582 protein-coding genes, 12 tRNA genes, 12 rRNA genes, 29 pseudogenes, 1 riboswitch and 1 other annotated feature are annotated in these 663690 nt (G+C 56.2%); of the genes and pseudogenes, 286 read left to right on the top strand and 349 right to left on the bottom strand.

All coding sequences use genetic code 11. From position 1 onward, the window contains the following. Position 1: 1 nt before the first annotated feature. From treB to KTH07_RS23395, 3 genes and pseudogenes are all read left to right on the top strand, one after another. Positions 2 to 1420: a PTS trehalose transporter subunit IIBC gene (treB, locus tag KTH07_RS23405; RefSeq protein WP_020480548.1), complete on the top strand. Its 1419-nt coding sequence runs from the start codon at positions 2 to 4 to the stop codon at positions 1418 to 1420. 51 nt (positions 1421 to 1471) lie between these two features. After that, positions 1472 to 3126: pseudogene (gene treC, locus KTH07_RS23400) on the top strand (alpha,alpha-phosphotrehalase). A 134-nt stretch (positions 3127 to 3260) separates the two neighbouring features. After that, positions 3261 to 3743: pseudogene (locus tag KTH07_RS23395) on the top strand (oligogalacturonate-specific porin KdgM family protein); the annotation flags it as partial. Here KTH07_RS23395 and KTH07_RS23630 read toward each other — a convergent pair. Further along, positions 3726 to 4259: pseudogene (locus KTH07_RS23630) on the bottom strand (MurR/RpiR family transcriptional regulator); the annotation flags it as partial. The pseudogenes KTH07_RS23395 and KTH07_RS23630 sit on opposite strands and share 18 nt — an antisense overlap. Positions 4260 to 4438: 179 nt before the next feature. On the opposite strand from KTH07_RS23630, the gene KTH07_RS23385 reads away from it, so the two are divergent. The 5 genes and pseudogenes from KTH07_RS23385 (at position 4439) to nrdG (ending at position 12081) form a co-directional block, all read left to right on the top strand. After that, positions 4439 to 5836, top strand: coding sequence for a PTS fructose transporter subunit IIC (locus tag KTH07_RS23385; RefSeq protein ID WP_071842881.1), 1398 nt, complete (start codon positions 4439 to 4441; stop codon positions 5834 to 5836). 10 nt (positions 5837 to 5846) lie between these two features. Then, a pseudogene (locus tag KTH07_RS23380) lies at positions 5847 to 8430 on the top strand (glycoside hydrolase family 38 C-terminal domain-containing protein). 12 nt (positions 8431 to 8442) lie between these two features. After that, positions 8443 to 9013: pseudogene (locus KTH07_RS23375) on the top strand (PTS sugar transporter subunit IIA). A 433-nt stretch (positions 9014 to 9446) separates the two neighbouring features. Then, a pseudogene (nrdD, locus tag KTH07_RS23370) lies at positions 9447 to 11512 on the top strand (anaerobic ribonucleoside-triphosphate reductase). 104 nt (positions 11513 to 11616) lie between these two features. Then, complete coding sequence (nrdG, locus tag KTH07_RS23365) at positions 11617 to 12081, top strand: anaerobic ribonucleoside-triphosphate reductase-activating protein (RefSeq protein WP_023302982.1); 465 nt, start codon at positions 11617 to 11619, stop codon at positions 12079 to 12081. A gap of 32 nt (positions 12082 to 12113) precedes the next feature. Here the strand turns inward: nrdG and KTH07_RS23360 are convergent. From KTH07_RS23360 to KTH07_RS23315, 10 genes and pseudogenes are all read right to left on the bottom strand, one after another. Next, a pseudogene (locus KTH07_RS23360) lies at positions 12114 to 14019 on the bottom strand (transcription antiterminator). A gap of 19 nt (positions 14020 to 14038) precedes the next feature. Continuing rightward, positions 14039 to 15173 (bottom strand): annotated as a pseudogene (locus tag KTH07_RS23355) (lactonase family protein). A 107-nt stretch (positions 15174 to 15280) separates the two neighbouring features. After that, on the bottom strand, positions 15281 to 16021 hold the full coding sequence (locus KTH07_RS23350; RefSeq protein WP_017694646.1) for a KDGP aldolase family protein: 741 nt from the start codon (positions 16019 to 16021) through the stop codon (positions 15281 to 15283). After that, positions 16018 to 17135: pseudogene (locus KTH07_RS23345) on the bottom strand (DgaE family pyridoxal phosphate-dependent ammonia lyase). The gene KTH07_RS23350 and the pseudogene KTH07_RS23345 overlap by 4 nt, the downstream one beginning before the upstream one ends. Beyond that, positions 17119 to 18251 (bottom strand): annotated as a pseudogene (locus KTH07_RS23340) (amidohydrolase/deacetylase family metallohydrolase). The pseudogenes KTH07_RS23345 and KTH07_RS23340 overlap by 17 nt, the downstream one beginning before the upstream one ends. 42 nt (positions 18252 to 18293) lie before the next feature. Then, complete coding sequence (locus KTH07_RS23335) at positions 18294 to 18935, bottom strand: DUF4310 family protein (RefSeq protein ID WP_015572508.1); 642 nt, start codon at positions 18933 to 18935, stop codon at positions 18294 to 18296. Positions 18936 to 18948: 13 nt separating this feature from the next. Continuing rightward, positions 18949 to 19725 (bottom strand): DUF4311 domain-containing protein, encoded by a 777-nt coding sequence (locus KTH07_RS23330; RefSeq protein WP_006810337.1) that lies wholly within the window; start codon positions 19723 to 19725, stop codon positions 18949 to 18951. A gap of 22 nt (positions 19726 to 19747) precedes the next feature. Next, positions 19748 to 20047 carry a DUF4312 family protein gene (locus KTH07_RS23325; protein ID WP_023302978.1) on the bottom strand — a complete coding sequence of 100 codons (300 nt, stop codon included), beginning with the start codon at positions 20045 to 20047 and terminating at the stop codon, positions 19748 to 19750. A gap of 2 nt (positions 20048 to 20049) precedes the next feature. Continuing rightward, entirely contained in the window at positions 20050 to 20412 is a 363-nt protein-coding gene (locus tag KTH07_RS23320; RefSeq protein ID WP_006810339.1) for an SFCGS family glycine-rich protein, read from the bottom strand. A 10-nt stretch (positions 20413 to 20422) separates the two neighbouring features. Further along, a complete protein-coding gene (locus KTH07_RS23315; protein ID WP_026080657.1) occupies positions 20423 to 20761 on the bottom strand; it encodes a PRD domain-containing protein in 339 nt (112 codons plus the stop codon). Positions 20762 to 21174: 413 nt separating this feature from the next. Between KTH07_RS23315 and KTH07_RS23310 the strand changes: the two genes are divergently transcribed. Further along, on the top strand, positions 21175 to 21330 hold the full coding sequence (locus KTH07_RS23310; protein WP_017383916.1) for a Hok/Gef family protein: 156 nt from the start codon (positions 21175 to 21177) through the stop codon (positions 21328 to 21330). A 68-nt stretch (positions 21331 to 21398) separates the two neighbouring features. Here the strand turns inward: KTH07_RS23310 and cybC are convergent, their stop codons facing one another. Continuing rightward, a complete protein-coding gene (cybC, locus tag KTH07_RS23305; RefSeq protein WP_217310860.1) occupies positions 21399 to 21785 on the bottom strand; it encodes a cytochrome b562 in 387 nt (128 codons plus the stop codon). 43 nt (positions 21786 to 21828) lie between these two features. Then, positions 21829 to 23180 (bottom strand): annotated as a pseudogene (gene pmbA, locus KTH07_RS23300) (metalloprotease PmbA). A gap of 93 nt (positions 23181 to 23273) precedes the next feature. On the opposite strand from pmbA, the pseudogene yjgA reads away from it, so the two are divergent. Then, positions 23274 to 23824: pseudogene (yjgA, locus tag KTH07_RS23295) on the top strand (ribosome biogenesis factor YjgA). Positions 23825 to 23926: 102 nt separating this feature from the next. On the opposite strand, the pseudogene mpl reads toward yjgA, so the two are convergent. Then, positions 23927 to 25298 (bottom strand): annotated as a pseudogene (gene mpl / locus KTH07_RS23290) (UDP-N-acetylmuramate:L-alanyl-gamma-D-glutamyl-meso-diaminopimelate ligase). A gap of 179 nt (positions 25299 to 25477) precedes the next feature. Between mpl and fbp the strand changes: the two are divergent. After that, entirely contained in the window at positions 25478 to 26476 is a 999-nt protein-coding gene (gene fbp / locus KTH07_RS23285; RefSeq protein WP_003856070.1) for a class 1 fructose-bisphosphatase, read from the top strand. A gap of 36 nt (positions 26477 to 26512) precedes the next feature. Here fbp and KTH07_RS23280 read toward each other — a convergent pair whose 3' ends face one another. From KTH07_RS23280 to ytfQ, 5 genes and pseudogenes are all read right to left on the bottom strand, one after another. Continuing rightward, the gene (locus tag KTH07_RS23280; RefSeq protein ID WP_023302977.1) at positions 26513 to 28081 is read right to left on the bottom strand and encodes a methyl-accepting chemotaxis protein; all 1569 of its coding nucleotides are present in this window, start codon (positions 28079 to 28081) and stop codon (positions 26513 to 26515) included. A 93-nt stretch (positions 28082 to 28174) separates the two neighbouring features. Continuing rightward, positions 28175 to 29174 (bottom strand): annotated as a pseudogene (yjfF, locus tag KTH07_RS23275) (galactofuranose ABC transporter, permease protein YjfF). Continuing rightward, on the bottom strand, positions 29161 to 30186 hold the full coding sequence (gene ytfT / locus KTH07_RS23270; protein ID WP_017383922.1) for a galactofuranose ABC transporter, ATP-binding protein YtfT: 1026 nt from the start codon (positions 30184 to 30186) through the stop codon (positions 29161 to 29163). The pseudogene yjfF and the gene ytfT overlap by 14 nt, the downstream one beginning before the upstream one ends. Positions 30187 to 30196: 10 nt before the next feature. Then, the gene (gene ytfR / locus KTH07_RS23265; protein WP_017383923.1) at positions 30197 to 31699 is read right to left on the bottom strand and encodes a galactofuranose ABC transporter, ATP-binding protein YtfR; all 1503 of its coding nucleotides are present in this window, start codon (positions 31697 to 31699) and stop codon (positions 30197 to 30199) included. 103 nt (positions 31700 to 31802) lie between these two features. Then, on the bottom strand, positions 31803 to 32759 hold the full coding sequence (gene ytfQ / locus KTH07_RS23260) for a galactofuranose ABC transporter substrate-binding protein YtfQ (RefSeq protein ID WP_032620837.1): 957 nt from the start codon (positions 32757 to 32759) through the stop codon (positions 31803 to 31805). A gap of 309 nt (positions 32760 to 33068) precedes the next feature. Between ytfQ and ppa the strand changes: the two genes are divergently transcribed. Then, positions 33069 to 33599, top strand: coding sequence for an inorganic diphosphatase (gene ppa / locus KTH07_RS23255; protein ID WP_006810347.1), 531 nt, complete (start codon positions 33069 to 33071; stop codon positions 33597 to 33599). 157 nt (positions 33600 to 33756) lie between these two features. Here ppa and KTH07_RS23250 read toward each other — a convergent pair whose 3' ends face one another. Genes KTH07_RS23250 through tamA form a run of 3 tightly spaced genes read right to left on the bottom strand, consistent with a single transcriptional unit; the run spans position 33757 to position 39610 of the window. Continuing rightward, positions 33757 to 34101 carry a gamma-glutamylcyclotransferase gene (locus tag KTH07_RS23250; RefSeq protein WP_017383925.1) on the bottom strand — a complete coding sequence of 115 codons (345 nt, stop codon included), beginning with the start codon at positions 34099 to 34101 and terminating at the stop codon, positions 33757 to 33759. A 2-nt stretch (positions 34102 to 34103) separates the two neighbouring features. Continuing rightward, entirely contained in the window at positions 34104 to 37880 is a 3777-nt protein-coding gene (gene tamB / locus KTH07_RS23245; protein WP_032620836.1) for an autotransporter assembly complex protein TamB, read from the bottom strand. Further along, on the bottom strand, positions 37877 to 39610 hold the full coding sequence (gene tamA / locus KTH07_RS23240) for an autotransporter assembly complex protein TamA (RefSeq protein ID WP_017694656.1): 1734 nt from the start codon (positions 39608 to 39610) through the stop codon (positions 37877 to 37879). The genes tamB and tamA overlap by 4 nt, the downstream gene beginning before the upstream one ends. Before the next feature lie 224 nt (positions 39611 to 39834). On the opposite strand from tamA, the gene msrA reads away from it, so the two are divergent. Beyond that, positions 39835 to 40476, top strand: a complete 642-nt coding sequence (gene msrA / locus KTH07_RS23235; protein ID WP_006810351.1) for a peptide-methionine (S)-S-oxide reductase MsrA — start codon at positions 39835 to 39837, stop codon at positions 40474 to 40476. On the opposite strand, the gene KTH07_RS23230 is transcribed toward msrA, so the two are convergent. Then, on the bottom strand, positions 40477 to 41535 hold the full coding sequence (locus tag KTH07_RS23230; RefSeq protein WP_023302973.1) for a LacI family DNA-binding transcriptional regulator: 1059 nt from the start codon (positions 41533 to 41535) through the stop codon (positions 40477 to 40479). A 192-nt stretch (positions 41536 to 41727) separates the two neighbouring features. On the opposite strand from KTH07_RS23230, the gene KTH07_RS23225 reads away from it, so the two are divergent. The 6 genes from KTH07_RS23225 (at position 41728) to KTH07_RS23200 (ending at position 49320) form a co-directional block, all read left to right on the top strand. Then, the gene (locus KTH07_RS23225; protein ID WP_023302972.1) at positions 41728 to 42879 is read left to right on the top strand and encodes a Gfo/Idh/MocA family protein; all 1152 of its coding nucleotides are present in this window, start codon (positions 41728 to 41730) and stop codon (positions 42877 to 42879) included. Positions 42880 to 42894: 15 nt separating this feature from the next. Further along, positions 42895 to 44073, top strand: coding sequence for a Gfo/Idh/MocA family protein (locus tag KTH07_RS23220; protein WP_023302971.1), 1179 nt, complete (start codon positions 42895 to 42897; stop codon positions 44071 to 44073). A gap of 2 nt (positions 44074 to 44075) precedes the next feature. Then, the gene (locus tag KTH07_RS23215; RefSeq protein WP_023302970.1) at positions 44076 to 45143 is read left to right on the top strand and encodes a Gfo/Idh/MocA family protein; all 1068 of its coding nucleotides are present in this window, start codon (positions 44076 to 44078) and stop codon (positions 45141 to 45143) included. Between the two features lie 9 nt (positions 45144 to 45152). Continuing rightward, a complete protein-coding gene (locus KTH07_RS23210; RefSeq protein WP_023302969.1) occupies positions 45153 to 46175 on the top strand; it encodes a Gfo/Idh/MocA family protein in 1023 nt (340 codons plus the stop codon). Between the two features lie 69 nt (positions 46176 to 46244). Then, positions 46245 to 47789 (top strand): MFS transporter, encoded by a 1545-nt coding sequence (locus KTH07_RS23205; RefSeq protein WP_023302968.1) that lies wholly within the window; start codon positions 46245 to 46247, stop codon positions 47787 to 47789. Positions 47790 to 47982: 193 nt separating this feature from the next. Next, positions 47983 to 49320 (top strand): hemolysin family protein, encoded by a 1338-nt coding sequence (locus tag KTH07_RS23200; protein ID WP_006810357.1) that lies wholly within the window; start codon positions 47983 to 47985, stop codon positions 49318 to 49320. Positions 49321 to 49396: 76 nt separating this feature from the next. Here the strand turns inward: KTH07_RS23200 and KTH07_RS23195 are convergent, their stop codons facing one another. After that, positions 49397 to 49603: a DUF1107 domain-containing protein gene (locus KTH07_RS23195; protein WP_003856054.1), complete on the bottom strand. Its 207-nt coding sequence runs from the start codon at positions 49601 to 49603 to the stop codon at positions 49397 to 49399. Between the two features lie 324 nt (positions 49604 to 49927). Here KTH07_RS23195 and KTH07_RS23190 point away from each other — a divergent pair, with 324 nt between their 5' ends. After that, the gene (locus KTH07_RS23190; protein ID WP_017383934.1) at positions 49928 to 50485 is read left to right on the top strand and encodes a YtfJ family protein; all 558 of its coding nucleotides are present in this window, start codon (positions 49928 to 49930) and stop codon (positions 50483 to 50485) included. Here KTH07_RS23190 and cysQ read toward each other — a convergent pair. Then, entirely contained in the window at positions 50479 to 51219 is a 741-nt protein-coding gene (gene cysQ / locus KTH07_RS23185) for a 3'(2'),5'-bisphosphate nucleotidase CysQ (RefSeq protein WP_015572488.1), read from the bottom strand. The two genes, KTH07_RS23190 and cysQ, sit on opposite strands and share 7 nt — an antisense overlap. A gap of 190 nt (positions 51220 to 51409) precedes the next feature. On the opposite strand from cysQ, the gene KTH07_RS23180 reads away from it, so the two are divergent. After that, the gene (locus KTH07_RS23180; RefSeq protein WP_023302967.1) at positions 51410 to 53353 is read left to right on the top strand and encodes a bifunctional 2',3'-cyclic-nucleotide 2'-phosphodiesterase/3'-nucleotidase; all 1944 of its coding nucleotides are present in this window, start codon (positions 51410 to 51412) and stop codon (positions 53351 to 53353) included. A gap of 93 nt (positions 53354 to 53446) precedes the next feature. Here KTH07_RS23180 and KTH07_RS23175 read toward each other — a convergent pair whose 3' ends face one another. Beyond that, positions 53447 to 53833 (bottom strand): helix-turn-helix domain-containing protein, encoded by a 387-nt coding sequence (locus KTH07_RS23175; protein ID WP_023302966.1) that lies wholly within the window; start codon positions 53831 to 53833, stop codon positions 53447 to 53449. A gap of 84 nt (positions 53834 to 53917) precedes the next feature. On the opposite strand from KTH07_RS23175, the gene KTH07_RS23170 reads away from it, so the two are divergent. The 3 genes from KTH07_RS23170 (at position 53918) to KTH07_RS23160 (ending at position 56713) form a co-directional block, all read left to right on the top strand. Continuing rightward, on the top strand, positions 53918 to 54766 hold the full coding sequence (locus tag KTH07_RS23170) for an SDR family oxidoreductase (protein WP_032620834.1): 849 nt from the start codon (positions 53918 to 53920) through the stop codon (positions 54764 to 54766). A gap of 81 nt (positions 54767 to 54847) precedes the next feature. After that, on the top strand, positions 54848 to 55672 hold the full coding sequence (locus KTH07_RS23165) for an AraC family transcriptional regulator (protein WP_017694662.1): 825 nt from the start codon (positions 54848 to 54850) through the stop codon (positions 55670 to 55672). A gap of 75 nt (positions 55673 to 55747) precedes the next feature. Further along, positions 55748 to 56713, top strand: a complete 966-nt coding sequence (locus tag KTH07_RS23160; RefSeq protein WP_017383939.1) for a DMT family transporter — start codon at positions 55748 to 55750, stop codon at positions 56711 to 56713. A 79-nt stretch (positions 56714 to 56792) separates the two neighbouring features. Here KTH07_RS23160 and KTH07_RS23155 read toward each other — a convergent pair whose 3' ends face one another. After that, positions 56793 to 58442, bottom strand: a complete 1650-nt coding sequence (locus tag KTH07_RS23155) for a methyl-accepting chemotaxis protein (RefSeq protein ID WP_015572485.1) — start codon at positions 58440 to 58442, stop codon at positions 56793 to 56795. 245 nt (positions 58443 to 58687) lie between these two features. On the opposite strand from KTH07_RS23155, the gene ytfE reads away from it, so the two are divergent. Then, positions 58688 to 59350, top strand: coding sequence for an iron-sulfur cluster repair protein YtfE (gene ytfE, locus KTH07_RS23150; RefSeq protein ID WP_015572484.1), 663 nt, complete (start codon positions 58688 to 58690; stop codon positions 59348 to 59350). Positions 59351 to 59436: 86 nt separating this feature from the next. Here ytfE and cycA read toward each other — a convergent pair whose 3' ends face one another. Further along, positions 59437 to 60846, bottom strand: a complete 1410-nt coding sequence (cycA, locus tag KTH07_RS23145) for a D-serine/D-alanine/glycine transporter (protein WP_015572483.1) — start codon at positions 60844 to 60846, stop codon at positions 59437 to 59439. Positions 60847 to 61160: 314 nt separating this feature from the next. Continuing rightward, on the bottom strand, positions 61161 to 61781 hold the full coding sequence (gene fklB, locus KTH07_RS23140) for an FKBP-type peptidyl-prolyl cis-trans isomerase (RefSeq protein ID WP_008502892.1): 621 nt from the start codon (positions 61779 to 61781) through the stop codon (positions 61161 to 61163). Between the two features lie 231 nt (positions 61782 to 62012). On the opposite strand from fklB, the gene KTH07_RS23135 reads away from it, so the two are divergent. After that, positions 62013 to 62651, top strand: coding sequence for an OapA family protein (locus tag KTH07_RS23135; protein ID WP_017694664.1), 639 nt, complete (start codon positions 62013 to 62015; stop codon positions 62649 to 62651). A gap of 46 nt (positions 62652 to 62697) precedes the next feature. Here KTH07_RS23135 and KTH07_RS23130 read toward each other — a convergent pair whose 3' ends face one another. From KTH07_RS23130 to rpsF, 5 genes are all read right to left on the bottom strand, one after another. Then, positions 62698 to 63627, bottom strand: coding sequence for a DMT family transporter (locus tag KTH07_RS23130; protein ID WP_063162001.1), 930 nt, complete (start codon positions 63625 to 63627; stop codon positions 62698 to 62700). A 152-nt stretch (positions 63628 to 63779) separates the two neighbouring features. After that, positions 63780 to 64229, bottom strand: a complete 450-nt coding sequence (rplI, locus tag KTH07_RS23125) for a 50S ribosomal protein L9 (RefSeq protein WP_006810372.1) — start codon at positions 64227 to 64229, stop codon at positions 63780 to 63782. Positions 64230 to 64270: 41 nt separating this feature from the next. Then, positions 64271 to 64498, bottom strand: coding sequence for a 30S ribosomal protein S18 (rpsR, locus tag KTH07_RS23120; protein WP_000135199.1), 228 nt, complete (start codon positions 64496 to 64498; stop codon positions 64271 to 64273). A 4-nt stretch (positions 64499 to 64502) separates the two neighbouring features. Beyond that, positions 64503 to 64817, bottom strand: a complete 315-nt coding sequence (gene priB, locus KTH07_RS23115; RefSeq protein ID WP_003856035.1) for a primosomal replication protein N — start codon at positions 64815 to 64817, stop codon at positions 64503 to 64505. A 6-nt stretch (positions 64818 to 64823) separates the two neighbouring features. After that, on the bottom strand, positions 64824 to 65219 hold the full coding sequence (gene rpsF, locus KTH07_RS23110; protein ID WP_003856034.1) for a 30S ribosomal protein S6: 396 nt from the start codon (positions 65217 to 65219) through the stop codon (positions 64824 to 64826). A 340-nt stretch (positions 65220 to 65559) separates the two neighbouring features. Between rpsF and yjfY the strand changes: the two genes are divergently transcribed. Beyond that, on the top strand, positions 65560 to 65835 hold the full coding sequence (gene yjfY, locus KTH07_RS23105; protein WP_017383944.1) for a DUF1471 family protein YjfY: 276 nt from the start codon (positions 65560 to 65562) through the stop codon (positions 65833 to 65835). 134 nt (positions 65836 to 65969) lie between these two features. Here the strand turns inward: yjfY and KTH07_RS23100 are convergent, their stop codons facing one another. Genes KTH07_RS23100 through ulaA form a run of 6 tightly spaced genes read right to left on the bottom strand, consistent with a single transcriptional unit; the run spans position 65970 to position 70377 of the window. Further along, the gene (locus tag KTH07_RS23100) at positions 65970 to 66656 is read right to left on the bottom strand and encodes an L-ribulose-5-phosphate 4-epimerase (RefSeq protein ID WP_032620832.1); all 687 of its coding nucleotides are present in this window, start codon (positions 66654 to 66656) and stop codon (positions 65970 to 65972) included. Further along, complete coding sequence (locus KTH07_RS23095) at positions 66649 to 67509, bottom strand: L-ribulose-5-phosphate 3-epimerase (protein ID WP_015572478.1); 861 nt, start codon at positions 67507 to 67509, stop codon at positions 66649 to 66651. Before KTH07_RS23095 ends, KTH07_RS23100 begins: the two co-directional genes overlap by 8 nt. A 9-nt stretch (positions 67510 to 67518) precedes the next feature. Next, the gene (ulaD, locus tag KTH07_RS23090; RefSeq protein WP_017383946.1) at positions 67519 to 68169 is read right to left on the bottom strand and encodes a 3-keto-L-gulonate-6-phosphate decarboxylase UlaD; all 651 of its coding nucleotides are present in this window, start codon (positions 68167 to 68169) and stop codon (positions 67519 to 67521) included. Positions 68170 to 68181: 12 nt separating this feature from the next. Next, positions 68182 to 68649, bottom strand: a complete 468-nt coding sequence (gene ulaC, locus KTH07_RS23085; protein WP_032620829.1) for a PTS ascorbate transporter subunit IIA — start codon at positions 68647 to 68649, stop codon at positions 68182 to 68184. 9 nt (positions 68650 to 68658) lie between these two features. Continuing rightward, entirely contained in the window at positions 68659 to 68964 is a 306-nt protein-coding gene (gene ulaB, locus KTH07_RS23080; protein ID WP_003856022.1) for a PTS ascorbate transporter subunit IIB, read from the bottom strand. Positions 68965 to 68976: 12 nt separating this feature from the next. Next, positions 68977 to 70377, bottom strand: a complete 1401-nt coding sequence (gene ulaA, locus KTH07_RS23075; RefSeq protein ID WP_015572475.1) for a PTS ascorbate transporter subunit IIC — start codon at positions 70375 to 70377, stop codon at positions 68977 to 68979. A gap of 359 nt (positions 70378 to 70736) precedes the next feature. Here ulaA and ulaG point away from each other — a divergent pair, with 359 nt between their 5' ends. Together ulaG and ulaR are read left to right on the top strand one after the other, a co-directional pair. Then, the gene (gene ulaG, locus KTH07_RS23070; protein ID WP_006810379.1) at positions 70737 to 71801 is read left to right on the top strand and encodes an L-ascorbate 6-phosphate lactonase; all 1065 of its coding nucleotides are present in this window, start codon (positions 70737 to 70739) and stop codon (positions 71799 to 71801) included. A gap of 110 nt (positions 71802 to 71911) precedes the next feature. Then, positions 71912 to 72667 carry an HTH-type transcriptional regulator UlaR gene (gene ulaR, locus KTH07_RS23065; protein WP_003856014.1) on the top strand — a complete coding sequence of 252 codons (756 nt, stop codon included), beginning with the start codon at positions 71912 to 71914 and terminating at the stop codon, positions 72665 to 72667. Here the strand turns inward: ulaR and yjfP are convergent. After that, on the bottom strand, positions 72664 to 73386 hold the full coding sequence (gene yjfP / locus KTH07_RS23060; protein WP_023302960.1) for an esterase: 723 nt from the start codon (positions 73384 to 73386) through the stop codon (positions 72664 to 72666). The genes ulaR and yjfP overlap by 4 nt on opposite strands. Before the next feature lie 137 nt (positions 73387 to 73523). On the opposite strand from yjfP, the gene bsmA reads away from it, so the two are divergent. The 3 genes from bsmA to KTH07_RS23045 all read left to right on the top strand — a co-directional run bounded on the left by bsmA (position 73524) and on the right by KTH07_RS23045 (position 76379). Next, on the top strand, positions 73524 to 73853 hold the full coding sequence (gene bsmA / locus KTH07_RS23055; RefSeq protein ID WP_032620827.1) for a biofilm peroxide resistance protein BsmA: 330 nt from the start codon (positions 73524 to 73526) through the stop codon (positions 73851 to 73853). A gap of 148 nt (positions 73854 to 74001) precedes the next feature. After that, complete coding sequence (gene yjfN, locus KTH07_RS23050; RefSeq protein ID WP_017694671.1) at positions 74002 to 74277, top strand: DUF1471 family protease activator YjfN; 276 nt, start codon at positions 74002 to 74004, stop codon at positions 74275 to 74277. 170 nt (positions 74278 to 74447) lie between these two features. Continuing rightward, a complete protein-coding gene (locus KTH07_RS23045; RefSeq protein ID WP_023302959.1) occupies positions 74448 to 76379 on the top strand; it encodes a methyl-accepting chemotaxis protein in 1932 nt (643 codons plus the stop codon). On the opposite strand, the gene KTH07_RS23040 is transcribed toward KTH07_RS23045, so the two are convergent. Then, entirely contained in the window at positions 76376 to 77998 is a 1623-nt protein-coding gene (locus KTH07_RS23040; protein WP_023302958.1) for an isovaleryl-CoA dehydrogenase, read from the bottom strand. The genes KTH07_RS23045 and KTH07_RS23040 overlap by 4 nt on opposite strands. A 195-nt stretch (positions 77999 to 78193) precedes the next feature. Between KTH07_RS23040 and KTH07_RS23035 the strand changes: the two genes are divergently transcribed. After that, positions 78194 to 79468 (top strand): MFS transporter, encoded by a 1275-nt coding sequence (locus KTH07_RS23035; protein ID WP_015572471.1) that lies wholly within the window; start codon positions 78194 to 78196, stop codon positions 79466 to 79468. A 91-nt stretch (positions 79469 to 79559) separates the two neighbouring features. Here KTH07_RS23035 and rlmB read toward each other — a convergent pair whose 3' ends face one another. The 14 genes and pseudogenes from rlmB to nnr form a co-directional block, all read right to left on the bottom strand. Next, positions 79560 to 80291, bottom strand: a complete 732-nt coding sequence (rlmB, locus tag KTH07_RS23030) for a 23S rRNA (guanosine(2251)-2'-O)-methyltransferase RlmB (protein ID WP_015572470.1) — start codon at positions 80289 to 80291, stop codon at positions 79560 to 79562. Between the two features lie 63 nt (positions 80292 to 80354). After that, a complete protein-coding gene (rnr, locus tag KTH07_RS23025; protein ID WP_023295804.1) occupies positions 80355 to 82796 on the bottom strand; it encodes a ribonuclease R in 2442 nt (813 codons plus the stop codon). A gap of 38 nt (positions 82797 to 82834) precedes the next feature. Continuing rightward, positions 82835 to 83260, bottom strand: a complete 426-nt coding sequence (gene nsrR, locus KTH07_RS23020) for a nitric oxide-sensing transcriptional repressor NsrR (protein WP_003855998.1) — start codon at positions 83258 to 83260, stop codon at positions 82835 to 82837. Between the two features lie 192 nt (positions 83261 to 83452). Further along, positions 83453 to 84751: an adenylosuccinate synthase gene (locus KTH07_RS23015; protein WP_003855997.1), complete on the bottom strand. Its 1299-nt coding sequence runs from the start codon at positions 84749 to 84751 to the stop codon at positions 83453 to 83455. 103 nt (positions 84752 to 84854) lie between these two features. After that, a pseudogene (locus KTH07_RS23010) lies at positions 84855 to 85051 on the bottom strand (DUF2065 domain-containing protein). Positions 85052 to 85122: 71 nt separating this feature from the next. Further along, positions 85123 to 86127 (bottom strand): protease modulator HflC, encoded by a 1005-nt coding sequence (gene hflC / locus KTH07_RS23005; protein ID WP_003855994.1) that lies wholly within the window; start codon positions 86125 to 86127, stop codon positions 85123 to 85125. Positions 86128 to 86129: 2 nt separating this feature from the next. Next, a complete protein-coding gene (hflK, locus tag KTH07_RS23000; protein ID WP_003855992.1) occupies positions 86130 to 87389 on the bottom strand; it encodes an FtsH protease activity modulator HflK in 1260 nt (419 codons plus the stop codon). A gap of 56 nt (positions 87390 to 87445) precedes the next feature. Continuing rightward, positions 87446 to 88726, bottom strand: a complete 1281-nt coding sequence (gene hflX, locus KTH07_RS22995; protein ID WP_003855991.1) for a ribosome rescue GTPase HflX — start codon at positions 88724 to 88726, stop codon at positions 87446 to 87448. A 74-nt stretch (positions 88727 to 88800) separates the two neighbouring features. Continuing rightward, the gene (hfq, locus tag KTH07_RS22990) at positions 88801 to 89112 is read right to left on the bottom strand and encodes an RNA chaperone Hfq (protein ID WP_003855990.1); all 312 of its coding nucleotides are present in this window, start codon (positions 89110 to 89112) and stop codon (positions 88801 to 88803) included. 85 nt (positions 89113 to 89197) lie between these two features. Beyond that, positions 89198 to 90148, bottom strand: a complete 951-nt coding sequence (gene miaA / locus KTH07_RS22985) for a tRNA (adenosine(37)-N6)-dimethylallyltransferase MiaA (protein ID WP_023302956.1) — start codon at positions 90146 to 90148, stop codon at positions 89198 to 89200. Continuing rightward, entirely contained in the window at positions 90141 to 91985 is a 1845-nt protein-coding gene (gene mutL, locus KTH07_RS22980; protein WP_022650252.1) for a DNA mismatch repair endonuclease MutL, read from the bottom strand. The genes miaA and mutL overlap by 8 nt, the downstream gene beginning before the upstream one ends. A gap of 9 nt (positions 91986 to 91994) precedes the next feature. Beyond that, positions 91995 to 93332 carry an N-acetylmuramoyl-L-alanine amidase AmiB gene (gene amiB, locus KTH07_RS22975; RefSeq protein WP_015572465.1) on the bottom strand — a complete coding sequence of 446 codons (1338 nt, stop codon included), beginning with the start codon at positions 93330 to 93332 and terminating at the stop codon, positions 91995 to 91997. Positions 93333 to 93348: 16 nt separating this feature from the next. Further along, a complete protein-coding gene (gene tsaE / locus KTH07_RS22970; RefSeq protein ID WP_003855970.1) occupies positions 93349 to 93810 on the bottom strand; it encodes a tRNA (adenosine(37)-N6)-threonylcarbamoyltransferase complex ATPase subunit type 1 TsaE in 462 nt (153 codons plus the stop codon). After that, positions 93803 to 95326, bottom strand: coding sequence for a bifunctional ADP-dependent NAD(P)H-hydrate dehydratase/NAD(P)H-hydrate epimerase (gene nnr / locus KTH07_RS22965; RefSeq protein WP_032620824.1), 1524 nt, complete (start codon positions 95324 to 95326; stop codon positions 93803 to 93805). Before nnr ends, tsaE begins: the two co-directional genes overlap by 8 nt. On the opposite strand from nnr, the gene queG reads away from it, so the two are divergent. Beyond that, a complete protein-coding gene (gene queG, locus KTH07_RS22960) occupies positions 95325 to 96464 on the top strand; it encodes a tRNA epoxyqueuosine(34) reductase QueG (protein WP_015572463.1) in 1140 nt (379 codons plus the stop codon). The two genes, nnr and queG, sit on opposite strands and share 2 nt — an antisense overlap. Positions 96465 to 96734: 270 nt before the next feature. On the opposite strand, the gene KTH07_RS22955 is transcribed toward queG, so the two are convergent. The 4 genes from KTH07_RS22955 to orn form a co-directional block, all read right to left on the bottom strand. Further along, positions 96735 to 96810, bottom strand: a tRNA-Gly gene (locus KTH07_RS22955). Positions 96811 to 96855: 45 nt separating this feature from the next. Beyond that, a tRNA-Gly gene (locus KTH07_RS22950) sits at positions 96856 to 96931 on the bottom strand. Between the two features lie 45 nt (positions 96932 to 96976). After that, a tRNA-Gly gene (locus KTH07_RS22945) sits at positions 96977 to 97052 on the bottom strand. Positions 97053 to 97248: 196 nt separating this feature from the next. Next, positions 97249 to 97794, bottom strand: a complete 546-nt coding sequence (gene orn / locus KTH07_RS22940) for an oligoribonuclease (RefSeq protein ID WP_003855965.1) — start codon at positions 97792 to 97794, stop codon at positions 97249 to 97251. Positions 97795 to 97901: 107 nt separating this feature from the next. On the opposite strand from orn, the gene rsgA reads away from it, so the two are divergent. The 3 genes from rsgA (at position 97902) to mscM (ending at position 103363) form a co-directional block, all read left to right on the top strand. After that, the gene (gene rsgA, locus KTH07_RS22935) at positions 97902 to 98954 is read left to right on the top strand and encodes a small ribosomal subunit biogenesis GTPase RsgA (RefSeq protein WP_003855964.1); all 1053 of its coding nucleotides are present in this window, start codon (positions 97902 to 97904) and stop codon (positions 98952 to 98954) included. 97 nt (positions 98955 to 99051) lie between these two features. Then, positions 99052 to 100020: an archaetidylserine decarboxylase gene (gene asd, locus KTH07_RS22930; RefSeq protein WP_026080660.1), complete on the top strand. Its 969-nt coding sequence runs from the start codon at positions 99052 to 99054 to the stop codon at positions 100018 to 100020. 19 nt (positions 100021 to 100039) lie between these two features. Further along, positions 100040 to 103363: a miniconductance mechanosensitive channel MscM gene (mscM, locus tag KTH07_RS22925; RefSeq protein WP_017694680.1), complete on the top strand. Its 3324-nt coding sequence runs from the start codon at positions 100040 to 100042 to the stop codon at positions 103361 to 103363. A gap of 36 nt (positions 103364 to 103399) precedes the next feature. Here mscM and yjeM read toward each other — a convergent pair whose 3' ends face one another. Both yjeM and epmA read right to left on the bottom strand, forming a co-directional pair. Then, complete coding sequence (yjeM, locus tag KTH07_RS22920) at positions 103400 to 104899, bottom strand: glutamate/gamma-aminobutyrate family transporter YjeM (RefSeq protein WP_063162205.1); 1500 nt, start codon at positions 104897 to 104899, stop codon at positions 103400 to 103402. Between the two features lie 177 nt (positions 104900 to 105076). Then, positions 105077 to 106054, bottom strand: coding sequence for an elongation factor P--(R)-beta-lysine ligase (gene epmA, locus KTH07_RS22915; protein WP_032620820.1), 978 nt, complete (start codon positions 106052 to 106054; stop codon positions 105077 to 105079). Positions 106055 to 106364: 310 nt separating this feature from the next. On the opposite strand from epmA, the gene frdA reads away from it, so the two are divergent. Genes frdA through frdD form a run of 4 tightly spaced genes read left to right on the top strand, consistent with a single transcriptional unit; the run spans position 106365 to position 109658 of the window. Continuing rightward, complete coding sequence (gene frdA, locus KTH07_RS22910) at positions 106365 to 108155, top strand: fumarate reductase (quinol) flavoprotein subunit (protein WP_006810402.1); 1791 nt, start codon at positions 106365 to 106367, stop codon at positions 108153 to 108155. Then, positions 108148 to 108882 (top strand): fumarate reductase iron-sulfur protein, encoded by a 735-nt coding sequence (frdB, locus tag KTH07_RS22905; protein WP_032620819.1) that lies wholly within the window; start codon positions 108148 to 108150, stop codon positions 108880 to 108882. The genes frdA and frdB overlap by 8 nt, the downstream gene beginning before the upstream one ends. A gap of 10 nt (positions 108883 to 108892) precedes the next feature. After that, complete coding sequence (gene frdC / locus KTH07_RS22900) at positions 108893 to 109288, top strand: fumarate reductase subunit FrdC (RefSeq protein WP_017383964.1); 396 nt, start codon at positions 108893 to 108895, stop codon at positions 109286 to 109288. A 10-nt stretch (positions 109289 to 109298) separates the two neighbouring features. After that, on the top strand, positions 109299 to 109658 hold the full coding sequence (gene frdD, locus KTH07_RS22895; RefSeq protein ID WP_000609653.1) for a fumarate reductase subunit FrdD: 360 nt from the start codon (positions 109299 to 109301) through the stop codon (positions 109656 to 109658). 29 nt (positions 109659 to 109687) lie between these two features. Here the strand turns inward: frdD and ampR are convergent, their stop codons facing one another. Continuing rightward, positions 109688 to 110563: a LysR family transcriptional regulator AmpR gene (gene ampR / locus KTH07_RS22890; RefSeq protein ID WP_032620817.1), complete on the bottom strand. Its 876-nt coding sequence runs from the start codon at positions 110561 to 110563 to the stop codon at positions 109688 to 109690. Between the two features lie 132 nt (positions 110564 to 110695). On the opposite strand from ampR, the gene KTH07_RS22885 reads away from it, so the two are divergent. Next, positions 110696 to 111841 (top strand): cephalosporin-hydrolyzing class C beta-lactamase ACT-17, encoded by a 1146-nt coding sequence (locus KTH07_RS22885; RefSeq protein ID WP_017694683.1) that lies wholly within the window; start codon positions 110696 to 110698, stop codon positions 111839 to 111841. 158 nt (positions 111842 to 111999) lie between these two features. After that, complete coding sequence (locus tag KTH07_RS22880) at positions 112000 to 112530, top strand: lipocalin family protein (RefSeq protein ID WP_023295791.1); 531 nt, start codon at positions 112000 to 112002, stop codon at positions 112528 to 112530. Here KTH07_RS22880 and sugE read toward each other — a convergent pair. Beyond that, positions 112527 to 112844 (bottom strand): quaternary ammonium compound efflux SMR transporter SugE, encoded by a 318-nt coding sequence (sugE, locus tag KTH07_RS22875; RefSeq protein WP_015572453.1) that lies wholly within the window; start codon positions 112842 to 112844, stop codon positions 112527 to 112529. The genes KTH07_RS22880 and sugE overlap by 4 nt on opposite strands. A 262-nt stretch (positions 112845 to 113106) precedes the next feature. Here sugE and KTH07_RS22870 point away from each other — a divergent pair, with 262 nt between their 5' ends. Further along, the gene (locus tag KTH07_RS22870; RefSeq protein WP_015572452.1) at positions 113107 to 113706 is read left to right on the top strand and encodes a LuxR C-terminal-related transcriptional regulator; all 600 of its coding nucleotides are present in this window, start codon (positions 113107 to 113109) and stop codon (positions 113704 to 113706) included. Positions 113707 to 113743: 37 nt separating this feature from the next. Here the strand turns inward: KTH07_RS22870 and ecnB are convergent, their stop codons facing one another. The 3 genes from ecnB to efp all read right to left on the bottom strand — a co-directional run bounded on the left by ecnB (position 113744) and on the right by efp (position 114754). Then, positions 113744 to 113890: a lipoprotein toxin entericidin B gene (gene ecnB, locus KTH07_RS22865; RefSeq protein ID WP_003855942.1), complete on the bottom strand. Its 147-nt coding sequence runs from the start codon at positions 113888 to 113890 to the stop codon at positions 113744 to 113746. Between the two features lie 108 nt (positions 113891 to 113998). Further along, entirely contained in the window at positions 113999 to 114130 is a 132-nt protein-coding gene (locus KTH07_RS22860; protein ID WP_015572451.1) for an entericidin A/B family lipoprotein, read from the bottom strand. Positions 114131 to 114187: 57 nt separating this feature from the next. Beyond that, entirely contained in the window at positions 114188 to 114754 is a 567-nt protein-coding gene (gene efp, locus KTH07_RS22855) for an elongation factor P (protein WP_003855940.1), read from the bottom strand. Between the two features lie 40 nt (positions 114755 to 114794). Between efp and epmB the strand changes: the two genes are divergently transcribed. Beyond that, complete coding sequence (gene epmB / locus KTH07_RS22850) at positions 114795 to 115823, top strand: EF-P beta-lysylation protein EpmB (protein WP_015572450.1); 1029 nt, start codon at positions 114795 to 114797, stop codon at positions 115821 to 115823. Positions 115824 to 115888: 65 nt separating this feature from the next. Here epmB and KTH07_RS22845 read toward each other — a convergent pair whose 3' ends face one another. Continuing rightward, a complete protein-coding gene (locus tag KTH07_RS22845; protein ID WP_003855938.1) occupies positions 115889 to 116242 on the bottom strand; it encodes a DUF4156 domain-containing protein in 354 nt (117 codons plus the stop codon). A 233-nt stretch (positions 116243 to 116475) separates the two neighbouring features. Between KTH07_RS22845 and KTH07_RS22840 the strand changes: the two genes are divergently transcribed. The 3 genes from KTH07_RS22840 to iadA are packed head-to-tail and all read left to right on the top strand — an operon-like array spanning position 116476 to position 118755. Next, positions 116476 to 117123 (top strand): nucleoside recognition domain-containing protein, encoded by a 648-nt coding sequence (locus KTH07_RS22840; RefSeq protein ID WP_015572449.1) that lies wholly within the window; start codon positions 116476 to 116478, stop codon positions 117121 to 117123. Further along, complete coding sequence (locus KTH07_RS22835; RefSeq protein WP_015572448.1) at positions 117120 to 117581, top strand: YjiG family protein; 462 nt, start codon at positions 117120 to 117122, stop codon at positions 117579 to 117581. Before KTH07_RS22840 ends, KTH07_RS22835 begins: the two co-directional genes overlap by 4 nt. A gap of 10 nt (positions 117582 to 117591) precedes the next feature. After that, positions 117592 to 118755, top strand: coding sequence for a beta-aspartyl-peptidase (iadA, locus tag KTH07_RS22830; protein ID WP_032620815.1), 1164 nt, complete (start codon positions 117592 to 117594; stop codon positions 118753 to 118755). 65 nt (positions 118756 to 118820) lie between these two features. Here the strand turns inward: iadA and groL are convergent, their stop codons facing one another. Together groL and KTH07_RS22820 are read right to left on the bottom strand one after the other, a co-directional pair. Continuing rightward, positions 118821 to 120467 carry a chaperonin GroEL gene (gene groL, locus KTH07_RS22825; protein ID WP_015572446.1) on the bottom strand — a complete coding sequence of 549 codons (1647 nt, stop codon included), beginning with the start codon at positions 120465 to 120467 and terminating at the stop codon, positions 118821 to 118823. A 39-nt stretch (positions 120468 to 120506) separates the two neighbouring features. Then, on the bottom strand, positions 120507 to 120800 hold the full coding sequence (locus KTH07_RS22820; RefSeq protein ID WP_003855929.1) for a co-chaperone GroES: 294 nt from the start codon (positions 120798 to 120800) through the stop codon (positions 120507 to 120509). Positions 120801 to 120978: 178 nt separating this feature from the next. On the opposite strand from KTH07_RS22820, the gene yjeH reads away from it, so the two are divergent. Next, positions 120979 to 122226, top strand: a complete 1248-nt coding sequence (gene yjeH, locus KTH07_RS22815; protein ID WP_017383970.1) for an L-methionine/branched-chain amino acid transporter — start codon at positions 120979 to 120981, stop codon at positions 122224 to 122226. 23 nt (positions 122227 to 122249) lie between these two features. On the opposite strand, the gene KTH07_RS22810 is transcribed toward yjeH, so the two are convergent. Continuing rightward, positions 122250 to 122714 (bottom strand): FxsA family protein, encoded by a 465-nt coding sequence (locus tag KTH07_RS22810; RefSeq protein WP_003855925.1) that lies wholly within the window; start codon positions 122712 to 122714, stop codon positions 122250 to 122252. Between the two features lie 335 nt (positions 122715 to 123049). Here KTH07_RS22810 and aspA point away from each other — a divergent pair, with 335 nt between their 5' ends. The 5 genes from aspA (at position 123050) to KTH07_RS22785 (ending at position 128642) form a co-directional block, all read left to right on the top strand. After that, the gene (aspA, locus tag KTH07_RS22805; protein ID WP_015572444.1) at positions 123050 to 124486 is read left to right on the top strand and encodes an aspartate ammonia-lyase; all 1437 of its coding nucleotides are present in this window, start codon (positions 123050 to 123052) and stop codon (positions 124484 to 124486) included. 116 nt (positions 124487 to 124602) lie between these two features. After that, positions 124603 to 125904: an anaerobic C4-dicarboxylate transporter gene (locus KTH07_RS22800; protein WP_063162203.1), complete on the top strand. Its 1302-nt coding sequence runs from the start codon at positions 124603 to 124605 to the stop codon at positions 125902 to 125904. Between the two features lie 113 nt (positions 125905 to 126017). Further along, positions 126018 to 126341, top strand: coding sequence for a divalent cation tolerance protein CutA (gene cutA, locus KTH07_RS22795; protein WP_003855908.1), 324 nt, complete (start codon positions 126018 to 126020; stop codon positions 126339 to 126341). Beyond that, positions 126317 to 128017, top strand: a complete 1701-nt coding sequence (locus KTH07_RS22790) for a protein-disulfide reductase DsbD (protein WP_217310857.1) — start codon at positions 126317 to 126319, stop codon at positions 128015 to 128017. Before cutA ends, KTH07_RS22790 begins: the two co-directional genes overlap by 25 nt. Before the next feature lie 49 nt (positions 128018 to 128066). Further along, positions 128067 to 128642, top strand: coding sequence for a transcriptional regulator (locus tag KTH07_RS22785; protein ID WP_017383972.1), 576 nt, complete (start codon positions 128067 to 128069; stop codon positions 128640 to 128642). Here the strand turns inward: KTH07_RS22785 and KTH07_RS22780 are convergent. Both KTH07_RS22780 and KTH07_RS22775 read right to left on the bottom strand, forming a co-directional pair. Beyond that, positions 128639 to 129229, bottom strand: coding sequence for a LysE family translocator (locus KTH07_RS22780; protein ID WP_063162202.1), 591 nt, complete (start codon positions 129227 to 129229; stop codon positions 128639 to 128641). The genes KTH07_RS22785 and KTH07_RS22780 overlap by 4 nt on opposite strands. 37 nt (positions 129230 to 129266) lie before the next feature. After that, entirely contained in the window at positions 129267 to 130112 is an 846-nt protein-coding gene (locus tag KTH07_RS22775) for an AraC family transcriptional regulator (protein ID WP_023302948.1), read from the bottom strand. A 169-nt stretch (positions 130113 to 130281) separates the two neighbouring features. On the opposite strand from KTH07_RS22775, the gene KTH07_RS22770 reads away from it, so the two are divergent. Both KTH07_RS22770 and KTH07_RS22765 read left to right on the top strand, forming a co-directional pair. Then, positions 130282 to 130357: transfer RNA gene (locus KTH07_RS22770), tRNA-Phe, on the top strand. Positions 130358 to 130470: 113 nt separating this feature from the next. After that, positions 130471 to 131088 carry a DUF2238 domain-containing protein gene (locus KTH07_RS22765; RefSeq protein WP_026094410.1) on the top strand — a complete coding sequence of 206 codons (618 nt, stop codon included), beginning with the start codon at positions 130471 to 130473 and terminating at the stop codon, positions 131086 to 131088. 107 nt (positions 131089 to 131195) lie between these two features. Here KTH07_RS22765 and rrf (KTH07_RS22760) read toward each other — a convergent pair. From rrf (KTH07_RS22760) to KTH07_RS22745, 4 genes are all read right to left on the bottom strand, one after another. Beyond that, positions 131196 to 131311: ribosomal RNA gene (gene rrf / locus KTH07_RS22760) — 5S ribosomal RNA — on the bottom strand. Positions 131312 to 131382: 71 nt separating this feature from the next. Then, positions 131383 to 134282 (bottom strand): 23S ribosomal RNA (locus KTH07_RS22755). Between the two features lie 182 nt (positions 134283 to 134464). Next, positions 134465 to 134541: transfer RNA gene (locus tag KTH07_RS22750), tRNA-Glu, on the bottom strand. Positions 134542 to 134625: 84 nt separating this feature from the next. After that, positions 134626 to 136164: ribosomal RNA gene (locus KTH07_RS22745) — 16S ribosomal RNA — on the bottom strand. Together the 16S, 23S and 5S rRNA genes with 1 tRNA gene alongside form the textbook arrangement of a ribosomal RNA operon. 477 nt (positions 136165 to 136641) lie before the next feature. Here KTH07_RS22745 and KTH07_RS22740 point away from each other — a divergent pair. Continuing rightward, positions 136642 to 137196, top strand: a complete 555-nt coding sequence (locus KTH07_RS22740) for a gamma carbonic anhydrase family protein (RefSeq protein WP_023295516.1) — start codon at positions 136642 to 136644, stop codon at positions 137194 to 137196. Here KTH07_RS22740 and KTH07_RS22735 read toward each other — a convergent pair. The 6 genes and pseudogenes from KTH07_RS22735 to dprA all read right to left on the bottom strand — a co-directional run bounded on the left by KTH07_RS22735 (position 137172) and on the right by dprA (position 140971). Continuing rightward, entirely contained in the window at positions 137172 to 137420 is a 249-nt protein-coding gene (locus tag KTH07_RS22735; RefSeq protein ID WP_015571398.1) for a DUF1488 domain-containing protein, read from the bottom strand. The genes KTH07_RS22740 and KTH07_RS22735 overlap by 25 nt on opposite strands. Continuing rightward, positions 137417 to 138235, bottom strand: a complete 819-nt coding sequence (gene aroE, locus KTH07_RS22730; protein WP_023295517.1) for a shikimate dehydrogenase — start codon at positions 138233 to 138235, stop codon at positions 137417 to 137419. Before aroE ends, KTH07_RS22735 begins: the two co-directional genes overlap by 4 nt. Before the next feature lie 4 nt (positions 138236 to 138239). Beyond that, positions 138240 to 138812, bottom strand: a complete 573-nt coding sequence (tsaC, locus tag KTH07_RS22725; protein WP_017383724.1) for an L-threonylcarbamoyladenylate synthase type 1 TsaC — start codon at positions 138810 to 138812, stop codon at positions 138240 to 138242. Then, positions 138805 to 139359, bottom strand: coding sequence for a type I DNA topoisomerase (locus tag KTH07_RS22720; protein WP_017383725.1), 555 nt, complete (start codon positions 139357 to 139359; stop codon positions 138805 to 138807). Before KTH07_RS22720 ends, tsaC begins: the two co-directional genes overlap by 8 nt. Before the next feature lie 26 nt (positions 139360 to 139385). Beyond that, positions 139386 to 139859 (bottom strand): DUF494 family protein Smg, encoded by a 474-nt coding sequence (gene smg / locus KTH07_RS22715; protein ID WP_000460665.1) that lies wholly within the window; start codon positions 139857 to 139859, stop codon positions 139386 to 139388. After that, a pseudogene (dprA, locus tag KTH07_RS22710) lies at positions 139831 to 140971 on the bottom strand (DNA-protecting protein DprA). Before dprA ends, smg begins: the two are co-directional and overlap by 29 nt. A gap of 127 nt (positions 140972 to 141098) precedes the next feature. On the opposite strand from dprA, the gene def reads away from it, so the two are divergent. The 5 genes from def (at position 141099) to mscL (ending at position 145878) form a co-directional block, all read left to right on the top strand. Further along, complete coding sequence (gene def / locus KTH07_RS22705) at positions 141099 to 141608, top strand: peptide deformylase (protein ID WP_006812188.1); 510 nt, start codon at positions 141099 to 141101, stop codon at positions 141606 to 141608. A gap of 24 nt (positions 141609 to 141632) precedes the next feature. Then, positions 141633 to 142580, top strand: a complete 948-nt coding sequence (fmt, locus tag KTH07_RS22700) for a methionyl-tRNA formyltransferase (RefSeq protein WP_217310855.1) — start codon at positions 141633 to 141635, stop codon at positions 142578 to 142580. A 52-nt stretch (positions 142581 to 142632) separates the two neighbouring features. Beyond that, positions 142633 to 143919 (top strand): 16S rRNA (cytosine(967)-C(5))-methyltransferase RsmB, encoded by a 1287-nt coding sequence (gene rsmB, locus KTH07_RS22695; RefSeq protein WP_032621001.1) that lies wholly within the window; start codon positions 142633 to 142635, stop codon positions 143917 to 143919. Between the two features lie 22 nt (positions 143920 to 143941). Beyond that, positions 143942 to 145318 (top strand): Trk system potassium transporter TrkA, encoded by a 1377-nt coding sequence (gene trkA / locus KTH07_RS22690; RefSeq protein ID WP_003863337.1) that lies wholly within the window; start codon positions 143942 to 143944, stop codon positions 145316 to 145318. 146 nt (positions 145319 to 145464) lie between these two features. Further along, on the top strand, positions 145465 to 145878 hold the full coding sequence (gene mscL / locus KTH07_RS22685) for a large-conductance mechanosensitive channel protein MscL (RefSeq protein ID WP_003863335.1): 414 nt from the start codon (positions 145465 to 145467) through the stop codon (positions 145876 to 145878). Here mscL and KTH07_RS22680 read toward each other — a convergent pair whose 3' ends face one another. The 31 genes from KTH07_RS22680 to rpsJ all read right to left on the bottom strand — a co-directional run bounded on the left by KTH07_RS22680 (position 145879) and on the right by rpsJ (position 160708). Further along, complete coding sequence (locus KTH07_RS22680) at positions 145879 to 146094, bottom strand: alternative ribosome-rescue factor A (RefSeq protein ID WP_017383729.1); 216 nt, start codon at positions 146092 to 146094, stop codon at positions 145879 to 145881. A 57-nt stretch (positions 146095 to 146151) separates the two neighbouring features. Then, positions 146152 to 146577 (bottom strand): Zn(2+)-responsive transcriptional regulator, encoded by a 426-nt coding sequence (zntR, locus tag KTH07_RS22675; RefSeq protein WP_003863328.1) that lies wholly within the window; start codon positions 146575 to 146577, stop codon positions 146152 to 146154. A 2-nt stretch (positions 146578 to 146579) separates the two neighbouring features. After that, positions 146580 to 146948, bottom strand: coding sequence for a DUF1992 domain-containing protein (locus KTH07_RS22670; protein ID WP_023295520.1), 369 nt, complete (start codon positions 146946 to 146948; stop codon positions 146580 to 146582). Positions 146949 to 147055: 107 nt separating this feature from the next. Next, positions 147056 to 147439, bottom strand: coding sequence for a 50S ribosomal protein L17 (gene rplQ / locus KTH07_RS22665; protein WP_001216368.1), 384 nt, complete (start codon positions 147437 to 147439; stop codon positions 147056 to 147058). A 40-nt stretch (positions 147440 to 147479) separates the two neighbouring features. Then, positions 147480 to 148469 carry a DNA-directed RNA polymerase subunit alpha gene (gene rpoA, locus KTH07_RS22660; RefSeq protein ID WP_002919219.1) on the bottom strand — a complete coding sequence of 330 codons (990 nt, stop codon included), beginning with the start codon at positions 148467 to 148469 and terminating at the stop codon, positions 147480 to 147482. A 25-nt stretch (positions 148470 to 148494) separates the two neighbouring features. Next, positions 148495 to 149115 (bottom strand): 30S ribosomal protein S4, encoded by a 621-nt coding sequence (gene rpsD / locus KTH07_RS22655; protein WP_003863314.1) that lies wholly within the window; start codon positions 149113 to 149115, stop codon positions 148495 to 148497. Between the two features lie 32 nt (positions 149116 to 149147). Continuing rightward, positions 149148 to 149537 (bottom strand): 30S ribosomal protein S11, encoded by a 390-nt coding sequence (gene rpsK, locus KTH07_RS22650; RefSeq protein ID WP_003863312.1) that lies wholly within the window; start codon positions 149535 to 149537, stop codon positions 149148 to 149150. Positions 149538 to 149553: 16 nt separating this feature from the next. After that, on the bottom strand, positions 149554 to 149910 hold the full coding sequence (gene rpsM / locus KTH07_RS22645; protein ID WP_003863308.1) for a 30S ribosomal protein S13: 357 nt from the start codon (positions 149908 to 149910) through the stop codon (positions 149554 to 149556). Between the two features lie 146 nt (positions 149911 to 150056). Beyond that, positions 150057 to 150173 carry a 50S ribosomal protein L36 gene (rpmJ, locus tag KTH07_RS22640; RefSeq protein ID WP_000868187.1) on the bottom strand — a complete coding sequence of 39 codons (117 nt, stop codon included), beginning with the start codon at positions 150171 to 150173 and terminating at the stop codon, positions 150057 to 150059. A 31-nt stretch (positions 150174 to 150204) separates the two neighbouring features. Next, entirely contained in the window at positions 150205 to 151536 is a 1332-nt protein-coding gene (gene secY, locus KTH07_RS22635) for a preprotein translocase subunit SecY (RefSeq protein WP_003863305.1), read from the bottom strand. Between the two features lie 7 nt (positions 151537 to 151543). Beyond that, positions 151544 to 151978 (bottom strand): 50S ribosomal protein L15, encoded by a 435-nt coding sequence (rplO, locus tag KTH07_RS22630; protein WP_003863304.1) that lies wholly within the window; start codon positions 151976 to 151978, stop codon positions 151544 to 151546. A 3-nt stretch (positions 151979 to 151981) separates the two neighbouring features. Next, on the bottom strand, positions 151982 to 152161 hold the full coding sequence (gene rpmD, locus KTH07_RS22625) for a 50S ribosomal protein L30 (RefSeq protein ID WP_003863301.1): 180 nt from the start codon (positions 152159 to 152161) through the stop codon (positions 151982 to 151984). Positions 152162 to 152167: 6 nt separating this feature from the next. Next, positions 152168 to 152668 (bottom strand): 30S ribosomal protein S5, encoded by a 501-nt coding sequence (gene rpsE, locus KTH07_RS22620; protein ID WP_003863299.1) that lies wholly within the window; start codon positions 152666 to 152668, stop codon positions 152168 to 152170. A gap of 14 nt (positions 152669 to 152682) precedes the next feature. Beyond that, entirely contained in the window at positions 152683 to 153036 is a 354-nt protein-coding gene (gene rplR / locus KTH07_RS22615; RefSeq protein WP_003863297.1) for a 50S ribosomal protein L18, read from the bottom strand. A gap of 9 nt (positions 153037 to 153045) precedes the next feature. Then, complete coding sequence (gene rplF, locus KTH07_RS22610; protein ID WP_006178917.1) at positions 153046 to 153579, bottom strand: 50S ribosomal protein L6; 534 nt, start codon at positions 153577 to 153579, stop codon at positions 153046 to 153048. Positions 153580 to 153591: 12 nt separating this feature from the next. Next, positions 153592 to 153984, bottom strand: a complete 393-nt coding sequence (rpsH, locus tag KTH07_RS22605) for a 30S ribosomal protein S8 (RefSeq protein WP_006178918.1) — start codon at positions 153982 to 153984, stop codon at positions 153592 to 153594. Between the two features lie 30 nt (positions 153985 to 154014). Next, complete coding sequence (gene rpsN, locus KTH07_RS22600; RefSeq protein WP_003863291.1) at positions 154015 to 154320, bottom strand: 30S ribosomal protein S14; 306 nt, start codon at positions 154318 to 154320, stop codon at positions 154015 to 154017. Positions 154321 to 154334: 14 nt separating this feature from the next. Next, positions 154335 to 154874 carry a 50S ribosomal protein L5 gene (rplE, locus tag KTH07_RS22595; RefSeq protein WP_003863290.1) on the bottom strand — a complete coding sequence of 180 codons (540 nt, stop codon included), beginning with the start codon at positions 154872 to 154874 and terminating at the stop codon, positions 154335 to 154337. Positions 154875 to 154888: 14 nt separating this feature from the next. Next, a complete protein-coding gene (gene rplX / locus KTH07_RS22590; RefSeq protein WP_003863287.1) occupies positions 154889 to 155203 on the bottom strand; it encodes a 50S ribosomal protein L24 in 315 nt (104 codons plus the stop codon). Between the two features lie 10 nt (positions 155204 to 155213). Further along, positions 155214 to 155585: a 50S ribosomal protein L14 gene (rplN, locus tag KTH07_RS22585; RefSeq protein WP_002919748.1), complete on the bottom strand. Its 372-nt coding sequence runs from the start codon at positions 155583 to 155585 to the stop codon at positions 155214 to 155216. A 166-nt stretch (positions 155586 to 155751) separates the two neighbouring features. Next, positions 155752 to 156006 (bottom strand): 30S ribosomal protein S17, encoded by a 255-nt coding sequence (gene rpsQ / locus KTH07_RS22580; RefSeq protein ID WP_002438707.1) that lies wholly within the window; start codon positions 156004 to 156006, stop codon positions 155752 to 155754. Next, positions 156006 to 156197 carry a 50S ribosomal protein L29 gene (gene rpmC, locus KTH07_RS22575; protein ID WP_003863282.1) on the bottom strand — a complete coding sequence of 64 codons (192 nt, stop codon included), beginning with the start codon at positions 156195 to 156197 and terminating at the stop codon, positions 156006 to 156008. Before rpmC ends, rpsQ begins: the two co-directional genes overlap by 1 nt. Beyond that, positions 156197 to 156607 carry a 50S ribosomal protein L16 gene (gene rplP / locus KTH07_RS22570; protein ID WP_002919759.1) on the bottom strand — a complete coding sequence of 137 codons (411 nt, stop codon included), beginning with the start codon at positions 156605 to 156607 and terminating at the stop codon, positions 156197 to 156199. The genes rpmC and rplP overlap by 1 nt, the downstream gene beginning before the upstream one ends. A gap of 12 nt (positions 156608 to 156619) precedes the next feature. Then, positions 156620 to 157321 carry a 30S ribosomal protein S3 gene (gene rpsC / locus KTH07_RS22565; protein WP_000529945.1) on the bottom strand — a complete coding sequence of 234 codons (702 nt, stop codon included), beginning with the start codon at positions 157319 to 157321 and terminating at the stop codon, positions 156620 to 156622. Positions 157322 to 157338: 17 nt separating this feature from the next. Further along, entirely contained in the window at positions 157339 to 157671 is a 333-nt protein-coding gene (gene rplV, locus KTH07_RS22560) for a 50S ribosomal protein L22 (RefSeq protein ID WP_002919773.1), read from the bottom strand. Between the two features lie 14 nt (positions 157672 to 157685). After that, positions 157686 to 157964 (bottom strand): 30S ribosomal protein S19, encoded by a 279-nt coding sequence (rpsS, locus tag KTH07_RS22555; protein ID WP_001138117.1) that lies wholly within the window; start codon positions 157962 to 157964, stop codon positions 157686 to 157688. A gap of 16 nt (positions 157965 to 157980) precedes the next feature. After that, on the bottom strand, positions 157981 to 158802 hold the full coding sequence (rplB, locus tag KTH07_RS22550) for a 50S ribosomal protein L2 (RefSeq protein WP_000301859.1): 822 nt from the start codon (positions 158800 to 158802) through the stop codon (positions 157981 to 157983). A 17-nt stretch (positions 158803 to 158819) separates the two neighbouring features. Continuing rightward, positions 158820 to 159122: a 50S ribosomal protein L23 gene (gene rplW / locus KTH07_RS22545; RefSeq protein ID WP_000617546.1), complete on the bottom strand. Its 303-nt coding sequence runs from the start codon at positions 159120 to 159122 to the stop codon at positions 158820 to 158822. Beyond that, entirely contained in the window at positions 159119 to 159724 is a 606-nt protein-coding gene (gene rplD / locus KTH07_RS22540; protein WP_000424395.1) for a 50S ribosomal protein L4, read from the bottom strand. The genes rplW and rplD overlap by 4 nt, the downstream gene beginning before the upstream one ends. 10 nt (positions 159725 to 159734) lie before the next feature. Then, on the bottom strand, positions 159735 to 160364 hold the full coding sequence (rplC, locus tag KTH07_RS22535; RefSeq protein WP_003863274.1) for a 50S ribosomal protein L3: 630 nt from the start codon (positions 160362 to 160364) through the stop codon (positions 159735 to 159737). Between the two features lie 32 nt (positions 160365 to 160396). Beyond that, a complete protein-coding gene (gene rpsJ / locus KTH07_RS22530; protein ID WP_001181005.1) occupies positions 160397 to 160708 on the bottom strand; it encodes a 30S ribosomal protein S10 in 312 nt (103 codons plus the stop codon). Positions 160709 to 161088: 380 nt separating this feature from the next. Here rpsJ and KTH07_RS22525 point away from each other — a divergent pair, with 380 nt between their 5' ends. Beyond that, positions 161089 to 161562: an A24 family peptidase gene (locus KTH07_RS22525; RefSeq protein ID WP_017383731.1), complete on the top strand. Its 474-nt coding sequence runs from the start codon at positions 161089 to 161091 to the stop codon at positions 161560 to 161562. On the opposite strand, the gene bfr is transcribed toward KTH07_RS22525, so the two are convergent. From bfr to fkpA, 11 genes are all read right to left on the bottom strand, one after another. Beyond that, complete coding sequence (gene bfr, locus KTH07_RS22520) at positions 161546 to 162022, bottom strand: bacterioferritin (protein WP_003863270.1); 477 nt, start codon at positions 162020 to 162022, stop codon at positions 161546 to 161548. The two genes, KTH07_RS22525 and bfr, sit on opposite strands and share 17 nt — an antisense overlap. 72 nt (positions 162023 to 162094) lie before the next feature. Further along, positions 162095 to 162289, bottom strand: a complete 195-nt coding sequence (bfd, locus tag KTH07_RS22515; protein WP_003863268.1) for a bacterioferritin-associated ferredoxin — start codon at positions 162287 to 162289, stop codon at positions 162095 to 162097. A 178-nt stretch (positions 162290 to 162467) separates the two neighbouring features. Next, positions 162468 to 163652 (bottom strand): elongation factor Tu, encoded by a 1185-nt coding sequence (gene tuf, locus KTH07_RS22510; protein ID WP_017693880.1) that lies wholly within the window; start codon positions 163650 to 163652, stop codon positions 162468 to 162470. A 69-nt stretch (positions 163653 to 163721) separates the two neighbouring features. Further along, complete coding sequence (gene fusA, locus KTH07_RS22505; protein WP_006812195.1) at positions 163722 to 165836, bottom strand: elongation factor G; 2115 nt, start codon at positions 165834 to 165836, stop codon at positions 163722 to 163724. A 96-nt stretch (positions 165837 to 165932) separates the two neighbouring features. Beyond that, positions 165933 to 166403: a 30S ribosomal protein S7 gene (gene rpsG, locus KTH07_RS22500; RefSeq protein WP_003861706.1), complete on the bottom strand. Its 471-nt coding sequence runs from the start codon at positions 166401 to 166403 to the stop codon at positions 165933 to 165935. A 96-nt stretch (positions 166404 to 166499) separates the two neighbouring features. Continuing rightward, complete coding sequence (gene rpsL, locus KTH07_RS22495; RefSeq protein ID WP_000246815.1) at positions 166500 to 166874, bottom strand: 30S ribosomal protein S12; 375 nt, start codon at positions 166872 to 166874, stop codon at positions 166500 to 166502. Positions 166875 to 166998: 124 nt separating this feature from the next. After that, the gene (tusB, locus tag KTH07_RS22490) at positions 166999 to 167286 is read right to left on the bottom strand and encodes a sulfurtransferase complex subunit TusB (RefSeq protein ID WP_015571409.1); all 288 of its coding nucleotides are present in this window, start codon (positions 167284 to 167286) and stop codon (positions 166999 to 167001) included. Between the two features lie 7 nt (positions 167287 to 167293). Continuing rightward, the gene (gene tusC / locus KTH07_RS22485; protein WP_003861700.1) at positions 167294 to 167653 is read right to left on the bottom strand and encodes a sulfurtransferase complex subunit TusC; all 360 of its coding nucleotides are present in this window, start codon (positions 167651 to 167653) and stop codon (positions 167294 to 167296) included. Next, positions 167653 to 168039, bottom strand: coding sequence for a sulfurtransferase complex subunit TusD (tusD, locus tag KTH07_RS22480; RefSeq protein WP_015571410.1), 387 nt, complete (start codon positions 168037 to 168039; stop codon positions 167653 to 167655). The genes tusC and tusD overlap by 1 nt, the downstream gene beginning before the upstream one ends. Further along, positions 168039 to 168761 (bottom strand): transcriptional regulator, encoded by a 723-nt coding sequence (locus KTH07_RS22475; protein ID WP_003861697.1) that lies wholly within the window; start codon positions 168759 to 168761, stop codon positions 168039 to 168041. Before KTH07_RS22475 ends, tusD begins: the two co-directional genes overlap by 1 nt. A 167-nt stretch (positions 168762 to 168928) precedes the next feature. Beyond that, on the bottom strand, positions 168929 to 169747 hold the full coding sequence (gene fkpA, locus KTH07_RS22470) for an FKBP-type peptidyl-prolyl cis-trans isomerase (protein ID WP_003861695.1): 819 nt from the start codon (positions 169745 to 169747) through the stop codon (positions 168929 to 168931). A gap of 238 nt (positions 169748 to 169985) precedes the next feature. Between fkpA and KTH07_RS22465 the strand changes: the two genes are divergently transcribed. Then, complete coding sequence (locus KTH07_RS22465; RefSeq protein WP_003861693.1) at positions 169986 to 170204, top strand: protein SlyX; 219 nt, start codon at positions 169986 to 169988, stop codon at positions 170202 to 170204. 51 nt (positions 170205 to 170255) lie between these two features. Here the strand turns inward: KTH07_RS22465 and slyD are convergent, their stop codons facing one another. From slyD to kefG, 4 genes are all read right to left on the bottom strand, one after another. After that, the gene (gene slyD, locus KTH07_RS22460) at positions 170256 to 170846 is read right to left on the bottom strand and encodes a peptidylprolyl isomerase (protein ID WP_003861691.1); all 591 of its coding nucleotides are present in this window, start codon (positions 170844 to 170846) and stop codon (positions 170256 to 170258) included. Between the two features lie 94 nt (positions 170847 to 170940). Further along, a complete protein-coding gene (locus KTH07_RS22455) occupies positions 170941 to 171141 on the bottom strand; it encodes a YheV family putative zinc ribbon protein (protein WP_003861689.1) in 201 nt (66 codons plus the stop codon). 13 nt (positions 171142 to 171154) lie between these two features. Then, on the bottom strand, positions 171155 to 172960 hold the full coding sequence (gene kefB, locus KTH07_RS22450) for a glutathione-regulated potassium-efflux system protein KefB (protein WP_217310854.1): 1806 nt from the start codon (positions 172958 to 172960) through the stop codon (positions 171155 to 171157). Continuing rightward, positions 172960 to 173511 carry a glutathione-regulated potassium-efflux system ancillary protein KefG gene (gene kefG / locus KTH07_RS22445; RefSeq protein WP_003861686.1) on the bottom strand — a complete coding sequence of 184 codons (552 nt, stop codon included), beginning with the start codon at positions 173509 to 173511 and terminating at the stop codon, positions 172960 to 172962. Before kefG ends, kefB begins: the two co-directional genes overlap by 1 nt. A gap of 132 nt (positions 173512 to 173643) precedes the next feature. On the opposite strand from kefG, the gene KTH07_RS22440 reads away from it, so the two are divergent. Further along, positions 173644 to 175548, top strand: coding sequence for an ABC transporter ATP-binding protein (locus tag KTH07_RS22440; RefSeq protein WP_017384172.1), 1905 nt, complete (start codon positions 173644 to 173646; stop codon positions 175546 to 175548). 15 nt (positions 175549 to 175563) lie between these two features. Continuing rightward, positions 175564 to 176496 carry a LysR substrate-binding domain-containing protein gene (locus KTH07_RS22435; protein WP_017384171.1) on the top strand — a complete coding sequence of 311 codons (933 nt, stop codon included), beginning with the start codon at positions 175564 to 175566 and terminating at the stop codon, positions 176494 to 176496. An 84-nt stretch (positions 176497 to 176580) separates the two neighbouring features. Here KTH07_RS22435 and mdcH read toward each other — a convergent pair whose 3' ends face one another. From mdcH to mdcA, 8 genes are all read right to left on the bottom strand, one after another. Then, the gene (mdcH, locus tag KTH07_RS22430) at positions 176581 to 177477 is read right to left on the bottom strand and encodes a malonate decarboxylase subunit epsilon (RefSeq protein WP_023304540.1); all 897 of its coding nucleotides are present in this window, start codon (positions 177475 to 177477) and stop codon (positions 176581 to 176583) included. After that, positions 177477 to 178094, bottom strand: coding sequence for a malonate decarboxylase holo-ACP synthase (locus tag KTH07_RS22425; RefSeq protein WP_017693876.1), 618 nt, complete (start codon positions 178092 to 178094; stop codon positions 177477 to 177479). Before KTH07_RS22425 ends, mdcH begins: the two co-directional genes overlap by 1 nt. 2 nt (positions 178095 to 178096) lie before the next feature. Continuing rightward, entirely contained in the window at positions 178097 to 179056 is a 960-nt protein-coding gene (locus tag KTH07_RS22420) for an AEC family transporter (RefSeq protein WP_000222846.1), read from the bottom strand. Between the two features lie 123 nt (positions 179057 to 179179). Continuing rightward, positions 179180 to 179980 carry a biotin-independent malonate decarboxylase subunit gamma gene (mdcE, locus tag KTH07_RS22415; protein WP_032620995.1) on the bottom strand — a complete coding sequence of 267 codons (801 nt, stop codon included), beginning with the start codon at positions 179978 to 179980 and terminating at the stop codon, positions 179180 to 179182. Then, positions 179980 to 180813, bottom strand: coding sequence for a biotin-independent malonate decarboxylase subunit beta (locus KTH07_RS22410; protein WP_017384167.1), 834 nt, complete (start codon positions 180811 to 180813; stop codon positions 179980 to 179982). The genes mdcE and KTH07_RS22410 overlap by 1 nt, the downstream gene beginning before the upstream one ends. Continuing rightward, positions 180806 to 181105 carry a malonate decarboxylase acyl carrier protein gene (gene mdcC / locus KTH07_RS22405; RefSeq protein ID WP_000411786.1) on the bottom strand — a complete coding sequence of 100 codons (300 nt, stop codon included), beginning with the start codon at positions 181103 to 181105 and terminating at the stop codon, positions 180806 to 180808. Before mdcC ends, KTH07_RS22410 begins: the two co-directional genes overlap by 8 nt. Before the next feature lie 9 nt (positions 181106 to 181114). Continuing rightward, a complete protein-coding gene (locus tag KTH07_RS22400) occupies positions 181115 to 181972 on the bottom strand; it encodes a triphosphoribosyl-dephospho-CoA synthase (protein ID WP_017384166.1) in 858 nt (285 codons plus the stop codon). Continuing rightward, positions 181972 to 183627 (bottom strand): malonate decarboxylase subunit alpha, encoded by a 1656-nt coding sequence (gene mdcA, locus KTH07_RS22395; RefSeq protein WP_015571421.1) that lies wholly within the window; start codon positions 183625 to 183627, stop codon positions 181972 to 181974. The genes KTH07_RS22400 and mdcA overlap by 1 nt, the downstream gene beginning before the upstream one ends. A 228-nt stretch (positions 183628 to 183855) precedes the next feature. On the opposite strand from mdcA, the gene KTH07_RS22390 reads away from it, so the two are divergent. Genes KTH07_RS22390 through KTH07_RS22380 form a run of 3 tightly spaced genes read left to right on the top strand, consistent with a single transcriptional unit; the run spans position 183856 to position 185993 of the window. Beyond that, on the top strand, positions 183856 to 184875 hold the full coding sequence (locus KTH07_RS22390; RefSeq protein WP_023304542.1) for a hydrolase: 1020 nt from the start codon (positions 183856 to 183858) through the stop codon (positions 184873 to 184875). Next, the gene (locus KTH07_RS22385; RefSeq protein ID WP_014171926.1) at positions 184875 to 185093 is read left to right on the top strand and encodes a YheU family protein; all 219 of its coding nucleotides are present in this window, start codon (positions 184875 to 184877) and stop codon (positions 185091 to 185093) included. Before KTH07_RS22390 ends, KTH07_RS22385 begins: the two co-directional genes overlap by 1 nt. Before the next feature lie 30 nt (positions 185094 to 185123). Next, positions 185124 to 185993, top strand: coding sequence for a phosphoribulokinase (locus tag KTH07_RS22380; protein ID WP_003861663.1), 870 nt, complete (start codon positions 185124 to 185126; stop codon positions 185991 to 185993). A 94-nt stretch (positions 185994 to 186087) separates the two neighbouring features. Here the strand turns inward: KTH07_RS22380 and KTH07_RS22375 are convergent, their stop codons facing one another. Beyond that, a complete protein-coding gene (locus tag KTH07_RS22375; protein ID WP_015571423.1) occupies positions 186088 to 186492 on the bottom strand; it encodes an OsmC family protein in 405 nt (134 codons plus the stop codon). A 310-nt stretch (positions 186493 to 186802) separates the two neighbouring features. On the opposite strand from KTH07_RS22375, the gene crp reads away from it, so the two are divergent. Together crp and KTH07_RS22365 are read left to right on the top strand one after the other, a co-directional pair. Next, positions 186803 to 187435 carry a cAMP-activated global transcriptional regulator CRP gene (gene crp / locus KTH07_RS22370; RefSeq protein WP_000242758.1) on the top strand — a complete coding sequence of 211 codons (633 nt, stop codon included), beginning with the start codon at positions 186803 to 186805 and terminating at the stop codon, positions 187433 to 187435. A gap of 57 nt (positions 187436 to 187492) precedes the next feature. Continuing rightward, positions 187493 to 189580, top strand: a complete 2088-nt coding sequence (locus tag KTH07_RS22365) for a YccS/YhfK family putative transporter (protein WP_006812214.1) — start codon at positions 187493 to 187495, stop codon at positions 189578 to 189580. Here the strand turns inward: KTH07_RS22365 and KTH07_RS22360 are convergent. The 4 genes from KTH07_RS22360 to ppiA all read right to left on the bottom strand — a co-directional run bounded on the left by KTH07_RS22360 (position 189577) and on the right by ppiA (position 192741). Beyond that, on the bottom strand, positions 189577 to 190797 hold the full coding sequence (locus tag KTH07_RS22360) for an aspartate aminotransferase family protein (RefSeq protein WP_174570153.1): 1221 nt from the start codon (positions 190795 to 190797) through the stop codon (positions 189577 to 189579). The genes KTH07_RS22365 and KTH07_RS22360 overlap by 4 nt on opposite strands. A gap of 87 nt (positions 190798 to 190884) precedes the next feature. After that, positions 190885 to 191448 carry an aminodeoxychorismate synthase component 2 gene (gene pabA, locus KTH07_RS22355; protein WP_017693873.1) on the bottom strand — a complete coding sequence of 188 codons (564 nt, stop codon included), beginning with the start codon at positions 191446 to 191448 and terminating at the stop codon, positions 190885 to 190887. Positions 191449 to 191478: 30 nt separating this feature from the next. After that, positions 191479 to 192063: a putative adenosine monophosphate-protein transferase Fic gene (locus KTH07_RS22350; protein WP_032620993.1), complete on the bottom strand. Its 585-nt coding sequence runs from the start codon at positions 192061 to 192063 to the stop codon at positions 191479 to 191481. Positions 192064 to 192168: 105 nt separating this feature from the next. Beyond that, positions 192169 to 192741, bottom strand: coding sequence for a peptidylprolyl isomerase A (ppiA, locus tag KTH07_RS22345; RefSeq protein ID WP_003861649.1), 573 nt, complete (start codon positions 192739 to 192741; stop codon positions 192169 to 192171). Positions 192742 to 193019: 278 nt separating this feature from the next. Here ppiA and tsgA point away from each other — a divergent pair, with 278 nt between their 5' ends. The 5 genes from tsgA (at position 193020) to KTH07_RS22320 (ending at position 199151) form a co-directional block, all read left to right on the top strand. Continuing rightward, complete coding sequence (gene tsgA, locus KTH07_RS22340; RefSeq protein ID WP_015571426.1) at positions 193020 to 194204, top strand: MFS transporter TsgA; 1185 nt, start codon at positions 193020 to 193022, stop codon at positions 194202 to 194204. Positions 194205 to 194463: 259 nt separating this feature from the next. Further along, positions 194464 to 197007, top strand: coding sequence for a nitrite reductase large subunit NirB (gene nirB / locus KTH07_RS22335; protein ID WP_017384160.1), 2544 nt, complete (start codon positions 194464 to 194466; stop codon positions 197005 to 197007). Further along, positions 197004 to 197330, top strand: a complete 327-nt coding sequence (gene nirD, locus KTH07_RS22330; protein ID WP_015571429.1) for a nitrite reductase small subunit NirD — start codon at positions 197004 to 197006, stop codon at positions 197328 to 197330. Before nirB ends, nirD begins: the two co-directional genes overlap by 4 nt. Positions 197331 to 197464: 134 nt before the next feature. Continuing rightward, the gene (gene cysG, locus KTH07_RS22325; RefSeq protein WP_075606910.1) at positions 197465 to 198838 is read left to right on the top strand and encodes a siroheme synthase CysG; all 1374 of its coding nucleotides are present in this window, start codon (positions 197465 to 197467) and stop codon (positions 198836 to 198838) included. Positions 198839 to 198980: 142 nt separating this feature from the next. Continuing rightward, positions 198981 to 199151, top strand: a complete 171-nt coding sequence (locus tag KTH07_RS22320) for a YhfL family protein (RefSeq protein ID WP_008503029.1) — start codon at positions 198981 to 198983, stop codon at positions 199149 to 199151. A gap of 137 nt (positions 199152 to 199288) precedes the next feature. On the opposite strand, the gene trpS is transcribed toward KTH07_RS22320, so the two are convergent. The 12 genes from trpS to pilM form a co-directional block, all read right to left on the bottom strand. Then, positions 199289 to 200293, bottom strand: a complete 1005-nt coding sequence (gene trpS / locus KTH07_RS22315) for a tryptophan--tRNA ligase (RefSeq protein WP_015571430.1) — start codon at positions 200291 to 200293, stop codon at positions 199289 to 199291. Beyond that, positions 200286 to 201047: a phosphoglycolate phosphatase gene (gph, locus tag KTH07_RS22310; RefSeq protein WP_015571431.1), complete on the bottom strand. Its 762-nt coding sequence runs from the start codon at positions 201045 to 201047 to the stop codon at positions 200286 to 200288. The genes trpS and gph overlap by 8 nt, the downstream gene beginning before the upstream one ends. Then, complete coding sequence (gene rpe / locus KTH07_RS22305; RefSeq protein ID WP_003861634.1) at positions 201040 to 201717, bottom strand: ribulose-phosphate 3-epimerase; 678 nt, start codon at positions 201715 to 201717, stop codon at positions 201040 to 201042. Before rpe ends, gph begins: the two co-directional genes overlap by 8 nt. Positions 201718 to 201756: 39 nt before the next feature. Then, entirely contained in the window at positions 201757 to 202569 is an 813-nt protein-coding gene (gene dam / locus KTH07_RS22300) for an adenine-specific DNA-methyltransferase (RefSeq protein WP_015571432.1), read from the bottom strand. 67 nt (positions 202570 to 202636) lie between these two features. Beyond that, the gene (gene damX / locus KTH07_RS22295) at positions 202637 to 203941 is read right to left on the bottom strand and encodes a cell division protein DamX (protein WP_017693869.1); all 1305 of its coding nucleotides are present in this window, start codon (positions 203939 to 203941) and stop codon (positions 202637 to 202639) included. Between the two features lie 92 nt (positions 203942 to 204033). Next, on the bottom strand, positions 204034 to 205122 hold the full coding sequence (gene aroB, locus KTH07_RS22290) for a 3-dehydroquinate synthase (protein WP_003861631.1): 1089 nt from the start codon (positions 205120 to 205122) through the stop codon (positions 204034 to 204036). Between the two features lie 57 nt (positions 205123 to 205179). Then, complete coding sequence (aroK, locus tag KTH07_RS22285) at positions 205180 to 205701, bottom strand: shikimate kinase AroK (protein WP_003861630.1); 522 nt, start codon at positions 205699 to 205701, stop codon at positions 205180 to 205182. Positions 205702 to 205987: 286 nt separating this feature from the next. Next, complete coding sequence (hofQ, locus tag KTH07_RS22280) at positions 205988 to 207226, bottom strand: DNA uptake porin HofQ (RefSeq protein WP_063162057.1); 1239 nt, start codon at positions 207224 to 207226, stop codon at positions 205988 to 205990. Beyond that, positions 207138 to 207542 (bottom strand): HofP DNA utilization family protein, encoded by a 405-nt coding sequence (locus KTH07_RS22275; protein WP_032620992.1) that lies wholly within the window; start codon positions 207540 to 207542, stop codon positions 207138 to 207140. Before KTH07_RS22275 ends, hofQ begins: the two co-directional genes overlap by 89 nt. Continuing rightward, on the bottom strand, positions 207532 to 207984 hold the full coding sequence (locus KTH07_RS22270; RefSeq protein ID WP_023304547.1) for a hypothetical protein: 453 nt from the start codon (positions 207982 to 207984) through the stop codon (positions 207532 to 207534). The genes KTH07_RS22275 and KTH07_RS22270 overlap by 11 nt, the downstream gene beginning before the upstream one ends. Before the next feature lie 3 nt (positions 207985 to 207987). Next, positions 207988 to 208479: a PilN domain-containing protein gene (locus tag KTH07_RS22265; protein WP_023304548.1), complete on the bottom strand. Its 492-nt coding sequence runs from the start codon at positions 208477 to 208479 to the stop codon at positions 207988 to 207990. Then, positions 208479 to 209252: a pilus assembly protein PilM gene (gene pilM, locus KTH07_RS22260; protein WP_023304549.1), complete on the bottom strand. Its 774-nt coding sequence runs from the start codon at positions 209250 to 209252 to the stop codon at positions 208479 to 208481. The genes KTH07_RS22265 and pilM overlap by 1 nt, the downstream gene beginning before the upstream one ends. 120 nt (positions 209253 to 209372) lie before the next feature. On the opposite strand from pilM, the gene mrcA reads away from it, so the two are divergent. Then, the gene (gene mrcA / locus KTH07_RS22255; protein WP_017384152.1) at positions 209373 to 211925 is read left to right on the top strand and encodes a peptidoglycan glycosyltransferase/peptidoglycan DD-transpeptidase MrcA; all 2553 of its coding nucleotides are present in this window, start codon (positions 209373 to 209375) and stop codon (positions 211923 to 211925) included. Between the two features lie 94 nt (positions 211926 to 212019). On the opposite strand, the gene nudE is transcribed toward mrcA, so the two are convergent. Beyond that, positions 212020 to 212580, bottom strand: a complete 561-nt coding sequence (nudE, locus tag KTH07_RS22250; protein WP_003861622.1) for an ADP compounds hydrolase NudE — start codon at positions 212578 to 212580, stop codon at positions 212020 to 212022. 327 nt (positions 212581 to 212907) lie between these two features. Here nudE and KTH07_RS22245 point away from each other — a divergent pair, with 327 nt between their 5' ends. The 5 genes from KTH07_RS22245 (at position 212908) to pckA (ending at position 219092) form a co-directional block, all read left to right on the top strand. Continuing rightward, the gene (locus KTH07_RS22245; RefSeq protein WP_017384151.1) at positions 212908 to 215046 is read left to right on the top strand and encodes an intracellular growth attenuator family protein; all 2139 of its coding nucleotides are present in this window, start codon (positions 212908 to 212910) and stop codon (positions 215044 to 215046) included. Between the two features lie 64 nt (positions 215047 to 215110). Then, positions 215111 to 215794: a GMP/IMP nucleotidase gene (yrfG, locus tag KTH07_RS22240; protein ID WP_000550486.1), complete on the top strand. Its 684-nt coding sequence runs from the start codon at positions 215111 to 215113 to the stop codon at positions 215792 to 215794. Then, positions 215791 to 216192 carry a ribosome-associated heat shock protein Hsp15 gene (gene hslR / locus KTH07_RS22235; RefSeq protein WP_003861618.1) on the top strand — a complete coding sequence of 134 codons (402 nt, stop codon included), beginning with the start codon at positions 215791 to 215793 and terminating at the stop codon, positions 216190 to 216192. The genes yrfG and hslR overlap by 4 nt, the downstream gene beginning before the upstream one ends. Positions 216193 to 216216: 24 nt before the next feature. Then, the gene (gene hslO, locus KTH07_RS22230) at positions 216217 to 217095 is read left to right on the top strand and encodes an Hsp33 family molecular chaperone HslO (protein WP_023304550.1); all 879 of its coding nucleotides are present in this window, start codon (positions 216217 to 216219) and stop codon (positions 217093 to 217095) included. A gap of 380 nt (positions 217096 to 217475) precedes the next feature. Continuing rightward, complete coding sequence (gene pckA, locus KTH07_RS22225) at positions 217476 to 219092, top strand: phosphoenolpyruvate carboxykinase (ATP) (RefSeq protein WP_015571439.1); 1617 nt, start codon at positions 217476 to 217478, stop codon at positions 219090 to 219092. Between the two features lie 92 nt (positions 219093 to 219184). Here pckA and envZ read toward each other — a convergent pair. Together envZ and ompR are read right to left on the bottom strand one after the other, a co-directional pair. Next, positions 219185 to 220532 (bottom strand): annotated as a pseudogene (gene envZ, locus KTH07_RS22220) (two-component system sensor histidine kinase EnvZ). After that, a complete protein-coding gene (ompR, locus tag KTH07_RS22215) occupies positions 220529 to 221248 on the bottom strand; it encodes a two-component system response regulator OmpR (RefSeq protein ID WP_001157751.1) in 720 nt (239 codons plus the stop codon). Before ompR ends, envZ begins: the two are co-directional and overlap by 4 nt. A 228-nt stretch (positions 221249 to 221476) precedes the next feature. On the opposite strand from ompR, the gene greB reads away from it, so the two are divergent. The 5 genes from greB (at position 221477) to feoC (ending at position 227512) form a co-directional block, all read left to right on the top strand. After that, a complete protein-coding gene (gene greB / locus KTH07_RS22210; RefSeq protein WP_017384149.1) occupies positions 221477 to 221950 on the top strand; it encodes a transcription elongation factor GreB in 474 nt (157 codons plus the stop codon). An 87-nt stretch (positions 221951 to 222037) separates the two neighbouring features. Next, positions 222038 to 224368, top strand: a complete 2331-nt coding sequence (locus tag KTH07_RS22205; protein WP_015571440.1) for a Tex family protein — start codon at positions 222038 to 222040, stop codon at positions 224366 to 224368. 319 nt (positions 224369 to 224687) lie between these two features. Continuing rightward, positions 224688 to 224915, top strand: a complete 228-nt coding sequence (feoA, locus tag KTH07_RS22200) for a ferrous iron transporter A (protein ID WP_015571441.1) — start codon at positions 224688 to 224690, stop codon at positions 224913 to 224915. Positions 224916 to 224945: 30 nt separating this feature from the next. After that, positions 224946 to 227264, top strand: a complete 2319-nt coding sequence (gene feoB / locus KTH07_RS22195; RefSeq protein ID WP_032620991.1) for a Fe(2+) transporter permease subunit FeoB — start codon at positions 224946 to 224948, stop codon at positions 227262 to 227264. A gap of 11 nt (positions 227265 to 227275) precedes the next feature. Continuing rightward, positions 227276 to 227512 (top strand): [Fe-S]-dependent transcriptional repressor FeoC, encoded by a 237-nt coding sequence (gene feoC, locus KTH07_RS22190; protein WP_017384148.1) that lies wholly within the window; start codon positions 227276 to 227278, stop codon positions 227510 to 227512. On the opposite strand, the gene bioH is transcribed toward feoC, so the two are convergent. Continuing rightward, positions 227487 to 228269, bottom strand: a complete 783-nt coding sequence (gene bioH, locus KTH07_RS22185; protein WP_017693858.1) for a pimeloyl-ACP methyl ester esterase BioH — start codon at positions 228267 to 228269, stop codon at positions 227487 to 227489. The two genes, feoC and bioH, sit on opposite strands and share 26 nt — an antisense overlap. Before the next feature lie 36 nt (positions 228270 to 228305). On the opposite strand from bioH, the gene gntX reads away from it, so the two are divergent. The 3 genes from gntX to gntT all read left to right on the top strand — a co-directional run bounded on the left by gntX (position 228306) and on the right by gntT (position 231245). Next, positions 228306 to 228986: a DNA utilization protein GntX gene (gene gntX, locus KTH07_RS22180; RefSeq protein WP_023304553.1), complete on the top strand. Its 681-nt coding sequence runs from the start codon at positions 228306 to 228308 to the stop codon at positions 228984 to 228986. A 61-nt stretch (positions 228987 to 229047) separates the two neighbouring features. Next, the gene (gene nfuA, locus KTH07_RS22175; protein ID WP_003861601.1) at positions 229048 to 229623 is read left to right on the top strand and encodes a Fe-S biogenesis protein NfuA; all 576 of its coding nucleotides are present in this window, start codon (positions 229048 to 229050) and stop codon (positions 229621 to 229623) included. Positions 229624 to 229928: 305 nt separating this feature from the next. Continuing rightward, positions 229929 to 231245, top strand: coding sequence for a gluconate transporter (gene gntT, locus KTH07_RS22170; protein ID WP_017384145.1), 1317 nt, complete (start codon positions 229929 to 229931; stop codon positions 231243 to 231245). A gap of 111 nt (positions 231246 to 231356) precedes the next feature. Here the strand turns inward: gntT and malQ are convergent, their stop codons facing one another. Both malQ and malP read right to left on the bottom strand, forming a co-directional pair. Then, positions 231357 to 233435 (bottom strand): 4-alpha-glucanotransferase, encoded by a 2079-nt coding sequence (malQ, locus tag KTH07_RS22165; RefSeq protein ID WP_017384144.1) that lies wholly within the window; start codon positions 233433 to 233435, stop codon positions 231357 to 231359. Between the two features lie 9 nt (positions 233436 to 233444). Beyond that, positions 233445 to 235838 carry a maltodextrin phosphorylase gene (malP, locus tag KTH07_RS22160; RefSeq protein WP_015571448.1) on the bottom strand — a complete coding sequence of 798 codons (2394 nt, stop codon included), beginning with the start codon at positions 235836 to 235838 and terminating at the stop codon, positions 233445 to 233447. 571 nt (positions 235839 to 236409) lie between these two features. On the opposite strand from malP, the gene malT reads away from it, so the two are divergent. Next, positions 236410 to 239115, top strand: coding sequence for an HTH-type transcriptional regulator MalT (gene malT / locus KTH07_RS22155; RefSeq protein WP_032620989.1), 2706 nt, complete (start codon positions 236410 to 236412; stop codon positions 239113 to 239115). A 98-nt stretch (positions 239116 to 239213) separates the two neighbouring features. Here the strand turns inward: malT and KTH07_RS22150 are convergent, their stop codons facing one another. Genes KTH07_RS22150 through glpE form a run of 3 tightly spaced genes read right to left on the bottom strand, consistent with a single transcriptional unit; the run spans position 239214 to position 241199 of the window. Further along, positions 239214 to 239972, bottom strand: a complete 759-nt coding sequence (locus KTH07_RS22150) for a DeoR/GlpR family transcriptional regulator (RefSeq protein ID WP_017384141.1) — start codon at positions 239970 to 239972, stop codon at positions 239214 to 239216. Positions 239973 to 239988: 16 nt separating this feature from the next. Beyond that, positions 239989 to 240819, bottom strand: coding sequence for a rhomboid family intramembrane serine protease GlpG (glpG, locus tag KTH07_RS22145; RefSeq protein ID WP_015571451.1), 831 nt, complete (start codon positions 240817 to 240819; stop codon positions 239989 to 239991). 47 nt (positions 240820 to 240866) lie between these two features. After that, entirely contained in the window at positions 240867 to 241199 is a 333-nt protein-coding gene (gene glpE / locus KTH07_RS22140) for a thiosulfate sulfurtransferase GlpE (RefSeq protein WP_015571452.1), read from the bottom strand. Positions 241200 to 241484: 285 nt separating this feature from the next. Between glpE and glpD the strand changes: the two genes are divergently transcribed. After that, on the top strand, positions 241485 to 242993 hold the full coding sequence (gene glpD / locus KTH07_RS22135; protein WP_015571453.1) for a glycerol-3-phosphate dehydrogenase: 1509 nt from the start codon (positions 241485 to 241487) through the stop codon (positions 242991 to 242993). An 87-nt stretch (positions 242994 to 243080) separates the two neighbouring features. Here glpD and glgP read toward each other — a convergent pair whose 3' ends face one another. The 6 genes from glgP to asd (KTH07_RS22105) all read right to left on the bottom strand — a co-directional run bounded on the left by glgP (position 243081) and on the right by asd (KTH07_RS22105) (position 253792). Beyond that, complete coding sequence (glgP, locus tag KTH07_RS22130; protein ID WP_015571454.1) at positions 243081 to 245528, bottom strand: glycogen phosphorylase; 2448 nt, start codon at positions 245526 to 245528, stop codon at positions 243081 to 243083. A gap of 18 nt (positions 245529 to 245546) precedes the next feature. Continuing rightward, positions 245547 to 246980 (bottom strand): glycogen synthase GlgA, encoded by a 1434-nt coding sequence (gene glgA / locus KTH07_RS22125; protein WP_017384140.1) that lies wholly within the window; start codon positions 246978 to 246980, stop codon positions 245547 to 245549. Further along, a complete protein-coding gene (glgC, locus tag KTH07_RS22120; protein ID WP_017384139.1) occupies positions 246980 to 248275 on the bottom strand; it encodes a glucose-1-phosphate adenylyltransferase in 1296 nt (431 codons plus the stop codon). Before glgC ends, glgA begins: the two co-directional genes overlap by 1 nt. Before the next feature lie 17 nt (positions 248276 to 248292). After that, positions 248293 to 250266 (bottom strand): glycogen debranching protein GlgX, encoded by a 1974-nt coding sequence (glgX, locus tag KTH07_RS22115; protein WP_063162056.1) that lies wholly within the window; start codon positions 250264 to 250266, stop codon positions 248293 to 248295. Further along, the gene (gene glgB / locus KTH07_RS22110; protein WP_023304556.1) at positions 250263 to 252449 is read right to left on the bottom strand and encodes a 1,4-alpha-glucan branching enzyme; all 2187 of its coding nucleotides are present in this window, start codon (positions 252447 to 252449) and stop codon (positions 250263 to 250265) included. Before glgB ends, glgX begins: the two co-directional genes overlap by 4 nt. A gap of 239 nt (positions 252450 to 252688) precedes the next feature. Next, positions 252689 to 253792 carry an aspartate-semialdehyde dehydrogenase gene (asd, locus tag KTH07_RS22105; protein WP_023304557.1) on the bottom strand — a complete coding sequence of 368 codons (1104 nt, stop codon included), beginning with the start codon at positions 253790 to 253792 and terminating at the stop codon, positions 252689 to 252691. A gap of 178 nt (positions 253793 to 253970) precedes the next feature. On the opposite strand from asd (KTH07_RS22105), the gene yhgN reads away from it, so the two are divergent. Then, positions 253971 to 254564 (top strand): NAAT family transporter YhgN, encoded by a 594-nt coding sequence (gene yhgN / locus KTH07_RS22100; RefSeq protein ID WP_003861574.1) that lies wholly within the window; start codon positions 253971 to 253973, stop codon positions 254562 to 254564. 161 nt (positions 254565 to 254725) lie between these two features. On the opposite strand, the gene gntU is transcribed toward yhgN, so the two are convergent. From gntU to KTH07_RS22075, 5 genes are all read right to left on the bottom strand, one after another. Then, on the bottom strand, positions 254726 to 256066 hold the full coding sequence (gntU, locus tag KTH07_RS22095; protein ID WP_003861572.1) for a gluconate transporter: 1341 nt from the start codon (positions 256064 to 256066) through the stop codon (positions 254726 to 254728). Positions 256067 to 256069: 3 nt separating this feature from the next. Next, positions 256070 to 256597 carry a gluconokinase gene (gene gntK, locus KTH07_RS22090; protein WP_003861569.1) on the bottom strand — a complete coding sequence of 176 codons (528 nt, stop codon included), beginning with the start codon at positions 256595 to 256597 and terminating at the stop codon, positions 256070 to 256072. A gap of 126 nt (positions 256598 to 256723) precedes the next feature. Next, positions 256724 to 257719, bottom strand: a complete 996-nt coding sequence (gene gntR, locus KTH07_RS22085; RefSeq protein WP_003861567.1) for a gluconate operon transcriptional repressor GntR — start codon at positions 257717 to 257719, stop codon at positions 256724 to 256726. A gap of 91 nt (positions 257720 to 257810) precedes the next feature. Further along, positions 257811 to 258506 (bottom strand): pirin family protein, encoded by a 696-nt coding sequence (locus KTH07_RS22080; RefSeq protein WP_003861565.1) that lies wholly within the window; start codon positions 258504 to 258506, stop codon positions 257811 to 257813. Between the two features lie 123 nt (positions 258507 to 258629). After that, a complete protein-coding gene (locus KTH07_RS22075) occupies positions 258630 to 259667 on the bottom strand; it encodes an oxidoreductase (protein ID WP_023304559.1) in 1038 nt (345 codons plus the stop codon). A 309-nt stretch (positions 259668 to 259976) separates the two neighbouring features. Here KTH07_RS22075 and yhhY point away from each other — a divergent pair, with 309 nt between their 5' ends. Next, the gene (gene yhhY / locus KTH07_RS22070) at positions 259977 to 260465 is read left to right on the top strand and encodes an N-acetyltransferase (RefSeq protein WP_023304560.1); all 489 of its coding nucleotides are present in this window, start codon (positions 259977 to 259979) and stop codon (positions 260463 to 260465) included. Positions 260466 to 260552: 87 nt separating this feature from the next. On the opposite strand, the gene ggt is transcribed toward yhhY, so the two are convergent. Next, positions 260553 to 262298 carry a gamma-glutamyltransferase gene (gene ggt / locus KTH07_RS22065; RefSeq protein WP_217310849.1) on the bottom strand — a complete coding sequence of 582 codons (1746 nt, stop codon included), beginning with the start codon at positions 262296 to 262298 and terminating at the stop codon, positions 260553 to 260555. A 122-nt stretch (positions 262299 to 262420) separates the two neighbouring features. On the opposite strand from ggt, the gene KTH07_RS22060 reads away from it, so the two are divergent. Then, on the top strand, positions 262421 to 262792 hold the full coding sequence (locus KTH07_RS22060; protein ID WP_023304562.1) for a DUF2756 family protein: 372 nt from the start codon (positions 262421 to 262423) through the stop codon (positions 262790 to 262792). On the opposite strand, the gene ugpQ is transcribed toward KTH07_RS22060, so the two are convergent. The 10 genes and pseudogenes from ugpQ to livK all read right to left on the bottom strand — a co-directional run bounded on the left by ugpQ (position 262782) and on the right by livK (position 272876). Then, positions 262782 to 263522 carry a glycerophosphodiester phosphodiesterase gene (gene ugpQ / locus KTH07_RS22055; RefSeq protein WP_023304563.1) on the bottom strand — a complete coding sequence of 247 codons (741 nt, stop codon included), beginning with the start codon at positions 263520 to 263522 and terminating at the stop codon, positions 262782 to 262784. The genes KTH07_RS22060 and ugpQ overlap by 11 nt on opposite strands. Continuing rightward, entirely contained in the window at positions 263519 to 264589 is a 1071-nt protein-coding gene (locus KTH07_RS22050; protein ID WP_022649656.1) for a sn-glycerol-3-phosphate import ATP-binding protein UgpC, read from the bottom strand. The genes ugpQ and KTH07_RS22050 overlap by 4 nt, the downstream gene beginning before the upstream one ends. A 1-nt stretch (position 264590) precedes the next feature. Continuing rightward, positions 264591 to 265436 carry a sn-glycerol-3-phosphate ABC transporter permease UgpE gene (gene ugpE / locus KTH07_RS22045; protein ID WP_015571468.1) on the bottom strand — a complete coding sequence of 282 codons (846 nt, stop codon included), beginning with the start codon at positions 265434 to 265436 and terminating at the stop codon, positions 264591 to 264593. Continuing rightward, positions 265433 to 266321 (bottom strand): annotated as a pseudogene (ugpA, locus tag KTH07_RS22040) (sn-glycerol-3-phosphate ABC transporter permease UgpA). Before ugpA ends, ugpE begins: the two are co-directional and overlap by 4 nt. A gap of 158 nt (positions 266322 to 266479) precedes the next feature. Next, entirely contained in the window at positions 266480 to 267796 is a 1317-nt protein-coding gene (ugpB, locus tag KTH07_RS22035; protein WP_023304564.1) for a sn-glycerol-3-phosphate ABC transporter substrate-binding protein UgpB, read from the bottom strand. 247 nt (positions 267797 to 268043) lie between these two features. Next, the gene (gene livF / locus KTH07_RS22030; RefSeq protein ID WP_015571469.1) at positions 268044 to 268757 is read right to left on the bottom strand and encodes a high-affinity branched-chain amino acid ABC transporter ATP-binding protein LivF; all 714 of its coding nucleotides are present in this window, start codon (positions 268755 to 268757) and stop codon (positions 268044 to 268046) included. Between the two features lies 1 nt (position 268758). Continuing rightward, positions 268759 to 269523, bottom strand: a complete 765-nt coding sequence (gene livG, locus KTH07_RS22025) for a high-affinity branched-chain amino acid ABC transporter ATP-binding protein LivG (RefSeq protein WP_003861544.1) — start codon at positions 269521 to 269523, stop codon at positions 268759 to 268761. Further along, the gene (locus tag KTH07_RS22020) at positions 269520 to 270797 is read right to left on the bottom strand and encodes a high-affinity branched-chain amino acid ABC transporter permease LivM (protein ID WP_003861542.1); all 1278 of its coding nucleotides are present in this window, start codon (positions 270795 to 270797) and stop codon (positions 269520 to 269522) included. Before KTH07_RS22020 ends, livG begins: the two co-directional genes overlap by 4 nt. Next, positions 270794 to 271720, bottom strand: coding sequence for a high-affinity branched-chain amino acid ABC transporter permease LivH (livH, locus tag KTH07_RS22015; protein WP_023304565.1), 927 nt, complete (start codon positions 271718 to 271720; stop codon positions 270794 to 270796). The genes KTH07_RS22020 and livH overlap by 4 nt, the downstream gene beginning before the upstream one ends. Positions 271721 to 271766: 46 nt before the next feature. Next, the gene (livK, locus tag KTH07_RS22010; protein WP_023295547.1) at positions 271767 to 272876 is read right to left on the bottom strand and encodes a high-affinity branched-chain amino acid ABC transporter substrate-binding protein LivK; all 1110 of its coding nucleotides are present in this window, start codon (positions 272874 to 272876) and stop codon (positions 271767 to 271769) included. A 424-nt stretch (positions 272877 to 273300) separates the two neighbouring features. Between livK and panM the strand changes: the two genes are divergently transcribed. Beyond that, the gene (gene panM, locus KTH07_RS22005) at positions 273301 to 273684 is read left to right on the top strand and encodes an aspartate 1-decarboxylase autocleavage activator PanM (RefSeq protein WP_015571473.1); all 384 of its coding nucleotides are present in this window, start codon (positions 273301 to 273303) and stop codon (positions 273682 to 273684) included. Positions 273685 to 273846: 162 nt separating this feature from the next. Here the strand turns inward: panM and livJ are convergent, their stop codons facing one another. From livJ to ftsY, 6 genes are all read right to left on the bottom strand, one after another. After that, entirely contained in the window at positions 273847 to 274947 is a 1101-nt protein-coding gene (gene livJ, locus KTH07_RS22000) for a branched chain amino acid ABC transporter substrate-binding protein LivJ (protein ID WP_015571474.1), read from the bottom strand. Positions 274948 to 275144: 197 nt separating this feature from the next. After that, on the bottom strand, positions 275145 to 276410 hold the full coding sequence (locus tag KTH07_RS21995; RefSeq protein ID WP_017693844.1) for a 4-aminobutyrate--2-oxoglutarate transaminase: 1266 nt from the start codon (positions 276408 to 276410) through the stop codon (positions 275145 to 275147). 136 nt (positions 276411 to 276546) lie between these two features. Further along, positions 276547 to 277404 carry an RNA polymerase sigma factor RpoH gene (gene rpoH / locus KTH07_RS21990; protein ID WP_000159624.1) on the bottom strand — a complete coding sequence of 286 codons (858 nt, stop codon included), beginning with the start codon at positions 277402 to 277404 and terminating at the stop codon, positions 276547 to 276549. A gap of 250 nt (positions 277405 to 277654) precedes the next feature. Then, positions 277655 to 278710, bottom strand: coding sequence for a permease-like cell division protein FtsX (ftsX, locus tag KTH07_RS21985; RefSeq protein ID WP_017384126.1), 1056 nt, complete (start codon positions 278708 to 278710; stop codon positions 277655 to 277657). Then, positions 278703 to 279368, bottom strand: a complete 666-nt coding sequence (gene ftsE / locus KTH07_RS21980; protein WP_006812284.1) for a cell division ATP-binding protein FtsE — start codon at positions 279366 to 279368, stop codon at positions 278703 to 278705. Before ftsE ends, ftsX begins: the two co-directional genes overlap by 8 nt. 2 nt (positions 279369 to 279370) lie before the next feature. Continuing rightward, the gene (ftsY, locus tag KTH07_RS21975) at positions 279371 to 280831 is read right to left on the bottom strand and encodes a signal recognition particle-docking protein FtsY (protein WP_032620985.1); all 1461 of its coding nucleotides are present in this window, start codon (positions 280829 to 280831) and stop codon (positions 279371 to 279373) included. A gap of 127 nt (positions 280832 to 280958) precedes the next feature. Between ftsY and rsmD the strand changes: the two genes are divergently transcribed. Together rsmD and KTH07_RS21965 are read left to right on the top strand one after the other, a co-directional pair. Further along, positions 280959 to 281561, top strand: a complete 603-nt coding sequence (rsmD, locus tag KTH07_RS21970) for a 16S rRNA (guanine(966)-N(2))-methyltransferase (RefSeq protein ID WP_015571477.1) — start codon at positions 280959 to 280961, stop codon at positions 281559 to 281561. Further along, positions 281545 to 281826, top strand: a complete 282-nt coding sequence (locus KTH07_RS21965; RefSeq protein ID WP_015571478.1) for a DUF1145 family protein — start codon at positions 281545 to 281547, stop codon at positions 281824 to 281826. The genes rsmD and KTH07_RS21965 overlap by 17 nt, the downstream gene beginning before the upstream one ends. Before the next feature lie 80 nt (positions 281827 to 281906). On the opposite strand, the gene KTH07_RS21960 is transcribed toward KTH07_RS21965, so the two are convergent. Beyond that, complete coding sequence (locus tag KTH07_RS21960) at positions 281907 to 282266, bottom strand: DUF2500 domain-containing protein (RefSeq protein WP_032620984.1); 360 nt, start codon at positions 282264 to 282266, stop codon at positions 281907 to 281909. A gap of 129 nt (positions 282267 to 282395) precedes the next feature. On the opposite strand from KTH07_RS21960, the gene KTH07_RS21955 reads away from it, so the two are divergent. Continuing rightward, on the top strand, positions 282396 to 283022 hold the full coding sequence (locus KTH07_RS21955; protein ID WP_003861515.1) for a lysoplasmalogenase: 627 nt from the start codon (positions 282396 to 282398) through the stop codon (positions 283020 to 283022). 76 nt (positions 283023 to 283098) lie between these two features. Further along, positions 283099 to 285271 (top strand): annotated as a pseudogene (gene zntA / locus KTH07_RS21950) (Zn(II)/Cd(II)/Pb(II) translocating P-type ATPase ZntA). A gap of 121 nt (positions 285272 to 285392) precedes the next feature. Here zntA and KTH07_RS21945 read toward each other — a convergent pair. The 4 genes and pseudogenes from KTH07_RS21945 to tusA all read right to left on the bottom strand — a co-directional run. Further along, a pseudogene (locus tag KTH07_RS21945) lies at positions 285393 to 286658 on the bottom strand (TRAP transporter large permease); the annotation flags it as partial. 10 nt (positions 286659 to 286668) lie between these two features. Continuing rightward, positions 286669 to 287178, bottom strand: a complete 510-nt coding sequence (locus tag KTH07_RS21940; RefSeq protein WP_015571482.1) for a TRAP transporter small permease — start codon at positions 287176 to 287178, stop codon at positions 286669 to 286671. 12 nt (positions 287179 to 287190) lie between these two features. Next, positions 287191 to 288162: a TRAP transporter substrate-binding protein gene (locus KTH07_RS21935; RefSeq protein WP_032620982.1), complete on the bottom strand. Its 972-nt coding sequence runs from the start codon at positions 288160 to 288162 to the stop codon at positions 287191 to 287193. A gap of 233 nt (positions 288163 to 288395) precedes the next feature. After that, positions 288396 to 288638, bottom strand: a complete 243-nt coding sequence (gene tusA / locus KTH07_RS21930; protein ID WP_017693840.1) for a sulfurtransferase TusA — start codon at positions 288636 to 288638, stop codon at positions 288396 to 288398. A gap of 169 nt (positions 288639 to 288807) precedes the next feature. Between tusA and KTH07_RS21925 the strand changes: the two genes are divergently transcribed. From KTH07_RS21925 to acpT, 20 genes are all read left to right on the top strand, one after another. Next, on the top strand, positions 288808 to 289473 hold the full coding sequence (locus KTH07_RS21925) for a 7-cyano-7-deazaguanine/7-aminomethyl-7-deazaguanine transporter (protein ID WP_032620981.1): 666 nt from the start codon (positions 288808 to 288810) through the stop codon (positions 289471 to 289473). 72 nt (positions 289474 to 289545) lie between these two features. Further along, positions 289546 to 290103 (top strand): DcrB family lipoprotein, encoded by a 558-nt coding sequence (locus tag KTH07_RS21920; protein ID WP_032620980.1) that lies wholly within the window; start codon positions 289546 to 289548, stop codon positions 290101 to 290103. A gap of 135 nt (positions 290104 to 290238) precedes the next feature. Further along, positions 290239 to 291288 (top strand): AI-2E family transporter, encoded by a 1050-nt coding sequence (locus KTH07_RS21915; protein ID WP_003861270.1) that lies wholly within the window; start codon positions 290239 to 290241, stop codon positions 291286 to 291288. 125 nt (positions 291289 to 291413) lie between these two features. Continuing rightward, the gene (locus tag KTH07_RS21910) at positions 291414 to 292136 is read left to right on the top strand and encodes a beta-ketoacyl synthase chain length factor (protein WP_017384119.1); all 723 of its coding nucleotides are present in this window, start codon (positions 291414 to 291416) and stop codon (positions 292134 to 292136) included. After that, entirely contained in the window at positions 292133 to 292948 is an 816-nt protein-coding gene (locus KTH07_RS21905) for a 1-acyl-sn-glycerol-3-phosphate acyltransferase (protein WP_032620978.1), read from the top strand. Before KTH07_RS21910 ends, KTH07_RS21905 begins: the two co-directional genes overlap by 4 nt. Then, complete coding sequence (locus KTH07_RS21900) at positions 292929 to 293186, top strand: phosphopantetheine-binding protein (RefSeq protein WP_003861263.1); 258 nt, start codon at positions 292929 to 292931, stop codon at positions 293184 to 293186. Before KTH07_RS21905 ends, KTH07_RS21900 begins: the two co-directional genes overlap by 20 nt. Before the next feature lie 11 nt (positions 293187 to 293197). Further along, positions 293198 to 293449: an acyl carrier protein gene (locus tag KTH07_RS21895; RefSeq protein ID WP_003861262.1), complete on the top strand. Its 252-nt coding sequence runs from the start codon at positions 293198 to 293200 to the stop codon at positions 293447 to 293449. Beyond that, a complete protein-coding gene (locus KTH07_RS21890; protein ID WP_023304569.1) occupies positions 293421 to 294020 on the top strand; it encodes a hypothetical protein in 600 nt (199 codons plus the stop codon). Before KTH07_RS21895 ends, KTH07_RS21890 begins: the two co-directional genes overlap by 29 nt. Further along, positions 294013 to 295359 (top strand): AMP-binding protein, encoded by a 1347-nt coding sequence (locus KTH07_RS21885; RefSeq protein ID WP_023295554.1) that lies wholly within the window; start codon positions 294013 to 294015, stop codon positions 295357 to 295359. Before KTH07_RS21890 ends, KTH07_RS21885 begins: the two co-directional genes overlap by 8 nt. Next, positions 295346 to 295696 (top strand): hydroxymyristoyl-ACP dehydratase, encoded by a 351-nt coding sequence (locus KTH07_RS21880; protein ID WP_017693835.1) that lies wholly within the window; start codon positions 295346 to 295348, stop codon positions 295694 to 295696. Before KTH07_RS21885 ends, KTH07_RS21880 begins: the two co-directional genes overlap by 14 nt. Then, entirely contained in the window at positions 295687 to 297378 is a 1692-nt protein-coding gene (locus KTH07_RS21875) for a glycosyltransferase (protein WP_023304570.1), read from the top strand. The genes KTH07_RS21880 and KTH07_RS21875 overlap by 10 nt, the downstream gene beginning before the upstream one ends. A 3-nt stretch (positions 297379 to 297381) precedes the next feature. Then, positions 297382 to 297804, top strand: coding sequence for a thioesterase family protein (locus KTH07_RS21870; RefSeq protein WP_006812302.1), 423 nt, complete (start codon positions 297382 to 297384; stop codon positions 297802 to 297804). Then, positions 297801 to 298406, top strand: a complete 606-nt coding sequence (locus KTH07_RS21865) for an outer membrane lipoprotein carrier protein LolA (RefSeq protein WP_015571489.1) — start codon at positions 297801 to 297803, stop codon at positions 298404 to 298406. The genes KTH07_RS21870 and KTH07_RS21865 overlap by 4 nt, the downstream gene beginning before the upstream one ends. Beyond that, a complete protein-coding gene (locus KTH07_RS21860; protein ID WP_023304571.1) occupies positions 298375 to 300696 on the top strand; it encodes an MMPL family transporter in 2322 nt (773 codons plus the stop codon). The genes KTH07_RS21865 and KTH07_RS21860 overlap by 32 nt, the downstream gene beginning before the upstream one ends. Beyond that, the gene (locus tag KTH07_RS21855) at positions 300693 to 301271 is read left to right on the top strand and encodes a DUF3261 domain-containing protein (protein ID WP_032620976.1); all 579 of its coding nucleotides are present in this window, start codon (positions 300693 to 300695) and stop codon (positions 301269 to 301271) included. The genes KTH07_RS21860 and KTH07_RS21855 overlap by 4 nt, the downstream gene beginning before the upstream one ends. Position 301272: 1 nt before the next feature. Next, entirely contained in the window at positions 301273 to 302439 is a 1167-nt protein-coding gene (locus KTH07_RS21850) for a beta-ketoacyl-[acyl-carrier-protein] synthase family protein (protein WP_023304573.1), read from the top strand. After that, a complete protein-coding gene (locus tag KTH07_RS21845; protein ID WP_094314641.1) occupies positions 302436 to 302912 on the top strand; it encodes a 3-hydroxy-fatty acyl-ACP dehydratase in 477 nt (158 codons plus the stop codon). The genes KTH07_RS21850 and KTH07_RS21845 overlap by 4 nt, the downstream gene beginning before the upstream one ends. After that, entirely contained in the window at positions 302906 to 303637 is a 732-nt protein-coding gene (locus tag KTH07_RS21840; protein WP_032620974.1) for a 3-ketoacyl-ACP reductase FabG2, read from the top strand. Before KTH07_RS21845 ends, KTH07_RS21840 begins: the two co-directional genes overlap by 7 nt. After that, on the top strand, positions 303634 to 304863 hold the full coding sequence (locus tag KTH07_RS21835; protein WP_015571495.1) for a beta-ketoacyl-ACP synthase: 1230 nt from the start codon (positions 303634 to 303636) through the stop codon (positions 304861 to 304863). Before KTH07_RS21840 ends, KTH07_RS21835 begins: the two co-directional genes overlap by 4 nt. 2 nt (positions 304864 to 304865) lie before the next feature. After that, positions 304866 to 305459, top strand: coding sequence for a 4'-phosphopantetheinyl transferase AcpT (gene acpT / locus KTH07_RS21830; RefSeq protein ID WP_015571496.1), 594 nt, complete (start codon positions 304866 to 304868; stop codon positions 305457 to 305459). Here the strand turns inward: acpT and arnF are convergent. From arnF to KTH07_RS21790, 8 genes are all read right to left on the bottom strand, one after another. Further along, positions 305431 to 305814: a 4-amino-4-deoxy-L-arabinose-phosphoundecaprenol flippase subunit ArnF gene (arnF, locus tag KTH07_RS21825; RefSeq protein WP_017693827.1), complete on the bottom strand. Its 384-nt coding sequence runs from the start codon at positions 305812 to 305814 to the stop codon at positions 305431 to 305433. The genes acpT and arnF overlap by 29 nt on opposite strands. Further along, a complete protein-coding gene (gene arnE, locus KTH07_RS21820) occupies positions 305811 to 306134 on the bottom strand; it encodes a 4-amino-4-deoxy-L-arabinose-phosphoundecaprenol flippase subunit ArnE (RefSeq protein ID WP_015571497.1) in 324 nt (107 codons plus the stop codon). Before arnE ends, arnF begins: the two co-directional genes overlap by 4 nt. Further along, entirely contained in the window at positions 306134 to 307777 is a 1644-nt protein-coding gene (gene arnT, locus KTH07_RS21815; protein WP_032634189.1) for a lipid IV(A) 4-amino-4-deoxy-L-arabinosyltransferase, read from the bottom strand. The genes arnE and arnT overlap by 1 nt, the downstream gene beginning before the upstream one ends. After that, positions 307774 to 308676 carry a 4-deoxy-4-formamido-L-arabinose-phosphoundecaprenol deformylase gene (arnD, locus tag KTH07_RS21810; protein WP_032620972.1) on the bottom strand — a complete coding sequence of 301 codons (903 nt, stop codon included), beginning with the start codon at positions 308674 to 308676 and terminating at the stop codon, positions 307774 to 307776. The genes arnT and arnD overlap by 4 nt, the downstream gene beginning before the upstream one ends. Next, positions 308673 to 310655 (bottom strand): bifunctional UDP-4-amino-4-deoxy-L-arabinose formyltransferase/UDP-glucuronic acid oxidase ArnA, encoded by a 1983-nt coding sequence (gene arnA / locus KTH07_RS21805; RefSeq protein ID WP_015571500.1) that lies wholly within the window; start codon positions 310653 to 310655, stop codon positions 308673 to 308675. Before arnA ends, arnD begins: the two co-directional genes overlap by 4 nt. Beyond that, entirely contained in the window at positions 310652 to 311635 is a 984-nt protein-coding gene (arnC, locus tag KTH07_RS21800) for an undecaprenyl-phosphate 4-deoxy-4-formamido-L-arabinose transferase (RefSeq protein ID WP_017693824.1), read from the bottom strand. Before arnC ends, arnA begins: the two co-directional genes overlap by 4 nt. Before the next feature lies 1 nt (position 311636). Beyond that, positions 311637 to 312776, bottom strand: a complete 1140-nt coding sequence (gene arnB / locus KTH07_RS21795; protein ID WP_023304576.1) for a UDP-4-amino-4-deoxy-L-arabinose aminotransferase — start codon at positions 312774 to 312776, stop codon at positions 311637 to 311639. A gap of 324 nt (positions 312777 to 313100) precedes the next feature. Beyond that, positions 313101 to 313607, bottom strand: coding sequence for a phenolic acid decarboxylase (locus tag KTH07_RS21790; protein WP_017384099.1), 507 nt, complete (start codon positions 313605 to 313607; stop codon positions 313101 to 313103). Positions 313608 to 313706: 99 nt separating this feature from the next. Between KTH07_RS21790 and KTH07_RS21785 the strand changes: the two genes are divergently transcribed. The 3 genes from KTH07_RS21785 (at position 313707) to KTH07_RS21775 (ending at position 316184) form a co-directional block, all read left to right on the top strand. Further along, positions 313707 to 314588: a LysR family transcriptional regulator gene (locus tag KTH07_RS21785; protein WP_032620971.1), complete on the top strand. Its 882-nt coding sequence runs from the start codon at positions 313707 to 313709 to the stop codon at positions 314586 to 314588. Between the two features lie 32 nt (positions 314589 to 314620). Then, a complete protein-coding gene (locus tag KTH07_RS21780) occupies positions 314621 to 315415 on the top strand; it encodes an SDR family NAD(P)-dependent oxidoreductase (RefSeq protein WP_017384097.1) in 795 nt (264 codons plus the stop codon). Between the two features lie 106 nt (positions 315416 to 315521). Next, positions 315522 to 316184: an HAD family hydrolase gene (locus KTH07_RS21775; RefSeq protein ID WP_003861228.1), complete on the top strand. Its 663-nt coding sequence runs from the start codon at positions 315522 to 315524 to the stop codon at positions 316182 to 316184. A 61-nt stretch (positions 316185 to 316245) separates the two neighbouring features. Here KTH07_RS21775 and KTH07_RS21770 read toward each other — a convergent pair. Continuing rightward, a pseudogene (locus tag KTH07_RS21770) lies at positions 316246 to 317272 on the bottom strand (TerC/Alx family metal homeostasis membrane protein). Positions 317273 to 317359: 87 nt separating this feature from the next. Then, the gene (locus KTH07_RS21765; RefSeq protein ID WP_003861226.1) at positions 317360 to 318559 is read right to left on the bottom strand and encodes an NAD(P)/FAD-dependent oxidoreductase; all 1200 of its coding nucleotides are present in this window, start codon (positions 318557 to 318559) and stop codon (positions 317360 to 317362) included. Between the two features lie 228 nt (positions 318560 to 318787). Between KTH07_RS21765 and pitA the strand changes: the two genes are divergently transcribed. After that, positions 318788 to 320287 (top strand): inorganic phosphate transporter PitA, encoded by a 1500-nt coding sequence (gene pitA, locus KTH07_RS21760; RefSeq protein ID WP_003861225.1) that lies wholly within the window; start codon positions 318788 to 318790, stop codon positions 320285 to 320287. Between the two features lie 54 nt (positions 320288 to 320341). On the opposite strand, the gene uspB is transcribed toward pitA, so the two are convergent. Continuing rightward, a complete protein-coding gene (uspB, locus tag KTH07_RS21755) occupies positions 320342 to 320677 on the bottom strand; it encodes a universal stress protein UspB (protein ID WP_003861224.1) in 336 nt (111 codons plus the stop codon). Between the two features lie 283 nt (positions 320678 to 320960). Here uspB and uspA point away from each other — a divergent pair, with 283 nt between their 5' ends. Continuing rightward, positions 320961 to 321398, top strand: a complete 438-nt coding sequence (gene uspA, locus KTH07_RS21750; protein WP_003861223.1) for a universal stress protein UspA — start codon at positions 320961 to 320963, stop codon at positions 321396 to 321398. A 91-nt stretch (positions 321399 to 321489) separates the two neighbouring features. Here the strand turns inward: uspA and rsmJ are convergent, their stop codons facing one another. Both rsmJ and prlC read right to left on the bottom strand, forming a co-directional pair. Next, complete coding sequence (rsmJ, locus tag KTH07_RS21745) at positions 321490 to 322242, bottom strand: 16S rRNA (guanine(1516)-N(2))-methyltransferase RsmJ (protein WP_017693818.1); 753 nt, start codon at positions 322240 to 322242, stop codon at positions 321490 to 321492. Positions 322243 to 322249: 7 nt separating this feature from the next. After that, the gene (prlC, locus tag KTH07_RS21740) at positions 322250 to 324292 is read right to left on the bottom strand and encodes an oligopeptidase A (protein ID WP_017693817.1); all 2043 of its coding nucleotides are present in this window, start codon (positions 324290 to 324292) and stop codon (positions 322250 to 322252) included. Positions 324293 to 324500: 208 nt separating this feature from the next. Between prlC and KTH07_RS21735 the strand changes: the two genes are divergently transcribed. The 4 genes from KTH07_RS21735 to KTH07_RS21720 all read left to right on the top strand — a co-directional run bounded on the left by KTH07_RS21735 (position 324501) and on the right by KTH07_RS21720 (position 329116). Continuing rightward, positions 324501 to 325343 (top strand): 23S rRNA (adenine(2030)-N(6))-methyltransferase RlmJ, encoded by an 843-nt coding sequence (locus KTH07_RS21735; RefSeq protein ID WP_006808562.1) that lies wholly within the window; start codon positions 324501 to 324503, stop codon positions 325341 to 325343. A gap of 70 nt (positions 325344 to 325413) precedes the next feature. Further along, positions 325414 to 326766: a glutathione-disulfide reductase gene (gene gorA / locus KTH07_RS21730; RefSeq protein ID WP_017384179.1), complete on the top strand. Its 1353-nt coding sequence runs from the start codon at positions 325414 to 325416 to the stop codon at positions 326764 to 326766. Positions 326767 to 326937: 171 nt separating this feature from the next. Further along, complete coding sequence (locus tag KTH07_RS21725; protein ID WP_015571509.1) at positions 326938 to 327225, top strand: hypothetical protein; 288 nt, start codon at positions 326938 to 326940, stop codon at positions 327223 to 327225. Between the two features lie 241 nt (positions 327226 to 327466). Further along, positions 327467 to 329116 carry an alpha,alpha-trehalase gene (locus KTH07_RS21720; RefSeq protein ID WP_023304590.1) on the top strand — a complete coding sequence of 550 codons (1650 nt, stop codon included), beginning with the start codon at positions 327467 to 327469 and terminating at the stop codon, positions 329114 to 329116. Positions 329117 to 329173: 57 nt separating this feature from the next. Here the strand turns inward: KTH07_RS21720 and KTH07_RS21715 are convergent, their stop codons facing one another. Next, the gene (locus KTH07_RS21715; protein WP_023304591.1) at positions 329174 to 330760 is read right to left on the bottom strand and encodes an STY4199 family HEPN domain-containing protein; all 1587 of its coding nucleotides are present in this window, start codon (positions 330758 to 330760) and stop codon (positions 329174 to 329176) included. Positions 330761 to 330906: 146 nt separating this feature from the next. Between KTH07_RS21715 and KTH07_RS21710 the strand changes: the two genes are divergently transcribed. Together KTH07_RS21710 and KTH07_RS21705 are read left to right on the top strand one after the other, a co-directional pair. Beyond that, positions 330907 to 331440, top strand: coding sequence for a GNAT family N-acetyltransferase (locus KTH07_RS21710; RefSeq protein WP_017693814.1), 534 nt, complete (start codon positions 330907 to 330909; stop codon positions 331438 to 331440). Positions 331441 to 331517: 77 nt separating this feature from the next. Next, on the top strand, positions 331518 to 331856 hold the full coding sequence (locus KTH07_RS21705; RefSeq protein ID WP_015571514.1) for a lysozyme: 339 nt from the start codon (positions 331518 to 331520) through the stop codon (positions 331854 to 331856). Here the strand turns inward: KTH07_RS21705 and KTH07_RS21700 are convergent. After that, complete coding sequence (locus KTH07_RS21700) at positions 331835 to 332437, bottom strand: response regulator transcription factor (protein ID WP_023304592.1); 603 nt, start codon at positions 332435 to 332437, stop codon at positions 331835 to 331837. The genes KTH07_RS21705 and KTH07_RS21700 overlap by 22 nt on opposite strands. 174 nt (positions 332438 to 332611) lie before the next feature. Continuing rightward, positions 332612 to 333370, bottom strand: a complete 759-nt coding sequence (locus KTH07_RS21695; RefSeq protein ID WP_063162055.1) for an SDR family NAD(P)-dependent oxidoreductase — start codon at positions 333368 to 333370, stop codon at positions 332612 to 332614. Positions 333371 to 333489: 119 nt separating this feature from the next. Here KTH07_RS21695 and KTH07_RS21690 point away from each other — a divergent pair, with 119 nt between their 5' ends. From KTH07_RS21690 to KTH07_RS21680, 3 genes are all read left to right on the top strand, one after another. Further along, complete coding sequence (locus KTH07_RS21690) at positions 333490 to 334389, top strand: LysR family transcriptional regulator (RefSeq protein ID WP_017384184.1); 900 nt, start codon at positions 333490 to 333492, stop codon at positions 334387 to 334389. A gap of 50 nt (positions 334390 to 334439) precedes the next feature. Continuing rightward, positions 334440 to 335465, top strand: a complete 1026-nt coding sequence (gene yhjD, locus KTH07_RS21685) for an inner membrane protein YhjD (RefSeq protein WP_023295574.1) — start codon at positions 334440 to 334442, stop codon at positions 335463 to 335465. A gap of 260 nt (positions 335466 to 335725) precedes the next feature. Then, on the top strand, positions 335726 to 337048 hold the full coding sequence (locus tag KTH07_RS21680) for an MFS transporter (protein WP_015571519.1): 1323 nt from the start codon (positions 335726 to 335728) through the stop codon (positions 337046 to 337048). Positions 337049 to 337558: 510 nt separating this feature from the next. Here KTH07_RS21680 and KTH07_RS21675 read toward each other — a convergent pair. Both KTH07_RS21675 and pdeH read right to left on the bottom strand, forming a co-directional pair. Then, positions 337559 to 339601, bottom strand: coding sequence for an AsmA family protein (locus KTH07_RS21675; protein WP_063162054.1), 2043 nt, complete (start codon positions 339599 to 339601; stop codon positions 337559 to 337561). Between the two features lie 65 nt (positions 339602 to 339666). Then, positions 339667 to 340440 (bottom strand): cyclic-guanylate-specific phosphodiesterase, encoded by a 774-nt coding sequence (gene pdeH, locus KTH07_RS21670; protein ID WP_015571521.1) that lies wholly within the window; start codon positions 340438 to 340440, stop codon positions 339667 to 339669. A 230-nt stretch (positions 340441 to 340670) separates the two neighbouring features. Here pdeH and KTH07_RS21665 point away from each other — a divergent pair, with 230 nt between their 5' ends. Continuing rightward, positions 340671 to 341600 carry a sugar kinase gene (locus tag KTH07_RS21665; RefSeq protein ID WP_017384186.1) on the top strand — a complete coding sequence of 310 codons (930 nt, stop codon included), beginning with the start codon at positions 340671 to 340673 and terminating at the stop codon, positions 341598 to 341600. Positions 341601 to 341662: 62 nt separating this feature from the next. On the opposite strand, the gene KTH07_RS21660 is transcribed toward KTH07_RS21665, so the two are convergent. The 9 genes and pseudogenes from KTH07_RS21660 to bcsR all read right to left on the bottom strand — a co-directional run bounded on the left by KTH07_RS21660 (position 341663) and on the right by bcsR (position 357524). Beyond that, positions 341663 to 343153, bottom strand: coding sequence for a pitrilysin family protein (locus tag KTH07_RS21660; RefSeq protein ID WP_023295577.1), 1491 nt, complete (start codon positions 343151 to 343153; stop codon positions 341663 to 341665). A 222-nt stretch (positions 343154 to 343375) separates the two neighbouring features. Beyond that, positions 343376 to 344662 (bottom strand): C4-dicarboxylate transporter DctC, encoded by a 1287-nt coding sequence (gene dctA / locus KTH07_RS21655; protein WP_015571524.1) that lies wholly within the window; start codon positions 344660 to 344662, stop codon positions 343376 to 343378. A gap of 159 nt (positions 344663 to 344821) precedes the next feature. Beyond that, positions 344822 to 346828, bottom strand: coding sequence for a biofilm formation regulator HmsP (hmsP, locus tag KTH07_RS21650; RefSeq protein ID WP_023295578.1), 2007 nt, complete (start codon positions 346826 to 346828; stop codon positions 344822 to 344824). A 120-nt stretch (positions 346829 to 346948) separates the two neighbouring features. Beyond that, positions 346949 to 350431, bottom strand: coding sequence for a cellulose synthase complex outer membrane protein BcsC (bcsC, locus tag KTH07_RS21645; protein WP_032634197.1), 3483 nt, complete (start codon positions 350429 to 350431; stop codon positions 346949 to 346951). Next, positions 350413 to 351519 (bottom strand): cellulose synthase complex periplasmic endoglucanase BcsZ, encoded by a 1107-nt coding sequence (bcsZ, locus tag KTH07_RS21640; RefSeq protein ID WP_063162053.1) that lies wholly within the window; start codon positions 351517 to 351519, stop codon positions 350413 to 350415. Before bcsZ ends, bcsC begins: the two co-directional genes overlap by 19 nt. A gap of 6 nt (positions 351520 to 351525) precedes the next feature. Beyond that, a complete protein-coding gene (gene bcsB, locus KTH07_RS21635; RefSeq protein WP_071591748.1) occupies positions 351526 to 353949 on the bottom strand; it encodes a cellulose biosynthesis cyclic di-GMP-binding regulatory protein BcsB in 2424 nt (807 codons plus the stop codon). Between the two features lie 10 nt (positions 353950 to 353959). Continuing rightward, a pseudogene (gene bcsA, locus KTH07_RS21630) lies at positions 353960 to 356575 on the bottom strand (UDP-forming cellulose synthase catalytic subunit). Next, positions 356572 to 357324 carry a cellulose biosynthesis protein BcsQ gene (bcsQ, locus tag KTH07_RS21625; RefSeq protein WP_003861177.1) on the bottom strand — a complete coding sequence of 251 codons (753 nt, stop codon included), beginning with the start codon at positions 357322 to 357324 and terminating at the stop codon, positions 356572 to 356574. The pseudogene bcsA and the gene bcsQ overlap by 4 nt, the downstream one beginning before the upstream one ends. Before the next feature lie 11 nt (positions 357325 to 357335). Continuing rightward, on the bottom strand, positions 357336 to 357524 hold the full coding sequence (gene bcsR / locus KTH07_RS21620) for a cellulose biosynthesis protein BcsR (protein WP_003861175.1): 189 nt from the start codon (positions 357522 to 357524) through the stop codon (positions 357336 to 357338). 173 nt (positions 357525 to 357697) lie between these two features. On the opposite strand from bcsR, the gene bcsE reads away from it, so the two are divergent. Genes bcsE through bcsG form a run of 3 tightly spaced genes read left to right on the top strand, consistent with a single transcriptional unit; the run spans position 357698 to position 361123 of the window. Then, on the top strand, positions 357698 to 359260 hold the full coding sequence (gene bcsE / locus KTH07_RS21615; RefSeq protein WP_032620964.1) for a cellulose biosynthesis c-di-GMP-binding protein BcsE: 1563 nt from the start codon (positions 357698 to 357700) through the stop codon (positions 359258 to 359260). After that, positions 359257 to 359451, top strand: coding sequence for a cellulose biosynthesis protein BcsF (gene bcsF, locus KTH07_RS21610; protein ID WP_017384193.1), 195 nt, complete (start codon positions 359257 to 359259; stop codon positions 359449 to 359451). The genes bcsE and bcsF overlap by 4 nt, the downstream gene beginning before the upstream one ends. Further along, on the top strand, positions 359444 to 361123 hold the full coding sequence (bcsG, locus tag KTH07_RS21605; protein ID WP_017693804.1) for a cellulose biosynthesis protein BcsG: 1680 nt from the start codon (positions 359444 to 359446) through the stop codon (positions 361121 to 361123). The genes bcsF and bcsG overlap by 8 nt, the downstream gene beginning before the upstream one ends. Positions 361124 to 361158: 35 nt before the next feature. Here bcsG and birA read toward each other — a convergent pair whose 3' ends face one another. The 11 genes from birA to pepQ all read right to left on the bottom strand — a co-directional run bounded on the left by birA (position 361159) and on the right by pepQ (position 372768). Then, on the bottom strand, positions 361159 to 362121 hold the full coding sequence (gene birA / locus KTH07_RS21600; protein ID WP_017384195.1) for a bifunctional biotin--[acetyl-CoA-carboxylase] ligase/biotin operon repressor BirA: 963 nt from the start codon (positions 362119 to 362121) through the stop codon (positions 361159 to 361161). After that, positions 362118 to 363146, bottom strand: coding sequence for a UDP-N-acetylmuramate dehydrogenase (gene murB / locus KTH07_RS21595; RefSeq protein ID WP_017384196.1), 1029 nt, complete (start codon positions 363144 to 363146; stop codon positions 362118 to 362120). Before murB ends, birA begins: the two co-directional genes overlap by 4 nt. A 134-nt stretch (positions 363147 to 363280) precedes the next feature. Next, a 5S ribosomal RNA gene (gene rrf / locus KTH07_RS21590) occupies positions 363281 to 363396 on the bottom strand. Between the two features lie 72 nt (positions 363397 to 363468). After that, positions 363469 to 366373: ribosomal RNA gene (locus tag KTH07_RS21585) — 23S ribosomal RNA — on the bottom strand. 179 nt (positions 366374 to 366552) lie between these two features. Then, positions 366553 to 366628: transfer RNA gene (locus KTH07_RS21580), tRNA-Ala, on the bottom strand. A gap of 105 nt (positions 366629 to 366733) precedes the next feature. Further along, positions 366734 to 366810, bottom strand: a tRNA-Ile gene (locus KTH07_RS21575). A gap of 70 nt (positions 366811 to 366880) precedes the next feature. Beyond that, a 16S ribosomal RNA gene (locus KTH07_RS21570) occupies positions 366881 to 368418 on the bottom strand. A gap of 355 nt (positions 368419 to 368773) precedes the next feature. After that, the gene (hemG, locus tag KTH07_RS21565) at positions 368774 to 369319 is read right to left on the bottom strand and encodes a menaquinone-dependent protoporphyrinogen IX dehydrogenase (protein ID WP_017382603.1); all 546 of its coding nucleotides are present in this window, start codon (positions 369317 to 369319) and stop codon (positions 368774 to 368776) included. Between the two features lie 10 nt (positions 369320 to 369329). Further along, positions 369330 to 370781 carry a Trk system potassium transporter TrkH gene (gene trkH / locus KTH07_RS21560; RefSeq protein WP_006808591.1) on the bottom strand — a complete coding sequence of 484 codons (1452 nt, stop codon included), beginning with the start codon at positions 370779 to 370781 and terminating at the stop codon, positions 369330 to 369332. 41 nt (positions 370782 to 370822) lie between these two features. Further along, complete coding sequence (locus tag KTH07_RS21555; protein WP_015572737.1) at positions 370823 to 371437, bottom strand: IMPACT family protein; 615 nt, start codon at positions 371435 to 371437, stop codon at positions 370823 to 370825. After that, positions 371437 to 372768, bottom strand: coding sequence for a Xaa-Pro dipeptidase (pepQ, locus tag KTH07_RS21550; RefSeq protein ID WP_023304604.1), 1332 nt, complete (start codon positions 372766 to 372768; stop codon positions 371437 to 371439). The genes KTH07_RS21555 and pepQ overlap by 1 nt, the downstream gene beginning before the upstream one ends. Before the next feature lie 190 nt (positions 372769 to 372958). Between pepQ and fadB the strand changes: the two genes are divergently transcribed. Together fadB and fadA are read left to right on the top strand one after the other, a co-directional pair. Next, complete coding sequence (fadB, locus tag KTH07_RS21545; RefSeq protein WP_023304605.1) at positions 372959 to 375148, top strand: fatty acid oxidation complex subunit alpha FadB; 2190 nt, start codon at positions 372959 to 372961, stop codon at positions 375146 to 375148. A 9-nt stretch (positions 375149 to 375157) separates the two neighbouring features. Then, the gene (gene fadA / locus KTH07_RS21540) at positions 375158 to 376321 is read left to right on the top strand and encodes an acetyl-CoA C-acyltransferase FadA (RefSeq protein ID WP_000416981.1); all 1164 of its coding nucleotides are present in this window, start codon (positions 375158 to 375160) and stop codon (positions 376319 to 376321) included. A 142-nt stretch (positions 376322 to 376463) separates the two neighbouring features. Here the strand turns inward: fadA and glyS are convergent, their stop codons facing one another. The 3 genes from glyS to KTH07_RS21525 form a co-directional block, all read right to left on the bottom strand. Beyond that, complete coding sequence (gene glyS / locus KTH07_RS21535; protein WP_032620459.1) at positions 376464 to 378533, bottom strand: glycine--tRNA ligase subunit beta; 2070 nt, start codon at positions 378531 to 378533, stop codon at positions 376464 to 376466. A gap of 9 nt (positions 378534 to 378542) precedes the next feature. Beyond that, the gene (gene glyQ, locus KTH07_RS21530; RefSeq protein ID WP_003860141.1) at positions 378543 to 379454 is read right to left on the bottom strand and encodes a glycine--tRNA ligase subunit alpha; all 912 of its coding nucleotides are present in this window, start codon (positions 379452 to 379454) and stop codon (positions 378543 to 378545) included. Between the two features lie 160 nt (positions 379455 to 379614). Further along, positions 379615 to 379920, bottom strand: a complete 306-nt coding sequence (locus tag KTH07_RS21525) for a YsaB family lipoprotein (RefSeq protein WP_017693801.1) — start codon at positions 379918 to 379920, stop codon at positions 379615 to 379617. A 184-nt stretch (positions 379921 to 380104) separates the two neighbouring features. Between KTH07_RS21525 and KTH07_RS21520 the strand changes: the two genes are divergently transcribed. Then, a complete protein-coding gene (locus tag KTH07_RS21520) occupies positions 380105 to 381100 on the top strand; it encodes an acyltransferase (RefSeq protein ID WP_023304607.1) in 996 nt (331 codons plus the stop codon). A gap of 52 nt (positions 381101 to 381152) precedes the next feature. On the opposite strand, the gene xylB is transcribed toward KTH07_RS21520, so the two are convergent. Next, the gene (gene xylB / locus KTH07_RS21515; RefSeq protein WP_063162180.1) at positions 381153 to 382607 is read right to left on the bottom strand and encodes a xylulokinase; all 1455 of its coding nucleotides are present in this window, start codon (positions 382605 to 382607) and stop codon (positions 381153 to 381155) included. 59 nt (positions 382608 to 382666) lie between these two features. After that, entirely contained in the window at positions 382667 to 383989 is a 1323-nt protein-coding gene (gene xylA / locus KTH07_RS21510) for a xylose isomerase (protein WP_026080557.1), read from the bottom strand. Between the two features lie 371 nt (positions 383990 to 384360). On the opposite strand from xylA, the gene xylF reads away from it, so the two are divergent. From xylF to xylR, 4 genes are all read left to right on the top strand, one after another. Next, positions 384361 to 385353, top strand: coding sequence for a D-xylose ABC transporter substrate-binding protein (gene xylF, locus KTH07_RS21505; protein WP_023304608.1), 993 nt, complete (start codon positions 384361 to 384363; stop codon positions 385351 to 385353). Between the two features lie 72 nt (positions 385354 to 385425). After that, the gene (locus tag KTH07_RS21500) at positions 385426 to 386967 is read left to right on the top strand and encodes a xylose ABC transporter ATP-binding protein (protein WP_015572746.1); all 1542 of its coding nucleotides are present in this window, start codon (positions 385426 to 385428) and stop codon (positions 386965 to 386967) included. Next, positions 386945 to 388126 carry a xylose ABC transporter permease XylH gene (gene xylH / locus KTH07_RS21495; protein WP_003860151.1) on the top strand — a complete coding sequence of 394 codons (1182 nt, stop codon included), beginning with the start codon at positions 386945 to 386947 and terminating at the stop codon, positions 388124 to 388126. The genes KTH07_RS21500 and xylH overlap by 23 nt, the downstream gene beginning before the upstream one ends. 33 nt (positions 388127 to 388159) lie before the next feature. Further along, positions 388160 to 389338 (top strand): D-xylose utilization transcriptional activator XylR, encoded by a 1179-nt coding sequence (gene xylR / locus KTH07_RS21490; RefSeq protein ID WP_032620462.1) that lies wholly within the window; start codon positions 388160 to 388162, stop codon positions 389336 to 389338. A 35-nt stretch (positions 389339 to 389373) separates the two neighbouring features. Here the strand turns inward: xylR and KTH07_RS21485 are convergent, their stop codons facing one another. Next, positions 389374 to 390198: a protein bax gene (locus KTH07_RS21485; protein WP_023295596.1), complete on the bottom strand. Its 825-nt coding sequence runs from the start codon at positions 390196 to 390198 to the stop codon at positions 389374 to 389376. Between the two features lie 314 nt (positions 390199 to 390512). On the opposite strand from KTH07_RS21485, the gene KTH07_RS21480 reads away from it, so the two are divergent. Both KTH07_RS21480 and avtA read left to right on the top strand, forming a co-directional pair. Beyond that, positions 390513 to 392543, top strand: coding sequence for an alpha-amylase (locus KTH07_RS21480; RefSeq protein ID WP_015572748.1), 2031 nt, complete (start codon positions 390513 to 390515; stop codon positions 392541 to 392543). A 624-nt stretch (positions 392544 to 393167) separates the two neighbouring features. After that, positions 393168 to 394421 (top strand): valine--pyruvate transaminase, encoded by a 1254-nt coding sequence (gene avtA / locus KTH07_RS21475; protein WP_015572749.1) that lies wholly within the window; start codon positions 393168 to 393170, stop codon positions 394419 to 394421. Positions 394422 to 394428: 7 nt separating this feature from the next. Here the strand turns inward: avtA and KTH07_RS21470 are convergent, their stop codons facing one another. Next, positions 394429 to 394884, bottom strand: a complete 456-nt coding sequence (locus KTH07_RS21470; protein WP_032620465.1) for a 4Fe-4S dicluster domain-containing protein — start codon at positions 394882 to 394884, stop codon at positions 394429 to 394431. Positions 394885 to 394887: 3 nt separating this feature from the next. Further along, positions 394888 to 395706 carry an IclR family transcriptional regulator YiaJ gene (gene yiaJ / locus KTH07_RS21465; protein WP_015572751.1) on the bottom strand — a complete coding sequence of 273 codons (819 nt, stop codon included), beginning with the start codon at positions 395704 to 395706 and terminating at the stop codon, positions 394888 to 394890. Positions 395707 to 395930: 224 nt separating this feature from the next. Here yiaJ and yiaK point away from each other — a divergent pair, with 224 nt between their 5' ends. The 8 genes from yiaK (at position 395931) to araD (ending at position 403509) form a co-directional block, all read left to right on the top strand. Then, complete coding sequence (gene yiaK / locus KTH07_RS21460) at positions 395931 to 396929, top strand: 3-dehydro-L-gulonate 2-dehydrogenase (protein ID WP_015572752.1); 999 nt, start codon at positions 395931 to 395933, stop codon at positions 396927 to 396929. Between the two features lie 10 nt (positions 396930 to 396939). Then, positions 396940 to 397407, top strand: coding sequence for a YhcH/YjgK/YiaL family protein (locus tag KTH07_RS21455; protein ID WP_032620466.1), 468 nt, complete (start codon positions 396940 to 396942; stop codon positions 397405 to 397407). A gap of 26 nt (positions 397408 to 397433) precedes the next feature. Next, positions 397434 to 398360: a DUF4862 family protein gene (locus KTH07_RS21450; protein WP_015572754.1), complete on the top strand. Its 927-nt coding sequence runs from the start codon at positions 397434 to 397436 to the stop codon at positions 398358 to 398360. A gap of 45 nt (positions 398361 to 398405) precedes the next feature. Then, complete coding sequence (locus tag KTH07_RS21445; protein ID WP_017693796.1) at positions 398406 to 399725, top strand: MFS transporter; 1320 nt, start codon at positions 398406 to 398408, stop codon at positions 399723 to 399725. 76 nt (positions 399726 to 399801) lie between these two features. Beyond that, the gene (locus tag KTH07_RS21440; protein WP_032620468.1) at positions 399802 to 401307 is read left to right on the top strand and encodes an FGGY-family carbohydrate kinase; all 1506 of its coding nucleotides are present in this window, start codon (positions 399802 to 399804) and stop codon (positions 401305 to 401307) included. Further along, on the top strand, positions 401304 to 401957 hold the full coding sequence (ulaD, locus tag KTH07_RS21435; protein ID WP_017693795.1) for a 3-keto-L-gulonate-6-phosphate decarboxylase UlaD: 654 nt from the start codon (positions 401304 to 401306) through the stop codon (positions 401955 to 401957). Before KTH07_RS21440 ends, ulaD (KTH07_RS21435) begins: the two co-directional genes overlap by 4 nt. 2 nt (positions 401958 to 401959) lie before the next feature. Continuing rightward, positions 401960 to 402820 carry an L-ribulose-5-phosphate 3-epimerase gene (locus KTH07_RS21430; protein WP_017693794.1) on the top strand — a complete coding sequence of 287 codons (861 nt, stop codon included), beginning with the start codon at positions 401960 to 401962 and terminating at the stop codon, positions 402818 to 402820. Beyond that, positions 402814 to 403509: an L-ribulose-5-phosphate 4-epimerase gene (gene araD / locus KTH07_RS21425; RefSeq protein ID WP_023304611.1), complete on the top strand. Its 696-nt coding sequence runs from the start codon at positions 402814 to 402816 to the stop codon at positions 403507 to 403509. Before KTH07_RS21430 ends, araD begins: the two co-directional genes overlap by 7 nt. Here araD and KTH07_RS21420 read toward each other — a convergent pair whose 3' ends face one another. Continuing rightward, positions 403510 to 404328: a helix-turn-helix domain-containing protein gene (locus KTH07_RS21420; protein WP_032620470.1), complete on the bottom strand. Its 819-nt coding sequence runs from the start codon at positions 404326 to 404328 to the stop codon at positions 403510 to 403512. Between the two features lie 225 nt (positions 404329 to 404553). Between KTH07_RS21420 and KTH07_RS21415 the strand changes: the two genes are divergently transcribed. Both KTH07_RS21415 and KTH07_RS21410 read left to right on the top strand, forming a co-directional pair. Continuing rightward, positions 404554 to 405954, top strand: a complete 1401-nt coding sequence (locus KTH07_RS21415; protein WP_023304613.1) for an MFS transporter — start codon at positions 404554 to 404556, stop codon at positions 405952 to 405954. A 10-nt stretch (positions 405955 to 405964) separates the two neighbouring features. Next, positions 405965 to 407914 (top strand): annotated as a pseudogene (locus tag KTH07_RS21410) (glycoside hydrolase family 127 protein). A 137-nt stretch (positions 407915 to 408051) separates the two neighbouring features. Here KTH07_RS21410 and aldB read toward each other — a convergent pair. Continuing rightward, positions 408052 to 409590: an aldehyde dehydrogenase AldB gene (aldB, locus tag KTH07_RS21405; protein WP_006808612.1), complete on the bottom strand. Its 1539-nt coding sequence runs from the start codon at positions 409588 to 409590 to the stop codon at positions 408052 to 408054. Between the two features lie 166 nt (positions 409591 to 409756). Here aldB and KTH07_RS21400 point away from each other — a divergent pair, with 166 nt between their 5' ends. Continuing rightward, on the top strand, positions 409757 to 410641 hold the full coding sequence (locus KTH07_RS21400) for an ROK family protein (RefSeq protein WP_015572761.1): 885 nt from the start codon (positions 409757 to 409759) through the stop codon (positions 410639 to 410641). A gap of 3 nt (positions 410642 to 410644) precedes the next feature. On the opposite strand, the gene selB is transcribed toward KTH07_RS21400, so the two are convergent. The 3 genes from selB to KTH07_RS21385 form a co-directional block, all read right to left on the bottom strand. Then, positions 410645 to 412483, bottom strand: a complete 1839-nt coding sequence (gene selB, locus KTH07_RS21395; RefSeq protein ID WP_023304615.1) for a selenocysteine-specific translation elongation factor — start codon at positions 412481 to 412483, stop codon at positions 410645 to 410647. Next, positions 412480 to 413865, bottom strand: coding sequence for an L-seryl-tRNA(Sec) selenium transferase (gene selA, locus KTH07_RS21390; RefSeq protein ID WP_023304616.1), 1386 nt, complete (start codon positions 413863 to 413865; stop codon positions 412480 to 412482). Before selA ends, selB begins: the two co-directional genes overlap by 4 nt. Before the next feature lie 103 nt (positions 413866 to 413968). After that, positions 413969 to 414577, bottom strand: coding sequence for a glutathione S-transferase (locus KTH07_RS21385; RefSeq protein ID WP_015572763.1), 609 nt, complete (start codon positions 414575 to 414577; stop codon positions 413969 to 413971). A 436-nt stretch (positions 414578 to 415013) separates the two neighbouring features. On the opposite strand from KTH07_RS21385, the gene KTH07_RS21380 reads away from it, so the two are divergent. The 4 genes from KTH07_RS21380 to KTH07_RS21365 all read left to right on the top strand — a co-directional run bounded on the left by KTH07_RS21380 (position 415014) and on the right by KTH07_RS21365 (position 419179). After that, complete coding sequence (locus tag KTH07_RS21380; protein WP_015572764.1) at positions 415014 to 416921, top strand: PTS mannitol transporter subunit IICBA; 1908 nt, start codon at positions 415014 to 415016, stop codon at positions 416919 to 416921. A 101-nt stretch (positions 416922 to 417022) separates the two neighbouring features. Further along, positions 417023 to 418171, top strand: a complete 1149-nt coding sequence (mtlD, locus tag KTH07_RS21375) for a mannitol-1-phosphate 5-dehydrogenase (protein WP_023304617.1) — start codon at positions 417023 to 417025, stop codon at positions 418169 to 418171. Beyond that, positions 418168 to 418758, top strand: coding sequence for a mannitol operon repressor MtlR (mtlR, locus tag KTH07_RS21370; RefSeq protein WP_023304618.1), 591 nt, complete (start codon positions 418168 to 418170; stop codon positions 418756 to 418758). The genes mtlD and mtlR overlap by 4 nt, the downstream gene beginning before the upstream one ends. A gap of 58 nt (positions 418759 to 418816) precedes the next feature. After that, positions 418817 to 419179 carry a YibL family ribosome-associated protein gene (locus KTH07_RS21365; protein ID WP_015572767.1) on the top strand — a complete coding sequence of 121 codons (363 nt, stop codon included), beginning with the start codon at positions 418817 to 418819 and terminating at the stop codon, positions 419177 to 419179. A gap of 32 nt (positions 419180 to 419211) precedes the next feature. On the opposite strand, the gene KTH07_RS21360 is transcribed toward KTH07_RS21365, so the two are convergent. From KTH07_RS21360 to KTH07_RS21345, 4 genes are read right to left on the bottom strand one after another with little or no spacing between them, the layout of a single operon-like run. Beyond that, complete coding sequence (locus tag KTH07_RS21360) at positions 419212 to 420306, bottom strand: fimbrial protein (RefSeq protein WP_063162179.1); 1095 nt, start codon at positions 420304 to 420306, stop codon at positions 419212 to 419214. A gap of 9 nt (positions 420307 to 420315) precedes the next feature. After that, entirely contained in the window at positions 420316 to 422796 is a 2481-nt protein-coding gene (locus KTH07_RS21355) for a fimbria/pilus outer membrane usher protein (RefSeq protein WP_023304620.1), read from the bottom strand. Between the two features lie 4 nt (positions 422797 to 422800). Continuing rightward, positions 422801 to 423475, bottom strand: coding sequence for a molecular chaperone (locus tag KTH07_RS21350; RefSeq protein WP_023295610.1), 675 nt, complete (start codon positions 423473 to 423475; stop codon positions 422801 to 422803). Positions 423476 to 423505: 30 nt separating this feature from the next. Beyond that, entirely contained in the window at positions 423506 to 424087 is a 582-nt protein-coding gene (locus KTH07_RS21345; RefSeq protein ID WP_015572771.1) for a fimbrial protein, read from the bottom strand. 1098 nt (positions 424088 to 425185) lie between these two features. On the opposite strand from KTH07_RS21345, the gene lldP reads away from it, so the two are divergent. From lldP to trmL, 5 genes are all read left to right on the top strand, one after another. After that, the gene (lldP, locus tag KTH07_RS21340) at positions 425186 to 426841 is read left to right on the top strand and encodes an L-lactate permease (protein WP_003860175.1); all 1656 of its coding nucleotides are present in this window, start codon (positions 425186 to 425188) and stop codon (positions 426839 to 426841) included. Next, complete coding sequence (gene lldR, locus KTH07_RS21335) at positions 426838 to 427611, top strand: transcriptional regulator LldR (RefSeq protein WP_006808630.1); 774 nt, start codon at positions 426838 to 426840, stop codon at positions 427609 to 427611. Before lldP ends, lldR begins: the two co-directional genes overlap by 4 nt. Next, positions 427608 to 428795 (top strand): FMN-dependent L-lactate dehydrogenase LldD, encoded by a 1188-nt coding sequence (lldD, locus tag KTH07_RS21330; protein ID WP_217310848.1) that lies wholly within the window; start codon positions 427608 to 427610, stop codon positions 428793 to 428795. The genes lldR and lldD overlap by 4 nt, the downstream gene beginning before the upstream one ends. A 180-nt stretch (positions 428796 to 428975) precedes the next feature. Next, entirely contained in the window at positions 428976 to 430316 is a 1341-nt protein-coding gene (locus KTH07_RS21325) for an aromatic acid/H+ symport family MFS transporter (RefSeq protein ID WP_023295614.1), read from the top strand. Between the two features lie 45 nt (positions 430317 to 430361). After that, on the top strand, positions 430362 to 430835 hold the full coding sequence (gene trmL, locus KTH07_RS21320; protein WP_032620475.1) for a tRNA (uridine(34)/cytosine(34)/5-carboxymethylaminomethyluridine(34)-2'-O)-methyltransferase TrmL: 474 nt from the start codon (positions 430362 to 430364) through the stop codon (positions 430833 to 430835). Positions 430836 to 430873: 38 nt separating this feature from the next. Here the strand turns inward: trmL and ilvC are convergent, their stop codons facing one another. Then, entirely contained in the window at positions 430874 to 432349 is a 1476-nt protein-coding gene (ilvC, locus tag KTH07_RS21315; RefSeq protein ID WP_006808634.1) for a ketol-acid reductoisomerase, read from the bottom strand. Positions 432350 to 432501: 152 nt separating this feature from the next. Between ilvC and ilvY the strand changes: the two genes are divergently transcribed. Beyond that, positions 432502 to 433392: an HTH-type transcriptional activator IlvY gene (ilvY, locus tag KTH07_RS21310; RefSeq protein WP_017693777.1), complete on the top strand. Its 891-nt coding sequence runs from the start codon at positions 432502 to 432504 to the stop codon at positions 433390 to 433392. Positions 433393 to 433489: 97 nt separating this feature from the next. Here ilvY and ilvA read toward each other — a convergent pair whose 3' ends face one another. The 7 genes from ilvA to ilvL form a co-directional block, all read right to left on the bottom strand. Next, positions 433490 to 435034 carry a threonine ammonia-lyase, biosynthetic gene (gene ilvA, locus KTH07_RS21305; protein WP_086524719.1) on the bottom strand — a complete coding sequence of 515 codons (1545 nt, stop codon included), beginning with the start codon at positions 435032 to 435034 and terminating at the stop codon, positions 433490 to 433492. 2 nt (positions 435035 to 435036) lie between these two features. Next, entirely contained in the window at positions 435037 to 436887 is a 1851-nt protein-coding gene (gene ilvD / locus KTH07_RS21300) for a dihydroxy-acid dehydratase (RefSeq protein WP_032620477.1), read from the bottom strand. 60 nt (positions 436888 to 436947) lie between these two features. Continuing rightward, positions 436948 to 437877: a branched-chain-amino-acid transaminase gene (ilvE, locus tag KTH07_RS21295; RefSeq protein WP_015572775.1), complete on the bottom strand. Its 930-nt coding sequence runs from the start codon at positions 437875 to 437877 to the stop codon at positions 436948 to 436950. Between the two features lie 18 nt (positions 437878 to 437895). Next, complete coding sequence (gene ilvM / locus KTH07_RS21290; protein WP_003860184.1) at positions 437896 to 438159, bottom strand: acetolactate synthase 2 small subunit; 264 nt, start codon at positions 438157 to 438159, stop codon at positions 437896 to 437898. After that, the gene (gene ilvG / locus KTH07_RS21285; RefSeq protein ID WP_023304625.1) at positions 438156 to 439802 is read right to left on the bottom strand and encodes an acetolactate synthase 2 catalytic subunit; all 1647 of its coding nucleotides are present in this window, start codon (positions 439800 to 439802) and stop codon (positions 438156 to 438158) included. The genes ilvM and ilvG overlap by 4 nt, the downstream gene beginning before the upstream one ends. Positions 439803 to 439804: 2 nt before the next feature. After that, a complete protein-coding gene (gene ilvX, locus KTH07_RS21280; protein ID WP_166792073.1) occupies positions 439805 to 439855 on the bottom strand; it encodes a peptide IlvX in 51 nt (16 codons plus the stop codon). 86 nt (positions 439856 to 439941) lie between these two features. Continuing rightward, positions 439942 to 440040 carry an ilv operon leader peptide gene (gene ilvL / locus KTH07_RS21275; RefSeq protein WP_001311244.1) on the bottom strand — a complete coding sequence of 33 codons (99 nt, stop codon included), beginning with the start codon at positions 440038 to 440040 and terminating at the stop codon, positions 439942 to 439944. Positions 440041 to 440380: 340 nt separating this feature from the next. On the opposite strand from ilvL, the gene KTH07_RS21270 reads away from it, so the two are divergent. Next, positions 440381 to 441901, top strand: coding sequence for a YifB family Mg chelatase-like AAA ATPase (locus KTH07_RS21270; protein WP_032620478.1), 1521 nt, complete (start codon positions 440381 to 440383; stop codon positions 441899 to 441901). A gap of 27 nt (positions 441902 to 441928) precedes the next feature. On the opposite strand, the gene KTH07_RS21265 is transcribed toward KTH07_RS21270, so the two are convergent. Continuing rightward, positions 441929 to 442267, bottom strand: a complete 339-nt coding sequence (locus KTH07_RS21265) for a DUF413 domain-containing protein (protein ID WP_006808641.1) — start codon at positions 442265 to 442267, stop codon at positions 441929 to 441931. Between the two features lie 118 nt (positions 442268 to 442385). Here KTH07_RS21265 and hdfR point away from each other — a divergent pair, with 118 nt between their 5' ends. After that, the gene (gene hdfR / locus KTH07_RS21260) at positions 442386 to 443207 is read left to right on the top strand and encodes an HTH-type transcriptional regulator HdfR (protein ID WP_023304628.1); all 822 of its coding nucleotides are present in this window, start codon (positions 442386 to 442388) and stop codon (positions 443205 to 443207) included. A gap of 100 nt (positions 443208 to 443307) precedes the next feature. On the opposite strand, the gene KTH07_RS21255 is transcribed toward hdfR, so the two are convergent. The 9 genes from KTH07_RS21255 to btuB all read right to left on the bottom strand — a co-directional run bounded on the left by KTH07_RS21255 (position 443308) and on the right by btuB (position 451715). Next, positions 443308 to 443383: transfer RNA gene (locus tag KTH07_RS21255), tRNA-Trp, on the bottom strand. Positions 443384 to 443435: 52 nt separating this feature from the next. Then, positions 443436 to 443512, bottom strand: a tRNA-Asp gene (locus tag KTH07_RS21250). A gap of 55 nt (positions 443513 to 443567) precedes the next feature. Further along, a 5S ribosomal RNA gene (gene rrf / locus KTH07_RS21245) occupies positions 443568 to 443683 on the bottom strand. A 67-nt stretch (positions 443684 to 443750) separates the two neighbouring features. Beyond that, a 23S ribosomal RNA gene (locus tag KTH07_RS21240) occupies positions 443751 to 446643 on the bottom strand. Between the two features lie 170 nt (positions 446644 to 446813). Then, positions 446814 to 446889 (bottom strand) — tRNA-Ala (locus KTH07_RS21235). A 105-nt stretch (positions 446890 to 446994) separates the two neighbouring features. Then, a tRNA-Ile gene (locus KTH07_RS21230) sits at positions 446995 to 447071 on the bottom strand. Positions 447072 to 447141: 70 nt separating this feature from the next. Further along, positions 447142 to 448682 (bottom strand): 16S ribosomal RNA (locus KTH07_RS21225). Between the two features lie 386 nt (positions 448683 to 449068). Beyond that, positions 449069 to 449920 carry a glutamate racemase gene (gene murI / locus KTH07_RS21220; RefSeq protein WP_003862067.1) on the bottom strand — a complete coding sequence of 284 codons (852 nt, stop codon included), beginning with the start codon at positions 449918 to 449920 and terminating at the stop codon, positions 449069 to 449071. After that, positions 449865 to 451715, bottom strand: a complete 1851-nt coding sequence (gene btuB, locus KTH07_RS21215; protein ID WP_023304629.1) for a TonB-dependent vitamin B12 receptor BtuB — start codon at positions 451713 to 451715, stop codon at positions 449865 to 449867. Before btuB ends, murI begins: the two co-directional genes overlap by 56 nt. Positions 451716 to 451780: 65 nt before the next feature. Further along, positions 451781 to 451957, bottom strand: a riboswitch (cobalamin riboswitch). A 104-nt stretch (positions 451958 to 452061) separates the two neighbouring features. Here btuB and trmA point away from each other — a divergent pair. Further along, entirely contained in the window at positions 452062 to 453162 is a 1101-nt protein-coding gene (gene trmA, locus KTH07_RS21210; RefSeq protein WP_023304630.1) for a tRNA (uridine(54)-C5)-methyltransferase TrmA, read from the top strand. A gap of 80 nt (positions 453163 to 453242) precedes the next feature. On the opposite strand, the gene KTH07_RS21205 is transcribed toward trmA, so the two are convergent. Continuing rightward, positions 453243 to 453602, bottom strand: a complete 360-nt coding sequence (locus KTH07_RS21205; protein ID WP_017383113.1) for a YijD family membrane protein — start codon at positions 453600 to 453602, stop codon at positions 453243 to 453245. A 9-nt stretch (positions 453603 to 453611) separates the two neighbouring features. Then, the gene (gene fabR, locus KTH07_RS21200; protein ID WP_003862059.1) at positions 453612 to 454250 is read right to left on the bottom strand and encodes an HTH-type transcriptional repressor FabR; all 639 of its coding nucleotides are present in this window, start codon (positions 454248 to 454250) and stop codon (positions 453612 to 453614) included. Positions 454251 to 454446: 196 nt separating this feature from the next. Between fabR and sthA the strand changes: the two genes are divergently transcribed. After that, positions 454447 to 455847, top strand: a complete 1401-nt coding sequence (sthA, locus tag KTH07_RS21195; protein ID WP_003862057.1) for a Si-specific NAD(P)(+) transhydrogenase — start codon at positions 454447 to 454449, stop codon at positions 455845 to 455847. On the opposite strand, the gene oxyR is transcribed toward sthA, so the two are convergent. The 4 genes from oxyR to argC form a co-directional block, all read right to left on the bottom strand. Continuing rightward, a complete protein-coding gene (gene oxyR, locus KTH07_RS21190) occupies positions 455830 to 456747 on the bottom strand; it encodes a DNA-binding transcriptional regulator OxyR (protein ID WP_003862055.1) in 918 nt (305 codons plus the stop codon). The genes sthA and oxyR overlap by 18 nt on opposite strands. Positions 456748 to 457098: 351 nt before the next feature. Then, the gene (gene argH, locus KTH07_RS21185) at positions 457099 to 458472 is read right to left on the bottom strand and encodes an argininosuccinate lyase (protein ID WP_023304631.1); all 1374 of its coding nucleotides are present in this window, start codon (positions 458470 to 458472) and stop codon (positions 457099 to 457101) included. A 105-nt stretch (positions 458473 to 458577) separates the two neighbouring features. Then, positions 458578 to 459354, bottom strand: a complete 777-nt coding sequence (argB, locus tag KTH07_RS21180; protein WP_015569958.1) for an acetylglutamate kinase — start codon at positions 459352 to 459354, stop codon at positions 458578 to 458580. A 6-nt stretch (positions 459355 to 459360) separates the two neighbouring features. Beyond that, on the bottom strand, positions 459361 to 460365 hold the full coding sequence (gene argC, locus KTH07_RS21175) for an N-acetyl-gamma-glutamyl-phosphate reductase (RefSeq protein ID WP_032620479.1): 1005 nt from the start codon (positions 460363 to 460365) through the stop codon (positions 459361 to 459363). Between the two features lie 88 nt (positions 460366 to 460453). Between argC and argE the strand changes: the two genes are divergently transcribed. From argE to KTH07_RS21160, 3 genes and pseudogenes are all read left to right on the top strand, one after another. Then, positions 460454 to 461605, top strand: coding sequence for an acetylornithine deacetylase (gene argE / locus KTH07_RS21170; RefSeq protein WP_015569956.1), 1152 nt, complete (start codon positions 460454 to 460456; stop codon positions 461603 to 461605). A gap of 272 nt (positions 461606 to 461877) precedes the next feature. Next, positions 461878 to 464530: pseudogene (ppc, locus tag KTH07_RS21165) on the top strand (phosphoenolpyruvate carboxylase). A 206-nt stretch (positions 464531 to 464736) separates the two neighbouring features. Next, positions 464737 to 465840, top strand: coding sequence for a glycerol dehydrogenase (locus KTH07_RS21160; RefSeq protein ID WP_003862047.1), 1104 nt, complete (start codon positions 464737 to 464739; stop codon positions 465838 to 465840). Between the two features lie 92 nt (positions 465841 to 465932). On the opposite strand, the gene katG is transcribed toward KTH07_RS21160, so the two are convergent. The 4 genes and pseudogenes from katG to metB all read right to left on the bottom strand — a co-directional run bounded on the left by katG (position 465933) and on the right by metB (position 472961). Continuing rightward, positions 465933 to 468113: a catalase/peroxidase HPI gene (gene katG / locus KTH07_RS21155; RefSeq protein WP_032620481.1), complete on the bottom strand. Its 2181-nt coding sequence runs from the start codon at positions 468111 to 468113 to the stop codon at positions 465933 to 465935. A 145-nt stretch (positions 468114 to 468258) separates the two neighbouring features. Beyond that, complete coding sequence (gene metF / locus KTH07_RS21150; RefSeq protein ID WP_003862045.1) at positions 468259 to 469149, bottom strand: methylenetetrahydrofolate reductase; 891 nt, start codon at positions 469147 to 469149, stop codon at positions 468259 to 468261. Positions 469150 to 469362: 213 nt separating this feature from the next. Further along, positions 469363 to 471796 (bottom strand): annotated as a pseudogene (locus KTH07_RS21145) (bifunctional aspartate kinase/homoserine dehydrogenase II). 2 nt (positions 471797 to 471798) lie between these two features. Next, positions 471799 to 472961 (bottom strand): annotated as a pseudogene (metB, locus tag KTH07_RS21140) (cystathionine gamma-synthase). 275 nt (positions 472962 to 473236) lie between these two features. On the opposite strand from metB, the gene metJ reads away from it, so the two are divergent. Beyond that, positions 473237 to 473554, top strand: coding sequence for a met regulon transcriptional regulator MetJ (metJ, locus tag KTH07_RS21135; RefSeq protein WP_006179183.1), 318 nt, complete (start codon positions 473237 to 473239; stop codon positions 473552 to 473554). A 48-nt stretch (positions 473555 to 473602) separates the two neighbouring features. Here metJ and rpmE read toward each other — a convergent pair whose 3' ends face one another. After that, on the bottom strand, positions 473603 to 473815 hold the full coding sequence (gene rpmE / locus KTH07_RS21130; protein WP_003862040.1) for a 50S ribosomal protein L31: 213 nt from the start codon (positions 473813 to 473815) through the stop codon (positions 473603 to 473605). 200 nt (positions 473816 to 474015) lie between these two features. Here rpmE and priA point away from each other — a divergent pair, with 200 nt between their 5' ends. From priA to rraA, 7 genes are all read left to right on the top strand, one after another. Continuing rightward, entirely contained in the window at positions 474016 to 476211 is a 2196-nt protein-coding gene (priA, locus tag KTH07_RS21125) for a primosomal protein N' (protein ID WP_023304634.1), read from the top strand. Positions 476212 to 476330: 119 nt separating this feature from the next. After that, positions 476331 to 477356, top strand: coding sequence for a DNA-binding transcriptional regulator CytR (gene cytR, locus KTH07_RS21120; protein WP_017383100.1), 1026 nt, complete (start codon positions 476331 to 476333; stop codon positions 477354 to 477356). A gap of 92 nt (positions 477357 to 477448) precedes the next feature. Next, the gene (gene ftsN / locus KTH07_RS21115) at positions 477449 to 478417 is read left to right on the top strand and encodes a cell division protein FtsN (RefSeq protein WP_017383099.1); all 969 of its coding nucleotides are present in this window, start codon (positions 477449 to 477451) and stop codon (positions 478415 to 478417) included. Positions 478418 to 478511: 94 nt separating this feature from the next. Next, the gene (hslV, locus tag KTH07_RS21110) at positions 478512 to 479042 is read left to right on the top strand and encodes an ATP-dependent protease subunit HslV (protein ID WP_003862036.1); all 531 of its coding nucleotides are present in this window, start codon (positions 478512 to 478514) and stop codon (positions 479040 to 479042) included. A gap of 9 nt (positions 479043 to 479051) precedes the next feature. Next, positions 479052 to 480383: an HslU--HslV peptidase ATPase subunit gene (gene hslU, locus KTH07_RS21105; RefSeq protein ID WP_015569947.1), complete on the top strand. Its 1332-nt coding sequence runs from the start codon at positions 479052 to 479054 to the stop codon at positions 480381 to 480383. Positions 480384 to 480445: 62 nt separating this feature from the next. Then, positions 480446 to 481372, top strand: a complete 927-nt coding sequence (menA, locus tag KTH07_RS21100; protein ID WP_085929678.1) for a 1,4-dihydroxy-2-naphthoate polyprenyltransferase — start codon at positions 480446 to 480448, stop codon at positions 481370 to 481372. 92 nt (positions 481373 to 481464) lie between these two features. Further along, positions 481465 to 481950, top strand: coding sequence for a ribonuclease E activity regulator RraA (gene rraA, locus KTH07_RS21095; RefSeq protein ID WP_023304635.1), 486 nt, complete (start codon positions 481465 to 481467; stop codon positions 481948 to 481950). 585 nt (positions 481951 to 482535) lie between these two features. Here the strand turns inward: rraA and zapB are convergent. Further along, positions 482536 to 482775: a septal ring assembly protein ZapB gene (gene zapB / locus KTH07_RS21090; RefSeq protein WP_003862031.1), complete on the bottom strand. Its 240-nt coding sequence runs from the start codon at positions 482773 to 482775 to the stop codon at positions 482536 to 482538. 399 nt (positions 482776 to 483174) lie between these two features. On the opposite strand from zapB, the gene KTH07_RS21085 reads away from it, so the two are divergent. From KTH07_RS21085 to fpr, 4 genes are all read left to right on the top strand, one after another. After that, entirely contained in the window at positions 483175 to 484020 is an 846-nt protein-coding gene (locus KTH07_RS21085) for an MIP/aquaporin family protein (RefSeq protein WP_015569943.1), read from the top strand. A gap of 21 nt (positions 484021 to 484041) precedes the next feature. Then, entirely contained in the window at positions 484042 to 485550 is a 1509-nt protein-coding gene (gene glpK / locus KTH07_RS21080) for a glycerol kinase GlpK (RefSeq protein ID WP_006808669.1), read from the top strand. A gap of 122 nt (positions 485551 to 485672) precedes the next feature. After that, on the top strand, positions 485673 to 486683 hold the full coding sequence (gene glpX, locus KTH07_RS21075) for a class II fructose-bisphosphatase (RefSeq protein ID WP_015569942.1): 1011 nt from the start codon (positions 485673 to 485675) through the stop codon (positions 486681 to 486683). A gap of 96 nt (positions 486684 to 486779) precedes the next feature. Beyond that, positions 486780 to 487526: a ferredoxin--NADP(+) reductase gene (gene fpr, locus KTH07_RS21070; RefSeq protein ID WP_003862024.1), complete on the top strand. Its 747-nt coding sequence runs from the start codon at positions 486780 to 486782 to the stop codon at positions 487524 to 487526. Here the strand turns inward: fpr and KTH07_RS21065 are convergent, their stop codons facing one another. Continuing rightward, the gene (locus KTH07_RS21065) at positions 487527 to 487946 is read right to left on the bottom strand and encodes a DUF805 domain-containing protein (RefSeq protein ID WP_006808672.1); all 420 of its coding nucleotides are present in this window, start codon (positions 487944 to 487946) and stop codon (positions 487527 to 487529) included. A gap of 112 nt (positions 487947 to 488058) precedes the next feature. Between KTH07_RS21065 and KTH07_RS21060 the strand changes: the two genes are divergently transcribed. Then, on the top strand, positions 488059 to 488655 hold the full coding sequence (locus tag KTH07_RS21060; protein WP_017383094.1) for a DUF1454 family protein: 597 nt from the start codon (positions 488059 to 488061) through the stop codon (positions 488653 to 488655). A gap of 111 nt (positions 488656 to 488766) precedes the next feature. Then, positions 488767 to 489534 carry a triose-phosphate isomerase gene (gene tpiA / locus KTH07_RS21055; RefSeq protein ID WP_003862019.1) on the top strand — a complete coding sequence of 256 codons (768 nt, stop codon included), beginning with the start codon at positions 488767 to 488769 and terminating at the stop codon, positions 489532 to 489534. 36 nt (positions 489535 to 489570) lie between these two features. Here the strand turns inward: tpiA and KTH07_RS21050 are convergent, their stop codons facing one another. The 6 genes from KTH07_RS21050 to cpxP all read right to left on the bottom strand — a co-directional run bounded on the left by KTH07_RS21050 (position 489571) and on the right by cpxP (position 495716). Beyond that, complete coding sequence (locus KTH07_RS21050; protein WP_023304636.1) at positions 489571 to 490875, bottom strand: SLC13 family permease; 1305 nt, start codon at positions 490873 to 490875, stop codon at positions 489571 to 489573. Positions 490876 to 490948: 73 nt separating this feature from the next. Then, positions 490949 to 491692, bottom strand: a complete 744-nt coding sequence (locus tag KTH07_RS21045; protein WP_023304637.1) for a CDP-diacylglycerol diphosphatase — start codon at positions 491690 to 491692, stop codon at positions 490949 to 490951. Between the two features lie 111 nt (positions 491693 to 491803). Continuing rightward, positions 491804 to 492793, bottom strand: coding sequence for a sulfate ABC transporter substrate-binding protein (locus KTH07_RS21040; RefSeq protein WP_003862012.1), 990 nt, complete (start codon positions 492791 to 492793; stop codon positions 491804 to 491806). 231 nt (positions 492794 to 493024) lie between these two features. Then, the gene (pfkA, locus tag KTH07_RS21035) at positions 493025 to 493987 is read right to left on the bottom strand and encodes a 6-phosphofructokinase (protein ID WP_003862009.1); all 963 of its coding nucleotides are present in this window, start codon (positions 493985 to 493987) and stop codon (positions 493025 to 493027) included. Positions 493988 to 494171: 184 nt separating this feature from the next. Then, a complete protein-coding gene (fieF, locus tag KTH07_RS21030) occupies positions 494172 to 495056 on the bottom strand; it encodes a CDF family cation-efflux transporter FieF (RefSeq protein WP_023304638.1) in 885 nt (294 codons plus the stop codon). A 153-nt stretch (positions 495057 to 495209) separates the two neighbouring features. After that, the gene (gene cpxP / locus KTH07_RS21025) at positions 495210 to 495716 is read right to left on the bottom strand and encodes a cell-envelope stress modulator CpxP (protein ID WP_003862006.1); all 507 of its coding nucleotides are present in this window, start codon (positions 495714 to 495716) and stop codon (positions 495210 to 495212) included. Between the two features lie 150 nt (positions 495717 to 495866). Here cpxP and cpxR point away from each other — a divergent pair, with 150 nt between their 5' ends. Together cpxR and cpxA are read left to right on the top strand one after the other, a co-directional pair. Continuing rightward, positions 495867 to 496565 (top strand): envelope stress response regulator transcription factor CpxR, encoded by a 699-nt coding sequence (cpxR, locus tag KTH07_RS21020; RefSeq protein ID WP_003862004.1) that lies wholly within the window; start codon positions 495867 to 495869, stop codon positions 496563 to 496565. Further along, positions 496562 to 497935, top strand: coding sequence for an envelope stress sensor histidine kinase CpxA (gene cpxA / locus KTH07_RS21015; protein WP_015569937.1), 1374 nt, complete (start codon positions 496562 to 496564; stop codon positions 497933 to 497935). Before cpxR ends, cpxA begins: the two co-directional genes overlap by 4 nt. 43 nt (positions 497936 to 497978) lie before the next feature. Here cpxA and yiiM read toward each other — a convergent pair whose 3' ends face one another. Together yiiM and sodA are read right to left on the bottom strand one after the other, a co-directional pair. Continuing rightward, a complete protein-coding gene (gene yiiM / locus KTH07_RS21010; protein ID WP_023304640.1) occupies positions 497979 to 498662 on the bottom strand; it encodes a 6-hydroxyaminopurine reductase in 684 nt (227 codons plus the stop codon). A 66-nt stretch (positions 498663 to 498728) separates the two neighbouring features. Beyond that, positions 498729 to 499349, bottom strand: a complete 621-nt coding sequence (sodA, locus tag KTH07_RS21005) for a superoxide dismutase [Mn] (protein WP_003861999.1) — start codon at positions 499347 to 499349, stop codon at positions 498729 to 498731. Positions 499350 to 499637: 288 nt separating this feature from the next. Between sodA and rhaT the strand changes: the two genes are divergently transcribed. Then, positions 499638 to 500672: an L-rhamnose/proton symporter RhaT gene (gene rhaT, locus KTH07_RS21000; protein WP_017694058.1), complete on the top strand. Its 1035-nt coding sequence runs from the start codon at positions 499638 to 499640 to the stop codon at positions 500670 to 500672. Here rhaT and rhaR read toward each other — a convergent pair whose 3' ends face one another. Next, entirely contained in the window at positions 500673 to 501521 is an 849-nt protein-coding gene (gene rhaR, locus KTH07_RS20995; RefSeq protein ID WP_017382695.1) for an HTH-type transcriptional activator RhaR, read from the bottom strand. Between the two features lie 73 nt (positions 501522 to 501594). After that, the gene (gene rhaS, locus KTH07_RS20990; protein WP_015569934.1) at positions 501595 to 502431 is read right to left on the bottom strand and encodes an HTH-type transcriptional activator RhaS; all 837 of its coding nucleotides are present in this window, start codon (positions 502429 to 502431) and stop codon (positions 501595 to 501597) included. 301 nt (positions 502432 to 502732) lie between these two features. Here rhaS (KTH07_RS20990) and rhaB point away from each other — a divergent pair, with 301 nt between their 5' ends. The 9 genes from rhaB (at position 502733) to rhaM (ending at position 512618) form a co-directional block, all read left to right on the top strand. Then, a complete protein-coding gene (rhaB, locus tag KTH07_RS20985) occupies positions 502733 to 504202 on the top strand; it encodes a rhamnulokinase (protein WP_023304642.1) in 1470 nt (489 codons plus the stop codon). Next, positions 504199 to 505458: an L-rhamnose isomerase gene (gene rhaA / locus KTH07_RS20980; RefSeq protein WP_023304643.1), complete on the top strand. Its 1260-nt coding sequence runs from the start codon at positions 504199 to 504201 to the stop codon at positions 505456 to 505458. The genes rhaB and rhaA overlap by 4 nt, the downstream gene beginning before the upstream one ends. 95 nt (positions 505459 to 505553) lie before the next feature. Then, the gene (rhaD, locus tag KTH07_RS20975; protein ID WP_032620488.1) at positions 505554 to 506384 is read left to right on the top strand and encodes a rhamnulose-1-phosphate aldolase; all 831 of its coding nucleotides are present in this window, start codon (positions 505554 to 505556) and stop codon (positions 506382 to 506384) included. Between the two features lie 82 nt (positions 506385 to 506466). Continuing rightward, positions 506467 to 507453 carry a rhamnose ABC transporter substrate-binding protein gene (gene rhaS / locus KTH07_RS20970; RefSeq protein ID WP_015569929.1) on the top strand — a complete coding sequence of 329 codons (987 nt, stop codon included), beginning with the start codon at positions 506467 to 506469 and terminating at the stop codon, positions 507451 to 507453. A 99-nt stretch (positions 507454 to 507552) separates the two neighbouring features. Further along, on the top strand, positions 507553 to 509055 hold the full coding sequence (locus KTH07_RS20965) for a sugar ABC transporter ATP-binding protein (RefSeq protein ID WP_023304644.1): 1503 nt from the start codon (positions 507553 to 507555) through the stop codon (positions 509053 to 509055). After that, positions 509056 to 510060: an ABC transporter permease gene (locus tag KTH07_RS20960; protein WP_063162050.1), complete on the top strand. Its 1005-nt coding sequence runs from the start codon at positions 509056 to 509058 to the stop codon at positions 510058 to 510060. It abuts the gene before it with no gap. Further along, complete coding sequence (locus tag KTH07_RS20955; RefSeq protein WP_032620490.1) at positions 510057 to 511061, top strand: ABC transporter permease; 1005 nt, start codon at positions 510057 to 510059, stop codon at positions 511059 to 511061. Before KTH07_RS20960 ends, KTH07_RS20955 begins: the two co-directional genes overlap by 4 nt. Before the next feature lie 97 nt (positions 511062 to 511158). Next, positions 511159 to 512307 (top strand): lactaldehyde reductase, encoded by a 1149-nt coding sequence (gene fucO, locus KTH07_RS20950; RefSeq protein WP_003861980.1) that lies wholly within the window; start codon positions 511159 to 511161, stop codon positions 512305 to 512307. Next, positions 512304 to 512618: an L-rhamnose mutarotase gene (gene rhaM, locus KTH07_RS20945; RefSeq protein ID WP_015569925.1), complete on the top strand. Its 315-nt coding sequence runs from the start codon at positions 512304 to 512306 to the stop codon at positions 512616 to 512618. The genes fucO and rhaM overlap by 4 nt, the downstream gene beginning before the upstream one ends. On the opposite strand, the gene KTH07_RS20940 is transcribed toward rhaM, so the two are convergent. From KTH07_RS20940 to KTH07_RS20925, 4 genes are all read right to left on the bottom strand, one after another. Further along, a complete protein-coding gene (locus KTH07_RS20940; RefSeq protein WP_015569924.1) occupies positions 512606 to 513883 on the bottom strand; it encodes an MFS transporter in 1278 nt (425 codons plus the stop codon). The genes rhaM and KTH07_RS20940 overlap by 13 nt on opposite strands. 44 nt (positions 513884 to 513927) lie before the next feature. Beyond that, positions 513928 to 516051, bottom strand: a complete 2124-nt coding sequence (locus tag KTH07_RS20935; RefSeq protein WP_023304647.1) for an alpha-galactosidase — start codon at positions 516049 to 516051, stop codon at positions 513928 to 513930. 105 nt (positions 516052 to 516156) lie between these two features. Beyond that, entirely contained in the window at positions 516157 to 517152 is a 996-nt protein-coding gene (locus tag KTH07_RS20930; RefSeq protein WP_003861974.1) for a LacI family DNA-binding transcriptional regulator, read from the bottom strand. Between the two features lie 17 nt (positions 517153 to 517169). Continuing rightward, on the bottom strand, positions 517170 to 517718 hold the full coding sequence (locus tag KTH07_RS20925) for a helix-turn-helix domain-containing protein (RefSeq protein ID WP_003861973.1): 549 nt from the start codon (positions 517716 to 517718) through the stop codon (positions 517170 to 517172). A 103-nt stretch (positions 517719 to 517821) separates the two neighbouring features. On the opposite strand from KTH07_RS20925, the gene KTH07_RS20920 reads away from it, so the two are divergent. Then, entirely contained in the window at positions 517822 to 518481 is a 660-nt protein-coding gene (locus tag KTH07_RS20920; protein WP_015569922.1) for an AzlC family ABC transporter permease, read from the top strand. After that, on the top strand, positions 518481 to 518804 hold the full coding sequence (locus KTH07_RS20915; protein WP_015569921.1) for an AzlD domain-containing protein: 324 nt from the start codon (positions 518481 to 518483) through the stop codon (positions 518802 to 518804). Before KTH07_RS20920 ends, KTH07_RS20915 begins: the two co-directional genes overlap by 1 nt. Positions 518805 to 518846: 42 nt before the next feature. On the opposite strand, the gene KTH07_RS20910 is transcribed toward KTH07_RS20915, so the two are convergent. From KTH07_RS20910 to fdhD, 6 genes are all read right to left on the bottom strand, one after another. Further along, positions 518847 to 519446, bottom strand: coding sequence for a hypothetical protein (locus KTH07_RS20910; RefSeq protein WP_023304648.1), 600 nt, complete (start codon positions 519444 to 519446; stop codon positions 518847 to 518849). After that, positions 519437 to 521860 carry a fimbrial biogenesis usher protein gene (locus KTH07_RS20905; RefSeq protein WP_017382679.1) on the bottom strand — a complete coding sequence of 808 codons (2424 nt, stop codon included), beginning with the start codon at positions 521858 to 521860 and terminating at the stop codon, positions 519437 to 519439. The genes KTH07_RS20910 and KTH07_RS20905 overlap by 10 nt, the downstream gene beginning before the upstream one ends. A 26-nt stretch (positions 521861 to 521886) precedes the next feature. Continuing rightward, positions 521887 to 522573: a fimbria/pilus chaperone family protein gene (locus KTH07_RS20900; protein WP_017382678.1), complete on the bottom strand. Its 687-nt coding sequence runs from the start codon at positions 522571 to 522573 to the stop codon at positions 521887 to 521889. Between the two features lie 77 nt (positions 522574 to 522650). Next, complete coding sequence (locus KTH07_RS20895) at positions 522651 to 523364, bottom strand: DUF1120 domain-containing protein (protein ID WP_023304651.1); 714 nt, start codon at positions 523362 to 523364, stop codon at positions 522651 to 522653. Positions 523365 to 523850: 486 nt separating this feature from the next. Next, positions 523851 to 524063, bottom strand: coding sequence for a DUF1471 domain-containing protein (locus KTH07_RS20890; protein WP_015569916.1), 213 nt, complete (start codon positions 524061 to 524063; stop codon positions 523851 to 523853). 114 nt (positions 524064 to 524177) lie between these two features. Further along, positions 524178 to 525014 carry a formate dehydrogenase accessory sulfurtransferase FdhD gene (gene fdhD, locus KTH07_RS20885; protein ID WP_017382677.1) on the bottom strand — a complete coding sequence of 279 codons (837 nt, stop codon included), beginning with the start codon at positions 525012 to 525014 and terminating at the stop codon, positions 524178 to 524180. A 371-nt stretch (positions 525015 to 525385) separates the two neighbouring features. Here fdhD and fdnG point away from each other — a divergent pair, with 371 nt between their 5' ends. From fdnG to fdhE, 4 genes are read left to right on the top strand one after another with little or no spacing between them, the layout of a single operon-like run. Beyond that, positions 525386 to 528436 carry a formate dehydrogenase-N subunit alpha gene (fdnG, locus tag KTH07_RS20880; RefSeq protein ID WP_085929672.1) on the top strand — a complete coding sequence of 1017 codons (3051 nt, stop codon included), beginning with the start codon at positions 525386 to 525388 and terminating at the stop codon, positions 528434 to 528436. A 12-nt stretch (positions 528437 to 528448) separates the two neighbouring features. Next, positions 528449 to 529351, top strand: coding sequence for a formate dehydrogenase subunit beta (gene fdxH / locus KTH07_RS20875; protein WP_014072386.1), 903 nt, complete (start codon positions 528449 to 528451; stop codon positions 529349 to 529351). Continuing rightward, on the top strand, positions 529348 to 529983 hold the full coding sequence (fdoI, locus tag KTH07_RS20870; RefSeq protein ID WP_015569914.1) for a formate dehydrogenase cytochrome b556 subunit: 636 nt from the start codon (positions 529348 to 529350) through the stop codon (positions 529981 to 529983). Before fdxH ends, fdoI begins: the two co-directional genes overlap by 4 nt. Next, positions 529980 to 530909: a formate dehydrogenase accessory protein FdhE gene (fdhE, locus tag KTH07_RS20865; RefSeq protein ID WP_003861956.1), complete on the top strand. Its 930-nt coding sequence runs from the start codon at positions 529980 to 529982 to the stop codon at positions 530907 to 530909. The genes fdoI and fdhE overlap by 4 nt, the downstream gene beginning before the upstream one ends. Positions 530910 to 530948: 39 nt before the next feature. Here fdhE and KTH07_RS20860 read toward each other — a convergent pair whose 3' ends face one another. Together KTH07_RS20860 and KTH07_RS20855 are read right to left on the bottom strand one after the other, a co-directional pair. Continuing rightward, positions 530949 to 531320, bottom strand: coding sequence for a PIN domain-containing protein (locus KTH07_RS20860; protein WP_015569913.1), 372 nt, complete (start codon positions 531318 to 531320; stop codon positions 530949 to 530951). A 2-nt stretch (positions 531321 to 531322) separates the two neighbouring features. Continuing rightward, positions 531323 to 531565 (bottom strand): ribbon-helix-helix domain-containing protein, encoded by a 243-nt coding sequence (locus tag KTH07_RS20855; protein WP_015569912.1) that lies wholly within the window; start codon positions 531563 to 531565, stop codon positions 531323 to 531325. Between the two features lie 198 nt (positions 531566 to 531763). On the opposite strand from KTH07_RS20855, the gene KTH07_RS20850 reads away from it, so the two are divergent. After that, positions 531764 to 532684: an alpha/beta hydrolase gene (locus KTH07_RS20850; protein ID WP_015569911.1), complete on the top strand. Its 921-nt coding sequence runs from the start codon at positions 531764 to 531766 to the stop codon at positions 532682 to 532684. A gap of 8 nt (positions 532685 to 532692) precedes the next feature. Here KTH07_RS20850 and fabY read toward each other — a convergent pair whose 3' ends face one another. The 6 genes from fabY to KTH07_RS20820 form a co-directional block, all read right to left on the bottom strand. Further along, a complete protein-coding gene (fabY, locus tag KTH07_RS20845; RefSeq protein ID WP_015569910.1) occupies positions 532693 to 533634 on the bottom strand; it encodes a fatty acid biosynthesis protein FabY in 942 nt (313 codons plus the stop codon). Positions 533635 to 533678: 44 nt separating this feature from the next. Beyond that, positions 533679 to 534116 (bottom strand): D-aminoacyl-tRNA deacylase, encoded by a 438-nt coding sequence (dtd, locus tag KTH07_RS20840; RefSeq protein WP_015569909.1) that lies wholly within the window; start codon positions 534114 to 534116, stop codon positions 533679 to 533681. Continuing rightward, positions 534113 to 534994 (bottom strand): virulence factor BrkB family protein, encoded by an 882-nt coding sequence (locus KTH07_RS20835; RefSeq protein ID WP_003861949.1) that lies wholly within the window; start codon positions 534992 to 534994, stop codon positions 534113 to 534115. Before KTH07_RS20835 ends, dtd begins: the two co-directional genes overlap by 4 nt. Further along, on the bottom strand, positions 534988 to 535587 hold the full coding sequence (gene yihX, locus KTH07_RS20830) for a glucose-1-phosphatase (protein ID WP_003861947.1): 600 nt from the start codon (positions 535585 to 535587) through the stop codon (positions 534988 to 534990). Before yihX ends, KTH07_RS20835 begins: the two co-directional genes overlap by 7 nt. 118 nt (positions 535588 to 535705) lie before the next feature. Then, the gene (locus tag KTH07_RS20825; RefSeq protein WP_003861944.1) at positions 535706 to 536506 is read right to left on the bottom strand and encodes a DeoR/GlpR family DNA-binding transcription regulator; all 801 of its coding nucleotides are present in this window, start codon (positions 536504 to 536506) and stop codon (positions 535706 to 535708) included. A gap of 34 nt (positions 536507 to 536540) precedes the next feature. Continuing rightward, positions 536541 to 537437 (bottom strand): sugar kinase, encoded by an 897-nt coding sequence (locus KTH07_RS20820; RefSeq protein ID WP_023304652.1) that lies wholly within the window; start codon positions 537435 to 537437, stop codon positions 536541 to 536543. 155 nt (positions 537438 to 537592) lie between these two features. Between KTH07_RS20820 and yihU the strand changes: the two genes are divergently transcribed. From yihU to ompL, 7 genes are all read left to right on the top strand, one after another. Then, positions 537593 to 538483, top strand: a complete 891-nt coding sequence (yihU, locus tag KTH07_RS20815) for a sulfolactaldehyde 3-reductase (protein ID WP_015569906.1) — start codon at positions 537593 to 537595, stop codon at positions 538481 to 538483. A 17-nt stretch (positions 538484 to 538500) separates the two neighbouring features. After that, positions 538501 to 539376 carry a sulfofructosephosphate aldolase gene (gene yihT, locus KTH07_RS20810; RefSeq protein ID WP_015569905.1) on the top strand — a complete coding sequence of 292 codons (876 nt, stop codon included), beginning with the start codon at positions 538501 to 538503 and terminating at the stop codon, positions 539374 to 539376. 14 nt (positions 539377 to 539390) lie between these two features. Next, positions 539391 to 540632 (top strand): sulfoquinovose isomerase, encoded by a 1242-nt coding sequence (yihS, locus tag KTH07_RS20805; RefSeq protein ID WP_023304653.1) that lies wholly within the window; start codon positions 539391 to 539393, stop codon positions 540630 to 540632. 16 nt (positions 540633 to 540648) lie between these two features. Then, positions 540649 to 542673 carry an alpha-glucosidase gene (locus KTH07_RS20800; RefSeq protein WP_032620495.1) on the top strand — a complete coding sequence of 675 codons (2025 nt, stop codon included), beginning with the start codon at positions 540649 to 540651 and terminating at the stop codon, positions 542671 to 542673. A gap of 45 nt (positions 542674 to 542718) precedes the next feature. Beyond that, positions 542719 to 544101, top strand: a complete 1383-nt coding sequence (locus KTH07_RS20795) for an MFS transporter (protein ID WP_006808723.1) — start codon at positions 542719 to 542721, stop codon at positions 544099 to 544101. A 43-nt stretch (positions 544102 to 544144) separates the two neighbouring features. Next, positions 544145 to 545569, top strand: coding sequence for an MFS transporter (locus tag KTH07_RS20790; protein ID WP_032634215.1), 1425 nt, complete (start codon positions 544145 to 544147; stop codon positions 545567 to 545569). 74 nt (positions 545570 to 545643) lie between these two features. Continuing rightward, positions 545644 to 546330 carry a porin OmpL gene (gene ompL, locus KTH07_RS20785; protein ID WP_003861929.1) on the top strand — a complete coding sequence of 229 codons (687 nt, stop codon included), beginning with the start codon at positions 545644 to 545646 and terminating at the stop codon, positions 546328 to 546330. 80 nt (positions 546331 to 546410) lie between these two features. On the opposite strand, the gene typA is transcribed toward ompL, so the two are convergent. Beyond that, complete coding sequence (gene typA / locus KTH07_RS20780) at positions 546411 to 548234, bottom strand: ribosome-dependent GTPase TypA (RefSeq protein WP_006808726.1); 1824 nt, start codon at positions 548232 to 548234, stop codon at positions 546411 to 546413. Between the two features lie 377 nt (positions 548235 to 548611). Between typA and glnA the strand changes: the two genes are divergently transcribed. From glnA to KTH07_RS20760, 4 genes are all read left to right on the top strand, one after another. Further along, on the top strand, positions 548612 to 550021 hold the full coding sequence (gene glnA / locus KTH07_RS20775) for a glutamate--ammonia ligase (RefSeq protein ID WP_003861925.1): 1410 nt from the start codon (positions 548612 to 548614) through the stop codon (positions 550019 to 550021). A 167-nt stretch (positions 550022 to 550188) separates the two neighbouring features. Then, complete coding sequence (gene glnL / locus KTH07_RS20770; protein ID WP_003861923.1) at positions 550189 to 551238, top strand: nitrogen regulation protein NR(II); 1050 nt, start codon at positions 550189 to 550191, stop codon at positions 551236 to 551238. Positions 551239 to 551249: 11 nt separating this feature from the next. After that, the gene (gene glnG / locus KTH07_RS20765) at positions 551250 to 552662 is read left to right on the top strand and encodes a nitrogen regulation protein NR(I) (protein ID WP_003861919.1); all 1413 of its coding nucleotides are present in this window, start codon (positions 551250 to 551252) and stop codon (positions 552660 to 552662) included. 110 nt (positions 552663 to 552772) lie between these two features. Further along, positions 552773 to 552883 (top strand): YshB family small membrane protein, encoded by a 111-nt coding sequence (locus tag KTH07_RS20760; RefSeq protein ID WP_017382667.1) that lies wholly within the window; start codon positions 552773 to 552775, stop codon positions 552881 to 552883. 98 nt (positions 552884 to 552981) lie between these two features. Here KTH07_RS20760 and hemN read toward each other — a convergent pair whose 3' ends face one another. Both hemN and yihI read right to left on the bottom strand, forming a co-directional pair. Then, entirely contained in the window at positions 552982 to 554355 is a 1374-nt protein-coding gene (hemN, locus tag KTH07_RS20755; protein ID WP_015569899.1) for an oxygen-independent coproporphyrinogen III oxidase, read from the bottom strand. Positions 554356 to 554543: 188 nt separating this feature from the next. Then, entirely contained in the window at positions 554544 to 555059 is a 516-nt protein-coding gene (yihI, locus tag KTH07_RS20750; protein ID WP_015569898.1) for a Der GTPase-activating protein YihI, read from the bottom strand. A gap of 579 nt (positions 555060 to 555638) precedes the next feature. On the opposite strand from yihI, the gene yihA reads away from it, so the two are divergent. Continuing rightward, a complete protein-coding gene (yihA, locus tag KTH07_RS20745; RefSeq protein WP_003861913.1) occupies positions 555639 to 556268 on the top strand; it encodes a ribosome biogenesis GTP-binding protein YihA/YsxC in 630 nt (209 codons plus the stop codon). A gap of 312 nt (positions 556269 to 556580) precedes the next feature. On the opposite strand, the gene polA is transcribed toward yihA, so the two are convergent. After that, the gene (gene polA / locus KTH07_RS20740) at positions 556581 to 559373 is read right to left on the bottom strand and encodes a DNA polymerase I (protein WP_023304655.1); all 2793 of its coding nucleotides are present in this window, start codon (positions 559371 to 559373) and stop codon (positions 556581 to 556583) included. Positions 559374 to 559812: 439 nt separating this feature from the next. On the opposite strand from polA, the gene KTH07_RS20735 reads away from it, so the two are divergent. Further along, on the top strand, positions 559813 to 560721 hold the full coding sequence (locus KTH07_RS20735) for an acyltransferase (protein ID WP_032620765.1): 909 nt from the start codon (positions 559813 to 559815) through the stop codon (positions 560719 to 560721). Positions 560722 to 560743: 22 nt separating this feature from the next. Here the strand turns inward: KTH07_RS20735 and dsbA are convergent, their stop codons facing one another. The 3 genes from dsbA to KTH07_RS20720 form a co-directional block, all read right to left on the bottom strand. Further along, entirely contained in the window at positions 560744 to 561367 is a 624-nt protein-coding gene (gene dsbA, locus KTH07_RS20730) for a thiol:disulfide interchange protein DsbA (protein ID WP_023304657.1), read from the bottom strand. A gap of 27 nt (positions 561368 to 561394) precedes the next feature. Next, positions 561395 to 562381: a serine/threonine protein kinase gene (locus KTH07_RS20725; protein ID WP_023304658.1), complete on the bottom strand. Its 987-nt coding sequence runs from the start codon at positions 562379 to 562381 to the stop codon at positions 561395 to 561397. A 75-nt stretch (positions 562382 to 562456) separates the two neighbouring features. Next, positions 562457 to 562726, bottom strand: coding sequence for a YihD family protein (locus KTH07_RS20720; protein WP_003861904.1), 270 nt, complete (start codon positions 562724 to 562726; stop codon positions 562457 to 562459). 68 nt (positions 562727 to 562794) lie between these two features. On the opposite strand from KTH07_RS20720, the gene mobA reads away from it, so the two are divergent. Next, the gene (gene mobA, locus KTH07_RS20715; RefSeq protein ID WP_017694040.1) at positions 562795 to 563379 is read left to right on the top strand and encodes a molybdenum cofactor guanylyltransferase MobA; all 585 of its coding nucleotides are present in this window, start codon (positions 562795 to 562797) and stop codon (positions 563377 to 563379) included. Further along, positions 563376 to 563879 carry a molybdopterin-guanine dinucleotide biosynthesis protein MobB gene (gene mobB, locus KTH07_RS20710; protein WP_017694039.1) on the top strand — a complete coding sequence of 168 codons (504 nt, stop codon included), beginning with the start codon at positions 563376 to 563378 and terminating at the stop codon, positions 563877 to 563879. Before mobA ends, mobB begins: the two co-directional genes overlap by 4 nt. A 99-nt stretch (positions 563880 to 563978) precedes the next feature. Here the strand turns inward: mobB and rrf (KTH07_RS20705) are convergent. From rrf (KTH07_RS20705) to KTH07_RS20690, 4 genes are all read right to left on the bottom strand, one after another. Continuing rightward, positions 563979 to 564094 (bottom strand): 5S ribosomal RNA (rrf, locus tag KTH07_RS20705). 68 nt (positions 564095 to 564162) lie between these two features. Continuing rightward, positions 564163 to 567060: ribosomal RNA gene (locus KTH07_RS20700) — 23S ribosomal RNA — on the bottom strand. A 182-nt stretch (positions 567061 to 567242) separates the two neighbouring features. After that, positions 567243 to 567314: transfer RNA gene (locus tag KTH07_RS20695), tRNA-Glu, on the bottom strand. A gap of 84 nt (positions 567315 to 567398) precedes the next feature. Further along, positions 567399 to 568934, bottom strand: a 16S ribosomal RNA gene (locus KTH07_RS20690). A gap of 455 nt (positions 568935 to 569389) precedes the next feature. Here KTH07_RS20690 and KTH07_RS20685 point away from each other — a divergent pair. Then, positions 569390 to 570097: a FadR/GntR family transcriptional regulator gene (locus KTH07_RS20685; protein ID WP_003862405.1), complete on the top strand. Its 708-nt coding sequence runs from the start codon at positions 569390 to 569392 to the stop codon at positions 570095 to 570097. Then, the gene (mdtD, locus tag KTH07_RS20680) at positions 570094 to 571527 is read left to right on the top strand and encodes a multidrug transporter subunit MdtD (protein ID WP_015570156.1); all 1434 of its coding nucleotides are present in this window, start codon (positions 570094 to 570096) and stop codon (positions 571525 to 571527) included. The genes KTH07_RS20685 and mdtD overlap by 4 nt, the downstream gene beginning before the upstream one ends. Here the strand turns inward: mdtD and rbsR are convergent. The 7 genes from rbsR to kup all read right to left on the bottom strand — a co-directional run bounded on the left by rbsR (position 571493) and on the right by kup (position 579430). Then, complete coding sequence (gene rbsR / locus KTH07_RS20675; protein WP_017694038.1) at positions 571493 to 572485, bottom strand: ribose operon transcriptional repressor RbsR; 993 nt, start codon at positions 572483 to 572485, stop codon at positions 571493 to 571495. The two genes, mdtD and rbsR, sit on opposite strands and share 35 nt — an antisense overlap. 3 nt (positions 572486 to 572488) lie before the next feature. Then, positions 572489 to 573418 (bottom strand): ribokinase, encoded by a 930-nt coding sequence (gene rbsK / locus KTH07_RS20670; protein WP_015570155.1) that lies wholly within the window; start codon positions 573416 to 573418, stop codon positions 572489 to 572491. Between the two features lie 108 nt (positions 573419 to 573526). Continuing rightward, positions 573527 to 574417: a ribose ABC transporter substrate-binding protein RbsB gene (gene rbsB, locus KTH07_RS20665; RefSeq protein WP_003862397.1), complete on the bottom strand. Its 891-nt coding sequence runs from the start codon at positions 574415 to 574417 to the stop codon at positions 573527 to 573529. A gap of 27 nt (positions 574418 to 574444) precedes the next feature. Continuing rightward, a complete protein-coding gene (gene rbsC, locus KTH07_RS20660; RefSeq protein ID WP_003862395.1) occupies positions 574445 to 575410 on the bottom strand; it encodes a ribose ABC transporter permease in 966 nt (321 codons plus the stop codon). Between the two features lie 4 nt (positions 575411 to 575414). Beyond that, entirely contained in the window at positions 575415 to 576920 is a 1506-nt protein-coding gene (rbsA, locus tag KTH07_RS20655; RefSeq protein ID WP_017383711.1) for a ribose ABC transporter ATP-binding protein RbsA, read from the bottom strand. 7 nt (positions 576921 to 576927) lie between these two features. Beyond that, positions 576928 to 577347 (bottom strand): D-ribose pyranase, encoded by a 420-nt coding sequence (gene rbsD / locus KTH07_RS20650; protein WP_003862392.1) that lies wholly within the window; start codon positions 577345 to 577347, stop codon positions 576928 to 576930. A gap of 214 nt (positions 577348 to 577561) precedes the next feature. After that, positions 577562 to 579430, bottom strand: a complete 1869-nt coding sequence (gene kup / locus KTH07_RS20645; RefSeq protein WP_006808744.1) for a low affinity potassium transporter Kup — start codon at positions 579428 to 579430, stop codon at positions 577562 to 577564. A gap of 222 nt (positions 579431 to 579652) precedes the next feature. Here kup and ravA point away from each other — a divergent pair, with 222 nt between their 5' ends. Together ravA and viaA are read left to right on the top strand one after the other, a co-directional pair. Beyond that, on the top strand, positions 579653 to 581149 hold the full coding sequence (ravA, locus tag KTH07_RS20640) for an ATPase RavA (protein ID WP_063162099.1): 1497 nt from the start codon (positions 579653 to 579655) through the stop codon (positions 581147 to 581149). Next, positions 581143 to 582594, top strand: coding sequence for an ATPase RavA stimulator ViaA (gene viaA / locus KTH07_RS20635; RefSeq protein WP_015570153.1), 1452 nt, complete (start codon positions 581143 to 581145; stop codon positions 582592 to 582594). The genes ravA and viaA overlap by 7 nt, the downstream gene beginning before the upstream one ends. Here the strand turns inward: viaA and asnA are convergent, their stop codons facing one another. Then, entirely contained in the window at positions 582595 to 583587 is a 993-nt protein-coding gene (gene asnA / locus KTH07_RS20630; RefSeq protein ID WP_003862385.1) for an aspartate--ammonia ligase, read from the bottom strand. A gap of 151 nt (positions 583588 to 583738) precedes the next feature. Between asnA and asnC the strand changes: the two genes are divergently transcribed. The 20 genes from asnC to phoU all read left to right on the top strand — a co-directional run bounded on the left by asnC (position 583739) and on the right by phoU (position 603664). Next, positions 583739 to 584197: a transcriptional regulator AsnC gene (asnC, locus tag KTH07_RS20625; RefSeq protein WP_003862383.1), complete on the top strand. Its 459-nt coding sequence runs from the start codon at positions 583739 to 583741 to the stop codon at positions 584195 to 584197. A 90-nt stretch (positions 584198 to 584287) separates the two neighbouring features. Further along, a complete protein-coding gene (mioC, locus tag KTH07_RS20620; protein WP_003862381.1) occupies positions 584288 to 584737 on the top strand; it encodes an FMN-binding protein MioC in 450 nt (149 codons plus the stop codon). A gap of 374 nt (positions 584738 to 585111) precedes the next feature. After that, positions 585112 to 587001, top strand: coding sequence for a tRNA uridine-5-carboxymethylaminomethyl(34) synthesis enzyme MnmG (mnmG, locus tag KTH07_RS20615; RefSeq protein WP_003862379.1), 1890 nt, complete (start codon positions 585112 to 585114; stop codon positions 586999 to 587001). A gap of 107 nt (positions 587002 to 587108) precedes the next feature. Beyond that, positions 587109 to 587732, top strand: coding sequence for a 16S rRNA (guanine(527)-N(7))-methyltransferase RsmG (rsmG, locus tag KTH07_RS20610; protein WP_017694037.1), 624 nt, complete (start codon positions 587109 to 587111; stop codon positions 587730 to 587732). Positions 587733 to 588347: 615 nt separating this feature from the next. Continuing rightward, positions 588348 to 588728 carry a F0F1 ATP synthase subunit I gene (gene atpI / locus KTH07_RS20605; protein WP_003862375.1) on the top strand — a complete coding sequence of 127 codons (381 nt, stop codon included), beginning with the start codon at positions 588348 to 588350 and terminating at the stop codon, positions 588726 to 588728. An 8-nt stretch (positions 588729 to 588736) separates the two neighbouring features. Next, positions 588737 to 589552: a F0F1 ATP synthase subunit A gene (gene atpB / locus KTH07_RS20600; protein ID WP_003862373.1), complete on the top strand. Its 816-nt coding sequence runs from the start codon at positions 588737 to 588739 to the stop codon at positions 589550 to 589552. 49 nt (positions 589553 to 589601) lie between these two features. After that, positions 589602 to 589841: a F0F1 ATP synthase subunit C gene (gene atpE / locus KTH07_RS20595; RefSeq protein ID WP_000429386.1), complete on the top strand. Its 240-nt coding sequence runs from the start codon at positions 589602 to 589604 to the stop codon at positions 589839 to 589841. Positions 589842 to 589889: 48 nt separating this feature from the next. Next, the gene (gene atpF / locus KTH07_RS20590) at positions 589890 to 590360 is read left to right on the top strand and encodes a F0F1 ATP synthase subunit B (RefSeq protein WP_003862370.1); all 471 of its coding nucleotides are present in this window, start codon (positions 589890 to 589892) and stop codon (positions 590358 to 590360) included. Positions 590361 to 590374: 14 nt separating this feature from the next. Next, entirely contained in the window at positions 590375 to 590908 is a 534-nt protein-coding gene (gene atpH / locus KTH07_RS20585) for a F0F1 ATP synthase subunit delta (RefSeq protein WP_015570151.1), read from the top strand. 12 nt (positions 590909 to 590920) lie between these two features. After that, positions 590921 to 592462 (top strand): F0F1 ATP synthase subunit alpha, encoded by a 1542-nt coding sequence (gene atpA, locus KTH07_RS20580; protein ID WP_003862367.1) that lies wholly within the window; start codon positions 590921 to 590923, stop codon positions 592460 to 592462. A 51-nt stretch (positions 592463 to 592513) separates the two neighbouring features. Further along, on the top strand, positions 592514 to 593377 hold the full coding sequence (gene atpG, locus KTH07_RS20575) for a F0F1 ATP synthase subunit gamma (RefSeq protein ID WP_003862364.1): 864 nt from the start codon (positions 592514 to 592516) through the stop codon (positions 593375 to 593377). A 31-nt stretch (positions 593378 to 593408) separates the two neighbouring features. Next, a complete protein-coding gene (gene atpD, locus KTH07_RS20570; RefSeq protein WP_015570150.1) occupies positions 593409 to 594791 on the top strand; it encodes a F0F1 ATP synthase subunit beta in 1383 nt (460 codons plus the stop codon). A gap of 20 nt (positions 594792 to 594811) precedes the next feature. Beyond that, positions 594812 to 595231 (top strand): F0F1 ATP synthase subunit epsilon, encoded by a 420-nt coding sequence (locus tag KTH07_RS20565; protein WP_006177560.1) that lies wholly within the window; start codon positions 594812 to 594814, stop codon positions 595229 to 595231. Positions 595232 to 595369: 138 nt separating this feature from the next. Further along, positions 595370 to 596740 carry a bifunctional UDP-N-acetylglucosamine diphosphorylase/glucosamine-1-phosphate N-acetyltransferase GlmU gene (gene glmU, locus KTH07_RS20560; RefSeq protein WP_023302808.1) on the top strand — a complete coding sequence of 457 codons (1371 nt, stop codon included), beginning with the start codon at positions 595370 to 595372 and terminating at the stop codon, positions 596738 to 596740. 225 nt (positions 596741 to 596965) lie between these two features. Beyond that, complete coding sequence (gene glmS / locus KTH07_RS20555; RefSeq protein WP_015570148.1) at positions 596966 to 598795, top strand: glutamine--fructose-6-phosphate transaminase (isomerizing); 1830 nt, start codon at positions 596966 to 596968, stop codon at positions 598793 to 598795. A 277-nt stretch (positions 598796 to 599072) separates the two neighbouring features. Next, on the top strand, positions 599073 to 600113 hold the full coding sequence (gene pstS, locus KTH07_RS20550) for a phosphate ABC transporter substrate-binding protein PstS (protein ID WP_017383706.1): 1041 nt from the start codon (positions 599073 to 599075) through the stop codon (positions 600111 to 600113). A gap of 128 nt (positions 600114 to 600241) precedes the next feature. Next, positions 600242 to 601201 (top strand): phosphate ABC transporter permease PstC, encoded by a 960-nt coding sequence (gene pstC / locus KTH07_RS20545; RefSeq protein WP_015570141.1) that lies wholly within the window; start codon positions 600242 to 600244, stop codon positions 601199 to 601201. Further along, a complete protein-coding gene (gene pstA, locus KTH07_RS20540) occupies positions 601201 to 602091 on the top strand; it encodes a phosphate ABC transporter permease PstA (protein WP_003861156.1) in 891 nt (296 codons plus the stop codon). The genes pstC and pstA overlap by 1 nt, the downstream gene beginning before the upstream one ends. Before the next feature lie 47 nt (positions 602092 to 602138). Continuing rightward, the gene (gene pstB, locus KTH07_RS20535) at positions 602139 to 602912 is read left to right on the top strand and encodes a phosphate ABC transporter ATP-binding protein PstB (protein ID WP_003861154.1); all 774 of its coding nucleotides are present in this window, start codon (positions 602139 to 602141) and stop codon (positions 602910 to 602912) included. A 26-nt stretch (positions 602913 to 602938) separates the two neighbouring features. After that, positions 602939 to 603664 (top strand): phosphate signaling complex protein PhoU, encoded by a 726-nt coding sequence (gene phoU, locus KTH07_RS20530; protein WP_003861153.1) that lies wholly within the window; start codon positions 602939 to 602941, stop codon positions 603662 to 603664. A 44-nt stretch (positions 603665 to 603708) separates the two neighbouring features. On the opposite strand, the gene yieH is transcribed toward phoU, so the two are convergent. Next, positions 603709 to 604374: a 6-phosphogluconate phosphatase gene (gene yieH, locus KTH07_RS20525; protein ID WP_017383705.1), complete on the bottom strand. Its 666-nt coding sequence runs from the start codon at positions 604372 to 604374 to the stop codon at positions 603709 to 603711. A gap of 165 nt (positions 604375 to 604539) precedes the next feature. Between yieH and adeP the strand changes: the two genes are divergently transcribed. Beyond that, positions 604540 to 605877 (top strand): adenine permease AdeP, encoded by a 1338-nt coding sequence (gene adeP, locus KTH07_RS20520; protein WP_139152767.1) that lies wholly within the window; start codon positions 604540 to 604542, stop codon positions 605875 to 605877. A gap of 91 nt (positions 605878 to 605968) precedes the next feature. Here the strand turns inward: adeP and KTH07_RS20515 are convergent, their stop codons facing one another. From KTH07_RS20515 to rpmH, 9 genes are all read right to left on the bottom strand, one after another. Continuing rightward, positions 605969 to 606535, bottom strand: a complete 567-nt coding sequence (locus KTH07_RS20515; RefSeq protein ID WP_003861147.1) for an NADPH-dependent FMN reductase — start codon at positions 606533 to 606535, stop codon at positions 605969 to 605971. Positions 606536 to 606571: 36 nt separating this feature from the next. Beyond that, positions 606572 to 607318, bottom strand: coding sequence for a 4'-phosphopantetheinyl transferase superfamily protein (locus KTH07_RS20510; protein ID WP_017694032.1), 747 nt, complete (start codon positions 607316 to 607318; stop codon positions 606572 to 606574). A gap of 122 nt (positions 607319 to 607440) precedes the next feature. Continuing rightward, the gene (gene yidZ, locus KTH07_RS20505) at positions 607441 to 608412 is read right to left on the bottom strand and encodes an HTH-type transcriptional regulator YidZ (RefSeq protein WP_032620511.1); all 972 of its coding nucleotides are present in this window, start codon (positions 608410 to 608412) and stop codon (positions 607441 to 607443) included. Beyond that, on the bottom strand, positions 608381 to 609556 hold the full coding sequence (locus tag KTH07_RS20500; protein ID WP_023302811.1) for an MFS transporter: 1176 nt from the start codon (positions 609554 to 609556) through the stop codon (positions 608381 to 608383). The genes yidZ and KTH07_RS20500 overlap by 32 nt, the downstream gene beginning before the upstream one ends. A gap of 111 nt (positions 609557 to 609667) precedes the next feature. After that, positions 609668 to 611032: a tRNA uridine-5-carboxymethylaminomethyl(34) synthesis GTPase MnmE gene (gene mnmE, locus KTH07_RS20495; RefSeq protein WP_015570136.1), complete on the bottom strand. Its 1365-nt coding sequence runs from the start codon at positions 611030 to 611032 to the stop codon at positions 609668 to 609670. A 72-nt stretch (positions 611033 to 611104) separates the two neighbouring features. Then, entirely contained in the window at positions 611105 to 612748 is a 1644-nt protein-coding gene (yidC, locus tag KTH07_RS20490) for a membrane protein insertase YidC (RefSeq protein ID WP_003861138.1), read from the bottom strand. Between the two features lie 2 nt (positions 612749 to 612750). Beyond that, complete coding sequence (gene yidD, locus KTH07_RS20485; RefSeq protein WP_001307474.1) at positions 612751 to 613008, bottom strand: membrane protein insertion efficiency factor YidD; 258 nt, start codon at positions 613006 to 613008, stop codon at positions 612751 to 612753. Continuing rightward, positions 612972 to 613331 (bottom strand): ribonuclease P protein component, encoded by a 360-nt coding sequence (rnpA, locus tag KTH07_RS20480; protein ID WP_006808764.1) that lies wholly within the window; start codon positions 613329 to 613331, stop codon positions 612972 to 612974. The genes yidD and rnpA overlap by 37 nt, the downstream gene beginning before the upstream one ends. 16 nt (positions 613332 to 613347) lie before the next feature. After that, positions 613348 to 613488, bottom strand: a complete 141-nt coding sequence (gene rpmH / locus KTH07_RS20475) for a 50S ribosomal protein L34 (protein ID WP_000831330.1) — start codon at positions 613486 to 613488, stop codon at positions 613348 to 613350. A gap of 638 nt (positions 613489 to 614126) precedes the next feature. Here rpmH and dnaA point away from each other — a divergent pair. The 5 genes from dnaA to KTH07_RS20450 all read left to right on the top strand — a co-directional run bounded on the left by dnaA (position 614127) and on the right by KTH07_RS20450 (position 620977). Next, complete coding sequence (gene dnaA / locus KTH07_RS20470) at positions 614127 to 615521, top strand: chromosomal replication initiator protein DnaA (RefSeq protein ID WP_017383700.1); 1395 nt, start codon at positions 614127 to 614129, stop codon at positions 615519 to 615521. Positions 615522 to 615525: 4 nt separating this feature from the next. Beyond that, positions 615526 to 616626 carry a DNA polymerase III subunit beta gene (dnaN, locus tag KTH07_RS20465; protein WP_015570134.1) on the top strand — a complete coding sequence of 367 codons (1101 nt, stop codon included), beginning with the start codon at positions 615526 to 615528 and terminating at the stop codon, positions 616624 to 616626. Then, positions 616626 to 617699, top strand: coding sequence for a DNA replication/repair protein RecF (recF, locus tag KTH07_RS20460; protein ID WP_000060091.1), 1074 nt, complete (start codon positions 616626 to 616628; stop codon positions 617697 to 617699). The genes dnaN and recF overlap by 1 nt, the downstream gene beginning before the upstream one ends. A gap of 28 nt (positions 617700 to 617727) precedes the next feature. Continuing rightward, a complete protein-coding gene (gene gyrB / locus KTH07_RS20455) occupies positions 617728 to 620139 on the top strand; it encodes a DNA topoisomerase (ATP-hydrolyzing) subunit B (RefSeq protein ID WP_032620515.1) in 2412 nt (803 codons plus the stop codon). An 88-nt stretch (positions 620140 to 620227) separates the two neighbouring features. After that, the gene (locus KTH07_RS20450; RefSeq protein ID WP_006808767.1) at positions 620228 to 620977 is read left to right on the top strand and encodes a FadR/GntR family transcriptional regulator; all 750 of its coding nucleotides are present in this window, start codon (positions 620228 to 620230) and stop codon (positions 620975 to 620977) included. A 41-nt stretch (positions 620978 to 621018) separates the two neighbouring features. Here KTH07_RS20450 and KTH07_RS20445 read toward each other — a convergent pair whose 3' ends face one another. Next, positions 621019 to 622107 (bottom strand): mandelate racemase/muconate lactonizing enzyme family protein, encoded by a 1089-nt coding sequence (locus tag KTH07_RS20445; RefSeq protein ID WP_032634309.1) that lies wholly within the window; start codon positions 622105 to 622107, stop codon positions 621019 to 621021. Between the two features lie 405 nt (positions 622108 to 622512). Between KTH07_RS20445 and KTH07_RS20440 the strand changes: the two genes are divergently transcribed. From KTH07_RS20440 to KTH07_RS20390, 11 genes and pseudogenes are all read left to right on the top strand, one after another. Next, positions 622513 to 623952 carry a mannitol dehydrogenase family protein gene (locus KTH07_RS20440; protein WP_044488928.1) on the top strand — a complete coding sequence of 480 codons (1440 nt, stop codon included), beginning with the start codon at positions 622513 to 622515 and terminating at the stop codon, positions 623950 to 623952. Next, positions 623949 to 624965 (top strand): zinc-binding alcohol dehydrogenase family protein, encoded by a 1017-nt coding sequence (locus KTH07_RS20435; protein WP_032620518.1) that lies wholly within the window; start codon positions 623949 to 623951, stop codon positions 624963 to 624965. Before KTH07_RS20440 ends, KTH07_RS20435 begins: the two co-directional genes overlap by 4 nt. A 9-nt stretch (positions 624966 to 624974) precedes the next feature. Then, complete coding sequence (locus tag KTH07_RS20430) at positions 624975 to 625985, top strand: Ldh family oxidoreductase (RefSeq protein WP_032620521.1); 1011 nt, start codon at positions 624975 to 624977, stop codon at positions 625983 to 625985. Between the two features lie 95 nt (positions 625986 to 626080). Continuing rightward, positions 626081 to 627313: an MFS transporter gene (locus KTH07_RS20425; RefSeq protein ID WP_023302818.1), complete on the top strand. Its 1233-nt coding sequence runs from the start codon at positions 626081 to 626083 to the stop codon at positions 627311 to 627313. Between the two features lie 158 nt (positions 627314 to 627471). Then, positions 627472 to 628284, top strand: coding sequence for a sugar-phosphatase (yidA, locus tag KTH07_RS20420; protein ID WP_017383697.1), 813 nt, complete (start codon positions 627472 to 627474; stop codon positions 628282 to 628284). Positions 628285 to 628510: 226 nt separating this feature from the next. Further along, positions 628511 to 629200 (top strand): D-galactonate utilization transcriptional regulator DgoR, encoded by a 690-nt coding sequence (gene dgoR, locus KTH07_RS20415; protein ID WP_032620525.1) that lies wholly within the window; start codon positions 628511 to 628513, stop codon positions 629198 to 629200. Next, a complete protein-coding gene (locus KTH07_RS20410; RefSeq protein WP_063162100.1) occupies positions 629197 to 630075 on the top strand; it encodes a 2-dehydro-3-deoxygalactonokinase in 879 nt (292 codons plus the stop codon). The genes dgoR and KTH07_RS20410 overlap by 4 nt, the downstream gene beginning before the upstream one ends. Further along, positions 630059 to 630676, top strand: a complete 618-nt coding sequence (locus KTH07_RS20405; protein ID WP_023295663.1) for a 2-dehydro-3-deoxy-6-phosphogalactonate aldolase — start codon at positions 630059 to 630061, stop codon at positions 630674 to 630676. The genes KTH07_RS20410 and KTH07_RS20405 overlap by 17 nt, the downstream gene beginning before the upstream one ends. Continuing rightward, on the top strand, positions 630673 to 631821 hold the full coding sequence (gene dgoD / locus KTH07_RS20400; RefSeq protein ID WP_003861103.1) for a galactonate dehydratase: 1149 nt from the start codon (positions 630673 to 630675) through the stop codon (positions 631819 to 631821). Before KTH07_RS20405 ends, dgoD begins: the two co-directional genes overlap by 4 nt. Before the next feature lie 117 nt (positions 631822 to 631938). Further along, a complete protein-coding gene (locus KTH07_RS20395) occupies positions 631939 to 633276 on the top strand; it encodes an MFS transporter (protein ID WP_015570129.1) in 1338 nt (445 codons plus the stop codon). Between the two features lie 51 nt (positions 633277 to 633327). After that, positions 633328 to 634559, top strand: a pseudogene (locus tag KTH07_RS20390) (DUF3748 domain-containing protein). On the opposite strand, the gene KTH07_RS20385 reads toward KTH07_RS20390, so the two are convergent. After that, complete coding sequence (locus KTH07_RS20385; RefSeq protein WP_017383693.1) at positions 634556 to 634888, bottom strand: YceK/YidQ family lipoprotein; 333 nt, start codon at positions 634886 to 634888, stop codon at positions 634556 to 634558. The pseudogene KTH07_RS20390 and the gene KTH07_RS20385 sit on opposite strands and share 4 nt — an antisense overlap. 247 nt (positions 634889 to 635135) lie before the next feature. Then, positions 635136 to 635210: a sequence feature (ROSE (Repression Of Heat Shock gene Expression) occurs in the 5'-region of heat shock genes and acts as an RNA thermometer to modulate expression.), on the top strand. Here KTH07_RS20385 and ibpA point away from each other — a divergent pair. The 3 genes from ibpA to KTH07_RS20370 all read left to right on the top strand — a co-directional run bounded on the left by ibpA (position 635204) and on the right by KTH07_RS20370 (position 638032). Continuing rightward, positions 635204 to 635614, top strand: coding sequence for a small heat shock chaperone IbpA (gene ibpA, locus KTH07_RS20380; RefSeq protein ID WP_006177605.1), 411 nt, complete (start codon positions 635204 to 635206; stop codon positions 635612 to 635614). (Overlaps the previous feature by 7 nt.) Before the next feature lie 136 nt (positions 635615 to 635750). Beyond that, positions 635751 to 636179, top strand: coding sequence for a small heat shock chaperone IbpB (gene ibpB / locus KTH07_RS20375; RefSeq protein WP_015570126.1), 429 nt, complete (start codon positions 635751 to 635753; stop codon positions 636177 to 636179). A gap of 191 nt (positions 636180 to 636370) precedes the next feature. Further along, positions 636371 to 638032: a putative transporter gene (locus KTH07_RS20370; protein WP_017694020.1), complete on the top strand. Its 1662-nt coding sequence runs from the start codon at positions 636371 to 636373 to the stop codon at positions 638030 to 638032. Here the strand turns inward: KTH07_RS20370 and KTH07_RS20365 are convergent. After that, on the bottom strand, positions 638000 to 638746 hold the full coding sequence (locus KTH07_RS20365; RefSeq protein ID WP_017383690.1) for a GntR family transcriptional regulator: 747 nt from the start codon (positions 638744 to 638746) through the stop codon (positions 638000 to 638002). The genes KTH07_RS20370 and KTH07_RS20365 overlap by 33 nt on opposite strands. A gap of 222 nt (positions 638747 to 638968) precedes the next feature. Here KTH07_RS20365 and KTH07_RS20360 point away from each other — a divergent pair, with 222 nt between their 5' ends. The 4 genes and pseudogenes from KTH07_RS20360 (at position 638969) to KTH07_RS20345 (ending at position 642689) form a co-directional block, all read left to right on the top strand. Then, a complete protein-coding gene (locus tag KTH07_RS20360) occupies positions 638969 to 640591 on the top strand; it encodes an alpha-glucoside-specific PTS transporter subunit IIBC (protein ID WP_023302822.1) in 1623 nt (540 codons plus the stop codon). After that, positions 640588 to 641910: a 6-phospho-alpha-glucosidase gene (locus KTH07_RS20355; RefSeq protein ID WP_015570123.1), complete on the top strand. Its 1323-nt coding sequence runs from the start codon at positions 640588 to 640590 to the stop codon at positions 641908 to 641910. Before KTH07_RS20360 ends, KTH07_RS20355 begins: the two co-directional genes overlap by 4 nt. 92 nt (positions 641911 to 642002) lie before the next feature. Beyond that, positions 642003 to 642350, top strand: coding sequence for a YidH family protein (locus tag KTH07_RS20350; RefSeq protein WP_003861080.1), 348 nt, complete (start codon positions 642003 to 642005; stop codon positions 642348 to 642350). Then, positions 642340 to 642689, top strand: a pseudogene (locus KTH07_RS20345) (DUF202 domain-containing protein). Before KTH07_RS20350 ends, KTH07_RS20345 begins: the two are co-directional and overlap by 11 nt. 82 nt (positions 642690 to 642771) lie before the next feature. On the opposite strand, the gene dsdA reads toward KTH07_RS20345, so the two are convergent. Both dsdA and dsdX read right to left on the bottom strand, forming a co-directional pair. Next, entirely contained in the window at positions 642772 to 644058 is a 1287-nt protein-coding gene (gene dsdA / locus KTH07_RS20340; RefSeq protein WP_023295667.1) for a D-serine ammonia-lyase, read from the bottom strand. A 17-nt stretch (positions 644059 to 644075) separates the two neighbouring features. Beyond that, positions 644076 to 645413, bottom strand: coding sequence for a D-serine transporter DsdX (gene dsdX, locus KTH07_RS20335; RefSeq protein WP_023295668.1), 1338 nt, complete (start codon positions 645411 to 645413; stop codon positions 644076 to 644078). A 204-nt stretch (positions 645414 to 645617) separates the two neighbouring features. On the opposite strand from dsdX, the gene dsdC reads away from it, so the two are divergent. Then, on the top strand, positions 645618 to 646544 hold the full coding sequence (gene dsdC, locus KTH07_RS20330) for a DNA-binding transcriptional regulator DsdC (RefSeq protein ID WP_023302824.1): 927 nt from the start codon (positions 645618 to 645620) through the stop codon (positions 646542 to 646544). An 84-nt stretch (positions 646545 to 646628) separates the two neighbouring features. Beyond that, positions 646629 to 647714: pseudogene (locus KTH07_RS20325) on the top strand (cellulase family glycosylhydrolase); the annotation flags it as partial. On the opposite strand, the gene emrD reads toward KTH07_RS20325, so the two are convergent. The 4 genes from emrD to tisB all read right to left on the bottom strand — a co-directional run bounded on the left by emrD (position 647620) and on the right by tisB (position 650476). Then, positions 647620 to 648804 carry a multidrug efflux MFS transporter EmrD gene (gene emrD / locus KTH07_RS20320; protein WP_015570118.1) on the bottom strand — a complete coding sequence of 395 codons (1185 nt, stop codon included), beginning with the start codon at positions 648802 to 648804 and terminating at the stop codon, positions 647620 to 647622. The pseudogene KTH07_RS20325 and the gene emrD overlap by 95 nt on opposite strands. 175 nt (positions 648805 to 648979) lie before the next feature. Continuing rightward, complete coding sequence (locus tag KTH07_RS20315; protein WP_015570117.1) at positions 648980 to 649813, bottom strand: DMT family transporter; 834 nt, start codon at positions 649811 to 649813, stop codon at positions 648980 to 648982. A 62-nt stretch (positions 649814 to 649875) separates the two neighbouring features. Continuing rightward, on the bottom strand, positions 649876 to 650322 hold the full coding sequence (locus tag KTH07_RS20310) for a GNAT family N-acetyltransferase (protein ID WP_003861064.1): 447 nt from the start codon (positions 650320 to 650322) through the stop codon (positions 649876 to 649878). A 64-nt stretch (positions 650323 to 650386) separates the two neighbouring features. Beyond that, on the bottom strand, positions 650387 to 650476 hold the full coding sequence (tisB, locus tag KTH07_RS20305; protein WP_017383683.1) for a type I toxin-antitoxin system toxin TisB: 90 nt from the start codon (positions 650474 to 650476) through the stop codon (positions 650387 to 650389). A 486-nt stretch (positions 650477 to 650962) separates the two neighbouring features. On the opposite strand from tisB, the gene KTH07_RS20300 reads away from it, so the two are divergent. From KTH07_RS20300 to KTH07_RS20255, 10 genes are all read left to right on the top strand, one after another. After that, positions 650963 to 651277 (top strand): type II toxin-antitoxin system HigB family toxin, encoded by a 315-nt coding sequence (locus tag KTH07_RS20300; protein ID WP_023302825.1) that lies wholly within the window; start codon positions 650963 to 650965, stop codon positions 651275 to 651277. Then, positions 651274 to 651693 carry a type II toxin-antitoxin system HigA family antitoxin gene (locus KTH07_RS20295; protein WP_023302826.1) on the top strand — a complete coding sequence of 140 codons (420 nt, stop codon included), beginning with the start codon at positions 651274 to 651276 and terminating at the stop codon, positions 651691 to 651693. The genes KTH07_RS20300 and KTH07_RS20295 overlap by 4 nt, the downstream gene beginning before the upstream one ends. A gap of 146 nt (positions 651694 to 651839) precedes the next feature. Continuing rightward, the gene (ivbL, locus tag KTH07_RS20290) at positions 651840 to 651938 is read left to right on the top strand and encodes an ilvB operon leader peptide IvbL (protein ID WP_057979964.1); all 99 of its coding nucleotides are present in this window, start codon (positions 651840 to 651842) and stop codon (positions 651936 to 651938) included. A 106-nt stretch (positions 651939 to 652044) separates the two neighbouring features. Further along, a complete protein-coding gene (gene ilvB / locus KTH07_RS20285; RefSeq protein ID WP_023302827.1) occupies positions 652045 to 653733 on the top strand; it encodes an acetolactate synthase large subunit in 1689 nt (562 codons plus the stop codon). Between the two features lie 3 nt (positions 653734 to 653736). Then, on the top strand, positions 653737 to 654024 hold the full coding sequence (gene ilvN / locus KTH07_RS20280; protein WP_015570113.1) for an acetolactate synthase small subunit: 288 nt from the start codon (positions 653737 to 653739) through the stop codon (positions 654022 to 654024). Positions 654025 to 654149: 125 nt separating this feature from the next. Further along, positions 654150 to 654743, top strand: coding sequence for a transcriptional regulator UhpA (uhpA, locus tag KTH07_RS20275; RefSeq protein ID WP_003861054.1), 594 nt, complete (start codon positions 654150 to 654152; stop codon positions 654741 to 654743). Continuing rightward, positions 654740 to 656245, top strand: coding sequence for a signal transduction histidine-protein kinase/phosphatase UhpB (gene uhpB, locus KTH07_RS20270; RefSeq protein ID WP_017694010.1), 1506 nt, complete (start codon positions 654740 to 654742; stop codon positions 656243 to 656245). Before uhpA ends, uhpB begins: the two co-directional genes overlap by 4 nt. Beyond that, positions 656238 to 657548, top strand: a complete 1311-nt coding sequence (locus tag KTH07_RS20265; RefSeq protein ID WP_017383677.1) for an MFS transporter — start codon at positions 656238 to 656240, stop codon at positions 657546 to 657548. Before uhpB ends, KTH07_RS20265 begins: the two co-directional genes overlap by 8 nt. Positions 657549 to 657680: 132 nt before the next feature. Continuing rightward, positions 657681 to 659072, top strand: coding sequence for a hexose-6-phosphate:phosphate antiporter (gene uhpT, locus KTH07_RS20260; protein WP_006808805.1), 1392 nt, complete (start codon positions 657681 to 657683; stop codon positions 659070 to 659072). Positions 659073 to 659241: 169 nt separating this feature from the next. Continuing rightward, positions 659242 to 660246, top strand: a complete 1005-nt coding sequence (locus KTH07_RS20255) for an alpha/beta fold hydrolase (protein ID WP_023302828.1) — start codon at positions 659242 to 659244, stop codon at positions 660244 to 660246. Here the strand turns inward: KTH07_RS20255 and KTH07_RS20250 are convergent. After that, positions 660234 to 661136 (bottom strand): LysR family transcriptional regulator, encoded by a 903-nt coding sequence (locus KTH07_RS20250; protein ID WP_015570111.1) that lies wholly within the window; start codon positions 661134 to 661136, stop codon positions 660234 to 660236. The genes KTH07_RS20255 and KTH07_RS20250 overlap by 13 nt on opposite strands. A gap of 99 nt (positions 661137 to 661235) precedes the next feature. On the opposite strand from KTH07_RS20250, the gene KTH07_RS20245 reads away from it, so the two are divergent. The 3 genes from KTH07_RS20245 to nepI all read left to right on the top strand — a co-directional run bounded on the left by KTH07_RS20245 (position 661236) and on the right by nepI (position 663664). Next, positions 661236 to 661688 carry a DUF1198 domain-containing protein gene (locus KTH07_RS20245; protein ID WP_032620537.1) on the top strand — a complete coding sequence of 151 codons (453 nt, stop codon included), beginning with the start codon at positions 661236 to 661238 and terminating at the stop codon, positions 661686 to 661688. A gap of 97 nt (positions 661689 to 661785) precedes the next feature. Beyond that, a complete protein-coding gene (locus KTH07_RS20240) occupies positions 661786 to 662304 on the top strand; it encodes an SRPBCC domain-containing protein (RefSeq protein ID WP_023302829.1) in 519 nt (172 codons plus the stop codon). Between the two features lie 169 nt (positions 662305 to 662473). Continuing rightward, the gene (gene nepI / locus KTH07_RS20235; RefSeq protein WP_023302830.1) at positions 662474 to 663664 is read left to right on the top strand and encodes a purine ribonucleoside efflux pump NepI; all 1191 of its coding nucleotides are present in this window, start codon (positions 662474 to 662476) and stop codon (positions 663662 to 663664) included. Positions 663665 to 663690 lie beyond the last annotated feature (26 nt).

The raw sequence follows: 663690 nt of genomic DNA, 5'->3' as shown, positions 1-663690 counted from the left end.
GATGAGTAAAGTCAAACAAACAGATATCGATCAGCTGATCGTCCTGGTCGGCGGACGCGATAACATCGCCACCGTCAGCCATTGCATTACCCGCCTGCGCTTCGTGCTGAACGATCCGGCCAAAGCCAACCCGAAGGCCATTGAAGAGCTTTCTATGGTTAAAGGCTGCTTCACCAACGCCGGGCAGTTTCAGGTGGTGATTGGTACCGAAGTGGGCGATTACTATCAGGCTCTGCTGGCGACTACCGGGCACTCTTCCGCCGATAAAGAGCAGGCGAAGAAGGCCGCGCGCCAGAATATGAAATGGCATGAGCAGCTGATTTCCCATTTTGCGGAGATCTTCTTCCCGCTGCTGCCAGCGCTGATCAGCGGGGGCTTAATTCTGGGCTTCCGTAACGTCATCGGCGATGTGCCAATGAGCGACGGCAAAACCCTGGCGCAGATGTACCCGGCGCTGCAAAGCATCTATGACTTCCTGTGGCTGATTGGCGAAGCGATCTTCTTCTATCTGCCAGTCGGGATCTGCTGGTCCGCGGTGCGCAAGATGGGCGGAACGCCAATTCTCGGTATCGTGCTCGGCGTGACGCTGGTCTCTCCGCAGTTAATGAACGCTTACTTACTTGGTCAGCAAACGCCAGAGGTGTGGAACTTCGGCCTGTTTACCATCGCCAAAGTCGGCTATCAGGCGCAGGTGATCCCGGCATTGCTGGCGGGCCTGGCGCTGGGCTTTATTGAGACGCGCCTGAAGCGCATCGTGCCGGATTACCTCTATCTAGTGGTGGTCCCGGTCTGCTCGCTGATCCTGGCGGTGTTCCTGGCGCACGCCTTTATCGGTCCGTTTGGCCGCATGATTGGCGACGGCGTGGCCTTCGCGGTCCGTCACCTGATGACCGGCAGCTTCGCGCCAATCGGTGCCGCGCTGTTTGGCTTCCTCTACGCTCCGCTGGTGATCACCGGCGTGCACCAGACCACGCTGGCGATTGATATGCAGATGATCCAGAGCCTCGGCGGTACGCCTGTCTGGCCGATCATCGCCCTGTCTAACATTGCGCAGGCCTCGGCGGTAACCGGCATCATCATCGTCAGCCGTAAGCACAACGAGCGAGAGATCTCCGTTCCGGCTGCCATCTCCGCTTACCTCGGCGTCACTGAACCGGCGATGTACGGTATCAACCTGAAATACCGCTTCCCGATGCTCTGCGCGATGATCGGCTCCGGTCTGGCGGGCTTGCTGTGCGGCCTGAACAGCGTGATGGCGAACGGGATTGGCGTCGGCGGCCTGCCGGGTATCCTCTCCATTCAGCCCGCGTTCTGGCAGGTATTTGCGCTGGCGATGGCGGTGGCGATTATCATCCCAATGGCGCTGACTACTGTGGTTTACCAGCGTAAGTTCCGTCAGGGCACGTTGCAGATTGTTTAATTCTCTCTTTCGGGGCGCAGTTGCGCCCCTTCGCATTTGCAGGAACGTACTATGAATACCCTTCCTCACTGGTGGCAGAACGGCGTCATCTATCAGATTTACCCAAAGAGTTTCCAGGACACCACCGGCAGCGGCACGGGCGATCTGCGCGGCGTGACGCAGCGCCTGGACTACCTGAAAACCCTCGGCATTGACGCCATCTGGCTGACGCCGTTTTATATCTCCCCGCAGGTGGATAACGGTTACGACGTGGCGAACTACACTGCCATCGATCCGACCTACGGCACGCTGGACGACTTTGACGAGCTGGTTGCCCGGGCGCATGAACGCGGCATCCGCATCGTGCTGGATATGGTCTTTAACCACACGTCCACGCAGCACGCCTGGTTCCGTGAGTCGCTGGATAAAGCGAGTCCGTACCGCCAGTTCTATATCTGGCGCGACGGTACGCCGGATACGCTTCCCAACAACTGGCGCTCCAAATTTGGCGGCAACGCCTGGCGCTGGCACGCCGAAAGCGAGCAGTATTATCTGCACCTGTTCGCACCGGAGCAGGCGGATCTCAACTGGGAAAACCCGGCGGTGCGCGCCGAGCTGAAAAAAGTGTGCGAGTTCTGGGCCGATCGCGGCGTGGACGGCTTGCGTCTGGACGTGATTAACCTGATTTCAAAAGATCAGGATTTCCCGGACGATACCCTCGGCGACGGTCGCCGCTTCTACACTGACGGGCCGCGCATCCACGAATATCTTCAGGAGATGAGCCGCGACGTCTTTACGCCGCGTAATCTGATGACGGTGGGCGAGATGTCCTCCACCTCGCTGGAGAACTGCCAACAGTACGCGTCTCTTGACGGCCGCGAGCTGTCGATGACCTTTAACTTCCACCACCTCAAGGTAGACTACCCCGGCGGCGAAAAATGGACGAAGGCGAAGCCGGACTTCGTGGCGCTAAAAACCCTTTTCCGCCACTGGCAGCAGGGGATGCACAACAAAGCCTGGAACGCGCTGTTCTGGTGTAACCATGACCAGCCGCGCATCGTGTCGCGCTTTGGTGACGAAGGGGAACACCGCGTGGCGGCGGCGAAAATGCTCGGCATGGTGCTGCACGGGATGCAGGGCACGCCGTATATCTACCAGGGTGAAGAACTGGGTATGACCAACCCGCATTTCAGCCGTATCACCGACTACCGCGACGTGGAAAGCCTGAACATGTTCGCCGAACAGCGGGCTAACGGTCGCGATACGGATGAACTACTGGCGATTCTGGCGAGTAAGTCACGCGATAATGGCCGCACGCCGATGCAGTGGGACGCCTCGCATAATGCGGGCTTTACCGAGGCCGAGCCGTGGATTGGCGTCTGCGACAACTACGAAACCGTGAACGCCCGCGCGGCGCTGGACGACCCCAATTCGGTGTTTTACACCTATCAGTCGCTGATTCGCCTGCGCAAAACCTTGTCGGTACTGACGTGGGGGGATTATGAGGATCTCCTGCCTGACCACCCTTCCCTGTGGTGCTACCGCCGCCAGTGGCAGGGACAAACGCTGATGGTGGTGGCGAACCTGAGCCACGCGCGCCAGCAGTGGCAGCCCGTCCCCGTAGAGGGAGCATGGCGGGTGGCACTCAGCAACTATGAAGAGGTTCCTTCCGACCCGATACGTTGCTATTGCGCCCGTTTGAAGCTATCTGGTGGGTGCAGGAATAAACCTCAGGAGATACAGCATGCTGTATCTCTTTTTTTATGTTTAGCGATACGCTAAATGTACGACGATAACTTTTACAATATGGCGCACTCAAAATAAAAATAGCCTGCCAATTAAATAACCTCGGCAGGATATTATGAAAAAGATAATTATTAAAGCAACGTGTATTAGCGCATTATTATTGAGCACGCAGGGATGGTGCGGAAATACGTCCGTCGATCTTCGCTTTGGTCATAATACACGCTCAGACGTAAATGATTCACGCATTAAGGTCATGCATCAGGCGAATAACGGTTTTTACTTCTCCGTTGAAGCCGCTCAAAACCATAACGATACGTTTTTTGGTGATACCGACAGATATAACCCAGACGACAAAGGGTTAACGGAAGCGGCACAGGAAATCGAAACGCGCTGGCGTTTCGATCTGGGAAATGGTTTCGCCGTTGCGCCTGGCATGGTGACGGTTTTCACCGCCAGCAATACGCATTACCGCCCCTTCATTCAGGGCTGGAAAGCCTTCGATAACGGTCTGAATCTCTCCGCCCGTTACCGCTATAACACCGTCAATGACGCGCACAGCGATAAAGAACTCGACGGCAGCGGTTATACTCGCCGCCAGTGTCGACCCCTGACGGGTAATCGCAATAATCTTCAACCCTTTGCGCAGCGCGTTACGCGCCATTTCAATCAGCGACTGCGTCTCCCCGGATTTACTGATCAACACCAGCGTCCCCTTCGATACGCGTGTCAACTGGTGCATGTCATTCAAAATAAGGTGCGGCAGGCTCGCCAGCGACAAAAAGCGCGACAGGTAGTTGAGGCTGGTGAGCGAGGCCCCGTGCGTAAAGATAGATATGGCTGGAATGCGTAAGCAACCTGGACACGTCTGTCACAATATCATCCGGCTGCGGCCCCACGTCGGGTGTAGCAGGTGCAGGTGTAAAATGGTCGCGTAAAAAACGGTACCGAAGCTCGGTATAGCTTTTATAGCCCATTTTTTTACATACACGATTAACGGATGTTGTCGTGGTAAAGGTATCACGGGCAATCTCTTTGCCGATATATTAGAAATATTACACGCATGATGCTGAATGTATTCAAATATCAAACGTTCACTTCCCTGGAATGAATTCATCTATTACGCCCCGTTTAATCCCGAGATGATATTAACACAACAGAGAAATAGTCTCTGGAAGGCGCTTCACACATTGAATTTACGCGTATCACGATACGTAATTAGTATTAGCAAACATTAAAAACTGTTTTAGGTTCTCTTTATACTTCCCCTGTTTTCACATCCAGGGAATTATGACAATGACGAAACAAAAAGTTGTCGCGGTAACGGCCTGCCCGACAGGTATCGCACACACCTTTATGGCGGCGAATAAAATTATTGCATGGGCTAACGAGCACAATATCGAGGTAAAGGTCGAAACGCAGGGCAGCGACGGCGTTAAAAACCGCTTAACAAAACAGGATATCGCCTCCGCCACGGCCATTATTCTGGCAACCGACGTTCCCATTCAGGATGCCGAGCGTTTTGAAAACATTCCTCACCTTCAAACCCGCACACAAGAGCTGATCAAACATACCGATCGCTATCTGCGTCAGGCGCTGGCAAAGGAAAAAAACGTCACCACTGTCGCACAAGAAGACGATCTTCAGCGTTCGGCTTACCAGATTTTTATTGGCCATATTATGGCGGCCATCAGCTATATGCTGCCGGTGGTGGTGATGGGTGGGCTGATGATGGCGACGGCCAAAATAACCGGGCAGTTTATTAACATCGAACATTCGCCGTTCAGCGTGCTGGATAAAGTGGGCTTTATGACCATTAAGTTCATGTATCCCGTTTTTGCAATGTATCTGGCGTTTTCCATTGCCGGTAAACCGGCACTCATCCCCGGTCTTATTGGCGGCATCATGTCAGACGAAGTCTATAAGCGCTTCTTTGATATCGAAGGCTTTATGCCATCCGGCTTTTTCGGCGCCATTGGTATCGGCTTTTTTGTGGGCTATCTGGTGCGCTGGCTCAATGATTCGATTCACGTCCGCCAGCAGCTCACCACCATTAAAACCATGCTGCTCGTCCCGCTGATCACCGGCATTACGCTGGTGATGGTCATGGAATATTTGATTAACCCGATTTTTGGCTCGCTTAACCAGCTGATGGTGGTCTTTTTTACCTCGGCAGGTGACACCGGGCGCGGGTTCTATTCCGCGATGATCGCCGCGGGCACCGCGTTCGACCTGGGCGGTCCGGTCAACAAGGCGGCAGGCTCGGTCGCGCTCGGCCTGAACGGCATGAGCGAGACGTTTGATTTAACCGCCCGCGAACTCTCCATCGTGATCCCCTCCATTGGCGTCGGCTTTGCTGCGTTCCTCAACGGCCGCTTTGGATTACCGGATGTCTTTAGCCAGGAAGAGAAAACCGTCGGTAGCACCTCGTTGTTGCTGGGCGTGATTGGGATCTCCGAAGGCGCGATCCCGTTCATCCTGAAAAACCCACGTCTGATCCCGGTGTTCATGACCGGTGCCGTCGCCGGCGCGCTGGTCGCCATTACCCTTGGCGTGAAGCAGACGCTGCCTCTGCCAGCCGTCTGGGGCTGGCCGCTGGCAACCAACGTGGCGGGCTACCTGGCGAGCGTCTTTATTGGCGCACTGATTTGCGCCCTGGGCGTGCTCTATGTCAGCCCAAAGAACGCCAGATAAGGGGAACGTCATGAATCAGATCCACGTCATTGCCCATACGCACTGGGATCAGGAGTGGTATTTCACCCGTCAGGACAGCATGGTGCTGGCGTCATATAATTTTGCGGACGTCATCAACACGCTGGAGCAGGACTCCGCTTACACCTGCTATCACCTTGACGGACAGATGGCGGTAGTGGAGGACTTTCTCGCCATCAATCCTGATTATCGCGCCAGGCTGGAAAAGCTGGTCAGAGAAAAAAGGATCTTCGTAGGGCCATGGTATACCCAGACGGACACCTATAACGTGCATGGCGAATCGATTATCCGCAACCTGAAGTACGGCATTTTTTCTGCCCGGACGCTGGGGCATGCGATGCAGGTTGGGTATCTTCCGGATACCTTTGGCCACAATGCGCAAATGCCCACGATCTTGCAGGGCTGCAATATCGACAATATCGTCTTCTGGCGCGGTATCGATCACGACAGGCACGCCAAAAGCAGCCAGTTCCTCTGGCGCGCACCCTCAGGTGCGACCGTCATCGCCTGTGCGATGGCGCTCGGTTATGGCGCGGCTAAAAACATGCGTTCGGAAGCCTCCCATCTCCGGGGAAAAATCTACCCGATGACCACACTTTTGCGTTCACGGGCCGGTCTAAACGACCTGCTCCTGCCCTGCGGCGGCGATCAGGTCAGCATCGACCCGGCGCTGCCGAAAATTCTGGAGGTCGCCAGCGCACAGTCCCCGGATCAGGACCGTTACTTCATCAGCTCTCTGGAGCGTTATGTAGAAACCCTTCGCGCGCAGCGTGAACAGTTTGAGCTCCTGGAAGGAGAGCTGAAATCGCCGCGCTACACCCGCATCCATAAAACGATCGGCTCCGTGCGCTACGACATCAAAAAGAAAAACGATGAGGTTGAACAATTCATCCTGCGACAGCTGGAGCCGACAATCGCAATGGCGCGTCACCAGGGGATTCCGGTCAACCTCGCGGTAGTCGACACCCTCTGGAAAAAGCTGTTGCGAAACCATGCCCACGATTCCATTGGCGGCTGTAATAGCGATGCCACCAACCGCGACATTCTGCATCGTATGGAACAAACCGAACAGCTGTGCCATAGCCTGTGGAATCTGGTGGTGAAAACCCTGGCCGCCGCCTGCGTTCAGGATGGCGACCTGCTGATTTTTAACTCGCTGGCTACCCCAACGCAGCGCGTGGTGATAGCCACACTGTATAGCCGGGCGGATAATATCGCCCTGACGCATCAGGGGCAGCCCATCCCTTTCGACGTCCTGGAAAGAGACATTCTGCCCGGCGGAACGGCGATCTCCCTTACCGCCGAGGGCGAGTGCGAGACGCCCCTTCTCCCTTATTACCGCTGGCACGTTGCGGTAAAGACACCGGTTCTGCCGCCGATCGGCTATCTCACCGTTAACGTTGAAGAAGACCCTGCGCCTTTCCTGGCGTCTGAAAAGATAAAGGGCAGCGAGATTGAGAATGCGCATTATCGACTGTCGCTGGATGCCGGAACGCTTACCCTGCATGACAAACGCAGCGGCAGACGTATCCCCTCTTTCTTTACCTTTGAAGACTGCGCGGACGCGGGCGACAGCTACGATTTCTCACCGCTTGCGGGCGACGCGCCGACGCGCTGTTCGCATTTTACGCTCGTCGACGGCGTAAAAACGCCGCTTGTCGAAAAGCTGACCGTCGAGGCCACAATGCGTCTTCCGCAGGATCTCGCCAGCCGTCAGGATACGGCCCGAACGCCGTTATCCATTCGTCTGGTCTGCGAATTACGCCACGACGATCCGAATCTGTATGTCGAGGCTTCGCTGGAAAACAGCCACTGCGATCACCGGCTACGTTTACTGATCGGCAGCGATGTTCACACCCGTCACGCTATCGCCTCACAGCCCTTCGCAATCATCCAGCGCGAAACGGGATATGACGGTGAACACTGGCAAGAACGCTATCGCGAGAAGCCCGTGGATATCGAAACCAGCGAGGGCATTATCGCTGTCACGGAACCGGGTAAAGCGCTGGTTGTGACTAGCCGTGGCATGAAAGAATTTCAGATTATCGGCAGCGAACCCGCTGCTATTGCCCTGACGATGTTTAAATCGACGGGCGTGCTCGGACGCAGCGATCTCGAATGGCGACCGGGTCGGCCTCCGGCATCAATAATACGGTGGTTGAGACTCCTGATGCCCAGTTGCTGAAACCGTTGCGCTTTTCATTCACCGTCGCGCTGGCCGACAACGCCGACCACCTCACGCTGCGCCAGCTGGAAAATCAGGCGGCTGGACAGCCCTTCACCTACCAACGGCAAACGCTACACACGCTCGATCACCGTCTTGAGCGCTTTTCGTTGCGTCTGCCCGAGCGCAGGCTTCCGGCAGAGTTCTCGCTACTGACCGTGCCGGAGCCGCTCATCCTTTCCGCTCTGCCCCATGCGCAGCTGCTGCATGGCACCGTCTTACGCGTATTTAACGCCGGGACACAACCGGCTCCCGTCCCGGAAAGTCTGGCAGTGTTACGGCAGATCAACTATCTGGAAGAGCCGATGCAACCGGTAACGGCGATCCTCCCTCCGCAACCTGCGATTTTTGATTGAGGCTTAATATGAACTTGCTGGCATTGACGCATCCCGATCTGGTGTTTATCAACCCGCCCCAACGTACGCCGGAAGCAGTGATCCGTTGGCTCACCGAGCCGCTCGCCAGGCGGAAGGTCATCAACGATCGAGAGGCATTTATCGAAAGCGTTTTACAACGTGAAAGTGAAGGCCCTACCGCGCTGGGTGAAGCGCTCGCCGTCCCGCACGGTAAAACCGAGGCGGTGCAACAGGCGGCATTTTGTCTGGCGCTCTTTGACGATCCGATATGCTGGCCGGGGCTGGAGGGTGATGAAGAGGTGAGGATGGTTTTCCTGCTCGCCATTCCGCCAGCGGAAGCAGGCAGTACGCATATGCACCTGCTGACGACGCTGACCAGCAGACTCACGGATGAGCGGGTGCGTGAGCAATTGCTGGCGGCGCGTACGCGGGAAGAGGCGATGTCTGCGCTGAGTAATGAAGGTTCTCAAAAACAGGACGATGCCCCCGAAAGCTCTCTTCTCATCCCGTTGGTACTGGGCTGCATCGTTACCGTAGCCTTTGCAGGCAGGGTTGAGCTGGGCCTGCGGGGTGAGTTAATCGAGCAGCGCTCAGCACAGGCTCTGCTGAGCGCTTGTTTTTGTTGAATAATTAATCAGATTTTTCCTTCGAGTCTTTACAATTGCCCCAGCGCCCGCCGTATGTACTCGTCTTTTACTTTGTTCTGCATCAAAAAATCGCAAACTTGTTTGATGCAAATCACTATATGTAGCACTTAAAATGCACGCCGACCCAACATCTTGTATTTATCGTCTACTATTCCAACAACAAGACGGCGCGAACGCTGGCCGGAATTGTGGATAACACGAGCTGGGCACGCGGGAAGTCTTTGCCGCGGCGAGGAATACGTCCGGTGAATACTTCTCCACCTTTGTGGATAACCTGTTTTTAAAATGGAGTGATCATGACACCGCATGTGATGAAACGTGATGGCTGTAAAGTGCCGTTTAAATCAGAGCGCATCAAAGAAGCCATTCTGCGTGCAGCTAAAGCAGCGGGAGTCGATGACGCAGATTACTGCGCCACCGTCGCAGAAGTCGTTAGCAGCCAGATGCATGAACGCAGCCAGGTGGATATCAACGAGATCCAGACCGCGGTTGAAAACCAGCTGATGTCTGGTCCGTACAAGCAGCTGGCGCGCGCCTACATTGAGTATCGTCACGACCGTGACGTCCAGCGTGAGAAACGCGGTCGCCTGAACCAGGAGATCCGCGGCCTGGTAGAGCAAACCAACTCGTCGCTGCTCAATGAAAATGCCAACAAAGACAGCAAAGTGATCCCAACCCAGCGCGACCTGCTGGCCGGTATCGTCGCCAAGCACTATGCCCGCCAGCACCTGCTGCCGCGCGACGTGGTGTCTGCGCACGAGCGCGGTGAGATCCACTATCACGATCTCGACTACTCGCCGTTCTTCCCGATGTTTAACTGCATGCTGATCGACCTGAAAGGCATGCTGACCCACGGTTTTAAAATGGGTAACGCCGAGATTGAGCCGCCGAAATCCATCTCCACCGCGACGGCGGTCACGGCGCAGATCATCGCCCAGGTGGCAAGCCACATCTATGGCGGCACCACCATTAACCGCATCGATGAAGTGCTGGCCCCGTTCGTGGCCGAGAGCTTCAACAAACACCGTAAAACGGCGGAAGAGTGGCAGATCCCGGATGCCGACGGTTACGCCCGTTCCCGCACCGAGAAAGAGTGCTACGACGCGTTCCAGTCGCTGGAATATGAGGTAAACACGCTGCACACCGCCAACGGCCAGACGCCGTTTGTGACCTTCGGGTTTGGCCTCGGCACCAGCTGGGAATCACGCCTGCTCCAGCAGTCTATTCTGCGCAACCGCATCTCCGGCCTCGGTAAAAACCGTAAAACGGCGGTGTTCCCGAAACTGGTGTTCGCCATTCGTGACGGCCTGAACCACAAGTTTGGCGATCCGAACTATGACATCAAGCAGCTGGCGCTGGAGTGCGCGAGCAAGCGTATGTACCCGGACATCCTCAACTACGACCAGGTGGTGAAAGTCACCGGTTCGTTTAAAACGCCAATGGCTGCCGCAGCTTCCTCGGCGTGTACGAAGATGAGAACGGCGAGCAGATCCACGACGGGCGCAACAACCTGGGCGTCATCAGCCTGAACCTGCCGCGCATCGCGCTGGAAGCTAAAGGGAATGAAGCGGCCTTCTGGACGCTGCTGGATGAACGTTTACAGCTGGCACGTAAGGCGCTTATGACCCGCATCGCCCGTCTTGAAGGGGTGAAAGCCCGCGTCGCGCCAATTCTCTATATGGAAGGAGCCTGCGGCGTGCGCCTGAAGGCGGACGATGATGTGTCGGAGATCTTCAAAACGGTCGCGCATCGATCTCTTGGCTATATCGGCATTCACGAAACGATTAACGCGCTGTTTGGCGACAAGCACATCTATGACAACGACGCCCTGCGTGAGAAAGGTATCGCGATTGTGCAGCGCCTGCGCGATGCGGTAGACCAGTGGAAAGAGGAAACTGGCTACGGTTTCAGCCTGTACAGCACGCCGAGCGAAAACCTCTGCGATCGCTTCTGCCGTCTGGACACCGCCGAGTTCGGCATCGTGGAAGGCGTGACCGACAAAGGTTACTACACCAACAGCTTCCACCTCGATGTGGAGAAGAAGGTGAACCCGTACGACAAGATCGACTTTGAAGCGGCCTATCCGCCCATTGCGAACGGCGGTTTTATCTGCTACGGCGAGTACCCGAACATTCAGCACAACCTGAAGGCGCTGGAAGACGTGTGGGATTACAGCTATCAGCACGTGCCGTACTACGGAACCAACACGCCAATTGACGAGTGCTACGAGTGCGGCTTTACCGGTGAGTTCGAATGCACCAGCAAAGGCTTCACCTGCCCGAAATGCGGTAACCACGACGCAGCCCGCGTCTCCGTGACCCGCCGCGTGTGCGGCTACCTCGGCAGCCCGGATGCCCGTCCGTTTAACGCCGGTAAGCAGGAAGAGGTGAAGCGCAGGGTGAAACATCTGGGGAATGGGCAGATCGGGTAATCCGCTGCCACGTTAATGCCCGGTGGCGCTGCGCTTACCGGGCCTACGGACCGCTCTCTTTGTAGGCCGGGTAAGCGCAGCGCCACCCGGCGTGGTTATTCGCGATGAACTATCACCAGTACTACCCCGTCGACATCGTCAACGGCCCCGGCACCCGCTGTACCCTGTTTGTATCAGGCTGCGTTCACGAGTGCCCCGGCTGCTACAACAAAAGCACCTGGCGCCTGAACTCGGGTATGCCGTTTACCGCTGAGATGGAAGACCGCATCATCAACGACCTGAACGACACGCGCATCAAACGCCAGGGGATCTCGCTCTCCGGCGGCGACCCGCTCCATCCGCAAAACGTGCCGGCGATCCTGAAGCTGGTAAAACGCATCCGCCGCGAGTGCGCAGGAAAAGACATCTGGGTCTGGACGGGCTATAAGCTGGATGAACTGAATGCGCAGCAGATGGAAGTGGTGGATCTGATTAACGTCCTGGTCGACGGCAAGTTCGTGCAGGATCTAAAAGATCCTATGCTTATCTGGCGCGGCAGCAGCAACCAGGTTGTGCATCATCTGCGTTGAATGAAGGCGGATATCCTCTGTCCGCCTGAACGTCAAAACCGACTCAAACTCTCCATCGCCTCAGCCTTAAACGCCGCAAAATTCTCGCACTGGCACAGGCGCGCCATCGCGCGTTCACGCAGGAAGGTGACAAAGATGTCGTAAATCGCCATTGCCTCTTCGTACTCGCTTTTGCTGATGGCGAGCAGGAAGATGACATGAGCGGTTTCATCTCCCCACTGAATGCCCTGCGGCGCCAGCACGGTGTAGACCACCGTTTTTTGCGCCAGCAGCCCGAGGGAGTGCGGCAGCGCGATGCCGTCGCCGAGCATGGTGCTGACGATGGCTTCACGCTCGATAACCGATTCCAGAAACTCCGCGCCGACAAAACCTTCCTTCAAGCTGCCCGCACAGTTCGCGGAACAGCGTTTGCTGGTCGACAGGCTTGTCGAGAATGCGGAAATGGGCCGCGTCGAAGTATTTTTCCAGCATCCACGTGCGGGTGCGATCCACCAGCACCAGCTTGCCGATCTGCTCTAACTGATAATCGGTCGGGAACGGGGCGATCATCACCACCGGTTTGGATTTTTCGCTCACGCGGGCGGTGGAGATCACGAAGTCTTCGCCAATGGCATCGGCAAGCTCGTACTCACGAAGGGTGAGCGTGCGCGTCACCTCAATCTGCGGATATTTACGCTGAAGTACCGCCTCGATCATGCGCACCATCGCGTTACCGGCGTCGCACACCAGCAGCACCTGCGGCTGGCGCTGGTAGCCGATATTGTAATGGCGCTCCAGCCCGACGCCGATATGCAGCACCAGAAAACCAATTTCGTTTTCGCTGATCACATACGGGGTGTATTTGCCCCAGCTCGACACCGCCGCGAGGGTCATATCCCACGCCATCGGGTAGTGCTGCTTGATGTTATCCAGCAGCGGATTGGGGATCATGATTTGATACCGCACGCGGGTAATCATGGTTTTGATGTGCGTGAGCAGATCTGCATGCAGTTGCTCATCGCTCAGCAGGTTGTAGTTATAGTGGGTGTTGATGTAGCGCAGAATGTAGTTGACCAGGGCTTCGTCGTCGTCGGCGTTAATCGCGCTGGGGGCGATCTCCTGGATCTGCCGCGCCGCAATGTGCACACACAGCCAGCTCTCTTCTGACGGCGAAAGCGCTTTGCCCGCCAGCTCCTGGATAGCCACCGCGATATCTTTCGCCGCCTCACGCACGTTCTCTTCCACGTCCTCCGCGTGGAATTCCGGCAGCGGATACCCTCGCTGATGCGCCGCACCGACACCGCGCAGTACAGGCGCAGGAACAGCTCGCCTTCATCGGTCAGGCGAATGTGATGGCGCGTCAGCGCATCGTGCAGCACCGGCACCATCTTTTCCGCCACCCCCGCATTCAGCGCCACGTCGGTCACCAGCGGGTTCAGGCTGTCCTGCTGCGCCAGCTCCCACAGGAGGTCGGTCAGGCAGGCGCGGATCGCCATCTCGCTGCCAAACAGCTTCATCCCGTGGCGCGGGCGGGTTTCCAGCGTCAGGTTATAACGGTGAAACCACTCGCGCACTTCCACCATGTCGCTCTGCAACGTAGCCCGGCTGACGAACCACTCATCGGCCAGATCCTCCAGCTTGAGGGAAAAGGCTGACGTCAGAAAACGCACCACCAGATAGTGCACGCGCTCCGGTCCGGTTCGCGGAATACGCAGCGCGCGGGTGGGACGCCTGCAATTGTTGATAGCGCACCACATCATTAATTTTGAGCTGATAGCCGTTGCCCCGGCTCAAAATGAACTGCGCGCCGTGGCTGGCCAGCAGCGCGTTCAGGGCGGTGATATCCGCCCGGACGGTTCGCGTGGAGACCGACAGCCGCTGCGCCAGCTCGTCCTGTGGCAGCGTCTCGTTTTGCAACAGATCGAAAAGTTGCGCTAAACGTTGGTTCGGAAATCGCACGTCGTTGTCCTCTTACTGCTCAGGGTGAAATGACCATCTGGGATGGGCTGCCGACCGGGGTATAGTCTGGCTCGGCGCTCAGCTTGCCGTCCGGCGCCACGCGGAAACGGGTAATGTTGTCGCTGCGCTGGTTCATGACGTACAGCCAGCGACCCTGCTTATCGAGCGTCAGGGTGCGCGGATAGTCGCCGCGCGTCCAGACATCATCCTGATGCGTCAGCGTACCCTCCGCCGTTACGGTAAAGTGCCCGATGCTGTTATGCAAACGGTTAGCGACATACAGCTGTTTCCCGTCGGCGCTTAGCGCCAGCCCGGCAGCAAAACTGGTGCCTTTATAACCGTCCGGCAGGGCTGAAACCGTTTTACCCTCTTTCAGCCTGCCATTACTGTCCAGCGCATAATGGGTGAGCGTAGACGCCTCTTCGTTAATCAGCCACAGGGCATCGCCTTTCGGCGTAAAGACGAAGTGGCGCGGCCCGGCCCCTTTTGAGGAGGCGCTGATAAATGGCGGATCGTTAGGAGTCAGCTTCCCGGTTTGATCGTCAAAACGGTACTGATAGATGCGATCCAGCCCCAGATCGGTGGAAAAAACGTATTTCCCGTCCGGATCGGCGGCGATCATGTGCGCATGTGGGCCGTTATGATCGCTGATGGCGAAACTGCCCTCGACGGCAGCTTCCGGCTTCGCCGCGCCCGGTTCGCCTTTGTCCTGATGGGTGTCCGTAGCATCGCCCAGGCTGCCGTCTGCGTTAACGGGCAGCACCGCGACAGTTCCGCTGACGTAGTTTGCCACCAGCAGATGTTTGCCGTTCGGCGTCAGGGAAAGATACACCGGCCCCGCGCCGCCGGAGGACACCTGATTCAGCTCGCTCAGCGCGCCGTTATCACCGATGCGCAGCGCCTGCACCACGCCCTGCTCCACTTCGCTTGCCAGATACAGCGTTTTGCCGTCGTGTGAGACGGTTAACTGCGCGGCGTTCGGCAGTTTGCTCACCAGTGTTTTATCGTTCAGCGCACCGGTTTGCGGATCGACGGTAAAGCGGTACAGCCCTTCACCGTTCGGATTATAGGTACCCACCAGGCGTACTGGTTTGAGCGATTGCAGAGGTAGCAAGTAAAGAGAGTGAAGCGACAAGCAGGGTACGGGTGTGCATGGTGGCTCCTTCGGGTGTGTGTTTGTTTCCTCACCCAGCCCTCTCCCAAAGGGAGAGGGGTAAGGTTCCCTCTCCCGGTGGGAGAGGGTTAGGGTGAGGGGCAGGTTCTACTTAACCAGCTTCTTCGTCATCGCCAGCAGCGTACGCACATCTTCCGGACGCGTATCACCGCTGGCTTTATCGATAATCGAGCTGTAGATATGCGGGATGATTTTGCTCACGCCCGCATCCAGGGCGATCTGCAAGATCGCCTCGAAGTTCTCCAGATCGATTCCCCCGGTCGGCTCCAGCCAGAAGTCGTGACGGGCGCAGGCTTCCGCCACCGCCTGGTATTCGTCACGGCATTTCAGGCCGCCCATCGGGAAGTACTTGATGGAGCTGCCGCCGAAATCTTTCAGCAGGGCGATAGCGGTTTCAACCGGCACTATGCCGTCCGGCGCTTTGCTGCTCAGCGGGCCGGTGGAGATTTTCACCATGCCGACGGTGCCGGTCGGGGAGACCAGACCGTTGACCACGGACTCATTCTGCCCCAGCAGCGCGCGGCTGGTGGCCACGCCGGTAAAGACCTGGTTAACGTGCTGCGGCTGCACCTGGCGGGAGATTTCACTCACCATCGCTGACTGGTTCGGGTCGCCCGCGCCCAGCCCCACGGAGAGCGCATTATCAATCAGGGCTGCGTATTCGCGCATGTCCGCAACCGCGCTCGCCACGTCCGGGTAATTTTTGGAGAGCACGCCCACCAGCACATGACCTTCCGCCGCCTCGTAAATGGCGCTGGCGTTGGCCTTTGAGCCTGCCAGCACGTTCAGGCAGACGCGGTCACGGTAAAAGTTGGGGGTCAGTTTCATGCTTTTTTCTCCTGTCCTAATACTTCGCTAATGCGGCGGTACACGATGTTCAGCTGGTCAGCATTCACGCTGCGCACGTCCGCCTCGATAATCCCTTCGTTGGCCTTATAGCCACGGAAGTAAATGGCGTATTCGCCCTGTTTCAGCGCGTTCACCAGTTCACCGGTGCCGACGCCGGTGGTGGCTTCGTCAAACTTAATCTCGGTGCGGGCGATGTCACGCCCGGCGCTGTCCCAGACCACGCGCGCGGTCACGCCGTTCAGGGTGTTCAACGCGTCGATAAACGGCGTCATCTTCGCCACCATCTCGGCCCCGCTCTCTTTGGTCGCCGTCAGGTAGTGTTCGATGGCGCAGGTCAGCCCAGGATACCCTCTTTGCCCACTTTCATCGCGCGACCAATGCCCGCCGTCTGGCGCTTCACCCACTCAACGTACTGGGTTTTGCCGATCACCAGCCCGCTGGTTGGCCCTTCGATCGCCTTCGCGCCGCTGTAGATCACCAGATCGGCACCGGAGCGGTAGTAGGCGTGCAGATCTTCTTCCGCCGCCGCATCGACGATCAGCGGGAGATCGTGCTTGCGCGCCACGACCGCCGCCTGCTCGACGCTGAGCATGCTTTTCTGCACGCAGTGGTGCGATTTGATGTAGAGGATCGCCGCCGTGCGCGGAGTGATCGCCGCCGCCAGCTGATCGGCAGAGCATTCGTTGGCGTAGCCCGCCTCCACCAGCTTGCCGCCGCCCAGCGCCACCATGGTGCCCACCGGCGCGCCAAAGTTCACGTTGTGGCCTTTCGGCAGGACGATTTCGTTGTTTTCAATCGGTGTGACGTGCAGGTTTTCCAGCAGCCAGTCGCTGTCTTTCACCAGCACCGCCGCCACGGACTGGGCAATGCCCGCCGACGCGCAGGAGACCACCGTCGCCCCTTCCACCTCCAGCAGCTTCGCGATGTATTCCCCGGTTTTATTGACCAGATCCTTCATCTCGAAATAGTGATTCATGCCGTCCATCGCCGCCTGCACCACTTCCGGGCGCGGCGTGGAGACACCCAGCGCCGTCATGCGGCCAGAGGTGTTGATAACCTGCTTTAAGTTGTACTTCTCATAAATCGAAGGCATGTTCCGTGCTCCCTTGTTCGGTCATGTAGCCCTTGCCCGCGCGGATCGCGGCAAGCGGCATCAGAATGTGTTCAGCCTGTAGGCTGTCGTTTTCGGCATCCGTCAGCACCGTCGGCTGGCGCTTGAGCGTAAACAGCGTCAGATCGGCGTCGAGGCCAGGCTGAATGCGGCCTTTGCGCGTCAGGCGCAGGCCGTCGGCGGCGTTGGCCGTGACACAGTCAATCACCTGCGGCAATGACATGCCGATGGCGAGGAATTTCGACATCACGCTCGCCAGCGAGCCGACCGGGCCGTTGATGCGGTTGCGGCAGTAAATATCCGAGCTGATGGTATGCGGCAGAATGCCCATCGCAATGGCGCGCTTCGCCACTTCAAAGCTGAAGCTCGCCGTGCCGTGGCCGACGTCCAGGCGCACGCCGCGCTTCAGCGCAGACGTAATGGAGGCGCGCAGCTCGCCGGAGGGCGTCAGAATGCGGTTAGGCTTGCCGTTGTAGCAGTGGGTGATGATGTCGCCGGAGCTCAGCAGTTCGGCAATCTCATCGAGGTTCGGCGGGTTGTTGCCGATGTGCACCATCAGCGGCAGGTCGCCGTTCTCTTTCTGAATCGCTTTCGCGCGCTCCAGCGGGGTGATGCCGTTTTCACCGACCACGCTGCTGCTCATGCGCGCCTTCAGGCCAACGATAAAATCCGGGTGGCGCGTCACCGCCTGCTTCACCGCATCGGCGTCAATATTCGCCATGTTGGCCAGCTCGTTCTGGGCGATCAGCCCCACGCGGGAGATGTTCAGCAGGGCAAACACCTCGGTGGAGGCTTTGCGGGTGATGGCGTAAAATCGTCCACGTCGTCGGCTCCGGTACTGCCCGCGTCCACCACGGTGGTGACGCCGGTGGCAATGCCCACGCTGTCCGGCTCGTCGTGGTAAATCGGGGAGTTCGGGTAGCAGTGGACGTGGGAGTCAATCCAGCCCGCGCTGACGAACACGTCGCCGTTCAGCTCAACCGTTTTGCGGGCGGGAGCGTCAATGTCGCCTGTCGCGGCAATCTTCCCGTCCTGGATGGCGATATCGGTCAGGGTATCGTCGGCGAGGCGCGCACGGCGCAGGAGTAAATCAAACATGAGGATCTCCTGATAAAGCGGGCACCGAAGCGCCCGCGGGTATTAAAGGGCGACCGGGAACAGCCAGCCCAAAATCATTGCGCCGAGGATGGCGCCACCGGTAATCGGCTTCTGCCAGATGTAGAACAGCAGCGCGCCTACCAGGGAACCGACGCCGATTGGAATGGAGGCGGTCATGGCGCTGAGGATAATCAACGGCCCGAGGAAGCGGCCGGAGGCGTTACCCGCGCCCATCATCACGTCTGCGCCGTAGGTGGAGTTGCTCTGATTGATGGTGAACTTACGCGCCAGGATGATGACGTAGCCAATCGCCAGGCCAATCACCAGGCCGGTAATCAGCGCGGCAATGAAGTTGGTCACCGGGAACATGATCCCCGCGCCCAGCAGCAGCGCCGGAACGCCGAGGCCCACGCCGGTCTGGATCGCACCGCCGATATCGAGAATACCCACTAGCGAGCCTTCGATAATACGGGCGAACAGGAAGCTAGCACCGAACGCCGCCACCGCGCCGTAGACGCCGGTATCGATTCCCGCTTTCAGCATCGCCACGAAGGCCACTTCGTTAAACGCGCCGATGCCGTAGAGGTAGTACATGTGCGTCCCGGCGAAGACGCCGGAGGAGAGCAGGCCAACGAAGATCGGGAACGACCAGTCGGCATACCAAAAACCTTTATTCTGTTCCATTTAGAGGCTCCTGTTATTTACCGCTGAGCGAGTTGTGGATCATGTCGAGCCAGTTCGGCACGGTCAGATGGAAGGATTCGATCATCTTCATGTCGAAGCCGCGGAAGAAGCCGCTCAGCACGAAGAGCAGAACGATCGCCGCCATCATCACTTTGGTGACGTGGTTCCAGCCACTCTCTTCAACACCTTTACCAATCAGAATACCCAGTACCAGACCCGGTACGGCGTTACCCATGATCAGCTGTGCCGCGCCGCCAAAGATGGTGGCCCAGAAGCCCGATTTTTTACCCGCGTCGATGGCCGCCAGCCAGAAGATCACCGGCATCACGGTGTTGACCAGCAGGTTCGCCGCCGGTACCAGCACCTTCACGGCGGTCACCTGAAGCGCTGCCGGAACGGAGGAGGCGGTCAGGTTAAGGAAGGTCACAACAATCATGCCGATGATGCCGCAGGCAATCGCCATTTTGCGCGGGTCATGCAGCGTTTCACCGACGTTACGGTTTTTAATCATCAGTGCAGCAGCACCCCAGTTCGGGATGATGCGGTGGTCAACGTCCTGTGTGAAGGCACCTGCGGCCACGGAAGAGGCCCAGGCGTTAAAGAAGAAACCTAACCCAAAGGAGAAGTGGGACGCCGGATCCCCTTCGCAGGAGTTCAGTTCCCCCAACGTACGAAACGCGCCCATACCCTGAGTGGTAGGCGCATGAAACATGCGTGCAGCCCCGGCGCCAACACCGACGCCAACCAGGCCGCCAATGATGAGCGATTTTATTAATATAATTAAGAACATCAGTCTGCCCTTTTATGAATAATCAGCGTTGCGTGACGAACTCCACCTGGTCGAGATTGATGGCGGTCACGTTGACGGTCACATCCAGCTCCACGCTGTAGGTGCGTCTTTCCCGGCGCAAAAAGAAGAACAGAAACGCTTCTTTTCGCACCGCTTCTTGCGCCTGAACAACCTGCACATCCTGTGGCTCAATACGCAGTAAGATATGCGGTGAGGCTTTCATCACCGCAGCCTGAACGTGGTTGAGGGCGTCGGCAAAGGCGCGCGCTTTGGCGTCGCCCTTCCCCTTCACTCTCACCGTGGTTGTGAACTGTTCTTTCATGCTTACGCGCCGTATTTCTTCTGCCACGCCTGTACCAGACGCTCGCCCAGCTCTTCTTTATCCATAAAGCCAAAGCCCAGCACGTTGCAGCCTTCGTTGATGGCGGTCACCCCCTCATCCACGGAGCGCATGCCGTATTTGGCCTTGTAGCCATATTTGGTCTGAGCGGTGATGGCGCCCGCGCCGCCGCTGCCGCAGAAGGAGATCCCGAAGGTGGCGTTTTCTGCTTTCATCACGTCACCGAGCTTCATATCCGCTGCCATGCCCGGTACGACAACCGCGCGTCCGCCGGCTTTTTCCACACCCGCAGCCACTTTCTGACCTTTACCCAGGCGATCGCCAATCACGACTGTAATCTGTTCCATGTGTTGCTCCTTAAAGGTTGTCTTTCGCGACTTCGAAGTGAACGGAGAGCAGCCAGGCCTCTTCATCAGGAAGGTTGCCGAACTGCGCTACCACTTCACGGGCGAGTTGCATTGAATCTGGTGAAATTTCGTCGAACAGCTCTGCTTCAACCTCCGGCAGCGGCTCGCCGGTCACGGACCGGTGCGCCATTGCGCGAACGTGGGAGGTCAGCATCTGCTCCTGTACCGCGTTGGGAATGATGTTGTGCCGGGCCAGCAGGGCGTAGACCTGCTGAAGCATGGTGTTCGCGAGCTGTTCTGTTTGCACCGCCTGTTCCCCAACGTCGTTCATTACCGCTCCGTTAATCACTCGTCTTACCCCGTTAATGGCTCTGGAATAAAACTAACGTCGAGGGGGAATTGTTTGTAGCGAGTTGTTTTCCACTTCGAAGTGGAAAGGCGAGCAGCGGCAGTGATCTGTGCCACATAAATGCGGTGAATCTGTATAAATCGCTGGATTTACGTGATGAATATCACGCTATTACGCGGCATTAGACTGGTAAGCGGAGTGGAAAAGATTACGAGCAGGCTCGTAGAAATGTGACGTGGATAAGGTTTTCTTATGGGGATCCGCTAGAGTGGCGGCGGGTGCTTGAGACTGACCGTCTCAGGCATGGGACGGAGTGGGAAGCCCCGCCTGATAAAAATCAGGGCGGGGGCTCGAAACGACACGTCACACCGTGGAGTTCGCTACCTCGCCCGCTTTAAAGCAAGGAGGCATCCATGAAACGCAGAAACCCAAGTATCGGGGTTTTGATGATTATTTCTTTGACAATAATCATCTTAACGCTGGTGACGAGGAAAACACTGTGCGAGATCCGTTTTCGTAACGGCTCGCTTGAAGTGACAGCGCGGATGGATTGTCGCTCCGGCAAGTAGGGAGCAACGATGCGGGGCGCATAATGCGCCTCCGCATACGGGAGAGGACGTACAGCTCAGGCACCCAATTAACGATACTTTTTGTGGTACGTGTTGCGGGTCGCGACAAACTGATCGGCTGCCGCCTGGGCTTCTTTCACTTTGCCTTCGTTCGCCAGCTTCAGCGCGCCGTCAATCTGGCCGACCAGCACGTCAAAACCGTGGCGGTAGTCTTTCATCTCGGCGCTGTCTGCCGCTTTGCTTTCCAGCTTCGGCGGCGTCGCTTTTTGCGCATCCAGCGCGGCTTCACGCATTTTAGTCAATGCGTCTTTCATGTCCGCCGCATTGTCCGTTTTCTGCACCACCTTCAGGTTTTCACTGAGGATGTCCATGTTGTCTTCGAGATCGGCAGCAAACGCAGACGGGCCAAGAACCAGCGTTGAAGCCGCGACGATCGCTAACAGGTGTTTACGCATTGCTCACTTCCTTTTTTTATTATTAATCAATCTTTTACGGGGATTATTGCCCGGCGATTTTCATCTCCGGCAGTAATACAGAACCACACTGAATATTGCTGCGTGTTTCAATATCGTTACCGACCGTAACAATATTGCGCCACATGTCCTTCAGGTTGCCGGCGATGGTGATTTCGCTCACCGGATACTGAATTTCACCGTTTTCGACCCAGAAGCCCGCTGCACCGCGAGAGTAGTCGCCGGTAATACCGCTCACGCCCTGCCCCATCAGCTCGGTGACCACCAGGCCGGTGCCCATCTCTTTCAGCATCTGTTCAAAATTCAGGCCCTGTCCGGCAATGCGCCAGTTATGAATGCCGCCCGCGTGCCCGGTGCTTTTCAGCCCCAGCTTACGCGCGGAGTAGTTGGTCAGCAGCCACTGGGTCAGAATGCCGTCTTTCACGATATCACGACGTTCCGTGCGCACGCCTTCGCTGTCGAACGGCGTAGAGGCCAGCCCTTTCAGCAGGTGTGGGTGCTCTTCGATGGTCAGCCATTCCGGCAGGATCTGCTTGCCCAGCGAGTCGAGCAGGAAGGTCGATTTACGGTACACCGAACCGCCCGCAATCGCTCCCACCAGATGACCAAACAGGCCGGTTGCCACTTCGTTGGCAAAAATGACCGGCGCTTTCATGGTGGAGAGTTTACGCGGCGAAAGGCGTGACAGCGTGCGTTCGGCGCACGCTTTTCCCACCCACCCGGAGACTGCAAATCTCCCAGCGCGCGGCCAATGGTATACGCGTAATCACGCTCCATATCGCCGTTTTCTTCGGCGATGACGCAGCTGGAAAGCGAGTGGCGGGTTGAGCAGTACCCCTGCAACATGCCATGGGAGTTACCAAACACTTTAATGCCGTAGTGGCTGTTAAAGCTGCCGCCTTCGGTATTGGTGATGCGTTTGTCAGCCTGCAAAGAGGCCTGCTCGGCTCGCGCGGCCAGCTCAATGGCTTCATCCGGCGTCACTTCCGCGGGATGGAACAGATCGAGATCCGGCGCGTCAAACGCCAGCAGCTCTTTATCGGCCACGCCAGCGTAAGGGTCCGGGGAGGTGTAACGCGCGATATCCAGCGCCGCCTGCACCGTACGGGCGATGGCATCCGGGCTCAGATCGGTAGACGACGCGCTGCCTTTACGATTCTGGTGATACACCGTGATCCCCAGCGCGCCATCGCTGTTAAATTCTACATTCTCCACTTCGCCATAGCGGGTGCTCACGCTAATGCCGGTGGTTTTGCTGACCGCCACTTCGGCGCCATCTGATTTACCTGAAGCGAGCGTCAGCGCGGTGGAGACGGCTTCTTCCAGGATCTTACGCTGCGCTTCAACTTGTGAGGTTACTTTCATCGCAAATGCCATACTGTAAGAGAGAGTTAAGTGAAGTCTAACAGAGAACCGTTTTTCAGTGCGCGTCTTAACTGGTAACATTAGCCTCTTTTTAAGGAGCCTGACATGACTAAGCAGCCCGAAGACTGGCTCGACGACGTTCCCGGTGATGACATCGAAGACGAAGATGATGAGATCATCTGGGTCAGTAAAAGTGAAATTAAACGTGACGCCGAAGAGTTAAAACAGCTTGGCGCAGAAATGGTAGAACTGGGTAAAAACGCGCTGGATAAGATCCCGCTCGACCAGATCTGCGTGATGCCATTGAACTGGCACAGAAAATCAAGAAAGAAGGGCGTCGCCGCCAGCTTCAGCTTATCGGTAAACTGCTGCGTCAGCGCGACGTGGAGCCGATCCGTCAGGCGCTGGACAAACTGAAAAACCGCCACAACCAGCAGGTTGCGCTGTTCCATAAGCTGGAGCAGATCCGCGATCGTTTGATCGAGCAGGGTGATGACGCGGTACCTGAAGTGCTGAACCTGTGGCCGAATGCCGACCGCCAGCAGCTGCGATCGCTGATCCGCAACGCGAAGAAAGAGAAAGAAGGGAATAAGCCCCCGAAGTCTGCGCGCCTGATTTTCCAGTATCTGCGCGAGCTGTCTGAGAACGAAGAGTAATCTGTGCGGGTTTGCGCCGGATGGCGGCGTAAACGCCTTATCCGGCCTACAAGGTCGTGCGAAAATGTAGGCCCGGTAAGCGCTAGCGCCACCGGGCTTTTTTTACTCTGCGGCCGCGGCTTTCTTCGCCAGACCGTCCAGCAGCTTCTGATGGATCCCACCAAACCCACCGTTGCTCATCACCAGAATGTGATCGCCAGGCTGTGCGGCTTTCACCACCATATCCGCTAAGACATCCACGTCCGCACTCCAGTGCGCCGGCTGAATGCAGGCGTCTGCCACTTCGGCCACCTGCCACGGAATATGCTGCGGTTGCAGCAGGAAGACCTCGTCGGCACGCCCTAAGGACGGTGCGAGATCGTCTTTGCAAATACCCATTTTCATGGTGTTCGAACGCGGTTCCAGCACGGCCAGAATGCGCGCGGTGCCGCCAACTTTGCCACGCAATGCGGCAAGCGTCGCCAGAATGGCCGTTGTGGTGCGCGAAATCGTCATAAACGGTAACGCCGTGGGCTTCACCGCGCAGCTCCAGACGGCGACGGGCGTTGATAAACGAGCCCAGCGCATTGGCGGCATCCGCAGGCAGTACGCCCACGTGACGCGCCGCGGCGATCGCCATCAGGCCGTTGTGCATGTTGTGCTCGCCCACCAGGCCCCACTTCACCTCGCCCACTTTCTCACCGTCGAGCAGCACTTCCCATTCGGAGGCATCCGCGTTGAGCTTTTTCGCCTGCCAGTGCCCCTGCTCGCCAACCAGCTCCTGCTCGCTCCAGCACCCCATCGCCATAGTCTGCTTCAGGTTGATGTCGTTCTCCGGCAGGATAATGCGGCCCTGACCCGGAACAATGCGCACCAGATGGTGGAACTGTTTCTGAATCGCTTTCAGGTCGTCAAAGATATCCGCGTGATCGAACTCAAGGTTGTTGAGGATCAGCGTGCGTGGGCAGTAATGCACGAACTTGGAGCGCTTGTCGAAGAACGCGCAGTCGTATTCATCCGCTTCAATCACAAAGAACGGGCTGTCGCCCAGACGCGCGGAGACGTCGAAATTCCCCGGTACGCCGCCGATCACGAAGCCCGGCTTGTAGCCGCAGGCTTCGAGGATCCAGGTCGCCATACCGGCGGTGGTGGTTTTGCCGTGCGTCCCGGCAACGGCGACAACCCAGCGGTCGCGCAGGACAAAATCATGCAGCCACTGCGGGCCAGACATGTACGGGATATTGCGTTCCAGCACCGCTTCAACGCATGGATTCCCACGGGTCATGGCGTTACCCACGATCACCAGATCCGGCTGCGGCTCCAGCTGGCTGGCGTCATATCCCTGAATCAGAGAAATTCCCTGCTTCTCGAGCAGCGTGCTCATCGGCGGATACACATTGGCGTCCGAACCTGTCACTTCATGGCCCAGCGAGCGCGCCAGCATTGCCAGTCCGCCCATGAAAGTGCCACAAATCCCCAATATATGAATGCGCATACGTCACTATCCTTCTTCAATGTGGCGCACATTTTACTCACATGTCAGCGGCTGTGAAACGCATTTCAGGTAAATCCGTATTTTGCTGGCGCGATTCACCTCTGCGCTAATATTTGAATGTTTGTTAAGATTGTTGGACATCAACCGCTTTACTCAACATAAGATGCAGGGAAAGTGTTATGAAAACGTTAGGTGAATTTATTGTCGAGAAGCAGCACGAGTTCTCTCATGCTACGGGTGAGCTCACTGCTTTGCTGTCGGCAATAAAGCTGGGCGCTAAGATCATCCACCGCGATATCAACAAGGCCGGTCTGGTCGATATCCTGGGTGCCAGCGGTGCCGAGAACGTTCAGGGTGAGGTTCAGCAGAAACTCGACCTGTTCGCCAATGAAAAACTGAAAGCTGCACTGCGCGCGCGCGACATCGTTGCGGGTATCGCCTCTGAAGAAGAAGATGAGATCGTCGTATTCGAAGGGTGTGAACACGCGAAATACGTTGTTCTGATGGATCCGCTGGACGGCTCCTCCAACATCGACGTTAACGTTTCTGTCGGTACCATTTTCTCCATCTACCGTCGCGTCACGCCGGTTGGCACACCGGTGACGGAAGAAGACTTCCTGCAACCGGGCAGTAAACAGGTTGCTGCCGGTTATGTGGTGTATGGCTCGTCCACCATGCTGGTGTACACCACCGGCTGCGGCGTACACGCCTTTACCTACGATCCGTCCCTGGGCGTGTTCTGCCTGTGCCAGGAGCGTATGCGCTTCCCGGAGAAGGGCAACACCTACTCCATCAACGAAGGCAACTACATCAAATTCCCGAACGGCGTGAAGAAGTACATCAAATTCTGCCAGGAAGAGGATAAAGCCACCCAGCGCCCATACACCTCGCGTTACATCGGCTCGCTGGTGGCGGATTTCCACCGTAACCTGCTGAAGGGCGGTATTTACCTCTACCCAAGCACCGCCAGCCACCCGGACGGAAAACTGCGTCTGCTGTACGAGTGCAACCCGATGGCGTTCCTGGCCGAACAGGCAGGCGGCAAGGCGAGCGACGGTAAAGAGCGTATTCTGGATATCGTGCCGGAAAGCCTGCACCAGCGCCGTTCATTCTTCGTCGGCAACCGCCATATGGTGGATGACGTTGAACGCATGATCCGCGAATTCCCGGACGCGTAACGCACGAAAAGGGGAGCCAGGCAGGCTCCCTTTTTTTCAGGCCGTTTGCATCGTCAGCTTGAAGGAGGCCATCGCTTCCATCAGCTCGCGCGACTGTTCCTCCAGGGAACGAGTTGCCGCAGATGATTGCTGGACCAGCGCCGCATTTTGCTGCGCCGTTTCATCCATCTGATTGACGGCGATATTCACCTGCTCAATACCGCGGCTCTGCTCCTGGGACGCCGTCGCAATTTCACGCATCAGTTTGGTCATACGCAGCACTTCGGTAGCGATCTCGTCCATCGTCTCACCGGCCTGCTGCGCCAGCTCGCTGCCCTCGTTCACGTGGGTTTGCGAATCGCTGATAAGCGAGCGGATCTCTTTCGCCGCATCAGCACTGCGGCTGGCGAGATTACGCACCTCACCCGCCACGACCGCAAAACCTCGCCCCTGCTCACCCGCACGCGCCGCTTCAACGGAGGCGTTCAGCGCCAGAATATTGGTCTGGAAGGCAATGCCGTCGATGACGCTCAGGATATCGGCGATGCGCGCCGAGCTGCCGGAGATGTCGCGCATCTTCTCAATGACATAACAGACCATTTCACTGCCGTGATCGGCGGTATCGGAGACCGACTTCGCCAGCTGGTGCGCCTGCTCGGCGTTATCGGCGTTAAGTTTCACCGTGGCGGTGATCTCTTCCATGCTGGCGGCCGTCTGCTCCAGCGAGGTGGCGGTGGATTCCGTGCGCTGGGCCAGGTTCATATTCCCGGCCGTCAGCTCGCGGCTGCCGGTATCAATCTGCGAGCTGGCGTCACGCACCCGCAGAACCGAGTCCATCAGCGACTGGCGCATCCCTTCGATCGCCGCGTTAAGGCGATTAAATTCCTGGCTCGCCGGCGCGTTCAGGGTATGGGTTAAATCCCCGGCCGCCACATGTTCCAGCTGGGCAATCGAGGCTGAAAGCGGCTTGAGCAGCATATGGCGCAGCACCAGCCAGGCCAGCACGATAATGCCAGCCGTCAGCAGCGCCGCGACGATAATCAGGATCAGCACGCGGGTTTTACTCGCCTGCACGGCGCTCACCTCCGCTTTACCGCGCGCCTCGCTCCATGCCTGGAACGCCTGCATATCGTTATCAAACTGCTTCGCCACCGGGACCAGCTTGTTTTCCAGCAGATCGTAATAGCTGTCCGCGCTTTGCTCGTTCAGGGCTTTCAGCATCGGGCTGATGCCCTGCTGGTTGTACACCGCCAGGCTCGCGGCGACGTTATCCAGAAGCATTTGCCCCTGCTCATCCGCCACGCCGCTGCCGATCACGTCCTTCAGCGTTTTCTGTGCCAGCGCCACTTCCTGGTTAATGGTTTTGACCGCCCTGACCGCATCGTCCAGCAGGCCGACCTCCATCATGCGGACGGCCTGCCCCGCTTCGTTACGCGCGCGCAGGATCAGCGTATAGCCGGCATTCAGCTGCACCATCTGTTCACCCTGAAGATGATTGATGCGCTGGAGAGAAGCGGAACTTTGTGTAAGGGCATAAATGCCGATGCCGCTGACAATCAGCAGCAGAAGGGTCATAACGGCCAGTAAAGAGAGCAAGCCGGTACGAATCGATAGCGTTTTAAGCATGATGTTATTTCCGGTAGCGAGATATTTCTGGGCATAAAAAAAGAGTATCGGCCGCTACCGGAAAATGTTTAGAGTTTAAGCAATTTCAGCATGTTATCGCCCTGTTACAGAGGTATTCACCCGGGTAACAGGCGAGCTCTGGCGGTTCTCCCACAGCACCGTCAGGCCGCGCTGAAGCGCGATGAAAATAAACAGCAGAATGCCGATGGCGATTTTGGTCCACCAGAGCTGAGCGTGCCGTCGAAGTTGATATAGGTCTGAATCAGCCCTGGATCGCCACGCCAAATAGCGTGCCGAGCACCGTCCCCACTCCGCCACTGAGCAGCGTACCGCCAATCACCACCGAGGCAATGGCATCCAGCTCAACGCCCACCCCCGCCAGGGCATAGCCTGCCTGGGTATAAACCGAGAAGACAATCCCCGCGAGCGTGGCCAGCCCGGTCGAAAGCATGTAGATGCGGATAGTGGTGCTGCGCGTGGAAATTCCCATCAGGTTCGCGGACGTGGCGCTGCCGCCAATGGCATAAACCTGGTTACCAAACCGGGTACGGTGGGCGAGGAAGATCCCGATCACCACCACGCCCAGCATCAGCAGCCCCATTGCGCTCAGGCGTCCCCCGCCGGGGATTTTCCACGCCAGGCTGGAGAGCGTGTCGTAGATCGGGTGGTTAATTGGAATTGACTCCTCCGACACCAGATAGCTCACGCCGCGCAGGAAGAACATCCCGGCGAGGGTGATGATAAACGCCGGGATTTTCAGCGCATCGATCAAAAGCCCCATAAAGGCGCCGAACGCGCAGCCCATAACCAGCACCAGCGGAAAAGCCAGCAGCGGCGAAATCCCCCAAAAGCCAATCGCCTTGGCAAGGAACACGCCGGTAAAGGCGATCACCGACCCAACGGAGAGATCGATCCCGCCGGAGAGGATCACAAACGTCATACCGACGGCGATAATGCCTAAAAAGGCGTTGTCGGTCAGAATGTTGCAAATCACCCGCGTGGAGGCGAAGCCCGGGAACTGGGTCAGGCAGTAAAGGTATCCCAGCACGAACACACCCAGCGTGATCATTAACGGCAAATTACGTTTTATCATGACCGCGGTTCCCCTTAATGAGAGTGATAAAGCGCGGCGACTGCACGATAAGTACGATAAGCACCACGACCGCTTTGACGACCTGATTCAGCTCCGGCTGGAACCCGGAGAGCAAAATACCGGTATTCATACCCTGAATAATCAACGCCCCCACCACCGAGAGCAGCAGATTAAAACGTCCGCCCATCAGCGATCCACCGCCGATAACCACCGCGAGGATCGCATCCAGCTCGAGCCAGAGTCCGGCGTTATTGGCATCCGCTCCGCGAATATCGGCGGCCACGATCACCCCGGCAATCGCAGCACAGACGCCGCTCAGCACGTAAGTCAGCATCACCATCAGCCGCGTATTTACCCCGGCGTTTTTCGCGGCCCGAATGTTAATCCCCACCGCTTCGATGAACATCCCGAGCGCCGTTTTGCGGGTGAAAAGCCAGAACACCACCAGCGTCACCAGCGCGACGATCACCGGCGTCGGGAAGAACAGAAAATTACCGCTGCCGATCCACGCCAGGCTCGGGGAGTTAAAGGTGACGATTTGACCGGAGGTGATAAGCTGCGCCACACCGCGCCCGGCCACCATCAAAATCAACGTCGCGACAAACGGCTGGATCTTGAGCACTGCGACCAGAATGCCGTTCCATAGCCCGGCTAATACACCGGAGCCCAGCGCGGCCAGCAGAACCACCGGCAGGCTGTGCCCGGCGACGGTCATCGAGGCGGCGGTGGCGCCCGCAATCGCCATTACCGCACCGACGGAGAGGTCGATCCCGCCGGTGGCAATGACCAGCGTCATACCAATCGCCAGCAGCGCCACTGGCGCGGCACGGTTTAAGATGTCGATCGGGCTACCAAACAGGCGGCCATCCTGCACGACGATCTGGAAAAAATGCGGAGCCACCAGGCTATCCACCAGCAGCACCAGCAGCAGCGCCACGATTTGCGGCGTGCCGGTCGGCCAGGTGAAGCGGCGCTTCGCTTCGCCAGTTTGCGAAAGAGAACGGGACATCACATTTGACTCCTTACGCCGCGATGGCATTCATGATCGCCGGTACCGACAGTTTATCCAGCGGGATCTCTGCCACCTGCCTGCGATCGCGCATGATGATGACGCGATCGGCATAGCCGACCAGCTCCTCCAGCTCGGACGAGATCACCAGCAGCGCCAGACCGTCGGCGCAGAGCGTTTCGATAAGCCGGATGATTTCGGCGTGCGCGCCCACGTCGATACCGCGCGTGGGCTCGTCGAGGATCAGGAATTGCGGTTTGGTGAGCAGCCAGCGCGAGAGGAGAACCTTCTGCTGGTTACCGCCCGAGAGGAACTCGATGGGCTGTTCCGCGCTCGGGGTACGTATACCGAGCTGGCGGATGAAGCGCTCGGCAATCGCGTTCTGCTCGCGCTTAGGGATCGGACGCAGCCAGCCGCGCTGGGCCTGTAGCGCCAGAATGATGTTTTCCCGCACCGAGGCGGCGGCAATAATCCCGTCCGTTTTCCTGTCCTCCGGGCAGAAGCCCACGCCGAGGCACGACGCCTGATGCGGTGAACGTAGCGTTTGTGGTTTGCCTTTGATCAGCGCCGTTCCGCTGTCGGCAGGTTTGATCCCGAAGATGACTTCGGCGGTTTCGGTGCGCCCGGAGCCTAACAGCCCCGCCAGACCCACAATTTCACCGGGGCGTACCTCGAGGTTAAACGGCGCGATGGTCCCTTTTCTGCCGTAATCGTGAAACGCGGCGATCGGTTTTTCGCTCAGCAGCGTACGGCCCGCGCGCTGAAGCGCGTTGGTCTCGAGCTCGCGGCCCAGCATCATTTTGACCAGCTCTATCTGCGGCAGCTCGCGGGTTTCCCGGCAGCCGACAAAGCTGCCGTTGCGCAGCACCGTTATACGGTCGCTCACCTCGTAAACCTGATCGAGGAAATGCGTCACGAAAATCAGGCTGACGCCCTGATTACGCAGCTGGCGCATCAGGGTAAAAAGCATCTCCACTTCCTGGGTATCGAGGCTGGCGGTGGGTTCATCGAGGATCAGCACTTTCGCCGAGAGATCGATAGCGCGACAGATCGCGACGATTTGCTGCATCGCTACGGAAAAACGGTTCAGCGGTTCGCGCACGTCGAGAGAGAAGCCATACGATTCCATCAGCTTCGCGGCGCGCGCTTCCATCTCTTTGCGGCGCAGCAGGCCAAAACGTCTGGGTTCGCGGCCAATAAACAGGTTATCCGCTACCGACATGTTTGGCAGCAGGTTCACTTCCTGGTAGACCGTGCCGATCCCCAGTTGCTGGGCATGCGCGGTGTTTTTGGGCGAAATGGCGTTACCTTCCAGCCAGATAGCGCCGCGATCGGCGTGATAGACCCCGGTCAGGGTTTTAATCAGCGTCGACTTCCCCGCCCCGTTTTCGCCGAGCAACGCCATGATCTCCCCACGCCGCAGGCTGAAATCAACGTTATCCAGCGCCTTAACGCCAGGGAAAAATTTACTCAGGCCCTCTGTGCGGAGGATTTCCTGGTGTTGTTCGGTGGTCATGGTTTCCCCCTGCATCAGGCCGGATGACGCTACGCTTATCCGGCCTACAAAAGAGCGTATCGTAGGCCGGGTAAGCGCAGCGCCACCCGGCAATTTCACTGGATCAGTAGCCCATATTTTTCTTCTTCTCTAACTCTTCTTTCGCCGTGTCCGGCAGGTAGAGCGTGGATTTGGTGATGGTCAACTTCTCAGGCTGGGTGCCGTCTTTCTTGAATTTCTCCAGCGCATCGAATGCCGGGCCCGCCATATTTGGCGTCAGCTCCACGCTGGCGTTCGCTTCGCCGTCAATCATCGCTTTGTAGATGTCCGGTACGCCGTCGATCGAGCCGGTGAGGATATCTTTGCCCGGCTTCAGGCCCGCTTCTTTGATGGCCTGGATGGCGCCGATCACCATGTCGTCGTTGTGGGCGTAAACCATGCAGATATTTTTGCCGTTATTTTCTGCCTTGATGAAGCTTTCCATGACCTCTTTACCCTTGCTGCGGGTGAAGTCGCCGGACTGAGAACGGATGATTTTGATGTTTGATGCTTTAGCGATGGCCTCCGCGAAACCTTTCTTACGGTCGATAGCCACGCTCGCCCCGACGGTGCCCTGCAACTCAACCACGTTACACGGCTTGCCATCCACCTGCTTCACCAGCCAGTCACCAATCAGTTTGCCTTCCAGCACGTTATCGGCGGTGACGGTGGTCATATAGAGAGATTTGTCTTTTACGTCGATGGAACGGTCGAGCAGGAAGACCGGAATTTCAGCATCTTTGGCTTCCTTCAGTACCGGCTCCCAGCCCGTGGCGACAACCGGGGCAATAAAGATGGCATCCACGCCCTGAGCGATAAACGAGCGCACCGCTTTAATCTGGTTCTCTTGCTTTTGCTGACCATCGGCGATTTTCAGCGTAATACCGCGCTTTTCGGCCTCACTTTTCGCCACATTCGTTTCAGCGGCGCGCCAGCCAGATTCAGATCCGACCTGCGAAAATCCAACGGTTAAGGGTGCGGCCATCGCCATAGACGACATGGCTGCCGAAACTGCTGTAACAAGAAGTAAGCGCTTCCACATATGAACGTCCTCGTAGGGTAGGTTATTGTTGGTTAAAAGATGTTCCGCGGATGAACTATAGCCAATGGAATATGTTACGGATTGCGTTACATCACACTTCAGAAAAGTGAATAAAACGTTAATCACAAGTTTGTAATCGCTTTCATTTCAACATTTAAAATGCGGCTGAGTTTATGGATTATCCTGTCATGGAAACGGTCTGAAAAGTGAAGGCGCGAGGGAGAGAAGACGAAAACAGGCGGAGACTTTCAGCGCCAGTTGGCTATAATACCTGCCACTTGTTTACCATCCATTTTAAAGGACACCGACATGAGCTTACTCAACGTCCCTGCGGGTAAAGAACTGCCAGAAGACATCTACGTTGTGATCGAAATCCCGGCCAACGCAGATCCAATCAAATACGAAATCGACAAAGACACCGGTGCGCTGTTCGTTGACCGTTTCATGTCTACCGCCATGTTCTATCCGTGCAACTACGGCTACATCAACCACACTCTGTCTCTGGACGGTGACCCGGTTGACGTACTGGTCCCAACGCCATATCCATTGCAGCCAGGCTCCGTCATTCGCTGCCGTCCTGTTGGCGTGCTGAAAATGACTGACGAAGCGGGTGAAGATGCGAAACTGGTTGCCGTACCGCACACCAAGCTGAGCAAAGAGTACGATCACATTAAAGATGTGAACGACCTGCCAGAGCTGCTGAAAGCGCAGATCGCCCACTTCTTCGAGCACTACAAAGATCTCGAAAAAGGCAAATGGGTTAAAGTTGAAGGCTGGGATAACGCAGAAGCGGCGAAAGCAGAAATCATCGCCTCTTTCGAACGTGCTGCTAAGAAGTAATTCTTACTGCTGAGACTAAGCCCCGCGCGTCGGGGCTTTTTTGTGCCTGTCGCTCCAGGTAACCCGTGCGATTGAGGAGTATCGCCCGGCGGCGCTACGCTTGCACGGGCCTACGGCGCAAAACGACAACGCCACCTTACGGTGGCGTTGTCGTTTTTCAGAACTGGTCTCTGTCTAACCAGTTACCGCTTTCAATCAACGTTAACCCGTCGACCGAACGTTGGTACACGTACATCCATGCACTGCCGTAAGGCGTCTGGATCAACTGGCGAGCGTATTCACCGCCCCTGGTGCGCAAGGCATCAAGTTCGGCCAGCGTGGCATTATCAATACGATAAACCTCACCCTGTACCGTTCCGTTCCCCGGAACCGCGCCTGGATAGTGGCCCAGACTGTACAACTGGTAGTTTTCGATTGTGTAATTTCCCAGCAACTGGGCGTTGGTCATCCAGTGGCTGTTGCCTTGCCTGGTTCGTAAACTGCCGTAAACAAATATTCGCATTGCTAAAACTCAAACTGATAGAGCAGATCAAGTGCCTGGTCTACGCCGGACACTGCTTCCAGATATAGCTTAGGCATCAGGCGATAACGTAACGTGAGTGTAGCCAGTGAGTCAAAGATCCCCACGCCATATTTTACCTGTAGACCCGGCAGTACATAGCCGCTGACCACTACCTGCGAAGAGTCACCCACGCCCTGAGTGTCCAGCGCCAGATTGCTTACGCCAAACGTCTCGCCGATTTTACCCACAACCTGACCACTTTGTGCAACCCCCAGACCAACTAACATTGATGTCATTGCCGCACCATCGCCCTGTTGGCTATCCAGACCCTGGCCGCGCAGCAGGTAAGAGAGCGCTTCCTGTTGCGACATGGCCGGGTCAGAGAAGATCTCTGCCTTAGGTTCATCGGCGGAGCCCGTCACGCGCACGCCTGCAATCACATCATCTTCGGTGGCTTCCGGGTTACGGATCGCTTCGATATTGAGTACCGGCTGATCCGGTGGACCGGAGAACAGCAGCTCGCCTTTACGCACAATCAAATCCTGCCCGTAGGCATGGAAGCGCCCTTCAGGAATATTGATTTGTCCATTGAGGCCAAGTCCCTGTTGATCCTGCGCCACTTTCAGGTCACCCGTGAGTCTCGCCTTTAGCCCAAACGCGTCCAAACGCACGTTATTCCCCACGTGCACGATAAGATTACTATTGATCGGTATGCCAGCGCTCTTCTGTTCAACAGGTTTCAGATTTTCATTGAGCATAACTTCGTCACTGGAGACGCCAACCGCGCTTTCCGGCACCTCGTGAACCACGATGCGCGCCCACGGTACGTCAACACGGCCGTCCAGGGTGAAGAGACTCGGCGTTGCCTCAAAGACCACGTCTGGCGACACGTCCAGGCGCACCATCGGCGGTACCGTGATACGCACCCTGCTGCCCTTGGCCGCAATACGGGCGCGCCAGTTGTCGAGCTGGCTCCAGTCTGCGTCACCGCTCAGGTTGATTTGTCCCTGCTGCGTCAACACTGAGCCACTGAGGGTTGAGCTTTGGCCGTTAAAGTTCATCGTCAGCTGGCTTGGCTGCATATCGAACGGCATAAAGTTACCGTCAATGTCCACACCGTTTAACCGCATCTGGCCAAACAGCTGTGGGCTTTGCGCATCCCCCGCCAGACGCAGGTTGGCGCTGAGCATCCCCGCCGCCTTTTCTCCCCGCGAGAAGATCGGATTCACCATCGCCAGGTTGAAGTTACGAATATTGACGTTGCCGCCGAGATTGCGCCGCCCTTGCGGATCGGTAATTTGCACCTGTCCGTCAAACTGACCGTTGTTGGTCAGGCGGATCAGCCATCCCAGTTCCGCACGATTGTTACGCAGGTTAGCGTTCACATTCAGGGTGTCGAACGCCACCGGCAGTGGCGCGTCATTGACCTCCTGCGTCACCTTCACGTTACGCCCGGAGAGGGTAACGCTGCCCTGCGGCAGTCCCTCTTTGGTGGTGTCCCACGCGACGTCCGCTTTACCGCTGAAGACCCCGCTGGCCTGGGTGGTTTCCGGCATAAACGGTTTCAGCATCGCCAGGTCGAAACGGTTGAGGTTGATCTGCGCGCGTCCTTCCGCGCCTGCATCAATGGTCTGCGGCACGCACAGCTCAGCATTCGGGTTGGTCCAGCAGTGTGGCCCAATGCTGATCTTTTGCTCCGCGTTGCGGTAATCCAGCGCGACAGACCGCGACAGCACCAGCGGGCCGACCGGCGTGCTGAAGCGGGTGTTATCCAGCACGCCTTTCCAGCGCGTCGCCTGGCGGTCAAAACTGCCCGTCAGGTGCAGCTGCCCGGAGACCGGCTCGCCCTGCACGCGTAGCTGGAGATCGTGCTGCTTTTCGTTACCTTTTGCCGCCAGCGTGACCAGACTGATGTTCACGTCCGGCTGAGAGATACGCTCCACGCGCAGATTCAGGTTTCCGCCGATCTGATCGGTGGATTTCACGTCTCCCTCGACACGTACGCGGGCAATAGAAAGTTCCTGCCAGCGCAGGTTATTGGCGGTGATGTCCGCCAGCAGCTGCGGCGCCTCCACCGTACCGCGAACCTTCACTAACCCCTTCGCCGTGCCGCCAAGACCCGGCAGGGCGTTATCGAGATTTGGCGCGTCGATGGTGGCATCCAGATTGAGGTCTTTCACGCCCAGCTCGCCTTTGATATCCGCCGTGTTGCGACCCAGCGCCACGTGCAGGCCCGGGATCACCCACTGGAGATAGCTGTTGCCCTTAAGCGAGCCCTCTACGTTGACTTTGTTCTGCTTCACGTTGCCGGTGAGCTTGAGTTCCGGCACGTCCATCTGCCAGGTGCCACCGTACAGGCTACCGCGGGTTTTGATCAGGCCATCCAGTTTTGACGGCCAGTCCGGGACCTCTTTAGCGGTGTTGATCCCGGTCAGCTTCAGCTCGCCGCGCCAGCTGATCGCCTGCTGCCAGTCGAGCAGCGCGGTCAGCTCGGTTTTTCCTTCCAGCGCCGCCACGGTCAGCTTGTCGAGGTTAACCTGCAACTCGTTACCCTTCGCATCCAGGGTAATATCGGCGGGCGGTACCCCCTGCCCCTTCACTGCCGTGCGGAACGACAGCGTGTAGTCGGTCATTTTGCCACTCAGCTTCAGCTTCAGATCGTCAGCCTGGAACTGTTTTTCGCCGGTGAACGGCCAGTAAAGCTGCTTGCTGACAACCTCAAGGTTGAGCGGTAAACCGGCCTCTGCCAGCTGGGTTTGCCCGCGCAGCACCATATCCACCGGTCCGGAGAGGTTCACGCCGAACTCCAGCTTCTCGCGCAGCGCGCCGCCGACTTTCACCTTCACCTTTTCGCCTTTCAGCGGATCGATGTTCAGGGCGCTATTCAACGTAATATCTACCGGCCAGTTGTCGCGCAGCAGCGCATTGCCTGAGGCGTTGACCGACCCCTGGTTAGTATCAATATCCAGCGCGTCGAGCTTCATGTTGCCGTCGATACTGCTGACTTTAAGCAGCATGTTGAAGACCGTCAGATCGGTATCGCCGGTCAGACGCAACTGCTCGCCCTTAAACTCTTCGATATTGAGGTTCAGCGGCAGATGCACGTCGGTCATCTCCGGCAGAACCGGTTTCGAGAAGAGATCTTTCAGCGTTTCGCCCAGCGGTTTTTCTTCCGGCTGCGGGTTCTGGATCTTCGGCTCGACGATCTCTTCCTGCGCCACGTCGGCCACCTTCGGTAGCGCAATCAGCAGCCCTTGCAGGGAGGTTGGGGTCAGGGTGAGGTTTTTCTCCTGCCAGCGCAGACCGGAGGTGAAATCCATCACGGATACCGTCGTGTCGTCGATTTTGATATTCACGTTATCCAGTGCGACCCGGTAAAGCGCAATCGGGTACGGCGTGGAGAGGTTCAGCGGGCCGCTGTCCTCTTCTTCGACAGGCTCGGACTTCGGCATTTTTTTGGAATCTATCGCCACGTTAACGTCTTTTAGCGACAGATCGTTTACGCACAGCTGGCTGTCCCGCAGGCAGCCGAGCTTGACCGCCAGATGAAACTCGCCCGCGTTCACCGCCACGCCGGGCTGTTCATAACGGATATTTTTCAGGCGCAGATCGCGCCAGCCGCCCGTTACCTGGCCGATTTCCAGCCCTGGCACCCAGCGGTTCGCGGCGTTAAACAGCAAATGCAGGCCCGTGGTGGTGCCCACCAGAAACGCCACCGTACCGAGCAGTAATACGATAAAAATCAGCACCCCGAGGCTTATCTTCTTCCATAAACTCATAATTCAGGCCCCAGACCGATGTAAAACTGTAAACCGTGTTCGTCTTTGTCGCCCACCGGAACGGCGAAATCGAGCTTGATGGGCCCGACCGGTGACTGCCAGCGCACGCCTACGCCCGCGCCGGTTTTGAAATCGCTGCGGCGGATATCGTTCACCGCTTCACCGCCGTCAACGAACATCGCTCCCCACCACTTGCCGCTGACGTTGTACTGGTACTCCAGCGAGCCAGTCGCCAGTTTTGACGCCCCGGTCAACTGGCCTTTGTCGTTTTCAGGTGAGATCGATTTATACTTATACCCGCGAATGCTGCGGTCGCCCCCGGCGAAGAAGCGCAGATCCGGCGGGACGCGTTCGAAGTCACCGGTTTCGATCCAGCCGAGATTACCGCGCATCACAAAGCGGTGTTTGTCGTACAGCGTGCGGATCCAGACGTTTTGCGCCTGAAAGACGGAGAAGTCTACGTCGGAGCCCCAGGCGGTGTTGGAGTAATCGATGGAGTAGCGCTGAGAATCGCCCCAGGTCGGCATCAGGCCACCGCGCGAGCGGGTACGGCTGATCATCACGCCCGGATAAAGCAGCATGGTGGTGTTGGTGACGTTTGCCTGGGTAAAGTGGTCGAGGCTCCAGCGCAGGTTAATGGCGCGCTGCCAGCCGCTGGAGAGATCCCAGAAGCGTGATACCGCAAGCGTCGTCGAGTCCTGCTCGGTATCGTTCAAATCGGTACGCTTAAAGCCGCCCTGCACGAGGTAGTATTGCTCAAGCGGATTTTTCAGCAGCGGCATTTTATAGCTGAAGTCCAGCTGCTGTTCAGGCGCAGACAGGCTGACGCTGGTGGTCAGGCTGTGGCCGTAGGAGTTCATCCACGGTTTTTTCCACGAGGCTTTCACGCGCGGGCCGACGTCCGTGGAGTAGCCGACACCGGTCTCAATGGTGTTCTCGGTGCGCGGAGAGACCACGCCATGCAGCGGTAACACTTTCGTTTTACGGGATTTATCAAATTCCGGCGCTACCACCACGGAGTTAAACCAGCCCGTCGCGGACAAACGACGGTTCAGCTCGCCCAGGTCGCTGGACTGGTAGTAGTCGCCCTTTTTAAACGGCACCAGATTTTGCAGATACTCGTCACGGATTTGCGATCCTTCGAAGGTCACATCGCCAAACCGGTAGCGCTCGCCGCTGTCGTAATCGATATCCCAGAATGCCTGACGTCGCTCAAGCGCAACGCCCAGCTGGCTTTTGTTGAACCGGCTGTCGAAGTAGCCTTTGCGCAGCGAAACGCTGGTTAAGGATTTTTTAAAACGATCGTAATCCCCGTGATTGAGCACGGTGCCCACTTTCGGACGGGTGCTGAGCAGATCCAGGTAGTCCCGATCGGTGCGCGCACCGCCGCGCAGCACCACGTTCGTGCCGCCAATCAGGACGGGTTCGCCCGGCGAGACGCGGGCAATCAACACCTGGCGTCCTTTCGCCGGCGGCGGGCGTAAATCGAAATCGATGGTGGGTTCGTAGTACCCCAACGCCTTTAAGCCTTCGCGGATGGCGTCATCCACGCGCGCGCGAAAACGCCGATCCGGCGTGACCTCATCGCTCTGGATGGTAGAAAGCTGCGCACGCACGTTTTTTTCCAGCGCCCCGGATAACCCCTCAACCTGCAAACGGACATTCGCCGCGCTGGCAATCCCGCTGGTCAGCATTAAACTGACTAAACATAACTGGCGGATCTTTGTCACGTTTTCTCCTGAATATCCCTGTTTCCACCCTGGAAGCAAATGCAGTGCCGCTCCGCGGCAAAATACGGCCTGAAAGCCAAAAACCCAAATTACGGGTTGAAAAAGGGTGTAACACCCAAATATTTCTTATGATTAAATCTAGACTCATTCATCGCATTTATTGTGTTCAATTAAACGCTTCGTGACAACCTTAACCGAAACAACGCTACCCGGGAGGCCCCACCGTGAGTTTATTCGATAAAAAGCATCTGGTATCACAAGCCGATGCGTTACCGGGACGCAACACCCCTATGCCAGTGGCAACATTACACGCCGTAAACAACCATTCAATGACAAACGTTCCTGATGGAATGGAGATCGCCCTGTTTGCCATGGGCTGCTTCTGGGGCGTAGAACGCCTGTTCTGGCAACTGCCGGGCGTGTACAGCACCGCTGCGGGCTACACCGGAGGATATACGCCTAACCCAACCTACCGCGAAGTCTGTTCCGGTGAGACCGGTCATGCTGAAGCGGTGCGTGTGGTGTATGACCCGAGCGTCATTAGCTATGAACAGCTGCTCCAGGTGTTCTGGGAAAACCATGACCCGGCACAGGGCATGCGTCAGGGTAACGATCACGGCACCCAATACCGTTCGGCCATCTACCCGCTCACCCCAGAGCAGGAGGCCGCCGCCCACGCCAGCCTGACGCGTTTCCAGGAAGCGATGCAGGCGGCCGGTGATAAACGTCAGGTCACGACGGAAATCGCTACCGCGAAACCGTTCTACTATGCCGAAGACGACCACCAGCAGTACCTGCATAAAAATCCGTACGGCTACTGCGGTATCGGCGGCATTGGCGTTTGCCTGCCTCCCCAGCAGGCCTGATTACTGCATCAGCGCCACGCGAGCCGCGTGGCGCGTGGCATTACTCACCGAACCGTAATCAATGACTTTCCCCTGCAACAACAGGTTAAACACTGGCGCCTGTGGTCGGTTGAGCCGCGTTTGCAGCAAATGCACCGCTTCTATACCCAAATCCCGACAGGGCACCGTGATCCCCGTAATGGGCTTTTCAAGCCGGTTTGCTAAATTCCACGCAAAATCGGTGGTGATGATGGAGATGTCTTCCGGCACGCGCAGCCCATGCCGCTGTAACGCCTTCAGCACACCCTCGGTCATGCTGGTGCTGTTGGGAAAAATGACCTCAGGCCACTGCGCTCTGTCGTGACGTAACAGCCACGCATCCAGCTCGCGCTCAGCCTCTTCAGCGGTAAACCACTCCGTGACCAGTAAATCCCGCTGCGGCTCAAACGCCACATGAAAATGCCGGTACGCTTCTTTAATTCCATCCAGCCGGGCATAGAGCGTGTCCCGGCGTAAACAGGTGATGGTCAGCACCCGGCGATGCCCCTGCTCGAAAAGATATTGCATCGTGGTAAAGCCGATTGCGCGATGATCGGGGGAAACCGAATCCAGCACCCGGTCCCGGTCAACGGAATTAATTAATACACAGGGTTTATTCAGCGTGCTGGCCAGCTTAAATATGGTGGAATCATCCGTACCAATGATAATTATTGCGTTAATATTTTTATGGCTTGCCTTTTCCATAAATAATTTCACGTCCGCATTTTGTTCCTCTAATCCGCAATAACTGATCCAGACATTATGTGGCGCGCTGGCTTCCGCAATGCCTTTGGTCACTTCCAGATAAAAAATATCCCCACGCCCCTGAAACGTTCTTTCAGGCGCAAATACAGCGATTCCGTTAATTAAAAGCCGTCCGCTCGCCATCGACTCCAGCACGCCAAGCTCCCGTGCGATGCGGACAATGGCTTCCCGGGCCTTATCGCTGGTATAAGACTTGCCGCTCAAGACCCTGGAAACCGTGCTCACGGAATATCCCGTCAGGGATGCGATCTCCTCCATTTTTAACTTGCCCGGCATAGTGTGACCTCGCTCTCAATCAGTTTTTGCAAATATTTGCAGAAACAGCGCTTTGATTTTAAAACCAAATTTCAAAATGGTTGGAGTTTACTTATTCACCTTGCGAGTATTCTCACAAAAACACATTGTCGCTACGTCTCGCCTTTCCTATTTTTCGGTCATCACGCTTTTTGACTGAAATTAAGGTGAGAAATGGAGAAGGTACGTTTTGGCATTATTGGTATAGGTAATATCGGTACGGTCCACGCACGCTATTTACTGGCCGGAACCGTCAGCGACGCCTGCCTTACGGCGGTGTGCGATAACGCGCCGGAAAAGCATCCGGCCATTCGGCAGCTGGTTGGTGGCATTCCGCTGTTCAGTGATGCGCAGGAAATGCTCCAGAGCGGGCTTATCGATGCGGTCATTGTCGCCACGCCGCATTACGATCACCCGCACCTGTCGATGCTGGCGATGCGCCACGGCATTCATACCCTGTGTGAGAAGCCAGCAGGCGTCTACACCGCGCAGGTCCAGGAGATGAACGCCTGCGCCCGGGAGTGCGACGTGGTGTTCGGCATCATGTATAACCAGCGGCCCAACCCGCTGTATCAGAAAGTGAAAGATCTGATCGACAGCGGCGAGCTGGGCGAGATCCGCCGCTCCAACTGGATCATCACCAACTGGTATCGCTCGCAGAGTTACTACAACTCCGGCGGCTGGCGCGCCACCTGGAAAGGGGAAGGCGGCGGCGTGCTGCTCAACCAGGACCCGCACCAGCTCGATCTCTGGCAGTGGCTGGTGGGCATGCCGGTTCGTCTGCGCGCGTTTTGCCAGTTCGGTAAGCATCGCGATATCGAAGTGGAAGACGAGGTGACAGCCTACGCCGAATATGCCAGTGGCGCGACCGGCGTGTTCATCACCACCGTCGCGGAAACACCGGGTACCAACCGCCTGGAGATTGTCGGCGATCGCGGCAAAGTGGTCGTCGACGAGGGCAAACTGCGCTACTGGCGGCTGCGCGAATCGGAAACCGAGTTTAACGCTCGCTGGCAGAATGGCTTCGGTGAGCCGGAATGCTGGGAGGTTTCTGTCCCTGTTGCCCCGGAATACAGCGAGCACCACGTCATCACCGCCAACTTCTGCGCCGCCGTGCTGCGCGGCGAGCCGTTGATTGCACCGGGTCTGGACGGCATTCGCGGTTTAACCCTCTCTAACGCCATGCACCTCTCCACCTGGACGGAAGACTGGGTTGAGCTACCGCTGAACGAAAAGCAATACCTGCGCCTGCTTCAGCAGCGCATCAGCACCTCTGTAGATAAAGGGGCCACCAGCATCACGCTGGATGCCGCGGGTACCTGGTAACACCGGAGAAAATCGATGTTAAATGTCGCCATTGTGGGAACAGGAAATATCTCCCATAACCATATTCAGGGTTATTTGCAGTTTGGACAGCGCTGCCGGATCGTTGCGCTGGTTGATATCTATCCGGAGAAAGCGGAAGAGAAAAAGGCGCGTTACGGCCTGACGGACGCCCGCGTGTACGCCAGCCACCGGCAGCTGCTGGAGGATGCGCTTCCCATCGATATCGTTGACGTCTGCACCCCGCCCTATGTCCATGCGGAGATCAGCATTGATGCGCTTCATGCCGGCTGCCATGTGCTGTGTGAAAAACCGATGGCCGCCTCGCTGGAGGAGTGTGATGCGATGATCGCCGCCCAGCAGGCCAGCGGAAAAACGCTCTCCATTATTGCCCAGAACCGCTTTACCGATGCCTTCTGGCGCTTAAAAGCGGCGCTGGATTCCGGCCTCGCCGGAAAAATATGCCATGCGCAGGTGGATTCCTTCTGGTGGCGCGGACATTGCTACTACGACCTGTGGTGGCGCGGCACGTGGGAAAAGGAAGGGGGCGGCTGCACGCTGAACCACGCGGTGCACCATATTGACGCCATTCAGTGGATGCTCGGCTTCCCGTCTGAGGTGGTGGCGATGATGACTAACGTGGCCCATGACAACGCCGAAGTGGAAGACCTTAGCGCCGCGATATTCAAATACCCCAGCGGCGCACTCACCCAGCTTACCGCCTCGGTAGTACACCACGGGGAAGATCAGAAGATCATTATCCAGGGTGATAAAGCGCGCATCTCCGCCCCATGGCAGGCTTATGCCAGCGTGAGTGCTGACAACGGCTTCCCGCAGGAGACCAATGATATTGAGCGAGAAGCCCTGCTTGATGCCGTTTTCCAGGCGACGCCCAGGCTCGAATGGACTCTGCACACCGGGCAGATTAACGACCTGCTTCAGAGCATTGAGCGCGGTACGGCCCCGCTGGTGGACGGCGTGCAGGGTAAGCGCTCGCTGGAGCTGATTACTGCGATGTATAAATCAGCCATTACCCGCAGTGTCGTTTCCCTGCCTGTTAGCCGCGATGATCCGTTTTACCGTACCGGCGGGACGAACGCTCTCGCCCCCCGTTTTTATGAAAAATCCGCAAGCGTCGCCAACTTCAGCGAAGTGGGCGCTATCCCTCTGGGTAAAGATCTGGATCGAGGACTGTAACCATGAACAAGAATGACGGAATGAACTACGCGCCGGTGGGCAAACCGCAGCCGGTGGTGCAGGCGGGTGAATTTGTATTTGCCGCCGCCGCGCTCGACCACGGCCATATCTACGGAATGTGTAATGGCCTGATTGAAGCAGGTGCCACGCTGAAGTGGGTTTACGATCCCGATCCGGCGAAAGTGGACACGTTTGTTCAGCAGTACCCGCAGGTGAAGGTGGCTGATTCCCTGGACGTTATTCTCGCCGATGACGACGTGCGCCTGGTGGCCGGGGCGGCCATCCCCTCCGAACGCTGTGCGCTGGGGCTGAAGGCGATGACGGCTGGCAAAGACTACTTCACGGACAAAGCGCCGCTCACCACCCTTGAACAGCTGGCAGACGCCAAAGCGATGGTGGAGAAAACCGGGAAAAAATACGCGGTCTACTACAGCGAGCGTCTGCACGTGGAAAGCGCGGTCTTTGCCGGGCAGCTGGTACAGCAAGGCGCCATTGGTCGCGTGGTGCAAACCCTGGGCATGGGGCCGCACCGGGAAGGGACTGGCCGCCCGGACTGGTTCTACGATCGTCGCTATTTCGGCGGCATCCTGTGCGACATCGGCAGCCACCAGATCGAGCAGTTTCTGTTTTATACCGGCAACCGCGACGCCACCGTGGTCGCCAGCCAGGTGCGCAACGTTAACCACCCGCAGTATCCCGCATTCGAAGATTTTGGCGACGCCATGCTCAAAGGAGAAAACGGCGCCAGCGGCTATTTCCGTTGTGACTGGTTCACTCCTGACGGGCTCTCCACCTGGGGCGATGGTCGCCTGACGCTGCTCGGTACCGAAGGGTATATCGAGATCCGTAAATATGTCGATCTCACCCGGGGTGAGCAGGATGTCGTCTACCTCGTCAATAACGAGGGCGAGTTCCGCTATCCTGTGGCCGGGCAGGTTGGGTTCCCGTACTTTGGCGAACTGATCCTCGACTGCCTGCACCGCACCGAAAATGCCATGACTCAGGCGCATGCTTTCAAAGCTGCCGAACTGTGCGTGAAAGCACAAATGCTCGCAAACGCAGCTGACTAAGGGGACGACATGAACATCCTGAACACGGCGATTATCGGTGCCGGGGCTATTCACAGTTGCCATGTGAATGCCCTGAGGCAAATCCCCAATGTCGCGCTGCGCGCGCTGGTCGATATCGACAGCGTCAAAGGACTGAAGCTGGCGATGAACTATCAGTGCCGCTTTTATCAGGATTACCGGGAAATGCTGCTGGATGACAGCATCAACGTGGTGCATATCTGCACGCCCCACTTCGAGCACAAAAACATGATTCTGGCGGCGCTGGCCGCCGGGAAACATGTCTTTTGCGAAAAACCGGTGGGCATGAACAGCAGCGAGCTTGCCGACATTGCCTCTGCCGCCGCGCAGGCACCCGGCAGGCTCGGCGTCTGCTACCAGAACCGGCTCAATCCGACCAGCCTGCGCATTCGCAAGGAGCTGGCGGAAGGCGTACTGGGAAAGATGTTAAGTATCAAAGCTGTGCTGACCTGGTCCCGCTCGGGGGCGTATTACACGGAAAGCCCGTGGCGCGGGCAGCTGGCAACGGAAGGTGGAAGCCTGCTAATCAACCAGGCGATCCATACCCTCGATCTGATGCAGTGGTTTGCGGGTGGCGTCACGCGGCTGAAGGGGGTAGTCGACAGCGGGGAACTGGCTGACGTCACGCAAGGGGAAGACAGCGCGATGGCCACGCTTCACTTTACCAACGGTGCGCGCGGTCTGTTTTATGCCAGCAACTGCCACACCACGGATTCCCCCCTCTGTCTGGAGATCCACTGCGAGCGCGGCTCACTGCTGCTCAACGACAACACGCTCTGGCGCATAACGCCCGGCGAACGATTTCGCCTGGAAAGCGATGCCTCTCCCGATGGCACCGCAAAAAGTTACTGGGGATTAGGACACCAGCAGGCGATCCGCCGTTTTTATCACGCTATTCATCACCCGGAGAGTACGGATTTTACCGATATTTGTACCGCCGGAAAATCACTCAAGATTGTGGAGGCTTTTTATCGGTCATCTCAGTTAAGACAATGGATAGATATTAATAATTAGAACGTCACGTGTAGTCCAGCAGTGCAATAAAAATACAACCTCTACATCTACCCTACACTGGATATTATTATGGTTAAACCAACTGAACGCAGAGTGGGTTATGGCGTGGCGCTTGGCTACGGCATAACCGACCTCTTTGGCGGAGGCGCTTTCGCCATTATCGGCACCTGGCTGTTATTTTTTTACACCACCTATTGCGGATTATCCGTCGTGGAAGCCGGCTCTATATTTGCTATTGCCCGCGTCATTGACGCGGTATTAAGCCCGATAATGGGTTACATCACCGACAATTTCGGCGACACCTGGCTTGGGCGTAAATTTGGCCGTCGCCGTTTCTTCTTATTACTCAGCTCTCCCTTAATGTTCCTCTATGCTCTGCTGTGGCTGACGGACATGGGTTACTGGTATTACCTGGGCACCTATCTTTCCATCGAACTGCTTTCAGCGATGGTGCTGGTGCCGTGGGAAACCCTCGCCGCGGAGATGACCAACCGCTATGAAGAGCGCAGCCGCCTGTCGGGCGTACGGATGATCTGCTCGCAATTGGGCGGTTTTCTTGCGGTGTCGGTTCCGGGCGTGATTATGCAATTTACCGGCAAAGATAATTCCTTTACCTACACGCTAACCGGACTGATATTTTCCTGCGTCTTTTGCATCGCGGTATTTATTACCTGGTACAGCACCTGGGAAGCAAAAGATGTGCATCAGGAGTATGACTTCAAAGTTGATACCCAGCGCAGCAGCGGAGTAATTAATCACCTCAAATATCTGGTGCTGGATCTCTTCTCTTCATTTCGTATTCGCGCGTTCCGCCTGCATATTCTTATTTATATTTTCTCCTTCACCGCGATGGACGTATTTGGTTCAGTTTTTACCTATTACGTGGTGTATTGCCTGAGTCAGGATGCGGCAGCAGTGTCCGGCTGGCTAAGTATTGCGGCGTTTGCCTCCGTGCCGGGCACGTACGGATTTATGCTGTTACTCAACAGGCTGAACATGACCCCTTCCGCCGCACTGCGCCTTTCGTATAGCTGCATTTTCCTGGTGCTGGCATTCCTGTTTACGGTTTATCTCACCAAAACAGAGGTGCCAACGCTGCTGTTCTCCGCCGTCTTCGTCCTGCTGGGTGCAGCCCGTTCCGGCCTCTATTACATTCCGTGGAATATTTATAGCTTTATTCCGGATATCGACGAGATCGTCACGCAGCAGCGCCGGGAAGGCATTTTCGCTGGCGTAATGGTGTTGACCCGCAAAAGCACCGTCGCCATTGCGATTATGATTATCGGCCTGGTGTTGCAGGAGTCCGGTTTTGTGAAAGGCAGTGGCGCACAGCCTGAAAGCGCGCTGGGAGCAATAATTGGCCTGATGATTTTTGCCACCGCCGCGCTGCTGGCAGTGAGCTTCTTCGCGACCTACAAATTTAAGCTGACCCGCGAGACGCATAAGGTGCTGCTCAAGGAGATCGCGCGTCGGAAGCTCGGTGGCGACTATCGCGACTGCGACGCCAGCACCCGCGTGGTCATCAAACAGCTGACAGGCTATGAGTACGATCAGGTCTGGGGCGGCGATGCCACACGCCTGGCTGTGGGCGAAAACTTATCCACCGTGAAATAGCCCTTCCCGCCGGATCGGCCCCATGTCGGTCCGGCTTTTTTTGCCGAAAACGTGACCTCTGGCAGGTTTACACGTCTTTACGCTATACTACCGCTGAAATAATCGGCTCAACGCTACGAGCTGAGTTCAATGTGTCTTCACACGAATGGTATCAACTCCCCTTCTGAGGATCTGGCGAGAAGCCGGATAAACTATGTTAAACAGTATTTTAGTAATACTTTGTCTTATTGCCGTCAGTGCATTTTTCTCGATATCGGAGATCTCGCTGGCTGCCTCCCGTAAAATCAAACTGAAGCTGCTTGCCGACGAGGGCAACATCAACGCATCACGCATTCTGAAAATGCAGGAAAACCCCGGCATGTTTTTTACCGTGGTGCAGATTGGCCTGAACGCGGTCGCCATCCTTGGCGGTATCGTGGGCGATGCAGCGTTTTCTCCGGCGTTTTATAGCCTCTTTGTTAAGTACATGTCCGTAGAGCTGGCCGAGCAGTTGAGCTTCATCCTCTCCTTCTCCCTGGTCACCGGCTTGTTCATTTTATTCGCGGACCTGACCCCGAAACGCATCGGTATGATTGCGCCAGAAGCTGTGGCTTTGCGTATCATCAACCCGATGCGCTTCTGCCTGTATGTCTTCCGTCCGCTGGTGTGGTTCTTTAACGGCCTGGCGAACGTCATTTTCCGCATCTTCAAGCTGCCGATGGTGCGTAAAGACGACATCACCTCCGACGATATTTATGCGGTGGTGGAAGCCGGGGCGCTGGCAGGCGTGCTGCGTAAGCAGGAGCACGAGCTGATTGAGAACGTTTTCGAACTGGAATCCCGTACCGTGCCGTCCTCCATGACCGGCCGTGAAAACATCATCTGGTTCGATCTGCATGAAGACGAGCAGAGCCTGAAGACCAAAGTGGCGCAGCATCCGCACTCCAAGTTCCTGGTCTGTAACGAAGATATCGACCATATCATCGGCTATGTGGACTCCAAAGACCTGCTGAACCGCGTGCTGGCAAACCAGAGCCTGGCGCTGAACAGCGGCGTGCAGATCCGCAACACCCTGATAGTGCCGGACACCCTGACGCTCTCCGAAGCGCTGGAAAGTTTCAAAACCGCCGGGGAAGACTTCGCGGTGATCATGAACGAATACGCGCTGGTGGTGGGCATTATCACCCTCAACGACGTTATGACGACCCTGATGGGCGACCTGGTCGGCCAGGGGCTGGAAGAGCAGATTGTTCAGCGTGACGAAAATTCATGGCTCATCGATGGCGGTACGCCGATTGAAGACGTCATGCGCGTACTCGACATTGACGAGTTCCCGCAGTCCGGCAACTACGAGACCATCGGCGGCTTTATGATGTTTATGCTGCGTAAAATCCCGAAACGTACCGACTCGGTGAAGTTCTCCGGCTTCAAGTTTGAAGTGGTGGATATTGATAACTACCGCATCGACCAGCTGCTGGTAACGCGTATTGATAGCAAACCGACCGTGCTGGTGCCAAAACTGCCGGATGCGGAAGAGAAGGTGTCGGCGTAATCCTTTGTATGTCCCACAAACATCAACGGCTCCCATCGGGAGCCGTCTTTTTAACTACTACTGCATAGCACGTTGGTTAAGCCATCTCAGTTTGCAGACGCATAACCTGACGGTTGACTTCGGACATCACAGACAAGTGCTGTTTGTCCTTCACTTTTGGGATAAGGATTTTGCCCTTATCGAACTCAAAAGCGCCAACATCCTTGATGTACAACCGTCCACGGAACAGGATCTTCACGTACTTCGCCACCTGAAGCGGGTTGTAGCGTTGGAAAATTTTCATTCTTGTATCTCCTGCGAATCATACGCTCTTGCGGTGCCACAATCGGCCCGACTGTCCTGAGCGCAAATTTTGATGCCCAATGACTATAGACCAGAACCTCGTACTTACCCAGTGTGCATAAGTTTATTTACCGTTTGATTACAATTATTCAGAATAATCTTTGCAAAGCGTGATACAGCGCAGTATATGCCGTCGTTTTTGCATGGATATGTGCGTTCGCCCGCAAACTGGCATCGGGATTGCGGGAAAAGCCTATTGATCGCACTTATGATTAAAAGCGCATGACCAAGTGGTCGGATCACCTGCTAACAATAAGGAAACATCATGACCCTACGTAACCTCCTGGCAGCAGCTTGCCTGTTGCTGCCGCTGATGGCTTCCGCACACAACATTGAAAAAGGACAACGTGTCCCGCCGGTCGGGATTGCTGACCGGGGAGAATTGATTCTCGACAATGATAAGTTTAGCTATAAAGCCTGGAATAGCGCGCAGCTTGCGGGCAAAGTGAGAGTTGTACAACATATTGCCGGACGTACATCCGCTAAAGAGAAAAATGCCACCCTCGTGGAAGCGATCAAAGCCGCAAAACTCCCGCACGATCGCTACCAGACCACCACCATCGTGAACACCGACGACGCGATTCCCGGCTCCGGGATGTTTGTGCGCTCAAGCCTTGAGAGCAATAAGAAGCTCTATCCCTGGTCGCAGTTTATTGTCGACAGCAACGGCGTGACGCGTAAGGCGTGGCAGCTGGAAGAAGAGAGTTCAGCGATTGTCGTGCTGGACAAAAACGGTCGCGTACAGTGGGTTAAAGACGGCGCGCTGACGCAGGATGAGGTGCAGCAGGTGGTTGCCCTGCTGCATAAGCTACTGACTCAGTAAAGTGATACCCGGAAGCCCGGATTCAGGAATGACTCGCGCGGGGTGTAGTCCAGTGGCTTACCCTGCCAGTCATGCACATGCGCGCCAGCGGCCGCCGCCACCGCATGCCCTGCCGCCGTATCCCAGACGTTCGTCGGCCCGAAACGGGGGTACAGCTGCGCCTGCCCTTCCGCCACCAGACAGAACTTCAGCGACGAGCCAATCGATGTCGTCTGGTGTTCACCCAGCTGTTGCAGATACTCCTCCAGCTCGCTGTCACTGTGCGAGCGGCTGATCACCACCAGCGGAGGACGGGCATCACGCACCTGGATCTGCTTACGCACGCCGCACTCTTCCTTCCAGGCTTTACCTTCCGCCGCGCTGTACATTACTTTCATCACCGGGGCGTAAACCACGCCAAGCACCGCTTTTCCTTTTTCAATCAGGGCGATGTTGACGGTGAATTCACCGTTACGCTTGATAAACTCTTTCGTGCCATCCAGCGGGTCGACAAGCCAGTAACGCTGCCAGTGCTGACGTTCATCCCAGCTCTGGGGCGCTTCTTCAGAAAGGACCGGAATATCCGGCGTCAGGGCCTGCAAACCTTTCAGGATCACCGCATGCGCCGCGATATCCGCCGCCGTCACCGGGGAGTCATCCGCTTTGCTGACAACATCCATCGGTTTCGCACCGTCGTACACCTGCATAATGGCATCACCCGCATCCCGTGCGAGCTGACAAATTTTATCTAACATTCTCCACCTCTTCGTTAACGCAGTGGGCATAACTTATTGTTTTAGTTATATCGTAATGTGAACAATTCCGCTATCTGTGAAGCAATTCTGGTTTCAGCGCCCTTTTTTCTGGCAGCATTCACACTTCTGTAAGCAACAAATACTACATACATATTCTTTTGTGGCTTGGATCGAAAAAAGGACTCCTCAGATGATTAAGTTTAGCGCAACGCTCCTGGCAACGCTGATTGCGGCAAGCGTTCAGGCAGCGACGGTGGATCTCCGTATTCTGGAAACCACCGATCTGCACAGCAATATGATGGACTTCGATTACTACAAAGATACCCCTACGGAAAAATTCGGACTGGTACGCACGGCAAGTTTGATCAACGCCGCCCGCGGTGAAGTGAAAAACAGCGTGCTGGTCGATAACGGGGACTTAATTCAGGGCAGCCCGCTCGGAGACTACATGGCGGCGAAGGGGCTGAAAAAAGGCGAGATCCATCCTGTTTATAAGGCAATGAATACGCTGGACTATGCCGTCGGCAACCTGGGCAACCACGAATTTAACTACGGCCTGAAATACCTGCACGACGCGCTGGCAGGAGCGAAATTCCCGTACGTTAACGCCAATATCATCGACGTTAAGACGAAGAAGCCGCTCTTCACCCCTTATCTGATTAAAGAGACCGAGGTTGTCGACCAGGACGGTAAAAAACAGACGCTGAAAATCGGCTATATCGGTTTTGTGCCGCCGCAGATCATGACGTGGGATAAAGCCAACCTCGACGGGAAAGTGACCGTCAACGACATTACCGAAACCGCGTGCAAATACGTGCCGGAGATGCGGGCGAAAGGGGCGGATGTGGTCGTCGTCGTGGCGCACTCTGGCCTCTCGGCCGACCCGTATCAGGTGATGGCTGAGAACTCCGTGTACTATCTCAGCCAGGTGCCGGGCGTGGATGCGATCCTGTTCGGCCACGCCCACGCCGTCTTCCCGGGCAAAGATTTCGCTGATATCAAAGGCGCGGACATCGAAAAAGGGACGCTCAACGGTGTGCCATCGGTGATGCCGGGCATGTGGGGCGACCACCTTGGCGTGGTGGATCTGGTGCTGAATAACGACAGCGGAAGCTGGAAAGTCACGCAGTCGAAAGCGGAAGCGCGTCCGATCTACGACGCAGCGGCCAAAAAATCTCTGGCAGGGGAAGATAAAAAGCTGGTCGACATCCTGAAGCATGACCACGACGCGACGCGTGAATTTGTCAGCAAGCCGATCGGTAAATCGGCTGATAACATGTACAGCTTCCTCGCGCTGGTACAGGATGACCCGACCGTGCAGGTAGTCAACATGGCGCAGAAAGCCTATGCGGAGCACTATATTCAGGGCGATCCGGATCTTGCAAATCTGCCGGTACTGTCTGCCGCGGCGCCATTCAAAGTGGGCGGGCGGAAGAACGATCCGGCCAGCTACGTTGAGGTGGAAAAAGGCCAGCTGACCTTCCGTAATGCCGCCGATCTCTACCTCTATCCCAACACCCTCGTGGTGGTGAAAGCCACCGGGAAAGAGGTGAAGGATTGGCTGGAGTGCTCTGCCGGGCAGTTCAACCAGATCGATCCGCACAGCAGCAAACCGCAGTCGCTGATTAACTGGGACGGTTTCCGCACCTACAACTTCGACGTGATCGACGGCGTGGAATATCAGATTGACGTTACCCAGCCCGCGAAATATGACGGCGAATGTCAGGCCATTAATCCGCAGGCAGAACGTATCAAAAACCTGACCTTCAACGGCAAAGCGATTGATCCGAATACCACTTTCCTGGTGGTGACCAACAACTACCGCGCCTATGGCGGCAAGTTTGCCGGTACGGGTGACAGCCACATCGCCTTTGCCTCGCCGGATGAGAACCGTTCGGTGCTGGCGGCGTGGATCAGCGCGGAGTCGAAAAAGACGGGTGAAATTCATCCGGCGGTGGATAACAACTGGCGACTTGCGCCGATCCACAGCGACACTAAGCTGGATATTCGCTTTGAGACATCTCCGTCCGATAAAGCAGCCGCGTTTATCAAGGATAAGGCGCAGTATCCGATGCAAAAGGTCGCGACGGATGATATTGGGTTCGCGATTTATCAGGTGGATTTGAGCAGGTAGCGATGATTGTGCCGGGTGGCGGCTTCGCCTTACCCGGCCTACGCGCAATCCTCGATCCCGTAGGCCGGGTAAGCGCAAGCGCCACCCGGCATTTCACGCCGCACGCTCGTCCCTATTCGCCATCACCTGCGGCGTATTGACCTCAATCCAGTCGGCCAGCGCGGCCACCTTCTCGCTTACCTCCTGCCCCATCGGCGTCAGGCTATACTCCACATGCGGCGGCACGACCGGATACGACACGCGATCGACAAACCCGTCATGCTCCAGCGCCTGTAAAGACTGAGCCAGCATCTTCTCGCTGACGCCGCCCATCTTGCGGCGCAGATCGCTGAAGCGATGCGTCCCCTGACGTAACGCCACCAGGATCAGCACGCCCCAGCGGCTGGTTACGTGTTTGAGCACCTCCCGTGACGGGCACTGTTCCGCAAAGAGGTTGCCATCGCGCATTTGCTCGCTGAGCGTTGGTATTGTTGTTTTCATACTTACCTTTTTGTACGTACTTACTAAAAGTTAGTTATGGTGATAGTGTGCCACAACACCAGACAAACACGAAGGAGATTCATCATGATCGCGATTACCGGCGCAACTGGCCAGCTTGGCCAACACGTTATTGAAGAACTGCTGAAAACCGTTCCGGCCAGCCAGATCGTGGCTATTGCGCGTAACCCGGCGAAAGCCGAAGCGTTGCGTCAGCAAGGGGTCGTTGTGCGTCAGGCGGATTACACCGATGAAGCCGCATTTACCACCGCGCTGAACGGCGTGGATAAACTGCTGCTCATCTCCTCCAGCGAAGTGGGCCGGCGTGCCGTACAGCACCAGAACGTGATAAACGCCGCCAAAGCCGCCGGGGTGAAATTCATCGCCTATACCAGCCTGCTGCATGCTGACAAATCTCCGCTGGGTCTGCACGTTGAGCACGTCGAAACCGAAAATGCCCTGGCGGCCTCCGGCGTGCCTTACGCCCTGCTGCGCAACGGCTGGTACACCGAAAACTACCTGGCAAGCGCGCCGCCAGCGCTGGAACACGGCGTATTTATGGGTGCCGCAGGCGAAGGCAAAATTGCCTCTGCGACCCGTGCGGATTACGCGGCGGCGGCAGCGAAAGTGATTTCTGAAGAGGGTCATGCCGGCAAGGTGTATGAACTGGCGGGTGATAATGCCTGGACGCTGAGCGAACTGGCTGCGGAACTGAGCAAGCAGAGCGGTAAGCCGGTAACGTATCAGAACCTCAGCGAAGCCGATTTCGCCGCTGCGCTGAAGGGCGTTGGTTTGCCTGCCGGGCTGGCGGAGATGCTGGCGGACTCCGACACCGGCGCGTCCAAAGGCGGCCTGTTCGACGACAGCCGTACCCTGAGCAAACTGATCGGCCGCCCAACCACATCACTGGCGGAAAGCGTCAAAGCCATCCTGTAGTTGTTAAAAATTGGTTATTTTTTGTGGCATCCCCTCGGGTCATCTCTGATAATGAAGCGATGACCCACAAGGAGGCTCACCGTGCAAGGCGTACCGGAACAGTTCACTGATGAGAGAGACAGCGCGCGCTTTCGCCATCTGGCGCAGCTGCCGGGCCTGGAGCTTTATCACGCCCATATCTCTGACTACGCCTTTGAGCCTCACACTCATGAAGCCTTCGGTATCGGCACCATCGAAACCGGTGCCGAACGCTTCCGCTATCGCGGTACCCAGCATCTTGCCGCGGAAAAATCCGTCGTGACCATGAACCCGGACGAGATCCACACAGGGGAATCCGCCACCGAAGGCGGCTGGCGCTACCGGATGGTCTACATCGAACCAGACCTGCTGGAAGAGGTCACCGGCCTGCGTCACTGGTGGTTTAATGACGTCACGCGCCACGACCCTTTGCGCTCGCAGCAGATTGGCCGGTTAATTTACGGCTTGTGGCACACCAACGATCCGCTGGCGCAGAAGGGGCTGCTACTGGATTTGATTCAGACTTTTCAGCCGCTGGCCCACCATGCGCCGGTGGTGCAGGAGGCCGCGCACCGCTTCGAACGCGTTCGCGACTATCTGCACGACAACTATATGCGCTCGCTGACCCTGGACGAGCTGGCTAACGTTGTCTCGCTCAGCCCGTACCATTTTCAGCGCCAGTTCAAAGCCCATTTCCACGTTACGCCCCACCAGATGCTGATGGCCATCCGGCTGTGGCGCGCAAAAGCATTCCTCACCCACGGCATGCCTGCCGCCGAGGTGGCCGCCGCGACCGGGCTGACCGATCAGTCGCATTTAACCCGCGCCTTCACCCGTCGCTACGGCATCACGCCCGTGCGCTACCAGAAACAGGTTATGCCGCGCTAATGCGCAACCTAATACAATACGCGCGCGTTTTGCCCTCCTACACTGATCGCAAAGTGAATCAAGATGGATGGAAAAATGATTAGCGGCGTGTTGTATGCCCTGCTTGCGGGTTTGATGTGGGGGCTGATTTTTGTCGGCCCGCTGATTGTGCCGGAGTACCCGGCAATATTGCAGTCGACCGGACGTTACCTGGCGCTGGGGCTGATTGCCGTGCCGCTGGCATGGCTGGGGCGCGCGCGTCTGCGTCAGTTGGGCCGCCAGGACTGGCTCACCGCGCTGGCGCTGACCATGATGGGTAATCTGATCTACTACGTCTGTCTGGCGAGCGCCATTCAGCGCACCGGTGCGCCGGTGTCGACCATGATTATCGGCACGCTGCCGGTGGTCATCCCGGTTTTCGCGAACCTGCTTTACAGCCAGCGTGACGGCAAACTGGCGTGGTCAAAAATGGCGCCCGCTCTGGTCTGCATCGCCGTGGGGCTGGTGTGCGTGAATATTGCCGAGCTTCGCCACGGCCTTGAAAACTTCAGCTTATGGCGTTACGGCTCAGGGATCTTTCTGGCGTTTATTTCGGTTGTCTGTTGGGCCTGGTATGCCCTGCGCAATGCACGCTGGCTGCGGGAAAACCCGGATAAACATCCGATGATGTGGGCGACGGCGCAGGCGCTGGTCACCCTCCCTGTCTCGTTGCTGGGCTATGTGGGCGCGTGTGTCTGGCTGGGTAGCCAGCAACCGGCATTTACCCTGCCCTTCGGACCGCGCCCGTGGGTATTCGTCGGGTTAATGGTCGCCATTGCCGTGCTCTGTTCGTGGGTGGGCGCGCTGTGCTGGAACATTGCCAGCCAGAAGCTGCCGACGGTGATACTGGGGCCGCTGATTGTCTTTGAGACGCTGGCAGGGCTGCTCTATACCTTCCTGATGCGTCAGAGCGTGCCGCCGCTGCTAACGGCCTGCGGGATCGCGCTGCTGGTCGTTGGGGTGGTGATTGCGGTGAGAGCGAAGCCGGAAAAACCGATGGTCGTTCCGGCGTCGGAGGGGTGAGCTTTTCGCCCAGCGGCGCTTCGCTTGCAGGGCCTACAAACCGTAGGCCGGGTAAGCGTCAGCGCCACCCGGCACAGTATCAGAACGTTTCCCAGTTCGCTTCAGACGCCGCCGCGACGGGCTGCGCTTTAGGTGCATAGGTCTTTACCGGCGCGGCTTTCACCGCCTGGTTACGGGTGATCTTAAACACCGCCACCGCGTCGTTCAGGCGTGCAGCCTGATCTTCCAGCGCCGCCGCTGCCGCCGCAGACTCTTCCACCAGCGAGGCGTTCTGCTGGGTGACGCGATCCATCTCCGCCACCGCCTGACCCACCTGGTCGATACCGCGGCTCTGTTCGTCGGAGGCCGACGCAATCTCACCCATGATGTCCGTCACGCGCGTAACCGCATTGACGATCTCCGCCATCGTCGCGCCCGCTTCATTTACCAGCTGAGAACCCGCGTTGACGCGTTCGCCGGAATCATCGATCAGCGCTTTGATCTCTTTCGCCGCCTGTGCGCTGCGCTGGGCAAGGGTACGCACCTCGCCCGCGACAACCGCGAAGCCACGTCCCTGCTCGCCCGCGCGCGCCGCTTCTACCGCCGCGTTCAGCGCCAGAATATTGGTCTGGAAAGCAATGCCGTCGATCACGTTAGTAATTTGCGCGATTTTGCTGGAACTGGTGGCGATTTCGTCCATGGTGCGCACAACGCCCTCGACCACGTTACCGCCCTTCTTCGCGGTGGAGGAGGCGTCCAGCGCCAGACGCGACGCCTGACGCGCGTTATCGGCGTTTTGCTTCACGGTGGCGGTTAACTGTTCCATGCTGGCTGCCGTCTCTTCCAGAGAAGCGGCCTGTTGCTCGGTACGAGAGGAGAGATCGTTGCTGCCCGCCGAGATTTCACCCGCGCCGGTGTAGATGGTATCTGCGCCTTCACGCACCACGCCCACCGTGTTGGCCAGCGCAGTCTGCATCTCCTGAACGTTGCGCGCCAGGATCGCCATTTCATTTTTACCCTCAGCCTGAATCGGCTGGGTTAAATCCCCTGCGGCAATGGCGCGGATATGGTTGATCACCTCTTCCAGCGGCAGCAGCAGCACGCGGCGCATCGCAATCCAGCTGGAAATAATCACCGCGATCACCAGCAGCATCACCGCAGAAAGGATCCACAGAATGCGTTTGTAGTCGCTTTCATTGTCCCGGATCCCTTTGGCGGTCAGCGCGGCCTGCGCCTCACGCCACTCGCGATAAACCTTTTGCATCGCGGTCTGCTTCTGTTCGGCATTTTGTTTGAACATATCTTCCAGATTGCCCTGCCCCAGCAGAACGTTCATTTGCGTCAGCGTGGCGGAGTAGACGCGGTATTGCTCTTCCAGACGATCGGCCAGGTGCTCGTCCATACCCGGCGTTTCCGGCAGCGCGTAGTATTTATCGTAATGGATCTGGGCATCGGCCAGCAGGTTTTTCGCGGTATTGACCAGCTCGTTCAGCTGTCCGCCGTTAATCTGCGACGCCATGCTGCTTTGCAGGCGCAACATGCCGCGGTTGAGAGTGACGCGCGCCTGGTTCAGGCTGATCCAGGCGTCGGTAAACTCCGCGACGTTCTGGCTGGAAAGCTGAGAAACGGTGAAGTTCTCTTTATCGTTATTGAGTGCGTTAATGAAAATGCCAGCGGAGATCAGCTGCATGATGCCGAGCACAAGCAGCACCGAAATCAAAAGAGTAATGACTTTTATACGTTTAAACATGCGTTGCCTTTTTTATATACAGGTATTGTCTGACCTGTATCTATCGGCACGCGCGGCAGGTTGTTTACTGTTTCTCCACCTTTAAAAACTTTCGAAAGCCCTTTTCTGCATTCAATCAGCAAGTTAAAAGCACGCTTTTTTTGTGATCCCCTTCTCATTTTCACCCTTGCCTCTAAAGGGTTATAGTATCCACATAAAGATGTATTTAAAATACATCTTATATTCCTGATGATGAGGTAACTGCTATGGCCTTCCGCGACCAACCCTTAGGCGAGCTGGCGCTCTCCATCCCTCGCGCTTCTGCGCTGTTCCGTAAATACGATATGGATTACTGCTGCGGTGGTAAGCAAACGCTGGCGCGCGCAGCGTCGCGTAAAGAGCTGGATGTGGAGGCTATCGAAGCGGAGCTGGCTCAACTGGCTGAACAGCCTGTCGACAAAGACTGGCGCACCGCGCCGCTGGCTGAAATCATCGACCACATCATTGTGCGTTACCACGACCGTCACCGCGAGCAGCTGCCGGAGCTGATTTTACAGGCGACCAAAGTTGAACGCGTTCATGCCGATAAACCTTCCGTACCGCGCGGCCTGGCGAAATACCTGACCATGCTGCACGAAGAACTTTCCAGCCACATGATGAAAGAGGAGCAGATCCTCTTCCCGATGATCAAACAGGGCATGGGCAGCCAGGCTATGGGGCCCATCAGCGTGATGGAAAGCGAACATGATGACGCCGGCGAACTGCTGGAAGTGATCAAACACACCACCAACAACGTCACACCGCCGCCAGAAGCGTGCACCACCTGGAAAGCCATGTACAACGGCATTAACGAGATGATCGACGATCTGATGGAACACATTAGTCTTGAGAATAACGTTCTGTTCCCGCGTGCATTATCGGGTAAATAAAAAAGCCCGGTGGCGCTAGCGCTTACCGGGCCTACAACATCCGCGAACCTAGGCCGGGTAAGCGTCAGCGCCACCCGGCAACATGCTTAGCGCATGCCCGCCATACGTTTCTTACCGATAAACAGCCAGCCCAGCCCCAGCGCGATAAACCACAGCGGCGTGACCATCAGCGCCTGTCGGGTATCTTCTTCCAGCGTCAGCAGCACCAGCACGAAGACGAAGAACGCCATGCACACCCAGCACATCAGCTTGCCCAGCGGCATCTTGTAGATCGACTTCTCGTGCAGGTGTGGACGCTGCTTGCGGTACACCAGGTACGAGCAGAGGATGATGGTCCAGACGAACATAAACAGGATCGCCGACACCGTGGTGATCATGGTGAACGCGCCGATTACGCTCGGGTTGACGTAGAGCATCACCACACCGCCCAGCAGACAGATGCAGGAGAAGGTCAGCCCTTTCGCTGGTACCGCGCGTTTAGACAGTTTGGCAAACGCGCTCGGAGCAACGCCCTCCTGCGCCAGGCCGAACAGCATACGGCTGGTGGAGAAGACGCCGCTGTTCGCGGAAGAGGCCGCAGAAGTCAGCACCACGAAGTTAATCAGGCTCGCGGCAGCAGGCAGCCCCACCAGCACGAACAGCTCGACGAACGGGCTCTTGGTTGGCACCACCGAGCTCCATGGCGTCACGGACATAATGACGATCAGCGCGAACACGTAGAACATGATGATACGCAGCGGAATGGAGTTGATCGCACGCGGCAGGGATTTCTCCGGATCTTTGGTTTCCGCCGCCGTGGTACCGACCAGCTCAATCCCGACAAACGCAAACACCGCAATCTGGAAGCCGGCAAAGAAGCCGCTGATACCTTTCGGGAACCAGCCGCCGTCATTCCACAGATGGGCAAACGAGGCCTGTACGCCGGTTGGCGACTGGAAGTGCGTCAGCACCATCACCAGCCCGACGACAATCAGCGCGATGATGGCGACGATTTTGATCATCGCGAACCAGAACTCCATCTCACCGAACATTTTAACGGTGGCGAGGTTCAGGCTCAGCAGCAGAACAATCACCGCCAGCGAAGCCACCCAGTCCGACAGGCCGGGGAACCAGAATTGGGCGTAGGCCGTAATAGCGACAACATCCGCCATGCCGGTAACCACCCAGCAGAACCAGTAGGTCCAGCCGGTAAAATAGCCCGCCCACGGGCCGAGCAGGTCTGACGCGAAGTCGCTGAAAGATTTGTATTCGAGATTCGACAGCAGCAATTCACCCATTGCACGCATCACGAAAAAGAGCATAAAACCGATGATCATATAAACGAAGATGATCGACGGGCCGGCAAGACTGATGGTTTTGCCCGAGCCCATAAACAGCCCGGTGCCGATGGCTCCACCAATGGCAATAAGCTGAATGTGACGGTTCGTGAGATTTCGCCGTAGCGACTGTTCAGACGTCGCCTCTTCTGCGGCGGCGACTTTGACCTGATCTACCATGTGATATTTTCCTGTTTATGCCTGTCTGTGTTGTTAAGGCTCTTCTGGCCTTTATATACGCCAAATAAATGACGGACCCTGTGTAAGGACTAATCGATAGTAGGTAAGAATCGGCGGGATGAATACTATGATTTGAATATTATGTTAATAATATGTTGAAAGTGAGTGTCATATCACTCATACAGCGCGAAACAGCTCACAAAAATACACGTAACAGTTTCGTTTGCAATACAAAATGTTGATTTCGTCGTAACTCCGGGTTTTATCGCTATTTTCCTCTCCCCGATCGGAGAGAGGAAAATAAGAAAAACCGATTACAGGATTTCCAGCAGCTCGACTTCAAACACCAGGGTGCTGAATGGCGGAATGGACGCGCCAGCGCCACGCTCGCCGTAAGCCAGGTTGTGCGGGATAGTGAGTTCCCATTTGGAACCTACTGGCATCAGGGTCAGGGCTTCGATCCAGCCTGCGATAACGCCGTTGACCGGGAATTCAGCCGGTTCGCCACGCGCGACGGAGCTGTCGAACACGGTACCGTCGATCAGCTTACCGGTGTAGTGTACGCGAACGTGGTCGGTACGCGCCGGGATTGCGCCATCACCCTGATTGATTACGCGGAACTGCAAGCCGGACTCGGTGCTGTTCACGCCTTCACGCTCACGGTTCTCTTCCAGATATTTCACGCCTTCTGCCGCCATCTCTTCGAAACGCGCGCGACGTACGGCGTCAGCACGTTCGTGGATTTCACGCAGCGCACGGTGCACAACGTCAACCGGCACAGCGGGCTGCTTGCCTTCCAGCGCGTCAGCGATACCCGCCACCAGCGCTTCCGGTAACAGACCTTCCAGGCCGGATTCGCTCAGCTGCTGTCCTACCTGCAAGCCGATGCCGTAGCTTGCCTGCGCTTCGATAGTGTCAAAAGTCGGGGTGGTCATGGGTTTTCCTTCCATCACATTTAAAGTAGCGGGCAGCATATCAGCCATGCCCTTATGGGTAAAACTTTGTCTTAAGTAAAGGTGACAAACTGCGACGAAACGGAAACAATAGTAGCCGTCAGGATTTTCCCTAATATATGTCACGAAAGCTGGCTTTGTTACGCCCATCAGGCAGTTAGCAAACTACACTTCTCAGGACAGGATAAAAAGACGCGGAGCAGGAGGAGAGCCATGCCCGGGCGATTTGAACTGAAACCTACCCTGGCGAAAATCTGGCATGCGCCGGATAACTTTCGCATCATGGACCCGCTGCCGCCTTTGCACCGCAGAGGCATTATTATCGGCGCGTTGCTGATCGTCATCGGCTTCCTGCTTCCTTCCGGCAGTGACAACGTTGATACCGCGCCGGTCAGCCGGAATGCTGTGCTGGATATCCAGTCGCAAAGCCAGCCGCAGCCTGATTCACAGCCGATGCAGACGCAGCTGGTCACACCGTCTAACGATCCGGGCCAGGTTGCACCGGTTGAACCTGAACCGGTTCAGGAAGATCAGGAGCAGGCCGCCGCCCCTTCAGAGCCACAGGCGCAACAGCCCACCGGCATTGAGCAGCAGTGGCGTTCGTATCGCGTAGAGCCTGGGAAAACTCTTGCCCAGCTGTTCCGCGACCACAATCTGCCAGCAACGGATGTGTATGCCATGGCGCAAGTCGAGGGGGCAGGCAAACCGCTCAGCAACCTGCAAAATGGTCAGATGGTGCAGATCCGCCAGAATGCCAGCGGGGTGGTGACCGGGCTAACGATCGATACCGGAAACGGGCAGCAGGTACTGTTTACCCGCCAGCCGGACGGCAGTTTCATCAGAGCACGTTAATGACCCAGGCCGGGTAAGGCGAAGCCGCCGCCCGGCACTTGTGTTCTCAGGCACGCCGTTTATTCACCCACCAGATCCCCGAGCAGACCAGCACCAGCGCAATCGCGTATTTGATGTCCAGAATGTTTTCGCCGAGGAAGATGGCCGAGAGCACCGTCCCTGCTACAGGTATGACAAAGTTGAACGGGGCAATCATACTCACGCGGTTTACTTTCAGCAGCGCGCTCCACAGGGCGAACGCCACGGATGAGAGCAGCGTCAGATACCCCAGCACGGCGACGGCTTTCATGCTGTGCACCTCCAGCGCCCCGCCCGTGGCATAGCCTCCCGCAACCAGTGCCGCCCCGCCTATCCCCAGCTGCCAGCCAGTCATCACCGTCGGGTCAACGGTCTGGGAAATGCGCTTCCCGTAAAGCGTGGCCGCAGAGAGAATAAAGGCGGCCAGCACCACAAATCCGTCACCTTTCCAGACAAACTGGAACTCACTTAACCCGCTGTGGAAGTTCACCAGCATAACCCCGGCAAAGCCCAGAACACATCCCAGCGTTTTGTTATAGCTGAGTTTGTCGTTGTGGTAGATAAAGTGCGCCAGCAGCACGCTGAAGAAGGTCCCGGTGGCATTCATGATGGAGCCGTTCACCCCGGTCGTGTAGGCCAGGCCGATATAAAAGAAGGTGTACTGGAGGGAGGTCTGCGTCAGTCCGAGGATCGTGAGCTGGCCAAACTGCGTGGGCGTGAGCCTGCCAATCGGCTTTCGCTGGGCCAGGGCAAAAAGCAGCAGCAACGCGCCGGCAAACAGAAAACGGTATCCGGCAAAGACGACTTTGGAGGGGATATCATCGGTCGCGATCTGAAAGAGTTCGTAGCCACTTTTAATGGCCGGGTACGAGCTTCCCCAAAGCAGACAGCAGAGCGTGGCGCAGGCATAGGCCACATTGCGACGGGCAAAGACGGGCGTGGGCAGAGCAGTATCCATGACAAATCTCATAAATAAAATTGCGTTTCAATTTATTATCAGAGAATGCGTCAGGAATAGCGACCTTACAAGAGCAAAAGATGACGCAGGGTCACGCTAAAAAGCAAAACGCCGGCACAAGGCCGGCGCTTCGACGCGAGCAGAGTAAAAAATTACTCAGCTACTACGTTAACAACCAGTTTAGCGAACACTTCGCTGTGAACCTGGAAGTCAACTTCGTGCTCACCAGTGGTACGCAGAACGCCGTTCGGCATACGAACTTCGCTCTTAGCCACTTTAACGCCTGCCGCAGTAACTGCATCAGCGATATCGCGGGTACCGATGGAACCGAACAGTTTACCTTCGTCGCCAGCTTTAGACGCGATAGTAACGGTGCCCAGTGCGTTGATTGCTTCAGCGCGAGCGTTAGCAGCCGCCAGAACGTCAGCCAGTTTGGCTTCCAGTTCAGCACGACGTGCTTCGAAAAACTCTACGTTTTTCTTAGTAGCTGGAACAGCTTTACCCTGTGGAACCAGGAAGTTACGAGCGTAACCCGCTTTAACGTTTACCTGATCACCCAGGCTGCCCAGGTTTGCTACTTTATCAAGCAGAATAACTTGCATTACCTTATCCTCTTAAAGTCGTATTAATGGACCGTGCCCGATTACTGATGACGATCAGTGTACGGCAGCAGAGACAGGTAGCGAGCGCGTTTGATAGCGCGAGCCAGCTGACGCTGATATTTTGCACGAGTACCGGTGATACGGCTTGGGACAATCTTACCGCTTTCGGTGATGTAGTTTTTCAGCGTTGCGATATCTTTATAGTCGATCTCTTGAACGCCTTCCGCGGTGAAACGGCAGAACTTGCGACGACGGAAATAACGTGCCATATGGCTAGTCTCCAGAATCTATCAAATCAATCTGCTCGGCATGCAGAACCATTTTGCTCAGGCCGTTCTTTGCCTTGTGGCAAGAAATGAACCCCTGAACGATTACTGCGCTACCGACCGTTAAACTGTGAGTAATGGCCTGGTTTTCGTGTCCGCTAATAATTACGGGCATTTGGCACCACGCCTGCCGGTGAAACCCGGCTTCCTCTTGCACAGAACGATGCTCAAGCACGAACTGGCAATGCGGAATTCCTGATGGGCTGACCTTTCGAAGGGGGGTCCTGCACACGGTGCCGGACAACACCAGACGGTTGGTCATCAGAAATTACTCTTCAGAATCCCCAGCATCAGAATCATCTGCGGTTTCGTTTGCGAAATCATCGCGACGCTCACGGCGCTCGTCTTTCGCTTTAACCATCGGAGATGCTTCGGTCACTGCGTGTTTGGTACGCATAACCATGCTGCGGATAACGGCATCGTTGAAGCGGAAGGTAGTTTCCAGCTCATCGATCACTTCCTGCGGAGCTTCAACGTTCATCAGAACGTAGTGTGCTTTGTGCAGTTTGTTGATCGGGTAAGCCAGCTGACGGCGGCCCCAGTCTTCCAGACGGTGGATCGTGCCTTCTGCACCAGTGATGGCAGCAGAGTAACGCTCGATCATGCCCGGAACCTGTTCGCTCTGGTCAGGGTGGACCATAAAAACGATTTCGTAATGACGCATCGAATTGCTCCTTACGGATTATTCAGCCTCCTGTCTGGGTCAGCCGAGGCCCGGGGAGGCAAGGAACGTGTTAAAGGTCGGCTGAAAAATTGACGCGTCATAATACTTGCGCCCCCCAGGAAACTCAAGCTGATTGCACAAATAATTCGCACAAAGGGTAAAGCTGTTCTAAGTGGGTGATTTAAAATCGCACTCATCAGAAGCGCTGTTTTTTTGAACAACACCATCAGAAATGGTCACCCATCGCAATCCGGGTAGCGATTACACTTTAATCAGAGACACGGAACAGAGAAGGAGAACATTACCCCGTATCACAGCACGCAGTCGTGGAGCGCATATCATGAAAAGAATCGCAATCGCCATTTTGGCTGCGCTTTTGCTCAGTGCAAACGCGATGGCAGCCATCAGAATAGACAGCCAACAGGCCAGAAACATGGATGATGTGCAGAGCTTAGGCGTTATTTACATCAATCATAACTTCGCCACTGAAAGTGAAGCAGATCAGGCGCTTAATGAAGAAACCGATGCGCAGGGCGCAAAATACTATCACGTCATGCTGACACGTGAGCCCGGCAGCAACGGTAATATGCACGCCAGTGCAGATATTTACCAGTAACGCTTTATCGCTAGCACCAGGAAAGCCAACGAAAATCAAAGCCATATATAATTTGCCCCCTGCCCGGGGCCTTTTTTATGAATGGCTCCGGAATACCACCGGTTACAACTGTTTCGGTATTCCAGAGCACTTATTCACTTCTGCCCGTAATAAGCATTCGGGCCATGCTTACGCATGAAATGCTTGTTCATCAGGTAATCATCAATGCCCTGAAGCTGTGGGTTAATGCCGCGCGCAATCCACGCCATTCTGGCCACCTCTTCCATCACCACCGCGTTATGCACGGCGTCATGCGCATCTTTACCCCAGGAGAACGGACCATGCTGGTACACCACAATACCCGGCGTATGCAGTGGTTCCGTCTCACCCAGCGTTTCGATAATGACCCTGCCGGTGTTAAGTTCGTACTCGCCTTCGACCTCAGCCTGCGTTAACGCTCGCGTGCAGGGAATATCGCCGAAGAAGTAATCTGCGTGCGTCGTACCCAAAGCAGGGATCGCCAGCCCGGCCTGTGCCCAGGCGGTGGCGTGCGTGGAATGGGTATGCACAACGCCCCCCAGAGACGGGTAACGCTGATACAGCGCCAGGTGGGTTGCCGTATCAGAAGAAGGGCGCCATTTGCCTTCAACGACGTGTCCTTCCAGGTCAACCACCACCATATCGTCCGCTTTCATGGCGTCATAGGCCACGCCGCTCGGCTTAATCACCACCAGCCCCTGCTCGCGATCGATGGCGCTTACGTTGCCCCAGGTAAACGTCACCAGTCCACAGCGCGGGAGATCCATATTGGCTTCATAGACCTGCTGTTTCAGCTTAAGCATGTTCCGCCTCCATCAGCCCTGCCCGCGCCATGCGCTCGCGCACCCAGTCCCGGGCTTTCGCCACTTCTGCCGCCGGGTCGTCCGCGGTTTCGCTCCACATCTCAATCAGGTAAGGCCCGCAATAACCTGTCTGTTTGAGCGTCTGGAAGCACCGTTCGAAATCCACCACCCCGGTGCCGAACGGTACGTTTTTAAACACGCCAGGACGGGTATCTTTAACGTGCACCGCCACGATATGCCCGATGCCCGCCTGAAGCTCCATCTGTACGTCGTTATCCCATGCCGACAGGTTTCCGATATCCGGATAAAGCTGGAACCATGGGTTGTTCAGATAGTGCGCATAGCCCAGCGCCTTGCTGATGGAGTTCATCAACGGATAATCCATGATCTCCATCGCCAGCGTCACCTGCGCACGGCTTGCCATCTCAACGCTCTCTTTCAGGCCCTCCCGGAAACGACGGCGCGTTTCATCGTTGGCTTCCTGATAGTAAACATCGTAACCCGCCAGTTGGATCACGCGGATGCCGACATCCTGTGCAAAGCGAATGGCTTTACGCATGATCTCCAGCCCTTCGGCGCGTACAGCATCATCTTCGCTGCCAAGCGGAAAACGACGATGAGCGCTCAGGCACATGGATGGCACGCGCACGCCGGTTTCGGCAATGGCGCTCACCAGCGCCAGACGCTGGTCGCGACGCCAGTCCAGGCGAGAAAGACGCTCGTCCGTCTCATCCACCGACATTTCGACAAAATCGAAACCCAGCTGCTTCGCCAGCTGCAACCGCTCCAGCCAGCACTCCCCCGCAGGGAGTGCCTTTTCATAGATGCCAAGCGGGACCTGTTTTGACAACATACCCGCTCCTTAACCCCAAAGCTGAGCGATTGAGCGTTTGAACTGACGCGCCGCTTCCACCGGAGACGCAGCATCACGAATGCTACGACCGGCAATAAAGACGTGAATCGGGATACCCTGGAACAGCGGCAGATCCTCCAGCGCCAGGCCACCGGTGACGGTCACTTTGAAGCCCATATCGGCCAGACGTTTGATCGCGCTGATATCGGCTTCGCCCCACGCCACGCCTGCGGCCTGCGCATCACGGCTACGGTGATAAACCACCTGCTGGATACCCGCTTCGCGCCACTCCTGCGCCTGCTCCCAGGTCCAGAAACCAGTCAGTTCAATCTGCACGTCGCCGTTGAACTCTTTCGCCACGTCCAGCGCGCCTTTCGCGGTGTTGATATCCGCACAGCAGATCACGGTGACCCAGTCGGCGTTGGCTTCAAAGCACATGCGAGAGAGGATTTTGCCCGCGTCGGCGATTTTGGCATCCGCCAGCACGATTTTATGCGGATAGAGCGCCTTCAGGTCACTAACCGCACGAACGCCTTCGCCCACGCACAGAATGGTGCCGACTTCGATGATGTCCACTTCTTCCGCAATCAGACGGGTGGTTTCGTAAGCGTGAGACAGAGTCTGGTTATCCAGCGCGACCTGCAACATTGGTAATGACATTTTCAATTCCTCTTAAACGGCCGCCGCAGTGGCGTTATCAATTAAATCCAGCACGTCCTGCGCGGTACGACAGGCGCGTAAACGGTCAAAATTAGCTTCATCATCAAACAGATTGACGATCTGCATGATCCCCACCTCCTGGTGGGTGTTGGCATTGACAGCCGCCATGGTGATCAGAATGTCGACCGGGTCGTTATCTTCGTGGTTGAACACCAGTGGTTTTTTCAACGTCACCAGCGCAAAACCGGTTTTCTTGACGCCCTCTTCGGGACGGCCATGCGGCATTGCCAGCCCCGGGGCAATCACAAAATAGGGTCCAAACTGCGCCACGCCATCCAGAATGGCCTGGTAATAACGCGGCTCGACAACGTCCGCCTTAACCAGCAGGTCCACGCCCAGCTTCACCGCTTCCTGCCAGGTGCTGGCTTCGGCCTGTAAAAGGATGGAGTTATTCTCTGCCAGCGAATCACGTAGTTTCATGTGGCATCCTTACTTCACGTCTTGTGGGAAGTGTTCTTTGATCACTTCCAGCAGCTTTGGCCCGAAATCCGCAGGCGACAGCATGTTGCGTACGCCTACCACGTATTTGTTGCCCGACACGCTAATCTCGCCGGCAATGTGCGTTGAGGCGATGATGATGTCCGCGCCGTTCAGTTCACTTTTGTATTCACCCACTGCGCAGCTGTTCACCGTGTGGTCAATGTTTGACTGGGTTAAAAACTGGTCCACTTTCATCTTCATGATCATGGAGCTACCTTGCCCATTGCCACACACAGCCAGGATACGTACGGTCATAATCGAAACTCCTTAATGAGCAGACACTTCTGCTGTTTGTTTTTCTGCATCTTCTTCAGCCCGCAGCGAACGGCCAGCGAAGAACATATAAGCCAGGGCAATCAGGATGATGACGGCCATAAAGACCAGCCCGACGGACGCAAAGCCCTGCATCATCGGCGGCGCCAGAATTGACCAGTCCGCCATGCCCATCCAGGCGCTCATGCCAGTGAGCTTGACCGCCCACACGCACCCGAAGATTTCAACCATGCCCATCACCAGGCAGATCTTGAGCGCTGCGCGCCATCCGCCGAAGTGGTTAGCAAACACGCCGATAGTGGCGTTGGAGAAGAACATCGGGATAAAGCCAGGAATAATCAGGATTGAGGAGCCACAGCCCACCAGGATGCCGACCGCAATCAGCTGGCCGATGGTGCCCCACATAAAGCCCCAGACGACGGCGTTTGGCGCAAAGCTATAGATAGCCGCACAGTCAATCGCCAGCACCGCGCCAGGGATCAGGCGCTGGGAGATGCCGTTAAACGCTTCCGACAGTTCGGCGACGAACATACGCACGCCCTGGGTGATGATGAAAATGGCCACCGCGAAGGAGAAACCGGTTTGCAGGATATAGACCGTCCAGTGGGTTTTACCCGCCATCGCCTGCACCACGTCAATGCCAAAGGAGAGCAGGATGGCACCGAAGAAGATGGTCATCACAATTGCCGTGGAGACGATGTTGTCGTGGAAGATATTCAGCCAGCCAGGCAATTTGAGGTCTTCAACACTCTCCTCTTTTTTGCCCAGGTACGGCGCAACTTTGTAAGCAATCCAGGAGGCGAACTGCTGCTGGTGACCGATGGAGAAGCCGCAGCCGTCCGTAACGTCCTGCGTTGGCTTATACATCATGTTGGAGGTGATGCCCCAGTAAAGCGAGACCAGTATTGCCGTGCAGATGACGGTGGTCCACATTGGGTAGCCGAAGATATAGAGAGAAACCGCAATCAGCCCCGCCTGCTGGAACATGATGTGCCCGGTGAGCATGATGGTGCGAATACCGGTGATGCGGCGCAGGAGCACGTAAATGATGTTCAGCGCCAGCGCGAGCAGTACCGCATACCCAACCCAGCTGTACGCATCCCCCATACGATCGATGGTGGCCATCATGGACGCGTAAGTGTCAGAGATGGCGCCGTTAATGCCGTACACCTCTGACATTTTGGCAACAACCGGCTTAAACGTGCTGGTCAGAATGCCAGACCCCGCCTGCAACAGCATAAAACCAATGATGGTTTTGATGGTGCCTTTGATAATCACGCTGACGCTTTTGCGCAGCAGGATGTACCCCAGGCACGTCACGATACCCAGCAACAGCGGGGCGTTGGTCATTACCTGATTAAAGAACACGGTAAAGACGTTGTAGAGGATCTCCATAACTCTCTCCAGAAAATGAGAACACGAGGGGCAATCCCTGTGTGGTTGGTGTCATCACTCTATTAATCACAAATAATCATCACAAGATTGCATTTGATTATTTGTGACGGATCACGCAATTTATTTCCATGGTATTAGTAATGATTTTCACTACCAATCCAAACAAATAAATAAATTCTTAAATTTCAATACATTAATCATTTATAATGGTTATCTTAACAACGTCATGAAGTTTTTTCTGTGAGGTGGCGAGGGGAATTTTCCGCAAATCAGCCATTGCAAATCGATTAAAACAGTGCCAGCATTAATCACAACAAGTCATATAGTGATTACTTTTGATTAAAACCAGGAGTCAAACGATGAGTAAAGTGAAAACCATCACCCGTGAATCATGGATTCTGAGTACCTTTCCGGAGTGGGGTAGCTGGCTGAACGAAGAGATCGAGCAGGAACAGGTTGCTCCTGGCACATTTGCGATGTGGTGGCTGGGCTGCACCGGGATCTGGCTGAAATCAGAAGGCGGCGCCAACATTTGTGTTGATTTCTGGTGCGGCACCGGCAAACAGAGCCACGGCAATCCACTGATGAAAAAAGGCCACCAGATGCAGCGTATGGCCGGCGTTGAAAAGCTCCAGCCGAACCTGCGCACCACGCCTTTCGTGCTGGATCCTTTTGCCATTCGTCAGATCGACGCCGTACTCTCTACCCACGATCACAACGATCATATCGACGTGAACGTGGCGGCAGCGGTAATGCAAAACTGCGCGGACGACGTACCGTTTATTGGGCCGCAGACCTGCGTGGATTTGTGGATTGGCTGGGGCGTGCCAAAAGAGCGCTGCATCGTGATGAAGCCGGGCGACGTAGTGAAAATCAAAGACATTGAAATTCACGCGCTGGATGCCTTTGACCGTACCGCGCTGATCACCCTGCCTGCCGACCAGAAAGCCGCAGGCGTACTGCCAGACGGGATGGATGAGCGCGCGGTGAACTACCTGTTCAAAACGCCCGGCGGTTCCCTGTATCACAGCGGTGACTCCCACTACTCCAACTATTACGCGAAGCACGGTAACGAGCATCAGATTGACGTGGCGCTTGGCTCTTACGGTGAAAACCCGCGCGGGATCACCGACAAAATGACCAGCGCAGACATGCTGCGTATGGCCGAAGCGCTGAACACCAAAGTGGTGATCCCGTTCCACCACGATATCTGGTCAAACTTCCAGGCCGATCCGCAAGAGATCCGCGTCCTGTGGGAGATGAAAAAAGACCGCCTCAAGTATGGCTTCAAGCCGTTCATCTGGCAGGTTGGCGGCAAGTTCACCTGGCCGCTGGATAAAGACAATCTTGAGTACCACTACCCGCGTGGTTTCGATGATTGCTTTACGATTGAACCCGATCTGCCGTTCAAATCCTTCCTCTGATTCTGAGGCCCAATCGCCAGACCTTGCGTCTGGCGATGTCATATTTATCTTAGTAATTTCACGCTATTTCAAATATCATCTTTTCAAATCAATTCTTATCGGAATAGCTCATGACGGAAGCGCAACGGCATCAAATTTTACTGGAACTCCTGGCGCAAACAGGGTTTATCACCGTCGAGAAAGTGATCGAACGTTTAGGGATCTCCCCCGCTACCGCGCGGCGGGACATTAACAAGCTGGATGAGAGCGGCAAGCTGAAAAAAGTCCGCAACGGTGCAGAGGCCATCAGCCAGCAGCGTCCACGCTGGACGCCGATGAACATCCACCAGGCGCAGAATCACGATGAAAAGGTGCGGATTGCCAGAGCGGCATCACAGCTGGTAAATCCTGGAGAAAGCGTGGTGATCAACTGCGGTTCGACGGCGTTTCTGCTGGGCCGTGAGATGTGCGGCAAGCCGGTGCAAATCATCACCAACTATTTGCCGCTGGCCAACTATCTCATTGACCAGGAACATGAAAGCGTGGTGATCATGGGCGGCCAGTATAACAAGAGCCAGTCCATCACCCTTAGCCCGCAGGACAGTGAAAACAGCCTCTACGCCGGGCACTGGATGTTTACCAGCGGCAAAGGTCTGACGGCGGATGGCCTGTATAAAACCGATATGCTCACCGCAATGGCAGAACAGAACATGCTTAACGTAGTGGGCAAACTGGTGGTGCTGGTCGACAGCAGCAAGGTCGGTGAACGCGCCGGCATGCTTTTCAGCCGCGCCGAGCAAATCAGCATGGTGATCACCGGCAAAAACGCCAACCCCGAGATCCTCAGCAAGCTGGAGGATCAGGGTGTCACAGTGCTGCGCGTTTAAAGGTGCTGACGGAAGAATTCCACGGTTGACTCCAGCGCGGCCGGGGTAATACGGTGCCGGACACCTGCTCCCCACAGGCAGGTCAGATTGCTGTCCAGCCCTTCACGCTGTAGCGCCTGTTGCAGGCGGAACGTTTCACCGGGCGGTACGACGTCATCGGCGTCCCCATGCCACAGAAGCAGCGGACGATCGGCCAGCTGCGAAAGCGCATGGCTGACGTCCCATTCAGACAACAGGGCCTCAATCTCCTGAGGGGCCTGAGGCGGGAACAGCGTCTTTGCCAGTGACGTAAAGTAGCCCGATCCCATCAGGCAAGCCACGGACGTCACCTCCGGATGCCTGGCCATGATCCCCAGCGCCGTCATTCCGCCCATTGATGCGCCTGCGACCGCCAGCCGTTTCCCCTCCACCAGCCCGGCCTGCAAGAGCGCGTCACGCAGCCCGGCGAACTCGGTCAGATTGCCGTGCAGCGTTTGCCAGAACAGCCCCAGCCGCGCCTGCTCATCGCCCGTAAAGCGTGCCCCATGATTCGGCGCATCAGGCATGACCACCCGGAAACCGGCCTGCGCCAGCGCGACGGCAAAATAGCTGTAGACCAGCTTCGAGGAGAGAAAGCCATGATAGAAAACTACCGTCGGCAGCGGCTGTTCACCTTTACCAGCCGAAAAAGCATGGATGATTTCATGCCCACTCAGCTGGCGAGTTTCAATTTCAATCATTGTCGATCCTGTGCTGATGAATGATTCATAATGTTGAGAGCTGGATTACGGTTTCACGATATTTTCATTCGAAATCTACGTCCCAGATAACACTTCGGGAACATTCCCCCAAAACTAAATTCGCAGACAACTACACTATGGCTATCAGGAAAAGAGACAGGTTTATGCGCAGGCTTACGGCTTTATTGCTGGTCTCACTGCTCAGCGGATGTTCCATATTGCAGGGTACGCCAGAACCGGCGCCGCCGGTTACCGATCATCCTCAGGAAATTCGTCGTAATCAGACGGAAGGATTACAACGCCTGGATACCGTATCCGCGATGGTTCGTGGTTCCCCGGATGATGCAGAAGACGCAATTGAAGCACAGGCAGTTGCCGCAAAAGCAGATTATTACGTCATCACGATGATTGATGAAACCATTATTACGGGACAGTGGTACGCCCAGGGAATTTTGTACCGTAAGTAAGCATCATCATTTGAACGACTTTTACACTGCTTTGCGTCCGTAGACATTTTCCTGTCCACAATAAACTCCATGCCAGCAACAATGGAAATGAGTTTATTCGCGAAGGATTGCCCGGCGGATACCGGAGACACGTGAAAAGGAGCTGACGATGAAACGAACCCTTGCTTTAACGACGCTATTGCTTTCAGCGGGCCTGCTGAGCACCACGGCGCAGTCGGCCGAATTTGCCAGCGCGGATTGCGTCACGGGCCTGAACGAGATTGGTCAGATCTCCGTCAATAATATCACGGGAAGTCCGCAAGACGTTGAACGTGTCGTCGCCCTGAAGGCCGATGAACAGGGCGCATCCTGGTATCGCATCGTCCAGATGCAGGAAGATAACCATGTTAATCACTGGCGCGTGCAGGCCATTCTTTATGCATAATCCCTTCCGATAAAAGCCACTTAATTTTAGTGGCTTTTCACTTTTGCAAATTTTTTATCCCTCCCGAAACTTAATAAAAACAAATAGGTAACATTCAGTTACATTAAACAGATAAACGTTCTCTTCGCTCTGCCGTTGAACAGCCATCACTTTTCAATAATGAGCAATTTATGATCACCTTTTTCCGCCGGGCAGGTCTGGGCACGAAGCTATCGCTGCTAACAGGTGCAAGTGTCGCCACGCTTTTTTTGCTGTTCACTTTTCTGTTGAGCCACAACGCCAGCCAGCAGCTTGAAGATCTTGCGGTTGAAGACCTGCATAACCAGTCCACCGGCATGGTGGATATGGTAGAGATGTTCAACACCAGCCTGAGCGAAGAGGTTGAAAGCTATACCCGTCTGTTCACCACCTTTTTGCCACAGCCGCTGAACAGCGACAGCAGCCAGAGCCGGACCATAAACGGGCTTACCGTTCCTCTGCTGAAAGGCGGCGAAACGGAGTTGCATGAAAACAATACGCTTTCTGATGACTTCCTGAGCCGAACGGGCGCCATCTCGACGCTGTTTGTCCGCAGCGGTAACGATTTTATCCGCGTGGCCACGTCGCTGCGCAAAGAGAATGGCGACCGCGCCATCGGAACCGTTCTTGATACCACCAGCCCGGCATTTGCGGCTGTCACCAAAGGGGAGGTCTATCGTGGCCTCGCGCTGCTGTTCGGCAAGCGCTATATCACGCAGTACCAGCCTGTTAAAAATGCGGAAGGCCAGGTTATCGGGATTATCTTTGTCGGCGTGGACATCACCCATTCGTGGAACGTCATGCGCGAGAAAATCCTTAACCGTCGTCTGGGCGAGAGCGGCCACTTCTTTGTACTGGATCGCAGCAGCGGCAAAACGCGCGGACAGTATCTGTTCCATGCCAGCGATGAGGGCAAACTGCCCAACTGGGACACGGCGACACAGCAGCAGCTTCTGAGTGATAAAGCCGGCACGCTGGAGCGCGTGAGCGCAGATGGCCGTACGCTCAAAGTTGCCTACACGCCGCTGCCGGGCTGGAACTGGACCATCGTGGGTGAAGTGGATAAAGCCGTACTGCTTTCAAGCGTCACCACGCTGCGCGATCGCTTCCTGATCGCGGGCGTGGTGCTATCCGCGCTCTTCGCGGGCCTGTTCGTTATCCTCATTCGCCGGATGCTAACCCGCCCACTGCGCGCAGTGATCGCGCTTGCACGGCAGTATGCCGCAGGCGATCTGCGCGCCAGCCTGCCGGTAACCCGCCAGGATGAGGTCGGCCAGCTGATTGATGCCATCAACGGGATCGGGGGCGGCCTGCAAAAAATTGTGTTGCAGGTCCGCGAGGCCGCAAGCGAAATCCATCTGGGGACTAACGCGCTGGCTTCAGATACCGGCGAGATCTCTGAACAGATCAACAAGCAGGCCAGCAGCGTTGAGGAGACCTCCGCCAGCATGGAGCAATTAGCCGCCACCGTGCAGCAAAATGCCGCCAACATGGAGCAAACGCAGCAGCTGGTGGGTGAAACCTCGCGCGCGGTGCATCAGGGTGGAGAGACGGTGACCCACGCAGTCTCCACCATGGATGATATTCGTGATGCATCGAAACGCATTGAAGACATCACCCGCGTGATTGAGTCCATCGCTTTCCAGACCAATATCCTGGCGCTCAATGCGGCGGTTGAAGCGGCGCGGGCGGGCGAGCACGGGAAAGGTTTCGCAGTGGTGGCGCAAGAGGTGCGCGCCCTGGCCGCACGCAGCGCCAATGCGGTAAAAGAGATTGAACAGTTGATTGGCGACACGCTGAACAAGGTGAGCGAAGGCCATGCGCTGTCTGAGCAGACGCGTCTGGCGATGGATGCCATCATTGTTCATATCGATAACATCAGCCAGCTTGTCACCGAGATCAACCACGCCTCCCGCGAGCAGTCTGCGGGGATTGGTCAGGTGAATCTGGCGATGACGCACATCGGTGAGGCATCGCACATCAATGCCGATCGCATCTCACGCAGCGAGCAGACGGCACAGACGCTGCGCGAGAAGGGTTCACATCTCACCCGGCTGGTGAGCCTGTTCCAGCTGAAAGCTTAACCGACCCGGCCCGTGGCACGCAGCAGCAGGTCGGTTTGCACTTGTTCGCTCATCAGCGTGCCGCCTCGGGTATCCAGCATCATGCGGCACCACGCCTGCGCCACGGGCGGCGATGCGTGCCGCAGCATCTGACTTCCGGCCCCGAGTAAAAAGAGCTGCCGCGCGATCTCCCTGCCCTGCGCTTCCTGCGGTTTACGCAGCTTCTGCTGTAGCTGCCGCCAGCTGCGATCGAAATGCCTGTCCTGGCCTTTGACCTGCGCGAAATCATCGGCGAGCAGGTCGAGAATACCCGACTGCTTCGCCAGCACGCGCAGTACATCCAGGCACATAATATTGCCAGAGCCTTCCCAGATGCTGTTGACGGGCATTTCACGGTACAACCGCGGAAGTTCACTCTCTTCGCAATAGCCTGCGCCGCCCAGCACCTCCATTGCCTCTGCCACAAACGGTATGCCCGCTTTGCAGACGCTGTATTTTGCCGCCGGAGTGAAAAGCCGCGCCCATGCGACCTCCTGCGGGTCGGTGCGGTTGTCCCACGCCCGGGCGAGTCGGAACAGCAGTGCCGTGTGTCCCTCCAGCACCAGCGCCATACGGCTTAGCACGTCGCGCATTAACGGCTGGTCGATCAGATTTTTGCCGAAGGTCTGCCGCTGATGGGCATGATAAAGCGCCACCGAGAGCGCACGGCGCATCAATCCGTGGCTGCCAAGCGCACAGTCAAAGCGCGTCAGCCCGCCCATCTTCAGAATTTGCCGGACACCTTCACCCTCTTCGCCCAGCAGCCAGCCGTAAGCATCAAGGAACTCAGCCTCACTGCTGGCATTTGAACGGTTACCGAGCTTGTCCTTCAGACGCTCAAGGCGCACGGCATTACGTTGCCCGTCGGGTAAAAAACGCGGAACAAAAAAGCAGGAAAGCCCGCCCTTCGCCTGCGCCAGCACCAGATGCGCATCGCTCTGCGGCACGGAGAAAAACCATTTGTGCCCCACCAGCCGGTAACTGCCATCACTGCATTTCTCTGCTTTGGTGGTATTACTGAGTACGTCCGAACCGCCCTGCTTTTCCGTCATCCCCATGCCGATCAGCAGGCCGCGCTTTTGCGCCCCCGGTGCGAGATGGGGATCGTAGCGATCGCTCATCAGCGGCGTTAACCAGTCGTGAAACGGTTTGGGCAGCGACTGTAGCAACAGCGGCGTGGCGGCGAAGGTCATGGTCACCGGGCATAGCGTTCCCGCCTCCACCTGTGCATGAAGCACAAAACGCGCGGCCCGGGCGACGAACGATCCTTTCCGCGCCTCCTCCTCCCACGCCAGGTTGTGCACCCGGTTGGCGCAAAGCCCCTGCATCAGAAGATGCCATGCCGGATGAAAGCGGACGTCATCCAGCCTCGCTCCCGTGGCGTCATAACGCAGCAGTTCCGGCGGATTAACGTTCGCCAGCCTGCCCAGCTCCAGCGACTCCGCCGTACCCAACTGCTGTCCGATGCTGGCAAGAAGATCCACATCCCACTCAGCCCCTTCGCGCGCTACCGCATCGCGCAGGGCGCAATCAGAGAGAAAAAGGTTGCTGTTCGATAGCGGTGCAGGTTGATTAAAAACGGTATGTGTCTGCCAGTGCATGCTGTCTCCCTCCTTTCATTGGCAATAAAGGTAAGTATGGACAGAGGGCATGCACGCTGCATGGGAGGGGGGTCACACGATGACGATCGTGTTGATATCATTCGTGAAATAGCTCACAGAACATAAGAATAAACTATTTCATTACTTCACCAATGCTGAATAATTTATTCTTACCCCGTTTATGTGAGGATCGTTATGCAACAGGATGCGCACAAGCGTGCATTAATTGCAGGCTCCATCGGTAATTTCATCGAGTGGTATGAATTTGCGGTCTACGGTTTTCTGGCAACGGTGATTGCCAGAAACTTCTTCCAGCTTGAGGGGGAAGCGGAGCTCACCAGCCTGATCCTCACCTGGGCCTCGTTCGCCATCGCTTTCTTCTTCCGTCCGCTGGGTGCGGTGGTCTTTGGCCGCATTGGCGACAGGATTGGCCGCAAACCGACGCTGATTATAGTGCTGGTATTGATGACGCTCGCCACCGCTGCCATCGGTATTGTGCCGGTCTACGCCAGTATCGGGATTGCCGCGCCGCTGATCGTTACGCTCCTGCGTATTCTGCAAGGACTGTTCGCGGGCGGTGAGTATGGCGGTGCGGTCTCATTGATGACGGAGTTCGCCCCGCGCGGCAAGCGCGGTCTTTACGGGGCATGGCAGTCCTTTACCGTGGCGCTCGGGCTGTTAGCGGGCGCAGGCATTGTCGCGTTGCTCTCTGCCCTGCTCTCCCCTGAAGCCTTGCACGACTGGGGCTGGCGCATTCCGTTCTTCCTGGCGCTGCCGATGGGTGCGGTCGCGCTATGGCTGCGGGTGAGCATGGAAGAGACGCCGAGCTTTGTGCAGCAACGGGAAAAACCGGTTGTTACTCAGGCCAGCACCGCCGCCACGTTCAAAACCATCCTGATGGGCATTGGCCGCGTGATGGTCTGGTCTGCGGCGGGTTATACCTATCTGGTGATTATGCCGACCTATCTGCAATCTGCGCTGCACACCGGTTTTAACCAGGCGTTACTGATTGCGGTGATTTCTAACATTGGGTTTGCGCTCACGATCATTCCGTCGGGCATGCTGAGCGACAGGATCGGGCGGCGCACGGTGATGATTATCGCCACCGTGCTCCTGCTGATCCTCGCCCTGCCGCTGCTGAAAATTTTGCAGGCGGAATCCAGTACGCTGGCAGTCAAAGCGATTGTGGTGCTGATTGCGGGGGGTCTGGTTGGGATGCTGGCAGGGCCGGGGCCGGCAATGCTGTCTGAGATGTTCCCGACGCGCGTGCGTTATACCGGGCTGGGGCTGGCCTATTCTCTGTCGAATGCGATCTTCTCGGGCTGTGCGGGGCTGATCATTACCGGGCTGATTAAAGAGACGGGCAATCTGGATATTCCGGCGTACTACGTGATGGCAACGGCGGTGGTGAGTATTTTCGCGCTGATGACGCTGAGAAAGGATGACCATTTACGGTCGTTAGAGGAGTGAGATTGTTGCCCGGTGGCGCTACGCTTACCGGGCCTACGGTACCATGCTTTTGTAGGCCGGGTAAGGCGAAGCCGCCACCCGGCACAACAGGCTACCCGCGCTGACGCACCGCTTCAAACAGGCAGATACCCGTCGCAACGGAAACGTTCAGGGACGATACGCTGCCCGCCATTGGGATGCTGATCAGCTCATCGCAGTGCTCGCGCGTCAGACGACGCATACCTTCGCCTTCCGCTCCCATCACCAGCGCCATACGGCCGGTCATTTTGCTCTGGTACAGGGTGTGATCCGCTTCACCGGCTGTTCCTACGATCCAGATATTTTCTTCCTGCAACAGACGCATGGTGCGCGCCAGGTTAGTCACGCGGATTAACGGGACGTTTTCCGCCGCGCCGCAGGCGACTTTTTTAGCGGTAGCGTTAAGCTGCGCGGAGCGATCTTTTGGCACAATCACCGCATGCACGCCTGCTGCATCGGCGCTACGCAGGCACGCGCCCAGGTTATGTGGGTCGGTTACGCCATCGAGGATCAGGAAGAACGGGTTCTCCAGCCCGGCGATCAGATCCGGCAGATCGTTCTCCTGATACTGACGGCCTGGCTTCACGCGCGCGATAATACCCTGGTGTACAGCACCTTCGCTTTTTTCATCCAGATACTGGCGGTTCGCCAGCTGGATCACTACGCCCTGCGCTTCCAGCGCGTGGATCAGCGGCATCAGACGTTTATCTTCACGCCCTTTCAGAATAAAAACTTCCTGAAAACGCTCCGGCGCGCGCTCCAGCAGGGCCTGCACCGCGTGGATGCCGTAAATCATTTCACTCATTGATGGTTCTCGTAATAAATATTTTCCCTCTCCCGTTGGGGAGAGGGTCAGGGTGAGGGGAAATTACTCCGCCTGCTGTTTCTTCGCCGCGCGCTTCGCTTTGGTCGCGGCCGCTATTTTTTGGGTCTTGGTCGACGGTTTTTTCGCTTTACGAGCGTCTTTTTTCGCCGCCTTGGGCTTCTGTTTCTTCTCGCCACGGAAAGCACTGTCTGGCTCAAAGTTTACTCTTTTACCTGCCTGACGTCGCTTACCGCCCGCTTTACCGTTACCGCCTTTTTTCGCTTTCTCACGCTCGGTTTTGCCGACGTTACGCGGAGCACGCTCGCTGGAGATGAGGCTGAAGTCGATTTTACGGTCGTCCATATTCACGGCTTCAACCTTCACTTCCACCCGATCGCCCAGACGGTAGGTCTGGCCGCCGGATTCGCCGATCAGACGTTGTCCGACCTGGTCGAAGCGGTAGTAATCGTTATCGAGGCTGGAAACGTGCACCAGACCGTCGATAAACAGCTCATCCAGACGCACGAAGAAGCCAAAGCCGGTGACGCTGGCAATCACGCCTTTAAAGACGTTACCCACCTGATCCAGCATAAAGTCACACTTCAGCCAGTCCGCCACGTCGCGCGTCGCTTCATCCGCACGACGCTCGGTCATGGAACAATGCTGGCCCAGTTGCAACATCTCGTCCATGGAGTAGTGATACCCTCCGGTTTCGGTCGTGTTGCCTTTATGACCCTGCTCGTGCGCCAGCAGATACTTGATCGCACGGTGCAGGGACAGATCCGGATAACGGCGGATCGGCGAGGTAAAGTGCGCGTACGACTGTAACGCCAGACCAAAGTGGCCCCGGTTTTCAGGATCGTAAATCGCCTGCTTCATGGAGCGCAGCAGCATGGTTTGCAGCATTTCCGCGTCAGGACGATCGCTGATGGATTCCAGCAGCTCGGCGTAATCGCGTGGCTCAGGCTTATTACCGCCAGGCAGCTCCAGGCCGAGTTCAGCCAGCACGGAGCGGAACGAGGTTACGGCCTCCGTGGTTGGCTTGTCGTGAATACGGAACAGCGCAGGCTCTTTGGCTTTCTCAACGAAACGTGCCGCCGAGATGTTCGCCAGGATCATACACTCTTCAATCAGCTTGTGCGCATCGTTACGCTGAGTCTGTTCGATACGCTCGATACGACGCTCAGCGTTAAAGATAAACTTCGCCTCTTCACTCTCAAACGAGATCCCACCGCGCTCTTCGCGCGCCTGATCCAGCGTTTTGTAGAGGTTGTGCAGCTCTTCGATGTGTTTGACCAGCGGCGCGTACTGTTCGCGAAGATCCTGATCGCCCTGCAACATATGCCAGACCTTGGTATAGGTCAGGCGCGCATGAGAACTCATCACCGCTTCGTAGAACTTATAGCCCGTCAGACGTCCCTTGCTGGAGATGGTCATTTCGCAGACCATACACAGGCGGTCCACCTGCGGGTTGAGGGAACACAGGCCGTTGGAGAGCACTTCTGGCAGCATCGGTACAACCTGCGACGGGAAGTAGACCGACGTACCGCGGCTGCGCGCTTCGTTATCCAGCGGCGTGTGCGGACGCACGTAATAGCTCACATCCGCGATAGCCACCCACAGACGCCAGCCGCCACCGCGTTTTTTCTCGCAATATACGGCATCATCGAAGTCACGGGCGTCTTCACCATCAATGGTGACCAGCGGCAGATCGCGCAGATCCACGCGGCCTGCTTTGGACTCTTCCGGCACTTCTTCACGCAGGTTTTCAATCTGATCTTCAACCGCTTTCGGCCAGACATACGGAATTTCATGGGTACGCAGCGCCATATCGACGGCCATGCCGGTGCCCATGTTATCGCCCAGCACTTCGACGATTTTACCCACCGCTTTGGTGCGACGGGTTGGGCGCTGGGTGAGTTCCACCACCACCACAAAGCCCATGCGTGCGCCCATCACCTCTTCAGGCGGGATGAGAATGTCGAAGCTCAGACGGCTGTCATCCGGCACCACAAAGCCTACGCCCGCATCGGTAAAGTAACGGCCCACAATCTGGCTGGTTTTCGGCACCAGCACGCGGACCACGCGCGCTTCGCGGCGGCCTTTACGGTCTGCACCCAGCGGCTGCGCCAGGATCTGGTCGCCGTGAATACACATCTTCATCTGTTCGGATGAGAGGTACAGGTCGTCTTTACGGCCTTCCACGCGCAGGAAGCCGAAGCCATCGCGATGACCAATAACGGTGCCTTTCAGCAGGTCGAGGCGTTCTGGCAGCGCGTAGCACTGGCGACGAGTAAAGACAAGTTGCCCGTCACGTTCCATGGCGCGCAGGCGGCGGCGAAGGGCTTCAATTTGCTCTTCACCTTCAATGTTCAGTTCAACGGCAAGTTCTTCACGATTGGCGGGTTTTTCGCGTTTTGTTAAGTGTTCAATGATGAACTCGCGGCTGGGGATAGGATTCGCGTATTTTTCGGCTTCGCGTTCCTGGAAAGGATCTTGTGACATGTCGGTTCCTCCGTTGTCAGCTCCGGTGGAAATTTTCTTCATTCCACCAGCAATAATTTATAAAGCGGTTGATTCTCTTCAACCAAATCGGCCAGCGTGTAGTTATCCAGTTCCTTGAGAAAACTTTGCACGGCCTTTGAAAGCGCCTGTTTCAGGCGGCAAGCGGGCGTAATGTGGCAGAACGCGCTGCTACAGTTCACCAGAGAGAGCGGCTCCAGTTCACGTACCACATCGCCAATACGGATACTCTGCGCCGGTTTACCGAGACGGATCCCTCCATTCTTCCCGCGGACGGCAGCAACGTATCCGGCACGACTAAGTTGATTGATTATTTTGACCATATGATTACGGGACACACCGTACACCTCTGTGACTTCAGAGATGCTGGTCATCTTCCCATCGGGTAACGACGCCATGTAAATCAGCGCGCGTAAGCCGTAATCGGTGAAACTTGTTAACTGCACATCAACCTCAGGAAAAAGGGAAAACGCGGTCAAACCGCAGAGATATTCATTAATGATGATAAACCAGCCAGATAGTTAGCGGCTAATTTATTTGACAGACGGGGCGAAAAAGCGGAGATCCAGGAGCGGTCGCCGGATGGCGCTGCGCTTATCCGGCCTACGGGTTTCCCCGCAGGCCAGCAGTCACGAAGATTATGCGTCGAACGGGTCGCGCAGGATCATCGTTTCAGTACGATCCGGGCCGGTAGAAATAATATCGATCGGCACTTCGGTCAGTTCTTCAATGCGCTTGATGTAGTCCAGCGCGGCTTTTGGCAGGCCACTACGCTCTTTCACACCAAATGTGGTCTCAGACCAGCCCGGCATAGTTTCGTAGATTGGCTCAATGCCTTCCCAGTCGTCAGCAGCCAGCGGAGTGGTGGTCACCTCGCGGCCATCAGGCATACGGTAGCCTACGCAGATTTTTACTTCTTTCAGGCCGTCCAGTACGTCCAGCTTGGTCAGGCAGAAGCCAGACAGGGAGTTGATCTGCACTGCACGACGCACTGCGACCGCATCCAGCCAGCCGGTACGACGACGACGACCGGTGGTCGCGCCAAACTCGTTACCCTGCTTGCACAGGAACTCGCCAGTTTCATCAAACAGTTCGGTCGGGAACGGACCCGCACCCACGCGAGTGGAGTACGCTTTGATGATACCCAGAACGTAATCCACATAACGCGGGCCCAGACCGGAGCCGGTTGCCACGCCACCCGCGGTGGTGTTAGAGGACGTTACGTACGGATAGGTACCGTGGTCGATGTCCAGCAGCGTACCCTGCGCACCTTCAAACATGACGAAATCGCCACGCTTGCGCGCCTGGTCCAGCAGATCGGACACATCAACAACCATACCGGTCAGAATATCAGCAATCGCCATGACGTCATCCAGCACTTTCTGGTAGTCAACGGCTTCGGCTTTGTAGAAGTTCACCAGCTGGAAGTTGTGATATTCCATCACTTCTTTCAGTTTTTCAGCGAAGGTCGCTTTGTCGAAGAGGTCACCCACGCGCAGACCGCGACGAGCCACTTTATCTTCGTAAGCGGGGCCGATACCACGACCGGTGGTGCCGATCGCTTTCGCGCCACGCGCTTTTTCACGCGCCACGTCCAGCGCCACATGATAATCCAGGATCAGCGGGCAGGCTTCGGAGAGCAGCAGACGCTCACGAACAGGGATACCACGGTCTTCCAGACCTTTCATCTCTTTCATCAGCGCAGCGGGAGACAGCACAACGCCGTTACCGATGATGCTGGTGACGTTTTCGCGAAGAATGCCTGATGGAATAAGATGGAGGACGGTTTTTTCACCGTTGATTACGAGAGTATGGCCCGCGTTGTGACCGCCCTGGTAGCGTACAACATATTTGGCCCGTTCAGTCAGAAGATCAACAATCTTCCCTTTACCTTCGTCACCCCATTGGGTGCCCAGTACGACGACGTTGTTACCCATTTTTTCAAAATCACCGTTTGCTTAAAAATGGATTCTACCATCGCTTTTTCAGATATACAGCACTTTTTGACCCTAAAATATGCCAATTGCGGTTAGTTTTTGATCAGCCAATCGTTTTCCTCAACATGTAGTAGATAACGATACCGGCAACCACAAGACCACCGCCAAAACGACGCAAAATATTGTCCGGGAGTTGGCTCATTGTCGCGATCATCCGGCGCCATGCGCGCGGATAGAGCATCGGGCCGAGGCCTTCCAGCACCAAACAAGGGCCAGTGCGAGCCAGATCGTGGAGTTCATTTTTCATCCTTATAAAAGAAAACCACCGCTCCGTGAAGAGCGGTGGTTTGAATACTCAAACGAGCCTGAGTTTATCGCGTTGCGTTGGTCGGCGTCTTCATATAACGGAAGAAATCGCTGTCCGGGCTGAGCACCATCACATCCTGGTTGCTCTTGAAGCTATTCTCGTAAGCGCGAAGGCTACGGATGAAGGCATAGAAGTCTGGATCCTGGCTGAATGCATCAGCAAACAGTTTCGCCGCTTCGGCATCACCTTCACCGCGCAGGATACGACCCTGGCGCTCAGATTCCGCCAGCGTCTTGGTGACTTCATAGTCCGCTGCCGCGCGCAGTTTTTCCGCTTCTTCCTGACCCTGTGAACGGTGACGACGGGCTACCGCTTCACGCTCGGCGCGCATACGGTTGTAGATCGCCTCGGACACTTCCGCTGGCAGGTTGATCTGCTTGATGCGCACGTCAACCACTTCGATGCCCAGTGCCGCCATACTGTTCGGGTTGATCACCGGCACTTTACCGTTGGTTTCAGCCTGAACACGTTCAGCCGCTTTGGCAATCGCATCGTCTGCCGCCGGGGTTTCAACTTCATCTTCGGTGCCCGCAGAGCCGGAGTTCAGCGCATCACGCACTTCCAGCGTCAGACGACCACGGGAGTCGGTCACGATGTCTTTCACATCCAGACGACCAATTTCGGAACGCAGACGGTCAGAGAACTTACGTTTCAGCAGCACTTCTGCCTGAGAAACGTCGCCACCCCCGGTTGCCAGGAAGTAGCGGCTGAAATCGCTGATGCGCCATTTGATATAGGAATCAACGATCAGGTCTTTCTTCTCTTTGGTCACGAAACGATCGGCCTGGTTATCCATGGTCTGGATACGCGCATCGAGCGTTTTCACTGACTGAATGAACGGGATCTTAAAGTGCAGACCCGGCTCATAAATCACCGGACGCTTGTCGCCGTCACGCACGACGCTGCTGAACTGGAACTTGATCCCACGTTCGCCCTCTTTCACCACAAAGATGGAGGTGTAGAGCACGACCAGTACGATGATGATGATCGCAATAACTGACTTACGCATCCTTATTCCCCCTGACGCTGGTAGTCGTTACGCTGCGCGTTAGCACGGCGTTGGTCCATAATGTCACCATCGTTCGAAGAAGGCGTTGTGTTCGCGCTGGCGCTGCCAGACGAGGCCGGTGGCAGACGCAGCAGGTTGTTCGCACCGCTGTTGTCTTTTGCTGCCGGTGCAGAACCGCCTTTCAGCATCTGATCCAGCGGCAGGACCATCAGGTTTCCGCCTTTGTTGTCGTTAACCAGCACTTTACGCGTATGGCTCAGCACTTTTTCCATGGTCTCGATATAGAGACGCTCACGGGTAATTTCCGGCGCGGCTTTATATTCCGGCAGGATCTTCGCGAAGCGAGCCACTTCACCCTGTGCTTCCAGGATGGTCTGGGTCTTATACGCACGCGCTTCTTCCAGAATACGCTGCGCCTGACCGTTTGCACGCGGCTGAACTTCGTTGGTGTACGCTTCCGCTTCACGGATGTACTGCTGTTCGTTTTCACGCGCGGCAATCGCATCGTCAAACGCGGCTTTCACCTCTTCCGGCGGACGTGCAGCCTGGAAGTTGACGTCCAGCAGGGTGATACCCATGTTGTACGGACGGATGGTCTCTTCCAGCTCACGCTGGGTATCGCTACGAATAACGGTACGACCTTCGGTCAGAATACGGTCCATGGTGTATTTACCGATCACGCCACGCAGGGCGCTGTCGGTCGCCTGACGCAGGCTGTCATCGGCGCTGGTCACGCTAAACAGATAACGTTCCGGATCGGTCACGCGGTACTGTACGTTCATCTCAACGCGCACCACGTTCTCGTCAGAGGTCAACATCACGCCAGAGGCGGCCAGTTCACGGACGGACTCCACGTTAACCGCGGTCACGTCATCAATGAAGGTCGGCTTCCAGTTCAGGCCCGGTTCAACCAGATGGCTGAACTTACCGAAACGGGTGACCACGCCGCGTTCTGCTTCTTTAATGGTGTAGAACCCGCTGGCTGCCCAGATGATTACCACCGCAGCGGCGACAATGCCCACCACGCGGCCACCCATTGGCGGGCGCGGACTCTGAGTGGAATTGCCACCCGAGCCAGAACCTTTTCCTCCGCCAAGGCCACCAAGCTTTTTGCTCAGTTTGCGGAAGATATCATCCAGATCCGGCGGCCCCTGCTCGCGACCACCTTTGTTGCCATTTCCCCCAGAGTTGCCGCCTTGATTATTGCTGCTTCCCCACGGGTCGCGGTCTTGTCCGTTATTACCGGGCTGATTCCACGCCATGTATATGCTCCATATTTGTTATGCAAGGGCGAATTTTTCAGGCTTCCCCTTTCTGATCAGACGATATAGTCCGCCAGCGCAGGTTCTTGTTTACAGAGGCGACGCCAGTCAACGATCGGCATACGCACCTGCATCCCCACGCTGCCGTCATCCTCCATCCACTCTTTTTCTATCGCCTGAAGCTGATAAAACCGGCTGCGCAGCCTGCCTTCCTGTGGCGGCAGTCGCAGCGTGTGCTGAGCTACCTCACCGGAAAGACGTTCTGTCAAAGCCTGGAAAAGCAGTGGCACACCAATCCCGGCCTGAGCAGACAGCCAGACCCGAATCGGTTTGTTCTCTTCGTCTCGGTCGATACGCGGTTCGAAATCGTCCAGCATATCGATCTTGTTCATCACCAACAGGGTGGGAATTTCGTGGGCGTCGATCTCTTCGAGCACCACGTTCACCGCGTCGATGTTCTCCTGCACGCGTACGTCAGCCGCATCAATCACATGCAGCAGCAGGGTCGCCTGACGCGTCTCCTGCAACGTCGCTTTAAACGCCGCGACCAGATCGTGCGGCAGATGGCGGATAAACCCTACGGTATCCGCCAGCACCGTTTCACCCACGTCTGCGACGTCAATACGGCGCAGGGTTGGGTCCAGGGTCGCAAACAGCTGGTCTGCGGCATACACCTGGGCCTCGGTTATCTGGTTAAACAGGGTGGATTTACCGGCGTTGGTATAACCCACCAGCGACACCGTTGGGATATCGGCTTTCGTTCGCGCCCGACGCCCCTGTTCGCGCTGTTTCTCTACACGTTCCAGACGTGAAAGGATCTGGGTTATACGCCCACGCAGCAAACGGCGGTCGGTTTCGAGCTGGGTTTCACCCGGGCCGCGCAAACCAATCCCGCCTTTTTGTCTTTCAAGGTGTGTCCAGCCACGCACCAGACGCGTCGCCAGATGGCGCAACTGCGCCAGCTCAACCTGCAACTTACCCTCGTGGGTACGCGCACGCTGAGCAAAAATATCTAAGATCAACCCCGTGCGATCGATTACACGGCATTCGCAGAGAGCTTCCAGGTTACGTTCCTGAGCCGGAGACAGCGCATGATCAAACAGCACAACGGATGCGCCGGTTGCTTTTACGGCATCCGCAATTTCAACTGCTTTACCTTCACCAACAAAGTACTTCGGGTGCGGCGCTTTACGGCTACCGGTAATCACCTGCATTGCTTCGACACCGGCGGAAGAGACCAGAGATTCAAACTCCTGGAGGTCTTCCATATCTTTGTCTTGCGAAAAATAGATGTGTACCAGCACCGCCTGCTCACCGGCGTCATAACGGTCAAACAAGCGTAAACCTCTCTAAAAAGATCAGCGGGGAACGCAGGATCCCTGGCTCCCCGTGTGGATAACAGCCCAAAACCTTATTCGGTTTCTTCGCTGTCCTGCGCTGGTGTTGAAGAACCCTGCGCGTTGCTGCCGTGATGGTAGTTACTGCCAGTGCCGCCGCCAGCGTTATTGCTGTGATGAGATACCGGACGGGACGGAACAACAGTAGAAATCGCGTGCTTATAGACCATCTGGCTGACCGTGTTTTTCAACAGGATCACGAACTGATCGAAAGACTCAATCTGACCTTGCAGCTTAATACCATTCACCAAATAAATAGAAACTGGAACACGCTCCCGACGCAATGCGTTCAGGAACGGATCTTGTAAAGATTGCCCCTTAGCCATTCTATCTTTTCCTTATATGCTTGTTTTGTACTTAGAACCTTGCGATTCTGAAAAATTGCGCACGATACGGCTTAATTGTACACATTCAGTCAGCGATATCACCAATAACCTCAATCACTTCGTTTAACGCCTGTTGTGGTTTTTCACTGTCTAACCAGTGAACACCCTCCCAACCGCGTAACCAGGTGATCTGGCGCTTCGCTAACTGTCTCGTGGCGCAAACACCTCGATAAACCATTTCATCGTATGAAATCTCACCTTCAAGATACGACCACATCTGGCGGTATCCCACACAACGAATGGAAGGCATGTCCGTATGCAAATCTCCACGGGCAAAAAGCGCCCGCACTTCTGCTTCAAAATCTGAAGCCAACATCTGATGAAAACGCTGCTCAATTCGTTGATGGAGCAGTTCACGGCTCGCCGGGGCGATGGCGAACTGATGCACCTGATACGGCAGAGCGTCTCCTGACGTTTGCGTCAGTTCCGTTAAAGTTTTACCCGAAATGAAAAAAACTTCCAGTGCCCGGGAAAGCCTTTGCGGATCGTTTGGGTGGATCCGCGCTGCGGCAACCGGGTCAATCTCTTCCAGTTGCCTGTGCAAAGCGTCCCACCCCTGCTCTGCCGCCTGCCGCTCAATCTTCGCTCTCACTTCCGGATCGGCCGATGGCAGAGGCGATAACCCCTCCAGCAGCGCCTTAAAGTAGAGCATCGTGCCGCCAACTAACAGCGGTATGCGTCCCGCGGCGGTAATCTCGGCCATCTCGGCTAAGGCGTCGCGGCGAAAATCTGCCGCGGAGTAAGCCTGTGCCGGGTCGAGAATATCCAGTAAACGGTGCGGTGCCGCACGCAGTTCGTCTGCGTTGGGCTTCGCCGTGCCGATGTCCATCCCTCGGTAAATGAGGGCTGAATCAACGCTAATCAACTCTACTGGCAAAACTTTACGTAACTCAATGGCTAACGCCGTTTTGCCGGAGGCCGTTGGCCCCATTAAAAAAATCGCCTTTGGCAGGCTCGCCTTACTTACTTCAGTCATGTTTCAGGGCGGTCATCGCCGTTTGTAAATCAACAGGTTGTAACAAACCACCTGGAGGCGCTTTCACCAGCTGTGGACAGAGGCGCTCCACCTCCGCCAGAACGGTAATCGCCTGCGCCATACTCCACGGTGCATGCTCGCTGGCCAGATGGCGGGCGATCCACTGCGCGGTATCGGCGGCATCAAACGTCGTTTGCTGCGCCAGGTAGCCTATCAGTTCAGGAATCAAGTTTTGTAAATTTTGTTGGCGTAAGGGTAAAGGCACTGCGCGAATTGTCACATGCTGCGCGTCCAGTACGATTTCAATCCCCATTTCGGCCAGTTGCGTCTGCACGCGCCGCAAAACCCCTGTTTCTTCAGGGGATATTTTCAGGCGAACGGGGATCAACAGCGGCTGCGCGCAGGCGGCATTCACCCCCGGAGTTAACTGCGCCTGTTTGAGCCAGCGCTCCGCCACGGAAAGCGCCAGCAACAGGAGTTTACCTTCGCGTTCAAGCAATGCCATGTCGGGGGCAATAATGGTCAATACCCGACCAAAACTCTGGCTATGCCCATCCAGAGAAGGGGTTGAAACCGTGATGTGCTCTTTATGCTCCACCGCCGGCGTATCCAGCAGTTTGCGGTACAGCGCCCCCTGCTGTTTGTGATAGCCCGGCTGAGCGTTGGGATAGTTGGCGCCGGTTGGTCGCGGCGCGTTGCCCGCCGGGGATAAACGTGGAGCAGCCGGCTCGCGCGCGACCGCCGGTTCGGCAAAATGGTTACGCCCGGCCGCCACGCGGTTTTCCGGCAGTGGGCGCGGCGCGGGCTCTTCTTTTGCCAGCGGCAACTCTGGCTCTGCCTGCTGCTGCAATACAGCGGCAACGCCCTGGTAGATGAAATCATGCACCAGGCGCGACTGGTGGAAACGCACCTCGTGCTTGGCAGGGTGCACGTTAACGTCAACCTGGTGCGGGTCGATCTCCAGATAAAGCACAAAGGCGGGCTGTTGATCGGCGCCGAGCTTATCTTCGCAGGCCTGTCGAATAGCGTGGTTAATCAGGCGGTCGCGCATCATGCGGCCGTTGACGTAGCAATACTGAATTTCTGCGAACGCGGCGCTGCTGGCGTTCGGATCGGCAACCCAGCCGCGCAGGGCCAGATCGCCATGCTGCCACTCAATGGCCAGCGCTTTTTCCAGAAACGGTGTGCCGCAGATGGCGCCCAACCGACGCTCCTTTTGTCCACCCTCCGCCACTGCGCGGTACTGGCGCATCACCTTACCGTTATGGCTGAGGTTGAGGGTGACATCAAAGCGCGCCAGCGCGATGCGGCGGATGATCTCGTCGATATGTCCGAATTCGGTCTTCTCGGTTCGCATAAACTTGCGCCGGGCGGGCGTGTTATAGAAGAGATCCAGCACTTCAAGCGTGGTGCCTACCGGGTGCGCCGCAGGTTTAACCGTGACGTCCATATCACGCCCTTCGGCGTAGGCCTGCCAGGCTTCCTGCTGGTCGGCCGTGCGGGAGGTCAACGTTAAGCGGGAAACGGAGCTGATACTGGCCAGCGCTTCGCCGCGAAAACCCAGGCTGATAATCGCTTCCAGATCGTCAAGTGAGGCAATTTTACTGGTGGCATGACGCGCCAGCGCCAGCGCCAGCTCGTCCTTTTTGATGCCACAGCCGTTATCACGAATGCGGATAAGCTTTGCGCCCCCGCGTTCGATATCAATATCAATGCGGGTCGCCCCTGCATCGAGGCTGTTTTCCACCAGTTCCTTCACCACCGACGCAGGGCGTTCCACCACCTCACCGGCGGCGATTTGGTTCGCGAGCTGCGGCGGTAGAACCTGAATCGGCATGAACTCTCCTTAATTAGTCGCGGTCATCTCACCCGGCAGCGCGGCGCTTGCCGTCTGGGCGGCCCCGCCCTGCGGCGCAGACTGAAGCGGATGCGCGTCAAAGTATTTACGCAGGCCGTTATAAATCGCTTCGGCAATTTGCTGCTGATAGCTGTCGCTGCCCAACAGGCGCTCTTCGCCGTTGTTACTGATAAAGCCCGTCTCTACCAGAATCGACGGAATATCCGGCGAACGCAGGACACCGAGGCTTGCATGCTCAGGGCGACGCTTATGCAGCGATCCAATGCTTTGCAGCTGGCTCAGTACGTTAGTGGCGACATCATACCCGACGCGCTGAGAATGACCGAACTGTAAATCCAGCACCGCCTGGCTGAGATACGGATCGGCCTGGCTGTTTGCCAGCACATCGCCTGCCCCGCCTAACAGTTCAGACTGCTTCTCGTGCTCTTCAAGCCAGTTCGCCATTTCACTGTTGGCGCGACGGTTCGACAGCACCCATACCGACGCGCCGGTGGCGTTACGGTTCGGCGCAGCATCCGCGTGAATCGACACCAGGAAGTTGGCGTTTTGCTTACGCGCCACATCCGAGCGTCCCATCACTGAAATAAAGTAATCTCCGTCGCGGGTCATGACCCCTTTAAACATCGGATCGTCATTCAGAAGCGCACGCAGCTTACGGGCAATGGCGATAGTGACGTTTTTCTCCCGCGTGCCGCCCGGGCCAATCGCGCCAGGATCTTGCCCGCCGTGTCCGGCGTCGATGGCGATAATCACTTTGTCGCCACTGACCGGCGTTCGCCGCGCGCTGACCGCCGGACGCGTCACCGTATTGCTGCTGGTCACGGCGGTAAGTCGGTCATTTTGTGATTTAAACGGATTACGGGCTGGCTCAGACGGCCTTGGGGTATAAACCGGCGCCTCCACGCGTTTTGCTACAACAGGTGCAGGCGGTGGCGGCGGAACATCAGCATTAATGGTAAAGACCACCGTATAATTGGCGCCGTTTTGCTGCTTAACCGCCTTCGTCTTGCCCTTTTCGGTGAGATCGACCACCAGACGCAGAGACTGCGCATCCTTCGGCGTCCCCGAACGGATGCTTTTCACCAGATTGTTGCCGCTGAACTGGAGCGGCAGCCCCTGGATCACCCCGGTCTGTTTAATATCGAGCGCCACGCTGCGGCTGTCGATTTGTGAGAAAGCATATTCAGGATCGCCCATAAAGCTGAACGTAATACGGGCCTGGCTATCGCCATTCGACACCTGAATATCCGAGAGGCTGGCCGCCCCGGCCTGCGCGCACAGCAGGACCGTGGCAGCCAGCACCCAACCTTTAACGCGATTAATCATCCCGTTATCCCTACGCTCAACCGGCTAAACGCGCCAGTAAGGAACAGCCTGATGAGGAAACCGCACTGATGCGCGCCTCACGCCCTTGTGCCTGGTAATCTAAGTGAATTTCGACATCCGGGTCAGGCAGCACACCCGCACCTTGTTGCGGCCACTCCACCAGGCAGATGGCGTCGTTGGCAAAGTAATCGCGGATCCCCATAAATTCCAGCTCCTCAGGATCCGCAAGACGATATAAATCAAAGTGGTACACCATGATATTTTCAAGCGTGTACGGTTCTACCAGCGTGTAGGTCGGGCTTTTTACGTTCCCGTTATGGCCTAACGCCTGCAAAAAGCCACGGCTGAAGGTTGTTTTACCCGCGCCTAAATCACCATACAGATAAATGACGGTCGCCCCCTGACAGGCCTGCGCCACGCGCTTGCCGAGATCTAAAGTGGCTTGTTCATCAGGTAAAGGAATCGCTCGATTAGTCATTTTCTACGTCAATCACATCCGGGTTAACAACACGCCGCAGCGTGCAAAAAAGATCGGTGGCCAGCATACCGCGCGTTCCGTAACAAGCAGCCAGCCTGTCAGCCGCCGCACCGTGGGCCACGCAGCCGGCACAGGCTGCATCATAAAGGGGAAGTTTCTGTCCGAGCAATGCGCCAATGATGCCAGAGAGCACATCGCCCATGCCGCCGCTCGCCATGCCTGCATTACCGGCATCAACGATGCCCATCGCACCATCGCTGGCGATAACGGTCCCCGCCCCTTTCAAAACGGCAACACCTCCGTAACGTTTTACCAGACGTTGGGCTGAAAGTAAGCGATCGCTTTCAATTTCTGCCACGCTACAGTTAAGCAGCCGTGCGGCTTCGCCGGGGTGCGGCGTCAGAATGCGATTGTGACGCTTATCCGGGTTTATTGCCAGAAGGTTAAGCGCGTCGGCATCCCAGAGCATCGGTTTACGAAAATTCTCGGCCTTTTGCAGGGCCTGTTTACCCCACTCCTGCTGACCCAGGCCCGGACCAATGACCACCACGTCCGCCCACTCAAGACCCTCTTCAATCGCCTGCGGGGTAAGCTCATGGACCATCAGCTCCGGCCGCGCGGTAATAATGGGCGGGATGTTTTCGCTACGGGTCAGCACGCGTATTAATCCGGCGCCGCTGCGCAACGCGGCCTCTCCGGTCATACGAATCGCACCTGCCGTGCCGCGATCGCCGCCGATAATCAGCAGTCGGCCATGGTCGCCCTTATGGGACGTGGGACGGCGCGGCGGCAGCCACTGTGCAAGCAGGGAGGCATCAAAGCGGGTGATGTGGGTATCCTGTCCGGCCAGCCAGTTTTCCAGCCCCAGGGCGTTGTGGTGTAACGTGCCCACGACATCCCGCGCTTTACCGGTCAGTAAACCCGGCTTCAGGGCGATAAAGGTCACGGTGCGCGCCGCCTCAATCGACACGCCCGGCGTCACGCCGGTTTGCGCCATCAGGCCGGAGGGAATATCCAGCGCTACCACCGGGGCGGGGTGCGCATTAGCGCGCGTAATCAGCGCGGCGACGTCATCGCGAGGCGCGCGCATCAGTCCCGTCCCCAGCAGACCGTCAACAATCACGTCGACATCCTCGGGCCAGACGATATCAGGCGCATGAATAATGCCCCCCGCATTCAGCCAGGCCTCTCTCGCCATGCCCGCTTCTTCCGGTAACGGCTTGTCGCTCTCCAGCGCCAGCAGGGTGACGCGCAGCCCCGCCGCCACCGCAAGACGAGCCACCACAAAACCATCGCCACCGTTATTGCCGTGCCCGCACAGGATCAGATAGTGCGAAGCCTCCGGATAAGCCGTACGCGCCACGTTAAACGCCGCCTCGCCCGCGCGCTGCATCAGTTCGTAAAGGGTAATGCCCAGGCTATCTGCGGCCTCTTTCTCGGCCCGACGGAGGTCATCCGCATGCCAGATGGAATGTGGTATACTTGCGGGGTTTTTCTTCACAGTATGGTCCGTCATGTCACAGCCCCTCGATCTCAATGAATTAGCGCAAAAAATAAAACAGTGGGGTGCTGAACTGGGCTTCCAGAAGGTCGGTATTACTGACACCGACCTCTCTGCCAGCGAGCCTAAGCTCCAGGCATGGCTGGATAAACAATACCACGGCGAGATGGAGTGGATGGCGCGTCACGGTATGATGCGTGCCCGCCCCCACGAGCTGTTGCCGGGTACGCTGCGCGTTATTAGCGTACGCATGAACTATCTGCCTGCTAACGCGGCCTTTGCGCGCACGCTAAAAAATCCTTCGCTGGGTTACGTCAGCCGATACGCTCTGGGACGTGACTACCATAAACTTCTGCGCAACCGTCTAAAAAAGCTCGGGGAAACCATTCAGCAGCACTGTGTTTCGCTGAATTTTAGACCCTTTGTCGATTCTGCGCCTATTCTTGAGCGCCCGATCGCCGAAAAAGCCGGGCTCGGCTGGACAGGTAAGCACTCACTTATCTTAAGCCGCGACGCGGGCTCATTCTTTTTCCTGGGTGAACTGCTGATTGATTTACCCCTGCCGGTAGACGGTCCGGTGGAAGAAGGCTGTGGTCGCTGTGTGGCCTGTATGACCATCTGCCCAACGGGCGCTATTGTCGAACCGTATACCGTTGATGCGCGCCGCTGTATCTCTTATCTCACTATCGAGCTGGAAGGCGCCATTCCAGAGGAATTTCGTCCGCTTATCGGCAACCGCATCTACGGCTGTGATGACTGTCAGCTGATTTGTCCGTGGAACCGTTATTCACAGTTGACGGACGAAGAAGACTTCAGTCCGCGCAAGGCGTTACATGCCCCGCAGTTGATCGAACTGTTCGCCTGGAGCGAAGCCTGGTTCCTGAAGGTGACGGAAGGTTCCGCCATACGTCGTATCGGCCACCTGCGCTGGCTGCGTAATGTGGCCGTTGCGCTGGGGAATGCCCCGTGGGATGAAGCAAATCTTCAGGCGCTCGAAAGCCGTAGAGGTGAGCACCCACTTCTTGATGAGCACATAGAATGGGCGATTGCGCAGCAAATTGAGAAGCGAAATGCCGGCGTGGTTGAAGTGCAGTTACCGAAGAAACAGCGCCTGGTCAGGGTGATTGAAAAAGGGCTGCCGCGGGATGTGTGATATATTCACAGGCTGTGAATAAAAATAAGAATTCAGGCGCCATCAGCTCTGGCAAACAGGTCAAGTGATCTCAATAACATTTTGAAATCAAATTTTCTTCATAAATTACAGGGAATTACGAAGATATTATTCACCCTGCTAACATTTCGTACAGACTGGTTTTAACACGGTTTCTGTGGATAACTCTGTTCACAAGAGTATTTCAGACATAATAGAAAACGTCCCCAACGAAGCACTTCGCTGTGGATAATCTGGAGATGAAGAAGAATTTGGAGCGGGAAACGAGACTCGAACTCGCGACCCCGACCTTGGCAAGGTCGTGCTCTACCAACTGAGCTATTCCCGCTTGGGTGTTCTGGTGCTATGCGTATCTTGCGATACTTTCAAATTTTGGAGCGGGAAACGAGACTCGAACTCGCGACCCCGACCTTGGCAAGGTCGTGCTCTACCAACTGAGCTATTCCCGCTTGGGTGTTCTGGTGCTGGCGTATCTTGCGATACTTTTCAAATTTTGGAGCGGGAAACGAGACTCGAACTCGCGACCCCGACCTTGGCAAGGTCGTGCTCTACCAACTGAGCTATTCCCGCAAATCTGTACTGCTTTTGTTGCTGTCGTAACGTGTAATTCTCTGTCGTTACGGGAGGCGCATTATACGAGAAATCCGTTTAGCTGCAACCCCCCTCAAAGCGATTTTTTTGAAATTCAGTTCAAGTGCTTATTTAATCGGCAAGCTGAACAATTTAGCGACAAAAACCCGGCCACGCAAGGCGCCGGATCGCAAAATCAGAGCTTAATAAAGTTTTCGCGATAGTACGCCAGCTCCGCAACAGACTCACGGATGTCGTCCATCGCCTGGTGCGTCCCCTGCTTTGTGAAGCCGTCGAGAATTTCCGGTTTCCATCGGCGGGCCAGCTCTTTCAGGGTGCTCACATCCAGATAGCGGTAGTGGAAGTAGGACTCCAGCTCCGGCATGTACTTAAACAGGAAACGACGATCCTGACCAATGCTGTTGCCACAGATAGGCGATTTTCCTGCTGGCACCCACTGCTTCAGAAATTCAAGCGTCGCCAGCTCCGCTTCGCGGTCGCCCAGGGTGCTGGCCTTCACGCGTTCCACCAGCCCGCTGCCGGTATGGGTACGCACGTTCCACTCATCCATCAGCGCAAGCTGGTCATCGGACTGGTGCACGGCAATCGTTGGGCCTTCCGCCAGAATATTGAGATTGGCATCGGTGACCAGTGTGGCGATCTCAATAATGCGATCGCGCTCGGGATCCAGGCCGGTCATCTCCAGATCGATCCAAATCAGGTTGTTTTCGTCCGCGCTCATGTTATTTTCCACCCTTCTCGCATAACCGGCAGTAGCAGGTTAACTAGTATTAATTAGAGTGTATCATAGAGGTTTTGCCCGCTACGGGCGACCAGGAGCCAGCGCGATTGAGTAAAAATAAACTCTCCAAAGGGCAGCAGCGCCGCGTGAATGCAAATCACCAGCGCCGTCTTAAAACCACTACGGAGAAGCCCGATTACGACGACAACCTGTTTGGCGAAGCGACAGAAGGCGTTGTGATTAGCCGCTTCGGCATGCACGCCGATGTCGAATCCGCCGACGGGGATATCCACCGTTGCAATATCCGTCGCACCATCCGTTCCCTGGTGACCGGTGACCGCGTGGTCTGGCGTCCAGGCAAAGAGGCGGCGGAAGGGGTAACGGTTAAAGGTATCGTTGAAGCCGTGCATGAACGCACGTCGGTTCTGACCCGTCCGGATTTCTACGACGGCGTGAAGCCTATTGCCGCCAACATCAACCAGATAGTGATCGTTTCAGCGATTTTGCCTGAGCTTTCGCTCAATATTATTGACCGTTATCTGGTGGCCTGCGAAACGCTACAGGTTGAGCCGCTCATCGTGCTGAATAAAATCGATCTGCTGGATGACGAGGCCATGGCCTTTGTAAATGAGCAGATGGATATTTACCGCAACATTGGCTATCGCGTGTTGATGGTTTCCAGCCGCACCAAAGATGGCCTGAAGCCGTTAGAAGATGCGCTGACCGACCGCATCAGCATCTTTGCGGGGCAGTCCGGCGTAGGTAAATCGAGCCTGCTTAACAACCTGCTCGGCCTTCAGCAGGAGATCCTGACCAACGATGTGTCTGACGTCTCGGGCCTGGGCCAGCACACCACCACCGCCTCACGTCTCTATCACTTCCCGCACGGTGGCGACGTAATTGACTCCCCGGGCGTGCGTGAATTTGGTCTCTGGCACCTCGAGCCGGAACAAATCTTTAACGGATTTGTCGAATTCCATGACTATTTAGGCGCTTGCAAATACCGCGACTGTAAACATGACAACGATCCGGGCTGCGCTATCCGCGAAGCGGTAGAGAACGGAGAAATTGCGGAAACCCGTTTCGAAAATTACCACCGTATTCTCGAAAGCATGGACCAGGTAAAAACGCGTAAAAACTTTTCTGATTCTGATAACTGACAACTAAGCTAAGCGTCGCTAAAATCGTCCCCTTTTTTCAGGTTCCGGCAGCGTAATGCCGGATCAGGAACGACAAAACAATGGCCTGGAGGCTACCTTGTTAAACTCATTTAAACTTTCGCTTCAATACATTCTGCCGAAACTGTGGCTCACTCGCCTGGCGGGCTGGGGCGCGAGCAAACGAGCGGGCTGGCTGACCAAACTGGTCATCGACCTGTTCGTGAAATACTACAAGGTCGACATGAAAGAAGCGCAGAAGCCGGATACGGCAAGCTACCGCACCTTCAACGAATTTTTTGTGCGTCCGCTGCGCGACGAAGTGCGCCCGCTGAATACCGACCCGAACGTGCTGGTGATGCCAGCGGACGGCGTGATCAGCCAGCTGGGTAAAATTGAAGACGACAAAATTTTGCAGGCGAAAGGCCATAACTACAGCCTTGAAGCGCTGCTGGCCGGTAACTACATAATGGCCGATCTGTTCCGTAACGGGACTTTCGCGACCACCTATCTCTCCCCACGCGACTACCACCGCGTGCATATGCCGTGTAACGGTATTCTGCGCGAGATGATCTACGTGCCGGGGGATCTGTTCTCCGTAAACCACCTGACGGCGCAAAACGTTCCTAACCTGTTTGCCCGTAACGAGCGCGTCATCTGCCTGTTTGATACTGAATTTGGCCCAATGGCGCAGATTCTGGTGGGTGCTACCATTGTAGGCAGCATCGAAACCGTCTGGGCGGGCACCATTACGCCGCCGCGCGAAGGCGTGATCAAGCGCTGGACCTGGCCTGCCGGCGAAGAAGAAGGTTCTGTGGCCCTGCTGAAAGGTCAGGAAATGGGCCGCTTCAAGCTGGGCTCAACGGTCATCAACCTGTTCGCACCGGGCAAAGTTAACCTGGTCGACGAGCTGGAAAGCCTGTCCGTGACCAAACTCGGCCAGCCTCTGGCAGTATCGACGGAGGTCTTTGTGACGCCAGAGGTTGCGCCTGCCCCGTTGCCGGAAGAAGAGATCAAAGCCGAGCACGACGCCAGCCCGCTGGTTGACGACAAAAAAGACGAAGGCTAACAACAGAAGGATCGCTGACGTGCGCCCGATTATCGTATTACTGATGGCCTGGTGCCTCAGCATGGGGGCGTACGCAGCGACGGCCCCCGACGCCAAACAGATAACCCAGGAGCTGGAGCAGGCAAAAGCGGCGAAACCCGCTCAGCCGGAGACCGTTGAGTCACTCCAGTCTGCACTGAACGCGCTTGAGGAACGAAAGGGTTCCCTTGAGCGCGCGCAGCAGTATCAGCAGGTTATCGACAACTTCCCCAAACTCTCTCAGACCCTGCGCTCGCAGCTAAACAACCTGCGCGATGAACCACGCCAGGTCCCCGCGGGGATGACGTCCGAGGCGCTTAATCAGGAGATCCTGCAAGTCAGCAGCCAGCTGCTGGAAAAAAGCCGTCTGGCGCAGCAGGAGCAGGAACGGGCGCGTGAAATTGCCGATTCCCTCAGCCAGCTTCCACAGCAGCAAACCGATGCCCGCCGTCAGTTAAATGAGGTGGAACGCCGCATCGGGACGCAGACAGGCAGCACACCGCAGAATCAGGCGCAAAATCTTGGGTTGCAGGCGGAATCCGCCAGACTAAAAGCGCTGGTTGATGAACTGGAGCTGGCGCAGCTTTCCGCTAACAACCGCCAGGAGCTGTCGCGGATGCGTTCCGAGCTGGCGCAGAAGCAGAGCCAGCAGCTGGATGCATATCTCCAGGCGCTGAGAAATCAACTCAACAGCCAGCGTCAGCGTGAAGCTGAACGTGCGCTGGAAAGCACCGAGTTACTGGCCGAAAACAGTGCTAACCTGCCCGACAGCATCGTCGCCCAGTTTAAGGTTAACCGCGAGCTTTCTGCCGCGCTGAATCAGCAGGCGCAGCGCATGGATTTGGTGGCCTCGCAGCAGCGTCAGGCCACCAATCAAACCCTCCAGGTTCGTCAGGCGCTCAACACTCTGCGTGAACAGTCCCAGTGGCTTGGCTCGTCTAACCTGTTGGGCGAAGCGTTACGCGCGCAGGTGGCTCGTCTGCCAGAGATGCCAAAACCGCAGCAGCTTGATACGGAGATGGCGCAGCTACGCGTTCAGCGTCTTCATTATGAAGATCTCCTCAACAAGCAGCCGCAAATCCGCCAGATCCGTCAGGCTGACGGACAGCCGCTCACCGGCGAGCAAAGTCGTATTCTGGAAGCGCAGCTGCGCACCCAACGCGAACTGCTCAATTCCCTGTTGCAGGGAGGCGATACGCTGATCCTTGAGCTGACCAAGCTGAAAGTCTCGAATAGCCAGCTGGAGGATGCGCTGAAAGAGGTCAACGAAGCCACGCACCGTTACCTTTTCTGGACGTCCGACGTACGGCCGATGACCTTCGCCTGGCCGATTGAGATTGTGCAGGATCTGCGCCGCCTCATTTCATTGGACACCTTCAGCCAGCTGGGCCTCGCCAGCGTAATGATGATAACCAGCAAGGAGACCATCTTCCCGCTGCTGGGGGCGCTGATTCTGGTGGGCTTCAGTATTTATTCCCGTCGTCACTTTACCCGTTTCCTTGAGCGCTCCAGCGCCCGAGTGGGAAAAGTAACCCAGGATCACTTCTGGCTGACGTTGCGTACGGTGTTCTGGTCAATTCTGGTCGCGTCTCCACTGCCGGTGCTGTGGATGACGCTCGGATACGGCCTGCGTGAAGCCTGGCCCTACCCGCTTGCCGTCGCGATTGGCGATGGCGTGACCGCCACCGTTCCGCTGCTGTGGGTGGTGATGATTTGCGCCACGTTTGCGCGGCCAAATGGTCTGTTCATCGCTCACTTTGGCTGGCCGCGTAATCGCGTTGCGCGGGCGATGCGTTACTACCTGATGAGTATCGGGCTGATTGTGCCGCTGATTATGGCGTTGATCATGTTCGATAATCTCAATGACCGGGAGTTCTCCGGCTCGCTGGGACGGCTGTGCTTTATGCTGATCTGCGGGGCGTTAGCGGTAGTGACGCTCAGCCTGAAACGCGCCGGGATCCCGCTCTATCTCGACAAGACCGGCAGTGGCGATAACATGTTTAACCGTCTGCTGTGGAACCTGCTGCTCAGCGCGCCGCTGGCGGCGATGCTGGCGGCAGCGGTCGGTTATCTCGCCACGGCGCAGGCGCTGCTCGCCCGACTGGAAACGTCGGTGGCTATCTGGTTCCTGCTGCTGGTGGTCTACCATGTTATTCGCCGCGGCATGCTGATCCAGCGTCGTCGTCTGGCGTTTGACCGTGCCAAACACCGTCGCGCAGAAATTCTGGCCCAGCGCGCTCGGGGTGAAGAAGAGCCGAACCACGTCAACAGCACCGAAGGGACCACAGACGCCGATGACGTCGAACTGGATCTGGATGCGATCAGTACCCAGTCCCTGCGGCTGGTACGCTCAATTCTGATGCTGGTTGCCCTGCTGTCGGTGATCTTCCTGTGGTCGGAAATCCACTCCGCGTTTGGCTTCCTGGAGAACATCTCTTTATGGGATGTGACGTCCACGGTGCAGGGGGTCGAAAGCCTGGAGCCCATCACCTTAGGGGCCGTGCTGATTGCGATTCTGGTGCTGATCATCACCACGCAGCTGATCCGTAACTTCCCTGCCCTGCTGGAGCTGGCGCTGTTGCAGCATCTGGATTTAACCCCCGGCACGGGCTATGCGATCACCACTATCACCAAGTATTTAATCATGCTGTTTGGTGGGCTGGTTGGCTTCTCGATGATTGGTATCGAATGGTCAAAACTGCAATGGCTGGTTGCCGCCCTGACCGTAGGCCTGGGCTTTGGTTTACAGGAGATTTTTGCCAACTTCGTTTCTGGTCTGATCATTCTGTTTGAAAAGCCGATTCGAATTGGCGATACGGTGACCATCCGCGATCTCACCGGCAGCGTCACCAGGATCAACACCCGCGCCACCACCATCAGCGACTGGGACCGTAAAGAGATCATCGTCCCGAACAAGGCGTTTATCACCGAGCAGTTTATCAACTGGTCGCTGTCCGACTCCGTCACGCGTGTGGTGCTGACCGTACCCGCTCCGTCGGATGCCAACAGCGAAGAGGTGACGCAGATCCTCTATACGGCTGCTGAACGCTGTTCGCTGGTAATCGACAACCCGCCGCCGGAAGTGTTCCTGGTTGATTTGCAGCAGGGGATCCAGATTTTCGAGCTGCGTATCTACGCCGCCGAGATGGGACACCGTATGCCGCTGCGCCATGAGATCCACCAGTTGATTCTGGCTGGCTTCCGCGAGCACGGAATTGATATGCCGTTCCCACCGTTCCAGATGCGTCTGGAAACGCTGGACGGACGTAAGACGGGAAGAACGTTGACGTCAGCGGCGCGTACGCGCCCGGCGGGAAGTTTGTAATCCTTTCCCCCTCCCCGTCGGGAGGGGGTCAATCCTTTACGCCACTTCTGCTACACAGGCCGTCGAGCGACGACGGTAATGCTCATAAATCCCCATTGCCAGCAGCGAGAAGAAGATCGGTCCGCCAACCATCCACAGCGTGCTGTTCCAGTCATTTGCCTCAACCACGGGCTGAATGACGGTAAAGATATTGGCGAACGCGACGACCAGCACCACAACAGTGGTCGCCAGCAGCGTCGCCGCGCGGGTTTTGAAGATCACAAACGGCCGCTCCAGATCCCGCTTCGCCTTAAAGAACGGGAACGCCAGGGTCAGGAACAGATACGGAAGCGTCATCGATACGTTCGCCATCAGGGTCAGCTTGTTATAGAACGCCGACGCGGTATCACCGCCGAAGGACACCAGCAGAATGAACACGCACACCAGCAGGCACTGCATCCACATCGCGTTGGCAGGCATACCGGCAGCGTTCAGCTGCGTCATACGTGCGGGCCACAGCGCCTTTGGCGTCCCCTGAATAATCGCTTTCAGCGGCGAGTAGATCAGCGTGAAGAATGCGCCAGTATAGGCGAGGAACATCGGCAAGCCGGTAATCCGCGCAAACCAGATCCCCAGGGTGGCCGACGTTTCCGGCGCGAGATCCATGGCGTTGCCCAGCGTCACCCCCAGGCTTTTCATCAGCACGTAGGTAATGTTGCCGAGGTTGGTGGTGTTATTGCTCAACACCTGCTGCCAGTTGGTGCTGACGCCCCAGAGGAAAATCGCCAGTGAGTAGCCAATGGAAATGACGATGGCGGCAAAGATAATGCCTTTGGCGAAGTTCTTTTCCGGATTTTCGGTTTTGTCGACCAGCCCGCCCACGGCTTCAATTCCACCGTAAGCAAAGATGGCAAACACCACGAAGGAGAGCATGGCCAGCCCGGACTGGTAACCCGGATTAGGCGATGAAACGAAGTTGACTTCCTGTGCGAAATGCCCGCCGTTCAGGCACAGAATGGCGATGCTGACCAGCAGCAGCACTAGGTTCAGGCACATCACGGAAATACCGCCAACGGCAGTGATACGGGCAATTTTGTTGATGCCTTTCGAGGCCACCAGGGTGACCATCACCATCCAGCACACTGCCAGAATACCGACCACCTGCGTGGAGCTCAGCCCCGCCAGAGACCAGACCTGCGTTTTATCCGCACCGAAGAGAAACGTTGAGAACGGCACCCAGACCTTGGCCGCCGTGCTGACCATCCAGACGACGTAGGATGAAAACCACATGAACGTACCGATAAATGCATAACGGGGGCCGACGCTGTTGTTCATCCACGAATAGACGCCGCCCTCTTCTTTCCGGTACGCCGAGCCCATCTCCGCCATCATCAGCGCAAACGGGATAAAGAAGAACAGAGCGGAAACGATATAAAACGGCGTCGCGCTGTACCCCATCAGATAAAACGCGGACGGGCTGTTGGCAAAGCCAAAGACTGACGTAAAAATCATCAGGATGAGCCCGGTAAGGGTCATTTTTTTGAGTGAGTGAGGCATATAACCATCCGAAACGGAATTAAACTGCGCGGATGGTAGCAGATGACCAGACAAACAATGTGGCTATCCGAGTCAAATTAAGAAAAAGACCCGTATAGAGAGAAATGAGCAGTTTTTAATGTGGCAGAGTTAAATGACCGAGTAGGCCGGGTAAGCGCAGCGCCACCCGGCATTTTTTCAGGCGCGATCGACCGTAAAGGCAATCACATCGCCCAGCTGCTCGGCGCCCAGCGCCAGCATGACCAGACGATCCACGCCCAGCGCCACGCCGGAACAGTCCGGCAGACCGGCCTTTAACGCTTCCAGCAGGTTGTTATCAATTGGCTGCTGCGGCAGACCGCGCGCGTTGCGCTTGCGGTTATCCTGCTCGAAACGCTGCTGCTGTTCGCGCGCGTCGGTCAGCTCGTGGAAACCGTTCGCCAGCTCGATGCCTTTGAAATACACCTCAAAACGCTCCGCCACGCGGTGATCTTCGGTGCTGATCTGCGCCAGTGAGGCCTGGCTGGCCGGGAAGTGATAGACAAACGTCGGACGATCTTTGCCAATCTGCGGTTCAACACCAAAGGTGAACAGCAGTTGCAGCAGCGTGTCGCGATCCTCTTCGCTATCCGCCACGTTGCTCAGATCCAGTTTTGCCGCCACTTCACGCAGCTGTGTTTTATCAGCCGACAGCGGATCGATTTCCAGATGGCGCTGGAAGGCCTGCTGATAGGAGAGCGTTTCAGCTTCCGCGCAATCCAGCACCTGTTGCAGCAGATCGTCAACTTCGTTCATCAGACGATACATGTCGTAGTGCGGGCGGTACCACTCCAGCATGGTGAATTCCGGATTATGGTGTCGGCCCATCTCTTCATTACGGAAGCTACGGCACAGCTGATAGACCGGACCACACCCGGCCGCCAGCAGACGCTTCATATGGTATTCCGGGCTGGTCATCAGATACAGATTCATGCCCTGAGAGTGGCCTGGGCCAACAAAACGGGTTTCAAACGGGACCAGATGAATATCCGTGACCGTCGCCTGACTCATGCACGGCGTTTCCACCTCCAGGACGCCGCGATCGGCAAAGAAACGGCGGATCTCAGCCATAATTGCTGCGCGCTTTAGCAGGTTTGGAATGGATGCGCTCGGCTGCCAGGTGGCCGTTTCGCTCATGAGTTATTTCTCCGTTTTCAGACAAGGGCACGAAGTCTACTCGTAAGCCGGGGCAGAGACAAATTTTGCACAGTAAAAGTCCTTTTTCATTGCACAGAGAAATACTGTGACGCCATTCATTAATCACGATGATAAATCACCGCACAGAACAGCAAAAAAATCGAACACGTCAAATTTCCCTCACTTCTACGCGGTTATACTGTTTTACCCATAAAGGAGCAGTGGAATCGCTTCCGCAATCGCCCGTTCGGGCAGGTGAACGTCCTTTAGTTCATCCCGTTGCGGGAAAACAAAAATCTGGAGGAATGTCGTGCAAACTTTTCAAGCCGATCTTGCCGTAATAGGCGCTGGCGGGGCTGGATTACGCGCTGCAATTGCTGCGGCACAAGCCAATCCGAACGCTAAAATCGCATTGATTTCAAAAGTCTATCCGATGCGCAGCCACACGGTAGCCGCAGAAGGAGGATCCGCCGCCGTCGCGCAGGATCATGACAGCTTCGAATACCATTTCCACGACACGGTTGCAGGGGGCGACTGGCTTTGCGAACAGGATGTCGTTGATTACTTCGTGCACCATTGCCCAACGGAAATGACCCAGCTGGAACAGTGGGGATGCCCGTGGAGCCGCCGTCCGGACGGGAGCGTCAACGTCCGCCGCTTCGGTGGCATGAAGATCGAACGCACCTGGTTTGCCGCCGATAAGACCGGCTTCCACATGCTGCACACCCTGTTCCAGACCTCCCTCCAGTTCCCACAAATCCAGCGCTTTGACGAACATTTCGTTCTCGACATTCTGGTCGACGACGGTCATGCGCGCGGACTGGTGGCGATGAACATGATGGAAGGCACGCTTGTCCAGATCCGCGCGAATGCGGTGGTGATGGCAACGGGCGGCGCGGGTCGCGTATACCGCTACAACACCAACGGCGGCATCGTCACCGGTGACGGTATGGGCATGGCGCTCAGCCACGGCGTCCCGCTGCGTGATATGGAGTTCGTCCAGTATCACCCAACCGGCCTGCCGGGCTCCGGTATTCTGATGACGGAAGGCTGCCGCGGTGAAGGCGGTATTCTGGTCAACAAAAACGGCTATCGCTATTTGCAGGATTACGGCATGGGTCCGGAAACCCCGCTTGGCGAGCCGAAAAACAAATACATGGAACTCGGCCCACGCGACAAAGTCTCTCAGGCTTTCTGGCACGAGTGGCGCAAAGGCAACACCATCTCAACGCCGCGCGGCGACGTGGTGCATCTCGACCTGCGTCATCTCGGCGAGAAGAAACTGCTGGAGCGTCTGCCGTTTATCTGCGAGCTGGCGAAAGCGTATGTGGGCGTCGACCCGGTGAAAGAGCCGATCCCGGTGCGTCCAACCGCGCACTACACCATGGGTGGTATCGAAACCGACCAGCAGTGCGAAACCCGCATCAAAGGGCTGTTTGCGGTGGGCGAGTGTTCCTCCGTCGGTCTGCACGGCGCAAACCGTCTGGGCTCGAACTCGCTGGCTGAGCTGGTGGTCTTTGGTCGCATGGCGGGCGAACGTGCGATGGAGCGTGCCGCAACGGCAGGTGAAGCTAACAGCGCGGCGCTGGATGCGCAGGTTGCAGACGTCGAAAAACGCCTGAAAGACCTGGTGAACCAGGAAGGTAATGAAAACTGGTCGAAGATCCGCGACGAAATGGGGCTGTCGATGGAAGAAGGCTGCGGGATCTACCGTACGCCAGAGCTGATGCAGAAAACCGTCGACAAGCTGGCGGAACTCCAGGAACGCTTCAAACGCGTGCGCATCACCGACACTTCCAGCGTCTTCAATACCGATCTGCTTTATACCATTGAACTGGGCCATGGCCTGAACGTCGCAGAGTGTATGGCCCATTCCGCCCTGGCGCGTAAAGAGTCCCGCGGCGCGCACCAGCGTCTGGATGAGGGCTGCACCGAACGTGACGACGTCAATTTCCTTAAACACACTCTCGCCTGGCGCGATGCGGATGGCACTACGCGACTGGACTACAGCGACGTGAAAATCACCACGCTGCCACCGGCGAAACGCGTGTACGGTGCAGAAGCAGAAGCCGCCGATAAGAAGGAGAAGGCGAATGGCTGAGATGCAAAAACTGAAAATTGAAGTGGTGCGCTACAATCCGGAAGTGGACGCCGCGCCGCACAGCGCTTTCTATGAAGTCCCTTACGACGAGCAAACCTCCCTGCTGGATGCGCTCGGCTATATCAAAGATAACCTGGCCCCAGACCTGAGCTACCGCTGGTCCTGCCGCATGGCAATTTGCGGCTCCTGCGGCATGATGGTCAACAAGGTGCCAAAGCTGGCGTGTAAAACCTTCCTGCGTGATTACACCAAAGGTATCAAGGTTGAAGCGCTGGGCAACTTCCCGATTGAGCGCGATCTGGTGGTCGACATGACCCACTTTATCGAAAGCCTCGAAGCGATTAAGCCGTACATCATCGGCAACCCGCGCACGCCGGATCAGGGGCCAAACACCCAGACGCCCGCGCAGATGGCGAAATACCATCAGTTCTCCGGCTGCATCAACTGCGGCCTGTGCTATGCCGCCTGTCCGCAGTTTGGCCTGAACCCTGAGTTCATCGGCCCGGCCGCCATTACCCTGGCGCACCGCTATAACGAAGACAGCCGGGACCACGGTAAAAAAGAACGTATGGCGCAGCTTAACAGCCAGAACGGCGTCTGGAGCTGCACATTCGTGGGCTACTGCTCCGAAGTGTGTCCGAAGCACGTCGACCCGGCCGCCGCTATTCAGCAGGGGAAAGTGGAAAGCTCGAAAGACTTTCTTATCGCTACCCTGAAACCACGCTAAGGAGTGCATGATGACGACTAAACGCAAAGCCTACGTGCGACCAATGCCGTCCACCTGGTGGAAAAAACTGCCGTTTTATCGCTTCTATATGCTGCGTGAAGGCACGGCTGTTCCCGCGGTCTGGTTCAGCCTCGAACTGCTGTACGGGGTTTATGCCCTCAAGCACGGCCCGGAAGCCTGGGCCAGTTTTGTGGGCTTCCTGCAAAACCCAATCATCGTTGTGCTGAACCTGATTGTGCTCGCCGCCGCGCTGCTTCATACCAAAACCTGGTTTGAACTGGCGCCAAAAGCAGCGAACATCATTGTAAAAGGCGAAAAAATGGGGCCAGAGCCGGTCATTAAAGGGCTCTGGGCAGTGACGGCAGTTGTCTCTGTGGTCATTCTGTTTGTCGCACTGTTCTGGTAAGGAGACTACTGTGATCAATCCAAATCCAAAACGTTCAGACGAGCCGGTCTTCTGGGGGCTGTTTGGCGCAGGCGGCATGTGGAGCGCCATTATTGCCCCGGTCATTATCCTGCTGGTCGGGATAATGCTGCCGCTGGGGCTGTTCCCGGGCGATGCGCTGAGCTATGAGCGCGTACTGGCCTTTGCGAGCAGCTTTATTGGCCGCGTGTTCATCTTCCTGATGATCGTCCTGCCGCTGTGGTGTGGTCTGCACCGTATCCACCATGCGATGCACGATCTGAAAATCCATGTGCCAAGCGGTAAATGGGTCTTCTACGGTCTGGCGACCATTCTGACGGTCGTCACGTTGATTGCCGTGGTCACCATCTGACTGAACAGGCCCGCCATCCGGCGGGCTTTTTACTTTTTCATCTTCTCCACCAGCCACCGGGAAAATTCGCGCATGGCTGGCGTTTCTGCCCGGGACTGCAATCGGGTCAGCCAGTAGCTGCCAAGCTCAATCTGCGTCGCAAAGGGCTGCACAATGCGCTCGCTGGCTAACAGATGGGTAAACATATCGACAGGCGCAATAGCAATACCCACCCCTGCCTGAGCGGCCTCCAGCATGGTCACGGACGAATCAAATACCATCACGCGGTGCGTTGGCGAAGGGGGATGCTCGCCGGCCGCCTGCATCCACGCGGTCCACTCGTCGCGTCGGTAGGAGCGCAGCAGCGTAAACCTGAGGATGTCGGCCGGACTGTGCAGACTGGCGGCAATATCAGGCGTACACAGCGGCGCGAGCGGCGCATGACAAAGAAATTCAGCCTCGGTACCGTGCCACGCCCCGCCACCGTAGCGGATCGTATAGTCAAGCCCTTCGGCAGCCGAATCAACGCGGTTGTTATGGGTGGAAAGCTGAAGATCGATATGCGGATAGCCACGGCGAAAATCCTCCAGCTGCGAGAATAAGACCCCGGTGGCAAACGTACCCACCACGCCGATTTTCAGCTTCTCCTGCGCACGATGGTTAGCGAAGCGATCCAGCATTCCGGCTATACGATCGAACGAATCATTCAGCACCGGCAGTAAATTTTCGCCCTCGGTAGTCAACATCAGCCCGCGCGACACGCGAATGAACAGCTGACAGTTCAGGTGCTGCTCCAGCGTTTTCACATGCTGGCTAATAGCCGAATGCGTCACGTTCAGTTCAATGGCCGCATGCGTAAAACTGAGATGTCTTGCGGCAGCCTCAAAAGCCCGAAGCGAATTGAGGGGTAGATAGCTTCGCGTCATGGTCGCTTCCGTTAGAAAAATTAACAGCTAATGCTAAATTTAACCGTTTGTCAGGCACAGTCAAATCCAACAGACTACGCCTGTCTGACGGGCCCGGACATCCCCTTGACTCGCTATTACGGAAGATTACTGATGATGAAAAAATCCCTTTGCTGCGCCCTGCTGCTCGGCATCTCTTGCTCTGCTCTCGCCACGCCAGTGTCAGAAAAACAGCTGGCGGAGGTGGTAGCGAATACGGTTACCCCGCTGATGAAAGCCCAGTCTGTTCCAGGCATGGCGGTGGCCGTTATTTATCAGGGAAAACCGCACTATTACACGTTTGGCAAGGCCGATATCGCGGCGAATAAACCCGTTACGCCTCAGACCCTGTTCGAGCTGGGTTCTATAAGTAAAACCTTCACCGGCGTGTTAGGTGGGGATGCCATTGCTCGCGGTGAAATTTCGCTGGACGATCCGGTGACCAGATACTGGCCACAGCTGACGGGCAAGCAGTGGCAGGGTATTCGTATGCTGGATCTCGCCACCTACACCGCTGGCGGCCTGCCGCTACAGGTACCGGATGAGGTCACGGATAACGCCTCCCTGCTGCGCTTTTATCAAAACTGGCAGCCGCAGTGGAAGCCTGGCACAACGCGTCTTTACGCCAACGCCAGCATCGGTCTTTTTGGTGCGCTGGCGGTCAAACCTTCTGGCATGCCCTATGAGCAGGCCATGACGACGCGGGTCCTTAAGCCGCTCAAGCTGGACCATACCTGGATTAACGTGCCGAAAGCGGAAGAGGCGCATTACGCCTGGGGCTATCGTGACGGTAAAGCGGTGCGCGTTTCGCCGGGTATGCTGGATGCACAAGCCTATGGCGTGAAAACCAACGTGCAGGATATGGCGAACTGGGTCATGGCAAACATGGCACCGGAGAACGTTGCTGATGCCTCACTTAAACAGGGCATCGCGCTGGCGCAGTCGCGCTACTGGCGTATCGGGTCAATGTATCAGGGTCTGGGCTGGGAGATGCTCAACTGGCCCGTGGAGGCCAACACGGTGGTCGAGGGCAGCGACAGTAAGGTAGCGCTGGCGCCGTTGCCCGTGGCAGAAGTGAATCCACCGGCTCCCCCGGTCAAAGCGTCCTGGGTCCATAAAACGGGCTCTACTGGCGGGTTTGGCAGCTACGTGGCCTTTATTCCTGAAAAGCAGATCGGTATTGTGATGCTCGCGAATACAAGCTATCCGAACCCGGCACGCGTTGAGGCGGCATACCATATCCTCGAGGCGCTACAGTAAAACATTGCCGGGTGGCGCTGCGCTTACCCGGCCTACACAATACGTGAACTTTGTAGGCCGGGTAAGGCGAAGCCGCCACCCGGCAAAACACCCTGCACAATCTCCCGCATTTTCCTTGCTGTCATCTACACTTAACAAAAAACAGTAAGGAAACTCCTATGCGCATTCTGCCTGTTATTGCCGCAGTAACAGCCGCGTTTTTAGTGGTTGCTTGCAGTTCCCCTACTCCTCCGCCTGGCGTCACGGTAGTCAGTAATTTCGACGCACAGCGCTTCCTCGGCACCTGGTATGAAATCGCCCGAATGGACCATCAGTTCGAACGGGGCTTAGAAAAAGTCACGGTCAGCTACAGCGCGATGGATGACGGCGGGATCCGGGTCATTAACCGCGGCTATAACCCGGATCGCCAGATGTGGCAGCAGTCAGTTGGTCAGGCCTATTTCACCGGCGCGTCTAACCGCGCGGCCATGAAAGTCTCTTTCATCGGCCCATTCTACGGCGGGTATAACGTCATTGCGCTGGACAGAGAGTACCGCCATGCGCTGGTGTGTGGGCCGGATCGCAACTATCTGTGGCTCCTCTCCCGCACGCCAACGATCTCGACGGAAATGAAACAGCAGATGCTGGACATAGCGACCCGGCAAGGGTTTGACGTGACGAAATTAATCTGGGTAAAACAGCTGCATTAGTGCGTACTGAGTTTTAACCCGATGATACCCGCGACGATTAACGCGAGGCTGGCGATGCGCGCCAGACTCGCAGACTCCCCCAGCAGCAGAATGCCGGTAATGGCAGCCCCTACCGCGCCAATTCCAGTCCAGACAGCGTAAGCCGTTCCGACTGGCAAGGTTCGCATCGCCCATGACAGCATGACGATACTGACAATCATTGCGGCGATAGTGATGACGCTGGGCGTCAGGCGGGTAAAACCGTGGGTATATTTCAGGCCAATTGCCCATACCACTTCGAGCAAACCGGCAATAACAAGAACGATCCAGGACATATCAGGCTCCTTAACTTAACGACAAGTTGGGGCCGTCCCCGATGAATGAAGCGCTTACGGGTCGTCCCGCAAGGCTGAGGTTGCGCCTTATATTTTGGTTAGCATGGAATTTTTTTTCAAACTTTTTCTGCTGAACACGTTAAGGCAAGAAATAGCCTCAGTAAGGCACGGAGTTCAGGCATTTATGACTCATCCGACTTCTCTATGATGATAGGCTTTCTGATGGCAGGAAGCCAAACCACTAGCCGACTGCGAAAATTATATGTTCAAAATTCTTTTGATTGACCGTTGTCACTTCACCCGCACGGGATTTGAAGCCTGGCTCAATCATTCAGACCTGTTTTCGGGTCATTTCGTCGTAACCGGGGTAAATAATCTTTTCCTCGCCAGAGAGCATATCCTGCAATGGAAACCTGCGCTGGTCATCGCTGATTTATCGGGCTTCCGGCAGGATTTACACCATTTTCAGCAGCTATCTTCCCTGCTTATTGCCAGCGAAACATTGCCTTTTATTATGCTGCAATCGGGGCAGGAGCAGGAGATGACAGATTATCTGGCGCAGTTCCCGATATGGTCTTCACTTTCCAAAAATACCGATCTGGAAAAACTGGCGGCGGTGATAAACGACGCGCTAACGACATGCGCAAGCGCGGAGCTTCCGGAAATGGCGGCACCGTTACTGACGCGTCAGGAAGAGAGAGTACTGACCCTGTGGATGGATGGTGCGAGCAACCAGAAAATTGCCAGCAATCTGCGCATTAACGGAAAAACGGTGTATACGTACAAACGCAATATCCGCATGAAGCTTCATATGGATACGCGTTACTCCCCGTTTTTATCGCTACAGGAAGTGGAGAATTGACGGTACGGTGAAGTTAGCTGCCGTACCGTCGCTTTCATTAGTTCTGAGCTTTAGTTGCTGCGCCAGAAATCGCGTTACCACCGTCGGAGATATCTTCCCCTACGCCACGGGTGGTGTTACATGCAGTCAGTACCGAAGAAAGCACCAGAACAGAAAAGATCGCTGCAATTGTTTTCTTAACCATAATATCTTCCTTTTATAGCCAAAGTTATTTTGTGTATAGCAACTTAAGAATAGACAAGATCTTGTCGTTTGACGGAAAAGGAAGAATTTTTAGGAAAATTAAACGGAATTAGCTGGCCGCATGGGAAATGATATGGCCGAGATCCTGAATATCTTCGCCCACGCCACGCGCGGTGTTGCAACCGGAGAGAATTGCGCTGGAGAACGCTAACAGAAGCAGAATTTTAACGGTACGTTTCATCTTCCCTGCCTGCAAAATCAGGCGCAGCGGGCGCTGCGCCTTTAATCATGACGTAAATTACTTCACGCGGGATACGTATTCGCCGGAGCGGGTATCCACTTTGATCACTTCACCGATCTGTACGAACAGTGGCACTTTAACCACCGCGCCGGTAGACAGGGTGGCAGGCTTGCCGCCAGTACCTGCGGTATCACCTTTCAGACCTGGATCGGTTTCAACGATTTCCAGCTCAACGAAGTTCGGAGGCGTAACCGCGATAGGCTGACCGTTCCACAGGGTAACGATGCACTCAGCCTGATCCAGCAGCCACTTGGCGTTGTCGCCAATCGCTTTCGCGTCCGCAGACAGCTGCTCGAAGGTTTCGTTGTTCATGAAGTGCCAGAACTCACCGTCGTTGTACAGGTAAGTCAGGTTCATATCGACAACATCAGCGCCTTCAGCGGAGTCAGTAGATTTGAAGGTTTTCTCAACACGGGTACCGGTCAGCAGGCGGCGCAGCTTAACGCGTGCGAATGCCTGGCCTTTACCTGGTTTAACGAATTCGCTGGCTTCAACCGCGTACGGTTCGCCGTCCATCATGATTTTAAGACCAGCACGAAAATCGTTGCTATAGTACGTTGCCATAAGGCCCTCTAAATTTGTTAACTGGTAGCTAAGCCACAAAATGGCGCATATTGTAACCCTAAACACCCCGTCCAGAGAAGATTGGTTATCGCAACTTGCCGATGTAATCACCAGTCCTGATGAATTGCTGCGTCTTTTAGACCTCGAACAGCACGAAGCGTTGCGTGCAGGTCGTGAGGCGAAGCGCCTTTTCGCCCTGCGCGTTCCCCGCGCGTTTGTTGCCCGAATGGAAAAGGGTAACCCTGGTGATCCATTATTAAAACAGACGCTTACCTCTCAGGATGAGTTTATTACCGCCCCCGGATACAGCACCGATCCGCTGGAAGAGCAAAACAGTGTCGTACCGGGTTTGCTGCATAAATACCGTAATCGCGCCCTGCTGCTGGTTAAGGGCGGTTGCGCGGTAAATTGCCGCTATTGCTTCCGTCGCCACTTCCCGTACGCCGAAAATCAGGGCAATAAACGCAACTGGCAGGTGGCACTGGACTACATCGCGGCGCACCCGGAGCTGGATGAAATCATCTTTTCCGGCGGCGACCCGCTGATGGCAAAAGATCATGAGCTGGACTGGCTGCTGACTCAGCTTGAGACCATCCCGCACATTAAGCGTCTGCGCATTCACAGCCGTTTACCGATCGTCATCCCGGCGCGTATCACCGACGCCCTGGTCACGCGCCTGGAGCAGTCCCGTTTGCAGGTGCTGCTGGTGAACCATATCAACCACGCAAATGAAATTGACGCGGACTTTCGTGCGGCGATGGCGCGTATGCGAAAGGCAGGCGTGACGCTGCTCAACCAGAGCGTATTACTGCGCGGCGTGAACGACAGCGCCCGCGTGCTGGCCGATCTCAGCAATGCCTTATTTGATGCGGGCGTAATGCCCTATTACCTGCATGTTCTGGATCGCGTCCAGGGCGCGGCGCACTTCATGGTGACAGATGAAGAGGCCCGGAAGATTATGCGCGAGCTGTTAACGCTGGTTTCGGGTTATATGGTGCCGAAGCTGGCACGTGAGATTGGCGGAGAGCCGAGTAAGACGCCGCTGGATTTGCAGCTGCGGCAGCAGTAAAAAGGCAGGTAGCGCTACGCTTACCTGCCCTGGAGATAAAGCGGCAGCGCCATCAAAAAGTTATATCAGTTCGGGCACTTATAGACCTGGCCGTTCATCTGGCTGGCGGTTGGCACAAAGCTGGACAGCATCCCCTGCGTCGGGCTGCTCACCCCGTAAATCACATTGCCGCCCATTGCCGCAGCCTGATTACGCAGGGCATTGGCCGCACCGCGCATAGAGCCGCCCTCTTCGCCGTGCTGCCCCGACATCCAGTTGCTTTGCTCGCCAGTGGCGGTGCCTAACAGCTGGCATTCGCTGCCCGGCTTATCTTCCACAAAGCGAACGCTCTGGCCCGCTGCCGTCAGCTCATTGCTGGTGCTACAACCCGCCAGCAGCAATGCTGCACCTACAATCCCTGCACAGACTTTTATGCGCATGTTATTCCTCGTTTTCAATAAGCTGGACAGTAGTTGTCCGCGTGTAAACCTTATACTAAAAAGATGACCAAAAGAAAAATGCTGAGCATTTCTGCGAGCCAGATTCCGCTCGCACTCCTCCGACATCTTAAATGAATTCTGATAATAACCTTTGGGATATCGTGTTTTAGCCCCCGATCGTTTTTAGTGATGCGACGTACAACTTTTGTACGCGACTCAAAAAAGGGGGTTTCATGAGTGCATCATCCTCAGGAGAGGAAAAAGTAACCTGGGTGGGCTATCTGGCGTTCGTGCTCACCATCGTATTTTTCTCAGGTTTTTTCGCCAAAAGTACCGAATGGTGGCGCGTGCTGGATTTTACCGTGCTGAACGGCAGCTTTGGACCGGTGAACGGCGCGCTAACGTTTCGCGGTGAGGGCGGCACAGGAGCGAAAGATGGGTTTTTGTTTGCCCTTGAACTGGCGCCCTCGGTCATTTTATCGCTCGGGATCATTGCCGTTACCGAGGGGCTGGGCGGGCTGCGCGCCGCACAACAGCTCATGACGCCCATTCTGCGCCCGCTGCTCGGCGTGCCGGGCATCTGCTCTCTGGCGCTTATCGCCAACCTGCAAAATACCGATGCAGCCGCAGGGATGACCAAAGAGTTGACTGACGAAGGGGCGATTACTGACCATGAACGCGCCATTTTCGCCACCTTCCAGACCAGCGGTAGCGCCATTATTACCAACTATTTTTCTTCTGGTGCCGCACTCTTTACCTTTATTACCGTCCCGGTGATCACGCCGCTTGCCGTCATTCTGGTGTTCAAATTTGTTGGCGCGAACTTCCTGCGACTGTGGATCGCCCACATGGAAGTTCGCCGCGTTCAGGAGGAAAGATGATCGCCCAGCCGCGTAAAAATATCATGGACCTGTTTATCGATGGCGCCCGCCGCGGCTTTACCATCGCCACCACCAGCCTGCTGCCGAACGTGGTCATGGCGTTTGTCATCATTCAGGCGCTCAAGGTAACCGGCCTGCTGGATATTGTCGGCAGGGTATGCGAGCCCATCATGGCCCTGTGGGGGCTTCCGGGTGCGGCGGCAACGGTTCTTCTGGCCTCGGTAATGAGCATGGGCGGCGGTGTGGGGGTCTGCGCCAGTCTGGTCGCTGCCGGCACGCTCAACGGTCACGATGCCACCATCCTGCTGCCCGCCATCTATCTGATGGGTAATCCGGTGCAAAACACGGGCCGTTGCCTTGGCACCGCAGGCGTCAACCCGAAGTATTATCCGCACATCATCACTATCTGCGTCATTAACGCCCTGCTCTCAATGTGGGTGATGCAGCTACTCTTCTGAGGAGATAAAAATGGATTTTTCAGTGCTGGAACCGCACCTTTTCCGCAATGCGCAGCTTTACGCTCCCGAGGATCTTGGGCATTGCGATCTGCTAATTGCCGGAGGAAAAATCGTCGCAGTCGAAAAAGCGGGCCACGCCACAACGAGGCCAGACTGTCCTGAAAGCGATCTCGCCGGAGCGGTGGTTTGTCCGGGGTTTATCGATCAGCATGTACACCTGATTGGCGGCGGCGGTGAAGCCGGTCCCCACACCCGGACGCCAGAGGTGCGATTGTCTGCGCTGGTGGCGGCTGGCATCACCTCCGTTGTTGGCCTGCTGGGCACCGACGGCGTGACCCGCCATCCCGAGTCGCTGCTGGCGAAAACGCGGGCGCTTGAGCATGAAGGGATCAGCACGTGGATGCTGACAGGCGCGTATGGCCTGCCTTCTCCGACGATTACCGGCAGTATCGAAAAGGATGTGGCGCTGATTGATAAAATCATTGGCGTGAAATGCGCGATTTCCGACCATCGCTCTTCCGCTCCGGCAGATGACCAGCTCGCGAATATGGCCGCCCAGTCACGCGTCGGCGGGCTGCTGGGCGCCAAAGCGGGGATATCCGTGTTTCACCTCGGCAACAGCCCGAAACGGCTGGAGCCACTGCTTAACATCCTGAATAACGCCGACGTGCCCCGCACGAAGCTGCTGCCAACCCACGTCAACCGCGCCCAGGCACTGTTCCACGCCGCACTGGACTATGCCCGCGAAGGGGGGTACATCGACATCACCACCAGCATCAGTGAGCCCATTGATGCCGCTACCGCCATCGCGACGGCCCGTGACGCGCAGGTGCCGTTTAACCGGCTCACGTTCAGCTCGGATGGCAACGGCAGCCAGCCGAATTTTGACGCAAACGGTAATCTTGTTGGCATTGGCGTGGCGGGTTTTGAGTCCCTGCTTGAGACGCTACAGCAGCTGGTCGGCCGATATCACCTGCCGCTGGAGGAGGCGCTTCTGCCATTTACGCGTAACGTGGCGGAGTTTCTCGGTCTGGAGCATAAAGGGCGGATCGCGCCCGGATGCGATGCCGATTTCCTGGTGCTGACGGATGACCTGAAGATCCGTGAGGTCTGGGCGAAAGGCCGCCAGATGGTGCGTGAAGGCGTGGTGTGCGTGAAAGGCACGTTTGAGTAGAAGACAATAAAAAACCCCGGGCATTGCTGCCCGGGGTTCGTTCTGAGAGGTTCAGAACAGCATGATTACATCATGCCGCCCATGCCACCCATGCCGCCCATACCACCAGCAGCACCTAAGTCAGGCGCGTCGCCTTTAGGCAGGTCGGTCACCATGCACTCGGTCGTGATCATCAGACCAGCTACAGATGCCGCGTATTGCAGTGCAGAACGGGTCACTTTAGTTGGATCCAGGATACCGAAGTCGATCATGTTGCCGTATTCTTCAGTTGCCGCGTTGTAACCGTAGTTACCTTCACCCGCTTTCACGTTGTTCGCAACCACAGACGGCTCTTCACCGGCGTTGGACACGATCTGACGCAGAGGAGCTTCCATCGCGCGCAGCGCAACTTTGATACCCACGTTCTGGTCTTCGTTCTGAGCAGTCAGGCCAGCCAGTTTAGCGGCTACACGCACCAGCGCGACACCACCACCAGCAACCACGCCTTCTTCTACCGCAGCACGGGTCGCGTGCAGGGCATCGTCAACGCGTGCTTTCTTCTCTTTCATTTCAACTTCGGTAGCCGCACCGACTTTGATTACCGCTACGCCGCCTGCCAGTTTCGCTACGCGCTCCTGGAGTTTTTCACGGTCGTAATCGGAAGTTGCTTCTTCGATCTGCTTACGGATCTGACCAACACGGCCCTGAATAGCAGCTTCTTCACCCACACCGTCGATGATGGTGGTGGTGTCTTTGTTGATCACAACGCGTTTCGCCTGGCCCAGGTCTTCCAGGGTCGCTTTTTCCAGCTCCATACCGATCTCTTCGGAGATCACGGTACCGCCAGTCAGGGTAGCGATATCCTGAAGCATCGCTTTACGACGATCGCCGAAGCCAGGTGCTTTAACCGCTGCCACTTTCACGATGCCACGCATGGTGTTAACCACCAGAGTCGCCAGCGCTTCGCCTTCAACGTCTTCAGCAATGATTACCAGCGGCTTGCCTGCTTTCGCAACGGCTTCCAGCACTGGCAGCATTTCGCGGATGTTGGAGATTTTCTTGTCAGCCAGCAGGATGAACGGGCTTTCCAGCTCAACAGCGCCAGTTTCTGGCTTGTTGATGAAGTATGGAGACAGGTAACCGCGGTCGAACTGCATACCTTCAACCACGTCCAGTTCGTCTTCCAGACCAGTACCGTCTTCAACGGTGATCACGCCTTCTTTACCGACTTTATCCATCGCTTCAGCGATCAGTTTACCTACGGTTTCGTCGGAGTTAGCGGAGATAGTACCAACCTGAGCAATGGCTTTAGAGTCAGAGCACGGTACGGACAGCGCTTTCAGTTCTTCAACAGCAGAGGCGACAGCTTTGTCGATACCACGTTTCAGATCCATTGGGTTCATGCCCGCAGCAACGGCTTTCAGGCCTTCGGTGATGATCGCCTGCGCCAGTACGGTCGCGGTGGTGGTGCCGTCACCGGCAGCGTCGTTCGCTTTAGAGGCAACTTCTTTCACCATCTGTGCGCCCATGTTTTCGAACTTGTCTTCCAGCTCGATTTCACGTGCAACAGAAACACCATCTTTGGTGATGGTTGGCGCGCCGAAGGATTTGTCCAGCACTACGTTACGGCCTTTCGGGCCCAGAGTGACTTTCACTGCGTCTGCCAGTACGTTTACGCCGCGGAGCATTTTTACACGAGCGTCGTTACCGAATTTTACGTCTTTAGCTGCCATGTTCTTATTTCCTCAAATTCGTACAGTTTCGTGCGTTAATTACGCTTCAACAATTGCCAGAATGTCGCTCTCGGACATGATCAACACTTCTTCATTGTCGATCTTCTCGGATTTCACGCCGTAGCCATCGTTGAAAATGACGATGTCACCAACTTTAACGTCCAGTGGCTGCACAGTTCCGTTTTCCAGGATGCGGCCCTTACCGACAGCGATGATTTCGCCACGCGTTGATTTTGCTGCTGCTGAACCGGTCAGAACGATGCCGCCAGCAGACTTGGTTTCAACTTCTTTACGTTTGACGATCACACGATCATGTAACGGACGAATACTCATTGATAGCTCTCCTTTGAGAAAGTCATTATCAGTTATGGATGACGCCGGTCCGCATGCGGTTTTCCGGCTAGTGCCCTGAGAGATGGGGATAGCTTTTTACCCCTTCAAGGGGTAATCGAAAAAAAATTTGCGAAAGTGTTACCATCCACTCTCTTTTGATGGTCGCGGGACGAGGTAAATGAGTGGACTCAGGCAGGAGTTGGGGCTGGCGCAGGGCATTGGCTTACTCTCAACGTCTTTATTAGGCACGGGGGTATTTGCGGTTCCCGCGCTGGCGGCATTGGTTGCCGGCAATAACAGTCTTTGGGCATGGCCGGTGCTGATCGTGCTGGTGTTTCCGGTGGCGATTGTCTTTGCCATACTCGGGCGGCACTTCCCGAGCGCAGGCGGCGTAGCGCATTTTGTCGGCATGGCGTTTGGGCCGCGGATGGAGCGCGTCACCGGCTGGCTATTTTTGTCGGTGATACCCGTTGGCCTTCCGGCAGCCCTGCATATCGCAACCGGCTTCGGACAGGCGCTGTTTGGCTGGCACGATGAACAGCTGCTGCTGGCTGAACTCGGTACGCTGGCGATTGTCTGGTGGGTAGGCTCACGCGGGGCCAGCTCCAGCGCCAATCTGCAAACGCTGGTCGCCGTGTTAATTGTCGCGCTGATCGTCGCCATCTGGTTTGCGGGTGACATTACCGTGGCGGATATTCCTTTCCCCGCGATTAACGACATCGACCACGCACAGCTTTTCGCTGCACTATCCGTCATGTTCTGGTGTTTCGTCGGTCTGGAGGCGTTCGCTCATCTGGCATCCGAGTTTAAACAGCCCGAGCGTGATTTCCCCCGCGCACTGATGATTGGCCTGCTGCTGGCGGGTACCGTGTACTGGGCCTGTACCGTACTGGTGCTGCACTTCAACGCGTTCGGTGAAGAGAAAGCTGCCGCCGCGTCGCTGCCGGGCATCGTGGTGCAGCTGTTTGGCGTTAAGGCCCTGTGGGTAGCCTGCGTGATTGGCTATCTCGCCTGCTTTGCCAGCCTCAACATCTATATTCAGAGCTTCGCCCGGCTGGTGTGGTCTCAGGCACTTTATAAACCGGATAGCCCCCTCTCACGCCTGTCAAAGCGTCAGCTTCCGGTGAATGCGCTGAATACCGTACTGGGCTGCTGCGTGGTGAGTTCCCTGGCCATTTATCTCCTCGACATCAACCTTGACGCGCTGATTGTCTACGCCAACGGTATTTTCATCATGATCTACCTGCTGTGCATGCTGGCGGGCTGTCGGTTGCTGAAAGGACGCTTTAAGGCGCTGGCGGCTGTCGGGTGTGTCCTGTGCCTGATGCTGCTGGCGATGGTGGGATGGAAGAGTGTGTACGCCATCGTCATGCTGGCGGGGCTGTGGGTGTTTTTACCGAAGCGGCAAAAGCCGCAGGCCCGGTGAGCGAGCGCCACCGGGCCACAAACTCACCGATCGTCTTTATGATCTAACCGGTCGCGCTGCTCATCCTTACGCTGATATTCCCCTTCAAAGGTATCCCCCGGGCCGGTGCTGAAACCACCGCCTGGCATACGGCTGAAACGCAGGTGCGGCAGCAGCTTCATGGTCAGATGCTTCTGCACCGGCGGCAACAGCAACAGCAGGCCGAGGAAGTCGGTGAAGAAACCAGGCAGGATCAGCAGCAGGCCAGCAATAATCAGCGACACGCTTTTGATCATCTCGGCTGCCGGGCTTTCGCCTGCGGCCATCTTCTGCTGCATTAACAGGAAATTTTTGAAACCCTGATTGCGCACCAGCGACATGCCGATGACGGAGGTGAAGATCACCAGAATCAGCGTCAGCAGGACGCCCAGCACATGGGCAACCTGGATGAAAATCGAAATCTCAATGTAAACATAAAGAAAGAAAGCAATAAATGGTATCCAGCGCACTGGCATCTCCTGTGTGGCAGGTGCCTTCAGGCCCCTGACTGAATGTGTTCGCGAAGCGCGTAGATAAGAAATGGTGACGGTTAGCCAAAATTCAATCGGTTTGCACGGATATTTTTTCTGGAAATATTAAAGCGGTGACATATTTCACAGATTAATAATTATCATGAAATCGGGTCGATAATAAGTGATCCAGCTTACGGCAATTCGCTATCATCAGCATATGATCTCGAACATCTGGCCGATTGAGGGAATAATCGTCGGTCATAAAATATCCAAAACCACATATATACTGTGTGTTTAGTACAATCCATCGGCAGCTTGAAAAGAAGGTTCACATGTTAAACAACATTCGTATCGAAGAAGATTTGTTGGGTACCAGGGAAGTTCCAGCGGATGCCTACTATGGTGTTCACACTCTGAGAGCGATTGAAAACTTCTACATCAGCAACAGCAAAATCAGCGACATCCCTGAATTTGTGCGTGGTATGGTGATGGTAAAAAAAGCCGCGGCTCTGGCGAACAAAGAGCTGCAAACCATTCCTAAAAGCGCTGCAAATGCGATTATCGCCGCGTGCGATGAGGTGCTGAACAACGGCAAATGCATGGATCAGTTCCCGGTCGACGTCTATCAGGGCGGCGCGGGCACCTCCGTCAACATGAACACCAACGAAGTGCTGGCAAACATCGGCCTGGAGCTGATGGGTCATCAGAAAGGTGAATACCAGTACCTGAACCCGAACGACCACGTTAACAAATGTCAGTCCACCAACGACGCCTACCCAACCGGCTTCCGCATCGCGGTGTATGCCTCTATCGTCAAACTGGTCGACGCGATTAATCAGCTGGGCGATGGCTTCCAGCGTAAAGCCGTTGAGTTCCAGGACATCCTGAAAATGGGCCGTACCCAGTTGCAGGACGCGGTGCCAATGACCCTCGGACAGGAATTCCACGCGTTTAACGTGCTGCTGAATGAAGAGACCAAAAACCTGCTGCGCACGTCCGAACTGCTGCTGGAAGTGAACCTGGGCGCAACCGCCATCGGTACACGCCTGAACACGCCAGATGGCTATCAGCAGCTGGCGGTACAGAAGCTGGCTGAAGTGTCCAACTTGCCGGTTGTGCCTGCGGAAGACCTGATTGAAGCTACCTCAGACTGCGGCGCCTACGTGATGGTGCACAGCGCACTGAAACGTCTGGCGGTGAAACTGTCCAAAATCTGTAACGACCTGCGCCTGCTCTCCTCCGGTCCGCGCGCTGGCCTGAATGAAATCAACCTGCCAGAGTTGCAGGCGGGTTCATCCATCATGCCAGCTAAAGTGAACCCGGTGGTGCCAGAGGTGGTGAACCAGGTTTGCTTCAAGGTTATTGGTAACGATACGACCGTCACCATGGCCTCGGAAGCCGGTCAGCTCCAGCTGAACGTGATGGAGCCGGTGATTGGCCAGGCGATGTTTGAATCTATCCATATTCTGACCAACGCCTGCTACAACCTGCTGGAAAAATGCATCAACGGCATCACCGCGAATAAAGAAGTGTGTGAAGGCTACGTCTATAACTCCATCGGCATCGTCACCTACCTCAACCCGTTCATCGGCCACCACAACGGCGATATCGTCGGGAAGATTTGTGCCGAAACCGGTAAGAGCGTGCGTGAGGTGGTTCTCGAGCGAGGATTGTTGACCGAAGCCGAACTGGACGATATCTTCTCCGCCCAGAACCTGATGCACCCGGCATATAAAGCGAAACGATATACCGATGAAAGCGAACAGTAACCGTTCAGGCTAAGCTTCCGAAAGGCACGTCACTTGTGACGTGCCTTTTTTCTTTATGGGCGTTACCAAAACACAACAATTCAATATCAACTTGTTAATGAGCAAGGCAGGTCTTTATGTTTGGAGCAGAACTCGTCATCGTCCTGTTGGCGATTTATTTGGGCGCACGACTCGGGGGTATCGGCATCGGTTTTGCTGGCGGTCTCGGAGTGCTTGTACTTACCCTGATCTTTCAGATTAAACCCGGCGCAATCCCTTTTGACGTTATCGAAATCATCATGGCGGTTATTGCTGCTATCGCGGCTATGCAGGTCGCAGGCGGTATGGACTACCTGGTGAGCCTGGCGGAGCGAATGCTGCGTCGCCATCCGAAATACATCACCTTCCTTGCCCCACTGGTGACCTGGTTTATGACCATTCTCGCCGGTACCGGCCACACCGCTTTCTCCACGCTGCCGGTAATCACCGAAGTGGCGAAAGAGCAGGGTATTCGCCCGTCTCGCCCTCTTTCTATTGCCGTGGTCGCCTCCCAGATTGCGATTACCGCCTCGCCCATTTCCGCGGCGGTGGTCTTCTTCGCGGGTATCCTTGAGCCGATGGGCGTAAGTTACCTGACGCTGCTGGCAATCTGTATTCCGGTCACGCTGATTGCGGTAATGATCACTGCCGTACTGTGTAACTTCCTTGGCGCCGAGCTGAAAGACGATCCGGTTTACCAGGAGCGTCTGGCAAAAGGTGAAGTGAGCCTGCGCGGTAGCCAGGTCTTCGAGCTGAAGCCGCATGCAAAACGCTCCGTGCTGCTGTTCCTGATTGGTATCGTCGCCGTGATGTTCTACGCCACCGCCATCAGCGATACGGTAGGTCTGATCCAGAACCCGGTTCTGCCGCGTAACGAAGCCATTGTGGTGTTTATGCTGACCATCGCGACGCTGATCAGCATCACCTGTAAAATCGACACCAGCGAAGTGCTGAACGCCAGCACCTTCAAATCCGGTATGAGCGCCTGCGTGTGCGTGCTGGGCGTGGCGTGGCTCGGCGATACCTTTGTGAAAGCGCACATCAGCGATATCCATACCGTTGCAGGCGACCTGCTGCACAACTATCCGTGGCTGCTGGCAGTAGTGCTGTTCTTTGCCGCGACGCTGCTGTACTCCCAGGCTGCGACCACCAAAGCGCTGATGCCTGCGGCACTGATGCTGGGCGTAACGCCGCTGACGGCGATTGCCTCTTTTGCAGCGGTTTCCGCCCTGTTCGTTCTGCCCACCTACCCAACCCTGCTGGCCGCGGTTGAGATGGATGACACCGGCTCAACCCGTATTGGTAAATACGTGTTTAACCACGCGTTCCTGATCCCGGGCGTGGTGGCGATTACGCTCTGCGTGATCCTCGGCTTTATCATCGGCGGCATTGTGCTGTAAACGATTAGCCGTTGTAAAAATAGTTAAAATCGGGCCGCTCTGCGGCCCGTTTCATTAATGACCAACCGCCTTGCGTGATATAGTGAAGACTTTCGTGATGAGGAGGTCGACTTGTGAACACGCCTGATGCTGTTGTTGTACTGTGCACCGCCCCTGATGAAGCTTCTGCCCAGGATCTGGCCGCCAAAGTGTTGGCCGAAAAACTGGCTGCCTGTGTCACACTTCTTCCCGGCGCCACCTCCCTTTATTACTGGGAAGGCAAGCTGGAGCAAGAGTACGAAGTCCAGATGTTGCTCAAAACCAACCTGACAAACCAGCAGGCGCTCCTCGACTGCCTCAAGTCTCATCATCCATACCAAACCCCGGAGCTGCTGGTTCTGCCAGTGGTCCACGGCGATAACGATTATCTCTCATGGCTCAACGCTTCATTACGCTGATCCTGCTGCTGTGCAGCACGTCAGCTTTTGCCGGATTGTTTGACGCACCCGGCCGTTCGAACTTTATTCCTGCCGACCAGGCGTTCGTTTTCGACTTTCAGCAAAACCAGCACGATCTCAGTCTCACCTGGCAGGTGAAAGAGGGTTACTACCTCTATCGCAAGCAGGTCAGCATCACGCCGGCAAAGGCGAACGTCGGCGCATTGCAGATGCCCGCTGGCGAGTGGCACGAGGATGAGTTCTACGGTAAGAGTGAAATTTATCGCCAGCGCTTAAGCGTGCCCGTCACGGTGAATCAGGCGGATAAAGGCGCCACATTAACGGTCACCTATCAGGGCTGCGCCGACGCCGGATTCTGTTACCCACCTGAAACAAAGGTCGTTCCGCTTAGCGAAGTGAAAGCGGCGGCCTCTCTCCCACCAGGGGAGAGGGCCAGGGTGAGGGGTGAAGGCAAAGCCGCTTCAGACCTTCCGTTCTCAGCGCTTTGGGCGTTATTGATTGGTATCGGCATCGCCTTTACGCCCTGCGTGCTGCCCATGTACCCGCTTATCTCTGGCATCGTGCTGGGCGGTAAACAACGCCTTTCCACTACCCGCGCGCTGTTGCTGGCCTTTATCTATGTGCAGGGCATGGCGTTAACCTATACGGCGCTCGGCCTCGTGGTCGCTGCTGCCGGATTGCAGTTCCAGGCCGCCCTTCAGCACCCTTATGTGCTTATCGGTCTGTCAGCGGTGTTTATTCTGCTGGCGCTGTCGATGTTTGGCCTGTTCGCCCTGCAACTGCCCTCTTCCCTGCAAACCCGTCTGACGCTAATGAGCAACCGTCAGCAGGGTGGCTCTGCGGGCGGCGTGTTCGCCATGGGTGCCATCGCCGGGCTGATTTGCTCCCCCTGCACCACTGCGCCGTTGAGCGCCATCCTGTTATATATTGCCCAGAGCGGCAACCTGTGGCTCGGCGGCGGCACGCTGTACCTCTACGCGCTCGGCATGGGCCTGCCGCTGATCCTGATGACGGTGTTTGGCAATCGTCTGCTGCCGAAGAGCGGCCCGTGGATGGAGACGGTGAAAACCGCGTTTGGTTTTGTCATTCTGGCGCTGCCGGTATTTCTGCTGGAGCGCATCATCGGTGATGTGTGGGGTACGCGTCTTTGGGCGATGCTCGGCGTGGCCTTCTTCAGCTGGGCGTTTATCGTGAGTCTGGGGGCGAAGAAACCGTGGATGCGCCTGCTACAGATCCTTCTGCTGGCGGCCGCGCTGGTGAGCGTCCGTCCACTACAGGACTGGGCGTTTGGCACCCCGGCAGGTCAAACGCAGGCTCATCTGAATTTTATACAGATTAAGAACGTGGATGACCTTAACCGCGCCCTGGCGCAGGCGAAAGGCAAACCGGTCATGCTCGATCTCTACGCAGACTGGTGCGTGGCCTGCAAAGAGTTTGAAAAATACACCTTCAGCGATCCGCAGGTACAACACGCGCTGAGCGATACCGTTCTGCTCCAGGCGAACGTTACCGCCAACAGCGCGCAGGATAAGGCTCTGCTGAAGCAACTTAATGTGCTCGGGCTGCCTACCATCCTGTTCTTCAATAAACAGGGGGAAGAACAGCCGACGCAACGTGTAACCGGGTTTATGGACGCGACGGCATTCAACGCGCATTTGCGCAATCGCCAACCGTAAACAACACTTTAGACGGGACAAACCGTTGGGAATAGCGGAGGAGATAACCGTGCAACGCGAAGACGTACTGGGACAAGCCCTGCAATTGCTTGAGATTCAAGGGATCGCCAGCACCACGCTTGAGATGGTCGCCGACCGTATCGATTACCCTCTGGATGAACTTAAGCGCTTCTGGCCGGATAAAGAGGCGCTGCTGTACGATGCCCTGCGCTATCTCAGCCAGCAGGTGGATATCTGGCGCAGGCAGCTGATGCTGAATGAAGAGCTGACCACCGAGCAAAAGCTGCTGGCGCGCTATACCGCACTGACGGAGTGTGTAACCAACAACCGTTACCCAGGCTGCCTGTTTATCGCCGCCTGCACCTACTATCCGGATCCCGGGCACCCCATCCATCAACTGGCAGATCAGCAAAAACGTGCCGCGCACGAGTTCACACACGAGCTGCTGACCACGCTTGAAGTGGATGACCCGGCAATGGTCGCGAAGCAGATGGAGCTGGTGCTGGAAGGTTGCCTGAGCCGCATGCTGGTGAACCGTAGCCAGGCGGATGTGGATACAGCGCACCGTCTGGCGGAAGATATTTTGCGGTTTGCGCAGTGTCGTATGGGTGGTGCTCTGACCTAAGCCAGCATTCCCGTCCAGGCGGAAATAAACAAGCACAGCGCCATCGCGCGCTGAAATCGCACCATCGCCACGGTGGTGCGGAAAATCCGGTTCACCGCCTTCCCCAGCCACGCCCAGCACAACAAACAAGCCACAGAGATCGCCAGAAACCCTAGCGCCATCAGCGCAACATCCCGAAATGCATGGTCGCTTGCCGGAGCAAACAGGCTGACAACTGCCAGCGCCATCATCCACGTTTTTGGGTTTACAACCTGTAATAACGCCGCCGCCCGCGCGGTAAACCGGACATGGCGTCTGGAGGAGAGATTCGCGGCCGGGGCGCTAAACAGCTGCCAGCTCATCCAGGAAAGCCACAGCACGCCCGCCCAGCTCATTACCTGACGTATCAGCGGATACTGGCGTAACACTTCTCCTGCCCCAGCACCTGAAACCAGAACAATAGCGCTGGCGGCAATACACCCGCCCAGGATCGCAGGAACCGTATTTTTTACGCCAAAGTGCTGACTGTTAGCCAGTACCAGAATATTGGTTGGCCCCGGTGTAATCAAGGCGACAAATGCAAACAGCAGGAAGGGTAATAAATTCACAGGTGACTCCTTTTTTATTAGAGCCACGAATGTGCCGTTATTTTCTGGAAACGTCTGGAAGGTTTGTGCACAACCGACGGTAGTGTGCCGGAGAAATACGGTATGCCCGCTGGAACCAGCGACCAAGATGGCTTTGATCGGCAAACCCCACTGCCGTTGCAACATCGACAGGCAGTTCCCCACACGCCAGCATCTGTCGGGCCTTTGCCAGGCGCAGCTGGATAAGCCAGGCGTGCGGTGCCAGGTGAAATTCGCGCTTAAAACAGCGGGTGAGCGTAAAGCGATCCGTACCCGTCTCACGGGCAAGGTCTGAAAGCCCCACGTTCTCGCCGATATGCGCATAGAGATAGTCGCGGGCACGATGCGCCACGGCGGAGCTTTGTAGCTGAGACGGGAGTTTCTTACGCCAGTGGCAGTGGGCAGTGATCTGAGAGAGCAGGTTATCCATTGTGCTCTGTTGGACGATCTTCATTTCATCGTTATGCAACGAGGCAAATGTATCACCGATAGCGCGCACCAACTGAGGCTCTCGCGTCAGCGTTTGGGCAAAGTGGAGGGTGTAGCTCCCGGGAGTAGAGTCGTACAGCCCTTGAAGCGTACGGGTGAGCCAGTGTTCATCCAGATAAAAGGTCAGATAAGTAAAGCCCCCCTCTATCGGTGCATCACCGTCATGGATCTCCCCGGGCTCAAGTAAAAAAGCATCGCCCGGCTGGCTACGGTGGCGTTCACGGCGACAGTGGAACTGCTGCGTGCCGGAAAGGGTTATTCCGACCAGATAGCTATCATGCCAGTGGGGATCAAAGGCATGTCCTTCGAAATGCGCCTTAATTGTCTCAATACCTGTTTCTGCATGCTGACGCAGCTCAAGCCAGTCGTTTGCCATACTGCCCTCCTCTTACCGCCAGCATTGTCACATCTTGCCTGAACTGTCTGGAAGATTTGTGCAATTCCAGGGCACAAACGGACAGATTGCCGCAAACTTAAGCAGTTGAACAGCTTTTCCCGAAATAATGTTGACGATCGCGCGCGATTGCGGTTTAATGCGCTCCGTTGCCCGGATAGCTCAGTCGGTAGAGCAGGGGATTGAAAATCCCCGTGTCCTTGGTTCGATTCCGAGTCCGGGCACCACTATTTAAAGAACCCAGCCTATGGTTGGGTTTTTGCTTTTCTGTATCCGCTACGCATTGAATTTTCCCTTCTGTCAGGTAATAGTGATTTTTTCCCCTGACAATGAAAATGATATGACCTTATCTGCTTTAAAAGTCGGGTCACTGCTCCTGCTGTTGATCCTGTTTTATACCGGCCTGTTCACGAGCGATCGCATCACCTGGCTGATGGAGGTGACGCCCGTCATTATCATCATCCCACTTCTGCTTGCCACGCACCGGCGATACCCCCTGACTCCCCTTCTCTATACCCTGGTTTTCTTCCACGCCATCATTCTGATGGTTGGTGGTATGTACACTTATGCAAAGGTTCCGGTTGGTTTTGAGGTTCAGGAGATGCTCGGGCTTAGCCGAAATCCGTATGACAAGCTCGGTCACTTCTTCCAGGGGCTGGTTCCCGCACTGGCAGCGCGAGAAATTCTGCTGCGCGGTGGGTATGTTCGTGGACATAAGATGACGGGATTTCTGGTGTGCTGTGTTGCTCTGGCCATTAGCGCCACCTATGAACTCATTGAGTGGTGGGCAGCTTTGGCAATGGGACAGGGTGCGGATGATTTTCTTGGGACGCAGGGCGATCCATGGGATACCCAGTCTGATATGTTTTGCGCGCTGCTTGGTGCGTTAACGACGGTGCTGATCCTTGGGCGTTTCCATCAGCGGCAATTGCTTCGTTTGAATGTTTGTCAGGGATAGTACGCTCTGAGTTGCCGGGTGGCGGCTTCGCCTTGCCCGGCCTGCCGTTTTTCGACGTACAAACGCAAAAAGGCCATCCTTCCGGATGGCCTCTTCACTTGTTTGATGCCTGGCAGTTCCCTACTCTCACATGGGGAGACCCCACACTACCATCGGCGCTACGGCGTTTCACTTCTGAGTTCGGCATGGGGTCAGGTGGGACCACCGCGCTAAAGCCGCCAGGCAAATTCTGTTAATCTGTATCAGGCTGAAATTTGATTGTCTGTCTCTTCGCCAAAACACCTTCGGCGTTGTAAGGTTAAGCCTCACGGTTCATTAGTATCGGTTAGCTCAACGCATCGCTGCGCTTACACACCCGACCTATCAACGTCGTCGTCTTCAACGTTCCTTCAGGAGACTCAAGGTCTCAGGAGAACTCATCTCGGGGCAAGTTTCGTGCTTAGATGCTTTCAGCACTTATCTCTTCCGCATTTAGCTACCGGGCAGTGCCATTGGCATGACAACCCGAACACCAGTGATGCGTCCACTCCGGTCCTCTCGTACTAGGAGCAGCCCCTCAATTCTCCAGCGCCCACGGCAGATAGGGACCGAACTGTCTCACGACGTTCTAAACCCAGCTCGCGTACCACTTTAAATGGCGAACAGCCATACCCTTGGGACCTACTTCAGCCCCAGGATGTGATGAGCCGACATCGAGGTGCCAAACACCGCCGTCGATATGAACTCTTGGGCGGTATCAGCCTGTTATCCCCGGAGTACCTTTTATCCGTTGAGCGATGGCCCTTCCATTCAGAACCACCGGATCACTATGACCTGCTTTCGCACCTGCTCGCGCCGTCACGCTCGCAGTCAAGCTGGCTTATGCCATTGCACTAACCTCCTGATGTCCGACCAGGATTAGCCAACCTTCGTGCTCCTCCGTTACTCTTTGGGAGGAGACCGCCCCAGTCAAACTACCCACCAGACACTGTCCGCAACCCGGGTAACGGGTCTACGTTAGAACACCAGCCATTAAAGGGTGGTATTTCAAGGTTGGCTCCACGCAGACTGGCGTCCACGCTTCAAAGCCTCCCACCTATCCTACACATCAAGGACCAGTGTTCAGTGTCAAGCTATAGTAAAGGTTCACGGGGTCTTTCCGTCTTGCCGCGGGTACACTGCATCTTCACAGCGAGTTCAATTTCACTGAGTCTCGGGTGGAGACAGCCTGGCCATCATTACGCCATTCGTGCAGGTCGGAACTTACCCGACAAGGAATTTCGCTACCTTAGGACCGTTATAGTTACGGCCGCCGTTTACCGGGGCTTCGATCAAGAGCTTCGCGTTGCCGCTAACCCCATCAATTAACCTTCCGGCACCGGGCAGGCGTCACACCGTATACGTCCACTTTCGTGTTTGCACAGTGCTGTGTTTTTAATAAACAGTTGCAGCCAGCTGGTATCTTCGACTGATTTCAGCTCCACCCGCAGGGCTTCACCTACACATCAGCGTGCCTTCTCCCGAAGTTACGGCACCATTTTGCCTAGTTCCTTCACCCGAGTTCTCTCAAGCGCCTTGGTATTCTCTACCTGACCACCTGTGTCGGTTTGGGGTACGATTTCGTGTTACCTGATGCTTAGAGGCTTTTCCTGGAAGCAGGGCATTTATCACTTCAGCACCGTAGTGCCTCGTCATCACACCTCAGCGTTAAAAGGTACCGGATTTACCTGGAACCTCCGCCTACATGCTTAAACCGGGACAACCGTCGCCCGGCTGACATAGCCTTCTCCGTCCCCCCTTCGCAGTAACACCAAGTACAGGAATATTAACCTGTTTCCCATCGACTACGCCTTTCGGCCTCGCCTTAGGGGTCGACTCACCCTGCCCCGATTAACGTTGGACAGGAACCCTTGGTCTTCCGGCGAGCGGGCTTTTCACCCGCTTTATCGTTACTTATGTCAGCATTCGCACTTCTGATACCTCCAGCATGCCTCACAGCACACCTTCAACGGCTTACAGAACGCTCCCCTACCCAACAACGCATAAGCGTCGCTGCCGCAGCTTCGGTGCATGGTTTAGCCCCGTTACATCTTCCGCGCAGGCCGACTCGACCAGTGAGCTATTACGCTTTCTTTAAATGATGGCTGCTTCTAAGCCAACATCCTGGCTGTCTGTGCCTTCCCACATCGTTTCCCACTTAACCATGACTTTGGGACCTTAGCTGGCGGTCTGGGTTGTTTCCCTCTTCACGACGGACGTTAGCACCCGCCGTGTGTCTCCCGTGATAACATTCTTCGGTATTCGTAGTTTGCATCGGGTTGGTAAGCCGGGATGGCCCCCTAGCCGAAACAGTGCTCTACCCCCGAAGATGAGTTCACGAGGCGCTACCTAAATAGCTTTCGGGGAGAACCAGCTATCTCCCGGTTTGATTGGCCTTTCACCCCCAGCCACAGGTCATCCGCTAATTTTTCAACATTAGTCGGTTCGGTCCTCCAGTTAGTGTTACCCAACCTTCAACCTGCCCATGGCTAGATCACCGGGTTTCGGGTCTATACCCTGCAACTTAACGCCCAGTTAAGACTCGGTTTCCCTTCGGCTCCCCTATACGGTTAACCTTGCTACAGAATATAAGTCGCTGACCCATTATACAAAAGGTACGCAGTCACCCCATAAAGAGGCTCCCACTGCTTGTACGTACACGGTTTCAGGTTCTTTTTCACTCCCTCGCCGGGGTTCTTTTCGCCTTTCCCTCACGGTACTGGTTCACTATCGGTCAGTCAGGAGTATTTAGCCTTGGAGGATGGTCCCCCCATATTCAGACAGGATACCACGTGTCCCGCCCTACTCTTCGAGTTCACAGCAAGTGTGCTTTCGTGTACGGGACTATCACCCTGTACCGTCGGACTTTCCAGACCGTTCCACTAACACACAAGCTGATTCAGACTCCGGGCTGCTCCCCGTTCGCTCGCCGCTACTGGGGGAATCTCGGTTGATTTCTTTTCCTCGGGGTACTTAGATGTTTCAGTTCCCCCGGTTCGCCTCGTTAACCTATGTATTCAGTTAACGATAGTGCAACGGATTGCACTGGGTTTCCCCATTCGGACATCGCCGGGTCAAAGGTTCATATCACCTCGCCGGCGCTTTTCGCAGATTAGCACGTCCTTCATCGCCTCTGACTGCCAGGGCATCCACCGTGTACGCTTAGTCGCTTAACCTCACAACCCGAAGATGTTTCACTTCTGATTGCGAAAATTTGAGAGACTCGAACACACATGAGCTGTGTGTCGTTTCAATTTTCAGCTTGATCCAGATTTTTAAAGAGCAAATATCTCAAACATGACTCGCAAGTCAGTTTTGAGATATGACGGCAGGTGACTTTCACTCACGAACCAGCAAGTGGCGTCCCCCTAGGGGATTCGAACCCCTGTTACCGCCGTGAAAGGGCGGTGTCCTGGGCCTCTAGACGAAGGGGACGTACAGTCTCAATCGCAAGACGCCTTGCTATTTACTTTTCATCAGACAATCTGTGTGAGCACTGCAAAGGCAGGTTCTTTAAGGTAAGGAGGTGATCCAACCGCAGGTTCCCCCTACGGTTACCTTGTTACGACTTCACCCCAGTCATGAATCACAAAGTGGTAAGCGCCCTCCCGAAGGTTAAGCTACCTACTTCTTTTGCAACCCACTCCCATGGTGTGACGGGCGGTGTGTACAAGGCCCGGGAACGTATTCACCGTGGCATTCTGATCCACGATTACTAGCGATTCCGACTTCATGGAGTCGAGTTGCAGACTCCAATCCGGACTACGACGCACTTTATGAGGTCCGCTTGCTCTCGCGAGGTCGCTTCTCTTTGTATGCGCCATTGTAGCACGTGTGTAGCCCTACTCGTAAGGGCCATGATGACTTGACGTCATCCCCACCTTCCTCCAGTTTATCACTGGCAGTCTCCTTTGAGTTCCCGGCCGGACCGCTGGCAACAAAGGATAAGGGTTGCGCTCGTTGCGGGACTTAACCCAACATTTCACAACACGAGCTGACGACAGCCATGCAGCACCTGTCTCAGAGTTCCCGAAGGCACCAAAGCATCTCTGCTAAGTTCTCTGGATGTCAAGAGTAGGTAAGGTTCTTCGCGTTGCATCGAATTAAACCACATGCTCCACCGCTTGTGCGGGCCCCGTCAATTCATTTGAGTTTTAACCTTGCGGCCGTACTCCCAGGCGGTCGACTTAACGCGTTAGCTCCGGAAGCCACGCCTCAAGGGCACAACCTCCAAGTCGACATCGTTTACGGCGTGGACTACCAGGTATCTAATCCTGTTTGCTCCCCACGCTTTCGCACCTGAGCGTCAGTCTTTGTCCAGGGGGCCGCCTTCGCCACCGGTATTCCTCCAGATCTCTACGCATTTCACCGCTACACCTGGAATTCTACCCCCCTCTACAAGACTCTAGCCTGCCAGTTTCGAATGCAGTTCCCAGGTTGAGCCCGGGATTTCACATCCGACTTGACAGACCGCCTGCGTGCGCTTTACGCCCAGTAATTCCGATTAACGCTTGCACCCTCCGTATTACCGCGGCTGCTGGCACGGAGTTAGCCGGTGCTTCTTCTGCGGGTAACGTCAATCGACAAGGTTATTAACCTTATCGCCTTCCTCCCCGCTGAAAGTACTTTACAACCCGAAGGCCTTCTTCATACACGCGGCATGGCTGCATCAGGCTTGCGCCCATTGTGCAATATTCCCCACTGCTGCCTCCCGTAGGAGTCTGGACCGTGTCTCAGTTCCAGTGTGGCTGGTCATCCTCTCAGACCAGCTAGGGATCGTCGCCTAGGTGAGCCGTTACCCCACCTACTAGCTAATCCCATCTGGGCACATCCGATGGCAAGAGGCCCGAAGGTCCCCCTCTTTGGTCTTGCGACATTATGCGGTATTAGCTACCGTTTCCAGTAGTTATCCCCCTCCATCAGGCAGTTTCCCAGACATTACTCACCCGTCCGCCACTCGTCAGCAAAGCAGCAAGCTGCTTCCTGTTACCGTTCGACTTGCATGTGTTAGGCCTGCCGCCAGCGTTCAATCTGAGCCATGATCAAACTCTTCAATTTAAAAGTTTGATGCTCAATGAATTAAACTTCGTAATGAATTACGTGTTCACTCGTTGAGACTTGGTATTCATTTAGTGTCCGAGGACATTAAGAATCCATGTCACTTTGAGTGCCCACACAGATTGTCTGATAAATTGTTAAAGAGCAGTTGCGACGCGCTTCAGCGCGCTGTCGCGAGGTGGCGTATATTACGCTTTCCTCTTTCAGAGTCAACCCGTTATTTCAGGATTTTTTCTCTTCAGCCGACCGGGTTATCTGTGAAGTGATTCACATCCGCCGTGTCGATGGAGGCGCATTATAGGGATCCCAGTTTTTAGCACAAGTATTTTTTAGATCTTTTTTTCCAACTGATGATTTTCCGTTCTTTTCGCTGAAAACCCACCCGATCCGCTTAAAAATTGACGCATTTTGCCTTGCCTCGATCCAGGAATACGATCAAAGTCTTCTTTAATAGCGCTCATCTGTATCGAGGTAGATATGTTTGCAGTATTACGTCCTTATAAAGATCTGTTCCCCCAAAAAGGCGATCGCGTGATGATCGATACCAGCAGCGTGGTCATTGGTGATGTTCGCATGGCCGAGGATGTCAGCATCTGGCCACTCGTCGCGATCCGGGGCGATGTTAACTACGTTGCGATCGGTGCACGCACCAATATTCAGGACGGCAGCGTGCTGCATGTGACTCATAAGTCATCTTATAACCCTGAGGGCAATCCGCTCATCATTGGGGAAGATGTCACCGTCGGTCATAAAGTGATGCTCCACGGCTGCACAATCGGTAACAGGGTGCTCGTTGGGATGGGATCGATTTTGCTGGATGGCGTCATAGTAGAAGATGACGTAATGATTGGCGCAGGAAGCCTTGTTCCGCAAAACAAACGTCTGGAAAGTGGCTATCTCTATTTAGGCAGTCCGGTTAAACAGATCCGCCCCCTAAAAGAGGCGGAGATCGAAGGATTGAAATACTCAGCGAACAATTACGTTAAATGGAAGAATGACTATCTGGATCAGGATAACCAGACCCAACCCTGATCGTCTTCCTGCTGATCGCGGATCAAATCGCTGGCTTCCTCTTCCAGATCCCAGCGATTTTCGCAAAAGACCGCTAACGGATCTGAACCACCAAAGCGCTGATGCAACGTCTCCCCTTTAATCGCACAGGTGAGCTGCATTCCATGCACCAGCACCGGGAAACAAACCGCTTGCTTATTTTCATCCCAGATTTCTCTGTCGGGAAAATGAATCGCCTGATTCATGCCATCAGTTCCTGTTTCAGCTTTTCGATCACCGGTTCTACAGCAGGTAACACGCCATGCCAGAGTAGCACCGCATGAGCCGCCTGCCCCACCAGCATGCCCAGACCATCAGCCACGTGTTTTGCCCCCTGTTGTTCACACCAGGTCAGAAATGGCGTTTTCCCTTTTTGATAAAACATGTCATAGCCGTAGATGTGGGAATGAACCAGGGATGCAGGAATCGCCGGGATCTCTCCATTAATGCCGCTTGAGGTGGCATTAATCACAAGATCAAATTCGTGACTCGCGAGATCGTCAAGTGCTACCGCAGTTACGCTGCCTGTGTGTGCGAACAACGCCGCCAGTTCTTCTGCTCTGGAGAAGGTACGGTTGGTGATTGTCACCGCACAATCCAGCGAAAGAAGAGGAAGCAATACGCCGCGCGACGCGCCACCCGCGCCGATCAGCAGGATCCGAAAGCCTGGTTTAATAAACGACAGTCGTTCCAGATCGCTGAGTAAACCTATGCCATCGGTGTTATCGCCCAGAAGGCGACCATCTTCAAGCCGCTTAAGGGTATTGACGGCACCAGCGAGCGACGCACGCTCGGTCAGCTCATCCGCACGCCCGAAAGCCTCTTCTTTAAAAGGCACCGTGACGTTCGCACCTTTACCACCCGCATCAAAAAAGCTATTCAGCGTCGGTATAAATGCATCAACAGGCGCAAGAACCCGACCATACGGGTGATCTATCTGCAATTGCTCTGCAAACAGCTGATGGATCAGAGGCGACTTGCTGTGCGCGATCGGGTTACCAAAAACAGCATAGGTTTCCATAACATTATCCCTGGCGAAAACGTTCGCCGGTCAAGGCATCGCGAATTTCTGACGGGTTAAGACGACCCCCGGTTTCACCCACGGCTACAGGGAAATCATTCCCGAACTGCGCCAGAACTTCTTCTGTTGTCCGACAAGGGGGAAGCCCGGTCAGGTTGGCGCTGGTTGAAACCAGGGGTTTACCAAATGCCTGGCATAACTCCACCACCAAGGGATGGTCGGTAACGCGTACCGCGAGTGAATCGAAACGCCCGGTTAGCCAGCGCGGCGTTGTCGGTTGTGCAGGGAAAACAAACGTCACGGGACCAGGCCACGCAGAGAAAATGGTTTCCCGCTGTGCAGGTGTCAGCATGGAATCATCAATATAAGGCTTAAGCTGCTCGTAGTTCGCAGCGATCAAAATCAATCCTTTTTCGACAGGCCGCTGTTTTAGCGCCAGCAGACGGTTAACGGCGACTTCGCTGTCAGGATCGCACCCGACCCCGAAAACGGCTTCTGTTGGATAGGCGATGACTTCTTCTTTTTTCAGGATGTCCACCGCCTGCGCGATGGAGCCTGATGGCAGGTTATTATTCACTGATTTGATCCGCCGAAACCGGCTTTCCACATTGTTTACTGGCGCAAAAGCGTTTCAAGCCTTGCGCGGTTTTCTTTTCTATAAGTAACGGATAATCGCAATGAGGGCAGACGCCCGCTACTGGTTTGAAATTGATAACGAACTGACATTCAGGATAGCGATCGCACGAATGGAAGGTCTTGCCATAACGAGAGCGGCGCTGCACCAATTGACCACGCTGGCACTGAGGGCAGGCAATTGCCGTTTCATCTGGTTTATCAATTTGTTCCGTATGTTCACATTCCGGATAGCGGCTGCATCCGATAAACATCCCGAACCGCCCCTGCCGCAGCGCCAGTTCGCCGCCACAGAGTGGACAAAGCTGTCCCTCCAGAATTTTGACGATATGTCCGTCCGCCTGGCTTTTCAGGGGACGGACATAATCACATTCCGGATAGTGTGAACAACCGAGAAACGGACCGTGTTTCCCGGACCGAATAACAAGTTCAGCCCCACACTGTGGGCAGGGCTCGTTTTTATGCACCGTGAAGAGTGCTGATTTGGCCATAACAACTCTTGTTGCTGCACATAGAATTAATGCAGCATACCTTCATTCACTTCAAAGAGTAATTCTTCCATTTGCTGATAGGCATTTTCACAGCCTGGGATGTTGAACAGAACCATCAGGATCACCCATTTGAGATCTTCCAGTTCAAACTCAGCAGTATCCAGCGCCATGACGCGCTCTATCACCATCTCTCTCGTTTCGAGGTTTAGCACCTGAATCTGCTCGAGGAATAAAATGAATCCCCGGCAGCTGGCATCCAGCCTTTCACACTCTTCAGCTGTATAGATGCGCACAGACAATGGGTCAGAAGCAAGCTGCATCGGTTCGGCGAGGCCGTCCTGATAATCAGCCAACTTATCCAGCCACATCAACGCATTATAAATATCTTCCCGCTCAAAACCTGCGTCGGTCAGATCCCGTGTTAATTTGTCCTGATCCACCTGCATTTCTGCTTCGTTGTGGATGTAAGTCTCAAACAAATACATCAGTACGTCGAACATGGCATGCCCTCCTTAATCGGACATAGCCGCCGGGTACAGCTGCGATCCACCCTGCTAACTCCAGTTCGAGTAGCTGTGCTACCGTTACTGGCACAGGTTGGCCGGCACGTTCAGCGACAACGTCAACAGGTGTTACCTCATCTCCTACGTTAGCCAGGAGCTTGGGAAATGGCAATGCTACTGCCTCCTGATCCGATGAAATATGTCGCTTTTGGAGATCATCCTGCAACCAATGCAATCCATACTGCAAATTTTCCAGGATATCCTCTTTACAGGTCACCAGCGTCGCCCCCTGTTTTATCAGCCAGTGAGGGCCTTCGCAGCCAGGGTTCCCCAACGGGCCGGGTAGCGCAAAAACTTCACGCCCCTGCTCCAGTGCGCACCTTGCGGTAACCAGCGATCCACTCCGAATCGCAGCTTCGACCACCAGCACGCCCTGGCTTAACCCACTGATGATCCGGTTACGCCGTGGAAAGTTACCCGGTCTGGGCGATGTCGAAAGTGAAAACTCAGACACTATCGCCCCCTCTGAAGCGATAAGTTGCTCAGCCAGAATGTGATGACGACGCGGATAGAGACTAAAAAGACCATTGCCAAGCACAGCGACACTTCGCCCTTTTGCTGACAACGCCGCATGATGTGCCACACCATCGATGCCGCAAGCCAGGCCACTGGTGATCGTAAAGCCACATTGGGACAGCTGTTCACTCAGCATTTTGTTCACTCAGCATTTTCCCCCACCGCTCGCCATACCACGAGGGCGCACGGCTGCCCACAACCGCAAGCTGCATGCTATTAAGCACGTCAACGCGGCCTCGCACAAATAGCGCCCCGGGAAAATCAGGTATAGAACGTAACAATGGCGGAAAGCGAGGATCATCCGCTGTGAGAAGGTGGTTGTCGGTGTGTTCCAGCCATTCCAGACTACGTTCAAGCTCACTCTCACTGAACGAAAAAAACTTTACGGCATGTTTGGGCGAAAGCCCTGACGCGTTGACAGCTTCAGCATCGACGGTTGCCTGGCGAAGCAGCCTCTGCGCAATCTCCAGCATCGCGTCACCGTATAACGACCCGATGTTTATAAGCCGTAACCATATCTCTGTGGACGTCATCCTTTTCTCTGCCATAAGCAGCCTCAGCAATCTTTGCGATTGGTCACTGATGCTGTCAATCGACCGGGGATTTGTCTAGAATAGAAGTAATATTCTTATCAACTCCTGAACACGACTCTGGAAATTTATGGCAGTTTTGCAAGTGTTACATATTCCTGACGAGCGCCTTCGCATCGTCGCGGAACCGGTTAAAGAAGTGAATGCAGAAATTCAGCGTATCGTCGATGATATGTTCGATACCATGTACGCTGAAGAAGGCATTGGCCTTGCCGCGACCCAGGTAGACATTCACAAACGTATTATTGTGATCGACGTTTCTGAAAATCGCGATGAGCGCCTGGTGCTGATTAACCCTGAGCTGCTGGAAAAAAGCGGCGAAACAGGTATTGAGGAAGGCTGTCTGTCTATCCCTGAACAGCGCGCTTTGGTGCCACGTGCCGAAAAAGTTAAAATCCGCGCACTGGATCGTGACGGCAATCCGTTTGAGCTGGAAGCCGACGATCTGCTGGCGATTTGCATTCAGCATGAGATGGATCACCTGGTCGGTAAACTGTTTATCGATTACCTCTCACCACTGAAGCAACAGCGTATTCGTCAGAAAGTTGAGAAACTGGATCGTTTGCGTTCTCGCGCTTAACGCCCCCCGGATACAAGGAATAACGTGTCTACATCACTACGTATAATCTTCGCGGGTACCCCTGATTTTGCAGCGCGTCATCTCGACGCGCTGCTATCGTCTGGTCATCAGATTGTTGGCGTATTTACTCAGCCGGACCGTCCGGCTGGCCGCGGTAAAAAACTGATGCCTGGCCCGGTTAAAGTGCTGGCAGAAACGCATGGTTTACCGGTATTCCAGCCTGCGTCATTACGACCTCAGGAAAACCAGAAGTTAGTGGCAGATCTGAACGCTGACGTGATGGTAGTTGTGGCTTACGGCCTCATTCTGCCGAAAGCGGTACTCGATATGCCCCGCCTGGGCTGTGTTAACGTTCATGGTTCTTTGCTCCCACGCTGGCGTGGTGCAGCCCCTATTCAGCGCGCTCTGTGGGCAGGCGATGCTGAAACTGGCGTGACAATCATGAAGATGGACGTAGGTTTAGACACGGGCGACATGCTGTATAAACTGGCGTGTCCCATCACCGCAGGAGATACCAGCGCCACGCTGTATGACAAGCTGGCGGATCTCGGCCCACAGGGGCTGATTGAGACGCTGCAACAGCTTGCTGACAATACAGCGACACCTGAAGTGCAGGATGAGGCACAGGTGACCTATGCTGAAAAACTGAGTAAAGAAGAAGCCCGGATCGACTGGTCCCTGTCAGCAGCTCAACTCGAACGCTGCATCCGCGCCTTTAATCCGTGGCCGATGAGCTGGTTGATGATTGATGAGCAGCCAGTGAAAGTCTGGAAAGCTTCAGTAATTAACGGCAATACTTCGGCAGAGCCCGGTACGATTATCGACGCCAGCAAAAACGGTATCCAGGTTGCGACCGGAGAAGGGATCCTGAATCTTGAATCGCTGCAACCGGCCGGTAAAAAGGCAATGAGCGCGCAGGATCTATTAAATTCTCGTCGTGAATGGTTCATCCCTGGCAATCGCCTTGCCTGAACAAATTTACTCTTAAGGCCCGGTGTTTCCGGGCATTTTTATTTTTACGGTTATGAAAAGACAAAATCTACGCACTATGGCGGCTCAGGCCGTTGAGCAGGTTATCGAGCAGGGCCAGTCACTGAGTAATGTCCTGCCTCCACTGCAACAAAAGGTTTCCGATAAAGACAAAGCCCTGCTTCAGGAGCTGTGCTTTGGCGTGCTGCGCACCCTCTCTCAGCTTGAGTGGTTAATTAATAAGCTGATGTCACGCCCGATGAGCGGCAAGCAGCGTACCGTGCATTATTTGATCATGGTCGGTTTTTACCAGCTTCTTCATACCCGCATTCCACCTCATGCTGCGCTGGCTGAGACAGTGGAGGGTGCCGTTGCGATTAAACGTCCCCAGCTGAAAGGATTGATTAACGGCGTGCTGCGTCAGTTCCAGCGTCAGCAGGACGAACTGCTGGCAGAATTTGCGCAAAGCGAAGCGCGCTTCCTGCATCCTGAATGGCTGCTGAATCGCCTTAAAAAAGCCTACCCTCAGCAATGGCAAGACATTGTGGATGCCAATAACCAACGTCCGCCGATGTGGTTACGCGTCAATCGTAACCATCATACCCGCGACGCATGGCTGGCCCTGCTGGAAGAGGCCGGAATGAGCGGCTTCACACACGCTGCTTATCCTGATGCGGTACGTTTAGCCTCCCCTGCACCGGTACATGCATTACCCGGTTTTGAAGAGGGCTGGGTAACGGTACAGGACGCATCCGCTCAGGGCTGCATGACCTGGCTTGAACCGAAAGACGGGGAGCAGATCCTTGATCTCTGTGCAGCGCCAGGGGGGAAAACAACGCACATTCTGGAAGTGGCGCCGCAGGCCAGCGTGATGGCCGTGGATGTTGATGAGCAGCGTCTTTCACGCGTCTATGACAACCTCAAGCGTCTGGGTATGAAAGCTCAGGTTAAGCAAGGCGATGGACGTAAACCCGCAGACTGGTGTGGTGATACCAGGTTCGATCGTATTTTGCTGGACGCCCCTTGCTCAGCAACTGGCGTGATTCGTCGTCATCCCGATATCAAATGGCTGCGTCGCGATCGTGATATCAAGGAGCTTGCCCAGTTGCAATCCGAAATTCTGGATGCCATCTGGCCGCATCTCAAACCCGGCGGAACCCTGGTGTATGCAACCTGCTCTGTTCTTCCGGAAGAGAACCGTCAGCAAATTGCGGCTTTCCTGAAACGCACCCCGGACGCTACGCTGCATGATACGGGAACACCTGAGCACCCGGGTCTGCAAAACCTGCCGGGCGCAGAAGAGGGTGATGGTTTCTTTTACGCTAAGCTAATCAAAGAGTGATGTTGAGAACAGGTCACGAAAGATGAAAATTATCATTCTGGGCGCAGGGCAAGTTGGCGGAACGCTGGCGGAAAATCTCGTGGGCGAAAACAACGATATCACCATTGTGGATACCAATGGCGATCGCCTGCGCGTTTTGCAGGACAAGTTTGATCTTCGTGTTGTACAGGGGCACGGCTCTCACCCACGTGTGCTTCGGGAGGCGGGCGCGGACGATGCCGACATGCTGGTTGCAGTAACCAGTTCTGATGAAACCAACATGGTTGCATGTCAGGTGGCCTACTCGCTTTTCAACACACCGAACCGCATCGCCCGCATTCGCTCCCCGGACTATGTCCGGGATGCGGAAAAGCTGTTTAATTCCGAAGCAGTACCTATCGACCATCTTATTGCCCCTGAACAGCTGGTTATCGACAGTATTTATCGTCTGATTGAGTACCCGGGCGCGTTGCAGGTTGTGAACTTTGCGGAAGGAAAAGTAAGCCTGGCGGTTGTGAAGGCTTATTACGGCGGCCCGCTGATTGGTAATGCCCTGTCGACAATGCGCGAGCATATGCCACATATCGATACGCGTGTTGCGGCGATTTTCCGTCACGACAGACCTATTCGTCCGCAAGGGTCCACCATTGTCGAAGCCGGGGATGAAGTCTTCTTTATTGCGGCTTCTCAGCATATCCGTGCGGTGATGAGTGAACTTCAGCGTCTCGAAAAACCGTATAAACGTATTATGCTGGTTGGCGGCGGTAATATTGGCGCAGGTCTGGCGAGACGGCTGGAAAAAGACTACAGCGTGAAGCTGATCGAACGAGATCAACAGCGCGCGTCGGAGCTGGCTGAAAAGCTTCAGAATACTATCGTGTTTTATGGCGATGCTTCGGATCAGGAATTGCTGGCCGAAGAGCATATCGATCAGGTTGATCTTTTTATTGCCGTCACCAACGACGACGAAGCGAATATTATGTCCGCCATGCTCGCTAAACGTATGGGGGCGAAAAAAGTAATGGTGCTTATCCAGCGTAAGGCTTATGTCGACCTGGTACAGGGTAGCGTAATTGATATTGCTATTTCGCCTCAGCAAGCCACCATTTCTGCCCTGCTAAGCCATGTACGTAAAGCGGATATTGTCGGCGTGTCGTCTCTTCGTCGTGGTGTTGCTGAAGCCATTGAAGCCGTCGCTCATGGGGATGAAACAACGTCGCGCGTTGTTGGTCGCGCGATCGACGAAATTAAACTTCCACCAGGCACCATTATCGGCGCCGTAGTGCGAGGTAACGATGTCATGATCGCCAATGATAATTTACGTATTGAGCAGGGTGACCACGTTATTATGTTCCTGACCGATAAAAAATTTATTACCGACGTCGAGCGTTTATTCCAGCCAAGCCCGTTCTTCCTGTAATGATTTGGGTGCTCAGACGAGAGCACCCAAATATTAACCTTCTAATTTTCATGCCTTTTATTTTTCATAACGATTATTTATCCCCAATGGCAATTAGCTAATCATTTGTTAAACTTATAGGCGTCAGCTGGCACAAGGAGAACATAATGAGTTTTATTAAAGAGTTTCGCGAATTTGCGATGCGCGGGAATGTGGTGGATTTGGCTGTGGGTGTCATTATTGGTGCGGCGTTCGGTAAGATCGTTTCATCATTAGTCGCCGACATTATTATGCCGCCGTTAGGACTGTTGATTGGAGGCATTGATTTCAAACAGTTCGCCTTCACCCTTCGGGAGGCTCAGGGCGATATCCCTGCGGTTGTAATGCACTATGGCGTATTCATTCAGAACGTATTTGATTTCGTGATCGTGGCATTTGCCATTTTCATGGCGATCAAACTTATCAACAGACTTAACCGTAAAAAAGAAGAACCGGCTGCTGCCCCGCCAGCACCAACTAAAGAAGAAGTCTTACTGACTGAAATTCGCGATCTGTTAAAAGAGCAGAACAACCGCGTTTGATCAGGCGACAGAAACAGAAAGGCCAGTGGTAAAAAAGCGATTAGCTTGCTTGCCACTGGCCTCCCAGTTACCCCGTTGTGCATGTTTACCTTTACGTAGATAACTCCCTTTTCCTTTCTTGTTCTTCTCAACACGCTGTCTGAAAAGCGGGTCGTGAAGCAATGCCTCAATGGCGTTATCCTTAATTTGTCCCTTCGTATGCTGATAGCGGCTCATCATTTCTCCTGAGCATAGTTAATGTCGGCGGGAGTCTAGTCCCTGGCTGATAAAAAATCAACAACCCTGAGTTTCACTACTGGCGCCCTGTTCAAGAGCTTCCAGTATTGAGCAATAAACACTGCTATGAGCGGTACCGCAGCATGCGTCATTTAACCTTTGCAGAGATCGCTGCATGGCTTGCAGCTCCTGAATGCGTCCTTCAACTTCATCCAGCCGGGCCTGAACGATGCTTTTAGATTCCTGACACGTATGATGTTCAGGATCGATACGGATCGACAGCAGTTCACGGATCGACTCCAGCGTGAAGCCGAGTTGCCGTGCATAGCGGATAAAACGAAGGCGTTGCAGGTCGTTATCCGTATAAAGGCGAAATCCACCTTCCGTTCTGACCTCATGATCGATCATCTGCTGCTTTTCGTAGTAGCGGATAGTATCCGGCGTTACGTTAGCAAGCTTCGCAAGTTCACCTATGCGGTACATGGCTACTCCTCGTTTATTTTTTGCATTAACCTTTCACTGTACTCACCATGCAAAAAGTCAGTATTCATTCCCGTCTGGCGCAGTTTTAGCTCGATGAGCGCCAACCGACGACTGATTTCGGAGTACCGCGGGTCATTCTTATGAATGCCTTTAAGCAGATCGGCAAGCTCGACGGCTTCATTGCGTTGCTGAAGTTCAGGCGGTAAACAACCTGCGTTTTTCAGTAAGCGATAACCGGCCCGTAATTCAGGGGGAATATGTGAATCATCGTCCAGAATCAGCGGCTCACCGCTACCGGGAAGATTTTCGAACTCGCCTTTGTTTTGGGCATCGCAAATATGGCGTTCAGCCCACTGATCGAGCAACCACATAATGAACTCCAGGGGGTGAGCAGAAAAGATACAGACATTGTAGATAAGTGGAGATTCTGCGGATATAAAAAAACCCGCCGAGGCGGGTTTTTTTACGTTACTACAGATTACTCTGCAGCAGCTTCTGCTTTCTCTGAACGATCAACCAGCTCGATGTAAGCCATCGGCGCGTTGTCGCCTGCACGGAAGCCACACTTCAGAATGCGAGTGTAACCACCGGCACGGCTCGCGAAACGCGGGCCCAGTTCGTTAAACAGTTTTGCCACGATCTCGTTATCACGAGTACGGGCGAATGCCAGACGACGATTAGCAACGCTGTCAGTCTTGGCAAGAGTAATCAGCGGCTCAACTACGCGACGCAGCTCTTTCGCTTTAGGCAGGGTCGTCTTGATGATTTCATGACGAACCAGTGAACCTGCCATGTTGCGGAACATAGCCTGGCGATGGCTGCTGTTGCGGTTCAGTTGACGACCACTCTTACGATGGCGCATGACCTTATCCTTCTCAGTAAAACCTTAACCTGTGATCCGGTTACTCGTCAGCAATGCTTGCCGGTGGCCAGTTTTCCAGGCGCATGCCCAGAGACAGACCACGTGAAGCCAGCACGTCTTTAATCTCGGTAAGAGATTTTTTACCCAGGTTCGGCGTTTTCAGCAACTCAACCTCGGTACGCTGTACCAGATCACCGATATAGTGGATAGCTTCTGCCTTGAGGCAGTTAGCAGAGCGGACAGTCAATTCCAGATCGTCAACAGGGCGCAGCAGGATCGGATCGAATTCTGGTTTCTCTTCTTTCACTTCCGGCTGACGTACATCACGTAAGTCAACGAAAGCTTCCAGTTGTTCTGCCAGGATGGTTGCCGCACGACGAATCGCCTCTTCAGGATCGATTGTGCCATTGGTTTCCATTTCGATGACCAGCTTGTCCAGGTCGGTACGCTGTTCTACACGCGCTGCTTCAACATTGTAGGCAATACGCTCTACAGGGCTGTAACATGCGTCGACCAGCAGACGGCCGATTGGGCGCTCATCTTCTTCCGAATGAATTCGGGCAGAAGCCGGCACATAACCACGACCGCGCTGAACTTTGATACGCATGCTAATAGCTGCGTTCTCATCGGTCAGGTGGCAGATCACGTGCTGCGGCTTGACGATTTCAACATCACCGTCGTGGGTGATGTCGGCTGCAGTCACAGGGCCAATGCCAGATTTATTCAGAGTAAGAATAACTTCATCTTTACCCTGAACTCTCACCGCCAGCCCTTTCAGGTTGAGCAGGATTTCAAGGATATCTTCCTGAACGCCTTCTTTGGTGCTGTACTCATGAAGTACACCATCAATCTCAACCTCGGTCACCGCGCAACCCGGCATCGATGAGAGCAGAATACGGCGCAGTGCGTTACCCAGAGTATGGCCAAAGCCACGCTCTAAAGGCTCAAGGGTCACCTTGGCGTGCGTCGAACTCACTTGCTCGATATCTACCAGGCGCGGTTTTAGAAACTCTGTCACAGAACCCTGCATTGTGTCCTCTCTTTGGTACTAAGCTTTACTTGGAGTAAAGCTCGACGATCAGGTGTTCGTTAATGTCCGCAGACAGATCAGAACGTTCTGGCTGACGCTTGAACGTACCTTCCATCTTGCCAGCATCAACTTCCAGCCAGGTTGGCTTTTCACGCTGCTCAGCCAGCTCCAGAGCGGCTTTCACGCGAGATTGCTTTTTCGCTTTCTCACGAATGCTAACAACGTCATTCGCTTTAACCTGATAAGAAGCGATGTTAACAACACGACCGTTTACCATGATTGCTTTATGGCTAACCAGCTGGCGTGATTCAGCACGAGTCGCGCCGAAGCCCATACGGTATACAACGTTGTCCAGACGACCTTCCAGCAGAGCCAGCAGGTTTTCACCTGTGTTGCCTTTCAGACGTGCTGCTTCTTTATAGTAGTTACGGAACTGACGCTCCAGCACACCGTAGATACGGCGAACTTTTTGCTTTTCACGCAACTGCACACCATAGTCAGACAGACGCGGTTTACGCGCACCGTGCTGGCCAGGAGCTTGTTCAATTTTACACTTGGTATCGATCGCGCGAACGCCAGACTTAAGGAATAAGTCGGTGCCCTCACGACGGCTCAGCTTGAGCTTAGGACCCAAATATCTTGCCATTTTCTATCTCCAACTAACCTAAAAAACGAGCGTTATACGCGACGTTTTTTCGGCGGACGACAACCGTTATGAGGGATCGGAGTCACATCAGTAATATTCGTGATGCGGAAACCAGCGGCGTTCAGAGCGCGAACAGTAGATTCACGACCCGGACCCGGACCTTTAACCATAACTTCCAGATTCTTGATGCCGTATTCTTTTACGGCTTCAGCGCAACGCTCTGCTGCAACCTGAGCTGCGAACGGAGTGGATTTGCGAGAACCACGGAAACCGGAACCACCGGCTGTTGCCCAACCCAATGCGTTACCCTGACGATCAGTAATAGTAACGATGGTGTTGTTGAAAGAAGCATGGATATGAGCCACGCCGTCAGAGACTTGTTTTCTTACACGTTTACGTGCACGAACTGGTGCCTTTGCCATTATTCAATCACCCCGATTATTTCTTGATCGGTTTGCGCGGACCCTTACGGGTACGTGCGTTGGTCTTAGTACGCTGACCGCGCACTGGCAGACCACGACGATGACGCAAACCGCGATAGCAACCAAGATCCATCAGGCGCTTGATGCTCATGCTGATTTCACGGCGCAGATCACCTTCAACGACAAATTTGGCAACTTCGTCACGCAGCGTGTCGATTTGTTCTTCAGACAGCTCACTGATCTTAACATCTTCAGCGATACCCGCTGCAGCCAGAATGGCTTTAGAACGGGTCTTGCCGACGCCATAGATCGAAGTTAATGCGATCACAGCATGTTTCTGATCAGGAATGTTAATGCCTGCTATACGGGCCACTATGCACTCCTACTATTTAATATGTACGCACCATGCTGAAAAGCCCGTTTTCAGGATACTCAAATGGAAACGTACAGACATACAAAAGATTGGCTGGCTAATCTAGCCAGCTCAACCCAACTTTGCAAGAAAAATATGCGAAATAATCAGCCTTGGCGCTGTTTATGCTTCGGCTCGGCACTGCAAATCACACGGATGACACCATCACGCTTAACGATTTTGCAGTTACGGCATAATTTCTTGACGGAAGCACGAACTTTCATTTTTACTCTCCGTAACTTCTCAGGCGACCAGTTAGCGGCCGTAGCCTTTCAGGTTCGCCTTCTTCAATGCAGACTCATACTGACTGGACATCATCAGAGTTTGCACTTGAGCCATAAAGTCCATAATCACGACCACAACGATAAGCAGTGAGGTCCCACCGAAGTAGAACGGTACTTTCATTGCATCACGCATGAACTCCGGGATCAGGCAGATAAAAGTAATATAAAGCGCACCAACCAAAGTCAGGCGAGTCATTACTTTATCGATATACTTCGCCGTTTGCTCTCCCGGACGAATTCCTGGTACAAATGCACCGGACTTCTTCAGGTTATCTGCTGTTTCACGCGGGTTGAAGACCAACGCCGTGTAGAAGAAACAGAAGAAGATGATCGCAGACGCATAGAGTAACACATAAAGTGGTTGCCCAGGCTGCAAATACAGCGAAATTGTTGTCAGCCAGTTCCAACCAGTACCGCCCCCGAACCATGACGCGATGGTTGCCGGGAACAGAATAATACTGGAAGCGAAGATAGCCGGGATAACCCCCGCCATATTCACTTTCAGCGGTAAATGTGTGCTCTGTGCAGCATAGACACGACGACCCTGCTGACGTTTAGCGTAGTTCACCACAATGCGGCGTTGACCACGTTCAACGAAGACAACAAAGAACGTCACTGCAAATACTAATACTGCAACCAACAGCAACAGGAGGAAGTGCAGGTCGCCTTGACGCGCTTGCTCGATAGTATGGGCGATGGCCGGCGGGAGACCCGCAACGATACCGGCGAAGATAATGATTGAGATACCGTTACCGATACCTCGTTCAGTAATCTGTTCGCCGAGCCACATCAGGAACATGGTCCCTGTGACCAGACTTACAACAGCGGTGAAATAGAATGCAAAGCCCGGGTTTAATACCAGGCCCTGCATACCAGGCATATTCGGAAGACCGGTAGCAATACCGATCGACTGGAATATTGCCAGCACCAGAGTGCCGTAACGGGTGTACTGGCTAATCTTACGACGTCCAGACTCCCCTTCTTTCTTCAACTCTGCCAGGGCCGGATGAACGACCGTCAGCAGCTGGATAATAATCGATGCCGAAATATACGGCATAATACCCAGTGCGAAAATAGAAGCACGGCTGAGAGCACCACCAGAGAACATGTTGAACATTTCAATGATGGTGCCTCGCTGTTGCTCAAGCAGTTTGGCAAGTACAGCGGCATCAATACCAGGGATCGGAATAAAAGAGCCAATACGGAACACAATCAGCGCGCCGATTACAAACAGCAGTCTGCGTTTCAGCTCGCCAAATCCACCTTTGGCACTTTGAAAATCTAATCCCGGTTGCTTAGCCATCTGCTACTTATTCCTCAATTTTACCGCCAGCAGCTTCGATAGCAGCACGAGCACCTTTAGTAACACGCAGGCCACGAACAGTTACCGGAGTAGAAACTTCACCAGCCAGGATCACTTTCGCGAACTCGATCTGGATACCGATAATGTTAGCCGCTTTCAGCGTGTTCAGGTCTACAACGCCGCCTTCAACTTTCGCCAAGTCAGACAGACGGATTTCCGCTGTGATCGCTGCTTTGCGAGAGGTGAAGCCGAACTTCGGCAGACGACGGTACAGTGGCATCTGGCCACCCTCGAAACCGCGACGTACGCCACCGCCAGAACGAGAGTTCTGACCTTTGTGACCACGACCACCGGTTTTGCCGAGGCCAGAACCGATACCACGACCCAGGCGTTTACCCGCCTTTTTAGAGCCTTCGGCCGGAGACAGAGTATTTAAACGCATCTCTTACTCCTCAACTTTAACCATGAAGTAAACCGCGTTGACCATACCACGAACAGCAGGAGTATCCTCGCGCTCAACGGTATGACCAATACGACGCAGACCCAGGCCAAGCAGCGTTGCCTTGTGTTTCGGCAGACGACCGATTGCACTGCGGGTTTGAGTGATTTTAATAGTCTTTGCCATGGTCAATTACCCCAGAATTTCTTCAACGGATTTACCACGCTTGGCAGCGACCATTTCTGGAGAATTCATATTTTCCAGGCCATCAATAGTTGCACGAACCACGTTGATCGGGTTGGTGGAACCATATGCTTTAGCCAGAACGTTATGAACTCCAGCAACTTCCAGAACGGCGCGCATTGCACCACCGGCGATGATACCGGTACCTTCGGAAGCTGGCTGCATGAATACACGAGAACCCGTGTGAACACCTTTAACTGGGTGTTGCAGGGTACCGTTGTTCAGCGCGACGTTAATCATATTGCGACGGGCTTTTTCCATCGCTTTCTGGATCGCTGCTGGAACTTCACGCGCTTTACCGTAACCAAAACCAACGCGACCGTTACCATCACCCACTACAGTCAGAGCTGTGAAGGAGAAAATACGACCACCTTTAACGGTTTTAGATACGCGGTTTACCGCGATCAGCTTTTCCTGCAGTTCGCCAGCCTGTTTTTCGATGTGAGCCATCTTACACCTCTACCTTAGAACTGAAGGCCAGCTTCACGGGCAGCATCTGCCAGTGCCTGGACACGACCATGATATTGGAACCCGGAACGGTCAAAGGAAACATTGCTGATGCCTTTTTCCAGAGCGCGTTCAGCGACAGCTTTACCTACAGCTGCTGCGGCGTCTTTGTTACCGGTATACTTCAATTGTTCTGAGATAGCTTTTTCTACAGTAGAAGCAGCTACCAGAACTTCAGAACCGTTCGGTGCAATTACCTGTGCGTAAATATGACGCGGGGTACGATGTACCACCAGGCGAGTTGCACCCAGCTCTTTGAGCTTGCGGCGTGCGCGGGTCGCACGACGGATACGAGCAGATTTCTTATCCATAGTGTTACCTTACTTCTTCTTAGCCTCTTTGGTACGCACGACTTCGTCGGCGTAACGAACACCCTTGCCTTTATAAGGCTCAGGACGACGGTAGGCGCGCAGATCTGCTGCAACCTGACCGATCAGCTGTTTATCAGCGCCTTTCAGCACGATTTCAGTCTGAGTCGGGCATTCTGCAGTGATACCGGCCGGCAGCGGATGCTCAACAGGGTGTGAGAAGCCCAGAGACAGGCCTACTGCATTCCCTTTGATAGCTGCACGATAACCTACACCAACCAGCTGAAGCTTTTTAGTGAAGCCTTCGGTAACACCAACAACCATTGAGTTCAGCAGGGCACGCGCGGTACCAGCCTGAGCCCATCCATCCACGAAACCATCACGTGGACCGAAGGTCAGAGCGTTATCTGCATGTTTAACTTCAACAGCATTGTTGAGGGTACGAGTCAGCTCGCCGTTTTTACCTTTGATCGTAATAACCTGACCGTCGATTTTTACATCAACGCCGGCAGGAATAACGACCGGTGCTTTAGCAACACGAGACATTCTTTCCTCCGATTAGGCTACGTAGCAGATAATTTCGCCACCAAGACCAGCCTGGCGCGCTGCACGATCAGTCATAACACCTTTAGAGGTAGAAACAACTGCGATACCAAGACCAGCCATTACTTTTGGCAGCTCATCTTTTTTCTTATAGATGCGCAGGCCTGGGCGGCTGACACGCTGAATGCTTTCTACAACAGCTTTACCCTGGAAATACTTGAGAGTAAGTTCCAGTTCCGGCTTGGTGTCGCCTTCAACTTTAAAATCTTCGATAAAACCTTCTTCCTTCAGCACGTTGGCAATTGCCACTTTCAGCTTGGCGGAAGGCATGGTGACCGCAACTTTGTTCGCGGCCTGACCGTTACGGATACGGGTCAGCATATCCGCGATCGGATCTTGCATGCTCATCTGTCTTTACTCCCGTGATTCAATTGGTAATTACCAGCTAGCCTTTTTCAAGCCTGGCACTTCACCGCGCATGGCGGCTTCACGCAGTTTGATACGGCTCAACCCAAACTTGCCCACATAACCATGTGGACGACCTGTTTGACGACAGCGGTTACGCTGACGAGACGGGCTGGAATCACGCGGCAGAGACTGCAGCTTGAGAACCGCATTCCAACGATCTTCGTCGGAAGCGTTCACATCAGAAATGATCGCTTTCAGTTCAGCGCGTTTAGCGAAGAATTTATCAGCTAAAGCTACGCGCTTTACTTCGCGTGCTTTCATTGATTGCTTAGCCATTCAGTAACCCTACCTTACTTGCGGAACGGGAAGTCAAAGGCAGCCAGCAGAGCACGGCCTTCTTCATCAGATTTCGCAGTAGTGGTAATGGTAATATCCAAACCACGCACGCGGTCGACTTTATCGTAGTCGATTTCTGGGAAGATGATCTGCTCACGGACACCCATGCTGTAGTTACCACGACCGTCGAAAGACTTAGCGGACAAGCCACGGAAGTCACGGATACGTGGAACAGCAATAGTGATCAGGCGCTCAAGGAACTCCCACATGCGTTCGCCACGCAGAGTTACTTTACAGCCGATCGGATAGCCCTGACGGATTTTGAAGCCTGCAACAGATTTGCGTGCTTTGGTGATCAGCGGTTTTTGACCGGAGATTGCTGTCAGGTCAGCTGCTGCGTTATCCAGCAGTTTCTTGTCAGCGATCGCTTCACCAACACCCATGTTCAGGGTGATCTTCTCGACCCGAGGGACTTGCATGACAGAATTGTAGTTAAACTCAGTCATGAGTTTGTTAACTACTTCGTCTTTGTAGTAATCATGCAGTTTCGCCATCGTACTACTCCAAATTACTTGATAGTTTCGCTGTTAGATTTGAAGAAACGGACTTTTTTACCGTCTTCGAATCTAAAGCCTACACGGTCAGCCTTACCGGTAGCCGCATTGAAGATTGCAACGTTAGAAACCTGAATAGCAGCTTCTTTTTCAACGATGCCGCCTGGTTGGTTCAGGGCCGGAACCGGCTTCTGATGTTTCTTAACCAGGTTGATACCTTCAACGACAAGTTTGCCGGAAGACAGAACATTTTTTACTTTACCGCGTTTACCTTTATCTTTACCGGTTAACACGATAACTTCGTCATCACGACGGATTTTCGCTGCCATGATTCGCTCCTTAGAGTACTTCTGGTGCCAGAGAGATAATTTTCATGAACTTCTCAGTACGAAGTTCACGAGTTACCGGCCCAAAGATACGCGTGCCGATAGGCTGCTCGCTGTTATTGTTTAAAATAACGCATGCATTACCATCGAAGCGAATGACAGAACCGTCAGGGCGACGAACACCCTTCTTGGTGCGCACCACTACCGCCTTCAGCACATCACCTTTTTTGACCTTACCACGTGGAATTGCTTCCTTGATGGTGATCTTGATGATGTCGCCTACGCCTGCGTAGCGACGGTGCGAGCCACCCAGAACCTTGATACACATTACGCGACGTGCACCGGAGTTGTCGGCGACGTTCAGCATAGTCTGTTCTTGGATCATTTTAGTGCTCCGCTAATGTCAACTACTACCTGAGACTCTAAAATCAGAGCCGTTAAAAAGCCCCATATCGAGGGCGCAGCATTATAACACCGCTTCTGCAATATGGGTAGAAAAAATAAACGGCTCATCGCTGAGCCGTTTATTCGTATTGAGAATGCGTACTCTATTACAGAACCGCTTTCTCTACAACGCGAACCAGCGTCCAGGACTTAGTCTTGGACAGTGGACGGCATTCACGGATTTCAACCTTGTCGCCGATACCACATTCGTTGTTCTCGTCATGTACGTGCAGTTTGGTCGTACGCTTGATGAATTTACCGTAGATCGGGTGTTTCACAAAACGTTCGATAGCTACAACAATGGATTTCTCCATTTTATCGCTAACAACACGACCTTGCAGAGTACGGATTTTATCGGTCATTACGCACCCGCCTTCTGAGTCAGTAAAGTCTTAACGCGCGCAACATTGCGACGCACTTGCTTCAGCAGGTGAGTCTGTTGCAGCTGGCCACTTGCAGCCTGCATACGCAGGTTGAACTGCTCACGCAGCAGGTTCAGCAGCTCAGCGTTCAGCTCTTCAACGCTTTTTTCACGCAGCTCTTTTGCTTTCATTACATCACCGTCTTAGTTACAAAGGTGGTTTTGATAGGCAGTTTCGCTGCTGCCAGGCCGAAGGCTTCACGGGCCAGCTCTTCCGGAACACCGTCCATTTCATAAAGGACTTTGCCCGGTTGGATCAAGGCAACCCAGTACTCCACGTTACCTTTACCTTTACCCATACGAACTTCCAGTGGCTTCTCGGTGATCGGTTTGTCCGGGAATACACGGATCCAGATCTTACCTTGACGCTTAACTGCACGGGTCATTGCACGACGTGCTGCTTCGATCTGACGTGCAGTCAGACGACCACGGCCAACAGCTTTCAGACCGAAAGTGCCGAAGCTAACATCCGTACCCTGCGCCAGACCACGGTTGCGGCCTTTGTGCACTTTACGGAATTTTGTACGCTTTGGTTGTAACATCAGCGACGCTCCTTATTTACGGCCTTTACGCTGCTGCTTTTTAGGTTGAGCAGCCGGTTTTTCCGGTTGTTCAACAGCAGCCATACCACCCAGGATCTCACCTTTGAAGATCCATACCTTAACGCCGATTACACCGTAAGTGGTGTGCGCTTCAGAGGTGTTGTAGTCGATGTCAGCACGCAGAGTGTGCAGCGGTACGCGACCTTCGCGGTACCATTCGGTACGTGCGATTTCCGCGCCGCCCAGACGGCCGCTAACTTCAACTTTGATACCTTTAGCGCCCAGACGCATTGCGTTCTGTACAGCACGCTTCATAGCACGACGGAACATAACGCGACGTTCCAGCTGAGAAGTGATGCTGTCAGCAACCAATTTAGCGTCCAGTTCAGGCTTACGAACTTCAGCGATATTGATCTGTGCAGGAACGCCAGCGATATCCGCTACGACCTTGCGCAGTTTTTCTACGTCTTCGCCTTTCTTACCGATAACGATGCCAGGGCGAGCAGTGTGAATAGTCACACGGATGCTCTTAGCTGGACGCTCGATAACGATACGAGATACAGACGCTTTAGCCAGTTCCTTAGTCAGGTACTGACGTACTTTAAAATCGCTGTCCAGGTTGTCAGCGAATTCTTTGGTGTTCGCAAACCAAGTAGAGTTCCATGGTTTTACAATACCCAGGCGAATACCATTAGGATGTACTTTCTGACCCATTGCTAGTCTCCAGAGTCTCAGCGATCGGACACAACCACAGTAATGTGGCTGGTGCGCTTCAGGATGCGATCTGCACGACCTTTCGCACGCGGCATAATGCGCTTCATGCTTGGGCCTTCATCTACGAAAATTTTCGCGACTTTCAGATCGTCGATGTCAGCGCCATCGTTGTGTTCAGCGTTAGCAATGGCAGATTCCAGTACTTTCTTGACCAATACCGCAGCTTTCTTGTTGGTATAGGTCAGGATGTCCAGGGCCTGCGACACTTTCTTACCGCGAATCAGGTCAGCAACAAGGCGAACCTTCTGTGCAGAAGAACGAGCATGGCGATGTTGAGCTAAAGTTTCCATCTCTTCCTCCTACCTTATTTCTTCTTCGCTTTTTTATCAGCAGCGTGGCCGCGATAAGTACGAGTCGGTGCGAATTCACCCAGTTTGTGACCAACCATTTCGTCGGTAACAAAGACTGGAACGTGCTGACGACCATTATGGACAGCGATGGTCAAACCGATCATGTTAGGAAAGATCGTTGAACGACGGGACCAAGTGCGCAGGGGCTTCTTGTCTCCGCTTTCCACCGCTTTCTCTACCTTCTTCAGCAAGTGCAGGTCAATAAAAGGACCTTTCTTGAGAGAACGTGGCATGGCTTATCCTCTAAAATTATTTGCTACGGCGACGTACGATAAATTTATCAGTACGCTTGTTGCTGCGGGTCTTCTTACCTTTGGTCTGAACGCCCCACGGAGTTACCGGGTGCTTACCAAAGTTACGACCTTCACCACCACCATGTGGGTGGTCGACTGGGTTCATCGCAGTACCGCGAACGGTAGGACGAACACCACGCCAGCGTGCAGCACCAGCTTTACCCAGAACGCGCAGCATATGCTCAGCATTGCCAACTTCGCCCAGAGTAGCGCGGCAGTCTGCTTCGACTTTACGCATTTCACCAGAACGCAGACGCAGGGTGACATAAGCACCGTCACGCGCAACGATCTGAACGTAAGTACCCGCGGAACGCGCCAGCTGACCGCCTTTACCTGGTTTCATTTCTACGTTATGAACGGTAGAACCAACCGGGATATTGCGCATCGGCAGGGTGTTGCCTGCTTTGATTGCAGCATCAACGCCAGACTGAATCTGGTCGCCAGCTTTCAGGCCTTTAGGGGCCAGGATGTAACGGCGTTCGCCATCTTTGTACAGAACCAGCGCGATGTTCGCGGAACGGTTCGGATCGTACTCAAGACGCTCAACAACTGCTGGGATACCGTCTTTGTTGCGTTTGAAGTCAACAATACGATAAGCCTGCTTGTGGCCACCACCGATGTGACGAGTGGTGATACGGCCATTGTTGTTACGACCACCGGATTTGCTGTTTTTTTCCAGCAACGGAGCAAAAGGTTTGCCCTTGTGCAGCTCAGGGTTAACCACTTTAACTACGTGGCGACGACCCGGAGATGTCGGTTTACATTTAACAACTGCCATTGTATTACTCCTCCGACTTACTCAGCGCCGCCAACGAAGTCCAGGTTCTGGCCTTCTTTCAGGGTGACGTAAGCTTTTTTCCAGTCGCTACGACGACCGATACGCTGTCCGTGACGTTTAACTTTCCCTTTAACTACCAGGGTGTTAACGACTTCGACTTCGACTTCAAACAGTTTCTGCACAGCAGCTTTGATCTCTGCTTTGGTCGCGTCTTTAGCAACTTTGAGAACGATGGTGTTTGTTTTTTCCATCGCAGTAGACGCTTTTTCAGAAACGTGCGGTGCGCGCAGCACCTTCAGCAGACGTTCTTCACGAATCATGCCAGCATCTCCTCAACTTGCTTAACAGCATCAGCAGTCATTACGACTTTGTCGAAGGCGATCAGGCTAACCGGGTCGATACCAGTCGCGTCGCGTACGTCAACCTTGTGCAGGTTACGCGCGGCCAGGAACAGGTTCTCGTCCAGCTCACCGGTGATGATCAGCACATCTTCCAGAGCCATGTCTTTCAGTTTCTGTGCCAGCAGCTTAGTTTTAGGCGCTTCAACAGAGAACTTCTCGACAACGATCAGACGATCCTGACGTACCAGTTCGGACAGAATGCTTTTCAGCGCGCCGCGGTACATCTTTTTGTTAACTTTTTGACTGTGGTCCTGTGGACGCGCAGCGAAGGTCACGCCACCTGAACGCCAGATCGGGCTCTTGATAGAACCTGAACGCGCACGGCCGGTACCTTTCTGGCGCCATGGCTTTTTGCCTGAACCAGTTACTTCAGCACGAGTCTTCTGAGCACGAGTACCCTGACGAGCACCAGCTGCATAAGCAACAACAACCTGGTGAACCAGCGCTTCGTTGAAATCACGACCGAAGGTAGTTTCGGAAACAGTCAGCGCGCTCTGCGCGTCTTTCAATACTAATTCCATTGCTATCCCCTTACGCCTTCACAGCTGGTTTAACGATCAGGTCGCTACCGGTTGCACCCGGGACCGCACCTTTAACCAGCAGCAGGTTGCGCTCAGCGTCAACACGTACTACGTCCAGGCTCTGAACGGTTACACGTTCGTTGCCCAGCTGACCTGCCATTTTCTTGCCTTTGAACACTTTGCCCGGAGTCTGGTTCTGACCGATAGAACCCGGAACGCGGTGAGACAAGGAGTTACCGTGAGTAGCGTCCTGGGTACGGAAGTTCCAGCGCTTAACGGTACCAGCAAAACCTTTACCTTTAGAGGTACCGGTTACGTCAACTTTTTTAACGTCAGCAAACAGCTCAACGCTAATGTCCTGACCTACGGTGAACTCTTCGCCTTCAGCAAGACGGAATTCCCACAGACCACGGCCAGCTTCGACGCCAGCTTTAGCGAAGTGACCCGCTTCTGGTTTGGTTACACGGTTAGCTTTTTTAGCACCAGTGGTAACCTGAATAGCGCGGTAGCCATCGTTAGCCAGATCTTTAACCTGAGTAACGCGGTTTGCTTCAACTTCGATTACGGTTACTGGGATAGAAACGCCATCTTCAGTGAAGATGCGGGTCATACCCACTTTTTTACCGACTAAACCAATCATTGTTTCAACCTCTCAATCGCTCGATGACCTGATTAACCCAGGCTGATCTGCACGTCTACACCGGCAGCCAGATCCAGACGCATCAGAGCATCAACGGTTTTCTCAGTTGGCTCAACGATGTCAACCAGACGCTTGTGAGTGCGGATTTCGTACTGATCACGCGCATCTTTGTTAACGTGCGGAGAGATCAGAACGGTAAAGCGCTCTTTGCGGGTCGGCAGCGGGATCGGACCACGGACTTGCGCACCAGTGCGCTTAGCAGTCTCGACGATTTCCGCGGTTGATTGATCGATCAGACGATGATCAAACGCTTTAAGGCGGATACGGATTCTTTGGTTCTGCATGAGACCAGAGCTCCAATTATTTTATAAACGAAAATGATTACTCCTCAAACCCATTACGATTGATGGGAGAGTGTAACCGTTCTTACGTAGCTCCCCAATTGGGAGCATTGTTGAGTAACAAAGTGAGCTACTCTGGTTCAGATTGAACCCGCCGTCAATTACGACAAGCCCGCGCATTATACGTAAATCAGAGAAAGACGCAAGTGCCGTTTAGAAATTAAGCGCCAAAGACGTACTATACGTAAGGCCGCGCAATTTTTTATGCAAAGTATCCCTTCTCAACTCTTTGTATGAAGCCGCTACGCAATTGCTGTTTTTACACATTGCCGGGCATGCAGATTATTACGAGTATGCGCTCAAACCATTTTGAGGCTCTCGCTATGCTACTGTCCCTCCCCTTTCTGTTGATCTATTTTGCGTTATCGGCCTTGCTTGTTCGCACCGATATCCGCACGGGGCTTCTTCCCGATAAATTTCTTTGCCCGCTGCTATGGACGGGCCTGCTCTACCAGCTTTGTCTCCATCCTGATTTTTTGCCGAGCGCGGTAGTGGGTGCGATGACAGGATATGCCGGATTCGCCATTATCTATTGGGGATACCGGCTCATCTGCCGACGTGAAGGGATGGGATATGGCGACATAAAATATCTGGCGGCGCTGGGGGCATGGCATGGCTGGTGTGTACTACCAATACTGGCATTAGTGGCCGCGTTAATGGCTCTGCTGTATCTGGTTGCTTTCTCGTTGTTTACCCCTGATAAGCAGGCATTAAAAAACCCACTGCCTTTTGGGCCATTTCTGGCGGCAGCGGGTTTATGCGTTGGCTGGGAAAGCCTGATTAACTTTCCACTTTGATCTGAGACTGAAGGTAGTTCTGTAGGCCAATTTTGCTAATGAGATCCAGTTCGGTCTCAAGCCAGTCGATGTGCCCTTCTTCATCGGCCAGGATCTGGATCATCATATCGCGGCTGACGTAGTCATGTACGCTGTCCGCATAGGCAATGGCTTCACGCAGATCTTTTGCACCCTCCAGCTCCAGCCGGAGATCAGAACGCAGCATCTCTTCGACATCTTCTCCGATGCCCAGTTTTCCGAGATCCTGTAGGTTAGGAATGCCTTCGAGGAATAAAATACGCTCAATGTATTTATCGGCGTGTTTCATTTCATCAATGGACTCATGGTATTCAACATCGTTGAGGCGAGTCAGTCCCCAGTTTTTAAACATTCTTGCATGGAGAAAATACTGATTGATTGCGACAAGCTCATTTCCCAATAATTTATTGAGATAACTTATGATTTTAACATCACCTTTCATTATATAGTCCCTCCGCTTCCACTCATTGAAGCGTAGATCGGGCTACGGGGATGTCAAAAAAAAGATAGAGGCTTACGCGATCTCTTTGAATTCCGGGATCTGCATCAGTTCGTCCTGCATGATCTCACGCGCTGCGCGAACGCATTTACCGCATTGATTTCCCACCGGAACAAACTTGCGAAGCTGCTGGAAAGATTGTGGTTGAAACTGGCGAACGGCCTGACGAATTTTTTTGTCGCTTACACCATTACATAAACAAACGTACATAAAGACTCCCGTTCAAAATATGCGCAAAGTGTAAGTGAGAATGGTTATGATTACAATAGCGCGGGCGTCGGAATACGTGGCGGGAGAAAGCAAAAAATGCGAATTTTTATGACAATGCCCCAACGGCAGAAAACAAAAAAGGACGCCGGAGCGTCCTTTTTATTTCAGGGATAATTAATTAGCCCAGAACTTTAGCAACAACGCCCGCGCCAACGGTACGGCCGCCTTCACGGATTGCGAAACGCAGACCGTCGTCCATCGCGATTGGGTGGATCAGCGTCACAACCATCTTGATGTTGTCGCCTGGCATTACCATCTCTACGCCTTCTGGCAGTTCGATGGTACCGGTCACGTCAGTTGTACGGAAGTAGAACTGTGGACGGTAGCCTTTGAAGAACGGAGTATGACGGCCGCCTTCGTCTTTGGACAGAATGTACACTTCAGATTCGAACTTGGTGTGTGGCTTGATTGAGCCTGGCTTCGCCAGAACCTGACCACGTTCGATTTCTTCACGTTTGATACCACGCAGCAGAACACCAACGTTCTCACCAGCACGGCCTTCGTCCAGCAGTTTGCGGAACATTTCAACGCCAGTACAGGTAGACTTCGCAGTCTCTTTGATACCAACGATTTCAACTTCTTCACCAACTTTGATGATACCGCGCTCTACACGACCGGTAACAACGGTACCACGACCGGAGATGGAGAATACGTCTTCGATTGGCAGCAGGAATGGCTTGTCAATCGCACGCTCTGGTTCTGGGATGTAAGAATCCAGGTAGCCAGCCAGTTCGATGATTTTCTCTTCCCACTCTGCTTCGCCTTCCAGCGCTTTCAGCGCGGAACCACGAACGATTGGAGTGTCGTCGCCTGGGAAATCGTACTGAGACAGCAGTTCACGAACTTCCATCTCTACCAGTTCCAGCAGCTCTTCGTCATCAACCATGTCACATTTGTTCAGGAACACGATGATGAAAGGAACGCCTACCTGACGACCCAGCAGGATGTGCTCACGAGTCTGAGGCATAGGGCCGTCAGTCGCAGCAACAACCAGGATCGCGCCGTCCATCTGCGCAGCACCGGTGATCATGTTTTTAACATAGTCGGCGTGGCCTGGGCAGTCTACGTGTGCGTAGTGGCGAGTCGGGGTGTCATACTCAACGTGAGAGGTGTTGATGGTGATACCACGAGCTTTTTCTTCTGGTGCGTTATCGATCTGGTCGAAAGCACGAGCAGCACCGCCGTAGGTTTTAGCCAGTACGGTGGTGATTGCAGCAGTCAGGGTAGTTTTACCATGGTCAACGTGGCCGATAGTACCAACGTTGACGTGCGGTTTTGTACGTTCAAATTTTTCTTTAGACACGGCTATATTCCTTACTATAGTGCTCTCCCCTTCGGAGAGAGCACGGGACTTAGGTTTTAATCCTGTGGATTACTTACCACGGGCTTCGATAACGGCCTGAGCAACGTTGTTCGGCGCATCATCATACTTCAGGAATTCCATAGTGTATGATGCACGACCTTTGGTCAGAGAACGCAGCTGAGTCGCATATCCGAACATTTCAGACAGCGGAACTTCAGCGTGGATCTTAACGCCAGTTACTTCGGATTCCTGACCACGCAGCATACCGCGACGACGGCTCAAGTCACCGATAACGTCACCGGTGTTCTCTTCAGGAGTTTCTACTTCAACCTTCATGATCGGCTCAAGCAGAACTGGTTTTGCTTTCTTAAAGCCTTCTTTAAAGGCAATAGACGCAGCCAGTTTAAACGCCAGTTCAGAGGAGTCAACGTCGTGGTAAGAACCGAAGTGCAGACGAACACCCATGTCTACAACCGGGTAACCAGCCAGAGGACCAGCTTTCAGCTGCTCCTGGATGCCTTTATCAACGGCAGGGATGTATTCGCCAGGAATTACACCACCTTTGATGTCGTTGATGAACTCGTAACCTTTAGGGTTAGAGCCCGGCTCCAGTGGGTACATGTCGATCACAACGTGACCGTACTGACCGCGACCACCAGACTGCTTAGCGTGTTTACCTTCAACATCGGTAACTTTCGCGCGAATCGCTTCGCGGTAAGCAACCTGAGGTTTACCCACGTTTGCTTCAACGTTGAATTCACGCTTCATACGGTCAACGATGATGTCCAGGTGCAGTTCACCCATACCAGCGATGATGGTCTGGTTAGATTCTTCATCAGTCCATACGCGGAATGATGGGTCTTCTTTCGCCAGACGGCCCAGAGCCAGACCCATTTTTTCCTGGTCAGCTTTGGTTTTTGGTTCAACTGCGATGGAGATTACCGGCTCAGGGAATTCCATACGCTCCAGAATGATCGGGTGATCCGGGTCACACAGGGTGTCACCAGTGGTCACGTCTTTCAGACCGATAGCAGCAGCGATGTCGCCCGCACGAACTTCTTTGATCTCTTCACGTTTGTTAGCGTGCATCTGTACGATACGGCCAAAACGTTCACGCGCCGCTTTCACGGAGTTCAGGATGGTGTCACCGGAGTTAACCACACCAGAGTAAACGCGGAAGAAGGTCAGGTTACCCACGAATGGGTCGGTAGCAATTTTGAACGCCAGTGCAGAGAACGGCTCGTCATCACTTGCGTGACGCTCAGCCGGAGTATCTTTACCGTCGTCCAGGATGCCGTTGATCGCAGGAACGTCAACCGGGGATGGCAGGTAGTCAACTACCGCATCCAGCATCGCCTGAACACCTTTGTTCTTGAACGCAGAACCACAGGTTACCAGGATGATTTCGTTGTTCAGAACGCGCTGACGCAGAGCAGATTTGATCTCTTGCTCAGACAGTTCTTCACCACCCAGGTATTTCTCCATCAGCTCTTCAGAAGCTTCTGCTGCGGATTCGATCAGGTTCTGGTGCCATTCGTCAGCCAGGTCCTGCATCTCTGCCGGGATATCTTCGTATTCGAAGGTAACGCCCGCATCTGCTTCGTTCCAGTTGATGGCTTTCATTTTCACCAGGTCGATAACGCCGGTGAAACCTTCTTCAGCACCAATTGCCAGCTGAAGCGGAACAGGGTTCGCGCCCAGACGGGTTTTGATCTGGCCAACAACTTTCAGGAAGTTAGCACCCATACGGTCCATTTTGTTAACGAACGCGATGCGTGGAACTTTATATTTGTTTGCCTGACGCCATACGGTTTCAGACTGTGGCTGAACACCACCAACTGCGCAATAAACCATTACCGCGCCGTCAAGAACACGCATGGAACGTTCTACTTCGATGGTGAAGTCAACGTGCCCTGGGGTGTCGATGATGTTTACGCGATGCGGTTCGTACTGCTTAGCCATACCTGACCAGAATGCAGTAGTCGCTGCGGAGGTGATAGTAATACCACGCTCCTGCTCCTGTTCCATCCAGTCCATGGTGGCTGCGCCGTCATGAACTTCACCGATTTTATGGTTTACACCGGTGTAGAACAGAATACGTTCGGTAGTAGTGGTTTTACCGGCGTCGATGTGCGCACTGATACCGATGTTACGGTAGCGTGCGATGGGTGTTGTACGAGCCATTTGATTCCTCGTTTATATCTTTAGGCGTTCAGTTAAGTTACCCAGAGCGGGCGGCTTCTCTGAAGCGCCCGCCTGGTGACTACGACTCCGAAGGGATTACCAACGGTAGTGTGCGAACGCCTTGTTGGCTTCTGCCATACGGTGAACGTCTTCACGTTTCTTAACTGCGGTACCTTTGTTTTCCGCAGCATCAGAAAGTTCGTTCGCCAGACGCAGAGCCATGGATTTATCACCGCGTTTACGAGCAGCTTCAACGATCCAACGCATTGCCAGAGCATTACGACGAACCGGACGAACTTCAACTGGAACCTGATAAGTAGAACCACCAACGCGGCGAGACTTAACTTCTACAGTCGGGCGCACGTTGTCGAGAGCGACTTCGAAGGCTTCCAGTTCATTTTTACCAGAACGCTGAGCCAGGGTCTCCAGCGCGCTGTATACGATTGCTTCTGCGGTAGATTTTTTACCATCTACCATCAGGATATTTACAAATTTTGCCAGCAGTTCTGATCCGAATTTCGGATCTGGAAGAATTTTACGCTGACCAATGACGCGACGACGTGGCATGGGATTACTCCGTTGTTAATTCAGGATTGTCCAAAACTCTACGAGTTTAGTTTGACATTAAGATAAATCAGTTTGGCCTTACTTAACGGAGAACCATTAAGCCTTAGGACGCTTCACGCCGTACTTGGAGCGAGCCTGCTTACGGTCTTTAACACCTGAGCAGTCCAGCGCACCACGAACGGTGTGGTAACGAACACCCGGAAGGTCTTTAACACGACCGCCACGGATCAGGATCACGGAGTGCTCCTGAAGGTTGTGACCTTCACCACCGATGTAGGAAGTCACTTCGAAACCGTTAGTCAAACGCACACGGCATACTTTACGCAGTGCGGAGTTTGGTTTTTTAGGAGTGGTGGTATATACACGAGTACATACGCCACGTTTCTGCGGGCAGGCTTCCAGCGCAGGCACGTTGCTTTTTGCAACTTTGCGTGCACGTGGTTTGCGTACCAGCTGGTTAACTGTTGCCATTAAATAGCTCCTGGTTTTAGCTTTTGCTTCGTAAACACGTAATAAAACGACCTCATACAATATGAGGACGCGAAATTTTAGGGCTACGTCGAAAAGGTGTCAAGAAATATACAGCGATCTCAAATCACCAGTTCATTTGACTGGCGTGCGTCACAGTAAGATTGACGAAATCAGTATAGCCAACCACGTCAATTTTGGCTGAAATTTGACCAGAAAGACCCCGCGCATCCAGATCCTCTTTCAGCGCAGAGACTGTTATGGGGGCATTAGCGAGGATTTCAACAAAACGGCTGCCTTCAAGCGCCGCAAGCACGCCATCCTGAATCAGCAGCAGATCATCACCTTCGCGCAGCATGCTCAGTAACGTGTCGATATCGCATTGCCACGGTGAACGGCTCAGGGTATGGAGCATGACAGCCTCAGAAAGTCAGAACGGTATCGTAGTGAGAGAGTTGTTCGCGCAGCGCAGCAGATGTCAGGATCGTCACGTCCAGCACGAACGGTGTTTTCTCGTTTAACCCACGCGCGGCCAGCGAGTCGGCGCACACATAGAAGGTTTCAATGTCATAGAGCGGCAGAACTTTAAAGGTCGCAATGTAGTCGCGCGCAAGAATGGCCTGCGGTTGTTGGCCTGCCAGAAGCTGGAATACGCCATCGCCTAAAAAGAAGACGCCGATATCTTCGGTTAAAGCCGATGTCGCGAGCAATGCATCCAGCCCTTCCCGGCCTGAAGCGCTGCCATGCGGCGCAGAAGTAAAAACAAACGCTACGCGCTTCATCAAAATTGCACCACTCTGTCGCAGGTCAACGCCGCCTGTGCCAGGGCACCCAGTCCGCTGAGCGAAAAGCCCGGTTGCAGGTTAGCCCCCGCCAGACCAAGGCGTTCGGCTTCGGTCACATCCGTCACGCCGCGACGCAGTGCCGCCGCGACGCAGATATGCAGGTCAACGCCCTGCGTTTCGTTTAATTTTTGCCAGGCGCGCACGAGGTCAAACTCATCGCTCGCCGGAGACGTAAACTGGTTCGCGTTATATACGCCTTCGCGATAAAAGAAGACGCTTGCCAGTTCATGACCGGCATCAAGCAGCGCATGGGCAAACTGTAGCGCGCTGCTGGCCTGCTGGGTACCGTACGCCGGGCCCGTCACCATTAACGCAAAACGCATTACTTGTCTTGTCCCAGGAAGTCGCCGCTTTTGAACTGGCGAATATAGAGGTAAACCGTGTGTTTGGAGATATTCAGGCGATCGGCCACCTGGTTGATGGCATCTTTGATATCAAAAATCCCTTTCTCATAGAGGTTCAGGACGATCTGACGATTCTTGGCGTTGTTGGATACGTTGCGATCGGCATTCACCTCTTCAATGGTGAACTCCAGCGTCTGGGTCACGAGATCCTCAACCGAAGAAGCAAAGTTCACCGATGAGCCCACGTCCGGCGTTTCTGGCGGGATGAAGGTGCTCATGATTTGCGAGAATGGCACATCAAGGTTCATGTTGATGCACAGCAAACCGATTACCCGGTGTTCGCGATTTCGAATCGCGATCGTTTCTGATTTCATCAGCACGCCACTTTTGGCGCGGGTGAAATAGCATTTTGAGACGCTGCTGTCCGCGCCGGTCATGTCATGCAACATACGCAATGCAAGGTCGGTTATTGGCGAACCAATTTTACGGCCAGTGTGCTCACCATTCGCAATGCGGATAGCGGAACACTTAAGATCTTGCAGGGAATGCAATACGATTTCGCAGTGGGAACCAATGAGCATCGCTAACCCGTCCACTACCGCTTCGTAGGATTTCAGAATATCGAAGTCGGTCTGGTCAAATGGACGTTGATCCAGCAAATCAAGTTCACTGGTTTCGTTGGTTAAAAGCGACCTGGACATGAAAAAAACACTCCTTTTCAGGAGCCTGTCGTTAGGTTTTCAGGGCAGGCTCATTATCTACACGGACAACTAAATTAATACAGCGTGTATAACGCTTTCCAGTGTTAATTATATCTGCCCCGCAATAAAAAAACCGCCGCCTGTAAAGGCGGCGGTTTTTTTCAGGATTACTTCTTAGCTGCTGCGGCTTTGTCGTCAGCCGGTGCGTCTGTTTTCGCATCCGCTTTCGGCGCCGGTTTGATGTCCAGCAGTTCTACATCAAATACCAGCGTGGAGTTAGCCGGGATACCCGGAACGCCGGTTTTGCCGTAAGCCAGATCCGGTGGGATGACCAGCTTGATTTTACCGCCTTTCTTGATGTTCTTCAGGCCTTCGGTCCAGCCCGGGATCACACCATCCAGACGGAAGGAGAGAGGCTCACCACGGGTATAAGAGTTATCGAACTCTTTACCGTCGATCAGCGTACCTTTGTAGTTCACCACAACGGTGTCGCTGTCTTTAGGCGCGTCGCCGGTACCTTCTTTCTCAACTTTATAGATCAGGCCAGTAGAAGAGGTTTTAACGCCTTTCTCTTTAGCGAACTTGTCGCGGTAGGCTTTGCCTTTCGCTTCGTTATCTTTAGCGTCTGCTTCCATCTTGGTCTGAGCGGCGCCTTTCACGCGCGCTTCAAACGCTTGCAGAGTCTGCTCGATTTCCTGGTCAGACAGTTTGCTCTTGTCTGCGAACGCATCCTGAACCCCTGCGATCAGCTGGTTTTTGTCCAGTTTGATGCCCAGTTTCTCTTGTTCTTTCAGAGAGTTTTCCATGTAACGACCCAGAGACGCGCCAAGTGCGTAGGCGGATTTCTGGTCGTCATTTTTGAATGCCGCTTTGCTGTCTGTAGTCGCAGCAGGCTTCGCAGCAGTATCAGCAGCGAAAGACAGCGGCGCATTGAGCGCTACAGCCATAGTGGTCGCCAGCAGCGTAACTTTAAACAGTGATTTCATCCATATCTCCAGGACCTGAGGTCTCTCACCCCAGTGTTAAACGTAAATGAGTGACGTACTATAAAACGTTGTGGAAGAAATCTACAGACAGACTCCCCCGAATGTCGCTTCTTTTCAGACTATTTTTGTTTAAATAAGTTTCTTGTCAGGGAGATGGATACTGTACTTAGGGAAAAAGTCAGCTAAACTTCGCCGCCGCTGGTCCATTATGGCGAATGAGAGATAAACGAGGTGAATGATGAAGGATACAACGATCGAAGCGAGACTGGCTGAGCTGGAAAGCCGCCTGGCTTTTCAGGACATCACCATCGAAGAACTGAACCAGACCGTGACGGCCCATGAGCTTGAAATGGCAAAACTGCGCGATCACATGCGCCTGCTGACGGAAAAGCTGAAGGCCACGCAGCCGTCAAACATTGCCTCTCAGTCAGAAGAGACGCCACCACCTCATTATTGAGGCGTAAAAAAAGCGGGATTATCCCGCTTTTTTATTTTCCGGAGTACGGAATCAGTGGCAACCGCAGCCGCCGTTACCACAACCACCTTTACCGTGGCCGTGGTCATGACCATGGTCGTGGCCGTGACCACCGCAGCAGCCGTCGTGGCCGTGATCGTGGTCATGGTCGTGACCGTGCGCACCGTGAACGTGGCCATGAGCCAGCTCTTCTTCGGTCGCTTCACGGATCGCAACAACTTCTACGTTGAACTTCAGGTTCTGACCCGCCAGCATGTGGTTGCCGTCAACCACAACGTGGTCGTCTTCAACTTCAGTGATTTCAACCGGAACCGGCCCCTGGTCAGTTTCCGCCAGGAAGCGCATACCAACCTGCAACTCGTCAACGCCCATGAATACGTCTTTAGGAACGCGCTGAACCAGGTTGTCGTCATACTGACCGTAAGCGTCGTTCGCGCCTACAGCAACGTCGAATTTGTCGCCAACTTCATGGCCTTCCAGCGCCGTTTCCAGGCCGGAAATCAGGGAACCGTGACCATGCAGGTAGTCCAGCGGCGCACTCACCGGAGACTCATCAACCAACACACCGTCTTCTGTACGTACCTGATAGGCCAGGCTGACCACCAGGTCTTTTGCTACTTTCATGATATCTCCTGAGCGTGGGAAAATTGCTGGCGCAGATTGTAGCGGAAATCTGCACCCGTGTACCCTTAAGCTTAAAAAAACTCAGAGCATATCGCTAGTCTGGATGAAAAATGCCGATCACTTGCTCTTCTTTGCGAACGTGATCGCGGGCTTCTTTGTCGGCCTCACGCATCTGGTGACCGCACTTAACACATTCAACGATATCGATATTATTTTCACGCCACATGGCCAGTGTATCTTGCGCCTGGCAGGATGGGCATTTTGCGCCCGCGATAAAGCGTTTACGTACAGCCATCTTTCGTTACCCTTTATTCAAATTCATCCCAGCCGTCGAGCTGGCGTCGTTCCTGTTGCATCTCACGCTGGAAGATCTCCTCCAGTTCGCGACGCGCTTCCCGCACGCGGGAGATCTGCGCCGTGTCGCTGTGCACGGGCATCAGTTCACGCAGCATTCGCATATCCAGCCGGCGGAAATGCATCTGGGCGCGTTGCGCCTGGTGAGGATGCATACCCAGCGAAACCAGCGCCTTGCGTCCCAGCTCCAGCGCGCTGGAGAAGGTTTCGCGGGAGAAGTGTTTCACACCCGCCTGCAAAAGTTCGTGAGCCTCCACACGTCCACGCGCACGCGCCAGAATATGCAGATGCGGGAAATGCTGCTGGCACAGCTCCACCAGCTTCATCGTGTCTTCCGGATCGTTGCAGGTGATGACGATGGACTCCGCAGCCTCTGCCCCCGCCGAGCGCAACAGCTCAAGCTGCGTCGCATCGCCGTAGTACACCTTATAACCATATTTGCGCATCAGGTTGACGGCGCTGATATCGCGCTCCAGCACCGTAATGCGCATTTTATTCGCCATCAACAGGCGACCAATCACCTGTCCGAAGCGACCAAAGCCCACGACGATCACCTGCGGTTTATCATCTTCCACCCACGGCGCTTCGTCTTCATCGTCTGCGGGATTCAGGCGGCGCGACAGCAGTTTGTCCACCAGCTTCATCAGCAGCGGGGTGGTCATCATCGACAGCGTAACCGTCACCAGCAGCAGCGCCATCTGGTCATCTTTGAACAGCTTCTGAGACGACGCCGTGGAAAACAGCACAAACGCAAATTCTCCACCCTGGCTTAACACGCTGGAAAACTGCATTCTTTCCGAGCTGCGCAGCCCGTAAATCCTCGCGAGGACATACAGCACCAGCGTTTTGACCGCCACCAGCACGGCGACACTCGCAATAACCCACAGCAGATGGGTATAGAGCACGCCAAGATTAAGCGCCATACCCACCGAGATAAAGAACAGCCCTAACAGCAGCCCCTTAAACGGATCGATGGCGGTCTCCAGCTCGTGGCGGTACTCGCTTTCCGCAAGCAGCACCCCGGCGATAAACGTCCCAAGCGCCATCGACAGCCCCAGCGCATCCATAAACAGCGCTGAGCCAAGCACCAGCAGCAGCGTTGCGGCGGTGAATACCTCGCGCACGCCGGATGCGGCAATAAACCGGAATACCGGACGCAGTAAAAACCGTCCGCCGATCAGCATCCCCGCGAAGGCCAGCACCTTCATGGAGATCTTCATCCAGTCGAAATGATCGTCTCCGGAGCCCGCCAGCAGCGGCACCAGCGCCAGCGCCGGGATCACCGCTAAATCCTGGAACAGCAGCACCGAAAAACCCAGCTGCCCCGCCTCGTTGCGGTTCATCCCTTTGTCGCGCATCAGCTGAAGCGCCATCGCCGTCGACGACATCGCAAGACCGATCCCGCCAATCACCGCGGCCTGCCAGGAAAACTGCGTCAACATCAGCAGTCCCGCGAGAATGGCCGCGCTGAGTAACACCTGCGCCGCCCCGACGCCAAAAATAGATTGCCGCAGTTGCCACAGCTTGGCGGGGTTCAGCTCCAGCCCGATGATAAACATCAGGAAGACCACGCCCAGCTCGGAGAAGTGGAGAATTTCATCCACATCGCTGATAAACCCAAGCCCCAAGGGGCCAATGGCGATCCCCGCCAGCAAATAGCCCAGCACCGCGCCAATGCCGAGACGCGCGGCAAGCGGGACCGCGACGACGGCGGCAAACAGAAACAGCACCCCGGCAAGGAGTAAATTCGAACCGTCCATTAGCGTCCTCCCGCCGGAATCGGTGACGCCAGCCATTCGCCATAGGCCCTGGCATGGCTCGCCAGTGCTTTCGGATCCTGCCGCCGTGCCCAGTAGATAATAATCGGGCTCATCCAGTGCATACGGCACATCGCCGCCGTCAGCTCAAACGGCCGCAGAATGTCGCTCATGGGGTAACGGTTCAGCCCGTCGTGACGGTAAGCGCTTTCCGGCTCACCGGTGGTAATGACACTCCGCCAGTACTTTCCCGCCAGCTGGTTGCCCCCCACCCCGCTGGAGAAGCCCCGGCTCAGCACGCGGTCCAGCCACTCTTTGAGCAGCGCCGGACAGCTGTAGGTATAAAGCGGATGCTGGAACACAATCACGTCGTGCTGACGCAGCAGTTCCTGCTCGTAAGGAATATCGATAAAAAAATCAGGATAGTGCGCGTAGAGATCGTGCACCGTTACGTTACTGAGCTGTGTGGCCGGCTTAAGCAGCACCCGGTTCGCCACCGAGTCCTGTGATTCCGGATGGGCATACAGCAGCAGCACTTTCGCTGTCTGAGACATCACTCCCCTCCCGGTTCTGTTTTTGTGTATTGTTGTCGTTTTGGGCTACCATGGCGGCCCGGTGGGGAAAATGGCCCACACCTTACATTATCATAATGACAAATTAACATAGTCGGAACATACGGCGCTTCTATGATTGTTTTCTCCTCGTTACAAATTCGTCGCGGCGTGCGCGTCCTGCTGGATAACGCGACTGCTACCATCAACCCGGGCCAGAAAGTGGGGCTGGTCGGCAAAAACGGCTGCGGTAAATCCACCCTGCTGGCGCTGCTGAAAAACGAGATAAGCGCGGATGGCGGTAACTTTACCTTCCCGGGCAACTGGCAGCTCGCCTGGGTGAACCAGGAGACGCCCGCGCTGAGCGAACCCGCGCTCGACTATGTTATCGACGGCGACCGTGAATACCGCAAGCTCGAAGCGGAGCTCAACGCCGCCAACGAACGCAACGACGGCCACGCCATCGCCACCGTCCACGGCAAGCTGGACGCCATCGATGCCTGGACCATTCGCTCCCGTGCCTCCAGCCTGCTGCACGGTCTGGGTTTCAGCAACGAACAGCTTGAACGCCCGGTGAGCGATTTCTCGGGCGGCTGGCGCATGCGCCTTAACCTGGCCCAGGCGCTGATCTGCCGCTCCGACCTTTTGCTGCTCGATGAACCAACCAACCACCTCGATCTTGATGCGGTTATTTGGCTGGAGAAGTGGCTCAAGAGCTATCAGGGCACTCTGATTCTGATCTCTCACGACCGCGACTTCCTCGATCCGGTAGTGGATAAAATCATTCATATCGAACAGCAAAGCATGTTCGAATACACCGGCAACTACAGCTCTTTCGAGCGCCAGCGCGCGACGCGCCTTGCCCAGCAGCAGGCGATGTATGAAAGCCAGCAGCAGCGCGTGGCGCACCTGCAAAGCTTTGTGGATCGCTTCAAGGCCAAGGCGTCAAAAGCCAAGCAGGCGCAGAGCCGCATCAAGATGCTGGAACGCATGGAGATGATCGCCCCGGCGCACGTGGATAACCCGTTCCACTTCAGCTTCCGCGAGCCGGAGAGCCTGCCGAACCCGCTGCTGAAAATGGAAAAAGTGAGCGCGGGCTATGGCGATCGCATTATCCTCGACTCTATCAAGCTCAACCTGGTGCCAGGTTCACGCATTGGTCTGCTGGGACGTAACGGCGCCGGTAAATCGACGCTGATCAAGCTGCTGGCGGGCGAGCTTAACCCGGTCAGCGGCGAAATCGGCCTGGCGAAGGGCATCAAGCTTGGTTACTTCGCCCAGCATCAGCTGGAATTTTTACGCGCGGATGAATCGCCGATCCAGCACCTGGCGCGCCTGGCGCCGCAGGAGATGGAGCAGAAACTGCGCGACTACCTCGGCGGCTTTGGCTTCCAGGGCGATAAGGTGACGGAAAACACCGAGCGCTTCTCCGGGGGCGAAAAAGCCCGTCTGGTGCTGGCGCTGATCGTCTGGCAGCGCCCGAACCTGCTGCTGCTTGATGAACCGACCAACCACCTCGATCTCGACATGCGCCAGGCGCTGACCGAAGCGCTGATAGAGTTCGAAGGGGCGCTGGTTGTCGTATCGCACGACCGCCACCTGATCCGCTCCACCACCGACGATCTCTACCTGGTGCACGGCGGCAAAGTGGAGCCGTTCGACGGCGATCTGGAAGATTATCAGCAGTGGCTGACGGACGTGCAGAAGCAGGAAAACCAGCCGGAAGAGTCAGCGAAAGACAACGCCAACAGCGCCCAGGCGCGTAAAGATCAGAAGCGCCGTGAAGCGGAAATGCGCACCCAGACGCAGCCGCTGCGTAAAGAGATTGCCCGTCTCGAAAAAGAGATGGAAAAGCTCAACGCCACGCTTGCTGCCGTCGAAGAGAAGCTGGGCGACAGCGAACTGTACGATCAGAGCCGCAAAGCGGAGCTGACGGACTGTCTGCAAACTCAGGCGAAAGCCAAATCCAGCCTCGAAGAGTGCGAAATGGCATGGCTGGACGCGCAGGAACAGCTGGAAGCGATGCTGCAAGCCGACTAACACGCCGGGAGGGTTATGGGCTTCGATACCACGAGCGAGATTACATTCCGTAAGCTCAGCATCTTCATGACGTTCATGGAGAAGGGCAATATCGCACGTACCGCCGAAACGCTCGGCCTGAGCGGTGTCAGCGTGCACCGCGCGCTGCATACCCTCGAAGAGAACGTCCGCTGCCCGCTCTTTGCTCACAAAGGGCGTAACCTGATTGCCCTCCCCTCCGCGTGGACGCTGCTGGAGTATTGTCAGGAGGTGATGCAGGTGATGGAGCGCGGGCTGGAAGAGTCGCGCAAGATCGCCGGTATCGGCCAGGGACGGTTGCGCGTCGGCACGCTCTACTCGCTGACGCTGGAAACCGTGCCGCGCCTGATAATGGGCATGAAGCTGCGCCGTCCGGATCTGGAGATGGATCTGACGATGGGCTCGAACGAAACCCTGCTCCATATGCTGGATGAGGGATCGCTGGATGCGATTTTAATCTCTATTTCCGAAAGCGATATCGACCGTAACAGCCTCGAAGTGCTTCCTCTGTTCCATGACGATATTTTCCTTGCCGCACCGGCCTCTGCCACGCTGAATACCAGCGGCCCCGCCGATCTGCGTGATTATAAAGATCAGAAGTTTGTCGCCCTAGCGGAAGGGTTCGCCACTTACGCCGGGTTTCAGGAAGCGTTTCATATCGCCGGTTTCGAGCCGGAGATTGTGACGCGCGTGAACGATATCTTCTCGATGCTGAGTCTGGTGCAGGCGGGGGTCGGGTTTACGCTGATGCCGGGCAGGATGAAGAAAGTGTATGAAAATTCGGTGCAGCTACTGAAGCTGGCGCAGCCGTACCAGATGCAGCAGCTGATCGCGATCGTCTTTGCCCGCAACCGCGAGCAGGATCCGAGCCTGCGGGCATTGGCCGCGGAAGGGCGGATGTATGCGAGAAGTTTGCAGGATAGTGCCTGATGTTATTGCCCGGTGGCGCTACGCTTACCGGGCCTACAATCCGGGAGTAGGCCCGGTAAGGCGCAGCCGCCACCGGGCTAAAACTTACCGCTGAAGCCGACCCGCCAGATGCACCGCCACGTCCACCCCGCTGCGCTCCAGCGAAATGGATTCGCCTTCCCACGCCGCCTGCCGCGTCAGACAGGTCAGAATACCCCCTGGCGGCATCTCAATCGCCAGACGCGCTTCACGCTCGTTAGCAGAAATCACCGCCTCCTGCCAGCGCACGGTTCGCGCCATATTCATCGCCAGATCGTCGGCAATTTTCTCCGGCTGCCAGAGCACGCGTCCGGTACTGCCGCTCAGGTACGCACAGCGCGGACGTGAAAGCGTGACCGAATTAAATGCTGCCACCAGCTTCTGCGCCGGTTCCGCCAGCAGTTCACAGTGCGACGGTACGCTCACCGCCAGCCGCTTAGCCTTGCTCGCGCCTTTTGCCAGGGCGCGCTCCGCCACCTGCGCCATGCCGTCATCGGCTCCGGCAATCACGATCTGCGTTTCGGCGTTCAGGTTAGCAATATAGGTTCCTGTCCCCTGAATCAGGTTTTCCACCTGCGGCAGGGTCAACCCCATAATTGCCGTCAGGCCGTAGCCGTGAGGATACGCCTGCTCCATCAGATCGCCGCGCAACGCCACCAGCTTCAGCGCGTCCGTAAAGTCCAGCGCGCCGGCGATAACCGCCGCAGGATAAGCGCCAATGGACAGCCCGCTGACGATATCCGGCGACACGCCGCGACGTTCCAGCTCGCGCGCCCACGCCACGCCGGCAATCAACAGCGAAAGCTGAACCGCACGGGTGTGGGTTAACGAGCATGCGCTGTCCAGGGTATCGACTTCCGCCCCCAGCACAGCACGGGCCTGCTCCAGCTCCGTTCCCGGCAGGTTTTGCAGCATACCTTCATGCTGTGTGCCCTGCCCCGGAAAGGTAAACAGTATTTTCATTACTCCTCCCTGTGCCATGGATCCGCCACCAGGCGCGGTCCACATTGCGTTTTTAGCAGCGTTTTGCCGTCGCGTAACCATTCCGCCAGCGCGAATCCGCCCTCGGGCGTGTCCACCTGCGTATCCGCCCGGCACAACGCACGGCTGAGCTGAGCCTGCCAGCCAGTAAACGCCTCAGGGGAAACGGCACGCGGGGCGCGGATGAGCAGATCGAGATCGCTGTCGGCGTGGATCACCGGAATGCCGGTCGCCAGCGCGTAACCCGTACTGCCGGTTATCCCCCACGTCCACGGCCACGACTGCTGCGCAAGCTGAAGCGCCACCTGAACCGGCGGCTGAGTGATAAACGGCGAACGCAGCAGGTCGGCGGCAACGCTCAAATCTTCGGGCGACACCACGCGCAACACGTTCTCAGGCTTCACCCATCCGGCCGCCCGCTGGTCGCGGCGCAATCCGCGCACGCCAACGGGAATACGGCCTTCATTATCAACATCACGCCGCACCACTACCGGTAGTCCGGCATGCCAGGCCGCGTCCACCCAGGATTCGGTAATCCCTTCCAGGGCGTCGCGCGCGGTAAGCCAGATGAGGTCGTGTGGGCGTAATGTTGTGGTCATGATTACATTCCTGAAGTCAGCGAGATAAACAGCGGCAGCGACAGGATACACAGTACGGAGCTCAACAGCAGCACGGCTTCAGCATCCGGCGACTGCACGCCAAAGCGGTTACCGAACACCACGCCAAAGAAGCCCGCGGACAGCGCAATCATCAGGATGGCGGTGATCGCCACAGAACCGTGCAGACCGAAGATTAAAACGATACCCCAGGCAATCGCTGGCTGGATCAGCAGCTTGGCGATAGTGGAAGTGATCACCATGGTGTTGATCTGAAGTTTACGCGCGGAGAGGATCACCCCGGTCAGGAACAACGCCGCAGCGGTCGCAGACAGTCCCAGCGGTTTAATCGCCGCCAGTACCAGCTCCGGCATTTTGATGCCGATAGCGGACAGGATCACACCCAGCAGCGGGCCCATCACGATCGGTTTTTTAATGGAACGCCACATCAGCACCGGCAGCATGGAAAGCGTTGAACCCGAGTTATTGCCTTCGGCGCGGGCTTTCTCACGCTCCAGAATCAGCAGGCAGAACGGGGTCATCAACACTGAACCACAGGCGATGGAGACCGCCACGGACAGTGAGGTTGAAGGGCCTTCGCCCAGCACGCTGCCCAGAATCGGCAGGCCAAGCGCCGCGTAGTTTGGCAGGGCGACGGTAAGCGTCAGCACGGCCGCATCCTGCGGGGATTTTTTAAACACTTTCGTCGCGAGGAAGTAGATGACCGCATAGGTGATCCACATCGCCAGGGTGAGCACCAGGATCAGCGGCGACTGCGCCACGATGCCGGTCCACGGGGTTTGCACGGTGGCGCTGAACAGCGCAGCCGGGAGTGCAAAATCCATCACGAAGATATTCAGCAGGGAAACATTTTTGTTATCGACCATCTTTGCCTTACCGGCCCAGAATCCCAGCAGCATGATGACGAAAATCGGTGCAAGAGCATGAACAATTACGTAAGTCATAAATCACCTGTAGTAAAAAAGTTTAAGCACTGGCGCGATGTTTATTATTTTCAGGATGCAGGTTCCCGCGTGGACGCAACGGGCGCGCCCACGGGGTGATGCATCTGGCAGGTCTCTTTTTACTTACCAGCTGGCTCGCATACGTTCACGTACGAGCGCCGAGCTGCGGCGGTTGTCAGCACCCAGACGGTTTTTCAACGTGGTGTCCTGACGAGCGTCGCTGATGGCCTGTTGCAGGGTGGTTTTCACCCGCGTCAGATCGCTTTCGGTAGGGGCATCCGGATTGCTGATATCCAGCAGGTCGGAAAGCAGCCCCAGCGTGGCGTAGTTGCTGATGTCATACGCCATTGGCGGAATGGTTGCAGCCAGTTTTTCCAGCGCCTCAACGGTACGCAGCGTAATGCGCGCCGCAGACTCTTTGCCCATGGCATGGATCAGCACGCCTTTATCGTTGAAGGCAATCAGACGGTTAGCCTGGTAGCCGTGCGCCAGAAACGCGCCGGACATGGCCTTACCGACGATAAGACCAATCACCGGATGACCCGCCAGCCGCGCATTAGCGTAGGCGGCAGCGGCGCCGGCCAGCGCCTGGTGGATACCAAACGCCTCTTCGCGACGGCCATAGGCCTGGCTTGGGACGTCGATTACCGCCACAATCGGGCGCTTCACGGCTTTATCTGCGTCGGCGGCGACGGTTTCGCTGACCACTTTTGCCAGCGTCCATCCTTCCAGCAGGCCGACTTCACCCTGCGCCGCGCGCGGGAAGTGGTTGTTGGCGTCCGGCACCACGGTGACAAAACGCACCGTTTCACCGTTTAGCTCGCCGTCTGCGGCCTGCACGGACGGGCATAACCCCTCCAGACGTTTCGCGTTCGGGGCCAGAGTTTCCAGCCAGAGTTCGCCACGGCTAATTGAGTTAGTCATCATTTCACCTCCCGGGCAAAAAGCGCTTTAATCTGTTCGGCATCGGCCTGTTTGCGGGTGTCGAAATTCGTCAGACGGTTCAGGTAATCGTCGTAGTTATCGGTGCGATGTTTCGCCGGTACGCCTTTGGCGATGGCTTCGTTCATCGCGGCTTTCACCGCGTTCACGCCGTCGCCCACCAGCGCGTCCACCAGCCCGCTTTCAAAGCGTACTTCGCCGCCGGTCATGCTCCAGATAAACGGACGGTCGCGGGAGTCATACTCTTCAATGCCCGCTTCCTGCTCGATAACCTGCGGACCGTTGAGGCCGAGCCGCGCTTCGCGGGTCACAATCAGGTAGCTGCACAGCGCCGCGGCGATAGACATCCCACCGAAGCAGCCCACGGTCCCGGCGACAATCCCGACGACCGGGGTATAGCGACGCAGGTCAACGATCGCGGCGTGGATATCGGCAATCGCCGCCAGGCCGAGGTTGGCTTCCTGCAAACGTACGCCGCCGGTTTCGAGGCACAGCACCGCCTGAGTCGGAATGCCGTTGCGGTTATCTTCCGCCGCCAGCTCCAGCGCTGCCGCCATTTTGGCGCCGGACACTTCGCCCATGCTGCCGCCCTGGAAGGTGCCTTCAATCGCCACCACCACCGCAGGCTGGCCGTTGATGGTCCCTTTCGCGACCACCATGCCGTCATCGGCCTGAGGAACAATCCCCTGTGGCCCAAGCCACGGAGAGATAATGCCTTCAAATGGATCCAGCAGTTCGCGGTAGCTGCCGTCGTCGAGTAGCGCCTGCGCACGCTGGCGCGCTTTTAATTCGATAAAGCTGCTGTCATCACGCATGGTTCACCCCTTCAAAAACCTGTTCGATACGAATGCGTGCCACGCCCGGCGTCGCGCCGAAGTCGTGGATGGTCAGCTTACCTGCGGGCAGGCTGCTGACGGTTTGCAGGCGGTTGAACAATGCCTCCCAGCGCCCGCGGCTGTTGTCGACGGAGGTGGTGATATCAATGGTTAAGGTCTGGCCCGGTTCGGCGGTGAAAAGCACCTCCATATCCCCGGAACCGACGACCCCTGCCAGCGCCCTGCCGCTTACTTCGCGGCTGGCGGGCACGGTCAATGTGATTTTTTCCATAACATCCTCTTAATGCTTTGAATAGGGCGTTTCGGCGCGGTCAAGAAACAGCGTGGCGGCAAGCAGGTCTGCGGCTCCGCCCGGCGAGGCGTTAAGCGCCAGCATCTGACGGTCTAACCGCGCCAGCGCCTGCTGCCCCGCGAGGGTTGCGCATCCTCCGGCGTTCAGCACCGCACGGGCGCCGTTCTGCATGGCGTCCAGCCCCTCCATGCCGGCGCGCGACAGCACGCAGGTGTCGGTGAGCGAGGTCATGATCGCCATCAGCGCGTCGAGTCTGGCCTGCGTTTCGCTGCTGCCGTTGAGACGGCTGAGGCGAAGCTGCGGCAGCGCGCGCTGCATGATGTGCGGAAACGCCTGCTGAGCCTCTTCACGCGCGCCCGGTACACGGTAGCGGTGCGTGACGCGTAACCCCTTGCTGAACACTTTCGGCGCCGCGTCATCCGGCAGCTTCGCCAGCTGAGCGGCGGTGTTCGCGACGGTTTGCGCCCGGGCATCGCCGCCCAGCATCGCCACCGCGCTCACCAGTAATCCCAGCGCCCAGATCGCGCCACGGTGCGTGTTCACGCCGTCGGTAGCGGCCATCATCTGCCGTTCACCTTCGCGACCCAGGCGGCCAACGGTTTGCCTGAGGGCAATATCCGCCGGACGCTGCCAGCTCTGCTGCGCCAGCGCCTGAAACGTGGGGGTCAGGCTGTGAGCGGAGCGCTCCATCAGCGCAAGCGATAAATCGTGGTGCGCGCCGTTCCCCCGGCTGTCCACCAGACCGGGCTTCGGGCTTAAACGTGCTTCGTCAATCAGACACTGCGTGGCGGTTCGCGCCAGCCATTCGGCACCGCCTTCAACCTGGATCTGGGGCAGAAGTTTCATTACCAGCTCCGGAATTTCGCAGGTGGGTTGTAAAGACCGCCGGACCATTCCACCAGGTCCGCGACGCTACCGGCCGCCAGCAGCGAACGGGTGGCATCGGTACGACGAATGCCCATATCTTCCGGATACACAACCTTGCCGCTCTGGCGCAGTTCCGCCACGCGTTTGGCGTCAACGCCCAGACCGATATCGGTGATACCCGCCACGGCGGCGACCATGGCGCGACGCTCTTCCAGATCTTTCGCCCGGTAGAGGTAAGCAATCCCCTCTTCCGTCAGCACGTGGGTGACGTCATCGCCGTAAATCATGACCGGCGCCAGCGGCATACCGGAGGCTTTCGCGACCTCAACGGCGTCGAGTTTTTCCACGAAGGTTGGCTTCACGCCCGCCTGGAAGGTTTCCACCATCTGCACAACCAGCTTTTTACCGCGCTGCATCGGGTCAGGCTCGGTGATCATGTTCAGCCAGGCCGGTGTGGCGTGGCGACGACCGTGCGGATCGTGGCCCATGTTTGGCGCGCCGCCGAAGCCGGAAAGACGGCCGCGAGTCACGGTTGAGGAGTTAGCGTAACCGTCGACCTGTAGCGTGGAGCCGATAAACATATCGACCGCGTACTGACCTGCCAGCTGACAGAAGGCGCGGTTAGAGCGCATGGAGCCGTCGGCACCGGTAAAGAACACGTCAGGACGGGCGCGGATGTACTCTTCCATTCCCAGCTCGCCGCCGAAGCAGTGGACGCTCTCCACCCAGCCGCTTTCGATGGCCGGGATCAGCGTTGGATGCGGGTTCAGGGTCCAGTGTTTACAGATTTTGCCTTTGAGTCCGAGCTGTTCGCCGTAGGTTGGCAGCAGCAGCTCGATCGCTGCGGTGTTAAAGCCAATCCCGTGGTTCAGGGACTGCACCTGGTGTTCAGCGTAGATGCCTTTAATCGCCATCATCGCCATCAGGATATGTTCCTGTTTGATCAGGCGCGGGTCACGGGTGAAGAGCGGTTCGATAAAGAACGGCTTATCGGCAACCACCACAAAATCAATCCACGAGCCCGGAATATCCACACGCGGCAGGTCGCACTCGTCGTCCACCAGCTCGTTCACCTGCGCGATGACGATGCCGTCATGGAACGCGGCGGCTTCCACCAGCGCCGGAGTATCTTCGGTACTCGCCCCGGTATAGAGGTTGCCTTTGCGGTCCGCTTTAAAACCGGCAATCAGCGCCACGTTTGGCGATAGGTCGACGTATAAACGTGAGTAGAGTTCGATGTAGGTGTGAATCGCCCCGATTTCGAGCTGACCATCCTCCAGCAGTTGGGAGATTCGCAGGCTTTGCGTACCGGAGAAGGAGAAGTCCAGCTTGCGGGCGATGCCTTTCTCAAAGATGTCCAGATGTTCGCTGCGGCCCACGCTCGGCATGATCATATGCAGATCGTGCACGATTTGCGGGTTCACTTCCGCCAGTGAACGGGAAAGGAAATCCGCCTGCTTCTGGTTGTTGCCTTCCAGAACGACTTTGTCGCCTGGTGCGATCAGTTTTTCCAGCATGGCGACAAGATCGCCGGTTGGCAGTACCTTGCCCTGCACCGGTACGGACGCCAGACGACGCGCTTTCTCACTGCGTCGGGTGTTCCATTGCCGGGTGGGTGTTTGCCCAGATAACATTATTAACCTCCTGATTCAGCACATCATTCTGATTTGCTTAACGTTGAGTAAAGTGTGCGCTCTGGTGAGAAAGGCATCAATTAAGCGTAGAGCCAAATCATTAGCCTGAGAGTAATAATCAAGGTAAATATTTGTGATCGGGATCAGTTCATGTTTCGGAAAAACGGGCTAAACGGGGTACAATTCGGAAGGTATAGTTAATTTCTGACAAGAATCAGCATCGCCCTTATGACTCAAATCATTCCCTCAGACTTCGACATTGCAGCCGAAGAGAGCGCAGAGTTCGTGCCCATGCGCGGTGTGGCTAACCCTCACCTGCAAACCATGCTGCCGCGCCTGATCCGCCGCAAGGTACAGTTCACCCCGCACTGGCAACGCCTGGATTTGCCGGATGGCGACTTTTTGGATCTCGCCTGGAGCGAAGATCCGGATCGGGCCAGACATAAACCCCGTCTGGTGGTGTTTCACGGTCTGGAAGGCAGCCTGCACAGCCCTTACGCACACGGTCTCATTGAGGCGGCGAAAGCCCGCGGCTGGCTTGGGGTAGTGATGCATTTTCGCGGATGCAGCGGCGAGCCTAATCGTCAGAAACGTATTTATCACTCGGGTGAAACCGAGGACGGTACCTGGTTCCTGCGCTGGCTAAGAGACAATTTCGGCGAGGCGCCAACGGCAGCGGTGGGGTATTCGCTGGGCGGCAATATGCTGGCCTGCCTGCTGGCGAAGGAGAGCGACGCCGTACCGCTGGATGCGGCGGTGATCGTCTCTGCGCCCTTTATGCTGGAGCAGTGCAGCTATCATATGGAAAAGGGGTTTTCGCGAGTGTACCAGCGCTACCTGCTCAACCTGCTGAAAGCCAACGCCGCGCGCAAGCTGAAGGCCTATCCGGATACGCTGCCTGTGACGCTGCAACAGCTCAAACGCGTGAAGCGCCTGCGCGAGTTTGATGATTTGATCACCTCGAAAATTCACGGCTTTGCCGATGCGATTGACTATTACCGTCAGTGCAGCGCCATGCCTTTACTGAACCAAATCACGAAACCTACGCTGATTATCCACGCCAAAGATGATCCGTTTATGGATCATCACTCGATTCCGGCGCCCGATCATCTGCCGGGCAACGTGGAGTATCAGCTCACCCAATTCGGGGGACACGTCGGCTTTGTCGGCGGCACGCTGCGTCGGCCAAAAATGTGGCTTGAGACGCGTATTCCCGACTGGTTAACGGCTTATCTGGACGGTAAATAATGATTATTCCCTGGCAGGATCTCTCTCCCGACACGCTCGATAATCTGATTGAAAGCTTTGTCTTGCGCGAAGGCACCGATTATGGTGAACATGAACGTTCGCTTGAACAAAAGGTCAACGATGTTAAGCGCCAGCTTAAAAGCGGCGACGTGGTGCTGGTATGGTCCGAACTGCATGAGACGGTCAATATCATGCCCCGCAACGCGTTTCACGGCTGATCTTTACACTTTTCCAGTCAGGGAGTTGCTATGTCTGCCAGACATCCGGTTATTGCCGTTACGGGTTCGAGTGGGGCGGGAACCACTACCACCAGCCTCGCCTTCCGCAAGATCTTCGCCCAGCTTAACTTACGGGCGGCAGAGGTAGAAGGCGACAGCTTTCACCGCTACACGCGCCCGGAGATGGATATGGCCATCCGCAAGGCGCGCGATCTGGGTAAACACATCAGCTACTTCGGCCCGGAGGCCAATGACTTCGGCCTGCTGGAGCAAACCTTCCGTGAATACGGGCAAAGCGGTACCGGGCAGTCCCGCAAGTATCTCCACACCTACGATGAAGCCGTGCCCTGGAACCAGGTCCCCGGCACGTTCACGCCCTGGCAGCCGCTGCCGGAACCGACTGACGTGCTGTTTTACGAAGGATTGCACGGCGGCGTGGTGACGCCTCAGCACGACGTGGCGCGCCACGTGGATTTGCTGGTGGGGGTGGTGCCGATTGTTAACCTTGAGTGGATCCAGAAGCTGACGCGTGACATGAGCGAGCGCGGCCATTCGCGAGAGGCGGTCATGGACTCGGTGGTGCGCTCCATGGAAGATTACATCAACTTCCTGACGCCGCAGTTCTCCCGAACCCACATTAACTTCCAGCGCGTCCCCACAGTGGACACCTCCAACCCGTTCGCTGCAAAAAGCATCCCTTCCCTGGACGAGAGCTTTGTGGTGATCCACTTCCGCAACCTGGAAGGCATTGATTACCCCTGGCTGCTGGCGATGCTACAGGGTTCGTTTATTTCGCACATGAATACGTTAGTGGTGCCCGGCGGAAAAATGGGGCTGGCAATGGAGCTGATCATGACACCGCTGGTGCAGCGGCTGATGGAAGGAAAGCAGATCGCGTGACACCTGTTGCCGGATGGCGCTTCGCTTATCCGGCCTACGTTCGTGCAGTTGTAGCTTTGGTAGGGCGGGTTAGCGAAGCGCCACCCGCCAAAAATTAAGCCGCGATCACTTCATAAGAATGGGTGATTTTTACCGCTTTCTCCAGCATTAGCGCCACAGAGCAGTATTTCTCCGCAGACAGGTCAACCGCACGCGAGACCGCCGCATCCTTCAATTCTTTGCCGGTGACGATAAAGTGCAGATTAATATGCGTAAACAGGCGGGGCGCCTCTTCACGACGTTCCGACGTCAGCTTCACTTCACAATCGGTCACGTCATGACGGCCTTTTTGCAGGATCGACACCACGTCGATCGCACTGCATCCGCCTGCCGCCATCAGCACCATTTCCATTGGGCTTGGCGCTTTATCGCCGGAGTTGCCATCCATCAAAACCTGGTGCCCGGAAGCAGACTCGCCCAGGAATGTTAACCCTTCAACCCATTTCACACGCGCTTGCATATTCACTCACTCCAACGTTGCATTTTTTATGACAGATTACGTGTACGTTACATTTCTCGCAACGGAAGGCGACCTGCGTCATGCTGAAGCGAGACACCAGGAGACACGCGGCGAAAGCTATGCTAAAACACTCTGGATGCTACAGTAATACATTGACGTTACACATGTATGCAGAGGACATCAAACTTTACTGGCTGCGAAACGTTACGACAGCCGACTTCCCAGGTATGGGTAAGAATTCGATTGCAACCCCAGAGTCCGGATGCATCTTATGACTCTGGTGACAGCTTATAACAGAGGATAACAGCGCATGGTGCTTGGCAAACCGCAAACAGACCCGACTCTCGAATGGTTCTTGTCTCATTGCCACATTCATAAGTACCCATCAAAGAGCACGCTGATTCACCAGGGTGAAAAAGCGGAAACGTTGTATTACATCGTTAAAGGCTCGGTGGCCGTGCTGATCAAAGATGAAGAAGGGAAAGAGATGATCCTTTCTTATCTGAACCAGGGCGATTTTATCGGTGAACTGGGCCTGTTTGAAGAAGGCCAGGAACGTAGCGCCTGGGTTCGTGCAAAAACAGCATGTGAAGTGGCTGAAATTTCTTACAAGAAATTCCGTCAGCTGATTCAGGTCAACCCTGACATCCTGATGCGTCTTTCTTCCCAGATGGCACGCCGTCTGCAAGTGACCTCTGAGAAGGTGGGTAACCTCGCCTTCCTGGACGTGACCGGTCGTATCGCGCAGACGCTGTTGAACCTGGCGAAACAGCCAGACGCCATGACCCACCCTGACGGTATGCAAATTAAAATTACCCGTCAGGAAATCGGTCAGATCGTCGGCTGCTCCCGTGAAACAGTGGGCCGTATCCTGAAGATGCTGGAAGACCAGAACCTGATCTCTGCCCACGGTAAAACTATCGTGGTCTACGGAACCCGTTAATTTCGGTCAAACGGCGTGCCGCCGCAGGGTGGCACGCCGTTTTTGTCTCTACTCCTCATGTGGCGCAGGCTGATCTATCACCCGGAAGTTAACTACGCACTACGACAAACGCTGGTGTTGTGTCTTCCCGTGGCCGTGGGCCTGATCCTCGGACATCTTCAGCAAGGCCTGCTGTTTTCCCTCGTGCCCGCCTGCTGCAACATTGCCGGTCTGGATACACCGCATAAACGCTTTTTTAAACGTCTGATTATTGGCGGCTGCCTGTTTGCCGGCTGTAGCCTTGCCGTACAACTCTTACTGGCCCGCGACATTCCTCTGCCGTTGATCCTGACCGTGCTGGCGATGACGCTCGGCGTCACCGCCGAAATCAGCTCGCTGCACGCCCGGCTGCTTCCCGCGTCGCTGATTGCCGCCATCTTCACCTTAAGCCTTGCGGGCAATATGCCGGTGTGGGAGCCATTGCTGATTTACGCCCTCGGCACGCTATGGTACGGGCTGTTTAACTGGTTCTGGTTCTGGCTGTGGCGGGAACAGCCGCTGCGCGAATCCCTGAGCCTGCTCTACGTGCAGCTTGCTGAATACTGCGAAGCAAAATACACCCTGCTCACTCAACATACCGACCCGGAAAAATCCCTGCCGCCGCTGCTGGCGCGCCAGCAAAAAGTGGTGGATCTGATCAGCCAGTGCTATCAGCAGTTGCACATGCTTGCCGCCAACAAAAATCATGAATACAAGCGGCTGCTGCGAACCTTCCAGGTCGGGCTGGATTTGCAGGAGCATATCTCCGTCAGCCTTCATAATCCGGAAGAGGTGCAAAAGCTGGTGGAGCGCAGCCATGCGGAAGCGGTGATCCGCTGGAACGCGCAGACCGTCGCGGCCCGCCTGCGGGTGCTGGCTGACGATATCCTCTATCACCGCTACCCGACGCGCTTTAACATGGACAAACAGCTCGGCGCGCTGGAAAAGATTGCGCGTCAGCACGCGGATAACCCGGTCGGGCAATTTGCTGCCTGGCATTTCAGCCGCATCGCCCGGGTGTTACGCACCCAGCGCCCGCTTTATGCCCGGGACCTGATGGCCGATAAGCAAAAACGGCTGCCGCTGCTGCCCGCGCTCAAAAGCTATCTATCACTGAAATCTTCCGCCCTGCGCAATGCCGCGCGGATCAGTGTGATGCTGAGCATCGCCAGCCTGATGGGAATGGCCCTGCACCTGCCGAAACCCTACTGGATCTTAATGACCGTGCTGTTTGTCACCCAGAACGGCTATGGCGCCACGCGGGTGCGCATTCTGCATCGGGCGGGCGGTACGATGGCGGGGCTGATTATCGCGGGCGTGACGCTGCACTTTCACGTGCCGGAAGGCTATACCCTGGCCGGTATGCTGGCGATCACGCTGGTGAGCTACCTGATCATCCGCAAAAACTACGGCTGGGCCATGGTGGGCTTTACGGTCACGGCGGTGTATACCCTGCAACTGCTCACGCTTAACGGGGAACAGTTTATTATTGCCCGGCTGGTCGATACGCTAATTGGCTGCCTGATCGCCTTTGGCGGCATGGTCTGGTTGTGGCCGCAGTGGCAAAGCGGGCTGCTGAGGCAGAACGCCCACGACGCGCTCGAAGCCGATCAGCAGGCCATTCGTCTTATTCTGAGCGATGACCCGCAGCCCTCTCCGCTGGCCTACGAGCGCATGAAGGTCAACCAGGCGCATAACGCCCTGTTCAACTCCCTTAACCAGGCCATGCAGGAGCCGGGCTTTAACGCGCACTATCTGGCTGACATGAAGCTGTGGGTCACGCACAGCCAGTTTATCGTCGAGCACATCAATGCCATGACGACGCTGGCGCGGGAGCACACGATGCTGACGCCGGATCTGGCGCAGCGCTATTTGCAGTCGTGTGAAATTGCGTTGCAGCGCTGTCAGCAGCGTCTGGAGTATGACGCGCCGGGCGAGTCAGGGGATTCGAACATTCTGGAAGCGCCGGAGACGCTGACCCATGGGCCGATGAGCACCCTGGAGCAGCATTTGCAGCGCGTGCTGGGGCATCTGAACACCATGCACACCATTTCGTCGGTGGCATGGCGTCAGCGCCCGCATCACGGGATTTGGTTAACGCGTCGGTTAAAACGAACCGCGTATTAGCCTCTGACGATCTTCGCGACCGCCGCGGCAAAACGGGTTAGTCCGTCTTCGATGTCTTTGTCTTCCACCACCAGCGATGGCGCAAAGCGCATCACGTCCGGCCCGGCATTGAGCACCATCACCCCTTCGTGCGCGGCGGCGTGCAGGAAATCGCGCGCGCGGCCTTTGTACTGCGGCTTCAGTTCGGCGCCGATCAGCAGCCCCATGCCGCGGATGTCGCTGAAGACATCAAACTGTTCATCAATCTGCTGGAGATGTTTCACAAACAGGTCGCGTTTCGCATTCACGCCATTCAGGACGTCCGGCGTATTAATGATGTCGAACGCCGCACCCGCCACGGCGCACGCCAGCGGATTACCGCCGTAGGTAGAGCCGTGTGAGCCCACATGAAATGCGGAAGCGATATCCTGGGTGGTGAGCACCGCACTGACCGGGAAACCGCCACCGAGCGCTTTCGCGCTGGTCAGAATATCCGGCGTTACGCCGTAGTGCATATAAGCAAACAGGTCTCCGGTACGCCCCATCCCACACTGCACTTCATCAAACACCAGCAGCGCCTGGTGCTCGTCGCACAGCTCGCGCAGCCCTTGCAGAAATTCCGGGGTGGCCGCCGTGACGCCGCCTTCCCCCTGAATGGGCTCGACCACCACGGCACAGGTGTGATCGTCCATCACCGCTTTAACGGCGTGCAGATCGTTAAACGGCACGTGGATGATATCCGCAGGTTTCGGACCAAAGCCGTCGGAATACTTCGGCTGGCCGCCAACGGAAACGGTAAAGAAGGATCGACCGTGGAAGGCGTTATGGAAGGCGATGATTTTGGTTTTGTACGGGCTATGACGCGTGGTTGCGTAGTAGCGCGCCAGCTTAAAGGCGGTTTCGTTGGCTTCGGTGCCGGAGTTCATAAACAGCACGCGTTCGGCGAAGGTGGCATCGATGATCTTACGCCCCAGACGCAGCGCCGGTTCGTTGGTGAACACGTTGCTGGTGTGCCACAGCGTTTCGCCCTGTGTTTTCAGCGCGTCCACCAGCGCAGGATGGCAATGGCCCAGCGCCGTCACCGCAATACCGCCTGCGAAATCAACATACTCGTTGCCCTGCTGATCCCAGACGCGGCTGCCTCTGCCTTTCACCGGGATAAACTCAGCCGGTGCATAAATCGGCAGGATCACTTCATCAAATGTCGCGCGGGTAATTGCTAGTTGTTCAGTTGCCATGTCATGACCATCCATTTTTATGTCACAGTGCCTGTGAAAATATAATCACAAAATATGCATAAAAAATCACAACAAGGCAACAGATATTCAGCGATTAAGGAAATTGGCCAGCAGCGCGTGCCCCTGTTCGCTGAGAATGCTTTCCGGGTGGAACTGCACCCCTTCCAGATCGTACTCGCGGTGGCGAATGCCCATGATCTCCTGCGTCTCGCTCCAGGCGGTAACCTCAAAGCAGGCCGGCAGGGTCGGCGGATCAATGATCAGAGAATGGTAGCGCGTCACGGTTAACGGATTGTTTAGCCCCAGGAATACGCCGGTACCGGTGTGCGTGATCGGTGAGGTTTTGCCGTGCATGACTTTCGCGGCACGGACAATGGTGGCGCCAAAGACCTGCGCAATGGCCTGGTGACCCAGGCAGACGCCCAGAATCGGCAGTTTGCCCGCATAGTGGCGGATGACCTCCAGCGAGATGCCAGACTCCGAAGGGGTACACGGCCCCGGCGAAATCACGATTTTCTGGGGTGCCAGCGCGTCAATGTCAGCCAGCGCGATCTCATCGTTACGGCGGACAACCACCTCTGCCCCCAGCTCACAAAAATACTGGTAAAGGTTCCAGGTAAAGGAATCGTAGTTATCAATCAGCAGAATCATGGCGGCTCCTGAAAAAATGGCCGCCCTATTTTACGCAGATTCCCGCGCTTCGCTCACAACTTTGGCAAAGATGGCGTTCAGGGCGGTCAAATCCCCCATCGCCCCGCTCTGGTTGGCGGCTGCCCAGTCGTCCGGGTCGATCCCCTGCCAGTTCAGCACATAGCCCGCATGGATAGCCAGTTGTTCAAAGAAGATCCGCTGGGCCACGCCATTACCGCTAATAAACGGATGTAGCATGTTGATTTCACAGTAGTAATGACTGATTCTGTCTGTAAACTCTTCTTTCTGAAGGCCCACCAGATATTTATCACTTTCCAGCGAAGCCATCAGCTCATTACCCACTTTCTCGATGTACTCGAAATGGCAAAAAGGAATGTCGCCCTTAGAAATATCGGCGGTGCGCAGCTCGCCCGCGCCTTTCATTTCGTTGCGGAATAAATGGCAGTGAATAAGACACAGATGGGGTAAACCCGGTGCGGAAGGCCCCAGTTCCAGCGTCTCGATATCAGGTTTAGCGGGACCCTTACCTTTTTCAAGGAGGCAGCTGGCCTGAAAATTGACATTACGTTGTTGCTCCCAGAGACGGGATTTTTGCTTGTCGGTGAGTTTTTTCACTACGCCTCCCTGAATAGTCCGTTTGCCACAAGTATAAGCAGCAAAACGCGCTTTCGCAGGGAGGGCGGAAAGACACGGGCAGGATATGCCCGTGTGGAAGAACGATTATGGCAACACTTTCGCGGAGAGAATGACGACAGGCTTAGTCGGCACATTCTGGTATGGACCGACATCGTGAGTCTGAACCTGAGAGATCTTATCCGCAACGTCCATGCCTTTCACCACTTTGCCAAACACCGCGTAGCCAAAGTCGCGCTGACCGTGGTCCAGGAAGGCGTTATCAGCCACGTTGAGGAAGAACTGGCTGGTGGCGCTGTCTTTGTCCGCCGTACGCGCCATGGAGATGGTGCCGCGCTTGTTCAGCAGGCCGTTGTCTGCTTCATTTTTGATGGGCGGGTTGGGCTGTTTCTGCTGCATCTGCTCGTTAAAACCGCCACCCTGAATCATAAAGCCCGGGATCACGCGGTGGAACGTGGTGTTGTTATAAAAACCACTGTTCACGTAGTCGAGGAAGTTTTTCACCGAAACAGGGGCTTTCTGGCTATCCAGCTCCAGCTCAATATTCCCCGCAGAGGTAGTCAGCAGGACGTGGGGGTCTCCTTTGGCTGCCAGCGCAGCAGGGGAAACGGCAGAAAGAGCAAACACAGCTGCGACAGCCGCCAGTGTTGATTTGAGCATGAGAATTCCTTAACAAAGCGCAGTATAAAAAGCGAATGGCTTGATTCTAAAGAGCAGTATGAACCCAGACCAGTCTTTTACCTAATTTTACCAAATTGAAACAATTATTACCGCGCAAACGATTGTTCACCCCGCAACGTAATGTGATCTGCATCACGTTAAAACCTGCAATTGTGCTCAAAATTTTCTGAAAAGATTTAATTAGATCACTTTCGCGACTAAAATCTGCCCGCTCAAACGCAGTCATTGCGTTTTTCTTTACTTTTAACAGGCCAGACATGACTAACAGCAATCGCATCAAGCTCACATGGATCAGCTTCTTCTCTTACGCCCTGACCGGCGCGTTGGTGATCGTCACCGGGATGGTGATGGGAAATATCGCAGACTACTTCCAGCTGCCCGTTTCCAGCATGAGTAATACCTTCACCTTCCTGAACGCGGGGATCCTGATCTCTATTTTCCTTAATGCCTGGCTGATGGAAATCGTGCCGCTGAAAACGCAGCTGCGTTTCGGCTTCGTGCTGATGGTTGCCGCCGTGGCGGGCCTGATGCTGAGCCACAGCATCGCCCTCTTCTCTGCCGCCATGTTCGTGCTGGGTCTGGTGAGCGGGATCACCATGTCGATCGGTACATTCCTGATTACGCATATGTATGAAGGCCGCCAGCGCGGCGCGCGTCTGCTGTTCACCGACTCCTTCTTCAGCATGGCCGGGATGATTTTCCCGATGGTCGCCGCGTATCTTCTGGCGCGCAGCATTGAGTGGTACTGGGTGTACGCCTGCATTGGTCTGGTTTATGTCGCGATCTTTGTTCTCACCTTCGGCTGCGAGTTCCCGGTGCTGGGCAAAAAAGCGCAGACTACGTCCGAGCCGGTTGCGAAAGAAAAATGGGGTATCGGCGTACTGTTCCTCTCCATCGCCGCGCTGTGTTACATCCTCGGCCAGCTGGGCTTTATCTCCTGGGTTCCTGAATACGCGAAAGGTCTGGGCATGAGCCTGAACGACGCGGGTAAACTGGTGAGCGATTTCTGGATGTCTTACATGTTCGGCATGTGGGCGTTTAGCTTTATCCTGCGCTTCTTCGACCTGCAACGGATCCTGACCGTTCTGGCGGGTCTGGCAACCGTGCTGATGTATCTGTTCATCAACGGTTCCCCGGAGCATATGCCGTGGTTCATCCTGACCCTGGGCTTCTTCTCCAGCGCGATTTATACCTCGATCATCACCCTTGGCTCTCTTCAGACCAAAGTGGCCTCGCCAAAGCTGGTGAACTTCGTGCTGACCTGCGGCACCATCGGCACCATGCTGACCTTCGTGGTCACGGGCCCGATTGTTGCGCACAGCGGCCCGCTGGCGGCGCTGCATACCGCTAACGGTCTGTATGCAGTGGTATTCATCATGTGCTTCGTGCTGGGCTTTGTGACCCGTCACCGTCAACACAACCCGGCAACAGCTACCCACTAATCGCCGTAACCCCTTTGCGTACTGCAAAGGGGTTTTCCCCTGCTCACCCGCCCTTCCCGCCGATGGGTAAAAACCCCACTAAATTTGTGCGAAAAACGAGCAAGCACAAAAATCAAACAATATCCGTCACTTATAAAAATCCTGACAAATCATAGATATACCCACTAAGGGGTAGGTGAAGGCGTATTTGATTTGCATCAATAAGTGCCCCTGCTGAATCGTTAAGGTAGGCAGTAATAGAAAAGAAATCGAGGCAAAAATGAGCAAAGTCAGACTCGCTATCATCGGTAACGGCATGGTCGGCCACCGCTTTATTGAGGATCTTCTCGATAAAGCCGATGCTGAGCAGTTCGATATTACCGTGTTCTGTGAAGAACCCCGCAAGGCGTACGACCGTGTGCACTTGTCTTCCTACTTCTCTCACCATACCGCCGAAGAGCTCTCTCTGGTGCGTGAAGGGTTCTACGAGAAGCATGGCGTAAAAGTGCTGGTGGGCGAACGCGCTATCACCATCAACCGTCAGGAGAAAGTGATCCACTCCAGCGCCGGACGTACGGTTTTTTACGATAAGCTGATCATGGCGACGGGCTCGTATCCGTGGATCCCGCCTATTAAAGGGTCGGAAACCCAGGATTGCTTCGTTTACCGTACCATTGAAGACCTCAACGCCATTGAATCCTGCGCACGTCGAAGCAAACGCGGCGCGGTTGTCGGCGGTGGTCTGCTGGGTCTGGAAGCGGCAGGCGCGCTGAAAAACCTCGGCGTTGAAACCCACGTCATCGAATTTGCCCCGATGCTGATGGCGGAACAGCTGGACCATATGGGTGGCGACCAGCTACGCCGTAAAATCGAAAGCATGGGCGTGAAGGTTCACACCAGCAAGAACACCAAAGAGATCGTGCAGGAAGGCACCGAAGCGCGTAAAACCATGCGCTTTGCAGATGGCAGCGAGCTGGAAGTGGATTTCATCGTCTTCTCCACCGGTATTCGCCCGCGCGATAAGCTGGCCACCCAGTGCGGTCTGGCCGTTGCGCAGCGCGGCGGGATCATGATCAACGATACCTGCCAGACCTCCGATCCGGATATCTACGCCATCGGCGAATGCGCCAGCTGGAATAACCGCGTATACGGTCTGGTTGCACCAGGGTACAAAATGGCGCAGGTCGCCGTTGACCATATCCTCGGCAGCGAAAACGCCTTCACCGGCGCAGACATGAGCGCCAAGCTGAAGCTGCTGGGCGTGGACGTGGGCGGTATTGGTGATGCGCATGGCCGCACCCCGAACTCCCGCAGCTATGTTTATCTGGACGAAAGCAAAGAAGTCTACAAACGTCTCATCGTCAGCCAGGACAACAAAACCCTGCTCGGGGCGGTGCTGGTGGGTGATACCAGCGACTTCGGTAACCTGCTCCAGCTGGTGCTGAACGCCATTGAGCTGCCGGAGAACCCGGACGCGCTAATCCTCCCGGCGCACGCCTCCAGCGGTAAGCCGTCCATCGGCGTGGATAAACTGCCGGACAGCGCGCAAATCTGTTCCTGCTTCGACGTGACCAAAGGCATGCTGATCTCCGCCATTAACAAAGGCTGCCACACCGTTGCGGCGCTGAAGGCGGAAACCAAAGCCGGGACCGGCTGCGGCGGATGTATTCCTCTGGTCACCCAGGTGCTGAACGCCGAGCTGGCAAAACAGGGCATTGAAGTGAACAACAACCTGTGCGAGCACTTCGCTTACTCTCGCCAGGAGCTGTATCACCTGATCCGCGTGGAAGGCATTAAGTCCTTCGACGAACTGCTGGAGAAACACGGCCAGGGCTATGGCTGTGAAGTATGTAAGCCAACCGTCGGTTCCCTGCTGGCGTCCTGCTGGAACGAATATGTGCTCAAACCAGAACACACTCCGCTTCAGGACACCAACGATAACTTCCTGGCCAATATTCAGAAAGACGGGACTTACTCGGTGATCCCGCGTTCTGCCGGAGGGGAGATTACCCCGGAAGGGCTGGTCGCCGTGGGCCGTATCGCCCGTGAGTTTAACCTGTACACCAAAATCACCGGCTCCCAGCGTATCGGCCTGTTCGGAGCGCAGAAAGATGACCTGCCGGAAATCTGGCGTCAGCTGATTGAAGCGGGCTTTGAAACCGGTCACGCGTACGCCAAGGCGCTGCGCATGGCGAAAACCTGCGTGGGCAGCACCTGGTGCCGCTACGGCGTGGGCGACAGCGTGGGCTTCGGCGTAGAGCTGGAAAACCGCTACAAAGGCATCCGTACGCCGCACAAAATGAAGTTCGGCGTCTCAGGGTGTACCCGTGAATGTGCGGAAGCACAGGGGAAAGATGTGGGTATCATTGCCACGGAGAAAGGCTGGAACCTGTACGTGTGCGGTAACGGCGGGATGAAACCTCGCCACGCGGATCTGCTGGCCGCCGATCTCGATCGCGATACGCTGATCAAATACCTCGACCGCTTCATGATGTTCTACATTCGTACCGCCGATAAGCTGACCCGTACCGCGTCCTGGCTGGATAATCTCGAAGGCGGCATCGACTACCTGAAGTCGGTCATTATCGACGACAAGCTGGGTCTGAATGAACAGCTGGAATCCGAGATGACTCGCCTGCGCGAGGCGGTGATCTGCGAGTGGACCGAAACCGTGAACACGCCAGCGGCGCAGACGCGCTTCAAACACTTTATCAACAGCACCCAGCGCGACCCGAACGTGCAGGTGGTACCGGAGCGCGAACAGCATCGTCCAGCGACCCCGTATGAACGTATTCCGGTGATGCTGGTGGAGGAAAACGCATGAGCCAGTGGGTAAACATCTGCAATATTAACGACATTCTGCCAGCAACCGGCGTCTGTGCCCTGCTGGGCAACGAGCAGGTGGCGATTTTCCGCCCTCGCCACGATGAACAGGTCTATGCCATCAGCAATATCGACCCGTTCTTCGAGGCCAGCGTGCTCTCCCGCGGTCTGATTGCGGAGCACCAGGGCGAGCTGTGGGTTGCCAGCCCGCTGAAAAAGCAGCGCTTCCGCTTAACCGACGGACTCTGCATGGAAGATGAAAGCTTCTCGGTCAAACACTACGACGTCCGCGTAAAGGACGGCGAGGTGCAGCTGAAAGCGTAACCTCTCGCCTTTTCAATAGGAAAGGCTTATGACCCCTTATGGGTAACGGCAGGAAAAACCGTATGTTCTGTACGATTCCTGCTGTTATCCTGACGTCAATTCTTCCCCCGCCATGAATGCTGTGAGGTAACGTCGTGGATCACCTGCCGATTTTTTGTCAATTACGCAACCGCGACTGCCTGCTCGTGGGCGGCGGCGATGTGGCTGAACGCAAGGCACGCCTGCTGTTAGAGGCGGGCGCCCGACTGACCGTCAACGCCCTCACTTTCGCCCCACAGTTTGACGTCTGGGCGCAGGAAGGGATGCTCACCCAGGTGCAGGGCGAATTTGATGAATCCCTGCTGGATACCTGCTGGCTGACCATCGCCGCAACGGATAACGATGATGTTAACCAGCGCGTCAGCGACGCCTGCGAAGCGCGCCGCATCTTCTGTAACGTTGTGGATGCGCCGAAAGAGGCGAGCTTTATCATGCCGTCGATTATTGACCGTTCACCGCTGATGATTGCGGTGTCGTCCGGCGGGCGCTCGCCCGTTCTTGCCCGTCTGCTGCGGGAAAAACTGGAAGCCGTGCTGCCGAAGCATCTTGGTCAGATTGCCCAATACGCCGGGGAGCTGCGCTCCCGCGTGAAGCAAACCTTCGCAACCGTGGGCGAACGCCGTCGCTTCTGGGAGAAGTTCTTTGTCAACGACAGGCTGGCGCAGTCCCTTGCCAATCAGGACACCAAAGCCGTTGAAGAGACGACCGAACAGCTCCTGAGCGAGCCGCTGGACCATCGCGGTGAAGTGGTGCTGGTGGGCGCAGGTCCCGGCGATGCGGGCCTGCTGACGCTGAAGGGTCTCCAGCAGATCCAGCAGGCGGACATCGTGGTGTATGACCGTCTGGTCTCTGATGACATCATGAATCTGGTGCGCCGCGATGCTGACCGCGTGTTCGTCGGCAAACGGGCAGGTTATCACTGCGTACCGCAGGAGGAGATCAACCAGACCCTGCTGCGGGAAGCGCAAAAAGGTAAGCGCGTGGTGCGCCTGAAAGGGGGCGATCCATTTATCTTTGGTCGCGGCGGCGAAGAGCTGGAAACCCTGTGCAACGCGGGTATTCCGTTCTCCGTGGTGCCGGGCATTACGGCGGCGTCCGGCTGTTCTGCCTATTCCGGCATTCCGTTAACCCATCGCGACTATGCCCAGAGCGTGCGCCTGGTGACGGGCCACCTGAAAACCGGCAGCGAACTGGACTGGCATAATCTGGCCGCTGAAAAGCAGACGCTGGTGTTCTATATGGGGCTAAATCAGGCAGCCACGATCCAGGCGAAACTGCTGGAGCACGGCATGGAAGCAGATATGCCGGTCGCACTGGTGGAAAACGGCACCGCCATTACGCAGCGCGTGGTCGATGGCGTGCTGACGCAGTTGGGCGAGCTGGCGCAGCAGGTTGAAAGCCCGGCGCTGATTGTGGTGGGTCGCGTGGTAGCCCTGCGCGAAAAACTGAACTGGTTCTCCAGCCACTAACGCATAATCTCTCCCGGGAGTAGTCTTTAAGCGGACTACTCCCTTCTTACCTCAGTCGATAACATACCGCCCGCATAATGGAACTTTTCCATTTATTCCCTCGTGTTACATCCAATTTTCGATTTATTGACAAGGAATGCGTATGTTCAAACTGGCAAAAGCTGCCGTTCTGGTCGGCCTGTTATCAACTCTGACGGCCTGCACCGGTCACGTTCAAAATACTAAAAATAATTGCAGCTACGATTACCTGCTTCACCCGGCGATCTCCATTTCGAAGATCATCGGCGGTTGCGGCCCGGCGGCACAGCAGTAAGCGTTTTTCAGGCGTAAAAAAACCGGGGATGTCCCGGTTTTTTTGTTTCGTCAGTTTTGTCGGGTGGCTGCTCCGCCTTACCCGACCTGCACGGTCCCGTAGGCCGGGTAAGCGTAAGCGCCACCCGGCAAAGCGGCTTAAGGTTTCGCCACAAACCCAATAGCGTCGTACACCGCTTTCAGGGTTTCGGAGGCGCGCGCGCTGGCTTTTTCCGCGCCCTCTTTCATCACTTTTTGCAGGAAAGCTTCGTCGTTACGGTAACGGTGATAGCGCTCCTGCAACTCGGTCAGCATGCCGGAAACGGCGTCTGCCACTTCGCCTTTCAGGTGGCCGTACATCTTGCCTTCAAAGTGTTTTTCCAGCTCAGGGATGCTCTGTCCGGTCACACCGGAGAGAATGTCCAGCAGGTTAGACACGCCCGCTTTGTTCTGCACGTCGTAGCGCACCACTGGCGGCTCGTCGGAGTCGGTCACCGCACGCTTGAGCTTTTTCACCACTGATTTCGGATCTTCCAGCAGGCCGATAACGTTGTTGCGGTTATCGTCAGACTTGGACATCTTTTTGGTCGGCTCCAGCAGCGACATCACGCGCGCGCCGGATTTCGGAATAAACGGCTCAGGCACTTTGAACACGTCACCGTAAAGCGCATTGAAGCGCTGGGCAATATCGCGGCTCAGCTCCAGGTGCTGCTTCTGGTCTTCACCCACCGGCACCTGGTTGGTCTGGTACAGCAGAATGTCGGCCGCCATCAGCACCGGATAGTCAAACAGACCGGCGTTGATGTTTTCAGAGTAGCGGGCAGACTTATCCTTGAACTGGGTCATGCGGCTCAGCTCGCCGAAATAGGTGTAGCAGTTCAGCGCCCAGCCCAGCTGCGCGTGCTCTGGCACGTGAGACTGAACGAAAATGGTGCTCTTCTCTGGATCGATACCGCACGCCAGGTACAGCGCCAGCGTATCAAGTGTTGCTTTGCGCAGCTTCTCGGGATCCTGACGCGCGGTGATAGCATGCAAATCCACGATGCAGTAAATGCAGTGGTAGTCATCCTGCATGCTCACCCACTGACGTAACGCACCCATGTAGTTACCAATGGTCAGTTCACCTGAAGGCTGTGCGCCACTAAAAACGATGGGCTTAGTCATTATTCAATTCCTGATGTTCACTGTGCGAGAGCCCGAGTGCGGGCAACAAATCTTTGAAGTGGTCGAACACAACGTCCGGCTCACTCAACGTAATGGCTTCACCGTAGTTGTAGCCGTAGGTCAACCCAACCGACGGGCAACCTGCCGCTCTGGCAGCCAGAATATCATTGCGGGAATCCCCGACAAAGAGCAGCTCCGCAGGCGCTAAGGATAATTTTCCTGCCACCAGCAATAGCGGTTCCGGATGCGGCTTTTTATTCTGCACGTCATCGCCGCCCACAATTACGGAGAAGTATTTCGCGATATCCAGCGCTTCCAGCAGAGGCGCAACGAACGGTGTCGGCTTGTTAGTCACCAGTCCCAGCGGGATGCCTTTGGCATGTAGCGCGCTCAGCGTTTCAGCGACATCCGGGAACAGGAAGCTACCCTCTTCGACGGTCTCTTCGTAGAAACGGTCGAACAGTTTGCGCAGAATACGCTGCTGCTCATCCTGGGGAATATCCGCGTGGTCAACACTCGGTTTACCTTGCGCGGAACGCTGAGAGGCACGCTCCTGACGAGCCCAGGACAGCGCGCGCTCCATCAGCACGTCTGCACCGTTACCAATCCACGTCACGACGCGCTCTTCGCCTGCAACGGGGAGTTCAAGGGCATATAGCGCCTGATCGACGGCGCGGGTTAATCCTGGCGCGCTGTCGACCAGCGTGCCGTCGAGGTCAAATGCTACACCCCGAATAGCCTGCAATTTATCCATGACTTACCTTCGCCAGTTCACGGCGCATTTCATCAATGACTTTTTTGTAATCCGGTTGATCGAAGATGGCGGAGCCTGCGACGAACATATCCGCCCCTGCCGCCGCAATCTCACCGATGTTATTGACCTTCACGCCGCCGTCCACTTCCAGACGAATATCATAGCCAGACTCATCGATACGGCGGCGCACTTCACGCAGTTTGTCGAGGGTCTGAGGGATAAATGACTGACCACCAAAGCCCGGGTTGACGGACATCAGCAGGATCACGTCCAGCTTGTCCATCACGTAGTCGAGATAGCTCAGCGGGGTCGCCGGGTTAAAGACCAGTCCCGCCTTACAGCCGTTCTCTTTGATCAGCTGTAGCGTGCGGTCAACGTGTTCGGAGGCTTCCGGGTGGAAAGTGATGATACTGGCACCCGCCGCGGCGAAATCAGGCACGATGCGGTCAACCGGTTTCACCATCAGATGCACGTCAATGGGCGCGGTGATCCCGTAGTTACGCAGCGCTTTAAGCACCATCGGACCGATGGTCAGGTTGGGAACGTAGTGGTTATCCATAACGTCGAAATGGACGACATCCGCGCCAGCCGCGAGAGCTTTGGCAGTGTCTTCACCCAGGCGGGCAAAATCGGCCGACAGAATTGAGGGGGCAATCAAAAACTGTTTCATCCGCATCTCCTTGAAATGTGTTTACCGGCGGGCAAAGGCTCAGGGTCGATAAAGCGCCAGAAGTTCGTCCACCTTTTTACGTGTGCCGCCGTTGCTGCTAATGCTACGCCGCACTTTTACCTGAAAATGCTTCGCGGCTTTGTACCATTCGCGCGTATCAGGCGTGTCGTGATTCGAAATTAACACCGGAATTCTTTTGCTGACCAGCTTTTCCGCCATCTCAGCCAGACGAGCCTGCTCGGCCGGGCTGAAGCTATTGGTGTGGTAGGCGGTGAAATTTGCCGTGGCAGACAGTGGCGCGTAAGGCGGGTCGCAGTAGACCACCGAGTTTACGCCCGCCAGATCCATGCACTCTTCATAGGAGAGACAGTAGAACTCGGCATTCTGCGCTTTTTCAGCAAAGTGATACAGCTCGTCCTGTGGGAAGTAGGGACGCTTATAGCGGCCAAACGGCACGTTAAACTCGCCACGCAGATTATACCGGCACAGACCGTTGTAACCATGGCGGTTGAGATAAAGAAACAACAGCGCGCGACGGAACGGATCCTGGCTTTGATTAAACTCAGCGCGGAACTGATAGTAGACGTCCGGGTTGTTGTTCTCTGGCGTAAACAGCTTCCGCGCCTCTTCCACATACTCATCGGTACGCAGTTTGACGATGTTATAGAGGCTGATAAGGTCGCTGTTGATATCCGCCAGGATATAACGAGAAAAATCGGTATTCAGGAACACCGATCCAGCACCCACGAAGGGCTCGATAAGACACTCGCCTTTCGGCAGGTGCTTTTTAATATCGTCGAGCAGGGGGTATTTCCCCCCTGCCCATTTCAGAAAAGCGCGATTTTTTTTCATGCTGACTAACTGATTACACCTTCTCCGGCTGTGGAGAAAGCTCCGACAGCATCCTGCGCTTTAAACATTACTTCAGATCGGCCTGCACCTGATGAATCGGCTTCGCCCACGGGTTTTTCGCCTGCACGTCGGCTGGCAGCGTGGAAACGGCACGTTTTGCTTCATCTTTGGAAGCATAAATACCACTCACCAGCACATACCACGGTTGACCGTTACGGGTCGTCTGATAAACCACGTAGTTTTTCAGATTCGATTTCTTCGCCCAGGCGTTGAGGTTGTCATAGTTAGACGAACTGCTCAGCTGAAGGGTGTAGTTGCTGGAAGAGGCCGACTGCAAAGAACCCACGTTGCCCGTCGTTTTACCTGATGCAGCGCCCGTTTTGGCTGCGGGAGCCGCAGGTGTTGTTGCAGAAGGTGTTGTTGCAGCAGGCGCGGTTGTGGTCGCCGTTGCTTTCGGTGCAGTGGTTGCCGCAGGCGTTGGCGCTTTAACCGGCTGGCTCACAGCAGGTTTGGTCTGCGCTGGCGCTTTCGTTTCTGGCGCTTTTGCCACGGTTTGCGGTTTCGTCTCACGCTTCGGCTCAATCACAGCCTGCTTACGCTCCTGGCGTGGCGCAGTCTGCGTCTGGCGCGGTTTGGTTTCCGTTGTCGCCGTTTGCTGCTGGGCATTGCTGCCATGAACTGGCGCAACGGTGGCTGGTTCAGTTGGCAGCGTGGAGTTCACCACGGCAGCGTTAACCTGCTCCTGATTCTGCGGCTGCATCAGCGCATTGTTCAGATCGCCCTGAACTTCAACACGCTGCTGACCTTCAGGCGTCGCAGGCGCCTGGCCCTGAGTCGGGGTCGCAGAGACAGGCGGCAGAGAGATATCCTGGCCAGCGCTGGTGTTACCTGCGGTCTGCTCTGCGGAAGTGGTGCCCGGCGCAGGCTGAGCGCCATTCGCCTGGTTGCTCGCATCGTTACCAGACAGGTCAATGCTCTTCTCGGCAGACGCCGTCTGCTCGGTAGAATTGGTAGAAGGTGCTTTTAGCGCGGACCCAATGCCGACAATCAGCAAGACCAGCACCAGAACGCCAAGGCCCATCATAATGTACTGACGGGAGGCCGGTTTTGCCGCTACCGCTTTTTTACGTTTGCGCGGACGACGTTCAACAGGCTGTTCATCCATTAACTCTTCTTCGGATTCATACTCCTCGTCTTCTCGCTCATTTCGCGCGTTACGGCTACGCGAAGGGCGACGATCGTCTGCATCCAGTTCGACATCGTCAAAATTGATCTGCGGCTCGTTATCACGTTCTGAAGATTGACGAGAACGACCAGTACGACGATCGCTGGGATCGGGTTTCAGCTCGTCTTCTGGTTTGAATTCATCCATTTAACACCCCACTCAAAGGCTTCTGCCAACGACTCTGCATTTACCTGAAGCTAAAACGACCACCTGTTACAGCGGTCTGACCTTTCTAGTTGTTACGCCTGCTGACAATCAGCAATAGCGCCAAGTACGACTTCGTGCGGCACTCCGCCGCGCACTTCACTTTTCCCTATTGCAAGCGGGAGTACCAGACGCATCTCACCTGCCAATACTTTTTTATCGCGCATCATGTGGGGAAGGTACGCCTGCGCAGACATTTCCTGCGGACCACTCACCGGCAAGCCAGCACGTTTAAGCAACGCGATGATACGTGCTGTCTCTTCCGGCCTGAACTGCCCCAGACGTTCAGAGGCTCGCGCCGCCATAACCATTCCGGCAGCGACAGCTTCACCGTGAAGCCAGTTACCGTAGCCCATTTCGGCTTCGATCGCATGACCAAACGTATGCCCCAGATTCAGTAAAGCACGTAAGCCGGTTTCACGCTCATCTGCGGCAACGACTTCTGCTTTCAGCTCACAACAACGGCGAATACAGTAGGCCATTGCCTGCCCGTCGAGGCGCAGCAGCGCATCCATATTCTCTTCCAGCCAGGTGAAGAATTCCCCGTCAAGAATAATGCCGTATTTGATCACTTCTGCAAGGCCGGACGCCAGTTCGCGCGCTGGCAAGGTTTTCAGACAGTCGAGATCCACCACCACCGAGGCAGGCTGGTAGAACGCGCCAATCATGTTTTTGCCGAGCGGATGGTTAACCGCCGTTTTACCGCCCACAGAAGAATCGACCTGTGAGAGCAACGTGGTTGGAATTTGAATAAAGCGCACGCCGCGCTGATAGCTGGCGGCTGCAAAACCGGTCAGATCGCCCACAACGCCGCCGCCCAGGGCAAGCAGTGTTGTATCACGACCGTGCGGTTTTTGCAGAAGTGCGGTAAAGACGGTATCCAGTACCGTCAGGCTTTTGTACTGCTCGCCATCGGGCAGAATCACACTGTCGACCTTCACGCCCGCCTGCTCAAGCAGGTGACGTACACGGTCGAGATAAAGCGGAGCCAGCGTCTCGTTGGTGACCAGCATCGCCTGATCACCCGCTTTCAGTGGTAAGAAGGAAGCTGGGTCGTTAAACAAACCAGCCGCGATGGTGATAGGGTAACTACGTTCCCCGAGAGTAACTGTAATCCTCTCCATGACGCGACATCCACCTTAAATGCTTTTACCCGCAGGCGAGTGTATATAAAGCCAGAATCAGTTGCTTTCCAGCATATGAATAATCTGGTTTGCAACCACTTTAGCACTTTGATCGTCAGTACGAATGGTCACATCAGCAATCTCTTCGTACAGAGGATTGCGTTCATCGGCCAAAGCTTCCAGAACTTCACGTGGCGGTGTTTCAACCTGCAACAACGGGCGCTTTTTATCACGCTGCGTGCGTGCCAGCTGTTTTTCGATGGTCGTCTCAAGATAGACCACTACGCCACGGGCGGAGAGACGGTTGCGGGTTTCGCGAGATTTTACAGAGCCACCGCCAGTTGCCAGCACAATGCCCTGTTTTTCCGTGAGTTCGTTGATCACTTTTTCTTCTCGGTCACGGAAACCTTCTTCGCCTTCTACGTCGAAGACCCAGCCCACATCCGCTCCGGTTCGTTTCTCAATCTCTTGATCAGAATCGTAAAATTCCATATTGAGTTGTTGAGCTAACTGACGCCCAATAGTGCTTTTGCCGGCACCCATAGGCCCAACCAGAAAGATATTGCGTTTCTCTGCCATTTTTTCGGTACTACTAAGACTATTCGTTAATGGTAATCCCCGCTGCGCAGACACCCGGCGTAGCAGGACATGAACTGAAACCTCATTTGCAATAGAGCGAGAGTCAGACGAAAAATTATCTCAATACTCCGGCTTGTTTGGCAACTGATTAAATCACCGTTCCCGGCGCATAAGGAAATAAGACGTAAGTCCAACTCAAATCGGTACTCCTTGTATGCTAATTCATGCCCCACGTCAAACATCTGCAACAAACTGAATGCAAAATCATTGCGGGGATCGTTACCCATTACTGAATACTGACCAGACGTGGCGTGATAAACACCACTAACTCGCGCCGTTCGTTATCTTTTCCGTCATGGCGGAACAGCTGACCCAGCCACGGAATGTTGCCCAGCACGGGCACGCTGTCGCGTCCGGTTTTATTCTTTTGCGAAAAGATCCCGCCCAGCGCGAGCGTTTCCCCACTTTTTACCTCTACCTGCGTTTCGATCTCCTGCTTATCGATCGCCAGCGTTTCGCCGTCTGCCTGTTGCAGCACCTGGCCGGGCATATTTTCACTGATATGCAGTTTCAGGCGCATGCGACCACCCGGCAGGACCACCGGCGTGACCTCCATGCCTAATACCGCTTCTTTAAATTCAACGGATGTCGCCCCGCTTTCGCCGCTGGAAACCTGATACGGGATTTCGCTGCCCTGCTTGATGCTGGCCGGCTGCATGTGCGACGCCAGCAGCCGCGGGCTGGCGATGATATCCACCTGCTGCTTTTGCTCAAGCGCCGACAACTCAAGATCCAGCATCCTGCCGTTGATGCGCCCGATGTTAAACCCTGCGTGGGTGGTTGCACTGGCCACCGACAGGTCCGCCCCCAGCGTCGTGACCTGACCCACCTTACCGGCCTCCGTTGCGTCAGCGAGGTTCCATTTCACCCCCAGTTCACGCAGGCTTTTTTCACTGATGGTCACAATCTGCGCCGCCAGTTCCACCTGCTCGACGGGCAGATCCATCTGCACAGCCCAGCGCTGGAGCATATCCACCACCGTCTGGTTATCCCTGACCAGGAAACGGTTGGTGCGCTTGTCGACGGAGAGACTGCCTTTCGGGCTTAAGAGCTTTTCTGCCGCTTTTTGCAATTCGGCTGCATCCGCATAAGCAAACGGAATGCTGTGAGAGTGCAGCGGGGCGTCAAGCAGACGCTGGGCCCGCTCCTGCTCTTTACGCGTCTGTTGCTCCCGTTGCCAGGCCGCCGTATGCACATAAAAAATGCCGCCCTCTTCCCGCAATACCAGCCCGGCGCTGTTCACTACTGTCTGAAGCGCCTGTCTCCAGGGCACCCGCGTTAAATTCAGCGAAAGCGAACCGCTGACATCCGGCGACACCACCAGATTGCGATCCTCCTGCCCCACCAGCGCCTGTAATATCTGCACCACCGGGACATCATCCACCAGCAGGGTGACCGGTTTTGGCGTCGCGGCCCACAGGGGCTGGCTGAGTGCCGCCAGTAACAGCCCTATCCTTATCTTCACTTTTTTTCGTTCCTTCTCGTTGCCATGTCCATCGCTTCGGCTCGCACATGTCGCCGACATCAACAGTCAGTTGTTGTTTATCTATCGCGCTCACCCGCCAGCCTGTCGGTAACCGCATCTGCGTTTTTACCCGGTGCCAGCGTTTCTGCCCGTCCTGTATAAGGCCGATATCCCTGCTGCCGCTGACTACCCCCTGATACCGCCACTGGCTGAGCTGCCCGGCTGCGCAACGCTCTTCCGGCACAGAGAAGGGATCCCGCATTCCGGTCAGGAAAAGCGGAGAAAGCAGGATCAGCAAACGGGCTTTACTGCGCATGACCGATCTCCAGTTGCAGGCTGAGGCGTAGGCGTTTGCCCTGTGGGGTGATGGAAAACGCACTCACCCGCGCGTTCTCAAGCGCCAGCCGGGAAAAGAGCGCCGGAACCGCGCCCCAGGAGGCATCCAGCGCCAGCTCTCCCCCACGCTGCTGCGGCTTCCAGTACACCAGCCTTGCGCCCTCACGCTGAAAAGCCAGGGGAGAAAAGGGCTGCGAGGGCGTCACTTGCGTAACCACTACTCGCCGTCCGGCCTCTGGCCACAGCGAGGCGTTGATTCGCTTCGCACTGATGGCCTGCGCCTGAATATCGGCGTAACGCAGAGCAGCGGGCCTGAGCAGCAGTCCCCAAATTGCCCACGCAACAAGCCCCGATGCGATCAACCAGCAAAGGACGCGCCGGGAAGGACGTGCATCAGTCCAGCGTTGATACCAGATACCCACCTGCTACCTCCGGCTATGTAGTTGAAAAGAGAACATCCATCGCCCCTGGCTATCCTGTTGCATTTCGCCTGCCGGTCCGGGGTTAAATCCCGTCACCCTTTTCAGGGCATCGGTCATGGCGGAGAGCGCTGGCAGTGAGGTGGTATAGCCGGTCAGGGTCAGCGAGGGTGGCTGATAACGCAGCGCCGTCAGCCACGCCTGCCGGGGCATTGCGCTGGCAAGGGACTCCAGCGCAGGTTGCCAGGCCGGATCAGACGGCGGCGAAGGGGTTTTCTGCCCCGCTGACTGCGGCTGACGGGCTTTCAATACCTTCTGCACTGCACGCGTCCCCGCCAGTTCGCTCTGCAACGCCTGTAACGCGAGAGACTGCGTCGCCCGCAGGCTGATACCTCCCGCCAGCATCACCAGCAGTGAGCCAGCAAACAGCAGCCCCCAGAAACGCAGGCGCTGATTACGTTGCTGCCGACGCCAGGGTAAAAGATTGGGTATGCTCATTACGGCGCCTCGCTCATGGCCAGCGCCAGGGCGACGGTGTAATCAGCACCGCATTCCGGCAGCGGCGGCTGGCACAGCGTCACCGCTTCCCAGGGTTCGCGGCCAGCATCAAACACGGCGATATCAGAAGGAGAAAGCGCAAGCAGCGCCGCCAGTTCATTCACCGTCGCCGCTTCTGTGGTGTAGCGCCGCCCCCACTGGTGACGCATCGCCCATAGCCACTGGTGTTGATCTCTCCAGGCGACGCACCGGGCGGGGGCAACAGCAGAGAGAAGATTAGCCAGCGCGCCGGCATCCGGGGCGATTGCTGCCAGACGCAAACGCAGCGCGTTCGCCAGCGTCAACAGGGTATCGACCTCTCTGTTTTGCGCTGCGGTAACCTGAAAAGTGTTGCTGAACGTATCATGCGCGTAGTCAAAGCAGAGCGTATCGGCGGGCATCTCCAGCTCACGCGCTAATGCGGCGCCTACCCAGGTGAGCTGTTCGCTGTCACGCAAGGTAACGGATGGACGGGGCAACGCGCGTTGCAGAACGCGCGTCGCCGGAAATGAGAGAAATACCCGATGCGAGTGCGGCAATGTTTTCCGCCAGCCACGTAATGCGTTAACCAGCTGTTCTGGCTTAAGTATTTTGCCTTCCCCGATAACGCCGTCCGACAGCGGCACCGCCCACCAGCGCCGTAAACGCCATCCGGCCCGCTCTCTGGTCAGCGCTACCGCAACCACCTTATCCTGTTGAATATGAACGCCTGTTTGCCACGTTTTAAAAGCCATGCTTCACGATCTCCTTATCGCCCGTCGGAGTGACGGCTATATCAATGAATCAGGCTTGCCTTTATACTACCGCGCGATTGTTTAGAAACTGCCCAGGCTAAACCAAATGGGAAATCTCCGGTGAAGTTCGTAAAGTATTTATTGATCCTTGCAGTCTGTTGCATTCTGCTGGGAGCAGGCTCGATTATTGGTTTGTACAAATATGTCGAGCCGCAACTCCCTGATGTCGCCACGCTTCGTGATGTGCGGCTTCAGATCCCTATGCAGGTCTATAGCGCCGATGGTGAACTGATGGCGCAATACGGCGAGAAACGTCGTATCCCTCTGACCTTAAATCAAATTCCACCCGTGATGGTGAAGGCTTTTATCGCCACCGAGGACAGCCGTTTTTACGAGCACCACGGTGTCGATCCGGTCGGTATTTTCCGTGCGGCAAGCGTGGCGCTGTTCTCCGGTCATGCCTCTCAGGGGGCAAGTACCATTACCCAGCAGCTGGCGCGTAACTTCTTCCTCAGCCCGGAAAAGACGCTGATGCGTAAGATCAAAGAGGTGTTCCTCGCGATCCGCATTGAGCAACTGCTGAGCAAAGACGAGATCCTTGAGCTTTACCTCAACAAGATCTATCTGGGCTACCGCGCCTATGGCGTAGGGGCTGCGGCTCAGGTCTATTTTGGTAAGCCGATCGATCAGCTCACGCTGAGCGAAATGGCGACCATTGCCGGCCTGCCAAAAGCGCCATCCACGTTTAACCCGCTCTACTCGCTGGACCGCGCCACCGCGCGCCGTAACGTGGTGCTGTCGCGTATGTTGAGCGAAGGCTATATCAGCCAGTCTGAGTACGATAAGGCGCGCAGCGACGTTATTGACGCCAATTACCATGCGCCGGAAATTGCTTTCTCTGCACCGTATCTCACTGAAATGGTTCGCCAGGAGATGGTGAGTCGCTACGGTGATAAAGCGTATGAAGATGGTTATCGCGTCTATACCACCGTGACCCGCAAGGTGCAGCAGGCTGCCCAGCAGGCGGTGCGTAATAACGTGATGGATTACGATATGCGTCACGGCTATCGCGGCCCGTCCAACGTGCTGTGGAAAGTGGGTGAAGGCGCATGGGACAGTAAAAAAATCACGGATTCCCTGAAAGCGCTGCCGACCTATGGCCCGCTGCGTCCGGCGGTCGTCACCCAGGCCGATCCACAGGAAGCAGTGGCGATGATGGCCGATGGCACATCCGTTTCGCTGCGCATGGAGGGTGTCCGCTGGGCGCGTCCATACCGTTCTGACACCCTTCAGGGGCCTACGCCACGTAAAGTGACCGATGTCGTACAAACCGGACAACAAATCTGGGTGCGTCAGGTCGGCGATGCCTGGTGGTTGGCGCAGGTGCCGGACGTAAACTCTGCGCTGGTCTCCATCAATCCGCAGAACGGCGCCGTGATGGCGCTGGTTGGCGGGTTCGATTTCAACCAGAGCAAATTTAACCGCGCGACCCAGGCGCTGCGTCAGGTTGGTTCGAACATCAAACCGTTCCTGTATACCGCGGCGATGGATAAGGGGCTGACTCTCGCCAGCATTCTCAACGACGTGCCAATTTCCCGCTGGGATGCCGGTGCGGGCTCTGACTGGCAGCCGAAGAACTCTCCGGCGCAATACGCTGGCCCTATCCGCCTGCGCCAGGGCCTTGGCCAGTCGAAGAACGTGGTCATGGTTCGCGCGATGCGTGCGATGGGCGTGGATTATGCGGCAGAGTATCTGCAACGCTTTGGCTTCCCGGCGCAAAACATCGTTCATACTGAATCTCTGGCGCTCGGCTCCGCGTCCTTTACGCCGCTCCAGGTTGCGCGTGGCTACTCGGTGATGGCGAACGGCGGCTTCCTGGTCGATCCGTATTTCATCAGCAAAATCGAGAACGATCAGGGCGGCGTACTGTTTGAAGCGAAACCGAAAATTGCCTGCCCTGAATGCGATATTCCGGTGATTTACGGCGACACGCCAAAATCCAATGTCCTGGAAAACAAGGATATGGAAGATGTGGCGATCTCTCAGGAACGTCAGAATCTGGCGGTGCCGCAGCCTCAGCTGGAACAGGCCAATCAGGCGCTGGTCGCCCAGAGTGGCGCGCAGGAGTATGCCCCGCACGTGATCAGCACGCCGCTGTCGTTCCTGATTAAGAGCGCACTGAACACCAACATCTTTGGCGAACCGGGCTGGCAAGGCACCGGCTGGCGAGCGGGCCGCGATTTGCAGCGCCACGACATCGGCGGCAAAACCGGGACAACCAACAGTTCAAAAGATGCCTGGTTCTCAGGTTATGGCCCGGGGGTTGTCACCTCCGTCTGGATTGGTTTTGACGATCACCGCCGCGATCTGGGGCGCACCACCGCCTCTGGCGCGATTAAAGATCAGATTTCCGGATACGAAGGCGGCGCGAAGAGTGCGCAACCTGCCTGGGATGCATACATGAAGGCCGTTCTCGAGGGCGTACCAGAGCAGCCGCTAACGCCTCCACCGGGCGTGGTGACGGTGAATATCGACCGCAGTACCGGACAGCTCGCGAATGGCGGTAACAGCCGTGCCGAGTATTTCATCGAGGGTACGCAGCCAACCACGCAGGCAGTGCATGAGGTGGGTACAGAGATCATTGATAACGGCGAGACGCACGAGCTGTTCTGACGCCAACAAAAAAGCCGGGTGGCGACTACGCCTGACCCGGCCTACAACGTCAATGCAAAACGGCAACCTTCGGTTGCCGTTTTTAATGGTGGCGCTACAAACGCCCCTGCCCCTTCAGCCATTCCCGCACCAGGAACAGTGCGCTCACGTTGCGCGCCTCGTTAAAGTCAGGATCTTCCAGCAAATCCATCAGATGAGCCAGCGGCCAGCGAACCTGCGGCAGCGGTTCCGGCTCGTCTCCTTCCAGCGATTCAGGATAGAGATCTTCCGCGACAACGATGTTCATTTTGCTGGAGAAATAGGACGGTGCCATGCTCAGCTTTTTCAGGAACGTCAGCTCTTTCGCGCCAAAACCGACCTCTTCTTTCAGCTCCCGGTTTGCCGCTTCAAACACCGTTTCGCCCGGGTCGATCAGTCCTTTGGAGAAACCCAGCTCGTAGGATTCTGTGCCCACGGCGTATTCACGAATGAGGATCAGGTGCTCGTCGACGATGGGCACAATCATCACCGCTTCACGCGAGGAGGGGCGCATACGCTCATAAACACGACGCACACCGTTGCTGAACTCCAGATCCACGCTTTCGACATTAAACAGACGCGATTTCGCGACGGTTTCAACATTCAGAATGGTGGGCTTTTGTAAGGGTTTGGTCATCTTGACGGGTCTTTGCTGGGTGAACTGGCTTTATTGTGCGATACGCCGCACGGTTTCGGCAATGTCAATTGCTCTTTATTTACATTTATGCAACGTAACTGTAGGCGATTCTCATTTCAAAACAAATGTCAAGAGGTTGAAATGTTTCCAGGAATTTGCTGATATCGCGCCGGAACAGGCTTTGTTATCATTACCGGTCACTGGGATGCGCGTCAACATGCTCAAGTTAGACTCCATACTTGCCGATAGCCGACCACAGAATCTCATTCATTGTACAAAAGGTGCGACTGACAACACCTGTAAGAAGATAAGTAAGATGGGGAAAGCATGAGCACCATTTTGATTTTTCTCGCTGCTGTGCTGGCCTGCGCGTCGATTGCGGTGTGGGTATTCAGGCGCCGCGTACATCGCCGTTATCGGCTGCCCTTTTTGAACGCGTTTGCCGGGGCAAACACGCGCAAGCTTTCGCCAGAGGAACGCAGCACCGTTGAGCAGTATCTCGACACGCTGAACCGATCCCGGCTTTCGCCTGGCCCTACCGGCGCCAGCGCCGCCCCCGTATCGCTCAACCTGAACGCCCAAAGTGACACCGTTCTGTGCGTAACGCGCTCCATTACCCGCTACGGCATTACAACCGACGATCCCAACAAGTGGCGTTACTATCTCGACTCTGTTGAAGTGCACCTGCCTCCCTTCTGGGAGCAGTATATTAACGACGAAAACAGCGTCGAGCTCATCCATACCGATACGCTGCCGCTGGTTATCTCCCTCAATGGTCATACTCTGAGCGAATATGTTCAGGAAGCGCCACGCTTTGCGCTGGAACGCGCAAGCGGAACGCAGGCCTCTATTCGCGGTGAAGAGACTGAGCAGATCGAACTGCTGAACATCCGCCAGGAGACGCATGAAGAGTACGTCCTGAGCCGCCCGGATGGCATTCGCGAAGCGGTGTTGATTGTCGCCTCGTTCCTGCTCTTTTTCATCTGCCTGCTGACGCCGGACGTGTTTGTTCCGTGGCTCGCGGGTGGCGCAGTACTGCTTCTGGCCGCCGGGCTGTGGGGCATATTTGCTCCGCCGGCAAAAACGTCATTACGCGAAATTCACTGCCTGCGCGGAACCCCAAAACGCTGGGGACTGTTCGGTGAGAACGATCAGGAACATATCAACAATATCTCGCTCGGGATCATCGATCTTATCTATCCGCGCCACTGGCAGCCGTGGATAGCGCAGGACCTTGGCCACAAAACGGATATTGATATCTATCTCGACCGCCACGTTGTACGCCAGGGGCGCTACTTATCCCTGCACGACGAAGTGAAAAACTTCCCGCTTCAGCACTGGCTCCGCAGCGCGGTGATTGCCGGTGGTGCCGCGTTAATCTTCGTCATGCTGCTGCTCTTCGTGCCGCTGGATATGCCGATTAAATTTACCCTGTCGTGGATCAAAGGGGCGCAAACTGTGGAAGCCACCAGCGTACAGCAGCTCGAAGAAGCGGGTGTACGCGTGGGAGATACGTTGCGCCTCAAAGGCACCGGGATGTGTAATATCCACACGCCGGGCGCCTGGAACACGCGCCAGAACTCGCCGTTCGCGCCGTTCGACTGCTCTCAGATCATCTGGAATGACGCCTCTCCGCTGCCGCTGCCGGAATCGGATGTGGTCAACAAGGCCACTGCGCTCACCCAGACGATTAATCGCCAGCTCCATCCAAAACCGGATGATGATTCTCGCGTCAGCCCTGCCCTGCGTTCGGCTATTCAGAAGTCGGGCATGGTACTGCTGGATGACTTTGGCGAAATCGTCCTGAAAACAGAGGATCTCTGTTCCGCCCAGGATGACTGTATCCGGCTCAAGAACGCGCTGGTCAACCTCGGCAACAGCAAAGACTGGGACGCGCTGGTGAAACGCGCCGAAGCGGGACGCCTGGACGGTGTGAACGTGCTTCTGCGTCCGGTCAGCGCCGAGTCGCTGGATAACCTGGTGGCGACCTCTACCGCCCCCTTCGTGATGCGTGAAACCACCCGTGCTGCCCAGGCGCTTAACAGCCCGGCGCCCGGCGGTTTTGTGATTGCCAGCGATGAAGGCAGCGACCTGGTGGATCAACCTTATCCGCAGGTTTCGCTCTATGACTATCCTGCCCAGGAGCAGTGGAGCGAATTCCAGCGTCTGGCGCAGATGCTGATGCAGACGCCATTCAGCGCGGAAGGGATCGTCACCACCCTCTTTACCGACGCCAACGGCACGCGTCATATTGGCCTGCACCGTATGCCGGATAGCGCTGGCCTGTGGCGCTATATAGGGACATCCCTGCTGCTGATTGCAATGCTGGCGTGCATTGTCTGGAACGGTTATCAGGCCGTACGCCGCTATCAGCGTTCCCGCACGCGGCTGGCAGAAATCCAGGCCTACTACGAAAATTGCCTGAACCCGAAACTGATCTCCTCTTCCGAGAGCCTGATCGGATAACGTCCCTGCTCGACAAGTTGTGCTACCCTGTCGCGCACGTTTCTTCTGGCTGGAGTTCCCCCTTATGCATCTTAATATCGACTGGCAGGCGGTCGATACCGTCCTGCTTGATATGGACGGCACGCTGCTTGATCTCGCCTTTGATAACTATTTCTGGCAAAAGCTGGTCCCGGAAACATACGGTGAACAGCAGGGGATCTCCCCGGCGGAAGCGCAGGAATTCATTCGTTCGCAATATAGCGCGGTGCAGCATACGCTAAACTGGTACTGTCTTGACTACTGGAGCGAGCGACTCGGTTTGGATATTTGTGCCATGACCACCGCCCAGGGCGCACGCGCCGTACTGCGCGACGATACGGTCCCGTTCCTGGATGCGCTGAAAGCCTGCGGTAAGCGCCGCATTTTGCTGACGAATGCGCATCCCCATAACCTGGCCGTGAAGCTGGAACATACCGGTCTTGCTTCACACCTTGATTTATTGCTTTCCACCCACACATTTGGTTATCCGAAAGAGGATCAGCGGTTGTGGCATGCCGTGGTGGAAGAGACCGGTTTACAGCCGGAACGCACGCTGTTTATTGACGACAGCGAGCCGATTCTGGATTCTGCGGCCGCTTTTGGCATTCGCTATTGTCTGGGCGTGACCAATCCGGATTCCGGCCTGGCTGAAAAAAGCTATCTGCGACATCCGGGGCTGAACGACTATCGCCGGATGATCCCCTCACTCACTGTGAAGGAGACGCCATGAAAGAAAAACCCTCTGATGGGGTAAGACTGGATAAATGGCTGTGGGCCGCCCGTTTTTACAAAACGCGCGCCCTTGCCCGTGAAATGGTTGATGGCGGAAAGGTGCATTACAACGGTCAGCGCAGCAAACCGAGCAAGCTGGTTGAACTGAATGCCACGCTAACGCTTCGCCAGGGCAACGATGAGAAAACGGTGGTGGTGAAAGCCATTACCGAGCAGCGGCGGCCCGCAACCGAAGCCGTTTTGCTGTATGAAGAGACGGCCGAAAGCATAGAGAAGCGCGAGAAAACCGCGCTGGCGCGCAAGATGAATGCGCTGACCATGCCTCACCCGGACCGGCGACCGGATAAAAAAGAGCGCCGCGATCTGATGAAATTTAAACACGGTGAGAGCGAGTAACCCTCACCTGCACGAGAGATGAAAATGGCCCAACACGACCAATTACACCGCTATCTGTTTGAACAATTCGCCGTGCGCGGCGAGCTGGTCACCGTATCCGAAACCTGGAAACAGATTCTGGAAAACCACAACTACCCGCTGCCGGTGAAAACCCTGTTGGGCGAACTGCTGGTTGCCACCAGCCTGCTGACCGCCACGCTGAAGTTCGCTGGCGATATTACCGTTCAGTTGCAGGGTGATGGCCCGATGTCGCTGGCGGTGATCAACGGCAATAACCAGCAGCAGATGCGCGGCGTGGCGCGCGTTCAGGGCGATATCCCTGAAAATGCGGATCTGAAAACGCTGGTCGGAAATGGCTACCTGGTTATCACGATCTCGCCTGAAGAGGGTGAGCGCTATCAGGGCGTTGTCGGTCTGGAAGGCGACACGCTTGCCGCCTGCCTGGAAGATTACTTCATGCGTTCCGAACAGCTGCCAACCCGCCTGTTCATCCGCACCGGTGAAGTGGATGGTCAGCCTGCTGCCGGTGGTATGCTGCTTCAGGTTCTGCCTGCGCAGGATGCGCAGACCAATGATTTCGAGCATCTGGCAACGTTGACGGAAACCATCAAAGCGGAAGAGTTGTTCACCCTGTCGGCGACCGACGTGCTGTGGCGTCTGTACCACGAAGAAGAAGTGACGGTTTACGATCCGCAGGATGTGGAATTTAAGTGCACCTGCTCTCGCGAGCGTTGTGCTGGCGCCCTGAAAACGCTGCCGGATGAAGAGATCGACAGCATCATGGCGGAAGACGGTGAGATCGATATGCACTGTGATTACTGCGGTACGCACTACGTGTTCAATTCCATGGATATCGCGGAGATCCGCAATAACGCCTCTCCGGCGGACCCGCAGGTTCACTAAACCTCTTTCCCCTCACCCTAACCCTCTCCCCAACGAGGAGAGGGAACTTGAACACCCTCACCCCTTTGGGGTGAGGGTTAAAAAACGCCACCCAAGCTGAATCGTTTTCCCAATGTAACCCTTACGTAATTTTCTTACATGTATGCGATTACATTCACATTCTTCTGGATAAATTCACCAGAGATTAACCTTTTAAGAACATTTTCCCCATCCAAAAAGCGATTCCTGCGATAATCTGCCCGCCCTGTGACTGGAGTCGCAGCGTTTTCCGTTAGTAAGGGTTTTGACCAGATACGTAAATCTATGAGCCCCGTCGCGGTTAACATCCCCAGAAAAACCCTACAATTTTAGGCAGTACATATTGGCTAAGGAGCAGTGATATGCGTGTTAATGGTTTAACCCCGCAAGATCTCAAGGCTTATGGTATTCACGACGTCCAGGAAGTGGTCTACAACCCCGATTACGATACGCTGTATCAGGAAGAGCTCAATCCGGCACTGGAAGGATACGAGCGCGGTGTGTTGACGAACCTGGGTGCTATCGCCGTCGATACGGGTATTTTTACCGGTCGTTCGCCTAAAGATAAGTATATCGTCCGAGACGACACCACCCGCGATACGCTGTGGTGGGCTGATAAGGGCAAAGGGAAGAACGATAACAAACCGCTCTCCCCGGAAACCTGGCAGCATCTGAAAGGACTTGTCACCCATCAGCTTTCCGGCAAGCGTCTGTTTATTATTGATGCGTTCTGCGGCGCTAACGCCGACACCCGTCTCTCCGTACGGTTCATTACTGAAGTGGCCTGGCAGGCGCATTTCGTGAAGAACATGTTCATTCGTCCGACCGATGAAGAACTGCAAGACTTCACCCCTGACTTTATCGTGATGAACGGCGCGAAATGCACCAACCCGCAGTGGAAAGAGCAGGGTCTGAACTCCGAAAACTTCATCGCCTTCAACCTGACCGAGCGTATCCAGTTGATCGGCGGTACCTGGTACGGCGGCGAAATGAAGAAAGGGATGTTCTCAGTCATGAACTACCTGCTGCCGCTGCGCGGTATCGCCTCCATGCACTGCTCGGCGAACGTCGGGGAAAAAGGCGATGTAGCAGTGTTCTTCGGCCTTTCCGGCACCGGTAAAACAACGCTGTCCACCGATCCAAAACGTCGTCTGATTGGCGACGATGAACACGGCTGGGATGATGACGGCGTGTTTAACTTTGAAGGCGGCTGCTACGCGAAGACCATTCGCCTGTCGGAAGAGGCAGAGCCGGATATCTACCACGCGATTCGCCGCGATGCGCTGCTGGAAAACGTCACCGTGCGTGCCGATGGTTCTATCGACTTCGACGATGCCTCGAAAACGGAAAACACCCGCGTCTCTTACCCGATCTACCACATCGAGAACATCGTCAAGCCGGTATCGAAGGCGGGTCATGCCACGAAGGTGATTTTCCTGACCGCGGATGCGTTCGGCGTGCTGCCACCGGTTTCCCGCCTGACCGCCAGCCAGACGCAGTACCATTTCCTCTCCGGCTTTACCGCTAAACTGGCGGGTACCGAGCGCGGTGTGACCGAGCCAACCCCAACCTTCTCCGCCTGCTTCGGCGCGGCGTTCCTGTCGCTGCACCCAACGCAGTACGCGGAAGTGCTGGTGAAACGCATGCAGGCATCCGGCGCCCAGGCGTACCTGGTGAACACCGGCTGGAACGGTACGGGCAAACGTATCTCCATCAAAGATACACGCGCCATCATCGACGCGATTCTGGATGGTTCGCTGGATAACGCTGAGACCTTTACGCTGCCGATGTTCGATCTGGCGATCCCAACAGCACTGCCGGGCGTGGATACGCGTATCCTGGATCCGCGTAACACCTACGGTTCACCGGAACAGTGGCGTGAGAAGGCTGAATCGCTGGCGAAACTGTTTATCGAAAACTTCGAGAAGTATACCGACACCCCGGCCGGTGCTGCGCTGGTGAGTGCGGGACCAAGGTAAAAAGCAAAAAGGCAACGAAAGTTGCCTTTTTTAATGTTTTCTCCCTCTCCCCGTGGGAGAGGGCCGGGGTGAGGGCATCAGGCCCCCCTTTTTTAACTCTCTTTCACCTGCCCCCGTAAAACCGGCACCGGTAACCACGCACGAATGCTCAAACCGCCCCGCTCGCTGGTGCCAATTTCCAGCAGTCCGTTATGGTTATCAACAATACGCTGCACAATCGCCAGGCCTAAGCCGGTTCCGCTGGTGCTGCGCGCGCTGTCGCCGCGCACGAACGGCTGGAACAGGTGCTTACGCTGCTCAGGCTTGATGCCCGGGCCATCGTCTTCCACCCTGGAACCAGGCGCGGTTGAGTTCCGTACCGCTGCTGACTTTGATCCAGCCGTTGCCGTACCGCGCCGCGTTAACCACCATATTCGCCACCGCGCGTTTAATGGAGAGCGGATGCATACGTACCTGAATCTCACCTGCCTGAAGGTCGGTCGCAATTTCACGTTCGTAGCCGCTTTCGGCGGCAACCACTTCGCCCAGAACCGCGTTCAGATCCGCCATCTCCATCGGCATCTCCTGCCCGGTGCGCAGGTAGTCGATAAACTGCTCGATGATGGCGTTACACTCTTCGATATCCTTGTTGATGGACTCTGCAAGATAACCATCCTGCTCGCCCATCATCTCTGTTGCCAGCCGGATACGCGTCAGCGGGGTGCGAAGGTCATGGCTGACCCCCGCCATCAGCAGCGTACGGTCGTCCGCCAGCTGTTTAACGCCTGCCGCCATGTGGTTAAACGCACGCGTTACCGAGCGCACTTCCGATGCGCCATACTCACGCAGCGGCGGTGGGATAATACCTTTACCGACCTGCAATGCCGCATGCTCCAGGTCGACCAGCGGTCGGTTCTGGATACGAATAAACAGCCATGCGCCGCCGATGGCCAGCAGCATGATCGCCAGGGTGTATCGGAACAGCGGCGAGAAGTCGCCCTGATGAATCTCGGTGAGCGGAACGCGCACCCAGATGTTGGGTGACAGCCAGGTTTTCAGCCAGACAACCGGCGAGCTTTTATTGACCTCAACGCGCACTTCCGTCGGGCCGCCAAGCTGCTGCGCCATCTGCTGGCTAAGGAATTCATAGTGCTGCGCCCAGCGCAGGCCGGCATCTTCCGCCGCTTCGTTCGAGTAGAGAGAAATGCCCAGCTCACGGTAGATTTCCCGACGGAACGCCGGGGGAACAACCAACTGCGTGCCGTCCTCCAGTTGCAGTTTGTCGGTCATCAGCATACGCACTTCGTATGCCAGCACCTTATTAAACTGCTGAAGGCTCGGCAGGATTGCAAAGTTCAGCACCACCAGGTAGGTCGTCACCAGGCTGACAAACAGCAGGGTGACGATCAATAACAGCGTGCGGGCAAACGAACTTCGCGGCGAGAAGCGCATTCGCCTCATGCTTTAGAGCCGTCCGGGACAAACACGTAGCCCAGACCCCACACGGTCTGAATATAACGAGGATGCGCCGGATCTTCTTCCACCATACGGCGCAGACGAGAGATCTGCACGTCGATAGAACGCTCCATCGCGGAGTATTCACGACCACGCGCCAGGTTCATCAGCTTGTCACGGGAGAGCGGCTCACGTGGGTGGCTGACCAGCGCTTTCAGCACCGCAAACTCACCGCTGGTGAGCGGCATTGGCTCATCTTCACGGAACATTTCACGGGTGCCGAGGTTCAGCTTGAACTTACCGAATGCAATGACGGCCTCTTCCTGAGACGGCGCGCCCGGCAGCTCGTTCGCCTGACGACGCAGCACGGCGCGAATACGCGCCAGCAGTTCACGCGGGTTGAACGGCTTTGGAATGTAGTCATCAGCGCCAATCTCAAGGCCGACAATGCGGTCGACTTCTTCACCCTTCGCCGTCACCATGATGATCGGCATCGGGTTGCTCTGGCTGCGCAGACGGCGGCAAATAGAGAGCCCATCTTCGCCAGGCAGCATCAGGTCCAACACCATCAGGTGGAAGGATTCACGCGTCAGCAGACGATCCATCTGTTCCGCGTTCGCGACGCTACGAACCTGGAAGCCCTGCTCGGTCAGATAACGTTCCAGCAGCGCACGCAGGCGCATGTCGTCATCTACGACCAGAATTTTGTAGTTCTCTTGCATTGTGTGTACTCCCAAAGGTTCGGATAAGCCTGGAACAGCGTATTCTAAAAAAGTGCATGGGTTCGACCAGCAAATTCTGGTATAAATTCTAGACGAAATTGTTACAAAGCATATTTAACAGCAGCTTATCTGTTCATTTCATCACATAAATCATTATTAATCTTGTCTGTTACACTGTGCGCTACGTATTGTGCGCAAAGACAGTTAACCGGCATTAAAGGCTGCACCATGAAAACGCCTCTGATCACCCGTGAAGGGTACGAGAAACTCAAAAAAGAGATGGATTACCTGTGGCGCGAAGAGCGTCCGGAAGTGACCAAAAAAGTCACCTGGGCAGCAAGCCTGGGCGACCGCAGCGAGAATGCGGACTACCAGTACAATAAAAAGCGGCTGCGCGAAATCGATCGCCGGGTACGCTACCTGACGAAGTGCCTCGAGAATCTCAAAATTGTCGATTACTCCCCGCAGCAGGAAGGTAAAGTCTTCTTCGGCGCGTGGGTCGAAATTGAAAACGACAGCGGCGACACCCTGCGTTTTCGTATCGTCGGCTACGATGAAATTTTCGGTCGTAAGGATTACATTTCTATCGACTCACCCATGGCCCGCGCCCTGCTGAAAAAAGAGGTAGGCGATTTAGCCGTTGTCCAGACGCCTGCGGGTGAAGCAAGCTGGTACGTCAACGAAATCGAGTATGTTAAATAGTCCGAGAGCGCCCTCCCCGGCTGGCATTTTTTGGTGTCAGCCCGTATAACTATCCCCCTGATTTTCGATCCACAAGATGAACTGACCATGATGAAAGAGTCGCTCTGCCGCATTATTGCGGGTGAACTTCAGGCCAGAGCCGAACAGGTAGAAGCTGCCGTTCGCCTGCTTGATGAAGGGAACACCGTGCCGTTTATTGCACGTTATCGTAAGGAAGTCACCGGCGGTCTGGATGACACGCAGCTGCGAAACCTGGAGACCCGTCTGGGCTATCTTCGCGAGCTGGAAGACCGACGTCAGGCGATCCTCAAATCTATCGGCGAGCAGGGCAAGCTGACCAGTGACCTGGAAAAAGCCATTAACGGTACCCTGAGTAAAACCGAGCTCGAAGACCTCTATCTGCCGTACAAACCGAAGCGCCGCACGCGCGGGCAGATTGCGATCGAAGCCGGCCTTGAGCCACTGGCCGATCTGCTGTGGAACGAGCCGTCTCACGATCCGGAAACCGAAGCCGCCAAATTTATCGACGCCGATAAAGGCGTAGCGGACACCAAAGCTGCGCTGGACGGCGCGCGCTATATTCTGATGGAGCGCTTCGCCGAAGACGCGGCGCTGCTGGCCAAAGTGCGTGATTACCTGTGGAAGAACGCGCATATCGTCTCCACCGTGGTGTCCGGCAAAGAGGAAGAAGGCGCGAAATTCCGCGACTACTTCGATCACCACGAACCCATTTCTACCGCGCCGTCTCACCGCGCGCTGGCGATGTTCCGCGGCCGTAACGAAGGCGTGCTGCAACTCTCCCTGAATGCCGATCCACAGTTTGACGAGCCGCCAAAAGAGAGCCACTGCGAGCAGATCATTATCGACCATCTGGGCCTGCGCCTGAACAACGCCCCGGCGGACAGCTGGCGCAAAGGCGTGGTGAGCTGGACCTGGCGCATCAAGGTGCTGATGCACCTCGAAACCGAGCTGATGGGCACCGTGCGCGAGCGCGCCGAAGACGAAGCGATCAACGTCTTCGCCCGTAACCTGCACGACCTGCTGATGGCGGCGCCAGCTGGCCTGCGCGCCACCATGGGTCTCGATCCGGGTCTGCGTACCGGCGTGAAGGTGGCCGTGGTTGACGGCACCGGCAAGCTGGTTGCCACCGACACCATTTACCCGCACACCGGTCAGGCAGCGAAAGCGGCTGTCGTCGTCGCCGCGCTGTGCGAGAAGTACAACGTTGAGCTGGTTGCCATCGGTAACGGTACGGCGTCCCGAGAAACTGAACGTTTCTATCTCGACGTGCAGAAGCAGTTCCCGAAAGTGACGGCGCAGAAAGTGATCGTCAGTGAAGCGGGGGCATCTGTCTATTCCGCCTCGGAACTGGCAGCGCAGGAGTTCCCGGATCTGGACGTTTCCCTGCGCGGCGCGGTCTCTATCGCCCGTCGTTTGCAGGATCCGCTGGCGGAGCTGGTGAAGATTGACCCGAAATCCATCGGCGTGGGCCAGTATCAGCACGACGTGAGCCAGACGCAGCTGGCGCGTAAGCTGGATGCGGTAGTGGAAGACTGTGTTAACGCCGTCGGCGTGGACCTGAACACCGCTTCCGTGCCCCTGCTGACCCGCGTGGCGGGCCTGACCCGTATGATGGCGCAGAATATCGTCGCCTGGCGTGATGAAAACGGTCAGTTCCAGAACCGCCAGCAGCTGCTGAAGGTGAGCCGTCTGGGGCCGAAAGCATTTGAGCAGTGCGCGGGCTTCCTGCGCATCAACCACGGCGATAACCCGCTGGATGCCTCTACCGTTCACCCGGAAGCCTATCCAGTTGTCGAGCGTATCCTGGCCGCCACCCGGCAGGCGCTGAAAGACCTGATGGGCGACAGCAGCGCGCTGCGTAACCTGAAAGCGGTGGATTTCACCGACGAACAGTTCGGCGTGCCGACGGTCACCGACATCATCAAAGAGCTGGAAAAACCGGGCCGCGATCCGCGTCCTGAGTTTAAAACCGCGACCTTTGCTGAGGGCGTAGAAACCATGAACGACCTGCTGCCGGGCATGGTGCTGGAGGGGGCGGTAACCAACGTCACCAACTTTGGCGCGTTTGTGGATATCGGCGTGCATCAGGATGGTCTGGTGCATATCTCTTCCCTCGCCGACAAGTTCGTTGAAGATCCGCACACCGTGGTCAAAGCGGGCGACATCGTGAAGGTGAAAGTGCTCGAAGTGGATCTCCAGCGCAAGCGTATTGCCCTGACCATGCGTCTGGACGAGCAGCCGGGCGACACTAACGCGCGCCGTGGCGGTAATGGCGGTGGCCGTGAACAGCAGCGTCCGGCAGCGAAAGCCGCGAAGCCACGCGGACGTGACGCACAGCCGGCGGGCAACAGCGCGATGATGGATGCGCTGGCAGCGGCGATGGGTAAGAAACGCTAATGCTGTAAATGCCCGGTGGCGCGACGCTTACCGGGCCTACGGTTTTGTAGGCCGGGCAAACGCAGTGCCGCCCGGCAAGCAGGCCGCAGGGAATTAAAATAAATATGTTGTATCCATATTTAAACCACGAATTATCACCTCATTAACAAATAGCCCTCTTTTTATTTTCACCTCAATTTCGAAAATATTGAGCAAGGTCAAGCAGACCGCAAATTAATACGATTAACAACATCCCGTCACATTTTTATTATTGCTGATAAAAACTATTCTCATTATCATCGCAGTGTAGATTATTTAACCTATCGTGGAATCAGGCGCTATGCAATTCACTCCAGACAGTGCGTGGAAAATTATCGGTTTTACCCGTGAGATAAGCCCGGCCTATCGGCAGAAGCTCCTGTCACTGGGCATGCTACCCGGCTCATCATTCCAGGTTGTGCGCGTTGCGCCGTTGGGCGATCCAGTTCATATCGAAACCCGACGCGTTAATCTGGTTCTGCGTAAAAAAGATCTCGCATTAATTGAAATTGAATCTTTATCCCGTTAACAAGCCAGCGGTTTCAGTGAGTCTACTACAATGAAAAAATTAACTATTGGCTTAATTGGCAATCCTAATTCCGGCAAGACAACCTTATTTAATCAGTTAACTGGCGCACGCCAGCGTGTGGGAAATTGGGCAGGCGTGACGGTTGAACGCAAAGAAGGCCAGTTCACCACGACAGATAATCAGGTCACGCTGGTTGATTTACCGGGGACCTATTCCCTCACCACGATTTCATCCCAGACCTCTCTCGATGAGCAAATTGCCTGCCACTATATTCTGAGCGGCGACGCGGATCTGCTTATCAACGTGGTGGATGCCTCTAACCTCGAACGAAATCTGTATCTCACGTTACAGCTGCTGGAGCTGGGTATTCCCTGCATCGTGGCGCTTAACATGCTCGACATCGCGGAGAAGCAAAAGCTGCGCATCGACGTCGATGCCCTCTCCGCCCGTCTGGGCTGCCCGGTGGTTCCGCTGGTTTCCACCCGCGCTCGCGGCATTGACGCCCTGAAGCTGGCGATTGACCGCCACACGGGCAATGCCGACGTCGAACTGGTGCACTACGCCCAGCCGCTGCTGCGCGAAGCCGGGCAGCTGGCGCAGGAGATGGATAACAGCATGCCCGCCAGACAACGTCAGTGGCTTGGCCTGCAAATGCTGGAAGGCGATATCTACAGCCGCGCCTACGCAGGCGATGCGGCGGATAAGCTGGATGTCGCACAGGCTCGCCTTAGCGACGAGCTGGATGACCCGGCCCTGCACATTGCGGATGCGCGCTATCAGGCCATCGCCGCTATCTGTGACGTGGTCAGCAATGCATTAACCGCTGAACCCAGCCGCTTCACCGCCGCCGTGGATAAGATTGTGCTCAACCGCTTCCTCGGTTTACCGATCTTTTTACTGGTGATGTATGTGATGTTCCTGCTCGCCATTAACATCGGCGGTGCATTACAACCTATCTTTGATGGCGGCTCTGTCGCTATCTTCGTGCACGGTCTTCAGTGGCTGGGCTACACCCTCCACTTCCCGGAATGGTTGACCATCTTCCTTGCGCAGGGGATCGGCGGCGGGATCAATACCGTCCTGCCGCTGGTGCCGCAGATCGGCATGATGTACCTGTTCCTCTCCTTCCTTGAGGATTCCGGTTACATGGCGCGCGCCGCCTTCGTGATGGACCGCCTGATGCAGGCGCTGGGGCTGCCGGGCAAATCCTTCGTGCCGCTGATTGTCGGCTTTGGCTGTAACGTGCCGTCAGTCATGGGCGCGCGTACGCTGGATGCCCCGCGCGAACGCCTGATGACCATCATGATGGCGCCGTTCATGTCCTGCGGCGCGCGGCTGGCGATCTTCGCGGTCTTTGCCGCGGCGTTCTTTGGTCAGGAAGGGGCGCTGGCCGTCTTCTCCCTGTATGTGCTGGGTATCGTGATGGCTATTCTCACCGGCCTGATGCTGAAGCACACCATCATGCGTGGCGAAGCGTCGCCGTTCGTGATGGAACTGCCGGTTTATCACGTTCCGCATCTGAAAAGCCTGATTATTCAGACATGGCAGCGCCTGAAGGGCTTCGTTCTGCGCGCCGGTAAGGTGATTGTGGTGGTCAGCATTTTCCTGAGCGCCCTGAACAGCTTCACTCTGAGCGGCCAGGCCGCGGACAACATTAATGACTCTGCCCTGGCCTCCGTCAGCCGGATCATTACGCCGGTCTTCAAACCGATTGGCGTTCAGGAAGACAACTGGCAGGCAACCGTGGGCCTGTTCACCGGCGCGATGGCAAAAGAGGTGGTTGTCGGCACCCTGAACACGCTTTACACCGCGGAAAACATCCAGGAAGAGGAGTTTAATCCGGCAGCGTTCAACCTCGGCGATGAACTGCTTGGCGCGGTGGAAGAAACCTGGCAGAGCCTGAAAGACACCTTCAGCCTGAGCGTACTGGCGAACCCGATTGAAGCCAGCAAAGGCGACGGCGAAATGGCGACCGGAGCAATGGGCGTGATGGGCCAGAAATTTGGCAGCGCGTCGGCGGCCTACAGCTACCTGATCTTCGTCCTGCTCTATATTCCGTGCATCTCGGTCATGGGCGCCATTGCCCGTGAGTCCAGCCGCGGCTGGATGGGCTTCTCCATTCTGTGGGGGCTGAACATTGCCTACTCGCTGGCGACCGTGTTTTATCAGGCCGTCAATTACAGCCAGCATCCGCGCTACAGCCTGGTCTGTATCCTCGCGGTGATCCTGTTTAACGTGATGGTGATTGGCCTGCTGCGCCGGGCGCGTAGCCGCGTTGACGTTAACCTGCTGGCAACGCGCAAAACCCCGACGACCTGCTGTAGCAGCCCTGCGGGCGACTGTCACTGAGGGGAAAAAAGATGGCATCGTTGATTCAGGTTCGTGACTTACTGGCGTTACAGGGACGAATGGAGGCGAAGCAGCTCAGCCTCAGCCTGCATACGCCGCAGCCGATGATCGATGCCATGCTGGAAAGGCTGGAGGCCATGGGGAAAGCCGTGCGCATTCAGGAAGAGCCGGACGGTTGTCTGTCCGGCAGTTGTAAGAGTTGTCCTGAAGGTAAAGCCTGTCTCAGGGAGTGGTGGACGCTTCGCTGATAAAACCGGACAGCGCCGAACAAAACTCAGCAGGATGAGAGATGAACGGCGCATGTGCCGCTTTGGCAACCACCATTGATTTACTCTCCGGCCACAGCGCATCCAGCAGCGGAACCACCTTGCGCGGAACCAGTCCATCCAGATAGCCATAAATACGCAGATGCGGCACCGTTAACGACGCCAGCGGCTCGCGCAGATCGACCGTTTTCAGGATTTCCAGCCCTCCGTTCAGCACCTCAACCTCCGGCATCGGCAGAGAAAGCACCGTCTGCTTCAGCGTCCGCGCATCCTGACGGGCGGTTTCTGTTCCCATCGTCTGTAATGCCAGGAAACGCTCCACCGTCCGCTGGAAGTCTTCGCTCAGCTGATGCTGGAACCCGGCCAGCACCTCAGGTTTGATGCCCGGCCACGCCTCGCGGGCGCTGAAACAGGGTGATGAGGCAACGGTGATCAGCGCCTGGACCCGCTCAGGATGGCGCAGCGCAATCTGGCTTGCCACCAGCCCCCCCAGGCTCCAGCCGAGCCAGACGGCTTTTTGCGGCGCCGCTTCCAGAACCTGCTCCGCCATGTCGTCGAGCGTCATCGCGCCGTAGCCGTGGCTGCGGCCATAGCCCGGTAGATCCACCAGGTGTACCGTGAATTGCGAGGCCAGTTCCTCACTTATGCAACGCCACACTTCGGCGTTCAGTCCCCATCCGTGCAGCAGCACAAGATGACAATTTCCCGTCCCAACGGTCTGCCACCACAGCGTCTTCATCAGTTAACGTTCTCTTTTTTCACATGGAGGTTGCGTATGCTAACAGTGCCCGGCTTGTGCTGGCTATGCCGAATGCCACTTGCGATGAGCGCGTGGGGCGTCTGTTCCGTTTGTACGCGAGCACTGGGTTACCTGAAGGGCTGTCCGCAATGCGGCTTGCCTGCCGTAAGCCAGACGCTCCCCTGCGGCCGTTGCCTGAAAAAAGCGCCGCCGTGGAGCGCGCTGGTGGCGGTGGATGATTACGTTTTGCCGCTGAGTCGTCTGGTTCATCAGTTTAAGTTTTCCAGCCAGACTGCACTGGCGCAGCCCCTGGCACGCCTGTTGTTACTGGCGGTATTACAGGCGCGAAGAACGCGCGGGCTGCCGCCGGTCGACACGCTTGTGAACGTGCCACTGTTTCAGCGTCGGCACTGGCGGCGGGGATACAATCAGAGCGACCTGCTGTGTCGTCCGCTTGCCCGCTGGCTGGGTTGCCGGTACCCCGCCTCTGCGCTGAAACGTACTCATGCCACTGCCGTTCAGCACCGGCTCAACGCCCGGTCGCGCAAAAGGAACCTGAAAAACGCCTTTCGCCTTGAATTGCCGGTCAACGGCCTCCATATCGCGATTGTGGATGATGTCGTCACCACGGGCAGTACCGTGGCTGAACTTTCCCGACTGCTTTTGCAAAGCGGCGCCGCGTCAGTTCAGGTATGGTGTCTGTGCCGTACCTTGTAGCCCTTCTTCAATGGGCGTATGATTATACCCAGGTAATTTAGTCAACTATTAGGCCAAAGCTATGATCCGTATTTCCGATTCTGCACAAGCGCACTTTGCCAAACTGCTGGCAAATCAGGAAGAAGGGACGCAGATCCGCGTGTTTGTGATCAATCCAGGCACTCCGAATGCAGAATGTGGTGTCTCTTATTGTCCTCCGGATGCTGTGGAAGCAACTGACACTGCCCTTAAATTTGAACAGCTCACCGCGTACGTTGATGAGCTGAGCGCGCCGTATCTTGAAGATGCGGAGATTGATTTCGTCACTGACCAGCTGGGTTCTCAGCTGACGCTGAAGGCGCCAAACGCGAAGATGCGTAAAGTTTCTGACGATGCCCCGCTGATGGAGCGTGTGGAATATCTGCTGCAATCGCAGATCAACCCGCAGCTGGCCGGCCACGGGGGACGTGTTTCCCTGATGGAAATCACCGAAGATGGTCTGGCGATCCTGCAATTCGGCGGCGGCTGTAACGGCTGCTCCATGGTTGATGTAACCCTGAAAGAAGGGATCGAGAAGCAGCTGCTGAACGAATTTCCGGAACTGAAAGGCGTGCGCGATCTGACCGAGCACCAGCGCGGCGAGCACTCTTACTACTGATTCAGTCCCCGTCTGTATTGCCCGGTGGCGCTGCGCTTACCGGGCCTACTTTTTCTTGCCTCCCCCTCTGTATGTTGACCTGCGTCTCATAATTCAAATTTTGCCTCCTTGGGTGATTCTCAATCACCGCATGTTACCCGTATCATTCTCGTGGGCACTCAACACCCTTATAACAGCCGACTAAACTTAACGTTTTCGCAGGCATCAGTATGAGTGCCGTTAACACTCTGTTCCCAGTTGGGACAACCGGAATTTGTCGTTGAAACAATGACGTTACCCATAACAATTCAAAGGCCAGGTCAATCATGCCATTAGTCATCGTCGCTATCGGTGTTGTGTTATTACTGCTCTTGATGATCCGCTTCAAAATGAACGGATTTATCGCTCTGGTTCTGGTGGCACTTGCAGTCGGTCTGATGCAGGGAATGCCGCTGGTTAAAGTTATCAGCTCCATTAAAGCCGGTGTCGGCGGTACGCTCGGCAGCCTGGCGCTGATCATGGGCTTCGGCGCCATGCTCGGTAAAATGCTCGCGGACTGCGGTGGCGCACAGCGTATTGCCACCACGCTGATCGACAAATTTGGTAAGAAGAACATTCAATGGGCGGTGGTGTTAACCGGTTTTACCGTCGGTTTCGCGCTGTTCTATGAAGTGGGCTTCGTGCTGATGCTGCCGCTGGTGTTCACCATCGCCGCTGCCGCCAACATCCCGCTGCTGTTCGTGGGTGTGCCGATGGCTGCGGCGCTGTCCGTCACCCACGGTTTCCTGCCGCCGCACCCGGGCCCAACGGCTATCGCCACCATCTTCCATGCCGATATGGGTAAAACCCTGCTGTTTGGTACGATTCTGGCGATCCCGACGGTGATTCTGGCAGGCCCGGTGTATGCGCGCTTCCTGAAAGGCATTGATAAGCCTATCCCGGAAGGGCTGTACAGCGCCAAAACCTTTACTGAAGAAGAGATGCCAGGCTTTGGCGTCAGCGTCTGGACCTCACTGGTACCGGTGATCCTGATGGCGATGCGTGCCATAGCAGAGATGGTTCTGCCGAAAGGTCACGCGTTCCTGTCCGTTGCGGAGTTCCTGGGCGACCCGGTGATGGCGACGCTGATTGCGGTCCTGATCGCCATGTTCACCTTCGGTCTTAACCGTGGCCGTTCCATGGATCAGATCAACGACACGCTGACTTCTTCCATCAAAATCATTGCCATGATGCTGCTGATCATCGGCGGTGGCGGCGCGTTCAAGCAGGTGCTGGTCGACAGCGGCGTGGATAAATACATCGCTGCCATGATGCATGAAACCAACGTCTCCCCGCTGCTGATGGCATGGTCTATCGCCGCGGTGTTGCGTATCGCGCTGGGCTCTGCGACCGTTGCGGCGATTACCGCGGGCGGTATCGTTGCGCCGCTGATTGCGACCACGGGCGTAAGCCCTGAGCTGATGGTTATCGCGGTTGGTTCCGGGAGCGTGATTTTCTCCCACGTGAACGATCCGGGCTTCTGGCTGTTCAAGGAGTACTTCAACCTGACCATCGGTGAAACCATCAAGTCCTGGTCCGCGCTGGAAACCATTATTTCGGTGTGCGGTCTGGTCGGGGTGCTGCTGTTGAATATGGTGGTTTGATGTATTAAGTCGGGTGGCGGCTATGCCTTACCCGACCTACTGAATGCACGTAGGCCCGGTAAGCGTTAGCGCCACCGGGCAATAAAAAACCCGCCAGAGGCGGGTTTTTTATCACTTCTTCGCGGCTGCTTTTCGCCGTTTATCCAAATCCTTAATCAACCTGTTCACCCCGTCATCGGCAAACATCGCTTCAAGCGTTGTGGACAGCTTGCGACGCCAGTTTTTGTACTGATAGCTGGTGCCGGGGATGTTTACCGGCTCCGCCATATCAATCCAGTCTTCCGGTTGCAGACCGAGCAACGCGCTGTTGCTGTCGGCAATATAGCGCTGTAAGCCACGGTTAAGCGTTGGCGTCATCGACATCAGCGACGCCTTATGCCCGGCGCGCTTCGGCAGACAGCCATGCTTATGCAGCGCATCCAGCAGCCCCTGCTTCGCCAGCTCGCGATCCTGATACAGCCCACGCAGAACCTCTTCATCCGGGTAGAGACCCAGCGTTTTGCCGAGCGTCAGGTCGCCGCTTTCCCAGTAGCCTCTGAGCGTAGGAAGATCATGCGTCGTCGCGACTGCCATTGACTGTTCAGGGTACGCTTTCGGCGCGCGGAAGGTTTTCTCATGGTCGTTTTCAAAATAGAGCACTTTGTAGGAGTAAACCCCGCTGTCGCGGAGCTTGCTGACAATTTCCACCGGCACGGTACCGAGATCTTCGCCAATCACCATGCACTGATGACGTTTACTCTCCAGCGCGAGGATTGAGAGCAGATCGTCCACCGGATACTGCACGTACGCCCCGTGGTCAGCCGTTTCACCGTACGGGATCCACCACAGGCGCAGCACGGACATCACGTGGTCGATACGCAACGCACCGCAGTTCTTCATGTTAGCGCGCAGCAGGTCGATAAACGGCTCGTAGGCACGCGCCGCCATCACGTGCGGATCCATCGGCGGTAAGCCCCAGTTCTGACCAAGCGGGCCCAGAATATCCGGCGGCGCCCCCACAGAAGCTTTCAGGCAGTAAAGTTCACGGTCACACCAGGTTTCCGCCCCGCCTTCCGCCACGCCGACAGCCAGATCGCGATACAACCCGATCGGCATGTTATAGCCCTGGCTCACCTGCCAGCAGGCGGCAAACTGGCTGTACGCCAGCCACTGCAACCAGAGATAGAAATCCACCTCGTCGGCATGCGTCTCACAGAATGCCTTCACTTCCGGGGTATCAACGGACTGATAGGCTTCCGGCCACACCGGCCAGCCCCAGCGCATCTCGTCCTCCTGAACCTGATACGCATGCAGCGCATCAAACGCTGCCTGCCAGTAAAGGCTCTCACCTTCCTGCATCACAAACTGGCGGAAGGCTGCCATCTGCTCGTCGTCACGCTTCGCAAAGCCCTTCCAGGCCAGACGCAGAGCCGCCATTTTCAGCGCGGTAACGGAGGCGTAATCAACCCAGTCCGCATCGCGGGCCTGTTTCAGCAGCTGTTGCGTGGTCTCAAGCTTCCACCACGCCTGCGCCTCTTTGCTGTTTTTGAAATCGTCTAACGCGTTAACGTCGATGTAAATCACGTTCAGCCAGCGACGGGAAGACGGGCTGTACGGGCTGGCGCTTTCCGGATTCGCCGGATAGAGGGCGTGGATCGGGTTGAGGCCGATGAACGCGCCGCCGCGCTCACCAACAGATGCCAGCATCTTTTTCAGGTCGCCAAAATCGCCAATGCCCCAGTTGCTGTCCGAACGCAGGGTATAGAGCTGCACGCAGGCGCCCCACAGCTTTTTGCCTTCACGCAGCGCCTGCGGCTCATAGCAGCGCTTTGGCGCCACAATCACCCGACAGTGAAAACGCTGGTCGTCCCGGGTCAGCGTAAGCGTGTGGTAGCCCTCCGGCAGCTTCGCCGGAAGGTTGAGGGTTTTGCCGCCGGTGGCATGGCCTTTGTGCTGATGCCCCTCTTCGGTGGTGAGCAGCCAGCTGAACTCGCCGCGCCCTTCCACCGCCAGCGGCATCTTTTTGCCCGCGGTAAAGACCTTGACGTTCGGCACCGGCGCACCCGACGCTTTCGCGTCGGTTTTGTGCATGGCATCCAGCAAACGTCTTTTGGTGTCCGCACCAATAGACTGCGGTTTGCCGTGCGCATTGATGTAACTGAGGCTAATTCCCGCCGCCTGCGCGGCACTGTCCAGACGTTTACTCTCCATCGCGCTTCCTTAGCGTTTTGCCTGCCAGATACGAGCCTGATAATCACGGATTGAGCGGTCAGAGCTGAACATACCGCAGCGCGCGGTGTTCAGGATACACGCGCGGGTCCAGGCATCCTGGTCGCGATACAGCACGTCGACCTGCTTCTGCGCTTCAACGTAAGCCGAGAAGTCAGCCATCACCAGGTACGGGTCGCCGCCCTGTTTGTCCATGCTGTGCAGCATCTGGTCAAACGCGTGCTTGTCGCCGTCGCTGTACTTCCCGCTTTCCAGCTCTTTGAGCACCGCATCCAGCACTTTATCTTTTTTACGCCATTTCACCGGGTCGTACCCTTTGGCTTTGATGGCTTTCACTTCTTCAACAGTATGGCCGAAGATAAAGATGTTCTCTTCGCCGACCTTCTCGGCGATTTCGACGTTCGCACCGTCCAGCGTGCCGACGGTCAGCGCGCCGTTCAGGGCCAGCTTCATGTTGCCGGTACCGGACGCTTCTTTACCGGCGGTAGAGATCTGCTCGGAAATATCCGCCGCCGGGATCAGCATTTCAGCCGCAGAAACGCAGTAGTCCGGCAGGAACACCACCTTCAGCTTGTCGCCCACTTTCGGATCGCTGTTGATCGCCGCCGCCACTTTATTAATGGCAAGGATAATGTTTTTCGCCAGGTAGTAGCCCGGCGCCGCTTTCGCACCGAACAGGAACACGCGCGGGACGCGGTCGGCCTGCGGGTTCTCGCGGATCTCTTTGTACAGCGCCAGAATGTGCAGCAGGTTCAGGTGCTGACGTTTGTACTCGTGCAGTCGTTTGATCTGGATATCGAAAATCGCATTCGGGTTGATCTCAATTCCGGTGCGCATTTTCACAAACTCGGCCAGACGAACCTTGTTCTCCAGCTTAATGGCGCGGTACTGCTCGCGGAACTTCGCGTTGTCGGCCTGTTTTTCCAGGTTGATGAGCTGGTCCAGGTCGTTGGCCCACTCTTTCTTCAGGGTCTTGTCCAGCAGGCCGGCCAGCAGCGGGTTGCACTGCTTAATCCAGCGACGCGGCGTGATGCCGTTGGTCACGTTATGGAACTTAGTCGGCCACAGCTGGTGGTATTCCGGGAAGAGATCTTTCACCACCAGATCCGAGTGCAGCGCGGCAACGCCGTTCACCGCAAAGCCGCTGACCACGCACATGTTCGCCATGCGCACCTGCTTGTCGTGCACAACGGCCAGCTTCGCCCAGACGGCCTTATCGCCCGGCCAGGTTTTCTCCACCAGCGTTTTGAACTGGTCGTTAATCTTGTTGATGATCTGCATATGGCGCGGCAGCAGCGTTTTCACCAGCTTCTCATCCCAGCACTCGAGCGCTTCCGGCATCAGGGTGTGGTTGGTGTAGGCGAAGGTGCGGCTGGTGATGGCCCAGGCGTCGTCCCAGCTCAGCTGATGCTCGTCGATCAGCACGCGCAGCAGCTCCGGGATGGCAATGGTCGGATGCGTGTCGTTAAGCTGAATAACTTCGAAGTCCGGCAGCTGAGCCAGCTTGCGGCCCGCCAGGTGGTGGCGACGCAGAATATCCGCCACGGAGCAGGCGCACTGGAAGTACTGCTGCATCAGACGCAGCTTTTTACCCGCCAGATGATTATCGTTCGGGTAGAGGACTTTGGTCAGCTTCTCGGCGTCGATCCCCTGCTGCTCGGCGCGCAGGAAATCACCGTCGTTGAATTTGGTCAGGTTAAACGGATGCGCGTGCTTCGCCTGCCACAGGCGCAGCGGCTGCGCCACGCCGTTACGGTAGCCGAGTACCGGCAGGTCCCAGGCTTCACCGGTAATGGTGAACGCCGGTTCCCAGAGTCCCTGCTTCGTGACTTTCCCGCCAATCCCGACCTGCACATCCAGCTGCGCGTTGTGGCGGAACCACGGATAGGTATTGCGGTGCCAGTCGTCTGGCGCTTCCATCTGATGGCCGTCGGCAAATGACTGACGAAACAGGCCGTACTGATAGTTCAGGCCATAGCCAATCGCCGACTGGCCCACGGTTGCCATGGAATCCAGGAAGCAGGCTGCCAGACGTCCCAGACCGCCGTTACCCAGCGCCGGATCAATCTCTTCTTCCAGCAGATCGGTCAGGTTGATGTCGTGTTCTTTCAGCACGTCACCGACCTCCTGATACCAGCCAAGGTTCAGCAGATTGTTACCCGTCAGACGGCCAATCAGGAACTCCATTGAAATGTAGTTGACGTGACGCTGGCCTTTCACGGGCTTCGTCACAGGCTGAGCGTCCAGCTGCTCTGCGAGCGCCCCGCTCACCGCCTGCCACCACTGGTGAGGCGTCATTTCGTTTGCAGCATGAAGGCCAAAACGCTGCCACTGACGCGTCAGGGCAGCCTGAAATTGAGCTTTGTTGAAAGTAGGCTGTGACATAGGGAATCGGCATCCTGTAGAGAGTAAAAACATTTAGCGCTAGTGTGCCTGGCTCATTGCGCCTCTTCCTCCTCCTGTCTGGGATTAGACAGGGAGGAGTAGCGGGGATGAGCATAAAAGTGTGATCGAGGCCACTGTGTGAGTGTGCGCTTCGCTGAAAAAGCGATCCCGGAAGAGCGTCAAAGAAATGAAATGCAGTTTCGGAGGAATTAATCATCGCTGAAATGATTACTTACGTAGAATAATATTTCCGCGCGTCGGGATTATTCAGCACCCCTATTAAGCCGATGCAACTTTCCCCGAAGTTAATTAACTTCAGCGTCATTATCTCTTTCTGAAACCAGTTTCAGCGCAACCGCGACTTATGCAGACAAGCCAGAAGCAGCGCGGCATCCAGCCATTTACGGAAAGTTCCATCAGTGATGAGAATGTTTTGTGACAGAGTGCAAATTCAGAGCCTCCAAACCCAGACATAACTTGCAATAGTTCCTCTATTGGCCGAACTTATAGATATTAATTACGAAGCGCAAAAAAAATAAATTCTCTCGTTCCCCACAGTGAAGTGAAAACTATGTTGATTCCGTCCAAATTAAGTCGCCCGGTTCGTCTTGACCATACTGTGGTCCGCGAGCGCCTGCTGGCTAAACTTTCCGGTGCGCATAATTTCCGACTGGCGCTGGTTACGAGTCCTGCGGGTTATGGAAAAACAACGCTCATTTCGCAATGGGCGGCAGGTAAAAGCGATCTTGGCTGGTACTCCCTGGATGAAGGGGATAACCAGCAGGAGCGTTTTGCCAGCTATTTAATTGCCGCGATTCAGCAGGCAACCAACGGACACTGCGTCACCAGCGAGGTGATGGTGCAAAAGCGCCAGTACGCCAGCCTGTCCTCTCTTTTCTCCCAGCTGTTTATCGAGCTGGCCGAATGGCATCGCCCGCTGTATGTGGTGATTGATGATTATCATCTGATCACCAACCCGGTTATTCACGAGTCCATGCGTTTCTTCCTGCGCCATCAGCCGGAAAACCTGACGCTGGTTGTCCTGTCGCGTAACCTTCCGCAGTTGGGCATTGCCAACCTGCGCGTGCGCGATCAGCTGCTGGAAATCGGCAGTCAGCAGCTGGCCTTTAGCCATCAGGAAGCGAAGCAGTTCTTTGACTGCCGCCTGACGTCTCCGATTGAGGCGTCGGAAAGCAGCCGCCTGTGCGATGACGTTGCCGGCTGGGCCACGGCGCTTCAGCTGATTGCCCTCTCCGCGCGGCAAAACAACAGCCCGACGCATCAGTCCGCACGCCGCCTGGCGGGCATCAACGCCAGCCACCTGTCGGATTATCTTGTGGATGAGGTACTCGACAGCGTTGACCTCTCCACCCGCCATTTCCTGCTGAAAAGCTCCCTGCTGCGTTCCATGAACGATGCGCTGATTGTACGCGTCACCGGCATTGAAAACGGGCAGCTTCAGCTCGAAGAGATTGAACGTCAGGGTCTGTTCCTGACGCGCATGGACGATCCCGGCGAATGGTTTAGCTACCATCCGCTGTTTGGCAGCTTCCTGCGCCAGCGTTGCCAGTGGGAACTGGCCGCAGAGCTGCCTGACATTCACCGCGCCGCCGCCGAAAGCTGGATGGCGCAAGGTTTCCCGAGCGAAGCTATCCACCATGCGCTGGCCGCCGGGGATGCCGGTATGCTGCGCGATATTCTGCTCAACCACGCGTGGGGACTGTTCAACCACAGTGAACTGACGCTGCTGGAAGAGTCGTTAAAAGCGCTGCCGTGGGAAAGCCTGCTGGAGAATCCGCGTCTGGTGCTGCTCCAGGCCTGGCTGATGCAGAGCCAGCATCGCTACAGCGAAGTGAACACCCTGCTGGCGCGCGCCGAGCAGGAGATGGAAAGTGAGATGGATACCACCCTGCATGGCGAATTTAACGCCCTGCGTGCGCAGGTGGCGATTAACGACGGTGACCCTGAGGAAGCCGAACGGCTGGCGATGGTCGCGCTGGATGAGCTGCCGCTGGCGAATTTTTACAGCCGTATTGTGGCCACCTCGGTACACGGCGAAGTGCTGCACTGTAAGGGCGATCTCACGCGTTCGCTTTCACTCATGCAGCAAACCGAACAGATGGCGCGCCGCCACGATGTCTGGCATTACGCCCTCTGGAGCCTGATCCAGCAAAGCGAGATTTTATTTGCTCAGGGATTCCTGCAAGCCGCCTGGGAAAATCAGGAGAAAGCGTTCCAGCTGATCCGTGAACAACATCTGGAACAGCTGCCGATGCACGAGTTCCTGTTGCGTATTCGCGCTCAGCTGCTGTGGGCATGGTCGCGTCTGGATGAAGCAGAAAGCTGTGCCCGCCAGGGTCTGAATGTTCTTTCAAGCTTCCAGCCGCAGCAGCAGCTCCAGTGTCTGGCTCTGCTGGTGCAGTGCTCGCTGGCGCGCGGCGACCTGGATAATGCCCGCAACCATCTTAACCGCCTGGAAAACCTGCTCGGCAACGGGCAGTACCATAGCGACTGGGTGTCCAACGCCGATAAGGTGCGGGTGATTTACTGGCAGATGACCGGCGATAAAAAGTCCGCCGCCAACTGGCTGCGTCATACGCCTAAACCGGAATTTGCCAATAACCACTTCCTGCAAAGCCAGTGGCGCAACATCGCTCGCGTGCAGATCCTGCTGGGTGACTTTGAGCCTGCCGAGATTGTGCTGGAAGAGTTAAACGAAAACGCCCGCAGCCTGCGCCTGATGAGCGATTTAAACCGCAACCTGCTGCTGTTAAACCAGCTTTACTGGCAGGCGGGCCGTAAAAACGATGCCCAGCGCGTACTGCTGGAAGCGTTACAGCTGGCGAACCGCACCGGGTTTATCAGCCACTTTGTGATTGAGGGTGAAGTGATGGCCCAGCAGCTGCGCCAGCTGATTCAGCTCAACACACTGCCAGAACTCGATCAGCATCGCGCCCAGCGCATTCTGCGCGAGATTAACCAGCACCACCGCCACAAGTTTGCGCACTTCGATGAGAACTTTGTTGAACGTCTGCTGAACCATCCGGAAGTGCCGGAGCTTATCCGCACCAGCCCGCTCACCCAGCGTGAATGGCAGGTGCTGGGGCTGATCTATTCCGGCTATAGCAACGAGCAGATTGCCGGTGAGCTGGCGGTGGCGGCGACCACCATCAAAACGCACATTCGCAATCTGTATCAGAAGCTGGGCGTAGCGCACCGACAGGATGCGGTGCAGCATGCGCAGCAGCTGTTGAAGATGATGGGATATGGAGTGTAGATCCTCTGCGGTCTGATGCCCTCACCCCGGCCCTCTCCCACAGGGAGAGGGAGAAAATTTTGTAGGTCGGGTAAGCGCAGCGCCATCCGACACAACCGCTAGCACAATTCCAGCTGCAAATTGTTATCCTTAATTACCTGCATCACGCCCGCCGGCGGCATTACGTCGGTGTAAACCGCATCCACCATGCTGATGCTGCCCATGTTGACCATCGCGTTACGGCCAAATTTGGAGTGGTCCACCACCAGCATCACGTGACGTGAGTTTTCAATGATCGCGCGCTTGGTGCGCACCTCGTGGTAATCAAACTCCAGCAGCGAGCCGTCGCTGTCGATGCCGCTGATCCCCAGAATGCCGAAGTCGAGGCGGAACTGAGAGATAAAATCGAGCGTCGCTTCGCCGATAATGCCCCCGTCGCGGCTACGCAGTTCGCCGCCCGCGAGGATGATGCGGAAATCGTCTTTCTGCATCAACGTGTTGGCCACGTTCAGGTTGTTGGTCACCACGCGCAGGTTCTCGTGGTTCAGCAGCGCATGGGCGACCGCTTCCGGCGTGGTGCCGATATCAATAAACAGCGTCGCGCCGTTCGGGATCTGGCTCGCCACTTTACGGGCGATACGCTCTTTCTCTGCCGTTTGCGTCGCCTTACGGTCATGCCATGAGGTGTTCACCGAGCTGGACGGCAGCGCGGCGCCGCCGTGGTGACGCAGAATACGGTTCTGATCGGCCAGGTCGTTGAGGTCACGACGGATGGTTTGCGGGCTGACGGCAAACTGCTCCACCAGCTCTTCAGTACTGACGTATCCCTGTTTTTTTACCAGTTCGATAATGGCGTCATGACGTTGTGTTTGTTTCATGAAATATCCTTGGGTATTATGTTCGTTTTCGCGCATGGAGCGTATCGGCCAGCGCCATCGCCAGCCCAACCGCCAGGCCGGTAACGTGCGCACCATTGGCGATAGACATACCAAACAGATCAAACCATCCGGCAATAAGCCATATTAACGCAAAGGTTATTAATCCACGTTGTAAATAGATGCCGCTATCCGGGTCGCGCTCGCCTCTGAGCCAGGCGTAACCCATCAGGGCGTACACCACGCCGGATAACCCGCCAAACCATGGACCGCTGAATTTGTGCTGCACGTAGCCGCTTAACAGGGCGCTGATAAGGGTGATCACAATCAGCTTGCCGCTGCCGAGCCGCTTCTCCACCGCCCCGCCGAGATACCACCACCACAGCAGGTTAAAGAGGATATGCATCACCGAGAAGTGCATCAGCGCATGCGTGAAGTAGCGCCAGACGTCAAATTGCAGGGAGGGATCGTACGGCCATGCGAGGGCAATCATCACGCTCTGGTCGCCCACCACGCTCATAATAATGAAGACGATGATGCAGGCTGCCATCAAAAGCAGCGTAAACGGCCCTGCGCGCTCGCGGAGGGTGGCGAGAAACGGAAAACGTTGATAGTGCAGGCCACTGCCGGTCTGGCCGGATTGCCAGCTTGCCGCCAGATAACGCGGGTCGCCCGGGTTTTCCAGAAAACGCGCCAGCTCGTCATTCACGCGGCCGGCCTGGCTTTCGTCTGCCAGCCAGACATCCGTCTGTGTATGCTGCTGAATAGTCAGGATAATGCCCTGCGTCGCCATATAGTCGACAAACGCCTGGGCGACGCGCGGGTTGCTAAAAGAGGTGATCATCAACATGGGCAGCGGTCGCTTATTTCCACACAAAAGGGGACAGTATAGCGGGATCAGCGCTCAAACGCGTATTCAACTTCTGCCGGGAAATGACGATGCCAGGCATCGAAGCCGCCATCGACGCTGTACACCGCGTCGTAACCCTGCTGGAGCAGATACTGCGCCGCGCCTTTACTACTGTTGCCGTGATAGCACATCACCATCACCGGGGTATCGAAGTCGTTATCGCGCATAAACGCGCCCAGCGTGTCGTTGGTGAGATGGAACGCGCCCGGCGTGTGGCCCATCGCAAAGCTCTGCGGATCGCGGATATCCACCAGCACCGCTTGTCCCTGGTGCATCTTCTGATGGGCTTCTTCTACGTTAATACATTCAAACTGATCCATGGTGTTCTCATCTTATATTCAGGTGTGGTGCGGTTTTCCCCTCACCCTACCCTCTCCCGGAGGGAGAGGGAAACGGATCACCCTCTCCCCGTGGGAGAGGGCTGGGGTGAGGGCATCAGACCGCACTATTTTACCCCGTAGTGTACGTCCTGGCGGCGGGTAAACGCCATTATGTTATCCATATCACTCTAAATTGTTTTTTTGATGTTACCAAAAGCGCGTTCCTTTGCTATTATGAGCGATATCGAACATTTTTGAGCTTTAACGAAAGTGCATGAGGGTGTTATGGAAACCAAAGATCTGATTGTGATAGGCGGTGGCATCAACGGTGCCGGTATTGCGGTTGATGCCGCAGGACGCGGTTTATCCGTGCTGATGCTGGAAGCTAACGATCTCGCCTGCGCGACGTCGTCCGCCAGCTCCAAGCTGATCCACGGTGGCCTGCGCTACCTGGAACACTACGAATTTCGCCTGGTCAGCGAAGCGCTGGCTGAACGCGAAGTACTGCTGAAAATGGCTCCGCATCTGGCGATCCCGATGCGTTTCCGTCTGCCTCATCGCCCGCATCTGCGTCCGGCGTGGATGATCCGCATTGGTCTGTTTATGTACGATCATCTGGGTAAACGCACCAGCCTGCCGGGTTCGACAGGTTTGCGTTTTGGCTCAGAGTCGGTTCTTAAACCTGAAATCGTGCGCGGTTTCGAATATTCCGACTGCTGGGTGGACGATGCGCGTCTGGTGCTGGCTAACGCGCAGATGGTCGAGAAGAAAGGCGGCGAGGTGAAAACCCGTACCCGCGCGACCGCCGCACGCCGCGAAAACGGCCTGTGGATTGTGGAAGCGGAAGACGTGGATACCGGTGAGAAGTTTAGCTGGAAAGCGCGCGGCCTGGTGAACGCCACCGGCCCGTGGGTAAAACAGTTCTTCGATGACGGTATGCACCTGCCTTCTCCGTACGGCATCCGCCTGATCAAGGGCAGCCACATTGTGGTGCCGCGCGTGCATACCCAGAAACAGGCTTATATCCTGCAAAATGAAGACAAGCGCATTGTGTTTGTGATCCCGTGGATGGACGAGTTCTCCATCATCGGCACCACCGACGTGGAGTACAAAGGCGATCCGAAAAACGTTGAGATCGACGAGAGTGAAGTCAGCTACCTGTTGAAAGTGTACAACGCGCACTTTAAGAAACAGCTGGCGCGCGATGACGTGGTCTGGACCTACTCCGGCGTGCGTCCGCTGTGTGATGACGAGTCTGACTCACCGCAGGCCATCACCCGTGACTATACGCTTGATATTCATGACGTGGACGGTCAGGCGCCCCTGCTGTCGGTATTTGGCGGTAAGCTCACCACCTACCGTAAACTGGCGGAGCACGCGCTGGAGAAACTGGCGCCGTATTACAAAGGCATCGGCCCGGCGTGGACGAAAGGCGCCGTGCTGCCTGGCGGCGATATCGGCGATAACCGCGACGATTACGCCGCGAAGCTGCGTCGCCGCTTCCCGTTCATTACCGAAGGAATGGCGCGCCACTATGCCCGTACCTACGGCAGCAACACCGAACTGTTCCTCGGCGAGGCGAAAGAGATTGCCGATCTGGGCGAGCATTTTGGCCATGAGCTGTACGAAGCGGAACTGCGCTATCTGGTGGAACACGAATGGGTGCGCCGTCTGGACGATGCTATCTGGCGTCGTACTAAAGAAGGGATGTGGCTGAATGCCGAGCAGCAGTCTCGCGTGGCGCAATGGTTGCAACAACATGCGGGAAAGCGTGAATTGTCGTTGGCGTCGTAATTAAAAAAAAGCCGGGTGGCGGCTCCGCCTTAACCGGCCTACTCGATCCCGTAGGCCCGGTAAGCGCAGCGCCACCGGGCTTTGTTTTTACAACCGCACCGGATCAATATGCCAGATATTCTCGGCATACTCTTTGATGGTCCTGTCCGACGAGAAGTATCCCATGTTGGCGATGTTATGCATCGCGGCGCTGGTCCACTTCTCCTGCTGACGGTACAGTTCGTCCACCTTATCCTGACAATCCACGTAGCTGCGGTAATCCGCCAGCACCTGATAGTGATCGCCAAAGTTAATCAGCGAGTCCACCAGATCGCGATAGCGTCCGGGCTCCTCAGGGTTAAACACGCCGGTGGCGATTTGCGTCAGCACCTGGCGTAACTCGTCATCCTCTTCATAATACTCACGCGGCGAGTAGCCCTGCTTGCGCAGCGCCTCCACCTCTTCCGCCGTATTCCCGAAAATAAAGATATTCTCCGCGCCCACATGCTCCAGCATTTCGACATTTGCGCCGTCCAGCGTGCCGATAGTCAGCGCGCCGTTCAGGGCAAACTTCATGTTGCTGGTGCCGGATGCTTCCGTCCCCGCCGTGGAAATCTGCTCAGAGAGATCCGCCGCCGGAATAATCAGCTGCGCCAGGCTCACGCTGTAGTTCGGGATAAACACGACCTTCAGCTTATCGCCAATGTCCGGATCGTGGTTCACCACCTTCGCCACATCGTTGATGAGATGAATGATGTGCTTCGCCATGTAGTACGCGGACGCCGCCTTACCGGCAAAGATTTTCACGCGCGGCACCCACTCCGCCGTCGGGTCAGCCTTAATGCGGTTGTAGTGGGTAATAACGTGCAGGACATTCATCAGCTGACGCTTGTACTCGTGGATACGTTTGATTTGCACGTCGAACAGCGCTTTCGGGTTCGCCACCACGTTCAGATGCATCGCCAGCCAGACCGCCAGACGCTTCTTGTTCAGCAGCTTGGCTTCCCGTACCGCTTTATTCACCGTCGGGAAATCAATGTGCTGCTCCAGCTCGCTCAACTGGCTCAAATCGGTGCGCCAGGTGCGGCCAATGTTCTCATCCAGAACGTCGGAGAGCGGCTGGTTCGCCAGCGCCAGCCAGCGGCGCGGGGTGACGCCGTTGGTCACGTTGCAGAAACGCGTCGGGAAGATCTTCGCGAAGTCCGCAAACAGGGACTGCACCATCAGGTTCGAGTGCAGCTCTGACACGCCGTTCACCTTGTGGCTGATCACCACCGCCAGCCAGGCCATGCGTACGCGACGCCCGTTGGATTCATCAATGATCGAGGCGCGGCTCAGCAGACCGGTATCGTTCGGGTACTGCTCCTGCAAGGTCTTGAGGAAGTAGTCGTTGATCTCGAAGATGATTTGCAGATGGCGCGGCAGAATTTTGCCGAGCATATCCACCGGCCACGTCTCCAGCGCTTCACTCATCAGCGTATGGTTGGTGTACGAGAACACCTGGCAGGTTACTTCAAACGCGTCATCCCAGCTGAACTTATGCTCGTCAATCAGCAGGCGCATCAGCTCAGGGATCGACAGCACCGGATGGGTATCGTTGAGGTGAATGGCGGTTTTTTCCGCCAGATTCGCATAGGTTTTGTGCAGCTGATAGTGACGGCTAAGGATATCCTGAATCGTTGCCGAGACGAGGAAATACTCCTGACGCAGGCGCAGCTCGCGGCCTGAGTAGGTCGAGTCATCCGGATACAGGACGCGTGACACATTCTCGGAGTGGTTTTTATCTTCCACCGCCGCGAAGTAGTCACCCTGGTTGAATTTACCCAGGTTGATCTCGCTACTGGCCTGCGCGTTCCACAGGCGCAGCGTATTGGTCGCATCGGTGTCGTAGCCGGGGATGATCTGGTCATAGGCCACGGCGAGGATCTCCTCGGTTTCCACCCAGCGGGATTTTTTCCCTTCCTGCTGAATACGCCCGCCAAAACGCACCTTGTAGCGCGTGTTGTGGCGCTTGAACTCCCACGGGTTACCGTACTCCAGCCAGTAGTCTGGAGACTCTTTCTGACGACCATCCACGATGTTCTGCTTGAACATACCGTAGTCGTAGCGAATACCGTAGCCGCGCCCGGGCAGCGCCAGCGTCGCCAGTGAATCGAGGAAACAGGCGGCAAGACGCCCGAGACCACCGTTACCCAGCCCCGGGTCGTTCTCTTCGTCAATCAGCTCTTCTAAATCCAGCCCCATCTCTTCCAGTGCGTTTTTGACGTCGTCATAAATCCCGAGCGATAACAGCGCATTGGAGAGGGTGCGACCAATCAGAAACTCCATCGACAGGTAATACACCTGTCGCGTCTCCTGCGAAAGCTGGGCGCGGTTGGAGCGCAGCCAGCGTTCGACCATACGGTCACGCACCGCAAACAGCGTGGCGTTCAGCCACTCATGTTTGTTGGCAATAACGGGATCTTTCCCAATGGTAAACATCAGCTTATAGGCGATGGAGTGTTTCAACGCCTCAACGCTGAGCGTGGGGGAAGAGTAGCTAAATGGAGCATTCATATCAGTAACTTCGCCTCGTTACATCAAGCGTTGATAAAGGTCGCGGTAGGACTGCGCCGCAACGTGCCAGCCAAAGTCCATGGACATCGCCTGACGTTGTACGTAACGCCACAGGGATGGACGGGACCACAAGACGAAAGCACGCCGGATCGCCCGAAGCAGCGACCAGGCATTACTGTCCTCGAAAACAAACCCGCTGGCGATACCGTCCGCCAGGTTTTCCAGGGAGCTGTCAGACACCGTATCCGCCAGCCCGCCCGTGCGGCGTACCAGCGGCAACGTGCCGTATTTCAGACCATAGAGCTGCGTCAGGCCGCAGGGCTCGAAGCGGCTCGGCACCAGAATCACGTCCGCGCCGCCCATGATGCGGTGCGAGAACGCTTCGTGATAGCCAATCTGCACGCCCACCTGCCCCGGATGTTCCGCCGCGGCCGCAAGGAAACCTTCCTGCAATACCGGGTCGCCCGCGCCGAGCAGCGCCAGCTGGCCGCCCTGCTCCAGTAATCCCGGCAGCGCTTCCAGCACCAGATCCAGCCCTTTCTGGCTGGTCAGGCGGCTGACCACCGCAAACAGCGGCACCTTGTCGTTGACCTTCAGCCCCATCGCAATCTGTAGCTGGCGCTTGTTCTCCGCTTTGTCCTCCACGGAGTCGCGACCATAGCGCGCCGCCAGCAGGAGGTCCGTTTCCGGATTCCAGATCTGTTCATCCACGCCGTTCAGAATGCCCGACAGGCGACCTTCACGGTGGCGCTGTTGCAGCAGCCCTTCCATACCGTAACCGAACTCCGGCTGGGTAATTTCCCGCGCGTAGGTTGGGCTGACCGCCGTGATGTGGTCGGCGTAGTACAGACCCGCCTTCAGGAACGAAATCTGTCCGTTAAACTCCAGTCCGTGCATGTTAAAGAACGACCATGGCAGATCGATGTCATTCATATGATGCGCGTAATACATGCCCTGATACGCCAGGTTGTGCACCGTAAACACCGATTTGGCCGGGTGCCCCTTCGCCGCCAGATACGCAGGAGCCAGCCCCGCATGCCAGTCATGCGCGTGCACCACGTTCGGACGCCAGAACGGATCCAGTCCGACGGCCATTTCCGCCCCCACCCAGCCGAGCAGGGCAAAGCGCATCACGTTATCGGTATAGGCGTACAGGTTGGTATCGTGATACGGGCTGCCGGGTCGATCGTATAAATGCGGGGCATCAATCAGGTAAATCCCTACGCCATTGTAATGTCCAAACAGCAGGGTGATACGTCCCGCGAAGGTCTCGCGACGGGTAACAACCTTTGCATCGGGAATACCGCGCCGGATATCCGGAAAAGCGGGCAACAACACGCGGGTATCCACCCCTCCGGCGATTTGCGCCGCTGGTAATGCACCAAGAACATCCGCCAGGCCGCCCGTTTTTAACAACGGGAACATCTCAGAACATACGTGTAAAACCTGCATCATCGCTCCTGTTTGATTTGCAGCTTCCGCAACATTTCCCGTGTTACTAACACGATCCCCTCTTCCGAACGGTAGAAACGACGCGCATCTTCTTCCGCGTTTTCCCCAATCACCATCCCTTCGGGAATGATGCAGGCACGATCGATAACGCAGCGACGCAGACGACATGAGCGCCCTACCCAGACATCCGGCAGCAGAACTGCCGAATCGATATTACAGAATGAGTTTATACGCACGCGCGGGAACAGCACGGACTGCACCACCACCGAACCGGAGATAATGCAACCGCCAGAAACCAGCGAGTTGAGCGTCATGCCGTGGCTGCCGGAGCGATCCTGAACGAACTTCGCCGGCGGCAACGATTCCATATGCGTGCGAATCGGCCAGTTCTGGTCGTACATATCCAGCTCAGGCGTGACGGACGCCAGGTCGAGGTTCGCTTTCCAGTAGGCTTCCAGCGTACCGACGTCGCGCCAGTAAGGTTCCGCATTCGGGTCTGACTGCACGCAGGACAGCGGGAAGGGATGTGCATACGCCATGCCAGCTTTGGTGATTTTCGGGATGATGTCTTTACCGAAGTCGTGGCTGGAGTTTTCGTCTTTGTCGTCCTCTTCCAGCAGTTCATAAAGATAATCGGCATCAAAGACATAGATCCCCATGCTGGCGAGCGATTTGGTGTCGTCGCCCGGCATGGTTGGCGGGTTCGCCGGTTTTTCGACAAAGTCGATAATCTTGTCATCGCCATCTACATGCATCACGCCAAACGCGGTTGCTTCCGCAACAGGCACAGGCAGACACGCCACGGTGCAGCGCGCCCCTTTTTCGACGTGGTCGATCAGCATGTGGGAGTAATCTTGCTTGTAGATGTGGTCCCCGGCGAGGATGACGATGTATTCCGCGCTGTAGCGACGAATGATGTCGAGGTTCTGGGTCACGGCATCCGCCGTGCCGCGGTACCAGTTCTCCCCGTGAACGCGCTGCTGCGCCGGGAGCAGATCGACAAATTCGTTCATCTCTTCGCTGAAGAATGACCAGCCGCGCTGAATGTGCTGCACCAGCGTGTGCGACTGATACTGGGTAATGACGCCAATACGGCGAATGCCTGAGTTCAGGCAGTTGGAAAGTGCAAAATCGATAATACGGAACTTACCACCAAAGTGAACGGCCGGTTTGGCGCGCTTGATGGTCAAATCTTTCAGACGGGTACCACGCCCGCCCGCGAGTATCAGGGCAACTGTTTTTAATGGTAGCTGGCGCGCCAACATTAACGGATCGTTCTTCTCTAATCTAACCATGACTAACTCCTTTTTTATCATCTTTGGAATACGCACACTCCGTGCGCAGGCCCGTGCCAGACAGCCATAACAACCGGATTATCCGCTCCGGCAAAGGGAGGAATGGCTCGCCATTCCCCGTCAGGTAAAACAATCTCTGCGACGTCATCCGTCGCGTTCAGCGTCACCAGCCATGCATCCGAAAGCAGGATTTGCAGACAGGGTATGGCGTGTTGCCACTCTTGCGCGCTTAACGGTTGCGCGTCTTTATTCAGCCAGCGAACGTTTCCGTCGCCCTCTTCCCACCAGCGGTCGGCGGTGAGCGCGGGGATGCGCTGGCGAAGATGGATCAGCGCCGCGGTGAAATGGGTCAGCCCGCTATTCGCTTCTCCCCAGTCGAGCCAGGTCAGGGTGTTGTCCTGGCAATAGGCGTTGTTGTTGCCGTGCTGGCTGTGGCCGTGCTCATCGCCCGCCAGCAGCATCGGCGTGCCCTGCGACAACAAAAGCGTCGTCAGCAGCGCATGAACGCTGGCGCGTCGCCGCTCGATCACATCCAGACTTCCGCCTAACCCTTCTATACCATGGTTGAAGCTATGGTTATTGTTAGTCCCATCGCGATTCTCCTCGCCGTTTGCCTCATTGTGTTTCTGATTGAAACAAACGCAGTCGCGCAGCGTAAAACCGTCGTGTGCCGTCAGCAGGTTAATGGTGGCCGACGGACGTTTGCCGTCACGCTTGAAGAGATCGCTGGAGCCGGCAAAGCGACCGGCAAACTCCCCCAGCGACAGATCGCGCGTCAGCCAGAAGCGGCGGATGGCATCGCGGAAGTGGTCGTTCCACTCGGCAAACAGCGGCGGGAAATTCCCCACCTGATAACCGCCCTCTCCGATGTCCCAGGGCTCCGCGATCAGCTTAACCTTTGAGAGCACCGGGCAGTTTTTGATGGCCTCAAACAGCGGCGCCTGCTGGCTGAACGCCGGGGTGCGCCCCATCACCGGCGCCAGGTCGAAGCGAAAACCGTCCACGTGGAACGTCTCAACCCAGTATTTCAGGCACTCGTACGCGTAATGCGTAACGGCCGGATGACTGAGGTTGAGGGTGTTACCGCACCCGGTCCAGTTCTCGTAATCGCCGTCGTCCCTGATCCAATAATAGCTACGGTTATCGATTCCGCGCTGTGAGAGCGTCGGGCCGTCAAGATCGCTTTCCGCACTGTGGTTCAGCACCACGTCCAGAATGACCTCGATACCCGCCGCGTGAAGCGCCTTCACCGCATCGCGAAACTCATCCCGTGCCTTCTCCAGCTGCACCGCGTAGCCCGGGTCGAGGGCGAACATCGCCAGCGGGTTGTAGCCCCAGTAGTTGCTTAACCCAAGACGCTGTAGCCGCGGCTCGCTGGCGAAATGCGCCACGGGCAACAGCTCCAGCGCGGTGATCCCTAAGTGCTTCAGGTACGCGACCATCGTCGGATGCCCAAGCGCTTTGTAGGTGCCGCGCATCTCTTTAGGGATTGACGGGTGCAGATATGTCAGCCCTTTAACGTGGGCTTCATAAATAACGGTGTTGCCCCACGGCGTGCGCGGCGGGGCATCGTCTTCCCAGTCGTAGAGATCGTGCACCACCACGCTTTTGGGCGCGACGGGCGCGCTGTCGCGGTGGTCAGGTTCGCCGTAGCCAACGTGGAACAGCGAGTCATCTTTAAACTCACCGTCCACGCGGTGCGCGCACGGGTCAATCAGCAGCTTCGCCGGGTTAAACCAGTGCCCCTGAGAGGGCTCCCAGGGGCCGTGTACGCGAAAACCGTAGTGCATCCCCGGCCGTCCTCCGGCCAGGTAGCCATGCCAGGTATCCCCTGTGCGCGCCGGTAAATCGTAACGGTGCTCGTTACCTTCCCCGTCAAACACACAGAGTTCCACCCGCTCCGCATGGGCGGAAAAGAGCGTGAAGTTCACCCCCTTTCCGTCAAAACTCGCCCCGAGCGGTTCGGGTTTACCTGCCGTAAGCTGCGTCATTCACCCTCCCGCACCAGCCAGATTGTGCCAAGCGGCGGCAGCGTCAGGCTCAGGGAGTTCGGACGGCCGTGGCTTTCAATGGCATCGCTCTGCACCAGGCCACCGTTACCCGCGTTGCTGCCGTGGTAGTGCATGGAGTCGGTATTGAGAATTTCGCGCCATTTGCCCGGCTGGTTAATGCCGAAGCGGTAGTGTTCGCGCGGCACCGGCGTGAAGTTGCTGGCGACAATGATCTCGTTACCCGCCTTGTCGCGGCGCACAAAGACAAACACCGAGCGCTCGTGGTCGTCCACCACCAGCCACTCAAAGCCGTACGGATCGAAGTCCAGCTCGTGCAGCGCTTTGTGGTGGCGATAGGTCAGGTTCAGGTCACGGACCAGACGCTGTACGCCGTGGTGCCAGTTGTCCGCACCTTCCAGCAGATGCCAGTCAAGGCTGCTATCGTGGTTCCATTCGCGGCCCTGAGCGAACTCGTTGCCCATAAACAGCAGCTTTTTACCCGGGAAAGCAAACAGCCAGCCGTAGTAAGCGCGCAGGTTGGCAAACTTCTGCCATGGGTCGCCCGGCATGCGGTCGAGAATGGATTTCTTGCCGTGCACCACTTCATCGTGCGACAGCGGCAGCATGAAGTTTTCGGTGTAGTTATAGAGCAACCCGAAGGTGAGCTTATCGTGGTGATACTGACGATAAACCGGGTCGAGCTTCATGTAGTCGAGCGTGTCGTGCATCCAGCCGAGGTTCCATTTGTACCAGAAGCCCAGACCACCCATTGCCGGTGGACGGGAAACGCCCGGGAAGTCGGTGGACTCTTCCGCCATGGTCACGGCGCCTTCCACCTGCTCGCCGATAATGCGGTTGGTGTTGCGCAGAAACTCAATCGCTTCGAGGTTTTCACGGCCACCATACTCGTTCGGGATCCACTCCCCCTCTTTGCGGCTGTAGTCGCGGTAGATCATCGACGCCACCGCATCCACGCGCAGGGCATCAATGCCGAAGCGCTCGATCCAGTACAGCGCGTTCCCGACCAGGTAGTTCGATACTTCACGGCGACCGTAGTTGTAGATCAGCGTGTTCCAGTCCTGGTGATAGCCTTCGCGCGGGTCGCTGTGCTCGTACAGCTTTGTGCCGTCGAACTCTGCCAGCGCAAAATCATCCGACGGGAAGTGGCCCGGCACCCAGTCGAGGATCACGTTCAGCCCGGCGGCGTGCGCGGCATCGATGAAATAGCGGAAGTCATCGCGCGTGCCGAAGCGGCGCGTGGGCGCATACAGCCCGGTTGGCTGATAGCCCCAGCTGCCGTCAAATGGGTGTTCGTTGATCGGCAGCAGCTCCAGATGGGTAAAGCCCATCCATTTGGCGTACGGCACCAGCTGGTCCGCCAGCTCGCGATAGCTCAGCCAGAAGTTGTTATCGGTGTGGCGACGCCACGAGCCGAGATGCACTTCATAGACGGAGATTGGCGCATCAAAGCGGTTGGCCTGCTTGCGCTCCTCACTCTGGACAACCTTCTCCGGCAGGCCGCAAATCAGCGAGGCGGTATTCGGGCGTAGCTCTGCCTCAAAGGCGTACGGGTCAGATTTAATGCGCAGCTTGCCGTTGGCATCGATCATCTCGAATTTGTAGAGCTGACCGTTGTGCGCGCCGGGGATAAACAGCTCCCAGATGCCGGTTTCCCGGCGCAGACGCATGGGGTGACGACGACCGTCCCAGTAGTTGAACTGCCCGACGACGGAGACGCGCTGGGCGTTTGGCGCCCATACGGCAAAACGCGTGCCGGTGATACCGTCCATGGTATCTGCATGGGCACCCAGCGTTTCGTAGGGGCGTAAATGGGTCCCTTCGGACAGCAGCCAGGCGTCCATCTCTTTTAAGAGCGGGCCGAAGCTATAGGGATCGTCAATCAGGTTTTGCTGACCGTGCCAGATAACGGCAAGCTGATAACGAAAAGGATTTTTACGGCGGGGCATGACGCCCGAGAAGAAGCCACGCGAGTCGAGGCATTCCAGATTACCCACCTTGCGGCCGGTTTTGGGTTCGATAACCCACACTTCTGTTGCATCCGGTAACAGCGCCCGAACTTCCAGTCCGGCCTCTGTACGGTGCATCCCTAGCACAGAAAAGGGGTCGGCAAAGTGACCCGCAATAAGCGCATTAATCACGTCTCTCGAAATACGATCGGACATGGTGTTCATCCTGTTTTTTTATGTCGCCCTTTTTACGCGCTCCGGGACGACTTTTAATGTGACCTAAACGGTGCAGTTAATCCTCTCTGCTCCGCCCTACCCTCAGGTGAGAAATAAATCTTCCTTAAAGCATAGCCAACGTCGTGGGTCCTCCTGATAAAAAATAAGACATCTGCGTTTTACTCCATGTAGTACGCAAAAAAAGGGGGTGACAATCACCCCCCGTGTTTAACAAATTATTACGCCAGCTGGCGCAGCATACGGCGCAGCGGCTCGGCTGCACCCCACAGCAGCTGATCGCCAACGGTGAACGCGGAGAGGTACTCCGGCCCCATGTTCAGCTTGCGCAGACGACCAACCGGGGTGGTCAGCGTGCCGGTAACGGCTGCCGGGGTCAGTTCGCGCATGGTGATATCGCGATCGTTTGGCACCACTTTCGCCCACGGGTTGTGTGCGGCCAGCAGCTCTTCCACGGTCGGAATAGACACATCTTTTTTCAGTTTAATGGTAAAGGCCTGGCTGTGGCAGCGCAGCGCGCCGATACGCACGCACAGACCGTCAACCGGAATGGTGTTCGCGGTGCCGAGGATTTTGTTGGTCTCAGCCTGGCCCTTCCACTCTTCGCGGGTCTGGCCGTTATCCAGCTGTTTGTCGATCCACGGGATCAGGCCACCGGCCAGCGGTACGCCAAAGTTATCCACCGGCAGCTCGCCGCTGCGGGTGAGCTGAGTGACTTTACGCTCGATGTCGAGGATGGCGGACGCCGGGTCTGCCAGCTCGGCAGCGACGCTCTGGTGCAGCTGGCCCATCTGGGTCAGCAGCTCACGCATATGACGCGCGCCGCCGCCGGAGGCCGCCTGGTAGGTCGCCACGGAGACCCACTCCACCAGATCCTGTGCGAACAGGCCGCCGAGGGACATCAGCATCAGGCTGACGGTGCAGTTACCGCCAACAAAGGTTTTCACGCCGTTGTTCAGGCCGTCGGTGATGACGCTCTGGTTAACCGGGTCAAGAATAATGATGGCATCGTCTTTCATGCGAAGCGAAGAGGCCGCATCAATCCAGTAGCCCTGCCAGCCGCTTTCACGCAGCTTCGGATAGATTTCGTTGGTATAATCGCCGCCCTGGCAGGTCACAATAATGTCGAGTGCCTTCAGCGCTTCCAGATCGTAAGCATCCTGCAACGTGCCTGTGGTACCCCCAAAGGACGGTGCAGCCTGGCCGAGCTGGGAAGTGGAGAAGAAGACCGGGCGGATGGCGTCGAAATCGCGCTCTTCAACCATGCGTTGCATGAGTACAGAGCCGACCATACCGCGCCAGCCGATAAAACCAACGTTTTTCATAGTATTTTTTTCCTGCAAGGGGTGTGTGCTGATTGTGCAAGCCAGTATTGAACTGGGATATGCTTCACATTACAAAATGCTGCCAAAGTCGCAAGCGAAATTAATCGATGATTGCCCGGCAATCAGAAAAAGTGCTAATCATCGCAATGACCACAATAAGTATCAGGGATAATTTAAGATGAGTGAAATCATTTCCGCAGCGGTTTTATTGATCCTGATTATGGATCCGCTCGGTAATCTGCCGATCTTCATGTCGGTGCTGAAGCATACCGAGCCGAAGCGCCGCCGGGCGATCATGATCCGCGAGCTGCTCATCGCCCTGCTGGTGATGTTTATCTTCCTGTTCGCCGGTGAAAAAATCCTCGCTTTCCTGAACTTACGCGCCGAAACGGTCTCCATTTCCGGCGGGATCATTTTGTTCCTGATTGCTATTAAGATGATTTTCCCGAGCGCGGAGGGCAGCAGCAGCGGCCTGCCTGCGGGTGAAGAGCCGTTTATCGTGCCGCTGGCAATTCCGCTGGTCGCCGGGCCAACGATTCTGGCGACGCTGATGCTGCTGTCGCATCAGTATCCGAATCAGATGAGCCATCTGGTGATTGCCCTGCTGATCGCCTGGGGCGGGACGTTTATTATCCTGTTGCAGTCGTCGCTGTTCCTGCGCCTGCTGGGTGAGAAAGGGGTAAACGCCCTGGAGCGCCTGATGGGGCTGATTCTGGTGATGATGGCAACGCAGATGTTCCTGGACGGGATCCGGGCGTGGATGAAAGGGTGAAGATGTAAAAAAGCCGGGTGGCGCTTGCGCTTACCCGGCCTACGGGACCTAAGTTTTTTGTAGGTCGGGTAAGGCGAAGCCGCCACCCGACAAAATACGCCCTCTGCGGCCTGATGCCCTCACCCCAGCCCTCTCCCACAGGGAGAGGGAGAAAACAGGGATTAGCTCAGCAGCGTAAACGCAATCATCCCGACAACCGCACCCGTCGTGCCGAGGATGGTTTCCATCAGCGTCCAGGTTTTCAGGGTTTGCGCTTCGGTTGCGCCGGTAAATTTACCGAACAGCCAGAAGCCCGCGTCGTTAACGTGAGAAACCACAATCGAGCCACCCGCGATACAGATAGAGAGCGCCGCCATCTGCGCACCGGAGTAGTTCAGCTGTTCAATCACCGGCATTACCAGACCCACGGCGGTTAAGCACGCTACGGTCGCGGAGCCCTGAATGATACGTACCGCCGCGGCCAGCACGAAACAGGTGACCGCAATCGGCAGCCCCATCCCGGTCAGCGCTTCGCCCAGCGCCGGACCAACGCCGGAATCCACCAGCACCTGCTTAAACACGCCGCCCGCCCCGATCACCAGCAGGATAATCCCCGCCGGTTGCAGCGCGGCACCACAGATCTCCATCACGCGGTCTTTCGGCATGCCCTGACGCATCGCCAGGCCGTAAATTGCTACCAGACACGCCACCAGGATCGCGGTGAACGGATGACCAATAAATTCGAACCATTCGTAAGCGGTTGACCCCACCGGCACAAAGCGCGCAGCGATGGTTTTCAGGCCCACCAGCACCAGCGGCAGCAGGATCAGCGACAGACTGAAGCCGAAGGATGGCATTTTGCCCTCGCCCAGGTGCGGCTCGGTGATGTCATCCGGAATGTGCAGCTCAACGTAGCGGCTGATGAAGTTGCCCCACAGCGGACCGGCGATAATCATCCCCGGAATTGCCGCGCACAGGCCAATCAGGATCATCCAGCCAAAGTCAGCATGCATCTGGGAGGCCAGCAGCATCGGCGCAGGCCCCGGCAGCAGGAACGCTGCCGCAGCCGCCACGCCCGCAAACAGCGGAATGACCAGCTTCACGAGGTTGGTACCAGTATGGCGCGCCATGGAGAACGCCACGCTAATCAGCAGCACCACCGCCACTTCAAAGAACAGCGGCAGCGCGCAAATCAGACCGGCCAGACCAATCGCGTAGTGCGCACGGCTGTGCCCGAAGGATTTCAGCATCTTGACCGCAATCTGATCGACCGCGCCCGTCTCGTGCAAAATCTTGCCAAACATCGCGCCCAGCGCCACCACAATGGCCAGGAAGCCGAGCGTGCCGCCCATCCCTTTTTCCATCGTCGCCGCGATTTTGTCGAGCGGCATGCCGGAAAAGAGACCGGCACCAATAGAAACCACCATCAAAGCCACGAAGGCGTGCATACGTGCCTTCATCACTAAAAACAGCAGCAGCAATACGGAACCCACTGCTGTCAAAACTAGCGTTAATGTACTCAAAACTTACTGCCTTTTATTAATAACCTCGATGGTGCTGGCAACAACACCTTCCAGCGGCTGATCGATATCAACCACTAAGACATCCTGTTCGTCAGCACCCGGCTCCTGCAACGCTTCGAACTGCGTGACCAGCATCTGGGTTTTGAAGAAGTGGCCTTTACGCGCCTTCAGGCGGCTTTCAATTACCCCGAAATCGCCTTTCAGGTAGATGAAAGAGAGGTTCGGGTTGCCATCGCGCAGCAGATCGCGATAGGTTTTTTTCAGCGCGGAACAGACGATCAGGGAGACTTTATTGGTGCGCTGCATCGCGAACGCGGCGTCATTCAGCGCCTGCAACCACGGTTTGCGGTCGTCGTCGTTCAGCGGCTCGCCGGAAGCCATTTTCATGATGTTGCTGCGCGGATGGAGGAAGTCACCATCAAGAAACGCAGCCTGGAGTTGATGCGCCACTTCGCTCGCCACGGCAGATTTACCGCTACCGGACACGCCCATCAGGACGTAAACGTGGTGATCGTGATTAGTCGTGCTCAAAGGGTGTCCCTCAGTCAATTGTTACGGGTAACAGTTATCGGTAACATTGTCCTGCCGGGGCATAAGAGAAGCAATATCCAAACGTGCGCGAAGTGAATAAGTGTGAGCTACTTCAAATTTGTCGGATTAAATAGATCCACCCGGTGACAAGGTGAAACCTAAATCTAACATTTTCGGGGTAACTGCCTCACCACGAATGCGCGCCAGCAGGCGCTCTGCGCCAATGCGGCCCATGCGTTCACGCGGGGTCAGGACGCTCGCCAGACGCGGCTCCATCACCTGGCCAATGTCGTGGCCGTGGAAGCCGGCAATCGCCATATCATCCGGGATTTTTAAACCCAGACGCTGGCACTCAAACGCGGCGCCGACCGCAAGGTCATCGTTGGTGCAGAAAATACCGTCCAGTTGCGGATACTCGCGTCGCGCCTGACGCATCAGCTCAATACCCGACGTGTAAGAAGAAGATTGCTCCACCATCACGCTGTACGGGGTCAAACCGGCGTCGAGCATCGCCTGCTCGTATCCCTTCTGTTTGATGATAGTACGTTCATCCAGACGCGCACCCAGATAGGCCACATGGCGATGACCGCGGGCGATGATCGCCGCCGTCATCTGACGCGCCGCTTCAAAGTTATCGAACCCCACGGCGATGTCGAGGCACGGCGACTGGCTGTCCATCAGTTCAACCACCGGAATGCCTGCCACTTCAATCATTTTCAGCGTGCGCGGGGTGTGAGTACGTTCCGTTAAAATCAGGCCGTCAATGTTCCAGGAAAGCATCGATTCAAGACGTTCCTCTTCCAGTTCCGGCTTGTATCCGTAGTGGGCGAGCATGGTCTGATAGCCAAACGCATCGGTGACGCTTTCGATGCCACGCAGCACTTCGGCGAATACCTGGTTGGTTAAGGAAGGAAGCAGGACGCCTACCGCACGGCTGGTCGCATTGGAGAGAATATCGGGCGCGCGGTTGGGGATATAACCCAGTTCATCAAGGGCGGCGGCAATCTTGCCACGCAACGCCACGGAAACCTGTTCCGGGTTACGTAAAAAACGGCTGACCGTCATTTTGGTCACACCGACGCGATCGGCGACATCCTGAAGTACGGGGCGTTTCTTTTTCATCGTCCTGAGAAATCTTGAAGTGAGAGATTTGCTCAGTTTATCACGGACAAAGCTCAACCTTCCCCGTTTAAAGGGAAGGTTGAGAAATTATTTAGACTGGCGGCAGGTCAAACAGCAGAATTTCACTTTCGCTGTCGGCATGCACGGAGAGCGCCTGCTCATCCCAGACTGCCAGGCCATCGGCGGTTGTCGCTTTGGTGCCGTTGATGGACACTTCACCTTTCACCACCTGGATCCACACGCGGCGGTTGGCGGCAATCTGGTGTACAGACTGTTCATCTTTCGCCAGCGCCCAGCGGTACAGCTCCATATCCTGATGCACTTTCAGGGAACCTTCACGCGCATCCGGGGACAGCACCAGCTGTTTGCCCTGTTTCGCGTCGAAGCGGCGCTGCTCGTAGCGTGGCGTGATGCCGGTCTCTTCTGGAATGATCCAGATTTGATACAGGTGCAGTTTTTCCGTTTTGCTCGGGTTGTACTCAGAGTGACGCACCCCGGTACCCGCGCTCATAATCTGGAACTCGCCCGCCGGAACCTGCTCTTTGTTGCCCATGCTGTCCTGGTGCTCAACCGCCCCTTCCAGCACATAGGTCAGGATTTCCATGTCTTTGTGCGGGTGGGTACCGAAGCCCTGGCCTGCATCAATCACGTCGTCGTTAATCACGCGCAGTGCGGAGAAGCCCATAAAGTTCGGGTCGTAGTAGTCGGCAAACGAGAATGAATGCCATGAGTCCAGCCAGCCATGATTCGCGTGACCACGTTCGTTTGCTTTGCGTAAGTAGATCATTGTTTTCACCCTCAGTTCGTTTCGATGGAGTAAGTGTGGACGCAAACGCCCTGGGATCATAGAGGGTGAAAATTGACTCCTCTGTTCAAAAATTTAGAACAAGCGCAGAGGAGCCGTTTTTGCTTATCTGGCGAGGGTTACCGTGGCAGGCGAGGCCTGCTCGAAGGCCCGTTCAAGGATTTCCAGATTGGTCAGAACGTCAGATTCCTTGACATAATTCGGCGCGCCGGTGGTGAGGGTGTCATACAGCGCATCGTAGACGCGTCCATAGTCGCCCGTTTCCGGCTTCAGCTCTTCCCTGACCGCCAGGCCCTCGTCGTTCACGTACTCCAGCACGCCCACGGAATCATCTGCCGCAAAGCCCGGTTCACCCGGCATGATATTGGCCTTCAGGCTGGTCTCCTGTTGGTCAATACCGTACTTGATAAAGGAGCCTTTCTTGCCGTGAACGATAAATTTCGGGTAGTCGATTTTCACCAGATGGCTGGTTTTTACGATGGCTTTCAGGTCGCCGTAGAACAGCTGCGCTTCAAAGGTATCGTCCGGGTTGGCCTTATTGCGCAGGCTGCGGATGTCATACGCCACGTGGTCCGGGCGGCCAAACAAGGAGATGATCTGGTCCATGGTGTGCACACCGAGACCGTAGAAAGATCCGTCCTGCGGCAGTCCGGGCTGGGTTTCCGCCACCGGGCGGTAGTAATCGAAGTGGCTTTCGATTTCCACGATCTCGCCGAGTTTGCCGCTTTCAATTGCCTTTTTTGCCGTCAGGAAGCAGCTGTCAAAGCGACGGTTCTGGTACGGCGTGACGGTCAGCCCTTTGCTTTTCGCCAGCGCGAACAGCTCCTTCGCTTCGGCGATGGTCGGGGTGAACGGCTTTTCCACCAGCACGTTTTTACCCGCTTCCAGCGCGCGTTTCGCGTAGTCAAAGTGGCTATCAGCGTGGGTACAGACCACCACCAGCTTCACCTGCGGGTCATTAAGCACTTCATCAAGATCGCTGGTGAAATGAATGTGAGAATACTGCGGAGACTGTTCTTCCGGCTTCGCGCGGCGGCGGTAGATATGAGCCACGTGCCAGGTATCTTTACGGTTGAGAACATACGGAAGGTGGTAACGCGTGGTGCTTTTGCCAAATCCAATAAATGCGCAATGTAGTGTCATGGCTCAGTCCTTTTGGAAGGTTACTGAGTTTTACCATAGCGCATGTTTTGCCCTCACCCCAGCCCTCTCCCACGGGGAAAGGGAGAAAAAGGGCAAAAAAAAGCCAGCGAGAAGCTGGCTAAAGTAATACTGGAAGCAATGTGAGCAATGTCGTGCTTTCAGGTTCCCGTAGAGGTCTTCCTGAATGCAGAGCAATAATAATCATTCTCATTCGCACTTGTCCAACACTTTTTGCAAAAAATAGCGATTGACTCAACTTTTAAAGTCACTGATGTTGGAGGGGACTTTTAACTGACTGAGGAACAAGGAATGAGTGAGATAGTGATACGCCACGCTGAACCGAAAGATTACGACGCCATTCGTCAGATCCACGCCCAGCCGGAGGTGTACCACAACACGCTACAGGTTCCTCATCCTTCAATGGAAATGTGGCAAATGCGGCTAGGCGAGCAGCCGGGCATTAAACAGCTGGTTGCCTGCATTGATGATATCGTGGTCGGCCACCTCACCATTGATGTCGCCCAGCGACCACGCCGCAGCCACGTTGCAGATTTCGGTATCTGCGTTGGCGCGCAGTGGCATAACCGCGGCGTGGCCAGCGCACTGATTCGCACCATGATCGATATGTGCGACAACTGGCTGCGCGTCGACCGCATCGAGTTAACGGTGTTTGTGGATAACGAACCGGCAATCGAAGTGTACAAAAAGCACGGGTTTGAGATTGAAGGCACCGGCAGGCGCTACGCCCTGCGCAACGGCGAGTATGTGGATGCGTATTATATGGCGCGTATGAAGTAGTTTGTTGCCGGGTGGCGGCTTCGCCTTACCCGGCCTACGTTCGTGCCGTTGTAGGCCCGGTAAGCGCAGCGCCACCGGGCAAAAAAATCAATACCCCGCCGTTAAATCATCCACCGAACGCGGGTCCGATGCGCCAAATAGCGCCCCGTCCGGCCCGACCATAATGCTCTGGGTGCTGCCCATCGCCTCCTTCACCGCCACCTTCTGCCCGCGCTGCTCAAGCAGCTTGAGGGTGTCCGGGCTAAAGCCCTTCTCCACGCGCAGCTCGTCCGGCAGCCACTGGTGGTGGAAACGCGGCGCATTGGTCGCTTCGGCGACGTTCATCCCAAAGTCGATACTGTTCACCACCATTTGCAGCACGGTTGTGATAATCCGGCTCCCGCCAGGGCTGCCGGTCACCAGCCAGGTTTTGCCGTCTTTCACCACGATGGTGGGCGACATGGACGACAGCGGGCGCTTCTTCGGCCCGACCGCATTCGCATCGCCGCCGACCAGGCCGTAGACGTTCGGCACGCCCGGTCTGGCAGAGAAGTCATCCATCTCGTTGTTCAGCAAAATACCGCTGTTGCCCGCCACAATGCCGGTGCCGAAAGTGGTGTTAAGCGTGTAGGTCACCGCCACCGCGTTACCGTCTTTATCCACCACCGAGAAATGGGTGGTCTGGTTACTTTCATACGGCGCCAGCTTGCCGGGGCGGATCTCGCTCGACGGCTTCGCCTTGTTGATGTCGATCTCGTTGGCAATCGATTTGGCATAGGCTTTGTTGGTCAGCGCCTGCCACGGCACCTTCACGAAGTCCGGATCGCCAAGGTATTCCGAGCGGTCAGCGTAGGCGCGCTTCTCCGCCTCCGCCATCACCTGCATGGCATCGGCGCTACCGAAGCCGAACTTGTGCATATCGAAGTTTTCCAGAATATTGAGGATCTGCACGATGTGAATGCCCCCGGAGGACGGTGGCGGCATGGAGAAGACCTCGTAGCCGCGATAGGTGCCGCTGATCGGCTCGCGCTCCACCGCCTTATATTCCGCCAGATCCGCTTTGGTGATCAGCCCGCCGTTCTTCTGCATCTCATCGGCAATCTGATCGGCAATCGGCCCCTTATAGAAGGCGTCCGGACCGTTTTCGGCAATCAGTTCGAGACTTTTTGCGAGGTTCTTCTGCACCAGCTTATCGCCCTTTTTCAGCGGCTCGCCGTCTTTCCAGAAGATAGCCTTGCTGTTCTCATGATTGGGAATAACTTCGCTGCCGTAGGTTTTGAGGTCGTCCGCCAGCGCGTCGTTGACGACGAAGCCGTCGCACGCCAGCTTGATGGCAGGCTGCACCACTTTATTCAGCGGCAGCGTGCCGTATTTTTCCAGCGCCAGCGAGAAGCCCGCAACGGTGCCCGGCGTGCCGGAGGCAAGGTGCGAGGTCAGAGATTTTTTACTGTCCGGATTGCCCTGATCGTCGAGGAACATATCGCGGGAGGCCTGGTTCGGCGCCATCTCACGGAAGTCGATGGCCGTGGTTTTACCGTCTTTGGTGCGCAGCATCATAAACCCGCCGCCGCCCAGGTTCCCCGCCTGTGGATGCGTCACCGCCAGCGCATATCCCACCGCGACCGCCGCATCCACCGCGTTACCGCCCTGTTTAAGAATATCGACGCCCACCTGCGTTGCCAGCGCGTCAACCGAGGCCACCATGCCGTGCGTCGCCCGCACGGGGTGAAAAACATCCTCCTCCATGCCGTAAGAGACCGGAGGAGCGGCGGGCGGGTTGGCCGCCACGGTAAATGTGCCGCCTGCCATCAGCGCAGCGATGGCGACCCAGCGCAAAAAGGTTGGTTTCATCATTATTGTTCTCCAGGTGAAGGGGCCCATATTCCCCGCTTAAGCCTGGTTCACAACTCTTAAAAAATCATCGTTATGCCGGAATCAGGGTAAACTTAAGAGAAGCCTCAAAGGAGGAGATAACCATGAAACGATTACTGATCCTGACCGCGCTGCTTCCGTTCGCCGCGCTCGCACAGCCAATCAACACCCTGAACAACCCGAACCAGCCGGGCTACGTCATTCCGAGCCAGCAGCGTATGAAGACGGAGATGATGAGCCAGCAACAGCAGCAGAAAGGGATGCTCAATCAGCAGTTAAAAACGCAGACCCAGGTGCAGCAGCAGCACCTGCAAAACCAGATGAATACCAACACCCAGCGCGTGCAGCAGGGCCAGATGCGGGAGCAGCCGCTGCCAAACTCAAACGGTGGGATGTTAGGGGGAGGGGTGTCGCAAAGCAGCGGTCAGCAGCACATGCTGCCGACCCAGCAGAACGGCAGTATGCTTAATAAATAAAGTTCGGCCCGATCTGGTCAATCGCATCGGTACAGATGCTGTCCACGCCCCAGCGCAGCAGCTCGGCTGCACGCTGGGGTTTGTTGACGGTATACACCAGGATATGCAGACCGGCCTCCTTCAACAGCGTCACGCGCGCTTCATCCAGCAGCTTATGGTTGAGGTGGATCGACACGCAGCCTAAGCGGGTCGCCAGCGCGCGCCAGTCTTCTCGCCACTCATCCAGCAGCAGCCCGCGCGGCAACTCCGGAACGGCGGCCTGTGCGGCTTCCAGCGCGTCGATGTCAAACGACGATAACAGCGGCGCGGTCATCCCTTCCCACAGCTCGCGCGCGGCAAGGGCAATCACTTTACCCGTCAGCGGCCCGGTGCCGGTGGTCGGTTTGATTTCGATGTTGGCCATCATGCCGTGTTGACGACAGCGGTCCGCCACTTCCGCCAGCAGCGGCAGCGGTTCGCCTTTAAATTCGCCGCTGTACCAGCTACCGGCATCCACCTTCAGCAGGTCACGCCACGGCAGTTCGCCCGCCACGCCCCAGCCGTTGCTGGTGCGTTCGAGATTGTCGTCGTGCAGCAGGAAAATTTCGCCGTCCTTCGACAGCTTGGCGTCGAACTCGATCATCGTGTGGCCGTAGCGCGCGCCAACGTCAATTGCCGCCAGGGTGTTTTCCGGCGCCAGTTTACCGCCGCCACGGTGGGCGACGATGTGGGGGTAAGGCCAGTTGCTCATACTCGTTGTCCTGTTTCACCGTCAAATAAGTGCAGGTGATTTTCCGGCATATGCAGCCACAGCGTGCTGCCTGCCTTCGGGCGCTCCTGATGCGGCAGGCGCACCACCAGCTTTTGCTCGCCCCAGCGCCCGTGCGCCAGGTTGTCTGCGCCCAGCATCTCCAGCGTATCCATCACCAGCGGCACGCCGCCGTCCGCCTGAGACGTCAAACCAATATGCTCCGGGCGGATACCGAGCGTCATCTTACGCCCGGCGTAGCCACGATAGTACCAGTTGATCGGCAACGCCATCCCGCTTTCCAGCTCGAAGTGGGTTCCCGCCGCATTGATCCGCCCGTCCAGCAGGTTCATCGCCGGGCTGCCGATAAAGCTCGCCACAAAACGGCTGGCCGGTTTTTCGTAGACCTCCACCGGGGTGCCAATCTGCTCGGCGATGCCTTTGTTCATCACCATCACGCGCTGGGCGAGGGTCATGGCTTCAACCTGATCGTGAGTCACATAGAGGGACGTGGTTTTCAGGCGGCGATGCAGCTGCTGTAGCTCAAGGCGCATCTGCACGCGCAGTTTGGCGTCGAGGTTTGACAGCGGTTCGTCGAACAGGAATACCGCCGGGTCGCGCACGATGGCGCGCCCCATCGCCACGCGCTGACGCTGGCCGCCGGAAAGCTCGCGCGGACGGCGCTTCAGCAGGCCGTCCAGCTCCAGAATGCGCGCGGCCTCTTTCACGCGCTCCTCGATATGACCTTTGCCCATACCGCGGATTTTCAGCCCCCAGGCCATGTTCTCTTCCACGCTCATGTGCGGATAGAGGGCATAGTTCTGGAACACCATCGCGATGCCGCGATCTTTGGGCTCCATCTCAGTGACGCGCTGGCGGTCAATCCAGATATCCCCGGACGTTACGCGCTCCAGCCCGGCCACCATACGCAGCAGGGTGGATTTTCCGCAGCCGGACGGGCCGACCATCACGATAAATTCCCCGTCCGCCACGTCGAGCGTCAGCGGCTGAATGACCTGGGTTTTACCGTCCCAGCTTTTGGTAACTGCCTGTAATTTTAAACCTGCCATCTTATTTCTCGCTATCGACCAGGCCGCGGACAAACGCGCGCTGCATGGCTAAAACAATGACTACGGGTGGGATAAGGGTGAGCAGCATCGCCGCCATCACCTGGTTCCAGAGGGTGGTGCCTTCGCCGGTGGCGATCATGCCTTTGATGCCTGCCACGGCGGTGCCGAGGTTGACGTCCTGAACGATCAGCAACGGCCACAGATACTGGTTCCAGCCGTAGATAAAGGTGATCACAAACAGCGCCGCGAGGTTGGTTTTCGACAGCGGCAGCACGATGTCGCGGAAGAAGCGCATCGGCGAGGCCCCGTCGATGCGCGCGGCTTCAATCAACTCATCCGGCAGGGTCATAAAGAACTGGCGGAACAGGAAGGTGGCGGTCGCCGAGGCCATCAGCGGCAGGGTTAAGCCCGCGTAGCTGTCGAGCATCTTCAGGTTGGCGATCACCTCCACCGTCGGGAAGATACGCACCTCTACCGGCAGCATCAGGGTGATGAAAATCATCCAGAAAAACAGGTTACGCAGCGGAAAGCGGAACCAGACGATGGCGAACGCTGAGAGCATCGACACCGTAATTTTGCCGACGGTGATGCCAAACGCCATGATGAAGCTGTTGAGCATCATCAGCCAGAACGGCGCGCTGTTGGCGCCCACGCCCTGGGTCCAGATGGTCTTCATGTTTTCGAAAAGGTGTCCGCCCGGGATCAGCGTCATCGGGGTGTCGAACACCGCTTTGGTGTCCAGCGTGGCGGCGACGAAGGCCACGTACAGTGGGAACAGGATGACGATAATCCCTAAAATCAGCATGGTATGGCTGAAAATCGTCAGCCCGCGACGGTTCTCAATCATTGGTAGCGCACCTTACTTTCGACATAGCGGAACTGCACCACCGTGAGGATGATGACGAGGAACATCAGCACCACGGACTGCGCGGCAGACGCTGAGAGATCAAGTCCGGCAAAGCCTTCGCGGTAGATCTTGTAAATCAGCGTGGTGGTCGCCTGCACCGGGCCGCCCGCGGTGGCGGCGTCAATCACCGGGAAGGTGTCGAAGAAGGCGTACACGAGGTTAACCACCAGCAGGAAGAAACTCACCGGGGCGATCAGCGGCAGCGACAGCCGGAAGAAGCGGCGCACCGGCCCTGCACCGTCGATGGCGGCGGCCTCCACCAGCGAACGCGGGATAGACTGTAGCGCGGCAAAGAAAAACAGGAAGTTATAGCTGATCTGCTTCCACACCGAGGCGAACACCACCAGGAACATCGCCTGACCGCTGTTCTGAGCGTGGTTCCAGTCGTAGCCAAACTCGCCCAGGAAGTGGGTAATCAGCCCGCGCCCTGGGTTAAACAGGAAGATCCACAGCACGGCGGCCACGGCAGGAGCCACGGCGTAGGGCAGCAGCATCAGGGTCTGATACAGACGGCTGCCGCGCACCACGTAATCCACCAGCGCGGCGAAAAACAGCGACGCGACAAGACCGCTCACGGTGACCAGCGCACTGAATTTGATCGTCGTCCAGAAGGAGTCCAAGGTAGTAGCTGTCGTGGAACAGCGCGGTAAAGTTGTCCAGCCCGACAAACTGGCTGGAAAGCCCGAACGGATCGACGCTTTGTACCGAGTACCACAGCGCTTCGCCCGCAGGCCAGATAAAGAAGATAACGGTGATGACCAGCTGCGGTGCGACCAACAGGTACGGCAGCCAGCGGGAACGGAACACCGGACGGGATGAGGACATTGAGATTAGGTTCCTGAACATTGCCGGGTGGCGGCTACGCCTTACCCGGCCTACAAATATTTCTCCCTCTCCCCGTGGGAGAGGGTTGGGGTGAGGGCATCAGCCCGCACGATCCCCCGTAGGCCCGGATCGCTACGCGTCACCGGGCGTTTCAGCGATTACGATTTGGTCGACTGCTCAAAGCGGCGCAGCAGCTGATTCCCGCGCTCTACCGCAGCGTCCAGCGCCTGCTGTGGCGTTTTCTTCCCGGTCCACACGCTTTCCAGCTCTTCATCCACGATGGTGCGGATCTGCGGCATGTTGCCCAGACGCAGGCCTTTGGTGAACGGCAACGGCGGCTTGTTCAGCATCTGGCGCGTCGCGATGTCTGCGCCCGGGTTCTTGCTGTAGAAGCCCTGCTCGCGGGTCAGGTCGTACGCGGCTTTGGTGATCGGCAGATAGCCGGTCTTCTGGTGCCACTCGGCGGCGTTTTCCGGCTTCGCCAGGAAGTCGAGGAACTCGGCCACGCCTTTGTAGGTGCCGTTGTCTTTACCCTGCATCACCCACAGGCTCGCCCCGCCGATGATAGCGTTTTGCGGCGCGCCTTTAACGTCAGCGTCGTACGGCATCATGCCCACGCCGTAGTTGAATTTGGCATAGTGACGTATATCCGCCAGCGAGCCGGACGAGGCGGTAGTAATGGCACAGTCGCCGTTGTAGAACTTCTCGGTGGATTCGTCTTTACGCCCGAAGTAGCTGAAGTCGCCCTTCTTGTTGAGTGCTTCCAGCAGCGCGATGTGCTTCACCTGCTCCGGCTTGTTGAACTCCAGCACCGCGTCGGTACCGTCGAAGCCGTTATTTTGGGTGGCAACCGGCAGGCCGTGCCAGGCGCTGAAGTTTTCAATCTGGATCCAGCCCTGCCAGCCGCTGGCGTAGCCGCACTTCATCCCCGCCGCTTTCAGCTTCGCGGTGTACTCCGCCAGATCCTGCCAGGTTTTTGGCGGCTGCTCCGGATCTAAACCGGCTTTTTTGAAGGCGTCTTTGTTGTAATACAGCACCGGCGTGGAGCTGTTAAACGGCTGGGACAGCAGGTGGCCGGTTCTGGAATCGGTGTAATAACCGGAGACGGTCGGTACGAACTGGGATTCATCGAAGTTAATACCTGCTTCTTTGAACACTTCATAGACCGGCTTGATGGCTTTGGAGGCCATCATGGTGGCGGTGCCCACTTCATAAACCTGTAACAGCGCAGGCGCGTTACCGGTACGGAAGGCGGCGATGCCCGCGCTCAGGCTCTGCTCGTAGTTGCCTTTGTACACCGGCACAATTTTGTAATCCGGGTGGGTGTCGTTGAAACGCTGCGCCAGGGAGTCAACCTCTTTACCCAACTCCCCTTCCATGGAATGCCAGAACGGAATGGTGGTCACAGCCATTGCGTTCGTCGCAAAAGCCAGACCCAGTGCCAGACCCAAAGCTGTGTGTCGTAACGATGTCATTGTCATCTCTCTTATTGTGCCGGATGCGCGATATCACGCGTTTTATGCTCGCGAGGTAACATGACATGCTCGAATGACAGAAAAATAACTGTTTGTTTACAGATAAGTGACAGCCAGGCGTCAGGGGGATGATGGTTGTGTGAAGGGGTTTAGTGGTTAAAAAAGCCGGGTGGCGGGTACGCCTTACCCGGCCTGGTCGATCCCTGTAGGCCCGGTAAGCGCAGCGCCACCGGGCAACACAGACGGCTTAGCCTCCGAGGTACGCGCTCCGCACCGCCTCGTTCGCCAGCAGCGCGTCACCGGTATCGGAGAGCACCACGCGCCCGTTCTCCAGCACGTAGCCACGGTCAGCGAGCTTCAGCGCCTGGTTGGCGTTCTGCTCGACGAGGAAGATGGTCATCCCCTCTTTGCGCAGCTGCTCGATGGTGTCGAAAATCTGCTGGATAATGATCGGCGCAAGACCAAGCGACGGCTCGTCCAGCAGCAGCAGGCGCGGCTGGCTCATCAGCGCGCGGCCAATCGCCAGCATCTGCTGCTCGCCACCGGACATGGTGCCCGCTCGCTGAATACGACGCTCCCACAGGCGCGGGAAGAGTTCGTACACCCACTTGATGCGGGTCTGGAATTCATCCCGATGGGCGAAGAAACCGCCCATCGCCAGGTTCTCTTCCACCGTCATGCGGGAGAATACGCGGCGCCCTTCCGGGACAATCGCCACCGCTTCACGCATGATCTTAGCCGTCTGCCAGTCGGTAATATCTTTGCCGTCAAACACAATCCGCCCGCTGGTGGCGCGCGGGTCGCCGCACAGGGTGCCGAGCAGCGTGGTTTTACCCGCGCCGTTGGCGCCAATCAGGGTGACGATTTCGCCCTGATTGATGTGCAGGCTGACGTCGTGCAGCGCCTGGATCTTGCCGTAGTGCGCGTTGACCTTGTCGAACGTTAACATCGCTTTTTCCATCTTATGCCTCACCAAGGTATGCGCGGATCACGTCCGGGTTGTTGCGGATCTCTTCCGGCGTGCCGTTTGCCAGCGGCGTGCCCTGGTTTACCACGTAGATACGGTCCGAAATGCCCATCACCAGCTTCATGTCATGCTCAATCAGCAGGATGGTGGTGTCGTGATGGTCGCGCAGCTCGGCAATCAGCTCGTCCAGCTCTTTGGTCTCTTTCGGATTGAGACCTGCCGCTGGTTCGTCGAGCATCAGGATCTCCGGCTGGGTCACCATGCAGCGCACGATCTCAAGGCGACGCTGATCCCCGTAAGCGAGGTTGCTCGCCTGGCGGTTGGCGTGCTGGAGCAGGCCGATACGGTCGAGCCAGGTCGCGGCGCGGTCGAGCGCCTCCTCCTGCGTGCGGCGAAAGGCCGGGGTTTTCAGCAGGCCGGAGAACAGCCCGGTTTTCAGCTGCTGATGCTGTGCCACCAGCAGGTTCTCAATCACCGTCATCTCGCGGAACAGACGCACGTGCTGGAAGGTGCGCACCACGCCCATGCGGGCAATCTGCTGGCCCGGCAGCCCTTCAAGGTGCTGGTCGCGCAGCATGATGGTGCCGCCCGTCGGCTTGTAGAAGCCGGTCAAACAGTTAAAGACCGTGGTTTTTCCCGCGCCGTTCGGGCCAATCAGGGAGACAATCTCTTTCTTGTGCAGATCCAGATTCACATTGTTGACCGCCAGCAGGCCGCCAAAGCGCATCATCAGGCCGTTAACGGATAATAAAGGCTTCATGCCTGCTCTCCTTTCGCCTGTGTGCGTTTCAGCTTCAGCTGTGGACGGGTCATCGGCAGCAGACCCTGCGGACGCCAGATCATCATCAGCACCATCAAACCACCCAGCATTAACATGCTGTATTCGTTAAAGTCGCGCATCAGCTCGCGGGAGACCACCAGCAGGATAGCCGCGAGGATCACGGCGAACTGCGAGCCCATTCCGCCGAGCACCACAATCGCCAGCACAAAGGCGGATTCGGCAAAGGTGAACGATTCCGGGCTGACGAAGCCCTGACGTGCGGCAAACAGCGTCCCGGCGAAACCGGCAAACGCGGCGCTGATGGTAAATGCGGTCAGCTTGATGCGGGTCGGGTTCAGGCCCAGGGAGCGGCAGGCGATTTCATCTTCGCGCAGCGCTTCCCAGGCGCGGCCCAGCGGCATGCGCAGCAGACGGTTGATCACGAACAGGGTAATCACCACCAGCAGCAGCGCCACCAGATAGAGCCAGATCACGCGGTCGGACGGATCGTACTTGATGCCAAAGAAATTGCTGAAGGTATCCCAGCCGCCTTCACGGGCGGTACGGCTGAACTCCAGGCCGAAGAAGGTCGGTTTCGGGATCTGGCTGATGCCGTTCGGACCGCCGGTCACTTCGGTATTGTTGAGCAGCAGAATACGGACGATTTCGCCGAAGCCTAAGGTCACAATCGCCAGATAGTCACCGCGCAGGCGCAGCACCGGGAAGCCGAGCAGGAAGCCCGCCGCGGCAGAGACCAGCCCCGCCAGCGGCAGACAGGTCCAGAAGCCGAGGCCGTAATAGTGGTTCAGCAGCGCGAAGGTGTAAGCGCCGATGGCGTAGAACCCGCCGTAGCCCAGCACCAGCAGGCCAGACAGCCCCACCACCACGTTCAGACCGAGCCCCAGAATCACGTAGATCATGGTCAGGGTGGCAATATCCACCGTCCCGCGCGAGACCATAAACGGCCACGCTACGGCAGCCACCAGCAGCGCCACCAGGAACAGCTTCTGTTTCACCGTTGTACCGTCGATCGCCGGCAGGACGAATTTCGGCCCGGAGACGTTTTTCAGCGTCTTCTGGAACAGCGGACGCAACAGCTGGAACAAGAACACCACCGCGGTGCCGATAAACACCCACTGCCAGCGGATGTCGGGAGCGGTATCCACCACCAGCTTCGTGCCGTCCAGTCCTAACTGGACGCCCATAAAGACGCCCGCCAGGACGAAGAACATGGCGGCAGAGAGCAGCGCCATCGCAAAATGCATCGGTTTCATACTTTCTCTACCTCCGGACGGCCCAGAATACCGGTAGGCATTACCAGCAGAACCAGAATCAGCAGGGCAAACGACACCACATCTTTATATTCGGTGCTCAGGTACGCCGAGGAGAGCGCTTCGGCCACGCCCAGGATCAGGCCGCCGATCATCGCGCCCGGAATGCTGCCGATGCCGCCCAGTACCGCCGCGGTGAAGGCTTTCATCCCGGCCATAAAGCCGATGTACGGGTTGATTACGCCGTAGAACTGGCCGAGCAACACGCCAGCCACCGCCGCCATCGCTGCGCCGATCACGAAGGTCAGGGCAATCACGCGGTCGGTGTTAATCCCGAGCAGGCTCGCCATCTTCAGATCTTCCGCGCAGGCGCGGCAGGCGCGTCCCATGCGGGAGTAGCGGATGAACAGGGTCAGGGCCAGCATGGCAATAAAGGTCACAACCCAGATAACCAGCTGCATGGTGGTGATGGTGGCAGAGAAGTGTTCGCTGGCCCCCACAATCCACTGGCCGTTAAACAGGCTTGGCAGCGCTACGTCGCGTGAACCTTCGGTCAGGCTGACGTAGTTTTGCAGGAAAATGGACATACCGATGGCGGAGATCAGCGCGATCAGGCGTTTGGAGCTGCGCACCGGCCGGTAGGCCACCCGTTCAATACTCCAGCCGTAGGCGCTGGCGATCACAATCGCGCCGACAAACCCGGCGGCCACCAGCAGCCAGCTGCTGTCGATGCCCATCATCATCAGCGCGGCGATAATCATAAAGGAGACGTAGCTACCGATCATGTACACCTCGCCGTGGGCGAAGTTGATCATGCCGATAATGCCGTAAACCATCGTGTAGCCGATGGCGATCAGCGCGTAGGTGCTTCCCAGCGTGACGCCGTTAAACATCTGCTGCAAGAAGTAGAGAAACTGCTCGGACATAAGAAAACCTTTTTATACCCGCCCGGTGAGCCGGGCGGTGGGATGATTATTTGGCGACCGAGGAAGACCCGTCGGCGTGCCACTTAAAGACACCAAACTCAAATCCCTTCAGATCGCCTTTCTCATCCCAGTTCAGCGGCCCAATCACGGTGTTCGCCCCGTGTGCTTTTAAATCTTTCACCAGATCCAGCGGCTCTTTACTGCCGGTACGGTCCAGCGCGGTGGCCAGAGACTGCACGGCCGCGTAGGTGATCCAGACGTACGGACCGCTCGGATCTTTCTTCTGCGCCTTGAGCGCATCCACGATAGCCTTATTCGCCGGATCCTGGTCATAGCGTTTTGGCATCGTCACCAGCATGCCTTCGGCAGAATCGCCCGCGATGTTGGACAGGGAGGCATTACCGACGCCCTCTGGCCCCATAAACTGGGTTTTCAGGCCGGTGGCGCGCGCCTGGCGCAGCATCTGCCCCATTTCCGGGTAGTAGCCGCCGTAGTAAACGAAGTCGATATTCTCTTTTTGCAGGCGGGCGATCAGCGCGGAGAAGTCTTTCTCACCAGCGGTAATGCCGTCGAAGAAGACGATGTTTGCGCCGCCTTTTTTCAGGCCATCCTGCACGGAACGCGCCAGGCCTTCGCCGTACTGCTGCTTATCATGAATGATGGCGATACGCTGCGGCTTAACGGTTTCGAGGATGTATTTGGCGGCGGTTGGCCCCTGAGAGGAGTCCAGACCGGCGGTACGCATGATGTGCTGGTAGCCGCGCTGGGTCAGTTCCGGGTTGGTGGCACCCGGGGTGATCATCAGAATGCCTTCGTCTTCGTAGATATCAGACGCAGGCTGCGTGGAGGAAGAACACAGGTGCCCGATGACGTACTGGATACCGTCGTTAACGATTTTGTTGGCGACCGCGACGGCCTGTTTAGGATCGCAGGCGTCGTCATACTCCACGCCTACCAGCTTGTCGCCTTTGATGCCGCCTTTGGCGTTGATATCTTTGATGGCCTGACGCGCGCCGTTGAACTCCATGTCACCCCACTGGGCAACAGGGCCGGACATCGCCCCCACTACCGCAACTTTAATGTCGTCTGCCATAGCGGCATGCGAGATCGACAGTGCGACCATCCCCGCGATTAACGTCTTCGCGTTCCTTTTCATCTCTGAATCCCCATTCGTGATGTCATGTTTATATTTTGTTTTATTATGGTTAAAAAGCATTCTGTACTTTTTATGAACAACGCTATTTTTACCAGTGCCTTTAATGGTTTAGCGCAGTTTTTTGTCAAAAACCAGACTAAAATCTCTATTTTTCAGGCGATTAAGCAAAGATAATATTCTGAAATCAGGCGGAGATAAACAAATAAAAGCGCGGTTTGCAGCATAAAATAACGGTACAAAGCGCCGAATAAATCACTGCCCTTCAGGTTAAAATTCTGCTTATTTTTCGATCCATGTGTTTTCAAACTGCCCATCGCGCTGCCAAAAAACTAATCACCTGGTAAATGGGAAGAAAAAGAGAAAGCGCCTGAGCAAATAAATTGAGTACACTGGCCCTACTCTTTTTGATTTGGACAAGCAGCTAATGAAACTGACTATCGTGCGTCTGGTGACCTTTAGCGACCAGGATCGTATCGACCTGGGCAAGATCTGGCCGGAATATTCCCCTTCATCGCTGGCCGTCGATGAAAACCACCGCATCTATGCCGCGCGTTTTAATGAACGTCTGCTGGCCGCCGTCCGCGTAACGCTGAGCGGCACGGAAGGGGCGCTGGACTCCCTGCGCGTGCGCGACGTGACCCGTCGTCGCGGGGTCGGGCAGTATTTAATTGAAGAGGTGATCCGCGAAAACCCGAGCGTAACCTCCTGGTGGATGGCCGACGTGGGCGTAGAGGATCGCGGCGTGATGGCGGCGTTTATGCAGGCGTTAGGGTTTACGGCGCAGGCGAACGGGTGGGAGAAGCGCTAAAAGAAAGCCGGGTGGCGGCTGCGAGGTGCTCATAGTAGGCCCGGTAAGCGAAGCGCCACCGGGCAAAAGAGGGCTGAGCGGGCTGATGCCCTCACCCCGGCCCTCTCCCACGGGGAGAGGGAGAAAACATTAAAAAAGGCAACTTGCGTTGCCTTTTTACGTTTATTTTGCGTCAGTCGCCGTGCCGTTGGCATGCCAGTCAAACACGCCGAACTCGAAGCCCTTCAAATCGCCCTTCTCATCCCAGGACAGCGGCCCCATCACGGTTTCCACCGAGTTCGCTTTCAGCCAGGTGGCAATCTCCGCCGGATCGGCTGACTGGTTCAGGCCCGCTTGCAGAGACTGCAACGCTGCGTAGGTGGTCCAGACGAACGCACCGCTTGGATCCTGTTTCTTCGCCTTGATGGCATCGACAACAGGTTTGTTCGCAGGCACCTGGTCGTAGTTCTTCGGTTTGGTCACCAGCAGCCCTTCAGCGGATTCACCCGCGATATTAGACAGGGAAACGTTCGCGACACCTTCTGGCCCCATGAACTGCGTCTTCAGACCCGCCGCACGCGCCTGGCGCAGGATCTGCCCCATTTCCGGGTGGTAGCCGCCGTAGTAAACGAAATCGATATTTTCTTTCTTCAGACGCGCGACCAGGGTCGAGAAGTCTTTCTCACCGGCGGTGATACCGTCAAAGAACACCACGTTGGCGTTCGCTTTTTTCAGGTTATCCTGCACCGCACGGGCCAGGCCTTCGCCGTACTGCTGTTTGTCATGAACAATCGCGATGCGCTGCGGCTTCACTTTTTCCACGATATATTTCGCGGCGGTTGGCCCCTGATCGGAGTCCAGACCGGTGGTACGCAGGATCAGCTTATAGCCGCGCGCGGTCAGCTCTGGCGCCGTCGCGGCCGGCGTGATCATCAGAATGCCTTCGTCTTCGTAGATGTCAGACGCGGGCTGGGTGGAAGAGGAGCACAGGTGACCGATAACGTATTTGATCCCGTCGTTTACCACTTTGTTCGCCACCGCGACCGCCTGTTTCGGGTCACAGGCATCGTCATATTTTACGATTTGCAGCTTTTCGCCCTTGATGCCGCCCTTAGCATTAATGTCTGCAACCGCCTGTTCCGCGCCGGTAAATTCCTGGTCGCCGTACTGTGCTACCGGACCGGACATCGCGCCCACCACGGCCACTTTAATATCGGCCTGGGCCATAGTGCTGAATGCCAACGCGATACATCCTGCCAGTAACGCTTTACCCTTCATGTTCATCCTGAGATTCCCCATTATTATGGTTATAACGATTGTTGTGATGTTGTTGTGTAGCGCTTTATTTCAGTTATAGGCGTGCTGTTCGCGCTTTTTCAGCATACTCTGCTAAAACATACCCCATTTTTATGATTTTGGAATAGCTAATTTGAAATGAAAATATGATAAGCCCAACTGTCATTTCAGCCGGGCTTTTGGCTTTATCGTGTCAGCGAGGCGGAAATAATATCCAGCGCTTTACGGAACTGCACTTCGGGGATGGTGAGCGGGTAGAGGAAGCGAATAACGTTGCCGTAAACGCCGCAGCTCAAAAGCAGCAGCCCTTCGTTCAACGCGCGCTCCTGAACCTGACGGGTAAATTCGGGCGACGGCTGTCCGGTTTGCGGATCGGTAAATTCTACCGCCACCATCGAGCCCTGCCCACGGATATCGGCGATATACGGACAGCCATCCTTCGCTTTATTCAGCACCTCGACTAGATGATGCCCGAGATGCGCCGCGCGGGTGCAGAGATCGTCCTCGTCAATCACATCCAGCACCGCATGGGCCGCCGCAATCGCCAGCGGGTTACCCGCGTAGGTTCCGCCCAGCCCGCCCGGGGCGGGCGCATCCATCACCTCCGCCCGGCCAGAGACGGCAGAGAGCGGCATCCCGCCCGCCAGGCTTTTCGCCATGGTGATCAGATCGGGCTTCACGCAGTGGTTTTCCATGGAGAACAGCTTGCCGGTACGGGCGAAGCCGGTTTGCACTTCGTCGGCAATCAGTAAAATCCCGTGGGTATCGCACAGGGCACGCAGCGCCTGCATAAAATCAGCGGGCGCGACGTTGAACCCGCCCTCGCCCTGAACCGGTTCAATAATGATTGCCGCCACCTGATCGGGCGCGATATCGGCTTTGAAGATGCGCTCCAGGCTTTTTAGCGCTTCGGCGGTACTAACCCCGTGCAGGCTGTTGGGGAATTGCGCGTGGTACACCGAGCCGGGGAACGGGCCGAAGCCGAGCTTATAGGGCGCCACTTTGCCGGTCATCGCCATGGTCATAAAGGTACGGCCGTGGAACGCGCCGCCGAAGGTGATAATGCCGGGACGTCTGGTGTACGCGCGGGCGATTTTCACCGCGTTTTCGACCGCTTCCGCCCCCGTTGAGAAGAAGGCGGTTTTGGCTGGCCCCTCTATGGGTACGCGCTGGTTGATGCGCTCGGCAAGCGCCACATAACCTTCATAGGGGACGATTTGATAAGCGGTATGGGTAAAGGCGTGAAGCTGTTTTTCGATGGCGGCGATAACTTTAGGATGGCGATGCCCGGTATTCAGCACGGCGATCCCGGCGGCAAAATCAATATACTCGTTACCTTCCACGTCCCACACCGTGGCGTTTTCGGCTTTATCGGCATAGAAGTTACACATGACGCCGATACCGCGCGGCGTCGCCTGTAAACGCCGGTCGTTCAGTTCGTTATTTTTCACCCTGTCACCCTCTGAAAGTCGCCTGCTTAGCGCATCAGTAAGTGTTTGCCAGGGGGAAGAAATTCGCCAGAGCGGGCGCTAAAAAAACAAAACCCCCGAATTTGCATTCGAGGGTTCTCGGTGTACTTCGCGGAAATTACGCTTCGATAGCGGCGCGAAGTTTTTTCATGGCGTTTTTCTCAAGCTGACGCACACGTTCAGCGGAGACGCCGTAGCGGTCGGCCAGTTCCTGCAACGTGGACTTGTTATCTTCGTCCAGCCAGCGGGCACGAATAATATCCTGGCTACGCTCGTCGAGGCCTTCCATCGCGAAGGTCAGCTTGTTCGCCGCCTGGTCTTCCCAGTTATCCTCTTCAATGCCGTCAGCAAAGTTAGAGGTTTTATCCTGTAGATACAGAACCGGGGCCATCGGCTGGCTGTCGGACGCGTCATCGTCAGCAGACATATCAAACGTCATGTCCTGCGCGGCCATACGGGATTCCATCTCGCGGACGTCTTTGCTGGAAACGCCCAGCTCGCGCGCCACCATTTCCACTTCATCCTGATTGAACCAGCCCAGACGCTGCTTGGTTTTACGCAGGTTGAAGAACAGTTTGCGCTGCGCTTTCGTCGTGGCGACTTTCACAATACGCCAGTTACGCAGGACGTATTCGTGAATTTCCGCTTTGATCCAGTGCACGGCGAAGGATACGAGTCGCACACCCACTTCCGGGTTAAAGCGACGTACCGCCTTCATCAGGCCAATGTTACCTTCCTGAATCAGGTCCGCCTGCGGCAGGCCGTAGCCCGCATAATTACGAGCAACGTGAACAACAAAGCGCAGGTGAGACAGGATCAGCGTTTTAGCTGCTTCCAGATCGCCCTGGTAATGCAGCTTTTCAGCAAGCTCCTTTTCTTCCTCAGCCGTTAACATCGGCCAGGTGTTCGCAGCCCGGATGTAAGATTCCAGGTTACCAACAGGGGCTAAAGCTAAAGTTTGCATTTCTTTGGTCATTCATTCCTCTCAATGTTTCTTCTGGTCCAGGTTGTCCCCGTCAGGCAACAACCATGCCAAAGCGTTTGAGCAACGAGATTAGCATTCACTCTTTTATCAGACAGTGATTTTATCCACAAGTTCCAGGTGCAACAGTGAATAAATTACGCACAAAATGTGACATGAAGATGATTACAGGGGAAGAGACAACAGGGACGCTTTCCCTGCAAGCGAACATCTCGGTGCAGGGAAAGATTATATCACGCTTTTATTAGTCGGGAGTAAAGTGGCGTAAATGTTGAACCGTTGCCAGCCATGCCGCCACCCAGCCGATCATGGAGCACACCAGCAGCAACAGCAGGCACTCATCGAACCCTAAGCCACTGATATCAAACTTAGTTCCGAAAACCTGCGCCACTTCAGTCACGGCAGACGACAGCCGCATCACCAAAATTTCTGACAATATCAATGAAAGAAATGCACCAGAAAAACCTAATAACGCGCCGCCGTAAAGGAACGGGCGGAGGATGAAACCATCCGTTGCGCCAATCAGTTTCTGCACGTTGATGGTATCGCGACGGGCGAAGATGCTCAGGCGCACGCTATTACCGATGACGAGGAACACCGCCGCCACCATCAGCACGCCGATCATCGCCGACACGCGTCCTACCAGCCCGGTCAGGGCGGCAAGACGGGCAAACCAGCTGTCGTCCATGCGCACTTCATCAATCCCGTTAATGCGGGTAATGCGGTCGCGCAGGGTGTTGAGCGAATCCGTGCCCTGGAAATCGAGTTTCGGGATCACCACCGCCACGGCGGGCAGCGGGTTCTCTTCAAGCATATCCAGCGCGCCGCCGAATCCGGACCAGTTGCGGAACTCACCCAGCGCTTCATCGCGGGAAAGATAGTTCACCTTCTCCACGCCCTGCTCGGCCTGAATCTGCCCCACCACCTGAGCCGCCGCGTTATCGTCGAGGGCTTTATCCAGATAAACGGTGATCTGCGGCGACGGATAGTACTGGGACGCCGCCTGGTTTACGTTTTTGTAAACCATGTAGCAGACGCTGGGCAGCGTCAGGGAGATGGCAATCACCATCACCGTCAGGAACGTCGCCAGCGGTTTGCTTTTCAGATCCTGCAACGCGCCCTGGAAGGCGTACCGCACCTGCTCGTTAAAGACGTTGGTTTTGCGGGAGTTCGGTTTCGGTGCCGCTTTGGCACGCTTAGGCGCATTGCGATTGCCGTCCCCGCCGCCCTGAGGCTTGCGGAAACGGTCAAACCGGTTGCTGAACTGCCGAATCTGGTTCATTGCATCACGCTTATTCACCGTGGCCTCCGTGCAAATGCCCGTCGCTCAGGGTCAGCATGCGGTACGAACGGCGGGAGATCAGCCCCATGTCGTGCGTCGCCATCAGTACCGTGACCCCCACGCGGTTAAATTCCTCAAACAGACGCAGGATCCCTTCAGAGAGGGCATCGTCCAGGTTACCGGTCGGTTCATCCGCCAGCAAAACGGCAGGCTTGTTCACTACCGCGCGGGCGATACCCACGCGCTGCTGCTCACCGCCGGAGAGCTGGATCGGGAAGTTCTTCGCTTTGTCCAGCAGCCCGACCTTATCCAGCGCCGCCGAAACGCGACGGCGGATATCATCGTAACTGGCGCCAGCAATAATCAGCGGGATCGCGACGTTATCGAAAACCGTGCGATCCATCAGCAGGTGGTGATCCTGGAAAATCATGCCAATCTGACGACGCAGGAACGGCACTTCACGGTTCTTAAGACGGCTAATTTCATGGCCGCTGAACCAGATTTTCCCGGCGCTTGGCCGCTCGATCCCACAGATCAGCTTGAGCAGGGTACTTTTCCCCGCGCCGGAATGGCCGGTCAGGAATGCCATCTCGCCTGGCTGGAGGTGGAATGTCACCCCCTGTAGCGCTTGTCTCCCGCCGAGATAGGCCTTGCTGACGTGTTCAAAGCGAATCATTGTTAGTCCTCTCGGGCAAATAGTGCCTCAATAAAGTCGTCCGCTTTAAACGGACGTAAATCCTCAATACGCTCGCCCACACCGATGTAACGGATAGGAATGCCGAACTGGTCGGCCACGGAGAAGATCACCCCGCCTTTCGCGGTACCGTCCAGCTTGGTCAGCGCGATCCCGGTCAGTCCTACCGCTTCATGGAACAGTTTCGCCTGGCTGATGGCGTTCTGTCCGGTGCTGGCGTCAATAGTCAGCATAATTTCATGCGGTGCATCTTCGTCCAGCTTCTTCATGACGCGAACGATTTTCTTCAGCTCTTCCATCAGGTGCGATTTGTTCTGCAAACGCCCTGCGGTATCCGCAATCAGCACGTCCACGTTACGCGACTTCGCCGCCTGGATGGCATCGAAAATCACGGACGCGGAATCCGCGCCGGTGTGCTGTGCAATAACCGGAATATTGTTGCGCTGGCCCCACACCTGAAGTTGTTCCACCGCTGCCGCACGGAAGGTATCGCCCGCCGCCAGCATCACCGATTTGCCCTGCTGCTCAAACTGGCGCGCCAGCTTGCCGATGGTGGTGGTTTTGCCCACGCCGTTGACGCCAACCATCAGGATAACAAACGGCATTTTGCCTTCAATATTAAGCGGTTCGTCAACTTTTGCGAGAATTTCACCCATCTCGTCTTTCAGCAGGCCGTACAGCGCCTCGGCGTCACGCAGCTGTTTGCGGCTCGCCCCTTCGGTCAGGTTGGCGATGATCTTCCGGGTGGTTTCCACGCCCACGTCCGCAATCAGCAGCTGCTCTTCCAGCTCCTCAAACAGATCGTCGTCGATCTTTTTGCCGCGGAACAGACTGATAAATCCGGAACCTAAATTTTCTTTGGTTTTGAGCAGGCTGCGCTTCAGGCGCGCGAAGAAACCTTCTTTAGTCGGTTTTTCTTGCTCCTGAACGATCTCTTCTTCGGCCTGCGCTTCCACCGGCACGACGATGACCGCTTCTTCAGCCGCTTCCGCCGCCAGCGCCTGGGCTTCCAGCTCTTCGTCGGTCAGCTCTGGCTCAAGGGCCGCTTCTTCTTCCACCGCCTCAACAATTTCAACGGTTTCCGCTTCGGCCTGCCACTCTTCGGCAGAAACCTCTTCAGCTTTCACCTCTTCCGGCAGCGGCAGCTCTTCGTGTTCGATAGTGGCCTGCGGCGCTTCGTTAAGGGTTTCAACGATAACCGGCTCTGGTTTTTCGCTCTCCTGAACCTGTTCAGTAACCTCAACCACCTCTTCGGCAAAGGATTCAATCTCTTCTTTGCTGTGGGCTGGCTCTTCCGCTTCGACAACCGCAGCGGTTTCGACAGGCGTTTCAGGCTTTGACGGCTCTTCTACAACCTGCTGTTCTTCGGTTTTCTGTTCTGTTTCTTGCTCTTTTTCACCGAAACCCAACCAGGAAAAGAAGCCACGTTTTTTTTGTTTTGCCATCTGCGACTACACTCCTCGCGGCGCTATATACAGGGAAGCTAAAAAAATGATGAAATAGTCTAACACTTTACTTAATTGACATCACCGCCCGCAATCGCAGGGCAATGGTTAACAGAGCTTTCCTGAGATGAAGAAACCCACCCGCGCCCCGGCCGGTCAAATTCGCATTATCGGCGGTCAGTGGCGAGGCCGGAAATTACCGGTGCCGGACAGCCCCGGTTTACGCCCCACCACGGACCGCGTTCGCGAGACGCTGTTTAACTGGCTCGCCCCGTCTATGGTAGACGCCAACTGCCTGGACTGCTTCGCCGGAAGCGGTGCATTGGGGCTGGAAGCGCTGTCGCGTTATGCCGCCAGCGCCACGCTGCTGGAGATGGAGCGCGGCGTCGCGCAGACGTTGCAGCAAAATCTGGCTACGCTGAAGGCAACCAACGCGAAAGTGGTGAATACCAACACGCTGAGCTTCCTCGCCCAACAGGGGACGCCCTTCAACGTGGTGTTTGTTGACCCGCCGTTCCGTAAAGGGCTGCTGGAAGAGACATTATCGTTGCTGGAAAAAAATGGCTGGCTGGCAGACGACGCGCTGATTTACGTTGAAAGCGAAGTGGAAAATGGCCTGCCGCCCGTTCCCGTTCACTGGGATCTGCACCGCGAGAAGGTCGCCGGCCAGGTGGCTTATCGTCTGTATCACCGTCAGGCACAAGGAGGATCCGATGCCAGTACTGATTAACGTAGGGCGCGTGCTGATGCTGGGCGTCTGGGCATTTTTGATTTTGAATCTGGTGCACCCGTTCCCACGTCCGCTGAATATCTTTATTAACGTGGCGCTGATTTTTACCGCGTTCATGCATGCCTTGCAGATGGTGATGCTGAAAAACGGTCTGCCGAAAGATGGCCCACCGATGACCGGCTGGCAGCAGCTGCGGGTGTTTATTTTCGGCGTGTTTGAGCTGCTGGTGTGGATGAAGAAGTTTAAGGCGCAGGTGAAGAAGTAAGGTGCGCTATTGCCCGGTGGCGCGCAGCGATCCGGGCCTACGTAACCCCGTAGGCCGGGCAAACGCAGTGCCGCCCGGCATTACTGCTCAGGTGTAAAACCTTCAAACCGCGACCCTTTGTAACTCAGCGTGCCTTTCTCCCCCACCGTCAGCTGGTGGTACTGCTGCGCCTCCAGGCGGAAGGTCATCTCCAGCCCGCCGGTTTCCGGCTTAAAGCTCGCTTCATAGCGCATCGTTGTGCCCGCTGGCGTCACCTGCTGCTGGCGGGAGCGGCGGTCGTTAAGCGGCTTCTCACGCTTGTTCGTCACCACCACGCGCTTTTGCATCAGCGGCGCGGCGTCATTGTCGGCCTTCTCACGGCGCTGCTGCACGAAGCGAAACGAGGCGGCAATGACGATAATCGCCACCACGATAATGAAAAACAGCGGCATCTTGCTCATTGAAAAATCCCATCAGATTATGCGGAATTCAGGATACCTCGCCTGCCCCGGCATTGCCAAACGCCCGCTCGCGTCACTACACTGGATCAGGAACTGATCATTCAGCCTCAACAGTTACAGGGAGTTAATATGCTTTGGTCATTTATCGCTGTCTGTTTTTCCGCATGGCTTTACGTCGATGCGTCTTACCGTGGCCCAGCCTGGCAGCGCTGGTTGTTTAAACCCGTCACGCTATTACTCCTGCTGTTGCTTGCCTGGCAGGCCCCGATGTTTAACGCCGTTAGCTATCTTGTCCTCGCGGGGCTGTGTGCTTCCCTGATTGGCGATGCCTTAACCCTGCTGCCGCGCCAGCGCCTGCTGTACGCCGTGGGGGCATTCTTCCTGTCGCATCTGCTCTATACCATCTACTTTGCCAGCCAGATGACGCTCTCCTTCTTCTGGCCGCTGCCGCTGGTGCTGCTGGTGATTGGCGCCCTGCTGATCGCGGTGATCTGGTCGCGTCTGGAAGAGATGCGTCTCCCGGTCTGTACGTTTATCGCCATGACGCTGGTGATGGTGTGGCTGGCGGGCGAGCTGTGGTTCTTCCGTCCGACCGCTCCGGCAATGTCTGCGTTCTTCGGTGCCGCACTGTTGCTGTTGGGTAATATCGTCTGGCTGGGCAGCCACTATCGCCGCCGCTTCCGTGCGGATAATGCGATTTCCGCCGCCTGTTACTTTGCCGGACACTTCCTGATTGTGCGTTCGCTGTATATCTAAATAACGCTTGACTCTGGAGTCGACTCCAGAGTGTATGCTGCGGTTAATGAGAAAATTATCATTACCGGAGACTGCCATGTCGACTCCAGAAACACCTAAAAAAGTTCCCCAATTCTCGGCACTTAAGCTCAGCCCGGTTCCGCCAAAAGAGGACTGCTGCTGCGAGGGCGCGTGCGAAACCCGGACCGAAGCGCTGCCTGAAAACGGCAATCACTACAGCTGGGTGGTCAACGGCATGGACTGCGCGGCCTGCGCCCGCAAAGTGGAAAATGCAGTGAAGCAGGTGCCGGGTGTGAACCACGTTCAGGTGCTGTTCGCTACCGAAAAGCTGCTGGTCAGCGCCGAAAACGACGTCAGCAGACAGGTTGAAGCCGCCGTCAGCAAAGCGGGTTATACCCTGCGCAGCGAAACGGCGCCCGCAGAAAAAACGTCCCCGCTAAAAGAAAATCTGCCGCTCATTACCCTCATCATCATGATGGCCCTGAGCTGGGGGCTGGAGCAAATCAACCACCCGTTCGGCAACCTGGCGTTTATCGCCACCACGCTGGTTGGCCTGTTCCCGATTGCGCGTCAGGCGCTGCGTCTGATGAGAAGCGGCAGCTGGTTTGCCATCGAAACGCTGATGAGCGTGGCGGCTATCGGGGCGCTGTTTATTGGCGCGACGGCGGAAGCGGCGATGGTGCTGCTGCTGTTCTTAATTGGCGAACGCCTTGAGGGCTGGGCGGCGAGCCGGGCGCGTAAAGGGGTGAGCGCGCTGATGGCGCTGAAGCCGGAAACCGCCACGCGGGTTATTCATGGTCAGCGTGAAACGGTCGCCATCAATACCCTGCGCCCGGGCGACGTGATTGAAGTGCCCGCAGGCGGACGTCTGCCAGCCGATGGTACCCTCATTACCGCCACCGCGAGCTTTGACGAAAGCGCCCTGACCGGGGAATCCATCCCGGTAGCGCGCGCGGCAGGTGAAAAGGTGCCTGCGGGCGCCACCAGCGTCGACCGACTGGTGCTGCTGACGGTCCTTTCCGAACCGGGCGACAGCGCCATCGACCGCATCCTCAGGCTGATAGAAGAAGCCGAGGAGCGCCGCGCGCCGGTAGAACGCTTTATCGATCGCTTCAGCCGGATTTACACCCCCGCCATCATGCTGGTGGCGCTGCTGGTCACCGTCGTCCCGCCGCTGTTCTTCGGCGCGCCGTGGGAGGGCTGGATTTACAAAGGGCTGACGCTGCTGCTGATCGGCTGCCCGTGTGCGCTGGTGATATCCACCCCGGCGGCGATTACCTCAGGGCTGGCGGCGGCGGCGCGGCGCGGGGCGTTGATTAAGGGCGGCGCGGCGCTGGAACAGCTGAGCCAGATTCAGCACATCGCCTTCGATAAAACCGGCACGCTGACGGTTGGCAAGCCGCAGGTGACCGGCGTGTATCCGCAGGACATCAGTGAAGACGAGTTGCTTATACTGGCCGCCGCCGTTGAACAGGGCTCCACCCACCCTCTGGCGCAGGCGATTGTGCGTGAAGCGAAGGGGCGCGGGCTGAACATCCCTCCGGCAACCGCCCAGCGAGCGCTGGTCGGGTCGGGGATTGAGGCTGTGGTCGAAGGCAAAAAAGTGCTGATCGCCGCGGCAGGCGCGTACCCGAATCCACAGGTTGAGGCATTAGAGCAGGCCGGGCAGACGGTCGTTGCCGTGATGCAGGACGGTGTACCGATGGGCATGCTGGCGCTGCGCGACACCCTGCGTGACGATGCGAAAGACGCCGTCGACGCGCTGCACAGGCTGGGGGTACAGGGCGTGATCCTGACCGGTGATAACCCGCGTGCGGCGGCGGCGATTGCCGGCGAGCTGGGGCTGGAGTTTAAGGCCGGATTGTTGCCTGCGGATAAAGTCAGCGCGGTAACCGAGCTGAACGGTCATGCCCCGCTGGCGATGGTCGGGGACGGGATAAACGACGCCCCGGCAATGAAGGCTTCCACCATCGGCATTGCGATGGGCAGCGGTACCGACGTGGCGCTGGAGACCGCCGACGCGGCGCTGACGCACAACCGCCTGACCGGGCTGGCGCAGATGATAGATCTTGCGCGGGCGACGCGGGCTAATATTCGGCAAAACATCGGCATTGCGCTGGGTCTGAAGGGGGATTTTCCTGGTCACCACGCTGCTCGGCATGACCGGACTGTGGCTGGCGGTACTGGCGGATACGGGGGCGACGGTGCTGGTTACGGCGAACGCGTTGCGGCTGTTGCGCCGTCGGTAAAAATGCCCGGTGGCGGCTACGCCTTACCGGGCCTACAACATCTCTGAACCGTAACCGTAGGCCGGGTAAGGCGTAGCCGCCACCCGGCATAAAACGGCGTCACTGCATCCCTAGCACCCCCCGGCAACCACAATGATATCGCCGGGATGTATGTCACCATCCCCAGCACTACCAGCAACATACCGTAAAACGGCAGCATCGCCCGCACCACGTGCTCGATCTTCTGCTTACTCACCGCGCTCGCCACGAACAGCACCGACCCGACCGGCGGCGTGATCAGCCCAATCCCCAGGTTCACCATCATGATCATTCCGAAATGCACCGGATCGATCCCCAGCGAGTTGGTCACCGGCAGCAGTACCGGGGTCAGGATCAGGATGATCGGCGCCATGTCCATTAGCGTGCCAATCAACAGCAGCATGATATTGAGGTACATGAGGATCACGTATTTGTTATCGGAGAGCGACGTGAAGAATTCGGTGATGCGCATCGGCAGCTGCATGTAGGTCATTACCGCGCCAAACGCCGCGGCAAAGCCAATCAAAATCATCACGATGGTGACGGTTTTCACCGTGCGACACATCAGCTTCGGCAGTTCATTCCACTTGTAATCGCGGTAAATGAACATGGTGACGAAGAACGCCCACAGGCAGGCCACGGCGGCAGATTCGGTCGCCGTGAATATCCCGGACAAGATCCCGCCGAGGATAATCACCACCGTCATCAGCCCCCACAGGGCATCGAGCATGATTTTCAGCGCCTGCCTGAACGGGATTTTGTCCCCCTTCGGATAGCCGCGCTTGCGGGCGAAGCACAGGCAGAGCACCATCAGGCTCACGCCCAGCAGCAGGCCCGGCAGCACGCCCGCGATAAACAGCGTGGCGATGGAGACCGTTCCCCCTGCCGCCAGGGAGTAAATCACCGAGTTGTGGCTGGGCGGGATCAGGATCGCCTGCACCGACCCGCTGGCCGTCACCGCCGCCGCGTATTCGCGCGGATAGCCCTTCTTCTCCATCTCCGGGATCATCACGCTGCCGATAGACGCCGTATCCGCCACCGACGAGCCGGAAATCGCGCCGAAGAACGTTGATGCCACGATGTTCACCAGCGACAGCCCGCCGCGAATAAAGCCGACAAAAACGTACGCGAAGTTGACCAGCCGTCGGGCAATGCCCCCTTCCGCCATGATCGCCCCGGCAAGAATGAAGAACGGGATCGCCAGCAGGGTAAATTTATTCACCCCGCTGGTGATCTGGATCATCAACGCCTCCAGCGGCAGATCGATCCACAACGCCCCCGCCACGGCGCTTAACCCGACGGCGAAAGCCACCGGCATCCCCAGCGCCAGCAAAATGGCGAGGGTGAATAACAAAACAAACGCATCCATTGTTCACCCCTTAACTGTGATTGCCGATCAGCACGACCGGACGGTTTTCCTGCGAGCCAAACAGCAGGCGTTCAAGCACAAACAGGATCAAAATGGCCGATCCGACAGGTAGCGGCAGATAGCTTTCGCCGGAGGTCAGAAGCGGAAACTCCGCCACCGGCTGCTCCCACAGCTCGACGCACAGCCAGTAGCTGTACCAGCACATCAGGCCTGAAATCAGCAGCATCAGCAGATCCACCATCCGCGCGCACACTCTTTGCAGCGACGCGGGCAGGCGGTCGGTGAGCATGTTGACCGCAATATGCGACCCGGCGCGGTAGCTCACCGCCGCGCCGATAAAGGTAAACGTCACCATGCAGATAATGGCGATCGGCTCCGGCCAGGATTCGCCGCGATTAAGCACGTAGCGTGAAAAAATGCCGATGGGGATGACAATCGTCATCACCAACAGCGAAATACCCGCCACCGCCATGGCGAACAGGTACAGACGGTCCATCCACTTCAGGTAGAGTTCGGACATACGTACTCCGGTTTACTGGACGTCAGCGATGGCTTTCATCAGATCCTGATGCTTATCGCCATACTGCGCGCGCACCGGCTCTGTCGCCTTGATAAACACCGTTTTATCAATGTCGTGGAACTGCACCCCGCCGGCCTTCATTTTCGCCAGCGCCTGGTCGTTATACGCATTCCACAGCTTGCGCTGCTCGAACTGCGCTTCGCGGGCCAGCGCCAGGATCTTTTGCTGTTCGTCAGCGCTGAGCTTGTCCCATTTCACTTTGGAATAGAGCAGCATTTCCGGGGTGATGAAGTGGCCGCTCAGCGTATAGTTTTTGGCGACCGGCATATAGTTGTGGGCGATAAAGGTTGGCGGGTTGTTCTCCGCGCCGTCGATCACCCCGGTCTGCATGCCGCTGTAAACCTCGCTGACGCCCATCGCCACCGAGTTCGCCCCCATCGCTTTCAGCGTGGCCAGCGCCACCGGGCTGCCCTGCACGCGGATTTTCTTCCCTTTCAGATCGTCCGGTTTGACGATCGGCTCTTTGGTGATCAGGTTACGGGTGCCGGAATCCATCCAGCCAAGGAAGACCAGACGCGATTTCGGGTTGGCGGTGAGTTTGTCGCCGATCTGCTTGCCGATATCCCCGTCGATCACCTTGTGCATGTGGTCTTCATCGCGGAATACGTAGGGCAGCGTAAACACTTCGATATCCGGCAGAATGGCAGCCACCGGCGCCATGGAGACGCGGATCATGTCGATCGCCCCCATCTGCGCCTGCTCAATCATCTGCTTTTCATCCCCCAGCACGCCGCCGGGGAAGACCTTAATCTCCAGCTTGCCATCGGTTTGTTGTTTGAGTTTTTCACCCATGTGCTGAACCGCCACCACGTTCGGGTAGCCTTCGGGATGCACATCGGCGGCTTTGATGGTCTGGGCAGAAACGGTGCAGGCAAAAGCAGACAGGCACAGCGCGGCCAGTAACGGCTTGAGGGTCGTTTTCATTGAGTCAACTCCAGGGTAGTGAGATAAGCGTTAAAACGGTGTTTTAGTTTTTGACGCTTAAAAATTAGACTACGGCTGGAAAAGGGAGGGTGAAGCGCCTCACAAAAGCGCGAAATTTTGAAACGATGGTTCGAAATTGTGATGAGTACTTGTCGGGTGGCGGCTGCGCCTTACCCGACCTACTACACCCGTAGGCCCGTGCAAGCGAAGCGCCGCCGGGCGTCAGGCCGCACTTACCCCTTACGAATCAAATACCGGTACGGCAAGGTCTCGGTTTGCTGCGCCACCAGTTCATGTTCCATAAAGGTACAAAAGCCGGGGATATCACGGGTGGTAGCCGGGTCGTCAGCGACGATCAGCAGCGTTTCGCCGGTCTGCATGTTGCGCACGGTTTTGCGCACCATCATTACCGGCTCCGGGCAGCGGAGGCCCTGAGCATCAAGCGTGTGGTCTGGGCTGGAAAACAGGTCGGTCATTTTCTTCTCGTTCAGGTAAAAACGGCTGTAGTTTACGCCCCGCTATCGCCAATGCAAACCAGGTTAACGATTGCGTGAAAATTAGCCATTGCAAAGTGTCGTCAAAGCAGTATCATGCGGCGGCTTTATTGGGTTCCCTCACCCCAAATATTAATCAAAAAGGTACAATATGAACTCCTTTACACAATCGCAGCGCGTCAAGGCGTTGTTCTGGCTTTCGCTATTTCATCTGCTGGTGATCATCTCCAGTAACTATCTGGTACAGCTCCCCATCTCCATTTTTGGTTTCCATACCACCTGGGGCGCGTTCAGTTTCCCGTTTATTTTCCTTGCCACGGATTTAACCGTGCGTATTTTTGGCGCACCGCTGGCGCGGCGGATTATTTTTGCGGTGATGATCCCGGCACTGTTTGTCTCCTACGCCATCTCCTCGCTGTTTTACATGGGCAGCTGGCAGGGCTTCGACGCGCTGACGCACTTCAACCTGTTTGTCGCGCGTATTGCCGCCGCCAGCTTTATGGCTTATGCCCTCGGGCAGATCCTCGATGTCCACGTGTTTAACCGCCTGCGTCAAAACCATCGCTGGTGGATGGCGCCAACGGCCTCCACGCTGTTCGGTAACGTGAGCGATACGCTGGCCTTCTTCTTCATCGCCTTCTGGCGCAGCCCGGACGCCTTCATGGCAGAACACTGGATGGAAATCGCTCTGGTGGACTACGCCTTTAAGGTGCTTATCAGCCTGGTCTTCTTCCTGCCGATGTACGGCGTACTGTTGAATATGCTGCTGAAAAGGCTGGCAGATAAATCTGAAATCTCCGCATTGCAGGCAGGTTAAGGGTTAGCTTTATCAGTTGTGATAAGATGAACGAATGAGCCGTTATGGCCGTTTATCGAAAGGAAGAAGTCAATGCGCAATCTGGTTAAATATGTCGGGATTGGCCTGCTGGTTGTTGGCCTTGCAGCCTGTGATAACAGCGACACCAAAACGCCTGCTCAGGGCGCGTCAGCAGAAAGCAACGTCACCGGTCAGCCGGTGAGCCTGATGGATGGCAAACTCAGTTTCTCTCTGCCTGCGGACATGACCGACCAGAGCGGTAAGCTGGGTACCCAGGCGAACAACATGCACGTCTATTCCGATGCCACCGGCCAAAAAGCGGTGATTGTGATCGTCGGTGACGATACCAGCGAAGATCTGGGCGTGCTGGCCAAACGCCTGGAAGATCAGCAGCGCAGCCGCGACCCGCAGCTTCAGGTGGTCACCAACAAGTCTGTTGAACTGAAAGGCCACACGCTGCAACAGCTGGACAGCATCATCTCTGCCAAAGGCCAGACCGCCTACTCCTCCGTGGTGCTCGGCAAGGTGGACAATAAACTGCTGACCATGCAGATCACCCTGCCGGCAGACAATCAGCAGAAAGCGCAGACCGCCGCTGAAAACATCATTAACACCCTCGTGATCCAGTAATAGTTCACCAGGATGCCGTGGCCTCCGTCGCTTGCGCCGGGGGCCATTTTTTTGCCACGACTTTCAGACTAACGCTCCAGACGAAGCCCATCCGGCGCACTACAATTAACACGCCCCCCGGAAAAAGGAATTCTTATGACTGCCAGCCCGCCCGACAAAGCCGGACTTCATATTTTATTAAAACTTGCCTGCCTGGTGGTTATCCTTGCGGGTATCCACGCGGCGGCGGATATCATTGTTCAGCTTCTGCTGGCGCTGTTTTTCGCCATTGTGCTCAACCCGCTGGTGACATGGTTTTTACGCCGCGGCATCAGCCGCCCGGTCGCGATTACCATTGTGGTGATGGTGATGCTGGTTGTCCTGACGGCGCTGTTCGGCGTGCTTGCCGCCTCGCTGAGCGAATTTTCCACCATGCTGCCGCAGTACAATAAAGAGCTGACGCGCAAGCTGGTCGATCTTCAGCGCATGTTGCCGTTCGTGAATCTGCATATCTCACCGGAACGGATGCTGCGTCGGATGGATTCCGAGAAGGTGATGACCTACGCCACCACGTTGATGACCGGGCTTTCCGGGGCAATGGCCAGCATTCTGCTGCTGGTGATGACGGTGGTGTTTATGCTGTTCGAAGTGCGCCACGTGCCGTATAAACTGCGTTTTGCCCTGAACAATCCTCAGATCCACATTGCCGGCTTGCACCGCGCGCTGAAGGGCGTATCCAAATATCTGGCGCTGAAAACGCTGTTAAGCCTGTGGACCGGCGTGATCGTCTGGCTGGGGCTGGTACTGCTGGACGTGCAGTTCGCGCTGATGTGGGGCGTGCTGGCCTTTTTACTAAACTACGTACCCAATATCGGCGCGGTGCTTTCCGCCGTTCCGCCGATGATCCAGGCGTTCCTGTTTAACGGTTTTTATGAGTGCATGCTGGTAGGGGCGCTGTTCCTTGTCGTGCATATGGTGCTGGGTAACATTCTCGAGCCGCGCATGATGGGCCACCGTCTGGGCATGTCGACGATGGTGGTGTTTTTATCGTTACTGATCTGGGGATGGCTGCTGGGTCCGGTGGGCATGCTGCTCTCCGTGCCGCTCACCAGCGTCTGTAAAATCTGGATGGAAACCACGAAAGGAGGCAGTAAACTCGCCATTCTTCTGGGTCCGGGTCGGCCAAAAAGCCGTTTGCCGGGATAACCGGGTGGAAAGGGTCAAAAGTGACGTTTATTCGCCAGCGCGACGACAACATTGTACGATGTGCGCAGCAAATCGCGCTGGCGAAGAAAAAGTCACAGAAACAGGTTTATCGCGGACGCGCGTAGATGAAATTTACACTTACCCTTATCGACTGGCAGGCAAGAGCGCCAGGACTCAGCGATGCCGACGAATGGCAGGCATGGTCACGCCGGTCTGACGCCATCGATCCCGCTGCACCGCTGGCGAAACTGACCGATCTGCCGATGATGACCGCCCGCCGCCTGAATTCAGGCAGCAGGCTGGCCGTCGATCTTGGCCTGATGATGCTGCGCAAACACCGCATCGATGCCGTCGTCTACAGCAGCCGTCATGGGGAGCTGGAGCGCAATTTCCGTATTCTCCAGGCCCTGGCGGCAGAACAGCCCGTTTCCCCCACCGATTTTGCCATGTCGGTACACAACTCGGCGGTCGGCAATCTCACTATCGCCGCGCGTCAGCCTGTTGTCTCTTCGTCGGTTTCCGCCGGTATGGATACCTTCCAGCAGAGCTTGTGCGACGTGCTGAGCCTGCTGCATGCGGGCTACTCCCGCGTGTTGCTGGTGGATTTCGACGGTCTGCTGCCTGATTTTTATCACGCCGGGCTGCCGCCGCAGATGCCCGTCTGGCCCTACGCGCTGGCGCTGGTGATTGAGGCGGGAAATACGCTCAGCTGTGAAACGCACGTCAACCGCACGCCTGAAGAGCCCGCGCTGCCGCAAAGCCTCCAGTTCCTGCGCCATTACCTGCGGGACGAGCGCCAGTTTACCCTGCCGGGCGAGCGCCTGCTGTGGCAATGGACGCGCCAATGAGAGGGTTACGTTCCCGCCTCGATCGGATATGGCGGATGCTGATGACCGGATTGTGCTTCGTCCTGTTCGGCCTCGGCGGGCTGACGCTGTCGCTGGTGTGGTTTAACCTGCTGCTGATTTTCCAGCGCGACCGCACTCAACGTCGCCGCCTGGCACGCCGCACTATTTCTGCCAGTTTTCGCCTGTTCCTCGCGGTGGTACGCGGTGCAGGGGTACTGGATTACCGTTTCAACAACCTGGACGTTCTGCGCGCCGAGCGGGGCTGTCTGGTGATTGCGAATCATCCCTCGCTGCTGGACTACGTTCTGCTGGCGTCGGTGATGAACGAAACCGACTGTCTGGTGAAAAGCGCGTTGCTGCGTAACCCGTTCGTCAGCGGCGTGATCCGCGCGGCTGACTATCTGATTAACAGCGAAGCCGACACGCTGCTTGCCGCAAGCCAGCAGCGTCTGGCCCAGGGCGACACCCTGCTTATCTTCCCTGAAGGCACCCGCACCCGGGTGGGGGAAGCCATGACCCTGCAACGTGGGGCGGCGAATATCGCCGTTCGCTGCAACAGCGCCGTGCGCGTGGTGGTGATCCACTGTAGCGAACGGATGCTTGATAAACAGAGCTGCTGGTATAACGTGCCCCCCAACAAACCTGTTTTCACCGTGGATGTTCGCGAACGCATCAACATTCATGATTTTTATGATGCGAGTCAGCACGAACCCGCGCTGGCAGCAAGGCAGTTAAACCGGCATATGCAGCATCAGTTAACAACCGGTCTTCAATCTTTGTCAGGAACGAAAGATGCAAGCGCTCTATCTTGAAATTAAGAATCTCATTATCTCTACGCTGAATCTGGAAGAACTTACCCCAGAGGATATTGATACAGACGCCGCGCTCTTTGGCGACGGCCTCGGTCTGGACTCAATCGACGCCCTTGAGCTGGGGCTGGCGGTAAAAAATCAGTACGGCGTAGTGCTTTCTGCCGAAAGTGACGAGATGCGTCAGCACTTCTATTCCGTTGCCACGCTCGCGGCTTTTATCCATCAACAACGCGCCTGAGAATGACCGCTATGACAGAACAACAAACGATTTATCAGGAAGTCTCTGCGCTTCTTATTACGCTGTTTGAAATCGCCCCGGAGGATATTACCCCTGAGGCACGTCTTTACGAGGATCTGGACCTCGACAGCATTGATGCCGTCGATATGGTGGTGCACCTGCAAAAGAAAACGGGCCATAAAATCAAGCCCGAAACCTTCAAAGCGGTGCGCACGGTGCAGGACGTCGTGGACGTTGTGGAACAGCTTCAGCGCGACGCGTAACGTGCGTTCGATTCCAGTTCTTCCCGCCCTGACGGGGCTGATGCTGCTGGCATGGCCGTTTTTGATCGGCTTCGGGCTGGCGAATAATAGCCTGCACGGGATACTGCCCGTGATGGCGCTGGTGCTGCTGTTGCGCGTCTGCCAGGCCCGTCGGCAGGGCGGCCCCCTGCGTTATCTGTTCGTGAGCGTGGCGCTGGCTGGCATAGCGCTTTGCGCGGCGAGCTACGTCCTGCACGCGCACCAGTGGGTGCTGTTATATCCAGTGGTGGTGAATCTGGTGATGCTGGTGGTGTTTGGCGGTTCGCTGTGGACGGCAATGCCTGTCGTTGAACGGCTGGCGCGCCTGCGTGAACCGGATCTCTCCCCCGTCGGGGTACGTTACACGCGCCGGGTTACCCAGGTCTGGTGCGGCTTTTTTATTATCAACGGGGCGATCGCGCTGTTTACCGTATTACACGCCGATATCCGTCTGTGGACGCTGTGGAATGGGATGATTGCCTATCTCCTGATGGGCACGCTGATGGCTGGCGAGTGGGTGGTGCGACAACGGGCGATGAAAAACGATGCTTAACCCTCTTCCGCTTAGCCAGTGGCTCAGTGCGCCCCGCCCTGACGACACCCCTGTCGCCTGGCAGGACGACCATCTCTGGACGCTTGGCGATCTGCGCCACGACGTCACTCAGTTGGTCGACACGCTGCGTCGTGAAGATGGCGAGCGCTGGGCGTTGTGCATCGAAAACGGTTATCTGTTTATTGTCGCGCTGCTGGCGACGCTGCATGCGGGTAAAACGCCGGTCCTCCCCGGGCACAGCCGGGCGGCGCAGCTTAACGAACAGCGGGCGCTGTTCAGCGGCGTCCTGAGCGACACCACGCTCGATTTTCAGGGGCGACAGCTGCGGGTGGCTTCCGCGCAGCGGGCAGGCCATCCCTTTTCACCGCTGCCTGCCATCGGTGAGATGCGCACGATCGAGCTTTACACCTCCGGCTCGACCGGCACGCCGCAGCGGGTCAGTAAGCCGGTGGTCAGCCTTGATCGTGAGGCTCGTCTGCTGGCGGCGCATTTTGGCGAGCGTCTGGCGGGCTGTCACGTCGTGGCTTCCGTGGTGCTGCACCACCTGTATGGCCTGACGTTTCGTGTTGTCTTACCCATGGCGCTCGGCCTGCCGCTGCATGCCAGCCTGCTCAACTATGCCGAGCAGCTCTCTGCCCTTCCCGACGATAAACGCTATCTTTTCATCAGCAGTCCGGCGTTTCTCAAGCGGCTGGACGCGTCGCTGACGCCGCCCCCCGTCAACCTGCTCGTCTCCGCCGGCGGCGCACTGCCCTGGCTGGAGGTCGCCGCGGTTCAGGCCTGGCTCAACGTCTGGCCGGATGAAATATACGGCAGCACGGAAACGGGCGTAATGGCCTGGCGCTACCGTCAGGAGGAAAGCACGCGCTGGCAGCCTTTTCCCGGCGTGGCGTTTCACGGCGATCGCGTGACGTCGCCGCTGATCCCCGAGGCGGAGGGAATCGTGCTGGATGATATCCTGCACTTCACGGCTGACGGGCAGTTCAGCCTCGTCGGGCGTCGTGGTCGGGTGGTCAAAATTGAAGATAAGCGCATTTCACTCGATGACATTGAGCACCGCCTGCTGGCGCTGGACGGCATCCGCGAGGCCGCCGCGCTGACGGTGACGCGCGGCGGGCGTCAGGGCATTGGCGTATTGCTGGTGCTGAATGAAGCGGTGCGTCAGCAACACGAACAGAGCAAAACAGCGCAGGAGCTCGCCTGGCGACGCGCCCTTCGCCCCTGGCTTGAACCGGTTGCCGTACCGCGCTACTGGCGGATCGTTGATGAAATCCCGGTCAACAGCATGAACAAGCGCGTGACTGCGCAGCTACAGGAGTTGTTTCATGAAGATCCCTGAAATCGGGCGCCTCCAGCCCGATCCACAGCATCTGGAGATAACCTTTTATCTTGATCCTGACCTGCTCTGGTTTAAGGGACATTTCGCCGTACAGCCGCTGCTGCCGGGCGTGGCGCAGCTCGACTGGGTGATGCATTACGCCGCCGCGCTGGCGTCGGGCTACCGTTTTCACAGTATTCAGAACGTGAAGTTCGCCGCCCCGCTGTTGCCGGAGAACACGGTCACGCTGCTCCTTGCCTGGCAGCCTGAACGCCAGTTGCTGACCTTTAGCTACCAGCGCCATGCGGGTAACGAGCGCCACACCGCCAGCAGCGGGAAGATTCGCTTATGTCAGTAACCTTCCGTCCCTGCGTGCTGATCCCCTGCTACAACCACGGGGCGATGATGGCTTCGGTGCTGGCGCGCCTGGCGCCTTTCGATCTGCCCTGTCTGGTGGTGGACGACGGCAGCGATGAAACCACGCGCCGCACGCTTGAAGCGCTGGCGGCGGATCGTCCGCAGATGACACTGCTGCGGCTGGCCGAAAACAGCGGCAAAGGCGCGGCGGTGATGCTGGGGCTGAAAGCCTGCGCCGATCGCGGCTTCACCCACGCCGTTCAGGTGGACGCTGACGGCCAGCACGCTATCGAGGACATTCCCAAACTGCTGGCGCTGGCCGGGCGTCATCCCGATGCGCTCATTTCCGGGCAGCCCGTTTACGATGACTCAATCCCCCGTTCGCGCCTGTACGGGCGCTGGATAACGCACGTCTGGGTCTGGATTGAAACCCTCTCCCTGCAACTGAAAGACAGTATGTGCGGGTTTCGCGTTTACCCGATAGCCCCGGTTCTGCGCCTTGCAGCAACCACGCCGCTCGGCAGGCGAATGGATTTTGATACCGAAGTGATGGTGCGCCTCTACTGGCAGGGCAACACCAGCTATTTTCTGCCCACCCGCGTGACCTATCCGCCGGACGGGGTATCCCATTTTGATGCCCTGAAAGACAACGTGCGCATCTCGTTGATGCATACCCGTCTGTTTCTCGGCATGCTGCCGCGCATTCCTTCCCTGCTGATGCGTCGCCGCTCGCAGCACTGGGCGCAGCAGCAGGAGGTAAAAGGATTATGGGGCATGCGCCTGATGCTGCGCGTCTGGCAGTTGCTGGGGCGTAAGGCGTTTACCGCCCTGCTGTGGCCGGTTACCGCCGTCTACTGGCTGACCGCCCGCTCTGCGCGTCAGGCGTCGCAGCAGTGGCTGGCGCGGGTTAAAACGGTGATGGCACAGCGGCAAATGCCGCCCCTCGCGCGGCTAAACAGTTTTTCCCACTTCCTGCGCTTCGGTCATGCCATGCTGAATAAAGTGGCCAGCTGGCGCGGCGAAATGAAACTCCATCGCGATCTGGTCTTTGCGCCAGGCGCGCAGGAGGCGCTGGGGCTCGACGATCCTCAGGGCAAACTGCTGCTCGCGTCGCATCTTGGCGATGTGGAAGCCTGCCGTGCGCTGGCCCAGCGCGAAGGGGCGAAAACCATCAACGCGCTGGTCTTCAGCGACAACGCCAGACGCTTTAAGCAGGTGATGGAGGAGATGGCGCCGCAGGCGGGCATTCACCTGATGCCGGTCACCGACATTGGCCCGGAGACTGCCATCCTCATTAAAGAGAAGCTGGATCGCGGCGAATGGGTGGCGATCGTGGGCGATCGCATCGCCGTCACCCCGCAGCGCGGCGGCAGCTGGCGGGTGATATGGAGCGAATTTATGGGCCAGCCCGCGCCGTTCCCGCAGGGGCCGTTTATCCTGGCGTCCATTTTGCGCTGCCCGGTGGTGCTGATTTTTGCCCTCTGTCAGCAGGGAAAGCTGACCCTGCACTGCGAGCCGTTTGCCGACCCGCTGCTGCTGCCGCGCGGCGAACGCCAGCAGGCGCTACAGCAGACCGTCGACCGCTATGCGCAGCGGCTGGAGCATTACGCGCTCTTGTCGCCGCTCGACTGGTTTAATTTTTTCGATTTCTGGCAGCTGCCAGAGGTCAACGAGAAGGAGTAAAGGGTGCTGACCGATCCCCGCTTTACGGCTGAAGTTGAAATCACCGTTCCGTTCCACGATGTCGATATGATGGGCGTGGTGTGGCACGGCAACTACTTCCGCTACTTTGAGATTGCCCGCGAAGCGCTGCTCAACCAGTTTGATTACGGCTATCGCCAGATGAAAGCGTCCGGCTACGTCTGGCCGGTGGTGGATACCCGGGTGAAATACCGCGACGCGGTGACCTTCGAGCAGCGCATTCGCGTCCGCGCCCACATTGAAGAGGTTGAAAACCGTCTGCGCATCGCCTATCAAATCTTCGACGCGCAAACCGGGAAACGCACCACCACCGGCTACACGATTCAAGTGGCGGTGGAAGAAGCAAGCCGGGAGATGTGCTTTGTCAGCCCGGCCATTCTGTTCGAACGCATGGGGATCGCGCCATGAAATGGATAACGCTACTCGCGCTGCTGGTAAGCCCGCTGGTGAACGCGATCACGCTGGATGAACTGCAACAGCGGTTTGCGGAGCAACCAGTGGTACGCGCACACTTCGAACAGACCCGCACGATCAAGGACATGCCTCAGCCCCTGCGCTCGCAGGGGGAGATGCTGATCGCCCGTGACAATGGCCTGCTGTGGGATCAAAAAGCGCCGTTCCCGATGACGCTGCTGCTGGATGACAAACGGATGGTGCAGATCGTCAACGGTCAGTCGCCGCAGACCATTACCGCCGACACTAACCCGCAGATGTTCCAGTTCAACCATCTGCTGCGGGCGCTGTTCCAGGCCGACCGCAAGGTGCTGGAAGAGAACTTCCGCGTCGATTTCAAAGACCTGGGCGAAGGCCGCTGGTCGCTGGTGCTGACGCCCGTCACCACGCCGCTGGACAAGATTTTCTCCACCCTTGATTTGAAGGGCGCGATCTATCTGGAATCCATTCGCCTGAACGATAAGCAGGGCGACACGACGGATATCGCCCTCTCCCGCCACCAACTGACGCCCGCCCGCCTGACCGATGCAGAACGCCAGCGCTTTGCCGCACCGTAACGCCCTGCGCCCGGCGCTGCTGTGGGCCGCGGTATGCCTGATCCTGCTGGGCGTGCTGCTGTCGCTGCTGCCCGGCGCGCGGCTGAACAGCAGCGTGCTCGCCATGCTGCCGAAACAGACGCTCGGCGCGATCCCTCCCGCTCTCAACGACGGATTTATGCAGCGCCTCGACCGCCAGCTCATCTGGCTGGTCAGCCCCGGCAAACAGCCGGACCCGCGCGTGGCGCAGCAGTGGTTAACCCTGCTGCAACGCAGCCAGGCGCTGAGTGTCGTAAAAGGTCCGCTGGACGCCGCCGGGCAACAGGCCTGGGGAGATTTCTTCTGGCAACACCGCAATGGCCTGGTCGATCCGGCCACCCGCGCCCGCCTGCAAAACGGCGGTCAAGCACAGGCCCAGTGGATCCTGTCCCAGCTCTACTCCGCCTTTTCCGGCGTGAGCGGCAAGGAGCTGCAAAACGATCCGCTGATGCTGATGCGCGGCGCGCAGCTCGCGCTGGCGAAAAACAGCCAAAAGATGCAGCTGATGGACGGCTGGCTGGTGACAAAAGATGCGGCCGGGAACTACTGGTATCTGCTGCACGGCGAGCTGGCGGGCTCATCGTTTGATATGCAGCAAACCCACCAGCTGGTGACCACCCTTAACGCGTTGCAGCAGACGCTGAAAAGCCAGTATCCACAGGCGCAGCTGCTCTCGCGCGGGACGGTGTTCTACAGCGATTACGCCAGCCAACAGGCTAAAAACGATATTTCCACGCTTGGCGTCGCCACGGTGCTCGGGGTGATCCTGCTGATTGTGTCGGTGTTTCGCTCCGTGCGTCCGCTGCTGCTGAGCCTGCTCTCCATTGCCATCGGCGCGCTGGCGGGGACGGTCGTGACGCTGCTGCTGTTCGGTGAACTGCACCTGATGACGCTGGTGATGAGCATGAGCATCATCGGCATCTCGGCGGACTATACGATTTACTACCTCACGGAGCGGATGGTGCACGGCGCGGAACACTCGCCCTGGCAAAGCCTGGCGAAAGTACGTAACGCGCTGCTGCTGGCGCTGCTGACCACCGTCGTGGCGTATCTCTTCATGATGCTGGCCCCCTTCCCCGGCATTCGTCAGATGGCGGTGTTCGCCGCCGCAGGGTTGAGCGCCTCGTGCCTGACGGTAATGTTCTGGCATCCGTGGTTATGTCGGGGCATGCCGGTCCGCCCGGTCCCCCTGAGAGGGATGATGCAGCGCTGGCTGAACGCCTGGCGCGACAGTAAACCCCTCTCTGTCGGGCTGCCGGTAGCGCTGGCGCTGCTCTCCGCCATCGGGATCGCCAGCCTGCGGGTGGATGACGATATCGCCCGGCTTCAGGCGCTGCCGCAGGACATTCTGGCGCAGGAAAAAACCATCACCGCCCTGACCGGGCAAAATGTCGATCAGAAGTGGTTCGTGGTGTACGGCGCGTCGGCTCAGGAAACGCTGGAGCGGCTGGAGGCGTTTACCCCGGCGCTGGCGCAGGCGCAAAAAGCCGGTGAATTAACCCGCTGGCGCACCCTGCCGCTGAACTCGCTGGCGCGGCAGAACAGCGATCTGCATCTTCTGCGTAACGCCGCGCCGACGGTGATGAAAATGCTGCAAAGCACGGGGCTGAAGACCAGTGAACCGAACCTGAACGCCATGCCTGTCAGCGTGGAAGCGTGGCTCGCCAGCCCGGCCAGCGAGGGCTGGCGTTTGCTGTGGCTGACGCTGCCGGACGGCAAAAGCGGTGTGCTGGTCCCGGTCGATGGCGTCAGAAACAGCGCCGCGCTCGGCGAACTGGCCGCCCGCCATCCCGGGGTCGTCTGGGTTGACCGTAAGGCCAGCTTCGACAGCCTGTTTGCGCTCTACCGCTCGCTGCTGACGGGGCTGCTGGGCGTGGCGCTGGCGGTGATTGCCTGCGGCGCGATGCTACGCCTCGGCTGGCGAAAAGGGCTGGTGGCGCTGGTGCCGTCCGTGCTGTCGCTGGGCGGCGGGCTGGCGGCGCTGGCCATGACGGGCCATCCGGTGAACCTGTTTTCCCTGCTGGCGCTGGTGCTGGTCCTCGGCATTGGCATTAACTACACGCTGTTTTTCAGCAACCCGCGCGGCACGCCGCTGACCTCAATGCTGGCGATTACCCTCGCCATGATGACTACCCTGCTGACGCTGGGGATGCTGGTGTTCAGCACCACTCAGGCCATCAGCAGCTTTGGCATTGTGCTGGTGAGCGGTATCTTCACCGCGTTCCTGCTCGCCCCGCTGGCGATGCCGTCTAACAAAGAGAACTTACCATGACCCGTTTCATTCGCCTGGTGGCAGTGATGCTGGCCCTGCTGCTGGCGGGGTGTAGCCATACGACGAACCGCGATGATGCACGCCCTCAGGCCTGGCTCCAGCCCGGCACCCGCGTCACGCTGCCCCCGCCGGGCATCACGCCTGCCATCCGCGCGCAGCAGTTGCTTACCGGCAGTTTTAAAGGCCAGACCCAGTCGCTGCTGGTAATGCTTAACGCCGATGAAAATAAAGTGACGCTTGCCGGCCTCTCCTCCGTCGGGATCCGCCTGTTCCTCGCCACCTACGACGACACCGGGATCCACACCGAGCAGTCGGTTGTGATGCCGCAGCTGCCGCCCGCCAGCCAGGTGCTGGCCGACGTGATGCTGAGCCACTGGCCGCTCAGCGCCTGGCAGCCGCAGTTGCCGAAAGGCTGGACGCTGAACGATACTGACACCAGACGCGAACTGCGCAACCCCGATGGCAAACTGGTCACGGAAATTGTCTACCTGAACCGTAACGGCAGGCGCGAACCGATTAGCATTGTGCAGCACGCTTTTCACTACCACATCACCATTCAATATCTGGGTGACTGAGATGATTTACCTTTCTGCCGTTGGCATGGTCAACGCACTCGGCAACTCGGCTGATGAAATAGCGGCGAACCTGATCGCTGGTGTGGCCCCCGGGATGCGCCAGCGTGCAGGCTGGCTACAGGGCTTACCCGAGGCCGTGCTGGGGGGCGTAGAGGGTGAACTTCCCCCTGTCCCCGGGTCTTTTTCTGCGCATCGCAGCCGCAACAACCAACTGCTGCTGGCGGCGCTGGCGCAAATCCGGCCCGCCGTCGATGCGGCCATTGCGCGCGTGGGGCGCGACCGCGTGGCGGTTGTTCTGGGCACCAGCACCTCCGGGCTGGACGAGGGTGATGAGTACGTGCGCCGCGCGCAGAACGGCGAGAGCAGCCCGCAGTGGCAATATCCGCAGCAGGAGCTGGGCGATCCGTCGCGCTTTCTCGCCCGCTGGCTTGCGCTGGACGGCCCGGCGTATACCATCTCAACCGCCTGCTCCTCCAGCGCGCGGGCGATCGTCAGCGGTCGTCGTCTGATTGACGCCGGGCTGGTGGACGTCGCCATCGTCGGCGGGGCCGACAGCCTGAGCCGCATGCCGGTCAACGGCTTCAACAGCCTGGAGTCCTTCTCCCCAACCCTGTGCGAACCGTTTGGCCGCCACCGTCGGGGGATCACCATTGGCGAAGCGGCGGCACTGATGGTGCTGACCCGCGAGCCGGGCGAGGTTGCGCTCCTGGGCGCGGGGGAATCCAGCGATGCGTACCATATTTCCGCCCCGCATCCGCAGGGCGAAGGGGCGATCCGCGCCATCAACCAGGCGCTGAACGAGGCGGGCATGACGGCGGCGGACGTCGGCTATATCAACCTGCACGGCACCGCCACGCCGCTGAACGATCGCATTGAGGCGCAGGTGATCCACGATCTCTTTGGCGACCGCGTGCCGTGCAGCTCCACGAAACATCTTACCGGCCACACGCTGGGCGCAGCGGGGATCACCGAGGCCGCCCTGAGCTGGCTGATCCTGACCCGAGACCTGCCGCTGCCGCCGCAGGATTTTTCCCGCTACGCGCCAGACGACACCCTGCCCGCCTTCGGCCTGCTGCACCAGAGCGCACCGCTGAATAAACCGGCGATCCTGTCAAACTCCTTCGCGTTTGGCGGCAACAACGCCAGCCTTCTGCTGGGGAGGGTATGATGCGCTACTTACCTCCCGGGGATTATCTTCCTCACGACACGCCGATGCTGCTGCTTGAGAGCGTGGAAAACGTCACCGATGACCGCGCCGTTTGCAGCGTGACGGTGAACGATCGGGGCGTTCTGGCTCCGTTCCTGGACGCGGACGGCAACCTGCCTGGCTGGTTTGCGCTGGAGCTGATGGCCCAGACCGTGGGCGTCTGGTCTGAATGGCACCGGATGCAAAAAGGGCTGCCGCACTGTGCGCTGGGCATGGTGCTGGGCGCGCGCGAGCTGGTGTGCGACGCAGGGCATTTTGCCGCAGGCTGCACGCTGACCATCACCATCGAACGTCTGATGCAGGATGAACGCTTTGGCAGCTTCGAGTGCGCCATTCATGCGGATAATGTCTCCCTCGCCACGGGCCGCGTGAACACCTTCCAGCCGAGCGAGGATGAATTAACCACACTTTTCAACCAGGGAACACCATCATGAGATCCGTACTGGTCACCGGCGCCAGCAAAGGCATTGGCCGCGCTATCGCCCTTCAGCTTGCGGCGGACGGTTACACCGTCGGCGTGCATTACCATCGTGATGAAGCGGGCGCGCAGGAGACGCTGGAAGCGATTGTCCAGGCAGGCGGCGCGGGCCGTTTACTCACCTTCGACGTGGGCAACCGCGAGCAGTGCCGCACGGTGCTGGAACAGGAGATCGCTGACCACGGCGCGTGGTATGGCGTGGTCAGTAACGCCGGTATTACCCGCGACGGTGCTTTTCCGGCGCTCAGCGACGATGACTGGGACAGCGTGATCCACACCAATCTCGACAGTTTTTATAACGTCATTCATCCCTGCATTATGCCGATGATCGGCACCCGCAAGGGCGGGCGGATCATCACCCTGTCGTCGGTGTCAGGCATTATGGGCAACCGTGGGCAGGTGAACTACAGCGCGGCGAAAGCCGGGATCATCGGCGCCACCAAAGCGCTCGCCACCGAGCTGGCAAAACGCAAAATCACCGTCAACTGCATCGCGCCGGGGCTGATCGATACCGGCATGATCGAGATGGACGAAGCCGCGCTGCACGCGGCGATGTCGATGATCCCGATGCAGCGTATGGGCCAGGCCGAGGAGGTCGCCGGGCTGGCGAGTTACCTGATGTCGGATAAAGCAGGCTATGTGACGCGTCAGGTGATTTCGATTAACGGAGGCATGCTATGACCCGCCGGGTAGTGATTACGGGCATGGGCGGCGTCACCGCGTTCGGCGAGGACTGGCCGACCATCTCGCGCCGTCTGCGCGAGTATGAAAATGCGGTGCGTACCATGACGGAGTGGCAGGCGTATGACGGCCTGCAAACCCTGCTCGCCGCGCCGATTGAAGATTTCACTCTCCCCGCTCACTATACCCGTAAGCGCATTCGCGCCATGGGCCGGGTGTCGCTGCTCTCTACCCGCGCCACCGAGCTGGCGCTGGAGCAGGCGGGACTGATCGACGACGCGGTGCTGACCAACGGTCAGACCGGCATCGCCTACGGCTCGTCGACCGGCAGCACCGGGCCGGTCAGCGAGTTTGCCTCTATGCTCACCGAAAAGCACACCCACAACATCACCGGCACCACCTACGTGCAGATGATGCCGCACACCACGGCGGTGAATACCGGGCTGTTCTTTGGCCTGCGCGGACGGGTGATCCCCACCTCGAGCGCCTGTACCTCTGGCAGCCAGGCGATTGGCTACGCCTGGGAAGCGATTCGTCACGGCTACCAGACGGTGATGGTGGCAGGCGGCGCGGAAGAGCTGTGCCCGTCGGAAGCGGCGGTTTTCGATACCCTGTTTGCCACAAGCCAGCGTAACGACGCGCCAAAAACCACGCCGTCGCCGTTTGACGTTCAGCGCGATGGCCTGGTGATTGGCGAAGGGGCGGGCACGCTGGTGCTGGAAGAGCTGGATCACGCCAGAGCGCGCGGGGCGACAATCTATGGCGAGATCGTGGGCTTTGCCACCAACTGCGATGCGGCGCACATCACCCAGCCCCAGCGTGAAACCATGCAGGTGTGTATGGCGCAGTCGCTGGCGATGGCGGGCCTTGGCCCTCAGGAGATTGGCTACATTTCTGCCCACGGCACGGCAACCGATCGCGGGGATATCGCCGAAAGTCAGGCGACCGCCGCCATTTTCGGCGACAGCGTGCCCATCTCTTCCTTAAAGAGTTATTTCGGCCATACTCTGGGTGCCTGCGGCGCGCTGGAAGCCTTGCTGAGTCTGCACATGATGCGGGAGGGTTGGTTCACGCCAACGCTCAATTTAAGACAACCGGATGAGCAATGCGGCGCTTTAGATTATATTATGGGGGAAACCCGCCCGATTGATTGCGAATTTATTCAGAGCAATAACTTTGCCTTTGGCGGCATCAATACCTCGATAATCATTAAACGCTGGGCGTAACTATGTACCAGTTTGTACTGGGAAAGATCTCCACCCTTAGCGCGGACCCGCTGGCGTCAACGCTCGCAGACATGGCACCTCAGGGTGCACGACACGCTTCCTGGCTTGCAGGCCGGACGCTGCTCGCCAGAACCTTATCCCCCTCACCGCTTCCCGAGATAATTTACGGCGAGCAGGGAAAACCGGCCTTCGCTAACGGCCATCCTCTGTGGTTTAACCTGAGCCACAGCGGGGACGACATTGCCCTGCTGATGAGCGATGAAGGTGAAGTGGGCTGCGATATCGAAGTGATCCGCCCGCGGGAAAACTGGCAGGCGCTGGCGAATGCCGTTTTCAGCCTCACCGAACATGACGAGCTGGAACGTGAAGCGCCGGAAGAGCAGCTTTCCGCATTCTGGCGCATCTGGACGCGCAAAGAGGCGATCGTCAAACAGCGTGGCGGCAGCGCGTGGCAGATTGTCAGTATTGACAGCACCGCCCAGACCCTCCCGGTCAGTCAGCTACGCTTCGGCTCGCTGAGCCTGGCGGTCTGTACCCCTACGCCTTTCACCTTAACGGCGGAAGCGGTTACTTACTCCGGTATTTCTGCGGCATAAAAATGACCAGCACGCCGAGTATAATCAAGCCGACGCCCGCCAGCCCGCGCCAGGAAAAGTATTCTCCCCAGCCGGGCAGTAAAATTGCAGCACTCCACACCAGGATGTAACTGAGGCTCAGCAAGGCATACGCTTTGCTGAGCGCCATACGATGCAATGCCAGATACCAGCAGCCCATTGAGGCGCAATAGCCTGTCAGCCCCAGCATCAGCGCGCCCGTACCGGGGGCTATATGCCAGAGGGCTGCCCAGAAAGCGTCGCTCATCGGGGGCAGCGTCACCATCGCATGACGCAGCAGCAGCTGCGCCACGCTGACTAACACTACGCTGCATAACGCCCAACACGCACCGTTCACAGGCTTCCTCCCAGCAAAATAACCCCGACGATAATCAACCCGACGCCCAGCCAGTGACGTAGCGGGACAGGCTCATGCCAGACGATTTTTGCCGCCAGCGTTACCCAGACAAAGTTAAGGCTCAGCATGGGGTACGCCACCCCGACGGGCAGATGCTGCAATACCACCAGCCAGGCAACCATCCCGCCACCCAGCATCAGCAGGGCCAGCCCAAGCCACAGGGCGACCTGCTGACCGCCGCCTGCCCGGGTCGCCTGTTTCTGGCACAGTTGACCTGCGCAGCTCAACAGGCTTGCCAGCACCAGCCAGATCCAGGCCATCACTGCGGCAGATATTGCAGGTAAGCCAGACGCCCCTGAATCGTCAGGTTGTCCGGTTTTGGCAGCCCGGCGCGGGCCAGGTCGTCGTTTTTCGACAGCAGGATCACCAGCGACACCGGTCCCTGCTGACGATGCGCTTCAAGCCAGTGCGCGATATCATCTTTGCTCACAAAACGCCCCTTAGCGTCCGGATAATCCAGGCCATATTTCAGCTCACCGCTCTGCCCATACAAAATGATGTCATTACGCTGAAGCTCCCACGCCAGCCCGGAGGCTATACCAACGTTGTTCGCCAGGACGAATTTACTCATCTGTAATGGCTCGCGAACGGAATCCACCAGCGACTGCGGCTGTTTAGAATCCACTACCCGGTCCGGGATCGCAAAACCCACCAGCAGGGCCAGTCCGGCAGGGCAAAGCGCCGCCAGCCACCAGCGCTGCGGATTTTTAAGGGTAAACCAGCCCACCGAGGCCCAGACCAGAAACGCCACCACGGCACAGAAGACTTTGTACAATTCGACCGGTGTCCAGACTGGATGTTTAGCAAGCCCCCATGGCGATACCACCAGCGCCGCCAGCATGCCAAGCACGCCAAACGCGATATTGATCCCACCGTTAATACGTAACGCTTTTTCAGCGACGGTGCAGGCGTAGCGCGCCATCAGGATCGCCAGCGGCGCAAAGCACGGCAGGATATAGGTCGGCAGCTTGCCTTTGGCGATGCTGAAGAACAGCAGCGGCATCACGATCCAGCCCAGCAGATAAAGCCCCGCCCTCTCGTTTTCTCTGTCTCGCCATCCCAGGCGCAGCGCGCCGGGCAGCATCGCCAGCCACGGCAGACTTCCCGCGATGAGGAACGGCAGATAGTACCAGAACGGCGCTTTATGCTGGGCATCGCTCCGGGCAAAGCGCTGGATATGCTCCACCCAGAAGAAGTAACGCCAGAAATCGGGTTCACGCTGAGCGATTGCCAGCCCCCAGGGCAGGACGATAAGTACGCAGCTGAGGATCGCCAGCCAGCCGAAAACCAGCACCTCCTTCCAGCGTCGTTGCGCAATCACCCACGGCAGCACGCCAATCACCGGTACCGCCAGCGCCAGGAAGCCTTTGGTCATGACGCCCATGCCGCAGGCCAGCCCCAGCAGAATGTAGCCCCCCGCTTTTCCGGCTATCGTTTTCGCCTGCGAAGCCAGCCAGAAGCTGCACATAGCCGCCACCAGCCAGAGGGTGATAATGGGATCCAGCACGGCGTAGGTGCCGATGCCATAGACCAGGAACAGGGTTAAGAAGATCAGGCCGGAGAAGATCGCCACCCGCTTATCCTGCCAGAGACGCCAGGCCAGCCAGATCACCAGCAGCGCCGTCAGCCCGGTGCCGAATATCGCCCCCGCGCGAACGGCAAAATTGGTGTGTCCAAATAGCCATTGCCCGATGCTGTTCACCCAGTAACCGGCAATGGGTTTTTCAAAGTAACGCAGCCCGAGGAAATGCGGGACCACCCAATCGCCGGAGGCCAGCATTTCGCGGCTGATTTCCGCATAGCGCGTCTCATCTGGCTGCCATAACAGGCGAAGGTTGACCGGAAGGAGGTAGTAAACGACAAACAGGGCGAGAAGCGTCAGGCCATAGCGGGCTGTTTTCATAGTGCCGGGCTCACGGTTTGTTGATAGCCAAGCCAGCCTTCCCGGCCAGCCATTTCACGACGGACGATTTTTCCAAGGGGCAGCGTGCCAGGATCGTCCGGCAACAGCTGGCTTAACGGGCAGAACTGAATGCCCTCCTGCGCCGCCAGCGCAAGCAACGCGTCGAAATCCTGCTGATACGCAATGCCTTCCACTTCGGCATGGATGGTATAAACCGGCGTACCGGCATCGCGGTGCATCGCATCCAGAATGTAACGGTTAAACCTGTCGGCACTCACCTCGCGCCCGACCACTTCATCCCACGTCGGAAGAGTGACCGGAATCTGCACCGTGCCGGTTCGGTTTTCCCCCAGCAGCGGTAAAAACGGTCCGGTGCCCCGGCAATCGCTGTTGTAGCGAAAGGCAAAGTGTTCTTTGGCCTTCACCACGCGCTGGTCGGCCCGCCATCCTGCCACGGCGGAACAGCGCACAGGCTGGCCGGTAATGGCTTCCAGCTCCAGCACGCCGCGCTCAACCTCACGCGCCAGGCGGGGGATATCCCACACGCCCGCCCAGGCCTGCCAGGCATGGTGATCCCAGGCGTGCAGCCCCACTTCATGATGCTGCGCGGCCTTGCAGATGATCGCTTCATTTTCCGCGCCGATGCGCCTGCCGGGCCATGCGGTTCCGGCCAGCAGGATATTCCAGCCGTAGAGCGATGCCGCGCGCGAGCGCAGCATTTTGTACAGAAAGGCCGGTTTAACCAGGCGCCACAGGTGACGCCCCATATTGTCTGGCCCGACGCTGAAGAAAAGCGTCGCGCGCACGTTGTGTTTGCTCAGCAGTTCCAGCAGCCGCGGCACACCCTCGCGCGTGCCGCGAAAGGTGTCGACGTCAATGCGTAAACCGACCTTTTTCATGATGCCTGTTCCGACAGCTCCACGGTGCGCAGGAAGAAGTCGAGCGTTTCATCAATGGTCTGCTCCATCTTCACCGTCGGCGTCCAGTTCAGGCAGCGCTTCGCATTGCGGATGCTCGGCTTGCGGTGCTCAACGTCCTGATAACCCTTGCCGTAGTAGCTGCTGCTCTCCACTTCGCGGAAACCGGCAAACGGCGGGAACTGGCTGCGCAGCGGGTGACGTTCAAAGCTTGCCAGCAGCATTTCCGCCAGCTCGCGGATGCTCGCTTCGTTGTCCGGGTTACCGATGTTGATGATCTCTCCGTTACAGCGGCCGTCTTTGTTTTCGATGATGCGGAACAGCGCTTCAATACCGTCGCTGATATCGGTGAAGCAACGTTTCTGTTTGCCACCTTCAATCAGCTTAATGGGCGAACCTTCCACCAGGTTGAGGATCAGCTGGGTGATAGCGCGGGAGCTGCCGATACGCGCGGCGTTCAGGTTGTCCAGGCGCGGCCCCATCCAGTTAAACGGGCGGAACAGGGTAAAGCGTAGCCCCTCTTTCTCACCGTATGCCCAGATCACGCGGTCCAGCAGCTGTTTGGAGACGGAGTAGATCCAGCGCTGCTTGTTAATCGGCCCGACCACCAGACTGGAGGTGTCTTCATCGAAGTTATTGTCGGTACACATGCCGTACACTTCCGACGTCGACGGGAAGATGATGCGCTTATCGTATTTCACGCAGTCGCGGATAATCTTCAGGTTCTCTTCGAAATCGAGTTCGAACACGCGCAGCGGGTTACGGGTGTATTCAATCGGGGTGGCAATCGCCACCAGCGGCAGCACCACGTCACATTTTTTGATGTGGTACTCGATCCATTCGGAATGGATGCTGATGTCCCCTTCAACGAAGTGGAAACGGGGATTAGTGAGGAATCGACCGATCGCATCGGATCCGATATCGAGACCGTAGATCTCGTAATTGTCGTCTTCCAGCAGCCGTTCGGTCAGATGGTTACCGATAAACCCGTTCACGCCGAGGATTAAGACGCGCGTGCGGCGTTTGATCGCCACCACCGGCGCGCTGGTGATCAGCGCCCCCGCCACCAGCCCAAGAGACTGCGCCAGCTGCGCCCCCTGCACGTACAGCCCGTTATCCGTTTGTCCGGTGACGATCTCCAGCGCCTGCTCGCCGCAGCTCACAATCAGCGGAGAGACGGAGATGACGGTGCCCGGTTTTGCCGCCGGAATGTCCTCACGCACGCGGGATTTCCAGACGATAAATTTACTGACCCCGGCGAAGCTGTACGCGCCCGGCCACGGGTCGGTCACGGCGCGCACCAGGTTATGCAGCTGACGCGCCGGTTTCGCCCAGTCCAGTCGCCCGTCCTCCGGCGTGCGGCGACCAAAACTGCTTGCCTTGCTTTCGTCCTGCGCGGTTTCGGTAAAAGTCCCCTGACGGATCGTCGGCAGCGCGTCGCGAAGCAGGCTTTGCGCGGCGATGCAGAGCTTGTGGTGCAGCTCCAGCGCCGTTTCATCAGCGCCAATGCCCACTTTCAGCTGTGCCACGATACCGCCCGCATCGGCACGGCGTACCATTTTGTGCAGCGTTACGCCGGTTTCCGTTTCACCGTTAACCAGCGCCCAGTTCAGCGGCGCACGGCCACGGTAGGCAGGCAGCAGCGAGCCGTGCAGGTTAAATGCGCCTTTTGTCGCCACGCTCAGGATGTCGTCGCAAAGCAGATTGCGGTAGTAGAAAGAGAAAATCACGTCCGGCGCGAGTTTCTGAATGCGATCCACCCACAGCGGATGGTTCACATCGTCCGGGGCGTAAACCGGAATACCGTGTTCAGCCGCAATACGCGCCACCGAGCCGAAGAAGTGGTTTTCCCCGGCAACATCCGGATGGGTGAAGATGGCGGTAATGTCGAAGCCTGCGTCCAGCAAGGCTTGCGTGCCCGTGCAACCCATATCGTGATAGGCAAAGACGACGGTTTTCATGGGTGGTTTTCCTCTTGAGATGCCAGGTGCTCCTGACGGACAACACGTTGAATAAAATAGCGCGGACGCGCGCGAACATCGTTGTAAATACGGCCAATGTACTCACCCAGCAGACCCATACCGATGAACTGGGCGCCAATGAACGTGAACAGCACGGCAAACAGCATAAAGACCCCTTCCGCCGCCCACTGGGGACCAAAGACCAGCCGCAGAACGACCAGCAGAACGGAAAGCGCAAACCCGGCCAGCGCGATAACGCTGCCGAACACGCTCAACAGGCGCAGCGGCGTGGTGGTCAGGCAGGTGATCAGGTCGTACATCAGGTTGATCAGACGCATGAAGCTGTATTTTGACTCCCCGTGCTCGCGCTCGGCGTGCAGCACCGGGATCTCCGTCGCTTTACGGGCAAAGGTGTTCGCCAGAATCGGAATGAAGGTGCTGCGCTCGTGGCAGTGCAGCATGGCGTCGACGATGTGGCGGCGATAGGCGCGCAGCATGCAGCCGTAGTCGCCCATCGCTTTACCGGTGGTGCGCTGGATCAGACGGTTGATGGTGCGAGACGCCAGCTTACGGAACAGGCTGTCCTGGCGGTTTTGCCGCACGGTGCCGACCACGTCGTAGCCTTCGTCGGCTTTGGCGACCAGACGCGGGATCTCTTCCGGCGGGTTTTGCAGATCAGCATCCAGGGTGATCACCAGATCGCCCGTAACGTGGCTGAACCCGGCCATAATTGCCGAGTGCTGGCCGTAGTTACGGTTGAGCAGTACGGCAACAATGTGGCTGCCCTCCGCTTGCGCGGCGTCGGTCAGCATCCGCGCGGAGTCGTCGCTGCTGCCGTCGTCCACCAGCAGAATTTCATAAGCTTTGCCGAGCGTCTCGCAGGCGGCAGTCGTGCGGCGGATCAGTTCCGGCAGGCTCTCCTGCTCGTTATAGACCGGGATCACCACGGAAACTTTTTGTACAGGCGGCGCACTGAACATATCAATGTCCTGCAAGCTGATGGAGCGCGGTAATGACGCGGGTTGTGTCGTCATGGGTCATGTCCGGGAAAAGAGGGAGAGAACAAATACGCGCGCTGTTCCATTCAGAGTTCGGAAGCGACACATCAGGGAAACGCTCGCGGTAGTATTTTTGCGTATGTGCCGCACGGAAATGCAGGCCCGTACCGATGCCCTGCTCCTTCAGCGCGGCCATCAGGGCATCACGCGAGAGGCCGCACCGGGCCTCATCCACGCGAATGATAAACAGGTGCCAGGCGTGCAGATGCGGCCAGGACGGAATGCGCAGCGGCTGGAAAGGGGTATCCGAGAGTTCAAGCCGATAGCGGTCGGCAATGTCGCGACGGCGCCTGTTGGCTTCGCCCAGCTTGCCGAGCTGCACCAGCGCCAGCGCGGCGTTGATATCCGCGAGGTTGTATTTAAAACCCGGGGTGATGACCTCGGCCTGCGGCGCGCGGCCATGGGTCTGGCGGTCATAGGCATCAACGCCCAGACCGTGGAACTTCAGGCTACGGATGTTTTGCGCCAGCTGCTCGTCATCCGTCACCACCAGCCCACCTTCGGCGCAGGTCATGTTTTTGATGGCGTGGAAGGAGAAAATTGCGGTGCCCCGCCAGCCCACATGACGGCTGTGGTAGTACGTTCCGGCGGCATGGGCCGCGTCTTCAATGACAGGAATACCGTGACGTTCACCGACGGCGCGGATGGCGTCAATATCGCACGGCGCACCCGCATAATGAACCGGCACAATGGCTTTGGTGCGAGGCGTAACGGCGGCGTCGACCGCTTCAGGCGTCACCATCAGCGTGTCTCTGTCGACGTCGATCATCACCGGTATGGCACCCAGCAGCACGATCATATTCAGCGTCGATACCCAGGTCAGGGAGGGCGTAATCACCTCATCGCCGGGACCAATCCCCATCGCCATCAGGGTGACGTGCATCCCCGCCGTGGCAGAGGAGACGGCAATCGCATGACGGTTTCCCGTCAGCGTACAGAACGCCTCTTCAAGCATCTGATTTTTCGGCCCGGTGGTGATCCAGCCGGAGGTTACTACCTCCTGGACCGCGGCGATTTCCTCCGCGCCCATTGAGGGCCGGGAAAAAGGCAAAAAATCACGCATTATTAATTTCCTTGAGTTATGCATGGCAACTTTTTGATATTAACCAAATGCCGATGCGTTTATTTCAACGAACCATAAACTCATCTCAAGGTAACGTTCATTTCTTAGGGAAAAATTAAGATGGTGATAAAAAGGAGGAATGAATTGATATAAATTTATTATTAAACAATAGGTTAAGTAATTATGAATTATTTATTATGTGATTCCGCTCACCGTATTAAAGTCAATTATCTAAACCAAACATCAACAAATAAAAAAATCCCCGACCATTTCCAATAAATATGAAATGAGTCGGGAACTTTCCTTTTTAGTTAATTGTCGCGCTTATTTTAAATTATCAGGAAAGTTTTTTGGCAACTCGCTGGCCGCGCACGCAATAACGCTGTCGTCATTCGCACCGCAGTCGCGCACGAAGGTGATGGTGGCAAATTCATCAATCACTTCGGTTGGATACGCTGGCCCGGCATCACGGTAGCTATTCATCAGTGGAATGTGATCGTTCTGGAAGCAGACGGTTTTTTCCGGATTATTCATGACCCAGCGCGGGAAGAAGATGGTGCCGTGGAACAGGCTGTCTCCCAGGTTCACGATCAGGCTCACGTCGGTACCGGTTGGCTCCGTCCAGGAAATTTTATAGATGCTCTCCCCAACACGGACAATGTAGGCCTGCTGATCTTTCACCCAACGGTTGCCCACCAGACCACTGTGAATACGGTAGTCCAGGGTGTTTTCGTTTTTAACGTAAATTTCGTAGTTCCAGCCATTATCGTAGGTATATACCAGATGTTTACCGACGAAGCCGCTTAAATCATGTTTATCGAAGGTGCTCATAAGATGTCTCCTTTGTTTTGATGAGACGATCGTACCCCTTCAAAAAATGAATGAATAACGCTATGTTTGAATCAAATTCATCCAAAATTTAGATTAATTATGCACAAGACGACGCTCGAACAATGGGCCTTGCTGGAGAGAGTCATCGAGGCGGGCAGCTTCGCTAAGGCGGCGGAAGAGACCCACCGCAGCCAGTCCTCGGTCAGCTATAACCTGTCGCTTTTGCAGGAACGGCTGGGCGTGGCGCTCCTGATGACAGAGGGACGGCGTGCCGTGCAGACACCGGCGGGTGAGCTGTTGCTGAATCAGGTTAAACCGCTGCTGAAAGCCTTCGCCTATGTTGAAACGCGCGCTGCGACCCTGCGCAGCGGGATGCGAACCCGTATCGACCTGATGGTAGACAGTATTTTTCCGCGCAGCCGGCTGTTCGCGATTTTGCGCCAGTTTCAGCAGCTGTACCCGCAAACGCAGGTGCGGCTTACCGAGGTGCTGGAAAACAGCCGCGCGGATGCGCTCAATGATGAAGCCGACGTGATGGTCTTAACCCGCCGCCAGGACATTACCGGCCTGGGGGAATGGCTGATGAATATCGATTTTGTTGCCGTCGCGCATCACGCTCACCCGCTGTTTGCGCTGGATACACCGCTTAACGACGAGATGCTACGACCGTGGCCGCGCATTCAGATCGCAGACAGCCGGCCCACCGCTCACTCTACCGGGGAGTCGTGGACCTTCTCCACCATCGATGCCGCGATCGAAGCGGTGATGTATCAGGTTGGATACGGCTGGTTACCGGAAGAACGCATTCAGACCCCGCTCCAGCAGGGCATCCTTAAAACGCTGCCGCTCAGCCACGGCGTACGTCGCGCCACGCCGCTGCACCTCATCGTCAAACGCTCCCTCAGCCCGCTGGACGAGCAGGTTGAGACGCTGTTGCGCCTTTTTAAACAGGAGCCGTCATCGTCAACTGCTACGCTTTAAGTTTTGAACCATAAGATGACAAGGAGCGAATGATGAAAATTGATTTAACGGGGAAAGTAGCGCTGGTGACCGCGTCCACCGGCGGTATTGGGTTTGCCATCGCCCGCGGGCTGGCGGAGAGCGGTGCGGAAGTGATCGTGAACGGGCGCAGCGTCGACTCGGTGAACAAAGGCATTCAGGCGCTACAGCAGGTGGTGCCTGGCGTACAGGTCCGTGCCGCCATCGCCGATCTGAGCTCGCAGGAGGGCGTTGACGAACTGCTCAGGGTCGCCTCGCACGTCGATATTCTGGTGAATAACGCCGGGATCTATGGCCAGCAGGATTTTTATTCCACCGACGACGAGACCTGGGAACGCTACTGGCAGACCAACGTGATGTCCGGCGTGCGCCTCTCTCGTGCCCTGCTGCCCGGCATGGTACAAAAGGGCTGGGGTCGGGTAGTGTTTATCTCGTCGGAATCGGCATGCAATATTCCTGCGGATATGATCCACTATGGCGTGACAAAAACCGCCCAGCTCTCGCTGGCGCGCGGTCTGGCGAAGTTCGTGGCAGGCAGTGGCGTGACGGTGAACAGCGTGCTGCCGGGCCCGACAATGTCGGACGGTTTTGCCGCGATGATGAAAGACGAGATCGAAAGAACCGGTAAATCGCTGGAACAGCTGGCGAAAGAGTTCGTGATGGCGAATCGCCCCAGCTCGGTGATCCAGCGCGCCGCCACGGTGGAAGAAGTGGCAAATATGGTGGTATATGTCTGTTCCATGCAGGCCTCCGCGACTTCCGGCGCGGCGCTGCGCGTTGACGGCGGCGTGGTGGATGACATTGTTTGACCCGTCAGGCCACAGGTTCAGGAAAAAATGCGACCTGATATAAGGACTGTGAAGGTAAAGCAGGTAAACTAGTGAACAGAATGTGTATTTCAGCTAAGACGTATTTATGACCAATATGATTGCCGACGAAGCCGTGGCGAAGTCCAGCGTGCTCTCTGTCTTTGACTTTGATGGTACGTTGACGCACCACGACAGTTTTATCCCGTTCCTGCGCTTTGCCTTTGGCAAGCGCTACTTTGCTGGCCGACTGGTGCGCATGGCCCTGCCTACGCTGCACTGTGTGCGCCGCAAGCTGACGCGAGATGAGCTGAAAGAGGTGTTGATCAAAACCTTCCTGACGGGGGTGGATGAGCACTGGTTACGTCAGCAGGCGGAAGCCTTCTGTGAAAAATACTGGAACAAGCTGATGCGCCCGGAAGGTGTGCTGGCCGTCGCCAACGAGGTCAATTCCGGTGCGGAAGTGACGATTTGCTCTGCTTCCCCGGCGCTGGTATTGCAGCCGTGGGCCGATAAGCTCGGCATTAAGCTGATTGGCACGCAGCTGGAAGTGAAAGACGGCAAGCTGACCGGGCGGATCACCGGCCACAACTGCCGTTGTGCCCAGAAGGTGGCGAGGCTGGAGAAGGTGTATGGGGATTTGAACGCGTATCACCTGCGCGCCTGGGGCGACACGCGTGGCGACCACGAGTTGCTGGCGGCGGCGCAGGATCCGCACTGGCGGCATTTTCATCATCCGAGCAAGCGCCGAAATTCACCAATTAAGGGTTAGGTGCGGCCCGGTGCCCTCACCCCCGGCCCTCTCCCACAGGGAGAGGGAGAAAAGCGGTACATCAGGCCTCACGTTTTCCCGGGAACATCACGCTCGCAATAATCCCCAGCGCCAGTACCCCCCAGCACCACAAACAGGCTTGCCGTGGCGCCGATGTTATAACCGTGATGCCAGAAGTGGTCGGTCGCATTCAGCCCCAGCTTGAACGCCACGAAGAACAGCAGTAACACTACCGCTTTCTCCAGATGCACCAGATACTGCTTCAGCGCTTCCAGCACGAAGTAGAGGGTACGCAGGCCGAGGATCGCGAACATCATGGCGCTGTAGATGATCAGCGGCTCACGGCTGACGGCAATGATTGCGGGTACGGAATCGAAGGCGAACATCACGTCGGACAGCTCCACCACCGCGACGCAGAGCAGCAGCGGCGTCGCGTAGCGCTTCGCCTTCTTCACGCGGCCTACCATCACATCCTTGTTTTCAGGTTTCTCCAGTTCGGCATCCACCTCTTTCTGGGTCAGGATAAACGCATGGCTGCTGATTTTTGGCCACACCGGGTAGAAGCGTTTCACCAGGCGGTACGCCAGATGGTTGGAGTAATCTTCTACTTCATCGCTCTCTTCATTGCGTTTCAGCATCATCACCGCCGTCCAGCCGACGACCAGCGCAAAAATGACCTCAACATACGGTCCCAGGCTCAGCAGGCTGGTGCCAATGGCAACAAAAATACCACGGAACACAATCGCCCCGAGCACGCCCCAGTAGAGCACGCGGTGACGATATCTATCCGGCACGCCGAACCAGGCGAAGATCGCCATCATCACAAACAGGTTGTCGACGGAGAGCACCTCTTCCAGCGCATAGCCGGTCAGGAACAGACTGGCCATCTCCGCGCCGTGGTGCACGTATAAGAATCCGGCGAAGGCCATCGCCATCATGACCCAGAAGATGGACCACATGACCGCGCTTTTCAGCGAGATCGGTTTATCGTGACGGTGCATGAAGAGGTCGATAAACATCGCCCCAACGGCCATCACCACGAAGACAACAACGGTTTCCGTCGGGAAACCGAGATGAGCAGCAGACATAGACAACCCTTTTAAGAAGACAAAACACCATGCACACAATAAAAAGCGTGGACCCGTTAAGGACGCAGCACGCTAAAAAAATAAATATTAACCGTTCTTTTCAGCGAGTGCCTGCGCGCATGCCCAGGCACTGGCCCACGCCCACTGGAAGTTATACCCGCCGAGCCAGCCGGTCACGTCCATCACTTCACCAATGAAATAAAGACCCGGCACGTTGCGGGCTTCCATCGTGCGGGATGAGAGTTCGTTTGTATCCACGCCGCCCAGCGTCACTTCCGCCGTGCGGTAACCTTCGGTGCCGTTTGGCTGTACGCGCCAGTTCGTCAGCGTCTCCACCAGCGTTTCCTGCTCGCGGCTGTTGAGCTGCTTGAGCGCGACATCCGGAATTTGCCCTAACACCTGCAAGCACTCCACGAGACGCTTCGGCAGCTGCATCGCCAGGGTATTTTTCAGGCTTTGATTCGGGTGCGCAGCGCGTTGCTCGTTAAGGAAGGCGTCCAGATCGCAGTCCGGCACCAGGTTTACGGAGACAAACTCCCCCGGCTGCCAGTAGCTGGAGATCTGCAATACCGCCGGGCCCGAGAGTCCGCGATGGGTAAAGAGCAGATTTTCGCGGAACACCGTGCCGTCTTCGGCCGTAATGACCGACGGCACAGACACGCCGGAGAGCGTCTGAAGCTGTTCCAGCAGCGGCTTATGCAGCGTGAACGGTACCAGCCCGGCGCGGGTGGGCAGTACCTTCAGGCCAAACTGCTCGGCAATTTTATAGCCGAACGGTGAAGCGCCCAGCCCCGGCATCGAGAGGCCGCCGCTGGCGATCACCAGGTTATCGGCGCTGACGGTTTCACCGTTGAGTTGCAGCGTGTAGCCCTGCTCGTCACGGGCGACGTCCAGCACTTCGGTGCGCAGGCGCATAACTACGCCGCCTTTTTCGCACTCGGCCACCAGCATATCGACAATTTGCTGCGCGGAGTCGTCGCAGAACAGCTGTCCCAGCGTCTTCTCATGCCACGCGATACCGTGTTTACCCACCAGCTCGATAAAATCCCACTGGGTGTAGCGCGCCAGCGCAGATTTGCAAAAATGACGGTTCTGGCTCAAATAGGCCGCAGGCTCGACATAAAGATTAGTAAAGTTGCATCGCCCGCCGCCAGACATCAGGATCTTGCGGCCAGGCTTTTTTCCGTTATCCAGCAGCAGCACGCGACGACCCGCTTGTCCGGCCATCGCCGCACAAAACATACCCGCCGCACCGGCGCCAATTACTACGGCATCAAACCTTTCCACGTCAAAATCCTCTTCGTTAACTGCCGCGGATTGTAAAGTTTCCTCAGTGGTCGCACCAGCGTAAAAAGATATTACAAAGCCATTTCATTGATATTTAAAGATTATCCTTTCAGGCACATTTCTCAAATCAGGTGGTATGTCAAAAAAAGTCTATATTTCACTTTGCCCGTTGCGCATTTGTCCTGGATAATGCGCCGCGTTCATGTCCTCAAAATGGCGTAACGTCCTATGCTACATTTGTTTGCCGGCCTGGATTTACATACCGGGCTTTTATTATTGCTTGCTCTGGTTTTTGTGCTGTTTTACGAAGCGATCAACGGCTTCCACGACACTGCAAACGCAGTAGCAACGGTTATCTACACTCGCGCAATGCGATCGCAGCTTGCGGTCGTGATGGCGGCGGTATTTAACTTTTTTGGTGTCCTCCTGGGCGGACTGAGCGTTGCGTATGCCATTGTGCATATGCTGCCAACGGATCTGCTGCTTAACGTGAGTTCCGGTCATGGCCTGGCCATGGTGTTCTCAATGCTGCTTGCTGCGATTATCTGGAACCTCGGTACCTGGTATTTCGGCCTGCCGGCATCCAGCTCTCACACCCTCATCGGCGCGATTATCGGTATCGGGTTAACCAATGCCCTGATGACCGGGACCTCCGTCGTTGATGCGCTGAATATCCCGAAAGTTCTCGGTATTTTCGGCTCTCTGATCATCTCCCCTATCGTCGGTCTGGTGGTGGCGGGTGGCTTGATTTTCATCCTGCGTCGCTACTGGAGCAACACGAAAAAACGTGCGCGTATCCATCTGACGCCAGCAGAGCGTGAGAAGAAAGACGGCAAGAAAAAGCCGCCGTTCTGGACGCGTATCGCGCTGATCATTTCCGCTATTGGCGTCGCCTTCTCTCATGGCGCGAACGATGGTCAGAAAGGTATCGGCCTGGTGATGCTGGTTCTAATTGGCGTCGCACCGGCGGGCTTCGTGGTTAACATGAACGCCTCCGGTTACGAAATCACCCGTACCCGTGATGCGGTAAACAACGTTGAGACTTACTTCCAGCAGCATCCTGATTTGCTGAAGAAAGCGACCGGCGTGGACCAGCTGATTCCTTCTCCGGAGTCAGGCGCAACGACGGCACCGGGCGAGTTCCATTGCCATCCGGCAAACGCGATTAACGCGCTGGAACGTGCGAAAGGTATGCTGGCCGATATCGAAAGCTATGACAAACTGGCTGTTGAACAGCGTGGTCAACTGCGTCGCATCATGCTCTGTATCTCCGACGTGACGGATAAAGTCGCGAAGCTGCCAGAGGTTAATGCTGACGACCAACGTCTGCTGAAGAAACTGAAAGGCGATATGCTCAACACCATTGAGTACGCGCCAATCTGGATCATCATGGCGGTCGCGCTGGCGCTGGGTATCGGTACGATGATTGGCTGGCGTCGTGTGGCGACCACCATCGGTGAGAAGATCGGTAAGAAAGGCATGACCTATGCGCAGGGTATGTCCGCGCAGATGACGGCAGCGGTATCTATCGGTCTGGCGAGCTACACCGGTATGCCAGTCTCCACCACCCACGTACTCTCTTCGTCCGTGGCAGGTACCATGATTGTTGACGGCGGCGGTTTGCAGCGTAAAACCGTGACCAACATTCTGATGGCCTGGGTGTTCACCCTCCCGGCGTCCATCCTGCTGTCTGGCGGTCTGTACTGGATTTCGCTGAAGCTGATTTAATCGGCTGAAGGCGACAAAAAAGCGGGTCAGGAAACTGGCCCGCTTTTTTTATGCTCAGTGCCAAATCATCAGCGCAATCATACTCACCACAACCAGACCACACAGGGCGCTGGTCAAAATGAACTGACGACGCAGGCGCTCGCAGCGACGGATAAACTCTTCATCGTGGTGATCGCGGTAGCGTTGGTAGTAGATATACCCCACCAGACGCATCTGCTTGCTGGGCTGTCCGTGCGAGGTGAAGAACCCTCCACCGTCCACATACTGATAAAGCAACGGATCGCAACCACGAAGTACCACTAACAGCGCACGTAACGATGAGAAGTAGCGCGCCATATTCACTATGCAAACCACGCATAACGCCCAAAACAATGCGACGGTGCTAATCATACATCCTCCCCGGCGTCCGCCCACGAAGCAAGGCTCCTGAGCTACCGCACCCCAATGCCCTGACAGACAGTTCAGTGAAAGAATGACCAAAAGTCGATCCGGTTCGCGTTTTAATATCCGAACGGCTCATTAAATAGTGTAGGAGATCCGTTAATTTTTTTGCCACAAGGTTAATCGTTATCAACACCAAAGCTTGAAAAATATGTTTAACTGGGCCGTAATGAAAGCATCAGACGACGGCTTTCCCATTTAGTCATCGATAACTTAAGGAAGGAGTAACACTATGGCTTACAAACACATTCTCATCGCGGTAGACCTCTCCCCGGAGAGTAAAGTGCTGGTTGATAAAGCAGTATCCATGGCACGTCCCTACAACGCGAAAGTTTCGCTGATTCACGTTGATGTGAATTACTCCGACCTCTACACCGGTCTGATCGACGTGAATCTCGGCGATATGCAGAAACGCATCTCCGAAGAGACTCACCACGCGCTGAGTGAGCTTTCTACCAACGCGGGCTATCCAATCACTGAAACCTTAAGCGGTAGCGGCGATCTGGGCCAGGTGCTGGTTGATGCGATTAAGAAATACGATATGGACCTGGTGGTATGCGGTCATCACCAGGACTTCTGGAGCAAGCTGATGTCTTCCGCGCGCCAGCTGATTAACACCGTACACGTGGATATGCTGATTGTTCCACTGCGTGACGAAGAAGACGAGTAAGTGCAAAAAAGCCCGGTGGCGCTAACGCTTACCGGGCCTACAAGCGGCACTGAATGTAGGCCGGGTAAGGCGAAGCCGCCACCCGGCTTTTTTATTCTGGCGTTCCCGAATAAATATCAAATCGGTGTCCTTTGGTGGTCACCGCGTTAGTGGTCGCAACGTCCGCCAGCGGCGGCGCATAGTCCGGCCGCTTCACCACCACCCGCTTCGTCGCCAGCTGACGAGCCGGCTCCAGCAGGCCATCGGCATCTAAATCTGGCCCCACCAGAGACTGAAAAACCCGCATCTCTTTCTTCACCAGCGCGCTTTTCTGCTTATGCGGGAACATGGGGTCGAGATAGACCACCTGCGGGCGCGGGGTGATATCGGTCAGCGCCGTCAGGCTGGAGGCATGAATAAGTTGCAAACGTTCCTGTAACCACGGGCCGATTTCCGGGTCCGCGTAGCCCCGCGTCAGCCCGTCGTCGAGCAGCGCGGCGACAACTGGATTACGCTCCAGCATCCGCACCCGACAGCCGACAGACGCCAGCACAAAGGCATCGCGCCCCAGCCCCGCCGTGGCATCCACCACGTCCGGCAGATAGCTGCCTTTAATGCCGACCGCTTTGGCCACCGCTTCACCGCGACCGCCGCCAAACTTACGCCGGTGCGCCATCGCGCCGCCGACAAAATCGACAAAAATCCCGCCAAGCTTTGGCTCATCGAGCTTGCGCAGCTCCAGATGTTCCGGCGTCATCACCAGCGCCATCAGGTTGTCTTCATCATGTTCCAGCCCCCAGCGGGCCGCCAGAACAGATAAGGCGCCGTCCCCGGCGCCTGTTTCATCTACTAAGCAGATCTTCACGTAGCAATCAGCCTTTGATTCCGTAATGCTCCAGCATCGCATCCAGCTGCGGCTCGCGGCCACGGAAGCGTTTGAACAGCTCCATAGGCTCTTCTGAACCGCCGCGCGTCAGGATGTTATCAAGGAACGACTGACCGGTTTCGCGGTTGAAAATCCCCTCTTCTTCGAAGCGCGAGAAGGCATCTGCCGCCAGCACGTCGGCCCACAGGTAGCTGTAGTAGCCTGCGGCGTACCCGCCTGCGAAGATATGGCTGAACGCGTGCGGGAAGCGTCCCCAGGTCGGGCCTGGAATAACCGCGACCTGCTTTTTAATCTCAGCCAGGGTTTCGAGGATTTTCGCCCCCTGCTCCGGGCTGAACTCGGCGTGCAGGCGGAAGTCGAACAGGCCGAACTCCAGCTGACGCAGGATGAACATCGCCGCCTGGTAGTTTTTCGCCGCCAGCATTTTATCCAGCAGTTCTTTCGGCAGCGGTTCGCCCGTTTCGTAATGGCCGGAGATAAATGCCAGCGCGTCCGGCTCCCAGCACCAGTTTTCCATAAACTGGCTTGGCAGCTCGACCGCATCCCATGGCACACCGCTGATACCGGCGACGCCAGCGGTTTCGATGCGGGTCAGCATGTGGTGCAGGCCGTGACCGAACTCGTGGAACAGGGTGATCACTTCATCGTGGGTAAACAGCGCAGGTTTGCCGCTCACCGGGCGGTTGAAGTTACAGGTCAGGTAGGCGACCGGTTTTTGCAGGGAACCATCCGCTTTACGCATCTGGCCCACGCAGTCGTCCATCCACGCCCCGCCACGTTTGTTTTCACGCGCGTAAAGATCCAGATAGAAGCTGCCGCGCAGCTCGTTTTTCTCGTCATACAGCTCGAAGAAGCGCACGTCCGGATGCCAGACGTCGATGTCGGTACGCTCTTTCGCGGTAATGCCGTAGATGCGTTTCACCACCTCGAACAGGCCGTTAACGGCTTTGTTTTCCGGGAAGTACGGACGCAGCTGTTCGTCGCTGATGCTGTAGAGATGCTGTTTCTGTTTTTCGCTGTAGTACGCGATATCCCACGGCTGAAGCTCGTCCACGCCGAACTCCGCTTTCGCAAAGGCGCGCAGCTGAGCCAGTTCTTTTTCACCCTGAGGACGGGCGCGTTTCGCCAGATCGGTTAGGAAGTCGAGCACCTGCTGTGGGTTCTCGGCCATTTTGGTGGCAAGGGATTTATCGGCATAGCTGTCGAAGCCCAGCAGCTGTGCCAGCTCGTGGCGCAGGGCGAGGATCTCCGCCATCACCGGGCTGTTATCCCACTTACCGGCATTCGGCCCCTGATCGGAGGCGCGGGTGCTGTAGGCGCGGTACATCTCTTCGCGCAGGGCCTGGTTGTCGCAGTAGGTCATCACCGGCAGATAGCTTGGGATATCCAGCGTTAACAGGAAGCCTTCCTGCTCTTTCGCTTCGGCCTGGGCTTTTGCCGCCGCCAGCGCGCTTTCCGGCATACCCGCCAGTTCAGATTCATCGGTAATCAGCTTCGTCCAGCCCATGGTGGCGTCGAGGACGTTGTTGCTGTACTGGTTGCCCAGCTCGGACAGGCGCGCGGCGATTTCGCCGTAGCGAACCTGTTTTTCTTTTGGCAGGCCAATCCCGGACAGTTCGAAATCACGCAGGGCGTTATCGACCGATTTTTTCTGCGCCGTGTTCAGTTCGGCATAGTGGTCGCCGTCGCGCAGGTCGCGGTAGGCTTTGTAGAGCCCCTCATGCTGACCGACCCAGGTGCTGTACTCAGAGAGCAGCGGCAGGGTCTGTTCGTAGGCCTCACGCAGCTCCGGGCTGTTTTTCACCGAGTTCAGGTGACTCACCGGGGAGAAGATACGCCCCAGCACGTCGTCCACTTCGGCCAGCGGCTGACACAGATTTTCCCAGGTGTACGGCACGCCCTGCGCGACCACGTTTTCTACCGCCGCACGGCAGTTGTTCAGCGACTGGGTAACGGCCGGAACCACATGCTCAGGGAGGATTTTAGAAAACGGTGGCAACGAAAAAGGCGTCAGTAATGGATTGGTCATAAACGCTGTCCTGTTGAAATAGATGAATGAAGCGCGCATCCGGCGCTGTGCATATTGTTTTCAGTAATGGGGTTAAGTGTAGAGGATTTCAATGCCGAAGGTTGTCGAAAAACGCCCGGTGGCGCTGCGCTTACCGGGCCTGCGGGTAATCTGTGCCGTTCTGCTGTAAACTGTGGCAAATCGTCAATTCAGCGGAATATCATTACCCATGCTCAGTTATCGCCACAGCTTCCACGCAGGCAACCACGCCGACGTCCTCAAACATACCGTTCAGAGCCTGATCATCGAATCGCTTAAAGAAAAGGATAAACCGTTCCTTTATCTGGACACCCATGCGGGCGCGGGCCGTTATCAGCTGAGCGGCGAGCATGCCGAGCGTACTGGTGAATATCTGGAAGGGATTGCGCGTATCTGGCAGCAGGACGATCTGCCTGCCGAGCTGGAGCCGTACATTGGCGTGGTGAATCACTTCAACCGCAACGGCCAGCTGCGTTACTACCCGGGTTCACCACTGATTGCCCGCCAGCTGCTGCGCGAGCAGGACAGCCTTCAGCTGACAGAGCTGCACCCGAGCGACTTCCCGCTGCTGCGTTCTGAGTTTCAGAAAGATAACCGCGCCCGCGTGGACAAAGCCGATGGCTACCAGCAGCTGAAAGCCAAACTGCCGCCGGTTTCCCGTCGCGGCCTGGTGCTGATCGACCCGCCGTACGAAATCAAAACCGACTATCAGGCGGTGGTGACCGGCATTAACGAAGGTTACAAACGCTTTGCGACCGGCACCTATGCCCTGTGGTATCCGGTAGTGCTGCGCGCGCAAATTAAACGCATGATCAAAGACCTCGAAGCGACCGGCATTCGTAAAATCCTGCAAATTGAGCTGGCGGTGCGCCCTGACAGCGACCAGCGCGGCATGACCGCGTCCGGCATGATCGTCATTAACCCGCCGTGGAAGCTCGAAGCACAGATGAACAACGTGCTGCCGTGGCTGCACAAAACGCTGGTGCCAGCCGGTACGGGTCACGCCACCGTGAGCTGGATCGTGCCGGAGTAATCGCAGCCATCGGTGGAAACTATTGATTTCAGGTATACAATCGCGGCAATTCACGATTAAGGACAACGCTATGACTAAGCATTATGACTACATCGCAATCGGCGGCGGCAGCGGCGGCATCGCCTCCATCAACCGTGCAGCCATGTACGGCCAGAAGTGTGCGCTGATTGAAGCCAAAGAACTCGGCGGCACCTGCGTGAACGTGGGTTGTGTACCGAAGAAAGTGATGTGGCATGCCGCGCAAATCCGTGAAGCTATCCATATGTATGGCCCGGACTACGGCTTTGACACCACCATCAACCACTTCGACTGGGATAAACTGATCGCCAGCCGTACCGCCTACATCGACCGTATTCACACCTCGTACGATAACGTACTGGGCAAGAATAACGTCGACGTGATCCGCGGCTTCGCCCGTTTCGTGGATGCGAAGACGATCGAAGTGAACGGCGAGACGATCACCGCCGATCACATCCTGATCGCCACCGGTGGCCGTCCGAGCCACCCGAACATTCCGGGCGCGGAATACGGTATCGACTCCGACGGTTTCTTCGAGCTGCCTGCTCTGCCAGAACGCGTTGCCATTGTGGGCGCAGGTTACATTGCGGTTGAGCTGGCCGGCGTGATTAACGGCCTGGGAGCGGAAGCGCACCTGTTCGTGCGTAAACACGCGCCGCTGCGCAGCTTTGACCCGCTGATCGTCGACACGCTGGTCGAGGTGATGAACGCCGAAGGCCCAACCCTGCACACCAACGCCGTGCCAAAAGCGGTGGTGAAAAATGCGGACGGTAGCCTGACTCTGGAGCTGGAAGATGGTCGCAGCCAGACCGTTGATTGCCTGATCTGGGCGATTGGTCGTGAACCGGCCACCGACAACTTCAATCTGGCCGCAACCGGGGTGAAAACCAATGAAAAAGGCTACATTGTCGTTGATAAATTCCAGAACACCAGCGTACCGGGCATTTATGCCGTCGGTGATAACACCGGCGCCGTAGAGCTGACGCCGGTTGCCGTGGCGGCGGGGCGTCGTCTTTCCGAGCGTCTGTTTAATAACAAGCCGGACGAACATCTGGACTACAGCAACATCCCGACCGTGGTCTTCAGCCACCCGCCAATCGGTACCGTCGGCTTAACCGAGCCGCAGGCGCGTGAGCAGTACGGCGATGACCAGGTGAAAGTGTATAAATCGGCGTTTACCGCGATGTATACCGCGGTCACCTCGCACCGTCAGCCATGCCGCATGAAGCTGGTCTGCGTGGGCCCGGAGGAGAAGATCGTCGGCATCCACGGCATTGGTTTCGGCATGGACGAGATCCTGCAAGGCTTCGCGGTGGCACTGAAGATGGGCGCAACGAAGAAAGACTTCGATAACACCGTGGCGATCCACCCGACTGCGGCGGAAGAGTTTGTGACTATGCGCTGATCCGTCTGATCCGCAACAAAACCGGCCAGCTGGCCGGTTTTTTTATGCCCTGGGCAGGTAAACCCAACGGCTGTACAAACGGTAACAAAATAACCCGGTACCCGCGGTGGAATTAACTAATCTTAGAAAGCGCTACGCGTTCGCCTGTTACTACGGAAAAAGATTAGAGATATGAAAATGCACGTAAAGATCACCGCAAAACTGATGGCCAAAATGCACCTTGTACTCGCGCTGGTATGGGCGATACTGACTATTCCTACCCTGCTGTGGTGGAAAAACAGCATTCTGTGGGTGTCGTTAATGAGCATTTACGCCATCGTGATTTCCCATCTGGCTGCGTACAGCGCCGCCCATGCGGAAAAAGCGGCCAGCAAAGCGATGGATAAAAGCGAAGGCGCCAGCCAGAAAGCCAATCAAACCGCCAACAGCCTTCAGGGCGATGCGCGTCAGGCACATTAATCCGTGCTTATATGCAGAATACCGAATGCTCTGAATTTTATTCCTGCTCTGTTTCCAAAGATTCTGATTTAATAATTTCATAATCAAAGGGATATCTGACTTTCAGCGTGTTTAAATCCATTTTGAAAGCGTGATCTACCGCACACTTCGCACCGCATTAACCGAAGCGAATGTCTACGCTTTAAAGATAGCCGGGAAAAACCCGTATTGGTTACGACAAAAACCGGAGGTCCTGAACACCATGTTCAACCAGAAACTACAGACTGCCGAGGATATCGAGTTCGAGATTGCAGAAGAGCTGCGCTACGAAACCGATCCCTGTGAGTTAAAACTGGATGAGATGATCGAGGCAGAGCCGGAACCGGAAATGATTGAAGGGCTGCCGGCGTCCGATGCCCTTACGCCCGCAGACCGCTACCTTGAACTGTTTGAACACGTCCAGTCGTCGCGGCTGTTTGCGGACAGCAAAACCTTTCCCGACTGCGCGCCGAAGATGGATCCGCTGGATATTTTGATCCGCTATCGCAAGGTGCGTCGTCACCGTGATTTTGACCTGGCGCGCTTTGTGGAGAATCACTTCTGGCTGCCGGAGGACTACAGCAAAGAGTACGTCTCTGACCCCGGCCTGTCCCTGAAAGAACATATTGATAATCTGTGGCCGGTGCTGACGCGTGAGCCGCAGGATCACATCCCGTGGTCGTCGCTGCTGGCGCTGCCGCAGGCCTATATTGTGCCCGGCGGGCGATTCAGTGAGACCTACTACTGGGACTCTTACTTCTCCATGCTGGGGCTTGCTGAAAGCGGTCGTAACGATCTGCTGAAATGTATGGCCGATAACTTCGCCTGGCTGATAGAGCGCTACGGCCATATCCCGAACGGCAACCGTACCTACTATCTCAGCCGCTCCCAGCCGCCCGTTTTTGCCCTGATGGTGGAGCTGTTTGAAGAGGACGGCGTGCGCGGGGCGAAGCGCTATCTTGAGCATCTTAAGATGGAGTACGCCTTCTGGATGGACGGGGCGGAATCGCTGCTGCTCAATCAGGCCTATCGCAGTGCGGTTCGCATGCCGGATGGCTCATTGCTCAACCGCTACTGGGACGATCGCGACACGCCGCGAGATGAATCGTGGATTGAGGACGTGGAAACCGCCCGTCATTCCGGTCGTCCGCCGAACGAGGTGTATCGCGACCTGCGCGCCGGGGCAGCCTCAGGATGGGATTACTCATCCCGCTGGCTGCGCGATCCTGCGCGGCTGGCCAGCATCCGCACGACACAATTTATCCCCATTGATTTGAACGCATTCCTGTTCAAACTGGAGAGCGCTATCGCCAATATCTCCGCGTCGAAAGGGGATAAAGAGACGGCTGATCTGTTCCGCCAGAAAGCCAGCGACCGGCGCGCGGCGGTGAACCGCTATCTGTGGGACGAAGAGAACGGCTGTTATCGTGATTACGACTGGCGGCGTGAAGCCCTGGCGCTGTTCTCTGCGGCCAGCATTGTGCCGCTGTATGTGGGCATGGCGACGCATGAGCAGGCTGAACGGCTGTCCGATGCCGTTAAAGCCCGTCTGCTCACGCCGGGCGGTATTCTCGCCACCGAATATGAAACCGGGGAGCAGTGGGATAAGCCGAACGGCTGGGCGCCGCTCCAGTGGATGGCGATCCAGGGGTTCAAGCAGTACGGCAACGACTCGCTGGGAGATGAGATCGCCTGGAGCTGGCTGCACACGGTGAACCATTACTACAAAACCCATTATAAGCTGATTGAGAAGTACCACATCGCCAGCAGCACGCCACGCGAAGGTGGCGGGGGTGAGTATCCGTTGCAGGATGGCTTCGGCTGGACGAATGGCGTGGTGCGGCGGTTGATTGGGCTGTATGGGGAGCCCTGAGCCTCACCCCTCACCCTGCCCCTCTCCCCTGAGGGGCAGGGTGAGGGGGAAAAATAATCAGCGGATCACCTCATAAATGGCAGTCTGGATGGACTGCCATTTTTTTGTGCTGGCATCGGGCTGCGTCTTCGCGCGGCGCGTTGCCATATCGGCGTCGTGCTGCTGGCGTTTCACCACCGCGGGAACGGTACAGAATGCTTCCAGGTACTGCTTACGCATAGGCGTCAGCGATTCGCCGTTCGCCATCGCATGGCTAAGCGTATTAATAAAGCGTCGGCAGGGCTTTTGCTCTGTCATTTGCAGGCGGTAGCGCAACATTACTTCCAGTACATCGTCGTAGCCTGCCGACAACGCCTCCTCCGTCCATGACATTTTCCAGTCCATCCCGCCCTGCAAAAACAGGAGCGCCACGCGGGTGTCATTGCGATTGATGGCCGAGCGGAAATTATTCTCATCCCAGGTAACACCCATGCGGGTTAACGTCTCGCGTGAGGAAGGCGTTTCGCGCATCTCCTGCACCTGCGCGGGAGATGCCGTACTGGCCACAGCCGGCTGCGGTTTACTGCTGGTCACCAGCCAGAATCCCCCCACGACAATCGCGATAACCATCACGCCAACCGCTCCCCACAGCACGCCGGAAATCAGCTGTTCGCGCTGCTCTGGCGTACGCGCGGCGCGCTGAGTCGGTTTTTCTATACTGTCGCGCACTTCAAAAAGATCGCCGCCTGTGGTGCGGTCCATTTTTTGCGCCTTTTCCCAGAACGCGTGCAGCTCGCTTTCGTCCACCGCCATCAGCGCCGCCGGGTTAACGCGTGTCCGCCCTTCCTCAAACGCGCGCTGAACGGAGCGGGTGATCTGCGTGTAATAGCAGTCGAGCAGCTGGATTTGCGCCCCGCTTAACGGCTGCTGCACGGTGATGCTGTTGCGGATTTGTCGAATATCTTCGAGGAAGGTTTGCAGGGTTTTGCGGGGCTCTACCAGCAGCGTCAGCATGTCCGGAGCGTTAAACAGCGGCGCGTAGTAGCGGCTAAATTCTTTTTTATCCACCAGCAGCTGGGCCAGTTCGCTGAACAACATGCCGCTCAGAACATCATTAATCTCACCGTTTTTCAGCCAGCGACGCACGCGTTCAGCGTTAAACAAGGTCTTAAGATGATTATTCAGCCGCACCGGATCGGGCCACGCCTGCTGTATCAGCCCTTTAATCATCAGCTCAATGGCACGCACCTGTTTCTGCGCCTGAAGCTGGCTCTCCTTCTCTGGCACCCTCCCGGTTTCGTAGGTCAGGAGGGGCTGTTGCAGACGCAGATATTCAAGGGAGGTGACGAAGCGCATCGCCGCAATCAGCTGATTTTCGCTGACATCCTGCCCGCTTTCATACTGGGGAACACGCTGCTGAAGCAAGCGTAATTGCAGCGTAAAGGCCGTCATTTCCGCATCATTCAGATTCAGCTTCCTGGCTACGGCGCCCCACCCGCCCAGCCCCAGGCGGGCGCTATCCAGTTGCTCCAGAAACCAGCGTGGATCTTTTCCTTCAGAAACATGTACATTCAACAGAAGTAAAATTTCAACAGACGCCTGACGGATCGCTGCCAGACAGTGTTCAAACTGTTCGCGGGTATGATGCGATGAGCTAATCATCATTGTTTTCCTTGAGAGACAATGAGTACCGCTAAAGCGGCATTAAAAGTCGTTTTTCTTTTTATTTATATGAGGTTAAACATACCTGACTTTCTGTTGAAATAAAGTGACAACCTTATAATCATTTGCAATGCCTCCGGAGGATCGTCATGCCCGCCTTAACCACCGCGCGTCTCACCTGCTCGCCGCTGCAAGAGCAAGACTGGCCCTTTTTTCTGTCGCTACAGCAAAATCCTGAGGTGATGCGTTTTGTCGCCCCTGCGCGTAGCGAGGCGGACATTCGGGAAGCCTTTGAGTCTCGTCTGTTGCCGTGGACGCCGGGCAGCTCGCACTGGCTCTGCCTTGTGGTGCGTGAGACGGCCAGCCAGACGCCGCTGGGCGTAACCGGCTATGTGCACCGGGAAGCAGATTGTGCTGAAGTCGGTTTTCTCTTTGCGCCCTCTGCGCAGGGGAAAGGTTACGGCTTTGAATCTCTGCGGGCTGTGTGTGATTTCGCGCTGACTCAGGGTAATATCCGTCGGCTCACCGCCACCGTGACGGCGGGAAATATCGCCTCAAGGCGACTGCTGGAAAAAACAGGTTTTCAACTGGAAGGTGAGTTGCGTGAGAGTTATTTCCTTTCAGGGCAATGGCATAACGACTGGCTATTCGGTTTACTGAAAAAGGAATTCCCGTTCAGTTAAACCTGATCAACAGCCATTTGGCGGATATTTCCCCGGCGGCGTTTCCTCTATAGTCGCGCCACTAAGAGGAAACGCTTATGACGGGTTATGCAATGCAGATATCTTCTGCTGCAATCGCATTAATTAAAAAACAACAGGGTCTTTCCCTGGAGAAATACCGTGACGAAAAGGGTATATGGGTTATTGGTTATGGTCACGTGATTCGCCAGTGGGAAAAATTTAACAGTCTCATCACGCCGATTGAGGCGGAGAATTTGCTTTTTAATGATATTCAATTATGTGAGGCGCTGCTGCGGGAAATGAACAAACGCCCATTAACCCAACAGCAGCATGACGCCCTGATATTAACCCTCTTCAGTTTTGGGGAAGAGTCCCCTCTGCCTGAGAAGATCCTTCAGGCCGTCGCCCGGGTGTAGTACATCGCGGCCTGCGTCCGGTTTTTGACATCAAGACGCCGGAAAAGCGTCTCCAGATGGGCTTTTACCGTTGCCGCACTGATGTTGAGATTACGACCAATCTCTTTATTGGACTCTCCGGCCGCCAGTAACTTCAATACCTCACGCTGGCGCTCGCTTAACACTGACAGTTCATCCTGAGAGGAGTGCTGCTTCAGCCACTCGCCGGGAAAACAGACCATCCCTCGCGATACGGAATCCAGCACTGCGGAAAAGCGTTCGGGATTCGCATTGCGGGGAATTATCGCCACCACGTTGCGCTGAAACATTTGCTCAACCCAACGTCGCTCTTTTTTCGTTAACACCAACACCACGCGCGACGCTGGAAAACGATCCATAATCTCTTCCAGTAAAGCCACACCATTATCACGAATTAAATACCCATCTATCATGACGATAGCGGAGGGTGACGCGGATAATTGCGCCCATAATTCATCAGTCTGACGAGCCCCTGTCATCTCTATTTTCGGAATTAACTTCTGCAAACTGTACATCGCTCCATGAATAAATAATGACTGCCTGTCAAACATGATTACTCGCATCGTTTTACTCCTCTGAGAATAGCGAAGGGGGATTCTACAGAGGCATTTTTTAAGAAAAAACTCAATGAATGGAGAGGTTACAAATCACCCAGCTCTCTTTATATCTTCCAGCATTTAGACATACCTGTTTTAAGGATTTCCTTAAGAGGGTTCCCTCCCCCTTAAGACTGAACATTACAGGAACATACCGCCTGAAACTTCAATACGTTGCGCATTCATCCAGCCCAGTTTGTCACTGAGCAACGCCGCACTGGCGTCACCAATATCATCGGGCAGGCCCACGCGTCCCAGCGCTGTCTGCGAGGCCAGCAGCTGGTTAAGCTCCGCATTATCCCGCACGCGTCCGCCCCCAAAGTCGGTTTCAATCGCGCCGGGCGCGATGATATTGACGGAAATTCCGCGCGCACCAAGCTCTTTTGCCTGATAGCGGGTCAGCACTTCCATCGCCCCTTTCATTGCCGCGTAGGTGCCTGAACCGGGCTGAGTAAAACGGGCCAGTCCGCTGGAGACGTTCAGGATCCGCCCTCCGTCTTTTATGAGCGGCAGCAGCTGTTGCGTGAGGAAAAACGGCCCTTTGAAGTGAATGTTCAGCGCATCATCAAATTGCGCTTCCGTCGTCTCGGTATAGGGTGCGTACAAGCCCGTGCCTGCGTTGTTCACTAAATAGTCAAAGGTGTCACGTTGCCAGACGTGTTTGAGGGTATCCTTCACCTGCTGAGCAAAGCGCGAAAAGCTTGCCGTATCGCCGACGTTAAGCTGCAATGCTGCCGCTTTTCCACCTGTTCCCTCGATTTCGCGCACAACTTCCTGCGCCTCCTGCTGGCTGTTGTTCCAGGTCAGGATGATGCCTGTCCCTTCCGCGGCCAGCTTCAAAACGGCATTTTTCCCCAAGCCGCGGCTACCGCCCGTCACTAAAGCAATACGTTCACTCATAATTCACCTCGTTTCGGCTGTGATGAAGATTGAGAAAGAGCTTATTAGATGGTAGAAAATCAATAAATAGTGCCGTCAGCGCTTCACTGTTTCATTCATAACAACAATGACCAACATCTATGGATAAAATACACGCAATGCAGCTTTTCCTTCGGGTCGCGGAACTGGAAAGTTTTTCCCGCGCGGCGGAGACGTTAAGCCTGCCGAAGGGGAGCGTATCGCGACAGATCCAGGCACTGGAAAACGCACTCGGCACGCAGCTGCTGCACCGTACTACCCGCCGCGTCAGCCTGACGCAGGACGGCATGGTTTATTACGAGCGTGCTAAAGATCTGCTGATGAATCTGGACGAACTGGACGGCATGTTCCTGCACGACCCTTCAACCATCAGCGGTCGGCTACGTGTGGATATGCCCGTTGCCATTGCGCGAAATGTAGTCATTCCGAAACTGCCTGCATTTTTACAACAGTTTCCCGGCATTGAGCTGGAGCTGAGTAGCAGCGATCGTCTGGTCGATGTCATCCGCGAAGGATTTGACTGTGTGGTTCGCGTGGGAAACTTAAAGGACTCCGGGCTTATCGCCCGCCCGCTTGGGAAACTCTCGGTGATTAACTGCGCCAGCCCGGATTATCTGACGCGATTCGGCTACCCTGAGACGCTGGACGATTTGGCTTCGCATGCCCTCATTCACTACTCCGCCACGCTGGGCACGCGTCCGCAGGGTTTTGAGTATTACAACGGCAGCGCGACCCAGTGGGTGAAAACGGGAGGCGTATTGACGGTTAACAGCACGGAAACCTACCAGGCCGCCTGTATCGCCGGGCTTGGGATTATTCAGGTTCCGCGCGTCGGGGTGCGTGATGCCCTGCGCACGAAAAAACTCGTTGAGATCCTGCCGCAATACCGGGCTGAACCGATGCCCGTCTCCCTCATTTATCCCCACCGCCGTAACCTCTCCCGCCGGGTGCATGTGTTTATGGAGTGGCTTACCGAACTCACAAAAGGTTACGTCGACTAGTCACAAGCTATAATTCAGTAACATCCAGCTCAACGAAAAGGAAAATGCGCGTGACGCCGGAAAATAACCCGCAACGACCGACTCAACATTTAGATTATGAACCCATCAAAAAGATGGATAACGAGCCTGAAGCGCCGAAAGAGCCTGGAACGGCCAGCAAAGCGCTGGGCACCGTGACCGGCATAGCCGAAAAAATTCAGCAGATACCCGCGATTGCTCACCTGATACGCGCCGCTGAGCGCTTTAACGACCGCATGGGAAATCAGTTTGGCGCGGCGATTACCTATTTCTCGTTCCTGTCGATGATCCCCATCCTGATGGTGTCATTTGCCGCCGCCGGTTTTGTGCTGGCGTCTCACCCGACGCTGTTGCAGGACATCTTCAATAAGATCCTGACCAACGTCAGCGACCAGACGCTCGCCGCAACGCTCAAAAGCACCATCAACACCGCCGTGCAGCAGCGTACCACCGTGGGTATCGTCGGGTTGCTGATTGCGCTCTATTCCGGGGTGAACTGGATGGGCAACCTGCGTGAGGCTATTCGCGCCCAGTCGCGTGACGTCTGGGAGCGTAGACCGCAGGATCAGGAGAAGATATGGGTGAAGTATCTGCGCGACTTTATTTCTCTGATTGGGCTGCTGGTGGCGCTGGTCATTACGCTCTCCATCACCTCGGTCGCCGGTTCCGCGCAGCAGATGATTATCTCCGCGCTGTACCTGGATTACATTGAATGGCTGAAACCGGCCTGGCGCGGCATTGGGCTGGCCATCTCCATCTTTGCTAACTACCTTCTGTTCTTCTGGATCTTCTGGCGTTTGCCCCGCCATCGTCCGCGCAAGAAGGCGCTGATGCGCGGGACATTGATTGCCGCCATTGGTTTTGAGGTGATCAAGATTGTGATGACCTATACGCTGCCGTCCCTGGTGAAGTCTCCCTCCGGCGCGGCCTTTGGTTCGGTGCTGGGGCTGATGGCTTTCTTCTATTTCTTCGCTCGCCTGACGCTGTTCTGCGCCGCGTGGATCGCCACGGCAGAGTATAAAGATGACCCGCGCATGCCGGGTAAAACCCACCGCTGATATCATGTCGGGCTGATATTTCAGCCCGATTCGCCATTTCAGCATATAAATCCAGGCCGTAACTTTTATTTAACGCAAAACCAGTTTTAATGACTGATATTTAAAAAGTGTGAAGCATTTCATAGAAGTGTTTTCGCTGGTCTGAAAATTATCCGCTTTTTGTTGCTTTTATGACCACACCACGCCTTTATTACAGATTGAAATGTCGCTTTTGCTATGCCTAATATGGCCCTTCGTTCGTCCAAAAATAAGAAAATATTATGCAAGCAACAGCCACCACACTTAACGAAGGGGCGGAACACGTTCCGGTCAACTCGCGCAATAAAGTCGTCGTCGCATCGCTGATTGGCACCGCCATTGAGTTCTTCGACTTTTATATTTACGCCACCGCTGCGGTCATTGTCTTTCCGCATATTTTCTTCCCTCAGGGCGACCCGACGGCAGCCACGCTACAGTCTTTAGCCACCTTTGCTATCGCCTTCGTTGCGCGTCCGATTGGTTCAGCGGTCTTTGGGCATTTTGGCGATCGCGTCGGCCGTAAAGTGACGCTGGTTGCCTCGCTGCTGACGATGGGGATCTCCACCGTCGCCATCGGCCTGCTGCCGACCTATGAAACTATCGGCATTCTGGCGCCTGTGCTGCTGGCGCTGGCGCGCTTTGGGCAGGGTCTGGGGCTGGGCGGGGAATGGGGCGGCGCGGCACTGCTGGCGACCGAAAACGCCCCGGCGCGCAAACGAGCCCTGTATGGCTCTTTCCCGCAGCTGGGCGCACCGATTGGGTTCTTCTTTGCTAACGGCACCTTCCTGCTCCTCTCCTGGCTGCTGACTGATGAACAGTTCATGAACTGGGGCTGGCGTATTCCATTCGTCTTCTCCGCCGTGCTGGTGCTGATTGGCCTGTACGTTCGCGTGTCGCTGCACGAGACGCCGGTCTTCGCTAAAGTCGCCGCGGCGAAAAAGCAGGTTAAAGTTCCGCTGGGGACGCTGCTGACCAAACACCTCCGCGTGACCGTGCTGGGCACGTTCATCATGCTGGCAACCTACACGCTGTTCTACATCATGACCGTTTACTCCATGACCTTCAGTACCGCCGCCGCGCCGGTCGGCCTGGGCCTGCCGCGTAACGAAGTGCTGTGGATGCTGATGATGGCGGTCATCGGATTTGGTGTGATGGTGCCCATCGCGGGCCTGCTGGCGGATAAATTTGGCCGTCGTTCAAGCATGATCGTCATCACCTCGCTGATTATTCTGTTCGCGCTGTTTGTCTTCCCGCCGCTGCTGGGTTCAGGTAGCCCTGCGCTGGTGATGGCGTATCTGCTGATTGGCCTGAGCCTGATGGGGCTGACTTTTGGCCCAATGGGCGCGCTGCTGCCGGAGCTGTTCCCGACTGAAGTGCGTTACACCGGCGCGTCGTTCTCCTATAACGTTTCGTCGATTCTGGGCGCCTCGGTGGCTCCGTATATCGCCACATGGCTTCAGGCGAACTATGGCCTATTCTATGTGGGTGTCTATCTGGCGGCAATGGCAGCGCTGACGCTGATTGCGCTGCTGCTGACGCACGAGACGAAGCATCAGGCGCTGTAAGTGAATGCCGGGTGGCGGCTACGCCTTACCCGGCCTACGATTCAGCCCTCACCCACAGGGCTGAGGGCTCCCCACAAAATAATGCCTGCACAGACGGCCCCCTCTCCCTTGAGGGAGAGGGCTGGGGTGAGGGGGAACATACGGCTCAGGTGGTCATTCCGTTCACTTTATGTTCCTTGCTACTCTGTCACGACATGAGCGGTGAACGTGCCAGGGTGGCTCAGTCGCCACCACCCTGGCGACCCGGGCTTCCGGCGGAAAATCGCCGCTTCGCGGTGCCTTCGGCTTATTCCTTCCGGCTTATCGGGGACGGGCGGAGGTAACATCCCTGTAAAGCCCGCCCTCTCGGCGCATCCCTGCGCCTCGCCCCGGCCTACAGGAAACGCCTCAGCGATTTACAGCCGGACCGAGGCATCGCTGAAAGCCCTCAGTTATTCTGAGGCAACGTTATAGCTTTTGCTTTCAAATTACTGGAGCCCCCTCTCCCCACAGGGAGAGGGAGAAACGGGACTACTTCTTCATCTGCGACAAAATCGTCCGACACTGATTCGCTTCGCCTTCCGACGGCGAAATCAACGCCAGCAGCGCCGCCGCAGGAGTGACCAGCGTAGCGAGCGCGGCGGCGACCGCACCACGCGCAATCAACGGCCCGGCCTTCACGCCCGCCTGCGGATCTTTGAAGGTCCCGCGAACGTACAGCGGCGAGCGCAGGGTGATGATACGAATACCTTTACTTTCCGGATCGATGGTTAAATCCAGCTGCTCGGACGCCATGCTGGCGGTACCGGTGACGTTGATAACCGCGTTTTCCGTGTCGAAAGCGAAGATCTGCGGACGCGCCACGCCGTTGACCAGATCCAGATTTGCCGCCGCGCAGTTAACGCGTACTTCGTCGTCACCGAAGATTTGCCCGATGATAAAGTTCCCGACGTTCAGCCCCAGGATCTCCATCAGGTTACGGCTCACCAGCCCGTCGTTCATCAGCAGCTTCAGGTTGCCGTTTCCGCTACCCAGCAGCGCCGCTACCGAGTTACCCGTGCCGCGAATATCCGCGTCGCCGTTCATCTCACCGAGGGTTTTCTGCATCAGCTCCACGTCCGGCATCAGCTCTTTCAGCTTCAGCCGACGCGCCTGGATCTCCGCCCTTCCCTGCATTGGCTTTTTATCCCCCTCCAGGTGGATATTCGATGAGATGGTTCCCCCGGCCATGCCAAACTTCAGCGGTTGCAGGCGCAGGTCGGCGTTTTTCAGGATGATATGGGTCGAGAGGTTGCTCAGCGGCAGCGTGCTGCCATGCTCAATTTTACGTCCTTTGAAGCGTACATCCGCATCCATCACGTCCCATTTGTCGGTTTCGAAGCGGTCATAGGGCAGCACTTTACCCGCAGGCTGAACGTCCTTTTTAACCTCTTTAGACTTCGTGCCTTTGCCCGAATCTACGCCAATCAGCGGACCAAGATCGGCCAGACGCAGCTGGCGGGATTCAACGTCCCCCTCCAGTTTCGGGCGCGGTTTACCGGTGGTGTAGGTCAGCGTGCCGTGGATATCGCTGTCGCCGATGCGCCCGTTAAAATTCCGGTAGTCAAAGACGGACGATTTTTCGGTGTTGATTTTGGCAACCAGGCGCCCGTCCGTTTCAAACGGCGGGGTATCCGGCAGCAGCACGCCGGTCAAATCGTACAGTTCACCCAGCGAATCCCCGGCAAACTTAAGCTGGAGGTCGACGCCGCCCATGTTCATCGGGTCGTTAACCGTGCCCACGAACGCCACGCGGGTGTTGCCCGAGCGGAAATCCGCCTGCACCGGGAACGGCGTGCCCTCACTCCTGAGCGCCAGCATGCCGCCGATTTTGCCTTTACCGGTCAGCGGCTGGCCGTTGTAGCGCCCTTTCGCCGTCAGGCCGAAGACGTAATCGCCCGCTTTGCTGTCATCGCCTTTGGCTTTACTGCCCGTCACTTCGCTAAACGGCAGCGGCTTGCCCAGCGGATCGACGAGGATCTCCACGTCAGCCTTATTCACCTTATCGTCAATGGCGATCCTCCCCCGATCGAACAGAATATTGTCGAGGCGGAAAGACCACGAAGAGGGCTGCGCATTCTGATCTTTATCGCCGCTGCTGGCGAGATCAAACGTCCAGTTATTGTTTTTCTCTGACAGGCGAATCAGCCGCGCGTCGGGCTGCTGAAGTTTGATCCACGGCAGATACACCGTTTTGGTTAACAGGGCTAACGGCGCCAGCGTGGCTTCCACGCGCGGCAGGTGGATCATGGTCACTTCGGGGATGTCCGGCGGGTTGCCGAGAATGATGTCGTCGGCGTGAACGTGCGGCCATGGCACCCAGCTTCGCCAGCCGGTTTCCTCTTTCTGGCGCTCCCACACGACACCCAAATCGCCACGTATTGCGAAGGGGCGGTTTAGCTCGGTTGAGACTTTCTGGTTGATGGTCGGTTTGAGCCGGTTCCAGTCAAACGTGGCGATAATGATGATTAAGACCACGATCAGCAACAAGAAAATCCCTGCTGTCCAGGAAATCACCCTGGTTGTTTTTGTCATTGTTGTCCCCTTTCCTGATGAACTTGCCTCTAAAACTATAGTTCAGACAAAGGGAAGCGGGCAGATCAGAGGGTGGTTATCACCTTTTCCAGGGTATCCATGGGGACAGGACGAGAGAGGAAATAACCCTGTGCCGCCGCTGCCGGGGAATTTTGCACGTCGCGCCACTCCTCCAGCGTCTCTACGCCTTCCACAATGACGCCCTGGCAATAGCGGTTCATCAGTTGCAGGAGCATCGTAAACAGGTTCCGTCCCTCCGGCGTCTGGCGCAGCATGATAAACAGATCGCGGGCCACTTTGATGTAGTCATAACGCACTTCGCTCAGGGCGGAGAAGTTGGCCATACCGGTACCGAAATCATCCAGCCACAGCGGGCCAAACTCACACATCGAGGCAAACGAGGAGTCCTGTGGCAGCTGAACATGTTCCACCAGCTCGAAGCGCATCCACGGCAAGGTGGCAATCAGCGCCTGCAATGTCGCGTTCTGACGTAACGCCATCAGGGTTGGGCCATCCACGTTCACCGACGCCAGAATACCGTGCTGCTCGAAGAACGCCTGCTTCGTCGCCAGCATTCTCAGCTGCTCTTCCAGCACGTCGATACGCTGACGCACGGCAACCTCCGCAAAATAGCGGTCCGGTGCAATACGCTGTGAAGGATTCGATGGATGAGTGACGACCGTTAACACCTCAATCGCCATTAACCGACCGTCGGTACGGTAGATGGGCTGATAGGTGTACGCTCGCTCACATTGCAGCCAGTAGCGATGCTCCTGCAAGTTCTCAATACTTGCCTCAGGCGTAGTGCTCAGCCGCTGGATAACCTGCTCTGACTTCATTTCGGATGTCCTGTTGTATGGGATAGCCTTTCTGGACTCGTCACTGAGTTATCGGCCCGCCAGGTGAGAACTTTATGTTCAATTCACCGGGAAAATGAAATTAAGATGACAGAAATATGCCGGAATACGCGCTGGCTCAAAAAAAATAATGGAACGTCGTTTTAATATAGTTGACCATAAAAAACACACAGCGCACACTACCCTTAATTACTTTGTTCAGGTTCACGACTATGTCTAAAAAAATTGCCGTGATTGGCGAATGCATGATTGAGCTGTCCCAGAAAGGCGCGGAAGTCAGCCGCGGTTTTGGTGGCGATACATTGAACACCTCCGTTTACATTGCCCGTCAGGTCGCCCCCGACGCGCTGAGCGTGAGCTACGTTACCGCGCTGGGAACGGACAGCTTCAGCCAGCAGATGCTGGAAGCCTGGCAGGGTGAAAACGTTGGGACCTCGCTCATCCAGCGAATGGAAAACCGCCTGCCGGGTTTGTACTACATCGAAACCGACAGCACCGGCGAGCGCACCTTCTATTACTGGCGTAATGAAGCGGCCGCCAAATTCTGGCTGGAAAGCGAGGCCGCCGCTGCCATTTGCGAAGAACTGGCGACCTTCGATTATCTCTACCTGAGCGGGATCAGCCTGGCGATCCTGAGCCAGGAGAGCCGTGAAAAGCTGCTGTCACTGCTGCGCGAATGCCGTGCCAATGGCGGTAAGGTGATTTTCGATAACAACTACCGTCCGCGTTTGTGGGCCAGCCGCGAAGAGACGCAGCAGGTCTACCAGCAGATGCTCGAATGCACCGATATCGCCTTCCTGACGCTGGATGATGAAGATGCTCTGTGGGGCGAAAAACCGGTTGATGAAGTCATTGCCCGGACGCAGGCTGCCGGGGTCAGCGAAGTGGTGATCAAGCGCGGGGCGGAGTCTTGCCTGGTGGCGGTTGCAGGTGAAGCCGTGACAGAGGTGCCGGCGGTGAAGCTGGCGAAAGAGAAGGTAATCGATACCACGGCGGCGGGAGATTCTTTCAGCGCGGGGTATCTGGCGGTACGTCTGACGGGGGGAACGCCGGAAGCGGCGGCGCAGCGCGGTCACTTGACGGCCAGCACGGTGATTCAGTATCGCGGAGCGATTATTCCGCGCGAGGCGATGCCTGCTTAAGGACTGTGCGGGCTGATGCCCGCACCCTAACCCTCTCCCTCAGGGCTGAGGGAACGCAGAGCTTACTGGCCCTGCGGAATATCGCTCGCATCCTGGTGTAAATCATCGGCTGCCGTTTGCGCTGGCTGCGGCGGCGTCGCCATGATGGCGCTCCAGGTGGCCTTCAACTCTTTCATGTCATATTCCGGCTCACCTTTCGGCTGCAACAGAATCAACGCCATATCCTGCGACAGCTGCTGACGCAGATCCTGATTCAGCATCTCCACGGTCAGACCGTTCAGGAAGTCCTGACGCAGTTTCTGATACTGCTCCGGCGCGATATCCACCACCTGATTCTGCAAGGAGCGAATGCGCTGGCTGATTAAGATATCGGTATCGGCGCGGGCATAGGTGGCGAACAGTTTCTGCAATTCGAGGGATTTCTGCGCCACCAGCGCGTTAAACTCCTCTTCAGACAGGCCCTCTTTCCGCACCTTAGCCAGCTCTTTCGCCACCACGCCGAGATTGGCATTCAGCTTATCACCCGGCGATTCCACGTTAATGGCGCACTGGGCGCGCTGGAACAGCACACGGCAGTCAAATCCCAGGCCAATATCTTTCACGTTGTTCTTGCTGAGCGTCTGCTGAACGTGCCAGAACAGCGCTTCACGCGCGAGATCCGCACGCCAGTAACGCAACAGCGCAGAAGACTCGCGGATCGGCTGCCAGGCCGTATCCCACATCATTGAAAGACGATCCTGACGCACGGTATCCGTCATGATGCTGACCGTCTCAGGACGCAGCGGGGACAAGGTAGGAACAGGGGCGGGCGTTTCACGCTTCCCTTTCAGATCGCCAAATGCTTTGTTGATCTGTTCTATCACCGCACGGCTGTCCACGTTGCCCACCACAATCAGGGTCATGGCATCCGGGGTGTACCACTGCTGGTAGAAAGATTTCACCTGCGCGGCATCAACCGGCTGTTTCAGCGGCTCTGCCGGGTCGTGGCCAAGCAGCGTTGACCCTTTCAGGCGGTAGCGCCACCAGCCTTCTTTGGTATCCGTCGGCCAGGTCGCCACCATGTCGCTGTTGCTCAACGCATAGTTAACGGTCTCAGGCGTAATCGCCAGTTTGCCGGTGGCATCCGAAAGATAGGTCAGCGCTTCTTTAAGCAGATCGTTACGGTTGTTGGGCAGGCTCAGGTTAAACATGGTGTAGTCATAGGAGACCACAGCCGGGGGCAGCGGGCGTTTCGGATCGATGGCCTGTTGCCATAAAGAACGCACCTGAACCGCCTGCAAACTGCCGCTCTGGGTGAGCGCCAGTCGAGGAATAAAGTGGCTTAAGCCGGTCTGCTGGGTGCTTTCAGTGAGGGAGCCGGTATTCACAGAAAGACGGATTTCAATGCGATCGCTCGGACGTTGCGGAGTGGATAATACCTGCCACTGGAAACCATTCGCCAGTGTTCCCTGTTGCCAGGCCGGGTCTGGCTGGAGCGCATCTGCCTGCACATAACTGGCTGCTGCCATCATCAGCAAACCGCCGGTTAAGAGTCGAATTTTTGTGCCCTGCATGTGAACCCCTGATCAACATTCCTGGTTAAAGAGAGTGTCTCGCGACGTGAGCACTCAAAGATGACGATGAAAACCTTCCGATTAGACAGCGTGTTCGGCTAAACGTCACGGGCGGAAGTGAAATATACCCAAAAAAAATCTTGTCGAATTATGACAAGTATGAACGGTTATTATGCGCAGGTGCCCGCATCCCCACAAGGGAATACGGGCATTTATGAGGGATTAAGAGGATAAACCGGGGGTTTTGTCCTCAGATGTGCGGTTATTCAGCGTATCGTTAAGCTTCTTGTGATCCAGCTCTTTCACCCACTTCGCCACCACAATCGTCGCCACGCCATTGCCGACCAGGTTGGTTAACGCACGGGCTTCAGACATAAAGCGGTCAATACCGAGGATCAGGGCCAGGCCCGCCACCGGCAGATGGCCCACCGCCGAAATGGTGGCCGCCAGCACGATAAATCCGCTGCCCGTTACGCCCGCCGCCCCTTTTGAAGAGAGCAGAAGCACCACCAGTAGCGTAATCTGATGGAAGATATCCATGTGGCTGTTAGTGGCCTGGGCAATAAAGACCGCCGCCATCGTCAGGTATATCGAGGTGCCGTCCAGGTTAAAGGAGTAGCCCGTAGGAATAACCAGCCCCACCACTGACTTACGGCAGCCCAGCTTTTCCATTTTATCGAGCATACGCGGCAGCGCGGACTCCGAAGAGGATGTGCCGAGGACAATCAGCAGCTCTTCACGAATGTAACGGATAAATTTGAAGATACTGAAGCCGGTCGCACGGGCGATGGAGCCGAGCACCACCACCACAAACAGAATACAGGTGATGTAGAAACAGACGATCAGCTGGCCAAGCTGTACCAGCGTGCCGACGCCATATTTCCCGATGGTGAAGGCCATCGCGCCAAAGGCGCCAATCGGGGCCAGACGCATGATCATGTTGATGATGCCGAAGATCACCTGCGAGAAGCTTTCAATGACGTTAAAAATCAGCTGGCCTTTGCTGCCAAGACGGTGCAGGGCAAAGCCAAAAAGCACGGCAAACAGCAGCACCTGGAGGATGTTTCCGCTGGCGAACGCGCCAATCACGCTGCTCGGGATCACGTCCAGCAGGAAGGCAACAATACCCTGATCTTTCGCCTGTTCAGCGTAAACCGCCACCGCTTTCGCATCCAGCGTGGCCGGGTCGACGTTCATGCCCGCGCCAGGCTGTACCACGTTGACAATTATCAGGCCGATAATCAGCGCGATGGTACTGACAATCTCGAAGTACAGCAGGGCAACCGCCCCCGTACGCCCGACCGCCTTCATGCTTTCCATGCCAGCGATACCGGTCACCACGGTACAGAAAATGACCGGCGCGATGATCATTTTGATGAGCTTAACGAACGCGTCGCCAAGCGGTTTCATCTGCGCGCCCAGCTCCGGGTAGTAGTGACCGAGCAGAATACCGATAGCGATGGCTGTCAGGACCTGGAAGTAAAGACTTTTGAAGAGTGAGGTTTTCATAGGGTGTCCCTGGAAAGAAAAACTACAGGCTTTGTAAGGTTATGGTTAACCTGCGGCTTTAAAATAACACCCACATAACAGGACAGAAATAAACGGGGTTCAAATTTGAAACACAAATGTTAAGAACTTTGAGCTGGCTCGCACAAGCCAGCAACAAAATTACACTTTTGCGTTATTGCCAGCGTCGGCGAGATAGCGTTGCTCAAAGATATCCGTCGGTACGGCGCGGTCAAACAGGAAGCCCTGTCCGCTCTCCACGCCCGCCGCAGCCAGCCACTCACGCTGGGCGTCGGTTTCAATACCTTCGGCAATTACGTGCAGATTCAGGCTGTGCGCCATCTGAATAATGGCCTGTACCAGGCTGCAATCCTCCGGCAGCCCTTCCACAAAGGTTTTGTCGATTTTCAGGACGTCCACCGGCAACGTTTTCATGTGCTGGAGCTGACGCAGGCCAGAATACCCCATACCAAAATCGTCCAGCGCAATGCGGATCCCGGCATTACGCAGCGGTTTCAGAATGGCGACAGCATCGTCAGGATTGTCGATACAACGGCTCTCGGTGACTTCCAGGATCAACGTGTGGGGCTGAATGCGGTAGCGGTGGATCAACTCGAGCATCTCCGGCACCATGGTCGGGTGCATCAGTTGTAGCGCAGAGAGATTCACCGACAGCGGCAGCGTGATGCCCCGTTGTTGCCAGGCCGCAAGCTGGCGGCAGGACTCTTCCAGCACCCAGTAGCCGACGGTGACCATCAGGCCGCAGGACTCGATACGTTCGATCATCCCCTCAGGCAGCTCCCACGTGCCGTCCGGCTGTTGCATACGCAGCAACGCTTCGGCGCTGGTCACTTCACCCGTGCGCAAATTGACCTGCGGCTGTAGCCAGAGCGCAAACTGGCGATTGTCCATCGCCGTCAGAATGTCGCTCTCTTCCGTCAGGCGCTGCTGGGCTTTTTCCATCTGCTCCGGATCAAAGAACTGGATCTGGTTTTTGCCTTTCCGGCGCGCGGTGAACGCGGCCGAGAAGGCCCGACGATAAAGCTGCTCGGCGGTCAGCCCCCCGTAGTACATCGCAATACCGATGCTGGCGCTCGGGCGAAGCTGGATACCCTGAATGGGCAGCCGCTCATTAATGACAGTGAGTACTTGCTGACCTAGCGTAATGGCGTGCCACGGCTCTTTAACACCGTGCGCGATCACCACCAGGTCATAACCGCTGACCTGGGTGAGCACCATGCGCGGCGCCAGAACGGATTTCACCTTTTCCACCAGCGTCAGCAACAGCATCTCGCGCTGGCTCTCTTTCAGCACGCCCGCCGTGTCCTGCAAGGTTTCGCAGGCAATCACCATCAGCGCGGTGGTCTGCTGGCGGGCGACGGTCTGCTCCAGCAAGGCCATTAAAAACGCTTTGTTTGGCAGATCGGATACCGGAAAACGGGTGGCGTTGCTACTGAGCTCTTCCTGCTGACGCAGGACACGCTGCTGGTTGATATTGTAACTCCGGACCAGCATGCCAATTTCATCGTCGTGATGCAGGCGCGGCAAGGGAAGCTGATGCCCCATGTGCTCCTGTGGAGAGAGGTCGTTCAGCTCCCGGGCTATGCGGCGCAACGGATGCACAATTAACCGGTTGATACACCACGTCAGCGCCACGCTCAGCATTAGTGTCAAAAGTAAGTAAGTAGTCACTAACGTAGCAACCCAACTCATGACGAATTTATACATGCGGTACGAGTCGGCCTGTAGCACCAGGTAGGCCAGCGGCTGCGGGTTAGCCGGTCTTTCCAGGGAATAGAGAGGCAGGGAAATTTGCACCGGCAGTTCAAACAGGCGCATCACCATCATCGGGACGGGACGCTCCGGGATAAAGCTCATCCGTAGCGCCTGGAACTGGTTCGGCAGCACGACATCTGCGCGGCTCACGATACCGGCGGGCTGAATGCGCTTCAGGATGGATTCCGCCTCGGGGATATCCCCTTTCAGGATCGAGGCTGACAGGGGTTCCCGCACCGAGCGGGCAATACTTTCCAGTTGCGAAGCCGTGTTATAGCGATTCTGCTGTACGGAGTGAAACAGCAAAATGACGCAGAAGATGAAGACAAACAGCATTGTGACGGCAGACACCATCGCCATCTGTTTGATCGTTAAGGAACGGCTGACACGCAAAATGACTCTCCACAAAACTCGAAGCGCAGGGCGCACCAGGGTGTAAACCTGGTGCGCCCGAGTATACCCGATAGCTGCACTTTTAAGAGAGACTTACAATTAGATTAAGAAAAAATCCGATCACCAGTCTGCATAAGGCACCAGCGGTTCCGGTGGTAAGTCCATATCACCTTGCCAGCCCGCGGCAGAATACCGAACGTAGAGCAGCGCATGGCTCGGGGTATAGTCTTTTGCTTCCTGAATATCGACGCCCAGTCCGACAAACCAGTTGGACGTCACGCGGCGTTCAACAATCGCCCTTGCGGTATAACCCGTCCCTGACGAGCTACTTCCGGTTTCCATTACACCTTTATCGGTATAACGGCCTGGCTCATTGTCCGGGATCAGCCCCTGTAACGGATAACGCATCACATCTTTTGTTTTTGAATGAGACCAGGAGACGGAGCCGCCCAGCTCCCATGACCAGTTCTCTGTGCGTTTACGCCAGTTCACCGGTAAGGCGAACGACACATACTCCTGGGGACTGTAGTAACCGCCCTGGCCCAGCGAATAGCCACTTAAATCCTTATCGTAATGCCAGAGCATGTTGGACACGCCCACCGTCAGGCGTTCGTTGTTCTGATTGATGAGCTTGTAGTAATAGCCGGTCATCCAGCGGACGCGCCAGTTATCTTCGACATTCTTCCCGGTGAGGCTGTCGGCACTCAGGCTTGACCAGATCCCGTTAGCTTCGCCTTTGTCGTAGCTCATGCTCACGCCGCCACCGGTGGCACGCACGCCGCCCCAGGTGGTGTCGGTATTGGGATCTTTTTGCCCGGCGAAGGCCAGCACCGAGCTGGAAATCGGACGGCGATGGGCGTTCAGGGTGTAGCCAATCGGCCCTAAATCGTTGCTGTAGCTCAGGCTACCCACCACATCGACCACGTCGAAGCCCATCGGCGTTGTACCGATATCCCACGCCCAGGTTTTGTTCTGCCAGCCGACGGCCACGCTGGCGCCGTTGGCCGACTGGTTCGTGCTGCCGTGACATGGCGTTTCGGCACAGGTACCCCATGTCGGATCGTAGGTTCCGTTATCGGTGTCAAAGGAACCGGCGTTCATATTGACCAGATCGCTACGGAAGAACATACGTCCGTCCGACAGCGGCGCATCAACCTGGAGCATGGTGGTGTGCGCTTTCAGGTCGGAATAGCCCCCCGTGCCGCTGGAGCCCCAGTAGTCGTGTTGCAGCGTGACGTTCAGATCCTGCTGACGATAAAGATCGCCTGCATCGCTGCGCACGCCGCGCTTCAGCCAATCATCTTTCTCATCGTTACGCGTGAGCCGAGTAAAGCTGTCGTTATCGGTCGGACGGGTCGTTGTGATGCCCGATGAGACCATCGCATCTTTCCAGGTGTCCAGCGCCTGCTTAGGCTGACCATTTTGTGCCTGGAAACGGGCGGCATCGCGCATCACCAGCGCACTTTCCATCGAAGGCGGCTGCGATTTGGCCTGCGGAAGAATGGCGTTGAAGGTCTTTTCTGCCGCGGCATGATCACCCAGGCCAGCCTGCGCCATGGCAAGCCGGCGCTGCATATTGATGGAGAGCGGTTCGCCGTTCTGTGCCGCGGGCAGTTTCGCCAGCGCCGCGCGCGCCGCGTCCTTGTTACCCTGGGCAAGAGAGACCTCGGTCAGGCCGAGGATCGCGTCTTCGTTCTGCGGTTCGCGTTGCAGGACGGTGTTGTAGGCGGTTTTCGCGGCCTCATGATCGCCACGCTGTTCAGCCCAGTCCGCCAGCGTCAGGTCGATACGGGTGGACGGAGGCTGCTGGCGAAGCAACGTTTCCGCCTCCTGCTCTTTTCCACTGTCGCGCAGGCGGTTGGCGGTTTCCAGCACCTGGTTACTTTGCAGGCGGTCCGCCAGCGCCTGAATGTTGCCGTTCCACTTGTCGCGCGGCAGCGTGTTCAGATGCGCCAGCGCCGCCCGGTCCTGATCGTTACCGGACAGGTACAGCCCGCTGGCGTAAACCTGATCCGGATCGCCCGGTTTCTGGCTTGCCAGCTGACGCATCAGGTTATCCGCCTGGCTGCGCTGACCCGCGCTATACAGATCGCGTGACAGTCGGTAGGTGATCCACACGTCGCCCGGGGAAAGCGCAAGGCGTCGGCGCTGAATTTCTGCGGCCTGCGCATATTTCCCCTCGCTTTCCAGCTGTTCGGCCTGGGCTGACAGCTGCTCGTTCGTCAGGCTACGTTCTATATCATCAATGCTGCGGCGCTGGCTGGCAGAGAGCGACTGAATAAACTGCGTCGCCTTCTCCGGAGACTGCGCGCGATAAATATTGGCGAGACCGCGTACCGCGTTGCTGTTGCCGCTGTCCATCCGCAACGCCTGGCGGTAATAGCGCTCGGCCGCGTCGTTATCTTTGCGCGCCGCCGCCGCATCACCGAGGCCCAGAACCGCGTAGCTGTCGGTATTGTCGATATTGCGCGCCTGCTGGTAATAGCGTTCGGCCTGGGCCGTATTGTTGGCTTTCAGGGCGTTATCCCCCTGCTGGATCAGCAGCCAGTATCGGTTGACCTTCAGCAGGCTGTCCCATTTGCCCCGGTTATCGCTCTGCGGATCGAGGGCGATCGCCTTTTCAAACTGCGCAACCGCACGCGCGCGATCGCCTTTCTGAGAATAGGCCTGCCCCAGCGCGCCTACGGCTTCACTGTCGGCGTGGTTGGCGCTGACTGCTTTTTGCAACTCCGTTACCGCTTTACTGCCCTGCCCGGCATCCACTGCGGCTAACCCTTCGGCTTTGGCGCGGAACGCCGGATCGGCAAGCTGTTTTTGCTGCGCTTCAAGCTGGGCGCGCGCCGCCGTCACGTTATCGCCATCGCTGAACACGCTCAGGTATTGTTGCAGCGCGGTAACGCTGGCGCTGCTGGCCGGCTGATCTTTGATCTGCTGGTACCACATGTCCGACGCCTGACTGCGGCCATTGTTCGATTTGGCCATCTCCTGTAACACCGAAAACCCTTCATCACGCCGTCCGCTCTGGAACAAAAGCTGTGCCAGCGAGGACTGTAGCGGGACGTTACCCGGACTGCTGGCGTTTATTTTCTTAAGCTGATTAATGGCCTGGTTGCGGCGGGCTGGCTCTTTCGCCACCACGTTCCAGTACTCCGTCGCGATGTCGCCACTGGGCGGCTTACCGTCAAACAGTTTGTCATGCGCGGCAATGGCTTCCTGTGTGTGCCCGGTGGTGGCAAGCAGGCGAGCCTGCTGGAGGGCCTGGCGACCATCCGGCGTGGAGAGCAGCATGGTAGTACGGGAGGACTGATAGGCACTGGAATCGGGCGCCATTCCTTTCAGGCGATCCAGCTCTTTTTGCGCGCCCGCCGTATCGCCCTGTCGTAACAGGTAGCGGAAGCGCGCGGCAATCACGTCCGGGTTGTTGGGGTCGATCAGCTCAAGGCGATAGAGCGACTGGCGCACTAAATCCTCACGCTGGGTGGATTCCCCCAGACGGACCTGTTCCAGCAGCTGTCTCTGCTGCGGGGAGTTGGCGGCCTGGGCCAGGGGCATTAGCGCCAGGCCAAGCGATAAGGTGAGTAGATTCAGTGTGAACGTGCGCATTCCTGGCCCCAGTCCGGTAGTAATTCACCTTGCACGGTGAAACGAAAACGATGCTGATCCCACCCTTGTCCAAAGAGGGTCAGAACGTAGCTGTAATAAGCATTGTTATCGGGAAAACGATCGGCGACGTGCTGGCGTTGCACCGCTTGCGCGTCCCGGTTTTGTAAAAACGGAAGGAGGGAGGCAGAAAACCCTACCGGCCCATCTCCGGTGCGTTTCCCGGTCGCGACGTCCACTTTCTCCGGCGGCAAGCCTTGTTTGATTGTGGTGGTCGCCATGGGCTTGAAACGCGCCAGTAGTCGGGCTTTCTGCGGATCGTTATCGTTCATCATCCCTACCCACAGATAGACGCGAATCGCATCGTAGCTGCCGATCAGGGATGCATCCTGCGACAGCTGCCAGCCGCCCTTTTTCTGGTATTTCACCCAGTTCGGGGAAAATCCTTTAGGCGCGGTCTCCAGCAGCAGACGCAGGTTGGTTTCACGGAGCGTCGTCCACGGCGCGCCAAAACGGGTGAAATAGCTCGCAAGCTGCGGCGGCAGGTAGCTGGGGTTGAAGCGCCAGACGCTCTCTTCGGCAAAACCGACTTTACCCGGCAGCAGCATAGAACCCAACCCCGGCACCTTCACCACTTCCTCACTGGCAATGCGCGTCAACAGCGCCTTACCCGTGCGCGTGTAATCGGGATTTTTCCACAGCCGCCCGGCTTCCAGCAGCGACCAGGCAATCCAGATATCGGCATCAGACGCGGAGTTAGGGTCGATAACCGCCCAGGTTTCGTCGTCCTTTTTCCCCCACAGCCAGGCCGGGAGATGTTGGGTTAAATCTCCCTCGGCAAGGTTATCGCGCGTCCATGCCAGCAGCAGATCGAACGCCTTGCGATCGTTTGCCGCGAGGGCAAAGAACAGTCCGTAGCTTTGCCCTTTGGAGGTGGTGATTTTGCGCGCGTCACTGGGATCAATGACGCGTCCACTTTCGCTCATATAATCCTGCTTGAACGTCTCCCAGGCAGGCCAGCGACAGGCGGCGTGAAGATTCGCCGCCGCCAGCATCAACGCTGCGACTACACACCCGCGAAAGATTTTCATCACCGCTTACTCATGGTCCGGGTTAAGACGACGACGGCTGATGATTCGCAGCAGACGCCACAGTACCCACGCCAGCAGTACAACGCTGAGCGCAGCCAGCACGGCCAGCAGCACCGGGTGGTTAGACAGGGCGTACCACAGGCGTTCGAACCACGGCAGATGACCGACGTAGTAGACATCCCCCACGCGCAGGCTGTTTACCCCCGACTCACGGATCACCGAGACGGAACCGAACATTGCCGCCCGTTTACCGCTGTCGTTCATGGCCGTGTTGAGTAGCTCATACCCGCGAGGGCTGTCCGCCAGCAGGGCGATAACGCTGCGCTGGTCGTTATACGGCGACTGGAAGCCGACAATCGCGGCCATCGGACCCGTTGAGCTTACGGTCGTCCTGATATTGGCCTGACGATCGCCGCTGTCCGGCATGATGCTCGGGAACTCGGTCTGACGCAGCGGCGTGTTAACCCACGACTGAGCCGCCTGCACCAGCAGATCGACGCGCTTCTCGTCTTTCAGCTTGTCCGGAATGTTGCCGATGACCATGATATCGGCATCTTTGTTCTGGATCTGGCTCCCGTCATCCGTCACCGTCACGTTGATAGCCGGCAAGCCGGTTTGCGCCCCGACGGTGCCCATGGTGTCCAGCAGCGTGGTAACCTGGCCTTCGTTGGCCGCTTTTGGCATCACGACAATCGATTCAGAGAGGTCTGCCATGCGGCTGAACGGGAAGCTGGCGTTAGCAAAGGCACGCAGATCCGGCATCGCAATAAAGTGGTAATACTTCGAGAAGTCGATCGTGGAATCATCGCCAATCACCACGTGGTTTTGCACCGGCTGGAAGGTAATACAGTTTTCCACCGATCCACCCGGCATGGGGTTCATATACTGGAAGTTAAACCGCAGCTGGTTCACCGCACCGAGCTTCAGCGCCGGGATCGACACATCGGTTTTGCCATCCAGCAGCCCCTGTAATACAGGCAGACGAAGCATCAACCGGTTTGTCTCCTGGCTGCTGGTCAGGCTGAACGATTGCAGGAACTGGTTGTTGAGGCTGATATCCATGCGCGAGCTGTCTTTGGTCGCCGGCGCGGTGTAACGGTAGTTCAGATTGATATCAATGCCGTTGGTGCGCAGCAGATAGAGATCCGGCGGCAGGTTCAGCGACAGGCTGACAGGAGAAGGTTCAAGCCCGGTTGACTGCAATTGCTCTTCATAGGTTTTCAGTTCGCCAAAGGTGATGGCCCGGTCGGTACGTACCCAGTTCGGCGCATCATAAGGCTTACGTGCCAGCAGCGGTTTCACCTCGTCCACCACAACGCTGTTACCGCGGAACAGGATATTCCCCTGCGCAATGCCTTTCGCCGCCTGCACCAGATCTTTGTCATCACGGCCGAAGATCACCAACAGCTTCACGTACGGATTGTCCGGATGGCTGATCATCTCGATGGTGGGCGCTTTCACCTCCGGATGGTCACGCAGGAAAGCCGGACGTTTGGCGTTGGTGGCAAACACGATCGCGTTTTTGTCCGGCATTTTGTCGTACATGACCGGGAAACTTTGACCACGCCAGCCGGAGCGGGAACCAAACCAGGATGCCACGATAGAGGCCGCCAGCTGTTCGGTCACATCGGGAGAGCCGGCAAAGACCATCGGCAGGTTCAGCGGACGGTTATCACGCGGGTCGAAGAACGGCACCGGGAAGGCGGAGAGATCGTTTTTCAACGCCAGCGGCTGATAGGTCATCTGAAGCGAAGAGTTACGCCCGACATCCAGCCACAGGGTGCTGCTGGCCGGGTTTTCACAGACATCGCGGTAGTGGCCGACAAACTCCAGACGCACGCGGTTAAAGTCGGTGATAAACAGCGGATTAATCGGCACCTGAGCCAGGGTTTTCTTACCCAGTTGCTCTTTGGTGACGGGCAGGACGTCCATCAGCTCGTCATTCAGATAGACCTTAAGCTGGGACTGCACCGGCAGCAGCGACGGCGATGGGGTGTATTCCAGGTTGAGCATCGCTTTCGACACGACTTCATCGCTGCGCATACCGAATTCGATACCGCCATTTGGGTTGATGCCGCGCAGAACCATGCTGCCCGGAGGAGGCGCGATCTGGGCAAACGTCAGCTTAACGTCACGCGACGGCGTATTTTCGGCAACCACCGGCGCACTGGCTCCCGGCACGCCAGGCATGACCTGCCCAACCACCGGGTTGTCGGCGGGCAGCGTATTCCCCGTCGTCGGCTGATTCGGGACGACGTTTTCCGTCTGCCCCGGCGCGGCCGTCACAACCGGATCGGTCGCTTGCGCGACGACAGGCACCGTTGGCGCGGGCGTGGCCGCTGCGTTATCAGGCGCTGCGTTAGCCACTGTTGCAGGGAGCGCACTCATCCCCATTGCCACTGCACATAACCAGGAAAGTTTTGTTTTCATCGCGTTATCATCATTGTTGAGCCATAACCGGGTCCGCTTGCTTCGCTTCATCTCGCTCAGGTCGACGCGGAATGAACGACACGACCCAGGAAACCAGTGAAGTAAGTGACCGGAAAATTAATTTCACCGACGACGGGGCAAATTCTGCAAGGTGACGATAGCCACGGAACCCCAGCTTAAGAATATCCAGCAGGCTTTCCAGAGGCTTATCCTCAGGGAAGCTGTCCTGCCAGAGAGCCCACGTATCCGCGCGGGCAAACGTACACTGCACAAAATCAATGTGTTGCTTTTTGGTCAGCGGCATCAGTTGCAGACCCACTTCATTTCCTCTCACACGCACCACCTGCGTCGGGAAGACATACTCCTGCTGGCCGCGCTTAAGCAGTAGGTTGACCTTCTGCCCCTCCAGCACCTTCGCCTGACCGTTGATCTTGATACCCAGACCGCCATCCGAAAAGTCATGTACGGTACAGGAGAAGAGATGTCCATCGTCGCGGGCAATGGCCGCTGGCATGCTGATTTCGACGCGATGCGCACGGCGAACCTGTTTGCTCTCCACCGATACCGCCACCGCGCCACCGAGGATAATCAGGTTATAAAACACCCACGCCATACTCACGAAGACCGTCAGAATTTCGTTTTCCGGGCCGTAGAAGTAGCGCCAGATCCCAACAATCACGCCCACAATATTCAGCAGCACCAGGAAGATATAGGGCCGGGAGATCACCCAGTCGACATACTCCTCTTCCACCAGCCCGCCCTTCGCGGTGACGTTGAATTTCCCTTTATGCGGGTTAATCAGCGCCACCATGGTTGGCGGCGCGATGTACCAGGCCAGCACCGTTTCGTAAATTTCACTCCAGAAGGAGTGGCGATATTTCCCCTGAATCTTCGAGTTCGTCAGGCTGGCGTGGATCATGTGCGGCAGAACGAACAGGGCAATCATCAGCGCAGGCGCATAGATGATGTAAGCGTGAAGGAGCAGGAACGCCAGCGGCGCAGTGAGGAAGATAAGCCGTGGAATACCGGACAGGAAGTGGAACATGGCGTTGACGTAGCACAGCCGTTGCGCCAGCTTCAGCCCTTTACCCATCAGCGGGTTATCGAGCCTGAAAATTTGCACCATGCCGCGGGCCCAGCGAATACGCTGGCCGATGTGCGCCGACAGGGATTCCGTGGCCAGCCCCGCCGCCTGAGGAATGCGCATGTAGGCGGAGGTATAGCCAAGACGGTGCAGACGCAGCGAGGTGTGCGCATCTTCCGTGACCGTCTCGACGGCGATCCCGCCAATTTCATCCAGCGGTTTCCGGCGGATCACCGCACAGGAGCCGCAGAAGAACGTTGCGTCCCACATGTCGTTCCCGTCCTGCACGAGTCCATAGAACAGCGTGCCCTCGTTCGGGGTTTTACGAAAACGGCCGAGGTTACGTTCAAACGGGTCCGGCGAGAAGAAGTGGTGCGGCGTCTGCATCATCGCCAGCTCTTTCTCCTTCAGGAACCAGCCCATGGTCATTTGCAGGAACGAGCGCGTTGGCACGTGGTCGCAGTCGAAAATAGAGACGAACTCCCCTTTGGCATATTTCAGCGCATTGTTGATGTTACCGGCTTTCGCGTGTTCATGCGTGGTACGGGCGATGTACTCTACCCCCACTTCGTCCGCGAACTGGCGGAACTCGGCACGGCCACCGTCATCGAGGATCCAGATTTTGATTTTATCCTTCGGCCAGTCGATACCCAGCGCGGCGTAAATGGTGTTTTTTACCACCGACAGATCTTCGTTGTAGGTCGGCACGAAAAGGTCAACCGTAGGCCACTGGGTCGTGTCTTTTGGCAGCGGCACCGGCTGTCGATTCAGCGGCCAGATAACCTAGAAGTAACCCAGCACCAGCACGATCCAGGCGTAAGTCTCAGCAAACAGCAGCACTAAGCCGCACACCAGGCTGACCGGATCGTCCCAGTTCAGCGTTGAGGTATATCGCCACCAGATGTAGCGGCAGGAGACGGTCAGCGATAGCACAATCAGCATCAGAGCAGAAAAACGCCCTGGTATGCGCCGCACCAGCAGCGCCACGCCCCACAGCAGGATCAGGAAGGTGAACTGCGCCAGCGGATTGAAGGGCTGGGTAATACAGACCAGCGCAAGAATCAGCGAGAACACCACAACCACGCCGAGAATAAAACGCCGCAAGCCCGGGTGTAGGTGCCCGAGCTCTTTGTGATTATCTAAATGACCCGTTTTGTCGCCCACCCGGTCAGGTAGCCGGTCAAGCCACTGGTGGTAGTGTTCACGCAGGTACTGCACACGATCGAAGCTGCGCCAGCGGGACGTTTTTTTCTCCGCGCCCGTTGAGGTCGTTAGTAGCCAGATGGACTGAATAGCGTAGCGCGCGGGATCCAGCGGACGCGGCTTGTCAGGGTTGATATGCGGATAGAGTTCACCGTGGCGCGCACGAATGCGTTGCCTGCGGGGATGTTCGAGGGGGATGAACATCCACGCCAGAATCATCCACAAACAGCCCAGCGCAGCGCTCAGCGACGAGGCGCCGTGATGACGGTAATGGCGGTAGCGTTCACTTAAGCGCGAACTGACCGGCGGAATGAGCAGCCAGTTAGTCAGGCGGCTCATACTGAACTCCCGGCAGGCTCCGGCCGTTTAGCAAAGTGCAGCAGACACCAGTTGGCCAGCGTCAGGATCTCTTCCGCCGCCAGTGAATCGCTACGGTACTCCCCGAGAGGTTGTTTGGACGCGAGGCACTCCGCCATCGCTTCGTCACGATGGATCACCATCGGCAACAGGCGGCGCTGACTCTGGAGCCAGACCTGGTAGAGATCGTCCTGGATCTGGCTGCCAATGCGCAGATCGTTGATCAGAATATGGGCATTGGCAGGCATCGGCTGCTGATGCAGACGGATATGACAATTCGCATCTACGTTCGCGATGGAGAGCACATGGTCGCACTGCGCCAGCAGCTGGCGGGTCAGCGACGCGGCACCGTGCGGCAGGTCCAGCAGGATCCACTGATAGTGCCCGCTCTCTTTCAGGCTCTGCAATGCGGTGATGAAGCGAGAGAACAGGCGCTGGTACGCGGCTTCATTCCCGCGCTCGGTTTCGGTCAATTGACCAAAGGGAAGCAAATCGAGCTGGGAGGTATAACGCAAACCCGCATCCCGCCAGTCTTTGTCGTCCAGAAGCGCGCGTCCCCAGCCGTTTGCATGCGTAAAGTCGACATTGAATGACATGCGCAGCAAATTATCGGAACAGGCATCAATGACCAGTACCGATTCACCTAATACCTGCAATGACCACGCCAGCGCCGCGGTAACGGAAGTTGTACCCACTCCACCACGGACGCCCTGTAATCCTAGTACAGCCATCAATGGCTTCCTTATTGTTGTTGGGCAAACTCAGCTAATAACGGCCAACGTTTAATAGCCGCCGCCAACTGTTCACGCTGGGAAATATCGGTGTAATCTATTTCAGGCAAAGAAAAAGCCTGCGTGAGTGCCAAAAAATCGTTCTGGAATGTGTAACCCAGACTTGAGTCGACTGGGGTTGCGGGTTCGTTATTTTGCATTCTTTTTTCATCCCTTTGAGTAAAATCATAAGATTCAGATGCAGCGAGGCGTCCTGCCATTAAATTTCATTTACATGCTAAATCTGATGTTCTTTAATTTCAATGTTAGGTTTATTTCTACGCTTTCGCTAGTAAACTGAGAGACATAGAAATTCGACGAAAAGAGGGACACCGTGGACTCCATATTTTCTATTGGCATCCAGTCATTATGGGACGAATTGCGCCACATGCCAGTCGGAGGAGTCTGGTGGGTTAATACGGATCGTAATGAAGATGCCATCAGTCTGGTAAACCAGACGATAGCGGCGCAGGGGAAGGATTCCCGCGTGGCCGTCATTACGATGGGCGAAGAGCCGAAGTCAATCATCAGACTCGACAGTGACCGTGGACCCCAGACAGTACGATTATTTTCCATGCCTGCGGAGGCTGACAGTCTATACTTTTTACCCCACGATATTCAGTGTTCTATTGTTCCTGAACACTATTTACTGATTCTAAAATGCTCTAATGATGGCCTGCAAAATATACCGTCTGAAAAGCTTCTGAAATGGCTGGGAAGAATCAACAGATGGGCAAAAAATCAAAATTGCACCTTATTGGTTGTTAACCCAGGCAGTAATAATGACAAGCTTTTTTCACTTTTAATGAGTGAATACCGTTCTCTCTATGGCCTGGCCAGTATTCGGGTCCAGACCGACAGCCATCTTTACGACGTGGCTTTCTGGTGCAATGAAAAAGGGGTGAGCTCCCGACAACAACTTACCCTCAAACATGTCGGGGATGAGTGGCATCTTGCTCAACAGGAAGAGACGGTAGTTCAGCCACGCAGTGATGAAAAACGTGTTCTGAGCCATATTGCGGTACTGGAAGGTGCGCCTGCACTGTCTGAGCACTGGTCACTGTTCGATACCAATGAAGCCTTATTTGATGAGGCGCGCACCACGCAGGCGGCGACTATTATCTTCTCGTTGATCCAGAATAACCAAATCGAAACGCTGGCAAGGCACATTCACACATTACGTCGCCAGCGCGGCAGCGCGTTAAAAATTGTGGTGCGTGAAAATAATACCAGCCTGCGCGCCACCGATGAGCGCTTATTACTGGGCTGCGGCGCGAATATGGTCATTCCGTGGAATGCTCCCCTGTCGCGCTGTCTGACGCTGATCGAAAGCATCCAGGGCCAGCAGTTTAATCGACATGTTCCGGAAGATATCAGCACCCTGCTTTCAATGACGCAGCCGATGAAACTGCGCGGCTACCAGAAATGGGACACCTTCTGCGATGCGGTGGGCAACATGATGAGCAATACGCTGTTACCGGCAGACGGAAAAGGGGTGATGGTTGCCCTGCGCCCCGTGCCGGGTATTCGCGTTGAGCAGGCGCTCACTCTGTGCCGCCCTAACCGTATCGGGGACATCATGACCATTGGCGATAACCGCCTGGTGCTGTTCCTCTCCTTCTGCCGGGTGAACGATCTGGATACTGCACTTAACCATATCTTCCCGCTTCCTACCGCGGATATCTTCTCGAACCGTATGGTCTGGTTTGAAGATAACCTGATCGCGGCTGAGCTTGTCCAGATGCGTGCCCTGCCACCTGAAAAGTGGGCCAAACCGTTGCCTGTCACAAGCGGCGCCAAACCGGTTCTGAACGCGAAACATGACGGGCATGTCTGGCGACGGGTACCCGAGCCGCTACGCTTACTGGATGAGAACAAGGAGAGCGCGCCATTATGAATATCAGCGATATCATCCAACTGGTTGTTCTGTGCGCGCTGATTTTTTTGCCGCTTGGCTACTATGCACGCCATTCCCTGCGCCGTATTCGCGATACGATCAGATTACTGTTCGTCAAACCTCGCTATATTAAACCCGCCGGAACACTGACTCGCGCTCCGAACGTCAAGGCAAACCGAAAACATGACTAATTCTACCTATACCTCTTCGGCGCCCTCGCCACTCTGGCAATACTGGCGCGGCCTGTCCGGCTGGAATTTCTACTTTCTGGTGAAGTTTGGTCTGCTGTGGGCAGGCTATCTTAATTTCCACCCTCTGCTTAACCTGGTGTTTATGGCATTCCTGCTGATGCCAATCCCGAACTTCAGGCTGCACCGTATACGTCACTGGGTCGCTATCCCCATCGGTTTCGCCCTGTTCTGGCATGATACCTGGCTGCCCGGCCCTGAAAGCATCATGAGCCAGGGCTCCCAGGTCGCAGGTTTCAGTGCGGACTATATGCTCGATCTGGTTGAGCGCTTTATTAACTGGCAGATGATTGGCGCGGTATTTGTCCTGCTGGTTGCCTGGCTGTTCCTGTCTCAGTGGATCCGGGTGACGGTGTTTGTCGTCGCGATTATGATCTGGCTTAACGTCCTGACGCTGACGGGCCCGAGCTTCTCGCTGTGGCCAGCCGGTCAGCCGACGACAACCGTGACCACCACGGGCGGTTCCGCCGCCGCGACCGTTGCGACAGCAGGGGATACGCCTGTGGTTGGGGATATTCCTGCGCAGACTGCACCGCCGACATCCACTAACCTGAACGCGTGGCTCTCCAGTTTTTACGCTGCGGAAGATAAGCGTCAGACGAAATTCCCGGATGCGCTGCCTGCCGATGCTCAGCCGTTTGAGCTGCTGGTCATTAACATCTGTTCTCTGTCCTGGGCTGACGTTGACGCGGCTGGTTTGATGTCGCACCCGCTGTGGTCGCATTTCGATATTCAGTTTAAGGACTTCAACTCGGCCACGTCGTACAGCGGCCCGGCGGCTATCCGCCTGCTGCGCGCCAGCTGCGGACAGCCTTCGCATAAGAACCTCTACCAGCCGGCAGCTAACCAGTGTTATCTGTTTGATAACCTCGCAAAACTGGGCTTTACCCAGCACCTGATGATGGGCCATAACGGTCAGTTCGGTAACTTCCTGAAAGAAGTGCGTGAACAGGGTGGCATGCAGGCCCCGCTGATGGACCAGAAAGGGCTGCCGGTAACGTTGCTGGGCTTTGATGGCTCGCCGGTGTATGACGATACCGCCGTGCTTCAGCGCTGGTTAGATACCGTCGGCAAAGAGGAAGGGACACGTAGTGCGACGTTCTATAACACGCTGCCGCTGCACGACGGGAACCATTATCCCGGCGTGAGTAAAACGGCCGATTATAAGGCCCGTGCTCAGAAGTTCTTTGACGAGCTGAACGCGTTCTTCAACGAGCTGGAAAAATCAGGTCGCAAAGTGATGGTGGTGGTAGTACCAGAACACGGAGGGGCGCTGAAAGGCGACAGGATGCAGGTGTCTGGTCTGCGCGATATCCCAAGCCCGTCCATCACTAACGTTCCGGCCGGGATTAAGTTCTTTGGCATGAAGGCGCCGCATCAGGGAGCGCCCATTGAAATCACCCAGCCAAGCAGCTATCTGGCTATCTCGGAACTGGTTGCTCGCGCTGTAGACGGTAAGCTGTTTGTGGAAGATAGCGTGAATTGGGATCAACTCACCAGCGGGCTGCCGCAGACGGCGGAGGTATCGGAAAACGCCAATGCGGTGGTGATCCAGTATCAGAATAAGCCTTATGTCCGACTGAATGCCGGGGATTGGGTGCCGTATCCGCAGTGATGACCTGCTACACCCTCTCCCCTGTGGGGAGAGGGTTACTCCGCACTTCGTAACGAAATTTCACCGCCCACCCAGGGCTTAATCACGCCATCCTGTTCAAGAAGCAACGCGCCCTGCGCGTCAATGCCGCGTGATGTGCCGTAAATTTCTTTATCTCCAATCAGCAGCTTCACCGGTCGGTTAATAAAGTTATCCAGCTTTTCCCAGCGGGACAGGAATGGCGCTAACCCCTCTTGTTCAAAGAGCGTCAGCGAACTACGCAACTCATTGATCATGCGGACGGCAAGCGTATTGCGATCGATGGTGATCCCCGCTTCCTGCAAGTTGGTCCAGGCCTGGTTCACGACATCGTTCTGCACGTTTCGCATCACCATGTTCAGTCCCGCCCCAATGACGATCTGTGCGGCATCGCCTGTTTTTCCCGTCAGTTCAACCAGGATCCCCGCCAGCTTTCGATCGTTGAGATACAGATCGTTGGGCCATTTTACCCGCACCTGATCGGCACCCAGATCGTGCAGCACCTCTGCCATCACAATGCCGATCACCAGGCTCAGCCCGATGGCCGCAGCTGGCCCCTGTTCAAGCCGCCAATACATGGAAAGGTAGAGGTTGGCGCCAAATGGTGAGAACCACTTACGCCCCCGGCGGCCACGTCCTGCCTGTTGGTACTCGGCAACGCAGGCATCACCGGATTTCAGCTCGCTCAGGCGATCCAGCAGATACTGGTTCGTCGAATCAATGACCGGCAATACCGCGACGTTACCGTGCCCAATCTGGCTGCGGATGACCTCTTCATTCAGTAACTGGATCGGTTCCGGCAGGCTGTAGCCTTTTCCCGGCACCGTAAACACATCCACGCCCCAGTCGCGGAGCGTTTGAATATGCTTATTGATCGCAGCACGGCTCATGCCCAGCTGTTCGCCCAGCTGCTCGCCAGAATGAAACTCGCCATCGGCAAGGATACCGATGAGAGTTAACGGAATAGTATTGTCCTTCACGCAATGGTCTCCACGGCATTCACTTCGCCCGTTCGGCCAATAAAGCGAACTTCAGGCTCCAGCCAGACGTCGAATTTTTCGCCCACGCGCTGGCGCACATGATGCGCCAGGTTGACGACATCTTCACTTGTCGCGTTGGACTGGTTGATCAGTACCAGCGCCTGCTGACGATGAACAGCAGCGCCACCAAGAGTCGTACCTTTTAATTCACACTGATCGATAAGCCAGCCTGCGGCCAGCTTCACGCTACCATCCGCCTGAGGATAATGCGGGGCCGTTGGCCAGCCGGCGAGAAACGCTTTTGCATTTTCGCTGCTGATCACCGGGTTTTTGAAGAAACTACCCGCATTTCCGTTTACTTTCGGGTCCGGGAGCTTGGTCATTCGCATGTGGCAAACGGAATCAAATACCTCACGCGGTGTGACGGTAGCCGGGTCGAGACGGGTCAGATCGCCGTAAGTCAGAGCGGGTTTCCAGGCTTTCGCCAGGCGCAGGCCAACGGCCACAATGACGAAACGATCCTGATAGTCGTGCTTGAAAATGCTGTCGCGATAGCCAAAGCGGCACTGCTCTGCGGTCAGGCGCTTCGCCGTTCCGGTCGCGAGTTCGATACAGTCGACATATTCGCAGACGTGTTTCAGTTCGATGCCGTAGGCACCGATGTTTTGAATAGGAGATGATCCTGCACAGCCCGGGATCAGAGCCAGGTTTTCCAGCCCTGGCATCCCTTTTTCGAGGGTATATTGCACCAGATGGTGCCAGTTCTCGCCAGCACCCACGTGTAAATGCCAGCTGTCAGCGCTCTCTTTACGCTCAATCCCCATGATGCGATTGACGATTACCGTCCCCGCAAAATCATCGAGAAACAGGACATTACTTCCTTCGCCCAGAATAAGTACGGGTTCACCGTTTTCTGTTGCGTTTTGCCATGCATTCAGCAACTGCTGAGCACTGTCGGCACGTACAATTTGATTAGCATTCCGTTGAATACCAAAGGTATTCCAGGGCTTAAGGGAGTGATTCATAGACGCTATCCTGATGCAAAAACCGGGATAGTTTACCGTATATATGGGGGGATAGGTGATTTGTTTATGGAAAGGAAGCAGGTGCACAAACGCAAAAAGGCCATCCTTGCGGATGGCCTCTTCACTTGTTTGATGCCTGGCAGTTCCCTACTCTCACATGGGGAGACCCCACACTACCATCGGCGCTACGGCGTTTCACTTCTGAGTTCGGCATGGGGTCAGGTGGGACCACCGCGCTAAAGCCGCCAGGCAAATTCTGTTAATCTGTATCAAAGCTGAAATTTGATTGTCTGTCTCTTCGCCAAAACACCTTCGGCGTTGTAAGGTTAAGCCTCACGGTTCATTAGTATCGGTTAGCTCAACGCATCGCTGCGCTTACACACCCGACCTATCAACGTCATCGTCTTTAACGTTCCTTCAGGAGACTTAAAGTCTCAGGGAGAACTCATCTCGGGGCAAGTTTCGTGCTTAGATGCTTTCAGCACTTATCTCTTCCGCATTTAGCTACCGGGCAGTGCCATTGGCATGACAACCCGAACACCAGTGATGCGTCCACTCCGGTCCTCTCGTACTAGGAGCAGCCCCCCTCAATTCTCCAGCGCCCACGGCAGATAGGGACCGAACTGTCTCACGACGTTCTAAACCCAGCTCGCGTACCACTTTAAATGGCGAACAGCCATACCCTTGGGACCTACTTCAGCCCCAGGATGTGATGAGCCGACATCGAGGTGCCAAACACCGCCGTCGATATGAACTCTTGGGCGGTATCAGCCTGTTATCCCCGGAGTACCTTTTATCCGTTGAGCGATGGCCCTTCCATTCAGAACCACCGGATCACTATGACCTGCTTTCGCACCTGCTCGCGCCGTCACGCTCGCAGTCAAGCTGGCTTATGCCATTGCACTAACCTCCTGATGTCCGACCAGGATTAGCCAACCTTCGTGCTCCTCCGTTACTCTTTGGGAGGAGACCGCCCCAGTCAAACTACCCACCAGACACTGTCCGCAACCCGGGTAACGGGTCTACGTTAGAACACCAGCCATTAAAGGGTGGTATTTCAAGGTTGGCTCCACGCAGACTGGCGTCCACGCTTCAAAGCCTCCCACCTATCCTACACATCAAGGACCAGTGTTCAGTGTCAAGCTATAGTAAAGGTTCACGGGGTCTTTCCGTCTTGCCGCGGGTACACTGCATCTTCACAGCGAGTTCAATTTCACTGAGTCTCGGGTGGAGACAGCCTGGCCATCATTACGCCATTCGTGCAGGTCGGAACTTACCCGACAAGGAATTTCGCTACCTTAGGACCGTTATAGTTACGGCCGCCGTTTACCGGGGCTTCGATCAAGAGCTTCGCGTTGCCGCTAACCCCATCAATTAACCTTCCGGCACCGGGCAGGCGTCACACCGTATACGTCCACTTTCGTGTTTGCACAGTGCTGTGTTTTTAATAAACAGTTGCAGCCAGCTGGTATCTTCGACTGATTTCAGCTCCACCCGCAGGGGCTTCACCTACACATCAGCGTGCCTTCTCCCGAAGTTACGGCACCATTTTGCCTAGTTCCTTCACCCGAGTTCTCTCAAGCGCCTTGGTATTCTCTACCTGACCACCTGTGTCGGTTTGGGGTACGATTTCGTGTTACCTGATGCTTAGAGGCTTTTCCTGGAAGCAGGGCATTTATCACTTCAGCACCGTAGTGCCTCGTCATCACACCTCAGCGTTAAAAGGTACCGGATTTACCTGGAACCTCCGCCTACATGCTTAAACCGGGACAACCGTCGCCCGGCTGACATAGCCTTCTCCGTCCCCCCTTCGCAGTAACACCAAGTACAGGAATATTAACCTGTTTCCCATCGACTACGCCTTTCGGCCTCGCCTTAGGGTCGACTCACCCTGCCCCGATTAACGTTGGACAGGAACCCTTGGTCTTCCGGCGAGCGGGCTTTTCACCCGCTTTATCGTTACTTATGTCAGCATTCGCACTTCTGATACCTCCAGCATGCCTCACAGCACACCTTCAACGGCTTACAGAACGCTCCCCCTACCCAACAACACATAGTGTCGCTGCCGCAGCTTCGGTGCATGGTTTAGCCCCGTTACATCTTCCGCGCAGGCCGACTCGACCAGTGAGCTATTACGCTTTCTTTAAATGATGGCTGCTTCTAAGCCAACATCCTGGCTGTCTGTGCCTTCCCACATCGTTTCCCACTTAACCATGACTTTGGGACCTTAGCTGGCGGTCTGGGTTGTTTCCCTCTTCACGACGGACGTTAGCACCCGCCGTGTGTCTCCCGTGATAACATTCTTCGGTATTCGTAGTTTGCATCGGGTTGGTAAGCCGGGATGGCCCCCTAGCCGAAACAGTGCTCTACCCCCGAAGATGAGTTCACGAGGCGCTACCTAAATAGCTTTCGGGGAGAACCAGCTATCTCCCGGTTTGATTGGCCTTTCACCCCCAGCCACAGGTCATCCGCTAATTTTTCAACATTAGTCGGTTCGGTCCTCCAGTTAGTGTTACCCAACCTTCAACCTGCCCATGGCTAGATCACCGGGTTTCGGGTCTATACCCTGCAACTTAACGCCCAGTTAAGACTCGGTTTCCCTTCGGCTCCCCTATACGGTTAACCTTGCTACAGAATATAAGTCGCTGACCCATTATACAAAAAGGTACGCAGTCACCCCATAAAGAGGCTCCCACTGCTTGTACGTACACGGTTTCAGGTTCTTTTTCACTCCCCTCGCCGGGGTTCTTTTCGCCTTTCCCTCACGGTACTGGTTCACTATCGGTCAGTCAGGAGTATTTAGCCTTGGAGGATGGTCCCCCCATATTCAGACAGGATACCACGTGTCCCGCCCTACTCTTCGAGTTCACAGCAAGTGTGCTTTCGTGTACGGGACTATCACCCTGTACCGTCGGACTTTCCAGACCGTTCCACTAACACACAAGCTGATTCAGACTCCGGGCTGCTCCCCGTTCGCTCGCCGCTACTGGGGGAATCTCGGTTGATTTCTTTTCCTCGGGGTACTTAGATGTTTCAGTTCCCCCGGTTCGCCTCGTTAACCTATGTATTCAGTTAACGATAGTGCAACGGATTGCACTGGGTTTCCCCATTCGGACATCGCCGGGTCAAAGGTTCATATCACCTCGCCGGCGCTTTTCGCAGATTAGCACGTCCTTCATCGCCTCTGACTGCCAGGGCATCCACCGTGTACGCTTAGTCGCTTAACCTCACAACCCGAAGATGTTTCTTTCGATTCATCACCGACTTGCGAAAATTTGAGAGACTCGAACACACATGAGCTGTGTGTCGTTTCAATTTTCAGCTTGATCCAGATTTTTAAAGAGCAAAACTTCGCAGTGCACCTTTTCAGGTTCACTCTGAAGTTTTCTTGTGTTCGCAGTAAAGATGGTGGAGCTATGCGGGATCGAACCGCAGACCTCCTGCGTGCAAGGCAGGCGCTCTCCCAGCTGAGCTATAGCCCCATCGTAGTCACCTCTGTACCGGTAATTTTTGTTGAGGCAAGGTGTGGTGACACGAAGCATACTTATGTATGTGAGTGTCGCCGCAACGCAGCATCAGCAAAAATTTGGTAGGCCTGAGTGGACTTGAACCACCGACCTCACCCTTATCAGGGGTGCGCTCTAACCACCTGAGCTACAAGCCTGTAGAGGTTTTTTACTGCTGTTTTTCATCAGACAATCTGTGTGAGCACTACAAAGGCAGGTTCTTTAAGGTAAGGAGGTGATCCAACCGCAGGTTCCCCTACGGTTACCTTGTTACGACTTCACCCCAGTCATGAATCACAAAGTGGTAAGCGCCCTCCCGAAGGTTAAGCTACCTACTTCTTTTGCAACCCACTCCCATGGTGTGACGGGCGGTGTGTACAAGGCCCGGGAACGTATTCACCGTGGCATTCTGATCCACGATTACTAGCGATTCCGACTTCATGGAGTCGAGTTGCAGACTCCAATCCGGACTACGACGCACTTTATGAGGTCCGCTTGCTCTCGCGAGGTCGCTTCTCTTTGTATGCGCCATTGTAGCACGTGTGTAGCCCTACTCGTAAGGGCCATGATGACTTGACGTCATCCCCACCTTCCTCCAGTTTATCACTGGCAGTCTCCTTTGAGTTCCCGGCCTAACCGCTGGCAACAAAGGATAAGGGTTGCGCTCGTTGCGGGACTTAACCCAACATTTCACAACACGAGCTGACGACAGCCATGCAGCACCTGTCTCAGAGTTCCCGAAGGCACCAAAGCATCTCTGCTAAGTTCTCTGGATGTCAAGAGTAGGTAAGGTTCTTCGCGTTGCATCGAATTAAACCACATGCTCCACCGCTTGTGCGGGCCCCGTCAATTCATTTGAGTTTTAACCTTGCGGCCGTACTCCCAGGCGGTCGACTTAACGCGTTAGCTCCGGAAGCCACGCCTCAAGGGCACAACCTCCAAGTCGACATCGTTTACGGCGTGGACTACCAGGTATCTAATCCTGTTTGCTCCCCACGCTTTCGCACCTGAGCGTCAGTCTTTGTCCAGGGGGCCGCCTTCGCCACCGGTATTCCTCCAGATCTCTACGCATTTCACCGCTACACCTGGAATTCTACCCCCCTCTACAAGACTCTAGCCTGCCAGTTTCGAATGCAGTTCCCAGGTTGAGCCCGGGGATTTCACATCCGACTTGACAGACCGCCTGCGTGCGCTTTACGCCCAGTAATTCCGATTAACGCTTGCACCCTCCGTATTACCGCGGCTGCTGGCACGGAGTTAGCCGGTGCTTCTTCTGCGGGTAACGTCAATCGACAAGGTTATTAACCTTATCGCCTTCCTCCCCGCTGAAAGTACTTTACAACCCGAAGGCCTTCTTCATACACGCGGCATGGCTGCATCAGGCTTGCGCCCATTGTGCAATATTCCCCACTGCTGCCTCCCGTAGGAGTCTGGACCGTGTCTCAGTTCCAGTGTGGCTGGTCATCCTCTCAGACCAGCTAGGATCGTCGCCTAGGTGAGCCGTTACCCCACCTACTAGCTAATCCCATCTGGGCACATCCGATGGCAAGAGGCCCGAAGGTCCCCCTCTTTGGTCTTGCGACATTATGCGGTATTAGCTACCGTTTCCAGTAGTTATCCCCCTCCATCAGGCAGTTTCCCAGACATTACTCACCCGTCCGCCACTCGTCAGCGAAGCAGCAAGCTGCTTCCTGTTACCGTTCGACTTGCATGTGTTAGGCCTGCCGCCAGCGTTCAATCTGAGCCATGATCAAACTCTTCAATTTAAAAGTTTGATGCTCAATGAATTAAACTTCGTAATGAATTACGTGTTCACTCGTTGAGACTTGGTATTCATTTAGTGTCCGAAGACATTAAGAATCCATGTCACTTTGAGTGCCCACACAGATTGTCTGATAAATTGTTAAAGAGCAGTGCCGCTTCGTTTTCGCTGCGGCGCGGGGTGTGCATATTACGCTTTCCCGCTTCAGAGTCAAGCGTTTGTTTTGCTTTTCTCTGCTGACCCGGCGGCTTGCGTGCCGTTGTTCCGTGTCAGTGGAGGCGCATTATAGGGAGTTCTTCTGAAGTGACAAGCACTAAATACAAAAAAAATTTCGTTCGCTCACTTTTCAAACTCAACGCTTATTTATCCCGCGCATCGTCCGTTAAACGCGCAATTTCACGGGCAAAACTGGCGACCTGGGCCCAGTCGGTATAAACCACTTCTTTACGCGTATCCGTTTCCCCGCCCGTCATTTTCATGATCAGGCGGATCATAAAGCGGTCATACCAGCGGTAACGCGGGTAACGCAGCGCGCCAGCAAAGACAGAACAGATATCGGGCTGCCATGGCGAACTTAGCAAAAACTTGCGCGTATAGCTGTTGGTCTGCGGCGTACGCTTCTCCGCTTTACGGGCAACCAGGTTGACCGAGTAAAACGCGCCAGGCAGTTGAGCGAGCTCCGCCGTATGCTTTTTCACAAAGCGATCCAGCGCCGGATGGAAATGGCCGTAACGAATTGAAGCGCCAATGACCACGCGGTCGTAATCCTGCCAGGCAATCTGCTCTGTGCGATTCAGGTTCACCACATCAGAATAAATGCCCAGCTCTTTGAGTTCAGAAGCCAGATATGAAGCAATCTCACGCGTTTGTCCGTCACGCGTTGAGAAAAGAATTAACGTTTTCACCAAAGTCTCCTTACTCACGCCAGAATGTTGGGGTAAACAGCACCAGCAGCGTAAAGACCTCAAGACGCCCAAACAGCATATTGGCGATTAAGATCCACTTCGCCACCGGGTTCATACTGGCGAAGTTATCCGCCACGACGCCCAGCCCCGGCCCCAGGTTGTTTAACGTTGCCACCACAGAGGCGAAGGCAGAGAAATCATCCACGCCCGTGGCGATAATCGCCAGCATACTGACAATAAAGACCAGCGCATAAGCGGAGAAGAATCCCCACACCGCTTCGAGGATGCGCTCCGGCAACGCGCGGTTCCCCAGCTTAATACTGTAAACCGCATTCGGGTGGACCAGACGTTTCAGCTCACGGTTCCCCTGCTTGAACAGCAGCAGAATGCGGATCACCTTCAGACCGCCGCCCGTTGACCCCGCGCAACCGCCGATAAACGCAGAGCACAACAGCAGCACCGGCAGGAACAGTGGCCAACGCGCAATACTGTCCGTGGTGAAACCAGCGGTTGTCGCCATCGATACCACCTGGAAGAAGGCCTGGTTCAGGGTCGTGACCGCCGAGTTATAAACATCGTGGAACCACAGTACCAGGGTACAGATAACCACCAGGGTCAGCTGGACGCCAATAAACATCCGGAATTCCGGGTCGCGCCAGTACACCTTCAGGCTCCTTCCGCTAAGCAACGAGAAGTGTAGACCGTAGTTACAGCCTGAGATCAGCAAAAAGATGGCAATGATGGTATTGATTGTCGGGCTGTCGAAGTAGCCGACGCTGGCATCGTGGGTGGAGAACCCGCCGATAGCAATAGTCGCAAAGCTGTGCCCGATGGCATCAAACGCAGGCATCCCGGCAAACCACAGCGCCAGCGCGCAGGCCACCGTCAGCAGGACATAGATAAGCCACAGGGTCTTCGCCGTCTCCGCAATACGCGGGCGCATCTTGTTATCTTTCAGCGGGCCGGGCATCTCCGCCCGGTAAAGCTGCATCCCCCCGACGCCCAGAATGGGCAGGATAGCCACCGCCAGGACGATGATCCCCATACCGCCGAACCACTGGAGCATCTGCCGGTAAAAGAGAATCGCATGCGGGAGCGAATCCAGCCCCACAAGCGTGGTGGCGCCGGTGGTCGTTAATCCGGAGAACGATTCAAAAAACGCATCCGTGACGGTGAGATTCGGTTGTTCGGAGAAGATAAACGGCAGCGCACCCACGCTTCCCAGTACCGTCCAGAACAGGACCACAATCAGAAACCCCTCCCGGGATTTCAGTTCACCTTTCTCACGGCGGTTTGGCCACCACAGCAGGGAGCCAATCGTCAGCGCGACAAAAAAGGTTTGCGTAAATGCACGCCCCGCGCCGTCCCGGTAGATGAGCGCCACCAGTCCGGGAATGATCATTGTCCCGGAGAAAAGTATGACCAGCAATCCAACGATTCGGGTAATGGCACGAAAATGCATCTCTGCCGCTTCCTTAGGTATTCAAAATTGTGAGGTGGGGATTATTCTTCAATCGGCAGTAATTGCAATGAACCGCGACTAAAATCAGCGAGTTTTGCTGAAAAAGCAGCCAGTTCCGCCTGAGGAAGCGCCACGCGTAATTGCACCATTGCCTGATAATCACTGTGTGCGATGACACCGTTAAACTGTTTAAGCAGTGCTTCGATACCCGATAGCTGGGCGTAATCGCATAACAAAGTATATTCCGTAAGTGGCGTTTTGCGGGTTGTTATCAGCAGATTAAGCGCTTGCTGGACACCACCTCCGTAGGCTTTAACCAGCCCTCCGGTGCCTAACAAAATGCCCCCGTAGTAGCGGACAACAACGGCGGTGATTTCACCCACGCCGCTGCCCATCAACTGGGATAGCATCGGTTTTCCGGCCGTACCCGCCGGTTCACCGTCGTCAGAAAACCCGAGCTGCTGTGAGTCGTCTGGCGGCCCTGCGACCCACGCCACACAGTGATGGCGGGCATCGGGGTGCTGCGCGCGGACGGACTCGACGAACGCCTTCGCCGCCTCCACGCCGTCGGTATGCGCCAGCAGCGTGATAAAGCGGCTTTTCTTGATTTCCTCAACAAAGGTGACCGGCTCGGCCGGTATCAGCCAGCTTTCCATCAGGCCAGCTTCAGATCTCGCGTCATGTTCTCAATGCTGCTCTCGTGAATAACCACGTTATCCTCGATACGAATGCCGCCATACGGCTTCAGCGCTTCAATTTTCTCCCAGTTGAAGTGCTTGCTGAATTGCCCTTCGCGCCACGGCGCCAGCAGGGATTCAATAAAGTAGATGCCCGGCTCGATGGTCAATACCATACGCGGCGCCAGAACGCGGGTGCAGCGCAGATAAGGATATTTAGACGGCGCCGCCAGGTGCGTACCGGTATCATCCTGCATAAAGCCCGCGACGTCATGAACCTGCAAACCCAGCGGGTGACCGATACCGTGCGGCATAAATGGCCCGGTCAGATCGTTCTCAACCATCGCCTCTTCGCTCATGTCTTTGACAATCTGATGCTTACGCAGCAGTTTAGCGATGCGCTGATGGAACTGGATGTGATAATCCACGTAGCTGGTTCCGGCCTTCATGGTGCCAATCAGCGCCAGCTGTTCGTCGTTCACGTCTTTGATCAATTGCGCAAAATCGGTGTCCGCATTCGCCGCCCAGGTACGGGTCAGGTCTGCCGCATAACCATTGTACTCAGCCCCCGCGTCCAGCAGGAAGCTGCGCATCTCAGCCGGAACCTGATGATCCAGTTTGGTGTAGTGCAGAACCGAGGCATGTTCATTCAGCGCCACGATGTTGCTGTACGGCACGTCGGTATCGCGGTGGCCGGTCGCCGTCAGGTAGGCCTGATTAATATCGAACTCGCTCATACCGGACTGGAACGCTTCATGCGCCGCACGGTGGCCATTCACCGCCGTTTTTTGCGCTTCACGCATGCAGTAAAGTTCGTAGTCGGTCTTGTAGGCGCGATAGTAGTGTAGATAATCCAGCACGCCTTTCGGGTTGAGTTTATCTGCCGGAATATCCAGACCCAGCGCACGCTCAGGAACCGGTCCAATGTAGCCGATGTTGCCGCGCGCCGCTGGCAGCTGGCTGCCAATGCCGTCTGCTTTTGGCAGCGCTATCACGTCAATTTCTTCGGTCCAGAATGAGGTCGGCAGCGGCTCCACGTTGTGCCAGTAATCGACCGGCAGGTAGAACCACAGTTTCGGCTTGTTCACGCCATCCACCAGCAGCCAGCAATTTGGAACCTGCGTGACAGGCACCCAGGCTTTAAACTGCGGGTTAACCTTGAAGGGATAAGCATGGTCATCAAGAAAAGTATTCATCAGCTCGCCGGAGTGGATCAGCAGGGCATCCAGCTTGAAGCGGGCCAGTACATCGCGGGTACGTTCCTGTAGGGTAACGATATGATTTTTATAAAGCGAAGCCAGTGAGTCCATCATTCTTCCTTTCGTTTTTTTGACCTCAAGTCATCGCATCTTAGCACACCTCACTGCGGCTGCGTGATTTCCACCGACCGTGATCAGCGCAGCAATTTCTTAATGACTAATTTGCATTTTATTAACATAAATTCCACACTCCGTTTCATCTGGTATGACCAGATCCAATTGCTGGATTCAGGAGACCGACATGCTCTACAAAGGCGACACCCTGTACGTAGACTGGCTGGAAGATGGCATTGCCGAACTGGTGTTCGATGCCCCCGGCTCAGTGAACAAGCTTGATACCGCGACGGTGGCCAGTCTTGGCCAGGCGCTGGATGTACTTGAAAAGCAATCAGATTTAAAGGGGCTGCTGCTGCGCTCCAACAAAGCGGCCTTTATCGTTGGCGCGGATATCACCGAATTCCTGTCGCTGTTCCTGGTGCCCGAAGAACAGCTGAGCCAGTGGCTGCACTTTGCCAACAGCGTTTTTAATCGTCTGGAAGATCTGCCTGTCCCGACCCTTTCCGCCGTTAACGGCTACGCGCTGGGCGGTGGCTGCGAGTGCGTGCTGGCGACCGACTACCGTCTGGCGACGCCGGACCTGCGCATCGGCCTGCCGGAAACCAAGCTGGGCATCATGCCGGGCTTTGGCGGTTCCGTGCGTATGCCGCGCATGCTGGGTGCCGACAGCGCGCTGGAGATCATTGCCGCGGGTAAAGATGTCGGCGCAGAACAGGCGCAGAAAATCGGCCTGGTGGACGGCGTGGTTAAGCCTGAAAAACTGATTGAGGGTGCTATCGCCATTCTGCGTCAGGCGATTAACGGCGATCTCGACTGGAAAGCCAAACGTCAGCCGAAACTGGAGCCGTTGAAGCTCAGCAAAATTGAAGCCACCATGAGCTTCACCATCGCCAAAGGCATGGTGATGCAGACGGCGGGTAAACACTACCCGGCGCCGATCACGGCGGTGAAAACCATTGAAGCGGCAGCCCGTCTGGGCCGTGATGACGCCCTGAAGCTGGAAAACCAGAGCTTTGTCCCGCTGGCGCACACCAACGAAGCCCGCGCGCTGGTTGGTATCTTCCTTAACGATCAGTTCGTGAAGGGCAAAGCCAAACAACTTACCAAAAACGTTGAAACGCCAAAACACGCGGCGGTACTCGGCGCGGGCATTATGGGTGGCGGCATCGCCTACCAGTCTGCCTGGAAAGGCGTGCCGGTGGTGATGAAGGACATCAACGAGAAATCCCTGACGCTGGGCATGACCGAAGCGGCCAAGCTGCTGAATAAACAGCTTGAGCGCGGCAAAATTGACGGTCTGAAGCTGGCAGGCGTGATCTCCACCATCCAGCCAGTGCTGGAATACAGCGGTTTCGACCGTGTGGACGTGGTGGTTGAAGCGGTCGTCGAGAACCCGAAAGTGAAAAAAGCGGTACTGGCCGAAACCGAAGACAAGGTGCGTCCGGAAACCGTGCTGGCCTCTAACACCTCCACCATTCCTATCAGCGAACTGGCGAGCGTGCTGAAGCGTCCGGAAAACTTCTGCGGGATGCACTTCTTTAACCCGGTGCATCGCATGCCGCTGGTTGAAGTGATCCGTGGGGAAAAAACCTCCGACGAAACCATCGCCAAAGTGGTGGCGTGGGCGAGCAAGATGGGCAAAACGCCGATCGTGGTTAACGACTGCCCGGGCTTCTTCGTTAACCGCGTGCTGTTCCCGTACTTCGCCGGTTTCAGCCAGCTGCTGCGCGACGGCGCAGACTTCCGCAAAATCGACAAGGTGATGGAAAAACAGTTCGGCTGGCCGATGGGCCCGGCGTATCTGCTGGACGTTGTCGGCATCGACACTGCCCATCACGCGCAGGCGGTGATGGCGACGGGCTTCCCGCAGCGCATGCAGAAAGACTATCGCGACGCCATTGACGCCCTGTTCGACGCCAACCGCTTTGGTCAGAAAAACGGTCTGGGCTTCTGGCGCTATAAAGAAGACAGCAAAGGCAAACCGAAAAAAGAAGAAGATCCGGCGGTGGATGGCCTGCTGGCCGACGTCAGTCAGCCGAAACGCGACTTCACCGACGATGAGATCATCGCCCGGATGATGATCCCGATGATCAACGAAGTGGTGCGCTGCCTCGAAGAAGGCATTATCGCCAGCCCGGCAGAAGCGGATATGGCGCTGGTATACGGCCTCGGCTTCCCTCCGTTCCACGGCGGCGCGTTCCGCTGGCTGGATACGCTCGGCAGCGCCCGCTATCTCGATATGGCACAGCAGTACCAGCACCTCGGTCCGCTTTATGAGGTGCCGGAAGGGCTGCGTAACAAAGCGCGCCATAACGAACCCTACTATCCAGCAGTTGAGCCAGCCCGTCCGGTTGGCGCACTGAAAACGGCTTAAGGAGTCACAATGGAAAAGGTTGTCATTGTTGATGCGATTCGCACCCCGATGGGCCGTTCAAAAGGCGGCGCATTCCGTAACGTGCGGGCGGAAGATCTCTCCGCGCACCTGATGCGTAGCCTGCTGGCGCGTAACCCGGCGCTGGACCCAGCAGCGCTGGACGATATTTACTGGGGCTGCGTGCAGCAGACGCTGGAGCAGGGCTTTAACATCGCCCGTAACGCGTCCCTGCTGGCGGAGATCCCGCATTCGGTTCCGGCCGTCACCGTCAACCGTCTTTGCGGTTCGTCGATGCAGGCGCTGCACGACGCGGCGCGGATGATCATGACCGGCGATGCGCAGGCCTGTCTGGTGGGCGGCGTGGAGCACATGGGCCACGTGCCAATGAGCCACGGGGTCGATTTCCATCCAGGCATGAGCCGCAACGTGGCGAAAGCCGCCGGTATGATGGGTCTGACCGCCGAGATGCTCTCCCGTCTGCACGGCATCAGCCGTGAGATGCAGGATGCGTTTGCCGCGCGCTCGCATGCCCGCGCCTGGGCCGCCACGCAGTCTGGTGCCTTTAAGAATGAGATCATCCCAACCGGCGGTCACGACGCAGACGGCGTACTGAAGCAGTTCAGCTACGACGAAGTTATCCGTCCTGAAACAACCGTTGAAGCGCTTTCTACCCTGCGTCCGGCGTTTGATCCGGTCACCGGTACGGTAACGGCGGGCACCTCGTCTGCCCTGTCCGACGGTGCCGCCGCGATGCTGGTGATGAGCGAGAGCCGCGCCCGCGAATTAGGCCTGACGCCACGCGCCCGCGTGCGTTCGATGGCAGTCGTGGGCTGCGATCCTTCCATCATGGGCTACGGCCCGGTTCCGGCATCAAAACTGGCGCTGAAAAAAGCGGGGCTGAGCGCAAGTGATATCGATCTCTTTGAGATGAACGAAGCGTTCGCCGCGCAGATCCTGCCGTGCATTAAAGATCTGGGGCTGATGGATCAGATCGACGAGAAGATTAACCTCAACGGCGGCGCGATCGCCCTCGGTCACCCGCTGGGCTGCTCCGGGGCGCGTATCAGTACCACGCTGATTAACCTGATGGAACGCAAAGATGCCCAGTTCGGACTGGCAACGATGTGTATTGGATTGGGTCAGGGTATCGCGACGGTGTTTGAGAGGGTGTAAAGAAAAAGTATCTCAAAGTAACGTAGGCCCGATAAGCATCGCGCCATCGGGCTTTTGCCGGGAGGCGCTACGCTTTCCCGGCCTACGAAGAGAAAAAGTTTAGTTGCCGTTCTTCCCGCCTGTCAGGGGCGGGTTTTTTACGTTATTGCAGCAGCGAAATATCCGCCACGCGCAGGAACAGCTCACGCAGTTTCTCAAGCATCGAGAGACGGTTAATCCGCAGCTCTTTATCTTCCACGTTCACCATCACCTTCTCGAAGAAGGCGTCGATGACGTCACGCAGCTCCGCCAGCTCCACCAGCGCTTCCTGGTAGCGACCTTCCGCGAAATACGGCTCCAGCTTGTCGCGCAGCACCACAACCTGCATCGCCAGAGAAATCTCTTCCGGCTCTTTCAGGGTTGCAGCGTTGACGCGCTCGTTCAGCGTCTCGTCGGATTTCGCGAGGATGTTGGATACACGCTTGTTGGCCGCGGCCAGCGCAGACGCCGCTTCCAGCGTACGGAAGTGGGATACCGCTTTCATACGCGCATCGAAATCTGCCGGACGGGTCGGACGACGCGCCAGCACCGCCTGAATGGTATCAACGGAGTAACCTTCGTCCTGATACCACGCGCGGAAACGACCGAGCATAAAGTCGATAACATCATCCACAACCTTCACGTTGGTCAGCTTATCGCCGTACAGACGTACCGCTTCTTCGGTCAGCGTTTGCAGATCGAGGTTGAGGTTCTTCTCTACGATGATTCGCAGCACGCCCAGCGCAGCACGACGCAGCGCGAACGGGTCTTTGTCGCCTTTCGGATGCTGACCGATACCGAAGATACCCGCCAGGGTGTCCATCTTATCGGCAATCGCCACGGCGCAGGCAACCGGGTTAGACGGCAGATCGTCACCGGCAAAGCGCGGCTGATACTGCTCGTTCAGGGCTACCGCCACGTCTTCCGCTTCGCCATCGTGACGCGCGTAGTGCATGCCCATCACGCCCTGGGTGTCGGTAAATTCGAACACCATGTTGGTCATCAGGTCGCACTTGGAGAGCAGGCCCGCACGGGTAGCGTGGTTAACGTCGGCGCCAATTTCACGGGCAATCCAGCCGGACAGCTCCGCGATACGGTCGGTCTTGTCGCGTAGCGTACCCAGCTGCTGCTGGAACAGTACGGTTTGCAGACGCGGCAGGTTGTCTTCCAGACGTTTTTTACGGTCGGTATTGAAGAAGAACTCGGCATCCGCCAGACGCGGACGCACCACTTTCTCGTTACCGGAGATAATCTGGCTCGGATCTTTCGATTCGATGTTCGCCACGAAGATGAAGTTTGGCAGCAGCTTGCCGTCGTTGGCGTAAACCGGGAAGTACTTCTGGTCACCCTTCATGGTGTAAACCAGCGCTTCTGCCGGAACGGCCAGGAATTTCTCTTCGAATTTCGCGGTCAGTACAACCGGCCATTCGACCAGCGAAGTCACCTCTTCCAGCAGGCTGTCGCTCAGATCGGCATTACCGCCAATTTTGCGCGCCGCGTCTTCTGCGTCCGCTTTGATTTTGGCTTTACGCTGTTCGTAGTCAGCAATGACCTTGCCGCGCTCCAGCAGGATCTGCGGGTACTGGTCAGCATTGTCGATAGTGAACTCCGACTCGCCCATAAAGCGATGGCCGCGGATCACGCGATCGGACGCCACGCCCAGAATGGTCGCCGGGATAACGGTATCGCCCAGCAGCAGGGTCACGGTGTGAACCGGACGCACAAAGTGTACGTCGGACGCGCCCCAGCGCATCAGCTTAGGAATCGGCAATTTTGCCAGCGAGGTCGCGATCATGTCAGGCAGCAGCGCTTCGGCGCTTTCGCCTTTCACATGGGCACGGTACAGCAGCCATTCACCTTTGTCGGTGGTCAGACGCTCAGCCTGATCAACGGTGATGCCGCAGCCGCGCGCCCAGCCTTCTGCCGCTTTGCTCGGCTTGCCTTCCGCGTCGAACGCCTGAGCAATGGCCGGGCCACGTTTTTCAACTTCGCGATCCGGCTGGGACGCCGCCAGGTTTGCCACTTTCAGCGCCAGACGACGCGGCGCAGCAAACCACTCAATTTTACCGTGCGCCAGGCCAGCGTTATCCAGCTCAGCAGTGACGTTCGCAGCGAAAGATTCAGCCAGGCTGCGCAGGGCTTTTGGTGGCAGCTCTTCAGTGCCGATTTCCACCAGGAAAGTTTTCTCAGACATGGCCGCCTCTTATTTGTTTCGGTTGCACATCGGGAAGCCAAGGGCTTCACGGGACGCGTAGTAAGCTTCTGCAACGGCTTTGGTCAGGGTACGAATACGCAGAATGTAGCGCTGACGTTCAGTCACGGAGATCGCTTTGCGGGCATCCAGCAGGTTGAAGCTGTGGGCAGCCTTCAGAATACGCTCGTAGGCAGGCAGCGGCAGCGGAGTCTCCAGCGCCAGCAGCTGCTGGGCTTCTTTCTCGTACTGCTCGAAGCAGGTGAACAGGAAGTCCACGTCCGCGTATTCGAAGTTATAGGTGGATTGCTCCACTTCGTTCTGATGGAACACGTCGCCGTAGGTGGTTTTACCCAGCGGGCCGTCGCTCCAGACCAGGTCGTAAACGCTGTCTACGCCCTGAATGTACATGGCCAGACGTTCCAGACCATAGGTGATTTCGCCGGTAATCGGTTTACATTCCAGACCGCCAACCTGCTGGAAGTAAGTGAACTGGGTCACTTCCATGCCGTTCAGCCACACTTCCCAACCCAGACCCCAGGCACCCAGCGTTGGGTTTTCCCAGTTATCTTCCACGAAACGAATGTCGTGAATGGTTGGATCCATACCCAGCTCTTTCAGTGACCCGAGGTACAGTTCCTGAATGTTGTCGGGTGATGGCTTAATCACCACCTGGAACTGATAGTAGTGCTGCAAACGGTTCGGGTTTTCGCCGTAACGGCCATCGGTCGGACGACGGGATGGCTGCACATAGGCGGTCGCCATTGGCTCTGGCCCTAACGCGCGCAGGCTGGTCATCGGGTGTGAGGTGCCTGCGCCAACTTCCATGTCCAAAGGTTGAACAATGGTGCAGCCCTGACGAGCCCAGTAATCCTGTAAGGTCAGGATCAGGCCCTGGAAGGTCTTGGTATCAAACTTTTGCATAGTATTTCGTGCTGGATACGTGTGGTTTTAAATGGAAGGGATCAGTATACCCGCTGGCTGCAAGATATACAGTACGAAACGGGGTTGTTTAGGGAAAATTGGGGAATAAGCCCTACAGCCAAAACCTGCGAAGGCTCTGGTTGCTGCTTATACGAGCAATTTAACGCATTGAGAGATGTAAAAACTGGCCGTCTGCATCAAAAGAGCAGACAAAGCCCTCTTTACGCGCCGTATAGCCTTTCAGTTCATAGCTGCCCTGAAAGCGCTCGAAGCCGTTTATATGAATTTTCTGTGCTTCGGAATTATAGCGGTGAGCCGCCTGATCCCTGCACAGCTGTTCCATATTCAGGGAACGCTCCGGGCTCATTTTCCCCTGCTGCGCTTTTTGGACAGGTATCTCCTCAGAAGCACTGCATCCTGTTAATAAGAGCAGCAGAAAGAGTGACACCCCACGCTTCATCATCATTTTTATTACCGCCCTGGTCAGTGGCTGTTATTTTTAGTAGCAACACGTTTATAGATTAAAGTCCGTCATTCTGCGAATCTCGCCAGCTCCCTACAAGTTAGCCTGGCTAAACTCAGAATTTTCCAAGGGAAAAGTTTTACACAATCGCAGTCACACTTTTTTTATCAGGAATACAGAGGAACTGATGCAGTCAAAAATTAACTGGATTGATAACCTGCGGGGAATAGCCTGTCTGATGGTGGTGATGATCCACACAACGACCTGGTATGTCACGAACGCGCACAGTATCAGCCCTGTTAACTGGGATGTCGCCAATATTCTGAACTCGGCCTCCCGCGTGAGCGTCCCGCTGTTCTTTATGATTTCCGGTTTTCTCTTTTTTGGCGAGCGTAGCGCGCAGCCAAGACATTTCATCCGTATTGTCTCCTGTCTGCTGTTTTACAGCGCCATTTCGCTGCTCTATATCATCCTGTTCACTTCAATTAACGCTGAACGTTCCCTGCTCAATTTGTTGCAAAAACCGGTGTTCTATCATCTGTGGTTTTTCTTCGCGATAATCGTTATCTATCTGGTGTCACCGTTAATTCAGGTAAAAAACGTCAGCGGTAAAATGCTGCTGGCCTTGATGGTAATAATCGGGATCGTGGCCAACCCGAATACCGTTTCACAGAAAATTGATGGCTTTGAATGGCTGCCCGTTAACCTTTATATCACCGGGGATACGTTTTATTACGTGCTGTACGGCATGCTGGGGCGCGCCATTGGCATGATGGAGACGCAAAAGCGAGGAATAAACTGGCTATGCGCGGCCGCGTTTCTCGTCGGTGTGTTTATTATATCTCGCGGGACGCTGCATGAGCTGCAATGGCGCGGCAACTTTGCCGATACCTGGTATCTCTACTGCGGGCCGATGGTCTTTATCTGCGCGATCTCTCTGCTGACGCTGGTTAAAAACACCCTGAATGCCCGCCCGCTTCCGGTGCTGGGGTTTATCTCTCGCCACTCGCTGGGCATTTACGGTTTTCACGCGCTGGTGATCCACGCCCTGCGCACCCGCGGCGTTGAGCTTAAAAGCTGGCCGGTGCTGGATATTGTCTGGATATTTACCGTTACGCTGGTTGTCAGCCTGCTGCTGTCAATGTTGCTGCAAAGAATCGATACGCGCAGGTTTGTAAGCTAACCCGGTTGAAGGCTGGTAGGCCGGGTAAGCGTTAGCGCCACCCGGCTCCTGTTTATGACATTAGCGGCAAAAGCTGCTGATAGATTTTGCGGAACACGTCTCGTCTTTCAGCATAGCGAGCATGATTTTTCGCATCAGGACGATGCTGCCGTTCAAGCGGCAGCTGGGGCAAAAGCTGGTGCAGTGGTTTATCCGGGTTCAGCGCAATTTGCGCCAGCCGTGCCGCACCGAGCGCCGGGCCGACATCGCCTCCCGTACGATAGTCCAGCTGCAACCCGCTGATATCGGAAAACATTTGCCGCCAGTAGCTGCTTCGTGCACCGCCGCCAATTAACGTAATGCTGGATGGCGTCAGTCCACAGTCATGCACGACATCCATTCCGTCCGCCAGAGCATAGCCAACGCCTTCAAGCACCGCGCGCGCAAGCTCTGCCGGGCCGTGCTGATGGGTAAGACCGAAGAACACCCCTTTCGCTTCCGGGTTGTTATGCGGCGTCCGCTCGCCGGAAAGGTACGGTAAAAACCAAACCGCACCGGCATTATCATCTGCCTGCTGTGCCGCTGTGATAAGCGCCGGGACGTCCGCCATTCCGGTTAGCTTTGCCGCCCAGTCGAGGCAGGAAGCCGCGCTCAGCATCACCGACATCAAATGCCATTTACCCGGCAACGCGTGGCAGAAGCTGTGTACGGCGCTTCCAGGGTTGCTACGATACCCGTCACTGACGGCAAAATAGACGCCGGAGGTACCGAGTGAGAGCATGGCCTGCCCTGCCTCGACCATCCCCACGCCGACCGCACCCGCCGCATTATCGCCGCCGCCGGCGACGACAGGTACGGCTGGCATGTTCCAGCGTTCAGCAACAGAAGGCTGTAAAGCCCCCGTGATTTCACTGCCTTCAAACAGCGCAGGCATATGGTCGCGCGTCAGCTGGCAGGCATCCAGCATCGCCTCGCTCCAGTCCCGTTTCGCCACGTCGAGCCACATCGTGCCCGCGGCGTCAGACATGTCGCTGGCAAAATCCCCTGTCATGCGAAAACGCAGGTAGTCTTTCGGCAACAGAACCTTCGCCACCTGACGGAAAATCTCAGGCTCATGGCGCTGCACCCACAGGAGTTTTGGCGCGGTAAAACCGGGCATCATCAGGTTGCCCGTAATTTCGCGGGACGCAGGCACACGCTCCTCAAGGATCGCGCACTCTTCCGCACAGCGGCCATCGTTCCAGAGAATAGCCGGGCGCAGAACGCGATGCTGACTATCCAGCAACGTTGCGCCATGCATTTGCCCGGCAATGCCCAGTGCCTTCACGTCGCGCAGGCTGTGCTGCTCGCCTAAGGCTTTCATCGCACGGTCCGTCGCCTGCCACCACTGCTCCGGATCTTGTTCCGACCAAAGCGGATACGGACGTGAAACCTGCAACTTTTCAGTGTGCGTGGCTAATACATCGCCCTGCTCGCTTAACAGGATGGCTTTCACCCCCGACGTGCCAAGATCGATCCCGATATACATGTGGTGGCTCCTTTGACGAAAATGCCCGGTGGCGCTGCGCTTACCGGGCCTGGATGCTGTTATTTATCGAACAGGTAGTGATTGACCAGGTTTTCCAGCAGCTCCTGATGGCCACTCTGATGCTGCGGCGCAAGCTGATGCTGTTCAGCGTACTTCGCGATCTCCGCAAGCGATAACTGACCTTTCAAAATTTGCTGGCCCAGCTCACTGTTCCAGCCGCTGTAGCGCTTCGCCACGCGCTTATCCAGCTCACCGTCTTCAATCATACGGGCCGCTACTTTCAGCGCCAGCGCCATGGTGTCCATCGCGCCAATATGCCCGTAGAACAGATCGTATTTGTCGGTGCTCTGGCGACGCACTTTGGCGTCGAAGTTCAGGCCGCCGGTGGTGAAACCGCCCGCTTTGATGATCTCGTACATCACCAGCGCATTCTCTTCCACGCTGTTCGGGAACTGGTCGGTATCCCAGCCCAGCTGTGGATCACCACGGTTAGCATCGACAGAGCCGAAGATGCCCAGTGCAATCGCAGAGGCAATTTCGTGATGGAACGAGTGGCCCGCCAGGGTAGCGTGGTTAGCCTCAATATTCACTTTGATCTCTTTTTCCAGACCAAACTGCTTCAGGAAGCCATACACGGTGGCGACATCATAATCATACTGATGCTTGGTTGGCTCCTGTGGTTTTGGCTCAATCAGCAGCGTGCCGCGGAAACCGATTTTGTGTTTGTGGTCCACAACCATCTGCATAAAGCGACCAATCTGCTCACGCTCCTGACGCAGGTCGGTATTCAGCAGCGTTTCATAGCCTTCACGACCGCCCCAGAGTACATAGTTCTCACCGCCCAGCTGATGCGTGGCGTTCATCGCGGTCACGACCTGGGTTGCCGCCCAGCTGAAGACTTCCGGGTCCGGGTTGGTTGCCGCACCCGCGCCATAGCGAGGATTGGTAAAGCAGTTAGCCGTACCCCAGAGCAGCTTGACGCCGCTTTGCTGCTGTTTTTCAGCCAGTACGTCGACCATCTGCGCGAAATTGTTCAGATACTCTTTCAGCGATGCCCCTTCCGGCGACACGTCCACATCGTGGAAACAGTAGTACGGCACGTTCAGCTTATGGAAGAACTCGAACGCGACGTCGGCTTTACGCTTCGCCAGCTCAATGGCCTCGCCCGGCTGTTGCCATGGACGGTCAAAAGAGCCCACGCCGAACATATCGGCACCGTTCCAGCAGAAGGTGTGCCAGTAGCAGGCGGCAAAGCGCAAGTGATCTTCCATGCGCTTACCCAGCACCAGCTCATCCGGGTTGTAGTGACGAAATGCTAAAGGATTGGTCGTTTTCGTGCCTTCGAAACGAACGCGATCGAGTTGGTCGAAATAAGCTTGCATATTGAGCTCCATAATCAGGGTATGCGGCGTGGTCTTGCTTCTGGAGTAATAGTGAATAGACATTGGAGGTTGCTCAATTACGTTATTTCACACTGCTATTGAGATAATGCGCAATTGTGCGCTGGCTCGCAAAATAATGCGCAGACAAACTATTTTTCGGCGCGCATTCCAGAATCAAATGTAATTAATAGGTTACGCTTTTTAAAATCCGATCGCGGTCATAAATTCAGAAATAAACCAAATATCGTAATGAGAAGATAAAAATCTGTAATTGCCAGCAGGCCTTTCCACGTTAAAAATTTGCTGCGTCTCAGCAGTGAACGTTTCTTTTATCTCAGCTACACATACCCCTACAAAAAGGCCTAATAATTATGAAGATAAAGAACCTGACCCTAACGCTCTGCACTACTCTCCTGCTTGCAAGCTTTGTCGGACACGCCAAAGAGGTCAAAATCGGCATGGCGATTGATGACTTACGCCTGGAGCGCTGGCAAAAAGATCGCGATATCTTTGTTAAAAAAGCGGAATCTCTCGGCGCGGAGGTGTTCGTTCAGTCCGCTAACGGCAACGAAGAGACGCAAATGTCGCAAATCGAGAATATGATCAACCGTGGCGTCGATGTGCTGGTCATTATCCCGTATAACGGCCAGGTATTAAGCAACGTGGTGAAAGAAGCGAAACAGGAAGGGATAAAAGTCCTGGCTTATGACCGCATGATTAATAATGCCGATATTGATTATTATATTTCGTTCGACAATGAAAAGGTGGGCGAATTACAGGCTAAAAGCCTGGTCGCAAAAGTGCCTCAGGGGAATTATTTCCTGATGGGCGGCTCGCCCGTGGATAACAACGCCAAACTGTTCCGCCAGGGACAAATGAAAGTGCTGAAGCCATATATCGACGAGGGCAAAATTAAAGTCGTCGGCGACCAGTGGGCTGACGGTTGGTTACCGGAAAACGCGCTGAAAATTATGGAAAACGCGTTGACCGCAAATAACAACAAAATCGATGCGGTGGTGGCCTCTAACGATGCCACTGCGGGTGGCGCCATTCAGGCGCTGAGCGCGCAGGGTCTGGCCGGGAAAGTCGCTATTTCCGGCCAGGACGCCGACCTTGCGGGTGTAAAACGCATCATCGCGGGTACCCAGACCATGACGGTGTATAAGCCCATTACCGAGCTTGCCAATACGGCCGCCGAAATTGCCGTTGAGCTGGGCAATGGCCAGCAACCTAAAGCAGACGCGACGTTAAATAACGGCCTGAAAGACGTACCTGCTCGCCTGCTTACCCCTATCGAAGTCAACAAAGAGAATATTGACGCCACCGTGGTGAAAGACGGTTTCCATAAGAAGAGTGAACTGTAATCCAGCGCAGCCCCTGCCCGGCAGGGGCGCATTGACCTGCCCTGTTCATCTGTTGGGCTATGCGGAGCAGTTATGTCTTATTTACTTGAAATGAAAAGCATCACCAAAGCCTTCGGGGCGGTGAAAGCAGTCGATAACGTAAGCCTGCGGCTGAATCCCGGCGAAGTGATGTCGCTGTGCGGCGAAAATGGCTCGGGAAAATCCACGCTGATGAAAGTGTTGTGCGGGATCTACCCGCACGGCAGCTACGAGGGCGAAATCGTTTTTGCCGGTGAGGTGCTCCAGGCCACGCACATTCGCGATACCGAACGTAAAGGCATCGCTATCATTCACCAGGAGCTGGCGCTGGTGAAGCACCTTACCGTGCTGGAAAATATCTTTCTCGGTGCCGAACTCTCACGCCACGGCGTACTGGATTACGACACCATGACGCTGCGCTGCGAAAAACTGCTGGCTCAGGTGAGCCTGGCTATCTCACCGGATACGCGCGTGGGCGACTTAGGTTTAGGCCAGCAGCAGCTGGTCGAGATCGCCAAGGCGCTGAACAAACAGGTGCGCCTGCTGATCCTCGACGAACCAACCGCCTCACTCACCGAACAGGAAACCGCCGTACTGCTCAATATCATCCGCGATCTGCAAAACCACGGTATCGCCTGCATCTATATTTCGCACAAGCTCAATGAGGTGAAAGCCATTTCCGACACCATCTGCGTCATCCGCGACGGGCAGCACATCGGCACGCGTGAAGCAGAAGGCATGAGCGAGGATGACATCATCACCATGATGGTGGGTCGCGAACTCACCGCGCTGTATCCCAACGAACCGCACACCATCGGCGAAGAGCTCCTGCGCGTGGAAAACCTGACGGCGTGGCATCCCGTTAACCGCCATATCAAGCGCGTGGATAACCTCTCCTTCTCGCTGCACCGCGGCGAAATTCTCGGCATTGCGGGTTTAGTGGGTGCGGGAAGAACCGAGGCCGTGCAGTGTCTCTTTGGCGTCTGGCCGGGGCGCTGGGAAGGCAAAATTTATATCGACGGTCAGCCGGTAAAAATCGACAACTGCCAGCAGGCTATTGCTAAGGGCATTGCCATGGTGCCAGAAGACCGCAAAAAAGACGGCATCGTGCCGGTAATGGCGGTGGGAAAAAATATCACGCTGGCGGCGCTCAGCCAGTTTTCCGGCGCGCTGAGCAGCCTGGATGATGCCGCAGAACAGCAGTGTATTCTCCAGTCGCTTGCCCGGCTTAAGGTGAAAACCTCCTCGCCGGAGCTGGCGATAGGACGCCTGAGCGGCGGCAACCAGCAGAAAGCGATTCTGGCGCGCTGCCTGCTGCTTAATCCGCGCATTTTAATTCTGGACGAACCCACCCGCGGGATCGATATCGGCGCGAAGTATGAAATCTACAAGCTGATCAACCAGCTTGTGCAGCAAGGGATTGCCGTCATTGTTATCTCGTCCGAATTGCCTGAAGTGCTGGGGCTGAGCGACCGCGTGCTGGTCATGCATGAAGGGAAACTCAAAGCCAACCTGAACAACCAGAACCTGACGCAAGAGCAGGTGATGGAAGCTGCCTTAAGGAGCGAACGCCATGTCGAAAAGCAACCCGTCTGATATCAAAGTCGCTGTTCCGACGCCCGGTGCGTTCGCAGGACTTAAATCGCTGAATCTGCAAGTTTTTGTAATGATTGCCGCCATTATCGTGATCATGTTGTTCTTTACCTGGATGACCGATGGCTCCTATTTAAGCGCACGTAACGTCTCTAACTTGCTGCGTCAGACCGCCATCACCGGGATCCTGGCGGTGGGGATGGTCTTTGTGATTATCTCAGCGGAAATTGACCTGTCGGTAGGGTCGATGATGGGTCTGCTCGGCGGCGTGGCGGCAATTTTTGACGTCTGGCTAGGCTGGCCGCTGCCGCTGACGATTGCGGTCACGCTGGTGCTAGGTCTGCTGCTGGGGGCGTGGAATGGCTGGTGGGTGGCCTACCGTAAAGTCCCGTCGTTTATCGTCACCTTAGCGGGGATGCTGGCCTTCCGCGGCATTCTGATTGGGATCACCAACGGCACCACCGTCTCCCCGACCAGCGCCTCGATGTCCCAGATTGGCCAAAGCTACCTCTCTGATGGCGTCGGTTTTACGATCGGCGTGGTTGGGCTGATGGCGTTTGTCGCGTGGCAATGGCGAGGACGCATGCGTCGCCAGGCGCTGGGGCTGGCCTCGCCTGCCTCAACCTCGGTTGTCGGCCGTCAGGCGCTTACTGCGGTGATTGTGCTGGGCGCCATCTGGCTGTTAAACGATTATCGCGGCGTCCCAACGCCCGTTCTGCTGCTGGCGCTGTTGCTGTTAGGTGGAATGTTTATGGCCACACGTACCGCATTCGGTCGCCGTATTTATGCCATCGGCGGCAATCTGGAAGCCGCGCGTTTATCTGGTATCAACGTAGAACGCACCAAACTCGCCGTCTTTGCCATCAACGGCCTGATGGTGGCCATCGCGGGGCTGATCCTCAGTTCGCGACTGGGGGCGGGCTCCCCGTCTGCGGGTAATATTGCCGAGCTGGACGCCATCGCCGCCTGCGTGATTGGCGGGACCAGCCTCGCCGGGGGCATTGGCAGCGTGGCGGGGGCGGTGATGGGCGCATTTATTATGGCTTCGCTGGATAACGGGATGAGTATGATGGACGTGCCGACGTTTTGGCAGTATATCGTCAAGGGTGCCATTCTTTTGCTGGCAGTCTGGATGGACTCTGCCACCAAGCGGCGCGCCTGATAACACTATCGTGACTAATTTGGGAAATGAGCCATGTTTGAAAAGCGTCACCGCATTACGTTGTTATTCAATGCCAACAAAGCCTATGACCGGCAGGTGGTTGAAGGGGTTGGCGAATATTTGCAGGCGTCGCAATCCGAATGGGATATTTTCATCGAAGAAGATTTTCGTACCCGTCTGGAGAACATCAAAGACTGGCTGGGAGACGGGGTCATCGCTGACTTTGACGACCCCGTGATTGAACAGTTGCTGAGTGGCGTCGACGTGCCTATCGTGGGCGTTGGCGGCTCTTACCATACACCGGAACATTACCCCCCCGTTCACTATATCGCCACGGATAACCATGCTCTGGTCGAGACCGCCTTCCTCCATTTAAAGGAGAAAGGCGTACATCGTTTTGCGTTTTACGGATTGCCCGCCACCAGCGGAAAGCGCTGGGCGATGGAGCGTGAATATGCCTTCTGCCAGCTGGTTGCCCAGGAGAAGTATCGCGGCGTCGTTTATCAGGGGCTGGAAACCGCGCCAGAAAACTGGCAGCACGCACAAAATCGCCTGGCTGACTGGCTGCAAACTCTGCCACCCCAGACAGGGATTATCGCCGTGACGGACGCCCGCGCCCGCCACGTATTACAGGTGTGTGAACATTTGCATATTCCGGTGCCTGAAAAGCTGTGCGTGATTGGTATTGATAACGAAGAGCTTACGCGCTATCTGTCGCGCGTGGCGCTCTCATCCGTGGCTCAGGGTACCCGTCAGATGGGCTATCAGGCCGCAAAGCTGCTGCACAGACTGTTAGCCAACGAATCCCTGCCGCTCCAGCGTCTGCTGGTTCCGCCCGTTCGCGTGGTCGAGCGTCGCTCAACTGACTACCGCTCCTTAAACGATCCGGCCGTGATTCAGGCGATGCACTACATTCGCAATCATGCCTGCAAAGGGATTAAGGTCGATCAGGTGCTCGATTCGGTCGGCATTTCACGTTCGAATCTGGAGAAGCGGTTCAAAGAGGAAGTCGGTGAGACGATTCACGCCGTGATCCATGCGGAAAAGCTGGAGAAAGCGCGCAGTCTGCTGATCTCCACCTCGCTGTCGATCAACGAGATTTCACAGATGTGCGGCTATCCGTCGCTTCAGTATTTCTATTCGGTGTTCAGAAAAGAGTATGACACCACGCCGAAGGAGTACCGGGAACGGTACAGTGAAGTCCTGCTCTAGAAAAAAGAACGCCTTCCAGTGGAAGGCGTTTTTCATTACATATGTGCGGCAATCAGACGCTGGTTATCCTGGTACATGGAGAACAGGTAATTGTTATAACGCTGTCCCTGAGTGGAATAACCTTTCAGCTTGTGGATCATCGCCGTAGCCGTTACTTCCTGATCCGCCTTACGCAGCTGAGCGCGTGACTTACGGAACGAGGAGTAGGCCGGGTGGGTGTTCAGGTTCACCACATAGGCATTCACGGAATCTTTCACCGATTCAAACTGTGAATAGCCCTTCACCTTGCCGGGTGCATTAGTACAACGACCTTTTGCGCATTTCATGCCAAACAGATTGTTGTTGTTGCGTGCCAGCTTCGAGGTGCCCCAACCGCTTTCGGCGGCGGCCATTGTCGCGACCATACTGCCTGGAATAATGTCCACACGCTCTAACAGAGTGTTCCACGGCACACGACGCGTGTTCCCGCTCCACTTCACTTTATAGCGTTTGGCGATGTCTTTCAGGCGAGTGCGCTCAGACGGCGACCAGCGGCTATCGTACTGTTTGGAGATCAGCCAGTTACGATCCGCAGTAATCGCGGCATTTTGACTTTTAATGTAAGGCATTACCGTCCGGAGAAACGCTTTTTTCCTTGGTGTCCCGGAAGGGTATTTTCGCAAATCAGGAAGTGAACTACTCTTTGCACTATTGCGAGAATACTCTTGTTTACTGCTAACCTTACTGCTTGTCGTCTTTATTACGTGGGCTTTCTTACTCGTTGTATCCGCGTGCGTCTTTGCAAGCACCTCACCTGAAAATGCCATGGTGAGTAACATGAGTATCGCGGCCCCATATCGTCGAATGGGAGTCGATATCATTAGGTCTCCTGGTCGGATATAAACATTCCAACACCTTATTTTCTTCAAAAATTTGAGAGCGGAATCTCAAGTCATACCAAAAATAGTCCTCAAGAGCACGTATACAAATAGTCCAATTCCGAAACTATGTCATCCGGAACATGATCATTAAATCACCAGCACTGGAAAAATGTGCGCGATATCGCAGATAACTGCCTAATTTTGCGCGGGATCACTCATCCCTTCGCGTCCTCCTGGCAGAAAGCCTCAGAGGAGGAGTTTTTCCCCTGAGCCGAGTGGCACACTGGTCAAAAATGCCGCGACAGGAAAATGGAATGAAACGCACTGCATTAGCTGTTCTGATGTTACCCGCATTCGCGCATGCCGACTGGTCATCGCCGGGATTTAACGCGTTTAGCGCTGAAGGTACCGGCGTCTTTACCAGCCAGGCAACGCTTGCGAAGGGTACCCGCCCGCTGACGTTGAGTCTTGATAACGCGTGCTGGCAGCCGACAGGTGCCATTAAACTCAACGAGATGCTGTCGCTCAAACCCTGCGAAGGGACCCCACCGCAGTGGCGGTTATTCCGTGACGGCGTTTATCAGATGCGTATTGATACGCGCTCGGGAACGCCGACGCTGATGTTGACGGTACAAAGTGCGGCGCCACAGCCTGTCGCAAACGTTACCCGCCAGTGCCCGAAGTGGGACGGCAAACCGCTCACGATCGATGTCGTTAACACCTTTCCGGAAGGCACGGTGGTGCGTGATTTTTACAGCAAACAGACCGCGACCGTTCAAAACGGCAAAGTAATTCTTCAGCCAGCCGCCAACAGCAATGGCCTGCTGCTGCTTGAGCGCGCCGAGACGGACAAACCCGCGCCATTCAGCTGGCAAAACGCCACCGTCTATTTCGTGCTGACCGATCGCTTCGTAAATGGCGACCCCACCAACGACAACAGCTATGGCCGCCATAAAGACGGTATGCAGGAGATTGGTACTTTCCACGGCGGCGATCTGAAAGGGCTTACCAGCAAACTGGATTACCTTCAGCAACTGGGCGTGAATGCGCTCTGGATAAGCTCACCACTGGAGCAAATCCACGGCTGGGTTGGCGGCGGCACCAAAGGGGATTTCCCCCACTACGCCTATCACGGCTATTACACTCAGGACTGGACGAAACTCGACGCCAACATGGGCAGCGAAGATGATTTACGCCAGCTTGTCGACGACGCGCACAGGCGCGGTATCCGCGTCCTGTTTGACATTGTCATGAACCACGCGGGTTATGCGACGCTTGCAGATATGCAGGAGTATCAGTTTGGCGCGCTCTATTTGCAGGGCGATGAGCTGAAAAAAACCCTCGGCGAGCGCTGGACTGACTGGAAGCCAGGCGCGGGTCAAAGCTGGCACAGCTTCAACGATTACATCAACTTCAGTGACAAAGCCGCATGGGAAAAATGGTGGGGTAAAAAATGGATCCGTACCGATATCGGTGATTATGACAACCCGGGCTTTGACGATCTGACCATGTCGCTAGCCTTTCTGCCGGATCTGAAAACGGAATCTAAGATCCCGTCAGGTTTGCCGAACTTTTATCAACACAAGCCCGACACCAACGCGAAAGTGATGACGAATTTCACGCCGCGAGATTACCTGACCCACTGGCTCAGCCAGTGGGTACGTGACTACGGCATCGACGGCTTCCGGGTCGATACCGCTAAGCACGTTGAGCCTGAAGCCTGGCAGCAACTGAAAAACCAGGCCAGCCAGGCGCTGGCCGCGTGGAAAGCCGCCAACCCGGACAAAAAACTCGACAATGCGCCATTCTGGATGACCGGTGAATCCTGGGGCCACGGCGTGATGCAGAGCGATTATTACCGCCACGGTTTCGATGCGATGATCAACTTTGACTATCAGGAGCAGGCGGCGAAAGCGGTGGACTGTCTGGCCGATATGGATTTGACCTGGCAGCAAATGGCAGAAAAGCTGCAAAGTTTTAATGTGCTGAGCTATCTCTCCTCCCATGATACGCGTCTGTTCCGTGAAGGGGGCCAGCGCGCCGCTGAGTTACTGCTGCTGGCACCGGGAAGCGTCCAGATCTATTACGGCGATGAATCAGAGCGTCCATTCGGCCCGACGGGCTCCGATCCGCTACAGGGAACCCGTTCGGATATGAACTGGCAGGACGTCACGGGTAAACAGGCGTTAACTGTCGCCCACTGGCAGCTTCTGGGGCAGTTCCGTGCCCGTCATCCGGCGGTGGGTGAAGGCAAGCAAACAACGCTGTCAATGAAAGAGGGCTACGGCTTTGTGCGCGAGCACAAAGGCGATAAGGTGATGGTGGTGTGGGCGGGTAATCAATAGACCCCCTCACCCTAACCCTCTCCCCAGGGGCTGAGGGATCCCCAGTAATTTGAAAGCAAAAGCTATAACGTTGCCTCAGAATAACTGAGGGCTTTCAGCGATGCCTCGGTCCGGCTGTAAATCGCTGAGGCGTTTCCTGTAGGCCGGGGCGAGGCGCAGGGATGCGCCGAGAGGGCGGGCTTTACAGGGATGTTACCTCCGCCCGTCCCCGATAAGCCGGAAGGAATAAGCCGAAGGCACCGCGAAGCGGCGATTTTCCGCCGGAAGCCCGGGTCGCCAGGGTGGTGGCGACTGAGCCACCCTGGCACGTTCACCGGTTATGTCGTGACAGAGTAGCAAGGAACATAACGTGAACGGAATGACCACCAGAGCCGTATGTTCCCCCTCACCCCAGCCCTCTCCCTCAAGGGAGAGGGGGCCGTCTGTGCAGGCATTATTTTGTGGGGAACTCTCAGCCTCAGGGGGAGAGGGCCGGGGTGAGGGGCATTCACCAGAACAATTCACCACACAAATACAAACCTACCACATAAAACAACAAATCCGACCACATTCGCCGATTTGCACCAACACGGTGCTGGCGTTATGGTTACTGCCTTTCATATTAAGCCCGACAGATCACCTGCTATGACGTTTTCACTATTCGGCGACAAATTTACCCGCCATTCAGGCATTACCCGCCTGATGGAGGACCTCAACGACGGGCTGCGCACCCCAGGCGCTATCATGCTTGGCGGCGGAAACCCGGCTCAAATTCCGGAGATGAACACCTACTTCCAGACGCTGCTGGCAGAGATGCTGGAAAACGGTAAAGCAACCGATGCGCTATGTAATTACGACGGCCCTCAGGGTAAAACAGAACTACTGACGCTTCTGGCGGCAATGCTGCGGGAAGCGCTGGGTTGGGATATCGAACCACAGAATATTGCACTGACAAATGGCAGTCAGAGCGCGTTTTTCTACTTATTCAATCTGTTCGCCGGACGCCGCGCCGACGGCACCACGAAAAAAGTGCTGTTCCCGCTGGCACCGGAGTATATCGGCTATGCCGATGCCGGCCTCGAAGAAGACCTGTTTGTTTCCGCACGTCCGAATATCGAGTTGCTGCCAGAGGGCCAGTTCAAATATCACGTCGATTTTGAACATCTGCATATCGGTGAAGAGACGGGCATGATCTGCGTATCACGTCCCACCAACCCGACGGGCAACGTGATCACCGACGACGAGCTGATGAAGCTGGATGCGCTGGCGAATCAGCACGGCATCCCGCTGGTGATCGATAACGCCTATGGCGTACCGTTCCCGGGGATCATCTTCAGCGAAGCGCGTCCGCTATGGAACCCGAACATCATCCTCTGCATGAGCCTCTCCAAGCTGGGCCTGCCGGGCAGCCGTTGCGGCATTATCATTGCTAACGAGAAAATCATCACCGCCATTACCAATATGAACGGCATTATCAGCCTTTCCCCTGGCGGCATCGGCCCGGCGATGATGTGCGAGATGATCAGGCGTAACGACCTGCTGCGCCTGTCGAATGAGGTGATTAAGCCGTTTTACTCTCAGCGCGTTCAGGAAACTATCGCCATCCTTCGCCGCTACTTACCCGAAGAACGCTGCCTGATCCATAAACCGGAAGGGGCAATTTTCCTGTGGCTGTGGTTCAAGGACCTGCCCATTACGACAGAGCTGCTTTATCAGCGTCTGAAAAAACGTGGCGTGCTGATGGTGCCAGGGGATTACTTCTTCCCGGGGCTGGATAAGCCGTGGCCGCACACGCACCAGTGCATGCGCATGAACTACGTCCCGGACCCGGAAAAAATCGAAGCGGGTGTGAAAATTCTCGCCGAAGAGATTGAGAACGCCTGGCGCGAGGCCGGTTAATAAAACCTCAGGCCAGATTACGCAGCCGTTCCGCGCGTAATCTGGCGGGGTCTATGCAGCGCAGCGCGTGGGTGGGACAGGCTTCGACGCAGGCGGGACCGCCCTCGCGATGCGCGCACAAATCACATTTCAGCGCCTGAACGCGATCTTCCACGACCCGAACCTGCATTGCCCCGAACGGGCACGCCACCATACAGCTTTTGCAGCCGATACAGCGAGCCTGCTCAACGAGCCAGGCTCCCGCAGCGCGGTGAATGGCCCCCGTCGGGCAGACATTCGCGCAGGGCGCATCTTCACACTGGTGGCAGCCCACCGCCGTAGTGAAGGTTCCCCCCTTAACCACGCGGATCCGTGACGTAAACGCTTCTGGCGTGGCGCTGCTTTGATGCGACATCATGCACGCCACCTCACAGGTGCGGCACCCGATACATTTTTCTGGATCCGTCAGAATAAATCGGTTCATCAGTTACGCCTCGCGCACGTTAAACCCCAGTTCTTTCGAGATAGCTTCCGCCGTGTCACGCAGCGGTTTTAGCAAGTTTTTCTCACCCACCTGCTTCATGCGCGACGTCGACAGCGAAATGGAGATGGCATAGGGCACGCGCCCGTGAATATCAAAGACCGGCACGGCGATACATGACACACCCAGCTCGTTCTCTTCTTTATCCATCGCCATACTGTGATCGCGAATTTCCGCCAGCTCATCATACATCGCGCTCAGTTCGGTGATGGTGTTGCGGGTCAAAGGTTGGATCTGTTCCTGGTGGCTTTCCCAGTAGCTCGCCACGTAATCCTGATGGCCAAACGCCATATAGATTTTGCCCATCGCAGAACAATAGAGCGGCATATGCTGGCCGATATATGCGCGCGTGCGCAGCATACCGGTTGTCGGCTCAAGCTTATAAATCAGGATCGCGTGGTCATCTTCACGGCTGGAGAAGTTGACCGTTTCGCCGGTGGCAATGTTCAGCGCCTCGAGGTGCGGCGCCGCCACGTGAATAATATTGAGCGATGAAAGCGCCTTTTGCCCGACGGCGATAAATTTGGTGGTCAGACGATAGCTCCCTGCCGCCGGCGCCGGCGTCACGTACCCGCACGACTGCAACCCCTGCAATAACCGGTGCACGGTGCTTTTATTCAGCCCCGCCAGTTCTGATAAATGCGCAAGCGGACACCCGTTCGGATAGTTACTGAGGATTTCAATCAGCATCAGGCCGCGAAACAAGCTCTGGCTACCTGCTGGCCTCTCTTTTTCTTGCGTCATTTCGCTCTCTTTTATGCTCATCAAATGGCTCCTGTTTATCGCGCCCTGATGGTAGCGCAAAGTGTGGTTTAGTTCACGATCTCAACAGAAAAAACACAACCATTTGATTTTAATAGATTTTTAAAAACGTGAATGTCGTTGATCTGACAAAATTTGATCGTTATATTTGAAATCAGATTTCGTATAGTGAAATTTAGCGATAAAAAAGCACTCGCACTTGCCCCTAAAAAAACAGGAGAACAGGGATGAAAGTGACCTTCGAAGAGTTGAAAGCGGCGTTCAATCGGGTTCTGCTCGATCGCGGTGTAAAAGCGGATACCGCAGACGCCTGCGCCGAGATGTTCGCCCGCACCACGGAGTCCGGCGTTTATTCACACGGCGTCAACCGCTTCCCGCGATTTATTCAGCAGCTTGACGCAGGCGACATCATCCCTGACGCCCAGCCGAAACGCGTAACGACATTAGGCGCCATCGAACAGTGGGATGCCCAGCGTTCCATCGGCAACCTGACGGCGAAGAAGATGATGGACCGTGCTACCGAGCTGGCGTCCGATCACGGGATCGGCCTGGTGGCGCTGCGTAACGCTAACCACTGGATGCGCGGCGGCAGCTACGGCTGGCAGGCGGCGGAGAAGGGCTATATCGGCATCTGCTGGACTAACTCTATTGCCGTGATGCCCGCGTGGGGATCAAAAGAATGCTGCATCGGCACAAACCCGCTGATCGTCGCTATCCCGTCGAATCCAATCACCATGGTCGATATGTCGATGTCGATGTTCTCCTACGGCATGCTGGAGGTAAATCGCCTGGCCGGACGCGAATTACCGGTAGACGGCGGCTTTGACGATGAAGGCAATCTGACCAGAGAGCCGGGCGTGATTGAGAAAAACCGTCGCATTCTGCCCATGGGCTACTGGAAAGGTTCCGGCTTATCGATTGTGCTCGACATGATCGCCACCCTGCTCTCTGACGGCGCGTCCGTCGCGGAAGTGACCCAGGACAACAGCGACGAATACGGCGTATCGCAGATCTTTATCGCCATCGAAGTGGATCGCCTGATCGACGGTCCAACCCGCGATGCCAAACTACAGCGCATCATGGACTTCATCACCACCGCAGAACGCGCTGATGAAAATGTCGCCGTCCGTCTGCCAGGCCATGAGTTCACACGCCTGCTGGAGGAGAATCGCCGCAACGGCATCACGGTTGACGACAGCGTGTGGGCGAAAATCCAGTCTCTGTAAGGAGTGGGTCATGATATTCGGACATATTGCACAGCCAAATCCATGTCGCCTGCCGCTGGCGATTGAAAAGGCGCTTAATTTTCTGCGTACCACGGATTTCACCACCCTGGCGCCGGGCGTGATCGAAATTGAAGGCCGCAACATTTTTGCCCAGGTTCTCGACCTCACCACACAGGAACAGCACGAGAACCGCCCTGAAGTCCATCGCCGCTATCTGGATATCCAGTTTCTGGCCTGGGGTGAAGAAAAAATCGGTATCGCTATTGATACCGGGAATAACAAAATCAGCGAATCATTGCTGGAGCAACGGGATATTATTTTTTATCACGACAGCGAACATGAGTCATTTATCGAAATGATACCTGGCAGTTACGCCATATTTTTCCCGCAGGATGTTCACCGTCCTGCCTGTATTAAAAACAAGGGATCCGCAATTCGTAAAATTGTGGTGAAAGTGGCCATCAGCGAATTAGATTAATTTTCTGATAAATACAGGAATGCGAAATGACCAACACCGGTTTTATTATTGGTGCGTACCCCTGTGCACCCTCATTTCACCAGAAAGGGGAGCAGGAAGAATACGCCTTCTGGCGGGAACTTTCCGACACGCCAAATATTCGCGGGCTGGAACAACCTTGCCTTGAAAATCTCCATCCGTTTGGTGATGAATGGCTGTTTCGTCATACGCCGGGCGACTGGCAGATCGTTGTCACAGCCGTTATGGAAACCATGCGCCGCCGCGGCAGCAACGGCGCGTTTGGCCTGGCGTCCGCGGACGAAGAACAGCGTAAAGCGTGCATTGAATATTACCGCCATCTGCATCAAAAGATTGATGCCGTTAACACCCGCTTTCCCGGGAAAGTGATCGCTCTGGAAATGCAGGCCGCACCGCAGGCGGGTAATGATTCTGTCGAGCAAGCGACAGAAGCATTCTCCCGCTCGGTACGGGAAATCGCGAGCTGGGACTGGGGCTGCGATCTGGTGCTGGAACACTGTGATGCGATGAATGGCCCGGCGCCGCGTAAAGGGTTCTTGCCCTTAGAGCAGGTGCTGGAGGTAGTGAAAGAGACCGATATCAGCGTCTGTATCAACTGGGCACGTTCGGCCATCGAAGGTCGCAACACCGCCCTTCCGCTGGAACATGTTCAGGCGGCACTCGCTGCCGGGAAGCTGGGGGCGCTGATGTTTTCGGGCACGACCCCTCACGGTGAGTATGGAGAATGGCAGGATCTGCACGCGCCGTTTTCTTCGTTCTGCGCCGACAGTCTCATGTCCACTGAACATGTAAAAACGCTGTTTACTGCTGCGAGCGCCGCAACATTGAAATTCTCCGGTATTAAATTACTGGAAATAAATGCTAATGCTGACGTCAGCCATCGCATCGCTATTTTGCGCGACGGCATTAGCGCTATGAATAAAGCGTCACAATAAAAATAAAGAATACATTTTCCGGTTACCTTCAATGAGATATTAACTATGAATATTTCTTCTAATGCTCTACACGCGGACATTCCGCGCCAGCGCTGGCTAAGGATCATTCCCCCTATTCTTATCGCCTGCATTATTTCCTATATGGACCGCGTAAATATAGCTTTTGCGATGCCCGGCGGTATGGATGAAGAGCTGGGCATTTCCGCCACGATGGCGGGCCTGGCGGGGGGGATCTTTTTTATCGGCTATTTGTTCCTGCAAGTTCCCGGCGGCAAAATTGCCGTGCACGGCAGCGGTAAGAAGTTTATCGGCTGGTCGCTGGTTGCCTGGGCGGTGATCTCGGTTCTGACCGGGCTTGTGACCAACCAGTATCAGCTGCTGGTACTGCGCTTCTTACTCGGCGTGGCGGAAGGTGGGATGCTGCCCGTTGTGCTCACGATGATCAGTAACTGGTTCCCGGATGCCGAGCGCGGCCGCGCCAACGCGATTGTGATCATGTTCGTGCCCATCGCCGGGATCATCACCGCCCCGCTGTCGGGCTGGATTATTACCGCTCTCGACTGGCGCTGGCTGTTCATTATTGAAGGTCTGATGTCCGTTGTTGTGCTGGTGCTGTGGGCGTTCACCGTCTACGACCGACCGCAGGAAGCACGCTGGATCTCTGAGGCCGAGAAAAACTACCTGGTACAAACGCTGGCGGCAGAGCAGCAGGCCATTGCGGGTAAAGAGGTGAAAAACGCCTCGCTCAGCGCGGTGCTGTCTGACAAAACCATGTGGCAGCTGATCGCCCTCAACTTCTTCTACCAGACCGGCATTTACGGTTACACCCTCTGGCTGCCCACCATTCTGAAGGAGCTGACACACACCAGCATCGGCCAGGTGGGAATGCTCGCCATTCTGCCTTACATCGGCGCCATTGCTGGCATGTTCCTGTTCTCTACGCTCTCTGACCGCACCGGCAAGCGCAAGCTGTTTGTCTCCCTGCCATTGATTGGCTTTGCGCTCTGCATGTTCCTCTCCGTGGCGCTGAAAGAGCACACCTGGCTGGCCTATGCCGCACTGGTGGGCTGTGGCTTCTTCCTGCAATCCGCAGCGGGCGTGTTCTGGACCATCCCGGCGCGTCTGTTCAGCGCTGAGATGGCGGGTGGCGCTCGCGGCGTGATCAATGCCCTGGGCAACCTCGGCGGGTTCTGCGGTCCTTATGCGGTAGGCGTACTGATCACCCTGTACAGCAAAGACGCAGGCGTTTACTGCCTGGCAGTTTCGCTGGCGCTGGCATCGCTGCTGGCCCTGCTGTTACCGGCGAAATGCGATGCCGGAGCAGAGCCCAACCCCACGGTGACTCCACATAAACGTGCGGCCTGAGGCCCTCACCTGACCCACTAAACCAAACCGTAGGCCGGGTAAGCGAAGCGCCACCCGGCAATTAAGCGAGAAGAAGATGAGTGAAAAAGAGCCCTTCTGGCTGGGTATCGATTGTGGCGGTACTTATCTGAAAGCCGGTTTATACAACAGCCAGGGCAAAGAAGTCTGTATTGAACGCCGCTCAGTGGCCACGCTCAGCCCACGCGCCGGCTACGCCGAGCGGGATATGCACCAGCTCTGGCAGCACTGCCACAAAACCGTCGCCCTGCTGCTCAAAAATTCAGGCGCTGACGGCGGTCAGATCAAAGGCGTTGGCATTTCAGCCCAGGGCAAGGGGCTGTTTCTGCTCAATAAACAGGATCGCCCCTTGGGTAACGCCATACTCTCCTCCGATCGCCGTGCGCTGGAGATCGTACAACGCTGGCAGCAGGACGGTATACCCGAAAAGCTCTATCCGCATACTCGCCAGACGCTGTGGACGGGGCATCCGGCCTCACTCCTGCGCTGGGTTAAAGAGAACGAGCCTCAGCGGTATCAGCAAATTGGCAGCGTGATGATGGCGCACGATTACCTGCGCTGGTGTCTGACCGGGGTCAAAGGCTGCGAAGAGAGCAACATCTCGGAATCCAATCTCTACAACATGAATACCGGGCAGTACGATCCGCAGCTCACGCGCTGGCTCGGCATCAGCGACATTGACGGTGCCCTGCCGCCTATTATCGGTTCAGCAGAAATTTGCGGGGAAATCACCGCTCAGGCAGCCGCACTGACCGGTCTCACGGCGGGTACTCCCGTCGTTGGTGGACTGTTTGATGTGGTTTCCACCGCGATCTGCGCCGGGCTGCATGACGAACATACGCTGAATGCCGTAATGGGGACCTGGGCCGTAACCAGTGGGATTGCCCACGGCATCCGCGACAACGAGCCTTTCCCCTACGTCTATGGCCGCTACGTCCATCCGCAGCAGTTCATCGTTCATGAAGCCAGCCCCACGTCGTCCGGCAACCTGGAATGGCTGACGGCCCAATGGGGCGATATGTCATTCGATGAGATTAACCACGCCGTGGCCAGCCTGCCAAAAGCTGAAAGCGATGTGTTCTTCCTGCCTTTCCTCTACGGCAGCAACGCCGGGCTGGAGATGACCAGCGGCTTCTATGGCTTGCAGGCGCTGCATACCCGCGCGCACCTCCTCCAGGCGGTTTATGAAGGGGTGGTATTCAGCCACATGACCCACCTCAACCGTATGCTCGAACGCTTTCCCCACGTGCAGGCCTTGCGTGTGACGGGCGGCCCAACCCATTCGGACGTGTGGATGCAGATGCTCGCAGACGTCAGCGGCCTGGCGATTGAACTCCCGCAGGTGGAAGAGACCGGCTGTTCCGGTGCGGCGCTGGCCGCGCTCGTCGGTACAGGCCTTTATCCCGATTTTTACGCCGCTCAGCGCGCCCTCAGGCATGACATCCGGATGATTGAACCTGACATGCGTGCCCATGCCGCCTACCAGCGCAAATATCACCGTTACCAGCTACTGATTTCAGCATTACAGGGCTATCACGCCCGTGTTAAGGAGTACGACCTATGAGCCGACCATTATTGCAGCTGGCGCTCGACCACACCTCGCTTCAGGCCGCGCAGCGCGATGTCGCGACGCTTTCCGATCACGTCGACATCGTCGAAGCCGGCACCATTCTATGCCTGACCGAAGGGCTAAACGCCGTTCGCGCCCTGCGTGCGCAGTGTCCGGATAAAATTATCGTGGCGGACTGGAAAGTCGCCGATGCCGGAGAAACGCTGGCTGAGCAGGCGTTTGGCGCAGGCGCAAACTGGATGACCATCATCTGTGCCGCCCCGCTGGCCACCGTTGAACGTGGCCACGAGGTCGCACTGCGCGGCGGCGGCGAGATCCAGATGGAGCTGTTTGGCAACTGGACGCTGGACGACGCACGCGCGTGGCATCGCATCGGGGTGAAGCAGGCGATTTACCACCGCGGGCGCGACGCACAGGCCAGCGGCCAGCAGTGGGGTGAGGCGGATCTCAGCAAAATGAAGGCGCTGTCCGATATCGGTTTGCAGCTTTCTATAACTGGCGGTATCACCCCCGCTGACCTGTCGCTGTTTAAGCAGATCAACGTCAAAGCCTTCATTGCCGGGCGCGCGCTGGCAGGCGCCGATAATCCGCCGCAGGTGGCACAGGCATTCCATTCGCAAATCCGCGACATCTGGGGAGAGTAACCATGCGTCAGCATCCGTTAGGCATTTACGAAAAAGCGCTGCCAAAAGATCTCTCCTGGCCGGAGCGCCTGGTTCTGGCAAAAAGCTGCGGCTTCGATTTTGTGGAGATGTCGGTGGATGAGACCGACGAGCGTTTATCGCGCCTTGAATGGAGTACCACGCAGCGCGCCTCTCTTGTGGAAGCGATGCTGGAGACCGGCGTGGCCATCCCGTCGATGTGCTTGTCTGCCCATCGTCGCTTCCCGTTTGGCAGCCGCGATGAAATCGTGCGCGAACGCGCCCGCGAGATCATGACCAAAGCCATCCGGCTGGCCCGTGATTTGGGTATTCGCACCATCCAGCTTGCGGGTTATGACGTGTACTACGAGGAACACGATGAGGGCACGCAACAGCGCTTTGCCGAAGGGCTGGCGTGGGCCGTAGAGCAGGCTGCCGCCGCGCAGGTAATGCTGGCGGTAGAGATCATGGACACTGCGTTTATGAACTCCATCAGCAAGTGGAAAAAGTGGGACGACATGCTCGCCTCGCCGTGGTTCAGCGTTTACCCGGACGTCGGCAACCTGAGCGCGTGGGGCAACGACGTCACCGCCGAGCTGACGCTGGGCATTGACCGCATCGCCGCTATCCACCTGAAAGATACCCGGCCCGTTACCGAGCAAAGCCCCGGACAGTTCCGCGATGTGCCGTTTGGCGAGGGCTGCGTCGATTTCGTTGGCGTGTTTAACACGCTGAATCAACTTAATTATCGCGGCGCATTTCTGATTGAAATGTGGACCGAGAAAGCCAAAGAGCCGGTGCTGGAGATCATCCAGGCGCGCCGCTGGATTGAAGCCCGAATGCAGGAAGGAGGCATGACATGTTAGAACAACTCAAAGCCGAGGTGCTGGCGGCAAATCTCGCCCTGCCCGCCCACCAGCTGGTGACGTTCACCTGGGGCAACGTCAGCGCGGTTGACCGTGCCAGCGGCATGATGGTGATCAAACCATCCGGCGTGGAGTACGACGTGATGACCGCAGAAGATATGGTGGTGGTAAATATCGCCACGGGTAAAGTGGTCGAGGGGAGTAAAAAGCCCTCCTCCGACACCCCGACCCATCTCGCGCTGTATCGTCGTTACCCGGAAATTGGCGGCATTGTGCATACCCATTCCCGCCACGCCACCATCTGGTCGCAGGCGGGGCAGGATTTACCCGCGTGGGGCACGACGCACGCGGACTATTTCTACGGTGCGATCCCCTGCACGCGGCTGATGACCCCGGCTGAAATCGCGGGTGAATATGAATACCAGACGGGGGAAGTCATTATCAAAACCTTCGAGGAGCGCGACATAAGCCCGATGCAGGTCCCGGCGGTGCTGGTTCATTCTCACGGCCCGTTTGCCTGGGGCAAAGACGCTGCCGATGCGGTACACAATGCCGTGGTGCTGGAAGAGTGCGCCTATATGGGGCTTTTCTCGCGCCAGCTTGCACCTCAGCTTCCGGTTATGCAGCAGGAATTGCTGGATAAGCATTACCTGCGCAAGCATGGCGCAAATGCCTATTACGGCCAGTGATCATCCGGAATTAATATGCTCTTTACAGTACCGCCGTTTCCAGACGGCGGGCGTTAACCCGGTATGTTTTGAGAATATTTGCCGGAAATAACCCACGTCATTAAAACCGCACCGGGCGGCCACTTCAGTTAATGAGGCCGCATCGTTCAGCAGCAGTTTTTCAGCGGCCCTGACGCGCTGGCGGTGAATTGCCTCCGTCAGGGTTAAATGAAACGTCCGGCGAAATACTCGCCCCAGGTAATCCGCGTTGCAGTGCAGCTCTTTTGCCAGCTGCGAAGTGGACAGGGGCAAATGAAAGTGCGTGCGGATAAGCTGCTTGGCCTTCCACGCCATTGCCGCGCCCGCATCATCCGCTTTATCTTCATATCCCGGCGAGAGCGATATCTGCTGCAAAATTAACAGCAAAATTATCTCCAGCGCCAGGCTACGGTGTAATTTTTCCTGCTCGCTTAAAAACTGACGGAATAACGCAATAACATATTGCGGATCCCGCACGCTACAGTGTTGCTCAATCGACAGCGGCGTCGCACCTGGCAACACCGGCAGGCGTTCATCCACCTCAAAATGCAGCCAGTAAAATTTGAGATCGCCCGGAAAATCTTCCACGCCGACATGCCGTCGCTTCGGCCAAAGTAATAAACTCTCGCCAGCGTTTACCTCAAACAGCGTATTTTCCTCCTGGATCGTTAATGTCCCTTTTTCGACAAAAATTATCTCCCACGAAGATAATTTTCGTGCGGGATGACGGCCCACGCCCCGGGAGATAAATAACCCGCCATTTTGAACTCTAATCGGAAGTGCTATGGATAATTCAAGCATGGATATTCATTTTTCCGCTTTTTTGGTGGCTAATATTGTCTTTACCCCTTGATTATTAATAAATATCAGCAGAACGGCTCGATCAAACTCACAGTTTTACCATCAGGTCGGAATCGTCACCTTTTTATACTTTTCCCTTCCCTTGTTGGTCTGCCCGTTGAATGCAGAATAAATGGGGTACCTTGCACAAATACGATAAAAAATCGTTTATCGAGGAGTTACCCCATGACTTCCACACCGATTACAGACGCAGAAGTTGCAAAACAGGCAGCCGATGACCGGCTGTCAGTCCGCGAGAAAATTGGCTACGGCCTGGGCGACGCGGGCGGCACGGTAATTACCTGCCTGATCATGAACTTTCTGACCTTTTTCTATACCGATGTATTTGGCCTGACGCCTGCGCTGGTGGGCACGCTGTTTATTGCCCTTCGGGTATTTGACGCGATTTCCGATCCGGTGATGGGCGTGATTGCCGACCGCACGCAGAGCCGCTGGGGGCGTTTTCGTCCCTGGCAGCTGTGGGTCGCGCTTCCCATCGGGATCGTCGGCGTACTGACCTTCACCGTCCCGGACGCCAGCATGGGCGTGAAAATCGCCTGGGCGTTCGGCACCTATCTGTTGCTTTCAGTGGGCTATACCGCCATCAACGTGCCATATTGCGCGCTGATCAACACCATGACCACCCGCCACAACGAGGTTATATCCTGCCAGTCCTGGCGCTTCGTACTGTGCGGCGTGGCGGGCTTTCTGGTCTCCGTTGGCCTGCCGTGGCTGGTGTCAGAGCTGGGACAGGGCAATGCCGCCCGGGGTTATCAGCTGGGCGTCGGCGTGCTGTGCGCCATCGCCGTGGTGATGTTCCTGTGCTGCTTCTTCTGGGTGCGCGAGCGCGTCCCGCTTGCGCTGATGGGTAAATTCACCCTGCGCGAGCACCTGGCGGGCCTGCGGAAAAACGATCAGCTGCTGCTGATGCTGGTGATGTCGTTTCTGCTGATCAACGTTTTCAACATTCGCGGCGGCGGGTACATGTACTTCATCACCTACGTGCTTCAGGGCAGCACGGCGTACACTTCGCTGTTTTTCACCATGGTGACCTTTGCCGCCATTCTGGGCGCGGTGATCGTCAGTCCGCTGTCGCGGCGGATCGATACCGTCAAACTCTACTACTACACCAACCTGGTACTCGCTGCGCTTGCGGTGGGTATGTGGTTCCTGCCGGGTGGTCCGGCGCACCAGACGCTCTGGCTGATCGTAATTTTAAGTAACGGCGTGATCCTGGGCTTCACCCTGCCGCTGCACTTCTCGCTGATGGCCTTTGCCGATGACTACGGCGAATGGAAAACCGGCGTGCGCTCATCGGGGATGAACTTCGCCTTCAATCTGTTTTTCATCAAGCTCGCGTGGGCATCCAGCGCCGGGATCATCAGCCTGGTGTTTATTGCCGTGGCCTATCAGCCAGGCGCGGGTAACCAGACGCCCGCCTCATTGCAGGGCATCACCGCCATGGAGACGCTGCTCCCTGCCCTTTTCCACCTGCTGCTGGCGGTCGCTATCCGCTGGTGCAGGCTTAACAATCCCGTGATGTCGCGCATTGCCACCGATTTGCGCCAGCGTCATGTACAGTCCTGAGGAGAACGATATGACCATAATGGAAGCCGACCTGCATCAGCTGAAAATCAACGACCCGTTTCTTGGTCAGTACCAACGGCTGGTCCGCGATGTGGTGATCCCCTACCAGTGGGAGGCGCTTAACGATCGCGTGGCGGAGGCCGAACCCAGCCACGCGATCGCCAACTTCCGCATCGCCGCTGGTCTGGAACAGGGGGAGTTCTACGGGATGGTCTTTCAGGACAGCGACGTGGCGAAATGGCTCGAAGCCGTGGCGTGGTAGCTGTGCCAGAAGCCGGATGCTGAACTGGAAAAAACCGCCGACGAGGTGATCACTCTGGTCGCAGCGGCGCAGTGCGAAGATGGCTATCTCAATACCTATTTCACGGTGAAAGCCCCGGCCGAGCGCTGGACCAATCTGGCCGAATGCCACGAACTGTACTGCGCCGGGCATATGATTGAAGCGGGTGTGGCGTATTTCCAGGGAACCGGAAAGCGCCGCCTGCTGGACGTGGTGTGCAGGCTGGCGGATCATATCGACAGCGTGTTTGGCCCAGGCGAAAACCAGCTGCACGGTTACCCCGGCCACCCGGAAATCGAGCTGGCGCTGATGCGGCTGTACGACGTCACGCAGGAGCAACGCTATCTCAATCTGGTGAAATACTTTATTGAGGAACGCGGCGCGCAGCCTCACTTCTACGATATCGAATACGAGAAGCGCGGCAGAACGTCATACTGGAACACCTATGGCCCGGCGTGGATGGTCAAGGACAAAGCCTACAGCCAGGCGCATCTGCCCCTTGCGGAACAACAAACGGCCATCGGCCACGCCGTGCGTTTTGTCTATCTGATGGCGGGCATGGCACATCTGGCGCGCCTGAGCAGCGACGAGGGGAAACGTCAGGATTGCCTGCGGCTGTGGAACAACATGGCACAGCGCCAGCTGTACATCACCGGCGGGATTGGCTCCCAAAGCAGCGGCGAGGCGTTCAGCAGCGATTACGATCTGCCCAACGATACGGTCTACGCCGAAAGCTGCGCCTCCATCGGCCTGATGATGTTTGCCCGCCGGATGCTGGAAATGGAGGCGGACGGCCACTACGCCGACGTGATGGAGCGCGCGCTGTACAACACGGTGCTGGGCGGCATGGCGCTGGACGGTAAGCATTTCTTTTATGTGAATCCGCTGGAAGTGCACCCGAAAACCCTGGCCTTTAACCATATCTATGACCACGTCAAACCGGTGCGCCAGCGCTGGTTCGGCTGCGCCTGTTGCCCGCCGAATATTGCGCGCGTGCTGACCTCGCTGGGGCACTACATTTATACCGTTCGCCCGGACGCGCTGTTGATCAACCTGTACGTGGGGAACGACGTCGCCATTCCGGTTGGGGATAACATCCTCCAGCTGCGGATTAGCGGGAACTATCCGTGGCATGAGCAGGTGAAAATCGAGATTACCTCACCAGTTCCGGTGACTCACACGCTGGCCCTGAGGCTGCCGGACTGGTGTGCGGAACCGGCTGTTTCGCTCAATGGTCAGGCCATTACAGGCGAGGTCTCCCGTGGATACTTATACCTCAACCGAAGCTGGCAGGAAGGCGACACGCTGACGCTGACGTTACCGATGCCGGTCCACCGCGTGTACGGCAACCCGCAGGTGCGCCAGCAGGCGGGGAAAGTCGCATTGCAGCGTGGACCGCTGGTTTACTGCCTGGAAGAAGCCGATAACGGCGCAAATCTGCATAACCTTTCTTTGCCCCAGGACAGCGCGTTTCGGGTATTTGAAGGCAAAGGCATTTTCGCGCACAAGATGCTGATACAGGCGGAAGGGATCGGGTGTCAGGCGAAGGACACTGATGCCCTGTGGCAGTACGACCACTCGCCGGTAGAACGTCAGCCCCGGACGCTGACCTTTATTCCGTGGTTCAGCTGGGCAAACCGGGGAGAAGGGGAAATGCGGATATGGGTGGATGAAAGCTGAATAACTGCGGCCTGTTGCCCTCACCCCAGCCCTCTCCCACAGGAGAGGGAGTAAAAAGTAGGCCGGGTAAGGCGAAGCCGCCACCCGGCTTTAACCCGGCTCAGGTCACCCTACCCGGGACGACCTGAGCCCGGAGATTAAAACAGCCCCAGCGGTTTATCGGAGTAGCTGACTAACAGACATTTCGTTTGCTGGTAATGCTCCAGCATCATCTTATGGGTTTCACGCCCGATGCCCGACTGTTTGTAGCCGCCAAACGCCGCATGAGCCGGATAGGCGTGATAGCAGTTTGTCCATACGCGTCCGGCCTGAATGCCGCGGCCCATTTTATAGGCCAGATTACCGTTACGACTCCAGACGCCCGCCCCCAGGCCATACTGCGTGTCGTTGGCGAGCTCCAGCGCCTCGTCCATGGTTTTAAACGTGGTGACGGCCAGCACCGGTCCAAAAATTTCCTCCTGGAAAACGCGCATGTTGTTCTTACCGAACAGGATGGTCGGCTCAAGGTAGTAACCCTCCTGCAAATCGCCGCCCAGCACCTTACGACGACCGCCGGTCAACACATCGGCCCCCTCTTTTTTGCCGATATCAATATAGTTGAGGATGGTTTCCAGCTGGCCATGCGATACCTGCGCTCCCATCTGGGTGACGTTATCCAGCGGATTACCGCTGCGAATCGACTCCACGCGCCGGATCGCCCGCTCCATAAAGCGCTCATAAATGGATTCCTGCACCAGCGCGCGGCTCGGACAGGTGCAGACTTCACCCTGGTTGAACGCGAACAGGGCAAACCCTTCCAGCGCTTTGTCGAAGAAGGCGTCCTCTTCATCCATCACGTCGGCAAAGAAGATGTTCGGCGATTTCCCGCCCAGCTCCAGGGTGACCGGAATGATGTTCTGGGTGGCGTACTGCATGATCTGCTGACCCACTTCCGTTGAGCCGGTAAACGCCACTTTAGCAATACGCTTTGAAGTAGCCAGATATTCGCCGATCTCTCCCCCGGCCCCGTTGACCACGTTAATGACCCCCGGCGGCAACAGGTCGCCAATCACCTCCATCAGCAGCAGTACCGAAAGCGGCGTTAAGCGTGCAGGTTTCAGCACAACGCAGTTACCCGCCGCCAGCGCGGGCGCCATTTTCCAGCTCGCCATCAGCAGCGGGAAGTTCCACGGAATAATTTGCCCCACCACGCCGAGCGGCTCGTGGAAGTGATACGCCACGGTATCTTTGTCAACTTCACTTATTCCCCCCTCCTGGGCACGAATGCAGGACGCAAAATAGCGGAAATGGTCAATCGCCAGCGGCACGTCCGCCGCCATGGTTTCCCGGATCGGCTTGCCGTTGTCCCACGTTTCCGCGGTCGCCAGCAGCTCCAGATTCTGCTCCATCCGATCGGCGATTTTGAACAAAATGGCCGCTCTGTCCTGAACGGACGTTTGTCCCCACTTATCTTTCGCCTTATGCGCCGCATCCAGCGCTAAATCGATATCCCGCTTGCCCGAACTGGCAATTTCACACAGCGGCTGGCCGGTAACGGGCGTCAGGTTGGAATAGTACTCACCGTCGACGGGCGCCACCCAGTCGCCGCCGATGAAGTTGTCATAGCGGGGCTTCAGCTTAAGAGGAAAACCATACTCGCCTGGCTGGATACGCGATGAGGGAGGATTGTTTGTCATGACCGTCTCCTTGCAGTAGGTGTACAACAAGGGTAGTTCCGGCTGGTGATTTTCTCGCCAGTCGGTAACGGGTTTACGAGCCGTATCACGGATTACCGTACTTTACGTTTCGTTTCTGCCGCCGGAGCCATACTTAATAGCTCAGGGGCTCATGAGGAACAATGCAATGCAGCTATTTATCGGCTTTGACGTGGGCGGAACCCACATCAAACACGGCGTGATCAACGAAAACGGCGAAGAACTGACATCCGATGAATATGATACGCCTGACGATGAAAGCACCTTCAAACAGAAGTGGAAAGCGGTGGTGGATAAGTACCGCCAGGAGCATGAGATCGTCGGCATCGGCGTGAGTTTTCCGGGCCACATCAATCACCATACCGGCGAAGCGGCCAAGGCCGGGGCGCTGGATTACCTTGACGGTGAAAACCTGTGCGAGCTTTTCGCACAGCTGACCGATCTCCCCGTAACAACCGAAAATGACGCCAACTGCGCGGCGCTGGGCGAACGCTGGCAGGGCGCCGGTAAGGACTATGAGCATTTCGTCTGCATCACCATCGGCACCGGCATCGGCGGCGGTATCGTCATGGAGGGCGATCTCTACCGTGGGTCGCACTACCGGGCGGGTGAGTTTGGCGTGCTGCCCGTTGGCAACAACGGCGAGCCGATGCACGAAGTGGCGTCCGCCAGCGGCCTGATGAAAGCCTGCCGCCGCGCGCTGGCCGTGTCGGAAGATGAGATGCCTGACGGTGAGGAGCTGTTTAGACGCATGGACAGCGACGTGCATCTGCGTGAGGCCATAGAAGAGTGGGCGCATTTCCTCTCGCGGGGCATCTACAGCGTGATCTCCATGTTTGATCCGCAGGCGGTGCTGATTGGCGGCGGCATTAGCGAGCAGGAGAAAATCTATCTCCTGCTGGATAAATACCTACAGCGATTCGAGGAGTGGGAAGCGCTCCGGGTGCCCATCCTTCCCTGCGAGCTGGGTAACCAGGCGGGAAGGCTGGGTGCGGTCTGGCTGGCTAAGCAGAAGCAGGCGCGCAGCGCTTAACGCTTAGGGAAATAACTGCGCGTCGCGTAGCACATGGTCATTGCCACGACGACGCGTAAACCCGATGCGGTTGAAATACTCCAGGATCTGAATCGCCAGTTTGCGTCCTACGTTCAGCCGATCGCGGAAGTCTGCGGCGCAGGTTGATCCGCGCGCCTGATCCAGCTCCCGGATCAGGTTCGCAAATGCCACGATCCGATCGTTGCGGTAATAACGATCTTTCACGATCGCCACAATCATCCCCTGCTGCGCCGCATGGCGCAGTACCTGACGCATCAGCTGCTCATCGGTATGGGTTTCACGCGCCAGATCGCGCACCCACCACGGTTCATCGCCAAACAGCGCCGCCACTTTTTGCCAGACCGCGTCCTGCTCAGCGGTAAAACCGGCCTTGTGCTCCGGCAGGTGCAGCCAGCCGTGATGACTTGCAATCACGCCGCTTTCACGCATGTTTTCAATCAGCAACAGCACCAGCGCGTCGTCTTCCATGGGCAACGCCATGCGCCGCAGACGTTCACGGCCCGGGCCGGGCTCATCCTGATGCTGTTCATGGTAGGTCGCCAGCGTGCTCAGCACTTTGCGCTGCCAGCGCGCCGCCACCGGCGCGTTCAGCAGGCTGTTGCCGGCCTGAATAAAACCTGGCTCCTGCGTCAGAAGACGCAATCCTTCGCTGCTGAGCTGGCGCGCCCAGGCGAACGCCGCCAGATCCACCGCACCACGCTCAAGGTGGATATCTAACGCAGACTTATCATCGCGGGCCTGGGCCAGTGCGGCCAGCCACTGTAAATACTCGGGCTTACGCTTGCCGCGACGGGGCGGATCCAGCATGACCACGCGCGCGCCCGCCAGCGTTTCCCGCGCCGAAATATCGCGCAGAACCAGGCGGTCGTTATCCGCCAGCCAGAGCGGGGAGTCGAACACCAGTTCGGCGAGATCGTTTTCCAGCAGCGACACGCGTCCGGTGATGTGGCTGGCCGCGTGGTGGATATGCAGCGGCTGCCACTGGGTCAGCGGCGTGTGGGTCTGGAGTGAAACGATGATCCGTTCAGAAGGCTCCGGCGGCGCGTCGGCCAGCAGCCAGTCGCCGCGGTTAAGCTGGTCTTTTTCGGCATCACCGGCAATATTCAGGGCGATACGCTGCCCGGCATGGGCCTGTTCCACCGGCTGGTTTTGCGCGTGAAGCCCGCGCACGCGCATCGGTTTGTTCACGCCCGTCAGCCACAGGGTATCGCCCACGTTCACTTCGCCGCTCAGCGCGGTGCCGGTCACCACCAGCCCAGCCCCTTTCACGGTAAACGCCCTGTCTATCGCCAGACGGAAGCGGTGATGGCTGGCATGTTCACGAGACGGGATCTGCTGCAAATGGTCGCGAAGAGCGTCGATACCGCGGCCTTCTGTCGCCACGGTGACAAACAGTGCGGCATCCTTAAAACCGTAATCACTCAGCGCCGCCAGCACCTCTTCACGCACCTCGTCGATACGCGCCTCATCCACACGGTCCGCTTTGGTGAGGGCGACGGTCAACTGCGGGTTTCCCGTCAGCTGGAGGATCGCCAGATGCTCGCGCGTTTGCGCCATCACCCCGTCATCGCACGCGACCACCAGCAGGGCGTGATCGATCCCGCCCACGCCCGCGAGCATATTGGAAAGAAACTTCTCGTGGCCGGGCACGTCGATAAAGCCCAGCACGCGACCGTCGGGCTGCGGCCAGTAGGCGTAACCCAGGTCAATGGTCATGCCGCGCTTTTTCTCTTCCGGCAGGCGATCGGCATTCACGCCCGTAATGGCCTGCAATAACGTGGTTTTGCCGTGGTCAACATGACCGGCGGTGGCAATAATCATTTCAACATCATCTCCAGAAACCGCACTTCATCTTCCAGACAGCGTAAATCCAGCCACATGCGCCCGTCACCGATCCGGCCAATCACCGGCGTCGGTAATGCGCGCCAGCGCGCCGACAGCGCCTCAAGCTGGCTTCCGCGTCCGTCGCGCGGGGTGAACGTCAGCGCTTCGCTCGGTAACCTGTCCACCGGCAGCGAGCCGCTGCCAATTTGCGACAGGCAAGGCTCGATACGAACGTCAAACTCAGGGTAATGAGGAGCAACCTGCGGCAGTAGCGCTTCCGCCTGCGCGCGAATGGAGGCCGCATCACGGCTCAGCAAACGCAACGTGGGCAGGCGGTCAGCCAGTTTCTCCGGGTGGAGATAGAGCCGCAGCGTGGCTTCCAGCGCGGCCAGCGTCATTTTATCGGCACGCAGGGCGCGCTTCAGTGGGTGCTGCTGTAGCTGCGCAATCAGCTCGCGCCTGCCGACGATAATCCCCGCCTGCGGCCCGCCCAGCAATTTATCACCGGAGAAACTGACCAGGCTTACGCCCGCGGCAACCATTTCCTGCACCATGGGCTCTTTCGGCAGACCGTACTGGCGCATATCCACCAGCGACCCGCTGCCGAGATCGGCAATCACCGGCACGTTTAGCTCGCGCCCAATGGCGGCCAGTTCGGCCTCTTCCACCGTTTTGGTGAAACCCTCAATGTGGTAATTGCTGGTATGCACTTTCATCAGCAGGGCGGTGTTTTCATTCACCGCCGCGCGATAATCTTTTGCATGGGTACGGTTGGTTGTGCCCACTTCATGCAGCGTGCAGCCCGCCTGGCGCATGACGTCCGGAATACGAAACGCCCCGCCGATCTCCACCAGCTCGCCGCGAGAGACGACAACCTCTTTTCCGCTCGCGGTGGCCGCCAGCATTAGCAGCACCGCCGCCGCGTTGTTATTCACAATGCAGGCATCTTCCGCGCCGGTGATCTGGCAGAGAAGATCCGCCAGTGCGCGATCGCGATGCCCACGCCCGGCGCCGTCCAGATCGTACTCCAGCGTCACCGGCGAGCGCATGGCTCGGGTGACGGCCTCTGTTGCCTCTTCGGCCTGCTGTGCCCGGCCCAGATTGGTGTGCAGAACCGTGCCTGTCAGGTTAATAACCGGGCGCAACGCGCTTTGCCCGTGCTTGCTCAGCCTGCGTTCAACTTCCTGCTCCCACGCCACGCACCAGCCGGGTAGCGCGTTCTCAGCCTGAATATGGCGACGCGCATCGTCCTGAAGCTGGCGTAGCATGTCGACCGTTGCAGTATGGCCAAACTGCTCCAGCACCGCAGTGATGCGCGGGTCACGAAGCAGACGATCGGTAGCGGGGATCTGGCTGTAGAGGGAATGATGAGTAGTCATGAATGCGCCTGGCGAGTAAATATCTTCCCCCCTCCCGACGGGAGAGGGAGTTAACATGTGGGGGGATTGTACCGCCTCCCGCCAGGAAGTGTTATAACCCGCATCAAGCCTTTGGCGGTTCAGTCCGGGCAAAACTTTCGCGCTGGAAGAGCGTCTCCGCCAGTTTGACCAGCAGCGGACGATCCACGCACCAGCCCGGCGAGACGCGGCGGAAATTGAGGTAGCCAATGGCGCAGGCGATGGCGATCGTCGCCAGATTCAGGCTATCGCTCTGAATTTTCCCGTCGCGGATCAGCTGTTCGCACATATCCAGGCTGCGGCTGATTTTTTCGCGCTGGCGTAGCAGCTCATTTTCTGACTGCTGGGCGGCGGGCCTTGCCTGCTCGCGTACGGACGTTAATGCCGCATCCATAATGCCATCCGCCAGGGCTTCAATTTGCTTCATCGCCAGCGCTGCTTTTGGGTCCGCCGGCAGCATGGCTGGCGCAACGCCAAGCAGCTCGATGTACTCCGCAATGATCGGGGAATCAAACCAGTAGTCGCCCTCGTCCGTTACCAGCGCCGGGACTTTCCCCAGCGGGTTGTACTGCGCAACGCCGTTCTCTGCGTTGTAGGGCTGTTCATTTACGAATTCAAATTCAATCCCTTTCTCCAGCAGGAGAATCGAAATCTTACGCACGAAAGGACTGGTATAACTGCCGATGAGTTTCATTGCTTATCCTTAATGCCCACAAAGAGGTCAGTATGGATCAAGCCGTGGAAAAAGGCAGGTGTGCGTATCGCATTCCTGCCATGAGGGGATACGGGAGAAATCTGCATAAAAATATTTTGTGAATCAAATCACAATCTGGAAACAAACAGCCAACTTAACATTGTGATATAAATCACAAAACACCGTCCACTTTGGCGTAATTTTGAGCGATGTATTTTTTTCACACACTCGTTATGTGATCGCGATCACTTCATTAATGTCCTCACCCCCTACATTCATGTGATTCAGATCACACAAAATTTCGCTGTCTGGACAGTTGAACGATTCAGTGCCAGATTTCACAGCATCAGAACAGGGCCCGGCTACCTCTGCCGCCGCACATTAACGATAAACCTCGGGCCACAAGCCTAAGCGTAAACATAAGAAGGGGTGTTTTATGTCATCCGATTTCAAGATCAAAGTGCAAAGCTTTGGTCGTTTCCTCAGCAACATGGTGATGCCAAATATCGGCGCGTTTATCGCGTGGGGTATTATCACCGCATTATTTATTCCGACAGGGTGGTTGCCTAACGAAACGCTGGCGAAACTTGTTGGCCCAATGATTACCTATCTCCTGCCGCTGCTCATCGGTTATACCGGTGGTCGTCTGGTGGGCGGTGACCGTGGTGGTGTCGTGGGTGCCATCACAACCATGGGTGTTATCGTCGGTGCGGATATGCCGATGTTCCTCGGTGCGATGATCGCCGGTCCTCTGGGCGGCTGGGCAATCAAGAAATTCGACGTCTGGGTTGATGGCAAGATCAAATCCGGCTTCGAAATGCTGGTGAACAACTTCTCTGCGGGCATCATCGGGATGATCCTCGCCATTCTGGCGTTCCTCGGCATTGGCCCGGCGGTTGAAGTGCTGTCCAAGCTGCTGGCGGCGGGCGTTAACTTCATGGTGGCGCACGACATGCTGCCGCTGGCGTCTATCTTTGTTGAACCAGCGAAAATCCTGTTCCTGAACAACGCCATCAACCACGGTATCTTCTCACCGCTGGGTATTCAGCAGTCACACGATCTCGGCAAGTCCATCTTCTTCCTGATTGAAGCGAACCCGGGTCCAGGTATGGGCGTTCTGCTGGCGTACATGTTCTTTGGTCGCGGTAGCGCGAAACAGTCTGCTGGCGGCGCGGCGATCATTCACTTCCTGGGCGGTATTCACGAAATTTACTTCCCGTATGTGCTGATGAACCCACGTCTGATCCTGGCCGTTATCCTTGGCGGTATGACCGGCGTGTTCACCCTGAGCGTACTGGGCGGTGGTCTGGTGTCTCCTGCTTCTCCAGGCTCTATCCTGGCGGTGCTGGCGATGACCCCGAAAGGCGCCTACTTCGCGAACATCGCGGCGATCTGTGCGGCCATGGCGGTCTCCTTCGTGGCCTCCGCTATCCTGCTGAAAACCAGCAAGGTGAAAGAAGACGACGATATCGAAGCGGCAACCCGTCGTATGCATGACATGAAAGCCGAATCCAAAGGCGCAACGCCGCTGGCGGCGGGTGATGTCTCTAACGACCTGAGCCACGTGCGTAAAATCATCGTGGCCTGTGATGCCGGTATGGGCTCCAGCGCAATGGGTGCGGGCGTACTGCGGAAGAAAGTGCAGGATGCGGGTCTGACCAACATCTCCGTCACCAACAGCGCGATTAACAGCCTGCCGCCGGACGTTGACCTGGTGATCACGCACCGCGATCTGACCGAACGCGCTATGCGTCAGGTACCGCAGGCGCAGCACATTTCCCTGACCAACTTCCTCGACAGCGGCCTGTACGCCAGCCTGACCGAACGCCTGGTGGCGGCGCAGCGCCATGAAGATAACGAAGTGAAAGTGCGTACCAGCCTGCAAGACAGCTTCGACGAGAGCAACGCGCATCTGTTCAAACTGGGCGCTGAAAACATCTTCCTTGGCCGCACGGCGACCAATAAAGAAGAGGCCATTCGCTTCGCCGGTGAGCAGCTGGTGAAAGGCGGCTACGTTCAGCCTGAGTACGTTGAGGCGATGCTGGAACGCGAAAAGCTGACCCCAACCTACTTGGGTGAATCCATCGCGGTTCCACACGGTACGGTGGAAGCCAAAGACCGCGTGCTGAAAACCGGCGTGGTGTTCTGTCAGTATCCTGATGGTGTGCGCTTCGGTGAAGAAGAGGACGACATCGCCCGTCTGGTGATTGGTATCGCCGCTCGCAACAACGAGCATATCCAGGTGATTACCAGCCTGACCAACGCGCTGGATGACGAAACGGTTATTGAGCGTCTGGCCAACACCACCAGCGTTGAAGAAGTTCTGGCCCTGCTGAACAAGTAACAGCGCCTCTTCCCTCTCCCCCGGGGAGAGGGCTAGGGTGAGGGGAAAACGTTCCTCACCCCAGCCCTCTCGGGTAAAAAACATTGATGAAGGTTAACACTATGAAAGCATTACATTTTGGCGCAGGTAATATCGGTCGTGGCTTTATCGGTAAACTGCTGGCAGACGCGGGCATTACCCTGACATTCGCCGATGTGAATCAGGTGGTTCTGGATGCCCTGAATGCCCGTCATAGCTATCAGGTTCACGTGGTGGGTGAAAACGAACAGGTTGAAACGGTCTCTGGCGTCAACGCGGTAAGCAGCATTGGCGACGACGTGATTGACCTCATCGCGAGCGTTGATCTGGTCACCACCGCCGTGGGTCCGGTGGTGCTTGAGCGTATCGCCCCGGCGGTTGCGAAAGGCCTGGCGAAGCGTAAAGCACAGGGCGTTGAAACACCGCTGAACATCATCGCCTGTGAAAACATGGTGCGCGGCACCACGCAGCTGAAAGGCCACGTTCTTGCGACCGTCGCAGACGAAGATAAAGCCTGGGTTGAAGCGCACGTAGGTTTTGTGGATTCCGCCGTGGATCGCATCGTTCCGCCTTCAGCATCCGCCACCAACGATCCGCTGGAAGTGACCGTGGAAACCTTCAGCGAGTGGATCGTTGATAAAACCCAGTTTAAGGGTGCGCTGCCGACCATTCCGGGAATGGAATTAACCGATAACCTGATGGCATTTGTCGAACGTAAACTCTTCACGCTGAACACCGGGCATGCTATAACCGCGTACCTCGGAAAATTGGCCGGTCATCAGACGATTCGTGACGCGATCCTCGATGAGAACATCCGTGCGGTGGTCAAAGGGGCAATGGAAGAGAGCGGCGCGGTGCTGATCAAACGCTACGGTTTTGATGCTGATAAACACGCGGCATACATCCAGAAAATCCTCGGTCGTTTTGAAAACCCGTATCTGAAAGATGACGTTGAGCGCGTGGGTCGTCAGCCGCTGCGTAAACTAAGCGCGGGCGACCGCCTGATTAAACCGCTGCTGGGCACGCTGGAATACGGCCTGCCGCACGCTAACCTGGTGAAGGGCATCGCTGCCGCCATGCACTACCGCAGCGAGCAGGACCCGCAGGCGATTGAGCTGGCTCAGCTGATTGATGACAAAGGCGCGCAGGCTGCGCTGGCGCAGATCTCCGGTCTGGATGCCAACAGTGACGTAGTTGCGGAGGCGGTCAGCGCATACAACGCAACCAAATGATGCAGAGTCCGGCGCAGGTTAGCCTGCGCCCGAATAACAGATTGTCAGATATGCAGGCAATAATGGAACAAACCCAGGCCTTTGAAAATCGTGTGCTTGAGCGTCTGAATGCTGGCAAAACCGTACGGAGTTTCCTGATTGCCGCCGTCGAGCTGTTAACCGAGGCGGTGAACATTCTGGTGCTTCAGGTGTTTCGCAAAGACGACTACGCGGTAAAGTATGCTGTAGAACCGTTACTGGACGGAGACGGACCGCTGGGCGATTTATCGGTACGGCTGAAGCTGATTTACGGTCTTGGCGTGCTGAACCGCCAGGAGTATGAAGACGCCGAGCTGTTAATGGCGCTGCGCGAAGAGCTCAATCATGACGGTAATGAGTACACCTTTACCGATGATGAGATACTGGGGCCCTTCGGCGAACTGCACTGCGTATCCGCGCTCCCTCCCGCACCTCAGTTTGATAACAGCGACCCTGATCTGTACGCGATGCAAAAGCTGCGTTATCAACAGGTTGTGCGCTCCACCATGGTGCTTTCCCTGACTGAGCTGATTTCTAGAATCAGCTTAAAAAAAGCGTTTCAGAAGTAAGCCCGCACACATTGGTGTATCCTTCCCTGTAAATTCCCCGTTTTCAGAGTTATTTGTCATGAAAGAAGTCGAAAAGAACGAAATTAAACGCCTGAGCGACCGTCTGGATCTGATCCGCCATCAGATGGCTGGCCTCTCCCTGGTCGATTCCGCCGAGAAATATGCCGAGCTGGAAAAAGAGTCCGTGAAGCTGGAGGCGGAAATTGAACGCCTGCGCGAAGTGAAAGGCCAGAAGCTGAGTAAAGAAGCGCAGAAGCTGATGAACATGCCGCATCGCCGCGCGATCACCAAAAAAGAGCAGGCCGACATGGGCAAGCTGAAGAAAAGCGTCCGTGGCCTGGTAGTGGTGCACCCGATGACTGAGCTTGGTCGCGAAATGGGCCTGAAAGAGATGACGGGTTTTTGTAAGACCGCGTTCTGATCGTCCTCCCCTGCCGCTGCGGCAGGGGAAACTCAGTTGTAAATCAGGTTAAACGTCGCCATCGCATCCGCTTTTCCCGCCGTCACGTTCTCTTCCGTCTGAAGGTAATGCGCATCAAACCAGAAGGTTTGCGTCTGGTTATCCCCCACTTGCCCAAATGCTGACACCTGTGGGGTGTTCCACGGTACCACCTGCCCCTGAACCGAACCGGTATTGTCACAGTAAAGCAGTTCGATCCCGACACCGCTGGCGCTATCCTCCTGCTTCGTCAATGCCAGCGCCCGATCGTTGCCCGGCGTGGTATCGCCAAAGAAACCCATCTTCACCGCCGTGTTATTTTCGCAGGTCACCGGAATGCTGAAGCGTCCGCCTCCGGCGCGGGAGCCTATGCCATGAAATTCACGCTGGCTCACGCTCCCCATGGGAACAAGAATGCTGCGAGAGCCCACTGAACAGCTGGTACGCCTGACGGTGAAGCTGGCGAGATGGATCTGTACCGGTGTCGCCACGTTGGTGGCGCTGGCTTGATTTTCTCCCGCCTGCAATATCAGCGATCCGACATTTTGCTCCTGGGAATTGGCGTTATCGTCAGGCATGGCGCTGGTCGTTGGAATTTTGTAAAACACCACCCAGAACTGCATTTTATACATTGAGGCGCTGGCAAAGGCGGGGTTTTGCGATGCGTCGCAAATGCGCCTGGACTCATTGCCATTCACCTGACTTGTGCCGTCAATATAGCGAACCGCATCGGCGCCGCAGTACTGCTGTTCCCGGAACCCCAGCGCATAGCCGATGCCGTCGATCTGAGTTTTATAGACGTGACGTGACGCACCGTCTTCACCAACCACGGTGCCGACAGGGTTATCCATGTCGACAAAGCCGATACTACGCCAGGCATCATTCCCGCCATCACAGCTGTAGAAATCCGCCCCGGTAGATTGTATCGGCGCAGATATCGGCGTCCAGTCCGCCGTGCCGGGCGCATACCCTATGGCGTAGGGCACCTGAACGACCCACTGATCGCGCGTGGTGCGGCAAGATGAGGTCTGAGCATGGGCATGAAAACTCAGCATGCCAAAAAGCGAAAGAAGGCTCAGATAGAAAAACCAGTGAATAAAACGACGCATGATATTCCTCTAATGGCACTCAACGGATAGCGTGGCGATACCGGGGGCCATATGAGCTTTCCCCAGTCTGAAAGGTGTCTGGCATTGCTGCTGCTCCCCGTCCTGATACCAGCTGACGCGCAGGGTGCCGCGCTCTGGTACCCCGCTCAGGTAGGCCTGACCGCCGTCAGCGACCATGCTTCGGTTTGCAGAATGGCGGTTCTGCTCCACCACTTCAGCCTGCGCGCCAAACGGCAACGGTTCGCCGTGGTAGCGCAGGGAAAACAGAACGCGATAACCAATGTGGGTTTTGTAATTGGCCAGCACCACCGCGCCGCTGGTGGGAATGAGCGTCAGACCGCTCTGCTCAACGTCGACGTTCTCACCCAGCGTCGCCGTATCAAGGCTGACGGTATTTTTGCGATACGCCGAGAGCGTTGGCATGACCGCATAGCCGCGGCTGTCGGTATGGATCCCGTTGTAGCCCTCCGGCTCAACGTTCGCCGCGCCGGGCACGCGTAGCAGGGCGACGGTATCGCCCAGCGGCTGGCTAAGCGTGACGCCATACTGCGTGGCGATAACGCCTCCGGCGAGTCCGAGGCTCGCGTTGCTACCGCTTCGGCTGTGGTCATAACCGAGGCTGACGTTGCCGTAGCCACCGTTGTATTGCAGCGCCAGGCTGGTACTGTCGGCTTGTCCCTCGCTGGCCTTACTCTGCTGAACGCTGTAATTAAGGTTGCGATTCGCCAGCGCACTGCCGTTGAGTGACACCTGCTGAGTGGTCATCCCACGATTGTTGTGGTTGATGAAGTAACTGACCGAGCTGTCCGGTAACCAGTGACCAAGCGGAACATTGACGTTAAACGACACGGTACGATCGGGATGCTGCTCAAGCGCTGAGTCGGTGTAGTCATACCCCGCGCCCCAGGAAATGCCTCGCCAGCTGGTGTACCAGCCAATGTGGATGGTTTTATCCTGCCCGGACGTATGCCAGTAATCCTGCATCCATGCCGAGACGCTGAGGCTGCCGAACTGACCCAGCGTCTGTGAGAAGGTGACCTGCGAGCGGCTACGGCGATTATTGAGTTGCAGCTGTTGGCTGTCAGACTGATTCAGTTCACTAAATTCATAGTAATTGCGCGAGGCATAGCGATAACTCGCCAGGTTGAAGGCGGTGCCGGTAGCGCTGAAATCTTTCTGATACTGAATGCGCCACGCCTGCCCCATCGCGCTTTTGCCATTGGGTAAACGGCTTTTTGCCAGCGTATCGTCAATGCCCAGCGAGCCAAATGCGCCAAACCCTCTGCCTACGCCAATTGCACCGGCCTGATAGTTGCTCGCCGTACGAAAGCCGCCATACACCGTCATCCTGGAGAGCAGACCGTAGAAGAAAGCGCCTTCAACAAACTCAGGTGAACGCGCATCGCCGGAGCCGGAGTGAAATCGTCCGGCGTTGAGGCTGTATTTCAGGCTGCCCAGGCGTCTCATAAACGGCACCGCAGAATAGGGTTGGGTAAAGACGCGCGTTGAGCCGTCACTTTCCGTGACCGTCACCTGTAGATCGCCACTTTGTGCGCCGGGGAACAGATCGTTAATGATAAATGGCCCGGCGGCCACCCAGGTTTCATAGATCACATAGCCATTTTGCGAAACGGAGACTTTAGCGAAGCTGTGTGCGACGCCGCGGATGGTTGGTGCGAAGCCGCGCTGGCTGTCGGGCAACATGCTTTCGCTTGATGTAAGCTGTACCCCGCGAAACGCCACGCTATCGAAGACGTCGCCTGCGGTCCAGGCATCGCCGATCCGTAGCTGGCTGTTAAGACGGCGAATATCCCGGGTCAGCCAGCTACTTTGCGACTGAAAATGGTCGCCGCCCGCGTCGCTGTGGCTCCAGGCGGAGGTGTTGCGCAACCGCCACGCCCCCAGATTGATACCGTTACGCAGGCTCAGATAGCTGGATGTCGTGACGCCACGCTGATGATGTGCCTGGCCGCCCGACAGACTGTAATCAGTAAAGGCCGCCGGGATACCATCGTCCCACTGCGACTGCGGCACGTAGCCACGGCTGCGGTGTTTCATCGCCGCCTGCGGCAGGCTGAGAAAGAGACGCTGCTGGTTGAAATCATAGGAGGTTCGCGCTGCCGGAATGAAATCCGCGAGGTGCGTGAACGTTTCTCCCTCCCGCAACCGTGAGAATGCAGGAATGGCCCTGACATTCACCCCAAGCGCTTCCAGCAGCGATACGCTTAAAACGGGTTGCAGGCTGCCTTTCTCATTGACGAAGGTGATCTCCTGATGCCGCTCCTCGCGTCCGTTAATCTCCAGCGTCACGAGCCAGGTGCCTGGCATCTGCCCGCCCTTTTCAGAGAAATAGTGCAGATCCGCCGTTTTCTGTTCGGTAGAGGAAAGCTCCAGCGCGGCGGGATCAAAGTAATCCTCGGCCATCCCCGCGCGGCTGAAGCTAAGCAGCAACACCGAAAGCGGCGCGTAACGAAACAGGCGAAAAGACATGGTCTTAAAGAGGCTGGGTGTGGGTGGCGGTGATGGCACCAAAATCATTAATAGCCGACCAGCTTACGCCCCCGGAGGCGGACACAGGCCATTCGCGGATTTCCCCTGGACCGATCATGCCCGGCTGCTCAATTTTATGCCCGCCAACGGACAGTCGATAAAAAGAGACGTAGTATGGCGTCGGGTTGGCGGCCTTAAGCCCTTTTCCCGTCCGCGAAAACGTTATTTTCTGCCAGGCAGTGGCAGCGTCCCCTTTCAGATTGTCCGGGCGGTAGAAAATTTTAAATTTCGATTTAACGTTAACTTGTAATTCGTTGCTGCTCTCTTTTGGCTTTGGCGCAATCGCTTTAATATCGAGCCAGAATACAGATTCACGATCTGTGGGCAGCGGAGCGCCGGTATATTGAATACGCAGCGTGTTGGTCTGCTCCGGATCAAGTCTGAACAGAGGTGGTGTGACAATAAATGGCGCAGCGTTATTTTTATCCTGCCCATCACCTTCAACCCACGACTGAATAAGATAGGGAACCGCACTTTCCATATTAGAAACAGAAAATGCCACCTCCTTGCTGTGTTGTGGGTATACGATCCGTGTTCCCCCCATTACAACGCCAGCGGAAACTGACGCAGAACTAACCATTAATGCAGTGAGCATAATATACGATAAACGTTTCATCATTATTATCTCTGGAGGTGGCTGAGAGTGAAATCAGTTATAAACCATCAGGAAGTTGGAAACGGCATTGACGTCGCCCGCGTTAATTTCCGAACCGTCTTTGTCGAGAGAGGCATAAAACGTTAATTCAGCATTGCCTTCAGCATCCGGTGCGGTTGTTTCAGATACCGTACCCGGTTTAATCGCGGTGCTGCGATCGCTGTTATAAAGCTTCACGCCGACGCCCGTCGCCATACCTTCGCCTGGCGTAACCTGTAGCAGTGTGTCATTCACCGTATCTTTGGTTCCGTCAAACAGTACCGCAACCGATTCAACCGTCTCCGGGCAGTTCTCTACGTTGATTTTGAACTCACGCGGCGTCGTTTCGCTGTGATCGTCGAAGTAGCTTTTCGCCCACGCGCCGAGGTCTACCGTTTTGCTTTTTGACGCAGGGGTAATATCACAGGAAATAAGGGTGATTTTCCCGGTAAAGTTGATCACGCCGCCTGTGCTCTGCGAGCCAGCGCCTGTATCCAGGGAAGCATTAACACCAGAATCACTGCTTGCCAGTACTGATTGAGAAGATAACAGCAGCCCCGCCGCGGCAATCGCCAGCGCCACATTTTTGATTTTCATTTGGAACACTTTCCCCTCTGTAAATTAAACAGATATAGACTTGTTGTACCAGGTACAATAACCGCTATAAGGATTTAAAAACGCCACCAAAAGGGTTTTAGCAGAATGGGTGACGCGACCTTATAGAATAAAGCAGGGTCCATCCCATGGTGATAATCCGTATATTTTCAGAAGGCCATACACAGATATCCTGCAACTGAGGAAATGACTTCTGGCCGAAAATAACACTGAATACGTTGTGGTTAGTAATAAATTTAATGTCTTCTGTAACGTTGCTTCTGAATAAATAGTAAATCATATGCCTTTTAACGTCTACGTATTGAAAAGCAGTACGCCGCGTCTGTAAACACTCTGGAATTAACACTCAGCTAACAAATTTAACCCCTTTCGATTGCCCTGATAATTATTAATTTGCTTTTAATACCGTAACTAAATTACAAGAGAGCCAACTGATCATTGTTTGATCAATTTATTTCAGAATATTATTAGCCAAAAAATGTCACTTCAGCAAAAAATTCTTGCCCTTTATCCTGAAAAATCACGGTTAAACAGGATATTTCTTTATCGATCAGCAATTGATCGTTTGTAATACACTGTTAAAATCTATATGTGAAATTTACCTTAATTAAAATTTTTTGCTACAGCTTAGATTTCGCATTTTTAACCAAAAAAAATTTTATTTATAGGAAATAAATCACTCTGCTCACATATATACAGCTTTTCAAAAACACAAATAAAGCAAACAAACCTCATTCAATTCACGTAATATTATCACCTCCCCATTTTATTCAACATCTTTTACGCGTCGTATCTGCTCAAAAACGAATGTAATGCTCTCCACCTGACTACCGCTCCCATCGCACACGGTAAGTTAATTTTGCGGGTTTGGTCCTACCAATCATGTGCAAAGCTATCCATCGTTCACAGTTTTGATGCTCCACTTCACAAAACCATTGCCGAATAGCAACACTTGGTTAACCATTTATTGCCATTAACCCTACATCACAATATTGGACGGACCACTTTTACACTAAGTGTGACGCTGAGATGAGCAGAGACTCACCCGACGAACACCTGTGTGGTCCTCAGGAGACCTGCATGAGCCTCTGGCAACAAAACTACGATCCGGCCGGGAATATCTGGCTGTCGAGCCTGATCGCATCGCTACCGATCCTGTTCTTCTTCTTTGCGCTAATTAAGCTCAAGCTGAAGGGCTACCTTGCCGCAACGTACACCGTTGCCATCGCCCTGCTGGTGGCGCTGTTCTTCTATAAAATGCCGGTCGATCGCGCGCTGGCCTCCGTGGTGTATGGTTTCTTCTACGGCCTGTGGCCGATTGCGTGGATCATCATCGCCGCCGTCTTTGTCTACAAAATCTCGGTCAAAACCGGGCAGTTCGACATTATTCGCTCGTCGATTCTCTCTATTACACCGGACCAGCGTTTACAGATGCTGATTGTCGGTTTCTCCTTCGGGGCGTTCCTTGAAGGGGCGGCAGGATTTGGCGCGCCGGTGGCGATCACCGCCGCTCTGCTGGTCGGGCTGGGCTTTAACCCGCTGTATGCCGCTGGCCTGTGCCTGATTGTGAACACCGCCCCGGTGGCGTTTGGCGCGATGGGCATTCCGATTCTGGTGGCGGGCCAGGTGACCGGGCTGGACAGCTTCGAGATCGGCCAGATGGTGGGTCGCCAGCTGCCGTTCCTGACCATTATCGTGCTGTTCTGGATCATGGCGATTATGGACGGCTGGCGCGGCGTGAAGGAGACCTGGCCTGCGGTGATGGTAGCGGGCGGTTCGTTCGCCATTGCCCAGTATCTCAGCTCCAACTTCCTCGGCCCGGAACTGCCGGACATCATCTCTTCCCTGGTGTCGCTGGTCTGCCTGACGCTGTTCCTGAAACGCTGGCAGCCGGTACGTATCTTCCGCTTTGCTGACATGGGCGCATCGCACGTGGATCAGACGCTGGCGCGCACCGGCTATACCGCCGGACAGATTGTGCGCGCATGGTCACCGTTCCTGTTCCTGACCGCCACCGTGACGCTGTGGAGCATTCCGCCTTTTAAAGCCCTGTTCGCCCCGGGCGGCGCGCTGTACGACATGGTGATTAATATCTCCGTGCCGTTCCTCGACAAAATGGTCGCCCGTATGCCGCCGGTGGTGCACGACGCCACGCCATATGCGGCAGTGTTTAAGTTCGACTGGTTCTCAGCCACCGGCACGGCCATCCTGTTTGCCGCTATCCTTTCCGTAGTGTGGCTGCGCATGAAGCCTGCCGCCGCGGTGCAGACCTTTGCGGCGACGATTAAAGAGCTGATGCTGCCGATTTACTCCATCGGCATGGTGCTGGCGTTCGCGTTTATTTCGAACTACTCCGGCCTGTCGTCGACGCTGGCGTTAGCGCTGGCGCATACCGGCCACGCGTTTACCTTCTTCTCGCCGTTCCTCGGCTGGCTGGGGGTGTTCCTGACTGGTTCAGATACGTCATCTAACGCCCTGTTTGCCGCCCTACAGGCCACGGCTGCGCAGCAGATTGGCGTCTCGGACGTGCTGCTGGTCGCCGCGAACACCACCGGCGGCGTGACCGGGAAGATGATCTCGCCGCAGTCCATCGCCATTGCCTGTGCCGCGGTGGGGCTGGTAGGCAAAGAGTCGGATCTGTTCCGCTTTACCGTTAAACACAGCCTGATATTTACCTGCATGGTGGGCGTGATCACCACATTGCAGGCCTATGTCTTAACCTGGATGATTCCATGATAGTGATGCCCAGACGCCTGTCCGACGAGATTGCCACTCGCGTACGGGCGCTGATAGAAGAACAACAGCTGGAAGCGGGCATGAGATTGCCCGCCGAGCGTCAGCTTGCCGCTCAGCTTGGCGTGTCGCGCAACTCACTGCGCGAGGCGCTGGCGACGCTGGTTAGTGAAGGGGTGCTGCTGAGCCGTCGCGGCGGCGGCACCTTCGTGCGCTGGCAGCATGACGACTGGTCCGAACAAAACATCGTGCAGCCGCTGAAGACGCTGATGGAAAACGACCCGGACTACAGCTTCGACATCCTCGAAGCGCGTCACGCCATCGAAACCAGTACAGCGTGGCACGCGGCGATGCGGGCAACCGACGCCGACAAAGAGAAGCTCAAAGCCTGTTTTGAGGCCACGCAAAGCAGCGACCCGGACATCGCCTCCCAGGCGGACGTGCGGTTCCATCTGGCGATTGCCGAGGCCTCGCACAACGTGGTGCTGCTGCAAACCATGCGCGGGTTCTTCGACCTGCTGCAATCCTCCGTGAAGCAGAGCCGCCAGCGCATGTATCTGGTCCCGCCGGTGTTTGCTCAGCTGACCGAACAGCACGAGGCGGTGCTCAACGCCATTCTGGCCGGTGATGCCGAGGCCGCGCGCAAGGCGATGATGGCGCATCTCGGCTTCGTGCATACCACCATTAAACGATTCGATGAAGATCAGGCCAGACAGGCGCGTATTACCCGTCTGCCTGGCGAGAGTGATATTTCCAGGGAGAACAAAGCATGATTATTTCAGCAGCCAGTGATTATCGCGCCGCGGCGCAGCGCATTTGGCCCCCGTTCCTGTTCCACTACATTGACGGCGGGGCGTATGCCGAATACACCCTGCGCCGCAACGTGGAAGACCTGTCGGAGGTGGCCCTGCGCCAGCGCGTGCTGAAGAATATGTCTGACCTGAGCCTTGAGACGAAGCTGTTTAACGAAACGCTCTCCATGCCGGTAGCGCTCGCACCTGTCGGTTTATGCGGCATGTATGCCCGTCGCGGTGAAGTGCAGGCCGCCGCCGCCGCAGATGCCAAAGGCATTCCGTTTACCCTTTCCACCGTGTCCGTCTGCCCGATTGAAGAAGTCGCCCCAACTATCAAGCGCCCGATGTGGTTCCAGCTGTACGTCCTGCGCGATCGCGGTTTTATGCGCAACGCACTGGAGCGCGCCAAAGCGGCGGGCTGCTCAACGCTGGTCTTTACCGTCGACATGCCGACCCCCGGCGCGCGCTACCGCGACGCCCACTCCGGCATGAGCGGCCCTAACGCGGCCCTGCGCCGTTACTGGCAGGCGGTGACGCACCCGCAGTGGGCGTGGGATGTGGGCGTGAACGGCCGTCCGCACGATCTGGGCAATATTTCGGCCTACCTGGGTAAACCGACCGGGCTGGAGGATTACATCGGCTGGCTGGCGAACAATTTCGATCCGTCGATCTCATGGAAAGACCTGGAGTGGATCCGCGAATTCTGGGACGGCCCGATGGTGATCAAAGGGATCCTCGACCCGGAAGATGCCCGCGACGCGGTACGTTTTGGCGCCGATGGGATCGTGGTCTCTAACCATGGTGGCCGCCAGCTTGACGGGGTGCTCTCCTCCGCCCGCGCCCTGCCGGCCATTGCCGATGCGGTGAAAGGCGATATTGCGATCCTGGCCGACAGCGGCATCCGTAACGGGCTGGACGTGGTGCGCATGATCGCCCTGGGCGCGGACAGCGTGCTGCTGGGCCGTGCTTACCTGTACGCGCTGGCCACCAGCGGCCAGGCGGGCGTGGCGAATCTGCTGAACCTGATCGAGAAAGAGATGAAGGTGGCGATGACGCTGACCGGTGCGAAAACAATCGGTGAAATCAGCAAAGACTCTCTGGTGCAGGAGCTCAGTAAGCTGCCTGCGGCGCTGGCCCCTCTTTCTCAGGGAAACGCGGCCTGATCTCCCCCGGTTAGCCTTCCCTTCTTCCGCGCCCGACTTCCCCCTCGGGCGCTTTTTTTGTTGAAAATAACACCTGCGTAACATTCTGGATAAGAAAATTTGACACACCCCGCCTCTCCGCAATTGTATAGACAAGCAAATACAAGAACACAAAAACAACATCACATCGGAGGGGAACGTATGGCGTATTCAGGTAAGGTGGATATTCAGCAGGTGATCGATGAAAGTCCTTTTTCAGGGTTTCACTGGCTTCTTATTGTGCTGGGCTTTCTGGTGCTGGCGATTGATGGGTTTGATACCGCAGCGATGGGTTACATTGCGCCTACGCTGTCGACAGAGTGGGGAATACATAAACAGGATCTGGGGCCGGTGCTGAGTGCGGCGCTGCTGGGGCTGTCGCTGGGAGCCCTGATTGCAGGTCCGGTATCGGACCGGATGGGACGCAAGCGCGTACTGGTCTTTTCATGCCTGTTCTTCGGCCTGGCGAGCCTGGGCACGGCCTGGGCGCAAAGTCTGAATACCCTGACGCTGTGGCGCTTTCTGACGGGCCTGGGCCTCGGCGCTGCCATGCCTAACGCCATCACGCTGATCTCCGAGTTTGCCCCCCAGCGCTGCCGCGCCATGGTAATTAACACCATGTACTGCGGCTTTCCGCTGGGTGCGGCGGGCGGCGGGGCGATCTCGTCCTGGCTTATCCCTCACCACGGCTGGCGAAGCGTGCTGTTGACCGGCGCGATTGCGCCGCTGATTTTAACGGTGCTGCTGGCGCTGCTGTTGCCGGAGTCGGTGAAGTTTCTGGTGCAGCGCGGGAAAGACGTCGCCCAGGTTCGCCGCATCGCCAGCCGGTTCGCCCGCAGCACGCTGGATAGCGTCACGGGCTTTTTCCTCGCGGAGGAGAAAGTCGCGTCGAAAAAAGGCAGCGTGTCGCAGCTGTTTTCCATGCCCTGGCTGCCCGGCACCCTGATGCTGTGGGTCACCTATTTTATGGGGCTGGTGATTTATTACGTCCTGCTGAGCTGGATGCCAACGCTGATGCAGGGGATGGGATATGCGCTGACGGAATCCGCCTGGCTTACCTCGCTGTTCACCTTCGGCGGCACCGCTGGCATTTTGCTCGCGGGCTGGATGATGGATCGCTGGGAAGCGCACAAGGTGGTCGCGTGTGGTTTCGTGCTGACGATGGGCCTGATTCTTTTACTCGGCATTGAGCATAACCATATCGCCCTGTTTGGCGGGTTAATTTTCCTGATGGGGATCGCGATGAACGGCGCGCAGTCGGGCATGCAGACCCTGGCCGCCACCTTTTACCCTACCGAGTGCCGAGCGACGGGTATCGCCTGGATGCAGGGGATCGGCCGCTTCGGCGGCGTGGCGGGCACCATGACCAGCGCCCAGCTTCTTTCCATGCAGTGGCAGGCGGACAGTATTTTAATGATCCTCAGCGTACCTGCTCTCGTGGCTGCGGCGGCAACCGTCTACAAAATGCTGTATAGCCGCGCGCAGGAGCCGGGCGTCGCCTAGTCCCTCTCTTTTCTGCTATTCTGCCCCCGCAATTAAGGGGGCAGCATGCTTAACATCGTCTTATTCGAACCAGAAATTCCGCCGAACACCGGCAATATTATCCGCCTGTGCGCCAACACCGGTTTTCGTCTGCACATTATTGAGCCGATGGGCTTTACGTGGGACGACAAACGTCTGCGCCGCGCGGGGCTGGACTACCATGAGTTTACCGCCGTCGTTCGTCATCACGATTACGCCGCGTTTCTGGGATCCGAAAAACCACAGCGCATGTTCGCCCTGACCACCAAAGGTACGCCAGCGCACAGCGCCTTAAGCTATCAGGACGGGGATTATCTGATGTTTGGTCCGGAAACCCGCGGCCTGCCGGCCACCATTCTGGATGCCCTGCCCGCTGAGCAGAAAATTCGTATTCCGATGATGCCGGACAGCCGCAGCATGAACCTGTCGAATGCGGTGTCGGTGGTGGTGTATGAGGCGTGGCGCCAGCTGGGTTATCCCGGCGCGATATTGCGTAGCTAAAACAGTTCGGGTGGCTTACGCCACCCGATTCGTCGTGTTTAGCCTGCTACCGCGATACGTTTCATATCGGTCATGTAGCCACGCAGTTTCTGGCCCACTTTCTCGATTTCGTGGCTGCGAATCGCTTCGTTGACGTCACGCAGCTGCGCGTTATCAACCGCTCCTTCCGCAATCGCCTGGCCCAGATCGCCCGCTTGCAGGGTGGTCATGAACTCTTTCAGCAGCGGTACGCAGGCGTAAGAGAACAGGTAGTTACCGTACTCGGCAGTATCGGAGATCACCACGTTCATCTCATACAGACGTTTACGGGCGATGGTGTTTGCGATCAGCGGCAGCTCGTGCAGCGATTCGTAGTACGCAGATTCTTCAATGATGCCCGAATCCACCATGGTTTCGAACGCCAGCTCAACGCCCGCTTTCACCATCGCGATCATCAGGACGCCTTTATCGAAGTACTCCTGCTCGGTGATCTTGCCGTCATACTGTGGTGCGGTTTCGAACGCGGTTTTACCGGTCTCTTCGCGCCAGGTCAGCAGTTTCTTATCGTCATTCGCCCAGTCCGCCATCATGCCGGAAGAGAACTCGCCGGAGATAATGTCGTCCATATGTTTCTGGAACAGCGGCGCCATGATGGTTTTCAGCTGTTCAGAGAGTGCGAACGCGCGCAGTTTTGCCGGGTTGGACAGTCGGTCCATCATCAGCGTAATGCCGCCCTGCTTCAGCGCTTCGGTGATGGTTTCCCAGCCGAACTGAATCAGTTTTTCCGCGTATGCCGGATCGGTGCCTTCTTCCACCAGCTTGTCGAAGCACAGCAGAGAGCCGGCCTGGAGCATGCCGCACAGGATGGTCTGCTCGCCCATCAGGTCAGATTTCACTTCCGCAACGAAGGAAGATTCCAGCACGCCCGCACGATGGCCGCCAGTGGCCGCAGCCCAGGCTTTGGCAATCGCCATGCCTTCGCCTTTCGGATCGTTTTCCGGGTGAACGGCGATCAGCGTCGGTACGCCGAAGCCACGTTTGTACTCTTCGCGCACTTCGGTGCCCGGGCACTTCGGTGCCACCATCACCACGGTGATGTCTTTACGGATCTGCTCGCCCACTTCAACGATGTTGAAGCCGTGGGAGTAACCCAGCGCGGCGCCGTCTTTCATCAGCGGCTGTACGGAACGCACAACGTCAGAGTGCTGCTTGTCCGGCGTCAGGTTAACCACCAGATCCGCCTGCGGGATCAGCTCTTCGTAGGTGCCCACTTTGAAGCCGTTTTCGGTCGCTTTACGCCAGGAAGCACGCTTTTCGGCAATCGCTTCTTTACGCAGGGCGTAGGAGATATCCAGCCCGGAGTCACGCATGTTCAGGCCCTGGTTCAGACCCTGTGCGCCACAGCCGACAATGACCACTTTTTTACCCTGAAGGTAGCTCGCGCCATCAGCAAATTCATCGCGCGCCATGAAGCGGCATTTGCCCAGCTGCGCCAGCTGCTGGCGCAAGTTCAGTGTATTAAAGTAGTTAGCCATGGGTGATACCTCGTGATGTTGTGTGTCTTATTGTTCGGTTCGCGTTTCAGCGAGAATGTACCCACATTACAACAGGAAATTTATTGCGGAAATTGATATATTCACAACGTCACATTGCAATTTATGCAATGTAAAAAGAGGGAGTGGAATCGGTGGATTTACGCGATCTGAAAATGTTCCTGCACCTGGCGGAAAGCCGTCACTTTGGCCGTAGCGCCCGGGCGATGCACGTCAGCCCCTCCACGCTGTCGCGCCAGATCCAGCGCCTTGAGGAAGACCTCGGCCAGCCGCTGTTCGTGCGCGATAACCGCACCGTCACCCTCACGGAAGCAGGTGAAGAGCTGCGCATCTTTGCTCAGCAGACGTTATTACAGTATCAGCAGCTGCGGCACACCATCGACCAGCAAGGGCCGTCGCTTTCCGGCGAGCTGCATATTTTCTGTTCCGTGACTGCTGCCTACAGCCATCTTCCCCCCATTCTCGACCGCTTCCGCGCGGAACATCCGTCGGTTGAAATTAAGCTCACCACCGGCGATGCCGCCGACGCGATGGAAAAAGTGGTGACGGGCGAAGCGGATCTGGCGATTGCCGGAAAACCTGAAACGCTGCCGGGGGCGGTGGCGTTCTCGATGCTGGAGAATTTGGCGGTAGTGCTGATTGCCCCGGCGCTGCCCTGCCCGGTGCGCAACCAGGTTTCGGTGGAGAAACCGGACTGGTCCACGGTGCCGTTTATCATGGCCGATCAGGGGCCGGTGCGCCGCCGCATTGAGCTGTGGTTCCGCCGCCAGAAGATCAGTAACCCGTCGATTTACGCCACGGTCGGCGGCCATGAGGCGATGGTATCGATGGTGGCGCTCGGCTGCGGCGTAGCGCTGCTACCGGAAGTGGTGCTGGAAAACAGCCCGGAGCCGGTGCGCAATCGCGTGATGATTTTAGAACGCAGCGACGAGAAAACGCCGTTCGAGCTAGGCGTGTGCGCACAAAAAAAGCGGCTGCATGAGCCGCTTATTGATGCGTTCTGGACGATATTGCCGAACCACTAAAGCCGGGTGGCGCTGCGCTTACCCGGCCTACACGCAGTTCAACCCTTAGAACGTAGGCCTGATAAGCGCAGCGCCATCAGGCATTTTCCCGAACAACCTAACCCGCCAGGAAGAAACGGAACGCCGGGTTGTGGGTTTCGTCATGGCACTCATAGCCCAGCTCGTTCAGGCGCGTTTCGAAATCCGGCTCGTGCTCGCCCAGCTCGAACGCCGCCAGTACGCGGCCATAGTCGGTGCCGTGGCTGCGGTAGTGGAACAGAGAGATGTTCCAGTGCGTGCCCAACGTGTGCAGGAACTTGAGCAGCGCGCCCGGCGATTCCGGGAACTCGAAGCTGAACAGGCGTTCCTTCAGCGGCTTGGATGGACGGCCGCCGACCATGTAACGCACGTGCAGCTTCGCCATCTCGTCGTCGGAGAGATCGACCACGCTGTAACCGCCGTCATGCAGCAGGCTGAGGATCTCTTTGCGCTCCTCCACGCCACGGCTCAGACGCACGCCGACAAAAATGCACGCATCTTTGGCATCGGCAAAGCGGTAGTTGAACTCCGTTACCGAACGACCGCCCAGCAGCTGACAGAACTTCAGGAAGCTGCCCTTCTCTTCCGGAATGGTCACCGCCAGCAGCGCTTCACGCTGCTCACCCAGCTCACAGCGCTCGGAAACGTAGCGCAGACCGTGGAAGTTCACGTTGGCACCGGAAAGCACGTGCGCCAGACGCTCGCCGCGAATATTGTGCTGGGCGATGTATTTTTTCATTCCCGCCAGCGCCAGCGCGCCGGATGGTTCCGCCACCGCACGCACATCCTCGAAGAGATCTTTCATCGCCGCGCAGATAGCGTCGCTGTCGACGGTGACGATATCGTCGAGATACTCCTGGCACAGGCGGAACGTTTCGTCGCCAATGCGCTTCACCGCCACGCCCTCGGCGAACAGCCCGACGCGCGGCAGATCTACCGGATGTCCGGCGTCCAGCGCCGCCTTCAGGCAGGCAGAGTCTTCCGCTTCAACCGCAATCACTTTGATCTGCGGCATCAGCTGTTTGATCAGCACCGCCACACCTGCGGCTAAGCCGCCGCCGCCCACCGGGACGAAAACGCGGTCGAGATGGGCGTCCTGCTGCAACAGTTCCAGCGCCAGCGTACCCTGCCCGGCAATCACCATCGGGTGATCGAACGGCGGCACCCAGGTGAAGCCCTGCTGCTGCGCCAGCTCAATCGCTTTGGCTTTGGCTTCGTCAAAGTTAGCGCCGTGAAGCAGCACTTCTCCGCCGAACCCGCGCACCGCGTCGACCTTGATATCTGCGGTGGCGACCGGCATCACGATCAGCGCCTTCAGCCCCAGACGCGCCGAGGAGAACGCCACGCCCTGCGCGTGATTGCCCGCCGAGGCGGTAATCACCCCGCGCGCTTTCTGCTCGTCCGTCAGCCCGGCCATCATCGCGTAGGCGCCGCGCAGCTTGAAGCTGTGCACCGGCTGCCTGTCTTCACGCTTCACCAGAATGACGTTGTCGAGACGCGAAGAGATTTTGTCCATTTTTTGCAGGGGCGTGACCTGCACCGCTTCATAGACCGGCGCGCGTAGTACCGCTCTCAGGTATTCCGCCCCCTCCGGGGCGGCGGATAAGGGTTGTGACTCGGCCATCATTAGCCCCCCAGTTTAGATTTATCGCGCACCGCGCCTTTATCTGCACTGGTGGCAAGACTCGCGTAAGCGCGCAGGGCGAAGGAGACTTCACGCTGACGATCTTTCGGCGTCCAGGCTTTGTCGCCGCGGGCTTCCTGCGCCTCACGACGGGCCGCAATCTCCTGGTCACTCAGCTTCAGCTGAATGCCGCGGTTCGGAATGTCGATTTCGATCAGGTCGCCATCTTCGATGATCGCGATATTGCCGCCGCTTGCCGCTTCTGGCGAGACGTGGCCAATGGAGAGGCCTGACGTGCCGCCAGAGAAACGACCATCGGTGATCAGCGCGCAGGCTTTGCCGAGGCCCATCGATTTCAGGAAGGTGGTCGGGTAGAGCATCTCCTGCATGCCCGGACCGCCTTTCGGCCCTTCGTAGCGAATGACCACCACGTCGCCTTCCACCACTTTGCCGCCGAGGATAGCGTCTACCGCTTCGTCCTGGCTTTCATACACTTTTGCCGGGCCGGTAAATTTCAGGATGCTGTCGTCCACGCCTGCGGTTTTCACAATGCAGCCATTTTCCGCGAAGTTACCGTACAGCACGGCCAGACCGCCGTCTTTGCTGTAGGCATGTTCCAGCGAGCGAATGCAGCCTTCGGCGCGATCGTCATCCAGCGTGTCCCAGCGGCAATCCTGCGAGAACGCCTGGGTGGTACGGATGCCCGCCGGACCGGCGCGATACATGTTTTTCACCGCGTCGTCTTTGGTCAGCATCACGTCGTACTGCTCCAGCGACTCCGGCAGCGTCAGGCCGAGCACGTTTTTCACGTCGCGGTTCAGCAGCCCGGCGCGATCCAGCTCGCCGAGAATACCAATCACGCCACCCGCACGGTGGACATCTTCCATGTGGTACTTCTGGGTACTCGGCGCGACTTTACACAGCTGCGGCACTTTGCGGGAGAGCTTGTCGATGTCGCTCATGGTGAAGTCGATTTCAGCTTCCTGCGCGGCGGCCAGCAGGTGCAGAACGGTGTTGGTGGAACCGCCCATGGCGATATCCAGCGTCATGGCGTTTTCGAACGCCGCTTTGCTGGCGATGTTACGCGGCAGCGCGTTGGCGTCGTCCTGCTCGTAGTAGCGTTTGGTCAGCTCAACGATGCGCTTGCCCGCGTTAAGGAACAGCTGCTTACGGTCGGCGTGGGTCGCCAGCAGCGAGCCGTTGCCCGGCTGAGACAGGCCCAGCGCTTCGGTCAGGCAGTTCATGGAGTTGGCGGTGAACATCCCGGAACAGGAGCCGCAGGTCGGGCACGCGGAGCGTTCCACCTGGTCGCTCTGCTCGTCAGAGACTTTCGGGTCCGCGCCCTGGATCATCGCATCGACCAGGTCGAGCTTGATGATTTTGTCGGAGAGCTTGGTTTTCCCCGCTTCCATTGGGCCACCGGAGACGAAGATCACCGGGATGTTCAGGCGCAGGGAAGCCATCAGCATCCCCGGGGTGATTTTGTCGCAGTTGGAGATACAGACCATCGCATCGGCGCAGTGGGCATTAACCATGTACTCCACCGAGTCGGCGATCAGCTCGCGCGACGGCAGTGAATAGAGCATTCCCCCGTGGCCCATTGCGATACCGTCATCCACCGCAATGGTGTTGAACTCTTTCGCCACGCCGCCGGAGGCTTCGATTTGCTCGGCAACCAGCTTGCCGAGATCGCGCAGGTGCACGTGGCCCGGTACAAACTGGGTGAAGGAGTTCACCACGGCGATAATTGGCTTGCCGAAATCGGCGTCGGTCATTCCGGTGGCGCGCCACAGTGCGCGGGCACCCGCCATATTACGGCCGTGGGTGGTGGTGGCTGAACGATACTTAGGCATGCTTTATTTACTCCCGTCTGACTATTTAATGGGACGGTGCGTGCCGTCCCAAATTTATATTTAGTGATTAACCTGATCCAACCAGCCGTATTTGTCTTCTGTTTCGCCGGTGAACAGGCCGAAGAAGGCTTGCTGAATGCGTTTGGTGACCGAGCCACAGCGGCCTTCGCCCACCTGAATGCCATCGACGCTACGCACCGGCGTAATTTCAGCCGCGGTACCGGACATGAACACTTCGTCAGCCAGGTACAGGGATTCGCGGGACAGTACCTGCTCGCGCACTTCGATACCCAGATCTTTTGCCAGCTTGATGATGGCGTCGCGGGTGATGCCCGGCAGCGCGGACGAAGTGAATGGCGGGGTGAACAGAATGCCGTCTTTCACTTCAAACAGGTTTTCACCCGCGCCTTCGGAGATGTAGCCATTCACATCCAGCGCGATACCTTCCTGATAGCCGTGACGGCGCGCTTCGCTGCCGACCAGCAGTGAGGAAAGGTAGTTACCGCCCGCTTTAGCCGCAGTCGGGATAGTGTTTGGCGCCACGCGGTTCCAGGAAGAAACCATTGCGTCGATCCCCTGATCCAGCGCTTCCGCGCCCAGGTAGGCGCCCCACGGGAACGCGGCAATGATCACATCGGTGTTATAGCCAGCGGGCGGGTTGACGCCCATGCCGACATCACCCACGAAGACCAGCGGACGAATATAGGCGCTGGTCAGTTTGTTCTGGCGAATCACCTCGCGGCAGGCTTCCATCAGCTCATCAACGCTTTGGGAGACCGGGAAACGATAAATTTTGGCTGAGTCATGCAGACGCTGCATGTGTTCGCGATGGCGGAACACCACTGGCCCTTTGTGAGAGTCGTAGCAACGGATCCCTTCAAACACGGAGGTGCCGTAGTGCAGCGCGTGGGACATCACGTGAACTTTCGCGTCTTCCCAGCGAACCATCTCACCATTGAACCAAATGTAATCAGCTTTTTTTGTCGTCATTTTTTCGTCCTGTCACGCTTAAGCGCGGATTTGTTGTGATGTGGTTGTGCTCTGGCAGATGGCAACATGGGCAACGTCTACCAGTTTTGATAACTGACTAAACAGTAAGTCGACCGGCCGCGGGCTGGCAACGGTTAATTCGATACTGATGTTCTGCGCGTCGGTGGCCGTTTCCATATTCATAGAGCAAATCTGAAAGCCACGGTGGCGAACCACGCGCAATACGCGTTCTAAAGTTTCCGGGTTGAAGCGAGCCTGCACGGCGACCTGATGTTGCATCATGATAATTTCTCCAGCATTTGTGAGTTACTGGCACCGGGCGGTACCAACGGCCAGACGTTCTCAAGCTCGTCGATTGAGACATGAAGCAGGTATGGCCCTTCGCTTGACAGCATGGTGTCGAGTGCCGCTTCAACCTGGTCTTTACGGGTGATGTGCTGGCCAGGAATGCCGAAGGCGCTGGCCAGGGTGAGGAAATCGGGGTTATCGGTCAGGGTCGTTTCGCTGTAACGCTCCTGGAAGAACAGCTGCTGCCACTGGCGAACCATGCCTAAACGCTGGTTATCGAGCAAGACGATCTTCAGCGGTAACTGCTTACGCTTCACGGTGCCGAGCTCCTGGACGTTCATCATGAAGGAGCCGTCACCGGAGATACAGATAACGGTATCGTTCGGGCGGGCAACCTGCGCGCCAACGGCTGCTGGCAGACCGAAGCCCATCGTGCCTAAGCCGCTCGAGGTGATAAAGTTCTCCGGGCGGGTGTAGGTCATGTGCTGGGCTGACCACATCTGATGCTGGCCGACATCCGTCGTTACCACGCTGTCTGCGGGTTTACGGTCTGACAGCTGTTTCAACAGCAGCGGCGCATAGATGGCGTCGCCTGGGTGATCGTAACGCCACGCGTGTTCAGTACGCATATCAGCGGTGTGCTGACGCCATGGGTTGATATCCAGCGGCTGCTCCAGCGCCGGTAACAGCGCGTTAAGATCGCCCTGCAACGCGACATGCGCCTGACGCAGTTTGTTCATCTCCGCCGGGTCGATGTCCATATGGATCACTTTGGCGTTCGGCGCGAAGGTATTCAGCTTGCCGGTAACGCGGTCGTCAAAACGGGCGCCGACGGCGATAAGCAAGTCGCATTCCTGCACCGCCAGGTTTGCCGCTTTGGTACCATGCATCCCCAGCATGCCGAGGTAGTACGGGTAATCCGCCTCTACCGCACCGAGACCTTTCAGCGTGCAGGTGGCGGGCATTTGCGTGGTCGCAATGAACGCGCGAAGCGCCGGAACAGCCTGCGCCATGCCCACGCCGCCGCCTACGTACAGCATCGGTTGTTTGGCCTGCGCCATCATCTGACGCGCCTCTTCCACCTCTGCATGCGGGAACGCATTATCGCTTTCCACGGTAGAGAAATGCGGCTCCAGATCGCCGAGTGCAACCTGGATATCTTTCGGGATATCAACCAGAACCGGGCCAGGACGGCCAGAGCTGGCAACCTCGAACGCTTCGGCCATCACCCGCGGCAGCTCTTCGAGAGACTGAACGAGGAAGCTGTGTTTGGTGCAGGCCAGCGATAAACCGAGCACATCCACTTCCTGGAAGGCATCGGTGCCGATGAACGGAGAGGCCACCTGGCCGGTGATCGCCACCACGGGTACGGAATCGAGCAGCGCGTCAGCCAGGCCGGTGATCAGGTTCGTTGCGCCCGGACCGGAGGTGGCCATACAGACGCCGGTTTTACCGGTCGCACGGGCATAACCGATGGCGGCCATCGCTGCGCCCTGCTCGTGTCGGCACAACAGGTGTTCCACGCCGCCGTCATACAGTGCATCGTAAATCGGCATAATTGCGCCACCCGGATAACCGAATACGGTTTCGACTCCCTGCGCGCGCAACGCATGTACTACCCATTGTGCCCCATTCATAGTTAGTTCCCCGTCATAAATCTGGAGAAACAGAATTTTGTGCTAGTCGTCATTCTCTGCTCCTCATTTAAGTTTTTTAGTCATAAAAAAACCCCCGGACCTTTCGGTGCGGGGGTCTTAGTTCGTTAAGGCTTGATTTCTAAGCCTTTCCTCGTCCAAGTGCAGCCCCGCACGGTGGGATAATAATCACCACCACGCTAATCACGACCAGGCTAATCACTCGTAGAAGGGCTGTCATTTTCAGTTCTTTTTGCATCTTGTTCGAAGGAATACCTAAAGAGTTACCACAGATATTTCATCTGACACAAGATTTTTTTATGACCTATATCTGTAGCATGCGAACTATTTCTTTCAAAATCGTTGTTTTATATAGGGAAAAAATAGAAATGAAGATTTTTCATTTTTTTGTCCTGCTTCATCCGGCAAGGCGCGCATGATTTCTTTTCTGCGAGGCCGATTCCACCGACATGTAAGGATTACATTTTGCCGCTAAAAGGCTGGAACGAGCGCCGTAATTCAGTGAATTAGTGCTAAACAGGAAAAAATGATGCTGGCATAGTCACCGCCAAGGAGGGCTTATGTCACTGTCAGTTGTTTATACACGCGCGGCCATCGGCGTGAAGGCACCGCTTATTTCTGTAGAGGTTCATTTAAGTAATGGACTGCCCGGACTGACGCTGGTCGGCTTACCAGAAACGACCGTTAAAGAGGCGAGGGATCGCGTGCGCAGCGCAATTATTAATAGCGGTTATGCTTTTCCGGCGAAGAAGATCACCATTAACCTTGCGCCCGCCGATTTGCCAAAGGAGGGAGGGCGATATGATTTACCTATTGCTATAGCGCTTCTCGCGGCTTCTGAACAGCTCAATACGCCAGGGCTAAGCTCGTGTGAGTTCGTGGGTGAATTAGCGCTTACAGGCGCGTTAAGAGGCGTTCCCGGAGCAATCTCGGGTGCGCTTGAAGCCATACGCGCGGGAAGACAAATCATTGTGGCCAATGAAAATGCCTCTGAAGTAAGCCTTATCGCCGAAAAGGGGTGTCTTGTCGCAGGACATTTGCAAGAGGTTTGCGCCTGGCTGGAAGGCCGACACGAGCTTGCCGAGCCGCAGGAGAATGACGAGGTGGCGCCAGCTTCGCCCGAAGATCTCAGCGATATTATGGGTCAGGAACAGGGTAAGCGGGCGTTAGAGATAACGGCCGCGGGTGGGCATAACCTGTTACTGATAGGTCCGCCAGGCACGGGGAAAACGATGCTGGCGAGCAGATTGAGCGGCCTGTTGCCACCCCTCAATAATCATGAAGCACTGGAAAGCGCCGCGATATTTAGCCTGGTCAGTTCTACGTCGCTGCATAAACAGTGGCGCCGCCGTCCTTTCCGCTCTCCACACCACAGTGCGTCTCTTACCGCGATGGTGGGCGGGGGTTCGATCCCCGGACCGGGTGAAATCTCACTGGCGCACAACGGCATTTTGTTTCTGGATGAATTGCCAGAGTTTGAACGCCGCGTGCTGGATGCATTGCGGGAGCCGATTGAATCCGGCGAAATCCATTTGTCTCGTACTCGGGCCAAAATAAGCTACCCTGCGCAGTTTCAGCTAGTCGCGGCGATGAACCCTAGCCCTACGGGTCATTATCAGGGCAATCATAACCGCTGTACGCCGGAGCAGACGCTGCGCTATCTGAGTAAGCTGTCTGGCCCCTTCCTCGACCGTTTTGATTTATCTCTCGAGATCCCCCTGCCCCCGCCCGGTCTGCTGAGGCAAACCGGTATTAGGGGCGAAAGCTCAGCAACTGTGCGTGAACGGGTTATTGCGGCGCAGGCGCGGCAGTATGCTCGTCAGAACAGGCTGAATGCCCGGCTGGATAACAGCGGGATCCGACAGTTTTGTTCTCTCAACGCTGAAGATGCAGGCTGGCTGGAAGAGACACTGACGCGGTTTGGGCTATCCATTCGCGCGTGGCAGCGTTTGTTGAAAGTAGCGCGCACGGTCGCCGACGTGGAGGGCTGCCCCGGAATAGAGAGGCGGCATTTGCAGGAGGCATTAAGTTATCGTGCGATCGATCGGCTGCTGTTGCATCTGCAAAAAATGCTGGCATAAAAAAAGAGGCCGTAGCCCCTTCTCTTCTTAATCGTCAGACTCGGTGTAGTCTTCTGCACCTTCCATCTGCGGCTTACCGCCAGACAGCGTATGGAAACGCTTAGGACGCTTAATGCGAGCCATATACTTGATCCATACACGTTCTGCATCAGACTGCGGCTCACGCTCACCACGGCAAACAGAGACAAACTGTTTTTCATCTTCGGTTGCCGGTTCACGTTTACCCAGATCCAGCTCGTTAAAGGCATAACCATGGCGCTCAAGAAGTTGAGCTTCTTTGATAGTGAAATCGCCGTGACGAGAGAACCCGCGCGGGTAATGTTTATTGTCGAAAAAACGATTAGTCGTCGTAAAGCTTTCCGCCATCCTACACGCTCCTAATTCTTTGGCCGAGCTATTTATGGCGCGGAGTATTAGTTACGCTTGACAGAGTGTAAAACAAAACATTTAAATCATAACGACAAATAATTTTGTGGAGAAAGATGTGGATACGGAATTGCTAAAAACTTTCCTCGAAGTGAGCAGAACGCGACACTTTGGGCGAGCAGCTGAAGCCCTCTACCTGACGCAGTCAGCAGTCAGTTTTCGTATTCGACAGCTGGAAAATCAACTGGGTGTGAACCTTTTTACCCGCCATCGCAACAATATTCGTTTAACTCCGGCTGGTGAAAAGTTGTTGCCTTATGCAGAAACCCTGATGAATACCTGGCAGGCAGCGCGAAAGGAGGTTGCGCACACCTCCCGGCATAATGAATTCTCGATCGGTGCCAGCGCATCGCTATGGGAATGCATGCTCAGCCAATGGCTTATGCGGCTATATCGCACACACAACCATCTGCAATTTGAGGCGAGGATTGCGCAACGTCAGTCGCTGGTTAAGCAACTCCACGAGCGGCAGCTTGATCTGCTGATCACCACAGAAGCCCCCAAGATGGACGAATTTAGCAGCCAGATTGTTGGACAATTTAGCCTGGCGCTCTATGCATCGGAGCCTGCAATGATGAAGGCCGACCTGAATTATTTACGCCTGGAATGGGGGCCTGATTTTCAGCAACACGAGACGGGGTTAATTGCCAGCGATGATATCCCGCAGCTCACGACAAGCTCAGCGGAGATCGCATGCCAGCATCTTCCCGCATTGAAAGGCTGTACCTGGTTACCTGTTCGCTGGGCGGATAATAATCCTACACTCCATGTTGTCACCGATTCGACAACGCTCTCCAGACCGCTGTATGCCATTTGGCTGCAAAACAGCGATAAGCAGTCGCAGATAAAAGATCTGTTAAAAACCAGCATACTGGATTAACGCAAAAGCCTGCGGAAACGCAGGCTGCTTATTCTTCAGGAAGGTGTTGAGCTGTTTTGCAGGCAAAAAAAAATCCTTTGCCGAAGCAAAGGATTCTATATGGCAGGGGCGGAGAGACTCGAACTCGCGACACCCGGTTTTGGAGACCGGTGCTCTACCAACTGAGCTACGCCCCTAAAGTTTTTGCCATTAAGCCTGCCGGAAGGGCAGGCTTAATGTCTTAATAAGTGGCGGAACGGACGGGACTCGAACCCGCGACCCCCTGCGTGACAGGCAGGTATTCTAACCGACTGAACTACCGCTCCACCGAATACTTCTGTAACCACCGGATTAATGCACCGGCTTACTACTTAATTTGATGCCTGGCAGTTCCCTACTCTCACATGGGGAGACCCCACACTACCATCGGCGCTACGGCGTTTCACTTCTGAGTTCGGCATGGGGTCAGGTGGGACCACCGCGCTACAGCCGCCAGGCAAATTCTGTTAATCTGTATCAGGCTGAAAATCTTCTGTCTCTTCGCCAAAACAGCTTCGGCGTTGTAAGGTTAAGCCTCACGGTTCATTAGTATCGGTTAGCTCAACGCATCGCTGCGCTTACACACCCGACCTATCAACGTCATCGTCTTTAACGTTCCTTCAGGAGACTCAAGGTCTCAGGGAGAACTCATCTCGGGGCAAGTTTCGTGCTTAGATGCTTTCAGCACTTATCTCTTCCGCATTTAGCTACCGGGCAGTGCCATTGGCATGACAACCCGAACACCAGTGATGCGTCCACTCCGGTCCTCTCGTACTAGGAGCAGCCCCCCTCAATTCTCCAGCGCCCACGGCAGATAGGGACCGAACTGTCTCACGACGTTCTAAACCCAGCTCGCGTACCACTTTAAATGGCGAACAGCCATACCCTTGGGACCTACTTCAGCCCCAGGATGTGATGAGCCGACATCGAGGTGCCAAACACCGCCGTCGATATGAACTCTTGGGCGGTATCAGCCTGTTATCCCCGGAGTACCTTTTATCCGTTGAGCGATGGCCCTTCCATTCAGAACCACCGGATCACTATGACCTGCTTTCGCACCTGCTCGCGCCGTCACGCTCGCAGTCAAGCTGGCTTATGCCATTGCACTAACCTCCTGATGTCCGACCAGGATTAGCCAACCTTCGTGCTCCTCCGTTACTCTTTGGGAGGAGACCGCCCCAGTCAAACTACCCACCAGACACTGTCCGCAACCCGGATTACGGGTCTACGTTAGAACACCAGCCATTAAAGGGTGGTATTTCAAGGTTGGCTCCACGCAGACTGGCGTCCACGCTTCAAAGCCTCCCACCTATCCTACACATCAAGGACCAGTGTTCAGTGTCAAGCTATAGTAAAGGTTCACGGGGTCTTTCCGTCTTGCCGCGGGTACACTGCATCTTCACAGCGAGTTCAATTTCACTGAGTCTCGGGTGGAGACAGCCTGGCCATCATTACGCCATTCGTGCAGGTCGGAACTTACCCGACAAGGAATTTCGCTACCTTAGGACCGTTATAGTTACGGCCGCCGTTTACCGGGGCTTCGATCAAGAGCTTCGCGTTGCCGCTAACCCCATCAATTAACCTTCCGGCACCGGGCAGGCGTCACACCGTATACGTCCACTTTCGTGTTTGCACAGTGCTGTGTTTTTAATAAACAGTTGCAGCCAGCTGGTATCTTCGACTGATTTCAGCTCCGCCCGCAGGGCTTCACCTACACATCAGCGTGCCTTCTCCCGAAGTTACGGCACCATTTTGCCTAGTTCCTTCACCCGAGTTCTCTCAAGCGCCTTGGTATTCTCTACCTGACCACCTGTGTCGGTTTGGGGTACGATTTCGTGTTACCTGATGCTTAGAGGCTTTTCCTGGAAGCAGGGCATTTATCACTTCAGCACCGTAGTGCCTCGTCATCACACCTCAGCGTTAAAAGGTACCGGATTTACCTGGAACCTCCGCCTACATGCTTAAACCGGGACAACCGTCGCCCGGCTGACATAGCCTTCTCCGTCCCCCCTTCGCAGTAACACCAAGTACAGGAATATTAACCTGTTTCCCATCGACTACGCCTTTCGGCCTCGCCTTAGGGGTCGACTCACCCTGCCCCGATTAACGTTGGACAGGAACCCTTGGTCTTCCGGCGAGCGGGCTTTTCACCCGCTTTATCGTTACTTATGTCAGCATTCGCACTTCTGATACCTCCAGCATGCCTCACAGCACACCTTCAACGGCTTACAGAACGCTCCCCTACCCAACAACACATAGTGTCGCTGCCGCAGCTTCGGTGCATGGTTTAGCCCCGTTACATCTTCCGCGCAGGCCGACTCGACCAGTGAGCTATTACGCTTTCTTTAAATGATGGCTGCTTCTAAGCCAACATCCTGGCTGTCTGTGCCTTCCCACATCGTTTCCCACTTAACCATGACTTTGGGACCTTAGCTGGCGGTCTGGGTTGTTTCTCTTCACGACGGACGTTAGCACCCGCCGTGTGTCTCCCGTGATAACATTCTTCGGTATTCGTAGTTTGCATCGGGTTGGTAAGCCGGGATGGCCCCTAGCCGAAACAGTGCTCTACCCCGAAGATGAGTTCACGAGGCGCTACCTAAATAGCTTTCGGGAGAACCAGCTATCTCCCGGTTTGATTGGCCTTTCACCCCCAGCCACAGGTCATCCGCTAATTTTTCAACATTAGTCGGTTCGGTCCTCCAGTTAGTGTTACCCAACCTTCAACCTGCCCATGGCTAGATCACCGGGTTTCGGGTCTATACCCTGCAACTTAACGCCCAGTTAAGACTCGGTTTCCTTCGGCTCCCTATACGGTTAACCTTGCTACAGAATATAAGTCGCTGACCCATTATACAAAGGTACGCAGTCACCCCATAAAGAGGCTCCCACTGCTTGTACGTACACGGTTTCAGGTTCTTTTTCTCCCCTCGCCGGGGTTCTTTTCGCCTTTCCCTCACGGTACTGGTTCACTATCGGTCAGTCAGGAGTATTTAGCCTTGGAGGATGGTCCCCCCATATTCAGACAGGATACCACGTGTCCCGCCCTACTCTTCGAGTTCACAGCAAGTGTGCTTTCGTGTACGGGACTATCACCCTGTACCGTCGGACTTTCCAGACCGTTCCACTAACACACAAGCTGATTCAGACTCCGGGCTGCTCCCCGTTCGCTCGCCGCTACTGGGGGAATCTCGGTTGATTTCTTTTCCTCGGGGTACTTAGATGTTTCAGTTCCCCCGGTTCGCCTCGTTAACCTATGTATTCAGTTAACGATAGTGCAACGGATTGCACTGGGTTTCCCCATTCGGACATCGCCGGGTCAAAGGTTCATATCACCTCGCCGGCGCTTTTCGCAGATTAGCACGTCCTTCATCGCCTCTGACTGCCAGGGCATCCACCGTGTACGCTTAGTCGCTTAACCTCACAACCCGAAGATGTTTCACTTCTGATTGCGAAAATTTGAGAGACTCGAACACACATGAGCTGTGTGTCGTTTCAATTTTCAGCTTGATCCAGATTTTTAAAGAGCAAAACTTCGCAGTGCACCTTTTCAGGTTCACTCTGAAGTTTTCTTGTGTTCGCAGTAAAAGATGGTGGAGCTATGCGGGATCGAACCGCAGACCTCCTGCGTGCAAGGCAGGCGCTCTCCCAGCTGAGCTATAGCCCCATCGTAGTCACCTCTGTACCGGTAATTTTTGTTGAGGCAAGGTGTGGTGACACGAAGCATACTTATGTATGTGAGTGTCGCCGCAACGCAGCATCAGCAAAAATTTGGTAGGCCTGAGTGGACTTGAACCACCGACCTCACCCTTATCAGGGGTGCGCTCTAACCACCTGAGCTACAAGCCTGTAGAGGTTTTTTACTGCTGTTTTTCATCAGACAATCTGTGTGAGCACTACAAAGGCAGGTTCTTTAAGGTAAGGAGGTGATCCAACCGCAGGTTCCCTACGGTTACCTTGTTACGACTTCACCCCAGTCATGAATCACAAAGTGGTAAGCGCCCTCCCGAAGGTTAAGCTACCTACTTCTTTTGCAACCCACTCCCATGGTGTGACGGGCGGTGTGTACAAGGCCCGGGAACGTATTCACCGTGGCATTCTGATCCACGATTACTAGCGATTCCGACTTCATGGAGTCGAGTTGCAGACTCCAATCCGGACTACGACGCACTTTATGAGGTCCGCTTGCTCTCGCGAGGTCGCTTCTCTTTGTATGCGCCATTGTAGCACGTGTGTAGCCCTACTCGTAAGGGCCATGATGACTTGACGTCATCCCCACCTTCCTCCAGTTTATCACTGGCAGTCTCCTTTGAGTTCCCGGCCTAACCGCTGGCAACAAAGGATAAGGGTTGCGCTCGTTGCGGGACTTAACCCAACATTTCACAACACGAGCTGACGACAGCCATGCAGCACCTGTCTCAGAGTTCCCGAAGGCACCAATCCATCTCTGGAAAGTTCTCTGGATGTCAAGAGTAGGTAAGGTTCTTCGCGTTGCATCGAATTAAACCACATGCTCCACCGCTTGTGCGGGCCCCCGTCAATTCATTTGAGTTTTAACCTTGCGGCCGTACTCCCCAGGCGGTCGACTTAACGCGTTAGCTCCGGAAGCCACGCCTCAAGGGCACAACCTCCAAGTCGACATCGTTTACGGCGTGGACTACCAGGGTATCTAATCCTGTTTGCTCCCCACGCTTTCGCACCTGAGCGTCAGTCTTTGTCCAGGGGGCCGCCTTCGCCACCGGTATTCCTCCAGATCTCTACGCATTTCACCGCTACACCTGGAATTCTACCCCCCTCTACAAGACTCTAGCCTGCCAGTTTCGAATGCAGTTCCCAGGTTGAGCCCGGGGATTTCACATCCGACTTGACAGACCGCCTGCGTGCGCTTTACGCCCAGTAATTCCGATTAACGCTTGCACCCTCCGTATTACCGCGGCTGCTGGCACGGAGTTAGCCGGTGCTTCTTCTGCGGGTAACGTCAATTGCTGAGGTTATTAACCTCAACACCTTCCTCCCCGCTGAAAGTACTTTACAACCCGAAGGCCTTCTTCATACACGCGGCATGGCTGCATCAGGCTTGCGCCCATTGTGCAATATTCCCCACTGCTGCCTCCCGTAGGAGTCTGGACCGTGTCTCAGTTCCAGTGTGGCTGGTCATCCTCTCAGACCAGCTAGGGATCGTCGCCTAGGTGAGCCGTTACCCCACCTACTAGCTAATCCCATCTGGGCACATCCGATGGCAAGAGGCCCGAAGGTCCCCCTCTTTGGTCTTGCGACGTTATGCGGTATTAGCTACCGTTTCCAGTAGTTATCCCCCTCCATCAGGCAGTTTCCCAGACATTACTCACCCGTCCGCCACTCGTCAGCAAAGCAGCAAGCTGCTTCCTGTTACCGTTCGACTTGCATGTGTTAGGCCTGCCGCCAGCGTTCAATCTGAGCCATGATCAAACTCTTCAATTTAAAAGTTTGATGCTCAATGAATTAAACTTCGTAATGAATTACGTGTTCACTCGTTGAGACTTGGTATTCATTTAGTGTCCGAGGACATTAAGAATCCATGTCACTTTGAGTGCCCACACAGATTGTCTGATAAATTGTTAAAGAGCAGTTGCAACGCGGCTTTCAGCTCATCGTTGCGAGGTCCCGTATATTACGTTTTCCTCATTCAGAGTCAAGCAATTATTTTCACTTTTCTCTGTTGGCGTTCATCTCTGAACCCCGCTGTCCCGGCGGCTTGTAAGCCGTTGTTCCGTGTCAGTGGAGGCGCATTATAGGGAGTTCTCCGACGTTGACAACCCCTCTTTGAAAAAAAACGTTCAACCGTCTCTTTTTTGCTCAAAACCGTGCTACAGCGCCAGTTTTTCGAGCGTTTCGAAGCCATAACGACGTAAAACGGGCAAAAGTTGTTCGGTTTCTTTTGTTATCGCCATACAGAAAGCGATGTTCGCATCCGCTGATTTCGCATCCGGCGCCTCGTGTTCCAGCAGCCAGGCCGTCCGACGCGCAATTGCAGCACCGGAATCCACCAGCCGGGTCCCTTCAGGCAGAACCTTTAACAGCTCTTCCTGTAATAGCGGGAAATGGGTGCAGCCAAGAACAACCGTATCCGGTGGTTCCTGCATCCGCAGCCATGGACGCAAAATACGACGCAGCTCTTCAAGCGATACCGTCTCGCCGTGCAGTTTTGCTTCCGCCATTTCCACCAGCTCCGCGGAGCCGAGCATGGCGATCTGGCATTCATTGGCAAAGCGCTCTATAAGCTCACGCGTATAAGGACGTTTTACCGTACCGCGCGTAGCCAGCAACCCCACAATGCCGTTCGCCGTCAGACGCGCCGCGGGTTTGATTGCCGGAACAACGCCCACAACCGGGAACGGGAATTTTTCGCGCAGGGCAGGAAGAGAGACCGTGCTTGCCGTATTACAGGCAATGACCGCCAGCGCCAGGGGATAACGCTTTTGTACCGCGGTGACGATTTCAACCACACGTTCAACAATAAAGTCTTCACTCTTTTCCCCATACGGGAACGCGACGTTATCGAAGGCGTAGATGTAATGGAGATCCGGCAGGAGCTGCCGAATCTCATCATAGACCGAAAGCCCACCGACGCCGGAATCAAACACCAGCACGGTGGGACGCGGATCAGAAGGTGTAGCTGCCAGACAAGGTGTATTCCCGTCCTGCAGTTTGGTAGCCATAAACTGTCTCGTAATCTTTATCGAACAGGTTGGCTATTTTACCACGAACTGTGAGATGAGAGGTGACAGGATATGAAACCGCGACGTCCCACAGGCTGACGCCGCCCATTTTCACGCGTTCTGTTGCATAGGTATTCGGATCAACGGCAACGTCATAGCGAGTGCCCAGATAACGGTACGCCAGATTCCAGTCGAGATCCCACACCTGCCAGTCAAGCTGATACTTAACCTGTTGCTTTGAGCGACGAGCCAGGACTTCGTTAGTTTTCGCATTACGCGGGTCGACGTAGTCGTAAGAAATCTGATGCCCTACCGGGCCAGTGTCGAACTGGGCCGTCGCCTCGATTCCTTTAATACGGGCTTCATCGACGTTGTAATAACGGTAAGTCCGCGGGTCGCTATTAATGAGGTTATCGATATCATTACGATAGCCCGTCACACGCCAGTTTACCGGCCCCGTCAGACCTTCAAAGCCGCCTTCCCACTGCTTACTCTCTTCTGGCTTCAGATCCGGATTACCGTAATCTTTACTGTGGATCTGGCTCATGGTCGGTGCTTTATACGCTGTACCGTAAGAACCGATGATGCGATACCCCTCGATGAACTCCCATGCGGCGCTGGTCTGCCAGGTGGCGTGATTGCCAAAATTAGAGTTATCGTCATTACGCGCCGCCGCTTCCAGCGTCACGCTGTTGAACTGCTGCATCGCCGAAAGGAACACGCCGGTATTACGTTGTTCGTAACCTTTTTCCAGATAGCCCGTACCCGCCTGGGTTTTCTGCTTCTGCCAGTCCAGACCCGCGCCGATATTGCCGTGACCCACTTCAACCGTATTCAGCCACTGGGTGGTGTACTGCTTCACGTCATCCATGGTTGCGGAGTCAGCGTAGCGGCCTTTTTTCGGATCATAGTTCTGATCTTTGCTACGGCCATACCCTGCCACCAGCTGTGACTGGAAAATACCCTGGTTATAGCGCAACCCGGTGTCCCAGTTCTGGCTGTAAACCTGACGCGTGTCCGGCCGCCCATCAATGCCGGTCGCGCCATAGTGATCGTAACCGTCATACGCGGAGCGGTTATCGTAGCCAAAGCCACGGAAGAACCCGCTGACGCTGTCGGTAAACTGCTGCTCCACCGAGCCAAACAGCGATTTACTCATAAAACCATCGCGGTCTGGCTGGCGCGGGGCATCTTTTGCGGCAATATCAAAACCACGGGTATAGGTATAATCACCGGCCATGGTGATTTTGGTTTTATCGAACACCTGCTGGAAGGCACCGTTATAGTTTTGATACCCCTTTGAACCGACACCCGCAGAAATTTCCGCACCCGGCTTGTCGCGCCCGGTAATGATGTTAATCACACCGCCAATCGCGTCGGAGCCATACAGCGCCGAACGTGGGCCGCGAATGTACTCAATACGCTGAATCAGCGACGTCGGAATTTGGCTTAAATCGGGAACATTGCTGATCCCGGCATTATTCAGGGGGATACCATCAATCAGTACCAGAACATGGCGGGATTCCGTACCGCGAATAAACGTTGAAGAGGTTGACCCCATCCCGCCGCTTTGTGCGATGTCCACACCCGGCAGGCGTGACATGATTTCCACAACACTCGTTGCCTGCCAGCGTTCAATATCCTCACGGGTCACGACGGAGGTCGGAGCCAGAACGGTTTTTGCTGGTTGTTCGAAACGGTTTGCTGTCACCACCAACGAGTCGGCGCTTTCCTGCGCCCAGCCCGAAAATGCCGTGACGGAAAACGCCGTCAACAGCGATACTTTTTTAATCATTGTTAAAGCATCCACAATATAAGAAGGATGCCGCAGGCCTCATCGATAGCACGCGATGATGAAACCAAATGCGACGTGATCCCGGCAGGTCTTCGGGCTGGGTGGCGTTATACGGATGAAGACTTCCCATTTTCACAGTGTCTACAACTCTCATCCCGCCAGTCTTTACCGCTGCGCGTCAGCTCCAGATTTGCACTGGATTCCCTTTTCACTCTCAGGAGACCGGAAACAGAATGCTACAATTAGACACGTATAGATGTCCAGATAGCTATTAGCCATTAAATCTGGACATCCACTGCACAATCCCTACAATCCCCGCGTAATTCTTTATCACTCAGGACGCATCATGACCCCCGAACACCTCCCGACAGAACAGTACGACGCACAGCTGGCAGAAAAAGTTGTCCGCCTGCAAAGTATGATGACGCCTTTCAACGCGCCCGTTCCCGAGGTGTTTCGTTCTCCGGTCAGCCACTACCGTATGCGCGCTGAGTTCCGCATCTGGCACGATGGCGATGACCTGTACCACATCATTTTCGATCAGCAGACGAAATCCCGCATTCGCGTAGACAGTTTTCCGGCGGCGAGTGAGCTCATCAACCAGCTGATGACGCGAATGATCGACGGTGTACGCAACAATCCGGTGCTGCGCAACAAGCTGTTCCAGATTGACTACCTGACCACTCAAAGCAATCAGGCTATTGTTTCTCTGCTCTATCACAAAGCGCTGACCGACGAGTGGCGCGAGCAGGCAGAAGCCCTGCGCGATGCGCTGCGCGCGCAGAACATCAACGTGCACCTGATTGGCCGCGCGACCAAAACCAAAATCATGCTGGACCAGGATTACATCGACGAGCGTCTGCCGGTAGCAGGTAAAGAGATGGTTTACCGTCAGGTAGAGAACAGCTTCACCCAGCCGAACGCCGCCATGAACGTGCAGATGCTTGAGTGGGCGCTGAAGGCGACAGAAGGGTCTAAGGGCGATCTGCTGGAGCTCTACTGCGGTAACGGCAACTTCTCGCTGGCGCTGGCGCGTAATTTCGAGCGCGTGCTGGCGACGGAAATCGCCAAACCGTCGGTGGCCGCCGCGCAGTACAACATCGCCGCTAACCATATTGATAACGTACAAATTATTCGTATGGCGGCAGAAGAGTTTACCCAGGCGATGAACGGCGTACGCGAGTTTAACCGCCTGCAAGGGATTGATTTGAAGAGCTACCAGTGTGAGACAATTTTCGTCGATCCGCCGCGCAGTGGCCTGGACAGCGAAACCGAGAAGATGGTGCAGGCGTACCCGCGTATTTTGTACATCTCCTGTAACCCGGAGACGCTGTGCAAGAATCTGGAAACATTAAGCCAGACGCACAAGGTTGAACGTCTGGCGCTGTTCGATCAGTTCCCGTATACACACCATATGGAGTGCGGCGTATTACTTACCGCACGGTGATCTGTAGGCCGGATAAGCGTAGCGCCATCCGGCATTTTTTGGCAGGTGGCGCTTCGCTTACCTGCCCTACAAATAATTCATTACTCCGGCAACTGGCTCTTGCGGCTACGCATACGCGAGCCAATCCAGAACACCAGCGCCACAGACAGCACCGCAGGCAGGAAGTTAGAGCCAATATCCGGATACTCTGCACGCACCACGGTGCTGTACAGCAGTACACCCAGAATAAAACAGGCTGCGGCCAGTCCCGGTAACCCAACCGGCATCGTGCGGTTCAGATAGCGTTGATGCAGGCAGTACACCGTCAGCACCAGCGCGATAATCGGGAAAATCGAGAACGGTACAATTGAGCTAAAAACCGCCGCAAACGTACCATTAATGGATAAGCCAGCGATCAATGCCAGCAACAGCGTTCCTTTATCCTGACCTGACTGTTTCATTACTCACCTTCACTCATCGTTTTGATGTGCCAACTTCTCTTGTTCACGGCGATACCAGTAGTACGCACCTTTAGAAATCATCCGCAGCTGCAATACCAGTCGCTCTTCGAGTTGCTTACGTTGTTCAATGCTGACATCCAGCGCTTCGGCACCCGCGCTGAAAACAATCGTCACCATCGCCTCGGCCTGTGCTTCAGTAAACGCACGCGGCATATGGTTTTCGAGTTCAAGATAGTCGGCAAGTTCCGCGATGAAATGCTGAATTTCACGCGCGACGGCGGCACGAAACGCGGCTGACGTTCCGGAACGCTCACGCAACAGCAGGCGAAACGCGTTAGGGTTATTGCCGATAAATTCCATAAATGTCGACACGGAGGTGCGGATCACGCTGCCGCCCTTGGCGATACGCTGACGCGCCTGACGCATAAGCTGGCGCAGCATCAAACCGCTCTCGTCGACCATGGTCAGGCCCAGTTCATCCACATCACGGAAATGACGATAGAAGGACGTTGGCGCAATCCCGGCCTCGCGCGCCACTTCACGCAGGCTCAAACTGGCAAAACTCCGCTCAGCACTCAGTTGACTGAATGCGGCTTCCACCAGCGAACGCCGGGTTTTCTCTTTTTGTTGTGCTCTTACGCCCATCACGATAGTTGAATCCTTCCAAAGGCCCGTTGGCACTATACCAGAGAATAAAATTAATCTGTTTACCTGGCTTTGTGAATGATTGTTTACGGGCGGTTTGTGCTCCACTGCCCGAAAAAAGCACAACGATAATTGGGTTACCCTGGCAATGATGTTATGATTCTGTTGCTTTTATGTATAAGAACAGGTAAGCCTTGCCATGCCACATTCCTACGATTACGACGCAATAGTTATTGGTTCCGGCCCCGGCGGCGAAGGTGCTGCTATGGGTCTGGTAAAACAGGGAGCCAGAGTAGCGGTTATTGAGCGCTACCATAATGTCGGCGGCGGTTGCACCCACTGGGGCACCATCCCTTCGAAAGCCCTCCGCCACGCCGTTAGCCGCATTATCGAATTTAACCAGAACCCACTTTACAGCGACCACTCCCGACTTCTTCGTTCCTCCTTTGCCGATATCCTGAATCACGCAGACACGGTCATTAACCAGCAGACGCGCATGCGTCAGGGTTTCTATGAGCGCAACCACTGTGAAATTCTGCAAGGGAACGCGCATTTTGTGGATGAGCACACCCTGGCGCTGGAGTGCCACGACGGTTCGGTTGAGACGCTCACCGCTGAAAAATTTGTGATCGCCTGCGGCTCCCGTCCTTACCATCCGGCAGACGTGGATTTCTCGCACCCGCGCATTTACGACAGCGACTCCATCCTCAGCCTGCACCACGAGCCACGCCATGTGATCATCTACGGCGCGGGCGTGATTGGCTGTGAATATGCGTCGATCTTCCGGGGAATGGAGGTCAAAGTTGACCTGATTAACACCCGCGACCGGCTGCTGGCGTTCCTCGATCAGGAGATGTCAGATTCCCTCTCCTACCACTTCTGGAACAGCGGCGTGGTGATTCGCCACAACGAAGAGTACGAGAAAATCGAAGGCTGCGACGACGGTGTGATCATGCACCTGAAATCTGGTAAGAAGCTGAAGGCGGACTGCCTGCTGTACGCCAACGGCCGTACCGGCAACACCGATTCATTGCAGCTGGAGAATATCGGGCTTGAAACCGACAGCCGCGGTCAGCTCAAGGTCAACAGCATGTACCAGACTGCGCTGCCGCACGTTTACGCGGTGGGCGACGTGATTGGTTACCCAAGCCTGGCCTCCGCCGCTTACGATCAGGGCCGCATCGCCGCACAGGCGCTGGTGAAAGGTGAAGCGACGGCGCATCTGATTGAAGATATCCCGACGGGCATCTACACCATTCCGGAAATCAGTTCTGTCGGCAAAACCGAGCAGCAGCTGACAGCCATGAAGGTGCCTTACGAGGTGGGTCGTGCCCAGTTTAAACATCTGGCGCGGGCGCAAATCGTGGGAATGAGCGTGGGTACGCTGAAGATCCTGTTCCATCGCGAGACGAAAGAGATCCTCGGTATTCACTGCTTCGGTGAACGCGCGGCGGAAATCATTCATATCGGCCAGGCGATCATGGAGCAAAAAGGTGGTGGCAACACCATTGAGTACTTCGTTAACACCACCTTTAACTACCCGACCATGGCGGAAGCCTATCGGGTAGCTGCGCTGAACGGCTTAAACCGCCTGTTTTAACGCGCTGTCGAAATGGCCATCCATCGCACCCCGGATGGCCTCTGCCAGCTGCTCATAGCGACTGCGCAGCGGTGACCCCGGACGATAAACCAGACCAATGGTGCGACGCGGCTCCGGCTTAATACACGGCAGATAGACCACGCCATCACGTTTACGCTCGTGCGGCACCGCCAGCGCAGGCAGCAGCGTAATACCGCTTCCCGCCGCCACCATATTACGCAGCGTTTCCAGGCTGGTTGCACGGAAATGGGTATCTTCATCGGCACCCGCTTCGAAGCAGAAGCCCATCGCCTGATCGCGCAGACAGTGACCGTCTTCCAGCATCAGCAGTTTTTCACCGGCCAGATCGGCCATCGGCACGCGATCGCGGTTCGCCCACGGGTGATCTTCATAGATCGCCAGCATCATCGGCTCATCGAACAGCGGTACTTCAATAAACGCTTCACTCTCTTTGACCAGCGCCAGGATCGCGCAGTCGAGCTTGCCGCTGTCTAACTGCGCCAGCAGCTGATGGGTTTGCGCTTCATGCAGGTACATTTCGAGTTTCGGGAACGTCTGGTGCAGCATCGGAATGATTTGCGGCAACAGGTACGGGCCAACGGTTGGGATCAGGCCAATATGCAGCGGGCCGGACATCGCTTCCCCCTGCTGGCTTGCCATTTCCTTGAGCACTTTGACCTCGCGCAGTACGGTGCGCGCCTGATCCACCAGCAGCAGACCTGCCTGCGTGAACAGTACTTTACGACTGGTGCGCTCCAGCAGCATCACGCCCAACTCATCTTCCAGCTTGCGGATCTGGCCGCTCAGCGTCGGCTGGCTGACGTGGCAGGAATCTGCCGCGCGGCGAAAGTGGCGGTGCTCGGCTAACGCTACCAGGTATTCAAGATCACGAATATTCATTATTCATCCTCCGTCGCCACGATAGTTCATGGCGATAGATAGCATAGCAACGAACGATTATCCCTATCAAGCATTCTGTTGAATAATACATCACATAGACGAGGCGGCACGTGTTTGACCCTTGACGTCCCCGCACCGTCAGCGAGTTTCTCTCAAAACTCGAACAACTAAAGCCAACGTGAACTTTTGCGGACCCCGTGGTCCGCTTTTTTTTGCGTAAAAAAAAGCCCAGCGCTAAGCCAGGCTACGTTTTTCCCTCACCCTACCCCTCTCCCGGGGGGAGAGGGAACCGATCGAGCCCCTCTCCTCGTGGGAGAGGGGTTGGGGTGAGGGCATCACACCGCAATATTGTCAAACCAACCGGTTTTTCGCATCCGCAATCGCCTGCGCTACCTGCTTCGGCGACACGCCGCCTTTCGCTGCACGCTTATCCAGGCAGGATTGCAGGGCCAGAATCGGGTAGACATCATCCCCGATAACCGCGCTGAATTTTTGCAGGTCGGCAAGCGCCAGCTCTTCAAGGGCTTTACCCTGACGAATCGCTTCCACCACCGCTTCACCCACAATATGGTGCGCCTCGCGGAACGGTACACCTTTCGCCACCAGGTAGTCCGCCAGCTCGGTAGAGTTAGCATACCCCTGCTGCGCCGCTTCCTGGCAGCGCGGACGTTTCACCTGAATGCCGTCCAGCACCAGCGCGCCCATATGCAGACAGTCCAGCCAGGTGTCGAGCGCGTCGAATAGCCCCTCTTTGTCTTCCTGCATGTCTTTGTTGTACGCCAGCGGCAGCCCTTTCAGGGTCATCATCATACCGGTTAGCGCGCCCTGCACGCGGCCACACTTACCGCGGATCAGCTCCAGCGCATCCGGGTTTTTCTTCTGCGGCATCAGGGAGGAGCCGGACGTCACGCGGTCGGACAGCTCCACAAACCCGGCTTCGCCAGAGTTAAAGAAGATCAGGTCTTCGGCAAAGCGCGACAGGTGCACCATCCCGATAGAGGCATTTGAGAGCAGCTCCAGCACGTGGTCACGGTCAGAGACGCTGTCCAGGCTGTTGCGGGTGGCGGAGGCAAAGCCCAGCCAGCCTGCCAGCTGCTCACGGTCGATTTCATACGCCGTACCGGCCAGCGCGCCGCTGCCCAGCGGGCTGACGTCCAGACGCTTTAAGGTATCCTGTAAACGGCTCTCATCACGCGCCAGCATCTCAACGTAGGCCAGACACCAGTGCGCGAAAGTCACCGGCTGCGCGCGTTGCAGGTGGGTATAACCCGGCATCACCGCATCCTGATTGTTCTGCGCAGTGTCCACCAGCGCGCTCTGCAACTGACGATTCGCCGCCAGCAGTTCGCCGACGGTCTCCTTACACCACAGCTTCAGGTCGGTCGCCACCTGGTCATTACGGCTACGCCCGGTATGGAGCTTTTTACCCAACTGGCCGACTTTGTCGATGAGTTTGCCTTCCACCCAGCTGTGAATATCTTCGGCATCGCTCTGGAGGATTTGCTCCGGATCCAGACGCACCTCTTCCAGCAGGTTGTTCAGCGCCTCTTCCAGCTGCTGCTGTTCGTCTGCGGTCAGCACGCCAACGGTCACCAGCGCTTTGGACCAGGCCACAGAGCCGACAATATCCTGTTCGGCCAGGCGGTAGTCGAAGCGCAAAGAGTCGTTGAACTGTTTGAACCGCTGATCCGCTGCCTGTGTAAAACGCCCACCCCAAAGTGCCATAACGAATTTCCTTAATGATGATATTTTTGCCCGGTGGCGCTGCGCTTACCGGGCCTACAAAATTCACGTAGGCCGGATAAGCGAAGCGCCATCCGGCACAGAATCTTAAGCCAGAATACGCGTGCCAATCGGCGTGCCGTTAAACAACGCCGGGAGTTGCTCCGCGTGACGCCAGGAGGCGATATCCACCGGGCGGCCCAGCGTGCGGGCCGCATCCAGCGCGGCGTTCACTTTAACGATCATGCCGTCGGTAATAATGCCCTGATCGATCAGCTGCTCGGCTTTTGCGGCGGTCATTTCCGCAATGCGCTGGCCTTTGCCGTCCAGAATGCCGCTCACGTCGGAGAGCAGGATCAGGTCTGCGCCCAGCGTTGCCGCCAGCGCCGTCGCCGCCTGGTCCGCATTGACGTTCATCAGTTCGCCCTCTTCGGTCACGCCGATTGAGCTCACCACCGGCAGGAAACCGCCTTCCAGCAGGGTGTTAATCAGCTCAGGCGAACCTGGCTGCGCCAGTCCAACATGGCCAAGCTCTTCGTCGAGCTGGGTCACTTTTACGCTATCTCCATCGCCCAGACAGAGGCCAACGGAGGCGATATGGTGTTTCTTCGCCCACGCCAGCAGCGTTTTGTTCGCCGTTCCCGCCAGCGCGCCGGTAATGATGTCAATCTGATCCGCTGGCGTCACGCGCAGGCCATTTTTCTTTTTCACCGGCAGGTTGAGCCCTTTCATCAGCTCATCCACCACGCAGCCGCCGCCATGCACAATCACCAGCGGACGTTGGTGTGATTCGCGATAGTTCACCAGTGCGGTAAACAGGCGCTCCAGCGCTTCTTCGCTGTCCAGCAGTACACCACCGAGTTTGATAATTAAAGGATTCATCATCACACCTTAAATAAGAGCCTGCGTTTCAGGGAAGCCGAAACGAATATTTGCACACTGCATTGCCTGTGCGGCAGCGCCTTTGAGTAAGTTATCTTCTGCGGCGACCACAATCAGATGCTCGCCCTGCACGGCAAAGCCGATGTCACAGAACGGCAGGCCAACCACGTTTTTCAACGCCGGCACGCCTTTGTCATACAGGCGCACCAGCGGTTTATCCGCATACGCCTGCGTGAAGACCTCGCTCACCTGTTCTTTGGTCACACCCGGCTTCAGGCGGCAGGTAATGGTTTCTAGGATCCCACGCGGGAAGCTGCCGAGGTGCGGGGTGAAGATCACCTCCGCGCCCAGATGGGTGGTGATTTCAGGGTGATGACGGTGATTAAACACGCCATACGGCTGAAGGCTCACTTCGCAGAAGCTGTTGGAGATCGCCGCTTTGCGCCCGGCGCCGCTCACGCCACTGGTGGCGTTGATCACCGGCCACTGATGCAGATCCAGCAGACCGGCGTCGATCAGCGGCTTCAGGGAAAGCTGCGCCGCCGTCGGGTAGCAGCCCGGCACGGCAATCAGATCCGCTTCTTTCAGTTTGTCAGCGCTCCACTCCGCCAGGCCGTACACCGCTTTTTCGAGCAGATCCGGGTGCTGATGGGTGAAACCGTAATATTTTTCGTAGAACGCGCTGTCGTTAACGCGAAACGCGCCGGAGAGATCAAAGACCACGCAGCCGGCCGCTAAAAATTGCGGAGCCAGGTCGTGGCTAACTTCATGCGCCGTGGCTAAAAATACAACGTCAACGCCGTCGGTGAACTCGCTGATGTCAGACATGGGCTGCAACGGCAGATCGACAATGCCCTTAAGCTGTGGATGCAAATCGGAAATTAACTTTCCGGCATCATTGCTTTGCGCTGACACGGTCAAAGCGGTTATGGTCATATGAGGGTGGCGATTTACGTAGCTTACAAGCTCTGCGCCCGCATAACCGCTAGCGCCTACAATCAGCGTATTCAACATCGGGTTCCTTTATGCTCAACGATAATGTATTTTTATTCACATTTATTGCATGAATATTGATACTATCACGACCTAAGGTGTGTCAACAATGAAAATGAACTTACCGCCATTTATCGAGATTTACCGCGCCCTGATTGCCACACCCTCCATCAGCGCGACGGAAGAAGCCCTGGATCAGAGCAATGAGTCTTTAATCAATCTGCTGGCGGGTTGGTTTAGCGATCTTGGGTTTAACGTTGAGGTTCAGCCCGTCCCCGGAACACGCCACAAATTTAACCTGCTCGCCAGTACCGGACATGGCGCGGGCGGCCTGCTGCTGGCTGGCCACACAGACACCGTGCCGTTTGATGATGGCCGCTGGACGCGCGATCCGTTCACGCTGACCGAACATGACAACAAACTCTACGGTTTGGGCACCGCCGACATGAAAGGCTTTTTCGCCTTTATCCTCGACGCGCTGCGTGACGTGGACGTGACAACCCTGAAAAAGCCGCTCTACATTCTGGCGACCGCCGATGAAGAGACCAGCATGGCGGGCGCACGTTATTTCTCTGAAAACACATCGATTCGTCCTGACTGCGCGATCATCGGCGAACCGACCTCTCTGCAACCGATTCGGGCGCACAAAGGCCATATTTCTACCGCGGTGCGCGTGCTCGGACAGTCCGGCCACTCCAGCGATCCGGCGCGCGGCGTGAACGCCATCGAGCTGATGCATGACGCGATTGGCCGCATCATGACCCTGCGCGACGATCTGAAAGAGCGCTATCACTACGAGGCGTTCACCGTGCCGTATCCGACGCTAAACCTCGGCAGCCTGCACGGCGGTGATGCGTCCAACCGTATCTGCGCCTGCTGCGAACTGCATATGGATATCCGTCCTCTGCCGGGCATGACGCTAAGCGATCTGGATGGCTTACTGAACGAAGCGCTGGCACCGGTCAGCGAGCGCTGGCCGGGCCGTCTGACGGTCTCCGAACTGCATCCGCCGATTCCAGGCTACGAATGTCCGCCTGACCATCAGCTGGTTCAGGTGGTGGAAAAACTGCTCGGCGAGAAAACCGACGTGGTGAACTACTGTACCGAAGCGCCGTTTATTCAGACGCTGTGCCCGACGCTGGTTCTGGGCCCTGGCTCCATCAACCAGGCCCACCAGCCGGACGAATATCTCGAAACCCGCTTCATCAAGCCCACTCGCGAACTCATTACCCAGGTTGTGCATCACTTCTGCTGGCATTAAAAACGCACCGAACAGTCCCCCTCTCCCTGTGGGAGAGGGTTAGGGTGAGGGCAACAAATCGCATGATCTTCGTCACATTCCCATAAGCATCTCTTATCTGACGCAATACGAATTAAATTTCGTAAATTGCCCACATTTATTCGTTTGCTGAACCGTTTTCGCAGCAATTGACGACGGGGGTTTTACGTGGCTTTATAAAGGGAGATGACAAAATAATGTCCAGAAGATTTTCGCATGGGCATAAACAAAAATGATGGGGTGACTGGGTTTTTATGAACGAACAATATTCCGCGTTGCGTAGTAATGTCAGTATGCTCGGCAAAGTGCTTGGAGATACCATCAAAGACGCACTGGGGGGAGAACATCCTCGACCGCGTTGAAACCATCCGCAAGCTGTCCAAATCTTCCCGCGCCGGTAACGAGGCCAATCGTCAGGAGCTGCTCACCACCTTGCAGAACCTCTCTAACGATGAGCTGCTGCCCGTTGCCCGCGCCTTCAGCCAGTTTCTGAACCTGGCAAACACCGCTGAGCAATACCACAGCATTTCGCCAAAAGGCGAAGCGGCCAGCAACCCGGAAGTCATTGCCCGCACCCTTCGTAAACTCAAAGACCAGCCCGACCTCAACGAAGCGACCATCAAAAAAGCGGTGGAATCCCTTTCGCTGGAGCTGGTGCTGACCGCACACCCAACCGAAATCACCCGTCGTACGCTGATCCACAAAATGGTGGAAGTGAACAACTGTCTGAAGCAACTGGATAACAAAGACATTGCCGACTACGAACGTAACCAGCTTATGCGCCGTCTGCGCCAGCTGATTGCCCAGTCCTGGCACACGGATGAAATTCGTAAGCATCGCCCAAGCCCGGTCGACGAAGCCAAATGGGGCTTTGCGGTGGTGGAAAACAGCCTGTGGGAAGGGGTCCCCAACTACCTGCGCGAGCTGAACGAACAGCTGGAAGAGAACCTGGGCTACCGCCTGCCGGTTGATTTTGTTCCGGTGCGCTTTACCTCCTGGATGGGCGGCGACCGCGACGGCAACCCGAACGTGACGGCGGAAATCACCCGCCATGTCCTGCTGCTGAGCCGCTGGAAAGCGACCGACCTGTTCCTGAAAGATATTCAGGTGCTGATCTCCGAGCTGTCGATGGTGGAAGCCACGCCGGAACTGCGCGCGCTGGCCGGTGAAGAAGGCGCCAGCGAACCGTACCGTTTCCTGATGAAAAAACTGCGCGGTCAGCTGATGGCCACTCAGGCTTGGCTGGAAGCGCGCCTTAAAGGCCAGCGCCTGCCGAAGCCGGAAGGTCTGCTGAGCCAGAACGAACAGCTCTGGGAGCCGCTGTACGCCTGCTATAAATCGCTCCAGGCCTGTGGGATGGGCATCATTGCCAACGGCGAACTGCTCGACACCCTGCGCCGCGTGAAGTGTTTCGGCGTGCCGCTGGTGCGTATCGACGTTCGTCAGGAAAGTACCCGTCATACCGAAGCACTGGGCGAGCTGACCCGCTACCTCGGCATCGGCGACTATGAAAGCTGGTCAGAAGCCGACAAACAGGCGTTCCTGATCCGCGAGCTGAACTCCAAGCGCCCGCTGCTGCCGCGCAACTGGGAGCCAAGCAACGACACCCGCGAAGTACTCAACACCTGTAAAGCGATCGTGGATGCGCCGAAAGGATCGGTGGCCGCCTATGTGATCTCCATGGCGAAGACCCCGTCCGACGTGCTGGGCGTTCACCTTCTGCTGAAAGAAGCGGGCATTGACTATGCTCTGCCAGTGGCCCCGCTGTTTGAGACCCTCGACGACCTGAACAACGCTAACGACGTGATGACCCAGTTGCTGAACATCGACTGGTATCGCGGCTTTATTCAGGGCAAACAGATGGTGATGATTGGCTATTCCGACTCCGCGAAAGATGCGGGCGTGATGGCAGCCTCCTGGGCGCAGTATCAGGCGCAGGATGCGCTAATCAAAACCTGCGAAAAAGCCGGTATTGAACTGACCCTGTTCCACGGACGCGGCGGCTCCATTGGTCGTGGCGGTGCGCCTGCACACGCAGCGCTGCTCTCTCAACCACCAGGAAGCCTGAAAGGCGGCCTGCGCGTGACCGAGCAGGGCGAGATGATCCGCTTCAAGTACGGCCTGCCGGAAGTGACCATCAGCAGCCTGTCGCTCTATACCAGTGCGATCCTGGAAGCCAACCTGCTGCCGCCGCCGGAGCCAAAAGAGTCCTGGTGCCGGATCATGGACGAGCTGTCTGACATCTCCTGCGACCTCTATCGCGGCTACGTGCGTGAAAACAAAGACTTTGTGCCTTACTTCCGCTCAGCAACGCCTGAGCAGGAGCTGGGTAAACTGCCTCTGGGTTCGCGCCCGGCCAAGCGTCGCCCGACCGGCGGCGTTGAATCCCTGCGCGCCATTCCGTGGATCTTCGCCTGGACGCAAAACCGTCTGATGCTGCCGGCCTGGCTGGGTGCCGGTGCGGCGCTGCAAAAAGTGGTGGAAGACGGAAAGCAGAGCGAACTGGAAACCATGTGCCGCGACTGGCCATTCTTCTCTACCCGTCTGGGCATGCTGGAGATGGTCTTCTCGAAAGCCGACCTGTGGCTGGCGGAATACTACGATCAGCGTCTGGTGAAACCAGAGCTGTGGGCGCTGGGTAAAGAGCTGCGCGAGCTGCTTGAAGGCGATATTAAAGTGGTGCTGGATATCGCTAATGACTCCCACCTGATGGAAGACCTGCCGTGGATCGCCGAGTCTATCCAGCTGCGTAACATCTACACCGACCCGCTGAACGTTTTACAGGCTGAACTGCTGCACCGTTCGCGTCTGGCGGAGGAGGAAGGTAAAGAGCCGGATCCGCGCGTTGAACAAGCGCTGATGGTAACGATAGCAGGCGTTGCGGCAGGTATGCGCAACACCGGTTAATGCTCAGTGCCCGGCAGCGCTACGCTTGCCGGGCACTTCTCGATCTTCCCCCTTCCCTGATCTCCTCCTCAATCTTTGCCACCGGTAAGGCAATCACGTTTCCCTTAGACGTAGCGCAACAAATGACCGGCACGCCGGGAGTAGAGTCACTCTTAGTGCAGTTCGAACAGGACAGAATTTACCTCAAACACTAAGGGAGTAATGTTATGGACCGTGTCATTCAATCCCCGGGAAAATACATCCAGGGCGCAGATGTTCTCACTCGCCTCGGCGACTACCTGAAGCCGCTGGCAAATCGCTGGCTGGTGGTGGGCGATAAATTTGTGCTGGGTTTTGCTGAAGAAACCCTGCGCCAGAGTTTTAAAAAAGCCGGACTCCATGCCGAAATTGCACCATTTGGTGGCGAATGTTCGCAAAATGAAATCGATCGCCTGAAAAAGCTGGCCGACAGCGCTGACTGTCTGGCGGTGCTGGGTATCGGCGGCGGAAAAACGCTGGATACTGCCAAAGCGCTGGCCCACTTTATGGACGTGCCGGTGGCCATTGCCCCGACCATTGCCTCCACCGATGCGCCGTGCAGCGCCCTTTCCGTGATTTATACCGACAGCGGCGAGTTCGATCGCTACCTGATGCTACCGCACAACCCGAACATGGTGATTGTCGATACCAAAGTGGTGGCGGGCGCACCTGCACGCCTGCTGGCCGCCGGGATTGGCGATGCCCTGGCAACCTGGTTTGAAGCGCGTGCCTGCTCACGTAGCGGCGCGACGACCATGGCGGGCGGCAAGTGCACGCAGGCAGCGTTAGCGCTGGCAGAGCTGTGCTACAACACGCTGGTTGAAGAGGGCGAGAAAGCGATGCTGGCGGCGGAACAGCACGTGGTCACACCGGCGCTGGAACGCATTATCGAAGCCAACACCTATCTCAGCGGCGTGGGCTTTGAAAGCGGCGGGCTGGCGGCGGCGCATGCCATTCACAACGGCATGACGGCGGTGCCGGATGCGCATCATTTCTACCATGGTGAAAAGGTCGCATTCGGCACGCTGACGCAACTGGTACTGGAGAACGCGCCGGTTGAAGAAATTGAGACCGTCGCCGCGCTTTGCCACAGTGTTGGGCTGCCGATCACGCTGGCGCAGCTGAATATCAAAGAGGATATTCCGGCCAAAATGCGGCTGATCGCGGAGGCGTCCTGTGCCGAAGGGGAAACCATTCACAACATGCCTGGCGGCGTAACGCCGGATCAGGTCTATGCGGCGCTGCTGGTGGCGGACCAGTATGGACAGCGATTCTTGCAGGAGTGGGAGTAACGAAAAAAGCCGGGTGGCGCTGCGCTTACCCGGCCTACATGGCACTTTAATTTGTAGGCCGGGTAAGGCGTAGCCGCCACCCGGCACAATGGTTACTTCACATCAAACCGGTCCAAATCCATCACTCGCGCCCATGCGGCAACAAAATCACGAACGAACTTCTCGTGTGCATCACTGCTGGCGTAAACTTCGGCCAGCGCACGCAGGACGGCGTTTGAACCGAAGACCAGATCGGCGCGGGTCGCGGTGTATTTCACTTCCCCGCTGGCGCGATCGCTACCGGCAAACAGCTCGTTTGAGTCGTCGGTCGCTTTCCACTGGGTGTTCATATCCAGCAGATTAACGAAGAAGTCGTTGCTCAGCACGCCCTCGCGGTTGGTAAACACGCCATTCTTGCTGCCATCGAAGTTTGCACCCAGTACGCGCAAACCGCCGATCAACACCGTCAGTTCCGGCGCAGTCAGGGTCAGCTGCTGGGCTTTGTCGATCAGCAGCGACTCCGTAGTGGACACATCCACCTGCGCACGGTAGTTGCGGAAACCGTCAGCAACCGGTTCGAGCAGGTTAAACATCTCGATGTCCGTCTGGTCCTGACGCGCATCCACGCGGCCCGGGGTGAACGGTACGTTGACGTAAACACCTGCGGCTTTCGCAGCCTGCTCAACGCCTACGACACCCGCCAGCACGATGATATCGGCCAGTGAAGCTTTGTTGGTGGTGCGCTGGATGGCTTCCAGAGCCGGTAACGCCCGCACCGCTGCGGCGTTCACATCCCAGTCGCGCTGAGGCGCCAGCGCCAGACGCGCGCCGTTGGCACCGCCGCGCTTGTCGCCGCCGCGGAAGGTCGATGCCGACGCCCAGGCCACGGAAACCAGCTCGCTCACGGAGAGACCAGAGGCCGCGATTTCCGCTTTCAGGCTTTCAACATCTTCCTGCGTCGGATGGAACACCGGTTGAGGCAGCGGATCCTGCCAAATCAGATCTTCTTTCGGTACTTCCGGGCCGATGTACCGCGCTTTTGGCCCCATATCGCGGTGGGTCAGCTTGAACCACGCGCGCGCAAAGGCTTCGTTGAAGGCCTGCGGATCGTTCAGGAAGCGACGGGAAATTTTCTCGAATTCCGGATCAAAACGCAGCGTCAGGTCGGTGACCAGCATGGTTGGCTTGCGTTTTTTCGACGGGTCGAACGGGTCAGGCATAATTTCCGGCGCATCCACGGCTTCGAACTGAATTGCGCCCGCCGGGCTACGCGTCTGCACCCATTCGTATTTGAACAGGTTCTCGAAGAAGTAATTGCTCCACTGGGTCGGGGTTTGAGACCAGATAACTTCCAGCCCGGAGGTGATGGCGTCAGCGCCAATACCGGTGCCGTGCGTGCTGGCCCAGCCCAGGCCCTGCGCTTCAATCGGCGACGCTTCCGGGTCAGTGCCCACGTGCGTGGCTTCACCTGCGCCGTGCGTTTTACCGAGCGTATGGCCGCCCGCAATCAGCGCGACGGTCTCTTCGTCATTCATGCCCATGTTGCCAAAGGTGGCGCGGATCGCCGCCGCCGCAGACAGCGGTTCACCGCTGGCGTTCGGCCCTTCCGGGTTAACGTAAATCAGGCCCATTTCGGTGGCCGCAAGCGGGCGCTTCGCCAGCGCTTCCGGGTCACGGTGGGTCAGCCAGGCTTTTTCATCGCCCCAGTTCACGTCCAGATCCGGTTCCCAGACGTCTTCACGCCCGGCACCGAAACCAAAGGTGCGGAAGCCGGAGTTCTCCAGCGCCACGTTACCCGCGAGGATAAAGAGGTCAGCCCAGGAGATTTTTTGTCCGTATTTTTGCTTAATTGGCCACAGCAGGCGGCGAGCCTTATCCAGGCTGACGTTATCCGGCCAGGAGTTCAGCGGTGCAAAGCGTTGCTGACCGCGTCCGGCGCCGCCGCGACCGTCAACGGAGCGATAGGTACCCGCACCGTGCCAGGCCATACGGATAAACAGGCCCGCATAGCTGCCCCAGTCGGCAGGCCACCACGGTTGTGAGTCGGTTAACAGTGCTTTGAGATCGCCCTTAAGGGCGGAATAGTCGAGCTTGCTGAATTCTTTGCGGTAGTCGAAGTCTTCACCCAGAGGGTTAGAACGGCTGGAGTGTTGATTAAGTAGATCGATGCGAAGTTGTTTAGGCCACCATTCTTTGCTGCCGGTACCTGCACCCGCGCTATGATCGACGCCGCCCTGGTGGAACGGACATTTGCCGGCGGATGCCGCGTTATTGGTCTCGTCTGACATGCTCATCGCTATGCTCCCTTTACAGTGTTACCGTTACGATATACACCACTAGCGATAAGAGATAGTTGAATTAATCCACAGATTCGATAGCTAATACCTTTTAACTCTCCGTTCGATTAAAAAACCCTCATTTTATGAGGGGTTTTTTACTTTACAGCGCCGGGCGAACACCGAGCGTATGGCAAATGGCGTAGCTCATTTCCGCGCGGTTCAGGGTATAGAAATGGAAATCTTTCACCCCTTCGCGACTTAAAATCTTCACCATGTCCATCGCGATATTGGCCCCCACCAGCTTACGTGTTTCCGGATCGTCGTCCAGCCCTTCGTACATTTTGGACATCCACAGCGGAATGCGCACGTTGGTCATATCTGCGAATTTCTTCGCCTGTTTGAAGTTCGAGACCGGCAGAATGCCAGGAATGATTTCGACATCAATACCCGCCGAGACGCAGCGGTCGCGAAAGCGCAGGTAGCTTTCCACGTCAAAGAAGAACTGAGTAATCGCGCGGTTAGCACCGGCCTCCACTTTACGCTTCAGGTTGAGCAGATCCGCCTGGGCGCTTTTGGCTTCCGGGTGAACTTCAGGGTAGGCGGCCACGGAGATATCAAAGTCGGCAACGTCTTTCAGCAGCCCGACCAGATCGGCGGCAAACATCTCTGGCTTGCCGCTGCCTGGCGGGAGGTCGCCGCGCAGGGCCACAATGTGGCGAATGCCGTTATTCCAGTAGTCCTGGGCAATGGCGCGCAATTCATCACGGGTGGCGTCGATACAGGTCAGGTGCGGTGCCGCTTCCAGACCGGTTCGATCTTTAATGCCCTTAATGATGCTGTGCGTGCGGTCACGCTCACCGGAGTTGGCGCCGTAGGTCACGGAGACGAACTTCGGCTTGAGGCTGCTCAGACGATCGATAGAGCTCCACAGGGTTTGCTCCATTTCACTGGTGCGCGGCGGGAAAAATTCAAAAGAGACGTTAATCTGGCCGTTTACTTCGGCCAGGCTCTGATTCAGGGCTTCCCGCTGGTTGGCGTGAAAAAAGCTCATACCTTACCTCTATCTTTCGCGTGTCGTTGTTTGTTGTGTTGTGAACTTCTATACGTTTAGACGTCCAGATGTAAAAATGACGGAAAAGCGGGATGACGTCAACAGAAATAATCAACATTAACGGTGAGGTTTGTTCAGGAAAGATGAAGGGCGTTCATGATGGGGGTGAGAAGCACGCCCTCTCCCCATTGGGGAGAGGGTTAGGGTGAGGGGTTACAGCAGCTTAGCCAGACGATTAATATCAGACTGAATGGCTCCGGCGGTGACATCGCGTCCCGCGCCCGGGCCACGGATCACCAGCGGGTTATCGCGATACCAGCGGCTTTCGATGGCGAAGACGTTGTCGCACGGCAGGAGCGCCGCCAGCGGATGTTCAGGACGCACCGCCTCCACGCCCACGCGCGCTTTACCGTTCGCCTCGAAACGCGCCACATAACGCAGCACCAGGCCCATCTCGTTAGCCGCTTCCAGACGTTGCACCATCTGCTCGTTCAGCTCGTCACCGTTCTCGAAGAAGTGATCAACGGACCCTTCCTCGCAGCCCGCAGGCACCAGAGACTCAACGCGTACCTGACCCGGCTCAATGTCGTAGCCGGCTTCACGCGCCAGGATCACCAGCTTACGCATCACATCTTTACCGGCAAGGTCAACGCGCGGATCCGGCTCGGTTAAGCCCTGCTGCCACGCCTGATCCACCAGGTCGGTGAACGGAACGGTGCCGTCAAACTGCAAAAACAGCCAGGAGAGCGTGCCGGAGAAGATCCCGCTCAGCGCCAGAATGCTGTCGCCGCTTTCAATCAGGTCGCGCACGGTATGGTTCACTGGCAGGCCCGCGCCAACGGTGGCGTTATACAGCCAGTGACGGCCCGTTTTTTCGAATGCGTCATGGATCTGACGGTATTTATCAGTGCTGCTCGCGCCCGCCAGTTTGTTGGCGCTGATGACGTGGAAACCGTGGCTGGCGAAATCCAGATACTGATCGGCCAGCTGTTCGCTGGCGGTCACATCCAGCACCACCAGATCGTCGTACGGGTGCGCGCGCATCCACAGGAACAGCGACTCTTCATCCTGCTCAACCGCTTCATCGTTAAAGAAGGCCAGCGCCCGGCTGGCGTCCAGCCCTTCGTAGTTCAGCAGGCTGCGGCGGCTGTCCACCACCCCTGCCAGAATAAATTCAAACCCGGTACGCGCCGAAAGCGTTACCTGCTCGCGGGCGAACAGCTCCAGCCAGCGGGAACCGATGTTCCCTTTCCCGAACAGTACCAGGCCGATGCGTTTTTCCGCGCGGAACAGGGAGGTGTGCAGACCCTGAATCAGGCTTTCGGTTGGCCCTTTACGCAGCACGGCAACCAGACTGATGCCCTCTTCCGACTGCCAGGTGAACTCCACCGGCTGACCTTTCAGTTGCTGCCAGAAGCGGTGGCAGTGGAGCGGGTTACGGGTGACGCCCGCGCCCACCATCGCCACCAGCGCCAGCCCCTGACGCAGGCGAAGCTCGCCCGGCAGGCCCGCTTCATCCAGAATTTTCAGGGCGCTGTCCACCACTTCAGCGGTATAGCAGAACTGCAACAGCTGACGATCGTTATGTACGCCAACGGCCAGCGGACGCACCTGGGCACGTTTCAGGATGGTGTCGATATCTTTGTGTGCCAGTTTGAAATCCTGGCCCGCAGGCACCTGGAACTCAATCAGGCAGATGTCATCATGGCTGGTGACAATGCGCGCGCCCGTACCGGATGCCAGCACGCGTTCAATGCGGGTGGAACCCTGATCCGGCGTGTAGCTACAGCGTAGTTGCAGGTCGATGTCGCTGCCGGAAACCGGCTGTAGCGTGCGCGCGTGCAGCACCGGGGCCGCCAGACGCGCCAGTTCGCTCGCTTCGTCGAGACGCAGCAGCGGCAGCAGGCAGGCATCTTTTACTTTGCGCGGGTCCGCGCTGTAGACACCGGCCACGTCGCTCCAGATGGTGACGCGGGACACGCCCGCCAGGGCGCCAATCTGCGTTGCCGAGTAGTCAGAGCCGTTGCGGCCCAGCAGAACGGTTTCGCCAGCATTGCTGCGGCTGATAAAACCGGTGACGACAATACGTTTACCAGGATGTTGCACCAGCAGCTGTTGCAGCAGCGGGTAAGACAACCCTTCGTCCACCTGCGGCTGCGCGGCACGTTCGGCACGCAGGAAATCACGCGCGTCGAGCCAGGCGGCTTCCACACCAAGATGTTGCAGCACGGCGGCCATCAGGCGCGCAGACCACACTTCACCGTGGCCAACCACTTCCGCATACACTGCATCGGTAATGCCGCTGTCCAGCAGAGCGGCCAGACGCTCAAGGTCGTGCGTAAAAGCGCTAATCAGCCCGTCCGCCACGTCCGCAGGCAGCAAACCGGCAATCAGTTCACTCTGGTAACGACGTAAGGACTGTTGCACCTGATGCGCAGAGAGGCGATCGGTCTGGCTCAGTTTCAGCCAGCTAATCAACTGGTTGGTGGTGCTGCCCGCCGCAGAGACAACCATCATGTCCCCCCGGCTGTGAATACTCGGTCATGATCCCTGCGACACGCAGGTAACATTTCACATCAGCAAGACTACTACCACCAAACTTGTGCAGCTGACGACCCTTCGTCCCTGCCTGCGCTATCACACTCATGATTACCCCTTGGCTGCGACCCGGAAGCCATTTTCCAGATCGGCAATTAAATCTTCAGAATCTTCAATACCGGTCGAGATACGCAGCAGCGTCTCGGAAATCCCGGCGGCGGCACGTGCTTCGGGTGCCATACCTGCGTGCGTCATGGTTGCGGCGTGGGAGATCAAGCTTTCTACTCCCCCCCTAAGGATTCCGCCAGCGTAAACAATGACAACCCGCTCAGGAAGCGACGCAGCGTTTGCTCGTCACCGTCCAGTTCAAAACTTAACATCGCGCCAAATCCTTTCTGTTGGCGCGCGGCAATCTCGTGCCCCTGATTTTCCGGCAGCGACGGGTGATAAAGCTTCTTCACCAGCGGCTGGGTTTTCAGGAAATCCACGATCGCCTGGGCATTACGCTGCGCCACGTCCATACGCGGCGACAGCGTACGGATGCCGCGCAACAGCAAATAGCTGTCGAACGCGCCCGCGGTGACGCCAATGTTATTGGCCCACCATGCCAGTTCGGTGACTACCTCAGGATCTTTGGCAATCACCACACCTGCTACTACGTCAGAATGGCCGTTCAGATATTTAGTGCATGAATGCAACACCAGATCGGCACCCAGTGCCAGTGGGTTCTGAAGGGCCGGACTGAGGAACGTATTATCCACTACACTTATCGCTCCCGCATCCCTTGCGAGCTGACAAATTTTCGCAATATCGACTACGCGCAACAATGGATTGCTTGGACTTTCCACCAGCACCAGCTTCGGCTGCTCGGCAAGCGCCTGTTTCAGCGCCTGTTCGTCGTTTTGATCGACAAACAGCACACGGTAGCAGCCACGTTTCGCCAGGCTATCAAACAGACGATAGCTGCCGCCATAACAGTCGTGCGGCGCCACCAGCAGATCGCCAGGTTTCAGGAACACCGTAGTCACCAGGTGAATGGCAGACATGCCGGTATTGGTTAATACCGCACCCGCGCCGCCTTCCAGTTCCGCCAGCGCGCGCTGCGTGACGTCACGCGTAGGATTGCCGCGACGCGAGTAGTCATGCGCGCGGGGTTCATTAAATCCGGTGAAATTATAGGTGCTGGAGAGATGAATTGGCGGGACAACGCAGCCGTACTGCTCGTCATCATTCAATCCGCTACGCACTGCGATGGTGGCCTGTTTACGCGTCATGGTGAGGCTTCCTGGCGAATGAGGTGAAAAGTCAGGCACCAGAGTAAACATTGAAAGTATGGACGTCAATACATCTGGACATCTAAACTTCTTTGCGTATAGATTGAGCAATGTGCAAATAGCCGTTAAAATTATATGCTTTAGGACACGCTACAGCGGCAATATCCGTGCCTCGGTATCGTCTCTACGGTAAACTACGCAAGATTACGGTTCAAAACTGATGGTTACCGGTTTTGCACCTTTAGATTAATGACTGAGAGGATTAAAGGTATCTCATGGCTGAATGGAGCGGCGAATATATCAGCCCATACGCTGAGCACGGTAAGAAGAGTGAGCAAGTCAAGAAAATCACGGTGTCCATTCCTCTGAAGGTGTTGAAGATCCTCACCGATGAACGTACGCGTCGTCAGGTGAACAACCTGCGTCACGCCACCAACAGCGAACTGCTGTGCGAAGCGTTCCTGCATGCGTTTACCGGCCAACCGTTGCCGAACGATGACGATCTGCGCAAAGAGCGCAGTGACGAAATTCCAGAAGAGGCGAAGGTGATCATGCGTGAACTGGGTATCGACCCGGATACGTGGGAATACTGATAAGCGGATACAAAAAAGGCACCTTGCGGTGCCTTTTTCTCGGGAAACTTATTTAGCGCCCGGGATGCTGAAACGCTTGTTGAAGCGGTCAACACGGCCACCGGTTGCAACATCACGCTGCTTACCAGTGTAGAACGGGTGGCATTTGCCGCACACGTCCAGGTTCAGATCGTGACCCACGGTAGAGCGGATCTGGATAGAGTTACCGCAAGAGCAGTTTGCAGTAATCATTTCGTATTTCGGGTGAATATCTTTTTTCATGGGAGAACCTCAGTTAAGGCCGCGTCGCTCTTCCAGCCCTAACGCCAGACACCACGCGATGTTGAATGTAAGTTCTTTGGCGTAAAATACACCAAAGGCGGCGAATCATACAGAATTTGACCAACGTATGCAAACTGATCCGCACGCCGCTTTCACTAATGTGTATACTAACGCGCCACTTTTCAAGTCAGGAAGATTCGATGCCCGTCGCTCACGTTGCCCTGCCCGTTCCGCTTCCCCGCACCTTTGACTACCTGCTGCCCGACAGCATGAGCGCCAAAGCGGGCTGTCGCGTGACCGTGCCGTTTGGCAAACAGCAGCGTGTGGGGATCGTGGTGTCCGTCAGCGAACACAGCGAACTGCCGCTTAACGAGCTGAAATCGGTTGTTGAGGTGCTGGACAGCGAGCCGGTTTACTCCACCAGCACCTGGCGACTGCTGCTGTGGGCGGCAGATTATTATCATCATCCGATTGGCGACGTGCTGTTCCATGCCCTGCCCATTATGCTGCGCCAGGGCAAGAGCGCCAGCCACGCGCCAATGTGGTACTGGTTTGCCACCGAGCAGGGCCAGGCTGTGGACATTAACAGCCTGAAGCGCTCGCAGAAACAGCAGCAGGCGCTGGCCTCGCTGCGCCAGGGAAAAATCTGGCGCCATCAGGTCGACGAGCTTGAGGTAAGCGAAACCGCGTTGCAGGCATTAAGGAAGAAAGGGTTGAGCGAGCTGGCCAGTGAAGCACCTGCCCTTCACGACTGGCGCGACGGCTTTTCCGTCTCGGGCGATCGCCTGCGTCTGAATACCGAGCAGGCCACCGCCGTGGGCGCGATTCACAGCGCCGCCGATCGTTTTTCCGCCTGGCTGCTGGCGGGCGTCACCGGCTCCGGTAAAACCGAAGTATATCTGAGCGTGCTGGAAAACGTGCTCGCGCAGGGCAAACAGGCGCTGGTGATGGTGCCGGAAATCGGCCTGACGCCGCAAACCATCGCGCGTTTCCGTGAACGCTTTAATGCGCCCGTTGAGGTTCTGCACTCCGGCCTGAACGACAGCGAGCGCCTCAGCGCCTGGCTGAAAGCGAAAAACGGCGAAGCGGCGATTGTGATCGGCACCCGTTCATCGCTGTTTACGCCGTTTAAAAATCTCGGCGTTATCGTGATCGATGAAGAGCATGACAGCTCCTATAAACAGCAGGAAGGCTGGCGCTACCACGCCCGCGACTTAGCCGTGTACCGCGCCCACAGCGAGCAAATCCCCATTATTCTCGGGTCCGCCACCCCCGCGCTTGAAACGCTGCACAACGTTCGCCAGTGTAAATACCACATGCTGCGCCTGACGCGACGCGCGGGGAATGCCCGCCCGGCCATTCAGCATGTGCTGGATCTGAAAGGCCAGCAGGTGCAGGCCGGGTTAGCGCCTGCGCTGATTAGCCGCATGCGCCAGCATTTGCAGGCGGGCAACCAGGTGATCCTGTTCCTGAACCGCCGCGGCTTCGCGCCTGCGCTGCTGTGCCACGACTGCGGCTGGATCGCGGAGTGCCCGCGCTGCGATCACTACTACACCTTCCACCAGGCTCAGCGCCATTTACGCTGCCACCACTGCGACAGCCAGCGTCCGGTCCCCCGTCAATGCCCGTCCTGCGGCTCAACGCACATCGTGCCGGTCGGTCTGGGAACGGAACAGCTTGAACAGGCGCTCGCGCCCTTCTTCCCGGACGTGCCCATCTCCCGTATCGACAGGGATACCACCAGCCGTAAAGGGGCGCTGGAACAGCAGCTTGCGGAAGTACATCGCGGCGGCGCGCGCATCCTGATTGGTACTCAGATGCTGGCGAAAGGGCACCACTTCCCGGACGTGACGCTGGTCGCCCTGCTGGACGTCGACGGCGCGCTGTTCTCCGCGGATTTTCGCTCCGCCGAGCGTTTCGCCCAGCTTTATACCCAGGTTGCCGGTCGCGCTGGTCGAGCGGGTAAGCAGGGCGAGGTGGTGCTGCAAACGCACCACCCTGAACATCCGCTGCTGCAAACTCTGCTGCACAAAGGCTATGACGCCTTCGCGGACCAGGCGCTGGCCGAACGCCAGACGATGCAGCTTCCCCCGTGGACCAGCCACGTTAACATCCGTGCGGAAGATCATAATAACCAGCAGGCGCCGCTGTTCCTGCAACAGCTGAGGAACCTCCTGCAAGCCAGCCCGCTGGTGGATAATCAGCTGTGGATTTTAGGCCCGGTACCCGCGCTCGCCCCGAAACGCGGCGGCCGTTTCCGCTGGCAACTGTTACTTCAGCACCCCTCGCGTATCCGTTTACAGCAGATCGTCAGCGGCACGCTGGCGCTGATCAATACCCTACCGGAAGCGCGAAAAGTGAAGTGGGTTCTTGACGTCGATCCGATTGAAGGCTGAAGACGGATCGAAAAATTTAATGCGCCTCACACTTTTTATGAAAATTCTGTAACCGATTCCATTAACTATCTGTAAAAATGGTGCTGTCCGCAGTTCGGTGTTCAGGCGAGGAGAAGACGTTGAAGTCCAGGAAAGAGGTTGCCTCGGCGACCATGAAAGACGTTGCCGAGAAAGCACAAGTCTCAACAGCAACCGTGTCCCGCGCATTGATGAACCCTGACAAAGTCTCCCAGGCGACCCGAAACCGGGTTGAAAAGGCGGCGCTTGAGGTCGGATATTTCCCGCAAGCCATGGGGCGCAACGTTAAACGCAACGAATCCCGCACCATCCTGGTGATCGTGCCGGATATCTGCGATCCCTTCTTCAGCGAAATCATCCGCGGCATTGAAGTCACGGCCGCCGCCCAGGGCTATCTGGTGCTGATTGGCGATTGTGCTCACCAGAACCAGCAGGAAAAAACGTTCATCGACCTGATCATCACCAAGCAGATTGATGGCATGCTGCTGCTTGGCTCACGCCTGCCGTTTGATGCCAGCATTGAAGAACAGCGCAATTTACCGCCGATGGTCATGGCGAACGAATTCGCGCCGGAGCTGGAGCTGCCAACCGTTCATATCGATAACCTCACCGCCGCATTCAACGCCGTGAACTATCTTCAGGAACTGGGGCATAAGCGTATCGGCTGTATCGCCGGACCAGAAGAGATGCCGCTGTGTCATTACCGCTTGCAGGGCTACGTTCAGGCGCTGCGCCGTACCGGGGCTATCGTCGATCCGCACTACATTGCGCGCGGTGATTTCACCTTTGAAGCGGGCGGGCAGGCGCTGGAAAAATTGCTGGCCTTGCCAGAACCGCCCACCGCGGTCTTCTGCCACAGCGACGTGATGGCGCTGGGGGCGTTATCCTACGCCAAACGTCACGGCCTGCGCGTGCCGCAGGACCTGTCGATAATCGGTTTTGATAATATTTCACTTTCGGAGTTTTGCGATCCGCCGCTTTCGACCGTTGCACAGCCGCGGTATGACATCGGCCGTGAAGCGATGCTGCTTTTGCTGGATCAGCTGCACGGTCAATCAGTTAGCAGTGGGTCACGGCTACTGGATTGTGAGCTGATTGTGCGCGGCTCTACCCAGGCATTAACTTAAAGTAAATACCTTTCGACACCCTTATCTGGTCAAAGCCCCGTCGCTTAAGTAACATGGCGGGCTGACGAACGAATAAATACAGCGAAACGATAGTGGCACAACGAGATTATGTACGTCGCGGCCAGCCGGCACCTTCGCGACGCAAAAAGAGTAGTTCAAAAAGCAAGCAACGCAGCCTGTCTGCTGTCTCCCCAGCTATGGTCGCCATTGCTGCGGCTGTGCTGGTGGCCTTTATTGGCGGCCTCTACTTCATTACGCATCATAAAAAAGAAGAGTCTGAAGCCCTTCAGGGTAATAAGGTCGTCGGCAACGGCCTGCCGCCGAAGCCTGAAGAGCGCTGGCGCTACATTAAAGAGCTGGAAAGCCGCCAGCCTGGCGTACGTGCGCCTACCGAGCCTTCTGCCGGGGGTGAAGTAAAGAATGCCGATCAGCTGACGGACGAACAGCGTCAATTGCTCGCTCAGATGCAGGCGGACATGCGCCAGCAGCCTACGCAGCTGAACGAAGTACCGTGGAACGAACAAACCCCGGCGCAGCGTCAGCAAACGTTGCAGCGCCAGCGTCAGGCTCAGCAGCAAACGCAACAGCAGCAGTGGACGCAGACGCAGCCGGTACAGCAGCCGCGTACACAACCGCAGCAGCAGACGCGTACCGTACAAACTCAGCCTGTCCAGCAGCAACCGAAGGCGCAGCCGCAGAAGCAAACGGCACAGCCGTATCAGGATCTGTTGCAGACGCCTGCGCATACCACTGCGCAACAGCCAAAAACGCAGCAGGCTGCGCCGGTCACCAAAGAGACCGAGGCACCGAAGCAGACGGCTGAGAAAAAAGATGAACGCCGCTGGATGGTTCAGTGCGGTTCGTTTAAAGGCGCCGAACAGGCAGAAACGGTGCGTGCTCAGCTGGCATTTGAAGGATTTGACTCACGCATTACCACCAACAACGGCTGGAATCGCGTAGTGATTGGACCGGTCAAAGGCAAAGAAAACGCAGACGGCACCATTTCCCGTTTGAAAGTGGCTGGCCACACAAACTGCATTCGACTCGCCTCCGGGGGTTGAAACCCCCAAAATCCCCCCCATCTATCATTTAATTCAGCCCTGAGCACAGGCTCAGGGCTTCTGTTTCCCGAATCTGTAACCAGGGGGTCTGCTCGTGACAACAATAGTAAGTGTACGCCGTAACGGCCAGGTGGTAATTGCCGGTGATGGCCAGGCCACGCTGGGTAATACCGTCATGAAAGGCAACGTGAAGAAAGTACGTCGTCTTTATAACGACAAAGTGATCGCCGGTTTCGCAGGCGGCACGGCTGATGCCTTCACGCTGTTTGAACTGTTTGAACGCAAACTGGAAATGCATCAGGGTCATCTGGTGAAAGCCGCCGTTGAGCTGGCAAAAGACTGGCGTACCGACCGCATGCTGCGCAAGCTCGAAGCGCTGCTGGCCGTGGCTGACGAAAACGCCTCGCTGATCATCACCGGTAACGGCGACGTGGTTCAGCCTGAAAACGACCTGATTGCCATCGGCTCTGGCGGCCCGTACGCCCAGGCCGCAGCCCGTGCGCTGTTGGAAAATACCGACATGAACGCGCGCGATATCGCGGTGAAAGCGTTGGATATTGCAGGTGATATCTGCATCTATACCAACCACAATCACACCATCGAAGAATTACCGTCTAAAGCGTAAGGATCGCCCATGTCTGAAATGACCCCACGCGAAATTGTCAGCGAACTGAACAAGCACATTATCGGCCAGGACGACGCCAAGCGCTCCGTGGCTATCGCACTGCGTAACCGCTGGCGTCGCATGCAGCTCGACGAAGAGCTTCGCCACGAAGTGACGCCAAAAAATATTCTGATGATCGGCCCGACCGGTGTGGGTAAAACCGAAATCGCCCGTCGTCTGGCCAAACTGGCTAACGCGCCGTTCATCAAAGTTGAAGCCACCAAGTTCACCGAAGTGGGCTATGTGGGTAAAGAAGTGGACTCCATCATCCGCGACCTGACCGACTCGGCGATTAAGATGGTACGTGTCCAGGCAATTGAGAAAAACCGCTATCGCGCCGAAGAGATGGCCGAAGAGCGTATTCTCGACGTGCTGATCCCACCGGCAAAAAACAACTGGGGACAGGCTGAACAGCAGCCTGAACCTTCTGCTGCGCGTCAGGCATTCCGCAAAAAACTGCGCGAAGGCGAGCTGGACGACAAAGAGATTGAGATCGATCTCGCTGCCGCGCCAATGGGCGTGGAAATTATGGCGCCTCCGGGCATGGAAGAGATGACCAGCCAGTTGCAGTCCATGTTCCAGAACCTGGGCGGGCAGAAGCAGAAAGCGCGTAAGCTGAAAATCAAAGACGCGATGAAGCTGCTGATTGAAGAAGAAGCCGCGAAGCTGGTTAACCCGGAAGAGCTGAAACAGGATGCTATCGACGCGGTTGAGCAGCACGGTATCGTGTTTATCGACGAAATCGACAAGATCTGTAAGCGCGGCAACGCGTCCGGCCCGGATGTCTCACGCGAAGGCGTTCAGCGCGACCTGCTGCCGCTGGTGGAAGGTTGCACCGTCTCCACCAAGCACGGCATGGTTAAAACTGACCACATTCTGTTTATCGCCTCCGGTGCGTTCCAGATTGCCAGCCCGTCTGACCTGATCCCGGAACTTCAGGGACGTCTGCCAATCCGCGTCGAGTTACAGGCGCTGACCACCGAAGATTTCGAACGTATCCTGACTGAGCCAAACGCTTCTGTGACCGTACAGTACAAAGCGCTGATGGCGACCGAAGGCGTGAACATTGAATTTACCGATGACGGTATCAAGCGCATCGCCCAGGCCGCGTGGCAGGTCAACGAAACCACCGAAAACATCGGTGCGCGTCGTCTGCACACCGTGCTGGAACGCCTGATGGAAGACATCTCTTATGATGCGAGCGACCTTAACGGTCAAAGCATTACCATTGACGCAGACTATGTGGGCAAACACCTGGATGCGTTAGTGGCAGATGAAGATCTGAGCCGTTTTATTCTATAATCGCGTTCAATGCATTTTCATCACTGTTGATGGGGGCTATGGCCCCCATTTTTATTGGCTAAATAACTATGACTGATATCAGCCGTACACAGGCGTGGCTCGAAAGTCTGCGTCCTAAAACGCTTCCTCTGGCTTTTGCCGCCATTATCGTCGGTACCACGCTTGCCTGGTGGCAGGGTCATTTCGATCCGCTGGTAGCAGGTCTGGCGCTTGTCACCGCCGGGCTGCTGCAAATCCTCTCTAATCTCGCCAATGATTACGGCGATGCGGTAAAAGGCAGCGACAAGCCTGACCGCATCGGGCCGCTGCGCGGCATGCAAAAAGGGGTGATTACCCAGGCACAGATGAAGCGGGCGCTGATTATCACCGTGGTGTTGATTTGCCTGTCCGGGCTGGCGCTGGTGACGGTCGCCTCGAAAACCACCAGTGATTTCATTGGCTTCCTGGTGCTGGGCTTGCTCGCCATTATTGCAGCCATTACCTATACCGTCGGGACGCGTCCTTACGGGTATATTGGTCTGGGCGACATCTCCGTGCTGGTGTTCTTCGGCTGGCTGAGCGTGATGGGAAGCTGGTACTTACAGGCGCACACGGTGATCCCTGCCCTGTTCCTGCCGGCGACCGCCTGTGGTCTGCTGGCGACGGCGGTGCTGAATATCAATAATCTGCGCGACATCGATAGCGACCGCGAGAACGGTAAAAACACGCTGGCCGTGCGTCTGGGTCCGGTGAATGCACGCCGCTATCACGCCTGCCTGCTCATCGGCGCGCTGGTCTGCCTGGCGCTGTTCAATCTGAGTTCGCTGCACAGCCTCTGGGGCTGGCTGTTTGTGCTCGCCGCACCGCTGCTGATTAAGCAGGCCCGCTACGTCATGCGTGAACTCAGCCCGGCCGCCATGCCACCGATGCTGGAACGTACGGTAAAAGGCGCGTTACTGACTAACCTGCTGTTCGTCATCGGGATTGTCTTAAGCCAGACGCTGAGTTAGCTGACAAATATCAATTAACAATTGATGATTTTGCCAACAACGCATTTCGCACGATATACTGAACACATTCGCAGCAACAGAGCGTTAAACCTATGAAATACGATACCTCCGAGCTTTGTGACATCTACCAGGAAGATGTCAACGTCGTTGAACCCCTGTTCTCCAACTTTGGTGGACGGTCGTCGTTTGGCGGACAAATCATCACGGTGAAATGTTTCGAGGACAACGGGTTGCTGTACGATCTGCTCGAAGAGAACGGTCGTGGTCGCGTCCTGCTGGTGGATGGTGGCGGTTCCGTGCGCCGTGCACTGATCGATGCGGACCTCGCCCGCCTTGCGGTGCAAAACGAGTGGGAAGGGATTGTGGTCTACGGCTCCGTGCGCCAGGTGGACGATCTCGAAGACCTGGATATCGGTATTCAGGCCATCGCGGCCATACCGGTAGGCGCAGCGGGCGACGGCATCGGCGAAAGCGACGTGCGCGTTAACTTCGGCGGCGTGACCTTTTTCTCGGGTGACCACCTTTATGCTGACAATACCGGCATTATCCTTTCTGAGGATGCGCTGGATATTGAGTAGTTAATCGGTAAGCGAGATGCATAAAAAAACCGCCAACAGCAATGTGGCGGTTTTTTTGTCCCTCGGGATTCGCGGTCCGTTGGGACGTCTTACAGACTAACACCAAGGAACTTCATCATACTCTCGCCCAAACCTTGGGCAACCCTTCCTAACCTTTATAAAATCCTAATTGTCTGTGAATACCTTAACTACCTGGTTGATGCTCATTATGATACCGCGTCCCTTTCCGCCATCTCGCAAATGGGTATCGGTCCAGGGAAAGGTGTATTCACTACCGTAAAGCAGGCTAACATCAAGGCTTGTGTCCACCGACTTATCACTGGTGGTGAACGGTGGAGCGGTAAGCAGCAGGGACCGCATAATGAAACGCTATTTATGTATCGCGTTCATTGTCGCCAGCGTACTCGTTGTAAAGAGCGATGAACCTGTTGGGTTTGTTGCTTTTGCTACGACAGCGCAGGACAAGTAGCGTTAAGGCCGCCCAGGGCGGCCTTTTTTATGGTTTGATATCGGTTAGGGAAACCATAAAAAAGCCGGGTGGCGGCTTCGCCTTACCCGGCCTGTTCAATGCATTCCCTAAGGAAATCAAACTTCTTCCATACGTCCCAGCAGCGCCTGCAAGCGTTCCTGCCAGCCGTTCTGCTGTTCGCGCAGCTGGTTGTTTTCGCGCTCCAGTTCTTCACGGCTGTGTTGAGCATTCTGCACTTCCTGTGACAGGGAGTTGTTCTTTTCTTTCAGCTCTTCAATTTCCATTTGCAGCAGCGTGATGGTGTCAATCGCCTGCTGTACTTTCGATTCCAGTTTCTCAAACACTTCTAAAGACATGATCCTACCTCTCCTGAATTGCAAGGCGACGCTTTAACGTAAACGCGCACAACATATGTTCCGATTGTATGGAGCGCCGTCGCCCCTGTCCAGCGGCATGCCACGCAGATCGCGGTTTGCAACACTTTTCGGCCTCGTCCTGGTGCGTTCGCCGCATATACCCCTAAGTTGTTAACCCATAAGTCAAAGAAATGATTCAGCCCATAATCATTATCTGATGCAAAAACGCGCTTTATGGCGCGAAAACGCTCATTTTATTGACGCAGACCACACATTTAGATTTCGATATTTCTCGTTTGTGCTCGTTAACGATAAATTAACACTATGTCTACAGGGCATCGTGACTGTCACGGGCGGTCACGCAAACAATAAACATTACTCTTTTGCAGGATTCCGATTATGAGTCAGACATCAACCTTAAAAGGCCAGTGTATTGCCGAGTTCCTGGGTACCGGGTTGTTGATATTCTTCGGAGTAGGCTGTGTCGCAGCACTGAAAGTGGCGGGTGCCAGTTTTGGTCAGTGGGAAATCAGTATTATCTGGGGTCTGGGCGTGGCGATGGCCATCTACCTGACCGCAGGGGTTTCCGGTGCACATCTTAACCCGGCGGTGACCATCGCGTTGTGGCTATTCGCGTGTTTTGACGGACGCAAAGTTGTTCCTTTCATCATTTCGCAGTTTGCCGGCGCCTTTTGCGCAGCGGCGTTAGTTTACGGGCTTTATTACAATCTTTTCATCGACTTCGAACAGACGCATCATATGGTGCGTGGCAGTGTCGAAAGTCTGGATCTGGCAGGCATTTTCTCAACGTATCCGAATCCGCATATCAATTTTGTGCAGGCGTTCGCGGTTGAGATGGTGATTACCGCTATTCTGATGGGCGTCATCATGGCGCTGGGCGACGATGGAAACGGCATTCCGCGCGGCCCGCTGGCGCCACTTTTGATTGGCCTTCTGATTGCGGTAATTGGCGCATCCATGGGTCCGCTGACCGGCTTTGCGATGAATCCGGCGCGTGACCTGGGTCCAAAAACCTTCGCCTTCTTTGCGGGATGGGGCGATGTCGCCTTCACGGGCGGCAAAGACATTCCTTACTTCCTGGTTCCGCTGTTCGGGCCAATCGTAGGGGCGGCGCTGGGCGCATTCGGCTATCGCAAATTAATTGGTCGCCACTTACCGTGCGACACCTGTGTGGAAGAGGAGAAAGAGACGGCTTCCACCACACAACAAAAAGCTTCGCTGTAATCTGACTACGGGACACATACCATGACCGAAAAAAAATATATCGTTGCGCTCGACCAGGGCACCACCAGCTCCCGCGCTGTCGTAATGGATCATGACGCGAACATTGTCAGCGTGTCTCAACGCGAATTTGAGCAAATTTATCCGCGTCCAGGCTGGGTAGAACACGACCCGATGGAGATCTGGGCGTCGCAAAGCTCCACGCTGGTGGAAGTGCTGGCGAAAGCCGACATCAGTTCTGACCAGATTGCCGCTATCGGTATCACCAACCAGCGTGAAACGACTGTGGTCTGGGAGCGAGAAACCGGTAAGCCCATCTACAACGCCATTGTCTGGCAGTGCCGTCGTACGTCAGAGATCTGCGAACAGCTGAAGCGCGAAGGAATGGAAGAGTACGTGCGCAGCGCCACCGGCCTGGTGGTTGACCCCTATTTCTCCGGCACCAAAGTGAAGTGGATCCTCGACCACGTGGAAGGTTCACGCGAGCGCGCACGACGTGGCGAGCTACTGTTCGGCACCGTCGATACCTGGCTTATCTGGAAGATGACTCAGGGACGCGTTCACGTTACCGACTACACCAACGCCTCGCGCACCATGCTGTTCAACATCAACACCCTTGAGTGGGATGACAAGATGCTGGACGCGCTGGACATTCCGCGCGCGATGCTGCCAGAAGTCCGTAAGTCTTCAGAAGTGTATGGCCAGACCAACATTGGCGGTAAAGGTGGCACCCGTATTCCTATCGCCGGTATCGCCGGTGACCAGCAGGCGGCCCTGTTCGGCCAGCTGTGCGTCAAGGAAGGGATGGCGAAGAACACCTACGGCACCGGTTGTTTTATGCTGATGAACACCGGCGAGAAAGCGGTGAAATCAGAAAACGGTCTGCTGACCACCATCGCCTGCGGCCCGCGCGGCGAAGTGAACTATGCCCTGGAAGGCGCGGTATTCATGGCGGGTGCCTCCATTCAGTGGCTGCGCGACGAGATGAAGCTGATCAGCGATGCGTTTGACTCCGAATACTTCGCGACCAAAGTGAAAGACACCAACGGCGTGTACGTGGTGCCAGCGTTCACCGGTCTGGGCGCACCGTACTGGGATCCGTATGCCCGCGGCGCGATTTTCGGCCTGACGCGCGGCGTGAACTCAAACCACATCATTCGCGCGACGCTGGAATCCATCGCCTACCAGACGCGCGACGTGCTGGAAGCGATGCAGGCTGACTCCGGCATTCGTCTGCACGCCCTGCGCGTGGACGGCGGTGCGGTAGCCAACAACTTCCTGATGCAGTTCCAGTCCGACATTCTGGGCACCCGCGTTGAACGTCCTGAGGTGCGAGAAGTGACGGCGCTGGGCGCGGCGTATCTGGCAGGTCTGGCGGTTGGCTTCTGGCAAAACCTCGACGAGCTTCAGGAAAAAGCGGTTATCGAACGCGAATTCCGTCCTGGCATCGAAACCACCGAGCGCAACTACCGCTATAGCGGCTGGAAGAAAGCGGTGAAACGTGCCCTGGCGTGGGAAGAGCACGACGAGTAAACCTATATTCCCTCTCCCCTGGGAGAGGGTTAGGGTGAGGGGCTCCGACCGCACCGGTCCCTTCGCCCCTCCCCACTCTGTGATAAACTTCGTGCAATTCCTTTTGATTGTACGAGTACCTCATGAAACGTGAACTTGCTATCGAGTTTTCCCGCGTCACCGAAGCTGCCGCCCTCGCAGGCTACAAGTGGCTGGGCCGTGGCGACAAAAATACCGCAGACGGCGCTGCCGTCCACGCCATGCGCATTGTGCTTAATCAGGTCAATATCGATGGCACTATCGTCATTGGCGAAGGCGAAATCGACGAAGCGCCGATGCTCTATATAGGTGAAAAAGTCGGGACGGGCAAAGGCGATGCGGTGGATATCGCGGTCGACCCGATTGAAGGCACGCGCATGACGGCGATGGGCCAGGCCAACGCGCTGGCGGTACTGGCGGTGGGCGATAAGGGCTGCTTCCTCAACGCGCCCGATATGTACATGGAAAAACTGATCGTCGGTCCTGGCGCTAAAGGCGCTATCGACCTTAGCCTGCCGCTGGACGCCAACCTGCGCAATATCGCCGCGGCGCTGGGTAAAGCGCTCAGCGAACTCACCGTGACCATTCTGGCGAAACCGCGCCACGACGCCACCATTGCGTACCTGCAAGCGCTCGGCGTACGCGTGTTTGCTATTCCGGATGGCGACGTTGCCGCCTCTATTCTGACCTGCATGCCTGACAGCGAAGTCGACGTGCTTTACGGCATCGGCGGCGCGCCGGAGGGTGTGGTCTCTGCGGCAGTGATCCGCGCGCTGGACGGCGATATGCAGGCGCGTTTGCTGCCACGCCATGAGGTCAAAGGCGACAGCGACGAGAACCTTCGCATTGGTGCAGACGAACTGGCGCGCTGCGCGGCGATGGGCATCGAGGCCAATAAAGTGCTCGCGCTGAACGAGATGGCCCGCAGCGATAACGTGGTCTTCTCCGCAACCGGCATCACCAAAGGCGATCTGCTGGACGGCATCACCCGCAAGGGCAACATGGCCACCACTGAAACCCTGCTGATCCGCGGTAAATCCCGCACCATTCGCCGCATTAAGTCCATTCATTATCTCGATCGTAAAGATCCGGACGTACAGACGCACATTCTGTAAAACCGTTTGATCGATAGAGCTTTCCGGCCCGAATGGGCTGGAAATGTTTCCCGCAAGTACGGAAGATAGAAGAGAGAAACAGCACAGGAGAAGATCATGGCGGACTGGGTAACAGGTAAAGTCACAAAGGTACAGTTCTGGACCGATGCGCTATTTAGCCTCACGCTGCACGCTCCCGTTCATCCGTTTACTGCCGGGCAGTTTGCCAAGCTCGGGTTGGATATCGACGGTGAACGCGTACAGCGCGCCTACTCTTACGTTAATGCGCCTGATAACCCGGACCTTGAGTTCTATCTGGTCACCGTCCCGGACGGTAAGCTCAGCCCACGCCTCGCCGCGCTGAAGCCGGGCGATGAAGTGCAGATTGTCTCCGACGCGGCGGGGTTCTTCGTGCTGGATGAAATCCCCGACTGTGACACGCTCTGGATGCTGGCGACCGGCACGGCCATTGGCCCGTATCTTTCCATTCTGCAATACGGCAAAGATCTGGAGCGCTTTAAAAATATCGTGCTGGTTCACGCCGCGCGCTACGCCGCAGACCTGAGCTATTTGCCGCAGATGCAGGCGCTGGAACAGCGATATGGCGGGAAGTTAAAAATTCAGACGGTGGTCAGCCGCGAAACCGCAGCCGGCTCGTTAACCGGTCGCGTTCCGGCGTTGATTGAAAGCGGCGCGCTGGAAGAAGCGGTGGGTTTACCGATGAATACCGAAACCAGCCATGTGATGCTGTGCGGTAATCCGCAGATGGTACGCGATACGCAGCAGTTGCTGAAGGATACCCGGCAGATGACGAAGCACCTTCGCCGCCGGCCGGGCCACATGACCGCCGAACACTACTGGTGATCAGCGGTACTTCACCTCAAGGGTATCTTTTCCATATTTGTTCTCGCTCTGGGTGCCGATAAACGCGCCCAGTTCGACAACCATCATTACAAAGATAACCGTCGGCAGCAGTCTGCCCACCACCCATGGGAGGATTGAGGGCAGCATTGACCAGTTCCCCGCCACCAGCATCCACGCCAGAATAATCAGGAAAGCCCATGCGCCGGAGCGGCCACGATCGTGCAGACGTTTCACCACTACGGCGGCGGTTGGCCACAGTAAACAGACCAGCGCAAATGCCGCCGTTTGCGTGCTCAGCCATGCGTTGTAGGCAACAAAAAACAGAAGCAGCATGGCGACAACCCACGTTGCAATCCAGATCCAGAAGTCACGGCGTCCAATACGCCCTTTGAATGAAAACAGCCACTGCTGTATGGTCATGTAAGGTTCCTTATTATTGTTTAGCCCGCATTTTACCCTGGAGTTGTGACCTTTTGACAAGCCGACCAGATATCGTTTTAATCATGGGCAATGACGGCCAGGGGCAATGTTGATGAAAAGTTCGGCACACTCTCTTTATTTGTGTTTAGCGATGCTGAGCGCCAGTTTTTCCCTGTATGCCGCGGAAACGGCTTCCCCGGTCACCGCCCCCTATCTTCTGGCGGGCGCCCCCTCTTTCGATCAATCTATCAGCCAGTTCCGCGAAGCCTTCAACAAAGAAAACCCCTCACTTCCGCTGGGAGAGTTCCGTGCGATTGACAGCGCCCGCGATACGCCGACCCTGACCCGCGCGGCCAGCAAAATTAACGAGAATCTGTATGCCTCTACCGCCCTTGAGCGCGGAACGTTAAAAATCAAAAGTATGCAGATCACCTGGCTGCCGATTCAGGGGCCAGAGCAGAAAGCGGCGAAAGCGAAAGCGCTGGAGTACATGAGCGCTATTCTGCGCGCCTTTACCCCCACCTTCACGAAAGCGCAAAGCCAGCAAAAGCTGCAAAAACTGCTTACCGCCGGGAAAAACAAACGCTATTACGCCGATACGGAAGGTGCCGTTCGCTATGTCGTCGCAGATAACGGCGAAAAGGGGCTGACCTTCGCGGTTGAACCGATTAAGCTGGCCCTATCAGACGCACTCGAGGGGGCGAATTAATGACAAAAAGCAAAGCCTTTCGAGGGAAAATCTCTATACTGATTCACAGACCATGCTGCCCGACAGGGCGGCCATATTCCTTAATTCGCTTATTGAGCGTGGAGAATTGAAATGCGACATCCTTTAGTGATGGGTAACTGGAAACTGAACGGCAGCCGCCACATGGTAAACGAACTGGTTGCTAACCTGCGTAAAGAGCTGGCTGGCGTGACCGGCTGCGCGGTTGCTATCGCTCCGCCGGATATGTACCTGGATCTGGCTAAACGTGCCGCTGACGGCAGCCACATCATTCTGGGCGCGCAGAACGTTGACGTTAACCTGTCTGGCGCGTTCACCGGTGAAACCTCCGCTGAAATGCTGAAAGATATCGGCGCGAAATACATCATCATCGGCCACTCCGAGCGTCGCACCTATCACAAAGAATCCGATGAGTTCATCGCGAAGAAATTCGCTGTGCTGAAAGAGCAGGGTCTGATCCCGGTTCTGTGCATCGGTGAAACCGAAGCAGAAAACGAAGCAGGCAAAACCGAAGAAGTGTGCGCACGTCAGATCGACGCTGTGCTGAAAACCCAGGGCGCGGCAGCGTTCGAAGGCGCGGTTATCGCTTACGAGCCAGTCTGGGCGATCGGTACCGGCAAATCTGCAACTCCAGCGCAGGCACAGGCGGTGCACAAGTTCATCCGTGACCACATTGCAAAAGCAGACGCGAAAGTGGCTGAGCAGGTCATCATCCAGTACGGCGGTTCCGTTAACGCATCAAACGCAGCTGAGCTGTTCACCCAGCCAGACATCGATGGCGCACTGGTTGGCGGCGCATCCCTGAAAGCAGACGCTTTCGCGGTGATCGTTAAAGCGGCAGAAGCGGCTAAGCAGGCGTAATTGCCTTTGTGGCGGGTGGCGCTTCGCTAACCCGCCCTACAAACGACCTAACACGCTAAACCACAAATAATCCAGCGGCAGCAGCACCAGATACGTCGCAATCGCCAGCGCCAGACAAAGCAGCATCCCCGCCTTCGCAGGCACTTTCCCTAAGCCCATCGCCACTACAATCGGCGACGCCTGATACGGCAACAGCGGCGTGGAATACCCCAGCACCTGAATCATGATCACCGACAGCAGCGGGAAGCCGGTCGCGTCCGAGAAGCTCTGCGCCAGCGTGGTGTACAGCGCAGGAACGCCGTTGGCGGTCATAATGAAGTTGAGCGCCGTGGTGATCCCCGTCAGCGCCAGGAAGCTGGTAAACGGGCGGTCTGCATCCAGCGGCATGATATGGAGCAACGCCTCGCCTACGGCCGCACCGATACCGGTCTGCGTCACCGTAATGGCCAGCCCGAGTATACCCGCGACGTAAATACAGGTGCGCATATTCACCCCCGCCGAGAACTCCTCCCCGGTGATAAAACCGATGCGCGGCAGCATAACGATGACCGAGGCCGCCAGCCCCGTCCACGCTGGCCCAACGCCGTGCCAGCTCTCCGTCACCCACATCGTCAACACCACCGCCAGCAGCCAGGCGAGTCGTTTTTCGTCACGCCCCATCGGTTCCGATGGCGTGAGATCCTTCGCCGGTTTCGGGTTGCCGGGGAACAGCCAGCAGATCAGGCCAATCAGAATCAGGCCTTTGAGAATACCCAGCACCGGGGTGTGCAGCAGCAGATACGGGACATAGTTGAGGTGGATACCGTATGAGCCTTCCGCCGCGCCGCTCATCACCAGGTTGGGCACGTTGGCGGGCAAAATAGTGGCCGAGAGCTGGAAGGTGCCAAACCCGACCGCCAGCGCCAGGCCAAACCAGGCCCGCGAGCCATCAGGAATGCCGGCCCGCTTCGCCATCGCGGCGACAATCGGCATCAGCAGCGCAATACGTCCCATGTTCGACGGCATCACGAATGCCAGGGCATAGCTCAGCAGCACAACGCTCGCCACCATCAGCACCCAGGAGTCGGTAAGCTTTGCCGACAGCGCCCGGGCGGCCCTGTCCGCCAGGCCGGTTTTCCGAATCGCCACGCCCAGCACAAAGCCGCTGAACACCAGCCAGAAGGCAGACGAGGCGAAGCCGCCGAAGATCACTTCCGGCGGGGCGATTCTGGCGGTCATCGCCGCCGTGAAAAACAGCAGCGCGGTGATAAATTCCGGCAACAGCGACGTCGCCCACAGCACGATGGTGACGCCGACGATCAGCGAGGGAAGCAGCAGAGGATGCGTTAACCAGAGCGACATACCTGTCTCCTGTAGAATTTTTCAGCAAGTCTACGGCGACAGGCAGGGCGAGTAAACGCTATTTATGGTGGGGTCACTTCAGGATATCGCATTGATGATCCTGCAATTCCTCAGCCGACGCGCGGTTAAAGGTAAGCAGGTTACGCTCTGTCGCCAGCAATACAAACGAGCCGTCCGACTGCTGCGCCATCGCCAGCGCGAAGCGTCCCATATGATCGCGGGCTTCCGGCAGCTCTTCCGCCAGCATCATAAACGGGCTGCGCTGCACCAGTTCGTTCTCCGTCACCCGACGGGCAAGGTATTCATGCCCTTCCAGCCCGCCCGGAAGCGGTAACCACTGGGTGCTGATTTGCCCCTGCGACGCGTTCAGCTTCTCGCGCACGTCTGGGCGCAGACAGGAGATGTGGATATGAAAATGGTTTTGCGTGCGCCCGGTCGGGGAGTTGATGGTCAGCGAAACGGCGCTGTCAGGCACGTCGGCCCCCCGTTTCATATTCATAAAATGGCGAGACTGCCATGCCAGCCAGAAGAAATTCGGTGTCTGCGGCTCAGTCAGCAGCGGGCTTTCGGTGCCGTTGATACGGTACGTGGGCATCAGCAGGTATTGCAGCGGCCCGTTGCGGTCCTTGAACACCACGTAGCCCGCATCTGGCTTCACCTGCGCACACGGTGCCGGGTTACGGTTATGCAGCTGGTTGGGCACACACTGGTCGAGAACGATATGACGCAACGCATTCGGATTACCCGCTTTCATCCAGTACACGCCGCCTGCGGCAAGGGCGATAACGATCAGAATCAGTAAGATAATTTTTTTCACAACGCGTTCCCTGTTTTCAATAGAGGCAAAAGAGTAACGCAAAATGATGACCAAATAAAAAACCCGGCGGATTTCTCACACCGGGTTACCGTGTCGTTCTTTGTAAAACGCTTAGCGCTTGCTGATCTGGTCGAAGGTGCCGCCGTTAGAGAAGTGCTCTTTCTGCGCTTTGGTCCAGCCGCCAAACACATCATCAATAGTGAACAGCTTCAGTTTCGGGAAGGCGTTTTCGTATTTCTTCGCGACGGCCTCATCGCGTGGGCGGTAGAAGTTTTTCGCCGCAATTTCCTGCCCTTCAGGTGAGTAGAGGTACTTCAGATAGGCTTCCGCCACCGCTTTGGTGCCCTTCTTATCAACAACCTTATCGACGACGGAGACGGTCGGCTCAGCCAGGATCGATTCGCTCGGGGTGACGATCTCGAACTTGTCTTTACCCAGCTCGTTGGTCGCCAGCAGGGCTTCGTTTTCCCAGGCGATCAGCACGTCGCCAATGCCGCGTTCGACGAAGGTGTTGGTTGCACCGCGCGCGCCGGAGTCCAGCACTTCGACGTTTTTAAACAGTGCTTTGACGAAGTCCTGTGCTTTGGCCTGATCGCCGTTGTTGTGGTGCAGCGCGTAGCCCCAGGCTGCCAGATAGTTCCAGCGTGCGCCGCCGGAGCTTTTTGGGTTCGGGGTAATGACAGACACGCCTGGCTTAATCAGGTCGTTCCAGTCCTTAATCTGTTTCGGGTTGCCTTTACGCACCAGGAAGACAATGGTCGAGGTGTATGGCGCAGAGTTGTCCGGCAGACGCTTGATCCAGTTTTTGTCGATACGGCCACGCTCCGCGATCGCGTCCACGTCATAAGCCAGCGCCAGGGTCACCACGTCGGCTTCAATACCGTTGATCACCGATGTCGCCTGCTTACCGGAACCGCCGTGAGACTGGCGAACCACCACGTTATCGCCGGTTTCCTGTTTCCAGTGCGCCGCGAAGGCTTTGTTGTACTGGTCGTATAGTTCACGCGTCGGATCGTACGACACGTTCAGTAACTGAATGTCCTTTGCCAGAACGCTGGTCGATGCCAGCAATAATGTTAACCCCACGCCCCATTTATTCATCGCCCAGCTCTCTTGTGTAGTGTTTTGATGAATGCAGCGTGCCAGAAAGCTAACCGATGATTAAAGAATAAAAAAAGATTGGCTATAACGTGCAGGAATAAAAAAAGTGAATGAGCGGCCTGATGCCCTCACCCCAACCCTCTCCCACGGGAGAGGGAGCAACCATAAAAAACGGTAACCCAAGGGTTACCGTTTTGCATTTACCTTGCCGCCACCGGGCAACAGAGCCAATCAGTACAGTTTTTTCGCGCAGTCCAGCCAGTCACCTTTGAACGGACGCTTCATGTTTTCAATGGCATCGATGATGTCATGGTGAACCAGTTTCTCGTTCTGAATACCGACGCAGCGGCCGCCGTGGCCCTGAAGCAGTAGCTCGATCGCGTACGCGCCCATGCGGGACGCCAGGATACGGTCGTACGGGCCTGGGGAACCACCACGCTGAATGTGACCCAGAACGGTCGCGCGGGTTTCGCGTTTGGTTTCGGTTTCGATGTACTTCGCCAGCTCGTCAACGTCACAGATGTGCTCGGTGATAGCAACGATGGCGTGTTTCTTACCTTTCGCGATACCGGCTTTGATTTCAGCGACCAGATCTTCACGGCTGAATTCCACTTCCGGCACCACCACGAACTCACAGCCACCGGCAATTGCCGCCGCCAGAGTCAGGTCACCGCAGTAACGGCCCATCACTTCAACAATAGAAATACGCTGGTGTGAGGAAGAGGTGTCACGCAGGCGGTCAATCGCTTCCACAACGGTACCCAGCGCGGTGAAGTAACCGATGGTGTAGTCGGTGCCTTTGATGTCGTTGTCGATGGTGCCAGGCAGGCCGATGCACGGGAAGCCCATTTCAGTCAGACGTTTTGCACCCATGTACGAGCCGTCGCCGCCGATAACCACCAGCGCATCCAGACCCCGTTTTTTCATGTTTTCGATAGCCACTTCACGGATGTGTTCGTCACGGAATTCCGGGAAGCGCGCAGAACCGAGGAAAGTACCGCCACGGTTGATCATGTCAGACACGCTGTAGCGGTCGAGCTGAACCATGCGGTCTTCATACAGACCCAGGTAACCGTCATAGATACCAAAAACTTCCAGACCTTCCGTCAGCGCTGCACGGACAACCCCACGGATTGCCGCGTTCATGCCCGGCGCATCACCGCCGCTTGTCAACACACCGATTTTCTTAATCATGACTACCTCTGAACTTAGGAATGCAAAATTGAAATCTGCTGCCGGAAGAAACTGTTCAACCGTCGAATACTGCAAATAGTATATCAATCCCTTCCAGCTGAATTGATTCAGGTCAGGCCATATGGTGGTAATTTATCCACAAAATGCTGCTCTGGCTCACTTTTTTACAACGAATTACGAAAGCTCAAAACGCCCTGGGTACGACAGAGCACGGATCCTGATGAATAATGACGTCTGACCCAGGGAAACGCTGCAAAATCGCCTGCTCCACCTGTTCAGCGACCATATGCGCCTGAACCAGTGGCAGGTTGTCTTCCATTTCCAAATGAATCTGAATAAAGCGGGTCGGCCCTGACTGCCGCGTACGAAGATCGTGAGCACCACTGACGCCAGGCCAGTTGGTCACGATGGCATAAATTTCATCACGTTCTGCGTCCGGAAGCGCACGGTCAAGAAGCGACTGCACCGCGTCATACCCCATCCGCAACGCGCTGTATAAAATATAGATCCCTATCCCTAACGCAAACAACGCATCGGCCCGATGCCAGCCATACCAGGCCAGACCGAGCGCAATAAGAATAGCCCCATTCATCATAACATCAGACTGATAATGAAGCATATCGGCCCGTACAGCCTGGCTTTGTGTTTTGCGTACAACCCAGCGCTGGAACGTTACAAGAACAAGTGTGCTTATAAGTGCAACTACCGTTACGACCACGCCAACGCCCGGATCGTTCATCGGAGAAGGCGAAATAAGGTGCTGAATGCCGGTCAAAAACAGGAAAAGGGCGGAGCCCGAAATAAACATGCTTTGTGCCAGCGCAGCCAGCGATTCCGCTTTGCCGTGGCCAAACGTATGCTCTTCATCCGCCGGTTGCAGCGAGTAGCGCACCACCAGCAGGTTGGTCAGCGAGGCGGCAATATCCACCAGTGAATCCACCAGCGCCGCCAGAATACTGACCGACCCGGTGTACCACCACGCGAAAATTTTAATGATCAGCAAACACGACGCCATCACCGTCGCGGCTATTGCGGCCCGGCTTACCAGCCGTCCATAGGATTGATTCATAAACACTCCTGTCATGCCATGGCGCTAGTATAACGGATGGTGGTGGAGTGAAAGGATGAATAAAGCGTTAACAAACCTGAACGATGGGCAAAAAAAACCCCCACATCATGTGGGGGAAGACAGGGATGGTGTCTATGGCAAGGAAAACAGGGTTTACTGGTTACTACGGGTACTGCTATTGCTACTGAAAAGCGTCATATCTGAGCTTCGCTGCATCCGTGCAACCTCACGCAACTGGTTCATCCGTTGCTGATGTTTGGTATTCAAAACCGCTTGCTGCTCGGGCGTTAGCAGGTGGAACATCTGGTTGCGAACCTTCGCCATCTCTACCTGGCGGGCAACCTGTTCCTGCGCCATTTTTTCGGCCTGAGCGCGTACAGCGCTTTCGTCAAAATTTTCTGCGGTGACAAGGCGATGCATTGTCTCCATTTCGCTAACATTAACAGGGGGCTGGTCGTGTCTTGCCCTCTGCATCAGATCTCGCATCTGTTGACGCTGATGTTCGGTTAAACTTATGCCGTCAAACATATGGCTTTGGCTGCTGTGCTGCGTTGCGCCCTCTGCTGAAGAACCGTTATCGCTGATGATAGCTACAGCAGCCTGGCTAAACGCACTGAAGGCCAGCGTTGAGGCCATGACGGCAGCGGTAACTTTGCGCATCACTTGCTCCCAAAATCTTTCGTGTCGCGATTCAACGAGAGACAGTCTACGATTCAGGCTGCAAACATGCGTCAGGGGGTGTAAAACAACGTAAAGTCATGGATTAGATAGCCTTGATGTCGTAATTTCTGCCTCGGAGGTATTTAAACAATGAATAAAATCCTGTTAGTTGATGATGACCGAGAGCTCACATCTCTTTTAAAGGAGTTGCTCGACATGGAAGGTTTCAACGTCCTGGTTGCCCATGATGGGGAACAGGCGCTGAGTCTCCTTGACGACAGCATCGATTTACTTTTGCTCGACGTCATGATGCCGAAGAAAAACGGTATTGATACGTTGAAAGAGCTTCGCCAGACACACCAGACCCCCGTCATTATGCTGACCGCACGCGGCAGCGAGCTTGACCGCGTACTCGGCCTTGAGCTGGGTGCGGATGACTATTTACCTAAGCCGTTCAACGACCGTGAACTGGTGGCCCGTATTCGCGCGATCCTGCGCCGCTCTCACTGGAGCGAGCAGCAGCAGAATACCGACAACAGCTCGCCTACGCTGGAAGTAGACTCCCTGAGCCTGAACCCGGGCCGCCAGGAAGCGAGCTTCGACGGTGAAACGCTGGAGCTAACCGGCACCGAGTTCACCCTGCTGTATCTGCTGGCGCAGCATCTCGGCCAGGTGGTGTCGCGTGAACACTTAAGCCAGGAAGTGCTGGGCAAACGCCTCACCCCGTTTGACCGCGCCATCGACATGCATATCTCGAACCTGCGCCGTAAGCTGCCGGAGCGTAAAGACGGTCATCCCTGGTTCAAAACCCTGCGTGGTCGTGGTTATCTGATGGTTTCCGCTTCATGATAGGCAGCTTAACCGCCCGCATCTTCGCCATCTTCTGGCTGACGCTGGCACTGGTTTTAATGCTCGTTTTGATGTTGCCAAAACTCGACTCACGCCAGATGACGGAGCTACTCGACAGCGAGCAACGTCAGGGCGTGATGATCGAGCAGCACGTGGAAGCGGAGCTGGCAAACGATCCGCCGAACGATTTAATGTGGTGGCGCAGGCTGTTTCGCGCTATCGACAAGTGGGCGCCCCCCGGACAACGTCTTTTACTGGTCACCAGTGAAGGCCGCGTGATTGGGGCCGATCGCAATGAAATGCAGATTATCCGCAACTTTATTGGCCAGGCGGATAATGCCGATCACCCACAGAAAAAGAAATATGGTCGGGTAGAGATGGTCGGTCCTTTCTCGGTGCGGGATGGGGAAGACAATTACCAGCTCTATCTGATTCGCCCTGCGAGCAGTTCCCAGTCCGACTTTATCAACCTGCTGTTTGACCGTCCGCTTTTGCTGTTGATTGTCACGATGCTGGTCAGTTCCCCGCTGCTGTTATGGCTGGCGTGGAGCCTGGCAAAACCGGCGCGTAAGCTGAAAAATGCGGCGGACGAAGTGGCGCAGGGCAACCTGAGGCAGCATCCGGAGCTGGAATCCGGGCCGCAGGAGTTCCTGGCCGCCGGAACCAGTTTTAACCAGATGGTCTCTGCTCTTGACCGCATGATGACCGCGCAGCAACGCCTGCTGTCGGATATCTCCCACGAGCTGCGGACGCCGCTCACGCGCTTACAGCTGGGTACCGCCCTGCTGCGCCGCCGCAGCGGCGAGAGCAAAGAGCTGGAGCGTATTGAGACGGAAGCGCATCGCCTGGACAGCATGATCAACGATCTGCTGGTGATGTCGCGCAATCAGCAGAAAAACGCGCTGGTGAGCGAAACGGTGAAAGCCAATCACCTCTGGCATGAGGTGCTGGACAACGCGGCGTTCGAAGCGGAGCAGATGGGCAAATCGTTCACCGTCAACTTCCCGCCGGGCCCGTGGCCGCTCTACGGTAACCCCAACACGCTGGAAAGCGCGCTGGAGAATATCGTGCGTAACGCCCTGCGCTATTCGCACACGAAGATTGAAGTGGCGTTTTCGGTGGATAAAGACGGGATTACCGTCATTGTCGATGACGATGGTCCTGGCGTCAGCCCGGAAGATCGCGAGCAGATTTTCCGTCCGTTCTACCGCACCGACGAGGCGCGCGACCGTGAATCTGGTGGTACGGGGCTAGGTCTGGCGATTGTTGAAACCGCCATGCAACAGCACCGTGGCTGGGTGAAAGCCGATGACAGCCCGCTGGGCGGGCTGAGGTTAACGCTATGGCTGCCGCTGTATAAGCGTTCGTAACCGTATGTGCCGGGTGGCGGCTTCGCCTTACCCGGCCTACTTTCTACGGAACCTCTTTCCCCCACAATCTCCGCGAACTGCTCTCGATCTTGCCGCTTAACCGCCGCTTCTGCATCGTTCTGGTCCAGCTGGTGGATAATCCCGCCGCTGACAGCAGGCGGTGATACTGCTCGTCATCAAACGGCATATGCCAGGCAATTGCGCAGGCCTCGTATACCGACACCTCACTCAAGCGCGAAGCCAGCTCAAGCGGCGCATCCGCCGAAACCTGTCCCGCCTGCACAACGCGATACAGCCAGCCGGTTTTACCCGCGTTTTGCAGCTGGGCCGACATATCCTGAATGCCGAAATGGTAATTAAGCTTAAAGCACGGTGAGCGCGGCTGGGTGACCTGAATCAAAGCATCGCCCCAGCGGTAAATATCGCCGATAAAGACGTTCTTCTCCGTCAGCCCCTCCGTTGAGAGATTTTCGCCAAACGCGGGGGCGACGAAGAGGTCCGTCTGTTCAGGAAATTCGGCTTTCCAGTGCTGATAGTGCTCGCGCGGATAGTGGCACAGCGCGCGATCAGGCCCGCCGTGGATTTTCTTTTCAGCCTGCTGGTCACCCGCAAGCCCGAGATCGGTCAACGTCAGCTCACCGTCGACCTGCACTTTGGCGATGGCGCTCGGGCGGCTGCCTTCGTACTCCCTTACCTTGCCTGTAAACACATTCACCGGGTAATGCATCTCCACTCCTTCAGATACAAAAAAAGCGAGTCATCAGACTCGCTTCTCACAGGCGTCAATGCAACCTTATTTTTTAGCGGCGAAACGCGCTGCTGCTTCGTCCCAGTTTACTACATCCCAGAAGGCTTTGATGTAGTCAGGGCGACGGTTCTGGAACTTCAGGTAGTAAGCGTGTTCCCACACGTCCAGACCCAGAATTGGGAAGCCGGATGCGCCAGAGATAGCTTCACCCATCAGCGGGGAGTCCTGGTTAGCGGTAGAAACGACCGCCAGTTTGTCACCTTTCAGGACCAGCCACGCCCAGCCAGAGCCGAAACGGGTTGCAGCGGCTTTTTCGAATTCCGCTTTGAAGTTGTCAACGGAACCGAAGTCACGCTCGATAGCCGCTTTCAGGTCGCCCTGAAGGGTGGTGCCGGTTTTCAGGCCTTTCCAGAACAGGCTGTGGTTAGCGTGACCGCCCGCGTTGTTGCGCAGCACGGTTTTCTTGTCTGCCGGCAGCTGGTCCAGTTTGGTGATCAGCTCTTCAACAGGCAGATTAGCGAACTCTGGCAGGCTTTCCAGCGCAGCATTCGCGTTGTTCACATAGGTCTGGTGGTGTTTAGTGTGATGGATTTCCATCGTCTGCTTGTCGAAATGCGGTTCCAGTGCGTCGTAGGCATACGGCAGGGATGGCAGTGTATAACTCATAATCCTCTCCATTATTGTCGGGCGGCACAGCTGTTAATGCCGCGTAAGCAGTTGGTTCATTATAGTTAATTAAATGATATTGAAAATGATTATCAATGCCGTAGTTTTTATAAGGTTATTAGATTTTTGATAAATGACAAAATTGTGAGTCTGCTCACGTGCTTAACGTGCTGATTGCCATCCTGAACAAAAGTGCGGCAACCTTCTGAAGGTTCCCAAACCGCCTCATTTTTACACTCATCAAGTCGGCGGGAAGCCTCCGGCTATAAAAACGATGAGGATGTAAAAATGAATCATGCGATTACGATGGGTATTTTCTGGCATTTGATAGGCGCGGCCAGTGCAGCCTGTTTCTATGCCCCGTTTAAAAAGGTGAAAGGCTGGTCATGGGAAACCATGTGGTCCGTTGGCGGCACCGTGTCCTGGCTGATTTTGCCGTGGACAATCAGCGCCATGCTGCTGCCCGATTTCTGGGGCTACTTCTCCTCCTTCAACGCCTCCACCCTGCTGCCGGTATTCCTGTTCGGCGCGATGTGGGGCATCGGTAATATCAACTACGGCCTCACCATGCGCTACCTAGGCATGTCGATGGGGATTGGCATCGCGATTGGCATTACGCTGATTGTTGGCACCCTGATGACGCCAATCCTCAACGGCCACTTCGACGTGCTGATCAACACTCAGGGCGGGCGAATGACGCTGCTGGGCGTGCTGGTGGCGGTGATCGGCGTGGGCATCGTCACCCGCGCAGGCCAGCTGAAAGAACGCAAGATGGGCATCAAAGCCGAAGAGTTCAACCTGAAGAAAGGGCTGCTGCTGGCGGTGATGTGCGGCGTCTTCTCGGCGGGCATGTCGTTCGCCATGAACGCCGCCAAACCGATGCACGACGCCGCTGCGGCGCTGGGCGTCGATCCGCTGTACGCTGCCCTGCCAAGCTACGTGGTGATCATGGGCGGCGGCGCGCTGGTAAACCTCGGCTTCTGCTTCATTCGTCTGGCAAAAGTGAAGAACCTGTCGGTAAAAGCCGACTTCTCGCTGGCAAAACCGCTTATCGTCACCAACGTCCTGCTCTCCGCCCTCGGCGGTCTGATGTGGTATCTGCAATTCTTCTTCTACGCCTGGGGTCACGCCAGTATTCCGGCGCAGTATGACTACATGAGCTGGATGCTGCACATGAGCTTCTACGTGCTGTGCGGCGGGCTGGTTGGGCTGGTGCTGAAAGAGTGGAACAATGCCGGGCGTCGTCCGGTTGGCGTGCTGAGCCTGGGCTGTGTGGTGATTATCATTGCGGCCAATATCGTCGGCCTCGGCATGGCGAACTGATTACGCTGCCTTTCGACTGCGATGACGCCACTGAACCGGCGTCATCCCCACCTCACGGTTAAACACCACCGAAAAGTAGTTACTGTCCTCAAAGCCGCAGCGCATCGCCACTTCACTCACCATCAGCTCCGTATGCTGTAACAGGTACTGGGCGTGGCAGATGCGCAGCTGGCGCAGATAGTGGTTGACCGTCATCCCCGTCTGGGTGCGGAACTGCTGGCGCAGCGCGCGCTCGCTGCACTGCTCCTGCTCGCAGAATTTTTCCAGCACGAAACTCTTGTTCAGACTGCCCGCAAGCCGGGTGATGAGCTTATCCAGCAGCGCTTCCTGCGTGGTGGCGGAGGGATTATCCGTGGCGTAACGATGGCGCTTCAGGGTCATCACCAGTTGGGCGAAAAGCAGCTCCGACATCTGGTTTGCCACCGGATCGCTCTTCTGGCTCTCCTGCTCCAGCTGGGAAATCGTCTGGCGCACCTGCGCCATGCCGTTGCTGCTTAAGCGCCAGTGCGGTTCGCCTCTGGCATCATGAAAACCGGGGATATTGCCCGCCCAGTCGACATTCAGTTTAAGCCTGTCGGGGCAGTAGATGACGTTCTGCAACACCAGATCGTTAACCGAGGCGTAGGAGTGTTTGTCTTCAGCGCGAATGTAAAACAGGTCTCCGCGCGTGATGCGGTAGGGACGGTCGTTGAGGACGTGCAGGCCGTTGCCCCGCCACACCAGCACCAGCTCGCAAAACTCGTGGGTGTGCTCGGCAAAGACGTTTTGCGGGTAGCGGTCGGCCACCGCGACGGCCTGACTCGCGGAGGCAAAAAAATCATCTTTGCGAAGAATGAGCTGAGCAGCCACACCATAACCTCTACGGCGAATAACCGGACATTATTAGCCTTTTTGCAGCAAAAAAACGGTGACTGCCCTCGCGTTACTGAAGCAACGCGTCTTTCCCCTGACGAATATCGCGCGGCGACCAGTTAAACTCCCGGCGAAAAAGCGTCGAAAAGTGGTTACTGTCGCCGAATCCGCAGCGATAGGCGATATCGGTGACGCTTTCATCGGTATGACGTAAAAGGTGCCGCGCTTTGATCAGGCGCAGACGGTTGAGGTAGCGCTGCGGCGTCAGCCCGGTATGCTGCTTGAGCTGACGATGCAGCGTGCGCAGCGAGAGCGAAAAGTCATCCGCCAGCGTTTCCCAGCAGACATCTTCGGCAAAATGATCTTCCAGCCAGGCCATCAGCTGATTCAGGCGCGCGTCGTTATTTTCCAGCCCTTCCACCAGGCTGCTGCGCCGCAGCAGCACCAGTAGTTGCATAAACAGCAGCTCGCGGGTGGCAATGGCGTGCGTCTCCTGTCCATCCTCGCTCTGCTCCATCTGGCTCACCAGCTGACGCACCTGCTGCAACGTGGACTGATTCACCCGCCAGTGCGAGGGGTAGTGACCGTCCTTCTCCTGCGGCAACAGCTGATTCAGCCCGGAGAGAAACTGGAACGCATCCGGAGAACGATAGAGCACATTGGTCAGGCAAAGGTTGTCGGTATGTTCATACAGGTGCCTGTCGTGATCGCGCACGAAGCACACCGTACCGCCGCTGATGGTATACGGCTGACCGTTAAACACGTGGATGCCCGTTCCGTGCTCAACAATCACAATTTCATGAAAATCATGATGATGCTCCGGGAACGCAGCCTGAGGCAGCCGTGGCTCAATCGCGACCGGCGAAGCCCCCGAAGGAAAAAAATCGACGCTGTGCAGTACGGTCATAACGGCCCCCACCAATGAGAAAAGTTCTCAAAATAGTAATTAAGGCCTTCCACGCTCACCTTAAATTTTTGACAGCAAACCGCGCAAAAGCTGTCGGTTTTTCAAGAAACAGGCGGAAAGATCAGGAAATGCGGTCAGCGTCACACTGCCTGCAAACCCCGCCATTACTGGAAACTGTGAACTCCCTCACGTTCATCTTTGCTTTCTTGCCAGCGCGAGATTTGGGCTGTCAGTGGCGAGAAGGTGGCTATTTCTTCCCTTTCTTACACTCCTCGCTAATGACTTAAGAAAGGACCCGACCATGACTTTTCGCCATTGTGTGGCTGTCGATTTAGGCGCATCAAGCGGCCGTGTAATGCTCGCCACCTGGGACTGCGACCTGCACACCCTTACGCTTCGCGAAATGCACCGTTTCGCCAATTGTCTGCAAAAACAGGACGGTTTTGTTACCTGGGATATCGACGCCCTGGAAGCAGAGATCCGCACCGGACTTCACAACGTCTGCGAAGACGGTATTCGCATCGACAGTATCGGCATTGATACCTGGGGTGTGGATTACGTACTGCTGGACAGTCACGGCGAACGCGTCGGCCTGCCCGTCTCCTACCGCGACAGCCGCACCGATGGGCTAATGGCGCACGCCATCGCCCAGCTTGGCAAGGAGAACATCTATGGTCGCAGCGGCATTCAGTTTCTGCCGTTTAACACGCTGTATCAGCTGCGCGCGCTGGTTGAGCAACAGCCAGAGCTGGTCGAAAAGGTGGCGCATGCGCTGCTGATCCCGGACTACTTAAGCTACCGTCTGACAGGCAACATGAACTGGGAATACACCAACGCCACCACCTCGCAGCTGGTTAACATCAACACCGATAACTGGGATGAACATCTGCTGGCCTGGACGGGCGCCTCGCCGTCCTGGTTCGGCGCGCCAACCCATCCGGGCAATGTGATCGGCCACTGGCTTTGCCCGCAGGGGAATGAAATCCCTGTTGTCGCCGTCGCCAGTCACGACACCGCGAGCGCGGTCATTGCCTCGCCGCTCGCCGGCAGAGACGCGGCGTACCTCTCTTCCGGCACCTGGTCGCTGATGGGCTTTGAGAGCAAAACACCCTACACCAGCGATGCCGCACTGGCGGCGAACATCACTAACGAAGGTGGCGCCGAAGGGCGCTACCGGGTGCTGAAGAACATCATGGGCCTGTGGCTTCTCCAGCGGGTGCTGAAAGAGCAGAACATCAACGACCTGCCCGCGCTTATCGCGGAAACCGAAACGCTGAAGGCCTGCACCTTCCTGATTAACCCGAACGACGACCGCTTTATCAATCCGGCGCACATGAGCGCTGAAATCCAGGCCGCCTGTTTTGAAGCGGGGCAGCCGGTACCTTCCCGCCCCGCCGAGCTGGCGCGCTGCATTTTTGACAGTCTCGCCCTGCTCTATGCCGACATCCTGAGCGAGCTGGCTGACCTTCGCGGCAAACCGTTCACGCAGCTGCATATCGTGGGCGGCGGCTGCCAGAACCAGCTGCTGAACCAGCTCTGCGCGGATGCCTGCGGCATTACCGTGGTGGCAGGTCCGATTGAAGCCTCCACGCTCGGCAATATCGGCATTCAGCTGATGACCCTGGACGAACTGTCCAACGTTGACGATTTCCGTTCGGTGGTGACGGCGAATAACAGCCTGACCACCTTCACCCCCCATCCCTGCCATGAAATTGCCCGCTACCGGGCGCAGTTTCAGCAAAAACGACTGACTAAGGAGCTTTGCGCATGACCACTCAACTTGAACAAGCCTGGGACCTGGCTAAACAGCGTTTCGCCGCCGTCGGCGTGGATGTCGAAGAGGCGCTGCGCCAGCTCGACCGTCTGCCCGTCTCCATGCACTGCTGGCAGGGTGATGACGTCGCCGGTTTCGAGAACCCGGGCGGTTCCCTGACGGGGGGGATTCAGGCCACGGGTAACTACCCGGGCAAAGCGCGCAACGCCACCGAACTGCGTGCGGATCTGGAGCTGGCGCTGAGCCTGATCCCCGGGCCAAAGCGCCTGAATCTGCACGCCATTTATCTCGAATCCGACGAGCCGGTGGCGCGTAACGAGATCAAACCAGAGCACTTTACGAACTGGGTGGCGTGGGCGAAAGCCAACCGGCTGGGTCTGGATTTTAACCCCTCCTGCTTCTCGCACCCGCTGAGCGCGGACGGCTTTACCCTTGCGCACGCCAACGATGAAATCCGCCAGTTCTGGATCGACCATGTCAAAGCCAGCCGCCGTGTCTCGGCGTATTTCGGCGAGCAGCTTGGCACGCCGTCGGTGATGAATATCTGGATCCCGGACGGCATGAAGGACATCACCGTAGACCGGCTGGCCCCGCGTCAGCGCCTGCTGGCCGCGCTGGATGAAGCCATCAGCGAGAAGCTGGACCCGGCGCACCACATCGATGCCGTCGAGAGCAAGCTGTTCGGCATTGGCGCAGAGAGCTACACCGTGGGCTCAAACGAGTTCTACATGGGTTATGCCACCAGCCGCCAGACCGCGCTGTGCCTGGATGCCGGCCACTTCCACCCAACCGAGGTGATCTCCGACAAGATCTCCGCCGCCATGCTCTTCGTGCCGCGCCTGCTGCTGCACGTCAGCCGTCCGGTGCGCTGGGACAGCGACCACGTGGTGCTGCTGGATGACGAAACCCAGGCCATTGCCAGCGAAATCATCCGCCACGATCTGTTCGACCGCGTACACATCGGCCTCGACTTCTTCGACGCCTCCATCAACCGCATCGCGGCGTGGGTTATCGGCACCCGCAACATGAAGAAAGCCCTGCTGCGCGCGCTGCTGGAGCCTGTCGCCGCCCTGAAACAGCTGGAAGAAAACGGCGACTACACCGCGCGCCTGGCGCTGCTGGAAGAACAGAAATCTCTGCCGTGGCAGGCGGTGTGGGAGATGTACTGCCAGCGTCACGATGCGCCTGCGGGCAGCCAGTGGCTGGACAACGTGCGGGCATATGAGAAAGACGTTCTTGCCGCTCGTCAGTAAAAACATTGCCCGGCGGCGCGTTGCTTGCCGGGCCTACAGGTAAAAGTAGGCCGGGTAAGCGTAGCTCCACCCGGCATTTTCAAAGGAAACACAGTATGCAGACCATCACCACCTCCTGGTTCGTCCAGGGCATGATCAAAGCCACCTCCGATGCCTGGCTGAAGGGCTGGGACGAGCGCAACGGCGGCAACCTGACGCTACGCCTGGACGACGCGGATATCGAGTCATTTGCCGCCGATTTCCACCAGAAGCCGCGCTATATCGCCCTGAGCCAGCCGATGCCGCTGCTCGCCAACACGCCGTTTATCGTCACCGGTTCCGGGAAGTTCTTCCGCAACGTTCAGCTCGACCCGCAGGCCAACCTCGGCGTAGTGAAAGTGGATAGCGACGGCGCGGGCTACCACATTCTGTGGGGGCTGACGGATGAGGCGGTGCCCACCTCAGAACTGCCGGCGCACTTCCTCTCCCACTGCGAGCGCATCAAGGCGACCAATGGCAAGGACCGCGTGATCATGCACTGCCACGCCACCAACCTGATCGCCCTGACCTACGTGCTGGAAAATAATTCTGATTTCTTCACCCGCAAACTGTGGGAAGGCAGCACCGAGTGTCTGGTGGTGTTCCCGGACGGCGTCGGCATTCTGCCGTGGATGGTGCCGGGCACCGACGAAATCGGCCAGGCAACCGCGACGGACATGCAGAAACATTCACTGGTGCTGTGGCCGTTCCATGGCGTCTTCGGCAGCGGCCCGACGCTGGATGAAACCTTCGGCCTGATCGACACCGCCGAGAAATCCGCGGAAGTGCTGGTGAAGGTCTATTCCATGGGCGGCATGAAGCAGACCATCACCCGGGAAGAACTGATCGCCCTGGGTAAACGCTTTGGCGTCACCCCCATGCAGTCGGCGTTAGATTTGTACCAATAACAACATCGCGCCCCGCTCACCGAGACGGGGCGAAAACCACCTGCAATCCCTACAACTAACTCAAGTCAGTGGAGTAAAAGCAATGAAAATAAAAGCAAGCTTGATCCTCACCGTTGCCGCTCTGGCGTTGTCCGGTTCCGCTTTAGCAGAAGTGAAAATCGCCCTGGTGGCGAAGTCCTTAGGGAATGGATTCTTCGAGGCAGCGAACGTCGGCGCGCAGGAGGCGGCCAAAGAGTTAGGCGATGTAAAAGTGATTTATACCGGCCCGACCACCACCACGGCGGAAGCGCAGATCGAGGTGCTGAACGGGCTGATCGCCCAGGGCGTGGATGCGATCGCGATTTCCGCGAACGATCCGGACGCCGTCGTGCCGGTGCTGAAAAAAGCGATGCAGCGCGGCATCAAGGTTGTGTCGTGGGATTCCGGCGTGGCGAAAGCCGGGCGTCAGATCCATCTCAACCCGTCCAATAACGCCCTGATTGGCGAAACTAACGTCAAGCTCGCCGCCGATGCCCTGAAAGCGCTGAACGTGGAGAAAGGCGATGTGGCGGTGCTGAGCGCCACGCCAACCTCCACCAACCAGAACACCTGGATTGCGGAGATGAAAAAGGTGCTGCCGAAGTACCCGTCCGTCAATCTGGTGACCGTGGCCTACGGGGACGATCTCTCTGACAAGAGCTACCGCGAAGCGGTCGGCCTGCTGAAAACCTACCCGGAGCTGAAAGTGATTGTTTCGCCTTCTTCCGTGGGCATTGTGGCCGCCGCGCAGGCGGTGAAGGACCAGGGCAAGATTGGCAAAGTGTACGTCACCGGTTTAGGCCTGCCGTCTGAGATGGCGGGCGCGGTGAAGTCCGGCGCGAGCAAGAGCTTTGCCATCTGGAACCCGATTGACCTCGGCTATGCCGCAACCTACCTGGCGGATGACCTGGTGAAAGGCAACGCCACGAAAGGCGAGGCCAGCATGGGCAAACTGGGCAAAGTGAAGCTGGATGCCGACGGCAACGGCGCGATGGCCGAGCCGTTCGTTTACGATGCCAGCAATATTGATAAGTTCTCAAAAATCTTTTGATGCGATTTGTAGGCCGGATAAGCGTAGCGCCATCCGGCAAAAGGCGGGTGGCGCTGCCGCTTACCCGCCCTACAAATTCCCCTGTCCAGGAGAACTATCATGACCCCATTGCTACAGCTTTCTGGCATCACCAAGGTGTTCCCCGGCGTGCGTGCTCTTGAGAACGTGCAGCTTGCGCTGTGGCCCGGCAAAGTGACGGCGCTTATCGGCGAAAACGGCGCGGGCAAGTCGACACTGGTCAAAGTGATGACCGGCATATACCAGCCCGACGAGGGCGAAATTCTTTACAAGGCGATCCCCGTTCACCTTCCGACGCCGGAGTCGGCGCATAAAATGGGCATCACCGCCATTCACCAGGAAACCGTCCTGTTCGATGAACTCTCGGTCACCGAAAATATCTTTGTCGGTCAGTACCTTCACAAAGGCTTCCTGAAAAAGCTCGACTGGCCGGAAATGCACCGCCGGGCGCAGGCTATTCTCGCCCGCCTTGAGGTGCAAATCGACCCGCGCGCAACGCTGAAAACCCTGAGCATCGCCCAGCGTCACATGGTGGCGATTGCCCGCGCGCTGTCGTTTGAGGCGCAGGTGGTTATTCTTGATGAACCTACAGCGGCGCTGTCACAGCATGAAATCCTCGAGTTTTACCAGATTGTGGAGCGCTTAAAGCAGGAGGGAAAAGCCATCCTGTTTATCTCCCACAAGTTCGACGAGATTTTTGAGCTGGCCGATCACTACACCATTTTGCGCGACGGCGTGTTCGTCGGTGCAGGGGCAATAAATGAGATCACCGAGGAGCGGATGGTGTCGATGATGGTCGGGCGCGCCATTACCCAAACCTTCCCGAAAATAGACTGCGAAAAAGGCGAGACGGTGCTGGAGGTGAAAAACCTCTGCCATCCAACCGAGTTTGCGCATATCTCATTCTCCCTGCGTAAAGGGGAAATCCTCGGCTTTTACGGGCTGGTGGGTGCCGGGCGTACCGAGCTGATGCAGGCGCTTTCCGGCGTCACGCGGCCATCGTCCGGGGAAATTATCCTCAACGGACAGCCCCGGCGCTTCCGCCAGCCTGCGGATGCGATCAAGGCCGGTATCGTCTGCGTGCCGGAAGAAAGGCAGAAACAGGGGGCGATTATCGCCCTGCCGATTGCCCAGAACATCAGCCTGCCTCAGCTCAGCAGGCTCAATCCGAACGGCGTACTGCACGACGACCGCGAAAGGAAGCTGGCAGACGAATACGCCAGGCGCCTGCAAGTGAAAGCCTTCAGCTGGAAGCAGGCGGTGGAGACCCTCTCTGGCGGCAACCAGCAAAAGGTGGTGATCGGCAAATGGCTGGCGACGCACCCTGACGTGATCATCCTCGATGAGCCAACAAAAGGCATCGATATCGGCTCAAAGGCAGCCGTGCATCAGTTTATGTCCGAGCTGGTCAGTCAGGGGCTGGCGGTGATTATGGTCTCGTCCGAACTGCCGGAAGTGATGGGCATGGCGGATCGCATTATCGTCATGCACGAGGGGCTGATGGTGGCCGAATACCAGGCGGGAGACGCGACGGCGGAAACCATCGTCAGCGCCGCCAGCGGTGCAAAACAGGAGGCGGCATAAATGCTTAGCTCACTCTTAAAACACCGCGAGGCGCTGCTTGGCGCGGTGATTGTCCTGATGGTCGTCGCCATTGGCAGCCGCGTGCCATCGTTTATCGCACCGGGCAACCTGGTGGAGATGTTTAACGACACCGCCATTCTGATCGTCCTCGCGCTCGGGCAGATGATTGTGCTGCTCACTAAAGGCATAGACCTGTCGATGGCGGCTAATCTGGCCCTGACCGGGATGATTGTCGCCCTGATTAATTTCCATTACCCGGACGTGCCCGTCTGGGCGCTGCTGATCCTTGCCAGCGCGCTTGGGCTGCTGATGGGCGCAATAAACGGCCTGCTGGTGTGGAAACTGGGCATTCCGGCGATTGTGGTGACGCTCGGCACCATGAGCATCTACCGCGGAATGATCTTTTTGCTCTCCGGCGGCGGCTGGGTGAACTCCAACCAGATGGGTGCAGACTTCCTCGGCCTGCCGCGTGCGTCAGTGCTGGGCCTGCCGGTGCTGAGCTGGTGCGCCATCGCCGTACTGCTGCTGGTGGGCTACTTCCTGCGCTACAGTCGCACCGGACGGGCGCTCTACACCGCCGGCGGGAACGCCACGGCAGCGTACTACACCGGGATCAACGCCGGGAAAATGCAGTTCATCAGCTTCTGCCTTTCCGGTCTGCTGGCCGGGTTCTGCGGCTACCTGTGGATATCACGCTTTGCCGTTGCGTATGTTGACGTCGCTAACGGTTTTGAATTGCAGGTGGCGGCAGCCTGTGTGATTGGCGGGATCAGCACCATGGGCGGCACCGGCCGCGTGCTCGGCTGTCTGTTCGGGGCGCTGTTCCTTGGCGTCATCAACAACGCCCTGCCGGTGATCGGCGTCTCCCCGTTCTGGCAGATGGCGATTTCCGGCTCGGTCATTGTCATCGCTGTGCTGCTGAACGAGCGCGGCAACAAGCGCAAAGGCAGGCTGATCCTGCGCGACGCGGCGCTGGCACGTCAGAAACTGGCGGTGAAACCATGAGCAAAATGATGACATCTGAAGAGTTCAAACCCACTTCTGCGCCGGGCATCTTCCAGCGCCTGCTGTGCTGGGAGGGCTTCCTGCTGGCGGTGACGCTGGCGGTGTTTGTGGTGAACGCGCTCGCCTCGCCCTACTTCCTCAATATCTGGAACCTCTCCGACGCGATGTTCAACTTCACGGAAAAAGCGATCATTGTGTTGCCGATGGCGATGCTGATTATCGCCCGGGAAATTGACCTGTCTGTGGCCTCCACCATCGCGCTCAGCTCCACGTTGATGGGCTTTTGCGCGGCAGCGGGCGTCGATACGCCACTGCTGGTGTGCGTGGGATTAGGCGTCGGGCTACTGTGCGGGCTGTTCAACGGTATTCTGGTGACGCGCTTTAACCTGTCGTCCATCGTCATCACCATCGGCACCATGAGCCTGTACCGCGGGATCACCTACATCCTGCTCGGGGACCAGGCGCTGAACAGCTACCCGGAGAGCTTCGCCTGGTTCGGCCAGGGCTACGTCTGGGGTGCGCTGTCGTTTGAGTTCGCGCTGTTTATCGTGCTGGCCGCTCTGTTTGCCTTTGTGCTGCACCGCACCAATTTTGGCCGCCGCACCTACGCCATCGGCAACAACCCGACCGGCGCGTGGTACTCCGGCATCAACGTGAAGCGCCACAACCTGATCCTGTTTGCGCTGGTAGGACTGATGTCCGGCCTGGCGTCGGTGCTGCTCACCTCGCGTCTGGGCAGTACCCGCCCGACCATCGCGATGGGCTGGGAGCTGGCGGTGGTGACGATGGCGGTGCTCGGCGGCGTCAATATTCTCGGTGGGTCCGGCAGCATGGTGGGCGTGATTATCGCCGCCTTCCTGATGGGGCTGGTGACCTTTGGCCTGAGCCTGCTCAACGTGCCCGGCATCGTGATGTCGGTGATTATCGGCGCGATGCTGATCGTGGTGATTTCGCTGCCGATTATTACCCGCCGGGTGATGCAGCGAAGACGGATCTCATAGCCGGGTGGCACTGCGTTTACCCGGCCTACTTAACCGTAGGCCCGCGCAAGCGCAGCGCCGCCGGGCATAAAAATCACAGTAATTAAGGAGAATTATCATGAGCTTTATGTTGGCACTCCCCAAAATCAGCCTGCACGGCGCGGGCGCGATCGGCGATATGGTCAATCTGGTGGCAAACAAACAGTGGGGAAAAGCGCTGATTGTCACCGACGGCCAGCTGGTGAAACTTGGCCTGCTCGACAGTTTGTTTTCCGCGCTCGACGCCCATCAGATGTCGTATCACCTGTTCGATGAGGTATTCCCGAATCCGACGGAAGCGCTGGTGCAAAAAGGCTATGCGGCATATCAGGATGCGGAGTGTGATTACCTGATTGCCTTTGGCGGCGGCAGCCCGATTGATACCGCCAAGGCGATCAAAATCCTCACCGCCAATCCCGGTCCGTCAACCGATTACTCCGGCGTCGGCAAAGTAAAAAACGCGGGCGTACCGCTGGTGGCGATCAACACCACCGCAGGCACGGCGGCGGAGATGACCAGCAACGCGGTGATCATTGACGCCGCGCGACAGGTGAAAGAGGTGATTATCGACCCGAACATCATCCCGGATATCGCCGTGGACGATGCCAGCGTGATGCTTGATATTCCGGCCTCCGTGACCGCCGCAACCGGCATGGATGCCTTGACCCATGCGATTGAAGCCTACGTGTCCGTCGGCGCGCACCCGCTTACTGATGCCAACGCGCTGGAAGCGATTCGCCTGATCAACCTGTGGCTGCCGAAAGCGGTCGACGACGGTCACAACCTGGAAGCGCGCGAGCAGATGGCCTTTGGTCAGTATCTGGCGGGCATGGCGTTTAACAGCGCCGGTCTGGGGCTGGTGCACGCCCTGGCGCACCAGCCGGGCGCGACGCACAACCTGCCGCACGGTGTGTGCAACGCCATTCTGCTGCCGATCATCGAAAACTTTAACCGCCCGAACGCGGTCGCACGTTTCGCCCGCGTGGCGCAGGCGATGGGCGTTGACACGCGCGGCATGAGCGACGAAGCCGCCAGCATGTCAGCTATTCAGGCGATTCGCGACCTGAGCGCCCGGGTCGGCATTCCGTCCGGCTTCAGCCAGCTCGGCGTGACCAAAGCGGACATCGAAGGCTGGCTGGATAAAGCCCTCGCCGACCCGTGCGCGCCGTGCAACCCGCGCACCGCCAGCCGCGATGAGGTCCGCGAGCTGTACCTGGAGGCATTATGATCCGCAAAGCGTTTGTGATGCAGGTAAACCCGGACGCGCACGAGGAGTACGCACGTCGCCACAACCCGATCTGGCCCGAGCTGGAAGCGGTGCTGAAAGCCCACGGCGCGCACCACTACGCCATCTATCTCGACAAAGCTCGCAACCTGCTGTTTGCGACGGTGGAGATTGAATCGGAAGAGCGCTGGAACGCGGTGGCAAACACCGATGTCTGCCAGCGCTGGTGGAAATATATGGGTGACGTTATGCCGTCGAACCCGGATAACAGCCCGGTGAGTTCGGCGCTGAAAGAGGTGTTTTACCTGGACTGATGTGTTAACGCTGCTGCCCCCGAGGCGGCAGCAATCTCCCGCCTGCCACTCAGCGTAAACGCCGACACCACCGTGATCGCCAGCACGAAGCAGCCCAGTATCAGATACGTCTCCTGGAAGCCGACCCGGTCATACATATTTCCGGCAAAGGCGGAGAGGAAGATCGCCGCCGACTGTTTGGCAAACTGGAAGCCAATCAGGTAGATGGTGGCCGACAGGCGCGTATCAAACACCCCGGTGATGTACTTGAATGCCCCCACCAGCAGGAACGGGACTTCCAGCGCGTGCAGCATCTTCAGGGCAATCACCTCCACGGCAGTGGTGGCAAACGACGAGCCGATAATGCGCGTCGCCATGATCACCCCGGCAATCAGCAGCGTGTTTTTCGCGCCGATGCGGTTAATGATCCACGGCGAGCAGAACATAATGATCGCGTTACAGATTTCCCCCGCCGTGGTGGCGAAACCAAAGGCACGGGTCCCCTCCTGCGGCGTGGCGAAGAAGGTTTTGAAGAAGGTGGCAAACTGCTGGTCGAAGACGTCATACACGCAGGCCACGCCAATCACGTACAGGATGAACATCCACATTCTGCGCTGGCGGAACAGGGTAAAAACGGTTTTAGCGGTGATCTGCGGCTGATTCGCGCCCAGGGCGTTCATCACCTGCGCCGTCTGGTTAGGCTTCGGTTTCGCGACCACCAGCAGCAGCATCAGCAACAGCGCCGCGGCCGACCCCATCCAGAAGACGTACGACGGATCGATGCCGAACAGGATGCCGCCCGTTGAGGCGCACAGCCCCCAGCCGAGACAGCCGAACATACGCGCCTTGCCGTACTCAAAAAAGCTGTTGCGGCTTACGCGCTCAATATAGGCCTCAATCGCCCCCGACCCCGCTGAGAAGACAAAGCCGATATACAACCCACCGCTCAGCGCCCCCAGCCAGATATTGGTTTTCAGCAGCGGGGCGAAGACGTACAGGAAGAACGGCGCGAACAGGAACAGCAGCACCGAGATGATCCAAAGCAGGTGTTTTTTCAGCCCCAGCTTGTCCGAAATGACCCCCAGCACCGGCTGGAAGGCAATGGCCGACAGCGAGATGCAGGAGAAAACAATCCCGGTATGGGTTTTGTTCAGGCCGATGATGTCCGACAGCCAGATCGGCAGGAACGGAAAGCAGGTGGCCATGATGAAGAAGTAGAGAAAGAAGAACAGCCCGAAGATCCAGAAATTAGGGTTGTCTTTGTGGGTACAGGTTGTTGTGTTCATTATTTTTATCCTCAACGGAGGGCCGGTTGCCCGGCCCGTCACCCTTACACGCGTTCCACACCAATCAGAATGGCGGTTTCCGGATCCAGAATCGGCAGCGCAATACCCGCCTGCATCAGCCACTCACCGCTTACCGTTTGCGGCGCGTTCATCCACGCCGGCAGCTTACGCATGGTGTGCCCGCCCTCGCCCGTAATCTGGATGTTCGGGTGATCGAGCAGCGTGATGCGGTACAGCGCGCTGGCGTCTAACCCCGGCATGCGCAGCGGCATCATCAGGGTGTAATCCGGCATCGCGAGCTGGCTGACCAAAAACAGCCCCTGCGTCTTATCTTCGCTCACTATACCCTGCGCCAGGGTGGTGGCGTCCGGCATATCCACGCGCCACTGGGTGCCGTGATGAATGACCTCTCGCCACCGCTTGTGCAGCGCGGCGTAATGGCGATAGCCTTCACGCTCCTGCGCATCGACGGTGAGCGGATCCAGCTCCAGCCCCATGTGACCAAACAGCGCCGTTAGCCCGCGGAACTGAATGCTGTGCTGGCGGAAGGTGGCGTGACATTTATGGTGACCGATATGCGCGCCCATCACCTCCGGCGGGAAGAAGTAGCTCATGCCGCGCTGGATAGTGTTGCGCTCCAGCGCGTCGTTGTTGTCGGACGCCCAGAAGCGGTGGCAGCGGGTCAGCACTTCGTAATCGATTCGCCCGCCGCCGGAGGAGCAGGATTCAAACTCAATGTGCGGGAAGCGCTCGCCCAGCACGTCCAGCAGGCGATAAAACTGGCGGGTCTGCGCGTCGGCGGCGGCTTTACCCTTGTGTCCCGGCTGCACCAGCTCGCGGTTCATATCCCATTTCACGTAGTCGACCGCGTGTTCGCCCAGCAGCCAGCTCATGCGTTCGACCAGATATTCAAAGGCCTGCGGAATATTGAGATTGAGCACCAGCTGATGTCGCCCGGTCGCCTGGGCGTAGCCCGGCAGCGCCAGCACCCAGTCAGGGTGCGCGCGATACAGATCGGAATCGGGGTTAATCATCTCCGGCTCAACCCAGATACCAAACTCCATGCTGAGCTGTTTAACGTGATCGATTACCGGCTTTAGGCCGTTCGGGTATTTTTTCTCGTCCAGATACCAGTCGCCCAGCGCGGCGTGGTCGTCGTTGCGGCCTTTGAACCAGCCGTCGTCAATGATAAAGCGCTCCACGCCCAGCGCTGCGGCCTCGTCGGCCATGCGCATGATGTAGTCCGGATCGTGGTTGAAGTAGATCCCCTCCCAGGTGTTGAGGTGCACCGGGCGCGGTTTATCTTCCGGGAAGCGGATAATGTTATCGCGCAGGTAGCGGTGGAACTGCTGGCTCATGCCATTCAGCCCGTGCGGGGAGTGGCTGGCATACAGGCGCGGCGTCCAGAGCGTTTCCCCCTCTTCAATCGCCATTTCACCCGGCAGGTAGAGCGCTTCGGCCTGCATATAGCGGCGGCCATCGGTTTTCGCCTCTGCGCGCAGGCGGTGGTTACCACTCCAGCCCAGATGTATACCCCAGACGTTGCCGTGCATTTCACTGAATGACGGCGTACCTGAAATCAGCGCCGGGAAATGTTCATGGGAGGTTTTACCCCGACGGTTTTCAATCACAAAGCTGTCATGTTCAAGCATCACGCGGTGCGGCTGAAACTCCCTGATCCAGCGTCCGTGGAAGGCCATCACCTCCTGCGCGCGTTCGGCCACCGGCAGCGTCACGGCAAAGCGATCCACCTGCCACGCCTGCGTTTTCAGGTTGGTTAACCCATGACGCACCACCAGTACGCCGCTGGCATCCAGCGTTATTTCACTGGTCAGACGCAGGCCTGCATGCTCGTCTTCAGCAGTGATTGTCAGGGCGTTTAACGCCTGCTGCACCTGCGTGGTTTTAAATACCGGCGATCCGTCCAGCCCCTGGCGGTGCCCCTCGATGCCCGGCGAGCCAAACAGCCCATGCCCCAGCTCTGCCATCAGCGTGACGGGGGAGTCGACGTCCAGCCTGCCATTAGCAACCGGGCGCGCAATACTCAGCACATCCTGCGGCGAAAAGTGCTGAAGGTGTGCCCCCCAGTAGAGAATTTCGGCGAACGGGTGGGTTTTTACCACCAAGTCAACCGTATTGCTTTCAAGTCGAAAAATGGAATCTTGCATCAGACATCTCCTGTCATCGGGATGTCCTGAGTGTTGATCCGAAACGTTTCGGATACAAACCAAAACGTTTCGGATCTGTGATCGGGTTTGGAATTTTTGGTGTAATCAGGCCGTCTGGCCTGGGGAGAATTCTGGCTGCCAGAGCACCTGAAGGGTGTCAATGTCGTCGCCATTAATCAGCTGGCGCACCATATCGGCAATCTGTTTCCCGACACCCTGACGGGTAGACTGGATCACCGCCGCGACGTCGATATCGACAATGCTGTCCTGCGGTAAGCCGTCATAGACCACCAGCGAAACGGCATTTTCACCGGTTAAGCGCCCCATCTGCGCCAGGGCCATCGCTGCGCCGTCGCCGTGGGTGTTGCAGTCAGTAATGATGGCCGTGGGCGGCTGCGGCAGGGAGAGAAGTTCTTGCGTGGTGGCATACCCCACGCGACGCGAAGGGGGCATGGCGCGCAGCCATTCGCTGGAAAGTCCGGCTTCCCGCAGCGCGTCCAGGTAGCCCTGGCGGCGCTGGGTGATGAATGCCTGGTTGTTGCTTTCGCCCAGCAGCGCAATGCGCTGATGGCCTTTCTCGATCAGCCAGCGGGTGGCCTGATATGTGCCGGCATAGTTGTCGAAATCGAACCACGCGTACGGCTGCGGGAGCTGGCTGCGGCCGAGCGCCAGGAACGGGAACCCGGCGGCCTGTAGCTGCTCAAGACGCGGATCGTGATCCAGCGTATGCGCCACAATCAGCGCATCCACGCGTCGGCTCTGCACCATGCGCATATAGCTGTGTTTGTCCGCCAGATCGTCGTCAGCGATGAGCAGCAGGTCAATCTCATGTCGCGCCAGTTCGTGGCTAATTTCGCCGACCATGTCCATAAAAACGCTGTTATTGAGCGGAACAGGATGCACCGGAAACACCAGCCCGACGGCGTCGATTTTGCCCATCTTCAGGCGACGGGCAAAGGTATTTGGTCGGTAGCCACGGCGCTGGGCCTCCGCTTCCACGCGGGCGCGCGTCTCAGCAGAAACGTCGTCATACCCGTTGAGGGCGCGGCTGACGGTGGTAACAGACAGCCCCAGTTCTTTGGCAATGGCTTTGAGCGACATGATTTTCCGTATCTTTGTTAGTTTTGTTCCGCCACCAGCAGCGCGTGCGTATCTGGCTCCAGCGCCTTAAAGATATGCGGCTGGTCAGCGGGGTAGCAAATGTAATCTCCCGGGCCGAGCTCTTCCGCCGCGTCGATCAGACCGACCATCGCCCGCCCCTGGGTCACGATAATATGCTCAACCGAACCAGGCGGATGGGGCTGGGAAATACGGTCTGCCCCCGGCTGAGTCAGCAGCAGATAGATATCACGACGCGCGCCAGGCGGACACGCCGCGAGCAAAATCGCCTCGTAGTTCGCCTGCCCGGCGACGACTTTTGTGCCCTCGCCGCGGCGGATCACCTGCGTGACGGGTTGCTGCGGCTCCAGTAACCGGGCAAACGGAATATCCAGCGCCACGCAAAGCGACCACAGCGTTTCCAGGCTAGGATTGCCGTTGCCAGACTCCAGTTGAGAAAGCGTGGATTTGGCGATCCCGGCACGGCGGGCAATTTCCGCCAGTGAGAGCCCGGTTCGCAAGCGTTCTCGCACCAGGCTTTTGGCGATCACGCTGATTGGCTGCGTCATAATAACGGCCTCTTTCTCTCTATAACGAACGAATCGTTCGTCTTGTAAAACGTTTCTGATGCGTTCATTATAATGGAAATACGTTCGATATGGCTAAAATGGTATGAAGAATCACCTCTCTTGCCTGAAAGGCGACACGATAAAAGCGATCGTCCTGGTCTGCCTCGCGGTGGGCGTGGTCGGCATGTCTTATGGCTCACTGGCGATGGCCTACGGTTTCCCGCTGTGGGTGCCGTTTGTCCTCTCCCTCACGGTGCTGGCAGGCGCATCCGAGTTTATGTTTATCGGCATCGTGGCGAGCGGCGGCAATCCGCTGGCAGCGGCAGCGGCCGGTTTACTGGTTAACGCGCGCCATGTGCCGTTCGGCGTTACGGTGCGTGAACTGGTGGGCAAGCGCGGCCTGAGCTTTCTGGGCTGTCATATCATGAATGATGAAAGTGTGGTGTTCGGCCTGTCGCAAAAAACCGCCGAGCAGCGTAAAGCGGCCTACTGGCTGTGCGGCCTGGGCGTGGCAATCATCTGGCCGCTGGGGGCGGTGCTGGGCGCGATGGTCGGCAAGCTGCTGCCGGACCCGGAAACCATCGGGCTGGACGCGGTGTTCCCGGCGATCCTGCTGGCGTTAGTGGTGCCGGCATTTAAAAACCGTACCACGCTGATCCGCGCCTGTAGCGGCGCAGTGTTGTCGCTGGCCGCCGTACCGTTTGCGCCGGTTGGCCTGCCGGTGCTGCTCTCTTTGCTCGGCCTTGCCGCGAGGAAAAAATAATGGAAAACATGACGGTCTTTATTCTCGGCATCGCCATTCTTTCTGCCGGAACCTATCTGATGCGTCTCGGCGGGGCGAAACTCGGTAGCCGGCTGGCGCTTTCTGAACGGTCGCAGGCGCTGCTTTCAGACGCGGCAACCGTTTTGTTGTTCTCCGTCGCGCTGGCGACAACGTTTTATGAAGGGGACCATTTTGCCGGGATGGCGCGCGTGCTGGGGGTGGGGTTCGCGGTGTTTCTGGCCTGGCGCAAAATGCCGTTAATTGTGGTGATCGTCGCGGCGGCGGTGGTGACAGCGCTGCTGCGTCTGGCGGGGATCCACTAGAAAATATGCCCGACATAACAGGTCGGCCGGGCATAACAGAGATTATCGCGCAGGAAGCGTATCAACATTGAGCGTCAGCGTTTCTTCAAAATCCGTTGTGTTAGTAACGCTAAATGCCTTGTCTGAAAGGTAGGTCGTGATCATCATGGTGGCGACAAACTGCTCGCCCGCCACTTCCGTGCCGTTAACCGCAGCCAGCGCTTTTTCCGGCTTCAGCGTCACCTGCGATGCGCCACCCTGAACGGCAACCGCGCCGATATCGACCGCGGCCAGCTGTACGGGGTTCCCGTCTACCCGCCCATCTTTAAATTCGATTTTCATCGCGCCGTTATCCGTAAAACGATACGCCAGGTTCTGTCGGGCAATCCCGTCTACGGAGAGGCGCATTTTGCGCGCATCCGGACACAGCACCGAAACCTGAACTTCACGCGTCACAGAAGCATAACCGTTATACACTTTGCCAATATGCTCAGCGGACGTTTGCCGCATATCCTCTTTACGGTAGCGCCCGTAATCGACTTTCTTCACCGCCGACATCATTTCACAGGCGCCGTCATCGGCCTGCGCCATTCCCGAAAGTCCCGCTGCGCCGCAGAGCAGCATAAGCATCAGCGCGTATTGACGAACGTTATTCAGAGACATTTCCCTGTCACCTCTTCATAGAATTTATTCGGTTCTGCCTCCGGCAGGGTGTACGTCAGCCTGCAACGCCCTTCATCCAGCTTCGCATACAGCTGCTGGCTGGCAGAGATATCGTTCAGGAAGATCACGCCGTCTTCTGGCGCACTCGTCACATACTCCCCTGCCGCGTCCACAATCGAGACACCTTCCGGCAGCGGCGTACCGTCCGCACGGCGTATACTGAGCAGCACGCGGCGCTGGCTTAACGTCGCAAACTCCCACTTCGCCACAGCGCCGTGAGACGCTTTGATCGCTGTTCTGCCATTTCTTACGTCCAGATTGCCTGGCAGGCTTTCCGTGTTGATCTCAATCGTGCTTTCACGGAACGGCGACAGCGCAGGAATAATCGCCTGGCCCCATTTATCGGTCCATACCGCGCCGCGCGGGGTACCTATCTCGATACCAGCCACCGGTTTATCCAGTCTGGCAATGGCGTACGTATCGGTCACGCGGTAAGGCGAGAAGGTCACCCCGTCGCTGTGGGCGACAATCCCGCCGCTTAATGCTGCTGAGTAGTTGGTATTGCTGTCGTTATCTCCTCCTGCCGCCAGCGCCAGGTTGGTGTAATGCAGATTACTGTTCAGCGAGCTGTCCCAGCTGGTGGTGTTCTCTTCCTGGTCCTGAGTGACCCCCACCGTGTACTGGTTCTCAGCGTTGAGCGAGCCCATTGCCCGCGTGCCGTAAGAACGCTTACCTTCGCTCTCGCGATACCAGGAGCTGGTTGTCACGCCTGAGCGTCCCAGCGGGATCGACACGTTTACGTAAAACTGATCGTTGTCGCTGCTGTCGTGCCGGCTGACATCCGACTCCCAGTTCACGCTCACGTTGAAGTATTTAAAAGTCTGTGACCACGACGAGATAAACCGGCGACTGTCATAGTCGCTGTTCCAGCTCTCGTTGCGATAATAGCTGAGGGAAAAGCGGCCCAGCGTGGTACTCGACCAGTTGATACCGACGCTGGTGTCGTATTTGGTTTGCGACATATCGTCATCGTCGCCGTAAAGTTCCGCCATCTCGCGATAGTCCGGTGTGCCATAGCTACCGCCCAGCGAAAGCCCAATGCCCCACGGCAGGGAGTAACCCAGATCCAGCGTCGTTTTGTTGCCGTCGGTTTGCGTCTGGTTGTCTATTGACGCCAGAAAACCCAACGAGGCATACAGGTTCTGCATCGGTATGGTATCGAGGTTGCCGGAGAAGCCATAATAGTGGTTATCCGCCATCACCATACCGGCCAGGAAATTGACACGCTTATTGACAGACCAGCCGTCGTTGGCGGACACCACCCACGGATTTTCAAAGCGTGAGTCCATGTCTTCAACGCGGCCCATAGCCAGCGTAAAGCCCGGGGCACGGCCTATATGATTGCTGCGGAACGTACTTGCCGAGACAGTGAATCGGTTTTCGCTGCCGTCAGTCTCGGTGACCGTTACGTTCAGGTCGGTGTTGAGGTTCGCCAGCGGCACGTCATCCAGGTTGAACGGACCGGCAGGAACCAGCGTTGAGTAAATAAGCTGTCCGCCCTGGCGGATATCGACGCGCGCCTGCGGATTACGGGCAATACCGCTGACTTCGACGCCCGTCCCCACCTGAGGAGTGAGTGCGGTATCCGGCATCATCTGGACCCCGTAAATTCCCGGAATACTGAAGCGGCTGTTGGCGATGTTAATCTGGCCACCCTGCACCATCACGCCATAATCGGTAAAGGTACGCTGGGCATAGGTGTAGAGGGAGTCGACATCAAAATCCTGATCGCTGCCGTCGCTAATGAACTGCGTGCTGCGCACAATCCAGTCTCCGGCATTAAAGCCCATTTCAAAGGTCGACTGGAAACGGTCAGCGTTCTCATCATCATAGTGATTATGGGTGCCAAACATGGAGTAATTCAGCATGGCTGCACGTCCGCCACGCACCTCGGCGAACTGTCGGTCATAATCAGGGTCGATCGCTTCAGGCGGTACAACAACCGATATTTCATCAATATCCGGCGAAGTCTGAATCGTTGATCCGGACCAGTAGTGATAAATCTTCGGGCAGGTGCCTCTTTTCGTCTGTTTAATCAGGCCCGCGTTTTCCAGAAACGCTTTATCAATACAGGGCGTTCCTTCCTCATCAAATTTCACGGGCATAATATTGCGCTGCTTACCATTAATATTAACCGTCACATTATGGTAGCCAGGGGTAAAACGGGGAGTGAGGGAATAGTAATCCGCAATGGCCGGATCAAGCCCGTTATTTTTTAAAGCATCGCTGTCAAATATGGCTCGCGCCAGTTCCAGAGATTCATTCGCATTAGAGGAAATCTCAGCCCGAATATTAAATGCCAGCACGCTAAGGCAAAACACGAGCATTCCCTTTTTACAGGAACCGTTTAACATAACTACTCCATGTTTGTTAAGTGATTTTATTGCTGAAGGTCGGCGATATATTTCCCTGCCTTATAGCCATAACGCGTTGCCGGATAGATTTCGATTTGTTTTTCGGATGCTGATATTTTGGCTGGGGCGCTGGCCGTCATTTTTTCGCCAGGAAGAATGTAAGTCTTAGCTAATGTCGCGATCGTACCCGAGGCCATTAATTTCACCTTTTGCTCCAGTCGGACGACATAAGGCGTATTATTCTCAACCGTGACATTGCCATTTTTTATCTGCCAGGTGAGTGCCTTCCAGGGTTCAATATTTACCGCCAGGCCAGCCGGGTGAATAATGACGGGAAGGTTCTGGCTAAACACCACTTTAACTTTATTTTTTTCACGCTGAGGGATAGCGGTAAAAATGACACGCTTAAAATGTTCCACCTTCAGCGGCTCATTACTGTTTTTCAGCACAAAACGCACGCGCTGGGTTTTACCCGCATCTACGCGCACAACCGGCTGCGTGGCAATCAGACCCGGTTTGGGGTCGTCCGGGAGATCAATAATTTTGGTGTACAGCAGCTGTGCTTCAGCATCGGTGTTTTTAACATCCATGCTGGCCCCCTGCTTGTCTTCATTGACAATAAGCAGCGAGGTATCCGGCACCATCCCGGCAGCCATACCGTTGAATGAGGCCAGCAGGCAGGCACAGATCAGCGTTCTCTTTAAAAGCAGCATAATATTAGTCCATTAATATTGGTATAGGACACCCCACCGAAGTGAGGTGTCAGGTATTTCATGATACGTGGGGGTGATTACAGATAAACCAGCTCAACGTTGGTTAAGCCGTCCAGGGTAGCTTCATCCGTGATATTTAAATCGTTGGTTGGGTTAATCATCGCGGCAATGCCCACGTTGAAGTTAATTTTAGTTTGTGCAACAGGTGCCACTGTACCGGTCGCTTGATCTGTGAAGGAATAAATCTCACTCTTATCAGGTTTCACCTGTAAGTAGCGAAACCCGCTTTTAACTCCCCATGATGCGCCGTTATCGCTGGTGAAGATTGGATAAAGGTTTACACCGTCTCCGTTGGTCGTCGCCCCGTCGGTCTTTTGGATACCCATTGAATAAGCGCCAATCTTCTTATCGCCATACATCCCCAGGCCAGCCGTAAAACCCGCACTGGTAATGAAATCCGAATCAATAAAGTTCACCGGCATATTCTCCGTAGGCGCAGAATCCACATGCGAATCGTTAAAGGTCACGCCAACGCGGGTCGCTTCTTCACAGGTAATAGAAATAGGGATAATTTTAACATCCGCCAGAGGGGTTGGGGTGGTGGAATTCAGACTAGCCACCTTCATGGTACCGAAATCAGCAATACCGCCACCGCTAATAAATGCCGGTGTACAGGAAGACGGAACAATTTTCCCCGTAACGTGAATATCAACACTGGAAGCCGCCATTGCTGAAGACGCCGCTACTGCCAGTACAGATGCCAGCACTCCTTTTTTAAACATCGCGTTCATTTAATTTCCTTATATGAGTTAAATACAAAATAAACCAAAAGAGAAATATTTGGTTTTAGGGGTAAAGATTTAATATTGTTTTTGAAACTATCATCATGAATAACCGGGGTCAATGACTCCGAATCTCTTTAGGATTAAAGCCTGAGGATTTCCTTATTATTTGGGATCAATTATTGATTATTTATATAATAAACCCCGAAATACAGTCTGAAAGACATGAAATCATACATTATTGAAATGAATTAAAAGAACTGGTCAGACCTTGTATTTAGATCATGTATGAGATTGCTGATTTTTAAGTAAGGGTAACTCAACCGGACGGCACATTATAGTTATTATTCAACCAATAAGAAATATCCCGGAGGATATGGCTATCTTCTGTCAGGTTGAAAATACAGGCGGTTTGTACAGGAAGGCGGGTTAAAACAGGGGAGCAGAATGAAACCTGTCCCTGCTCCGAAGAGCAAGGGACAGCGGCTATATGACTTATTTGTTCAGTTCAGCGGTCATGTGTACGCGGTTACCGGTGAATGCCTGGGTAATTTTGTAGGATGACGCGCCCGCTTCCTGAGCCTGTGCGGCGATTTTGGCTTCTGCGCCATCGAGGGTAGAGGCGGATGCAGTCACAGTCTGCGCAGCGAAAGAACCGAAAGAAGCAGCCAGAGCGATTACAGCGACAAAAGTTTTGATGCTTTTCATGAGATAAACCTTTTCGTTAAGTTGTTTAGATAAGGCACCGTGCCTTGATGAGATAAATACTAGCCCTCATCATGAACAACTAAAAGCGGAAGGTTTTGCTATACTCATTCAAAATTACTGATTAACAATTAATCGCTGCGGATGGGTGTAAATTGTCGCCCTGCCCGGCTTGCAGAACCCCACCAGCGTCAGGTTGCAGCGCTCTGCCACTTCGACCGCCAGCGTTGTCGCAGCCGACACCGCAAACAGGATCTCCACGCCGCACATGGCCGCTTTCTGCACCATTTCATAGCTGGCGCGGCTGGAAACGAGCGCGGCCCCTTGCTGCCAGACGGCATCTTCACGCGCGCGACGGCCCAGCAGCTTATCCAGCGCCACATGGCGGCCCACATCTTCATGACCTCCGACGATCTCGCCCGACGGGAGCACCCACGCCGCAGCATGTGTACAGCCGCTCAGCTGACCTATGGGCTGGACATCATTGAGGTGCTCCAGGGCTTTGTCGAGGTTACCGAGGTTGAAGGTCTGGGTAAACGGCAGCGGCGCGACGGGCTTACCGATATCGTTAAGCTGTTCAACGCCGCACACGCCGCAGCCGGTACGTCCGGCCAGCGCCCGGCGGCGCTCTTTCAGCCCCATAAAGCGACGACTGGAGAGTTCGATTTGTACTTCAAGACCATTACAGGCCTGAACCACATCCATACCGTAGATCTCCTGCGGATGCGCAATGATGCCTTCCGAGAGGGAAAAACCTATGGCGAACAGTTCCAGATCTTTCGGCGAAGCCATCATCACCACATGCGAAATCCCGTTGTAAACCAGGGCAACGGGGACCTCTTCCGCCAGAAAATCCGGCGTGGCATGTGAAATGTGAGGCGGTCTGTGTACCGACAGTTCCACAATGCCCGCAGGCAGTGGCGACACGTGGGCAGCACGGTTTTGTTTAGACACAACGGTATTCCTGAACAACCACGGAAGTGAGCCTGCTATTGCAACACAAACGGCAGGCCTTACGCATAGTATGGATCAACTTTTCAGCAACCATTCTCCTACTCAATACGGAGGGGTGCAACCGATCAGCTGCTACACCTCTTTAACATGCACAGGATAAAATGTGATTGATATCACATTTTATAATCAATGCCGTGATAATACGTTCACTTTGTTTTAACCCCGTTAGAACAGGCGTACCGACATTGTGGTATTCTGGGCTTATCCCTCGGAGAAATGAGGGATTAATGCAAATTTTTCTCCTTTGCGGTTAATTCTCAACCGCAAAGTAAAACTACATAGCAATGTCGTAATGAACCAAGGAGTGACCCATGCAGGTCAGCAGAAGGCAGTTCTTTAAGATCTGCGCTGGCGGTATGGCAGGCACCACGGCGGCGGCACTGGGCTTTGCGCCCGGTGTAGCGCTGGCGGAAACACGGCAGTATAAACTGCTGCGCACCCGCGAAACCCGTAACACCTGTACGTACTGCTCCGTCGGCTGTGGGCTGTTAATGTATAGCCTCGGCGACGGTGCGAAAAACGCCAAAGCATCCATTTTCCACATCGAAGGCGATCCGGATCACCCGGTCAACCGTGGTGCGCTGTGTCCGAAAGGGGCCGGTCTGGTAGATTTTATCCACTCCGAAAGCCGCCTGAAGTTTCCTGAGTATCGCGCTCCCGGCTCTGACAAATGGCAGCAAATCAGCTGGGAGGAAGCGTTCGATCGCATCGCTAAGCTGATGAAAGAAGACCGCGATGCCAACTTTATCGCGAAGAATGCCGAAGGCACCACCGTTAACCGCTGGCTCTCCACCGGCATGCTGTGTGCTTCAGCGTCGAGTAACGAAACCGGCTATTTAACCCAGAAATTTACGCGCGCACTCGGTATGCTCGCGGTCGACAACCAGGCGCGTGTCTGACACGGACCAACGGTAGCAAGTCTTGCTCCAACATTTGGTCGCGGTGCGATGACCAACCACTGGGTCGACATCAAAAACGCCAACCTCATTGTGGTGATGGGCGGTAACGCCGCTGAAGCGCACCCTGTCGGGTTCCGCTGGGCGATGGAAGCCAAAATCCACAACGGCGCGAAGCTGATTGTGATCGATCCCCGCTTTACGCGTACAGCGTCAGTGGCGGATTTCTACACCCCAATTCGTTCAGGTACTGACATCACTTTCCTGTCAGGCGTATTGCTGTACCTGATGACCAACGAAAAATATAACCGCGAGTACACCGAAGCTTATACCAACGCCAGCCTGATCGTGCGTGAGGATTACCACTTCGAAGATGGCCTGTTCAGCGGTTATGACGCCGAAAAACGCAAATATGACAAAACCAGCTGGAACTACGAGCTGGACGAAAACGGCTTTGCGAAGCGCGACACCACCCTGCAACACCCGCGCTGCGTGTGGAACCTGCTGAAAGAGCACGTGTCCCGCTATACGCCGGAGGTTGTCGAAAACATCTGTGGGACGCCGAAGGCGGACTTCCTGAAGGTGTGCGAGCTGATAGCGGAAACCAGCGCGAAAGATAAAACCGCGTCGTTCCTGTATGCGCTCGGCTGGACGCAGCACTCCATCGGCGCGCAGAACATCCGCACCATGGCGATGGTTCAGCTGCTCCTCGGCAACATGGGGATGGCAGGCGGCGGCGTGAACGCCCTGCGCGGTCACTCCAACATTCAGGGTCTGACCGACCTCGGCCTGCTGTCTCAGAGCCTGACGGGTTACATGAACCTGCCGAGCGAGAAACAGACCGACCTGCAAACCTACCTGACGGCCAGCACGCCAAAACCGCTGCTCGAAGGCCAGGTGAACTACTGGGGCAACTATCCGAAGTTCTTCGTCTCGCTGATGAAAGCCTTCTACGGCGACAAGGCGACGGCGGAAAACAGCTGGGGCTTTGACTGGCTGCCGAAGTGGGACAAAGGTTACGACGTACTTCAGTACTTCGAAATGATGCACCAAGGCCAGGTCAACGGCTATATCTGCCAGGGCTTTAACCCGGTGGCGTCGTTCCCGAACAAGAACAAGGTTGTCGAGTCTCTGTCGAAGCTGAAGTTCCTGGTGACGATTGACCCGCTCAATACCGAAACGTCGACGTTCTGGCAGAACCACGGTGAGTCGAACGATGTCGATCCGTCGAAGATTCAGACCGAAGTGTTCCGTCTGCCGTCTACCTGCTTCGCGGAAGAGAACGGGTCTATCGTCAACTCCGGCCGCTGGTTGCAGTGGCACTGGAAAGGCGCGGATGCCCCGGGCATCGCCTTGAACGACGGCGAGATCCTGGCCGGTATCTTCTTACGTCTGCGTAAAATGTACGCGGCTGAAGGCGGCGCAACGCCTGAGCCGGTGCTGAACATGACCTGGAACTACTCGACGCCAGAGAATCCGTCTCCGGAAGAAGTGGCGATGGAGAGCAACGGTAAGGCGCTGGCGGACGTTATCGACCCGGCGACCGGTGCGGTGCTGGCGAAGAAAGGCGATCAGCTCAGCACCTTTGCGCACCTGCGCGATGACGGTACGACCTCCAGCGGCTGCTGGATCTTTGCCGGTAGCTGGACGCCGAAAGGCAACCAGATGGCCAACCGCGATAACGCCGACCCGTCGGGCCTCGGCAATACGCTGGGCTGGGCATGGGCATGGCCGCTTAACCGCCGCATCCTCTATAACCGCGCCTCAGCTGACCCGCAGGGCAACCCGTGGGATCCGAAGCGTCAGCTGCTGAAGTGGGACGGCGCGAAATGGGGCGGCGTGGATATTCCGGACTACAGCACTGCCGCACCAGGCAGCGATGTCGGGCCGTTTATCATGCAGCCTGAAGGGATGGGGCGCCTGTTTGCTATCGATAAGATGGCGGAAGGTCCGTTCCCGGAACACTACGAGCCGTTTGAGACGCCGCTGGGTACCAACCCGCTGCACCCGAACGTGGTCTCTAACCCGGCAGCCCGCATCTTCAAGGGCGATTTTGAAGCGCTGGGTAAAAAGGACAAGTTCCCGTATGTCGGCACCACTTACCGTCTGACCGAGCACTTCCACTACTGGACCAAGCACGCGTTGCTGAATGCCATCGCGCAGCCGGAGCAGTTTGTGGAGATCGGCGAGAAGCTGGCGAACAAACTCGGCATTGCCCATGGCGATACCGTGAAGGTCTCCTCTAACCGCGGCTACATCAAAGCCAAGGCGGTGGTGACCAAGCGTATTCGCACGCTGAACGTTCACGGTCAGCAGGTGGATACCATCGGCATCCCAATTCACTGGGGTTATGAGGGCGTGGCGAAGAAAGGGTTCATTGCGAACACCCTGACGCCGTTCGTCGGTGATGCGAACACGCAGACGCCGGAGTTTAAGGCCTTCCTCGTGAACGTGGAAAAGGTGTAACGGAGACGACTTATGGCTTATCAATCTCAAGACATTATCCGTCGTTCCGCGACTAACGGTTTCACGCCCGCGCCTCAGGCGCGGGACCACCAGCAGGAAGTGGCGAAGCTTATCGACGTGACCACCTGTATCGGCTGTAAAGCCTGTCAGGTGGCCTGTTCAGAGTGGAACGACATCCGTGACGAAGTGGGTCACAACGTCGGGGTGTACGACAACCCGGCGGACCTGACCGCCAAGTCCTGGACGGTAATGCGTTTCTCGGAAGTGGAGCAGAACGACAAACTGGAATGGCTTATCCGCAAAGATGGCTGTATGCACTGTGCGGATCCGGGCTGCCTGAAGGCGTGTCCGTCAGAAGGGGCTATCATTCAGTATGCCAACGGCATCGTCGACTTCCAGTCCGAGCAGTGTATTGGCTGCGGCTATTGCATCGCGGGTTGTCCGTTTGACGTGCCGCGCCTGAACCCGGAAGACAACCGCGTCTACAAATGTACGCTGTGCGTTGACCGCGTAAATGTCGGCCAGGAGCCAGCGTGCGTGAAGACCTGTCCAACTGGCGCTATCCACTTTGGCTCCAAAGAGGATATGAAAACGCTGGCGGCAGAGCGCGTGGGCGAGCTGAAAACCCGTGGTTACGATAACGCAGGCCTGTACGATCCGGCCGGGGTTGGCGGTACGCACGTGATGTACGTGCTGCACCACGCCGACAAGCCGAACCTGTATCACGGCCTGCCGGAGAACCCGGAAATCAGCGCGACCGTGAAGTTCTGGAAAGGTATCTGGAAACCGCTGGCCGCGGTCGGTTTTGCGGCCACCTTCGCAGCGAGCATCTTCCACTACGTCGGCGTTGGTCCGAACCGTGCGGAAGAGGAAGACGACAACCTGCATGAAGAGAAAGACGAGGTGCGCAAATGAGAAAACGTGACACCATCGTGCGCTACACCGCGCCGGAACGCATCAACCACTGGGTCACCGCCTTCTGCTTCATGCTGGCGGCGATAAGCGGGCTGGGGTTCTTCTTCCCGTCCTTCAACTGGCTGATGCAGATACTGGGCACGCCGCAGCTGGCGCGCATCCTTCACCCGTTCGTGGGTGTGGTGATGTTTGCCTCGTTCATCATCATGTTTTTCCGCTACTGGCACCATAACCTAATCAATCGGGATGATATCTTTTGGGCGAAGAATATTCGTAAGATCGTCGTCAACGAGGAAGTGGGTGATACCGGGCGTTATAACTTCGGCCAGAAATGCGTATTCTGGGCGGCGATTATCTTCCTGGTCCTGTTGCTGGTGAGCGGCGTGATCATCTGGCGTCCGTACTTTGCGCCTGCTTTCTCAATCCCGGTGATCCGATTCGCGCTGATGCTGCATTCATTTGCCGCAGTGGCGTTAATTGTGGTTATCATGGTGCATATTTACGCCGCCCTCTGGGTGAAAGGCACCATTACCGCGATGGTGGAAGGCTGGGTCACCAAAACGTGGGCGAAGAAACATCACCCGCGCTGGTACCGAGAAGTCCGCCAGAAACAGGAAAAGTCATCTGAATGAGTATTCGCATAATCCCGCAAGATGAGCTGGGGTCGAGCGAGAAACGTACGGCGGAGTATATTCCGCCGTTGTTATTCCCCAGACTCAAGAACCTCTACAACCGCCGCGCAGAGCGTCTGCGCGAGCTAGCAGAGAACAACCCGCTGGGCGATTTTCTGCGTTTTGCCGCGCTGGTCGCCCATGCGCAGGAAGTGGTGCTGTACGACCATCCGCTGCAAATGGACCTGACCGCACGCATCAAAGAAGCCAACGAGCAGGGCAAACCGCCGCTGGATATTCACGTCCTGCCGCGCGACAAGCACTGGCATAAGCTGCTGCATTCCCTGATCGCCGAGCTGAAGCCCGAGATGAGCGGCACGGCGCTGGCAGTCATTGAGAACCTGGAAAAAGCCTCCGATCAGGAGCTGGAAGAGATGGCGAGCGCGCTGTTTGCTTCCGACTTCTCACTGGTGAGCAGCGATAAAGCGCCGTTCATCTGGGCTGCGCTGTCGCTCTACTGGGCGCAAATGGCGAGCCTGATTCCAGGTAAAGCCCGCGCCGAATACGGCGAAGCGCGCCAGTTCTGCCCGGTGTGTGGTTCAATGCCGGTCTCCAGCATGGTGCAAATCGGCACCACTCAGGGGCTGCGCTACCTGCACTGCAACCTGTGTGAAACCGAGTGGCACGTGGTGCGCATCAAGTGCAGCAACTGCGAACAGACCCGCGATCTGAACTACTGGTCGCTGGAAAATGAAGACGCGGCGGTGAAAGCGGAGAGCTGCGGCGACTGCGGGACCTACCTGAAGATTCTGTATCAGGAAAAAGACCCGAAAGTCGAAGCCGTGGCCGACGATCTCGCCTCGCTGATTCTGGACGCGAAGATGGAGCAGGAGGGCTTTGCCCGCAGCTCGATCAACCCGTTCCTGTTCCCGGGTGAAGGGGAGTAATCTCCTGTGAGAGTGCCGGGCGGCGCGAGCTTGCCCGGCCTACACCTGGTAAGGCGTAAGGACCTCGTCAATACCCGCAAAATCTTTCGTGTTGCGAGAAATCAACGGACATTTTCTGCTCTGCGCTGTGGCCAGAATGATAGCATCAGGCAGTTTCATTCCATGCTTCTCACGTAGTAAAACGCTTCTTTCCGCAATATCCCGAGACACATCAATAATTTCAAAAGCGCCCATAACGGCTGCCGTTTTCGCTTCATGACCATGCCTGCGAGCGCTCACCATTACTTCCATCCAGGTAATTAAGCTGATGGCACGATGCGACGCGGTATGCTCAATCGCATCCGCAGCTTCAATACGGTTGTTGAAGAGATCAATGAGAATATTGGTATCAAACACTGCCATGTGCTCCATGATTACCACTCCTCACGCAGCTTGCGTTCATACTCAAGCCCGTCCTCTTTTCTGTCTCCCCACAGACCAAGCGCATTTCGGATAACAGAAGAACTCTGCTGGTCGAGATACAGCTCTATCGCTTCCCGAAGCAGTTCAGCACGTGGTTGATTTCGCAATTGCTTGAGATTATCCAAACGTTGAATCACGTCATCAGACAAATCGATAAGTATTCTGCCCATATCAAGTTCCGCCAAAACGCTCATATATCACCTTAGTATATCATCTTTGGTTAATTTTCAGGCAAAATACTCTTTATCAATTTAGGGTGAAAGGACGTTTTTAAGGGAATGATCGATTTTGCGAGCCGCTTTCCACAATATGCACCTCTCAACATTTCTCTGTTTTCATCTGCTGTAAACCAGGCTATAAACTGTATAAAAACACAGTAAAAGGACGTAATCATGGCACTGGAAAAGGGTATTGATAAGCTGGTACAGGAGTTTATTGCCACAGGACGACCTTCCTCGCGAAAGCAGAGTATTGATGACCGGAGAAGCGGATATGTCGCCAGCACAGCGCTAGCCGGGGAAACAGAAACGCGTGTCCAGGTTGAAACGCTTGTTCTTGAGGATATGACCTTTCGGGTATTTTCGCCTTTCAATGCCCCTGAAACGTTATCTTGTGCCCTCTACTATCATGGCGGTTGTTTTGTCAGCGGTGGGTTTGAAACCCATGATAATCAGCTTCGCCAACTGGCGTTTTACGGTAACTGCCGGGTCATTGCGGTTCAGTACAGACTCGCACCCGAGCATACTTTCCCCGCTGCGCATGACGATGCAGAGAGAGCGGCAGATCTTGTCTGGCAAAATGCAGAACAATTAGGTGTGGATAAAAACCGGATTACACTTTGTGGAGACAGCGCGGGAGGTCATCTTGCGCTGGTAACGTCATTGCGGCTTAAGGCCAAAGGTCTCTGGGATCCCGCGCAGCTCATTCTTATCTACCCCATGCTCGACGCTACGGCCAGTTTTGAAAGCTATACCCTCAATGGCATGGATTACGTGATTACTCGCGATACCCTTTTGAGCGGCTATGAAATGTATCTGGCTGGAGCCGACCGTCAACATCCTGAAGTCAGCCCACTGTGGCGCAACGACTTTAGCGGTCTGCCGAAGGTCCATATTGTTACCGCGGAATATGATCCGTTACGCGACGAAGGCGAGGCGCTTTATCAGCGCCTCACGGAGCAAGGCGTGAAGTGTACCGCTCAACGATGGTGGGGTGTAATACACGGCTTCTTCCAGTTGGGTGGAATTAGCCAGTCAGCGCGAGACGTTATGCGAGATATTGCCTGGCGCATTAACCATGCCGGGCGAGAGTGAGAAGGAGACTATTCCTCCTCGTTCCCGCCCTCTTCATACGCGCCATACGGCTTCGCAGGCAGAACGATATAGGTGCCTTCAAACACCGCGCCTGGCGTTTCATCGCCGAACAGCTCAACCTGCATCTGTACGCGTGCTTTACGTCCACGCGCCAGACGGTCGAGATCGCCGCCCAGTGCGCCCAGGTCAGCAACCGCGCTCGGCTTGCCGCTGATCGGGGCGCTGTAGCGGATATGGGCATCGGCCAGAATAATGGTGCCGCCGAGATGACGTTCGCGCAGCATCAGCCAGATCAGTCCCCAGCCGGTGAGCGTGGCGAGTGAAAACAGGCTGCCGGCAAACAGGGTATGGTGCGGGTTCTGGTTGCCGGTTTCCGGCATGGTGGTAATAAATTTTTGCCCGGTGTACTGCTGAATACGCACACCCATTTTTTCACTGAGCGGAATGTGCTGATACCATGCCTGCTGGAGCTGCCCGCACCAGTCGGCGCGATGGAGAATATCGTCCAGCGTGGCGATGGGTTTGATCATCAAAAAGTGACGAATCGGCGTAGTTTGCGGGGCGGTGATTTCCCCCTGATTCACGAAACCAAGCTTGGCAAAGAACTCAACGGCATCTTCGCGGGCGCTACAGGTGACACGCTTGACCCCTTCCTGACGGGCAACGGATTCCAGCGTCATAGCCATCAGCGTTCCAAGGCCTTTGTCCTGCACGGAGGGATGAACGGCCATAAAGCGGATTGAAGCTTCGTTGTCGGCATTGATATACAGTCGCCCAACGGCGACGAGGTTGCCCTCTTCATCAACCACCATCTGGTGGTGCGCCATCGCGTCCCAGGCGTCGCGTTCAGAGCCTTTAGGTTGATGCAGTGGCTTGCGCAGCATTTCCCAGCGGAAATGGTAATAAGCGTCTAATTCTTCTTCCGTTTGCGGTACTCGAAGGTGATACATAGCTGTACTCTCTCTTGTTACCCGCGGCCATGCCGCCAGTTGGCTCATACCTGGAGCCAGAATGTGACGGGGCCATCGTTCACCAGCGAAACCTGCATATCCGCAGCGAATCGTCCGGTTTGTGTATTCATGTCCTGTTGGCGACAGCGCTCAACAAAGTACTCGTAAAGGGCTTCTGCGCGATCCGGTGCCGCGCCCTTCGAAAAACTCGGGCGCATGCCGCGTTCGGTATCCGCGGCCAGCGTAAACTGGGAGACCACCAGCACGCTGCCGCCCGCCTGCTGAACGTTCAGGTTCATCTTGCCTTCCGCATCGCTGAAAATGCGGTAGCCCAGTACGCGCTCACACAAGCGGTTGGCTTTTTGTTCGTCGTCATCCTTTTCGACACCCAGGAGCACCAAAAGTCCTGGGCCAATTTCACCCGTCACCTCATCCGCCACGGTGACGCTGGCACGGGTTACGCGCTGAATCAATGCAATCATGGTTGGTCTGCTTCTTGTTGTTTTTCAGCTTCTGCTGCTTTTTTGAGTTCGCGGTAGACCCCGAGAGTGACAGTTATTTCGGCGCCAAGCAAGACGATACACCACGTCCAGTAGACCCAGACAAACAAAATGGGGATCACCGCCAGCACGCCGTAAATCAGCTGATAAGAGGGGAACATGGTGATATAAAGCGCGAATCCTTTCTTGCCCAGCTCAAAGAGCAACGCCGCGACCAGCGCACCCACCACGGCATCCCGGTTGGGTACGCGCGTGGTTGGTACCACGCTGTAGAGCAGCCAGAACGAAAGCCACGATAAAATCAGCGGGAATATACGCAGCACGTTATCGATCACGCTGTTTAAGTCGGTCGCCCAGCGCAGCGAAAGAAGGTAGGAACTGATCGCCAGGCTTGCCCCCGCCAGCAATGGGCCAAGGGTTAAAATCATCCAGTAGACGGCAAAGGAGTAAACCTTCGGGCGGACTTTTTTGCTCCGCCAGATGGTGTTGAGCGCACTGTCGATGGAGTACATCAGCAGCAGCGCGGTAACAATAAGCCCACATGCCCCCACCGCCGTCATCTTGCTGGAGTTTGCGACAAACTGTTCAATGTAGTTCTGGATCACATCGCCGGTGGCAGGAATAAAGTTCGCGAAAACAAAATGGCGAAGCTGCATGCTCACATCGGCAAACATCGGAAACGCCGAAAAAAGCGCAAAAATCACCGCCACCAGCGGCACCAGCGAGAGCAAGGACACGTAAGCGAGATTGCCCGCCAGCGTGGTCATGTTGTCCTCGTCAATGCGATGCCAGAGGAGTTTCAGCCACGCCCTCAGCGGGCGCGTGTGGTGATTGGCTTTTTGATGAACGGTTTTTAGCATAACTGCTTCGCAAAGTAGTTCGGTATCGTCTCTTTTCCGGTCACCAGAATGGAGGTGATACCTAACTGATTAGCCCCTTCTATATTATCGGCGTTGTCGTCAAAAAAGACCGCATCCGCCGCCGTGAATCCTTCTTCCTGCAATACCGCCTGATAGATGCGCGCCTCAGGTTTACGCATCCCCATCTCCTGGGAGAGATACACCTTATCTGCCGCCGCGTGGATTTCCGGGTATTCATCCGGCCAGAAGGTGGTATGCAGGCGGTTGGTATTCGACAGGACGACGACACGATGCCCCTGCTCGCGCAGCTTGTGCATGATGTCGATCACTTCGGGGCGGATCGCGACAAATATGGCCTGCCAACCGTGGGAAAACTGCTCGTAGCTTAACGAGAGACCCATTTCCTGACAGAAACGCTCTGCGAACGCTTCATCGCTGATCTCACCGCGCTCGTGCAGATGGAAAGTCTCACCCATCGCGAAATTCTGCTTTAACGTCGCCAGCGGAACACGGCTAAAATCGCTCCATGCGCCCAGCACCCGGTTAAAATCGATATCGACGATTACATTTCCTAAGTCAAAGATATAAAGCATGTTTATCTCCTTTCGCCGTGGAAAAGTAACTGTAGCGGGAAAGAGAAACTTTAGCTATGCGCCAGATTCAGCTTAGAGAAAGGAAAGGCCCGAATCGCAATATCGGGCCATAGGATTTTCAGCCAGCCTGCTGCTCTTCTCCGGAATTGACTTCGACAACCTCAACCTTGCTGGATTTGAGGTGATTTTGCAGCGCCGGGCCGGGCAGCTCATCGGTGAACAGCGCCGTCGCCTGCGCCACGTTGCCGATTTCAACCGCCGCGGAGGCGTGGTATTTCGTATGATCGGCCGCCAGTAAAATGTGACGGGAGTGAGCGATCATGGTTTTCACCACGCTGGCTTCGTTAACGTCAAATTCCATCATCGCGCCGTCGTGCTCTATCGCCCCGACGCTGGTGACCAGGTAATCTGCGCGAAATCCTGACACGAACGCCGTTGCCGCAGGACCGATAATGCCGCCGTTATGCGGGCGCAGCGTACCGCCGGGCACCATCACCTCAAAGCGCGGATTCTTATAAAGAATGTGCGCCACCCGCAGGCTGTTAGTGATGATGCGCAGATGATTATGGTTAAGCAGTGCCCGGGCAACGTGCTCCACGGTCGTCCCGATGGTGATAAAAATGGTCGAACCGTCGGGAATATAGTCCGCAATCGCTTCGGCAATCGCCCGTTTCTCTTCGGTAAGCGAGACTTCACGCTGTTCGAACGCCGTGTTGACCACGCTGGATGCCCTGCCCGCGCCGCCGTGATGACGGGTGATCAGCCCTTGCTCGCTGAGCTTGCGGATATCCCGGCGCACGGTTTGCGTGGAGACATCCAGCAGCTGCGCCAGTTCATCAATGTTCATATAGCCGCGATCGGCAATCAGCGTCAGCAGCTGATCGTGACGCGGGTTGCCGGTCAGTTCGGTAAGGCTCATGGGCTGTCCTCTGAAAACCATCACGCCCCGCATTTTATACAAAAAGTGACAAAAAAGAGCGGGTTTGATCACAGTCGGGTATACCCGCGCGCCCGCCGGGCTTTGTACATTTCAGTGCTGCGACGGCGCTGGCAAAACGCACGGCGTCTGCGGCGGGTAATTTCTGCCCCAGGCTGACCGCCAGCGCACCGTGGAACACGTCGCCCGCCCCGGTGGTATCAATGACGTTCACTTCAAAACCAGGCTGATGACATAGCGTGTCGTTTTCCAGCCAGAAACAGCCGTCTCGCCCCTGCGTAACATACACATGTCCATTTGTGAGCGTTTGTGCTTTCTTCAGCGCGTTTTCGGTTTCATCCAGCTGCGTTAACCGCCGCAGTCCTGGCGCGGAGAAGGCCGCGTGGTCGCTTAAGGCAATCAGATCCGCGATGTCCTGCGGGGTGACATCCGCATCCAGCAGCGTCGGTACGCCCTGCTGGCGGGCCAGGGTAAATGCCTGTTTTGCCCCGTCATGCCAGCGCACGTCGGCTAAGACAATGTCCCACTGAGAGAAGTCGATTTCATGCAGCCAGTCTGCCGCCGCAGGGAGATCGGGGCTGGGGTAGTTGGCAATCACTCTTTCCCCACCTGCGTCCACCAGCACCGCCGATTGCGACGATCGGGCTCCCTTAACTATGCGCGTATAGCGGGTGTTCACCCCCAGGGATTCCAGCTCCGCAAGCAGTCGTCTGCCGGTATCGTCGTCCCCCACCCGGCCAATAAAATCCACTTCCGCGCCCAGTTTTGCGGCTGCCACTGCCGCCGTTGCCGCCGGGCCGCCGCCCACTTCCGTATAGTCTTTTGCGACATATTTCCCACCTTCTTTCGGTAAATCATCGAGATACCAGATGCGATCCAGCACGGTAATGCCGACACAAACGATGCGAGTCATGGTGATTCCTTCTGCGATTTCTGATGCCTTCATTTTAATTTCACCAAATGTTTAAAAAGTGACCCGTGTCAATTTTTTGACTATAAATTACAAATACGATCAAAAACAGACACCACAAACGCGCAAAAATTGACACGATGTGACAGGAGAGAGGCATGTCAGCAATCGCATTTATCGGTTTAGGGCAGATGGGCGCGCCAATGGCGAAGAATCTGTTGAAGCAAGGTCATCAGCTTAACGTCTTTGACGTGAACCCGCAGGCGGTTCAGGCGCTGGTAGAGAGCGGTGCCCGGGCGGCGGCTACGCCCGCACAGGCAGCAACGGATGCCGAATTCGTGATCACTATGCTGCCAAACGGCGACCTGGTGCGCAGCGTGCTGTTCGGCAAGCACGGCGTGTGCGAAGGGTTATCCCGCGACGCGCTGGTGATTGATATGTCCACCATTCACCCGCTGCAAACCGACGCGCTGATCCGCGACATGGCTGAGCAAGGCTTCAGCCTGATGGACGTGCCCGTCGGACGCACCTCTGATCATGCCATCGCCGGTACGCTGCTCCTGCTGGCGGGCGGTACGGCGCAGCAGGTTGAGCGCGCCACCCCCGTCTTAATGGCGATGGGCAATGAACTGATTAACGCTGGCGGGCCGGGCATGGGCATCCGCGTGAAGCTCATCAATAACTACATGAGCATCGCCCTGAACGCCCTTTCCGCCGAAGCCGCCGTACTGTGCGAAGCGCTTGGCCTCTCCTTTGACGTGGCGCTCAAGGTGATGAGCGGCACGCCGGCGGGTAAAGGCCACTTCACCACGTCATGGCCGAACAAGGTACTGAAAGGGGATCTTTCACCCGCCTTTATGATCGACCTTGCGCATAAGGATCTGGGGATCGCCCTCGACGTGGCCAACCAGCTCCACGTTCCGATGCCGCTGGGCGCGGCTTCCCGCGAAGTTTACAACCAGGCACGCGCCGCCGGGCGCGGGCGCGAAGACTGGACAGCCATTCTTGAACAGGTTCGCGCATCTGCCGGGCTGAAAAAATCACACTGATACGAAAGGACTGAGGAATGACGATGTACACCCTGAAAGATATCACCCGACCTTCCGGCGGTTTTGCGATGCTGGCCGTGGATCAGCGCGAAGCGATGCGCCTGATGTTTGCTGCCGCAGGCGCGCCGGTGCCGGTAACCGACCAGCACCTGACGGATTTCAAGGTCAATGCGGCGAAAATTCTGTCGCCGTACGCCTCTGCGATCCTCGTCGACCAGCAGTTCTGCTACCGCCAGATTGTCGAGCAGCAGGCCGTGGCCAAAAGCTGCGCAATGATTGTCGCCGCCGACGAGTTTATCCCGGGGAACGGCATTCCGGTCGACAGCGTGGTGATCGACAAGAACGTTGACGCGCAGGCGGTCAAACGCGATGGCGGTAAGGCGCTGAAGCTGCTGGTGCTGTGGCGCAGCGATGAAGATCCGCAGCAGCGCCTGGAAATGGTGAAAGCGTTCAATACGCTGTGCCACGACAACGGGCTGCTGAGCATTATCGAGCCGGTGGTGCGTCCCCCGCGCCGCGGCGCCGCGTTTGACCGCGAGCAGGCGATTATCGATGCGGCCAAAGAGCTGGGCGACAGCGGTGCCGACCTCTACAAAGTGGAAATGCCGCTGTTTGGTAAGGGCACGCAGCACGAGCTACTGACGGCCTCGCAGAAGCTGAACGAGAACATCGCCATGCCGTGGGTGATCCTCTCCTCCGGCGTGGACGATAAGTTATTCCCGCGTGCCGTAAGCGTCGCCATGCAGGCGGGGGCATCGGGCTTTTTAGCCGGGCGCGCCGTCTGGTCATCGGTGATTGGCCTGCCGGACACCGAGCTGATGCTGCGTGATATTTCCGTGCCAAAACTTCAGCGTCTGGGTGAGATCGTCGACGAAATGATGGCTCGCCGTTAAGAAAGGACCCGAACATGAAATGGTTTAACACCCTGAGCCATAACCGCTGGCTCGAACAAGAGACCGACCGCATTCTCGATTTCGGTAAAAACGCCGCCGTACCGACCGGCTTTGGCTGGCTGGGCAATAACGGGCAGGTGCGCAGCGATATGGGCACCCATCTGTGGATCACCGCCCGCATGCTGCACGTTTACGCGGTGGCGGCGAACATGGGGCGCCCCGGCGCGTACGCCCTGGTTGAGCACGGCATTAATGCCCTGAACGGTCCGCTGCGCGATAAACAGCACGGCGGCTGGTACGCCTGCGTAAACGATGAAGGCGTGATTGATGCGTCCAAGCAGGGCTATCAGCACTTCTTCGTCCTGCTGGGCGCGGCGAGCGCCGTGACCACCGGCCACCCCGAGGCACGCAAGCTGCTGGACGATGCCATCGAGGTGATTGAGCGCTACTTCTGGAGCGAACAGGAGCAGATGTGCCTGGAGTCCTGGGACGAAGCCTTCAGCAAGACGGAAGATTACCGCGGCGGTAACGCCAATATGCACGCCGTGGAAGCCTTCCTCATCGTCTATGACGTGACCCACGACCGGAAATGGCTCGACCGCGCCCTGCGCATCGCCTCGGTGATTATTCACGACGTGGCGCGCAAAGGGGAGTACCGCGTTAACGAGCATTTCGACACCAGCTGGAACCCGATCCGCGATTACAACATCGATAACCCTGCCCACCGCTTCCGCGCCTACGGCGGCACGCCGGGGCACTGGATCGAGTGGGGCCGCCTGATGCTGCACCTGCGTGCCGCGCTGGAAGCCCGCTTTGAAACCCCGCCGGAGTGGCTGCTGGAAGATGCGAAAGGCCTGTTTCACGCCACTATTCGCGACGCCTGGGCACCCGACGGGGCGGACGGCTTTGTCTACTCCGTGGGCTGGGACGGCAAGCCTATCGTGCGCGAACGCGTGCGCTGGCCAATCGTCGAGGCGATGGGCACGGCCTATGCCCTCTATACCGTGACCGGCGAGGCGCAGTACGAAGCCTGGTATCAGAAATGGTGGGATTACTGCATCAAGTACCTGATGGATTACGAAAACGGTTCATGGTGGCAGGAGCTGGACACCAATAACGAAGTGACCACCAAAGTCTGGGACGGCAAGCAGGATATTTACCACCTGCTGCACTGCCTGGTGATCCCCCGCCTGCCGCTGGCGCCGGGCTTAGCCCCTGCCGTAGCCGCCGGATTACTGGATAGCCTGGCCAAATAATAAAGACGGAGTTTTTATGCGTACCCTACACAATATTGACCTGAAAAATAACGAAAGTGGTTTCACCCTGCGCTGGCAGGACCGTCTGATTTTATCCCACTCTGCGGATGCCCCCTGCCTGTGGATCGGTGCAGGCGAAGCGGATATCGAGATGTTTCGCGGCAATTTCAGCATCAAAGACAAGCTTAACGAAAAGATTGCCCTGACGAACGCGACCGTCACGCAGCAAAGCGCGGGCTGGGCAATCCGCTTTACCCGCGGCGACGCGGTGAGCGCGACGCTGCTGGTGGGCGTGGATGGTGAGGGCCGTCTGGAGCTGAAGCTGAAAAATGACGCCGCCAGCCATAACCGCATCTGGCTGCGGCTGGCGGCTCAGCCTGACGATCATATCTACGGCTGCGGCGAGCAGTTCTCGTATTTCGATCTGCGCGGCAAGCCGTTCCCGCTGTGGACCAGCGAGCAGGGCGTGGGCCGCAACAAGCAGACCTACGTCACCTGGCAGGCCGACTGCAAAGAGAACGCGGGCGGCGATTACTACTGGACCTTCTTCCCACAGCCTACCTTCGTGAGCACCCAGAAGTACTACTGCCACGTGGATAACAGCTGTTATATGAACTTCGACTTCAGCGCGCCGGACTTCCACGAGCTGGCATTCTGGGAAGATAACGCCACGCTGCGCTTCGAATGCGCAGAAACCTACGTCGATCTGCTGGAAAAACTGACCGGCCTGCTGGGGCGTCAACCGGAGCTGCCGGACTGGGTTTACGACGGCGTGACGCTGGGTATTCAGGGCGGCACCGAGGTGTGTCAGCAGAAGCTCGACGCCATGCGCGAGGGCGGCGTGAAGGTAAACGGCATCTGGGCACAGGACTGGTCCGGCATCCGGATGACCTCCTTTGGCAAACGCGTAATGTGGAACTGGAAGTGGAACAGCGCGCTCTATCCGCAGCTTGATGAGCGGATTGCGCAGTGGAAAGAGGAAGGCGTGCAGTTCCTCTCCTATATCAACCCGTACGTCGCCAGCGATAAAGGTCTCTGCGAAGAGGCGTCGAAGCGCGGCTATCTGACCAAAGATGCCGACGGCAAGGATTACCACGTTGAGTTCGGCGAGTTCTACGCGGGCGTTATCGACCTGACTAACCCGGAAGCCTACAGCTGGTACAAAGAGGTGATCAAAAAGAACCTGATCGAACTGGGCTGCGGCGGCTGGATGGCCGATTTCGGGGAATATCTGCCGACCGATACCTTCCTGCACAACGGCGTGAGCGCGGAGATCATGCATAACGCCTGGCCTGCCCTGTGGGCGAAATGTAACTACGAAGCGCTGGAGGAGACCGGCAAGCTCGGGGAGATCCTGTTCTTCATGCGCGCGGGCTACACCGGTAGCCAGAAACACTCGGTGATGATGTGGGCGGGGGATCAGAACGTCGACTGGAGCCTGGACGATGGTCTGGCGTCCGTCGTACCGGCGGCGCTGTCGCTGGCGATGACCGGGCACGGGCTGCACCACAGCGACATTGGCGGCTATACGACCCTCTTCGAGATGAAGCGCAGCAAAGAGCTGCTGCTGCGCTGGTGCGACTTCAGCGCCTTTACGCCGATGATGCGTACCCACGAGGGCAACCGCCCTGGCGATAACTGGCAGTTCGATGGCGACGCGGAAACTATCGCCCACTTCGCGCGCATGACCACCGTCTTCACCACTCTGAAGCCGTACATCAAAGCTGCGGTAGCGCAGAATGCGAAGAGCGGCCTACCGGTGATGCGCCCGCTGTTCCTGCACTTCGAGGACGACGCGCGCGCCTACACGCTGAAATACCAGTACCTGTTTGGCCGCGATCTGCTGGTGGCGCCGGTTCATGAAGAGGGACGCCGCGACTGGTCGCTCTATCTGCCGCAGGACACCTGGGTCAATGCGTGGACCGGGGAAACCTGCCAGGGCGGTGCCATCACCGTTGATGCCCCGCTCGGCAAACCGCCGGTCTTCTATCGCCAGCACAGCGAATGGGCAGATCTGTTTAGCACCTTACGTCATATCTGATAAGGCTCGCCCGCGGGGAAACCTGCGGGCAGACGGAGAACAATAATGAGTCAACATACTTCTGATCCGGCAACCCTGCGCCTGCCGTTTAAAGAAAAACTCGCCTACGGGATGGGCGATCTCGGCTCTAACATCCTGCTTGATATCGGCACGCTGTATCTGCTGAAGTTCTACACCGACGTGCTGGGGCTGCCTGGCACCTACGGCGGGATTATCTTCCTGATTGCAAAGTTTTTTACCGCCTTCACCGACATGGGCACCGGGATCATGCTCGATTCCCGGCGCAAGATCGGCCCGAAAGGGAAATTCCGCCCGTTCGTGCTGTATGCAGCCTTCCCGGTAACGTTGCTGGCGATAGCTAACTTCGTCGGCACACCGTTTGAAATTACCGGTAAAACGGTGATGGCGACGGTGCTGTTCATGCTGTACGGCCTGTTCTTCAGCATGATGAACTGCTCCTACGGCGCGATGGTGCCCGCCATTACCAAAAACCCGGACGAGCGTGCTTCGCTGGCCGCCTGGCGCCAGGGCGGCGCCACGCTGGGTCTGCTGCTCTGTACGGTGGGCTTTGTCCCGGTGATGAACCTGATTGAGGGCAACGACCAGCTTGGCTACATCTTTGCCGCCACCCTCTTCTCGCTGTTCGGGTTGTTCTTTATGTGGTGGTGCTATAAAGGCGTAACCGAGCGTTACGTCGAGACGCAGCCTGCTAACCCGGCGCAGAAACCGGGGCTGTTGCAGTCGTTTCGCGCCATCGCCGGGAACCGTCCGCTGTTTATCCTGTGCATCGCTAACCTGTGCACGCTGGGCGCCTTTAACGTTAAGCTCGCCATTCAGGTCTACTACACGCAGTACGTACTGAACGACCCGATCCTGCTGTCGTACATGGGCTTCTTCAGCATGGGCTGTATTTTTATCGGCGTCTTTATGATGCCCGGCGCGGTGCGGCGCTTCGGCAAGAAAAAGGTCTACATCAGCGGGCTGACGATTTGGGTGGCGGGCGATCTGCTTAACTACTTCTTCGGCGGCGGCTCGGTGAGCTTCGTGGCGTTCTCCTGCCTGGCGTTCTTCGGCTCCGCGTTCGTGAACAGCCTGAACTGGGCGCTGGTGTCCGATACCGTGGAATACGGCGAGTGGCGCACCGGCGTACGCTCCGAGGGGACGGTCTACACCGGCTTTACCTTCTTCCGTAAGGTATCGCAGGCGCTGGCGGGCTTCTTCCCGGGGATCATGCTCACGCAGATCGGCTATGTGCCCAACGTGGTGCAATCCGCCGGCACGGTTGAAGGGCTACGGCAGCTGATATTTATCTATCCGAGTCTGCTGGCAGTCATCACCATCGTGGCGATGGGCTGCTTCTACAACCTTAACGAGAAGATGTATGTGCGCATCGTGGAAGAAATTGAGCTGCGCAAACGTACGGCATAAATGACGTGATTGAGCGCCCTGCGGGGCGCTTTGAGGATCGACCATGACACATAATACTGATCCGTTAACCCTGAAATTGAGCCTGCGAGAGAAGTGCGCCTACGGGATGGGTGATTTTGGCTCGAGCCTGATGCTGTGTATTGGCACGCTGTATCTGCTAAAGTTTTACACGGACGAGCTGGGCATGCCCGCGTTCTACGGCGGCATCATTTTTCTGGTCGCCAAGTTCTTTACCGCGTTTACCGACATGCTGACCGGGGTGCTGCTGGACTCCCGGCGTAATATCGGCGCGCGGGGCAAATTCCGGCCATTCATTCTCTACGCCTCCGTTCCGGTGGCGCTGGTGGCCACGGCGCAGTTTATGGCCAACGACTTTAGCCTGACGGTGAAAACGGCCCTCGCCACCGTGCTCTTCATGATGTTTGGCCTCTGCTACAGCCTGATGAACTGCGCCTACGGTGCAATGGTTCCGGCCATCACCAAAAACCCGAACGAGCGCGCGCAGCTTGCGGCGTGGCGTCAGGGCGGCGCAACGGTAGGACTGTTGCTCTGTACTGTCGGCTTTATGCCGATTCAGGCGCTGTTCGTCAGCCAGCCCTCACTCGGCTATCTGGTGGCCGCGCTGGTGTTCGTCACCGGGGGACTGTTCTGCATGTGGTGGTGCTACAGCGGGGTGAAAGAGCGCTACGTCGAGCTTACGCCCGATCACCATAAGCCCGGCATTCTGAAATCGTTCTGCGCGATTTTCCGCAATCCGCCGCTGCTGGTGCTGTGCATCGCCAACCTGTGTACCCTCGCCGCGTTTAACATCAAGCTGGCGATTCAGGTCTATTACACCCAGTACGTGCAGAACGATCTGCATCTCCTGTCGTGGATGGGCTTTTTCAGCATGGGTTGCATTCTGATTGGCGTGTTTCTGGTGCCTGGCGCGGTGAAGCGCTTTGGCAAGAAGCCGGTCTATCTGGGCGGGCTGACGCTGTGGGCGGTGGGCGACGTGCTGAACTTCGTCTGGGGAACCAGTTCCCTGCTGTTCGTGCTCTTTTCCTGCATGGCCTTTTTCGGCACCGCGTTTGTGAACAGCCTGAACTGGGCGCTGGTGCCGGATACGGTTGATTACGGCGAGTGGAAAACCGGGATCCGCGCCGAAGGCTCGGTGTATACCGGCTATACCTTCTCGCGCAAAATCTCCGCCGCGCTCGCCGGTTTCCTGCCCGGGATTATGCTGACCCAGATTGGCTACATTCCCCATGCCGTGCAGAGCGCAGGCACGCTGCTTGGGTTGCGTCAGCTTATTTTCCTCTGGCCGTGCGGCCTGGCGATCGTTGCCGCCGTGACCATGGGGCTGTTTTATAAACTCAACGAAGCGCGCTTCGCCTTTATTATCGAGGAGATTGGAAAACGGAAAAAACAGACAGCAAATACCCCTGAGATAACCACCAACAATAAAGCGTCAGCAGTCACTTTATAACAATAAATCCGGCCAGTATGTCCTTCCTGTTTATCAGGAGGGAGGCCTTTCTGTACCTGATACATGGACAAATTATGAAAAGAATCATCACCGTACTGATCGTGTCGTCTGTGTCCTGCCCGGTTTTTGCCGGGGCCTATGTCGAAACGCGCGAAGCCTACAACACCGCCTCTGAGCTGCACGAAGTGATCCTGCGTGCGGGCTATAACTTCGATATGGGCGCGGGACTGATGTTCACCAACGCTTATAACGTGGGGAAATGGGACGAACTGAAGCACAGCTATAACGAAATTGAGGGGTGGTATCCACTCTTCAAACCGACCGACAAACTGACCTTCCAGCCCGGCGGCTTGATTAATGACAGCAGCGCAGGATCAGGTGGCGCGGTTTATTTAGATACTAACTATAAATTTACGGACTGGTTTAATCTGACGTTCCGCTATCGCTATAACCATAACAATTACGATACGCCGGACTATAACGGGCAGATGGATAAGAACGACACACATGAATTTGCCAACTACTGGAATTTCAAAGTGACGGATGCGTTTTTCTACACCTTTGAGCCGCACTTTTTCCAGCGGGTGAATGATTACCACAGCAAAAATGGCAAAGATCATCACTGGGAAATTACCAATAAATTCAGCTATAAGATCGACAGAAACTGGCTGCCGTATCTTGAGCTACAGTGGCTGGACCGATGGAATGATTACAACCGCGAGCAGTACCGGATCCGTTTAGGGTTGCGGTATTCGTTCTAATAAAAAAAGCCGCTGATCGCTCAGCGGCTTTTTCGTTGCCGGGTGGCGCATGCGCTTACCCGGCCTACGGCATAACCGAATTACTCTTCTTTCGCACCGCGCATTGCACGTTTACGATCGTTCTCGGTCAGGTGACGTTTACGGATACGAATTGACTGAGGCGTCACTTCGACCAGTTCGTCATCATCGATGAATTCCAGAGCCTGCTCCAGCGTCATCTTGATCGGTGGAACCAGAACCGTTGCTTCGTCAGTACCGGACGCACGCATGTTGGTCAGTTTCTTACCGGTCAGGCAGTTTACCGTCAGGTCGTTAGAACGGCTGTGAATACCGATGATCTGGCCTTCGTAAACTTCAGCACCGTGGCCCAGGAACAGCTTACCGCGATCCTGCAAACCGAACAGCGCAAACGCAACCGCTTTACCCTGACCGTTGGAGATCAGCACGCCGTTGTTACGCTGGCCCACTTCGCCCGGACGAACATCGTCGTAGTGGCTGAAGGTGGAGTACAGCAGACCAGTACCGGAAGTCATGGTCATGAACTCAGAACGGAAGCCGATCAGGCCACGGCTTGGGATCACGTAGTCGAGACGTACGCGGCCTTTGCCATCTGGATTCATGTTTTTCAGGTCGCCTTTACGCTCACCCAGTGCCTGCATCACAGAACCCTGGTGCTGCTCTTCAACGTCCAGCGTTACGTTTTCGAATGGCTCTTGTTTACGGCCATCGATTTCGCGGAAGATAACTTTCGGACGGGAAACCGCCATCTCGAAACCTTCACGACGCATGTTCTCAATCAGAACAGACAGGTGCAGCTCACCACGACCCGAAACGCGGAATGCATCAGCGTCTTCGGTTTCTTCAACGCGCAGCGCAACGTTGTGCACCAGCTCTTTGTTCAGGCGGTCAAGGATCTGACGAGAGGTAACAAACTTACCCTCTTTACCACAGAACGGAGAGGTGTTGACGTTGAAGAACATGGATACGGTTGGTTCATCAACGGACAGGGCTGGCAGCGCTTCGACGTTCTGCGGATCGCAGATGGTGTCGGAGATGTTCAGTTCACCCAGACCGGTGATGGCGATGATGTCGCCCGCTTCAGCGATGTCGCTCTCGATACGCTCAAGACCCAGGTGAGTCAGAACTTTACCGACTTTACCGTTACGGGTTTTGCCTTCGCTATCGATGATAGTGACCTGCTGGTTAGGCTTCACTTTACCGCGCTTGATACGACCAATGCCGATTACGCCAACGTAGTTGTTGTAGTCGAGCTGAGAGATCTGCATTTGCAGGGTGCCTTCCAGGTCAACGTTTGGCGCAGGAACGCGGTCAACAATCGTCTGGTACAGCGGAGTCATGTCTTCCGCCATGTCTTCGTGATCCAGACCGGCGATACCGTTCAGCGCAGACGCATAAACGATAGGGAAGTCCAGCTGTTCGTCGGTCGCGTCGAGGTTAACGAACAGGTCGAAGACCTGGTCAACAACCCAGTCAGGACGCGCGCCAGGACGGTCAACCTTGTTGATCACAACGATAGGTTTCAGGCCGTGGGCAAATGCTTTTTTGGTCACGAAGCGCGTTTGCGGCATAGGGCCATCAAATGCGTCAACCACCAGCAGCACGGAATCCACCATGGACATCACGCGCTCAACTTCACCACCGAAGTCGGCGTGCCCTGGGGTATCAACGATGTTGATACGGTAGTCATTCCATTTGATAGCGGTGTTTTTGGCGAGGATGGTAATCCCACGCTCTTTCTCCAAATCGTTGGAGTCCATCACACGCTCTTGAGTTTCGGCACGAGCATCAAACGTACCGGACTGCTGTAGCAGCTTATCAACCAGGGTAGTTTTACCATGGTCGACGTGCGCGATGATGGCGATATTACGCAATTTTTCGATCACAACTTTGCCTCAGGCATTTAGAAATAGCGCGTTATTGTACACGGATTAATCGCACTACAAAACAGGATCACAAACATCCCCCGCAAACAAGTATTGCAGAGATGCTTTGTGATCGCTTTCACGGAGCGGTAAAAGGGCACTTTAACGTAAATTGCACCAATATGGTGCTCGATGTTCACACAGAAGCACTATAATGGTGCAACAAATCCAATGTGGTGCAGCCCTTCTGCACTATGGTGCGCATGATAACGCCTTTTTGGGGTGTTTTAAAAGTTGGCACAGATTTCGCTTTACAGAAATACAGTAAAAATATGGCAGCCCAGCCGATTTGAAGACCTCGTTACCACGACGACAATGACCAATCTGGAGAGTTAAGTATGTCCGCTGAACACGTTTTGACGATGCTGAACGAACATGAAGTGAAGTTTGTTGATCTGCGCTTCACCGATACCAAAGGTAAAGAACAGCACGTCACGATCCCTGCTCATCAGGTGAACGCCGAATTCTTTGAAGAAGGCAAAATGTTTGACGGCTCCTCCATTGGCGGCTGGAAAGGCATTAACGAATCCGACATGGTTCTGATGCCAGATGCAACCACTGCGCTCATTGACCCGTTCTACGAAGAACCTACGCTGATCATCCGCTGCGATATCCTGGAACCTGGCACGCTGCAAGGCTATGACCGTGACCCACGCTCCATCGCAAAACGCGCTGAAGAGTACCTGCGTTCTACCGGTATCGCAGACACCGTTCTGTTCGGGCCAGAGCCAGAGTTCTTCCTGTTCGATGACATCCGTTTTGGTGCTTCCATTTCTGGTTCCCACGTCGCTATCGATGACATCGAAGGCGCATGGAACTCTTCCACCAAATACGAAGGTGGTAACAAAGGTCACCGTCCGGGCGTGAAAGGCGGTTACTTCCCGGTTCCTCCGGTCGATTCTTCACAGGACATCCGTTCTACCATGTGTCTGATCATGGAAGAGATGGGCCTGGTTGTTGAAGCGCACCACCACGAAGTGGCAACGGCTGGCCAGAACGAAATCGCAACCCGCTTCAACACCATGACCAAGAAAGCGGATGAGATTCAGATCTACAAATACGTTGTGCACAACGTTGCGCACCGTTTCGGTAAAACCGCGACCTTCATGCCAAAACCCATGTTCGGCGACAACGGTTCCGGCATGCACTGCCACATGTCCCTGTCCAAGAACGGCACCAACCTGTTCTCTGGCGACAAATACGCGGGTCTGTCTGAGCAGGCGCTGCACTACATCGGCGGTGTTATCAAACACGCTAAAGCGATCAACGCCCTGGCGAACCCGACCACCAACTCCTACAAGCGTCTGGTCCCAGGCTACGAAGCACCGGTGATGCTGGCTTACTCTGCCCGTAACCGTTCTGCTTCTATCCGTATCCCGGTGGTGGCGTCTCCGAAAGCGCGTCGTATCGAAGTGCGCTTCCCGGACCCGGCGGCTAACCCATACCTGTGCTTCGCAGCACTGCTGATGGCCGGTCTGGACGGTATCAAGAACAAGATCCACCCGGGCGAAGCCATGGACAAAAACCTGTACGACCTGCCGCCAGAAGAAGCGAAAGAGATCCCACAGGTTGCTGGCTCTCTGGAAGAAGCCCTGCAAGCGCTGGACGCAGACCGTGAGTTCCTGACCGCTGGCGGGGTGTTCACCGATGAAGCTATCGACGCTTACATCGCGCTGCGTACCGAAGAAAACGACCGCGTTCGCATGACGCCGCACCCGGTTGAGTTCGAACTGTACTACAGCGTTTAATTGATTTGTTTTACCCGGCGCATACGCGTCGGGAGTAGTTGCCGTGGAAACTTTAGCCCATCTTCGGATGGGCTTTTTTCTCCACCAACAACCTGATCTCACGCGCTTTTTACCTCTAAAACGCTATACTGCACTAAAATAGTGCAACGACTCCAGGAGACTGCTGAATGGCAACTGGCACGCTGCCCGATGCTGGGCAGATCCTCAATTCTTTGATTAACAGTATCTTGCTGGTCGACGACGAGCTGGCGGTGCATTACGCCAACCCGGCGGCGCAGCAGCTGCTCGCTCAAAGCGCCCGTAAACTGTTTGGCACGCCGCTGCCTGAACTGCTGAGCTATTTCTCGCTGAATATTGGTCTGATGCAGGAGAGTTTGCAGGCGGGTCAGGGCTTCACCGATAACGAAGTGACGCTGGTGATTGACGGACGCTCGCATATTTTATCCCTCACCGCACAGCGCCTGCCAGATGGCATGATTCTGCTGGAAATGGCGCCGATGGATAACCAGCGTCGTCTCAGCCAGGAGCAGCTACAGCATGCTCAGCAGATTGCGGCGCGCGACCTGGTACGCGGGCTGGCTCATGAAATTAAAAACCCGCTGGGCGGCTTACGCGGTGCGGCACAGCTTTTGACCAAAGCGCTGCCTGACCCTGCCCTGGCGGAGTATACCAACGTCATTATCGAGCAGGCGGACCGTCTGCGTAATCTGGTCGATCGCCTGCTCGGGCCGCAGCAGCCGGGGATGCATGTTTCAGAAAGCATTCACAAGGTCGCGGAGCGGGTGGTGAAACTCGTCTCTATGGAGCTGCCGGATAACGTCACGCTGGTGCGTGATTACGACCCAAGCCTGCCGGAGCTGGCGCACGATCCGGACCAGATTGAACAGGTGCTGTTGAACATTGTGCGTAACGCGTTGCAGGCGCTGGGCCCGGAGGGTGGCGAAATTATTCTGCGTACCCGCACCGCGTTCCAGCTGACGCTGCACGGCGTGCGTTATCGTCTGGCGGCACGTATTGATGTGGAAGATAACGGGCCGGGGATCCCGCCGCATCTCCAGGACACCCTGTTCTACCCGATGGTCAGCGGTCGCGAAGGCGGCACCGGGCTGGGGTTATCCATAGCCCGTAATTTGATTGACCAACACTCCGGCAAAATTGAATTTACCAGTTGGCCGGGACATACCGAGTTTTCGGTTTTCCTGCCGATTAAAAAATAAAGGTGACGTTTATGCAACGAGGGATAGTCTGGGTAGTCGATGACGATAGCTCCATCCGTTGGGTGCTTGAACGCGCGCTCACAGGAGCGGGATTAAGCTGCACGACGTTTGAGAGCGGCAGCGAGGTGCTCGACGCACTCACCACCAAAACGCCGGACGTTCTGCTCTCGGATATTCGCATGCCGGGCATGGACGGACTGGCGCTCTTAAAGCAGATCAAACAGCGCCACCCTATGCTTCCGGTCATCATAATGACCGCTCACTCCGACCTGGATGCCGCCGTTAGCGCCTACCAGCAGGGGGCGTTTGATTATCTGCCAAAACCGTTTGATATCGACGAAGCCGTTGCCCTGGTCGAACGCGCCATCAGCCACTATCAGGAGCAACAGCAGCCCCGTCACGCGCCGGATTTCGGGCCTACGACGGACATCATCGGTGAAGCGCCAGCCATGCAGGACGTGTTTCGCATCATCGGGCGTCTGTCGCGCTCGTCTATCAGCGTCTTGATTAACGGTGAATCAGGGACCGGTAAAGAGCTGGTTGCGCACGCCCTGCATCGCCACAGCCCGCGGGCGAAAGCGCCCTTTATCGCCCTGAACATGGCGGCGATCCCCAAAGATTTGATTGAATCTGAGCTGTTCGGCCACGAAAAAGGGGCGTTTACCGGGGCAAATACCATTCGTCAGGGACGCTTTGAACAGGCTGACGGCGGAACGCTATTCCTGGATGAAATCGGCGATATGCCGCTGGATGTTCAGACCCGACTGCTGCGCGTGCTGGCAGATGGCCAGTTTTACCGCGTGGGCGGCTATGCGCCGGTGAAGGTGGACGTGCGTATTATTGCCGCGACGCACCAGAACCTGGAGCTGCGCGTGCAGGAGGGGAAATTCCGTGAGGATTTATTCCATCGTCTGAACGTGATCCGCGTCCACCTCCCGCCGCTGCGCGAGCGTCGGGAAGATATCCCGCGTCTGGCGCGCCATTTCCTGCAAGTGGCGGCCCGCGAGCTGGGCGTGGAAGCCAAGCAGCTTCATCCGGAAACGGATGCCGCCCTCACCCGTCTGGCGTGGCCGGGCAACGTGCGTCAGCTGGAAAACACCTGTCGCTGGCTGACCGTGATGGCCGCCGGACAGGAAGTGTTGATTCAGGATCTCCCCGCCGAGCTGTTTGAAGCCACCGTGCCCGAAAGCACCGCCGGACATGCGCTGCCGGACAGCTGGGCGACGCTGCTGGCGCAGTGGGCAGATCGCGCGCTGCGTTCCGGTCATCAAAATCTGCTCTCCGAAGCGCAGCCTGAGATGGAGCGCACGCTGTTGACTACCGCGCTTCGTCATACCCAGGGCCACAAACAGGAAGCGGCTCGCCTGTTGGGATGGGGTCGAAACACCCTGACGCGCAAGCTGAAAGAGCTGGGAATGGAGTGATCTTACTCCGCTGTGTAAAGGTTACTAATTGAGCGCAAAGTGCCGTTATTTTGCGCTTTACTGTTCCGATGAGTTTTGTATGATCGTGCCCGGAAACAGGGGGGAGCATCATGCTGGAATCATTAGTGACTTTGCTTTCGAGCGGAGCAGCAGAAAGCCACACGCCACAAACTGCCGTTGCGGCGGTATTGTGTGCGGCACTGGTTGGGCTGTTTAGCTAACGAGCTGTTGATGAAAAGCCGGGTGGCGCTTCGCTTACCCGGCCTACATAAGTGCGAGATGTAGGCCGGGTAAGCGAAGCGCCACCCGGCATTGCAGCTCAAATCACCCGCGAGAACTGCTGTAAACGCGCCTTCTGACGCAGATAGGCATCGAAGCACATGCAGATATTACGAATCAACAGACGTCCTTTCGGCGTGACGACAACCGCACTCTCCGACACATCCACCAGCCCGTCTTTCGCCAGCGGCGCCAGAAGCTTCAGGTCTTCGGCAAAGTAATCGCTGAATTGCAGATCCCATTGCGACTCCACCTCGCGAAATTCGAGACGGAAGTTGCAGATAAGCGCCTTAATCACGTCCCGACGGATGCAGTCGTCGCGCGTTAGCGCAATGCCGCGCCACAGCGCGTTGCCGGTTTCGTCTATCTGCTGATAGTACAGCTTCAGCTCTTTCTGATTCTGGGCGTAGCAGTCGCCAATCATGCTGATGGCGGAGACGCCCATTCCGAGCAGATCGGTATCGCCCTGGGTGGTGTAGCCCTGGAAGTTACGGTGGAGAACACCTTCGCGCTGGGCAATCGCCAGCTCATCGTCAGGGCGGGCAAAGTGATCCATTCCGATAAACTGATAGCCGGTTTCGGTCAGCGAGGCGATGGTCTCCTGCAAAATGTCCAGCTTCTGCTGGGCGGAAGGCAGATCCGCATCTTTGATTTTGCGCTGAGCGGCGAACAGCGTCGGCAGGTGCGCATAGTTAAAGACGCTCAGACGGTCCGGGTTAAGCTCAGCCACGCGTTTAAGCGTGTAGGCGAAGCTCTCCGGCGTCTGCTTCGGCAGGCCGTAAATCAGGTCTATATTCGTTGAGGTAAAGCCGATTTCACGCGCATGGTTGAGTAAGGCAAAGATAAACGCTTCGTCCTGCTCGCGGTTTACCAGGCGCTGTACTTCTTTGTTGAAGTCCTGTACGCCCATACTCAGGCGGTTGAAACCTTCGGCACGTAAATGATCCAGCACATCCAGCTCGATTTCACGCGGATCGACCTCGATCGAAATTTCGGCGTCGTCGTTAAAACTAAAATTGCCGCGCAGCAGCGCCATCAGGCGGCTGATCTGCGCTTTATTCAGATAAGTTGGCGTACCACCGCCCCAGTGAAGTTGGCTGACGTGACGCCCTTTAAACAGCGGTGCGCGGTGCAGAATTTCCTGTTCGAGCGCATCGAGGTATTGATCGGCTTTGTGCTGCTGGCGGGTAACGATTTTATTGCAGCCGCAGAAGTAGCAGAGCTTATGGCAGAACGGAATATGGACGTAGAGCGACAGCGGGCGCTCGGGATAGCGCGCCACAGCTTGCTGAAAATCCGCCTCGCCGAAAGCGTCAGAAAACTCCAGCGCGGTGGGGTATGAGGTATAACGCGGCCCGGAATAGTTATATTTCTGGATCAGGGCCAAATCCCAGTCGATAGATGGTACAGACATGCTCACTCCTTCCGTTGGTGTCGCGTTCGTATACGGCGGCCCGTTCTGGTCCCGTTGCGGGACATCATTCGGGTGCGCAGCCACTTCTGTCGCCGCGACAACCGCCGTAGTTTAACGAATAACCACACCAGATAACATATAACCGGAAGGGTTATAAGCAGGACGAGTGTACCTGCCGGGTGCAAATGTTAGTTTCCACCTTTCAGCAGACGCATCATATCTTCCTGCTTTTCATCTTCCTCTTCGTCTTCTTCATCATCGTAGGACAGACCCAGCTTCTGCATCAGTTCATCAATGCGGTCCAGTTTGGCGTCCACCCAGGACTGCTCTTCAGCGGTCAGGGTTTCACCCTCTTCAAGACGTTCCAGCAGCGCATCCAGGCGCTCATCGTTCTCCAGCATATCCAGCTCAGCCTGCGGTGAAAGCATAGGTTTCTCGCTCTTTGGTTTGTGCTGCTTAGTGACCGGCGTGTCTGTCACGCCCAGTGGAATGGGAGTTTTACTGCCGATACGAGGATCTTTCTGCTGTTTGCCTTTTGCAGAAGCGCCTGCGGCACCGCCACCGTTAGCACGGCTACCCGCAGCATGGCCACGATGTTTTTTATCGCGTTTGCGATCGCGCGCTTCCTGATTCAGTTCTTCGCGCGTTTTGCGGCGTGCTTTTGCAGGGCGTTTCACGCCCGCAGCGGAGGTCGGTTTTTTCATGATGTTTTATCTTTAAGTCGTTTTCTTCAGTATAGAATTGCGGCGAAATCTAGCAGAAAGCAAGCAAAGAAAAAAGGCGACAGAGCAATCTGTCGCCTTTTTTCCTGACTCACAACCCTTAACGGGTCAGACATTCCCTGTTTGCCTGCAACAAACCCTGTTTATCCCTTGGCTACTACCGTCCGTGATACGGTTCCGTTTCCTGTTAAAAACGCCTCCAGGCGCCGGTCGTCCTGACAATCCTGAGTCTTCGCCTCCTGGCGCTCCTGACCCTTATCCTTAAGTCGTTATCCTGTTGGCATCCTCGCCCTGGCACACACTTTACCTTGTTCCCTTAAACTAACAAGCTATGAAAAGGTACAAAACCGGATTTTCAGATAATTGCTCATTAATAACTCTTTGAATTTTAATATTTTGAGTTTTTTAGCGCCTGCGATTTCTCTTAAATTTCTCATACGCTTTAGGGCAGATCTCTTACATTCCGTAGGGCTTTCACTTACATGTCAATGACGAAGGGAAAAGCCTTTTGCCCGCATTCAGGTATAATCCCCGCAGATTACGATTTTTGGAGACGACCACGTGACTACCTGGAACTACCAACAGACGCATTTTGTCACCAGTGCGCCCGATATTCGCCACCTGCCCTCAGACACAGGGATTGAAGTGGCATTTGCTGGCCGCTCCAATGCGGGAAAATCCAGTGCCCTGAATACGCTCACCAATCAGAAAAACCTGGCGCGTACCTCGAAAACACCTGGCCGTACTCAGCTGATTAACCTGTTTGAAGTGGCTGAAGGCAAACGCCTGGTCGATTTACCGGGCTACGGTTACGCGCAGGTACCGGAAGAGATGAAGATCAAATGGCAGCGTGCGCTGGGCGAATACCTGGAAAAACGCATGTGTCTGAAAGGTCTGGTGGTGCTGATGGATATTCGTCATCCGCTAAAAGATCTCGACCAGCAGATGATTGACTGGGCGGTGGCAAGCGATATTGCGGTGCTGGTGCTGCTGACAAAAGCGGATAAGCTGGCAAGCGGCGCGCGCAAGGCGCAGGTGAACAAGGTTCGTGAAGCGGTGCTGGCATTCAACGGTGATGTACAGGTTGAACCGTTCTCCTCGCTGAAAAAGCAGGGCGTGGATAAACTGCGACAGAAGCTCGACAGCTGGTTTAACGATCTGGAACCGGCGACTGAAGCGGAAGCAGAGTAACAACAGGCGCGGCGATGACCGCGCTTTTTTTCGCCTGAAACTTTCTTTGCCGCAATAAAAAACGCCCCAGTCATTACTGACTGGGGCGGCTAAAATATTCAGCCAAATCCGATTACGTGAAGTAAAAGGTCTGAAAGATAGAACATCTTACCTCTGTACCCTACGTCGTTAACTCTACTCTTTTTTTATCGCTGGACAAAGCACTTTTTGTAGTTTTTTTTCATTCTTTACATAGGGAATTCTAATGATCGTCACAAAACGCGCGTACTTATGTTGCTTACTTACATAAAACGCGCGTTATTCCGATAACCCTTAGTGAGCCTGATCCCAGTTTTCGCCGCTACCCACTTCCACCAGCAATGGTACGTCCAGCTTCATGCTGTTTTCCATCAGTTCATGGATCTTCTGAGAGACCGTCTCCAGATCGTCTTTATGAACTTCAAAGACCAGTTCATCGTGTACCTGCATGATCATTTTCACGCGCGGTTTCTCTTTTTCGAGCCAGGCATCGACGGCAATCATTGCGCGTTTAATGATGTCCGCCGCAGTGCCCTGCATAGGGGCGTTGATCGCAGCACGTTCAGCACCAGCCCGGCGCGCGGCGTTGCTGGATTTGATGTCCGGAAGGTAGAGACGACGGCCATCCAGCGTTTCAACGTAGCCTTTCTCTTTCGCCTGTGCGCGGGTACGTTCCATATATTCCAGCACGCCCGGATACCGCTCGAAGTAGAGATCCATATACTTCTGCGACTCTTTACGCGGGATATTGAGCTGGCGTGAAAGACCAAAGGCACTCATGCCGTAAATCAGACCGAAGTTGATCGCTTTTGCACTACGACGCTGCTCGTTTGTCACGCTCTCCAGCGGCAGCCCAAACACTTCGGCAGCGGTTGCCCGGTGGATGTCCTTCCCTTCGGCAAAGGCCGTCAGCAGGCCTTTGTCGCGTGACAGGTGCGCCATAATACGCAGTTCGATTTGCGAGTAGTCCGCGGAGACAATCAGGTAATCCTCTGGCGCAATGAAAGCCTGGCGAATACGACGGCCCTCTTCATTACGCACCGGAATGTTTTGAAGGTTGGGATCGGTTGACGAAAGTCGCCCGGTCGCCGCCACAGCCTGGTGATAGGAGGTGTGCACGCGGCCCGTTTTCGGGTTGATCATCAACGGCAGTTTGTCGGTATAGGTCGATTTCAGCTTAGCCAGACCACGGTATTGCAGAATAACTTTTGGCAGCGGATAGTCCAGCGCCAGCTCTTCCAGCACCTCTTCAGACGTTGAAGGGGCGCCACCCGGGGTTTTCTTCAGCGGCTTGATACCCTGTTTTTCAAACAGGATGGTTTGCAGCTGTTTCGGTGAAGACAGGTTAAATGCCTCGCCAGCAAGCTCATGCGCTTTCTGTTCAAGCTCGGTCAGGCGCTGCGCCAGCTCACCAGAGTGGTTATGCAGCACCGTTGGGTCGATTTTAACGCCATTGCGCTCAATGCGGGACAGCACAGGCACCAGCGGCATCTCAATGTTCTGGAACACATTCAGCGGCCCTTCGTGCTTCTGCAATTTCGGCCACATTTTGAGATGCAGCTGTAGCGTGACGTCAGCGTCTTCCGCGGCGTAGCGGCCTGCTTCTTCCAGCGCGATCTGGTTAAAGGTCAGCTGATTTTTGCCCTTCCCGGCAATTTCTTCAAAGGTGATGGTTTTGTGTTTCAGCCAACGATCGGATAAGGAATCCATATCATGGCGGCCCGCCACGCTGTCCAGAATGTAAGATTCCAGCATGGTGTCAAAAGCGATACCACGCAGCTCAATGCCGTAGTTTTGCAGAATACCGCGGTCGTACTTCAGGTTTTGCCCGACCTTCAGCGCTTTCTCGTCTTCCAGAATCGGCTTCAGCAGTTCTAAGGCGCGCTCGCGGGAGATTTGCTCCGGCGCATCCAGATAGTCGTGAGCCACCGGAACATAGGCTGCAATACCCGGCTCCGTTGCGAATGACAGGCCCACCATATTGGCCGTAATGTTATCGAGGCTGTCCGTTTCGGTATCGAAAGCAAATACTGGCGCTTTTTTCAGCTTTTCAATCCAGGCGACGAGCCGTGACTCTTCAAGGATGGTTTCATAGTTGTCGAAGGAGAGCGCTGCCGCCTCTTCTTCTGCCTGCTCTTCGGCATCGACAACGATGGTCTCTTTCGGCTTCGCCGCAGGTTTAGCCCCTTTCGCCTGAAGCCATTTCCCGGCTTCAACATCCGCGGTCCAGCGTTTAAATTCGTATTTTCTGAACAGGCCAAGCAGTTCGTCGGCGGCGGGTTCCTGCACTTCCAGCTGCTCGCAGGTAAGCTCCAGCTCTACGTCAGTTTTGATGGTGGCCAACTGATAGGAGAGATAAGCCACCTCTTTGTTATCGGCGAGCTTTCCGGCCATGGTTTTTGCGCCACGGAAGGTAAGACCGGCAATTTTGTCGGGTTCTGCATACAGCGTATCCAGCCCGCCCAGCCCTTGCAGCAGCGCCTGAGCTGTTTTTTCGCCTACGCCCGGTACGCCAGGAATGTTATCCGAGGAATCGCCCATCAGGGCGAGGAAATCAATAATGAGCTCTGGCGGCACGCCATATTTGGCGACCACTTCTTCCGGGCCAAGAATGGTGTTTGTCATGGTGTTGATCAGCGTGATCCCGGGCGTTACCAGCTGCGCCATGTCTTTATCACCGGTACTGATCAGAACCGGGCGGCCTGCTTTTTCCGCTTCGCGCGCCAGGGTACCAATTACGTCATCAGCTTCAACGCCTGAGACCGCCAGCAGTGGCAGCCCCATCGCTTTCACCATAGCGTGCAACGGTTCAATTTGCGCACGCAGATCGTCAGGCATAGGGGGACGGTGAGATTTGTAATGCTCAAATAATTCATCGCGGAAGGTTTTACCCTTCGCATCAAACACCACGGCCGCATGGGTTGGGTGGTATTGCAGAATCAGGCTGCGAAGCATATTCAGCACGCCGTACATTGCGCCGGTAGGTTCCCCTGCGCTGTTGGTCAGAGGAGGAAACGCATGATACGCCCGATACAGGTAAGAAGAGCCATCGACGAGTATAAGTGGGTTTTCTGGGATCTGAACCATAATGTCCGTGCCTTTTATGAATTTATGGGTAAAGGATGCCACAGAAGGATGAAAACATCAGGTTTTAGCGCTTTATACAGAAAAAGATTTTGCGATCGGGAAGATCGCTCGCAAAACAAAACTGTGGATAAGTTTGTGCATATTTTTAATACAGGTGAATAACAGCTTTATAAAAGTGATACTGAAAACTTATTTATATAATAAAATCAAAGCATTGCTATAAGATCACTTAAGATCGCGCTTCACTGATGTTTATTTAGTCTATGTGGATATAAGACTTAAGCACTCTGTCTATATGCAAAAATTCGCTGCCTGGCAGGAAAAGCCGCAGCCTCCTGGTGTGAAACCGCCCTGGTCTGAGCGAATTTCTGATAAGATCGGCGCCCAGCACCGGATAGCCGGCTGCTCAATTACAGCTAACTATCTGAATAAATTCATTATGTCGAGAATACTCGCAGCGATAACATTATGGTTAAGCGTCATTTTAACTATTCTGGTTACCATCGCCTGTTCTGTGCCAATCATCGTTGCCGGAATAATTAAACTTCTGCTGCCTGTCCCTCCGGTATGGCGCGCGGTGTCTGCTTTTTGTAATTTTATGATGTACTGCTGGTGTGAAGGGCTGGCGATCCTGCTGCATCTGAACCCCTGGCTGAAGTGGGATGTTCAGGGGCTGGAGAAGCTGAACAAAAAGAACTGGTATCTGCTGATCTGCAATCACCACAGCTGGGCCGACATCGTTGTATTGTGCGTACTGTTTCGCAAACACATTCCGATGAACAAATACTTTCTGAAACAGCAGCTGGCCTGGGTGCCTTTCATTGGACTGGCCTGCTGGGCGCTGGATATGCCGTTTATGAAACGCTATTCACGCAGCTATTTAATTCGTCATCCGGAACGCCGCGGTAAGGACGTGGAAACCACGCGCCGTTCTTGCGAGAAGTTTCGCGCGCATCCCACCACCATTGTTAACTTCGTCGAAGGATCGCGCTTTACCGAAGAGAAGCGCCAGCAAACTCGCTCTCCTTATCAGAACCTGTTGCCGCCAAAGGCTGCGGGCATCGCAATGGCGCTCAACGTGCTGGGTGAGCAGTTCGATAAATTGTTGAACGTAACGCTCTGCTATCCGGAAAACGACAGGACGCCATTCTACGATATGCTCAGCGGCAGGCTGACGCGTATCGTTGTCCGCGTTGATCTGATGCCCGTCAACACTGAACTGCACGGGGATTATGTCAACGATAAAAACTTCAAACGTCGTTTCCAGCTTTGGCTTAATACACTCTGGAAAGAGAAAGACGAGCAGATAGCTAAGATTAAATCTTCATACAAAAACGCCGGTCAGTGACCGGCGTTTTTCTTTATGTTTGTTACTTTTTCTCAACCAGGTATTTCACGGTATCAGCGTACTGTTGTACGAAGATATCCATGCTGGTCGTGTCCATACCACGCATATTCACCTGGTATTTGCCGTTAACATACATCGCCGGCACGCCCTGCAACTGGAAGTCAGCGGCAGCTTTTTCCTGCTGTGCCACGAGAGATTTCACCACGAAACTGTTCCAGGCAGCGTCGTAGTCTTCACCTTTAACACCGGCATCCACGAACACTTTACGGATATCTGCCGTAGTTTGTACGGTCTGGGTTTTCTGTACGGCTTCAAACATAGGCGCGGTGATCTTATCTTCCACACCCAGCGCAATCGCGACCGCCCATGCCTGAGTCAGATCTTTACCCAGTGGGCCAAGGAACTCAACGTGGTATTTCGTCATTTTGGTGCTTTCCGGCAGCTTTTTCTTCACGTTGTCAGAAACATGAAGTACCTGCTCAAACTCGTAGCAGTGCGGGCAGTAGAAGGAGAAGAACTCCAACACCTGAGGCTCGCCAGCAACAGGCTTGTCCAGCGTAATGTACTGCTTGCCGTCGGTAAACTGCGCAGCAGTTGCGCTAAATGCCAGAATCATACCAGCCAGCGCCAGCCAAATTTTTTTCATGATTAACTCTCTCCTGGGTGTGTCCAATTAATACATCGGCGTTAATTGCAAAGGGGGTTCCTGTAGAACCTTAACCTGCGCGGTAAATGTGGATATCTGGTTGCGCCAGTAATCCTCCCCGGTAAGCCAGGGGAAATTTCGGGGAAAAGCCGGGTCTTCCCAACGCCTGATTAACCACGCGAGATAATAAACAAATCGCATCGCACGTAAAGGTTCTATCAAGGCAATTTCGTCTGAATTAAAGGGGCTAAATTCTTCATAAGCTTCAATTATGGTCTCAAGCTGCATGCGCTGCTCGGCTTTATCACCGTTGAGCAGCATCCACAGATCCTGCACCGCGGGTCCCATACGTGCGTCATCAAGATCGACAAATAGTGGGCCATCGCGCCAGAGAATATTCCCGGCGTGGCAGTCACCGTGCAGGCGCAGAGTAGTAATATCATCCAGCCAGCAGGCTTTTACAGCATCAATAAGCTTATCGGTCGCCGTGAGGAAATTATCCTTTAGCGCATTCGGGATCAGCGCCGATGTTTCGAATACCTGTCGCGGCTCAATAAGATATTCCTGAACACCAATCGTCGGACGGGCAACAAACGGTTTTTTACGTCCCGTCTGATGAATGCGCCCCAGATAGCGGGCAACCCATTCCATCTGATCGATATTATCTGCCTCAAACTGTCTTCCGCCCAGGCTCGGAAATACCGCGTAGTAAAAGCCCTGATGGGTCAGCAGCGTTTGGTTATTGAATTTAATGGGTGCCGCAACGGGAACATCGTCATCCAGCAGATCGTGGGCAAACTGATGCTCTTCCTGAATTTGTTCTGCGGACCAGCGCTGTGGACGGTAAAACTTTACGACAAAGCGCTGGCGCTCTTCGTCCTGAAATTGGTAGACACGGTTTTCGTAGCTGTTTAAAGGGGTTAACCCGGAATCCACCCGAATACCCTGTTCGAACAGCGCATCCATAATGGTATCCGGGTGTAGTGTCTGGAAAGTAAAAGCCTGGTCGTTCATCCGATCATCCGGAAATTATACGAATGATTCAGGATATCATCTTGTGGCGATTTCGGTGGCTCCGCTTACAAGCTTTTACTCTTTAATTACGCCTCGGGCACGCAGTAATGCGGTTTTAAAATCCTCTTCATAATCTTTCTGAATGCCAGGAATAACAGCATCTTTAGCCGAGTCACGCATTTTCAGGTGGTAGATCAGGATGTCGTCAGAAAGGTCTGCCAGTTCGCCATCAAAACCTGACTCTTTCGCCAGTTTCTGTAAAAATTGCATCAGATTCAGCTCTGGCTCTTTTTGCCAGGCCGGCTGGAGAAGCTCAATGACTTCATTAAGACGTTTACATTTCATGGTAGTGCTCCTTTCATTTAGAGAGACACGTTAGCAGGGTCAATCCCACAATAAAAGAGGCGATATTCGTGAATCAATGCCAGGAAATCATCGGAGTTGTTCTGGCCGGGGGCAGGGCAACGCGAATGGGCGGAAAGGATAAGGGGCTTCAGCTCCTGAACAACACACCATTATGGCAGCATGTTGCTGATACGCTTGCAGATCAGGTGTCCTCGATGGCGATCAGCGCTAACCGACATGTTGATATTTATCAGCGCAGCGGGTATCCGGTTTATCAGGATAACCTGGTGGACTACCCCGGTCCGCTGGCGGGAATGCTTTCCGTTATGCAGCAGTCGCATGGAGAGTGGTTTCTCTTTTGTTCATGTGATACGCCCTTCATCCCGTCCTGCCTGGTTGAACGTCTGGTGCAGCGGCGCGGTGGTGCTCCCGTCGTCTGGGTACACGACGGTGAACGCGACCATCCAACGATCGCATTGATTAATCGCTCGTTAATATCCGCGCTGGAAGATTACCTGGCCGCAGGAGAGCGGCGCGTCATGGTATTTATGCGTCAGTCCGGAGGGCATTCCGTTGATTTCAGCGACATGAAATCGGCGTTTGTGAATGTAAACACGACGGAAGATTTGCAGATAATGCAGGAGAAGAAATGATACCCGTATTAGCGATCTCTGCCTGGAGTGGCACCGGGAAGACTACGCTGCTAAAAAAACTAATACCTGCACTTTGCGCCAAAGGCATTCGTCCCGGATTGATTAAGCATACGCACCATAACATGGATGTCGATAAGCCGGGGAAAGATAGCTACGAGCTGCGTAAGGCTGGCGCTGCACAAACGATGGTGGCGAGTAACCAGCGCTGGGCGTTAATGACAGAAACACCGGATGAAGCACCGCTGGATCTCGCTTATCTTGTCAGCCGGATGGATCACTCCACGCTGGATCTTGTGCTGGTTGAGGGATTTAAGCATGAGGCCGTGCCTAAGATCTTGCTGTTCAGAAACGGCGCCGGGCATGATGTTAGCGAACTAATGCTGGATGAGCATGTGATTGCCGTGGCCAGTGACGTTGCATTGTCGCTGGAAGTACCGGTTCTGGATTTGAATAATGTGGAGGGGATTGCAGCGTTTATTTTGGCGTGGTGTGCAGTCTGAGATCTGCCGGGTGGCGGCTTCGCCTTGCCCGGCCTGCCGTTTTTCGACGTACAAACGCAAAAAGGCCATCCTTCCGGATGGCCTCTTCACTTGTTTGATGCCTGGCAGTTCCCTACTCTCACATGGGGAGACCCCACACTACCATCGGCGCTACGGCGTTTCACTTCTGAGTTCGGCATGGGGTCAGGTGGGACCACCGCGCTAAAGCCGCCAGGCAAATACTGTTAATCTGTATCAGGCTGAAAATCTGTCTCTCTCACCGCCAAAACACCTTCGGCGTTGTAAGGTTAAGCCTCACGGTTCATTAGTATCGGTTAGCTCAACGCATCGCTGCGCTTACACACCCGACCTATCAACGTCGTCGTCTTCAACGTTCCTTCAGGAGACTCAAGGTCTCAGGGAGAACTCATCTCGGGGCAAGTTTCGTGCTTAGATGCTTTCAGCACTTATCTCTTCCGCATTTAGCTACCGGGCAGTGCCATTGGCATGACAACCCGAACACCAGTGATGCGTCCACTCCGGTCCTCTCGTACTAGGAGCAGCCCCCCTCAATTCTCCAGCGCCCACGGCAGATAGGGACCGAACTGTCTCACGACGTTCTAAACCCAGCTCGCGTACCACTTTAAATGGCGAACAGCCATACCCTTGGGACCTACTTCAGCCCCAGGATGTGATGAGCCGACATCGAGGTGCCAAACACCGCCGTCGATATGAACTCTTGGGCGGTATCAGCCTGTTATCCCCGGAGTACCTTTTATCCGTTGAGCGATGGCCCTTCCATTCAGAACCACCGGATCACTATGACCTGCTTTCGCACCTGCTCGCGCCGTCACGCTCGCAGTCAAGCTGGCTTATGCCATTGCACTAACCTCCTGATGTCCGACCAGGATTAGCCAACCTTCGTGCTCCTCCGTTACTCTTTGGGAGGAGACCGCCCCAGTCAAACTACCCACCAGACACTGTCCGCAACCCGGATTACGGGTCTACGTTAGAACACCAGCCATTAAAGGGTGGTATTTCAAGGTTGGCTCCACGCAGACTGGCGTCCACGCTTCAAAGCCTCCCACCTATCCTACACATCAAGGACCAGTGTTCAGTGTCAAGCTATAGTAAAGGTTCACGGGGTCTTTCCGTCTTGCCGCGGGTACACTGCATCTTCACAGCGAGTTCAATTTCACTGAGTCTCGGGTGGAGACAGCCTGGCCATCATTACGCCATTCGTGCAGGTCGGAACTTACCCGACAAGGAATTTCGCTACCTTAGGACCGTTATAGTTACGGCCGCCGTTTACCGGGGCTTCGATCAAGAGCTTCGCGTTGCCGCTAACCCCATCAATTAACCTTCCGGCACCGGGCAGGCGTCACACCGTATACGTCCACTTTCGTGTTTGCACAGTGCTGTGTTTTTAATAAACAGTTGCAGCCAGCTGGTATCTTCGACTGATTTCAGCTCCACCCGCAGGGGCTTCACCTACACATCAGCGTGCCTTCTCCCGAAGTTACGGCACCATTTTGCCTAGTTCCTTCACCCGAGTTCTCTCAAGCGCCTTGGTATTCTCTACCTGACCACCTGTGTCGGTTTGGGGTACGATTTCGTGTTACCTGATGCTTAGAGGCTTTTCCTGGAAGCAGGGCATTTATCACTTCAGCACCGTAGTGCCTCGTCATCACACCTCAGCGTTAAAAGGTACCGGATTTGGAACCTCCGCCTACATGCTTAAACCGGGACAACCGTCGCCCGGCTGACATAGCCTTCTCCGTCCCCCCTTCGCAGTAACACCAAGTACAGGAATATTAACCTGTTTCCCATCGACTACGCCTTTCGGCCTCGCCTTAGGGGTCGACTCACCCTGCCCCGATTAACGTTGGACAGGAACCCTTGGTCTTCCGGCGAGCGGGCTTTTCACCCGCTTTATCGTTACTTATGTCAGCATTCGCACTTCTGATACCTCCAGCATGCCTCACAGCACACCTTCAACGGCTTACAGAACGCTCCCCTACCCAACAACACATAGTGTCGCTGCCGCAGCTTCGGTGCATGGTTTAGCCCCGTTACATCTTCCGCGCAGGCCGACTCGACCAGTGAGCTATTACGCTTTCTTTAAATGATGGCTGCTTCTAAGCCAACATCCTGGCTGTCTGTGCCTTCCCACATCGTTTCCCACTTAACCATGACTTTGGGACCTTAGCTGGCGGTCTGGGTTGTTTCCCTCTTCACGACGGACGTTAGCACCCGCCGTGTGTCTCCCGTGATAACATTCTTCGGTATTCGTAGTTTGCATCGGGTTGGTAAGCCGGGATGGCCCCCTAGCCGAAACAGTGCTCTACCCCCGAAGATGAGTTCACGAGGCGCTACCTAAATAGCTTTCGGGGAGAACCAGCTATCTCCCGGTTTGATTGGCCTTTCACCCCCAGCCACAGGTCATCCGCTAATTTTTCAACATTAGTCGGTTCGGTCCTCCAGTTAGTGTTACCCAACCTTCAACCTGCCCATGGCTAGATCACCGGGTTTCGGGTCTATACCCTGCAACTTAACGCCCAGTTAAGACTCGGTTTCCCTTCGGCTCCCCTATACGGTTAACCTTGCTACAGAATATAAGTCGCTGACCCATTATACAAAAGGTACGCAGTCACCCCATAAAGAGGCTCCCACTGCTTGTACGTACACGGTTTCAGGTTCTTTTCACTCCCTCGCCGGGGTTCTTTTCGCCTTTCCCTCACGGTACTGGTTCACTATCGGTCAGTCAGGAGTATTTAGCCTTGGAGGATGGTCCCCCCATATTCAGACAGGATACCACGTGTCCCGCCCTACTCTTCGAGTTCACAGCAAGTGTGCTTTCGTGTACGGGACTATCACCCTGTACCGTCGGACTTTCCAGACCGTTCCACTAACACACAAGCTGATTCAGACTCCGGGCTGCTCCCCGTTCGCTCGCCGCTACTGGGGGAATCTCGGTTGATTTCTTTTCCTCGGGGTACTTAGATGTTTCAGTTCCCCCGGTTCGCCTCGTTAACCTATGTATTCAGTTAACGATAGTGCAACGGATTGCACTGGGTTTCCCCATTCGGACATCGCCGGGTCAAAGGTTCATATCACCTCGCCGGCGCTTTTCGCAGATTAGCACGTCCTTCATCGCCTCTGACTGCCAGGGCATCCACCGTGTACGCTTAGTCGCTTAACCTCACAACCCGAAGATGTTTCACTTCTGATTGCGAAAATTTGAGAGACTCGAACACACATGAGCTGTGTGTCGTTTCAATTTTCAGCTTGATCCAGATTTTTAAAGAGCAAATATCTCAAACATGACTCGCAAGTCAGTTTTGAGATATGACGGCAGGTGACTTTCACTCACGAACCAGCAAGTGGCGTCCCTAGGGATTCGAACCCTGTTACCGCCGTGAAAGGGCGGTGTCCTGGCCTCTAGACGAAGGGGACGTACAGTCTCAATCGCAAGACGCCTTGCTATTTACTTTTCATCAGACAATCTGTGTGAGCACTGCAAAGGCAGGTTCTTTAAGGTAAGGAGGTGATCCAACCGCAGGTTCCCCTACGGTTACCTTGTTACGACTTCACCCCAGTCATGAATCACAAAGTGGTAAGCGCCCTCCCGAAGGTTAAGCTACCTACTTCTTTTGCAACCCACTCCCATGGTGTGACGGGCGGTGTGTACAAGGCCCGGGAACGTATTCACCGTGGCATTCTGATCCACGATTACTAGCGATTCCGACTTCATGGAGTCGAGTTGCAGACTCCAATCCGGACTACGACGCACTTTATGAGGTCCGCTTGCTCTCGCGAGGTCGCTTCTCTTTGTATGCGCCATTGTAGCACGTGTGTAGCCCTACTCGTAAGGGCCATGATGACTTGACGTCATCCCCACCTTCCTCCAGTTTATCACTGGCAGTCTCCTTTGAGTTCCCGGCCTAACCGCTGGCAACAAAGGATAAGGGTTGCGCTCGTTGCGGGACTTAACCCAACATTTCACAACACGAGCTGACGACAGCCATGCAGCACCTGTCTCAGAGTTCCCGAAGGCACCAAAGCATCTCTGCTAAGTTCTCTGGATGTCAAGAGTAGGTAAGGTTCTTCGCGTTGCATCGAATTAAACCACATGCTCCACCGCTTGTGCGGGCCCCCGTCAATTCATTTGAGTTTTAACCTTGCGGCCGTACTCCCCAGGCGGTCGACTTAACGCGTTAGCTCCGGAAGCCACGCCTCAAGGGCACAACCTCCAAGTCGACATCGTTTACGGCGTGGACTACCAGGGTATCTAATCCTGTTTGCTCCCCACGCTTTCGCACCTGAGCGTCAGTCTTTGTCCAGGGGGCCGCCTTCGCCACCGGTATTCCTCCAGATCTCTACGCATTTCACCGCTACACCTGGAATTCTACCCTCTACAAGACTCTAGCCTGCCAGTTTCGAATGCAGTTCCCAGGTTGAGCCGGGGATTTCACATCCGACTTGACAGACCGCCTGCGTGCGCTTTACGCCCAGTAATTCCGATTAACGCTTGCACCCTCCGTATTACCGCGGCTGCTGGCACGGAGTTAGCCGGTGCTTCTTCTGCGGGTAACGTCAATCGACAAGGTTATTAACCTTATCGCCTTCCTCCCCGCTGAAAGTACTTTACAACCCGAAGGCCTTCTTCATACACGCGGCATGGCTGCATCAGGCTTGCGCCCATTGTGCAATATTCCCCACTGCTGCCTCCGTAGGAGTCTGGACCGTGTCTCAGTTCCAGTGTGGCTGGTCATCCTCTCAGACCAGCTAGGATCGTCGCCTAGGTGAGCCGTTACCCCACCTACTAGCTAATCCCATCTGGGCACATCCGATGGCAAGAGGCCCGAAGGTCCCCCTCTTTGGTCTTGCGACATTATGCGGTATTAGCTACCGTTTCCAGTAGTTATCCCCCTCCATCAGGCAGTTTCCCAGACATTACTCACCCGTCCGCCACTCGTCAGCAAAGCAGCAAGCTGCTTCCTGTTACCGTTCGACTTGCATGTGTTAGGCCTGCCGCCAGCGTTCAATCTGAGCCATGATCAAACTCTTCAATTTAAAAGTTTGATGCTCAATGAATTAAACTTCGTAATGAATTACGTGTTCACTCGTTGAGACTTGGTATTCATTTAGTGTCCGAGGACATTAAGAATCCATGTCACTTTGAGTGCCCACACAGATTGTCTGATAAATTGTTAAAGAGCAGTGCCGCTTCGTTTTCGCTGCGGCGCGGGGTGTGCATATTACGCTTTCCCGCTTCAGAGTCAAGCGTTTGTTTTGCTTTTCTCTGCTGACCCGGCGGCTTGCGTGCCGTTGTTCCGTGTCAGTGGAGGCGCATTATAGGGAGTTATTCTGAAGTGACAAGAGGAAATTTAAAAAAAGTTTCTGACCGTGTTTTTTTTCACCAAAAGCGATGAGATCCAGCTACAAATTGTTCTATTTGATGTATCTGCAACCACAATCACACCTGAGATGGCATAATTAACCGCATCAATATTTAAGGAATAAAAGCGATGCCATTAAGCGCACAACAGCTGGCAGCTCAAAAAAACCTGTCCTATGTGCTGGCAGAGAAACTGGCGCAGCTGATCTTAGCGGGTAAATATGCTCCAGGTAGCATCCTGCCCAGCGAGATGGAGCTGGGAGATCAGTTTGGCGTTAGCCGTACCGCCGTTCGCGAAGCGGTAAAAACATTAACGGCGAAAGGGATGGTGCTTCCACGTCCGCGCATTGGCACCCGCGTTATGCCTCAGGGAAACTGGAACTTTCTCGATCAGGAGTTACTCACCTGGTGGATGACCGAAGATAACTTTAATCAGGTCGTCGATCACTTTCTGGTCATGCGCAGCAGTCTTGAGCCTCAGGCCTGCCTGCTTGCCGCCACGCTCGGCACAGCAGAGCAAAAAGCGCAGCTCAATACTTTGATGGAAGAGATGGTGGATCTGAAAAAGCACTTTAACCGCGAGCGCTGGATAGCGGTCGATATGGCCTGGCATGAACATATCTATAATATGAGCGGAAATCCTTTCCTGACCTCCTTTGCTTCTTTATTCCATTCTGTGTACCACACTTACTTTACCTCTATCACGCAGGATGAGGTGGTGAAGCTGGATCTGCATCAGGCGATAGTCGATGCCATTCAGGAGAGCGACGGGCAGCGAGCCCTGAGTGCGTGCCAGGCGTTGCTGGCCGCGCCAACCCACCAGCAGGTAAATAAATGACAGAGAAAAAAGCACGCAGTATGGCCGGACTGCCGTGGATTGCAGCCATGGCGTTCTTTATGCAGGCACTGGATGCCACTATCCTCAATACCGCCCTTCCCGCCATAGCCCAAAGCCTTAACCGCTCCCCGCTGGCGATGCAATCCGCCATCATCAGCTACACCCTGACAGTGGCGATGCTTATTCCGGTCAGCGGCTGGCTGGCCGATCGTTTTGGCACACGCAAAGTGTTCATGCTGGCGGTGACGCTGTTCACGCTCGGTTCTCTGGCTTGCGCCCTCTCCACCTCTCTGACGGAACTGGTTATCTTCCGCGTTCTACAGGGGATAGGCGGCGCGATGATGATGCCCGTCGCGCGTCTGGCGTTATTACGCGCCTATCCGCGCAGCGAACTGCTCCCGGTGCTCAACTTTGTGACTATGCCTGGCCTGGTCGGCCCGATACTTGGCCCGGTTCTCGGCGGCGTACTGGTGACCTGGGCTAGCTGGCACTGGATCTTCCTGATTAATATTCCGATTGGTGTGGCAGGGCTGATTTATGCCCGCAAATATATGCCGAACTTCACCACGCCAAGACGCAGCTTCGATATGGGTGGTTTCTTCCTGTTTGGCCTGAGCCTGGTCCTGTTCTCCAGCGGGATGGAGCTGTTTGGCGAGAAAATCGTAGCGACGTGGCTGGCGCTGGCCGTCATCCTCAGCGGTATTCTGCTGTTCCTTCTATATATACGTCATGCGCGTCGCCATCCGACACCGCTTATCTCTTTATCTCTGTTTAACACCCGAACGTTCTCCGTCGGGATCGCGGGCAATATTGCCTCGCGTCTGGGCACGGGCTGCGTACCGTTCCTGATGCCGCTGATGCTCCAGGTCGGTTTCGGCTATCCGGCCCTGATTGCTGGCTGCATGATGGCACCCACGGCGATGGGCTCAATTCTGGCAAAATCGACGGTCACGCAGGTGCTGCGCTGGTTTGGCTATCGTAAGACGCTGGTTGGCGTGACGATCTTTATCGGATTGATGATTGCGCAGTTCTCCCTGCAATCTGCGGCGTTACCAATCTGGATGCTGATCCTGCCGCTGTTTGTGCTGGGTATGGCCATGTCGACGCAGTTTACGTCGATGAACACCATCACCCTTGCGGACCTCACCGACGAGAATGCCAGCAGCGGCAACAGCGTACTGGCGGTCACTCAACAGCTGTCGATCAGCCTCGGGGTTGCCGTGAGCGCGGCGGTACTGCGGTTTTATGAAGGGTTCGAGGGAACTAATACCGTTGAGCAGTTCCACTATACCTTTATCACTATGGGCGCGCTTACCGTGGTATCGGCGGTGGTCTTTATGTTGTTAAAACCAAAAGACGGCCGGAACCTGATTAAAGAGCGTCACAAAGAGAAGGCTAAACCGAACCGCGTTCCATCAGAACAGGAGTAAGCTGCAAACGTTGCTGTTGTAGCGTGGGCTGGGCCATGCGGTGGATCAACACATCGATGGCCAGCTCGCCCAGTTCATCTTTCGGCTGATGGATGGTGGTCAGCGGCGGCGTCATGTAGCGCGCCAGTTCGATATCATCGTAACCGACGATCGCCATGTCGTCCGGAACACGTAATCCCGCCTGATACAGCGCCTGATAAGCTCCGAATGCCATCGCATCGTTACCGATAAACACCGCCTGCGGGCGCAGCTCTTGCGCCAGCAGTTTCTGCATTGCTTCAAATCCACCGTTAAATTCGAAATCGCCGGTGATGCGATAGCCATCAGGAATGGCAAGCCCCGCCCGTTCCATGGCCGAAAGATAGCCTTCCAGACGCAGGCGCGCCGGGGTTTTATCCAGCGGGCCGGTAATACAGGCAATGCGGGTATGACCTTTATCGATCAGATGCTGAGTCGCCATATCGCCGCCCAGCAGCGAGTTATCCTGGATCAGATCGCTGGTGCCGTCGAACGGCGCCCAGTCCATCATCACCGTGGGAATAGAAGGATAACGCTGGATGATCTCTTTCGAGGGTTGATGCGTTTCGGTACAGAGCAGCAGCAGCCCGTCGACGCGTTTTTGCATCAGCGTTTCCAGGTTACGGTTCATGCGCTGCTCATCGCCTTCGGTATTGCACAGCACCAGGCTGTAGCCGCGCTCGAAGCAGCTGCGCTCCACGCCGCGCACCAGTTCAGAATAAAAAGGGTTGGTACTGGCCGTGATCAGCATGCCGATGGTGCGCGTCTGGTTGAGCTTCAGGCTGCGGGCCAGCGCAGACGGCGCATAGTTGAGTTCTTTAATTGCAGCGTCAACTTTCTCCCGAATCGCCTCGCTGACGAAGCGATCGTTATTGATTACGTGGGAGACAGTCGAGGTAGAAACGCCCGCCATACGGGCGACATCTTTCATTGTGGCCAAGCGTTACCCCTGCTGACTTAAGAATTCATCAATCTCTTTACGCCATGGAACAGAAGGCTGAGCGCCTTTACGCGTCACCGCAATCGCAGCGGCGGCATGCGCGAAGCGGATCGCGTCATCCATTGCTTTTCCTTCCAGCAGCGCCGTTACCAGTGCACCGTTGAAGGTGTCTCCTGCGGCGATGGTATCAATGGCTTTGACCTTAAAGCCCGGTACGCGACGGCCTTCGCCATTGACGCTAGCCCACACCCCACGGCTGCCGAGGGTGATGATTACGGTGCCGATGCCTTTTTCATGCAGTGCAAGCGCGGCACGCGCGGCATCGTCATCATTTTCGACACGGATACCCGTCAGCTTTTCCGCTTCGGTTTCGTTCGGGGTGATGATATCCACCAGCGCCAGCAGCTCGTCTGATAATACACGGGCAGGCGCAGGGTTAAGTACGACAGACGTATGATTTTCATGCGCAATTTTCGCGGCGGCCAGCACGCTTTCAACCGGTGACTCCAGCTGCATCAGCAGGGCTTCCGCTCCGGCGATGATTCCACGCTGCGCTTCGACGCGTTCAGTCGTTAACGCGGCATTAGCCCCCGCATGAATACCGATGACATTCTCACCTTCCGCATTGACGAAAATCAGCGCCACGCCGGTAGATTCCCCTGCAACCACGCTGACGGGTGCAATGTCGATGTTGTCGCTTGCCAGCTGTTTGCGTACGCGCTCGCCGGTATCGTCATCACCCGTACAGGCGATAAACGCGATATTCGCCCCGCTGCGTCCGGCGGCAACCGCCTGGTTTGCGCCCTTACCGCCGAACGCCACCTGATACTGATTGCCAGTGACGGTTTCGCCCGGAGTGGGGAACGTTTCAAGGTTAAGAATGTGATCGGCATTGATACTGCCAAGGACGACGAGGTTGCCTGCGGTTTTCATGTATTGAGGTGTCCATCTGAGAGCGCCACCGGTATTACCCGGTGGCGTATGCCACACTTTTCTTTTATTTGGTGTCCCTCAGGCAGCCAGCGACTGCCTGAATCGCCTTTACTGCTTAATGACCAGTTTCAGGTCAACAGGATATTTGGCCTGAACTTTTTCGCCCTTCAGCACTTTATCGGCAGTTTGCACGCCAGTCGCGCCAATTTGCTCAGGCAGCTGAGCGATGGTCGCAGCCAGTTTGCCATCATTTACTGCTTTTTCACCATCCGGCGTGCCGTCAAATCCGACAACCATCACATCTGATTTACCCGCAGTCTGGAGCGCACGCAGCGCACCGAGCGCCATTTCGTCGTTCTGTGCGAATACCGCCTGCACATCAGGATGCGCGGTCAGCAGGTTCTGCATGACGTTCAGGCCCTTTGTACGGTCGAAGTCTGCCGGCTGGCTCGCCAGCACGTTGAATTTGTGCGCCGCTACAGCCTGCTGGAAACCTTCACCACGTTCACGGGCCGCGGAAGTCCCGGCGATCCCCTGCAACTCGATCACTTTCGCGCCTTCACCTGCTTTCTTCGCGATGTAGTCACCGGCGATTTTACCGCCCAGTACGTTATCAGACGCAATGTGGCTGACCACATCCCCTTTCGTTGCCTGACGGTCAAGGGTGATGACCGGGATCTTCGCCTGGTTTGCCATCTTCACGGCGTTACCGACCGCGTCGGAATCGGTTGGGTTGATCAGCAGGATTTTGGTACCACGAACGGTTAAGTCCTGAACGTTAGCCAGCTCTTTCGCCGGGTTGTTCTGAGAATCCAGCACCACCAGGTTGTAGCCCAGTTTATCTGCTTCTTTCTGCGCGCCATCCTTCAGGGAGACGAAGAACGGGTTGTTCAGGGTAGAGACAACCAGCGCGATGGTGTCCTTCGCCATGGCGTTAGCACTTACGGTTGCGCTCAGCGCGACAGCAGAAACCAGGGTAGCCAGTTTTTTCATGTTCATATCTAAGATGTCCTGTAGTGTCGTCAGTTACTGTTTTTTGTTGTCTACCAGTACCGCCAGCAAAATCACCACTGCCTTAACGATCATCTGGTAATAGGAGGAAACACCTAACAAATTCAAACCATTATTCAGGAAACCGAGGATCAGTGCGCCGATCAATGTCCCAACAATGCGACCTTTACCACCCGCAAGGCTCGTACCGCCCAGAACCACTGCCGCGATGGCATCCAGCTCATAGCCCGTACCCGCCGTTGGCTGCGCGGAGGAGAGGCGCGCCACTTCGATGATGCCCGCCAGAGACGCCAGCAGGCCGCACAGGGAGTAAACGATAATTTTGACTTTATTAACGCTGATACCGGACAGGCGCGTTGCCGCTTCGTTACCGCCCAGCGCATAGATATAACGACCCAGACGGGTATGGTGCAGCATGTACCATGCCGCCAGGAAGACGATAGCCATGATCCAGACCGGGGTCGGGACACCCAGCGGGCGACCGATACCGAACCAGCCAAACAGATCGGCGTTATCGGTAAAACCGGTATTAATCGGGCTACCGTTGGTGTACACCATGGTCACACCGCGCAGCAGCAGCATCATCACCAGCGTGGCGATGAATGCCTGAACGCGACCTTTCGCCACAATCACGCCGGTTACGGCGCCAATTGCCGCACCTGCCGCCAGGGCAGCGGCAACGGCCACCAGCGCGTTGACCTCAATACCAACAATCGACGCGGCGATCGCGCCGGTGAGGGCCAGCAGGGAACCGACGGACAGATCGATACCCGAGGTCAAAATCACCAGCGTCATCCCCACCGCCATAATGGCGTTGACGGAGGTCTGCTGAAGAATGTTGAACAGGTTATTGACGGTAAAAAAGTTCGGGCTCATGGTCGAGACAATCGCGATCAGCACCAGCAGGGCAATCAGCGATTTTTGTTCCATCAGCCATGCCTTTGTGAAATAGCGGCGACCAGAAACAGCCTGGGTAGTCATCTTCTTACTCCTGATTCACGCGATTAAGCTTGCCCACAGCGGCAGCCATCAGAACTTCCTGGGTGGCCTGCTCGCGAGTGAATTCACCGCCGAGATGCCCTTCATGCATGACGATAATGCGATCGCTCATGCCTAATACCTCTGGCATCTCGGAAGAGACCAGAATGATGCTCAGACCGTCGGCCTTGAACTGGTTAATCAGCTGATATATCTCTTTCTTCGCGCCCACGTCCACGCCGCGGGTAGGTTCATCAAGGATCAACACTTTTGGGCGCGTCATCAGCCCGCGGGCAATCGCCACTTTCTGCTGATTCCCGCCGGACAACAGGCCAATCGCCTGCTCCATCGATGGGGTTTTAACGTTAAAGAGACGGATAAAATCGCTGACCGCCTGCTGCTCATCTTTGTGTTTCAGGCTGCCGCCGCTGCGGCTGAAATAGCCTAGCGCCGTCAGGGACATGTTCTCTTTCACCGACATGCCCAGCACTAAGCCGTCGCGCTTACGGTCTTCGGAAATATAGACAATGCCGTTCGCCAGGCCATCCTGCGGCGAGCGGGTGACCACCTCATGGCCGTCAAGGGTAACGTAGCCGCTGGTGCGCGGCAGTGCGCCATAGAGCACTTTCATCAGTTCGGTTCGCCCCGCGCCCATCAGGCCCGCGACGCCAAGGATCTCGCCCTTGCGCAGAGTAAAGGAGACGTCATTCACGCCCGGCCCGCAGAGGTTATCCACCTTCAGGCGGATTTCTCCCGGCGCTTTCTCCAGATGCGGATACTGATCTTCGAGCTTACGTCCCACCATCATTTCAATCAGGGTATCTTCGGTCAGGGTTGCCACTTCGCGCTCGGCAATAAACTGCCCGTCGCGAAAGACGGTGACGTCGTCGCAGATCTCGAAGATCTCTTTCATGCGGTGTGAGATATAGACAATGCCGCGGCCCTGGGATTTCAGCTCACGGATCACGCGGAACAGGGATTCGGTTTCGGTATCGGTCAGGGCGTCGGTCGGTTCATCCATAATGATGACCTTCGACTCGAAGCTCAGCACCTTCGCGATTTCCACCATCTGCTGATCGCCGATGGAAAGGTCGCCCACCAGTCGGTCGCTCTTAAAGCGCAGATTCAGCTTCGCCAGCAGTTTGTCCGCTTCGGCATACATGGTTTTCCAGTCGATTTTGCCAAACCGGTTCACGAACTCACGGCCGAGGAAGATGTTCTCCGCAATGGTGAGCTGCGGGATCAGGTTCAACTCCTGGTGGATGATGCCGATGCCCGCTTCCTGAGAGGATTTCGGGCCGTTAAAGGTGGTCTCTTTACCCAGCCACAGCAGCGAACCGGCATCGCGTTGGTAGATACCGGTCAGCACTTTCATCATGGTGGATTTGCCGGCGCCGTTTTCGCCCACCAGCGCCATGACGCGCCCGGAATAGACGTTCAGCGCCGCGCCGGAGAGGGCTTTTACGCCCGGGAACGACTTATCGATCCCTTTGAGTTGCAGTAATACGTCCATGATGGCCTCAGAAGGTGACGCCAGCACAGAGAATGATATTCGCATACGGGGAGCACTCCCCGCTGCGAATCACCGCCTGACTGTCTGCGGTTTGTTGTTTGAACTGCTCGTGCGTTGTGTAACGAATTTCTATGGTGTTTCCCTGGTGCTGTTGCAGTTGCTCAATGTGGCTGAGCAACGTTTCGTGGAGTTGCGGATTATGTTGTTTGATTTCCGCCGCGAGAATGGCCGCCTCAACCTGCATCTCCGCGGTGACCACTTCCAGTACCTGCATGAACGAGGGTACGCCCTGCGTTAACGCCATATCGATACGGGTTGTGCTGCGCGGAACCGGTAAGCCTGCATCGCAAACCACCAGCGTATCGGTATGCCCAAGACGGGAAATCACCGATGAGATTTCTGAGTTGAGTACTGTGCCTTTCTTCATTTTTTGCTCCACTAGCGAAACGTTTCGCTAAAAACAGTGTAGCCGCAGAAGTGTTCAGAAAACCATCATGACGTAACGGATTTGTGATCAACGTCGAAACGTTTCGCTAAGTGAAATGCAATAGAGGAAAATTGCCCGGCGGCGCTACGCTTGCGCGGGCCTACGGGTCTGGTAGGCCGGGTAAGCGCAGCGCCACCCGGCATATTCAGAAGGGTTAAATCTCGACCTGCGTCCCCAGCTCAATCACGCGGTTAGGCGGGATCTCAAACTGGTCAGGCGCACGCAGGGCGTTACGTTGCAGAATGAGATACAGCTTGCCGCGCAGGCGCAGATACCATGGGCGCTTGCCGATGATCAGCGACTCGTGGGACATAAAGAACGACGTCTCCATCATGCGGCAACTCAGGCCTTCCAGACCGCAGCGGTGGAACACCTCTTCCACGTTCGGCGTTTCGCGCCAGCCGTAGCTTGCCACCACGCGCCAGAAGGTTGGCGATAGCTGTTCAATCTGTACGCGACGCACGTTGTGAACGTACGGCGCATCTTCGGTACGCAGCGTCAGCAGGATCACGCGCTCGTGCAGCACTTTGTTGTGCTTGAGGTTATGCATCAGCGCAAACGGGATCACGTTCAGCGCGCGAGACATATACACCGCTGTGCCCGGCACGCGCACCGGTGGGGATTTCTCCAGCGAGGCGATCATCGCCTCCAGAGAGTTACCGTGCTCGTGCATACGACGCAGCAGGCGGAAACGTTCGCTCTTCCACGTCGTCATCACAATAAACATCACCAGACCCAGCGTCAGCGGCAGCCAGCCGCCGGAGACAATCTTGTCGAGGTTCGCAGAAAACAGCGGCACGTCGATGCAGAGGAAGCCAACCAGGATCAGCCCCACGAGGAACTTATTCCAGTGCCAGTTACGGTACGCCACGGTAGTGGAGAGAATAGAGGTCAACACCATCGTTCCGGTTACCGCGATACCGTACGCCGCCGCCAGATTACTGGAGTGCTCAAAGCTGACGATAACAATCACCACCGCGAAATAGAGCAGCCAGTTGACGAACGGAATGTAGATCTGGCCAGACTCCATCTCCGAGGTATGGATAATGCGCATTGGGGAGAGATAACCCAAACGCACGGCCTGACGCGTCAGGGAGAATACGCCGGAAATGACAGCCTGAGAGGCAATGACCGTCGCCAGCGTCGCCAGGATCAGCATCGGAACCAGCGCCCAGTCCGGCGCCAGCAGGAAGAACGGGTTTTTAATCGCTTCAGGGTGTGCAAGCAGCAGAGCGCCCTGACCGAAGTAATTCAGCACCAGTGATGGCAAGACCACGCTAAACCAGGCGACGCGAATAGGGAGTTTCCCGAAGTGGCCCATATCCGCATACAGCGCTTCAACACCGGTAATGGACAGCACCACCGCGCCCAGCGCCACAAACGACACCACTTTATATTCAAGGAAGAAATGCACCGCCCACATTGGGTTCAGCGCGTGCAGGACATCCGGGTTGGCGATAATACTGCGTAAGCCCAGCGCCGCCAGGATCAGGAACCAGGCCAGCATAATAGGCGCGAACAGCTTACCCACCAGCCCGGTACCGTGTTTTTGTATGGCAAACAGCAACGTCAGCACGATAATAGCGAGTGGCACCACCCACGTATCAAGCTGTGGCGCGACAATCTCCAGCCCCTCTATGGCCGACATTACAGAAATCGCCGGCGTAATCACGACTTCTCCATAGAAGAAGCTGCCGCCAATCAGGCCGATGATGACCAGCACGGAGGTCATTCTTGCAGACGTATTGCGCCCGGCAAGGGACATCAGGGTCAGAATACCGCCCTCGCCCGCGTTATCAGCCCGCATTACGAAAGAGAGATACTTAAGGGAGACCACCAGGATCAGCAGCCAGAAGATGAGCGAGAGGAAACCAAATACGGCGTCACGCTCTACACCAAAACCAAACTGACCGGACAGACATTCACGAAGCGTATAAAGCGGGCTGGTGCCGATATCACCGTAGACAACCCCGATCGCCGCAAGCGTTACAGCGGGTAATGATTGCTTATTATCAGTGCTCATAGACTAGTCTTTTCGTTTGAATAACAAATGTGTGCTTAGTCCCTTGGCCCACAAAAAGCGCACAGTATGCACGATTCAATGCAAAATCGTACCCCTAAATGCAGCCGCATTAATGTAGCGCAAAGAAAATAGCGCCGCACTTCAGCCTATTACCAGGCCAGACCGAAACGTCTATACTCGCTTCAATTAGCCGCCACCACGGCGAAAGGATGCAAAACTATTATGGCTCACTCACATTTATTAGCAGAAAGAATTTCCCGCCTCAGCAGTGCGCTGGAGAAAGGCCTTTACGAGCGTAGCCACGCCATTCGCCTCTGTTTACTGGCGGCGCTGAGTGGGGAAAGCGTATTTCTGCTGGGCCCGCCGGGCATTGCCAAAAGTCTGATCGCACGCCGCCTCAAATTCGCTTTCCAGAACGCGCGCGCATTCGAGTATTTGATGACGCGCTTCTCCACGCCGGAAGAAGTTTTCGGCCCACTCTCCATTCAGGCGTTAAAAGATGAGGGACGCTATGAACGTCTGACGGCGGGCTATCTTCCGGAAGCGGAAATCGTCTTTCTTGATGAGGTCTGGAAAGCCGGCCCGGCCATACTGAATACCCTGTTGACGGCAATTAACGAACGCCGCTTCCGCAACGGCGCCAGCGAAGAGAAGATCCCCATGCGCCTGCTGGTGGCCGCGTCTAACGAATTGCCCGAAGCCGACAGCAGCCTGGAAGCGCTGTATGACCGTATGCTGATCCGTCTGTGGCTGGATAAAGTCCAGGATAAATCAAACTTCCGTTCCATGCTGGTAAGCCAGCAGGATGAAAACGAAAACCCGGTGGCAGCGTCATTGCAGGTCACGGACGAGGAATACCACCAGTGGCAGGAGGAGATCGGCAAGATAAAACTGCCCGATCCCGTTTTTGAGCTGATCTTCATGCTGCGCCAGCAGCTTGATTTGCTGCCCTCCGCGCCGTACGTCTCCGATCGTCGCTGGAAAAAAGCCATTCGCCTGCTCCAGGCAAGCGCGCTGTTTAGCGGCCGCGATGCTGTCGCCCCAATCGATCTGATCCTGCTGAAAGACTGCCTGTGGCACGACGCAGAAGGGATGAATCTGATGCAGCAGCAGCTGGACGTTTTGATGACCGGACACGCGTGGGGTCAACAGTCGATGCTTAATCAACTGGGCGCGATTGCCCAACGTCGCCTTCAGCTCCAGCAGCAGCAAAGTGACAAAACCGCGCTGAAGGTGAACCGTCTTGGCGGGATGTTTGCCCGTAAACCGCACTATGAACTGCCCGCCGGGCTGACTGACGCCTCGCTCACGCTTCTTCTTCAGCAACCGCTGAAGCTTCATGATATGCAGGTTGTGCACGTGACGATCGAACGCGTTGCGCTGGTTCAGTGGCTGGATAAAGGCGGTGAGATCCGCGGTAAACTCAACGGTATCGGCTTTGCACAGCCGCTGTCGATGGAAGTCGACAGCAGCCAGCACCTAGTGATCCGTGACGTCAGCCTTCAGGGATCGCGCCTGGCGCTGCCGGGCACGGCCTCCGATACTGTTCCGGAGGAGATCAAACAGCAGCTCGACGCGCTGGATAACGAATGGCATCAGCAGCACACGCGCTTCAGCGAGCAGCAGAAATGCCTCTTTATCCATAGCGACTGGTTAGGTCGCATTGAAGCCAGCTTGCAGGATGTCAGCGCGCAGATCAAACAGGCGCGTCAATGCTAACGCTGGACACGCTTAACGTCATGCTGGCGGTTAGCGAGGAAGGGTTGATCGAAGAGGTCGTCATTACCCTGCTCGCTTCACCGCAGCTGGCGGCCTTCTTTGAAAAATTCCCGAAGCTCCGAAAAGCAATGACGGACGATCTGCCCCGCTGGCGCGATAACCTGCGACAGCGGTTTAAGGAGACGGAAGTCCCGCCGGAACTGACAGAGGAAGTGGCTGGTTACCAGCAGTGCCAGCGGCTTTCAACACCGCAGTTTATTGCCCAGCTACAGCAAACCCTGACGCTGCTTGATAACGTTCACTCCCCGTTTGCCAGCCAGGCCAGAGCGCTGGTCACTGACAACCCCAGCTTTACTCCCGCCCTGCATACGCTGTTTTTACAGCGCTGGCGTCTGAGCCTTGTGGTCCAGGCCACGGCCCTTAATCAGCAGTTGCTGGACGAAGAGCGCGAACAGTTGCTCAGTGAAGTCCAGGAGCGAATGACCCTGAGCGGCCAGTTAGAACAGGTGCTGGTGGAGAATGAAAACGCCGCCGGTCGACTCTGGGATATGAGTGCCGGCCAGTTAAAGCGGGGCGATTATCAGCTGATCGTGAAGTACGGCGACTTTCTGGCGCAACAGCCGGAGCTGATGAAGCTTGCAGAACAGCTCGGCCGCTCCCGGGAGGCCCGGTCGGTCCCAAAGAAAGATGCGCCGATGGAGACCTTCCGTACGCTGGTACGCGAACCCTCCACCGTACCGGAGCAGGTGGACGGGCTACAGCAAAGCGATGACATCCTGCGCCTGCTGCCTACGGAACTCAGCACGCTGGGCATGACCGAACTGGAGTATGAGTTTTATCGTCGGCTGGTGGAAAAACAGCTCATTACCTATCGACTGCATGGCGAAGCCTGGCGCGAGAAGATCAGCCAGCGTCCGGTGGTACACCAGGATTTTGATGAGCAACCGCGCGGCCCATTCATTGTTTGCGTCGATACGTCTGGATCGATGGGGGGCTTTAATGAACAGTGTGCAAAAGCGTTCTGCCTGGCTCTGATGCGCGTGGCGCTTGCCGATCGTCGTCGCTGCTACATCATGCTCTTTTCCAGCGAAGTTGTTGGGTATGAACTGACCAGCCCACAGGGGCTGGAGCAGGCGATCCGCTTTTTAAGCCAGCGCTTTCGCGGCGGCACCGATCTGGCCAGCTGTTTTCGCAGCATCATTGAGCGCATGCAGGGCGGAGACTGGTACGACGCGGATGCGGTGGTGATTTCCGATTTTATCGCCCAGCGGCTGCCGGACGACGTCGTGAATAAAGTGAAGGAGATGCAGCGCGTGCACCAGCACCGTTTCCATGCCGTGGCGATGTCTGCACATGGAAAACCCGGCATCATGCGCATCTTCGATCACATCTGGCGCTTTGATACCGGGTTGCGTAGCCGCCTGCTCAGACGCTGGCGACGTTAATTAAAGAAGAGAACCGACGCTCTCACGTACCTGCTGCGGCCAGACCCCACACTGTACCTGACCAATGTGAGAGAGTTGCAGCAGCAGCATGGTCAGACGAGACTGGCCAATACCACCGCCGATGGTCTGCGGCATTTCACCGCGCAGCAGTGCCTGGTGCCACTCCAGTTGCAGACGATCTTCATCACCGGTCACGGCCAGCTGACGCTTCAGTGCTTCAGCATCCACGCGGATCCCCATCGAAGAGAGTTCAAACGCATCTTCCAGAACCGGGTTCCAGACCAGAATATCGCCGTTCAGACCGGCATATTCGCTTTCGCCCACGGTGCTCCAGTCATCGTAATCCGGCGCACGGACGTCGTGACGTTTACCATCAGACAATTTCCCGCCAATGCCGATAAGGAATACCGCGCCCAGCTCTTTGGCGATCGCGCGTTCACGGCCTTTGGCATCCAGATCCGGGAAACGGCTCAGCAATTCCTGACTGTGAACAAAGTGGATCGTTTCCGGCAGGAACGGTGCCAGACCAAACTCTTTGCTCACGGCCGCTTCGGTTGCTTTGATCCCGGCGTAGATCGCCTCAACAGTGGATTTCAGCGTACCGACGTGACGCTCGCCATCTCCCATTACACGCTCCCAGTCCCACTGGTCAACGTAGACAGAGTGAATCGGGGAAAGGCGGTCTTCATCGGGGCGAAGGGCTTTCATGTGCGTGTAAAGCCCTTCGCCCGCGCTGAAGTCGTGTTGTCCCAGGGTTTGACGCTTCCACTTCGCCAGGGAATGAACCACTTCGAACTGGGCGTCTGGCAGTGTTTTCACTTTTACCTGTACCGCTTTTTCGCAACCAGACAAGTTATCCTGCGTCCCGTCACCCACGCGGCTCAGAATCGGCGCCTGAACTTCAATAAGGCCAAGCTTCTCTTCCAGCTGGCGGGAAAAATGGGATTTTACGAAACTGATCTGGCGTTGTTTTGCGATGTAAGCGGTTTTCATTATTTATACTCCTGCGTCCTGTTGATACTGATTAAGCAACAGAACAGGCGCTTAATTCAATAACCCATCAACAAAAAGCCGCCTTCACTTTTGATTCGTTAAAATAAGACGCTAGAATAGAGGGAATCATTAATCTTCATAAGAAAAACCTATGGAAAATTATCAGATCGACAATCTGGACCGCGGCATTCTGGAAGCGCTAATGGCCAACGCACGCACCGCGTATGCCGAACTGGCGAAACAATTTGGCGTCAGCCCGGGGACCATTCACGTTCGCGTCGAGAAAATGAAGCAGGCCGGGATCATCACCGGCGCACGCATTGATGTCAGCCCGAAGCAACTTGGCTACGACGTCTGCTGCTTCATTGGCATTATTCTGAAAAGCGCCAAAGATTACCCCTCCGCGCTGGAGAAACTGAACGCGCTGGATGAAGTCACCGAGGCGTACTACACCACCGGGCACTACAGCATCTTTATAAAGGTGATGTGCCGATCCATTGACGCCCTCCAGCAGGTACTTATCAACAAGATCCAAACAATCGATGAAATTCAGTCCACTGAAACCCTGATCTCCCTGCAAAACCCGATCATGCGTACTATCCGCCCGTGATCGGGCAATTTCATTCCCACATTTTCCACAGGTAGATCCCAGCTCGTTCACAGCGTACAATGGCCGCCTCTTTATCTGAGCGAGCGATCAATGGCGGACATTACTCTTATCAGCGGCAGCACCCTGGGCGGTGCGGAATATGTAGCGGAACATCTGGCTGAGAAGCTGGAAGATGCGGGCTTTTCAACACAAACGCTGCACGGACCGCTGCTGGAAGATCTCCCGACTGACGGGGTCTGGCTGCTGATCACCTCTACGCACGGCGCGGGCGATCTGCCGGATAACCTGCAACCTTTATATGACGAACTGCTGGAACAACAGCCCGATCTGTCAAACGTCCGGTTTGGCGCTGTGGGGATCGGCAGCCGTGAATATGACACTTTCTGTGGCGCCATAGAGAAAGTAGAAGCTGCGGTGACCGCCTGCGGAGCAAAACAGCTGGGTGAAACGCTGAAGATCAACATCCTCGATCATGACATTCCCGAAGATCCAGCCGAGATCTGGCTCGCGGAATGGAAAAATTTACTCAAAAACGATTAAAGATCGTGCGATCAGATGTGGATAACTCTGGTTAAAAGCTCGTATTAAGCCGTAGTTATCCAAAGAACAACGTTGGTTTAGTTTTTGACCTGTGTATAAAGTGGCGATCTGATCCCAGCTTATACGGTCCAGGATCACCGATCATTCACAGCAAACGATCCTTCCTAACTGCATGATCTTATTTATGGGATCGGACTTATCCACAGAGGTCTGCGATCCTAATAAGAGATCACAATAGAACAGATCTCTAAATAAAAAGATCTTCTTTTTAATAGCCCAGGATCCCAATGCTTTCTCGAAAGACTAAAGTTGAGTAGAATCCACGGCCCGGGCTTCAATCCATTTTCATACCGCTTTACGCGAGGCAGACCACCATGTTTTATCAGGATCCTTTTGACGTCATCATCATTGGCGGGGGTCACGCAGGCACTGAGGCCGCAATGGCCGCAGCGCGAATGGGTCAGCAGACCCTGCTTTTGACACACAATATCGACACGCTGGGACAAATGTCCTGTAATCCGGCGATTGGCGGCATTGGGAAAGGACACCTGGTAAAAGAAGTGGATGCACTTGGCGGCCTGATGGCGAAAGCGATCGATCATGCAGGCATTCAGTTTAGAATACTAAACGCGAGTAAAGGGCCTGCTGTTCGTGCGACCCGCGCACAGGCAGACCGCGTGCTTTACCGTCAGGCTGTGCGCACCGCGCTGGAGAACCAGCCGAACCTGATGATCTTCCAGCAGGCAGTTGAAGATCTTATCGTCGAGAACGATCGCGTCGTGGGTGCCGTAACCCAGATGGGGCTCAAGTTCCGCGCAAAAGCGGTTGTGCTGACCGTCGGGACATTCCTGGACGGAAAAATTCATATCGGCCTGGATAACTACAGCGGTGGCCGTGCTGGCGATCCGCCGTCTATCCCACTTTCACGTCGTCTGCGTGAACTGCCGCTGCGCGTCAGCCGCCTGAAAACCGGTACACCGCCGCGTATTGACGCGCGCACCATTGATTTCAGCGTGCTGGCGCAACAGCACGGTGATAATCCGATGCCGGTGTTCTCGTTCATGGGCAATGCGGCTCAGCATCCGCAGCAGGTGCCGTGCTACATCACGCACACCAATGAAAAAACCCATGACGTGATCCGCAATAACCTCGATCGCAGCCCAATGTACGCCGGTGTGATCGAAGGGATCGGCCCACGTTATTGCCCGTCGATCGAAGACAAAGTGATGCGATTTGCCGATCGTAACCAGCACCAGATCTTCCTCGAACCTGAAGGGCTGACCTCTAACGAAATTTATCCAAACGGCATCTCCACCAGCCTGCCGTTCGACGTGCAGATGCAGATTGTGCGTTCAATGCAGGGCATGGAAAACGCGAAGATCGTTCGTCCTGGCTACGCTATTGAGTACGATTTCTTCGATCCGCGCGACCTGAAGCCGACGCTGGAAAGCAAATTCATCCAGGGTCTGTTCTTCGCAGGCCAGATTAACGGTACCACCGGGTACGAAGAAGCTGCCGCACAAGGGTTGCTGGCCGGTCTGAACGCCGCTCGCTTCTCTGCCGAGAAAGAGGGCTGGGCACCGGCGCGTTCTCAGGCCTACCTGGGCGTTCTGGTCGACGATCTCTGCACGCTGGGGACCAAAGAACCGTACCGCATGTTTACTTCTCGTGCGGAATATCGCCTGATGCTGCGCGAAGACAATGCCGATCTGCGTCTGACTGAGGTGGGCCGTGAATTGGGTCTGGTGGATGACGAACGCTGGGCGCGCTTCAACGAGAAGCTGGAGCGTATCGAACAGGAACGTCAGCGCCTGAAAACCACTTGGGTGAATCCGCAGGCGGAAACCGCTGCCGAAGTAAACGCTCACTTAACAGCACCGCTGTCGCGCGAAGCCAGCGGGGAAGATCTGCTGCGTCGTCCTGAAGTCACTTACGAGAATCTGGTCAAACTGACCGCGTTCGCGCCGGGCCTTGAAGACGCGGAAGCGGCTGAACAGGTCGAGATCCAGGTGAAATACGAAGGCTACATCGCGCGTCAGCAGGATGAGATCGAAAAACAGCAGCGCAACGAAAACACGCTGCTGCCGGAAATGCTGGACTATCGTCAGGTGACGGGCCTTTCCAACGAAGTGATCGCTAAGCTGAACGATCACAAACCTGTGTCGATTGGCCAGGCCTCACGTATCTCCGGCGTCACACCTGCCGCGATTTCGATTCTGCTGGTGTGGCTGAAAAAGCAGGGTATGCTGCGCCGCAGCGCGTAATGCTCTGAAAATTGCCCGGTGGCGCTGCGCTTACCGGGCCTACTGAACCCGTAGGGCGGGTTAGCGAAGCGCCACCCGCCACTTAAGTTTCTCAACAGGTATCCACCGTGCTCAATAAACTCTCTCGTCTGCTGGAACAGGCAGGTATTTCGCTCACCGATCACCAGAAAAATCAGCTGGTGGCCTATGTCGATATGCTGAACAAATGGAATAAAGCGTACAACCTCACCTCCGTACGCGATCCCAACGAGATGCTGATTCGTCATATTCTCGATAGCATCGTCGTGGCGCCATATCTGAACGGGGAACGTTTTATCGACGTGGGCACCGGCCCGGGCTTGCCGGGCGTTCCGTTGTCTATTGTTCGACCGGAGAGTCAATTCACGCTGCTGGACAGCCTGGGCAAGCGCGTACGCTTTTTACGCCAGGTTCAGCATGAGCTGAAGCTGGAAAACATCACGCCCGTGCAGAGCAGGGTAGAGGAGTTCCCGGCTGAGCCACCGTTTGACGGCGTTATCAGCCGCGCATTTGCGTCACTCAATGACATGGTGAGCTGGTGCAAACACCTGCCGGCGGAGAAGGGGCGTTTTTATGCGCTGAAAGGGCAACTTCCGGGGGACGAAATCGAGCAGCTTCCGGACGGTTTTGCTGTCGAATCCATTGAGAAACTTCAGATCCCTCAGCTCGAAGGTGAGCGTCATCTGGTGATAATTAAACCAAACACTTTTTAAAAATTAATAAAAAATGTGGAATTTGTGCTGTTCTGATCGTGTTAAAAAGCAGCACATCCCGTCTGTTTTGGCCGTTGCTAATTTAACCTTGTTGTTACCATGGGTTTTCTTATGGTTAACCTGAAGTGAGTTGTTCACTCTGAGGATAATCAACCATGAAAATATCAGCCTGCTAAAAGTGGGTAAAGGCAACAAGAATGGAATGTTAAATATTTATTAAGAATGTCAATAAAAGGTTTTTGTTGTATACGGCTCTGTTTTAAAAATAGTTGCGATTTTTTTGCTTTAATTTCATACAGATGAAATAAATCGTTTTACGTCTTTGATAAATACCACTTTATCGCAAATGTGTATTTTGTGATCTCGTGCACGCTTTATCACCAACGTTTCCGCGCTGTTTGCAGTTTTGCCTGAAGGTCGGCACTTAGGTCAAAAGTTGAAAAATAGGACTGGGGAAAAATATTTAAACATTTATTCACCTTTTCGCTACTTAATGTTTGAAATCACGGGTACGCACCGTATAATTTGACCGCTTTTTGATGCTTGACTCTGAGCCTTAAAGGACGTTTTATACGACACGCGGCATACCTCGAAGGGAGCAGGAGTAAAAACGTGATGTCTGTGTCGCTCTTGAGTAGAAACGTTGCTCGTAAGCTTCTGTTCATTCAGTTTCTGGCTGTGATAGCAAGTGGACTGCTGTTTAGCCTCAAAGACCCCTTCTGGGGCATCTCCGCCGCGTGCGGAGGTTTGGCGGTGGTTCTGCCAAACGTGTTGTTTATGATTTTTGCCTGGCGTCATCAGGCGCATACACCCGCCAAAGGCCGCGTGGCCTGGTCCTTCGCTCTCGGCGAAGTGTGTAAGGTGTTGCTGACCTTTGCTCTACTGGTGATGGCGCTGGCGGTTTTGAAAGTGGTATTCATGCCGCTGATAGCAACGTGGGTTTTGGTGCTGGTGGTACAAGTTCTGGCTCCAGCTGTAATCAATAACAAAGGGTAAAAGGCATCATGGCTTCAGAAAATATGACGCCGCAGGATTACATAGGTCACCATCTGAATAACCTTCAGCTGGACCTGCGTACATTCTCGCTGGTGGATCCACATAACCCCCCGGCCACCTTCTGGACGATCAACATCGACTCCATGTTCTTCTCGGTGGTTTTGGGTCTTCTGTTCCTGGCCATGTTCCGCAGCGTTGCTAAAAAGGCGACCAGCGGTGTTCCAGGGAAATTCCAGACGTTCATCGAGATGATCATCGGCTTCGTCCATGGCAGCGTGAAAGACATGTACCATGGTAAGAGCAAACTGATTGCTCCGCTGGCCCTGACCGTGTTCGTTTGGGTCTTCCTGATGAACCTGATGGACCTCCTGCCTATCGATTTCTTACCTTGGATCGGTGAGCACGTACTCGGCCTGCCTGCACTGCGCGTGGTTCCGTCTGCCGACGTGAACATCACCCTGTCGATGGCGCTGGGCGTATTTATCCTCATTCTGTTCTACAGCATCAAAATGAAAGGCGTAAGCGGCTTTGTGAAAGAGCTTACCTTGCAGCCGTTCAACCACTGGGCGTTTATTCCGGTCAACCTGATCCTGGAAGGCGTTAGCCTGCTGTCCAAACCTGTTTCACTGGGTCTGCGACTGTTCGGCAACATGTATGCGGGTGAGCTGATTTTCATTCTGATCGCGGGTCTTCTGCCGTGGTGGTCACAGTGGATTCTGAATGTGCCATGGGCCATTTTCCACATCCTGATCATTACGCTGCAAGCCTTTATCTTCATGGTTCTGACGATCGTCTATCTGTCGATGGCGTCTGAAGAGCACTGATTTTTTACCAACACTACTACGTTTTAATTGAAACAAACTGGAGACTGTCATGGAAAACCTGAATATGGATCTGCTGTACATGGCTGCCGCTGTGATGATGGGTCTGGCGGCTATCGGTGCTGCGATCGGTATCGGCATCCTCGGGGGCAAATTCCTGGAAGGCGCAGCGCGTCAACCTGATCTGATTCCTCTGCTGCGTACTCAGTTCTTTATCGTTATGGGTCTGGTGGATGCAATCCCAATGATCGCTGTAGGTCTGGGTCTGTACGTGATGTTTGCTGTCGCGTAGTAGTTGTTTTAAAACCCCAAGCCACAGAAATTTAAGAGGTATTGTGCTGTGAACATGAACGCAACAATCCTCGGCCAGGCCATCGCGTTTATTCTCTTTGTCTGGTTCTGCATGAAGTATGTATGGCCGCCTTTAATGGCTGCCATCGAAAAACGTCAGAAAGAAATTGCTGACGGTCTGGCTTCCGCAGAACGCGCTAAGAAAGATTTGGACCTTGCACAGGCCAACGCGACAGACCAGCTGAAAAAAGCGAAAGCTGAAGCTCAGGTAATCATTGAACAGGCTAACAAACGCCGTTCTCAGATCCTGGACGAAGCCAAAGCTGAAGCAGAACAGGAACGTACTAAGATCGTGACACAGGCTCAGGCTGAAATTGAAGCTGAGCGTAAACGTGCTCGTGAAGAACTGCGTAAGCAGGTTGCGATTCTGGCTGTTGCTGGCGCCGAGAAGATCATCGAACGTTCCGTGGATGAAGCTGCTAACAGCGACATCGTGGACAAACTTGTCGCTGAACTGTAAGGAGGGAGGGGCTGATGTCTGAATTTGTTACGGTAGCTCGCCCCTACGCCAAAGCAGCTTTTGACTTTGCTGTCGAACACCAAAATGTCGATCGCTGGCAGAATATGCTGGCGTTTGCCGCTGAGGTGACGAAAAACGAACAAATGGCCGAGTTGCTTTCTGGTGCGTTAGCGCCTGAAACCCTCGCCGCGTCGTTTATCGCCGTGTGCGGAGAGCAACTGGATGCCAACGGCCAGAACCTGATTAAGGTGATGGCGGAAAATGGTCGTCTCCGTGTGCTCCCGGATGTTCTCGAGCAGTTTGAGCACTTACGTGCCCTTAGTGAAGCTACCGCTGAAGTTGAAGTAACTTCTGCGACTGAACTGAGTAACGAACAGCTTGCGAAAATCACCGCCGCGATGGAAAAACGTCTGTCACGCAAAGTTAAGCTGAATTGCAAAATCGATAAGTCTGTAATGGCAGGCGTAATCATCCGCTCGGGTGATATGGTCATTGATGGCAGCGTACGCGGCCGTCTTGAGCGCCTTGCAGACGTCTTGCAGTCTTAAGGGGACTGGAGCATGCAACTGAATTCCACCGAAATCAGCGAACTGATCAAGCAGCGCATTGCTCAGTTCAATGTTGTGAGTGAAGCTCACAACGAAGGTACTATTGTTTCTGTAAGTGACGGTGTTATCCGCATCCACGGCCTGGCCGATTGTATGCAGGGTGAGATGATTTCCCTGCCGGGTAACCGTTACGCTATCGCACTGAACCTGGAGCGCGACTCCGTAGGTGCCGTTGTGATGGGTCCATACGCTGACCTTGCCGAAGGCATGAAGGTTAAGTGTACTGGCCGTATTCTGGAAGTACCGGTTGGCCGTGGCCTGCTGGGGCGCGTTGTTAACACCCTGGGTGCGCCAATCGACGGTAAAGGTCCGGTTGAGCACGATGGCTTCTCCCCAATCGAAGTTATCGCACCAGGCGTTATCGACCGTCAGTCCGTTGATCAGCCAGTGCAGACGGGTTATAAGTCCGTTGACGCCATGATCCCAATCGGTCGTGGTCAGCGTGAACTGATCATCGGTGACCGTCAGACCGGTAAAACCGCGATGGCAATCGACGCCATCATCAACCAGCGTGATTCCGGCATCAAATGTGTGTACGTGGCTATCGGCCAGAAAGCGTCCACCATTTCCAACGTGGTTCGTAAACTGGAAGAGCACGGCGCACTGTCTAACACCATCGTTGTGGTAGCAACCGCGTCTGAATCTGCTGCACTGCAATACCTGGCGCCATACGCCGGTTGCGCAATGGGCGAATACTTCCGTGACCGCGGTGAAGATGCGCTGATCGTATACGATGACCTGTCTAAACAGGCCGTTGCTTATCGTCAGGTTTCCCTGCTGCTCCGTCGTCCACCAGGACGTGAAGCATTCCCGGGCGACGTATTCTACCTCCACTCTCGTCTGCTGGAGCGTGCTTCCCGCGTTAACGCGGAATACGTCGAGAACTTCACCAAAGGTGAAGTGAAGGGTAAAACAGGTTCTCTGACCGCTCTGCCGATCATTGAAACCCAGGCGGGTGACGTTTCTGCGTTCGTTCCGACCAACGTAATCTCCATTACCGATGGTCAGATCTTCCTGGAAACCAACCTGTTTAACTCCGGTATTCGTCCGGCGGTTAACCCGGGTATCTCCGTATCCCGTGTGGGTGGTGCTGCTCAGACCAAGATCATCAAGAAACTGTCCGGTGGTATCCGTACCGCGCTGGCACAGTATCGTGAACTGGCTGCGTTCTCTCAGTTCGCATCCGATCTGGACGAAGCAACCCGTAAACAGCTGAGCCACGGTCAGAAAGTGACCGAGCTGCTGAAGCAGAAACAGTACGCGCCAATGTCTGTTGCTCAGCAGGGCCTGGTACTGTTCGCGGCTGAACGCGGTTACCTCGAAGATGTGGAACTGGCGAAAATCGGTAGCTTCGAAGCCGCTCTGCTGGCTTACGTCGACCGTGATCACGCTCCGCTGATGCAAGAGATCAACCAGACCGGTGGCTATAACGACGAAATCGAAGGCAAGCTGAAAGCTATCCTCGATTCCTTCAAAGCAACCCAATCCTGGTAATCGTCCGGCGGCTTGTCTCAGGACAAGCCGTCTGGCATTGAGGAGAAGCTCATGGCCGGCGCAAAAGAGATACGTAGTAAGATCGCAAGCGTCCAGAACACGCAAAAGATCACTAAAGCGATGGAGATGGTCGCCGCTTCCAAAATGCGTAAATCGCAGGATCGCATGGCGGCCAGCCGTCCTTATGCAGAGACCATGCGCAAAGTGATTGGTCACCTTGCGAACGGTAATCTGGAATATAAGCACCCTTACCTGGAAGAACGCGACGTTAAGCGCGTGGGCTACCTGGTGGTGTCGACTGACCGTGGTCTGTGTGGCGGCTTGAACATTAACCTGTTCAAAAAACTGCTGGCGGATATGAAAGGCTGGTCCGATAAAGGCGTTCAGTGCGATCTGGCACTGATTGGCTCTAAAGGCGTCTCTTTCTTTAACTCCGTTGGCGGCAACATTGTCGCTCAGGTGACCGGTATGGGTGATAACCCGTCCCTGTCCGAACTGATCGGCCCGGTTAAAGTGATGTTGCAGGCCTACGATGAAGGCCGTCTGGACAGACTGTACGTTGTCAGCAACAAATTTATTAACACCATGTCTCAGGTGCCTACGCTCACTCAGATGCTGCCGTTACCGGCATCAGAAGATGACGAGCTGAAACAGAAAGCCTGGGATTACCTGTATGAACCCGATCCGAAACCGCTGCTGGATACCCTGCTGCGTCGTTACGTTGAATCTCAGGTTTATCAGGGCGTTGTAGAAAACCTGGCCAGCGAGCAGGCCGCACGAATGGTGGCGATGAAAGCCGCGACCGATAATGGCGGCAGCCTGATTAAAGAGCTGCAGTTGGTTTACAACAAAGCTCGTCAGGCCAGCATTACTCAGGAACTCACCGAGATCGTCTCGGGGGCCGCCGCGGTTTAACCAGGTTTACGAATTACGTAGAGGATTCAAGATGGCTACTGGAAAGATTGTCCAGGTAATCGGCGCCGTGGTGGACGTCGAGTTCCCTCAGGACGCCGTACCACGCGTGTACGACGCGCTTGAGGTACAGAATGGTAACGAGAGCCTGGTGCTGGAAGTTCAGCAGCAGCTCGGCGGCGGTATCGTGCGTACCATCGCCATGGGTTCTTCCGACGGTCTGCGTCGTGGTCTGGAAGTAAAAGACCTTGAGCACCCGATCGAAGTCCCGGTAGGTAAAGCAACGCTGGGTCGTATCATGAACGTATTGGGTCAGCCAATCGACATGAAAGGCGACATCGGTGAAGAAGAGCGTTGGGCTATCCACCGCGCGGCACCTTCCTACGAAGAGCTGTCCAGCTCTCAGGAACTGCTGGAAACCGGCATCAAAGTTATCGACCTGATGTGTCCGTTCGCGAAGGGCGGTAAAGTCGGTCTGTTCGGTGGTGCGGGTGTAGGTAAAACCGTAAACATGATGGAGCTGATCCGTAACATCGCGATCGAGCACTCCGGTTACTCCGTGTTTGCGGGCGTGGGTGAACGTACTCGTGAGGGTAACGACTTCTACCACGAAATGACCGACTCCAACGTTCTGGATAAAGTATCCCTGGTTTACGGCCAGATGAACGAGCCACCAGGAAACCGTCTGCGCGTTGCGCTGACCGGCCTGACCATGGCTGAGAAGTTCCGTGACGAAGGTCGTGACGTTCTGCTGTTCGTTGATAACATCTACCGTTACACCCTGGCCGGTACTGAAGTATCTGCACTGCTGGGTCGTATGCCTTCAGCGGTAGGTTATCAGCCTACGCTTGCGGAAGAGATGGGTGTTCTTCAGGAACGTATCACCTCTACCAAAACCGGTTCTATCACCTCCGTTCAGGCGGTATACGTACCTGCGGATGACTTGACTGACCCATCCCCAGCCACCACCTTTGCTCACTTAGATGCAACCGTGGTACTGAGCCGTCAGATCGCGTCTCTGGGTATCTACCCGGCCGTTGATCCGCTGGACTCCACCAGCCGTCAGCTGGATCCACTGGTTGTTGGCCAGGAGCACTACGACACCGCGCGTGGCGTACAGTCCCTGCTGCAACGTTATCAGGAACTGAAAGACATCATCGCCATCCTGGGTATGGATGAACTGTCTGAAGAAGACAAACTGGTGGTAGCACGTGCGCGTAAGATCCAGCGCTTCCTGTCCCAGCCGTTCTTCGTTGCGGAAGTATTCACCGGTGCACCGGGTAAATACGTTTCCCTGAAAGACACCATCCGTGGCTTTAAAGGCATCATGGAAGGCGAATACGATCACCTGCCAGAGCAGGCGTTCTACATGGTTGGTTCCATCGAAGAAGCCGTGGAAAAAGCCAAAAAACTTTAACGCCTTAATCGGAGGGTGATATGGCAATGACTTACCACCTGGACGTCGTCAGCGCAGAGCAACAAATGTTCTCTGGTCTGGTCGAGAAAATCCAGGTAACGGGTAGTGAAGGTGAACTGGGTATTTTCCCGGGTCACGCACCGCTGCTCACCGCCATTAAGCCTGGTATGATCCGCATCGTTAAACAGTTCGGTCATGAAGAGTTTATCTATCTGTCCGGCGGCATTCTTGAAGTGCAGCCAGGCAGTGTGACCGTTCTGGCCGATACCGCTATTCGTGGCCAGGATCTCGACGAAGCGCGAGCCCTGGAATCGAAGCGTAAGGCTGAAGAGCACATTAGCAGCTCTCATGGTGACGTGGATTACGCTCAGGCGTCTGCGGAGCTGGCCAAAGCGATCGCGAAACTGCGCGTTATCGAGTTGACCAAAAAAGCGATGTAACACCGGCTTGAAAAGCACAAAAGCCAGTCTGGATCCCAGACTGGCTTTTTTTTTCGGCCTTAATTCATGATGAAAAAGATGTAGAATTTTAAGCATCAAACGTTTTTACTTCTCACACAAACTACCGTCAGGATGCGTATGTTAAACAGTGCGATGAGCGTGGTGATCCTTGCCGCAGGCAAAGGTACCCGCATGTATTCCGATCTGCCTAAGGTGCTCCACACGCTGGCAGGAAAGCCAATGGTTCAGCATGTTATTGATGCAGCGAATGAATTAGGCGCCAGCCAGGTGCATCTGGTTTATGGACATGGCGGCGACCTGCTGAAAAAAACGCTGCGTGATGACAATCTCAACTGGGTGCTACAGGCAGAACAGTTGGGTACAGGCCATGCGATGCAGCAGGCTGCACCCTTCTTCGCTGATGATGAAGATATCCTGATGCTCTACGGCGACGTCCCGCTGATCTCCGTTGAAACCCTCACTCGCCTGCGTGAAGCCAAACCGCAGGGCGGCATCGGTTTGTTGACCGTCGTGCTGGACGATCCAACCGGCTATGGCCGCATTACGCGTGAAAACGGCAAGGTAACCGGGATTGTTGAGCATAAAGATGCCACTGACGAACAGCGCCAGATTCAGGAGATCAACACCGGCATCCTGATTGCGAACGGTGCGGATATGAAGCGCTGGCTGTCCAGACTCAACAATAACAACGCGCAGGGTGAATACTACATCACCGATATTATTGCGATGGCGTACCACGAAGGGCGTGAAATTGCCGCCGTTCACCCGGCTCGCATCAGCGAAACGGACGGGGTAAACAACCGTCTCCAGCTTTCTCGCCTGGAGCGTATTTACCAGTCCGAGCAGGCAGAAAAGCTGTTGCTCGCGGGCGTTATGCTGCGCGATCCGGCGCGTTTCGATCTGCGTGGCACGCTGACCCACGGGCGCGACGTTGAAATAGATACTAACGTTATCCTGGAAGGTAACGTCACGTTGGGCAACCGCGTCAAAATCGGCACTGGCTGCGTGATTAAAAACAGCGTGATCGGTGACGACTGCGAAATCAGCCCGTACAGCGTGGTGGAAGATGCCCATCTTGAGGCGGCATGTACCATCGGCCCGTTTGCGCGTCTGCGCCCGGGCGCTGAGCTGCTGGAAGGCGCTCACGTAGGTAACTTTGTGGAAATGAAAAAAGCGCGTCTGGGTAAGGGCTCGAAAGCCGGTCATCTGACCTATCTGGGCGATGCGGAAATTGGCGACAACGTAAACATCGGTGCTGGAACCATCACCTGTAACTATGACGGTGCCAATAAGTTTAAAACCATCATCGGTGATGATGTGTTTGTAGGCTCCGATACCCAGCTGGTGGCGCCCGTCACCGTGGGCAAAGGCGTGACCATTGCCGCCGGGACAACCGTTACGCGCGATGTGGCCGAGAACGAGCTGGTGTTAAGCCGTGTGCCGCAGGTCAGCAAGCAGGGCTGGAAACGCCCGGTGAAGAAGAAGTAACAACAAGGCGGGTGGCGCTATGCTAACCCGCCCTACGATTGAGTAGGCCTGATAAGGCGTAGCCGACATCAGGCAAACCCGGGAGAGGAGATAAATATATATCTCCCCCCACAAGCAGTACCCATAAAAATAACCCCACTCTCTACAAGGCTCGGGGCGCCCGGAAAGGGCAAATACAGGTCAGCGACAACGCATGGCATAACGCCATAATCAGGAAATCTAACTATGTGTGGAATTGTTGGCGCAGTTGCGCAGCGTGATATTGCTGAAATCCTTCTCGAAGGTTTACGTCGTCTGGAATACCGTGGTTACGACTCAGCCGGTCTGGCTGTGGTCGATGCAGAAGGTCATATGACCCGTCTGCGTCGTCTCGGTAAAGTGCAGATGCTGGCCCAGGCTGCGGAAGAACATCCGCTGCACGGTGGCACCGGTATTGCACATACCCGCTGGGCGACCCACGGTGAGCCATCTGAAGGCAACGCACACCCGCATGTGTCTGAACACATTGTGGTGGTGCATAACGGCATTATCGAAAACCACGAACCGCTGCGTGAAGAACTGAAAGCGCGCGGCTATACCTTCGTCTCTGAAACCGACACCGAAGTGATTGCTCACCTGGTGCACTGGGAGCTGGCAAAGGGCGGTACACTGCGTGATGCGGTGCTGCGCGCTATCCCTCAGCTGCGTGGTGCTTACGGTACGGTGATCATGGATTCCCGCGACCCGTCCACGCTGCTGGCCGCGCGTTCCGGTAGTCCGATGGTGATTGGTCTGGGCATGGGTGAAAACTTTATCGCTTCCGACCAGCTGGCGCTGCTGCCGGTTACCCGTCGCTTTATCTTCCTGGAAGAGGGAGACATTGCCGAGGTGACACGTCGCAGCGTGACCGTATTCGACACGAAAGGCGAGCAGGTTAAGCGTCAGGAGATCGAATCAAACCTGCAATACGACGCGGGCGACAAAGGTGCTTACCGTCACTACATGCAGAAAGAGATCTACGAACAGCCAAACGCCATTAAAAACACCCTGACCGGGCGCATCAGCCACGGCGAAGTGGATCTGAGCGAGCTGGGCGCCAATGCCAACGAACTGCTGGGCAAAGTCGAGCACATTCAGATCGTGGCCTGCGGTACCTCTTATAACTCCGGTATGGTCTCGCGCTACTGGTTTGAATCCCTGGCGGGCGTGCCGTGTGATGTGGAAATCGCGTCTGAGTTCCGCTACCGCAAATCTGCGGTGCGTCGTAACAGCCTGATGATCACCCTTTCTCAGTCTGGCGAAACGGCTGATACCCTGGCGGCGCTGCGTCTGTCTAAAGAGTTGGGTTACCTGGGCTCGCTGGCCATCTGTAACGTGCCGGGCTCTTCGCTGGTACGTGAATCCGATCTGGCGCTGATGACCAAAGCCGGTACTGAAATTGGCGTGGCTTCCACCAAGGCGTTTACCACTCAGTTAACCGTTCTGCTGATGCTGGTGGCGAAACTGGCGCGTCTGAAAGGTCTGGATGCCTCCGTTGAACACGACATTGTGCATGGCCTTCAGGCGCTGCCGAGCCGTATCGAGCAAATGCTGTCTCAGGACAAACGCATTGAGGCGCTGGCGGAAGATTTCTCTGACAAACATCACTCCCTGTTCCTGGGGCGTGGCGATCAGTATCCGATTGCGCTGGAAGGCGCACTGAAGCTGAAAGAGATCTCTTACATTCACGCTGAAGCTTACGCGGCAGGTGAACTGAAACATGGCCCGCTGGCGCTGATCGACGCGGATATGCCGGTTATCGTGGTGGCACCGAACAACGAACTGCTGGAAAAACTGAAATCTAACATCGAAGAAGTGCGCGCCCGTGGTGGTGTTCTGTACGTCTTTGCGGATAAAGATGCCGGTTTCGCCAGCAGCGACAACATGCACATCATCGAGATGCCGCATGTGGAAGAGGTGATTGCGCCGATCTTCTATACCGTTCCGCTGCAACTGCTGGCTTATCACGTCGCGCTGATCAAAGGCACCGACGTTGATCAGCCGCGAAATCTGGCGAAGTCTGTTACCGTAGAATAACTCCTTCAGACTCCACCTTCGGGTGGAGTTTTTTTTATGACAACCTGTCATTTTCAGCTATTTTTTCAGTGTCACATAAAGAAAATATTACTGAAATCCTGCCGTCACGTTCCCATTTAAGTGGATGAGAATTAAAGATCTTTTTGGTTTTCTTTAAGTGAAACTTTCTTTGTCATAAAACTGTCATATTTCGTACATTTATCTGTCACCTGTTTGTCCTATTTTGCTCATCGTAGCCACTTAAACAATGATTTACGAAATCCTTGCAGGAGACATTATGAAAGTTATGCGTACCACTGTCGCAACTGTTGTCGCCGCGACCTTATCAATGAGCGCTTTCTCTGCCTTTGCAGCAGCAAGCCTGACTGGCGCTGGTGCAACCTTCCCTGCGCCGGTGTATGCCAAATGGGCGGATACCTACCAGAAAGAGACCGGCAACAAGGTCAACTATCAGGGTATCGGCTCCTCCGGTGGCGTAAAACAAATTACCGCGAATACCGTTGATTTCGGCGCGTCAGATGCTCCGCTGTCTGATGAGAAACTGAATCAGGAAGGCCTGTTCCAGTTCCCGACCGTAATCGGCGGCGTTGTGCTGGCTGTTAACATCCCTGGCCTGAAATCAGGCGAGCTGGTGCTGGACGGCAAAACCCTGGGTGACATCTACCTGGGCAAAATCAAAAAATGGGATGACGAAGCCATCACTAAGCTGAACCCGGGCGTTAAGCTGCCTTCGCAGAATATCGCGGTGGTTCGTCGTGCTGACGGCTCTGGTACCTCTTTCGTGTTCACCAGCTACCTGGCGAAAGTGAACGAAGAGTGGAAATCTAAAGTCGGTTCCGGCTCTACCGTTAACTGGCCAACCGGTCTGGGCGGTAAAGGCAACGACGGTATCGCAGCCTTCGTACAGCGTCTGCCTGGCTCTATCGGCTACGTAGAGTATGCCTACGCTAAGCAGAACAACCTGGCTTACACCAAACTGGTTTCTGCCGACGGCAAACCGGTTAGCCCGACCGAAGAGAACTTCGCCAACGCCGCGAAAGGCGCTGACTGGAGCAAATCCTTCGCGCAGGACCTGACCAACCAGAAAGGCGACGATGCATGGCCTATCACGTCTACCACCTTCATTCTGGTCCACAAAGAGCAGAAGAAGCCTGAGCAGGGTGCTGAAGTGCTGAAGTTCTTCGACTGGGCATACAAAAATGGCGGCAAACAGGCTAACGATCTGGATTACGCCAGCCTGCCAGACAGCGTGGTTGAGCAGATCCGTGCTGCATGGAAAACCAACGTGAAAGACAGCAGCGGTAAAGCACTGTACTAACAGGATATATTTAACGAAGATGGCGGGTGGCGCGCAGCGATCCCGCCCTACGGTTCATCCTGTAGGCCCGGTAAGCGTCAGCGCCACCGGGCATATTCGTAAAAACGTCTCAAACAGAAGAGTAATTTATGGCTGCAACCAAGCCTGCATTTAACCCTCCGGGTAAAAAAGGTGACATGATTTTCAGCGCGCTGGTGAAACTGGCTGCGCTGATTGTGCTATTGCTGCTGGGCGGCATTATCGTGTCCCTGATTTTCTCCTCCTGGCCGAGCATTCAAAAATTTGGTTTCGCCTTCCTGTGGACCAAAGAGTGGGATGCGCCGAACGATATTTACGGTGCGCTGGTGCCGATTTACGGCACGCTGGTGACCTCTTTTATCGCCCTGCTGATTGCGGTTCCGGTGAGCTTTGGTATTGCCCTGTTCCTGACGGAACTGGCGCCAGGCTGGCTGCGACGTCCGCTGGGTATCGCCATTGAACTGCTGGCGGCCATCCCAAGTATCGTTTACGGCATGTGGGGCCTGTTTATCTTCGCGCCGCTGTTTGCAACGTACTTCCAGGAGCCGGTCGGTAACGTTCTCTCTGCCATTCCGTTTGTGGGGGCGCTGTTCTCCGGCCCGGCATTCGGTATTGGCATTCTGGCGGCAGGTGTGATCCTCGCCATAATGATTATTCCGTACATTGCGGCGGTCATGCGCGATGTCTTCGAACAAACCCCGGTGATGATGAAAGAGTCCGCCTACGGTATCGGCTGCACCACCTGGGAAGTTATCTGGCGCATCGTCCTTCCGTTCACCAAAAACGGGGTGATTGGCGGCATTATGCTGGGCTTAGGCCGCGCGCTGGGTGAAACCATGGCGGTCACCTTTATCATCGGCAACACCTACCAGCTCGACAGCGCCTCGCTTTATATGCCGGGGAACAGTATTACCTCTGCGCTGGCGAACGAATTTGCCGAAGCGGAATCCGGGCTGCACGTCGCCGCGCTGATGGAACTGGGTCTGATCCTGTTTGTTATCACCTTTATTGTGCTGGCTATCTCCAAGCTGATGATTATGCGTCTGGCTAAAAACGAGGGGGCACGCTAATGGCAACTCTCGACATGCAAAACACCGCTCAGCTTGCGGAATCCCGTCGCAAAATGCAGTCAAAGCGCCGGATTAAAAACCGCATTGCGTTGACGCTTTCCATGGCAACGATGGCGTTCGGCCTGTTCTGGCTGATCTGGATCCTGATGTCCACCATCACCCGGGGTATTGATGGAATGTCCCTGGCGCTGTTCACCGAGATGACGCCGCCGCCGAACACGGCGGGTGGCGGTCTGGCAAACGCCCTGGCGGGCAGCGGCCTGCTGATCCTGTGGGCGACCGTTTTCGGTACGCCGTTGGGCATCATGGCGGGTATCTATCTGGCGGAATATGGCCGCAAGTCCTGGATCGCTGAAGTCATCCGCTTCATTAACGACATTCTGCTTTCTGCCCCGTCGATTGTCGTGGGTCTGTTTGTTTACACCATCGTGGTGGCGCAAATGGAACACTTCTCCGGCTGGGCGGGTGTGATTGCGCTGGCGCTGTTGCAGGTGCCTATCGTTATTCGTACCACTGAAAACATGCTGAAACTGGTGCCGGACAGCCTGCGTGAAGCGGCTTACGCGCTGGGTACGCCTAAATGGAAGATGATTTCGGCGATCACCCTGAAAGCGTCCGTCTCGGGGATCATGACCGGTATCCTGCTGGCTATCGCCCGTATCGCCGGTGAAACCGCACCGCTGCTGTTTACCGCCCTCTCCAATCAGTTCTGGAGCACGGACATGATGCAGCCGATCGCCAACCTGCCGGTGACGATCTTTAAATTTGCGATGAGCCCATTCGCGGAATGGCAGCAGCTGGCCTGGGCCGGGGTGCTGATCATCACCCTTTGCGTACTGTTGCTGAACATTCTGGCGCGCGTCATTTTCGCGAAGAAGAAACACGGTTAAATTTTTACGGCGCGGCACATCGCGGCGCCGAATGAGGAAATGAGTCAATGAGTATGGTTGATACTGCCCCGGGTAAGATTCAGGTTCGTGATTTGAACTTCTACTACGGCAAATTCCATGCCCTGAAGAATATCAACCTGGATATCGCAAAGAACCAGGTAACGGCATTCATCGGTCCGTCCGGCTGTGGCAAATCCACGCTGCTGCGCACCTTTAACAAAATGTATTCGCTCTATCCGGAGCAGCGCGCAGAAGGTGAAATTCTGCTGGACGGTGACAACATCCTGACCAATACCCAGGATATCGCCCTGCTGCGTGCGAAAGTGGGGATGGTATTCCAGAAACCCACGCCGTTCCCGATGTCGATCTATGACAACATCGCCTTTGGTGTGCGTCTGTTTGAGAAGCTCTCCCGTGCGGATATGGACGAGCGCGTGCAGTGGGCATTGACCAAGGCCGCATTATGGAACGAAACCAAAGATAAACTTCACCAGAGTGGGTACTCTCTCTCCGGTGGTCAGCAGCAGCGTCTGTGCATTGCGCGCGGTATCGCCATTCGCCCGGAAGTCTTGCTGCTGGATGAGCCGTGCTCAGCCCTGGACCCGATCTCAACCGGGCGTATCGAAGAGCTGATCACCGAGCTGAAGCAGGATTACACCGTGGTGATCGTGACCCACAACATGCAGCAGGCTGCACGTTGTTCTGACCACACGGCGTTTATGTACCTGGGCGAGTTGATTGAGTTCAGCGATACGGACGCGCTGTTCACTCGTCCGGCGAAGAAACAAACCGAAGATTATATTACTGGCCGCTACGGTTGATTTGCCTTAGTGCATGTGGAGAAACCATGGACAACCTCAATCTTAATAAACACATTTCCGGCCAGTTTAACGCAGAACTGGAAAGCATTCGCACCCAGGTGATGACCATGGGCGGCATGGTCGAGCAGCAGCTTTCTGACGCGATCACGGCGATGCACAACCAGGACAGCGAGCTGGCTAAGCGCGTTATTGAAGGCGACCACAACGTCAATATGATGGAAGTCGCCATCGACGAAGCCTGCGTGCGCATCATTGCGAAGCGTCAGCCGACGGCGAGCGACCTGCGTCTGGTGATGGCGATCATCAAAACCATCGCCGAGCTGGAGCGTATCGGTGACGTGGCGGATAAAATCTGCCGTACCGCGCTGGAGAAATTCTCCCAGCAGCACCAGCCGCTGCTGGTGAGCCTGGAGTCTCTCGGTCGCCACACCGTGCAGATGCTGCACGACGTGCTGGACGCTTTCGCGCGCATGGATCTGGACGAAGCGGTCCGTATCTACCGTGAAGACAAGAAAGTTGACCAGGAATACGAAGGCATTGTGCGTCAGCTGATGACCTACATGATGGAAGATTCACGTACCATTCCAAGCGTACTGACCGCGCTGTTCTGCGCGCGCTCCATCGAGCGTATCGGTGACCGTTGCCAGAACATTTGTGAATACATTTTCTATTTCGTGAAGGGGCAGGATTTCCGACACGTGGGCGGCGACGAGCTGGACAAGCTGCTGGCGGGTAAAGATCCGAAAGAGTGATATGTGTGGCGGGTGGCGCTAACGCTTACCCGCCCTACGTTAATTCAACGCGTAATATCCCACCCGCGCGCCTTCCACAACGCTGGCAGTTGCGCCAGATCGGTAAAGGTTGTCACTTTTGGATGGTCGATCGGCTTGTTGTGCGGATCGGCGCAGAAGTAAAACACCTCCATCCCCGCATCAATCCCTGACTGCGCGCCGGCAGATGAGTCATCCACCAGAATGCAGTTCTCCACGTTGACGTTCATCGCCTTCGCCGCGTGGAACATCAGCGCCGGATCGGGCTTCCAGCGCTGGATATCGTAGCCGCTGAACAGTTTTTCCGGGAAGTGGTGCAACATCTCCAGCTTGCCGAGCGAGTGCTGCATTTTGCTGACCGGGCCGTTAGAGACTACGCAGATCGGCACCGTCATCGCATCCAGCAGCGCGTTAGCGCCGGCGATAACTTCCAGCTCGGCGTCGAAGAGGCGTGCGACCTCGGCGCGGTACACCGGTTCCAGATCCGCTTTCACCAGATCCACCCCGTGCTCTTCGTTAATGATGTCGATGATCTCGTACAGCTTCACGCCCTTAAAGCGTTTAAACACCTCTTCGAGATCGAGCGTAATACCAAATTCCTGGAACATGGCGACATACGCGCGGGAACAAATGACCTCACTGTCGACCAGCGTACCGTCACAGTCGAAAAATACCGCTTCAATTCCGGACATGCCTTTCCCTTTTAACAAGTTTAACGTTTTCGTACGGCAGTTTAACGAGACGCAATCGTTGCCGTATAAGCAAAATCAATGAAAAAAGTATCTCATAACCGCCACTATTGTCGCATTTTGGTATAGGATAGCGACGAATTTTCCCTCCTTGTTCGGAAATTGATGATGAGTCAACAACACACTACCCAGACATCTGGTCAGGGTCTGCTTGAGCGCGTGTTCAAACTGCGCGAGCACGGCACAACGGCACGCACCGAAGTGATCGCCGGTTTCACCACCTTCCTGACGATGGTGTATATCGTTTTTGTTAACCCGCAAATTCTGGGCGTTGCTGGCATGGATACCAGCGCCGTCTTTGTGACTACCTGCCTGATTGCTGCGCTTGGCAGCATTCTGATGGGCGTGTTCGCTAACCTGCCTGTGGCGCTCGCCCCGGCAATGGGTCTGAATGCCTTCTTCGCGTTCGTGGTCGTTCAGGCGATGGGCCTGCCGTGGCAGGTTGGCATGGGCGCTATCTTCTGGGGCGCTGTTGGCCTGCTGCTGCTGACCATCTTCCGCGTGCGCTACTGGATGATTGCCAATATCCCGGTGAGCCTGCGCGTGGGCATCACCAGCGGTATCGGCCTGTTCATCGGCATGATGGGTCTGAAAAACGCCGGTGTGATCGTGGCGAACCCGGAAACGCTGGTGAGCATCGGCAACCTGACCTCTCACAGCGTGCTGCTGGGCGTGCTGGGCTTCTTTATAATCGCCATCCTCGCGTCCCGCAATATTCACGCGGCGGTGCTGGTGTCCATCGTGGTCACCACGCTGCTGGGCTGGATGCTGGGCGATGTACAGTTCCACGGTATCGTCTCAGCGCCACCGAGCGTCTCTACCGTTATTGGTCACGTGGATCTGGCTGGGTCGTTTAACCTCGGTCTGGCGGGCGTGATTTTCTCCTTCATGCTGGTGAACCTGTTTGACTCCTCCGGTACGCTGATCGGCGTGACCGATAAAGCCGGTCTGGCGGATGAGAAAGGTAAATTCCCGCGCATGAAGCAGGCGCTGTTTGTGGATAGCGTCTCCTCCGTTGCCGGTTCTTTCATCGGGACCTCCTCTGTGACCGCTTACATTGAGTCCTCTTCGGGCGTCTCCGTTGGCGGTCGTACCGGCCTGACGGCGGTAGTAGTGGGCCTTCTGTTCCTGCTGGTGATTTTCCTGTCTCCGCTGGCGGGGATGGTCCCACCGTATGCGGCCGCAGGCGCGCTGATCTACGTAGGCGTTCTGATGACGTCCAGCCTGGCGCGCGTGAAGTGGGAAGATTTGACGGAAGCCGTTCCGGCGTTTATTACCGCAGTCATGATGCCGTTCAGCTTCTCGATTACCGAAGGTATCGCGCTGGGCTTTATCTCTTACTGCGTGATGAAGGTCGGTACCGGCCGCTTCCGCGAGCTCAGCCCGTGCGTGATCGTTGTGGCGCTGCTGTTTGTGCTGAAGATTGTGTTTATTGACGCGCACTGAGGTGCGGTTTGTGGTGTCAGGTGGCGCTTCGCTTACCTGACCTACTGACGAGTGTAGGCCCGGTAAGCGCTAGCGCCACCGGGCTTTTTTATCAGGCCTTCACCCGCTTAATATAATCCCCAAACGCGGTCAGCTGGCCAGAGAGATGGTCACGCGTACTCTGATCCACCACTTCACCCGTCTGCGGGTCGACCTTGTTCTGAATCACGCCGCCCATAAATTCCGGCTTGTTCATCACCATCGCATCCAGGAACACCAGGATCTGACGCAGGTGATACTGGCAGCGCGCGCCGCCGATGGCGCCCATTGAGCTGGTCTGGATCAGCACAGGTTTACCAGACAGCGGCTGCTCCGGTAAACGGGACAGCCAGTCAATGGCGTTCTTCAGACCACCCGGCACCGAGTAGTTATACTCAGGCGTCACAATCACCACGCCGTCAGCCTGACGGATTTGCTCGGCTATCGCTTCCACACTCTGCGGGAACCCTTCTTCCTGCTGAACGTCAGCATCATAAAGCGGGATGTCGCCAATGGACGGCAGGGCACTGATCTCCATTCCCGCAGGCGCCAGCTGCGGCAGCGTACGGGCAACCATCCCGTTAAAAGAACCTTTGCGCAGGCTTCCCAGTAACGTAACAACTTTCAACGTATCAGACATGATTACTCCTGTTTCATCATGATGATCCTGGACGGATCAGCTATGGGTGTATGCTTTTTCTGCCGGTAAACTGGTTAATCGCATCAGGCGCGCGGCGGGCTCGTTGGCGCGCTCAGGTACATCCGGAAGACTACGCCAACCGCGAGTGCTGTCAAACTCCCAGATTTTCAGCCGTTCGATGGCGGGGGTCACCGCAACGGACCAGATCAGTACGTCCTCAGCGTCGCAGAGCGCCTCTACCAGCGAGGCTTTTGTCGCGCGCAGGCGTCCGGAGCCGGGGAGCAGCTGCAACAGGCTGGCGTCGTCTGACGCCGCGCCGCTCAGTTTGCGGATGCTCTGGCGAAGGGTGATGAGCTGCGCTCTGGCTTCAACGGGATCGTTCTGGTTACGTATCCACAGCTTCTCATTGCTGGAGAGCGGGTATTCATCGAGCGCATTAGCACCATGGAAGCTGCGCGTGACGCGTTGTAGCTCCATATCCAGGCCGCAATCACCTTCCGTCGTCAGCGCGACGCCAACAATGTTGCCGGTGTACGCAATGGAAAAATGGGGGAGTGCCGGGTCCGCAAAAACCGGGCGACCTTCTGGCTGGGTGAGTATGTCCGGTAATTCGCTGGTGCCGTAGAGCATAAAAAGCAGTTCTGCGAGGAGCGCTCTGGAAGCTAAAAACCGCGTCCTGCGGTGTTCAGGTAGTTTGAGCGCCTCACTGTGACAGGCTGAAGAAAGTCTGGCCGATACGAGATGCCCTTCCGTTAATGTTCCTCGTGCAAAGTGCGTAGCCATTTTTCGCTCCTTGATAATGGTCGTAGTCGGTTAAACGGTTACATGATTATCGCTTAACTCAGCTTCTGTTTTAATCAGTTAATGGAAATAAGAGAAGCCTGAGCACCGAACTTTACATTATCTTAGGCAAAAACCTGACCTGGTGCGGTATACAGCGCTTTGATCGTCTCGCGCAGCCAGAGGATTTTCGGATTATGGCTGTTCCGTTTATGCCAGATCAGCGTGAAGGGGACGGTGAGCTTTTCTGCCTGCGCCTCATCGATGGGAATGGGCAGACAGACCAGATTACGCTGGTGGAGTTGATTGTAGTGATGGCAGTAGTGCGGCGCAGTGGCAATGTAGTTGTGATCCGGCTGGGCCGCCATAAACATCGACTGTTCAAAACCGGGCAAACTCATGGCGATGCTACGCTCCCGACCCATCTCTCTTAGCACCTCGTCGAGCGCCCAGGTGTCGCTGCGTTCCCAGAAGATGCTGATATGCGGGTAGCGCAGAAACGTCTCCAGATCCCACGCTTCATGGAGCGCGGGATGATCCTCGCGCAAATACACACACGGACGGTCACTGAACAGGATTTCGTAGTCGATAAACCACGGCATCAGCTTTAGCAGTTCGCGCGAGCGAGGGTGCGTTTCACGCCCGGTGAAGCCCAGATCCACTTCTCCGCGCGTAATGGCGTCCAGCGAATCGTAATCCCATTGGCGCAGCTTCACCGTCGCCTGTGGGTAGCGTTCATTCACCTGCTCCAGCAGGGTATTAAAGCGGATCAGCATCAGCGGTGTTTCGGCGGCGAGCACAAACTTAAGCCCGCCAGGAGAGCTATGGTGGAATTTATCGAGGATCTGGTTGCCAATCTGCATCCAGTCGGCCAAATCCTGTTCCAGACTCACCGTCAGCGGTGTGGGCAATAGCCCTAAAGGCGTTTTCACAAACAGCGGATCGTCGAACCAGTCGCGCAGCTTCGCCAGCGATTTACTCACCGCGGACGGCGTCACGTTCATCCGCTTCGCGGCTTTGGTGACGCTGCGCTCCTGCAACAAAAGTTGCAGGCAAAGTAAAAGATTAAGATCGAGACTGCTGATGGGCTTCTTCATAGTGCGCCGCGGGCTGGATGACCATAAGTAAGGTAATGCAGAGTATGCTACAGCCAATCAGAACCCCGATCAGCATATTCAGCGCGTTAAGGCCGATCACCGCCGCCAGCCAAATCCACAGTGACGAACCGCAGACCTGCGCAATGCCCAGCACCGAGCTTGCCACGCCAGCCCGCAGCGAAAACGGGCCAAGCGCCTGACTCATCGCCACACCAAAGCCGACGGAGAATCCGGCGCAGATCAGAGTAATGCCCACCAGCATTACAGCGTGTGAGGTGGCGGTCGCCAGGATCACGCCTGCGGCGAGGAACAGCGTCTGTGATGTGAGCATCAGCGTGCGCTGGCGGAAGATGTTGAGCGCAAAGGGCGTGGAGAATGACACCGCCATGCTCACCATCGCGGTTAGCGCCATCACCGTCGAATACTCACCGCGATCGAAGCCCATCGTCTCCATCAGTAACACCGGGGAAACGTTTACATAGGTGAGGATCACCGCCACGCTAAGCGTGGTGATTGCCAGCCGACTCAGGAAAAAGCGATTCATCAGCTTTTCAGCCGGATGGAGGGTTGCGGTGTGATATGGCTGTTGCGAACCGGGATGGGTCTCTTTCAGCACCGTCACGGACAGGATAAAGACGATGGCGCCCATTGCGGCCATGGTCCAGAAAAGACTCTGCCACGGAAATTTAAGCATAATCAGGTAGCCAACAACCGGTGCCAGCACCGGGATGATGCAGGTAATGCCGTTCAGCATCGACAGCACTTTAGCGCGGCGCTGGGCGCTTAAGGTATCGCGAAGAATAGCAAACGCCACCACGTAACAGCCACCCGCGCCAATGCCCTGGATAAAACGGCCTGACAGGAACATTGTGCTTTCCTGAGCTACTGAAGACAGTACTGATGCCAGCGCAAAGATAACTGCACCCGTAATGGCGACGGGCTGACGGCCTGCTTTATCCGCGATTTTCCCGGCAAATACCATCGACGACGCCATTCCCGCGAGGTAGGCCGAAAACGCGATGTGCAGTTGCGCCTCGCTGGCGCCCAGATCGCGGGCAATATGCGGTAGCCCCACCAGATACATATCAATGCCGGACGGATACAGCAGAACCAGCGCAAAACTACAGAACAGAAAACGAGCCATAAATCCCCCATAGATGCAGGCAAGCAGGATAGGGGGCGTGGAGGGATTAAGCGAGTTGCCATTTGGACAATGGTGATTTCCCTGGAGGAAATCACCCTGTATTAACGGGAATTACTTACCAATGCAGAAGCTCGAGAAAATCCGTCCCAGCAGATCGTCCGACGTAAACTCCCCGGTGATCTCACTCAGGTTCTGCTGCGCCAGACGCAGCTCTTCCGCCAGCAGTTCACCGGCCCACGCGCCGATCAGCTGGGCTTTACCCTGCTCAAGGTGGCGAGCCGCCTCTTCCAGCGCCTGCAAGTGACGACGACGTGCCAGGAAGCCGCCCTCCATACTGGTGTCGAAGCCCATGCTCTGTTTGAGATGGCTACGCAGGGCTTCCACGCCTTCACCGGTACGGGCCGACAGGCGAATAAGTGAGTGACCATTCACATCGCTGATGCCCAGCGTTTCGCCGGTAACGTCGGCCTTGTTGCGCACCACGGTGATCGGCAGTTTAGCCGGGAGACGGGCGATAAAGTCTGGCCAGATTTCAGCCGGGTCAACGGCGTCGGTTGTGGTGCCGTCCACCATAAACAGCACGCGGTCGGCCTGCTCGATCTCCTGCCAGGCGCGTTCGATACCGATACGCTCGACTTCATCGCTCGCATCGCGCAGGCCAGCGGTGTCGATGATGTGCAGCGGCATGCCGTCGATATGGATATGCTCGCGCAGGACATCGCGGGTGGTGCCGGCTATGTCGGTCACGATCGCCGCTTCACGGCCCGCCAGGGCGTTCAGCAGGCTCGATTTTCCGGCATTGGGGCGACCAGCAATCACCACCTTCATTCCTTCACGCAGCAGGCTGCCCTGGCGCGCTTCGGCGCGAACGGCATCGAGATCGTTCATCACCTGGTTGAGCTGAGCTTCAATTTTACCGTCTGAGAGGAAGTCGATCTCCTCGTCCGGGAAGTCGATAGCCGCTTCGACATAGATTCGCAGGTGAGTAAGTGCTTCCACAAGGTGATTCACGCGTGCGGAAAATGCCCCCTGCAACGAGTTCAGCGCGGAGCGGGCTGCCTGTTCGGAACTGGCGTCGATCAGGTCGGCAATCGCCTCGGCCTGCGCCAGGTCGAGCTTATCGTTGAGGAAAGCACGCTCGGAGAACTCACCCGGCTTTGCAATGCGCAGGCCAGGCAGGGTCAGAATACGTTTTAACAGCAGGTCGAGGATCACCGGGCCGCCGTGACCCTGAAGCTCCAGCACATCTTCGCCGGTAAAGGAGTTTGGGCCGGGGAACCACAGCGCGATGCCCTGGTCCAGCGGTGTGCCGTCGGCATCCTTAAACGGCAGATAATCAGCGTAGCGCGGCTTTGGCAGTTTACCCAGCACCGCTTCGGCCACCTCACGCGCCTTCAGGCCGGAGATGCGCAGAATGCCTACACCACCGCGTCCCGGTGGGGTTGCCTGGGCGACGATAGTGTCGTTATGGCTCATGGTTGCTCTCGTTCAATACAAATAAAAAAGGCGGTCAATCGACCGCCCTTATTTTAGCGTTAAGTTACCGAATCAGGACTTTTTCTTTTCGCGGCTATGCAGGCCACGTTTTTCCAGACCACGGTAAATCAGCTGCTGCTGGATGATGGTCACCAGGTTGCTGACGATATAGTACAGCACCAGACCTGACGGGAACCACAGGAAGAACACGGTGAAGATGACCGGCATAAAGGTCATGATCTTCTGCTGCATCGGGTCGGTCACGGTGGTCGGAGACATCTTCTGGATGAAGAACATCGTCACGCCCATCAGGATCGGCAGGATGTAGTACGGGTCCTGTGCGGACAGGTCATGGATCCACAGAGCGAACGGCGCGTGGCGCAGCTCAACGGAACCCATCAGCATGTAGTACAGCGCAAGGAAGATTGGCATCTGAATCAGCAGCGGGAAGCAACCACCCAGTGGGTTCACTTTCTCTGCTTTATACAGGGCCATCATCTCCTGGCTCTGACGCTGTTTGTCATCGCCCAGACGCTCACGCATAGCCTGAATCTTCGGCTGTAGCATACGCATCTTCGCCATGGAGGTGTACTGCGCTTTAGTCAGCGGATACATGATGCCACGAACGATAAAGGTGATAACGATGATGGAGAAGCCCCAGTTACCCAGGAAGCTGTGGATGAACTTCAGCAGCTTAAACAGCGGCTGAGAGATGAACCACAACCAACCGTAATCGACGGTCAGATCCAGGTGCGGCGCAACGGCAGCCATTTTGTCCTGGATTTCCGGGCCGACCCACAGGGTGCTTGCCAGTTTACCGGTTTGACCCGGCTGCACCAGAACCGGCTGAGATTTGTAGCCGATGGCTGCAATACCGTTGCCGAGGTTCGCGGTGTAGAAGTTGTTCGTACCGTCGTTATTCGGTACCCACGCCGTCGCGAAATACTGTTGCAGCATTGCGACCCAACCGCCTTTAGAGCTGACGTTCAGGTTTTCGTTATCGGCAATGGTGTCGAATTTGTATTTCTCGTACTTGGTATCTGGCGTGGAGTAAGCCGCGCCACGGAAGGTATGCAGCGCAAAGTTGCTGCTTCCGGTGTCACGGTGAGACGGCAGATTGATGGACTGCTTCAACTGACCAAAGGTAGAGATTTCCAGTGGTTTCGCACCGGCGTTCTGTACGCTGTAGCCCACGTTCACCGCATACTCACCGCGTTTCAGGGTGAAGGTTTTGGTGAAGGTGTTGCCTGCCGCGTCGGTGTAGGTCATCGGGATAACCAGTTCGTTCTGACCATCAGCCAGCACAAACGTGTCATTCTCGACGTTATACAGTGGACGCGCACCGTTAGCCGGGTTATCCGGGCCATCACGACCGGTCAGGCCGCTCTGCGCCTGGTAGATAAATTCAGGCGTGGTTTCCAGTAACTGGAACGGTTCGGTAGACTTCAGCTCTTTCGGGTAGGTCAACAGCAGCGCCTGCTCAACATCACCACCACGGGTGTTGATAGTCAGCTCAAGCACATCGGTCTTAACCGTAATCTGTTTCCCCTGGCCACTGGCCGGTACGCCCTGGTCGGCGGCGCTACCCGCTGCGGTGGTCGTGGTCTGCGTGGTCTGCTGCTGGGGTTGAGGATTTTTATCCTGCTCCCATGCCTGCCAGATCATGAAAGACACGAACAACAAAGCGATGATAAGAAGATTGCGTTGCGAATCCATCGTTAGTGTTCTCTGGTATCAAAAGGTCCTGGAGGGACGGGGTCGTCTCCACCTGGGTGTAAAGGGTGGCATTTTAATACGCGTTTCACCGTCAACCAACTGCCTTTTATCACTCCAAACCTGCGCAATGCCTCAATTCCGTAGCTTGAGCATGTTGGCGTGAAACGGCAGTGTGGCCCGAGTAGCGGACTAATCAGGCGTTGATAGACCCGAATGAGGGCTATCAGGACCCGCGAGCCAGGCGACAGTGGCGGCGCCATAATTTTTCCAACGCTTCCGAGAGAGCACGGTTATCGAGGTCGGCAACCCCTTTTTTAGCCACCACCACGAAATCCATTGAAGGCAGTTCGTGCTGACGTAAACGGAAGCTTTCACGCGTCAGACGTTTAATCCGGTTGCGTTCATGCGCACGCTTAACGTTTTTCTTGGCGACTGTGAGACCGATGCGGGGATGCCCCAGCGAATTTTGGCGGCCGAGGATGGTGATTTGCGGCGTGCCAGCCCGTAATGGCTGCTGGAAGACGAAAGTGAAATGAGTGGGAGTTAACAAACGTAACTCCCTGGGAAATGCGAGCTTAACCACTCAGGGGTTAGCTTTATTACTTGGAAACGGTCAGACGAGCGCGGCCTTTAGCACGACGACGTGCCAGAACCTGACGACCATTTTTAGTAGCCATACGAGCACGGAAGCCGTGAGAACGGTTGCGCTTCAGTACAGACGGTTGAAAAGTGCGTTTCATGGCGATTTCTACCTAAACTTGAAAAAATTCATGACTTTTGCGGATGCCCGACCGAGTTTCGAATGACGGACGCCGAAGCCGTGGGTGATTAAAGAGGCCGGATTGTAATAATTGTACACTCCGGAGTCAATTCTCTTTCCTTAAATCCCTGTGTATTTCCGCACGTTTTCGCGTGGAAAATGAGCAGCGGACGACGCAGGAAGATGAGCATCACGCGCCGGGTCGAGGATTATACGGGCTCAACGATAAAGCGCAAGGATCGTCCCGGATCTTCGTTAGATCATTTAAGCCAAAAATTGTCTGTGCTCATTAAATTTTCCAATATGCGGCCTAAATCGCGAGGCACTCGCGTCAGGATCGTTTACACTTACCCGATTCCGGATCTTCCTGTGGATAAATCGGGAAGAATCTGTGAGAAACAGAAGATCTCTGGCTCAGTTTAGGCTATGATCCGCGGTCCCGATCGGGATCCAGCGATCCTGGTCGGGCATAAACACAACATCGTTCAGGTTGTATCAACGATAGCGTGTATAACCGCAGATAGCGGTTCGCACATCACCCTGATGGGGTCATGTCGATGTGCGCCAACAATCATGAATATTCAATAGTTTTCTTTTATTGTTCGAGTGGAGTCCGCCGTGTCACTTTCGCTTTGGCAGCAGTGTCTTGCCCGATTGCAGGATGAGTTACCAGCCACAGAATTCAGTATGTGGATCCGCCCGTTGCAGGCGGAACTGAGCGATAACACGCTGGCTTTGTATGCGCCAAACCGTTTCGTGCTCGATTGGGTAAGAGATAAATACCTTAATAACATCAATGGACTGCTGAACGATTTCTGCGGGTCAGATGCCCCACAGCTGCGTTTTGAAGTGGGCACAAAGCCGGTCACCCAAACCGTTCGTGAAGTTGTCAATGTGGCAGCCCCTGCACAGGCGGCGCCCGCTCCAGCGCCTCGCGTTGCACCGGTTCGTCAGGGCTGGGATAACGTTCCGGCCCCCGCTGAGCCTACCTACCGCTCTAACGTTAACGTGAAACACACGTTCGATAACTTCGTTGAAGGTAAGTCGAACCAGCTGGCACGTGCGGCGGCTCGTCAGGTTGCCGATAACCCCGGTGGCGCTTACAACCCGCTGTTCCTGTATGGCGGCACGGGTCTCGGTAAAACGCACCTGCTGCATGCGGTGGGCAACGGCATTATGGCGCGTAAGCCCAATGCCAAAGTGGTGTATATGCACTCCGAACGCTTCGTTCAGGACATGGTAAAAGCCCTGCAAAACAATGCGATCGAAGAGTTTAAACGCTACTACCGTTCCGTTGATGCGCTGCTGATCGATGACATTCAGTTCTTTGCCAATAAAGAACGATCGCAGGAAGAGTTTTTCCATACCTTTAACGCCCTGCTGGAAGGCAATCAGCAGATCATTCTGACCTCGGATCGTTATCCAAAAGAGATCAACGGCGTTGAAGATCGTCTCAAATCCCGCTTCGGCTGGGGCCTGACCGTGGCTATCGAGCCGCCGGAGCTGGAAACCCGCGTCGCGATCCTGATGAAAAAAGCCGACGAGAACGACATTCGCCTGCCGGGTGAAGTGGCGTTCTTCATTGCCAAGCGCCTGCGTTCCAACGTGCGTGAGCTGGAAGGGGCGCTGAACCGCGTTATCGCCAACGCCAACTTCACCGGTCGGGCGATCACCATCGATTTTGTGCGTGAAGCGCTGCGCGATTTATTGGCTTTGCAGGAAAAACTGGTCACTATCGACAATATTCAGAAGACGGTGGCTGAGTACTACAAGATCAAAGTGGCAGATTTACTGTCTAAACGTCGTTCCCGCTCGGTGGCGCGTCCGCGTCAGATGGCGATGGCGCTGGCAAAAGAGCTAACCAACCACAGCCTGCCGGAAATCGGTGATGCGTTTGGTGGCCGTGACCATACGACCGTGCTGCACGCCTGTCGCAAGATCGAGCAGTTACGCGAAGAAAGCCACGACATAAAAGAAGATTTTTCCAATTTAATCAGAACATTATCATCGTGACGCTATGAAATTTACCGTTGAACGTGAACATTTATTAAAACCGCTGCAACAGGTGAGTGGCCCATTAGGCGGCCGCCCTACGCTGCCTATTCTTGGAAACCTGCTGCTTCAGGTCGCGGACGGTACGCTGTCGCTGACCGGCACAGATCTGGAAATGGAAATGATCGCGCGCGTTACGCTGACTCAGCCGCACGACGCGGGCGCGACCACGGTTCCGGCACGTAAATTCTTTGATATTTGCCGTGGGCTGCCGGAAGGCGCTGAAATCGCCGTGCAGCTGGAGGGCGACCGCATGCTGGTGCGCTCTGGCCGCAGCCGTTTCTCCCTCTCCACGCTGCCCGCTGCGGATTTCCCGAACCTGGATGACTGGCAGAGCGAAGTTGAATTTACCCTGCCGCAGGCGACGATGAAGCGTCTGATTGAAGCCACGCAGTTCTCCATGGCGCATCAGGACGTTCGTTACTACTTAAACGGCATGCTGTTCGAAACCGAAGGTGAAGAGCTGCGTACCGTGGCTACCGACGGTCACCGTCTGGCGGTTTGTTCCATGCCGATTGGCGATTCACTGCCAAACCATTCGGTGATCGTACCGCGTAAAGGCGTAATTGAACTGATGCGTATGCTCGACGGCGGTGAAACGCCGCTGCGCGTGCAGATCGGCAGCAACAATATTCGTGCCCACGTGGGCGATTTTGTCTTCACATCGAAGCTGGTAGACGGTCGTTTCCCGGATTATCGCCGCGTATTGCCGAAGAACCCGGATAAAACGCTGGAGGCGGGTTGCGACATCCTCAAGCAGGCGTTCGCGCGTGCCGCTATTCTCTCCAACGAGAAATTCCGCGGCGTACGTCTGTACGTGAGTGAAAACCAGATCAAAATCACCGCCAACAACCCGGAGCAGGAAGAGGCAGAAGAGATTCTGGACGTCACCTACGCCGGGGCTGAGATGGAAATCGGCTTCAACGTCAGCTATGTGCTGGATGTGCTGAATGCACTGAAATGCGAGAACGTTCGCATCCTGCTGACTGACTCCGTTTCGAGCGTACAGATTGAAGATGCCGCATCGCAGTCGGCTGCTTATGTTGTCATGCCAATGAGACTGTAATGTCGCTCACCCGTCTGTTGATCCGCGACTTTCGCAATATCGAAAGCGCGGATCTCGCTTTATCCCCTGGCTTTAACTTCCTGGTTGGCGCGAACGGCAGCGGCAAAACCAGCGTGCTGGAAGCCATCTATACGCTCGGCCACGGCCGGGCGTTTCGCAGTTTGCAGATTGGTCGCGTGATTCGCCACGAGCAGGAATCTTTTGTTCTGCACGGGCGTTTGCAGGGAGCAGAGCGGGAAACCGCCATCGGCCTGACCAAAGACAAGCAGGGCGACAGCAAGGTGCGCATCGACGGCACCGATGGCCACAAAGTGGCGGAGCTGGCGCTGCTGATGCCGATGCAGCTGATTACGCCCGAGGGGTTTACTTTACTCAACGGCGGCCCCAAATACAGAAGAGCGTTCCTCGACTGGGGATGCTTTCACAATGAAGCCGGTTTCTTTAACGCCTGGAGCAACCTGAAGCGTCTGCTTAAACAGCGTAACGCCGCATTGCGCCAGGTCACGCGCTACGCTCAGCTGCGTCCGTGGGACATGGAACTCATCCCTCTTGCGGAACAAATCAGCCGCTGGCGTGCCGAATACAGCGCAGGTATCGCCGAAGACATGGCCGACACCTGCAAACAGTTTTTACCCGAGTTCTCTCTCACCTTCTCTTTTCAGCGTGGCTGGGAAAAAGAGACGGATTATGCCGAGGTGTTAGAGAGAAGCTTCGAGCGCGATCGCATGTTGACCTACACCGCGCACGGCCCGCACAAGGCGGATTTCCGCATTCGTGCCGACGGTGCGCCGGTGGAAGACACGCTGTCGCGCGGGCAGCTGAAGCTCCTGATGTGCGCGCTGCGCCTGGCGCAGGGGGAGTTCCTCACTCGAGAGAGCGGGCGACGCTGCCTGTACCTGATAGATGATTTTGCCTCGGAACTTGACGACGCGCGGCGCGGGCTGCTTGCCAGCCGCTTAAAAGCCACGCAGTCGCAGGTTTTCGTCAGCGCCATTAGCGCTGAACACGTTATAGACATGTCGGACGAAAATTCGAAGATGTTTACCGTGGAAAAGGGTAAAATAACGGATTAACCCAAGTTGAAATGAGCGAGAAACGTTGATGTCGAATTCTTATGACTCCTCCAGTATCAAAGTCCTGAAAGGGCTGGATGCGGTGCGTAAGCGCCCGGGTATGTATATCGGCGACACGGATGACGGCACCGGTCTGCACCACATGGTATTCGAGGTGGTAGATAACGCTATCGACGAAGCGCTCGCGGGTCACTGTAAAGACATCGTGGTCACGATCCATGCGGACAACTCCGTGTCCGTTACCGATGACGGTCGTGGTATCCCAACCGGTATTCACCCGGAAGAGGGCGTATCTGCTGCGGAAGTCATCATGACCGTTCTGCACGCAGGCGGGAAGTTCGATGATAACTCCTATAAAGTTTCCGGCGGTCTGCACGGCGTAGGCGTATCCGTAGTAAACGCCCTGTCGCAGAAGCTGGAGCTGGTTATCCAGCGCGAAGGCAAAATTCACCGTCAGATCTACCAGCACGGCGTGCCTGAAGCGCCGCTGGCCGTCACGGGTGATACCGATAAAACCGGTACCATGGTGCGTTTCTGGCCGAGCCTCGAAACCTTCACCAACGTTACCGAGTTTGAGTACGACATTCTGGCGAAACGCCTGCGCGAACTGTCGTTCCTGAACTCCGGCGTGTCGATTCGTCTGCGCGACAAACGCGACAACAAAGAAGACCACTTCCATTACGAAGGTGGTATCAAGGCGTTCGTTGAGTATCTGAACAAGAACAAAACGCCAATTCACCCGAATATCTTCTACTTCTCTACTGAAAAAGACGGTATCGGCGTGGAAGTGGCCTTGCAGTGGAACGACGGTTTCCAGGAAAACATCTACTGCTTCACCAACAACATTCCACAACGCGATGGCGGTACGCACCTGGCGGGCTTCCGCGCGGCGATGACCCGAACCCTGAACGCCTACATGGACAAAGAAGGCTACAGCAAAAAAGCGAAAGTCAGCGCCACCGGTGACGATGCACGTGAAGGCCTGATTGCCGTGGTCTCCGTGAAGGTGCCGGATCCGAAGTTCTCCTCACAGACCAAAGACAAGCTGGTCTCTTCTGAGGTGAAATCGGCGGTTGAACAGCAGATGAACGAACTGCTGAGCGAATACCTGCTGGAAAACCCGTCCGACGCGAAAATCGTGGTGGGTAAAATTATCGATGCGGCGCGTGCCCGTGAAGCGGCGCGTAAAGCGCGTGAAATGACCCGTCGTAAAGGCGCGCTGGACCTGGCAGGCCTGCCGGGCAAACTGGCTGACTGTCAGGAACGCGACCCGGCGCTGTCTGAACTGTACCTTGTGGAAGGGGACTCCGCGGGCGGTTCTGCGAAGCAGGGCCGTAACCGCAAGAACCAGGCGATTCTGCCGCTGAAGGGTAAAATCCTTAACGTTGAGAAAGCGCGCTTCGACAAGATGCTCTCTTCTCAGGAAGTGGCGACGCTCATCACCGCGCTCGGCTGCGGCATTGGTCGCGACGAGTACAACCCGGACAAACTGCGCTATCACAGCATCATCATCATGACCGATGCGGACGTCGACGGCTCGCACATTCGTACGCTGCTGTTGACCTTCTTCTATCGTCAGATGCCGGAAATCGTTGAGCGCGGCCACGTCTACATTGCCCAGCCGCCGCTGTACAAAGTGAAGAAAGGCAAGCAGGAACAGTACATTAAAGATGACGACGCGATGGATCAGTACCAAATCGCGATCGCCCTTGATGGTGCGACCCTGCACGCAAATTCCAGCGCGCCAGCGCTGGCCGGTGAGCCGCTGGAGCGTCTGGTCTCCGAGTTCAACGCCACGCAGAAAATGATTGGCCGTATGGAGCGTCGCTATCCGAAAGCGCTGCTGAAAGAGCTGATTTACCAGCCGACCCTGACCGAAGCCGATCTGAGCAACGAGCAGACCGTCACCCGCTGGGTGAACACCCTGGTGAGCGAGCTGAACGAGAAAGAGCAGCATGGCAGCCAGTGGAAGTTCGACGTTCAGCAGAACGCTGAGCAGCAGTTCGAGCCGATCGTTCGCGTGCGTACCCACGGCGTCGATACCGACTACCCGCTGGAGCACGAATTTGTGACCGGTCCGGAATACCGCCGTATCTGCACCCTCGGCGAGAAGCTGCGCGGTCTGATCGAAGACGATGCGTTTATCGAACGTGGCGAACGTCGTCAGCCGGTAGCCAGCTTCGAACAGGCGCTGGAGTGGCTGGTAAAAGAGTCCCGTCGTGGTCTCTCTATTCAGCGTTATAAAGGCCTGGGCGAAATGAACCCGGATCAGCTGTGGGAAACCACCATGGATCCGGAAAGCCGTCGCATGTTGCGCGTCACCGTTAAAGACGCAATCGCAGCGGATCAGCTGTTCACGACCCTGATGGGCGATGCGGTTGAACCACGTCGCGCCTTCATCGAAGAGAACGCCCTGAAGGCGGCGAATATCGATATTTAAGCACCCCGCTTTGCGCCTTCTCCGCGTTTGAGGAGGCGCAGGCGAATCGCTTTACAGGTTGAACTCACAGCTTTTTACAGGCGTAAGCATGGAACAGGCGATCACAAAACGACGCTATTACGATATCGGGCTTCAAATAGAAGAGTTGCTCTATTCCGGCGTGTTCAAAGCGGGAGAGCGCCTTCCTTCAGAAAGGGAGCTTGGCGAGCGTTTTAATACCAGTCGGACAACGATTCGCGAAGCGATCATCATGCTTGAGCTGAAAGGCGTGGTGGAAGTTCGCCAGGGCGCGGGGATCTATTTCATCGACAGCCCTGAAAAACTCAACCAGAAGTCGCTACTCCCCTATTCCGATATCGGTCCCTTTGAGTTACTCCAGGCCCGTCAGGTGATCGAAAGCAATATCACCGGGTTTGCCGCCACGCAAATCAGGCTCAATGAGCTGCGTGAGCTGAAGAAGATCATCACGCAGCAAGAAAAGATGATTGATGGCAACAGCGACAAGTTCGAAGAGCTTGATCGACAGTTCCACAACATTATTGCGGAAGCGACCCAGAACAGGGTGCTGATGAAACAATCTGCCGAGCTGTGGCGTGCCGTGCGCACGGAGAACCCTCGCTGGAAGCGCCTCAACTACAAATATCTGCATAAAAAAGAGCTGCGGATGCAGTGGGTGGACGATCACCGCAGCATCTTCCTCGCCCTGCAAAAACGTAACGCAGAGCAAGCCAGACAAGCCGCCTGGGACCATCTGGAACACAGTAAAAACGAGCTGGTTAAAATCTTCCAGCAGGATGATTCGCTCGACGATTTTGACGATTTTTTCTTTGCCACCTGACCGCATTGCGGGTCCGTCAACAAACAGACCCGCAAAAAGACTCAGACCTCGAACGGGGTCAGCTTATCCCAGTCAAATTCAACACCCGTACCGCAGGTATCCGGCGCAACGGCCCGGTAATTTTCGACCACCAGCGGACGATGGGTATAGCGATCGATAGGGAAGCTGTGAACTTCCAGCCAGCCGGTGTCAAAGGCGGAAACCAGGCTGACGTGCAGCTCCTGCATCCCATGTGAACAGACCGGCAGACCATAACGGATCGACAGCCGGGCGGCTCTCAGCCAACCGGTGATCCCCCCGCAGTTAGAGGCGTCCGGCTGAATAAAGCCCAGTTTTGCGCGATCCAGCGCATAGCCGAACTCATGAATGGTATGCAGGTTTTCGCCCATCGCCAGCGGGATGGTGGTATTTTCCGCGATAGTGGCGTAACCATCGTAATCATCTGGGATGGTCGGCTCTTCAAACCAGGTGATATCGCATGACTCGACGGCCTTCGATAGCGCAATCGCCTGATCAACGGTCAGAGAGTAGTTGGCGTCAATCATAAAGGTAATATCCGGCCCGATGAGCTGACGAACTGCTTTGATTCGCTCGATATCCTCCTGCGGGTTCTTCTGGCCAACCTTAATCTTCACGCCATTAAAGCCGCTTTCTAAATATCCCTTAATGCTGTTCAGAAGCTTTTCCAGCGGGAAGGCGAGATCTATACCGCCACAGTAGGCTTTACAGCTCTTGTTTTTGCCGCCCGCCATTTTCCAGAGCGGGAGCTGCTCGCGCTTGCCTTTCAAATCCCACAGGGCAATATCAATCGCTGACGTTGCAAAGGAAGCGATCCCGCCCCGGCCCACGTAATGGATATGCCACTCCATAAAGTCATAAATATCATCAATGGCCGCCGCATCCTTGCCTGCCAGTACGGGGGCCAGATCGTGATCGATCATCGCTTTAATCGCATAACCCCCTTTACCGCCGGTATAGGTGTAGCCTGTGCCAGTCTCGCCATTTTCCAGGGTAATGGTGGTGGTAATCAGCTCGAAATGGCTGTGATCACCATGTTTGGCATCGACTAATACTTCTGCCAGCGGCACTTTGAAGAGTCTGGTTTCAACGTACTTAATAGCGGTATCCATCTTCATATCCTTTTCATGATCAGTCATTGCTGGAGTGGTCCTGCTGGTAAACCTTTCTCGACTGAATGGTTTACCAATTTTTCGTGTGTTTAGCGGGTTATTCAGTTTTGTTAGTGATATATTTATATCAAAAACAAATGGTTAACGAATTTATTTGCCCTCTGGTTGCTGAATGGTACACCGGTTTGTAGTTGTTTTCTCCTGCGACGGGTCACATTTTTGCACATGCATCGGTATCAAGAATAACGATCATTAAATAACTAATTGATTTTATTTGGTTTGTAAACATTTATCTACGAATGATCTTTTTTTACTGGATTGTCTGTTCACCATTTGCGATCTTACTCACTGTTTTGGTAAACCAGTTAAGCATAATTGGTCGACGTCAACTATCAGGGGATCGTAATGGAAAGCACGGCTTACTCCCGCCAGGATTTAGAAACCGCCATCGTACATATCGGTACTGGAGCATTTCACCGGGGACACCAGGCGGTTTACACCGATTTAAGCAACGAAGCGGCAGGAACGCGGTGGGGCATTTTTGGCATTAATCTGTTCGGCAGCGCTGACGTAGTGGACGCGTTAAATGCGCAACACGGTCTTTTTACCGTGGTTGAGCGATCGTCACACGCCACGCTGTGCCGTCAGGTACGTTCGTTGACCGGCGCGCTGCATACGCCACAGAGCGGTATCCAGGCCGCGATTGAAAAACTGATCGAACCGCAGGTAAAAATCGTCTCCTTAACGGTGACGGAGAAAGGCTACTGTACCGATCCGCAGTCTCGTCAGCTCGATCTGCTTAACCCGCTTATTCGCCACGATCTGGCCAATCCGCAGGCGCCGCAGTCAGCTATCGGCCTGATCGTGGAGGCGCTACGCCTGCGTCGGCTCCACAATCTGCCCCCGTTTAGCGTCATGTCATGCGATAACATCCCGGAAAATGGCGCGCTGACGAAAGGTGCCGTTATTGCCTTCGCCGCGCAGCGTGATGTCACGCTGGCCGACTGGATTGCGCAGAACGTCACCTTCCCGGGAACGATGGTTGACCGGATTGTTCCGGCAATGACCGAAGAGGCGTTTGCCCTGATCGAAGCGGAAACCGGCAGGGCCGATCCCGCCGGTGTGGTATGTGAAGATTTCCGTCATTGGGTCATCGAAGATAATTTTGTCGCAGGGCGGCCTGAGTGGGACCGGGCTGGCGCCATGTTTGTCGCCGACGTTCTGCCCTATGAAGAGATGAAGCTGCGTATGTTGAACGGCAGTCACTCATTTCTGGCCTACTGCGGCACCCTGGCAGGCTATGAGTTCATTTACCAGTGCATGGAAGATGCGGTTTTTAACGCCGCCGTACGGTATCTGATGGTTGAAGAGCAGGCCAACTCCCTGAGTCCGCACCTGGATCTGGATGTTAACCAATACGCTAACGTGCTTATTGCGCGCTTTAGCAATCCGCATATCCGACATAAAACCAGCCAAATCGCCATGGATGGTTCACAAAAACTGCCTCAACGGGCTATCGATCCCTGGCGCACGCTTCAGATGCGCGGGGTAAACGGCACGGCCCTGACGGTTCTGGTCGCCGGCTGGCTCCACTTCGTTATCAGCGCCATTGCCAGGGGAGAGGCGGTTGCCGATCCGCTTAACGCTGAGTTTCACGCCTGCGTGACAACGCAAAAAGAGGCATGGGCAAAAGCGCTCTCGCTGCTTCAGATAAAAAGCATTTTCGGTACGCTCGCGAGCGACAATCCGCAATTTCTGCACGATGTGCGGCAGGCGTTCGAAGCGATTGAAACACACGGCGTAAAAGCCGCTATTCAACATTTACTAGTGAAGGCTAACGTATGAAAACGCTCATTTGCCAGGCTCCCGGCAATATTGAATACATCGAAAGGGCGATGCCTGAGTTACACGAGGCCGAAGCGCTGTTAAAAATCAACGCGGTGGGCATTTGCGGTACGGATATCCATGCTTATGCGGGACGCCAGCCCTTCTTTTCTTATCCGCGCGTATTGGGCCATGAAATTTGCGGCGTAGTGGAAGAGACAGGCCGCGCCTGCCAGCGTGTACAGAAAGGCCGCCGCTACAGCGTTATTCCCTGTATCCCATGCGGCGATTGCGCGGCCTGCCGGGAAGGGAAAACCAACTGCTGCGAAAACGTCTCGCTTTATGGCGTACATCAGGACGGCGGATTCAGTGAATATCTGGCCGTGCGGGAAGACAATCTGGTGGAACTGCCGCCCACGCTGAGCGACAACGCTGGCGCGCTGGTCGAGTGTTTTGCCATTGGCGCGCATGCGGTTCGCCGGGCGGATATCGCGCCGCAGCAAAATGTGCTGGTGGTCGGCGCCGGACCGATTGGGCTGGCGGCGGCAGCCATTGCTAAAGCGAAAGGAGGCCGCGTCGTGGTCGCCGATATCGACGCAGGAAGACGCCAGCAAATCGCCGATAAAGTTGGCGTAGATACCGTCGATCCTGGGCAGGATAATTATATTGAAACGGTGAAAGCCTGTTTTAACGGACAGTTAGCCTGTACGTTGCTTGATGCCACCGGTAATAAAGGCTCTATGACGCGGGCGGTGGATCTGATTCGTCACGGTGGAAAAATAGTCTTTATTGGTCTTTATATTGGTGAGCTGTCGATTGACGATCCCACTTTCCATAAAAAAGAGACCACGCTGTTAGCCAGCCGTAACGCAACGCGAGAAGATTTTGAATGCGTAATCGCCTTAATGGCGAACGGAACGCTTAACGAACATCTGATGGTGAATCAGGAATTTGATTTCTGCAAAATTGGCGATCGCTACCAGCAGGATGTCGTGGAAAATAAAAAACTGGTCAAAGGCGTAATTAAATTTTAAGGAAAAAATATGACCACCGTATTTATTAAAGAAGATGGCTTAAAAAAGCTGGTATTAAATAAATTAATTCCCGCCGGGCTGGATGAAAAAACGGCGCAAGATGTCGCGGACGTGCTGGTACATGCGGATATGACGGGCGTGCATTCTCATGGCGTTATGCGCGTGGAGCATTATTGTACGCGCCTGCAAGCAGGCGGCCTCAATCCGGCTGCAAACATGACGATCAATACTCTTTCTCCATCCGTGGCGGTGCTGGATGCTGACGACGGCATGGGGCATTCGGCACTCAAGGCCGCGACGGATCACGCGATAGCGCTGGCGAAAGAGACCGGGCTGGGTTTTGTGGGGATAAAAAATGCTTCCCACTGCGGGGCGCTCTCCTGGTTTGCTGAACGCGCTACCCAACAAAACACCATTGCTATCGTCATGACACAAACGGATACCTGCGTGGCGCCTCATGGTGGCGCAGAGCGGTTCCTGGGCACGAACCCGATTGCCTTTGGTTTCCCGGTCGCGGGCGAAGAACCGATGATCGTCGATATGGCAACCAGCGCTATCGCGTTTGGCAAAATTTTACATGCCAAAGAGACGGGCAAACCCATCGGCGAAGGGCTTGCGCTGGATAAGGAAGGCAATGTCACAACCGATCCGCATAAAATTGAAAATCTATTGCCTTTCGGCGGGCATAAAGGCTCAGGGATTGCGCTGGCGATTGATGCGCTGACCGGTATCTTAATGGGAGCAAACTTTGGTAATCATATCGTTCGTATGTATGGTGATTACGATAAGATGCGCAAACTGGCGAGCCTGGTCATTGTTATCGATCCTGAAAAACTGGGTAATCCGCTTTTTGCCGCCACCATAAAAATAATGCGGGATGAACTCCGGGCGGTTAAACCGGTTCCTGGCGTTGAAAAGGTCCTGGCGCCTAACGATCCTCAGGTACGTTATAAAGAGAAATGCCAGCGCGAAGGCATTCCAGTTGTGGAAAGTATTTATCAATATTTATCTGCGTTGTGAATGGATGATATGGGTTTTACATTAACAACATCGTGCATTTAATTATCAATAACAGCTAAATACATCTGTAAAACCTCTTTACCCTGGAGAACAAAATGTATACTGGAAGACGATATTTTATCCTTGTGCTCCTTTTTATTGCATCAATGATAAATTATATAGATCGGGCGGCATTATCTATTCTTGCCCCCTATATCACGACGGATTTGAATGTCAATAAAGCTGAGCTGGGTCTTATTTTTAGTAGCTTCGCGATCGGTTATGCGGTGTTCTGTTTTGTCGGCGGCTGGCTGGCTGATAAATATGGACCACGACGTATATTTGCTGGCGCGATGGGGTTATGGTCGCTGTTTGCCGGTTTGACCTGCGCCGCGTTTAATTTTACCTCCCTGTTTATTATTCGCGTTATTTTTGGGGCGGCGGAAGGCCCAATGGGGTCAGTCACCAATAAAACCATTGTGAAGTGGTTTCCTGCCAGGGAGCGCGCCAGGGCTGTCGGCGTCTCTTTTTCAGGCAACCCGATGGGCGGCGCGGTCTCGGCGCCCATCGTCGCCGCCTCTGCGCTGGCGTTTGGCTGGCGTATGACGTTCGTAGGAATGATGCTTATCGGTTTCGTGTGGGTGGTCGTCTGGCTGATCGCCACGAAGGGGAGCGAAGCGCCAAAAGAGGAGGCGGATGCCCGGACCGTGGCAGAGACAGTCGGGAACGACCTGCCGGATGAAAAGCTCTCGTATTACCTGAAGCAGCCGATCATTCTGTTCACCGCGCTGGCCTTTTTCGCCTACAGCTACATTCTGTTCTTCTTTATGACCTGGTTTCCAAGCTATCTGCTGGACGCGCGCGGTCTGAATATGCGCGATATGAGTATCGCCAACGTGCTGCCCTGGCTGCTGGGCTTTGTCGGCCTGATCTCCGGTGGCTTTATCTCTGACTATATCTACAAGCTGACCAATAACCTGCTGTTTTCTCGTAAAGTGATTATCGTTGTTGGCCTGATTATCGCCGCGATATGCATCACTGCCTCCGCGCTGGTGCTTAACCTGTACGGGGCGATTGCGCTGATGTCCGTCGGAATGTTTGCCATGTATGTTACGACGTCATGTTACTGGGCTATCGTTCAGGATACGGTGAAGGGCAATAACGTGGGCGCCGTCAGCGGCTTTATCCACTTTCTTGCTAATCTTGCAGGGGTATTCGCGCCGATGTTAACCGGGTTTATTGTGCAAGGAACCGGGCAATATTATTCCGCGTTCTACCTGGTTGGCGCGCTGGCCATCGGCTCTGCTGTGCTGCTGATGCTGGGAGGCAAAAAGCAGACGATTGCCTGATTATTCTTTCTCTGGCTCGATCCCGGCGGGCTGGACCGCCGGGGTTAATAGGGGAGTGAAGTCCTCTTTTTCCATCCCCCTTTCTCGCTGACACTTTTACTGTTTTTTGAGCCGAATCGCGTTAGCATGAGGTAGCACTCATTTATCCCGGGGACCCCATGGCCATCAAACTCATTGCAATCGATATGGACGGCACGCTGCTGCTGCCAGACCACACTATCTCTCCTGCCGTTAAAAATGCGATCGCCGCCGCACGCGAAAAAGGCGTGAACGTGGTGCTCACCACCGGACGCCCGTATGCCGGGGTGCACAGCTACCTGAAAGAGCTGCACATGAACCAGCCTGGCGATTACTGCATCACCTATAACGGCGCGCTGGTGCAAAAGGCAGCCGATGGCAGCACGGTGGCGCAAACTGCACTGAGCTATGATGACTACCGTTTCCTTGAAAAACTCTCCCGCGACGTGGGCTCTCACTTCCACGCGCTCGATCGCAATACGCTTTACACCGCCAACCGCGATATCAGCTACTACACGGTGCACGAGTCCTACGTTGCAACCATTCCACTGGTGTTCTGCGAAGCGGAAAACATGGACCCGGCAACCCAGTTCCTGAAAGTAATGATGATCGACGAACCCGCGATCCTCGACAAAGCCATCTCGCGCATTCCGGCTGAGGTAAAAGAGAAATACACCGTGCTGAAAAGTGCGCCGTACTTCCTCGAAATCCTCGATAAACGCGTTAATAAAGGCACGGGCGTCAAATCGCTTGCCGATGCGCTGGGCATCAAGCCTGAGGAGATCATGGCGCTGGGCGACCAGGAAAACGATATTGCGATGATCGAATATGCGGGCATGGGCGTGGCGATGGATAACGCCATCCCGTCGGTAAAAGAAGTGGCGAACTTCGTGACCAAATCTAACCTGGAAGACGGCGTTGCCTGGGCGATCGAGAAATTCGTTCTGTCGTAACAAGTGCTTTGAAAGATTAGCCCTGGTTATTAACCGGGCCTTTTTTTGGCCCTGAATTTATCGAATTGTTCTTTTTGTGATCTGTATTGTAGTACAACATTAATTGATTGTACTACATTATCACCACAGCAAAGGCGGAAGGCCTCACGTTTGTACTGCAAAAGTGAGGCGAAATTCAGCGGTCGCGGTAAAGTAGTGATGGACTTACAGAGCACAAGGACTCTCCATGACACTCAATAAAACCGATCGCATTGTCATCACGCTGGGCACTCAGATTGTGGGTGGCAAATACGTTCCCGGTTCGCCGCTACCAGCAGAGGCGGAACTGTGCGAGGAGTTTGAAACCTCGCGCAACATCATCCGGGAAGTGTTCCGCTCGCTGATGGCGAAGCGGCTGATTGAAATGAAGCGCTATCGCGGCGCGTTTGTGGCGCCGCGTAACCAGTGGAACTACCTCGATACCGATGTTCTGCAATGGGTGCTGGAAAACGACTACGACCCATGGCTTATCGGCGCGATGAGCGAAGTCCGAAATCTGGTGGAACCGGCTATCGCCCGCTGGGCGGCTGAGCGCGCAACGTCAGGTGACCTGGCTCAGATTGAGTCGGCTTTAAATGACATGATCGCCAATAACCAGAATCGGGAGGCGTTCAACGAAGCGGACATTCGCTACCACGAAGCGGTATTGCAGTCGGTGCATAACCCGGTTTTACAGCAGCTTAGCGTGGCGATCAGCTCGCTACAGCGAGCAGTATTTGAACGTACCTGGATGGGCGATGAGGCCAACATGCCGAAAACGCTTCAGGAACATAAAGCGCTGTTCGATGCGATACGGCATCAGGACGGCGATGCGGCAGAGCAGGCGGCGCTGACCATGATCGCCAGCTCGACACGAAGGTTGAAGGAAATCACATGACATCACGCTACATCGCAATTGACTGGGGATCGACCAATCTGCGCGCCTGGCTCTACCAGGGTGAGCAGTGCCTGGAAAGCAGGCAATCAGAAGCAGGTGTGACGCGCCTGAACGGTAAATCCCCCGCAGCGGTGTTAGCAGAGGTGACACAAAACTGGCGCGACGGTACAACGCCAGTGGTGATGGCCGGAATGGTCGGCAGTAACGTGGGGTGGAAGGTCGCGCCTTACCTGTCAGTTCCGGTGCATTTCACCGCCGTTGGCGATCAGTTAACGTCCGTTGGCGACAATGTCTGGATTATTCCCGGTTTATGCGTCTCTCGCGACGATAACCATAATGTGATGCGCGGCGAAGAGACGCAGCTGCTCGGGGCGCGCACCCTTTCTCCTTCTTCTGTCTACGTCATGCCCGGGACGCACTGCAAATGGGTCCAGGCGGATGCTGAGCAAATTCATGATTTCCGCACCGTGATGACCGGCGAACTGCACCACTTGCTGCTTAAGCATTCGCTGGTGGGGGCCGGTTTGCCGGAGCAGACCCCTTCGCCGGAAGCGTTTGCCGCCGGGCTTGAGCGCGGGATCGCATCCCTTGCCGTTTTGCCGCAACTTTTTGAGGTTCGCGCCTCGCACGTGCTGGGAAATCTTCCGCGCGAACAGGTCAGCGAATTTCTGTCCGGCCTGCTGATTGGCGCAGAAGTCGCCACTCTGAGCGACGCGTTCGCCGGGCAGCAGGCCATCACGCTCGTCGCGGGTTCATCGCTGACGTCTCGTTACCGCCAGGCGTTCCACGCTATCGGACGGGATGTTGCTGCGGTGGAAGGCGACACGGCATTTCAGGCAGGCATAAGGAGCATCGCTCATGCAGTGGCAAACTGAACTTCCCCTGATCGCGATTTTGCGCGGTATCACGCCCGGTGAGGCCTTAGCGCACGTTGGCGCGGTGATCGACGCCGGGTTCGACGCGGTGGAAATCCCGCTCAACTCCCCGGAGTGGGAAAAAAGCATTCCGGCAATTGTGAAGGCGTTTGGTGATAAGGCGCTGATTGGCGCTGGCACCGTATTACAGCCGGAGCAGGTGGATGAACTGGCGAAGATGGGCTGCAAGCTTATCGTCACACCGAATATCAACCCCGAGGTGATCCGCCGGGCGGTGGATTACGGCATGACCGTCTGCCCGGGTTGCGCCACGGCCACAGAAGCCTTTGCCGCCCTCGATGCGGGCGCACAGTCTCTCAAAATTTTCCCGTCGTCGGCCTTTGGTCCGGATTACATCAAAGCGCTGAAAGCGGTCTTACCCGCCAGCGTGCCGGTCTTTGCCGTGGGCGGCGTCACGCCGGAAAACCTGGGCCAGTGGATGAGCGCGGGCTGTGTGGGCGCGGGGCTGGGCAGCGATCTCTATCGTGCCGGTCAGCCCGTTGAGCGTACCGCACAGCAGGCGGCAGCATTTGTGAAAGCGTATCGAGAGGCAGTGCAATGAAAATAACCAAACTCACCACGTACCGTTTACCCCCGCGTTGGATGTTCCTGAAAATCGAAACCGACGAAGGCGTGGTTGGCTGGGGCGAGCCGGTGATTGAAGGCCGTGCGCGCACCGTTGAAGCCGCGGTGCACGAGCTGGGCGAATACCTGATTGGCCAGGATCCGGCGCGCATCAACGACCTGTGGCAGGTGATGTACCGCGCGGGCTTCTACCGCGGGGGGCCGATTCTGATGAGCGCCATCGCCGGTATTGATCAGGCGCTGTGGGATATCAAAGGCAAAGTGCTCAATGCCCCGGTCTGGCAATTAATGGGCGGCCTGGTGCGCGACAAAATCAAAGCCTACAGCTGGGTGGGCGGTGACCGCCCTGCGGAAGTGATCGACGGTATCCGGCAACTGCGCAACATCGGTTTTGACACCTTCAAACTCAACGGCTGCGAAGAAATGGGCGTTATCGACAACTCGCGCGCGGTAGACCGGGCGGTGAATACCGTGGCGCAAATCCGTGAAGCCTTCGGCAACGAGATTGAGTTTGGTCTGGATTTCCACGGCCGCGTCAGCGCGCCAATGGCCAAAGTGCTGATTAAAGAGCTGGAGCCGTATCGCCCGCTGTTTATCGAAGAGCCGGTGCTGGCCGAGCAGGCGGAATACTATCCGAAACTGGCTGAACAGACGCACATTCCCATCGCGGCGGGGGAACGCATGTTCTCGCGCTTCGAGTTTAAACGCGTGCTGGAAGCGGGCGGCATTGCGATCCTGCAACCGGACCTCTCCCACGCGGGCGGCATCACCGAATGCTACAAAATTGCCGGAATGGCAGAAGCCTACGATGTGGCGTTGGCGCCGCACTGTCCGCTTGGGCCGATTGCGCTGGCGGCCTGCCTGCACGTCGACTTCGTCTCCCGCAATGCGGTGTTCCAGGAACAAAGCATGGGCATTCACTATAACAAGGGCGCGGAGCTGCTCGACTTTGTGAAAAACAAAGAAGACTTCAGCATGGAAGGTGGTTTCTTTAAACCGTTAACGAAGCCGGGCCTTGGCGTGGAGATCGACGAAGCCAAAGTCATTGAGCTGAGTAAAAGTGCGCCGGACTGGCGTAACCCACTGTGGCGTCATGAAGACGGTTCCGTAGCCGAGTGGTAAATCGCCGGATGGCGCTACGCTTATCCGGCCTACTCTCTCGTAGGCCCGGTAAGCGAAGCGCCACCGGGCAAAAAAAACGTACATAGAAAAAATATAACCCTCTGTAAATTACAGGGCATGGTGAGCGGCTTCGCTATGCCCAAAATCTGGAGACAGATTGCGATGGATATTCCAGTTACTGCTGCAAAAACCGGGCGTCGTCGTTACCTGACGCTGATCATGATCTTTATTACCGTGGTCATCTGTTATGTCGACCGCGCCAACCTTGCCGTGGCATCGGCTCATATTCAGGAAGAGTTTGGCATCACCAAAGCGGAAATGGGCTACGTCTTCTCGGCGTTTGCCTGGCTGTATACGCTCTGTCAGATCCCTGGTGGCTGGTTCCTTGACCGCGTGGGTTCACGTCTGACCTACTTTATCGCTATTTTCGGCTGGTCCGTGGCGACCCTGTTCCAGGGCTTCGCGACCGGGCTGATGTCGCTGATTGGCCTGCGCGCCATCACCGGGGTGTTTGAAGCGCCGGCGTTTCCGACCAACAACCGCATGGTGACCAGCTGGTTCCCTGAACACGAACGCGCTTCCGCTGTTGGTTTTTACACCTCCGGGCAGTTTGTTGGTCTGGCGTTTCTGACGCCGCTGTTAATCTGGATCCAGGAGCTGCTGAGCTGGCACTGGGTGTTTATCGTCACCGGCGGGATCGGCATTATCTGGTCGCTCATCTGGTTTAAGGTTTATCAGCCGCCGCGCCTGACCAAAAGCATCACCAAAGCCGAACTGGACTACATCCGCGACGGCGGTGGCCTGGTGGACGGCGATGCGCCGGTGAAAAAAGAGGCGCGCCAGCCGCTGACCAGAGCGGACTGGAAGCTGGTCTTCCACCGTAAGCTGGTGGGCGTATATCTGGGCCAGTTCGCAGTGACCTCCACGCTGTGGTTCTTCCTCACCTGGTTCCCGAACTATCTGACGCAGGAGAAGGGCATTACCGCGCTGAAGGCGGGCTTTATGACCACCGTACCGTTCCTTGCGGCGTTTTTCGGCGTGCTGCTCTCGGGCTGGCTGGCGGACAAACTGGTGAAAAAAGGCTTCTCACTGGGCGTTGCGCGTAAAACGCCAATTATCTGCGGACTGCTGATCTCTACCTGCATCATGGGAGCGAACTACACCAACGATCCGGTGTGGATCATGACCCTGATGGCGGTAGCGTTCTTCGGAAACGGTTTTGCCTCCATCACCTGGTCGCTGGTGTCGTCCCTGGCGCCGATGCGTCTGATCGGCCTGACTGGTGGCGTGTTTAACTTCGTTGGCGGCCTGGGCGGGATCACCGTACCGCTGGTCATCGGTTACCTGGCGCAGGACTACGGCTTTGGTCCGGCTCTGGTGTATATCTCTGCCGTGGCGCTGATCGGGGCGCTCTCCTACATCCTGCTGGTCGGCGACGTTAAACGAGTAGGCTAATCCCTTCGGATGTTTTACCCTGATGCGATAACCGCGCATCAGGGTATTTTCATGAAACAAATCACCTTCGCTTCCCGCAACCACCAGCTCACCAACATCAACACCTGGACGCCAGACAGCCAGTGGCTTGTCTATGATGTCCGCCCGTCCGGCGCGTCGTTTACCGGTGAAACCATTGAGCGGGTCAATGTTAGTACGGGCGAGGTTGAGGCGATCTACCGTGCGACTGACGGCGCGCATGTCGGCGTGGTAACCGTTCATCCGGCGCAGGACAAATATGTTTTTATCCACGGCCCGAAAAACCCGGATGCAGACTGGCAGTATGATTTTCACCATCGTCAGGGGGTGATTGCGCACAATGGTCAGGTGAGCAATCTTGATGCAATGGATATCACCGCGCCTTACACCGCAGGGGCGCTGCGTGGCGGCAGCCACGTCCACGTTTTTAGCCCGAACGGGCAGTTCGTCAGCTTTACCTACAACGACCATGTGCTGCACGCGCGCGATCCGCAGCTGGATTTGCGTAACGTCGGGGTGGCGGCGCCTTTTGGCCCAGTAAACCCACAGGGGAACCATCCGCGGGAATATGCCGGCACCTTCTGGAGCGTACTGGTAAGCCGTACAACGCCGAACCCGAAACCGGGCAGCGATGAGGTAAACCGCGCCTATGAAGAGGGCTGGGTGGGCAACGACAGGCTGGCGTTTATCGGCGATACGGTGTCTGCGAAAGGCGAGAAAGTGCCCGAACTGTTTATTGTCGATCTCCCCAAAGACGAGCAGGGCTGGAAACGGGCGGGCGATGCGCCGTTGCAGGGAACGCCTGATACAATGCCCGCGCCGCCTGCGGGCGTAACGCAACGTCGCTTAACCTTCACCCATCAGAAGGCGTATCCGGGGCTGGTGAACGTGCCGCGCCACTGGGTGCGCAGCAATCCGCAGGGGACGCAGATTGCGTTTTTAATGCGGGACGATAACGGCGTTGTGCAGCTGTGGCTTATCTCCCCCTGAGGGCGGCGAGCCGCGTCAGCTGACCCACACTGAGCGTGATATTCAGTCGGCCTTTAACTGGCATCCTTCCGGCAACGGGCTGGGATTTGTGCTTGCAGGCCGTATTGCCTGCTGCGATGCGCAGACCGGAGAGGTGACGTTTTTGACGTCCGATCACGGCAATCCGCCGTCTGCTGACGCTGTGGTGTTTTCCCCCGGACGGACGATTTATTGCATGGATGGAAGAGAAGGGCGGTTTCCGCCAGCTGTGGCTAACGGAAACCGCACAGAATTAGCGTGGAGGCATCTCTGCGGGCGGGATGACGGAATTGGTCGCCAGCTTTTCCTGCTCGCTTTTCTCAACGCGCGAACGCACTGAGCTGTCGGTGCGGAACATATCCCACGGCAGCAGAAGCGTATCGGCAACCGCCGTAAACGGCATATCAAGAATCGCCAGAGATTTGGTACCCCAGTTTGTCTCATCATCAGAGATCATTGCGGCACTGGCGCGCGTCCCCGGATATGTTCCTTCTTTACCGCCGGTGTGCGACATCACGCTCGAACACCCGCAAAGTAAAACAACCCCGCTGAACGACGCCAGCTTAATCAGAACATTTCTCATCATCACTCAGTCATCTTTAGTAGCACGGCATTGACCTGCAACTCAGGGTTATAGCGAGGCGCGTCCAAAATGGATAGCTCAAAACTCCCGCACTGTGGTCGTCATCGCAATTTAACCCTTTGTGCTGTGCCCCTGAGTCTATGCGACAACCAGCAAAGTGCAAAAAAATCTCACATCAACAGTCTTGAAAAGGCCGTATCCAGACCCATTTTAAGAATGTAACCCGATAACGGACACGCCTGATGGGTGTTCGGGGAAGCAGAAGCCTGTCCATGGTGGAAGGCTACATTTTCTCGCTGATTTCAGGAGCATTTATCCATGCGTAATTTCGATCTCTCTCCGCTATACCGTTCTGCCATTGGTTTCGATCGTCTGTTCAACCACTTAGAAAACAACCAGAGCCAGAGCAACGGCTATCCTCCTTACAACGTTGAACTGGTTGACGAAAACCACTATCGCATTGCGATTGCTGTTGCCGGTTTCGCAGAGAGCGAACTGGAGATCACCGCGCAGGACAATCTGCTGGTGGTGAAAGGCTCCCATACGGCCGAGCAGAAAGAACGAACCTACCTCTACCAGGGCATCGCAGAGCGCAACTTTGAGCGCAAGTTCCAGCTGGCTGAGAACATCCACGTCAAGGGCGCGAACCTGGTGAACGGCCTGCTGTTTATCGAACTGGAACGTGTGATTCCGGAAGAGAAAAAACCGCGTCGTATCGAAATCAACTAATTACGCGGGTCGCGTGAGCGGCCCACCCGAACTTGCTTGCCGTAACGGGAGCATATGCGAATCCGCAAGGGTTTGCAGGTACAACTGTGCACAAAATTAAACTGTGCCGAACTCGCTTCACAGAAGGAGATTTAGTATGCGTAACTACGATTTATCCCCCCTGCTGCGTCAGTGGATCGGTTTTGACAAACTGGCTAACGCGCTGCAAAGCGCAACCGAACAGCAGACCTTTCCGCCGTACAACATCGAAAAAAGCGATGATAACCACTACCGCATCACGCTTGCGCTGGCCGGGTTCCGCCAGGAAGATCTCGACATCCAGCTTGAGGGTACGCGCCTGACCGTGAAAGGGTCACCGGAAAAACCAGACACCGAGACCAAATGGCTGCATCAGGGGCTTGTCACTCAGCCGTTTAGCCTGAGCTTTACCCTGGCAGACCATATGGAAGTTTCTGGCGCGACGTTCACTAACGGGCTGCTGAACATTGACCTCACCCGTAACGTGCCGGAAGCCATTGCGCCTCAGCGCATCGCCATTAGCGAACGCCCGGCGTTGAACAGCTAAACCACGTTTTTGCCGGGTGGAAAACCTGCCGATCCTCTAGGTCGGGTAAGGCGCAGCCGCCACCCGACTCGCTCACAGATGCCATGAAGCCCTGCCCCGGCAGGGCTTTTTTGTGCGCCATCGCCCATACAACCGCCGTCAGCTCTGAGAGAATCCTTAGCATAACTATGGTTATACACAGGATGTGGATCATGAGTGATATCGCGTTAACCGTTAGCGTGTTGGCCCTTGTCGCGGTAGTGGGGCTATGGCTGGGGAATATCAAAATCCGCGGCGTCGGATTTGGCATCGGTGGGGTGCTGTTCGGCGGGATTTTTGTCGGCCATTTTGCCGACCAGCTTGGGTGGGTGCTCAGCGCCGATATGCTGCATTTCATCCAGGAGTTCGGCCTGATCCTCTTTGTGTATACCATCGGTATTCAGGTGGGGCCGGGCTTCTTCGCTTCCCTGCGCGTCTCCGGTTTACGCCTTAATCTCTTTGCCTTCGGCATCGTCGTGATGGGGGGGCTGGTGACCGCCATTCTGCATAAACTCTTCGCTATTCCGCTGCCCGTCGTGCTGGGCATCTTCTCCGGCGCCGTCACGAATACGCCCGCGCTCGGGGCGGGCCAGCAAATTCTGCGCGATCTGGGTATCCCTGCTGATGTCGTCGATCAGATGGGGATGAGCTACGCCATGGCCTATCCGTTTGGCATTTGCGGTATTTTGCTCTCGATGTGGCTGGTGCGCGTGCTGTTCCGTGTTAACGTCGAGCAGGAGGCAAAAGAGCATGAAAGCACGCTGACCAACGGCCATGCGCTCATTAAAACTATCAATATTCGCGTCGAAAACCCTAATCTGAACAATATGGCGATTCAGGATGTTCCCATTCTGAACAGCGCGACCATTATCTGTTCCCGCCTGAAACGTGATGAAACGCTGATGGTGCCTTCACCGGATACCCTTATTCAGCACGGCGATCTCCTGCATCTGGTAGGGCAACCGGCGGATTTAAACAATGCCCGGCTGGTGATTGGTCAGGAGGTGGATACCTCACTCTCAACCCGTGGAACGGACATGCGCGTGGAGCGGGTGGTAGTGACCAATGAGAAAGTCCTGGGCAAGAAAATACGCGATTTGCAGGTTAAAGAGCGTTATGACGTGGTGATCTCCCGGCTTAACCGCGCCGGTGTCGAGCTGGTGGCCAGCCAGGATGCCAGCCTGCAATTCGGTGATATTCTCAACCTCGTCGGGCGTCCCTCATCCATTGATGCCGTAGCGGACATGGTAGGCAACGCCCAGCAAAAACTCCAGCAGGTGCAGATGCTGCCGGTCTTTATCGGCGTCGGGCTTGGCGTCATGCTTGGCTCCATCCCCCTGTACGTGCCCGGCTTCCCGGTAGCACTGAAGCTGGGTCTGGCAGGCGGGCCGCTCATTATGGCGCTGATCCTCGGGCGTATCGGCTCCATCGGTAAGCTCTACTGGTTTATGCCGCCGAGTGCTAACCTGGCGCTGCGGGAGTTGGGCATCGTGCTGTTTCTGGCAGTGGTGGGGCTGAAATCCGGCGGCGATTTTGTCGATACTCTGGTCAACGGCGAAGGGATGAGCTGGGTAGGATACGGCATATTTATTACCGCTATCCCACTGATAACGGTCGGATTACTGGCACGTATCTTCGCTAAAATGAACTATCTTACGCTGTGCGGCATGCTGGCCGGTTCCATGACCGATCCGCCCGCGCTGGCGTTCGCCAACAACCTGCACGCCACCAGCGGCGCGGCGGCATTGTCCTACGCCACGGTTTATCCGCTGGTGATGTTTCTGCGCATCATCACCCCGCAGCTACTGGCGGTGCTGTTCTGGGGGATGGGCTAACAAGTCTTCCGGGTGGATACGCCGCAAATGGTAGTCCACCTGGTAATCGCTGGTGTTCCGGAACATCACGGAATAATTGAGGAACTCGCCGCTGTCGCTGTAGGAAAGGGAGGTGATGCGCAGCAGCGGCGTCTGTTCCGGCACATTCATATAACCGGCCAGCTGTTTATCTGCCAGCACCGGCGTCAGGCTCTCGTAGTTGCCGCTGATGGTGATCCCGCATTCCTTCTCGATGTAATCAAACTTAGACCCTTCGAGATGCGCCAGGGAAAGATTGCGGAACAGCTTCACCGGCATAAAGCTGTCCTCCAGCATCAGCGGTTTTCCGTCCACGTAACGCACCCGCCTTGAAAAATAGATCCGCTCATCAACCTGAATCCGCAGCTGGCTGGCGATGGCGGGCGGCGCGGGCATCACTTCAAACTGCAACACCTTGCTCTGCACTTCTTTCCCCTGCTGGCGCAGCACCTCCACCAGCCCGGTCAGATTAGTCGTTTCATGATGAACGTCTTTGCGCGCCACGAACGTCCCGCTGCCGTGTCGACGTTCAACCAGCCCCCAGCTTACCAGCAGATCCAGCGCCTTGCGGATGGTCATCCGGGCTACGCCAAACTCCTTTGCCAGCGCTTTTTCTCCGGGTAACGGACTGCCAATGTTGTAGTCCGAGGAATTCAGCCGCAGCCGTAGCCGATCGGCAATTGATTTGTAGATCACCAGTAGACCTCTCTGCGCACATCATGGCGTGGATTACGTCTTAACTTGTCTATGTTTAGTTTAAAAAGTAGACCTGATTGGTCAAATTAAAACCATGAATGCGATCACGAATCGCAGCGGCATACCATGTTGCTGCATCAGTAAGTTCTTATGCTCACCTCAGGCCAGTAAAAAACCATAAAGGCCTCTATCCCCTACAGGTTGTTTCATGAGGATTTAAAAATGCTCAGTCAAATACAACGTTTTGGCGGCGCCATGTTCACCCCGGTTTTGCTGTTTCCCTTTGCCGGGATCGTGGTTGGGATCGCCATCATGCTTCGCAATCCGCTGTTTGTCGGTGAGGCCTTAACCGCGCCGGATAATCTGTTCGCGCAAATTGTTCACATCATCGAAGAGGGCGGCTGGGCGGTGTTCCGTAATATGCCGCTGATTTTTGCTGTCGGCTTACCGATTGGCCTGGCAAAGCAGGCGCAGGGCCGCGCCTGTCTGGCGGTGCTGATTAGCTTCCTGACCTGGAACTACTTTATCAACGCGATGGGGATGACCTGGGGTCACTTCTTTGGCGTCGACTTCTCTGCTGAACCCACTGCCGGCAGCGGGCTGGCGATGATTGCCGGAATCAAAACGCTTGATACCAGCATCATCGGGGCGATTATCATTTCCGGGCTCGTCACCGCCATCCACAACCGATTTTTCGACAAGCCGTTGCCGGTCTTTCTGGGGATTTTCCAGGGCACCTCGTTTGTCGTTATCCTCGCGTTCTTCGTCATGATCCCTTGCGCCTGGCTGACGCTGCTGGGATGGCCGAAAGTGCAGATGGGCATTGAGTCGTTGCAGGCCTTTCTACGTACCGCTGGCGCGCTGGGCGTATGGGTTTATACCTTCCTGGAACGCATTCTGATCCCAACCGGATTACACCACTTTGTCTACGGCCCGTTTATCTTCGGCCCGGCTGCGGTAGAAGGCGGCATTCAGGTCTACTGGGCACAGCACCTTCAGGAATTCAGCCAGAGCACTGTGCCGCTGAAAACGCTGTTCCCGGAGGGCGGATTCTCGCTGCACGGCAACTCTAAGGTGTTTGGCTCAGTCGGTATTGCGCTGGCTATCTGGCATACCGCGTCGCCGGAGAACCGCGTCAAAGTGGCAGGTCTGCTGATCCCGGCCACGCTTACCGCCGTGCTGGTGGGCATTACCGAACCGCTGGAGTTCACCTTCCTGTTTATCTCGCCGTTGCTGTTTGCCATCCACGCCGTGCTGGCCGCAACGATGGCGACGGTGATGTATACCTTCGGGGTGGTGGGGAACATGGGGGGCGGTCTGCTGGACCAGTTCCTGCCGCAAAACTGGATCCCGATGTTCCATAACCACGCCTCGACGGTATTCACCCAGATTGGCATCGGCCTCTGCTTCACCGCTCTCTATTTCGTGGTTTTCAGGACGCTTATCGAACGTCTGAATCTCAAAACGCCGGGCCGGGAAGAGAGCGAAATCAAACTCTACAACAAAGCCGACTATAAGGCCGCGCGCGGGCAAACCACCGCCCCGGCGGCAGCCAGCCAGCAGATCGGGCAGGCTGCTGGGTTCTTACAGGCGCTCGGCGGCGCAGCAAACATCGAAAGTATCAATAACTGCGCCACCCGCTTGCGTATCGCCCTGGTGGATATGACGAAAACCCAAAGCGACGACGTCTTCAAAGCCCTGGGCGCACACGGTGTGGTGCGGCGCGGCAACGGCATACAGGTGATTGTCGGTCTGCACGTTCCTCAGGTGCGCGACCAGCTGGAATCGCTGATGAAAACCCCTTTAACAAACGAACAAACCACTCTGACAGAGGCTATATCATGAAAAAATTCTCAGTTGTTATTGCAGGCGGCGGCAGTACATTCACGCCTGGTATCGTCCTGATGCTGTTAGCCAACCGTGACCGTTTCCCACTGCGTGCGCTGAAGTTCTATGACAATGACGGAGCACGTCAGGAGATCATCGCCGAGGCGTGCAAAATCATCCTTAAGGAGCAGGCGCCGGAGATTGAATTTAGTTACACCACCGATCCTGAAGCGGCCTTTACCGATGTGGATTTCGTGATGGCGCATATTCGCGTGGGCAAATACCCCATGCGTGAAAAAGATGAAAAAATCCCGCTGCGCCACGGCGTGTTGGGCCAGGAAACGTGCGGGCCGGGCGGCATCTCCTACGGCATGCGCTCCATCGGCGGCGTGCTGGAGTTGGTGGATTACATGGAGCAGTACTCCCCGAACGCGTGGATGCTGAACTACTCCAACCCGGCGGCGATTGTCGCGGAAGCCACGCGCCGCCTGCGTCCGAACGCGAAAATTCTCAACATCTGCGACATGCCGATCGGCATTGAAGGACGTATGGCGCAAATCGTCGGTCTGAAAGACCGCAAAGAGATGCGCGTGCGCTACTACGGTCTGAACCACTTCGGCTGGTGGACGTCGATTGAAGATCTGAACGGCAACGATCTGATGCCGAAACTGCGCGAATACGTAGCGAAAAACGGTTATGTTCCGCCTTCGGAAGATGCGCATACTGAAGCGAGCTGGAATGATACTTTCGCCAAGGCTAAAGACGTACAGGCGCTGGATCCGGACACCATGCCGAACACCTACCTGAAGTATTACCTGTTCCCGGACTATGTGGTCGCCCATTCCAACCCGGAGCGTACCCGCGCCAATGAAGTGATGGATCACCGTGAGAAGCATGTATTCAGTTCATGCCGGGCGATTATCGAAGCCGGTCATTCTTCTGCCGGTGAACTGGAAATCGACGAACATGCGTCGTACATCGTCGATCTGGCGACCGCGATCGCCTTTAATACCCAGGAACGCATGCTGCTGATTGTGCCTAACAATGGGGCTATCCATAATTTTGACGCCGACGCGATGGTAGAAATTCCGTGTCTGGTCGGCCACAACGGACCGGAGCCGCTGACCGTGGGTGATATTCCGCACTTCCAGAAAGGGCTCATGAGCCAGCAGGTGGCGGTGGAAAAACTGGTGGTGGACGCCTGGGAGCAGCGCTCGTATCAGAAACTATGGCAGGCGATTACCCTGTCGAAAACCGTACCGAGCGCGTCGGTGGCGAAGGCGATTCTGGACGATCTGATTGAAGCCAACAAAGAGTACTGGCCGGAACTGCATTAATTTTCCTGACCGGCATCGCCAGATGCCGGTCTCCTTGTCCTGGCTGAATTACGCTATGCTGAAGCCTGCATGCAGCACGACAAGGAACCTTCATGAACATTTCCCGCCTCGGTGAAGCACCGGACTACCGCTTCTCACTGGCTAACGAACGCACATTCTTAGCGTGGATCCGCACCGCCCTGGGCTTTCTGGCCGCAGGTGTCGGTCTTGATCAGCTCGCCCCCGATTTTGCCACCCCGTTGATTCGCGAAGTGCTGGCCCTGCTGCTGTGCCTGATTGCCGGTGTGCTGGCGATTTATGGCTATCTGCGCTGGCTTAGAAATGAAAAGGCGATGCGTCTGAAGCAGGATCTCCCCTACACGCGCGGCTTGCTCATCATTAGTACGATTTTGCTGATGGTTGCGGGCGTAGTGATGTTACTGGTGTTGTATGCCGGATAGCCGCAAAGCGCGGCGGGAAGCGGACCCCCGGGCTTCAGCCGGAGCGAACCTCGCTGGCCTGGCTGCGCACGCTACTGGGGTATGGCGCGCTGATCGCTCTTGCCATTAAGCACAACTGGCACCGCACGGGGGGCGCCATTCTGGATCTCCATTGTTGTGCTGGCGCTGGTAGCCGTCATTTTATGGCGCTACACCCGCAGCCGTAACCTGATGGACGTGGCGCAGAACGACTTTGCGCAGCCGAAAGCGGTGCGGGATAAGTTCCTGATTGCGTTGGCTGTGCTGTCTCTGTCTTTACTCTTTGCAGTTACTCACATTCAGCAAATTATGAGCTTATAAGCCCGGTGGCGGCTACGCCTTACCGGGCCTACAACTGCCGCGAACCGTAGGCCGGGTAAGGCGTAGCCGCCACCCGGCATAATTACTTCCCTTTAGCTAAATACTTCGCCATCTCATCCTCCGGCACCATGCCGCCGCCGGTCGCCCACACCAGGTGGGTAACGTTCTCATCGGCATCGACGCGCAGCGGCCCGGCCATCCCCGCCAGCGCCGACGGCTCCAGGCGAATCCCTTCCTCCTGCGCCAGCCAGCCGAGCATGTCGTACATGCTTTGATCGGAGAGGGTATAGAACCCGTCGAGCAGGCGCTCCATCGCGCGGCCCACGAAGCCGGACGCACGCCCTACCGCCAGACCGTCCGCCGCCGTCACGTTATCAATGCCCAGATCCTGCACCGCAATCTCATCGTGCAGCCCGGTATAAACGCCCAGCAGCATACATGGTGAGTGCGTTGGCTCCGCGAAGAAGCAGTGGACGTTATCGCCAAAGGCCAGCTTCAGGCCAAACGCCACGCCGCCGGGGCCACCGCCGACGCCGCACGGCAGGTAGACGTACAGGGGATGATCGGCATCCACCACGCGGCCCTGCTCGGCAAACTGCGCCTTCAGGCGCTCGCCAGCAACCGCATAGCCCAGGAACAGCGTACGGGAGTTTTCATCGTCAATGAAGAAACAGTTCGGATCGCTTTCCGCCGCTTTGCGTCCCTGCTCCACCGCCACGCCGTAATCCTGCTCATATTCCACGACGATCACGCCGTGGCTGCGCAGTTTGGCTTTCTTCCACTCGCGGGCGTCGGCGGACATATGCACCGTCACCTTAAAGCCAATGCGGGCGCTCATAATGCCGATGGACATCCCCAGGTTGCCGGTTGAGCCCACCGCGATGCTGTACTGGCTGAAGAAGTTCTTAAAGCGCGGCTCCAGCAGAACGCTGTAGTCGTCTTCAAGGCTCAGCAACCCGGCGTCCAGCGCCAGTTTCTCCGCATGAGTCAGCACCTCATAGATGCCGCCGCGCGCTTTGATCGAGCCGGAAATCGGCAGATGGCTGTCTTTTTTCAGCAGCAGCGTGCCTGGAATGGCCTTACCGGACTCTTTCTCCAGCCGCGCCTGCATCGCCGGGATCGCGACCAGGTCGGATTCGATAATCCCGCCCGTTGCCGCCGTTTCCGGGAACGCTTTCGCCAGATACGGCGCGAAGCGTTTCAGGCGCGCGTGCGCGTCGTCCACGTCGGCTTTGGTCAGCCCGACATACGGCAATCCTTCCGCCAGCGTCGTGGTGCGCGGGTTAAGCCAGGTGGTTTCTTTCAGGGCAATCAGATCCTCAACCAGAGGAAACTGTGCGGTTAAAGTAGTGATAGTTGCGTTTTCCATAATACGTCTCTTCGCGCTCAGATAATGAAAGAAAGCAGGAATGTGCTGCCAAGTGCAAGCACCGAGGCGATAAACGTCGCCGTCGTATAGTATTTGAAGGTCTCGTTCAGGGTCGCGCCGCAGTATTGCTTCACCAGCCAGAAGAGAGAATCGGTCACGATCGTGCAGCCAATAGCGCCGGACCCGATGGCAATGGTGATGATCTCCGGGCTTACGTTCGGGTAGAGCGGCAGCATCGGCGCCACTATCGCCGTGGCACCCATCATCGCTACCGTTGCCGAACCGACGGCGGCGTGCAGCACCAGTGCCACCAGCCAGGCGAGAAGGATAGGGTGCATATGCAGGTTCGAGAGAATATGCGCCAGCGTCTCCGCCAGACCGCTAGTTTTAAGGATGGCGTTGAACGCGCCGCCCGCGCCGATAATCAGCAAAATGTTGGCGATAGAGCCAAAGCCGTGCTCCGTATGGGTCAGCATTGCGCCCATGCCCATGTGCTGGCGGATCCCCAGCAGGTAGTAGGCAAAAAACACGGCGATAAACATCGCGGTGATGGGGTTGCCGATAAACTCCAGCAGGGTATACAGCGAGCCTTCTTTTGCCATGTTCAGCTCGGCAATGGTTTTCACCAGCATCAGGGCAATCGGCAGCAGCACGGTGAACAGCGTGGCGCTCAGCGACGGCAGCGTGTGTTCTTCCCGCACCTTCAGGTCTGAAAATTCCGCCGGAACCGGCTTATAGGGCAGACGATCGCCGAGCAGCTTCAGGAACAGCGGGCCGCCAACCAGAGACGCCATCAGGCCCACCATCAGACCGTAGACAATCACCGTCCCGACGTCCGCCCCTAATTTATTGGTGACAAACAGCGCGGCCGGATGCGGAGGCACCACGCAGTGCACTGCCATTAGTGCGGTACAGAGCGGAATGGCCAGCTTGAGCAGCGACGTGTTGGTCTTTTTGGCGATGGAAAACGCCAGCGGGATCAGCAGTACCACGCCCACTTCCACAAACAGCGTAATGCCGCAGATCAGGCCGACCAGGACCATAATCACGTCCGCCGACAGCCAGCGGCAGCGCTGCAACGTAATCCCGATGCGCTCTGCCGCGCCGGAGACTTCCATCATTTTGCCGAGAATAGTGCCAAGACCGATAACCGCCGCCAGGAAGCCCAGCGTACCGCCAATCCCGCTCTCAATGGCGTTCACCATATCCAGCGGGCTCATCCCCATCATCGCGCCGACGAAAAAGCTTGCCAGCAGCAGCGCGAGGAACGGGTGAAACTTCAGTTTTACGATGGTTAAAACAATCAATACGATGCTGACAAGCAGCGTTGCCACAACCCAGACCTGAGATCCCATATCTCACCTCACCCTTATGTCATCTGGGGGTATTGGACGAAAAAACGGCGTGGGCTGACAAACGATATAAATTGGCGTTCAGATGAGCCAGATTGGATCAACTGAGTGACTGTGTTCTAAAAAGCGCACTTAACTCGTATTAGGTTCACATAAATTCATTCTTGAGCGGTATGCTGAACGCAGAAATTACGTGTGGGAATTGTGATGACCGATGCGAATGAAGGCAGAAACCGGCTTTTAAACGGCTGGCAGCTGTCGAAAATGTACACCTTTGAAGTGGCCGCCCGGCATGAGTCCTTCGCGCTGGCGGCGGCGGAGCTGTCGCTCAGCCCCAGCGCGGTGAGCCACCGCATAAACCTGCTGGAAGAGGAGCTGGGCATTCAGCTGTTTGTCCGCTCACACCGTAAAGTGGAGCTGACGCAGGAAGGCAAGCGCGTTTACTGGACGCTGAAATCGTCCCTCGACACCCTGAATCAGGAGATCCTGGATATTAAAAACCAGGCGCTGTCAGGTACGCTAACGGTGTACTCCCGGCCGTCGATCGCCCAGTGCTGGCTGGTGCCGATGCTGGGGGATTTTACCCGCCGCTACCCGTCGATTTCACTTACTATTCTGACTGGTAATGATTACGTCAACATGCAGCGAACCGGCATCGATCTGGCGCTCTATTTCGACGATACGCCGCCAAACCACCTTTCTCATCACTTTTTGATGGATGAAGAGATTTTGCCCGTCTGCTCGCCGGCGTATGCCCGGGAGCATGAACTGCTGAAAAACCCCCATAACCTCAGCCACTGCACGTTACTGCACGACCGTCAGGCCTGGAGCAATGATTCCGGTACGGATGAGTGGCTGAGCTGGGCGCAGCATTACGCGGCGAATATGCCGTTATCATCGGGTATTGGCTTCGATCGCTCTGATTTAGCCATTATCGCGGCCATGAATAATGTGGGGGTAGCGATGGGGAGAAAGCGGCTGGTGCAAAAACGTCTCGAACGAGGGGAGTTGATCGCACCCTTTGATGGGAAAACTCTCAAGTGCCATCAGCATTATTACGTCTCAACGCTTCCCGGCCGTCAGTGGCCGAAAATTGACGCCTTTATCGGCTGGCTAAGAGAGCTGGCGGGTTGAAGAATTATTACGCTTTCGCTCTACACCAAATGTGAAAAAGCGTGCTAAATACAGGTAATGCTTTTGATTTATCCAGGGTAAACCGTGTTAAAGCCTTTTATTGCCACTGCGATCTTACTCTCTTCCGGCTGGGCGATTGCCGCTGAGCCGCCGCTGACGGCTGCCCGTTACGCGCAGATGCTGGGCGTCGGAATGGATGTCGACTGGGCACGCACCGAGCGCGGTATCCGCGAGTTCGACCCGCTGGTGGTCCGTGATTTTCAGGTGAAAGGCATACACCATGTCCGTATTCGGGTGGCGGGCGAACCGACGGAAGCGCGGCTGATTCACCTGCGTAAGCTGGTGGAGGCCTGCGAGCAATACGGCGTCATCCCCATCATCGCTTATCAGGCCGATGAATATAAAAACGACCCGAAAGCGGATACCGAAAAAGAGGTGATTAACTGGTGGATTGCCGTGGCGCACTATTTTGGTCAGCGCTCGCCGTTGCTGGGCTTTGACCTGATCTACGAACCGGCGGACAAGCTCAACCACAACGTTGCTTCGCTCAACCGGGTGTATGAGAAAGCGATCAAAGACATTCACGCCATTGATGCCAGCCGCATGATTTTTATCGCCCCTCGTCTGCGCGCCGCGCCGGAGGATTTATCCAGCCTGAAGCTGCCCGCGCACAGCCAGAATTACCTGCTGGCGGAGTGGCATATTTTCCCCTGGGGCCCGCTGAAAACGAACGGTAAATACCCGTGGACGTCCGGAACTGCGGCTGAGAAAGCGGCTATCCGTAACCGAATCAACGCCGCGCTGCACTGGCAACAAAAAACCGGGCATGTGAGCTGGGTTGGCGGTTGGGGGGTGGGCGAATCGAAAAGCCTGACGCCAACCGCCTCGCAGATGGCGTTTGCCACGTTTATGGCGTGCGAGCTGCAACAGGCCAACATCCCGTATGCGATAAACGCCGATGTTCAGTTTTATGACGGGGAAGAGGGGGCGTGGCGGCCTGCCCCAGAGCGGCTATTGCAGGCGATGATTGCGCCCGTCTGTGAAAAGCCCGGCGAGAAGCCGGGCCATCATGCGGTTAAACCGGCTGTTCGTGATGCGAGACACGCGACGCCAGCGGCAGCCAGCACAGCAAAATCAGCAGCCCCATCAGGGTCATCAGCAAGCCTAAACTCGCCTGCCCGGTCTGCGGCATCATAGCCGAAAGCCAGGCCAGCGCGCCGGAACCGATGTTCTGCAAACCGCCCACCAGCGCGCCTGCCGTGCCTGCGAGGAACGGGAACGGCTCCATCGCGCCGCTGGTGGCGAGGGGAAACAGCATGCCCGCGCCGAAGAAGAACAGCGCCGCCGGGATGAGCAACGTCCAGACCGACATCACGTCAAACAGCCCCGGGATCCACATCATCAGCCCGGCCAGCAGACAGCTGATCACCGACTGCCACATCAGCGTGGAGAAACGCTTGTTCGGACGTCCGGCGAACCATGCGCCGAAGAACGCCGCTGGGATCGGCAGAATAAACAGAATACTCACCACCATGCTGCTCAGGCCAAGGCCTGCGCCCAGCAGCACGCCGGAACAGGCTTCAAACACCGCAATTCCCGCCAGGCCGCCGATTAGCATCAACAGATAACAGGTAAAGGACCCATTACCGAACAGCGTTTTGTAGCTGGCGATGAGCTTCGTGCGCGGCGCGTCTTTTGGGCGGGTTTCCGGCATCCAGCGCGCCATGCTGAAGGTGACAATAATGCACAGCACCAGCAGGAAGGCGTAACAGGCGCGCCAGGACCAGACGGTGTCCAGCAGACCCCCAATCAGCGGGGCCAGTAGCGGGCTGACCAGAATACCCATATTTAACAGACTGTTGGCGTGACGAAGCTGTGTGCCCTGGTACATATCACGCGGCAGGGTACGCGCCATAACCCCGCCAACGCCGGTGCCCACGCCCTGGAGGGCGCTGGCGGCAATCAGGACGGTCAGGCTGTGCGTGGTAATGGCAATCACCGTTGCTACCATGAAAATGCTCATGCCCACCAGAATGACCGGACGACGCCCGACGCGATCGGACAGGGGACCATAAACCAGCTGTGAAACGCCATAGGTCAGCAGATAGGCTGCCATCACGCTCTGGACTGCACCTTCGCGGACGCTCAGATCTTTTGCCATATCGGCAATCGCCGGAATGTAGATGGTTTGTGCCATCTGCCCGACGGCCACCAGTAACACCAGCATCAACAATAAGTTCACGTTCCGTTGCTTTTTCATGTCGCTGAATACTTTTGCCAAAAGAGATAAATAAAGAATGAGTGACTACGCATTCCCATAAATGCGCGAGGAATCTACCACAGAGAGATGACAATTTAAGCATTACTGTGATGAATGACAGAAGACGTGAAGGCAGGATTTGTAAACAAGATCGGCAACTAATGTTGCCAGCGAATTACGCCAGGCGCAGCAGGACCGCACCGGCAGCAATACCCAGTGCCGCCGCGATGCGCAGGCCGGCAACCTTCTCTTTTAAAAGCACAAATGCGATTAATGCGCCGAAGAGAATAGAGGTTTCACGCAGTGCCGCGACCACAGCCAGCGGTGCCTGGGTCATCGCCCAGAGTGCCAGACCGTAAGATCCCATCGTCCCGACACCGCCGAGCAGCCCTTTTTTCCAGTGCAGGCGCAGGTAGCTGGACGCTTCGCGACGCCGCGCCACCATTGCCCAGCTCAGCAGGCAGAAACCGTTCATGAAGAAGGTCCAGAGCGTATAGCCCAGCGCAGTGTCCGAGAGTCGCACACCGGTGCCGTCCACCAGGGTATACCCGGCGATAAAACAGGCGTTCAGCAGCGCCAGCCAGATCCCCTTGCGTGACTGCATGCGGCCGTTCATCGCCATGGCCAGAATCGACAGACAAATGACCCCAATGCCGGACCAGGCAAGCCAGGAGAGATGATCCCCGAGCACCAATACGCTGATCAGCGCCACCAGCAGAGGAGCCGTCCCGCGCATAAGGGGGTAGGTCTGGCTCATGTCGGAGACCTGATAGGTCTTCGCTACCAGCACGGTGTACACCACCTGTAACGCACAGGAGACGAACAAATATGGCCAGCTTGCGGCAGTTGGCTGAGGAGAGAAGGGCAGTAAAATCAGGGCAATAAGCGCGGCTGAACCGCTGACTCCGATCGCCGAGTAGAGTTTATCCGTTCCGGCTTTAACGATGGCGTTCCAGCTGGCATGCAGCAGTGCGGCGAACAGTAAAATGCAGAAAACGGTGATGGTCATGGCGTATCGGTTGGTGAAATGTCATCCAACTGTAACATTCACCCGTCGATGCTGCCAGCCGCTTACACTGCGCAAAAAAGGCGGTGCGTCACCCGGGGTTCGTCTGACACCAGCCTGAAGCCCGCCCGATGGTAAAATCCGTACGCGGTTTCCGGCGCATGGGTATTAAGAAAATCAAACCAGATGCTGGCATCCGCCATCACCACGGTCAAAAGCTGTTTGCCTATGCCCTGCCCACGGCACTTCTCGCTGACGTAGAGATGACGAATACGTCCGGCGCGCGGCTGCTGGCTGAACGGATCGCGATTAAGGCCGCACACGCCCACCAGCCTGCCGTTAAGAAACGCCCCCAGCAGTTTTTCACCCGGCGCGTTAAAGCGGTTTTCACCCCGCTGCCAGTTCTCTTCCAGCCTGCGCAGCATATTGAAATTCAACGCGATACTCTCCGCCTTCAGGGCGATATACCCGGGTTCATCGGGCGTGACGGGCTCAATTAACAGACGCGACATAGCATTCCCTCGTTATTAAAGAGGGGCGGTTGCCCGCCCCTCTCAGGTGCGACTTGAACCTGAATCACCGAACGTATTTCAGGACAGCATCAAGCAGTTGCAATACAGCAACAATGAGTTTGAGGACAAGTATGACCATATCCACGACGCTCATACGCGTCTCCTTTTGGTTAAAAGGAGCACGATGCTGGCGTACCTTTCCGCCGCCTGTGGCCAGCACCTGGATTGACGTAACACAGTGTGCTCACTTCAGGGGTTAAGGCACTGACGGCACCACCCGTTTCAGCCAGGACTTTGTTGCGCCGGTAAACTGCGGCCCCCTCGCTCACTGCGAACACCCTCAGTATAGATAAATACTGTATGCATGAACAGTGTTTTATGGACAAAATTTGGAAGGCGATCCATACTCAAAAACGTCAAAATCCGTGCCGGAATTGCGCGTTCGTCTTCGATCGCGTATACTTTTCGCGTTGACGTAACACAGTGTGTTCTGCGGCAACCAACCGCAAAACCCTGATAAAAACCTCGCTTAGGCGGGGTTTTTTGTTTTCTGACGAAGTGAAAATAGTATCCTTCGTTGACTTATTGGCAACAGGTGTTATCGTTGCCATAATGGCAATGGACGCGGCAGGCAAGCAGGATGCATTTAATCTCAATGAAGGCAATTTTGGATGCGGTAAGCCAGTTCCCGCAACACAGAGAAGAGCTTCTCTTTTTAGGACGAGTTATTGAAAAGAGCCACTGCCCGACGCCCGCTGCACTGAGAAAACTTTTCCCAACGCTGGATAACTTCAAGTATCTTGATAAGCATTATGTTATTGATATTGCAAATAACAATCTCAGAGTAGTGGCTCTCATATTCTTTGAAAGCCAAAAGTTTTATGTGCGCCATGTTTTTACTCATAAGGAATATGACCGTTTTACGGAGAAACATCGCACTAAGGGGAAGAAATGATGATCGTCGCTGATGCAATGAAAGCTACGCACGCCCTTGTTGCGGCCGTTCCTTTACTGGGTGAACAGCCGAGCGAGAAAGATTATAAGGATGCGCTTGAGCTGGTTGAGTATCTCCTTATGAACGAGCCCAATAGTCCTTTGCTGGATATTGTGTGCGCCAGAATTAGCCATTACGAAGCTAATGGGCCAGAGATAGTCGCATTACGCAAGGAGATGGAGTCCGTTCCCGTCGGAATTGCAGTTTTAAGAACCTTGATGGATCAATACAATCTGACGATATCGGATTTTAAGGATGAAATTGGTAGTAAATCGATGGTTTCACGGGTTCTGAATGGTCAGAGACAGCTTACCCTGAACCATATTAAAAAGCTGGCGGCCAGATTTGGGGTATCACCTGCGTTATTTATTGAGTGAGTAAAAAACCTTTATTGAGTGTCACCACCCAACAAACAAAACGTGATCCCTGACGCATTTTTGCGCAGATGAAAATATTTCCATTGTCACATCCGAAAACCTGTGTTTGTATAAATTCAATCAATGATTCCAAACACAGGTCCCCAATGACTTCATCCATCTTCACGTCGACCCTACTAAAAACTGCGCAACCTGCCGCAGTGGTCGTCGTGCGTGTGGTGGTGGTCGTCGGCAATGCGCCGTAGGGACTGGATCAACACACGAATCCAAAACCCCGCCGGCGCAAACCGGGCGGGGTTTTTCGTTTAGGACCCTCCCCGGAAGGCTGGCTCAGAAGAAAAGGACTGGAGCATGGCAAGTTCGGGCACAACATCCACCAAGACGCGTTTTACAGGCGCGCAGCTGATTGTTCATTTACTGGAACGACAGGGCATCACCACCGTTGCGGGCATCCCGGGTGGGACCGTACTGCCGCTGTATGATGCGTTAAGCCAAAGCACACAGATCCGCCACGTGCTGGCGCGCCACGAGCAGGGCGCAGGCTTTATCGCCCAGGGCATGGCGCGTACCCAGGGTAAACCGGCGGTCTGTATGGCCTGTAGCGGGCCGGGCGCCACTAACCTGGTGACCGCCATCGCCGACGCGCGTCTCGACTCCATTCCGCTGATCTGCATTACCGGCCAGGTGCCGTCCTCGATGATCGGCACCGATGCGTTCCAGGAAGTCGACACCTACGGCATCTCTATCCCCATCACCAAACATAACTATTTAGTTCGCGATATTAGCGAGCTGCCTCAGGTTATCAGCGATGCGTTCCGCATTGCGCAGTCTGGCCGCCCGGGCCCGGTGTGGATAGACATTCCTAAGGATGTCCAGACCGCAGAAATTGAGATCGACGTTCTGCCGGAGCCGGGTGACCGTGCCCCCGCGCCAGAATTCAGCGCTGAGAGCGTGCGCGATGCGGCGGCGATGATCAACGCCGCCAAACGCCCGGTGCTCTATCTGGGCGGCGGGACGATCAACGCCGCGGATGAAATCCGCCAGTTCGCTGAAAAAGCTAATTTGCCCACCACTATGACCCTGATGGCGCTGGGTATGCTGCCAAAAGCGCACCCGCTCTCTCTCGGCATGCTGGGCATGCACGGCGCGCGCAGCACCAACTACATCCTGCAAGAGGCGGATTTGCTGATAGTTATGGGGGCGCGTTTTGATGACCGGGCGATTGGCAAAACCGAGCAGTTCTGCCCGAACGCCAAAATCATTCACGTGGATATCGACCGCGCCGAGCTGGGTAAAATCAAGCAGCCGCACGTGGCGATCCAGGGCGACGTGGCCGAGGTGCTGGCGCAGCTGATCCCGCAGACGGAGGCAACCGACCGCGCCGACTGGCGCCAGCTGGTAGCCGATCTGCAACGGGAGTTCCCGGGCGCTATCCCAACCGAGGGCGACCCGCTGAGCCACTATGGTCTTATCAACGCCGTCGCCGCCTGCGTGGATGACAGCGCGATTATCACCACCGACGTCGGCCAGCATCAGATGTGGACCGCTCAGGCGTATCCGCTGAACCGTCCGCGCCAGTGGCTGACCTCCGGCGGCCTTGGCACCATGGGCTTCGGCCTGCCAGCAGCGGTTGGCGCGGCGCTCGCCAACCCGGACCGCAAGGTGATCTGCTTCTCCGGTGACGGCAGCCTGATGATGAATATTCAGGAGATGGCGACGGCGGCCGAAAACCAGTTAGACGTTAAAATCATTCTGATGAACAACGAGGCGCTGGGCCTGGTGCACCAGCAGCAGAGCCTGTTCTACAAGCAGGGCGTGTTTGCGGCGACCTATCCGGGGATGATCAACTTCATGCAGATTGCCGCTGGTTTTGGCCTGCACACCTGCGATCTGAACGCCGAAGAAGATGCCCACGCGGCGTTGCAGGATGCGATTTCTCGCCCTGGCCCGGCGCTGATCCACGTGCGTATCGACCCTGAACTAAAAGTGTATCCGATGGTGCCGCCGGGTGCGGCAAATACTGAGATGGTGGGGGAATAAGCCATGCAGAAACAATGTGATAACGTCATTCTGGAACTCACCGTCCGCAACCACCCAGGCGTCATGACCCACGTCTGTGGGCTCTTTGCCCGTCGGGCGTTTAACGTGGAAGGCATTCTGTGCCTGCCGATTCAGGGCAGCGAGCACAGCCGCATCTGGCTACTGGTGAACGACGACCAGCGTCTGGAGCAGATGATGGCGCAGATCGACAAGCTGGAGGACGTCACCAAAGTGGCACGCAACCAGTCCGATCCCACCATGTTTAACAAAATTGCGGTGTTTTTTGAGTAAATCACTTAAGGTAAGAGGCTTTTGCCGGATGGCGCTGCGCTTATCCGGCCTGCAAGGACGTTACACGTAGGCCGGATAAGGCGTTTGCGCCGCCATCCGGCGCGTTCACGCATCAGGATCAAACCATGACCACCATCGCCCTTATCGACGACCACCTTATCGTTCGCTCCGGCTTTGCCCAGCTTTTAAACCTCGAGCCGGATTTTCAGGTCGTGGCCGAGTTTGGCTCAGGACGCGAGGCGCTGGCGGGTCTGCCGGGACGCGGGGTGCAGGTCTGTATCTGCGATATCTCAATGCCGGACCTCTCCGGGCTGGAGCTGTTAAGCCAGCTGCCGAAAGGGATGGCGACGATCATGCTCTCAGTCCACGACAGCCCGGCGCTGGTCGAGCAGGCGCTCAACGCGGGGGCGCGCGGGTTTCTCTCTAAACGCTGTAGCCCGGACGAGCTGATTGCCGCCGTGCGTACCGTCTCCACCGGCGGCTGCTACCTGACGCCGGATATTGCCATCAAGCTGGCGGCGGGACGGCAGGATCCGCTCACCAGACGCGAGCGCCAGGTGGCAGAGAAACTTGCCCAGGGCATGTCGGTGAAAGAGATTGCCGTAGAGCTGGGGCTGTCGCCAAAGACCGTTCACGTTCATCGCGCCAACCTGATGGAAAAACTCAACGTCAGTAACGATGTCGAGCTGGCGCGCCGTATGTTTGATAGCTGGCAATGAACTCCCTGTTTTCGCGGCTGATCGCCGTTGTTGCCAGCTTTTTCATCTTCTCCGCCGCGTGGTTCTGTCTGTGGAGTATCAGCCTGCATCTTGTCGAGCGCCCGGAGCTGGCGGTGCTGCTGTTCCCCTTTGGCCTGCGGCTGGGGCTAATGCTGCAATGCCCGCGCGGCTACTGGCCGGTGCTGCTGGGCGCAGAGTGGCTGATGCTGATCTGGCTGGCGCAGGAAGTGGCCCTCGCGCACCTGCCTTTATTGATGACCGGAAGCCTGCTCACGCTTATCCCGGTCGCCCTGATTTCCCGCTACCGTCACCAGCGCGACTGGCGCACGCTGCTGCGTCAGGGTGCGGCGCTGATTGCCGCCGCGCTGTTGCAGTCCCTGCCGTGGGTGGGTGAAAAGGAGGGGCTCAACGCCCTGCTGCTGACCCTCACCGGCGGCCTGACGCTGGCCCCGACCTGCCTTGTGATCTGGCATTACCTTACCAGCACCGTCTGGCAGCCGCTCGGCCCGGCGCTGGTCTCCCAGCCGGTGAACTGGCGCGCCCGGCACCTGATCTGGTATCTGCTGCTGTTTGTGGTGAGCCTGTGGTTGCAGCTTGGTCTGCCCGCTGAATTATCACGCTTCACGCCGTTTTGTCTGGCGCTGCCGATCATCGCCCTTGCCTGGCATTACGGCTGGCAGGGCGCATTGATCGCCACGCTGATGAACGCCATCGCGCTGATTGCCAGCCAGACCTGGCACGATCACCCGGTAGATCTGCTGCTCTCGCTGCTGGCTCAGAGCCTCACCGGGCTGCTGCTCGGCGCGGGCATACAGCGCCTGCGCGAGCTGAACCAGTCCCTCCAAGCCGAGCTGGCGCGCAACCGCCGTCTGGCGGAGCGTCTGCTGGAGACGGAAGAGAGCGTGCGCCAGGAGGTTGCTCGCGAATTGCACGATGATATCGGCCAGACCATCACCGCCATCCGCACCCAGGCGGGCATTGTTCAGCGCCTGGCGGCAGAAAACGCGGGCGTGAAGCAGGGCGGGGCGCATATCGAACAGCTTTCGCTGGGCGTCTATGATTCCGTTCGTCGCCTGTTAGGGCGGCTGCGCCCGCGCCAGCTTGACGATCTCTCGCTCGAGCAGGCAATACGCTCTCTGATGCGCGAGATGGAGCTGGAGAGCCGCGGGATTGTCAGCCATCTCGACTGGCGCATTAACGAACCTGCGCTGAGTGAAGGCCAGCGTGTGACGCTGTTCCGCGTCTGCCAGGAAGGGCTGAACAACATCGTCAAGCACGCCAGCGCCAGCGCGGTAACGATCCAGGGCTGGCAGCAGGACGAGCGCCTGATGCTGGTGATTGAAGACGACGGCTGCGGCCTGCCGCCGGGCTCCGGCCAGCAGGGGTTTGGCCTGGCGGGCATGCGCGAGCGCGTGAAGGCGCTGGGCGGCACGCTGACGATCTCCTGCACCCACGGAACGCGCGTCAGCGTCAGTTTGCCGTTAAGGACACACCATGTTTAAAACCCCCGCCAGCGCCGCCCCGCTAAGCAACAAAGCGGAAATCGATGCCCGCTACCGCTACTGGCGTCGCCATATCCTGATTACCATCTGGCTCGGCTACGCGCTGTTCTATTTCACCCGCAAAAGCTTCAACGCCGCCGCGCCGGAAATCCTCGCCAGCGGCGTGATGACGCGCACCGATATCGGCCTGCTGGCGACGCTGTTTTACATCACCTACGGCCTGTCGAAGTTCTTCTCCGGCATCGTCAGCGACCGTTCCAACGCGCGCTATTTTATGGGCGTCGGGCTGATCGCCACCGGCGTGGTGAACATCCTGTTTGGCTTCTCCACCTCGCTGTGGGCCTTTGCCCTGCTGTGGGCGCTGAACGCCTTTTTCCAGGGCTGGGGCGCGCCGGTCTGCGCCCGCCTGCTCACCGCCTGGTACTCACGCAACGAGCGCGGCGGCTGGTGGGCGATATGGAATACCGCGCATAACGTCGGCGGGGCGCTGATCCCGATGGTGGTCGGCGCGGCGGCGCTGCACTACGGCTGGCGCGCGGGGATGATGATTGCCGGTGGCCTCGCGATTGTCGCCGGGCTGTTCCTCTGCTGGCGCCTGCGCGACAGGCCGCAAACCGTCGGCCTTCCACCGGTGGGCGACTGGCGGCACGACGAGATGGAGATCGCCCAGCAGCAGGAAGGGGCCGGGCTGTCCCGCCAGGAGATCCTCACCAAATACGTGCTGAAAAACCCGTACATCTGGCTGCTGTCGCTCTGCTACGTGCTGGTCTACGTGGTGCGCGCGGCGATCAACGACTGGGGCAATCTGTACATGTCCGAAACTCTCGGCGTGGACCTGGTGACCGCCAACTCGGCGGTGACGATGTTCGAGCTGGGCGGGTTTATCGGCGCGCTGGTGGCGGGCTGGGGCTCGGACAAGCTGTTCAACGGTAACCGCGGGCCGATGAACCTGATTTTTGCTGCCGGGATCTTACTCTCCGTCGGCTCGCTGTGGCTGATGCCGTTCGCCAGCTACGTGATGCAGGCGGCGTGCTTCTTCACCATCGGTTTTTTCGTCTTTGGCCCGCAGATGCTGATCGGCATGGCGGCGGCGGAGTGTTCCCACAAAGAGGCGGCAGGCGCGGCGACGGGCTTTGTCGGGCTGTTTGCCTACCTTGGCGCATCGCTCTCCGGCTGGCCGCTGGCGCGGGTGATCGACGTCTGGCACTGGAGCGGGTTCTTCGCGGTGATCGCCATCGCGGCGGGCATCTCCGCCCTGCTGTTGCTGCCGTTTTTGCACGCGCAGGCACCGCGCGAAGCGTGACGCGCCTCACCTTTTGCTGCCGAGACGCGCAAAACTAAGAAATTTTCCCGGTTTCACCTGGACGCTGTCTCAGGCATCTCTCCTGGCTGGTTTTTACAATGCTGCAAAAATCAGCTCAGGAGTAACTCAGTCATGCTGGCCTTCTTAAATCAGGTGCGCAAGCCGACCCTGGATCTGCCGCTCGACGTGCGGCGCAAGATGTGGTTCAAACCGTTCATGCAGTCCTATCTGGTGGTCTTCATCGGCTACCTGACCATGTACCTGATCCGCAAAAACTTTAACATCGCGCAGAACGACATGATCTCAACCTACGGGCTGAGCATGACGCAGCTGGGGATGATTGGCCTGGGCTTCTCCATCACCTACGGCGTGGGGAAAACGGTTGTGTCCTACTACGCGGACGGCAAAAATACCAAGCAGTTCCTGCCGTTTATGCTGATCCTCTCCGCCATCTGTATGCTCGGCTTTAGCGCCAGCATGGGCGCGGGCTCCGTCAGCCTGTTCCTGATGATCGCCTTCTACGCCCTGAGCGGTTTCTTCCAGAGCACCGGCGGGTCGTGCAGCTACTCCACCATCACCAAATGGACGCCGCGCCGCAAGCGGGGTTCGTACCTCGGCATGTGGAACATCTCCCACAACCTCGGCGGAGCGGGCGCGGCCGGCGTGGCGCTGTTCGGTGCGAACTACCTGTTCGACGGCCACGTGATTGGCATGTTTATCTTCCCGTCGATTATCGCCCTGATTGTCGGCTTTATCGGCCTGCGCTACGGCAGCGATTCCCCGGAATCCTACGGCCTCGGCAAAGCTGAAGAGCTGTTCGGGGAGGAGATCAGCGAGGAGGACAAAGAGACCGAAGAAAACGAGATGTCCAAATGGCAGATCTTTGTTGAGTACGTGCTGAAAAACAAAGTGATCTGGCTGCTCTGCTTCTCGAACATCTTCCTGTACGTGGTGCGTATCGGTATCGACCAGTGGTCCACCGTGTATGCCTTCCAGGAGCTGAAGCTCTCGAAAGAGGTGGCGATTCAGGGCTTCACCCTGTTCGAAGTAGGCGCGCTGGTCGGTACCCTGCTGTGGGGCTGGCTCTCGGACCTCGCCAATGGCCGTCGCGCGCTGGTGGCCTGCGTCGCGCTGGCGCTGATTATCGCCACGCTCGGCGTTTACCAGCACGCCAGCAACCAGTACGTTTACCTGGCGTCGCTGTTTGCGCTCGGCTTCCTGGTGTTCGGTCCGCAACTGCTGATCGGCGTGGCGGCGGTTGGCTTTGTGCCGAAAAAAGCGATCGGCGCAGCCGATGGGATTAAGGGCACCTTCGCTTACCTGATCGGCGACAGCTTCGCCAAGCTCGGTCTGGGCATGATCGCCGACGGCACGCCAATTTTCGGCCTCACCGGCTGGGCGGGCACCTTTGCCGCGCTGGATGCGGCAGCGATTGGCTGTATCGTCCTGATGGCGATGGTTGCGGTGCTGGAAGAGCGTAAGATCCGCCGCGAGAATCGTGCGCAGAAATTAAAAGTAGCCTGAGTGTGCAGGTAACTTCTTTGCCCGGTGTGTGATGCCGGGCTTTTTTATTTTTCACGGCCTGCCTTTTACCTTTACCCCGCTTTACACACCCGCCCCTCTCCATGCTCTACAGTTTTTTTGCTGCCGCCTTTCGTGCAGCCTTAGCCCTTTTTGCTAACGGAGAGCTTGCATGTTGACCCGACGATTGTCCTGCCTGGCGCTGCTGATGGCGCTGGCCTCCCCCGCAATGGCCGCGGATGCCCCCACCTACGGTGAGAAGCTGGGAGGTTTTGACTACGGCTGGCCGGTAAAACACTTTACCTTTACCTCGCAGAACCAGCCTCTGGATATGGCTTACCTGGACGTGAAGCCGGAAAAACCCAACGGCCGCACCGTGGTGCTGATGCACGGCAAAAACTTCTGCGCTGGCACCTGGGACGGCACGATCCGCGCGCTTTCAGCCAGCGGGTATCGCGTGATCGCACCCGACCAGATCGGCTTCTGCAAATCCACCAAGCCGGAGCATTATCAGTACACCTTCCAGCAGCTGGCGGATAACACCCACGCGCTGCTGAAAACGCTGGGCGTTGATCGCGTCACGGTTATCGGCCATTCGACCGGCGGCATGCTGGCGACCCGCTACGCGCTGATGTGGCCGCAGCAGGTGGAGCAGCTGGTGATGGTGAACCCAATAGGGCTTGAAGACTGGAAAGCGCGCGGCGTGCCGCATATTACGGTCGACCAGTGGTACCAGCGCGAGCTGAAAGTCAGCGCCGACGGTATTCGTCAGTACGAGAAAAACACCTACTACGCCGGGGAGTGGAAGCCGGAGTACGAGCGCTGGGTCACCATGCTTGCCGGGCTGAACAACGGGCCGGGCAAAGCGCGCGTGGCGTGGAACTCGGCGCTGCTCTACGACATGATTTATACCCAGCCGGTCGTCTATGAATTTAACGAGCTGAAGATGCCAGTATTATTGATGATCGGCACGAAGGACAACACCGCCATCGGGAAGGATCTCGCCCCACCGGAGATCCGCAAGACGCTCGGCAATTACGCGGTGCTGGGCAAAGAGACGGCGAAGCGCATTCCGCACGCGACGCTGATTGAATTTAACGACATGGGCCACGCGCCGCAGATGCAGGATCCTGCCCGCTTCCACGAGGCGCTGCTGAAAGGGCTTCAGGCGCGCTGACTGGTCTCCAGCAACAGCCCGCGCAGCCACGCCTGCGCGAGGTTGCGGTGCGTTCTGCCGTGCCAGGCCATGCTTTTGGTAAAGCCGGGCACGGGAACCGGCGTCTCGCAGACGAACATCCCCGTCTGCTTTTCCGCTATGCGTGATGGCACAACGGCAATCATATCGCTGAGGGCCAGCACGTCCGGCAGGACTAAAAAGTTACTCACCGATAAGCCAACATGCCGCGTTCGGCCAGTCTTCTCCAGCGCGCCATCCGTTACGCCGCGAAAACCGTCGCCCTCGTAAGAGACCAGCACATGCTCCAGGGCGCAAAACCGGTCTAACGTCATGGGCTGTCCGGCATCCGGATGGTCAGCACGCATCATGCAAACGTACCGTTCATCATAAAGCGCCCGGCTGTGAAGCTCGTCAGGCGTGGTATGCGGGGTGATCAGCGCCACGTCGACAGAGCCTTGTTCGAGTTGGCTGACCAGACGGTCAGATTCCACAGGCACCACGCGCACGCGAATACCCGGCGCCTGCACCTTAAGCGCAGCGATAAACGGCACGACGACCGCGCGCAGGGCGTAGTCGGTCGCGGCAAGCGTGAAGGTGAACGTTGCGGTGAGCGGATCAAAGGCGATCGGCTGAAGCAGCTCGTCGATATCTGCCAGAATGCGTTTGACGGGAGCCGCCATTGCTTCCGCCCGGGTGGTAGGCACGATGCCGTGCGGCGCGCGGATAAACAGCGGGTCTTCAAAGTAATCCCGCAGGCGGTTAAGCATGCCGCTTACCGCTGGCTGGGTCAGGGCAAGACGCGCCGCCGCGCGGGTGACGCTGCGTTCGTCCAGCAGGGCATCCAGCGTTTTCAGCAGGTTAAGATCCAGCGTGCGCAGATCCGCTTTCATGACGTTTTTCCACCTCTTTTCCGTTTACTATTATGGCGCTGCCCGCTGTTGACGCGCTGCGTTTCCCGCTATGATGGGCGGCTAGTCTAAGGAGAACGCATGGTCTGGATAATGCTGGCAACGCTTGCCGTGGTGTTTGTGGTTGGATTTCGTGTCCTGACCTCAGACTCCCGCCGCGCCATCAAACGTTTAAGCGAGCGGCTGGGGATCACCCCGATGCCGGTCGAGTCGATGATTGACCAGTTCGGTAAAACGCCGGGCAATGAGTTTATCCGCTATCTTGAACGCCCCGACGAGGCGCATCTGCAAAATGCCGCCCAGGTGCTGCTGATCTGGCAGGTCTGCATCGTCGACGCCAGCGAAGAGAATCTGCATACCTGGCACCGCATGCTGCGTAAAGCCCGTCTGGCCGCGCCGATCACCGACGCGCAAATCCGCCTCGCGCTCGGCTTTATGCGCGAGATAGAGCCAGACCCGCAGGAGTTCAACGCCTTCCAGCTGCGCTACAACCAGCTTTTCCTGCCGGAAGAGGGCGTGTTTTACCTGCAATGATATCACAAAACGTGATGAAGAGTATAAAGCATCGTCATTAGATTTATATCACCCGCAGGCGCACCATCACCTTATCAACTAACCGATGAGGTGAACCATGAAACAATCCGCCATTATCTGGCCGAACGACTACCTGCCCGGCACCACCGATAACTTTGCCTCCAACGAAATCTTCGTCGCCGGGCTGAGCGCAAAAGAGATTTGGGCGCAGCTCAACGACACCACCCTGTGGCCGAACTACTACAGCAACGCCGAAGATATCCGTTTTCACGACGGCAGCGGCCCGGCGCTGAGCGCCAACGCCCGCTTCCGCTTCACCACCTTTGGCTTCCCGGTTGAGGCGCAGGTGACGGAGTATGTTCCGCCCGTGGAGGGCGAAGCCGCGCGTATCGCGTGGCACGGCTGGGTAGAAGGGGATGCAAATTCGCGTCTGGACGTGATCCACGCCTGGCTGTTTGAAGACCTGCCGGGAAACCGCGTGCGCATTCTGACTCAGGAGTCGCAGAAAGGCGTGCCGGCGCAGGAATTAGCGCGCACCGTGCCGAACCCAATGATTAACGGGCATCAGGAGTGGATCGTGGGATTTGCGAATGCCGCTCTTAAGGCTCGCGGGTAATTTTGCCCGGTGGCGCTTTGCTTACCGGGCCTACAAGCCCGTAGGCCGGCGCAAGCGCAGCGCCGCCCGGCATTAAAAAACGACAAAAGTTGTCGAAACGTTAAATTCGTCACACTTTTGATGATAAACTGCGCGACTTTTCCGCACGTTTTTATCTTCAGGTGATGCCATGACAGAACATACCCAGCCCACGACTACACCGCAGGCCAAAGAGGTTTCACGCCCCAACTGGTCGGCGGTTTTCTCCGTGGCATTTTGCGTCGCCTGCCTGATCACCGTCGAGTTCCTGCCGGTCAGCCTGCTGACGCCGATGGCGCAGGATCTGGGCATTTCCGAGGGCGTGGCGGGGCAGTCCGTGACCGTCACCGCGTTTGTGGCGATGTTCGCCAGCCTGTTTATCACGCAGGCGATCGGCACCATTGACCGTCGCAAAGTGGTTATTCTGTTCAGCGTGCTGCTGACGCTCTCCTGCCTGCTGGTCTCTTTCGCTGAAAGCTTCACCCTGCTGCTGCTCGGCCGTGCCTGTCTGGGGCTGGGATTAGGCGGCTTCTGGGCGATGTCCGCCTCGCTGACCATGCGCCTGGTGCCCGCGCGTACGGTGCCAAAAGCCTTGTCCGTTATCTTCGGTGCGGTCTCGATCGCGCTGGTGATCGCCGCGCCGCTGGGCAGTTTCCTCGGTGGAATTATCGGCTGGCGCAACGTCTTTAACGCGGCGGCGGTGATGGGCGTGCTGTGCATTATCTGGGTGTGGAAGGCGCTGCCGTCCCTTCCGGGGGAAGCGGCGCACCACAAACAGAACATGTTCGCGCTGCTGAAGCGCCCCGGCGTGCTGGCGGGGATGACCGCCATCTTCATGGCCTTTGCCGGGCAGTTTGCTTTCTTCACCTATATCCGCCCGGTGTATATGACCATGGCGGGCTTTGACGTGGACGGCCTGACGCTGGTGCTCCTGAGCTTCGGGATCGCCAGTTTTGTCGGCACCTCGCTGTCGTCCCAGTTCCTGAAGCGCTCCCTGAAGGTGGCGCTGGCGGGTGCCCCGCTGGTGCTGGCGATCAGCGCCGCGGCGCTGGTGTTGTGGGGCAGCGATAAGTGGGTGGCTTCGGCGATCGCGATTATCTGGGGCTTTGCCTTTGCGCTGGTGCCGGTGGGCTGGTCGACGTGGATCACCCGCTCGCTTGCCGATCAGGCGGAAAAAGCCGGGTCGATTCAGGTGGCGGTGATCCAGCTGGCGAATACCTGCGGCGCGGCGGTGGGCGGCGTAGCGCTCGACCACCTGGGGCTGACCTCGCCGCTGGTAATTTCCGGCACGCTGATGCTGCTGACCGCGCTGCTGGTGGCGGGGAAGGTTAAGGCGAAGTAGTGCTTTTCTCCCTCTCCCGTGGGAGA

This window comes from Enterobacter cloacae complex sp. ECL72 (assembly GCF_019056635.1).
GTDB classification, from domain to species: domain Bacteria; phylum Pseudomonadota; class Gammaproteobacteria; order Enterobacterales; family Enterobacteriaceae; genus Enterobacter; species Enterobacter hormaechei_C.
Note: the sequence above shows the minus strand (reverse complement) of the source record. Positions and strands in the feature narration are given on the sequence as shown.

What these genes read in the sequence shown, in the direction of transcription:
- sodA (WP_003861999.1), bottom strand. Translation starts at nt 499,349, where the DNA reads ATGAGTTATACACTGCCATCCCTGCCGTATGCCTACGACGCACTGGAA.
- glgB (WP_023304556.1), bottom strand. Translation starts at nt 252,449, where the DNA reads ATGTCCGATCGTATTTCGAGAGACGTGATTAATGCGCTTATTGCGGGT.
- rsmB (WP_032621001.1), top strand. Translation starts at nt 142,633, where the DNA reads ATGAAAAGACAAAATCTACGCACTATGGCGGCTCAGGCCGTTGAGCAG.
- polA (WP_023304655.1), bottom strand. Translation starts at nt 559,373, where the DNA reads ATGGTTCAGATCCCAGAAAACCCACTTATACTCGTCGATGGCTCTTCT.
- KTH07_RS20835 (WP_003861949.1), bottom strand. Translation starts at nt 534,994, where the DNA reads ATGCTAAAAACCGTTCATCAAAAAGCCAATCACCACACGCGCCCGCTG.
- glnG (WP_003861919.1), top strand. Translation starts at nt 551,250, where the DNA reads ATGCAACGAGGGATAGTCTGGGTAGTCGATGACGATAGCTCCATCCGT.
- KTH07_RS21555 (WP_015572737.1), bottom strand. Translation starts at nt 371,437, where the DNA reads ATGGAAAGCTGGCTGATACCGGCCGAGCCGGTCACCTTTGTTGAGGAA.
- ompR (WP_001157751.1), bottom strand. Translation starts at nt 221,248, where the DNA reads ATGCAAGAGAACTACAAAATTCTGGTCGTAGATGACGACATGCGCCTG.
- KTH07_RS21910 (WP_017384119.1), top strand. Translation starts at nt 291,414, where the DNA reads ATGAAATTTACACTTACCCTTATCGACTGGCAGGCAAGAGCGCCAGGA.
- KTH07_RS21735 (WP_006808562.1), top strand. Translation starts at nt 324,501, where the DNA reads ATGCTCAGTTATCGCCACAGCTTCCACGCAGGCAACCACGCCGACGTC.
- KTH07_RS20790 (WP_032634215.1), top strand. Translation starts at nt 544,145, where the DNA reads ATGACACATAATACTGATCCGTTAACCCTGAAATTGAGCCTGCGAGAG.
- atpD (WP_015570150.1), top strand. Translation starts at nt 593,409, where the DNA reads ATGGCTACTGGAAAGATTGTCCAGGTAATCGGCGCCGTGGTGGACGTC.
- KTH07_RS20350 (WP_003861080.1), top strand. Translation starts at nt 642,003, where the DNA reads ATGAACATTTCCCGCCTCGGTGAAGCACCGGACTACCGCTTCTCACTG.
- KTH07_RS21265 (WP_006808641.1), bottom strand. Translation starts at nt 442,267, where the DNA reads ATGGCGGAAAGCTTTACGACGACTAATCGTTTTTTCGACAATAAACAT.
- ilvE (WP_015572775.1), bottom strand. Translation starts at nt 437,877, where the DNA reads ATGACGACAAAAAAAGCTGATTACATTTGGTTCAATGGTGAGATGGTT.
- KTH07_RS20310 (WP_003861064.1), bottom strand. Translation starts at nt 650,322, where the DNA reads ATGTCGCGTCTGTTAATTGAGCCCGTCACGCCCGATGAACCCGGGTAT.
- ggt (WP_217310849.1), bottom strand. Translation starts at nt 262,298, where the DNA reads ATGATGAAACCAACCTTTTTGCGCTGGGTCGCCATCGCTGCGCTGATG.
- uspA (WP_003861223.1), top strand. Translation starts at nt 320,961, where the DNA reads ATGGCTTACAAACACATTCTCATCGCGGTAGACCTCTCCCCGGAGAGT.
- KTH07_RS20900 (WP_017382678.1), bottom strand. Translation starts at nt 522,573, where the DNA reads ATGCTGCTTTTAAAGAGAACGCTGATCTGTGCCTGCCTGCTGGCCTCA.
- KTH07_RS20255 (WP_023302828.1), top strand. Translation starts at nt 659,242, where the DNA reads ATGTTGACCCGACGATTGTCCTGCCTGGCGCTGCTGATGGCGCTGGCC.
- arnA (WP_015571500.1), bottom strand. Translation starts at nt 310,655, where the DNA reads ATGAAAACCGTCGTCTTTGCCTATCACGATATGGGTTGCACGGGCACG.
- orn (WP_003855965.1), bottom strand. Translation starts at nt 97,794, where the DNA reads ATGAGCGCGGACGAAAACAACCTGATTTGGATCGATCTGGAGATGACC.
- fieF (WP_023304638.1), bottom strand. Translation starts at nt 495,056, where the DNA reads ATGAATCAATCCTATGGACGGCTGGTAAGCCGGGCCGCAATAGCCGCG.
- KTH07_RS22360 (WP_174570153.1), bottom strand. Translation starts at nt 190,797, where the DNA reads ATGGCAACTGAACAACTAGCAATTACCCGCGCGACATTTGATGAAGTG.
- damX (WP_017693869.1), bottom strand. Translation starts at nt 203,941, where the DNA reads ATGGATGAATTCAAACCAGAAGACGAGCTGAAACCCGATCCCAGCGAT.
- dsdA (WP_023295667.1), bottom strand. Translation starts at nt 644,058, where the DNA reads ATGGAAAACGCAACTATCACTACTTTAACCGCACAGTTTCCTCTGGTT.
- KTH07_RS20445 (WP_032634309.1), bottom strand. Translation starts at nt 622,107, where the DNA reads ATGGATACCGCTATTAAGTACGTTGAAACCAGACTCTTCAAAGTGCCG.
- KTH07_RS22465 (WP_003861693.1), top strand. Translation starts at nt 169,986, where the DNA reads ATGAAGGATACAACGATCGAAGCGAGACTGGCTGAGCTGGAAAGCCGC.
- rpe (WP_003861634.1), bottom strand. Translation starts at nt 201,717, where the DNA reads ATGAAACAGTTTTTGATTGCCCCCTCAATTCTGTCGGCCGATTTTGCC.
- araD (WP_023304611.1), top strand. Translation starts at nt 402,814, where the DNA reads ATGTTAGAACAACTCAAAGCCGAGGTGCTGGCGGCAAATCTCGCCCTG.
- KTH07_RS21415 (WP_023304613.1), top strand. Translation starts at nt 404,554, where the DNA reads ATGACTTCCACACCGATTACAGACGCAGAAGTTGCAAAACAGGCAGCC.
- KTH07_RS22735 (WP_015571398.1), bottom strand. Translation starts at nt 137,420, where the DNA reads ATGAATCAGGCGATTCATTTTCCCGACAGAGAAATCTGGGATGAAAAT.
- atpI (WP_003862375.1), top strand. Translation starts at nt 588,348, where the DNA reads ATGTCTGTGTCGCTCTTGAGTAGAAACGTTGCTCGTAAGCTTCTGTTC.
- KTH07_RS20435 (WP_032620518.1), top strand. Translation starts at nt 623,949, where the DNA reads ATGAAAACGCTCATTTGCCAGGCTCCCGGCAATATTGAATACATCGAA.
- gph (WP_015571431.1), bottom strand. Translation starts at nt 201,047, where the DNA reads ATGGATAAATTGCAGGCTATTCGGGGTGTAGCATTTGACCTCGACGGC.
- KTH07_RS21885 (WP_023295554.1), top strand. Translation starts at nt 294,013, where the DNA reads ATGCTTAACCCTCTTCCGCTTAGCCAGTGGCTCAGTGCGCCCCGCCCT.
- KTH07_RS23205 (WP_023302968.1), top strand. Translation starts at nt 46,245, where the DNA reads ATGGTTAAACCAACTGAACGCAGAGTGGGTTATGGCGTGGCGCTTGGC.
- queG (WP_015572463.1), top strand. Translation starts at nt 95,325, where the DNA reads ATGTCACAGCCCCTCGATCTCAATGAATTAGCGCAAAAAATAAAACAG.
- KTH07_RS21430 (WP_017693794.1), top strand. Translation starts at nt 401,960, where the DNA reads ATGCGTCAGCATCCGTTAGGCATTTACGAAAAAGCGCTGCCAAAAGAT.
- oxyR (WP_003862055.1), bottom strand. Translation starts at nt 456,747, where the DNA reads ATGAATATTCGTGATCTTGAATACCTGGTAGCGTTAGCCGAGCACCGC.
- trpS (WP_015571430.1), bottom strand. Translation starts at nt 200,293, where the DNA reads ATGACTAAGCCCATCGTTTTTAGTGGCGCACAGCCTTCAGGTGAACTG.
- pilM (WP_023304549.1), bottom strand. Translation starts at nt 209,252, where the DNA reads ATGGCTTTTAAAACGTGGCAAACAGGCGTTCATATTCAACAGGATAAG.
- mtlD (WP_023304617.1), top strand. Translation starts at nt 417,023, where the DNA reads ATGAAAGCATTACATTTTGGCGCAGGTAATATCGGTCGTGGCTTTATC.
- KTH07_RS21690 (WP_017384184.1), top strand. Translation starts at nt 333,490, where the DNA reads ATGGATAAAATACACGCAATGCAGCTTTTCCTTCGGGTCGCGGAACTG.
- pitA (WP_003861225.1), top strand. Translation starts at nt 318,788, where the DNA reads ATGCTACATTTGTTTGCCGGCCTGGATTTACATACCGGGCTTTTATTA.
- bcsG (WP_017693804.1), top strand. Translation starts at nt 359,444, where the DNA reads ATGACTAATTCTACCTATACCTCTTCGGCGCCCTCGCCACTCTGGCAA.
- aroK (WP_003861630.1), bottom strand. Translation starts at nt 205,701, where the DNA reads ATGGCAGAGAAACGCAATATCTTTCTGGTTGGGCCTATGGGTGCCGGC.
- rpsC (WP_000529945.1), bottom strand. Translation starts at nt 157,321, where the DNA reads ATGGGTCAGAAAGTACATCCTAATGGTATTCGCCTGGGTATTGTAAAA.
- efp (WP_003855940.1), bottom strand. Translation starts at nt 114,754, where the DNA reads ATGGCAACGTACTATAGCAACGATTTTCGTGCTGGTCTTAAAATCATG.
- KTH07_RS21660 (WP_023295577.1), bottom strand. Translation starts at nt 343,153, where the DNA reads ATGCAGGGCACAAAAATTCGACTCTTAACCGGCGGTTTGCTGATGATG.
- hslU (WP_015569947.1), top strand. Translation starts at nt 479,052, where the DNA reads ATGTCTGAAATGACCCCACGCGAAATTGTCAGCGAACTGAACAAGCAC.
- KTH07_RS23095 (WP_015572478.1), bottom strand. Translation starts at nt 67,509, where the DNA reads ATGTTGTCAAAACAGGTCCCGCTTGGCATCTATGAAAAGGCACTCCCT.
- KTH07_RS20410 (WP_063162100.1), top strand. Translation starts at nt 629,197, where the DNA reads ATGACATCACGCTACATCGCAATTGACTGGGGATCGACCAATCTGCGC.
- KTH07_RS23155 (WP_015572485.1), bottom strand. Translation starts at nt 58,442, where the DNA reads ATGTTTAAACGTATAAAAGTCATTACTCTTTTGATTTCGGTGCTGCTT.
- yjeH (WP_017383970.1), top strand. Translation starts at nt 120,979, where the DNA reads ATGAGTGGACTCAGGCAGGAGTTGGGGCTGGCGCAGGGCATTGGCTTA.
- KTH07_RS23100 (WP_032620832.1), bottom strand. Translation starts at nt 66,656, where the DNA reads ATGCTTAAGCTGAAACAGCAGGTCTATGAAGCCAATATGGATCTCCCG.
- rhaM (WP_015569925.1), top strand. Translation starts at nt 512,304, where the DNA reads ATGATCCGCAAAGCGTTTGTGATGCAGGTAAACCCGGACGCGCACGAG.
- KTH07_RS21525 (WP_017693801.1), bottom strand. Translation starts at nt 379,920, where the DNA reads ATGATGATGAAGCGTGGGGTGTCACTCTTTCTGCTGCTCTTATTAACA.
- iadA (WP_032620815.1), top strand. Translation starts at nt 117,592, where the DNA reads ATGGATTTTTCAGTGCTGGAACCGCACCTTTTCCGCAATGCGCAGCTT.
- ravA (WP_063162099.1), top strand. Translation starts at nt 579,653, where the DNA reads ATGGCTCACTCACATTTATTAGCAGAAAGAATTTCCCGCCTCAGCAGT.
- KTH07_RS20425 (WP_023302818.1), top strand. Translation starts at nt 626,081, where the DNA reads ATGTATACTGGAAGACGATATTTTATCCTTGTGCTCCTTTTTATTGCA.
- KTH07_RS20440 (WP_044488928.1), top strand. Translation starts at nt 622,513, where the DNA reads ATGGAAAGCACGGCTTACTCCCGCCAGGATTTAGAAACCGCCATCGTA.
- selA (WP_023304616.1), bottom strand. Translation starts at nt 413,865, where the DNA reads ATGACTACTCATCATTCCCTCTACAGCCAGATCCCCGCTACCGATCGT.
- KTH07_RS21420 (WP_032620470.1), bottom strand. Translation starts at nt 404,328, where the DNA reads ATGCTTGAATTATCCATAGCACTTCCGATTAGAGTTCAAAATGGCGGG.
- bcsQ (WP_003861177.1), bottom strand. Translation starts at nt 357,324, where the DNA reads ATGGCTGTACTAGGATTACAGGGCGTCCGTGGTGGAGTGGGTACAACT.
- pabA (WP_017693873.1), bottom strand. Translation starts at nt 191,448, where the DNA reads ATGATTCTGCTGATTGATAACTACGATTCCTTTACCTGGAACCTTTAC.
- cpxR (WP_003862004.1), top strand. Translation starts at nt 495,867, where the DNA reads ATGAATAAAATCCTGTTAGTTGATGATGACCGAGAGCTCACATCTCTT.
- uhpB (WP_017694010.1), top strand. Translation starts at nt 654,740, where the DNA reads ATGAACTCCCTGTTTTCGCGGCTGATCGCCGTTGTTGCCAGCTTTTTC.
- ulaG (WP_006810379.1), top strand. Translation starts at nt 70,737, where the DNA reads ATGAGTAAAGTGAAAACCATCACCCGTGAATCATGGATTCTGAGTACC.
- uhpA (WP_003861054.1), top strand. Translation starts at nt 654,150, where the DNA reads ATGACCACCATCGCCCTTATCGACGACCACCTTATCGTTCGCTCCGGC.
- avtA (WP_015572749.1), top strand. Translation starts at nt 393,168, where the DNA reads ATGACGTTTTCACTATTCGGCGACAAATTTACCCGCCATTCAGGCATT.
- KTH07_RS23180 (WP_023302967.1), top strand. Translation starts at nt 51,410, where the DNA reads ATGATTAAGTTTAGCGCAACGCTCCTGGCAACGCTGATTGCGGCAAGC.
- KTH07_RS22420 (WP_000222846.1), bottom strand. Translation starts at nt 179,056, where the DNA reads ATGACTTACGTAATTGTTCATGCTCTTGCACCGATTTTCGTCATCATG.
- rlmB (WP_015572470.1), bottom strand. Translation starts at nt 80,291, where the DNA reads ATGAGTGAAATGATTTACGGCATCCACGCGGTGCAGGCCCTGCTGGAG.
- KTH07_RS20925 (WP_003861973.1), bottom strand. Translation starts at nt 517,718, where the DNA reads ATGACGCAGCCAATCAGCGTGATCGCCAAAAGCCTGGTGCGAGAACGC.
- KTH07_RS21855 (WP_032620976.1), top strand. Translation starts at nt 300,693, where the DNA reads ATGACCCGTTTCATTCGCCTGGTGGCAGTGATGCTGGCCCTGCTGCTG.
- KTH07_RS23320 (WP_006810339.1), bottom strand. Translation starts at nt 20,412, where the DNA reads ATGGAACAGATTACAGTCGTGATTGGCGATCGCCTGGGTAAAGGTCAG.
- yhgN (WP_003861574.1), top strand. Translation starts at nt 253,971, where the DNA reads ATGAGTGAAATCATTTCCGCAGCGGTTTTATTGATCCTGATTATGGAT.
- KTH07_RS22060 (WP_023304562.1), top strand. Translation starts at nt 262,421, where the DNA reads ATGAAACGATTACTGATCCTGACCGCGCTGCTTCCGTTCGCCGCGCTC.
- livH (WP_023304565.1), bottom strand. Translation starts at nt 271,720, where the DNA reads ATGTCCGAGCAGTTTCTCTACTTCTTGCAGCAGATGTTTAACGGCGTC.
- glgP (WP_015571454.1), bottom strand. Translation starts at nt 245,528, where the DNA reads ATGAATGCTCCATTTAGCTACTCTTCCCCCACGCTCAGCGTTGAGGCG.
- ulaR (WP_003856014.1), top strand. Translation starts at nt 71,912, where the DNA reads ATGACGGAAGCGCAACGGCATCAAATTTTACTGGAACTCCTGGCGCAA.
- mdcE (WP_032620995.1), bottom strand. Translation starts at nt 179,980, where the DNA reads ATGACTAACTCAATTAGCCGTGGCGAACTCTGGCTGGAAACTCTGGCC.
- rplQ (WP_001216368.1), bottom strand. Translation starts at nt 147,439, where the DNA reads ATGCGCCATCGTAAGAGTGGTCGTCAACTGAACCGCAACAGCAGCCAT.
- KTH07_RS20960 (WP_063162050.1), top strand. Translation starts at nt 509,056, where the DNA reads ATGCTTAGCTCACTCTTAAAACACCGCGAGGCGCTGCTTGGCGCGGTG.
- livG (WP_003861544.1), bottom strand. Translation starts at nt 269,523, where the DNA reads ATGAAGCCTTTATTATCCGTTAACGGCCTGATGATGCGCTTTGGCGGC.
- phoU (WP_003861153.1), top strand. Translation starts at nt 602,939, where the DNA reads ATGGACAACCTCAATCTTAATAAACACATTTCCGGCCAGTTTAACGCA.
- KTH07_RS20395 (WP_015570129.1), top strand. Translation starts at nt 631,939, where the DNA reads ATGGTGAGCGGCTTCGCTATGCCCAAAATCTGGAGACAGATTGCGATG.
- rplB (WP_000301859.1), bottom strand. Translation starts at nt 158,802, where the DNA reads ATGGCAGTTGTTAAATGTAAACCGACATCTCCGGGTCGTCGCCACGTA.
- atpA (WP_003862367.1), top strand. Translation starts at nt 590,921, where the DNA reads ATGCAACTGAATTCCACCGAAATCAGCGAACTGATCAAGCAGCGCATT.
- nirD (WP_015571429.1), top strand. Translation starts at nt 197,004, where the DNA reads ATGAGCCAGTGGGTAAACATCTGCAATATTAACGACATTCTGCCAGCA.
- recF (WP_000060091.1), top strand. Translation starts at nt 616,626, where the DNA reads ATGTCGCTCACCCGTCTGTTGATCCGCGACTTTCGCAATATCGAAAGC.
- priA (WP_023304634.1), top strand. Translation starts at nt 474,016, where the DNA reads ATGCCCGTCGCTCACGTTGCCCTGCCCGTTCCGCTTCCCCGCACCTTT.
- pepQ (WP_023304604.1), bottom strand. Translation starts at nt 372,768, where the DNA reads ATGGACTCACTGGCTTCGCTTTATAAAAATCATATCGTTACCCTACAG.
- hslR (WP_003861618.1), top strand. Translation starts at nt 215,791, where the DNA reads ATGAAAGAAAAACCCTCTGATGGGGTAAGACTGGATAAATGGCTGTGG.
- asnC (WP_003862383.1), top strand. Translation starts at nt 583,739, where the DNA reads ATGGAAAATTATCAGATCGACAATCTGGACCGCGGCATTCTGGAAGCG.
- KTH07_RS21040 (WP_003862012.1), bottom strand. Translation starts at nt 492,793, where the DNA reads ATGAATAAATGGGGCGTGGGGTTAACATTATTGCTGGCATCGACCAGC.
- KTH07_RS21445 (WP_017693796.1), top strand. Translation starts at nt 398,406, where the DNA reads ATGAATATTTCTTCTAATGCTCTACACGCGGACATTCCGCGCCAGCGC.
- KTH07_RS21935 (WP_032620982.1), bottom strand. Translation starts at nt 288,162, where the DNA reads ATGAAAACGACCCTCAAGCCGTTACTGGCCGCGCTGTGCCTGTCTGCT.
- bcsB (WP_071591748.1), bottom strand. Translation starts at nt 353,949, where the DNA reads ATGAAAACAAAACTTTCCTGGTTATGTGCAGTGGCAATGGGGATGAGT.
- KTH07_RS20890 (WP_015569916.1), bottom strand. Translation starts at nt 524,063, where the DNA reads ATGAAAAGCATCAAAACTTTTGTCGCTGTAATCGCTCTGGCTGCTTCT.
- argE (WP_015569956.1), top strand. Translation starts at nt 460,454, where the DNA reads ATGAAAATGAACTTACCGCCATTTATCGAGATTTACCGCGCCCTGATT.
- ppiA (WP_003861649.1), bottom strand. Translation starts at nt 192,741, where the DNA reads ATGCTCAAATCAACACTGGCGGCTGTCGCAGCTGTGTTTGCTCTTTCT.
- mutL (WP_022650252.1), bottom strand. Translation starts at nt 91,985, where the DNA reads ATGCCGATTCAGGTTCTACCGCCGCAGCTCGCGAACCAAATCGCCGCC.
- frdC (WP_017383964.1), top strand. Translation starts at nt 108,893, where the DNA reads ATGACGACTAAACGCAAAGCCTACGTGCGACCAATGCCGTCCACCTGG.
- nirB (WP_017384160.1), top strand. Translation starts at nt 194,464, where the DNA reads ATGAGCAAAGTCAGACTCGCTATCATCGGTAACGGCATGGTCGGCCAC.
- KTH07_RS20385 (WP_017383693.1), bottom strand. Translation starts at nt 634,888, where the DNA reads ATGATGAGAAATGTTCTGATTAAGCTGGCGTCGTTCAGCGGGGTTGTT.
- yrfG (WP_000550486.1), top strand. Translation starts at nt 215,111, where the DNA reads ATGCATCTTAATATCGACTGGCAGGCGGTCGATACCGTCCTGCTTGAT.
- KTH07_RS22150 (WP_017384141.1), bottom strand. Translation starts at nt 239,972, where the DNA reads ATGAAACAAACACAACGTCATGACGCCATTATCGAACTGGTAAAAAAA.
- rplD (WP_000424395.1), bottom strand. Translation starts at nt 159,724, where the DNA reads ATGGAATTAGTATTGAAAGACGCGCAGAGCGCGCTGACTGTTTCCGAA.
- adeP (WP_139152767.1), top strand. Translation starts at nt 604,540, where the DNA reads ATGAGTCAACAACACACTACCCAGACATCTGGTCAGGGTCTGCTTGAG.
- KTH07_RS21485 (WP_023295596.1), bottom strand. Translation starts at nt 390,198, where the DNA reads ATGATATCGACTCCCATTCGACGATATGGGGCCGCGATACTCATGTTA.
- glnA (WP_003861925.1), top strand. Translation starts at nt 548,612, where the DNA reads ATGTCCGCTGAACACGTTTTGACGATGCTGAACGAACATGAAGTGAAG.
- KTH07_RS22435 (WP_017384171.1), top strand. Translation starts at nt 175,564, where the DNA reads ATGGGCTTCGATACCACGAGCGAGATTACATTCCGTAAGCTCAGCATC.
- yiaK (WP_015572752.1), top strand. Translation starts at nt 395,931, where the DNA reads ATGAAAGTGACCTTCGAAGAGTTGAAAGCGGCGTTCAATCGGGTTCTG.
- KTH07_RS23045 (WP_023302959.1), top strand. Translation starts at nt 74,448, where the DNA reads ATGATCACCTTTTTCCGCCGGGCAGGTCTGGGCACGAAGCTATCGCTG.
- rbsA (WP_017383711.1), bottom strand. Translation starts at nt 576,920, where the DNA reads ATGGACGTATTACTGCAACTCAAAGGGATCGATAAGTCGTTCCCGGGC.
- miaA (WP_023302956.1), bottom strand. Translation starts at nt 90,148, where the DNA reads ATGACTGAAGTAAGTAAGGCGAGCCTGCCAAAGGCGATTTTTTTAATG.
- metJ (WP_006179183.1), top strand. Translation starts at nt 473,237, where the DNA reads ATGGCTGAATGGAGCGGCGAATATATCAGCCCATACGCTGAGCACGGT.
- KTH07_RS22075 (WP_023304559.1), bottom strand. Translation starts at nt 259,667, where the DNA reads ATGACACTACATTGCGCATTTATTGGATTTGGCAAAAGCACCACGCGT.
- mioC (WP_003862381.1), top strand. Translation starts at nt 584,288, where the DNA reads ATGGCGGACATTACTCTTATCAGCGGCAGCACCCTGGGCGGTGCGGAA.
- rbsC (WP_003862395.1), bottom strand. Translation starts at nt 575,410, where the DNA reads ATGACTACCCAGGCTGTTTCTGGTCGCCGCTATTTCACAAAGGCATGG.
- rplV (WP_002919773.1), bottom strand. Translation starts at nt 157,671, where the DNA reads ATGGAAACTTTAGCTCAACATCGCCATGCTCGTTCTTCTGCACAGAAG.
- KTH07_RS22265 (WP_023304548.1), bottom strand. Translation starts at nt 208,479, where the DNA reads ATGAGCATACCCAATCTTTTACCCTGGCGTCGGCAGCAACGTAATCAG.
- KTH07_RS20450 (WP_006808767.1), top strand. Translation starts at nt 620,228, where the DNA reads ATGGAACAGGCGATCACAAAACGACGCTATTACGATATCGGGCTTCAA.
- KTH07_RS22205 (WP_015571440.1), top strand. Translation starts at nt 222,038, where the DNA reads ATGATGAAAGAGTCGCTCTGCCGCATTATTGCGGGTGAACTTCAGGCC.
- yihT (WP_015569905.1), top strand. Translation starts at nt 538,501, where the DNA reads ATGACGATGTACACCCTGAAAGATATCACCCGACCTTCCGGCGGTTTT.
- pckA (WP_015571439.1), top strand. Translation starts at nt 217,476, where the DNA reads ATGCGTGTTAATGGTTTAACCCCGCAAGATCTCAAGGCTTATGGTATT.
- yjfN (WP_017694671.1), top strand. Translation starts at nt 74,002, where the DNA reads ATGAAACGAACCCTTGCTTTAACGACGCTATTGCTTTCAGCGGGCCTG.
- pfkA (WP_003862009.1), bottom strand. Translation starts at nt 493,987, where the DNA reads ATGATTAAGAAAATCGGTGTGTTGACAAGCGGCGGTGATGCGCCGGGC.
- glmS (WP_015570148.1), top strand. Translation starts at nt 596,966, where the DNA reads ATGTGTGGAATTGTTGGCGCAGTTGCGCAGCGTGATATTGCTGAAATC.
- KTH07_RS22670 (WP_023295520.1), bottom strand. Translation starts at nt 146,948, where the DNA reads ATGTGGTTGCTCGATCAGTGGGCTGAACGCCATATTTGCGATGCCCAA.
- yihI (WP_015569898.1), bottom strand. Translation starts at nt 555,059, where the DNA reads ATGAAAAAACCGACCTCCGCTGCGGGCGTGAAACGCCCTGCAAAAGCA.
- mnmE (WP_015570136.1), bottom strand. Translation starts at nt 611,032, where the DNA reads ATGAGCCATAACGACACTATCGTCGCCCAGGCAACCCCACCGGGACGC.
- rpsD (WP_003863314.1), bottom strand. Translation starts at nt 149,115, where the DNA reads ATGGCAAGATATTTGGGTCCTAAGCTCAAGCTGAGCCGTCGTGAGGGC.
- KTH07_RS21085 (WP_015569943.1), top strand. Translation starts at nt 483,175, where the DNA reads ATGAGTCAGACATCAACCTTAAAAGGCCAGTGTATTGCCGAGTTCCTG.
- yidC (WP_003861138.1), bottom strand. Translation starts at nt 612,748, where the DNA reads ATGGATTCGCAACGCAATCTTCTTATCATCGCTTTGTTGTTCGTGTCT.
- ugpE (WP_015571468.1), bottom strand. Translation starts at nt 265,436, where the DNA reads ATGATTGAGAACCGTCGCGGGCTGACGATTTTCAGCCATACCATGCTG.
- rhaD (WP_032620488.1), top strand. Translation starts at nt 505,554, where the DNA reads ATGCAGACCATCACCACCTCCTGGTTCGTCCAGGGCATGATCAAAGCC.
- KTH07_RS20825 (WP_003861944.1), bottom strand. Translation starts at nt 536,506, where the DNA reads ATGAGCCTTACCGAACTGACCGGCAACCCGCGTCACGATCAGCTGCTG.
- yihS (WP_023304653.1), top strand. Translation starts at nt 539,391, where the DNA reads ATGAAATGGTTTAACACCCTGAGCCATAACCGCTGGCTCGAACAAGAG.
- KTH07_RS21775 (WP_003861228.1), top strand. Translation starts at nt 315,522, where the DNA reads ATGACCAATATGATTGCCGACGAAGCCGTGGCGAAGTCCAGCGTGCTC.
- mscL (WP_003863335.1), top strand. Translation starts at nt 145,465, where the DNA reads ATGAGTTTTATTAAAGAGTTTCGCGAATTTGCGATGCGCGGGAATGTG.
- ulaA (WP_015572475.1), bottom strand. Translation starts at nt 70,377, where the DNA reads ATGGAGATCCTCTACAACGTCTTTACCGTGTTCTTTAATCAGGTAATG.
- treB (WP_020480548.1), top strand. Translation starts at nt 2, where the DNA reads ATGAGTAAAGTCAAACAAACAGATATCGATCAGCTGATCGTCCTGGTC.
- KTH07_RS21400 (WP_015572761.1), top strand. Translation starts at nt 409,757, where the DNA reads ATGCAGCTATTTATCGGCTTTGACGTGGGCGGAACCCACATCAAACAC.
- fucO (WP_003861980.1), top strand. Translation starts at nt 511,159, where the DNA reads ATGAGCTTTATGTTGGCACTCCCCAAAATCAGCCTGCACGGCGCGGGC.
- KTH07_RS20850 (WP_015569911.1), top strand. Translation starts at nt 531,764, where the DNA reads ATGGCACTGGAAAAGGGTATTGATAAGCTGGTACAGGAGTTTATTGCC.
- KTH07_RS21700 (WP_023304592.1), bottom strand. Translation starts at nt 332,437, where the DNA reads ATGCGAGTAATCATGTTTGACAGGCAGTCATTATTTATTCATGGAGCG.
- yihX (WP_003861947.1), bottom strand. Translation starts at nt 535,587, where the DNA reads ATGCTTTATATCTTTGACTTAGGAAATGTAATCGTCGATATCGATTTT.
- atpH (WP_015570151.1), top strand. Translation starts at nt 590,375, where the DNA reads ATGTCTGAATTTGTTACGGTAGCTCGCCCCTACGCCAAAGCAGCTTTT.
- KTH07_RS22425 (WP_017693876.1), bottom strand. Translation starts at nt 178,094, where the DNA reads ATGACCACAACATTACGCCCACACGACCTCATCTGGCTTACCGCGCGC.
- glpE (WP_015571452.1), bottom strand. Translation starts at nt 241,199, where the DNA reads ATGGATCAGTTTGAATGTATTAACGTAGAAGAAGCCCATCAGAAGATG.
- tusD (WP_015571410.1), bottom strand. Translation starts at nt 168,039, where the DNA reads ATGCGTTTTGCGTTAATGGTGACGGGCCCGGCGTACGGTACCCAGCAG.
- KTH07_RS22375 (WP_015571423.1), bottom strand. Translation starts at nt 186,492, where the DNA reads ATGCAAGCGCGTGTGAAATGGGTTGAAGGGTTAACATTCCTGGGCGAG.
- viaA (WP_015570153.1), top strand. Translation starts at nt 581,143, where the DNA reads ATGCTAACGCTGGACACGCTTAACGTCATGCTGGCGGTTAGCGAGGAA.
- rpsK (WP_003863312.1), bottom strand. Translation starts at nt 149,537, where the DNA reads ATGGCAAAGGCACCAGTTCGTGCACGTAAACGTGTAAGAAAACAAGTC.
- rhaA (WP_023304643.1), top strand. Translation starts at nt 504,199, where the DNA reads ATGACCACTCAACTTGAACAAGCCTGGGACCTGGCTAAACAGCGTTTC.
- KTH07_RS22475 (WP_003861697.1), bottom strand. Translation starts at nt 168,761, where the DNA reads ATGTCCAGGTCGCTTTTAACCAACGAAACCAGTGAACTTGATTTGCTG.
- murI (WP_003862067.1), bottom strand. Translation starts at nt 449,920, where the DNA reads ATGGCTACCAAACTGCAGGACGGGAATACACCTTGTCTGGCAGCTACA.
- livJ (WP_015571474.1), bottom strand. Translation starts at nt 274,947, where the DNA reads ATGAACATGAAGGGTAAAGCGTTACTGGCAGGATGTATCGCGTTGGCA.
- KTH07_RS21920 (WP_032620980.1), top strand. Translation starts at nt 289,546, where the DNA reads ATGCGCAATCTGGTTAAATATGTCGGGATTGGCCTGCTGGTTGTTGGC.
- KTH07_RS23335 (WP_015572508.1), bottom strand. Translation starts at nt 18,935, where the DNA reads ATGGAACAGAATAAAGGTTTTTGGTATGCCGACTGGTCGTTCCCGATC.
- KTH07_RS23175 (WP_023302966.1), bottom strand. Translation starts at nt 53,833, where the DNA reads ATGAAAACAACAATACCAACGCTCAGCGAGCAAATGCGCGATGGCAAC.
- KTH07_RS22455 (WP_003861689.1), bottom strand. Translation starts at nt 171,141, where the DNA reads ATGGCTGTACGTAAACGCTTTATCGCGGGCGCAAAATGCCCATCCTGC.
- yiaJ (WP_015572751.1), bottom strand. Translation starts at nt 395,706, where the DNA reads ATGAGCATAAAAGAGAGCGAAATGACGCAAGAAAAAGAGAGGCCAGCA.
- KTH07_RS23225 (WP_023302972.1), top strand. Translation starts at nt 41,728, where the DNA reads ATGGAGAAGGTACGTTTTGGCATTATTGGTATAGGTAATATCGGTACG.
- KTH07_RS22800 (WP_063162203.1), top strand. Translation starts at nt 124,603, where the DNA reads ATGTTTGGAGCAGAACTCGTCATCGTCCTGTTGGCGATTTATTTGGGC.
- KTH07_RS21900 (WP_003861263.1), top strand. Translation starts at nt 292,929, where the DNA reads ATGCAAGCGCTCTATCTTGAAATTAAGAATCTCATTATCTCTACGCTG.
- trkH (WP_006808591.1), bottom strand. Translation starts at nt 370,781, where the DNA reads ATGCATTTTCGTGCCATTACCCGAATCGTTGGATTGCTGGTCATACTT.
- mdcH (WP_023304540.1), bottom strand. Translation starts at nt 177,477, where the DNA reads ATGAAAATACTGTTTACCTTTCCGGGGCAGGGCACACAGCATGAAGGT.
- panM (WP_015571473.1), top strand. Translation starts at nt 273,301, where the DNA reads ATGAAACTGACTATCGTGCGTCTGGTGACCTTTAGCGACCAGGATCGT.
- KTH07_RS20955 (WP_032620490.1), top strand. Translation starts at nt 510,057, where the DNA reads ATGAGCAAAATGATGACATCTGAAGAGTTCAAACCCACTTCTGCGCCG.
- KTH07_RS23215 (WP_023302970.1), top strand. Translation starts at nt 44,076, where the DNA reads ATGAACAAGAATGACGGAATGAACTACGCGCCGGTGGGCAAACCGCAG.
- KTH07_RS20500 (WP_023302811.1), bottom strand. Translation starts at nt 609,556, where the DNA reads ATGGCTCGTTTTCTGTTCTGTAGTTTTGCGCTGGTTCTGCTGTATCCG.
- KTH07_RS21845 (WP_094314641.1), top strand. Translation starts at nt 302,436, where the DNA reads ATGATGCGCTACTTACCTCCCGGGGATTATCTTCCTCACGACACGCCG.
- KTH07_RS20300 (WP_023302825.1), top strand. Translation starts at nt 650,963, where the DNA reads ATGCATTTAATCTCAATGAAGGCAATTTTGGATGCGGTAAGCCAGTTC.
- atpE (WP_000429386.1), top strand. Translation starts at nt 589,602, where the DNA reads ATGGAAAACCTGAATATGGATCTGCTGTACATGGCTGCCGCTGTGATG.
- KTH07_RS21875 (WP_023304570.1), top strand. Translation starts at nt 295,687, where the DNA reads ATGTCAGTAACCTTCCGTCCCTGCGTGCTGATCCCCTGCTACAACCAC.
- rplE (WP_003863290.1), bottom strand. Translation starts at nt 154,874, where the DNA reads ATGGCGAAACTGCATGATTACTACAAAGACGAAGTAGTTAACAAACTC.
- aroB (WP_003861631.1), bottom strand. Translation starts at nt 205,122, where the DNA reads ATGGAGAGGATTACAGTTACTCTCGGGGAACGTAGTTACCCTATCACC.
- KTH07_RS21440 (WP_032620468.1), top strand. Translation starts at nt 399,802, where the DNA reads ATGAGTGAAAAAGAGCCCTTCTGGCTGGGTATCGATTGTGGCGGTACT.
- KTH07_RS23310 (WP_017383916.1), top strand. Translation starts at nt 21,175, where the DNA reads ATGAAACGCAGAAACCCAAGTATCGGGGTTTTGATGATTATTTCTTTG.
- KTH07_RS20855 (WP_015569912.1), bottom strand. Translation starts at nt 531,565, where the DNA reads ATGAGCGTTTTGGCGGAACTTGATATGGGCAGAATACTTATCGATTTG.
- KTH07_RS21470 (WP_032620465.1), bottom strand. Translation starts at nt 394,884, where the DNA reads ATGAACCGATTTATTCTGACGGATCCAGAAAAATGTATCGGGTGCCGC.
- KTH07_RS20795 (WP_006808723.1), top strand. Translation starts at nt 542,719, where the DNA reads ATGAGTCAACATACTTCTGATCCGGCAACCCTGCGCCTGCCGTTTAAA.
- KTH07_RS21450 (WP_015572754.1), top strand. Translation starts at nt 397,434, where the DNA reads ATGACCAACACCGGTTTTATTATTGGTGCGTACCCCTGTGCACCCTCA.
- zntR (WP_003863328.1), bottom strand. Translation starts at nt 146,577, where the DNA reads ATGTACCGCATAGGTGAACTTGCGAAGCTTGCTAACGTAACGCCGGAT.
- KTH07_RS20565 (WP_006177560.1), top strand. Translation starts at nt 594,812, where the DNA reads ATGGCAATGACTTACCACCTGGACGTCGTCAGCGCAGAGCAACAAATG.
- malP (WP_015571448.1), bottom strand. Translation starts at nt 235,838, where the DNA reads ATGTCACAGCCTACTTTCAACAAAGCTCAATTTCAGGCTGCCCTGACG.
- pstA (WP_003861156.1), top strand. Translation starts at nt 601,201, where the DNA reads ATGGCAACTCTCGACATGCAAAACACCGCTCAGCTTGCGGAATCCCGT.
- tamB (WP_032620836.1), bottom strand. Translation starts at nt 37,880, where the DNA reads ATGAGTTTATGGAAGAAGATAAGCCTCGGGGTGCTGATTTTTATCGTA.
- ytfE (WP_015572484.1), top strand. Translation starts at nt 58,688, where the DNA reads ATGGCCTTCCGCGACCAACCCTTAGGCGAGCTGGCGCTCTCCATCCCT.
- xylF (WP_023304608.1), top strand. Translation starts at nt 384,361, where the DNA reads ATGAAGATAAAGAACCTGACCCTAACGCTCTGCACTACTCTCCTGCTT.
- KTH07_RS22050 (WP_022649656.1), bottom strand. Translation starts at nt 264,589, where the DNA reads ATGGCAGGTTTAAAATTACAGGCAGTTACCAAAAGCTGGGACGGTAAA.
- ilvC (WP_006808634.1), bottom strand. Translation starts at nt 432,349, where the DNA reads ATGGCTAACTACTTTAATACACTGAACTTGCGCCAGCAGCTGGCGCAG.
- tsgA (WP_015571426.1), top strand. Translation starts at nt 193,020, where the DNA reads ATGACTAACAGCAATCGCATCAAGCTCACATGGATCAGCTTCTTCTCT.
- nfuA (WP_003861601.1), top strand. Translation starts at nt 229,048, where the DNA reads ATGATCCGTATTTCCGATTCTGCACAAGCGCACTTTGCCAAACTGCTG.
- kefG (WP_003861686.1), bottom strand. Translation starts at nt 173,511, where the DNA reads ATGTCTCAGACAGCGAAAGTGCTGCTGCTGTATGCCCATCCGGAATCA.
- kup (WP_006808744.1), bottom strand. Translation starts at nt 579,430, where the DNA reads ATGAGCACTGATAATAAGCAATCATTACCCGCTGTAACGCTTGCGGCG.
- tisB (WP_017383683.1), bottom strand. Translation starts at nt 650,476, where the DNA reads ATGAGCGTCGTGGATATGGTCATACTTGTCCTCAAACTCATTGTTGCT.
- groL (WP_015572446.1), bottom strand. Translation starts at nt 120,467, where the DNA reads ATGGCAGCTAAAGACGTAAAATTCGGTAACGACGCTCGTGTAAAAATG.
- yjfP (WP_023302960.1), bottom strand. Translation starts at nt 73,386, where the DNA reads ATGATTGAAATTGAAACTCGCCAGCTGAGTGGGCATGAAATCATCCAT.
- ilvG (WP_023304625.1), bottom strand. Translation starts at nt 439,802, where the DNA reads ATGAATGGGGCACAATGGGTAGTACATGCGTTGCGCGCGCAGGGAGTC.
- KTH07_RS23230 (WP_023302973.1), bottom strand. Translation starts at nt 41,535, where the DNA reads ATGCCGGGCAAGTTAAAAATGGAGGAGATCGCATCCCTGACGGGATAT.
- KTH07_RS20315 (WP_015570117.1), bottom strand. Translation starts at nt 649,813, where the DNA reads ATGACCATCACCGTTTTCTGCATTTTACTGTTCGCCGCACTGCTGCAT.
- glnL (WP_003861923.1), top strand. Translation starts at nt 550,189, where the DNA reads ATGGCAACTGGCACGCTGCCCGATGCTGGGCAGATCCTCAATTCTTTG.
- hflC (WP_003855994.1), bottom strand. Translation starts at nt 86,127, where the DNA reads ATGCGTAAGTCAGTTATTGCGATCATCATCATCGTACTGGTCGTGCTC.
- tusB (WP_015571409.1), bottom strand. Translation starts at nt 167,286, where the DNA reads ATGCTCCATACCCTGAGCCGTTCACCGTGGCAATGCGATATCGACACG.
- KTH07_RS22525 (WP_017383731.1), top strand. Translation starts at nt 161,089, where the DNA reads ATGCTACTGTCCCTCCCCTTTCTGTTGATCTATTTTGCGTTATCGGCC.
- fadB (WP_023304605.1), top strand. Translation starts at nt 372,959, where the DNA reads ATGCTCTACAAAGGCGACACCCTGTACGTAGACTGGCTGGAAGATGGC.
- bfr (WP_003863270.1), bottom strand. Translation starts at nt 162,022, where the DNA reads ATGAAAGGTGATGTTAAAATCATAAGTTATCTCAATAAATTATTGGGA.
- dgoR (WP_032620525.1), top strand. Translation starts at nt 628,511, where the DNA reads ATGACACTCAATAAAACCGATCGCATTGTCATCACGCTGGGCACTCAG.
- KTH07_RS21345 (WP_015572771.1), bottom strand. Translation starts at nt 424,087, where the DNA reads ATGAAAATCAAAAATGTGGCGCTGGCGATTGCCGCGGCGGGGCTGCTG.
- KTH07_RS21705 (WP_015571514.1), top strand. Translation starts at nt 331,518, where the DNA reads ATGACGGGTTATGCAATGCAGATATCTTCTGCTGCAATCGCATTAATT.
- tusC (WP_003861700.1), bottom strand. Translation starts at nt 167,653, where the DNA reads ATGAAGCGCGTAGCGTTTGTTTTTACTTCTGCGCCGCATGGCAGCGCT.
- KTH07_RS21050 (WP_023304636.1), bottom strand. Translation starts at nt 490,875, where the DNA reads ATGTCGCTCTGGTTAACGCATCCTCTGCTGCTTCCCTCGCTGATCGTC.
- KTH07_RS21350 (WP_023295610.1), bottom strand. Translation starts at nt 423,475, where the DNA reads ATGATGAAACGTTTATCGTATATTATGCTCACTGCATTAATGGTTAGT.
- KTH07_RS21790 (WP_017384099.1), bottom strand. Translation starts at nt 313,607, where the DNA reads ATGAGCACCTTCGATAAACATGATTTAAGCGGCTTCGTCGGTAAACAT.
- KTH07_RS21385 (WP_015572763.1), bottom strand. Translation starts at nt 414,577, where the DNA reads ATGAAACTCATCGGCAGTTATACCAGTCCTTTCGTGCGTAAGATTTCG.
- dtd (WP_015569909.1), bottom strand. Translation starts at nt 534,116, where the DNA reads ATGATTGCATTGATTCAGCGCGTAACCCGTGCCAGCGTCACCGTGGCG.
- fusA (WP_006812195.1), bottom strand. Translation starts at nt 165,836, where the DNA reads ATGGCTCGTACAACACCCATCGCACGCTACCGTAACATCGGTATCAGT.
- rpsR (WP_000135199.1), bottom strand. Translation starts at nt 64,498, where the DNA reads ATGGCACGTTATTTCCGTCGTCGCAAGTTCTGCCGTTTCACCGCGGAA.
- hemN (WP_015569899.1), bottom strand. Translation starts at nt 554,355, where the DNA reads ATGTCTGTACCATCTATCGACTGGGATTTGGCCCTGATCCAGAAATAT.
- rpmC (WP_003863282.1), bottom strand. Translation starts at nt 156,197, where the DNA reads ATGAAAGCAAAAGAGCTGCGTGAAAAAAGCGTTGAAGAGCTGAACGCT.
- KTH07_RS22880 (WP_023295791.1), top strand. Translation starts at nt 112,000, where the DNA reads ATGCGCATTCTGCCTGTTATTGCCGCAGTAACAGCCGCGTTTTTAGTG.
- KTH07_RS23190 (WP_017383934.1), top strand. Translation starts at nt 49,928, where the DNA reads ATGACCCTACGTAACCTCCTGGCAGCAGCTTGCCTGTTGCTGCCGCTG.
- rhaS (WP_015569929.1), top strand. Translation starts at nt 506,467, where the DNA reads ATGAAAATAAAAGCAAGCTTGATCCTCACCGTTGCCGCTCTGGCGTTG.
- KTH07_RS22440 (WP_017384172.1), top strand. Translation starts at nt 173,644, where the DNA reads ATGATTGTTTTCTCCTCGTTACAAATTCGTCGCGGCGTGCGCGTCCTG.
- KTH07_RS22390 (WP_023304542.1), top strand. Translation starts at nt 183,856, where the DNA reads ATGACTCAAATCATTCCCTCAGACTTCGACATTGCAGCCGAAGAGAGC.
- hflK (WP_003855992.1), bottom strand. Translation starts at nt 87,389, where the DNA reads ATGGCGTGGAATCAGCCCGGTAATAACGGACAAGACCGCGACCCGTGG.
- glyS (WP_032620459.1), bottom strand. Translation starts at nt 378,533, where the DNA reads ATGTCTGAGAAAACTTTCCTGGTGGAAATCGGCACTGAAGAGCTGCCA.
- rsmD (WP_015571477.1), top strand. Translation starts at nt 280,959, where the DNA reads ATGAAGAAACCCACCCGCGCCCCGGCCGGTCAAATTCGCATTATCGGC.
- rpsL (WP_000246815.1), bottom strand. Translation starts at nt 166,874, where the DNA reads ATGGCAACAGTTAACCAGCTGGTACGCAAACCACGTGCACGCAAAGTT.
- KTH07_RS20820 (WP_023304652.1), bottom strand. Translation starts at nt 537,437, where the DNA reads ATGACTCGCATCGTTTGTGTCGGCATTACCGTGCTGGATCGCATCTGG.
- fpr (WP_003862024.1), top strand. Translation starts at nt 486,780, where the DNA reads ATGGCGGACTGGGTAACAGGTAAAGTCACAAAGGTACAGTTCTGGACC.
- KTH07_RS23170 (WP_032620834.1), top strand. Translation starts at nt 53,918, where the DNA reads ATGATCGCGATTACCGGCGCAACTGGCCAGCTTGGCCAACACGTTATT.
- priB (WP_003856035.1), bottom strand. Translation starts at nt 64,817, where the DNA reads ATGACCAACCGTCTGGTGTTGTCCGGCACCGTGTGCAGGACCCCCCTT.
- tpiA (WP_003862019.1), top strand. Translation starts at nt 488,767, where the DNA reads ATGCGACATCCTTTAGTGATGGGTAACTGGAAACTGAACGGCAGCCGC.
- arnD (WP_032620972.1), bottom strand. Translation starts at nt 308,676, where the DNA reads ATGAAAAAGGTCGGTTTACGCATTGACGTCGACACCTTTCGCGGCACG.
- KTH07_RS21365 (WP_015572767.1), top strand. Translation starts at nt 418,817, where the DNA reads ATGAAAGAAGTCGAAAAGAACGAAATTAAACGCCTGAGCGACCGTCTG.
- lldP (WP_003860175.1), top strand. Translation starts at nt 425,186, where the DNA reads ATGAGCCTCTGGCAACAAAACTACGATCCGGCCGGGAATATCTGGCTG.
- bfd (WP_003863268.1), bottom strand. Translation starts at nt 162,289, where the DNA reads ATGTACGTTTGTTTATGTAATGGTGTAAGCGACAAAAAAATTCGTCAG.
- def (WP_006812188.1), top strand. Translation starts at nt 141,099, where the DNA reads ATGGCAGTTTTGCAAGTGTTACATATTCCTGACGAGCGCCTTCGCATC.
- KTH07_RS21665 (WP_017384186.1), top strand. Translation starts at nt 340,671, where the DNA reads ATGTCTAAAAAAATTGCCGTGATTGGCGAATGCATGATTGAGCTGTCC.
- ibpB (WP_015570126.1), top strand. Translation starts at nt 635,751, where the DNA reads ATGCGTAACTACGATTTATCCCCCCTGCTGCGTCAGTGGATCGGTTTT.
- fbp (WP_003856070.1), top strand. Translation starts at nt 25,478, where the DNA reads ATGAAAACGTTAGGTGAATTTATTGTCGAGAAGCAGCACGAGTTCTCT.
- xylA (WP_026080557.1), bottom strand. Translation starts at nt 383,989, where the DNA reads ATGCAAGCTTATTTCGACCAACTCGATCGCGTTCGTTTCGAAGGCACG.
- rpmJ (WP_000868187.1), bottom strand. Translation starts at nt 150,173, where the DNA reads ATGAAAGTTCGTGCTTCCGTCAAGAAATTATGCCGTAACTGCAAAATC.
- trmA (WP_023304630.1), top strand. Translation starts at nt 452,062, where the DNA reads ATGACCCCCGAACACCTCCCGACAGAACAGTACGACGCACAGCTGGCA.
- nrdG (WP_023302982.1), top strand. Translation starts at nt 11,617, where the DNA reads ATGAACTATCACCAGTACTACCCCGTCGACATCGTCAACGGCCCCGGC.
- pstC (WP_015570141.1), top strand. Translation starts at nt 600,242, where the DNA reads ATGGCTGCAACCAAGCCTGCATTTAACCCTCCGGGTAAAAAAGGTGAC.
- KTH07_RS20430 (WP_032620521.1), top strand. Translation starts at nt 624,975, where the DNA reads ATGACCACCGTATTTATTAAAGAAGATGGCTTAAAAAAGCTGGTATTA.
- gntX (WP_023304553.1), top strand. Translation starts at nt 228,306, where the DNA reads ATGCTAACAGTGCCCGGCTTGTGCTGGCTATGCCGAATGCCACTTGCG.
- KTH07_RS20245 (WP_032620537.1), top strand. Translation starts at nt 661,236, where the DNA reads ATGGTCTGGATAATGCTGGCAACGCTTGCCGTGGTGTTTGTGGTTGGA.
- KTH07_RS21915 (WP_003861270.1), top strand. Translation starts at nt 290,239, where the DNA reads ATGACTGCCAGCCCGCCCGACAAAGCCGGACTTCATATTTTATTAAAA.
- KTH07_RS21710 (WP_017693814.1), top strand. Translation starts at nt 330,907, where the DNA reads ATGCCCGCCTTAACCACCGCGCGTCTCACCTGCTCGCCGCTGCAAGAG.
- KTH07_RS22775 (WP_023302948.1), bottom strand. Translation starts at nt 130,112, where the DNA reads ATGGCAAACGACTGGCTTGAGCTGCGTCAGCATGCAGAAACAGGTATT.
- rplR (WP_003863297.1), bottom strand. Translation starts at nt 153,036, where the DNA reads ATGGATAAGAAATCTGCTCGTATCCGTCGTGCGACCCGCGCACGCCGC.
- glgA (WP_017384140.1), bottom strand. Translation starts at nt 246,980, where the DNA reads ATGCAGGTTTTACACGTATGTTCTGAGATGTTCCCGTTGTTAAAAACG.
- ftsY (WP_032620985.1), bottom strand. Translation starts at nt 280,831, where the DNA reads ATGGCAAAACAAAAAAAACGTGGCTTCTTTTCCTGGTTGGGTTTCGGT.
- cycA (WP_015572483.1), bottom strand. Translation starts at nt 60,846, where the DNA reads ATGGTAGATCAGGTCAAAGTCGCCGCCGCAGAAGAGGCGACGTCTGAA.
- KTH07_RS22790 (WP_217310857.1), top strand. Translation starts at nt 126,317, where the DNA reads ATGGCTCAACGCTTCATTACGCTGATCCTGCTGCTGTGCAGCACGTCA.
- ytfQ (WP_032620837.1), bottom strand. Translation starts at nt 32,759, where the DNA reads ATGTGGAAGCGCTTACTTCTTGTTACAGCAGTTTCGGCAGCCATGTCG.
- frdB (WP_032620819.1), top strand. Translation starts at nt 108,148, where the DNA reads ATGGCTGAGATGCAAAAACTGAAAATTGAAGTGGTGCGCTACAATCCG.
- KTH07_RS20760 (WP_017382667.1), top strand. Translation starts at nt 552,773, where the DNA reads ATGCTGGAATCATTAGTGACTTTGCTTTCGAGCGGAGCAGCAGAAAGC.
- KTH07_RS21355 (WP_023304620.1), bottom strand. Translation starts at nt 422,796, where the DNA reads ATGTCTTTTCGCCTGTTTCGTTACGCGCCGCTTTCGGTGTTGCTGCTT.
- ppa (WP_006810347.1), top strand. Translation starts at nt 33,069, where the DNA reads ATGAGCTTACTCAACGTCCCTGCGGGTAAAGAACTGCCAGAAGACATC.
- yjeM (WP_063162205.1), bottom strand. Translation starts at nt 104,899, where the DNA reads ATGCCTCACTCACTCAAAAAAATGACCCTTACCGGGCTCATCCTGATG.
- rraA (WP_023304635.1), top strand. Translation starts at nt 481,465, where the DNA reads ATGAAATACGATACCTCCGAGCTTTGTGACATCTACCAGGAAGATGTC.
- KTH07_RS22385 (WP_014171926.1), top strand. Translation starts at nt 184,875, where the DNA reads ATGATTATTCCCTGGCAGGATCTCTCTCCCGACACGCTCGATAATCTG.
- rpsE (WP_003863299.1), bottom strand. Translation starts at nt 152,668, where the DNA reads ATGGCTCACATCGAAAAACAGGCTGGCGAACTGCAGGAAAAGCTGATC.
- dnaN (WP_015570134.1), top strand. Translation starts at nt 615,526, where the DNA reads ATGAAATTTACCGTTGAACGTGAACATTTATTAAAACCGCTGCAACAG.
- KTH07_RS21205 (WP_017383113.1), bottom strand. Translation starts at nt 453,602, where the DNA reads ATGAAACAGTCAGGTCAGGATAAAGGAACGCTGTTGCTGGCATTGATC.
- mdtD (WP_015570156.1), top strand. Translation starts at nt 570,094, where the DNA reads ATGACAGAGAAAAAAGCACGCAGTATGGCCGGACTGCCGTGGATTGCA.
- arnE (WP_015571497.1), bottom strand. Translation starts at nt 306,134, where the DNA reads ATGGCCTGGATCTGGCTGGTGCTGGCAAGCCTGTTGAGCTGCGCAGGT.
- ulaB (WP_003856022.1), bottom strand. Translation starts at nt 68,964, where the DNA reads ATGACCGTACGTATCCTGGCTGTGTGTGGCAATGGGCAAGGTAGCTCC.
- pstS (WP_017383706.1), top strand. Translation starts at nt 599,073, where the DNA reads ATGAAAGTTATGCGTACCACTGTCGCAACTGTTGTCGCCGCGACCTTA.
- fdhE (WP_003861956.1), top strand. Translation starts at nt 529,980, where the DNA reads ATGAGTATTCGCATAATCCCGCAAGATGAGCTGGGGTCGAGCGAGAAA.
- KTH07_RS22380 (WP_003861663.1), top strand. Translation starts at nt 185,124, where the DNA reads ATGTCTGCCAGACATCCGGTTATTGCCGTTACGGGTTCGAGTGGGGCG.
- KTH07_RS22020 (WP_003861542.1), bottom strand. Translation starts at nt 270,797, where the DNA reads ATGAAACCGATGCATTTTGCGATGGCGCTGCTCTCTGCCGCCATGTTC.
- atpG (WP_003862364.1), top strand. Translation starts at nt 592,514, where the DNA reads ATGGCCGGCGCAAAAGAGATACGTAGTAAGATCGCAAGCGTCCAGAAC.
- KTH07_RS22845 (WP_003855938.1), bottom strand. Translation starts at nt 116,242, where the DNA reads ATGCGCATAAAAGTCTGTGCAGGGATTGTAGGTGCAGCATTGCTGCTG.
- xylB (WP_063162180.1), bottom strand. Translation starts at nt 382,607, where the DNA reads ATGTATATCGGGATCGATCTTGGCACGTCGGGGGTGAAAGCCATCCTG.
- malT (WP_032620989.1), top strand. Translation starts at nt 236,410, where the DNA reads ATGTTGATTCCGTCCAAATTAAGTCGCCCGGTTCGTCTTGACCATACT.
- KTH07_RS20355 (WP_015570123.1), top strand. Translation starts at nt 640,588, where the DNA reads ATGAAAAAATTCTCAGTTGTTATTGCAGGCGGCGGCAGTACATTCACG.
- KTH07_RS22400 (WP_017384166.1), bottom strand. Translation starts at nt 181,972, where the DNA reads ATGAAACTTCTGCCCCAGATCCAGGTTGAAGGCGGTGCCGAATGGCTG.
- rplN (WP_002919748.1), bottom strand. Translation starts at nt 155,585, where the DNA reads ATGATCCAAGAACAGACTATGCTGAACGTCGCCGACAACTCCGGTGCA.
- KTH07_RS21720 (WP_023304590.1), top strand. Translation starts at nt 327,467, where the DNA reads ATGTTCAACCAGAAACTACAGACTGCCGAGGATATCGAGTTCGAGATT.
- gorA (WP_017384179.1), top strand. Translation starts at nt 325,414, where the DNA reads ATGACTAAGCATTATGACTACATCGCAATCGGCGGCGGCAGCGGCGGC.
- mdcA (WP_015571421.1), bottom strand. Translation starts at nt 183,627, where the DNA reads ATGTTATCTGGGCAAACACCCACCCGGCAATGGAACACCCGACGCAGT.
- crp (WP_000242758.1), top strand. Translation starts at nt 186,803, where the DNA reads ATGGTGCTTGGCAAACCGCAAACAGACCCGACTCTCGAATGGTTCTTG.
- KTH07_RS21325 (WP_023295614.1), top strand. Translation starts at nt 428,976, where the DNA reads ATGGCGTATTCAGGTAAGGTGGATATTCAGCAGGTGATCGATGAAAGT.
- KTH07_RS21780 (WP_017384097.1), top strand. Translation starts at nt 314,621, where the DNA reads ATGAAAATTGATTTAACGGGGAAAGTAGCGCTGGTGACCGCGTCCACC.
- KTH07_RS20370 (WP_017694020.1), top strand. Translation starts at nt 636,371, where the DNA reads ATGAGTGATATCGCGTTAACCGTTAGCGTGTTGGCCCTTGTCGCGGTA.
- KTH07_RS21955 (WP_003861515.1), top strand. Translation starts at nt 282,396, where the DNA reads ATGCTTTGGTCATTTATCGCTGTCTGTTTTTCCGCATGGCTTTACGTC.
- acpT (WP_015571496.1), top strand. Translation starts at nt 304,866, where the DNA reads ATGTACCAGTTTGTACTGGGAAAGATCTCCACCCTTAGCGCGGACCCG.
- nepI (WP_023302830.1), top strand. Translation starts at nt 662,474, where the DNA reads ATGACAGAACATACCCAGCCCACGACTACACCGCAGGCCAAAGAGGTT.
- asnA (WP_003862385.1), bottom strand. Translation starts at nt 583,587, where the DNA reads ATGAAAACCGCTTACATCGCAAAACAACGCCAGATCAGTTTCGTAAAA.
- KTH07_RS23135 (WP_017694664.1), top strand. Translation starts at nt 62,013, where the DNA reads ATGCCCGGGCGATTTGAACTGAAACCTACCCTGGCGAAAATCTGGCAT.
- gntT (WP_017384145.1), top strand. Translation starts at nt 229,929, where the DNA reads ATGCCATTAGTCATCGTCGCTATCGGTGTTGTGTTATTACTGCTCTTG.
- cybC (WP_217310860.1), bottom strand. Translation starts at nt 21,785, where the DNA reads ATGCGTAAACACCTGTTAGCGATCGTCGCGGCTTCAACGCTGGTTCTT.
- ilvL (WP_001311244.1), bottom strand. Translation starts at nt 440,040, where the DNA reads ATGACAGCCCTTCTACGAGTGATTAGCCTGGTCGTGATTAGCGTGGTG.
- KTH07_RS23130 (WP_063162001.1), bottom strand. Translation starts at nt 63,627, where the DNA reads ATGGATACTGCTCTGCCCACGCCCGTCTTTGCCCGTCGCAATGTGGCC.
- xylH (WP_003860151.1), top strand. Translation starts at nt 386,945, where the DNA reads ATGTCGAAAAGCAACCCGTCTGATATCAAAGTCGCTGTTCCGACGCCC.
- rbsD (WP_003862392.1), bottom strand. Translation starts at nt 577,347, where the DNA reads ATGAAGAAAGGCACAGTACTCAACTCAGAAATCTCATCGGTGATTTCC.
- rhaB (WP_023304642.1), top strand. Translation starts at nt 502,733, where the DNA reads ATGACTTTTCGCCATTGTGTGGCTGTCGATTTAGGCGCATCAAGCGGC.
- KTH07_RS21680 (WP_015571519.1), top strand. Translation starts at nt 335,726, where the DNA reads ATGCAAGCAACAGCCACCACACTTAACGAAGGGGCGGAACACGTTCCG.
- KTH07_RS22410 (WP_017384167.1), bottom strand. Translation starts at nt 180,813, where the DNA reads ATGCGTGATGACAGCAGCTTTATCGAATTAAAAGCGCGCCAGCGTGCG.
- KTH07_RS20895 (WP_023304651.1), bottom strand. Translation starts at nt 523,364, where the DNA reads ATGAACGCGATGTTTAAAAAAGGAGTGCTGGCATCTGTACTGGCAGTA.
- ilvB (WP_023302827.1), top strand. Translation starts at nt 652,045, where the DNA reads ATGGCAAGTTCGGGCACAACATCCACCAAGACGCGTTTTACAGGCGCG.
- KTH07_RS22820 (WP_003855929.1), bottom strand. Translation starts at nt 120,800, where the DNA reads ATGAGTATTCGTCCGTTACATGATCGTGTGATCGTCAAACGTAAAGAA.
- xylR (WP_032620462.1), top strand. Translation starts at nt 388,160, where the DNA reads ATGTTTGAAAAGCGTCACCGCATTACGTTGTTATTCAATGCCAACAAA.
- KTH07_RS21160 (WP_003862047.1), top strand. Translation starts at nt 464,737, where the DNA reads ATGGACCGTGTCATTCAATCCCCGGGAAAATACATCCAGGGCGCAGAT.
- KTH07_RS22720 (WP_017383725.1), bottom strand. Translation starts at nt 139,359, where the DNA reads ATGGCCAAATCAGCACTCTTCACGGTGCATAAAAACGAGCCCTGCCCA.
- KTH07_RS21060 (WP_017383094.1), top strand. Translation starts at nt 488,059, where the DNA reads ATGAAAAGTTCGGCACACTCTCTTTATTTGTGTTTAGCGATGCTGAGC.
- rpmE (WP_003862040.1), bottom strand. Translation starts at nt 473,815, where the DNA reads ATGAAAAAAGATATTCACCCGAAATACGAAATGATTACTGCAAACTGC.
- KTH07_RS20920 (WP_015569922.1), top strand. Translation starts at nt 517,822, where the DNA reads ATGAAGAATCACCTCTCTTGCCTGAAAGGCGACACGATAAAAGCGATC.
- KTH07_RS21270 (WP_032620478.1), top strand. Translation starts at nt 440,381, where the DNA reads ATGTCACTGTCAGTTGTTTATACACGCGCGGCCATCGGCGTGAAGGCA.
- ilvA (WP_086524719.1), bottom strand. Translation starts at nt 435,034, where the DNA reads ATGGCCGAGTCACAACCCTTATCCGCCGCCCCGGAGGGGGCGGAATAC.
- rplP (WP_002919759.1), bottom strand. Translation starts at nt 156,607, where the DNA reads ATGTTACAACCAAAGCGTACAAAATTCCGTAAAGTGCACAAAGGCCGC.
- feoC (WP_017384148.1), top strand. Translation starts at nt 227,276, where the DNA reads ATGGCATCGTTGATTCAGGTTCGTGACTTACTGGCGTTACAGGGACGA.
- KTH07_RS21925 (WP_032620981.1), top strand. Translation starts at nt 288,808, where the DNA reads ATGAACTCCTTTACACAATCGCAGCGCGTCAAGGCGTTGTTCTGGCTT.
- zapB (WP_003862031.1), bottom strand. Translation starts at nt 482,775, where the DNA reads ATGTCTTTAGAAGTGTTTGAGAAACTGGAATCGAAAGTACAGCAGGCG.
- KTH07_RS20295 (WP_023302826.1), top strand. Translation starts at nt 651,274, where the DNA reads ATGATGATCGTCGCTGATGCAATGAAAGCTACGCACGCCCTTGTTGCG.
- rplW (WP_000617546.1), bottom strand. Translation starts at nt 159,122, where the DNA reads ATGATTCGTGAAGAACGTCTGCTGAAGGTGCTGCGCGCACCGCACGTT.
- KTH07_RS23385 (WP_071842881.1), top strand. Translation starts at nt 4,439, where the DNA reads ATGACGAAACAAAAAGTTGTCGCGGTAACGGCCTGCCCGACAGGTATC.
- yhhY (WP_023304560.1), top strand. Translation starts at nt 259,977, where the DNA reads ATGAGTGAGATAGTGATACGCCACGCTGAACCGAAAGATTACGACGCC.
- nudE (WP_003861622.1), bottom strand. Translation starts at nt 212,580, where the DNA reads ATGACCAAACCCTTACAAAAGCCCACCATTCTGAATGTTGAAACCGTC.
- KTH07_RS20910 (WP_023304648.1), bottom strand. Translation starts at nt 519,446, where the DNA reads ATGTCTCTGAATAACGTTCGTCAATACGCGCTGATGCTTATGCTGCTC.
- KTH07_RS20965 (WP_023304644.1), top strand. Translation starts at nt 507,553, where the DNA reads ATGACCCCATTGCTACAGCTTTCTGGCATCACCAAGGTGTTCCCCGGC.
- KTH07_RS20265 (WP_017383677.1), top strand. Translation starts at nt 656,238, where the DNA reads ATGTTTAAAACCCCCGCCAGCGCCGCCCCGCTAAGCAACAAAGCGGAA.
- KTH07_RS20510 (WP_017694032.1), bottom strand. Translation starts at nt 607,318, where the DNA reads ATGGCTACGCACTTTGCACGAGGAACATTAACGGAAGGGCATCTCGTA.
- prlC (WP_017693817.1), bottom strand. Translation starts at nt 324,292, where the DNA reads ATGACCAATCCATTACTGACGCCTTTTTCGTTGCCACCGTTTTCTAAA.
- rpmH (WP_000831330.1), bottom strand. Translation starts at nt 613,488, where the DNA reads ATGAAACGCACTTTTCAACCGTCTGTACTGAAGCGCAACCGTTCTCAC.
- rbsK (WP_015570155.1), bottom strand. Translation starts at nt 573,418, where the DNA reads ATGAAAACCGCAGGCAACCTCGTCGTCCTTGGCAGTATCAATGCCGAT.
- KTH07_RS21905 (WP_032620978.1), top strand. Translation starts at nt 292,133, where the DNA reads ATGAGAGGGTTACGTTCCCGCCTCGATCGGATATGGCGGATGCTGATG.
- feoA (WP_015571441.1), top strand. Translation starts at nt 224,688, where the DNA reads ATGCAATTCACTCCAGACAGTGCGTGGAAAATTATCGGTTTTACCCGT.
- bcsZ (WP_063162053.1), bottom strand. Translation starts at nt 351,519, where the DNA reads ATGAAAATCTTTCGCGGGTGTGTAGTCGCAGCGTTGATGCTGGCGGCG.
- yieH (WP_017383705.1), bottom strand. Translation starts at nt 604,374, where the DNA reads ATGTCCGGAATTGAAGCGGTATTTTTCGACTGTGACGGTACGCTGGTC.
- arnC (WP_017693824.1), bottom strand. Translation starts at nt 311,635, where the DNA reads ATGTTCAGTGCGCCGCCTGTACAAAAAGTTTCCGTGGTGATCCCGGTC.
- sthA (WP_003862057.1), top strand. Translation starts at nt 454,447, where the DNA reads ATGCCACATTCCTACGATTACGACGCAATAGTTATTGGTTCCGGCCCC.
- yidA (WP_017383697.1), top strand. Translation starts at nt 627,472, where the DNA reads ATGGCCATCAAACTCATTGCAATCGATATGGACGGCACGCTGCTGCTG.
- KTH07_RS21960 (WP_032620984.1), bottom strand. Translation starts at nt 282,266, where the DNA reads ATGAGCAAGATGCCGCTGTTTTTCATTATCGTGGTGGCGATTATCGTC.
- argH (WP_023304631.1), bottom strand. Translation starts at nt 458,472, where the DNA reads ATGGCACTTTGGGGTGGGCGTTTTACACAGGCAGCGGATCAGCGGTTC.
- trkA (WP_003863337.1), top strand. Translation starts at nt 143,942, where the DNA reads ATGAAAATTATCATTCTGGGCGCAGGGCAAGTTGGCGGAACGCTGGCG.
- KTH07_RS20735 (WP_032620765.1), top strand. Translation starts at nt 559,813, where the DNA reads ATGTCGAGAATACTCGCAGCGATAACATTATGGTTAAGCGTCATTTTA.
- KTH07_RS21965 (WP_015571478.1), top strand. Translation starts at nt 281,545, where the DNA reads ATGCCAGTACTGATTAACGTAGGGCGCGTGCTGATGCTGGGCGTCTGG.
- glgC (WP_017384139.1), bottom strand. Translation starts at nt 248,275, where the DNA reads ATGGTTAGATTAGAGAAGAACGATCCGTTAATGTTGGCGCGCCAGCTA.
- atpB (WP_003862373.1), top strand. Translation starts at nt 588,737, where the DNA reads ATGGCTTCAGAAAATATGACGCCGCAGGATTACATAGGTCACCATCTG.
- glpK (WP_006808669.1), top strand. Translation starts at nt 484,042, where the DNA reads ATGACCGAAAAAAAATATATCGTTGCGCTCGACCAGGGCACCACCAGC.
- KTH07_RS21880 (WP_017693835.1), top strand. Translation starts at nt 295,346, where the DNA reads ATGAAGATCCCTGAAATCGGGCGCCTCCAGCCCGATCCACAGCATCTG.
- KTH07_RS22765 (WP_026094410.1), top strand. Translation starts at nt 130,471, where the DNA reads ATGACCTTATCTGCTTTAAAAGTCGGGTCACTGCTCCTGCTGTTGATC.
- ilvN (WP_015570113.1), top strand. Translation starts at nt 653,737, where the DNA reads ATGCAGAAACAATGTGATAACGTCATTCTGGAACTCACCGTCCGCAAC.
- yidZ (WP_032620511.1), bottom strand. Translation starts at nt 608,412, where the DNA reads ATGAAGAAGCCCATCAGCAGTCTCGATCTTAATCTTTTACTTTGCCTG.
- dsdC (WP_023302824.1), top strand. Translation starts at nt 645,618, where the DNA reads ATGACCGATGCGAATGAAGGCAGAAACCGGCTTTTAAACGGCTGGCAG.
- yihU (WP_015569906.1), top strand. Translation starts at nt 537,593, where the DNA reads ATGTCAGCAATCGCATTTATCGGTTTAGGGCAGATGGGCGCGCCAATG.
- amiB (WP_015572465.1), bottom strand. Translation starts at nt 93,332, where the DNA reads ATGATTAATCGCGTTAAAGGTTGGGTGCTGGCTGCCACGGTCCTGCTG.
- ampR (WP_032620817.1), bottom strand. Translation starts at nt 110,563, where the DNA reads ATGACGCGAAGCTATCTACCCCTCAATTCGCTTCGGGCTTTTGAGGCT.
- bioH (WP_017693858.1), bottom strand. Translation starts at nt 228,269, where the DNA reads ATGAAGACGCTGTGGTGGCAGACCGTTGGGACGGGAAATTGTCATCTT.
- KTH07_RS20905 (WP_017382679.1), bottom strand. Translation starts at nt 521,860, where the DNA reads ATGTTAAACGGTTCCTGTAAAAAGGGAATGCTCGTGTTTTGCCTTAGC.
- epmB (WP_015572450.1), top strand. Translation starts at nt 114,795, where the DNA reads ATGGCGCATATTGTAACCCTAAACACCCCGTCCAGAGAAGATTGGTTA.
- KTH07_RS21715 (WP_023304591.1), bottom strand. Translation starts at nt 330,760, where the DNA reads ATGATGATTAGCTCATCGCATCATACCCGCGAACAGTTTGAACACTGT.
- rbsB (WP_003862397.1), bottom strand. Translation starts at nt 574,417, where the DNA reads ATGAACATGAAAAAACTGGCTACCCTGGTTTCTGCTGTCGCGCTGAGC.
- KTH07_RS20240 (WP_023302829.1), top strand. Translation starts at nt 661,786, where the DNA reads ATGAAACAATCCGCCATTATCTGGCCGAACGACTACCTGCCCGGCACC.
- rpsG (WP_003861706.1), bottom strand. Translation starts at nt 166,403, where the DNA reads ATGCCACGTCGTCGCGTCATTGGTCAGCGTAAAATTCTTCCAGATCCG.
- dsdX (WP_023295668.1), bottom strand. Translation starts at nt 645,413, where the DNA reads ATGGGATCTCAGGTCTGGGTTGTGGCAACGCTGCTTGTCAGCATCGTA.
- ulaC (WP_032620829.1), bottom strand. Translation starts at nt 68,649, where the DNA reads ATGAAACTACGTGATTCGCTGGCAGAGAATAACTCCATCCTTTTACAG.
- rhaT (WP_017694058.1), top strand. Translation starts at nt 499,638, where the DNA reads ATGAATCATGCGATTACGATGGGTATTTTCTGGCATTTGATAGGCGCG.
- gntR (WP_003861567.1), bottom strand. Translation starts at nt 257,719, where the DNA reads ATGAAAAAGAAACGCCCCGTACTTCAGGATGTCGCCGATCGCGTCGGT.
- hslO (WP_023304550.1), top strand. Translation starts at nt 216,217, where the DNA reads ATGGCCCAACACGACCAATTACACCGCTATCTGTTTGAACAATTCGCC.
- asd (WP_023304557.1), bottom strand. Translation starts at nt 253,792, where the DNA reads ATGAAAAACGTTGGTTTTATCGGCTGGCGCGGTATGGTCGGCTCTGTA.
- KTH07_RS20405 (WP_023295663.1), top strand. Translation starts at nt 630,059, where the DNA reads ATGCAGTGGCAAACTGAACTTCCCCTGATCGCGATTTTGCGCGGTATC.
- argB (WP_015569958.1), bottom strand. Translation starts at nt 459,354, where the DNA reads ATGATGAATCCTTTAATTATCAAACTCGGTGGTGTACTGCTGGACAGC.
- arnB (WP_023304576.1), bottom strand. Translation starts at nt 312,776, where the DNA reads ATGCGTGATTTTTTGCCTTTTTCCCGGCCCTCAATGGGCGCGGAGGAA.
- KTH07_RS22835 (WP_015572448.1), top strand. Translation starts at nt 117,120, where the DNA reads ATGATCGCCCAGCCGCGTAAAAATATCATGGACCTGTTTATCGATGGC.
- rpsF (WP_003856034.1), bottom strand. Translation starts at nt 65,219, where the DNA reads ATGCGTCATTACGAAATCGTTTTTATGGTCCACCCTGACCAGAGCGAA.
- ompL (WP_003861929.1), top strand. Translation starts at nt 545,644, where the DNA reads ATGAAAAGAATCATCACCGTACTGATCGTGTCGTCTGTGTCCTGCCCG.
- arnT (WP_032634189.1), bottom strand. Translation starts at nt 307,777, where the DNA reads ATGAAAACAGCCCGCTATGGCCTGACGCTTCTCGCCCTGTTTGTCGTT.
- rplC (WP_003863274.1), bottom strand. Translation starts at nt 160,364, where the DNA reads ATGATTGGTTTAGTCGGTAAAAAAGTGGGTATGACCCGCATCTTCACT.
- KTH07_RS21500 (WP_015572746.1), top strand. Translation starts at nt 385,426, where the DNA reads ATGTCTTATTTACTTGAAATGAAAAGCATCACCAAAGCCTTCGGGGCG.
- KTH07_RS21895 (WP_003861262.1), top strand. Translation starts at nt 293,198, where the DNA reads ATGACAGAACAACAAACGATTTATCAGGAAGTCTCTGCGCTTCTTATT.
- ulaD (WP_017693795.1), top strand. Translation starts at nt 401,304, where the DNA reads ATGAGCCGACCATTATTGCAGCTGGCGCTCGACCACACCTCGCTTCAG.
- aldB (WP_006808612.1), bottom strand. Translation starts at nt 409,590, where the DNA reads ATGACAAACAATCCTCCCTCATCGCGTATCCAGCCAGGCGAGTATGGT.
- KTH07_RS20930 (WP_003861974.1), bottom strand. Translation starts at nt 517,152, where the DNA reads ATGTCGCTCAAAGCCATTGCCAAAGAACTGGGGCTGTCTGTTACCACC.
- nnr (WP_032620824.1), bottom strand. Translation starts at nt 95,326, where the DNA reads ATGACGGACCATACTGTGAAGAAAAACCCCGCAAGTATACCACATTCC.
- ulaD (WP_017383946.1), bottom strand. Translation starts at nt 68,169, where the DNA reads ATGTCATTACCAATGTTGCAGGTCGCGCTGGATAACCAGACTCTGTCT.
- KTH07_RS22740 (WP_023295516.1), top strand. Translation starts at nt 136,642, where the DNA reads ATGTTTGCAGTATTACGTCCTTATAAAGATCTGTTCCCCCAAAAAGGC.
- KTH07_RS21380 (WP_015572764.1), top strand. Translation starts at nt 415,014, where the DNA reads ATGTCATCCGATTTCAAGATCAAAGTGCAAAGCTTTGGTCGTTTCCTC.
- tsaE (WP_003855970.1), bottom strand. Translation starts at nt 93,810, where the DNA reads ATGACTAATCGAGCGATTCCTTTACCTGATGAACAAGCCACTTTAGAT.
- KTH07_RS23250 (WP_017383925.1), bottom strand. Translation starts at nt 34,101, where the DNA reads ATGCGAATATTTGTTTACGGCAGTTTACGAACCAGGCAAGGCAACAGC.
- dam (WP_015571432.1), bottom strand. Translation starts at nt 202,569, where the DNA reads ATGAAAAAAAATCGCGCTTTTCTGAAATGGGCAGGGGGGAAATACCCC.
- KTH07_RS20360 (WP_023302822.1), top strand. Translation starts at nt 638,969, where the DNA reads ATGCTCAGTCAAATACAACGTTTTGGCGGCGCCATGTTCACCCCGGTT.
- KTH07_RS20940 (WP_015569924.1), bottom strand. Translation starts at nt 513,883, where the DNA reads ATGAACACAACAACCTGTACCCACAAAGACAACCCTAATTTCTGGATC.
- KTH07_RS21675 (WP_063162054.1), bottom strand. Translation starts at nt 339,601, where the DNA reads ATGACAAAAACAACCAGGGTGATTTCCTGGACAGCAGGGATTTTCTTG.
- KTH07_RS20250 (WP_015570111.1), bottom strand. Translation starts at nt 661,136, where the DNA reads ATGAAAGCGGATCTGCGCACGCTGGATCTTAACCTGCTGAAAACGCTG.
- rpsQ (WP_002438707.1), bottom strand. Translation starts at nt 156,006, where the DNA reads ATGACCGATAAAATCCGTACTCTGCAAGGTCGTGTTGTTAGCGATAAA.
- KTH07_RS23220 (WP_023302971.1), top strand. Translation starts at nt 42,895, where the DNA reads ATGTTAAATGTCGCCATTGTGGGAACAGGAAATATCTCCCATAACCAT.
- dctA (WP_015571524.1), bottom strand. Translation starts at nt 344,662, where the DNA reads ATGAAAACCTCACTCTTCAAAAGTCTTTACTTCCAGGTCCTGACAGCC.
- KTH07_RS21480 (WP_015572748.1), top strand. Translation starts at nt 390,513, where the DNA reads ATGAAACGCACTGCATTAGCTGTTCTGATGTTACCCGCATTCGCGCAT.
- fdoI (WP_015569914.1), top strand. Translation starts at nt 529,348, where the DNA reads ATGAGAAAACGTGACACCATCGTGCGCTACACCGCGCCGGAACGCATC.
- pstB (WP_003861154.1), top strand. Translation starts at nt 602,139, where the DNA reads ATGAGTATGGTTGATACTGCCCCGGGTAAGATTCAGGTTCGTGATTTG.
- KTH07_RS21455 (WP_032620466.1), top strand. Translation starts at nt 396,940, where the DNA reads ATGATATTCGGACATATTGCACAGCCAAATCCATGTCGCCTGCCGCTG.
- ugpQ (WP_023304563.1), bottom strand. Translation starts at nt 263,522, where the DNA reads ATGAGCAACTGGCCTTACCCCCACATCGTCGCCCACCGTGGCGGCGGT.
- KTH07_RS20935 (WP_023304647.1), bottom strand. Translation starts at nt 516,051, where the DNA reads ATGCAAGATTCCATTTTTCGACTTGAAAGCAATACGGTTGACTTGGTG.
- KTH07_RS22885 (WP_017694683.1), top strand. Translation starts at nt 110,696, where the DNA reads ATGATGAAAAAATCCCTTTGCTGCGCCCTGCTGCTCGGCATCTCTTGC.
- uspB (WP_003861224.1), bottom strand. Translation starts at nt 320,677, where the DNA reads ATGATTAGCACCGTCGCATTGTTTTGGGCGTTATGCGTGGTTTGCATA.
- emrD (WP_015570118.1), bottom strand. Translation starts at nt 648,804, where the DNA reads ATGAAAAAGCAACGGAACGTGAACTTATTGTTGATGCTGGTGTTACTG.
- KTH07_RS22680 (WP_017383729.1), bottom strand. Translation starts at nt 146,094, where the DNA reads ATGAGCCGCTATCAGCATACGAAGGGACAAATTAAGGATAACGCCATT.
- murB (WP_017384196.1), bottom strand. Translation starts at nt 363,146, where the DNA reads ATGAATCACTCCCTTAAGCCCTGGAATACCTTTGGTATTCAACGGAAT.
- KTH07_RS21940 (WP_015571482.1), bottom strand. Translation starts at nt 287,178, where the DNA reads ATGTCCGAACTCTACCTGAAGTGGATGGACCGTCTGTACCTGTTCGCC.
- yidD (WP_001307474.1), bottom strand. Translation starts at nt 613,008, where the DNA reads ATGGCGCCGCCACTGTCGCCTGGCTCGCGGGTCCTGATAGCCCTCATT.
- bcsC (WP_032634197.1), bottom strand. Translation starts at nt 350,431, where the DNA reads ATGCGCACGTTCACACTGAATCTACTCACCTTATCGCTTGGCCTGGCG.
- KTH07_RS21860 (WP_023304571.1), top strand. Translation starts at nt 298,375, where the DNA reads ATGCAGAACGCCAGCGCTTTGCCGCACCGTAACGCCCTGCGCCCGGCG.
- cysQ (WP_015572488.1), bottom strand. Translation starts at nt 51,219, where the DNA reads ATGTTAGATAAAATTTGTCAGCTCGCACGGGATGCGGGTGATGCCATT.
- aroE (WP_023295517.1), bottom strand. Translation starts at nt 138,235, where the DNA reads ATGGAAACCTATGCTGTTTTTGGTAACCCGATCGCGCACAGCAAGTCG.
- secY (WP_003863305.1), bottom strand. Translation starts at nt 151,536, where the DNA reads ATGGCTAAGCAACCGGGATTAGATTTTCAAAGTGCCAAAGGTGGATTT.
- KTH07_RS21850 (WP_023304573.1), top strand. Translation starts at nt 301,273, where the DNA reads ATGATTTACCTTTCTGCCGTTGGCATGGTCAACGCACTCGGCAACTCG.
- cpxA (WP_015569937.1), top strand. Translation starts at nt 496,562, where the DNA reads ATGATAGGCAGCTTAACCGCCCGCATCTTCGCCATCTTCTGGCTGACG.
- rpoA (WP_002919219.1), bottom strand. Translation starts at nt 148,469, where the DNA reads ATGCAGGGTTCTGTGACAGAGTTTCTAAAACCGCGCCTGGTAGATATC.
- glmU (WP_023302808.1), top strand. Translation starts at nt 595,370, where the DNA reads ATGTTAAACAGTGCGATGAGCGTGGTGATCCTTGCCGCAGGCAAAGGT.
- KTH07_RS22365 (WP_006812214.1), top strand. Translation starts at nt 187,493, where the DNA reads ATGTGGCGCAGGCTGATCTATCACCCGGAAGTTAACTACGCACTACGA.
- lldR (WP_006808630.1), top strand. Translation starts at nt 426,838, where the DNA reads ATGATAGTGATGCCCAGACGCCTGTCCGACGAGATTGCCACTCGCGTA.
- malQ (WP_017384144.1), bottom strand. Translation starts at nt 233,435, where the DNA reads ATGGAGAGTAAACGTCTGGACAGTGCCGCGCAGGCGGCGGGAATTAGC.
- slyD (WP_003861691.1), bottom strand. Translation starts at nt 170,846, where the DNA reads ATGAAAGTAGCAAAAGACCTGGTGGTCAGCCTGGCCTATCAGGTACGT.
- KTH07_RS21520 (WP_023304607.1), top strand. Translation starts at nt 380,105, where the DNA reads ATGCAGTCAAAAATTAACTGGATTGATAACCTGCGGGGAATAGCCTGT.
- rplX (WP_003863287.1), bottom strand. Translation starts at nt 155,203, where the DNA reads ATGGCAGCGAAAATCCGTCGTGATGACGAAGTTATCGTGTTAACCGGT.
- KTH07_RS21865 (WP_015571489.1), top strand. Translation starts at nt 297,801, where the DNA reads ATGAAATGGATAACGCTACTCGCGCTGCTGGTAAGCCCGCTGGTGAAC.
- rpmD (WP_003863301.1), bottom strand. Translation starts at nt 152,161, where the DNA reads ATGGCAAAGACTATTAAAATCACTCAAACCCGCAGTGCAATCGGTCGT.
- ecnB (WP_003855942.1), bottom strand. Translation starts at nt 113,890, where the DNA reads ATGGTTAAGAAAACAATTGCAGCGATCTTTTCTGTTCTGGTGCTTTCT.
- rpsJ (WP_001181005.1), bottom strand. Translation starts at nt 160,708, where the DNA reads ATGCAGAACCAAAGAATCCGTATCCGCCTTAAAGCGTTTGATCATCGT.
- livK (WP_023295547.1), bottom strand. Translation starts at nt 272,876, where the DNA reads ATGAAAAGGAACGCGAAGACGTTAATCGCGGGGATGGTCGCACTGTCG.
- KTH07_RS22245 (WP_017384151.1), top strand. Translation starts at nt 212,908, where the DNA reads ATGAGCACCATTTTGATTTTTCTCGCTGCTGTGCTGGCCTGCGCGTCG.
- KTH07_RS20725 (WP_023304658.1), bottom strand. Translation starts at nt 562,381, where the DNA reads ATGAACGACCAGGCTTTTACTTTCCAGACACTACACCCGGATACCATT.
- KTH07_RS22275 (WP_032620992.1), bottom strand. Translation starts at nt 207,542, where the DNA reads ATGCGCAGTAAAGCCCGTTTGCTGATCCTGCTTTCTCCGCTTTTCCTG.
- livF (WP_015571469.1), bottom strand. Translation starts at nt 268,757, where the DNA reads ATGGAAAAAGCGATGTTAACGTTCGACAAGGTCAACGCGCACTACGGC.
- bcsF (WP_017384193.1), top strand. Translation starts at nt 359,257, where the DNA reads ATGAATATCAGCGATATCATCCAACTGGTTGTTCTGTGCGCGCTGATT.
- ivbL (WP_057979964.1), top strand. Translation starts at nt 651,840, where the DNA reads ATGACTTCATCCATCTTCACGTCGACCCTACTAAAAACTGCGCAACCT.
- sugE (WP_015572453.1), bottom strand. Translation starts at nt 112,844, where the DNA reads ATGTCCTGGATCGTTCTTGTTATTGCCGGTTTGCTCGAAGTGGTATGG.
- mnmG (WP_003862379.1), top strand. Translation starts at nt 585,112, where the DNA reads ATGTTTTATCAGGATCCTTTTGACGTCATCATCATTGGCGGGGGTCAC.
- KTH07_RS23280 (WP_023302977.1), bottom strand. Translation starts at nt 28,081, where the DNA reads ATGCTTAAAACGCTATCGATTCGTACCGGCTTGCTCTCTTTACTGGCC.
- KTH07_RS20515 (WP_003861147.1), bottom strand. Translation starts at nt 606,535, where the DNA reads ATGTCTGATACGTTGAAAGTTGTTACGTTACTGGGAAGCCTGCGCAAA.
- yiiM (WP_023304640.1), bottom strand. Translation starts at nt 498,662, where the DNA reads ATGCATTACCCGGTGAATGTGTTTACAGGCAAGGTAAGGGAGTACGAA.
- smg (WP_000460665.1), bottom strand. Translation starts at nt 139,859, where the DNA reads ATGTTCGACGTACTGATGTATTTGTTTGAGACTTACATCCACAACGAA.
- uhpT (WP_006808805.1), top strand. Translation starts at nt 657,681, where the DNA reads ATGCTGGCCTTCTTAAATCAGGTGCGCAAGCCGACCCTGGATCTGCCG.
- ilvD (WP_032620477.1), bottom strand. Translation starts at nt 436,887, where the DNA reads ATGCCTAAGTATCGTTCAGCCACCACCACCCACGGCCGTAATATGGCG.
- KTH07_RS23330 (WP_006810337.1), bottom strand. Translation starts at nt 19,725, where the DNA reads ATGTTCTTAATTATATTAATAAAATCGCTCATCATTGGCGGCCTGGTT.
- bsmA (WP_032620827.1), top strand. Translation starts at nt 73,524, where the DNA reads ATGGCTATCAGGAAAAGAGACAGGTTTATGCGCAGGCTTACGGCTTTA.
- selB (WP_023304615.1), bottom strand. Translation starts at nt 412,483, where the DNA reads ATGATTATTGCCACCGCCGGTCATGTTGACCACGGCAAAACCACGTTA.
- yjfY (WP_017383944.1), top strand. Translation starts at nt 65,560, where the DNA reads ATGAAAAGAATCGCAATCGCCATTTTGGCTGCGCTTTTGCTCAGTGCA.
- rplI (WP_006810372.1), bottom strand. Translation starts at nt 64,229, where the DNA reads ATGCAAGTTATTCTGCTTGATAAAGTAGCAAACCTGGGCAGCCTGGGT.
- KTH07_RS22840 (WP_015572449.1), top strand. Translation starts at nt 116,476, where the DNA reads ATGAGTGCATCATCCTCAGGAGAGGAAAAAGTAACCTGGGTGGGCTAT.
- KTH07_RS20860 (WP_015569913.1), bottom strand. Translation starts at nt 531,320, where the DNA reads ATGGAGCACATGGCAGTGTTTGATACCAATATTCTCATTGATCTCTTC.
- fabY (WP_015569910.1), bottom strand. Translation starts at nt 533,634, where the DNA reads ATGTATCACCTTCGAGTACCGCAAACGGAAGAAGAATTAGACGCTTAT.
- KTH07_RS20720 (WP_003861904.1), bottom strand. Translation starts at nt 562,726, where the DNA reads ATGAAATGTAAACGTCTTAATGAAGTCATTGAGCTTCTCCAGCCGGCC.
- KTH07_RS23160 (WP_017383939.1), top strand. Translation starts at nt 55,748, where the DNA reads ATGATTAGCGGCGTGTTGTATGCCCTGCTTGCGGGTTTGATGTGGGGG.
- trmL (WP_032620475.1), top strand. Translation starts at nt 430,362, where the DNA reads ATGCTTAACATCGTCTTATTCGAACCAGAAATTCCGCCGAACACCGGC.
- katG (WP_032620481.1), bottom strand. Translation starts at nt 468,113, where the DNA reads ATGAGCATGTCAGACGAGACCAATAACGCGGCATCCGCCGGCAAATGT.
- hfq (WP_003855990.1), bottom strand. Translation starts at nt 89,112, where the DNA reads ATGGCTAAGGGGCAATCTTTACAAGATCCGTTCCTGAACGCATTGCGT.
- ugpB (WP_023304564.1), bottom strand. Translation starts at nt 267,796, where the DNA reads ATGACATCGTTACGACACACAGCTTTGGGTCTGGCACTGGGTCTGGCT.
- rpsS (WP_001138117.1), bottom strand. Translation starts at nt 157,964, where the DNA reads ATGCCACGTTCTCTCAAGAAAGGTCCTTTTATTGACCTGCACTTGCTG.
- argC (WP_032620479.1), bottom strand. Translation starts at nt 460,365, where the DNA reads ATGTTGAATACGCTGATTGTAGGCGCTAGCGGTTATGCGGGCGCAGAG.
- dgoD (WP_003861103.1), top strand. Translation starts at nt 630,673, where the DNA reads ATGAAAATAACCAAACTCACCACGTACCGTTTACCCCCGCGTTGGATG.
- KTH07_RS21835 (WP_015571495.1), top strand. Translation starts at nt 303,634, where the DNA reads ATGACCCGCCGGGTAGTGATTACGGGCATGGGCGGCGTCACCGCGTTC.
- KTH07_RS21695 (WP_063162055.1), bottom strand. Translation starts at nt 333,370, where the DNA reads ATGAGTGAACGTATTGCTTTAGTGACGGGCGGTAGCCGCGGCTTGGGG.
- glpX (WP_015569942.1), top strand. Translation starts at nt 485,673, where the DNA reads ATGAAACGTGAACTTGCTATCGAGTTTTCCCGCGTCACCGAAGCTGCC.
- KTH07_RS23040 (WP_023302958.1), bottom strand. Translation starts at nt 77,998, where the DNA reads ATGCACTGGCAGACACATACCGTTTTTAATCAACCTGCACCGCTATCG.
- KTH07_RS20915 (WP_015569921.1), top strand. Translation starts at nt 518,481, where the DNA reads ATGGAAAACATGACGGTCTTTATTCTCGGCATCGCCATTCTTTCTGCC.
- KTH07_RS23200 (WP_006810357.1), top strand. Translation starts at nt 47,983, where the DNA reads ATGTTAAACAGTATTTTAGTAATACTTTGTCTTATTGCCGTCAGTGCA.
- glyQ (WP_003860141.1), bottom strand. Translation starts at nt 379,454, where the DNA reads ATGCAAAAGTTTGATACCAAGACCTTCCAGGGCCTGATCCTGACCTTA.
- KTH07_RS23195 (WP_003856054.1), bottom strand. Translation starts at nt 49,603, where the DNA reads ATGAAAATTTTCCAACGCTACAACCCGCTTCAGGTGGCGAAGTACGTG.
- rplO (WP_003863304.1), bottom strand. Translation starts at nt 151,978, where the DNA reads ATGCGTTTAAATACTCTGTCTCCGGCCGAAGGCTCTAAAAAGGCGGGT.
- aspA (WP_015572444.1), top strand. Translation starts at nt 123,050, where the DNA reads ATGTTAAACAACATTCGTATCGAAGAAGATTTGTTGGGTACCAGGGAA.
- ytfR (WP_017383923.1), bottom strand. Translation starts at nt 31,699, where the DNA reads ATGACCACCGAACAACACCAGGAAATCCTCCGCACAGAGGGCCTGAGT.
- KTH07_RS21725 (WP_015571509.1), top strand. Translation starts at nt 326,938, where the DNA reads ATGAAAATGCACGTAAAGATCACCGCAAAACTGATGGCCAAAATGCAC.
- KTH07_RS23325 (WP_023302978.1), bottom strand. Translation starts at nt 20,047, where the DNA reads ATGAAAGAACAGTTCACAACCACGGTGAGAGTGAAGGGGAAGGGCGAC.
- KTH07_RS23015 (WP_003855997.1), bottom strand. Translation starts at nt 84,751, where the DNA reads ATGGGTAACAACGTCGTCGTACTGGGCACCCAATGGGGTGACGAAGGT.
- kefB (WP_217310854.1), bottom strand. Translation starts at nt 172,960, where the DNA reads ATGGACGGTTCGAATTTACTCCTTGCCGGGGTGCTGTTTCTGTTTGCC.
- mobB (WP_017694039.1), top strand. Translation starts at nt 563,376, where the DNA reads ATGATACCCGTATTAGCGATCTCTGCCTGGAGTGGCACCGGGAAGACT.
- epmA (WP_032620820.1), bottom strand. Translation starts at nt 106,054, where the DNA reads ATGAGCGAAACGGCCACCTGGCAGCCGAGCGCATCCATTCCAAACCTG.
- KTH07_RS21360 (WP_063162179.1), bottom strand. Translation starts at nt 420,306, where the DNA reads ATGCGTCGTTTTATTCACTGGTTTTTCTATCTGAGCCTTCTTTCGCTT.
- KTH07_RS20800 (WP_032620495.1), top strand. Translation starts at nt 540,649, where the DNA reads ATGCGTACCCTACACAATATTGACCTGAAAAATAACGAAAGTGGTTTC.
- KTH07_RS22860 (WP_015572451.1), bottom strand. Translation starts at nt 114,130, where the DNA reads ATGAAACGTACCGTTAAAATTCTGCTTCTGTTAGCGTTCTCCAGCGCA.
- tusA (WP_017693840.1), bottom strand. Translation starts at nt 288,638, where the DNA reads ATGACCGACCTGTTTTCCAGCCCAGACCACACGCTTGATGCTCAGGGC.
- rpoH (WP_000159624.1), bottom strand. Translation starts at nt 277,404, where the DNA reads ATGACCAAAGAAATGCAAACTTTAGCTTTAGCCCCTGTTGGTAACCTG.
- fdxH (WP_014072386.1), top strand. Translation starts at nt 528,449, where the DNA reads ATGGCTTATCAATCTCAAGACATTATCCGTCGTTCCGCGACTAACGGT.
- btuB (WP_023304629.1), bottom strand. Translation starts at nt 451,715, where the DNA reads ATGATTAAAAAAGTATCGCTGTTGACGGCGTTTTCCGTCACGGCATTT.
- rpsN (WP_003863291.1), bottom strand. Translation starts at nt 154,320, where the DNA reads ATGGCTAAGCAATCAATGAAAGCACGCGAAGTAAAGCGCGTAGCTTTA.
- KTH07_RS22320 (WP_008503029.1), top strand. Translation starts at nt 198,981, where the DNA reads ATGTTCAAACTGGCAAAAGCTGCCGTTCTGGTCGGCCTGTTATCAACT.
- mdcC (WP_000411786.1), bottom strand. Translation starts at nt 181,105, where the DNA reads ATGGAAAAAATCACATTGACCGTGCCCGCCAGCCGCGAAGTAAGCGGC.
- ibpA (WP_006177605.1), top strand. Translation starts at nt 635,204, where the DNA reads ATGCGTAATTTCGATCTCTCTCCGCTATACCGTTCTGCCATTGGTTTC.
- lldD (WP_217310848.1), top strand. Translation starts at nt 427,608, where the DNA reads ATGATTATTTCAGCAGCCAGTGATTATCGCGCCGCGGCGCAGCGCATT.
- glpD (WP_015571453.1), top strand. Translation starts at nt 241,485, where the DNA reads ATGGAAACCAAAGATCTGATTGTGATAGGCGGTGGCATCAACGGTGCC.
- KTH07_RS23350 (WP_017694646.1), bottom strand. Translation starts at nt 16,021, where the DNA reads ATGAAACTGACCCCCAACTTTTACCGTGACCGCGTCTGCCTGAACGTG.
- rplF (WP_006178917.1), bottom strand. Translation starts at nt 153,579, where the DNA reads ATGTCTCGTGTTGCTAAAGCACCGGTCGTTATTCCTGCCGGCGTTGAT.
- dsbA (WP_023304657.1), bottom strand. Translation starts at nt 561,367, where the DNA reads ATGAAAAAAATTTGGCTGGCGCTGGCTGGTATGATTCTGGCATTTAGC.
- KTH07_RS23210 (WP_023302969.1), top strand. Translation starts at nt 45,153, where the DNA reads ATGAACATCCTGAACACGGCGATTATCGGTGCCGGGGCTATTCACAGT.
- fklB (WP_008502892.1), bottom strand. Translation starts at nt 61,781, where the DNA reads ATGACCACCCCGACTTTTGACACTATCGAAGCGCAGGCAAGCTACGGC.
- mtlR (WP_023304618.1), top strand. Translation starts at nt 418,168, where the DNA reads ATGATGCAGAGTCCGGCGCAGGTTAGCCTGCGCCCGAATAACAGATTG.
- KTH07_RS23035 (WP_015572471.1), top strand. Translation starts at nt 78,194, where the DNA reads ATGCAACAGGATGCGCACAAGCGTGCATTAATTGCAGGCTCCATCGGT.
- gyrB (WP_032620515.1), top strand. Translation starts at nt 617,728, where the DNA reads ATGTCGAATTCTTATGACTCCTCCAGTATCAAAGTCCTGAAAGGGCTG.
- glgX (WP_063162056.1), bottom strand. Translation starts at nt 250,266, where the DNA reads ATGACGCAGCTTACGGCAGGTAAACCCGAACCGCTCGGGGCGAGTTTT.
- KTH07_RS22870 (WP_015572452.1), top strand. Translation starts at nt 113,107, where the DNA reads ATGTTCAAAATTCTTTTGATTGACCGTTGTCACTTCACCCGCACGGGA.
- KTH07_RS20685 (WP_003862405.1), top strand. Translation starts at nt 569,390, where the DNA reads ATGCCATTAAGCGCACAACAGCTGGCAGCTCAAAAAAACCTGTCCTAT.
- KTH07_RS21785 (WP_032620971.1), top strand. Translation starts at nt 313,707, where the DNA reads ATGCACAAGACGACGCTCGAACAATGGGCCTTGCTGGAGAGAGTCATC.
- pdeH (WP_015571521.1), bottom strand. Translation starts at nt 340,440, where the DNA reads ATGAAGTCAGAGCAGGTTATCCAGCGGCTGAGCACTACGCCTGAGGCA.
- rhaS (WP_015569934.1), bottom strand. Translation starts at nt 502,431, where the DNA reads ATGACCGTACTGCACAGCGTCGATTTTTTTCCTTCGGGGGCTTCGCCG.
- KTH07_RS21065 (WP_006808672.1), bottom strand. Translation starts at nt 487,946, where the DNA reads ATGACCATACAGCAGTGGCTGTTTTCATTCAAAGGGCGTATTGGACGC.
- KTH07_RS22080 (WP_003861565.1), bottom strand. Translation starts at nt 258,506, where the DNA reads ATGATCTACTTACGCAAAGCAAACGAACGTGGTCACGCGAATCATGGC.
- cpxP (WP_003862006.1), bottom strand. Translation starts at nt 495,716, where the DNA reads ATGCGCAAAGTTACCGCTGCCGTCATGGCCTCAACGCTGGCCTTCAGT.
- metF (WP_003862045.1), bottom strand. Translation starts at nt 469,149, where the DNA reads ATGAGCTTTTTTCACGCCAACCAGCGGGAAGCCCTGAATCAGAGCCTG.
- bcsR (WP_003861175.1), bottom strand. Translation starts at nt 357,524, where the DNA reads ATGCAAAATAACGAACCCGCAACCCCAGTCGACTCAAGTCTGGGTTAC.
- fkpA (WP_003861695.1), bottom strand. Translation starts at nt 169,747, where the DNA reads ATGAAATCACTGTTTAAAGTTACGCTGCTGGCGACCACTATGGCTGTA.
- rpsH (WP_006178918.1), bottom strand. Translation starts at nt 153,984, where the DNA reads ATGAGCATGCAAGATCCGATCGCGGATATGCTGACCCGTATCCGTAAC.
- fadA (WP_000416981.1), top strand. Translation starts at nt 375,158, where the DNA reads ATGGAAAAGGTTGTCATTGTTGATGCGATTCGCACCCCGATGGGCCGT.
- rnr (WP_023295804.1), bottom strand. Translation starts at nt 82,796, where the DNA reads ATGTCACAAGATCCTTTCCAGGAACGCGAAGCCGAAAAATACGCGAAT.
- greB (WP_017384149.1), top strand. Translation starts at nt 221,477, where the DNA reads ATGAAAACGCCTCTGATCACCCGTGAAGGGTACGAGAAACTCAAAAAA.
- ilvM (WP_003860184.1), bottom strand. Translation starts at nt 438,159, where the DNA reads ATGATGCAACATCAGGTCGCCGTGCAGGCTCGCTTCAACCCGGAAACT.
- glpG (WP_015571451.1), bottom strand. Translation starts at nt 240,819, where the DNA reads ATGTTGATGATCACCTCTTTTAGCAACCCGCGCGTCGCCCAGGCGTTT.
- ftsE (WP_006812284.1), bottom strand. Translation starts at nt 279,368, where the DNA reads ATGATTCGCTTTGAACACGTCAGCAAGGCCTATCTCGGCGGGAGACAA.
- feoB (WP_032620991.1), top strand. Translation starts at nt 224,946, where the DNA reads ATGAAAAAATTAACTATTGGCTTAATTGGCAATCCTAATTCCGGCAAG.